The sequence below is a fragment of the Methylococcus sp. EFPC2 genome (assembly GCF_016925495.1).
In the GTDB taxonomy this organism is placed as follows: domain Bacteria; phylum Pseudomonadota; class Gammaproteobacteria; order Methylococcales; family Methylococcaceae; genus EFPC2.
This window is the reverse complement of sequence record NZ_CP070491.1, coordinates 1,382,566-2,305,311: the sequence shown is the minus strand read 5'-3', so window position 1 is coordinate 2,305,311 and position 922,746 is coordinate 1,382,566. Positions and strand designations below refer to the sequence as shown.

Sequence of the window (922,746 nt, the reverse complement as noted above, 5' to 3'; positions counted from 1 at the left end):
GACGGCTGCGACCTGGTCGGCATGACCGGCATGCCGGAGGCTGCGCTGGCCCGCGAGGCCGGCATCGATTATGCCTGCGTGGCCGTGGTGGCCAACTGGGCAGCCGGGAAGACCAGCGAGGAGATCACCATGGCCGAGATCGAGGCCCATCTCGCCCGCGGCATGGCCGACCTGGCCAGCTTGCTCCAGGCCTTTTTGAGTTGAGCATGGAATACCAGTTGCACAACACCGACGGGCACGCCCGTCGTGGCACCTTGCGCTTCGCGCGCGGATCGGTCGAAACGCCGGCCTTCATGCCGGTCGGCACCTACGGCACAGTCAAGGCCATGACGCCCGAGGAACTGAAAGACCTGGGCGCCCAGATCATCCTCGGCAACACCTTTCATCTGATGTTGCGGCCCGGAACGGACATCATCCGCCGGCACGGCGATTTGCACGATTTCATGCACTGGGACGGCCCCATCCTCACGGACTCCGGTGGTTTCCAGGTATTCAGCCTGGGCGAGATGCGCAAGATCACCGAGGCCGGGGTGAAATTCCGCTCGCCGGTGGACGGCAGCCCGGTGTTCATGGGGCCGGAAGAATCCATGGCCGTGCAGCGCGAACTGGGCTCTGACATCGTCATGATCTTCGACGAATGCACGCCTTATCCGGCCACCTACACCGAGGCGCGAGTGTCGATGAAGCTCTCGCTGCGCTGGGCCGAGCGCAGCAAGACCGCGCACGGCGACAATCCGGCGGCCTTGTTCGGCATCGTCCAGGGCGGAGTCTACGACGAATTGCGCAGCGAATCGGCCGAAGGCCTGAAGCGCATAGGCTTCGACGGCTACGCCATCGGCGGGCTGTCGGTCGGCGAACCCAAGGAAGACCGCCAGCGCGTGCTGGAAACCGTGTTGCCGCAGTTGCCCAAGGACCGGCCGCGTTACTTGATGGGCGTGGGTACGCCGGAAGACATCGTGGAAGCGGTACGGCTGGGCATAGACATGTTCGACTGCGTGCTGCCCACCCGCAACGCGCGCAACGGCCATCTGTTCACCCGCTTCGGCGCGGTGCGCATCCGCAACAGTCGCTATCAGGACGACACCGGCCCCTTGGACCCGGAATGCGGCTGCTACACCTGCCGCCATTACAGTCGGTCCTATCTGCGTCACCTCGACCGCTGTGGGGAAATCCTCGGCGCCCGTCTCAATACCATCCATAACCTGTATTACTACCAGGAGCTGATGCGCGGGCTGCGCGAGGCCATCGCTTCGGGCACTCTGGATGCCTACGTCGCCGATTTCTACGCCCGTCGCGCCGTCGACGAATAAGCCTCCCGCCGAGCAGGTTGCGGCGGGCGGATGCCCGCCACAGCCACGATAGACCCTTCATCCGAAACATTTACGTGCGTCCCGGAACGTGATCGGCCGTCCTCGTTCCGCAGGCGCTTAGGGTAATCCCCTGCAAAATGCGTGAATAAAGGATATGCTTACACGGAACCCGCCTCGATAGTTTCCAGAGTCCTTGGAGGGCGTTCCGTGGCCATGTCCACAGCAGACTTGCAAAGCAGCGCATCTGCCGTCCTTGAACCGATGGGGACGGAGGTGTTCGATGTCGAAAGCGGCCGGGCTCTGATGGATCATATGCTCAACGGCCTGGCTTATTGCCGCATGATCTTCCGGGACGGCGAGCCCAGCGACTTCATTTATCTCTACACCAATCCTGCGTTCGAGCGACTGACCGGGCTGAAACAGGTCATCGGTCACCGGGTTACGGAAGTCGTCCCGGGGATACGCGAATCCGATTCCCGGCTATTCGAGGTATACGGCCGGGTGGCCAAAGGGGCGCCGCCCGAGCAGTTGGAAATCTTCGTGGATTCCCTGGGGCATTGGTTTTCGTTGTCGGTCTACAGTCCGCAGCCGGAGCATTTCCTGGCTGTGTTCGACGTGATTAGCCAGCGCAAACAGGCCGAGCAGGCCCTGTCCCTCGCCTATGAACGCCTGGCCCTGGCCCAGCGCGCCGCGATGGCAGGCTCTTGGGACTGGGACATGGTGGCCGGTCAACTGTATTGGTCGGATGAGCTATTTCGCCTGTTCGGCCTGGACGCGCAAAAGGACACCGCCACCTTCGATACGTGGCGTCACCTGCTGCATCCGGAAGACAGGGCGCGGGCCGAAGAACGGGTATGCCAGGCGATACGTACCCAGAGTCCGCTCGAAAATGAATATCGCATCGTCTTGTCTTCGGGCGACATACGGTGGATCCGCGCCTGCGGCGACACCCTTTACGACGATCGGGGGACCCCCCGGCGCATGGTCGGCATCTGCCTGGATATCACGTCGAGCAAGAACCGCGAGATTGCGCTGAGCGAAAGCGAAGCGTGTTACCGCATGCTCGCGGAAAATTCTCACGATTGGGTCTGGGCGATCGATCTCGCAGGGCGTCTGACTTACAGCAATCGCCGCGGTGCAGAGGTACTGGGATACGCCGAAGAGGATTTCGCCAAGCGGGATCCGGTCGACTTGTTACATCCCGAAGATGTTCCGCTTTATCGGGGCACGCTCGCGAGGGCCATCGCGGAAAAACGGGGCTGGAAAAATGTGGATTTTCGCTGGCGTCAGTCGGACGGCCAATACCGCGTGCTGGAATCGACCGCTTCCCCGTTGCTCGAGGGGAACGGAGAACTGTGCGGTTTTCAAGGCATGGACCGCGACATCACGGCCCGAAAGCAGGCGGAAATACAGGTCTGGCAGGAGGCGAACTACGACCATCTGACCGGCCTGCCCAATCGCCGCTTGTTATACGACCGCTTGCGTCAGGAGGTCAGGAAGTCCCGCAGGGCGGGGAACTCGGTTGCGGTGTTGTTCATCGATCTCGATCGCTTCAAGGACGTCAATGACACCCTGGGTCATGAGGTCGGCGATGCCTTGCTCAAGCAGGCCGCGCATCGGTTGACCGATTGCGTACGAAGGACAGATACGGTCGCCCGCTTGGGCGGAGACGAATTCACCATACTGCTGAGCGAACTGGACGGCGCCGAATATGCCGAACGCGTGGCGCAACAGTTGGTGAGGGCGTTCTCCGAACCGTTTACGCTGGGTGAAGAGCAGGCCTACGTGACGGTCAGCATAGGCATCACGCTGTACCCCGAGGATACCGTGGACGCGGAGCAACTGCTCAAGAACGCCGATCAGGCGATGTATAGCGCGAAGCAGCGCGGGCGCAACTGTTACCAGTATTTCACGCCGGCCCTGCAGGAGGCCGTTCTCGAAAGGGTGCGCCTGGCCAGGGAACTGCGGGGCGCGCTCGACAAGGGAGAATTCGCCTTGAGCTATCAGCCCATCGTTGAACTGGCGACAGGAAGGATACGCAAGGCCGAGGCCCTGATCCGCTGGAAGCATCCCGAACTGGGCATCATCGGCCCGTCCAAGTTCATCCCCATCGCCGAGGAAACGGGCCTCATCAGCGACATCGGAGACTGGGTATTCCGCGTAGCGGTTCAACAAGTTGTGCGTTGGCGCAGCGAATTCGACGACCAGTTCCAGGTGAGTATCAAAAAATCGCCGGTTCAATTCCGCAACCGGCAGAGCGGCTATCGCGCATGGTTCGACCATTTGGAGGAGCTGGGTCTTCCGGGGGGATGTCTCATCATCGAAATCACCGAAGCTTTGCTGTTCGATGCCGGAATCTCCCGCACCGAACATCTGCAGGCGTTTCGCGCCGCCGGAGTGCAGATGGCTATCGACGATTTCGGCAGCGGCTATTCCGCTCTGTCGAATCTGAAGAAATTCGACGTCAATTATCTGAAAATCGACCGGGCCTTCATCGGCGGGCTGGCGTCCGATTCCGAGGAGCGGGTCTTGTGCGAAGCCATCATCGCCATGGCTCACAAGTTGGGACTGCAGGTCATAGCCAAGGGAGTGGAAACCCCGGAGCAGCGGGATTTGCTGCAGACGGCCGGGTGCGATTACGGCCAGGGTTATCTATTCGCCAGGCCGGTTCCGGCGGATGAATTCGAATCCTTGCTGCAAGCGGGGCGCTGAACCGCGGATTCACTGGCCTGGAGCATAATCCGAGGTTTCGATCACCCGTGTGGCCCGCACAATTCCTCGGCGCGCTTCAATACGTCGATCCCTGCGCCCGCTTTGTGGGCGTTCTCGCTGATGTGACGGCGCCAGCGGCGGCCGCCCGGCGTGCCATGGAACAGGCCCAGGATATGCCGGGAGATGCTTTGCAGGCGAACTCCCTGGCTGAGTTGGCGCTCCACGTAGGGAAGCAAGGTGTGCAGAATCTCGTGCCGGGTCGGTACAGCATGCTCGTCGCCGAAGATCTGGCTGTCGGCCTCGGCCAGGATGTAAGGATCGTGGTAGGCGGCACGGCCTATCATCACGCCGTCGAAATGCTCTAGATGGGCCCGCGCCTCGGCCAAGTTCTGAATGCCGCCGTTAAGCACGATGACCAAGTGCGGAAAATCGCGCTTGAGTTGCCGGGCCACATCGTAACGCAGCGGCGGTATCTCACGGTTCTCCTTCGGCGACAAGCCTTGCAGCCAGGCTTTGCGGGCATGGATGATGAAGGTGTTGCAGCCCGCGAGGGCCACGGTGTCGACGAAGTGGGCCAGTTCCTGGTAGGAGTCCCGCTCGTCGATGCCGATGCGGGTTTTCACCGTTACCGGCAGGCGGGTGGCGGCCTGCATGGCGGCGATGCAGTCGGCGACCAGTTTCGGTTCGGCCATCAGGCAGGCGCCGAAACGGCCGTTTTGCACCCGATCGCTGGGGCAGCCCACATTCAGGTTGACCTCGTCGTAATTCATGGCTTCGGCGATGCGGGTCGATTCGGCCAGCGTGGCCGGATCGCTGCCGCCCAGTTGCAGTGCCAGCGGTTTTTCGGCCGGGTCGAATCCCAGCAGCCTTTCCCGGTCGCCGCGCAGCACCGCGCCGGTGGTCACCATTTCGGTGTAGAGCAAGGCGTGGCGGGAAATCTGGCGCAGGAAATAGCGACAGTGGCGGTCCGTCCATTCCAGCATGGGGGCCACGCTGAGACGGTGAGGGGGCAGGTGAACTTCGTTCAAAGGATCGACTAAGAAGGTCTGCCGACGGTCAGAGGAACACGCGTGCCGCGACCAACGCGAAACCCGCGTTGGCGCCGTACCACAAGGCATGGGCGGGGAGCCCGCCACGGCGCTTCACGTATTCGACGCCATATAACATGACGGCCGCTTCCAACGCCAGCCGCGCGGAATTTTCGAAGGTCGGCATGTAAGCGGACGCCAGCAGTATGAACATGACTAGATAGTCTGATGTGCTCAGGCTGAAGTATTCCCGGCCGGAATAACGGACGCCGACAGCCAACAGGAGGGCGAGAAGGAGGAAAAACCACTTCAGCCGGCTCTGAAATTCCGCCAATTCGGCGCCCGTCTGCGTGTTGAGCAGGTATATCATCAAGATCGCGCCGGTATAGATGATCAGGCTGCGCAGCCGCGAACTCATGGAGGGCGACGCGAAGAATCTCAGGGTCGCCCCCAGAATCAGGATGGCCAGGCTCAGATAGCCGAGGTCGGGGGTTCGGGTGTTGATCTTGAGTGCTACCACGATCAGAAAACCCACGATCAGCAGCGTCACGCTGTAATACGGATATTTGTTGAGCCACTGCCGCTGCTGTAATTCCCGTACGCCGTGTGCGAGCCAGGATACGCGGTGGTGGCCCTGCCAACGGTGCAGGCGCCAGCGGAGCCGGGTGCCCAGTGGGTGCATGGCGATCAAGGCCAGCGCCAGCGCCGCATAGAAGCCGAGTATCAGCGCCGCCGACTCGTAACGCAGGACGTAGGCCGCGCAAACGAAAACGGCCTGCAGCGAATAGATGGCCAACACGGCCTCGTAGTGATCCAGCCCCAGATCGAGCAGCCTGTGGTGAAAATGGTTGCGGTCGGGTTTGAACGGCGAATGCCCTTTGAGTATGCGCTGCGTCATCACCGTCAGGGTATCAACGATGGGTAGGCCCAGTATCAGCAGGGGCAATTCCGGCGGCAGCGCGGTATTCGCCGTTTGGGTCAGCCATATCGCGAGCACCCCCAGACTGAAGCCGAGAAACTGGCTGCCGGTATCACCCATGAATACCACGGCGGGATGGGTGTTGTAACGCAGAAATCCGAGGATCGAACCGCCTATCGCCAAGGACAGCAAAATGACTTCGCTCGCATCGGCGGGAGCCGCCAGGGCGATGATGCAGGCCAGGCTGAGCAGGCTCACGCCGCCCGCCAGCCCGTCCAGGCCGTCGGCCAGATTGACGGCGTTGGTCATGCCCAGTAGAAAAAATACGGTCAAGGGTGCGGACACGAGATTGGGCAAATCTTCGCAACCGGGGAAGGAAAGCCGGTCGATCAGCAGGTCGCCGGGGAGCACCACGGCCAGCACCGCCAGGAATTGGCCCAGGAACTTGATCTTGTAATTCAGGTTGGCGCGATCATCCCAAATCCCGAATGCCGCGATGATCAGGATGCCGAGCAAAAACAGTTTCGGCCCGCTATCGAAACCCAGCCATGCGCCTATGGCCGCCACCGTGCCCAGCACCATGCCTATTCCCCCTATGCGTGGAATGGCGCCTTTATGGACCTTGCGGGCGTCGGGGATGTCGACCAGTTTCCATCCTGCGGCCAGCCGTATCAGTATGGCGACCAGCACCATGGAGACGAAAAGCGCCGTTAAGAATATCGAGTAATAAAACATGCAGCCCTAGTCGTCATTACGCATTAAATTTTTCTTATCACACCAGCAAATATCCTGCCGAAAGTAGGGATGGGCATCGGTCTATAGGCTGGCAAGGTTCGGCGGGTCTGTCAGGGAGGATGTAGATATGTTTATCAACCCGGTAGGGAGGATAGGCGATGTGCCGCGATGAGCGCGTGATTTATATCACATCCCGTTGTCGGGAATATGTCAGAAAGTTGCCTATAAATGATCGCCAGTCACCGGCGATTGATCACGCAACCGGTGTCGTCCCGGAGCTTCAATCCGCGTCTCCGATGGGCGCGGCATAGGCGTCTTCCACCAATGTCCGGATGTTGTCTCCGGTCAGCGACTGCAAAAAAGCAACGAGCGCGTCGATTTCGCTGTCGCTCAAAGCCGACGGCGTGATCTTCGGATCCAGGTTCGCGTTCGCTTCCCCGCCCCGGCTGTAGAACTCCACCACATCGCGCAAGGTGCCGAACGCGCCGTTGTGCATGTAGGGGGCGGTCAGGGCGACGTTGCGCAGAGTAGGCGTCTTGTATTTCCAACGATCTTCGGGATTTTGGGTGATCTCGTAGAGGCCCAGGTCATTGGGTTTGACTTCTCCTACCTGGACGATGGTTTTCTCGTCCACATCGAGCGCGATTCCCGGCGCCACCTGCACGCGTTTTTTTTCGGGTTCCTTGTTCATGCTTTCCTTAAAACCCACGCCGGTATTGTGCATGCGATGGTCCGTGAACAGGGCATGGCCGGAGCCGAGGGTGTGACACGCGGCACAGCCCGCCTTGCCGGTGAACAGCGCATAGCCGGCTTGTGCCTGCGGCGACAGTGCGTCTTTTTGCTTGCCGTAATGCCAGCGGTCGAAAGCTGAGTCGCCCGAAATCAGGGTGCGCTCGTAACTGGCCAGCGCCTGTCCCACGGTCTCCATGTCGGCGCCGCGGCTGAAGGCTTTTTCGAACAGTCCGCGGTAATCTGACAGGCTCTTGATCTTGTCGATCACGAAGCCGACCGACGGATTGGCCATCTCGTTATGCGCCAGCAAGGGCCCCCAGACCTGGTTTTCCAAGCTGGATTCGCGGCCGTCGTGGAACAGTTTCTCCTGATAGCCGACGTTGTACAGCGTCGGCGAATTGCGCCGCACAGTCCTCCCTTCGATGCCGATGGCCGTGGCCTGCTCCTGGCTGGTAAAGCCTTGCTCCGGGATGTGGCACATGGCGCAGGAAAAAGTGTTATTGAGGGAAAGTCGGCGGTCGTAAAACAGCTTGCGGCCCAGGAAGATCTTTTCGCGGGTCAGCGGATTGTCTTTCGGCACAGACAGTTTCGGCAGTCCGAGGACCGGCCTTTGCGCGAACCGGTAAAGATCGGCCGCTTTGCCTCGTCGATGGGGAAGGGCGGTCGAACGGGTTCGATAATCGCCGCGCTCATAACCGGTTTTGTCGTCCCCCGGGCGTAGCAGATCGGCGGGAGCGACTGAAGTGGAGGGACTTAAGGTGAGGGCGGCTTCATTCTGGGAAGCTTCCAGTATCAGCGTCTCCAGATCCGCCAAGACCAGATCCGGATGCAGTACCGAAACCGTGTAGATGTTGCGTATTTGCTTCTGCCGGTCGATCAGAAACACCCGCAGCAGATGGGAAAACTTGCCGGTGTATCGGCCCTGCTCGTCGACCTCCTTGTCCACGGACTGCTGATAGTTTTCGAGGATGGGCCGTATCTCCGCTTCGGAACGGGTCGTCAGGAATCGCCATTCCACGCCGCTGCCCTGAAAGCCCTGCGCATAGCGGGCCATGACTTCGGGTGTGTCGTGCTCGGGGTTGAAGCTCAAGGTCACCAGGCGAAGCTTGTCCGCTAGCTCGGCCCGGTCTTGCAGGGGCGATTTGATCTTCTGCAGGACCGTGGTCGCCAAGGGACAGCCGTTGACATCGTCGCAGGTGGCGTAGATGAAACTCAACAGAACGATCTTGTCGCCGTAGAGTTGGTGCAGTTGCAGTGATTTGCCGTCCGTTCCGACGACTGCGCCGTCGGCGGCGTGGCCCATTTTGGCAAGGCTGTAGCTGCCGGGTTTGGGCGCCGGGAACGGTAGGGGCCGGTGAGCCGGGGCCAGGGCATCGCCCGATGATGGGCTCAACTCGCCGGCGGCAGTCCCGCCAAAAAATGCTATGGCCAGGCAAAACGACAGCTGAGCGACGACACGGATCATGTTCATCACTCTACCGGTGCGAGTGTGGCTGCGAGCGCATTCAGGTCATCCCGATCGGGTACTTATGAGCGCGGATCTGCGGCCGGGATTCGAAGACGAATTGGTGCGGGAGCTGGGTTAGCACGCGCGGCGATACCCAGGTATCGCCGCGCTTTGAGCATCTCACCCGCCGTATGTTATTTCGAGGCGAGGTTCTCCGAGGTCGGCTTGCCGGCCAGGCCGGAATACAAGGCATGCGCGCCGAAGCGCATCTGGTGCGGGCGGCCGAGCTTTTCGGCGGTGAAGTCGATTGTGAATTGCTCCTTAAGCTCCTTGCCGTCCCAGTGGTAGAGCTTGAGGAATTGCTCGTTGTCCTTGCCTTTCTTGTCCCAGTTGGCCAGTAGCGAGCTGGTGTAATAAAGCCGCTTGCCGTCCCAGCTCGACGACACCATGTTGACCTGGGCGCCAATGTGCTTCTCGTAAACCTGTTTGGGCGCGTGCGGGTTGGAGATGTCGAAGGCGCGGGTGTTGCCGTCCATGAAGGTATTGACCCACAGCAGCTTGTCGTCGTTGGAGATGGAGATGTCGACCGGCAGCGGCACCTTGGACGGGTCGCCGATGTCGGCCACGGCCTTGGCTTGCCATTCGCCCTTGTCGTCTTCGTAGATCAGCCAGATCTTGGAGGTGAGCGCCGTGGTGGTGAAGCAGTAGTTGTGCGTCTCGCCCCAGGCGCAGCGGATTTCCAGCGGGGCGCCGGGTACGTCGAAGACCTTCTTGGGCTGTTTGGTGTGCAGATCCCAGGTCACCACGGTGTTGCCGAAATGCTTCATGGCCTCGGCATCGGTCAGCATCTTGCCGAAATCCATCATGTAGTTGTTCCAGCCGGTGAATGAGGACGTGACCAGCAGGTTTTTGCGGGGCAGGGCGCGCACGTCGTAGTCGTAGCCGTCGGCGTATTTGCCGGTCTTGATGGCGCCGCGCAGGTCGCCGTCGGTGGGTATCCAGTGGGTGGCGATGTAGCCGCCTTCGTTGCTGTATTCGACCAGGGCGGTGCGGCCGCCGTGATCCTTGTTGTTGGAAAGGCCGGTGATGATCATGCGGCCGGGCAGGGCATAGATGGTGTGCGGGCCCACCACGCCGCCGCTCTTGGCGACGAAGTCGGTGATGGTGCGCACCAGCTTGGGCTTGGCCGGGTCGGACTTGACGTCGAAGACGAAGATCTTGCTGGTATCCAGGCCGCCGGCCCAGAGGTATTGGCGGTCGTCGGTGAAATCGGAATGATGCGCCTCGTTGCGTCCGCCCACCGACAGGGTGCTGACGATCTTGCCGTATTTTCCCGATTTCGGGTTCACGTCGACGGTGACCAGTTTGTCCTGTTCGTCGCCCACGCCTTCGGCACCCAGGGTCCAGACATAGACGTAGTCTTCCTGGCCGGTGATCTTCTTCATGTAGGGCGAGGCGCAGGTCTCGTCGGCTTGCACTCCTGTCGGTAGAGTCAATGCGCCGACCGCCAGGGTCATGGCGCAGCCGGACAGGAGTGCCCTAATGCTATGTTTTTTGTTTGTCATGGTCGCATAACCTCGCTTCATTTTTTGTCGGGGCTTTCCGCCCGTCAGGATTCCGCCGTGGTGGGGTCGATGCGCGAGCGGACCGGGCGGATGCTGTTCGCCGGGAATCCTCCCTGTTCTGCGTGCTCCCGTATGATGGCTTCATTGGGGGCGATGTACACGCAGTAGATCTTGTCGTCCGTGACATAGCTTTCTATCCATTGAATCTCGGGACCGAGATTCCTGAGCACGCTGCAGGAAGTTTGCGAGACGGCCTGCAGGTTTTCACGGGACAGTTGTCCCGCGCCGGGAATTTCACGTTCGATGATGTACTTTGGCATGGTGGGGCTCCTCATTCTAGGGGGATAGGTTCCAATGCGAATACGACCGGTCGTCTTTAAAAGAAGCCAGGCTGATCGCTGTTCAAGCCTTGAAATAGTCTTTCAGAAACAGCAGGCAACAGTCCTCCAAGGGTTGGACGGATTGCTCGATTTTCATGCGCAACAAGGCGCCTTGCCAGGCGTTGACCAGCATGTCCGCCAGTTCCCCCGCGCTCTTGTCCTGACGAAAGCTGCCTTCCTGCTGGCCCCGGCTGATAGCTTCCCCGATCTTGTCCAGGTAGCGGTGCAGGGCGGCGCTCAGGGAAAGCCGGCAAGTTTCGCTGGTGTCTCCAATTTCGCCGATCAGATTGCCGAGCAGGCAGCCGCCCAGGTAGTTTCGCCGCTCCGCCTCTTCGATAAGCTCGCCGAAATAAGCGTCCAGCGCCTCGGCCCCGGTCAGTTCCCGACGTTGGAGGTGGCGGTCCAATTGTTGGATGAAGGGTTCTATGTAGTGCCTGACGACCTCGGCGCCGAAATCTTCCTTGCTGCCGAAGTAATTGTAAAAAGAGCCTTTCGGCACCCCGACGCTCTGCAGGATGTCCTGCAAACCGGTGCCGTGATAACCCCTCTGCATCAGCAGGACGACGCCTTGGTCGAGTATTTTTTCCTTGTTGGTCTGTCTGGTCGTGATTTTGCGCATGGGGCATCATAATATGACCGGTCGTCTCAATTATGCAAGCACGTTTTCGGCGGGCTATCGCGGGGCTTATTGGGAGGCCGCGATGGCCGACAAGGGTGCCAAGTACACTTCCGCCCGGTACAACACCTGCTGCTCCCGTACGAGGCCCAGGCAGCGATAACGCTGCAGCGGAACTTCGGCTTTGCCCAGGCCCTGCTGTTCGGCGTCGATGGTCATCGGACCCTGTACCAGCATGGCCAGCCTGTCATTGCTGCGCATAGTGGCCGCTAGTAGCCGGTCGACGGAGATATTGTGTGCCGTGTAAACCATGGGATTGGTATAAAAGTCGTGCCCCTCGTTCATCGCGTGTTCCAGCAAAGCACAGGAGATCAGTGCGCAGGGATACATTTCGGGGAAGCGTATCTTGTCTTCCAATTCGTCGAAATAATGCCCCTGGTCGGCGAGCGATCCGGCAAGCAGGTTCTTGGCGTTGGCGGTGGTGAAAAATTTGCGTTTGAGAAAATAATCCGTGCCCGGCAGATATTCCCGATCCGGCGCCTGAGTGACCTCGGGGAAGGCGGACGCGTCCAAATCCGGCAAAAATAGCGGCTCACGGGATTCGCGCTTGTAGCCCATCAATAGCAGGGAGCGGTCCTGCCGGCGGATGATGACGCGGTTGGACAGGCCGGCTGGATCGGATTTCGCAATGGATGGCTTGATCTCAACGGAGAAGGTTTGCCCGGGTAACAGGGCGTCGACGAAATTCAACTGATAGTTGCTGTAGCGCAGGTCGTGCTCCTGGATGTAGGCAGCTTCTGCGTTGGCTTCCCGGTGTTGCCCGATGAGATATTCGATCAAGCCCTCAAGCTGGAACCCCAGCGCTATGGGGCCGGAGTATGGATTGTGGCGTATGGCGCCGCATTTTCTCGGGTCATGAAAGGGATTGAAATCGTCGGTGGCGTTGCGCGCGGCGTCGATGTGGATTTGTTCGAAGCGAAGGTCGGATGGCGATGACATGTGTACCTCCTCGGGCTTGGGGGTCGGGCCGTGATGAGCCACGCCGAAGGCGGGGTCATCCTCCTTATGGTGGGCTAGTCTAGAGGCCTGTCGCAGCTTTTTGCTATGACCTGGGGTTTTTGCCTGCGTGAACCGAATTCGAAGATGAGCAGCATGAAGGCAGGTGAGACCGTGAATTACCTTGACGCGCACAGCCACCGGCGGTCGGATGAGGGTTTTCCGACCGTCGTGAATCTTGGTTGGGGCGAGTTGGGTGTGCAGCCGGAGGACGAGGGGATGTACTCGGTTGGCATCCACCCTTGGAAAGCGGGCGAGGTCGACGTGTCGGATGAGCTCGTGGATCGATTGCGGGCGCTGGCGGTGCATGAACGTGTCGTCGCAATAGGCGAGTGCGGGCTGGATAGACTGCGCGCCGGGTTTCCCGCGGAACAGGAGGCCTTGTTCATACCTCAGGTGCGGCTGGCGGAGGAGGTAGGCAAGCCCTTGATCGTCCATTGCGTACGCGCCTACGGGGAATTGGTACGGCTTAGCAAGGCGCTCAAAGTGACCGTCCCCTTGTTGGTGCACGGGTATAATGGCAACGCGCAGATTGCGGCCGAACTGCTGAGGCAGGGGTTCTATCTGTCGCTGGGCCCTGCGCTGTTGAATCCGCGCTCCAATGCCGCGGCACTCGTATCGGCCTTGGCGTTGGATCGGCTGTTGCTGGAAACCGACGACTCGGGCCTATGTATCGTCTCGGTTTATGAAGCGGCGGCGAACTTGCGCGGCCTGCCGTTGGATGAGTTGAAAGAACATATGTATCGAAATTTCACGCGCTTTTTTGCCCTACCATCGGGCATTTTATGAACGGAGAACCCTGATGAAGAAAGCCATGCCGCCCCTTGGGTCGCGGCCTAATCCCGTCGCCAAGCATGCGAAGAAGTTCAACCGGTCCGTCGTTTTCGCGGACCGCAAGGGCTATACCCGTAAAACCAAACATAAGGCTGGCGAGCCTTTTCCGATGAGCGCCCCGAATGCGGGCGCCCAATGGAAAAGGCTCGCCGGCATCGGGGGCCGGGCGGGTGCGTCTCGGTAACCTGTATCGCGATCTGCCTCCTGACCGGTCTGCCGAGGCGTTCGACACGTTGCTGCAGAAGCGGGGCTTGCGTCTGGAACGCATCGTCTCGCGCGGGCATGTGACGCCGGCGGGCGAGTGGTACGATCAGGACATGGCCGAGTGGGTGTTGCTTCTGAGGGGCGCGGCACGCTTACGCATCGAGGGGCGGGACGAGCTCATCGAGCTGGCGGCCGGCGATTATGTCCACCTTCCCGCGCATAGGCGCCATAGAGTCGAATGGACCGACCCCGAGTGCGACACGATCTGGCTGGCCTTGCATCATGATGCCTCTTGAGCGGTTTTCGCCCGGAATGCCATGGCCAGAACGAGCACGATCAGCGCCGCCGTCCAAGCGGCCGAAAGGTAGCCGATGATGCCGTCGTAACGGCTGGTCAGCCCGGGAATCAGCGCAGTGCCGTTGTAAGTGAAGGGCTTGAACGTCTTGATGACGAAGACCCAGCCCATGTGCAGGCCCATGCAGTAACCGAGCCCCAAGGGGCGCCATATTCTGATGCAGGCGAGCAATGAGCCTGCCGCGAAAAGCGCGAGAAAGCCGTCCGGCGCGGCGAGCGGGATGTGGCTGAACGCATCGATGATCATCCGAAGTCCGCTGTCCCATCCCACATTCTCCCATGTCGGTCGCAGATCACTGTCCAGAAAGTGCAGGGCCGCAAAATAGAACGACGAAACCAAGACGGCGCCGAGGCGACCGATCCTGCTCACCAAGCCACCGAACAGGACGCCTCTAAAAAGTGGTTCCTCGATGGAGGCGACTACGATGCCGATGAGCAGTCCTTTGAACGCAAGCCTGGCTAAACGCAGGAGCTCAAGCTTTTGCGGGTCTATGCGGCGTGCCTCGATGCCCATGATGAGCACGAAATGTACGCCCATCATCAGGCATCCCCAGAGAAAGGCTCGCCGAACCTGTCGCCACAGCACGTGGCGGCTGCCGGGCAGGCCAATGTCCGGCGCTCCCAAGGGCAGGCGCTTCGCTAGCGGAAACAGACCCAAGATCAAAATCACTTCGCCGCCCCGATGGACCAGGGTGTCGAAATTGATGAGGCCACGGAGTGGCGCCGGTAGGAACGGCGCCAGCAGACCCGCCGTGATTGCGCAGGCCAGCAGGTAGGCAAGCGGGATAAGGGCGATCAGCAGGGTAAATGGAAGGCGAGCGAGCAAGGGATGAAAAATGGGCACTGGCTTTTTATAATTGTGATGAGGCGTCAGTCCAGCGGACGTCGGCAATTTTATGCGAGTGGGATATAATCGCCCGAAATTGCCCAATCTGCGAATGTGGCGAAACTGGTATACGCGCTGGATTTAGGTTCCAGTGGGGCAACCCGTGAGAGTTCGAGTCTCTCCATTCGCACCAATTTCCTATGATTTTTGTGACCGAATTCTAATCGAATCCCCGACCGCATTTCGATGATGGCCCCAGCGGGCGATCGATTCGAGTGTTCCGGTTCAGGCGCGTCGCGCTTCCCCCTTTCCATTGACCGAAAAACCAATATCTTGAGGTTGTAAAATGCAGGTTTCCGTCGAATCGACATCCGAGTTGAATAGGAAGATGACCGTACAGGTCCCCGAGGAAAAAATTCGCGAGCAGGTCGCTAAGCGACTGAAATCCTTGGCGGGCAAGGTGAAAATCGACGGCTTCAGGCCTGGGAAGGTGCCCCGCAGCCTGATCGAAAAACGCTATGGGCCGGGTGTGCGCGACGAAGTGTTGTCGGATCTGATTCAGTCCAGCTTCAACGAGGCGGTACGCAACGAGAAGCTGATTCCGGCCGGGGGCCCGACGATTAGTTCCGCCAGCGCCGAAGAAGGCGAGGGCTTGAGCTATGTGGCCGATTTCGAGGTCATGCCGGAGTTCGTGCCTATGCCGCTCGAAGCCCTGGAGGTCAAACGTTATGCGTCCGAGGTGGCCGATCAGGATGTCGAGGCCATGATACAGCGCCTGCGCGATCAGCGTGCCACCTGGCAAGTCGCCGAGCGCCCCGCCGTCAAGGCCGATCGCGTCACCATCAGTTTCGAGGGCTTGCTGGGCGAAGAAAACTTCACCAACGGCAAGGTGGAAAATCTGCCTGTGGAGTTGGGCTCGAACATGTTGATCCCGGGGTTCGAGGACAAGCTGATCGGCGTGAGCGCCGGAGCTAACCTCAATTTCGAGATCGAGTTCCCGTCGGATTATTCCGCCGAAAAATTAGCCGGCAAGACGGCCCGCTTCGAGGTCGAAGTCGGCAAGGTCGAAGAAAAGGTTCTGCCGGAACTCGATGGCGAATTCGTAAGGTCCTTCGGCATAGAGGACGGCGATGTGGATGCGTTCCGCTCGGATATCCGCGAGAACATGACGCGCGAAATGAATCGCTCGCTCAAGGCACGGACCAAATCTTCGGTGATGGAGGTCTTGTATGAACGCAATACCAGCATCGCCTTGCCGAAAGTCTTAATCGATCAGGAAATCGAGCACTTGTCGCAGCCCCAGCGGGAGTCTGCCCAAAAGCAGAAGCAGGCGCTCGATGAGACCTCCCTGAGGGCCTACTACGAGCCCATCGCACGGCGTAGAGTGGCGCTTGGCCTGCTCCTCAACAAGCTGATCGAGTCGGAGAAGCTGACTGTCGATCAGGCGCGCGTGCGCGAGGCGGTCGAGGACATCGCGGCGAGCTACGAGAGCCCCGAGCAGGTGGTCCAGTGGTACTACAATACGCCCGAGCAATTGCGCAATGTGCAGAGCCTGGTGCTGGAAGACCAACTGGTCGATGTCGTGCTGGCCAAGGCTAAAGTGGAAGAGACGCAAATCGCTTTTAGCGACTTGATGCAGGCTGCCGCTCAGGCCGCGAGCTAGCGATTCGTATCCACCCTCTACCGATAAGCGAGCAGATGAACACTTTCGAAACTCAAGCGACCGGCTTGGTACCTATCGTTATCGAGCAGTCGGCGCGTGGCGAACGCGCATTCGACATATATTCGCGCCTGCTCAAGGAACGGGTCATTTTTTTGGTCGGTCCGGTCGAAGACTACATGGCCAATCTGGTGATTGCACAGATGTTGTTTCTGGAGTCGGAGAACCCCGACAAGGACATCCATTTGTACATCAACTCGCCCGGCGGCGTAGTCACGGCGGGGATGGCGATCTACGACACCATGCAATTCATCAAGCCCGATGTCAGCACGCTGTGTATCGGCCAGGCCGCCAGCATGGGCGCGCTGTTGCTGACCGGTGGCGCTGCGGGCAAGCGTTACTGTCTGCCCCATTCCCGCGTGATGATCCACCAGCCCTTGGGTGGGTTTCAGGGACAGGCCAGCGATATCGCCATTCACGCCAAGGAAATCCTGTCCATTCGCGAAAAACTGAATCGCGTGTTGGCTCACCATACCGGCCAGCCGCTGGAAAAAATCCAGGTCGACACCGACCGTGACAACTTCATGAGTGGTGAGGAAGCGGCTCAGTATGGTCTAATCGATAAAGTACTGGCAAACCGGCAGCCGGCATCGGCTTGAGGCTTCCTCCGCCGGAGGTACTTTACATCCACTGAGCCGCAGGTTACATCGTGCGGCAGCCGCGAGCGGCAGGAGGATAGCAATGAGTGACGAAAAAAATAGCAAAGACGGGAGCGGCAAGCTCCTCTACTGTTCGTTTTGCGGCAAGAGTCAGCATGAAGTACGCAAGCTGATTGCAGGGCCTGCCGTGTTCGTGTGTGACGAATGTGTCGAGCTCTGTAACGACATCATACGCGAGGAATTGCAGGATACGATGGCCGCCGGCTCGGACAGGCTGCCGAAGCCCAAGGAGATCAAGGAGGTCCTCGACGAGTACGTCATCGGCCAGGAAAAGGCCAAACGGACGCTGGCGGTCGCGGTCTACAACCATTACAAGCGGTTGCGGGCGCAGAATCGCAAGAACGACGTGGAACTGGCCAAGAGCAATATACTGCTCATAGGCCCGACCGGCTCCGGAAAAACGCTGCTGGCCGAAACGCTTGCGCGCCTGCTGGATGTGCCTTTCACCATCGCGGATGCGACGACGCTGACGGAAGCCGGCTATGTCGGCGAGGACGTCGAAAACATCATCCAGAAAATCCTGCAGAAATGCGATTACGATGTCGAGAAGGCCGAATCCGGCATCGTCTACATCGACGAGATCGATAAGATTTCGCGTAAATCCGATAATCCGTCGATCACCCGCGACGTGTCGGGCGAGGGTGTGCAGCAGGCATTGTTGAAGCTGATCGAGGGCACGGTCGCTTCGGTTCCGCCGCAAGGCGGCCGCAAACACCCCCAGCAGGAGTTCTTGCAGGTCAATACGGCCAACATACTGTTCATTTGCGGCGGGGCGTTCGCGGGATTGGACAAGATCATCCGCTCCCGTTCGGAGAAGGGCGGCATCGGTTTTTCGGCCGAAGTCAAAAGCAAGGATGAAAGCAAAAACGTCGGCGAGATCTTGGCCGAGGTGGAGGCGGAGGATCTGATCCGTTATGGGCTGATACCCGAGTTCGTCGGCCGCTTGCCCGTGGTGGCAACGCTGGAAGAGCTCGATCAGGCAGCATTGGTCAAAATCCTGACGGAGCCCAAAAACGCCTTGGTTAAACAGTACAAGAAGCTGTTCGAAATGGAAGGCTGCGACCTCGAAATACGCGAGGATGCCTTGGGTTCCATCGCCAAGCGGGCCATGGAGCGTAAGACCGGCGCCCGTGGTCTGCGCACCATACTCGAACACGCCTTGCTGGACACCATGTATGAGCTGCCGTCCAGTGAGCATATCTCCAAGGTCGTCATCGACGATAAAGTCATCCGGGGAGAGGGAGAGCCTCTCCTCATCTACAAAAGCGAAAAGCAGCTGGCGGCAGGCGAGTGATTTCGTAGGTTTAAACCCCGGCCGCAACGGTCGGGGTGCATGCCTACCCGGCAAACATCGTTACATGAGCCGTCGTTCCGCCGGCTCGCTCTTAGTCCTCCATTTCCGGGCCCGGCCTTGATCCCGCCGGCCGAACTACTTCAGCTTCGTTAGAGGGAACGGATTTCTTTCGCCTCCCCTTGTATTTTGAGCTTCGATCGCCCATATAGAAGAAGTCGTATCCTCGACCCACAGGTCATTTATGAATAGCGAAACAAACGAAAATCCGGCGCAGTTGGAAAAACTGGTCCCGGTATTGCCTCTGCGAGATGTCGTTGTGTATCCCCACATGGTGATACCGTTATTCGTCGGGCGGGAGAAGTCGATCCAGGCGCTGGACGATGCCATGCGCGAGCATAAGCAGATACTGTTGGTCGCACAAAGAGATGCCGATATCGACGAGCCGAGCTTCGATGACCTGTATGAAGTGGGTACCTTGTCGAACATCCTGCAATTGCTCAAATTGCCGGATGGAACGGTCAAGGTATTGGTAGAAGGCGAACAGCGGACGCGGGTACAGCGCTACGTAATGGAAGGCAAGCATTTCATGGCTTCCGTTTCGCCTCTACACGATGAGCTTTCCTTGTCCGACCAGGAGGTCGAGGTTCTCTCGAGGACCGCGATCAATTCCTTCGATCAGTACGTCAAGCTGAATAAACGGATACCGCCGGAAGTATTGAATTCGCTAGCGGGGATCGACGATCCGAGCCGGTTGGCCGACACCATCGCCGCCCACATGACCATCAAGATCGAGGACAAGCAGGCCATCATCGAAATGGCTGATATCGCTGCTCGGTTGGAACGTCTCATGACGTTCATGGAAGGCGAAGTGGATATGCTGGAAATGGAAAAGCGTATCCGCGGCCGGGTGAAGCAGCAGATGGAAAAGAATCAGCGCGAGTACTATCTGAATGAACAGATGAAAGCGATTCAGAAGGAGTTGGGCGAAATGGATGATGTGCCCAACGAGGTGGAGGAACTCGCTCGCAAGATCGAAAAGTCCGGCATGCCGGACGCCGCGCGCACGAAAGCCGAGGCGGAATTGAACAAACTGCGCCTGATGTCGCCGATGTCTGCGGAGGCGACGGTGGTGCGCAACTATATCGACTGGATGGTGAACGTGCCGTGGAAGAAACGCACCAAGGTCAGCCACGATATCCGGAAAGCGGAAACCATACTCGAAGAAGAGCACTACGGCCTGGAGAAGGTGAAGGAGCGTATCCTGGAATACCTCGCCGTACAGCAGCGCGTGCGCAAGATGAAGGGCCCCATACTATGCCTCGTGGGGCCGCCGGGTGTCGGCAAAACGTCGCTGGGGCAGTCCATCGCGCGAGCGACCAACCGAAAATATGTCCGCATGGCATTGGGCGGCGTGCGCGACGAAGCGGAAATACGCGGGCACCGCCGGACCTATATCGGTTCTATGCCGGGCAAGATCCTGCAAAACTTGTCCAAGGTAAAGACCCGTAACCCCATGTTCATGCTCGATGAAATCGACAAAATGGCCATGGATTTTCGCGGCGACCCGGCGTCGGCGCTGCTTGAAGTGCTGGATCCGGAGCAAAACCACACCTTCAACGACCATTACCTCGAAGTGGATTTCGATTTGTCGGAGGTCATGTTTGTTGCCACGGCCAACACGATGAACATTCCCGCGCCCTTGCTAGATCGCATGGAGGTTATCCGCATCGCGGGCTACACGGAAGATGAAAAGATCAACATCGCCTTGCGGTACCTTGTTCCCAAGCAGGTCAAGAACAATGGCTTGAAAGAGCACGAAATACAGATCACCGAAACGGCGATACGTGACATCATCCGGTATTACACACGCGAGGCCGGGGTCCGCTCACTCGAACGGGAGATCGCCAAGATCTGCCGCAAAGTTGTCAAGAATCTGTTGCTTAAGGCCAGTACGCGTAAGGTTACGGTCAATCACAAAAACCTGGATCAATATCTGGGAGTGCAACGTTTCCGTTACGGCAGAGCCGAGGAGAACGATCAGGTCGGGCAGGTGACTGGTTTAGCCTGGACGGAAGTCGGGGGCGAATTGCTAACAATAGAGGCGGTCATTATGCCGGGCTCGGGCAAACAAACCTACACGGGCAAACTCGGCGAGGTGATGCAGGAGTCCATTCACACCGCGATGACGGTGGCAAGGACTCGGGCGGAGAAGTTGGGTATAGACCCCGCATTTTACCAGAAGCACGATGTGCATATTCACGTGCCGGAGGGGGCGACGCCCAAGGATGGTCCTAGCGCGGGTATCGGTATGTGTACGGCTCTGGTGTCGACGCTCTCCGGTATTCCTGTTCGCTCCGAAGTGGCGATGACCGGGGAAATCACGCTGCGAGGCGAGGTTTTGCCTATCGGCGGCCTGAAGGAAAAGCTATTAGCCGCTCACCGTGGCGGAATACGTAAGGTATTGATTCCTCGAGATAACGAGAAGGACTTGAATGAAATCCCCAAAAACATCAAGCAAGATCTGGAGATTGTTCCGGTCCGCTGGATAGACGAAGTGCTGGCGCACGCACTTCAGCGTATGCCGGAACCGCTAGAAACGGCTTCAGGCGCGAAAGGTGCCGAGCACGCAGCCATTTCTGGAAACCCGCCGACGGCCTTAGTGGCCCATTAGGCGATACCCACCGCTTAGGCGGGGCTAACTCTGCCGGCGGAATCCCGAATGCCCTCGTCGCACGAGAGGCGTATCATCAACTGTGGAGTACCGCTCAAATGCCCGGAAATCAAGGCGCTCAGCGCCTTGACAGCGGTTTTGGTCAACTGCTAAATTGGCTGGCACATTGTTTCTGGCAGGGCCGGGATGGTGGCGCGGACTGTATCTCGTAAGATATCGACACAACTCCAAAACACACACAGATCGATAGGTGGAATGAATGAATAAGGCAGAACTTATAGAAGCGATCGCAGAATCGGCGGACCTGACCAAGGCAGACGCAGGGCGGGCGCTGGATGGGTTTATCGCTGCTGTTACTGGCGCCTTGAAAAAAGGAGAGACCGTGTCCTTGGTGGGATTTGGCTCGTTTGGAGTAAAAGAACGTGCGGAGCGACAGGGGCGCAATCCGCAAACCGGAAATAGCATCACTATTAAGGCTGCAAAAATTCCTTCATTTAAAGCTGGTAAAGCGCTGAAAGATGAAGTAAACTAATCGGACAAGTCAGGGATGGTCGACTTGGGTGCTTAGCTCAGCTGGGAGAGCATCGCCCTTACAAGGCGAGGGTCGTAGGTTCGATCCCTACAGCACCCACCAATTTTGGAGCGGTAGTTCAGTTGGTCAGAATACCGGCCTGTCACGCCGGGGGTCGCGGGTTCGAGCCCCGTCCGCTCCGCCAAATTAAAAAACCCCGCGACCTGTGTCGCGGGGTTTTTTGTGTTCGAAAGAAATCCCTATCACTTAGATACACTTACCCGTAAAGGTTCTTCAGATATGCTGCAAGCGATACGCGATAAAGCACATGGGATTTTCGCCTGGGTCATGCTCATCATGATAGGCGTGCCGTTCGCACTTTGGGGTATACAGAATTACATTGATACCGGCAAGGAACAGCCTATGGCAGTGGTGGCTGGTAGCGAAATATTCGAGCGCGACGTCAATCGCGTCTATGAACAGAGTCTATCTAGCTTGGTGGGCCTTGGTCAGTTCGACGAGGCGGAGCTTAAACGCGAATCCTTGGAGCGTCTCATCCGAGATGAACTGGTCGTCCACAGCGCTGAGGATAAAGGCTTGGCGATCGGCGATGAGGATGTGCGCGGATTTGTGCAAACGTTGCCCTATTTTCAGACGGAGGGAAAGTTTGACAAGGAAAAGTATAAGCTCATGCTTAGTTCTCAGGGTATGAATCCAACCCAGTTCATCGCGCAGATTCGCAGGACTCTGACCCTGGAGCAGTATCAGCGTGGTCTGTCGGATACGGCCTTTGTCACACAAAAGCAAATTGACGATTTTTATCGTTTGCGTAACCAGCAGCGCGTGTTCGACTATGTGACCGTGCCGCTGAAAAAATACGAAGGCCAATTTAGCGATCAACAAATCGAGACCTATTACCGCAACAATATCGCTTCTTTTCAGAGCCCGGAACGGGTAGCGATTCAATATATTGCTATCACTCTCGATGATGTCGGCAAGGACATAAAACCGACTGAGGAAGAGTTGACGGCGTTGTATGAGGAGCAGAAAAATCAGCTGACCGCGGTCGAGAAGCGGAAGATTAGCCACATACTGTTGGCAGTCGATGCAAGCAAACCCGACGAGGACAAGTCTGCGCTGGAAAAAATCGCTCAGGTGAGGCAGCGCGCGCTGGCTGGTGAAGATTTCGCCAAGCTCGCCAAGCAGTTTTCTAACGATACGATTTCAGCAGAGAAGGGCGGCGATCTCGGGTTGATGTCCAAAGAGGGCATGGAGCCGGCATTCTCGGATGCGGCGTTTAAGCTGGCTAAAGGCGAAGTGTCTGAGCCGGTGAAGACATCTTTTGGGTACCATTTGATCAAAGTCACCGAGATTGACGTACCGAAAGTACGGAGCTTCGAGGAAACGCGTGCGGAGTTGATTAAGAGTTTTCAGCGCACTGCAGCGGAAAACAAGTTCTACGAATTGGGTCAAAAGCTGACCGAACAGGGCTTTGAGCATCCCGACAGTTTGGAAGCGGCGGCCAAGGCGTTGAATTTGAATATCCAAGAAACGGGTTTCTTCACCCGAGAACAGGGTGAAGGGATCGCAGCCGAGGAGGCCGTGCGCAAGGCCAGTTTTGGGGCGGATGTGTTGAATGGCCGGAACAGCGAGCCCGTCGAGGTAGGCAGCGACAAAGTTTATCTGTTGCGTGTCAAAGAACATCAGCCTGCATCCGACAAGCCGTTGGCCGAAGTGAAGCAAGCGATCGTGGCTCGCATGCGGGAAGAGGCTTCCCGCGAGGAAGCCCGCAAGCGGGCAACGCAAATCGTTGACGAGGTCAAACAGGGTAAGTCTCTGGCCGATGCGTCCAAGCACTTAGGTTTAAATGTCATCAACTCGGGCGTTGTTGGCAGAGTGGAGAGCAAGCTTTCGCCCGTTTTGGTAAAGGCGGTTTTTCAAGCGCCATCCGCACGCCAAGGCGCTGGCGCTGATGCGCTTCCGGGTATCGTGTCGGTCGAAGACGGAAGCCCGGTTGTATATCGATTGCTTTCCGTTTCTGAGGGCTCCAGCGAGAAGGTCGATCCCAAGGAGCTGTCCTTGGCGCGTGACTTTTTGTTCAAAAACCTTGGGCAAATCGAGTTGACTGCGTATCTCCAGCAGTTACGGGCTCAAGGTGATGTGTATGTCAAACCGCAACAATAAATCCATGGGCAACGGCGTTGCCCGCTTGCGGAGCTAGGCGGGCGTATGCGACGCTCGTGGCTGGGTGTGCTGGGTCTGGTTTGGGCGCTGGGTGGCAGCGCCGACGAATTGCCGGATACCGTGGCGCGTAGCAAGCCAAGCGTTGTGGGCGTGGGTACATTTCAGAAAACACGCAGTCCGCCCGTTAACTTCGCCGGTACGGGTTTCGCGGTGGGGGACGGGCAACATGTCCTCACCAATGCCCATGTGCTGCCCAAGACGCTCGACGCGGCAAGATTCGAAAGCATCGCCGTGTTTGTGCGCGAGGGCGGGGAGGAAAAGATAAGGCTGGCGACGCATGTCGCCAGCGACGAAGTCCACGATATCGCTTTGCTGAAGATCGGTGGTCCTCGCTTGCCGCCCTTGGCGTTGGGGGATTCCGATAAGGTCAGGGAGGGGGAGACCTATGCGTTTACGGGTTACCCTATCGGTGTGGTACTGGGGCTGCATCCAGTCACCCATCGCGGCATCATCTCTGCCATTACCCCGGTGGCCATTCCTGTTCAACAGATGCGTCAACTCAACGGGAAAATGCTGAGCCGGCTGAATGCGCCGTACGACGTATTCCAGCTAGACGCGACCGCTTATCCGGGCAATAGCGGAAGCCCCTTATACGACCCCCGCACAGGCGTCGTGGTGGGTATCATAAACAAGGTCTTCGTACAGGAAACCAAGGAGAACCTGCTGGCAAAGCCCAGCGGGATCAGTTACGCGATTCCGATCAAATTTGCGCTCGGTCTGTTAGGCAAGGGCGCCCAATAATTATCGTATCCTGACGTAATCGATGAGGATGTCGGTTTTTTTTACATTGCCTCCTATCGCCGTTTTCAGTGCCTTGTATTTAATGTAGTTTTTTTTATGGCATTAGAAGTGCATTGCTAAAGGCAATTATGTAAGATTGAGATGTTGCAGATGAAAGGAGATTCATTGGCTTCGTATTATCGTAAAGTACGCAACGTAATGTACGGACACCAAAGTCAGAGGTCGAACTCATGAACAGCGCCGCAGATCAGAACCCAGACTGTCAGGAAGGCGAGCAGGTAGTGGGCCTAGAAAAAGCCGATACACGCCGACGTACCCTACTGAAAGGCTCGGCGGCGGTGTTGCCGATGATAGTAACGCTGCGCAGCGGTGCTGCTTTGGCTGCGAGTAGCGCCGACGGTTGCGTTCAGGCTAGCCAGACGCAAGCCCTCCAAACGCCACCGAGTGTTAAGGTTGGGGGCGACTCCTATCTGCGTGTCCCCATCAAGTGGACAAAATTGAAGAAGCTGCGAGCACGTAGCTCGGGTGGAGGTGGAGGCTGGGAGATAGATACGGATGCCGTAGATATTGAGGTCTACCAGAGTCAGACGCCGCCGGATTCCTTGGTCTGGTGGGGATTCGTAACCTCCGTAGGCGTACAGGAAAAATTCACACAGACTTCGACTTCCCCTGTGGAAGTCCGCTATCCCACGGGTTCGGAGAGGGTCTCGGGCTATTATGTCGATGGCAGCAGTGGACTAAAGTATTTGCTGCCCGAGACCCCGGCACCTGCGAGCGCCGACGGTCTCGTGGTGACGGACTCTGCGGGTACGCCCCAAACGACGGAAGACGGCACTACTAAACAGGTGGGGTACGTAGTATTTACGACGGGAGGTGCTTCGGCGATTTCCGAATCCTGTTGGTGCTCTATCAGCTAGGCACGCTATCTGGATACTCTCTGGAAAGCCCCGGATGCGTCGGCCGCAGTTTTTCTGTGGGAATCATGGGGCGATGAATGGGTTCTTTTCGACACTCGAACTTCCCAGACCCACCTCCTCAATGCCTTGGCAACGGAAGCGCTGCGTAGTTTGCAAGCTCGAAGTTTGTCGGTCGATGCCTTAAGCGGCCTGTTGAACGAGGTCTGTGGCGGGGAGACGGTCGATAGTCAAACGATAATCCGTTTAATGCATGAGTTCGAGTCTCTGGCGCTGGTCGAACCGGTAGCGCATGACGCTTGATCGGTTCTCCGAACGTGAACTGGCCTTCTTGCTGAGTAAAGGTGGGCTGGTTTTACACATAGGCGCTTTTTCTGCCCGCCTGAAAAGTAATTCGAGCTCCTTTGCGGCTGCGCTGTTTTTTTTCTACGGACGTTACCCCGTCGAGCCAGATGGCGTCTTCGCGGACTTTCATCTGGGTATTACCCGGCCCCAGGGGTTACGCGGTTGGATAAAGCCCCAAGTCGTTTTTGCTCGCGACGGACAGGCCCTATTCGATCCCTTTCCCGCCGATCACGCGGCACCCATGTTCGAATGGGGCTTGAATTGGTCTATCGCTCATCTCGCCCATCGCTTCCTGCTGCTGCATTCCGCGGTTCTTGAAAAGAACGGCCGCGTATTATTGTTGCCCGCTCATCCGGGGTCTGGAAAAAGCACGCTCTGTGCCGCTTTGACGCTAAGCGGCTGGCGTTTGCTGTCGGACGAGTTCGGGATGGTCGATAGGGATGATCTCGCTCTCGTTCCCCAGCCCCGACCGGTGGCATTGAAAAATCGCTCGATCGATGTGATACGGGAGCGGTTTCCGCTTGCTCCGCTCGGTCCCTCCTTCCCTAAGACCCGCAAAGGCACGGTCGCTCACTTGAGGGCAGACGCGAATTCGGTCGCTCGGATGCGCGAGAAAGCCATGCCGGCATGGATAGTCTTCCCTCGTTTCCGGGAGGGCGCATCATTGACTCTGCAGCCCTATCCTAAAGCACGGTCGTTCCTCCGGCTTGCCAATAACTCATTCAATTACGAGTTGTTAGGCGAAGCTGGATTTCGCACCGTCGCCGGGCTGATTCGGCGGTGCGCGTGTTATTCGCTGGAGTTCGGGTGCCTCGACGATGCGTTGTCGGCATTGGCCGACCTGGAGCGGGGAGAGTGACCCTGGCGACGCCTTACAGTTTGCTCCGGCAGATCCTATACGCTCCAGTCTCCATGGAATCGCTGACCCTGAGGGAATGGGATGTCTTGTTGCCTTTGGCCCGTTCCACACGCCTGCTCGCCAGGCTGGGGGCACTGGCTCATGACGTGGGTATCTGGGAGGATTTGCCCGATCAGGTGAGGCTGCACATGACGGGCGCGGAGGTCCAGGTCGGCGCCCAACAAAGAGTCGCGGCTTGGGAGCTAGACCGTCTGCACAGAGTGCTTGGTGAGTGCCCGTTTCCCGTGATCTTGCTCAAGGGCGCTGCCTACTTGCAGGGCGGACTCCAGGTCGGCCGCGGGAGGGATTTCGCCGATGTTGACATCCTGGTCCCGCGTACCCACATCGACGAAGCCGAAAATGCACTCAAGGCGGCAGGTTGGGTATCCGGCGCTTTGAGCGAATATGATGAACGCTATTACCGGGATTGGATGCATGAGATACCGCCCCTCCGGCATCCGGACAGGTGGGTCGAGGTCGATGTGCATCATACGCTGCTGCCGGTGACCGGGCGTATCCAATTGGTGGCCGGACGATTATTTGAGGAGAGTCGTCCGCTGCCGGATTCGCGCTTTCGTATCCTGGGGGCGGAGGATCTGGTCCTGCATAGCGCGACCCATTTATTTACAAGCGGCGAATGCGAACGCGCCTTGCGCGATTTGTCCGACTTGGACTTATTACTGCGTCAGTTTGCAGCGGAAACCCCCGGTTATTACGACCGCTTGCTCAGGCGCGCAGAGGAGCTCAACCTTGGTCGCATACTGTATTATGCCTTGCACGGGGTGCATGCGGCCTTGAATACGCCGATACCTGAGGAGGTCTTGCGGGCCTGCGACCGCTTTGGGCCGCCGGTGGCATGGGCGCGGTTCATGAACGCAGTGTTCCTGGCGGCCTTTGCTCCGGAAGTTTCTGGGCTGAGCAACCTGGCGCGCGGGTTCTTGTTCCTGCGCTCCCACTGGCTCAAAATGCCTTTCATTTTGCTGGTTCGGCATCTTTGGACCAAGGCCTACGCATCGCATTGACGGGTTCCGAGACTACCCGGTGGTGCCGGCCGACTCGTTTTTTACCAATTTTTTAGATAGGCAAGTAACGTAAACATGCAGAGTGATGAACTATTGGCCTTGGTATCGTCCATCCTGGACGACGGCAAGGGGGTAGATATACGGGTGATCGATGTCAGGGGAAAAACCAGCATCGCCGATTATATGGTGATAGCCAGCGGAAACTCCGACCGGCATGCCCGTTCATTGGCCGACCAGGTGGCCGAGAAGAGCAAGGATCACGGCGTTCAGCCCTTGGGTATCGAAGGGCAGGCCGCGGGAGAATGGGTTCTGGTCGATTTGGGCGATGTCATCGTCCATGTGATGAAACCGCAGATACGCGAGTTTTATCAGTTGGAGAAGCTCTGGCAAGGCGATTATCGGGAATCCGGCCCCCCGCAGGACGCCGCCGCCTGACGGCTCCGGCCGTATCCCGTTTCGCCCGCCGGGATACGGCTTCGGTCCGAGCACTCAGCCGAAGTGGCAAACGTAGTGCAGGGTTTCCAGAGTTTCGATGTCGAATCGGCTATCGGCGGGAGCCTGGAAGTTATCGCCCTCGCCGTAGGTTTTCCATTCTTCTTCTCCCGCCAGCTTCACATTGCAGCTTCCTCCGACGATCTCCATGATCTCCGGCGCTGCGGTGTTGAAGGTCAGTAGGGAAGGCAAAATCACCCCTACCGATTTGCGACTGCCGTCCGGGAATCCTATCGTGTGGCTGACGCATTTCCCGTCGAAGTAAACATTGGCTTTCTTGATAACGCTGACGTTGTCGAATTGAGACATGAGAGGCTCGTACTGTGGCTGCGTGAGCGGCCATTATATCGCCACTAGGCTTTCCTCTGTTTGTACCGCCACGAGACGAAGGGAGCCGTAGCCATGACGTCCGATACCGCCCGCTCTCTTCGCATGCGTCTGTTGTTGCCCGTCGGACTGGTCGTGGCCGTAATCGTCATCGGCACGGCCGGCTATACATGGCTGGGGCGCCAGCAAGGCGCGACCGTGCTCGATGCCCTCTACATGACAGTCATCACCATAACCACCATCGGTTATGGCGAAGTCATCCGTCTGGACAGCCAAGGCCGCATTTTCACCATGCTGGTGGGGTTGACCGGAGTTGGAGGCGTTTTTTACAGTTGGACCGTGGTGATGGATTACTTGGTGAGCCGGCGGCTGCTCGATCCCATGGGGGAAAAAAAGATGCAACGAGAAATCGACAAGTTGCAGGAACACATCGTCATCGCCGGGCTCGGCCGCGTAGGCAAGCAGGCGGCCTGGGAACTGTACGAAGCCAAGGTGCCATTCGTGATCGTTGATCCGAGCGGCGATTCCCACCACTACGCCCATCAGCACGGCTTCCTGTTCATTTCGGGCGATGCGACGCAGGACGAAAGCCTGGAACGTGCCGGCATCCGCCGGGCCAATGGCCTGATCGTCACGACCGGTGAGGATGCCAATAACCTTTACATAGTGCTTTCGGCGCGCGTGTTGAAGTCGGATTTGTATATCGTGTCCCGCGCGGTAGACGAATCCAGCATCCCCAAGCTGATGCGCGCGGGCGCGAACCGCGCCATCAGTCCCTATGCGATAGGCGGCCGGCGTCTCGCTCATTTGATCTTGAGCCCGACCGTCATCGATTTTTTCGATACGGTCATCAAGCGTGGCGACGAGTCCCTGAGCCTGGAGGGCATCAAGGTGCATTCCGGGGCCCAGGCCGTGGGTCGCAGTCTGGCGGAGCTGGATGCCCGCACCCGCACCGGTGCCAATGTGCTGGTCGTTTTGCGGGGTAGCCAAGTGCTGCCCAATCCCGATGTCGCGCTGGTGCTGGAGACCGGCGATCAGTTGCTGGCTTTGGGCACCCTGGCGCAGCTCGAGGCGCTCGAACAACTGATCACCGGATAAAGTCGTCGGCCCGCGTGTCGGGTTTCGGCGCCTGCTCCAGCGTCAGCCTGCCGACGTCGACGGCGTGCTCGGGCCGGCCATGAACGAAGGAGGCCGGATCTTCAAGCGGTTCCAGATGGCTGATGATTTGGATGCCGGGAACCGTTTGGCGGATCTCCGCTTCTATCGTTTCGACCAGATCGTGGCCTTGCTGTACGGACATCGCGCCGGGAACCAGCACGTGCACGGTCATGAAGCGCTGCATCCCGGACTGGCGGGTGCGCAGGTCGTGAAACACCACGCCCCGTTCCCGGTAGCGCGCGATGACGGCATCTATGCGCCGGTTCTCTTCCGCGGGTAGCGTGGCGTCCAGCAGTCCGGATGCGGAGCGGTATATCAGTTGCAGGCCGGACCACACGATGTTGAGCGCCACCAAGCCGGCGATGACCGGATCCAGCCATAAGCGGCCGGTGTATAAGACCGCCCCCAATGCGGCCAGCACGCCTGCCGATGTCCACACGTCCGTCAGCAGGTGTTTGGCGTCGGCTTCCAGGCTGATCGAGCCGTAGCGTTTGCCCACGCGTAACAAAATCAACGCCACCCCAAGGTTGACCAGTGCCGCCAGCGCGGACCATGCCAGGCCGACGTCCAGCGCCTGCAAGGGCCGCGGGTGTTGCCAGCGATCCCAGGCCGTGACGGCGATGCCGGCGGCGGCCACGATGATCAGAGCGCCTTCCAGGCCACTGGAAAAATACTCCGCCTTGCCATGGCCGTAATGATGCTGGTCGTCGGGTGGGCGGGCCGCCACCAGCAGCATGATCAGGGCCATCAGGGCGGCGACCAGATTCACCAGGGACTCCATCGCGTCGGAGAGCAGTCCGACGGATCCGGTGAGCCACCAGGCCCAGGTTTTCAACGCCATGGTGATCAGCGCGGCCGTGATGGACAGGCACGCATAGCGCGCCAAGTGATTACGACCGGCTGATGAGGAGTCGATGGCTATTTCCGTGTCGTCGCGCCGTTTAGGGGAGGTTTTCCAAAAGGGCATTATTGAGCAGTTTCCTCGAGCGCCTTGCCGACGACGCCCGTCAGCGTTTCCGGCAAACTCAGTTGCAGGGCGGCTTGCCGGGCCTGATCGGACATCTTGCGCCAGGTTTTGCGCACGATGCCGATCAGCTTTTCTTCGTCATAGCCTTCGGCGAAATCGGGGAAATAATGTTCCAGGAATACCAGGCATGCGACGTCTTCGATAAGCTGCACCTCGGCATCCTGCTTGATGCCTTGCTTGCCGACCATTTTCTTCACCGCCGCAACCACGCTTTCGGGGTAGCCGTTTTCGTGCGCGATAGCGGCGGCCTGTTCGGCATGGAAACGATAAAGAAAACTACGCCATTGCAGATAACCTTCCCGCGTCGCCGGATAGCTGTCGCGCGGCACAGTCCAGCGGCGGATATGCTGGGCCCGGGCCGCTATGCGCTGCGCGTCGTTCGGCTCCGGTGTCAGTTTTTCCAGCCAGGCCGACATCCGCAGCCCGTACAGCAGCGCCCTGGGGTAATCCTGTCCTTGCCAGTTTTCCCGTTCCGGGTCTTCCCCGTTGGCCTGATCTATCATGCTCAGGGCGCGATCTAGTCTTTCTTCGCTCATTCGCCTACCTTATCGACAATAACCGAGGGGCCGGGCGTCCGGGATGGTCTCCGCACCGTTGGCCTGAGAGCGCATTTTCCACCACACCCAATCCAGGGGAAAGCCGCCATGCTCGATTCCTGCGTATTCGTGATCTTTGGTTCCACCGGTCATCTGTCGCGCACCAAACTGCTGCCATCCCTGTTCAACCTGGATGTCGCGGGTCAGTTGCCCAAGGGACTGGTCATCCTGTGCGTCGGCCGCAAGGATTGGACTACGGATTCCTGGCGCAAGGAAGTCGGCAAGTGGCTGGAGCCTGCGGCAAAGCTCGTCGATAGCCAGAGCCTGCCTCAATTTCTCGCGCGCCTGCATTATTTCAAAGGCGACATTGCCGAGCCGGCATCGTTCGAACAATTGCGGAATACGCTGGAGACCACGGCGGAATTTCCGTCCAATCAGGTTTTTTATCTGTCCTTGCCGCCGGCGGAATACAAGGGCGTGGCGCGATCGTTGGCGGCGGTGGGTTTGAATCAGGAGTCAGGCGGCTGGCGCCGGCTGGTGATCGAAAAGCCGTTCGGCTACGACCTCGAGGACGCCGAGAGCCTGGATCACGGCTTGCGCCGGGATTTCGACGAACACCAGTTGTTCCGCATCGACCATTATCTGGGCAAGGAAACGGTGCAGAACGTGTTTCTGTTCCGTTTCGCCAACATCATGCTGGAGCCCCTGTGGAACAGGAATTTCATCGATCACGTGCAGATCACGCACTGCGAGTCGGCCGGCATCGAGGACAGGGCTAGCTTTTACGAGGGTGCCGGGGCCTTGCGCGACATGATACAAAGCCATCTGATGCAGATGCTCGCGCTGGTCGCGATGGAGCCGCCGCCCAATCTGGATGCCGAATCCATACGCGACGAGAAGGTGAAGGTGCTCAAGTCCATACGCCCCATCCCCAAGAACGCCGTACACGCCCACGCTTTCCGCGCCCAGTACGGACGCGGACACATCGGCGGCCAGTCGGTTCCGGGCTATCTGGAAGAGGCGGACATACCGGCTCACAGCACCACCGAAACCTATGCCGCCATGAAGCTTTACATCGACAATTGGCGCTGGCGCAACGTGCCTTTTTATCTGCGCACCGGCAAGCGCATGGCGCGCCACGGTTCGCATATCGCCATCCGCTTCAAGCATCCGCCGCAGCAGTTGTTCCGCGAGACGCCCATCCACGATATTCCGCAGAACTGGCTGCTATTAGGCATACAGCCGGAGCAGTGCATACGCGCCGAGGTGCAGATCCGCGAGCCGGGCATCGGCATGCGGACGCGCACCACGCAGCTGGACGCCAGCACCTGCACGCCGGAAGGCTGCGACTACAAGCTGGATGCCTATGAAACCTTGCTGCTGGACGTGATCGAGGGCGACCATTCCCAGTACCTGCGTTCCGACGAGGTCACCTGGGCGTGGCGGGTGGTGGACCCGATGCTGAAAGTGTGGGCCATGGAGCGGGATTTCATCCAGACCTACCCCGCGGGTACCTGGGGGCCGGTGGAGGCGAACCGCTTGTTCGAGCGGGAGGATCAGTGTTGGCGCAACTCCATGGCGCTCGACGGCTGCTGATCCAGAGGCGGGTACTCGGGCCGGGTCCGGCCGGCCCGAGTACGCTAACTCAGTTCCGCTGCACCCGCCCGATGGCGTAATGGTGGAAGCCGAGTTCCTTCAACTGCCGGGGATCGTAGAGATTGCGCCCGTCGAAAATGGCGGGCTCTTTCAAGGCCGCCTTGATCTGCCCGAAATCCGGGCTGCGGAACACATTCCATTCGGTCACCACGGCCAGGGCGTCGGCGCCTTGCAAGGCGTCTTCGGCGCTTGCGGCCAGAGCGAAATCCGGGCGCTCGCCGTAGATGCGATGGGCCTCTTCCTGTGCGACCGGATCATAGGCCCGCACTTTCGCCCCCGCCGCCCATAAGGCTTCGATCAGCACCCGGCTGGGCGCTTCGCGCATATCGTCGGTATTGGGCTTGAAAGCCAGGCCCCAGAGGGCGATGGTCTTGCCCTTCAGGTCGCCCTTGAAGTGGGTGTTGATCTGCTCGAACACCTTGAATTTCTGCCGGTCGTTGACCGACTCGACCGCCTGCAACAGTTCGGCCTGGTAATCCACTTCACGGGCGATGCGTTCCAAGGCCTTGACGTCCTTGGGGAAGCAGGAGCCGCCGTAGCCGCAGCCGGGGTAGATGAAGTGGTAGCCGATGCGGGGATCGGAGCCGATGCCCACGCGCACCTTTTCGATGTCGGCGCCCAGCCGCTCGGCCAGGTTGGCCAGTTCGTTCATGAAGCTGATCTTGGTGGCCAGCATGGCGTTGGCGGCGTATTTGGTCAGCTCGGAGGAGCGGATGTCCATGCACACCAGGCGGTCGTGGTTGCGGTTGAAGGGCGCATAGAGCGCGCGCAGCAACTCGGTGGTGCGCGGATTGTCGGTGCCCACCACGATGCGGTCGGGTTTCATGAAGTCTTCAATGGCGGCGCCTTCCTTGAGGAATTCGGGGTTGGAGACCACGTCGAATTCGATGTTCTTGCCCAATTCGGCCTGGCGCGCCTTGATGGCATCGCGCACCTTGTCGGCGGTGCCGACCGGCACGGTGGACTTGTTCACCACCACGCGATAGTCCTGTTGGTGTTCGGCGATGCTTTTGGCCACCGCCAGCACGTATTGCAAATCGGCCGAGCCGTCCTCGTCGGGCGGGGTGCCGACCGCGATGAACTGGAACAAACCGTGCGCCACGCCGGTGGCGACGTCGGTGGTGAAATGCAGGCGCTTGGCCGCCCGGTTGCGTTCGACGACGGCATCCAGGCCGGGTTCGTGGATCGGGATCTCGCCCTGGTTGAGGCGGTCGATCTTGCCCTGGTCGATATCGACGCAGACCACGTCGTTGCCAACCTCCGCCAGACAGGCGCCTGTGACCAAACCGACATAACCGGAACCGAATACGGTGACTTTCATGCGTAATTCCCTGTGAGTTAGAAAAAAATCGTTTGCTTAGCGATAGTAACGGGCGATGACCCCCGGTTTTCGCCGTCTACTGCGTAGACCGGCCGGCACCGTTCATCAGCGCGGTGTGGGGGGATCAGCCGATCACGGTCAATCCGCCCAGATAGGGCTGCAACACGTCCGGCACCCGGATATGCCCCTGTTCGTCCTGGTAGTTCTCCATGACCGCAACCAGGGTGCGGCCGACGGCCAATCCGGAGCCGTTGAGGGTGTGGACCAGTTCCGGCTTGCCGGTATCCGGGTTGCGCCAGCGGGCGCGCAGGCGGCGGGCCTGGAAATCGCGGAAGTTGCTGCAGGAAGAAATTTCGCGATAGGTATTCTGCCCCGGCAGCCAGACTTCCAGGTCGTAGGTCTTGGCCGAGGAAAAACCGGTGTCGCCCGCGCACAGCACGATGCGGCGATAGGGTAGCCCAAGTTTTTCCAGGATGATTTCGGCGTGGCGGGTGAGTTCCTCGTGCGCCGCGGCCGAGTCTTCCGGGCGTTCGATGCGCACCAGTTCCACTTTTTCGAACTGGTGCTGGCGGATCATGCCGCGCGTGTCCTTGCCGCCGGAGCCGGCTTCGCTGCGGAAACAGGGCGTGTGGGCGACGAATTTCAGCGGCAGGGTTTCGGCCTCCAGGATTTCGTCGCGGACCAGATTGGTGACCGGCACCTCGGCGGTGGGAATCAGGTAATAGGCCGGTTCGCGCACGATCTTGAACAAGTCTTCCTCGAATTTCGGAAGCTGGCCGGTCCCGCGCAGGCTGTCGGCGTTGACCATGAAAGGCACGTAGGTTTCGCTGTAGCCGTGTTCTCCGCCGTGGGTGTCCAGCATGAACTGGGTGAGCGCGCGCTGCAGACGGGCCAGAGGACCATGCAGGGTGACGAAGCGGGCGCCGGTGACCTTGGCCGCCGCCTCGAAATCCAAATAGCCCAGCCCCACGCCCAGATCGACGTGATCCTTGGGCGCGAAATCGAAGCGCGTGGGTACACCCCAGCGGTGGATCTCGACGTTGTCTTCTTCACTTCTGCCGTCCGGCACCTCGGCGTCGAGGATGTTGGGGATGCCCAAGAGGCTTTCTTCCAGTTGGGTCTGGATGTCGCTCAGATCCTGTTCCAGTTGCTTGAGCGAGTCGCCGAGATGGGCCACTTCGTCGAGCAAAGGCTGAATGTCCTCGCCGCGCGCCTTGGCCTGGCCGATGGCTTTGGAGCGGGTATTGCGCTCGTTTTGCAAATCCTGGGTGCGCACCTGGATGTCCTTGCGGCGAGCTTCCAGGGCCAGGAACGCGCCCTTGTCGATGGCATGGCCGCGTCGGGCCAGTTGCGCTTCGACTTCGTCCAGTTGGGTGCGGAACAAGCGGGGATCTAGCATGAGAGGTCCGTGGTTTCTGATTGATCGATATGATTAGATTTGCCGGCCCAGCCACAGCCCGGCGAGGAAGGCGAGCGCCACGCCCGCCGCCGCCCAGGGCCAGGAAATGCCGGCTTCCAGCGTCAGCCCCAGGCCGCCGGCGAACAGACGCCGACCCACGACGGCGCCCAGCCAGACGGCGGCGAGGCAGAGCAGAACGCTGAGGGTCACGTTCAGCAACACCTTGAAAAAGCTGCCCTGTTCGAACAGGTTCAGGGTTTCCAGGGCGAAGGTCGAGAAGGTCGTGTAAGCGCCCAGGAAACCGATGAGCACGGCGGCGCGGAATTCGCCGCTCAGGGCGAAGCGCTGGGTGGCCAGTTCGCTCAGCAAGCCCATCAACAAACAGCCCGAAACATTGACCAGCAGCGTGCCATAGGGAAAGTCGCGGCCCAGCCAGGCGTAGACGCCGTTCGCCACCCAGTAGCGCGCGAGGGCGCCTGCGGAGCCTCCGGCGGCGATGGCTAAGAGCTGATTCATTCCGGCGACTTCCTCGGCCGACCTAATGGGCGATCAGCGCGCGCATGGATTCTGCGTCGGGCTTCAGCACCACGCCGCGTTCGGTGACGATAGCGTCGACGAGCTGCGCCGGCGTCACGTCGAATACCGGATTCCAGGCGTCGATCACATGATCCGGTCCGCGGAAGTGCTCGTTCAACAATTCGTTCCTGTCGCGCTGTTCGATTTCTATGGCCTCACCCGAGGGGATGCTCCAGTCTATGGTCGAGGTCGGCGCGGCCACCATGAATTTTACGCCGTGGTGCCGGGCGTTCACCGCCAGCGAATAGGTGCCGATCTTGTTGGCGGTGTCGCCGTTGGCCGCGATGCGGTCGGCGCCGACGATGACCCATTGCACGGCGCCGGAACGCATCAGCCAGGCGGCGGCCGAGTCGGCGATCAGGGTCGCCGGGATGCGGTCCTGATCCAGTTCCCAGACCGTCAGCCGGGCGCCCTGCAGCCACGGCCGGGTTTCGTTGGCGTAGATGTGTTGCAGGCCACGGGCATGGGCGCTGCGGATCACGCCCAACGCGGTGCCGTAGCCGCCGGTGGCCAGCGAACCGGTATTGCAATGGGTCAACACGCCGCTGCTGCCCTGCAACAGGTCGGCCCCCAACTCGCCCATGCGCCGGTTGGCGGCCAGGTCGTCCTGATGGATGGCTAGAGCGGCGGCCAGCAGGCTAGCCTCCGGATCGCCTTCCGTTCCGGCGATGACCTCGCGCATGCGGTCCAGCGCCCAGAACAGATTGACCGCGGTGGGGCGGGAGGCGGCGAGCCGGTCCAGGTCGGCCTGGATCAGCGATTTCCACTCGGCCGGATTTTCGTGGTAGCGCGCCCTTGCGGCCAGCACCACGCCGTAAGCCGCGGCGATGCCTATGGCCGGCGCGCCCCTTACCCGCATGCTGGCGATCGCCTCGGTCACGCCGGCGGCATTGTCGTAAGTATCGTATTCGATGGACGCTGGCAGCTTGCGCTGGTCCAGAACCTGCAGGGCGCCATGGGTCCACTGCAAGGCTCGGACGGTGTCGTGGCTGTTGGAGTTCGAAGAGGGCATGGAGTGGGCTAGGTGTCGCAAAGTCGACATTGTATCCGCCGCCAAGCGCCAGACCAATGGGCGACGGGGCGGCGTAGGCCGTGGACGGGGAAAGGCATCAATCCTGCTTGTCCTGAGGTAGTAGCGTTGGGGAGTTCAGCTCATGAGTACAGAAATTGCGACATTATTGCCGGCCGCTCCGGTCGGGTCGTCAGGCTTGGGGGGCGCACAGGCTGGCGCGGATCCACAGGCCTTTCTGCGTGCCCTGTTGCAGCAACTGCAAGGCTTGGGTGGCGAGCCGGGGGCGGCGGATACGGCCCCGGCTGTGCCCGATGGCAGCGGTTCGGAGACCCCGGAAGATTTGCTCTCGGCCATTATGGACCAGTTGAAAAACCTGTTGAACGGCGCGGCCCGGACGGCGCAGGACGGCAAGGAAGCCGTCGGCGACGGCAAAAGCTTGCCGGATGCATCGACGGTTGGTGAACTCGCCCCGACCGATCCTGCCTCCTTGGCCGGTATGGCGGAGTGGCTGGCGCAGTTCATCAACGCCCCGCAAACCACGGTGTCCGCCCAGCCGGTCGGTGGTGAAGGTGCAGCGGCTTTGGCGTCGTCTGCCGCCGGCGGTGGCGATCTAGCGGCGAAGGCTCAGGCGGCGACCGACGAATACGAGCACGCCGATGCGGGAAACTTGGCCTATGCCGTGCTCGACATGCTGAATCGTGGCGAAAAAATGGCGGCTCAAGCGAGCACAAGGGCTTCCGCCCAGGAGTCTCCCGTGGCGCAGGCCGGTGCCGCACAGGACGCGGGCCTGCGGAATGAGGTGCAAGCGGAGCAGGGCGGGACGCTATCCCTCGATGGCAAGGAGCCGAGCGTATCGTCCGGGGAGGACTATGGCTTCCAGCAGATCATGGCGCGGCAGGTCAACGAGACGGCGCAACCCGGCGCAGGGGCGGCTTCCGTCGCATTCAATCCCCAGATTCAGGTCGCGTCGTCGCGTGCCGCGGGAGCGGAGAGCCCTCCCGGCCTGGAGCGCCCGATGGCGCATCCGTCCTGGTCTGAGGACCTGGGAGATCGGGTGTTGTGGATGGTGGGGCAGGGGAGGCAGTCCGCGGAGCTGAAGCTCAACCCGGCGCATCTCGGCCCCTTGGAGGTGCGCATCGAGCTGAACCAGGACCAGCAGACCAGCGTCCAATTCCTGACGCACCAGTCGGCGGTGCGCGATGCGGTGGAGTCGGCCCTGCCCAAATTGCGTGAAATGCTGGGTGCCCAACAACTCGATGTGCGGGACGTCGGCGTCAGCCAGTACAATCCCGGCGATCAGCGCGACCCGCGCGCCGCTCAATTCGCCTTCGGACAGCAGAATACCGGTTCGGGCCGGTCGGAAACGCCTTATCCCGGCCGGGACGGCTTTGTTTCCGGATCGGCTGATGAAGGCAGCTCGGCCGTCACGACGCGCCTGCGGGTGCACCAGGGACTGCTTAGCCTGTACGCCTGATCTGCTCGTCGCGGCGGATTCGTGCTGAAATAGGCCCGTTTCGACGGGCAGGCTGCGGCCGTGCCCGCTCTTTCCGCCGAACGAGTTCCCATGCACACGATATTTCCCACCCGCGGCCTCTACGCGATCACGGCCGATAAGCACAACACCCCGGAAGAATTGGTCGCGTCCGTGCGTGACGCCCTGCGGGGTGGGGCGGCGGTGATCCAATACCGGGTGAAAACGCCCCGCGACCGTCTCACCGAAGCTCGATTGGTGCTGGACGCATGCCGCGCCGCCGGGGTTCCGCTCATCATTAACGACGACGTGGAACTGGCCGCCGAGATCGGTGCGGACGGCGTACATCTGGGCCGGGACGACGGTTCGCTCGCCGCCGCCCGAGCCCGCCTGGGGGCCGGTGCGATCCTGGGGGTCTCGTGTTACGACTCCGTCGACAGGGCTATCGAAGCGGAGCGCGAAGGTGCGAGCTACGTCGCTTTCGGCCGCTTCTTTCCGTCCCTCAGCAAGCCCGGTGCTCCCCTGGCCCGTCTCGAAACCCTGCGTGCGGCGAGGCTGAGGCTGAATTTACCCATTGTGGCCATCGGCGGCATTACGCCGGCCAACGGCGGAGCGTTGCTGGAAGCCGGAGCCGGTCTGCTGGCAGTCATCGATGCCGTTTTCGGCGCAGATGATCCCCGAATCGCGGCCGAGCGATTTCTGCCGCTGTTTGCATTGGAGACTGGGCGCCGGTCGGCCCGGGGTGCATGACGTCCGCCGGGTCGCACGGCGGCGGAGAGAGCCCCGCCGCGCTACACGGCGGGGCTCGTAGGGACGGAAACCTTTAGCGTATCACTCCGCAAGCGATGCGGGCGCCGCCCAGCTTGTCGGCGTAGTTGTCGTTTTCCGCATGGATGATCAGGGACTTACCCTGGACATCCGCGAGTTTCAAGCGGGGCGCTGTCACCGCGTCACTGGCGCTGCCGTCGTCACTTACGCTCAGTACCGGTAAATCGCCCAGGTGGCCGTCGCCGGCCGGTCCCGCATGGCGGCCCGTGGCGGCGGGGTCGAAGTGATTGCCGGCGGCCAGGCCGGCAACCGTCTTGCCGTCCTTCTCCCCGGACGCGCAATTGGGCAGTTCGTGCACATGAAAGCCGTGCAGGCCGGGAGCCAGGCCGTTGAGCGCCGGTTTGAACACCAGGCCCTGGTCGCCTTCGGCGATGGACACGTAACCCAGGGAGGCGCCGGTGCCGGTCGAGTCCAGCTTTAGAACTTCCACCTTGAGCTCGGAAGCCAGGACGGGTTGCGAGAGTGCCCCGAAGGTGGAGGCGGCGATGGTCAACAGTAAGCTGCGCATAATTCCTCTGTTATGAAGGTTGTCGGTATTGAGACTTCGATGGTAGGGGCAGCGGCAGTATCGTACAACGCGAGGATTTGTAGGGGATTACGGTTCCAGCAGCACCTTGAGCACGCCGGGCCGGGCGGCGTGCTCGAATGCCGCCAAGGCGGCGCTCAAGGGATATCGGCATTCGATCAGCGGGGCCGGGTCGACCGCCTGTTTTCCCAGCAGCCGCAATGCCGCATCGATGGGGCCGCAGCGCGAACCCACCAGGGTCAACTCGTCGACCACCAGTGAGGACAAGTTCAGCGTTAGCTCACCGGCATAGGTCGATTTCAGTATCAATGTTCCCTGGGGCCGAACGGCCCGGCGCGCCAGTTCGAAGCCGGTTGGCGAACCGCTGGCCTCGACGACTATGTCGAACTGCCGCGATGCCACTTCGCTTTCCATAACGGTCGATATGCCGGACAACGCGAGAATTTCGCGTTGCCGGCTATGCCGCGCGACGACGCGCAAGTCGCAGCCGGTCAAGGCCAGGGTTTGCGCGATCAGCTGGCCCAGCCGTCCGGCGCCGACCACCAGCACGCGGTCGCCGGGATGAATCGGGGTCTGCTCCTGAATTTCCAGCGCCGCGGCCAGGGGCTCGGCGAAAACGGCTGCCTCGTCCGGCACGTTGTCGGGCACCCGGTGCAGGTTGTCCAGGGGCAGCGTGAGGTATTCGGCGAAGGCTCCCGCCCGGTCGCGGATACCGAGCACGCTGCGCCGTTCGCAATGGCGGGCCCGGTCGCTTCGGCAAGCTGGGCACTGCCCGCAGGCGACGTTGATGTCGCCGACGACCCGCCGTCCGATCCAGGACTCATCGGATGCCTCGACGACCTCGCCGACGAATTCGTGTCCGGGGATGCCGGCATAGGGGTAATAGCCGCGCAGGAGTTGGAGGTCGGTGCCGCAGATACCGGCCAAGCGAACCCGTAGCAAGGCTTCGCCGTCGTCCATGCGGGGCGGCGGCAGATCGTCCCGAGGGAAGAGTTTTTGTCGTTCTAGCCAAACTGCGCGCATGGTTTAAGCCTTCAGACGATACGTACCGCTTGTTTGATGCCCAGGCGCTTGGCGAGGCGATGCAGATTGCCCCGGTCGAGGCCCAGGCGGCGCGCGGTTTCGGCCCACCGGTTGCCGCTATCGTGCAGGGTTGCGAGGATCAGCTTGCGCTGAAACTCGTCCACCGCATTCGCGAGCGACGTATCCACCGCGTGGCTCGCCGTAGCGGTCGCGATTTTCGAGGCTTCCGGAGCGATATCCAGATCGTCGGGCTGCAAACTCAGCGACCGTCCACGGTCCGCAGAGGCGCGCAGCGCGGCGCGGAGGATGACGTGCTCCAGTTCGCGCACGTTGCCGGGCCAGGAATAATCGTTCAATGCCTTTATGGTCGCGGGCGCCAGGTTTACCCGCTCCAGACCGAGACGTATGCGGGCCTGGTCGAGGAAGTAGCCGGCCAGCGGCGCGACATCCGTGAGCCGCTCCCGTAACGGCGGCACATTCAAAGGGAACACGCTGAGCCGGTGGTAAAGGTCGGCCCGAAATCGCCCGGCTTTCACTTCTTCCGCGAGTTCCCGGTTGGTCGCGGCGATGATGCGCACGTTGGCGCGATGGCTCTTATCCGAGCCGAGCCGCTGGATCTCGCCGAACTGCAGGGCGCGCAGCAGCTTGGCCTGTATCGCAAGCGGCAACTCGCCCACTTCATCCAGAAATAGGGTGCCGCCTTCCGCCAACTCGAATTTTCCGGCCCGGTCGGCACTGGCACCGGTGAAAGCGCCGCGGACATGTCCGAACAGCTCGCTCTCGGCCAGGGTTTCCGGGAGCGCCGCGCAATTCACGTACACCAGCGGCTGGTCGGTCCGTAGCGATTGCGCGTGGATGAGACGGGTGACGACTTCCTTGCCGACGCCGGTTTCGCCCATCACCAGAACCGTCAGATCGGAGCGGGCGACGATGTCGATGTTGCGCATCAGCTCCCGTACCCCCGGACTTTCGCCCAGTATCCGGCCGCCGCGTTGCAAGGCTTCGTTCACCAGTTCGCTGGTCACCCGTCCGCGATGTTGCGCCAGGTTCTCCAGCGCGCTGATGAAGGTTTCATAACGCAGCGCAACGGTGGCGATGGCCGCGAAGGTCTGAAATATGCGGTCGTTGAGGCCGTCGAACACCCCCGGTTCGCGCGCGTCCGCCGTGAGTACTCCGAACAAGGTGTTTTCGTTGTAAAGGCTGCAGCCCATGCAGGAATGGACCGACAGATTGCCGCCGGCATCATCCAGCAGGAGGGCGTCATAAGGGTCCGGCCTGGGATCGTCGGGCGCGAAGCGGACCGGCGTTCTCGATTCGAGGAAGGCCGCCAGCCGTGGGTGCTCGACGGGATGAAACGTGCGTCCCATGACTTCGGGGGAAAGGCCCCGCGTGGCCACCGGCACCAGGACGCCGTCCTGATAACGCAACAGGGCGCAGGCGTGATTGCCGGTGATCTTGGCGAAAATCTCCAGAAATCCCTCGGTGCGCTCTTTCATGGAAAGATTCGCGGTCAGGCTCAACACCGCTTCGAGTACGGCCGTTCCGGTCATGTTCATGCTCAATGCTTCACTCATGCTCGAAAAACGTAATCAATATGACAGCGGGGTTGTCGTAAGGACAACGGCCATGTGTGCCCGCCTGATCGCCGGTTATTTCCGACCATGTCGCTTGGTAAAGCCCGATATTTAAGGGCAAAGGGCGAAGCTTGGCCATCATTTAATATCGAGCCGATGTCATTTCGACGACATCGGGCAAACAGTGTTTTTCAACCTATTGATTTATATATTGTTATTCGCTGGCATCGGTATTGCTCCGTCTCAGGCGAGAAGGGACGTTCGTGATGACGCCGGACGGGCACGAAAAACCGGTCGCATGCCAGCCGCTATGACCGCCGATAACAAAAACGAGGGGCCACGGTCGCCAAGCCCACATGAAACTACCTTGCGTACTGCTTGTTCTCCTCTTCGGCCTGAGCGCCTGCCTCGCGGGGCCACTCAAGCCGTCGGCTTCCCACCTGAGCCAGGTGCGCACCCTGCTCGTGGTGCCGGTCGAATCGCCGCCGCTGGAAGTCACACCGGATACGATAACGACCCGGCTGCCTATACACAGGCAGGACGATAACCTACAAACCGAGCTGTTTCTCGAGCCCAAGCTGTACCGGAGCCCGGGCGGCGTGCTCATTTCCGGCCTGGTAAGCTCAAATGACATCGTGAAGGAAGCGCTGCCCATGCGGATGGACCGTTCCTCAGGCCTGGAGCCCGCCGCGTCGCACGAGGATGCGTGGTCGCCGGCTTCCGTGCTGGCCGCGGCGGCGGTCGCCCGTTTGCGCGTAGCCGGTTTCGAGGCCGTTGCCAGCGACCAGTATTACAGCTTGCCGATAAATCCGGCCGGGGATACCGCCGATCTGGCCCGTTGGCAGGAGTCCATCCGACAGTGGTACAACCGGGACGTTTCGCCCGCCGACTATGGCTCGCGAGTCACGGGGCGGGTCGATGCCGTGCTGGAGGTGGGCGTCGGAACCTACCGGATTTTTTACGGCCAGATCCCGCTGCAAGTGCTGGTCAAGCTGATCGATCCCGTCACCGGGCGCGTCATCGGCAGGACGGAAGCCGAGGCGTTTCCGGTCGAGGACTCGGCGGAAGCCCTGCTCGATCACGAGGCCGAAAAGTTCAAGCAAGTCGTCGCCGAGGCCGGTGCGGGGCTCATGAGGCGCGCGCTGGCCGATCTCGGGCTGTCGCCGACCAAGGCGGCCGCTGCCTCCGGTGTATCGTTCGGAATGCGCACCGCTTCGGCCGCCGGGGTTGCGGCTCGGTGACGATCGCTTATTCCAAACGCCTGCGCGGCTGGCGCTTCGTCCTGTTCAACCTGGCGCTGGGCCTGGGGCACATGATCGTGCTGTTCAACGCCGGCTCCTATATCGCGTTGATGCCGCATGTGGCGGGCGACCTGGGAGGGGTTGCGCCGAGTCTGGGCACCTGGGCGCAGACGGATTTCATGATCGGCCTGGCGCTGGCTTTTCCCATCGCCCGCTGGATGTCCGGGCGGTGGGGGGATTATCCTGTCCTGGCGACCGCTTTCGTCGCCTATGCCGTGGCCTCCTACCTGTGCGCCATCAGCGAGACCCTCTGGCTGTTTCTGCCGGCGCGCATATTCCTGGGCTTTGCCGGCGGCATTACCCTGCCCATCGGGCAGGCCCTGCTCTTGCAGGAATATCCGGACCGGCTCAAGTCGGTGGGGCTGGGGGTGTGGGGCATGTTCACCCTCACGCCGTTCACGGTCGGCTGCCTGGTGGGCGGGTGGATAGCCGACGAGCTCGGTTGGCGCCATTTGTTCGGCCTGAACATCGTGTGTGCCTTGGGCATCGCCGGCGTCACCGGATCCTTGCTGTATGGCCGGGGATGCCGGCGCCGCTACACCCGCTTCGATTTCGTCGGCTTCATGCTGTTGAGCCTGATCCTCGGTGGCGTCCAGACCCTGCTGAATCAAGGCAACGATTTCGACTGGCTGGATTCGCTCTTTCTTCGCGGCGTATTCATCGCCGTCATCGTGGCGCTGCCCTGTCTGGTCATCTGGGAGCAGGGCGAACGCCACCCGGCATTCGATGTCCGCCTGTTCGCCCATCGCAATTTTGCCATCGGCACGATTTGTCTCACCGTGGGATTCCTGGGGATACAAGGCCTGCTTTCGCTGTTCATCGTCCAACTGCAATTGTTGTTGGGATATACCTCCTATCTGGCGGGCCTGTTGTTTCTGTCCATGTTTCTGTTGGCGGCGCCGGTGATCGCCGTCATGCATGAACTGATCAAGGGCGTGGACGCCCGCCTGTTCGCCTGTCTCAACCTGTTGGGATTCGCCTTTACCTTCCGATGGATAGGCTTGTTCGATGCCGCCGAGTCCTTCGATCAAATCGTCTGGCCCATGCTGCTGCTCGGCTTCTTCCTGGGTTCGTTCTTCACTCCCCTCACCGCGCTGACGCTGCATGGACTGTCGGGAACCCCGGTGATGCGCGCCGCCGAAGCGGTCGCGCTGCTGCGTATTGCCGCCGGTGCTTTCGGCATCACCTTGCAAGGGGTGGTGCTGTTTCGGCGCAGTCCTTTCCACCAGCTCGATCTGGCGGATCATTTCGGGGGGCGGCGGTTTGCCTCGCTCGACTTGCTGCAGCAGGCCTCCGCGCGGCTGGAAAATGCCGGCCTCGACGCCGGGAGCGCCACGGCCAAGCTGGGGGCTCTGATCAGGCAACAGGCCGGCATACTGGCGTTGAACGACGCGTTCCTGCTGGCAAGTTATCTGTTCCTCGGCCTGGCGGCCCTCGTCTGGTTGGCCCATGCCACCCACCGGCCGCTGCATCCGAGCATGGCGGAGGATTTGAACGAAATCCGCGTCGAAGAACTGATGGAGGAGCCATGAGCGTTTCGCCCTTGGCTCGGCGACGGGCATGGCCTGGACTGGTCCTGACGGCCCTGCTGTGGGTCGCCGGTTGCGCCTGGATGCCCGACGAAGGGAGGCGCGCCGACTTCGCTCATCCCCAGGGACTGAGCGATACGCTTGCACAGGCGCGCCAAGGGGAGGCGCTGAGCCCGTCGGGGCTCTGGCCCCGGGACCGCTGGTGGCGGCAGTTCGGCAGCGCCGAGCTCGACCGCCTCGCGGACATAGCGCTACGGGACAATCCCGGCTTGAAGCTTGCCGCTGCCCGCCTGCGTCAGGCGCAAGCTTTGGCCCGCGTGGAAGGCGCACGGCTGCTGCCCTTCCTCGACGCGGCCGCCGGCGTGGAAACGGCGCGGTTTTCCGAGCATGGCTACAACGTCGCGTTGCGCGGGGCGGACATCGTTGCGGCTTTCGTAACGCCCTTGAGCCTGCGCTATCAATTCGATTTCTGGGGTAAACACCGCGCCGCGCTGGACGCCGCGCTGGGCGAGGCGGCAGCCGAAGAGGCGGAGCAGGCCGAAGTGAGGCTGCAATTGACCGCCGCGATTGCCAGAGCCTACTTCCGCGGGGTGGCGTTGCGGCAGCAACTCGATCTGATCCGGGCTCAGGCGGCGCTGCAGCGCGAATGGCTGCAAGTGGTCGAAACGCGCTTTGCGCTGGGTCTGGATGCCGCCGATCCGGTGAAGCAGGTCAGCTCCGAACTGGAAGCGGTCAACGAGCGCGAAGCCGGCGTCCAGGATCATCTGAATCTGCAACGCAACCTGCTGGCCCGCCTGGTGGGACAGGGTCCGGATGCGACGCAGGATCTGTTCGTCGATCAGGTGAGTCTGCCGGAGCGGATTCCACTGCCGACGACGTTGCCGCTCGGTTTGCTCGCCCACCGCCCGGATCTGGCCGCGGCCCTGCACCGGGCCGAGGCGGCGGCGCAACGGATCAAGGTCGCCAAGGCCAGTTTTTTTCCGACCGTCGATCTGACCGCTTTCGTCGGGCTGAGCGCCTTGCGCATGACCAAGGGAGCGAGTTCCCTGGCCAACATTTTGTTCTCGGGCTCCAGTTTCGCCTACGGGGTGGCGCCGGGATTGCGTTTGCCCCTGTTCGAAGGCGGACGGCTGCGCGGAGAGCTGTCGGCGCAGCGGGCGGAATACGACGGCGCGGTGGAGTCCTACAACCAGACCTTGTTGCAAGCCGTGCGGGAGGTCGCCGACAGCCTGGACAACTGGCGACAGGCCCGCCTCGGCGTCGAAGCGCAAAACCGCCTGCTGGCCGCCCAGCGTGCGGCCTTCGATCTGGCTCAGGAGCGCTTGCGCAGCGGTCTGGACGACCGGCGAGCGGTGTTGAGCCGCCGCCATTCCGTCCTCAGCCAGGAATATGCCTTGAAGACCCTGGAAACCGATCAATTCCTGGCCATGGCCGATCTCATCGAAGCCTTGGGGGGCGGGTATACGAGCGGTGCCGACGGTGTCCGCCCGTCGAATCCGCCGGAATAGGGCAGGCTCGCCACCTCAAACCGTAGGCCAGGAAGACATCCCGCACCTCGATGAAGACTTATCCCAAGACCCTCCGCGCCCGGCGCAACCGTCGTTTGCGGCTCGCCGCTTTTCTGGTGCTCGCCAGCGCCTTGGCCTATGCCGCTTATTGGTGGCTACACGCCCGGTTTTGGGTGGTGACCGACAACGCCTTCGTGACCGGCAACCTCCTGCCGGTGGACGCGGATGCCACCGGCATCGTCACTCAGGTTTTGACCGAAGAAACCCGGCATGTGAACAAGGGCGACCTGCTGGTCAGGCTGGACGAGCATCGCGCCCTCGCCACGCTGGGCCAGCGCGAGGGTGAGCTGGGACGGACGGTACGCGGGCTGGGCGCGCTGTTCGCCACGCGCCAGCAACTTTGCCAGAAAGTGGCCGCCCGCTCCGCACAGCTCGCGAAAGTGCGGCACGACGTGAGCCGCTTTCGGCAGGCGATACCCAGCGGTTCGGTGTCCGAACAGGTCTTGCAAAATGCCGAAGACCAGATGCAGGCGCTCGAAGCCGAGCAGCGGGAGGCGGAAGCTGATCTGCGGGCCGTGGAGTCGCGGGTGGGCGGGACCCGCCGGGTGGATCATCCCGAGGTCGAAGCGGCCAAACAGCAATTCGTCAACGCCTATCTGGAACTGCTCCGCCAGCAGATCCGAGCGCCGGTTTCCGGTTACGTGGCTTCCCGCAAGGTCCAGGTCGGGGACCGGGTTCATCCCGGCGATCCGCTCATGATGGTGGTGCCCTTGGACCACCTGTGGGTGGAAGCCAATCTGCGCGAGACCGAGTTGCAGCATGTGCGGCCGGGACAAGCGGCGCGCGTGCTCGTCGACGTTTATGGCAAGGAGCGGATTTTTCACGGTACGGTGGAGGGGGTGAACCCTGGAACCGGCAGCGTGTATGCGTTGCTGCCGCCGGATAACGCCACCGGCAATTTCATCCACATCGTTCAGCGCGTGCCGGTGCGCATCGCGTTGGATCAGGCGGAAGTCCGGCAAAGACCTTTACGCCCCGGACTGTCCACCGTGACATCCATCCACGTCAGCGAACCCGGCCAGTCCGTGGATGTCTCGCTGGCGAGCACCTCCACCCAGGAATATGGAACCGACATCTTTGCCGACGAGCTCGTCGCCGCGGAGCGCAAGGCGCAGGAAATCATCCTGGCGAACGTGGTGCCGCAAAGCGATACGGGGGATGACGCTTGCAGCGTACCCCCCGTATCGACCGACTCGCCGTCCACCGCCCGAAGGTCCCGCAACCCTGTCCACAAGGCCGCCCGGTGATGGGAAATTTAGACTCGCGGATCGCCGGCGCCGGAGTGGCCCGAGCTGTGTCGACCGCGCGTGACGGAATACGGAATGCTAGGCGGGCCGCTCGCCCGGTCCGCCGCGCAATGTCCCAGGGATGCCGACCTGAGCCGCATCGGCCAGGGTGTATTTGTCCAGCGTGCTCATGAACGCCCGCCGCGCCTCGTACAGGATACCCGTGAGAAAGCAGCCGCGCGTGATGGTGCAGGCATTCGCCTTCGGATCGAAGCACTCCACGATGTTCATGTGCGGTTCGGTCAGTCGGACGACTTCGCCCACGCCTATCATGTGCGCCGGTCGGGCCAAGCGCATGCCGCCGCCCTTGCCCCGGCTGGTCAGAATGAATCCTTGATTCGCCAGGTTGTTGACCACCTTCACCAGGTGGTTCCGCGATATGCCGTGATACGCCGCGATCTCCGGCACGGTGGCGGGTCCCGCTTCGGGGTTGCGCGCCAGATAGATCAATACTCTCAGCGAATAGTCAGTAAATTGCGTTAGCTGCATTTTATTTACATCTTTAAATCTGTCAACGATGAATATAGGTCACTATTTTTAACTTGACAGCTTTTGTATCGACTACTAACATTCATTTTCAATGCTTCTTTAGGCGCTTGCCATGAGCAGACGGTGTTCAGTGTTGACGCATACGATCCGAGAGGATAAAAACATGACTGAAAAGAGCCTGGCTACTTGGTGGGAACAAACACACGACTCCCTGTACGCAAAACTGGGTGGCGAAGCCGCGGTGAATGCCGCAGTCGATATCTTCTACCGCAAGGTACTCACCGATGGCCGCATTAGCCGCTTCTTCGAAGGCGTGGACATGGACAAACAGGCCGCGAAGCAGAAGGCTTTCCTGACCATGGCGTTCGGCGGCCCGCACAATTACACCGGCCTCGACATGCGCCGTGGCCACGCTCAACTGGTCGCCCAAGGTTTGAACGACTCGCACTTCGACGCGGTCATCGAGGACCTCGGTGCCACCTTGCGCGAATTGAAAGTACCGGAAAACCTGATCGCTCAAGTAGCCGGCATCGCCGAAAGCACGCGCAACGACGTGCTGGGCCGTTAACCATCTCCCTCGCTCGGACAGGCATGCCGTCATGGTGAATATCACGTACGCAAAAGATTGTTTTCCCCTGGGCGAGCAGCTATCCGTGCTGGATGGCCTCACCGGCCGCGGCGTGCCTGTCCCTTTTTCCTGCCGTAGCGGAGCCTGTCAGACCTGTTTGATGCGTGCAACCCGCGGCGTGCCGCCGGAGTCCGCGCAAATAGGCCTCAAAGACAGCCTCAAGCTGCAGAACTATTTCCTGGCTTGTGTTTGCCATCCCACGGAAGATCTCGAGGTCGCCCTGCCGGATGACGAACAGGCCGCACTTCCCGCCACCGTCAAGAAGCTGGAATTGCTGAACGGCGATATCATGCAGGTGGTGCTGGAGTCCCACGCCCCGATCGAATACCGGCCCGGGCAATTCATCAACCTGGCCCGCGACACCGGCCTGGTCCGCGCCTATTCGATCGCCAGCGTACCGCACGAGGACGATCATATACATCTGCATGTCCGCCGTCTGCCGAACGGCCGGGTCAGCGGATGGATACACGAGCAATTGCGTGTCGGCCAGACCGTGGAGATACGCGGCCCCGCCGGCGACTGCTTTTACGTGCCCGGCAATCCGGAGCAAGGCCTGATACTGATAGGCACCGGCTCCGGCCTTGCGCCCCTTTATGGCATCATCCGCGACGCCTTGCACCACGGCCATAGCGGACCCATCCGCCTGTTTCACGGTAGCCGTGACCGGAGCGGACTCTACCTGGTCGGCGAACTGAACGATTTGGTTAAGCAATATTCCAATTTTGACTACGTCCCTTGCCTTTCCGGCGAGGACGTCCCGCATCAGTACGCCAAAGGGCGGGCCCATGAAGTGGCCCTGCGGCACGTGCCCAATCTCAAGAACTGGCGCATGTATCTTTGCGGCCATCCTGAAATGGTCAAGTCGGCCAAAAAGAACGCATTCCTGGCCGGCGCATCGATGAAAGACATTTATGCCGATGCGTTCAACGTCAGCCTATCGTCCTGATCGGCCATCCGCAGGGACATTGCCATGTCGATCAGCACGGCAATGAGTCTGGGAGAAATCGCCTTATCCAGTCCCGCGGCCGCAAGGCTGCTGGAGGCTTATCATCTGAATGAGGACTGCGACGACGAACATACGCTGGCGCAGGCCTGCCGCAGGGCCAATCGCGATCTGGCCGAGGTCGTTACGGCGCTTGCCCGGCTCCGGCAGGATGGACAGGATCATCCGTGCGTATCGGAGCGCACGCTCACTGAGCAGGCGGGATTCATCGCCGGTCGACACCACGCGTTTACCCGCGCCAAACTGCCACTCATCGAAACCCTGCTCGCCAAGGTGATCAAAGCACACGGCGCCGCCCACGCGGAAGTTAAAGCCGTGGGCGAGTGTTTCGTGGAACTGAGCGCGATGCTCGAAGCACACCTGCTCAAGGAAGAGCAGTTTCTGCTGCCTTATATCAAGGCGCTCGATAAACAGGCGTGCGGAGCACGCCTATCGCCGCTCGCCGGCTTCGCGTCCATCGACGATGTGATCTGTCAGAACGAGGCGGAGCACAAGCGGCTAGGGGAACGGCTGAAGAAGATGCGCGAGCTGACTGCCGATTACGCGCTTCCCGACGACGTGTCTTCGACATTCCGGTCCGTTTATCGGGCGCTGGAAGAGCTGGAAACCAATTTGATGCATCACATCTTTCTGGAAAACGCGTTGCTGTTTCCACGTGTGTGCCATCGTGACGTCAGGGCGGGCGATGACTGATTCGGCCTATTCCCGGCCCTAAATATTTATTTGTGGGAGCGGGCTTTAGCCCGCGAAGATCGCGGCCTGAAGGCCGCTCCCACTATGACATATTTGGGCCGGGTTAATATGCATCGTATTTGCCGGCGGTCCGGGTGTACCCAAGCGTCGCTTCTATTTGGGCTTTTTGTCGTTCGGGTACCAGAATTGGCTATGGCATTGCTCGCAGGCGTGTTCGACGGCGCCTCCGGCTTCGACCAGTTCGTCGGCATTCTTCCGGTCTATGGCGGCGATGAGGCGCAGGGCGGCGTCATGGAATTCGTCCGTGCGTTTCACGAAATCCGCCCGCTGGGCGGCGATGGCTTTTTCGATGTCCTCGGGATGTAGCTCGGCACCGCCCGACGAGGTGTTGGCGCCTTTCCTGGCCACCGCCCGGCCCTTGACCAGCAGCAGATTGCTGGCCTCGACCACGGTCAACGCGTGCTGCCTGACCGCATTCCAGTCTTCGTCCGTCCGTGGCTGGCGCTCTTCCGTGCCTTGCGCCGTGCTGACGGTGGATACGGAGTTCCACACGTAATCGATGTTGGGATCGATGATGGAAGTCATGATCTCCTGCAGCGTGGCGGTCGGCTTGTAAGGGTTGCCATCGCGGACGGTCAGCGTGCAAGCCTGCAAAAAAATGACGGCGAGGGCGGCGGGTATGAGCGCTGAGGTTCTCAAGCGGTTTCCTTCGGTTTCGGGACTGGAGGGTAGTTCGGCCGCGGCTTAAAAAAATCCGATGAATCGGCCGGCGAAAGCGACGCCGAACCATAGCCCCAAGGCAAGAACGCTGGTGAATCCGGCCAGCAGACGGTTGGGATATTCCGAGCGGGTGATTGCACGGTACAGGGTCAGGTGGACCAGCAGGGCCAGTCCCAGCAGGATGAACTTGTACCAGAGGAAGCTGTTGGGGTAATAGCTGGTGGCGGCGGGAATCAGGATCAGCGTGCCGGAGACGGCCAGCAGGCCCAGCCCCACCCAGATCAGCTTGGAGGTCGCCCGAACCAGTTCGGGCAGCGAGGCCCGGCGCAAGCCCAGGTTCAGCAGGCGCAGGCCCACCAGCACGACGGGAGAGAGCACCAGCAGCATCCCTAAGATGTGCGCCAACTCCAGGGTGGCGCCGAACAAATGATTCAAGTGGCCGATGTGTTTGCTGAACGGACTGGCCTGAACCTGTTGAAAAAACTCCAAAGTACTCACGGCCGCCTCATTCGTAGCTCATATAGGGAATCAAGCGACCCGTGATGACCACCAGACTCCACAACAGCAGCGAGGCCAGGCCGGCGAAACGCACCCCGGCCGGGAGCTTGGCCAGCCGGCCCCAGTCGTTGACCCGGCGTCCCCAGCGCCGTTCGAACCACCAGGCGTTGAAGCCGGCCAGGGCGATGAAGCCCAGCTTGTAGAAAAACACGGGCAGCAGGACGATCTTGGCCGCGCCGGCGAGGAACAGCAGCACGCCGGTCGTCAGCGTTACCGCGAAGCCACCCAGCAGCCAGGGCCGCAGCGGGCGCAGGATATGCTCGACCGGCAGCTGTTTGAGGAAAAGGCCGAGCAGGCGCAGATCGACAAAGACCAGCAGCCCCACCGACAAAGCCAGGCCTATCAGATGCAGGCCCTCGACGATGGGAAAGGCGTAGACCGACTCCCGCAGGGCGGTCCCCAGGGCCGAGTCGTTGAGGGTTAGTGCGAATTCAGTCAGGGACATGATAGTGAAATTGCACGATTGATTTCGTGAGCAGGCTGCATCTGCCCACCGGGTGTCGGCGGGCAAACGAAAAGGCCGTTTGCCCGCCCTACGGCTTATTTCTTTCCCTGTTCCGCCGCCACCAGCCCGAAGCCGCCGTTGTTTTCGGCGCAGACGCGCTCGTAGCGGTCGAGCACGGGTTCCTTCAGTGGCGCCTTGCCCACGTAGTTGGCCGGTTCGACTTCGAAATGCCAGCCGTTGGGCTTGTCCTTGGCCGTCCACTTGCGCGCCGGGATGGTCACGGTGAACGGTCGCGTATAGACGGTCGGGTCGGTCAGGGTCGCCTCGTAGACGTAGCGGGCCCCGTCGTTGCTGAAGGTGTAGCGTTCCTGGATGTGGCCGTTTTCGCTGATGAATTCGCCGGAGCGGCCGAACAAGGCCTTGCCGTTGTGGTTGGTCACGTCCACCACCAGGGTGTTGCCTTCCCAGTGGCCGCGCGAATCGCCATTCCACAACTTGATGTTCTCGGGCAGGTGCGGCTTGCCGTCCAGGTGGATGATGCGGGTGCCTGAATTGAACTGGAATACCACGTAGCCCGGATACTGGCTGATCTCGTAGCCGTGCCAGTACAACGACTTGGGCACGCCGCCCGGGGCGCAGCGCGCCAGGGGCTCGATATATTCCGGCTGGGTCGGATTGTGGAAGCCGACCTGGAATTCCTTCACCTTCTCCGCCGCCCAGGGCTGGAAAGGCACCTGGCCGTCGCCGGGATCGCTCACCCGGCTGGGCGCCCGTTCTTCGCGCGGGCCCTTGGCCCGACGGTTCGGTGCGGGATCGTTGGGGATGCCGCCCTGCGGATCGGTGAAATTGTTGTGGTTGGCGATAGTGTTGGACCAATGGCCCTGCACGTCGGGCTGGCCGTCGGGCAGTTTCGGGCCGGTCCAACGCCCGGCTGCGATCTTGTCGAAATGCCGTTCCTGCTCGATGCCCGGTCCGCCGATACGCGGCTCGCGCGGTGTCTGGGCCTGCGGTTGCGGGGCGGGCGCGGTCTCGACCGGCTTGGCCTTGGGCTCGTCCGCCGCCATGCCCGTTAAAGGCGCCAGCGCCAGTGCCGAAACAACCAGCCCGGAAAGCAGCCGGGCTTGCTCATGCTTAGTCATAAAGTCCTCTTGGCTTATTGGGCGGGCGGCTTCGGCGGGTAGTGTTCGTCGTAGTCCAGGGTGAACCGGTAGTCCTCGATCAACTGGAAGTCTTTTTCGCGGTGGCGGTACAGAATCACGCCGACGTTCCACGGCCGGCTGAACACCTGCGGGTCCTCGACGGTCGCCTTGTATTCGATGGTGTTGGGATCGAGATAGGTCCAGCGCTCGACCACGTGCAGTTGGTCGCTGTGGAAGTTGCCGGCGCGGTCGAACCAGGTCTTGTCGTTGAAGAAGCGGGCGTCCACCACCAGGGTGTCGCCTTCCCAATGGCCGCGCGAATCGCCCAGCCACCAATCGTAGGGATCCTTGGGGTGATCGGTCTCGTTGGTGTAGATAGTCCGCACCGAATGGCCGAACTGGAAGACCTGGGTCAAGTCCTGCTTACGCTGGAAGATCTGGAAAGGCTCCGGATAGTAGATGCCGCGCGGCACGCCCAGCGTGTAGCCCTTGAGGGCAGGATCGTCGGTGGCGCGGGCCGCGAAATTTTTCTTCTTCTGCTCCAGGGCCTTGGGCAGATAGGGGATGGTGCCGCCTTCTACGGCGCCTGCGAAGGGCGGGGCATCCTTGCGGTTGGCATGCGGCTCCAGGTCATAATCGGCGGCGCTGGTGGTCTGCCAGATGCCGGAAAAGTCCGGCTTGCCGTTGGCCAGGCGCGGAATCTTACCCGCTGCCGCCTGGACGGCACTCGACAGCCCCAGGGCGCCGGCCGCCAGGACGACGGCGACGCCCAGGCGGCGGAAGCGGGACGATGGTTGCTTCACGGAAGTGTTCAAGCCGGGGTCTCCTCGGGCCTTACTGCGCGGCTGCCTGGGAGCCCGGCGCGTCCTGGGCGCCGCCGGTCTTGACCGCGCGGCCGTCGGCCAGAACGGTGGTCACGGCGTAGCCGAAGTTCTTGCCGTTCTTGGCGCGGTAGCCCTGGATGCTGACCTGGCTGCCAACCGGCAGGGTGGCCTTGGTCACGCCCTTCTCTTTCAGGCTGAAGGGCGCGCCGAATTCGAAGCCCCAGTTGGCGACGCTGCCGTCGGGTTGCGCGACGTCCAGATACAGCCAGCTATGCGGGTTGACCAGTTCCAGCTTGGTTACCGTGCCTTTCAGCTCGATGGGCTGCTCGGCGTCGAATTCCGCGGAAAACGCGTGATGGGCGTTGGCGGGCACGGTGGCGCCGAGAAATCCGGCCAGGGCAAGGCCAAGGACCAGCTTGCTTTTCGTGGACATGAGCACGCTCCTAAATAGACAGATAACGAAAATCCACCCGGCCTCGACGCGAGGGAGGCGTACGCGTGGCCGGTCGGGATACAGGCAGATTCCATAGCAACTATCGGGCCTCCGGCTGCGGTCATGGCTCGTGCACGGCCGGAGGCCGAAATAGCATTTTCAGGCGTAGAAATAGCGGTGCAATCGTCCGCCGGTGCGAACGCTGAAGTTGGGTTGGACCGGTCGATGCGGCGGGATGCGATGGGCTCTGCTGATATATCAGCAGGCTATGAGCAGCGTTGTTGCTAGGGAAACTGCCGATTGTGGGCGGTAAGCTTCAGCCGGCCGCCATTCCCGGTATGCCCAGCCGCTGGATGTGCAAGGCGTTGTCGCCTTCTTCGTAACGCGGCAGTTTGCCCTCGCCGTGCCAGAGCCGGTAGGCGAGGGCGGCGCTGAGCACCCGTATGGGGTAATCCCTGGGCAGGTTTTGCAGATAGGGCTGGATGGTGGCGAAATCGCGGGCGCCGTATTGCTTCATGATGGAGAGCAGGCCGCCGTTCTGCGGGCCGATGTTGTAGGCCAGAAGACCCAGGAACAAATCGCCGCGCATCTCCTGCAAATAGAGATTCAAGGTGGCGGCTGCCACGTGGGCGTTGTGCCGCGCATCGGCCAGGTTCAGCTCGGCCACGCCGAGGCGCTGGCGTGCCTGTGCGGCCGCGGATTTGGGCGGCGCGGTGATCTGGAACAGACCGCGTCCGCCGTCCCGGCTGTCGCGCGGCAGGAAGGACGATTCGGCGGCCGCCACGCCGACCAGCACCTCCTCGTCCACCCGGTAGATGCCGGCGGCTTCGTGTATGGCCGGGAGAAAGGGCTCCGCCCGCGCCATCATCTTCTGCATCTGCGCCAGATCGGTCCGGCGATAGGCCGCGTAGACCTGGTGGGCGACGGTGTTGCGCTCGGCTTCCTGTACACCGCCGACCAGGGTGCGCAAGGCACCCAATTCGTGGGCGAATTCGTTACGGCAGCCGTAGCCGCCGGCAACCAGGGCGATGGCCAGGGCCGCCGAGGCCGGCCAGAAGATCGCCCGTGTGGACAGCCAGCCGCGCGCGTGCAGCCACAGCCATAGGAACAAGGCGTGTATCAGACCCAGCCCCAGCACGGCGAGCGCGAAGGGTAACAGGCTGGACCAGAACCCGGTGCCGCCGAAGTGTTCGGCGGCGCGGCCCAGCGTCGAGAGGATGGTCACCAAAGCCGCGATGCATAGCGCCAGGCCCTCCGCAGCCAGCAAGGCCAGTTTCCGGCGGGCCGAGACGTCCGCTGTCGGATTTTGCGCTGCGGCCTTGCGTTTGGGTGCTTTCCTGGCGGTGGCCCGCCGGGGGCGCGGTTTCGGGGCCTGACCGTCAGGCGTGAGCGGTGCCTTGCTCATCGGCGCGGCGACCCGTGCCTAGGGCTTATTTGTTGGCCTTGGCGTAATCGGCGAAGAACTGTTCCAGGCCTGCCGCCAGTCCGTCGGCAACCGGCTTGGAGAGGGCGTCCAGGCTGGCGCCGGCGCGTACCAGGCTGGTTTCCCACAGAATGGCGTCGACATGCTGCGGTACGTTGAGCGGATGTTTGGTCTGGCTCTCGTCCTGGTTCAGGTCGGCGTAACGGTTGATGGCGTTGGTGTAATGCGCCAGCACGGAGACGCGCGCGGCAATGGCGGCCGGCTGCGCGCTGGCTTCGGTCGGGGTCAGTTCGATCAGCAGTTTCAGGCGCCCGGTCAGGTGGGGCAGCAGGGCCACGTCGTTGGCGTTGCGGGCCTTGTTGAATTTCACGCCGTTTTGTACCGACAGCGCTTCCAGCTTGGCGTAAGCGTCGGTGCAGATTTGCTTGACGGCGGGGATGGCGCTTTCTTCGCTGGGGCAATAAAAGATCATGCCCGGCCAGCCCTGCAGTTTTTGCAGGTTGGCTTCCTGCATGTGGCCGAGAATTTTCTTTTCCGTGCTGTCCGGTATCACCGGCAGAGCGTCCTTGGCGGGCTCGGCGGCGAAAACGGGAGAGGCGAGCAGGAGCAGGACGGTCGCGTAGGAGGTCAGTCGGGTTTTCATGGCATGCACCTGTGGCGGGTTGGCTAGATTTTGGTTATTCGATCGGCAACTTACTCAAGGCCAGTGCGAGTTCTTCGCTGAACTGGGCCAGAGTGCGGTTTTGCGCGGCTACCAGCGCCTCGGCGTCGCGTCCCGAGGCGGGTAGGGCGATGCGGGATGTCTGGAGCAGCAGCGGCTTGTTGTTTCTGAGTATGCTCCAGTTGGCCCAAAGTTCGGCGACGCCTTCGTCGTTCACGTGAAAACGGCTGAAGTCGATTTCGATCTGGTAGTCGGGGGTAATCGCCCGATTCCAGGGGAACACGACCAGATGGGCGCCCGGCACGCGGGCCGACAGATTCTCTCCGAGCACGGAGCCCACGGTGTCGCGCAAGGGCTCGGCCCAGCGGTGGTATTCGTCGAGGTTCATGCGGTTGCCCGCGGCCCCGGTGACGATTTGCGGGCGGTCCAGATAAGCGGGTATGCGCACGGGACCCAGGCCTATCACCCGTAGCGGCTTGTCGCTTGTTATCGGAGCCGGTGCGGCGCCCAGGGGTTCGAGCCGGTAAAACTGGGCCGGATGGGTCTTGGGCGAGCAGGCTGCGAGTAGCGTGGCGCTTAGCAGGCAGACGACGCAGGCGTAGAGCTTGAACATGGTTTCAGTTCCCCTCCGGCGTTTTGCCGTAAAGCAGGGCGTCCGGGTGGCGTTGCAGGAAGTCGGCCAGCACGCGCAAGGAGTTCGCCGCCGTGCTCAGATCGCGCAAGGCATAGTCCAGGCTGGCGTTGGGCGTGGTCGCCTGATCGACCGTCGCCAGTGTCGTGCGGGCCTGCTGCATGGCCGAGGCGGTGGCCTTGAGCGCGCTCTGCACCTCGGTCGACAGCGGGTCGACCCGCCCGTTGACGTTCTGGATCAACTGGCGGCTCGCGCCCAGGGTGCCCTGCAAGTCTTTGCTCAGCGGGTCGATTTTCTCGTCCAGATGGTGGACCAGATGCTGCAGGTCTTTCAAGGTGTGGTCCATGGTGGCCAGGCTGGAGGTGATTTCCGGCGACTTGAGCAGCCTTTCCACGGTCATGATGCTTTCGAGGATGGCATGCATGGTTTCTTCCAGCGGAATCTTGCGTACCGTGGCGACCACCTCGTCGATGGTGTTCTCGATCTGTTCCTTGGGCGAAGGAATGCTGGGGATTTCCGGATAAACGGCGTTTTCGCCGGCGATCAGCCGGATCGGAGTCTCGGGACGGAAGTTGACCTCCACGAACAACTGGCCCGTGACCAGACTCTGGAGCTGCAATTGGGCGCGCAACCCGCGCTCGATCAGCCTCTTGGTGTCGGTCGGGTGCCCGGTGGCGACCTCACGGCCTTCCAGGTTGTAAAATTTTTGCGGTTCGAATTCGATGATGACCGGCGTCATGATGCGGCCGCCCTCCGCGTCGAACACCACCAGGATGTCGTCGACCTTGCCGACGGTCACGCCCTTGAGCTTGACGGGCGCGCCGATATTGAGGCCGTTGATGGAGCCGTCGAAATAGATGATGTTCTTCAACACCGGCGTGAAGACGCCGCTGGCGAACACCATGATGCCGGCGATGGCCAGGGCGACGGCGCCGAGGACGAAGCCGCCGATCAGGACAGGATTGACTTGCTTGTTCATGTCAGGTTGGGGGAGCCGTTAGCCTCTTCGCCCCGCATCAGGAACCGGCGCACGGTCGGGTGTTCGCACTCGGCGAGCAGGTGCTGGGGGTGTCCGGAGGCGATCATGGTTTTGCTGTCGGCGTCGAGAAAGACCGAATTATTGCCGATGGCGAAGATGCTGGCCAATTCGTGCGTCACCACGACCACCGTGCTGCCCAGGCTGTCGCGCAGATGCAGGATGAGGTCGTCGAGCAGGCGCGAGCTGATCGGGTCCAGCCCGGCCGAGGGTTCGTCGAAAAACAGGATGTCCGGGTCCAGGGCCATGGCGCGCGCGAGGCCGGCGCGCTTCTGCATGCCGCCGCTGATCTCCGAGGGGTAGTAATTCTCGAAGCCGGCCAGGCCGACCAGAGCCAACTTGAGGGAGACGACCTCATCGATTTCCTGGCGGCTGAGCCCGCTGTACTCGGCCAGCGGCAGGGCGACGTTTTCGGCCAGGGTCATCGAGCTCCACAAGGCGCCGCTCTGGTACAGGACACCCATGCGGCGCATGCGCGCCTGCCGCGATTTTTCGTCGGCGCGCCAGAAGTTTTCGTTCTCGTAATAAATGTCGCCGGCCGCAGGCTGCTGCAGGCCGATCAGATGGCGCAGCAGGGTGCTCTTGCCGCAGCCGCTGCCGCCCATGATGATGAAGATGTCGCCGCGCTTGACCTGGAAGCTCAGGTCGCGCTGGATGATGAAATCGCCGTAGGCCATGGTCAGGCCGGTCACGGCGATGTGGATATCCCTGCTCATGGCCTCAGATCTTCAAGGCGGTGATGATGAGCGTGATGAGCGCGTCGGAGACCACGATGAAGACGATGCCCGTCACGACGGCCGAGGTGGCCGCGTCGCCTACCGCCGAGGCGCTGCGCCCGCATTGCATGCCGCGCATGCAGCCGGCGCTGGCGACCAGCACGCCGAACACCGCGCACTTGAATACTCCGATGGCGAAATCGTCCAGGTCCAGCCGCTCGCGGGTGTGGATGAAATACTCCAGCGGGGTGATGTCGAACATGCCGACGCTGACCAAGGCACCGCCCAGGATGCCCATGAGATCGGCGTACAGGCATAGCAGCGGCATCATCAAGATGAGCGCCAACATGCGCGGCAGCACCAGGAAATCCATGGGGGCCAGCCCCAGGGTCTTGAGGGCGTCGATTTCGCTGTTGACCTGCATGCTGCCCAGTTGCGCAGCGTAGGCCGCACCGGTGCGGCCGGCCATGATGATGCCGGTCATCATGGCGCCCATTTCCCGCGACATGCCCAAGCCCACCAGGTCGGCGATGTAGACCTGCGCCCCGAACATGCGCAGCTGAACGGCGCCGACGAAGGCCAGTATCATGCCGACCAGCAGCGAGATCAGGGTCACGATGGGCAGGGCCTGGGCGCCGCAGTCCTGGACGAAAATCCAGAAGTCCGACTTGCGGTAGCGTGCCCGGCCGGTGAAGAAGCGCAGCCAGGCCAGGATGTTCTCGCCGATGAAGGCGGTGATGGCCAGCGCGTCGTCGCGCAGGGCCAGGGCCTGCCGGCCCAGCAGTTCCACGACGCCGACCTTTTTGATTTCTCGGCGTGCCCCGGCCCTTTCCGGCACCGCATGGGCCAGCGCCAAGAGGCCGCGCACGCCTTCCGGCAATCCCTCGCCATTCAGTGCGATGTTGCGGGCCAGGCAGGCGGCTTCGAGCTTGAGCAGCCAGGTCAGCAGCCGGCTATCCCATGAGTCCAGCGCGCGGCTGTCGAAAGCCAGTTCGCGCGTGGGGCCGGGTTCGTCCAGGACTTTCAGTAGCGGTTCGACGGTCGGCGGCTTCTGCCCTTGTACCCAGTCGCCGGACAGCCTTACCTCCAGGCGGTCGCCGGATCGGCCGATGTCGATGGCGGGAGGGGTCATGGCAGCGGGGCTGCCGGGGGCTTGGGTATCAAAAATTCTTCGACCGGCTTGCCGCCGATTAAATGCTCCTGGAGTATGCGCTCCAGGGCTTCCGGCGTGCAGGAGTGGTACCACACGCCTTCCGGATAGACCACGGCCACCGGTCCGCGCAAACAGACCTGCAGGCAGTTGGCCTTGCTACGAAAGAGACCGGTATGCCCTTCCAGCTTGAGTTCCTTGATGCGGCGCTTGAGGTAATCCCAGGCTTCCAGGCCGGCTTCCTTGTCGCAGCACTTGGGTTTGGTTTGATCGCAGCAGAGAAAAATGTGCCGGCGGATGCCGCCGAGTCCCAGGGACTCGGCGGCTTTGGCCAGTTCGTCGTCGCCGTCGCCCATGGCTTCAGCGGTTCACCTTGGTCAATTCGACCTCGAAGATCAGGGCCGAATTGGGAGGAATCACCCGGCCGGCGCCGTTCTCGCCGTAGGCCAGTTGCGAGGGGATGAAGAAGCGGTATTTGGCGCCTTCCTTCATGAGTTGCACGCCTTCGGTCCAGCCGGGAATCACGCCGCTCAGCGGAAAGCTGATACCCTCGCCGCTGTCGAATTCGCCGCCGGTGATGAACGAGCCTTTATAGTTGACGGTGACATTGTCGCTCGCCGTCGGCTGGTTGCCCGTGCCTTCCTGCAGGATCTCATACTGCAGCCCCGAGGGCGTGGTGACGATGCCCGGCTTGTGGGCGTTTTCGGCGAGAAAGGCTTCGCCCTGTTTCTTGTTTTCTTCCGGGTTTCCCATAGCGCATCCTATTAGGCTGACGGCCAGAAGTGCGCCCATGAAAGAGCGCAGCCAAACGGCTCTGGTCATTTTTATACCTTGTGATTGAAAGTGAGAGGCTGAACGTGCGGGACCCAGGGTCCGCTCCGACGAGGCAAGGCCGACCTTGCTGCCCGTTTATTCTTTCATGCGAGCCCCAGCCCGGCAACCCGAGTCACGCCTGGGCCTCATGCCGATAAGGAATCGAGATGCCCTTGATTTTACGTGGCGGCGCCCGCGCGGCCGCCTTGATGATCCTGATGTCGCTGGTCACGTCGGCCTGCGGGGAGGTTTACCGCTGGCGAGACGATCAGGGGCGCACCCACTTCTCCGACCGCCCGGTGCCCGGCTCGGAAAGGCTGCAGATCGAGCCTCCAGCCCGGACTGCCGCGGGCACTTATGTCCGCGTGCAAAAAGTTTACGACGGCGACACGGTCCTGCTGGAAAACGGCGACAAGGTTCGTCTGCTGGGGATCAATACGCCCGAGGTCGCTGGCGGTCGCAAGCAGGAAGAAGCGGGCGGAGAGGCCGCGAAGGCCTGGCTCAAGCGCGAACTGGAGGGCCGCCGGGTGCGGCTGGAGCAGGATACCGAATTTCAGGACCACTATGGCCGCAAGCTGGCCCATGTGTTCACCGCGGACGGCGAGCATGTCAACCGGCTCCTGGTGGAGCAAGGCTACGCCACCACCGATATCTACCCACCGAATCTGAAATATGTGGACGACATGCTGTCCGCCGAAGCGCGCGCCGAGCGCGACAAGAAAGGTTTGTGGGCGCTGCCCGAATACCGGGCCAAAACCATGGCGGGCCTGGATTTCGGCGGCTTGGACGGGTGGCAGCGCTTGGTTGGCAAGGCTCTCGGGGTGGACGAGCGAAAAAGTCTTTACATACTTCATTTCGAGTCCGGCTTCGAGGCGCATATTCCGAAGCAGAACGTCCGCTCGTTTCCGCCTCTGCAGAGCTATGTCGGCCTGAGCCTCGAATTGCGGGGCTGGGTATCGAGGCGGGGCGGTGCGTATTTCATGGTCATACGTCATCCGGGCGCGCTGGTGAAGCGGTAATATTGCGCCAGGGCCCGGCGCCTCAGGGTCATGGGCTATCGTTTTCAGCCCTTCCTCTCTGGACAGACGGCTTGCTTCGTGGCATGCAGTCGCGAAACAGCGCTGTTGGCCATGCAACACTCGAAAGGGTCTGTATGGCCGGGCCGAAGTATCGGCCGATCCCTTACAGCCAGTAAAAACCGCCGATTGGCGAGTACCGCCTCGTCAAGGCTTGACTGGTATGCCTCTTGCTCTCCAGGTGTTCGGTATTCCGTATTCCTCACTACCTGGAAAGCCCAAGGAGGCTACATGCGTAAATCTAGACATACTTTGGTCATCGGCCTGGCGGTTGCGTCTGCGTTGGGCACTGGTTCGCTGCACGCGCAGAGTCTGCAGGAAGCGGCCGCGGCGGCGGGCGTCTCCGACATCAAATCCGTCGAGTTCTCGGGCACCGGACGCTGGTTCCAGTTCGGTCAGGCGCCCAATCCGAATTCCGCATGGCCGGCGTTCGACGTCAAGAGCTATATCAGCGACATCAACTACGACACGTCCAGCGCGCGGGTGCAGTACGTGCGCAGCCAGATCGTCGAACCCGACCGCCTGCGTCCCGCACCGGTAGAGCAGCGCGGTGACCAGTTCATCAGCGGCAGCACGGCGTGGAACGAATCCACCACCGGTAATGCGGCGAATGCCCAACCGGCGGCCGTCGAAGAACGCGCGGCTGAAATCTGGGCCACCCCGCAAGGTTTCCTGAAAGCGGCGTTGGCCAACAACGCGACGTCTACGACCGTGGAGGGTAACACGGAGGTGTCCTTCAACGTGGGCGGCAAGTACCGCTATGTCGGCACCATCAACCCGTACAACCAGGTGATCAAGGTGCGAACCTGGATCGACAATCCGGTGCTCGGCGACACGCTGGTGGAAACCAAGTTCAGCGATTACAAGGATTTCGGTGGCATCCAGTTCCCCTCGCATATCGTTCGCAACCAGGGCGGATACCCGGTGTTGGACATCAATGTGGCGTCGGCGCGGAAGAACCCAGGCGTCGACATCAAGGTTCCGCAGGATCTCGCCAAGGCTCCCGCCGTTGTGGTGAATTCCGAAAAACTGGCGGAAGGCGTTTATTACCTGACCGGCGGCACGCATCATAGCTTGGCGATCGAACAGGCCGACCACATCGCGATCATCGAAGCCCCACTGAACGAAGAACGCTCGCAGGCCGTCATCGCCAAGGCCAAGGAACTCATTCCCAACAAGCCGATCAACTTTGTGATCAACAGCCATGCGCACTTCGATCACGCGGGCGGTTTGCGCACCTTCGTCGACGAAGGTGCAACCATCGTGACGCACCAGCCGAACCAGGCCTATTACGAGAAAGTGTGGGCCCACTCGCACAGCTTGAATCCGGATCGTCTGGAGAAGTCGAAAAAGGCCGCGCGCTTCGAAGGCTTTACCGGCAAGCATGTGCTGACGGACGGCAAGCGCCCCATCGAGATACATTCCATCGCCGGCAACGGCCATAACGATGCGTTCGTTCTGGTCTATCTGCCGAACGAGAAAATCCTGGTGGAAGCCGACGCTTACACGCCCACCGCCGCCAATGTGCCGCCTCCGGCCCCGGCCAATCCGTATTCCGTGAATCTTTACGACAACATCAAGAAGCTGAATCTGAGCGTGGACAAGATTGCCGCCCTGCACGGCCCGCGCGTGGTCACGCTGGCTGATCTGCGCGCTTACATCGGTTTGGGCGAACAGCAGGCCGCTAACTAGTTTTCATAGGGAAGGGGAAGGAGCGCCAGGGACTGGCGCGTTATGCCGACCGGGCCGGGATGAACAATCCCGGCCCGGTCTTTTTTTGTCCGGAACATCGGCTGGTTAAGGGGTGACCCCTTTTCTCTTATGTAGCGCGCGAGGCGTCAGCCGTATTGCGCCGCATGGGAGTCATACACGCTCTTCCACAGTCTTATCAAACTCCTGTACATAGGCCCAATCTAGCGGATAGATACCCCATTCGACATATCTATGAAACGTCGAATGGGGCCACTCCGACACGCGCCGGACATAGCCGCCCAACGCTGTTCAGCCGGGTGGGCAAACAGCTTCATCGTCTGTCCACTGTTTGAATCAAAGCCGGCGGGCAGAAAAGTGCTGCCTACCCTACTTCGTCAGCGGTGTCATATTGGAAACGAATTGCCTGAATGAAGCTCATGGAACTCAGTAACCTTTAACCTCGAGGAGAACCGGACCCGATCAGCGGTGAGCCTGACCGAAACCATAGGCCGGGTTCCGGTTGATCGCGATGTTAGGCATTCAACTTTGCCTTGCCCCTGGTTGTTTCAGAATTTCAGGCATGCGCGGCCACCACTTGTACCAGATTGTCAGAAAACGACGGCGCGTTGCCCATGCCGGCGAACTCTGACGAACTGATACTGTTGACCGTACCAGTATTCAATTGCCGCCAATAGCCTAGTGTGGCGACAACTAAGCCCGCATTCACGTCGGCGGTGATACGGGCATCGCCTTCAAATGCCCCCCGATCATTGAATACCCGCACTTTGTCACCGTCTTTAATGCCGCGTTCCTCGGCATCAACCGAATTTATCAACACAAACTGTTCGCCTTGGCCTTTGATTTTCTGTTCTATGTTCGCGTAACAGGAATTCAGGAAGCCGTGGCTTTTGGGCGAGATGATGCTTAACGGGTATTTTTGCGCCAGTTCAGGGTTGGTCGCGATAGATTCCCTGGATGGCACATAATCCGGCAATGGATCAAGTAGCTCACCAGGTTGGAAGTCGCCATACATCTGCCGGAATGGCCCAGGCACGAAATTAATCGCGCCTTCGGATTTTAATTGGCATTTGCCAGAGGGGGTCGGGAAATTGCCTTGTTTATGCGGCGCGCGGTCGTCCTTTGTGCCGACTTTCAGCCGCGCAAAACCGTGTTCGCGCAGATATGCCAGATCAATACCCACACATGCCGGAGCGCTCCAATCGACATACTGCTCGAGACATTCGCTATCCGACCATTGGAAATTTTCCTCCTGAAAACCCAGTCGCGCCGCCAAACGGCGAAAGATTTCGTTATTGGGAATCGCTTCACCAGGGGCATCCACGCATTTGGCGTTGTAAGTCAGATACAAATGTCCCCACGATAAAATTATGTCTTCTTGTTCCGCGCCCATCGCGGCGGGAAGCAGGATGTCGGCATACATGGCGGTGTCGGAAATGAAATGTTCCGCCGATATCATGAACAAGTCTTCGTTAAGCAAGCCTTGGACAATTTTATCGGTTTCCGGGGCTTGCGTGACGGGGTTGGCGTTCCAGCACATTAGCGACTTGATCGGCGAGCCGGCGGGCGGCTCATTGGTAAGGACGCGGCCTAGTTGTAAGGCATTGATGACGCGCGTGCCTTCGGGAATCAAATCAGGTCGGCAGATCACGTCAAATTTATATGGATGCTCCCAAACCGGAAACTGCAACGCGCCGCCGCCGACATATTGCCACGCGCCCGTCAACGCGGGCAGGCAACTGACGGCGCGAATGGCTTGCCCTCCGCCCTTATGGCGTTCTAATGCCACGCCTAGGCGGATTGCGGCTGGCTGTGTCGTGGCATATTCACGCGCTAAAGTGCGGATAGTATCGGCGGGGATACCGGTGATAGCTTCTGCCCATTTAGCGTCGCGGGTTTTTGCGCGCTCTTTCAACTCGTCAAAACCGATGGTGTAATTATCGACATAATCCTGATCGACCAAGCCTTCTTCGATAATGGTATGGATCATCGCCATGGCCAATGCGCCGTCGGTGCCGGGTTTGGGGGCGATATGCCAATCGGCCTCCTTTGCGGTTTTGGAGGCATATGCGTCAATTACCACTAGTTTCGCGCCTTTCTTCTGGGCTTCTTTAACGATATGCCAGTGATGTAAGTTGGTGCTGACCGAATTACAGGCCCAGATGATGATGTAGTTAGCATGGATGAAACTTTCGGGGTCAACACCGGCAGTCGGCCCCACTGTCAACAACCACGCAGTGCTGGATCCTTCGCCGCAAAAGGTGCGTTCGGTGACGGTTGCGCCTAAACGGTTGAAAAATGCATCGCCTCCATTCAGGCCATGCACCAAACCTTGGTTGCCCAAATAACTATACGGCACAATCGCTTGTGGGCCGTATTCAGCAATAATGGCTTGCCAGCGGCTGACGATTTCATCCAAGGCCTCATCCCAACTGATGCGTGTAAACTGTTTGCTGCCTTTCGGGCCGCTGCGACGCATCGGGTATAAGAGGCGGTCTGGGTGGTAATGGCGTTTTTCATAATCCTTCAATTTGACGCAAAGCCCACCGCGTGTCATAGGATGGTCGGGATTGCCTTTGACGCCGGTTAATTTGCCGTCTTCCACTTGATAAATCATAGAACAGGTGTCGGGACAATCGTGAGGGCAGCCGCCGTGATGCGTGGTCTTCATCGTTACGTATTTTCCGGGTTAAAAATCTTGCAGGGTGGGCGGGCAAAATAACTTGCTCACCCATATGGCTTGAACAATATTAAAAATTACGATTTCTAGTGGTGATTGTGTAAAGAAGTCTAACGAGGCTGTAGAAAAATGGGTTTTTCTACAGCCTCGTTAGACATGGCAATGGCCTCGCGCAAGCTCATGTCTTTTTCCCATGCTTTTACCCGTTGAGGTTTCCCGCCGTAGGGGAGGATTTCATCGATACTCTTCACGGCGCCGACGGACAACCCAATGAGGGTATTGGCAACCTTAAAAGTGGAAGCTGGGATGAACTGTGTGTAGGCCCTTTCATGATTGTGACCAGTCAACCTATGTTGTGTTACGTCGTAAAGAATAAATGTGCCCGTTACGCTTGCATTGCGAAACAATGGATCCACTTCGGGACTGTCCTGCCAATCAAGAGCAAACACATTTACCGAGCATACGAATATGAGAGCCCCTAGCACAATTTTTATGCCGTTCATTTCAAAACCTTGTTGTTCATATGAGTGAGTGGTAGGCAGTACAACGACCGTAAGCTCAGCAACCGCGGAGGGTGGCGCGGCGTATGCATTGGCGGCTGGGCGCGAAGGGGGTGGGAAGCATGGGCAGTGACGCCCGGAGCGGCTCATGCAGCGCATGGTTGGGCGCTTCGGTTGTTGGAATAGGGGACGACATAAATCTTCCCGGCAAAAGGTACGGCTGAAAGCTCCGCGGTGATGAAGCCCTGGATGCGCTCGGGTGAACCGCCGCCTGAGCCAGCTCCGATGAGTGGAAAGGCGACGGAGCGAAACTGCTGCTCGATGACGATACGCATGGCGTTACGAACCGACTGCCGAGCGGAAAACGCGAACGACCGCCAGAGCATGTTGATGCCCACGCCGTGAATGATGCCGCGAAACGGAAGTCGGCCTGGGGAAGTGAGGACAGCCTCGCCGAGTGGGATGATTCCATGACGCGCAACCCCTCGAAACGGCTGAGTGCCTGCTTGGCGCTCGATGGCACGAGAGATTCCCTGCGTGAGAAGACGCCACCAGGGAATGATGTTGCGGTTCCAAGGGTTGACGATGGCCCCAACGAGTTGGACGAGTAAGTCGCTTTCGATGACGTGGAGTTGCATTGAGGCATTCGAGTCACGAAAGACTTGCTTCGCTTTCGTTCACAGGACGTGCGTAGAAGCGCATTACCTGGAGGTGAAGAGCGCGACGATAGGAGCGTCGCACTCGACCGCAATGTTACGCCTTGCCTAATAGACTGCATATTTCAGGTGCCGCTCGGTACAGGCATGAATAATGTGACAGTCCATTGAATATTTTGGCCGAAATGCAACCAGGAATTGCTGACTTCAAGTACTCAGCCATCAGTGGTGGAGACCAGTTATCATCGGCTCCGTGCCAAATATGAGTAGTGACGGATACCTCGGCGAGCGTCGATTCCCATGGCAGCACATAAAGGCCAATGTCTCTCGCGTAGCCTCGTGCGCGGCCAACAAAACAGGCCTTCAATACTTCGGCGATGCCAGCTCGAAATTCACTGTCGGTGGCCAACACCTTATCTTCGCCAACTGCGCTGGCAAACAACAAGCGAAACAAGGCATCGGTAGAAAGCCAAGCCAGCAATCCTTGCCAGTAAGACAACAAAACGAACAAGGCGGGTGCTGCTTTTGCCAACTTGAACACCTGTTTGCCCGCCATGGCTTCAAGATAATTGCCGGTTTCCAGCGGTGCAGCTGCGGAAACCAAATGCAGGTTTCCGACGCCGTTGGCCATGTAACGGATGGTCTGTAACGCAATAAATGCACCGATTGAGAATCCAACGACATCCACTTGTTTTCCGGAGGCTATCCTCGAAATTTCCGTAGCCAGAAGTCTGTAATACGCTTCCCCATTGACAGACGGATCGACAGAAAACCGGTCCAAACAAACGAATGTCAGGCCGTGATTTTTTCCTTCCAGATCGAAAATGCTACATTCGTCCTGCGCGCCTGGGACGCCATGGAAATAAACCACTATGCGTCCATCGTCGGAGCCAAACCGACTGAATTTCAAAGGCCTCTCCGCTTATGAGCTTATGTATAACGCCAGCATTGAGCGGCGCGAGCGGCTTTATCGCCCGCGTCCGCTCGAACAGCTTGTTAGGCCAAGATATAGTTCGCATAGGATGTGCCGACGAAAGGAGGCACATCAATCGAGTAACGCGAATGATGCGCTTCGTTCCTCAGCGCATCCTATGGCCCTGCTAGTGAGGTGTAGCAGCGGAAACTCTATGGGGTCAAGGGTCAGTTCTAACATTCCAACATTTCCTACTCATCCCGATCTTCCATCAGTTGGCGTCTGCGCACTTCAAAGCCCTTGACTGCGCGACTCACCGTCATGTAGTGAACGCCGAAATGCTTGCCAATCTCCGCCATGGTGTACGCACCCGAACCATAGGCTCGGGCCATGGCCTCAGCGCGGTCGGGGTAGCGTTCCTGGTAAGCCGAGAGTTCGAGTGCAACGGACCGCCGATGGGCCTTGGAAACCTCCCTCAGGCGATCGTCCCCTTGGTCGTGTTGATGTCGGGCCACAAACGCATCATCCCCCAGCAAAACCTGGTGGCGAACCCGGCCTAACGGACTAGGGTGGTCCAACCCCGCCATCACGAACCGCCGATAAGCTGCGATTGCAGGCTGGCGCTCGCTGCCAAACTGGCTTAGCAACCACTCGCTGTCGAGCCAATCCGGGACCGACGCTTTGCCGATGACTGCCCGGTAACTGCTCCATGGCCACTCGGCAGGGTCCTGGACCATCCGCGCCCGTACCGGATTTAACACCACGTAGCGGGCCAGCTCCAGCAAGTAGGCATCCTTCTGAACCACAATGGCCTTGTAGCGTCCCTGGAACAAATGCCCGACCAAGCCGTGCCGTCGGTTGAACCGTTGCGTGTAGACGCCATTCAACTGTCTCATGCCGCGCCACAGGTTGGCGTCGACCGTCTCCAGCAATAGGTGATAGTGGTTGGTCATTTGGCAATAAGCATGAACGACCCAATTGAAGCGCTCGCACACCTCACCGAGTACCGATAAGAATTCGGTTCGATCCTCATCCTGAAAGAAAATGTCCTCCCGCCGATCGCCCCGCGCCGTAACATGGTACAGCGCACCGGCGTATTCCAGTCTCAAGGGTCTTGCCATGCCGTAAGGATAGACCGGAATGTTGGAATGTTAGAACTGACCCCGTCTTCCGGTGAGAACTGACCCCGTCTTCCGGTGAGAACTGACCCCGTCTTCCGCGGTTAGAACTGACCCCGTCTTCTGCGGACCCCGTCTTCCGCGACTGACCCCGTCTTCCGCGTCTTCCGTGGATTGGTAACTCACTTTTTTCTACGCATAAATGCCGACAATCCCGACATGGCAGAAACGAATAGCCAAAATGAAGTTGGAATTGGAACTGGCGATGCCGAATAATTGGCACCAGATTGTGATGTTATGTTGATTCCTGGAGGAGGCTGAACCGTAAATTTGACAGTATTGGAAAAGTCGATATCGTAACCAGAACCAGCAACTACGAATAATCCACTTGTCACATAGCGACCGACGAAACAATTATTTTCGCTAGGGCAAGCGACGGGATCCACTCCAAATTGTTGAGAGTATATATATTCTCCGGGAATCACATCGGAATCGATAGTTAAATCAAACTTTACACTCACATTGGAAGTCGATGCTTGCCTAGTAAGCATTGCGATAAAGTCTTCACTGGATATTTCATTCTGGCTTTGCACCGCTAGGTAGTGGACATCGTAATAACCATTATAAGTATCTGGATTAAACTCTGGTTGTATGGTTCCATGAATATAAACATAGTATGTTGGGTATTCGTCCAGTTCTAAGCCCCATCCACCAACATCGCCGGGGGTAAAAAAGTCAGACCATATTGAAATGGCAAAATAAGGTAATACAGAGGTACTCAAGCTTGTGAATGACCTTGCAGCATTAAGCCCAAAATCAGACTTCGCCTTAGCGTATATTTTGGGCTCTAGTGTTGTGCCAGATCCGCTAGCAGCATAAGCATCAACTATTCTGGAATCCATGCTTGAGTTTGTTATCGTTTTAGTTTCAAAACTGCCGACAGCCGAATAAACATAAGAGCTTTGGGCTGTGGTTGAATATATTGTGGCTAACATAGACCCAACAATAATGGAAGAAGGTCGCATGTTTTTCTCCTTTGGAGCTTAAGAAATTAGAACGGCTTCAAGACAGAATTGAATGCCTAACGTGAAGCTAAGCCGACCGCTGGAGCGTAGCGGAAGCGGGTCGGCTTGAGCGCCATGTTATGTGTGATTGTTAGCACTGTTAAACTTCTCATGAATTTTACAAAGCTCATCAACAATGGGTTGAACTTCATATCGCTGACCTAGTGTTTCGAATATGCCAACATCAATATAGAATGCACGAAATAGATGCGTGGGCACACCATCATTATCAAAAACACCTCCAACATAAGCTGGTAAAACGTATCCAACTAACGGCTTCGACCACAAATACTTATCCAGATTTTCATCGAAGTGCTCAAGCTGATTCCGAAGACTTCTGTTTTTTAATGGGCTGTCATCGTTTAAATCAAACTCAGCCATTAATGTTTCAGCTCGTTTCTGATGAAGACTATCTTTACCCGGTTTAGAAGGCCAGAAATACCGAGATAAAGCGGCAGCATGCGTCAAAATGTTTTGGAGATGATCCAAAATAATCGTTTGGAGTTCTCTAGTCATTTCATATTGGCCTTTGGTTTCATTAGTCATTTTAATGAAGTCCGCCAGATAATCGATGGAATTCATTGCAGCTTCACTGCTAAAACGGATCGATTCCATATAAAAGGCCAAATGAGGCGGTTGGATTCCACCGTACTCTTCAATGAGCTGTTTCAGTTCAGACATGATTTAAACATAACGTAAAGTAGACGGCAATCTGCCGTATAAGAAATTCTAAGTGATCGGGCAAAGCGCCGTCTAAGCCCGAACGCTACGCCGTGTAATAATGGCTGTCAATTGGAATGGCCTATACTTTGTAGCCGACACGGCTGCTTACATGGCACGCATGAACGACAAGTCTTCAGAATATCCGTCGACAAACGCGGCAGGTAATAGCCCCAAGCTTTTGGACATTATGCGCGAGCGCATTCGTGCCAAACATTTCAGCCTGCGCACCGAACAAGCCTACGTACAGTGGGCGAAGCGCTACATCCTGTTCCACGGCAAACGCCATCCGAAGGATATGGGGGCTGTGGAAGTCGAGGGGTTTTTGAGCCATCTCGCCAATGCCGGTCGGGTGTCGGCAAGTACTCACCAGCAGGCTTTATCGGCGCTTTTGTTTTTGTATAAGGAGGTTTTGGCCGTCGAATTGCCCTGGCTTGATAACCTAACGCGTCCGAAGAAATCCATACGCCTGCCGACAGTATTGGCGCAGGCCGAGGTCGGCAGATTGCTGACACATTTGGAAGGGGTGCACCTGTTGATGGCTCGGATGCTCTACGGCACCGGTATGCGGTTGATGGAGTGTGTCCGACTGCGCGTCAAGGACATGGACTTCGAGCGGCATGAAATCCTGATTCGGGATGGCAAAGGCGGCAAGGACAGGGTCACCATGTTGCCTGCATCTTTGCTGGACGAGTTGAAAATTCATCTCCAGCAGGTGCGCCTGACGTGGGAGCGGGATCGTCAACGCGATTTGCCTGGGGTTTACCTGCCGGATGCGCTGGATCGGAAATATGCTAATGCGGGCAAGGAGTGGGGCTGGTTTTGGGTATTTCCATCCGCATCCTTGAGTACCGATCCGCGTTCCGGTGTCGAACGGCGGCATCACACGCACGAGCAGGCGTTACAGCGCGCGATCAAGAGCGCCATCCGTATGGCCGGCATCGCAAAACCGGCTTCGACCCATACGTTGCGCCATTCCTTCGCTACGCACTTGCTGCAATCCGGTTACGATATCCGTACGGTTTAGGAACTGCTGGGCCACAAGGACGTGAGCACCACGATGATATATACCCATGTGCTCAATCGCGGCGGTAAGGGTGTGGTCAGCCCGCTGGACCGGATTTGATTTTGCGAAGGGCGTAGAATTCGGACGTTTATCCCTTTGTCAGCGGACCCCATTGGCTAATTCAAATATCCCTCACCCTGACCTCTCCAATCGCAAACGGTTGCTTAGTCGCAACCCTTCCCAGGGGGAGAGGGGGGAATCGGAACACCCGCCCGCCTTGGTCCTGATGGGACCGACCGCTTCGGGCAAGACGCGGCTGGCCATCGAATTGGCCCTGGAATTGGACGGCGAGGTGATCAGCGTCGATTCCGGGCTGGTTTATCGCGGCATGGATATCGGCACGGCCAAGCCGAGCCTGGAAGAGCGTCGCGGTGTGCCCCATCATTTGATCGATATCCTGGATCCTAAAGAAGCTTTTTCCACGGGTCAGTTCCGCGAGCAGGCCATCGCCTTGATGCACGACATCACGGCGCGCGGTCGACTGCCGATCCTGGCCGGCGGGACGATGCTTTATTTCAATGCGCTGAGGCACGGGCTGGCCGAACTGCCGGCGGCGGATGCGGAGATACGCGCGGCCATCGACGAGGAAGCGGCGACACGGGGCTGGCTCGCCTTGCACGAGGAACTGGCGCGTATCGATCCGGTGGCGGCGGCACGCATCCATCCCAACGATCCGCAGCGCATCCAGCGGGCGCTGGAGGTTTACCGCATCGCCGGCGTCAGCCTGACCGAATTATGCGCGAAGGCCGAGGGCGAGCCCTTACCGTTTGATTTGATACGCCTGGTCGTCTCGCCCGCCAACCGGGAATTGCTGGGCCAGCGCATTCGCGCCCGTTTTCAACTCATGCTGGAGCAAGGCTTGGTGGAGGAGGTGCGGGCGCTATACCAACGGGGCGATCTGGACCCCAGCCTGCCGTCCATCCGCGCGGTGGGCTACCGGCAGGTGTGGGCTTACATGGAAGGCGAACTGGACTATGACGCGATGGTGGAACGCGCCGTGATCGCCACCCGGCAGTTCGCCAAGCGGCAATACACCTGGCTGCGCCGCGAGGCGGACGCCTTGCATTATCTGAGCGAAGAGCCGGATTTGACGGCGCGGGTGCTGAAGGACTTGGACTTAAAGCCTTTGCCGAGGCTTTGATGCCGGCAGTGGCTGGAATAGCGGTCAGAAATCGCGACGGCTATCGGCTGGGCTCTGGCGGTACACGGCCAGCTCCGTTTCCAGCCAGTTCAGCCATTCATCCAGGTGCAAGCCACTTTTCGCTGACAAGGGCATGATCATCGCCTTGCAGCCGAGCCCACGCAGCCGCCGTTCCAGGCTATCCAACGAGAAGCCGGGAAGCGAACGCAGCAGTTCGGCCTTGCTGACGATGACCACGTCGGCGGTGGCGACCATCTTGAGATGATGGTCCGGCCGATCGTCGCCGTCGGTTACGGACAACAGGACGACGGTGCGGCGCTTGCCCGGATCGATACCGCTCGTGTCGTTTGGATCACCTCGGCTCTCGATAAGAGTGAGGTCCGGATTCTCCGGTTTTGGCTCGCTCGTTTCTCGGCCGGCATCAGACGCCGCCAGCTCATTGCCGATGACGCCGACGCGGACACGCGAATTCAGCCGGGCAATGGTCGCCTCTATCAGGGTGGTTTTACCGGCGCCCGGTAGCGATATCAGTTCGATCGTCAGCCCGCCGTGCCGGCCGGGATCGCGCGGTGCGCGTGATTCAGCAGGGGAAACGAGGTAGCTCTGCATCGGCACGTGACAGCCCGGCGCCGTTCATTTGGACTTGAGCTTTGCCTTGGACTCGCGAAATACGCCGAACCCCCAGATGCTCCAGGAGGCGGTCTTCAGCATGAGCAAGGGCAGGGCGACGGTTTTTAAGCCCCAGATGATGACCGCCACTGCGCTCGCGCCGGAGATGCCCCAGGCCAACAGCCCGAGCGGGCCGCCGATGATGACCTTGAGCCAGCCCAGTAATTTGGCGGAGCGTGTGTTCAGCGCGGTTTCCCATGGGAGAATATGAAAAAGGCGCGCGATCGTAACAGTTTCGTAATCTAAGGCGCAAATGCTCACGCCCGGCCGTTCCCACCCACGAATCTTCACCGTATTTCTATGTCGGATTTATTGATCTACCTGTTATTGGGCGTCCCGGCGGGGGGCTTTCTCATCAGCTTCGGCTTGCTGTTCTGGCTCGCCGCCCGCAACGCCGCATTGCTTGCGCGCCTGGATGCCGCGCGCGACCAGATCGAGCGCTTGGAACGCGGGCTGCGGGAGGAGATAGTCGGCAATCGCCAGGAACTCAACCAGACGCTGGCGCTGAACCGCGAGGAACTGGCTGCGGGACTGCACCGCTTGGGCGAGCAACTGGGCCAGCAGTTGAGCAGCCACAGCCAGCGCAATGCGGAGAGCATCGAAACCTTGCGCCTAAGCGTGGAGCAGCGCCTGACCGCCATCCAGGTCGATAACAACCAGAAGCTGGAACAGATGCGCCAGACCGTGGACGAGAAGCTGCACAATACCCTGGAGCAGCGTCTGGGCGAGTCATTCAAGCTGGTCAGCGAGCGCCTGGAGCAGGTGCACAAGGGGCTGGGCGAAATGCAGAGCCTGGCCAGCGGGGTGGGCGATCTGAAAAAGGTACTCACCAACGTCAAGGTGCGCGGCACCTGGGGCGAAGTTCAACTGGAAAACCTGCTGGAACAAATGCTCACCGTCGACCAGTACGCCCGCAACGTGGCCACCCGGCCGGGCAGCAACGAGCGGGTGGAGTTCGCCATCCGCCTGCCCGGCCGCGACGAGCAGGGCAGCACGGTCTGGTTGCCTATCGATGCCAAGTTCCCGCTGGAGGACTACCAGAAACTGGTCGACGCCCGCGAAGTCGGCGAGGTGCAGGCCATGGAGGAATTGGGCAAGGCGCTGGAAACGCGCATCCGCAACGAGGCGAAGTCCATCCGCGACAAATACCTGGAGCCGCCGCACACTACCGATTTCGGCCTGCTGTTCCTGCCCGTCGAGGGCTTGTATGCCGAGGTGATACGCAGGCCGGGCCTGTTCGACCAGTTGCAGCGCGACTTCCGCGTCACCGTCACCGGGCCGACCACGCTGTCGGCCATCCTCAACAGCTTGCAGATGGGCTTCCGCACCCTGGCTATCGAGAAGCGCTCCAGCGAGGTGTGGAAGGTGTTGGGGGCGGTGAAGACCGAATTCGGCAAGTTCGGCGACGTGCTGGCCAAGACCCGCAAGAAGCTGGACGAGGCGCGCAACACCATCGACCAGGCCGAGGTCCGCACCCGCCAGATCGGCCGCCAACTGGTCAAGGTGGAGTCTCTACCGGTCGATGATGCCCGCCAGGTCTGGCCAGAAGACCTGGCCTTGCCGGAACTGGAAGACGACGAAGCCTGAACGGGTTCGCGGGCTTAATCGGCCAAATGCCGTACCCTGGCTATCGAGAAGCGCTCCAGCGAGGTGTGGAAGGTGTTGGGGGCGGTCAAGACCGAATTCGGGAAGTTCGGCGACGTGCTGGCCAAGACCCGCAAGAAGCTGGACGAGGCGCGCAACACCATCGACCAGGCCGAGGTTCGTACTCGCCAGATTGGCCGCCAACTGGTCAAGGTGGAGTCCTTGCCGGCGGAGGAGGCCAGCCAGGTCTGGCCCGAGGAACTGGGTTTGCCGGAACTGGAAGACGACGAAGCCTGAACGGGTTCGCGGGTTTAATCGGCCAAGTGCCGTGCCTGCCGTTTGGGCGCGTGGCCGGGGTCGCTCTTAATCCGCGGCGGGATGGGGGCGGTGGTGGCCTGCAGGAACGGCGGAATGCTGCGTGTGCCGCTGGCGTGGAAATCGGCGGCGACGGCCTCATGGGCGGCTTCGGCCGGTACGCCGCCCTGCTCGGTCAGCCAGCGGTAGACCCAGTCGTACAGCCGGTCCAAGGCCAATTGGTGTGTCTTGCCGGTGGTGGCGTAAAGCCAGTCGCTGAAGGCCATGAAGCGCTCGAATGGCGTATCGCTGAGCAGTAGCGGGCGGGTAACGGAGAAGCGGCCGGAATTGCCGACCAGATCCCAGTAGCGGGCGTAGCGGTTGATGCGCTGCAGGGTGGCGAAATCCAGGCGGCCGGTGCGCACCACGGTGTAAGGCGGATGCGGGCTGTAGTGCATGTCTGCCGTCACGGTGTGACGGGCAATGGGCGCGCCGCGCAGGCGCTTGAGGATGCCGACCTGGATTTCCTGCGGGTCCAGCTTCACCAGCCGGTCGAAGCCTAGTGCGAAGCTGGTCAGGTCTTCGCCCGGCAGCCCTGCGATGAGGTCCGCGTGGATGTGTGCTCCGGTGTGTTCGCGCAGCCAGCGCAGATTGGCGGCCGTTTTGTCGTTGTCCTGACGCCGGCTGATGAGGGACTGGACCTCGGGATCGAAGGTCTGCACGCCGATCTCCAGTTGCAGCGAGCCCTCGGGAAAGCGGGCCAGGGCCTCTTTCAGCGGGTCGGGCAGATGATCCGGGATCACCTCGAAATGCAGGAACAAGGTTTCGTCCAGCCGCTCCAGGAAAAACTCCAGGATGCGCAGGCTGGCCTTCACGTTCAGGTTGAACGTGCGGTCGACGAATTTGAAATGCCGGGCGCCGCGCCGGTACAGCGCGTCCATTTCGGCCAGGAAGCGTTCCAACTCGTAAGGCCAGGCGGTCTTGTCCAGCGCCGATAGACAGAACTCGCACTTGAACGGACAACCGCGCGAGGCTTCCACGTAGATCAGCCGGTGGGCAATGTCGTGATCGGTGTAGAGCCGGTAGGGCAGGGCGATGTCCTTCAGGTCCGGCATTTCGGGGCGGATGATGCGCGGCGCTGCTTCGCCCTTCAAAATATCCCGGCACAAGGCGGCGAAGGCCAGGTCGCCGGGGCCGCAGATCACGTGGTCGGCCAGCGCCACGATGGCTTGTTCCTCGCATTCATGGCTGACTTCCGGGCCGCCCAGCACCACCTTGATTTCCGGCGCCACCTGCTTGAGCAGTTCGACGACCTTGAGGGTTTCTTCGGCGTTCCAGATGTAAACGCCCAGCCCGATGATACGAGGTGATTTCGCCAGCAGTTTCTCGACGATGTCCGCCGGCCGGTCGCCGATGATGAATTCCATGATATCCGTATCGGCTTCCAACTCGCCCATGTTGGCGAACAGGTAGCGCAATCCCAGCGACGCATGGATATAGCGGGCGTTGAGGGTGGCGAGGACGATCATGCCCGAGCCACCGGGAAGGCCAGCACCTCGGCGATGTGTTGGCGGCCCGTCATCAGCATCAGGATGCGGTCCAGCCCCAGGGCCACGCCCGAGCAGTCCGGTAGCCCGGCTTCCAGGGCCGAAAGCAGCCGGTGATCTTTTTCGGGCTCAGGCAGGCTAAGTTTGCGGCGCTGCGCCAGGTCCTCGTCGAAACGGCGTTCCTGTTCATCGGCGTCGGCCAGTTCGTGGAATCCATTGCCCAGTTCCACGCCGTTCAAAAAGACCTCGACCCGCTCGACCACCTCGGGCTCGTCCGGCTTGCGCCGGGCCAGGGAAGGCAGGAACGCCGGATAGTCGCGGACGAAATAAAGCCGGCCCGCTTCCATGGCCGGTTGCACGATGTGGCTGAACAGTAGGTCCAGCCACAGGCTTCGGTCTTCGCCGCACAGTGCCGCGGCCTCGGGCAGACCGTGTCGTTCGGCGCAGCGGGCCAGTCCCGCCAGGTCCGGGTTCAAGGGGTCGATGCCGGCATATTCGGCGAACAGGTCCCGATAGGCGATGCGTATCGAAGTACCCAGGTTCAGCTCGGAGAACAGCAGGCCCAGCAATCCGTCGATCTCGTCCATCAGTTGCGCCAGGCTGTAACCGACCCGATACCATTCGAGCAGGCTGAACTCCGGATTGTGCCAGCGGCCGGATTCTTCGTTGCGGAAGGCTTTGCAGATTTGATAGATGGAGCCGGATCCCCCCGCGAGCAGGCGCTTCATGGCGAACTCGGGCGAGGTCTGCAGATGGAGCGTCATGCCCGCAGATACACCCGGTAGCTGAAATCGGGTGGCGAAAGGCTGGAGGTGAGGATCGGTCCCCGTCGCCCGGCAGAGCAGCGGGGTTTCCACTTCCAGTACGCCGCGTTCGTCGAAGTAGCGGCGTACGGCTCGGAGCAGCGCGGCCCGGGCAAGCAGGGTGGTTGAATCGCAGGTCGGGCGCCAGTCGGTGTCGGCCTTATTCCTTGACACGCGAGAGGTATTCGCCGGTACGGGTGTCGACCTTGATGACTTCGCCGATCTGGATGAACAGCGGCACGCGCACGACCGCGCCGGTTTCCAGGGTGGCCGGCTTGCCGCCGCCGCCGGAGGTGTCGCCGCGCACGCCGGGGTCGGTTTCCACGATCTTGAGGATGACGAAGTTGGGCGGCTGCACGGACAGCGGCTGGCCGTTATACAGGGTGACGATGCAAACGTCCTGCTCCTTCAGCCACTTCTTGGCGTCGGCCACGGCGTTGTTGTCCGCGGCGTATTGCTCGAAAGACTCGGGCTGCATGAAGTGGAACACTTCGCCGTCGTTGTACAGATACTGCATTTCCACGTCGACCACGTCGGCGCCTTCCAGGGTTTCGCCGGACTTGAAGGTGCGTTCGATGACGCGGCCGGTCTTGAGGTTGCGCAGCTTGACGCGGTTGAAAGCCTGGCCCTTGCCGGGCTTGACGAATTCGTTCTCCAGGATCGAGCAGGGGTCGCCGTCGAGCATGACCTTGAGGCCGCCCTTGAATTCGTTGGTGCTGAAATATGCCATTCTGTCCTCGTCGATAGGGGTTAGCGGGTGAAAAAATGATCGGCATTATAGAGGAGCGCCGGGACGTTATAAACTTTGTGTGCTTCGCACTCCGTGATAGTCTGCGCCGCCCTCGATCCGGGTAGGCGTATCGCCTGTCCACCAGCACCACAGATTGCACCATGAATGTTCCCATGTCCGACGGATCGTCCGTGAGCGATCCTGGGGCCGAGCGCTACAACCGCGAATGCCGTTGCGTCACGCTCGACAAGGAAGTCATGCGGGCCGAACTGATGCGCCAGCCGGAAGGCGCCGAGCTCTGTCGCATGCTCCTGGAGGAGCGTCCTCATCTGTTCGCCGCTTCGCCGGTATTCGTGCCGGAAGGCTGTATCCGGCGTCAGGCGCAAATCGTCGCCGCCGTGGAGCGGGTGGTCGCCTTGCCGGCCTACCGGGAGCGCGCGCTGGCCCACGCTCCGGCCGCGGCCCGGTTTGCGCCGCGAGCCCGCGGCGTCTTCCTCGGCTACGATTTTCACCTGAGCGCCGCAGGGCCGCGCCTGATCGAGATCAATACCAACGCCGGCGGCGCTCTGCTCAATGCCTTGTTGCGGCGCGTCCAGCGTGCCTGCGGCGAATCCGGGCGGCTCGCGCCGGGCCGACCCGCCGAAGACGAAGCGGATGCGGAGCAAGGCTTTCTGGCCATGTTCAGGGACGAATGGCGGCTCGAACGGGGCGATGCTCCGCTGTCCACCCTGGCCATCGTCGACGACGCCCCGGAGAGCCAGTTCTTGTTGCCGGAGTTTCTGTTGTTCAGGAATTTGTTCCGACGTAACGGCATCGACGCGGTCATCTGCGATCCGTCCGAACTGAGGTTTCGCGACGGGGCGCATTGGCGCGGGGAGCGCCGCATCGATTTCGTCTACAACCGTTTGACCGACTTCGGCCTGGCAGCCTCCGCCTGTTCCGATCTGCGCGCGGCCTATCTGGCCGGGGCGGTGGTCGTCAGCCCGCATCCGCATGCCCATGCGCTTTATGCCGACAAGCGGAATCTGGTCTTGCTCACGGATGAGGGCGTCTTGCGCGACCTGGGCGTGGACGAGGAAACCCGCGAGATACTGCTGGCCGGGGTGGCGCGCACGACCGCCGTGCGGGCGGAAGATGGTGGGGCGTTGTGGGCAGCCCGCAAGCATCTTTTTTTCAAGCCCGCGAGCGGATACGGCAGCAAGGCCGCCTATCGGGGCGACAAGCTGACGCGCCGCGTGTTCGAAGAAATCCTCGGGCGCGGCGATTTCGTCGCCCAGGCGCTGGTGCTGCCCAGCGAGCGCTATCTGAACGTGGACGACCGGGAGTCCGGCTTCAAGCTCGATATCCGTCTGTATGTCTATCAGGGCCGGGTACAGTTGGTCGCCGCCCGGCTTTACCAGGGCCAGACCACCAATTTCCGCACGCCGGGCGGAGGCTTCGCTCCGGTGATCGTTTTGCCGTCCGTGGCCATCGGCCCGGCTGCGGGACTCGCACGGTGAGCGATCCGGCAGGGTCCGATTGACCGATTTGCAGCAGGGCGGCACCTAACTGCTAGCGGGGCACCACCCGGCATGGCCGGTTTCGACCCTCCGGCGGTTCGGGCGCTTGCCTGGAAGGTCCGCTGCGAAGCCGCGCATCCCGCGCGTTTGCGGACGCGGATAAGCCCCGCCGAGATGTGTCGTTCCCGTTGGCACGGCGGTTGCGCTTGAGGTGTGAATTTTTCACAACCTTACCGGGAACATCCCATGCGCCACGGCGTCGCCCCCTGCGGGCATCGATATCGGCTTTCCGCACCTCCTCATCCTCCCTTTGTCGTTAATTCCCTGGTGAAGGCCGTGGTGGCGGGCATCGCAATCCTGTCATCCTTCCCGTCGCAGGCCGCGGATGCGCCCAAGACCAATGCCGAACTGGAAGCCGAAAATGCCCGCCTGAATGCCGAAAACGCGCGGCTGCTGCAGATGATCGAGGCGCTCAAGCAATCGCAGCCTCCTGCCGCTGCGGCATCGACCGCGCCGGCATCCAATGCGCCGGTCGAGGCTCCTGCGGAACCGGCGGTCGCCGACGCGGAAAAAGACGGCGCGAAAACCCTGGAAGGCGTGGTGGTGCAGGGCCGGCGCAAGGCCCCGCTCGAGAAGTTGAAGGACGTGCCGCAATCCATTTCCGTCGTTTCGGGCCAGGAACTGGAAAGACAGCAGACGACCAATTTCCGCGACGTGCTGAAAAAAGTCGGCAACGTGAAATGGGGCGGGTCGAGCACCAACCCGACGACGACCGCGCTCACCCTGCGCGGCGTGGGATATCTGGGAACGGGCGGCGCGCTGGGCATCGACTCCAGCGTCAACACCACGGTCGACGGCGTTCCCTACATCATCTCGAACATGGCGGTATTCAACAGTTATTATGACTTGGATACCGTGGACGTCGCCCGTGGGCCGCAAGGCACCTCGGGCGGATATAGCGCCAGCCTGGGCAAGATCAGCTTCGCGTCCAAGGGGCCGAGCTTCAATCCGGAAGCCGGCGCTTCGATCACGTACGGCGCCTACAACACGCTGCTCGCACGAGGCTATGCCGGCGGCGGCATCGTGCCCGACTTGCTGGCCTGGCGCGGCACTTTTTACCGTGAACAACAGGAAGGCTATTTCGACAACGACTACTACCGCAGCAAGAGCAACGGCGGCAACGAAGTCAAATACGGCAACATCGACCGCACCTACGGGCGGCTTCAATTTCTGCTGACGCCCACCGAAGACTTCAAGGCGCGCTTCAGCTTCGATTACACGCCTAACAGCAAGGAATACGGCATCTCGTCCAACGGCGGCATCTATCCCAAAGCCGTCCCCGATTTCTTCGATTCCCTCGACGCCAACGGCAACCGCATCGCCGTCAATCAGGCGAACCAGGACACCGGCAAGCTGACGCGGCGCTGGTTCACCCAGAACGCGAACTGGACTTACGGCGGCAATTATCTGCGCGAGTCCAACCGCGCCGAGCATTACCCCATCGCCAACGAGACCAAGGGACTGTCCGCGAACCTAAACTGGAAGGTAAACGGTTACGACCTTACCGCGATCACCGCCTGGCGCGACTACCATTTCGACTTCGGCAGCCCGAACTTCAGCAATCCCACGCCTTTCGACATCTTGCGCGGGCCGTCCTCCGGTCTGGGCTATTTCCGCCAGAGCACGGGCGAGCTGCGCATCACCTCGCCGACCGGCGGGCTGTTCGACTACCAGGCCGGCGTGTTCTATGCCGACGTGTTCCGCAGCAACGGCGGAGAAGGGCGGGGCAACAAATTCGGCTCCGATTCCGGGGCCTATTTCGCCACGCTGCCGCAATACAACCGGCTGGATGTCGACGGCAACGGCCGCTATCTCATGGCCAATTCGCTCAACGGGCTGAAATCCAACAGCTACAACGAGAAGGACGACAACACCCTGGCCTTTTACGGCAGCCTGAAATGGAACATCACCGACAAGCTGGCCCTGAATACCGGGCTGCGCATCTCGCACGAGGAAAGGACGTCGGACGTCAGCTACAACAAGGTTTACGACCAGGGCAACGCGGCCGAGCTGAATCCGGTCGCCGTCAACAACGTGGCGTTGGGCGGATTCAACAGCAATGCGACCAGCGGCAACCTGACGACCAACAACGCCGCCCAGTTGGCCCTGGCCAATTTCACCGCGCAAAAATATTTCGGCAAGGCGACCTACAGCGCGCTCAGCGACAGCCAGAAGCGCCAGATCGCGGACGCCAAGGCGATACGCGCGGCGCGCCTGGCGGGCCTGTACGATAACGTCAAGGCGGAAGCTTTCGACAAGGTCTTGTACACCGCCAACTTCAGCCCGACCTACAAGATCACCGACAACCACACCGGCTATTTCTCCTTCCAGTACGGCGAAAAGGCCGGCGTATCCCAGATAGTCGGTGCCACGCGCAAGGGAGGAACCTCCCGCTCGACCAAACCGGAAAAGAATTTCTCTTACGAGATCGGCCTGCGTTCGCAGTTTTTCGGTGGGTCGCTGGCGGTCAACACGACCCTGTTTTACCAGAGTGTCAAGGACTACATCGCCAACCTGTATTTCTACGACGAGGCGCAGACCATCGCCAATAACGACGGCCTGCTGGCCTACATTTCGGGTGTCGGCAACATACCGGAGGTATCGTCCAAGGGTGTGGAACTGGATATTTCCTATTCCGTCAAGAACACCAGCTTCCGCTTCTCAGGCGCCTACAACGACGCCCGCTACGAGGACGAGAAATTCCACGCCAAGCCGCTGGAACTGGGCGGCACCTCGGTGCCGTACTACGACGTGAGTGGCCGGCGCCTGCCCGGTGTCGGTCCGCTTACTTTCAACGTGTTCGCGGAACATGTCTGGCCGGTATTCGGCAGTTTCAACTTCTTCGCCAACGCCAATTACAACTACACCAGCGGCTATCTCACCGATCCTTCCTTGTCGCGCTACAGCCGGGTGGACGCTTACGGTTTGACAGACGCCTCGATAGGCATAGGCACGCAGGATCGGAAGTTTGAAGTCAGCCTGCTGGCCAAGAACCTGTTCGACGTCGACTACGGCTACCAGCCCGTGTGGAACTTGTACATACCCGGCGCGCCCCGCTGGGTCGGCTTGACGGTCAGTAGCCAGTTCTACTGAACCGAGGGCGCTGAAGGCCTGATGGCCGCTGGTCGAGCAAGGATGGCTCGCCGAGTGTGGGAATTTCGCCAGGCAAATGCCGCGGGCTCCGGAACGGCGGTATCCGATCGGGCCTGACCGGGCTTCACCCGCCGTTCCTGCGAGTAGCCGACGATTTAGTCGGGCGGCAGCTTGGGCGCATGTTCCGCATTGCCCCTGTCGTCCGGCCCGCTCTCGACGACGAACGATCCGGGGATCATGCCCATCCAGCAACTCCAGGGGATGACGCCGGCCTCGCGCGGGGTGAATTCGATCACCTGCTCGCCCTCGCGGAGATCTATCGTCAGCCCCAGCTTGGGCACCACGATGCCGCGATTGCATTCGGTCAGTTCGGCGACGTGGATGATCCAGCGCACGGGTTGTCCCCGCTTCAGCAGAAAACGGTCGGGCCGGTAGCCCCGGGCGTCGACTTCCATGCGGATGATCTGATAGCCGGCTTCGCCGATTTCGCTGTGCCGGCTCGGGAGGTAGATTTCGGACCATTGTCCGAGTTTGGCCGAAGCGATCAGGCTCAGGGAGCGGAAGTCGTATCCCGAGCCGCCGAGCACGAGCCCCCGGTTGAGCATGATCAGTCCCAGCGCGACAACCAGCACGCCGGATGCCTGAAGGAAGCGGCCGGTCGCCTGGCGCGAAACGAGGCTGGCCAGGAAGCCGAAGCCGATCAGCAAGGGCAGGGTTCCGATGCCGAACAGGAACAGGATGGTCGCACCCTCCACCAGACTTCCGGTGCCCGCCGCCATGACGTACATGGCCTGCAGAGGGCCGCAGGCGATCATGAGGCCGTTGAGCATGCCCACGATCAGGGGACTATTGTGTTTCTTGAATTCGTCACGGAGGTAGCGGCTCAGGAAACCCGGTGGCCGGATGCCGAACAGCCGGATATGCGGAAACAGATGCAGCATGTTCAAACCGAACAACAGCAGGAAGATGCCGGCCACGACGGCGGTGATGCTCCTGATCTGGGGCGTGAAGGTGACGAGCGAACCCAGATAGCCGAAAACGGCGCCCAACAGCGTGTAGGAGATCGTCTTGCCCAGGGCGTAGGCCAGGTGGGACATCGCATGGTGTCCGTGATCGCGCGTGGTGCGGACGGTATATCCGATAACCAGGCCGCCGCACATGCCGACGCAGTGAAAACCGGTCAGCAGTCCGACGAGAAATATCATGCCGTGACTCAAGTGTTGGCCGAGCAGCGGCAAGTCTTCCCCTTCCTCCAGCCAGAGACCGATATAGAAAATCAGCCCGATGCCGGCGAGGCCGAGCGCGATTTCGGCCAGCTTGACCCAGGCCTCGTGCCGTCGTGCGGACGGCCGTATGAGCGAGCAGTCGTAGCCCTTCAGCTCCACGGCCCGGAAGATGCGAAACAAGTCGGTCTGATCGGGATCGAAGCGCACTTCCACCGTTTCGGCGCCGTAATCCGCCTTGGCGTCGCGGACCCCCGGCAATTGCTTGATGGCTTTTTCGACCACGGCTTCGCAATGGCCACAGTGCATGCCCTTGGCGGTGAATACCGTGGTTTTGGGTTCGGACATGGCGGCTGCGCGGACTTGGATGGGTTCGTCGGAGCGATGTGGGGCGGGATACGGGCCTTAGCCGTGATCTTCATTATGACCGATAGGAGGGATGTGGCCAGTGCGCCATTCCTGCCGGCCCCACTATCGCCGCTCGCGGCGGATGCGGCACAATGTCGCGAAAATTTTCCAGCCCGCTCTCGTCAGCCCGGGCGCATTCGATGGGCAGGCCGCCGGCCTTGCCCATCCTAGCCATTGAACGATCTCTGTTGCATACCGTCCCTTCGTTGCCTCCCGCGCTATCGACCGCTCCGCCGGACTGGCGAACCTCCCTGGCGGATTCCTACACCCGTTTGGAAGATTTGCTTGTCGATCTCGGGCTGTCCGCCGAGGATCCTGCGTTCGGCCTGCAGGACCGCACCGGCTTTCCTTTCCGGGTCACGCGCCAGTACGCCGCGCGCATGCGCAAGGGCGATGCCGCCGATCCGCTGCTCCGGCAGGTGCTGCCGCTGGCCGACGAAACGATAGACTCGCCCGGTTATCTGGCCGACCCGGTGGGCGATCTGGCCGCGGTCGCGACCCCCGGCGTGTTGCACAAATACCGCGGCCGGGCGCTGCTCGTCACCACCGGCGCCTGCGCCATCCACTGCCGCTATTGCTTCCGCCGCGAGTTTCCTTACGGCGACGGACAGGTGAACCGGCAGCGCCAGACCGAGGCCCTGGCCTATCTGGCGGCGGACGAGAGCGTGAGTGAGGTGATCCTCAGCGGCGGCGATCCTTTGGTCTTGAGCGACCGGAGGCTGGCCGAGCTGATAGCCGAACTGGACGCCGTTCCCCACATCAAGCGCCTGCGCATCCACACCCGCTTGCCCATCGTATTGCCGCAGCGGGTCACGCCGGAACTTTGCGACTTGCTGCGCGACGGCCGTTTGCAGACCGTCGTGGTGATACACGCCAATCATGCGCAGGAGTTCGATGCGTCGGTGGGAAACGCCCTGGCGGATCTGCACGCGGCGGGCGTCACCCTGCTGAACCAGGCGGTGTTGCTGCGCGCGGTCAACGACGACGTGGAAACGCTGGCGGAACTGAGCGAGACCCTGTTCGCCCACCGCGTTTTGCCCTACTACCTGCACCTGCTGGACAAGGCCCGGGGGACGGCACACTTCGACGTTCCCGAGGCCGATGCGCTGGCCTTGCACGAGGGATTGCGCCGACGTCTTCCGGGCTATCTGGTGCCGCGCCTGGTGCGCGAAGAAGCCGGAAAACCTTATAAAAGCTGGCGCATCTGAAGGCCGTGCCGGGCCCGCCGTGCCGGCCCTCCGGTCGACTTTCGCCCCCGTGCGTTTTATCATTCGACCGTTTTGTCACTCAACAAGCATACGATCGACATGGAACCAACAATCGGCGAACTCTTATTCTCCGGCATCAAACTCATGGCGATCGGCATGACCATCGTATTTTTGTTCCTGGCCCTGCTCGTTTGGATCATCCGCACAAATTCCCGTTTGATCCAGCGCTATGCGCCGGAACCGCAGCCGCATTTTGCCTTCCATGCCCCCATTACCACCTCGACTCGCGCCGAAAGCGAAGCGGATGACGCCGAACTCGTGGCTGTCATCAGCGCGGCAATACATCGGCATCAGAACTCATAAGTCCAATAGAATTCTCCAGGAGTCGTTTTATGGCTAAACCGCTAGGCATCACCGACGTCGTATTGCGCGACGCTCATCAATCGTTGCTGGCCACCCGCCTGCGCATCGAGGACATGCTGCCGATTTGCGGCAAACTGGACCGGGTCGGATTCTGGTCCCTGGAAACCTGGGGCGGCGCCACTTTCGATTCCTGCATCCGCTATCTGGGCGAAGACCCCTGGGAGCGCTTGCGCCTGCTCAAGAAGGCCATGCCCAACACCCCGCAGCAGATGCTGCTGCGGGGCCAGAATCTGCTGGGTTACCGCCATTATGCCGACGATCTGGTCGACAAGTTTGTCGAGCGTGCGGCGGAAAACGGCGTGGATGTGTTCCGCATCTTCGACGCCCTCAACGACACCCGCAATTTCGAGCGCGCCATCCGCGCCACCATCGCCACCGGCAAGCATGCCCAGGCGGCGATTTCCTACACCGTCAGCCCGGTGCATACCGTCGATATCTGGGTCGATCTGGCCAGGCGCCTGGAAGACATGGGCGCGCATTCCATCGCCATCAAGGACATGGCGGGCTTGCTCAAGCCTTATGTCGCCTATGAGCTGGTCAGCCGTCTCAAGCAGACCTTGGGCGTGCCCGTGCACATGCAATGCCATGCCACCACCGGCCTGAGCACCTCCACCATCGTCAAGGCGGTGGAAGCCGGCATCGACAACGTCGATACCGCCATCTCCTCGATGAGCATGACCTACGGGCACAGTCCGACCGAGTCCGTCGTCTCCATCTTCCAGGGTACCGAGCATGACACCGGGCTCGATATCCTCCTGCTGGAAGAGATCGCCGAGTATTTCCGCGATGTGCGCAAGAAATACGCGAAATTCGAAGGTTCGTTGCGCGGAGTGGACAGCCGTATCCTGGTGGCCCAGGTGCCGGGCGGCATGCTCACCAACATGGAGAGCCAGTTGAAGGAGCAGGGCGCACTCGACCGGGTGGACGAGGTTTTGCTGGAGATCCCCCGCGTGCGTGCGGACCTGGGCTACATCCCGCTGGTGACACCGACCTCGCAAATCGTCGGCACCCAGGCGGTCATCAATGTGCTGGCAGGCGAGCGCTACAAGACCATCACCAAGGAAACCGCCGGCGTGCTCAAGGGCGAATACGGCGCGACGCCGGCGCCGGTCGATCCGGCTTTGCAGCAGCGCGTGCTGGAAGGCGCCGAGCCCATCACCGGCCGTCCCGCCGATAAGCTGGAGCCGGAACTGGACCGCCTCACCGAAGAATTGAAGAAGCAGGCGGCGGATACCGGCGTCAAGCTGTCCACCAGTCTGGTCGACGACGTGCTGACCTATGCGATGTTCCCCCAGGTCGGCTGGAAGTTTTTGCAGAACCGCGGCAATTCCGCCGCCTTCGAGCCCGCGCCCTGCCCGGATGCGGCAGCGGCGCCGGCCGCCGTGGTCACGGCCGAATCGGCGGGGCCGGGCGGCGCCAAGGCTTATACCGTCAACGTCAACGGCCGCAGTTATCAGGTCGAAGTTGCGCCGGGCGGAGCGATCACCTCGTTGACCCAGGCTTCCGGCAGTCCGGTCGTGCCGGCGCCGCTGAGTGGCGGTGAGGAAGTCAAGGCGCCGATGGCCGGACACATCCTGCGCATCAACGTCAGGGAGGGCCAAGTGGTCGAGGCGGGTCAGGTCGTGGTGGTCATGGAGGCCATGAAGATGGAAACCGAAGTGCGCGTCCGCAATGCCGGCTTGGTGCGATCGGTGCGAGTCAAGGTGACCGATACGGTGAGTCCGAACGACGTGCTGGTCACGGTAGGCTGAGGTCGCGATGGGTGGTTTCAACGAATTGTGGCTGAGCACCGGCCTGTCCAACTTCCAGTGGGGGCAGGCGGTCATGATGTCGGTGGGCTTCCTGCTCATCTATCTCGCCGTACGCAAGGGCTTCGAACCCTTGCTGTTGTTGCCCATAGGCTTCGGCGCGGTGCTTTCGAACATCCCGGTGGCCGGAATCGCGGAAGAGGGAGGCCTGCTCTCCTATCTTTACCTAGGCATTAAGGCCGGCATCTTTCCGCTGCTGATCTTCATGGGCGTGGGGGCGATGACCGATTTCGGCCCCATGCTGGCCAATCCCAAAACCTTGCTGCTCGGTGCGGCCGCGCAGTTCGGCATCTTCGGCACCTTGCTCGGTGCATTGGCCTTGAACGTGATACCGGGCCTGAGCTTCAACTTCAAGGATGCCGCGGCCATCGCCATCATAGGCGGAGCGGACGGCCCGACGGCCATCTATGTGGCTTCCCGGCTGGCTCCGGACCTGCTGGGCGCCATCGCAGTCGCGGCCTATTCCTACATGGCCCTGGTGCCGCTGATACAGCCGCCCATCATGCGCGCGCTGACCACGCCGGAGGAACGCCTGATCGAGATGGCCCAGTTGCGCCATGTCAGCAAGCAGGAGAAGGTCATCTTCCCCGTGGTCCTGCTGATCCTCACCGCCGCCTTGCTGCCTTCCGCTGCTCCGCTGATCGGCATGTTTTGCCTGGGCAACCTGATGCGGGAGAGCGGCGTGGTCGAGCGTTTGAGCAAGACCTCGCAGAATGAGCTGATCAACGTCGTGACGATCTTCCTGGGCCTCGCGGTGGGATCCAAGCTCAGTGCCCACGCCTTCCTGCGTCCGGAAACCTTGGGTATCCTGCTGCTGGGCGCCATCGCATTCAGCTTCGGTACCGCTTCCGGCGTGATCATGGCCAAGATCATGAACCGCTTCAGCGAACACAAGGTCAATCCGCTGATCGGCGCGGCCGGTGTGTCGGCGGTGCCCATGTCGGCCCGCGTCGCCAACAAGGTCGGCCAGGAGAGCAATCCCCACAACTTCCTGCTGATGCACGCCATGGGGCCCAATGTCGCCGGAGTCATCGGCTCCGCCGTCGCCGCCGGCGTCTTGCTGGCGCTGGTGCAATAACCGCCCGATAAGCTCCACCCCCATCCCAACCTTCCCCCTGAGAGGGGGAAGGGGAAGTCCGGGTCTTCGGTTCCCTCCCCCTTCCAGGGGGAGGGCAGGGTGGGGGTCATAACCCAGCATAATCCCGAGCAATCTGCGTCCAGATTAATCCTCAGTCTCCACCCCCATCCCAACCTTCCCCCCGAGAGGGGGAAGGGGAAGCCCGGGTCTTCGGTTCCCTCCCCCTTCCAGGGGGAGGGCAGGGTGGGGGTCATAACCCAGCATAATCCCGAGCAATCTGCGTCCAGATCAATCCTCGGTCTCCATCCCCATCCCAACCTTCCCAATCGTAAACGTCGCTTGAATCGCGACCTTCCAATCGCAAGCGTCGCTTCAGTCGCGACCTTCCCCCTAGAAGGCGCAAGGGGTAGTCTGGACTGGGAATGGCTGAATGGAGGTGTAGGGCCATGTCGCGAGGAACACGCATCGATCCGGTCGCTTTAAGTCGAGCGCGGATGCTTCGCAAAGATATGACCGACGCCGAACGCAAACTTTGGCGTGCGCTACGCGGTCAGCAAATTGGCGGCTTCCGTTTCCGCCGCCAGCACGTCTTGGGCGCTTATATCGTCGACTTCGTTTGTCTCGAAGCCCGTCTGATCATCGAGCTCGATGGAAGTCAGCATGCCGAGCGAGCCCGCTATGATGACGTGCGTACGGCGTGGTTGGGTAAGCAAGGGTATCGCTTGATTCGTTTTTGGAACCATGAAGTCTTGTGTTCATTGGACGGTGTTCTGACGTCGATAACTCAAGCTTTGGGCATGGTTCAGTGACCTCCGCATTCCCTTCCCCCCTCCCATTGGAAGAGGGAAGGAAACGCCGCTGTCAGCGTCGGCAACTGCTATACCCCCACCCTAACCCTCCCCCTGGAAGGGGGAGGGGACTGAGAGGCAGGGCGGGTTTAGTCCAAAAACCGTTTCACCAGTCCGCCGTATTCGTCGATGCGGCGGTCGCGCAGGAAGGGCCAGATGCGGCGGACGTCTTCGGAACGCTGGCGGTCGATCTCCACGATCAGCACGCGTCTTTCCTTGTCGTCCGCGTGATCCAGAAACTCCCCTTGCGGGCCGGCGACGAAGCTGTTGCCCCAGAACTGGATGCCTCGGCTGTTCGGGCTGGGATCGGGTTCATGGCCGATACGGTTGCATGACAATACCGGCAAGCCGTTGGCCACCGCGTGGCCGCGCTGGATGGTGATCCAGGCGTTCAACTGGCGCTGCTGTTCCTCGATTTCATCGTCCGGATTCCAGCCTATGGCGGTGGGGTAGAGCAGCAGGTCGGCGCCGGCCAGGGCCATCAATCGCGCCGCCTCCGGATACCACTGATCCCAGCACACCAGTATGCCTAACCGACCCACCGAACTGTCTATCGGCTTGAAGCCGATGTCGCCCGGTGTGAAATAAAATTTCTCGTAATAGCCGGGATCGTCCGGGATATGCATCTTGCGGTATTTGCCGATCAAGGTGCCGTCTTTTTCCAGCACCACGGCGGTGTTGTGGTACAGCCCCGGCGCGCGCCGCTCGAACAGCGAGGCCACGACAACCACGCCCAGTTCCCTGGCCAAGCGACCCAATTCGTCGGTGGTCGGCCCCGGTATGGGTTCGGCCAGGTCGAAATAGTTCGTGTCTTCCACCTGGCAGAAATAAGGCCCCAAATGAAGCTCGGGCAGCAACACCAGTTCCGCGCCGGCGGCCGCGGCTTCGCGTATGCCCGCGAAGGACTCGGCCAGATTGGCTTCCCGGGTCGAACCGCAGGCCTGTTGAACGAGGGCGACGGTGAGCGTTTTTTTCATGGCTGGCCCGAAATGGAAACGGTGACGGGAAACTGCATGGTCATGCAATGGATGCTGCCATATTGGCGGATCAAGGGCGTGGACGGGATGGACACCAATTCGCGGTCGGGGAAACATTCCTTCAGTCTGGTCAAGGCGATATCGTCGGCCGGATCGCCGTAGACCGGCACCAGCACCGCACCGTTGATGATGAGGAAGTTGGCATAGGTGGCCGGTAATCGGTCGCCTTCCTCGCTGTAAATGGGCTTGGGGACGGGCAGGGGAACCAGCCGATAAGGCCCGCCGCTCGTAGCGACGAGTCGTTTCAGCTCATCTTCCATGGCCTTGAGATCGCCGTACAAATCATCTTCCGGGTCGTCGCAGGCGGTGTAAGCGATGGTATCCACCGCACAGAATCGGGCCAGTGTGTCGACATGGGCGTCGGTGTCGTCGCCTTCGGCATAGCCATGATGCAGCCAGAGCACGCGCTGCAAGCCGAAGGCCTCTTGCAGTTGCCGTTCGATTCCGGACTGGTCGAAGCTCGGATTGCGATTGGGATTGAGCAAACAGCGCGCGGTGGTCAGCAGCGTACCCTCGCCATCGGTCTCCAGACTGCCGCCTTCCAGCACGAAATCGACCGCTTCCAGCGGCGTTGCGCCGAATACGCCGGACTCGTGCAGCCGGCGCGCCAACCGGGCGTCGTCTGCGCACTCGTATTTGCCGCCCCAGCCGTTGAAGCGGAAGTCCAGCAGCTTGGCGCCCGCCGGCGTATCGACGGTGAGGGGAGCGGTGTCGCGTACCCAGACATCGTTGTACGGTAACTCCACGGGAATGACGCGGGTGAGGTCGGCGCCCTGTTTCGTCAGGCATTCCAATACATGGAGCCGGTGCTGATTATTCTGTACCGCCACGATCAGCGTCTGCCTCAGGCTGACGGCACTGCCGATCAGGGCATAGGTGTCTTCGACTTCGGCCAGCCAGCGTTGGAAATCGCCCTTGTCGTAAGGCCAGGCAATCAACACGGCGGACTGGGGTGCCCATTCGGGCGGAAAATGGAGTGGGTTGCTCAAGAGACGGTCCGGTATAAAAAGCGTCGATTTTAATGGCATTTTGCGCGCATGAGTATTTATGCGTTCAAATACTGTTCCCGCCTCTATCGATTTCGGTCCGCCATTCACGGCTTTGTCATTAGCCGGATTTACTATGGACCCGCTCCCTTATGCAGGGTTTTGTTTGGCTATGCGTGCATTAAGCGTTGAAATGACTTTTCGGCATACCGTGAGTCTGTTACCGGACTTTCACGCCGCAGCGGCTTCAATAATGCTTTGCCGTCTGACGCCTTCGCTCCTTCCCCCTGCAAGGGGGAAGGTCGCGATTCAAGCGACGTTTGCGATTGGAAGGTTGGGATGGGGGTGGGATACTCGGGCGAAGAAGCAACGTCGAAGTTCAGCGCATAGATCAAGGCTCAACCCCCACCCTGGCCCTCCCCCTTCGTGGGGGAGGGGCGCGTAGACCATGCGCTATTCGCACAGAGCCCGTTTCAACTGTTACCACAGACATAGTCTTTTGTTTCTGCTCGTTTTCCCCAGGTAGGCCATTTCCGTCGGGTATGTTTTACCGAAACGGCGCACTGTGAATATGTACGCCCGGCCGGCCGTGCGCAATCGATAAAAAATGGCGTCATGTGACCGTCGGGCTTGTCCGCATGGGCCTCGACGAGGCAAACTATTGGACCAAGGGCAGCGGCCAGTCGATGTTGACGAAGGCCTTGCCGCCGCCGGACGCGTGTGTTGCCCAACCTTACGTTTCGCCCTGGCGCGCAGCCCAAGCCGGACCACCGGTTCTATCCCAAGTTAAGGACAAATCGTTATCCGCTCTCCGATATGGATTTTACCTATCTTCAAGGATGCCCTCACTTCCGGAAGCGGAGCATCATCGTCTATCGTTGCGGGTGTTTATCGACCGCGTTCACCTTGGAAGGGCGGCGCCTCACGCGTCATCCAGACCTATGAGCGGCGATGAAGATTCCGATGAGGCAACCGACGCTAAAATCACGCTGGGCACATCCCGAAGAGGCCTTTAGGTAAAACCTAAAGCATCGTGCCGACAGCGACCGAGCATAAACAAAAAATCGAATATCTCTTAAGGAGTATCCATGACCAAAGTTGCACTGATTACCGGCATCACAGGACAAGACGGCGCCTATCTGGCGGAGTTGCTGTTGAGCAAGGGCTATGAAGTACACGGCATCAAGCGCCGCGCCTCGCTGTTCAACACGGATCGCATCGATCATCTCTACCAGGACCCGCATGTCCAGGACCGCCGGTTGGTGCTGCATTATGGAGACCTGACCGATTCCACCAACCTCATCCGCATCGTCCAGCAGACCCAGCCCGACGAAATCTATAACCTGGCGGCGCAGAGCCACGTGCAGGTTTCATTCGAGACGCCGGAATACACGGCGGACGCCGACGGTCTCGGCACGCTGCGGCTGCTGGAAGCCATCCGCATCCTGGGGCTGACGAAGAAGACCCGCTTCTATCAGGCATCCACCTCGGAGCTTTACGGCGACGTGCGTGAAATCCCGCAGAAGGAAACCACACCTTTCTATCCGCGCTCGCCTTATGCGGTCGCCAAGATGTACGCCTACTGGATCACGGTGAACTACCGCGAGGCTTATGGCATCTACGGCTGCAACGGCATCCTGTTCAACCACGAATCGCCCTTGCGCGGCGAGACCTTCGTCACCCGCAAGATCACCCGCGCCATCGCCCGCATCAAGCTGCAGTTGCAGGACACGCTCTACCTGGGCAACCTGGACGCCTTGCGCGACTGGGGTCATGCCCGCGACTACGTGGAAATGCAGTGGTTGATGTTGCAGCAGGATCATCCGGAAGATTTCGTCATCGCCACCGGTGTGCAATACAGCGTCCGGAAGTTCGTCGAGACCGCGGCCCATGAAGTCGGCATTTCCATACGCTGGGAAGGCCAGGGTGTGGACGAGAAAGGTTACGACACCGCCACCGGCAAACTCATCGTCGCGGTCGACCCGCGCTATTTCCGTCCCACCGAAGTGGAAACCCTGCTGGGCGATCCGACCAAGGCCAAGGAAAAGCTGGGCTGGACACCCAAGACCACTTTCGACGAACTGGTGCGCGAGATGGTGCGCGAAGACCTCATCGCCGCCGAACGCGACGCCCTCTGCAAGCGCGAAGGCTACAAGGCGTTCGATTATCACGAATGACAAAGTAGGATGGGCAAAGCCGCAGGCGTGCCCATCAATGCCGTGCCGATGGGCACGGGCTTACGCCCTTTGCCCATCCTACAGACTTCCAACATTGCAGAAGGAGCGGCTAGGGAAAGCACCAAGGAGTTTTTGCATTTCCTCTCCATTGCTCGCGGCTCTCTCAGTGAATTGGAAACGCAGATCGTAATCGCCGACGAGTTGGGCTACCTGGAAAATGAGTTTTAATTGAGTCGAGAGCTGGAAGAAGTTTTTTCCCTGTTGGGCGGCCTCATACAATCATTGAAAAAACCAAGGAACTTATGAATACCCCGATAGGCTACGAGCCTCTTACCCCTCACGCCTCACCCCTAACCGCGACAGCCAAAATCTTCGTCGCCGGTCATCGCGGCCTGGTGGGCTCGGCCGTGGAGCGTCGATTGAGGGCCGAGGGATATACGAATCTCGTGCTCAGAACCCGCAAGGAGCTGGATCTGCTCGATTATGCCGCCGTGGCAGCGTTCTTCGAGCGGGAGCGGCCCGAGGTCGTCATCGACGCGGCCGCCCGGGTCGGCGGCATACATGCCAACAACACTTACCCGGCGGATTTCATCCGCGACAACCTGTTCGTTCAGAATAATCTGATCGACAACGCCTGGCGCTTCGGAGCCAGGAAACTCGTATTCCTGGGCTCGTCCTGCATCTATCCCAAGCATGCGCCCCAGCCGATGAAGGAGGAGCACTTGCTCACCGGTCCGCTGGAGCCTACCAACGAATGGTACGCCATAGCCAAGATAGCGGGCATCAAGATGTGCCAAGCTTACCGCAAGCAGCACGGCTTCGATGCCATTTCGCTCATGCCCACCAATCTCTACGGGCCGGGCGACAATTTCAATCTGGAAAGCTCGCACGTATTGCCCGCCTTGATCCGCAAATTCCACGAGGCCAAGCTGGCCGGCGCGTCAGCCGTCACGGTCTGGGGTACCGGCACGCCGCGCAGGGAGTTCCTGCACGTGGACGATATGGCCGCGGCGACGGTATTCCTGGCGGCCAATTACTCGGACAGCGAGATCGTCAACGTCGGCGTGGGCGAGGACGTCAGCATCCGCGAGTTGGCGGAGCTGGTGCGCGATGCGGTTGGCTTTACCGGTGAGCTGGAGTTCGACACCACCAAGCCCGACGGAACGCCGCGCAAGCTGCTCGACGTGACGCGGCTGCACGGCCTGGGCTGGAAAGCCAGCATTCCCCTGGCGGAAGGCATACGTTCGACCTACGACTGGTTCCTGCAGCATCAGGCGGATTTCCGGACCTAGCCGGCTATCTGCGGATCTGGCTTCAGCCTGCAAAGATCGCGGCCGGCACAGAATCCGTCCTTTTATTTGATTCCCTCCCCCTTTCAGGGCAATGCCATTAAGTTAAGCCCCTTCTCCCTCTGGGAGAAGGTTGGGATGAGGGCCTAAAGCGCGAAATGCTTGCGATGACCCTATTGAAACAATTGGGCACTTCGCCCTCACCCTAGCCCTCTCCCAGTGGGAGAGGGGACTAAATCCCTTAACTTAACGGCATTGCCTTTCAGGGCATAGGTATCTACACAACGCCCTCTCCCTTTGGGAGAGGGAGTTAGGGTGAGGGCAAAGCGCCTGATTTTCAAAGACTTGTTCGTAAGCGTTGAGCGCTCAGGCCCTCACCCCTGCCCCTCTCACAAAAGGACAATGCCGTTAAGTTAAGCCGTCATTCCGGCATGGACTGCCGGAATCCAGGTTACATGGATGTAAAACGCCTCAGCCATCCGTGGCCTTTGGACCCCGGCATCCCAATCGCAAACGGTTGCTTTAACCGCAACCCTTCCCTGCCGGGGTGACGATGTGCCTCTTAACTAAACGGCATTGCCCAAAAGGAGAGGGGTGAAAATCAATGCGTTGAGAAGATGTGTAGATACCTATGCTTTCAGGGGGAGGGCAGGGTGGGGGTAAAGCCCCTGCAGGCACACGATCAGTTTGCCGCTTGGACATCCGGCAGTACTACCCCCATCCCAGCCTTCCCCCTATGAGGGGGGAAGGAGCAATAGGGTCACGGCTGATACATGTAAATCCGTCCTTTTATTTGATTCCCTCCCCCTTCCAGGGGGAGGGCAGGGTGGGGGTAAAGCCCCTGCAGGCACACGATCAGTTTGCCGCTTGGACATCCGGCAGTACTACCCCCATCCCAGCCTTCCCCCTATCAGGGGGAAGGAGCAATAGGGATCGCGGCTGGACGGGTGTGAGTCCGGTACACTATCTCCCATTGTTGAATGGTATGAGATATCCGTCCATGGAAACCGTCTTTTGGCACGAACGCTGGGCCACCGGCCAGATCGGCTTTCACCAGTCTGAGATCAATCCCCATTTACGCCGGTTCTGGCCGGCCTTGGAACTGCCCAAGGGTAGCCGGGTGTTCGTGCCTTTGTGCGGCAAGAGCCGAGACATGCTTTGGTTATGCGATCAAGGCTACGAAGTGATCGGTGTGGAACTGAGTCCCGTGGCCGTGGAGGCATTTTTTGCGGAGAACGACTTGCAGCCCACGGTAGACCATTTGGATTCTTTTAGCGTCTATCGAACGGCGGGCTTGTCGCTGTACTGCGGCGATTTCTTTGCCCTGATGCAGAACGATTTAGCGGGCGTGACCGCGGTGTTTGACCGCGCATCCCTGGTGGCGCTGCCGCCGGACATGCGTGCGGACTACGCGCATCACATGCTGCAGTTGCTGGCGCCCGGAATACCGATATTGTTGATTGCCTTCGCATATCCACAGCACGAGATGGAAGGGCCACCTTTCAGCGTGCAGGAGCCTGAGATCTGCGCGCTTTACGGCACTCACCGGAAAGTGCAGCGACTGCACAGTGTCGACCTCCTGGAGCGGGAACCCCGTTTCCGGGAAAAAGGACTGAGCCGCCTCGAAGAAATCGTTTACATGCTGGTATGAAAGGTTTTGCCTCCAACATGAATGGCCGCACTCCGATAGTGCGAGCCTATAGGCCTATTAATAACCTACAATTGCGCCATTCTGGGCTCATTCTATTTTCGTTCTCATGATAAAAATTCTGCTGGTTGCCGGCGCGCGTCCCAACTTCATGAAAATCGCGCCCATCATCCGGGCGTTGCAGAAACGGAGCGACGTATTCGAATACCGGCTGGTGCATACCGGCCAGCACTACGACAAGGAAATGTCCGATGTATTTTTCGAGGAACTGGAAATCCCCAAGCCCGACCACTACCTCGATGTAGGCAGCGGCTCGCATGCCGAACAGACCGCCAAGGTCATGACCCGCTTCGAGAAGGTTTGCGAAGAGGAAAAACCGGATTTGGTGATCGTCGTCGGCGACATCAACTCCACCTTGGCCTGTTCCATCGTCGCCAAGAAGGCCAACATCAAGCTGGCCCATGTCGAAGCCGGGCTGCGCAGCCGCGATCTGGCCATGCCGGAAGAGATCAACCGCATGGTGACCGACGCCATCAGCGACTATTTCTTCGTCACCGAAAAAAGCGGTGTGGAAAATCTGCTGCACGAAGGCAAGCCGCGCGAAGCTATCCATTTCGTCGGTCACGTCATGATCGACAACCTGTTCCATCAGGTCGACAAACTCAAGCGCCTGCCGGCCGGCACCCTGGCCAGCGAAGCGATCAAGGCACGCTTTTCCGCCTATGGCGTCATGACCCTGCATCGGCCGTCCAACGTGGACAGCCAGGAAACCTTGCAAAGCCTGATCGCAGCCATCGGCCAAATCGCCGCCAAGTTGCCCATCATCTTCCCCATCCATCCCCGAACGCAGGCCAATCTCGAACGCTTCGGCATTGCCTTGCCGGAGGCCATCCACACCATCAAGCCGCAGCCCTACATGGACTTTCTCAACCTGTTCAAGGACGCCCGTCTCGCCCTCACCGACAGCGGCGGCTTGCAGGAAGAAACCACCGCCCTGGGCGTACCCTGCCTGACCTTGCGGGAAAACACCGAACGGCCCATCACCGCCGAAGAAGGCACCAATGTCGTTGTCGGCACGGACCCTGCGCGCATCGTGGCCGAGGCGGAGAAGATACTGGCCGGCTTAGGCAAGGCCGGCCGGCGCCCTGAACTATGGGACGGCGCCGCGGCCGAACGTATCGCCGACGTCTTGGCCGCGCACTTGAATGGATGAGCGCAAAGCAGACCGCCGATTCCATGGGCGCACTGCCGTGAGCTAGCGCGACCATGGCCCAAACGGCTATTTTCCGCGTAGGCTGGAATGAACGAAGGGAATTCCAGCGAATGACGCCGCTAGCCGGAATTCGCTGCCGCGGTTTAGCGGTCAGACGCCTATGACGGGTTACGCTACGCCCTTCCACCGCACATGGACATGATCCGCAAGACGAAATGGACATCACCATGCAACACACGATTGCAATAATCCACGAATACGCCGTGTCATCCCCTCCCCTTGCAGGGCGAGGGCAGGATGCATCTGCGCTAATGGTTGAAGTATCTTCAATCCCCTCCCCCTTGCAGGGGGGCAGGGTGGGGGTAGAACCCTCGATATTTACGATCAAGGTGTTCGCTTAACAACTTTCATGGCAACGCGACCTAAATAGCTCATGGTGGGAGCGGCCTCCAGGCCGCGATCTTCGCTGGCTCAAGCCTGCTCCCACAAATTACTGATCAGGGTCTCGGGCCATCTTAATAAAGGCTACGTCTTCGCTAACAGTTAAAAAGTCTTCAACCCCTCCCCCTTGCAGGGCGAGGGCAGGATGCGTCTGCGCTAATGGTTGAAGTATCTTCAATCCCCTCCCCCTTGCAGGGGGAGGGCAGGGTGGGGGTAGAACCCTCGATATTTACGATCAAGGTGTTCGCTTAACAACTTTCATGGCAACGCGACCTAAATAGCTCAGGGTGGGAGCGGCCTCCAGGCCGCGATCTTCGCAGGCTAAAGCCCGCTCCCACAAACAACCGACCAGAGTCTCGGATTGACTTAATAAAGGCTACGTCTTCGCTAACAGTTAAAAAGTCTTCAATCCCCTCTCCCTCGCAGGGCGAAGGCAGGATGCATCTGCGCTAATGGTTGAAGTATCTTCAATCCCCTCCCCCTGGAAGGGGGAGGGCAGGGTGGGGGTAGAACGCTCGATGCTTACAATCAAAGTGTTCCCTTAACAACTTTCATGGCAACGCGACCTAAATAGCTCAGGATGGGAGCGGCCTTCAGGCCGCGATCTTCGCAGGCTAAAGCCCGCTCCCACAAACAACCGACCAGGGTCTCGGATTGACTTAATAAAGGCTACGTCTTCGCTAACAGTTGAAAAGTCTTCAACCCCTCTCCCTTGCAGGGCGAAGGCAGGATGCGTCTGCGCGAACAGTTGAAATGTCTTCAATCCCCTCCCCCTTGCAGGGGGAGGGCAGGGTGGGGGTAGAACGTTCGATGCTTTTTACGTCAAGTCCCGAGATTAGAAAGCCGTTTCAAGCACAAAACCCTATCCCAAACCTCCAATTGCAAAGCTTGTTGAGATTGCGACCAAGAGAGATACAGTTGGCATAATGCCGCATGGGATGGCTTCAGATGAAATCCCCGGCTTTTGATACGGCGCAAGACGAAAAAGCCGGTTCACCGGCTAATTCAGACATGGCCTAAATTAACTCCCCGGCGCTTCACGGTCAAAGCTGACGGTGAAAAGCCGAAAAAACGGAGCAATCGGCGCAAACGCGACGCACCATTGTGTCAATTGCCGCAGTTGGACATAGGGATGAGGCAACCGTCTATGATAGTCATGGAACGATCCATGGGCGGCATACATCGTTGCATGAACTTCATGGAACGCTGTATCAAAAAGATGCATCGTTCCATCTTCGCCATAGACGGGTGTATAAAAATGATACATGCGTCCATGCGCGGGATGGAACGACGTACCAAAATGATGCAACGATGTATGTCGAACATAGAGTGACGTACCGAATTCATGCATCGATCCATATTCAACATGGATCGATGCGTGAAAAAGATGCATCGTTCTATCACAAACATGGAACGATCCCTGCTTTACATGGATCGATGACTTGAAAACATGGACGGATCGATGGCAGGAGTGGAAAGAACTATCGCGTCGATCCGCGCTTCGATTGAAAAGATGGATGGCCGATAGGCCGATGAGCGACGATCTATGGGAGCGATGGATGAAGCGGGTGGAGCGTGTGAAAGGCATCGTTCGACGAGTCCGGGACGAACGAGACGGACCGTCTACTGTTTATCCCGGTCCTGTCGAACGACATGGAAGAAGCACTATGCCAACACAGCATCAGGCCGGAACGGCTTGCCCGGCAGTCGACTTGTCTGTCGTGCGGGAGCGACGAATGAAGCGGCGGCCGAGATCGTCGAGGGCATCTTCCAATGCCCCATTAGCGACATGTGCCGCCTTGGTATAGGTGTAGACATGCAGTGCAGCGGTATAAGCCTGGCTGCCGGCGGCATAGTAGGTGTCTTCCACCTTGCCGAGCAAATTGGCCAAAGCCAACTGGATGGGATAAAGCGTCTCCACCAGATTGACATGGCGCTTCATGTCTTCCAGGCTGAATCCGCCGGGCAGGATTTCCGGATGCTGTGCCGCGAGCGCACCGGCTTTTACCACGAACGAGCGGTTTTTCTCGCCGAATTTCACCATTCCTTTCCGTTCATCAGGGCTCAGATCGATCAGGAAGGGCAATTGCTGCAGCAGGGAGTTGACCAGCGCCAAGGCAGCGTCGATATTTTCCTGAGTCAGGCTCGCATTGATACGATTCGCGTTCATGAGCGTTTCCTTTTCCGTGATTACAAGATTGCTAAAGCAACCGATAAAACCGCGTGTCTTTATCGGTCGGGCCAAACATTGCACGGAGTGCGGCATAAAAGTGTGAACCCGTTCACATCACGTTCTCGATAAGGAATGCTCGTAGCGTCACGGGCTATAAATCAACAAGCAAGCCCATATAGCGGCCATAGTTGACAAGTGGGACACTTCCTACGTCGCGTGAATTATAGGAGCGCAATAATTCTACAGGGTTATACCAGGACATCTATAAGTAGATTATTAGGAGATTAAGTATGTGCGCAATACTTAGATTCGTCGCTATCATATCTGCTGTAATACTTTTATCTAGTGCGGCATACGGTGCGACATTAGGTAAAGCAGAGCTAAATATCGACTGGAGCTCGTTTGTCGTAACCCCGGTTCCCGATGGCCAAATTACAACCCCTAGAATAACATGGGAAAATTTATATTCTGCAGTCAATGCATATACTTCGCAAGAAGTTTATATGGCTAATTGGACATCTCCGATTGCGGCACATACTGGAAATACGGGTATAATTTCAGAGTCAACAGCGAATGTTACAACGCTATATGCGTATGCAAAAGATATAAGTCAAGAAGATACGGCAGCTGGGCACTGGGTATCGCGTGGCGGAGAATTTTCTGTAGAGGGAACTGGAAATATTGAGCTGTCAGTGAATTATATGTGGGAAGCTACTTTGTTATCGAATGTTTCGGGAGCAAAAGATCAAAGTTTCGTCGACATATATTCAAACTTTCAGGCCGAAACCAGATACGAACGTCGCGAAAATCGTGCCGCTCATGATGGTATAAATATACAATTGTTAGCAATGTTTCCGTCAGATATAGGCGTCCATCAAGGCGGCGGAACTTTAAAAATAACTGTACCTGTAATTGATGGCGATAAGTTTTATTTTAATTTATTAGGAGGCACGACCGCAAATACCTTAAAGCCAATCCCGTTGCCTGGAAGTGGAGTGCTTCTTATTTTTGGGTTGTTAACGACATTTTGGGGTCGCTTTTTAACTAATTGCGCTATCCCGCTGAACTTCAGAAAATAAATTTGGATATCAACTATCGAGAGCTTTCTGATTTTTACTCCGATAATCCGTAGCGGGCTTTTATAAATATAAGCTATGGAAAGTAATCTTCTGAATCTAATAACTAAATACGCTTGTAAATGTCAAAAGTTATAAAATGGATAAAAAGTGGCGGCGCGATTTCCTTGATGGATCAAGCGGTATCGTCTCTAGGTAACTTTTTGACTGCAATGATGCTGGCTAAATCTCTAACTCCATCAGATTTCGGAGTATATACTTTAATCAACACTACTATGCTTGTTACTAATGGGCTTGCTGCAGCCTTGGTAATTATGCCATTAAGAGTGTTGGGGGTGGGATTAGCAGGTAAGCGGCTTGATTTATATGTTAGTCATCGCATTATATTCCAATTCATAATAACAAGCTTGCTTGCGGCTGCCGGTATAGCATTTCTTTATGTTGAATATACTCACGACAATAGTCTTCTGCTGACATATATAGTTTATTCGATATTAGGGCAGTTACAAGAGTTTGGTAGGGCATGTAATGCAAGCCATTTTAAATGGATGACTCTCTTTGTCTCGGATATATTAAGTGTGACGACTAGGGTCGCATTATTGGCAGCGATGGTATGGGGGGGGGCTTTAGATGTTGTATCGGCAATATTGATATGCTCACTAGGGTATGCCGTAGGATCATTAATTGGTTCGACCGGCAAGGCTCGATTTATTCTAGAGTTCAAGAATGTAAGGAAATCATGGTTTGAAAATTGGCGGTTTGGAAAGTGGTTGATGTTTGAAAGTGCAGTTTATACTGTTTCCACACAAGTATATTTTTACCTGATAGCGTCTTGGGTGGATATTGAATCAGCAGGCGCGTTTGGAGCGGCGCAAGTCCTGTTGAATATGTTAAATGTCGTAATGCTGGGTTTGGTAAATTACGCAGTTCCAGTAGCAAGAAAACGCTTGCTCGAGAACGGACAGGCGGCATGGAAACAGTGGTGGCGATTAATCGGAAGTGTAATATTTATAATTAATTTTACGGCGTGTATTTTAATTTCAATATTTGCTGTCCGCCTATTGTCAATGTTGTTTCAGCCTACATTTAGCCAATATGCTTATATCGTACCGATCTTGGCATGCGCCATGGTACTTACGAGCCTAACGACAGTCATGAGCGCCGCACTGCGTACCGCCGAATTGCCACAAGCAGGATTTGCTGCCAAGCTTATTTCCGCAGTGCTTACATTGGTGATAGCCCATCCTTTAATAATGAGCTTGAATGTGGCCGGCGCCGCAATAGGAATGATTGTAACGCAATTATGTTGGCTTTTAGTTTATGTATATTCGCTAAAGGAAAGAGTGGGGCCGCGCCAATTATATTCAAGTACTTCTTAGTAGTTATTTCCGACTTATAGAATATATTTTATGAGGAGATTTTTATGAGTAAAATGGATAAAGCGGGAGTGGCAGCGCTTATTAGTTTGTTATTAACAATAAGTTCTGAAACGGATGCAGCAGTCGAAAAAGCGTTTTATGTATCACCTAACGGCAATGATAGAAATGCGGGTAGTATTAATAGTCCGTTTGCGACAGCTAAAAGAGCTCAAAGCGCTGTGAGGGCGTATAAAACAATTGATTCTTTAGTTCCCGTAACCGTATATTTCCGACAAGGTATATATTATTTCAATGAAACACTCAATTTGCTAAATATAGATTCCGGCACAATAAATGCCCCGATAACGTATCAGGCGTATGGACTTGAAAAAGTAGTCTTTTCAGGTGGGTTAAACGTGCCAGCTTCTCAGATTAAGCCTTTAGGAAATATTCAGATCTCGGGGGTAAATACAGCAAATAGTAAAAAATTTCAGGTCGTTGATCTTCGTGCCGCCGGAATAGCTGCAGCACCGGCTTCTAGCTGGGCGAGATCGGAAATAAATTCCCCTGAAAAGGATCCGTTAGCACCGGAAGAGCTTTTTTTGAATCAAAGACCTATGCAGGTCGCCAGATGGCCTAATGGAGAGTGGGCGTATACGCAGAATAGCGTTTTTATTAAGACACCTAAAATACCATATTCTAATGAGATGGAAAACCGGGTTATAAACTGGCGGCGTCCGAATACCTGGCTTAAGGGTTACTGGGGAAAAGATTGGTATGATGAGGCGATTCAGGTGTCTTTTGTAAATACCGTTGATCACACAGTTAGACTCAAAGACACGCCTGAATATGGCATTGTTGCTGGGGCACGCTACTATGTATTGAATAATATATCAGAATTGGATGCGCCGGGTGAATATTATATAGATAGAAGTACAAGAAAAGCGTATTTTATACCTGATGAAGAAGTAAACTCAGATACAACGTTAACGGTAACAAAACTCTCTGCGCCAATTGTTGCCACACATGAAGCTTCGAATATAATATTTAAAGGAATTTTGTTCGAGGGCGGTCGCGGGAATGGAGTCGAGATCATTGGTGGTGATCATATTTCAGTATTTGATGGCATTGTAAGAAATATTGGAAAAACTGGGATAGTTATTCAAGGCGGTAAAAATCATGAAATAAAAGGTAATGAAATATATGCGACTGGTACGGGTGGCATATATGCCAATGGTGGCGAGCGAGTTAATCTATCACCAGCCAGCTTTACGATTTCCAATAATCATATACATGATTACAGCCGAAATATTTCTACGTACCGAGCTGGGATAGATGCCCGTGGAGTTGGAATCGCTATTAGTGGAAATATAATACATAATGCTCCACACGTTGCAATATGGGTGGACGGAAATAATCATTTAGTAGATAAAAACAATATATATCGTGTATGCTTGGATACGTCTGATTCAGGGGCTATATATATAGGGCGGGACTGGAGTGCAAGAGGTACGGTAATTAGTAATAACTACATACATGAGATCGCCGGACTGCCTGGAAAAGGTGATGTCTCCGGGATTTATTTAGATGACTTTTCAAGTGGCATAAAGATCGAGAAAAATATTCTAAGCAATATATATAGAGGAGTATTAATAGGGGGTGGGCGGGATAATCTAATTACAAATAACATTTTCGCGTTTAATCAAGTTTCATTGTCATTGGATGCAAGAGGAACTACCTGGGCTAAAGCGGCTATTTCGCCAGGCAGCGATCTACAGAAAAAGCTCGCATTAATGCCATATAGATCGTCAGTTTGGTCCAAGCAATATCCTTCTTTAACAAATATATTATATGACGATCCTGCTACACCTAAAGGAAATAGTGTAAAGGGAAATTATATTTATGAGTCAGGAAAAATGCTTATAGATCAGCTTGCGATACAATATGGCGATTTTAAAAGTAATTTAATAACTCGTGATAACCTTGGGCTCAGGAACCCTGGCGCAAACGATTTCAGTGTAAGTGATTGGTCTCAGTTTAAGGCGCGCATACCAGATTGGCAGTCTATCGACAATTTAAATGTCTGGTTTAAATGATGTTTGTGATTTCTTAATATTATTGAATTATAAAACCTTATGAAGTTAGCTGCCTTGTTTCTATGTGTGTCGTTAATTGCTAGAAATACGCTTTATTCGCCGGCACTACTAGATATACCAAGAGCGATAGCTTTGTTATTGGTGGCTTTCTTTGGAATATATGGGCTTCTAACAAGTCGTTCGGTTTTAAGGCTGGGTAGATATTGGGCTCAGTTTGGTTATATTGTGTCGGTTCTAATATCAATTATCGGTGCAGTCGAAGTAGGGTATGTTGCATTTCAGGCAATTTCGATATCGGTAGTTATTTTGTTCTCAATTTCTTATTATGAAAGAAGCGCACCGGAAAATATAAATTCATCCCTATTTACTGCGACTTTTTGGTGCTACGTCGCTATTTTGTTTATTAGTCTATTGTTACTTATAGTTAGCCCAAGCTTGGTATACGAAACTCTTTATGGTGGCGAGTTAAGGTTTCGCGGAATTTTGCCAAAATCGGGCATGATTGGTGCCAGTGCCGGCGTATTAATAGGAATTGGATGTTTTCATAAACTTCCACTTTTAATGAGATTACTGGCTTTTGGAGTTGGATTTCCTTGTTTAATTATTACTCAATCTAGGACATTTATGGTTGCTTTCCTAGTGGCGGTAGTAGTAACTGTATTTATATATTATAGAAAGTTAAGGAAGCTTATTTATATTGGCTTATTTTTATTGGTTTCTATGGTAGTTTCAATTAACTCGCTAGATATTAATGTGAGAAGCGTCTCCATAGAAAAATTTATGCGAATTGAAACAATCTCCAATTTAACAGGGCGCGTTTCAATTTGGGAAAATGCTTTTGAAGCATTTAAGAAGAATCCTTGGCTAGGTGTTGGCATTACGGCCGGGGCGGCGGCCTTAAATAAGGATCAGTCGTCCATTATGCTAAATGATAAGGATGATCTCAATGTTGGAAGAAATATAGGCTCTACAACAATGCATAACGGATATATTCAGTCCTTGTTAGATGTGGGTGTTGTTGGTACTTTTTTTTATTGCGCCATCGTTTTACAAGCTATTGCTAAATTATATTTGAACGATAGTTATAGAAATTTGTCACTGGAATTTTTCATTCTGATATTTCTGTCCATTTCTAATTTGGCTGAAAATGTTATCTATGCAGTTACTGTCTATAATAGCGTGCTTTTCATGATGGTCGCGACTTTTAGTGCGAGTAAGAATTATGTTACCAATAAGGCTAGGGCCTCGCTGTTGATGAGCAATAGTAAAATTAGTATCCCAACTTAATTTAGCCGTCTTATCATAATGATTTCTTTGACGATTATTCAACGAGTGCTTCCACATTATAGAGTTCCTTTTTTTGAAGGACTCAATTCTGAATTGGAAAAAAAGGGGGTTCGGCTCACGTTATTGGCAGGCAGAGAGAAGCCGGGAACCGTTCCTCGTTCTGTGAATGTAGATTATCAATGGTTGCAATGGGTTGAAAACACTTATTTCGATGTGGGTAGATATGAACTAGTTTGGCAGCATTGTCTAAATAAGACCATTTCTAGTGATCTTGTTATTATAGAACAAGCTAATAGGTTGCTAATTAATTATTGTTTACTTGCATTAAGGACGGTTAGAAGTCGACCCAGAATTGCGTATTGGGGGCATGGTAAAAATCATCAAGCAACTAAAGATGATAATTACTCGGAAAATATAAAGGCTTTACTTATTTCGCAAATTGATTGGTGGTTTGCGTATACAGAGGAAACTGGAGCTTATGTCAATTCACTTGGCGTTCCTCGGGAGAAAATTACAATTGTCGATAATGCAATCGATACAGAAAGGTTAGTGAGAGGCGCTGGTTTAGTTAGCCCAGATGAACTATCAATTCTCCGGCGGAAGCTAAATATTAATTCTTCACAGGTAGGTATATATTGTGGGGGTATGTACGAAGGTAAGCGCATAGAGTTTTTAATGGATGCCGCGGCACAACTTCGCACAAAAATCCCGGATTTTCATCTTATATTGATCGGAGATGGGCCTCAACAAAACCTAGTTGAACGGGCCGCAATGCAATGGCCATGGATTCATTATGTAGGTCCCAAATTTGGTACCGACATCATTCCTTATTTTTTGTTGTCTAAGTTAGCTTTGATGCCAGGATTGGTTGGATTAGGCGTTTTAGATTCGTTTGCGCTTGGCACCCCTTTGGTTACTACTAATATACCATATCATAGTCCTGAGATTGGTTATTTAGAATCTGGTATCAACGGAGTTATTTCAGATAATCATGTAAGCGATTACGTTCGTCGAGTCGCTGAAATTATGAATTCTGATATTTTATTGAACAGACTTAGAGATGGCTGTTCCGTAGCTAAACAGCGATATACCTTAGAGAATATGATAGCTAGATATGCCAAAGGAATTATGGCGTTTGGGAATGCATATTTATAAGAGCTGATTTAGTAGGTTTTTCGTAAAGGAATTTATTGGTGAAAGTTCTATTGGCTCACAATTTTTATCGATCTACAGCTCCAAGCGGGGAAGATTCTGTTTATCGCAGTGAAAAAAAATTACTTGAACGTTATGCGGAAGTAATCCCGTTTGAAAAGTTTAATGATGATATAGATGATCGAACATTATCAAGTAAAGTTCGTATAGCCATAGATAGTGTTTGGTCTAAACATATTTATGATGAATTGACTAAACTGATCGTGGCGAAAAAGCCGGATATCGCACATTTTCATAATACATTCCCTCAATTATCCGGAAGTGTATATGCAGCTTGTCATGACAATGGGGTACCTGTAGTCCAAACGTTACATAATTTTCGATCTATTTGCGCTAATGCATTATTACTGAGAGATGGCAAACCGTGTCTCGATTGCGTTAATGGTAATCTGGTGCCTGCACTAATACACCGCTGTTATAGAGGCTCTTTTGCTGCGACAGCGGCTCAGGTAATGACAATTCAAAGCAATCGCTGGCGGGGAGCTTATGTGTCCGGCGTCGATCGATATATAGCGCTTACTAATTTTGCGGCTGAAATTCTCATTGAAGGTGGACTTCCACGAGATCGTATCGAAATTAAGGGTAATTTTGTATCGCGTCCGTCTATTAAGGGGGCCGGTGATGGTAATTATGTTTTATTTATTGGGCGGTTATCTGAGGAAAAGGGTGTCAGAATATTAATTGAAGCGTGGAAGTATGTTCGTGACGTCTCACTTAAGATTGTTGGGGATGGGGCATTGATGCAAGAGTTACAATCGTTGGCGGCGTCAGTGTCAGATAATATTGAGTTTTTAGGTTTGAGAAGCCACGATGAAGTCCTAGAACTACTTGGACATGCGTTAGTTATGGTAATGCCTTCTATATGGTACGAAACATTTGGCATGGTAGCTATTGAATCTTTTTCAGTCGGTACGCCAGTACTTGCTTCTGCTATTGGTGGATTAAACGAAGTAGTAGAGGATGGTATTACCGGATTAAAGTTTGAGCCGGGAAACCCCAAGGATTTAGCAGAAAAACTTATCTCCTTATTAAATAATCGGGGAGGTTTGGTTAACTTACGTAAATCTACCTTAGCAGTATTCGAGGAAAAATACACGGCGGAAAAAAATATTGAAGATATTTTAATGATTTATAATAAGTGTATGAGTCTTTATAATTCATCTAAGCTGTAGGTAGATTATGGATGTGAGAGCTTCCCTTTTAGGTATATCCATACCCCTGGCATCTTTGCAAGAAATTACTGAAAAGAGCGTTGGTGCTATAGCAGCAGGATCTGAGCCTCTAACATTTGTTTGCGCAAACCCTCACTCTCTTGTTGAAGCACAGAAGGATTTGGATTTCTTTCGGGCATTGAAGTGTGCAGATTTAATAGTGGCTGATGGTGTTGGGGTTACCGTGATGGCACGAATTTCGAATATTTCTATTGGTCCACGAATTACCGGGGCAGATTATTTTTTTTCATTGATGACGTCGCTTAACGAGAGTGGAGGTGGTAGGGTCTTCTTTTTTGGGTCTTCTCAGCATGTCCTTGATCTTATCTCACAGCGGTTTGTAAAAACGTTCCCATCGTTGGAGTTATGCGGAGTTCTATCTCCTCCATTTGGTTTGTGGTCCGAAGATGAGAATCAGAGAATGATTGAACAAATTAACGCGGCTAAACCCGATGTGCTTTGGGTTGGCATGACGGCGCCTAAACAAGAGAAATGGGTTGAAGCAAATCGCACGAAACTTAGCGCTTCAGTGATCGGTTCAATTGGTGCGGTTTTTGATTTTTTTGCTGGTACCTATCCAAGAGCGCCCGATTGGATGTGCCAACTAGGTATAGAGTTTGTATATCGGTTGCTGAAAGAGCCGAAGCGAATGTGGCGACGAAATTTTATTTCAACCCCCCACTTTATTTCACTGGTTGTAAAACGTCACATATTAGATTGTGAAAACCGTGCGTAAATTTATTATTTGCGGTTTGCCAATGTCGATTATTATAACCCAAATAGTCTCTGTAGGCTTTTTGTCGCTATATGGCGAGTTTTTTTTTTCCGGTCCAGCAGGTATTCCACGGAAGTCTGAGTTAATTGTTGTACTTGGCGGTAATATGATGTTTGATCGATTAAAAAGGGGCGCCGAGTTATATCGTGAAGGCTGGGGCGAAAAAATATTGGTAACAGGATTTAGCGAACCTAATCCTCCATCTGAAGATTGGCGATTAAGATATTTAAAGCGCTACGGTGTTGAGGGAAAAAGTATAATTACGGATTTTTCGTCTACTTCGAGTTGGCAGGAAGCTCGCTTGGTTAGACGCTTAATGAAAGACAATGGCTGGTCTCATGTATTAGTTGTTAGTGATCCACCGCACTTACGTAGGCTATCTTGGATTTACGAAGCAATTGTTAATGGGGATATGAGTTTCACATTGATTTCTTCATCTCCGGCGTGGTGGATTCCACATTATTGGTGGAAAAACTCAGATGCGGTTTCGTTTGCTCTCCAAGAGCTTATCAAGATGATTTATTATAAATTCGAATACGGGGTGTAAGTGCTTAGTGCTAAGATGGAGTAAGACGTTCTGGTGGAATGTAGGGTATCGACTAACGGAGTAGTGAAAAACTTTGCTTTCACACAATATGTAGCTGGAATAAGCGGCTGTCAGCTACAATATTAGATATTGCTCTGGACTTGCAATTCATTGTTGAAGTCAGTGTTAGATAATCGGAATTTCTTGTTTTTAATATACTTATGGCGTAAATTATTATGTCGGCTATGCGATCCTTGGGCGTGTTTTATAAGTTGACAGCATCCCAAGTGATGTTATTTATATCGTTGTTAGGTATTGTTGGGCTTATTTTTCGGGGTGGCATTTTTTATCTTGTGGATCAGTGGCTTAGTTATGAAGAATATAGTCATGGCGTTTTGATTCCAATTATATCGCTCTTTTTGATTTGGCAACGCAAGAATGAGTTGATTGCGATGCGCTTTACATCATCTTGGTTCGGGATACCCGTTATATTCGGTGGGTTGCTGTTGTTTTTTTTAGGGGAGCTTGCCGCGCTGTATATAATTGTCCAATATGCCTTTCTGATTGTTTTGTTTGGTATAACTCTCTTTACGTTTGGTAAGGCTGTATTTAATTGCGTTTGGTTGCCAATATCGATTCTTTTTTTCTCCATTCCGCTCCCTAATTTTATTTACAATAATTTATCTTCTAAATTACAGCTTTTATCGTCCAAGTTGGGCGTTGTTTTTATTCGTTTGTTTGATATTAGTGTTTATCTTGAAGGTAATGTTATTGATTTGGGCTCGATGCAATTGCAGGTAGTCGAAGCTTGTAGTGGTCTTCGTTACTTGTTTCCGTTAATGAGCTTGGCTTTTATATGCGCGTATTTTTTTAAAGTTGCAATGTGGAAGCGCGTGCTGGTTTTTCTGTCTAGTATACCCGTCACGGTGATAATGAATAGCCTTCGTATCGGCATAATAGGAGTCACCGTGGAGTATTGGGGCAAGGATATGGCCGAAGGGTTTCTGCATGACTTTGAAGGCTGGTTCATTTTCATGGTGTGCACAGGCGTATTGATCGCCGAAATGTGGGTCTTGGCGCAGATAGGCGGTCAAAAAAGGCCTTTGATGGATGTGTTCGGGCTGACGTTTCCAGAGCCTTTGCCGGAGGGAACACAGTTTCGCGATCGCGAATTGCCAAAACAATATTGGGCCGTACTGGGTTTGCTGATTGTCGCTTTGGTCGGCTCGTTTTCGCTTGAGCGGCGTGAGGAAATCGTTTCTTCGCGTTCGGTTTTCGCCGAATTTCCCTTGAAACTGGATGATTGGCACGGCCGGCGTGGGAGCCTGGAGCAGCAATATATCGATCAGCTGAAGTTCGAGGACTATATTCTGGCGGATTATGTTTATGCGCCGGAGAAGAGCCCTCACCCCGGCCCTCTCCCAGAGGGAGAGGGGATAAATAAAGGCGTTCTCCCTGTGGGGGAAGGGATCAAGGCAGGGTCTATCGTCAATTTTTACTCGGCTTATTACGCCTCGCAGCGCAAGGGCGAATCCATACATTCGCCACGTTCGTGCATCCCCGGCGGCGGTTGGGAGATCGGTTCTCATGAGGTTGTGCCTTTGGATGGGCTGGACTGGGCAGGACAGCCATTCAAGGTGAATCGTCTGCTCATACAGAAGGGTGAGGATAGGCAGTTGGTGTATTACTGGTTCCAGCAACGCGGCCGTCTGTTGACCAATGAATACGTCATCAAGTGGTATTTGTTCTGGGATGCGTTGACCATGAATCGGACCGATGGCGCCCTGGTCAGGCTGACGACCTATGCGCCGAAAGGGGAAGATTTGGCCGCAGCGGACCGACGTTTGATATCGTTCTTGAAAGCCTCTTCGCCGGAATTGGATAAGTACATCCCCCGTTAACGTTCGGCGGCTGTGGCGTCGGCGGGTAGGGCGTTATGTTGTGGGTGTCGGGGCATCTGAATGGGGCTATGTCTGCGCTGGAAGACGAAAAGTTTTCACTCCCTCTCCCTTTTGCAGGGGGGGGAGGGAGGGGCTAGAGCGCTCAACACTTGGCGTCAAATCCTGAGGTGCGAAGACCGCTACAGGCGCAAAACCCCCATCCCAACCTTCTCCCTTGCAGGGGAAGGGGTTTAGCAAAGTTGAAAAGTCTTCACTCCCTCTCCCTTGCAGGGGGAGGGTAGGGAGGGGGTAGAGCACTCGATACTTACTCACGTCCTGGGGTGCGAAGGCCGCTACAGGCGCAAAACCCCCATCCCAACCTTCCCCCTTGCAGGGGGAAGGGGTTTAGCAAAGTTGAAAAGTCTTCACTCCCTCTCCCTTGCAGGGGGAGGGTAGGGAGGGGGTAGAGCACTCGATACTTACATCAAGTCCTGAGGTGCGAAGACCGCTACAGGCGCAAAACCCCCATCCCAACCTTCCCCCTTGCAGGGGGAAGGGGTTTAGCAAAGTTGAAAAGTCTTCACTCCCTCTCCCTTGCAGGGGGAGGGTAGGGAGGGGGTAGAGCACTCGATACTTACTCACGTCCTGGGGTGCGAAGACTGCTACAGGCGCAAAACCCCCATCCCAACCTTCCCCCTTGCAGGGGGAAGGGGTTTAGCAAAGTTGAAAAGTCTTCAGTCCCTCTCCCTCGCAGGGGGAGGGTAGGGAGGGGGTAGAGCACTCGATACTTACATCAAGTCCTGGGGTGCGAAGACTGCTACAGGCACAAAACCCCCATCTCAACCTTCCCCCTTGCAGGGGAAGGGGTTTAGCAAAGTTGAAAAGTCTTCACTCCCTCTCCCTTGCAGGGGGAGGGTCAGGGAGGGGGTAGAGCACCCGATACGTACATCAAGTCCTGGGGTGCGAAGACTTCTACAGGCGCAAAACCCCCATCCCAACCTTCCCCCTTGCAGGGGGAAGGTCGCGACTGAAGCGACGTTTGCGATTGGAAGACTGGGATGGAGGTGGGATGTTCGGGCGAAGAAGCAAGGTCGAAGTTCAGCGCATAGATCACGGCTCAACCCCCACCCTGGCCCTCCCCCTGGAAGGGGGAGGGGAAAGAATAGTCTCTATTGCCCCTTCCCCCTAAGAGGGGGAAGGTCGCGACTGAAGCGACGTTTGCGATTGGGAGACTGGGATGGAGGTGGGATGTTCGGGCGAAGAAGCAAGGTCGAAGTTCAGCGCACAGATCAAGGCTCAACCCCCACCCTGCCCTCCCCCTGAGAGGGGGAGGGGAAAGATGGATGGTCCCCGCTGGAGAGAGGCGGGGTAGCAGAAAGATGGATGGTCGCGGTTGTGGAGATAGGCGGGGGAGCAGAAAGATGGGTGATCCCGGCTGGCGAGGGGGAGTGGTTTTCAACTTTTAGCGTAGGCATAGCCCTTTATAGAGCTGTTCGGATCGGTTCGGACGCCTGGGGCGAGACGGACGCTGGGCATGCGGTCCGACTGTTCATGGACAGCCAGGGCGGCTTTCCCGTAAAATTCTCCTAGCAAAATCAAAAGACAACGACGGGAAGGGCCTGGGGCTCCTCCCGTTTTGCACATCTGAAGGTAAGCGAATTTTGAAAACGCCCGCTCTGCTCGCACTCGAAGACGGTACCGTCTTTCGGGGCATCGCCATCGGTGCCGACGGTCTGTCGGTTGGCGAGGTGGTGTTCAACACCTCCATCACCGGCTATCAGGAAATCCTCACCGATCCTTCCTATGCACGTCAGATCGTCACGCTGACCTATCCGCATATCGGCAACGTCGGGGTCAATCCCGAGGATGTCGAGTCGGACGGCATCTACGCGAGCGGCCTGGTCGTGCGCGACGTGCCGCTGTTGACCAGCAACTGGCGCGCCCGGCAGAGCCTGCCGGATTATCTGAAAGAACGCGGCGTGGTCGGCATCGCCGGTCTGGACACCCGCAAGCTGACTCGCATCCTGCGCGACAAGGGCGCGCAGCGGGGCTGCATCGCGGCGGGGGCGTCGCTGGATGTCGAGGAGGCCTTGGCCAGGGCGCGGGCGTTTCCGGGCTTGCAAGGCATGGACCTGGCGAAGGAGGTCAGCGCCAGGCAGGCTTATCATTGGAACGAGGGCGAATGGCGCCTGGAAAGCGGTTATCGTTCGACGTCTTCGGCGCGCTTCAACGTGGTGGCTTACGACTTCGGCATCAAGCGCAATATCTTGCGCATGCTGGCCGAGCGGGGATGCCGCCTCACCGTGGTTCCGGCGCAAACGCCGGCGCATGACGTGCTGGCCATGCAGCCGCACGGGGTGTTCCTGTCCAACGGCCCCGGCGATCCGGAGCCTTGCGATTACGCGATCACCGCCATCCGCGAGATTCTGGCGGCAGGCACGCCGGTCTTCGGTATCTGTCTGGGGCATCAGTTGCTGGCGCTGGCCAGCGGCGCGCGCACGGTGAAGATGAAGTTCGGTCATCATGGCGGCAATCATCCGGTGCAGGAAATCGCGACCGGGCGCGTGGCCATCACCAGCCAGAATCACGGCTTCACGGTGGACGAAGCCTCGCTGCCGAACAATCTCAAGCCGACCCACCGCTCCCTCTTCGATGGCAGCTTGCAGGGCATAGAGCGCACGGATTGCAAGGCGTTCAGCTTTCAGGGACATCCGGAGGCAAGCCCCGGTCCTCACGATCTGGCGCCCTTGTTCGACCGTTTCGTCGACATCATGCACTCCAGCCATTAAATACGAATCACCGACGGTAAGATGCCAAAAAGAACCGACATCCAATCCATCCTCCTGCTGGGCGCCGGGCCCATCGTCATCGGCCAGGCCTGCGAATTCGACTATTCGGGCGCACAGGCTTGCAAGGCGCTGCGTGAGGAAGGCTATCGCGTCATCCTGGTCAACTCCAATCCGGCCACCATCATGACCGATCCAGAGATGGCCGATGCGACCTACATCGAGCCCATCGACTGGCAGACCGTGGCCGCCATCATCGAGAAAGAGCGCCCGGATGCGCTGCTGCCGACCATGGGGGGCCAGACCGCGCTGAACTGCGCGCTGGATCTCGACCGCGAGGGCGTGCTGGCGAAGTACGGCGTGGAACTGATAGGCGCCAACAAGGATGCCATCGAGAAGGCGGAGGACCGGCAGAAGTTCAAGGAGGCGATGGACAAGATCGGCCTCGGCTCGGCCCGCTCCGGCATCGCCCACACCATCGAGGAAGCCTTGGCGGTGCTCGACCGCGTGGGTTATCCGGCCATCATTCGTCCGTCCTTCACCCTGGGCGGCAGCGGCGGCGGCATCGCCTACAACCGGCAGGAGTTCGTCGAAATCTGCGAGCGCGGTCTCGAGCTTTCGCCCACTCACGAATTGCTGATCGAGGAATCGCTACTGGGCTGGAAAGAGTTCGAGATGGAGGTGGTGCGCGACCGCAAGGACAATTGCATCATCATTTGCTCGATCGAGAACTTCGATCCGATGGGCGTGCACACGGGTGACTCCATTACCGTGGCGCCGGCCCAGACCCTGACCGACAAGGAATACCAGATACTGCGCGACGCCTCCATCGCCGTACTGCGGGAAATCGGCGTGGATACCGGCGGATCGAACGTGCAGTTTTCGCTCAATCCGCGCGACGGCCGATTGATCGTGATCGAGATGAATCCGCGCGTCTCGCGCTCTTCGGCGCTGGCTTCCAAGGCCACCGGTTTTCCCATCGCCAAGGTCGCGGCCAAGCTGGCGGTGGGCTATACCCTGGACGAACTGCGCAACGAGATCACCGGCGGCGCGACCCCCGCTTCCTTCGAGCCTTCCATCGATTACGTCGTCACCAAGATTCCGCGCTTCGCCTTCGAAAAGTTCCCGCAGGCCGATAGTCGCTTGACCACGCAGATGAAGTCCGTGGGCGAGGCCATGGCCATAGGGCGGACTTTCCAGGAATCGCTGCAGAAGGCCTTGCGCAGCCTGGAAACCGGTGTCGACGGGCTGAGCCCGAAACAGGATTTGAACGCCGAAGACGCGCGCGAGAATCTGCAGACCGAGCTTCGCCATCCCGGGCCCGAGCGCATCTATTACGTGGCCGATGCGTTCCGTGCAGGCTGGTCGTTGCAGGAGGTGCAGGAATGCAGCAGCATCGATCCCTGGTTCCTGGCGCAGATCGAGGATTTGATCCAGGAAGAAAAATCCCTAGCCAAACGCATCCTGGCCACGCTGAGTGCCGAGGATATCTACGGCCTCAAGCGCAAGGGCTTCTCCGATTCGCGCCTGGCCAAGTTGCTGGACAGTAGCGAGGCGGAAGTAAGGGCGCATCGGCACAAGTTCGGCGTCCGCCCCGTCTACAAGCGCATCGATTCCTGCGCGGCGGAGTTCGCTTCCAGCACGGCTTATCTTTATTCGACCTATGAAGAAGAGTGCGAGGCCCTGCCGACCGAGCGGAAGAAAATCATCGTCTTGGGCGGCGGTCCCAACCGCATCGGCCAGGGCATCGAATTCGACTATTGCTGCGTCCATGCGGCCATGGCATTGCGCGAGGATGGCTACGAAACCATCATGATCAATTGCAATCCGGAAACCGTGTCGACCGACTTCGATACCTCGGACCGCTTGTATTTCGAGCCGCTGACCCTGGAAGACGTGCTGGAAATCGTCCACCTGGAGAAGCCGACCGGCATCATCGTGCAGTACGGCGGTCAGACGCCGCTGAAACTGGCGCGTGCCCTGGAAGCCGCCGGTGCGCCCATCGTCGGCACCTCGCCGGATTCGATTGACCTGGCCGAAGACCGCGAACGCTTCCAGAAGCTGGTCGACCGTCTGGAGCTGAAGCAGCCGCCCAACCGCACGGCGCGTTCCCAGGAAGAAGCCCTGATCGGCGCCAACGAAGTGGGTTATCCGCTGGTGGTGCGGCCGTCTTACGTCTTGGGCGGGCGCGCCATGGAGATCGTCTTCAACGACGAAGAGCTGAAACGCTACATGCGCGAAGCCGTGAGCGTGTCGAACGAATCGCCGGTGCTGCTGGACCGCTTCCTCGACGATGCCATCGAGATGGATGTCGACGCGATCTGTGACGGTCAAAGAGTGCTGATCGGCGGGCTCATGCAGCATATCGAACAGGCCGGCGTGCATTCGGGCGATTCGGCCTGCTCCATTCCGCCTTATGACTTGTCGCAGGAGATCCAGGCCAACATCCGCGAACAGGTGAAGTTGTTGGCCGAAGCCTTGGGCGTGGTGGGATTGATGAACACCCAGTTCGCCATCAAGGGTGATGAAATCTATATTCTGGAGGTCAATCCACGCGCCTCGCGCACCGCGCCTTTCGTGTCCAAGGCCACCGGCTATCCGCTGGCTAAGATCGCGGCGCGTTGCATGGTCGGCAAGACCCTGGACGAGCAGGGCGTGATCGCCGAGCGCATACCGTCTTATTATTCGGTCAAGGAAGCGGTTTTCCCCTTCATCAAGTTCCCCGGCGTCGATCCGTTGCTGGGGCCGGAGATGAAGTCGACCGGCGAAGTGATGGGCGTGGGCGAGACTTTCGGCGAGGCCTATGCCAAGGCCCAGCGCGCGGCGAGCGTCAAATTGCCGCGCAGCGGCGTGGCCTTCATCAGCATACGCGACGCCGACAAGTCCAAGATCGCTCCGGTTGCCCGCAAGTTGGCCCAGCTCGGCTTCCAGTTGCTCGCCACCGGCGGCACGGCGCAAGTCATCAACGACGCGGGTGTCGAGTGCAAGCGGGTGTTCAAGGTCAACGAAGGTCGCCCGCACATCGTGGACATGATCAAGAACGGCGAAGTCCAGTTCATCATCAACACCACCGAGGGCAAGAAGGCCATCGCCGATTCGTTTACCATCCGCCGCCAGGCTTTGCAGCAGCAGGTGACCTACACCACCACGCTGTCGGGTGCCTGGGCCACGTGCCATGCGTTGGACGAGTTACACGCCAAGGACGTCAACCGTCTGCAGGATTTACACCAGAGTTTTCAATAACGGAATTGCACGAGCATGAATAAAGTCCCCATTACCGTCCGCGGCGCCGAGCGTCTGCGAGAAGAGCTGAGCAATCTGAAGTCCGTGGTGCGGCCGCGCATCATCCAGGCCATTTCCGAAGCCCGCGCGCACGGCGACTTGAAGGAAAACGCCGAATACCACGCGGCGCGCGAACAGCAAAGCTTCACCGAAGGCCGGATCAAGGAGATCGAGGCCAAACTGAGCAATTGCCAGATCATCGACGTGACCCAGTTGCATGCCGACGGCAAGGTGGTTTTCGGTTCGACCGTCGAGATCGAAGACCTGGATACGGAGCAGGTCGTGACCTATCAGATCGTCGGAGAGGATGAGGCGGACATCAAGGCGGGCCGCATCTCCAACACGTCGCCCATCGCGCGGGCCTTGATCGGCAAACGCGAGGAAGATGTGGTGACGGTGCAGACGCCGGGGGGTGTGAAGGAGCTTGAAATCCGCAAGATCAGCTACATCTAATGCCTACGGGCAACTAACCGGTGTGTGAGAACGCACATCGGTGTCCCCCAGAGGGCCATTCCATTTAGTTATTCGGTGGCCCGAACTATCCCAGGTCGTTTGTGGGAGCGGGCTTTAGCCCGCGAAGATCGCAGCCTGAAGACCGTGCTCCCACCATGACCTCTGGGCTGGGTGGCCATGAAAGTCGCGAAGCGGCCACTTTGATCTCCTTCTCCTTCTGGGCCAGGTAATCCATACATCTTCTCAACGCATTGATTTTCACCCCTCTCCTTTTGGGAGAGGGGCAGGGGTGAGGGCCTGGGCGCTCGATGCTTACGGAAAAGTCGTTGAAAATTCGGAGCTTTGCCCTCACCCTAAATCCCTCTCCCAAAGGGAGAGACCGCTCGGCCCCATGGCCCGCGGATTGTAGCCCAGGAACCGAGTGGTCTCTTCCCTCATTCGGCCCTTCGGGCCACCTTCTCCCAGAGGGAGAAGGGGATAAGGAGCGACCTTCGGTCGCCGGTTCCTGGGTAGGGATTTGTGTAGATACCTATGCCCTCTGGAAGAGGGACGGGGTGAGGGCGTGGTCGCGTAGCGATCGGCGCAGCCGGAACTTTTCTAATGTTTCTCGGGGTTCAGGCGGTAAATCACGGCGATGTGTCCTAGCGTCTGGACCAACTCCGCTTTTAGTTCGGTGCAGATCCGATCGCTCATTTCCTTGCGGGCTTCCCTGTCCGCGGCGTTTAGGCGTACCTTGATCAGTTCGTGGTGCTCGAGCGCCAGATTGATTTCGTTAAGGACGGCCTCGCTGAGGCCGGCCTGTCCGGTAATCACGACAGGTTTGAGGGCATGCGCTTGGGCGCGCAATAGTTTTTTCTGGTCCGATTTCAAACGATACTCCCGGATAGAGGGTGTGACAGCTTATGGCGCGTAGCCGCAGTAGCCAGCGTTGGCTGGCAGAACATTTTTCCGACGAATACGTGAAGATGGCGCAGGAACGCGGGTTTCGCTCGCGTGCCGTGTTCAAGCTGGAAGAGTTGGATGCGCGCGACCGCCTGTTCAAGCCCGCTATGAGCGTGGTCGATCTGGGCGCGGCGCCCGGCGGCTGGTCGCAATACGCGGCGCAACGGGTCGGAAAAAGCGGGCGGATTATAGCCTTGGACATCCTGCCCATGGAAGCGCTGCCCGGCGTGACCTTCATCCAGGGCGATTTCCAGGAGGACGAGGTTCTGGATCGTCTCATGGAGGCGCTGGAGGGGCGGCCGGTCGACCTGGTTCTGTCCGATATGGCGCCGAACATGACCGGTGCGCGCGCGGTTGATCAGCCCCGTGCCATGTACCTCGCGGAGCTGGCTTTGGACACCACCTGCAAGATACTGAAACCGGGTGGCGTGTTCGTCGTCAAGCTTTTTCATGGCGCCGGGTTCGATGAATATCAGCGACTTGCGCGCGCTTCATTCGCCAGTATTTCCAATCGCAAGCCCAAGGCATCGCGCGACCGCAGCGCCGAGAGCTACATGGTGGCTAAGGGCTTGAAGAAAACTTGAGTAAACTCGTCGGGAACCAAGGCCGAGCGGTCGTGTCCTATCGAGCAGGGCGGTTCCACGCTTCGCTCGTTGAGTCGGCCGTAGATGCCGACGCGACCTTGGATTCCTGATAGTATTGAGCCATCCAATCGGGCCTTCATCCGAGAAGGGAGAGACAAGTGAACGATATGCTAAAAAATATATTGCTGTGGGTGGTCATCGCCGTCGTGCTGATGTCCGTGTTTAATAACTTCGGAACCCGCAAGTCGGTCGATTCCTCGATGTCCTACTCCCAGTTCATCGCAGCGGTGAACGAAGGTCAGGTGAAACAGGTGACCATCGACGGTCAGACCCTGCGCGGCATGCTGGGTACCGGGGAGAAATTCAGCACCTACACCCCCCAGGATCCGCATCTGGTCGACGATTTGTTGAAGAACCACGTCGAGATCAAGGCGCAGCCGCCGGAACAGCAATCGCTGCTGATGCAGATCTTCATCTCCTGGTTCCCCATGCTGTTGTTGATCGGCGTGTGGGTGTTCTTCATGCGCCAGATGCAAGGCGGCGGAGCCGGCCGTGGGGCGATGTCCTTCGGCAAGAGCAAGGCTCGCTTGCTTGAAGAGGACCAGGTCAAGGTGACCTTCGCGGACGTCGCCGGTTGCGACGAGGCGAAGGAAGACGTCACCGAAATGGTCGATTTCCTCAAAGACCCCAGCAAGTTCCAGAAGCTGGGCGGCAAGATACCGCGCGGTGCTTTGATGGTGGGGCCTCCGGGTACCGGCAAGACCTTGCTGGCGCGCGCCATCGCGGGCGAAGCCAAGGTTCCGTTCTTCACTATCTCGGGCTCCGACTTCGTGGAAATGTTCGTCGGCGTGGGCGCGTCCCGTGTCCGCGACATGTTCGAACAGGCGAAGAAACATGCGCCTTGCATCATCTTCATCGATGAAATCGATGCCGTGGGCCGTCATCGTGGTGCGGGCCTGGGCGGCGGACACGACGAGCGCGAGCAGACGCTGAACCAGTTGCTGGTCGAGATGGACGGATTCGAGGGCAACGAAGGTATCATCGTGATCGCCGCCACCAACCGTCCCGACGTGCTCGACCCGGCACTGCTGCGCCCTGGCCGTTTCGACCGCCAGATCGTGGTGGGATTGCCGGACGTGAAAGGCCGCGAGCATATCCTTAAGGTGCATGCCAAGCGCGTGCCTTGCGCGGACGACGTGGAAATCAAGTGGCTCGCTCGCGGTACGCCGGGATTCTCCGGGGCCGATCTGGCCAATCTGGTGAACGAAGCCGCCCTGTTCGCCGCCCGCAAGAACAAGCGGGTGGTCGAGATGGACGACTTCGAAAAAGCCAAGGACAAGATCCTGATGGGTGCCGAGCGCCGTTCCATGGTCATGAGCGACGAGGAAAAGAAACTCACCGCTTACCACGAGGCCGGTCACGCCATCGTCGGCCGCCTGGTGCCGGAACACGACCCGGTATACAAGGTCAGCATCATGCCGCGCGGCCGTGCGCTGGGCATCACGATGTTCCTGCCGGAGCGCGACCAGTACAGCGCCAGCAAGCAGAAGCTGGAAAGCCAGATATCCAGTTTGTTCGGCGGGCGCATCGCGGAAGAGTTGATCTTCGGCAAGGAGCGGGTTACCACGGGCGCTTCCAATGACATCGAACGCGCCACCCAGTTGGCCCGCAACATGGTCACCCGGTGGGGATTGTCCGAGCGTTTGGGTCCCTTGGCTTACAGCGAGGAGGAGGGCGAGGTATTCCTCGGCCGCTCCGTGACCAAGCATAAGTCGGTGTCGGAAGAAACCGCGCATCTAATCGATGAGGAAATCCGCTCGGTGATCGACCGCAACTACGAGCGGTCTGAGCAGATACTGCGCGAAAACCTCGAAAAGATGCACGTCATGGCCGACGCCTTGATCAAGTACGAAACCATCGATCGCCTGCAGATAGACGACATCATGGAAGGCCGTACTCCTCGTCCGCCACAGAGTTGGGACGATGTCACCCCGCCGGCCAATAAGGACGACCGGGGAGCGGGCGCGACGGGCGTGTTGGACGACACCGGAAGCCTGGGTGGGAAACCGGCCGCGCAGCATTGATCCTGAATCTATAAAGCTCCATACCGGCCCCCGCCTTGAGCGGGGGCTTTGTTTTTGGAGCCCTGAGCAGGATTTTCCAGTCCCTTGCGGCCACGGCTTTTTGGCCGCCGTTGCATTTCCGGTTTCGGTGGGGGGCCCCGCTTGTTCCGTCGCCATGTCGATGGCGGATTGCCTTCTGGCCGGACGGAATTCTGAGCCGAGTGAACGGGATGGAATTTGCTAGAATTCGAGGGGCTTTTCAGGCCCTATACAAGGCTCGGAACGGGAGCGCTCACTTAGTTCGCTTATCGAGTATGAGCGAGCGGCTCGCAGGGTGCGCAGTTGGGCCTATGCCTTCTTGGCTTTGGAGCAGTTGAGTGATTAAGGTGGCCCGGATCATCTATTTGTGGGGGCAGTCTTCAGCCCGCGAAATATCGCGGCCTGAAGGCCCGTTCCCTGACCTGTCAATCATTACAACTGCCTTACTCGGAACACAATTGAGGACGTCATAGCGTGAAAAAATTATATTTCGGTACGGATGGCATACGCGGGAAAGTCGGTGTTAGCCCCATCACGCCCGATTTCATGCTCAAGCTGGGTTGGGCGGCGGGTCGGGTTTTTGCCCGCGAAGGCGCGCATAACAATGTGTTGATCGGCAAAGACACCCGTATATCCGGATATATGTTCGAATCGGCTCTGGAAGCCGGTTTGTCGGCTGCCGGGGTCAACACCCAGTTGCTCGGTCCCATGCCAACCCCGGCGGTGGCATATCTCACGCGCGCCTTCAGGGCCCAGGCCGGCATCGTGATCAGCGCCTCCCACAATCCGCATTACGACAATGGGATCAAGTTTTTCTCGTCCGACGGTATGAAGCTGCCCGATGAGATCGAGCTCCAGATAGAGGAGCAGCTCCAACAACCCATGAGCACGGTGGATTCCATCCGCCTAGGGAAAGCGTCGCGTATCAGTGACGCGGCCGGCCGTTATATCGAATTTTGCAAGGGTACCATTCCGTCACGCATGGATTTTTCCGGCACGAAGATCGTGGTGGACTGCGCCCATGGCTCGACTTATCACGTCGCGCCGCCGGTGTTCGAGGAAATCGGCGCCAAGGTGATACGCATAGGCGTTCAGCCCGACGGGCTGAACATCAATGAAGGCGTCGGCGCCACCAAGCCGGAGAAATTACGGGAAACGGTGCTGGCCGAGAAGGCGGACTTCGGAATCGCGCTGGACGGCGACGGCGATCGCTTGATCATGGTCGATCACCTGGGCGAAATCGTAGATGGCGACGAACTGCTCTTCATCATCGCCAAATCGCGTTTGGATGCCGGTACACTGCGCGGTGCCGTGGTGGGTACCTTGATGACGAACCTGGGCATGGAGCACGCCCTGGCCGATCTGGGCGTTGTGCTCAAGCGTGCTGCCGTCGGCGACCGCTATGTCATGGAGATGATGCTGGAGCTCGAAAGCCTGCTGGGCGGCGAAGGTTCCGGGCATATCATTTGCCGAGACCGAACGACCACCGGGGACGGCGTAGTGTCCGCGCTACAAGTCATGGCGGAGTTATGGTCGTCCGGCAAAAGCCTGCACGAACTCAAGAGCCGGATGCATAAATACCCTCAGGTATTGCGCAACGTGAAGATACGCGAGCGGGTCAACCTCGACACCATAGAGTCGGTACAGAGGGTCAAGGCCGAGGTCGAGAAGGAGCTGGGTACCGCCGGGCGTTTGCTCATACGCGCTTCCGGTACCGAGCCTCTGATCCGCGTCATGGTAGAAGGCCGCGACGAGGCGCAGGTGGAGAGCCTGGCCGAGCGGCTCGTCGATTCGGTAAGCGCCGCGTTGGCCGCCTGAGTTTGAGGGTAGGCAGGAGCATGTCGATGAGAATATTGCACACCATGTTGAGAGTGGGCGATCTGGAGCGATCCATCGCTTTTTATACCGAGGCGCTGGGCATGAAGCTGTTGCGTAGGCATGAGTACCCGGACGGACATTTCACCCTGGCTTTCGTGGGGTTCCAGGACGAACGAGATGCCAGCGTGCTGGAGCTCACCTATAACTGGGGCGTGGACCGTTACGAGTCGGGCACCGGTTTCGGACACATCGCGGTGGAGGTCGACGATATCGATGCCGCGTGCGATCGCGTCCGGCTATGGGGGGGCAAGGTCACGCGCGAACCGGGGCCCATGAAACACGGAAATACCGTGATCGCTTTCGTCGAAGATCCGGATGCTTACAAGATCGAATTCATACAAGCGGGAAGCTGGTAGTCTGGTTCACAACGCCGATGGCAGGGTCGGCAGTGATCCAGGCGTTATGGCATCTCCGCTATGCAGCCTATCGTTAGAACTTGAACGTGGCGCGCCATGATGCCACCGTCGGATTTAATCAAGGGTTACACTCTCTTCGGCAAGGGGGAGATACTTGAAAAGCTGCGTATCATCGAGACGCGGCGGATATTGTTGAGTTCGAGTGTCGCCGGCAGCAATACCGGATTTCTCACCCTCATCGTGAAAATCCTGCCGGAAAAAGGCTTGATGGCGGTCGATACCAGTGCCAATGAAGGTCTGAACCGGTCATTGGTGGACGCAGAAGAAGTCAGTTTTGCTTGTCGCGTGGATGGAATCGAAGCCCGATTTTCCGTTGGTCGAGTCAAAGAGGCCAGTATCAATGGGCAGGACGTGTTTGCCGTGCCGCTGCCCGATCGCCTGTATTGGCTTCAGCGCCGCAGATGCTACCGTGCCTATGTGCCGCAGGCCATGCGGGTGACCTGCCATATTCCCCTAGCCGGGAGAGAGCCGGCCGAATTGGAGGTGTTGGACATCAGTCTCGATGGCCTCGGCTTGTCGGGATTTAGCGAGCAATTTTCCGCCGAACCGGAAGTCGGTCAGCGTTTCGAAAACTGCTTGCTACTGCCGCGTCTGGCGGGTGAACCGGCGACGATCGAAATCCGAAGCAAATTGGCGACCACCGTAGGCCATCGGCCCGCCTTCCGCCTGGGATGTTCGATGTCGAGTCGGAGCCGTGGCTTTCAAGTGCAAATCCAGAAGCTGCTCTACGACTTGGAAATGCACAAGAAGAAGATGGATCAATCAATTAGTACCGGTGTTCACTCTCCCTGATTCTGGGTTCTGGATATGACGACACAAGAAAATAACGCGCTCGTGGATTGCGAATGGCTCGCGGCCAAGTTGGGCGATGCAGACCTAAGAATAATCGACGCCAGTTTCTTCTTACCGAACCAGCAACGGCACGCTCGCGCGGAGTATCAGCAGGCGCATATTCCCGGCGCGCTGTTTTTCGATATCGACGAGGTCGCTGATCGAAGCAGCGGTTTGCCGCATATGCTGCCGAGTCCGGAGCACTTTGCCGCTGCACTGGGCCGACTGGGTATAGACGCGCAAACACGGGTGGTCGTTTACGACAGCAATTTTTTTATGGCGTCGGCCCGTTTGTGGTGGACTTTTCGGGTTTTTGGCCATGAGCGGGTTTCCGTGCTGGACGGCGGGTTGGAGCGTTGGCGTGCATCGGGGTATCCGGTGACAAGAGACGAATCTTCCCCGGCCGAAATCCATTACCCCATCCCCTCCGTCCGTCGCGATCTGGTGTGTGATTTGGCCGCTATGAGGAGGTTGAGCGGCGAAGGAAGCGCGCAGATCGTGGATGCCCGGTCACCGGGACGATTTGCCGGCACCGAGCCGGAGCCCCGGCCGGGGCTGCGCTCGGGGCATATCCCCGGCAGCCGGAACCTTTTTTTCAAGGATCTGATTGACGATCACACGCGGTGCCTGCGGCCCTTGGAGGCGCTGGCGACGCTTTTCGCGCCGGTTGTCGCCGACGAGCGACGCATCGTGGCCACTTGCGGTACTGGCGTCACGGCTGCGATCCTGGCGCTGGGGCTCTACCGCCTCGGCTACCAGGATATCGCTGTCTATGACGGTTCCTGGACCGAATGGGGAGGGCTTGACGATACCCCGGTTGCTACCGGCTGAGTGGAATCTTCACTGCACTTAGCCTGATCGCCCCGCGGAAATTTCCTGAATCAACACCCAAGGCGCGGTAACCACGGCCCAGAATTCGGGTTGTGTCTCATGCCAGCGACGGGCCTCTTCGATACCCGCTTTTCCGAGCAGGTGTTCCGTTAACCATTGCTGAACCACCGCTTTGTCGTCCGCGGCCATGGCCGCGGCGACCTCCACCAGATCGAGTTGGCCGCTCACCCATATAAGCGCTCCGCGCGCGAAATGGCGTTCGAGTTCGGACCAGGTCAACCGACCGGTCTCTTGGTTTAACTTGGCATTCAACTCCGATAGTGTTTGTTTCATAGGGTATGGAGGTAAGGTTATGTCTACCGTTATTAACCGGGCGCTTAATATGGATTGGCTCAAGATTAATGTAGATCAGTCAGTTATGATTGATTAATCGTATTCTGGCCGGGTTGATAGCAGAAATGGGTAGGTAATATTTTGCCTTCGGCAAGGCGTGCCTAATGATTTCCGGGCGGGTGGATGGTGGTAAATTCTATACGGATAATACGCAGTGCAATTTTACACGTCATTCGACACGATATCCCCCGGTAATCAGGTTGACGTCGACAGGCGACAACCACTGGCTTCGATCACGAAAAGCCCTTAATGGCAGGGGTAAGGCCGCTTCTGGATAGTGCTGACTCGGTATACCGCCGCTTTCAGAGCATGGTTATTGTTGATTGGACAGCACAAATAAGCACCGGGGTGTCCGAATTTTTTACAACACCCGATCAAATCTCGGGGCATGAAGTTTCGAGTGGCGCCGGAGGCTTTATAAAACAAAGGTTTGAAATTGTGGCTCATTTTTTGCAATAGTTATCCGTGGGCAGATGCAGTGACTTAGGCCAGTTTGCATCGGTCGTTCGCATGTGCTGCAGTGTCTCTGGCGTATCACGTCCGAAGCGTAAGTGGGAGTTGTTTTGCACCCAGGGATGAGACTGTAGGTACGGAAATTTTCATTTTTTAGAGGACCTGTTATGAATAAACTGAAACAAGCTTTGGTTGCAGCCGGCTTGGCGTTTGCCGCATCGAGTGCGAGTGCGGTGACACTACACGGCGCGACCGTAGACTTTTCTTTCGATGAGTCGCTGCTGAATGGTCTGTTTGGAACTTATTCTGTAGTAGGGGACGAGTTGTCTTTCTCGCCGGTGGCTTTCGAAGCGACCGCGCCGGGTACGGGACTGCCGGTGATCACCCAATCGACCACTCCTCTGATCACGGTCACCGCGAAGTCCGGTTATACCCTGACGGGCGCCAACCTGTTCGAGCAGGGCGGATATGAGCGCTGGGGTAACACGGCTGGCGACACGACGGTTGTCGGCGCGGGCGGCAATTTCTACGTGAACAACCTGTCCAATCCGTTCAGCGCAGGATCGCTCGACGATGTGAAGACTTGGGCCGAGGCCGCCGCGGACACGGCGCCTACCGATTGGTGGGCGACACAAAGCGCGGGCTTGGATTCTGCAGAATCCGCAACGGTGAAGATCACCAACGTCTTGCTGGCATGGAGTTCGTCGCCGGCCGATTACGCCTCCATCAACAAGACGCTGGTTTCCATCGGCATCGATACCACCGCGGTACCGGTACCGGCGGCTTTCTGGCTCTTGGCATCCGCCTTGGCCGGTTTGTTCACCATCGGGCGTCGTAATAGCGCTGCTTGATGCGTCAGGCTTGGTAACACGGAGAACCCCGCTTCCGAGCGGGGTTTTTTTTGCCCGAATCGCAGCGCTTGCGCCGAGCGCCGTGTAAGAGTACCCGCCCGGTTCGCTCGGGGCCGCGCTAAGCCGGTATTTCGGGGATGTAATCGGCGATACTGTTAAAATGGCCAGCCGAAATACTCGATTGTAAGGATTTTTATGAATGTCATCGCGCGTATAGCCGAAGAGCTTGCCGTCGGTCTGCGCCAGGTTCAGGCGGCGGTCGATTTGTTGGACGAAGGTGCGACGGTGCCTTTCATCGCCCGGTATCGCAAAGAAGCGACGGGCAGTCTCGACGATACCCAGCTCAGAACGCTGGAGGCGCGGCTCGTTTATCTCCGCGAATTGAATGCGCGCCGTGAAGTCGTCCTCGCCAGCATTCGCGACCAGGGCAAGCTGACGCCCGAATTGGAGCAGGCGATCCTGGCGGTCGATACCAAGACTTTGCTGGAAGACCTTTATCTCCCCTACAAGCCGAAACGCAGAACCAAGGCGCAGATTGCCCGCGAGGCCGGCCTCGAACCACTGGCGGATGCCTTGCTGGCTGACCCCGGCCTGTCGCCGCAAACGGAAGCGGCGAACTATGTGAGCGAGGAAAAAGGCGTGACGGATGTGGCGGCGGCCCTGGAAGGCGCCAAACAAATCTTGATGGAGCGTTTTGCCGAAAATGCCGGTCTGCTGGCCGCTTTGCGCGACAAAATCTGGGCGGAAGGTATCTTGGCCTCGACCTTGGCAACCGGCAAGGAAACCGAAGGCGCCAAATTCCGCGACTACTTCGATTTCGCCGAGCCGATCGCCAAAGTCCCGTCGCACCGGGCGCTCGCGCTGTTTCGCGGGCGCAACGAGGATGTGCTGAACCTGAATTTGCGGGTAGGCAAGGACGAGGATGCGAGCCATGCGACCTGTGCAACCCTGGTCGCGCAGGCTTTTGGTATTGCCGATAAGGGACGGCCGGCGGATCGCTGGTTGCAGGACGCCGTTCATTTCGCCTGGAAGGTGAAGATACTCACCCGCATCGAGCTGGATCTGATGCAGCAATTGCGCGAAACCGCCGAAGAAGAAGCCATAAGGGTGTTCGCCCACAACCTGAAGGATCTGCTGCTGGCCGCTCCCGCGGGTCCCAAGGCGACGATGGGCCTGGATCCCGGCCTGCGCACGGGGGTCAAGGTGGCCGTGGTGGACGCCACCGGCAAAGTGCTGGATACGGCGACCATCTATCCGCATCAGCCGAAAAACCAGTGGGATCAGTCCATCGCCATCCTGGCCCATCTGATCAAGCAACACGGTGTACAGCTGGTCAGCATCGGCAACGGCACGGCTTCCCGGGAGACCGACCAACTCACGGCCGATTTGATGAAGCGCCATCCGGAGTTGGGGATCACCAAGATCACGGTATCGGAAGCCGGCGCCTCGGTGTATTCGGCTTCCGAACTGGCGGCGAAGGAGTTTCCTGATCTCGATGTGTCGTTGCGCGGGGCTGTGTCCATCGCACGCCGCTTGCAGGACCCGTTGGCCGAATTGGTCAAGATCGACCCCAAGTCCATCGGCGTCGGCCAGTACCAACACGACGTCAACCAGTCTCATTTGGCCCGCAGTCTGGACGCGGTGGTGGAAGATTGTGTCAACGCCGTGGGTGTGGACGTGAATACCGCCTCGGTCTCGCTGCTGCGCTATGTCTCCGGCCTGTCGCAAACCATAGGGCAGAACATCGTCGAATACCGCAACCAGAACGGCCCGTTCAGAAACCGCGATGAATTGAAGAAGGTCGCCCGCCTCGGCGAGAAGACTTTCGAACAGGCCGCCGGTTTCCTGCGCGTCATGGACGGCGATAACCCGCTCGATGCTTCCGCCGTGCACCCGGAAGCCTACCCCATGGTGCGCAAGATCGTCGGGCAGACCGGCAAGGACATTCGCGAGCTGATCGGCAACGCCGCCTTCCTGCGTGGCGTCAATGCCGAGAATTACGTGGACGAGCGTTTCGGCCTGCCGACCGTGACCGACATTCTGAAAGAGCTGGAAAAGCCGGGTCGCGATCCGCGCCCGGAGTTCAAGAGCGTCAAATTTCTGGAAGGAGTTGAGAAGATCACCGATCTCAAACCCGGCATGACGCTGGAGGGCGTGGTCACCAATGTCGCCAACTTCGGGGCTTTCGTCGACATCGGCGTGCATCAGGACGGTCTGGTGCACATATCGCATCTGGCCGATCGTTTCGTCAAGGACCCGCGCGAAGTGGTCAAGACCGGCGACATGGTCAGGGTGAAAGTGCTGGAAGTGGACGTGGCGCGTCAGCGCATCGCCTTGAGCATGAAAAAGGAGGCCGAGCCGGCGGCCAGAGACGGCAAGCCCGCCGCCGGAGCGTCTCGCGGTTCGAACCCGAAAGAGGGCGAGCGCGGCGGCCGGCGCGAGCGTCGCGAACCTCAGCCGCAGGTCCAGGGTGCGATGGCGGAGGCTTTCGCCCGGGTGTTGAAGAAATAGCTTCGGTCGGGGAGGGTGGTGATCGAATCCCGCTCGCCGCATGGCTGCGGCAGGTCTGCAATCCCGTTCGTATCGCGCAGGCCTTAGCCGGTATTCCTGAAAATGCCGAGCTTCTGCATGCGCGAACGCAGGGTGTTGGGGTTCAAGTCCAGCATCGCTGCGGCGCCCTTGGGGCCGGAGATGACCCAGCCGGTGTCGCGCAGGGCTCGCAGGATGTGCTCGCGTTCCACCGCTTGCAGGGATTCCACGCGCCCCACCGAGCTGACGGGGGCGGGGCGGGGATCGACCAGGGGCGGGATTTCCAGCTTCGTGCCCGGACTGAGGATGACCGCGCGTTCGATTACGTTTTGCAGCTCGCGCACATTGCCTGGCCATGAATAATGCAGCAGCCGTTCCAGCGACAGGGTTTCGATGTCGGTGATGCGCTTGCCGAATTTCCGCGCATATTTGTCGAGAAAAAAGCGGGCCAGTAGCGGGATGTCCGAAACCCGCCGACGCAGGGCGGGTACCTCGATGGGAAACACGTTGAGCCGGTAATACAAGTCGGAGCGGAAGCGCCCCAAGGCGACTTCTTCGGCCAGGTTGCGGTTGGTCGCGGCGATCACCCTCACATCCACCTTGAGCGTCTCGCTGCCGCCCACGCGTTCGAATTCCTGCTCCTGCAACACGCGCAACAACTTGGCCTGCGCCGAGGGCGGAAGTTCACCCACCTCGTCCAGCATCAGCGAGCCGCGATCCGCCAATTCGAAACGTCCCTTACGCTGCTGGGTTGCGCCGGTAAAGGCGCCTTTCTCGTGGCCGAATAACTCGCTTTCGATCAGCTCGCCCGGCAGGGCCGCACAATTCACCTTGACCAGCAGCGCGCCGCGGCGTTCGCTGTATTCGTGGATGGCGCGGGCGAGCAATTCCTTCCCGGTGCCGGTTTCACCCAGCAACAGGACGGGGGTGTCGGTGCGGGCCACCATGCGCGCCTGTTCCATCACGGCCCGCATCTCCCGGGAACCGCTGACGAAATCGTCCGGATTGTGCTCGTCGTTGAGCACTTCCTGCAGATAGCCTTTTTCCCGCTGTAGCTTGTCCAGTCTTTCCTCGGCCAGCCGTCGGTCGTTCACGTCGCGCAGGATGAGGGTGTAGAGTTTTTGCCCCCCCGCTTCCAGCGGCGAAAAAGTCGCCTCGATGGGGAATTCCTCCCCGTCGGCGCGGCGCGCGGTGAGTCCTTCGGGGGCCCAGGATTTGCGTGACGAGGTGTCGAAGTCGACGAACTGTTCGAACAGCGCGCGGCAGTGCGCGGCGATGAAGCGATCTATGGGCTGGCCGAGGGCGAAATCGGCCGCACAGCGGAATATGCGGGCTGCGGCGGCATTGAACAGGGTGATTTTATGATCCCGGTCTATGGTCACGATGGCATCCATCGCGGAATCCAGGATGGAGGAGATGCGCCGCTCGCTGTCGCTCAAGGCCTGCATCGCCAGTCTTTGTTCCGTCCGGTCGCGCTGGGTCTCCACGACCGCGATGATTTCGCCCCGCTCGTCGGTGATGGCGCCGGCGTCGATAACCAGATAAAGCTTGCGCCCGTCGGGCATCAGGCACCAGTTTTCCGTGTGACGGGTGGCGCTGCCGGCGATGCCATCCCGGCTCAATTCATAGAGGCCGGCGGCGTCCCCCAGGCTGTCGTCGAGCAAGAGATCGGCGAGGCAAGGCCGCTCCTCGGTGTAAAAGCCCCGCCAGTGGCCATTCGTGCCCAACATTTCCGCGGCCGCGATGCCCGTCAGTTGTTCGCAGGCTTTGTTCCAGATCACCACGCGATGCCGGGCATCCAGCACGAAGGCGGCAACCGGCATGTGTTGCAGCAGATGCTCGGCGAGGCTGTCTCGAGTCAGTCTTTCCATCGGGAGCTCAAACGGGGTCGACCGCTATTTCCAAGCGCGGAAGGCAGGCGCCGAACAGCTTGCGCTCCAGGTCGAGCGGATCGACCACCGTGCGCAGGTTTTGATAGGCACGCTCCGCTTCGGGATAGGTGCGGCGCAGATAATTCAACCATTGCTTCATGCGCCCGCAACGGTATTTGACTTGCACATGCCGGCCAACCAGACGCCAAAACTCCAGCAGCAGCGGTTGCAGTTCCGACCAGGACACCCTGGCATCCTGGCCGTGCTTGATCGTCCGGGCCAATCCGGGGTTGGCCACCGCACCCCGGCCCAGCATCGCATCGTCCACGCCCGAAATGTCCCGGCAGCGCTGATAATCCTCGGCGGTCCAGATCTCGCCGTTGGCGACGACCGGGATGTTGACCGCCGCCTTGATCGGCGCGATCCGCTCCCAGTAAGCCGGCGGACGATAACCGTCTTCCTTGGTGCGTGCATGCACCACCAGTTCTCCCGCTCCGCCGGCCCTGATGGCCCGGGCGCAGTCCACGGCCCGATGCGGATCGTCGTAGCCCAGGCGCATCTTGGCGCTGAGCAGCATATCCGGCGGGATGGCGGCGCGGACGGCGGAAACCACGGCGTAGAGCCGCTCGGGTTCGCGCAGGAGGATGGCGCCGCCCTGGTGCCGGTTCACCGTTTTCGCCGGGCAGCCGAAATTCAGATCGATGCCGGTCGGCTTCAGCGTCGCCAGCCGGGCCGCGTTCTGGGCCATGAAATGCGGATCCGAGCCGAGCAGTTGCACCCGCACCGGGACTCCGCTGTGCGTCAGGCTGCCGTTTTCCAGCTCGGGCGCAATGCGCAGGAAGCTGCGCGGCGGTTGCAGGCTGCCCGACACGCGCAGGAACTCCGTCACGCAGATGTCGACGCCGCCGAGGCGGGTCAACACGTCGCGCAGGATGTGGTCGAGCAGGCCCTCCATGGGGGCGAGGTAGATACGCAAGGACTGAAACTCCGAAGGCCGGATCGTCATTATTACGCAGTGCGAGGCCTTAGGCTCGCTTCATATGAACACCGGCGTGCCGCTTCGGGGATAATGCCCGCTCGCCTCCATGGTCCAATCCACGTCTCATGCCCAACTCGCCCGATCTACTCGCATTCCGTCGTGCGGCCGAAGCGCCTTCGCTGCCGACCGGCACCTTCCGCTTCATCCGCTACTGCATGGCCCGGTTTCGCGGCTGGATCGTGCTGATGTTGATCCTGGAAACGGGGCAGGCGGCGAGCAACATCCTGGCGCCTTATGCCATCAAGACCGTCATGGACGCGGTCGAGCGCGGATTGAAAGGCGGCGAGGTGCTGAATCTCCTGGGAGGGCCGCTGCTGCTGCTGGCCGGGCTCAATCTGGCGGAAATCCTGTTCAGCCGGAGCAGCGGCGCGGTACTGATCCTGGTCGGGCCGCGCCTGCGCATGCGCACGACCCGGGCGCTTTATAGCTATCTGCAGTTCCATTCTCCCCGCTATTTCGGCGATCACTTCGCCGGCGCACTGGCGCATCGCATCAGCGAAACGGCCATGAGCGTCAATCACACGATTTGGACCCTGATGTTCGATTTCTGGCCCATCGCGGTGGTTTTCGGGGTCTCCATCGCCCTGCTGTTCGGCGTGCATCAGGGGCTGGGCGGATTCGTGGCCGGCTGGATCGCGGTTTACGTGGCCTTGTCCTACTGGCTCGCCACCCGTTGTCAGCCCTATGCCCAGAATTTTGCGGCGGTGCGCAGCCAGGTGAACGGCAAGATCGTCGATGCCGTGACCAACATCCTCAACGCCAAGCTGTTCGCCCGGCTGGGCTACGAGCGGGAATACCTGGACGAGTTTCTCGATGCCGAGGTCCAAGCCGGGCGCCGAACGTTCTGGTACATGGAGCGGGTGCGCTGGTTCCAGTTCATCGCCGCGGCCACGCTGAAAGTGGGCACCGTTTATTACGCCTTGACCCTGTGGGACCAGGGCCTGATCGGCGTGGGCGATTTCACCATGAGCGTCGGCATCGCCCTGCTCATCATCGGCGATGCGCGCAATCTCTCCCGCCGTTTCCTGGAGTTCTTCGAATATCTGGGCAACGTCGCCAACGGCGTGGACACCATCGTCCGGCCGCACGAGATCGTCGATGCGCCGGGCGCCGGCGAACTGGCCGTGAAGCAGGGGCGCATCGAATTCCGCGAGGTGCGCTTCGGCTACGATTCCGACCACCCGGTGTTCGACGGCTTGAACGCGATCATCGAGCCCGGTCAGCGCGTCGGTCTGGTCGGTTATTCCGGGTCGGGCAAATCCACTTTCGTCAGCCTGCTATTGCGCAACATCGAGCCGCAGGGCGGCGAAATCCTGATCGATGGAACCGACATCGCGAGCGTCACGCAGGATTCCCTGCACGAACAGGTCAGCCTGATTCCTCAGGATCCCAGCCTGTTCCACCGCAGCCTGGGCGAAAACATCGGCTATGGCAAGCGGGGAGCAAGTCAGGAGGAAATCCGCGCGGCCGCCCGTCTCGCGCATGCCGACGACTTCATACAGGCCATGCCCGAAGGGTATGCCGCCCTGGTCGGCGAGCGCGGCGTGAAACTTTCCGGCGGACAGCGCCAGCGCATCGCCATCGCCCGGGTGATGCTCAAGGACGCGCCCATCCTGATCCTGGACGAGGCGACGTCCAGCCTGGATTCGCTGACCGAAAAAACCATACAGGAAAACCTGGAGCTGGCCATGGGCAAGAAAACCGTCATCGCCATCGCCCACCGCCTGTCCACCATCGCGCACCTGGATCGCATCCTGGTATTCGACGGCGGACGCATCGTGGAGGACGGCGGCCATGACGCGCTGCTGGCCCGCAAAGGGCATTATCATCGTTTGTGGACCATGCAGGCCGGCGGCTTTCTTCCGGAAGAAGTCGGCTAGCGCTTGTTCAATCCGGCGCGGCTGAAAACCCGCTCCCACACTCGTAAGCGACGACCAATTCGTCGTCCACCCAGCGTCGAAGCAGGCTTGCGGCCACGGTGGCGGCGTCGGCGCCGCCGTCCAGGCGCAGGCTCAGTTCTTCGCACCAGTCGGCGAAACTCGCGCCCTTGCTGGCGGTTTGCAATGCCCAGCCTTCGTTGTCGTCCAGGACACGGTAATAAACGCTCAGCCCCCGGCGCCATACCAGCCAGGGGCGCGGATTTTCTTCGGCCGGCATTTCGGGCAGGGCTGCGTCGTCCGTGGCGGCCCGCCACAGCGGCGCCACGTCGTGGCGCAATTCAAAAATTTGCAGGGACGCATGAAAGTGCAGCCGCAAGTCGGGCCAGTGCTCCAGTGGGACGGCGCTGAGCGCGGCCACCTCCAGCGGGCTCGCGTCGGCCGCGTCGAAAGCCAGGCTCAGTGCCCATTCGAAGCGCGCCAGGTCGGCCAGGCCCGGATGACCGGACAGCCGTTCGGCGAGGCTCGCCCCCGCCCAGCGGATGGAATAATGCCTCGACGGCACGGTTTCCGCGTAGGCGTAAGCCAGCTCGGCGAAAGCCCCGGCACCCATGACGGCGCGAAGGGCCGGGTAGTCCGCGCCCAGGGCTTCGGCCAGGCGGAGCCGGTAGGCGTCGTGATAAACGCGAAAACGCTGCTCCGCCGCCTCGGGCGTCTCGGCGGCCACGAAGCCGGGTGCGCCCGGCTCGCCGCTCAGGACGGCGGCCTGGAAGCGCCGCTGCAGTTCGGCCAAGGGTACTTCGTTTTTCAAGCCCATAAGTCTTCCGGGGTCCCGAGCGTTTCGGCGTGTTTGCGGCCGCGATCCTGCAATGCCCGACCGGCGGCGTCGCGCGCCAGTTGCAGTTCGTCCAGCAAGTCCGCCAGGGGCGGGATGGCGTCGTCGCGCTCTATCATGGTGGAAACCGGTCCGCAATGGCGTATCGCTTCCTCGTACAAGGCCCACACCGGGTCCGCCACCGGATGGTCGTGGGTGTCGATGACCAGATCGCCGTAGTCGGAATGGCCGGCCAGATGGATTTGCCAGACGCGTTCGGCGGGTATCCGGGCAAGGTATTGCCCGGCATCGAAGCCGTGATTGCGGGCGCTGACGTAGATATTGTTGACGTCCAGCAGCAGCAGGCAATCGGCGCGTTCCGCCATGGCGGCGATGAATTCCCATTCGCTCATTTCCGAGTGGCCGAAGCTCAGATAGCTGGACGGATTTTCCATGAGGATGCGCCGGCCGAGGAAATCCTGGACTCGGGCGATGCGCTCGCAGACGTGGCGCAGCGTTTCCTCGGTATAAGGCAGCGGGAGCAGGTCGTGCAGGTTGATGCCGTTCACGCCGGTCCAGCACACATGGTCGGAGATCCAGGCCGCTTCGATGTCTTTCGCCAGGGCTTTGACCTTGGCCAGGTAGCCGAAGTCCAACGGGTCCGTACCGCCGATGGACAATGAGACCCCGTGCATGACGATGGGGTAGTGCGCGCGGATGCGCTCCAGGTAATGCAGCGGCTTGCCGCCATCCACCAGATAGTTTTCGGTGATGATCTCGAACCACTCCAGAGGCGGTTTTTCCGCCAATATGGTTTCGTAATGTTCTTTGCGCAGCCCCAAGCCGTAGCCCAGGTAAGGACGCTCGCGGTGTTGCAGCATGGATGAATTCTTCGTGGGATGGCGGAGCCGGCGTTTGCCGGCTCCGCGCTGGAGCTTACTTGGAGATGACCTTGCCGCCCTTGGCCTCGCATTCGGCCTTGTTGGCGGCGTACAGCCAGCCCTGGCCCTTGCAGGCGTTTTGTCCGGAACAGGCATTGCTGGCGGTGCTGCAAGCCGACTGGCCCTTGCAGGCATTGATGCCGGCGCATTGGACCTTGGCTTCCTGGGCTCCGTCTTTTTCCGCGGCCAGCGTCGTGCCGTTGGCGAACAGGGCGGCGGCGGCGGTGGCCAGCAACAGGCCGGAGCGGTAAGGAGCTTGCTTCATGATGAACTACCTCTCTAAGTGGTTATGATATAGCCGTAGATGAACCGGCCTCGCCGGCCCGAGCCCTAGGACTCCTCGCTTTGTCGCACAGCGGAGGTCTTTCTTACAAGGCTCTTCCCTCAGCCCCGTCAATTTACCCGAGATTCCGCATGCCACCCTCCGCCATACCGCCGGACGACCGAGTAAGCACCGCCCCCGAGACCTGGCTGGACGCCTACGGCGATTATCTCTACCGCTATGCCCTGGTGCGGGTGCAGGACGTTGCCCTGGCCGAGGACCTGGTGCAGGAAACCCTGCTGGCGGCGCTCAAGGGCCGGGAGGGTTACGACGGCCGCGCCTCGGAGCGCACCTGGCTGACCGGCATACTCAAGCACAAGCTGTTCGATCAGCTGCGCCGCCAATACCGGGAAATACCTTACTCCGACGCCGCAGATGGCGATCCGGCCGACGAAGACTCCGGGGCAGGGGATTTTTTCGCCGCCGAAGGGCACTGGGTGAGCAAGCCGGCCGCCTGGAGCGACCCGGCCAAGTCCCTGGAAAATGCCCGATTCTGGGAGGTTTTGCAGCGCTGTGTCGAGCGTCTGGTACCCAGACAGCGCCAGTTGTTCGTGCTGCGGGAGTTGAACGGCGACAGCAATGAGGAGATTTGTAAGGCGTTGGGTATTTCGGCGACTAACGCGGGTGTGGTGCTTTATCGGGCGCGCATGAGCCTGAGGCTGTGCCTGGAACATAACGGCTTCGGCGAACCGAACGAACGGGAGCTCGATCGATGATGAATTGTCGTGAAACCAGCCTGCTGCTGTCGCGGAGGCTGGACACCCCCTTGTCGTTGCGGGAGCGGATCGCCTTGCGCCTGCATCTGATGATGTGCGACGGCTGCCGGAGTTTCGCCGCGCAGATGCGCTGGCTGCACCGGGCCACGGCGGAACTGGAAACCCGGATACTCGGGAATGCTTCCTTGAAACTGAGCGAGCCCGCGCGGACGCGGATCGCCCGGGCTTTGCGGGATGGACGGCATTGATCGCAACGGGCTAGGCGGGCGGCGACACTGTCACGAAATATCGCGAAGTCATGATATTTGGTGATGGTTCCCGCCTCGATCCCTGGCCCCGACACGGGGTTCATGCCCTTAAGTATTTGAAATTCATGAAGTAAAGCGATGTCCGCGCGCCCGGCACGGGAGCTGCAATGGACTGGGCCATCCAGCCTCCATTCCTTATCGCTCCGACGCATGACATCCGCCGACAAGAACGCCCGCGCCGCCTGGGCACCGCTCACCCACGACAGCCTGAACAAAGCCCGGAACGGCGCCAGTGCCCTGACCGGCGTGCAATTCTTCCTGCTCAATTTCGGCTTGCTGTTGGGCAATCTGCTGGTCCTTTTCAACACCGGCGCTTTCGCTTCCATCAGCCTGCACGCCACGGGCGATCTGGGTGTCAGCCCCAGCCACGCGTCCTGGCTGCAGAGCTACTACTTCGTCAGCCTGGCGATCTCCCTGCCCATCAGCGCCTGGCTGGCCGCACGCTACGGCGAAGTCCGCCTCTACCTGTTTTCCCTGCTCGTCATCGCGCTCGGCTCGCTGATCTGCGCTAGCACCGGAGATTTGAGCGCGTTCGTGCTGGGCCGGGTGTTGCAGGGATTTTTCGGCGGACTCACGCTGCCTTTGTCGCAGACCCTGTTGATGCGGGAATACCCCGAGTCGCAGAAGGCTTACGCCGTGGCCTTATGGAGCCTCGCGGCCCTGAGCCCATTCACCCTGGGGCCCTACGCAGGAGGCTGGATCGCCGATCAGTGGGGGTGGCGCTGGCTGTTTCATCTGAGCATTCCGCTGCTGCTGGTCTCGGCCGGACTGGGCTGGGCCTTGCTGATCGAGCGCACGGCGGAGCGCCGCTCGCCTCCTTTCGATCGCGTCGGCTTTGTTCTGCTGGTCTTGGCGCTGGGCTGTTTGCAGACGGTATTGAACCGCGGGCAGGACGAAGACTGGTACAACTCGGCGCCGCTCGTAGCGCTGGCCTGTCTGGGCATCACGGCGCTGGCCGGCTTCATCGCCTGGGAGCTGGGCGCCAGGACCCCCTTGCTGGACCTGAGGCTGTTCGCCCGGCGCAATTTCGCCGTGGCCACCCTCGTGCTGAGCCTGGGTTTCCTGTTCATGTATGGCCTGCTTTCCGTCCTGCTGGTGCGCCTGCAGGCGGTGTCCGGCTATTCCTCGCTGCTGGCCGGTTCGGTGCTTCTGCCCTTGATATTTTTTGCCAAACCCATGGCGGCATTTTTCCACCGTTATGCGCAAGGCCGCGACGCGCGCCTGTTGGCCAGCCTCAACCTGCTGGCGTTCGCGGCTTATTGCTACTGGACCAGCCGCTACGATTTTTTCGGGCGCAGCAGCCTGTTTACCAACGTCTTGTGGTCGCAGGTCTTGGAGGGCTTCTGCCTGGGCGGCTTGTTCGTGCCGCTGACCACGCTGTTTCTTTCCGGCCTGACGCCGCGCAGGCAGATACAGGCGGTGGAACTGGGCGGCATGTTGCGCGTGCTGGGCGGCAGCGTGGCGTCGCCGCTGCTGGGCGTGTTGTGGGAGCGGCGCGCCGCGTTCCACCAGAGCCGCCTGGCCGAAGGCCTGACCGCCTACGATCCGCTGTCCGGCGCAATGATCTCCACGCTGCACTCCGCCGGCCTGCAAGATGCGCAAGCCGTGGCGGGTCTCGCCGGCGTGGCGGGCCGGCACGCCGCGATCCTCGGGCTGGACGACACGTTTCGCTTTTGTGCCTGGGCCTTTATCGCCCTGGCGGCCCTGGTCTGGCTGGCCGAGCCGGTGGGTCGTCCAAGGCGGGTCAAGCGCGGGGAAGCCACACGCGGAAACGCTTTAAGCTCACGGATGGAGGCGCCATGAGTCTCCGTCGAACCGTCGGTCCGGCATTCACCCTGCTCGGCCTGTCCGCGCTGCTCACCGCCTGCATGCCGTTGCCCGGCGGCGGCGTGCAGGCCAGGCTCATGGATTTGTCCGGCGAATCGCGGACTTTGAGCGCGGATCCGGCTGCCGAGCGCATCGTGAAGCGCTGGCCCCGGGAAAAATGGTGGGTCGATTTTCACAATGCCGAGCTCAACCGGGTCATCGAAGCGGCGCTGGCCGGCAGCCCGACGCTCAAGGTCGCGGTCGCGCGCCTGAGCCAGGCCGAAGCCGCGGCCGATTACCGGGCGGCGGACCTGTTGCCCAGCGTGGGGGCCCGCGCCGATCTGCACCGGCGCCGGTTTTCCTCCACCGATTTTTACGGGCCCGCCGGCGGCCACACCTACACCGGTGCCTACCTCGATCCCGCGGTTTTCAATTACCACCTGGATCTCTGGGGCAAGGACAAGGCGAATCTGGAGGCGGCGCTGGGCCAGGAAAAGGCGGAAGCCTCGGAGCTCGCCGCGGCGCGCCTGCTGCTGAGCACGGCGGTGGCGCGCGCATATTTCCTGCTCGGTTCGACCGAGGAGGCCATCGCCTGGGCGCACGCCCGGGTGGAAAAATCCGCGGAAAAGCTGCGTCTCGCCCGTTTGCGTTGGGAGCGCGGCTTGGAAGCACAGGATCCGGTGCACGAAGACGAGCAAAAGCTGCAAGATGCCCATCAACGGGAAAGCCATTTGCATGCCGAAGCGCAAACGCTGCGCAACCGGCTCGCCGCCCTCGCCGGACGAGGGCCCGACTGGGGACGGGAAATCCGCATTTCCGCCGGCGCCTATGCGGAACGCTTCCCCCTGCCCGAAAGGCTACCCCTGGGGTTGCTGGCTCACCGGCCCGACGTGGCAGCGGCGCTCTGGCGCGCGGAGGCGGCGGCTCGTTTGGTGAAAGTGGCCGAGACCAACTTCTATCCGGACGTCGATCTGGTGGGTTTCGCCGGGCTGCGCAGCCTCAATCTCAAGGACTTGTTTCTGTCCCACGGAGCCAGTGTCGCCTATTCGATAGGGCCGACCGTGACCCTGCCGATCTTCGAAGGCGGCCGCCTGGAGGCCGAGCTGAAGCACGCGCAGGCGGCCCACGCCGGTGCGGTGGAGGGCTACAACGCGGCCTTGCTGGCCGCGGTGCAGCAAGTCGCCGATGCATTGGCCCATTGGCGGGAAACCCTGGATCACGACGCCACCCAGGAGCGGGCGCTGGCGGCCGCGGAGGCGGAAGCCGAGTTGGCCGAGCGCCGATTCCAGGCGGGCTTGAGCACCCGCGACGGCGAGATAGACGCGGCAACCAGGCTGATCGAACAGCGCCTGAAAGCCAGCGAACTTCGATCCGAGCATCTGCAAGCCGCCGTCGGCCTGATCGCCGCCCTGGGCGGCGGCTACGAAAATCCCCAGACCCAGCCGGCATCCGGCACGCAACCATGAGCAAACGACACGAAGGCAAGCCCACTGGAATCAAAGCGATCAGGCGACTGGTGAAAAAACACACGGTCCGCAGCCTGCGCTACCGCGAGCGGCTGGATCGGCGTACCCACCGGCTGGCCGTGATTTCCGTTCTCGTGCTGGTCACGGGGCTAGGCTACGCGCTTTACTGGCGGGTCTGCGCCAGCCGCTACGTCGTCACCAACGACGCCTATGTCGCGGGCAATTTGGTCCCCCTCAAGGCGCAGACCAGCGGTACGGTCGTCGATGTCCGCGCCGACGACACCCAGTACGTCCGGCAGGGCAATGTGCTGGTGCGCCTGGACGGATTGCAGGCTCAGGTCGCCTTGGAGCAGGCCGAGGCCGATCTGGCGGATGCCGTGCGCGAGGTCGAAACCCTGTTTAGCCGGAGCGAGGAATTGCGTGAGAAACTCGCCGCCAAGGAAGCAATGCTGAACCGCGTGCGCCGCGATCTATCCCGTTACCGCAGCGTGGCCGGCGAGGGCGCGGTGTCGGGACAGCAGGTCGAAGATACCGAATACCATTTCCGCGAACTCGAAGCGGACGTTCGCCAGGCGCGCGCCGAATTGGCCGGCGCCGATGCGCGGGTGCAGGCCACCACACCGGAGGACAACCCGAAAGTCCGGCAGGCCGCGGCTGCGCTCAAGCAGGCGTACTTGAGCCGCGTCCGCCAGGACATCGTCGCCCCGGCCTCGGGCTATGTGGCCAAGCGCGCCATCCTGCCGGGCGACCAGGTAAAGCCGGAGACGCCGCTGCTGGCCATCGTGCCGCTGGATTATTTGTGGATCGACGCCAATTTCCTCGAGGACGAGTTGACCCACGTCAGGCCCGGCCAGCCGGTGGAGATCACGGTCGACCTGTACGGCTCCGGCGTCGTCTACCACGGCGAGGTGCTGGGGCTGGCGCCCGGCACGGGCAGCGTGTTCGGCCTGCTGCCGCCGGACAACGCCACCGGCAACTACATCCATATCCGCGAGCGGGTTCCGGTGCGCATCGGATTGCGGGCCGAAGAGCTCAAGGCCCATCCTTTGCGTCCCGGCTTGTCTGCGCTTGCGCGCATCGATACCGGATCGCCCGGTCGCCCGGTGCTGGAACCGCTGACCCCCTTGCCGGCGGATGCCTACCGAACGGAGGTTTACAGCCGTCAGCTGGAGGGCGCGGAGGCCTTGATTCGGGACATCGTGCGGGCCAACCGGCGCCCGCTGGCCGGACATCTCGCGGAGGCTGGCGATCCGGCCAAACATAAGCTTTGATTTATCGTCTGGATCAGAAATAGTTACGCTTTTGGGAACGTATAAGTTTCCTGTATGCAAACAATGCATTTCAGACTAAATCTCCAGGAATTCGGTATGATTGTTTCCGAAGCATAAATTCTGGAGGTAGTTATGCACTTTTTGTTGCTGATATTGCTTTCGCCTTTCGGGGTCTTGCTCGCGGTCTTCGGCTTGGTGGTCTTGATCCTCGCCGTTTCGGCCGTGCTGGAGTTCCCCTGGATCATACCGCTCGGATTCGGCATCGGTTTGCTGAACCGTTTCTTGTCTCGGAAAATCAGCAAGCCGGGTATTCCATGCGAAAACGAAATCTAAGCCTCGTCGCAAGGCTTTCCCTTTGAAAATCCCGGTCATGCGCCGGGATTTTTCTTTTTGGGGCCCGCGGAAATTTGGCCATCGGTCAGATGGGCGTAGGGACCAGCCGGGCCCCGGACACGGATCGTTAAGGCAGTAGAAATTGTCGTATTGACACGGAGTTTCGTTGCCAAGCCGAACGGACCGTGATATTGCATCACTCGCGTTTTGCTGGTTGGCCGCTGGTGTTCCCTGTACGGCATTTGGACGCTGTATGGCGAGCTAAGAAATGAGTGACCGGGTTCGGGTTCCTCGTCCCGTCGCCGGACACGTTGCGTCGGTATCGATCAGTGCGTGGGAGTAGCCATGAGCCATGCAAGGCTTTGTTGGAGTAGCGCGGGCCGTAGGATGAAATTGCAGCCCGGGATCACTACGGATTACCGCTTTCTCGTTGCGTCCACGGTCAACGGTTCGTCGAGAACCCGGGCCGGTGGAAGCCGGTCTGTCGTCGACGAAGCGGTCGATCAGCTTAGCCGTGTTCGCTATCCCTACGGGAATTTATTCCCGCTCGATACGGGCCTGGGGGAGATAGGCCCCGCCTACCCGGTGAGTACGAATAAACACGATGGTTAAGGATAGAGTGATCACAAGGCGTGTCATGAGGATATTCACCAACCCGACCCTGATTCCGCTGGCCCTGTTCGTGGTCGGCTTGGTGATCGCCGGCACCGAGGCTTTCCGTCTGCACGCGGACAATGCCGCTTTGGCACAGACGCGCTTCGACGTTCTGGCGGATCGCGTCGCAGGCCAGTTGACGGCGCGCCTGCAGACCTACGAATACGGCCTGCGGGGCACACGAGGGGCCGTCATCGGCGCCGGCGGCACGACGATCACCCGCCAGCGCTTTCGTCTATACAGCGATTCCCGCGAGCTGGCCCGCGAATTTCCCGGCGCCCGGGGTTATGGCTTCATCCGTCGCGTGGCGCCCGAGCAAAAGGACGACTTCGTGTCCTCGGCGCGCGACGACGGCGCCCCCGGTTTCGCGATCCAACAGCTGGAACCCCATGCGGGCGACCTTTTCGTCATCCAGTACATCGAACCGGAGGACGCCAACCGCGAGTCCATCGGTCTGGACATCGCCTCGGAATCGACCCGGCGCGACGCGGCTATCTCGGCGATGCTCAGCGGCAAGCCCACGCTGACCGGGAGCGTCACGCTGGTGCAAGCGCCCGGCCGGGCCAACCGGGGCTTCCTGTTGCTGTTGCCGGTCTATCGTCTGGGCGAAACGCCGGTGACTCCGGGCCAGCGCATGGCCGCGACCTTGGGTTGGGTGTACGCGCCGCTGGTCATCGACGAGATCCTGGCGGACTTCGATTTTCACGAACAGGAGTTCACCCTCGCTTTGACCGATGTCACCGACAGCGAAGCGCCGGAGTCCTTCTTCCGCTCTCCGGGAAACGAGCGGGCGGAGGTCGACGGCCTGGTCAAACGGATACCGATCGCGGTCTTCGGCCGCCAATGGCAGGTCGAGGTCAAGGCGCTGCCGGTGTTCCTGACCCGCCTGAACCTGTTCAGCCCGGCGGCCGCGACCAGCTTCATCGCGTTGCTGGCCGCCTTGCTGGCCCTCCTGCTCTATGTCTATCTGCGCAGCATAAGGCGGCGGCTGCATGCCAGCATCGCGCGGTCGCAACTGGCGGCGATCGTCGACAGCACGATAGACGCCATCATCGGCAAATCGCTGGACGGCCGCGTGACCAGTTGGAACAAGGGCGCCGAAGCGCTGTTCGGATACACCGAACAGGAGGCCGTGGGCAGGCTCCTGACCGATCTGATCGTGCCGCCGGACCGGCTGGCCGAGGAAGCGGAGCTCCTGGCCCACATCGCACAGGGTGAATGCGTGGCTCATTTCACCAGTGTGCGCCGGCATCGCGACGGCCGGCTCATCGACGTGTCGGTCGCGGTGGCCCCCATCGTGCGGTCCGATGGGCGTGTCGTGGGCGCGGCCAAAACGGTGCGCGATATCACCGACAGCAAACGTGCGGAAGAGCGTTTCCGGCGAGTGTTCGAAGCGGCGCCCAACGCCCTGCTGATGGTCGATCGCATGCGCAGGATCACGCTGGTCAACCGCGGGATAGAGGAGATGTTCGGTTATACGCGTGAGGAGTTGGTGGGAGAAACCGTCGAAATCCTGGTCCCCGCGAATTTTCGCAATCATCATCCGGCTCAGGTCGACAGCTATTTCCGCTCGCCCAAGGCTAGGGCTATGGGCGCTGGCCGCGAGCTGTACGGGGTCCGCAAGGATGGAACCGAGGTTCCCATCGAGATCGGCCTCAATCCCGTCGACATGCTTGACGACTTGTACACCCTGGCATCGATCATCGACATCACCGCGCGCAAGCAGGCTCAGGAGCGGATACTCGCCCTCAACGCCACGCTGGAACAGCAGGTCGTCGAGCGCACTGCTCAACTGCAGGCTTATGCGGCCCTGCAGCACGCCATATTGGCCAACGCCGGCAACGCCGTGATCGCGACCGACACACGCGGCACGATCACGGTGTTCAACCCCGCCGCCGAGGCCATGTTGGGCTATCGCGCCGACGACGTGATAGACCGGACCACGCCGGAGATTTTTCACGACCGGCAAGAGGTGGCGGGCAAGGCGGCGGCCCTCACGCGAGCCTTGGGCAGGCCGATACCCCCGGGTTTCGAGGTTTTCGCCGCCGCGGCGCGGCAGGAGGGGGGCAATGTCAGCGAGTGGACCTACATCCGCAAGGATGGCCGGCGCCTGCCGGTCCTGTTGACCGTCAGCACGCTGCGGGAGGATGGCGGGCCCATCATGGGATATCTCGGCATTGCGGTGGACCTGACCGAGCGCAAACGCAGCGAATCCCTGCTCGCCGAACAGGAGGCGCTGCAGAGGAAGAACGCGGAGCGTCTGCAACTGGCGACCGAAGCCGCCGGCGTCGGGGTGTGGGAATACGATTTGACGACAGGACAGCTGTCCTGGGACGACTCCATGATCGCGATCTACGGCAAGGATAGAGCCACCTTGGCCAACGCCTACGCAACCTGGCGCGACAGCGTGTTGCCCGAGGATCGGCCTGCCGCGGAAGCCGCGCTGCAGGATTCGATAGAGCGCGGCCGGCCGTTCGACACCCGTTTTCGCATCCGCCGCGGCGACGGCGAGGTGCGCGTGATCCGCGCTCTGGCCCGGGTGCATCACGACGAATCCGGCCGGGCCACCCGCATGGTCGGCACGAACGAAGACATCAGCGCGGACGTGGCTGCCCAGGAGGCCCTCAGGGACGGCACGCAGCAACTGGAAAAAGCGAATGCCGAGCTGATGGATGCCAGGGCTCAAGCGGAACACATGGCGCAGGTCAAATCCGATTTCCTGGCCAATATGAGCCATGAAATCCGTACGCCCATGAATGCCATCCTGGGTCTGGCCTATCTCCTGGGCAAAAGCGAACTGTCGCCGCCGGTGCGGGATATGGTGCAAAAGATCCACCATGCCGGCCGTTCCTTGCTCGGGCTGATCAACGACATCCTGGACTTTTCCAAGATCGAAGCCCAGCGCCTGAAAATCGAGGAAGTGCCCTTCGGCCTCGGCGAGGTGCTGGACAATGTGGCCACCATCATGTCCTCGGCCGTCGGCGCCAAGGGCATCGAGGTGGTCGTAGGGTCCGCCCCGGCCGGTTGCGACGCGCTGAAGGGCGACCCCTTGCGGCTGGGCCAGGTATTGATCAATCTGACCAGCAATGCCATCAAGTTCACCGAGCAGGGCGAAGTGGTCGTCGCCATCACTCGCGTCGACAACGGTGGCGATAGGGTCCGCTTGAGCTTCGCCGTGCGCGACACCGGCATCGGCATTCCGCTCGACAAGCAGAAGGAAATTTTTTCTCCCTTCGCGCAGGGAGACACGTCCACCACCCGCCGTTTCGGCGGCACTGGCCTGGGTTTGGCCATCAGCCGTCGTCTGGTGGAGTTGATGGGCGGCGAACTCCGCGTCGCGAGTACGCCCGGCGTGGGCAGCGAGTTTTCCTTCGAGATTTCCTTCGAAAAGATCGATGCGAACGGTTGCGCGACGCCTTCCATGGCCTTGCAGCGCGTGTTGATCGCCGATGACCACGCGCTGGCGCGCAATATGCTGACCGAGCGGGCGAACAGTCTCGGCTGGAACGCGGAAGCGGTCGATTCGGGCCGTGCCGCCATCGCATCCGTCGAGGACAGCCGCACATCCGACAAGCCGTTCGACGTATTGCTGCTCGACTGGCGCATGCCCGAGGTGGACGGTCTGGCCGCCGCCGCCTCGATCAGGGACATGCTGGGGGACGAACAGCGACCCATCATCGTCATGGTGACGGCTCACGATCGCGAGCAATTGATGGCCCAGCCCGGCAGCGAGTTGGTGGACGTCATCCTGACCAAGCCGGTCACCAGTTCCTGCTTGTACAACGCCGTGCTGGAAGCGAAAAGTCGCCGGGGCGATCTGGGGCAGGCTGTCGAGACCGCTGCCGTGCAGCGTCTCGCCGGTCTGCACGTGCTGGTGGTGGACGACAGCGAGATCAACCGCGAGGTGGCCTGCCGCATCCTGGAGGGCGAGGGCGCGAAGGTCGAACTCGCCGTGGACGGCCGGGACGCGCTGACGCAGTTGTCGGCCGATCCCCAAGGTTTCGACATCGTTTTGATGGACGTGCAGATGCCCGTCATGGACGGTTACGAAGCGACGCGGGAAATACGCCAGACGCCGGCGCTGGCCCAGCTTCCGGTCGTGGCTTTGACCGCGGGCGCCTTCCGCAACCAGCACGACGCCGCGCTCGCCTCCGGCATGGATGGCTTCATCGCCAAGCCTTTCGTCGTCGAGGACTTGGTTGCGTTGCTGCGGAATCTGACGCGCGGTTCGCACGACCGTCCTTCGGCGCCGTCTGCGCCGCCCGCAGAGCCGGCGTCCGACGCGGCCCTGCTTCCTCTGATGGCGGTCGATCAGGGCCTGAATCTCTGGGGCGATGCGGCGGTCTATCGGAAATACCTGCGGACCTTCGCCCACAGCCACTGCGGCGACGGCCACGCCATCGCCGAAGCATTGAAGAATTCCGAGCGCGATGCGGCCGCGGCGATTGCGCACAAACTGCGTGGGGCCGCCGGCTCGCTGGCCTTGTCCCGGGCCGCCGGCATGGCCGGCGCCATCGAACAGACGCTGCGCGAAGGCGGCGAAGCGTCCAGTCTGGCCGAGGCCCTCCACCTCGCGCTGGACGAAACGCGTCGCGCGATCGCCGAATACGCCGCCGAGGACAGTGCCCAGCCGGCAATCGCGCCGGCGAATGCCGACAGCCGGGAGTTGCTCGGGCGTTTCTTAAGCTTGCTCGACAGGGACGACCCCGGCGAGGTCGAGCCGCTGCTGTCGGAGCTGGCCGTCGTTCTGTCCGCCGGGCAGGTCGGCCAGTTGAGGGAGTTGATCGATGCCTTCGATTTCCGCGGCGCCGAGGCGTTGACCCGAACGCTGCTCGCGGCGCTGGACAGTCCACGAGATACGGAATCGGGCCTTACGGCTCGATGATTACGGGATGCTCCGAGTCCCTCGGGGCGGATTGACGCTGGGTTTTTTAACGACAGGAGTCAGAGGATGCCCCAGGTTTCCATCTTATGTGTCGACGACGAGCCCAATAACTTGGCGCTCATGCGCCAGGTTCTGCAGCATCATTATCGGCTGGTGTTTGCGCGCAGCGGTGTCGAAGCCCTGCAAGCGGTGGCCAAGCATAATCCGGCCTTGATCCTGCTGGACGTCCAGATGCCGGACATCAACGGATATGAGGTCTGCCGCCGGTTGAAGAGCGAATCGCGGACCGAGGATATCCCCGTCATCTTCGTGACCGGCCTGTCCGACGAGGTCGACGAGCAGGCGGGTTTCGATGCCGGCGGCGTGGATTACATCACCAAGCCGATTTCACCGGCCGTCGTTCGCTCCCGCGTGCGCACCCATCTGTCCCTGGTGCGTGCCGCGTCGCTGGAAGCCAGTCATCGCGCGGCCATTCATATGCTGGGCGAAGCCGGCCATTACAACGATACCGACACCGGCGTGCATATCTGGCGCATGGCAGCCTATAGCCGATTACTGGCCGAGGCGGTCGGCTGGGACGAGGAGAAGGCCAGCCTGCTCGAACTGGCCGCGCCGATGCACGATACCGGCAAGATCGGCATTCCGGACGCGGTATTGAAAAAGCCGGCCAAGCTCGAGCCCGACGAATGGGCCATCATGAAAACCCATCCCCGGATCGGCCACGAGATCCTCCGCAAGAGCGATGCCCCGGTTTTCCAGCTCGCGGCCGAGGTGGCCTTGCATCATCACGAAAAATGGGACGGCAGCGGCTATCCCCAGGGCCTCGCCGGCACCGACATTCCCGAGAGCGGGCGCATCGTCGCTGTGGCGGACGTATTCGACGCGCTGACCATGAAACGGCCGTATAAGGATGCCTGGCCGCTGGAACGCGCCTTGGCGACGCTGGACCAGGCCTCCGGGGTACATCTGGAAAGCCGCCTGGTGGATGCATTCAGGGGCCTCTTGCCCAAGGTGCTGGCCGTCAAGAGCCATTGGGACCGGCAGGAGCAATTGCCCGAGGCCGACCGGTCGCCCTGGAGTTGAGGCAAAGTCCGGGACGGACCGAACGCGGCGCCCCGGCGGACATTTTTCCCCCATGACGGGCACGCGCCTGCTCGCGATTCCGTAACATCATTTAGACTATGGGACTCCATCATGCCCCGGCAGATCAGACGCCCCGTTTACCGCGCAATAGGGCGCGTCCGGCTGCGGTTCTTAGGTTCCATACTCGAAATTTGAGCGAGCGGATAAGCGAGCCGGATGAACTCCAAGCAGAATATACTCGTGCACGGGCCCAGTGATTTGAGCGTGCCTTGGGCCCAGCGTATCGTCAGTCACCATGCGGCGGATGCCCGGGTGTCGGACGTACAACTTCAGTCCGTCGACGTCGGCACCACTACCCGGTTTCGCGTGGTGGTCGAGCACGATGCGCCCGACCGCCTGCCCACGCGCTGGTTCGTCAAGGTGCCGTCGACGACGCTGAAATCCCGCGTCGTCACCGGCTTGCCGCGCTTCATGCATAAGGAAGTGCGATTCTATAGGGACGTGTCGCATTCCGTGCCGGTCAAGCTGGCCCCGAGCCTGGCGGCTCAGAGCCGGTTCGGTCGGGGAGCCACCCTGGTATTGTCCGACGTGACGGAGTTCGGCGGCGTGCCGGGTAATCCATCTGATGCATTGTCCTTCCGGCAGGCCTCTCAGGTGGTCGAGCACCTCGCGCAATTCCACGCCCAATTCTGGAACAAGCCGGCACTCGTTCACCGGCATCGCTGGTTATCCGGTTCGGTGTCTGCGGAAGACGTTCTGGGAACCGTCATGGCCGTGCCGCTGATGAAGCGGGGATTGTCGCTCGCGGGCGATCTGGTCCCGGCCGGGTTTCACGCGCCTGCACTGCGATATGCCCGCCGTCGCCGCGAAGTCATGCGGCGGCTGGCGCTGGGTCCCAAAACGCTGGTCCACCACGATTGCCATCCGGGCAACCTGTTCTGGACTTCCCAGGGCCAGCCGGGGTTACTGGACTGGCAATTGGTGCGGATGGGGGAGGGCATGGGCGATGTCGCCTATTTCCTGGCCACCTCGCTGGAGCCGGAATGCCGCAGGGCGCACGAAGAAGCGCTGCTGGATCTCTATTTGTGCGCCCTCGAAAGGCACGGCGTCGCCGAACTGGACGAGGTCCAGGCCCGGCTGCGTTATCGCGCGCATCTCGCTTATCCGTTCGAGGCTATGCTGCTGACGCTGGCGATAGGCGGCTTGATGGATCTCGACAGCAATCTCGGCCTGATCCGCCGGGCGACCGCGGCGGTGACGGATCACGACGCATTCGGCGCCCTGGCGATATAGACTAGGCTACGGGGGAGGCGAACCGCTCGCCGCTCCCCGTGTTCCGAACTCGCGTATCGCATTCAGGAGATCTGCGCAGCCATGAACAGGTTCGTCCAGCGCCTCAACACGCCATGGCTATGGGCAATTCCGGCGGCCCTGGCGGCCTACGCTCTCGTCGGTTTCCTGCTCCTTCCCGCGTTGGCCCGACATTACGTTCCCAAGCTGTGCGCCGAGATCCTGCATCGGCCGGTTTCCATCGCCGAATTCGGGTTCAACCCGTTTTTGTTCACCCTGGACGCCGGTAGCGTGGTCTTGGCGGAACAGGACGGCACGCCGGTATTCAGGCTGCGGCGTTTGTCGCTGGATTTCGAACTGGAAAGCCTGTTCCGCGGGGCCTGGACCCTGGGTGCTTTGCGCCTGGACGGGCCGGAGCTGAATCTGCAGGTCGATCCCGACGGGCAGTCCAACCTCGGCAGGATCCTGGAGCCTTTGGTGCCGAAAGAAGCCTCTCCGCCCGCAGCGGCGCCGACGCACTTTCTTCTGAAACACCTGGTCCTGGCCGGCGGCTCGCTGACTTACCAAGAATCTTCTTCCGCCGGATACTCCCAGACCGTCAGCGCCATCGAGGTGGAACTGGGTGGCCTCTCGAATTTGCCGGATCATGTGGCGTCCTATCGTTTCGCGCTGATGGCGGCCGAAGGCGGGCGCCTGGAAGGGCACGGCGATCTGCACCTGGAGCCGCTGCGCAGCGGGGGCGAATTGCGGCTGACCGACCTCGGTCTCGCCATACCGTGGAAATTCCTGCGCACCCGCTTGAATCTCGCCGAACCGGAAGGGACCCTGACCCTGTCCGCCCGTTACGCCTACGCCCAGACCCAGGATGCACCCGGTCTGCGCATCGAGGATCTAGGCCTGGAATTGAGCAAGCTGCGCTTGGCCCTGGCCAATGCAAACGATCCCCTGCTCACCCTGGATTCGCTCAAGCTCGAGCGCGCGAGCTTCGATCTGGCCGGCCGAACCCTCAGCCTCCCGGCGCTCGTCGTCACAGGCGGGCAAGTCGCGGCGGACGTCGACGCGAAGGGAAGCCTGGACTGGCAAACCCTCTGGAAGGACGAAGCGGGTGAGGCGAGTTCCTCCGCGACTGCCGCACCCGATACCGGGCAGGAAGCCCCCTGGCGCTTGAAGCTCGACGCCTTCAAGCTGAACGACCTGGCCCTGCGCTACTCCGATGCCAGCCGCCGGCGCCACTACGTCGCCAGCGTCGGCCGCCTGGGGCTGGAACTGTCGGCCGAAGCCGAAATCGGCGGTGTGGCGCCGAAAGTCCGGGTCGATGGATTCACGGCCGGGCTCAAGGATCTCGCACTGAAGGAAAGCCGTAATCCGGTTTCGCTGTTCAGCCTGGATGCCCTGGATCTCGCCGGCGGCAGACTGGATCTCGAAAAGCGGGAAGCGGAGATGGGGCGGCTGGCGCTCGCGGGAGGTGGCGCGCAAATCGTGCGCGACCGGGATGGATCCTTCCCTCTGGCGGATCTATTCGCGGCCAAGACGCCCCCGGTACCGACGCAGCCCGACGCGCACGAAAATCCTACTCCCGGCTGGAGTTTCGTTCTCCACGAACTGGCCTGGCGCGGCACGGTGTTGGCGTTGAGCGACGAAAGCTACAGCCCGGCCGTCGCCTACGACGTTCAGGACACCGATATCAAGCTGAGCGGCGTCAGCCTGGACGAAAAACAGCCCATCGCCTTCGAGGCGGGATTCAAACTCAAGCAGGGCGGAAACTTCCGTGGGGCCGGTTCCATCTTCGAGGGCGGCGGGCGCGTGGAGGCCAAGGTGCACGCGGAGCGCCTCAATCTCGGGCCCCTGCATCCATTGGTAAACCGGCTGACCGTACTCAAGCTGGGCAAAGGCGATTTGTCCGGCGACCTCAGTCTCGCTTATCGTCGGGGCGAGCGGGGGCCGGTGGTCAAGACGACGGGAACGGCGGGAATCGGCGATCTGCTGTTGAGCGATGAGAAAGACGGCCAGCGTTTCCTGTCCTGGAAACGGCTCACGGCCGACGGTGTGGATTTCAGCCTGTCGCCGGACCGCCTGTCCATCCGCGAGGTTCGCATCGTCGAGCCGGGCGCCCGGATCGCGATCGCCAAGGACAAAACGACCAATCTGCAAACGGTACTAAAAACCGGTGCCGCCAAACCCGCCCCGAAATCCCCGGTCAAGACGGCGAAGAAAACCGCGCCGGCTGCGGAAAAGCCCTTCCCGGTGACGGTGGAACGGGTCCGGATCGACGACGGCATCGTCGATTTCAGCGATCTCAGCCTGGTGATCCCGTTCGCGACGCAAATCCACGATTTCGACGGCACGGTGACCGACATTTCCAGCCTGCCCGAAGGGCTCACCCATCTCGCCTTGTGGGGGCGGGTGGGCGAATTCGGCGAGGCGCGGGTGGAGGGTAGTCTCAGGCCCGCGGCAATCAAGTCGCTTGCCGATATCAAGGTGATTTTCCGCAATGTCGAAATGGCCTCGCTGTCACCCTACAGTGCCACGTTCGCGGGGCGCAAGATCCAGGCCGGCAAGCTGAACCTCGATCTGCTCTACAAGATCGAGAACAGCCGGCTCAAGAGCGAAAACAAGATCGTGCTCGACCACTTCACCCTGGGCGAACGGGTGGAAAATCCCAATGCGGCCGATCTGCCTCTGGATTTGGCCGTCGCTTTGCTGACCGACAGCGAAGGCAAGATCGACGCCACGGTGCCGATCGAAGGCGATGTGGACAGCCCCGAGTTCGGCTACGGCAAGCTGCTCTGGAACGCTTTCACCACCCTGCTTGAAAAAGCCGTGACCGCGCCGTTCCGCGCCCTGGGCTCGGTCTTCGAAGGGGAGGAAGAGGCGTCCTTGCGGGCCGTTGCCTTCGCGCCGGGGAGCGCCCAGATCCCGCCTCCCGAGCGGGAAAAACTGCAGCAGGTCGCCCGGGTTCTGGCGCAGAAGCCCACGGTGAAGTTGAGCATCTACGGCGGCTACGACGCCGATGAAGACGGCAAGGCCTTGAAAGCGCTGCATGTGCGCCAGGCGGTGGCCCGCCAGCTTGGCCAGACGGTGGACGCCGGGGCCGATCCGGGGCCCTTGTCGTTTACCAACGCCAAGACCCAAGCGGCTTTGGAAGCGTTGGCGGTCGCGCGGGGAGGGCGCAATGCCCTGGACAAGCTGCAGGCCGACATCGAAAAGGCCAAGGGCCGCAAGCTGGCGAAGGTCGGTTTTCTGAGCGCGCTCCTGGGGATGGCGAGCGAGGACCAGGATTACTACGAAAGGGTGTTCCAACAGTTGGCGGAATCGGAAGCCTTGCCCCCGGGGGAACTCGAAAACCTGGCCCGGCTACGCGGACAGGCCATCGTGCAGGAGTTGTCCGGACCGAAGGGGCCGGATCGGTCGCGGATCGCGACGGGCCGGATCGAATCCGCGTCCGCCGACAAGGCGCGGAATGTGCCCACCCGACTGGAGCTGGGAGCAACCGAATGAGCGCATGGATGCGCGCTTAGTCGTCGCGGGCGCAGATTCTATTCCGCGATTCCTGGCGACGACGGACGCGCACGCTCCAGATCGGGTTCGCCGCAGTGACGCAGTATGCGCGCGCGGGCCGCGTCCCGCAGCAGCAGGGATGCCTGCCAAGGATCGCCCGCCGACGCGCATAGCGCCGTGGTATCGATGGGTTTGCCTAGGGTTACGGCTATCGCCCCCGGGCGGGGAAACCAAGTGTCTCCGCGCAGCATGGCGCGGGTGCCGCGCAAGGCCACCGGTATCACCGGAACGCCGGTTTCCACGGCCGCGGTGAAGGCACCCAGATGGAAAGGGCGCAGTCCCGGCATGCGGGTGAAGGTACCCTCGGCGAAATAGGCCAAAGTCCGTCCGCGCCGCAAGATGCCGGCCAGGCGTCGGGCATCGTCGGCGCCTTTTTCCGCTTCGAACCGCTCCACGAATTCCGCGCCGATGCGAGTCAGCGCCAGGCCCAGTCTCTTGTCCCGCCCCAGTTCGGCCTTGGCGACGAAGCCCATCGTCCTGGGAATGGCGGCTATCAGGACATAGGCGTCGAGATAACTCGCATGATTGGACACCAGGACGAAGGCCTCTCCCGGCTTCGGCAGGTTTTCCAAGCCGACTACCCGCAGGGGCGTGCGGGTCAGCGCGCGCAGCAGGCGGATCGCGGCACGCATGACGCGCCAGCGCGCGTCCAGGGTCGGCAGCAGCATCACGGCCGACCACACCAGCGGCGCCAGTAGTCCGAAGATCGCCCATCCGTAAGCCGCGAAGCCGAGTTCGAACAGCCGGCCGCGCAGCCGGCGTCCCCGTGCGGCGAGGCCCGCAAGCCTCAGTCGGATGCGCTCCGTCCACAAACGCCCGCGCGGCCGGCCGATCACGCCATTTTCGTAGAGCGCGCGGATGGCGGCGCGCCGCACCTTGCCGCTGGAGGTTTTCAGCACCGCCCCCGGCGGCGCCAGGACGACTTCGTCAGCGGGTTCGCCGATCAGTTCGCTCACGGCGGTATTGATGCGGGCGCGCAAGTCCTCACGCTGAAGAGGGTCGTGCAGCCGGGTCTCGGCGATCACCACCAGCCGTTCGGTGCCGGCTTCCGGATTGCGCACACCGACCGCGGCGGCGCTTCCCTGACGCACTCCTTCGATACCGCCCACCGCCTGTTCGATCTCCTGGGGGTGGATGTTGCGGCCGGCGCGGATGATGAGGTCCTTGATCCGGCCGGTGACATACAGCTCGCCGTCCACCACGTAGCCTAGATCGCCCGTGTCCAGCCAGCCGCCGTGGAACAGCGAGCGGGTATGTTCGCTGTCGCGAAAATAGCCGCTGGTGGCGGAGGGCCCCAGGAATTGGATGTTCCCTTGTTGCCGGTCGGGAAGTTCGCGGTCCCGGTCGTCCACCACGCGTATCTGGTGGCCCGGCAGCGGCGCGCCGCAGGCCACGAAGCGGAGCGGATTCGGGTCGGACTCTCCGGCGGGGATGGCCCGCCCTAAGCGAGCGAACGGTTCGCGCCGTACGCGGTCGATCAAAGGACCCCGGCCGGCCGGCGGAAAAGCCAGGCCGACCGAGGATTCGGCCAATCCGTAGACCGGCCACATGGCCTGGGCTTGGAAGCCGAATGGACGAAAGCGCTCGATGAAGCCGTCGATGGTTTCGGGGCTCACGGTTTCGGCGCCATTGAAGGCGCAGCGCCAGGATGACAGGTCCAGTCCTTCGAGGTCGCGCGGTTCGAGTCGGCGCCGGCACAGCTCGTAGCCGAAGTTGGGTGCGGACGACAAGGTGCCGCGGTAGCGGTGTATGGCCCGGAGCCAGCGCTGGGGGCGCGACAGGAAGCTCATCGGCGGCATGATCACCAGGGGAAAGGCGAAATAAAGACTGCCCAGCCAGGCGCCGATCAGACCCATATCGTGGTAGAGCGGGAGCCAGCTCACAAAGACATCGTCGGGCGTGGAGTTGACCGCCGCCCCCATGGCGCGGATGTTGGCGATCAGGTTGGCATGGCTCAGCACCACGCCCTTGGGCTTACCCGTGCTGCCGGAGGTGTATTGCAGAAGGGCGGTGTCGCGGGCGTTGACCTGGGGCTCCACCAGCTCGCCGGAGCTGGCCGACAAGTCCGCCACCGAGGTCACCGCCTGCAGGGAGACCAGCCTGTCCTGCAGCATGCCGGCAAGCGCCTGGACCTCGGGAACGGTGATGAACAAGGGGGCCGCGCAGTTGGCCAGGATGGCGATATGGCGGATGAGATGTTCTTCCAGTTGGGACAGGCGGGTCGGCGGATAAATGGGAACGGGGATGCCGCCGGCCAGCAGCGCGCCGAAGAAAGCGAAAAAATAGTCGGCGCCCGTGGGCAGCATGATGGCCACCGCCTGGGCGGGCTGCAAGCCCTGCGCTTGCAGGCCTATGGCCACCGCCATAGCACCCGCCTTGAGCTGGCGGTAGGAAAGCGTCTCGCCTTCGCTATCGTCCTGGTAGAAACGGATGTGAAGCCGGTCGGGGTGCCGGGCGACATGCCAGTTCAGCGTCTGGATGAGCGTCGTGGCCGTCGCCGGGGTGGGTTCGGCTGCACCCAGTGTCAGCTTGGAGATGTCCGCAATCGCGCTCCCGGCCTCCGACGGCACCGCCCGCAGCAGCGCGCGCAGCAGATCACGTGGGGTTTCGGCCTCCGCGAACAGCCGCTCGGGCAAGACCGCTTCGAAACGCCGCTCGATGCGGCTCAGCAGTTCCACCCGGCTCAAGCTGTCCAGCCCGAGGTCGGTGTCCAGGCTGGAATCCAGGTCGAAAATCGGGAGTGGCCCCCGGCCCGGATGGAGCTCGTGGACAAGTTCGTCCAGCACCGCCAGAAGATGTTCGGCAGCGTCGCGTTCGGGTCCTTTAACCGCGGTTTCGTTCATGGGGGCCGCCTGTCGGGTAGCTAGGCCGGCATCGTGCCATAGACCTTGGGCAAAATAGAAATTCCTGCGTAACGATGGTTTTTTCAGTCGTCCCTCCCGGGGCCGGCCGGGGCATGACGACGGGCGGACTTGTCGTCGAGACCCTGTTAACCTTACGCGGCTGGCGCGTGCCTAAGCCGTGCCACCGAGACGTTCGCCGCCTGCTTTAGCACACTAGGAGTTAGGGCGGCCCGGCATATTCCGAATCGCAATCCATGAGCTTCCCTATGGCACACAAACTCGCTTATCTCGGCTTGCTGTTAATCCTGTTGTCGGGCTGTTCGCGGGAGTTTCCGCCGATTCCGTGGATGCCGGCCGACGACGGGCGTCGCCTGGCGTTGCAGGAAAAAACCGACTTCGCCAGCCGCCTGGAACTGGGGCGCCTGGAGTTTCTGCATAACGGAATAGACGAAGCGGACCGATTATTGACCCCACTCGTGCACGAGCAGCCCAATAATCTCGAGGCCAAGGCCTGGCATGCAGCCAATCGGTGCAAGCTGGCGGAGCGGCGGGGTCCCTGGATGCTGGGCCTGGACAAGGTCGTGCTGCTGTGGAGTTGCCTGACGGAGCTCGAGCGGGCAGGACACCATGCCGGGGACAATCTGTCGGTAGCCTTGGCGCAGATCTATACCGATACCGAGGTGTCGGTGTTCGGCACCCGGCATCGGGCTTACCAGGCGCGCGACCGGCTGCAGCAGCGACTCGAAGCCAAGCCGCAGAGCTATGCGCCGGCGGATCAGGCCTCGTTCTACGAGGCGGTCGCCGCGCTGGAAGCGCGCTATGACAATGCCACCGGCGCCCGCGACTACCTGAGCCGCGTGATCGCCCTGAACGCGGACGCCGATAGCGTCGAACGTGCCCGGCAGAAGCTGCGCGCGCTGGAGGCCGACGCCGGGCGCTAGCGATGCGGTCGCGCAGCCCGGCGTGGCGGCGGTGCGTTTGGACCTACGCCTCCGTACTCTGTCTGGCGCAGCCGGCGGATGTCCTGGCGAAGGCCGAACGGGCGAGGGAACACAGGTTCAAGAACATTCCCGCAATCTCGATGACTCCGAAGAACGCCTGGCACTTCATCGAGGAACTCAACGTATTCGCCGGCAGCGTATTGGCCAACACCACGCTGGATTACGGTCATGCAGACGGCTGGAACATCGGACTAAGTCTGCTCAACGTCGGGCTATACGAGGAAACCTCCGCAGCGCTGTGGGATCCCGACGTATTGCTCAATGTGGAAAAATCGACACCGCTGACGCCGTCGTGGTCGCTGGTGCTGGGTACGCAGAACGGTGCCGCATTCTGGGATGCCCATCGGTCTTCCGGCGTGGAAAGCTACTCCTATCTCGACAACCAGTTCACTGTCGGCGCAGCGGGGGTACAGCTACACCTCGGTGGCTATGTCGCCAGCGGACTCATGACCGGACCGGGGGACCGAGCGGGCTATATCGTCGGTGCGCAAATCCCCCTCCCGGACCCGCGCTGGGTGCTCTCCCTGGATTACATCTCCGGCAACAACGCATTGGGCGCCGGAGCGATCCAGTTGCTGTGGCGATTCGCCCGGCAGTGGCGCCTGGATGTCGGCGCCCAGATACCGGCGATCAACAGCCCCAATGACTACGGCGCCCTGCTGGGCTTGGCCTGGCAGCCGTAAATGCCGCTTCGTCCTCGCCGATGATAGGCTGCCAAGCGCAAAATCATCCGGCTACCGGATCGCTGGGTAGGGATGAACATCGGCTCAAGCTTCCCCAGTAGGCCGAAAACGTGTGAGTTTGATCGTCCTCCGCCGTGGGCGCGACGTTTACTCGCCATTGTGGTTCACTATCGAATGCAAGGGTTTTGATCAATCCGCGGCCGGCTGGCGTACGGCCGGCCGTGCACACTGGGCTGTTTTTGGTTTTCAGGAGGAGTAGCTATGGAATATCGACGTCTCGGCCATTCTGGCTTCACGGTTCCCGTCTTGAGCTTCGGCACCGGCACCTTCGGAGGCCAGGGCGAGTTGTTCAAGGCCTGGGGCAGCACGGACGTTAACGAGGCCAGGCGGCTGGTCGACATTTGCCTGGAAGCGGGCGTGTCCATGTTCGACAGCGCGGACATTTATTCCGGCGGACTTGCCGAATCGATATTGGGCGAGGCGATCAAGGGCCGGCGCGATCGCATCATCATTTCCACCAAAGCGACTTTTCGCTCCGGCGAGTCGCCGAACGACGTGGGTTCTTCCCGCTATCACCTGATCGCGGCGTGCGAGGCGGCGCTGAAGCGGCTCGGCACGGACTATATCGATCTTTTCCAGTTGCACGGTTTCGACGCCCTGACGCCGGCTGAAGAGGTGCTGTCGACGCTCGATGATTTGGTGCGCGCGGGCAAGATCCGTTATATCGGGGTTTCCAATTTCTCTGGCTGGCATCTGATGAAAGCCTTGGCCGTGTCCGATCGCTACGGCTATGCGCGTTATGTCGCCAACCAGACCTACTATTCCTTGATCGGGCGCGATTACGAGTGGGAGCTGATGCCGCTCGGCCTCGACCAGGGCGTGGGCGCCGTGGTCTGGAGCCCGCTGGGCTGGGGCCGGTTGACGGGCAAACTCCGCCGCGGTCAGCCGCTGCCGCAGATCAGCCGGCTGCACAAAACGGCCGACATCGGGCCGCCCGTGGCCGACGAGTACCTCTTCCGGGTGCTGGATGCCTTGGACGAGATCGCCCAGGAAACGGGCAGGACCATACCCCAGGTCGCGATCAATTGGCTGCTTCAGCGGCCGACGGTTGCCACCGTGATCATCGGCGCGCGCGACGAGGGACAGTTGCGGCAGAATCTCGGCGCGGTGGGCTGGAATCTCACCGCCGACCAGGTAGCCAGGCTCGATGCCGCAAGCGTCGTCACCCCCGTGTACCCCTACTGGCACCAGAGCGGTTTCTCCGAACGCAATCCTGCGCCGGTATAGTCGCGCGCTGAGCCGCTGAGCGAAACTTCCGCACTTTGGAGCGCGCAAGCGCTAAGTCATATCACGCACAACTGCGCCATCTGACGCACGACGCCGTTTCACCGGCCATCGGGGCATACGCTAAGGCACTGTTTATTAAGGACGCCATGCGTTGGCACGCATCGAGCTTAGTGATCGCGGTGCACCGAGGGAATTGGCAGGACGCCGTTCGACAAGGATGACGGGGTGCGGTCTCTGGGGAAAAGCCGATTAAGCCCGGCTTTTCCCCTTCAGGGAGGCATACCGCGCACGCTGAATTTTTTCCTGGCATGTCATTCTCCCGAAAACAGGTTCCGCCGTCGCGGGTCTGCATGCGGAATGCGGACTTTATCGCACAGCCGGTCGAACGCCATGATGCTCAGTCCTTCTTTCCTCGCCGCCAAGAGCTTGTTCATCCGGCACCCGGTTCGTGGGCAATCCGCCGATACGGCCTTGTTCCGGCGCCACCCTCTGGCGCTGATAGGCACGCTGGTTCTGGTCGGCGCGAGCCACGCCTGGCTGCTCTACGGCTATTGGCTGAAGCCGGCTCCGCCGCCGCTGAAGAAAGCCATGCCGCTGCCCACCATCGACATCGCTTTCGCCGCGCCGGCCGGCCGGACGGTGACACCGTACGTGCAGCCCGTGGAGCGGCCCGCGCCCGCGCCCAAATCCGATTGGGTCTCGCCAAAAAAGGCCAGAAGCACCGTGCCGGTGAAGAAAACCGCCGCCCAGCAAACCTATCCCGCCAAGGATAGGCGCGAGCCGCCCCCGACAGCGGCTCCGGCATTGTCGCCGATACCCATGCAGGAAAAGGTGGAGCCTCCTCCGCCGGAGGAGTTAACGCCCGCCTCCGCCAACGCCGACTATCTGCGCAATCCCAGTCCCGAATATCCCGGCATCGCCCGAAGCCGGCGCTGGGAAGGGGAGGTGCTGCTGAAAGTCCTGGTCTTGGAAGACGGCCGCTGCGGCGAACTGGCGATACACGCATCCAGCGGCCACGAGGTATTGGATCAAGCGGCCCTGAATGCCGTGAAGAACTGGCGTTTCGTGCCGGCCAAGCTGGGCGGGGCTGCGGTTGCGAGTTGGGTCACCGTGCCCATTGGTTTCAAGCTGGACTCTTGAACCACTCGTCGCACCCGAACCGGCCCAACCACCCAGGGACCCGCTCGGAGGCTTTCTTGCTATACGCCGAGCGCTGCAAATTCGGGCGAATTTCTTCGTTATTAACCCGGCCCATTTATGGGCCGGGTTAATCCGGGGCAGGGATGCCCTGGCGCGGCGACAGGCCGCGTGAGCCAAGGCCGGGCGTGTACCGGCCTTGGCCTTGGCCCGAAATACCAGGAGGGTATTTTTGGGCCTGATTAATAAGCTGGGGGATTGCGCTCGCTCAAACGTCTTATATCGATGAGCGGCCGTGACATCCTGGCCGTGGCCCCGTGTCCGCCAACCTGTCGATCCGACCGAAGCACGCCATGCCCCAGAACCCCGATAGCCGAGATTCCAGCGTTTCGGGTCTCATCGCTTGGTTTGCCGCCAATCCGGTCGCGGCGAATCTGTTGATGCTGCTGATCCTGTTCGGCGGGGCCGGCAGCCTGATTTTTATGGACAAGGAAGTCTTTCCCCACTTTCTCCCGCACCAGATCCAAATCAGCGCGTATTATCCCGGCGCAGGGCCGTTGGAGATCGAGGAGTCGGTTTGTGTCCGTATCGAAGAGGCGATATACGATTTGCCCGGCATCAAGCGGCTGAAGTCGGAGATCACCCAGGGCGAATGCAACGTCAGGGTCGAGGTCCTGCCGGACCATGACAAGGACCAGGTGCTTAATGCCGTGCGCGGACGGGTCCAGGCCATCCAGCGGCTACCGAAGGCGCTGGAGAAGATCGATGTACAACCGGCCACCCGCAACGGCGACGACGGGGTCATCTGGGTGGCGCTGCATGGCCCCACCGATCCGCTGACCATCAAATCGCTGGGCGACCGCATCCAGGCCGATCTGGCCCGCATCCCCGGCGTGACCCGCGCTTACAATTATTTCGACGTGTCCTACGAGATCGCCATCGAGGTCTCTGCGGAAAAACTGCACCAATACCGCATCTCCCTGCACGAGGTCACCGAAGCGGTCCGGCGGGCTTCGGTGGACCTGCCCGGCGGGCTGGTGAAAAGCAAGGCCGGGGAGTTGCTGCTGCGCGTGCAGGGCAAGGCGCAAAGCGGCGAGTCGGTCGGCAATCTGGTCTTGCGAACCAACCCCGACGGCAGCCGGGTGCTGCTGCGCGATGTTTCCGTCATCAAGGACGGCCTGGAAGAACGCCTGGCGGAATGGCACCACGACGGCGAGACGGCGCAAGGCTGGGAGGTCCACGCGGAGCACGACACGGTCGCGGTGGCCAGGCGGGTCAAGGCCTATGTGGACGAAACCCGGGCGCATCTGCCGGAAGGCTTGTCCCTCTATACCTGGTGGGACGATTCCCAGGCGTATGAAGAGCGCACCCGGACCTTGATCGAGGACGGTTTGAGCGGCTTCGTCCTGGTGTGCCTGGTGCTGACCCTGTTCCTGCGCCTGCGGGTGGCGCTGTGGGCCGACGCGGGCATACTCACCTCGGTCTTCGGCGCGTTCTGGCTGATGCCGGCCTTCGGCGTGTCGCTTAACATGCTGTCCCTGTTCGGCTTCCTGCTGGCCATGGGCATACTGGTGGACGATGCCATCATCATCGGGGAGGCGGTGCACAAGGAACACGAAGGCAAGGAACGGGGGAGAGGCGCGGTAGAGGCCGCGATCCGTGGCGCGAAAAGCGTCGCCCTGCCGGTGACACTCGCCGTGCTGGTGGCCTTGGTGGCCTTTCTGCCGGGATTGTTCCTGCCCGGCTGGTCGGGGCAGATGATGCGGCCGATTTGTCTGGTGATGATACTGACGCTGGCGTTCTCCCTGATCGAGGCCTTGTTGATCCTGCCGGCGCATCTGGCCGCCCCGCCCCGGGCGACGCCGATTCCCTCGCGTCTGGCGCGACTGCGCCTGCGGCTCAACCAGGGTTTGGACGAATTCGTCCGGCGGATTTACCGCCCGTTCTTGGAAAGTGCCCTGGCTTGGCGTCATCTGACCGTCTCGGCCTTTGCGGTCCTGCTGATGCTCAGTGTGGCCTTGGTCGCGGGCGGTCATGTCCGGCTGTCGCTGCAGGCCGATGTGACCAAGGACAGTTTTTGGGTCAATCTCACGCTGCCCCAGGACGCTCCTTTCAGCGAAACCCGCCGGATCGCGGAAAAGGTCGAGAAGGCCCTGCTGGAATTGAGGGACGAAATGGACCAGGAGCCCAAGGGCGTTGGGCTGCCGATCCTAGACGCGCGGGCGGAAACGGGCGAGCTTGCCCCGGCTCCGCGCCCTAAGGTACGGTCCGGCACCTCCGTCATCGTCGGCCTGGAAACCATTGTCTGGGAAAACGGCGCGGGTTTTTGGACCGAACTCTCCCCACAAGGGCGGCAAACCATCAAGGTGGAGGACTTCATCCGCGCCTGGCGCGAGCGCATCGGCGATGTCGGTCGCGCCAAGATCGACTTTCTGTACAAGGAAGGCGACGTGCCCTACGACCTCGAGTTCGACCTGGGAGCGTCGGATCCGTCGATCCTGATGCCGGCCGCCGAGGAACTGAAGCGCAAGCTGGCCGCTTACCCCGGTGTGTTCGACGTGGTCGACTCCGCGGAACCCGGCAAGCCGGAGGTTCACCTGCGCCTGAAACCCGAGGCCGAGCGGCTGGGGCTGCGCCTGGAAGAACTGGCCGAACAGGTGCGCCAAGCCTATTACGGCGACGAGGTGCATCGCTTCCAGCGCGGGCGCAACGAGGTCAAGGTCATGGTGCGCCTGCCCTGGAGCGAACGGCGATCGTTGGATAAGCTGGAAGACCTGCCGGTGCGCCTGCCCAACGGCGCGCAGGCGCCGTTGAGTGCCCTGGCCCAAGTCGATTTGACGCCCGGCTACGCCAAACTGGTACGGCAGGACAGGCAGCGCATACTCAAGGTGCAGGCGCGGGTCGATCCCAACCGGGCGGATCTCAATGCGGTCTATTCCGACCTGGAGGCCGGCGTGATCCCTCAGCTGAAACAAAAATTTCCGGGCCTGGCGGTGAACATCGGCGAGGAGCGGCAGGAGCAGGAAGAAGCCACGCACGCCCTGGCTTTCAACACCTTGATTTCCCTGGCGGTGATCTATGCGCTCATCGCCATACCTTTCCGCTCCTACACCAAGCCCCTGATTTTCCTGCTCGCTGCGCCCGTGGCCTGGAGCGGGGCGGTGCTGGCCCACTGGCTGGCCGGGCTGCCGCTCTCCATGGAGTCCCTGGTCGGGATGATCGCCGCCAGCGGGGTGGTGGTGAACGACAGCCTGGTGCTGCTGGATTACATCAAGGAGAAGGGGGTAGGAGTAGACGACACGGTCGCCGGCCCGGGGCCCGCCGCTGCAAACCTGATACTGGAGGCCTGTACCTCCCGTTTTCGTCCTATCCTGCTGGCCTTTCTCACCAACTTCGCCGGTTTCCTGCCCACCCTGCTGGAAACCAGCGAGCAGGCGCAATTCCTCATCCCGATGACCCTGTCGCTCTCAGCCGGCCTACTCATCGGCATGGCCGCCAGCCTGATACTCACGCCCGCCTGTTACGCCCTGCTGGGGCAATGGCACGACCGGCCGTCCTCCCGGGTGATATCCAGCCGCGCGGTGGACGATCGGACCTAAGGCGATGGCGTTTCGGACCCGGGCTTTCCCGTTCCCGCCGGCGCGAGGCGACGTCGCAGGCCGCCGACCAAGCGCTGGCCGAGCGCCGCGTAGTCGCCGTCGAAATGATGACCACCCGTGAGTTTCACGGTTTCCACGTCCGGGAGGATGCTGAGTGCGCAAAGCGACTCCGCGGTTTCTTCCTCGCCGTACACGCACTGCAGCTTGCCGCCCGGGATGCGGGAGTATTCCGCTGCGGTCGGCAGCGCTTCGGAACCGGGCTCCCCGTTGAACCAGCCGCTCACGTGGACCTCGAAGTCAGTGCTCAATCCGGGAGACAGCAGGCTGAGCAGCACGACTCTCGATCGCAGGGCCTCGGGCAGCCGGTTATAGGCGAAGGGGAGTATGTCGGCGCCGAAGGAATAGCCGATCAGCCAGACCTCGCGCAGTTTCCAGGCGTCGAGATAATGATCGAGAACCCAGCTCAAATCTTTGCCGACGCGATCCGGCGTCTGTTTTTGCCAAAAGTAACGCAAGGCGTCGACTCCCAGCACGGCCACATCCTGTTTGGACAGATAGTCGCCCAGCGTCTTGTCGATGTCGCGCCAACCGCCGTCGCCGCTGTAGATGACCGCCAGCACGCCCTGTGTGTTACGGTTCGACACTTCGATCAGGGGAATGCGGTCGAGCTTGGGGTCTGGCGCCGCCGGCGACGCGGCCGTCACCGCGCCCGCATAGTCAGTGACGTGCTCGACCAGCCGCACGCGATCGGGATTGGCTCGGGCGGCCTTGGCCGCAAAATCCGAGAGGTCCGCTGGCAAAGTACCCGAGGCCGCCAGACGCCATGGCGCACCCATCGGCATACCGGATTCCAGGGTTTGCTCGTTTTGGGAAAGCCCGGCCGGGGGGCGCTCGCACAAGCGGCCAGTGAGGGCGAGGCGCGGCGAAAAATCCAGGCTCAGCCCGGCGGCGAAACTGCCGGGATGGCTTTGGGACAATAAGGCGTAGACCAGTGTTCCGCCCTGTTCGCGTCCGGCAAGGACGGGCGGGCGATAGGTTTCCACCGCCAGCCGTTGTTGCAAAAATTGGCTGGTCCATTCGACCGCGCCCGGCAGATAGAGGCAGGCGGTGGATCCCGCCGAATTCGCCTGCCGGGTTCTACGGAGATAAATGCCGCTGTCGACCAGCGCAACCGCCCAGCCGCGGCTGGCCAACTCGCGCGCCGCGGTCTGGTCGTCAACCTGTATGCCTTGCTCGGGCGAAAACAGAAAAACCAGCCCCCGAAAAGCGCCGTCCGGATGGTGGAATGCATATTGGCCCCATTCTCCGCTTTGCAGGTTTTCGACGGCCGGAGAGGCGCAGGCCCAGGCTCCGTATAACAGCCCGGCCAAAGCCAAGTAGAGCATGCCGTGTCCTCCTTATTTGGTGAAAACGCCGCGATATCCGCCGGCGATGAGCACCGCGGCATCGGTCATGACCAAGGCCGGATTCAAGCCGCCGGGGCAGGCCAGGTAGCGTGGTTCCCACACCGGTTGAAATTTTTCCTTGAAACGGCGCAGTCCCTGGAAGTTGTAATAGGGTACGCCACGGTTATACAGGAGTGCGCCGAATCGTTGCCAAATCGGGGCGAGGGGATGATCCTCCAGGCCGGAGAAGGGCGCCATGCCTAAGTTGAAAGAGGCGTAACCTGCGATCTTGAAATGGCACAACAGGGCCACGAACAGATATTCCATGGTGGACTTGGGCGCGTCGCGGGTGTGGCGCATGAGGTCGACGGAAGCTTCTGTCCGGGTGGCCGTGGTCAGCAGGTTGGCGAAGGCTACGGTCCGTCCACCGTGACGGATCAGGGCGATATCGCTGCGGCCCAGATAGTGCGGCAGGAAGGCGCCGAGGGAAAAGCCTTTCTCCCGGCTTTGCTTGTTCGCGAGCCAGTCGTCGGAAATCGCCCGCAGTTCGGCCAGCCGCGCGGAGAAATCCTCGCGCCGCAGAATTTCCAGGGACAGCCCGTCGCGTTCGGCGCGCTTGAGGACGTAGCGGAAATCCGCGCCGTGGCTGCCTTCGACGGTGAAGCGGTCGAGCGGTATGACGGCTTCCTCGCCGATTTTGACCGGGGTCAGATTCATGTCCAGATAGATCGGCAGCAGCGACGGCCGTACCTGATAGAAGGCGATGCGGCCGTTTTCCCTGTCCACGCGTTCCCGGAAATGCCAAGCCAGTTCTTCCGCGAGTTGCGGTGGCCCCACCGGGTCGCCCAAGGCGATCCAGCTATGTCCCTGTATGCCGTACATGATGAAAGCGCGCGCGCTTTCGTCGAACAGGAGCCGCTTGTCGCCCATCAATGCCAAGTGCGCCTGGGTGAAGTCCTGGCCTTGCACGATCGTTTCCGCCCGTTCCAGGTCGGCGGGCTCCGGCAGGGCCATGGCGGGGCCGGGCGGGTTTAACAGGGCACGCAAGGCGAACAGGCTGATCGCCACGGCGACGGTCACTCCGGCGCGCATCGCACGCGGGGCTTCCGCGTCGTATTCGAATTGCCACCAGAGCAGATGGGAATATTCCACATGCTTGAAGGAGAACAGGGTGACCCACACCATGCCGCCCAAAGCGGCGGCCAGGGCCAGCAGCCAGCCGAAGGTATAGGGCTCGTCCACGAGCGCCGTGCGGCGGTAAAATTCGCTCCGCGCAAGCCAGAGGGCGAGGGCCAGCAGGGCGAGCACCACGGCTTCCTCGTAGTCGATACCTTTGGCCAGGGAAAGCACGATGCCGGCGGCGCAAAAAATCAGGGTCGCCACATACGCGCCGTTCAGTCTATGGGCGAGTCCACGCGCCACGATCAGCAAGGCGAGCCCGACAAGCGCCGACAGGATGTGAGACACCTCGACCACCACCAGCGGCAGCAGGTCTTCCAGCAGGCTCAGGCGTTCGGGGGCCGCCGGCGTGGCGGAGGACCACAGCAGCACCAGCCCGCTGAGGACCGCGAAACCGGCCGAAAGCGCGGGTACCATGCGTCCGCCCCAGCGGTTCAGTTTCGCCAGCCAGGTCCAGCCGACCCGTTCTGCCAATTCCAGGCCGGTCAAGGTGAGGGTGGCAGCCGCCAGGGGGAGCAGGTAATAGATCGCCCGATATCCCAGCAGGGCCGCGGTGACGGCGGCCGCCGGCAGGTGATCCTTGAGCCCCAGCAGGATGACGCTCTCGAACACGCCGAGTCCGCCGGGTACGTGGCTGGCAACGCCGGCGACGCTGGCGACGGCGAAGATCAGCAGAAAGGCGAAAAACGGCGGGGCGCCTTCCGGCAACAGCACGTACAGGCAGGCGGCCGCGCCCAATATGTCCACTACAGCGATGAGCAGTTGGCTCAAGCCGAGGCGCCAGGACGGCAAGGGTATGCGCCAGCGCCCGATCCGAAGCTCCGCACCCGGCCTGAGCGAAGCCAGAAACAGGCCCGCCAACACCGCCAGTACCGCGGCGCCGGTGGCCCTCAGCCTTCCGAGGGATACCTGGACGATGTCGCTGAGAATTTCCGGATGTGCTAGCAAGGCCGAAGCGCCGATGACGTGGATGCCGATGCCGAAAGACAGCGCACAGAATGCGGTAAGCCGGGCTACATCCGCGCCATCCAGCCCTGCGCCCGCATAGACCCGGTAGCGCACGGTGGCGCCGGATACCAGGCTGAAACCCAGGGTGTTGCCGATGGCATAACCGCAAAATGCGCCCAGGGCTACGAGTCGATAGGGCAGCCGTTTACCGAGATAGGCCAGGCCGCTCCAGTCGTAGCCGGTCATCGCGACAAAGCTGACCAAAGTCGCCAGCCCGGCCAGCAAGAGCCGGCGTGACGGCATGGCACCGAGTTCGGCGGATAACTGCCGGTAGGAGATGTCCGCGAGCAGATGATGCAAGGCGGCCATCGCCAGGAAAAACACCGCGACCGTGATGGCGGGGCCTATGAGGCGACGCAGGATCGGTGGGCTTAAGGTCACGGTGCGGGCAGCGATGGCTCAGGGGTGGGAAACCGCGTAGACCAGAAGTATGCAGACTCCCACCATCAGACTCAAGGCGAGGAGAAAAAGCCCGTCCGCCACTTTTTCCAGGGTGATCGCAAAACTCAGGTGGTGGGTGCGCAAAGCCCAAAACGAGGTGAAACAGGCCAGCAGGAACAACAGGGAATCCGCCGCCAGCAGTTCGTCGCTGACATAATTCACCTTGCCGATGGAACGTATGATATGGAAAAGGCCGATGCCGCCCATGCACACGCCCACCATGGACGAGGACACGGTAAAGATGCGGACCAATAATTCGCTGCGTAAGGATTGCATGCAGTATCCGGGATTTCGCGGGAGGCAATACGGGTTTGAATGGGCTCGCCTAAAAATTGATGAACACCGAACCCATGATCAAGTGATGCAATGTGTTGTCGGTATGGGTGGCATCGTCGAGATACTGGTTGAGATAACCCAGTTCGGTACGGAAATTTGGGTTGAATGTCCAGCCCAGCCCGGCGAATGCCCGGTTCTGGTCGAAGCCGGACTGGCCGCCTGCCGGCGTGGAGTTGACCCGGACGAACACCTCATCCCAGGCGATCAGGCTCAGGCGTGGTTCGAATCCCAGCGGATGCATGAAACGTATCATCTGGCGAGGCCGGATCCTTACCTCGTCGCCGTTGCGGGGCAGGAAATTGCTTTCGACCAGGGTGCGGAAAGTCAATGTGCCGAATTCGGTCGGCCATACATAGCGAAAACCCGGCCAGACATCCTGCTGCGACGACGAGGCTTTGCCGATGTTTTGCGTCGGCAGCCAGGTATAGCCCGCCCAAATCGTCGCGCGATCGCTCAGGGAATAACCGAGCGCCACGCGCGCCATGCCCTGGTACCAGTGGTTCCAGTCGCCATCCCAGCGGGACTGGCCCTCCAGCCATATCCGGCTTTTTTCCAAGCTGGGGTCGATCGCCTGCAAACTCCCTTCGCCGACGACCTGCAGCCAACTGCCCGCATCCTGGAGCAGATCTTCGGACGCCGCAGCCAGATCAACTCCCGGCACTAGGCTGGCGAGGGCTAGCCCGGCAAGTCTTAACTTGGTTTTCATAATGGCCTCGTAGGGCGGTCATAAATCATGGGCATGTAAGCATCCGCGTATCGCTGACGTCGAAATCGGTAAAATCACGGCGATACATGACCGCTAGCACTGCACATGCCATGTTCACTGTAGTCGGGCAGGCCTCGCTGTTTCCGCGGTTTGCGCCGATGTCGCGGACGAAAAAGGCGGTCGGAGCAAGGTTGTCTACAACCAGGGCTGGTTTTTTTCGCGCGCTACTCGGCGCGCCGACGAGCCGATCAGCGGGAAGGCGGGCGGGCCAGCGACAGCTTCCAGCCCGGATTGCGTCCGGCGGCGGAGTAGGCGCCGCGGAAGCGGCCGTCCCGTTTCTGGCCGTTGAAATCCCGGTCGGATTCCAAATAGTCGGCGAACGTTCCCAGGTTGATGGGGCGCCCCTGCAGTTTTCCGGGTTTGGGAAACAGGCTCAGGGTTCCGATGGGGGCTGCAGGGTGCTGGAAGTAATCGGGCACATCCGCATAGGGCGCCACGAGGTTTTCGCTCGATTGCCCTCCTTGCAGGGGCGCATCCGAAAAAACCGCGTTGCCGATAATGCGTAGCTCGTGCTCTTCGACGCCTTCTTTCTGAGTGACCCGTATGCCTTTCCAGCGATGCAGGACGGTATTGAAGAAGATGCGCACTTTTCGGGGTATGTCGTTGTGCGGCTGTATGGCGACGGCGGGATACTCGTTGTCCTGCGAGTTGTAGAAAAGGTTGTTGTAGAGCGCGATCTTGCCTTCGCCCTGAAACAAGGCTTCGCTCGGATTTTGATAGAAGAAATTGCCGTAGATCAGGTATTCGTCGTCCTTGCCCGGCCCATTTAGCGGCCAGTGGCCGACCAATACGTTGGGGCGCGCTTCGTTGCCCGCCGCGCTGCCTGCCGCCTTGGAGAACACGTTGCGGCGGATGATGGTTTTCCGGGGACCGGTCGGCATGCCGGGTAGCGCAGGCCTGGGGTTCTGGTGCTTGATCTGCAGATTGTAGCCCAGGGTCTCGCTCACCAAATTGTTTTCGATGACACCGCCCCAGAAGGGGTGGTCGCCGTTCGAGTTGCCGAAATACATGCCGGTTCCGGCCCGGATGATGACGTTGCGGCTGACGCGCCAGTCCCAGGCCGGACATTTGGAAGAAATCCCGACGATCTGCTGATATCGGCCGAGGTCGTGGATATACAGGTCGTCCAGCACGATATGGTGGGCGAAACGCCCGGTCGATCGGACGCCGTTGACCATCATGCCCCGGCCGTCGATCTCCAGATTACGCAGGGTGATGTAGCCGGCGTCGCGGATCACGATAGTATCGTTGTCCGGATTGGCCAAGAAAACCGGGCGTCCGCCTGCGCCTTCGATGGTGATGAGTTTACCCGGGGTTCCGGTGAGGCCATCGATGTCCAGTCGGCGCAGATATTGACCCGGCTCCAGGAACAGGGTGTCTCCCGGTTTGAGGCGGTCGACCGCCTGCTGGAAATCATCCGGACCGGCCCGGAATTCGGCCGGCAGGGCAGGGTGAGTTGCGCCGAGCGCCGAAACGAGGATGATGCTCCCCGCCCATCCGGGCAGCGGGTGCCGGTGCCGGCCGGCCTTCGCGTCGGTCACCATGGTTTCAGGCGGATCGCCACAAAAAAGGCATCCCGGGGATGCCTTTAATGCTTAGAATTCGCTCGCCACGCTTCTAACTGGCGTCGTTGCTGGCGTAATCGACGATTCTTTGCGTCAGCTTGTTCATCAGGCTGTCGAAGCCTTCGCGGTCGATGATGCTGGTGTACTGCGCTTTTTTCAAAGCGATGTCACTGATACCGTCGACCACGATGTTGATGATGTTCCAGTGCCCTTCGCGTTGGGTCAGGAAGTATTCGAAGTTGACCGGTTTTTCTTTCGGAGCCGACAACACATAGCGCAGCGCGAGTCGGTTGGATTTTAGGCTTTGCGAGGACTCGTACTTGAACTCCTCGCCGGAGTAACCGTTGAATTGTGCCGCGTAGGTGGCGACACTGAGGTCGGTCAACTTGTTGATAAACGCCTGCTTCTGCTTGTCGTCGAGATTTTTCCAATGAGCGCCCAATGCGAGCTGGGCGATGGCATCGAAATCGTGCGTCTCTTTCACGATGGGCTCGAATTTCTTGTAGCGACCTTCATAGCCCAATTGCTTGGCGCTTTTCATGACCTCGATCATGACGACGTTGAGTTTGTCCACCGTTGTTTTCGCGGACGATGCGGCGTCTTCGGCGTAGGATAACGGCGCCAGGACCAGTAGCAGGATGGTTGCGATCACTTGGAAAAACATGCTTTACCCCACAGTGCAAATTACGCGCGACTATAGCATAGAGAGTGGGCGGCAAGACAAAATTGTGCGTGATTTACAACAGTTAACCGGCGTGAACACAACAAATCCGGGCCTGCGGTTGTCAGTCGGGGGGGTATCGCTTAGTATCCCAAGCAATTTACTCGCTTTTTTTCATATTACCGCATGGCCGAGAACAGCCCCAAGAGCAGCATCGAAGATGTTCAAAACAGTGAAGACACGCGGCGCATCGCCATCGATAGGGTAGGCATCAAGGGGATACGCCATCCTGTCAGCGTGATCGGTCGGCAGGGCCAGACGGTCCCGACCGTGGCGACTTTCGACATGTATGTGAATCTGCCGCACGACCAGAAAGGCACGCACATGTCGCGTTTCGTCGAGCTGCTGAACGAATCGGTAGAAACGCTGGATACCCATGAATTCCTGCGCGTGGTCGCGGAGATGACGCGGCGCCTGGAGGCCAGCCGCGGTTATCTCAATGCCAGTTTTCCGTACTTCATCCGCAAGCGGGCGCCGGTAACCGGGGCCGCCAGCTACCTGGATTACGAGGTGAGCCTGATCGGCGAATGGGCAGCCGAGGCTTCGTCGCTATTGCTGAAGCTGGTGGTACCCGTCACGAGTTTATGTCCGTGTTCCAAGAAAATTTCCGATTATGGGGCACACAACCAGCGCTCCCATGTCACCTTGACCGTGCAGACGCGGGAGCCGGTGTGGCTGGAGGATTTGATCGACCTGATCGAAAGGGAGGCGTCGTGCGAGATCTTCGGTTTGCTGAAGCGGGCCGACGAAAAATACGTGACCGAGCGCGCCTACAACAACCCGAAATTCGTCGAAGACATCGTGCGGGACATCGCCAATGATCTCAACCGCGATGCCCGTATCGTCTATTACAAGCTGGAAACGGAAAACTTCGAGTCCATCCACAATCATTCGGCTTATGCGACCATCGAACGGCGCAAAGGCGATTGATCCGTCGTCAGGGGCCGGAGTGCGCGGCTCCTCCGTGCAGCCTGGCGAGCAAGTCCGCTTCCGAAAGCGATAAGCCGAATTCGGCGACCAGTTCTTCCGCCCCGGCACCGCGCCGGGCGCGCTCGATTGCGGCGTGGTAAGGCTGGTTGACGCTGTTTTCGCTGCGCAGCGTGTCGAGCACTTCAATCAACTCGCGCAGCTGCGCGTCGTGTCCCATGATCCGCAGGTCCTGCTGCAGGCCGGCGGCGCTAAGCCCCTGTAAGTCCTCCCCCTGGTCGAATTGCTGCGCGCGCAATCGGGCGCATTCCGCCTTCAGCTCGCCGATCTGTCCCCGCAGGGCGTTGATTCGGTGCAACATCGTCAGAACGGTCAGCAACAGGCCGGTCAGGGCAAAAGCAAATATCCAGGCAAGCATCAGGCGTATTCGTCGATGTGGGGTGGAGCGTCGGGATCCGGTGGCTCCTTGTCTTCGTGTTGGGGTTTGGGGCGAGGCTGCTCGCGCGGTTTTTCCTTGTCCGGCTTGATCGGTTCGATGTGGGGCAGGGGCGGCGAGTGGCGTACCGGCGTGATTTCGGCCATGTCGGGATTAACGCCCCGGCGGCAGGGGGTTGGGGGGTGGCAGGGGCGCCTGCGGCTGCGTCGGCTTTTCGCCGGCCGAGGCCGTGGCGCTCGCCAGGGGCCTCGTCTCATCGTGAGACTGAAAGCGCGAAAAGGCTTTGGCTTGCAGGATCAACACGACCCGCCGGTTCTTGTAACGCCCCTCCTCGGTGAGGTTGTCGGTAACCGGGTGATATTCGCCATAGCCGATCGCCGCCATGCGCACGGGGTCCAGCCCGCTTCTCATCAATTGGTGCACCACGCTGGCGGCGCGGGCGGACGACAGCTCCCAGTTGGAGGGAAACTGCGCCGTGTTGATGGGTTTGTCGTCGGTGTGCCCTTCGACGTTGATCAGGCTTTCCAGCGGAGCGAAGATGTCGGCCAGCTTCTCGATGATAGGGATGGCGGCCGGCGCAAGGTCGGCGCTGCCGCTGCCGAACAGGAGTCCGCTCTTCATCTCCACTTCGATCCAATTGCCTTCTTTTTTGACCGCGATCAGATCTTCCTGGATGTAGGGCGCCAGGACCCGTTCGATCTGTTCCGCCGCATTCGCCAATTGGGTTTGTTCATCGCGCAACTGGCCGTTCTTCAGGTCGACGACATCGGGACTCGCCGGCGGCATTTCCTCATGAATGTCGGGAGAGCGCTTGATTTCGCCGATCTGGATGGGCTCCGCCGCGCGCTGCGGAACCGGATGGCCCTTGGGGTCGGAAAATATCTCGTTCAGGCTTTCCGAAAGCACCCGGTACTTGCCTTCGTTGATGGACGAGATGGAGTACATCACCACGAAAAAGGCGAACAACAGGGTGATGAAGTCGGCGTAGGAGACCAGCCACCGCTCATGGCTGGTATGTTCTTCGTCATGCCGCCTGCGCCGGTTCATTTGACGATGCTCTCGGGGTCGTCGGTGTAGCCGGACAGCTTCAATTCGATGTTGCGGGGGTTTTCCCCTTCGGCGATCGAAATGATGCCGTCCAGCACCAGTTCGCGCCCCGTGTGAGTGTTCATGGCGATATTCTTCAGCTTCGCCGCGATCGGCAGGAACAGCAGGTTGGCCAGACCGACGCCGTATATGGTCGCGACGAAGGCGGTGGCGATACCGCTTCCGAGCTTGCTGGGGTCGGTCAGGTTTTGCATGACGTGGATCAAGCCCATGACCGCGCCGATGATGCCTATGGTGGGCGAAAATCCGCCCATGCTCTCGAAAACCTTGCTGGCGCGGAGGTCGCGCTCCAGCCGGGTATTCATCTCCACTTCCAGGCTTTCGCGTATGACATTGGGTTCATTGCCGTCCACCAGCAACTGCAGCCCTTTGCGGGAAAAGAAGTCGCTTTCGCCGGTGATCATGTTTTCCAGCCCCAACAGGCCCTCGCGTCGGGCCAGTGTGCTCCAGCCCGTGATTTTCTTGATCTGCACCGTGTCGTCGGTGACCGGGGGGACGAAGACCCATTTCAGCAATCTTAAGGCGTGCACGAACGATTTCGGCGAGGTTTGCAGCAGAACGGCACCCAGTGTGCCGCCGAGTACGATCACGATCGCGGGCCCGTTCACCAGCGAGCCAAGGTGGCCGCCTTCCAGCAGGTTGCCGCCCAGTATGGCGCCGAACGCCAGGATGATGCCTATGATGCTCAGGGGATCCATGAGATGGTGTTAGCGGTCGGTTCGTTTGGGTTTTCGGGAGAGGAGGGAGGAGTTAGGCGTTAGGAGTAAAAATGTTTTGTGGTCCCTGATCGATACCCAGGGTGAAAATACGGCCTCACACCTGCCCCCTAACACCTCAACTCTCTACACCCGGTCGCTGCGTCTTCGGCCACGGTGCTTGACGCCCGTGTTTTCGTCCAGCCAGTCATGCAGTCGGGCGCGCAGGCGCAACATCGCCTGGCTCTGGATCTGGCAGACACGGGATTCGCTGACGCCCAGCACCACGCCGATCTCGCGCAGGTTCAATTCGTCGTCATAATACAGGGAGATGACCATGCGCTCGCGTTCCGGCAGACTGGATATGGCGTCGGCGAGCGCCGCCGAAAAGCCGGCGCGGGTCAGCCGGTCGACGGGCGTGGAACGGGTGTCGGCGCATTCTTCCAGCACCGCGTCGCCGTCTTCCAGCAATTCCTCGATACTGAAGACCCTGCAGTTCACCGAGTCTTGCAGGGCTTGATGATATTCCGACAAGGGCATGCCCAGGTATTCCGCCACCTCGGCATCGCGAGCGTCGCGCCCGGCCTTGGCTTCGATGACGCGGATCGCATCCGCCACTTCGCGCGCCTTGCGATGCACCGAGCGGGGCGTCCAATCGTAGCGCCGCAGTTCGTCCAGCATGGCGCCGCGGATGCGGATGCCGGCATAGGTCTCGAAAGCGGCGCCCTGGCTGGCGTCGTAATGTTGGGCCGATTCCAGCAGGCCTATCATGCCGGCCTGGACGAGGTCGTCCAGTTGCACGCTGGCCGGGAGGCGGCTGAGCAGGTGGTAGGCGATGCGCTTGACCAAGGGCGCATGGTCCCGAACCAGGGAGTCCAGGTCCGGGGCTTGCACCGCTGCGTACATCGCGATCCCGCTCATGCGTGCGCCGGTCCGCGGTAGTCGATCAAGCGTTCGACGAAGAACTCCAGCCCGCCGTTCGAACCGCCCGGATAGGGCAGGCGGTCGGTCTGCCGGGCGGCGGCACGGAAGGCTTCCGCCGCCTTGCTTTGCGGAAACAGCAAGCTGACCGGCTGCTGCCTTTGCACGGCCTTGCGGAGCAGGTCGTCGCGGGGTATGGCGCCCAGCAGGTCCAGGGTCACGTCGAGATATTGGTCGGTGACGCGGACGAGCTTGTCGAACAAGGCTTGTCCCTGTTTCGCGTCCTGCACCATGTTGGTCAGGATATGGAAGCGATGGATGCCGTGATCCCGATTCATGAGTTTGATGAAGGCGTAGGCATCGGTCAGGGACGTGGGTTCGTCGCAGACCACCACGATGATGTCCTGGCAGGCGCGCACGAAATTGACCACGCCGCTGGAGATGCCTGCGGCCGTGTCGACGATCAGCACGTCGAGGTCCGCCCCGATTTCGCTAAAGGCCCGGATCAGGCCGGCCTGTTCGGCGACCGGCAGTTCGGACATGCGCTGGATGCCGGAGGCGGCCGGGACGATGCGCAGCCCCGAGGGACCTTCCAGCACGATTTCCGCCAGCGTCCGTTCGCCTTTCAACACGTGGGAAAGATTGTATTTGGGCTGCAGGCCGAGCAGGACGTCGATGTTGGCCAGGCCCATGTCGGCGTCCAGTATCGCCACGCGGCGCCCGAGTTCGGTCAGGCCGATACCGAGGTTGACGGCGACATTGGTCTTGCCGACACCGCCTTTTCCGCTGGACACGGCCAGCACGCGAACGGGGCTGGGCTGGGTCATTTTTCTGATTCCTTCTGCCTGGTCGGCGTTAAACATTCGCACGGGACACCCATTCTTCATAGCCATAAGGCCCGCTCATTGCCGACTCGTCGTCCATATCTTCGTCCATGGCCGAGAAACAGCGTTCCAATAATAAATGAGTTCGGGCCTGATGCAGATCTTCCGGTACCTGCTGTCCATCGGTATACATGCTGACGGGCAATTGTCGCTCAATCAAGGTGGAGAACGCAGCCCCCAGGTTGTCGGTTTCGTCCAGCTTGGTCAGTATGCAGGCCTTGGGAGCGAAACCGGCGTAGGCTTCCACGGCATCCCGCATGGCCCTGGCCTGGCTGGCAGCGGACAGGACCAGATAGGACCGGATGGGCATATCGTCCTGGCGCAGGGTGGCGAATTGTTCGGCCAGCCGGGCATCGCGCGGGGCCATTCCCGCCGTGTCGATGAGTATCAGGCGCTTGTCGTAAAAGCCGTTCAGGGTGTGACGCAGTTCCTCCGCGTTGGAAACGGCCCGCACCGGAACGTCGAGCAGACGGCCGTAAGTGGTGAGCTGATCGTGGGCGGCGATGCGGTAACTGTCCGCCGTGATGAGCGCTAATTGGCGGGGTCCGTGTTTGAGTCGGAAACGCGCGGCGATCTTGGCCAGCGTGGTGGTCTTGCCGACCCCGGTCGGGCCGACCAGCGCCACGATGCCGCCATAGTCCAGCAGATTGTCTTCGACCACGGGCAGTTGTCCCGCGAGCAGATCGCGGCAGCCCTGCCAGGCGAGTTCGAAATCCTCGGCGCCGCCCATGCGGTCGGCGAGTTGCAGGCTGATCGAGCGGGTGAAGCCGAGCAGGTTGAGGCGGCGCAGCAGGTCCAGGCGGGCCGGTGCCGTACGCGTCAGGCTGTCCCAGGCGGTTTCGGCGAAATGGCCGTCCAGGGCGCGGCGCATGCGCTGCATTTCTTTTTGCAGATCCTGCAAGGCATGGGCGGGGATGATGCCCGTTTCCGCCGCCACGGCCGGTGCGCGCGGAGTGGTCTTAGGGGCGGGTTTTTCCTCGCGGGCGAACGCGGGGCGCTCCTGCCGGCTGTAATCGGAGGGGCCCGCATAACGCGGCTCATGCCGGGCCGCTCCGATGGTCTCGCTGGTCTTCGCGGCAGCGGGTTTACGCGCCGGGGACGGGGTGGGCTCTCTCGGGGCGTCCGCTTCACGGGGAGCCGCCCTGGGGGGGCGGCCGCTGCTTTCCAGGGCCTCGCGGAACACTTCCTCGGCGCGGCGCTGGGATTCGCTGAGGGAGCTGCGCTCGGGCGCGGCCGGAGGGCGCATGTCCTCCATCATGGCTTGTTCGTCGAAATCCCTTGCCGCAACGATTTCCACACCGCCGTCCACCGAACGGTTGGACAGTATCACGGCATCGGGGCCTTGTTCCTCCCGCACCATGCGCATGGCCTGGCGTATGTCCGGAGCGAAATATCGTTTGATTTTCATAAATCCCACCTTAGTCAATAGCCGCTTGACACCTAATTTTTCCGCCCCGCTTCCTTATCCGGCCAAAAATTTCCGGATCCGGCAAAGGGAGGACGGTACGGTTCGCTCCCTGTCGCAGATCAGCCGCGCTGACCCACCGTGGCGACCACCTTGACCTGCCTGTCCTCGGGAATCTCGTTGTATGCCAGCACGTTCAGGCCCGCGATCGCGTGTTTGACGAAGCGCGCCAGCCAGGGCCTTATGGCGGAAGACACCAGCAGGATGGCGGGATAACCTTCCAGCTCCAGTTTCTGGGTCTTCTCTTCCAGCGCCTTGAGCATCTGCTCGGCCAGGCCCGGTTCGATGCCGGCGGCATCCTGTCCGGCGGTTTGCAGTATTTTTTGCAACAACTGTTCCAGTTCCGGATCGAGGGTGACGACCGGGATTTCTTTCTCTATGCCGCTGATTTTCTGGACGATCAGCCTGCCTAGGGCGGCGCGCACCACGGCCACCAGAACGCCGGGATCTTGGCTCCGGCCGCCGAATTCCGCCAAAGTTTCGGCGATGGTGCGGACGTCGCGCAGCGGTACGCCCTCCTGCAACAGGCCTTGCATGACCTTGACGATGATGCCCAGCGGCAGGGTCTTGGGCGTCAGGTCTTCGACCAGTTTGGGCGCCGTGCGGGCCAGGCCATCCAGCAATTGCTGGGCTTCTTCGTGGCCGAACAGTTGATGCGCGTTCGATTGCAGGATGTGGCTGAGGTGCGTGGCCAGCACGGTGCCGGGATCCACCACCGTGTAGCCCAGGGTCTGGGCATGGTCGCGCTGCTCCGGTTCTATCCAGATGGCTTCCAGGCCGAAGGCCGGATCCTTGCCCTCTATGCCACGGAGCGTGCCGTACACCCGCCCCGGATTGATCGCCATCAGGCGGTCCGGCAGTATCTCGGCCTCGCCTACGGTCACGCCCAGCAGGGTGAGCCGGTAAGCCGTGGGGCTCAGATCGAGGTTGTCGCGGATATGCACGCTGGGTATCAGAAAGCCCAAGTCCTGCGAGAGTTTCTTGCGTACCCCCTTGATCTTGGCCATGAGCTGTCCGCCCTGGTTTTTGTCCACCAGGGGTATCAGGCGATAGCCGACTTCCAGGCCTATCAGGTCGACCGGCTGCACGTCGTCCCAGCCCAGTTCCTTCACTTCGGGCGGGGCGAGGCGGGGCGTCATGGCGTCCTCGGCCACCACGCGGGCGAGATCCTGCTGGCGTTTCGCGATGGCGAAGGCGGCGCCGCCGAGCAGGGCGGCCAGCGAGAGAAAAGCCATGTTGGGCATGCCGGGTATCATGCCCATCAGCCCGATGACGCCGGCGCTCAAGCCCAGCGGCTTGGGATCTTGGAAGAACTGTTTGCTGAACTGCTGGCCGATGTTCTCGTTGCTCACCGAAACCCGGGTGACGATGATGGCCGACCCGACCGACAGCAGCAGCGACGGAATCTGCGCCACCAGACCGTCGCCTATGGTCAGGAGGGTGTAATTGTGCAGGGCTTCGGCGAAGGGCAGGCCATGCTGGGCCATGCCGACGATGAGGCCGCCGATGACGTTGATGAACAGAATAAGAATGCCCGCCACCGCGTCGCCGCGCACGAATTTGCTGGCACCGTCCATGGAACCGTAGAAATCGGCTTCCGCGGTGACTTCCGCGCGCCGCGCGCGCGCCGCGTCCTGGTTGATCAGGCCGGCGTTCAGATCCGCGTCTATGGCCATTTGTTTGCCGGGCATGGCGTCCAGGGTGAAGCGGGCGCTTACTTCCGACACGCGCCCGGCGCCCTTGGTGACGACCACGAAGTTGATCACCACCAGGATGATGAAAACCACGATGCCCACGGCGTAGTTGCCGCCGATCACGAATTCGCCGAAGGCTTCGATGACCTTGCCGGCGGCATCGGGGCCGTTATGACCTTCCAGCAGCACCACGCGGGCCGAGGCCACGTTGAGGCTGAGCCGCAACAGGGTCGCCACCAGCAGCACCGTCGGAAACACGGCGAAGTCCAGCGGCCGCAACGTGTAGATGACCACCAGGAGGATCAACAGCGACAGCGCGATGTTGAAGGTGAAAAACAGGTCGAGCAGCATGGCCGGCAGCGGCAGCACCAGCATGGCCATCATCAGCAGTACGACCAGGGGCGGCCCTAATCCCAGGGCGCCGGCCAGCTTGAGCCGGCCCATGAACAAGGTGAGTGCGTCGGTCATGATCGTCGGAAATCCGGCGGAGAGTGGATGTTGCAGGGGTAGCTGCAATATCCAGGCCCGAGATGGTCCGGATCGGTGGCCGAAGGCGGGTCTGAGCCCGCCCTGGCGTCAACGATGACTCAGAAGGAGAGGAAAGTGGGTTTTACGTGATCGTTGGGGTCGAACTTCTGGCGCCGGTCGCCCTGTCGGGCCCTCTTTTCGGGCCCGGGGTAATCCAGTGAGACTCGGGAATATTCGTCGCGCCGATGTTCCTGCCGGCGGTCATCGTAGTGCTCGTACCAGCATCGGCAGTCCTTCCTGTCGCAATCGGCCAGCGGCAATAAAGGGGCCAGGTGGCAGATCACTCGCAGGCCGGTCAGTCGTTTGACTGCGTCGCAGCAGGTCGCTTGGTCGAAGCGGATCGTCACGCAGCGGTAGGAAGGCCTAGCGCCGGACTTCGTGGCCCGCGGCGGTTCTCGTTTGCGGATGAAGTAGCGCATGATGGCCAGCGCCAATGCGGCGGCGAGTGCCAGGATGATGTATCCAAGCATGAAATCTCCGGCTTCGGGCAATGGGGGAGTCGCGATTCTACCGCCTCATTTTCCCGAGACCAAGCGCGGGTATTGTCGCGGTGCCCCTGGTAACCGCCGGATGAAGTCAGTACAGCGTGCGAAGTCAGAGTTGGAGGGAGTCTCCGGCCGGCTCTCCCGCTTAGCGCCTCGCCCGATATCCCTCTCCCGTGCCGGATAAGGCGGCGATCAGATTTTTCAACGCCTCGGAACTGCCGGAAAACAATCGGCCGGCGAGGGCGTCCTGGACCAGCTCGACGAGGCCCGATTCGGCTTCCAGGCCCAAGGCGCCGAATAGATGGACGGCGTCCAGGCTGGATTGCAGGAAGGCTTCGGCGGCATAAAGCTTGGTTTGGGCGGCGGCCAGCGTGAGGCGCTGGCCGGTGTCGGCGAGCCTGGCGCATTCCTGGAGCCAGAGGTTCAGCGTGTTCAGGCGCAGCGTCATGTCGGCGATGCGGTGCGCGATGGCCTGATGGCGGCCCAGATGACCGTTGCCGGACAGCCTTTGCCGGCTGCGGGCTACGACTTGCTCCAACTGCCAGTCCATCACCCCGGTGATACCGGCGAAGATGAAGGCCCGTTCGTACTCCAGCGCTTGTTGCAGGATGCGCTCGCCGGCGCCGGGCTTGCCGAGCAATCGATCGGCGCCGATGCGGCAGTCGTTCAGCCAGACGCCGCCGGTAGTGCTGCCGCGGCAGGCTTGCAAGGCGTGCTCGTCGGTGAACCGGCAGCCCGGGTCGTCGCGGTGCACCAGGAAAGCGGAAATCGGGCCGTCGAGCCTGGCATAGACGATCAGCCAGTCGGCCAGCGGCGCGTTGGTGATATAGCGCTTTTCACCGTGCAAACGGTAGCCGTCGCCGTCGATTTTTGCCCGGGCAGTCATCGCTTGCACATCGGTTCCACAACCCGGTTCGGTGATGGCATGGCCGGCCAGCCAGTCGCCGCGGATCAACGGCGGCAGAAAACGCTTGCGCTGCTTCTCGTCGCCGTGGCGTAGCAGGGGAAATACGGCACCCCAGAGATGCGCGTTGACCATGAGCACCAGGCCGGGATCGCGGCTGATTTTTCCCAGCTTGCGGTGGGTTTGGCACAGCGCCAGGTAGTCGTCGCCGCGCCCGCCGAATTCGGCCGGCAGCGCATGGCTCAGCAAACCGTTCGCGGCGACCCGGCGGAAGCGTTCGCGTAGGCTGGCGGGGCCGGTATACGGAGGGAGAGACAGCGCGTCCGTCATCGGTTCACTTCCATCAGGTCTTGCAGAGCGAGGCGGTCGAGCTTGCCGTTGGCCAAGCGCGGCAGGGCGTCCAGCAGCCGGAAACGGGCCGGCTGCATGTAGGCCGGCAGTTTCGCCCGCAAGGCTTGCTGCACTTCGCCTATCGTCAGCGGCGGTTGCAGTACGAGCGCCGCAGCAGGGCGCTGGCCGGCGGCGGGATCGGCGATGCCCGCTACGGCGCACTCGGCGACGCCGGGGATGGTGAGCAGAGCGGTTTCGATTTCCGCCGGTTCCACTCGGTAACCCGAGCACTTGAGCATGCGGCCGAGCCGCCCATGGAACAAATATTCGCCGGCTACGCTCAGGCTGACCCGGTCGGCGGTCCGGTACCAACCTTCGTCGTCCAGCGCCGGATGGAGCCGGCCTGCGCTCCAGTAGCCGCTCAGCAGCGTGGGGCCGCGTACTCTGAGCTCGCCGCTTTCAGGCTCTATGGCCAATTCGCCGCCGGCGGCCGGCAGCCCTATGGGGATGGGCGTGACTCCGTCCAGCCGGTCGCGCTCGACCGGCCAATGACAGCAGACATTGGTTTCGGTGGGGCCGTAGAAGTTGTAGAGATCGGTGTCGGGCAAGGCTTCCGCCAGCGACTTCAAGGCGGTCGGGGGAAAAGCCTCACCAGCGAAAATCAGAAACCGCAGCGAGGCCGGCGGGCTCGACCCGAGATTGCCTTTGTAGGCGAGAAAGGCCAGCAGGGCAGGGACGGTATACCAGCCGCTGATGCGGTGTTCCGAGAGCCAGGCGGCCAGGCGGGCGGGAGCCAGGAACAGCGGGCCCGGGACAAAGTGCAGGCTGGCCCCCTTTGCCAAGACCGCGTAGAGGTCGAAGGTGGACAGGTCGAAAAACAAAGGGGCGCTGCTGGCGATGCGGTCATCCGGCTTCAGCTCCATCCGTTCGGCCGCCCAGTCCGCGAATGCGGCGATGGCGCCGTGGCTGAGCGCCACGCCCTTGGGCCGGCCGGTCGAACCGGAGGTATACAGGATCGCCGCCGGATCGCTTGCGTCGACCTTGCCTGCTGGCCCATGGGCTGGAATTTGCTGCCGCTCATTCCAGTCTACGCGACGAGGTTCCTGTGCCGGGGGGACGGTGTCGATGACGGGAGAGGCCCCGGCGTTCTGCCTGATCACCGCGGAAACCGCCGCATCGCTCAGGATGAAATCGCGCCGGCTCGGTGGATTCTTGATGTCCAGCGGCACGTAGCAGGCGCCGGTCAGCAGCACGCCGAATACGGCGATCACGGCGTCGATGCCGCGCTCCAGATGAATGGCCACCCGGTCTCCGGCGCCTATCCCTATGTCCTGCAAGTTGCCGGTGACGGCGAGCGCGCGTTCCAGCAGCATGCCGTAACTCAGTTGCCGTTCACCTTCGACGAGCGCAAGGGCGTCGGGGCGTTGCCGGGCCTGTCGGAGCAAGCGTTCGCACAGCATGGAATCAATACCCCTTGCCCAGCAGCTCGGCGTCCATCAAGGGTATCACCCGGTCCAGCCAGGCTTCATCGACCGCCGGATGCAGATAGTTGTACGACAGGGTGATCCGCCCGTTCATCTGGCCGGCCAACAGGGCCAGACCGGGCGGCAGGGTCATCCAGGTCAGGTGGTACATGTGTTCGACGGGCGCGCCGAGAAAACCGGAGTTTCCGAAACGCATGTCGCCGACGTCGGAAAACCAGCAGGAGCTCAGCTCCCCGCCGCTGCGTTGCGTGCGCAGCAGCCGGGCATAACGTGGCGGGGACAGATACTGCCCCAGCCACATCAGCGGCAGATAGGCCAGATCCAGTTGCTCGGCGACCGTCTGGCGGTATTGGATCAGCAGATGGCGCATCAGGCCGTCGCGGTCGCGGACCTGCTCGCGCGTGGCCTGGGCGAACAGGCAGCCGACCTGGTTGCCGAACACCGGGGTGGGGGCGTTCTGGCGGCGCAGGTTGTAGGCATAGGGGATGCAGTAGCCGGCTTTGGCCACGGCCGGACCGGCCAATTCCATGGCACGCATGAAACAGCCCAGGGTATAGAGCGTCTTGCCGGCCAAGCCCATGTAGCTTTGGGCCAGACGGGAAATGTGCGCCGACTCTTCCTCGCCGTAGCGGCGTATTTTCAGGCGTAATGCTTGCGGACCGGTGTCGGCCACGGTGGGCAGGCTGCTGTCCAGGCGGTTGCAGCGGTCGTTGTGGCGCTTGGCCTTGAGGGTCAGGCGGATTTTCTGCCACACACTCCATTCGGCGAGTTTTTGCGAAATCAGCGGCGGCGAGTCGCGAAATTTCGCCGTGTCGTCCGCGCCGAGAAAATCCAGCACCAGCTTGACGCCACGGGCGTCCAGCAAGGGATGGATCCAGCGCAGCAGCAAGGTGCCGCCGGTCTCGTGGGCCAGCCAGTGCAAGCTCATCGGTGGATCGGTTTCGGGATCGGACGGCCGGCCGAGCAGTGCGCTTACCGTTTCCGTGCCGTCGCCCGGGCAGGGATGCCGTTCGAGTTCCAGGCGGCGGCCGGTGGCGATCCACAAACAACGCTTGCCGCGCCGTTCGATTCGCCCCGCGGCCTGGGGAAATCGGGCGACCAGCTCGTCGAGCCGCTGTTGCAGGCGGACGAGGTCGGGTTCGGCCGCCAGCCCCAGGGCGAAGCCGCAATAGCCGCCCGGCATGCCGGCCGCGCGGATCTCCCGGTCGAATACGTAGGTGAAATAATCGGCGGGGTTGAACGGGAATTCCGCCGTCCGTTCGTTCAGGTCCGGCGCGCCGAGCTTATCCATCGTTCCAGGGCATTGAGGCTGCGCACGTTGGCGGGTTCCACATCGGAATCCGGCAGGATCACGCCGAATTCCTTTTCGGCAAACATGATGAGCCGCATCAGCCCCATGCTGTCCAGCCCGGCCTCCAGCAAATCGTCGTCGTCGCCGAAGGTGGCGGGGTTTTCGTGGTAGATCAGTTCGGAAAAGATGAAGTCTTTGAGTTTTTCTTTCATGGTCATTGCGGAGGCTCACCCAAGGTGGTCGCCCTGAGTCTCACGGGTAATAGGCGTTGCCAGCCCCAACGCGGCACGGTGCGGCAGTAGTCGGTGTAAGCCGGGCCGTAGCGTTCGCGCAGGCGGGGTTCTTCGTAGCGCACGACCAGGCCGTGCAAAGCGAGCGCGGCGGCTGCCGTGTAAGCGAATAAAATACCGCTGCGAAAATACAGCGCTTCCGCCAGCAGGACCAGCAATACGCTGAGAAACATCGGGTTGCGCGTCCATCGGTACAGCCCGCTCAGCACGAGAGCTTTCGGTGCGTCGAGCGGTGCGGGGGTGCCCTGTCCCCGGACTACGAAATCCCAGGCGCAGAGCGCATAGCCCAAAACGCCGGCCAGCATCAGGAGCCCAGCCGGTAGAGATAGCCAGACATCGTGGGCCAGTCGCACGGGCGCTTGGCGGCTCAGCAGCCAGGCCGGCAGGTAGACCGTCACCGTGCCCGGTACCAGGGCGGTGAAGATCAGAGTCTTGAACGCCAGCACTATGCCATGACGTGCGGAGGGGTTCACGGGCGGTTGCCGGCAAGCACCCTGCGCCGGGACAACAGGCTGTTCTGCAGCTGATTGTCGCCGCTCCACAAGTCGCCGGCCAGAAGGCGCGAGATTTCCTCCTGAGTGTGGGGGTGCTTGTCTGCCTCGAAAAACATGTTGTGCACCATGTCGGACTGATAAAAGCGCTCGACGAAGGCGCGCATGGTGTCGAAGCCGAGCCGATATTCGCTGTCGTCGTCCGCGTGCAGATGCGGGTCGGCTTCATTGCCTTCCTTCAAGGCAACATCCACCCGGTCGGCGATGCGGGCGGCGCTGGTGAAGGCGAGAAACACGCCGGAAGAAAACACCGGGTCGAGGAATCCGGCCGCATCGCCGCAGCAGGCATAGCGCACGCCGTAGCGCTGCTGGTTGGTATAGCTGAAATCCGCCTCGGTGCGTATGGGCGCATAGGCTCGCGCGCCGTCGAGCAGCCGGCCCAGGATGGGCGATTGTTCGACGTAATTTTGAAACAAGGTCTCGACGGCCATGCCGGCGGGTTTCTCCTTCTGCACGACCAAGCCGACGCTTAACCGGCGGCCCGACAGGGGGATGATCCAGAACCAGCCGATGTCCACCACCGGGATGTAGATGTTGCCGGTGCGGAACAGTTCGTCCGCCTCTTCGTTTTGCGCAATGTGCTCGTAGTGGCAGTAGACCGCGAATCGCCCGAGGTTTTCGATGCGAGAGATGCTGCGTCGCTTGCGGCCGAGCAAGGCGCTGCGGCCGGTCGCGTCGACGAAGTAGCGGCTGCGGATGCGGGCCTGGTCGGTGACGACATCGACGGCTGCTTCCGTGTACTCGACCTCCAGCACTTTCTCCCGCTGGCGGGTTTCGGCGCCATGGGCCGCGGCGTTTTCAAACAGCAGCTGGTCGAACGGCCCGCGTTCGATCTGGAAGGTGCGGCGTTGCGCACTCAGGGGAAAATGCATGCGCTGGCCGGTCTTCTCGTCGATGAACACCGCGCCGTTCTTGAACTGGTTGTTCGCGCTCCAGTCTATGCCCAGCCGCTCCACCACCGGTTCGCTGAACGGCAGTTGCGACTCGCCGATGTGGAAGCGCGGATGGCTGTCCTTTTCCAGCAGCAGCACCTTGTGACCATGCTGAGCCAGCAAGGTGGCCGCCGTCGACCCGGCAGGTCCGCCGCCGGCGACCACTACATCGTAATCGAAGGTCTTTCGTGTTGTCGTGGACATAGGGATGGGGTATTTGAAGTGTCGCGGTCGAGACGGTTTATGAAGTTGGAATTCCGCAGCGGCACATCCTTATGAGTGCCTTTCGAGCAGAGCGGTCATGCACATCGGCAGTTTCACCGGTTTAATGTGCTTCTTCGGCGTGGCGGATGATTATAAAGAAGCCCAAGGGAACTTCTATAAATGACGCCGTGAAAAAGCTCGCCTTTGGGGAGGACGAACGGCAACCGATTGATTGTGTGAGTGGTGAGCGCGGTGAACCAAGACGAGTTTAGGGCTAACACAATGAGAGATGATCGTCTTCGACAGCATGACGCCCGTACGAACGTGCCCATTCAGTCGAGGTCACCGTGCTTCATCGGTATACAGGCGGCCGCCGGTTTCTCTGAAAAACGTTCTGGCTATCGCTAGAGCGGCTGTGACAAGATGGCAAAGCCTGCTCTGCACGAACCCATGTCTCAATGCTATAGAGGGAGCCCGCGATGACCGAGACCGACGCCAAACAGAAAAATAGCCCGCCCACCGTTTGTGATGTGATCATGAAAGGAGGAATCACCAGCGGTGTGATCTATCCGAAGTTGATCGGAAAGCTGTCGGAAACGTATCGACTCAAGAATATCGGCGGCACCTCCGCCGGAGCGATTGCCGCAGCCGCAGCGGCGGCAGCGGAGTTTCATCGGCATACCAAAAACACGACAGACGGGTTCGCGGCTCTTAACCAACTGCCGGGCATACTGGGCAACTCGGTCACAACGAAGGATGGAAACCGCTCTCGCTTATTGACGTTTTTCCAGCCCATACCGCAGTTGAAGTCTCACTTTGAAATCTTGCTTAACGCCTTGAACGTCAAGGTGCCGCTGCTAGCAGTCTTGGAAATCGCGTTTCAGGTTCTGCGGCGTTTTCCCCTGCCCGCCGTGGTCGCACTGGTTTTGTCGGCGCTAGAGTTATGGTCAAATCTTGTGTACGGAGATTTTGATCAGGCGGCGATTTTCTCGACGTCTTCCCGTACTCCATCCTTGAAAACAACTCCCTGGATGACCTGAGCCAAACGGGGAATTCCATTCAGTTTTCGCCAGTGTCGCTCGGCACTTTTCACCAGCATGAACACCATCGCTAGGATGCTCTCCCGAGACACACAACCGCGCGTCTTGGCCGTCCTGAGCCTCACCGTGGCGAAGGTGGATTCGATGGGATTGGTCGTCCGTAGGTGTATCCAGTGCTCGGCCGGAAAGTCGTAGAAGGCGAGCAGTTCGTTCCGGTCCTTTTCCAAGCATTGGGCCGCCTGGGGATACTTGGGTCGATACACGGTCAGGAAGTGTTCGAACGCCTTTTCAGCGTCCTCTCGGGTCGCCGCCATCCAGATTTCGTGCAGAGCCGCTTTCGCCTTCGGTTGCTGGCTCTTGGGCAACTTGTTCAAAATGTTGGCCGTTTTGTGAACCCAGCAGCGTTGCGTCCGGGTCGTGCCGAACACCTGCGGCAGGGCTTTCCAAAATCCCAGGGCGCCATCGCCGACCGCCACCTGTGGATCAACCTTTAATCCCCGTGACTTGAGCCCCAGCAGCAGTTCCCGCCAGGATTGCTCGCTCTCCCGATAACCATCGGCTAGCGCGACGAGTTCCTTCTTGCCTTCCGCGGTGGCGCCCATGACCACCAGGATGCATTGCGCCGCATCCTCCAGTCGCACGCCGAAATGGATACCGCCTACCCACAAATACACATACCGCCGGTTCGACAAATCACGGCGCGACCAGCGCTGGTGTTCGTCTTTCCAACCCTCCTTCAACCGGCTAATGGTACTGGCCGATAATCCCGGTGCCTCGTTGCCCAACAACACGGTCAGCGCTTCCTGAAAGTCCCCCGTGGAAACGCCCTTCAGATACAACCAGGGCAGTAACTCCTCCAGCGTTTTCGTTCGCCGCAGGTACGGCGGCAAAATTGATGAACTGAAACGGACTTTGCCTTCCCGATCCCGGACGCGTGGAACCGACACTTCGACATCACCGATACCGGTCTGGATCGTTCGGCCCGGCAGGCGCCCATTGCGAACCATACGGTTCAGACCTTCTGCGGTTTTCTCGTCCCGATAACGCTCCAGAAACGCTGCCACCTCGGCTTCGATAGCCGATGCCAACAAGCGCTGGGCACCTTCTCGTAATACTTCCGTCAGCACATCGTGGACGGCACCAGGCGTACCTGGACTCTTTAACCGAATGACTTTATCGTCACCCATGGCGTATTCGCTCCTCTCGTAGGAATTGATGACCTTGAAGACCATCAAGAATACGCCGCCTACCTCAGCACCTCATCCACAACTTTCGAGCATAACTCTCGGCGCTATTGCCATGGTCCAGTTTTCTGGCCTTAAGCGGTACGGCAGCGAATGCCTTGCTGGGCGCGTTTGTGGTTCTGGCTGAGTGGCTCGTCGTTACTCTGGCGGTTCGCTTATTTTTTCAAGGGAAAATCGAGGCGAGCTCGGGTCTACTCCGCCCCGTCATAATCTGGTTCGTCGCCGGGTTGGTTTTGACCTTTATCACGGCCTGGATATTCAACGCCGGTTCCCTCGGAGTCGCGTTGCTGGCTCTGGATACTTTGGCCTTGACAGCCGAGATAGTACTGTCCGGCGTGCTGGCACTCGCAGCCAGCCTTTACGTGTTCTCGCGCTCCTTGTTGAAAGGACTTGGCCATAACGGCTTTGGCTTTTGCAACGGCCTGACCAACGATGGCGGGCCGGAGGCTCTGACCGACTGGCTCACCGGTTATTTCAACCAGCTTGCGGCTCTCGATCCAACCGACCGCCCCTTGAGCTTCGGCGACCTCTGGCGTGGGTCAAGAAACCTCACTGATCCGCTGCCAGAAGCCAAGCATCGCATCATCAATTTCGAGGCCATGACCTCGGCGGTCAGCCGCAAGATGCCTTACCGCATTCCGTTCACTCGGGACGAAAAAACCTACTACTTCGACCTGGAGGAATGGACGCGGCTGTTTCCCTCATCCGTATTGGTTGAGATGAGTACGCTAGGGCTTGATAAGACCGTAAGCCACCCGGACGATCCGAGTAGAGCGTTATATCGTTTACCGCCCACGGAATTCTGGCCTATCGTCGTTGCGGTTCGTATGAGTCTGTCGTTTCCAATACTGCTGTCGGCCGTACCCCTCTATGCGAGAGATAGGGCTGAAGAGCACTGGTTGCCGAAACCGAATCTAAAAGCTGGCCAGCCTGCGCAGCCGGAAAGACTGAAGAAGGTCTGGTTTTCCGACGACGGCATATCCAGCAATATGCCATTGCATTTCTTCGATGCGTTTTTGCCTAAGCATCCTACGTTTGCGATCAACCTGACGGACAAACATCCGCTGGCAGGGAATTCTGCCGCGCAAAATTCCGCCAGGCCGGGGTATGAAGACTGGCGGGTTTATCTGCCGAAAAACAATAACGGGGGAATACATCGGACTTGGAAGTCGCCGGTAACCGATAGCGTGGGTGGCCTGATGGATTTCTTATTGTCCATCGTCGCGACCATGCAGAACTGGCGGGATGAACTCCAATTCCCCTATCCCGGTTATCGCGACCGTATCGTCCAGATCAGCCAGGCACCGGACGAAGGCGGGTTGAATCTCAACATGCCGGCTGCCGCCATCGATGCCTTGGGCAACGCCGGACAAAATGCGGGGGAAAAGCTGATCGAAAAATTCCAGGTCGGCGGTGGTTGGGAAGGTCACCAAAGAACCCGCTTACGCAGTCTGCTGGCTCAGCTCGATATAAAGCTGGATGACCTCGATGTCGGCACTCTTGCAGACTGGCAGGACCTATTGGACCAAATGGAAAAGAACTCTCCGTACCAGTTCAAAAATAAGGCAGAAAAGGAATTGGCCGACGAAACGTTGAAAAATCTAGTCGAATTGGCCAAGTCTTTGCGAAACCATCCGGAGACCCTGGCCGGGGATTCCGCTCCGCATCCCTTCGCGGAAATACGCATCACGCCCAAGGTGTGAGCCGAGCGCCGCGCGTTGAATAAATTCCCGGCGTGCGGCGTGTCGCTCTACCCAGGAGCCGGCGACCTAAGGGCGCACCTTGTCACCTTCTCCAATCGCAACACGTCGCTTTAGCCGCGACCTTCCCTCTAGGAGTAGGTGACCCGAAGGGCCGGATGACGGGAGAGCTTGAGGGCGGAATAGGGTACTCCCGTATTCCGCCGGATGATTCGGCTCACCCTACGGCGCAATACGGGAGTACGCTGCTGCGCCCGCGGGTTGGAAAAAACAGCGAGGTTAGAAATTTTTATCGTCTCCGCCCCCATGTTTCATGCGGAGTTACCTGGGTTTACGATCGGCACATACCGGCAGCGGTCGTTTATAACAGCAGCCCCATGAAAAAAACGATCACGCTGGGAAAAAGCAGGGCAGCTCCCCACCACGCTCCGGTCACCACGGCAATGATGCTGACGGCAACCATGATCGTACCGATCGCTTGCAGCTTGCCACTCAGGCGGCGTATCGGCGCCTGTTCCACGTTTGGCGCAGACTGCACTGAACTGCCGCAATGCGGGCAGGTCTCGGCACGTTCGTCGAGCTGAGTGGTGCATTTTGGACAGGTACGCGACATGGTTCTTTCCCCCGTTTATCCGGTCTCGCTTGACCCCGAGCAAGGCCTGTATCGCGAGTGAGTGTACGCCGGCACCAGTTTATTCGGGCCGGGTTGTAGACGGAAGAGCGGGTCGCCGATGACTCATACCAAGACGCGGTGTGCTTACCGCCGCCCGCGACACGTTTCCATACGCTTGCTTCCCAAAACGCCGAGATGAACGTTAGTTACTACCCCTGGGTTGCCAAGGTTCCTGGGGCTGCTGTGTATGCCTCAAATTCGGCCAATGCAGACACTGACCTACTCCGGAAAACTGACTTTCGAGAATGACAGCCTCCATGTACCACGAATCAATGCTCCGACCCAAAGCTGCCATTCCCGAGCCAATTTCGAATAGCCTTAACCCGACGCTGATTTTCTAAACGCTCGCTAGTCATCGCCCTTATCGCGCGGCCTGATATGACGGCAAGTGGGACTTATCGAAGAGGTCGGCGGCCTAACTGCAGCTTGTTTCGGAACTCCTGCAAGTCCTCAATGAGAAAGCTTGAGAAGCGCTGGGCATTCCGACGAACCTCTTCGTGTGGCGAACTGCTCGCACGCTCCGTCCAATGCGCGATTCCAGCGACGTATGCTCTATTCATGTGCGACACCGCATCCTTGATGTTGGGGCGAATCGCGATGAATGGAAGCCCGACCATTACGTAGGGCCGCCGTGCGGACGAGCCATAGATATCTCGCTGAGCCAACCACAGGGCCCGAGGCAGGTCCTGGCCAATGTATTGGTCAAACAGGGCCCGACCAATCTCCTGGGCCTCTGCGTCGGTGATGGGGAATAGGCTACCAAGGTAGCCACGCGCGCCGGCAAAAGTCGTTCGCTGACTGAGTTCGTGCCACGACCAGCACGAGTTGTTCACGAACAGCGGCGCCGACTCAGGAGCGAAACCGTGTGAGGCGTATAGCCAAATGCCGTCGTGTAGTCGCATTGCCATCGAGCCGATGACACGGGGAATCCGCTGCTGCGCGACGATGTGGTCTTTGCGGTCAATCGGTCCGCCCATCGCACTCCAGGTGTTGATGGCTGTTCCAACGGGCAACGCGGCTTTGCCCTCTTTGTCACGCCAGTCGACTCCGTCGAGGGAGTGGAAACGGTGGTACTCCATGACCATGAACTTGTCTTCGGACGCATCGTAGCCAATGCCCACCGCTCGGTCGACGACGAGTTTGCGCTGGCGACCGTCGGCGTCCGGGTACTCATACGTGATGCGTTCCCCAGGCGCGTCCCCTGCGTGGGTGGAGAGCACGATGACGTCGTGGGGCAATAGGTCCAGGAGAAACTGGACCCGTGTTTGCGTCGCAGCCGGGCCGCGAACTACGCGCGTCAGCGTTCCGTTCTTGAGCAGCGCTTGATTGATGGCTGGAATCTCCGAGCCTTCGACGGTTTGGGGATCGATGAGCAGGGCAGTCCTCGCACTGCGGTCGGTCTTTTGGGATGCCCACATTCCTTCAATGACCGCTCTCCCGAAGTCCGGGTAGCGGTACATGTGGGTGGTCGTCACCTCGGGTACCGCGATGCCCCATGGGAAGCCGGCAGTCACGAAGAGCACAGTCTTGAACCGCGAGAAGTCCAACTGCCCTAGATGAGCCCGTGCACGCTGGGCGAGCCCGCTGAACCGGCCGGTCAGGTCGCCTCCTTCTCCCAGCGCATATATCTCCTCCAGCCAATTCTCCCGGTCGCTTTCTGCCAGTTCCGTGAACACGGCGAAAGATGCTCCGCAAGCGAATGCCAAATTGCTCGCCACTACCTCAGCCAGTAGGTCGCCGCGCTCGCATGCGACAAGAAGATGAGTTTTCGCCTCGACCAGGTGCAGCGAGGGTGATGTGTCCAAGTCTGGTTGTAACTCGAGGCGTGCAAGGCGGGCCTGGTAGAGGCCGACGCCTAAGTTATCGGGCCCCCATCGCAGAGCACCCTTCGGGCGCTTAACACTGCCGCGCAGCGTTTGAACATGGTCTTCGTACTTGTCCGAGACCGTGCAATTTCTCCACCCCGAGCGGATGGCAGTGGCGGCCGACAGAGGAAGGCCACCAATCAATACTTGCCGAGCACCTGTCATGACCACGGCATTACGACGGCGCACTACTTCATTTTCAGCGTCCGGTCGGGCTATACGTGGACCGTCCATGACTGGCAGATATCGGCCTGGACGCCGGAATAGCGCTGAAACTCGAGCCGCCAACAGTGGGTCGTCTGTAACCAGGGCTGAATGTTCAAAACACGGTATGGTGAGCATTGTGGCAGATGTCAGAAGGCGAAGACCTGCTCAAGATCTGGAACTTGAACCTGAGTAGGAATATGGGGATGACCGCGCGGGCTCTGTGAAAGAGTAACAAAGGCATTTCCAAACGGTGAGTTTGATGCGGCCTTCTTTCCCGCGAACCGCATCGGAGGCATTGCCGAATCGATGGTCCATGGCCTCGAAGCAGTCAGGCATGGATGACCAAAAAAGCCGATTTCACCTGTTGGCATCCATTCTATAAATTCGTCGCTCGAGTCGAATTGGGCGGCTGGTACAAAAAATGGCCGTTATGGCCGATAACCCGACAGATTTCGGGAGCCGCGCATAGGGGGCTATTTCGCCGCCTTTTATCCATGCTGGGGCAAAGAGCTTGAATTTACGACAGCGGGGAAGATATGCCGGACCGTGTATAAAGAATCCCTAAATCTGGTGGTCCGAGAACCCTGGTCGGTTTTTGTGGGAGCGGGCTTTAGCCCGCGAAGATCACGGCCTGAAGGCCGCTCCCACCATGACCTCTGGACCGGGTTAATAACCAGGCGGATTAAATATCCAGCGCGGCGGTCCATCCCGAAGCCGCCGACAGCGGGATTTCCGAAGATCGCCGGGTATTCAAGGCTTCCAGCAAGGGCACGGCAGCCAGCACCGGCGCCTGGCCGCACCAGTCGCGCCATTCGGCGGGCCAGGATGCGTCAGCGTTCGTAGGCTGGGATGAGCGCAGGGAATCCCAGCTTTCCGGCCTGTTTGCCGGAATTCGCTCTCGCTCATTCCAGCCTACATTGACTCCCAGAGGGAGAGGGATAGCCGTTTCGGTGTTCCGCCGCGGTCGGCCGAGTGTGGCCAAGCCGCCGGGAACCGAGCCTGCGGCCAGCGCCAGGGCGGCGGCGAACGGCAGGGTACCGACAGGGGCGGCGAGGTAGTCGGGCCAGCGCTCGTCGTAGCAGACCAGCAAGAGTTCGCCACCCGCGGTTTCCAGCTGGCACCAGCTTTCCACCAAGGCCATGGCGAAACTGTCGTGGCCGGCTCCCATGGCCGTGGCCGGTGCGGTGACGCCGTGCACGATGCTCCAATAGCCGGAAGCGGTGTTGTGCACCGCGTTGTGGAAGGCGGTGGGTGAAATCACGCCGTCGGTTTTGGCCAGTTCCACGCACAACACGTCGGTGATCTGTATCTCTCCGCCCGCGCCGGCGAATACCGCCGGCAAATCGCCGGGCGTCCGGCCGGCATTTCGGCAGGCCAGGGTCGCGGCGCTGAAAGCCAGTTGCGTAGCCTGGCTGGAACGGCGCCTCAGGTTGGCCGGCAGGGTATTGCGGTCTATGTCGGCGCACGGAAAAGGCAGGTGCTCGCGCAGCGATACGTCCGACGTGGCCGCGCCGTATCCAAGAATCGTGAGGGTGTCCATCAGGCCCGCCCTCCCGCTTGCAGCAACACGGCGGCGTTGTTGCCGCCGAAGCCGAACGAATTGCTCAGCACATGGCGCAGCTTCGCGCCCAGGCGCGGCTGGGCCAGGACGTCGATGGCGCAGTTCGGGTCGGGTTCCTGCAGCCCGCAAGTGCCGGGGATAAGTTCCCGTTCCAGCGCCAGCAGGCTGACCACGGCTTCCACCGCGCCGGCCGCGCCCAGGGTATGACCCAGCAAGCCCTTGATGCCGCTGAACGGCACGCCCTGCGGGAACACCTGGGCGATGGCCTTGGCTTCGGCGAGATCGTTCTGCGGCGTGGCGGTGGCGTGCAGGTTGACGTAACCCACGTCGGCCGCTTCCAGACCGGCCAGCTCCAGGGCTCGCCGCATGGCGAGGACGGCGCCGGCGCCTTCGGGATGCGGCGCGCTCATGTGATGGGCGTCGGACGACTCGCCCACGGCCAGGAGGCGCGGCTTGTCCGCATTGCCGGAATGTGTTTTTTCCAGCAGCAGCAAGCCGGCGGCTTCGCCGATGTTTATGCCGCGCCGCCGCCGGTCCATGGGCGCGGCCGGAGTAGGGGAGATCAGTTCCAGGCTGTTGAAGCCGCGCAGGGTCAGGCGGCACAAGGTGTCGACGCCGGCGACCAGCACCGCGTCGCAAAAGCCCGAGGCGATCAGCCGCTGGCCGGCGGCCAGGGCCTTGGCACTGGACGAACAGGCCGTGGAGATGGCGTAACAGGGTCCGCTCAGGCCCAGTTCGTCGCGCAGAAACTCGGCGGTCGCCTGCGGGGCGTGCCGGGTCATGAAGTGGAAGTCTTCCGGCATATGGCCTTCCCGCAGCAGACGCACATAGGCGACTTCCGAGTCGTAGATGCCGGAGGTGCTGGTGCCGAGTACCACGCCGACCCGCTCGGTACCGTAACGGTTCGCTGCGTCTTCGACCTGCGCGCGGAACCCGTCCTGGTTCAAGGCTTTCAAGGCCAGCCGCGCATTGCGGCAGTCGTAGCGGCTGAGCTGCGGCCGGATGGCAGGCAACTCCGTACGTACCTCGCCGACCATGGTCTCGAAAGGCAAGGGGAACAGTTCGATGGGACCCAGCCGGCAAACATTGTCTGCCAATGCCCGGTATAAGGCGTCCACGTCGTCCCCGGCGGCGCTGACGCACTGGTAGGCGGCCACGGCGACGGGAGCAATACGGGGAGAGTTCGGCATTCAGGGGAACAGAGCGAGTGGACGGGTACTTTCGGGCGTCCTTGCCCTGTCGGCAGCGGGTTATTCGGCAGATACGGCCGAGGCTTCTTCCGTGGGCGGCAGCACCGGGCCGCCGACCGCCTGCTTGTAGTTGTTGATGACGTAGACCGCCAGCGCGTTGGCGATACGGCCCAGCATGGCGTTGTCGTTGCCGCCTATGGTAACGGCTCCGGCCATCGCCGAGGACTTGGAGTAGAACTCGGGGCTGGCGACCAGCTTGCCGGTTTCCTTCTCGGTGATCCTGGCCTTCAGGATGACGGCCGAACTGCCGGCCATGGCACCGGCGAAGAAACGCTTCGCGCCGCCGACGAACTTCAATTCGGTGACCGTGGGCTCGATCCGCAGGGTGCGGGCGGGACTTTTCGCCGGCTGGGCGTTCCATTGCTTGAGTCGGGCGCCGAGCTTCTCATCCAGGTGCTCCTGTATCTTGGCCACCGCCGCCGTCTGGGCGGCGACTTCCGCACTGCCGGCCTGGACGGGCGCCAGTTCGTAGCGGCTGAAATCGGAAAACTTCGCGGTCGGTGCCGGGTTGGATTCGGCCGTGGGCTTGATGTTGGTCGCGCAGGCGGTGAGCAGGAGCAGGGATGCCAGGATAGGCAAATGCAGGAATGAGCGGATGGTCATGGCGATACGTTCCTTGAATGTCGGTGGAAGCGGAATTGTACCCGTATCAGGCCGTGCCGGTCCTATCGGCCCGTATCAGCAAGGGACACAGCAGGAAGCCCAGCACGATGCCCAGGGTCACGGCCCCGGCCAGGATGCGCAGGGTGGGGTTTTCCGCCAGCCCCAAGGCGGCGAAGGAAACGGCGGTGGTGAGCATGGAGGGAGCGATGGCCTGATAGGTGGCGCGGATGTCGCCGCCGCCGTTGTCGAGGAAGAAGATACCGTAGTCCTCGCAGATGGAGACGGCCAGCAACAAACACATCAGGTGCAGGAAACTGACTTCCTGCCCCAGGGCGGCCCAGGCGGCGAATAGCACCAGCCCTGCGATGGTCGCCGGGAACAGGCTGAAAAAGGCCTTGCGGGCCGCCCGGTAGCGCAGCCAGAGCAGGGCGTAGATGCCCAGCAGGCCCCAGCCCAGCAGGGTGAATGAGCGGTCGCGGTATCGTTGGGCCAGGCCGTTCAGCAGATCTTTCTGGCTGAAATAACGCACCTCGGGCAGGTTTTGCAGGGCTTGAGTCACGGCGGCGGGTTCGTGGGCACCCAGCCAGATGACCAGGGCCGTGCCGCTCGTTGTCTGCAGAATCTGACCGGACAGGATTTGCCGGACGTTATCGCTCAGCAGGCTAGCGGGAGCGGCGGCGTCTTGCGCCGGGGCCAGCCGGCCCAGTTTGTCCACCGCAAGGCCGGCTTCGGCCAGCGCCTTGCGCCAGGCCGGGGAGAAATCGCCTTCCACCGCTGCCGCATAGGCAGAGGCGTTGGCTGTTTGTAAGTGCGACGAGACCAGCCAGGGATAGAGGCCGAAATAATCTTTCAATTTGCCATCGCTCTTGAGTCCACGCAGCACGCGCTCGGCCACCTCGGCATGTTCCAGCGCCGAATCCAGGTCGCTTCCTTTTACCAGCACGAAGCGGCCCGGCTCTATGCCGCTCAAGCCGTCGCGGATGGCCTTGTCCTGCTGCTTCAGTTCGCCCATCTCCATGGTCAGCTTGGAAAGATCGTCCATCCAGCGCATGCGGGGCAGGAGTGCCACGGCGCCGCACAGGCCGATCACCAGCAGCGCGGACAGCCAGATGCGGCGGCGCACGCAGAAATCCATCCAGCCGTTCAGGCCGGGAATATGGGGCGGACGCAAGGCTGTCGAGGTCAGGAGCGCGGGCAGCACCCAGCGGGTCAGCAGCAGGGTGGCGCCCAGGGCGGCCGAGGAGAACACGGCGATCTGCTGGAAGCCTGGAAAGCCCGCGAATCCCAAAGCCACATAGCCCAGCACGGTGGTCAGAGAGCCGACGAACAGGCTGGGCCAGACCCGGCGCACCGCCTCGTCCGGTTCCTCTCCGCGGAACTGCGCGGTGTGGGCCAGCACGTGCATGGGATAGTCGATGCTCACGCCGGTGAGCGTGGAGCCCAGGGCCAGGGTCAGGCTGTGCACGAAACCGAAGGTCCAGGCGGTCGCCAGCGTGCCCACCCCATAGGAGGCCGCCACGATCAGCGAGACCCAGGCCAGAGCCTTGAGCGAGCGGAACAGGACGAGAAAGATGGCCACCACACCCACGGTCGACACCGCCGACACCAGGGCCACGTCGCGGGCGATCTGATCGTGCGCGACCACGGTGAACACCGGCACCCCGGTCATGGCCAGGGTGTAGTCCCTGTTGACGTTCAGGCGCTCGAAGCGGTCCCGGATGGCCGATTGCAGGCGGGCCTGGGCCTCGGTATCCAGCGACGGCGGGCGCGACTGCAATATCAGCCCGGCGAATCCTGCCCGTTCGCCTGCCGGCTGCGCCCGGTCCTGCAGGCCGCGGAAGGCCTGCAGCGAGAGCAGCAGCGGGTCCTGTTTAGCGATTTCCTTGACCCAGGCGCCTTCCGGCCCCAGCAAGGCCCGCTTGAGCGCGAACGCCCGTTCCCTGGTTGTCGTGGGGTCGAATAGCCGCGCTTTTTCCGTTTCCGGATCGAGGCTGAACATCCGGCTGCCGTGGGGAGCGTAGGACTGCACGGCCGCCAGCCATTCGTCCGGCGCCCGGTCGGCCTGCCAGACTCGCTCCACGGCGGCTTCCTGCGCCAACTCCCGCACCAGTTCCCGGCCCAGGGCGTCGGCGCCGGCGGCGTTTCCATGCGTGGGCCGGACGGCGATCAGGTAACGCCGGGAAAGCTCGCCGGATTGTAGGAAACTCGCCAGAAATGCCGCATCTTCGCTCTCCACGGCGGTGAAGAAGGCGTTGAGGTCGGTCTCCACCCGCACTTGCAGCCAGATCGCGGCCAATAGCAAGGGCAGCAGGAGGAAGAACAGGCGCTTGCGCCAGCGGGCCGGCAAGTTCAGTTCCCCTTGGCCTCGGACAGCAGGCGGCGGATGGCGAGTTCGATCTCGGGGCCCGCGCGTCCCTGCTCCATGGCGTAGTCCGTCTCTTCGCCGTCGGCCTGTACGATGTGGACCTGCCGGCGGCTTTTCCGCTTTTCGTCGCCGGAGATTTCGATTCGCGCGGGGGCTCCGCCCTGAGCCGGCGCCTTGGTCGCGAGCGCCAGCCGCCAGCGGCCGGCCTGGTTATCCGAACGCAGTGAGTAGAGGGGGGCGAGTTCCTGGCTGCGGCCCTGCACGATGGCGCGGAAGGCCTTGATCTGCTCGCCCATGGGGCCGGCCTGGGACAGCGCGGCCGATTGTCGCCTGAGACTGGCGGAGTCGTAGTAGTACAGGCTATCGCCGGCGATGGCCATGATCAGCCGCTCGGGTTCGATCTGCAGTTTGACCAGCGTGCCTTCGGGGGTGGAGTACAGGTAGCCGGAGCCTTTCCAGGGCCGGTCCATCAGCTCCAGTTTGCGGGTTTCCCGATAGCGGAATTCCAACGGGGCGGATTGCGCGAACCGGGCGAGCAGGTCTTCGGCGCTCGGTGCTTCGCACGAGCCTGTCCCGGGCAGGCCAAACGAGAGCAGGAGCGCCAGCAGGGCAGGCTTCAGCCGCTGCGTCGTCTTCATCCGCGCAGTTCCCGGAATACCTTGTGGCCGTCCCGCATCATCACCTTCAGGCTGTCCACAGGATGCGGTATTTCCAGGTCCGGGAAACGGATAGGCCGGTAAATCATTTCGCCCAGGGCCAGGCCTCCCATGAGCAGGTAGACGATCACTCCGGTGTAGAGTGTCCAGAGGCGCTCGTCCGCATAGGCCGCCAACAGCACGCAGACGGCCGCGCTGGCAGCGAAAAAAGCGGTCCAGATCTGGGTGAGCCGGTACAGATAGTCGGCGATGCCCGGCTGGAATTCGGGAAACTGCAGCCGCACCAGGCGCTCGATCAGGCTGGGCGGATGCGCCAGCGTATGGCCGAACAGCCAGGCCAGGGACGCATAGACCAGTGCGGGTATCAGGCGGGCGGTGAACGCTTCGGAATAGACGGCCCCGAGCGCCAGCAGGATCGCCGAGCCGCCGTGGATCCAGCGTCGAGCGGGTGCGCCGGCGCGCAGCGCACGGCCGAGCGTGAGGCAGGCAAACAGCAGGAGCACGGCCCGGCCGTAACCCTGCCCCATCAGCCAGCCGCTCAAGAACGGATAGCCGAGGGCCAACAGGATGATCAAGCTGACAGGGAGTCGCCGGTTCACGCCACCGCGCCACGGTTCGCCGCGACGAATTCCGCCAACGCGCGGAGGGAGGCGAATATCTGCAGGTTGCGGTCGTCGCCCGCGCTGATATGCACGCCGTAGGTACGGTTCAGCAACACGCCGATCTCCAGCGCGTCGATGGAGTCCAGTTCCAAGCCGCCGCCGAACAAGGGGGCATCGGCATCGATGTCGTCCACGGAGATATCTTCCAGGCGCAAGCCATCGATTAGCAGTTGTTTCAATTCCAGAATCAGGTTTTCAGGCATATCGGTCTATGCAATCACTTCGTGGGCCCGGTCAGTTCCAGCAGGCGAACGTTCGGCGCCATGTCCGGGGCCGAGGTGTGCAATGAACTTCCGGGTAACGGGTTGGGGTCTATCGGGCGAGCCCGATCGTTAGGTTTCGGGGCTACACCGGGTTTACCGGGCCGCTATTGTACACGCTCGTCCAAGCGGGCAATGACGGAGCCGTCCACTTGAGGGAGCCTCTTCAGAGTGCGACGACCGCGTCGCAGGACTTGGAGACCGGCGGTTTGGAATTCATGAAGCCTGGCTACTCAAGATGAAGCAAATACGGTGATCGGCCTCGCTTCGCCTTCATGAACCAGGGCGAGCCGGCAAGGCCCATGGTGGCTTTCGTACATGTGCCAGGCCTCGGGAGTGCCGTATTCCGGCGGAAGGCGGAGGAAGCCGGAAAAGTCCGGTTTGACGGCTATCCGTTTCAGGCCCAGGGCGATGCCCCGGCCCACCGCCTTGACGTAGGCTTCCTTGCAGACCCAGAGGCGAAAGAAGTTCGCGGCTTTTTCGTCCTCGGCACCCTCGCGCCACCAGCTCAGCTCTTCCGGCGCTAGGCACATGGCTGCCAGGCCTTCCAGGTCGCGGCTGGCCTTGGGCAGTTCGATGTCGACACCCAGGCGGCCGTCGCGGGTGAGCGCCAGCGCGGCATAGTCGCCGGTATGGGATAGGTTGAACACCAGGCCTTGATCTTCCGCCTGACCGGCGAGACGCGGTTTGCCGTGGGCGTTGTGCTCCCAGTCGATGTCGCGAGCATCGGTGTTCAGATAATGCCCGAGCAGGCCGCGTAGCCAGACACGCGTAGCGACGAAGCGCGCGCGGGCCGTTTCCGAACGGAGCCGTCCGGCGCGTTCTCGTTCAGTCTCGCTGAGGCAGATCGGGTGCTCCGGCGTTTCGTCCGCCAAGTCCTTATGCCGGATCAGCCAGAGGTGGATGCTGTGGTCCAGCGATGCCGCGTCCATCCGTCGGTGTCGGCCTACGGCCGGAGCCGCTGTCAATGGCGGATTTCCGCGACCTTGTCGTTCTTGAAATGGACGATGAAGCGGTCGAAGCGGGAGGCCCAATAAGTCCAGTCGTCTACGCTCAGATTCGGCGTGGAGTTTTGCGGGGGGTAGCCGATGGCCACCTGGACCGCCTTGCGCGACATGCCGATTTTGACCTGGCCGTCGAGGATGGCCTTTTGTTCGTCGGCCGAGAAGCGCGACAAATCCACTTTCCGGGGCCCCAATATTTTCAGGAAAGCGGCCTGCACGTCTTCGTTGGTGTGCTTGGGCACGTTTTCTATGGTCAGGGGCTGGCCGGAATCGCTGAGGCGCAGCGTAATCTCTTTGCTGTTGATGGATGTCAGCGTCACTGCGGTATTGACGGGTATCAGAAAGCCGCGGCGATAATTGGTGGTGCGGTAATTGTTTTTCTCCTGGAACAGGCTGAACTGGGTGTAATAGGTGGACCCGACATCGATGCCGGAGGCGAGCTGGCCGGGCTGGAATTTCTTGGCGCAGGCGCTCAGGCCGGACAGTACGATAAGGGCCAGGAACAGCGGGACGATGCGCTTGGGCATGGTATGACTCCTAGTAGTCAGTCGATGGCGGGGTCATGGTATACGCGAGTGGCGGGTGTACGCATCCGGTGCGGGCGAAATCGAAGCGGTTCAGTGGTCTTGCTGGTATTGCTCGAGCTTCTCCAAAAATACCGGCGGCGATGCGTACAACATTTCGCCGCTGTCCCGCTCGACGGCGACCTGCACGCTGACCGCCTTGACCATGAGCTGGCCGGTGCTGGCGTCGCGAATGCGGTATTTGATCTTCATCCGGTATTCCCACTCGATCAACTCGGCCACGACCGCGATGCGCTGCATGAAGCGGGCGGGCTGCAGATAGCGCAACTGGAGATCGACGATGGGCCAGACATAGCCGGTTTCCTTCATCGTCAGGTAGTCGTAGCCGATTTTTTCCAGCAGCGCGCAGCGGGCCAGTTCCAGGTATTTGCAGTAATGGCCGTGCCAGGCGATGTTCAGCAGGTCGATGTCGTGGAAGGGGATTTCCAGCTCGATCTCGCCCTGCACGGCGCGCGTTTTATTCGTCACGGCTATTTGTCCCCGCGCTGTCCCAGTATCCGTAGAAGTTGAACCACTGGAAAGGCACCCGGCGGCAATGGCTTTCGAGCCTTTCGGCGTAGCGCCGCGCCCAGCCTGCCAGTTCCAGCGCGCGTTGCGGATCGCGGCGGGGCAGGGCGATCTGCTCGGCGAAAGGCTCCAGGAAAATCTGGTATTTGCCCTCCCAGGGATAGGCCAGCAGGGTGTAAACGGGGCAGCGCAGCAGGGAGGCCAGCAGATAAGGGCCTTGAGGGAACTCGGCGTCGGCGCCGAGAAATTGCGCTTTCACGGTACGGTGGGGGCTGCCTATGGGTATGCGGTCGCCGACCAAGACCAGAAACTCGCCGCGGTCCAGCTTTTCCTGCAGGCGGATCGCCACGGCGGGGTTGAGTTCCGTGACCTGAATGAGCTCTATCCCGCCGTGGCGTTCGACGCCGCCGAGCAGACGGTTGAATTTCTCCGCATGCTTGGTATGGACGAGGATATTCAGGCGCACCGCGTCGCGTGTTTCGGCCAGCGCCCGGCAGATTTCCAGGTTGCCCAGGTGCGCGCCGAGCAGTATCGTGCCGCGGTTTTCGGTCAGCGTGTTCAGCAACAGGGGACGATTGTGGAATATCACGCGCTCGGGTCCCAAGTCCTCAAACCACACCACGATCTTGTCCAGCAAAGTTTCCGCGAATTGGATGAAGTGCCGGTAGCTTTCCAGGAAGCTGCCGGTGATCGCCAGCTCGGGATAATAGGCGCCGAGGCGTTGGAGATAATCGCGCGAGGCCCGCCGCGCGGCCCGGTTGGCGAGGAAGTAATAGCCGACCACGGGATACAGCACCAGGCGGAAAGCCGGACGGCCGAACAGCCGGTAGATCGCCAGCAAGGCCTTCATGCCCCAGAGGATGCCGGTTTCCTCCACAGCTGCCCAATGCTGGAAAGTCCGTTCGGATTTCATCGGAAGTGTCGAGCGATCAGGCTGGGCAGGCGCAGCAGCATGCCGAAAAACATCCGCGCCTGCATGAGGCTGAGCAAGGCGTTGTCCAGCCAGGGGCGGAAATGCGATACACCGTCTTGCGGATAGCGGACGCGGGTGGGCAGGGTGACAATCGGGGTTCCCTGCCAGTACAGCCGGATGAGGATTTCCACGTCGAAATCCATGCGTTCGCCCAGCCTCGCGTTTTCGATCAGGCGGACGCTGGCTGCCAGGGGGTAGACGCGGTAGCCGCACAGGGCGTCTCTTATCGTCAGCGACAGGGTGTTGATCCACACCCAGACATGGGTCAGGTAGCGGGCGTAATAGCGGCCCTTGGGCACGGACTCGTCGAAGATGGGCTGGCCCGCGACGACTGCGTTCGGATGGGCGCGTGCGAGGTCGAGCATGCGCTCGAGATCGTCCAGATCGTGCTGGCCGTCCGCGTCGACCTGGACCGCATGGCTGTAGCCCCGCGCGCTAGCCGCGATCAAACCGCTCTTGACCGCCCCGCCTTTGCCGCGGTTGCGCGGATGGCGGATCAAGTCGACGCCGGCATCGGCCGTGGCCAGTTCGTCCATGAGACGGGCGCAGGATGCGGCGCTGGCGTCGTCGACCAGGATCACGGGCAGGGCTTTTTCCCGCAGCCGCGCGACGATGCCCGGCAGCGGACCTTCGTGGTTGTAGACGGGCACGACCGCGCAAGGCCGGAAATCATTCGTCATGAAAATAAATCCGTCCGGAACTGAACGCTTCGTCGTGCGAGCGGTAAGCGAACTGCAGGCGGCGTTCGGGTGACTGATAATTCAAGTGCAGTTGCAGGACGTAGCGGGGGCGGATGAGGTTCTTGAACTTGATGACCTCCATGCGCTGAAACCGGGATGCCATGGCGAACCGGCCCCGCGCCAGATGGATGGCCCAGTGTATCTGGACCACGCCCGGCAATATCGGCATGCTGGGGAAGTGGCCGGGGAAATAGGCCAGCCCGTCGGGAATGCGCAGGTCCAGTACGACGCTGTCTCCGTCGCGCCGTTCGTCCAGGACCTCGGGCCAGGCGTCCGCGTAGTTTTCGGTCTGCATCTTTAAAAGGCTTTGCGCACGCGGCTTCTGACCATCCATTCGCCGGCGAACAGCAGGCCCATCACGACATAGGCGATGAGGCCGTTGTACAGGGTCCAGAGGGCGACGTCCCCATGCCAGACGGTGGCGGCGGAAACCAGGCCGTTGCCCAGGAAAAAGAAGCACCACACCCAGGTGACCTTGCGGGTGTAGGCGACGCCCCGGGCGGGCAGATCCGGCTCCCGGATGCGCGCCAGACGTTCCACCACGGTGGGCGGATGCGCCAGGCTGTGGCCGAAGACGCCCAGGAAAACGGCGCTGACCGCAATGGGATAACTCAACAGGAGCACGCGGTCGTTCAGGAAGCTCGCCGCCAGGAGCAGTGCGCCGCCGATGAGCGCCAGCCCCTTGAAGCCGGCCCCGGCCGCCGGCAGTCCGGAGCCGCTCCAGCGCCCGCGCAGGATCACGGCGGCCAAGACCAGCAGGGCCAGATAACGGGGCTGGACATGGTCCAGCGCCAAGTAGATCAGGACCGGGTAGCCTATCGTGAGGACGGCGATCCCTAGCGGCCGCATGCGGGGTCAGGCGTTGTAAAGATGGTAGATCGTGTCGACGACGTCCTGCACCGTGCGGGCGGACTTGAAATCCTCCGGCTGGATGCGCCGTCCGGTCACCTGACGAAGTTTGACCATCAGGTCCACGGCGTCGATGCTGTCGATATCCAGGTCCTGGGACAAGGATGCCGCCGGCGCCACGTCGTCGCGGGAAATCTCGAACATTTCGGCGATCAGGTCTTTGAGCAGATTAAGGATTTCGTCCCGGTCTTGCATGTCGTCTTCAAAATTCGGCAGTTGGATATACGCCGGCGCTGGCTCCCAACGCTCGTCTCCTGCTTGGGCGTCGGAGGGAGGAAGTCCTGGCCGGCTTGGCTTGCCGGCGATTATATCCTTTGAGGGCGCGATTTAGGCTGGCCCAAATTTTTTCGATGGTTCCGACAGGCGGGCTTGCATGTCCCGCGTCAGCGCGCGCGCCGCCCGGGCCCGTTCCCGGCCGTCCGCATAGCTCAGCGGGTCGATTTCTTCCCCCACGTGGATGTCGAAGCATACCCGGGTCGGCGGGATGTGATACCACTTCTCGTGTTTGCCCAGGGTGGGTGGCGAGCAGCGGATATGGACCGGCAGCAGGGGCGCGCCGGAGTGCAGGGCGATATTCGCCGCGCCCCGCTGGAAAGGCCGCTGTTCGTAGGCGGGGGTGCGCGTACCCTGCGGGAAGACGATCAGCGTGCTGCCGTCGTGCAAATCGTCCACGCAGCGTTGCAGCAGGATTTCCGGGTCTTCCGCATACAAATAATCCATCGCCCGTATCGGGAAGCGCATCACCGGATTGTTATACAAGGCCGGTTTCACGATGCAGGTGGCGTTGCGGATCATCGAAATCAACAAAACCACGTCGATCAAGGTCGGATGATTGGCGACGACGATACGCCCCGGCCGGTTCAGCGCCTCGCCGTTCTGCACCCGGTAAGTCAGGAGGCCCAGCCCGCGCATGACGGCGACGTAGAAACGGAAGACCTCGTGCATCAACCGGCGCGCCCGGCGCTTGCGTTCGGCGCCACGGCCCAGGAAGGGGGATATCAGGGGGAACAGAATCACCCAGATCAGGGCCGATCCCACGCCGAACAGGGCGTAGCTAAAGCCGGTCGCGACCAGGCGCCAGAAATAGTCGATGCGTCTCGACAGGGATGCCATCGGCGTGTCTTAGTCGACGGGCAAAGGAACGCGGCGGGGTTTGCGGGGGAATGGGCGGCCCGTCGACCGGATGACATCGTGGCCGACGGTTGCGGGACTCGGCGACATCCGCGTCAACAGCTTGCCGTCGACGCGGATAGGTGGTGATTGATGGTTAATTCCGATCGCGCCACTAGGCCGATGTGGTCATTTCAGCGTCAAGATCCATTGAACCAGTTGCTTGGCTTCCTCGGGCGTGATGTTGTTGGGTTGCATGGCCATATCGCCCCAGGATCCGGCTCCTCCCTCGATCACTTTGGCGGTTAATTTTGCTTCCGCGTCGGCTTGCCCGGCATAGCGTTGCGCGACATCGACGTAGGCCGGGCCCAGCTTGTTGGAATCGATCGAGTGGCAGACGAGACAGCCCTTGCTCTGGGCCAGATCTTCGCTCGCCATGGCGGCTCCTGCCGCCAACAACAATACCGCGCCTACCAACATCTTGATGCTTTCCATCTTTAAAGCTCCTCTGAGTGAAATGCCGGCCATGATAACAGTGCCGGCGATCGGCCCAAATTCGGATCCGTTCGGACGGCGTTTGTTTTGTTTATATAGGCGAGTCCGGTCAGCGGCCGTTCAAGTCGTCCAGCGGCGGAATATCAGCGAGGTGTTGATGCCGCCGAAGGCGAAGTTGTTGCTCATGACATGGTCGGTGGCGATGGCGCGCATGCCGCCGCGGATATAGTCGAGGTCCGCGCAGCGCGGGTCGACCTGTTCCAGGTTGAGGGTGGGGTGAAACAGCCCGTCTTCCATCATGCGTATCGCGGCGATGGCTTCCAGCGCGCCGCTGGCGCCCAGGGTGTGGCCGGTATAGCTCTTGAGGCTGCTGATGGGAACGCGGGAACCGAATACGGCGTGGGTCGCGTGGCTCTCGGCGATGTCGCCCTGCTCCGTCGCCGTGCCGTGGCCGCTAACATAGCCGATGTCTCCCGGCGTCAGTCCGGCACCCTGCAGGGCCAGCTTCATGGCGATGGCCATGGTTTCCGGGCTGGGCTGGGTGACATGGGCACCGTCGGAGTTGGTGCCGAAGCCGACGAGCTCGGCATAGATCCGCGCCCCGCGTGCCTGCGCATGATCGAGGTTTTCCAGCACCAGAGTACCGGCGCCTTCGCCGATGACCAGGCCGTCGCGCTGGGCGTCGAACGGTCGCGGCGTCAGTTCGGGTTCGTCGTTGCGGGTGCTGGTCGCATAGAGGGCATCGAAGGTGGCGGCTTCGGTGGGGCAGAGTTCGTCTGCGCCGCCGGCCAGCATGAGGTCCTGGGCGCCGAACTTGACGGCTTCGTAGGCGTAGCCTATGCCCTGGCTGCCGGAAGTGCAGGCGCTCGCCGTGGGGATGATGCGGCCCCGCACCTTGAGGAACAGACCGACGTTCACCGCCGTGGTATGGCCCATCATCTTGAGGTAGGTGTTGGCGTTGAGGCTGCCGATGTCGTTCTTGATCAGCATCGCGCCGTATTCGGCGATGGCCGGCGTAGAGCCCACCGAGGAGCCGTAGGCGACGCCGGTGCGCCCGCCGCCGACGACGGGGTCGTTCAGCAGGCCGGCATCCTGTAGCGCCAGTTCGCTGGCGCGGGTGGCGAGCAGCGAGACGCGGCCCATGCTGCGGGTGTTCTTGCGGGTGTAATGGTCCGGCAGGGAGAAATCTTCGACCGGCGCTCCGAGCCGGGTGAGCAGGCCGGCATAGCGGTCCCATTCGTGCAGGGTCTTGATGCCGGAGCGGCCGGCCTGGAGGCGGGCACGCACGGTATCCCAGTCGTTGCCTATGGGCGAGAAGCCGGCCATGCCGGTGACGACGACGCGTCGGGTCAAAACAGGCCCCCGTTCACCGCGATGACCTGGCGCGTGATGTAGGCGGCCTCTTCGGACATCAGGAAGGCGACCAGTCCGGCCACTTCTTCCGGCTTGCCCATGCGGCGCGCGGGTATGGTTTTGATGTATTCGTCCAGAGGCAGGCCTTCCACCATGTCGGTTTCTATCAATCCGGGCGCCACGCAATTGACCGTGATGTGGCGTTTCGCCAGTTCGATGGACAAAGCCTTGCTGGCGCCGATGATGCCGGCCTTCGCCGCGCTGTAATTGACCTGGCCCCGGTTGCCCACCAGGCCGGCTACGGAGGACAGGGTGACGATGCGGCCCGGCTTGCGGCGCTGGATCATGGGCATGACGACGGGGTTGAGCACGTTGTAGAAGCCGTCCAGGTTGGTGTGTATCACCTGGTCCCAGTCTTCGCCGGTCAGCGCGGGAAAGGCGTTGTCGCGCACCAGGCCGGCGTTGCAGACGACACCGTAATAGGCGCCGTGTTCGGCGATGTCCTGCTCCAGGCTGGTTCGGGCGGCTTCGCGGTCGGCCAGGTCGAACTGCAGGATACGCGATGCAACGCCCAGCGCCTCGATTTCGGCCTTCACCGTTTCCGCCTCGTCCCGGCGGGTGCGGCAATGCACGACGACCGAATAGCCCTCGCGCGCCAAACGCAGTGCGATGGCCTTGCCGATGCCGCGGCTCGATCCGGTGACCAATACCGTTTGTCCGCTCATAGTCCTCTCTCGGTCAAATACGTTCTGGAATCCGCGGGCAAGAATACGTTCAGCTTGGCGCTCGCCCACAGGTTCTCGCCCTCGATTCCGCAGTCGAATACGGCCAGGCCGTTGCTGCCTTCGATCTCTTTTTCCGCGCGTATACGGAGCGTGACGCCGGCGGGGAATGTCGCTACCGAGCTTTCGTAATGCCGGGTGCCCAACAAAAAACCCAGATCGACCGACAGATTGCGTTGCAGCCGCCAGTAGCCGGAATACGCGGCGACTGTCTGCGCCATGAGTTCGATACCGATCCAGGCGGGCAGGCCGCCTTCGCGCTCGGCATAGAACAAGCCGTCGCTCCGCACGACGAGTTCGGCGACGATGAACTCCCGATTTACTTCGAGGATGCGGTCCAGCAAGACCATGTCCCCGGCTTGCGGGAGCAGTTCCCGGACCGGCCGGGCGATACCCTCGGCGCTCACGGGGCAGGCGCGAGCAAGCGGAAGGAGAGACGGTCGTCCGTCATGAGGCTTGCGGGAGCCAGCGTGTGTCCGCGTCTCGCGGGCGGTGTCGGGGGGCTGTTCATCATGGCGTCGAGCACGACCGACCCATGCCGGCGGCCCATGCGTGTCGATTTCAATGTGGTCTTGGTATACGGTATGCCGCAATTCCCGGTATCGAGCAGCTTCCGCGCCCAGTCTCATGGAGACCCGCAATTCTAATCGTTTTTCCCGCGCCGACCAATCGGAGCGAGCGCTCGGCCGCGGTTCCCCCATTGGGGCGGCTTATTTTCCGGATCCGGTCCGGTCCGGACTTTCGGGCGCCGGACCTGAAAGGGAAGCGCCGTTCGCCATCCTGCCGCAAGGCATCCGCACGCGCGGCCGCTTATGGGCCGATGCGGCCGGTCTCGCCCGACAACTGCCGGATGGCGACTATCTGGTCAACCTGTGCGAGGACCGCTATGCGTTTTGCCTGGCGCTGCTGGCCGCGGCGATGCGGGGACAAGTCGCTCTGTTGCCGCCGTCCCTGCAGGCAGGGATATTGCGCGAAATCCTGGATGCCCATCCGCGTGCTTATCTGGCCGGCGACAGGGACCTGGTCGCCGGCGTCGGTGCCCATTTTCGGGTGATTCCACCGGCCGAAGAAACGCGACCGGCCGAGCGACCGTCCCTGGATTACGAACACGCCGCCGTGATCGCCTTTACCTCCGGCTCCACGGGACGACCCAAGCCCTGCCGCCACAGTCTGGCGACGTTTGCGGCATCCGCAAGCATGGCGCTGGCCGCCCTGGGGCTGGCAAACGAGTCCGCGCTGGTGGTTTCCACGACCCCGCCGCAGCACATGTTCGGGTTGGAAACTTCGATCTTCTGGCCGTTGTTTTCCGGCTTGGCGCTCCATCCCGGCAGGCCTTTTTTCCCGGAAGACCTGCGCCGCACCGTATTGTCCGCGGCCCGGCCCTGTCTGCTGGCCACCACGCCCGCGCATCTGTCCGCCGTGGTGCGGACGGGCGGCGACTGGGGCAATCTGCGCGCGGTGATCTGTTCCACGTCCAGTCTGTCGCCGGAACTCGCCCGGCAAGCCGAGGCGCTGTTCGGGGCTCCCGTAATCGAGCTCTACGGCAGCACCGAAACCTTGTCGCTGGCGTCGCGGCGGACTGCCCGCGAGAGCCCTTGGCGGCCTTACGAAGGCGTCAGGCTGACGCCCCGGGACTCCGGAAAAACCGGCCTGGCGACGCCGCATCTGCCCGCGCCCGTGGAATTGGATGACCAAATACGCCCCGAGCGGGACGGCCGATTCAGCCTGCTGGGGCGGGACAGCGACATGATCAAGATCGGCGGCAAGCGCGGATCGCTGGCCGATCTGAACCACCGGCTCGCATCGGTCGCCGGGTTGCGGGACGGCTTGTTCCATGCCTACCAGGATGCGCGTGGCCATGACCGGCTGGCCGCCGTGGTGGTCGGCGAGGCGGACCGGTCCGAGATCATCGAGGGTCTGCGTCCCTATCTGGACGAACTCTTCCTCCCCCGGCGCATCCATCACGTGGCCGAAATTCCCCGCAACGAAACCGGCAAGGTGCTCCGGGAGAACTGGAGGGCTTTGCTGGCGACGCTGGGTTACGGCGACGGTTCGGGTACGGCGACGTAGGCCGGAATGAAGGGCAGCGGATTCCAGCCTCGTTGCGGTTTGCTGGGATTCCCTACGGTCGTCCCAGCCTACAACGACTAGGTCGTCGCGTTCGTATACAAGTAACGTAGGCTGGAATGAGCGTTAGCGAATTCCAGCTTTGTGGGAGTCTGATAGACCCGTTGGTCGTTCCAGCCTGCCGCCGCTAGGGTGTTGCGTTCGCAAACAAGCTCCAGAACGCCTCCCGTTGCGGGACGCCCAGCACGGCCTGGGCCGCGAGTACGCCGGAGTAGCTGACGCCGGCGATGCCGCCGCCGGGACGCGTCCAATGTCCGGTATAAAAAAGCCCTTGCAGCGGGCCGTGCACGCCGGGACGGCGGGCGGCGATCTGGTCCGGGCTGTTCGCCCAGCCGTAGGCCGCGCCTCGGTGGTTCAGGGTGTAGCGCTCGACGGTGCGCGGAGAGCCCGATTCCACGAACAGCAGGCGGCCGTTGAGGCCGGGGAAATGCCGCTCGGCCTTTTCCAATAGTCTGAGCTGGAAATCCGCCTTGGCCGCGCGCCAGGATGGCTGGGCGTCGAATGGGCTGAGCGCGGTCAGCAGCATCAGATGCTGGCACGGCGGCGCCAGGGAGGGATCGGCGAGCGTGGGCACCGTGGCGGAGAACCAGTTGGGTTTGCCGGCGAGTGTTTCCGCATAGGCGGCGTCGTGATCGAAGGTCTCGAAAAAAAACGATTCGTGGGCATGGGGCAGCGTCCGCAGATCGAGGTCGGTCGCCAGATAGGTCACGAAGACCGACACGGAAGGCCTTAGCTTTTCCAGGCCGCTCCGGTAATCGTCGGGCAGATGTTCCTGGCCGATCAGCAGTTCGGCGGTCTGACGCATGTCTATGTTGGAGACGACGGCTTCGGCCCGGATGAGCTGACCGTTCTCCAGCACGATGCCGGCGGCCGTGCCGCCATCGGCCAGGATGCGCCGGACGCTCGCTCCCAGCAGCAATTCCCCGCCTTCCCGTCTCAGCGCTTCGGCCAGCAGGTCGGCGTATTTCTGGAAGCTGCCACGGCAGTAATAGCCGCCCTCGTAGACGTAGCCGGCGAACATGGTTGCCCAGGCCAGGAAGGACAGGCGCGACGGCGGTAGGCCCAGGTAGGGCCACAGCCCGGCATAGGCGGCCCGCAGATGCGGGTCGGGGAGGAACTCGTCCAGCACCGAGGCCAGGGTCGCACGGCGGTAGCGGCACAGATGGGGGAGTTCGCTCATGGGCGATGCACCGGAGGCCAAGACCTCGTCGACGCGCACCAGCTCTTCCGCGATGCTACGGCATACCCGCATCAGCCCCAGGAGTTTTTCGCGGCAAGCCGGAAAAAGCCGGGTCATGCCCTCGATATAGGCGTCCTCGCCGGGATGGAGTTCGACCGCCAGCTCCGGGAAAACGACCCGCGCGCACGGCCGGACCGGGAGAAACGGCGATGCCTCGGCTAGGCCTAGCGCCTGCAGGATGCGATGGATCACCCGGCCGTTTTCGTAGCCCTGCTCGCCGCAGCCGCTGACCAAGTGTACGCCGGAGTCGAAACGATAGCGGCGGCGGGCGAAGCCGTGCGCACAGCCGCCGGGAACGGTGTGGCGCTCGACCACCAGCACCGATTTGCCCGCTTTCGCCAGCAGGGCCGCGGCGCTCAGGCCTGCGATGCCCGATCCGATCACCACGACGTCGTAGCGTTCCCGCTTGGATTCCTTTTGTATGCTCACGGGCGACGGCTGCTGTCGGAGTCGGGGGTCAGGTTTAGGGGCGCGGACATGTGCGCTTGTATCGCGCCGCGCGAGCCGTTATAAGCCATGGCGCGGCATTCGGCCGCCATTTTCCTTCAAGTCGAGGCGAGGCGACAGTGCAAGCTCCTATCGGAAACCCGGAATCCCTGCTCGTCCATACCCTGCTGCAGATCAGCCTAGTCATCCTGGCCGCGCGCGTCGCAGGGCGACTGGCCGTTAGTCTGCACCAGCCTCGTGCGGTGGGCGAGATCGTCGCCGGCCTGGTTTTGGGACCCTCCGTGTTCGGCAAACTGGCGCCCGAGAGCTTCGCCTGGGTTTTTCGCTCGCACGATGCCACGCCCATGACCATCATGAGCCAGATCGGCTTGATCATGCTGATGTTCCAGGTCGGCATGGAGTTCGATTTCGCCCTGCTGTCCGACCGGCGCAACCGGCGGGCGGTGGTGCTGGTCACGCTGATCGGCTTGCTCGCCCCGTTCGGGCTGGGTTTCGCCTACGGCTGGGGGTCGGCGCCGGAACTCGCCCCGAGTGTGCAGCCGGTGGCGTACAGCCTGTTCCTGGGGGTGGCGATGGCCATCACGGCCGTGCCCATCCTGGGCCGCATCCTGATGGAGTTCAAACTGACCCGCAGCCGTTTGGGCGTCATCACCATCGCGGCGGCCGGCGCGAGCGACGCGATCGGCTGGGTGCTGCTGGCCTTCATTTCCGCGTATGCGTCGCAGCATTTCGAACCTTTCGCCATGGCCAAGCAGGTCGGATTGCTGGCGGCCTATGTGTTGGTGTCCTGGTATGTGACGCGGCATTTGCTCAGACACACCGTCCGCCGTTTCGATCTGGGAAGCCAGTCGCTGCCGCAGGATCTGCTGGCCATCCTGATCGTGATCGTATTCGGCTCGGCCATGCTGACCAGCGAATTGGGCATATTCGCCATCTTCGGCGGCTTCCTCGTCGGCGTGCTGCTGCACGATCAACATGAACTGGTCGAAGCCTGGAATCACAAGGTGGCCGATCTGGTGACGGTATTCTTCCTACCGATCTTTTTCACCTACACGGGCTTGCGCACGGATGTCGGCAGCCTGGAAACCGCCGGGCTGTGGGGCTGGTGCGCCTTGCTGATCTTCCTGGCGGTCCTGGGCAAATTCGGCGGGTCTTATCTCGCTTCCCGGCTGGCCGGGCTGCCGCCCGCCGACGCGAGATCCATCGCCATCATGATGAACACCCGCGCGTTGATGGAGCTCATCGTCGTCAACCTGGGCTACGACCTGGGCGTGATCCCGCGCGAAGTGTTCACCATGCTGGTTTTGATGGCCATCGTCAGCACCCTCATGACCGCTCCCGGCCTCAGGCGCTGGTTGCCGGCCAGTGAACGGGCGGGCTAGCGGCGCTGGCACTCCCGGCAGCCGCCGAGGATAGATAACTCCAGCGCACGATCGAAAGCCACGCCGTATAGGCGGCAGGAAAGGATGAACGTCCCCCCGGGGTGCTCTCCCTGTGTTAAGCATCCTTGCTCTTGTGGGCGAGCGTATGGGCGTTGGATTCCCAATTTTGCCCGTCGAACGCCACCACTTTCATGGTGCGCGGTTTTTCCTCCAGGCAGCGGACGTTCACGTCCACCCCGTCGGGGTTAGACCGGGGGATGTAGAACGGCTTGATGCCGCAAATCTTGCAGAAGGTATGTTGCGCAATGCCGCTGTTGAATCGGTAGGTGGTGATGACTTCCTCGCCGGACAGCAGTCGGAACCGGGAACGGGGAACGATCAGATGGATGAAGCCCGTCATGCGGCAGATCGAGCAGTTGCAGTCCTCCACCTCGACATCTTCCGGCGCTTCGACTTCGAACCGGATCGCTCCGCAATGACAGGCTCCGTGATAAATCACTTTATTGATCTCCTGAAAAACGAGGGGAAGTCCGGTCCGGCCGCGGAAGCTAATCGTGACCGCCGCTGCACTCGCCTATATCCTCGAACCAGACGTCCGGCCGCTCGGCGATGAAACGCGCCATCAGCGCCGTGCAATCGGGATCGTCGAGCTCGATCACCCGGACGCCGGCTTCCCGCAGCCAGTCGAGATGGCCGGAAAAATTGGCGGATTCGCCCACCACCACGGTACCGATATTGAATTGCCGTATCAGGCCGGAACAGTACCAGCAGGGCGCGAGCGTCGTGACCAGGATCTTGTCGCGGTAATTCGTCTGCCGGCCCGCCTTGCGGAAGGCATCGGTTTCTCCATGTATCGAAGGATCGGCATCCTGAACCCGCCGATTGCGGCCGCGGCCCAACAATTGCCCGTCCGCGTCGAACAAGGCGGCCCCGACCGGAACCCCGCCTTCCGCATACCCAGCCTGCGCCTCCTCGAAGGCGACGGTCAGCAAATCGGAGTAATTCATCTCGCACGTCCTCAGGAAGTAGGGTGGATGCCCGACAGGGCGATCCGCCATCAGTCGGGTTCGCCGTATGCCGCGCTCGGTTCGTCTATGTTTCCGGCCCAGTCGGGTGGCAACACGCCTGAGCGGACATAACGATGGAAGGAAGAATACGGCCAATCCGACAGCCGTTGCACCCAACCATGCTTCATGGGGTTCCAGTGGCAGTAGTCGATGTGCTTGGCGTAGTCGAGCTCGTCGCGGCTGGCATGCTCCCAGAAACGCCGCTGCCAAACACCACGTTCACCGCGGGCGACGCGCACCGTGGAACGCCGTTCGGTCAGCGGAAGCGCGCGCACGAAGCGAATCTTGATGGCTTTCCAGCGGTTGGAAAAATCGTCGTCTCCGGGCGGCAAGGTCCAAACGCAATGCAGATGATCGGGCAGTACCACCCAGGCGTCGATATGAAACGGCCGCTCCTGCCGAGTAAGCCGCACCGCCTCGCGCAAGGCATCCACATGCCGCACCAGCGTATCCAAACGCCGTTCCAGCAGATTCACCGTGAAAAAATACGTCCCGCCCGGCACCCGCAAGCGCCGATAGTCCGGCATCTCCACCTCCCGGCATCACATCATAAGGTAGGGCGGATGCCCGGCAGGGCGATCCGCCAAACCACCGATCGGCCAGAAGCCTGCTCCATCGAACGAGGCCGTGCGAATGTTCGGCGTCGTTTGCCGCTCCATACGGTGGAACCCGGTGGAGCCGCTTCCACCGTACGCCGTCAAAGGGCGGATGCCCGGCAGGGCGATCCGCCTATCCCTGACCCACCAAAGCCTATTCCGTCGCGCGAGCCCATGCGAATGTCCGGCGTCGTTTGCCGTTTCCGTCCGGTGGAACCCGATGGAGCCGGTTCCACCCTACGCCGTCAACGTAGGGCGGATGCCCGGCAGGGCGATCCGCCAACCCCGACCAGGCAGATGCCTATTCCGTCGCGCGAGCCCATGCGCATGTCCGGCGTCATTTGCCGTTTCCATTCGGCGGAACCCGATGGAGCCGGTTCCACCCTACGCCATCAAGGTAGGGTGGATGCCCGGCAGGGCGATCCGCCAATCCCCGATCGGGCAGATGCCTATTCCGTCGTGCGAGCCCATGCGCATGTCCGGTGTCGTTTGCCTTTTCCATACGGTGGAACCCGATGGAGCCGGTTCCACCCTACGTCGTCAAAGTAGGGCGGATGCCCGGCAGGGCGATCCGCCTATCCCCGATCGGCCGAAAGCCTATTTCGTCGCACGAGCCCATGCGCATGTTCGGCGCCGTTGGCCGTTTCCCATCCGGCGGAACCCGATAAAGCCGGTTCTGCCTTACGCCGTTACTTATTATGTATAGAATGCTTTTTATTTAGTGAGTTCCAAATAATATCTGCGTCAAAAGTGTTTGCTGCACCGTCTGTCTCACCCATTATCTGAATGGTGAGCGTGGAAACTGGGTAATTCATTGTAAAGGCTGCGCCAGAAGAGTAGCTTGTAGCGCTCATAATTCCTGGTGACAAAATTGTCGCGAATGTATTTGTGGAGCCTGGTATAGAGAAGTGCTGTGTGCTTGATGATTGTTTTTCATCCAATATTTTAAAATATTTGCGGCCTCTATTTCTGGTCAATTCCGTCGCTCTCATTAAAGCAAATTCGTCGCATTGGTTTTGTGGGATGGAGTACCCGGCAAACGAAACACGGAAGGTGCTGTCGTTTAATTGAATATCAGAGTATCCTAGTTTCCATTCATTGTCGTTGTTATGATAGGTCGTCCCTATCTTTGAAAGCTCACTTACGTTGATGCATCCAGATAGTGAAAATACGCACAGCACACCTAAAATGCATGATTTAGTTGACTCATTGAAATCAATGTAAATCTGCATGGTTATTCCTTGTTAGCTAGGACGACGTTAAAATATAAGACAAACCTTTGCGGGGTAATACATGGCCCTTTGTGTGTCGTTGATAAGGGTTGTCAATCAAGTGTTTTCTTCTCAGATCATCTCCCCCGCCAAAGCCTCCAATTCATCCCAGCGGGCATAAGCCTGCTCCAGTTCCTGGGTTAGGGTTTCCATTTCCGCGAGTATCTTTTTCACGGTTTCCGCGTCCTGGCGGTAGAAGTCGGGGCCGTTGATCTGGGTGTTGAGTTCCGTCTGGCGGGTTTCCAGGGTTTCTATGCGGGCAGGGAGGGTTTCCAGTTCGCGCTGGTCTTTGAAGCTGAGCTTTTTGCGCGGGGCGGTGGCTTTGGCGGGCGCTTCTTTGGCCGGGACGGGTTTGGCCGCTTTAACGGGAACGGCGGCGGAGGGTGCGGTGGCTTTGGATTGTTCCAGCCAGTCGGTATAACCGCCGACGTATTCGCCTATCCTGCCGTCGCCTTCGAATACCAGGGTGCCGGTGACGACGTTGTCGAGGAAAGCGCGGTCGTGGCTGACCAGCAGCAGGGTGCCTTCGAAGCCGGCCAGCAGTTCTTCCAGCAGCTCCAGGGTTTCCAGGTCCAGGTCGTTGGTCGGTTCGTCCATCACCAGCAGGTTGCAGGGTTGGCTGAACAATCGGGCGAGGAGGGCGCGGGCGCGTTCGCCGCCGGACAGGCTGCGTACCGGCGAGCGGGCGCGGGCGGCGGGGAAGAGGAATTGGCCGAGGTAGGACATGATGTGCAGGCGCTGGCCATTGACCTCGACGAAATCCTTGCCGCCGCTCACCGCGTCGGCCAGGGTCTGGTCGGGGTCGAGCTGGGCGCGCAGCTGATCGAAATAGGCGATGCTCAGCTTGGTGCCGTGGCGTACGCTGCCGCTTTGCGGTTCCAACTCCTTGAGCAGCAGGTGCAGCAGGGTGGATTTGCCGGCGCCGTTGGGGCCGATGAGGCCGATCTTGTCGCCGCGCATCAGCGTGGTGGAAAAGTCGCGGATCAGCGGGCGCTCGGGATAGGCGAAGCTGACGTTTTCCACTTCGACGACGATCTTGCCGGAGCGCTCGGCCTGTTCCAGCTCGATCCTGGCCTGGCCCTGACGGCTGCGCCGTTGCGCCCGTTCCTCGCGCAGCTTCTTCAGGGCGCGCACACGGCCTTCGTTGCGGGTGCGGCGGGCCTTGATGCCCTGGCGTATCCAGACTTCTTCCTGGGCCAGTTTCTTGTCGAACAAGGCGTTGTGCCTTTCCTCCTCTTCCAGCGCGGCGGCTTTTTTCTCCAGGTAGTCGGCGTAATCGCCCGGCCAGGAGGTGAGCTGGCCGCGGTCCAGATCGACGATGCGGGTGGCGATCTTCTGCAAAAAGCTGCGGTCGTGGGTGATCAGCAGGATAGCGCCGGCGAATTGCAGCAAGCGCTCTTCCAGCCAGAGGATGGCTTCCAGGTCCAGGTGGTTGGTGGGTTCGTCCAGCAGCAGGACGTCGGGCTCGATCACCAGCGCACGCGCCAGCGCGACCCGGCGCCGCCAGCCGCCGGATAGGCCGTCCACCGGCTTGTCGCCCGGCAGGTCGAGCCGGCTCAAGACCTGCTCGACGCGTTGCTGCAAGCGCCAGCCGTCCGCCACTTCCAGCTTGTGCTGCAATCGGCCCAGTTCGTTCAGGGCCTCCTCGCCCATGTGGGCCTGCTCGGACAGGCGGTGGTATTCGGCGATGTGGTGGCCGACGTCGCCCAAGGCATCGGCCACGGCGTCGTAAATGGTGGACTGCTCCGGTAATCGAGGTTCCTGCTCCAGCATGGCGACCTTGACGCCGGGCTGGCGCCACAATTCGCCGCTGTCGACCGGCACCAGGCCGGCGATGGCTTTCATCAGGGTGGACTTGCCCTCGCCGTTGCGGCCAATCAAGCCGACCCGCTCGCCCGGATCGAGGATGAAATTGGCGTGGTCGAGCACGGGATGGACACCAAAGGCGATGGATACGTCGGCGAGGCGGATGTAAGGCATGGGGGGACAGAATGAAGAAGGGTGGGCTAGTTTACCGGAAAAGCCGGGTATTCCGGGGCCGATAGCGCGGGATTTCGCGGCTTGGGATTCCGGGCTGAGCAAGTCTGCCGCTCGGGTAAAATGCCGTGTACGGGATAGCGCCCGGATAGGAGTTCACGGAGTCATGGCCGGTTTCCCCCATTCTTTTCCTTTCGACCCGAGCTACGGCTACACGCTGGAGAGCTTGCTGCGAGTCGAAGCGCCGGTCGCGCCGGAGGATTTCGCGGACTTTTGGCAAGCCCGCTACCGGCGCGCGCTTGCGGTGGCGCCTGAGCCCCGGTTGCAGCCTTGGCCCGAACACCGGGAAGGCTACGCGGTCTACGACCTCGAATACCGCTCCACGGACGATTTCACCCTCGGCGGCTGGTTGCTCATGCCGCAAGGCCGGCCGGTGCGGCGGGGCCTGGTGGTTGGGCACGGCTATGGCGGCCGGGATGCGCCGGATTTCGACCTGCCGGTCGCCGATGCGGTCTTGCTGTTTCCTTGCTTTCGCGGTCTCTCCCGCAGCCGCCGCCCACCCATTTCCGATCAGCCTTACTGGCACGTCCTGCACGATATCGACCAGCGCGACCGTTACATACTCGGCGGTTGCGTCGAGGATTTATGGCTGGCCGTGTCGGTGTTGACCGGGCTGTTTCCGGCCATCGCCGGGCATATCGGCTATATGGGCATCAGTTTCGGCGGCGGCATAGGCGCCTTGGCTTTGCCCTGGGATGCCCGCATACGGCGGGCGCATCTTAGTGTACCGACTTTCGGCCATCATCCCTTGCGGCTGGAACTGCCGACGGTGGGCAGCGGCTGCGCCATCCGGGATTACCAGCGCAGGCACGGTAACGTGATGGACACATTGCGCTATTACGATGCGGCCAGCGCGGCCACCCAGGTGGACGTTCCGGTTCAGGTGGCGGCGGCCTTGTTCGATCCCGCCGTGGCGCCGCCCGGACAATTCGCCATCTATAACGCCCTGGCCGGCCCGAAAAGCCTGTACGTGCTGGAAGCAGGGCATTTCGACTATCCGGCCAAGGCGCGCCAGGAGTCGGAGCTGCGGGAAGTCCTGGCGGATTTTTTCGCCGAATTGTGAGCCGCGCGGATCGAGTAGGAATGTTTATTGCAGCCGGTCGTTCACATGAATCGCGAATATCATCGTTGGTACAGCCCCAGGCTGCATAGAGACATGGAGCTCTTGGTGTTCGGCCATGGCGGGGCCAAGGTGCTGGTTTTCCCCACGCGCGACGGGCGGTTTCATGAATACGAAGACTTGCGCATGGTACAGGCGCTGGCGCACAAGATCGAAGCCGGCCAGTTGCAGTTGTACTGCGTCGAGGGATTGGCGCACGAAACCTTTTATTGCGGGTGGCGGCATCCGGCGGATCGCGTTCGGCGTTACCTGCAGTACGAAGAATACCTGCTCAATGAAGTGTTGCCGCTCATGGCGGCGAAAAACAGCCATCCTTGCACCATCAGCCACGGATGCAGTCTGGGCGCCTTCTATGCCGCCAATATCGCATTTCGCCATCCGCACCTGTTCCGCAAGCTCGCCGCGTTCTCCGGCCGTTACGATTTGACCCTGAGCGTGGAGAGTTTCGGCAATCTGTACGACGGTTATTACGACGAAAACGTCTACTACAACACGCCCAGCCATTTTCTGCCCTCGCTCGGCGAGGGAGATAAGCTGAATGCATTGCGCGGGATGGACATCGTCCTGGTCGTGGGCCGCGAGGATCCCTTTCTCGACAACAACCGGCATCTGAGCCGGGTGCTTTGGGAGAAAGGCGTTTGGAACCACCTCAGCGAGTGGGACGGCCGAGCGCACCAAGGCGGGTACTGGCGCAAGATGGCGCCTTTGTACGTGTGACCCGACTCCCGTGCCTCCGGCTTAGTCCGGGTTGGCTGGTGCTGCTGGAGCTTCGGTCAATTTCTGCACGATCAAACTGCCTATCATGTCGCCTTCGACGTTGACCATGGTGCGGACGGTGTCGAGGAAGCGGTCTATGGGCAGCAGGATGGCGATGGCTTCGGCCGGCAGGCCCACCGATTGCAGGACCATGATCATGGTGACCATGCCGGCGCTGGGGATGCCCGGCGCGCCGATGGACGCCACGATGGCCATGAGGCAGACGACGACTTGCTGCAGCAGATTAAGGTCGGCGCCGGTCAGGTTGGCGACGAACAGGGCGGCGGCGGCTTCGTAGAGCGCGGTGCCGTCCATGTTGAGGGTGGCGCCCAGCGGCGGGACGAATCCGGCGATGTTCTTGTTCACGCCCAGATGTTGTTCGCTGCAGCGTACCGTGACGGGCAGGGTGGCGGAACTGGAGCTGGTGGCAAAGGCCGTGACCAGCGCTTCGCGCGCCCCGCGGAAGAAGAAGCGCGGGCCGATGCCGGTGGCCAGGAACAGCATTAGCGGCAGGGTCACGAAGCCGTGAAACAGCGTTCCGCCCATCACGACGACGACGAACTTGGCCAGGCTGGTGAAGAGATCGGGCGTCTGCGTGGCGGTGAGCTTGGCCAGCAGCGCGAATATGCCCAGGGGGGCGAGCTTCATGATCCAGCCGACGATCAGCATCACCAGGTCGAGCAGTTCGCTCAGCAAGGCCAGCAGGTGTTTGCTGCGCTCCCCGGAGACGACGAAGGCTATTCCTAAGATCAGGGCGAAGATCACGGTCGCCAACACTTCGCCTTGCGCCATGGCGGTTACGGGATTCAGGAACAGATGGTGGAAGAAGTTGGTGAAGAATTCTTCCAGGTTGAGATGCTTGGCGTCGAAGCGGCTGACGGCGTCGTGGAACAAATCCAGGTTCAGTCCGGCGCCGGGCGCGAAGTAGTTGGCGGTGAACAGGCCCAGCAAGGTCGCCAGCGTGGTGGCGGTCAGGAAATAGACCACGGTGTATTTCCACACCTTGTGCATGGCGTCGTGCGCGCGCAGATTGGCGACGCCCACCGCGATGGAGGCGAACACCAGGGGGATCAGGATCATCTTCAGCAGGTCGATGAAGACGCCCCCGATCAGGCTGCTGAGGTAAAGGCCGGTCTTGGCGAAACCCGTGTCGGCCTGGTTTTGGAAAAGCAGGCCCAGCAAAATACCGGACAGGGCGGCGACAAGGATTTGCGTGTTGAGGGATGGCTTACTCATAAAATGCGTCTAGGAGAGGAGCGAGGGGCTCAGGGCAAATGCCGCCATAGCGGTAGGGTTAGGAGGGCACCGGCGGTGGTCAAGGCCACGATCATGGCATAGAAGCCGGTGTCCAGGCGCCAGCGGTCGCAATAAACCACGCCGAGCAGCATGCTGGGCATGCCGGACTCCATCACCAGGGCCGACAGTTTGTCGCCCTCGAATCCCAGCTTGAGGCCCAGCCACAGCCCGAACAGCGGCATCAGCAGCAGCTTGCCGACCAGGACCACGCTACCCAGCGGCAGGTTGCGCCAGTGCCAGGCATCCCAGCGCAAGCCCAGGCCGAGCGAGATCAGCATCAGCGGAATGACCGCGCCGGAAAGCATGCTCAGCGTGCCGTCCAGCCATGCCGGGTAGGGCGTGCCGCTCAGATTGAGGGTCAAGGCGAGCAGGGCGGTCAGCAGCGGCGGAGTGCCGAGTAGGGCTCGGAGGATAGAGGCCGGCTGCTGTCGGGCACCGTCTTCGCCGTAGTGCCGCCCGATGTAGTTGCCCAGGGTCAAGACCATGGGGAAGGAGGCGAACAGGTCGATCTGTATGACCAGGGCTCGTGACCACGTGCCGAAGGTTTGCTCCAGCACCGGCAGACCGAGGTAGGTGACGTTGGCGAAGGTGATCGCCAGCATGGCCGCGCCCAGTCGCCGCCGGTCGATGGACACGACCCGGCTGACCAGCCAGGTCAGTCCGGCACCGAACAGGATCGTGGCCACCCCGAAAATGGAGATCTTGAGCGTTTCCCAGCCCAGTTCAGCCCGCCAGAGTACCGATAGCACCAAAGCCGGCAGCAGAAGATTGAACACCAGGGTCGTCAGGACCTGCCTGATCTGATCGGCAGAGAGGCCGCCCGGGCGTATAATGCCGACCGCCGCGCCGCACACGATTAGCAAGCCCATCTGCCCCAATACCGAATACATGTCAGGTCTCTGTTCGCCCTCGATGCGCCATTTTAACAGGGGCCGGCCCGGCGTCTCGTTTCGTCTTCCCAGGAGATTCCATGAGTGAATTGTTGTCCACCAAATCCATCCCCGTCGCCGAGCGCTTGATCGTTGCCTTGGACCTTCCCAGCATCCCGGAGGCTCAGGCCTTGGTCGAGGAATTGGGCGATGCCGTGGTCTTCTACAAGGTGGGTATGGAGTTGTTCATGGCCGGCGACTATTTCGGCCTAATCGATTGGCTGAAGGCGCGCGGCAAGAAGGTGTTCGTCGACCTGAAGTTTTTCGACGTGCCGGAAACCGTGGGCCGGGCCATCCGGGCCTTGAGCCAGCGCGACGTCGATTTCGCCACGATACACGGCAACGATGCCATCATGGCCGCGGCAGCGCGGGAAAAAGGCACGCTCAAAATCCTGGCCGTAACGGTGTTGACCAGCCTGGATCGCGGTGACCTCGACGATCTCGGCTTTTCCTGCGACATCGAAGCTCTGGTGGCTTCGCGCGCGCGCCGCGCCCTGGCGCTGGGCTGCGACGGCGTGATTTCGTCCGGCCTCGAAGTGCCTCTCTTGCGGCGCGAGGTGGACGACAAACTGCTGGTCATCTCGCCCGGCATACGGCCGGTCGAAAACCGCCCCGCCGACGATCAGAAACGGGTGGTGTCGGTCGAGCAGGCTTTCCGTAACGGCGCCGACTACATCGTGGTCGGCCGGCCCATACGCGACGCCGGCGACCGGCGAGCCGCCGCCCTGGCGGCTCAGGCGCAGATCGCGGCGGTGTTTTCCTCACCGGCATCCGACGCTTAATCGCGACTGTGTGATATGACTCGGTAGCATGCGGGATATCACGCATGGCGCTGTTTTTATCCCCTGACCTTTGATATCGTGCGGCGCCGTATGGAACATCTCGAATCCGGTTTTAGCACATCCTATCTGGTCGCCCTGGTCATGGGGCTGTTCAGCGCGCTGCATTGCCTGGGTATGTGCGGCTCCATCATAGGCTCCCTGACCTTGAGCCTGCGGCGGGAAATCCGCGAGAGCAAGGTGTTGCTGGTGCCGTTCGTGTTGAGCTATAACCTGGGCCGCATCACCAGCTATACCGTGGTCGGCTTCCTGGCGGGCCTGCTGCACAACGCCCTGATGTTGCCTTTCGAGGGGCAGGGGCACCGCGTCCTGCAAATCATCTCCGCGCTGATCATGGCCGGTGCCGGCCTGCATATCGCCGGCTGGTTCCCGCGTTTCGCCTATATCGAGCGTGTCGGCGCGCTGATATGGGCGCGCCTCGAGCCGTATGGGCGGCGTTTGATACCGGTCGAGACCCTGCCGGCGGCGTTCGTGTTCGGCATGATCTGGGGCTGGCTGCCCTGTGGTCTGGTCTACGCGGCGGTCACCTTGGCGACGACGGCAGGGAGCGAAATAAGAGGAGCTCTTACGATGCTGGCTTTCGGCATCGGAACTTTGCCGGCCGTGGTCGGCGTCGGTATAATGACCTCATTCATGGTGCGTTTATCCAGTATGCGGAAGTTCCGGCAGCTCGCCGGGATATCCCTGATACTGCTGGCCTTGCTTGCGGCGTTCCCGTGGCTGAATCCCATGGTCATGCATGGTTTACATCGAATGGAGACTTAGAGGGTGAGCTTATGTTTGAGTCTATGATCGGGCAATCCCCTAATTTCGAGGCGCTCCTCAGAAGCGCGAGAATGGTGGCGGCTACAGACGTCACCGTACTGGTGGTCGGCGAAACGGGTACCGGCAAGGAAGTCCTCGCCAATGCATTGCAGCAGTACAGTCCGCGTGTGGACAAACCGTTCATCACGCTGAATTGCGCGGCGTTACCGGAGGCTATCGCCGAGTCCGAACTGTTCGGGCATCGTCGAGGCGCATTCACCGGGGCGGTGGCTAATCAGGTCGGACGTCTCCCGGCCGCCGACGGCGGCACGCTCTTTCTCGATGAAGTCGATTCCCTGCCTTTGCCTTTGCAGGCCAAGCTGTTGCGTTTCCTGGAAACGGGGGAGATACAGCCGGTGGGCGATACCCAGACGCAAAACGTCAACGTGCGCATCATCGCCGCGACCAATGCCAGCCTGGAAGAAAAAATCGCCCGTGGCGAATTCCGCAAGGATCTTTATTACCGGCTGAATGTGGTTCCCTTGGTGATCCCGCCGCTGCGCGAACGGATGTGTGATATCCAGCTATTGCTGACTCATTTCATCAAGCGCTTCGCGAGCGAGCATGGTCTCCCGGTGTCGAGTTTCGGCAAGACCGCCTTGTCCCGCCTGCAGGCATACCCCTGGCCCGGCAACGTGCGCGAATTGCGCAATCTGTGCGAGCGCTTGTCCATACTCCTGGCCGGAAGGGTCATCGAGGAGAGCAATCTGCCTTCCGAAATCGTCAGTCTGGCGCCGGCCGAAAAGCCCTTGTTCGCTCTGCCCGAGTTTGGCATCGATCTGGAAAAGGTCGAAATGGATTTGATCCGCCAGGCGCTGGTGCGAACCAATGGCAATCGTAGCCGTTCCGCCCGCTTGCTGGGCATCAGCCGTGATACCTTGCTCTACCGCATGCAGAAATACGGTATCAACTGATCCGCGTCTACGGTTCCCGGTTTCGATTGAACGCCTCTCCGGAGGCGTTTTTTGTGCTTGACGCCTAGCGAACAGACCAACGAATCGCTCGCAAGAGCCCGGCGGACAGACCGGTCAACCAGCGCCGGATCGCAATCAACTGTTGCCTGTGTATGCGCGCGGGACAACGGTATCCCAGCTCCTCGATCGAGCCCATAAGATCGCCGTGACGGATGTCGCGACGCAGACCGATGACGACGACCCTTTCTTTTTCCGCGCTCGCGTACACGGCGGTGACTCCGGGCAATGCGATCAAGGCAAGTTCGAGGCGGGCTTCGCAGTCCCGGCCACGCATGCCGCCGACCTCGAGTCTTAGGGTGACGGTGCGCTTCGAGCCGATTCGCACGGGCGAACCATGGTATGTAGTCGGCGGTGAGTAAGGCCCGACGTGTCTGCGTCCGATGAAAAAGCGATGCGAGGGAGAACGGGCGTGGCCCGATCTTGAGGACTAGAATCCGAAGTTTTTAAGTAAATCGTCCACGTCGGACTGGGACACGGTTTCTGGTGGCTGATCCGCGGCCACGATCGTTGGAGATGGCTTCTTACCTTCATCTTGCGCACCAAACGTCGCTACCAACTTGACGAGCTCGAATTCGATTTCGCCGACCTGCTTGATGACCTTTTTGATGGTCTGGCCGGTGAGATCTTGAAATGACTGAGTGGTCAGTATGTTGATCATATCCTCTTCAAGCCGTCCACGAAACTGCTGCAGGTATTCGACTGACTCCGGCGGGCCTTGAACCTGGCTCAGATGACCGTCGAGCGCGCTCATCCCCACCAGATAGGTTTCCACGATACCCATGGTCTTGTTGGCGGCTTCTTCCGTTTTTTCGATCACCATTTGCAGTTTGTCCACGGTGTTGGGCATTTCGCTTTCCGCGATTTCCCTTACCTTGGGGTCGATGGTGTCGCGAAATCCGCGGATGGCATCGTGCAGCTTGCGCGTAACCCGGCCCACTTCTTTGTAAAGCTCGCCCTGGTTTTCATGCGCGATACGCTCGATTGCACTTTCCGCGGTGTCATAGTCGTTCAGCGAAATGGCTTCCATGAACGAAACCATATCATTGAACAGATCGACCCGCGGGTCGTCGCCATGGCTTATTTTCTTTTCGATGAATTCCTTTGCATTGACGATGTCATTCATGATGCGATCCGGAGCGATAAGTGACAGGTACGCGAGGCGCGAGAGCTTCGCCGCAAAAAAGCTGAGCGTCTGCGTAACGCGCTAGCCGCCCAGTTTTTCGAATACTTTGTCGAATTTTTCTTTGAAAGTAGCCGCGGTGTAGGGTTTGACGATGTAGTTGTTGACCCCGGCTTGTATCGCTTCGATGACCATGCTCTTTTCCGCTTCGGCGGTCACCATCATCACCGGCAGATTCTTGAGGTTTTCATCGGCGCGGATTTTTTTTAGCAGCCCCAGTCCATCCAGGTTGGGCATGTTCCAGTCGCTGACGACGAATCCATAATTGCCCGCCTTGAGCTTATTGAACGCATCATTGCCATCCTCGGCCTCTTCGATGTTATCGAATCCCAGTTGTTTCAGGATGGTGATATTGATGCGGCGCATGGTGGCGAAATCGTCTACCACGAGTATGCGCATTTTTGGATCTGGCATAACGGCTCTCCGGGAGTCTTTAGTTTTGCGGCGGTAAAGTGTATGACAGCTCGGCTTCAAGCTGGCCGAAGTATAGATCAAGAAACGGGGGCAATTTCCGCGCGAAGCTACACGCCGGCACGCCGTTGCTTATACACTAGGCCCAGCCTACAACGCCCGCAAGGAGAATAGCGCCATGCCCGCCCTCAGTGACGATACGCTCGATCCAGCCGATTTCAAGGATGTGGCCAAGCTCAAGCAGGCCCTGGTAAACCGGCTGATCTACACGATAGGCAAGGATCCGGTGGAAACGCAGCCGCGCGACTGGTTTTTCGCGCTGGCCTACGTGGTCCGCGACGGATTGACCCAGCGCTGGCTGGACACCCTGCGCACGCACTATCTGCAGGACGTGAAACGGGTGTACTACCTGTCCATGGAATTCCTCATCGGCCGGGCTTTGGTCAACAGTCTCGTCAACATGGGGCTGCTCGATACGTTTCGGCAGGTGCTCGAAGACGTCGGTCTGAATTTCGAGGAGGTGTGCGAAATCGAGGAAGAAGCCGCCCTGGGAAATGGGGGCTTGGGCCGTCTGGCCGCCTGTTTCATGGACTCTCTGGCCACCCTGCAGTTGCCCGGATTCGGCTTCGGCATACGCTACGAATACGGCATGTTTTCGCAGAGCATAGAGCGCGGATGGCAGGTGGAGCGTCCGGACAACTGGCTGCGTTACGGCAATCCGTGGGAGTTTCCCCGGCCCGAAGTGCTTTACCGAGTGCAGTTCCGCGGCCGCGTGGTCGAGTATCGCGATCCTCAGGGCCAGCCGCGCTTTCAGTGGCTGGATACCGAGGAGGTCATGGCCATGGCCTATGACACGCCCATACCGGGTTATGGCGGAGCGACCGTCAACAATCTGAGGTTGTGGTCAGCGAAAGCCACCCGCGATTTCGAGCTCAAGTACTTCAACGAGGGTAATTACATCCGCGCCGTCGAGGAAAAAAACGGTTCGGAAAACCTTTCCAAGGTCTTGTATCCAGACGACACGACGGCGATGGGGCGCGAACTGCGTCTGAAACAGGAGTATTTTTTCGTCAGCGCTTCGTTGCAGGACATCCTGCGCAAGTTCAATTCCGACCATCGGCGCTTCGAGGACTTGCCCGACGAAGTCGCCATACAGCTAAACGACACCCATCCGGCCATCGCCATACCGGAGTTGATGCGCTTGCTCATCGACGAACACGGCGTGGTATGGGAAACCGCCTGGGATGTGACGGTCAGAACCTTTTCCTACACCAACCACACCCTGTTGCCGGAAGCGCTCGAGACCTGGCCGGTACGGCTGTTCGAAACCCTGCTGCCGCGGCACTTGCAGATCATTTATGAAATCAACTTCCGCTTTCTCCGCGAGGTGAGCCATCGCTATCCGGGCGACATGGATCTGACACGCCGGGTTTCCTTGATAGACGAAGACTCGGAGCGGCGGGTGCGCATGGCCTATCTGGCCATCGTGGGCAGCCATAAGGTCAACGGGGTTGCCCGCTTGCACTCGCAATTGATGCAGGCGACCATATTCCGCGATTTCGCCCGCTTGTTTCCGGATCGCTTCATCAACATCACCAACGGCGTGACGCCCAGGCGCTGGTTGAACCAGAGCAACCCCGGGCTGGCTGGCTTGATCACCCGCGCCATCGGGCCGGGTTGGGTGTCGGATCTCGATCGGTTGAAGGCCTTGGAGCCGTTGGCGGACGATCCGGCATTTCTGGACCAATTCCGCGCGATCAAAGCCGAGAACAAAGTCAGGCTGGCGCAAAGCGTATGGGCACGGCAGGGCGTCGAACTGCTTCCCGATGCGCTGTTCGACGTGCAGATCAAGCGCATCCATGAGTACAAGCGCCAGTTGCTCAACCTTCTGCACGTCGTTACCCGTTACAACCGGCTGAGAGCCGATCCGACGCTTGCCGCGCCGCCACGCTGCGTGATTCTGGGCGGCAAAGCCGCACCGGGTTATTACATGGCCAAGCTCATCATCAAGCTGGTCAATGATATCGCCGAGGTCGTCAACAACGATCCCGCGGTCAAAGGCCGTCTGCAAGTCGTCTATGTGCCGAATTACAATGTCTCCCGCGCCATGGAATTGATCCCGGCCGCCGAGTTGTCCGAGCAGATTTCCACCGCGGGCACCGAGGCTTCGGGCACCAGCAACATGAAGCTGTCACTCAACGGCGCGCTGACGGTGGGTACGCTGGATGGCGCCAATATCGAAATCTGCGAGGAGGTTGGCGAAGACAATATCTTCATCTTCGGGCATACCGCCGACGAACTGGACGAGTTACGGCGGCGCGGCTACAACCCGTGGGATTATTACCACGCCAACGCCGAACTGCGGCAGGCTTTGGACATGATCGAGTCGGGCTATTTCTCGCCGGACGAGCAGGGCCGGTTCCGCCCCCTGGTGGACGCGTTGCTGACCGGCGGCGACCGTTATGCCCTGATCGCCGACTACGGGGCTTATATCGCTTGCCAGGATGAAGTGGATCGACTCTATCTTCAGCCTACGGAATGGGCGCGCAAGGCCGTGCTCAACGTCGCCCGGTCGGGAAAATTCTCCAGCGATCGGACGATACGCGAATACACCGATCTGATCTGGGACGTGAAGCCGGCCCAGCCCGGCTGAGGCGGAAGCAAACCGTACCGGCTCGAATCAGCCACAACCCCCATTCGCCCGTCGCCGTGCCGAGGCAGGGGGCAGTCCTTGCTTTTGAAGTTCGCAGTCGATACCGCTTCGGTTTTGTCGAGGGCCCATCCTGCAGGCACAAATCCGCTCGTCCGGCCTCGGGTGGAAATCAATAACAATATGAGAGGAAACTATTCGATGCTAACTACTTTTTTACTGATCGCGGGGCTGGTCCTGTTGGTCGCGGGCGCGGAATTTCTTGTGCGCGGGGCTGCGAAGCTGGCTGTTTCATTCGGGATTTCGCCGCTGGTGGTGGGATTGACCGTGGTGGCTTTCGGTACCAGTTCGCCGGAACTGGCCGTCAGCGTGGGGGCGGCGTTTGCGGGTGAAGCCGACATCGCGGTCGGCAATGTGGTGGGCAGCAATATCTTCAACATCCTTTTCATACTGGGACTTTCCGCTCTGGTGGCGCCGCTGTTCGTGGCTCAACAGTTGATACGCCTGGACGTGCCCATCATGATCGGTATTTCCCTGTTGTTGCCGATACTGGGCTTGGACGGCCGCATAGGCCGGCTCGACGGGCTTTTGCTGTTCACCGGCGTGATTGCCTACACGGTGTTTCTGATCCGCCAGAGTCGACGTGAAAACCGGGCGGTACAGGATGAATACGCCCAGGAATATGCGGTCGGCCCGGAGGAACAGACGCCTCTGGCCTGGGGCAAAGACGCGGCCTATATCGCCGGCGGAGTGGTGATGCTGGTGCTGGGTTCGCGTTGGCTGGTTTCCGGAGCGGTGAGCGTTGCCGAGTATTTCGGCGTCAGCGAGTTGGTCATCGGTTTGACCATCGTGGCCATGGGAACCTCATTGCCGGAAGTGGCGACCTCGGTGGTGGCCAGTTTGAAAGGCGAGCGCGATATCGCCGTGGGCAATGTGGTGGGCAGCAATATTTTCAATATTCTGGCCGTGGTCGGATTGACGGCCACGGTGGCTCCGGGCGGCGTGCCGGTGGCCCTCGACGCGCTGCGCTTCGACATTCCCGTCATGATCATGGTGGCGCTGGCCTGCCTGCCCATATTCGTGACCCACCATTCGATCTCGCGCTGGGAAGGCGGTTTGTTCCTGGCCTATTACCTCGCCTATTTCACCCACATCGTGCTGGCCTCGGCCGGCAGCGCCGCGATGCCCAAACTGGACAGCGTGGTGTTCGCCCTGTTGTTGCCGTTGACCGCCCTGATTGCGCTCGTAATGCATAGGCCTGCGGCGGAAGAACGGGCTTAGCGGGCAGAGTCACCACATCAGGTCGTCCGGAACCTGATATTGCGCATAAGGATCGTCGGCGGGAGGCTCCTCCGCCGGCGGTTTGGCGGCATGCTGCAATACCACGCTGTCCGGGGAGCGGGCGCGCAGCTTGTCGGCGATCTCGGCCGGCACCAGTTCATAACCGCTTTCCAGCCGGACGATGGCCAGCAGGCCCTTGATGATCCGTTCACGGTTCGGGTCCGAGACATAGAGGCGTTTCACCTTGCCGCCATCGGCGAAGTTGAACGGCGTTTCGCTTTCGCCTTTGGCTACGCGATGGGCTTCGACGAGTTGGCGGATCTGCGCCTGCAAGGCCTTGCGTTCGGCGTCCGCCTGGCGTTGCTGGTTGAGCTGGCGATCGCGTTCCACCTTTTCGGCCTGGGCTCTTTGCGCCCGCAGCCTTTCCTGCTCGGCGTCGGCGGATGGCTTTTGTCCGTGCTGGCGCTTGGCTTCTTTCTGTTTTTCCTTCGCCGCCTGTTTCGCCTGTTTCTCGTTGACCAGGCCGGCTTTCAACAACTGATCGCGCAAGGCATTACTCATGGGGGTAATTCGCTGAATGTGTTTCGAACGGGACCATTTTATCCCAAGGCGTCAGTCCTCCGGGTGTTTTCCGCTCAGCAGATAAGCGAAGGCGATGACTTCTGCGACCGCCAGATAAAGCTCGCGCGGGATTTCGTCCCCCAGGGGCACATTGGCTAACACTTTGATCAGAGCAGGGTCTGGGTGCAGAGGAATAGCGTGTTCCCGTGCCAACCGGATGATTTGCTCGGCAACGTCGCCCGTCCCCTTGGCTGTGACGCGCGGAGCGTGGGTTCCGTCGTAGTGCAATGCGACGGCGATATCCGGCGGGTTGATGACCTTGTTCATGCGCGTTCGCTCAGCAAGCCGGCGGGCGGAATCGGTGCACTAGCATGGATATCGGCGGGCGCGCCAGGCAAGGTATCGAGTTGGCCGATTGCCAATCCGGCCTGCTGCAAACGGGCGGCCAGAACATCCAGGTGGGCGTCTATGAGCCGGGCGGTGGCGGGGCGATCGCTCCAGAAATAGCTGTCGATCTGTCCGCCGGTCAGGCTGATGCGGCTATGAACGGTGCCCAATCCCGGCGGGTTCAGTTCGAGGACCACCGACCAAAACGCCTGTTCCCGACCGTCGCGCCGGATGTGCTCGCGCAGGATCTTCAGCTTGGCCGATTCGGCCTGGTTACCGTCGGTGTAGGGGATTTGCAGCTGCCAGAGCACCTGTTTGCCGTCGATTTGTGGCTGCGAGGCCAGTTGATCCAACACGATACGGGCGAGTGCGCCTTCCGCTTTCAGCAACAGGTTGCGCAGTTCCGGAGCGTCTGTCCCCAGGCTCCGCAGAGTCTGCGTCGTCGCGTCGGCCGCGGGCGTGTCTTTCCGGTCGATGGCCAGAGTGTCTCCGGCGGCCTGCCGCACTATGCCATGGGTTTCCAGTTCGCCGCTGTCTACCGCCGTATGGTGTGGCACGGAGGGCCGCGCGCTCTCGGATCCGGGGCCTTCGACGTCTGCAGGCGGTTGCCCGGTGGGCTGTGCGGTGGGGAATGTCATGCCCAGCATGTGCCTGAAGGCGGAAAATAGGCTGCCGCCGCCTTGAGTCCCTGGCGCCGAAGCGCTTGCCTGCGGCGGGTTGGACGGCGCGGATGCGTCGGGGGTGGCCAGGGTTTTGCCGGCGGACGCGGCTTGCCCGCCGAGCCCCGCGATTTCCGCTCCGGCGGTCGGGGCGAGGCCTGTGTGCGATGAATCCGCTGCGGGATTTCCGACACTCAGCCGGGTTTCCAGTTGTTGCACCAGATTCAGCAGCCGTCCTTTCAGATCGATGGGAGGTGCCGGTGACTGATCGTCTCGGCCGTAGGCCGCCAGGCGGGATTCGAAAAACAAGCCGGAATTTTCCACCGCTTTTTTCAGGCCGGCGGGGGTGGTCAGGTCGGACCTTGTCGCCAGGCTGTCGAGCAGCGTGCGCAGCGTGCTTGTTAGCGTGTCGGTTCGCGAGGTTGCGGCTAGCGTCGAAGCAGGCTGTTGCAAGGTCTCCAGCAAAGTGCTCGCAAGCTCGTTCAAGCCGGCTTGACGGGGCAAGGCGGAACGTATCGCCGACTGTATGGCCTGACTCGTCGGGTCGTCCTGGATGGCCTGCGGAAGCACGCGTAGCTGAGGAACGTCACCCAGCTTGATGACCTCCAGCTTGAGCCGTTGGCCCGGCGCCAAATCGAGGTCGCTGCGCGCGCGCACGCTGGGACCGCTATCGCCCAGGCTCAACAAATAAGCGGTTGGAGCCAGCCGGCTTTCGACCCGTGCATCCAGCAGTTGTCCGGGCTGCAGTTGCGCCAGCAGATCGCCGGCTCCCTTGGGAGCCGCCGGTGTCGGGAGTAGGGCGGATGGAAAGCGTATCTCCATGACCGGCCCGGCCCCCCTACCTGGTCAGCATCTGCTGAATCTGGAAGATGTCTTCCTTGGCCAGGCCAAGCACATCGCGGCTGAGGTCGGCGTCGGCTTCTTGCGGTATCAGTTTGCGGTAGGCCGGTATCTCGTCCATGCGCGGATTTTTGTGTACCTGCAGGGTGCCGACGAAACTATGCAACTGCGACAGTATGACCAGATCGGTGTAGTCGGCGTCGCCGGCGTGATCACGCCACCAACTTTCCGCCTCCGCGACGACCGTTCCGAAGTCGTCGGGGAAGTTCCATTTTCGTATCACGGTGAGACCGATATCGCCGCGCAAGGCCTGGATGGTTTCGTCGATCTGTTCTGGGCTGTCGATCAGGTCGGGATGCCGGTCGGCGAAGGTCAGGATGGGCACCACGCCGATGTCGTGGATCAAGCCTGCCAGCATCGCCCGATCCGGATCGAAACCGCGGGTCTTGTGGGCCAGTACCGCACTGATGGCGGCCACATAGCTGCTATGCGCCCATAAATCCTGCATGCGTTTGTGGATGCGGGCCGACTTGGCGACGAATACGCCCTTGAGGGCGAAGCTGGTGATGAAATGCTGGGCCGCCTTCAGGCCCAGGCGGGTGAGCGCCTCGGGACAGCTTTCGATCTTTTTGCGTCCACGGTAGAGGGGGCTGTTCGCGATATGGATCAATCGGCCTGTGATGGCGGGGTCGATCTGCACCACTCGGGCGATCTTGGCATTGTTGGCCTTCTCATCGTTGATCGCCTTGCGGATTTTCAGGGAAATGTCCGGCAGGGTCGGCAACAACATGTTTTCGGAACGCAATTCTTCCATGCAGTGACGCAGCAGCCGATTGGTGTGCTCGGGATTGAGCGCGGCGGGCGGAGCGTTGGCGGTCAGGCTGTTCATGAGGCCATGATGCCGCATATGGATAGCGAAAAACAGCCGTTGCTCCGGCGTTGGGTGGCATGGCACGCTCTGAAGCGTGCGGTACGTTTTGCTATCATGGCGGCCTTTTTTCAAGTATCCGTCGAACTTTCCCATGAGTATCCGTACCCGATTCGCCCCCAGCCCCACCGGTTATCTCCACATCGGCGGTGCGCGCACCGCGCTGTTCTCCTGGCTGTATGCGCGCAAGCACGGCGGCACCTTCATCCTGCGTATCGAAGATACCGATCTGGAACGCTCCACGGTCGAATCGGTCAACGCCATTCTGGAAGGTATGACTTGGCTGGGCCTGGAATATGACGAAGGCCCCTTCTATCAGACTCACCGTTTCGACCGTTACAAGGAGGTCATCCAGCAATTGCTCGATTCAGGCCACGCCTACCCCTGTTATTGCAGCAAGGAGGAACTGGATGATCTGCGCGCTCGGCAGATGGCCAATAAGGAAAAGCCGCGCTACGACGGCCGCTGCCGCCACCGCACCGAGCCGCGGGATGGCGTGCAGCCGGTCATTCGCTTTCGCAATCCGGACGAGGGCGAGGTGGTCATAGACGATCAGGTGAAGGGTAGGGTGGTGATACAGAACGCCGAACTGGACGATCTCATCATCGCGCGCCCGGATGGCTCGCCGACCTACAACCTTTCGGTGGTCGTGGACGATCTGGACATGCGGGTCACTCATGTCATCCGTGGCGACGATCATCTCAACAACACGCCCAGGCAGATGAACATCCTGAAGGCTCTCGGGGCCGCGCTGCCGATCTATTCCCATGTGCCCATGATACTGGGTGCGGACGGCGCGCGGCTGTCGAAGCGGCACGGGGCGGTCAGCGTGATGCAATACCGCGACGAAGGCTATCTGCCCGAGGCGGTGATCAATTACCTGGTACGTCTGGGCTGGTCGCGCGGCGACCAGGAAGTGTTCTCGCTGGACGAGATGATCGAATATTTCGACATCGACGCCATCAATCATTCGGCTTCCAGCTTCAATCCCGACAAGCTGCTGTGGCTGAATCATCACTATCTGATGCACAGCGATCCGGTACATGTCGCTCACCATTTGCGCTGGCATCTGGGGCAGCTCGGCATTGATCCGACCGAAGGGCCGGACCCGGTGGACGTGGTCGTCGCCCAACGGGAGCGCAACAAGACTCTGGTGGACATGGCACAGGCCAGCGCTTTTCTGTATCGGGACTTCGACAAATACGACGACAAAGCTGCGCAAAAGCATTTGACCGAAGGCAGTGCGGTGATCCTCGCCGCATTGAAGGATAGGCTCGCGGCTTTGATGGGCTGGGAGAAGGCGGCCATCCATGCCGAGATAGAGGCCTTGGCGGCGGAGCGCGAACTCAAAATGGGCGCCGTTGCCCAACCTTTGCGCGTGGCGGTCTGCGGCGGCACCGTATCGCCGCCTATCGATATCACCTTGGAATTGCTCGGTCGGACCAAGACGTTGGCTCGAATCGAGCAGGCTATCCAATTTATTTCAAAAAAAGGATAGACAGGTAAGGATTAGGCCTGTAGAATGCACAGCTCAAGTCGCTTGGGGCCATAGCTCAGCTGGGAGAGCGCTACAATGGCATTGTAGAGGTCGGGAGTTCGATCCTCCCTGGCTCCACCAACGACTTACCGTCCTAAGTCCCCATCGTCTAGAGGCCTAGGACACCGCCCTTTCACGGCGGCGACCGGGGTTCGAATCCCCGTGGGGACGCCATATTGATATAACTCGGGGGCAGCACTGCCCCCAGTTTCGTTTCACCCTCCAACGCCAGTGTTTTCGTGCCATCGAGGACGATAGGCTGGCAGCGGACGGGGCCTTTCAGAAAAGCCTTCAAGGCCCGCCGCGCGCTGGGCCATCGCCTTGCAGCAAGGCTTTCACGTTACGCATGCCGTCTCTCAGTAGTGCCCGGATACGTTGCCCATCGATGGATGTATCATCGATGGTAGCCACTTGCGCCTGCCCCTCCCGGAGTTGAGCCATCCGCGCCTCTGGCTGCCTGATTTCTTGCACGATCATAGCGGAGGCCAAGCTTTGGGCGATGGCGGTCATGAAGTTGTCCTATTCCCGTTGTAGTGGCTTGAGTTCTTGCTGGATCTGCGCCGGGCGTTGGCTCGTTTGCGTCTTCATGCACTCGCTGAGCCGCTCATGGGCACGCTGGATCACGTAACCGACGGCCTCGGGTGTCAACACGCTTCGGTTAGTCGTCGCGATCACCAATCGATCCAATTCATCCATGCGCGCTCGGTTGTTATTGGGACAGACCGTGGAACCGCGATTGCGATTAGTGGAGCAGCCGTAGGAGTAGATTTTTTCCCGCTTGCCCGACACAGCCGTACGTCCTCCCAGGACGACGATATTGCCGCCACAGCACTCGCAACGGAGGAGACCGCCCAACTGATATGGCGATTCGCGTTCCAACACCGGATGCCCATGGGCCTGTCTGTCTTTTCTAGCTCATAGACCATATTGCCCGCTACACCGAGCGCCTTCCCCCAGCGGGTCCCGTCCCGATCGACGTCCGACTCGCATCTGTCTCGACGGGATCCCGCCACCAGAGCTGGTTATCGCTGGTGATGCAATAAAGCGTATCCCCGCTGCCGGCTATCGCGACGGTATCATTTGCTTCGCCAATTTCACACCAAACAATGTCAGCATCCGGCAGGATGCCGCCGCTAGCGTTTGTTATCCGTTGTCGCGATGAAAAGCTTGCCGTCGAGCGACATGAGCGCGCGGCCGGAGTTCGCATGGCCGGCGTGTTCCCAATCCCATGGCACGCGTTGCTGGAGTCGACTGAAAACGTTGCGCGTGCCTTGCGTTACAACAGGGTCTAACCCCAGCTCGCTCATTCCGTCGGACCTCGCCGTGTTGAAAACGGTGCCGTTGCGGGATTAGACGCCCATCGTCGCTCGGCAGGCCATGGAAACGATGCAGCAGCAAGCCGAGCGGATGGATTCTGCGGTCAAGGGCTTGTTCGCCGCCGGCAAGCGTGAGGCAGCCCAGGCCCGGGCACTGGCGTTCGAACGGGAAACGCCGGCCAACCCCGCGGTGACGCTGACCGCCGAGGTAAATTTGTCACAGTGGTTTGGTGAAATATGACATGGTGTTCTGTTCCGTTAATGAGGCCAAATACGGCCCTGCCCCGCGAGCGGGGCCGTCCGCAGGATGGCGCCGATTCGACGGGCAGGTAAGGAACGGGCTTTAAGCCCTTTGGAACGAAGGCGAACCCGGCCGATTCGGCCCTGCCCCGGCTGCGAACGGCCCGGGCTGCATCGGGGCGTATCGCCTTCGCGGACATCGGAACCAAGGAGCACTGAAATGACTATGAAAACACTGTCCCTGCTGGGAGCGAGCGTAATCGGACTCGGCCTGAGCGGCGCCGCCGGCGCGGCTCAGGACCCCAACTACTACGAGTGCAGCGGCAGGAATGCCAGCCTCACCCTCACCATCGGCAGCGACACCCAGCCGGGCATCCTCCCGGCGGCAACGACGCTCCAGCTCCAGCTGGGCACGAGGAATTACCGCTTCGACAGGGAAGAACTCACCTCCGAGCCGACCCTGGTCGGCGACCTGTGGGAAGTGACCCTGGAACACATCCCCGACCTCTACCTCAAGCATGCGTCGGTGATCATCCCCGACATCGCGCTGGGGCGGCAGCCGGTCGCCTTCAACAGCCAGCTCATCCTGACCACGGTCCACACCCCCTTCAGCCCCCAGGTCTTCGAGGGCGTGGTCAATCCCTCGAAATACATCGACCTCAGATGCACGGCTTCGCTGGTCTATTTCTAGCAGACCGCTGAAGCAGTCCACCCAGGCCGTCAGCGTACGCCGCCGGAAATCGCGGTTTCCCGGCGGCACGAGCGCTACCGACGAATTTCCGAACGCGTCGGTCGAGACGAACCTCGGAAATCCATTTGAACAAATGCGATGGATGGCCTGAATCACGGATTGAGGAGCGGGGGATGGGTCTTCCTACCCCGGGTACCCATGTCGACGGCTCTTAGGGCGCAACTTAGGACTTGGGTTCAGCGCCGGGCTTCCTTCGGGCCCGGCTCCCATGCCGCGACTTTTCCGATCACAAATGCCGGGAGCCATCCGGCAAAGGAGGCAATTGTGAGCACCGTTACGGGCCGCGTCATAGACGAATTCGGGACACCATTGCCGAATCTCACTGTAGAGGCACTGGGAGACTGGCTGCTAACTCAGGAGCAATTGAATGCAAAGGATGCCAAATCCGACGAGCAAGGGCGTTTTACTCTGGAAGTGCCGGATCTGGTTGGCATACCCGACCAGCCCCTCGTTTCTTTTCGATTCCGCGTCGTTGACGACGTGCGACGGCCTCTGATCAAGGATCGGGAACTTGCCGGCACCATCGCCATCCACGCACTCGGCGATATCCAGATTCGGCGCGCCGATAAGGAGGGACTGTTGGTCACCCAGCTTACCGGAAAGGCGGAAATGGTATCCTCGGGCAACAACATGGAACTCCTGGTCGACGGCAGCGAGGCGTTCGGACGCATCGCCGATGATATCCGCTCGGCAACCCGCTCCATCAATATGACGCAGCTGTTCTTCGCGCTCCCGGAGCCGAAACGCAACAGCAGCGAGGAACCGCCACAGTTGATCTTCAAGTTCCTGCGGTGGCTGGACACACCCGAAGGAGCATGGCACGACCCACCGATCATTCCCCATGATCCCAATCTGACCGGCAATCAACCGCCGGCGGTACCGCGCGGGGAGACCTTGCTGAGTAGCGACGCTCGCCCCGAACGGCTGCTCGTCGATGCCGCCAGGAGTGGCAAGACGGTTCGAATACTGCTCAACGAACCCGGTCTCAGCTGGCCCGAGGGCATCTTCTGGCTGGCGGTGCTTACCCCCCTCGCCGCCGGCCTCGGCGTGGGTGGCGTCAACCTGCTGGCCGCCTGTATGGGCGTTGGCTTCGCCATCTTTCCCATCGCTCTGGCACTCACGGTGGTCGCCTACTTCGTCGAATTCGTGGTGGTGAAGATAAAACTCCAGAACAACACCGACGTCGACGAGGCCAGACACTACTTCGGCATAGCCACGGAATACGTCGAAGCGACGACCCACCCGATCGCCGTGCGCGGTTTCCGGCAAGCGGCGCCGGACAATGGCGTGCTGCACTGCAAGATGGTCATCACAGACGAGCAGCGGGCGGTGGTGGTCGGTTCGCCTTTCACTCAGCGCTACTTCGACTATTACGGCCACCGCATCGACGATCCGCACCGGGGCGCCAACACCGACGACATGGTGCACGACCTGAGCGTCGCCGTGACTGGCCCTGCCGTGCGCGATCTGTATGACACCTTCCGGCTCTTCTGGAACGAGGATCTGCCGGAATTGGAAAAAATCCCGGAAATGCCGCCGCTGACGGCCCAAGCAGGAAACGGGCCCAAGGTACAGGTGATCCGCACGCTCAGCGGGCAGCGCTTCGCAAAACTGGGTGGCACCAGCGAGAAAGGCATCCTCGAGGCCTACCTACGCGCCTTCGCCTCCGCCCGACACTACATCTATCTGGAAACCCAATACTTCACCGATTCGGTCATTACCGACGGTCTCGTCGAAGTCCTCAAAAAGAAGCCGAATCTCGAACTGATCCTGGTGGTACCGATCAAGCCGGACGTACCGTTCTATCCACGCCGGCAGGCCCTGCGCATTGCCCAGTTGCGGGCAGCCGGCGGCGACCGGGTCGGCGTCTTCACCCGCTGGAGCTATGACGGCAATCGCCCAAACAATGCCCGCCCCTGGGTCGCGCCGGTTTACATCCATGCCAAAGGCGCAGTCGTCGACGACGCTTGGGCCACGGTGGGATCGGCCAACCTCGACGGACTCTCCCTCGACTACAACCTGCTGTTGAGCCCGCTCGTGTTCGGCGAAACGACTGCGGCGGAGCTCAATCTCTCCGTGGTACCGGAGGTAGCCGGTGCGACCACCCCGTTCGCGGAGACGATGCGACGACGTCTGTTTGCAGAGCATCTCGGACTCATCGATGCGCACGGCAAGCCGGATCCCAACCATACGGACCTCGCACACGGTACCAATTACAACTGGGTGCGAGACCTTTGGCGGCCCAAGGCAGTGGAGGCGCTCGCACACATCAAGGCGGCGCGGCGCGAGCCACTGCCCGGCTTCGTGCTCGAATATCCGCAAGAGGACGGGGGTTCACTGGATACGCCGCGCAAGCACTTGGCGGCCTTGGGCATCCGTCTCGAAATCAACGACGCCGTGGTGCGGCCCATTTCCGGAACGAGAGGTTTCGATTTCTCCACCGGAAGCTGGCGCAAATCCCCCGAACATGAGGACTTCCGGCGATGAGCTTCGAACAGCGGTTACTAGCAGGAGTGGCCTCGGCCCTCACGGCGGTCGGGTCCATCGTCAAGATGGCCGATGGTCCCAAGTTCATTTTGGCCAAGCTCGGCTGGGAGCTGCCGCCGTCGGTTAGCGACATAGGCCTGGCCGGGCTGGACATGGCCCGGCTGAGCGATGGGCTGGCCCGCTGGACAACGCTGGAAGCGGATACGGCCAGCTCCGATGAGGACCGGGCCGCGGCCTTGGGCGATCTCGCCCTAGCCGCCGTAGCGCTGCTCGCCGAGTTGACCAAGCTACATCTGCAGGCGCCCCAAGAATACTTGGACCGGTCCGGGATCCGCGACGAATTCCTCACCCGCCTGCTCGACCTGTATCTGATACAGTCCCTTGCGGTCGCCGCTCGGCCGGCGTTCGACATCGCAGTTGCTCTCGGTTGGTTCGAGCTCCGAAGATATCCGGCCGATCCGGAGCGGTTCCAGATCGAGCACATCCGGCACATCGTCCACTGGGACCGCATTCCCCTGCTGTTGAGCGACCCCGCCAAGCTGCTGCGGGACACTTACGGCTGGGGTACCGCCCGTTACGATGCCAACACCTTGGTAGTCCGGCTGGGCGGCGTGCTGCAGCACATTGCTGCGGACGTTCGGCGACGCGAATTGCCGGCGCTGCCCCTGAGCCGTCTGCACGGAGGAACGCCTCCCGCGCATCCGCCTCAGCTGCAATTGCTTTGCCCCATTCTCAGCGCGTCCACGCGGGTGAATGCCGAAGCCGGCCTCTCGGTTTTCGGCTTGCCCCCGACGACGCCCGGCGGTAGCGACGGCGGCTTGGGTTTCGCACCCTACGCAGACGGGGGGACGACCGTACGCATTCCCCTGTCCTCGACTCTGTCCCTAGGAATCACCGCCGACGCCGACCTCGGCAGCGGTCTTGCACTGGTATTGCGGCCCGGTGTCAGCCCCGCCCTGCGTACCGGACTGAACCAGACCATCGCAGGCACCGCCCCGACCGGAGCCGGTGTGCAGATCGACCTGACCCTCAGCCCACCGAATGGCGAAACCACGGTCAACCTGTTCGACACGAGCACTGCCCGGGCCGCTGCGGCCAGCCTCGCGCTTGCACTGGAGGTGCGCGTAGAGGGCGCCGGCACGGATGCGGAACTGAGCCTGCGGCTCTGTGACTGCGAATTGGCCCTGTCTTCCGGCGATTGGCCCCCTCTTCTGGACAACTTGGCTGGCAATGGCAGCCTGGTCGCCAAAGCCGATGTCAGTCTGTCCTGGTCGCATCGCCACGGCGTCCGGTTGAATGGCCGGGCCGGTTTGAAATTCGAACAAGCGATAGGACGCGTGCTCGGGCCGTTGTCCCTCGATGTCTTAAGCATCGGCCTGAACTGCGGCGACGCAAGTGTGGAGTTCGCTGGTGCGATCAGCCTCACGGCTCGACTCGGTCCTGTGAGTCTCTCGTTCGATCAGGTCGGAGTGCGGGCCGGTATTGTTCCGGGCCCCGGAAATCTTGGGTCCGCCAACCTGGCGATCCGGCCGGTCTCCCCGACCGCAATCGGTGTCGCGGTCAACGCCCCCACCGTCACCGGCGGCGGTTTCCTACGGTTCGATCCGGCCAAGCAGGAATATGCCGGCATGCTCCAGCTGGAGATCGCCGAGGCCCTCTCGGTCAAGGCCGTGGGTCTCCTTACCACCCGCATGCCCGACGGCAGCTCCGGCTATTCCCTGGTGATCCTCATCGCCTCGGAAGGCTTCGCGCCGATCCAGCTGGGCTTCGGCTTCACCCTCACCGGCCTCGGCGGATTGCTGGGCATCCACCGCACCGTCGCCGTGGACGTGCTGCGCGGCGGCCTCAAGAGCGGCACCCTGGGCTCCCTGCTGTTCCCGCCCGATCCCATTCGCAACGCTCCCCAGATCGTCAGCGATCTGCGCGCGGTGTTTCCCCCGGTCCGCAACCGCCACGTGTTCGGCCCCATGGCCCAAATCGAGTGGGGCACCCCCACCCTGTTGACCCTGCAACTGGCGCTGATCCTGGAAATGCCGGAACCGGTGCGGTTGGTCGTGCTGGGAAGGCTGATGGCCGATCTGCCCAGTGCCGATCATGCCCTGGTGCGGCTGCGCATGGACGCAGTGGGGCTGATCGATTTCAACCGGGAAGAGATCGCCCTGGACGCCACCCTCTACGACTCCCGACTCCTGGAGTTCGCGCTGACCGGCGACATGGCCCTGCGCGCCTGCTGGGGCGCCAATCCCGACTTCATCCTGGCAGTGGGCGGCTTCAATCCGCGCTATCCGGTTCCGGCCGGTTTTCCCCGCCTACAGCGCCTGGCCCTGAGCCTGGGCGACGGCGACAACCCCAAGCTGCGCTTCGAGTCCTATTTGGCGCTGACCTCCAACACCGTGCAATTCGGGGGCCGCCTGGACTTCGCCTATTCCGCCTCCGGCTTCACCCTGGCCGGCTTCCTGGGAATGGATGCGCTGTTCCAGTTCGATCCCTTCGCCTTCGTCGCCGAGATCGCCGCCCAGGTGGCGCTCAAGCGCGGCCGCAGCACCCTCATGGCGGTGGGGCTGAACCTCAGCCTGGCCGGCCCGACGCCTTGGCACGTGTGGGGCAAGGCCACCTTCAAGATCCTGTTCTTCAAGGTCAAGATCGGCTTCGACCACCGCTTCGGCCACGACCGGCCGGCGCCGCTGCCGGCGCCGGTGGACGCCCTGGCGCTGCTGGCCGCGGCCCTCGGCGACCGCCGCAACTGGAGCGCCACCTTGCCTCGCGGCGAGCCGGCCGTCGTCACCCTCCGGGAATCGGCCGCGCTGCGGCTCCATCCCCTGGCCGAGCTGAGCGTGCGCCAGCGGGTGCTGCCCCTCAACCGGACCCTCACCCGCTTCGGCAACGCGCCCCTGGCGGGCGGGGCCACGGCGTTCACGGTGACGGCGGCGGGCGCCCTCCAGGCTGGCTATCTGCAGGAAGCCTTCGCCCCGGCCCAGTTCCAGGACCTCAGCGACGACGACAAGCTGGCCCGGCCCGCCTTCGAGCCGGGCGATGCGGGCCTGCGCTTCGGCACCGAGGGACTGGCCTACCGCTACGACGAGGTGGCGGAGGGCACGATCCGCTACGAGACCCTGATCGTCGATCCCAGCCGTCCGACCGAGCGCCAGGTCGAGCCCTACACGCCCACCGCCACGGCACTCGCTGCCGCGGCCGACTACGCCGCCGCGGCCCAGGCCCCCATCCGGCGCAACCCCGCCAACCGCTACCGCGTCCTCGAACGGGCCGTATGATCCCATCTTCCCCAGGAGGCTACACCATGGCTGACAACCCCACCCCGGCCTACCGTACCCTGTCGTGGCTACGCCAGGGGCTGCTGGCCGGTATCGCCGATCCGGCCAGCGCCGGCCGGCTCACGCTGCCGATGCGGCTGACCGTCAACGGCTCCCGGGTAGTCGAAACGCCCTTGCAGATCTGCGCGCCGGGAGACGTGACCGGCATCGACGCGCGCGAGGTGATCCGCACCGACCCCCATTCCGGCGCCGCCGATTTCGAGCCCAACTACTTCCCGCTGATCGAATTCGACCGTCCGGACTTCCCCTGGCTGTTCACCCCCGCGGCGGCCGATGGCGATGGCCGGCTGCGGCCCTGGATCGCCCTGGTGGTGGTACGGCAGGACCGCGCCACGCTCGCCAGCGGCGCCGACCGGCCGCTGCCGGTGCTGGAATGCCCGCTGGAAGAACTGCCCGACCTTGCGGAGTCCTGGGCCTGGGCCCACGCCGAAGTGGTCGCCGGCAGCGCGGCGCTGGATCCCGCGACCCTGAAGCAGGTGCTCAAGGAGCAACCGGAACGGACCTTGTCGCGGCTGCTGTGCCCGCGCCGGCTGGACCCCGCCACCCGCTACCTCGCCTGCCTGGTGCCGACCTACGAGGTTGGCCGGCTGGCGGGGCTGGGAGAAGCGATCGGTGCCGACCAGGAACAGGAACTGACACCAGCCTGGCCCGCCAGCCTGGCCGCCGCGACGGTCCGGCTGCCGGTGTATTTCCACTGGGAGTTCGGCACCGGGGCCGACGGCGATTTCGAGGCCCTGGCCCGCCGCCTGGTCCCGCGCGAGCCGCCGCCGACCGTCGGCCTGCGTCCTTTGGATGTGTCCGATCCCGGCTGGAGCATGCCGAAGACCCCCAGCGCCGAACTGGATCTGGGCGGTGCGCTGGAAACCCCGAAGACCGCCCCCCGGCCCTGGCAGGAACCGGAACGGGGCGCGTTCCAGCAAGCCTTGCGCGCCGTCCTCGACCGCACTGCCGAACCGGCGCTGCTGGCGCCGCCGCTATACGGCCAGGGCCATACCGATCTGCAGGCGGTGCCGGCCGCCGACACCACGCCACGCTGGTTTGCCGAGCTGAACCTGGACCCGCGCCACCGGGTCGCCGCCGGCCTGGGGGCGCTGGTGATCCGTTACGAACAGGAACCGTTGATGGCGGCCGCCTGGGACCAGTTGGCCCGCCACGAAGCCGACGCCCAGCGGGCGAAGCGGGCCCAGCTCGCGGAGACCGTCGGCGCCGGCCTGCGTGACAGGCAGGCGAGTGCCGGCCCCGGCCCGGCTGTGTCCTTGGCGGTGGCTGACGCGGCCGATTCCGCAGCTTACCGGCGGTTGACCCGCAGCCGCGGCCCGCTGGCGAAACGGCTGGAGCGGCTGGGTGGCGAAGCCGGGGCCGGCGCGCCCTCCGCAGCATTGCGGGCCCTGGCCGCGCCGAGCTCGCCCGAGGACATCCCGGCCACCGAGTTGCCCCGGTTCGCGCCGGAGTTTCCCCAGCCGATGTACGAGCCGATGCGCGATTATTTCCCGGACGCCCTGCTGCCGGGCATGGACCAGGTGCCCGCCAACACCGTCGCCCTGCTGAAGACCAACCAGGCCTTCATCGAAGCCTACCTGGCCGGGCTCAACCATGAACTGAGCCGGGAACTGCTGTGGCGCGGCTATCCGGCCGACCCCAAGGGCAGCTATTTCCGCCGCTTCTGGGACCGCCGCGGCGCCGGCGGCGAACGCCGCGACGATATGACCGAGCTGCGTTCCTGGAAGCCCGCCGGCGGGCTCGGCGAACACGGTGCCTCAGCCGCCGGCGAGCTGGTCCTGCTGATCCGGGGCGATCTGCTGCGCCGCTATCCCCGCGCCGTGGTCTATGCCGTGGAAGCGGTATGGTCGGCCGACGGCCAGCGCCGCGAGCTGGGCGACACCGAGCGCCACCCGCTGTTTCGCGCCGGCCAGCCCCTCGACGTCACTCTGTTGGGCTTCCCTCTGACAGCGCCGGAGGCGCGCGGCGCCGATGCCCCGGCCGGTGGCCATCCCGGTTGGTTCTTCGTGCTGCAGGAGCAGCCCACCGAACCGCGCTTCGGACTGGACGCCGCCGCCGATTTTGGCGGCCAGCCGGCCCACTGGGCCGACCTGGCCTGGGGGCATCTGGCGCCCGACGCCGCCGCCCTGCAGCGCATCGTCCATGTGTCCCTGGCCGGCCCGCTCGCCGGCCTGGAACTCGACGGCCTGCCCTGGGGAAGAAATTCCGCCCACATGGCAGCCATCACCCGGCAACGGCCGTTCCGTGTCGCCATCCACGCCCGCACCTGGCTGCCGGGCGCCGCCTGAGGAGTATCCGCCATGCCCCAACTCTCCCAAGAAACGGCGCGCTGGCGCGCCGAACTGCAAGCGGCCGAGGCCGCCGTCAGCGCCCGCAGCGGGCCGTTGCAAGCCGCTCAACAGACCGCCGCATCGGCCCTGTCGCAGTTGAACGCGGCCCAGGCCCGGCTGGCCGAAGCCCAGGCCCGCATTGCCCCACTGGAGGCGGAAGCAGCCAGTGCCGACGCCCATGTCGCCGACCTGGAGCAGGAGATTCTCGACGCCTCGGAACCCGACCAGGAATTCCCCGGCCGGCCGGGCGGGGCCGGACAGCGGCAGCGGATCGCGGCCCTCAAGCGCCAGCTGGCCCAGGCCAAGGCGGCGGCCGCGGCGGCCCATGCCACCCTAGACAGCGGCCGCGCCGCGCTGGCCCAGGCCGGCGCCGAAGCGCAGGCGGCGCAGGTTCGGATGCTGTCGGCGAACGCCGAGCTGCAGGCCGCCCAAACCGCCTTCGAGGAGGCGCGGCAGCGGCTGCAGCAGATGCAGGCGGAACTGGCGCGGATCGACCGCTGGAACGGCGCCATCGCCGCCGACCCCCTCGACCGACCGGCGCTCGAGCGCAGCGCCGACGAGTTGGCGGCCCAGGCCGCCGCCCTGGAAGAATCCTGCGAATGGGCTCGGGTTCAGTTCGAGATCGAGCAGGAGACCTTGGCGGCACTGACCGCCCGGGGGGATGAACTGGCCGGTCGGATCGACCGGATCGGCCTGACCGAGCTGCCGGCCGCCCAGGCGCGCCTGCGCGAGCTTGAACTGAGCCTCGGCACGCTCGAGGAAGAAATCCGGACGACCCTCCAGGAGGGACCGACACCATGAGACCCTTAGACGGCAACTATATTCCGCCCAGCCCAGAAATGCGCCGCCAGTGGCGGGCCGCGCTGCAGCAGCTGACCGAGCAGTACAACGCGCAGAAACGCCATGCGGCCGACGCCCAGCGTCTGGTCGATCAGCTCGGCGCCGAACTCCAGCAGCTGCGGGCCGACCAGGCCGTCGTTCTGGCCGATCTGAACCGGACCCAGACGGCGGCCGAGGTCGCCCGCCGAACATTGGCGGAGACCGAGCCCCGGCGCGACGAATTCCGCGCCGGGCGGGACGCCGCCACTGCCCGGCTGTTGGGCACCGACGCCACGGCCGGCCAGGTCGCCACCGTCCATCCCTTGCTGCTGCTGCCGGTGCGCCTGGAGACCCGCTTCGCCGCGGCGCCCCAGGGAGGTACGGAGCTGAGGGTGCGTGTCTATCCCGACGACATCCACGTCGACAGCCACGAACCGGGGCTGACCGAGGAGGAGGAGAGCTGGGGCCGGCATTTCTGGCAGCAGGTCGCTTCCGGCGCCAGCCGGGCGGCGGCTTGGCGCCAGCTGGCGGACCGTTTCGGCGCCGCCCGCGCCGGCTGGATCGCCCGCGCCCTCGACCCGGCCGCGCCGGCCGCCCCGGCGCGCCGGCCGGCGGCTTGGAGCCGCGCCCCCCACACGGCGGTGCTGCCGGATCGCTGGGTGGCGATCGGTTATCGCGGCGAGACCGCGGTGGTCACCGGCTGGAGCAAGCCCGTCGGCGACGAGCTGGCGGTAGGCCCGTCGCCTTCGCTGGACTCCCTGGAAAGCGACGAGATGCCCGCCATCGACCAGGGTATGCGCTGGATGGTAGATTTCGCCGCCGCTGAAGACGCCGGCATGGCGCTGCGGATTCCTCTCGGCGACGAGCTGGCGCGGCAGGGTCTGGACCGGCTGCTGGTGGTGGGCATCAAAGCCTCCCTGGACGCCGCCGGCTCGGCAGCCCGGCTCGCGGGCCTGCTCGACGCCCACCGCTACAGCGACGGCCTGGCGCTGATCGCCCAGGACCTGCCGACCAACAATACCGCCGAGCTTGCCTCCGGCTACCGCGCCGGGGCGGACGCCGAGGCGGGAGGTTATGGCACGCCGCCTCAGGTACCGCCGCCCGGCAGCGACGGCGCCCTCGCCGCCGCTGCCTTGGGGCTGGCGGCGGCGGCCCTGGCCGGAGTGGCGGGCGCGGACGGCAGCGAACAGGCTCAGGCCGGCGCGTTCAACGCGGCGCTGTGGGGCATCGTGGACAGCCCGCTGCTGCGCCAGCTGAGCCGCGCCGGTTCGGCGGAATTCCTGCGAGACCACTTCGCCGACTATGTGCGGGCGCGCGGCCCGCTGCCCACCCTGCGGATCGGTAACCAGCCCTACGGCGTGCTGCCGGCCGCCGTCACGACCCGCTGGACCGGTTCCGGCCCTCAGGCGCCGGAAACCGGCCTGGCCGACTGGTGGCGGGGCGGCCGCCAGCGCCGGGCCCGGCTCGCCGCCGGCGCCGCCAGCGCGGCCGGCCACGCCGAACCGGTCGAGATGCTGCGGCACGGCGGAGTCGGCTGCGGCTACCGGCTGCAGCAGCAAGACGCCGCCGGCGAACCCCGCGAGCTGTCCGCCGCGACCCTGGAGGAACGGCTGTTGCAACAAGTGGCGGAACCGGCCGAGGCCCCGCTCAGGAACCTGCCGCAGGCGATCCGCCAGCTACTCATGGCCGAGACCCTGGACCTCGCCAGTTACCGGCTGGATGCCTGGGCCACCTCCCTGGCGGCGCGGCGCCTGGCCGAACTGCGCCACGACGAACCCACCGGGATCCGCTTGGGGGGCTACGGCTGGCTGGAAGATCTGCGGCCGGCACCGCCCCTGCAGGAAGTCGTTCCGCTGCCGGAGGGGGTGCGGGGTCCGCTGTACCGCTCGCCCGCCAACATGGGCCATGTGCAGGCCCCCTCCCTGGCCCAGGCCGCCACCATCGCCGTGTTGCGCAGCGGCTATCTAGCCCGGCGCGCCGAGGGGGACGACAGCCCGTTCGCCGTCGACCTGTCGTCGCAGCGGGTGCACCGCGCCCTCTGGCTGCTGGACGGGGTCCGCCAGGGCCAGCCCCTGGGCGCCCTGCTGGGCTACCGTTTCGAGCGGGAGCTGCACGAGCAGGGCCTGGATCGCTACATCCACCGTTTTCGCACCCTCGCCGGCCTGAAACAGCGGGACCAGCTGACCGCGGCCTACCAGCGGCTGGCCGAGGCACAACAGACCCGGCAGCGGATCGACGCCCTGCGCCGGCAGCGCGAGGAAGCCGCCCAGCGGGCGCGCTGGACCCGCGAACGGCTGGCTCAGGTGGAGGCCGAGCGGGAGAGCTACCAGCGGGACCTCGCCGATATCGCCGCCTTCGAGCGGCAGGCGCAGGAAGCGGCCGACGCCGTCGCCACCCTTGACCAGGCCATCGCCGAACAGCGCGGCACCCAGCCGCTGAGCCGGGTGACGGGAACCGCCCGCTACCGGATCGAATTGGTCGACAATGCCGAGATGGCGCCCTGGGAAGGCCAGCTGCGGGCCTTGTTATCGCAGCGCGCCACCGCCCAGGGCGTCGCCCATCAAAGGACTGTCGCGCTGCGGGCCCGGCTCGCCGCCGGCGCCGACGGCCTTAATGCCCGCAGCCTGGCCCAGGCGGCCATCGCCCGGCTCGACGATCCCGGCCGGGCCGATGCGATCCCCGCACTGCGGGCGCTGGCGGCGGAGCACGACGGCGCGGTGCAGGCCCTCGACCAGCAGCTCGCCGACCAGGAGGAGCCGGCCGAGGTGGCCCTGGCGGAAGCCCGCTCCGCCTTGGCGGACGAACTCAACAAGCAGTGGCGGCAGGCTCTCGAATCCCTGGCCGCCACCCAGGTGGTCGACGGGCTGGAACTGCACCGCCGCTGGAAGGCGGCGCTGCGCCGGAGTTTGCCGCAGACGCCCTGGGATGCCACCACCATCCCGTTCGGCGACGAGGCGCTGGGCTTCCCCGCGCCCGGCAGCCCCGACTTCCTGGCCCTCGACGCCCGGCTGCGGGCGTTGGATGAATTGGTCGACGCGGTGGGTGACGCGGTGGTGGCGGAGAGCGTCCACCAGATCGTGCAGGGCAATCCGCTCCGTTCGGGCGCCACCCTGGACGCCATCGCCAGTGGCGCAGCGCCGCCGCCGGAACTGGAGGTGATGCGGACCCCGCGTACCGGCAGCGCGCTGACCCACCGGCTGGTGACGCTGTTCCCCGCCGACGCCGGTGCCGCGCCGGCGGCCTGGCTGGTCGACGCGCTCCAGGTGCGCGCCGGCGCCGAGCCGCTGCTCAACGCCTGGGCTGCGGCGCTGCTGCCGCCGCCTCAGCGGGTGCGTTGCCGCGCCGAATACCGGCAGGGCGACCGCCTTCTGCACGCGGTCGAAATCGATCTGGCCGCCCTGCGGCTGTCACCCCTCGATGCCGTCTACCTGGCGACTGGCGGCGACCGGGCCCAGCGTTCGGAGCTGGAACAGCGGCTGGCGCTGCTGCTGATGCGCCAGCGGCCCGCCGCGGTGCCGGCGGAGGCCGAGCTGCGCCTGGCCTTCGGGCGGGCGCCGGAGTGGGGGGCGGAGGTGGTCAGCGTCGGCGAATTGCTGGAGGTCTGCCGGGCCGTGCGGGAACTGCTGGCCGGCGCCCGCCCCATCGACGCCCGCGACCTGGCGCCGCCGGGGACGGTCCCCGGTGCGGGACTGGATCTGGCGGAGCTGGCGCAGCGCGCCGACCGCGCGGCCGTGTCGCTGCAACAGGCCGTGCAGACTCTGCAAGCGGCACTGCCCGCGAGCGATGCGGCTACCCCGGCGACCGATCCGGAACCGCTGCGGGACGCGCTGCTGGCCCTGGCCCATTTCGGCATCCAGGGCGCCGCACCCGTCAGTCTGGTGGGAAATGCCCCGGACGCCGTGGCCGAACTGATCGCCCAGGGCCGTTCGGTGGCGCGCGAGGCCGCCCGCCGACTGGAGCGGATCGCCCAGCGCACGGCCGCCTTCGATGCCGCGGCGGCGAGCTCTGAAGCCCGCCGTGACCATGAGCTGGGCCGGCTGCAAGAGGTATTCGGCGCCGATTTCCGGGTCCTGCCTCGGCTGTCCGCCGCCAACGCCGCCGAGCTCGGCCCCAGCTTCGCCGCCAGCCTCACGCTGCAGGGCGGCGATCCCCTGGCGGCGGTCGGCTGGTTCCAGCGCCTCGCCTGCGTGCGCGACGGGGCGGCACGGCTCGGCACGGCGCTGACCTACGGCGAAGCTCTGGGCAGCGCCGCGCTGGCGCTGGCAGTGGGGCAAATCCCTTATGCGCCCGGCGACCGCTGGGTGGGCCTGGCGGTGGCGCCAGGCCAGCCGTTCCCCAGCGGCCGGCTGTCGCTGGTCGCCCACGCCCCCCTGGCGCCGGTGCACTTCGATCAGGCGCTGGCCGGCCTCATGATCGACGAATGGGCCGAGGTGGTGCCGAGCGAGCGGGAAACCACCGGCCTCAGCTTCCACTACGACCAGCCCAACAGCGCCCCGCCCCAGACGCTGCTGCTGGCGGTGCCGGCAGACGGGCGCGCGGTGTGGGACCTGGACAGCCTGACCGGCGTGCTGCGGGAGACCCTGGATCTGGCCAAGCTGCGGGCGGCGGCGCCGCCGGGTACCGAGACGGTGTGGATCGACGATGCGCTCCCGGAAGGAGCCATCCTGATGACCGACGGCGGCGACGACTGGAACTGGGTGCGGCTGGATCCGAAACCCTTGTCCGGCAGAGCCGCCCACCAGTCGCGGGGGCTCGCCGGCATGCACCAGCACTTTTTCCGCGGCGCCACCGAGCCACTGCCCATCGGCGTCGGCGACCGGCTGTTCGCCCACGTCTATCTCGATCCGCGCGATCCGCCGCGCCAGCTGATGCTGCAGTGGCATTCCGGCGATTGGGAACATCGCGCCTACTGGGGCGAAAATCTGCTGCCGTGGGGGATAGACGGCAGCGCCAGCCGTCAGCCCATGGGCCCCTTGCCGCCGGCCGGGTGCTGGCTGCGGCTGGAGGTGCCGGCCCGCCTGCTCGACCTGGAAGGCAAGTCGGTTGACGGCATGGCCTTCACCCTGTGGGACGGCCGCACCACCTGGGACTGCGTCGGCAAGGTCGCCGCCGCCCTGGCGGACGCCGCTCCGGAGGGATCGGAAGCATCGGCCGTGGTGCTTGCCGGAATCGACTTCGGCCCGGGCACCTAGCAGCACCCGGCAAACTTGGAACCCGGGCGCGGCCAGAGGCCGGCGCCTAACCTTTAGGATATCGGAGTAGCAGCATGGCCAACACCGCACAGATCACCGTCAGCACCGATGCGCCGGACCTCCGGGACGGCCTGCAGGCGCGCATCCACGACCCCCTGTGGTTGCTGGCACGCCAGTGGCAGCTCGGGGAGTTCCAGGGCGAGGACGCCGGCTCGCCGGTCGCCGCCCGGGTCCGTTACGAAGCGGCGCCTCTGAGCCTCTATCGGCCCGGCTCCGAGGCCGCCGGGCTGGGCGCTCGGCCTTATGCGCCGGGTGCGCTTCCCTTGGAGACCCTGGTGGAGCGGGAACCGGTAATCGCCGCCGGGATCCCCGACTGGCGGGCTGCCGCCGAATCCGGCCTGCACCTGCTGCGGTTGCTGGCCGGCACGGGCCTGGGCGGCCTGCGCGCCCCGCTGCTGGCGGCCGGTTTCGGACTGGCGCCGGCCGACCCGGCGGCGGACGGCGACAGCCGCGCCTTTCTCGGCGTGGTCGCCGGCCGGGTGGTGGACGGCACCGCCCTGCGTTCCCGGCTGGCCCCCCTGATCGCGGACGGACGCTGGCAGGAGCTGTTCCAGCAAGCCCCGTTCGGCGGCGTGGCCGAGGCCGACCGGCCCCGCTTGCAGGCCACCCTCGAAGCCTGGCTGGCCTGGCACGGGGAGCGTTTCGGCCCGGCCGTCGAACAGGCCGAGGCGTGGGTTCCCGAGCGCATCGAATACGAGTTTGCGGTGGCTGGCGCGCTGGCCGACGGCGAAGTGGTGCTGGCGGCGCCGGAGTACCAGGAAGGCCGCCTCGACTGGCACGCCTTCACCGGCCGGCCGGGTGCCTCGCTGGGTGCAGCCCCCGACTTCGTCCTGTCCAGCCGGGCCTTTCTGCCCGCCCCGGTGGATTACCCCGGCATGCCCGCGCCACGCTTCTGGGAGTTCGAGGACGGCCGCATCAATTTCGCCCGGATCGAGGCCCAGCCGGGCGATGCGGCGCGGCGCCTGCTGCTGGACTTCGCCCTGGAGTTCGGCAACGACTGGTTCGTGCTGCCCCTCGAACTGGCCGTCGGCTCCCTGTGCCGGGTCCGCTCGCTCACCGTCACCAACAGCTTCGGCGAGCAGCTGCTGTTTCCCCATGCCAGCGAAACCGACCCGGCCCCCTCGCCCTGGCAGGCCTTCACCCTGTCGCAGGCGGATCCCCGGTTGTTCTTCCTGGCACCGGCCTTGGGCGCCGGACTCCAGGGCTCGCCCCTGGAAGACGTGCACTTCCTGCGTGACGAGATGGCCAACGTCGCCTGGGCCGTGGAACGCGTGGTGCAGGGTCCGGCAGGACGCCCCCTGGATCGCTACGAGGCCTACCAGCAGGCCTTGAGCCGGCAGGATCAGGCGATCCCGGTGGAACGCAAGTCCGGGGCGCCGTTACGCTACCGGCTCGGCACTACCGTGCCGGACTATTGGGTCCCGCTGTTGCCGGTGCGGAAGGGAACCTCCATGCGCTTGAAGCGTGCGGCACTCCCGCACGTGGATACCGAGGGCATGCACGGTTTGCAGGAACCGCAAGGCCGGATCTTGACCCCCGGCAATGAGCTGCTGCTGCATGACGAGGAAGTCCCTCGCGAGGGCTCGCGGGTCACCCGGTCCTATCAATATGTCCGGTGGAGCAACGGCTCAAGCCATTTGTGGGTCGGGCGGCGCAAGCAGCCGGGCCGTGGCGAGGGCTCGAGCGGACTGCAATTCGATGTCATCGAGTCCGGATAAACGGCAGGGATTCATCACGGCTAAGAGAGCACCTAAGCTTGATCGCAGAGGAACAAGGCTCGGCCTCCGTAACCGAACGCCGGGTCCGGCGGCTGCGCAACACCAACCTCCGGTGGCTCGTCCGGATAGCACATTGAGTTCGAGCAGGGTTCCGGAGTCGTTCCTGGTGGCACCACAACGAGGGGCTCCCTCAATAGGTTTTTCAAAGCGTGGTTAAAATAGCGAGACCGGATAGCACGATGAACACACTCTCCCAAATCCAAGCCGATATTGAAGCGCGCGTACGGGCCATCCGGGGCGAACATCTTGATTGGCTATGTCGCCTGGGCTGCGACGGCTGTTGCCGACGGCTCGCCGAAGTGCCGCGGCTCACTCTGGCGGAATGGGAATTGCTGCGGGAGGGACTGGCTGCGCTGCCCCCGGCACAACTTCGTGAAATCGACCAGGAGATCGCCGCACTAGCCGAGCAATCCTCACGCCCTATTGTCTGTCCGCTGTTGGACCGGTCGGCAGGGGCCTGCCGGGTCTACGCTCACCGCCCGGTGGCGTGCCGCACGTACGGATTCTACGTCCAGCGTGACCAGGGACTTTATTGCAAGGACATCGAATCGCGCGTGGCCGGCGGCGCTTGGGGCGAGGTGGTATGGGGTAACCAGGACGCCATCGACCGCCGTCTCTGCGATCTGGGCGACACGCGCGAGTTGACCGACTGGTTCCGCGCGCTGGACGAATAGTGAGGGGAGGCCAGCATATGGTAACCCCAAGTTTTTTCTTGCCCCTAACCCACTCAATACGGTTAAGTTAAGCCGCGCTACTTGTACTGACGCCCGGGTTTTGGGGTGATGCGGGACTTGGGCCGACAGCCTCGGCCCGACGGCGGGCGGTGTCAGAGGCCGCCAAAGTGACCACGGTTTCCTGCTGACCGGAACGCAAAAGCGCTCGACGGCCGGCCACTGAGTGCCGTCCTATCGCACACGTCGCTTTAGTCGCGACCGTCCATCCGCGCCAAGAGGTGACGAGCGCGCTGCTGCAGCACGGTGAATAAGCAGACGGCGGGAAAGCTGAAGCAGACCGCTTTGCATTGCACGACCTGAAAAGGAAGGGCATCGCCGACAAGCCAGGAACCCGGGCCTACAAGCAACACGCCAGCGGACACAAAAAGGAGGCCATGCTCGACATTTACGACCTATCCCTGCCTATAGTTCGCCCCTCTACAGAAGAGTGAGATGAGCAAAAAAACGCCTGATTTCTATGGAGAAATCTATGGAGACCAATAAAAAAGCCCTTTCGATTGCTCGTAAGGGCTTGAATTTATTGGAGCTGGCGACAAGATTCGAACTCGCGACCGGCTGATTACAAATTTGACGGCCCGCTATTTTCTGCTGATTTATTAACCTTAACGATACTTTACAAATCAATACGTTTAGCCTACTCTGAGCTTAACGGTGCTACACGAATTTAGCCTTAATTTCACGGAAAGCGTAGCACCAATGTAGCACGACCCCGCAACGCCGGAGCAGGCCATGAACGACCCCACTCGATTCAGCTTCACTAAGCCGCAATTGGATGCCTTGCCACCTGCCGGCGCTGGTGAACGCATCATCTATCACGACACCCACAAGAACGCGGGCGGGCTTCAACTTCGCGTCACCAGTACCAGCAAGACTTTTTTTATCCAGCGCAGAATAAGCGGCAAGCCTGAGCGCGTCACCTTGGGCAAGTTCCCCGACATGACCATCGAGCAGGCCCGTAAGGAGGTGGCTCGACTGAATGCGCTGATCGTCCAGGGAATCAACCCGAACAGTGACGCCCGTGCGCTCAAGACCGAAACCACCCTGCAAGAACTGTTCGACGAATTCTTGCAGCATCGCCGCAACAAACGGGGCGCGTTCCTTTCGGAGAAGACCAAGCGATCGTATCGCTATGACTTCGGCCTGTACTTGGGCAAGTGGGGAAAGCGTAAGCTGTCGCAGCTCAAAGACACGGACTTTGGCAAACTGCACGCGGAAATAGGCAAGGAACACCCCACCACGGCGAACCGTGTCATCGCTCTGGCGTCCAGCCTGTTCGGCTACGCGGCGGAGCGGAAGCTATTCAAGGGAGCCAACCCGGCGCACGGCATTAATAAGTTTCCCGAGAACCCGCGCAACCGCTTCTTGCTGTCCGATGAGTTGCCGGCCTTCTTCAAAGCACTGGCCGATGAGCCGAACACCTCCCTGCGGGACTTCTTCTTGTTGGCATTGTTGACCGGCGCGCGGCGATCTAACGTCCAAGAAATGCAGTGGAAGCATATCCATCTGAAGCGTGCCGAGTGGCGCATACCGACCACGAAAAACGGCGAACCGCAGACCGTGACCCTCACCCCGGAAGCAGTGGAAATTCTCAAGGGCCGGCAAGGCTGCGATTCGCCGTGGGTGTTCCCCGGCACGGGCGCGACTGGGCATCTCATCGAGCCTAAGAAGGCATGGGCGCGTGTGTTGGAGCGGGCAGGCATCGACAATCTACGCATTCATGATCTTCGCCGCACCTTGGGCAGTTGGCAGGCCAAGACCGGCGCGTCGCTGGTCATCGTAGGCAAGAGCCTGAATCACAAGTCGCCCAGCACCACGGCGGTTTATGCACAACTGGACTTGGATCCAGTCAGGGAGTCGGTAGAGCGTGCGACCAGTGCGATACTGGCCGCTGGCGGGCTGAAAGAATCCGCCGAGGTTGTACCGTTAAAGAAGCGGAAAGGATGAACCGTTTACAATGGTTGATAACTGCAACGCTACGCTATACACTTGAAGCATGATAAAGACCTTCCGGCATAAAGGACTTCAGGCCTTTTTCGAGACAGGCAGCAAAGCCGGCATACAGCCCCACCACGCCGCCAAGCTGGGGCGACAACTGGCACGACTTGATACGGCCACATGCTCAGCCGATATGAACGTACCGGGCTGGGGGTTACACACGCTGTCCGGCGATCTTGCCGGACATTACACTATTTCGGTGAATGGCAACTGGCGTGTAACGTTTACGTTCGAAGGTGAAGACGCGATCCTCGTCGATTACCAGGATTACCACTGAGAGAGGTATTGACCATGGCACGAATGCACAACCCGCCGCACCCTGGCGAAACGCTACGGGAAGATGTTCTACCCGCTTTGGGCTTGAACGTGACGCAAGCCGCCGCACAGCTCAACGTGACGCGCGCGGCATTGTCGAGAGTGCTGAACGGTCACGCGGCGATCTCGCCCGAAATGGCGCTGCGCCTGGAAGGCTGGCTAGGGCCGGAGAACGGCGGCCGGGCCGATCTATGGATAGCCCAGCAAGCCGCCTACGACTTGTGGAAGGCGCGGCAAGCCGGAGCGCCGAACGTTCAACGGGCACCACTGGCGGCGTAGGCGCGACGAAGCCTTAGCAGAAATAGTTGGCCGAGAGCTAGCCTGACTGGGTGTTTGCGCGAAGTTGACGAAGCTTAACAGCGGATGTTAATGTTTGACCTCGGATCACTCGAAGGCAACGGAGGCCTAAGCCATGTCACACGCAACCCCCGCACTCAACCCCGCCGAACCTCTCGGCAACATCCTCTTAACGCCCCAGCAAGCTGGTGAATATCTCGGCGGCATCGCCGTGGATACGCTGGCCGTTTGGCGATCCACCAAGCGGTATCCCCTGCCGTTCATCAAGGTAGGACGCATGGTTCGGTACCGGAAAAGCGACCTGGAAGCGTTTCTAGCCGCCCGTACCCAACAGGCCGCTTAGGCCACACCATAAAAATGCCGGCACGAGGCCGGCAAATATCAGCAACCCCGCATGGACCGCGGGTGACGTAATACTATCACATCGCGGACATGCTCAACCGGATAAGGAAAAACCGGCATGAGTAACACAACCAAAGGCGATCAAATCGCCCACATCCTAGAACACCTGCCCATCGAATACGCCACGGACTACAGCCTTTGGCTGTCGGTGCTAATGGCTATACACAGCGGAGAACATGAGCACGGGTACGATGGTGCGGCATTGGTCGTCGCATTTTCACAGCGGTGCCCGGATAAATTCGACGAGCGCGCAGTCCGGCAGCGCTATGAGAGCTTCAAGGAGAAGCCCGGCGGGGTAACCCTGGGAACTCTTTATAGTTACGCACAGCGCGAAGGCATAACCTATCCCGGCATTGCCGAGGACGACGAGTGGGAGGGGTCCGAGTTTCAGCCGAGTCCGGAGTTTCGCAAGCAGATTAAAGAGTACGAGGCTCTGCCCAGCGGGCACCCTTCGCCGTATTTCGAGGACAAATGCCTACTGACAACACCTCACGATGAATTCAAAGTGGACGACGAGGGGTGCACTTGGCTACCGTACCGTCGGTTTGCCGATGGTTGCATCTCAGCAATCCAAAAGGTGCCGCCGCCTGGCAGCGCCGAAGGAAAGAAGTTTGTACCGGGTTCGAACGTCAAGGGGGCTGGGTGGAGCTCCACCAAGGAGCGGTATCAGGGGGACCTGTACAGCTTGCCTACTTACCTAGTCGAAAGTGCGGGGAATAAACTTGCTGCCAGCGCTGCCTTGCCTAAGCATCAACACCCGCATGAATCAGGCCCAGATGGCGTCCTGCTGACGGCGCAGGCCATGGCAGTGGGCAGTACGTCGAACTTCGAGTCCGCAACGCGCACTCTTCTCAGGCAAGACCCTACCCGTCCTATCATTTGGGTGGTCGATCGGGACTACATGCCCAAGGCCACTGAGCAAGCCCAGCGGATACCTCAAGTACGCCTCGCCGACTTTACCGTAGAAGGGCCGGCAGGACACCCGGACAACCCCAAGCTCGATATTGCGGACATTTTCAAGGCCGATGGGCTGGTTAAAGTACGTCAGGTATTGGCCACTGCGTGCCATGTGCTCCCTGAGAGAGCGCAGGGCTTGTCGCTCAAGGTTGGGGAGGTGCAATGGATGCTCAAAGAGGTGCCGGCACCGCAGAGGTTCATCGTGCCGGATGTCCTTCGAGTCGACGACATTACCGGCGTTATCGCTCCTGGAGGTGCTGGTAAGTCTCAAGTGCTTCTCCAATTACTCTCGTCGGCCGCCACCGGGTTACCTTGGTTTGATGTTGTGCCAATGGGCGCACAGTGTTTGAACTCCCTAGGTATCTTTTTGGAAGACCACATAGGGGACACACACCGTCGTCTTCGGCAAGTTGTTAGGGAAATGCAAAAATCGTTTGCAGACTTGCCGGAACCGGAGCGGTTACGCCGCGAAAGCGAGATGGAAGCCCACCTTACTCAAAACTTGCGTCTATTTCCGTTATCGGGTCGGCAAGCTCACATCATGACCGTGCAGCGAGGGGAGCCACGGGAGGGGCAGTTTTTACAGGAGGTTATTGAGTTGGTCCAAGAGTCCGAGGCGGACCTACTCGTTATCGAACCACTCGCAAGGCTGCACATGGGCGAGGAGAACAACCAAACCCATATGACATTCTTAGTTTCCCTGTTGGAACGCATCCGCAAGGAAACCGGGGTTTGCGTCGTGACGGCACACCATGTGTCCAAGGGGGCGACGACGAACAACTCACGGAATCAGGCCAGCGCACGCGGGGCTAGTGCCATAGTCGACGCCATGCGGCACGTTCTGCAGTTGAGTAGGATGGATGACGCAGACATCAATGCCGGCTTGTGTCCAAGAGGGGACGACCCTTCGAAATACCTACAATTGGCCTCGGTAAAATGCAACCACTTACCGCCCCGTGACGCTATTTGGCTCGAGCGCGTGCCAGGCGGTTACCTTCGCGGTGTGAGCCTGCAACCTGCCGCTAACAACATGACGGCGCTCAATGCTGTGGTTGATCTTGTCGGCTGGACGATGGCGCAAGATGCCCTGCTTACCCGGGCGGCTTTCGAAAAAGCGCATGCAGGCCGTGCCGGCACGCTGGGCATGGGGCAGAAATCCTTACGCGAGCTGATAACGCTGGGCATCCAAAGCGGTAAGCTGGGGTTAAAGGCGGCTGGCGGGCTGACTGGGTTGTTTCGAAGGTCTGCCGCCGCACATCGGCCCCACGACATGCTATTGGTGAAACCCTGATGGTGGGTGCTCGGCAAAACGGCATGCACGGCAAGCACGGCAAAACGGCTTGCCGTGCAAAACCCTATACTACATATAGATTCGTGCGCGGCAACGCGGCAAACCGTTTGCCGTACCAAAAACCTATATCAGATATATGCTCGGCAAACGGCAGACCATATATAGGTATTGCCGTTTGCCGTGCACGGCAATACCCGATTTCAATTCGAAGGGGACACCCGGCCCCTTCGTTAATTCTCAACTATGGAGCGTACATCACATGGAAAGACACTCTCAAACCTTTGAAGAAACGCCGAACCCTCGAAAACCCGCACTATCAGTTCGCCAAGAGCGCCTACTGCACATGATTGCTGAGGGGAGGACAATTGCCAGTGCTGCAAGGGCCACCGGCACTAGCAGATGGCACGCGTCAACATTGGTCAACCGTCGAGAGTTTCAGGACGAGTTGCAAGCCGTTTTGGAGCGCGCGAGGTACGAGCTGATGCGTAGGTTGCCTGCGATGACTGTCGAGGCGCTACGGGTCTTAGATGAGTCCTTGATGTCATCGCGGGCGGAGGTGCGAATAGCGGCTGCGCGCGAGATTCTGCGAGTCGGTATCCCGCTGCTGGCCATGGTTGAACAGCACGATGCTGAGTGCCTGGAGCCAACGTCTAATGCAGGAGGGGCCGCCGAGGAATAGGGCCGGCTACCCAATGCCCACGCCAATGGCGAGGCACCAACACACTTAGGAAACGTGGTAACCCCACCTTAATACAGGAAGTATTAACTATGATATACACATCAAAAGATGTTCACATCACTGTTCTTCTCTCGCTGAACACCGTTTTTACCGCAGCAGACGAAGGCGACCGCCGAAACGCGCGGGATTACTTGGAAGACGTCCCGCTAATACTGAGGCGCGCGCCAGACCCTGACAAATATGTAGACGTGGTTCATCACGTGAAAGCGGGGCTTCGGGCTCAGAGCCCGGACGAATTGAGAACGGCATGTAAGTATGCCTTCCTCGAAGCGTGGGAGCTTGGCCCGCTGCCTAAAACCTACATTAAATCCCATATCAGTCAGAGCACCCATAATCTGCTGCGCTGGTGGGGCGTTGTTGTTTAACTATCGAAAGAGGTATTACCCCGGCGCACATAGCGAGGTTTTTATCGCTCAAAGGCGTGCGCGGTAATGCTTGAGGCAGGTACCGCAAACCGTAAATGCAAAAAGGCTCAGGGCTGCGCTAACAGCGCTGAGCCTCTCGCCCACAGCGAGGGCCTTGGCGTGGGGTGAGGCGCGCCTAGGTGGCGGCCGGCGTATTGCCTGGAGCGTCCGTGCCGAGTTGTCAACGGCGGGCGAAAAGTGTACCGACGAACATCGCTATAGGCATTTCCATCGACAAGGTAAAAACTACCCAGCAACCCGCCGATTTGTTATTTTCCGCATGGGAAAAATCCCGATCACCTATTAGGAGGAAAGTCATGAAACGTGGATTGATTCTGTTGCTTGCCTTTTCCGGGCAGGCTCTGGCAGGCGAGATGTACAAGTGGACAGATAAGAGCGGCACCCTGCATTACACGCAGACCCCGCCCCCGGCTGGCGCCGAGGTTGAAAAAACGATTACCTATGACGAAGAGATGGATTACCGCCGTCAGATGCGTGACTTGGCCGTGCAGCGCGAAATGGAGCAAGAGACACGCCGGCGCATCGGTGGGGATATTGAAGGGTCTAACTACGCGCCGCAACCAGTGCCGCAATATGCACCTCAACCCGTGCAGCAGCCTGGTCTTAGCTACAGCGACAAACAGCAGTTGAAGCAGATCGAGCGCGACATCGAGCGGCTGTCCAGTTCAGGCATCGGTGACCCAGGCAGCCGACAGCAGCAAATACAGGCATTACAACGGCAGCAGGAGTTGATTTACTCCAAGAGTGGCGCCCAGGCCAGCCCGCAGGTCATCATCAACCGGACGCGGGCAAGGAACTACTAGCCTGATCGAACGCCCCATAGAAACCCGCCAAGTGCGGGTTTTTCATCATCACAGTCCATCGAGTACTCATCGCGCAGCGCGGAGATAAATTGCCCTATGAAGACCCTCTATACCTTTCTTGGAGTCAAGCAGACGGCCACTGCTGACGACATTAAAGCCGCTTACGTTAAGAGGCTCAAGGAAGTCGATCACCGGCATGAGGCTGGTGATCCGGATGCTCCACTCCTAAAAACCGTCATTCAGGACGCTTACCGTGTCTTGTCTTCCCCGGAAAAACGGGGGCGGTATGACACTGGTTTAGCTAATCGCATACGGAATAGACAAGAGGGCACGGGCCTAGCAATTGAACCTAATGAGGGCAAAAAAGTAGTTGCACTGTCAAGTGCCCCTCAAATCGACAGTACAGGCTCTATCGAACCGGGTGAAACGAATAGCCTTCCTGTAGGTGTTTCAGCTTCTGCTCCAGCCCCTTATAGCCGAGAAACGCTAGCAGATAGCAACGTCGTTGATTCAAACGTCTTACTGTTATTCTTCATTTTTGTGACAGGGGCTTTAATTGGAGTTGGGGCAATTGCTGCTTGGTTTTGGCTTTTTGAATCTTCAGCATCGGAGGCCGATAGGCATTTAATAATGGCAGGTGTTGGCCTATTTCTAGGTTTATATTGCGCTATAGGGGTTTCGCGTTGGAATAAGAGAGCTCAAAAAGCCCAGCATCTCGTACATGTTATTGAGCAAAACTTAAAAAATCTTGCTGACTTCTCTTTAACCGATTATTACTTTTCCATTATAAGCAAAACCGGACTGGCTTTTGATGAGGTTCGAAAAACAGTTTGCCTCATAATCTTAGACGGCGATGACATTACATTAGAGGTAATACAGGCCGATGACGTACTATCTTCCGAGCTTATGGAAGACGGTGTCACCACCACAAAAACGGATAGAGCTTCGCAGCTAGGAGGGGCGCTCGCGGGCAGTCTTCTGCTTGGAGGTGTTGGCGCTGTCATTGGTGGACTTTCCGGCGCAACTCAAACGTCAGACAGAACTAGCCGCCTAGTGCTTAGGCTAACAATAAATAACGTTCAAAAGCCATTTCATGAGATTGTTTTCTTTAAGAGCGAAAAGCCGGTTGAAAAAAGGACTGATGCAAGCTACCAGGCGGCAATTCAGAGTGCGGCTCGATGGCAAGCCATTATCGAAATCATGCTAAAACGGTCTGCCAAGCAAGAAGAGAGCAATAATAGAACAATTAGCGCAACGACCCTTCTTCCCAATAGTTGCTCTACGGAAAGGCTCGAAAAGCTGGTAGATTTATTGGAGTCCGGGTTAATAACAAACGAGGAATTTCTGAAACTAAAAACAAGACTTCAAATAGCGGATAGCAATGCGCAACCGCCCTCAGGGTGTCAAGGCGTCTCTGCCGAGGTAACTATCAAAAATTTTGAAATCGTAAAAAATTGTCTTTGCTAGGTATTAAGAAAAAGTCTATTTTTACACATAATAAAGTATGACCGGGGCTGTTAAATAGCATAAGTAAATGTTATTAGGCATGGCAATGTTTTACCTTATACTTGGTCTATAGTTTATATAGCTCTTTCACAGCACGGAAAGGGGTTATTTAGGAGCACCAACAAAGGCGCGACCATTTAGCAGTGGTTGTCGCGCTTGTTGGGTGACAGGATTTAGACGGGCGAGCACAGGGGCAGGCTGAGACACCACTGCCACTGCGCCCGCGCCTGCCGGATAGCAGTCCACGCCACGGACGGCACCTTTTTCTTTTATCGACCTATTTCGAGGTGTCTCTTTGACCATTCAATATCTATTCGAATTCCACGGTGAGCTGTTCCGGTATGCCCAACGGTTCAGGGCCGGCGACATCATTGGCATGGAGACCTCAGCCAGTGGTCAGCCTGACTGCCTTGTGGCGTGCCTGAATGCGGCGTCAAGTGCGGGACTTTGAGCACGTCGAGCTTGGGGGTTCGCCCATGATCAAGGTAAACGAACCCGCCATGGTGATCACGATGGCAGAACTGGAAGAGCTGATGCAGAAGGTGGCCGACCTGGCCGTCGCCAAAGCCCTGAGCAAGGCCCAAGACCAGGACGAGATGTGGGACGCCGCCCGCGTCGGGGCATACCTGGGCGTGTCCGCCTGGACCGTGCGCTACCGCAAAGCCCAGGAGCGCGGATTCCCCAAGGCGATCAAGGTAGGCCGGGCGCCATTGTGGCGGGCGGCGGATGTGCGCAAGTACGTGGACAAGAAGGTAACCTGAGGGTGCTTGTCCCACCAAACACGATCACTTGAATAAGGCAGAGCGGCCTCCTTTGATGAGAGGCCTCGCGGAGACCGCACCAAAGCAGTCGGCGTCTTGCCTGAATACACTGCAGAGGGTGAGAAAGAAAGCGCCGCGTTTGCCATGGCACACTGCTGGGCGGGTTTGCTGAGCTGTCCTGTGGTGCTGGGTTCCTGTCTCCCGGTAACGGGAGACCGTAGCACCAGCGTAGCACAACCCTAAAATGAAAAGGCCTTGCAACGATGCAAGGCCTTGATAAATATGGAGCTGGCGACAAGATTCGAACTCGCGACCGGCTGATTACAAATCAGCTGCTCTACCACCTGAGCTACGCCAGCATCGTCTGTGCTAGACGCATTTTGTCATATGGGTTGGATTTGGGCAATCCACACCATTGCTGGGCCCGTAGGACCATTGACGCTGATGGGTAGAGTCCGGGTCGGGTCTTGCCCGATCCGGCGCAGCGTTGGCTGGAAGGTGTCCCCTTCGGCCCGAACAGGTTTTCGTGCTGGGTGCGTTGGAACCCGCCCTGTATGACGGCCAGCCAGCCAACCATGGCGACCTGATCCACCGGCAGTCCTGAGAGGACCCGCGAGGCCATGGAACTGGCCACGCTTTGACCGATTTTCCACGGGTAAGTGATTGGGGGTTAACCGAGCTGCGCTTCAGGAGAGATCAGTCGCTTTTTTGCGCACGGGCCACCGGTAGACTGGATTATTTTCTAGCCACCAGTTTTTTTTCCCATTCCAGGGAGGTGCGCACGATGATTTCCAGATCGTCGTATTTCGGCTTCCAATCCAGCGTGCGGTGTATCTTGTCGACTGCGGCGACGAGCGAGGGCGGGTCACCGGCACGGCGCGGCTGTTCTTCGACCTTGATCGGGCTGCCGTTGACCTTGTTCACCGTGTCGATCACTTCGCGCACGCTGTAGCCGTGGCCGTAGCCGCAGTTCAGGGTGGTCGAGTCGCCTCCTTGCCGCAAATAGTTCAAGGCCTGGATGTGGGCATCCGCCAAGTCGCTGACATGGATGTAGTCGCGCACGCCGGTGCCGTCCGGGGTGGGGTAGTCGGTGCCGAACACCAGCAGCTTTTCGCGCTTGCCCACGGCGACTTCGGCGGCGACCTTGATCAGCAGGGTGGCATTCCTGGTCGACTGACCGATCTTGCCTTCCGGGTCGGAGCCGGCGACGTTGAAGTACCGCAGGATGACGTGGCGCAGATCCGTAGCGGACGAGAGGTCCCGCAACATCATCTCGCTCATCAGTTTGGACGTGCCGTAGGGATTGATCGGGCTGGTGGGTGTGTCTTCGTGGCAGCGGGTGTCCTGTGGAATCCCGTAGGTCGCGGCGGTGGAGGAAAAGATGAAGTGTTGCACACCCGCCTGCTGGCAAGATTGCAGCAGGTTGCGGGTTTTGCAGGTGTTGTTGCCGTAATACTTGAGCGGATTTTCCACCGATTCCGGCACGATGGTGTGGGCGGCGAAGTGCAGGACCGATACGATGCCGTGTTCCTTCAATATGCGGGCGACGAGTTCAAGATCGCCCGTGTCGCCTTCGACGAATTCGCCATACAAAACCGAATCGCGGAAGCCCGTGGATAGATTGTCTAAAACGACGATGCGCTCACCTTGTTCGCCGAGCTGTTTGACGACATGACTGCCGATGTAGCCGGCGCCGCCGGTGACCAATATGCCGGGTTGGGGCATGGCTTGCTCCTTCAAGATTGGGAAAATGGATGGTGCGGCAGAGCCTGAAACTTACCAGGGCTCTTGCAAAGGTTCGATGAGGACCTCCGCGCCCGGTTCTACGCCAGTACTTTCGGCGGGGAGGACGATCAAGCAGTTGGCCGCGCTGATGCTCAGCAGTTGATGCGAACCTTGGCGCCCCGAAATCGAGACGGTGAGGTCACCTTTGTCGTCGCATTGGAAATAGCCGCGCTGAAATTCCATTCTGCCCGGCGCCTTTTTTAGATGGGATTCGCAAGTGGCTCTGATCCTAACCGGGCGGGGCGTTTGTGTGCCGGCCAAACAGAGCAGAGCGGGGCGGACCAGTTGCCAGAACGTGACGATGGACGCAATCGGGTTGCCGGGCAATCCGAAGAAATAGGCTTTGCCGATTTGTCCGAAGGCCAGCGGCTTGCCGGGTTTGATGGCGAGCTTCCAGAAGCCGACTTGGCCCAGTTCGGCCAGTGCTCCGCTCACGAAATCGGCTTCGCCGACCGAGACCCCGCCGGTACTGACGATGACATCGGCCAGTTCCGAGGCTTCGATCAATGTGCGTTTGACTGCATCAGGATCGTCGCGGACCACACCCAGGTCGAGTGCTTCCAGATAGGGATTTTGCAGCAGAGCGGCGAGCGTGTAGCGGTTGCTGTCGTGTATCTCTCCGTAGCTCAGCGTGCGACCCACGGGACGCAGTTCGTCTCCGGTCGAGAAATAAGCGACGCGCAGCTTGCGGGCGACCAAGATGTCCTCGATGCCGCTCGCGGCGAGCAGGCCCAAGTCGGCTGCGTTCAACCGCTTTCCGCGCTTCAGCAAGGAGGCGCCGGCACGGGCTTCGTCGCCGGCGGGCCGCACGTTTTCGCCGGGTTTGACCTCGGCGTGCAGGACCATGCGGCCGTCGACGATTTCGACCTTTTCCTGCATCACCACGGTATCGGCGCCTTCTGGCAAGGCCGCGCCGGTGAAGATACGGATGCAGGTACCCGGTTTGCACGCGTCGGGATGGGGATGACCGGCAAACGATGCGCCCGACAATTCCAAGCCTGCCGTTTGCGCCTGCTGCACATCCGCATGGTGGAATGCGTAGCCGTCCATGGCGGAGTTGGCGAAGCCCGGAATGTCGAGTTTCGCCACGATCTCCTGAGCCAGAATGCGGCCATGCGCCTGACCCAGAACCACCCTTTCGCGGTCCTGCAGCGGCTCGAGGCTCGCTACTATGCGGTGTAGGGCGGCGTCGAGGGTGAGCAGACGGGCGCCCGCTTCGGCACAGGGGTCGGCAATTTGCGTCATCGGGCGAGGAATGTCTGAATGATGAAGGCGGCTATCGCCTCGGGCTGGTTAAGGTCGAGCTGCGGAATGGGGGGGGCGACCGGCAGTTCAGCATCGCTCGCGATGGCGATGATCGAGTCGTCGTCTGAGAACAGCAAGGGTTTGCTCAATTCGGGGCGATGCAATTCGATCTTGGGAAATTTTTCCTGTTTGTACCCTTCCACCAGTATCAGATCCAGGCCGGTCGAGTCGAAAAAATCGAGTTCTTCGCTCAGGCTACGCTCGCGGATATCGTCGTGCTCGGTGATGATCGCCCGGCGGTGGGACGATGTCAGCATTACCGGCGAGGCCCCCGCCTTACGCAAGACGTAGCTGTCCTTGCCGGGCTGGTCGATCTCGAAGTCGTGGTGGCTTTTCTTGATCAGCCCCACATGCCATCCCTGGCTCTTGAGCAAGGGAATCAGGAGGGCCAGCAAGGTGGTTTTCCCGGTTCCGCTCCACGCAGCGAAGCCGACTACCGGGACAGGCGGGAGATTTTCTTCTGCTCGGTGCGCGGCTGTAATCATGCCTGGCCGAAATACCCTTTATACCAGTCGACGAAACGGGCGATCCCTGATTCGATAGTGGTTTTCGGGGCATAACCGACGTCGCGCATGAGATCGTCCACATCGGCATAGGTGGCTGGAACATCGCCCGGTTGCATGGGCAAAAAGTTCTTTTCGGCCTTCTTCCCCAGGCAATCCTCGAGAACTTCAATGAAGCGCATCAACTCCACCGGTTGATGGTTGCCGATGTTATAAAGCCGGTAGGGTGCCTTGCTGGTGCCGGAGTCCGGCGCGTCGCCGCTCCAATTCGGATTGGGCTCGGCTATTTTGTCCAGGGTGCGGACGACACCTTCAACGATGTCGTCGATGTAGGTGAAGTCACGTTGGTGTTTGCCGTGGTTGAACACATCGATGGGTTTTCCTTCGAGTATGCTCTTGGTGAACAGGAACAAAGCCATATCCGGTCGTCCCCAGGGGCCGTAGACCGTGAAGAACCGTAGACCGGTGGTGGGCAGGCCATACAGATGGCTGTAGGTGTGGGCCATCAATTCGTTGGCTTTTTTCGACGCGGCGTAGAGGCTGACCGGGTGGTCGACATTGTCGTGCACGGAGAAGGGCATGGAGGTGTTGGCGCCGTAGACGGAACTGCTGGAGGCGTACACCAGATGCTCCACGTCGTGATGGCGGCAGGCTTCCAGGATGTTGCAGAATCCCACCAGATTGGCGTCGATATAGGCGTGCGGATTGGTCAGTGAATAACGCACGCCGGCCTGGGCCGCGAGATTGACCACCCGCTGTGGCCGATGTTCCGCAAAGGCCTGGTTGATCGCCTCACGCTCTTCCAGGCCGACGCGTATCTCGGTGAAGCCGGGATGCGGCTTGAGGCGGGCCAGGCGGGCTTCTTTCAGGTTTACATCGTAGTAGTCGTTGACGTTGTCGATGCCGATGACTTCATCTCCGCGCGCCAGGAGCACGTGAGCGAGGTGCGAACCAATAAATCCTGCCGTTCCTGTGACCAGCACTCTCATTCAATGTTCTCCGGATGGTTCATAGGTATTCGTCTACGTCCGTTTTGGGTAAGACGTACTTGACGTCGAAGATGACCGACTCCGGCTTCCCCAGGGCACGTATGTTGGCGGCCCCCAACTCACGGAACTGGTTGTGGCCTACGGCTAGGATGACGGCATCGTAACGGCCGGGCTCGAGTTCAGCGGTGAGTTCTATGCCGTATTCGTGGCGGGTTTCCTCGGGGTCGGCCCAAGGGTCGTAGATGTCGACATTGACGTTGTAGTCTTTGAGCTCTTTGACGATATCGACCACGCGGGTATTGCGAATGTCCGGGCAGTTTTCCTTGAATGTAAGCCCCAAGATCAATATGTTGGATTGGCAAACGTGTATGCGCTTGCGGTTCATCAATTTGACCAAACGCTGGACCACGTACTCGCCCATGCCGTCGTTGACCCGGCGGCCAGCCAATATCATTTCGGGGTGGTGACCGATTTCCTGCGCCTTGTGGGTCAGATAGTACGGATCGACGCCTATGCAATGACCTCCGACCAAGCCGGGGCGGAAAGGCAGGAAGTTCCATTTGGAGCCGGCGGCTTCCAAGACTTCCAGGGTGTTCAGCCCAAGCTTTTGAAACAGGATGGCCAGTTCGTTGATCAGCGCGATATTGACATCCCGCTGGGTGTTTTCGATCACCTTGGCGGCTTCCGCCACCTTGATGCTGCTGGCTAAATGGGTGCCGGCCACGATGATGGTGCGGTAGAGCGCATCTACGTACTCGGCAACTTCAGGGGTGGAGCCTGAGGTGACCTTCTTGATGTTGACGACGCGGTGCTCCTTGTCACCAGGATTGATACGCTCGGGGCTGTAGCCGCAGTAGAAATCGTGGTTGTATTTCAGCCCCGATTGGGCTTCCAGGATGGGTACGCAGACTTCTTCCGTCGCCCCGGGGTAGACCGTCGACTCGTAGATGACGATGTCGCCCTTACTCAATATCTTGCCCACGCTTTCGCTGGCTTTCACCAGCGGAGTGAGATCCGGCCGCTTGTGATCGTCGATGGGCGTAGGTACGGTCACGACATAAACGTTGCATTCCTTGAGATCGTCGCGGTTTGCCGTGTAACTCAGGCGAGGCGCCGATCGCAGCTCTGCTTCGGAGCATTCCAGTGACCGATCTACACCGGCTTTGAGTTCCTCGATGCGCTGAACGTTGATGTCCAGACCTACGGTATCGAAATGCTTGCCGAATTCCACCGCCAGTGGCAAGCCCACATAGCCCAGGCCGATTATGCCAATGCGGGTGTCAGAGAGTGAGGGCATCGGATCTCCTTGATGAAGTTTACGTGATGGGTGTTTAAGTCATTACCGCGCAAGCTTAGACTATGTCTCATATGGATACAGGCGGTAGCACGAGCGTATGAGTGGGGAAACAGAGGGAAAATTCGATTCGGTATTTTACGAGTTGTTAGCGCGCCAAGACTTCGAGGAAGGGCGGTGTTGGCAAAGACGGAGCTATCGGAACAATGAAATCATTCTACGGGAAGGTGGACATAGCGGGAAAGTGTTCCTGGTCCTGGAAGGGGTGACTCGTATCCTGGGCAGTGTGGCGGTGGGGGACGACTATCAAGTCCGGCCCGGCGTGAGGGATCTGGGCCCGGGCTCGGTGTTCGGAGAATTGTCCCTGCTGGATCAGGCACCCCATGCGGCGACGGTGTTGGCGGTCGCGGACTGCACCGTGGCGGAAATCGACGACATTTCTTTGCGGGACTATTTGGACCGCAATCGCGAATTCGGTTTTTGCTTTTACCGGCAACTTGCCTTGTTGTTGGTCGAGCGGCTGCGTAAAACCGACAAACAGCTCTTCGCCACATTGGCCTGGGGACTCAAGGCGCATGGCTACGACAAATACATGAAGCCGGATGCCTAGACTATAATCACCAGCCGATTTGCGCCCTGCCGGCGACGATCAGGCTCGGTTTGAGTGCTCTGTAAGGTCGCGTCACCGCAGACCCGTTTGGAAGCGAATTCAATGATACGAATTTTTCGGCACTATATTTCCAGCGCCTTCCTCATACTTTTTTTCTTGGAAATCGTGGTATTTGCTGCAGCATTTCCGCTTGGCAGCCTGTTGCGCGCGAAAGCCGGCGCCAACCCCGTATTTTTCCCCTGGGATGATTTGCAGGTTCCGTCCCTAGTGTTCACCACCGTCATGCTGCTCAGTTCCACCGGCATGGGCTTATACCAGCGTTCCCACGATATCGGGGATGCGGCGTTGCTGTTGCGTATTATCGCAACGTTCATGATGGGAACCGCGATCATGAGTCTGGTGTTTTACGCCTTTCCGGCCTATTTCGTCGGCCGTGGGGTGTTCGGATACGCGTTGCTGTCGGCATTTACCGGCGTCTTGCTTGGGCGTTTCCTATTTTTGCGCTTCGTTGATGGGCAGAACATAAAGCGCCGTGTTTTGGTACTCGGGGCTGGCTACCGCGCTAACATGATTCGCGATTTCGAGCAGCGGGGTCACTTCGTGCGGTTCAGGGTGATCGGCTATGTTCGCTTGGGTGATGAGCCCTTGCGCGTCGACGCCGACAAACTGATGGAATTGGCGGAGCCGCTCTGCGAAACGGTGACACGCCTGGATATCGACGAAATCGTGGTGGCTCCCGACGACAGGCGGGCCGGGCAGCCGCTCGATCAAATCCTGGATTGCAAAATGGCCGGTGTCGATATCGTGGATTTGTTGAGCTTTTTCGAGCGCGAAGCCGGTTTGTTGCGTGTCGATTGCCTGTATCCGAGTTGGCTGGTTTTTTCCGACGGGTTCAGGGTTAACGGTGCCCGGAATTTCGTCAAGCGGGCATTCGACGTCGTTGCCAGTCTGAGCTTGCTGTTGGTGGTGTGGCCCATCATGGTGCTCACGGCTCTGGCCATTTCTTTGGAAAGCGGCTGGCGGGGCCCCATTTTGTACCGGCAGATTCGGGTTGGTCTTAATTGGAAAACTTTCAAAGTCATCAAATTCCGCAGCATGCGAACCGATGCGGAAAAAGGAGGAGCCCAGTGGGCTCGTGCCAATGACGATAGAGTGACCTGGGTCGGGCGATTTATCCGTAAAACACGTATAGACGAACTGCCCCAGTTGTTTAACGTGTTGAAGGGCGAAATGAGTTTCGTGGGGCCACGGCCCGAGCGTCCTGAGTTCGTCGAACGCTTCGCCGAAACCATCCCTTATTATTCGGAGCGCCATCGCGTCAAGCCCGGGATCACCGGCTGGGCGCAACTCTGTTACCCATATGGTTCGAACTATCAGGACGCCATCGAAAAACTGCAATACGACCTTTATTACGTCAAAAACTACAGCCCTTTTCTCGACTTGCTGATCATGCTGCAGACCGTGGAAGTGGTGCTCTGGGGGAAGGGAGCGCGCTAGAGCGTTTCCTCCTGCCGTCGCTCTAATCGACTTTCGATGTCCATTACCCTGCTGAGCTACCTGGCCGGTTTTGCGGCTTACACGCTGCTGACCATTCTGTTGCTCATCAATTGGCGGGGACAGAGCAAAGGGCGCGGACTGATCGGTGCGTGTGTGGCGACGTCGCTGTGGGCGGGAGTGATCTCCTTACAGGATGTGCTGGGGGTTTTCCCGACCGGACTGGTGTGGACACTGGAAGTCATACACGTCTATTTGTGGTTGACCTTTTTCAGCGCCTTGCTGCATCGCGACCGGGGTAGCGGACTCCTGGGCGATCCCCGTCGTTTTCGCCGTCTGGTTCATGTCTTCTCCCTGGGGCTGATCGCCTACATCTGGCTCTCGCCGCTGGCGGAGAAATTCTACCCCTTCCTTTTCAAGCCGGCCCTGCAATACGCCGGACATATCGGTATGGCGGTCGTCGGGCTGGTCCTGGTGGAGCAGTTTTATCGCAATGCAAGGCTCGATCAGCGCTGGCGCATCAAGTTTCTGTGCCTGGCCATGGGGGGGCTGTTCGCCTACGACTTTTATCTCTATTCCGAGGCCCTGCTGTTCCATCGCATACGCTACGAGCTTTGGGCAGCGCGCGGGGCCGTCGCGGCGATGGTGACGCCGTTTATCGCCGTGTCGGCGGCACGCAACCCCGACTGGTCGGTGGATATATTCGTCTCGCGCCAAGTGGTGTTTCATTCGGCTGCGCTGCTCGGCTCCGGCGTCTATTTGCTGCTGATGGCGACCGTCGGCTATTACATTCGCTACTACGGCGGCGAATGGGGAGCGGTCGCCCAGGTCATCTTTTTGGTCGGCGCATTTCTGGTCTTGGTGCTGGTTCTATTCTCCGGGCAGATACGCGCCCGGGTCCGGATTTTTCTCAATAAGAACTTTTTCAATTATGCCTATGATTATCGCCAGGAATGGCAGAGGTTGATCGCCACCTTGGCCGAGGAGAAAGGCCTCGCGCTGGAGCAAAGGGTCATCTTGGCTTTGGGCCAGGTGGTCGAAAGTCCCAGCGGCGTGCTGTGGGTGCGGGAGAGCACCGGGCGTTTTCTGCCTAGGGCGAGTTATGGCGATCCCGGCATAGAGCCCGATCCGGTCGAAGCCGAGGAGGAGGTCATACAATTCATGTATCGCAAAGCCTGGATCGTCAACCGGTCGGAGATGCTGATCAACCCGGAGATGTATGAAGGACTTTTGTGCCCCGCATGGCTGGAGGCGTATGCCAACGCCTGGTTGCTGGTTCCGTTATGGGGCCAGAACCAGACGATGCTCGGTTTGGTTTTGTTGACCACCCCTCGCACAGCTATACATTGGAATTGGGAGGTCATCGACATGCTCAAGACCACCAGCCGCCTGGCGGCCAGTTATCTGGCACTGGAATATGCGGCGAAGGAATTGGGCGAGGCCCGTCAGTTCGAGGGCTTCAATCGATTGTCTGCCTTCGTGATACATGACCTCAAGAACCTGATCGCCCAACTCAGCCTGGTGGTGCGGAACGCCGACAAGCATCACGATAAACCCGAATTCATGCGCGATGCCATACAAACGGTGGCTCATGCGGTGGGAAAAATGAACGCGCTGATGTCGCAACTGCGCAATTCAGGCCCCGCCGCGTCCGTCGAAGAAGTCGATTTGGCCGAGTTGATCGGTGAGGTCGTCGAAACGCGAAGTAAACAGGCCCCTTTACCGCGCCGCGAAGTGCCAGGGATATCGGTGAAAGTGAGGGCGAATCGCGACCGGTTGGCATCCGCGCTGGAGCATGTTGTCCACAACGCCCAAGACGCGACGGCGAAGACCGGTACCGTTCGGGTGCGCTTGTTTCCCCCGAATGGGAGGCATGCGGTGGTGGAGGTGGCGGACGATGGTTGCGGTATGGATGAGGAATTTGTTCGAAATCGCCTGTTCAGGCCTTTCGATACAACCAAGGGTCTGACCGGTATGGGCATAGGTGCTTACGAGAGCCGTGAATACATGCGCGCTTTGGGGGGGGACTTGACCGTCACGAGTGTTCCCGGCAAAGGCAGCGTATTCCGTTTCGAAATTCCCGTTTCTCAAGAAAAAACAGAAGAGTGTTCAGCGTGAGCGACCAGACCTTGTTGATCGTCGAAGATGACCCTGGCCTGCGCAGCCAGTTGCGTTGGAGTTTTGATCAATACCGGGTGGAGGTGGCGGAAGACAGGGAGTCTGCGATCGCCGCCATGCGTAAATTCGAGCCGGCGGTCGTGACTCTGGATCTCGGGTTGCCCCCCGATCCGGGGGGAACCCGCGAGGGTTTTGCGACGCTACAGGAGATTTTGTCCATTGCGCCGCAGACGAAGGTGATCGTACTGACCGGAAACGACGACACCGTGAATCCGGTCAAGGCGATAGGGCAGGGCGCCTACGATTTTTACCAAAAGCCCATCGAGCCGGATATCCTCAGCTTCGTCGTCGACCGGGCCTTCCGCCTGTACGCCCTGGAAGAGGAAAACCGCAAACTGTCCAGGCTGCACGTCACCAACCCGCTGGAAGGCATTATCGGAGCGAGTCCCGAAATGCACGAGGTTTGCCGGATGGTTGAGCGTTTCGCTCCCACCGACCTCACCGTGCTGATACTGGGCGAGAGTGGCACGGGCAAGGAGGTGATCGCACGGGCGCTCCACGCCCTCAGCCCGCGTGCGAAAAAACCTTTCATCGCGGTGAACGCGGCGGCGATCCCGGAAAATTTGCTGGAAAGCGAATTGTTCGGACATGAAAAAGGCGCGTTTACCGGCGCAAGTCAGCAGGTCAAGGGCAAGTTCGAACTGGCTAATGGCGGTACGTTTTTCCTGGACGAAATCGGCGACATCCCGTCATCGTTACAACCCAAACTACTACGCGTGTTGCAGGAGCGCGTGTTCGAGCGGATAGGCGGGCGTCAGGAAATCAAGGTCGACGTCAGGGTGCTCTGTGCAACCCACCAGAACATGGAGCAGTTGATCGCCGGGAATCGTTTCCGCGAAGACCTTTATTTCCGCATCAATGAAATGGTCATCGACCTGCCTCCGCTGCGGGAACGGACGGGCGATGCCGTGGTTCTGGCCCGCGCATTTCTGGATCGCTATTCGCTCCAGATGCGCCGTAATCTGCTGGGCTTTACCGACGATGCCCTGGCGGCTCTGGAAGCCTATCATTGGCCCGGTAATGTGCGGGAACTGGAGCACAAGATAAAGCGCGCCGTGGTGATGGCCTCGGGTTCCCTGGTGGACGCCAAGGATATTCAGCTGGTGCCCGGCGAGTACCGGCACCGCGTGCTGAGTCTGCGGGAAGCGCGAGAAGCCGCCGAGCGGAAAGCGGTCTGCGCCGCCCTCAGCGAAGCCGGCGAAAACGTATCCAGGGCGGCCGAACTGTTGGAAGTAGCTCGGCCGACCTTGTACACCCTGTTGAGCAAATTCAATCTTAAGGTCTAATCGACCTGCTAGGAGGGGACATGAACAAGTGGGCGAAGAGTCTATCGGGGCTGGGGCTGTTGTGCGGAGTCGCACTGGCCGAAGGTGATGTCACGCTGAACGAGGCTCGCGCCTATCTCGACAAGGGTGAGCCCAAGGCCGCCGTCATACAGCTCAAGAACGTATTGCAGACCAGCCCCGAACATGGCGAGGCACGCCTGTTGCTCGGTGAAACCTATCTAAAGCTGGGCGATGGGGCATCGGCCGTGAAAGAGCTGGAAAAAGCCTCAGAACTCAAACTCCCCAAGGAAAAGTGGGTGGTGCCATTATCGAGAGCCTATCTGTTGCAAGACCAGCCCAAGAAGGTATTAGAGACGGCCAAGGTCGGGGTTGAGGCACCCAAGCCTCTGCGTAGTCAGCTCGGAGCGTTGCAAGGCCTGGCCTATATCGCCCTGAATGACGCCGCAAAAGCAAAAAGCAGTTTCGAGGAAGCACTCCAGTTGGATGCTGACAGCGGTGATGCGCTGTTGGGTCTGGCGATGTTGGAATTGAGTGAGAAACGGTATGGCAAGGTGGAGGAATATGCCAATCGTGCCGTGGCCAAGGATGCGAAAAATGGTTCCGCCTGGACGGTGCTCGGCGAGAGCCGGCGGCTGCAGGGCAACGGCCAGGGCGCGATCGAGGCGTTTGGGAAAGCCATCGAAATTCAGCCTGCCGATGTCCGCGCTCGACTCGGGCGCGCTACGGCTTATCTGGCCTCGGGTAAATTGGAGGATGCAAGCAAAGACGTGAACGAAGTGCGCGCCAAGGCTGGCGAATTGCCCATGGCGCTTTATCTCCAAGCTGTAATCGCCTTCCAAAACAAGAAGGTGCAAGATGCGGAAGACACCCTGGTCAAGGTGTTAAATGCCCTTCCGAATCACCCGCCCTCCTTGCTGCTGATGGGGAGCATTGCGTATCAGCAGGAAAAGCTGCAATCGGCGGAAAACTATCTGTCCAAATACCTCGGCTTCGCGCCCGATCAGCTGCCCGCCTTGAAATTATTGGGCGCCACCCGTTTAAGGCTGGGCCATGCGAAAGACGCGATCGCCGTTTTGCAACCAGCGGCCGACCGCCACTCCGACGATGCACAGCTACTTGCCTTGCTCGGCAGCGCCTATCTTAACGACAAACAATACGACCAGGGAACCGACTATCTCGCTCGAGCCGCCGAACTGGCTCCCGACAACGGATTCGTGCGGGAGCGGCTCGCCTTGGGACGTATTGCGACAGGCAACATGGACCAGGCGGTTGCGGACTTAAAGAGTGCGGTTGAGATCGATCCCAACCTCGTGCAGGCCGACATCACACTGGTATTGGCTTTGCTGCAACAAAAAAAATACGACGAGGCGATTGCGGCGGCTGTCAAGCTTAAGGAGAAAAAGTCCAACGACCCCATGCCCGATAACTTGCTGGGTACGGCTTACATGGCCAAAGGCGAGGGAGGAAAAGCGCGTGAACACTGGCTCCAGGCGCTGTCGATCAAGCAGGATTACAATACGGCGCGGCTGAATCTCGCCCGTTTGGCCCTGACAGAAAAAAAACCGGACGAGGCGCGCCGTGAATTGGTGGCCGTTCTTAAGACCGACCCCAATAACTTGAATGCTCTCTTAGGTTTGGCTCAGCTTGCCGAGTCGCAGGGCGATCAGGCGGAAATGCTCAAGTATCTGCAAGAGGCGAGAGATAAAAATCCACGCTCGTTACCGCCGGCTTTGTTGCTGAGTCGTTACTACCTGGGGCAGAACAAGGCGCTCAATGCTCTGGAAATAGCCCAGGCGGCCGAGCGGGACAATCCGGACAACCCTCAGGCGATATTCAATTTGGCCCAGGTGCAGTTGGTTGCCGGTCAGGACGCCAACGCTGTAGCGACGTTACGCAAGCTGGTCGCAAAGCAGCCGGAGAATCCGGATTTCCGTCACACGCTGGCACAAGCATTGGCCAAGACCGGCGACAAGGCGCAGGCAGCGAATGTGTGGGGCGAGTTGCGTCAAAAGTCTCCTGACTATATCCCGGCCTTGGCCGCGCTCGCTGAGCTAGCTCTGCAAGACAAGGATTATGCCCGGGCCGGCAAACTGGCCAACGAACTCAAAACCAAGGCTCCCAAGGTGCCGGTGGGATTACAGTTGGAAGGCGATGTTCGCTTCGCCCAGAAGCAATATTCTCAAGCGCTCGAGTCTTATCAACAGGCTTACAAGCAAGTCAAGAACCCGGCGCTCGCGCAGCGTTTATTCAAGGCGCGATTGGCCCAGGGCGATTTCAAAGGCGCGGTGGACGGACTGCACGCCTGGCTTGAGGCCGCCGATCAGGATGTTGAATCCTGGCTGCTATTGGCACTGGCGCATCAGGAAAAAAACCACTTGCGTGAAGCGGCGGAAGCCTATGAAAAGGTCGAAACGCTACGTCCCGGCAACTCCGTCGTACTCAATAATCTGGCCTGGGTTTATCAGGAGCAGGGCGACAAACGAGCGCTTGAAATCGCCGAAAAGATTCAGCTCGGCTCGGACAGCAATCCCGAGTTGGTCGATACGATAGGCTGGATCTATCTGTTGAACGGTAAGCCCGACAAAGGGCTATTGCTGCTTCAGCAAGCCGCAGTTCAAGCGCCTCATCTGATCCCCATTCGCCTGCATTTGGCCGAAGCGCTGATCAAGAACGGCAAGCCCGAAGAAGGCAAGAAAGAGCTTCAGCGCCTGCTTAAGGAAAAAAAGGACTTCCCTGAAAAAGCCAAAGCGGAGTCTTTATTGAAGGGCTTACCTTAAATGGCCGGCGTAACCTCCCCGCCAACCATAATTTTCACACATTCATCAAAGAGGGTGTTGCCATGGGCGGAAAATCCGGTATAATTCTCTTCGTTGACGCGGGGTGGAGCAGTCTGGTAGCTCGTCGGGCTCATAACCCGAAGGTCGTAGGTTCAAATCCTGCCCCCGCTACCAGTAATTATTGATCCACACCAAATTTTGCGGGAATAGCTCAGTTGGTAGAGCACAACCTTGCCAAGGTTGGGGTCGCGAGTTCGAGTCTCGTTTCCCGCTCCAAATTCCGAAAAGCCGCGAACTCGATCGCGGCTTTTTAGTTTATAAGAGTTCACTCAAAGGGCTGAGTGGCAGAGTGGTCATGCAGCGGCCTGCAAAGCCGTGGACGCCGGTTCGATTCCGACCTCAGCCTCCAAAATTCTAAGCATATTAAATACTTGAAAGGCACATGACCTAAAGTCATGTGCCTTTTTTATTACCATAGCGTACTGAAAACGGGTAAAAATTAGGAAAAATTTCGATGGGATGTGGCAAAAACCACACATCAACGGCTCAAATGAACCGCCCCGGTTTCCGTGGAGGCTGGTTGGTTTAAGTCAGGCCGGAATGGCGGGTTGCCGGCAGTAGTTTGCCTCAGCTTCTGCTGGACGGAATATGCCCGGCGGGTCCGAGTAGCCTGGAGTGGTTGAACCAAAACACCCATCGAGCGTGGCCAGTTCGACGGCTTCCCGGGTTCGCCAGGGTGCCCGCCAGTGGATCAGCTCGGCTCGGCCAGCGCGTTGTCATGGCGGCCGCCCTTACTGCCCATAGAGGGTTCGATACCGGCCTCGGCCAGGCGTTCGCTGTCGCGGATGCTGACGTACTACGAGCCTCTGTCCGATGATGGATCAGTGCGCCGTCTCGTTCGGGCCGTCGCACAGACAGCACTTGTTCCAGCGCGAAGCCGGGCGATGCGCCGGACAAACAGGTCGGTGACGAACGCCACGTACGGCTCAATTGATTTATTGGTGGGCGGTGTAGGGTTCGAACCTACGACCCCTGCCGTGTGAAGGCAGTGCTCTCCCGCTGAGCTAACCGCCCGGTACTGGATACTACGGAGAGGCACTTATCATAACAAAGAATGTCCCCCAGACTAAAGTTGTCGTTCAGTACCTGAAGCTGGCAAAGTCCCCTTGAGGGCGACACAATCAATGAAAGTCTTGATGAAGCTGATGCGCTCACGACTCTGGTTAGCAAGCTGGCTTACTTTTCAACTCGGAGATTGGGGCCTGCGGCATCCTTGTCTTTAAAGCTTGGATTAGCGCAAAGGGGGGGTGAACCAGAATTTGGTTGCGAGGAGATGCCGCGGGAAATAGTCATGGGCATTTCTTGTCGCGGCGGATCGTTTATGGTCCGGGCTTGGGTGGCTTAAACCAACAATGGGGTTGTGCACTGTCACCGTTTTCACACTTGGTCGTGAAGGGAGCATGGATAGTCGTGGGCCTGTTCATCCTATGCTGGGTGCCCGGGACACAGGCAGAGTCTTGGGAGGGCTATGGTCGCAGCTTTCCCAGTCCGCGCTACGAGTTGGACGAAGGCGCTCGCGCCGACTATCGGTTCGGCGTCAGCAAAGCCTTTAAGCCTTACCAGGACCCGCCGCTGGCCGAAGCCAGGTCGTTGCCAAACCCACTGCTCGAATCCCGCTTCGACAGCTATAACCTGATCGTCATCGTCAACAAGCAGACTGACCCGTTCTGGGGGCGCGCCCAAACTCTGAGGGTCTACCAACGAGGGAGGGGGCTGCGTTATTACTGGCTGATTTCGACCGGTGCCCGGGGCTTGGAAACGCCTTCAGGGTATTATCGCCCACAGGGTTTTTCTTCCAGGCATTGGTCCCGCCCCTATGATGCGCCGATGCTTTGGGCCGTGTTCTTCAATTCAGGCATCTCACTGCATTCCTCCCTGGACCGGGACGCACTGCGTGACATGGGGAGGGCGGCCGCTTCTCACGGCTGCGTTCGCATTGAGGATCATCGCGCCGAGGAGCTCTATCACCTGATCGGCCATAGCGGATTCGGACCGGTCGATCAGCTTGACCGCCATACCGGCGTCTCGCTGATGAAACGCGGGCAGCCCCGCCGGGTCGAAAGTTATAAGACCTTGATTATCGTCTCCCCAACCGCGCGCTGGACGGAAACCTCGCCGTCACGGCAGGACACGGCACCCGGAACGGCGGTTAAGGCCACCTCCATACCCGCCGAAAAATCCGGAAAGTCAGATCAAACCGGGCCAGTCCAAACTCCATCCCCAGCGCCGAAGACCGGCGCGAATAGAGCAGGTCCGCGCGGCGCAAAGCCCGAGCGCCCGGCACTGGAGGATCTGTTTTAACGCTTCAGTATGCGCGCGCAAGCATCGCTGGGCTGGCGGCCGGCTCGCCACCTTGAGGGCTCAGCGGGTCGAACGATGTACACTTGGCTGTTCCGTGGCGTTCCGCCTCACCTTATCTCCGGCAGTCTGGCCTTGCCGCTGCCGCACACCAAACGACAGGGGTCTTCCCGTGTTGAAAATTGCGATCATTGTCGCCAGTCTGGTCCTGCTGGCTTCCTGCTCGACAACTTCTCAAATTGCCGCTTCCGGGCGTTCGGGTCTTGCACCCAGCGGCAAGCTGCGCGTCGGTATCAACATCGGCAACATGCTGCTCACTGCGAAGGATCCGGTCAGCGGGCAATATGGCGGTATCGCGTTCGATCTGGCGCGGGAACTCGGTCGGTGGGCGGGCGTGCCGATCGAGATTGTGACGTTCGATTCCGCGGGCAAGTTGGCAGATGGCGTGAGAGCCGGTGCCTGGGATGTGGCCTTCCTCGGCATCGAACCCGAGCGCGCGGAAGGCATCAGCTTCAGTCCTGCCTATGCGGAAATCGAATCCACTTATCTGGTACCGGCCGGATCCCCTTTGCACACTGTCACGGACGTGGACCGCGACGGCGTGCGTATCGCGATCTCCGCCAGGAGCGCATACGACCTGGTATTGAGCCGTACCCTGAGGCGCGCGCGATTGGAGCGGGTACCCGGCGTCGAGGGCGTGCCTGGCACCGAAGGCGCATATAGGCTATTCATCGAGGAACATCTGGATGCGCTGGCTGGGCTCAAGCCGGTGCTGATGGCGTTTGCCGACAAGCTGCCGGGCTCGCGCATACTCGACGGCCACATCAGTACCGTGCAGCAGGCCATAGGTGTGCCCAAGGATCGTGCAGCCAGCGTGCAACTCCTGAGGGAGTTCGTCGAGGACATCAAGGCTAACGGGCTGGTGGCCAGGGCGATAGAAAAGAATGGGGTTCGCGGCGTTTCGGTCGCCCCCAGGACCACACTTCAATGAGCATCCGGCCCGCGCATGCTTGGTCATGCAAGCCGGTAGGCGATCGGTGCAGGATGGTGGTGCGAACGGATATCTGGGAGGAGGGAAGGCGATGTATCAACATATCGTCAGCATAGGTCCGGGCGCTGCCCTGGCTGCGGCGTTTTTGTTCGGTCTTTCCGTGCCTGCCGCGAAATGGCTGTTGGCGGATGTGGGACCATGGGGTCTCGCAGGCTGGCTCTACGCCGGTTCCGGCCTCGGGCTTACGTTTTATCGCTGGGCCCGGCGCTTGCCGGCGACCTTTCCCGAAGGACGCGAATGGCTTAGCCTGGGCGCCTCCACGGTGCTGGGGGGCATGGTGGCCCCCGTGCTGCTGATGGTCGGCTTGAGCGGGCAGGGTGCCGCATCCGCTTCGTTATTGCTCAACGCCGAAGGCGTATTCACCACCCTGCTGGCCTGGTTCTGGTTCCGCGAGAATTTTGACACGCGTATCGCCATTGGGATGGTCGCCATCGTGGCGGGAGCCGCCGTGTTGGGGGTGCGAGAAGGCGGGGAACTGGCCTTGAGCAGCGGGGCCGCCGCCGTGTTGGGGGCCTGTCTGTGCTGGGCCGTGGATAACAATGTGACACGGAAGGTTGCGCATCTGGATGCCGTGTGGCTGGCCTCGGTCAAAGGGCTCGTCGCGGGTGCGGCCAATCTGGGGCTCTCGGCTTATCTCGGCGAGGGCTGGCCGGCGTGGGTCCCTGCAATGGAGGCCTTGCTGCTGGGATGGCTGAGCTATGGGGTGAGTCTAACCCTGTTCGTCGTGGGTCTGAGGCATTTGGGCACCGCCCGTACCAGTGCGTATTTTTCGCAGGCTCCGCTGTTCGGCGCGTTGTGCTCCGTGTTGCTGCTGGGGGAGCCGGTCGACTCCCGCTTGATCGCCGCCGCCGCGCTCATGGGGCTGGGGGTATGGCTGCATTTGACCGAGCGGCACAGCCATGAGCACACGCACGATGCGATCGAACACGATCATGTCCATGTGCACGACGAGCATCATCAGCACGAGCATGACGAACCGGCGCCGCCGGGAACCCGACACCGCCATCGCCACCGCCATGAGCCGCTGAGGCATAGCCATCCTCATTTTCCCGACATCCATCATCGGCATGGTCACCGACGATAAGGTGGTGCTGTATCGGATGAGCTACGGCTGATCGGGGCTTTCCACGCACTACGTCGTGATTTGCCTCAGCAGGGCGCAATCCGATGCGCTTGGTTGCGTGTAAGGTTTTGAAAAACCGTGGCTTTGTTCGTGGCGCGAGTTCTGCTAAGTAGTTACCGGTGTATCTTCCCTTTAACCGGCGACCGGGCTGTTCGCAGAAGGTTTGGAAATCTCCTCATCAAGTCGCCCGGCCATGCGATGCGCGCTTTAAAGCCGCCCGGTCGCCGGTCTTTTTTTATCCGTTTAACCGGATCATCTTTTCCCGATAGCCCCTATTTCAGCAACTGCTCGGCCTGGTTTATCGCTTCCGGGGCCAGATTGAAGCGCTCTGCGCCAGTCAATCGTTGCGGCAATTGGGTCAGCGGGTCGCGCACATGAAGCTCGAATAATCGACGCACGCGTTCCAGTTGGCGTTTTTTCAAGTCGGCTTCGGCCTTGTGCAGGTACCGTCCCAGGGCACTCTCGGCCAGCAGGCTGGTGAGCGACAGTATGGCCGGGGCCAGTATGAAGTCGTGTATACCCAGCCCGCCGGTGTGCAAAGCGACGGCCAGGGCGGCGGCGTCGGTGGTTACGCGCGTGGCGCGCAGGCTGTTCAGTATGGCCGGGTGCCGGCTCAAACGCTCATAGAGTTCGCGCGCGGTCGATTCGATTTCCGGACGAAAGGCGAGGCGGTAGGCGGCGATCTCCCGTTCGGCCTGTACTACGCCCCGGGAACGCGTTTCGCGCAACAGCTTGCCCAGTTCCCGCCACCAGTTTTCCAGGGCGTGTGTATCGGTGCTCCGGTCCAAGGCGCCGTCACCCAGCCGGATATACAGATGCTCGACGACATGGAGCAGGATGTCGGCTTCCTTGTCCGTTTCGTTCTTGCGTGAGGAGCCGAGGCGGGTCAGTTGGCGGACCGGCCAGGTCACCAACTTTCGGGCGTTCAACAATATGCCGGCCAGACCGGGGATTTCCAGCAGAACCAGGAGTTCCGCCATCGCCCGTTGGAAGGTTTCGTAATGGCGGGGTTGATCCAGATAGTCCCTTGTGTAGAGGGCCAGGGCTTCGTTCAGCGCTTCGGCTATCAGTGATCGCCATTCTTCGTGCGCCCGCTGTTCCGCACGCACCGGTGCCAGCCATTGCTCCCAATGTTGGCGCAGCAACTGCAAGGCCAGTTTTTCCGGATCGGTTCGTTTCACGGCGCGGGCCGCCCGGGCAACTTCGGTGCGCAGACGCGCCGTCCCCAGCTCCATTTCCCGCAGCGTGGCGGCATTCTCGGGATCGAGGTAGGGCAGGGCGACCACCTGCGGCACCGGGTCTTGTCGGACCACCTGCCATTTCTCCGCGAGCGAGCGCGCGAGGGTGGCGCCGACTTCGGAGGGTGTCTTGTTAAGACAAAATACCGTTTGTTGTGCCAGAGGCGCGAGCAGGGATACGGTCTCCCACACGGTCTGGTCGGCATATTTGTCCTTGCTGACCACCACCAGCAACACGTCGGCCAGGGCCGCGGCCCGTAGTACGCCGGCCTGATAATCGGCGGCGTCCACCGAGTCGAAATCCGGCGTGTCCCATACGACGCAGGCGGGCAATGCGGAGTCCGGTTGATGGACGCTCGAGGCCAGGCCATAGGCATCGTAACTCGCTTCCGGCAACTGGTCCGGCCGACAGCGTCGATACGTTCTGAAAAAATCGTCCAGCCAGCCCCAGTCACTGTCGTCCAGGTTGAGCGGGAAGCCCTGGGGATGCACGGTATAGCCGGCGAGCGGGCTGACCACGGCCTGGTCTTCGCCCAACAGCAAATTGACCACCGTGCTCTTGCCGGCCTGGGTAGGGCCGATGGCGGCGATTTGCAGCGGACGGTCGGGCGGGGCCTTGAGACTTTCCAGATAGGCCTGAGCCAGCGCGAGCGAGCCGAGCTGGGCCGACAAGGCGCGGGCGCGGCTTTCGTCGTGGCATTTGCCGAGCACTTCGCGGTAGCGGCGTTGCAGGGGGGCAACGGCGGCGAGCAGGGTGTCTAGTCGGTTCAAAGCGGGGGGCGGGGCTCGAAAAGCAGGATTGTACACGATGGCGTTGCGCATATTTTGCTCGTCTCGAATGCCTGGCAGCGCGGCGGATTTATGCGCAAAATAAACCAACCGCTGCCGGAAGGCAGCCACTCCCGGTTCGCGCGGGATAGCGAGCATCTTTTCGGCCAGCCCACATATCGCTTGGAGGTTATCGTCATGTCGCCCATACATCACGCACTGGTTTTGAACCTGCACCAGCCTCCGGGCAATTTCGATCTGCTGTTTGCGAACAACGACTGGGAAGCCAAGGAAATACTCTACGCCTACGACCGCATCGCCCGTTCGCTGTGGGGTTACGAGGATGTCGGGCGGGTGCATCTGTCGGTGTCCGGCTCCTTGCTGGAGGTCTTGTCGGACCCCGGCTTTCAACAGCGGGTGTACGGGATCGTCGATTGCGGCACCCTGCTTTGGCACTGGCAGAATCGCAACATCATCGATATCCTCGGCACCGGCTATTACCACCCGGTATTGCCGCTGATACCGGCCGAGGATCGCGAGGAACACCTGGTTCGCTGGCGCGGCATCGCCCGCCATTTGTTCTGGCGTGAGCATTTCGACGGCTTCTGGCCGCCCGAGATGGGTTTTTCGATGGAGCTGATCCCACTCCTGGCGGCCCAGGGCTACCGCTACGTCATCGTCGACAGTGAACATGTGGAGCCGATCGATGCGATCAGTTGGCAGGAGTTGCGCTATCGCCCGCATATCGCCCGACACGGTGGAGCCGAAATAATCGTCATCGTGCGCGACCGGGAGCTGTCCGATGCGCAGGAGGCGGGCATGGAGTATTCCTGGTTCGAGCACGAGGTCAAGCACCGCACGCATTGGTGCAATTTCGAGCCGCTGGTGACCACCTGCACGGACGGCGAGAACGGCGGCTGGTTCCGCAATGTCACCAAAGGCAGCAATTTTTGGACCTGCTTCTATCGCGAGCTCATGGACAATGCCCGCGACGAAGGCCCCATCCGCCCCACCTTCATTCACGATTATCTGGACCGCCATGGTGCCCACGGCGAGGTTCGGGTCAAGCAGGGCGCATGGAACACCGGCTGGCATCATGGCCGCGATTTCCTGCAATGGACCGGGTCGCAAACCCAGAAAGACGCGCTGGCTCGTGTTCGGGAAGTCAGCTCGGCATTCCATGCAGTTCGCGATCACGCCATCAGCGCCGAACTGCACGACCCGGCGCTCTGGCACGCCTTGGCGGAGGCCCAGTGGCGGCTGCTGCGCGCTGAGACCAGTTGCAACTTTTATTGGGGCGAGGACTGGGTGCCGCGCAGTCACGTCGATCTGGACGCAGCGCGCGCCGCACTCGACCAGATTGCCGTCGGTAAACCTCCGGCGTCCGCTTGATCCTCTCGTCTCGGAAATTCCGATATTGCTGGAACGCCTAGGTCATCCAGAAGATCACGCGCGTGTCGCCCAGGACGTGATGGACAGGCTGAGCCAGCCTTGGCGTCAATCCGGGGTTTCGTTGCCGCCGACTCCACGCGCACTGGCAGCACTAGGGGCGGATGACCAGGTTGGTTTCCAGCGTTCCAGCAGGCCCACGAACAGATAGGCCAACACGGCGAAAACCAGGGAGACCAGGTAAGGCGTGCTCAGCCCGAAGGCCTTGTCGGCCAGCAGCCAGCCCAGGATGCCCAGGAGCAGGGCGGCATAGGCGCTATGGTGCGCGCCATGGGAGGTGTACAGGCCGAACAGGATGACCACGAACACGCCCGCGCCGCCGAAGGCCGAGGCCTGCTCGACCAGGTCGTGGACGCCCTCCGATTGCAAGGCCAGGAGATAGGCGATCAAACCGTAGATGACCACCGCGACGCGGGCTACGCGGACCTTGGCGACCTCGCTGACCTGGCCGGCCATGGGCAGGATCAGGTTGTGCGAGGTGAGCGCCGCCGCGGCCAGCAGGGCGCTGTCGACCGTGGACAAGATGGCGGAAATCAGTGCGCCGGCGAACAGGATGTAGACGAATTCGGACAGATGCTGTTGGGCGAGTTTCGGCAGTATCTGTTCCGGGTCGTCCAAACCCGGCATGAGCCGCATGCCGGCCAGTCCGATCAGTACCGGCAGCAGGCCGACCGCGAGATAGATGCCTCCGCCCCAGAGGCAGGCGCCGCGCGCTACCGCGGACGAGCGGCTGGCCAGCACGCGGGATACCAGCTCCTGGGCGAACAGCGAGCCGGTCACAGGGATGGCCCAGGCTTCCAGCCGTTCCAGCGGCGGTTTGTCGCCGCCGAAGATATTCAGCCGGGCGGGATCGATGGCGTTCACGGTGGCGGCCAATCCGCCGTTGGCGTCCATGATGACGTAATACAGCATCCCTAAGCCCACGATCAGGGCGATGCCTTGCACGAAGTCGGTATACACGTCAGCCAGCAAGCCGCCATAGACCGTGTAGACGATCACCACGCCGGCGGCCAGGGTGATCGCCAGGTCCACCTCGAAACTCGAGGACGCCGAGATGACCTGGCCGAACGCCCGGATCTGCGCAGCGGCCCAGATCACCGAGGTGGGCGCCAGCATGAGGACGACCAGCTTTTCCACGCCCGGCGAATAACGCTGGCGGAACAGGTCGGCCAGGGTCGTCAATCGCATGCGCCACAGCGTACCCGCGAACAGCAGGCCCATCAGCAGCAGGCAGGCGGCATAGCCGAAGGGGTCCGCCGAGCCGCCCGACAGTCCGGATTTATAGACGGAGCCGGCTGCGCCGACGCAGGTTTCCGCGCCGAACCAGGTGGCGAAAACGGTAAAGGAACCGAAGCCCAGCCCCAGGCTGCGTCCGGCCAGGAGGTAGTCGCTCTCGTCGCGGATGCGCTTGGAAAGCACGATCCCGATGAATAATTGCACGAGTATGTAGGCGAAAATTCCGAGCAGTATGCCGTTCATGGGTCCGGAGCAAGGGCCGCGTGAGTGGGAGGAAGGAATGTGTTAGTCCGCGAGGGCGTCGTCGGCCGGTTTCAGACTCAAATGCTCGGGGACCGCTGCGATGCCGAAATGTCGAGCCAGGGCGATCAGATAGATGTCCATCGCTCCGTGATAGGACAGGAAGTAGCGCGTGAAGAAGCGCAAGAGGGGGTGGTGAATCTTGTCCCGCCCGGTGATGGTCAACACGGTGCCGCCGCAATCTTCGCGCGCCAGGTCGTAGTCCCAGGCCCCACTCAAGGGCAGCTCGTCCGCAACGAGCCGTGTGCGCAGGTGATGCGGTGGCTGCCAAGCCGTCACCCGGAACTGTACGCGGAGATCGCGGGTACAGAATTCGTACCAGGAAGGCAGGCCGTCCAGCTCCGGTCCGGATTCGACCCTGTCCAGGCCGGGGCGCCACAGCGGGTAGGCCTCGAAGTCGGTGATGACCGCAAATACCCGTTCGGGCGGCACGGGCAGCCGTATGCGGCTCGCCGCGGCGTGGGTCTTGGGCAGGCGCATCCCGATGAGGATGGCGGTCAGGAATAGAGCCAGCACGATGGCCAGGATGCTCATCAGTCTTGCGTATCGCGATCCGACGAGGGATTGGCGTGCCAATCCTTGTAGGGAGTTTTGGACAGGCTCGTGTTGTAATAGCGTATGTCGTCCGTTACTTCTTCGCCTACCCAGTCCGGGCGCTCGTAGCTTGCGTCGGGATGGTCGAGTTCGATTTCGGCCACGATCAAGCCGGCATTGTCGCCCGCGAATTCGTCGATTTCCCACAGATGGCCGGCAAAGTCGACGAAATGCCGCACTTTCTCGATCAGGGGTTTGCGCGCCAGACTGTCCAGCAAGTCCTCGCCGTCGGCGAGGGGAATTTCATATTCGTATTCGAGGCGCCGGGCGCCTATCGTGACGCTCTTGATGTTCAGCCAGGCCTGGTCGCCGGCCGTGCGCACGCGTATCGAACAGCCGACCTCGTCGTTGAGATAGCCCTGCCGCATCGGCAGCTTTTCGCGGGCCAGTGCTCGCCAGTCGTCGTTTTTCAAGAGGAATTTGCGTTCGACCTCGACGGCCATGATATTTCTTCCCTAATGTTGGAGCCTAAGGCTGGGCGCGTCAGTCCTGCTGGGGCATGGCCCATTCCTCCCAGGAAGGCATGGGCTGGAAGCGGCCGTGCAGGAAGTCCACGAAGGTGCGCACCTTGGCGGATAGATGCTTGCGGTGAGGATAGACCGCGTGGATTTCGAGCGGCGCGGGGATGTAGTCCGTGAGCACGGCCTTCAGGCGGTGCTTGCTCAAGTCCTGTCCCACCATATAGGTGGGCAGCAGGGCCAGTCCCAGCCCGCAAACGGCGGCGAGCCGCAAAGCGTCGGCCACGTTGGCTTCCAGGGTACCACTCACCTTGACGATCGTCTGTTTGCCGCTTTCGGGCTCGCTGAACAACCATTGATCGCGCGGCGGCATGCTGGTGTTGACCAGGCAGTTGTGCTTTTTCAGGTCGTTGGGCGTCAAGGGAATGCCGCGTTTTTCGAAATAGCCCGGGGCGCCGCAGACCACTCGTTGCGAGCTCCCCAGCTTGCGGGCGATCAGGCTGGAATCGTGCAAGTCTTCTAGCTGTATGGCCAGATCGAAACCTTCCTCGATGAGGTCGACCTGCCCGGCCTGCAACACCAATTCGACGTTCACGTCGGGATAGAGTTCGTTGTAGGCCGCGATGGCCGGGGCCAAGTGGTAGGCGCCGAAGAAAGGCGTGGCGTTCAATTTGAGCGTGCCGCGCGGTTCGGTCTGCAGGCGAGTGACCGCCAACTCGGTTTCCTCGATGTCACCCAGGATCTGCTGGCAGCGTTCGAGGTAGACCAGTCCGACCTCGGTCAGATTCAGGTTGCGCGTCGTCCGATTGAGCAGCCGTATGCCCAGGCTGTTTTCCAATTGCATGACATGCTTGGTCGCCATCGCCCGCGACAAATTCAATTCTTTGGCCGCCGCTGCGAAACTGCCCGCTTTGGCGACCTTGGTGAAGACGATCATGCTGGTGAGTTTGTCCATGCCATGCCATTTAGTTATCTTGATTGCCGAAACAATCAATAAAAAATTTGTTTATTGTACACCCAGAAATGCAGTTTTTCGTCAAAGTGTCATAAAAGCTGGGATGGCGGCGCGCGGCGTATTTTTGTCCGGTTGGCGGTTCGCCGCAAGCCGAACCCGCGCAGTCCCTGTTGGCAGGCGAACACCAAATTCAGGGTAGCGGGGTTCGGCTCGCTTATGTGGACGAAAGGCCGTCTTCCTTCAGGCGGCTGACGTCCCAATGCCTGATCGCCCAATCCAGGAGCGCTTCCTTGGGCGCTTCCGACAAATCGGCCGGGGGATTCTGCCGCAACATCGTCAGTAGTCGGTACAGCGTGGCGGACGGCCGGGCGAGCGGAACGGCCGCGGCGCCGGTCTGTTTGCTGAGCTTGACGCCGGTCCGGTCGGTGACCACGGGTATGTGCAGATAGTCGGGGGTGGGCAGGCCCAGTTCCTGCTGCAGGATGATCTGGCACGGCGTGGCGGCCAGCAGATCCGATCCGCGGAGCACCTCGCTTATTCCGGATCGTGCGTCGTCGACGACGGTGGCCAGGTGATAGGCGTAGACGTCGTCGCGTCGGCGCACGATGAAATCCCCGATTTCGCGGCTGAAATCCTGTTGATAGCGTCCCTGCAGTTTGTCATTGAAAGCGACGATGCGTCCCCCGGCGCGCAACCGCAAGGCATGCGCCTGCTCGGGATGGCGTGTCGCGTCCCGGCAATGGCCGAGGTAGATACCGGTCTCCCCATCGTCACCCGGGTTCATCCGCAACTGCTTGCGGGAGCAAGTGCAGCGGTAGGTCAGGCCCCGGTCGACGAGTTGGCCCAATGCCTGGCGATAGTCGTCGAGATGGGTACTCTGCGAAGTGACGGGGCCGTCCCAGGTCAAGCCGAAGTATTCGAGGGTCTGCCGTATCCTGTCGGCCGCGCCGGGCACGACGCGGGGCCGGTCGATGTCGTCTATGCGCAGCAGCCAAATCCCGCCTCGCGCGCGCGCCTGTAGAAAGCTCGCCAGAGCGGTGTAAAGGGAGCCGAGATGCAGGGGACCGGTCGGCGATGGTGCGAACCGGCCCCGGTAAGGCGGCGGAGATGTCGTACTTCCCGTGTCGGCGGTGTCGAGCAAGCCGCACTCAGCCGATTTGTTTTTCGCGGATCTCGTCCAGCGTTTTGCAGTCGATGCATTGCGTCGCCGTCGGTCTGGCTTCGAGACGCCGAATGCCGATTTCCACGCCGCAGGTTTCGCAATAGCCGTAGTCGCCCCTTTCGAGGTTCTCCAGCGATTCCTCGATTTTCTTGATCAGCTTGCGCTCGCGATCACGGGTCCGCAATTCCAGGCTGAATTCGGATTCCTGCGTCGCACGATCGTTGGGGTCGGGGAAGTTGGCCGCTTCATCCTGCATGTGATGCACGGTCCGATCCACTTCCTGCATGAGTTCCGATTTCCAGCTCTGCAGGATGCGGCGGAAGTGCTCCAACTGCCCTTCGCTCATGTACTCTTCGCCTTCGCTGGGCTGGTAGGGGGGGAAGCTGAAAGGCGTGATTTGAGCTTCAGTTGCTTTGGCGCTGGACATCCATTAACTCCTAAACCGGTATCATGAAAACCTGCAATAGATATCAGAAAGCCGGGATACTGGCAACTGGCCGGGTCGGCGATACCGCGGTGCGGTTTCTTCCCGGTAGCGGCGCCATTTTCGGTTTCGAAGCGTGCATTATAGGTCACGTCTCGGTGGGACGGGAACGAAAGAAATGCCCGTCTGGCCTGAGTTAGGATTCGATGAGGAACGGATTAATTTTGCATGATGGCCTCACAATGATGCGAAACTAGTGCCGCCCCGTAGGACTCCAGCCCGAACCTGATGACCCTGCCTACCCTCATTTCCCGATTCTCCATGCTGAGAGTCCGCTTGGCTCTGGTCCTGGGGCTCACGCTGGCATTCGTGGTGTTCCTGGTGCTGGTGCTGTTCCGCGGGACGGACCGGGTTGCGGTTTATTTCCATCGTACCCAGACAGCTTACGAGGTATTCGACCGTTACCAGGATTTGTCCCACGAGGCCTACCGGCACTTCAAACAGCGCATGGATTTGCATCTGCTGGACGGTCCCAACAGCCGATCGGACGTGGACTTGTCGCGCCAGCGCGTGTCCGCGGCGATCGAGCGCTTGCGCGACACAGTGGCGGGTAGCCGGAACGAGGAGGTGCCCAGCGGCGCGGCGGCTCAGCCCACCTCGCTGGAATACGTCGCGAAGTTGACCGCTTTCCTGGAGTCCGCCATGTATCGTTTCGACGAGGCGGAAACGTTGCGGCGCAGCGGCAAGCGCCAGGAGTCGCTGGCCCTGCTGTCCAGTATCCTGGACGAGGATATCGACCACAATTTCCAACCCTTGATCGATGCAGCCATCGCCGCCGAACGCGAACAGGCGCTGATTTCCCGGGAGCGCCTGGTGGCCCTGGTGGACAAGCTGCAATGGGCGGGTACGCTGGCGGCGAGCTTCGCGGCCGTTTTCAGCATCACCGCCGGGACCTTGCTGTTCCGCAGCATCCGTCGCCCCATCGAGGCCTTGATGCGCGGTACCGACGAAATCGCCGCCGGCAACATGGATTATCGGATAGCCCTCGAAACGCGGGACGAATTCGGCTATCTGGCCCGGCATTTCGACCAGATGGCGGAAGGTTTGCAGCGGCAGCAGGAAAATCTGCAGGAAGCGAGCAACGTGCTGGAGCAGAAGGTCGACGAACGGACCCGGCAGCTGCACCGGGCGATCGAGGAGCAGCGCCGCATGGACGATGCCCGGCGTCAGTTCTTCGCCGATATCAGCCACGAGCTGCGCACGCCGCTCACCGTCATTCGGGGGGAGGCCGAGGTCACCCTGCGCGGCCGCGATCGCGACGCCGAGGAGTACAAGGAAACCTTGTACCGCGTTCAGGAATTGGCCGTGCAGTTGAGCAAACTGGTCAACGATTTACTGTTTCTGGCCCGAGCGGAGACGGCCACGCTCCAGTTCGAGCGGGAGCGGGTTGATCTGAACGGATTAGTGGCCAATGTAGCGGAAGATATCGAGGTTCTGGCTTACGATAAGTCCATCGCCGTCGAACTGGACAATGTGCCGGCGCCGGTCTGGGTGTGGGGCGATAAGCAGCGCTTGCGCCAAGTACTGTTCGTCCTGGGTGACAACGCCTGCCGTTATTCCCGCCCCAACGGTCGTATCGCCATCACCTTGCGCACCGATGGCCGTGTGGCAACCTTGACCGTCAACGACCAGGGCATAGGCATAGCACCGCACGAGTTGGAACTGATCTTCGACCGTTATTACCGCAGCACCAACGCCCGCCGCTCGGCGGAAGACGGCACCGGTCTGGGACTGCCGGTGGCCAAGACCATCGTCAAGGCCCATGGCGGCGAGATTTCCGCCTCCTCGGCGGAAGGGGCCGGAACCACCTTCATCGTGAAACTGCCGCAAGTTCAAGAAAGCGAGACATAAAACAGCATTCCATGGCAAGCATATTGTTGGTCGAGGACGACGAGCGCATCGTCGAGTTTTTGCGGCGGGGGCTCGCCGCCGAAGGCTACCGGGTGGAAGTCGCCCGCACCGGGAGGGAGGCCATAGGCTTGGCGACGGGCGGGGATTTTCAGCTCGTCGTGCTGGACCTCATGCTGCCGGACATGAACGGCCGCCAGATTTGCGAGCATCTGAGATCGGAGCGTGTGGACACTCCCATCCTCATGTTGACGGCCATGGATACCGTACAGGACAAGGTGGCGGGCTTGCGTGCCGGTGCCGACGATTACTTGACCAAACCGTTCGCGTTCGAGGAGCTATTGGCACGCATCGAAGTGTTGCTGCGTCGCAGGGGAGGGGAGGTGCCTACGGTCACGACGACGCTGCAGGTCGGCGATCTGATCTTGAGCCGGGAGACGCACGAAGTACGCCGCGGCGAGCGCCCCATCGAATTGACGCCCAAGGAGTTCGCTCTGCTGGAATGCTTCATGAGCGCGCCCGGCAAGGTCTTGAGCCGCACGCGCATCCTCGAACAGGTGTGGGGTTACAGCGCGGATCCGCTGACCAACGTGGTCGATGTCTACGTGCGCCAACTGCGCCGCAAGATCGACGACGACCACGAGCTCAAGCTGTTCAAAACGGTGCGCGGCTATGGCTACAAACTGGATACCGCCTGAAGGTATTCATGGGTAGGGTCAGGTGACCGTCAGTACCACCAGGGTCACGTCGTCCTCGCAAGGTATTTCGCCGCAGTAGGCGCAGAGTTCGGCCAGCAGCTTGTCGACCACCGCTTGCGGGTTGTCGTCGCGAAACGAAACGAACAGTTCGCTGAGTTGTTCGAGGCCGAAAAACTCGCCCTGCCGATTGCGCGCGTCGGTAATCCCGTCGGTGTACATCAACAAACGGTCACCGGGGCGCAGCGTGACGGATTTTTCCTCGAATTGGATTTGCCGGTCGACACCTAGGATCAGGCCTTCGGCGTCCAGCGACTCGCATTCGGCCGTTCCCGCGCGCAACAGCAGGGCGGGCGGGTGACCGGCGTTGGCATAGCGCAGTTCCCGGGTCACGGGTAGAAACCTGAGAATAAACAGGCTGATGAAAAGGTCGGATCCGTTCAGGTCGTCGAACAGCAATGAGTTGAGATCGCAGAGGACGGACCCCGGCCCGCGGCCGCTCGTATTCCGGTGACGGGTTTCAGCGCGCAGGCAGCTGCGCGCTTCCGCCATGATGAGCGCAGCGCCCATGCTATGCCCCGAGACATCGGCGATGACTACGTCCAGCGCCTCGCCGGCCGGGTAATAGTCGAAATAGTCGCCGCCCACATGATTGGCCGTGGCGCAGGTGCCGGCCACCCAAAGGTCCAGATAGCGCAGGGGCGCTTTGGGCAGCAAAGACGTCTGTATTTGCCTGGCGATCTCCAATTCACGGCGCTCCGCTTCGGCTTGCCGGCGTACGGTGACGTCGTCGAGTATGCCGATGAAATGAGTGACCTCGCCGTTTTCGTCGCGTACCGGGGAAATTTGCAGTTCGTTCCAGAAGGGTTCGCCGTTCCTGCGATAGTTTTTGATCACCAGCTGGCAGCTTTCGCCTTGGGTAAGCGCTTCGTGGATTTGCGCCAGCTCTTTTTCCCCGGTATCGCGGCCCTGCAACAGGCTCATGTTGTGATTGATCAATTCCTCGCTGCTGTAGCCGGTGATGCGGCTGACCGCCGGATTGACATATAAGTTGGGCGCGCCGGGCTTGCGCGCGTCGCCGATCACGATGCCCACACTGGCGGCTTCGATGGCTCGGTCGCGTAGCTTCAACGCATCTTCATAGGCTTTCCGGCGGGTGATGTCATGGTCTACGCCCAGCCATTTGACCAGTCTCCCCGCGTCGTCGAATACCGGCGAGCCGGTCGATTCGGTGTAAACGACATGACCGTCATGGTGCCGGTAGCGGTTGACCAGATGGTGGAACGCCTGATGACTTTGGATAGGTTCGACCATTTCTCGCTCACGCTGGGCGAGGTCTTCGGTGCGGGTGAATTCGAGGTAGCTGTGCCCGATGAGTTCTTCGGGGCGGTAGCCCAAAATCGCGGTTACGGCTGCGCTGCAATAGGTGTAACGCCCGTCGGCGTCCTGTTCCCACAGCCATTCGCCGCTCATCTCCGCGACTTGGCGGAAGCGCGACTCACTTTCCGCGAGGGCCTGCCGGCTGTTTTTTTCCTGGGTGATGTCCTGCCGGATGACCAGATAGTGAGTGATGGTCCCGTCCGGGTCGCTGATCGGCGTGATGCTCTCGCGTGCCCAGTAGGCTTGGCCGTCTTTCTTGTGATCGAGAATTTCCCCGCGCCACACACGGCCTTCGCGCAAGGTGCTCCACAGGCCGCGATATCGCCCGGTCAAGCTGGAGTCCGGGCCGAACCAATGGGTGTATCCGCCGACGACTTCGTCGGCTTGGTAACCGCTGAGCTGGGTAAAGCTGGGATTGACGTATTCGATGATCCCATCGGCCCGCGCGATGATCAGCGCATGGGGGCTTTGTTGTATGGCGCGCGAGAAGAGGTAGAAGAGTTCCTCGCGTTTTTCGCGGGCGGCACCCGATAAGTTGACGCCCGCCTTGGGGTGCTTGCTCACGGCCTCATTCAGTTAGTCGGCTTGAATATAGGGCCGTATTGCGTGTCGCTGGAGAAATCCTGCCAAACGAATTGAGGTCGCGTGATGGGTTGGGTCGGGATGGGCGCAGTCAACAGGTCGGCCGTACCGGTCATCACGCGTCCGACCATGTGCGCGACCCCTTTGACCAGGCCCCCAGTGGCGCCGAACAACAGGTTCACCTGGTTGGAGGTGTTGATCACATTTTTGGGTAATTCCACCCAGCAGAGTGCGATATTGCTGATTCCGGACAAGGCTTTGTTGCCGACGGTCGTGCCGTAGTCTTCGGTTTGCGCGTACGCCTGCGGTCCGACAAGCAGGGCGGCGGAAATGGCAAGAGTAGCGAATAGCTTGGTCATGATGCGCCTCGGGGGTTGAGATATCGGCCGGGTGAGTTTCGGGCAAGGGTAGGCAAGCCGGCGGTTTTTATCAAATGTTCACCAGGGCAGTTCCTCGCCCTTGAAATTCAAGAAACGTCCGCTGTCCTCCGGGCGAAAATTTTCGATTATCCGGATCATGCCGGCGATGCTTTCTTCCGGTTCGGTGGGAGCCTGGCTGCCCCCCATGTCGGTCTTGACCCAGCCGGGGTGCAGGATCAGAACCCCGATGCCGCGCGGTCGCAAATCGATGGCCAGGCTTTTCATCGCCGAATTGAGTGCGGCCTTGCTGGATCGATAAAGGATGGAGCCGCCGCCCCGGTTGTCGCCCATGCTGCCCATCAGGCTGGTGATGGGCACGATGAGTTTGCGCCGGCTGCGTTCCACATGGGGCAGAAAAGCCTCGGCGAATTTGACCGGAGCCAGGGTGTTGATGGTCAGCGTTTCCGTCCAGCGCCGATAATCCAGCGCGCCGAAGCCTGTTTCTGCACTGTCTCCGTAGACGGCGGCATTGAGCAACAATACGTCGATGGTTTCGTCGGCCAGCCGCTGGGCAAGATCGTCGATATGTGCGAAGTCGCTTACGTCCAGGGCGTGTACGGCCAGGCCGGGATAGCGCGCCGCCAGGGCGTTCAGTTCGCGCGCGTCGGCCGGCTTGCGGCAACAGGCATGGACACGCCAGCCGGCGTCGGCGTATTGCCGGCTGAATTCGAGCCCCAGTCCGCGATTGGCGCCGGTGATCAAGATGGTAGTCATCAAGTGCCCCATTTGCTGTTTATGCTTGGGATTATGCCATGGGACGTGCAAATGAGCGCGTGCGGCGGGCCGTGCTGACGGTTGCCGGCTTTCTATAATCCATTAAGCTTGTAGAACCAAAAACGAGTTCAATGGAGTTGCTCATGTCCGCTATCGATGTCGAAGCTCTGCTGACCATAGTCCGGAATCACGGCAACCGACCGACGCAACTGCTCCAGATTTTGCGCGAAGTGCAGGACCGCTTTCGTCATGTGCCGCACTGGGCGATCGAGCAGATCTCCGAGGTCATGGGGGTGCCGCGCACCCAGATTCAGGGTGTGGCGGAGTTTTACAGCTTTCTGTCGCTGGAGCCGCAGGGCCGGTTCCACATCTTGCTGAGCGATTCCATCAGCGATCACTTGCTCGGTAGCCGCGAATTGGGCGCCTATCTTTGCGAACGCCTGCGCGTTCAGCCGAATGAAACCCGCAACGACGGGCGGGTCAGTTTCGCCTACACCTCCTGTACGGGGTTGTGCGATCAGGGGCCCGCCGGCTTGGTGAATGGGCAATGGCTGGCGCAACTGGATCGGGCCAAGGTCGACCGTATCGTCGAGTTGGTGGAGACCGACGTCCCGCTGAGCTCGTGGCCGGCCGAGTTGTTCGGCGTCGCGGACAACGTTCGCCGGACCGGGCTGCTGCTGGACAACCCGGTCGTACCGGGTAGCGCCTTGCGCGCATCGCTGCAGCGAGGGCTGGAGGCGACCTTCGCCGAATTGGAAAAGTCCGGGCTGCGCGGGCGTGGCGGAGCCGGATTCCAGACGGCCTGGAAGTGGAAATTCTGTTTCGAGGGGCCGGAGGAGTTGGCCGTTTGCCCGACGGACAAGGGACAGCAAACCGTCGAACGCTACGTGGTCTGCAATGCGGATGAGGGCGAACCGGGCACTTTCAAGGACCGCATGTTGCTGCACAGCCACGCCCATCAGGTATTCGAAGGTATGACCCTGTGCGCGGACATCGTCGGCGCCCGGCAGGGCTTCCTATATCTACGCGGTGAATATCTCGCGCTGCGTCCTACGCTCGAAGCTGTACTGGCGGAGCGTCGAACCGCCGGTTTGTTGGGAAACGGTATCCTGGGAAGGCCGGACTTCGATTTCGACATCGAAATACACATGGGCGCTGGAGCTTATATCTGCGGCGAGGAGTCCGCCTTGATCGAGTCGCTGGAAGGCAAGCGCGGCGTGCCGAGGAATCGTCCGCCGTACCCCGTCACCCACGGCTATCTGGGCCGGCCCACCGTGGTGAACAACGTGGAGACATTCGCAGCCGCCGCCGCCATTGGCTTGAAAGGCGGCGACTGGTTCGCCGCCCACGGGACGGAAAAAGCCAAGGGCAGCAAGCTGTTGAGCATCTGTGGCGATTGCGAGCGTCCGGGCATATACGAATATGATTTCGGTGTCAGCCTCGCCGAAATCCTGCGCGACTGCGGAGCGCGCGATCCTCTGGGCATACAGGTCGGCGGGCCTTCAGGGGTTTTTGTCTCCGCCAGAGAATTCGACCGCAAGCTGGCGTTCGAAGACTTGGCGACCGGCGGCTCCTTCATGATCTTCGATCAAAGTCGCGACATACTGGCGATCGCCCGCAACTTCACCCAGTTCTTCGCACACGAAAGCTGCGGATTCTGCACACCTTGCCGGGTGGGTACCTCGTTGCTGAGCAACACGCTGGACAAGATATGCGACGGTCACGGCACGCCACACGACTTGGTCGAACTCACAAAGCTAGGAAAGCTGGTCAAGGGCGCCAGCCATTGCGGTCTGGGGCAAACGGCGGCCAACCCGGTACTCAGCACCTTGGAGCGTTTCCCCGAGCTCTACGAGTCCCGCCTCAAGACGATCAGCTTCGAGCCGGGATTCGATTTGGACGGGGCTTTGGCCACGGCACGCCGACTGAGCGGGCGCGATGACGCCTTGGCCCATCTGGAACAGGAGGGATTATGAGCATCCATACCATAAGCATCGATGGACAGACCGTTCCTTTCGAGGACGGCGATACCGTGATGAGTGCCGCCACGCGTGCCGGCATCTACATCCCTCATCTATGCCATAACCCGGAATTCACGCCTCATGGCAGTTGCAAACTCTGCACAGTGAAGGTGAACGGGCGCAACTGCACGGCTTGCACCTTCCCGGCCGACGAAGACCAGACCGTGTTGAACAATACGCCGGAATTGACCGAGCTGCGGCGGACCATCACCCAGATGCTGTTCGTGGAAGGCAACCATTTCTGCCCTTCCTGCGAAAAAAGCGGCAATTGCCAGCTTCAGGCGGTGGGTTATCACCTCAATATGTTGGATGGCCACTTTCCTCATTTCTATCCGAGCCGCGAGGTCGATGCATCGCACCCCGACATCCTGCTCGATCGCGACCGATGCATATACTGCGAATTATGCGTTCGTGCTAGCCGGGAGGCGGACGGCAAGAACGTATTCGCCATCGCCGGGCGCGGCGTGCTCAATCATCTGGTCGTGAATTCCGCGAGCGGCCTGCTCAAAGACAGCGACTTGCAGGCGAGTGACAAGGCCGCCGACGTTTGTCCGGTCGGCGCCATTCTCGTCAAGCGGCATGGCTTCGAAGCACCGATAGGGGCGCGTATCTACGATAGGCAAACTTTGGCTGAAGCCAGCCTGGCGCGGGAAATGCGCCCGGAGGGAGCGGAAAATGAGTAATAAAATCAAAGTGGCGACGACTTCTCTCGCCGGGTGCTTCGGCTGTCACATGTCTTTTCTGGACATCGACGAGCGCATTTTGGATTTGGCCGAGGTGGCCGAATTCGACCGCTCACCGATTACGGATATCAAGCATTGCAGCGATAAGGTGGATATCGGCTTGATCGAAGGCGGTTTGTGTAACGCGGAGAATGTGCACACCCTGCGGGAATTTCGTGAGCATTGCAAAATCCTGGTTGCGGTAGGAGCCTGCGCCATCAACGGCGGCATACCCGCCATGCGCAATCATATTCCCTTGGAAGAGTGCCTGGAAGAAGCCTACTTGCACGGCGTAGGGGTGGAGAATCCGCGCATTCCGGACGATCCTGAATTGCCGCTGCTGTTAAACAAGGTTCATCCCATCCACGAAGTCGTCAAGGTGGACTACGTGCTACCCGGCTGCCCACCTTCAGCGGATGTGTTTTGGAAGTTTCTCACCGATCTGGCGTCCGGCCGCGAGCCATCCTTGCCCTACGAACTCGTGCATTACGACTGAGCCTGTCCTCCCTGGGCGAGCGACCGGCGTTTCGTTTTTGCGAGCGAGGTCACGTCTAGCCCGAGCCAATTCATTTACCCTTTAGCCACGCCCAGAACTTGCCTGACGCGCGCCATCAGGTCTTCACTTCGGGAGAAGCAGTCATGGTTACTCAGGAATCCAAAGTCGTCTCGTTCGAATCTCTCCAAGCCAAACAGCGTGATGCCGTCAGACGATCGGATTCGAACCGACTGATTGCCGAGTGCCGCTCGATTTTTAAAGAGCGGACGGAGGATCTCCTGCAGTCGCTGTTCGCACAGGCCGATGACGAACTGTTCAAGCTTTCGGACAAAGCCGAAAACGCAAACCTGCAGACCGTCTATTTCGACTCGATGCGCTATGTCAGGCGCGAGCGGGAGTCGATAGAGCAGAACTACACGAAATCTTTGTTGGAACGGTACGACGAGTTCTGGCGTCACCGTGCGGCTCCATTCGGGGTCATAAAAAAAGCCGAGCCGCAGCCTCGGGACGAAGATGATTTTGAACTGATGGAAAACGCCAATCTTGAGGAAAATCTGGCGATCAATACCCTGGTTCAGAAGGGCAATAACCTTTTTCATCTCGAACTATTCGGGCTCAACAAGCGGTTCGGCGCCTTGCTAAACCGCGATGAGATCGCCTTGGAAAACAATCCGCTAGCGCCCGCCGCGCTGTGCCATACGTTCGAAAGCGTCGTCAAACCTCATGACATTGACCTAAAGGTCAAGTTGTTGATTTATAAGCTGTTTGATAGAGCGGTCGTGAGTGCTTACGGAACGGTCTACCACGAGATCAACAGCTACTTGATCGGCGAAGGCGTCTTGCCTTCGATCGCCCGCACCATCAAGCGTCATCCTGGCGGCACTTCGCCCGAACCGGGTCAAACCGCGCAAAGAATCACGCGCGCCTTGGAAGAAGCGGAGTCGGGCGACAGCTCCGCCTATCTGGAAGCTTTTCAGGCCATGCAGTCCTTGCTTGATGGCTGGCGTACTCAGCTAGGCATACCGTCGTATGCCAGTGCCGCCCCCGACGGGGTCGTCGTCGAGCCGGGCGAAGTCCTCAATGCGCTCAGCGTCTTGCAGCAACCGGCGCCTTGGCCGGGTGGCGAGCGCATGGCCGGCGGCGAAGGGCTGAAGCTTTTTGTCGCCAATCAGCTCGGTAAGTTGCAGGCGGATGATCAGAAGCGCCCGCTGGGTAGACTGGAAGAAGACATCATCGACATGGTGGCGATGATCTTCGATTTCATCCTGGAAGACCGGAATCTTCCCGACCCGGTTAAAGCCTTGATCGCCCGGCTGCAGATTCCGGTGGTCAAGGTCGCGATCCTCGAAAAATCGTTCTTTGCCCGCAAGAATCATCCCGCCCGGGTCTTACTCAACAGCCTGGCGCAAGCCGGTTTAGGTCTGGATATAATCGACAGCACCAGCAACAACCCGGTTTTCAAGAAGATCGAGGAAGTGGTGGGCCGTATATTGGCCGAATTCGATCAGAACGTGGAATTGTTCGCCGAGTTGCTCGCCGACATTTCTCAGTTCTTGGAACGGGACGAGCAGCGCAGTCAGATCGCCGAGGAGCGGACGCGGCAGACGACGCAAAGCCGGGAGCAGCTGCTGCTCGCCAAGAAGCAAGTGGCTTATGAGATCGCCCAGAAGGTGCATGGCAAAAACTTGCCCGAAGTCGCACTCTCTTTCCTGTACAACGCCTGGAAGGATGTCCTGGTCTTGGCTTGGTTGCGGCGGGATAAAGAGCCCGAGCAGTGGCTGCGATCCTTGGATCTGGTGGAAACCCTGATCAAGACGGCCACGGTTCCCGTCGATACCGCAACGAGGCAGGAACTCGTGCAATCCATTCCTCTCTTGCTTAAAAATATCAAGGAAGGTCTGGAAAGCATCTCGTACGATCCCGCACAAACGACTCAGGTGCTCAGGGATCTGCAAACCATGCATGTGCACTGCCTGCGAGCTCAACCGGGGGCGGAGACGCTGCGTAAAGCGGCTTCCGTCACGATCCGGGATCCCGAGCTGGCCGAAGCGATACAGGTAATCAAGGCGAATCTGCCCGATATCGACGACATAGACATGGAGGAGGCCAGTGGCCACATACCGGCTGGCCTGCCGGATCAGGAAAAATCACCGGCCGATGAATTCGACCAGCGTGCGGAAGCGCTTCCTATCGGCGAATGGCTGGAGTTCAGCGATGTGGGACCCGCGACCTTGCGCGCCAAGCTCTCATGGAAAAGCCATGTGACCTCGCTCTACGTTTTCGTTAGCCGCAAGGGGGTCAAGGTGGCTGAAATGAGCATGGAGGACTTGGCAATGCACCTGCGCGCGGGAACCGCCAAAATCATCGAAGGAAGCGGGGTACCGCTGATGGATCGCGCCCTATCTGCGCTGATGCAAACGCTGAAGAGCCCGGCGCTAAAATCCGAGGCGACCGACCTGCTTGCCTGAGGTCGATCGCCGGTTAATGGCCGTTCCTGCTCGGGAACCGTTCAGGTCTCCAGGGGCTTCAGCTTGCGCGGCGGCTCGCGTTTCAGTTCGTCCAGGCGTTTGCGCAGGTTTTCCATCTCCTGTTGCAGTTGTGGCAGTACTTCCTCTTTGAGCGATTCTTCCGCGCTGCTCTGCGCTTTCTTGATTTCTTCCATCAGTTTGAGCCATTCGGACCGCAGATCTTTGGCCTGCTCCGACTTCGGCAGTGCATCCATTTCCCGGCTGAACTGTTCGACTTGGTCTCGCAGGCCGCGCAAGATGCCACCGAACTCTTTGATGATGTCGTTGAGGGGAAACCAGTCGCGGAGCCGGCTGCTCGAACCCTGCACCACCGAGCCTTCGGGTATGGGTTTGCCGCCGGGGCGCGTCTGGACGATCTCGATACGTTTCCCCGGGGGATGGGCAGGATCATCCTCGACATAAAAACGCGAGTCTTCCGTAACCGTGGCCACCTGAGGCCGTTCGACCGAAACGCTGACCAAGATCCCTCCGTCGGCGGCCGGCTCGATCCGGATGACTTCTCCCACCACCTGATTTTGCATCACCAGCGGCGCCCCCGCCACCAAGCCATCGGCCCTTTCGAAGTGGATTTTGAAGTTCAAATCCCGACTGCAGCCGGACAATATCGCCAGCAGGAGTACGACAAATATCGATAGTCTGAACATTTGGGCTCTCCCGTCGGTTGGGGTAGGGGAAAATCTAATGGCTCGGTCAACTCATCCCATGAATTATTGAGCCGTAAGCTTTAGATATTTTGCGTACAGGCCGGCCTGATTTTCGGCATGGTCGGGGTCCTTTTCGATACAGTCCACCGGACAGACTTCGATGCATTGGGGCTTGTCGAAATGGCCCACGCACTCCGTGCACAGGGCCGGGTTGATCTCATAAATTTCCTCGCCCTGGGAGATGGCTCCGTTTGGGCATTCGGGCTCGCAAACATCGCAGTTGATGCATTCGTCGTGAATGATGAGTGCCATGGTCTTATCGGGTTTGTGCTGAAAATTTGCTGATTAAGGCGTTGTGTACATGCTCAGGGACGAAGCCTGATGCGTCGCCTCCCAGTTTGGCGATTTCACGGATGACCGTCGAGGAGATGAACGCATATTTTTCCGAAGGCGTCAGGAACAAGGTTTCCAGTTCCTTGCATAGGTGCCGGTTCATGCCGGCAAGTTGGAATTCGAACTCGAAATCGGACACGGCCCGCAGTCCTCGTAGGATGACTCCGGCGCCGTGCTTTTTTGCGCATTCCACCAGCAAGGTATTGAAATCGACGACTTCGGCTTGCGGTATGTCGATCACCGCCTGACGGGTCATGTCCACCCGCTCTGCGAGCGTGAACAAGGGGGTCTTGTTCTTGTTTTCGGCGACCGCGATGATGACGCGCTCGAATATACGCGCGGCGCGTATCACCAGGTCCACATGGCCGTTGGTAATGGGGTCGAAAGTGCCAGGATAGATTGCAATACGATTCGAAATCATGACTTGAGTAAGATGGAATCCGGTTCCGGCGTGTTGCGCCGGTAGAGATGATAGCCCACGGCGCCGGCCAGCTTGGTTCGTAAACCGTCCCAATTGCGAGGGAGTCCTTCGAGTGCCAGACCGGCTTCGGCTTCGATGTAGATGCGTGCGTCAGCGGCCAGCCATCCGTTGGCCTCCAATGCCAGGCAGCAAGGCAGTACTAGTCCCTGGTGAAAGGGCGGATCCAGGAATACGACGTCGTAGGCCAGCGCCGCTTCTCCCAGAAATTGCGCCACATCGCGCCGTCGGACTTGTATCGTGTGGCCGTCCAGCAAGGCGCAGTTCCTTTCCAGCGCCGCGCAAACGTCGGCGTTGCTGTCCACTTGAACGACGCTTTTTGCGCCTCGTGACGCGGCTTCGAAGCCCAGCGCGCCGCTGCCGGCATAGAGGTCCAGACAGGTCAATCCGGTTAGATCCTGGTGCAGCCAGTTGAAAACGGTTTCCCGCACGCGGTCGGGGGTAGGCCTGAGGCCCGGCGCGGCGGGAAAGCGAAGTTTCCGGCCGCGCCAGCTTCCGCCTATGATGCGGACCTCATTTTTCACGCGACTGACCGGCGCCCACCAAGATGGTTTGCAGCCGGTCGGGATTGATGCGGCTCTGAAATGCACGCTGGATGTCGTGTGCCGTGACCGCTTCCACCTTGCCGATGAAGGTGTCGAGATAGTCCAGCGGCAAGCCGTAGGAAGCGATCGCAGCGACCTGTTCGGCGAGTTTCTGGTTGCTGTCCAGCCGTAACGCGAAGCCGCCGATGATGTTCTTCTTCGACGCTTCCAACTCCTTCGCGGTGGGACCGTGGGCGATAAATTCGCGCAGGGTGTCCAGCAGCACTTGCAGGGCTTGATCGGCCTGATCGTTGCGGGTCTGCAGGCCCAGCATGAAGGGGCCCTCCACCCGGAAGGGATAGAAATAGCTGTAGGCGCTGTAGGACAGGCCGCGTTTTTCCCGCACTTCTTCCGAGATACGGGAAACCAGGCCGCTGCCGCCTAGGATGTGGTTGCCCACATAAAGCGGGAAATAGTCCGGGTCTGCCACGCGCACGCTCGGCAAGCCGGAGTAGATGTGAGTCTGCTCGGAGGGGAAGGTCTTGCGGAGGGTCTGCGCCGATTGCGGTTGGCTGACCGTCGGCAAGTTCGGTGGAACTTCGCCCTTGGGCAGATCGGAGAGCAGGCGGTCGGCAATGCTTTCGGCCTGAGTTTTGTCGACTTCGCCGACGATGACCACCAAGGCGTTGTTCGCCACGTAATAACGCTGGTAGAACTTGCGCAGGTCATCACGGGTGAGTTTATCCACGGTCGCGATGTCCCCGTCCTTGGGGTGGGCATAGGGGTGATCGCCGTACAGGGCCTGGAAGAATGCGATGCCGGCCAGATCTCCGGGCGACTCTTCGCGTTGCTTCAGGGCCAGCAGGAGGTTCTTCTTTTCACGCTCGAAGTCGGTTTCGCTGAAGGTCGGTTTGGCCAGGATTTCCCGCGCCGTCGACAGCGCGGTGTCGAGCAGTTTGGTGTCGGTCAGCGTGCGCAGGGAAAGCCAGGCGGAGTCGCGGGAAACGCCGGTGCTTAGGCGTGCGCCCACGCCTTCCAGGCGCTGGGCGATGGCATCGGCGTTCCACTCGCCGGCGCCGGTATCCAGCAGACCGGACGTCAGCGTGGCCAAACCATATTGGGCGCCGTCACGGGCGCTGCCGGCATCGAAAACGACGCGCACGTCCACCAAGGGCAGGCCTTCCGTCGGCACGTAATAAACCCGGCTGCCGTTCGGCGTGGTCCACGTCTGTATCTTCGGGCCCGCATGGGCCCACGCGGTCCATAGGCTGAGAAAAACGGCAAGAAAAATGATGCGGGTATTAACGTACATGCTGGCCTCCTTGGGGCGCACGGTCTTCCGGGGCGGTCTGTCCTTCCGGTATGGGGAGCGGGTCCAGGTGGCCTATGCTGAGGCGATCCTCGACCAAATATTTTTTGGCGACCTTCTGGACCTGCTCGGGAGTCACCGAATTGATCTTGTCGACGTATTCGCCGACGGTTTTCCAGCCCAGCCCGACCGTCTCGGTCATGCCTAGTTGCATCGCCTGGTAGAAGATGGAGTCGCGCTCGTAGACTTTGCTCGCCAATACTTGCGCCTTGACGCGTTCGAGTTCGTCGGCCGCCGCCGGCTGATCCTGCAGTTGGCGAATTTCGGCTAGGATGGCTTTTTCCAGATCCTCGACGCTCTTGCCTTGTGCCGGCGTACCGCGTACCGAGAACAAGGCCGGCAAGCGGGAGTTTAAGTCGTAGCCCGCCCCTATCGAAGCGGCGATCTGCTGGCCGCGTACCAAACGGCTTTCGAGGCGGGCGCTGCTTCCACCGTCCAGCACGCCGGCCAGCACTTCCAGGGCGTAGGGCTCCCACGCCTCCGCGGCTCCTTTCAGGACGGGGGTTTTGTAACCCATCGTCAGAAATGGCAATTTGGCCGGGAGCTTGACGGTGATGCGGCGTATACCCAGTTGTTCCACTTCGCCGCGCGGCTTGGGGGCGGGGAGGGTGCTGGGCTTGAGCGGGCCGAAATACTTTTGCGCCAGCTTGCGCACGTTTTCCGGGTCCACGTCGCCCACGACCACCAGCGTGGCGTTGTTGGGGGCGTACCACTGGCGGTACCATGCTGACAGATCGTCCACCGTCAGATGGGACACGTCGTCGGGCCAGCCGATCACCGGATTCTTGTAAGGGCTGTTGGAATAGGCCAATGCGTCGAAATGCTCGTCGAGCTTGGCATGCGGTTCGTCTTCGGTGCGCATGCGGCGCTCTTCGAGGACGACTTGCTGCTCCTTGGTAAACTCGTCCGGTAACAGCCGCAGATTGCGCATTCTGTCCGCTTCCAGTTCGAAGCTCACCGGCAGCCTCGATTGCTCCAGGGTCTGGAAATAGGCGGTGTAGTCCTGGCCGGTAAATGCGTTTTCACTCCCCCCGTTTGCTGAGATAATGCGGGAGAATTCACCGGGCGGATGTTTTTTCGTGCCCTTGAACATCATGTGTTCGAGCATGTGGGAGACGCCGGTAATACCGTCGTGCTCGTAGCTAGCGCCCACTTTGTACCAGACCTGCGATACGGCGACCGGTGCCCGGTGATCTTCCTGTACCAGCACCTTGAGGCCGTTGTTTAGGGTGAATTCGCTGATTTTGGGTGGGGCCGCATGGAGGGCTAAGGGTGCTGCGAGGATAAATAATCCGAAACTGCGTTGTAATGCCATATTGATACTTCCTGCTCCTTAGGTATGAGACCGACTTCTATCGGCCTACTCACAAGATTCTATCGTAAAAGAGCCTGTACCCGAACGATGACCGACAAGACCTCCGGAGCCACTCCTCGCCCACTGAGCTGGAAGACCTATTTGGGACTTTGCAAGCTGAATGTGGTCGGCCATATCGTGTTTACGGCCATCATCGGCATGTTTCTGGCGGTGCCGGGCCTGCCGCCCCTGGATGTCGTGGTTTGGGCGTCCTTGGGTATAGGCTTGGCGGCTTCGTCCGCGGCGGCGTTGAATCATTTCCTCGATCGCAAGGCCGATGCGGAGATGGCGCGCACCCAAGGGCGGCCTCTGCCGAAGGGCGAGATCGAGCCGGCTCAGGTGGTGGGATTCGCACTGGTCTTGGGTGCGCTCTCCATGCTCATTTTGTTGGTTTTCGTCAACGCATTGACCGCGTTCCTGACGTTTTTATCCCTGATCGGATATGCCTTCATCTACACCGTCTACCTCAAGCGGGCGACGCCGCAGAACATCGTCATCGGAGGTGCGGCCGGTGCGGCACCTCCGGTGTTGGGCTGGTGCGCGATCACGGGGTCGGTGCATCCTTATTCGCTGCTGCTGTTCCTGCTGATCTTCGTGTGGACGCCGCCGCATTTTTGGGCGCTCGCCATTGCCCGATGCGATGACTACGCCAAGGTCAACATTCCGATGTTGCCGGTCACCCATGGAATACCGGTGACCCAGTTGCATGTTCTGCTTTATACGGTCTTGTTGTTTCTGGTCAGCCTGCTGCCCTATCTGACCCATATGAGCGGGCTGGTCTATCTGGCCGGAGCCATCGGATTCGGCGCCGCATTCCTGTATTACGCCTGGCGGTTGAAGCGGGAGGCCAGCAATGCAGCGGCTATGAAGACTTTCCGTTATTCCCTGATTTATCTGGTGGGGATATTTTCGTCCCTGCTGATCGACCACTACGTGTCGTGGTGAAGCCCGGGGAATAATCCCGGGCTTTTATCAGGAGCCGAAGCGGCAGGGACGAGCCGCCGCGTACTTCAGGCATAGTGTTTAGTCCGCTTCCAGCAAGGCTTTTCTGATCTTCTTCATCGCGCTGCTTTCGAGTTGGCGGACGCGTTCGGCGGAAACCCGGTAACGGTCGGCCAGATCGTGCAGCGTAAGCTTTTCGGCGTTGAGCCAGCGGTTGGCCAGGATGTCGCGGCTGCGCTCGTCGAGTTGGGCGATGGCTTCCGCCAGGCGGGTATGCCGGATCTGTTCCCACTCGGATTCGGCCAAGGCTATGGCGGGGTCGCCGTCTGCCTGCTGCAGATAGTGGGAGGGTGATGACAGGTCGCGCTCGTCTTCTTCATCCGGATGCGTGTCGAAGGCGACGTCCTGGCCGCTCAACCGGCTTTCCATTTCATAGACGCTGCTCACGTCAACCCCCAGTTCATCGGCCACCGCGCGGGCTTCTTCCGGGCTGAACCAGCCCAGGCGGTTCTTGAACTTGCGCAGGTTGAAAAACAGCTTTCTTTGCGCCTTGGTGGTGGCGATTTTGACGATGCGCCAGTTCTGGATGACGAATTCATGGATTTCGGCGCGTATCCAATGCACCGCGAACGACACCAGGCGCACCCCCACTTCGGGATCGTAGCGCTTCACCGCCTTCATCAGGCCGATATTGCCTTCCTGTATCAGGTCCGGAAGTGGCAGCCCATAGCCCATGTAGCCCCGCGCGATATGAACCACGTAACGCAAGTTGGATAGCACCAACAGGCGAGCGGCTTCCAGGTCGTTCTCCTCGTGAAAGCGCCGCGCCAAAGCCCGTTCTTCGTCGGCGTCGAAGCGCGTCAGCAGGTTGACTTCGCGGATGTAATCGTCGATGGAACCTAAGGAAAGATTCGCGGGTAAGGTCAGTGCATGAGTCATGATTTCCACCTGTAAAGTGAAGACTGCGGCAGATATTAGCACTCTGCGAATTGGAGTGCTAATGCGGCGCGCAGGTTCCGGGGCCAGTGGGTTTCAGCGGCTACTCAGGAGGCCCGGGCGATCGCCCACACATCCACCACGGTGGCGCCCGCCGCGCGTATCGTCTTGGCCAACTCGTTCACCGTACTGCCCGTGGTGACGACGTCGTCCAACAGGGCGACGTGGTCCGCATCGAGCTTGTCGACGACCTCAAACGCGCCTCTCAGGTTGCGCCGGCGCTCGGCGGCAGAAAGCTCGGCTTGCGGACGGGTGCTGCGGATTCGTCTGCAGGTATCGAGTCCGAGCGGTATGCGTAAGCGTCGCGCCACGATCCGGGCGATCTCGGCGGCTTGATTGTAACCGCGCTCCCGGTAGCGCGCCGGGTGCAGGGGCACGGGTATCAGGCACTGAGGGCGCCGGTCCAGTTCGAGCAGCGCATCGGCAAGCAAGTTTCCGAGCAGGCGGGCGCCGGTCGTCCGGCCGCGAAACTTCAGATCGTGTATCAGGTAGCGGATCGGTTCTTCATAGCGAAACGGTACGATCGCCGAGTGGAATGCGGGCGGGCGTTTTTGGCAGCGCCCGCAGGACACGCCAGGCGGGCTCCGGGCAGGGAGCGGAAGGCCGCAGGTCGGGCAGGCGGGACGATTGAAGGGCAGGGCATCCATACAGCCCCGGCACAAATCGAGCCCGCCGGCGCCGTCGTCCCCGCAAAGCAGGCAGGTGGGCGGGTATAGCCATTCCTGTATAATACGCGGCCAGTTGTTCACTTCCATGGCGTTCCCAGGTTAACTCTTGGGGGCTATCCACCGCGATTCCGGAGTATTCCCGCATGCGAGCAGAGTCCTGTCTTAATCTAGCCGATAAACACCGAGCCGAGGATGGCCTGCGCCATGATTGGCGATTGGACGAAATCCAGGCTTTGTTCGCACTGCCGTTCAACGATCTGGTGTTTCGCGCGCAGTCCGTGCATCGCGCTTATTTCGACCCCAACGAGGTGCAAGTCAGCAGCCTGCTGAGCATCAAGACCGGAGCCTGTTCCGAAGACTGCGCCTATTGTCCGCAAAGTGCCCGCTACGACACCGGGCTCAAGCGCGAAGAACTGATGCCGGTGGATGAAGTCTTGCAGGCTGCGGCTCAGGCCAAGCAGCAGGGTGCCTCCCGCTTCTGCATGGGCGCGGCCTGGCGCAGTCCCAAGGACAGGGATATCGAGAAGGTCGCCGCCATGATAGCGGGCGTTCGTGCGCTGGGCATGGAAACCTGCGTGACCCTGGGTATGTTGACGGACGAGCAGACCCGGCGACTCAAGGAGGCGGGGTTGGATTATTACAACCACAACCTCGATACCTCGGAGGAATACTATTCCGAGATCATATCCACCCGTACCTATCAAGACCGGCTGGACACCCTCGAGCGCGTACGCGAAGCCGGCATCCATGTCTGCTGCGGCGGCATCGTCGGGATGGGTGAGAGCGACGACGATCGTGCCAAGCTGCTGCAGGAGTTGGTCAACCTGCCTCAGCACCCGGATAGCGTGCCCATCAACATGCTGGTGCGGGTGGAGGGCACGCCGCTGGCCGACAACGAAAAACTCGATCCCCTGGTTTTCGTGCGCACCATCGCGGTCGCCCGCATACTCATGCCGCGTTCCCGCGTACGGCTGTCGGCCGGTCGCACCGAGATGAGCGATGAAATGCAGGCCTTGTGCTTTCTGGCGGGAGCCAATTCGATTTTCTACGGTGAAAAGCTGCTCACGACCGGTAACCCGATCGCGGAGGGCGACCGCCAATTGCTTGGCCGCTTGGGCATTCGTATGGCGGGCTTGACGGCGCAACTGCTCAACGGATGAAGCCGCAGGAGCTGTCGGCGCGATTGCGCGAGATCGAAGACCAGGGGTTATATCGACGGCGCCGCGTGCTGGACCGGTTGAGCGGTGTCGAAGTTGCGCATGAAGGGCGGCGGCTGCTGAATTTTTGCAGCAACGACTATCTCGGATTGGCCGACCATCCTTCCGTCGTGGCCGCTTTTCGGGGCGCGGCGCCCGGGGTGGGAAGCGGCGCCTCTCATCTGGTTTCCGGCCACAGCAGCGCTCATCACGCATTGGAAGAAGAGCTGGCCGAATTCACCGGCCGCGAGCGCGCCGTGCTGTTTTCCACCGGCTATATGGCCAACCTGGGCGTTATATCCGCCTTGGCCGGACGTGGCGACTGGATCTTCGAAGACCGGCTCAATCACGCCTCCTTGCTGGATGGCGCGGCTTTGGCGGGCGCCCGGCTCAAGCGTTATCGACATGGCGACGTGGAAAGTCTGGGCGGCTCGCTCGCGGAGTGTTCCGCCGAGGGACGCCTGGTGGTCACCGACGGCGTTTTCAGCATGGACGGCGACCTCGCGCCTCTCCCCGAACTCGTTCGCGCGAGCCGCAACGCTAACGCCTGGCTGATGGTCGACGATGCGCACGGACTCGGGGTGATAGGCGCGGGCGGCCGGGGTGTGCTGGAGCATTACGCACTCGGCCAGGAGGATGTGCCCATACTGGTCGGCACACTGGGCAAAGCCTTCGGGACGTTCGGCGCCTTCGTGGCCGGCAGTCGGGATCTGATCGAGTTTCTCATCCAGCGCGCCCGTACTTATATCTACACTACGGCCCTTCCGCCTGCGGTGGCCGAAGCGACCCGCGCCAGCTTGCGTATCATCCGGCAAGAGCCTTGGCGGCGCGACCAGTTGCGCGGCTTGATAGCTCGCTTCCGCACGGGAGCGTCCCAGTTAGGGCTGCGCCTGATGGATTCCGACACGCCCATCCAGCCCATCGTGATCGGCAGCAACGAGGCGGCGACGGCGGCAAGCGGCGCCCTGATGGAAGCGGGCCTGTTGGTGAGCGCTATCCGCCCCCCGACCGTTCCGGCCGGCACGGCGCGGTTGCGCGTCACGTTTTCGGCCGCCCACACCGAAGGGCAGCTCGATCGGTTGCTCGAAGTGCTCGACACCCTCAAGCTGAATGCGTCATGAGGCATGCCGTGGACACGCTGTATACCGAGACCCACGGTGCCGGTCCCGATGTGGTGTTCGTGCATGGTTGGGGCATGCACTCGGGCGTATGGCGCGATTTCGCTCTCGTCTTGGCGCGCGATTTTCGGGTCACTTTGATCGATCTGCCCGGCCACGGGCGCAGCGCTACGATCTCAGACTTCGGTCTTCCCGGGCTCGCGCGGGCCTTGTCGGACGTGGCCCCTGAGCGGGCGCATTGGGTGGGCTGGTCTTTGGGCGCAGAGATTGCCCTCTATTTGGCGGATCGATACCCTGAGCGAGTCAGTAGCCTCGCCATGGTCGCGGGCAATGCGCGCTTCGCAAGCTCTCCCGACTGGCCGCATGCCATGGATGCCGAACTGCTCGAACGCTTCGCCACCGAGATGATGGAGGACCATCACGCGACCCTCATGAAATTCCTCAGTCTGCAGACCATGGGGCTGGAAAACGCCCGCGCTGCGCTCAAGATGCTGCGCGAGCGCGTCGAGGAGTGCGATGAGCCCGCCGAAGACGCCCTGCGTGCCGGCTTGGACATACTCCGTTCCGCCGACCTCCGTCCGCACCTGGCCCGCCTGAGACGGCCCTTGCTCTTGTTGATGGGCGCGCGGGACCGCTTGGTTCCTCCGGCGGCGGGAAGCGACATGCTGGCGCTCGCCCAATCAGCCGACCTGCATATCCTGGAAGGCGCGGCGCACGTGCCCTTCCTGACCCATGAGGAAGAATGCGTAAATCGGCTCGCGGAATTCTGGCGGCGGCATGATCGATAGTCCGGGTTTGCGGCAGACCTTGGGCGAGCTCGACAAGCGACAAGTTGGCCGCTCGTTTTCGCGCGCCGCGCGGGGTTACGACAACGCGGCGGAGCTGCAGCGGCGAGTAGGGGACGGACTCATCTGCGGTTTGTCGGGTAGCCGCGATCTGTCCGTCGTGGTCGATATCGGGGCGGGCACCGGATATTGCACCGCGCACTTGCATGAATTATTTCCCGGTGTACGGCTGATCGCGCTGGATATTGCCGAGGGCATGCTGCGCAAGGCGCTGGAACATCCGCAACTGAAGGAAGGGTGCACCCCCTTGTGCGCGGATGCCGAATATTTGCCGCTGCGCGATGCCAGCGCCGATCTGGTCATTTCCAATCTCGCCCTGCAGTGGTGTTCCAATCTGACGGGAGTACTCAAGGAGTTCCACCGAGTTCTCAAGCCCGGTGGCCGCCTGAGGTTCACGACTTTCGGGGCGCAGACCTTGCAGGAATTGAGGGCCGCGTGGGCCAGTGTGGATGCCTACAGTCATGTCAACGAATTCCGCTCGCGTGCCGAGGTCGAGCGCTGCTTGCTGGATGCGGGATTTTCGGGCGCCGTCGTTTCCTCGGAAGGCCGCCGCGTCGAATACGCGGGGGTCGGGCATCTCATGCGCGAGTTGAAAGAACTCGGCGCGCACAACCTGACCGCGAACCGCCCGCGGCGACTGACCGGCAAGCAGCGCTTCCAGGGCATGGTAGAAGCCTACGAGACGTTAACAGGTTGTCAACGAATTTGGGCGACCTTCGAGATCGTCATGGCTGATACAATGCGGACCGCGCCGAAGGAGTGACGGATGGGCGGCTTATTCATAACCGGGACGGATACGGGGGTGGGCAAGACCGAAGTCACGGTCGCGCTCATGCGGTGGGCGAGTCGGCAAGGTCTGAATGTCACAGGAATGAAGCCGGTGGCCTGTGGCTGCGTGCCGACCGACGAGGGTTTGCGTAACGATGACGCACTCAGACTGCTGAAAGCTTCGCCGATCCTGCTCACCTACGATGAGGTGAATCCGTATGCCTACGAGTCGCCGATTTCTCCCCACCTCGCCGCTCGAATGGCGATGCGTCCGATCGACCTGGCCGACGTGGCGGGCCGTTGCCGAGACCTCGAGCGCAGATCGGACGGCATACTGGTCGAGGGGATCGGGGGTTGGGAAGTGCCCTTGGGGGAAGGCATCCGCGTCAGCCATCTGGCGCGTAGTTTGGGCTTGCCGGTCATATTGGTGGTCGCCATGCGCTTGGGGTGTCTCAATCACGCGCTGCTGACGCACGAAGCGATCCTGTTGTCCGGATTGGAGTGCGCTGGCTGGATCGCGAATGACATGACGGGATGCATGGCTAATCTGGAAGCAAACATCGAGACCCTGAAATCCGAACTATCGACCCCTTGTTTGGGCGTGCTGGCGCACCGGAACGGCGATGTGCCGGCGTCGGGGGAAGGTGGGCAAAGTTCCCGATTTTATTGGCTTTCGGACGATGAAATCTTGCGAAGACTGAGGGGATAAGTTACAGTCCGCGGCAAACTCGGGGCCTGGACAGGCCATAACTTGAGCGAGAATTCACCTGATTTTTGTAGGTGTATTTTTGTGCGTCGATTCGTTTTCTGAAAACGGATGGGGAGTTTTGTGAGCCGGCGATTTTTTGATCGACGAGGTTAGGGCGTGGTTGTCACGGCGCTCGATGAGCAGACCGGGGAGCGCAGGATAGTGCTTCGTCCGAATGCTTCCCTAAGCCGAAATCAGACGTGGATATTGATTTCGATGATGGCCCTCGTGATGGGCTCCATAGCAATCGTGTTTGCTCAAATCGGCGCGTGGCTGGTGCTGCCTTTTTCCGGGGCCGAATGGTTGCTGTTCGTTTATTGTCTGCGATCGAGTGTGAAGAGCAGCTCGGTTTGCGAGGTGATCACCATCACCGACAGTCTGGTCCGGGTCGAAAAAGGCAGAAACAAGCCTGAACAATCTTGGCGCTTCCAGCGCGCGTGGGTGGCCTTGGATTTGATTCGGTCCGCCCGGCGCGGCCACCCTAGCAGCCTGCAGCTCAGGCTCCACGGTAAGTGCGTGGAAATCGGCGGATTTCTGGTCGAGGATGAGCGCAAAACCTTGGCGCGGGAGTTGAGGAATTGGCTGGATACCCGATGACGAAGATTTGGTTATGCATATTTTAGAGATTGAAGAGAGGGCTCCGTGAAAAAAACAAAGCAACTGCTCGCTGGCTTGGCGCTGATGATATGGGGTGAAGCGCAGGCCGATTATGCGGTCAACATGCCGGTTGGCGTGACCGAAACCAGTCGCGACATTCATGACCTGCACATGTTGATCCTGTGGATCTGCGTGGCGATCGGCGTAATCGTCTACGGCCTGATGGTTTATTCCATCGTTCACCATCGCAAATCCAAGGGAGCCGTGCCCGCCAAGTTTCACGAGAACACCCGGCTGGAAATCGTCTGGACCCTCATTCCTTTCCTGATCCTGTTTGCCATGGCCGTGCCGGCGACTCAGGTCATGATCAAGGCGTACGACACCGGTGCCGCCGATATGACGATCAAGGTCACCGGTTATCAATGGAAGTGGCGCTATACCTACCTGGATGAAGGCATCGACTTCTTCAGCACCCTGGACACCAAGAGCAACGAAGCGCGCCAACTGGGATCCAGGATCGATCCGACCACCGTCGATAACTACCTCCTCAATGTCGACGATCCTCTGGTGATTCCCGTCGGCAAGAAAATCCGCATTCTGCTGACCGCCGCAGACGTGTTGCACGCCTGGTGGGTGCCCGAGTTCGGCTGGAAGAAGGACGCCATTCCCGGCTTCATCACCGATGGCTGGATCAAGGTGGAGAAACCCGGCACCTACCGCGGACAGTGCGCCGAATTGTGCGGTCGCGACCACGGCTTCATGCCCATCGTGGTCATCGCCAAGACGGACGAGGAATACAAGCAGTGGGTGGCCGAGCATAAGTCGAAGCAGGAGTCCGAGCAGGCCGAATCCGGCAAGACCTTCACGCTCGACGAACTCGTGGCCAAGGGCGAGCAGGTCTACTCCACCAACTGTGCCGCTTGCCACCTGCCCAACGGTGAAGGCATCCCCGGAACCTTCCCCGCGATCAAGGGCAGTCCGGTGGCGCTCGGGCCCATCGCGGAGCATGTCAGCGTGGTCGTGAAAGGCAAGAAGTCCATGCCTGCCTTCGAAGATCAGCTGAGTGCCGCCGATCTGGCCGCCGTGATCACCTATCAGCGCAACGCCTTCGGCAACAAAAAGGGCGATCTTGTGCAGCCGTCTGAAATTCAGGCCCAGAAATAATCTTTCACTTATTCAAGAATGAGGTAAATGGCTATGACCGCTGCAACTCATGACGCTCACCACGAGCATCACGACCATGGTCCCGCCAAGGGGTTCATGCGGTGGGTGACGACCACCAACCACAAAGACATCGGCACGCTCTACCTGGTGACCGCGCTGATCATGTTCTTCGTCGGCGGCGCGATGGCGCTGATCATCCGGCTGGAACTGTTCGAACCCGGCATGCAATGGGTCGATCCCCTGTTCTTCAATCAGATGACTACGCTGCATGCGCTGATCATGGTGTTCGGCGCGGTCATGCCGGCATTCGTGGGCTTGGCCAACTGGATGATCCCGATGATGATCGGCGCTCCGGACATGGCATTACCGCGCATGAACAACTGGAGCTTCTGGATCCTGCCCTTCGCCTTCGCGTTGCTGGCCAGCACCCTGTTCATGGAAGGCGGCGCTCCGGCGGCCGGCTGGACCCTGTACCCGCCGTTGGTGTTGCAGGGCGGCAATCACCTGCCGTTCGCGATCTTCTCAGTGCATTTGCTGGGCATGTCCTCGATCATGGGGGCGATCAACATCATCGTGACCGTGTTCAACATGCGCGCACCGGGCATGACGCTGATGAAACTGCCCATGTTCGTGTGGACCTGGGTCATCACCGCCTTCCTGCTGATCGCGGTCATGCCGGTATTCGCCGGCGCGGTCACCATGTTGCTCACCGACAAATATTTCGGTACCAGCTTCTTCAATGCGGCCGGCGGCGGCGACCCGGTTCTGTATCAGCACTTGTTCTGGTTCTTCGGGCATCCCGAGGTTTACATCATGATCCTGCCGTCCTTCGGCGTGATCTCCCAGATCATCCCCACCTTCGCCCGCAAGCCCTTGTTCGGCTACAGCTCCATGGTGTATGCGACGGCTTCCATCGGCCTGCTGTCCTTCATCGTATGGGCCCACCATCAGTACACCGTAGGCATGCCTTTGGCCGGTGAGTTGTATTTCACCTACGCCACCATGCTCATCGCGGTTCCGACCGGCGTGAAGGTGTTCAACTGGATCTCCACCATGTGGAAAGGGGCGATGACCTTCGAAACGCCCATGCTGTTCGCCATCGCTTTCGTGGTGCTGTTCACCATGGGTGGTTTCACCGGCCTGATGATGTCGATCTCGCCGGCCGACCTTCAGTACCACGACACCTATTTCATCGTCGCCCACTTCCACTACGTGCTGGTCCCGGGTGCCGTGTTCGCCCTGTTCGCCGGCACTTACTACTGGCTGCCGAAGTGGACCGGCCATAAATACGACGAGCGCCTGGGTCAGCTGCATTTCTGGCTGTCCACGATATCGGTGAACGTGTTGTTCTTCCCGCAGCACTTCGTGGGCTTGGCCGGCATGCCCCGCCGTATTCCGGACTACGCCGTTCAATTCGCCGAGTTCAATGCGATGTCCAGCGCGGGAGCCTTCGTCTTCGGATTCTCCCAGCTGATCTTCGTGTACGTGGTCATCAAGGCAATCAAGGGTGGCGAAAAAGCCAGCAGCGAAGTCTGGGAAGGCGCGGAAAACCACGGCCTGGAATGGCATCTGCCTTCCCCTCCGCCCTACCATACCTGGACCGAAGCGCCGGCTCCGGAACTCATCCTGGACAAGCATTAATCGGCTGGTGAGTTGGGTTCCCGCCCTCCCTACGGGTGGCGGGACCGACAAATGAAATTCATGGATACTCGCAGAAAAAACATCATCCTGGCATCGGCGATCGCGCTGTTCGCGGTGGCACTCTATGCCTACGCGATTTTCAGAGTCGCTACGTCGACTTCGGCACCGTGAATCAATTCGACAAGCAGAAGGCGAATGCTCGCCTGGTCCGGCGCATGGTATTGATCGCCGTGGCGATGTTCGGGTTCGGCTTCGCCTTGGTCCCCTTTTACGATGTGTTTTGCGATCTCACCGGATTGAACGGTAAGGTCAAGAGCGAGGCAAGCGCGGACGGCGGCTATCAGGTCGATGCGAACCGGGAGGTAAACCTCGAGTTCGTGACTTCGGTCAACGGCGACACTCCCCTGAAATTCCGAGCCGAGCAGGCGAAGATCAAGATCCATCCGGGGCAGTTTTATACCGTCAAGTTTTATGCCGAAAACACCTCCGACCGTGGTCTGATTGGTCAGGCGATACCCAGCGTGGCTCCGGGGACCGCTTCGCCTTTGCTCAAGAAGGCCCAGTGTTTTTGTTTCACGGCGCAGAAATTCGAGCCGCACCAGGAGAGGGAAATGCCGGTCCGATTCGTCGTGGATCCGTCACTGCCGGCCGATGTTAAGGACATGACCCTCTCGTATACCTTTTTCGATATCACCGACAAGAAGCAAGATCAAATCCAAGTTAAGTAGGGGAGCAAGATGGCAACCAAAGACGCATATTACGTACCGCACACCGCAAAATGGCCGATCGTCGGATCGATCGGGCTGACCACCTTACTCGCGGGTTTCGCCAATCATCTGAATGGCTCCAGCATCGGATCGACCCTGATGATCATCGGCGCCATCGTGCTGGTCGTCATGTTGTTCGGCTGGTTCGGTACGGTGGTGGCCGAGAGCGAAAGCGGAACCTACAACCACCAGGTGGACATCTCTTTCCGCATGGGCATGATCTGGTTCATCTTTTCCGAAGTCATGTTCTTCAGCGCATTCTTCGGCGCGCTTTATTACGCGCGGGTACTTTCGGTGCCGTGGTTGGGCAGTGAAGGAACGGGTGGATTCGCCGAAACCAAGCTGATTTGGGATTCGTTCACTGCGGTTTGGCCGACCAACGGTCCGGGCGCGGTGGGCGGTATCGACGGCCATTTCGAGCCCATGGGGGCCTGGGGCGTTCCGGCCATCAATACCCTGATCCTGCTCACTTCGGGCGGCACCGTGACCTGGGCGCACTGGGGGTTGCTGGCCAACAACCGTCAGCAATTGATCAAGGGTCTGATCGCCACCGTCGCCCTGGGTTTTTCTTTCGTACTGTTCCAGGGTTACGAATATCACGAGGCTTATACGGAAATGGGCTTGACCCTGGGCACCGGCATCTACGGCTCGACGTTCTTCATGTTGACCGGTTTCCACGGCCTGCATGTCACCATCGGCGCCATCATGTTGACTGTGACCTTGTTCCGCAGCCTGAAAGGACATTTCAACGCCGAGCACCATTTCGCGTTCGAAGCCGCGGCCTGGTATTGGCACTTCGTCGACGTGGTCTGGTTGGGCTTGTTTATCTTCGTTTACTGGCTGTAAGGCGAGTAACTACGGTCAAAAAAGGCGCTGCCGCGGCAGCGCCTTTTTTGTTGCGGGGCGTTTAGCGCCCCGAGCCTTTTTCCATCAGCCAGCGGCGTTTTTCGAGGATGCGGTCGACGTCGCGGTCCAGGGCCTGCAGGGCCTGGTCTTCGCTCATTTCCCCTCTGACCGCCTTTTCGGCGTATTCCGCGAGTTTGTTGGCGACGTGTTCCCATTCCGGAATTTGCGGCAGGGTAGCGGTGCGTTCGATTTGCGCTCGAAATGCCCGGACCTTCGCGTCTTCGGCCAGGATGGGATGGTCCCAGGCGGAACGACGGGCCGGCAGATTACCCGTTAGGCGGTAGAAAGCGACCTGCTGAGGAGGTGCTGCGAGGTACTCGATGAGCTTCCAGGCGGCGTCCTTGTGCCTGGACTTGCTGGATAGCCCCAAGCTGGCCCCGCCGGCCAGCGACAATCCGGGGAACGTCCCCTCCGGAGCCGGGAGCGGCGCGGTTGCCCAACGATCCTGGAGCGTAGCGGGGAGGCGGCGGCGGAATTCGCCGAGGTTCCAGGGGCCGGTGATGTAAAAGGCGACGTAGCCGGCGGCGAACTCCTGATACAGATTGGCGATCTGCGCTTCCGCTACCGCCGGCGCCAGTCCGCGACGGAATATATCCAGGTAAAACGAGAAGGCGCGGCGGAAGTCCGCATTGCGGAAATCGCCGTATCGTCCCCCTTCCCGCAGGAGGGACGCACCGGCCTGCAGGCCCAGAATGGCGGGAATCTGCCATTCGTTCATGGGCAGCAGCATGGCATAACGCGTGCCGCCGCCCAGTTTGCATATGCGCTCCATGGCTACGATCCAGGTTCGCCAATCCGCTGGCGGCTCGGGGTATCCGGCCTCCGCCAAGATGTCCTTGCGGTAAAACAACACGCGCGTGTCGACATACCAGGGGACAGAACGCGTGATCTCGTCGATCCGGTTGGCGGCATAGATGCCGGCGAAAAAGTCCTCGCGGTTCAGGTCGCGAGTCCGGGCGAGCCGCGCGTCCAGGGCTTCCAAGGCATGCAGGGCGGCGAATTCCGGTATCCAGGTGTTGCCAAGCTGGAATACATCGGGCATGGCTTCGCCTGCGTAAGCGGTCAGCAGCTTTTCATGCGCGGCGCTCCAGGGGATTTGCTGCACCTTCACGCGGATTTCCGGATGACGTCGCTCGAATTCGGACAGCAAGGCCTTCACCCGTTCGCCTTCTTGGCCCATGGCCCAGAATTCCACCTCGGTAAGGCCGGGCTCGTTCGATCGGCAGGCCACCTGCAACGTGGCGGTGAGCAGGATGCAGAGAGCACTTGCGAGTTTGCTGAGGGCAGGTGTTAACATACGAAGCATGCAGGGGGCGGCGTTGGTGGTTTGGAATGGCCGGGGGAGCCAGGATCGTTTTGGGCAGTGTCTTTACTCGCCGGCTTGAGGCTCCGTTTGACTTCGCCAGAGGCATGTCGTTCTCGCGCCGGCCCTGAAACCGATAAGAAATTGAACTCGCGTATTCCTTATGACTCACCGTATCTTGAAGCTATTGCCGCTCACGGCGGCCGTGCTGATCGGCGCCTGCGCCCATCATGACGCTGCATACCACCCTAGGACAACCGGCCATGAGGGAGCCGTCGTCGAAAAGCCCGCTCAAAACACCGTGATTCTGCCTCCGCCACTGAGCGAGCCCGGCCAACGTAGCGTAGCCGACGTGCTGCGGGATTTCGGCCCCTATGCGGTCGAACAACTCCAGCCCTATTTCGTACGCGCCGGGGTGGCCTATCCGCCTGCCGAGGTGACCCTGGTGGGCTTGAAGGCCGAGAAGAAGTTGGAGCTGTGGGCGCGCGACGAGGGGCGCGAATACCGCTTTATCCGCGATTACGACATCCTGGCGGCCAGCGGCACGGCCGGACCGAAACTGCGGCAGGGAGATGGCCAGGTGCCGGAAGGCATCTACCGGATCGTCGGCCTGAATCCCAACAGCAATTTCCATCTGTCCATGAAGCTCGATTATCCCAACGAATACGATCGCGCGCATGCGGCGGCGGAAGGCCGCCGGGACCCGGGCTCGGACATCTTTATCCACGGCAGGGCCGTGTCCATCGGCTGTCTGGCCATGGGCGACGCGGCCATAGACGAATTGTTCGTGCTGGTCGCTCAGGTCGGCAAGGAGCGTGTGAAAGTCGTGATTGCCCCTCACGATCCCCGTTCGCGCACGCTCGAACCGGTGCCGGGCGTCATGCCGGCCTGGGTCGGCGAGCTATACGGGATGATCACCGATCAAATCGTCAGCTTGTCCCACCCGTTGGCGGTCTCGAATGCCGTCGGGATGGAGCGTTTCCAGCCCGCACGTCCACGGTAGGCGTCCCTGGCCTGATGGCCCGTTCACCGTTTGGAAACGGTCAAGCGCAAGCCGCCTCGAGGGCGTAGCGTCACCTCGATTTCCGGGTCGACCGACTGGCCGGGCGCAAGATCGAAACGGTGATGCCGGGCCATCATGGCCAAGAGCAGCACGCTTTCGGTGAGGGCGAACGCGTTCCCGATGCAGACCCTGTGGCCGGCGCCGAACGGCATATAGGCCAAGCGGTGTGCGGGTTTGGCGGCGTCTGCCAGGAAGCGCTCCGGGCTGAAGGCGTCGGGCATCTCCCAAAAGCCGGGATGGCGATGAATGTTGGCGACATTGACGATGACCAGCCCGTCCTTCCGGATGCGGTAGCCTCCCAGCGAGGTTTCGCCGGTATTCTTGCGGATCAGGACCGCCGCCGGTGGGTAAAGCCTCATGGCTTCGTCGACGACGGCGCGGGTCCAGATCAACCGGGGAATGTCGTCCAACGTGGGTTCACGGTTTCCCAGCACTTCGTCCACTTCCGCCTCGAGACGCGCCGCCACCTGCGGGTGAGCCGCGAGCAGGTAGCAGACCCAGGTCAGGGTCACGGCGGTGGTTTCGTGGCCGGCGGCGAATATGGTCAGCACTTCGTCGCGGATCTGTTCGTCACTCATCGGCTCGCCGGTTTCCTCGTCGCGCGCCCGCATCAATCGGTCCAACAGGTCGTCCCGCGGAGTTCCTGCCCGTCGCCGTTCCTCGATCAGCTCATAAACCAGTCCGTCGAGAACCCCCATCGCATACCGGAAAGCCCGGTTCCGCGGAGTGGGTAGCCATTGCGGTATGCGCAGGGGCAGACGCACGTCGTCGGCCGCGTATTGCAAAACGGTGGAAAAAGCCGGGGCGAGCCGTTCTAGGTGGTCCTGCACGCTGGCGTTGAACATCGTCCGGGTGATGACTTCCAGCGTGGTGCTCATCATCTCCGCCCCGATGTCCAGCGATGCCGCAGGCGCCAGGGCCTGCCATCGTTGCAACAGGACGCGCCCGGCGGCGACGATTTCATCGGCATATTCCGTCACGCGGCTACGTACGAACAAGGGCTGGATCAGCCGGCGCTGGCGTTTCCAAAGCGCGCCGGTACTGGTGACTAGTCCCTGACCCAGCACCAGTGCCAGCCCTCTGGGTTGTGCCGGCGTATACATTTTGACGAATTGTTCCGGCCGCGCGATCAGGATTTCTTCGACCAGGTCGGGGTGGCTCGCCAGATAGAAACTGCGCGGCCCCAAGCGGAAATGGACCAAGTCACCGTGCCGCTTGTGCCAATTTTGCATGGCCTGATAGGCGCCGGCGCGAAATTCGAGCAGGTTGCCGAGCAGCGGCAAGCCGGGCGGAACGGGGGCGGGTAACGAGGGCATGCGGTCGGGTCTGGGTTGTGGATGGTGCGGCATTCTAACCCAGTGCCGGTCATCGGCTGGTTCAGAGGACGCGGCCGGAGGGCCGACGGGTTCACCTTGGCTCGGCCCGCGAGCCCCTTGGTGTTCTGCTTCGTCGGACACTTGGGCGAGGCTCGCCTTATCGAGTACGAACTAGGCGCCGGGCAGGATGAGCGAACGCATGGAAATCGAGCCCAAGGTCACTTTCTCGGTGTAGAAGCCGATTTTTTCGTGCTCGTCCTGCAGGGCCAGGATGTAGAGCAACGGCAGAAAGTGCTCGTTCGTCGGCACCGACTTGCGCGCCGTGTCTCCCAGTCGCTGGTAATGGACGATGGCGTCGTGGTCTCCCGTCACGATCAGACCTCGAATATGTTCGTCGAAAGCGAGCGCCCAATCGTGGGCGACGTCCTTCCAAACCAGCGTGCCCAGGTTGTGGACGATGTTCCCGCTGCCGATGATCAATACGCCGCGGGTTCGCAAGGCCCGCAAGGCTCTCCCCAGTTGGTAATGGAAGGCGGGAGGTTGAGTGCGGTCCAGGCTGAGTTGCACCACCGGAATGTCGGCCTCGGGAAATAATCGGCACAAAACCGACCAGGCGCCGTGATCCAATCCCCAGTCGAAGTCGTCTGCGATCCGCGTGCAGTCCACGTGCCCGGTGATCCACCGGGCCAAGTCGGGGTTGCCGGCCGCGGGGTATTGAACCTCGTACAGCGGCTTGGGAAATCCGTAGAAATCATGGATGGTCCTGGGACCATCCATGGCCGTGATCCGCGTGCCGTCGGTTTCCCAGTGCGCGGAGATGCAGAGTATCGCCTCGGGTCTGGGAAGCGAGCGTCCGATCTCGGCCCAGGTGCGGCTGAATTCGGTATCCTCGATCGCATTCATCGGACTGCCGTGCCCGATGAACAATGCCGGCATTTTTCCGGACGGAGCGGAAAAGTCGGTGCTGACAAGCGGGTAGGTCATCGGCGGGGTCCTCGAGTTGTCGCAAGACAGGCTTCAGGCGATTCTGTCTTCCCATCGGCTGATGTCACGGTATTTCGTGATTTCATGATATCTCATGGTCACTTGGGCGGGCCCGATTCGGTTTTAGTCTCTTTGTATATCTCAAGACAATGATTTAATTGAAATTTAATTCAATCAAATGATTGGCACGGAGATCGCTTTCTATCGAATAACGTGATGAATCCTGGCCTCTCCGTTGAGCCCATCGGCTTACCCGGAGCGTCCAACGAATCATACGTTGATCGCGTCGCAAGACTTATCCGTATCCTACCGAGGACATTTTGATGAAGCCGTATCATGTATTTACCGCCTTGCTGGTCTCTTCTTTCTTTTCCGCCAGCGTTGCGCAGGCTGCGGGTGCTCCCATGAGCATCGATTTTTCGCAGATCAAGGCGCATTCGGAAAAAGCGGTCGCTGACGGCAAACAGGGCAATGCCGCGGCCTTTGAACAGGGCGCCGAGGAAGCCTTGAAGCAGGCGAAGGAACAGAACGACAAGCGGTCTTCTCCTGCCATGCAGCGTATCGTGGGCAAATTGAGAACCGCGGTCAACGAAGCCAAGGCCGGAAAGATTGCCGAAGGCACGCAAGCCGTGGAGGAAGCGATCGCGGAAATGAAGCAGCCGGCGGCGCCCAAGTTCGGCGGCGGTTCATAAGGCGCTCGATCGATAGCGCGCCTGCCGCGCTATCGTATCCAGAAGGGTAGGGAGGGCTCCCCGGCGAGCGTCGGGGAGCCCTCCTTTGGGTTTTCAGATTACGCCTCGGTCCGGGACGGGTGTTCGGTCATCCTGTCCTGACCTCCCATGCTCCGGCAGCGAAGGTGCCGGATCCCCCGAGTCTCATGAAATCGTCGTGATTTGTTCGATATATACCCAGGTCCGGGTACCGGCAGGAATGACACCCGACCGGCTGTTGCAGTCGGTAAGCAGAACTACGTCGTAGGTATATTCGCCGACGCGATTGGTAATGCCGACGATCTCGGCCTTGCAGATTCCGTGGTTGAAGGTGGTGTTGATGGTGACCCCGATTTTGTACTGAGGGCCGACGTGGGGTGGCGGAATGTCCGCGATGTCGCCGATGCTGAGCATGCTTCCCCCTTACGAAAGTCGTTTCGTTGACCGAGAGGTATTTCCACTGCAGCTGCATTTTCTATCGCCTAGCCCGGATTTTTCAACCCGCTCCCCCCTCATGTTACTCTTGGCGCCCTTTTAAACTCCGCCATCGATCCACGTGATGCGTCTATTCAATCTGCTCGCCAATCTGTTCCCTTTCTGGGTGCTGACCTGTAGCGGTCTTGCCTTGGTTTATCCCCATTGGTTCACCTGGTTCAGCGGAACCATGATCGTGTGGGGGCTCGCCGCCATCATGATAGGCATGGGCATCACCCTGAGCTTCCAGGATTTCCGCCGGGTCGCCCGCATGCCTCGGCAGGTCTTGATCGGCGTCATCGCGCATTTTTCCATCATGCCCCTGCTGGGTTGGTCGATCGCCCAGGGCCTGGCACTCGAACCGCAGTTGGCCGTCGGTCTCATCCTCGTGGCCTGCTGCCCGTGCGGCACCGCTTCCAACGTGGTGAGTTACATCGCGCGCGCCGACGTTGCGCTTTCGGTGCTGATGACTCTTTGCTCGACTTTCGCGGCGGTGGTGATGACTCCGCTACTGACCAAATGGCTGGCGGGCGCCTATGTGACGGTCGATGCCTGGAGCCTGTTCGTCAATACGCTGCAGGTGGTGGCCTTGCCGGTCCTGCTGGGCATGCTGCTGAACCGCTACACTCCGCGTCTGGTCAGCGCGGTGACGCCGGTCGCGCCCTTCGTCTCGGTGATCTTCATCGCGTTGATCTGCGCCAGTGTGATCGGAGCCAATGCGGATACGGTGAGGACCTCCGCGCTGAAATTGCTCAGCGCCGTCGCGCTTCTGCACCTGGGCGGATTTGCCTTGGGCTACGCCATGGCGCGTATGCTGAAGTTGCAGGAAAGGACTTGCCGCACGATCTCCATCGAAGTCGGCATGCAGAATTCCGGTCTGGGTGCCGTCCTGGCCCGCGCCAGTTTTCCGCAAATGGCGCTGGCGCCGGTCCCCTCGGCGATCTCGGCGAGCTTCCATTCCATCATCGGCAGCCTGCTCGCCGCGTGGTGGCGTCTGCGACCGGCGGACTCAGACGCCCGTGAGCTTGCGATCGAGGCCGCGGTCGAGTCCGATGCGGCCTGACCCGATCAATGCCGGCCTGAGTGCCGGAATATTCCGTGTCGGGCGGCTTGCGTGCGCGGTCAGCAAAGCACGACCAGGAGTATCAGGCCGGGGATGATGCCGAGTATCAGCCCGATCACGATCGCGATGGTCTCGCCGGACGAATAGCTGCAACCGTGGCTGCCGACCTTGGCATGGATCAGCCGGTCATCGTCCAGGCCCGCTACCGTCATCCCGGCAAACTCGTCGGCGACCCGGCGCGGGGTTGCGGCGGCGTTGATGCGCGAGCGCTGTTCTTCGAGCCGAGTTTGAGCCTGCTGCAGATCCTCGCTCAGCGGCATCACGTAGCGCGCCCTGCTTACGGCCTGCAGCGCGGCGTCGGTGGGCGCCAGCGCCAGGGTCCGCGCTTCGTCCACGCTGGCGGCATGGGCGATGTCGTCGCGCAGACGAGTGACCTCCATCGGTATGTTTTGGCCGGCAGGGCATGAGGCTTGATTGAGCGCGATATCCAGCGAGGTTGCAGGGAGGCCCGCGACCCCCACCGCCGGATAAATTTGGGCGCCGACGACCAGGGCCGTGGCGGTCATCGCGGCGTTTAGCGTTTTCTTTGCGGACATTTTTACTCCGTGCTCAAGTTGTTAAGCTCATGTTGGATCATAGCGCTGCGGTGACGGCTTGGCCAAAGCGGGGCTACACGCCGGCCTAGGGGCCACTGAGCGGGCCGGTTCGCCGGCCGTCGCCACAAGGGAGCCCGGCGCAAACCCCTGCTGCGTTAGCCGCGGGACGAGAATTAAGCGATAGGCCAGCCGACCGCGCGTTCAAGCCGAATTCCAATTCACTATGCCCGATGCAGATTCCCTCATAGGCACGATCAGCGAAGTCCACGGCCCCGTGGTCATGGTGTCGTGCGAACGGCTGCCACCGCTTCATCGGGCGCTGTGCGCCTATGTGAAGCAGGAACGCTATCTGTTCGAAGTCCATCAACACCTGGATCAGAATCACCTGCGCGCGGTTACCCTCAATTACACCTCCGGCTTGCGGCGCGGCATGCCGGTCTACGATACCGGAGGTCCGTTGCGGGTGCCGGTGGGGTCGGACTGTCTCGGCCGCCTGCTGGACATATTCGGCGCGCCGCTGGATGGCGGCGCGCCACTCGCGGTGGAAGAATGGCGTCCGATCCAGAGCAGGCCGCCGCCCCTGGCGGACAGCACCACGCTGGACGGCGTGCTGGCGACCGGGGTCAAAGTCATGGATTTGCTGTGTCCCTTCGTGCGGGGCGGCAAGACCGGCTTGTTCGGCGGAGCGGGAGTGGGCAAGACTGTGCTGGTGATGGAGTTCATGCATGCCGTCGCGGCCCTGCACAGCGGGGTTTCCGTGTTCGCCGGCGTGGGCGAGCGCATCCGCGAGGGCCACGAACTCTGGCACGAAATGCAGGCCGCCGGGGTGATGCCGCAGACCCTGATGATATTCGGCCAGATGGACGAGTCGCCCGGTGTGCGTTTCCGGGTCGGCCTGTCGGCGCTGACCTACGCCGAATATCTGCGCGACACGCTGGGCAAGGAGATCCTGTTCATCATGGACAACGTGTTTCGCTTCATCCAGGCCGGCAGCGAGATTTCCAGCCTGCTGGGCCGCATGCCGGCGACCGTGGGCTATCAGCCCACTCTGGCGACGGAAGTGGCCGAGCTGGAAGACCGCATCCTGTCCACCCGCACCGGCGCCATCACCTCGGTCCAGGCCGTCTACGTGCCTGCCGACGACATGACGGACCCGGCGGTGAGCGCCATCCTCGGTCATCTGGATACCACCGTCATCCTGTCGCGCAGCCAGGCCGCCAAAGGCATTTATCCCGCCGTCGATCCGCTGGCTTCCAGCAGCAAGCTCATGGATCGCCATATCCTGGGCGAGCGCCATTACGCGATAGCGGCCGGCGTGCGCGAACATCTGGCCCGTTACCAGGAGCTGGAAGACATCATCGCGATGCTGGGCCTGGAAGAATTGTCCGAAACCGACCGTCGCATCGTCCTGCGCGCCCGCAAATTGCAACGCTATCTGACCCAACCCTTCTATGTGGCCGCGCAGCACAGCGGCATACCCGGCGTTGCGGTCAGTCTGGAAGACACGCTGGACGATTGCGATGCGTTTTTGACCGGCCGATATGACGAATTATCGGAAGACCGTTGTTACATGCGCGGAAGCATGAAGTCCGGCAAACCCTGAGCCACGTCCAGTCCGGCGGGGTGGCGTCGGCCCTGCGGTTTATCCTGGCCACCATTCCTGATATTGTCCGCATCCCTCAAACCCGCTGGGTTCACCCGCAGTTTCAACCGGCTGGCGAGCGTTCCCGGATTTCTAAAGACTTCACCCCATGCAAGCCCAAAAACAGGTCGAACAGCTCTTCGCCGGACTGATAGGCGAACACTACGAATTGCTCAAAATCATTTGTCCAAGCGCGCCGGACATCAGCTTGCGCGTGGGCGCACGCGTCGCCGAACTTCCGCCGCGGCCCGATCCCATCGAGGTGTTGGAGATCGGCTGCGGCACCGGCATCACCAGCATCGCCTTGTTGAGCGGCCGAGACGACATCCGGTTGCTGGCGATGGATAGCGAGCCCACCATGCTCAACCAGGCCAGGCGCAATCTCTCGCGGTGGCTGGATCAGGGCCGTCTGACCCTGCTGGAGCAGGACGCCTTGACGACCCTGCGGTCGCAGCCGGATGCCCGCTTCGATGCGGTGGCCAGCGCCTATGTGCTGCACAATTTTTTCGCGACCTATCGCCTCGAGGTGTTGCAGGAAATCTTCCGCGTGCTCAAGCCCGGCGGCTTGTTCGTCAACGGCGATCGCTATGCCTTGGATGACGTGCGCGAGCAATGCCGCCTGACCCAAGAGGAAGTTCGCGGTTATTTTCGCGAACTGACCCGCATGCAACGCCTCGACGTGCTGGAGCAGTGGATCCTGCATTTGTTCAGCGACGAATCGCCCGATCACATCATGCGTCTGGCCCCCGCACTCGAATCGCTGCGCTCGCTGGGCTGCGTCGATGTCGCCGTGGAATACCGGCACGGGGTCAATGCCGTGGTGACCGCCCGGAAGCCGGCCTGAGCCGGATCGATTTCTCCTGCGAGATAGGGAGCGCCACGAGGATAATCCGGTCTAATGCCGTGTCTCACTCACTCGGAAAACAGTCAATGTTCGTTCCCGCACGAAAAACGCTGCGTGTCGCGGTGGCTTCGGCGCTCATGGCTTTAACCCTGGTGTTGGCGGGCTGCGGCACCACGGGTGTCTCCTACGGAGTCGGTATCAGGGCGGTTATCCTTACCGCTACACCTATCCGTACAGCTACGGTCCAGGTTACGGCTACGGCTATCGCTATGGTCCGGGCTATTACGGTCCGGGCTATTATGGCTACGGGTATCCCAGCTGGCAGTACCGGGAATATCGACCCCGCTCTCCTTACTATCGTCCTTACCGGCCTTTTGCCCCCCGCCCGCCCGGCTTGCGCCCGCATTTTCATGGGGGCCACCGCTAGTCCTGCGCTTCCGTGTGGCCGGTCCGCTATCGGGCCAACCCCTGCGGCCTAGGCATGGCTCTCCGCAAGCCCGTTTTTGCGGGCCCGTGACCCAACCGCCGGTTCTCTCTTCCTTACGGTCAAGCCCAGCTCTTTCTTCGAAGTCCGCACATCGTCTACCCCAGCCTGCCGTTCAGGCCGCCGATCGTAGATAATGCGGGCGCGAGGAGGTCGTCATGAAACGGCAATCTTGCTATGGGCCCGACCACGGTGGAGGGAGTAGGCGCCGGTCGGTGTTCCCGCCGCGCCGGGACAACAACAAGAAGAGGGCAACATGCTGAACATTCCCATAAACGAGCAAGGGTGGGGCTTGATCGTCGAGCTGATGCGGGATTTCGCCCGTTCGGAAGTCGGTGGCAGGGCAATCCGCTGGTTCGTGATGCTGATCACCCTGCTGCTGGGCATCAACGGCCTCAACATCGTCAACAGCTATGTCGGCCGGGATTTCATGACCGCCATCGCGGGGCGGGACATGTCGGCCTATTTGCATCAGGCGCTGCTTTATGTCGGGGTCTTCGCCGTTTCGACCGGCGTGGCGGTATGGCTGCGCTATACCGAAGAGCGCCTCGGCCTCTTATGGCGGGACTGGATGACCCGGCGCTTGCTGGAGCTTTATCTGCAATACCCCACCTATTACCGGATCAACGACCCGCTCATCAAGAGCAGCGGGTTCGAAAATCCCGATCAGCGCATTGCCGACGACGTGCGCACCTTCACGACCACCACGCTGTCCTTCGCCCTCATGGGGCTCAACGGGGTCTTCACCGTGGCCGCATTTTCAGGGGTGCTGTGGTCCATCAGCCCCGGCCTGTTCGTGGTCGCGGTGGCTTACGCCTTGCTGGGTTCGTATTTGACGGTGGTGCTCGGTCGTCCTTTGGTGGGGCTCAATTACCAGCAACTGGACAAGGAGGCCGATTTTCGCTCGGGCCTGATCCATGTGCGGGAACGCGCGGAGTCGATCGCCCAATTGCACCAGGAGCACCGTCTGCTGAGCCGGCTCGGCTCGCGCTTCGACAGCGTGGTCGGCAATTTTCGCAAGATCATCGTGGTCAACCGGAATCTGGGCTATTTCACTACCGGCTACAACTATCTGGTGCAGCTCATTCCCATCCTGATTGTGGCCCCGCTGTTCATCCAGGGCGATGCCGAGTTCGGTGTCATCACCCAATCGGTGATGGCGTTTTCGATGCTGATCGGCGCCTTTTCTCTCATCATCACCCAGTTCCAGTCCATTTCCTCCTACGCCGCGGTGATCGAGCGCCTGATCAATCTCTGGTACGAAATTCAACTGGCCCAGGCGGAAACGTCGTCGGGCACGACTTATGTGGAAGACAACGACAAGGTCGCCTACGAGCATTTGACGATCATGTCGCCGACCGGCGGTCATCAGGATCTGATTCGCGATCTGACGGTAACGATCCCGCACGGCACGCGGGTCTTGATCACCGGGACCGACGAGCGGGCCCAGTACGCACTGTTCAAGGCCACCTTAGGCATATTGGATACCGGCACCGGCAAGGTGATACGTCCGCGGCTGGACCGCATCCTGTTCCTGCCCGAGCGGCCTTATCTCCCACCCGGCACGTTGCGCGAAGCGCTGGACGGCGGCCCCGGAAAGGGCGCGACATCCGACGAACACATCCTGGAGATCCTTCGCTCCCTGGGACTGGAGTCCATGCTGGCGCGTGTAGGATGGCTGGATGTGGAGCGCAACTGGGACAGCGTCTTGTCGATAGACGAGCAGAGAGCCGTGTCTTTCGCGCGCGTTCTGCTCGCCGCGCCCCGCTTCGTGGTGTTGGAGCATCCGAGCACCGAGGCGGATCCGGCGACGACGCGCCAGCTCATGCAGATGTTCACCGACCGGGCGATCACCTATCTGACCATAGGCCGGGCAGGTCTGCGCGGGGAAGACGAACGCATCGAGAACCACGATGCCTTGTTGCGGCTGCTGCCGGAAGGACGCTGGGAATGGGAAATCATCGCCGCCAGACCGGCCGCGCGGCAGTCAGCCCAGTCGTGAAGTCTTTGCGGTCCTATTTGCCGAGATCGAGCTCGACGATGCGCGCCGATACCGATCCGCCGGCAAGGATCAATTCGCCCACGGCGACCGGGAGCTTGAAACGCCGGGGGCCCGAACTGCCCGGATTGACGTAAAGTACGCCGTTTTTCTCCGCGATGCGGGGCACGTGCGAGTGCCCCGACACGACCACGGATACCCCGGCGGAGCCGGGGTCGATGTCCAGTTCCCGCAGGTCGTGGATGACGTAGACATATACGCCGCCGATCTCCAGAAACTCGGTTTCCGGCAAGCCCTGCGCCCAGTCGCCCCGGTCGTTGTTGCCGCGCACCGGGGCCAGGGGCGCCAGCGTCCGCAATTCTTCGAGGATGCCGACGTGCCCGATGTCGCCGGCGTGGATGATGTGCTCGCAGCCGCGCAAAAACGCGAGCGCCTCGGGACGCAGCAGCCCGTGCGTATCGGAGATGAGGCCCACGCGCAGCACGGCGCCGCTCAACGTCCCGGTAACGCCACTTCCACGGTTTTGCCGCCGTAGCCGTATTGTTGATCCCGCGCCTGCACGCGCACGGCGCGTATGCCGGCCGGTATGTCGACGTCGTACAGATCGCGGGTGAAGGGCTGTTCGGTGGCGTGATCGTGCAGCAGCTTGCGCTCGCCGTAATTCCGGCCGTCCGTGCCGCTGACGCGGAAGCCGTCGGCGTAGCGCTGCGGCGTGTCATAGGGCGAGGAGATCGTGACGTCGAAATCGAAGCGATTTGCTCCGTTCGCTCTCACCTCGACGCTCAAGACATCCGGGTGTTTTTGCAGGTCCTCGGCCGAGCAATACGGGGCATGGGCTAAACCCAGGAGCAGGGCGGAGGCAGCAAGCAGTCGGTTCATGGCGATCTCACGGTTAGAAGTAGGGTTGCCTGGCAGCCGGTCAGGGTCCACACCGCTCGACGTCCGAATAAGGCCGCCAGGGAAGCCGCACCGGCTCGATCGAGGATGAAATCACAGCGCCGCCTTCATTTTACGGCCGCCCGTGACGGAAAATCCCTCACGCTCATAAAAAGCCAATGCAGGCTCGAATTGCGGGAGCGGCGGAGTCGTGACCTCCAGGCGCGTCCAGCCGCGCGCACGGCCGCAAGCTTTGGCCCGCTCCAGCAGGCCTCGCCCCATGCCCAGCGAGCGGAACGGAGGACGGACATAGAACTCCGCGATGGTGCCGAAAGCCCCGCCGGCATACAGGGCATGGCTTTCGTAGAGCGCCACGAATCCCGCGGCTTCTCCATCCCCGTCGAGGGCCAGGAAAACGAAATATATTTCCCGGTCGAGAAAGTCCTTGAGCCTGGCAACGCTCTCGTCGAGATTGAAATCAAAAACCCGGGCTCCCATGGCTTGTGTGATTTCGTCCAGCAAGGCGCCGGTCATGGCCGCGATTTCGCCGGCATCGTCCGGGCTTGCGCTTCGTATCGTCAGCTTCTTCGTCATCGCTTTTCTACGCAAGCATCGTAAGAGGACCGGTAGCGGACAGGCAAATCTAGTCTGGGCATGATATAAGGGCCGCCGTTTTTCGTCTCCCAGCGCGAGACGACGGTTCACATTCTCGGTGTTCGAATTCATGAGTGCAGCCTATAGTCCGGGAGAGCGGGACGCCGTTTACCGCGTCATCCGCGAGCGGCGCGACATGCGCCATTTCACGCGCGACCCGGTCGACCCCGCCGTGCTGCGCCGCTTGCTGGAGGCCGCGCATCAGGGCCCTTCGGTGGGATACATGCAACCCTGGCGCTTCATCCGCATCGCCGATCGCGAACTGCGTCTGGCCATCCACGCCCTGGCTGAGCGGGAGCATAAGGCCACCGCCGAGGCCTGCGTAAGCCGGACCGATGAAGTCTTGCGTTTGAAATTGGATGGCATACGCGAATGCGGGGAACTGCTGGTCGCGGCCTTGTGCGAGGGGCGGGAACGCTACGTGCTGGGCCGGCGCACCCTGCCCGAGATGGATTTATGCTCGGTGGCCTGCGCCATCCAGAATCTTTGGCTGGCGGCCCGCGCCGAAGGTTTGGGCCTGGGCTGGGTGTCGCTGTTCGAGCCGGACGAACTGGCGCGTTTGCTGGATTTTCCGGAAGGCGCGCGGCCCATGGCGGTCTTGTGTCTGGGCCATGTCGAGGCTTTTTATCCCGAGCCCATGCTGGAAACGGCAGGCTGGGACCACAGGCGTAACCTGGACGAACTGGTGTTCGAGAACCGCTGGGGGAGGGCCGTTCCATGAGCGGCTGTCCGGCACTGCTGATCTCGGCACCGGCCTCGGGCCAGGGCAAGACCACGGTCACCGCGGCCCTGGCCCGCTTCCACCGCAATCGCGGGCGACGGATGCGGGTGTTCAAGACCGGGCCGGACTTTCTCGACCCCATGATACTGGAGCGCGCCAGCGGCGCTTCGGTGTACAACCTCGATCTCTGGATGGGCGGGGAAGTCCACTGCCGGGAGTTGCTGAGCGCCGCGGCCGGCGAGGCCGACTTGATCCTGGTCGAAGGCGTGATGGGCTTGTACGACGGCACGCCCTCCAGCGCCGATCTGGCTGCGCTGTTCGGCATACCGGTGCTGGCGGTGATCGAGGCTTCCGCCATGGCGCAGACTTTCGGCGCCCTCGCCCATGGATTGGCGACTTTTCGTCCCGGTCTCCCGTTCGCCGGCGTGCTGGCCAACCGGGTCGGCAGCGAGAGCCATGCGGCGATGCTGCGGGAGAGTCTGCCTCCGGGTCTTCGATTCTTCGGTACCCTGCCGCGATCCGCCGAACTGGCCCTGCCCGAGCGTCATCTGGGGCTGGTGCAGTCGCAGGAGATCGCCGACCTGGACGCTCGGCTCGACCATGCCGCGGCCGCGCTGGATGCCGCTTGGGCGGACGCTTTGCCCGAGCCGGTGGATTTTCACGCCACCGAAACCGAGCCGCTTCCGCGATTGCTGGATGGTGTGCGCATCGCGGTGGCCCGCGACGCCGCTTTCGCCTTCCTTTATCCGGCCAACCTGGATGTCTTGCGCGCGCTCGGTGCCGAACTGCTTTTCTTCTCGCCGCTGGCCGGCGACACCCTGCCTGAGGCCGACGCGGTCTGGCTGCCCGGCGGTTATCCGGAACTGCACTTGTCCGCGCTGGCGGAAAACCGCCGGCTCAAGGACTCGTTGCGCGCCCATTGCAGGGCCGGCAAGCCGCTGTGGGCGGAATGCGGCGGCCTGCTTTATCTGCTCGAATCGCTCGCCGATGCGAGCGGCCGGACCGGCGAGATGGCGGGGCTGCTGCCGGGGCAGGGCGCGCTGCAGAACGGGCTGGTCAATCTGGGCTTGCAGGCGCTCGATCTGCCCGAGGGCGAGTTGCGCGGCCACAGCTTTCACCATGCGCGAGCCGATGTGGCGCTGGAGCCGGCGATGCATACGCGGGCCGCTCGGCATCACGGCAGGCCGGAAGCCGTTTGGCGGGTCGGCCGGCTGACCGCTTCGTTTTTCCATGCTTATTTCCCCTCCAACCCGCAAGCCGTGGCGGCCTTGTTCCGGCCATGACGGTCGCCGCTGCCGCCATCATCGCGGTGCTGCTGGACCGCTTGCTGGGCGAGCCGCGCCGGTTTCACCCGCTGGTGGGATTCGGTCGGCTGGCGTCTGATCTGGAAGGCCGCCTGAATCGGGGCCGGAAAGCCGGGCGCCTGCGCGGCTGCCTGGCCGTCGTCCTGCTCACGGCGCCGCCCGTAGGGTTGGCGGCCTGGCTGGCCCGGTCGCCGGGCTTGAGCGCTATCGTCGAGGTTATGGCTCTGTATTTCGCGTTGGGGCTGCAGAGCCTGGGCGAACATGCCGAGGCCGTCCGCACGGCGCTTGCGGCGAACGACAGGATCGAGGCCCGGCGTCGGGTCGCTTGCCTGGTGAGCCGGGATACCGGCGACATGAGCTCGGACGAGGTCGCCCGGGCAACCGTCGAGTCGGTGCTGGAGAACGGCAACGACGCGGTGTTCGGCGCGCTGTTCTGGTTCGGCGTGGCCGGGGCGCCGGGCGTCGTGCTGTACCGTCTGGCCAACACCCTGGACGCGATGTGGGGCTATAAGAGCGAGCGGTTTATACACTTCGGCTGGGCCGCCGCGCGTCTGGACGATGTGTTGAACTATCTGCCGGCCCGCCTGACGGCCTTGACCTATGCCTCGCTAGGGCATTTCCGTGTGGCCTTGCGCTGCTGGCGCACTCAGGCCGGTCGCTGGGAAAGCCCGAACGCCGGGCCGGTCATGACATCCGGCGCGGGGGCTTTGGGTTTGCGCCTGGGAGGGGCGGCGACTTACCGGGGCGTGAGGCATGAGCGCCCCGGCATAGGTCAGGGGCGCCCGGCCACGGCCGGCGACATAACGAGGGCCATGGAACTGGTGCGATTCGGTACGGGTCTGTGGCTGGCGCTGTGCCTGGCGGCGGAAGTCGTCAGACGGGCGACTGCGACAATTTGAGCGCGATATTGGCCTGCTGGGTGAGCTGGCGGAAACCGTCGAATTGTTCGCGCGTCATGGGCGTGTGGCTGAGGGCTCGATCGACATAGAACAAACCGAGCGTCTTGTTATGCAAGCCTATCGGGGCGACGAAGCATTCATGGCTTCCGATGCGCGACTTGAAGGTCTGGGTATACAGCGAGGCCAGCGGCGAGCGTGCGTCAGGCACGGCCCAGACGGTCTGGTTGCGTTCCAGCACGAATGAAAACAGGTTGTGCGGCGTGGTGGTGGCGGGCAGGGTGATGGGCTCGCGGCCGTCGATCGCCGGCCAGCCCAGGGCGGTTTTCTCCCGTATGGTGAGGCGGTCCGGTGTCAGCAGGGCGAACAATACCCGCTCCATGTGCAGGACCCGGTAAAGTCCTTCGATGATGCTTTCCAGCACCAGATTCAGGTCGAATTGGCCCAGTATCAACTTGCTGATGTCGTCGACGATCAACTGCTGTACGGCCCGGGCCGGATGCTCGTCGATTTCCTCGGCGGGTTGTTTCGACTCGGCGAGCTCGGCGGCGGCGGCCGACGTCTTGGATGGCGCCGGAATGTAAGGAGCGGCTTCCGATGCCCCGAAGTGCCCGGCCAGGCGTATGGCGATCGTGGCGTTGTCCTGCGCGCGCGCGAGCATTTCCTGAGCGGGCCGGCCCGACCACTGGGCCAGTTTTTCCAGATAGGCTGCCAGTTGCGGAGCGTTCCAGCCGGCCTCGGCCAGCCGGGCCATTTCGCAGCCGAGCCGGATCGCCTCCATGCGGCGGGTCGGCGGCGAGCCGGAGAACGATTCTTCGGTCAGGCCGCCCAATTTCCAGTTGCGCGCCAGAGATGCACCCAGTTGCCGGAGCCGGAAGCCCAGGACTTGTTTCTCGGCCTTGTCCTCCGGTTCGCCGTTTTCGACCAGGGCCAGGATTTCCTCCCCCTTGTTCTGCTCGAAGCCCCAGAATGCGATATGGCCGATGTTCTGCATCAGGGCCGCGATGAACACTTCTTCCGGCTCACGCTCGCCGACCAGCGATGCGAGCGCCTTGGCCTGCACGGCCGAATGCAGGGCGCGGGCGATTTCCTTCAGCACCTTGGGCTTGCTGCGCCCCTTGATGACGGTTTCGATGAAGGCGCAGGCTACCGCCAGATCGTGGATGACGTTCAGGCCTATCATCACGATGGCGCGGCTGATGGTGGACAACGGTTGCCTACGCGGGTTGTAGTAGGCGGTGTTGCCCAGCTTCAACAGCTTGGCGGTCAGCGACGGGTCTTCCAGCACGATGCGCGCGACCGTCAATACGCTCGACCGCCCGTCTTCCATCGCGCCCTGCAGGCGTTGGACGGTGCGCGAAAAGATCGGCATTTCCCGCTCCTGCAATCGTTCGCACCAGCCTTCCAGGGTGGTGGGCAGCGAAGACGTATCGCGCTTTTCGGCCGCGTGGTCGGGAATGTTCATGGGGCGGGAGCCGGCCTCGCGCGGTTCACAACGCGCCGATCCGTACCGCCTGATCCTTCAGTTGCTGGAGGCTGGCGCGCAGTTCCGCCAGCTTGGCCTGTTCCTTTTCGACGACCTGGGGTGGTGCCTTGCCGATGAAGGCGGGATCGCTCAGCTTGCCTTCGATGCGCGGCAGATCTTTTTCGATGCGCTGGATTTCTTTGTTGAGGCGGGCCAGTTCGGCATCCTTGTCGATCAGCCCGCGCATGGGAATGAGGATACGCAGTTCGCCCAGCAGGGCGATGGCCGATTCCGGTGCCGGTTCGCCCGCGTCCAGCCAGCGGATCTCCTCCACACGGGCCAGATCGAGGATGAGGCTGCGGTTGTCGTCCAGCCACTGGCGCTCCTGAGCGCCGCCGTTTTCCAGCAGGACCGGGATGCGCTTGCTCGGGGCGATATTCATCTCGCCGCGTATGCGCCTCACCCCCAGGATGAAATTCATCACCCAGGCGATCTCGGTTTCCGCCGCTTCGTCGATCAGGCTCTCGTCGGTTTGCGGATAGGCTTGCAGCATGAGGGAAGGTCCGGTGGCGCCGGCCAGGGGCGCGACGCGCTGCCAGATTTCCTCGGTGATGTAGGGCATCAGCGGATGGGTCAGGCGCAACAGGGATTCCAACACCCGCACCAGAGTTTGCCGCGTGCCGCGCCGGCCGGCTTCGTCGCCCTGATTCAGCACCACCTTGGCCAGTTCCAGGTACCAGTCGCAGTATTCGTTCCAGGTGAATTCGTAGATGGCCTGGGCGGCCAGATCGAAGCGGTAGCCCTCGAAGGCCTCGGCGACCGAACGGGCGGTGAGCTGCAAGCGGCTCAATATCCAGCGGTCCGGTAGACTTAATCCCCTCTCCCCTTGGGAGAGGGGTTGGGGTGAGGGTAGTTGCCCGCAGTCGTGTCCCTCGGTGTTCATCAGCACATAGCGGGCGGCGTTCCACAGCTTGTTGCAGAAGTTGCGGTAGCCTTCGACGCGCCCCATGTCGAACTTGATGTCGCGGCCGGTGGCGGCCAGGGAGGCGAAGGTGAAGCGCAGGGCGTCGGTGCCGTAGGCGGCGATGCCGTCCGGGAACTCCTTGCGGGTGCGCTTGCCGATCTTCTCCGCCATCTGCGGCTGCATCAGCCCACTGGTGCGCTTGGCCACCAGGTCGTCCAGGCTGATGCCGTCGATCAGATCCAGCGGGTCCAGCACGTTGCCCTTGGACTTGGACATCTTCTGGCCTTCCCCGTCGCGCACCAGGCCGTGCACGTAGACCACCTTGAAAGGCACTTGCGGTGTGCCGTCCGGGTGTTTCATGAAGTGCATCGTCATCATGACCATGCGCGCCACCCAGAAGAAGATGATGTCGAAGCCGGTGACCAGTACGTTGGTCGGGTGGAAGGTCTGGAGTTCCGGTGTCTGATCCGGCCAACCCAGGGTGGAGAAGGTCCACAGCGCCGAGGAGAACCAGGTGTCCAGCACGTCCTCGTCCTGGCGCAGGGCGAAATCACCGTTCAGGCTGTATTTCTCGCGCACTTCGGCCTCGTTGCGGCCGACGTAGACCTTGCCCTGTTCGTCGTACCAGGCCGGGATGCGGTGGCCCCACCAGAGCTGGCGCGAGATGCACCAGTCCTGGATGTCGCGCATCCAGGCGAAATAAAGGTTCTCGTACTGCTGCGGCACGAAACGGATGTCGCCCTTCTCCACGGCTTCGATGGCCGGCTTGGCCAGTTCGCGGGCGTTGACGTACCACTGGTCGGTCAGCCAGGGTTCGACCACCACGCCGGAGCGGTCGCCGCGCGGCACTTTCAGCGTGTGCGGATCGATCTTCTCCAGCAATTCGAGCGATTCGAGTTCGGCCACGATGAGTTTGCGCGCCTCGAAGCGGTCGAGGCCGGCATAGCGTTCGGGCGCCTTCTCGCCATGGGTGCCGGCGTAGTTCTCGAAGGTCAGCACGGTGAATTCGTGCAGGATGCGGGCGTCGCGGTCGAATACGTTGATCAGCGGTAGGTTGTGGCGCTTGCCGACCTCGTAGTCGTTGAAGTCGTGGGCCGGGGTGATCTTCACGCAGCCGGTGCCGAATTCGGGGTCGACGTAATCGTCGGCGACGATGGGAATCTCGCGCTCCGTGATGGGCAGCTTCACCGTCTTGCCGATCAGGTGCTTATAGCGCTCGTCCTCCGGGTGCACGGCGACGGCCGTGTCGCCCAGCATGGTTTCGGGACGGGTGGTGGCGACCACCAGATGGCCCGAGCCGTCGGCCAGGGGATAGCGGAAATGCCACAGGCTGCCCTGCTCCTCCTCGCTGACCACTTCCAGGTCGGAGATGGCGGTGTGCAGCTTGGGGTCCCAGTTCACCAGACGCTTGCCGCGGTAGATCAGGCCGTCGTCGTAGAGGCGCACGAAAGCTTCCTGCACGGCGCGCGACAGGCCTTCGTCCATGGTGAAGCGCTCGCGGCTCCAGTCGACCGAGGAGCCCAGGCGGCGCAGCTGGCGGGTGATGGTGCCGCCGGATTCGGCTTTCCAGTCCCACACCTTTTCCAGAAACTTTTCCCGCCCCAAGTCCAATCGGGTGAGGTTCTGCGCTGCCAGTTGCCGCTCGACCACCATCTGGGTGGCGATGCCGGCATGGTCGGTGCCCACCTGCCACAAGGTGTTGTCGCCCAGCATGCGGTGATAGCGGATCAGCGCGTCCATGATGGTGTTATTGAAGCCGTGCCCCATGTGCAGGCTGCCCGTCACGTTGGGCGGCGGGATCATGATGCTGTAGGGCTTACCTTCCCCGCGCGGGGCGAAATAGCCCTGGTTTTCCCAGTTCTGGTAGAGGCGCTGCTCGATGGCGTGCGGATCGTAGGTTTTATCCATGCGTACGAAATTGGCTTGGTTCGGAGTATTCGGATGGGCGCGGATTATACGTGAGAACACACCCGCCCGCCTCGCCCGAAGCCGCCTGCCGCGGGGATGGTGTTAAGATCGCGGGCCCAACACGAGAGCTCATCGCATGGATCAGTTTTTCCTGTCCACCGGCGTCTGGGGCTTGTTCCTCAGCGCCTTCATCTCCTCGACCATCGCGCCGGGCGGTTCCGAGGCCGTGCTGGCCTATCTGCTGCTCCAGGGCGAGCAGCCGCAGGCTTGGCTGCTGGCGGTCGCCACCGTGGGCAACAGCCTGGGCGCGGTGACGACCTGGTGGCTGGGGGCCTGGACGGCACGCCGTTATCCGCTGGAACAACTGAACGATCCGCGCCGGCGCAAGGCCGTGGAGACCGTGCGCCGCCACGGTTTGCCCATCTTGCTGTTGTCTTGGCTGCCGGTGGTGGGGGACGGCTTCTGTTTCGCTGCCGGCTGGCTGAAGTTTTCTTTCCCGGCCGGCCTGGCGGCCATCGCATTGGGCAAGCTGGGCCGTTATGCCGTGATCGCCTATGGATTGACCTGAGCTTGCGCCCGATCTCTGTGCGGGCGCGCGAGGTTTGTTCGCGTCATCGCAGGTCCAGTGCCCGTTCCAGGCTAGTCGCTTTTGCGTCGCGCGTGCCCAGGGGCGTCAGATTCCAGCGGTTTTCGATCAGCTTGAGGATGGAGGTCGTGTCGTAGACGGTGTGGTCGACCTGTCCCTTTTTGGCGTAAGGCGAGATGACGATGGCGGGGATGCGGCTGCCGGGACCGAAGCGGTCGCCCTTGGGCGGAGTGACGTGGTCCCAGAAGCCGCCGTATTCGTCATAGGTGACCACGATGACGGTGTCTTTCCATTGCGGGCTGTGTTCTATCCGGGCGATCAGGTCCGCGATGTGCTGTTCGCCCGACACGACGTCGGCATAACCCGGATGTTCGTTGAGCGCACCTATCGGCTTGTAGAAGGACACTGCCGGCAGATTGCCCTGGGCGATGGCGGCCTCTAAATCCGTCAGATCTTTCAGGTGCTCGCGGCGTTCCGCCGTGCCCGGCGCATAACGCTGGTAATAGACGAAGGGCTGGTGGTGGAACTGGAAGTGTCCGGCCGGCTTGCCGGCTTCCGCGTCGTTCCAGCCGCCGGCATACCAGGCCCAGGAAATGCCTTTTTCCGACAGCCGATCGCCTATGGTGGGCGCGGTCTGCGGCGGCAATCGCTTGTCCGGCGCACTGGACTCGGGGTAGGGCGGTTGGGCCGGATAGATCGAGTTCACCGCATAGCCGTCCGGCGTCAGTTCGCCGTCTTTTTCCAGTTCGCCGCCTTTGCCGAGCCGTGCCTTCATGCCGTCCGGTGCCTTGGGGAAAAACGGCGAGCAGGCGCACACCAGCCATTGATGATTGAGAAAGGAACCACCGTAGGCCGCCTGGAAGAAATGGTCGGCCAGGGTATAGCGCAAGGCGTATTGCCATAGGGGCAGCTTGCTGCCGTCGTAATGTCCCATGGTCAGGCCGCCGGCGTCGGATACCTGGGCAAAGCGGTTCAGCTTGCCGCCATTGATCTGCGCCTGATGATGGTAGAAGCGATGGGTCAGATCGCCGGTCTTTTCCGCCGGTTTCACGTAGAGACCGAGGTCGAAGGAGCCGTTGGGCAGATCGGCGGGGAAGCGGGGATCCCGCGCCAGCGGTTTTTTCGAGGTGTTCAACACCGGCGGCAGCGTGGCGTAGGGATTGCCGCGTTCATCGATCTGCACGGTGTTGAGGGGCTTGGCGTCATCCAGTCCGTCGGCGCCGGGAAAGCGGCCGTACAAATGATCGAAGCTGCGGTTTTCCAGGTAGATGACGACGATGTGGCCGATCTTGTCGAGCTTGCCGGCCGCGGACGAACCGGTGGAAAGCGATAGAGCGAGCGCGAGCGCGAGGGCCAGCGGGCGGCATACGAATTTCATGGCATAAATCCTTTTGGTTACGGGTTGGTCAGCAGCGGGATGGGTCGGAGCGAATCAGCTTAGGCCATCAGCGTTCGGCGCGGGTAAGAAACGGCAGCAGCACGCCGAAGCCCAGAACCAGCGCGCAGCCGACGAGCGCGCGTGGGTCGGGTATACGGTCGAAGAACACGATGCCCCAGGCCAGGCTCAACACCGGCGCCGCATAACCCACCGCACTGACCAGCGCGGCAGGGGCCGTTTGATAGGCGCGAGTCATGAAGTGTTGGGCACCGCTCGCGGCCAGCCCGCCGAGCAGCATCAGTGCCCAAATCTCCGGGAGCGTGGGGATCGAATAGCCCGCCCAGGCGAACCAGGCCACGTGCAGGGTAATGGCGACCAAGCAGAAATAGAAAATCACCGATTCCGGCGAGTTGCTGCGCCCCGCCCTGGCCACCATCAAATAGGCCAGGGCGGATAGCAGGCCGCCGAGCAAGGCCATGGCCCGGCCGGGAAAATCGTCGCCGTCCCAGCGCGGTTCGAAGAGCAGGAATATGCCGGCAAAGGCGCCCAGTACGGCCAGCCAGGTCGCCCGGCTATTGCGTTGCGATAAAAGCCAGGGTCCCAGGAGGACAACGAACAGTCCGCTGCTTGCGTTGAGAAAGGAGCTTTCGCCCGGCCCGATGCGTTGGATGGCGGTGAATGACAACATCAGGGCTACCGCGCCGAACAGGCCCCGCAGCCACAGCGAGGCACGGCCGTCGCCGAACAGCGAGGCGGGCCGACCGGCCGCCAGCGCCGGGATGACTAGTATCACGAGGTTGACGGACACGCGCACGAAGCTGACCGTCATCGCCGACAATTCGGGCTGGTATATCGCCACCGCGTAGACGCAGACGTTCATGACCGAAAACAGCAGGCTGGCCATGACCATATAGGCCAGACCGCGCGTACGGCTGCGGTGAAGTGCGATTTTGCGTTTGAGAGGTTCCGCGACGCCTTTAGGTCGAGGCTCGTTCGGCATGAGAGTTCCGGGGCCGGGCTTCCTAGCGGCGAGATGGCGCGTCGTCAGACGATGTTTTCCAATCCCCAGCTACCGTCCTTGTGCCAACAGAGGACTTGTCCGTCGGGATTCCATTCGGCCAATACAAAACGCCGGGCGGGCTGGCCATCCAGTTCGAAGCGATGGAGTGCCGGCCTGTGGGTGTGACCGTGTATCAGCGTCCTCACCCCGTGATGTTGCAGGACGGCCTCTACGGTCTGGGGATTGGCGTCCATGATTTCCTGCGTTTTTTTGCTCTTGTCCAGCCCACTCTTGAAGCGGTACCAGCGCGCATAGACTTGCCGCAACCACAGGGGTTTGGACAACGCATCGGACTTCCATTGCTCGCTGCGCACCCGTAGCCGGGCCTCCTGGTAAGGAATGTCGTCGGTGCATAACAGGTCGCCGTGGGTGACCAGGGCCGGCACACCGTAAAGGTCGATGACCGCGTAATCGCCCAGCAGGGTCGCTCCGGTTTCCCGGCAGAAATCTTCGCCGAGGAGGAAGTCACGGTTTCCGTGCTGAAAAAAAACCGCCGTGCCCCTGTCGCTGACTTTTCTCAGGGCTAGCTTGATCTGCCGGTTCGGTGGCGCGTTGTCGTCATCGCCGATATAGGCGTCGAACAAATCGCCCAGGATATAGAGCCGCTCGACTCCGAGCGCGCGTTGCTGGATGAAGCCGAGGAATCGGCGCGTGATGTCGGGACGGGCCGCGCTGAGGTGCAGGTCCGATATGAACAGGGTTTCGGGTTTCATACTGGCCGATGAAAAGGCGGCCTGAGGCCGCCTCTTCGATGGTTTTACTGTGCCAGCACCGAGGCTTTCTTGACGACGATCGCCGTTTGCGGCGCGTCGGTCGGGAACGGGCCGCCGCGGCCGGTGGGAACCTTGGCCATGGCGTCGACGACGTCCAAGCCTTCCACCACTTTGCCGAATACCGCATAGCCCCAACCTTGCGGAGTCGGGCTCTGGTAGTTCAGAAAATCGTTGTCTTTGTAATTGATGAAGAACTGAGCCGATGCCGAGTGCGGATCGGATGTGCGCGCCATGGCGATGGTGCCTCGCTCGTTGAGCAGGCCGTTGTCGGCTTCGTTCTTGATCGGAGCATGCGTGGGCTTCTGCTTGAATTCGGTGTCGAAACCGCCGCCTTGTGCCATGAATCCGGCGATGACGCGGTGGAAAATGGTGTTGTCGTAATGGCCTTCCTTGACATAGGTCAGGAAGTTCTCGACGGTGGCAGGCGCCTTGGCCGGATCGAGTTGCAGGACGAAATCGCCCAGGGTGGTTTCGAATTTGACGCGGGGTTGTGCTTCGGACATGTGCTTGGGTTTTTCTTTGGCGAAGGATAGGGGGCTGAAAGCCAGCAGGCCGACGAGGACGATATTCAAAATGGACATGGAGGTATTTATCGGGATCGACGGGGGACGAAGCGCCTATTCTAAATCGTACTGGTAGAGAGGGTCGAGTTGAACGTCGGGCGTCAGGCTGATCAATTCCTTGATCACTCCGTCGTTCAGGCCGTAGACCCAGCCATGGAGCAGCGGCTGGCGGCTGTTGTTCCAGGCCCGCTGGACGATTTGGGTATGCGCCAGATTATGAACCTGCTCGATCACATTGAGTTCCACCAACCGGTCCCAGCGTTGCTTCTCATCGCCTGCCGCGTCGATTTCGCGGCGATGCAGGCGATAGACATCCTTGATCTGCTTGAGCCACTTGTTGGCGAAGGTGAGATCGGTCAGCGGTTTGGCCATGGCCGCCTTGACGCCGCGGCAGTGGTAATGGCCGCAGACGATCACGTGCTCGACTTTGAGCACGTGGACCGCGTACTCCAGGGCGCCGAGCAGGTTGAAGTCGAAATGGCAAACCTGGTTGCCGGTATTGCGATGAACCAGGATTTCGCCGGGTGCGCTGTTGGTGATCTCATCGGCATGGACCCGGCTGTCCGAGCAGCCTATCCAGAAGATTTCGCAGTTTCGCTCCTGGCGCAGGTGATCGAGAAAATGAGGGTCCTGGTCCAGTTTTTCCTGGACCCAGGCCTTGTTTTCCAGCAGCAGGCGTTCGGTGGCTTTCATTGATACTCCCATGCGCGAAGGTGAGGTTGGCTTGGCGCAGAGTATCGACTCAAAACAGGGCTTAATGCAATTTCCTTAGGACGCTGGATCGTGCAGTCCCGCCGGAGTTCACCCCGGCGCACCGGGAGGGCCGGGATATCGGTGAACTCAGTGTTTGCCCGGAGCCAGCGGGACGCCGCGTCGCTCCCAGGTCACATAGGCTTGCAGTGCGGTCAGTTTGGGGTCGGTCAGTTCCAGTGGTTTTCCTTGCAAGGGATTCTGGATACACCAGTTGATCATGTCGCTCAGCAGCGCGACCTTACCCAGTTGTTTCTGGAACTTGGGATAGGTTTCGGGATGGGTGTTGGCGGCGTTCGGGTGGCATTGAGCGCAGACCACGCCGTTGCTGCCGAGCGCCGGACTGGTCCACAGACTGCGCCCTTGCTGGGCGACGGCGTCGAACTGGGCCATCCAGCGCTTCTCGTCTTCGTCGGTGAATTCGTCCGCCGCCGCCATGCCCACGTATGACCAGACTAGGAGGCCCAAGAGGGCTATTTGGATGTTTTTCAGCGTCATGTCCTTAGTCCTTCAATAATGATTCTGTGGCGGGATGCGGCGTTCCGGCGCTTGATACTGCGTGTCCTCGGGTTGCCGGGTTTGAGTGTTGTAGGCCACTACGCGGCGCTGGTTGTCGTACAAGGTGTAATGCAGGTCGGCGTTGCCGCTGGCCAGGTTGATGAACTGCCAGCCCGTGGCGTCGCGTTCGTGAAAAGGATCGGCGCGGTTGATCGGCACGGTGAGCTTGGGCAGGTAAACCTCGGCCTGCTTGTAGGCCGTGGGATAGGGCCAGGGCCAGGCGGTCGCCATCACCGAGTTGAAGCTGATGTTGCCGATCTGGTTGTACTGGATCTGGTGTACGTGGCCGTAGATGACGGTGACCTTCTCAAAGGGTTTGAGCAAGGCCTGCACCTCGTCGGCATCCTCGGTCCAGAAATTCCAGCCCTTGTAGATCTTTTGCAAAGGCGAATGGGAGAACACCACGACGGGGGTCTTCCTGTCCACCTTGGCCAGGTCGTCCTTGAGCCATGCCCGCTGTTTTTCGCCCACCATGAAAGGCGAGCCGTTGGGATTGTCCAGCCCGGCCATCTCGGCCATGCGCTGCTCGGGGGTGGGCCAGCGGTGGAAGGTCCATTCGTCGTGGGTGAGAATGCTGTTCAGCACCACGAAGTGCACGCCCTTGTGGTCGAAACTGTAATGCTGCGGGCCGAACAGCTTTTCCCAGTAGGCCCCGAGGTCCAGGTAATAGTCGTGCTCGCCCATGACGTGATGGACCTTGCCCTTGAGGCTGGAAAGGATCTCCGCGCCATGGTCGAGTTCGGCTTTCGTTCCCAGTTGGGCCAGATCGCCGCCGTAGACGATGAAATCCGGCTTGGGCGTAAGCAGATTGGTTTCCGCCACCGCGCGGATCAGCCCTCGGTCCCAGTTGCGCACGAATTCGCTGCCCTTGATGTGCTGGATGTGCGAGTCGGAGATGTAGGCGAGGGTGAAGTTTTCCTTGGCGTCGGCGAAGGCCAGTTCGATCAGACTGACCGGCAGGCTACCGGCGACGGCCAGAGCGCCCGTGTTCTTCATAAAATCGCGTCGATTCATCTTGCTCATGGCCGCTTGCTCCTCGGCGTTTTGGCGGATTTGGCCGATTCCTGCGACGGACCGCTGGACAAGGCTTCCAGGAATGCGACCAGGTCGGACTTCTGTTGTTCGCTCAGAGCGAGCGGACGGATGCCGCCGCTCAGGAAGTCGTTCACCCGGGTCTTCGTATCGCTGACGCCGCCGTTGTTGTAATGCTCGACCACCTCGCGCAAGGTCTTGAGGCTGCCGTCGTGCATGTAGGGCGCGGTGCGCGCGACTTCGCGCAGGGTCGGCGTCTTGAACGCGCCCAGTTCGTCGAACTGGTCGGTGATGGCGAAGCGGCCCAGTTCCGAGCTCTTCCTGTCGCTCAGTACGGTCACGTCGACATCCGCGCCGCGCGCCTTGGCCTCGAGGAAAGCGCCGGCCAGACGCGGCACGTCGTCCTGGATGCGGTTGATGCCCACGCCGATGTTGTGGAAGCGATGATCGGTGAATAGCGCCTGAGTTTGTTCGATAACATGGCAGGACACGCAACGCCCCTGTCCCAGAAAAACTTGAAATCCCCGGGCTGCGGCGGGCGACAGGGCGTCCTGGTTGCCGCCGAAATAATAACGGTCGAAGGGCGAATCGCCGGACAGCACGGTGCGTTCGAAACTCGCGATGGCGCGGGTGACTTCCGTCAGCGTAATGGCCTCGCCCGCCGTGCCGAATACCGTCTTGAACGCCTTCGCATACTGGGGATCGGAGCGCACGATTTTCAGTATGGGCTCGTGATTCGGCAGCCCCATCTCGATCGGGTTGACGAAGGGATGGATGGCCTGGTCTTCCAGGCTGGGCGAACGTCCATCCCAGAATTGGCGTTTGAAGTAAGCGGCGTTGAGTACGGTCGGTGCGTTGCGGGTGCCCGTGGCGTCGTGTATTCCCTTGGACGTCGGCAATGGGCTGTCGGTGAAGGCTTTGACCGGGTCGTGACAGGTGGAGCAACTCACCTCGCCGGTCGAACTGAAGCGCTTATCCTCGAACAGCTTCTTGCCCAAAGCGATCTTGTCCGGGCTTTGCGGGTTGTCGGCGGGTATGTTTACCGGAGGCAGGCCCAGCGGCTCCGCCCCGGCGAGGGCCGTGTAAAGCAAGGCGGCCAGAAGACTGAAGCCAAACGGCGTGTGTTTCATGGATCCTCCCGGGGTTCGCGGGCGAAGACATTCAGCGTATGCTCAAGCCGGCACGGTGGCGCTGCTCCGGTGCATCGGACACTAAAACTTATGGCTTGACAAGACGATTTGTCGTCGATTCTGCTTCCCGACATAACCGGTTTTACGCTTGCGCAAATGGCGTGCTGGGCAAGGCCGGGTTTGGTTTCCTACCCTTGACCTTGTGGGATAATAGGCAGCGTCTGTTTAAGCCGACGGTTCACGGGGAGAAAACCATGCCTACTTACGACTACCAATGTCAGTCCTGTCACCGGGACTTCACCGCAGTCCACAAGATCGCCGATCCCGCCCCGTACTGCCCATCGTGCGGCGGCGAGGCGCGCAAGAAGTTGTCGGCGCCGGCCGTTCAAGGCGGTGGCCGCAAGCCCGAGCCGAGTTTTACGGGGCACGGCTGCGGTGCGGGCGGTTGCGGCTGCAAACACTGAGCGGCCACCCAACTTTTTCGAGCGGACGGAGTCTTAGCGCTGGCGAGCGGTCCCGGGGCAGGGAATGCCCGGTTTGCATCGCCTCAACATCATGTTAATTTGCGCGCACTCCTTGGCTGTTTCGATGCGAACGGCGGAGTCTTCCAAAAGAAAGAGGTAAAACAAAAGATGGCAAACGAAAACGAAACCCAAAGCGAAGCCCAAGGCGGGGCGGCCGCTGTGCTGAACATCTTGAAAACCAATCCCAAAGCCTTGTACGTCGTGGGCGGGGCCGTGGTGGCGGTGATACTGCTGCTGACCCTCCGTGGCGGCGATGGCGAGATCGCTCAGGTACGCACCAACGTTTCGGTGGGGCAGACCGTGACCGTACGCAATCCTAATATCGGCGATACGCTGCTGGTGGCCGTGCCCGGCAAGCTGGGTTCCGCGGATACCGGAGACGAAGAGAACATTTGCGTGGTCAAGCCGGGCGCTACCGCTCTCCTCGAAGAAGAGACCGTCGCCAACACCATTTCATTCGTGAAAGTCGCCATACAGGATGGCGAATGCCAGGGCAAGTCCGGCTGGACGCCGAAAGTGAATATCTCTGCTAAGTAAGGCCCGCCCTCCGGCGACGGGTTAGTCGCAACCCGTCGCCTTTCCCGCCGAGTCGGCGTCAAACAAGGGCGCTGCCGTGCGTCCACGTCGAGGGTTTCGTTACGATCCCGGGACGGCTCGCCAGCCCGCCGATTTGGCCAACACAGCCGCGTATTGCCAGCCCTGAGCCGGGCCGTTTCTTGACACCCCATTTGGGTTTGGATTAAATGCGGCGCCTTTTTCCAGGTTCCGGGCTATGAGGCGTCGACGACGCCCCTCTAATTATAATAATCAGCCCCCTACATCAGCCGGACTTCTATGCCTTTGCATCCCATATTGCTTGCCGTCACCGAACGTATACGCGCCCGCAGCGAAGCACGCCGCGCGGCCTATCTCAAGCGCATTAGCGGGGCCCGCCAGGGCGGCGTCGAGCGCAATCGCATCGCCTGCACCAACGTCGCCCACGCGTACGCCGCGGTACCCGCCAACGACAAACTGGTGTTGAAAGCGGCCCAGGCGCCGAACATCGGCATCGTCACGGCTTATAACGACATGCTTTCCGCCCACCAGCCGTACGAACACTATCCGCAGATCATCAAGGCCGAGGCCCGCGCGGCGGGTGCCACCGCGCAGGTCGCGGGCGGCGTGCCGGCGATGTGCGACGGTGTGACCCAGGGTCAGGACGGGATGGATTTGTCCCTGTTCTCGCGCGACGTCATCGCCCTGTCCACCGCCGTGGGGCTGGCCCATCACGTATTCGACGCCAATCTGTTCCTCGGCGTGTGCGACAAGATCGTTCCGGGCTTGCTGATCGGCGCCCTGCGCTTCGGCCATCTGCCCGGCCTCTTCGTGCCGGCGGGACCCATGGTTTCCGGCATATCGAACGCGGAAAAGGCCAAGGTCCGGCAGTTGTTCACCGAAGGCAAGGTCGACCGCGACGCGTTGCTGGAATCCGAGATGGCGTCCTATCACAGCGCCGGCACCTGTACCTTCTACGGCACCGCCAACAGCAACCAGATGTTGCTGGAGATCATGGGTTTGCAATTGCCGGGCTCCTTCGTCAATCCGGGCACGGACTTGCGCGAGGCCTTGACCCGCGCCGCCACCCGCCGGGCGGTCGAGCTCGCGCTGGATTCGTCAGCGCCCGGCTTGAGCGATATCGTCGACGAGCGCGTCGTGGTCAACGGCATCGTCGGTCTGTTGGCGACCGGTGGCTCGACCAATCACACCATACATCTGGTGGCCATCGCCCGTGCGGCTGGCATCGACATCAACTGGGACGATTTCAACGATTTGTCGGCGGTCGTGCCCTTGCTGGCCCGCGTCTATCCCAACGGAAAGGCGGACGTCAATCACTTCCACGCGGCCGGCGGCATGGCCTTCCTGATCCGCGAACTGCTGGACGCCGGATTGCTGCACGAAGACGTGAACACGGTACTCGGTCCCAGCCTGCGGCGCTGGACCCAAGAGCCGTGGCTGGACAACGGCGAGCTGGCCTGGCGGCCGGCTCCGGAAAAGAGCCACGATGCCGCCGTGCTGGCGACGGCGGCTGAGCCTTTCAGCCCGGACGGCGGCTTGCGCCTGGTTATCGGCAATATCGGCCGCGGTGTCATCAAGGTTTCCGCCGTGGCTCCGGAAAACCGGGTGATCAAGGCGCCGGCCCTGATATTCGACCGGCAGGAAGACCTGCTGGCGGCCTTCAAGCGCGGCGAGCTCGAACGCGATTTCGTCGCCGTCGTCCGCTTCCAGGGCCCGCGTGCCAACGGCATGCCGGAATTGCATCAGCTCACGCCGACCATGGCGATCCTGCAGGACCGGGGTTTCCAGGTCGCTCTCGTCACCGACGGCCGGATGTCCGGCGCTTCCGGCAAGGTGCCCGCGGCCATCCATATCAGCCCGGAAAGCGCGATGGGCGGGCCTTTGACCCTGCTGCGCGACGGCGACATGATCCTGCTCGACGCCGTCAACGGTAGGCTGGAAGCCCAGGTCCCCGAGGATCGTTGGGCTCTGCGCGAGATCGAGACGGCCGATTTGTCGGGCAACCAGTTCGGACTCGGCCGCGAGCTGTTCAGCGGGTTCCGTAAGCTGGCGGACACCCCCGAGCGCGGTGCGTTCACCTTCGATTTCGACGAATGAGGCGGCCGTATAGCGTGCCTCCATCCCCATTAATCAACTCAGAGTCGACTCTTATGAATTTGGATCAGATTATTGCCGAAACCAGCGTGATGCCCGTGATGGTGATCGAGCGGCTGGAAGACGCCGTGCCCTTGGCTCACGCCCTGGTAGAAGGAGGCATACGCGTGCTCGAGATCACCCTGCGCACCGCCGCGGGCCTGGACGCGGTTCGTGCCATCCGCCAGTCGGTTCCCGATGCCATCGTGGGCGTGGGTACCATCGCCACCCCCGACCAATTGAAGGCTTCCATCGATGCCGGGGCGCAGTTCGGCGTATCGCCGGGCAGTACGCCTAGACTGCTGCAGGCGGTCGCGGACAGCAAGCTGCCTTTCCTGCCGGGTGTGGCGACGATTTCGGAAGTGATCCAGGCCCTGGAATTCGGCTTCGACGTGCAGAAGTTTTTCCCGGCGGTCCAGGCCGGCGGGGTCAAGATGCTGGAGGCCTTCCGCGGCCCCTTCCCCCAGGTGCGTTTCTGCCCGACGGGCGGCATCAACGTGCAGAATGCGCCCGAGTTCTTCAAGCTGCCGAACGTGGTCTGTGTGGGCGGTTCCTGGCTCACGCCCAAGGACTTGGTGGCCGGCGGCAAGTGGGCGGAAATCAAGCATCTGGCCCGCGAAGCCGTCGCGCTGAAGCCTTAATTCATTCCGCTGCGGGCGGGCCTTCGGCTTCGCCCATCCTCATCTTTAGGCCCGTTTGGCGTCATTACGACCAATCGGGCCTTTATTCTTTTCGGGCTAGATCCTCACCCGATTGTCGCCCCTGGCATTCGAGTGTTCCGCAATACCCCCAATCGAGGGAATTGTGGTGCCGGTGTGCCGACTTTACCCTGCGGCGCAAGCGAATCCGCGATGCGCTTGGCTTTTCCTTGGCGATGCCGCGACTAGTCGCATGGAAAAGGTCCGGCCATCTGCGGTGCTTTCCCCTTTCGCTACCGATGTCGAAGAATTTTACAAGTCTACGCAGGCAGTGGGCAGGCTAAAAAATAGCCTTATAGTTTCATAGGCTTATTGATATGGCGCCGATATTGCTTTGGGTACCAAAGGTCTTGGTATCGGTCTGGTCCAGCGGCCGCTCGTACTCCGTGTTTAAGCTTGAGGTAGGCATGAAAAACGTGGCTTTCTTAGTGTTCTTGTTTATGTCGCTGGGCGTTCTCGGTAACGGGGCCAGCGCCGGTGTCGTCAACGGCGATTTTTCTACGGGGCTTGGTGGTTGGGCCACCACCGGGAATGTCGACGCAAGCGGCCAGACGGCCGTGCTGGGTGATGCCTCGGGCGCGGATTATTCCTCGATTTACCAAGGCGTCGCCCTGGCGGCCGGAAACTATCGCTTGGAGTTCGATTTTTTGAATGGGCTTTCCGCCGACGTCCCCAGTGGCGTATTTCGGGACGTGGTCTTTGCATCGCTTTACTTCATCGACGACATCAGCCAGTTCGACCCGGTTGGCCTCGTTTTCGACGACGGCTTGGCCTTGTTCGACCTGGATGTCAATGGCGTCGCCAACAGCGCGGGAACGGTAGGCGCTAGTGCCAAGGGCGGTGACTGGCGGCACTTTTCTATCTCATTCAACAACAGTTACGGCTATGTCATACCCACCCTGGAATTCTTCAATCAGAACGGGGTGAGTGGGGATAGCACGGTCGGCGTCGACAACATCGCTATCACTCCGCTCCCGGCTGCGGTGCCGGAGCCGCCGGTGGTCGTGTTGTTACTGGCCGGTGCGCTCGGGGCCGTGGCCCGGCGCAAATACGCTCGCTGATCGAACGGCGAACGTGGCGGGCAGGACTTCCGCCAAATACGAAAGTCGTCGCCTTGGCCCAGTGTAATTCCGTAGCAACTTCGGCAGTGGCGATTGGGCAGGCGATGGGTTGTCGGGATCAGCCAGCCATGTTGGCGTGGGCAAGTATCCGCAAGAGGGCGAAGTCGTGGCACCGGGTGTCCGAGACCCGGGCAACGGGATCCAACGAGAGGTGAGAGATATGGGTATGGAACGTTCCGGTTTTTTCAAAGCCGTATGTCGTGTGGTACTGATAGGGTTTTACTTTCAGAACCTGCATCCAGGCAACCTGGGCTACGGGCCGGGCGGATTCCATATCCCCTTGGGATTCAGCACGGCGGCGGCGGACACGGCGCCGCCCGCGGTCGCGAATTCCAGCGTCACCCTCACTCCCCGCAACCTCGCTGCGGACGACTATCTCGGCTCGACGCCCGAAGCCAACACCAGCGATCCTTATGTCACGCAAAAAGCCGCGGAGCTGAATCACGATCCCGCCCGCATATACGCTTACGTACGCGACGAAATCCGCAACGAAATCTATAAGGGTTCCTTGCGCGGCGCACGGGGAACCTTGTGGAGCAAGGCCGGCAACTCGCTGGACAAGGCCAGTCTGCTGGCGGCCTTGTTGCGGGTGTCGAACGTCAAGGCCCGTTATGCCCACGGCATACTGATGGACGAGTTGGCCCGCCCGCTGGTACTCTCGATGTTCCGGACGCCGCTGAGCGTGGTCGGTTGTCTTCCCGATGACACCCTGGTTTCCGCGCCGGGGCAGTCGGCCGAACTACTCGCGGCCGCCAAGGAGCACTACTGGGTCGAGTTCGATAGCGGCGGCGGGTTTCAGCCGGCCGACCCGAGTGCTACTCACCTGAATCTGGGAGAGAATCTGGTTGCGGCGCAAGACGTATTCGTAGATATCCCCGACAGTTTGCGGCACCGGGTGGCCGTTCGCCTCAAGCGGGAGCTCCGCACGCCCTTCGCCAGCCTGATCAGCGGATACTCCGACGGCGGAGCGGACGTCAAGACGGTCCTGAACCAAAGCTTTACCACCGCCGAATTGGTCGGAAAACCGCTGTCCGTCGGCCATTCGGTCAACGTTTCGTCGTTCGGTGCCTTTTTCGTCAGCGTGACGAGCAACACCTACTCGCCTTATTTGCTGATCGGCGGAGGCGACGGCGACATCGACGACGACATGCTTATCCGCGGGGAGGATTACCAGGAGCAGACGGTGAGCGGATTCTCCGCAGGCAACACCGTCGTCACCGGCATATTCCTGGAAACGGAAATCGTCGACCCCGACGGACGTTCCAAGATCCTCACGCGCAGCCTCGGCGACCGCATAGGCTTTGCCCAGCGGCGCAACGGCGGCAGCGCCTCGTCTACCGCCAGCCCCCTGCCGCTGGTGACCGATCTCGACATCGTCACGGCCAACATCCTGCCGGGTCTGCAGGACCCCCTGGCCATGGAGGCGCAACAGCTGCGCACGGGACTGCTTAAGGACCAATTGGACGCGCTCAGGCCCCGGGTCGACGCGATACCCGCAGCGGGGCCGCAGACCGAAGCGCAGTTCGCGCTATTGGCCCAGGCGAACGCGGTCGCCCGCAAGCAGGCCATCGTCGCCAACGAGACCAACGGGATCGCCTACGCGCTGGCGTCCGATCTGGCATTGGATCAGTTGCAGAAAGGCTATCTGACCAAGGCTTATTACGCTTCTCCGCGCGTCGTGCTGTCGCTGTCGAAACACGAGGGAGATGCGTTGCGCTTCAAGCTCGACCTGCAGAAGAACGACGTGTTGGCTCTGCCCCTGCCGGGACAGGCGGAAAACGCCGCCTTTTTCTTCGAGATGTTCCGCGGCTACCTCGAAAGCGTGCTGGAAGGAAAAGTGCTGACCGCCTTGACGGGCCAGACCGCGCTGTCGGTGGGCAGCATCTTCGCCCAGGTGCCGGACGATAAGCCGGTACGGCTGATTTCCCGCGAGACCTCGGAGGCGCTGGAAACGCTGGCCTTGTCGGGCGAGGCCAAGGCGCGCATTTCCCAGGCTCTGGACGAGGGCAGGACCGTGCTGGCCCCAACGGGCATGGTGACGGTGGATGGGCGGGAAACCGTGGGCTGGCTGGAAACCGACTGGACCAACGGCCACACCATCAGCGTGCTGGAAGACGGCAGCCACGGCGCCATCGGCGAGTATATAGGCGTGCTGTACACCGCCGCGGCCGGGCCTCTGAACCAGGCGATGCTGAGCTGGATAGGCACTATACATGGCTGGGCCATCGCCCAGTACGGATTCATCGGCCCCTTCCTGTCCGCCGTCGCCACCAAGGGCGTGGCTGGCTCCTCGCTGGCCGAGGTGGTCAAGGACGCCAAAAGCGAGCTGGAAAACACCGTCATCCCCCAAGTCAACAAGATCCTGCAAAACGCAACGCCGACATCCATGGATGAGCTCGGTAAGAAGGCGGGCAAATGCCTGAAGGGCAAGCTCAAAGAAGCCTTCGTCGGCGGCGTGACCGGTTCAGGTACCGGCGGCGGCTTCCTGGAAGTCGCCCAATGCCTGGAAGACGCGGCCGCAGAGCTGGGCGGCACGGTCAACCCCATCGCCCCCGCGCTGTACGACACCTATCGCAAAGCCGTTGGCCTCGGTCTGCAACTTGGCCTGAACTGGCTCAAGTACAACTTCCCCGGCGACCCAGCGGTCTTCCCCTTCCTCTCCAGCCCTCTCGCCGCAGGTCCGGTTCCGGTTAACCCCGGAAGCCAGGCTGGCGTGTCGGCGCAGATAGTTAACGACTCATTGTTCTATCTGCCATTCAACGGGGCTCAATTGCCCTCGATCTTCAAGGCGCAAATCCGCAACACCGGGCCGGCCACCGATACTTACGGGCTGGCCTTCAGCCAGGCTCCCGCCGGTTTCAGCGCCCGCAGCAGCCTGCCGTCGGTGACCGTTCCGCCGGGGCAGACCGCGGAAGTGGGCGTATGCCTAGACCCGGCCGCGGGTGCTCTCAGTCCGCCCGGCAGCTCGGTTCCCTTCGCCCTGAAGGTCAGCAGCACCTCGAATCCGTCCGTGCAGGACACTGCACAAAGCCAGGTGACGACGCCCGCTTTGCACGCGGTAAGCCTCACCCTGGACGCCACTGCCGTCAGTGTGACTCCTGGCGGAACGCTGACGCCCGTGCTCACGCTGACTGCATCGGGCAATCTCGGCGAGCGCGTGGCCTTGCGCGCAGTGTTGCCCGACGGCGTGCAATTGGACGGTCTGCCGGCGGAAGTGACTCTGGCCGCCGGCGAGTCACGGCAGTTTCCGCTGACCGTCCGCATCGATCCGGGTGCGGCGATCAACCGTAGCCTGGATATCGTCGTCCAAGGCAACATTGCCGATGCGCCGCCGCCCAGTCAGCGTGCCGTTGCTCTGCGGCTGAACCTCCGTTCGAGCCAGGCGGTGGCCATAGACAAGTCGGTGGATCAGGCGGCTGTCGGCAGCAACTCGCAGTTGGCCGGAGTTCTGGCCGACTTCAGGGACGCATACGATCGCTTGCAGTCCGCCCCCGGCGACCAAGGCCTGTGGGATCGACTGCGGCTAGCGGCGGAAAACTTGAGCAAACTGGCCGCCGCCGATCCGCTGCTGGTGCCGTATGCTTCCGAGAGCGCAAACCTGGCCACGCTGGTTCAGCGCAAGGATATCGGCGCGCTCCCATCCCTGGTTCCGGCGGTGTTCGCCGACCTCGCGCAGGCCTCCGCCTTAGGCGTCGTGGCCGCCTTGTCGCCCAACACGGGCGCGACCCAGCCCGGCGTCGCTCACACAACCAGTCTCACGCTGAAAAACCGGGGCAAGCGTCCGGCCTCGCTCAGCTTGGCGCTGGAGGGATTGCCGGCGGGAGTCGCGGCCTCAGTCGGCGTAACCGCGGTCAACCTGGAGCCCGGCGCTACCCGCACGATTCCCGTCACGCTCACACCGGACTCTGCCGGCCATTATTCTTACCGTGTGGTCGCCCGGGTCGCCGGTTTCGACAAGCCGGTCCAGGCCTACGGCTGGCTGCTCAGCGCCACGGCTACGGTCAACCTGCTGTCGGTTTCGGGGACTCCGCCGTTCATCCTGAAAGACGGTTCTACCCGCATCCAGGCAAGAATCGCCAACCCCTCGGGCATAGCGATAGAGGCTCTGGCGACCGTCATCCTGCGCAACGCGGACGGCAGTGTTCGTTACCAAAGCGCCAACCCGACCAGCCTGAGCATAGGCGGCGAAGAAAACGGCACGGCCTTTCTGCTCGATACGGTCAGCGCGCTAGGTTGGCCGGAGGGCGATTATGCCCTGGAAGTACGCTTGACCGACCGGGCGGGTAAAGCCATTGCCGGTGGGCTGGGGCAGGGGCGCTTAGGCATAGGTGTACCGATCAAGGCCGTGGCCGCGGCGTATCCGGCGGCGGTACCGCCGGGCGATTCCCGCGTCGCCACGTCCATCGACGTGACCCCGCAGTTCGCCGCGGGCGGCGGCGGTATCGTGGGCCTGGAGCCCACCGATCCCAGCCTGGACCGCATCGATTGGGCCGCCGCCAGCCGCGGCGCCAACGTGCAAGTAGTGAATTCTGGGCCTGCCAGCGTTCCGGCGGCGCAATTACTGGACGAAACTCGCAACCTGGATACCGGGTATCCCTATTACGGCCCGGGGAGTCCGTTTTATGTGGGCGTCAACCGCAACGGCGGCTACATCCAGGTCGATCTCTCAGAACCCCGTACTATCGACACCCTCGAGTTCAGGCTCTGGGACGGCGACAACCGGTATGCCCAGTACAAGATCGAGGCTTCACTGGACAACGTCAGTTTCTTTTCCGTCGCCGACAAGACTGCCGGAGAGCAGCGCGGCCTGCAGCGTATCAAGCTGCCGCCCACCGCGATGCGCTACATCCGCATCACGGGCACTTACGACAGCCGCGACGCCAACTATTTCTATCTGACCGACGAAATCCTGGCCATCGGCGACGGCGTCGCCACGCCGGTACCGACCCAAACGGTGACGCTGGATGCCATCGCCAACGGCGCCGGAAACTACGGCGTGGGACAAAAGCTCAACCTGAACGCGGGCATATACGAAATCAAACAGACGAGCGGCGCGATCTCGTATTGGCCGGACGATAGCCAGAATTTCGGCAAGACCTGGATATACGATCTCCAATCGACGGTGGCGGTGACCGGCAAGAGCTATGCCGGCACCGGCAAGGCCATCGCCGCCGCCACGCAGGCCGAGGCCGCGGCGGCATCGGCAGGAAGGACTTACCGCTTGTATGTGCCGGTCCATTCCGACGTCTATTTCTGGATCTACGATACCGTTTCCTCGGATAACCGCGGTTCGGAAACCCTCGAGGTCCGCCAGGTTTCCGGTCCCAACGAATCGTTGCCGCAGCGCGTGCGCGATGCCATGACCCGCGGCGTGCTGTGGGAGCAGCCGGAAGTCGCCAACTGGCAGAAATGGAGTTACCAGCCCAACTACCAGTGCTACGGCTGTCATGTGCAGGCCCAGGCAGCGACCGGATTGGCGGTGGCCAAGCAGAAGCTGCCGGAACTGCCGCTCGACGCGGATCTCGAGCGCGCCTTCGTCGACGCCCATGCGGCGTGGCAGCAACCCGAAACCGGCTGGATGCCGGATAATGACAACATCACGGAAGGCTCGCTGTGGGCCTGGACCGTGTCGCGCTTCCGCGGGGCGAATTTCGACCGCCTGTCCTATCGCTTCCTGCAGACCCTGGATTGGCTGCTGACCCGCCAGTCGGTCGACGGATCCTGGAGCTATGCCGCCGACAATAGGGCCAATAAGATCTACATCGACGCCGATCCGACGATCGCCAGCTTGGCCAATGCGACGCATACCGCGGGCAATATCCAGGCCTTGGCGAAAGCGCTCGACGCCACGGCCGGCAGGGATTTCGTGCCCATGCCGCCGGCCGAATTCGACCCCCAGGGAGGCGGGCTCGAATTCCTGCGCAATCCCGGGCGTAGCTTGGAACTGGGCTTCGCCCCGGCCGCCAACGTCACCGCAGTGCGCCTGAGTATTTCCGACACTTTCTACGGACAAGGCTTGTTCGTCCTTAACGAGCTGGAAGCCTTCCAGGGTGCTGCGGCCTTGCCGATTTCCGGAGCGGCGGCGAATTTCTCCCAAGTCGGCTACCCCATCGCCACGACCATCGATGGCGTGAAAGACGACCAAAATAATGGTTGGGCGTATGGGCCGCAGGACAGCCGCGTCACTCCGGCCCAGGGCTTGTGGACCTTCAACGGTCCGGTCAGCCTGGATCGTCTGCGTATCGCCCAGGTGTGGCCGGCCGCGCAGTTGAAAAAGATCAAGGTCGAGGTCACCACCGACGTCAACCCGACCCTGGACAGCCATTTCGTCGAGGTGAGCGGCCTGCAGCCGGGCTATGCGACAGCGGAACGGAAGGGGCGTTATCTCGGCGCGCTGACCCGCGCGGCGAACGCCTTATCCGGCGCCGATTGGCTCTACCGGCGCAACGTGCGCACCGCGGCCCAGACCATCATCGGGCTCAAGGCCGCCCTGCCTTACCTGAGCGGCGTCGACGCTGCGGCGGCACAGTCCAGGATCGATGCGGTCGAACAATTCCTGCGCGGCACTCAGCGCACAGACGGCGGCTGGGAGGACGCACCGAGCGGTGGCGAACCTTCCGGTCCCCTGCCTTCGGCCGAGGCGCTGGAAGCCTTGTTGCTGGTCGCGCGCAGCAGCACCGATCCGGCCATCATCGCGGGCGCAGAATACCTGCTTGGCGCGCAGAAGCAGGACGGCTCCTGGGATGCTCCCCCCGATGTGCAGCGGCGGCTGGCCTCTACCACCTGGGTGCAGATCGCCTTGCCGACCATCTTCGAGAATCTGTCTTCGATCACCGTGAATGTGGATCACCGCGCGGCGGCCACGACGGGGAGCGTTCCGCTTGCAGGCTCTTTCAGCCCCGTACCCTCGTCGCAGACGACGACCGGCGATACCGCGTCGTTGCAGTGGGACGGACTGATCAATTCGGATGCGGGGCAGTCGTTCAGCCTGCTTTCCGAACTAAAGGGCATGCAGCCCGGCGAAGTGCGCCAGATCAGCCGGGGAACCACGGTGGACTATTCCAGCGTCGCCGGTAACGGCACGCTGGAACTGGCGCCGCTCTTCGTGAGTGCGCAGCACATCCTTACGCTCGCCCCGGCGGTACAGAGCGCCACCGCGGGTGATAGCACCAGCTTCACGGTAACGTTGAGCAATCCGTTCGCCCACGCGCAAACCTTCGACCTGTCCGTCAGCGGCTTGCCGGACGGCAGCTATGAACTGCCGGCTACGCTGAACCTGGCGGCCGGCGAGGTTAAGACTTTCGCGCTGGGCGTACATGTGCCCTACACCAGCCTGCCCGGCAGCGAGGGATTCGCCGTCCAGGCCACCACGGCCGACGGGGTGAAAGACAGGGTGAACGCCCAGATCGTGATCAGCGAGGCGGGAGGTTCCGCGGCCGAAGTCGCGCTGGATACCCGTGCATTCGACCTGAGGTTGACGCCAGCAGTGGTCGCCGCGGGGCAGGGTACGCAGGCGCTGTACACAGTCCGTTTGTCCAACGTCGGCGCGACGGCTGACAGCTACAACCTGGTTGCGAGCCTGCCGGCCGGATTCGCCGCCAGCTTCAGCGAGCAGACCGTGGCGGTCGCTCCGGGGCTCGGCAGCTACCGCGATGTCAGTCTGGTCGTGGTGCCGCCTCCCGGCACGCCGGCGGGCGACTATCCGGTCCTGGTGTCCGCCGTGTCTACCACGGATTCCACGGTGACGAACACGGCCTCCGGTCTGCTCAAGGTGTCGGATTACGGCGTGGCCCTGGCCTTCCTGCCGGACCAGGGCAGCCCGAATACGTCCTTGCTGCTTCGCGTATCCAATACCGGCCGCCTGGGCGGGGTCTTCGACCTCAGCTTGGGCGGTGCCGGCGCCTTGTCGGCGATACTGGGAACAACCAGCGTGGACCTGCTGCCTGGCGCGTTTTGGGATGTCAGTGTGGCGCTCGGCAACTACGACTGGGCGCTGCCCGGCAGACTGAGCCTGTTTGGCCACGCGGTCGCCCGCAATGACGGGGCGGTCGGTGCCACGGCCGGCGCGAATGTCGAAATTGCTCCGCACAAAGCCCTGGACGCCAGCCTGGACCCGCCGACGCAGGTACTGCCGAATCCGGGTTCCGCCGATTTCACCCTGCGGGTGAAGAATACCGGCAACGTGGAAGATGCCTATACGGCGAGCATCGTTCAGGTCGGCGGCGGCGCTGCGGCGACCTTGATAGGCCAGGATGGACAGCCCGGCCAGAGCGTCTCGCTGTTCCGCCTGCCCGGTCTGGGCGACGGTAGCCTGAGCCTCAGGGTACGATTGGAAGCGCCGGGTCTGAACGGCACGGTCAAAGTCCGGATCGGCTCGACGACGGATGCCACCGTGCAGAAAGATCTGCTCGCGCAGATCGCGACGGCCGCGGTCAACCGCGCGCCGGCGGCCCAGGCCGGCCAAAACCGGAACGTGTACACGAATTCCGCCGTCGCCCTTGACGGTTCGGCCTCCAGCGACCCGGACGGCGATTTGCTGACCGACTACCGCTGGCGCTTGCTGGCGGTACCCGCGGGCAGCGACCTGGTGGATACGTCTATCGCCGACAATCACACGCCGAGCCCGCGCATCGTCCCCGATGTCGCCGGTCTCTATCGGCTGGAACTCATTGTTTCGGACGGTAAGCTGGACAGCGAACCGGCGTACGTGGAGATCGCCGCGGCAGCCGCCAATGTGCCGCCCAACGCGCAAGCCGGGCAGGATCAAACAGTGGCCGTGGGCGCTACGGCGGTGCTCGACGGTCACGGCAGCCTCGATCCCGATGCCGGCCCGGTGGCGTTGACCTACGCCTGGAGCCTGTTGAGCGAGCCGGAGGCCGGTCACGGTGTGTTGCAGGACGAGACCGCGCCGGTGGCCCAGTTCAGCACCGATCTGCCAGGCGTTTATACCGTGGAACTGCACGTGTTCGACGGCCGGGACACCGCGACGGATACCCTGAATATCACGGTCACGCCGGCCAACGTGCCGCCTGTGGCTGATGCGGGGTCCGATCTCGCGCTGCAGCTCGGCGACACCGCCGCCTTGAATGCGGGGGCGAGCCACGATCCCGATCAGGGGCCCTGGCCTTTGAGCTATGCCTGGAGTCTGGTATCCGTGCCGACCGGCAGCGGTCTCGACAACAGCGCGATCACGCCCGATGCGAACATAGCGGCCAGAGCGGCGTTCGTACCGGACGTGGCGGGCGAATATGTACTGAAAGTCACGGTGTCCGATGGTGCTACCGAAACCAGCGACAATGTCGTGGTTAAGGTCGCACCGGCACTGCGCGAGCAGGATGTCAGCGATCTGGTGCTGATCGTCTCGTCCGATCAGAAAACCACGCTGGATCGCAAGACCCGGAAAATGACCAGCTCGGTCAACCTGACCCTGACCAATGCTTCGATCATGGATATCAAGAGCCCGATCCGCGTGGTGTTCGAGCTGACCGGCACCGGTGTGTCGATAACGGGGGCGAAGGTGGATCAGACGGGCCATTACTACCTGGATGTGAGCAAGACGCTGCTCAAACCGGGCGAGTCTGTGGTGCTGAATGTGCAGTTCACTTATGCCAGTGGCACGACCATCCGCTATGCGACCCAGGTTTTCGGAACGGTCGCGCGCTAGCGGGGCGCGGCCCGTTTCGGCGGGGGAGGCAGTCGACGCAACAACAGGATCGTTTTAAGCCTCCGATTGAGTCGGCGCGTTCCCGAGTAGGATCGGTTAAACCGCTCGCAGGAACTCCTTGCGGGCGGCCCGGTTTGAGTGTCTTCCGTGTGCCCTGCGATTCGGATGGCCATCGGGGAGTGGGGTGAGGTGCTCGCCCGCGGAGCATCCGTCGTCTGTCTCGGGCCTAAGCGGCGTGTGCCGCGTTGTCTCCTGCGGACCTGGGCCGGGTAGAATAGCCGCTTCCGCCAACCCGCATGAGACCTTTCGTGTTCGGACGCCACACCCTCGCCCTGTTGCTCTGTCTTCCTTCTTTCCTGGCCGCCGAACCCCTGGCAGGGGCCCTCAAACAGGCGGTCATCGCCGATTTTGAGAAAATCACCGCCGACCAGCTGAGGCGTGACTGGCGCAGCTTGACGGACGGCCGCGCGGGTAAGGCCATGCAGCTTGCCCTCGCCAAGACGGAGCGGGACGGGAAGCCGGTGCGCGCCTTGCGTTTGCGCTACGAGATGCCCGCCGAGGCCAAGGGCAGTCCACCCGAGCACGGTGTCGAAGCGCGGTTGAAACTGGATGATCTCGATGCCACCGATTATGACCATCTGACCCTGCTTGTGCGGGGCGACGGCGAGGCCGGCTTCAACCGTCAGTTCGAAATCGGTTTCCACCGGCCGCGTGAAGGAGCGGCCGGCTTGGAGGAGGTCGCCCGCGTGCGCGTGAGCGACATCGGCACGGACTGGCAGCGGGTAAGCATACCCCTCAACCAGATGCTGGGCATCCGAACATGGAACCACCTCAGCGAGCTGCACATCGGCCTGGCGAGTCGCGATACCCGGGTGAACAAGGGGGCTTATCTGATCGACGATATCGAGCTGATCAAAACCGGTAACCCCGGCCCTTCGGCCAACGACCAGGTGGTGGCGCGCAAGAAAGACGCCTGGGATCTGGCTCATAACGGCGGATTGGAGGCGCGGGCGGCACTGAAGGATAGGCTCGTCGGCTGGCCCGGGCAGGCCCGGGTGGACGCCAAGACCCTGCCGCAAGACGAACGCGAACTGCTGTTGCGACTGGCCGCCGACACCTGGCGGGGGCTGGATGCGTTGACCGACCGCGAACACGGCCTGCCCCTGGACCGGGTACATCTGACCGCCGACTCGGTGGCCGTCGAGCAGGCCTTCATCGGCGACTATACCAGCACGACCAATATCGGTTTCCATTTTCTAGGCGTGATCGCGGCGACCGAGTTGCGCCTGATCGGCAGGGAAGAGGCCCTCTCGCGCCTTAAAACCACCCTGGATGCGCTGGAGCGCATGGAGACCTACCAGGGTTTCTTCTACAACTACTACAACACCACGACGCTGGAGCGCACCAGCAATTTCGTTTCCTTCGTCGATTCCACCTGGCTGACCGCCGGCTTGATGACGGCGCGGCAGGCGTTTCCGGAGTTGGCCGAGAGCCTGGATCGCCTGATCGCCCAGGGCGATTACCGTTTCTTTTACGACGCCAACTGGAATCTGATGTCGCACGGTTACTACGTAAACCTGGGGCAGCGGGCCAGTTATCACTATGGGGCCCTCTATTCGGAGGCCCGCCTCGGCAGCCTGATCGCCATCGGTAAGGGTGAGGCGCCCGAGGCGCACTGGTTCGCCATGGCGCGTACCTACCCCAACGAGTTCACCTGGCAGTCGCGGGAGCCCTCCCATCGCCGGGAGAAGGAAGCGAACGGATTCCGCTGGACCGGCGGTTATTACGAATGGCGGGATTACCGCTATGTGCCGTCCTGGGGCGGCAGCCTGTTCGAGGCCCTGATGCCCGCGCTGCTGCTGGACGAAGCCCGCTACGCGCCGGAAAGCCTGGGCCGGAACGACCGGGTACACACCGAGATACACCGTCACTACGCGCTGGACGATCTGGAATATCTGGTCTGGGGCATGTCTCCCAGTTCCACGCCAGGGTCTGAGCGCTACGGCGAATACGGCGTGCGCCTGCTGGGTTCGCTGGGCTACGGCGATGGCGTGGTGACGCCGCACGCGGCGGTGTTGGCCTTGTTGACCGAGCCGGAAGCGGCGATCGCCAATCTGCGCCAGTTACTGGAGCGTTATCCCGTCTATGGCGAATTCGGGTTCTACGACGCCGTGAATCCTCTGAGCGGCGAAGTGGCTTACAACTACCTGTGCCTCGATCAGGCCATGATACTGGTGGCCCTGGCCAATCACCTGGCCGACCATGCGGTGCAGAAGCATTTTGCCGCGCATCCCTACATCCAGCGCGTGCTGCCGCTGATCGGTTTCGAAAACTTCCTGGATTAAGCATGGCCACCGTGGTCTTCGAGCAGGTCGCCAAGACCTATCCCAACGGCCACCGCGCCATCGCCGGACTGGACCTGGCCATAGAGGACGGCGAGCTGATGGTATTCGTCGGACCGTCCGGCTGCGGTAAATCCACCCTGCTGCGCATGCTCGCGGGGTTGGAGGACATTAGTTCCGGACGGATATCGATAGGCGGGCGCGAGGCCAACCGGCTGAGCCCGCAGGAGCGCAACATCGCCATGGTGTTTCAGGATTACGCGCTCTATCCGACCATGACGGTGCGCGGCAATCTGGAGTTTCCGCTCAAGATGCGAGGGCTGGGCAAGGCTGAAATCGCCCGGCGGGTGGACGCAGTGGCCCGGATGCTGGAGCTGGATGAGCTGCTGAGTCGATTGCCCAAGCAATTGTCCGGCGGGCAACGCCAGCGAGTAGCCATGGGCCGGGCGCTGGTGCGGGAGCCGGCGGTTTTTTTGATGGACGAGCCGCTCTCCAACCTCGACGCCAAGCTGCGGGTGCAGGTGCGCGCCGAAATCGGCGAATTGCAGAAGCGTATCGGCGCCACCATGATCTACGTCACCCACGACCAGGTGGAGGCGATGACCCTCGGTGACCGCATCGCCGTATTGCACGGTGGCCGCCTGCAGCAGGTCGCCGATCCCAAGACCTTGTACGAACGCCCGGCGAATGCCTTCGTTGCCGGTTTCATCGGCAGTCCGCCGATGAATTTGTTTGCTACCCGCCTGGTGGCGGACGAGGACGGGCCGATACGCATCCGACTCGGCGATCAGGTTTTGCTTGCCGAGCCGCGAGGCCTGAGCCGGGAATCCCTGACCGGCTCGCGAGACCAGCCGTTCACCGCTGGGATCCGGCCCGAGGCATTCACCCTGGTGGAAGAGGACGGAGCCGGCGTGTTGCGGGCGCAAGCGGTGCTGGTGGAATACCTGGGCCACGAAACCCTGCTGCATTTCCGCCCGCAGGGGGAGGGCGACCACCCTCAACTCGTCGCCCGCCTGGCCGGCATGCACATGTTTCACAAAGGGGAGGCATTGCTCGTTCGGGTGTGTCCGAGCGATATCGCCTTATTTCCCGAGCCATTGCCAGCCGGCGCGCCCTCGGATGCGGTTTCGGACGACCCTGCCGGCGACGCGTGACCGCTCCGAAGCCATCGTACATAACCACCCTACATGGCGGTGGGGGATGCATGGGGAAGGCAGCCAACAACAAAAAACCCGCCTAGCCTTGCGGCTCGCGGGTTTTGAGGCGTCTTGCGACGGCTTGATACTAACTATTGGTGCGATGGTCACAACCAAACGGCTCGCTGTGAGGCACGTATATAGCGGAATCTTGTTTTTCAATGGAGACGGATACCGTCAAATATACCGTCACGACGGTTACGCTTGGATAAGGCGACGTGAGACGGTCATATTCAGATTTCCGTATCCAGGCCTGCGGCGCATCTTTGACGCTGCCTGCCTAGTAGACGCCCGCCTGACGTTTGGACTGCCGTGTTTAATGCCTTGCCCTGACCCTCGTATCTACCGATGCTCGGAAGACAGGGCGAGCACGTGGTCGGCAGGGAAAGCCGGGAGCGCCCCCGGCTCTGCGTATGATTCGCCCTCCATATCTGAACACTGCCGAGCAGACGACGATCCATTCTACCGGTCAACGCAGAGTGCGACGGATTGGTCCGTTCCGTTGGAAGTCTGACTGCACCATGGCATAGCCACGTTTGGCGCCATCCTCCGCTGCCTGCGCCAAGCGCCTTTCTAAACCGGCATCGCCCCCACCCTGAATATTGAATATTTGGGTGATATTTGGCACCGCAGACTCAGACCCCGTGCCGCTAACGGTCACAGGGATAGAGCGGCCATCCGGCAGCGGCACGAAGGCCTCGGGCTGTCTCCCTTCGCCGAACACGGCGAGCTGCGCGGAATTGGCGATACCGCCGGAGGCATAGGCATGCAGCGGCAGGGGGCCGCGTGAGGTCATGATGCCTCCGTCTGCGAAGAAGAATGAGCTGAGCAGGCTGCTGCCAATGGATCCCCAATTGATATTACTCAGGCTATCTTCCAGCGGCTGGAGCACGGTGGTTTTCAGGATGAGCTGTGAAATGTCCTGGCCCAGCGATTGCAACAGGTTGCCGAATCCCTGCCAGTTGGTGATGGCCTGCCCGGCCGCCGAGCTGAGCACCAGGCCGAATTCACGGGCGGAATCGGTGGCGCCCTTCAGTTTATCGTCGGTGCCGGAGATGCCGTTGACGAGGTCCTCGTCGGCTTTCATCTTCACGGCCTCGAATACGCTGTAGATCTCATCACGGCGCTGCTTCGCCGACCGCGTTTCTTCTTCGGAGAGCGTTTGCAGCTTGAGGGCGGAAATAGCACGCTGGTTGCTCAGCTCCGATTCCAGCGCGGTGATTTCGCCGATGATTTTGGCTTGATCGCCCCGGTCCTTGATGGCGGCGAGCTCTTGTTGTTTGGCGTCTATGTTCTGCTGAATGTTGCGCTCTTGCAGTGCAGCGGAGTCTTCCAGGTAGCGCCGTTCGGCTTCCAGCTTTTTTTGCGCATTCTCGCCGGCCGCAGCCTGGTCGTAGTCGTAAAACGCGCGTAACAATTCCTGCTGCTGGCGATACGCATCTTGCATGCCGGATAGGTTGGCGCGGAATTGTTGTAAGGCGTCGTTTTGCTGACTCTTATTCGGCGCAGCGCTTGGCGCTGGTCGCGTCTGGGGTGTGCCGCCTGTGTCGGGCGCGTTTTTCTCCAATGCAGCGCGTTCCGCATAGAGCTTGTGCAGCATGTCTTTCGCCGTATCGACACGGCCCTGCAGTTGCTGGACGTCCTGATCGGAAACGCCGAATCCGCCGCCTTCCGTAAATGCATATTTGAGCTGGTCGCCAAGACTCTTGGTCGCTTGTTTGGATGCCTTCAACTGTTCGTTCAGGGCATAAAAGCTATCTTCGTAGCGGGTGATCCTGGCGGTCAAATCGTCCGAGTTGAAGGCGTGGATTTCTCGGTTCAACTCGTTGAGCAGTTCGACCGCGCCGCCAAAACTGGCTTTTATCGCGTCTCTTACCCCTAGATTGCCTATGGTATCGACCAAATTACTGAATGAGTCGCTGAGGTTTGAGGAGGCGCCGCTCAGGGTCTCCATCTGGTCTTTCATGCCACTGGCGAATTTTGTATTGCCAAGGTCCAGCAGATACCGCTGAATCTCCTGCGCGCTGTTCTTGATAGTCGTGGTCTGGCCCTGGAAGGTCAGCGCGACCTGATCGCCGTTTTGTTTGGCCTTGACGCCGAATTCTTTCAGCCGCTCGAACTCGCCCGTGCTTGCATCCGCAACCGCCTCGATAAACTGCATCAACGGCTTGCCCATGGCCGAGGCGGTATTGCCGAACGAGCGCAGCGACTCTACCGACGCATCCAGGCCCAGCGAACGGAGGCGGATGAAGGCCTCGGTCACGTCCTTGAGCTCGTAGGGCGTTTCCGTGGCAAACTGCCGCAACATCGTGGATGCCTGCCCTGCGGCGTCCAGCGAGCCGGTGACCGTTTTCAAGCTAGCGTTGAGGGTGTCGAACTCTTTGAGGATTTCGAACGACTTGCCCAACGTGATGCCGGCAAAAGCGCCGCCGATCAGGCCCTTGATGGCGCTTGAGGTGGAGCGGGCCACAGACTCCATGCGCGCAAATCCTTGCGCGGTGGTCGCGTTGGCGCGGTTCATGTCGGCTTGCAGCCGGGCGATGTTGGCGCTTAAGTCGATGGAGAGGGAGGATAGAATGGATGCCATCGGAATCACCGTTTAGGGGATGTTAAAAAGGCCCGCCGGCCTGGGGGCAGGGCGGCGGGTTGATAGGTCGCGCTATGCGCCGCATTGGAGCGTGGCTTGTGGTTGTCCCTTAGTTGACCGCTGCTAGGTCTGCTTCAAGGGCCTCGTCTTTGCCTGGCGGCAGCGCGGCATATAGCGCTTGCAGCTTTGCTTCGAGTGCCGCCTCGTCGAGCGGCAACAAAGCCACACGAGGGAGCTCTTGGTGCACAAGATTGCCCAGAGCCAGCGCGCGCCGGGCTGTGGCTCTGGAATAGTTCTGCTCAAGCCCCCTGCGCTCGCCGTCCATGCGTTCGGCAAAGACGGCAATTTGCTCCGATGCCGTTCTTTTTAGCTCGGCCTCGATCTGATCCCGGCGCCTGTCGTATTCCAAGCGGGCAGCGGTGATTTCCGCCTCGACGGCATAGTATTCGTTGGCGGCTTCATTCAGCTTGGCCCGCGCTGCGGCTACCTTCTCGCCGGCAGCCGGAAGGCGGGCCTCGGCATCCTTGACGGCTTTTTCGGTTTGAATGCCCAACACGCCAAGCTCCCGACTTAGCGTTTTGCGTTGTCGTATCCGGTCGGCGTCGAGCTCCGACTGCACCTGTTGGGCGGTAGGGCTGCTCAAGAATTTCTGCAATAGGATTTCGGTTTTTTGGGGTAAACGAAGATTCATCGGTATATCTCCAAGGTTTAGGGTCCCGGAAACCGCCGGGCCGGTTCTATGAATCAAGAGTTCGCTTCGCTCTTCCATCCGGCATACGCGGCGGCTCGCCATTGGGACTGCTTGCGGGCGAAACTTGCAGCGTATGGGTTGCCGGTAGCCGTAGGGCGCGCAGAATTGACGGGCGTTGGGGGGCTAACACGACCCCGGCGTAAATTGTTGATCTCTAGCTTCTGCAGCTCGATGATCAGCCGGCGCTCGTATTTGGATGTCGCGCTCTGATATAGCCGCCGCAAGTTTCCGGAGGGGGCGCGGGTGGGCGCAGGTGGCATCGGCACATGGGTGGGCGTCGGGCCCCGCGCTTCGATTCGGGCGCGGGACTCACGTTCAAGCCGGCGCGCGGTGACAGCGGCCTTGCAGCGCTCGAGCCGTTGGGCGCAGATCGAATCCGCCGCAGCTTGCATTTTTGCGGCGCGCCGGAGGTTGTCGGCATGTTGAAGATATCGTCTCATCGTGGATCTCCGCTGGGCATCGCCGGGAAACCGCCCGGCCGGATTTTTGCCGCTGGCGCCCGCACTCAATGCACAGGGCCCCGTTGGGCGCGAATAGCGTTCGTGATTTTGCGGAGCGCCAGGCACAACGCCTCCGAGGCGGTTCGGACATCGGCACAGGGATCACCCTGCCATACCTGCTGGCGGCGACCATCGGGGTCGACGAAGCTGAGCGTCGGGACACATTCATTCGTCTCAAGCATCATCCGGATATTGAAATCGATACTTTCGATCATTTGTCCTCCCCAGGTGTGTGATTGGCCGACAATGGGCCGAGTGGCCAATGCCGCAGACTTGTCAAAAAAGCGCGGATGCTAGGAAGGGACGCAGTTTCGTCGAAGCTCAGGCGCCCCGCCGTCAACGGGCGTATGAAGGTCCAGTCAGGCTCGCGGTCGAGGCGGTAGGCGACCACTGGCACCTTGCCGGCGGCATGAGCCGACGCCGCAGCGCGGTCCCACCAACTACGCCGATCGCGCTGGGTCGCTATCCACCGCCGCCTGACGTGGATTCCCAGGCCGTTCAACATCGGGTGCCGGATGTGCTGCAAGCCGGCGACGGCATCCTGGAAGCTGGCAGCCGGGTCGACGGCAAGCACTCGACTCAACAGGATGGCCAGTTCGTGCATGCCGCGCGCATGTTTGCCGGTGCGGGGTGGGGTGAAATTCATCAGCGGTCTCCATCGGCGGAGAAGAGCCGCCGGAACGTGTGGACGTTGGCCTGTCGGCTGCCGTCGATTGTTCGGCCAGTAGCAACGAAATGGGCGAAGTCGGAGCACGCCAACTTCTCGGATTTGCACCGCCAGTTCCCGAAGCAGCCATCGCACGGTGCCGGCCCGGCCAAGACCGTAAACGCGGTTTCGGCAGGGTCGGACAGGGTGGTGTCCAATGCATCGTCGAAATCACGAGGCTTGCGGCGGCGGTGTCTAGTCATTGGTGAACTCCGCGGGGTACCCCCCCTCGGAAACTCCCGCCGCTGCAAAAAAATACACCAGACCGGTCCAAGGGCAGAAAGCCCCAAGGAATTTCATGGCCCCCCCTATTCCATTTCGCGACGGCACGCAAAAAACACGCACACCAGTCCTGGTGGATTGGCTTGGAAGAATCGACCCACCCTTCCGGTCTCGCATCGGCAACCTCAATGGATAGTCCATAGTTTCTGAATATTGGCGGCCTCGATCTGCAACAAGGCGCACATGACGGTCATCAACTCGACCAGGTCGGCCAGCTCGCCACACACCACGGCGGCGAATCCGTCTTCGAAGGCGGCATACGCGGTGAGCCCACGCACGACCAAACACGGCCGTCCGTCCCTATGCGCCTTGCGCAACAACGGCCATACACCCGCTGCCCGCGCCATGCGCTTCACCTTTACATCGTCGGCAATCAAGGTCGGGGTACGTCCTCTGGCAAGGTTTTCTGCTGTACTCATTTCGCTGTCCTCAAAATTGGGGAAAAGTGCGAAACACAATTCACAAAACCCACAAAACCCCCTCCTAGGTTTTGTGGGTTTTGTGAATAGACTCCGGGGCATTTTCTCTGGCTCATGTTGAGACCGTCGTAAGTTATTGAAAATATATATAAATAAAGGTCTAAAAAACCCTTTAGGCGTTTTTCACAAAACACACAAAACCTCCGAGAGTGAATTCACAAAACCGGTTTTGTGAATTTTGTGTAGTTTTGTGAAAAGGTTCTGTGAAAGGTCCGAACGACCTCGTAGCACCCCCTCTATCGGGGTTTTGTGTAGATGGATCATGCGACATGCACCTTGGGGTTGACCACGTAGGCAGCCGACGGCCGCCCGCCTTTTTCGCTCGCACGCTCTTTGATTTCAGGCCCGAGGACATGCCATTCCCCCAGCTGCTCAACGGCAGACTTGAGCTTGTCGAGCGTAGGGAAGCGCCCACGCAACGCCTGCTGGGCCTCTCGCCGATGCAATCGCTCAAGCTTCTGCGCCCGTATCCAGGCCAGCAAGGCAAGGGCATCGTCCTCGCCGACTCCTGCGCCCATGAGCGAGAATGCCGCCTCGGCGTGGGGAATAAGCAGACGGCCCAAGGCAACCGCCCGTGCCACCGACTCCTGCCGCACGCGCCGCACGTCCACCCCGTGGATCGCCAGTTCCAGCAGCCCAGCCACGCGCGCCACCGCGCCCGGCAGTTTTGATGTCCAGTCCGCGATATGCGCGTAGCGCCCGCCCGCGCCTTGCTCACGCTCCAATTCCTCCGAGAAATCCAGCCAAAGGCTCAGGGCATCCTGGTCGAACGGCAGCACAACCGGCGCGCTCAATGGCCTTTCCATCGAGTCGAGCAAGCCCATGATGTTTGATTCCCATGCTTCCTTGACCGTCTCAGAAATCGCGGAATGGCGCCGCACATCTCGGGTACCCACGTTCGATGGCGGGATGCCGAAGAGGAAGCGAGCCAACAGGCCGGAGTCTCGAAATTTCCGCGACTTGGCAGCATCCCGCAGGATGCCGGGCTGCAGAGCCATGCCGAACGACAAGGCCGGGCGGTCGACGTAAGCAGACCGGCCAGCCCGGTCGACGCGGAGGTGTGTGCCGGCGTGCGCCTGGAGAAAAACGTCGAGGCTGGAAAGGCCGCCCGTGTGCAAACCAGCCATCACGGCAAAGATGCCGCCCTCATCCGTCAGAACGGACCACATACCGTCATACTCGACCAACGAACGCTGCAGGCCTTCGCTATTGATATCCCCGGAGAACAGGCGTGGAGCACGCAGTTCCAACGGCATCAGTTCCTTTTCGCGTTGAATTTCCGCCGTCAGCGCCTCGCGATCGTCGGCCGTGCTCGCCTTGGCCGCCTCGGCCTTCAGGCGCTCGATGCGCTTCTCGGCTACCTCGCGCGCCGCCGCGTTCCGCGCGATGTCCCCGCGCATCCGGTCCCGCTCCAGCTTCTCCCAGCGGGCAAGCACAGCGCTTAGTGCATTGATTACGGCCGTTTTACGTGAGCCCGAGGGCAAGGCTACCAGCGTCCACAAGCTCAGCGGTTCCGTGTAATCTGAGCCGAAAGGAGCCACCAGGAAACGACGCTGTAACACGGTCGCCAGGGTGGAGAGCGCGAACAACACCGCCATTGCCGGCGGTGTCTGGGTCGCTTCCGCCACAGCACCGGCCATGGCTCCGACATAGCCCGGCAACACATCGGCCGGAATGTCGGGAACCAAGGTCGACGTAGGTAGACTAGGGTCCGGCCATTCCAGCACCACGGCATCGTTCTCCGCCGGTCCGGCAGCTTGCGTGGGCTGTTGCTCGCGCAATATCCATTTCCAAACCCCCTCAACCTCACCCGCCGGCAACGGGGGATGACACCGGGCGCCGTTCTCCGCGCGTAGTGCTTCCAGGATCGCGCCAGCTCCTACGCCAGATCGCCGCAAAGCCCCTGCCATCCGGGCCAGATGTTTATTACGGGCACCTTCGGTCACGGCATCGTCGGGCGCAGTCTGAGTCGGGCTTTCCGAATACCGCCGCGTCCGCTTGTCTGCTGGATCAGCCAGGCCCGCCACATGAGCATCCCGAAAGGCCTTTACCTCACCGGAAAAGTTCATCGCTACGACCTGGCCGGTTGTGTCCGTGGGGCGCATCAATTCGGCGAACGACTGAACGGCGAATTCCGCCCAGTCGACAGGGATACCGCGGTGCGCGCACTCTCGCCCCAGCCACAGCACCATGGCATGCCGCCCGAGCGTGGGATCTTCATGCGTGCGCCGCGCGGCCCGACCGGCCAGCTCGGCTACGACCGACTTATGAGCACCGGGCGGCAAATCGCCCGCCGGCTTGACTGGCGCCGACACTGCCGCCCGCTCTAGCATTGGAAATGCCTCGAGCAACCGGCTAGCTGAATACGGCAGCCCTCCCGATTCATGAACGATGCGCACGCGGAACGGCGCGGCCGGATTTTTCAGGTGCCAAAACCCCGGCAACCGCAACACGCGTGTCGTGTCTTTTACGTTCGGATCGCTGCCATAGTCGGCAATCATCCGCTCCATCACACCGGTGAACTGCGCAGGAGTCAGCCCGTCCACCGGCCAGTAGCGGTGGAACTTGCCCGGGGACGACTCGATGACCAGCTGCGGTTCCAGCGGCCATTCCGTTATGCCGCAGGGCGTGTCTTCCTCGTGCCAGACGGCGCGGATTCGGACGATGTTCTCCAGCTTGCGGCCATGGCCATCCGTTTCGTTGACCGTTACGAAAACACCGGACCCGCGTTTGTTCAGGTCGGCCAGCGCCGACGCACATGACTCCAAGTCACCGTGGAAGATATGCGCGAGCTTCTTATCTTTTCGGCTCTTCAGGTCGTCGAAGGTCTGAAAAGTAAAGGCTTCCTCACCCTCGGCCAGCAGACTGAGAAACCTGGCGGCTTCGGTAAAGTCCGGGCTGAGAGTATCTGAGCGAACGTCAGTCATGCTCGCTGCCCCGCAAATCACTGAGTAGTGCGCGCGCAGAGCGCAGCGCCTTGACTGCGGACTCAATGGCATAGGTTGCTTTATTGAGTGCGCGTCCGTGCTGCCTGGTCGGCAAACTGTCCTTCACGTCGCGACCAGCCAGGCCCGCCGACATCGTCTGCGCAATAGCTCGATCAAGCGCCGAGCCAACGCGTTCCAACTCTTCGCGCAACTCTGAGCTTTCGGGCGTTTCGAAGTGGCCCTGGCTGGCCATCACCTGCATACCGATGACGGCATACTTGGCGACCTCTTCGATGAAACCGTCTTCGACGCCCGAGCAGCGGTGTTGGCGGATCATGGCCTCGATGCCGAACCACAAGGCATGTTCGGCCGCCTCCACGTCGGCGTTTACGAGTCTGACGACTTCGGCAAACATCCGCCGACCCAAGGTCATACCGTTATCCCAATAATTTGGGACCAACGGCACCCACCAATTTTGCAGCCCAGCCAATCCCTCGGGAGCCGGCTCCGGATACCGGTAAGTGAATGAAAGCCCGTCGCGGGATTTGATGGGATGATCGGGCAGCGGCGCGCGCAAGCCGAACCACAGCGCCTCTTGCTCAGCATTCTTGTGATGCTCTTCGACAAATTTTCGCGTACTAGCCATGGTCGTGCCCTCCCTGTGTTTCTGCCGCGACGACATTGGCCGTGTGAGACGGGGTTAGGGCCGCGGCGCCCAGGTCGGCATTCTCTGGCCTGTCGATTTCGAACTTGAGCGCCGCATGAACGACCTCAAGCACAAAACAAAGACCTTCACCTGTCGGGTAGCCGCGGTCGCTTGCATCGGTCGTCGCACACGCCAGAAGGTTGATGACGTTTGCCACCGCCGCCGCGGTTTCCCTTAAATCGTCCTTGATTAAGGGATTTATCCCGGATGCCGTAGCACGGTTTATGGGAGAGAGATGCTTATCCATGGCGGTCTCCTCCCAGTTGCTCTTCTTGTTCCCCACGAAGATCAACACCTGCGAGGAAAGCCTCCGTCAGCATGTCCTCCAGCTCTTTGTCGCTGACTGCAAGCATCCCGGCTTCTCCGCCGGCAGCGCGGCGGCCAAGCAATTCCCCGGCGAACGCGCGGGCACTTTTGAATGTTTGGAGATGGCTTTTGCTGGGCTGCTCGTCCTCGATACAGCCCGCCAGTATTCGTCGGATGATGTCGTCCATTACCGCTGCCCTCCCTGGTTGCGTTCGGCTTCGCACGCGGCATCCCAAAGGCCTTCGGCGGTTCGGTGCGCGCCTTTGGCCAGGGTAAAGGCCTTGTCCAGATCGCGTAGCACGCCGCGGAGCTCGCGGATGTCGCGGTGGTCTATGGATAGATCGGCAGCCAAGCCGGCAGCGGCTTCAAGCTCTTCTTTCAAGCGCCGGCAGACGGTTGCCAGGCGCGCGGCCTGGTCTATGGGCAGGGTGGATTTTGGGCAGATTACGCCCGGGGGAGTCTGGGTAGACATGGTGGAATCCTCACTTGGGTCTTGAAAACCCGCCCCAGCCGCCAAGCAAAGGGTGGGCACCGTACACGGGTTGGCGGATCGGAAGTGAGACCGACCAGTCTTGCGACTGCCCGCGCACGATACCCATGGAAACTGGATTCCGCGCATGAAAAAAGGTGCCACACGAGCACCTTGATTGTGCTCACTTACCGGTCCGCCAAGACCGTATCGCCCATGGGGGGCGACGGAAAAAGGATAGGCCTCTCCCGTTGCGGCTGTCAACGGGTTGTTGCTGACGCAGGCATTCATGCGGCCGCCTCCAGCGCCGGCCGATGTTGGGCGCGCCAGTCGAGTGCGTACTGTTCGAGCAGAAGCTTGCGGTCGCCGTAGGGCACACTTCTCGCCAGCAAGACGGCGTTGCGTTCTTCCAGCAAAGCCAACAGCGATAGCTGGGAGACGGTCAGCGATGCGCGATCGAGCGCCTCGAATTTCCCGGAGACAGCCCACGCGATCAGCCGCGCTTCGTTGACGAAATGATGCTGGGCCGTGGTCTTGCCTTCCGCCTGCCGCGCCAAGATGAGCACCTCGACCATCACCCTGAACGAGGCCGTCGCAGTGGAACGGGCCTTTTCCCAGTCGTAGGCTGGGTGACTGCCACGGAGCAAGGCATCAATCTGTTCGTCACACCAGACTGAAAAATCGATATCCAGCCATCGCGCGAACGCCACCGCAAGCTTGGGGTGCAGCCATGTGCCACCGCCCCGATCCACGCGGGCGCGACTGGTTTTTACATACGGGATTTTCCCGTATCTACCTTCGAGAGCTCGCAAGTAGCGCTCGGTATCAGGCAGGCGCAGCCACTCATGGGGCTGCTTACCAAAGTGTGAAGCCACTCCCGTCGCATTGAACCAGCCTTCCCTGGTAAAGCCGACGCTTAATTCCTGATAGGCCAAGCGGATGAGGTTTGAAGGTTTAGCCATCAGGCATCCTCACCCGAAGACAACATCACCTGACGAAGCGCCCCAACATTCCAAGCGGTGACGCCAGCCCCAATGCGCGCCGGCGACGGCAGCTTTTGCTTTTTTACATTCCTCCAAACCGTTGCCGGTGCGCACGCGAACAAGGCGCAGACCACAGGCAAGCGGACGTGTGCGCTATTGGGCAGGTCGTCGAAATGACGAAGCGCATCCGGAATCGGTTCAGGTTGTGAAGAGTTCTTTTGCATCGTTTGACCCCGTGCAGTTGCTATCTGGGTCAAACGATATCGGCGACTTTACTCGAACCGCGGCTAGAGTAATTTTTTCCCCGTACGGTATAGTGAAACGACCTTTTGGAAGGAGCTGTATTTATATTCCTCGCTCACTCCGTTTCGGTCGTAGATATATCTTATAGGCGAGTTTTTAGGCTCCTTTGGGCCGAAGCCTAATCTATCTAGTTCATGGAAAAAAACCAGCCATAATTCCTTTGGCGATTTGCTTTTGTGCTCGTTGGAAATTGCGATTTTCCCGATGATCTGATTAGTGTTTGTCACCGATCCATCGTCACACTCCAAGAGGCGGCGCGGCTTTTTGGCTCGCTCGCTCTGCTTCTTGGACCTTACCTGTTTGGCAGAAATTTCATTTGGGAGATCATGATATATCCGGTACGCTGAACCATGTTTAATAAACTGGTCCCATAACGAAGTCAGGGAGTCAATATGGTAAGTTATAGCTCGACACCGCTCGATTTTGTCAGCCACATCAGCCGCTAGAAAGTACAGTTCGGCCGCTAATCGAACACTCTCAGATACGGGCTTTCCCGGCTTATCGAAATCGAGCAGGTAAGCATGGATCAGGGGCAAAAGCATTTCGCGTATAGTTATGTGAAGGCTAGGCTTTATAAAACCCGCTTGAACGGCTTTTAGTTCATCCCTTAGTACCTCAATAAGGTGCTCCTTCTCGCCGGTATCAAAGAGAGTTACCCAGGATGGGACCTGCATGAAAGCCACCTTCAAGGCCAGCCCTTCAAGATAGGAACCACGCCAGCAGGTGAAGGAGTCCTGCTTGTCGCCTGGCCGGGCTAGGCGTGGTAATTCGATAGTATCAGCCGGAACGCCGGAACGGAATCACGGCCGCACCGCTCTTCAATCGATCCAGATAATCGGCCCCAGTCCCTATGAATTCGCACCGCTCGTCCAGCGTGTTGCGCGCGTTGGAATACCCCCTCGGCGATGGAAAGAGGGGGGATGAAACGGCAAGCCTTGGGGGTCGCATGTGGTCCGGTGCGAAGATCGGGGTACTGCAGGGCGGTTACAACCGCTTAACCGGCGCCGCATAAGCGTGTGTCGCGCCATGTAGGTATATCACGCACCAGGCACAGCTGTGAGCAGGGGAATACATCGCTCCCGGTTCCGGAATGGGCCTGACAATGCAGCGGGACGTCTCCCGCGGTGACCACGCACCGATAAAGCAGGGCGTGTCGCGGCAAACCTGGTGCAGGACACGGAAAGTAACGGTAATGGCCGTCGGTCCGCTCCAGCATGGGATCCATCTTTACCCATGTACTGGTAACGGAAAAAGCGGGGGTCTGCCTAAGGATTGGGTTTGCCGGCGGACAAGGGCGTCAGCTAGTCACCTGGCCGGACTGGGCGCGGTAATTTGGATGAGGTAGGCGGAATTAAATTATGAAACGCTACGGCGACGAAACGCGTTCATGTGGCGATTGGGCGATTCATAGGCAATAAATGTCGAAGCGCCAACATCGGCTCAATTTCCTTAGAATATGAAACTAAGCAATCAATCAAGTCGGACTCGCGCATATCCGGTTTCAGTAACAGACGCAGCATGGCATCAGGCTTCGGACAGCCCAACAGTTTCTGCTTGACTATGGCGAAGCCGAACTTGTGCAGCGCTAATAGGATGGCGCTTTCAAATGTAACCACCCTTCCATTCAAAGCAGGTACCAGCAAAGGAATCAAGTCTACATTAGCTAACAAGGCGCAAAGCGCCTTTCTATCACCTGTTATCAGCAGGGAACCAGCAAGCTCGGAGGCTGCAGCAAATAGTAAAGCCTCCCCATCGTCTATTCTGTCGATCCCAGACAAGGTTTTCAGCAAGTCTTGGTCGATGATGGCTGGAATTACCTTGGCCATATCCAGAAAAGCTTGAACCCTCTCTACAACCACTTCGCTTCCGCACTTTTCTCGTGCCTTCACAGCATTCTTCGGCAAAAGCTGATATCTGGCCGTAGGCGTAACAAGAATCTCGTCAGTAGACTCACCTAGCAATTCAGGCAAGTCCCCCAACATGTCGCATTGGGCCAGTTTTAAGATGATGTCGTTGTCCGCCAGCAGGATCAAACGCGAGTTTTCCCAATGAGCCGCTTCAACGCTGCGAAGTCATCTTCCGGCATGGCGTCAAGGTCCAAGAAGTCCAGTAGTAACTGAATCAAAGTTTCTTGGTCAGTTGGACGATTTTCGGCAATAAGTTTTACGGCGCTAACCGCAACAGCAAAGTGAGTTTTTACGTTGTGGCCGTAATTTAAAGCGACATGGAGTGGGTCTATTTTCTTCTCGGCTCCAATCCTATTCGCTATTGTTTTTAGTTGTTGTGGATAAAGTCGTCCCGCTGGAACGATATTGCAATCTGAACTGCCCGTGAGTAACTCGCGAGCATAACGATTAGCAGTTTGTTCGTGTTCGTCTTCCGCATCAGCGTCGATCTCTGTATCAATGACCCAAGCACCGCCTTGGGTATGTCCCAAGGCAATATGGCCTAGTTCATGAGCCAAATCGAACAATAGAAACCCATGCGGCTTACGCTGGGTTAAGACAATGACCGGTCGCCCGTCCTGCTCGAAAGAAACCCCAGCCATTTTCTTTGCTTTGACCGGGAAGTGGTCCAAAAAAATAACCGGAATACCCGAATGCAGGCAGTACGCCAATAGGTCTTGGAAGGCAATCCAAGGCTTACCCTCCAGTAACTGTCGGCGGAGTACAGCCGCATCGGGATAAACGCCCGGCATGAACTCCGGCTTAAATGCTTTCAGAGTCAAGCGGGCCGCCGAGCGTGCTAGGGCACATGCGATATCCAGCTCATGGCTTTGCGTGTTGGCCCGCTGCTTGAACTTGCAGCCATCAGGGACGGCTAAGGCTGGCAGTGCGGCTTCTGTCCACAAGCTTTCTGGTTGGATACTGAACAAGCGGCTCAGCAGCAGGCTGGCCTGCTGGAAGCCGGCAGGAGTATCCGCGATAGCATCATCCCACCATTCCGGCAGCAGGGAATGAATATAGGGCTTGCTGTAACCGACGTTTGCGAGTTTTTGATACAGGCGCTGCATGGGCTTATGCGTAGAAGTCATGGCGCACCTCGTTGTGACCGTGAAATGAATTTTCCTTATTGTTTTGAGCAGGCGATTTCTGTCGAATTATCGCATGAAGCAATAGGGCCACCCAACAAAAGCAGTATGTCCAAGGTTCATGAATATTGCAGGCTGGCCACGCTTAACCTGACCGGCGGAACGGTATGACATCCGCCCCGTTCTTCAATCCGTCCAGATAATCGGCCCAAGCCTGCATCATCTTGCGCCGCTCGGGCAGGTGTTCAGCGTGGTTGTACGCGGCCTTGATCTTGTTCCGCTCAGCATGGGCAAGCTGGCGTTCGATGACATCGGACGGCCAGCCTTGTTCGTGCAACAGTGTGGACGCCATGCCCCTAAATCCGTGTGTGACCATGGGGTTTTCAGAGTCGGTGCCGTAGCCCAGGCGGATCAGAGCGGCCCGGACGGCCTCGGTGGTCATGTGATGATCGCGGCCATGGGCATGGGGGAACACGTATCGCCCGTGGCCGGTCAGCGGGTGAAGATCGTGCAGGATCGCCACCGCCTGAGTGGACAGCGGCACGATATGCCGGGTTCGCATCTTCATGCGCTCACCCGGTACCCGCCATTCGCGGGCGTCAAGGTCAAACTCCGTCCACTCGGCCTTGGTCAGCTCGCCGGGCCTGAGAAATACCAACGGGGCCAATTTGAGCGCAGCCCGGACTATCGGCGAGCCGGCGTAGGATCCCACCGCGCGGAGCAGCTCGCCCACCAGCTTGGGCTCGACGATGGTGGAGCGGTGCTTAACCTTCGCCGGCGGCAGCGCGCCGGTCAGGTCTGCCGCAGGATCACGCTCGACTCGCCCGGTTGCCACGGCATAGCGGAATATCCGGCTTGCCTCGCTGCGTAGCCGTTGGGCGGTATCCAGCCGGCCACGGTCGACGGTTTTGTCCAATGCGTCCAGCAGCTCGCGGGGCGTGATCTCGGCTATCGGCCGGGCGCCGATCCAGGGGAACAGGTTTTTCTCCAACCGCTCCAGGGTATGGGTGTAAGTGGTTTCCACCCACTTGCCGCGTTGCTTTTCCAACCATTCGCGGGCGATGATTTCGAAGCTATTGGCCACCAATTCGGCCTTGGCGGCAACGGCGGCTTTCTTGAATGCCGACGGATCGACGCCATTGACCAGCAGCTTGCGGGCTTCCTCGAGCCTGGTGCGGGCGTCTGACAGGGTGACCTCCGGATAACTCCCTAGGGCCAGGGTCTTGCGCTTACCGCCGAAGCGGTAATCCATGCGCCATAGTTTCGAGCCGGTTGGTTGCACCAATAGGTACATGCCGCGCTCGTCGGCGATCTTGTAGGGCTTCTCGGTCGGCTTGGCCTTGCGGGCTTCAATGTCTTGCATCATGGGCGCTTCATCCCGTTTGACGGTATCGGATACCGTCAAGGCCTTCGATACCGTCAGAAATACCGTCAAGAGTGTCGGTATTGGATGCTATCGCGTGATACGGCATGAGACAACAAAAAACCCGCCAAGCCTTGCGACTCGCGGGTTTTGATGCGTCTTGCGACGGCTTGATACTAGCTATTGGTGCCGATGGTCGGATTTGAACCGACACGACTTTCGTCACCACCCCCTCAAGATGGCGTGTCTACCAATTTCACCACATCGGCGGAATTCGATCGAGGATCTACTTCTTGCCTTCCTCGGTTACCGGCGGAAGGTCGGATTTCTGCGGCGCCGCACCTTCATCCTTTACGACCGGCAAGTCGACCGGAGCCTGGCTTGCGGCTGGCGTGTCCATCAGGTCAGTGCCCTTATTATCCTGTTTGGCGGCGGAATAAGCAAGAAGCAGGCTGGACGAGAAGAACAGAGCGGCGAGGATGGCGGTCGTGCGGGAAAGAAACGATGCCGACCCCCTCGCGCCAAACAAGGTATTCGATGCTCCACCGCCGAATCCCGCCCCCGCATCGGCTCCACGGCCTTGTTGCAGCATTACCAGGCCAATGATGGATATGGCGATGAGGACATGAACGACAATCAAAAATTGATACATAGATGACACCTGAATCTGGGAAAAATAATTATTGGGCGGTGTTTATTCGGCTGGCTATTCTACCGGCGGCGCGGTACGGGCTCGTAGCGCTTGGCCGGCACTCGTGTCTCGTGTTCAGAGATTAAGTCGGCAATGATACCTTGTTCACACGCCGAGATGTAGCTTGCCTGTTGGTCGCTCGGCAGTTTCTTGCACGGCCGTGGCTTAATCGGCTAAGTGCCGTTGTGTTATTGGCACCGTTTCGAACGGCGCCAATCGCGGGTGACGATGCTAGAGCGGGCAGGCATCGATCAGGCGCAGGCCTAGCCGCTGGATCGCCCCTTCGTCCGCTGCCAGGCATCGGAACCCTGGTAACCCCCGCAATTCAGGAAGTTGACTCGGATCATCGCGCTCGGGGACAATACGCCCCTTTTGAATTCCGGCCGGCTCGCTCCTTACCGCATGACAGGTGTCTTTACCGATAATGAAATCCTGATTTCCATCCGCGACCTGGTGTTTTCGCGGGGCGACAGGATCATTTTCGGAGGGGTGAGTCTGGACATACCGCGCGGCAAGGTGACCGCCATCATGGGCCCCAGCGGCACTGGCAAAACCACCTTGCTGAAGCTGATTGGCGGGCAGTTGCGCCCGAAATCGGGGCGAGTGGTCTTTGACGGCGTTCATGTCCACGGGCTGAGCCTGCGTGATCTATATCAGTTGCGCAAGCGCATGGGCATGCTGTTCCAGAGCGGTGCGTTGCTGACCGATCTCAGCGTGTTCGAGAACGTCGCCTTTCCCTTGCGCGAACATACGCGCCTGCCGGAGTCGATGATACGCACCCTGGTCCTGATGAAACTGCAGGCGGTTGGCCTTCGCGGAGCGAGGGACCTGATGCCGGCTCAGCTCTCGGGTGGCATGGCTCGGCGTGTGGCGTTGGCGCGCGCGATCGCCCTGGATCCCCTGATGGTCATGTACGACGAACCTTTTACCGGGCAGGATCCGATTTCCATGGGGGTGTTGGTCAAGTTGATCCGCGATCTGAACCGCGAGCTCGGTTTGACCAGTGTGGTGGTTTCCCATGATGTGAGGGAAACGGCTTCCATTGCCGATTACGTCTACCTGATCTCGGATGGCCGCGTCGTGGGGCAGGGTACGCCCGAGGCGCTGGATCGTTCCGATTCGCCCTGGATTCGCCAGTTCATGCACGGCGACGCCGACGGCCCCGTGCCGTTCCACTATCCGGCCCCCGACTATTTCGATGATCTCTACGGCAACGGCCGGCAGGGCGGGACGCCCAGATCTTCCTGACGACATGAGAGTGCTGATCGAACTCATACGGCGGCTGGGCCGCGCTACCCTGGATACCATACAGAAGCTGGGCCGGGCGAACCTTTTCGCGCTGCATGTATTGGGTGGCCTTCCCGGTCTGATCGGCCGGCCCCGGCTGTTGAATGCTCAGGTATTGTCGGTCGGCGTGCTCAGCATCCTGCTGATCGTCGTCTCCGGACTGTTCGTCGGCATGGTGCTGGGTTTGCAGGGCTTCTACGTCCTGTCCGATTTCGGCGCCGAACAAACCCTGGGCGTGATGGTGGCGGCCTCCCTGGTGCGCGAGTTGGGTCCCGTGGTGACGGCGCTGCTGTTCTCGGGACGCGCGGGATCCGCACTGACTGCCGAAATCGGCTTGATGAAGGCGACCGAGCAGTTGTCCGGCATGGAAATGATGGCAGTGGACCCGATCAAACGCATTTTCGCCCCGCGCTTTTTCGCGGGCGTCCTGTCCATGCCCCTGCTGGCCGCCGTGTTCAGCATGATAGGGGTGATGGGCGGCTATTTCGTGGGCGTGGGTCTGTTGGGGGTGGATGAGGGGGCTTTCTGGTCGCAGATGCAGGCCAAGATCGACTTCTATGAGGATATCGTCAACGGCCTCATCAAAAGCGTGGTGTTCGGAGTCGTCGTGACCTGGATCGCGCTGTTCGAGGGTTACGATGCCATTCCCACCTCGGAAGGCGTCAGCCGGGCGACCACGCGTTCCGTCGTTTACTCGGCCTTTGCCGTGTTGGGCTGGGATTTTGTGCTCACGGCCCTGATGTTTGGAGAGAATTGATGCAGCAATCCAAGGCGATCGAGCTCTGGGTAGGCCTGTTCGTCGGATTGGGCCTGATTGCCCTGTTTTTTCTGGCGATGAAGGTCAGCAACCTGGCCGATCTGAAAATCGATGACAAGAGCTATGTGATCAAGGCGCGCTTCGAAAACGTGGGCAGTCTTAAGCCCAAGGCTCTGGTATCGATGGCGGGGGTGCAGGTGGGCCGCGTCAGCGCCGTCACCTTCGATAAGGACAGTTATGAAGCCGTCGTCGAAATGCGGATAGACCCCCGGTTCGACACCATCCCGGAAGACTCCAGTGCCAGCATACTTACCCAGGGTTTGCTCGGCGAACAATATGTCGGCGTGAGCGCGGGGGGCGCTCCGGATTACCTCAAGGACGGCGACGAGATCGAGTTGACGCAGTCGGCCCTGGTGCTGGAGGAAGTGATCAGCCGCTTCCTGTTCAACAAGGCCGAAAGCGGCGCGGAGAAGAAATCGAGCGAAAACCAGGAAGCCGGCGATAAAACGGACGAGGACAGCCAGCCTGCGGAGGAAGAGGCGGAGGGCAAAGCGGACGCCGAAAAGGAGCCCGAGGACCGGCGGGAAGCCACGTCGCAGCCAGCCGGGCCCACCCTGGAGCCCGCGCCGGCGCCACCCGCATCCAAGCCGGCGCCGGCAGCAGAGCCGGTTTCCAAGGCGGTGCATGCCCCCAAGGCCGTTGCGGCCCCGGCAAAGCCCGTGGTGAAAGCTCCGGCGAAGACCCCGGAGAAGGCGCACGAACGGGGCACGCCCCAGCCTAAATGAAATCGCACGCCGCTACAGCTAACGGTCGAGGGAGCGAATTCGAACTGCAAGAGATCGAGCCGGGCCGCTTCGTCCTGCAAGGCGAGCTTGGCTTCGCCTCTGTCGCCGATGCATTGAAAAAAAGCGCGCGCTTGTTTTCCGGTTCGTCCCGTGCGGTATTCGACTTATCCGGCATCGTCAGGGTCGATAGCGCCGGCTTGGCCTTGCTGCTCGAATGGCAGCGGCGGGCACGTGAGGCCGGAGTCGGCCTCGAGTACATCCACGCCCCCGCCCAACTGTTGGCGATCGCGCGCGTGGCCGGTGTGGACCGGATATTTTCTTGACGATTCAACCCCATGCCCGGTGCTCCGGGTCCAACACGAGTAAACCCCTGCATGGATAAACTGCTTATTTCCGGTGGCAAGCCGCTACTGGGCGAACTCCGTATTTCCGGCGCCAAAAACGCCGCCCTGCCCATACTGGCGGGAGCTTTGCTGTCCGAAGCCCCGGTGACGATAGGGAACGTTCCGCATCTGCAGGACATCACCACCACCATGGAGTTGCTCGGGCGCATGGGCGTGAGGCTCATGGTCGACGAAAAGATGAACATCGAGGTCGACGCAAGCACCGTGGACAGCTTTTACGCGCCCTACGATCTGGTCAAGACCATGCGCGCCTCCATCCTGGTGCTGGGCCCCTTGGTCGCGCGTTTCGGTCAGGCCGAGGTCTCCTTGCCAGGCGGCTGTGCGATAGGCACCCGGCCGGTCAATCTGCACCTGGAAGGCTTGGCCGCCATGGGAGCGGAGATCAGCGTCCGTAACGGCTACATCTATGCCAAGGCCAAGCGGCTCAAGGGCTGCCGCCTGGTGCTGGACCAGATCACCGTGACCGGCACCGAGAACCTGATGATGGCGGCCTCGCTGGCGGAGGGCGTGACGGTCATCGAAAATGCCGCCCGTGAGCCCGAGGTGGTCGATCTGGCGCATTTCCTTAACGCCATGGGCGCCAAGATACGTGGAGCCGGCACCGACATCCTGGAAATCGAAGGCGTAAAGAGCCTGTCGGGCGAGGGTCTGCACTACAACATCATGCCCGATCGCATCGAGACGGGTACTTACCTGGTGGCCGCGGCGGTGACCGGTGGCAAGGTCAAGCTGAAAAACACCCGCCCCGATTTGCTCGATGCCGTGATCGGGAAACTGAAGGAGGCCGGTGCCGACATCGTATGCACCGACAACAGCATCGAGCTGGACATGCAGGGGCGCAGACCCAAGTCGGTTTCTCTGCGCACGGCGCCGTATCCGGCCTTCCCCACCGACATGCAGGCGCAGTTCACGGCCATGAACTGCGTGGCCGAAGGCGTGGGCGTCATCACCGAAACCGTTTTCGAAAACCGCTACATGCATGTTCAGGAAATGCAGCGCATGGGCGCGGATATCAAGTTGGAGTCCAATACCGCCATCGTGCGGGGTGTCGAGCGACTGACCGGAGCGCCGGTCATGGCCACCGATTTGCGTGCTTCCGCCAGTCTGGTGCTGGCCGGGCTGGTCGCGGAAGGCCAGACCGTGGTCGAGCGCATCTACCATATTGACCGCGGCTATGAGTGCATCGAGGAAAAGCTCTCGCAGCTCGGCGCAGAAATCCGCCGCGTCCCCCAATGAGCGACGACATGCTGACGCTCGCCATTTCCAAGGGGCGCATCTACCAGGACACCATGCCCTTGCTGGCGAGCGCGGGCATCGTGCCGACGGAAGACCCCGAAAAGAGCCGCAAGCTGATCATACCCACCAATCGCGCGGACGTGCAGTTCCTGGTCATACGGGCGACCGACGTGCCGACTTACGTGGAATACGGCGCGGCCGATCTGGGGATCGCCGGCAAGGACGTGTTGGTCGAATACGGTGCGGACGGCCTCTATGAGCCCCTGGATCTGGGGATCGCGCGCTGCCGGCTGATGACCGCCGCGCGGGTCGGATTCCAGCCTACCGGCCGGCGCCTGCGGGTGGCGACCAAGTATGTGCACACCGCCCAGCGTTATTTCGCACGACAGGGCCGCCAGGCCGAGATCATCAAGCTCTACGGCTCCATGGAGCTGGCTCCCTTGGTCGGCCTGGCCGATTGCATCGTCGATCTGGTCGACACCGGCAATACCCTCAAGGCCAACGGCCTGGAGCCGCGTGAACTCATCATGAACGTTTCCAGCCGCCTGGTGGTCAACAAGGCGGCCATGAAAATGAAGCACCAGGCCGTATCCCGGTTCATCAGCGACTTGGGCGGCATCGTATCCCGCCAGGCAAACCTAAGCGAGTAGACCCATGAGCGAACTCAACTTGACCCGACTGTACGCGGCGGACGCCGGATTCGAAAGCCAGCTCGACGCCTTGCTGGCCTGGGACGAAAGCGAAGACGCGGCGATCCATCAGCGGGTCCTGGAAATCATCGGCCGCGTCCGGCGCGAGGGTGATGCGGCGGTGCTGGATTACACGGCCCGTTTCGATCACTACGAAGCGGGTTCGGCCGCTGCCCTCGAACTGCCGCGCGCGGAGCTGAAGCGCGCCTGGGACAGTCTGCCGGCGGAGCAGGCGTCCGCGTTGCAAAAAGCCGCGGAGCGCGTGCGAGCCTATGCCGAACACCAGAAAGCGGATTCCTGGCGGTACACCGAGGCCGATGGCACCGTGCTGGGCCAGCAGGTGACGCCCCTGGATAGGGCCGGCGTCTACGTGCCCGGCGGCAAGGCGGCTTATCCGTCTTCGGTACTGATGAACGTGATTCCCGCCAAGGTGGCGGGGGTCCCGGAGATCGTCATGGTGGTCCCCACCCCGCGCGGCGAAGTCAACGCGCTGGTGCTGGCTGCCGCCTATCTGTCCGGCGTCGACCGGGTATTCCGCATCGGCGGTGCCCAGGCGGTGGCGGCGCTCGCCTACGGTACCCAGACCATACCGCGGGTCGACAAGATCGTCGGTCCCGGCAACATCTACGTGGCCACCGCCAAGAAACTGGTGTTCGGCCAGTGCGGCATCGACATGATCGCAGGTCCCTCGGAAATCCTGGTGATCAGCGATGGACTGACCGACCCGGACTGGATCGCCATGGATCTGTTTTCGCAGGCCGAACACGACGAGGATGCCCAGGCCATACTGATCAGTCCCGACGCCGCGCATCTCGATGCCGTCGCGGCGAGCATAGACCGGCTGCTGCCCACCATGGCGCGCAGGGAAGTGATCGCCGCTTCCCTGGGCAAGCGCGGCGCGCTGATCCAGGTAGGCGATCTGGAACAGGCGGCCGAGGTGGCCAACCGCATCGCGCCGGAACACCTGGAGTTGTCGGTGGCCGATCCGGAAGCCTTGACCCGGCGCATCCGCAACGCCGGGGCGATCTTCATGGGGCGCTACACCGCCGAGGCTCTGGGCGATTATTGCGCGGGACCGAATCACGTCCTGCCGACTGCCGGTACAGCGCGTTTTTCTTCGCCGCTGGGCGTTTACGATTTCCAGAAACGCTCCAGCCTGATCTTCTGTTCGGCCGATGGTGCCGACGTACTGGGCCGCACGGCATCGGTGCTGGCGCGCGGGGAGGGTCTTGAAGCCCATGCCCGTTCGGCCGAGTTCCGCATCAAGCCCTGATATGGCAGGATCAAACCTTGAAAACCGGGTGGAGGCGCTGATCCGGCCCGAGATCCTGGCGCTCAAGGCATATCATGTTCAAGCTTCCGCCGGATATGTCAAACTGGATGCCATGGAAAACCCCTATGTCTGGCCGACCGAGATGATCGAGGAATGGCTGGGTGTCTTGCGCTCGGCCAAACCGAACCGGTATCCCGACCCCGCCGCCGATGGGGTCAGGGCCGCGCTGCGGATACACGGCGGCGTGCCGGATGGCGCCGGACTTATGCTGGGCAACGGTTCGGACGAACTTATCCAGATCATCCTCATGGCCGTGGCCGGCCGGAATGCCAAGGTCCTGGCGCCGGAGCCCACCTTCGTCATGTACCGGCAGATCGCAGGCAGCCTCGGTTTGAGCTTTGTGGGCGTGCCCTTGCGCGAAGAGGACTTCGCGCTGGACATGGACGCCATGCGCGCCGCGATACGGGACCATGCGCCGGCGGTGGTGTTTCTGGCCTACCCCAACAATCCGACCGGCAATGCGTTCGCCGTGGACGATGTACTGGAAATTTTGCGCATTTCACCCGGATTGGTGGTGGTCGACGAGGCCTATGCGCCATTCGCCGATGACAGTTTCATGTCCAGACTGGGCAATTTCGATAATCTGCTGGTGATGCGCACCCTTTCCAAGCTGGGCTTGGCCGGTTTGCGGCTGGGCTATCTGGCCGGTCATACGGCGTGGATCGATCAGCTGGACAAGCTGCGCCTGCCGTACAACATCAACGAACTGACCCAGTTGACGGTGAGCTTCGCCCTGAGTCGTCAGGCGGTTTTCGATCGGCAGGTCGCCGACATCCGGCGGGACCGTGCCTCATTGGCCTCGGCGCTGCGAGCCGTGGCCGGCTTGCGGGTGTATCCCAGCCAGGCCAATTTCATCACCCTGCGGCTATTGGAGCATGAGGCGGCTCATGTATTCGACGGATTGAAACGACGCGGCGTGCTGGTCAAGAACCTGCATACGCCCGCTGGGCCGCTGCAAAACTGTTTGCGGGTGACCGTCGGCTTGCCGGAAGAGAATGCGCGTTTCCTCGCAGCCCTGGAGGACGCTTTAATCGGCTAAAAATCCTGGCATCGGCGGCAACGGTCCCGGTTGTTTCGGTTTATCGATATTCTTACAATATAGGTAAACGATGCGTTTACCCAATTATAACAATAACGATCTGATCCCTTCCTTATGGAGCTCCCGATGACCGATCCGGTGGACACCAGTAAACGCTGGTTCCTGACCAAGGCCGCCAGTGCGGCCGGTGCGGTGGGCGTTGCTTTCGCCGCGTCCCCCTTCATTTCATCCATGCAACCCAGTGCCCGCGCCCAGGCTGCCGGCGCACCGGTCGAGGTCGACATCGACAAGCTGGAGCCGGGCCAGTTGATCCGCGTGTTGTGGCGCGGCAAGCCGGTTTGGGTCTTGCACCGCACGCCCGAATCCCTCGCGGACTTACCCAAATTGAATTCCAAGTTGCGCGACCCGGATTCCAAGGAGTCCGATCAGCCGGAAGGCGCACGCAACGAGGCACGTGCCATCAGGCCCGAGATCTTCGTGGCGCTGGGGGTTTGCACCCACCTAGGTTGCTCTCCGACTTACCGTCCCGAAATTGCGCCGGCGGACTTGGGTCCTGACTGGCAGGGTGGATTCTTCTGTCCTTGTCACGGTTCCTTGTTCGACCTGGCAGGGAGGGTCTACAAAGGGGTGCCTGCGCCCAAGAATCTGGAAATACCGCCTTATCGATACCTTAGCGATAGCAAGCTGGTGGTCGGCGTCAATGGGGAGCAAGCATGATGGCCAACGAAAAAGCCAAGGCCTTGTTGGATTGGGTCGACGAACGTCTCCCGCTCAGTTCGTTCTGGAACGAGCATCTGGCCAAGTATTACGCGCCTAAGAATTTCAACTTTCTTTATTTCTTCGGCTCGCTGGCCTTGCTGGTGCTGGTCAACCAGATCGTCACCGGCATATTCCTGACCATGCATTACAAGCCGGATGCGAAGCTGGCGTTCGACTCCGTCGAATACATCATGCGCGATGTCAACTGGGGATGGCTGATCCGCTACATGCACTCCACCGGTGCGTCGGCCTTCTTCATCGTCATCTATCTCCATATGTTCCGCGCGCTGTTCTACGGCTCCTTCAAGAAACCGCGGGAACTGGTCTGGCTGTTCGGCATGGTCATATTCGTGCTGCTCATGGCCGAGGCCTTCATGGGGTATTTGTTGCCTTGGGGGCAGATGTCGTATTGGGGAGCCCAGGTGATCATTTCCTTGTTCGGCGCGATTCCGGGCATAGGAGAAGACTTGGCCGTGTGGATCCGCGGTGACTACGTCGTGGCGGATGCGACGCTCAATCGCTTCTTCGCCTTCCACGTGATTGCCGTGCCCTTGGCGTTGCTGGGACTGGTGGTGCTGCATCTCGCGGCCCTGCATACCGTGGGATCGAATAATCCGGACGGCATCGAGATCAAGAAAAACAAGGGTGCCGATGGCGTGCCCGTGGACGGCATTCCGTTCCATCCCTACTACACGGTCAAGGATTTGTTCGGCGTCGCCGTATTCCTGATCGTGTTCTCGCTGATCCTGTTCTACCTGCCCGAATTCGGTGGATATTTCCTGGAACACCCCAATTTCGAGCCGGCCGACCCGATGAAGACGCCGGAGCATATCGCGCCGGTCTGGTACTTCACACCCTTCTATTCCATTCTGCGCGCGATCCCGGACAAGCTGGGCGGCGTCGTGGCCATGGGGGCTTCCATCATCCTGCTGTTCTTGCTGCCCTGGCTCGACCGCTGCGGGGTGCGGTCCATACGGTATCGCGGGCCGGCATTCAAGATCGCGCTGACGCTGTTCGTGATCGCCTTCCTGGGGCTGGGCGTTTTGGGCACGAAGCCGGCCACCGAGGTGGCGACCTTGTTCGCCAGAGCGTTCTCCCTGGTTTATTTCGGCTTCTTCCTGGCGCTGCCCTTGCTTTCGGCACGGGAGCAAACCAAGCCGATTCCGGAACGCCTGACGGAGGCCGTCATTCCTTTGGAGAAGCGCGAAGGCAAACTCTGGGATGTCGTGCGCGCATCGCTGCAGTGGTTGAAGTCGACCGAGGTTTGGCAAAAAGCCGAGGGCCAGGTTCAGCTTGTCTACGCCAAAATTAAAAATACCTGCTGCAAATCACAATGATGAAAGCATTAATCGGATTTTTAATCCTGGCGCTCTCTTTTTGCGCCCAGGCCTCATCCAATAGCTCCGTCGATCTCGGCGACGCCGACGCGGACGTATTTGACCTCGAATCGGTCCGGCGTGGCGCTGCAGCTTATGTCAACTATTGCGTGGGCTGCCACTCGGTCAAACATTTGCGTTATTCCCGCCTGGGGGCGGACCTCAAACTCAAGGAAGACGATCTGCGCAAGGATGTATTGCTGGACGGGCTGAAAATTCAGGACAGCTTGCTCAGCGCTATGGATAAGGAAGACGCGCAGGAGTGGTTCGGCGTGGAGCCGCCGGATCTGTCCCTGATAGCCCGTGCGCGAGGCGTCGACTGGCTGTACGGCTATCTCAAAGGTTTTTATGCCGATCCTAGCCGACCGAGCGGCGTGAACAACGTGGTCTTTCCGGACGTGGGCATGCCGAACGTCCTGTGGGAGTTGCAGGGCCTGCAGAAAGCGGTACACAACGCGAAAGGCGACGATAAGGCGATCACCCGCCTGGAACTCGCCCAACCGGGGAAGCTCACGCCCAAGCAATATGACCAGTTCGTCAACGACCTGGTGGCCTTTCTCTCCTATGCCGGAGAGCCGTCCCAGTACCAGCGTCTGCGGCTGGGCAAATACGTCATCTTCGGCCTTCTCATCCTGGCGGTGCTGTTCTACAAGCTCAAGAAAGCGTATTGGGAGGGCGTAGAGTAGGGTTTTCGTGGTAGAATGCGGAGCTCCCATTACCGTCTGGCGGATTTAAACGACCTCCGGGGGATCGACTCCTCGCCGCCGGGTGGGGCTCGCCCGTGATTTTGTTGGTCGTCCCGATGGCAGGGGTTTTCCTTGGAAATTTGTGAGGTATAAGCGTGGCAACTGCGGCCAGTCGCAAATCGGTGATGACTCTTTTCTGTTCCCCCACGTGCGCCTACAGCCATCGTACGCGGTTTGTCCTCTTCGAAAAAGGTATTGCGGCGGATGTCGAATATATCGACGTCAATCAACCGCCGGAGGATTTGCTTGAGCTGAATCCTTTCGGAACGACTCCGACGATGGTGGACCGCGACCTCGTATTGTATGAATCGCGCATCATCATGGAGTATCTGGACGAACGCTTCCCGCATCCGCCTCTGCATCCCATGGACCCCGTATCGCGCGCGCGGGCACGCATGCTGGTACACCGCATCGATCAGGACTGGTACAGCCTGCTCGACGAGATCGAAAAATCGGCGGACAAGAAAGCCCTCAAACCCAAGAAAGCGCTGCGCGAAAGCCTGATATCCGCGACGCCCCTGTTTGCGGCCAAACCGTTTTTCCTGAGCGACGAATTTTCTTTGGTCGATTGCGCGCTGGGTCCCCTGCTTTGGCGTCTGGCTTCCTTGGGGATAGAGTTGCCCAAGCAGGCCGAGGCCGTGAAGAGCTATGCCCAGCGCTTGTTCGAGCGGGAAGGCTTTCAGGCCAGTTTGAGCGATCAGGAGCGCGACTTCAGTGCTCCTGCGGAAATGCTTACCGCCTGATGGGCTCGCTCAAGCCTTATCTGATCCGGGCCGTTTACGACTGGATCGTCGACAACAACTGCACGCCCTACCTGTTGGTCAATGCGGAGGCGAAGGACGTCGAGGTGCCGACCGCCTATGTGGAAGATGGACGCATCGTCCTGAACCTCCGGCCTCAAGCGGTGCAGGGGCTGCAGTTGGGGGATAAGGTCATCGAATTCAGCGCCCGCTTCAGCGGGACGCCCATGCATGTTCGGGCACCCATCGCGGCGGTGCTCGCCATTTACGCCCGCGAAAACGGACGCGGCATGGTCTTCGAGGAAGGGGAGGACGACGCGCCTCCCCCGCCGGAAGAGCCCGAGAAGGGCGGCGAGCAGCGTCCGCCGCGCGCGCGTCCCAATCTGCGGGTCGTCAAATAGTCACGGCGGCCGGTTCGCGACGGCCCCGAACCCTCTTCTCGCCAGCCCGCGCGGCTTAGCGGCGACGTTCCTCGTCGAGCACCGGACTGCGGTAATTGCTCGTGCAAAAAGCGATCGAAAACGCCAGTGTTCCGGCGAATGCGCCTATCAATATCACTTCTAGCCATGTGATGTCCGTCATTTCGATACTCCTGTGATGAATCAAAAGCGACGGCTTCATCATAAGGATTCACGATTTATCTACAATAACCGCGCAATTTACGCCACGTTGCCTGAGAGTAAATAATCGGTTCCCATGCCCTTCGAGGTAAGCCCGAGTTATTCCTTCACGCTCCCCAGCACCAAACCCTCGATGTAGTGCCGTTGCAATGCCAGAAAAACGACCATGACCGGAAGCAGGGTCAGCACCGCGGCGGACATCATCAATTCGATATCCTGAACATGCTCGCCCAGGAGGTTCGCCAGCGCGACCGGCAGGGTGTACAGGTCGTTGTCGGTCAGGATGATCAAAGGCCACATGAAATCGTTCCAACTCCCCATGAAGGTGAAAATGGCCAGCGTGACCAGGATAGGCTTGCACAGCGGAAGGACTAGCGACCACCAGATGCGCAACTCGCTCGCGCCGTCGATGCGGGCGGCGTCCAGCAGGCTGTCGGGGATGGACAGCGCGAACTGACGGATGAGGAAGATGCCGAATATGCTGGCCATGCCCGGCACGATCACGCCGCCGTAGGAATTGACCAATCCGAGTTGCTTGAGCAGCAGAAACAGCGGCAGCATCGCCACTTGGCCGGGTATGACCATCGCGGTCAGCAGGTAGCGAAACAGGCGGTCGCGTCCGGCGAAGCGGAATTTCGCGAAGGCGTACCCGGCCAGGGCGTTGAGCGACAAGGAGAGCAGGGTGATCGCCGTGGCCAGCAAAGTGCTGTTAAGCAGGTAACGGGCCAGGTCGAGTTGGGTGAACAAGGTCTTGTAATGCTCGAAGGTGATGCTTTCGGGCCACAGGGGGGGCGGCAGACGCGTGGCGGCCATGGCTGGCATCAGCGAGACCGAAACCATCCAGAAAAGCGGGAACAGGGTAAGTGCGACGGCGATCAGCAGGACGCCGTGCAGCAGCCAGGATTTGATGGTCGAGGACACCGCGGGATTCATTCCACCCGGCTGATGAGGCTGCTTGCCGCGAATCGGGTTTCTATCAGTTCGCCTTTTTCAACTTCGCTCGCATCGAGCAGCGCTTTCCCGTCGAGTCGCCTCAGCGTGATGGAATAGCCGCGCGCGAGCGTAGCCAGCGGGCTGACGGTGTGCAGTTTCTCGCTGTATTGGGCCAGCCTCATGCCCCGGTGCTGCAGCTGGCTACGGATGGCGTTGTTCAGGCGGCGTTCCCAGTCGTCCCGACGGGCGGCTAGCAGGGTCAGGGTCCGATCCGGGCGGTGGGCGAGCAAGCGCGTCGCCACGCGGGAGAAACGCGCCGCGTGCCGGGTCAGGCAGTGCGCATGAGCCCGTTGCAGACGCAGTTCCAGTTCGTCCAGTTTCTGCGCATTGCGGTCCAAAGCCCGGCGCGGATGGGACAGGCGCAGCCTGGATTCCAGATGGAGCAGGGTCCGGGCGTATCCTTCCAGGCGTACCCGCATGGGGTGGCGCAACTGGGACTCCAGCCGAGCACAGCGCGCCAGCCATTCCACACGATCCGGGCTGACCGCCTCTGCGGCGGCGGAAGGCGTGGGGGCACGAAGGTCGGCGGCCAGATCGGCGATGGTAGTATCGGTTTCGTGTCCCACCCCGCTGACGATGGGGATGGAACAGGCGGCGATCGCCCGCGCCACGATTTCCTCGTTGTATGCCCACAGGTCCTCCAGGGAACCGCCGCCGCGGGCCAAGAGCAGCACGTCGCAAAGGCCGCAGCGCTCGGCAAGTCCAATGGCGCCCGCAATCTCCGCCGCGGCTTCGCGGCCCTGCACCTTGGTGGGAAAAATCAGCACCGGTAGAGCCGGAAAGCGCCGGGCGAGCACGTGAAGCACGTCGCGTACCGCGGCGCCGGTGGGCGAGGTTACGATGCCGACGCAGCGGGGCAGGGCGGGCAAGGGCGTTTTCCGTGCCGGATCGAACAGGCCTTCGCCCGCGAGCTTCAACTTGAGCGCTTCATAAGCCCGCCGCAGGGCACCGTCGCCGGCTTCCTCCAGATAATCGACCACCAACTGGTAGTCGCCTCGGGGTTCGTACAGGGTGACCTGCGCACGGACCAACACCTGAATGCCGTTTTGCGGACGACAAGCCAGTCCCCGCACGCTTCCCCGAAACAAGGCGCAGCGAACCTGGGCGTCGCGGTCCTTGAGGGTGAAATAGAGGTGGCCCGACGAAGGTTGCGATAGATTGGAAATCTCCCCTTCCACCCAGACCGTACCCAGTTGGGTGCTCAAGACCAGCCGGGCCCGGCCGTTCAACTCGGACACGGTGTAGATCGTACGGGGGGCCTGCAGTTCGGTCGTCATGGTCATGCGGGGCGGTGGCGGGAAAGCCAGTATAACGACCCCGGCGCGAAATTTCGTGGCGCCGTTCGAAGCCTCCGATCGGCTCGAGGTCGAGGACCGCGAGCATCAATGAACCCGAGCGCGCATTTCCTGCAGGACGTCCGGCAATACCGGCGCCAAACGGCCGTCCGGCCGCACGCTGAGCCTTCCGGTATCGATTTGGCCTAGCCTCTGCAGCCCCCCTCGGCTCAGGCGGCAAAGCGCGCCGTTCTCGACGATGGCGGTATGCGGGACGTGACAGGCGGCCGCGATTTCTGCGTTGGCGGCGAGGTGCCGCGGGGTGCCGTGCACCGGGATCACCAGCGGCGGCTGCACCCAGTTATAAAGCCGGCGCAAGTCCTCTTCTGCCGGATGGCCGGAGACGTGGATGGGTGCGTCATGATCGGTGAGGACATGAATGCCGAGCGCACGCAGGCGCCTATAGATACGCTCGACCGCGCCCTCGTTACCGGGTATCACCCGGGAGGAAAAAATCACCGTGTCGCCCGGATCCAATAACAGGTCGCGGTGCATGTCCTGGCTGATGCGCGTGAGCGCCGCATTCGCCTCGCCCTGGCTGCCGGTGCAAACGGCGAAGACTTCCGCCGGAGGCAAATGGCCCAGATGGCGCCCGTCGAGCAGTTCGGGCAAATCGCCCGGCCAGTAGCCGGTGCCGCGGGCGACGGCCACCATCCGTTCCATGGCCTGACCGACCACGCCAAAACGCCGTCCCAGCGTGCCGGCGACCCGTGCCAGGGTCACCAGGCGGGCGATATTGCTGGCGAATGCCGTCACCAAGATGCGTCCCGTCGCCTGTTCCCCCAGCCTGAGCAGCGGCTCGAACAGGCTGCCCTCGGAGCCGGTATGGCCGGGGACGACCGCATTGGTGGAGTCGCATACCATCGCCAGCAGGGGCTCACGCCGCAGGGCGACGAGTCTGGGATGATCGTAGCCGCGTCCCACCACCGGGCGGTCGTCGAGTTTCCAGTCGCCGGTATGCAGGACGGCGCCTTCGGATGTTTTGATCAACAACGCATTGGGTTCCGGTATGGAGTGCGTCATGGTGACGTATTCGACCGAGAAAGGACCTACCTGAACGCGCGCACCCAAGGCGACTTCGACCAGCGGCGCATCGTCGCTGCCGGTGCTGACGAGCTTGGATCGGACCAGGGCCGCCGTGAAGGGTGTCGCGTAGATGGGGCAGCGCAGCTTTTGCCAGAGATAAGGCAGTGCGCCGATATGGTCTTCATGGCCGTGCGTCAGGATGATGCCGGCGAGGCGCTCGCGCCGGGCTGCGATAAAGGCGGGGTCGGCCATCATCACCGGGTGGTCGGGAAAGTCGTCGCCGCCGAAGGTGATGCCGAGATCGACCGCGATCCAGGCCCCGTCGTGGCCGTACAGCGTCAGATTCATACCGATCTCGCCGGTACCGCCGAGAGGCAGGAACAGGAGTTCGTCTTTGGCAGGGATGATGGACTGCATAGGGCTTTCGGTTTCAAGTTTACGGAGCGAAAGTGTGGCGTCGGGCCGGAGAGGCGTTCCGCCCCGGCTGCCCGCCGGGCGGCCCGGAGGTCCGCAACTGCCGCGCAATTGTCGCATCCTCAATCATCTCGCATCCCTAATACAAGCGGGACGCCAGGCGGGTTACAAATCAGAGTCTCTGAGCGTCCTTTTCCCAGGCATCAACGGCCGACCTGGCGATCCCGGCGTTCTCCGCTTGCCGGGCGGCCTCCCTGGACGGGGTTCGCGGCATCATGTAAACGGCAACTTACTCGTGGCCTCGGCGGGTGATAATCTCCTCGCCATGAAAACCTTTACCCTCCAGTTGCGTGACGCCACCCATGCGGAAACCGTGGCGGACGTGGAAGCCTTCGTGGGACAGGATGCGAGCGGCAGTTTTTCCATCTGGGCGGGACATGCACGATTTCTCACCGTGCTGGTATTCGGGCTGGCGCGCTACCGTCGGGTGGACGGACTGTGGCATTACCTGGCGGTGCCGGGAGCCGTGGTTTATTTTTGCGACAATGCGCTACGGCTCGATACGCGCCGTTATCTGATCGACGATGACTACGAGAGGGTGAGCCGACGGCTGACGGACGAACTGCTGGCGGAGGAAAGGCAGTTGGAGACCATGAAGGCCCATCTGCGGCGCATGGAGGATGAGTTTCTCAAGCGTCTATGGCAAATCGGCCAGCAGGGGAGAGGCTTATGAACCCGTCCAAGCGTTTGCAGCAACAGGTGGAAAAGCAGGCCGGGCGTATGCGCAAGGCCGAGCGGGAGCGGAAAACCTTGCTCGCCCAGACGCTGTTCGTCGGTTCCTTGGGGTTGATGATGGGCATCCCGGTGGTGCTCGGCGCCTACCTGGGCCTTTGGCTAGACGGTTTCAGCTCAGGCTATTCGGTCCGCTGGACCGTGGGCTTCATCCTCCTGGGCGTGATCGTCGGCGCCTATAACGTTTACCGGTCGATCCAGGAGTAGGCTGTGGAACTCGAGTCACCCATCCTGTTCAGCATCGGTTTCCTGCATGTCAGCGCTACGGTGGTCATGACCTGGGCGGTGATGGCGCTGCTGGTCGTCCTGGCCTTCCTGTCGACGCGTCGGCTGACGATCGTTCCTGGTGGCCGACAGACGGCGGTGGAAGGCATCGTTGCCGCCATGGACGAGGCCGTGCGCGCGGTGGCACCGCAGCATGCGGAGCGGATCCTGCCCTTCATCGCCACGCTATGGATCTATCTGGTGGCGTCCAATCTGGCGGGATTGATCCCCCATGGTTTTTCTCCCAACCGCGATCTTTCGGCGACGGCCGCCCTGGCGGTCGTGGTCTTCCTGTCGGTGCACTGGTTCGGCATCCGTGCCTTGGGATTCCGCCGCTATCTGCGCCACTATCTCTCGCCCAGCCCGATACTCCTGCCGTTCCACCTCATCGGCGAAATCACCCGCACCATCGCCCTGGCCATCCGTCTGTTCGGCAACATCATGAGCCTGGAAATCGCCGCCGCGTTGATCCTGCTGGTCGCCGGCTTCCTGGCACCGGTGCCCATACTCATGCTGCACATCGTGGAAGCCCTGGTGCAGGCTTATATTTTCGGCATACTGGCCTTGATCTATCTGGCCGGGGCCATGCAATCGCAAGAACAGCACTTATCTACGGAGGAGTAATCCATGCCCGATTTGAGTTCCTTCGTCACCTTCTCCACCGTGGCCGCCGTCGCCGGCATCTGCCTGGGTGTCATGCTGCCCGCCATTGCCATGGGCAAGGCCATCACCGCCGCCATGGAAGCATTGGCCCGGCAGCCCGAGGCCGAGCGCTCCATCATGCGCACCTTGTTCATAGGCCTGGCCATGATCGAATCGCTGGCGATCTACTGCCTGGTGATCGTGCTCATCGTACTGTTCCGCAATCCGCTACTGGAATACCTGGTGAAATAAGCCATGGAACTGGATTGGAGCACGCTTGCGCTGGAAATCTTCAATTTCCTGGTCCTGGTCTGGCTGCTCAAGCGGCTGCTCTATCAGCCGGTTCTGGACGTCATCGCCCAGCGCCGGGCCGCCATCGAACACAGCTTGGCGGTCGCCGCCGACAAGGAGGCCCAAGCGCAGGCGCTGAAAACACAATACGAAAACCGCCTGGCCGACTGGGACAAGGAAAAGCAGGCGGCACGGGAAGCTTTGCGCCGGGAGTTGGAAGCCGAACGCCAGCGGGAGTTGCTGGCCACCAAAAATGCGCTGGCCGTCGAGCTGGAGAAAACCCGCGTCACCGAACAGACCCAGCGTGCGGAGTTATTACAACGGTTGGAAGAACAGGCCATAGACCGGGGTGCCGGATTTTGCGCGACACTATTGGAACGGCTATCCGGCCCCGAATTGCACGATCGCCTGGTGGACATGTTCATCGAAGACCTGCACGCCTTGCCGGAAACACGCCGCGCCGAACTCAAGGCGGGCTGGCGCGATGGCAATCCCGCTGTGGAAGTCACCGGCGCCTATGACTTATCGGAAAGCCAACGCAAGCGGCTGCAACTGGCGCTGGATGAACTCGCGGGTTCTAGCTGTAGCGTGCAATTCCGGCAGGATCAAAGCCTGCTCGCCGGGCTGAAAATTTCCGCACCGCCCTGGACCCTGGATGCCAGCCTGCGCGACGAACTCCAGCATTTCGCCGATTTCGCCCACGATGGCCGCTGAAGCGGCGGGCCCGCTCGCCCGCTTATCCGCCTGGCTGGGTGATTACCGCTTCGGCTTGCGGGTGCGCGAAGTCGGACAGGTGGCGTCGGTGGGCGACGGCATCGTGTGGATCGTCGGCTTGCCTTCCGCCGCCATGGACGACTTGGTGACCTTCGAGGACGGCAGCCGTGCCGTAGTGTTCGATCTGGGCCGGGAACTGTTGGGTGCGGTCTTGCTGCACGAGAGCGATACTTTGTCCGCCGGCACCCGCGCCTGGCTCACCCAACGCAGCCTGCACATCCCGGTGGGCGACGGCTTGCTGGGCCGCGCCGTCGATCCCCTGGGATTCCCCTTGGACGGCCAGCCGGCGCCGGAATCACAAGGCCGGCGCCGGCTGGAGAGCCGTTCCCCGCCCATCGTTGCGCGCGATTTCGTGCATCGTCCCTTGTATACCGGCATCAAGGTCATCGATACCCTGGTGCCCATCGGCAAGGGCCAGCGTCAGCTCATCGTCGGCGACGAGGGACTGGGGCGCAGTTCGCTGGCGCTGGATACCGTCATCCACCAGCGCGGCAAGGGCGTTTACTGTGTCTACGTGCTGATCGGCCAGAAGCGCTCGAGCGTGGTCCAGACCATCGAAACCCTGCGTCACTACGAAGCCTTGTCCTATACCACGGTGGTGGTGGCGGAGGCTGCGGCCTTGCCGGGGCTCAAGCATTTGGCGCCATTCGCCGGCTGCGCGATCGCGGAATACTGGATGGAACAAGGCAGGGACACCCTGGTGATCTACGACGACCTGTCCGCTCATGCCCGCAATTATCGTGAGCTCTCGCTGCTGCTCAAGCGCCCGCCGGGCCGCGAGGCTTATCCGGGCGATATTTTCTCGGTTCATGCCCGTTTGCTGGAGCGGTCCACCTGTCTCAATGCCGCGCACGGCGGCGGTAGCATGACCGCCCTGCCCATCGTGGAAACCCAGCAAGGCGAAATCGCCGCCTACGTGCCGACCAATCTCATCTCCATCACCGACGGACAGATCTACCTGGACCGCGCGCTGTTCGTCAGCGGAGTGCGGCCAGCCATCGACATCGGCCGCTCGGTTTCCCGCATCGGCGGTGCGGCGCAGCATCCGGCCGTCAAGCGCGAGGCGACGAGTATGAAACTGGCCTATCTGCAATTTCTCGAGCTGGAAACCTTCACCCGTTTCGGCGCCCGCCTGGAAGCCTCGATGGAAAACATCATCCGTTCCGGGCGGGTGCTCCGGGAGCTACTCAAGCAGGACAGGTTGGTGCCCCTCTCCATCGAATGCCAGATGGCCTGGCTGGTGGCGTTCAACGACGGGCATTTGAACGCCGTCGACCCCAAGGACTTGCCACCATTGTTAAGCCAGCTGGAAAAGGGCGCCTGCCGCTCCGGCCTGAATCTGTCGGACTCCCGCGAGGCTTGGCAGAAATCCGTCCGGAGCTGGCTGGGTTCGAGCGAGAACGCATGAGCCGGCGCCACGCGCTCGAAGCGCATCGCCATACCTTGGGCGAGGTGCGCGACATCATGGACGCGATGAAGAACCTGGCGCTGATGGAAATCCGCAAGCTGGAGCGTCACCATGCCAATCAGCGCGTCCTGGTGGACGACTTGCGCCGGGCTGCATCGGACCTGCTGGCTCACCATCCCCTGCCACACACGCAGCAGCCGAACAGCGAAGTTCATGTCCTGTTCGGTGCCGAGCGCGGTTTTTGCGGCGGTTTCAACGAGGCCTTGCGCGTCGAGTTCGACACGCTGGGTCCGGACGCCCGCTGCATCGCGGTCGGGCAGCGTCTGTATACACGTCTGGAAGACGACCCGCGTGTGCTGGCGGCGCTGGACGGCGCCAGCATGGCGGAAGAAATCGGCATCGTGTTGGAAAGACTGGTGCAAACCCTGGGCGAATTGCCGGACCAGGGGCCGTATGGATTGACCGCGCTGTACCACGAGCCGGAAGCCGGCGTGACCGAGCGGCGCTTGCTGCCGCTTTATCTCGATCTTCAAGCCGGCGATTTTACGCCCCGCGATCAGCCGCCGGTCATCAACCTCCCGCCGGCCCCGTTGCTGGCCGAGTTCGGTGAGTATTATCTCTTGGCACTGCTGCATCGGATCGCGTGCGCCTCGCTTCAAGCGGAAAACCAGTTGCGCATACAGCATCTGGGCAGCGCCGTGCATCGCCTCGACAACCGCCTGGACGAGTTGGATCGGGAATGCAATGCGCTGCGCCAGGAGGAAATCACGGAGGAGATCGAGGTTTTGCTGCTGAACATGAGCTTGGTTTGAGCGCCTGGACCGGCGCTTCCCGGGCTTGCGCGCGGAGCCCGCTTGCGAAGTTCGGCCGGGTTTGGTTTTGGCTGCCTGCGGCGGGGCCAGGTTGATCCGCACGGTGCGCCGTAGTTCTGGCGCTATGGCATATATGCGTTAGACTTGGCGGCTCCGCCTCGACGCCGGAAGCTTTCAGGCGCCATTCCGCAGCCTTCTGTCAGAGTAAGATCACTATGTTTCCCATCATCGGTTACCTCGTCGCCATCGGCGGCATTCTGGGTGGATATCTGGGCGCCGGAGGTCACATAGGCATCCTCATCCAACCGTTCGAGGTTCTCATCATACTCGGCGGCGCATTGGGCGGTTTCGTCGTTGCGAACAGCCCAAAAGTGCTCAAGGCTGCCCTGAGCGGGGTCGGGCAGGTGTTCAAAAGCTCCAAGTACAACAAGGATTTCTATCTGGAGACGTTGACCCTGCTGAACAAGATTTTCTACAAGATCAGGCAGAACGGCCTGTTGTCCATCGAGTCCGATATCGAACGTCCGGAAAACAGCGAAGTTTTCAAAGTCGCGCCCCGGGTGTTGGCCGACCACCACGCCACCGAGTTCATCACCGATTATCTTCGGTTGATGGCCAGCGGCAGCCTCGATGTGCACCAGATCGAGAATCTGATGGATATCGACATCGAAACCCATCATGAAGAAGGTTACGAACCCATCGCGGCTTTGGCACGTTTGGCCGACGGCCTGCCTGCATTCGGCATCGTCGCCGCGGTCATGGGGGTGGTGCACACGATGGAGTCCTTGGATCAGCCGCAAAACGTGCTGGGGGGCTTGATTGCCGCGGCGCTGGTCGGAACTTTTCTGGGTATCCTGATCGCCTATGCCTTCGTCGCGCCGCTGACCGGAAACCTGCAGCAAAAACTGGACGAATCCACCAAGTATTACCAGAGCATCAAAGCGGCCCTGATCGCCAGCATCAACGGATATGCGCCGCCCACCGCGGTGGAGTTCGGGCGCAAGGTGATTTTCTCGCGCGATAGACCCGGATTCGAAGAACTGGAGCAACATCTCAAGGCGAACAAATAGCTTAGGTTTTCCTCATGTTTTAGCGAGCCCCATGCCATGTCGGAATCGAATCAGCCCATCATCATCAAGAAAATCAAGAAAGGCGGACATGGCGCTCACGGTGGCGCCTGGAAATTGGCTTATGCCGATTTCGTGACCGCCATGATGGCCTTCTTCCTGTTGTTATGGCTGTTGGGCAGCGTCGATCAGAAGAAACTGAGAGGAATCGCCGAATATTTCAAGGATCCGTGGAAGCCCTCATTGTCGGGTGGCGAAGCGGCCGGCGACACCGTGAGCATCATCAAGGGCGGCGGCGACGACATCACGCAGTCCGACGGGCAGGTCAAGATGACCAATGAGGGCAAACGCGAGCAAATGATCGAAGCCAGCGAGGCGGACACTCAGGCCATCATCGAGGACGAGAAAAACCTCGAACAGCTGGAGCAAAAAATACAGGCGCTGATCAAAACCAATCCGCTGCTGCAACAATTCGACAACCAGATCAAGATCGACATCACGGCCGAGGGCTTGCGCATACAAATCATCGATCAGGAAAAGAGGCCCATGTTCGCACTCGCAAGCGCCCGCATGGAACCTTACGCGGCGCAAATCCTCGATCAGATCGCGCCGGTGATCAACGAGCTTCCCAACCGCATCAGTATCACCGGACACACCGATGCGACGCCGTTTCCCGGCTCAGGAGCCGGCTATACCAACTGGGAGCTGTCGGCGGACCGCGCCAACGCCGCGCGCAAGGAGCTGGTGCGTGGTGGACTGAAGGAAGAAAAGATCATGCGGGTGATAGGGCTCGCATCCAGCGTGGCCCTGGTCAAAGATCACCCGTCCGATCCGATCAACCGACGCATCGCCATCATCGTCATGAACAAGGAAACCGTCGACGCGATATTGGGCAACGGACGCAAGGTCGACGTGTCGTCGGGCAGTCCGATCAACCGCGCTGCCCTGACGCCGGGCTATGGCAAGGCGGTGGAGCCATCGCGTACCGCTCCGCCGGCCCCACCCGCGAGCGTTGCGCCGCCCAGCGCCAAGCCTTAGCGGCGTTTCGCAGTGACATTGCCGGTTTGGCTTAAGGCTTTATCGGCACAGGGGCTCGCGGTTCTCTCGGCTTATTTGACCGCGCGAACCGCGGCCAGCCTGGGTGTGGCGTTCGCTCCGGAGGTGGTGGTCGCCGTTCAGGCCACGGCGGCCGTGCTCATGGCCCTGGCGCTGGGCTTGCCGGTTTGGTGGCTGCCGCTGCAAGCGGTGTTCGGTCCGGCCTTGCTGATGGCTTTGAGCCTGCGAGCGCCGTCTGCCCTGTTTCTCGCCGGTTTCCTGCTGTTGTGGCTGGCGTTTCGCCACAGCGCGGGCGATCGAGTCCCCCTTTATTTATCGAATCGTCTCACGTGGCGCAGGCTGCAGGAATTGTTACCCCGGCAGGAGGGGATTCGTTTCATCGATCTCGGCTGCGGTTTGGGCGGGCTGGTGGCCTATCTGGCTTCGGTCCGGCAGGATTCCTATATTTGCGGCGTCGAGTCCGCGCCCTTGCCCTGGCTGATCAGTCGCATCCGCTTGCTGGGGAGGCGCAATGCCGCCATACGCTACGACGATATCCGCAGGATGAATCTCGCGGACTACGATGTCGTCTATGTATTCCTTTCGCCGGATCCAATGCCGATGCTTTGGGTAAAAGCGCGCCAAGAAATGCGTCCGGGTACCCTGCTGATCAGCAATAGCTTCGACGTTCCGGGGGTTCCGCCCACCCGGACCGTGGTCCTGGATGACCGACGGCGCACTCGCTTGCTGGTTTGGCGCATGTGATCCCGTCCCCCGGATTTTCTACGTCCCTCCGCGAAAAAAACTGAAACCCTGCTAAATTTCGGGCGTATTTAAATTGCCTAGGCGCAACGTCCATGACCAGCACCGCTCAGGAAGGCCCGTTCCCGCCATCGTTCGGACGGTACGAGGAAGAAGCGCAGACGCGCGAACTGCTCGTCCATCTGAGCATGGAGTTGCAAACCCAGTTCCACTGCATCGAGCACGAGGTGAACCGGACCCAGGCCTTGCTCGAGGACGCCATAGTCACACTGACCCGTAGTTTCACCGCGATACACGATGCGCTGGACATCCCGCTCCCGCAAGAGGGGGCGGCGAAGCGCGCGACCGATCCGACGACGAATCTGCATGAACGCCTGGCCGACGATCTCAACGCGGCGCTCCGTTCCCTCCAGTTTCAGGACATGACGCATCAGTTGCTCGACCATGTGACCCGGCGCGTTGCCGATATGGGCGAGCTGTTGAATGAAATCGTCGAGGCTTCGATTACCCGCCCGGAATTTGCGGAGTTTTTACATGCCGGCCGGGCTGCGGTGGAAAGGCATGGTGAGACCGCCGACGAGCGTGGCGTCGGTCCGGTATCCCAGGGCCAATGCGAGGCCGGAGACATAGAATTGTTCTAAGCTTCAGTCGCCCGTTTCAGATCCAGATGATGCGGGCCAACATCAGGAGAGATTCGGATTATGACCAAAACTATACTCGCGGTGGATGACTCGCCGTCGATCCGAAAGATGGTCAGCTTTACGCTGAAAAGTGCCGGCTACGAGGTGATCGAAGCCACCGACGGGGTGGACGGCTTGGAAAAGGCCACGTCGAATGCCGTCGGCTTGGTCCTGACCGACCAGAACATGCCCCGCATGGACGGATTGACGCTCATACGCTCTTTGAGAGCTCTGCCTCAGTACGCGCACATTCCGATATTGATGTTGACGACCGAGTCCAGCGACGTGATGAAAGCCCAAGGCAAGGCGGCGGGCGCCACGGGCTGGATGGTGAAGCCATTCGATCCCGCCAAACTCATCCAGGTCATAAAAAAAGTGATGGGCTGAGGACGCGAGGGTTTAGCGTCTGGCCTCTTTCCCTTCCCTGTGATTCGACGGCTACCGAGGCGCCCGGAAAATCCGGCGACGCCCTTAATACTGCGAGTATTTTGTTATGAGCATCGAGCTAAGCGAGTTCTACCAGACCTTCTTCGACGAGGCGTCCGAACATCTGGATACCATGGAAAGCTTGTTGCTGGAACTGGATGTCGAGGCGCCCGATCTGGACCATCTGAATGCCATTTTCCGCTCGGCTCATTCGATCAAGGGCGGCAGCGGGATGTTCGGTTTCAACGACATGACCGAGGTCACGCACATCCTGGAAACCTTGCTGGACCGTTTGCGCAAGGGCGAACTGCAGTTGCGGGAGGAAATGGTCGAAGCCTTTCTGCACGCGACCGACGTGCTCAAGGGCATGGTGGCGGCCCGCCAAGGCGCCGCCCCGGTGGAAGAGGACGTGATTAAGGGCATCAGCGAGAAACTCCATCTTCTTTCACAAGACCGGCCAGCGGCTGCATCCGCCGCCGATGGCTCCATGGCAGACGCGGCGGCCCCGGACGCCTACGATATCCGCTTCTCGCGTGTAGGCAACCCGTTGGGGGATCCCGCGCCATTCGATTTCCTCATCGATACGCTCAAGAGCCTAGGTACGCTCGAAGTACTGGATCAGGGGGCGCAGGCCCACTTCCGCATTACCCAGCCGTCTTCGGTCGACGAAGTGCGCGAAGCCTTCGCGTTCTTCGTTCAGCCCGAGCAATACGAGATCAGTCCGGTCGGGGCCGCAGAGCCCGGCCAGAGCGCTCAAGCAGCGCATCCCCAGCCCCTTCCCAGTGTGGAAACTGTTTCCACGGAACACACGGAAGAAGGCAAGGACTTCGGCTTTTTTGTCGATGTCACGCCGCCGGTCCAATCTGTGGCCTCCTCGCCCGCAGCGTCACCGGCAGTCAAGACCGAACCGGGCAAGGTTCAGGAATCGGCTCCGGCCAAAAAAACCGAGGCGGTCAAAGTTCAGCCTGCCGCCCACGCGGATACATCCATCCGGGTCAACATCGAAAAAGTCGATCAACTCATCAATCTGGCCGGCGAACTGGTCATCACCCAGGCCATGTTGAAACAGACCGCGTCCCGGATCGATCCGGTGCTGCATGAGAGCCTGCACGAAGGCATCGCTCAACTGGAGCGGAACACCCGCGATTTGCAGGAAGCGGTGATGTCGATCCGCATGATGCCCATGAGCTTCGTCTTCAGCCGCTTTCCGCGGATGGTCAGGGATTTGGCCGGTAAATTGAAGAAAGAGGTCAATTTCAGGACCCAGGGTGAGGCGACCGAACTGGACAAGGGATTGATAGAAAAAATCACCGACCCTTTGACCCATCTCGTGCGCAACAGTCTGGACCACGGCATCGAGATGCCGGAAGAACGCATCGCCAAGGGCAAGGACCCCAAGGGTAACCTCACGCTAAGAGCCTTCCATCAGGGAGGCAATGTCGTCATCGAGGTCCAGGACGACGGCGCGGGTCTCGACCGCGCAAAACTCCTGGCCAAGGCTCGCGAGCGCGGCCTGAATGTTTCTGACGCCATGACGGATCAGGAGGTATGGGGACTCATCATGGCGCCCGGGTTCTCGACCGCCGAAGTCATTACCGATGTTTCGGGACGCGGCGTTGGGATGGATGTGGTCAAGCGCAATATCGAGTCCCTCGGTGGGCGGGTGGAAATCGACTCGGTCTATGGCGCAGGTACCACCATGACCATACGTCTGCCGCTGACACTGGCCATACTCGACGGTCTTTCCATCGCCGTCGGCAGCGAAACCTTCATCATCCCACTCACCAGCATCATCGAGTCATTGCAGCCCAAGGCCGAGGACGTCAAGTCCGTGGTGGGTGAGGGACGTGTGGTACATGTGCGTGGCGAATACCTGCCGCTCGTGGCCCTGTACCAGATTTTCAAGATACGCCCGCGTACCCGCAAGCCGGAACGCGGAACCCTGATGATAGTGGAGGCCGACGGTGTGAGGGCGGCATTGCTGGTCGACGAACTGCTGGGTCAGCATCAGGTCGTCATCAAGAGCTTGGAGTCCAACTACCGCAAAGTTCCGGGCATATCGGGGGCGACCATCATGGGTGACGGACGCGTCGCGCTCATCATCGATATCACCGGTATGGTTCGGCTGAGCAAGAATTTCGCCGCAGGGACGACGTTGGACGACGACGAGGAAGAAGAATTGCAACCGGAGCGAGAGCAGGGTGTCGCCGAAACGGTTTCGCGTGAATCCGAGTCCCAATGGGCCGGTGCTCTCGGCGCCTAGAAGACCGTGGCCCTAGTGCTCGATTGACCCGTCGAGGCGTATCGATACTGGAAAACGCACTGATTTGTGGGCCTGCAACGCGCTCCGAACACGTTTTGCGAAATCCGGCAGACGCATGCGGATTTTCGTGAAGGTCTCATCAATCCATCACTACTACAACGTCTAATAACGAGATTTTGCCATGCACGAAAAATCAGAAACAGCAGCCGGCATTAGCGGTGGAAGGGAATGCCTCACCTTCACCTTGGGTGATGAAGAGTACGGTATCGACATACTCACCGTGCAGGAAATACGGGGTTACGACACGGTCACGCGCATCGCCAATGCGCCCGACTTCATCAAGGGCGTGATCAATTTGCGCGGCGCCATCGTGCCTATCGTCGACATGCGCATCAAATTCAACCTGGGCAATGTCGTCTATAACGAATTTACCGTGGTTATCGTGCTGAACCTAGCCGGGAGGGTCATCGGCATGGTCGTGGATGGGGTGTCCGACGTGATTACTCTGACACCGGAGCAAATACGTCCGGCGCCCGAGTTGGGCACGGCCTTGGATACGCAATATATCAACGGCCTCGGTACGGTGGATGAGCGGATGATCATCCTGATGGACATCGAACGCCTGATGTCAGCGGAAGACATGGCCTTGATCGAGCATGCCGCCGCCTAAACTCGCGATTTCCGATGAAAAGGAAGCGATCCAGGTGAACGTTGGCTCGACGCTTTCCAACGCTTGGGCAGAACGGCAAGTCCCTTCTTGATCCCACCGGATGCCGTTACTCCGACGGGCGGTTCGGCCCGCATAGCGCCGTGGTACTTTCCGGTGATCCGGGGTCTCCTCCAGGTGCCATGGTTGGCCGTTCAAAGTGGCAAGGCAAGTCAAGGGCCTTCCGTTTTTATGTCCCAGCCTGACGTTAATATGCGTTCTTTTTCAAGGCAGACGCTTAAATACATTGCGGAAGCACCAGACGGATACGCGTCGGAATAGCATTACAGGAGATTAATCTTTAGTAGCAGGATGGCGGCAATTTCTTGGGAAATATACCCAAAAATTAGGCGACAGAGCCTCGCAATAACAGATCGATGTGTGTGGACGGCCAATACTTTTGGCCCTTTTTGCAAAGCGCTTTACGAGCAGATATTCGATAGGGTATTTATCGAAAAACGACCAGGATTCTTTGTTATGTCATCACGCGGACCGAGTAAGGAGTTCGACTTTACGGCGCAGGACTTTGAGCGCATCAGGGAGTTACTATACCAGCGCACCGGAATCGCACTAAACGAGCATAAGCAAGATATGGTCTATGCTCGCCTGAGCAGGCGCTTGCGTACCCACGGTATACTCAGCTTTCGGGAGTATTTGTCTTACCTGAATACCGAGGATGGTGGTGATGAATGGGAGGCGTTCGTCAACGCGCTGACGACCAATCTGACCTCGTTCTTTCGAGAACAGCACCATTTTCCGGTACTGGCGGAGCATGTGAAGTCCTTAAATAAGCGACCCCTACGGCTGTGGTGTTCGGCATCGTCCACCGGCGAGGAGCCCTATACCATGGCCATGACCATGGTGGAAGCCTTCGGAACCTATGCTCCGCCCGTGGAAATCATCGCAACCGATATCGATACCAATGTGCTCGATAAGGCACGAACGGGTGTTTATGCCATGGATAGGGTGGAGAAACTGCCGGCGGAAACCCTGAAACGTTATTTTCTCAGAGGCAGGGGAACTCAGGAAGGCTTGGTCCGTGTGCGTCCGGAGTTGCGTGATTTGATTAATTTTAAGCAGTTAAACCTGCTAGATAATTATTGGCCCGTGGACGGAAAGTTCGATGCCATATTTTGCCGCAACGTAATGATTTATTTCGACAAAGAAACTCAGTACGGCATTCTGTCCCGTTTCGTGCCCCTGCTTGAATCGCATGGCCTTCTTTTCGCCGGCCATTCCGAAAGCCTGTATCACGCGGCCGACTTGTTCAGGCTGCGGGGTAAGACGGTGTACGAGCTGGCCAAGCCGGGACCCAGGGGATAGCTGATGGAGCATCTTTATCAAGACGCCCTGGCGCCCAACCTCTATTACGACCGCAATTTCAATATCCAGGCGGTCAAGATTCTGCCCGGTGAATATTACGCCACCGCGCGGCCCATGCTCATCGTTACCGTGCTTGGATCCTGCGTATCGGCCTGCATACGAGATCGAGTCAGCGGGATCGGCGGTATGAATCATTTTATGCTGCCGGCCCTCAACGATTTCGGGGAGCCGGTTAACGCCTCGGCCCGTTATGGAACCTATGCCATGGAGATACTCATAAACCAGTTGCTGAAAATGGGGGTGAAAAGGCAAAACCTTGAGGCAAAGGTATTCGGCGGAGGGAATGTTATCAAGGGATTTACGGTCGCCAACGTAGGGGAACGCAACGCCGCTTTTGTGCGAGAGTATCTCAAGGCCGAAGAAATACCGATAGTGGCCGAGGATTTGCTGGATATTTATCCGCGCAAGGTTTATTTTTTTCCCGCACAGGGACGGGTGCTTATCAAGAAGCTGATGAGCTTGCATAACGATACCATATTGCGACGCGAGCAGGAATATAATACCCGGCTCGGAGCGACTGCCGAGCGGGGCGGCGATGTTGATTTGTTCTGAGCCGAACAATAATTACAATAATTTCCAGGAGTCTGTCCATGAGGCTTAACCTGCCCGTTACCAATCGTGAGTACGAAGTCAAGGATAATATTCTTATCGTCTCGGAAACCGATGAAAAAGGCACAATAACCTATGCCAATGCCGACTTTATAGAAGCCAGTGGCTATAGCGAAGAGGAGTTGATCGGCGCGCCGCATAATATTCTCCGCCATCCCGACATGCCGGAAATCGCCTTTGCGGATTTGTGGGAAACCCTGAAGAAAGGGAAGCCATGGACCGGTATCGTCAAGAATCGTCGCAAGAATGGCGACCATTATTGGGTGGTGGCCAATGCAACTCCGTTTTATGAAGACGGCAAGTTTGCCGGCTATATGTCGATGCGCAATAAAGCGACACGAGAGCAGATCGCGTTCGCCGAGAATCTTTACAAGGACATACGTGAAGGCCGCTGCAAGCTTCAGTTGAAAGAAGGCCAGTTACTCGCTACGGACGGGTACAGTCGGTTAAAGCGTTGGGTAAGTGATTTGAGCATCGGCGCCCGTATCATGAGCCTGATTGCGCTGTTCACCGTGCTGCTGGCCGTGACGAATCTATACGCCTGGGGGCAGTTGGCGGATCTGCGCCAGCAACTTGCCGCTCAGTCCGAAGGGATGAGCGGAGCGGTTCGCGGTTCGACCGAGTCGACGGCGCAGGAGTCGGCCGATGTCCGCCTACGCAACTCGATCGCACTGCTGGCGGGCGCTTTGGTGCTGGGCCTTTTCTTCGGCGAAAAGACCCGACGCAGCATTTGTCTGCCCTTGGGCGATGCGTTGGCGGAATGCCGCCTGATGGCTCGCGGCGACCTGGGCCGTAAGATCGATGTGACTCGCCACAACGAAATCGGCGATTTCCTGGAGGCGGTGAAGTCGCTGCAGATCCGGCTTGGCTTTGAAAAGTCGGAGAAAATCCGTTTCGAGAATGGCGCGGTGAGAGTGCAACGCGGTTTGGACAATGTCTGCGCCAATGTGCTGATTGCCGACGACGAAGGCAAGATCATCTATCTCAATCATGCCATGAGGGATTTTTTCGTTCGCTTTCAGGACGACATACGCCAGGGTCTGCCCGGCTTCGATCCGTCAACGCTGGTCGGTTCGCCCCTCGCGTCTTTGAGTGTCGATCCCGCGCATGCGTCCACGCGGGCCAAGGGCGTGCATCGCAGTACCCGCCAACTGGGCGGGCGCACCCTGGTTATCACGGCGACGCCGGTGATCAACGAGCAAGGGCGGGCGATCGGGCAGGTTGAAGAATGGCTGGATCGCACCGCGGAAGAAGCGGCCGAGCGCGAAGTCGCACGCCTGGTAAGAGAGGCGGCAAGCGGAAGTCTGGGGCATAGGGTCAATCTCGATCTGCTCCCCACCGGCTTTATTCATGACACCGGCGCCGGCATCAATCAAATACTGGATGCCGTGGTGGGCCCGCTCAACGCCGCCGCGAGCTATTTGGATCGCATCGCCAAGGGCGACATACCGGAGAAAATCTCGGCTAGCTATAACGGGGACTTCAACGTCATCAAGAACAACCTCAATACCTGCATCGACGCGATCAACGCCCTCGTCGAAGACACGGCACGGTTGGCGGCGGCGGCGGTCGATGGACGGCTGGATGTCCGCGCCGAAGTGGGCCGGCATAAGGGCGACTTCAGCAAGGTCGTTGCGGGTGTGAACAATACCCTCGATGCCATCGCCGCGCCTCTGGATGAGGTCGTAAGGGTTTTGGGCGCCCTGGCGCAAGGAAATCTCACCGAGCGGGTCGGCGGACTTTATCGCGGTACCTTCGGCAAATTGGGCGATGATGCCAATAGCTCAGCTGAAAATCTGGCGCGTAGCGTCTTGACCATAAAGGAGGCCACGGATGCCATCAACACGGCGTCGAAAGAGATCGCCATGGGCAATGTCGATCTGTCACACCGCACGGAAGAACAAGCCTCCAGTCTGGAAGAGACCGCTTCCAGCATGGAGGAATTGTCCTCCACGGTAAGGCAGAACGCGGATAACGCCAAACAGGCCAATCAAATGGCGGTGGCCGCCTCCGAAGTCGCCCGGCGAGGCGGCGAGGTGGTGCACCGGGTAGTCGGGACCATGAACGGTATCAACGACAGTGCCCGCAAGATCGTGGACATTATCGGCGTCATCGACGGCATAGCTTTCCAGACCAATATTCTGGCGCTCAATGCCGCCGTGGAGGCCGCACGTGCGGGCGAGCAAGGCCGAGGATTCGCCGTGGTGGCCGGAGAGGTGCGCAATCTGGCGCAACGTTCGGCCGCGGCGGCCAAGGAGATCAAGGCGCTCATCAACGACTCTGTCGATAAGGTCGAGGACGGGGTCAAATTGGTGGAGGACGCTGGCCGGACCATGGAAGACGTGGTCGTTTCGGTCCGGCGGGTCACCGATATCATGGCGGAAATTGCCGCGGCTTCGGCGGAGCAAAGTGCGGGAATCGAGGAGGTGAACCGGGCGGTCACGCAGATGGACGATGTGACCCAGCAGAATGCGGCATTGGTGGAACAGGCCGCGGCGGCGGCCGAATCGCTGGAGGAGCAGGCGGCCAACCTGGCGCTTTCGGTTTCGAGTTTCAAGGTCAACGGGGGGCTGCTCGCCTCGCCGGCGACACGTGGCCTGCGCTCAGGCCGCCGGTCCGGCGGGGCCTTAAGCGCGTCGCGTACGGTCGAGGATACGGACCCGCTGTTGCGGCGCGCTGCTGCCGACGACTGGACGGAGTTTTAGAGAGGTTCCAAGGGTGCTGCGCTTCTGCCGCGTATGCGGATCGCAAACCATTAAACGCTTCGCTGCGTTTCGCGAGACGGCCTATCAGGCTTACGTCTGATTTCAAGCAGAGCGGGCATAACTGACCGTGCATCTGGAGTAGCCTAAATGACCATCAAGGTTCTGATCGTCGACGACTCGGCATTGATCCGGAAGTTGCTGACGGAATTGATCAACAAGCAGCCGGATATGCAGGCCATTGGAGCCGCGCCGGATCCGATCGTCGCACGGGAGATGATCAAGGCGCTGAATCCGGACGTGCTGACCCTGGATGTGGAGATGCCGAAAATGGACGGGCTGAGTTTTCTCGAAAAGCTCATGCGCCTAAGGCCCATGCCTGTTCTGATGGTTTCAACGCTGACGGCGGCGGGTTCCGAAGTGACCTTGCGCGCCTTGGAGCTCGGAGCCGTCGATTTCGTGGCCAAGCCGAAGATGGATATCGTCAACGGCCTGCAGAGTTACAGCGAGGAAATCGCCGAGAAGATTCGCGCGGTGGCGAGCGCCAAGATACGCCGGCTCCCTTCGGCCGGTACGGCCTCGGCTACCGCTTCCGCGGCCACGAACCTGGGCTTGTTGGGTTCCACCGAGAAAATCATCGCGGTCGGTTCTTCTACGGGGGGCACCGAAGCGGTCAAGGAGTTTTTGGCGCAACTGCCGCCGGATTGCCCCGGAATACTGGTCACCCAGCATATGCCGGAAGCCTTCACCAAGAGTTTCGCCGAGCGTCTGGACCGTTTGTGTCCCCGGCTCACGGTGCACGAAGCGTCCGGGGGGGAACGCGTTTTGCCCGGCCATGTGTTCATCGCGCCCGGGCATTCGCATCTGGTGTTGAAACGCAGCGGCGCTAATTATGTGACCGAACTCAGCCAGAGTGCCCCGGTGAGCCGTCATCGGCCCTCGGTCGACGTGCTGTTCCAGTCGGTTGCCAAGGTGGCCGGCGTCAACGCGATCGGCGTGATACTGACGGGCATGGGCAAGGATGGTGCGGCCGGGATGTTGGAGATGAAGCAGGCGGGAGCTTACAACTACGCCCAGGATGAGGAAAGCTGCGTGGTTTTCGGCATGCCGCGCGTGGCTATCGAAATGGGCGGAGTCGACGAAGTCGTTCCTTTGAAAAGCCTGGGTGAGCGCATCGTGGCCCGGCTACTGGGGACCCGCAAGCTCGGCATGCGGGTGTGAATCGGCATCGAATCCGGTTCGCGAGCGCGGTCTAGCTTGATGCACGTTTTCCCAGCCACTCGCGCCATACCGTCAGGCTGAGCGCGAGTATGACCGGCCCGAGAAATAGCCCGATCAGGCCGAATCGGGCCAGCCCACCCAGGACGCCAAAGAAAACCAGCAAGAACGGAATGCGGGTGGCACCGCTGATCACCAAGGGACGAACGATGTTGTCCACCCAACTCACCACCAGGCTGCCCCACAATGCCAGCGAGATGCCCGCCCAATGCTGGCCGTTAGCCAGCAGCCAAATACTCGCGGATACCCAGACCAGCGGCGTGCCGAAGGGGATCAGGGCGAAAAACATGGTGAGTATACTCAGCAATACCGGCGCTCCAATCCCCGTCGCCCAATATCCCAAGCCAGCCAGCGCACCTTGAGCCAAGGCCGTGAGCACGATCCCGTAGACCACGGCTTTGGTCGTGGCCTGGGCGGCACCGAAATAATCCTTGAGCCGCTCACCGACGGCCTGGGTCAGGACCTGTCTGATCTGGCCCACCGCGTGGCGCCCGTCACGATACAGAAAAAATGTGGTCAGCAAGGTCAAACCCAACTGGGCGGCGATGACTCCGACATCGCTGACGATAGACAGGATTTCGCCCGAGAATTGCCGGAGCCAGGGAGCCACGCGTTCTTTCAGCAAGCCCCGCAGATCGTCGGACTGGTCGAATAGATTCAACAGCTCCGGACCCAGATAAGGGATGCGGCTCACGAACGGGGGTACTTCCGGCTTTTGTTCCAGCCAGAGCGGAAGGTTGCGGAAGAATGCGGCGACTTCCTTTTGCGATAGGGCGCTGATCCAGATCAGCGGCACGATTATCGTCGCCGCCAGGCCGAGCGTCATTGCGAGCGCCGCCCAGGAGGTTTTGTTCCCCAGCAGGCGTTCGACGCGCAAGAACAGCGGCCAACTCGAATAAACCAGGATGGTCGCCCAGCCCACGGGAACCAGAAAATGCTGCAAAACCAGATAAGCCAGGGCCAACAAGCCTCCCAGCAGCAGGCCGGGGGCAAAATAGCGGGTGATCGCTTCCATGGGCGGTTCGGCTCGTGTGGTGCGTGATGTCTAAAAGGACATTCGATCCCGGATTTAGCGGTGCGTTGCCGGCAGTTTAACCGAGAACAGGCCCGCTAGCGGAGGCCTCTACGGCACGCGATCGGGGTGGCAATTCAACGGAGCGCCGTGAAGGGTGTTCAGGGGACAGCTTCTCTAGCTTATAATCGGCGGATTAAGCGCCCCCATAATAGGTTCAGGAGACTCTATGACCGCTTCCCCCACGCATCCGTCGCCTTATTCTACGCAGGACGATCTGGATCCTACCGAAACCCGAGAATGGCTCGACGCACTGGAAGCAATCATCGAAACGGAAGGGGTCGAGCGCGCTCACTACTTGATCGAGCGCCTGGTCGATCAAGCCCGTCGCAGCGGCGCCAATCTGCCCTACAACGCGAACACAGCTTATATCAACACCATCCCTCCGCACTTGGAGGCACGCAGTCCGGGCGACAACGAGCTGGAGCAGCGTCTGCGCTCCTACATTCGTTGGAATGCCATGGCCATGGTGGTGAAGGCGAACAAAACTTGCAGCGAATACGGCGGACACATCGCCAGTTTCGCGTCCTCGGCCACGCTCTACGAAGTGGGCTTCAATCATTTTTTCCATGCTCAGAGCAAGGACCATGGCGGCGATCTGGTGTTCTTTCAGGGACATTCCGCGCCGGGCATCTATGCGAGAGCTTATCTGGAAGGCCGCTTGACGGAAGACCAGCTGCAGCACTTCAGACAGGAAGTGCGCGGTGGCGGGCTTTCGTCCTACCCCCATCCCTGGCTGATGCCCGACTTCTGGCAGTTCCCCACGGTGTCCATGGGCTTGGGTCCGCTGATGGCTATTTATCAGGCCAAGTTCATGAAATATCTGCAGGACCGCGGCATCCTGCAAACCGAAGGCCGCAAGATCTGGGCCTTCATGGGGGATGGCGAAATGGACGAACCGGAGTCCATGGGCGCCATCGGTCTAGCCGGACGCGAAAAGCTGGACAATCTTATTTTCGTGGTCAATTGCAATTTGCAGCGTTTGGATGGCCCGGTACGCGGCGACGGCAAGATCATCCAGGAATTGGAAGGCACCTTCCGCGGCGCAGGCTGGAATGTCATCAAACTGGTTTGGGGCTCCGGGTGGGACGCCCTGCTCGCCAAGGACAAAGACGGTTTTTTGCGTCGGCGGATGGAAGAGGCTGTCGACGGCGAGTACCAAAGTTATAAAGCCAAGGGCGGGGCTTACACGCGCGAGCATTTCTTCGGCAAATATCCGGAGTTGCTGGAGATGGTCGCCACCATGTCGAATGACGACATCTATCGCCTGAGCCGCGGTGGGCACGATCCGCACAAGGTTTACGCCGCCTATCATGCGGCGGTGAACCATAGCGGCCAGCCCACTGTCATCCTGGCCAAGACGGTCAAGGGTTACGGCATGGGGCATGCCGGTGAGGGGCTGATGGGCGCCCATCAAGCAAAGAAAATGGACGAGGACGCACTCAGGGCATTCCGCGACCGATTCAACATTCCGGTGCCCGACGATCAGATCGCCAAGGCGCCGTTCTACAAACCGGCGGAAGACAGTGCGGAGATCAAATACCTGCACGAGCGCCGCCAGGCTTTGGGTGGCTACCTACCCAGTCGCCGCCGTGAAGCGCCGCTGTTGCAGGTGCCGGATCTCAGCGTGTTCGACGGGCTGCTCAAGGCCAGCGAGCGCGAGCAATCGACCACCATGGCCTTCGTCCGCCTCCTCACGGCCCTGCTGCGCGACAAGAAGATCGGCAAATATGTGGTGCCGATCGTCGCCGACGAAGCGCGCACCTTCGGCATGGACGGCCTGTTCCGCCAATACGCGATTTATTCCTCGGTGGGCCAGCTCTATACCCCGGAAGACGCCGACCAGATCATGTATTACCGGGAAGACAAGTCCGGCCAGATCCTGGAGGAGGGCATCTCCGAAGCCGGCGCGATGTCATCCTGGATCGCGGCGGGAACGGCGTACAGCAACCACAACGTGCAGATGATCCCCTTCTACATCTATTACTCGATGTTCGGGTATCAGCGTGTCGGCGATCTGATGTGGGCGGCGGGCGACATGCAGGCGCGGGGCTTCCTGGTGGGCGGCACCGCCGGCCGGACGACCCTGGCCGGAGAAGGCTTGCAGCACCAGGACGGCCATAGCCATTTGGCGATGTCCTTCATTCCCAATTGCGTGGCTTACGATCCGGCCTTCGCCTATGAAGTCGCGGTGGTGGTGCAGGACGGCCTGCGCCGCATGTACCAGGAAGGCGAGAACGTCTTCTACTACCTGACCGTGATGAACGAAAATCACGCCCATCCGGCCATGCCGGAGGGCGTGGCCGAAGGCATCGTCAAGGGTATTTATCTACTACGCGATGTCGGCGAGAAGGCCGCCATTCAACTCCTGGGGGCGGGCGCAATACTGCGAGAAACCTTGCTGGCGGCCGACAAGCTGGAGGCCGATTTCGGCATCAAGGCCAACGTCTGGAGCGTCACCAGCTTCAGCGAATTGCGCCGCGACGGGCTGGACAAGGAGCGCTGGAATCGCCTGCATCCCGATCAGCCGGCACGGACCAGCTACGTCGAGGAGCGTTTGGGCAAGACCCAAGGTCCGATCGTGGCGGCCAGCGATTATATCCAGACCGTCGCCGATCAGCTTCGTCCTTATCTTCCCGGGAAATCTTATGTGGCCCTGGGCACGGATGGCTTCGGGCGCAGCGATCGTCGTAGCGAATTGCGTCATTTCTTCGAAGTAGACGCCGACCATATCGCCTATACCGCGATCAAGTCCCTGGCCGACCAGGGCGAAATTCCGCTCGACTCCGTACAAAAGGCCTTGACCCTTTACGGCATCGACCCCGAAAAACCCAACCCGGTGAAAGCGTAAGGAGCGCGGGAAATGGCAGTTGAAAAAACAATCACGGTGCCGGACATCGGCAACTTTACCGATGTCGCCATCATCGAAGTGCTGGTGCAGGCGGGCGATACGATCAAGGCCGAAGAGTCGTTGATCACCCTGGAAAGCGACAAGGCCGCGATGGAAATTCCCGCTCCGGAGGGCGGCACCGTAAAGTCCTTGTTGGTCAAGGTGGGCGACAAGGTCAGCCACGGGACACCCATACTGGTGCTGGAAGCCGCCGAGGAGGCTGCTGCGGCGCCTAAGCCTGCTCCGGTTGACGCGGCGCCACTGGCAGTCGCGCCGTCGGCTCCCGAGCCGATCCCGGCTCCCGCCGCGGTCGCCGAGCGCGTTGCGCCGGTATCGCGACCCGCTCCGGCGGTTTCCGAGGACACGACCTCATCCGGCAAGACGCACGCCAGCCCCTCCGTACGCCGTTTCGCCCGCGAACTGGGCGTGGACGTGGCCCGGGTCAGCGGTACGGGACCCAAGGGACGGGTGCTCAAGGAAGACGTTCAATCCTGGGTCAAGAATAGAATCCAGGCGCCTCAGGCCTCGGGATCTCTGGGCTTCGCGTTTCCGGAATTGCCGGAAGTCGATTTTTCGCAGTTCGGCCCGGTCGTGTCTCAGCCCTTGTCGCGCATCAACAAGCTATCGGCTGCCAATCTGCATCGGAATTGGGTGACCATACCTCACGTCACCTTGCAGGAAGAAGCGGATATCACGGATCTGGAGGCTTTTCGGGTGTCGCTCAAGGGGGAGGTCGACAAGCAGAATACCCGCGTCACCTTGTTGCCTTTCCTGATCAAAGCCGTCGTCGCCGCGCTCAAGGCCCACCCCAAGTTCAACGCGTCGCTGGCTACGAGCGGCGATGAGTTGATCCTCAAGCATTACTACCACATCGGCGTCGCCATCGACACGCCCGATGGACTGGTCGTGCCCGCGTTGCGCGATGCGGATCAGAGAGGGGTGTTCGAACTCGCCAAGACCCTGGCCGATCTGGGCGAGCGGGCTCGCGGCAAGAAGTTGCGTACCCCCGAACTGCAAGGCGGGACGTTCACCATTTCCAGCTTGGGCGGCATCGGCAGCACCGGTTTCACGCCCATCATCAATGCGCCGGAAGTCGCCATACTCGGTGTTTCGAGAAGCCAGATACGGCCCGTCTACCGCAACGGCGAGTTCCTGCCGCGTCTGATGTTGCCGTTGTCCTTGTCCTTCGATCACCGCGTCATCGACGGCGCCGAGGCGGCCCGTTTCTGCGCTTATCTGGCGCAAGTACTCGGGGATTTTCGTCGAGTGATGCTGTAAGCTGAAAACTGTTGCGCGGCGGGGCCTAGTGTGCAGGCCGCCGCCGGCCGTCTTTTTATCTGGTTCAGTGAGTGTGAACATGAAAAACAGTCGTCGATTCCTTCCCGCGATCCTGCCGGCTTTAGCCCTCGTTTTTGGCCTGACAGGCTGCGGTGGCGACGGTGATCAAGCCGGCAAGCCTGTTCAAGGCGCAAAAGCGGAGAAATCCAGCCACACCGTCAGTGCTTCCGAACACCAGGCGTTTGAAAAGAAGTACGCAGAAAAGTGCGTGCGCTCCCAGCAAAAAGATGCGGAGAGTACGTTCACGAATGATCAGGAGTTGGGCCGGGTCTGCGAGTGCATGGCAAAAGAGATCTCCGCGCGGATCAGCAAGGCCGATGCCACCCATTTCCTGGAGAAAAACGAATTTCCCTTCGATTTGGTCATGATGACCAACGCCGCCGTGAATACCTGCGATACCGGCAAGAAGAAATGACGATGGCAGCGGATCGGCTGGAACCCCGTCTTCCCGCTAGCGCCATATCCGGCGAAAACCCATGACATTCAGAACAGCCGATCTATGCGATCAATTTTCCGAAACCAGCCGTCTGCAGATTGCCGACCCTCTTTTTAAGGCTTTCGGCTCGGCGGGCAGTTTCAGCGGGAAAATCGTCACGCTGAAAGTGTTCGAGGACAACGTGCTGTTACGTACGGTACTGGAAGGTCGGGGGGATGGGCGGATCCTGGTGGTCGACGGCGGGGGCTCGCATCGCTGCGCCCTGATGGGCAGCAATCTGGCGCGGCTGGCTACGCAAAACGGTTGGCAAGGCATCATTCTCTACGGCTGTATCCGCGATTCAGTGGAAATAGGTGCCATACCGATCGGCATCCGCGCCCTGCATACGCACCCCTTGCGCAGTCACAAGCGCGGAGCAGGCGAGCGTGACATCCTGATCACTTTCGCCGGAGTGAATTTCCGCTCCGGCCATTATCTTTACGCCGACGAAGACGGCCTCATCGTGTCTGAGATACCCTTGCTGGGGGAGTCTGCCGACGCGTGAGACCGCCCACGTTGAACCGGCACCCCGGTAGTGCCACAATGCCCCACTATTCCACTCTGAAATAATCCAGACAAATCCATGGAAATCCTACTCGCCAATCCACGCGGTTTTTGTGCCGGCGTCGACCGTGCCATCGAAATTGTTGAGCGCGCCATCGAGGTTTTCGGCGCTCCCATCTATGTGCGCCATGAGGTCGTGCACAACCGCTATGTCGTCGACGGCCTGCGCGACCGCGGTGCGGTATTCGTCGAGGAGTTGTCCGAAGTGCCGGAAAAATCCACGGTCATCTTCAGCGCCCACGGCGTCTCCATGGAAATCCAGCAGGAAGCTCGCGAGCGCCAGTTACAGGTCTTCGATGCCACCTGCCCGCTGGTGACCAAGGTGCATATCGAGGTGCACCATCACGCGCATGAAGGGCGCGAAATCGTATTCATAGGCCACGCCGGACATCCCGAAGTCGAAGGGACCATGGGACAGTACGACAACCCGGCCGGAGGCATTTACCTGGTCGAGTCGCCGGAGGATGTGAGCACGCTGGCGGTCAAGAATCCCGATAACCTGGCCTATGTCACTCAGACCACCCTATCCATCGACGATACGGTGGCCGTGGTGCAGGCGCTGCGTAGCCGTTTTCCCCAGATTATCGGTCCCAAGAAGGACGATATCTGTTATGCCACGCAAAACCGCCAGGACGCCGTCAAGAAGCTGGCCGGCGATTGCGACGTCATACTCGTGGTCGGTTCGCCCAATAGCTCCAACTCCAATCGTCTGCGGGAGATCGCCGAAAAGCTGGGCAAACGCTCGTTCCTGATCGACGACGCCAAGCAGTTGCGCCGGGAATGGCTGGACGACACCGCGCGCATCGGTGTTACCGCGGGGGCGTCCGCGCCGGAGATTCTGGTCAAGCAGGTGATCACTCAATTACGCGAATGGGGCGGACAGGTGGTGACCGAAAACGCAGGCATAGAAGAAAAAGTCGTATTTTCCTTGCCTAAGGAATTGCGCGCAGCGAAGGCTTGACGCGCGCGTTCGACGTCGGCAGGCATAAACAGCCCGCGGCGCGGGTGAGTATCGATGCTTATTCAAAGTCACCAACTTTTTATCCGGCTATTCAAACCCACGAGTCAGGAGCAGAACGATGGCGGTAACAGCACTGGATTTGGTCGCCGAGGCGAAGCAGCGGATACGCGAGATCGATGTGGCTCAGGCGCAGAGCAAGTTGAGTGGAGCACTAGTCCTGGACGTTCGGGAACCCGGTGAATATGCCGCGGGCGCGCTGCCCGGCGCAATCAATATTCCCCGCGGTGTACTGGAGTTTCAGATCGGCAACCATCCGGCTTTTCAAAATGCCCGGCAGTCCGAGCTGATCGTGTATTGCCAGTCGGGCGGTCGCTCGGCCCTGGCGGCGGATACCCTGCAAAAGCTCGGCTACGAAGCCGTGGTCAGTCTGGCTGGAGGCTATAAGGCGTGGCAGGATGTCGGCGGGGCTACGGTTCGGCCCTGAGGCGATGGTTCGCCGTGGAGAACAGTGGGATGCGGCGCACGACGAACGGATGCGCTTGGACAAGTGGCTGTGGGCGGCGCGTTTCTTCAAGACCCGTCAACTGGCTACCGACGCCATCAACGGCGGCAAGGTTCACGTGAATGGGCAGCGGGTCAAGCCCGGCAAAGAAATCAGCGTCGGGGCGCGACTCGAAATCAGCAAGGACAGCCTGCTGTGGGACGTTACGGTGACGGCGCTCAACAAGCAGCGCAGACCGGCCCTGGAGGCCGGCCTGCTTTACGAGGAACACGCCGAGAGCAAGACCCGGCGGGATGACGAAGTCGCGCGCCGGCGCGCCGAGAGCTCGTTGCACACCCAGCCGGACCGCCGCCCGGACAAGAAGGGGCGGCGCGCGATCCATCGCTTCAAACGGGAGGCGGTGGGCGAGTAGCTCGGATAGCGAGGCCCACGCGGCGATGGGCGTCTCGGCATGGGGCCCATGATCAAGCCCGCTCGTCTGTCCGGTTGAGATAAAGCGTCGCTCCGATGACGGCGGCGGGCGGGATGAAGATATTCAGGATGGGTATGGATAGCCCCAGCATGACCGCACCACCGAAGGCCAGCGTGTCGATACGGTTACGCCGCGCCAAGTTTCGTTGATCGGCAAAGCTCAGGCCGCGCAATTCCAGGGGGTAGGCATAATATTCCAGCGCCAGCCCCCAGGCGCCGAACAGCAGCCAAATGGCCGAGCTTAGGATATTCAGGACGGGTACCAGAAATGTCGGAAGCAGCATTAACGCCCGACTGGCGATGTAGGCCATCCGTCCCGCTTCGCTACCTACGCCTCGTGTCAACTCTCTCAACCAGGATGCGTCGGATGCGGCCGGTTGTCGCCCCGTGATTTCCTCATGCACGCGCCGAGCGAGAACACCGTAAAACGGCGCGCCGATCAGGTTGGCGATCAGGGTGAAGCTAAAAAAAGCTAGAACGAATAATACCAGGGCAAATAGCGGCCAAAGCAGCCACCTCAACCAATCCAGCCACGCCGGTATCAATCCGTCCATGGCGAGCCCGAAATAGTGGCTGACCGCCCAAGCGCCGAAACCGTAGATCAGCAGATTGATCAGTATCGGTGCCCAAACGTAGCGACGAAACTTAGGCTCATTGAGCATCTTTAGGCCCTGCCACAGGCATAAGGTGCCAGTGACGGGCGCAAATAGCCTGTTCGGTTTCGCGATCAATCCAGCGATTCCACGGTATAGCGAACCGACAGGCGGTGCTCCTCATGCAAGCCGAGCGTGACCGAGTCCCGCTCGGTATTCGCGCTTTCTATGCACAGCATCTCCAGATGGCCGTTGGCCGGAAAGTCCCCCAACTGGGCGGCCTTCGCCTCCCAAGGGTTCCAAACCACGGTTGCATGGCTGCCTCGTTTCGCGATGCGGATGCGCCGCCGCAGTACGGGATCTTCCAGCAGGCAATCACCGCCTGCATCCAGGTAGACGCGGTCGACTTCTCCCGTGAACGTGAGGTCTCCCGCTTGGGTCTTGAAACGGTCCTGGTCCAGTTTGTCGATGTAAGAGCGGTCTCCCAGCCCGAGCAGGCGCACCTTGCGGACGTCGCCGACCGCGAAATAAGCGTGCAAGGCTTGCTCGATTGTGACCGGCACCGGCCCTAGGTTGAGCGTCACCACTTCGATACTCAGTGCTTCGCCTATCGACACGCGCACTTCCAGCGGGGTCTGGTGAGGCCAGAGCTCATGGCTCGCGTGATCGTTCAATAGCTTGAGTTTCAATTGGGTGTCGCCGTTTTCCAGGCGCGCAGTCTCCAGGATCTCCCAGGGTGCTGTGCGGGCGTAACCGTGGGCGGGGAAATCCGCCCGGCCGGCATGATTGCCGAACCAGGGCCAGCAGATCGGAATACCGCCCCGTATGGCTTGTTCCGCTTCGAACTGCGCTTCGGGCGACAGCCAGATTACCGCTTGCTGCCCCTTGGGATTCCAGCCCAAGATCTGTGCGCCCCGCAAGGCGAGGGTCGCCCGTGCGTGGACGTTGTCGATCTCGGCGAAGATCAGGCCGCCGGGCCCCTTGCGGAAGCTCAGTTCATCGCTAATGCCGAAATGCTTGTTGAGGCCGGCAAGACTGTCGGCGTCGCTCATGTGTTTGCGGTAGCGGTGATAACTACGTTGGGGTTCTATTTGGTGAACACACCGGTGAGGGTTTCCCATAGTGTTTTTTCGCGTTCTATTTTTGGAATGTTGACGGTGACTTCCTTGTTCGGTTCGATGGAGGGCAGGTCGCCAGGCTTGAAATCGCCTTGCAGGCTCGCCAATTCGTCTTTTTCGAAAACCAGGGTGATGCGTTTCTGCATGCGCACCTTGCCGCCGGGCTCGTTCGAATAGAGATAATCCCAGCGCTCGTCGTGAAAAGGATCTTTCACCAGCGGTGTTCCGAGGATGAAGGCCACCTGGCGCTGGTTCATGCCCGGCTTGAGTTGGTCGACCATTTCCTGGGTCACGATATTGCCCTGATGGATGTCCATCCGGTAAACCCCCGGAAGGGAGTCACCCAGCCGGTCCAGCGACGCGGAGGAGCAGGCCGACAGGACCAGGGCGCCTGCGATGACAAGGGGGCGTTTGAGCATGATAGAATGAGCCGCTTTCATTGTTGTCCGTGAAATGATACTTGATCGGACGCGTTAAAACACGGGGCAGCAGGTCGCAATGATGGATAAGAAGGACAACATCGAAATCCGCAAAGCCGGGCTCAAGGTAACATCTCCTCGGGTCAAGATTTTGGAAATGTTGGAGAGCCGTACGGCATCCGATCGCCATCTCACGGCTGAAGACGTTTACAAGACCTTGCTCGCGGACGGCGCGGAAATAGGCCTCGCCACCGTTTACCGGGTATTGACCCAGTTCGAGGCGGCCGGCCTGGTCAAACGCCATCATTTCGAGGGCGGCAACTCCGTGTTCGAACTCGACCGGGGGGAACACCACGACCACATGGTCTGCATCAAGTGCGGCCGGGTGGAAGAGTTCAAAGACGATCTCATCGAGCGGCGTCAGCGCGAAATCGCCCGCGAGAAGGATTTCGGCCTGACCGATCACACGCTCTGCCTATACGGCATATGCGCGGCCTGCAAGCCGACGCAGCCGGCCGAATAGACGGCCTTACGCCACGCCTGCCCTGCGGGGCGCAAATTCGGGCATTCATGTTCAAACCACTCATACTCTACATCGGCTTGCGTTATACGCGGGCCAAGCGCCGCACGCGCTTCATTTCGTTTATCACCCTGACGTCGGTTCTTGGCATCGCGCTCGGCGTGACGGCTCTGATCACGGTCTTGTCCGTCATGAACGGCTTCGAGGCCGAGTTGCGCGAACGCATGCTGGGCATGACCTCGCATGCCACGATCAGCGAACCGAACGGCGCGCTGCGTGACTGGCACGTGCTGGAACCGGCACTGAGCGGGGATAAAAGGGTATTGGGCTGGGCACCCTACGTGGAAGGCCAGGCCATGCTGAGTTCCGACCGGAAAGTCAGCGGCGTGATGGTGCGCGGCATCGATCCCGCATACGAAACCCGGGTTTCGGAAGTGACCCGGCGCCTGGTGGAGGGCGATTTGCTTAACCTCCGGGCCGGTGAGTTCGGCATCGCGCTGGGACGCGAATTGGCCAACTATCTGGGCGTGTCCTTGGGCGACAAGGTGACCGTGATCACCCCGCAAGTCACCGCCACACCGGCCGGCATATTGCCGACGCTCAAGCGTTTCACGGTGGTGGCCGTATTCGAGGTCGGCATGTATGAATACGACCGCAACCTGGCACTGATACAGCTGGACGACGCCTCCCGCTTGTTCCGCCTGGAGGGCGGGGTCACCGGGCTCCGGCTTAAGCTGGACGATTTGTTCTATGTCCGGCAGATCGTGCGCGAAATCGGCCCCAAACTGCCTGGGCTCTACCAGATCGCGGATTGGACCCGGTCGAATGAAAACTTGTGGAAGGCGGTTCATACCGAGAAGCGGGTGATGTTCATCATCCTGCTGCTGATCGTCGCCGTGGCGGCGTTCAACATCGTATCCACCCTGGTGATGGTGGTCACCGACAAACGTGCCGACATCGCCATCCTGCGTACCCAGGGCATGACTCCGGCCGGCGTGATGGGCATCTTCATGGTCCTGGGGGCGGTCATCGGCTTGTCCGGTACCTTGCTGGGCGGGGTCGGCGGCGTGGCGCTGGCCCTCAACGTGCAGGACATCGTGAAGTTCATCGAACAGAGTTTCGACGTGCAATTCATGTCGGCCGACGTGTACTACATCAACGAGTTGCCTTCCAAGCTATTGTGGACCGACGTTAGTCAGATCACCGGCATGGCCTTTTTGCTTTCCTTGCTCGCGACCGTTTACCCGGCCTGGCAGGCTTCCCGGATCCGTCCCGCGGAGGAGTTGCGCTATGAGTAGGCCGCCGGTATTGGAGTGCCGCGATCTCGCCAAGAGCTTTCGTCAGGGAGGGCTGAACGTCGACGTGCTGGACGGTGTCAGCCTGCGGGTCGAAGCGGGGCAGCGCCTGGCCATCATGGGCGCTTCCGGGTCGGGCAAGAGCACGCTGCTGCATCTGCTGGGAGGATTGGAAGCTCCGAGCGCGGGCGAGGTGATACTGGACGGTATCGATCTGGCGAGTTTGGGGGAAAAACAGCTGGCGGGCTTGAGAAATCGGTCGCTGGGCTTCGTCTACCAGTTCCATCATTTGCTGGGCGAGTTCACCGTGCTGGAAAATGTCGCCATGCCCTTGCTGATTTCCGGCATATCGGTCCCGGAAGCCCGCCGTCGCGCCGCGGAGATGCTGGACAGGGTAGGATTGAAACACCGCCTGGAACACAAACCGGGCGAGTTGTCGGGTGGCGAACGGCAACGCTCGGCAATCGCCCGAGCACTGGTGACCCGTCCGAAATGCGTATTAGCCGATGAACCGACCGGTAACCTGGACAGCAAAACGGCCGATCACGTTTACGAATTGATGTTGGAGCTGAATCGGGAATATGGCGTGAGCTTTTTGGTGGTCACGCATGACGCGCATCTGGCCGGCAAGATGGATCACATCCTGCACATGGAGGACGGTCGTATCGTATGAGGCGATGCGTCGCCCACCCTGGTAAACCGTAGGGGCGACGCGCCTCATCCCTGATGAGCGCCGGACCAGCCATCCCGCATTGCCCGGCGCTTTGCCGCAGTACCCAAACTCGCGGCGATTCCCCGAATCCGCCGACTTCCTGCGGCTGATTCAAGCGGCGCTTCCGTGCGCCGTCAAGCCTATGACTTCCGTTTCTTAGTAGTCCCCGAAGCCGCCGCCATGTCCATGGCCGGCCGGCGCAGGTGCGTCTTCCTTCGGCAGTTCAGCAACCAGGGCTTCCGTGGTCAGCAGCAGGCTGGCGACCGATGCGGCGTTCAGCAGGGCGGAACGGGTGACCTTGGTCGGATCCAGGATGCCCAGTTCGATCAAGTCGCCGTATTCGCCCGTCGCGGCGTTGTAGCCGAACGAACCGCTGCCTTCCCGCACGCGGTTGACGATGACCGAAGGCTCTTCGCCGGCGTTGGCCACGATCTGGCGCAGAGGCTCTTCGATGGCGCGGCGCAGGATGCCGACGCCGACCGTCTGATCGTGGTTCTTGCCTTCCAGCTTGTCCAGTGCGGTCTGGGCGCGGATCAGCGCCACACCGCCGCCCGGCACGATGCCTTCCTCAATAGCGGCGCGGGTGGCGTGCAGAGCATCTTCCACGCGTGCCTTCTTTTCCTTGACCTCGACTTCGGTGGCGGCCCCCACCTTGATGACCGCAACACCGCCCGACAGCTTGGCGATCCGTTCCTGTAGCTTCTCCTTGTCATAGTCGGAGGTCGATTCTTCGATCTGGGCGCGGATTTGACCCACGCGCGCCTTGATCTTGTCCGTTTCGCCGGCGCCATCCACCACGATGGTGTTTTCCTTGGAAATCTGCACCTTCTTGGCGTGGCCCAGATCGCTCAGTTCGGCTTTCTCCAGGCTCAGGCCCAGTTCTTCCGTGATAACCGTGCCGCCGGTCAGGATGGCGATGTCTTCCAGCAAGGCCTTGCGGCGGTCGCCGAAACCCGGCGCCTTGACGGCAGCCACCTTGACGATGCCGCGCAGGGTATTGACGACCAGAGTGGCCAGGGCTTCGCCTTCCACGTCTTCCGCGATGATCAGCAGCGAACGGCCGGACTTGGCGACTTTCTCCAGCAGGGGCAGCAGGTCGCGGATATTGGAGATCTTCTTGTCGAACAAGAGGATGTAGGGATTGTCCAGTTCGGCGGTCTGGGTTTCCTGCTGGTTGATGAAATAGGGCGACAGATAGCCGCGGTCGAACTGCAAGCCTTCGACGATCTCCAATTCGTTCTGCAGGCCCGAGCCTTCCTCGACGGTGATCACGCCGTCCTTGCCGACCTTGTCCACCGCGTCGGCGATGATCTGGCCGATGGCTTCGTCCGAGTTGGCCGAGATCGAGCCGACCTGGGCGATCGACTTGCTGTCGGTGCTGGGCTTGGAGAGCTTCTGCAGTTCTTGCACGGCCACGGCGACGGCCAGATCGATGCCGCGCTTGATGTCCAGCGGATTAGCGCCGGCGGTGACGGATTTCAGGCCTTCGCGCACGATGGCCTGGGCCAGCACAGTGGCGGTGGTGGTGCCGTCGCCGGCCACGTCGGAGGTCTTGGAGGCGACTTCCTTCACCAACTGCGCGCCGATGTTTTCGAACTTGTCCTTGAGCTCGATTTCCTTGGCGACGGATACGCCGTCCTTGGTCACGGTGGGGGCGCCGAAGCTGCGCTCCAGGACCACGTTGCGGCCCTTGGGTCCCAGGGTTTGCTTGACCGCGTCGGCCAGCACGTTGACGCCGGCGAGCAAGCGGTGGCGAGCATCTTCGGAAAAGCGGATTTCTTTAGCGGACATGGGTACTAACTCCAAAAATTGTATGCTTGACGATAGTGTGAGGTTCCGGATCGTTCGCGGAACTGGGCGTATCTCCGGATCGGAGACCGATCAGCCCTCCAGGACCGCGATGACATCTTCTTCGCGAAGCACCAGGTATTCGTTTCCGTCGATCTTCACTTCGGTGCCGGCATATTTGCCGAACAGAACCTTATCGCCGACTTTGACACTGAGGGGACGCAGGCTGCCGTTGTCCAGGGGCTTGCCGAGTCCTGCGGCGATGATCTCTCCCTTGATCGGTTTTTCCTTGGCTGCGTCGGGGATCACGATCCCGCCCGGGGTGGTCTGCTCATCTTCCGAGCGTTTCACGAGCAATCTGTCATAGAGGGGGCGAACGGTTTGGGTCATGCGTTACTCCGAGTTGGCAATACAAAGTTTTTAGAAACGGAACCATCCCGTGGATGGCGAAGGATGCCAAGCAAAATTGGCGCCAAGGGCCGGGCTTCGTCGTCCCGGGTGCCGAGAAATGCGGGCGGCGGCCCAGAAGCGGGGCCGGGGCGAGGAACTGTTCATCCCCTGGATCGATTCCAAGCGCGTGTGCTGCTTGTCAGGCAACAGATTGTGGACACGGCGTGTTGGCCGGAAAACACGTAGTGCCCCAGATCACGGCGCGGTGTAACTCATGCGCGGCGAAGGCGGCCTTGCTGCTGGATCAAAGAAATCACGTGGTATCGAAATTGCTCGGCTCAAGGCCGATGGCATATGACGAAACAGCGGGGGAACTATGCGGGATAGGGCCTTATCCGGTAATTCCGTGATTACCGGCATGGACTTGCGTGAGCACTTCAGGGCCAGCGTGGCGACCGCCATCGCCAACCAAAGGGTGGAAGCGGAAGAGGAAACGGTTTTTTACATCGTAAACATGCTGGCGCATTTCACCCGCGCGGACCGCTTGTTCGACCGGACCGACGATGGGCTAGTCATCCAGCCGCTGGCCGCACTTTACGCCCGCGCCCTGCAGGCGCCGAGCCAGGAGGACCGTTACCGTACCCTCAAGCGCCTAGGCGACATCGCGCTGCTGATATCCGGCTTGTTCTCGGACAGCCTGAACCGCAAGGTGGTGGACGTGGACTATTACATCGCCATGGGCCGCGGCGCCTACGCCCATTTGTGCGGCTCCGGCAGGGAGTTCATGCACCTGCGCGCATTGCGCGCTATCTTCACCGAGCTTTCCGCCAAATTTCAGGTTTTCGTCGACGTGTTGTCCGAGGTCGGGGAGCAATCCGGGCTTGGCGCTTCCAACGACCTCATGAGGCTTTATGAACTGTGGTCCAGAACCGGCAGCGTGCGCGCGGCGGCCAAGCTCCGCCGGCTCGGCGTCGAGCCGGTCGGCAATCCCTTGGGCCGGTGGAGAAATTGATCGGGCTATCGGCCGCGCTCGTGCCGATGAGCCAACAGGTTTAGGTAGGTACTATAGGATTCGTTGGCCAGCGTCGTGGAGTCCAGCGGTGCATTGCGATATTTACGCAGCCACCATTGATGCCGCACCGAACGCTGCCAGAGAAACTGGATTCCAAAATAACCCACTACCGCGCCGACATTCATCAAAATAAAACAGCCGACCAGCAGGGGCGCGCCGAGTTCCCAGGCTTTCTCTATGCTGAAGACTTCGCTGAAGTGCTGGAAGGTGAAATGATCCATGCCCAAAGCCAAGGTGCCGACCAGATAGGCCAGGTAGTAGAGCGGCACCCAGGTCAGCGGATTGGTAATCCAGACCAGGGCCACCGAGATGGGTAGGTTGGCGTTGAAATAAACGGCGCCCACGGCCGCGATCACCATCTGCCAGGGGAGGGGCGGGGTATACATGGCCCACAGACCGATGGCGAAAGCCAACGAAACCGAGCGGCGATTGAGATGCCAAAGATTGGGCCTGTGCAGCTTGTCGCCCAGAAATTCCAGCGCCTTGATTTCGCTGATCTTGCCGGGATGGGGAATGAAGCGTTTGAGGAATTTTTTTGGCATGGGCGCGGCGGCTCCTGGTGCTCGATCGGATGGGCTGAGGCTTACGGCGCGGTATTCTAAGGCCTGGACTTTGAAAGTTGAATGACATTCGACGGTCCACCTTCGTCGCCCGCGCATTATCCACGGTTGCGGGCATACTCGCCGTGCAGCAGCTCGCCGAGTTGCCGCCTCCCGCCGTCATTTTGTTCACCGGCATTGCCGTCTTGCTTGTCGGAAGACGGTCCAAATGCATCGCCTGTTTTCTGTTCGGCTTCCTTTGGGCTTCGGTTTACGGGTGGATCGGACTCCGCGACGCCCTCCCGCCACAATTCGAGGGAATAGACCTGCAGGTCGAAGGGCAAATACTCGACCTGCCGCGCACGCGGGACGGGGTTGTGCGTTTCGATTTTCGGCTCGACCCGCGTGCGGCCGCCGCGAGGGTTCCGGAGACCGTGCGCCTGAACTGGTACCGGTCCGATGTTTTGCCCAAGGCGGGCGAGCATTGGCGACTGCGGGTACGTTTGAGACGGCCGCATGCTTATTTCAACCCCGGCGGCCTGGATTACGAAGAATGGCTGTACGCGCGGGGCATACGGGCCACGGGCTATGTCCGCGAGGATCCCGGGAACGCGAGGCTGGGTCCGGCGGATGCGACTCACGCTGTCGCGGCGTGGCGGCAGGCATTGGCCGATAGGCTTGATGCGGGTCTGGCCTGGAGTCCTTTGCGCGGCATCATCAAGGCGCTCACCCTGGGTGTCGAAGACGACATCATGCCGTCACAATGGGAGGTGTTGCGACGGACGGGCACGGCACATCTGGTGGCCATATCCGGCTCGCATATCGGACTCGTCGCGGCCTGGTGTTTTGTGCTGGTGAAGAAAATTGCCACCCGGTTCGGCCTGCAGCGCTGGTCGCCACCCGGCGTGGCCGCCTGGGCCGCTTTCCTGTCGGCGTTTTTCTATTCGGCATTGGCCGACTTCGCCATTCCGACCCAGCGGGCATTGATCATGATCGCGCTGGTCATGGGGGGCGTGATATTGCACCGCCCCTTGCGTTCTTGGCACACGCTGGCCCTGGCGTTGCTGGTCGTCTGCCTTTACGACCCGATGGCGGTGTTGGCTCCGGGATTCTGGCTGTCGTTCGGTGCGGTTGCCTTGATCGTACTGATCGTCGGGGGACGCTTGCATCCACCGAGGTTCTGGTCCGCGCTTTGGCGCATCAATGCAGTGGCCGCTCTCGGCTTGTCGCCCCTGTTGTTGCTGTTTTTCCAGCAGGTATCCTTGATTTCTCCCCTGGCCAACCTCCTGGCGGTGCCGGTTTTGGGGCTCATCGCCATCCCGCTCTGCCTGCTGGCCACGCTGTTCTTGCTGATTTTTCCCGTAGGTGGCTTATGGCTGCTCGGTTCGGCCGAGCATCTGCTGCAAGCGGCCTGGAAAGTCCTGGAGCTGATGTCGGCCGTGCCCGGTGCGCAGTGGGTACATTCCAGCCCGCCCGTTTGGACGCTCGCCTTGGCCCTGCCCGGGACGGTCCTGTTGTTCCTGCCGCGCGGCTTGCCGGGGCGCTGGTTGGGGGCGGTCATGTTGCTGCCCGCCTGGACGGTCCAGCCTCAAGGTCCTGCCTACGGCGATGTGCGTCTCACGCTTTTGGATGTGGGCCAGGGACTCGCCGCCGTGGTGCAAACCGCTCGTCATGCGCTGGTATTCGACACCGGCGCACGCCTGGGGCCGGACTTCGCGATGGGATCGGCGGTCATCGAACCGTTCTTGCGGCACGAAGGCCTGGGCAGTATCGATGTGCTGGTGGTCAGTCACGGCGACAACGACCATATCGGCGGGGCGGATAGCCTGATCAGCCGCGTGCCGGTGGGTTCGATCTACAGCAGCGTGCCCGACAGACTGCCCGGCGCTTTACCGTGTGCGGCGGGCCAGGACTGGGACATGGATGGCGTGTCTTTCCGCATGCTCGGCCCGCTCGAGATATTCGAAAAGGAAAACGACAACTCCTGTGTATTGAGCGTACGTGCCCATGGGCGGCAAATCCTGTTGACCGGCGATATCGAGGGTGCGGCGGAATCGGCCCTGGTTCGACGCTATGGCGCCGGTCTGCGCAGTGGCGTCCTCGTCGCCCCGCATCACGGCAGTAAAACGTCTTCGACTCCGGAGTTTTTGCAGCGGGTTCAGCCCCGCATCGTTCTGATACCGGCCGGTTACCGCAACCGATACGGCTTTCCCCATCCCGACGTGCTGGCCCGTTACCGCAAGATAGGAGGAACGGCGATGAGCACCGCGGATGCCGGAGCCATTCGGGTCGATGTCGGAGCAAAAGACGCCGAGGACGAACCGGTGAGCTATCGACGGGCGCACGGACGGTATTGGAATGCCCGCCCGGATGCGGATGGAGCCCAGGGCGGACGATAGCGAGCAAAACCCCGGATGTTCGTCCGGTGCTACAATTCGCGCCTCCTTAAAAGCCGCTTGTTTCGTTCCGTGACTATTCGAATTCGTATGACGCTTTCGCCTCCCAAGCCCCGTCGGACGCTGCGTTCCGCTGACCGCGCGATGGGTATAGACCCCAGCCGCGTCCCTGCAGGCCGGACGGGAGCTCACTGAGTGCATCGAACGCGCATCGTGTTGACCGCCGGCGAGCCCGCCGGCATCGGCCCCGACCTTTGTCTGGCTATCGCCCGGCAAGCGTGGCCCTGCGAGCTGGTCGTGGCGGCGGACCCCCAGATACTGCGCGCACGCAGCGAAGTTCTGGGCTGGGACGTTCAGATACGGGAAGTCGATGTTGACGATGCGAGTTTCCGTCCGCACGTCGCAGGCACGCTCCCGGTTTGGCCGGTCGGCCGCGCCGTGGGGGTGCAGCCCGGCCGGCTCGATACCGCGAATGGCCTCTACGTGCTGGAAACACTGGAGGCCGCCGTGCGCGCCTGTTTGCGAGGTCGCTTCGACGCAATGGTCACGGCACCCGTGCACAAAGGCATCATCAACGAGGCGGGCATGCCTTTCACCGGACACACGGAGTTCATCGCCGGAATCAGCGGCGGTCACCCCGTCATGATGTTGGCCACGGAAGGGCTCAGAGTGGCTCTGGTGACCACCCATCTGCCACTCAGGGATGTCAGCGCCGCCATTACGCGGGATCGCCTAGACGCCGTCATCCGCATTCTGCACGGTGAGCTGCGCGAGCGATTCGGGGTGGTCAGTCCGCGTATCCTGGTGTGTGGGCTCAATCCCCACGCGGGAGAAGGCGGGCATCTGGGGACGGAGGAAGTCGAGGTTATGGAACCGGTTCTGGCAGCCTTGCGAGGGCAAGGTTATGATCTCCAGGGTCCATTGCCGGCCGATACCCTGTTTTTGCCCAAGTATCTGCAAAATGCCGATGCGGTGTTGGCCATGTACCACGATCAGGGCTTGCCGGTGCTCAAATACGCGGGTTTCGGCAAAGCGGTCAACGTCACCCTGGGACTGCCGCTGATTCGCACCTCGGTCGATCACGGGACGGCACTGGATTTGGCCGGCAGCGGACGGGCGGATGCGGGCAGCCTGGGGGCCGCGTTGCGTATGGCCGTGCAAATGGCCGGAAATGCCGCGCAAGGAGAGGGGAGGTGGGCATGAGTCATCAGCCGCGCAAGCGCTTCGGGCAGAATTTCCTGCGCGATCAGCACGTCATCTATGCCATCGTTGCAGCCATAGGGCCGCGCGAGGATGAGCATCTGGTGGAAATCGGGCCGGGGCAGGGAGCGCTGACCAGCGCCTTATTGGCCGAATGCGGCCGCCTGGACGTCGTCGAACTGGATCGTGATCTGGTGGTCAGGCTCAAGGAGCGTTACGCCGGCTCGGATAAGTTGCGCATCCACTCGGGCGACGCCCTCAAGTTCGATTTCGCCGCACTGAGCAAAGGCGAGAAGCTCCGCGTCGTCGGCAACCTGCCTTACAACATCTCGACGCCGTTGCTGTTCCATCTTTTCGGTCAGGCACAGTCGATATCGGACATGCATTTCATGCTGCAAAAGGAAGTGGTTGACCGGCTATGCGCTTCGCCGGGCGATTCCGACTATGGGAGGCTGAGCATCATGGCACAATACCACTGCGCCATGGAGTGCCTGATGGACGTTCCACCGGATAGCTTCTATCCTCCGCCCAAGGTCATGTCGGCGGTGGTGCGCTTGATTCCCCATGCGCGTCCGCCGGTCGAGGCGGATCCCGTCGCCCTTGGACGGGTCGTCACGGCGGCATTCGCCCAGCGCCGCAAGACCTTGCGCAACGCACTCAGTGCACTCTTCAGCGCGGATGAGTTGCGCGATCTCGGTGTCGACCCGACGGCCAGGGCCGAGACACTGGCGCTGGAAGATTACGCGCGGCTGGCCGGCCGGTATGGTTCCAGGGAGTGATGTTGCGCGCGGTTCCGGCCAACTAGGTCTCTTCCTTATTGCCGCGGTAGTCACCGCGTGGCGACAATGCCTGCAAATTTTTGAGATGGATCTACTCTTGGCCGATGCCGCGTAATCTACTGCCACTCTTGTTGCTGTTCTTCCACTTCAATGCTCGGGCAGCGGATGTCGTGGTCATAACGCATCCGACCGTCCCCGCGACATTTGTCACGCGCAATTTCGCTCGTGCCCTATTCGGCATGCGAGTGCCTCAATGGCCGGGGGACGGGGGTACCACGGTTTTCGTTTTGCCCGATGGCCATCCCCTGCACGCCAGTTTTGCCAAGACGGTGCTCGACGTGTTCCCGCAGCAATTGCGTATCGCCTGGGACCGGCAGGTTTTTTCCGGTACCGGCCAGGCGCCGATCGAAGTGAGCTCGGAAGAGGAGATGCTGACGCGTGTCACCGAAACGCCCGGCTCGGTCGGTTATCTTTCCAAGGACAAGCTCGATGCCAAGAAAGTCCGTTTGCTTGAAATCAAATAGTCGCATCCGGCGGCTTACGTTGGGGCTGATCGCCTTGGCGGGGCTGTGGCTATCGGCGGCACCCGCCTTGGCCTTCGAATGGATCAACGGCAAGGTTCAACTGCATGGTTACCTGACTCAGGGCGCCGTGTACACCACTGCCAATAATTTTTATGGCGATAGCCATAACCAATTCAGTCCCGACTTTCGTGAAGTGGGATTGAACTTGTCGCTTCAACCGTTCAGTCGCTTGCGTCTTGCAGCCCAAGGCATGTCGCGCTGGGCTGGCAAGATGGACGAAGGGGAGCCCTGGCTGGACTTCGCCCTGGCCGATATCAACCTGTACAACGATGAAAACCTGCGTTTCGGCGTCCGCGCCGGCCGGGTCAAGAATCCGTTCGGTTTTTATACCGAAACCCGCGACGTGGCGTTCACCCGGCCGGGTGCCATATTGCCGCAACCGATCTATTTCGACCGGACCCGTCGTTTCGCGCTTTCCGGAGACGGGGTCCATTTGTACAGCGAGGTCGAAGTGCCCGGAGGTCACTTAGACATCAGGTTCGCCTTGACGGATTTGCCGACCAACGATGACAGCACCAAGGCGGCGTTGACCGGCGTCAGGGGACGGGGAGACTTGCTCCAGGACCGCATGACACCGGGATTCCGCGTGCTTTATGAAACGGAGGATGGCCGTTGGCGAGGGGGCGTTTCCTATTTTTCTCTGAAGCAAACCTACACCCCTGCCGCCGACGAGCGGATACCCCGTCAAACCTTAAGCCTCGATCCCTGGATATTGTCACTGCAATATGCGGGCGAGAAACTTACGCTCACGACTGAATATTCTCAACGCTACACTCAGCTCGATATATCGGGACGGCCGTCCATACGCGCGACGGCGGAGAACTGGTATGTCATGGGGCAATACCGTTTCCTGCCGAAGTGGGAGCTTATGTTGCGTTATGATCAAGCGCACAGCGATATGGATGACCCCTATGGCCACCGCTACCATGAGCTTACCGGTGCACCTGCGCATACCCGTTACGCTCAGGATGTCGTCGCCGGCCTGAGGTTTGATGTGACGTCATCCTTAATGTTGCGGGCGGAATATCACCACGTCGATGGCACCGTGTGGTTATCGCCGCTGGACAATCCCGATCGGCGGGACCTGGAAAGGCGTTGGGATATGGTGATCCTGTTGGGTTCCTACCGCTTTTGACTACGATGGAACCGCACACCTTGCAACCAAGGTCAGCGCGTCGCGAGCTCCTCCGGCAGCCGCGCTTCAGCTTGCGCTGGAAACTCATCATACTCCTGCTGCTGCTCTCGCTTCCGCTCAGCGTGCTGTTCGCCCAGTTGTTCCGCTTGTACCTGCTCGACCGTCATCAGGAAAGCCGCTTCATGGCCATGGCACGGTACGAGCAGCAAATCAACGGCTTGATCCGTCAGCAGCGCAAGCATCTCGAACAAGTCGCCGCGGCCCTGCCGGCACTGTCCCATGTCCGGGACGATCTCGGCAAGGACGATCTGGAGGCGTTCAAACTCCGTTTCGACCAGTTCTGGTCGGCTTTTCAACTCGACATGGGCTTGTCCGACGCCTTGTATGTGGAGTATTCCGGGATATTGCGAGCGCAATGGACCGGTGGAGAGGACATGAATGTCGTCCTGGCCTCGCCGGCCTGGCAACAGGTTCAAGAGAGCGTGCGCAGGAATGAAACCCCCAGCAGCTTCGTAGACTGTACCGTTCAGTGTGGCATCCGGGCCCTGGCGCCTGTGCTGGCGCAAAGCCGCATGACCGGTATGTTCGCCGTGGGCGCGTCGCTGGCAGATACGGTGCTTACCTTTCACGATACGGCTGCCGCGGATATCGCCGTATTGGCCGAGCCGAATCGTGCGGAGGAGGACGGCCTCGTGGGGCCATGGGGCTTGAAGCTCGAAGCGGCATCGAACCGCGAACGTAATCACGTCTTGCTGCAGCGATTGGCGAGCGAAATCCCCCTCTCGCAACTGGCTCAGCAGCCCCAGCGGTTAACAACGCAGGACGGGGTTTATGAGGTGGGCCAGATCGGCTTGAGCCCCGAGAATCGGGCGCCCGGCATGCGCATCTTGGTGCTGGAAGACATCAGCGCCGGCCTCGCCGATATCGATCGCGCCGTTTGGCGTTCGCTATTGGCCGCCTTGCTTTCGACGGCTTCGTCCATGGTGCTCATCTACGTTTCCCTGGGGCGGCACCTGGACCGCATCCTGCGCACCGCTCATGCCATTCCCCTGCTGGGACGCAGCGAATTCGAGCGCTTGCGCCGCATCGTGCATCCGCGTAAAGGCGAGCGATTTTTCGATGAAATCGATTTGCTCGATAACACGGCCATAGCCCTTTCCGAGCGTCTCGAACAACTGGAGCACCAAGTCGAAGAGCGTACCCAATCGTTGCGCGCGGCTTTGCGTGAGATCACGCTGGAAAAGGAGTTTGCCGACAATCTGCTCGAACACGCCGAGGTGATCATCGCCACGTCGGATCAGGCCGGCTGCCTGCTCACCCTCAATCAATACGGGCGCAAGCTGACCGGTTACTCGGAAACCGATGTGATCGGGCTGCCCTTGCTCAATTCCGTCTTGCTGCCGGATGCCGCGATCGACATGTACGGCCGTCTGCGTGAAATCATCGCCGGTCAGACGCGGCACTGGCGGCACGAATCCGCCATGAATGCCTTTGGAGAGAACGCGAAACACGAGATTTCCTGGGTGCATACCCGTCTGAGCGGGGCGGCATTGGGCGAAGCGGCCTTGCTCTCGGTGGGGCTGGACATCTCCGAGCGCAAACGCAACGAGCGTCACCTCAATTATCTCCAGGCACACGACCCCTTGACCGATACGCTCAACCGGCGCGGGTTTCAGGATGCCTTGGAGCGCATGCTCGATATGGCGCAACGCCTGCACATTGAAGGCGCCTTGCTCTACCTCGACCTGGACCGCTTCAAATATTTGAATGATATCGCCGGACACCAGGCGGGAGACGATTTGCTGACCCAGGTGGCCAACGAGCTGAAATCCTTGCTCGGCCAAGTTCCTACGCTCGGCGAGGTGGGTCGACTCGGCGGAGACGAGTTCGCGCTCGCGACCCTGAATGTGGATCGCGAGCAGGCAATATCCCTGGCCGAGCGGGTGATCCAGGCGTTGATGGACTTCCGGATGGATACCGCCAGCGGATATCGCGTGACCGCCAGCGTAGGCATCGCCTTGTTTCCCGAGCATGGCCGGGATGCGCGCGAGTTGTTGGTCAATGCCGACATCGCGATGTTTCAGGCCAAAAGCAACAAACGGGCAGGCTGGCATCTGTTCTCGGCCGAAGAGAAAGCGCGGGAACGCATGTATGACTGGGTGAGTTGGGAGGAGCGCATCAAGCAGGGCATCGCCCACGACCATTTCGTGCTTTTTTATCAGCCGGTGGTGCGCTTGTCCGACAATAAACTGAGTCACTACGAAGTGTTGCTGCGCTTGCGGAATGAGGACGGATCGATTTCGACGCCGGGGGATTTCCTGGAAGTCGCCGAGCGCAGCGGCCTGATCGGCGAGCTGGATCGATGGGTCGTGCGCAATAGTTTGAAAAAACTGGCGAGCATGCCTCCCGAGGCGCAAGGCATCGGGCTGGCGATCAATTTGTCCGGCGCCAGCATCGGCGACACACAACTCCTGGAAGACCTGCGCGGACTGCTGCAAAGCAGCGCCGTCGATCCTTCGAGGGTGATCTTCGAAATCACGGAAACGGCCGCCGTCGCGGATTTCAACGAAGCGCGCGCTTTCGTGAATACGCTGCGCGAATGGGGCTGTGTTCTGGCCTTGGACGATTTCGGCAGCGGTTTCGCTTCCTTTTATTATCTTAAGCAGTTTTCCGTGGACTGCATTAAGATCGACGGCGCTTTCATCCGCAATTTACCGGACAACCGGGACGATCAGATTTCCGTCCGCGCCATGGTCGAGATGGCCCGCGCCTATGGCAAAAAGACGGTCGCGGAATTCGTGGAAAACGAGGCCATCGTCCGCTTGCTGATGGATTACGGCGTGGACTACGCGCAGGGCTACCACATCGGTAAACCCGCGCCGGACCTGCTATCGATGAATTGATAAGCCGCCGCCGCCCGATGTGGCCCACGATTTGCCTAGCCTATAGTTCTAGTCGAATCGGCCACATTACCTGTGTAAAACAATGAAACACAGCCTCTACGAACGCGATATTTCGTCGCACTCTCACGACGAGCTTCTGGAAAAGCTCGCCGCAGGTTTTTCTTCCCGGGAAAGGACGCGCTTGGCCGAGGCCGTGCGCCACGCCGTCATGGCGCGCGATCGCGACCCGCAGCAACGCCCGCGTGGCCTGGATGTAGCGCACATCCTGCTGGGCTTGGGGGTCGACGCGCTCACGGTGCAGGCGGCCCTGCTCAGCGATCCCTGGCTGCGCGAGAATCTGGCCGAAGAGTCCATCAAGTCCCAGTTCGGGGAGCCGGTGGCCAGTTTGGTGCAAAAGGTCAACTGGCTGAACACCTTCAACGAATACACGGCGGAGGTTTGCGAACCGGAACAGGCCGAATTGCTGCGCCGCATGTTGCTGGCGGTGGTCAACGATGTACGCGCGGTGCTCGTCAAGCTGGCCTATCGTCTGCAGCGTTTGCGCTCGCTCAAGCACGAACAGGACCCCAGCGTGCGTTATCGTATCGCGCGGGAGACCCTGGATCTCTTTTCCCCGCTCGCCAACCGATTGGGTCTGGGGCAGTTGAAATGGGAACTGGAGGATTTGTCTTTCCGCTATCTGGAGCCGGATGCATATAAGAATCTGGCCACCTCCCTCGATGGCAAGCGGGCGGAGCGGGAAAAATACATAGGCCATTTCATTGCCCTGCTGGACAAGGCGCTGAAGGACAACGGCATAGACGCCCAGATCTATGGGCGGCCCAAGCATTTGTTCAGTATCTGGAGCAAGATGCGGCGCAAGCACCTGGCCCTGGATGACTTGTACGACCTCCTGGCCGTCCGGGTGATAGTCGACAAACCGGCGAGTTGTTATGCGGTTCTGGGCATCGTCCACAACGAATGGCTGCATGTCCCCAAGGAGTTCGATGACTATATCGCCAACCCCAAGGACAACGGCTACCAGTCGCTGCATACCGTGGTGGTCGGTCCGGAGGGGCGCTCCGTCGAAGTGCAGATACGCACCCGCGAAATGCACGACTTCGCCGAACACGGCGTGGCCGCCCATTGGCGCTACAAGGAAGGCGGCAAGCAGGACGCGGCGCTGGATCGCAGCATCAATTCCTTGCGTCGCCTGCTGGACAGCCGGAACGACGATCAAGCGCTGCTGGAAGATTTCCGCTCCGAACTCTTCGCCGACCAGATTTTCGTGCTCACCCCCAAAGGCCAGGTCATCCGGCTCAAGAAAGGCGCGACGCCCCTGGATTTCGCTTACGCCATCCACTCCGAAATTGGCCACCGTTGCCGAGGAGCCAAGGTGAACGGGCATATCGTCCCGCTGAGCCACGCACTTAATTCGGGGGAGAAAGTCGAGATTCTCACCGCCAAACACGGCGGGCCCAGCCTGGGATGGTTGGATCCGCACATGGGTTATGTTTCGACCCCGAATGCGCGCAGCAAAATCAAGCAGTGGTTCAAGCAGCAGGACCACGAGAAGCATCTGCGTGCCGGGCGCGCCCTGCTCGAGCGGGAGCGCCACAAGTTGGGCCTGCCGGGATTAAGAGACAGCGATCTGGACGAGTTGGCCCGTCACTTTCATCTGTCGCGTCCGGACGACTTGCTGCTGGCCATAGGCCGCGCCGAAATCGGTCAGGCCCAGTTGGCGGCGACCTTGCAGGTACCGGGGTTCCATACCGCTCCCGTCCAGCCGGCTACGCGCAAACACGAGTTTCCCGCGACGGTGGAACCGGATCAGGTGACCGTGCAGGGTGTGCGCAATCTCCTGACCCATTTCGCCACGTGCTGTCAGCCCACGCCGGGCACGCCCATCATCGGTTACATCACGGTAGGCCGTGGGGTGGCCATCCATCGGCAGGACTGCGAGAACATCCTGAATCTGCCCGTACACAAGCAGGCGCGCCTGATCGAGGTGGGTTGGGGCGAGGAGGCCACGACCTTCCCCGTTGAAATCGAGGTTCAGGCCATCGATCGCAAAGGCTTGCTGAAAGACGTGACCCATATCCTCGCCCAGGAGCATATCAATATCCTGCGCACCGACACGCGCACCGACACGCACAACCAGTCGGTCACCATGGCGATCACGCTGGAGGTCAGCGACATCGGACAGCTCAGCATGGCCCTCGATAAACTGGAGCAGGTCCACAACGTGCTCCAGGCCCGGCGCAAGGTGGGGCGCCGGACGGAGAACTGAAGTACGCTCCGATCAGGCTTGTATCCCGCCTTGCGTCAGCTTGGCCGGGTCCAGCAGGCGTTTCAGTTCGTCGGCCGGCATGCCGGTCATTTCGACCGCGACGTCGATGACGGGCCGCTGGGTCTTGTAGGCGGTCTTGGCGATTTCGGCCGCCTTGGCATAGCCGATGATGGGGTTCAGGGCCGTGACCAGGATGGGATTGAGGGCGAGCGCCCGGCTCAGGTTGTCTTCCCGCACCGTGAAGTCGGCGATCGCCTTGTCCGCCAGCAGGCGCGAGACGTTGGCGAGCAGCGCGATGCTTTGCAGCAGATTGTGGGCGATGACCGGCAGCATCACATTGAGCTGGAAATTGCCGGATTGACCGGCCACGGTGATGGTCGCATCGTTGCCGATGATCTGGGCGGCGACCATGGCGGCGGCTTCCGGTATCACCGGATTCACCTTGCCGGGCATGATGCTGGAACCGGGCTGCAGGGCGGGCAGTTCGATTTCGCCGAGGCCGGCCAAGGGGCCCGAGTTCATCCAGCGCAGGTCGTTGGCGATCTTCATGAGGCCGACCGCCACCGTCTTGAGCTGACCGGACAGCTCCACGGCCGCGTCCTGGCTGCTCAGGCTCTCGAAGAACGAGGCATTGGGCTGGAAAGGAAGGCCGGTGGCGTCGGCCAGGGCTTCGGCCAGCTTGCCGGCGAATTCCGGGTGGGCATTGATGCCGGTGCCCACGGCGGTGCCGCCTTGAGCCAGGCGGTAGATGCGCACCAGGCCTGAACGGACGCGCTCCACCCCGTTGCCGATCTGTTGCGCCCAGCCGTCGAGTTCCTGGCTCAGGCGTATGGGCATGGCGTCCATCAAATGGGTGCGCCCGGTCTTGACGATGCCGTCGAGCGAGCGGGCCTTGTAGGCTATCGTGGCTTGCAAATGCTCCAGGGCCGGGATCAGGTCTCGATGGCAGGCGAGGGCGGCGCTGACGTGGATCGCGGTGGGAATGGTGTCGTTGGAACTCTGCCCCATGTTCACATGGTCGTTGGCGCTGACCATCCGGCCAGCGAGCCGCGAGGCGAGGGTGGCGATCACCTCGTTGACGTTCATGTTGGTGCTGGTGCCGGATCCGGTCTGAAACACGTCGATGGGGAAGTGTTCCAGATGCCGCCCGTCGACAATTTCGGCCGCCGCCGCCTCGATCGCCCGGCTGAGATCGTTGTCCAGCAGGCCCAGGCTGCGATTGACACCCGCGGCGTTTTGCTTGATCAGGGCTACCGCACGGATGAATTCGGCGGGCATGGCGATGCCGCTGATGGGAAAATTTTCCACGGCGCGCTGGGTCTGCGCGGCATAGAGGGCGTCCGCGGGTACTCGGAGTTCGCCCATGCTGTCTTTTTCGATGCGGAAGGGTTGAGTCATGGCGGGATCTCCGGGCTGGTTGATTAAGGCGCTTGAAATGAATCGCCGCAGATCTTCCGGCTGAAAGGGCCAGTTCAGCTCTCTGCCGCTGGTTTCGTCTCGTAATACGGGAATCGTAAGGCCGTATCGCTCCATCCATTCAGGCTCGTCGGCGATGTCGACTACACGAATCGCCGGCTGCTTGCTGCGTATTTCCGACAAGGCTTCGAGTTGGCTCCAGGCTTCTTCGCACAGGTGACAGCCTGCGGTTCCATAGAGTGTCAATTGGGTCATTGGCTGGGGGCGGGTCCGAGTCACGACAAAAAACCCGCGCGGCTGGCACGGCGCGGGTTCTCGGCTGCTTAATGCGATATCTCGCGGCGAGCCGGGCGGATTATACACATACTCTTCGGCAAGGAGGGCGGCCCTGCCGCGGGGCCCGGATCAATAGCTGATGCGCAGGCCCACCTCGGCTCCGCGTCCGGCTTCCGGGGCGAAATTGCGCAGATAGGAGGTGGAGTTGCGGATGGTGTCGTCGAGCAGGTTATTGCCCTTGGCGAACACCGTGAGCTTGGCGTCGTGGAAGGCCTCGACCTGGTATTGCGTGCCGATGTTCAGCAGCAGATAAGCGGCCGTGGCCGTTTCGTGCTCGCCCCCGTGCGGTTGCGATTCGGCCCGCGTCAGGCGTAGATAACTGGTCCATTTGTCCGCCGTATGATCGAACTGCACGCCGTAGCGCAGGGGCGGCATGCGCGGCACGTCGCCGCCCCGCACGAACTCGCCGCGCGTGTAATCGCTGTACAGAGTCAGGTCGAGCAGGCCCCAGCGGTTTTCCATGACCGGGAAAACCAGCTTGGCTTCGTAGCCTTTGAAGATCGCCTCACCCTGTGCGCTGGTCAGCACGGGCACGCAAGCGTCCTGGCAGGGATTGCCTTCCTCGTCGACGAATTCCCCCGTGCGTTGCTGGAAGATGTAGTCGGTGGCCCAGTTATGGAACAGGTCGAACTCGGCCCGCATCCAGTCGGACTTGAACCGGTAGCCCAGATCCAGGTTGTAGGAGGTCTCTTCCTTGAGCTTGAGGTCACCCCGCTCGTAGCTGCGCGTGGCGTCGTGAAATCCGTTGGAGAGCAGTTCCTGTACCTGAGGGGCGCGCGAGGAGCGGGTGATGGCCAAGCTCAGCTGGTTGCCTTGGTCGACTTTCCACAGGGCGGAGGCGGACGCGCTGACTGGGGTATAGCTCAGGTCTTTTACGTCTTCCGGCGCCAGCGTGGTTTCCTCGACGCGTGTCCCCAACTGATAGGTCACCGAGCCGAAGTCCAGGGATTCCACTGCGAAAATACCGTAGCTGTTGATCTGGGAGCGGGGGACGATGGTCGCTCCGGTCAGTTTCTCGGTGGCGCTGAAATCGCTGGCGGTGGCCTGAAATCCGACGGCGCCTCGTACGGGCCCCCAATCCTCATGCGTCAGTTCGACGCGGCCTTCGTAGGACTGGTTGGTGAAAAACGCCCCGGGAGCACCGTTGGCGATTTCCGTGTGTTGATAGTCGGTATAACCCAGGCGCGTGCGCAAAGCCTTGGCGAAGCCGAAGGGATGGTCCAGTTCGCTCTTGAAGTCGTACTTGGTTTGCCTGAGGTCGATACGGACGAATTCTTCCCCGGTTCCATCGGGGGCGATACCGTAGTTGTTTTCCAGGCGGTTGATGGAAACGCCGGCGAAACCGGGTTCGCCGACCCACGAAGCCCCGGCGGAGCCGCTGATGGCGTGTCCCCAGGTATTGGGCAAAGTCCCCTCGGGATTCGATACGACGTTCAGCGAGGGATCGGTGACGCTCACCGCGCCGACATCGATGCCCCGGCCGCCGATATCGAGGTTGTTGCGCTCCCGGTAAAAGCCGTCGAGGTGGTAGGCAAACTCGCCTTGCCCGCCTTCGGCCTTCAGGGCCGTGCTGGTTTCGTCGGAAGCCGAGTCGTAGCGTTGCTCCACTGCGCCGCCGAACAGCTTATCGGGCCGGAATCCCGGAATCCGGTTATCGATGACGTTGACCACGCCGCCCATGGCGCCGCTGCCGTAAAGCAGGGTCGCGGGTCCGCGTAGCACTTCGATGCGTTCGGCCAGCAGGGGTTCGACGCTGGTGGCATGGTCGGGACTGACGGCGGAGGCATCGTTGCTGCCGATGCCGTTCGCCAGCACGCGCACGCGGGGGCCGCTTTGTCCCCGTATCACCGGCGTGCCCACGCCGGGCCCGAATGATTGACTGGTGATGCCCAGTTCCTGCTTCAAGGTTTCGCCGATGCTATGGCCTATTTTCCGGCGCAGATCGTCGTCCTTCAGGACCGTGACCGGCACGGCCGATTCTGTGGCCTTGTCGCGCAAGGGGGCTGTGACGACGACCGCTTCCAGTTCCTGTATCGGCTGGTTTTCCGCCTGTACGGACAGGGCAAAGGTGCCGGCCGAGGCTGCCAGAATGAGGAACTGCTTGCGCACGGGTCGTTCTCCCTAAGGTGAGTGCTGGTTCGCAGAACTAATGGCATGACACTCGAATTAAAAGGATGCCACTAGGCTCATGCTCGGCCGTCGGGCCCGAGCGCGTCTGTGACTATATAACATTTCCGTTCGGGCTCACAAGCAAGCCAGCCTCTGCCTGACCCTAACGCAACCCGAGGGCTTGGTTAAGTCGAAGGTGTTGCGGAGTCGGTCAGGGTATTCCCAGGCCTGCCCAAGTTCCTGTCGAGCACCGTCCGTCTAGCGGTTGACCGGAGCGAGTTCGCAGCGGTTGCGGCCTTTGCGCTTGGCTTGGTAGAGCGCCTGATCGGCCCGTTCGAACACGTCTTCGTAGCGGTCCTGGCCCTTGAACTGGCTCATTCCACAGGAGATGGTGATGGATACCCGTTTGCCGTGGGTGGTGAATTCGCACTCTTCGATGCGTTTGCGCATTTCTTCCGCCACGTCCATGGCGTCGTTCTCGTCCGAGCCGACCAGCAGCATGATGAATTCCTCGCCGCCGTAGCGCGCGACGAAATCCGTGCTGCGCACCGAGCTGATGAGGATGCGGCTGATGAAACTCAGCGCCTTGTCGCCCGAGGCGTGGCCGAAGCGGTCGTTGATCTGCTTGAAGCGGTCGATGTCCCAGATCACCAAGCTGATGGGCTGGCGGAACCGGCGCCAGCGCTTTTCCTCCAGCTCGATCCGTTCCTGGTAGGCCGCGCGGTTGGGCAAGCGGGTCAACGCATCGGTATACGCGATGTCGTGGGCCTGCGAAAGCCGGGTGCGCAGGTCGTCGGATTCCTGCTCCAGCAATACCAGTCTTAGCGATACGTCCCGCAGTTGTTTCTGACTCGCCGCGAAGCGGGCTTCTTCCTCACTTTTATGCGCTTCCAGTTGGGTGGCGACGAAATCCAGCCGGGTTTCCACGATATCCTTGAGCTTCAGCAAATCGGTCTCATCACGCGCTGCCGACCGCAGGCCGGCCACTTCTTCGCCGACCGCCTCACCTTGGGTCCGGCGGATTTCCGCCGACTCCTGGTTCTGCGCCTGCAGTTCGAAAGTCTTTTCCTCCAACTGGCCGAGCTTGGCGCTCAGGGCGGAGAGAAATTCGTGCAAGGCTTGATGCTCTTTGCTCAGTTCGGCGCCGATTTCGGTAATCAACGCTGCGGATGAGTCGAGCAGGCCGATCAGGTTGGCGTCGCCGTGACTGACTCGCTCTATCAACTGGATTTTCCGCTTTTCCAGGGAGGCCGGCGCACTGACCGCTTTCAGCAGGCCTTCCAGGGGGCCACGCAGCTTGCTTTCGTCCGCCGAGGAGTCGATGTGCCCGCCGAGCAAGCGCCCCATCCAACCCCGGCTTTCCTCCCCGGGACGTTCATTCAGCCGCTTGGCCACGGCCGCAAACAACTGGTCTTCGGTGCCGAAGGTGTTCGATTCTATCCGTTCCTGCAAGACATCCAGCGCCTTTTCATCCCGGTAGGCCAACTGCGGCGATTTGAGGAAGCGCAACAGTTCCAGGCCGGTGGCCCGCGCGGCATCGGAATGGTCGGAAGGCGGGACGCGTATCATTGCATCCATCAAAGCGTCGAGCTGTTGACGCAGGTCCGAAGTTTTCAACTCCTTGCGCATCACCTCGCGGAGCGCCAGCAGATGGGGGTCCAGCGCCGGGTCGAAACCGCTTGCGGCATAAGTCAGGCGGATCACCGCCTTGCTCAGCAATTGCTCGCGCTGTTCCTGGTCGAGTTGGTAGGCTTCCCCGCTGTTGAGGAGCCTCAGATATTTTTCCCGCCAATAAGATTCGGGTTCGTCGATGGGCGAGTTCATGTCGGAGCTAGTCTTGCGGCGTCGGGTTACGCGAGTTTGCCGCCGCTACCGCGAGGCCGGCAGTCACGGCGAAGCAAATACGGTGCGGGTTATGGTTTTTCCTCCAACACTCGGGCGGGGCTGTTGAAAGCGATACCCTGATTGTAGGTGCTGTTGATCATCAAGACCTCGACGTAGGGCACGGATACAGAGGCCGCGCTTTCCCATTCCACCAGGAAGCTGGCGCTGATACCGCCGCTGCGGTCGGACTCCCGGACGACGTGTTCGACGGAGGCCAGGGGCTCCAGGCTAACGGGCTTGCTCAGATAAGACCGAACCAGCTTTCCGGTCGAACTGTAGTAGTCCACCTTGTCGACGGTGATCCGATGCTTGCTGTCCGTGTTGCGCAGGCTCAGGGTCGCTGTCAGGTTCAGGGTCAGTCCCTTGTCGCCGTAGGGTACTTCTGAATAAACGGGGACGTAAAGCAGTTGACCCCGGCTGCGTTTCTCGTCGGAGAGCACGTTCCATGCGCTCGAGAAGAGCACTGCCGGAAGTACGGCCCAGGCCAGGTGCTTCATGGGCGGCTTAGTTCGTTTCGTCATGATTCCGGCCTCTGTAGACCTGTCTTCGAGCGTCTGGATCGGCATCGCCGCACGGGTCAAAACCGTTCCAGTTCCGGATGGGGCAGCTTGCCGCCGTGCACGTGCAGGGCGCCGAACTCCGCGCAGCGGGGCAGGGTGGGGATGGCCTTGCCGGGATTGAGCAAGCCGTCGGGGTCGAATACGGCTTTGACGGCGTGAAACAGGCGCAGCTCGGCTTCGGTGAATTGGGCGCACATCTGGCTGATTTTTTCCACGCCCACCCCATGCTCGCCGGAAAGGGTGCCGCCGGCCGAAATGCAGAGTTCCAGTATGCGGCCGCCGAATTCTTCGGCTTTCTCCAGGTCGCCGGGCCGGTTGGCATCGTAGAGTATGAGCGGGTGGAGGTTGCCGTCCCCGGCGTGGAACACGTTGGCCACGTCCATGCCGTATTCTTCGGACAGCCGGGCGATGCCCGCCAGCACCCGGGACAGGCGCGAGCGCGGGATGGTGCCGTCCATGCAGTAGTAATCCGGCGCGAGGCGGCCGATGGCGGGAAACGCGGCCTTGCGCCCGGCCCAGAATTTTTTCCGCGTCTGCGGGTCCGGGGCTGTCTGCACGCTGAGCGCGCCGCTCGCGGTCAAGACTGCGTGCGCCCGCGCGATGTCGGACTGAACCTGACTGGCCGCCCCGTCCATTTCGCACAGCACGATGGCGGCGGCATCCACCGGATAGCCCGCGTGGATGAATTCTTCGGCCGCGCGTAGGGCCATGTTGTCCATCATTTCCAGGCCCGCCGGTATCAGCCCGGCGGCGATGACGGCGGCCACGGCCTCGCCGGCTTGCTCGATCGACTCGTAGGCGGCCAGCAGCACCTGGGCGGTTTCCGGCAGGGGCAGTAGCTTGAGGGTGAGTTCGGCCACGACGCCGAGCAGGCCCTCGGAGCCCGTGATCAAGGCCAGGAGGTCGTAACCGGGTGCGTCCAGCCCGCCCGTGCCCAGTTCGAGCAGGTCGCCGTCCAGGGTCAGGAGTTTCAGGTTCAGGACGTTATGCACGGTCAAGCCGTATTTCAGGCAATGCACGCCACCGGCGTTTTCGGCCACATTGCCGCCGACCGTGCAGGCGATCTGCGAGGACGGGTCGGGGGCGTAATACAGTCCGTGGACTGCGGCGGCTTCCGATACCGCCAGGTTGCGCACACCGGGCTGTACCGTCGCCGTGCGGTTGACGGGGTCGATGGCCAGGATGCGGTTGAACTTGGCCAGGCTCAGCAGCACGCCGTTCTCGACCGGCAAGGCGCCGCCGGAGAGTCCGGTGCCCGCGCCGCGGGCGACCACCGGCACGCCGTGCTGGCGGCACAGGCGTAATACGGCGCGAGCCTGCTCCAGGGAGTCGGGCAGGGCCACGATCCACGGCAGGGTCCGATAGGCGGACAGGCCGTCGCATTCGTAAGGCCGCAGGTCTTCCGGATCCGACAACAGATTTTCCACGGGCAGGTGCTCGGCCAGCACGCGCAGGAATGCACGCTGGTCTATCGTATGCCGCACCCGCTCGGAAGGATGAATGCGATAACTCACGGTGCGTGCCGCTCCCGTCCGGAAAAGGAGGCCGCCCGATCGGCGGAAAGAAAGCCCCTGTGGATCAGTGCGCCGGCGATGAATCCGCCCAGGTGGCCCCACCAGGCCACGTCGGTAAAGGCGGCGCCGCTGCTGAGGCCGGTGGTGATCTTGTAGAGCTGGAACATGACCCAGATGCCTAAAAAGGCGATGGCCGGCACCTGGAAGAAGATCGGCAGCATGAACACCCAGATCACGATGCGGGCGTTCGGGAGCAGGAAGAAATAGGCGCCCAGGATACCCGCGATGGCCGCCGAGGCGCCGATCAGCGGGGTCGTCGAATGGGCGTTGGCGAAAATCTGCAAACCGGCTCCGGCCACGCCGCACAGCAGATAAAACGCGAGGAAGCGTATCCCGCCCATGCGGTCCTCGATGTTGTCTCCGAAGATCCATAGCAGCCACATGTTGAGCGTGACGTGCAGCCAATTGCTGTGCAGGAACATATGGGTGACGAGAGGGGTGTAATCGTCCGGCGACAGGCCGAACCAGGCCGCCCAGCCGGGGTAGCCGTAACGCGCGGGAACCAGACCGTAGAGATAGGTCACATGGACCTGAGTCCGTTCTGGAAGGAAGTCCACCAGTACGAAAAGGGCGAAGTTCACCGCGATCAGGGTCCAGGTCACCCAGGGCGTGTAACGCAGAGGAACCGTGTCGCGGTAGGGAATCATTTGGGCTTGCCTCTGAAATGAGCGAACAGGTCCAGGGCACCCAGGAAGGCGACGCCCACCACGGCGAATTGGGGCAGCACGGCCAGCGCCAGATAAAGCGGGGACAGCCAGGCGTTTTTCAGGCGGCGCTTGTGGGCGATGGCATGGATGACCGCCAGGCCGGCGAAAAAGTACATCAACAGCGAGGCGATGAACAGGTCGTCCAGCAGGGTCGTGTCGATCTGGCTGGACGCCAGCAGTATCAGGGCGGTGAGCGGCAGTGCGCCCTTCGGCAGCCGCAGGCGGCGAAATTCTGCGCCGAATCCGCCCGGGTTATACAGCAGGCTTTGCCACCAGCGTCCCAGCAGGACGGCGGCATACGCGACCACGCCCAGCAGCAGGGCGATCAGGCCGTCCAGCAGACGCGGAGGTGTGCCGGCCTTGCGCAGGTCGTCCTCGTCGACGGCCGGCACCGTACCGACCGCGTCCGCGACCCGCTCCCCCTGCCAGTAGTCGGCCGGGTCCCCGGTGGCCAGATGCAGGGTGATCACGATGAGGGCGCAGGCCAGGGTCACCGCGGCGGCGGTCAAACCGTGGGATTCCTTGCGCCGCAGGATTTCGGCCGCCAGCAGGCTGATGCCCCAGAGTACGAATACGTGAGGAAAGGGTACGACGGCCTTCATCGGTATCAGCCACCAGCCCACGAGCACCGGTACCAGGGCACCGACCATCACGTATCCCGCCGAACGCAAACCCAAACGCAAGGACACCAGGGCCAGCGCCGCCACGCCCGGCAGCGCCAGCGGCATGAACAGCAGCGACAAGATGCCGAACAAGCCGACCAGGAAGATTGCGTGATACGGACCACGCATGGTGTATGCCGCGAACTCGCGCATGGATGGGCCCCTTTTCTTATTCTATTGGCTTAGGATGAGTCCGATTGAAACCAAATCGTCAGACCACGGCAAGTGCCTCGGGTTTCACATCGATAACGAAAGCCGTCCGATTTGACGCCCCGGGTGCCGCCCATTACCCTACGCACCGCTTCAGGTGACGCGGCCCTCGTCTTAAGGGTCGGGTTTAAACGGGAAGCCGGTGCGTTTCGACCCGCTCGAAACTAGGCCGGCGCTGCCCCCGCAACGGTAAGCGAGTCGTGGAACAACACGAGGCCACTGTGCCCCAGACGGCATGGGAAGGCGTTGTTCCGGGGAGTCCCCCGCTCGCGAGCCCGGATACCGGCCTGTTGCCCAGTCGGCATCGCGGAGGGCGGAGCCCGGCGATGCCTGCGCGCGTCTCCTTCGCTTCCTCTCACGCATGTCTTGCGATCAATCCCATCTCGCGCGGGTGTGCCGAGGGAGCTCTCTTATGAAAATCCAAACACGCTGCCTGTCGGCAGTCATGCTGTCCGTTTGCCTTGCGAACAGCCAGGCCGAAGAACCGGAGCCGACCAGGCTCGATCCTATCACGATCACCGCGACTCGTACCGAGCGTCGGGTCGACCAATCGCTGGCCTCCGTCACCGTCGTCGATCGGGCGGAAATCGAGCGGCGCCAGGTCCAGTCCGTGCAGGATCTGCTGCGTGGCGTGCCGGGTCTTTCCATCTCCAGCAACGGCGGATTGGGAAAGAATGCCAGCTTGTACTTGCGCGGCACCGACTCCGATCATCTGCTGGTCCTCATCGACGGTGTGCGCGCCGGTTCGGCGACCTTGGGCACCATGGCCTTCCAGGACTTGCCCGTGGATCAGATCGAACGCATCGAAATCGTGCGCGGACCGCGTTCCAGTCTGTACGGTTCGGAAGCCGTCGGCGGCGTGATCCAGATATTCACCCGTAAGGGCGGCAAGGGTTTCAAACCTACGCTCAGCGTCGGGGCAGGCAGTCATTCGGCTTACAAGGTGGCCGGCGGCGTTTCCGGAGGAGACGAGCGTGCCTGGTACAGTCTGAACGGCTCCCGTCTGGAAACCCGTGGCTTCAATACCTGCGACACCCGCTCTAAGGCCGAATTCGGCGGTTGCTTCGTCGACGAGCCCGATCCCGACGGCTATCGCAACACTTCAGGCAGCGCGCGGGCCGGCTATCGTTTCGACAACGGACTGGAGGTCGAAGCGAATCTCCTGCACGCGGAAGGCCTCAACAAATACGACGGCAGCCTATACAGCGGCAATCGCTCCCCCTTCGTGCAACAAACGCTGGGAGGGCGCCTACGCTACTCGCCCGTGGAGGATTGGGACATGAGTCTGCGCGCCGGGCGCAGCATCGACGAGTCCGACAGCCTTTACTACGGCCAGTTCATCAATTCGTTCAATACCGAGCGGGTTAGCCTGTCCTGGCAGAACGACATCAACCTGGCTCAGGGGCATCTGCTCACGGTGGGACTGGACTACTACAACGACCGCGTCAGCAGCAGCCAACGCTACAGCGTCGACTCACGCGACGACAAGGCCGGATTCGCCCAATACCAGATGACTCTGGGGGGCTTCGACGCGGTCCTGGGGACCCGTTTCGACGATAACGAGCAATTCGGCAGCTATCCCACCGGCAACGTGGCCTTGGGGTATCGCTTCGACAACGACGTGCGGTTGTCGGCCTCCTGGGGAAATGCATTCAAGGCGCCCACGTTCAACGAGCTTTATTATCCCAACTACGGCACGCCGACCCTGACGCCGGAAAATTCGGAGAGCTGGGAGGTGGGGGTCAGCGGCAAGCAGGCCGGCGTGTCCTGGTCGCTCAATGGCTACCATACCGAAATCGACAACATGATCACGCCGGTATTCGATCTTGCGATCTGCAAGCCGCCGTACTATTACTGCGCCCAGAACCTGGAGCGGGTTCGCATAGTGGGGCTGGAGGGTCAGGCATCGACCCGCTTGTGGGGTTTCGACCTTGCCACCACGCTCAGCCTGCTGGATCCGGAAAACCGCAGCGCAGGCGCCAACCGGGGCAATCGCCTCGCGCGCCGTTCGCAAGCCATGTTCCGTTTCGATATCGACCGCGCCGTCGGCCCGGTAAAATTGGGCGCCACCGTCCATGGTGAAGACCGCCGCTTCGACGACGTGGCCAACGCGCACCGGCTGAACGGTTTCGTCACGGTGGATCTGCGCGCGACGGTGGCCATCCATGCGGGCTTGTCGTTGGAGGCCCGGCTCGCTAATCTGCTGGACGAGCATTATGAAACCGCGCGCTATTTTCATCAGGACGGCCGCAACTTCTTTTTAACCCTGCGTTACCAGCCGGAAGCGCTGTGACCGAGTGTCGGAATAAGCGCGCGCCGTGTCCCAGACCAGGCAGCGGCGTGAGCGCGGCCGAATCGACATTTACAAAACCGGAGACGAGACATGAGCGACACGACATCGAAAACCTTCTGGCCCCTGTTCGCGGGGCTCGCCTTGCTGATGGCCGCCACCCGTAGCCACCATTTCGCCAGCATCACCCATTTGCCCGACGCGTCCTGGGCGGTGTTTTTCCTGGCCGGATTTTATCTGCGGCCGGCCTGGGTGTTCGCCGGGCTGTTGGGACTGGCGGGTCTGAGCGACTATGTGGCGATCACGCAATTCGGCGTCAGCGACTTCTGCGTCAGCGCCGCCTACGGTTTCCTGTTGCCGGCCTACGGCGCCTTGTGGTTCGCCGGGCGTCTTTACGCCGCCCGTTACCGCTTCGAACCCGCCAACCTGATCTGGCTGGCCGGATACGCCCTGGCCGGGGCCACGATCAGCGAATTGCTGTCCAGTGGCGGGTTTTATTACTTTTCGGGGCGTTTTGCCGAGACCAGCCTCGCTCAGTTCGGCGGACGCCTGGTCACTTATTTCCCCCATGGGCTCGAAGGGTTGGCGCTTTATTTGGGCTCGGTGGTCGTCGCGCATGTCGCGTTGACATTGGCCTCCGGGACTGCCCCCCGACGTTCGGGCGCGCCACAGGCCTGAGACCATGAGCGGATCGGATGCCGGGGAGCGCCATCGTCGGCGCATGGAGCACAAGAAGGCGGTGATCGATGCGCATATCGCCCAGGCCGATCGTGACCAGGGCGTGCTGCTGGTCCTGACCGGCAACGGCAAGGGCAAATCATCCTCCGCCTTCGGCATGGTCGCCCGCGCGCTCGGGCACGGCATGAAGGTGGGCGTGGCCCAGTTTATCAAGGGCCGCACCGATACCGGCGAGGAAGCGTTCTTCAGCCGCCAGCCCGGGGTGCGCTGGCATGTGCTGGGCGAGGGCTTCACCTGGGACACGCAGGACCGCGAACGCGATACAGCCAAGGCGAGGGAGGGATGGCAGGTCGCGCGCGGCTTCCTGGCCAACCCCGACATCCATTTGGTTGTCCTCGACGAACTCACCTACTGTCTGTCCTACGCTTATCTCGACAGCGCAACGGTGCTGGCCGACATCGCCGCGCGTCCTCCCATGCAGCACGTGGTCGTCACCGGCCGGGCCGCTCCGCAAGCCCTGCTGGATCTCGCCGACACGGTGACGGAAATGCGCGACGTGAAACACGCCTACCGCTCCGGCGTTCGCGCCCAGGCGGGAGTCGATCTTTAAGGCCATGCGCAAGCCGCCGGCCGTGGGCGACTCACGGGCAAGTCGCCCATCCGATGTTATGCCCCGGGCTACGGGCGAACCTAGATTCCGAGAAAATCCTTAACTCATGGCTCAAGACAAGGCGTCCCGTTACCTGGTCGGTATCGATCTGGGAACCACGCACACCGCCCTCGCTTATGCCGACCTGGCGCGCGGGGCCCGGACCAAGATCGAGATCTTCGATATCGATCAATTGATTGCGCCCGGCGAAATCGCCGCCCGGCCCCTGTTGCCTTCGGTGCGTTATCACCCGGCCCGCGGCGAATTGACGGAAGCGGATACCCGCCTGCCCTGGTCGTCGGCCGATGAAGTGGACAGGCCCGTCCTCGGCCTGTGGGCCCGCGAACTCGGCGCGAAATCCCAGGGCCGGCTGGTCGCCAGCGCCAAGAGCTGGTTGTCGCACACGGCGGTCGATCGCACCGCACCCATTCTGCCCTGGGGCGCCGCCGGCGACGTCGATAAGGTTTCGCCGGTGGAGGCCAGCGCGTCCTATTTGGCCTATCTGCGTTCGGCCTGGAGCGCGCGGTTCCCCGATAACCCGCTGGAATGCCAGGAAATCGTGGTCACCGTCCCGGCCTCGTTCGATGAAGTCGCGCGCGCCCTGACATTGGAGGCCACGCGCCTGGCGGGCCTGCCGGACGTGCGCTTGCTGGAGGAGCCGCAGGCCGCCTGTTACGACTGGTTGTGGCGTCACCGGAAGGCACTCGGAAAATCCTTGGAGGACGTACAGCTCATCCTGGTACTGGACGTGGGAGGCGGGACGACGGACTTCAGCCTGATCGAGGTTGCGGCGGGTGACGATGTTCCCAAGCTGGAACGCGTCGGGGTCGGCAATCATCTGATATTGGGCGGCGACAATATCGATCTGGCCCTGGCCCATCGCGCGGAACAGCGCCTGCTGGCCGATGACAAGCGCCTGTCGGCCACGGAGATGGCCCAGTTGGTCGAGCAGTGCCGCAAGGCAAAGGAAAAGCTGTTGGCTGAGGATGCGCCGGCCGCCGCCCCGGTCACCTTGCTCGGGGCGGGAGCCCGGCTGATCGGCGGCGCACGTTCGGTCGAACTGGGGCGGGACGAAGTCGGCGCCTGGGTACTCGACGGCTTTTTTCCGCCGGCAAATCTGGGCGATAGCCCGGATCGCAAGCGCAGTGGCGTGGTGGAGTTCGGTTTGCCATACGCCGCCGATCCCGGTGTCACCCGGCATCTCGCTGCATTTCTGTCCCAGCATGGGCGAGCGGGGGCCGGAAGTTTGCCGGATGCGGTGTTGCTGAACGGCGGCGTGTTTCGTAGTCCGCGCGTCGCTCGCCGCGTCCTGGATCAGTTGGCGCAATGGCGCGGCAGCCGGCTCAAGCAGCTGAAAAACGACAGGCCGGATCTGGCCGTGGCCTACGGCGCGGTGGCCTATGCCCTGGCCCGGCACGGGCTGGCGGTGGAAAGGATACGCGGCGGGTCGGCCCGCAGTTACTTCCTCCTGGTGGACCAGGAGGCGGGTCGACCAAGGCAAGGGGTTTGTCTGTTGCCGCGCGGCAGCGAAGAGGGGCAGGAAGTCTTGCTGAGCGAACGCAGTTTCGCTCTGCGGCTGGGCCAGCCCGTCAGCTTCCACCTTGCGGCGACGACCGACGAGACGCCTTTCCGGCCCGGCGAGGTGGTCGACGTCGATGACGAAGACTACGTTCGCTTGCCCCCGCTGCTGGTGGCACTCGATCCGGTCGATGAAGGGCGGCAGGATATCACCGTGCGGCTCGCCACGACCCTGACCGAGATCGGGACGCTGCGGATACAGTGCGTCGATCGCGACGATACGGATCGGCGCTGGGATTTGGAGTTCCAGCTCAGACGGCCGCATGGGCCGGTTGTCGAAACGAGCCTGCACCCGCGACTGGGCGAGGCGGTCGAATTGATCGGGCGCGTGTTCGGCAAGAAGAGCAAGGATTTCGATCCGAAGATGGTCAAAGGTTTACGCGGCGAGTTGGAGAAGTATTTGGGCAAACGCGAGGACTGGGACACCGCCCTGCTGCGCGAGTTGTTCGGCGCCCTGGCCGAAGGATCGGCACACCGGCGTCGCTCCGATGCCCACGAACGCGTCTGGTTAAGCCTCGCCGGTTATTGCCTGCGGCCGGGCTTCGGCTACCCCCTGGACGAGTTGCGCGTCGAGCAGGTGTGGACGTTCTACGGTCAAGGCATACAGTTCGTTCACGAGTCGCAGAACTGGGCCGAATGGTGGACGTTCTGGCGGCGCATCGCCGGCGGCCTGGATGCCGGCGCGCAGGCGAGGCTGTTCGGCGAGCTTGCCGAATTCATCGATCCCGATTTGGCCAAGCGCGGCAACCGGCCGGCTTTGGCAAAAAAGCGCTCTTATGAAGACATGCTGAGGCTCGCTGCGGTCTTGGAGCGCCTGTCGGTCGCCGACAAGACCCGTCTGGGAGGCTGGCTGCTCAAGCGTCTGAGCAAGGCGGGAGAGTCCGCCGAAACCGCCTGGGCGCTCGGTCGGGTCGGTGCTCGCATTCCTTTTCACGGCAGCGCGCACGAAGTTGTCGCGGCGTCGACCGCGGAAGCCTGGTTGGGCGCCTTGTTGGACATGGATTGGAAAAACCTGAGCCAGGCCGCCTTCGCCGCCATGCTGGTGGCCCGCATGAGCGGAGATCGCGAGCGCGACATTTCGGCGGACATGCGCAAACGGGTGATCGAGCGCTTGCGCGCAATCAAGGCGCCCGAGGCCTGGATCGTGGGGGTGGGAGAGTTGAGGGAGCTCGAAGAGAGCGAAGCGCGCCGTGTATTCGGCGAAACCTTGCCTCCGGGCTTGAGATTACTGGGCTGAGCGCCTGCCGGCATTCCTAGCCGGAGAATCAAGCTTAAGAAAAGGCGGGAAGGGGAGAAGATCGGCTTTGCCCGTTCGAACCGGCATTGCCCCGTCTACGTATTAGTATTTATCCAACGGGGCTCGGATCGGCGAGCAAAGCCGAATAATCGGGTGCGCCATCGTGGCAACGTTATATTTTATTCTGTCGCAAAACCCGGCCCTGCATCATCCAGGGCCGGACGTCCTTATTTTGCGTTTTGGATTTGCTTTTCGACCTGAGCCTTGGTTTCGGCATAAGCGCTGTAAGGAACGCTTTCCGTTTCCCTGGCCTTCAGAAGCAGGACCAGACCAATGGTCAAAATGATGACGCCGCCGATGTAGAGCCAGAAATTGTCTTTCTCGCCTTCACTTTCGTTTGACATGTTTACTACCTCACTCAACAGAACATTTAAAGTAAGGGGTCAATGCCCCCGTTATTGCCTCGGCGCTACGTTGGCGCTTCGTGCCCTGTGGAAAGAAACTCTCCGACAGTGGTCCGCATTCTAAAAACGAAAACAGTCAAGTTCAATACATGGGCTTGACTTTTTTTTATATATAAGCATCTTCTGATGTTCTCAGGCAGCGGAACCCCTGCCCGGGAATAAGGCCTAATGCCTCGGCGCCCCGGGTCGCCTGGCCGGCGGCCGCAGTCTTGCGGACCGTGTTCCCCTATACATTTGACCGTGTCTACCGCAAAATTCCGCATTCGACATACACGGCCGACAACGACCCCATCAGGTTCCCTTATAACAAGAACGCGTTAATTCCGATGCGCTAGCCCCAGCTTGGGCAGTCGGCGCGTCCCACTCTTTTGAGGAAGTCCATGTTCAAGAAAATCCCGAGAAAATATTCATTGCTCCTGTTGGCAGGTTTCATCGTGCTGCTCTACGTCAGCTTGAACAAGGTGATCGTGCCATTCGTGATGAAGGTCATGGATTCCGAGTTGTTCCTCGAGAAGGAGGACGAGGAGGAGCCCGAGGAACTCGGGAAAATCAGCAATGAACGGTCGGGATACGCGTTTTTGCATTGCAAGCAGGCGGTCAAGGAAGAAAAGTCGATACCCGAGAATTCCATCTTCAATGACAAGGATTACGAAGCGTGGGCGCTGGGCGGCAAGGCGTATCTGATACGCGGCCATGTCACCTTGCCGGCGGGCGGGGAAGGGCCGGCCGATCGCAAGTTCGGCTGCAAGATCAAGCTGGAAGGCAAAGACGCGGCCGATGCCGCTAGCTGGTCCATCCTGGGCGTCGATTTCAACGAGCCCGATTGAGCGGGGCCTGCCGGTTAAAACTAAGGCGCCTCAGGGCGCCTTAGTTTTGATAGAGCCGCTGTTCGCGCATATAGTCCAAGACCGAGTCAGGCAGCAGATACCGCGGGTTGCCGCCCGCGTGAACGAGGGCCCGGACGGCGGTCGCAGAAATGGCGATCTGGCTGACTCGAATGAAATGCACCAGTCCTGCCGGCCGGCGGCGCAAATCTTCGCCGCAGCGGGTGACATGCCGGTTGACCCAGTCTTCCAGGCCGGCGTCCGGTTCGTCGGCTTCCACGTCCGGCCGGCGCATGACCACCACATGGGCGAACTCGGTCAGCTCTTGCCAGCGATGCCAGGCAGGCAGTCCCCGGAAAGCGTCGATCCCCAAGACCAGGCATAGCGGCCTGCCGGCCGACTCTGCCCGCAGGGAGGCGAGGGTGTCGATCATGTAGGAGGGCCCCGGCCTTTCCAGTTCCCGCGTGTCCACCCTCAGGCCGGGCTCCGCGCCCGTCAGCGCCAGTTTCAGCATGGCCAGGCGCTGCTCCGGCGTCGCCCCCGGAACCGCGCGATGTGGCGGCTCGCGGCAGGGAAGGAAGCGCAATTCGTCCAGTCCCAGCGCTTCTTTGACCTCCAGACCGGTGCGCAGGTGGCCGTAATGCACCGGATCGAAAGTGCCGCCGTAGATGCCTATCATGCGCGGATTTGGCCGTCGCCCAGCACGATATATTTCTGCGTGGTCAGGCCTTCCAGCCCGACCGGCCCGCGTGCATGCAACTTGTCCGTGCTGATGCCGATTTCCGCGCCCAGGCCGTATTCGTAGCCGTCTGCGAAACGGGTGGAGGCGTTGACCATCACCGAGCTGGAATCGACTTCGCGCAGGAAGCGCCGCGCGCGGGTGTAGTCTTCGGTGACGATGGCCTCGGTGTGCTGGGAGCTATGGGTGTGGATGTGTTCCAACGCCTCGTCCAAGCCGGCGACCACGCGTATGGAGAGAATGGGGGCGAGGTACTCGGTATCCCAGTCTTCTTCGGTCGCCGCCAGGCAAGCGTCGACCAAGGCACGGGTTCTGGCGCAACCGCGCAGTTCGACGCCCTTCTCGCGCAACAGCCCGGCCAATTCCGGCAGTATGTCTTTGGCGACGCCCTCGGCGACCAGCAGGGTTTCCAGTGCATTGCACACGCCGTAGCGCTGCGTCTTGGCGTTCAGGACGATGCGGATCGCTTTTTCCCGGTCGGCCTTGTCGTCGATGTAGACATGGCAGATGCCGTCCAGATGCTTGATGACGGGGATGCGCGATTCGGCCATGATGCGCTCGATCAGACTCTTGCCGCCGCGCGGAACGATCACGTCGACGTGTTTGTCCAGCCGCAGCAGTTCGCCCACGGCCGCGCGGTCGGTGGTGGCGATCAGTTGTACCGCGTCTTCCGGCAGGCCGGTTTCGAGCAGGCCGCTGCGTATGTAGGCGGCGATGGCGCGGTTGGAATGGATGGATTCCGAGCCGCCGCGCAGTATGCAGGCATTGCCCGATTTGAGGCACAGCCCCGCGGCGTCGGCGGTGACGTTGGGGCGGGACTCGTAGATGATGCCGATGACGCCCAGCGGCACGCGCATCTTGCCGACCTGGATGCCGGAGGGGCGATAGCTGAGCCCCGTGATTTCTCCGACCGGATCGGGTAGCGCGGCGATCTGACGCAGGCCGTCGGCCATGGTCCCGATGTTTTTTTCGCTCAGCGCCAGGCGGTCCAGCATCGCGTCGTCCAGATTCTTGGCGCGGCCGGCTTGCAGATCCTTGGCGTTTTCGGCGATCAGGTAATCGCTGCGGTTCTCCAGCGACTGGGCGATGGCCAGCAATGCGCGGTTCTTGGCGGCGGTTTCCGCCCGGCTCATCAGGCGCGAGGCGAGGCGCGCCCGCGCGCCGATGGCCTGCATGGCGGCGCCGAGTTCAGTCGATGTCACGTCGGTCGGAGTGGAGGAAGGGTGCGTCATGAGCTCAGCCTAGGAGGGTGCAAAACGGGCGGGGTCAGGCCAGGGCCGCGGCGACGAAACGGCTCAACGGCGCTTTGCCGGTCAACAGCGTACAGATGTCGAGCAGGGCGCTCCATGCCTCGCCGACGGCCTGGCCTTTGATGATGCGGTCGGCGCGGGCGCATGCCAGCAGCGCGTTTTCGACGTCGCGGCGGTCCAGGCGCTGCAGCGCCTTGCTCAGGGCGGATTTTTGCTTGTCCCAGATGCGCAGCTTGGCATAGGCGGATTCCTGGCTTTCGCCGCCGGCGGTCAGGTTTAGCACGCCGGCCAGCGTGCGCACATCGCGAGCCAGCGCCCAGAGCACGACGGGAGACGCCACGCCTTCCGCCTTCAAGCCCTGCAAAATGCGTTGCGCGCGCGGGAGCTGGCCCAGCATGGCGGCTTCCGCCAGGTCGTAGACGTCGTAGCGGGCGCTGTCGGCCACGGCCTTGCGTATCTGTTCGTCTTCGATGCGTCCTTCGCCGTAGAGGATATGAAGCTTTTCGACTTCCTGGGCGGCGGCCAGCAGATTCCCCTCGACGCGGGCGGCGAGGATGGCGAGGCCGGAACGGTCCGCCAGCAGATTGCGGCCCGCCATGCGCCGGTCCAGCCATTCGATCAGGCGTGCGCCTTCCAGGGGCCAGATTTGCACGAACACGCCTTTGGATTCCAGGGTCTGGAACCAGGCGGCTTTCTGCTCGGCCGCGCTCAGTTTGGGCAGGCTGACGACGAGGACGGCATCATCGGGCAGGTGCTGGGCGTAGCGGAGCAGCGCCTGGGCGCCGTCCTTGTCCGGCTTGCCGGGTAGCCTTAGATCCAGGACGCGCAATTCGCCGAACAGGGAGAACGAACCGCCGGATTCCAGTAGGCGGTTCCAGTCGAAACCGCTTTCTGCGTAAAACAATTCGCGGTTTTCGTAACCGCGCCCGAGCGCGGCGCATCGCACGGCGTCCGCCGCCTCGTTCAGCTGCAGGGGCTCGTCGCCCGACAAGAGATAGACCGGTGCCAGTTGTCGCTTGAGCGTGGCATCCAACTGCTCCGGTTTGATTTTCACGACTTCGGGGCGGTGCTGTTCTTGATGGCGAACGCGGCGCGGCGCAGTAGGGCCTCGGCAGCCTCTTTCTGCATCTCTGCCCGCATGACGCCTTCTTCGGCGGTCTGTGCGAGCGGTATGGTCTGATCGTTGAAATAGTCGCGCTTGACCTCGATCTCCTGGCGCGAGAGGATCACCTCGCCCTTGGGCGAGCGCACGTCGAACACGACCCGGAAAGTGAGGTCGAATTCGGTGCTGCGGCCGAAACGGCTCAGCACCAGCGAGCGGCGGCTATGCACGGCGCGATAGATACGGAGCACTCCGGCCGACTGCAAGGCGGAGCCCGCCCTTTTGCCGCCCGCAACCGTTAGAGCGTCGCTCAGGTCCGCCACGAAAGGATCGTTCGGAGCGATGCCATCCAGGTAAAGGTTCTGTCCCAGGCCTTCGGCGCCGGAGCCTCGCAGATGGAAGCCGCAGGCATTCAGGGCCAGTAGGGCGGCCAACACGTAACAGGTTTTCAGACCGGTATGCCGCGTCATAGTGGCTCAGACGACCACGTTGACCAGCTTGCCCGGCACGACGATGACTTTGCGCGCAGGCTTACCGTCCATGAAACGTTGCACGGAGTCCTCGGCCAAGGCCGCCGCTTCGATCGTTTCCTTGTCCGCATTGACGGCAACAGTGATCTTGCCGCGTGGCTTGCCGTTGACCGTTACCGTCAGTTCGATACTGTCCTTTACCAGCGCCGATGGGTCGGTTTGTGGCCACGATGCTTGCAGGATATCCGTGTCGAAAGCATGTTTTTCGTCAAAGCCTAACTTTCGCCACAATGCATGCGTGATGTGAGGGGTAATCGGGGCAAGCAAGCGGAGAACGATACTCAAGCCTTCCTGCGTCAGCGCGTCATAGCTGCGCACCCCCAGTTCTTCCGAGACTTCAACAGGGATATCTTGGAGCCATTGCCCGGTGCGTTTATCTCCATCGAGGATATTCACTATCTTCATGGCCCCGGAAACGACGGTATTAAACTGATGCCGCGAGTAATCGTAATTCGCTTGTTGAAGTATTTGATGGATTTCGCGGCGCTTTTGCCGTTGCCCATAATCGTTTGGCAAGCTGTCCCATGGAAAATCTTTCAGTTGTCCGACATCGCGGCGCTCGATACTGTGCGTGTAGCCCACTTTCCACAAGCGCTTGAGGAAGCGGTAGGCGCCTTCCACGCCGCTGTCCGACCATTCCAGGGATTGCTCCGGGGGAGCGGCAAACATCATGAACAGGCGCACGGTGTCGGCGCCGTATTTCTCGATCAATTCCTGCGGGTCTACCGTGTTGCCCTTGGACTTGGACATCTTGCTGCCGTCCTTGAGCACCATGCCCTGGGTGAGCAGGTTGGCGAAGGGCTCGTCGTTGCTCAGCAGGCCGGCGTCGCGCAGCAGCTTGTTGTAGAAGCGGGCATAGAGCAGATGCAGGATGGCGTGCTCGATGCCGCCGATGTATTGGTCCACGGGCAGCCAGTAACGCGCGCGTTCGTCCAGCATGGCCGTCGAATTGTCGGCGCTGGCGTAGCGGGCGAAATACCAGGACGATTCCATGAAGGTGTCGAAGGTGTCGGTTTCGCGCCGCGCCGGCTTGCCGCAGCTTGGGCAGTCCGTGTGGACGAAGGATTCCAGCCGGGCCAGCGGCGAGCCGGCGCCGGTGATTTCGACGTCGTGCGGCAAGAGGACCGGCAGTTGATCGTCGGGTACCGCTACGGCGCCGCAGTCCTCGCAGTAGACCACCGGGATGGGGCAGCCCCAGTAGCGCTGGCGCGAGACGCCCCAGTCGCGCAGGCGGAAGTTGGTGCGGCGCCGGCCGCGACCGCGTTCTTCCAGCCAGCCGGCGATGGCGGCGAAGGCCTCCCGGGACGTGAGTCCCGAGAACTCGCCGGATTCGACCAGCACGCCTTTCTCGACATAAGCAGCGTGGCTCAGGTCGGCTTCGCCGCCGTCGGCGGGGGCGATGACCTGGCGGATGGGCAGGCCGTATTTTTCCGCGAATTCGAAGTCGCGCTGGTCGTGGGCGGGCACGGCCATCACTGCGCCGGTACCGTAGCCCATGAGCACGAAGTTGGCGACCCACACGGGCACGCGTTCGCCGGTGATGGGGTGCAAGGCGTCCAGCCCCAGGGGCAGGCCGCGCTTTTCCGTGGTTTCCAGGGTGGCTTCGTCGACCGCGCCGTGTTTGCATTCCTCGATGAAGGCGGCCAGGGCAGGGTTGCTCTCGGCCGCGCGCAGGGCCAGCGGATGCTCCGCCGCCACCGCCACGTAGCTCACGCCCATCAGAGTGTCCGGTCGGGTGGTGTAGATGGTGAGGTGTTCGCCGTTGTCGGCGATGGCGAAATCCATCTCCACGCCTTCGGAGCGGCCTATCCAGTTGCGCTGCATGATGCGCACGGCGTCTGGCCAGCCTTCGAGATGGTCGATCTCCGTCAGCAATTCCTCGGCGTATTGGGTGATCTTGAAGAACCACTGCGAGATCTCGCGCCGTTCGACCAAAGCCCCCGAGCGCCAGCCGCGCCCGTCGATGACCTGCTCGTTGGCCAGCACGGTCTGGTCGACCGGGTCCCAGTTGACCACGGCGTCTTTCTTGTAGGCCAGGCCCTGCTTGAACAGGCGGGTGAACAGCCATTGTTCCCAGCGGTAATAGTCCGGCGCGCAGGTGGCCACTTCCCTCGACCAGTCGTAGGCAAACCCTAAGCGCTTGAGTTGATCGCGCATATAGGCGATGTTCTCGTAGGTCCAGTCGGCCGGATGCACGCCCTTTTGCAGGGCGGCGTTTTCCGCCGGCAGGCCGAAAGCGTCCCAGCCCATGGGTTGCAGCACGTTCTTGCCCTGCATACGCTGGAAGCGGCTCAGCACGTCGCCTATGGTGTAATTGCGCACATGCCCCATGTGCAGCCGCCCGCTCGGATAGGGGAACATGGACAGGCAGTAGTATTTCTCCCGGGAACTGTCTTCCACGGCCTTGAATACCTGCTGTCGTTCCCAGGTCTCCTGTGCTTGTTTTTCGATTTCGAGCGGCTGGTACAGTTCTTCCATTCGGGGGGGCGTCTTGGCTTAAAAAAGCGTTAGAATACCCGAGCCCAGCGCAAATCCAAAGCAAGCGGCGCGCCAGGGCAGGCTGATTTATCACGTATCCGGTTATATGAAGAGGGTAAAATGCGCAGGGTGATCTTCAATCAGAAAGGCGGCGTCGGCAAATCGACCATAACCTGCAATCTGGCCGCCATCAGCGCCATCGACGAGCGCAAGACCTTGGTGGTCGACCTGGACGTGCAGGCCAATTCCACGCATTACCTGCTGGGCAAGAAGATCAGCGACCCCGACCAGACCCTCGCCCGCTTCTTCAAGGACGTGCTGAGCATCAACCTGTTCGGCAAGAACGGCGGCAGCGGGCTGGAAGACATCATCCACGAGACGCCTTTCCCCAATCTGTATGTGATACCCGCGCATCCGGAATTGGAGAGTCTGCAAAGCCGCCTGGAGACCCGCTACAAGATCCTCAAATTGCGCGAGGCGCTGGAAAACCTGCACGGCTTCGAACACGTCTACATCGACACGCCGCCGGTGCTCAATTTCTACAGCCGTTCCGGCCTGCTGGCCGCGCAGCGCTGCCTGATTCCCTTCGACTGCGACGCCTTTTCGCGCGATGCTTTGTACAACCTGCTGAACACGGTGGCCGAGATCAAGTCCGATCACAATGTGGATGTGACCGTCGAGGGCATCGTGGTGAACCAGTTCCAGAGCCGCGCCAGCTTGCCGCAGCAACTGGTCGATGCACTGATACAGGAAGGTCATCCGGTGCTCGCGAGCAAGATTTCGCCCTCGGTGAAGGTGCGTGAATCGCACAGCGATTCCAAGCCGCTGATTCACTATGCACCCGACCACAAGCTCACCGAGGAATTCATCGCCCTGCATCAGGAACTGCACGGCAACGCCTGATCCGGCTTGCCGCGGGATCGTTATTCGCGCCCAGGGCGGCGTAATTCAGCAAAAATTTACACGAGAGCCGGAAAAAACGTAAAATTCGAAACTTTTAGCCGGCCGGAGCGAGTCATGCGCATAGATCAAGAAGCCCTCACCTTTGACGATGTATTGCTGGTCCCGGCTTATTCCAACATCCTGCCGCGCGACGTGAGCCTGAAAACGCAGCTTACGCGCAAGATCAGCCTGAACATCCCACTGGTGTCGGCGGCCATGGATACCGTGACGGAAGCCCGCCTCGCCATCGCCATCGCCCAGGAAGGCGGCATCGGCATCGTCCACAAGAATATGGATATCGAACACCAGGCCTATGAAGTGGGCGCCGTGAAGAAATACGAGAGCGGGGTGATCAAGGACCCCATCACCGTCCGTCCCGACATCAGCATACGCGAGGTGATGGAACTGACCCGCGCCAACCGAATTTCCGGGGTGCCGGTCGTGGACCGGGGGGAGCTGGTGGGCATCGTCACCAGCCGGGACCTGCGGTTCGAAACCCGTTTGGACGAGCCGGTCACCTCGGTCATGACGCCCAAGGAGCGGCTGGTGACGGTGCGCGAAGGCGCGCGCCAGCAAGAGGCCATCCATCTGCTGCACAAGCACCGCATCGAGAAGGTGTTGGTGGTGAACGAGAAGTTCGAACTGCGCGGCATGATCACCGTGAAGGACATCCAGAAGGCCAAAGACTATCCGCAGGCCTGCAAGGACGAGTACGAGCGGCTGCGTGTGGGCGCCGGCGTCGGCACCGGCGCCGGCACCGAGGAGCGGGTCGAGGCCCTGGCCGCGGCCGGGGCGGACGTGATCGTGGTCGATACCGCGCACGGCCATTCGCAAGGCGTGCTCGACCGGGTGCGCTGGGTCAAGCAGAACTTTCCCAACGTCCAGGTCATTGGCGGAAACATCGCCACCGCGGCGGCCGCCAAGGCTTTGGTCGAGGCCGGCGCCGACGCCGTCAAGGTGGGCATAGGCCCCGGATCCATCTGCACCACCCGCATCGTGGCCGGCGTCGGCGTCCCGCAGATTTCCGCCGTGGCCAACGTCGCTGGCGCCTTGCGCGATTCCGGCGTGCCCCTCATCGCCGACGGCGGCATCCGTTATTCCGGCGACATCGCCAAGGCGCTGGCGGCGGGCGCCTATTCGGTGATGCTGGGCGGCCTGTTCGCCGGCACGGAAGAGGCGCCCGGCGATGTGGAGCTCTACCAGGGGCGTTCGTACAAGTCTTATCGCGGCATGGGCTCCCTCGGCGCGATGGCCCAGCAGCAGGGCTCCAGCGACCGTTATTTCCAGGACAGCACCGAAGCCGAGAAGCTGGTGCCCGAAGGCATCGAGGGCAGGGTGCCTTACAAGGGCAGCCTGCTGGCCATCATCCACCAATTGGTGGGCGGCATCCGCGCCGCCATGGGTTATACCGGTTGCGGAACCATAGACGAGATGCGGACCGAGGCCCGTTTCGTGCGCATCACCTCGGCGGGCATACGCGAAAGCCATGTGCATGACGTGACCATCACCAAGGAAGCCCCCAATTACCGACTGGATTGATCGTCCGGCCGGCCGCTACGCGCGGCCGGTCACATTCCGGCAACATCGCCGGTGCAAGCTGGTCCACCGTCATTCGCCGCCGCTCGCGGAGCATCCATGCAAGACATCCACTCCCACAAGATCCTCATCCTCGATTTCGGTTCCCAGTACACCCAGCTCATCGCCCGCCGGGTCCGCGAGATCGGCGTTTATTGCGAAATCCACCCCTGGGATTGCGACGACGCCTATATACGCTCGTTTGCTCCGCGCGGCATCATCCTCTCGGGTGGCCCCGAGACCGTCACCGAGGCGCACACCCCGCGCGCGCCGGAGCTGGTGTTCAGGCTGGGTGTGCCGGTACTCGGCATTTGCTACGGCATGCAGACCATGGCCGAGCAACTCGGCGGCAAGGTGGAAAGCGTGGCACACCGTGAGTTCGGCTACGCCCAGGTGCGGGCGCGGGGCCATTCGGCGTTATTGCGCCACATCGAAGACCACACCACGCCGGAAGGCTACGGCATACTCGACGTGTGGATGAGCCATGGCGACCAGGTCACCGTGCTGCCACCGGGCTTCAAGCTGATCGCGAGTACCGACAGCGCGCCCATCGCCGGCATAGCCGACGAGGACCGGCGGTTTTATGCCTTGCAATTCCACCCCGAAGTCACCCACACCCGCCAGGGCCAGCGCATCATCGAGCGTTTCGTGCGCGGGATCTGCGACTGCGCGAATCTCTGGACGGCACGCAACATCATCGAAGACAGCATCGCTCACATCCGTGAAAAGGTCGGACAGGATCAAGTCATCCTGGGGCTTTCCGGCGGGGTGGATTCCTCGGTAGTGGCGGCGCTCCTGCATCTGGCCATCGGCGACCAGCTCACCTGCGTGTTCGTCGACACGGGCTTGTTGCGTCTGCACGAAGGCGACCAGGTGATGGCGACTTTCACCGAACACATGGGCGTGAAGGTTCTCAGGGTGAATGCCGAGGCGCGCTATTTCGAGGCGCTCAAAGGCGTGGCCGATCCCGAGCGCAAGCGCAAGATCATCGGCGGGCTGTTCGTCGAGATCTTCGACGAGGAGGCGGCCAAACTGACCGATGCCCGCTGGCTGGCTCAGGGGACCATATACCCCGACGTGATCGAATCGGCCGGCTCCAAGACCGGCAAGGCGCATGTGATCAAGTCGCATCACAATGTGGGCGGCCTGCCCGAGGACATGAAGCTCGAACTCATCGAGCCTCTGCGCGAACTGTTCAAGGACGAAGTGAGGCAGATCGGCCTGGAGTTGGGCCTGCCTTCGGAGATGATAAACCGCCATCCCTTCCCGGGGCCTGGCCTGGGTGTGCGTATCCTGGGCGAGGTCGAGAAGGAATACGCCGATCTGCTGCGCCGGGCCGACGCCATCTTCATCGAAGAACTCTATCGCCACGAGCTTTACGACAAGACCAGCCAGGCCTTCGCGGTATTCCTGCCGGTGCGCTCGGTCGGCGTGATGGGCGACGGCCGCCGCTACGATTATGTCATCGCGCTCCGGGCCGTGGAGACGGTGGATTTCATGACCGCGCACTGGGCGCATCTGCCCTACGAGTTTCTCGATCTCGTCTCGCGGCGCATCATCAACGAAGTGCCGGGCATTTCGCGCGTCACTTACGACATCTCCGGCAAGCCGCCGGCGACCATCGAGTGGGAGTAGTTCCGGCTTTCGGTTCGTTCTTCCTGCCGCTCGCTCGCTCCGGGAAATACGGGGCCGGCGGCTTATTGCTTCACGACACTTTCCGGATAGGGACCGGCCGCCCTTTTTTCTTCCCGCGGTTTCGAGTCTTCGGCCGCAAGTCTGACTTTCATTCCCTCGACCGGAACCGGTACGCCATCGACCACCAATCGGTCGCCGGCGTTCAGCCCCCCTTTCACCAGGACGCGGTCCGCTTCGCGGCGCAACACGTCCACCCGGTGGATATGCAATCGCCCTTGCTCGTCGACCAGCAAGGCCTCCTGCAGCGCGTTTAGACCGGCGGCCGGCAGGACGAACAAGCCGGCCCGTTCTCGTCCTTCGATCTCTGCCTGCACGAACAAACCGGGAAGCAAGGGAGGACGGATGTCTTTGGGCGGATGGGGTTGCGTCACCTCGGCGATGACGTGCAGCAAGCCCGTAGCCTCGTCCACGGCTCCTTCGGTCCGGGCCAAACGCCCCTCCCAATGCTGCAGGTTGCCGTTCACCTCCGCACTCAGCACCACGCGGGGGCTTTGCGCAGAGGGCTCGCCGCGCGGGAGGATGGGCAGGTCGAGATAGGCGAGCTGATCGGCGTTCACCGGCAGGCGGATTTCCGCGACATCCGTGGCATAGATCCGCGCCAGCTTTTCACCCGCCTGAACGTATTGGCCCAGTCCGACGTTTCTTTGCAGCACCCTGCCGGCGAAGGGCGCGCGCAGCTCGCAGCGGCTGCGGCGCAGCTTCGCCTTGGCCAGATCGGCCTCGGCGGCTTTCAGCTTGGCACGCGCCTCCGCGAGTTGCGGTCCGTGCAGGGTCAGGGGGGTGGGTTTGCCCTCGCCCAGGGCCTTCCACTCGCTTTCGGCCTGCTCGGCCTGAGCCTCCTCGAACAACACCAGTCGGTGGGCTTCGGCGACGGCGGCGGCGGCGGCGGTAATGGCGTAGTCGTAGTCGCGGGGGTCTATCGTCAACAGCAAGGAGCCGGCCTCGAAGTAAGCGCCGACCAGCAGATCGCGGTTCATCTGCACCACTTTTCCGCCGACTTCCGTCACCCAGTCGATTTCGCTGCGCGCCTTCACCACGCCCTGGGTACGGACGTTCAGTTTCAGTGTCTGGGGTTGCAACTGCACGACGGTGACCAGGGGCGGCTCGCTCGCCGGCGCCTGGTTTGCCACCTCGGGCCGATGAGCGACGAGCGCCCACGCCCCGACGCCGCCGGACAGAAGCACGACGGCGGGTAAGAGAGTTTTCAGCTTTAAGGACATAAGATTCGGGACGGGGCGGCCTTAGGTGCGGCGAAAGCGAAGGAATCGGCGGCTCCATGCCGGTCCGTTGGCAGGGAGCTCCTTGGCGCCTGGTCGGCTGCCGCCAAAGACCGCCCATTCATGCCCCGCCTCCCAGCGCCAGGTATAAATCGATGCGGTTGCTGAGCAATTGGCGCTTCGCCGCCAGGTGGGCGCTCCGTGCGTTCAGGGTACTGCGGTAGCTGTCCAGGAGAGTAAGGATTTCGATGAAGCCGTGCCGGTAGGAATACACCGCCAGCTTGCGGCTCTGCTCCGTCTGCTCGACGGCTTCCCGCAAGGCTTGCTCCTGCTCCCGCAGCCATTCCTCGGCAGCCAAGGTTTGTTCGACCTCGCGGAAGGCATTGAGCGCCGTGTTTTTGTAAAGGTTGTAGGCTTCTTCAGCGCGCGCTTCATTCAGCCGTATCTCCGCCTTGAGCCGGCCACCGGTGAACACCGGCTGCAGCAAGCCCATGGCGACGTTCCAGGCCGCGGCACGCGGATCGGCCAGTTCGGTCAGGGCCGCACTGCGCGTCCCGCCCGTGGCGGTCAGGGTGATGCGCGGGAGCAGCGCCTTTTTCGCGCTTTCCACCCGCGAATCGGAGGCTCGCAGGCGCTCGAATGCCGCGCTGAGATCAGGCCGCCTTTCCAGCAACTGCGATGGCAGGCCGGCCGAGATCGCGTCCGGCGGCTCCGGCAAGCGCATGCTCCCCCCGGGCTCGGCCTGGGGGTATCGGCCCAGCAACACTTCCAGTCTGCGGGCCGCCGCCTGAACCCGGTTGTGCGCCTGCGCCTGCTGGGCTTCCGCATTCGCCAGGTCGGTCAGCGCCAACCGCAGATCCAGGCCGCGGGTAAGCCCGCGGGCGAAGCGACCGCGCACCAGTTCCACGAGGATCGTGCGTTCGTGTGTGGATTGCTCGGCGACCTCGGCCTGCAGCCGGGCCTCGGCCAGTTCGAAGTAGCTCTGGGCGGTTCTGGCGGCCAGCGAAAGGCGCGCGGCGGAATAATCGGCGGCGACCGCGGCCGCTTCGGAACCGGTCGCCTGGCGGGAGGCCAAGATGCGGCCCCAGACATCCAGTTCCCAATCCAAGTTGAACAAGGCCTGGAAGGCGCCAAATTCGGTGCTCCCGAATCCGGTGTTACGCACCTGCGTGCGCTCGTATCCCGGTGCGAAGGACAACTGCGGCCAGCGCCCGGCGCCATCGATCGCGACCTGCTCGCGGGCGGCCTCCACGCGTGCCGCGGCGGCCTTCAAGTCCAGGTTGGCGTGCAGGGCTTCCCGAACCAGCGCGCTCAGGGATGGATCGGCAAAGCCGTCGAGCCAATGCTCGGGCACCGAGAGCGCAGCGGAGGTCGCCGTGGACTCCAGTTGTTTTCCAACCGGTGGATGCTCGGTCGATACGGCGGCCGATCGTGCTGCCACACCGGTCCAGCGTGGCGGGAGCGTGACACCGACATCCTGGAGCCTGCGCTCGGGCGAGGAACCGCAGGCGGTCAGCAGCATAAGTAAGGGCAGGCAGGCACGCCTAGCCCCAGGCCGGGTCATGGTCGCAAGCCTCGAGTGCTACTGCTGCACGGTGACGAATGACAGTTTGCCGATTCCCGACCGCTGGGCACCGGCCATCACCTTGGCCACGGCATCGAACACCGCGGCACGGTCGGCCTGCAACTGCACACTGATCTCGGGGTCGCGTTCCTGCAGGGTTTTGAGTTCCGCCTCCAGGGATTCCAGCGGCACCGGCCTGTCATCCAGCGCGGGCTGTCCCTGCGCATTGATGCTGAGGATGGCGACGTGCTGATCCGGCGCGGGCTCCGTTTGTTCGGTCTTGGGCAGTTTGACCTTCACGACTTGCGTCAACAGCGGCGCGGTCACGATGAATACGACCAGCAATACCAACATCACATCCACCAGGGGCGTGACGTTGATCTCGCTCATTTCCCCGCCCTCGTCCTCACTCGGTAACTGTACGGCCATGTTCGTTCACCGTGGTTTGCATCAAATGGCTTTCCAGCGAGGAATGCAGAAAGTCGCTGGCGAAATGGTCCAGCGTGGCGATGATGCGCCGGTTCTGCCGGAGGAAGAAGTTGTAGGCGATCACCGCCGGGATCGCGACGGCGATGCCGAGCGCGGTGGCGATCAGCGCCTCGCCAATGGGGCCGGCTACCACTTCCAGGCTGGCGTTGCCGTTTGCGCCGATATCCTTGAGCGCATGCATGATGCCCCAGACGGTGCCGAACAATCCGACGAAGGGCGAGGTGCTGCCTATGCTGGCCAGCCAGCCCAGACCGGATTCCATGCGCGCCTTTTCCTTCAGGATCTGCTGGCGCATGGCGCGTTCAATCAACTCGTACCACGCTTCATGATGATCCGGGTTCAGGCTGAGATGTAGGCTCGCCTTGGCCAGGGTGGCTCTGCCGGCCTGAAGCACCCGTCCCGCCGGTATACGGTCGGAGTCCGGGCCGTCGGGCAGCTTATCCTCTCCCGACACGAATTGCTTGATGTAGCGGTGATTGCGCAGTTTGCTCAGGATGACCTCGCCGGCCTTGAGCAAGATCACGCTCCAGGTCAGCAGGGAAAAACAGCCGAGCGCACACAGCGTCCCGTCGACGATAGCGGTTTCCGATATTTCCAAGATAGCCTCCTCTTATTAAACGTTTCTTAATCTATGGATTTCCGATTGGCTGGCCGGTGGCGTGCCGGAAGACGGCTGACTGAGGTCTGATAGTCGCCGACATGCGTCTAAGCCACCCGACCAAAGTCCGTTCTCAGCGCAACTCGAATTCGATGGGCACGGTCACCCAACTGGCCTGAGCCACATCGCCACGCTTGGCCGGCACGAACTTCCATTTGCGTACCGCTTCCAGCGCCGATTCGTCCAGCACCTCGTGGCCGCTGCTGCGTTGTACGTTGACCTCCATCGCGTGTCCGTCCGGACTCACGTACACCCGCAGCAGAACCAGGCCTTCCCAGTGCCGGCTGCGGGCGATCGAGGGGTACACCGGGCGGGGATTGTTCAGATAATCGGCCGTCGAACTGGCAGGGGTGTACACCTCGTTATGCGGGGACGCGGCTTCCGCCTTTACCGGCGCAGGTGGGGCGGGAGTCGGCGGAGCCGTTTCGCGCACTTCTTCCTGAACTTCTGCCCGCTTGGCCACCGGCTCCTTGGGGACAGGCTTCGGTTTGGGCTTGGCTTTCTTTACTGGGGCGGGATCCGGCTTCTTCTCCGGTTTTGGGGGCTCCGGCGGTGTCGGCGCGGGCTGGACCACCTGGGGCGACGCCGGTGCCGCCAGGGCGATATCGATCATCGGCAGAGGCGCCGCCGCTATCAGGGGCACAGGCGCCGGCCGGTTCATGTACCACAGGAAAACCAGTCCATGGAGGGTCGCCGCTACTAGCGCTGCGCTCGCTACGCCGAGGGTACGCCGCCAGGAATTAGGCAGCATGCCGGCGCCCAATGGTACGGGCATGGAATCCGGCTGAGGTCCGGTGGGAAGAAAACAAAGGCTCATGAGCTTTTCACGTTTCCCGTACGACGTCCGCGCTGGCTGCCCCGCAAGGCCACCTGCTGCCCGCTGTTGGCCGAATACGCGCCGCTTGGCGATCCGACAACCGCCGTATCGACGCCCTCTCCCTGATGCACGGTCGCGACCTGCCGCTTGAGAGCGTCCAGGCAGGCACGGGTTTCGCCAAGCAAGTTTTCCAGGTATTCGAAATGCACTTGGAAATAACGGGCCGATGGAAATTGTTCTCCATTCGTAGCCGAACTCCCGGTGGCATTGTCGTTTCTGTCTGACTTGATCCTCATACGGTCTTCCTCCTTTGCGATTCCTATAGGCTTAAGACGTTTGAGTGAGCGAAATCCCTCACCCTGGCCGCAAAAAATTTTGCGCCCAGCTGCCGTTACGTCGATGATCCGATGGCTGTAGCGACAGCGAGTCAGGCGATCCTACGGCGGGCAGCGTGTCCCACGACGTGCTGTGCCTAACGGCGTTCCCTACGCCGCACGGCCGCACTTGCGGGACGGTTATTGCCTTCGGCGCCCCAGCCGTCCCCCGTCGACTCGCTCCAGCGACCTTAGAGCCGTCGCCTCCGCATCGCTCCGAGATGACTCTACGGCCTGTTCGGGATGCCTTGCAGGTCACCTACGGACGCAATAAAGCCTGCGCCCTGCGGTGCCCCGCCCGGCCCTGGGCCTTCTGGGGGGCATGGAAAACATCCCGGTCTACCCGCTGCGCGGCTGACCTTTGTTTTCCAGCGATGCCCGCCGTTTCTGCAGCCAGCGAATCACGCCGGTGACGTAAAGCACCGCGCAAGCCAGACCGCTGAGAAAAACCAGGATGCGGCCGGGCATGCCGAAGGCCTGCCCGGAATGCAGCGGCCATTGCCACTGGATGAACACATCGCCACCGCTGCCATTGGCCGGGTCGCTGACCTTCAGTACCTCTGCGCTGTACTGGTCGATATACACGCAACGCGTATCCAGCACGTAAGGCCGCAGCGCTTCGACGGCCTGGCTGCATACCTGATAGGTTCCCTCGGGCTCGGTAGGAAGATTGAGGACGCTCAGCTTGCCGCCCGGATAGTGCGACTGCGCCACGGCCACGGCTTGGTCTAGGCCGAGGGTGGGCCGGTCAGGGATGACGGTCGAACGGATTTTTTCCGGTAGGGTGACGGGCGAAAAACGCTCCACCAGCCATACGATTTGATCCGGCAGGTTCATGTACACCCCGGAAACCAGTACGGCCAGCAGCACCAGGGCGGAATAGAAACCGAAGGTCTTGTGCAGGTCGAAGTTGAGCCGTTCGGCGCTGGCGCGACGTTTGACGGTCAAGGCCTTGAGCCAATGTCCGGTCAGCGGCCACCAGACGATCAAACCGCTGAGCACCGAAACCACCAGCAAAACGCCGATGGCGCCGACCAGTACGACGCCATGTTCTTTCCACAGCAAGGCGTAATGCAGCTTGAACACGAAGCCCATCAGGCAATTGCCGAAATAGCTCCGGCCATCGTAGAAGACACGGCTGCCGGTGACCCGAGCGGTGTAGGGGTCGACGAAGACATTCAAACTGCCGGCCGTGTCTTGCGCCACGCCTGGCTCCTGATAGAAAAAGGCGAATACGCCCTCCGGGCTGCGGGGGTAGTAGGTAAAACCCGGCGCGGCCCCTGGCGGCATGGCCGACTTGGCCGCGGCGACGATTTCGTCCAGCGGACGGTAAACCGCTTGGTCCTCGGGCACGTGGACCGTCATCAGATCCGGATTGAGCCAAGCGTCGATTTCCTGCCAGAAAACCAGGACGCTCCCGGTCAGGCCGATGACCACCAGCACCGCTCCGGCGATCAGTCCCAGCCAGAGGTGGACTTCCAGCCAGAGCTTGCGGCGGGCTTTCAGGCGCACCAAACGCTGCGATCGACTATCTGGCGTGCTCTGCATCGGAGATTCGACGGCGACAACTTTGCGCTGATTCAGCCAGGCTTCCGCTATCCATTTCATACAATCACACCCTGTCGACGATAAGCGAACCGTATCAATTCGCCTCAGTACTCCACCCTTATCGATCCGAGAAAACTCAGAGGCTGAGCCGGATAGACCGCCAGACGCCAACTCGAACGGTCGTAATGGGTTTTATCGAGAATGTTGTAGACGTTGAACTGCGTGGTGATCTTCGCCCCGCTCTGCACGAAGCTGTAGCCGACACTGGCATCCCATCGCGCATAGCCCGGCAACTGGAAGCTGTTGTCGTTATCGCCTTGGCGCTGGCTTTTGGCGAACACCCCAGTGCCGAAACTCAAGCCCTTCAGGTCACCGCTGCTGAACTCGTACCTGGTCCACAGGCTGCCGGAGTTTTTCGGCACGCCCAATAGGTCGTTGCCTTGGTTGGAGCCTTTGGTGATGACGGCGTCGGTGTAGGCATAGGTGCCGATCACGCTCCAATCCTCGGTCAATTTGCCGCTCAGGTCCAACTCTATGCCGCGGCTGCGTGCCTCGCCCACAGCCACCGAATACAGCGGATGCGCGGCATCCGTTGCCAGGATGTTCTGTTTGTAGATCTGGTAGAACGCCAACGTAGCCGTTACGCGCTTGTCCGGGGACTCGGCCTTGATGCCCACCTCGCCCTGCTGGCCGGTTTCCGGGTTGAACGGTTTGCCGCCAAAAGAGCGCCCACCATTGAGCGAGCCGTAGGACTCCACATAATTGCCATAGAGTGACAGCCACTCCCAAGGCTGATACAGCACCCCCACGCGTGGGTTGAACGCCTGGTTGGAGTTGGCGTTAAGCGTGATGTCGCGGAAAGAGCCTGTACCCGACTCGCCTGAGCTTTCCGAGGCCCAGTCCTGCCGCCCGCCACCCAGGATGTGCAGCTTGTCCCAGAGGGTGATCTGATCTTGGAAATATACCCCGTACCAGTTTTCGTAGTGCTTGTAGGCGAAGTTCTCGGTGCCTGGATTGAACTGGGTGAGATCCCTCCCGCTATAAACCGGGTGGTAAATATTGATCATGCTTTCCGGCGTGCCATAAAAATTCGCCGGTCCGCCGGGGCCGTCATGTTCGTCCAGACGATAAAAATCAAAGCCCACCAGTACGTCGTGATGGGCAAAGTCGCCGGTGTTGAACTTGCCGGCCAAATCCAGGTTGCTGGCGTAAGTGTTGCGACGCAAGGGCGTGTTCCACATGCCGCGGGTCAAAACTCCCGTGGTTTCGTCCAACTCACCGAACCAAATGCTGGTCTGACGGTAGGCGGTGGAGGTGTACTGGAATCGATTGGTCAACCGCCAGTCGTCGTTGAAGTGGTAGGTCCAGTCGAAGGCGGTCAGGGTCTTGTCCTGGGTGTTCGGGTGCCGCTTATTGGTTTCCTTGCCGTCTTGCAGATAACGGCTGATCGGGATGTTCGCCGGACGAGTGCCGACGGCAACCAGCGCACCCTCGTCGTCGGTGAAGGTGAAGTGCTGGTATTCCACATCCAGATTGGCCTCGAAATTATCCGTGGGCCGCCAGCTCAGCGAGGGCGCGATGAAAACATTCTCCTGCGAGACGAAATCGCGGAAAGAGTTATTGCTCTTGTAGGCGATGTTCATCCGTCCCAGCAGGGATTTGTCCGCCAGCAGCGGGCCGGTGGCGTCCACCGTGGTGCGGTACAGATCGTAGGAACCGAACTGTTGCTGCACTGAAAAATAGGGGATATCCAGAGCCCGCTTAGGCGCCAGGTTGATCATCCCGCCGGGCTGTATCCGTCCGTAAAGAATGGAGGCTGGCCCTTTCAGCACTTCTATGCTTCTGAGATTGGCGGTTTCCAGACCACTAATGGCGGCTTGCCTGAGGCCATTCCGGTATGTACTTCCTCCAGTATCGAAACCACGAATGATCGCCCCGTCGTAGAAGGCCTCGGAAACCTGCACGCCGCTGATGTTCTTCAGCGCGTCGTTTAGGGTGATGGCCTGCTGGTCGTCCATCACCGCCCGTGACACCGCCTGAATTGACATCGGCGTCTCCATGATCGGCGTATCGGTCTTGGTGGCGGCGTATGCGTTGGGAACAACGTATTCAGTGTTGTAGGGGTCGCTGGCGTCGTAACCGGCCTTGGCGTTCACGGTGACTTTAGGCAGGGACGTACTCCCCAACGCTGGCGTTTTAACGGCTATCAGGGTTTTATCCACGATTTCGTAACGCAAGCCGTTTTGACCCAGCACCTTGTCCAAGGCCTGCTGCACGGTGTAATGGCCTTGCAAGGGCGGGGCGTTGAGGCCCTTGACCGCAGCATCCGCATACACCAGCTTGACGCGAGAAGTCTTGGCCAAACTATCCAGGGTGGCGGACAAGGCTTGCGCGGGCAGGTTGAGATTAAGGCCCGCGTCCTCGGCGGCCTCGACACCACCGGCCAGTAATATGACGAACAGCGGCAGCGTGCGCAGAGAACCCCGACCCTTACCGGTAGTGCTAGCCGGTTTGCGGTGAAAACCCATGATGACTCCCTCGTTTCTTGTTATGAGATGCGACGTATTGCACGTCTTCACCTTCCATAACGAAGGAACGATCGGGAACTGGACAATTTTTTCGCGCCCCCCTGCCGCCGGCGAAACAGCCTGGGGATCAGCGCACCCTGCCTTGCGCCCGATCCAGAAAAATTTCATCCCCCTTGCGCTCCGTCCTTACCGGGAGGATTTTCTCCACCGCTCTCAGAAACGGATGCAGGTCACCGGCATCGAAAGTACCGCTCAGGGTTTCCCGGGCCAGTGCGGGTTCGGCAAAGCTGAAGCGCACGGGGTGATGACGCGCCAGTTCAGCGGCGACCTCGCCCAAGGGGGTGCGTTCGAACACCAGGCGTCCCTGAGTCCAGGCCGCCGCGAGTTCATGATTGGCGGCTTCCGGGGCGCCCAACTTGCCCTGGGCATCGAGGCGACGACGGAAGCCGGCGCTTAGCCGATTGCCTTCCCAGCCGCGTCCATCGTTCAGTTCCACTTCGCCTTCCAAGACCGTCACGGTCGTACCGTCCTGACGCCGCCGCACGTTGAAACGGGTGCCTATGTCGCGGATGTTTATGTGACCTGCCGATACGGTGAAAGGCCGCCAGGCCCGATGACGCACGTCGAACAGCGCCTCGCCATCCTGTAAATCGATTTCGCGGCGTAACCAGGAGATCCGTGCAGTCAGCCGGCTCGCCGCGTTGACTTCGATATGGGATCCATCGGCCAGTTCCACGCCGATTCGCTCGCCGATGCCCGTGACATACGGAACCGTCGGCGCATGGCGATCCTGCCACCAAAGCCCGACTGTCAAACTGACCAACAATAGCAAGGCGGTCGCGGCGCCGGCCGACGCGCGTCGCTGCGGCCCGGCCGAGCGGGCGGCGTGGAGAGCTTGCGGGCGCGCGTCCTTTAAGCCGCCGAGCTCGCCCCATAGACGCTCGGCTTCCGCATAGGCGAGCCGATGCGATTCGCTATCATCCAGCCACGCCCAGAACCTGGCTCGATCTCCGTCGTCACAGGTTTCGGATTGCAGAAGGACGAACCATTCCATCGCCTTGCTGGAAAACAAAGGTCAGCCGCGCAGCGGGTAGACCGGGATGTTTTCCATGCCCCCCAGAAGGCCCAGGGCCGGGCGGGGCACCGCAGGGCGCAGGCTTTATTGCGTCCGTAGGTGACCTGCAAGGCATCCCGAACAGGCCGTAGAGTCATCTCGGAGCGATGCGGAGGCGACGGCTCTAAGGTCGCTGGAGCGAGTCGACGGGGGACGGCTGGGGCGCCGAAGGCAATAACCGTCCCGCAAGTGCGGCCGTGCGGCGTAGGGAACGCCGTTAGGCACAGCACGTCGTGGGACACGCTGCTTTCAGGACCGGTTCGCCGAATCGCTTGGCCGGCGGTATCACGGCAGCCCTTTTCACGACCCAATTGCGCGCCCGCGCAGCGGGTTTTCCAGGCGAGCGTGGCAAGACATCATGGCTTTGACCAGATGACGCTGCACGGTCTTCTCGGATATGCCCAGCCTTCCCGCGATCTCGCCGTAGCTCAGTTCGTCCACCCGGCGCAGCAGCAGTACATGACGGCAGACGGGAGGCAAGGACGCGATGGCATCGAGCAGGAGTTCGCATTGCTCGCGCACCGCCGCCAACTCTTCCGGCTGCAGGTTCGGACACGGCAGTTCTTCGTCCAAAACCACCGAGCCCTCGGCCCACCGTTTGTTCTGCCGCAGAAAATCGATCGCCAGCCGCTCGGCCGTGCGATAGAGGTAGGCCGTCAGGTTGTCCTTATACGGTATGGCGTCCTTGCGCAGCAGCCGCAGATAAGCTTCCTGGCTGAGATCGCTGGCCATTTCCTTGCATTGCACGCGTTTAAGCAAAAATGCGACCACGGCCTCCCGATGATCGCGGAAGAGATCGCAAATTTGTTCGTGGGTGATGGCGTACATGGGCGGCGGTTCGGCAATTAGAGCGGAAGTTCAGCTTGCCTCAGCAATTTCGGCGCCAGCCGGGTCGCGGCCGCCGCCGTGAGTTCGCGGACTCAAGTCCTTCGGCGGTTGCCAGTTCGCCGAGAGCTCATTCGACTTCACTCGACAATGCGTCATATGGCTCACCGCCGAGGTATTTCACTCATCGCGCGGGGTAGATAGGGCTGACGGCGGGGGCGGAACCAAGGGTAGCGGTTGTCCGCGTCGCGTCATACGCGAGGAGGGGCCTCGGCGACCTGAATTTCGGGATTAACGGGGGCGGTGGTGTTGCCCCGGAGCCCTGTAGTGCGTGGATGGTTCGCAAACTTCCATGCGGTTGAGATCGTTTCCCGGTTGACGCGAGTCATTGCGTCAAATGCCCCAGGTGCGGGATGACAGGAAAAAAGCGAGGGGGCTTGGACTCCGCAGGAGCTAGCAGGTGGGCGCCCTAGGCTTGAGCCGCGAGCGTCCGTTCGGCTGATGTTCCGGCGATAATCGATTTTCGGGCTATTCGCCCGATAGCCATTCGATCCTATGGCCCCCCTGTTTTTCGACCGACAGCTTTTCCCATAGCCACGGGAGCAGGGTGTTCAATTGCTCGTCGAGTTGCCACGGCGGGTTGATGATGACCATGCCGCTGCCGGTCAAGCGCAGGGATTCATCCCGGTCGAGTATCGAGAATTCCGCCACCAGTATTTTGCGGATACCGGTGCGTTCCAGGCGTTTCAGAAAGTCGTCGGTGGCGCGCCGGTCCTGGATGGGATACCAGATGGCGTAAATTCCCGTAGCCCAGCGGCGGTAGGCGTCCTGTACGGCTGCCAGAAGATGCCGCCGCTCGTCCTTGCGTTCGAAAGAAGGGTCGATATGCACCAGCCCGCGTCGTTCGAGCGGCGGCAGGTGGGCCTTCAGCGATTGATAACCGTCCTGCTGTTCGACCCTGACCTGGCCATCGCCGGCGAACTCCGACGTGAGGAGCTTGATTTCGTTTGGATGAAGCTCGCATAAAACCATGCGATCCTTCGGCCTCAGGAAGTGCCTCACGATACGTGGCGAGCCGGGATACCAGCGCAGTCGGTCGGCGGGATTGGTCGCGCGGACGGCCGCCAAGTAGTCTTCCACGGCTGCCGGCACCTTGCCTTGCCCCCATAAGCGGGCGATGCCGGTCTCGAACTCGCGGTTCTTGAGCGCCATGTCGGAGCTCAGGTCGTAGCGACCGGCTCCTGCGTGGGTATCCAGATAGAAAAAGGCTTTGTCCTTGTTGAGCAGGGAGCGAACCAGCAGGGTAAGAACCAGGTGCTTGAATGCATCGGCATGGAGGCCGGCGTGAAAGGCGTGGCGGTAGCTGAGCATGATGTTTCGTAAGTAGGCCTGTAACGGCGTATCAGGGTGTGGCGGGTGGGCCGGCATGGGGCGTGGCCGGAGAGGCGTCGTCCGCTTGCTCTTTCTTGCTCGGCTTTTTGTCCGACTCGGGCGCAGCGGGTTCGGACGCCGAGGGAGCCGGAGACACGGGTTCGGGTGGTGGTGGCGCGGCGACGGGTGGCATGGCCTGCGGCGGGCTAGTCTCGGCCGGCAAGCTTATGCGTGGGGGCTCGGGGGCTGTAACAGGCGGCGGCTCTAGCGCGGTGCCAGTACGCAGGCCGGTTTCGACCGCTGCGGGCGGCGCGATGAGTGTTTCCGGGACGGCTTGGGGTGCAACTGGCGGGGGCGGCGGCAAGGCTGCGCTGGGCTGCTGGCTCGGTACGACGATGGGCGGCTCGGGTATATACACCGGAGGCACAGGTTCCACGCGGATGGACGGTTCAACGGCGGCGGTCGGGAGCCGCCCAGGCTCGATCGGGGCGCTCAGGATGGGCGCGGCCGGTGCCGGCGAGGTTGTGGGGGCGGGTAATTCGGGAGTCGATGTGATCGGGATTGCCGGCGCGGCGCTAGCCTCCGGAGTCGGCGATGGCGACGCCATGGGGGCGACGGGAGGAACCGGCCCACCGATGACTTGTGCGGGCGGGGGGGGCGGTAAAGGCCGGGGTTGATCCGGTGTCGCGGTCAATGTGCTTGGTTGGGCGCCGCGGGCGGGCGTCTGGTTTTCAAGCATTTGCCGCTGGACGTTCAACTCCCGTTCGGTGCGGGCGCGCTCCCGATGCAGGTGATGTTCTTCCTCCTCGTACGAATGGCGGAGGTGTTCGTCCTCGGCGGCATGGCGCCGACGCAGTTCCTGCTCGAAGCCGGCTCGTTCCGCGTCGCTGGCTCGGCGTCTGGCCAGTTCGGCATACAACTCCGCCTGCTCGTGCCGCCGCTGGGCTTCCAGGGCGGCGCGCTGCTGCTGAATGCGCCGATTCAGCGCCTCCATGCGTTCACGATAGTAACGCTCCTGCTGCCGCATCTGGAGCTCGAGGCTTAATGCCCGTTGGCGCTGATAGGGATCTGGACTCGGGTAACCGTAGTAATACGGCGGATACCGGCCATAGTCGTGGGGCTCATAAGCCCCGTATCCCGGGTAGCTCGATGCGCCTCTGTAGCCATAACCACCGCCGTAGTCGGCGCAGCCACCCAGTACGATCAGGAACCACAGGGTCAGGAATACAGCCGTCCGGGACATGGGCAAATACCGTAGGGTAGGGGGGCGAATAGTGCGGGCGGGGCGCAAACCCCGTCCGGGTGGCATGTGGCTTGAAACGCGGGTCAGATCGCCTGGATTCCCGCGAGCCGATAACTTAATCGACCAGAGGGACGCGGTAGTCTTTGAGGATCTTCTGGATGGCCGAGGCGTTCTTCTCGATGAGCTTGTTCAGCTCCTCCTTGCGCGCCTTGTCCGGGATGCGCACGCCAATGGAGATGGGAAATTCGAATTTGACGCCTTCTTCCGATTTCACGGGGATGACTTCGAATCCGCCTTTGTTGTGGAGTTCCAGATAACCCGCGATGGGGCCCCAGACGATGGCCATGTCCAGCTTGCCGTCCTTGATGTCTTTTTCCAGGGACTGGGCCGTGTTGACCGTGGCGTCGGCGGTCATGGATCGCACGGGGACGGCATAGTCGACCAGCTTGTGATTCAGCAGCCAGGTCGTCGCAGGCGAGCCGTCATACATGGCGATCTTGAGCTTGGCCTTGCGGCTTTCCGGCAGCTTGTCGAGATCGTCGGCCGACTCGATATCGTCCCAGCCGCGCTTCTTGGCGTAAACGAGGGCGTAGGTGGAGGTGTAATAAGGCTGGGTGGTGGCGACCAGTTCGGCCCCGGTGGGCATGCCGATGATGACGTCACACTTGTACTCCTCGGTTTCCGGATCCTGCGATCTCAGCGTGTTGCGGATGAAGCCCATGCGCTGGGGAAACCAGGTGTATTCGACCTTTTTGCCGAGTTCTTTGGCTAGCAGTTCGGCGATCTTGTTTTCGTAGCCCTGTCCTTTCTTGTCGGAATAGGGAGGATTGTTCGGGTCGGCGCAGACCTTGAAAGTTTTGCCTTCCCAGGCCTGGGCCGACGGGGCGAGCGATAGCGCCAACAGCCCCAGGCCGAGAGGTAACGCACGGTGTTTCATGACGTTTTCCGTAAATGGAGAGGAGACTAAGACCGGATGCGCGGGGAAAGATTCGCCGCGCCGGGCCTACTGAGACTGGAATGAAAAACGCCCCGGCCGATTGCTCGGGCCGGGGCGTTTTCGGGTCAATTATCCGAGCGGGTCGGATTAATTGTTGGGCAGAGCGAACACAGTGAACACGCCACCCAGCTTGCCGTGCGCCTTCAGGCCCTTGTAGGCGCCCACGGCGCCCAGACCTTCGGTTGCACCTTCCAGGCCGGCTGCTTCGCCGACGCCAGCCCAGCCGCCCAGACCTGACAGCACGCCGACATACTGCTTGCCGTTGTGTGCCCAGGTGCTGACGTTGCCGATGATGCCGGACGGAGTCTTGAACTTGTACAGTTCGGCGCCGGTGTTGGCGTCGCGGACCTTCAGGTAGCCTTCCAGCGTACCGTAGATCACGACGTCACCCGCGGTGGAAACGAAGCCGCTCCACAGGGAGAAGGGTTCGTCGAACTGCCAGGCGATCTTGCCGGTGGTCGGATCCCATGCGGTGAAGGAGCCCATGTGCAACTTCTCTTCCGGCTGGCCGGTCTTCACGTTGACCTTGGCCGGATAGATGTTCAGCGTGGCGCCGACATACGGCTGACCGGCGGTGTACTCAACCTGGAACGGCTCGTAGTCCATGCAGGTGTGGTTGCCCGGGATGTAGATCAGCTTGGTCTTGGGCGAGAAGGTGACCGGGGGCTGGTTCTTGGAGCCCATGGCCGAGGGGCAGATGCCCTTCTGATTGTGGTCTTCGCCACCCGCCTGGGTGGAGTACTGAGACACAACCTGCGGACGGCCGCTCTTCAGGTCGACGTGGGTCGCCCAGTTGACAGCCTTGTCGAACTTCTCGGCCACCAGCAGTTCGCCGGTTGCGCGGTCCAGGGTGTAGCCGAAGCCGTTACGGTCGAAGTGGGTCAACAGCTTGGTGTGTTCCTTGCCGTTGGCGTCCTTCAGGGGCAGGTCGATCAGCGTCATTTCGTTGATGCCGTCGTAGTCCCATTCGTCGTGCGGGGTCATCTGGTAAACCCAGTTGGCCTTGCCGGTGTCGACGTCGCGCGACCAGATGGTCATGGACCATTTGTTGTCGCCCGGACGCTGTACCGGGTTCCAGGTGGACGGGTTGCCGGAACCGTAGTAAATGGAGTTCAGGCCTGCGTCATAGCTGTACCAGCCCCAGGTGGTGCCGCCGCCGATCTTCCACTGGTCGCCCTGCCAGGTCTTCAGAGAAGAGTCCTTGCCGACCGGAGCGACTTTGCCGTCGGTCCAGGTGGTGGTCTTTTCCGGATCGACCTTCAGGTCGTCATCGGGACCGATGCTGTAAGCCTTCCAAGCCAGGCTGCCGTCCTTGATGTTGTAGGCGGCGATGTAACCGCGCACGCCGAATTCACCGCCGGAAATACCGGTGATGACCTTGTCCTTGACGACGATGGGCGCGTTGGTATTGGTCTGGCCCAGTTTCGGGTCGCCGTTCTTGATGCGCCAAACTTGTTTGCCGGTGGTGGCGTCCAGAGCCACCAGGGTGGCGTCACCCTGGGCGATGAAGATCTTGCCGTCGCCATAAGCCAGACCACGGTTGACCACGTCGCAGCACATTACGCTGATGACCTGGGTCGGGTCGGTGCCTTGATCCGGACTGTACTGGTATTCCCACTTGATGGTCTGGGTGTCTTGATCCAGCGCATAAATCTTGTGGGGATAGCCGGTATGGATGTAGATCGTGCCATTGACGACCAGCGGGCCGCCTTCGTGACCGCGCAGTGCGCCGGTGGAGAAGGTCCATACGGGCTGGAGGCTCTTGGCGGTTTGGGAGTTGATCTGGGTCAGCGTGCTGTAGCGGGTGCCGGCGTAGTCACCACCCCAGGTCGCCCAGTTGGCGGCTTCCTTGATGAGTTTCTCGACTTCGGCGTTCGCCTGAGAGACGACCGGTGCTGCCAGAAGAGAGGCAACCGAAGCCGCAATCAGCCAACTTTTTACGGGTTTTTTCATATGTCTTCCTCCTCGTGTACCGCACTGGGACGGAACACGCACATGTTTGATGTCAATGGAGCACTAAATTTGCTTAGGACGGATTGTTGTTCTTGGAATGGGAGATTTTCCCTAATGGAGCCGAGAAAACTGCCCGACCAGCCCGTCTGGCGGCGTAAATTGAATTATTTCAGGATAAAAGTCAACCACGAGGGCGTTCTTGGCCGGAGGCCTGAAACCGTCTGTTGATGCTGAATTTCTCTCGCCGCAGGGCCGGTTTCGCCGCGAGTATCGGTCAGGTCGGACGGTAGGCGGCTTGCTTACCTGCGAGTTTGCTTGGCGGTAGCTCCGGGGTGTCCACATCCGCGGTTGAATATCCTAGTTCGGGAGTGGAGAATCCGCATCGTGGTTGGGCGGGGATCCCCGCCCAACCGGGCTTATCCCGAGGTAGGAGATCAGAGAACATGCTTGAAAACTGGGCGCGATGCATAGTCTTGCTGGCGGCGGGCTATGTAGGCGTCGTATCGGCGGAACCGCTAAGCCTGCAGGAAGTCGCCCAGGGCGTCTATGTACACCAGGGCGTGCACCAACTGCCCGATTCCACCAACCACGGGGAAATCGCCAATATCGGCTTCATCGTCGGGGAAAAATGCGTGGCGGTGATCGACACCGGCGGCAGCCCCGCCCAGGGGGACGCTTTGCTCGCGGCGATCAAGGCCCGGACCGCCGTACCGGTGTGTTACGTCATTAATACGCACGTGCACCCCGATCATATCTACGGCAACCGGGCCTTCAGGCAGCCGGGGGTGATATTCATCGGTCATCGCAAGCTGGCGCAGTCCATGGCGGCGCGCGCACCTTATTATAGGGACAAGGCCAACCGCGACTTGGGTTTCACGCTGACCGACGCGGACTTCATTCCTCCGGACGAAGAAGTCGAGCGGACGCGGAAAATCGATCTGGGGGGACGGGCTTTGACACTCACCGCGCACGGTCCCGCGCATACCGACAGCGACCTCAGCGTATACGACGACAAGACCCGCACGCTGTGGCTGGCCGACCTGCTTTTCCTCGGGCACGTCCCGGTCGTGGACGGTAGTCTGAACGGTTGGATCAAAGAGTTGGAAATCCTGCGGAAAATTCCCGCCGCGCGCGCGATACCCGGCCATGGGCCGGCGGTGACCGATTGGCCCCAGGCCGCCGCGCGGGAACTCTGGTATCTGGAGAAGCTGCGCGCGGAGATACGTGCCTACATCAAGCAGGGCAGGACCATGGAGCAGGCCATCGCAGGCGTAGGGCATGCGGGCCGCGCCGAATGGGCCTTGTTCGACGAGTTTCACAAGCGCAACGTCTCCACCGCGTTCGCCGAGCTGGAATGGGAAGAGGATTGAGTCCTCGCCCCGACACGATACCGACTTCCCCCACCCTTAGAGGTATTCATCATGCGCAAGACTAATCCTTTGCTGTTTTGGCTCGTGCTGGCGGCATTGTCGTTGGCCAGCCAGGCGATCCTCGCCGCCGGCGAGGAAGAGACCGCGTGGCTGGGCGGGCTGAAGCAGAAGTTTTTCGGCGACCGGCCCATCGCCGAGGGAACCGACGTCGTCGAGCTGACGGCGCCCTATCGCGCCGAAGACCCGGCGTTGGCACCGATATCCGTGAGCGCCAAGTTCCCGCAAAGCAAGGACAAGTTCATCAAGACCCTCACCTTGATCGTCGACAACAATCCCACACCGTTCGCCGCGGCCTTCCATTTCACCCCGGACAGCGGCAAGGCCGATATCGCGTTGCGGCTGAGGCTGAACGCCTATACCCACGTGCGCGCCATTGCGGAAACCAACGACGGCAAGCTGAGCATGCACAAGGTCTACGTCAAGGCCAGCGGCGGCTGCTCCGCGCCCTTGGGCGCGGATCTGGAGGCGGCCATGGCGCGCCTGGGCAAGATGAAGTTCAAGTTGGAAGGGGACAAGCTGAATCCGCAGCAGCCCAATCTGGCCCAATTGCTGATCAGCCATCCCAACATCACCGGCATGCAGATGGATCAGATCAGCCGTCTGATCAAGCCGGCGCACTTCGTCGACGAAGTGAAGGTGAGCTTCAACGGCAAGCCCATCCTGACCGCGCAAACCGATATCGCCGTGAGCGCCGACCCCAATTTCCGCTTTTATTTCGTGCCGGATAAGGCAGGTGAACTGAAGGCCGAAATCAAGGACAACCAGGGCAAGCAATTCAGCTATAGCCAAACGGTTAGCCCCTGATCGCGGGCTTCGGCAGGCATAAAAAAACCGGCCTCATGGCCGGTTTTTTTAGATCAGCAGAGTGGTCCGTCAGGCGGGCGGGGTCCATTGATAGAGCCAGGTTTCGGTCAGCGCGCCCTGCGCGTCGCGCAGGTAGCAGCGCAGATCCACCGGTTCCCGGCTGTTATCCGTGACCAGGTCGAAATTGCAGCGCCATCCGTACAATTCCTTGATCGGCCGGGCCGCCACCGCGGTGATGGTGCCCCGCGAGGCGGTGACGACGGCTTCGACCTTGGCGTCCTTGGCCAGTTGTTCCAGGCGTCCGCCCTGAAAGTCGATGACGAACTTGCGCGAAGGTATTTTCTTCTTCTGCCCCGGGATGCCGCCCACGCCGATGCGGGTTGCGATGACCTGGGCCGCGGGCGACTGCTGGTGCGGATTGGCTCCCCAGTACATGGTGTACTGGAAGCTCAGTTCCTTTCCGGGGATAACCGGTTCGGAGGGATTCCAGAACACCACGATGTTGTCGAAGGTTTCGTCCGGACTCTGGATCTCCACCAGTTGCACCGAGCCCTTGCCCCAGGCGCCCTTGGGTTCGATCCAAAGCGAAGGACGCTTGTCGTAATAGGCGCCGTCGTCCAGGTAGTGGTCGAAATCGCGGTCGCGCTGCAGTAGGCCGAAACCACGCGGGTTTTCGTCGAAGAAGGAGTTGACCCGCATATGCGCGGGATTGACCAGCGGGCGCCAGATCCACTCGTCGGTCCCGGTCCAGAGAGCCAGTCCGTCGGAATCGTGGATCTCCGGGCGAAAATCGTCCGACACGCGGCGATCGTTTTCGCCGGTCTGATACATGGAGGTCAGGGGTGCGATGCCGATGCGCTCGATGGTCTTGCGCGGGAAGAGATGGCTTTCCACCTGCATGACCGTCGGTTCGCCGGTCTTGACCACGAAGGTATAAGCCCCGGTGACGCTGGGACTGTCGAGCAGGGCGTGGATGGTGAGATTTTCCGCGCCAGATTTGGGGCGCTCCAGCCAGAAGGATTTGAACTCGGGAAACTCTTCCGGCCGGTTCATGCCGGTGTCGATGGCCAGTCCCCGGGCCGACAAGCCGTATTGCTTGCTCGAACCCACGGCGCGGAAGTAGCTCGCGCCGAGGAAGGAAAACATGTCGCGCTCGAAATCGTCCTGGTGGTGGATCCGGAAGCCTGCGAAGCCGAGGTCGCCGGATTTCTTGGGAGGTTTGGTCTTGCCCGTGTAGTCGAACAGTTCGGGAGAAAAATGGATGGGCCGGGCCAGGCCGTCGACCACTTCGTGCAGAGTGACCGGATGCTTGAAGAACAGCCCCAGATGGAAGAGCCGGGCCTGGTAGGGCAGGCCGCCTTCGCGCCACAGCGAGTGCTCGTTGTTGAAGCGTATGGACTGGTAGCCGTCCCAATCGAGGCTTTCTATCCAGGCGGGCAACTGACCCTTGGGCGGGGTGAATTTGCTTTCGGAGAGGGTTTTCGCCTGCTCGCGCAGCCAGGCCTTGTTGAACGGAACGGCTTCGTCGTCGTCCGCCCGCGCCGAGCCGGACAGGGCATTCAAGGGGTTCAGCGCGCCCCATGCGGCCAGGGCGAAAATTCGGTGTATCAGTTCTCTTCGGGTCATCATATCTTCAAGTTTCCTCTCGACCGGCACACCTGCCGGCATCGTTGTCTGGAGTTTAAGAGGGGTATCGCTCAGAGGGGAGTGGCGCCCCTGTTATTTTCCACTATTTCGCCGTTTTTGACGGATTTCCAAACCCAGTCGCCCACGGCGTCGATCTGCAGCACGGCGTCGTAGTTTTCCAGCCTGTCGTCGGTGTCGCGCCGCCCGTGCCGGGTGCGGCCTATGGTGACATAGGTGATGCCGTATTTTGCCAATATGTTCAGCATCCGTGTCACATCTTCGGGCGGCAGCGAGGTGGTGACGCGGTCCAGTACCACGAATTTCGGGCGGGCCAGCAGCAGCCTGGAGAAAGCGATCATTTGCTGTTCCCGCAGCGAAAGCAGGTCGTCCCAATCCTGCTCGGTATCGAGTCCTTCCGCGCGCTCGACGAGCGATTCGAGGCCCAGGGTCCGGAGCGTATTCAGCAACTCATCATCCGCGGTGCGATCTTCCCATCCTGTTCTGACCAGCAGTTCGCGCAGGGTTCCCGGAGGCATGTAAGGCCGCTCCGGGAGAAAGAAGATGTTGCCGAAATCGGGCCGCACGATATTCCCTTCGCCGTGTTCCCACATGCCCGCGGTGGTTCTGAGCAGGGCTAGTTTGGCGGGGTCGTTCGGCCCGAGTATCAGCAGGCGCATTCCTTCGGGAACGGAGGCGGTCAGGTTGCTAATCAGCACGTGGCCGTCGTGCGGCGAATACAAGGTCAAGCCCTCGTAGGCCAGGCGGTGCTTGTCCTCGCACACCTGGATGGCGGTCGGGGCTATCGGCCGCATTTCCTCGCCCATGTATCCGCAGGTCGGAGCGGGAGCCGCCGCAGCGCCCTCGATCGCCTCGCTGAGCGTGCCCACGCGGGTGATCACGGCGGCGTAGGCGGAAATGGACTGAAAGTTGGTCACTATCAGCGAGAAAGCGCCCAACAGCAGGGAAAAGGCGATGGCCGCCTGGGCGATGACGCCGAATTCGACCTCGCCATGGATGAACAGGGGGGCCACGACCAGGGCCGGAATGATTTGTATCAGGTAGTTGTAGCCGGTGGTGAAGTAGCCCAGGTTGCGATTGATTCGAATGATCTCCTGAAAGTTGGTCACCAACTGCCCGAAGTGTTTGCTCAGGCGCAAGAGCATGCGGTGTTCGCGGTGCAGCAGCGCGACCGATTCGGCGTTTTCGCAGATGTGGACCAGATCGGCCCGGAAAGCGGCTTCCTTGTCGAGTTGCCCGTAACTGAGGCCTACCAGCGGGCGTCCCAGCACGATGGTCAGGTAGGAGCCGAGCGCCGCATAGAGCACGGCCACCAGGAACAACAGGGGGCTGATGGACCAGAGTACGCCGGAGAAGGCAACGACGGTAAAGCTGGCATTCATGACCATCAGCAGGAACGACAGGGTGGTGACGGTGAATGCGCGCACATCGTCGGTCATGCGCTGGTCCGGGTTCGCAACCTCGCCGCTGGTATCGATGCGGTAATAGACGTGATGGTCGAGGTAGCGACCGATCAAGCGCCGGGTCAGCCATTCGCGCCAATGCAATCCCAGGCTTTCTTCGCAGTAGCGAAAGATCACCGCGCTCACCGTCAGAACGGCAAACACGCCCACGTAGGCCAGCGCCCAGCCTACGAAGCCGCTCATGCTGCGGTGTTCGATGGCGGTGAAGAAGTCGCGGCCGACGTAGCTGTTCACGACATTGAGGCCATTGAGGGCGAACATCAGGCCGATGAGCGCGGCGAAGCGCCGCTTGGCCTGGGCTCCGGCGTCCGGAGACTCGATGTAGATCCGGATGCCCCGGAATAGCCGGTTCCAGGTTAGTCGGTCTATGGGAATAGAGGGGGCGGCTTTCGAGTTCATCTCGATTCTTGGTCTTATCGTTGGGCGCGCGCGGGGCAACGGCGCATGCGGTTCTCAATAGTAGGGATAAAATCGGGGAGACTCAAATGCCTCGGCGCACCGGCGCGTGCCGGGCCCGTGGCTTGCCGGGTGGCGCCAGGACGGACGATGAAACGGCCGCAGGGTGCAACACGGCGGTGGTGACCCCCGGTTGCTGCGGGTATAGTCAACGGGCCGGTTTTCAATCCGGCCCCAAACATCGTCCACTGCCCCCGGGGAATTCATTCCATGGCATCCCGTAGTCCGGTTCCGAACCGTCTGGCCGCCGAAACCAGTCCCTATTTGCTGCAGCACGCCCACAACCCCGTCGACTGGTACCCGTGGGGAGCGGAGGCGCTCGAGCAAGCCAGATCGGAGGACAAGCCCATATTGCTCTCGATCGGCTATTCGGCCTGCCACTGGTGCCATGTCATGGCCCACGAGTCCTTCGAGGACGAAGCCACGGCCGAGGTCATGAACGCCTTGTTCGTCAATATCAAGGTCGACCGCGAGGAGCGGCCCGATCTCGACAAGGCCTATCAACTGGCGCACCAGCTGCTGTCCCGGCGCTCGGGAGGCTGGCCGCTCACGGTATTTCTCAACCCGCATAACCTGGCGCCTTTTTTCGCCGGCACTTATTTCCCCAAGACCGCCCGTTATAACCTGCCGGGCTTCGAGTCGCTGCTCAAGCAGGCGGCCGACTGGTACGGCCGGCAAAAGGAAGCGCTGGCGCAAAACAACGAGGCCTTGCTCGGCACCTTGAGCGAGCTGGCTTCGACCGAGGTTTCCCCACAGGATCCGGACGATGCCCTGCTGGCTGCGGCCGTGGGCGAACTCCTGGCCGGTTTGGACCGGGTCCATGGCGGGTTCGGCCATGCGCCCAAGTTTCCCCATGTCGGCGCCCTGGAGTTCTTGTTCGAGCAGGGCGGGCAGGCGCGTGAGCAGGCGCTGTTCAGCCTCAGAAAAATGGCCGAAGGGGGAATCTACGATCATTTGGGCGGCGGGTTTTGCCGCTATTCGGTCGATGCGGAATGGACCATACCGCACTTCGAAAAAATGCTTTACGACAACGGCCCCTTGCTGGGTTTGTATGCCCGGGCTTGGCAGGCGACGGGCGATGAGTTTTTCCGCCGCGTCGCTGAGGAGACGGGGGCATGGGTTCTGCGCGAGATGCGGGCACCGGAAGGCGGCTTTTATTCCAGCCTGGACGCCGATTCGGAAGGCGAGGAGGGGCGTTATTACGTCTGGTCTCGCGACGAAGTGCAGAACGTTCTGGAGCCGGACGACGAGGCCTTGTTCGCCCGTCACTATGGACTCGACCGGGCGCCCAATTTCGAGGGCCATTGGCATCTTCGCATCTCGGAACGCCTGGAGGAGGCCTCCGCGAAACTCGGAATGCCGGCGACGGAGGTCGAAACCCGGCTGGCGCGCGCCAGGGCGGCTCTTCTTGAAGTCCGCAAGCGGCGCGTGCGGCCGGGCCGGGACGACAAGATACTGACGGCCTGGAATGCCCTGATGATCAAGGGGCTGGCGCAAGCCGGCCGCGTGTTGGGACGGGAGGATTTCACCGCGGCGGCGCGGGACGCTTTCGATTTTCTTCACCGCGAGCTTTGGGTCGAAGGCCGCCTACGCGCGACCTGGAAAGACGGGCGCGGGCGCTTTTCCGCTTATCTCGACGATTACGCCTTCCTGATCGACGCGGCCCTGGAATTGCTGCAATGCCGCTGGTCGTCCGCGCATGGCCGCTGGGCCGGCGAACTGGCCGACGTGTTGCTGGCCCGCTTCGAGGATCGAGAACGGGGCGGATTCTATTTCACCGCCCACGATCACGAGGCCTTGATCCACCGGGCAAAGCCCTTCCAGGACGAATCCATGTCGTCGGGGAATGCCGTTGCCGCGCTGTCCCTGTTGAGACTGGGGCAGATCCTCGGCGAGTTGTCCTATCTGGATGCGGGAGCACGGGCGCTCAGACTCGCGACGCCCGAACTGCGGCGCTATCCCGTCGCGCACGGGACGATGTTGCTGGCCGTCTGCGAATGGCTGCGTCCGCGCAGACTCGTGGTGCTGCGCGGGGAAGCGGGCGCTTTGGGCGCTTGGCAGGAAGCCGCCGCCGGCCGGCCGGTCCTGTGTCTGGCCATCCCGGCAGGGGAAACGGATCTGCCGCCGGCGCTGGCGGAACGCCGCCCCACGGGCGGCGTGGTGGCCTATGTCTGTGCCGGCACCGAATGCCTGGCGCCTATAGGAGACATCGCGGAATTCCGCCGGCTCATCGGAGAGCCGGGTTAGCGGGCGATTCCGCGCGTTGTCCCGGCTCAGGACGGATGATTCGAGCGGAGGCTTGAAATCCTGCCGCCCGGTCACTACTTAGACGATCGGTCGTGTTTCGACCCAACTCACTCATAGGAGGTATCGCCATGTTTGGTAACTTGACCAATCTAGAAGGTAGCCTGTTCGATGAGTTCAGGCGCCTGGAACAGCAGGTGGACGAATTGTTCGGTCGCGGCGGGCGGCTTCCGGCTATACGGTCCGTCGTCAAGGGAACATTCCCGCCCATCAACGTCGGGGTCACGCCGGAAAAAGTCGATGTCTATGTATTCAGCGCCGGCCTCGACAGCAAAACCCTGGATGTATCCATACAGCAGAACCTGCTCACGATTTCGGGCGAGCGCAAATCGCCCGAGGCGGAAAATGCGCGCTATTACCGCAAGGAGCGCTTCCAGGGCGAATTCCGCCGCGTGATCACCCTGCCGGAGGACGTCGATCCCGAGCGCGTGGTAGCCCAATATACCGACGGCATCCTGCACGTCGCCGTGCAGCGGCGCGAGGCCTCCAGGCCGCGGCAGATCGAAATCAAGTAATTGTCGGGAGGTGCATCATGGTCGCGAAAAAAGAAATCGTCGAAAACCCGAAACCCGCCGCCGAATCGGCCGACACCCGGCCCATCCTGCAGCCGCCGGTCGATATCAGCGAGGACGCCGAGGGCATTACCCTGATCGCCGACATTCCCGGTGTTTCCAAGGAGAGCCTGAATATCCAGGTGGATAACGACACCCTGGTGATCGAGGGAGAAGTCCATATCGACGCGCCGGCGGACATCAAACCCCTGTACGCCGATGTACGCTCCACCCGCTATCGCCGGAGTTTTGCCTTGAGCAGCGAACTGGAAACCGGCAATATCGAGGCGTCCCTGAAAGATGGTGTCCTCACCCTGCGCATACACAAGCGCCCGGAAACGCGGCCGCGCAAGATCGAAGTCACCACCGGCTGAGTCATCGCTCGCTTGGGCGCGAGCCCGTCGCTCAGGAGCCAACGCCGCCTGTCGTCCCGGCCGAGGGTGCGGGCACGACAGGCGGCATGACGCGCATCCTGCAGGATCGGACGGAGTTGCCTGCGATCTGGTTTGCCGGCGGACGGCAAAAATATCCAATGGCCGGGCCTTGGAGAGGGCCCTGGCCGGCGGCATGATGAATCTAACCAGCCATTACATGGAGTGCAGCCATGCTTAACGCACGTTCCGGGGTTTGCGCCAAGTCACGCGCTTGGGTGGTCGGCCTCTTGATGCTCGCCGCTATTTTTCAGCCGGCGTGGTCCCTGGGGTCGGGCGGCGGAACGCCGCGGGCCATCAGCCCGCGGGGAGACCTGACGCCCGACGAAAAATCCACCATAGACCTGTTCGAAAGAACCAAAGCCGCGGTGGTTTATATCAGCACCCTGGAGAAGGTGCTCGATCCGTGGAGCCGCAATGTGTTCAGCGTTCCGCGAGGTACCGGTACCGGTTTCATCTGGGACGACAAAGGCCTGGTCGTGACCAATTTCCACGTCATCCAAGGCGCGTCCGAGGCGCGTGTCCGCCTCGCCGATGGCCGTGAATTGCAGGCCAAGCTGGTGGGCGCCAGCCCGGCTCATGATCTGGCGGTGCTGAGGGTCGGCGTGGGTTTCAATTCGCCCGCACCCTTACCCATAGGCACCAGTCACGACCTGAAGGTCGGACAGAAGGTCCTCGCCATCGGCAACCCTTTCGGTCTCGACCTGACGCTCACCACGGGCATCGTGTCCGCGCTGGACCGGTCCTTGACCGAAGAAAACGGCGCCACCATCGAGCACCTGATACAGACCGATGCCGCCATCAACCCCGGCAATTCCGGTGGACCGCTGCTGGATTCGGCCGGACGGCTGATCGGCATCAACACGGCGATCTATAGCCCCTCGGGAGCCAGTTCGGGCGTCGGCTTCGCCGTACCGGTGGACACGGTGAACCGCGTGGTACCCCAACTGATCGCGCGCGGAAAATACATACGCCCGGTGCTGGGCATACAAGTGGACGACGGCCTGAACAAGGCCATCGGCCGCCAACTGGGCATTGAAGGCGTCATCGTGCTTCGGGTGACGCCCGGTTCCTCCGCCGAAGCCGCCGGCTTGAAGGGCTCCAACGTCAATCGGGACGGCAGCTTCGTACCCGGCGACGTCATCGTGGCCGTCAACGGCAAGCCGGTGGACAGCGTAGGCAAACTGCTGGGGATCCTGGACGAATTCGAGGTGGGTGACAAAGTCAGCCTGAAAATCCGCCGCAAAGGGGACGAAACCGAGCTCAGCCTGAACCTGCAGGCGGGCAACTGAGGCCCTCCGTCTAGGCTTTGAACGACCGGGTCGGGGGCGGCTCTCCAGGCCGCCGCCGGCCGCGATGCTAACGGAGGATGCGCGGCCGCTTGGCTTGAAGCTCGCGGATTTGCGTCTCCAGGGACTGTATGCGTTCGAGCAGTTGCAGCACCAGTCCCAGGCTCTGCGGTTCCAGTTCGAAATCCTTGCGCAGCCGGCAAATCCGCTGCACCGTGATCAGCCGATCGGCGCCGAAGCGCCATTCGGCGGCCGCCGGATCCCGTGGGGTGATCAGGCCTTCGTCCACCCAGCTATGCAATTCCGCTTCCGACAGGCCGGTCAGCTGGGCCAGTTCGGGCATCGAAAATTCGTAATGCTCGTGCAGCCAGAAGTCTTCGGAGTGTTCGACGTGCATGGCTCATCTCCGCTCGAAATGGGCGCGAGGCTTGAAATGGGTGTGTTCGGCCAAGGCCTTGAAGTATTCCTTTTCCTTTTCGTTCACGACCGTCGGAACCACGATCTGTATGATGGCGTAGAGGTCGCCGGCGCCGGAATGCGGTTTGGGCAGGCCGCGATCGGCAATTCTCAGTTGTTGGCCTGCCCGTGTGCCGGGCGGGACCTTGAGCCTCACATCCCCTCCCAGGGTAGGCACGCGCACCGTCGTCCCCAACACCGCTTCCCACGGCGCCAGGGGCAGGTCGATGTAGAGATCGTGACCGCTGACGCGGAACCAGTCATGCGGGCGCAGGCTGATGTTGATGTACAGGTTTCCGTCCGTCCCGCCGTTGAGTCCCTTGCCGCCCTTGCCGGAAAGCCGCAGGCGCTGGCCGTCCGTCGCGCCCTTGGGAATGCGGGCCTTGAGGATCTTAGAGCGGCGATGGACGTAGCCGCGTTCGTCGTATTCGGGAACCGTGAGGTCCAGCGCCAGTTCGGTGCCGGCGTAGGCGTCTTCCAGCGTGATGTAGGCATTTACTTCGTAATCCTGGCCGGGCATGGGTATCTTCACCTTGCCGCCCGTCCCGCCGGACCGGCGCCCCGTGAAGGCCGCGAACAAATCCGATAGATCGATGTCGTCGAATGAGAAGTGGGCGTCGCCGAAGCGTTTTTCCCAGTCCGGCGGCGGCCGGAAATCCTGTCCGGGCTGGTAACTGCCGAGCTGGTCGTAAGCGGCGCGTTTTTCCGGATCATGGAGCGTTTCGTAGGCCTCGGCCACTTCCTTGAACTTCTCTTCGGCGTCCTTTTCCTTGGAGACGTCCGGGTGGTATTTCCGGGCGAGCTTGCGGTAGGCCTTCTTGATCTCGTCGGCCGAGGCCTTTCGATCCACGCCCATGGTCTTGTAATAGTCTTTGTACTTCAAAAATCCTCCTAAGAATATGAAAACTAAGGAGAAAAAATAGACGAAAAATTTATGTCAGCAAAATGTCAGCACAATATGAAAAAAAGTGATTTCAGCGTAACAAAAAACGCCACGGCGGGCGGGTGTGTGGTGCGGAAGTTTTCCGCCGATCATAGGATTACGGCCGCCCCGATTGTCGCGGCCGTGGCGGCGCCCGTGCTTAGTGCTTGGTTCCTCGTCGCGGTCTGTGCGTTCGCCTTAGCCACGCCTGCCTCGTAGTTCTGTTGAATTTGCCCGGCAATATCCACATTGCCCATTTGCGACTGCGAGTTTCCGGCGCTTCCGCCCATCGCCGCGAAATCCGGCAATTGCAACGGCGCCAGGCTTTGCAGAAGTTGGATGTCGCCGGCCGCCATGTTGCGTTCGGTCAGCGCGTCCTGAATCTGCGAGTTGCGCTTGCTCATCCCTAAGTCGAACAGGCGGGATTGCTCCTGTCCGCCGGCCTGGATGGCGTTGTTAAGCGCGGTCGAGTAGGCGTCATTCCGCGTCCGGCCGAAGTTGTCCAGGGCCGTCTTGTAGGCGTCAGAGCCTTGCATGATGCCCTGATTGGCCAACTTGGTTTCAAGCGCGTTCTGGTCCTGTGCGAATTGCGGGTCCAGCCGGCTTTTCGCCTGGCCATAGAGCGCGTCTATGGTCTGCTGGCGGGATGCCTCGCTGGCCTGCGGGTTCTCGAATGAATCCCAGCCTAGCCCCTTGCTGAAGGCGTCCTTGACCGCACCGGTGCGACTGGCGGCGATGTCGGTCAACGCGTTGTTGTTGGCTAACGTGGTGTCGAGCTGCCGTTGAATCTGCGGGTTCAACGTTTGGTTGATTTGCCATTGCGGATTGGCAGCCGTGCCGATGTTCCGTTGCGTGATGCCTCCCAGGGGGCCGCTCACGTTGTCCGCGTTCAACTGCTTGTTGTAAAGCGCGGTCTTCTGGTTCCATTGGCCCTGCGCCGCCGCCGTAGCATATGGATCGGGCTGTTTTGGTGCGCTTCCACCGCCCATAATTTATCTCCTGCTTTCGTGTTGAAAACGTATTTTCAGGTTGAACATACAGACCTCATTCCTCGAAGCAAAATGGTCGTATTTTCCCGCTACCACTGGAATTTCGGGAACGGGTTCCAGTCGGTTTTAGCAATCCCCCGGTTCAGGGCTTCGGGAGCCATCGTGCCGCCAGGCTGTAGCGACTTCGTCCAGTCGTTTATGGCCTTGACGCTCATCATGGCGCCCAACGGATCCCCCGACTGTATCGACCGCGCCAGATGACCGGGAGCCGCGATACCGCCGAGCGCCTGGGCGAAACGGTCCCACTCATTGGGCTTGGCTTGCTCGGCCGTTTGAGTCTGCTGGTTTGCGTTCAGCATTTGCTGATCGGCCATCCGCCGCCGCGCCCTGTCCGCCAGGCCGAAGGCTTGAACGGGCGTGGAAAAGTCGTGAATTGTGTATAAGGGCATTTTCATATCCTCTGGTTTGGGTCGGTAAATTGTCCAGCCTTGACGAAAGTCACGCTCACGCAGTGCTGTTCGACGGGAGGCGGTAATTCCGCGTCCGCGCTGAATCGGGTAATGGCCACGCGCAGCGACTCAGTGTTCCCGTGGCGTTGCTCCAAGGACTTGATGCGGCTGTGAATGCTGGTCATCGGTTTGCAATCCTCTCGGCTTGATGGTGCTCGGTTCTTTCCAGCCATGCGTAAAAGTCCGGCCGGTCGATGCGCTCACCCCGGACGAAGTGGGCAAGCCATTCGTCTTGGGTCAGCTTCGGGGGTAGGTCTTCCACCGGGGAATACCATTCTGTCTTGTTGGCGTCCGCTTCCAGGCTCGCAATTCGCTGCTTGATATTCATGCTTTCGCCTCCAGGGCGTCGATACGTTTGGTCAGTTCATCAATTTCGGTGATCTTGGCCACTTGCCCGATGCCATCGAGCAAGGCCTTGGCATCGGCGGGTGCCAGTTCGCCGGCTGCTACAGCCTCCAGGATGGCGCAAGCCTTTTCGGTCAGCGTAGCGCCTACCATCGGCACCTTGACGGGTTCCTGAATCGGCTTCACTGCCGGCACGACACGCGATAACAGCAGGCTTGCCGCTTGGGTGTCGCCGGATTTTGCGAGGGTCACAAGCGCCTCCACGATGCCGTCGAAGTCCTTTCCTACCGCCTCGCGCAGTCGGCCCGCCAGCGTTGTTCCTGGTGGTCTGCCGGCCGGGTTGCCGGATTGTCCTTTTTTGAATGCCATGGGTTATTGTTCCGCAAGTTGATGTTTCAATCAGTCATGGCCTGTTTGCGGTCTGCCCCCCGCCACCACTCGAAATTTCTGCCGCCGCCACGCGGTTTCCCGCTCGCGCTGGCGTTCCAGGCATCGCGCCTTCAACCAGTCGCGGAACAGGTCTACGGCTTCATCCATGCCGCGAGACAGCGCGTAATCGATAATCCCCTCGCCGCCGTCCTCGTCCACCGCCCATAAGGCTTCCGGGGTGTCTGTGTGAAAGCTCCATTTGCCGCTCATGAATTCCCCTCGCCCAGAATATCGGTAAGGAATTTTGCCTTTTCCCGTCCTCTGACAGCCTTGGACAAATCTAGGCGTTTCGGATAATGCATGGGTCGGAAAGACCAGAATGCGCCTGCTCGCTCGAAGTATCCCCAATTGAACAGGCGGGGAATTACCGGGCCGGTGATGAAGAGCGACCAGCCGCCGAAGGGCTTACCAGGGATCCCAACAAGCCGGTGCGCGAAATTCGGCCCCCAAACGGCAAGAGAGCCGGCAGGCCGGTCGCGGGTCCAATGTTCCCCAGTTGGGTTAAAGATTTCTTCCCGATACCCGCCGGTCAGCATGATGGAAATACTCCACTTCCAGGGGTGAACGTGAAAGCCCTGTTCCGGGTCAGGTGCCACGAAGTGATGCAGTACCACGCCGGGCAGAATGAAATAGGTCTCGAAAAACGGCTCGGGGTCGATCAGGCATTTCAAATACCGGGAAATCCAAAGCAGGAATTTTTCAATCATTGGGTTACCTCAAATTTTGTGCAAACGTGTTGATCGCTCGCCCACCTCCGGTACGGCCCAGCCGCTGCCGGAGAAGGCACCAGCGCCGCGCAGTCGATCAGGGCGGCATGGTCGGTGGTGGTAGCGTGCTTGCAGTCGCTACAGCGGACGACAGGCAGCCCGTTACCCGGCAACGGCTCTTCCCGGTAGGCGTCTTCCAGCAGCACCAGCCCCGCCACGTTGCAGCCAGGACCGAAGTCCTCAACCGCCCAGCGTTCGGCATCCGCGAGGCTCACGCCTGACGGCGCGTCGATCTCGAAGCGGCGGCCGTTTGGGGTGCGGATTTCGACGCGCCAGAAGATCGGGTCTTCGTTTGCGGGTGGCACCAGTCCTGCCAGGAGTTCGTCACGATGCGCCCGGATCAGTTGGCGTGTTTCGTCGGTGATTTTTGATGCCGGGGTGACGGTGAGATGACGGCCATCTGTGGTGATGGTCAGCCCCATGGAATGGAGTTCGGCAAGGACGGAAGTGACCATCAGAACACCTCCGCGTCGCCGATGATTTCGCCCCTAAGGTGCTCAGATTTTTCTAACATGCTCACGCTTTTTTGTGAGCATGTTAGGTTTTCTTTGAGCGCCTTAGGCGTCTTCGGTGGAAGTCTCCATGTCCACTTTCCCGCATTTCCGATCCCGCCATCGCGGGTTGCTTCGACACCTAAAACCTTCTGCGCCCGACGAACGGTTGCCCAACTGTGCCCGGCTCCCTCGCAATCCGCGCGAACGATCTTTGACGGCACAGGCCCATCAGAAAGGAGGTTCTCCAGAAACTCCAAGGCGTCGTCAAGTTCGCTTCGCGCCGCTGGGTCGGCCGACTGCTCGGCCTGCCCCAGCAGCTCGCGAGCGCTCCCCTCCATGGCATCGCCCCAAAGCACGGACGAAGTAAATATGCCGGGGTGAGCTTCAAGCTCGGACTGGCGCAGGTCATAGCGAAACCCCCCATCATCCGGCCCAATGTTGGACTTTGAGCGGCAGAAGATGCGCCCCGGCCCGTCCGGGTGATCGTCGGGCAGCTTGGCAGCCGCCAGGACGACTCGAGCCAGCGCACCGAAGGCAATGGAGCCCGTGACACGCTCCACGGGGTCGCGACCGGCTGTGCCTTTCGTGAAGTGGCTAATGCCCAAGACCGCGCACCGAAGCCTAGCGCCCAGGTCTACCAGCGGTTGTAGGCCGCGCCGAACCTCGGTGTTCTTGTGAGAATCACCGGCCACGGCCGACACGACGGGGTCGGCGATCAACAAAGAGACGTCGCCAATCTTCGCCGCCGCTCTCGTGAGTGTCTCCAGGTCGCTCGACGGGTCGAACGGTCGGGACTCGCCAGCCTCGCGGACACTGCCCACGAAGAACACGCGGCTCATATCCGCGCCGGATGCGATCAGACGAGGTGCCAAGGTATCGGCCGCGTCATCCTCGCCTGACCAGATCATGACGTTACCGAAAGCGGCCCGCGTGCCGTCCGGCCAGCGGCCGCCCGCGGTGATCGTCGCCGCCAGGGCAAGCGCGATGCTGGTCTTGCCGGTCCCTGGTGCGCCGGCCAAGACGTGGAACTTGCCGGCCGCCAGCCAGCCCGGCCACACCCAGCGGATCGGCTCGGGCTTGATGTCGGCGCCGTTGAGCAATTCGACCGATGCCGGGAGATTAGAGCCATCCGTGGCCAGCGCATCGAGCTTTTCTAGGAGCGCGCTACCCATAGCACTTCACCTCCGCCCACGCGCCCATAACGGCGTGCTCTGCCAGTTCAGCGCGCTCCAGATCGGCGTCAGACAATGTGCCGCCGTGGGCGAGCTCACGATAGGCAAGCGCCAATACCATGGCTTCGGTGATAACCAAGGGCAGCAGCTCATACGCCGAAAACTTGGGTCTTCTCGGCTTGGGTGCGTTTGGGTCGAAGTCGCGCCCATGTCTTACTGGGAAGAGATCGGACACGGATAAGCCGATTGCGCTGGTTATCTGTTCAAAGCTACATCCGGCCCAGCACTTGAGCAGCACGCGCCCGTCGTCGGTTTCGCGAATCCCTAGGCTTGGGCTGCGGTCGTCGTGCGCCGGGCAGCGCGCAAGAAATTTGCGGTCTTCGCGGTCCGTTTGACGGACACCATCCAGTCGTGACAGCAAATTGCCGATTGGGCTTGAGGTGGTGGTAAACTTGGGTCGTCGATTTTGGAATGTGGCCTCGTCCGGTTGCCGGACCGGACGGGGCCTTTGCGTTTCTGGCCTCATGCACAGCCTCCTTCATCCGCGCCGGCAAAAAAGGCTTCCACCAGCTTATCTACCAATTCATGGCGCTCCAGTGTGAGCGCGCCGTCGGCCGCGTTGCCGATCAGTTCATCGGCGAACCGCCGGGCCTTTTTGAGTAAGGCGTGTCGTGTCTGTGTCGGCGGGTACTGGTCGAGGATGCTGCTTATCATTTGGTCAATAGAGTCTTTTGCCTGCTTGTTCTGCTTCGAGTTCATCTCAGTTCCCTCTCTGGTGACCGGCTTCCGCTTCGCAAGCAGTGCGCCAGGCCTCGAACGCCAGACCATGCGACCGCTCGATCAGGCTTAGGGCCTCGCTCATATTCGCGGCGATATCGTCCAATTGCGGCAGTTGACCATGATGATCGACTTCCAGCGTATAGGCGGTATCGGCCACGTCACGGGCCTCCTGTACGAACGCCTTGAGGGCGCGTTCCAGGCTGTGAAGTTCTCGGGGGCGGGGGAATTGCGGGCGGATTACGCCCTTGCTAGGGGTGTTCATGGTTGGAACCTCTTTCGGATTGCGTGATGCAATCGCCCCACCTCGACGCCAATCAAGGTGGTGGCGAACCGTGCGCAGGTTGGCGTACCGGGAAAGAGACCGGCCAGTCTTGCGACTGCCTACGCACGGCTCACCATGATGAGATTCCGCGCGTAAAAAAAGACGCTGTGTGACGAGCGCCTTTAACGCTCTTTCTTCCAGGACGCCAATCCCGGACCGCTCATGTGGAGCGGTGGGTATATGGTGCGGGCTGGTGCCGCTCATCGTCAAGCGTGCGGCCTGGCGCGCTTTGCGTTTCAGGCTCCATTTCCGTTTCGGCGCATGGGTCTGCCGCGATGGCTTGCCCCAGTCGAAGGGGTAGGTCGGTTGCTGGCTGGCTTCGATCATTGCGCCGACCTCACGCAACCTGACGACGCTGTAGCCCGGCAAGGAACTTACGCAGATCGCCAGCGGGATAGGCTACGCGATGCCCCAGCTTGATGAACTTCGGCCCGCGTCCTTGTGAGCGCATTTTGTCCAGCGCGTTTACGGTCTTCTTGTTCAGCAGCGCCGCCACGCACGCGGGCGGTAGCGGGGCGAGGTCGGGCGCGGCTTCAAGCATCTTTGCCGCTTCGACGTAGGGAAGCGCAGGGGTTGGGGGCGTTCGGGTGTGTGAGCGTTTCATGGCCATCCTGTTCGGTTGGACTTCCCGGCCGGGAAGTTGCTGACAGGATGGAGAAATTCAAATAGGACAGTGGCCGGCAGTGTCCTAAGTTTTTCTAGGGTTGGACGTGTTCCGCTGAATGGTCTTTGCGGAAACGCGGAAATGCGCCGCCGCTAACTTTTGAAGGTCAGAGTATGTGAGACTCTGATTGTTGGCGTATTTGTTTTCTATAAACGCTTGATAATCGGCCCATTTCTGGGCTTTTTCTTTCGGCGTGCCATGAGTCAGCTCATGCCCCGCCTTTGCCCCTTTCTGGATTTTCTTACCTCTCAATAAATGCGCAGCACTGTCCTTGCCAATAATTAACGCAAGCCCGGCCTTCATCTCCATTTGCGCGGCACGGAAAAAGGTTGCCAGAGTGCTTACCTTCCCCCAAATATCAACCGGGGTTGCCGGACGGAAATAACCGTTTTCGTCAGGGCTGCTTATGGCCTGTTCTTGAATTTCTACCATGTCGGCCAGATAGCCGCGCAGCTCGTCCGGCGAATATCCGTCGGCAAGCAAGTCAGCACGCAGGGTTTGAAATTCGTGGACGGCAGCCGAGGGGAACCAATCAGGGAGCGTACCTAAAATGCCGTCATAAGGTCGGTCGCCGGCAGCTTTCGCAGCGGACAAGGCTTCCGTTAAAGCCTTGCGTAGATCGTTCATCGCGCCCCCTTCCAGGCTCAGACCTTCAAGATAGGAACCACGCCAGGCGGTGAAGGTGTCCGCTTTTCGTCTGGCCGGACTAGGCGTGGAGATAGATTTATCAATTTGTCGCGCATTTAAAGCGCAGCCTGGCATTGCCGGCTGGATACGCGCCCCCAGATGCGACCCCGCCATAAGTGCCCCAGGATGCGAAACCGGATGCCATATCGACTTCGCGTTCTTCCTGTGAAAGCAAAACGGCCCTAGCGCCTTTCTTCTTGCAGAAGCTTTGGGCTTCATCATAAGCGGCCTCATTAGCGCAGGCCGTACCGCCACAGTAGGCGGAGCCTTGGGCGGAAATCAAATAAACCCCATTCTCTGCTTCCATTACACCGCTTGTGGCTGTGCAAGCACTCAAAAAAATCAAGAAAATTGCGGGGTATGTTTTTTTCATAGTTTCTCCATGTTCATCGGTCCAGATTCTTATTACAACGCCGCAAATCGAGGCCGGACCTTCATGCAACACCGGCCGGCCTGCTCAGTTTCCAGGGATAGCCCGCCCTGGTCGGGATTACCGGCATATCGCCGGATTGAACACTGTTCAGATATTCATACCTCAACCTGCCCGCTTGATGGATATCACGTCCGCACTGTGTAGGTGCGATTCGATCAAATCTGATATGCGTTGCGCGTGCGGCTTCAGCATGGCCAGGTCCGCGGCGTCGTAGCCGGCGGTGACGTTGGCTTTCTGGGAGTGATTCACCAGCTTTTTTAGGGCTATCTCTGGCACGCTGGCCAGATTGCCCATGCTGATGTAAGTTCGCCGCAGATCGTGCGGGCCGAACTTGCCGTAGGCTTTGCTCAATAGCGTGACCTCGTGCGCGAACGGGTTGTCCCGCTCGTTGCCGGCCAGGTCTCCGAACAGGTAATCCCCAATGCCCACCTCTTCCGCCTGCCGTATGACTTCCAGCAGTTGCCTGGATGCCGGAAACGAGAACTCGGGATTGCTTCGGCTCTTAGTGCCGATGAAGTGAACCGCGCCGGCCCGGTGGTCAATGTCTTTCCGTAGCAATCCAGCGGCCTCGGATGCACGGCATCCGGTGTGCAGGATGAACTTGAAAAACAGCCGTGCTTTCTCGTCAGGCAGAGCATCCACAGCCTGGATAAACGCCGGCAACTGGTGCGGCAACACGGCCCGCTTGCGCCGGATGTCAGGCTTCCATAGCTTGCCCTTGGTCAGTCTGCGCGTCGGGCAATCGGGCAACATCGCCTTACCGGTGCTGTCTTCCGTGCGGATTTTGGCGAAATTCCAGACCACGCGGAAATAACGGAAGGTGATATTCGCGTCGGCTGGAGTTTCCTCGCCAATGTCGAGAAAGCGCCGCTCTACCATGTCCTCGTTGATGCGGATAAGCGGTAGATCGAGCCACACCACAAGCCTGGAGGTGAAACGCGCCCGCACGAGCTCTTGTGTGCTTTCTCTGGGTCTGCCAGAAGCACAATAAGTCTCCATTGCTTGCCGCAGCGTGATGCCTGAAACAGCGTCAAGGCGCTTTTCCTCCACCGGGTCGCGTCCCTCGGCAATCTTGCCCAGCCAGGCGCGAGCCAAGTCACGCGCCACGTCCGGCCCCAGCACGGCAGATCGGCCCAAGGTGTGCCGCCTTTCCTTGCCCTTGATACGGGCACGTACGATATAAGACTTGATGCCCTTGTTGGTGACGATCAGGCCGAAGCCTGGTGTCTCTGAATCCCAGATGACCCGGTAGCCTCGCCTATGGTCAGACGTTCCCACCTGGGGCGATTCCGCGTTCTTTACGACCGGCTTGGAGAGTTTGCAGATTGACATACCGAAATCCCATGTCAGCACTATTATGGAAGTTTCAGGCAGTTTTTGAAAGTTAGATGATGCTAATGCATCAGACTAATCAAGTGTTTAGGAGGGTCTTTGAAGGGGGCGGAAGTGGCACTTGTAATAGTCTTTGTACTTCATGTTTTCAGCCCAGCCTGCGAAAACGAAGAGAAAAAACTACGCATAGCAACGCGTCTCGGCCCTAGGGCCGGAAAAGCCCCGTACAAGGTAACAAAAAACCGGTCGCGCGTGCGGGCGGAGGGAGGGCAGGGGGCCTCGACCGGGCCTTGCGCGGGTGCCGCGCAAGGATGTCTTCCGCCGGTATTCCGAGTAATCTGCTTCTTTCGACTCGACATCACAAGGAATCAGTCATGCCTACCCTACGCCTGCTCGCCTTTGCCGGCAGCGCCCGCCGTGAGTCCCTCAACCAGAAAGCCCTGCGCGTCCTCAGCCGCCATGCCCGCGAGGCGGGCGCCGAGGTCACCGAGCTCGATCTGGCCGAGTTCGTCCTCCCGCTTTACAACGGCGATCTGGAAGCGGAGCAGGGACTGCCGGAAGCCGCGGCCCGTTTGCAGGTGCTGGCCGGCGAGCACGACGGCTTCCTGATCGCGAGTCCCGAGTACAACGGATTCCCCACCCCGCTGTTGAAAAACACCCTGGACTGGCTGTCCCGGCCCGTGCCGGGAAACCTCGGCAGCTCGGGGCTGGTGTTCCTGCGCGGCAAGCCGGCGGGTCTGGTCGCCGCTTCGCCCGGTCCCCTGGGCGGCATACGCGGTCTTCCGCTTGCCCGCCAGTATCTGGCCAATCTGGGGCTGATCGTCGTGCCGGAGCAGGTCGCCCTGGGCAACGCCCATACCTTGTTCGACGAGGCCGGCGAACTGATCGACCCCCGGCAGCAGGCGGCCGTGCAGTCCGTGGCCGCCGCCGTGGTGCGCCTGGGGAGGGCCTTGCTTGGCTGATCGTTCTTATCCGCAGGAGACGAGCGGGACCCCGCCGCGCAAACTCTCCACCCTGAGGGCCCTGCTGCCCTTCCTCAAGCCTTATCGCTGGCGCGTGCTATTGGCCTTCCTCTTGCTGTGCCTGGCCTCGGGATCGCTGCTGGCGGTACCCGCCGGTTTTCGCCAGGTCATCGACCTGGGCTTCCTGCGCGGGGAGGGAGGTCATGCCTCCGCGTCGACGGCGCGAGTGTATTTCCTCGCCCTGTTCGGTCTGGGCGTGGTCTGGGGCGTGGCGGTAGCCGCCCGCTATTACGTGGTGAACTGGCTGGGCGAGCGGGTCACGGCGGATCTGCGCGGCGCCGTCTATGCGCGGGTCTTGCAGCAGCCGCCGCAGTTTTTCGAGACCTTGCAGACCGGCGAGGTCTTGTCGCGCCTGACCGGCGATGCGACGCTGGTGCAGACGGTGGTCGGTTCTTCCGTTTCCATGGGTTTGCGCAGCCTGTTCCAGGCGGCCGGCGGCATGGCGATGCTGGCGGTGACCGACCTCAGGCTGTTCGGTATCACCCTGGGGCTGCTGGGCGGCGTGATCCTGCCGCTGATCGTGCTGGCGCGGCGCGTGCGCCGGCTTTCACGCGAATCGCAGGACCGCGTCGCCGACGCCTCGGCCATCGCCGGGGAAATCCTGAACGCCGCGGCCACGGTCCAGGCCTATACCCACGAGGCTATCGAATCCCGCCGCTACGCCGAGTCGGTGGAAAATGCCTTCCGCTCGGCCATGAAGCGGGCGCGCCTGCGCTCGATGCTGACCGCGCTGCTGATCGCCGCGGTGTTCGGCGCCATCCTCTTCGTGCTCTGGCTGGGTGCCCGGGCGGTGGCCGGCGGCGGCATGAGCAGCGGCCAGTTGACGTCCTTCGTGCTGTACGCGGTGATCGTCGCAGGCGCCTCGGGCACGCTGGCGGAAGTCTGGGGCGACGTGATGCGCGCGGCCGGTGCCACCGAACGCTTGATGGAGTTGCTGCACACCGCATCGCCCATCGTCACGCCGCCCGTGCCAGAGCCGTTGCCCGCACCGGGCCGCGCGCGGGTGGGATTCGAGGGGGTGTCGTTCCACTATCCCTCGCGGCCCCACACGCCGGCGCTGGAAAATTTTACCCTCGAAATCGCGGCCGGCGAGACGGTCGCCCTGGTGGGGCCGTCCGGTGCCGGCAAGACCACGGTATTCCAGCTCGTGCAGCGCTTTTACGACGCCGGCGAGGGTGCGGTGAGGTTCAACGGCGTCGACGTGCGGAGCTTGGCACTGAAGGATTTGCGCGGAGCGATCGCGGTGGTGCCGCAGGATCCGGTGATCTTCTCCGCCGATGCCCTGGACAACATCCGTTACGGCCGGCCCGATGCATCCGACGAGGAGGTTCTGGCCGCCGCCCGCGCCGCGCTGGCCGACGAATTCATCGCTCGCCTGCCCGAAGGGTATCGCACCTTCCTCGGCGAGCGCGGCGTCCGGTTATCCGGGGGACAGCGTCAGCGTATCGCCATCGCGCGGGCCATCCTCAAGAACGCGCCGCTGCTGCTGTTGGATGAGGCTACCTCGGCCTTGGACGCCGAATCCGAGCGCTGGGTGCAGCAAGGGCTGGAAGCCGCCATGCGCGGCCGCACGACGCTGGTCATCGCGCACCGGCTTGCCACGGTGCAGCGCGTCGACCGCATCGTGGTGATGGAGCAGGGGCGTATCGTGGAGCAGGGCACCGCCGCCGAACTGCTGCGGTCAGGCGGCCTGTATGCGCGGCTGGCGGAGTTGCAGCTCGCGGTCTGAGCGTGCCGAGTTAAGGCCGCCTGGCCTCGGCTTGGCGATAGGCCCAGGCGATAAGGCCCGCACCGAAGACGATCATCGGCAGGGTCAGCACATGGCCCATGGTCAGCCAGCCGAAAGCCAGGTAGCCGATGTGGGCGTCGGGCAGGCGGACGAATTCCACGCCGAAGCGGAACAGGCCGTAAAGCAGCAGAAACCATCCGGAAATCGCCCGCCGCGGCGGTTGACCGCGGCTCAGCCAGTACAGGGCGAGATAGAGCGCCCCGCCTTCCAGCAGCGCTTCGTAGATCTGCGAGGGATGGCGCGGTTCCGGGCCGGCGTCCGGGAAAACCACACCCCACGGCAGGTCGGTGACCCGACCCCACAGCTCGCCGTTGATGAAGTTGCCTATGCGTCCGGCGCCCAGGCCTATGGGGACGTAGGGGGCGATGAAGTCGGACAGCTCGAAAAATGACTTCCCGATCTTGCGGCCGAACCACAGCATGGCCGCGAACACCCCCAGCATGCCGCCGTGGAAGGACATGCCGCCTTCCCAGATACGCAGGATCATGGCCGGATCGTTGAGAAACGCCGGCAGGTTGTAGAACAGGGTGTAACCCAGCCGCCCGCCCAGTATCAGGCCCAGCGCGCAATAGAAGATCAGATCCTCGACCTGCTGTTCGCTCAAATCCACCCGCCCCAGCCGCGCCTGACGCTTGGTCAGCCACCAGGCGCCGGAAATGCCGATCACGTACATCAGGCCGTACCAGTGGATCTTGAGCGGTCCCAGACTGATGGCGACCGGGTCGATTTGGGGATAGGCGATCATGGTTTACCAGGGCGTCGGGTTGAGATAGGCATAGTGTCGGGTAAATCGGGTCGCATGAAAAACGTCGGTCGACCGGCGCTCATTTGCCGAACAATTCCTGCACCCAGGCGCTGCGCCGCTCCCGCTCCAGCACTTCGGTACGGGCGCGTATCAGCACGACTGTAAAGTAATAAAGCTGGAAGCCCGCGAACATGAGTAGCCAGGGGATCAGCATGCTGACATGGACACTGGGCTTGCCGATCTTGGTGAGCGTAGGTCCTTGATGCAGGGTGCTCCACCATTCCACGGAGTAGTGGATGATGGGGATGTTGACCGCGCCGACCAGGATCAAGACTCCACCGGCGCGCGCCGCGCTCCGTGGGTCTTCGATGGCGGAAACCAGGGCGATGTAGCCCAGGTAGAGAAACAGCAGGATCAGCTCGGAGGTCAGCCGGGCATCCCACACCCACCAGGCGCCCCACATCGGCTTGCCCCACAAGGATCCCGTGACCAGTGTCAGGAAGGTGAACGAGGCGCCGAGCGCGGCGGAACTGCGCACCATCACGTCGGCGAGCTTGATGTTCCAGATCAGGTTGATCGCACTCAGCACGGCCATGAAGGTGTAGACGAACATGGACATCCAGGCTGAGGGCACGTGCACGAAGAGGATGCGGTAGCTCTCGCCCTGCTGGTAATCCGGCGGGGCGACGAACAGTCCCTGATAGAGCCCCGACAGAAAAGCGATCAGGCACAGAGTGCCCAGCCAGGGTATGAACTTGCCGGCTAGATCGTAAAAGTATTTGGGTGAAGCGAGTTTATGGAAAAACAGCCACATGGTTTCAACTCACGCTGATACGTAAAGAGGCGGCGATGGCCACGGGCGCCAGAGTGAGCGCCAGGGCCAGCAGGGCCGCGAGGAAATAGAACTGCCCTTCAACCGGCAGACCGGCCGCCGCCGCGGTGACGGCGTTGGTGGCGAAGATCAGGACCGGGATGTAGAGCGGCAGGATGAGCAGGGTCAGCAGGATGCCGCCGCGCTTGAGGCCCACGGTGAGGGCGACGCCGATCGCGCCGATCAGGCTGAGCAGGGGCGTGCCCAGCGCCAGGGTGATCTCCATCGTCTGGATGCCGGTCGTTGGCATGGCCAGCAGCAGGCCCAGCAAAGGCGCCAGCAGCAGCATGGGCAGGCCGCTCACCAGCCAGTGCGCCAGCACCTTGGCCAGGACCAGGGCGGAAAGCGGGTGCGGACTCAGCAGCATCTGTTCCAGCGCGCCGTCCTCGAAATCGCCGCGGAACAGGCTTTCCAGCGAGAACAGCGCGGCCAGCAGCGCGCCTATCCAGATCACCCCCGGCGCGATGCGGCGCAGCAGCTCGGCTTCGGGGCTGACCCCTAAGGGAAACAGCGTCACGATCATCAGGAAGAAGAGCAGGGGATTGGCCAGCTCGCCGCGGTGGCGGAAGGCCAGCATCAGGTCGCGTTTGAGCAGGGCGGAGCAGGCGGTGAATAATCCGTTCATGACAGTCTCAGTTTGACCACGTCGCCACGCACCTCCACCGCCTGGTGCGAGGTCAGCACCACCAGCCCGCCCTGGGCCAGGTGGGCTTCCAGCAGTTCGCGCAGCAGGGCGATGCCGTCCACGTCCAGCGCGGTATAGGGTTCGTCCATGATCCACAGACGGGCCGGGCAGGCCAGCAAACGGGCCATCGCGACGCGTTGTTTCTGTCCGGCCGACAGCGCACGGGCCGGGATGTGTTCGCGTCCTTCCAGACCGGTCCGCGCCAGTGCCTCATAAAGCGTTGCGGGGGTGTAGGCAACGCCGCTCAGGGCCAGGGCTACTTTCAGGTTTTCCAGCGCCGACAATTCGCCCTTGATGCCCAAGGCATGGCCCAGGTAGGCCATGGCGGAAAAATAATCGGCGCGCCGCTCTTCGATGTCGACGCCTCGCCAAAGCACCGTGCCCGCGCTGGCGCGGCTCAAGCCCGCCAGGATGCGCAGCAGGCTGGTCTTGCCGCTGCCGTTGGCGCCTTCGATCTGCAGCAGCTGGCCGCCGTGCAGGACGAAGCTCAGTGCTTCGAACAGCAGGTTGTCGCCGCGCAAACACTCGAGGTCTAGGGCGCGTAACAGCGGTTCGGTGGTTTCGGTCGGCTGCAAGGACAAGGCTGGGTCGGGGTAGATGGCGGATGATGGCCTGGAAAGCGGCTTCGCTCCGCGGGCAGGCTTACGGCCCACCCATGATAACCGCAGGGTGCGGAAGCAGGCTAGGGCAAACGCAGGAGTCCAGGCCGGCACGAAGGCGTTTGCCGCTCTTTTGCTGCGATTTTTGCGGATAATCGCGCTCACATCCCGTTGTCAAGGGAAATATCTGTATTCCGGCCCAGGGGTACTAGCTCCCGGGCTCGGCCAGCGATACGATCAGCGGGCCGTCGCTTACGTGCGTCTCAAGGGAAATGCAGAAGAAGATGAGTTCGGGGCAACAGGACATCACCACGCCGCTCAGACGTCAGCCGTTCTGGGTGATCTACGCATTCGCCTTGGCGATAACGGCCGCGTTCCTCGCCCTGCAGCGCTTAACCCTGGACTGGTTCGGCGAACAACCCCTGCTGATATTTCTGTTTGCCTTTCCCGTCCTGCTCAGCGGCTATTTGGGCGGTTTGGGCCCGGGGCTCACGGCCACCGCCGTGGCCGTGAGCGGGATCGTCGCCTTGCCGGCGAGCCACGCCGCCACGGATGCCGGCGCGACCGATAATTCCGATTTGAGTCGCCTGTTCATGTTTATCCTGATCGGCGGACTCGCGAGCCTGCTGTTCGGCATCGTGAAGCGCGCGCGACAGCAGCAGGAGCAGGTGCTCTCCGACCTCCGTTGCTCGGAAGCGGCGTTCGCCGCCAGCCAGAAGCTGCTCGCCGGCGTCGTCTCCACGGCCATGGATGCGATCATCACCGCCGATGCCGCCCGGCGCATCGTGCTGTTTAATGCGGCGGCGGAGAAGATGTTCGGGTGTTCCGCGGCAACGGCCGTCGGCGCATCCATCGAGGATTTCGTCCTCCTGGGTTTCTGCGAGGCGGACGGCGAATGTCATTCCTGCGTCATGCTGAACGACCCCGAGGGGCGCTGCACGAAAGAGCGGTGTACGGTCGATGGCCGGCGCGCCAATGGTCAGTCGTTCCCGGCCGAGGCCTCCATCTCCGTGGCCGAAGTCGATGGCAGGCGCTGGTTCACCATCATCCTGCGGGATGTCACGGAGCGCTTGCAGACCGAAGTGGCTCTGCGGGAACGCCTGGAATTGCAAAACCAGATCGCGCAGGTTGCCGCGTCGGTGCCCGGCGTGGTCTGTTCGTTCCGCTTGCATCCGGACGGCAGCGCGTGCGCCCCGTATTGCAGTCCGGCTTTCGAAGACCTCTACGGAATCGATCCGCAGGCGGTGGTTGAAGATTTCGGCCCGGTTTTCATGCGCATCCATCCGGACGATTTGAGCCAGGTTTATGAGTCGATAGCGGAATCCGCCAGAACCCTCGAGCCTTGGCGATACGTCTTCCGCTATCGGCATCCCATCAAGGGCGAAGTTTGGATCGAAGGCCACTCCATGCCCTTGGGCGAACCCGACGGCAGTGTCCTTTGGCATGGCTATATCCGCGACATCACCCACGACAAGCGGGCGGAAGAGGTCCTGCGCGCGAGCGAGGCCCGGCTGAGATTGGCCATCGAGGCGCTGGATGCCGGCCTGTGGGACAGGGACTTGCGGAGCGGGGAGGTCTACTTTTCGCCCGAATGGAAACGCCAATTAGGCTATGGGGAAGATGAGCTGCCGGCGCGCTGGGAGGAGTGGGAAAACCGTATCCACGATGAGGATAGGGACCGGGTACTGTCGGAAACCGAAAGCTTCGTCGCCGGTCGTTCGGCGCAATACGAGTTGGAATACCGCGTTCGCCTCAAGGATAGGTCGTACCGTTGGATACATACCCGCGGTGCCCTGCTGCGCGACGAACACGATCAGCCTTACCGCATGGTGGGCATGAATTTCGATGTCACCGAACGCAAGAAAACGCAAGAGTTGCGCGGCCGGGGCAAGGAATTGGAGGAGTCGTTCAGGCACTACGTGGCGATACAGACTGCGGCCGCTATCGCTCACGAACTCAACCAGCCGCTCGCGGCCATCGCCTCCTACATCGAGGTGGCACTGGTCTTGTTGAGGGCGAACAAACCGGACATGGATAAGCTCCGTTATTCCCTGGAAAGCGGCGAGCAGCAGGTTCAGCGTGCCGGACAGGCCACCCGGCAGTTATTGAAGCTCTTGCAGAAAGGCGAGACGGTATCCGAGGACGTGGACCTTAATGCGACCGTCAGGGACGCCATAGTGATATTCAAGGCCGATAACGATCTTGGCGGGTTCAGTGTCGGTCTGGAGCTCACGCCCGATTTACCGCGCGTACAAGCCAACCGTAGCCAGATGGAAAAGGTGCTGATCAATTTGTTGCGCAATGGTCTGGACGCCATGCGCGAGGCGGGAATGGCGAGCGGAATGATCTCGGTCAGCACGAAAGTCCTGAGTCCGGACGACATGGCGCTCGTGACGGTATGCGATTGCGGCGGCGGGGTCGATACGGAGAGTCGCCAATCGATATTCCAGCCGTTTTACACCACGAAGGCGCGGGGTTTGGGCATGGGCTTAGCCGTGAGCCGTTCGCTGGTCGAGGCGCACGGCGGCAAGCTGTGGTTGGATACTGAGGCCCCATCCGGCACATGTTTCCACTTCACCTTGCCGTTCGCTTCATGAGTGATCAACCCACGGTATTTCTGGTCGATGACGACGACGCCGTTCGCGATAGTCTAAGTCTGCTGCTGCAGACGGCGGGTATTCCCATCGAGGCTTACGCCAGCGCGGACGAGTTTCTGCGCAGCTACGCGCCCGGCAGGCCCGGATGCCTGGTGCTCGACATGAATATGCCGGACATGAGCGGTGCAGAACTGCAGGCCGAGCTCAACCATCGGGCATGCCAGCTGCCGGTCATCTTCCTGACGGCGCACGGCGATATTCCCATGACGGTTAGGGCCATCAAGGCCGGCGCGCTCGATTTCCTGACCAAGCCGGTACAAGGCGCGGTATTGCTGGAGCGCATCCAGGCGGGTTTTTCGATCGATGCCGAGCGGCGCCAGCGGCTCGCACAGGACCATGCCCGGGGCGCGCGCTTGAACGTCTGTTTTTCCCCGCGCGAACTGGAGGTATTGAAGCTGGTCATCGATGGACGATCCAACAAGGAGATCGCCAAACTCCTGGGTATCAGCCATCGTACGGTGGAGATTTACCGGGCCAAGGTCATGGAAAAGACCGGCTCGGCCAACGTGATCGAACTCACCCGGTTCTGGGATGCCCATCAGGTACATGTCTGCTCGAAGCAATAATCTTCGATATCCCTATCATTCGTCTAAGAAATCTTCCTTACGGGCTTATACGGATGGCCGACGGTGGCGCAGGAAGTTTAAATAGCCGCCCAGGGCGATACCGCCTATGCGGATCGGTGGATTGGGACCTACGGATGGATGCGATCATGGAGCTTAAGGACGAGTCCGATTGGAGATTTTTTCTCCCGCAAGGCGGAAATCGCCCCTTTATTGATCTTCCCGAACGTATCGGGTGCCAACGCGAGTGGATGTTCCGCGCCTGGACCGGCGAGTAATCGCCGATGCGAGGACAGCGGAGTGGTGGAGGGTATCATTCGGACACAAGGAGTATCACCATATGCTTGAATTATCGCGAGTTTTCTCCGCTTTTTCGTACGCTTCATCCAAGGAACAGTGGTTTCGGTATCGGCGAACCCTGTTCACTCCTCCGGCAAATCGTGTATTCGGCTGAGTAAGCCGAAGCATCCATGGTACGTCATGGGTGAGAATCTCCCAATCCGGACGCAGGCGGCTCCCCTGGGCGGCACGCCTTTTAGGGTCCGAATATCGGTCGATTGTTAAGTTAGGGGAGGAAAATCGAAAATGGATGCAGATTACGATGAATTCGAAATTGCGCGGGTTATACACGGCTTCAGACTCATCGATTCGGAGTCTTATGAACGCCAATACCGTTTACCCGATTGGAAAGTATTAGCCCCCGGTTACTATGTCGTTAGTTGGCCGGGAAACGTGAAAGTCCGGCGTTTTGATCAAGACGCCGTTTTTCATGGTCCCTTCGCGCATAGGCAGGACGCTCAGCACGCCGCCGAACGGATGCGGGCGAGGGTGGCGCCGATAGTCTTCGGCAGGTCTCGGCGCTTGCAGGGCGGGATTGGCGTGCGGACCGAGGAGTCGCCCGTTGCGCGCGCCGACGGGCGGCTTATCCCCTTGTCCGTCCCCGCGGTCGGGGTGGCTCCGGAGACGCAGGGGGATGCGAAGTACAAGCACCGGGGAATACTCAGATCGCCCCACCGCGATCATGACGGGAAGGCCCACGCCTCGGTTTGATCCGCGCCGGCGGGAAATCCGCGGCGGTTAGGTCATCGGACCGAGTCGCCGGGTGATCGAATCGATGGTCGTCCCACGAAGTGCGGGCTCAGGGCGTTAGGAATGCCCCGTTGGGCGGAGCACTTTCGTGGGACGCATCGACGGCGCCTGTCGTCTTAGACGAAAAACGGGGGCGGTGAGCCGGTCGGGAAACTGGACGCTGCTGCCGTCAAGCGGAGCGCGGCTAGAAAATGGTGGTGATGGGCGGGATCGAACCGCCGACCTGAGGGTTATGAATCCTCCGCTCTAACCGGACTGAGCTACATCACCATCTCGTATTACGGATGTCTTGCTCGGGCTGGATGCCAGCAAGGCTGGGTATTCTTGGCTTAATGCCGTCGGATGTCAATAGCCAAGATGCGTGCTGGCGCTTTGGCCATCGCGCGTTCCACCGTGCGCTCCCCGCTCATCCTGGCTGATGGGTGTTTCATCGTCGGTCGAATTGTCCCGGCAACCTCCACCTGAGCTCACCGGGGCGGGGTCATCCCAGTATCGCCTCGCCCCGTGCCAACCGCGGCAGTCTGCCGCCCAGGCCCATGGCATAGCGCATGGCGATTTTTTTCGCGGGCGAGAGGCGTTCGGCCAATCCCAATCCCAGGTTGCGGATGAACTTGAGCGGCAGGACCGTGTTGCCGAACACCCTGTAGAACAAATCCATGGTGGTCATCATCAGGAGATTGTTCTGCCGGCGCATCTTTTCATATTCCCGCAAAGTTTTCTCGGCGCCGAGATCCAGTCCTTGGCGCTTGGCGTTCAGCAACACCTGAGCCAACGCGGCGGCATCCAGCAGGCCGATGTTGACGCCCTGGCCCGCCAGCGGATGGATCATGTGCGCGGCGTCGCCGATAAGGGCCACTCCCTCCTTGATGTAATGCTGGGCATGCTGGCGCTTGAGCGGAAAGCTGCCGCGCGCCTCGATGCGTTTTATGTCTCCCAGGGCGGAAGGAAACGCGGCCAGCAATTCGGCCAACAACGCCTCATCCGGCAGCGCCTTGAGTCGTTTGACTTCCTCCGGCGTTTGATACCAGACCAGGGAGGCGTGGGGGCCGTCCAGGGGAAGAAAGGCCAGGGGACCCGTGGGCGTGAAGCGCTGCCAGGTGATGTCCTGTTGCGGATAGGCGGTTTCGACGGTCAGAACCAGCGCGTGCTGTTCGTAATCCCAGGCGCTGACGCCCATGCCGGCTGCTTGCCGCACCCGCGAATAGCCCCCGTCCGCCGCCACCAGCAGGCGGGCCGTGAGGACGCGGCCGTCGTCCAGCGTGACCGTCGATTGTCGGCTGTCGTGCTCGATCGACCGCGTCCTGGCAGGGCAGAGTAGGGTGATGTTGCGGAAATCGTGCAGACGTTCCAGCACGGCCAGCTGGATGATGCGGTTCTCGACGATATGCCCCAGCAGGGGTTCGTTGATGTCGTCGCTGCGGAATTCGACATCGCCCTTGTCCTCCCACACCCGCATGCGGCGGAACGGGCACAGGCGGCGCGCAACGATGCCGCGCCAGGCACCCACCGTCTTGAGGATGTTGGCCGATGCGATGCTGATGGCCGAAACGCGCAGATCGTGCGGCTGGTCCGGGGCGAAATCGGGCGGCGGAGCGTCCTCGATGATGGCGATTTTCAGCGGACTGTCGCCCAGGCTGCAGGCGAGCGTGGCGCCCACCATGCCGCCACCGACGATGACGACATCATAGTGTTCTGTCATGAATATTCTCCACGCGTGAGAGGGAGCCGGCCATCGGCGGCGGCATTCGGAAAAGGGCGCATACCTTAAAAGGAATGGGCGCGTGCGGCAACCGAGTGATTCAGAGGGTTTTATCGTATCCGTCGGTATCTCTGAGAACGGGATGGACCAAATCGATCGCTGCGGCCTGGAGTCCCGGCCCCGCGGGGGAGAGGCGACCATAGCTCGCCAACAACTTGGCCGGCAACGGTCCCACGATGTGCTCCAGTTCAGCAAGGCGGATGCCCTGGCGCACCAAATAGGCGATATAGGTGTGGCGCAAGGCAGCGGAGTCGATTTCTTCGGGCCGCGGCAAGCCGGAGTCGATGGCGGCACAGGCGATGTGCGCTTCCAGTTCTTCCGTATCGCTGTCTCCCCAGGCCGGCACGGGGCGATGGTCGGCGAACATTCTCTGCACGGTCCTGGGTATGGCCAGAGTCCTCGGTGGGGAACTCGGCGGGCTGATGCGCCGATGCTCCAGATCGATATGTTCCTCCCGCAAGCTTGCCGCCTCGTTTAGGGTGGCGCCGGAAAGCAGCATGCCGATGAGTTGCCGGGCCGGGATGGACGCTGGCTGCATGAGCATGCGCAGTTCCGATTCCGATAATTCGCGCGGTGGAAGCTGTTCCAATGCGGCCGTTCGTCGCTCCGGCAGACTTTCCGGCTGCTGGCTTGCTCGGCCGAGCACGATGCTCTCCGGCACGGAATAAACCCGGATGTCCGGAATCTGAACCAAGGCTGGCCCAGGCACCGGCGGACGATGGGTCAAATACTCGTGCAGCCACACGGCAAACAAGGCCAGCGCCAGCGAGATGCCGACTACGATGCCGCTGTCGCGACGATAATCGGGCCAGACGGGAGCGTCGGGGAGCGAGGCCCGATCCACGACGCTGAGCAGGGGCAGGGCGTCGCGCGGCGCGACTTCGAAATTGAGGAGTTGCTCCTGCGTCTTGCGGTACAACTCCTCCATGTCGGTCAATTCCTTCTGCAGGGCCTCATGCTGGCTGAACCGCGTGGTGAATTCGGCCACCTTGGCTTTGTGCGCTTCGATTTGCGCTCGGATCGACAGGCTGGTTTGCCGGGCGGCCTGGTGGGCCCTTTCCGCCAGGGCGATCTCGTCTTGCTGGCCTTGGGCGGCCTTTTGGGCGATTTCCTTCTCGGTCTCGCGCAATTGTTCAGGAATGATCTTGAGCTGAGGTTGCAGCTCGATATAACTGTTCGTATAGCGCCGTTTGAGTTCGGCCAGTTTCTCGCGCAGATCCTGTGCGCGCTTTTCCAGATAAGAGAGCGAAGCCCGTTCCTCGGGCGGCGCCACGGACTCGCCCCGGGCTATGGCGGCACGCGCGGCGTCGATGCGGGCCTTGGCTTTGGTTTCTTCATCGTTGGCCTTGTTCAGCGCATCGTTGAGCCCTCGCAGTTCGGAGACCGCCTGATTGCCCGCTTCGTCCTTGCTGAGGATGTCATGGGTGCGGCGGAACAGATCGAGCGCCTGCCGCTTGTCGGCGACCTTGGTCTCCAATTGGTCGATTTCGAGCCGCAGTGCATCGGCGGCGCTGTTCTCGGATTGGCTGGCCTCGCGCGCGCGCAATTCCTGATACACGTCTAGCCAGGCATTGATCACGGCGGGCAGCTGCTTTTCATTCGGCCCTCGGGCGCGCAGTTCGACCACGTTGGTGTCCGCGAACGGGGTGGCCGTCAGCATGGCTTCCAGCTCGGCCATGCTCGGCACGGGCGTTTCGCCGCCGGCGCGCAGGCGGTCGAGGACGGATTGCAGCAGGGTGGGGCCGAGCAGCATCTGCTGCTGGATGATGACGTGCTCCGCCGTGCCGCCTCGTTGATCCTGGATGACGACACGTTGGTCCTTGCTGTCGATGCCGGGCTGCTCGAGCACGATGGGCGCGACGGTCAGTAAGGTGGCGCGGCTTTCGTAGAGCGGCTCCCGCAGCCAGACATAAGCTTGCCCCGTCAGCAGGACGGGTAGAAACACGGCAAGAAAAACCAGGAGTCGGCGCGGCCAGCGCGGCTCATCCGAGTAAGCCGCCGGCTCGGACCGATGCGACAACACTTCTAGGGCGGGAGGTAGGGACTTCATGCCGGTGCTCCGGTTTTGCGTGTCCGGTCCTGTGCAACAGGAATCCGGACTACGGTTTGCCGGTCGATGGTGGCGCGCCTGGCCGGCAATGTAAAGGAAGAAACAGGACCTGGTGTCGAGTGAGGAAGCGCAGGCCGTAATAGGAGGCTGGATAATTTCCCCGTTGTTCGATCAAATCCTAAGCGTCTTTTCGGGCCGCCGCCGGTGTGGCCTGGGGTAGGGCGGGTATATGTCGCAAAAAGATTATGGTTGCAGCAGTATTGGACAGCCGAAAATAGTAGGCGGTAGACTGATCGGCCCTTGAAATGTCCTGCCGGATTCCCTATAGTCGGCGGCCATTTGGCCGCTCCTGGGGTATATCAGGCCAAATCGTTTAGATTTCAAAAACATACGGCCCAAGTGGGAGTCCCGCCCGATTTTGCGGGGGAGGCTTGCGGACAATACGGTGTCGAATGCGCCGCGAGTCCTGATGTCCACACTGGCCGATTGCCGAATTGAGGTTCCAAGTATGAGTCACAACGCTCTTCCCGAGAAGCAGGGTTTGTACGATCCGCGCAACGAGCACGATGCCTGCGGCGTCGGCTTCATCGCCCATATCAAGGGGCAGAAAAATCACGCGATCGTGCGCCAGGGCCTGGAGTTGTTGAAAAACCTCACCCACCGGGGCGCGGTCGGTGCCGATCCGCTGGCCGGTGATGGCGCAGGCATACTCATACAGACTCCGGACGAGTTTCTGCGCGCGGAAGCCGCGGCGCTGGGCATCGTCCTGCCGGCGGTCGGCGAATACGGTGTAGGTATGGTCTTCCTGCCGCGCGACGCCGCGCATCGCAGCCGCTGCGAGCAGGTGCTCGAAGATTTCATCCGCGCCGAGGGCCAAACCGTTCTGGGCTGGCGCGACGTGCCGGTCGACAACGCCGGGCTGGGCGAGTCGGTCAAGCTGGTCGAGCCGACCATACGTCAGGTCTTCATCGGCCGCAATCCCGCGCTCAAAGATCAGGACGCCTTCGAACGCAAGCTGTTCGTGATTCGCAAACAGGCCGAGAACGCCGTGCGGGGCTTGGGCCTCGCCGATGGCAAGTCCTTCTATCTACCGTCTTGTTCGTCCCGTACCCTTGTGTACAAAGGCATGCTGCTGGCCGACCAGGTCGGCCTCTTCTATAAGGATCTGCAGGACGAGCGTATCGTGTCGGCCCTGGCGCTGGTGCATCAGCGCTTCTCGACCAATACCTTCCCGACCTGGGATCTGGCCCACCCGTTCCGCATGATCGCCCACAACGGCGAAATCAACACCGTGCGCGGCAACATCAACTGGATGGCCTCGCGGCGTTATTCCATGTCGTCCGAGTTGCTCGGAGACGATCTGGAGAAGGTCTGGCCGCTGATCGCGGAAGGGCAGTCCGATTCGGCCTGTTTCGACAATGCCCTGGAATTGCTGGTGACCGGCGGCTATTCGCTGGTGCACGCCATGATGCTGCTGATCCCGGAGGCCTGGGCCGGCAATCCCTTGATGGACGAGCAGCGCCGTGCGTTCTACGAATACCACTCGGCCCTGATGGAGCCGTGGGACGGCCCGGCGGCCGTGGCCTTCACCGACGGCCGCCAGATCGGCGCCACCCTGGACCGCAACGGCCTGCGTCCGGCGCGTTACCTGATCACCGACGACGACCATGTGGTCATGGCCTCGGAGATGGGCGTGTTGCCGATCCCGCAGAACAAGATCGTCAAGAAGTGGCGGCTGCAGCCGGGCAAGATGTTCCTGATCGACCTGGAGAAAGGCCGCATCATCGACGATGCCGAGATCAAGTCCGAGCTCGCCGCCAAGGCGCCTTATCAGCAGTGGCTCAACGAATCGCAGATCGTGCTGGAGGACTTGCCGCCCGAAGTCGCCGCCATGGCGCCGGATGCGCAGACCTTGCTCGACCGCCAGCAGGCCTTCGGCTATACCCAGGAAGACATCAAGTTCTTCCTGCAGCCGATGGCGCTCACCGGCCAGGAGCCGGTCGGCTCCATGGGCACCGACGCGGCCCTGGCCGTGTTGTCCAACCGCTCGCGCCTGCTCTACGACTATTTCAAGCAGGGCTTCGCCCAGGTGACCAACCCGGCCATCGACCCGATCCGCGAGGAACTGGTCATGTCGCTGGTGTCGCACATCGGCCCGCGGCCGAACCTGCTGGGCCTGGGCAACGGGGTGGGCCACAAGCGGCTGGAAGTACATCAGCCCATACTGAGCAACTCGGATCTGGAAAAGATCCGCCGCATCGAAACCCGCACCGCCGGCGCCTTCAAGACCAAGACGCTAAGCATCTGCTATGCCGCCGATACCGGTGCGAGCGGCCTTGAGCCAGCGCTGAAGGCTTTGTGCGCCCAGGCCGAGCAAGCCGTGCACGACGGCAACAACATCCTGGTGCTGTCGGACCGCCGCCTGGATGCCGACCATGTGGCCATCCCGGCCCTGCTGGCGACCTCGGCGGTGAACTATCACCTGGTACGCGCTGGTCTGCGGACCAAGGTCGGTCTGGTGATCGAAACCGGCGAGGCCCGCGAAGTGCATCATTTCGCCCTGCTGGCCGGCTTCGGCGCCGAAGCCGTCAATCCCTACTTGGCTTTCGACACCTTGTCCGCGATGCGCGAGACTCTGCCGGAGAAGCTGACCGAGTCCGAAATCCACAAGCGCTACATCAAGGCGGTCGGCAAGGCCTTGCTCAAGGTCATGTCCAAGATGGGCATATCGACCTATCAGTCCTATTGCGGCGCGCAGGTCTTCAATGCCATCGGTCTGGCCGAGGATTTCCTGGACGCTTATTTCACCGGTACGTCCAGCACCACGGGCGGTGCCGGGCTCAAGGAGATCGCCGAGGAAACGGTGCGCCGTCATCGCCTGGCCTACGGCAACGCGCCGATCTACCGCAACGCCCTGGACGTCGGCGGCGAGTATGCCTACCGCGTGCGCGGCGAGGACCACATCTGGACGCCGGAGACCATCTCCAAGCTCCAGCACGCCACCCGTGCGAACGATGCCAAGACCTACGCGGAATATGCGAAGCTCATCAACGAGCAGAACGAGCATTTGCTGACCCTGCGCGGCCTGATGGACTTCAAGTATGCCGATCAGCCCATCCCGCTGGACGAAGTCGAGCCGGCCAAGGAAATCGTCAAGCGTTTCGCCACCGGTGCCATGTCCTTCGGTTCTATCTCCTATGAAGCGCACACCACGATGGCCATCGCGATGAACCGCATCGGCGGCAAGTCCAACACCGGCGAAGGTGGCGAATTGCCCGAGCGCTTCAAGCCGCTGGCCAACGGCGACTCCCTACGCTCGGCGATCAAGCAGGTGGCTTCCGGCCGTTTCGGTGTGACCGCGGAATACCTGGTCAACGCCGACGACATCCAGATCAAGATTTCGCAAGGCGCCAAGCCGGGCGAAGGCGGCCAGTTGCCGGGCCACAAGGTGGATACGGTCATCGCCAAGGTGCGCCACTCGACCCCGGGCGTGGGCCTGATTTCCCCGCCGCCGCACCACGACATCTATTCCATCGAGGATTTGGCCCAGCTCATCCATGACCTGAAGAACGTCAACCCGGCGGCGCGCATCAGCGTCAAGCTGGTGTCCGAGGTCGGCGTAGGCACGGTGGCCGCGGGCGTGGCCAAGGCGCACGCCGATCACGTCACCATTGCGGGTTACGACGGCGGCACGGGTGCCAGCCCGATCACCTCGATCAAGCATGCCGGTCTGCCCTGGGAAATCGGCCTGGCCGAAACCCACCAGACCCTGGTGCTGAACAAGCTGCGCGGGCGCATCAGCGTACAGGCCGACGGTGGCATGCGCACCGGGCGCGACGTCGCAGTCGCCATCCTGCTGGGTGCCGACGAGGTCGGTTTCGCGACCGCGCCGCTGATCGTGGAAGGCTGCATCATGATGCGCAAATGCCATCTGAACACCTGCCCGGTGGGCGTGGCGACCCAGGATCCGGAGCTGCGCAAGCGCTTCACCGGCCAGCCCGAGCACGTGGTCAACTATTTCTTCTTCGTGGCCGAGGAGTTGCGCCAGATCATGGCCAAGCTGGGCTTCCGCACCATCAACGAGATGATCGGACGGTCGGAGCGGCTGGATATGAACCGCGCGATTTCGCATTGGAAGGCGTCCAAGATCGATCTGAGCAAGATCCTGCACAAGCCGAAGGCCGGTCCCAACGTCGCCGTCTACAACGTCGAGGTCCAGGATCACGGTCTGGATCAGGCCCTGGACCGCAAGCTGATCGCGCAAGCCCAGCCGGCCCTGGAAGAAGGCAAGGCGGTCCGGATCGAGACCGAGGTGCACAACTACAACCGCACCATAGGCGCGATGCTGTCCGGCGAGGTGGCCAAGCGCTACGGCCATGCCGGCTTGCCCGAGGACACCATTTCCATCCTGGCCAAAGGCACGGCCGGACAGAGTTTCGGCGCCTTCCTGGCGGCCGGCGTCAGCCTGGAACTGCAGGGTGAGGCCAACGACTATGTCGGCAAGGGCCTTTCCGGCGGACGCATCGCGATCTACCCGACCGCGGATTGCCCCATCGTGCCGGCCGAGAACATCATCGTCGGCAACACCGTGCTGTACGGTGCCATCAGCGGCGAATGCTATTTCAGCGGCGTGGCCGGCGAGCGCTTCGCCGTGCGCAACTCGGGCGCCGTCGCGGTGGTCGAGGGCGTGGGCGATCACGGCTGCGAATACATGACCGGGGGCGTGGTGGTGGTGCTGGGCCAGACCGGGCGCAACTTCGCGGCGGGCATGTCGGGCGGCGTGGCCTATGTGCTGGACGAGAGCGGCGATTTCGAACACCGCTGCAACCTGGCGATGGTCGAATTGCAGCCGGTTCCCGCCGAGGATACGGCCCTGGAAAAGCACGACCATCAGGGCGGCGACCTGGAGAACCACGGCTTGGTGGATATACTGCGCGACATGACCTGCGGCGACGAAAAGCGCGTCCGCAACCTGATCGAGCGTCATCGCCGCTACACCGGCAGCGAGCGCGCACGCCATATCCTGGAAAACTGGTCCAGCTATGCCGGGAAATTCGTCAAGGTCATGCCGGTAGACTATCGACTGGCTTTGGAGAAAATGCGCCAAACCCAGGTGCAGTCCGGTATTCAGCATTAAGAACGAGAGGACACGGCGCCGAGCGCCGGCCGGGCCAACGGTAGGTGCGATACTGCGACATCGACCGCCGACGGTCCGGTCCTACCCTGAGAATTGCAACAGAGGTTAAGTAAGCATGGGCAAGCCCACGGGATTCATGGAAATCGCGCGTCAGGACAGGCGCTACACGCTGGTCGCCGACCGCGTACAGCATTATCACGAATTCGTCGTTCCGCTCAGCGAGGACGAGGTGCGCAAGCAGGGTGCCCGCTGCATGGACTGCGGGATTCCGTATTGCCACAACGGCTGCCCGATCAACAACATCATTCCGGACTGGAACGATCTGGTCTACCAGGGCAATTGGCAGGATGCCGTCGAGGTGCTGCACAGCACCAACAACTTCCCGGAGTTCACCGGCCGCATCTGCCCGGCGCCCTGCGAGGCCGCCTGCACGCTGAATCTGACCGACGAACCGGTGACTATCAAGACGATAGAATGCGCCATTGTCGACAAGGCCTGGGAGAACGGCTGGATCAAGCCGCAGATTCCCGCCCGGCGTTCCGGCAAGCGCGTGGCCGTCATCGGCTCCGGTCCCGCCGGCCTGGCGGCCGCACAACAACTGGCACGCGCCGGTCATACCGTCGTCGTGTATGAAAAGGCGGACCGCATCGGCGGCCTGTTGCGCTACGGCATTCCCGATTTCAAGCTGGAAAAACACTTGATCGATCGCCGCATCGCGCAGATGCAGGCCGAGGGCGTGGTGTTCCGTCCCAACACCCATGTCGGCGTGGACGTTTTGCTGAAGTCGCTGGTCGACGAATTCGACGCCGTGCTGCTCGCAGCGGGATCGGAACAGCCCCGCGACCTGCCGGTTCCCGGCCGCGAATTGCGCGGCGTGCACTTCGCCATGGAATTCCTGCCGCAGCAGAACAAGCGCGTCGCCGGCGACGTCATTCCCGATGACGTGAGCATCGTCGCGCACGACAAGCATGTGCTGGTCATCGGCGGCGGCGATACCGGTTCCGACTGTATCGGAACCTCCATCCGCCATGGCGCGGCGGCCGTCACGCAGATCGAAATCCTGCCCAAGCCGCCGGAGAAGGAGGAAAAGGGCCTGACCTGGCCCTACTGGCCCAACAAACTGCGCACTTCTTCGTCGCAGGAAGAGGGCTGTGCCCGCGACTGGGCGGTCACCACCAAGCGTTTCGAGGGCGAGAACGGTAAGGTTACCCAGGCCGTCTGCGCCCGGGTCGAGTGGAAGCAGGAAAACGGCCGCTGGGTGATGAACGAGATTCCCGGGAGCGAATTCACCATCAAGACCGATCTGGTTTTGTTGGCCATGGGCTTCGTGCATCCCGTGCGTGACGGCATGCTGGAGGAATTGGGCCTGAGTCTGGACGAGCGCGGCAACGTGCGGGCCGACACGGCCGACTACAAGACTTCGGCCGACAAGGTCTTCGCGGCGGGCGACGTGCGGCGCGGGCAGTCGCTGGTGGTCTGGGCCATACGGGAAGGTCGCCAGGCCGCGCGGGCGGTGGACGAGTTCCTGACGGGAAGTTCGGAACTTCCCCGCTAGGCAAGGCCTGAGGCCGGCGTTTCCTCATTTCCCTCAGCCTATCCCCGCGTCCATGGGCAGATTGCTTTCGCTAGCGCATGTATTCGGCCTCATGCTGATGGTGTACAGCGCCGCCGATCTGCTGCCGCTGGTAGCCGCGCTGGTCTACGGCGATGGAACCGCCATGCTGTTCGTACATGACTTTGCGCTGAGCTTCTGTTCCGGGGGAGTGTTCTGGATCTTCTCCAAGGGCTACCAGCGAGAACTTAAGGCTAAGGACGGATTTCTGGTCGTGGTGATGGCCTGGCTGGGAATGGCCGCATTTTCGACCTATCCGTTGATGGCTTCGATTCCGGGCTTATCGTTCACCGACGCCTATTTCGAGGCGATGTCGGGTCTGTCCACCACCGGCGCCACCATATTGTCCGGGCTGGATAATTTGCCGCCGGCCATCAATCTCTGGCGCCATGAACTCAACTGGCTGGGCGGAATGGGCATCATCGTTTTGGTGGTGGCGATACTGCCGGTGCTAGGCGTGGGCGGGCGTCAGATGTTCATGGCGGAGACGCCGGGGCCCATCAAGGACAGCAAACTGACCCCGCGCATCACCGAAACGGCCAAAAATCTCTGGATGGTTTATGCCGGCATCACGGTGGCCTGCATCCTGTCCCTAAAATTGGCCGGTATGAACTGGCTGGACGCGATCTGCCACGCCTTCGCCACCATGGGTCTGGGCGGCTTTTCCACCCATGATGCCAGCGTCGGTTATTTCGATTCGCCGGCCATCGAGGCGATATTGATCGTCTTCATGCTACTGGCGGGGATGAATTTCGCCACGCATTTCCTAGCCTTGCGGGGACATAGCCTGAAGCCGTACCGCCATGACATCGAAGCCATACCCTATCTGTGGCTGGTGGGGCTAAGCTGCCTGGGCATAGGCGCCTATCTATGGTCGCAGGGGACTTACGAGAGTTTCTGGGTCGCTCTGCGCCATGCCAGCTTCAACCTGGTGTCCATCGCGACCGACTGCGGCTTCGCCAGCGTGGATTTCAATCAGTGGCCGATCTTCGCACCGCTGTGGATGCTGTTTCTGAGCTGCGTTACAGCCTGCACGGGATCGACGGGAGGCGGCATCAAGATGATGCGTTCCATGGTTTTGGTGAAACAGAGCCAGATGCAGATGTTTCTGCTGACTCACCCGACGGCGGTCAATCCCCTGAAAATCGGCAAAATGGTCATACCGTCCGCCATCGTATTTTCGGTGCTGGGCTTCATCTTCGTTTATTTCATGAGCGTGGTGATATTGACCTTGACCCTGGTGATCAGTGGACTGGACTTTATTTCGTCGTTTACGGCGATCATCGCCTGCATCAACAATGCAGGTCCCGGTCTGAATCAGGTCGGCCCGGCGACCAATTATGCCAGCCTGAATGACTTCCAGACCTGGATCTGTGCTCTGGCCATGTTCATCGGCCGTATCGAAATATTCACCTTTCTGATCATCCTCACGCCGGCGTTCTGGCGTAAGTGACCGGCGTTAGGACGACTTACTCATCGGCGCGCAGCCTCACCGCGAGCACGTCGCACTTCGCGTGATGGATGACGCTCCCGGCGGTGGAGCCCAGCAATAAGGCGATGCCGTGTCGGCCGTGGGAACCGACCACGATGAGATCCACCCCATTTTCTTCCGCGACCCGCACGATCTCGGCTTTCGGGCTGCCGATCTCGACGTAGACGTTTTCCTTGGGAAGCTGGAGGCTCACGGCCAATTGGTTCAGGCGCTGGCGGGCCGATTCGACCATTTGTTCGGTGAGGTCCAGGTCGAAGGGTACGATAGGGCCGTAGCTGGTGTCGCCGATGGGCAGGTTTTCCACCACGTGTATGAGACTGAGCTTGGCCTCATGCTTGTGGGCCAAATCGAGCGCACGTTCGGCGACCTTGGGGTGGTGTTCACTGAAATCGAGCGCCAACAGGATGTGACGGTAGTTTTCCATGTTTTCCTCCCTTGCTGGGTTGATCGCCCGTCGGCGATTCAGGCCGGAGGGGCAAACAGCATGACCATGATCTGATAGCTGCCGCCAATATAGACAATCGCCATGACGATAGCCACCGGTAATGCGCAGGTCAGGGCGTGGCGCAGAATGTGTGCGACGACTGCGAAATGCCAGAACATCAACAGCAGTAGAACCGGGTAACCGGGGGCGCTCGCATCGCTGCCGCTGGCGCTCATCCATAGCAAGACGGGTATGGCCAAGGCGCTGATGAGCCCATCGGTCGCCAGCATCGCGGTGCCGGTTTGTAGGAAGCGGCGATGTAGCTTCATGCCGGCCAGGGTGACCCAGGCAAACACCAGCAACAGGGCCAACTCGACCGACACCTGCAGCAAGGCGCCGTAGGGGTCGGAACCGATGCCTGTCAGCACCAGACCCACGACAGCAAACGCCAGCAGCGCCAGGCCAAACAGGAAACGCGAGGCGGGCACGTCTTGCGGGCCTTTCTTGAACAGGCAGATATCCAGAAAGAGTCTGATCAGCGGCATGGGTGGATTTTGGGAAAAGGGGAATTAGGCGGCGTCGACCTGTTGAGCGGCTTCGAGAGCCTCGCCGGCTTCCAGCCAAGCGTTTTCGGCCGCCGCCAGCGCGCGGTCGACACGTGCCTTGTCCCGCAGCAAGGCTTGCAGCCGATCCTTGCCGTCGGGCTCGTACAATCCGGGGTCGGCGAGTGCGGATTCCATCTGGTGGCGTTCCTGGCCGAGTTTATCCAGTTCGCTTTCCGCCTTCTGTAGTGCCTGTTGCAGCGGGCGCAACTGCTGGCGCTTATCCGCATCCAGGCGGCGCTGGTCTTTGCGGGATAAGGCTGTGGCGCCGGTTTCCAATGCGGCCGGGCTGGGGGCTCCGCTTGCCGCCAGCTTTTTGCGGTAGTCTTCCAAGTCGCCTTCGAACGGCTCTACCCTGCCGTCATGCGCCAGCCAGAATTCGTCGGCGACGGTGCGCAGCAGGTAGCGGTCGTGCGAAACCACGACCAGGGCGCCTTCGAAATCCTGCAATGCCCGGCTCAGGGCGTAACGCATTTCCAGGTCGAGGTGGTTGGTCGGTTCGTCCAGCAGCAGCAGGTTGGGGCGCTGATAAACCAGGAGCGCCAATGCCAGACGGGCTTTTTCGCCGCCGGAAAAAGGGGCTATTTCTGCCATAGCGGCATCGCCCTGGAAGCCGAAGCCGCCGAGAAAATTGCGCAAATCCTTTTCGCTGGCCTTGGTGTCCAGCCGTTGAAAATGCCGCAAAGGACTTTCGTCCATGCGCAGTTGCTCGATCTGGTGTTGCGCGAAATAGCCCAGCTTCAGATCCTGGGCTTCGATGCGTTCGCCTGCCAGGAGCGGCAGATCTCCTGCCAACGTCTTGATCAGGGTCGATTTACCGGCGCCGTTCGGACCCAGCAGGCCTATGCGGTCACCCGGGGCCAGCGTGAGGTCGACGTTCTCCAAGATCCGCTTTTGGCCGTGGCCGACGCTGGCTTCCCGTACCCGCAACAAGGGCCGTGGCAGCTTGGCAGGCGGCTGGAATGCGAAGTCGAAGGGTGAGTCGGCATGCGCCTGGGCGATGACTTCCATGCGCGCCAGCGCCTTGATGCGGCTTTGCGCCTGGCGTGCCTTGGTGGCTTGGGCGCGGAAGCGGTCGACGAAGGAGCGTATGTGGGCGATCTCCCGCTGCTGCCGGTCGTATGCGGCTTGCCGTTGGGCCAGCAGCTCGGCGCGTCTGACCTCGAAGGCGGAATAATTGCCGGTATAAACCGTCAAGACTTGATTTTCGAGATGCACGATGCGGTCCGTGACGGCATCCAAAAAATCGCGGTCGTGGGAAATCAACAGCAAGGTGCCTGGATAGGTGCTCAGCCAGTCCTGCAGCCACAACACGGCATCGAGGTCCAGGTGATTGGTCGGCTCGTCCAGCAGCAGGAGGTCCGAACGACACATCAGGGCCTGAGCCAGATTGATGCGCATGCGCCAGCCACCGGAGAAGTCGGTGACCGGTCTATCCTCATCGCCGGCCTGAAAGCCCAGCCCGCTCATGAGGCGCGCGGCCCGTGACCGTGCCTGGTAGCCGCCGATGTGTTCGAAGCGGGCGTGCAACTGGGCCAAATGCAAGCCATCGTGAGCTTGCTCGGCTTGCTTCAGCTCGGCCTCCAGCGTACGAAGCTCACGGTCGCCGTCGAGCACGTATTCGATGGCCGGGCGACTGTCGGCCGGGGTTTCTTGTGCGACGTGTGCCAGCACCAGGCCGGGGGGGAGCTCGAGAGTTCCGGCATCGGGCAGGAGTTCACCGAGAAATAGGGCAAACAGGCTGGATTTACCGGCCCCGTTGGCGCCCACGACGCCGACCTTGTTGCCGGCGTGCAGCGTCAGCGAGGCGTGTTCGAAAAGCAGGCGAACGCCGCGCCTGAGCGCGAGCGACTTGAAATTGATCATGCGCGAGAGCTCGCGATTGCAAACTTATTCGGCTGCAGCGATGAGCTGGTCCGCTTCCTTGACGAAGGTGTGCAGTTCGCCTTTCTTGACCGCTTTGCGGGGAATGATCAAGGCGGCGGTGGACGAGACGAAGATGAAAACATGCCGCTTGGTGACTTCCACTCGCAAAATGTCGTCCCAGGCGATGCGCGACTCGCCGCGTTCGCTGATTTCAACCAGCTCCTTGGGCTCGGTACGCAGCGTGTAGTGGCCCAATATGCAGGTCTTTTCCTCTTCCGTATACATGGCGCGCACCTGCTTGCGCCAGCTCCATTTGAAGTAGGCGGGAACGCCGCTGCCCCACAATACACCCACAACACCGGCGAAAAGCGCCGTGGGTATGTCCTTGTAATAGAAAAACAGCAACAGCGAGATGCTTACGATCACTCCCGGCACGACCGCCTGATGCCGACGCATGAATTTTTGCGTGGCCTGCGATTCGCTGATTTGATGTTCGTTGAACGCAATGAGGTCTTGCTCGCGCACTTCGTATTCGATTTCTGCCATGATGATTCCGTATTTAGAGTTGCGGCGCTGGAGGAAAGGCGGTTCGTGTTGTTTTAAGCCTGGCGCGCGATATTTTTCGAGTGTCTTCCCGTCTCATGGATACGCGCGCTTGGCGCGAGTCGCCGTTCGGATGGCTACCAATGGCGGGACGAAGAAGGGTGACTAGTATACGCAATTCTGCTTCAATCTAGCCACGCCAGCCTATCAATAGACGCAGCCGGAGACCGACATGAAAGGCAATCCCCAGGTCATAGATCATCTAAACCGCCTGCTTGCCGGCGAGTTGACCGCCATCGACCAATATTTCATCCACTCGCGCAAATTCCATGACTGGGGGCTGGATAAGCTCTATACCCAGATCGACCACGAAATGGCCGAGGAGCGAGGACACGCTGATCTGCTCATCAACCGCATACTTTTTCTCGAAGGGCATCCCGACCTGGCCACGCGCGCGCCGTTGAACGAGGGCGATGATGTGCCCGGCATTTTGCGCAACGACCTGGCCCTGGAACATGAGGTCGTGGTCCAGTTGCGCGAAGTAATGGCTTTCTGCGAATCGGTACAGGACTACGAGACCCGGGACATATTGCTCAAACTCTTGAAGGACACCGAGGAAGATCACACCTGGTGGCTGGAAAAGCAGTTGCGACTGATAGACACGCTAGGCTTGCCGAACTACCTGCAGTCGCAGATTTAGAGCGGTGGTCGGCGTGTGCCGGGAATAAATACTCTGGTGTTGATAAACATTCTCAGTTGTACTAAGCTTGATGCCAAGCCCATCATCAAGCGGTTCATCCCATGTACATCTGTATCTGCAAGAGCGTAACGGACCACCAAATTCGCAAGGCGGTGTTCGAAGACAGGGTCAGCAGCATGCGGGAGTTGCGTAGGTGCCTCGGTGCTTGCGACCAGTGCGGCAAATGCGCGACCGACGCCCATGCGATATTGCGTAGCAGCATCAGCGAGCGGACGGAGATGGAACAAGCGTGTATGGAAGCCGCCGCTTGACGAGGCATAGGCAAATCCACAAAAAATGCGCCCGAGGGCGCATTTTTTATGCTCGAAAGGAACATCCTTGTTCCTAACGGTGGCTTTAGAACGAGACGACCACGTCGGTAGAAAACAAAAACTGATCTTTCTTGGCTCCGGCATACCCGGCGGCTGCGCTGCCCACGTTGTCGAATGCGCCGGCATTGTCCGACCAGTCGTAGCGTACGTTCGGGCGCACAGCCAGCCATTTCAGCGGTTTCCAGTTCAAGCCGGCGGTAACAGCGTAGTAGTTGTTGGCTCCGGGGAAGGCCGTCAGGGTGCGGCCCGGAGACGCGACCCTGAACCCGTCGTCGTCGCGGAACCACTCGGCCCGGATGCCGACGCCGAGGTTGTCCTGTATGTCGTAGGTTAGATACTGGTTGATGCCGTACCACTCGGCGTCCTGCGTGCCGCCCAAGACTTTATTCGCCCAGCCGTGGTCGTGTTGGAAGGTGTAGTGCAGGCCTTCGATGATGTCGTGCTTGATGACCAGACTGTAGAGGCTCCAGTTGTTCTTGTCCTGCTCGGAAATCTCCCCGCTGGTCGATGTCAGCGCGACGGACGAGCCTTTGTCATCGCTGGTCCAGGTCACCCCGCCCAGGAATGCCCAGTTGCCGAGTCCCTTATCCCAGGCGCCGTCCCAGCCCGCAGTCGTGCTGCCGGTGACGGCTCCGCCGGACAGGGTGAAATTATCCGTGAGCGGGGTGCTCAGCAAGATGCCGGTGTGGGTGAACGGCTCGCCGTACTGCATCGTGTAGGCGTGCGAATAGAAAAAGTTGTCGGGAGCGGTGACTACTTCGTTGCCGATGATGGTGTAGAAATGGCCGATTTTGGCGCTGATGCCTTTGCCGAAGGGTGCGTAAATCTCTAAATAGGCCTGCGGCAAGGCGATGTCGTAGAAACGCTCGCCGTTCTTGATCAGGTTCAAGTCCCAGTGACCGCGGGGTGAACCGTAGGCCTGGGTGAATACGGCGTCGGTTCCGTACATGAAGTCGAAGCGTCCGCCCACGTCCCAGCTGTCGCCGCCGGCGTTGACCGCGCGCTGCACGTAAAGATAAAGCTGATTCAGCTGCAATTCGCTGGAGCGGTCGCCGAAGGTGACCGGGCCGTTGAACTTGCTGCCCGGATCGTTAGCATTGTAGGTGACACCGGCGTTGATCCAGCCTCCCACCGTCAATCCCAGGTTTTTCAGGAACGAGGATTCGTTGGGGTTGCCCGCCAGTTCCAGCAGCCCTTTGGCTTCGTAAAGGTCGCTGGCGGCGTGTGCGGTGCTGATGGATGCAAGGGTCAGAGTGGTCAGTAGGGGTTTCAATGGGAAATACTGTCGAACAGTACGTGACATGGCGATGTCCTCGGAGGTGTGAAAATGAAGAAACAAGCAATTGCTCATGGCGTGCAATAAGCAACAGATATGCCAATGTTAAATCACCTTAAATATCAATACTGAAGCGTAACTTGAAAGATGAGGCTGCTCATGTTTCGTGCGTCTTTGTGATGAGTCGCCCAATTATGGAGCATTTTGAGCGAGACCGTGCCGAACAGGCTTTGGCGAGTCGGTGATGTGAGAATGGCGTTAGTAAGGTATTTATGCTTCTGTTTCGTGCATGTGTGGCTACTTATGCACCGCGAATGAGCGCGTTGCCCGGAGTCTCGCCGAATGGTTTTTCAGGCGTATAAGCGATAGGCCAGGGCAATGGCGGCCAAGACGCCGGCAAGATCGGCCAGGAGCGCGCAGCCCACGGCGTGGCGTATGTTGCGTATGCCGACCGCTCCGAAATAGACGGCCAACACATAGAAGGTCGTTTCGGTGCTGCCCTGGATCAGCGTGGCGAGGCGGCCCTGGAACGAGTCCACGCCGAAGTTGTTCATGGTATCCAACATCATGGCCCGCGCGCCGCTGCCGCTGAACGGCTTGATAAGCGCGGTCGGCAGGGCATCGACGAAGCGGGTGTCCAGGTTTAATGCCGTTGCCAGGGTGCGCAGGCCATCGGCCGTGAAGTCCAGCAGACCGCTCGCACGCAATATCGCCACTGCCACCAGCATGGCGACCAGATAGGGGACGATGGTGATGGCGGTGTGGAAGCCTTCCTTGGCGCCCTCGATGAAAGCGGCATAGGCGTCCACCCGGCGATAAAACGCGGCGCAGAGAAGCAGCGCGATCAATCCCAATAGAGCCGTGCTGCTCAGGTTCGCGGAGCGTTGTTGCATGACCTCCTGATCCTGGCTGAACAAATACCAGGCCAGTCCGGCCGCCAGGGCCGTCATGCCGCCGAGATAAGCCAGGGTCACCGGCTGGAACAACCGCAGCCGCTGCATATAAGCCACGCTCAGCAAGCCGGTCAGCGTGGAGCAGAATGTGGCCAGCAGTATGGGCACGAACACATCGGCCGGATACTCGGCCCCCATGAGCGAGCGGAATGCCAGGATGCTCAGGGGAAACAAGGTGACCGAAGACGCATTGAGGACGAAAAACAGGATTTGCGCGTTGCTGGCGCGGTTGGGTTCGGGGTTGAGGCTTTGCAGCTCCTGCATCGCGCGGATACCGAGTGGGGTCGCCGCATTGTCCAGACCCAGCACGTTGGCGGACAAATTCATGACGATGGCGCCGATGGCCGGATGTTCGGGCGGGATTTCCGGCATCAGACGACGAAATAGGGGAGTCAAGCCGCGGGTCAGTAGACGTATGAAACCGCTTTGTTCGCCGATGCGCAGGATGCCCAGCCAGAACGTGAGTGCTCCGGTGAGCCCCAAGGCGATTTCGAAAGCCTGCTTGCTGGTAGCGAACACGGCTTGCAGCATGGCGTCCAGGACGGAGGCATCGCCGGTCCAAATCGCCTTGGCGGCCCCCGCAGTCAGTCCTGCCAGCAGTAGGCCGGCCCATATGGCGTTTAGCAAGTCGGTGTTTTCTAGTCTAAGGGTGGGGGAGGGGCGATGACCGAGCGCGAGCCGTTGGTTTCGGCCGCCCCCACGATGCCGGCTTTTTCCATGTCCTCGATCATGCGGGCAGCGCGGTTGTAGCCGATCTTGAAGCGCCGCTGCACGCTGGAGATGGAGGCCTTGCGGCTTTCCGTCACGAAGCGCACCGCCTCGTCGTACAGCGCATCGGATTCCTCCCCGCCTTCTCCGCCGCCGGAGCCCTTGAAGCTGCCGTAATCGCCGGAGTCCTCACTGAAGCGGGTGATTTCGTCGATGTAGCGTGCCGGGCCGGTGCGCTTGAGGAATTCCACCACCTTGTGCACGTCTTCGTCGGACACGAAGGCGCCATGGGCGCGCATGGGTAGCCCCGTGCCGGGCGGCAGGAAGAGCATATCGCCGTTGCCCAGCAGGGCTTCCGCCCCGCCCTGGTCGATGATGGTGCGAGAGTCGATGCGCGAGGACACCTGGAAGGCGATGCGGGTGGGAATGTTGGCCTTGATGAGGCCGGTGAGCACGTCGACCGAAGGACGCTGGGTCGCGAGGATCAGGTGCAGGCCGGCGGCGCGGGCTTTCTGGGCGAGGCGGGCGATCAACTCCTCCACCTTCTTGCCGACGATCATCATCATGTCGGCCAATTCGTCGATTACGATGACCACGAAGGGCAGAGGGCCCAGGGGCGGCGGACCGTCCTCGTCGGAAACCGCCATGTTGGGGTTCCACATGGGATCCAGCAGCGGCTCGCCGGCTTCGATGGCTTCTTTGACCTTCTGGTTGTAGCCGGCCAGGTTGCGCACGCCCAGCATGGACATCAGCTTGTAGCGCCGTTCCATTTCCGCCACGGACCAGCGTAGGGCGTTGGCCGCTTCCTTCATGTCGGTGACCACCGGGGTCAGCAGGTGCGGAATGCCCTCGTAGATCGACAACTCCAGCATCTTGGGGTCGATCATGATCATGCGGACTTCGTCCGGCGTGGCCTTGAACAGCATGCTCAGGATCATCACGTTGACCGCCACCGACTTGCCCGAACCGGTGGTGCCTGCAACCAGCAGGTGAGGCATGCGCGCGAGATTGGCGACCACGGGGGTTCCGCTGATGTCCTTGCCCAGCACCATGGTCAGGGGCGAGGCGGATTGCTGATAGACGGACGAAGCGAGCACCGAATGCAACAACACGGTTTCGCGTTCCTCGTTCGGGATCTCCAAGCCGATCACCGATTTGCCGGCGATGACTTCGACCACGCGCACGCTGGTCACGGACAAGGTGCGGGCCAAGTCTTTCGCCAGCCCGCTGATACGGCTGACCTTCACGCCCGGCGCCGGCTGGATCTCGAAACGGGTAATGACGGGACCGGGATGAACTTCGACCACCTGCGCTTCCACCCCGAAATCCTTGAGGATGGACTCCAGCAGCAAGGACATCTCTTCCAGGGCCGCCCGCGTGTAACCTTTGATCTTGGGCGCGTGGGAATTCAGCAGATCCAGGGGGGGCAGGGCGCCGGGATTGAGCGGAGGGAGCGCAGGCTGGCTCTTGGCTTTCTTGGCCGGCGCAATCTTGAACGAAGCCGGAGCGGCTTCCGTAACGGTCGAGGCTTGGGCGGTGTGGGCCGCTGGCGCGGGTGTCGGCTCCCGCCGAACCGGCTTGGCCTTTTCGCGCACGAGGCTTTCCGGCGAGGGTTCGGCCGGGGCCATTGTCGTTTCCGTTGCCGTCTGACTCTGACTTCTAGGAATAAATACCGCGAAAAACCCATTCGTGATCAACAGCCCGGCCTTGCCGACCGCGTCGATCACTTTCAGCCAGGAGAGCCCGGTGAAGAGCGAAATACCGGCCAGGACGGCGGCCGACAATATCACCGTGGCTCCGGTGCGGCCCAAGCCGCCGAGCAACAGCTTGGAGAACTCCTGGCCCACGATGCCGCCGCTGGTCTGCGGCAGGGCGAAGGGCACGCGCCAGAGGTGAAGATCGGCGACGGCCGATCCCGCCGTCATGGCGACGAGCAGGCCGAACCAGCGCAGGAGCCGCGTGCCCCAGCCCGCCGGAGCCCGGCTGTGCTCGCCCTTGAACAAGGCATAGCCATAGCCGGCCAGCAGGAAGGGAAACAGAAAGGCCATCAGCCCGAACAGGGAAAAACTGATGTCCGCCAGCCAGGCACCGATGGCCCCGGCGCCATTGGCGATGGGTCGGCCCGAACCGGAGTGCGACCAGCCCGCGTCTTCCAGGTCGAAAGTGGCCAGACTGATGAAAAAAAACAGGGCAATGGCGCCGTAGCCCAGCAGGCCGATTTCGCGCAGTCCGCGCGTCAGCGAGAGATTAATCTCGGTAGGTGGGAGGATTTTCTTATCTGCTTCCGCCAAAATGCTCACCAAATCAAATAAATATGCAATTTTCGGTATTGTTTAGAATCGGCGCTGTTTTGGCAAGCCGATTCAATTCGGAGCGACTGTGTTTCAGACCGTCAGTGTTTACGCAGTCGGGGCGGCTTGGTCATACTAGGGCCCGGTTTGCGACGGCGGTATCGGCCGCCCCATTGCCCCTAGACGGCGCTAATTGAGAGAAACGACATGACTGAAACGCGACACAGCCGGTTGCTCATCCTGGGCTCCGGTCCGGCCGGTTACACCGCCGCCGTATACGGCGCGCGCGCCAATCTGAAGCCGGTATTGATCACCGGCATTCAGCAGGGCGGTCAATTGACCACCACCACCGATGTCGACAACTGGCCGGGCGACGCCGAGGGCGTGCAGGGGCCGGAATTGATGGAACGCATGCTCAAGCATGCCCAGCGTTTCGAGACCGAGGTGATCTTCGACCACATCCACACCGCCGACTTGTCGGTGCGGCCGTTCAAGCTGACCGGCGATTCCGGGGTCTACACCGCCGATGCGCTCATCATCGCCACCGGCGCTTCCGCCCGCTACCTGGGGCTGGATTCGGAAGAAGCCTTCAAGGGGCGCGGCGTTTCGGCCTGTGCAACCTGCGACGGATTTTTCTATCGCAACAAGCATGTCGCGGTGATCGGCGGCGGCAACACGGCGGTCGAAGAGGCGCTTTACCTGTCCAACATTGCGGCCAAGGTGACCGTGGTGCATCGGCGCGACAAGTTCCGCTCGGAAAAGATCCTGTCCGACAAGCTGGTCGAGCGCTCGAAAACCGGGAATGTGGAGATCGAATGGAATCACACGCTGGACGAAGTCCTGGGCGACGACATGGGCGTGACCGGCATGCGCATCAAGAACGTGGTGGACGGCTCCACCAAGGACATCGCGCTGGAGGGCGTATTCATCGCCATCGGCCATTCGCCCAATACGGAGTTGTTCGCCGGCCAGTTGGACATGAAGAACGGCTATCTGATCGTGAAGGGCGGCAGCGAAGGCAATGCGACCGCGACCAACATACCCGGCGTGTTTGCCGCCGGCGACGTGGCCGATTCAGTCTACCGGCAAGCCATCACTTCCGCCGGTGTGGGCTGCCAGGCCGCGCTGGATGCCGAGAAATATCTCGACGGCCTGGAGTCGGCCTGATTTCGAAGCAGTCCGAATGGCGGCCGGTTTCGGCGACGCACGTCCTGCCATGGCCGCATCGCCACCATGACCGAGACGATCGATGAGCTGATCAGCCTGCTGCACGAGCGGCCCTACGGCGTGCTCGCCAGCCAGAGCAAAGCGATGCCCGGCTATCCGTTCGCGAGCGTCTTGCCTTATGTGCCCGACGAAGCCCACCGGCCGGTGTTTTTCATCAGCCGGCTGGCCGAGCATACCCGAAATCTGCAACAGGATAGCCGTGCCAGCCTCTTGCTGTTCGAGGGGGACGGTCCGGATGTACTGGCTGGACCGCGCGCTACCTGGCTGGGCGATGTGGTGCCCGTGCCGAGCGGTGAGGCCTTGCGGCGACGCTGGCTGCGCTATAACCCGGATGCCGCGCAATACATCGATTTCGCCGATTTCGGATTTTACCGCTTGCGGGCCGAGCGGGTCCGTTTTGTCGCCGGCTTCGGACAAATGGGCTGGATACAGGCCGGGGAACTGGAGGATCGGGCGATCCTGCCTCCCGAAGACGAAGAAAATCTGCTGACTGCGTTGGCCGGTGCTATCCCCGACGGGGTCGAGATTGCGGGACTCGATGCATACGGCGTCGACTATCGGCGCGCGGGGAGGCGGCTGCGGCATCGATTTCCCGGCGCTCCGCTCGCACCTGCCGAACTGGAGCCGATTTTGCGGGCGTGGCTTGCCGGCCATTGCGGTTATTAACCCGACCCATAAATGGGCCGGGTTAATCCGGGGCAGGGATGCCCCGGCGCGGCGACAGGCCGCGTGAGCCAAGGCCGGGCGTGACCGGCCTTGGCCTTGGCCCGAAATACCAGGAGGGTATTTACGGGCCTGATTAATAATCCGGCCCTTTCAGGGCAGCTCTTCGCCCAAGCCGGCGGACGTCCGTCTCGCATCCGTGTCGATGAGTGCTCCGGCCCGGACATGCGTATGCGTTTCCCCACGATGTTGCCATACTGCTAACGCGGGGTGTTTGTGTGACACGACGGGTTGTCACGGGAGCCTTATCGCGCTTCCTGCCCACTAGCCGAACAGGAGCCGGCAGAGATGATCAATGACGATACCACGCTGATACAGCGTTTTCCGGGTGGGGTTCGCAAAGAACATCCCGCGGATATCGCCCACTATGTCGTCGTGAGCCAGGGAGCCGAAGCCGGGAAGAAAATCGAGATCGGGCTCGCCCCCATCAGCGTGGGCCGGCACGACGGCAATCGCTTCACCCTTGCCGATCCCTATGTCTCCGCCTGGCATTGCCTGATCCGCTTCGAACAGGGCAGGGTGTGGGTGACCGACCTGAATTCCACCAACGGTACCTTCGTCGATGGACGAAAAACCACAGGCAAGGTGGAGTGGCCGATCCACGTTCCCCTGCAGGTCGGCAACCACCTCCTGTACCACGAATACCGGCGGCGGGACGACATGCGGCGCTCGGATGAGTTGAGCAAGGAGTTGCTGCACGCGGCGACCTATGTCCAAACCCTGATTCCACCCCCTTTGCGCGAAGGGCCGGTGATCGCCGAATGGCATTTTCTGCCCTCGGCCTCGCTCGGCGGTGATATCTTCGATTACGGCTGGCTGGATAAAGGCCATTTTTCTTTCTACCTGCTGGATGTCTGCGGCCACGGGGTCGGCGCCGCACTGCATTCCGTTTCGGTGTTCAATCTGCTGCGCCAGCGCGCCCTGTTGGACGTCGACCTCACCCGCCCGGCCGACGTGCTGAATGCCTTGAACATGGCCATGCCCATGGAGCTTTACGGCGACATGTATTTCACACTCTGGTATGGCGTCTACCAGCCGGCCAACCGGACACTAAGCTTTGCCTGCGCGGGACATCCACCCGCCCTGGTGTTCGATACCGAACACCGGCATCGCGCGAGCCTGCGCAGCGACGATCCCCCCATCGGCATGGTCGCGAACCTGGTCTATCAGGAAAGCACGGTCGTTTTGCCGCCCGACGTGCGGGTTTACCTCTACAGTGACGGCTTGTACGAAATCACTACCGTGAACGGCGACGTGTGGAGCTGGGCCGAGTTCGTCCGTCTGCTCGAAGGCCGGCAGCGCGCCGGCGCGGGTCAGCCCGAGGCGATTTTTCGCAATATCTGCAATCTGGCGGACAAGCACCGCTTCGACGACGACTCCTCGCTGCTCTTGTTCAGCTTTCCGGGCGCCGGACCGACCTGATTTCCCGCAGAATCGCGAGCCGTTTGCCGGATAGGTACGGGTCACGACGGCCGGTGTCGGTTGAAATAGCCGTCATCCGGAGTAGCCTAGCTACCCTTAAGCTTGTCCATCGATGAGGTGATCCCATGAGCGTTCGAGACGAACTGCAGGCTACCATTGCCGACATGGTGCAGCGCGGCAAGGGCATACTGGCCGCCGACGAGAGCACGCCGACCATCACCAAGCGTTTCCAGGCGGTAGGGATCGCCAGCAACGAGGAGACGCGGCGGATCTACCGGCAACTGCTGCTCTCCACACCGGGCCTGGGCGAGTTCATTTCCGGCGTGATCCTGTACGAAGAAACGCTGGGCCAGAAGGCGGACGACGGCACGCCGCTGCCGGAACTCGCCCGAAGCCAGGGCATCGTGCCGGGCATCAAGGTGGACAAGGGTCTGACCGGGTTGGCCAACGCGCCCGGCGAAAAAGTGACCCAGGGTCTGGACGGTCTGGCCGAGCGCTTGGCCGGCTACAAGGCCCAGGGCGCGCGCTTCGCCAAATGGCGGGCGGTTTACGCCGTCGGCCCGGACTTGCCCGGCCGTTTGGCCGTCCAAACCAATGCGGAGGTCTTGGCCCGCTACGCCGCGATCTGCCACGAGGTAGGCATCGTCCCCATCGTCGAACCGGAAGTGCTGATCGACGGGGACCACGGCATAGAGCAGAGCGAAACCGTCACCGAAGCCGTGCAGGACGAAGTGTTCCTGGCCCTCAAGCGCCACCGCGTGCAACTGGAATACATCATCCTCAAGCCCAGCATGGTGATCCCGGGCAAGGCGCATCCGGTGAAAGCCGACCCGGTGGAAGTGGCGGAGCGCACCGTACGCATTCTGCGCCGCACCGTCCCCGCCGCCGTGTCCAGCATCAATTTCCTGTCCGGCGGGCAGACGCCGCAGGAAGCCACCGCCCGCCTCAATGCCATGAACGCAGGCTACCCGCATCTGCCCTGGCTGTTGTCGTTCTCCTATGCCCGCGCCCTGCAGGAACCGCCCATGGCCTTATGGAAGGGCGAGGCAACTAATGCCGCCGCGGCGCAGGCCGCGTTTCTGCACCGGGCCAAGCTCAATAGCCTGGCGCAGAAGGGAACTTATGACGTGGGGATGGAGCAGGCTCGGTAAAGCTATTAACCCGGCCCAAATAGGTCATGGTGGGAGCGGCCCTCAGGCCGCGATCTCCGCGGGCTAAAGCCCGCTCCCACCGCAACAACCCGCGTGCGAGTCCTATCATGCCCGCCATTTCCAGACTTTCTTCCAGGGTGGTGAGCAGTTCGTAGGGCAGGTTGTGCGCATCGTGCAGGCTTTCCAGATAGGCTCCGCCCAACAGTTCCAGGCCCACGGCACCGCTGAGGTAAACGGTGGCGGAGACGATCAGGGTCCGGCGCAAGGAGTGCGGCAGCCCCATGAGAAAGCGCAGATAGGCCAGGCCCAGCAGTACGACCGCCAAGCCATAAGGGATCAGCCAGGCGAAATAGAATATCCCGGACGCATGCAGACCGGCGCGCACGGGTTCGATCAGCCTTTCGTGCAGGGAGACCAGTTCGTCGAGGGCGAGGAAGGCGAAGATGCAGGCGAGGCCCAGCCAGGCGAGCCTGTTCTTACCCGGAGTTCCGCGGCCCATAAGGGCCAGAAGCGCCGCGCAATACAGTATCAGTCCCGTGGAAAATACACTGGGCACGTTGCGCTCCCGGTCTAGGTCGAACAGCGCCACCCAGCCGTGGTCGGGCGCGACGTTCCAGTGAAATTTGGCGGCCAGTCCGGCCAAGTTGAGAAGAACCAGCAAGAAGGCGGTCGCCGTGAGGGCGGGAATCGGGTTTTTCAGGAAAGGGTGGCGGTGCATATTCATGGCATTCCTCAATGTACGGCAGGAAGGATGTCCCGGGCCGCGGGTTCCAGCCGGGACAGGCTTAGTCCGGCCGCCTCGCGCACGCCGGAATCGGGATCGTCCAACAGGGGGTGGAGTGATCGATAGGCGTCGTGGCTTCCCTCCCGGCCGAGGACGAGTGCGGCGCCGGTGCGCAGCCGCGGGTCGGCACTGCGCAGGGCTGTTTGCAGAGGCCGGTCTATCCCGGTACCCAGCGCCCTGACAGCTTCGTAAAGGTTTTCGTGAGACGTGGGAAAGGTCCTGCCCAATTCGCCCAGGAGCGGGAGCAAAGCCGTAGGGCCCAACTGGCTTAGCGCCGACAGGGCCCCGGCCTGCATGCCCGCGTCTTCGTCCTGCAGCGCGGCGATCAGGGCGGGAACGGCGGCCGGGCCGAACTCGCTCAAGGCCGTCGCCAGCCGACCCTGCAGGCTCGCTTCGCTATCGCGCAAGGCCGCGATCATGGGGGCGATGGCCCTGGTGTCTTTCAGTCCGGCGAGTACCGAGGCCGCTCGTCCCTGCACGCCGGGATCGGCATCTCCAAGCAGCGACAGGACCGGCTCGACCAAGCGATCGTCATGCCGGCCGGTCAAAGCGCCGACGGCTGCTTCCCTGACCGGCGTTTCCTCGTCGCTCAGCGCGTGCAGCAGGGTTTGCAGGCTTTGTTCGTCCTGCAGCCCGCCCAGCGCCCTTACCGCGCCCAGTCGTCGGGCCGCGTCGCCGCGCACGGCAGCTTCCAGCAATCCGGCCAGCGCCGGAGTACCGATACGGCTCAGGGACGAGGCGGCCGTCTGCTGCACCGTGGCGTCGGGATCGTCCAGGGCTTCGAGCAAAGCGGAAACCGCTTCCGGCTCCCGGTAGCCGCCCAGGCCTTCGAGTGCCTGGCGGCGTACCTCGACATCCGCGTCGGCCAGTGCCGCTACGAGCGCCGGCAGGATCGCGCCATCGGCTTGCCCGGAGAGGGCCGCGGCGGCTTCACGGCGGATGACCGGATTGGGGTCGCGCAGACGACCCAGCTCCGCGCGATCCGCGCCGCCGGCGTCCGCGCTACACGCGATTCCCAGAAGCACGAGGCCGGCGAGCGCTTTCACGAGAGGGCTCCGGCCGTTTTCCAGTAGCCGCGGTGCAGGCTACAGCGTTTTTTCAAACACAGCGGCAGGCGGGTATGCCAGCGGCTGCCCAGCGTATAGCCCAGCCATTTGAGTCCGCTCCGCAGCAAGGCGGAAGGAATCAGCCGGGGTGCGTGCCGCTTCAGATAAGCCAGTTCGGACAGGACGTAGCGCCGGCCCTCGCCACCCACCTCGCCGAAGCGCTGGCGCAGCCAGGGATGGCGGGCGTGGAACACGCCGATGTCGAAATAACGGCGGAATTCTTCCGCATGGCCGTAATCGTGCGAATGATGGACCTCGGCGTCGGCCCGGTAGGCGATCTTCCAGCCCGCAAGCAACATGCGGCCGGCGGCGTAGGTGTCCTCGTTCATGATGACATCGGTGGGGAAGCCGCCCTCCGCGGCCAGCGCCTCGCGCCGGTAAGCGGCGAATGAGTTGGAGATGAAGGCGGTCTTGATGCCGTGCTGCTTCCGGTCTTCGTAGCTCCGGATCTGGCTCACCGCAGGGTAGTTGAACAGCCGCGCATGGGCGCCGATGGGGCCGGCGTCGGTATGGGGCAATTGCCGGCCGTAGGCCGCGGCTACCGCCTCGTCGTCGAAGGACTCGATCAGTTCGGCCAGGGCGTTCGGACTCGCGAGCAGGGCGTCCTGGGTGAGGAAGACCACGATGCCGACGTCACCCGGCAAGCTGTCCACCGCCCGCTGGCGGGTCGCGCCGTGGTTGAACTCCTCTTGTCTGATGACGCGCACCTCGAAGCCGTACGCTACGGCCATGGCGGCCGTGTCGTCGCTCGAGGAGGAGTCTATGGCCAGCAGCAGGTCCGGCCGGAGCGTCTGGGCGCCGAGGGCGTCCAGCCAATCGCGCCAACGTTCGCCGGCGTTGAGGGTGGGCACGATGAGGGCGATCTTAGTCATGGGCCGACGCCTCCCGATTCAGGGTGACGGAGGGTTGATCGCCGGAGGCGCTCAGAACCTGCCAGACCCGCTCGCCCAACTTGACGGGGTCGAGCCGGGTTTCGACGTAGCGGCGCGCGGCTAGTGACAGCGCGAGCCAGGATGCGGCGTCGAGTCCCTGGATCTTGCGCAGGATCTGCATCACCGAAGCTGCATTACGCTCGAACACATAGCCGGTGCCTTGCGCTTCGACTTCGTCCCAGGCCAGACCTCGTGCCACGAGCACCGGCCGGCCGGCCGCCATGGCTTCGGCCACCACGTTGCCGAAGTTCTCCCGCATGCCGCCGCTTTCCTCCAGTCCCGATGGCAGCACCAGGTAATGGCTCTCGGCCAGCAGCTGGTTCACTTCGGTACGCGACAGATAGCCGCGGTAATCGACCGCGCCTTGGGCCTGTTCTATCAGGCTTTCGAATTCGTGGAAATAGGCGGCATCTACGCTGCGCCCCGCCACGACCAACCGGTCATGAGGCCTGCGCACCTGGAGCCAGGCGCGGATGAAGGCATTGATGCCCTTTTCCGCCTGGATATGACCCAGGAAACAGATCTGCAATCCTTCCCGCGCGGGCGGCGGAGCCACCGCGACATCCCGGCTGTCGACCCCGTTGGGGACGAGCAGGACGTGGGCGTCTACTCCCAAGGCTTCCCGGGCACCCTGGATTTCCGTTTCGCTGGTGCAATGGATGGCCAGCGCGCGGTGCAGGCTGGGGAAGGTGATGAACTTGTAATAAAGCCATTTGTGCGGCTTGCTACGGCGTATCAGGGTCAGGTGCTCCGGCATCAGGCCGCCGTGCAGGGCGACCATATAGGGCTTGTTCATCAGCCGGCAGAGCCAGGCCGCCAGGGTGCAGGGCCAGGTCGCGATGCCGTGGATGTAAACCACCGGCGCTTGCTTGCAGAGTTTGTAGATGGCGGGTATTGCTCCGAGCCCGAAACCCCAGCGGCGGAACCCGTAGCTTCGGTACAGGCGCACGTCGGTGTCTTTGCCCATGAGCACGTCCTCCGGATTCAGTCGGCGTTCTATGGATTCGTCCGAGGCGACGACGGCGATCTTCCGCCTCTGCTCGGACCAGGCACGGGTCAATATTCCCGCCGTCGTGGCGACGCCACCGTAGCCTAAGGCCGGGGGAACGTGGGTGGCGATGATGCCGATATCCATGGGCTTGTCTCTCGTGTTGGGATGTTTTGGGTTTTGGTGTCGCTGACGCGACGGTTGTTTGAATCGGGTTCCCGCACCCGAAGGCGGAATACTTTCTTTTGCGTGGCCAAAAAAAGTACTCAAAGAAAAGGCCACCCGGTTGCCGCGAGAGCCCCTGCGCTGCTCGCTTTCGCCGGGGGGCGATCGAAGGGGCTCCTGCCCCTCGATCGCCGAGCCGCATCCCTGAGGCTCCCCTTCGGGCCGATCCCGGCGAAAGCTCCGCTGCTCGGCGCGGCAAACGGGATCTGAAAACAAAAGACATGCGGTCCCCTGTGATAACTTGCGCGCTCTTTGTTCTTTGGCTTTCTAATCCCGCCCGGCAAGCGACAAATTCATCGGAAACGAATTTGAACAGCCGAAGGCTGGCCCGCAGGGCGAAAGCCAGGATGGCTTTCGTAAGAGCGCAGGGGCTTTCGCGGCTGTCGGGTGGCCGCTGACTCGCGCCATCCAGGCGCTCGCGCTTCGCGTGCCAGAGGCGCCCAAATCTGCTCCCGGCAGATTTGTCTTTTGGTTCCTTTTCTTTGGCCAAGCAAAGAAAAGGAACTCGCCTTCCGGTGCGAGACCCCGATTCAAAGAACCGTTGCGTCAGCAACACTTCACTGATTTGCATACCGAGCCAACAAAAACTTGGTGAATTCGTACCAGGCGAACATCAGCGAGAACTCCAGGCCTTCCTTGCCGTCCAGGAAACCGCCGCGCAGGACGTAGTGGTAGAAGAACCGGGCCGGCGCTTTCCAGAAGGAATTGCCGAGCAGCAGGCTCAGGCGCTTGCGTGGGTTGAGGATGATGCCCTCGTGATGGACGCGGATCTCCCGGTTGGCGTGGGCTACGTGCTTGTGCAGCCATTCCAGCAATTCGCCGTCGTAGAAATAGTGCTCGTAGGGAATGCTGGCATAGGCGATGCGGCAGCCGGCCTGGATGTTCTCGCCGAATCCGCCTTCGTGGTGCGACAGGAAGCGGACGGTTTCGCGCCGCAGCAGCCGGGCGTGCACGATGGGATAACCGGGCGCGTGGCTCAATCGCTTGCCGCGCAGATAGAAATAGGAAGGCACCATGACCGCGTCGATCTCGGCCAACTCGCTTTCCAGCGCGCCATCCGCCCAGTCGAAGAATTCCCTGGAGAACACCTCGTCGGCGTCGATGAACAACACCCACGGGGTGGCGATGCTGCAATGCTGCAAAGCATGGTTGCGCTGCTGGGCGTAGCCTTCCCAGGCATGGTGGCAGACGCGGGCGCCGAGCGATTCGGCGATGGCCAGAGTGCCGTCGGTGCTGCCGGAGTCCAGCACCACGACCGGATAGCCGGCCGGTATCGCCGTCAGGCAGCGGTCCAGGGTCCGTTCCTCGTTCTGGGTGAGGATGACCACGGTGATGGCCTTACTCATGGCCGCGCACCCGGACGACCGGTAGGATGGGTGCAGCGTAGCGCAACCCATCATTTTCGACGGTGATCGATGGGTTACGGCTTGCGCCTACACCCATCCTACAAAGCTCGTCCAGTGTGTGCTCATAAAGCGCCACATAGCCCTTGATCATCGCTTCCGGGGTGTAGCGCCGTGCATTGGCGAGGCCGTTCAGGCGCAGGGTTTCCAGCCGGCTTTCGGTCTTGCCGGCGATGCGCTCGGCGGCGGCCACCGGGTCTTGCGGATCGATGAGGATGGCGCCTGCGCCCGCCACTTCGCGCATGGGGTCGCGGTCCGAGGTCGCCACCAGCGCGCCGCAGGCCTGGGCTTCGATGATGGGCCAGCCGAAGCCTTCGTACAACGATGGGAACAGGAACAGCCCGGCGCGGGAGTAGAGTGCGCATAATTGGGATCCGCTCAAGTGATGGCGGTGGCTGACCGCGTCTTGCAGGCCGGCTTGTTGCAAATAGCGCCGCAGGGGCTCTTCCAGCGGCGCGCCGACGAAAACCAGTTGGCCCGCCAGGGGATGATCCATGCGTCGGAGTTCGGCGAAGATTTCCGCGACCGCGCGGCGGTTTTTCTTCCACTCGTCGCTACCCACGTGCAATACCAGCGGAAGGTCCGGCGCTATGCCCAAATCTCGTAGCGTGTCTTCGGTTTCGGCCGCGCCCATAGGGTGATAGGGTTGATTGAGGCCGTTGTAGACCGTCGATAGGCGCCCTGGATCCAGTGGCAGCAGCGATGTGAGTTCCCTTTCGACGGTGTTGGAAACGCAGGCGATGCGGCTGGCCTTGCGCAGGTTGCGCGCGGTCCAGGCCTGTAACACGCGGCCCAGCAGGCCGGCTTTTTCCTCGCGGTAATGCCCCAGGGCGCGCTTGAGGCCGATGGTGTCGTGGCAGGTGACCACGCTGGGTTTGCCCTGGAGATAGCTGAGAAAGGGGGCGTTGGAGTGGTCGCAGACATGCACCACGTCCGCCCAAGTCTCGTGGCGCCGCAATTCCGGCTGGGCCAGGATGAACTGGTCGACGTATTTCGCCCACTTGCCCTGCCAACCGCCGCTACGTCCGGTGCGCCACATCCGTCCGCGCGGACGCACCAGCCGTACCTCGTGGCCCTGCTCTAGCAGGCCGCGGTGGAGACAGTCGGCGAACAGGCCCATGCTGAGGCTGTTGCTGTGGTCGTGGGGGTGGTTACCGATCAGGAGGATTTTCATAGACGGTGTTCTTGGAATTTGATGTTGGCCATGGGCTTTTTTTGTGCCGCTGACGCGACGGTTGTTTAAATCGGGGTCTCGCCCCCGAGGGCGAGTTACTTTTCTTTGCGTGGCCAAAGAAAAGTAACCAAAAGAAAGGCCACCCGGCAGCCGCGTAAGCCCTTGCGCTTCTCGCTTGTTCGACGGGGTCGCCCGAAGGTACCTCCATGTACCTCGGGCGCCGCACGCGATCCCTCGCCTGCCCCTGCGGGCTGGTCCGCCGAACAAGCTGCGATGCTCAGCGCGGCTGAACGGGAATGGAAGTCAAAAACCTGGAGCCAGCCAGTTTTCCTGGTCCCGTTTGCCGCGCCGAGCAGCGGAGCTTTCGCCGGAAATTGCCCGCAGGGGCGCTTCAGGGATGAAGCGCGGCGATCGAGGGGCTCGGATGCCCCTTCGATCGACCCCCGGCGAAAGGGAGCAGCGCAGGAAACAAGCGTCAATCGGGTGGCCTTTTCTTTGAATACTTTCTTTTGGCCACGCAAAAGAAAGTATTCCGCCTTCGGGTGCGGGAAACCCGATACAAATAGAGCTGGCGTTAGCGACACGAACCCCTCCAAGGCCTGGCCATCAAACCCATCGCCAAGGCTTCCACGCCGAAATAAACCGGCGCCGCCGTGGCCGCACCCATCAATCCTTCCGAGGACACCAGCCAGGGCAGGGCGATGACGGCGGTGAGGGTGCCGGCCAGGCGGCCGGGAATCAGCCGGCGGGTGGCCTTGCGGGCGTATAGAGGCTGCGCCATGACCGTAGCCAGTGCCTGCAAGGCGCAGCCCAGGCCGATGACGGGCATCAGTTCGGCGCCGGCGCGGTAGGCCGGGGCGAGGAGTAGCCCCACCACCCAGTCCTTGAGCCAGAACAGGGCGGTGACCCCCGCGGCTCCCATGACCACAACGGACAAAATCCAGAGCCACCAGGTCTTCGTGGCCTGCTTGGTGCGGCGGTGGCTGTGATCGGCGAAATAAACCGGCTGGTAGCTGCGCAGCAGTACGATGGCGGCGCGGTGGAAGGCTTCGTTGGTCAGGGTGTAGACCGCCGCGTAAAGGCCCACGTCCTGCGGGCCGAGGTAATAACCGACGACGTAGCGGTCGCCCAGCGCATTGAACCAGGACATCAGCTCCATCGGCAGCAGCGGCAGGGCGTAGCGCAGGATGTCGCGGCGAACCGCCCCGTCGGTCTCCGGGGAATACGCGTTCGCCGTCCGGTTTCGTCCGCTCCAGGCATAGCCCAGCAGGCCGGCGAGGGCGTAGCCGGCGAGCACCAGATGGGCTTGGGCGCCCAGCGACCAGACCAGAAGGATCGCGAGCGTCGGCCGCAGCAGGCTGTCGGCGGTCTGCCACAGGCTCGCCTCGCGCTGGCGACGCTCGCCTATCAACAGGTGTATGCCCAGTTCGCGCTGCATGGTCACGACGAGCAACGCACCGGCCGCCAGCCAGGGCAGGGCATCGTCGCGGTACTGCCAGAGATAGAGGCCGGCACCGGAGGCATAGAGCAGACAGGCCAGCAACATCGCGATGCCCATCAAGCGGTGCAGACCGCCGATGAATGCGTTTTTGCCGCCCAGGTATTGATATTCGGGCAGCAGGCGCATGGCGGCCGAAACCAGGGGATAGGCCAGCAGGGTCACGCCCAGCCCGACCAGTCCGTTGAATAAGGCAACCTGACCGTACACCTCGGGCGGGACCAGCTCGGTCGTCAACCGGGTGCCGGCGAGCAGCAGCAGGCCCGAACCGACCTGGCCCAGCAGGGCCCAGGCGCCGTCCACCAGACCGCGGCGCCGCTCGCCCGTGGAGACTAACGCTTCCGCCGCGCTCATCGTTCGTCCTCGGCGGGATGGGCGAAGCCGTAGGCGTGCCCATCATTCGGAGCCCCGATGGGCACGCTGCGCTCTGCCCATCCTACGGAGGTACGATCCGTGCCCAGCACCAGGCCCCAGAGGAACATCAACATGGCGTTCTGCGGGAAGTATTCCCACAGATTGAAGGGCAGGCCGGCGACGAAGATGAAGGTCATCGCCAGTCCGCGCTGACGAAAGCCGGACAGTTTGACCGAGAACCCGACGAATGCCAGGTAGGCCAGCAGCCCCAGCAGCCCGTAGCCGTTGAGCAGATAGAGGTAGAGGCTGTCCGAGTCGAACTGACCGGGGAAATGGCCTTCGCCGAACACCACGTTGACGGTGTTCGAACCCAGCCCCAGACCCCAGCCGAACAACAGGTCGGCCGTGTCGTTGATCTGGCTGGAGAGCAAGTTTTGCCATAGCGTCAGGCGGCCTTCCTTGCTCAGGTCGGCGTCTTCGCGTCCGCTCAATAGCGGGCTGGAGGCCAGGATCAATGCGCCAGCCGCCAACAGCGGCGCGGGTAGCCAGAGCGCCCACCGGTCGCGCGCGCGGGTGTTTTGGTAGATCTGGAAGAACACCACTAGCATCCCGGTCATGAAAGCCGTGCGAGAACCGCTCAGCAGGGCCAGGAACAGGCTCAGCGCCATCCACTTGCCGTGGCCCGGCAAACGCGCCAGGGCGAAGAACAGGGTGCAGGTGGACATGGCCGCGCCGAACAGGTTGGGGCTGACGAAAGTGCCGAAAGGCCGCCCGCCGCCCAGCAGGGACACGCCGAACAAGGCCGGTGCCCACAAGGCCTGGGTGACGGCCAGGCAAGCCTGCAAGAGCACGTAAAGCCGCAGCAGTTTCACGAAGGTCGCGAGGACTTTTACGCCGGCGTTCAACTGGGCGATCAGATAGCCGAGCAGCGCGATCGGCAGGTATTCGAATACCCGCAGGCCCGCCAAGGGGACCACCGAAGGCAGACCCAGATAGATCGCGTAGCCGGTTTCCGCCAGACAGTAAGCCGCCAGTACCAGCAGGAAGGCCGAAACCTTGGAGGTCGCCAGCATGCGCCAGAAGCGCGGATCGAGCGCCGCCCAGCCCAGCACCAGTACCAGCGTCAGCTCGCGCAGGATGCGCAGCCCGAAATCCTGCTCGCCGTAGACCTCCTTGACCCCGTTCCAGGCGGACTCCACCTGCGGCAGCGAAGCCAGGGCGGACACGCTGACCAGGGCGAACAGGAGGTAGGGGGTTTGGGATTCTAGGTGGACGCGCATTTTTGGGTTGTTCTAGGTTGTTGGTCGGTTTGGCCGTTTGTCGTTAGTTTGTGTCGCTGACGCGACGGTTTTTGAATCGGGGTTTCGCCCCCGAAGGCGAGTTACTTTTCTTTGCTTGCCCAAAGAAAAGTAACCAAAAGAAAAGGCACCCGGCAGCCGCGACTTGCCGCGCTACGCAGTCCTGCTTCGCTTGCAAGCCCAGGGCAAACCATCCAGGGTTTGCCCGCTCGCCTGTCGGCTCGCCCCTTGCGCTTCTCGCTTGTTCGGCGGGGTCGCCCGAAGGCACATCCGTGTACCTCGGGCGACGCACGCGATCCCTCGCGTGCCCCTGCGGGTTTATCCGCCGAACAAGCTGCGATGCTCAGCGCGGCTGAACGGGGGGCAAAGTCAAAGACCTAGAGCCAGCCAGCTTTCCTGGTCCCGTTTGCCGCGCCGAGCAGCGGAGCTTTCGCCGGCTGAGCCCTTCGGGCGGATTGAATAAGGCCGCCCGAAGGGGAGCAGCAGGGATGCGGCTCGGCGATCGAGGGGCTGGGAGGCCCCTTCGATCGCCCCCCGGCGAAAGGGAGCAGCGCAGGGGCTCTCGCGGCAACCGGGCGGCCTTTTCTTTGAATACTTTCTTTTGGCCACGCAAAAGAAAGTATTCCGCCCTCGGGTGCGGGAACCCGATCCAAAAACCGTCGCGTCAGCGACACCCGAGTTTTCCCGTCAATCGCGGGTTGAAGCCCGCTCCCACAAGTCATCATTCAAGTCGTCTTCGGATACGCATACCCGTAATACGGGTAAGAGGAAGATCCTTCCTTCATGTCGTTCATGATGAAACCCTGCACCTTGATGCCGGCCTGGCGGAAGCGGCGGTGGCTGACTTCCAGTTCCTGGGCGGTGTAGCGGCCTTCCTTGACCACCAGGAAGGTGGCGTCGGCCTGTTTGCCGATGATGGCCGCGTCGGTCGCGCCCAGGATGGGCGGGGAGTCGATCAGAATGTGGTTGTAGAACGCCTTCATCTCGTCCAGCCAGTGCTCCAGGTCGCCCAGGGCCAGTTGCTCGGCCGGGCTGGTGATGTTGCGTCCGCGCGGAATGAAGTCCACGCCGGCATGGGGCAGGGTGACGATCACGTCGCCCAAGGCCGCCTCGCCGGCCATCAGCTCGCTCAGGCCGGGACCGCGTTCGGTGCCGTAAGCCTCGTTCAGTCGGCCGTTGCGCAGATCGGCGTCGATCACCAGCACGCGCTTCTTGATGCTGGCCAGCAGGCTGGCGAGGTTGGACGTCACGAAGGACTTGCCCATGCCCGGTGCCGGGCTGCTGATCATGATGACCTTGCTCTCGTGGCTGGCCAGCGTGGTCTCCAGCGTGGTGCGCAGGCTGCGCAGCGACTCCACCGAGATGTCGTCGCCGTCGCGCGTCGCCAGTACCGCGGTCCGGCTGTCCGGGCCGCCTTCCGACCGGGCCAGGCGGCGCTGGGTCTTGCTGTGCGGGATGGCGGCGAACAGCGGCAAGCCCACCTTGTACTCCAGCAGGGCTGGGTAGTTTTCGTGCCGGCGCAGGGAGTTACGCATGAACAGGGACGCGGCACCGGTGGTCAGTCCCAGGAGTACGGCTAGGGGCAGGACGATGAAGGGTTTGGGCCAGCTGGGCTTCTCGGGCACCACCGCATAGTCGACGATGCGTGAATTGCCGATGGAGCCGGCCGCCGCCACTTTCTGTTCCTGCGCGCTGTTGAGCAGCTGGGTGTAGAGCTCGGTGTTGACCTGCACGTCGCGTGACAGGCTCACCATGTTCTGCTGGGTGTGCGGCAAGTCTTTGATGCGGCGGTTGATGTCGGCCAGCTTCTTTTCCACACGGGCGATCTGTGCCTTGGTGGCGATCATTTCAGGATGGGCGCCTTCCAGGTATTGGTTCTGCGCCTCGAATTTCTGCTTGAGCTGTATGCCTATGGTTTCCATCTCGGCGGATTGCTTGAGCAGCACTTCGGCCTCGGTGGAGATGTCCACCGCGCCGTGCTTCTCGCGGAATGCGCTCAGGGCCGCTTCGGATTTTTCCAGGCGATCCTTGATCACCGGCAGCTGGTTTTCCAGGAATGCCAGCTTCTGGCCGGCTTCGGCCGATTCCCAGTTCACCGTGGCCTGCACGTAGGTGTTGGCAATGTCGTTGACCGACTGGGCCAGTTGCTGGGGATCGCGGCCTTTCAACTCGACATTGAGGATGTCGGTATCCTTGGAGGCTTCCTTCACGCTGAAGGCTTTCTTGAGGTTGTCGATGGTGGTGAGCTGGGACTGCCGGCTCAGGACGAAACGCTCGCCGGGACGGGCCTTGAGTTCGTCGATGCGGATGGACAGCGGCTCCTGGTTCTTGAGCTCGGCCTTGCCCGCCTGGCCCAACTGGCCTTCCAGCAAGGTCTCGCCGTCTGGATCGCTCAATTCGTAGCGTTGGCCTTCGAGCACCGTCAGGGTGAATTCCTTGCCGTAGTAACGGTCCGGTACGACGAATTCGCCGATCTTGAGCTTCTCACCGCCCCAGGCCCAGCGGCCGAAGCCCCACCACGCACCGGCCACGCCGTCGCGGGCGTCGTGACGACGGGCGAGCAGTTCGCCCAGCAGCGGGAAATGGACCGGCTCGGCTTCCACCGACAGATTGAGGCTTTGCACCACCTTGCCCAGCACCGAGCGGGAACGCAGGATTTCCGCCTCGCGTGCCGCCCGGGGGTTTTCGGCTTCGGCGGGCGCTTTGTTGTTTTCGCTGCGTAGCGGCGCGGTGAGCAAGGCCTTGTTCTTGTCGATGCGCAGCAGGGCGTCGGCCTTGTAGGTCGGCGGGGCCAGCAGCAAATAGAGCAGGGCGGTGCCGGCGAATGTGCCCGCGGCCAGGCCCAGCGTCCTGCGGCCTTCCCACAGCAGATCCAGGTAATCCCGGATGCTGACGCCGGGTTCGTCCCTGACCACCTGGGCCGGGATGACGTCGTGTTCGATCAATAAACCGCTGTTGCGGGGTTCGAGACTGATGGCTTTCGGGCTGTTCATATCTTTACTCGGTTTTCTCTCTCCCTGGGACAGGGACCAGTGCACGGGCCGATGCGCGATGTGGAGTGGGAGCCACAACACCGGTCCGCGCTCTAGCCCTCTCCCAGGGAGAGAGATGTGTTCGTCATTCGGTTCAAGGCGTAGGGCGGAACCGGCTCTTTCGGGTTCCGCCCCACGATAGGCGGATCGCCCGGCCGGGCATCCGCCCTACATGCTCACCCCTGCCCTCTCCTAGAGGGAGCGGGAGATTCACATGCCGTAAAACGCGCCGCGGGTCATGAATTGCCCCAGGGTGGAAGGGATCAACTGGTTCATGGCGCGCGACCAGCGGGTGACGCCGGCGGTGCCGACATAGACCACGTCATGCGGCTGCAGGGCGAAGCGGTCGGCCAGGACCATGGCGTCGGGCGAATCGCTGTTCAGATGGAAGATCTCCGGGGTGGCCTGGGCGGCGCGGATCACGTAGATGTCTTCCGGGTTGGACGTGTCGAAGTTGACGCCGCTGGCATCGGACAGCGCTTCGGCCAGGGTCATGCGGCCCTTGTTGATCTGCAGGGCCTGTTGCTTCTGCACTTCGCCCATCATGAAGACCCGGTTCTGGCGGCGGTCCGGCAGGTTGAGCACGTCGCCGTCCTTGAGATAGACGTCTTCCCCGCCGTGGCCCTGCTCGTACAGGGCCAGCAGGTCCAACGGATAGGTCTTGCCCTCGCGCGACAGGGTCACGTGGCTCAGATCGGCTTCCAGCGTGGAGCCGCCGGCGCGGCTGATGGCTTCTCCCACCGTCAGGGGGGTGTCCACCATGGACTGGATGCCGGGGTTCTTGACCTCACCGACCACGTAGACCCGGTGGGCGAGATAGGCGATGACGCGTACGTCCAGCTTCACCTTCTTGAAATACTTGGAAAGCTCGGATGTCAGCAGCTCGCGCGCCTCGGGCACCGTTTTCCCGCCCACCGGGATGTTGCCGATGTAGGGGTAGTAGACCGTGCCGTCGTCCTGCACCACCTTGCCGGCCTGTTCGGGCTGGATTTTTTCGGCGCCCGGATCGTTGAGTTCGGGGTGCTCCCAGACGGTGATCAACAAGCGGTCGCGCGGCCCGATGCGGTAGCTGTCGGACGCGGATTCCGGCTTGGGTATCTGGATCGCCTGCTTGGTCGCGCTCTCGCGCTCGACGATCAGTTGCGCGGTGACCGGCGTCACCTTGACTTTGCCGGTCGTCAGCTTGCCGTCCTTCATGAGCGGAAGTTCCAGGTCGGACAGGTTTTCGTCGCTGCGCTTCATGCCGGGGGACAGGGCGCAGCCGGCCAGCGTCAGCAGCAGCAAGACCAGCACCAGTTTGCGGATGGAGTCGTTCATGATCTTGTTTCCTCAGTAGGCGTTCTTGTTGACGAAACCGTGGACCACGGTGCGCAGGGCGATCTCCAGGTCGAACCACAGAGACCAGTTCTGGATGTAGTAAAGGTCGTGTTCGATGCGGCGGTTTAGGTCGGTGTCGCCGCGCCAGCCGTTCACCTGGGCCCAGCCGGTGATGCCGGCCTTCACCAGATGCTTTTTCATGTACTGCGGGACCTGGTCCTTGAACACTTCGACGAAATCCGGGCGCTCCGGGCGCGGTCCGACCAGGGACATGTCGCCGCGCAGCACGTTGATGAGCTGGGGCAGTTCGTCCAGGCTGGACTTGCGTAGGAAGGAACCGAAAGGCGTGGCGCGGTTCTCGCCCGGCTTGGCCCACACCGGGCCGGATTGGGCTTCGGTGTTCACCGGCATGGAGCGGAACTTGAGCATGGTGAAGGGGCGGTTGTTCCAGCCCACGCGCACCTGGCGGTAGAACACGGGGCCCGGCGAACTCAGCTTCACGCCCAGGGCGATCAGCCCCATCAGCGGGCTGGCCAGCAACAAGGCCAGCAGGGCCAGGCTGCGGTCCTCGAATTCCTTGATGTAGCGGTTGATGCCGTGCAGAGGCGAAACCGAGATGTCCAGGGTGGGGATGCCGGCCACTTCGTTGAGGTTGAGGAACTTGCTCATGCGGAAGGCGAAGCAGTCGATCACCAGGCGTATGCTCACCGGCAGATGGCGCAAGGCGTGCAGCACCTGTTCGGCGCGCGCCTCGCCGCGGAAGGGAAAGGCCACCCAGACTTCGTCGACCGATTCGCGCGCCACGATCTCGGCGACCTCGTTCAGGCTGCCCAACCTGGGCAGGCTAGCGCCTTCGGCCGTGAAGCGCGGTTCTGCGCGGTCGTCCAGATAACCGATGACCTGCAGGCCGGCCCAGGGGCTGTCGTCGAGTTGCTTTACCGAAGCGATGGCCATGGGATTGAGCCCGACCATGAGGATGCGGCCCTGGAACCAGCCCAGCGCCCGCGCCCGGCGCAGGACGGCGGCGAGGATCAAACGGGCGCCCGCCATCGCGGTCAGTCCCAGCACGCCCCAGGTGGCGATCCAGCGGTAGCTGGAACCGAACCAGATCTGCGAGCGGACGATCGCCACCACGCCGACGACGGCGAGCAGGGCGAACGTCCAGGCGCGCAGCAGGCGGCCGATATCGCCGCGCAGACTGCCGCGCCAGGGCCGGTAGACGCCGGTGATCTCGAACAGGATGATGGCCGCCAGCAGGCCCACGGCCAGGGCCACGCGGTAGTCCTCGTCGATGTTCCAGTGTTCCAGCCAGAGGAAATAAGCCGCCCAGCCGCCGGCGAAGAGCAAGGCGACGTCGAGCAGGCGCAGCAGCACGATGGTCGTGTGACCATAGCGCCTGAACAGGCCTTGTCTGAATAAGTGTCCGAAGCCGATCGGCATCTTTTTACCCTCATTAATCGAGTGTGCGGTCGCCCCCCGAAAAGGGTGGGGGGATCGTTGGGCACTAGCTTAAGAGCCGAAAATGAGGGGAGGCTTGGGGAGAAGATTAAGATTCGATGAGGATGGGATTAATATCGCCGGCGACCGCTACGCGCTCCGGCGAGTCGGCCGCGTTTGCTGATGCTACAAGTCGCTCGGCGAGTAGAGGTAGCGGCTTACTCAGGATGCCGAGCGAGAAGCCCGGCTGGTGTACGCTAGATGTCACTGCCATTGCCGCGAGTGCGGCCTGAGCGTCATGATTTCGTGACGAGGCGCGATTATGAATAGGGCGGCTTGGCCCGACGTCAGCGCGGCGTTGTCGGCATTGTGTTTTTCAAGTCCCGCGCATCGGGTATTCTCCGCGGTTTGTTTGGCTCGCCGAGTGTGCAATGAAGGACGACAATTTGCCGCGCCTGCTGGTTTTTTCAAGCTTGTTTCCGAATGCCTCGCAACCGAATGCCGGGGTGTTCATCCGTGAACGCATGTTCCGGGTGGCTGAGCGCTATCCCCTGGCGGTGGTTTCCCCGGTGCCGTGGTTTCCCTTTCAGGGTGCGCTCCGCATCTGGCGGCCCGGCTTCCGACCGAATGTTCCGAGATTTGAAGTCCAGAACGGCATAGAGGTCTTCCACCCCCGTTTTTTCTCCGTACCGGGCTTGTTCAAGTCGTGGGACGGTTTCTTTTTGGCTGCGTCCAGTTATCTGACGCTGCGACGGCTTAAGCGCCGCTTCGATTTTCAGGTGATCGACGCCCATTTCGCCTATCCGGACGGCTATGCCGCCACTTTGCTGGGCCGCTGGTTTTCTGTTCCCGTCACCATCACCGTGCGTGGCACGGAGATTCCTCTGGCCCGTTTTCCGGGGCGTCGCGAGCGTATGATTCAGGCCATGCATTCCGCACCACGATTATTTTCCGTATCAGACTCCCTCAAACGTCATGCCGTGACGCTCGGTATACCCGCCGAAAAAATAAAAGTGGTGGGCAATGGTGTCGATTGCGAGAAGTTTTTTCCCGTGGGCAGGCAAGAGGCCCGCCGAGAACTGAATATTCCGGAAAATGCCAAGGTGCTGATCTCGGTTGGCGGTCTGGTGCCGCGCAAAGGCTTCCACCGGGTGATTGCGATCCTGCCCCAACTGGTCCAACGGTACCCGGAACTGATTTATCTGGTGGTCGGAGGCGGCTCGCCGGAGGGCGATATGAGCGCTGTCCTACGGGCGCAGGTTGTTGAGTTGGGATTGCAGGACCATGTCCGCTTTTTGGGGGCATTGCCCTCGGATCAATTGCGGCTACCTTTGTCCGCATCCGATGTGTTTGTGCTGGCGACCGCAAACGAAGGCTGGGCCAATGTTTTTCTCGAAGCGATGGCCTGCGGCTTGCCGGTGGTGACCACGGATGTCGGCGGAAATAGGGAGGTTGTCTGCGATGGGCGTCTGGGTACGGTGGTGCCTTATGGAGACGAACACGCGCTATCGCAGGCGATGGTGGAGGCGTTGGCCATGGACTGGGATCGAAACGCAATTGTTGGCCATGCCAAGGCCAATGGCTGGGAAAAAAGGGTCGACGAGTTGTGTGCGGAGTACCGTCTTATGACGGAACGCGGCGGTCGATGAAGCAAGCGTGTCCCACGAAAGTGCCATGCCTAACGGCGTTCACGACGCCGCTCGGCCGCATTTTGCGGGACAGTGATTGCCTACGGCGCCCCGCCCGGCCGTCCCTCCATCGCCTAACGTCGCGCCGAGATGACTTGCCGGTCTTTCGGGATTGTCTTGCAGATCACTTACGGACGGCGCTATCGCACCAGCCTTCGGTGTTACGCTCCGCCCTGGGCTTTCCGGGGGACATGAAAGCATGCCGGTCTAGCCGCTCCTCGGCTGACCTATGTTTTTCACTTTGCAAAAGCCTTATGGATGCTAAGTAAGCGAACATGGCAGCCCATAGGCCCGTCCAATGGCCCCGATGGGATGTTTCTATTGACTACAAAAAATGCTCGCGAGGCTCGGATGGAAAGAAGTATTTCCATATTTCTGGATTTGGCTAGATTTTTGGCCGCGGTTTTGGTGTTTATCAGCCATGTTGAGCAAGTGCTTGACGTTAAGAGTTTGTCCTTTCTTGCCTCCTTTGGACATGATGCAGTCATTTTTTTCTTCATGTTATCCGGTTTTGTTATCGCATATGTTACGACCAATAAAGAGGTAACATTAAGAGAGTATGTCGCTGCCAGGGTTGCACGAATACTGCCGGTTTCAGTTGCTTCGTTGCTGCTGGTGTTTGCGCTTATATGGATCGGTCATGAATTTAATCCTGATTATTACGATCAGTATGTGATCCATGACTGGTGGCGGGTATTGGGTGTAAGCGCATTTTTTTTGAACAATTCGTTCCTTTCGACAGTGTCGGTTCCTACCAATGGCCCCTATTGGTCCGTCAGCTATGAGGTTTGGTATTACGTTGCCTACGGGGTTGTTTTTTATCTCAGCGGATTGAAACGAGCCTTGGCGCTATTATTGGTCGCGGCCGTGGCTGGGGTTAAAATTGCCTTGTTGATGCCTATATGGTTGTTGGGCGTATGGTGTTTCAGGTGGCACGGCCGATTGGTTAAGAGCTTTGTATTGGGGTTGATTGTTACCATGGCGTCGCTGGCGCTGTATGCCGTAATTAGATATAAAAATATAGACGATTATATATTCATTGAATCTTCCGGTTTTTGGGGCGGGGTCGACGCATCCAATGAGATTTTAGGCTGGAGCAAAAGGTTTGTGGCCGATTATGTTTTATCTTTGTTGTTTATGGCGCTCTTTGCCGGCTTGTTTATGATGCGGGAAAGTGTTGGCGTATTGTTTGTTTTTTTTGAAAAGCCAATAAGGATTTTCGCGTCGTTTACGTTTTCTTTGTATCTATTTCATTACCCTTTGCTCGTGTTTGTTTTCTGCTACTTTAAGTCCTGGCAGGTTGTTATGATTATCACGATGTTTTGGGTCGGTGTGCTTTCGCTGATTGTTGAGCAGCAAAAGCCGTTTTACAAGAAGCTTGTGCTGAAACTGACATAAAATCTATCGATAATAACGGCAATCCTTATTGCGTGGCATGTTATGCTTGGTATCGTGCGGGTTTGCTTGTGTATTTTTTGCGAGGAATGTTAGCCGAATTTAACGGTTCATGTGGGCGTTCCGGTTTTTTGTCTGCAAATCTATTCCGTCGACAACCTATTTGGATGGGCGAGCAAGAGTAAAAGGGTCATGCGAGATATATTCGTTTCCGTTATTGTCTTCGGGCTGCTGCCTAGAATCGTATTTAGGCCCGACATCGGCATCCTGCTGTGGTGTTGGCTTTCTTATATGAATCCACACAAGCTGTCTTGGGGGTTCGCCCATGATTTCCCATTTGCCATGTTGGTCGCCTTGGCTATTCTAGGGGGATTGCTGATCTGGAAGGAACCCAAGAAGATTCCATGGTCGCCAGTCACTGTAATTCTTGTGATATTCGTGGTCTGGATGTTTGTGACGACGGTTTTTGCGGTTAATACCGGATCGGCCTGGGCTCAGTGGAATAAGGTATGGAAAATCCAGTTGATGACGGTGGTTACCATGATGGTGATGAATACCCGATGGCGTCTGGAGACCATGCTATGGGTTATTGCGTTGTCCTTGGGATTTTATGGCGTGAAGGGGGGGATTTTTACCGTTTTGACCGGCGGCGGTTACCGCGTATGGGGGCCGGGTGGTTCTTTTATTGCCGGAAATAACGAAATTGGTCTTGCGTTGATTATGACGATTCCCTTGCTTCGCTATATCCAGTTGACGGCGCGTAGACTCTGGATCAGGCATGGTATGACGGCCGCAATGGTCCTGAGCATGTTTTCCATCATTGGCACCCAGTCGCGGGGAGCGTTCTTGGGTATGGGGGCCATGTCGCTTTTTTTGGCGGTGAAAAGCCGCAACAAGGTACTGCTCATTCTCTTGTTACTTATAGCCATCCCCGCCATCGTGAGCTTTATGCCGGATTCGTGGCATGAGCGCATGTCCACCATTAACACGTATCAGAAAGACGAATCTGCGCTGGGCCGTATCAATGCCTGGTGGATGGCCTTCAATTCGGCCAAGGTACGTCCGTTCGGCGGCGGGTTCGAGTGTTTTCTAGACAGAGTTTTTTTTGCGACCTATGCCCCGATCCCTTGGGACGTCCATGACGCCCACAGCATTTATTTCGAAGTGCTGGGTGAGCATGGCTTCATAGGGTTGGGCCTGTTCTTGTCGTTTGGTTTGGCCGCGTGGCATATGGGTAGTTCCATCATTCGCGACGCCAAGAAGCAGGATTCCATGCGCTGGATGTCCGACATGGCGGCGATGATACAGGTGAGTCTGGTGGGTTACGCCGCATCCGGCACTTTTCTAGGCTTGGCTTATTTCGACTTGATGTACAACCTGGTTGCCATCCTGGTTGTTTTGAGAACGCTGGCGGACAAACAGTTGGCGGAGCCGGCCATGGCAACTGAAACGGAAGTGATCCAGACCCGGCCGGTCTCCTTCGTACGCCCGGTCATTCCGCGGCAGACCTGAAGTTCTCCTCGGTTCGCAGCCATTGTTCCAGCATCATCAGCACCCAGATCATGACGCCATAATAATTTGGGTGCTCCCGATGCAGGATTAGCAATTTGTCGAGAAATGCCGGCTGCACGTGGCCGCGCTTGCCTAGGCCCTGCAGGCTGTCGTGCGCCAACTCTTCAAGGGGGCCGTAGCTTCCCAGCCATAGTCCGAAAGGCAAGCCGAAGCCGTGTTTGGATTTCTGCAGTATTTCCGGCGGCAGAAAGTCTTTCAGGGCGTCTTTGAAAAAATACCTTAGATGCTGGCCTCGCAGTTTGAGGGACGATGGAAGTTGCGTGCTGAAATCGACCAGTTCTTCGTCCAGCAATGGATACCTCGCTTCCACCCCGGCCAGTTCGCACATGCGATTGACTTTCCTGAGGTCGTTGTCCGCCAGGGTGAACTTCCAGTCCAGAAACAGCATGCGATTGAGGCTGCTGTCCGCATCGGCCCGCCGGTAGGTCGCTCGCAATTGATTCAAGGGATCATCACGCTCGACCTGATTTAGGAAATCGACCGTGAATAGTTCTTCCAGCGGAAAACGGTTGAGGAAGTTGTAGGCTTCCAGCCTGTCGGGTAAGGGAGTATTGGCCTGCTCGATATAGCTGCGGGCCTTGCCCACCAGCGGAAAGGCATCCAGGCGGTGGTTGAACACGAGCGGCTCGAGTATCGAGCCGCGCAGTACCGAGGGCAACACCTGGTAGCTTTCGAAAATTTTCTGCTTCGCATACCGCGCGTTGCCGGCGAACAGTTCGTCGCCGCCGTCTCCGGCGAGCAAGGTGTCCAGCCCGTCGGCTCGGGCCAGCTTGGCGCAGTAATAGGCGGGGACGGCCGACGCATTGCCGAACGGTTCGTCGTATGCGGCGGCGATTTTTGAGATCGCGTCCACCACATCCTGGGGCGTCAGGTAATATTCGTGTGCCTGCGTATCGAAGTGACGCGCGGCGATGCGGGCATATTCCGTTTCGTCGAAGCCTTCGGCCTCGAAACCGATGGAGTAGGTGTCGACGGCGCGCCCGCTGACTTTCCGCAGCAGTCCGGCCACCGTGGAACTGTCGGTTCCGCCGCTCAGGAATGCGCCGATCTCGCCGCCGGCCGAGGCACGGAGTACGGCGTTTTCGAGCGAATGTAGAAAATTCTCCCGGAGTTGGCCGGTCGATAGTGACGTGTTTTCCTCGAAGCGCGGCTGCCAATAGAAATCCGTCCGCACTTCGCCGTTTTCGAACAGCAGGTATTGCCCAGGCAATAGTTTTTGCTGGGCCGCATAAATAGAGCGCGGGCCGGGCACCATGTGAAAATACAGGTAGTCGAACAGGGCTTGCGGTGACAGGCTAGCGTCGGCGGCGGGATGCCGGTTGATGGCGCGCGCGTTGGAGGCGAAGACGAGCGTGCCTCGCCGCTGGCTGTAAAAAAGTGGTCGAATGCCGAGGCGGTCCACCGCCAGCAAGGCGCGGTCGCGCGAGTCATCCAGGATGGCCAGGGCGAACGGCCCCTGCAGGCGCTGCAAAAACGCGGGGCCGAGCCGGCTGTAGGATTCGAGTAGGGCTCTCGCGTCGCCGAGTTTCCGGGCAAGATCCTGATCGTCCTGCTCGCGCCAGCGTAGATGGCCCTGAAAGATGGCCCGCAAGCCGTTCCATTCGGCGGTGCCATGATCGTCTGCTTTACACCCGAGCGCCGCCCCGGCGACCCCGTTGTGCTGGACCGTCACCGCTGTCCCTTCGGGGGCTATGCGCAGCGTGCCCACCATACGGGACAAGGTTGCAGATTTCACTGGCGCTTCAGCGTCGAAACCGATCCAACCGCAAATGCCGCTCATCCGTAATCCTCATGAAAAATTAAACACGGCGCAGTATAGAGGATATGAGATCGCCGGCGGCAAGGGCGAGCCAGCGATGGGCCGGCCGAGCGAATGCGGGAGCGGCAGCGCGCGCAACGCAGTGTTTATGTCCGTACTGGCAGACGCCGCCGGAACCAGAGTTGGCCTGGGTTATAATCGCGGCATTAGCCCGGTTCCGGCCGACGGGCGCGGCGGCCTGATCGATCGACACCTCAATCCGAACGAGTAGTCCCATGAGCACGACAGCGAAACTCATTTTGCAAGACCAAACCTACGACATTCCCGTCGTCGAAGGCAGCGAAGGCGAGAAAGGCCTGGACATCAGCCGCTTGCGCGCGCAGACCGGGTACATCACCCTGGACCCGAGCTACGGCAATACGGGATCCTGCCTGTCGGGCATCACTTACATCGACGGCGACGCCGGAATATTGCGCTATCGCGGCATCGACATCGGGGAGTTGTGCGAGCATTCCACCTTCATGGAAGTGTCGTATCTCCTGATCTACGGTCATTTGCCCACCGAGGCCGAATATGCCCGCTTCAAGGAGCGGGTGCACCACCATTCCTTGATACACGAGGACATGAAGAGCTTCTTCACGTCCTATCCCGGCCATGCCCATCCCATGGCCATACTCTCGGCCATGGTGTGTTCGCTGTCGGTCTATCACCCGCAATTGCTGGAACCCGAGCAGACCCAGTCGCAACGCGATCAGGCCATCACCCGTCTGTTGTCCAAGGTGAGGGTGCTCGCGGCCTTCGCGTATAAGCGTTCCGTGGGCGAGGCCTTCGTCTATACCCGACCGGAACTGGATTATCTGTCCAACTTCATGCACATGATGTTCACCACGCCGATGCGGGAATACGTGCCGGACGAAACCATCCGCAAGGCATTGGACGTGTTGTTCATCCTGCATGCCGATCACGAACAGAACTGTTCCACCTCGACGGTGCGCATGGTCGGTTCGTCCAAGGCCAATCTGTTCGCCTCGCTATCCGCCGGCATCTGTGCGCTCTGGGGGCCGCTGCATGGCGGCGCCAATCAGGCGGTGATCGAGATGTTGCAAACCATCCATGCCGATGGGGGTGGCAATTACAAGAAGTACATCGAAAAGGCCAAGGACAAGAGCGATCCTTTCCTGCTCATGGGGTTCGGGCATCGTGTCTACAAGAACTACGACCCGCGGGCCGCCATCATCAAGAAATACTGCGACAAGGTTTTGGAGCATCTGGGGATACACGATCCCATCCTGGAAATCGCCAAGGGCTTGGAAGAAGCTGCGTTGACTGATCCCTACTTTATCGAGCGCAAGCTCTATCCCAACGTGGATTTCTATTCCGGCATCATCTACCGGGCCCTGAAGATCCCCACCAACATGTTCACGGTGATGTTCGCGTTGGGACGCTTGCCCGGCTGGATCGCGCACTGGAAGGAAATGGTCGAGGACCCGGGCATGAAGATCGCGCGGCCTCGGCAGATCTATACCGGCGAACGCTCCAACAATTATGTGCCCATCGGCATACGCCCCTAAGAACTTTGCATCGAGCAACGCGGTCGTCTGTCCATAGATCGGGGCACGTCAGTTTTTCACCGAAGAATCAGCAACCAGAAACACGAATATGACCATACCAGTAGCTGCAACCCTGCCCGCCGCCTGGCGTTGTCTCCATGCACCCATGACGGGCAGCGTGGTCGAGCGCCTGTAAACTTGCCGTACTCAAGGCGGGACGGGCCTAGCCTGTCGCCGCCGTGGTGGAAGGCGATACTTGCGCTCGCCGGCCTTGAATTTCTTTGACCTAATGCCGTTTTATGCAGACCACCCCCGAAGCCATCCTCTACGCCCAAGATTTGCTTGATTTCATCGATGCCAGTCCCAGCCCCTGGCACGCCGTCGACACGGTAGGCCAGCGTTTGCTGTTCGCCGGTTTCGAGCAGTTGCAGGAGACCGAGCGGTGGTCGCTCAGTCCGGGCGGGCGTTATTTCGTGGTGCGCGGCGGCGGCTCCTTGATCGCGTTCAGTCTGGCCGAAAACACGCCCGACCAGACCGGTTTCCGCATCGTCGGCGCGCATACCGACTCGCCCGGTTTGCGTCTCAAGCCCAAATGCGCGCACCTGGCCGATTCCGTGCTGCGGTTGGGCGTGGAGGTGTATGGCGGGCCCATACTCGCCAGCTTCACCGACCGCGACCTGAGTCTGGCGGGATGTGTGAACCTGCGTGCCGGCAATCAGCTGGAAGCGCGTTTGCTGCGCTTCGAGCAGCCCTTGGTGCGCTTGCCCAATCTGGCGATCCACATGAACCGCGGGGTCAACGAGGAAGGGCTCAAACTGCACAAACAGAACGAGTTGCCGTTGCTGTTGAGCCATGCCGAGGCGGGCGACGATGCGCACCAGCATTTCGCCGGCCTGCTGGCCGACGCCCTGGCGGTCGAACCGGCCGAGATCGTCAATTGGGAGTTCAATGTTTATGACACCCAGCCGGGCAGTTTCTGGGGCGCGAACAGGGAATTCATCGCCGACAGCCAGTTGGACAACCTGGCGTCCTGTCACGCGGCGTTCACGGCCCTGATCGAAAACCCTTTGCCCCGGCAAACCGCGGTCGTCGGCCTGTTTGATCACGAGGAAGTGGGCAGCTTGAGCACGCGCGGCGCGGAGAGCAGTTTCCTGGACGACGTGCTGGGTCGGATCAGCCAGTTGTCGGGATTGGACTGGCAAGGCTACAAGCAGGCGCTGGCGGGAAGCTTTTTCATCAGCGCGGACATGGCGCATGGCTACCATCCGAATTTCCCCCAAGCCTATGAACCCCAGCACCGCGTGCAGGTGAACGGCGGGCCGGTCATCAAGACCAACGCCAATCAGCGCTATGCCACCGATAGCGCCTCCGAAGCCTTGTTCATCACCCTGTGCGAGGCCATGGACGTGCCTTACCAGCAATACGCCCACCGCACCGACCTCGGCTGCGGCAGTACCATAGGCCCCACTGTCGCGGCGGCGCTGGGAGTGCACGCGGTCGACGTGGGCAATCCTTTGTGGGCCATGCACAGTGTGCGCGAAAGCGCCGGAGTGCTGGATCATGCCTATCTGATACGAGTGCTTGGCGGGTTCTTCGGCGGATGATGGTGATCGTGGCGCGGCCACATGCGTTCCGCGGCGACTCGCGCGGCTCTTGAGTAAGCCCCATGCCTCAGACCTCCCATATAGAGCGTCACTTCACGGGTTCGGAAAGCGTACGCGACATCGTGATCGGCATGGCCGATGGCCTGACCGTGCCTTTCGCTCTGGCGGCCGGTTTGACCGGGGCGATCGACACGACAGGGCTGATCGTCACCGCCGGTCTGGCCGAAATCGCCGCCGGCTCGATCGCCATGGGGCTCGGAGGCTACCTCGCCGCCAAGAGCGACGCCGAGCATTATCAGGCCGAACGCAAGCGTGAGGAGTTCGAGGTCGAGCACAAACCCGGCGACGAAGTGGCCGAAGTGGTCGAAATCTTCACGGCTTACGGCGTCAAGGCGGCCGACATCAAGCCGGTGATCACGGCATTGCGCCGCCGGCCGGAAGTTTGGGTCGACTTCATGATGCGCTTCGAGCTGGGCCTGGAAAAACCCGATCCCCGTCGTGCCTTGATCAGCGCGTTGACGATCGCCACGTCCTACATTCTGGGTGGGCTGATACCCCTGGGACCTTATATCGTCCTGCCGACTGCGCAGGGCGCGCTCGAGGTTTCCGTCGTCATCACCCTGCTGGCGCTGGCGGTATTCGGCTATGTCAAAGGCCGCTACACCGGCACCCGGCCCTGGCGCAGCGCTTTCCAGACCTTGTTCACCGGCGGTTTGGCGGCCGGTGCGGCCTACGCGATCGCGCGGGCTATTTCCTGAAAGGAGCGTTCAAACGATCGGCTCCTGCTTCGAGTGGTACTTACGAATAGTGTTTCGCTGATTCCGTTTGCATCATGGAGTCAATCTCCGGCGGGAGTGTTTGCCTAGCGCAGTACGGCGGTTGCCATGGCATTGGAAATCGCCAGGGCGCTTTCGTAGAGGCGGTCGCGGTCGCGATGGGCCAGCTGTTCGGCGATCAGGGTTGCCCGGTCGTTGCGGGGGGCCAGCAGCGCGCGGGAAGGTTCTGCCTCCCCGTGCAAACGTACGTCCAGTTTGCGGTCGCCGGAACTCGTGAACGTGGCCTGGCCCGGACGTTGACCTTGCCAGTGCCAATCGAGCCGGTTCAGCACCGGATCGCCCTCGGGCAGCCGCGTGATCTGCACGGTGACAGTGCCCTGGGGCGCGTTGAAGCGCCACATGACGGCGGATTTCGATAGCAGCTTGCCTTCCGTCGGCCGCCATCCCAGACGATCCACCAGCCAGCCGACCAGCAGCCAGGTCATGGGCAGGGCGTGGGGACCATGCTGCAATTCCAGCCGTGTCGCATGCGTGTAAGCATCCGGCAGCACGACCGGGTCCAGGGTTTCGCGCAGCAGCTTACGCCAGGGTTTCAGGCGCCGCCAGGCCAGGTTGTAAACCACATGTTGGCCGCGGTCCGCCAGCATCCATTGCGACATTGCCAGGATGCCCTTGGGCGGATTGAGCCAGCCGAGACTGTCGAATATGAGTTGTTCCGCGACGCGGACCAGCTCGTCGAAGAGTTTGCCGGCGCTCGCCGGCGGTCGGCTGGACGCCCACCAGAGCGCGGTGGGAAGATCGCCGATCAATAGCGCGCGCGCCACCGAGGGTAGTCGCTGATCCGCGTTGGCGCTGCAGGCGACCCCTACTTCTTCGCCCAAGACCTGCAAGCCCTGGTTGAGACGGGAGAAGTGGATGCTTACCGTGGCGGCAATGTCGTCCTGCAGGCTTTCCTGTTCCTCCCACATCAGCAGCACGCGGGCGGGATGTTCCTGCAGGACATAGGGCAGGTCCGCGCGCACGTTTTCGGCCTGGGTACGGTTGTCGCAATAAATCAGCAGGTTGGACATGCAGGCGCGGGTGACCGCCTCGGCATCATTCCAGCCTAGGCGCAGGGCCTCCCACATGGCGTCCAGCTCGCGATCGACGCGGTCTATGGGGGAGGGGACGGGCGGCAGCGAGACGATTTTTTTGGAAAGCAGTTCGTCCAGGTTCACGGCGGCCACCTCAGAGCAGGCGCCAGCGACGGCCGTCGGTTTCGATCAGGCGATCCGCGTCCAACGGCCCCCAGGTTCCCGCCGGATATTCCGGCAGCCAGCGGGTGCGCGTTTCGGCCCAGGCGTCGAAAATGTCCTGCACCCATATCCACGACGCCTCGACGGCGTCGCGGCGCATGAACAGCGTGGCATCGCCCGCCATCACGTCCAGTAACAGGCGCTCGTAGGCCTCGGGCGATTGTTCGCCGAACGTCGAGCCATAGCGGAAGTCCATCTTCACCGGGTAGATGCGTACCTTGGAACCCGGCAGCTTGGTGGCGATGCGCATCGACAGGCCTTCGTTGGGCTGGATGTTCAGGGTAAGAACGTTCGGCTCCAGCGTCTGGTCGGGGTTGGAATTGAACAGGATGGGCGGAATCGGTTTGAAATGGATGGCGATCTCGCTAGCGCGCTTGGGCATGCGTTTGCCGGTGCGGATATAGAAAGGCACGCCGGACCAGCGCCAGTTGTCGACGAAAACCTTGAGCGCGACGTAGGTCTCGGTGGTCGAGTCCGACGAGATGTTTTCCTCGCGACGGTAGCCCGGCACGTCCTCCCCGCGTACGAAGCCCGGGCCGTACTGCGCACGCACCAAATGCTGGTCGACCGTGGCGCGGTCGATGCGGCGCAGGCAGTTCAGCACGTCCTGGCGATGATTGCGGATCACGTCGGCGTCCATGCTCCAGGGCGGTTCCATGGCGATCAGGGTCAGCAATTGCAGGATGTGGTTCTGCACCATGTCGCGCAGCGCGCCGGCCTTGTCGTAATAGCCGGCCCGCGTGCCCACGCCTTCTTCCTCGGCGACGGTGATTTGCACGTGGTCGATGTAGCGCGCGTTCCACAGGGGTTCGAAGATGGCGTTGCCGAAACGCAGCACCAGGATGTTCTGCACGGTTTCCTTACCGAGATAGTGATCGATGCGGTAAATCTGCGACTCGTCGAGGTTTTCGCTCAGCGTGGCGTTGATCTTGCGCGCGCTTTCCAGGTCGCGCCCTATGGGTTTTTCCACGATCACACGGGTGAAGGGGCTGATGCCATCGGCCGGATTGACCAGCCCGGCTTGTTTCAGATGGGACACACAGGTGCCGATCAGCGCCGGCGGTATGGCCAGGTAGAAGATACGGTTGCCCGGTATGCCGAAGTGGGCGTCGATTTCGTCCAAGCGCGCTTTCAGGCGCTCATAGGCTTGCGCATCGTCGAAAGAGCCCTGCTCGTAGTGCACTAGCCTGGCGAAGTCGGGCCAATAATCCGGGTCCACCGGGCGGCGCGAATAGCGCTCGATGCCGCCCTTGGCGAAGTCCCGGAAACTGTCGTCGTTCAGGTCTTCCAGGGCAAATCCCAGCAGGGCGAAACTGGCCGGCAATTCTCCGTCCAGGCCCTGGTTGTAGATGGCCGGCAGCAGCTTGCGCCGGCTCAGATCGCCGCCGCCGCCGAAGATCACCAGGGTGCAGGCTTGCGGTTGCTGTTGCTCGACATCGCGTTCGGCCAGCGGATTGCCGTTGGCCCGAACGGCGTCGTTGAGGGTTCCTGCTGACATCAGTCACTCCGTACTACGTGGATAAACACCGCCGGTGGGGTTGCGATAGTCCGTCCCAAGGGCCAATGAGCATAATAAGCCGTGGGAAAGCATCCACTGAAAGCTTGTGCGGCCTGTCTGCGAGACGTTTTCCATGCTCGACTTTATCCATCTTGGATGAGCGTCGAGGGTAAACTCGACGACGAATCAACTCGGATCTTCCCGACAAGAGAAGGTCTTCCGTGCTCAATCCATCCATCGATTTGCCTTGATCGATCATACCATTTGCCCCGCTGTTCCTGGAGCGGATACCGCCTAGCTGAGCCGGGGTGCAGCGTGATGCGTCAATAGAGTGCAGCAACGGCGTATCTCCATACTTTTCGCAATGTTTTAGTGCAGCGAAAGGCTATGGATAAAGTCGTCTTCATTTATAAGTCTTTAATAGACAAGCAAATAGTGAATTACCATGAAATTGGAATGGAAATTGGATATATAAAAATCGATACATCGTATCCGGTGTTCCCGAGTCTGGATCAGCGGGGTTTCGGGTGGCCAACCAGCCTGCTCTAGACAGATAGGTCGCCTGAATCGGGTCCTTCGCGTGTCTTTCCGATGGAACAGACTCAGCGCGTAATCCAGGCAATTTCGAAAAACTTTCAAGCAAAACACGAGGACGCCCATCATGTCGCAAAACGCCGACCATGTGCTCGATCATTTCAACCTGTTCCGCGAACCCGAATACACCGAGATGTTCGCGAACAAGAAAAAAGAATTCGAATCCGCCGAACCGGACGACAAGGTGGAAGAAGTCAGGGAGTGGATGAAAACCCAGGACTACCAGGATAAGAATTTCGCCCGCGAAGCGCTGGTTATCAATCCCGCCAAGGGCTGCCAGCCCTTGGGGGCAGTCTTCGCCGCGACCGGCTTCGAGGGCACTTTGCCTTTCGTGCACGGCTCGCAGGGTTGCGTGGCCTACTACCGCAGCCATCTCAGCCGGCATTTCAAGGAGCCGGCCTCGTGCGTGTCGTCTTCGATGACCGAAGATGCCGCGGTTTTCGGCGGCTTGGGCAATATGATCGACGGCCTGGCCAATTCCTATAACTTGTATCAACCCAAGATGATCGCCGTTTCAACCACCTGCATGGCGGAAGTCATCGGGGACGATCTCAATGCCTTCATCAAGACGGCCAAGGAAAAAGGCAGCGTGCCCGAGGCGTTCGACGTTCCGTTAGCGCACACGCCGGCCTTCGTCGGCAGCCACGTCACCGGCTATGACAACCTGATGCGCGGCGTCCTCCAGCATTTCTGGGACGGCAAGGCCGGCACGGTCGAACCTCTGGTGCGGGTGCCCAACGAGTCGATCAACATCATCGGGGGGTTCGACGGCTATACGGTGGGCAATCTGCGGGAGATCAAACGCATCCTTAAGTTGATGGAGGTGGATTTCACCATTCTGGGGGACAACAGCGACGTCCTGGATACCCCGACCGACGGGACCTTCCGCATGTTCGACGGCGGCACCACCCTGGAACAGGCGGCCAGTGCCTTGCATGCCAAGGCCACCCTTTCCCTGCAAGAGTTCTGCACGGAAAAGACCTTGCCGTTCGTCGCCGACCATGGCCAGGAGGTGGTCGCCTTCAATCACCCGCTCGGCGTGGGCGGTACGGACGGATTCCTGATGGCGGTATCGCGCATCACCGGCAAACCCATACCCAAATCCCTGGAAAGAGAAAGAGGACGGTTGGTCGACGCCATCGCCGACTCCTCGGCCCACATCCACGGCAAGAGCTTTGCCATCTACGGCGACCCCGATCTCTGCCTCGGCTTGACGGGTATGCTGCTGGAACTGGGCGCCGAGCCGAAACACATCCTCTCGACCAATGGCAACAAAGCCTGGGCGGAAAAAGTGGAGTCCATGCTCGCGTTTTCGCCCTTTGGGCAGAACTGCAAGGTTTATCCCGGCAAGGACTTATGGCATATGCGTTCGCTGCTGTTTACCGATCCCGTCGATTTCCTGATCGGCAACACCTATGGCAAATATCTGGAACGCGACACCGGTACGCCTTTGATACGCATCGGTTTCCCGATCTTCGACCGGCATCACCACCATCGCTATCCACTCTGGGGCTATCAGGGAGGATTGAATGTGCTGACGTGGATACTCGACAAGGTTTTCGACGAAATCGATCGTAACAGCAAGGTGCCGTCCAAGACCGATTACAGCTTCGACATCATCCGTTGAGTCCGGGCGCGGGCCGCTCGCCGGACCGGCTGTCCAGGCGCCGATGGTCCGGCGGAGCCTACCTATACCCGGTCCAAACAGCCATGCTGGGAGCGGTCTTCAGGCCGCGATCTTCGCGGGCTAAAGCCCGCTCCCACAAATACCGGGGCTCTCGGGTTACCTTGAGCGCCTTATCATCCAACGAGATTGGCCGACGGGCCCGGTAGGTTCGGACACGCCAGGATGAGACGGCCTTGCCGGACCGATCGTCCCACCACGGCTGCTGTGGATCAGGACGAGGTTTCCTTGTGGCCGCCGAATTTTTCCCGCATCGCGGAGAGGGTGCGGTCGGCGAAGGTGGAATCCTGCCGCGAGCGGAAGCGCGCGTATAGGGAGGAAGTCAGCACCGGCGCATGCACGGCGTTTTCCACCGCAGTTTGCACGGTCCAGCGGCCTTCTCCGGAATCCGGCACATAACCGGTGTAGCGGGACAGGTTGGGATCCTCGGCGAACGCCATGGTCGACAGATCCAGCAGCCAGGAGCCGATCACGCTGCCGCGTCGCCAGACTTCGGTGATTTGTTCGAGGTTCAGCTCGTAGCGGGCGCCGGTTTCCTCCGGGACCTGGGCCTGGCTGCGCAACAAGTCCATACCTTCGGCATAGGCCTGCATCAAACCGTACTCGATGCCGTTGTGCACCATCTTGACGTAATGTCCGCTGCCGACCGGGCCGCAGTGCAGATAACCGTGTTCGGCCGCGGACGTTTCGCCTTCCCGCCCCGGTGTGCGGGGCGCGGCGTCGTGGCCCGGCGCCAGGCTGGCGAAAACTGGCTCAAGGTGGCGGAAACCCTCGACGGGACCGCCGACCATCAGACAGTAGCCGCGTTCCGCGCCCCAGACGCCGCCGCTGGTGCCCACGTCCAGGTAGACGATGCCTTTATTGGCCAGCTCGCCGGCGCGACGGATGTCGTCCTTGAAAAAGGTATTGCCGCCGTCGATGAGGATGTCGCCGGGCGACAGGAGTTCGCCCAATCGCCGCAGGGCGTGTTCGGTGATATCGCCCGCCGGCAACATGCACCACACGGCGCGCGGCGGCGTGAGGAGTTGCACCAGCTCCTCCAGCGAGGCGGCGCCCTGCGCGCCGGCGCCCACCAGGTCCGCGACCGCTTTGGGTGCGACGTCGTAGGCCGCTATCCGATGGCCGTCCTGCATCAGACGACGCGCCATGTTGGCGCCCATGCGCCCGAGTCCTATCATGCCTAATTCCATTAGCGTTCACCTCGCTGACTTTGAGTTGGCTTGCGGGCTTAGTCTAAATTGTCGGCGGCGGCGATGTGAGCACCGCCGGAGAAATAGGCTACTTCCAATAGTGGCCCCGAAAAGCCCAAGGTTGCGGGCTCAGGCCGGCGTAGGGGAAGTGTAAACGGAGGAACCGGGGGGCTCGATCAAGCAGACGGTGGCGCGGCGCCGTCGGTGTGCTCGACGGGGGCATCGGGCACGGTGTCGTGGCCGGAACCATGCGGCGGTGGCGGAGTATCGGCCATCAAGTCCTTGAACAAGCCCAGATAGGCCGCGGCCGCCTGTTTGCTGGAGGCGTTCATCAAGCGGTATTTTTCCAATACCTGCACGCCCAGAGGGGTCAGGCGGGCGCCGCCGCCGCGCTGTCCGCCCTTGACGGTTTCCACCAGCGGCGCCTTGAAGCAATGGTTCATCTCGTCCACCAGCAGCCAGGCGCGCCGGTAGCTCATCTCCATGCTGCGGCCGGCCGCGCTGATGGAACCGGTCTTGACGATGCCTTCCAGCAAATCGGCCTTGCCGGGACCCATGGCGATGTTGTTGCCGAACATCAGACGGAGATTGAGTTTGATGAAGGGCTCGTTGGAGAGGGCGGCGTCGGTCTTGGCGATTTTCTTGAGTTTCGGCACGGGGCTGTGGGCTCCGGTTACGGGTGGGCGACCGGCGTATTCAAGCGCGTGCGGGGCAATTACGCAACAAACCGCGTTGCGCGTCCGCCGGGTCTGCCCACCTGCTCAGCGGCCGGTTCCCGCCTTGCCGGCCCGGACATCGCCGACGCTCAACTCGCCGAATCCGATCAAATCCGCGCTGAGGATGCTGAGGACCGGAGCCTGGCCGCGATAGCCGCCGTTGGCCGGCATGGGGTCTGCGCCTGCCGTTTGCATCGCCGCCTTGCCGGCATTGCTCAGCGTACCGTCCGCACCGGTCGGTACACTCGGCGCCGCGACGGCCGTCGGTACGCCGGTCGTGGTTCCCGAAGCCTGGATATTGGAAGCGCCGACCACCGCGGTTGCCGCGATGGCGACATTTTGCCCGCCTATGCCGGCCTCGCCCGCGTCGACGATGCCCTTGGGCGCCACCAGCACCACATCGCCGTAGAGCGCTTGTGCCCGGGCGGGGCGCAGGACGCTGTGGGGGAGGGTGGATTTTCTTGCGGTACCTGCGTTACGCCCGGTCAGGCTGCCCGACTGTGCCCGGATGCCGCTGCCCGAAACGGCCGGCGGGAGGCTCACGACCAGATTTCCCTTGGCATCGAAGCTATAGCTCGGCGCCGGTGCGGCCAGGGCAGACTTGGAGCCTCGTCCGGCGTCGATGTCGCCTAACGCCGACCAGGCGGTGATATCGCCGCCATCCAGGGTAAACACCCGGGATCGATTGACCTGAAAATCGTCGCGCAGAAAGACGTTGATGTCGCCTTCCCGCTGCGCCACGATCCCCAACCTGTCCGGCGCCTTCGCGCCGCTGAAGGCGGATGCCAGCCCCGCGTTGATGGTGCCGCCGGGCGCCAGGAGATTGATGTCGCCGCCGTCCAGCGTGTGTATCTTGCTGAAGAAAAGCCTGATGTCGCCGCGGTAGCCGGACGAGGGAAACAGCGCGGCGATGGCCTCCTCGCCGCGCCGGTAGGCTTCCGCTTTGGCGCCAGGCTCCGACGTGCCGGCCGCCGCAAGCCCGGAAGCCTTCAATTCCTGGAAGAAGACCGCCAGCAGCCACTCCCTGCGTCGGGTTTCCGGCAGCGCTAGGTAGGCCGCCAGTGCGGTCTCCGCCGTCGGCTCGGCATCGCCGGTGCGGGCGCGCAGATAGTCCGCAAGCGGTTCGCGGTAGGCGTGTGAATTTTCGAGATAGCTGCGGACAAAGCGGTCGTAGTCGGGCTGTTCCTGCAGGCCTGCGAATATGGACAGTGTGGCTCCGAAGTCCGCCAAACCGGGATTCGAGAGGTTACCGATGGAAAAAATACCTTCCGAGCTGCCGAGGTCCACGTGACGGCCGGCCTGTACATAAAGCTGTCCGGGCCCCGCGATTTCCAGCGATTGATAACCCGGTAACAGTTGTCCGCTAGTAGGATTGCGCGGGATGGGATAGCTCAGGTCGCGCCCGGCGCGGATTTCCGAGACGTCGCTATCGGCGATGTTCTGCAGTTTCAGGCCCAGGCCCTTGATGTCCCGACCGGCGCTGATTTTGGCGGGCTCGGCGGTGGAAACGAGGGAGTCGTTGAGGGCCTCGATGCTGCCGGACGCGGCGGCAATCACGACGGGATCGAGGTCGTTTACATGGATGGGCGTGGCCGCGTGCAGCCGGGTCGAGTCGAATCCAAGCAAATAGGCCCGGGTGAGGTCCAGGAGTTGGGCCGGACCGGCCGGACTGCCGGCCGGTTTATCCGGCGAGAGGGCCTGGGAGGGATCCACATCGGACTGGCTGACGATGACGGCCTGGCCGAGTTCGATGTCCTCGCGGGCTAGCAGGCGCAGGTTCCCCTGCGGCGAGGGATAAAGACTGAAGGCGCCGTCGATCTCGATGCCGCCGCTCAAGGCCTGGGCGGCCAGCGTGCCCGGATAAATCCGCAGCAGGGCCTCGTCGTCGGCACCTTCCGACAGCACGGGCGCCCCATCGGGCTGGTCGGTGCTGTAGACCAGATACTGCTTCGTGATCAGCGATACGTCGTTATTCAGGCGGATTTGGCCCGAAGCCGCACGCAATGCAATGGCGCTGGCCGGCGAGTAGGTGGTGAAATAAGCCGTCTTGTCGGTGTATTTCGAGGCGGTGACGGCGAATGGATTGAGCACCGCGCCGACGGCTATGCCGGCGCCGGCGTCGATATCGAATGCCGCGTCGCCCAGGGCGAAAACCGGCCCTGCGGTGTATTGGCTGCCGCCGGTGATCGACCCGGCGGCGCTCAGGCGGGCGGACCCGCTATCGACGTAATACACCCCGCCGACAATGTCGCCATCTGCCGTCACGCGCAGGTCGCCGCCTCCGTTCAACTGCCGGGTGTTTTCGACGATCCGCCCGCTTTCCACCCGGCCCACGGGTTTGGCGCTGGTGGGCAGCATCACCGAGAGGTCCCGCACATCGCGGCCCGCCGCCACGCTCACCTCGCCTCCGCCGAGCGCGCCGATATTCTCGCGGAAACCGTACTTCAGGCTGCTCACCGGATTGCTGGCCAAAACGATGCCGTCGTAGGCGATGCCCCAGGCCGTGGGGCGGTCGCCCGACTGAGCCGTGCCGTCGGTGATGCCGTCGCTCGGATCCCAGTGACCGGTGCGCACCAGCCAGTCCGACATGAACTGCGGCGTGGCGGCGCCGACAATGTCGCGTCCCGCGGCCAGGCTGATGTCGCCGCCATCGACCGGATATTCCGCATAGAAGGCGGTCCGTACCGTCGTATTGCTCAGGCTGCCGTAGCGGCGCTGGTCGCTGGGCCTGCCGGCGGTGTAGATCGTCGAGGTCCAGTCGCTCAGCCTGATGTCGCCGCTGGCGGCGGCATCGATATCGCCCGTTCCGGTTCTCACCGAGGCGCCCGGCGCCACGAACAGGTCGCGGCCGCTGTCGGCACTCGCGTGCTTGACCGCCCGCGGGTCCGCACCGCTCAGGTCGGCGCCCGCGGCCAGCCGATAAGACCAGGATGCGCCGGGTTGCAGCATCAGCGTGGGCAGCCAGCTTCCGGTGGCGCCGAAATAGCGGCTCAACTGGCTGGCGCTGTACAGCGCGAAACCGTCCGTCAGATCGCGGTCTATGTTCAGCTTGCCGGCGGCGCGTACCGTCAACACGCCGGGCGTGCCTTCCGGTCCGAAGCGCCAGGTGCTGCCGTCCGCGGCCGGAAACGAGAAGTCCCAGCCGTTGGATTCGGTCAGCTCGTAGCCGATGCGCGCGGGGTTGTAACGGTTCGTGCCGGACAGCCGGTTGTCCGGATAAACCCGGACATACAACTGCCGGAAGGTGGTCGAGGTCGGGTCGGTGTCGAAGAAATAGGTGCCGTCCCGCGTCAGCGTCTTCGAACTCGCGGCCTGCAATGGTCTCAGGCTGCCGTCCGCGCTTTTTTCCTCGACGGCATCCACCGCGCCCGCGACTTCGCCCAGCCGGGTGGTCCACACGTTGGTGCTGCCCACCCGCGTCCAGGTCTCGCCGTTGATGGCGTCGCGCAGGGCCAGATCCAGGTCGCCGCTGCTGCGGACTTCCAGTCCCGGCGTCAGCCTGAAGCCGGCCAGGCGGGCGCGAAGACCGGCGTTGGCCAGCGCGGCCGACACGTAGTCGGCCGTCTCGGCGCGCCAGAGGGCGAGGGTGGCATTGCTCAGCGGCACGTCGGTGTAGGTCTGCACCGCCTCCAGGTCCGTTTGCGCCGCGCCCGCCACCGTGCCGGGGGCGATGTCGACCGCCGCGTCGTCGGTTCCGACCCGCGATGCACGGACGGTGACGGATCCGCCCGTGCCGCCCGGTCCGCCCGATACGTCGACCAGGGCGCCCGCGCTGACGCTGACACCTTGCACGCCGTCGGCGGCGGCCGATGCCAGCATCACCCGGCCACCCGATTCACCGCTTGCCGTCGACCTCGCCAGTATGCGTCCCGTCGTCTGCAGACTCAGCGGCCCGCCCGCGGCGAGTTCCACGCGGCCGGCTTCCGGGCCGCTCGCATCGAGCGTACCGGCCACGCTCAGCTTGCCGCGGTCGGCCGTGAGGCGGATCTCGCGGGCCGATACCCGGTCGCTCGCGGCGACGTGGAGATCGCCGGAACGCAGACGGATGTCCAGCGATTGGGAGTAGCCCGCGTCGTACAAAACGGTGTTGAGAGCGGAAAAGTTCCCGCCTTCCAGCGCCGAGGCATCCAGGCTGAAACGGCCGCCCTCGTAGCCGGCGTTCGACCGTGCGCTGAGGGTTCCGCCCAGCCTGACCGTTCCGGCTGCCGCCTTTATGCTCAGGCGGCCGGCATCGCCGCCGAGCGGGTCGGCGGACAGCGTGATCGAGGAGCCGGACTCCGCCGTCACGTTGCCGGATTCGGAGCTCAGACTCAAGGAACCCGCGTTCGCGTAAACGAGATTGCCCGCCAGATCGACGGACCGGCCGCCCACATCGATGCGGGAGCCGCCGGCCAAGTTCAGCTCGCCCGTGGCGGCCAGGCTCAGGGAGCCGGCCGGCAGTTCTATCGTTCCACAGTGGTCGATCGTGCCGGCCCGCAGGCTCAATCGCGCGCCGAGCCCGGCGTTGGTGGCGGACGGCCGTCCGCCGGCCAGCGGCGCCACGGTCAGGGCGTGCTCGCCCGCGTCGATCACCGCGTTCGCGCCGGCTTCCGCGCTGAGCTTGCCGGCGGCGAGCCGCGTGTCCGCATCGAATGCCACCGTGCTCGAGCCCGCGGTGACGAGGGCGTCGCGGGCCGCGAGTTGGATGCCGGCGAAACCCCGGAGCGCGTAATCGCCTTCACCGAGTTCGATGCGGGCCGCGTTGAGTCTGAGATTTCCGTTGCCGGCCGGTGCAGCGCCTGCGACCGCCTGGAGGCTGTTTTCCAGCACCATGTCGTCGGCGGTGATGCGCGCCGTATCGCCGGCCTCGCCCTGTCCGTATAGCCCGGCGGAGCGCAAGCGGAGTCGTCGGGTGCCGATGTTCAAATTGCCGTAGAGGTCGATGGAACTGCGGCTGGTCAGCCGCAGTTCGTCCGCGCGGAAGCGGTTGAGCTGCGCTTCGGACAACGCCAGGCCGCGTGTCTCCATGGGCGCATCACCCAGGCTGATGCGGCTGGCGCCCAGGCTCAGCGCGCCGCCCTCCATCGCGATCTCGCCGCGCACGACGGTGTCTTGGGCCGCATCCAGCAGCAGGGAGCCGGTGGCACGCAATACCGCGCCCGGATCGACCAACAACAGGCCCGTCGTGGCGGGGAGGCCGTTATCGTCCCAGACCACATCGGCCTGCCCCCCGGCCGAAGCCCGCAACAAGGCGCCGCCGGAGCCGTCGCCCGAGGTGCCGACCCGCAGCGTTTCGATATCCCCCGGCACCGTGCCGAGAGCCGAGATTTCGGCCCCTTCCGCTACACGCAGGCTGTTCCGCGCCGCGAGGATGATCTCCGGCCCTTGCAGCTTGGCGCCTACGCCCAGATCCACCGAGGCGGCGTCCAGGCTCAGGTGCGTGGTATCGCCCTGCCGGCTGCGCCGCCCACCCACCAGCAGGCTTTCGACCTGCAGCCGGTCGAGTTCCTCGGCGGCGAGCAAAACCGTTCCGTCTACGGACGCACCGTCCCGATTCCGCCGCGGTACGATGGCCAGCCGCTCGGCCGTGATATCCACCCGCCCGCCGCGTCCACCGTCGCCGGCCAGGGCGACTATCGAGCCGGCCAGGCTCAACTCGGCTTGTGCGGCGATCGTCAGGCGGCCGGCATCGTTCGGCATGGCCCGCAGGATGTCGTCGCCGGCGGATTTTTGCGCGAAGAACGCGCTCGCGGTGGTTTCCTGGTATTCGGAGCGGGTGCGGGCGATGGCGCCGGTTTCCAAGGCGTATCCGCTCCAGCGCGTGTCGCGTTCGCTGGTTCCCGCGCTATAGCGGTAGCCAGCGACCACCGGGGTGCCGTCCAGCCGGGAGAACGACGCGTCCGGCCGCAGGTCCTCGGTAGCGGCCTGAGGCGTGATCAGATACCCGCCGGGCAACAAGGCGTAATGGGCCGGTAGCAAGGGGTAATAGCCGGCGGGAAGCCCGCCGCCGCCGCTCAGGTAGACGCTGTCGCCCATGTGCAGGCCGGAGGCGGGGAATTCGAGCGGATCGTAGGGGGCATAGGCGCTGCCTAGCCAGGGCACGACGGCATAGTTCTCGCGATATCCGGGCGCGGCCGGGTCCAGGCGGTCTATGGAACCGCCCGGTCCCTCGATGAATTCGAAGGCCGACAAATCGCCCCCGCCCGAAAAGTCCACCGTCGCCCCTGCGTTCAGGGCGATGCGCGGGCCGCTCAGCGAGATGCCTTGTGCCGGCGTTTCGGTCAATACGAGGGTGCCGGAGCCCAGCGGGTAGGTCCAGTCCAAGCCGCCCTGGGTCCGTCCGTAGGGCATGAGCCTGCCCGACACCGAGGTGGAGGTGAGGCTGGCGGCGTCCAGCACGAGGGATGCGCTTGCCGCGATATCGATTTCGCCGTAAGGCGCGCGCAACACGCCGCGGTTGACGATGTGGGGGGCTTGCAGGCTGAGTTTGCCCGCCGCCGCAAGCGGCGTGGCCGCCGAGGCGTCGCCGGGGCCGATGTTCAGGCTGCCGTCGGGGCTGAGGGTCCCGTCCACCTTGAGGGTGAAGCGGCTTAGGGTGGTGGGGTAGATCTGGCGCGCGGACAGGTCCAATCGACCGGCGACGCTGAATTCGCCCAGCAGGTTCATTTCCTGCCCGGGGTTCAGGCCTCTCAGGCGTATGTCCCCGGAGCTGGTGAGCGCGGTAAGCCCGAAGCCCCGGGTCTCCGTGGCGCCGATCAGATCGATCCAGCCGCCGTCGAGCGACAAACGGCCGCTGCCGGCCGAGACTTGTCCGCTGCCCTGGCGGTTGAGCGTGGACCCGACCGCGAGGTAAGCGGCGGACAGGCGTACCTCGCCCCGCTCGGCCGCATCCATCGCCGACCCGCTCAACACGGGGGAGTCCAGCACGATTTGCCGAGCCAGGCTTAGGTCGACGTCGCCATCGAAGCGGATTTCGCCCCGTTCCGGCGTCGTCGGCCGGCTCGAAAAAGTCTCGGGCACCTGCACGGCGGCCTGCAGGCTCAGTGAGGAAAACCCGCCTTCGGCGACCTGGTCGTCGCTGAGATAAGCCTGTCCATTGAGGGCGGCGGGCACGTCGGGATCGGCATACCAGCCGTCTTCGAGACGCGGCATCCGCTCGGCGCCGAGATGAATGACGCGCGGGCCGGCGGGAAAGCTCGTGGCTTCGCCTTCGCCGCGGGAGCGCGCGTCCAGGGTGAGGGACAGATTGCCGCCCGCGGCGCCCTCGCCCGGTCCCGGATGGCCGCGCAGGCTGCCGTCGAGTTGCATGCCTTCCGCCGCGGTCAGGGCGATGGAACCGGCTTTGGAGGCGATGGACTGGCGCGCGTATAGGCTTTTGCCGGCGTAGACGTCCAGTTCCGTGCTCCCGCCGGATACGTCTATGCGCGCCTGCCGGTCCATGAGGATGTAGCCGCGCAGGGCCGAGATCACGACGTCGCCCCCGCCTTTTACCTCGCCGAGGTCCAGCCCCCGGCTATTTGGCTGCCAGACCGCCGTGCCGGGCGCCAGCAGACGGGCATGCGGGCCCAGGGCGATGGCCTGGTCGGCGGCATACCCGGTGTCGGCCGTCAGCGGCGCGTTCACCGCGAGTTCTATTCGGCCGGCCGGGGTGGACAGCGTGCCGTCGACCCGAATGTCGGCGTCCGCGCTCAGGGAGATCTTTGCGCCCGTGTCGCCCAGGATGGCGGCGTTTTCTCCCACACCGACGGAGCGCGCGGCGGAATAGCCGGCGACCTTGTCGTCCTGGGCTAGGGCCAGGCTCAGATTGACCGGTTGACGCACGTAATCCGGCAGTATGGTCGGATAGCCGATCCGGGTCAGGAGCGTTCCGCCGGGAGCCGAGTCCGCTTCTTCGCGTAATTGCAGATTGCGCTGCTGCAGGCGGATGGAGGTGCCCGGGGCCAGGGCGATGTCGCCGCCGTTCGCGGTCAGTTTTATGTCGGCGTATCCCCCCGTCTCCAGGAGGTTCGGAGAAATAAGCAGGGTATGGGCGGGCACCGGGTCGGCGCTCGGGCCTATGAGGATCGCATTGGCCGTGATCTCCAGCTTGCCGCCACGGTCCACCGCCTGGGCGCCCAGGTGGCCGTCCAGGGTCAGGGCGGATGGCCTGAGTCCTGCGACGCCGAGTTTGATCTCCCCGCCTCGGCCCGATTCCAGGCTGCCATCGGTATGCAGCCATGCGCCGCCTTCGGCGGCGACTGCGCTGCCGGCGGACAAGCTCAGGTTGCCCACCGCCTGGAGCGCCACTTTTCCTCCGCCGATCGGCACGGGCGCACTCGGATCGGCGCCGGCCAGCGAGTCGTTGATCCATAGACCCGAAACGTCGATGTGGGCGCCCTCGGCGATGAGGATGTCGCCCGACAGGCTAGGGCTGCTTCCCCGCGCGTACTGAGTGGCCAGGCTGACCTCCCCGGCGGGCGCGTGCAGCGAACCGGAGACTTCGATTTCTCCTCCGGTCAGTTTCAGGGCGCCGTCGGCGGGCACTTCGAGCGCGGTATTGCCGTCGATGGTAATCCGGCCGCTGCTGTTGATGCTCAACTCGCGCACGCCGTTGTCGTAGATGCCGTTGTTTATCACCAGCGGGGCGGGGCGCGTTTTCGTCTCGTCGGCCGGGAAGGGGGCGTTTTCCCCGAGCGGCCGGACGAGCCTGTCGGCCTGGAAGATCACGTTTTGTTGCGTCAGACCGGACCAGGCGGTGTCTATGGCCAGGCTGCCGCCCTTGGCGCGGTCGGCGCTGAGGCGCTGATGGATACCGTCCAGCGTGTGGGCGATCAGACTGCCGTCGAACAACAGATTGCGCGCCGCAATATTCAAACCGCCCGCATCGTAGCCTTGGACATAGCCCGGCTCGTAGTGGCTGCGGCGGAAATCCCAGCGCTCCGTGAGGCCCCAGCGCCGGTAGATTTTTTCGACCACGCCGAGTATGGCGTCGTAGACCCGGTCCGGGTCGGCCTCGGCGATGTCGTAGACCCGGCCGTTCGAGAGCAGCTGTGTGGTGTCGGTATAACCGGCTTGGTAGGTGACGCTGCCGCCGGACACGTCGATCCGTGCGTCCGGGTTGACGACGACATCACCCTCCGACGACAGCTTGACCGTTCCGCCGGTCGCGTTGCGCTCGTAGACCGAGCGCTGGATACGAGCGGTCGCTCCGCTGATGTCGGCCAGCGGGGTGCCGGTGCGGACGTCCACGCGTAGGGTCTTGCCGTGCAGGATGCCGGTTTTTTGGATCGGCGAGTCGCGCAATTCGTAATTGCGCAGTTCGACGTCCACCAGGTTGCGCGAGAGGGGGAGGGTGGTGTTGTCCGATCCCGATGCGTCTATCCGGCTGCCGCTTTCCAGCATGATGCGGCTGCCGTTGGCCGCGGAAGTTCCCGCGAGGGGATTGTTGGGTGTTTGGGTGGCGACGAGATTCAGTGTGCCGCTCTTCGCCTCGATCACGGCACCCGACTCGACCGTTATGCGGTTGCCCTGGATGTCGATGCGCGATTTGGGTTGGTTTTGTTCGTCGACCGCGGTACCGCCGCTTTCGTCCAGATCCACCGATGTGCGGCTGCCTTCGGCCAATACGACTTGAGCGCGTGTACCGAGTCCATCGCCGGCATCCGCCGGGCGCACGCTGCTCTCGGGCTTTAGATGGCGGACCCCGTTGCGGTCGGTTTCCAGCCTGGCACCTTCCCGTGCCTGCAGATGCACCATTCCATTCACCGCCACCGCGGTGGATGCCGAAACGATGCCTTGCTGTCGCAAGGCAAATCCGATCAGGGTCGTATCGCCGCGCGCGGCCATGATCTTGCCCAGATTAGTGACGCTGCCGCCGGTCTTGACCTCGACCAGCACCCCGCGCAGGTCCGAGTCCGCCCCTGCTTCCTGCAAATAGACCTTGTCGGTGGCCCCGGCCAAGATGACCTGGCCGTCGTCGGCCGTGATTTCGCCTTCGTTCCGCACCGTGGGTGCGGCGATCAGGATGCGCCCGGCCGGCGCGTTCGTCGCAATTTTCGCGCCCGGCTCCACGTAGATGCCGATCTTCTGCGGCTGACCCTGGCTGTCGCGCAGGATGCCACCCTCGGCGTCGCGACGATAAATCTCGCCGCTGCCGGACAGCGCCGCCACCGGTTCGCCCGCACCGTAGCCGTCCACCACTTTGGTAAGCCCATTCGCGAGCGCGTCGCCGGTGACCGGCAGGGTGGTGGCGACCAGCGTGTTCGCATTGACGACCGAGCCCGCGCCGAACACGAAGCCGTTCTGATTGACCAGATAAATTTGGCCGTTGGCGGTCAACTGACCGTAAATCCGGCTGGGGTCGTTCTGGTGGATGTTGTTCAGGGCGACCGCGCTGCTCGACGGTTGCTTAAACTCCACCGCCTTACCCTCCGCGATGTCGAAGCGGCTCCATTCCAGCACCGCCTTGTCGGTGGTCTGCTGGACGGTGAGCCGTTGGCCGTCCGCGCTATAGGTGCCGGACGCGTGTCCCCCCGGGTTGGCCAGCTCCGGTACGTGAAGTTGATTGCCCAAGACCTGTTGGATGGCGGCCGGAAGTCCCGCGTGATCCGCGGACCAAGCGGGACAAGCGCCGAGTGCCAGGCTGCCGGCGATCAGGCCCCGTACGGCGTCCGACAGGGGCCTGAGGCGCACGCCCCCGGGGTTGCCCGGCATGAGGCTGCCATGTCTGGAAAGTCTGGACATATCGTGAGTTCCGGAGGAATTCCTGAGGTATAGGACTTGTCGCATGCCGCTCGGGCGACCGGCCCGTGACCGTTGTTCCGATCGCTGGGTTGCAACCCGGCCTCACCGCCTGGTGGGCGTCTTAGAGGCCGGAAATAGGCGAGCTCAGGATATATCATGAATATCCAATGCGATATATCGTAAGCCAGGCGCTAGCTGGCCAATACGGGATAAAAAGCGCCATCCTCGGGCCGTATTACACCAGGAAAATCCGCACGATGTGTGTAAGTTACTGAAATTAAGTTACAAGTTTTGGTTGTTTATTCCTGGCGTCAGGAGGATCGGCGGTGCTCTGGGCTTTTGTTTACGATGGGTGTACAGGCTAATTTCGTATACGCGTTGACATATCGCAGTTCTGTCGAATACCGTTGTATCCCATGGAGCATATCGAAGGTGGTCGCACCGCTTTGCGGGGCTGGTTGAGCCGCGAGCTGGTTAGTCCGGCCTAGGCGGCGATAGAGCGAAGGACGGCCGGTTTTTTTGCACCGTGGCTTCAAGGGCCACACAACTTAAGCGAGGATCGTATGAAAGCAGCGAAATTGAAGACTCTGGCGGCCGGCGTACTGCTGGCTTTGTCGGCCGGCGGTGCGCACGCGGCCATTTCCAACGGATTGCCGGCCGGAAGTACGCCGGCGGTGGCACCCGGCGAATTGTTTCTGATGGTTTGGGATCAGGATGGACAGCAGTCGTTCAGCCAGGACCTCGGATACACCCTCGAAAGTGTGCTGGCAACCGTCAAGGCCGGAAATCCGCTGGAGAGCAAGTCCTGGAATTTGGGCGCTAGCTTCCAGACCTTCGCCGCCACCAATCCGGGCAATACCCTTTATTACGCCATCGAAGCGGCCAATACCTATGGAGGCATAGGCTCGACCAGCGACGCACCACAGAACTGGAAATACGGGGTGGCCGGGTCGGGGCTGGCCGGCGTCGATCTGGTCGGGGCGGACAACCGGTCGTCCACGGTGATTCCGACCTGGGCCTCGAAAATAGGCTCAAATGCCACTTACCTCAATCAGGCTGCGGTCGCCTATAACGGCGGGGTTTACAGTCCGGCGACCGGCGGCGACTACGCCGCCAATCTGAGCGAGATCACCACCGATACCGGTGCGCCGTGGTATTACGACAATTTGAACGGCTCGCCCGGCGATACCAACCTCCCCTGGGAAGAGTTCGGTATAGCGGGCAGCGACAGCCTGAGCCTGTATTTCATCGGCTTGAACCCGACCAACCGCCTTAAAACGGTCGCCTACGATCTCGGCCTGAGCCGGAACTTTCAGTTCAACCTGAACCCGGTGGCGGGCACCTTGACCTGGGACGCGACGGCACCGGTACCCGTTCCCGCCGCGGTGTGGCTGATGCTGTCCGCACTGGGCTCGCTGGGCATCATAGGCCGCCGCCAGAGAAAACCCGCCTGAAACCGAGTGACGCGCACCGATCTCACGGAGATTTAAGACATGTCAGTTACGCATACCCGCAATTTCTTGGCGGTCGCCATACTCGCCTCGGCCGCCGGCGGCGCCTGGGCATTGCCCCCTTCCACCCCGGATTTGACGCTTTACATACCGGGTTCGCAGGCCAACGATCCCAACTATGCCAACCTGTGCACGGGCAGCATCGACTACTACTTCCACACGACGTCGACGCCCTCTGCAGCCAACAACAACAATTACTCGGCGATTTATTGCGAGACCAATAGCACCAAGGTCTCCGGCCTGCCGGCCGGCACCAAGAAGCTGTGGATCTCGCGCCGGCGCCTGGGCGCTTCCTTCGTCGGGCTGGACGCCGTGACCAACGGCACCCAGCTGACCTATTTGAAGGATCCGGCCACGGCGGTCTGCACCGCCTTTGCGGGGGACTTCGTGTCCGCCGGAGTACACTATCCCTATCAATACGCCTGCACCACGGTCACCGGCGGCATCACCGCCACGGCGGCCACCTCCGATGCCACGCCGGACGTGTTTCATGGATCCGATAATGTCACGCCGGGGCTTAACGATATCAACACCTCGGGTCTGACCGTCCGCGCCCTGGCTGGCCACATCATCGGCATCCCGGTGACCTTGAAGCTGCGCAATGCCTTGCAGTACGCCGAATCGCTCAACGGGCTGATCCCGGCCGACTGCGTGCCGGGCGACGATGTACGCGCCGACTGCGTACCCAGCCTGAGCAAGCAACAGCTGACCAGTCTGTTCGCCGGGCAGGTCGTGGACTGGACGTCCATCCACGTCGATGTATCAGCCTCCCTGCCGGGCGGCATACCGGGCGGCGGCGGCACGACCACCACGCCCAATCTGGCCGAACTGGTTGCCTACGGCGCTGCTTCCCACCCATCGGCGCTGTCCAATCCGCTGGATACCACGGTGCACATTTGCCGCCGCGAGAACGGTGCCGGGCAGCAGGTGGCGGTGCTGGCCAATATCCTCCAGTATCCTTGTCTGGGCAGCGCCGCGCCGAGCATCGCGGTTCCGGGCGGTTTGAACGACGTTGGCTATGCCACCAGCCTGGGTGCCGTGGATAACTGTCTGTCCGACTACAACGACGGCAGCAACAAATGGTTCGGCACCAGCAACGCCGCTACGGCGGGTGGCTATCCTGATCCGCCGGCGACCGGCGTTCCGCACGGCAACCAGTGGGCGATCGGCATCCAGACTACCGAGCGCAATGCCACGCGCGGCGCCAATTACCGCTTCATCAAGATCGACGGCGCCCTGCCCACCGTGGAGCAATCCTATCTGGGACACTACCCCCTGGTGTCCGAGTACGCCATCTCCTGGAAGAATCCGGGCAGCGGCTCGACCGGCGGCTACAAGCTCCAGTTGCTGAACGCCCTGGTCAACGTCAGCAAGACCCCGGCCACGGTGTCCGCCCGCAACAACGCCAACAGCAACCATTATTTCGGCCAAGCCGGTTACATAGCCCTCAGCGCCAACGGCTACGCCCCTTCGGAAACCTGGGATCCGACCAATCCGGTGACCCCGTACACCCACGCCGCCTCCGGCACCCCCAACGCCTGCTCCATACCGGTGGTCAATCCGGACTTCGGCACGGTGGAACTGCGCTAATCACGCGTCAGCCGAGTTTGCCGCATCTGTGTCCAGCATCGTCGATTGCGGGGGCCGGCTGATTACTTCACAGGAAGCGGAAACAGGGTCGTTTCCGGACAAGGATGTCCTTTTCTTCGGTAACGCGTAGTGGCCTACTCGCCGCTCGGTTCCATCAACAAACTCCCGTTATTCCGTTGGGACGTCCAATCCCGAAAACCCTCCGGATTGGTCGATCGGGCTTTCGACTCCGAAATTCACAACGATTTGCGCGATGAAACGCGTAACTCTCGCCATGCCTAAAATGCGCGTGGTCAGTACGGCCCCGGTTCTGCTGCCGGCCGCCATCTGGCTGTTTGGACGCTCATTGATCGGACGGGTTGCGGGTAGTCGGCGCAGGGGGGGCTTGCCGGCATGATGTTCATGGCTTGGCCAGTTCCGCGGTCAAGCGTTCGGTGGCGAGCCTTGTTTCCGCTCCACGCCGGCTGCCCGTGGCCGCGGGAAAAAATCGAATTGTTTTGCGGTGGCCGGTCAAAGCGGCGCTGTCCGGTACAATGGCGCAAATCGGTTTCACCACTTTGACTTCCATCCATGGACACCATCCTGATTCGCGGGGCGCGCACCCATAACCTGAAGAACATCGACCTCGACCTGCCACGCGACAAGCTCATCGTCATCACGGGTCTGTCGGGTTCGGGCAAGTCTTCGCTGGCCTTCGACACGATCTATGCGGAAGGCCAGCGGCGTTACGTGGAGTCGCTTTCGGCCTACGCCCGGCAGTTCCTGTCGGTCATGGAAAAGCCCGATGTGGACCACATCGAAGGCCTGTCGCCGGCCATTTCCATCGAGCAGAAGTCGACCTCGCACAACCCGCGTTCCACGGTCGGCACCATCACCGAGATCTACGACTACCTGCGCCTGCTTTACGCCCGTGCGGGCACGCCGCGCTGTCCGACTCACGGGGATTCCCTGGAAGCGCAGACCGTCAGCCAGATGGTCGACCAGGTGCTGGGCCAGCCGGAGGACAGCCGCTGGATGCTGCTGGCTCCGGTGGTGAACGAGCGCAAGGGCGAGCACAAGGACATGCTGGAGCAGCTTCGCGGACAGGGCTTCATACGCGCGCGCATCGACGGCCAGGTCTATGAACTGGACGAACCGCCGGCCCTCGACCTGCGCAAGAAGCACACCATCGAGGTCATCGTCGACCGTTTCAAGGTGCGGCCCGACCTGGCCCTGCGCCTGGCGGAATCCTTCGAAACCGCACTGAAGCTGGCCGACGGCATCGCGCTGGTGGTGGCGATGGACGATAGTCAACAGGAGCTGATCTACTCGGACAAATACGCCTGCCCGCATTGCGGCTATTCCTTGAGCGAGCTGGAGCCGCGCATCTTCTCCTTCAATAATCCCAAGGGCGCCTGCCCGAGTTGCGACGGCCTGGGTGTACAGCAGTTCTTCGATCCCCGGTTGATCGTGCAGAATCCCAAACTCAGTCTGGCGGGCGGCGCGGTGCGCGGCTGGGACCGGCGCAACGCCTATTACTACCAGATCGTCTGCTCCCTGGCCGAGCATTACGGTTTCGACCCTGAGCAGCCCTACGAACAACTGCCCGAGTCCATACACCAAGTGGTCTTGCACGGCAGCGGACGCGAGCTCATTTCCTTCAAACATCAGGACATGCGCGGACAAACCCATGAGCGACGCCACGTTTTCGAAGGGGTGATCCGCAACATGGAACGGCGCTACCGCGAGACCGATTCCAGTCTGGTGCGCGAGGAACTGGCCAAATACCTGGCCAGCAAGCCTTGTCCGACCTGCGAAGGCACGCGCCTCAACACCGGTGCACGCCATGTGTTTCTGGCCGATACCGCCTTGCCGACCCTGACCGGCTTGCCGATCCGCCGTACCCTGGAGTTCTTCGAGCAACTGGAGCTGAGCGGCCGGCGCGGCGAAGTGGCGGCCAAGATCGTCAAGGAGATACGGGAACGCATGCAGTTCCTGGTCAACGTAGGCCTGGATTACCTGACTTTGGATCGCAGCGCCGAGACCTTGTCCGGCGGCGAAGCCCAGCGCATACGCCTGGCCAGCCAGGTCGGCGCCGGCCTGGTCGGGGTGATGTACGTACTGGACGAGCCCTCCATAGGCCTGCATCAGCGCGACAACGAGCGTTTGCTGAAGACCCTGGTGCGGCTGCGCGATCTGGGCAATACGGTCATCGTGGTCGAGCACGACGAGGATGCCATACTGAGCGCCGACCATGTGGTCGACATCGGTCCTGGGGCCGGCGTACACGGCGGTTCGGTGGTCGCCCAGGGGGCGCCGGCCGACATCCTGGCGAACGAGCACTCGCTCACCGGTCAGTACCTTTCCGGCCGCCTGGCGATCGAGATTCCTTCCAAACGCCGGCCACGCGATGCGGAACGTCAGCTCGTCATCCGCAAGGCCACCGGGAACAATCTGAAAGGCGTGGACGTGAGCTTTCCCATCGGCCTGTTCACCTGCATCACCGGTGTGTCCGGTTCGGGCAAATCGACCTTGATCAACGACACCCTCTACCCTTACGCCGCCCGGACCCTGAATGCCTCCAGCCTGCAGCCGGCGCCTTGTGAGGGCGTGGATGGGCTGGACCGTTTCGACAAGGTGGTGGACATCGACCAGAGCCCCATAGGCCGCACGCCGCGGTCCAACCCGGCGACTTATACCGGCCTGTTCACGCCGCTGCGCGAGTTGTTCGCCGCGACTCCGGAAGCGCGCTCGCGCGGTTACACGCCGGGACGCTTCAGCTTCAACGTCAAGGGCGGACGCTGCGAAGCTTGCGCCGGCGACGGCGTCATCAAGGTCGAAATGCACTTTCTCCCGGACATCTTCGTGCACTGCGATCAATGCAAGGGCCAGCGCTACAACCGGGAGACGCTGGAAATCCGCTACCGCGGCAAGACCATACACGAAGTGCTGGAGATGACGGTGGAAGAGGCCTGCGGCTTCTTCGCGGCCATCCCGTCGGTACATCGCAAATTGCAGACTTTGATGGATGTGGGCTTGAGCTACATCACCCTGGGCCAGAACGCCGTGACTCTGTCCGGTGGCGAGGCGCAACGCGTGAAACTGGCCAAGGAACTGTCCAAGCGCGACACCGGCAACACCCTCTACATCCTGGACGAGCCCACCACCGGCCTGCATTTCCACGACATCCAGCAATTGCTCGAAGTGCTGCACCAGCTGGTCGAACACGGCAATACGGTTATCGTCATCGAGCACAACCTGGATGTCATCAAGACGGCCGACTGGCTCATAGACCTGGGGCCGGAAGGCGGGGAGGGCGGCGGACGCGTGCTGGCCGAAGGGACGCCGGAGCAGGTCGCCGCCCATCCCGAATCGCACACCGGGCGGTTCCTTAAACCGGTATTGGAGAAGGGCGCACGGTCTTAAACTCGCCGGTGTCGTCCTCGCATGTTTTTTGCGTCGGCGTCGGCGTTAAAATGTGGCTGAACCCTTACCGATCAGACGTAAATCATGGCTCGACATCGCGAAATCGATCAAAAATCCCTGCTGGCCCGAATTTTCAGCCCTTTGGCGCGGGCGCTTGCAGCCCGTTTCCAGCGGGTCTATTTCCGCGCCGTCGAATCGGTCGGGCAGCACAAGCGGGACATCTTGGTGGGCCGGGTGTCGGGCGCGCGCGACAGCCTGGAGGATGCGAAGGCGCAGTTCCAGAATGCGCTGGAAAAATTCAGCGGGCTCACCGAGTTCGACGGCGGCCAGCTCGAAGACGTCTATCGTCAGCTCAAGGTGGAGTTCGACTACAGCAAGGCGAAGGCCATGGCGGTGCGGGATCGCATCGACGCCGTGCAGGACGTGGCCGAGGCCTTGTTCGCGGAATGGGAGGATGAGTTGGAGCAATATAGCAATCGTAGTCTGCGCAGCGCCAGCCGGACCAAGCTGAAACAGACCCAGCAGCTTTACGGTCAGTTATTGACTGCGATGCGTAGGGCCGAAGGCAAGATCGATCCCGTACTGGCCGTGTTTCAGGATCATGTCCTGTTCCTCAAGCACAACCTCAACGCCCAGGCCATCGCGTCGCTGGAAAGCGAATTGGTGACGCTGACCCTGGGCGTGTCGGGGCTCATCACTGCGATGGAACGCTCCATCGAGCGCGCCGACGCCTTCGTCCGCACGCTCAATCAGCAAAAGGCCTTGCCGGCGGAATCCTGAGATTCCGCGGCCGAGCTCGGCCGCTCAAATCAAGGCAGTATGACCGGCTTGGTGAAGACCATGTCCTGTCCCTTCACCGCCGAATGGCAAGCGATGCATTCCTGGGAAAAGTTCGCGTCCTGGCCGTAAGGCTTGCGCTCCTGTCCCATCCACCGCGCCCAGCCCCAACCGTTGGTCGAGGCATATCGGCTATCGTCCTTGATCATGAAGTCCACGTGGATCAGTTCGCTTGGCACGATTGCTGTAGGGAAAGTTTCGCTGTTTTTCTGCTTCAAATTGACTTTCGCGAGGATGGTCCCGTTGGGCCAGGGATTGGTCTTGCCTGCACGCGCGGCTTCCACGGCTACCGAATTGCCCAGTATCGCTCGCAGGGTCTGGCTTTCGGTGCGTTGCGAGACGCTGATAAGTCGCCAGTTCTGGTAACCCTCGGGCTGGATGATGCCGTTCGGCGACGCGGGTGGCGGTTCTGCGCCTGCAGGTGTGGCGGTCAGCAAGGCGGTCAACATCAATAACACAGTTTTGATCATGATTCGGGTCTCCGGCCGGTCTGAATTTCCGGCGTGCTTAAGCTAACAAAATGAGTGACGTGCGGCAAAAGTGCTTTGTTGATTATCGGGTCATCCGAAATGCGGGAGGGTTCACAGTTTCATTAGTGCGCGCTGATTAGGCTTCCCCACGAAATAGAAAGGATTGAGGGAGGCACCATGAACGCGCGCGTATTTTTTGCCATAGTCATCGCAACGATGAGCATCTCTTTGGCCAGAGCCGAAGTTCTGACCGTCCGCAACGTGGAGTTCGACCTCGCGCCCTCCCTCGCCCATGACCCCATCGTGAACAACATCACCAAAGTATCCTGGGAGGGCAGGCTGGACAAACTGCTGAGCGGCTACAACTACGGGATGGTATTGAACGCCGACGGAAGCGTGAGCCGAGTCATCGTGAGCGGCAGGAACGGCAGCGCCGAAGAAGACTTGGCGCCGGCGGCGAAGTTCAGCTCTTATGACGACTTGCTTGTTTATCAAGGTGTGCCGGCGTCCATCCCGAAAAAGTACCGCGAGGCCGCCGCCGGTTCGGTCTCGGAAGTCAGCCTGCCGGTGGACCGGCTGCAGCAGATGAAATTGGGTGAAAAGATCGCTCTCAACCTGCCGGTGGGCGCTTACACCTTGGTGCATGACAACCGGTTCGAGCACGAGAACGGAGATGTCACCTGGGTCGGCTATCTGGAAGGCGCCGGCAAAGGCTACCGCGTCATCATCACCAGCGGAAACGAGGGCAGTTTAGGGCAGATCGTCACGCCCGAAGGTGTCTACAATATCGACCTCGAGGAAGGCCGAAACTGGCTCGTCGACCTGGGTGCGGCCGGGTTGCAGGCAAATTCGTCAGATTCGTCCGAAGAGCACGGCTCCATGGGCGTCACCGTAGCCGAAGCCGATACTTTGATGGGCCGTCCCGAAGTCATTCAGCGTTGACACCTTCCGGCCGAAGAACGGGCACAAGTCTCGTCCCGCTGGCAGCTAAGGTGGGCTCGAACCCACGAAAAACGCGGAATTTCCCCTACCGATACAGGCCCGGCTGCCTTCCGTGGCACAGGCGGCTCCAGCCCTATTTCAGAAAATCGAGCTCTTTGTTGCGGTAGCCGTTGGGGACACGCATCAGCGCTTCATCCACGGCGGTGCTCGATACCCGATTCAAGGTCAGTGTGCCCATTTTGTCCTTGGACAAGTCCTGCATCTCGATCGGCACGCCTTCCAGTTGGTTCAAGGCGATGGCCGGAATCTTGATGCCGAACCGTCCCGCTAGTCCACGACCCTTGGCCGCCAGTCTTTCCGACAGGCCCAGCAAGGATCTCAGCGTGGCGTAATCGTCCCCGGAGAGGGATAGCCGGTTGGGATCGGCCAGGCAGAATTCCGCACGCGTCTTCTTGTTTTCCACCACATTGATCTGCTGGCAAGCGATGCCGGCTACCTGTTTACCTACGCCGGTGTTGACCACGTTCAAGGCCTTGGGTAGTTGCGCGGCACCGGCGAGTTGGCCCAGATCGACCTTGCCGCCCAGCATCTGTTCCCATTTACCGCGCTGCTCGGGTGTCAGTTTGCCCAATTGTTCCCCCAATCCCTGCAGCAAGGGCTGAAAGGTCTCGGCCTGCTGGGCCAGGCGATCGAACTGTCTTTCGTCCAAGGCCATCAGAGTGCGATGGCGATGGTCGATCACAATTACGCGCTCCTGAGCGCGGGTATAAAGGAGATCGAGGTTGGCGTCGCCGCCAGCGCCCTTGATCAACACCTGCCCGTCCTTGACCAGAACCGGCTGAGCCTTGGCCGTGTCGGCATGAGGTTCCGTCAGCAGGTATTCGAGGGCGCTGTCGGCCCGTGTGTGAGGGGCAAGGACGATGGCACCCAGAAGTGCACAGTGCTTGAGTTTGATCATGGCTGACTCGTGATGGATAACTTCGGCTATATGGTTAGGGAGAAGAACTCGTCCGGGATGATAACGCGCCCGGCTTCAGCGGCGGCAAGCGGGAACAGGGTACGCCCTTGCCCGTCTTCTCTGGGCATCATACGATGATTGCGGGTCGATTCCATACCGACGTTTGCGACTCCTGTCAAAATTTACGGAGGTCACTAAAATGCTGAAAGATTTCAAAGAATTCGCCATGCGCGGCAATGTCGTCGACATGGCGGTGGGCATCATCATCGGCGCGTCATTCGGGAGTATCGTCAAGTCCCTGGTCGATGATGTCATCATGCCGCCGATCGGCTTGGTGTTGGGCAACGTCGACTTTGCCAATCTTTATCTGGTGCTCAAGGACGGGGCGACCGCCGGGCCTTACGCGGCTTTGGCCGAAGCCAAGAAAGCCGGGGCGGTCACGCTCAACTATGGGTTGTTCATCAATTCGGTGGTCAGTTTCGTGATCGTCGCCTTCGCCGTTTTTCTACTGGTGCGCGCGCTTAACAAGCTGAAGAAGGAGGCCCCGGCGGCGCCTCCTGATACCAAAGACTGTCCCTGGTGCGCTTCGGCCATTCCGCTCAAGGCCAGCCGTTGTCCCCATTGCACATCGGAAGTGAACTAGGGAGGCGTTGTGGGTCATCATCACGATCATGGGACTGGGCACGCATCGTCCAAGCTGAGGCTGACAGTATCGGCCGGATTGACGCTGGCCCTGGTGATTGCGGAAGTGGTCGCCGGCCTGCAGGGCCACAGCCTGGCCTTGCTGACCGACGCCGCCCACAATCTGACCGACGTATTGGCCCTGGGGCTGAGCGGATATGCATTCAGAGCGGCAGAACAGCCCGCTCATGCCGGCAAGACCTACGGCTATCACCGGGTCGGCATCCTGGTCGCGCTGTTCAACTCCAGTACCCTGGTGGTGATCGCTGCCGGGATCTTCCAGGAGGCTTATCACCGTTTCTTGCAGCTCGTACCGGTCATGGCCGATGTGCTGGTCGGCATGGGCGGGGTGGCATTCCTGGTGAATGTCCTGACGGCCTGGCTGGTCAGTCATGGCCATCGTCACGATCTCAATCTGCGCAGTGCCTATTTGCATTTGCTCGGCGACGTGTTTTCGACGCTGGGCGCGGTCGCCGCCGGCATCGGTATCTGGCTGACCGGCCTGCATTGGCTGGACCCGGCTGCCAGCGTGCTGATCGGCTTGTTGATACTGTGGAACGCCTGGATCATCCTGCGCGAAACGCTGGATATCCTGCTCGAGAGTACACCGCGCGACATCGACATGAGCGCGATGGTGCGCGACCTGATGGCGCTCGAAGGCGTGCGGGGCGTACACGATCTCCATGTCTGGAGCATCTCGCAGAGCTTGCGCATGCTGTCGGCGCACATCGTCACCGATGACATCACCCTCCACGATGGCGCGGCCATACAGCACCGCATCAACGATTGTCTGGTCGACCGTTACAACATCGCTCACACCACCCTGCAACTGGAGTGCGAAGGCTGTGAGCCCGATTTGCTGTATTGCGATATCACCCATGCCCGTCATGGGCACGCGCATTGAACTCCTGCCTTGCTTTCCCTCCGTGTTTTCTGCCGCTCGATGGCCCAACTGACATGTTCGCGTACCATTTCCGCCGGGTGGCTGGCGCGCGCGCTTAAGGCCGCGAGAATATCCTGGGAGGTGGGCGCATTGCCCAGGGCGACGGCAATATTGCGCAGCCAGCGTTCGTGGCCGATGCGGCGTATGGCCGAGCCTTCGGTGCGTTGAAGAAAAGTCGCTTCGTCCCAGCCGAAAAGTTCGATCAATTGGGCGCCGTCCAGACCGTGGCGCGGGGCGAAGTCTGATTCGGCCGTGAGATGCGCGAAGCGGTTCCACGGGCAGACCAATTGGCAGTCGTCGCAGCCATAGATGCGATTGCCGATCGCAGCGCGGAATTCCTCGGGAATGGGGCCGTGCAGTTCGATGGTGAGGTAGGACACGCAGCGGCGTGCGTCGACCCGGTAGGGCGCGACGATGGCGCGGGTGGGGCAGATATCCAGGCAGGCGGTGCATTGGCCGCAGTGCTCGCCGACCGGCGCGTCCACGGGTAGCGGCAGATCGGTATAGATTTCGCCCAGGAAAAACCAAGAACCGGCCTCGCGGCTGAGGAGGTTGCTATGCTTGCCGATCCAGCCCAAGCCGGCCTTGGCGGCGAGGGCTTTTTCCAGCACCGGGGCGCTGTCGCTGAAAACCCGGTAACCGAAGGCGCCGATCTCCGCCTGTATGCGTTCGGCCAGTTTCTGCAGTCGGGTTCGCATCAGCTTGTGATAGTCGCGACCCAGGGCGTAGCGCGACAGGTAGGCGTACGAGGGGCTTTCCAGTACGCTTTCCATCTCGGCGCGAGTCTGCGGCAGATAGTCCATGCGCGCGCTGATGACCCGCAAGGTCCCCGGCACCAGTTCGTCCGGCCGGCTGCGCTTGCGGCCGTGCCGGGCCATGTAGTCCATCTCGCCGTGAAATCCGGCCTCCAGCCAAGCGTTTAGATGTGCTTCGGCTTCACTCAGCGCGGTGTCGGCGATCCCCAGTTTTTGGAAGCCCAGATCCTGCCCCCAGCGCTTGATATCGGCGGCTAGTTTGTTCGGGTCGAAATTCATGCGGGTTTTGCGGCGACGGGGGAATGGGTCAGAATACGGGGCATCGAACGCCTCCGCATTATGACATGACCGCACCCTTATCCTCTTCCTTGCCGGCCAGCCTTTACCGCGCAGAGCAAGTGCGCGCCATGGACGCCCATGCCATCACCCAGTTGGGGCTGACCGGTTACGAGCTGATGCAACGCGCCGGTGGCACGGCGCTGGCCGCCCTGAGTCGGCGCTGGCCGAGCGCCCGCACACTCTCGGTGGTGTGCGGTGGCGGCAATAACGGCGGCGACGGTTATGTGCTGGCGCGACTGGCGAGAGCGAAGGGGATGGATGTCCGCGTCTACCCGCTGGTTCCGGTGGATCGGTTGCGCGGCGACGCCTTGCGTGCGTACGAGGACTATCGCGATGCCGAAGGCCCCGTGCTGGATTTCGTTCCGGCCGATTTCGAGGGTGCGGAGGTGTTGGCCGACGGGCTCCTGGGGACGGGGCTGGATCGTCCGGTGGAAGGTCTCTACGCGGAAGTGATCAAGGGCATCAACCGCTTCAGCGGCGGAGTGCTGGCGCTGGACATTCCCTCGGGCCTGAACGCCGACACCGGTCATCCCCTGGGAATAGCCGTAAACGCCGATATCACGGCGACTTTCGTCGCGCTCAAGCAAGGCTTGTTTACCGGAGGCGGCCCGGCGCACTGTGGCGAGATCGTGTTCGACGATCTGGGTATACCGCCGGCCGCCCAGCGCTTGCAGACGCCTTCGGCCAGGTTGTTGCCTTCATGGGTCAAGGGCTTGCCTCGTCGCGCTCGTGACGCCCACAAGGGGCATTTCGGCCATGTGTTGGTGCTTGGCGGCGATTTGGGCTACGGGGGGGCGGTCCGTATGGCGGGGGAGGCGGCGGCGCGGGTCGGTGCGGGGTTGGTGAGCCTGGCGACCCGTCCGGAACATGCGGCTTTGCTCAGCCTCCATCGCCCCGAATTGATGAGCCATGGCGTCGCGCAGCCGAATGATGATCTGCCCGCTTTGATGCAAAGAGCCCGTGTGTTGGCCCTGGGGCCCGGTCTCGGCCGTTCGCCGTGGGGCAGGGCCATGTTCGGCGCGGCTTTGGCCAGCGGTCTTCCGCTGGTGGCCGATGCCGACGCGCTCAACCTGCTCGCCGAAACGCCGTTGAAACGCGATGATTGGATACTGACGCCTCATCCGGGCGAAGCCGCCCGATTGCTGCAGACGGATACCGCCGCGGTGCAGAAGGACCGCTACGCCGCCGTCGCCGAACTCAGGCGACGATACGGCGGGACCGTCGTGCTCAAAGGCGCGGGTACTTTGGTGCTGGGTCATTCGGGCCTGCCGGAGGTCTGCACCTCGGGTAATCCCGGCATGGCGACGGGCGGCATGGGCGATGTGCTGACCGGTGTCATCGCGGGACTTTTGGCCCAAGGTCTGAGCCAGGAGGTGGCGGCCGCCACCGGCGTGCGTTTGCACGGCGCGGCGGGCGATGCGGCGGCCGAGGAAGGGGGCGAGCGTGGCATGCTGGCATCCGATCTGATGCGCCATCTGCGCCGCCTGATCAATTTATGAAGCGTTTCCTTCCCGACGAGGCCGCCACGGCGACACTCGCCGCGCGTTTTCAGGCGTTCTTGTCGGCGGGCCTGGTGGTTTTTCTGCACGGGCCGCTGGGTGCGGGCAAGACTGCGTTCGTGCGCGGCGTGCTTCGGGCTGCGGGGTACGCGGGGGCGGTGAAGAGCCCGACCTACACCCTGGTCGAAGAGTATCGACTGAACGATGGCGATTACACCATATTCCATTTCGACCTTTACCGGTTGACCGATCCCGAAGAACTGGAATTCATGGGAATACGCGACTATTTCGGTCCGCGCTCGGTCTGTTTCATCGAGTGGCCGGAGAGGGGCGCCGGTGTCCTGCCTCCGGCCGATCTCGATCTCACCCTGGCGATGCAAGGTCCAGGGCGTGAGTTGCGCATGACCGCATCGACCCCCGCGGGACGCGTCCTGTTGCAAAGCATCGACAAATAGCGCGATAAATCGCTTGCCGGGCAACAGTTCAGGGACTATTTTTAGCTACCCTGCCCAGCCAGCGTAGCCGCATATGAACAAGTATGTTCTCTCGTTTTGTCTCGCGACCGGATTATTCGCCGTTTCCCACCTCGTTCATGCGGCAACGGCGCAGTGGCGGTTTTTGAATCTGGCAACAAACGACAAGAACACCCGGCTCTTGTTCGACTTTTCCGCCCCGGTGGCCGCCAGCCTGGAGCGGAGCGGAGACAAACGCGTGTCCCTCGTTTTGCCCGACACCGAAGTGGCGCTTACGCTGAAGCCATTCCCGGACGGACATCCCCTGGTCGGGCATATCGGCTGGACCAAGATCAAGGAGGGCGTTCGCGTCGATGTAGACCTCAAGGCGCATGCCGGAATTAGCCAATTCAAGGAAAAACGGGGCGCACGCTGGGTGTTGGAACTGACCCCCGCGGGATCTGCGAAGGTCAAGGCCGACAAGGCCGAGCGGCCGGCCTCGGGAAAAACGCTGAAAGTCGCACCGGCGCCCCGCGAATATGTCGTCGCCATCGACGCCGGGCACGGTGGCAAAGACACCGGGGCGATAGGCCCCAGCGGCATCATGGAAAAAGACGTGGTCATGTCGGTGGCCCGCACGCTGGCGGGGATGATACAGGCCGAACCGGGCATGCGGGCCTTAATGGTGCGCAAGGACGATGCGTTCATCGATTTGCGGCAGCGCGCGGAAACCGCCCGCAAGGCGCATGCCGATCTGTTCGTCTCGCTGCACGCCGACGCTTACATCAATGGCGATGCGCACGGCTCGTCGGTATTCACCCTTTCCCGCCACGGTGCGACCAGCGTGGCCGCTCGCTGGCTGGCCGACAGGGAAAATTCGTCCGATCTGGTGGGCGGGGTGAAGTTGCGCGACAAGGACAAAGTGCTGGCTTCGGTGCTCTTGGATCTATCGCAGAACGCGACCATAGAGGCGAGCGACCGCGCGGCGCAGAGAATCCTGCGCGAGTTGGAGAAAAATCACACCCTCCATCACAGCCAAGTCCAGAAAGCGGGTTTCGTCGTGCTGAAATCGCCGGACATCCCGTCTTTGCTGGTGGAGACGGCCTTCATCTCCAATCCGGAGGAAGAACGCAGGCTGAGTACCCAGCACCACCAGACCTTGATTGCCCGCTCGATCTTCAACGGCATACGCGCCTATTTCGCGAATAAGGCGCCTAAGCTGCCGACCGTAGTGCCCACCCGGCAAGCGGACTCCAAAGCGGTCGTACTGGCCAAGGAGTAAGCCTATTCCTCGCCCCCCTATGTGTAAGGCGGTGCTCAAGCCGCCTTACACATAGCCGAGCCCCTGCCGTCAGATGAATATCTGCTCGGCGGCCGCCACTTCTTCGGCGACCCCTTCGATTTCCAGCACCTCGATGTCCGGATCCAGGCCCAGTTTGTGGAAGGCCGGCACGGCGGCGACATTCACGAGATCCGCGAAGCTGGGATTGGTCACGAGCTCGTTCTCGATGTAGGCGACCTGGACCACGTCGACGTAATCGGCCTCTGGAGCCGGGTCGCGGTGAAAGTCCAGATATTCCCAGGCCGCCTTGCGCAGTCCTTCCGGCAGATCCCAGCTCTCCATGATGATCTTGCCTATCGTTGGATGCAGCGCGTTGAGCAGATGGTCCAGCGCCGCCCGATCTTGGGCCAGTTCGGGAAATTTTTCCGCCAGCGTGAGGATGGGGAGTTTGCCGATCTGATGGATCAATCCGGCCAGCATGGCCTGCTCCTTGTCCAGATGGCGGCAGTGCAGCGCCAGCGCCCGACTGACCGACGCGATGTTGACGCTGTGCTTCCAGGTGGCGTGGAAATAGCTGGCCAGCAGCGGCGATTGCGGGTTGAAAACCTGCTGCATGGCGAGGCTGGTGATGAGGTTGCGGATGACGTTATGCCCCATGCGGGTGATCGCCATCTGCAGGCTTTCTATCTTCTGGCGGGCGCGGTAAAGCGGGCTGTTGGCGACCTGCAGCAGGCGGGTCGCCAAGCCGGGATCTCCGGAAATGACGCGTGCCAGTTCAGCGTCCGACACTTTGCCGCTGTTCACCGCCTGCCGGACGCTGAGCGCGACTTCCGGCAGTGTGGGCAATACCAGTTTGTTGTTCGCGATGGCCGACTGGATATATTCCAGGGCCCGGGCTTCATTTTTGAGATCCATGGGGATTACCGGTTCGGATGAGGTCGAGTAGAGAGCGGGTTGGGCACTGCCGTTTGGCTTTTTTCGTATGGGCTTCCGGAGCCTGCACTTTCCACCGAGGGTGGAACGGCCCGGGCCGGCTGATACGGATGATGCTTGTCGGGGCAGTATAGCAAGGCCTTTCAATAGCGCTCTTCGTGGCGCAGTCAATCCGAGCATCGGCGGCTTGCGGGACCTGGTGACACGCCGATTTCCGTTGAGGCATAAAAAAGCCCGCACCGCGAGCGGCGCGGGCGTGAGCGCATAAAGGGATCAGCGGGCGTTGCGCAGGGCTTCGATGCGTTCCTCGAGGGGAGGGTGGCTCATGAACAACTTGCTGACGCCGCCGGCATTGATGCCGAAAGCCGCCATTTCACCCGGCAGCGGCTGCGGGTCGTGCGCGCGCTGCAAGGCGCGCAAGGCATTGATCATCTTGTCCCGTCCGGCCAGTTTGGCGCCTCCGGCATCGGCGCGGAATTCGCGGTAACGCGAGAACCACATCACGATCATGGTGGCGAGTATGGAAAGCAGAATCTGCGCGACCATTTCGGCGATGAAATAGCCCGGACCGTAGCCGCCGCGCTCGTCGTCCGCCGAGCGCAGTAACACGCGATCGACGAAGAAGCCGATGATCTTGGCGAAGAAGATCACGAAGGTATTGACCACGCCCTGCAACAAGCCGAGCGTCACCATGTCGCCGTTGGCCACGTGGCTGATTTCATGACCCAGCACCGCTTCCACGGCATCGGCGTCCATGTGATGCAGGAGGCCGGTACTGACCGCCACCAGCGCGCTGTTCTTGCTCATGCCGGTGGCGAATGCATTGGGATCCGGGCTGTCGAAGATACCCACCTCGGGCATGCCGATGCCGGCGTTTTGAGCCAGCCGGCGGACGGTTTCCAACAGCCATTGCTCGGTGGCGTTGCTGGGCTGTTCGATGACGAAAACGCCCATGGAGTGCTTGGCCATCCATTTCGACATGACCAGCGAAATGAATGAGCCGGACATGCCAATGACGGCGGAATACAGCAGCAGACTGTTTAGATCAAGGTTGACGCCGTTTTGCCGTAATACGTTGCCCAAGCCGAGAAAATGGAAAATGACGCTGATCAGCAGCAGGACGGCGGCATTGGTAAGGAGGAACAATAGTATGCGCATAGAGGTTGCAACCTGATGGATGGGGAACACGCTGGCCTTATATGGCGGCGAACGGGTTAAAATCAAGCCCGTCCCTGCAGCCTATCGGTCCGACAGCGACGCCTGGAAGATGTTCCCGCCGGGCCCGGACGAGCGCGCGGCAGGCCTGAACTCACTCACGGGAGGTCCAAATCATGAGACGGAAAATCAGTCTGTTCCTGGCGCTGCTGTTTTGCCTGTCGACCTCGGCCTGCGCCGAGCCGCTCGACACGGTCCTGAGCCGTATCAGGCTGCCGCCGGGTTTTACGATATCCGTTTATAGCGACCGGACGCCGGAGGCGCGCTCGATGACGCTGGGCGAAAACGGCACGGTTTACGTGGGATCGCTCGGGGAGGGTAAGGTCTATGCGCTGCGCGACGAAGACGGCGACGGTCGGGCCGAACGCAGCATCGTCGTGGCATCTGGCCTGAATATGCCGAACGGCGTGGCCTATTTTCAGGGCGATCTGTACATCGCCGAAATCAGCCGCATCGTCAAGCTCAAGGATATCGGCCGACGCCTGTCCGATCCTCCGCCTCCCGTGCTGGTGGCGGACGCCTATCCGAACGCGCGTCCACATGGATGGAAATATTTGCGGGTGGGGCCGGACGGGCTGCTATACGCCCCGGTCGGGGCGCCTTGCAACATCTGCCTTTCGGAAGACCCCATTTTTGCCAGCCTGACGCGCATCGGTCCTGATGGCAAGGGTTTGCAGATCTATGCCCATGGGATACGCAACACGGTCGGTTTCGACTGGCACCCGGAGACCGGCGAACTGTATTTCACCGATAACGGCCGGGACTTGCTGGGTGACGACGTGCCGCCCGAGGAACTGAACAAGATTTCCCAGCCGGGCCAGGATTTCGGCTATCCGTATTGTCATGGCGGCGACATCCCGGATCCCGAATTCGGCAAGCAAAAGTCCTGCGACCGCTTTACCCCGCCCGTGCTCAAGTTTCCCGCCCATGTCGCTCCGCTGGGCATTCATTTCTATCGGGGCAAACAGTTCCCGCCACCGTTTCGCGGACAATTGTTCGTCGCTCAGCATGGCTCCTGGAATCGCAGCAAGCCCCAAGGTTATCGCGTATCGATGGTGAGATTCAGGCAAGGGCAGCCGGTTTCCGAGGAGATTTTTGCCGAAGGCTGGCTGGGGACCGACGGCAAGGCCGACGGCCGGCCGGTCGATGTGTTGGAGTTGGCCGACGGTTCGCTGCTGGTATCGGACGATCTGCGCGGGGCCGTCTACCGCATCCGCTACCAGTCGCCGTAGCTTGTCAGGATCAGGAGCCTCGGCGACCCCATGAGCAAGCCCAAAGACGCGAAGATCGTATACCGCTGTACCGAGTGTGGCCACGCGCAGACCAAGTGGGCCGGCCAGTGCGGAGGCTGCGGTTTGTGGAACACGCTGGTGGAAAGCATCGAGGCCAAGGCGGCGCCCGGGCGTTACTCGGGATATGCCGGAAGCGGCGGCGAGCTCGCGCATCCGGTCGATTTGTCCGTCGTGGAAGCCGAGGAGGTCAGCCGCGCGAGCAGTGGTCTCGATGAGTTGGACCGGGTGCTGGGCGGCGGCATGGTGGCCGGCTCGGCCATCCTCATCGGCGGCGATCCCGGCATCGGCAAGTCGACCCTGTTGCTGCAGACCTTGGCCGCTCTGGCCGGGACGGTGAGCACACTGTACATCACCGGCGAGGAATCGATACAGCAGGTGAGCCTGCGGGCCAAACGGCTCAATCTGGCCTGCACAGGGGTGAAGATACTGGCGGAAACCTCGCTGGAGCGCATGCTGGCGGTCGCCCGGGAACAGAAGCACAGCCTGCTGGTGGTCGACTCCATCCAGACCGTGTACACCGAGGTCCTGCAATCTGCGCCGGGATCCGTTGCCCAGGTGCGGGAGTGCGCCGCGCAACTGGTGCGCTTCGCCAAGCAAAGCGGCACGACCCTGTTCCTCGTGGGTCATGTGACCAAGGAGGGGGCTCTCGCCGGCCCCCGGGTCCTGGAGCACATGGTGGATACGGTGTTGTACTTCGAGGGCGATCCCGGCAATCGCTTCCGGGTCATCCGCGCCTTCAAGAACCGCTTCGGGGCCGTCAACGAGCTGGGCGTGTTCGCCATGACGGAGACGGGACTGAAAGAAGTGAAAAATCCGTCGGCGATCTTCCTATCGCGCTACGAGGAAGACATGCCGGGCAGCATCGTCACCGTGATGCGCGAGGGGAGCCGGCCCTTGCTGGTCGAAGTCCAGGCCCTGGTTGACGAATCCCACCTGGCCGCGCCGCGCCGGGTCGCCGTGGGCATGGAGGGCAATCGTCTGGCCATGCTGCTGGCGGTGCTGCACCGGCACGGCGGCGTCGGTATCCTCAACCAGGACGTATTCATCAACCTAGTGGGCGGACTGCGCCTGACCGAAACCGCAGGCGATCTGGCCGTCGCGCTGTCGGTGGCGTCCAGCCTGCGGGATCGGCCGATTCCGCGTGATTGGCTGACTTTCGGGGAGCTGGGTCTAAGCGGCGAGGTACGGCCGGTGCAAAACGGCGAGGAGCGGCTGCGGGAGGCGGCCAAACACGGGTTCCGTCATGCGGTCGCACCGCACAAGAACGTCCCCCGCGGCGGCATACCGGGACTGGATATCATAGCGGTCAAGAATTTGCGCGAGGCTCTGGCGGTGCTCTGACACAGCGGAGCGACTGTCAGGAGAGGAAGAACTGCATCTGGTTCTGATCGATCTTCACGGTATCGCCGTTTTGCAATTGCACGCTGTCGTCGTTGATGGCGTTTTTGTTGACATAAATGTTTTCTCCGCCGGTCAGCGCGGACAGGAAAAAACCGTCGCGGCGGCGCGCGATCACCGCACTGGAGGCGCTGTCTTTGCCTAGGCGCGTCATGGCGCTGCGCAGCGGGATGATCAGGCCGATGTTTTTGCCGTTGAGCACCTGCAAGCCGGCGTCTATCAGGCTGGGGGACGCGGCCTGGGTTGCCGTCCCGGCTTCGTCATGCGCCGATGCGGGAGGCGTATGGTGCAATTCGTCGGTGTAATACAGCAGATGTTTGCCGACGCCGATGCCGTCGCCATGGTTGAGCTGACGCTCCGTGATCTTGACGTTGTTGACGAAGACCGGATAACGCGGATCCACTTGGCGCACCCAGGCTCCCTTGCTGTCGATCCGTATCACAGCATGCCGGGGCGCGATGGCCAGACTGTCGATGTGGATCTGGCTGTCCGGATCGCGGCCGATAGTGGTTTCGCCATCCGTGATCGGGGTAACTTGCAGGGTTCTGTCTTTGAACGTGAGCGTGAGTTTGGCCATCGGTGGCAACGTGCGGCGGGCAGAGATTTCGCAGTATAGACAGAAACTGCCATGGGGTGCGAATGCCCTTCCCGGACGCCCGCGCCGCCGGATTCGGGATCAACGTTCGGCTGGATGGAAACGCACCTGTTTGACGACGTTGTTGTCCATTTCGGTAATTTCCAGCCGGTGTTCGAACAGTTTGAGGCTGGTACCCGGTTCCGGTATGGTTTCGAGATATTCGATGATCAGGCCGTTGAGGGTCTTGGGGCCCTCCGTGGGCAAGGCCCAACCGGTGATGCGGTTGAGTTCGCGCAGACCGATGCCGGCGTCCACCAGGTGACTGCCGTCCTTTTGCTTGCGCACGTCCAGGGAGTCGGTAGTGAATTCGCCGACGATTTCCTGCAACAAGTCTTCCAGCGTGACCAGGCCCTGCACGTCGCCGTATTCGTCTATCACCAGGCCGAACCGCAGGCCTTCCCGGCGGAAATTCGCCAGCAACTGGTGCAGCGGCATGTTTTCCGGGACGAAATAGATGCGGTCGACCGATTTCGCCAGCATTTCCTTGCTGATCTCGCTTTGACTCATCTTGAGCAAAATCTTGCGCAGATGGAGCAGGCCGAACACCTTGTCGATGCTCTTGCGGTAAACCGGAAGACGGGTGTGTCGGCTGTTCCTGATGAGGTCGAGGATGTCTTCCAGCGGCTCGTCGAGATCGATGCCGACGATTTCGTGGCGCGGGATCATGATGTCGTCCACCGTGGCCGATTCCAGGTCCAGCACGCTGAGCAGCATGTTTTGATAACGGTCCGGGATCATCGCGCTGGCCTCGGCCACCACGGTGCGCAACTCCTCCTTGCTGAGCGCGCTGTGGGCCTGCCCCTTGGGGTCGAAGCCCAATAGTTTCAGCATCAAATTGGCCAGCGTATTGATGATCCAGACCACCGGATAGAAAATTTTCATCAGCGGCAGGATCAGCCAGGTCGCCGGATAGGCCACTTTTTCCGGATACAGCGCCGCCAGCGTTTTGGGCGCCACTTCGGCGAAGATCAGCACGATGATGGTCAATGCGCCGGCGGCCAGCGCGATCCCGTTTTCCCCGAACAGCCGCAGAAACACGATGGTGGTCAGCGACGAAGCGAGGATGTTCATGAAGTTGTTGCCCAGCAGGATGAGGCCGATCAGGCGATCCGGGTGTTGCAACAGTCTTTGCGCACGGAGCGCGGCGGGGTGTCCTTTTTTAACCTGATGCAGGAGCCGATAGCGGTTCAGCGTCATCAAGCCCGTCTCGGATCCGGAAAAGAATGCCGAGACGAAGATCAGCAGGCCCAGGGAAATGAGCAGCAGACTAAGGGGAATATCGTTCAAGGAACAGCGGGCTCCGTGTGATGCGTCGAAGCGAGTTTCCCCGGGCTGGCCCGCTAAAGTCAAGTCGTGCCCGACCAGTTACGACGCTGTTCAAGCGCGCGAAAGGCCTGATAACATTCGTACCGTTTTCGTCGGAATAAAGGATTACCCAATTACTATGGTTTCGCGCCGCGCTTTAGTCATCGACCGTGCCTGTCCTGTCTGTACCGAGGTCGCGACCGTCATGCGTTTCATCGGTTGGGAGGTGCGTACGGTCGAGCCGGATTTTCTTGCCGATGAGAGCCTGGAGAGCGAGTACGGCGTGGTGTTGGTGGGCAACCTTGAAGACGATGAGGCCACTTTGGCTCGATTGGCCGAGATACACCGTCATTCCGCCCTGGTTCTGGTGTCGGAGAAAGGTGCAAATAGGCCGCTTTCCCAGCGACTGGATCGTATGGCGGCGGCGCATCTGGAATGGCCCACCAACTATCCGGCATTGACCGAGTTGTTGGACAGATTGGGACGGCCCGATGCCACCGGCGTGCGTGCCAGCGAACTGTTCCGCACCTTGGCGGGCGACAGTCAGGCCATACAGCGTATCCGCCGTTTGATTCAGAAGGTCGCCGGTTCCGATGCGACGGTGCTGGTCTTGGGCGAATCCGGCACCGGCAAGGAAGTCATCGCGCGCAACCTGCATTATTTCTCGCCGCGCCGCCAAAAGCCCTTCGTGCCGGTGAATTGCGGGGCCATACCGGGCGAACTGCTGGAAAGCGAGCTGTTCGGGCACGAAAAAGGCGCATTCACCGGTGCTTTGACCTCGCGCCAGGGACGCTTCGAACTGGCGGAAGGCGGCACGCTGTTCCTCGACGAGATCGGCGACATGCCCTTGGCCATGCAGGTCAAGCTGCTGCGCGTATTGCAGGAGCGCAGCTTCGAACGGGTCGGCAGCAACAAGACCATACATTGCGACGTGCGCATCGTCGCCGCGACGCATCGGGATCTGGAAGAGGAAATACGCCAGAACCGCTTCCGTGAGGATTTGTATTACCGTCTCAACGTCTTTCCGATCGAGGTGCCGGCCTTGCGCGAGCGGCTCGAGGATATTCCGGTATTAGTGGCCGACTTGAGCGAACGCCTGCGATCCGAGAAGAAGGCGACGATCACGCTAAGCCCTCCCGCCATGCGCAAACTGCAGAGCTACGCTTGGCCCGGAAACGTGCGCGAGTTGGCGAATTTGATTGAGCGCATGGCGATCCTCAATCCCGGCAGCCTCATCGAGGTGGCCGATCTGCCCGAAAAATTCCGCCGCGGCGGTGGTGGGGGCTCGGAAGAGTTCGCAATGGCTCCCGCTGCCACCCAGGAATCCCCCGACTTCCAGGATCTTGCGCGACTGCCGGAAGCCGGCCTGGATTTGCGGGAACACCTGAATCAACTGGAAGTGGAATTGATCCGCCAGGCGCTGGACGAGTGCAATGGCGTGGTCGCCCATGCCGCCACCTTGCTGCGCATGCGTCGGACGACTCTGGTGGAAAAAATGCGCAAGTACGGCTTGCGTGGCGAAGACACGTCGGTAATTTGACGCGCGGCCATCGACGGATAGTCAAGTCATTGATATAACAATAAAAACCTGTTTGGCCGCATAATTGCTTCTGTCTCGACAAGGATCCCCTAATCGGATCGAGTCGAGGTCATCTTGTCCTATCCAGCCCTGCAGAGCGCGGAAAGCCTGAAAGACGCCTTCCAGGCGTTCAACGAGCTTTCCGCGAACCTCACCCGCAGCTATTTCGACCTGGAGGCCCAGGTCGCCCGTCTCACCCGGGAACTGGCGTCCGCCCGTAGCGAGCGCCTGAAAACCCTCACGGAAAAGGAACAGCTCGCCAACCGTTTGCAGCAATTGCTGGAGGCCTTGCCCGGCGGTGTTATCGTGGTGGATAAGGCGGGACGGGTCGTCGAAGCCAATCCCGTTGCCCGCCGCTTGCTCGGCGCCCCGTCTCCCGGTTTGTCCTGGCGCAAGGCCTTGGAGCGCGTTTCCGTGGCCGGGGGCGACAATCCCCATCAGCGCCTGTTGCTCAGCGGCGAGACCGTCAGCATTTCCGTGCGTACCCTGGACGATGGTGCGGGCCAGATCGTGTTGTTGACCGATATCAGCGAGCAGCGCGCCCTGCAGGAGCTGGTCAGCCAGCAGAAGCGCCTCTCGGCGCTGGGAGAAATGATCGCCAGCCTGGCGCATCAGGTGCGCACGCCGCTGGCGGCGGCCCTGCTGTACACCGCCCACCTGGGCCGCGACGATCTGACCGGCGATCAGCGCGCACGCTTTTCCGCCAAGCTCGCGGACCGCTTGCAGCACCTGGAACGCCAGGTCAGCGACATGCTGGCATTCGCTCGCGTGGGACGGCTGGTCATGGAGCGGGTCGACGTCGAGGCCTTGACGGAGCGCCTGCTCGAAACCTTCGCGCCCGTGATTCGGGATCGGCCGATCCGTCTGATCGTCAACCGGCTCACCGCCGGTGCGGAGTTGTACGGCAATCCGGACGCCTTGTTGGGCATCCTCCTCAACCTGCTCGGCAACGCGGCGGAAGCCCTGGCCGCAGGCGGTGTCATCACGCTGACCTTGAAGATGCCGTCGCCGGGCTGGCTGCGCATCGAGGTCGGCGACGACGGCCCCGGCATACGAGCGGACGTGCTCCCGCATATCTTCGAAGCCTTCTACACCACGCGGGCCAATGGTACGGGCTTGGGCTTGGCCATAGTTGACTGTGTGGTTCGGGCGCATGGCGGGCAGGTGAGCTGTGTATCCGTGCCGGGCGAAGGCGCCTGTTTCCAGATCGACCTGCCGCAAGCGCAGGTCGACGAATTGTTGCCCGGCGGTTATGCGGGGCATGACACACCGATCGGAGACGCAGACCATGAGTAAGGAAAATCTGGATGTATTGATCGTCGAAGACGATCTGTCCCTGTGCGAAGCCTTGAGCGACACACTGGAGCTGGCCGGTTTGCGCGTGCGTACCGCGGGTGACGGCCAGTCCGCGCTCGAATGCCTGGCGGGCCATCACTTCCGCCTGGTGGTCAGCGACGTGCAGATGCAGCCCATGGACGGATTGACCTTGCTGGAGCGCATCCGCGCGGCTCACGTCGACCTGCCGGTACTCCTCATGACGGCTTACGGCACCATCGAGAAGGCCGTGCAAGCCATGCAGCGCGGCGCATCCAATTACCTGGTCAAGCCCTTCGCGGCGGCGACCCTGGTGGAGCAGGTGCAGCGCCATCTGGCCCCGAGGGCGCCGGCCCACGGCGAACGGGTGGTCGAAGATCCGGCCATGAAGAAGCTGTTCGCCATGGCGGCCAAAGTCGCCCACGGCGACGCCACGGTGCTGATCCAGGGCGAAAGCGGAACCGGTAAGGAGGTCCTGGCACGCTATATACACGGCAGTTCGCCGCGTCACGCGGGCCCTTTCGTCGCCATCAATTGCGCCGCCATACCCGAAAACATGCTGGAAGCCGAATTGTTCGGCTACGAAAAAGGCGCCTATACCGGCGCCACGCAGTCCGTGCCCGGGCGATTCGAGATGGCGCAGGGCGGCACCCTGCTGCTCGACGAGATTTCGGAAATGGACCTGAACCTGCAGGCCAAGCTTCTGCGCGTGCTGCAGGAGCGGGAGGTGGAACGACTGGGTGGGCGCCGGACCATACGCTTGGACGTGCGCGTATTGGCCACCACCAACCGGAGTCTGCGCGAGCAGGTCGCGCGCGGGGATTTTCGCGAAGACTTGTACTACCGGCTCAGCGTATTTCCCCTTCGCATCCCGCCCTTGCGGGAACGTCCGGGCGATGTTCTGGCTCTGGCGCAGGCCTTGCTGGAGCGCCATTGGAACAGTGGCAAGGCGGTGCCGCAACTGAGCGCGGACGCGGTCGCCCAGCTGAAGGCGTACCGCTGGCCAGGCAACGTGCGGGAACTGGACAACGTCATACAGCGCGCCTTAATACTGCAAAGCGGGGGTAGCATACGCGGCGAAGACCTGGTGCTGGACGACGCTTTCGTGCCAGCCATAGCCGTCGAAAATCCGTCACCCGTCGAGACTCCGGCGGATTTGCTGGAAACCAGCCGCCGCTCGGTGGAGGAAAAGGTCATCCTCGACACCTTGCGGGAGGAAGGCGGCAGCCGCAAGTCCACCGCGGACCGCCTGGGTATCAGCGAGCGGACCCTGCGTTACAAGATCGCCCGCATGAAGGAGTCGGGCATGGCGGTTCCAGGTTAGGCCCGAATCGTGCTTTCCATTCGGTAAGCATACGAAACCGCTGCGAGGCGCCAAATGAGTAACATGGACATCAATCAAGTACTGGCCCAGATGCGCGTGCTGCGCGACCAGGCCAGCAGCACCAAGGTGCAGACCGAGAGCCCGGTTGATTTCCAGTCCCTGCTGAAGGACTCGATCAACAAGGTCAACGATACCCAGCAGCAGGCGAACAAGCTGGCCGAAGCCTTCGAAACCGGCACTACCGACGCCAGCCTGGCGGAAGTCATGGTGTCCCTGCAGAAGGCCAGCGTGTCCTTCCAGGCCATGGTGCAGGTCCGCAACAAGCTGGTCGAAGCCTACAAGGACGTCATGAACATGCCCATGTAAACGGGCGAGAATTAAGGCTGGAAGACTCCCATGGAACTCGCAGAAACTGCTACCGAAAACGATCCGGCCGGCAAACGCTTGGCGACCACGGCGTCCGCGCAGACCAAAGGCGGCGAAAATTTGCCGGCCGTCGCGCGCAATTTCATGCAGATGCCGCGCAACCGGCAAATCGCCACGATCGTCGCCGCGGCTTTGTCCCTGGCGATCATCGTGGCGATGGCGCTCTGGTCCAACCGGACCGAATACGATCGTCTCTTCGGCGCCATCCCGCAAAAGGATGCCGGGGAAATCGTCGAGGCGCTCAAGAAGCTGAACGTCGACTACCGGCTGGATGCGGCCACCGGCACCATCCAGGTACCGGCCGACCGGGTCCACGAGTTGCGCCTGAAGTTAGCCACTCAGGGCCTGCCTCGCGAAACCGATGCGGGCTTCGAGTTGCTCAACCGGGAGTCGAGCTTCGGTTCCAGTCAGATGATGGAGACCGCCCGTTTCCAGCATGCGCTGGAAGGCGAAATCGCCCACTCCATCATGACCCTGCGCAACGTCAAATCCGCACGGGTGCATCTGGCCCTGCCCAAGGAATCCGTTTTCGTGCGCAATCCGCGCAAGCCCAGCGCTTCTGTGGTGCTTGAACTGGGTTCCGGCTACGGCCTGGAGCCGGGCCAGGTCGAAGGCATCGTGCATCTGGTGGCGGCCAGCGTGCCGCAACTGGAGCCGGGTCAGGTCACGGTGGTCGATCAACGCGGACATCTGTTCAATTCGGCCGACAGCGCCAGCGGCGTGAATCTGAACGCCAAACAGTTCGATTACAAGAAGCAGGTCGAAGATCATCTGATCGACCGCGTCGAGAACATCCTAAGCCCGGTCGTCGGGCGGGACGGTTTGAGAACCCAGGTCGCGGCCGATGTCGACTTCACCGAAACCGAGCGCACGCAGGAACTCTACAATCCCGATCTGCCGGCCCTACGCAGCGAGCAGACCCAGGAAGAGCAAAGCCGCAACAAGCAGCTGGCTCAGGGCATCCCGGGAGCCTTGAGCAATCAGCCGCCGCCGGCCGGCCAGGCGCCGGAAGTGGCCCCGGGCCAGCCAGTCCGCCCGCAGGCGGCGCAGGGAGCGCAACCGGCCGGGGCAGGGCAGGGCGCCGCCGCTCAAACGGCCTCCGCCACGCCCGAGGCGATTAATCAAAGCAAGAGTGCGACCCGCAACTACGAACTCGACAAGACCATCAGCCACACCCGGCTGAGCAGCGGCGGAATACGTCGCCTGACGGTGGCCGTCGTGGTCGATCACCAGCGTATTCCACAGGCGGACGGCAGCTATACCTCACAACCCTATAGCGACGAGGATTTGACGCGCTTCACCAGTCTGGTCAAGGAAGCGGTCGGCTACGATGCGGCCCGCGGAGACCGCGTCACCGTGACCAATGCCGCTTTCCGCAATGACGGCGAAACCGTCGCGGTAAAGCCCTGGGAGGAACCTTGGTTCTGGAGCACACTCAAATACACCGGAGCGGGCCTGGTGGTCTTGTTGCTCGTGTTCGGCGTATTGCGCCCCTTGCTGCAGACCTTGATGCAGCCCGTGGCCGAAGGACGCCCGGGGCAGTTTCCCGTGCCGGCGCATGCCGGCGCCGCGGGAGAAGTACGGGAGTTGCGGCCCGACGTGAGCGGCGTCAGAAAAGCGGTTTCGGACCGGCTGACCCAGGCGGAAAGTGAAGAGCTGTTATTGCTGGATTCTCCGCAAAGTTATGAGAAACGCCTGGATTTTGCGCAAAAGGCCATCGACAAAGATCCCAAGCGCGTGGCTCAGGTGATGAAGACCTGGATGGAGAACAAAAATGGTTGAGACCGCGATACAGGATCTCGCCAGTCTGGACGGCACCCAGCGGGTGGCCCTTTTTCTGCTGGCCGTCGGAGAGGCGCGCGCGGCCGCCGTGCTGACGCACATGAATCCCAAGGAAGTTCAGCAGATCGGTACGGCCATGGCCGAATTGCGCAACATCACCGCCGATCTGGTCAACGAGGTCATGGGACAATTCGTCGACACCATCCAGAATCAGACGGCGCTGGGCATCGATTCCGACGAATACATACGCGAAATGCTGACCCGGGCATTGGGCCCCGAAAAAGCCTCCAACGTGATCGACCGCATCCTGCTGGGACGCAACAGCAAGGGCTTGGAGCAGCTCAAGTGGATGGACGCGCGCTCGATCGCCGATTTGCTGCGCCAGGAACATCCGCAAATCGTCGCCATCATCATGTCGCTGCTCGACAGCGACCAGGCGGCGGAAGTGCTGGGATTCCTGCCCGAACGCAGCCGTGCGGATGTCATCATGCGCGTCGCCACGCTACAGGGCGTCCACCCGCAGGCCTTGATGGAACTGGACGAAATCATGGAAAAGCAGTTGCTCGGCAACGCCAACGTCAAATCGTCCACCATAGGGGGCGTCAACACCGCGGCCAGCATACTCAACTTGATGGAAAGTTCGCTGGAAGCCGTCATCATGGAACAGGTCGCCGAAAACGACGCCGATCTCGCACAAAAGATACAGGACAAGATGTTCGTCTTCGAGGATCTCATCGAGATCGAGGATCGCGGCATCCAGACCCTACTGCGCGAAGTGTCGACCGACTCGCTGCTGTTGGCCTTGCGCGGAGCGGACGACGCCCTCAAGCAGAAGATATTCAACAACATGTCGCGCCGGGCGTCGGAAATGCTGCGCGACGACCTGGAAGCCGCGCCCCCCGCCCGTCTCAGCGACGTCGAGGCCGCCCAGAAGGACATCCTGGCGATCGCCCGGCGTTTGGCGGACGCGGGAGAAATTCAGCTAGGCGGCGCCGATGAACTCATCTAGAAAATTCACGCCGGAGGAATTGTCCCTGCTCACTCCCTGGCGCCTGCCACGGGTCGGCGACGGCGAGTCGGACGAAGGCCTCGCCGAGGCGGAAAAGGCGGCCACGGTGGTCGAGGAGGAAGTCGAAACCGCACCCAGGCTGACCGTGGAGGACATCGAAGCCATGCAGCGGCAGGCACACGATGAAGCCGCCGCGCTGGGCCGCGAGGAGGGACGCGCCGAAGGGTATCGCGAGGGCTACGAAGCCGGGCGCCTGGAAGGCTTGGCCCATGCCGAGACGGAACACCGCGAGCAGGGCGCGCGCTTGCAAGCCATCCTGATGGCTCTGGACGAGCCCTTGAGCCGGGTGAACGACGAGGTCGTCGACGAACTGGGCGCCCTGGCCGTCGCGATGGCCCGGCAGTTGGTAAGGCGGGAGCTGCGCACGGATCCGGGCCAGATCATCGCGGTGGTGCGCGAAGCGCTGTCCGCTTTGCCCGGCAGCGGTCGCAAGGTGAGTCTGCATCTTCATCCGGACGATGCCGAACTGGTTCGCCACGCCATGTCTCTGGACGAAAACGAGCACAGTTGGCGCCTGCTCGAAGACCCTTTACTGACGCGCGGCGGTTGCCAGATCAGCACCGAGAACTCCCGCATCGATGCCAGCGTGGAAAAGCGCATGGCCGCGGTCGTCGCACGGGCCTTTGGCGGCGAGCGCGAAGGAGACCTGCCATGAATGCGGCCCTGCTCGAACCGCATCGGTGGGCCGAGCGGCTCCATGCGAGTCGGCGCCGTGTCGAGGCGCCGATCGAATTGGTGGTCGAAGGCAAGTTGTCGCGCATGGTGGGGCTGACCTTGGAAGCGGTCGGCTGCCGCGCCGCCATCGGCGCCCGCTGTCTGGTCGAAACCGTCTCCGGGCGCGGCATAGAGGCCGAGGTGGTCGGCTTCGCCGGAGAGCGCCTCTATCTCATGCCGACCGGCGATATCCAGGGCCTGGAGCCGGACTGCCGGGTGATACCCTTGGGGCAAACCTGTTCGGCACGCGTCGATTTCAGCTTGCTCGGGCGGGTGATCGATGGCGGCGGAAAGCCTTTGGACGGCAAAGGACCCTTGCTGACCGAGCATACCGTGCCTCTGAGCGGCAAGCAGATCAATCCCCTGGCGCGCAGGCCCATACGCGAGCCGCTGGATGTCGGTGTGCGCGCCATCAACTCGCTCCTCACCGTCGGGCGGGGCCAGCGCCTGGGATTGTTCGCCGGCACCGGCGTCGGCAAGAGTATATTGCTTGGCATGATGACCAAATATACCGAGGCGGATATCGTCGTGGTGGGGCTCATCGGCGAGCGTGGCCGCGAAGTGAACGAATTCGTGCAGAAGATCCTCGGCGAAGAGGGGTTGGCCCGCTCGGTGGTTGTCGCCACGCCGGCCGACTACCCGCCGTTGATGCGCATGCACGGTGCATTGCTGGCCACGGCCGTGGCCGAATTTTTTCGCGATCAGGGTTTGAACGTCCTGTTGCTGATGGACTCACTCACTCGTTTCGCCCAGGCACAGCGCGAAATCGCTCTGGCCATAGACGAGCCGCCGGCGACCAAGGGGTATCCGCCGTCCGTGTTCGCCAAGTTGCCGCAACTGGTCGAGCGTGCGGGCAACGGCGATCAGGGCGGTGGTTCGATCACCGCTTTTTACACCGTGCTCGCCGAGGGAGACGACACCAACGATCCGATCGCCGACGCCGCCCGGGGGGTATTGGATGGCCACATCGTCCTGTCGCGGAATCTGGCCGATGCCGCACATTATCCGGCCATCGATATCGAGGCATCGGTCAGCCGGGTGATGCCGGACATCGTCACTCCGGAACATATGGCATGCTCGCGGCAGTTGAAGAAGCTCTATTCCATCTTCCAGCAGAACCGGGATCTGATCAGCGTCGGGGCGTATCAAAGCGGTGCTGACCCTAGAATCGACGAGGCTATACGCATGAACCCGGGTATCATGGCGTTTCTGCAGCAAGACATGAACGCCGCGGTAAACCTGGAACATAGTGTTACCGAGTTGGGCAACCTGTTGGGCAACCTGTTGGGCAAAAGCCGGCCCCATTAAACCGGCTGACGGAGACGCGCGATGAATCGACTGCAACGACTGGAGCCCATCAAGGACTTGGCGGAACGCCGTGAAAAGCAGGCCGCCCAGGCATTTGGTGAAAGCCGGCAAAAACTGGAAGCTGGACGCAAGAGTCTGAATAGCCTCGTCGCCTTCCGCGAGAGTTATAGCCAGCGCTTCAACCTGTCCGGCAACCAGGGCTTAGGCGTGCGGCGCCTGCAGGAGTACCGCGCTTTCCTCGACAAGATTAACAAGGCTATCGCGGATCAGGAGCAGCAGGTGCAGCGGGCCGAGCGCGAGTTGGAGGAAAAGAAGCGTCTCTGGGAAGAGGCCCACGGCCGTGTGCTGGGCATGCAGACGCTATGCGACAAACTGAACACCGAAGCCTACAAACTCGAGCAGAAGCGCGAGCAAGGCGAATACGACGATCGTGCCAGCCGGCGGAACGGCGGAAAGACCTCGCTGTCGATGTTTTAAAGTCCGGAAATTCCGCCGCCGTCGCACCGGCCCGTCGACGACGCGGAGCTTAAAAACGATCGGGCAATTCGCGCAGCAGCAGGATGCGCCGGCGTGGGCGGGTTTCCACCCGTATCCAGCCGCCCTTGCGCAACTCCTGGAATTTCTGGGTGACCGATTCGCGCGTGCAATTGGCCAGGCGACCGAAGTCCGCGTGTGTCCATTGCCCCTCGATTACGCGGTAACCGTCCCTCGGCTGTGCGAGGCGGTTTAAAAAGTATCGTATCCGGCCGTAGGTATCGAGGGCATTGACCGCATGTTTTTCGGTCAAGTCGCGGACGAGGTAGACCAACTGCGGAATCATCGCCATCGCCAGCGAAGGGCGCGATTTCAGACATTCCAAAAATGCTTGCTTGGACAGCACCGAGAAACGGGAGGGCTCCAGCGCGATCACCGACGCCGAACGCGGCCCGCCGGTGAGCAAGGCCAATTCGCCGAAAAATTGGCCGGGCCCCATGCGGCAGAGGATGGTTTTCTGATCCTGCACCTGCACGCTGATCTCGGCCGATCCTTCCAGAATATAAAAAAAAGCATCGGCGTCGTCGCCTTGATGTACCACCGGCCAGCCTTTTTCATACGTTTTCTCCCGCCCGGACTTCCTGAGTAAGTCCCTGTCCTCCGGCAGCAGCCCATGGAACAGCGCCTCCATTTCCAGTATGTGATTGGGATTATTCATATCTATACCTCATGGCGTCATTGACTTGGGCGACGGTTTGTTGGATGGCGTGAATTTTTTCCTGGGGCCAGGGCATAAAGCAACGCTCAAATGGTGAAATATTACCCGGATGACACGCCGACATGGGATGAGGCGCAGAATGCGGTATGTGAAGTCGCGGTTTGCGGATCCAGTTCCGGCGCGTCGCTGTCAAAATCCGAGAAATCAGTTTGGATTCAGTTAGCCAGCCATGGCCGGTATAACGTTGAACCGCAAATCAAGGGTATTTTCTTGCCTATAGGGCCTGAAAATCGTTTGCCGGGTTGATCGAGGGGATATCCCGAATACCCCAGTGGGGTGAAGTGTCCGGATCGGTCGTCCGTCAAGGCTCTCCCAAAAAACTACTCGTTTAGGAGAGCCGGGGCGGGCGACCGGTTGCAGGATCGAGTTCAAGCCAAGCGCGGCGACTATCCCGTGGCTTATACCAGTCACAGATTACTACGCGTGGCGTTTTGGCTAAATTTTTCGCCGAGTGGTTAGCGTTTACTGGCAAGGTATCAAATTGAAATTATCGTCCAATTGGTAGCACATAACCCCCCACGGTCCACTAAGAAGGATTTGTTCCGAGCCTTTGAGGATAAGGGCGCTGAAAGTTTGAAACCTCGGCTCACGCTTGTTGTTGATCGTCGCGGGTACTGGGTAGTCCTTTGGGTCGATGACCTTGCCATTATAGGAAATTACCGATTTGCCGTCGGAGCGCAGGCCTATATCGGCAACTGCGCCTGGGGTACAGCCAGCTAGGTTGATGGACGGCGCTGCGTCCTTAGAAAGGATAACCGTGATTAAGGCGACCACGAGTACGCCGACCGCGATGGAACGGCCGTCTTTGAGGTAGCTTACGGCTTCAGGACTTAATGCCATGGTAACGTCTCCTTTTTGTGTGTGTGGATGGACCTGAAAACGGGTATGTCATCAAAAGGCCAGAGTGAGTTTGCCATAAACGACACGATCGGGAATATATTGCGGTTGTCTTACGTCGGTATCGAAATAGTCGAACCGGGTTCCGAACAGGTTTTTAACTCCCACGCTGACCAGACCATGTCTGTCTGGCAGCCGGTAATCTAAGGTAGCGTCTGCGACCCAAAAGTTTTCATGTCCGATGAACGATTGGTCCCATATCAGGGCCTGTTGGAATATTCCTGATTGCGAAACATAGGTTGCAGAAACACCCAGGGTGAAGCCCGATGGATGGAACAGGCGTAATTGTATGGGAACACGGTGGGTATCGACTTCAGTGAAGCCGAATCCAAGCTTTTGGGCAGCGCGATTGCTCTCGTACTGATAGTTCAGCGAACCGGCCAGCCAGTCGTAAGGATTCCAATACAAATAGGTACGCTGCAGGAATTCGGTGCGCCGATAGTATGTTGATCTCACGCTAGCGACACCATCGTGCATAGGTGCATCCACATCGCGATATGATACCTCCGCGCCGAAATGTATATCCCTGCCGAGTTCTTGATCCAGTCCGATACCGTAGCGCCAGATGTGGGCTCCGAAGTAATCATCGAAAAACTGGTTGAATCCTGCTACTTGGGTGGGTTCTATGGTCTTGGCATCGCTGTCCTGGGTGAAGGCCGTTTCCCGGAAGGCGGCCAGGCGCACGGTTGTGTCCTCCAGCGGATGCCATAGCAGGCCGAATTTGGGATTGAACTGGGTCGTATCGATTCGTTTACCATATTCAAACAGGTCGATACTGGCGCCGGTGGTGAATGCTAACGATGGCGTCAGCAGAAATGTGGCATAAGAATAAATATTGTCGCGGATGAAGCTGAAAGTCGAAGGGGATAATACGGGAGCTGGGTTAACAAATAGGCCGGATTGAAGTTGGAACGGCAGGACATCAATAAAACTTTGTTCCTGAATACTGAAATCGATATGGCCGTACCCCGAAACCAGTTTCAAGTGGTCGGACAGAAACAGATGCTGAATCTCAAATTGCGGTCCTTCGCTGTAGGTGTCCAAATTGGCGTTCGTGTTGAGGGTAACATCCTTTTCGGGATAACGCTGGATCATAGGAACTATGCTGCGCCGGCCACCGGGCAGGGTTACCACCCTGAAAGAAGGTATTGTGAGTGCTGGCAACCGCTTAATAATATTCAACCGATCATGAATTGAAGATCCCACTTGACGATAATTCAACGAGGCGATAATGCGCGACTGAGGGGAAAATATGTGCTGCGCGCCCAGTCGGTAACTGGTGGAGTTTTCGGTTTCCCTACGGAATGGAGAGAAATTCTCAATGCCAAATCGCAGGCGTGTGTCGCCGGTTACGGTATGTCCGTTGCGCAACTCCACTTGCACGCTGGTGGCATCATTTAGGGCGGATTGGAAAAAGGCGTTGTAAATGTCGCGCTGCTGGTCATTGTTGGGGCGAAAACCGTTGGTCTGGTAGTGCAACTGCCCCAGACTGAAGGAAAACTTGTCGTATATACCGGACAAGGTGGCTTCATCCCCGTAGCTGTCATTGGAACCGGCGATGCCGGAAAACAGGCCCGATAACTTATTGCGCGCGAATAAGGGATTGAATTCGTGAAAAGACAGGCGTTCCGGCCCGGAATAGCTCAGGAGAGGCAGGTTCGTTTCACCCAGGCTAGGCTGCAGAGGCGTTACGTTTAGGGACTGCAACAATTGCGACTGTAACAACTCGCTCACGCGCGCGACCTGATGCCGGGGCAATGCGGCGTAGCTGTCGGCCAGCAGGCGGTGAGCGGAATAGTTCGTCGGCTCCTGATTGAGCGACCCCCAGCCTTCGACCAGGGCGCGGGAACCGTAGCCCAGGTCGTTGTAAATTCGCCCTATCGCGGCACTGCGCGCGGCCTGATCACTGTCCAGCATCTGTCGGGACCGGTAGACGGCGCGGTTGCCGTTCAGCGCCATCGCGCTCTGAAAGTCGTGCAGGGCCTCTATCGGCCGATTCTCGGACTGTTTTCGGATCGCGTCGTAAAAATGGGGCGTGGGGTCGTTGGGATCGTATCGTTTGGCGAGCTCGAACTGCGTTTCGGCCAGCTTGCCGCGCTTCTGTTCGTAATAGGCTTTACCGAGATAGCTGCGTATGAGGGAATCGTTGGGGTCGAGGTTGCCGGCGATCTCGATGTCTTCGGTGCCTTCCTCCAGCTTGCCTTCGCGTATTTTCGCCAAGCCCAGGCCAAAATGCGCCAGCGGGTCGAAGGAGTCCGCTTCGATCGCATGTTGGAAGTCGCGTGTCGCTTCGGTGGTATTGGTTGCCATCAGACGCGTAAAGCCGAGCACGGCGTGAGTGCGGCTCAGATCGGGATTCAGCCGGGTGGCGAGTTCCGCTGCGCCTACAGCCTCCTCGCGTCGTTCCAGCGAGGCGAGTATCTCGGCATGCCGCGCGTGGACCAAACCATTGTCCGGATCGAGCTTGAGGGCGGTTTCGACCGCTTCCAGCGCTTTGCGCAGATCGAATCGGGCTTGTTCCACGTAGGAGAGCGCTAGCCACGGGGCCGCCGATTGCGGCGAATGTTCAACCGCCTGTCGTGCCAGTTCCAAGGCATGCCGCTGGTCGTTGCGCGCCAGGGCGATGACAGCCAGCACCGATTGAGCGGTGGGGTCCGCAGGGCGCTGGCGCAAGGCTTGTCGGACCAGAGGCTCGGCCTGGTCGACTTGGCCCACGCTCAGCAGCAAGCCCGCCCTCAAGCCGAGATAGTCGCTTGAACCTTGCTCTTCCTGTGGTGCCGACTCGAGGTCGCTCAAGGCTTGAACTAGATGACCTGCCTGGTAATTCTGAACGGCGCGGCGAATGGCTGGGTTCCGGCTCGTTTGCGACAAAGCGCGGATGTCGATGATAGGTGGGTAATACAGTGCCCACTGCACGGCATCCGTGGGTTTGAGCGTCAATTTGAGTTGCGGGGCCTGACCGGCGCGGGCGTAGGCGGTTTGCCCGGCGGTGATGGAGATGCTGCCCTTAGCGTTGGAAACCTTGACGTTCCCTTCGAATACTCGGATTTCTGCCTGTTCGGCATCAGCTGATACGAGGAATTCTGTGCCTTCGATACCGGCATTAACGAAAGGCGTCGTAACATCGAAATGTCGCGGCGTATGACTGCGGACGTGGACGTCGCCATAATCGACGGAAAGGATTATCCGATCGGTGACGCTAAGGAAATTTACCAGGGTATTCTGGTTAAGGGAAAAACGGGTGGCGATACCTTGCATCATGGCGAGCACCGCTCGGCTCAAACTGCCCGTACGGACGCGGTCTTCGACGCAATACCCCTCGTTGAGTACCGCCGGCCGCCAAGCGACACGCTGTTCGACTTGGGCTTCGACCTGCCCTTGGGCGGAAACCAGTTGAGCGACGGAAGACTGGCAGGCTTGGTCGGCTCCCCAGGAAATACTCGTCCAGTTGCCCAGTAACAATGCGAAGATTAAACCGTTGGACCTCCGCCAGGGAAATAGTCCGTTCACCATCGCGCTCGTTGGAATCGACGGCAGGTCACGCGCAATATGTGGAACGGCTTTCCGCCCGATACTGATCACTCATCCTCCGCCGAGTTTTTCGTTATTCGTATGACCGCCATGGGAGCCACCCTAGGGTAAAGCCTCATGGCTTTCAATTGCAACGCAATTCAGTCGGCGAATAGCCCGGTCAGAGAAGCTCTCCGTGCAGTCGTTCGCGGCACTGCGCGAGATAAAATTCCGTAGGCCCGTCGTCGGGATAAGTCGTATGTAAACGGGAAAAAGTCTCGTATGCCCTGGCCCAGTATCCGGTTTCGAACCAGTTCAAGGCCGCAGCGAATCCCGCCATGAGCGGCTCGAACGCACGAGGTAGCGCATCACCCGGTCCAATCAGTTCGAAAACCGGTACGGCTTCCTTTTTACCGGGTAATAGGAAGGTGCCCAGATTGCGAATGGCATACCCTTGCAATCGGTTTGCAATGCTAAGAGATATTAGTATACGAGTGCTCAGTACTTTGTTGAGCGCTTCCAGGCGTTGCGTCATATTCAAAGTATCCCCGAAGGCTTTCAACTCGCCGTGTCCGGATATCCACATGGGGCCGTAGTTGATGCCGATGCGTATGGGAAATTCGACTTCACGCCGTAGGGTAAACCGTTCCACTTCGGTCCGTATCCGCAGCGCGGCATCGACCGCATCGGTCACGGTGAGGCCGGATTCCTGCTCGGGTTTCTCGCTGAACGGCTGCAGCCATAAGGCCATCATGCCGTCGCCGGCCCAATCCTTGACGATGCCGCGATGCTCCGCGACCGGTGAGCCGACCACCGTTTGGTACTCGCTCATGAAGCGGGCCAGCCACTCGCCGTCCCGGCTGTCCGCAAGGGCGGTGAAGCCTTGAGCATCGGTCACTAGGCAGGCACCCAGGTATTCGCGTAAATCTGATGAAACCGGAGATGAGGCCGGAGTGAATTCTGGCATCAGCTCGGGGGAGATCGCTACCGAGGCCAGCGTGACGACGAATCTGAAATATACGTAAGAAACCCCGACCAAAGCCGATACGAAGATCTGCCATAGGGGGCTGACGAGGGGCAGCCATACGTTGGCGTCGGCCAGAAGCCAGACGGCGGCTACGGCATAAGTCGCGGCAAGACCGGCCAACGTCGGAATGGTATGTTTGATGTTTAGGTTGGTGGCGGCTGCGGTCAGCAAATAGGCCCACAGGAAAATCAGTGCAGCCTGTTGCCAGCCCGTTTGCGCGTAAGGATAGAGGTAGCTGGCATCGAGCAGGTTGGCGTAGGCCGTCGCCAGCAGTTCGGTGCTGCTGATTTCCGCAAACGGAGTGTCGAAACTGCCGCCTTTGGCCGTTTTCACCAGGTCGAGTTCGAGACCAACAAACACCACCTTGCCGCGGAACAGTTCGGGATGTTGCTCCACTTCGTGGAACGGTATCGTGAGCAGTGTGGCGGAAGGGCCATAGACATTGATGTCGAGCAAGTCGTCCTGGCGGTAGAGTTTGAACAGCGCGGAAAGGTAGCGGGTCGCCTCTGGCCCGTAGCCACCCCGCTCGATCTGGCCCAGTGCCTCGGACGGCAGGCTTGGCTGTTGCTGTATCGTCTGCAGCAGGCGGTTCATGAGATCGTCGATCGGCCGCGGTCCATCGCGGTGCCCTGCGAAGTATTCCCCGGTACTCGGCGCCAGTCGCCGAAGTATGTCGAGCAATCCGTCCCAGGATTTTTGCATCGTCATGACGTGCAAGGCGGCGGCGGGTAGTGCGATGCGATGGCCCGCCGTGTTGCCCTCCCTGCCGAAGGTCACCGATGGGATCAGATGCCAGAACCGAGGCAGGTTGCGGACGGTGTCGGGCAGCGGGAAGGGGGCTGAGGCCAGTGCCGCTTCCGCAATCGGGCTGACAGGCGGCAGCACGCCAATCAGCTCGCTATGCGCCCCGGTTTTATTGCGGTACATATAATCCTGCAACAGCACGTTGCCGGCCTGTCGGATCGCCTTGGCGAAGGCGGCGTCCTCGTCTTCTCGGCTGCGCGGAAACAACACGTTCAGTACGACCAGTTCGGCGCCGTAGCGTTTGAGCGTGTCGGCGAGCAGGCCATAGAACGGCCGGGGCCAGCAGCGGTCCAGTTGGCCCAGTTGGCGCTGCAGGCAGGCGACACTTTCCGGGTACTGAAAAAATGATTGTTGTTCCACACTGACGATGACGATGTCGTCGGGAGCGCGAGCTCCGTAGATCAGGTTGCGGGCCGCCGCCAAGGCGGGGAGGCCGTAGCCTTGCTCCAACAGGTTGTCGAAGGGAGTCAGGGCGAGTAGGGCGCTGATGAGGCCCAGAATGGCAGGCAGCCACCACCCTCGGACGATAGGGCGGATAAAGAAGCGGGCGATGGAAAGCTCCTTCGCTGATGACTCTTTGAACGCCATGGATCCGGGATCCCGAAGATTATGTAGGTCTGCTTGAGTCGGCTGTTCGACAAGGCGCCAGGGGCGCCCGGGTCCGTGCCCGGCCGCCCGCCAGCGGAAATTCGCTCCGGCCACCGTCCCAGCCGTTCATCGCATGCCCATGCGGCGGGGAGCGGGTGAGTCGCCGCATGAGGTTCTTAGAAATTCACGAAGCCAGGCTGGGCGGCGAGTCACCCACGGTGCCGGGCTCTAAGGGGCGCGTTTATTCTAAACCCACCACGCCACGCTCGACTTCGCCGTGCTTGCGCAGTTCGCGTTTGAGGACTTTACCTGCCGCATTTTTGGGCAGTTCTGGGATAAACACGTATTTGCGCGGGAACTCATGACGACCGAGATGTTCCTTGCACCAGTTGCGGATGTCGGCTTCAGTCGGTTGACCTTCTTCTTCCCGTACGATGAAGGCCACCGGGATTTCCCCGTGCAGGCCGTGCAATTCTCCGACCACCGCGACTTCCCGTATGCCCGGCATGCGGTAGAGCGACTCTTCCACGATCCGCGGGTAGACGTTCATGCCATTCACGATGATGAGGTCTTTCTTGCGGTCCACGATGCTGAAATAACCGTCTTCATCCTCCGTGCCCAGGTCGCCGGTCAGAAACCAGCCGTCGCGGAAGGTCTCGCGCGTCGCCTCCGGCAGCTTCCAGTAACCTTTCATCACGTTGGGTCCCCGCACGGCGATTTCACCCACCTCGCCGCGGGGCAGTTCACGACCCTCGTCGTCCACGATGCGCATCTCGACATTCGGTACCGGCAGGCCGACGGTTCCCGGCTTGACCAAACCGTCTATGGGATTGACGCAGGTGACCGGCGAACATTCCGTGGGACCGTCACCCTCGTAGATGGTCTTGCCGAACTGGGCTTCGAAACGTCGCAGGATCTCGACCGGCAAGGAGGCCCCGCCGGACACGCAGAACCTGAGGGATTGAAACAGGCCGGCTTGCTCGGGCTTCAGCCGCAGCAACACGCTGAACATGCTGGGCACGCCCAGAAATATGCTCGCCTGGGTACGGGCGATGGCCGTGGCGACGCCTTCCGGGTCGAATTTCGGTAATGGCACGATGGCACTGCCGCACAACAGCGGAGCCAACATGCCGACCGTCGCCGCGAAGGCGTGAAACATCGGTAATACGACGATCACCACATCGCCGGCCCTGCGCCACTGCATGGCTTTGTGCACGCTGTCCACGTTGGCTAGCAGGTTGGCATGCGTCAGCATCGCGCCTTTGGGCTTGCCGGTCGTGCCCGAGGTGTAAAGAATCGCGGCCAGATCCTCGTTCGCATCGAATTTGAGCACGGGCGGTGCAACGGGCGTGCTCACCTCCTCCTCCCACGCCAGTGAGCCTTCAATACGCGCTCCGATGCTGATCGAAAAGCTCAAGCCGGCTAGCTTGCTCAACAGGTGGCCGGCTTGTTCGGCGAATGCCGCATGGAACAGCAAGCCTTTCGCGTCGGAGTCCTGGAGGATGTACGCCAAGGCGTCGGGGGGTTGCAGGAGATTGAGCGGCACCACGGCGGCTCCCGCCTTGATGATGCCGGCATAGGCGATAGCGAATTCGGCGCAATTGATGCAATAAAGCGCCACGCGATCGCCTTTGGCGATGCCGTTTCGAACCAGGGAGGTGGCGATGGCATCCGAGGAGACGTCGAAAGACGCATAATCCACGACGCGGTCGATGCCGATGACCGCCGGCTGGGCGCCGTACTGTTCGGCGGTGGCCTTTAAAGCATGAGCGAGGGACAGCATAGGAACTCCACAAATGTTAAGGGGGCGCTGGGCGCCCCCTTAATGTCGCGTCAATACACGAGATCAGGCAACCTAATTAACGACTTTGTGTCCGCGGTTACGCAGGCAGTTGATGTAGGCGCGCTTGAACTGGTTATCCGCGTCTACGCCCTGATAACCCGCACCGCCGATGCCGCCGGCCGCCGCACCGAGCGCGGCGCCGGTGCCCGGGTTGCCCACGATGGCGCCGATCGCTGCACCGGCCGCGGCACCGCCGAGAGCGCCCACGGCGCCACCCTTGAGGCTTTCGGTGCCCGTGCTGCCCGCTTCCTTGGCCAGCATACGGCATTCCTGCTGGTCTTGTTGCAGACGGTAAGCGTTGGGATCGTTGTAGGTATCGACAACCGGTTGATACCCGCCGTATGTGGCACAACCGGTAGCGATGACCGCGGAGGCGATTACAGCCGAAACAACCGAGAGTTTCTTAATCATGGATCTCACCTAGGTGATGGTAATTAACATAAGCTTTCCCGCCTTTCATGGCGGCGCAGCGCAACTATAGCAAAGTCCGGCGAGGGCGAGGGCACGAGCGTCGGCGGTTCGAGCCGGGATTGACCATCGGCCGGCTAAGCCAACGGCGGGATGCGCGTGTCCTGGCGAAGCGGCAAGCGCGACGCTCGTGGCCCCGGCATCCGAGATCGATGCGGTGCGAATCCGGCACCGGTCAGGGTTCGGCGATCGATAACGCCCCGCGTGACCAGGCTAAAGTCTAGCAGACGGCATGCCAGTTCCCTGATGGTCTCCGATTGGCGAGCATCCGCCATCGTCGTCGCCCTCTGTGTCGGGGCGGAGCGACGGCTCAGGATAGACCCAGCAATTCGGCGGCGTGAGCCAGGGTTTGCTCGGTGATTTTGACGCCACCCAGCATGCGGGCGATTTCGCGCTTGCGCTGGTCCGGGCCGAGTCCGCGGACGCCGGTTTGCGTATGCCCGTCGAGGCTGATTTTTTCCACCAGCAGATGATGATGGCCTTGCGCGGCGACCTGATGCAGGTGAGTGACGCAGAACACCTGCCGGTCGCTACCCAGAGTCCTCAGCTTCTGGCCGACGATCTCGGCTACGCCGCCGCCTATGCCTGTATCGACTTCGTCGAAGATCAGGGTAGGCGTGGTCTTGGAGTCGGTGGCGGCGACCTGGATCGCCAAGCTGATGCGCGAAAGTTCACCCCCGGATGCAACCTTGCCCAAGGGGCGCGGCGGCAGGCCGGGATTGGCGCTGACCAGAAATTCGATCTGGTCGCTGCCATGCGGTGTCGGCGTGTCGTCGGCCAGCGCGTGCACCTGTATGCGCAATTCGCCCTGCGGCATGCCCAGTTCCCGCACGATGGCGGAAATGCGGCTTTGCAGGCGCTCGGCCCCTTGTGCGCGCCGAGCAGAGAGTTCGGCGGCCAACTGCCGGTACTCGGCTTGGAGGCGCGAGGCCTCGGATTGCAGTTCGCCGACCCGCTCGGATCCGTGTTCGATGCCGTCCAGTTCCTCTCGCAAACCGGCCAGGTGTTCCCGCAACGACTGCGGCGCCACTTGGTGCTTGCGTGCCAGACGATGCAGTAGACCCAAGGTGTCGTCCAGCCAGATCAGCCGCTGGGGGTCGGCCTCCAGTTTGTCCAGTCGATGGCGCAATTCCAGGGCAGCCTCCTTGACCTGTATCTTCGCTTCGTCAAGCAAAGACCGAATCTCGCCGAACTCGGGCGCCAGATGCGCCAACTCGTCGAGTGCGTGAACCGCCTGGCTGAGCTGGGCATTGACCGAATGGCTGTCATCGTCGTAGAGCAACTCCACTTGCGCTTGTCCGCTCGTCAGTATTCGGCCTACGTTGGCCTGCAAGGTCTGTTCTTCGGACAAGGCCTCATAGTCGAGGGACTCGATGTCGTGCTGCTCCATTTCCTCGATCTGGTAGCGCAAAAGCTCCTCGCGGGCGGCGCCTTCTTGCGCCAGGCGAGCGGCCGCCTCCAGGGTGGAGTTCACGACGCGCCAATTTTCAAAGACCGCAGCCAGGCGTTCCAGCAAGGCCCGGTTGCCCGACGACTCGTCCAAAATGCGGCGCTGCTCGCCGGCTTGCAGCAAATGCAGGTGAGCGTGCTGGCCGTGGATTTCGACCAGTTTTGACGCGAGCTCCTGCAGCGATTGCAGGGTCGCGGGACGATTGTTGATATAGGCCTTGGAACGTCCGTCCAGGCTGACCACCCGGCGTATGAAGCAGGTTTCCTCTTCGTCGAGCAGGTCGTTTTCCGACAGCCAGTTGCGGGCTTCCCCGCTATCGGCCAGATCGAACGCGAGATTGATTTCAGCTTTGTTTGCACCGGGACGGATATAGCCGGCGTCGGCACGCTCGCCCAGAGCCAGGCCCAATGCGGTGAGCAAAATGGATTTGCCGGCCCCCGTTTCACCGGTCAATACCGTGAGACCGGGCTCGAAATTCAGATCGAGCGAGGCGACCACGGCCAAATCCTTGATGGTCAGATTGCACAGCATGTTCAGCTCCGGTAACCGCTGCTCCAATTGAGCTTGACGCGGAGTATCTCGAAAAAATCGTGGTTCAAAGGATGCAGGATGCGGAACGGGCGCGGCGCCCTGGCGATGCGGATGCGGTCTTCCGGCTCGACGTCCGGCAGGGGGACATTGTCGCAGGCGAGTCGCGCGCGAAATTGCTTGCTCGGCCGAAAGGCGATTTCCACCACGCTGTCGTCATCGATGACGATAGGACGGTTGGTCAGCGAGTGGGGATTGATCGGCACCAGCACCATGGCATTGAGGGTCGGATAAAGTATGGGCCCGCCGCCGGACAGCGCGTACGCGGTCGAACCGGTGGGCGTGGAGACGATCAGGCCATCGGAGCGCTGCGAGTTGAGAAAGACACCGTCGATGAAGGTCACAATCTCTATCATGCTGGTGGAGTTCCAACTGTGGATCACGACCTCGTTGACGGCGGTCTGCTCGCATACCACCCGGCCGTTGCGTTCGACGCGGGCCTGCAATAGCAAGCGGTCCTCGGCACGGTAGCGGCCGTCCAGGATCTCGTCCAGGCTCTTGATTGCCATCTGCGGCGAGATGTCCACCAGAAAGCCCAAGCGCCCGAGGTTGACGCCGATCAGAGGCACCTCGTGCTCGGCCAGGATCCGGGCCGCACTCAGCAGGCTGCCGTCGCCGCCCACGACGATGGCCAGATCACTGCCGTCGCCCATGTCGTGGAGCGGACGGTTTTCGCAGTCGCCGTCGATGAGGTTCGCGCAGGCGCTTTCCACGATGACGTTCAAACCCCGGTGACGCAGATGGGCGTAGAGTGCGGGCAGGGTTTCCGCGATACGCTCGGCATCGGGTTTACCGATCAGCGCGACATTTCGAAAAGCGGTTGGCATGTTGGATACGAAGGTCCTGGCGATGAGGGCGGATTTACGCCGCATTCTATACCGGCGCGTGCGATCGCGGGGAAGCCGCGGCCTTGCAAACATCCCGCCCGATCCTCGGGGTTTAAGGCCAGTAGCGGAAATTATTTTTAAGTTTTCGGGAATTATTCTTGATTGCCCCCGGTCATAGCGACGTCGATCGAGTAGGGAGCCACGTCGTGACCACCCCAAAACATCGGCATGATCTACAACCCAAACAAGAGGTAATTTCAATGGCTGCAACAACTATTGGTGGCGTCGCCGCCCAGGAAAAGCCGCTGCTTGACATCAAGTGGCTGACTTTTGCGTTTGCGATCTACACCGTTTTCTATGTGTGGGTACGCTGGTACGAAGGCGTTTACGGCTGGTCCGCCGGTCTGGATTCTTTCGCGCCGGAATTCGAAACCTACTGGATGAACTTCCTGTACATCGAAATCGTGCTGGAAATCGTCACCGCATCGCTGCTGTGGGGCTACATCTGGAAGACCCGCGACCGCAACCTGGCCGCCATCACCCCGCGTGAAGAACTGCGCCGCAACTTCACCCACCTGATCTGGCTGTTCGCTTATGCGTGGGCCATCTACTGGGGCGCTTCCTACTTCACCGAGCAGGACGGCACCTGGCATCAGACGATCGTGCGCGACACCGACTTCACCCCGTCGCACATCATCGAGTTCTACCTGAGCTACCCGATCTACATCATCACCGGCTTCGGCGCCTTCCTGTATGCGAAGACCCGTCTGCCGTTCTGGTCGCAGGGTCTGTCTCTGCCCTACCTGATCACGGTGGTCGGTCCTTTCATGATTCTGCCGAACGTCGGTCTGAACGAATGGGGTCACACCTTCTGGTTCATGGAAGAGTTGTTCGTAGCGCCGCTGCACTACGGCTTCGTGTTCTTCGGCTGGTTGGCTCTGGCGATCCTGGGCGTTGTGCTGCAAGTGACGAGCAGCTTCAACAACCTGATCGGCAAGCAGATCAGTGAAGCTGTTGATCAGGGTCTGATCAAGAAATAAGCGGGCCTCGCGCCCGCGGCGGGTATTGCCTACCCGCCGCACCCTTCTGACGGGCGAGTCCTATTAGGGCTCGCCCGTTTTCATGATGGGCCGACAAACATTTCGGCCCGCGCTTCACCGGCGCTTAGATACAACCCGGCGGTTTGGGTAAACCGGCTATAAGGCAGGCAAATTTGACCGCACTACCGGGAAACAGCCTATGCAGGTAACGCGAATTGCCTTTGGTCTCGCCCAAGGTTTTCTGCACCGCTTTCACGAACATGCGCGCATTGGGCAGATGCTGGTAGAGCTCGAAATACTGGCGAATGAAGTGGACGATCTCCCAGTGATCGGCGCTTAATACGATACCCTCGCGGCGCGCGAGTTCTTCGGCGATTCGTGGGGTCCAGTCGCGGTGGTCGCGCAAGAAACCGGAATCGGTCGTGGGCACTTCGACGCCGTCGACTTCGATCATGTCTAGGACCAAGACAGACTCAGCGGATAACGCTCGGTCAGTTCAACGAATCCCGCGTAATCAACCGTCTCGACGCCCTGGGGCAGGGAAGAGCTCGGCACGCCGCGGGCAACCAGGTCGGCCGACAGTATGAAAATCTTCGAGGCTGCGGCCAGTTTTTCCAGCGTAGGTTCCATGGCCACGGCGTAGACCGCATCCTCCAGGAGCAAAACCGCGTCTTCCCGTCCGGTCCGCGCCCAGCATTGTGACCAGGTCGAAGACTCCGCGGGCGATCGATATAACAGGTGCAAAACGGCCATCAGCAGCCTATCACGATGTCGTGAGTCGCCACCCAGGTCGGCAGTTCGTTACGCGTCAGGGTGCGCGCCGGGACCACCAGGTGCTCCGCCTTCAGACCGCGAGCATCGAGGGACTCCTGTTCCACCCAGGGCGTGTCGACGTCGTACAAGCTTAGGGCGGAGAACAGAGGCGTGACCGGCTCGTGGCCGGTGATGAGTGGCTGGCCGGGGTGCAATTGCCAGACGCCGTCGTCCAGCAGCAGTATCCGCACGGTTTGATCGAAAGCGGCCGCCGAGAAGACTTGATCCAGGACCTCGCGCGCGCGGCAGCCATCATCCAGCGGCGTATGCCTCAATACGAATAGAAAGGACTTGGAGGCGCCGCTCATCCGAACACCATGACGCGGTCGGACTGCAAGCAAGCATCGACCCAGAGGGCGAGACCGGCCACCCGGAATCCTTCCACCATCCCGCAAGCGGATGCGGCTTCCATATCGACTTCGGGGTTTACCAGGCCGCGCCGCTGCGCAGCAGAAATGCACAGCACCATGTCGATGCCATGATCCCGGTGTAGCGTGGTCCAGCGTTGGCGGATCTCGGCGGGTTGCCAAAGGCCGGCATTGAGTACGCCGTCATGGTAGAAGAAAATCCGGACGATATGATGACCTCTCGCCAAGGCGGCTTTGATAAACTGGTAGGCAGTTTCCAGGCCCTGGGATTGCCATGGCGCATAGTTGACCTGTATGGCGTATTTCATGGGGAACCTTTGAGCGTGCTCTGACCTCAAAATTCGGCGCACGCTATTATGTCGCATATCTCAATTCTTATCCTCAACGCTCCCCCCGGCTTTTGATGAGTACCTACCAGCGATCCCTGGCTTTATTGCTGACCGTCGTCCAATTGGCACTGCCATATCCAATAATTGCGGCGGAGGGCTCGACGGGAGGGGTTGGCGACACGCCGTTTTTGGAAAGCGACCCGCTGAAGCAGGGCCAGAAAACGATCAATCTGCCAGAAATAGGCGATTCCACCGGCACCTTATTCACTCCCCTGCAGGAGAAGCAGTTGGGTGAAGCCTTCTTCCGTAGCCTGCATAACGAGGTCGAGGTCAATCAGGATCCGGAAATCGGCGACTACATCCAGACCATCGGGCAAAAACTGGCGGGAAACAGCGACAATCCTTCGCAAACCTTCCATTTTTTTGTCGTCAGCGATGCCAGCATCAACGCTTTCGCCGGTCCCGGCGGTTATATCGGAGTGAATTCCGGGCTCATCATCGCCTCGGAATCCGAAAGCGAGCTGGCGTCCGTGATGGCGCACGAAATTGCGCATGTCACCCAACGTCACCTGTATCAGGCTTATCAGGCGGCCAGCCGTTTGTCCCTGCCGACCGCCGCAGCCATGCTGGCCGCCATCGCCCTGGGTGCGGCGACCGGGTCCGGACAGGTCGGTCAAGCGGCGATTCTGGCGACGCAGGCTGCCAATACCCAGTTTCAGATCAACTTCACCCGCGACAACGAGGCAGAAGCCGACCGGGTGGGGATGCAGACCCTGTCGCGGTCGACATTCGACCCGCGCGCCATGCCGATATTTTTCGAGCGTCTGCAGCAATCCACCCGCTATGCCGGCCGTAACCTGCCTGAATTTCTATTGACCCATCCCGTCACCGTTTCCCGTATTTCCGACACCCGCAGCCGTGCGGAGAAATTCCCTTACCGGCAGTACCCCGACTCTTTTCAGTTTCAGCTGATACGCGCCAAATTGCGCGTGCAGGTCGCCCGCTCACCAAGAGAGGCGCTCGATTATTTCAAGGCGGTGAGCGGTCAGGGAACGGCGCAGCAGCAAGAGGTGGCCCAATACGGACTGGCCCTGGCCTTGGTGGCCGACGGCCAGTTCGGCCAAGGTAAACAAATACTCCAACAACTCGCATCGCGGCATGTCGAGTTACCCAACTTCATTAACGCATTGGCACGCGCCGAATACGAACTGAAGAACTACAACGCCGCGTTTCGACTCTACGAAACGGCCTTGCAGCGCTTTCCGGGCAACCAGGCGGTCACGCTGAATTACATCAAGGCCCTGCTGGCCACGAACCGCGCGAAGGAGGCCCGTGCGCTGCTGCAGGATTATGCCCAGCATGAAACGCCGACCGCGGAGATTTACGAACTGCTGGCGCAGGCTTACGGCGCACTGGGACAGGAAGCGGAATCGCATCGCTATCTCGCCGAACATTACTACGCGAGCGGGCAGACGCGGGCGGCCATACTGCAACTTCGCATCGCCCGGAACTTCGCCGGCGACAGTTTCTACATCAATGCGGTGATAGACGAGCGTCTCAAACAATTCATGGAAGAAGAAGCCGAACGCAAGAAAGAAAAATGAGCGGGACTCACCGCCAATTTCGGTTTCTTTTCGGCGGCTTGAGACTATCTACCCTAGACGACCCGGATAAGTTTCGATGACCACTACGCCAGCTTGCATACCGGAATTTATCGCCGCCGTTGGGGCCGCGCTCGATGCGCGGGCCGAGGAAGTGACCGCTCTGGACAGTGCCATCGGCGATGGCGACCATCTGATCAATCTGCAACGAGGACTCGCCGCCCTGGCCCAGCGCAACGCGGACTACGCCGAGATGGACTGGCCGTCCGCCTGGCGCGCGATCGGCATGACGGTGATGAGCGCCGTGGGAGGCGCCTCAGGCTCCCTCTATGCAACCTTGTTTCTGGCCATGGCCAAACAAGCTTGTCCGCAATTCGATGCGTCTTATCTGGGAACGGCGTTTTCTCAGGGCGTGGAGGCGATGAAGCTGAGGGGCAAGTCGGATGTGGGCGAAAAGACCCTGCTCGACGTGTTGGTGCCGGTAGCGCAGGCCTTGCGGGAGCATCGCGGCCCGGCGGAGATCACGAAGATCGCCGAAGCGGCCGCCGAATCCACCCGCGACATGTTGCCGGGCAAGGGCCGTGCCTCATTTCTCGGCGAGCGCGCCCGCGGCCATGTCGACGCCGGAGCACGCACGGCGCAACTCATGATTTCCGCCATAATCCAGGTGACGCATACGCCTACGGCGTAAAGCGCCGGGGTTTTCGGGCAGGCATACGATACCCGGAAGTGGCAGCGACGTTGCAGCGAGTCGTGTCAAAACGGATAATTACCGGCTTTTTACCAAGGAACGCTATGTGGTTCAAAAATCTCGCTTTGTTGCGTTTCACCGAGCCTTTCACGGCCGCTCCGGAAGAGCTTGAACAACGTCTGGATACGGGCCGCTTTCGCCCCTGCGGCAGCCTCGAACCCATGAGTTATGGCTGGGTGGCGCCCGTCGGCAAAGACGATGCGCCGCTGGTCCACGTAGCCAACGGCTGCTACATGATTTGCGCGCTAAAGGAAGAAAAGATACTCCCGGCCCAGGTGATCAACGAAATTCTGGCGGAGAAAGTCGCCGAAATCGAAGATCAGAAAGGATCGGCGCTACGGAAGAAGGACCGTGACGCGCTGCGGGATGAAATCATTCACGATTTGCTGCCGCGCGCATTCAGCTTTACCCGCCGGCAATACGCCTACATCGACGCGAAAAACGGCTGGCTGATCGTGGACTCTGCGAGCGCCAAGAAAACCGAGGAACTGGCCTCCTGGCTCAGGCGCACTCTGGAGTCGTTACCCGTGACCCTGCCGACTGTCAACGAGCGGCCTGCGGCCGTCATGACGCGCTGGCTGGCCGAAGACGCCAGCCCGCCGGACATCACGATAGAGAGCGAGTGCGAGTTGCGCTCGACCGAGGAGGAGGGCGGTATCGTGCGCTGCAAACGCCATGATCTGACGGCGCCGGAAATACAAAACCACCTGGAAGCGGGCAAGGAAGTGAGCAAGCTCGCCTTGAGCTGGAACGAACGCATAAGCTTCGTGCTGGACGACACACTCGGCGTCAAGCGCCTGCGTTTCCTCGACCTGGTGCAGGAACAGGCTGCCGATGTGGAGGCCGACGACGACATTCAGCGTTTCGATGCGGATTTCTCCATCATGTCGGCCGAACTGGCCGCCTTCCTGCCGCGCTTATTCGAACTGTTCGGCGGCGAGAATACCTCCACCAAGTGAAGCGAAACCTAGATCATGTCCAGCCACGCCCAAACCACTATTTCATCGAGCATACGCCGACTCTGCGCCGGCATGGCCCTGGCTTGCTCTTCTTTGTCCGCCCAGGCCGCCGTGTTTTCCCCGCCGGTCCCCGGCTCCGACCTGATCGGTGAATTGAAATACACGCCGGCCAGGCACGAAGACACCCTGATCGACATCGCCCGCGAGTTCAGCGTCGGCCAGGACGAGATCGTCATGGCCAACCCTAAGGTGGACCGCTGGCTGCCCGGCGCCGGAGCCAAGGTGCTGCTGCCGCGCTGGTTCATCCTGCCGGAGGCGCCACGCAAAGGCATCGTGGTCAACATTCCGGAAATGAGGCTTTATTACTACACCGGGGGAGCGAAGAACGAGCCGGCGCAAGTTATTACCTATCCCATCAGTATCGGCCGTATGGATTGGCGTACGCCTTTGGGTGCCACCAAGGTCATCCAGAAGGTCAAGGATCCGGTCTGGCGCCCGCCGGAGTCGATCAAGCGGGAGCACGCCAAGGACGGAGATTTTCTCCCCGACGTCGTGCCGGCCGGGCCGAACAACCCCTTGGGGCAGTTCGCCATGAAACTGGGGGTGCCGGGTTATCTGATCCACGGTACCGACGTGAACAAGGCATTTGGCATCGGGATGCGTGTGACCCACGGCTGCATCCGCATGTATCCGGAGGATGTGGCCAAGCTGTTTCCCCTGGTCAACGTAGGCACACCGGTGCAACTGGTGAACCAACCCGTCAAGCTGGGGTGGCTGGGGGATCGGCTTTACATCGAGGTCAGCCAACCGCTGGATGAGGATAGCGTCAGCTACCACGAACTGCTGTCCACGGCGCTGGGTCTGATCGAGAAAAAGACCGCGCAACGCCCGTTTGCCCTGGATGGTGTCGCCTTGCGCCAGGCGATCGAAAAGCCGAGCGGAATACCCGTACTCATCTCTTCCACCTCCGGTGTCGCGATTCCCGTCCCTCCGGGGGAGCCGGCCGGGCCGATCACGCCGGTTCATACGACAGAGGACGATCAGCCCGGACAACCGTCCAAGCCGCAACCCGTGCCGCAGGGACCGTTGCTGAAATCCTTGGGCGATATTTTTTAGGACTGCCTCATAAGAAAAAAGGCGCAAACAGCTTGCCGCTGCTTGCGCCTTTTTTTATGTCGTCTGCGGTGTGATGAATGAAAAAAGCCGGCCGGTTCGACACCGGCCGGCTTCATTTCGCCACCCTATGGGCGGACGGCCTTATTTCTTGGCCTTACGCTCGGCGGCTTCCTTGATCACCTCGTCCGATACGTTCTTCGGACACGGCAGGTAGTGCGAGAACTCCATGGAGAACTGGCCGCGACCGGAGGTCATGGTGCGCAGATCGCCGATGTAGCCGAACATTTCGCTCAGCGGCACTTCAGCCTTGACGCGTACGCCCGTGATGCCGGCGTCCTGCGACTTGATCATGCCGCGGCGGCGGTTCAAGTCGCCGATCACGTCGCCCACGTTGGCGTCCGGCGTGAAAACGTCGACCTTCATGATGGGTTCAAGCAACTGTGGCCCGGCTTTCGGGATGGACTGACGGAAGGCAGCCTGAGCCGCGATTTCAAAAGCGATCGCGGATGAGTCGACGGCATGGAAACCGCCATCGGTCAGGGAGACCTTAAAGTCTACGCAGGGATAGCCGGCCAGAACGCCCTTGTCCAGCATGCCCTTAAAGCCTTTTTCCACCGCCGGCCAGTATTCACGCGGAACATTGCCACCGGTCACCTTCGATTCGAACACGAAACCCGTGCCGGGTTCGCCCGGCTCGATGGTGTAGTTGATCTTGGCGTATTGACCAGAACCGCCGGTTTGCTTCTTGTGAACGTAGTCGTCCTCGACACTCTTGGTAATGCTTTCGCGGTAAGCTACCTGAGGCTTGCCCACACTTACCTCCACGCCATGGGTGCGCTTTAGGATGTCGACCTTGATGTCGAGGTGCAATTCGCCCATGCCCTTGAGGATGGTTTCGCCGCTTTCCTGGTCGGTCTCGACATGGAAAGAAGGATCTTCCTGGACCATCTTGCCCAGCGCGACGCCCATCTTCTCGTTAGAGCCCTTGTCCTTGGGGGCAACGGCGATGGAGATGACGGGGTCGGGGAATACCATCGGTTCCAGAGTGGCCGGCTTGTCCGGGTCACACAGGGTGTGGCCGGTTTGTACGTTCTTCATGCCGAGTACCGCGACGATATCGCCGGCCTGGGCGGAGTCCAACTCGTTGCGAGCGTTCGCGTGCATCTCCACGATACGGCCGATACGCTCGGTCTTGCCGGTCGCGGTGTTGAGTACCGTGGTGCCCTTTTCCAGCTTGCCGGAGTACAAACGCAGAAAGGTCAACGCGCCGTAGCGGTCGTCCATGATCTTGAACGCCAGAGCGCGCAGCGGACGATCGGGATCAACGATGGCGAAGTTGCCGGTCTCGTTACCTTCGAGGTCGACTTCTGGCTGCGGCTTGACTTCGGTCGGGTTGGGCAGGTAGTCGATGACTGCGTCCAATACCAACTGAACGCCCTTGTTCTTGAAGGACGAACCGCAAAAGGTCGGGAAGAAGTCCAGCTTAATGGTGCCCTTGCGGACCAGGCGCTTGATCGTATCGACATCGGGCTCTTCGCCTTCGAGATATTTTTCCATGACGTCGTCGTCTTGCTCGACGACTTTTTCAACCAGGTCGGCACGCCATTTTTCGACCTCGTCGGCCAATTCGGCAGGAACATCCTTGATCTCGTAGTTCATTGGATCACCGGAGTTGTCCCATACCCAGGCTTTGCGAGTCAGCAAGTCGATGACGCCGACAAACTCGTCTTCGCGGCCGATGGGCAGGGTCATGACCAACGGGTAAGCACCCAGCACTTCCTTGACCTGCTTCACCACGCGGAAGAAATCGGCGCCGGTGCGATCCAGCTTGTTGACGTAGATGACGCGGGCCACTTCCGAGTCGTTGGCATAGCGCCAGTTGGTTTCGGACTGAGGCTCCACACCACCAGAACCACAGAACACGCCGATACCGCCGTCCAGCACCTTCAGCGAGCGATAAACCTCGATGGTGAAGTCGACGTGGCCGGGCGTGTCGATGATGTTGAAGCGATGGTCTTTCCAGAAACAGGTGGTCGCAGCCGACTGAATGGTGATGCCGCGCTCTTGCTCTTGTTCCATGAAGTCTGTGGTAGCCGCACCGTCGTGTACTTCACCGATCTTGTGGATCTTGCCGGTGAGCTTCAGTATGCGCTCGGTCGTCGTCGTCTTGCCGGCATCCACGTGAGCGAAGATACCAATGTTTCTGTAGAGCGATAGATCAGTCATGTTTGTACTCTTAGCGTGGAAAAAAGCCGTTCAGTAATCCAAAGGCACCATTATAAACTCAGGAACAGAGTGAAAATGGCTGCCTCAGGCTCCCTGATTCCGTTTACGACCCGGCTGAAATTAAAAAGGGCTAGACGCTGTGTCTAACCCTTCGGATATTTGGTGGGCCATGTAGGGGTCGAACCTACGACAAACGGATTAAGAGTCCGCTGCTCTACCAACTGAGCTAATGGCCCTATCTAAATCAATAGGTGGGGTGACCGATGGGGCTCGAACCCACGACAACCGGAATCACAATCCGGTGCTCTACCAACTGAACTACGGTCACCAGTGATAAATCGGTTATGGCGCGCTTGGCAGGACTCGAACCTGCGACCCTCGGCTTAGAAGGCCGATGCTCTATCCGGCTGAGCTACAAGCGCTTCGTGGTCGGGGTAGAGGGATTCGAACCCCCGACATTCTGCTCCCAAAGCAGACGCGCTACCAGACTGCGCTATACCCCGGCTGAGCCAGCTTCTAGCTACGTCGCCAAACCAGACGCCCATTTTATGAAGCCAAACTGATTCCGTCAACCTCTAGTGTTCATTCAATTATCACGCGCCGCAAAGTCGGGTACTCGGGGTATGGCAAACGAGCCGAGTGCGGTCAAGCAGTCCGCGCCGCTTCCATCCGCCTGACCAGTTCCGACAAGATGGCTTCGTAAAGGCGGTCGCCCAGTACATTATCTTCGATGCCGGCATCGATATTGGGATTATCGTTGATTTCGATGATAAAGACACCGTGCTCGGTCTGTTTGATATCGACTCCGTAAAGACTGTCACCGATGAGACGGGCGAGGTCGACGGCGGCATCCAAAACCGGCTTGGGCACCGCATCGATCGGCCAGGTCTTGAAGCCGCCTTCCTCGGTGCGGCCGGAGTCCGAGCGCTTGACCACCTGCCAGTGTTTGCGGGACATGAAGTATTGGCAGGCGTACAAGGGCTGGCCGTGGAGTATGCCGATGCGCCAGTCGAAGGGCGTATAGAGGAACTCCTGGGCCAGGATCAGATAAGTCTCGCGGAACAAGGTTTCGCAATGACGGCGGAATTCGTCCGGGTCGTTGGCCTTGACCACGCCGCGCGAGAACGCGCCGTCCGGTATTTTCAGGACCACGGGAAAACCGATGTCGTCCGGCAGCGGTTCGACCGAGCCCTTGCAGAGTATGCGGGTGCGGGGTGCCGGGATGTGATTTGCGGCCAGCAGTTCGGCCAGGTAGATCTTATTCGAGCATTTCAGGATGGAGTCCGGATCGTCGATGACCGCCATGCCTTCCGATTGGGCCTTTTTGGCGAAGCGGTAGGTGTGATGATCGACCTTGGTGGTCTCGCGGATAAACAGACCATCGTATTCCGCCAGGCGCACATAATCCTTTTTCTCGATCAAGTCGACCTCGACCCCCAGTTTCTTGCCGATACGGATGAATTTCTTCAGCGCTTGCGCATTGGAAGGCGGCTGCAGCTCACTGGGGTTGTGCAAAATGGCCAGGTCGTAGCGGAGCTGGCTGCGGGGGCGGGGCTTGCGCCAAGGCTTGCCGATGTAATCTTGCAGGGCCGTGGCGAACAAGGCTTTCTCCTCCGGCGTGAGCCAGCCGTTCAGGTGCAGCGGGCGGACTCGTTCGATGTGCCATTTTCCCGCGTAGCCGAATTCCACCTTGAGCAAGGGGCAGCGAAAGACGTCGAATATCTGCCGCGCCAGATCCTGCAATGCCGGGTCCACGCAGCGTCCGAAGAAGATATGCAACTCCAGCGATTCGCCGGGATTCGATTTTCTGGTCTTCAAACTCCGCTGTATGGCTTCGTCCAGATCTTCCACATCCAAGGCGTAGATCGGCTTGCTGTTGAGATGGGTAAGGGTCTTGACCGAAGGGATCACCTTGTGATGCCTCGGTTCGGCCAGCATGGAACAGAAATACCCGCTGCTAAGGTAGCGGTAGCTACGGCACAGGTTGATGACCCGGTAATCCCGGCTTTTCAGATAGGTGGGCTGGGACAGATAGTCCTTGGCCGTAACCAGAGTGACTTGGGGAAATTCGGGCTGCCAGTCTTTCAACTGATCGACAATGACGATAGGGGTGGCCATGAAGCGCTGGAGGTCGGGAGATTAAGTGCGCGATGCGCGTCGTTTTGAGGGTTTGCGTTTGAGTATGAGCACGGCCTTCTGGCCGGTCTTGCCATAGCGCGCCATGCGCTGGAAGTCTTTCTTGAGTATGGGCATGTTGACGCAATCGGTCAGGGTCTTGCCCGCGCCGTTGTCGACGTAGGGGTCGTGCACGTAGAAATAGCGTTCATCGTAGCCCGTGACCACGACCCAGTGAGGAAATTTTTCCTGATAGATGCGGTAGGAACTGATCAGCACCACTGGTATGCCGCCTTGTTCCATCTCGGCCTGCAGGTCGGCGGCATTGAGGGTGCCATAGACGATCTTGACCGGCAGTTGGCTGAGTTCCTCGACGAAATCCTCCTGGACCAGCTGCATTACCACCTTTTTTTCCGGGTCGCGCACCGAGTGGGAAAACAGGGTGCCGTCGTCGTTCAGGTGAACCGCCACCTCGAAGCCGCGGTGGAAAGCCGACAAGGCCAGGCCGTAGGGTCCGCAGCCGCCATGGCCGGATGTCATGAACACGGTGGTTGATTCGCGCCAGATGCGCAATTCCAGCTTGCGGTCCAGATTCAATTCGGGATCCAATGCCTGCATGGCCATCATCAGTGAGGCGGGGCCGCAGGTGAAGTCCAGTGTTTGCTGGTAATAAGGCACGCGGACCAGTTCCGGCTGCAGATGCGGGGCGAGGTGCTTCTCGAAACGCAGGGCGTCGGCATGGTCTTCGTAATAGTCGGGCACGGTCGCCAGGTAGCGGTAGCCGAGTTTCTCGAACAGGCGTAAGGAAGCGGTGTTGTCGCGTCTGATTTCCAGCCTGAGACTCACGCAGTCGCGCTCCAGTACCAGCCGCTCGCACGCCTCCGCCAACCGGCGCCCCACGCCGCTCCCTTTGTGCTCAGGGGCCACGGCGATGGAGTAAAGGCGCGCCAGCGAAGTACCGGTGTTGAACAGCAGCATGGCATAGCCCAGCGCTTTGCCGTCGCGCTCGTCCAGCAGTGTTGCCGCGTTGGCCTTGGTGAGCAGATGGCGAAAGTTGCGGCGGGAGATGCGGTCGGTATCGAAACAGCGGTTTTCGATCTCGACCAGGCTGCCCAGGTCGTTCAGATTGGCTAAGCGTATCAAAGGCTGCCTCGCGAATGGCGGAGCCGGGATGGCGGCGTATCGGCCATAAGCATATCCGACAGGCGGGCGCCCGTCGCCCTGGGGTTAATGGCGAGCGCATGAAGACGAAAATTGAAATACACCGCTGTTCCGCGGGCTTTCGCCACTTTGTTATAGTTTCGCTGCAAACCGCGCACAGGCGGTGTCGCCAGATTCCATCACCAACACCAGGATTAAGATTTCCATGACGAAAATGGTTTCGGTCGTATTCGCCGTAATGGCCACCGCGCTTATCGCGACGGGGTGCATACATTTCGGAGGCTATCGGCCGGTTATAGATACCTACAGGGATCCCAATGCGTTTCGAGTGCCGCAGGACGAGCGGGAATGCAGAGAATTGGCCGAAAGGTCGGCGAGCAAGAAGACCAAGGCGGCGTCCCGCGCCCGGGTGGTATTGGGTGACGATGAAGATCAGGTCGTGGACAGCCGGTTCAAGCGCGCGTTCATCGACTGCATGGCAGAGCGCGGGCACGACGTCGTCGAGTGACTACGGCAAGCGAGGCTGGAAATAGGGGGCGTGCGCCCCCTTTTTCATGACAGGTGGATAGACCCCCTCACTGCAACCGGGAAATGTCTGCGATTTCCAGGAACAGTCCTTCCACGATGGCCAGCAGGCCCAGCCGGTTCTTGCGCAACTCGGCGTCCTCGCAGTTCACCATGACCCGGTCGAAGAAGGCGTCCACGGTGTCCCTCAGGCCGGCCAGCCGTTTCAGCGCCTCGGTGTAATCCCGTTCGCGCAGCTGCGGCAGCACGTCTTCCTTGGCGTCGCGGGCGGCCTGCAGCAAGGCTTTCTCCTGAGGTTCGACCAGGGCCTGGTCTTCCACGTTGGCGACGATTTCCTCTTCCGATTTCTTCAGGATGTTGCGGATGCGCTTATTGGCCGCCGCCAAACTTTCCGCTTCGGGCAGCTTGCGGAAGGCCTGCACCGCCTTCAGGCGCGATTCGAAATCCAGCAGCCTGGGCGGTTGGACCGACAGCACGGCGTCGAACTCGTCGTGGCTGATGCCGCGATCCAGGCAGTAGCCCTTCAGGCGATCCAGGATGAAACCCAACACGGCATCGTGGGTGGCAGCGCGATCGAAGTCATGGTGCAGGGCTTCCAGCGCCGCGCTTAGCAGTTCCGGCAAATCCAGGTCCAGACCGCATTCGATGAGGATGCGGATGGCGCCGAGCGCGGCGCGGCGCAGGGCATAAGGGTCTTTGTCGCCGCTCGGTATGAGCCCAGCCGAGAAGATGCCGGCCAGGGTGTCGATCTTCTCCGCCAAGGCCAGGATTTGCCCGGTTTGCGTCGTGGGCAAGGCGCCGCCGGAAACCTTGGGCAGATATTGTTCCTCGATCGCGGCGGCGATGTCCTCGGGTTCGCCTTCGGCCAGGGCGTAATAACGGCCCATGGTGCCCTGCAGGTTGGTGAATTCGCCCACCATTTCGCTCAACAGATCGGCCTTGGCCAGCAGCGCGGCACGTTGCACCCAGGCGCTTTCTACCTCCAGCCGCTCCGCGATCAGGGCGGCCAAGCGTTGCACGCGGTGGGTCTTGTCCAGCAGCGAGCCCAGGGTCTTCTGGAAGGTGATGTTGGCCAGATTTGGCACCCGGTCTTCCAGCGTCTGCTTGCGGTCCTGGTTCCAGAAGAATTCGGCGTCGGACAAACGCGGGCGCACCACGCGCTCGTTGCCGGAACGCACGGTTGCCAGGTTCTTGCTGTCCACGTTGCTGAAGGTGATGAAGTGTGGCAGCAGGCCACCCTGGGCGTTCTTCACCGGGAAATATTTCTGGTTTTCCTGCATGGTGGTGATGAGCACTTCCGCCGGCAGGGCCAGATAGCGCTCCTCGAAATTGCCCAGCACCGGGACCGGCCATTCCACCAGGGCGGCGACTTCTTCCAGCAAGTCGGCCTCGATATGCGCCGTACCGCCCACGCCGGCGGCGGCCTGCTCGGCGAGCGCGCGGATTTGCTCCTGGCGCTCGCCGTAAGTGGCGATCACCCGGGCGGCCCGCAGCTTTTCGGCATAGTCGACGGGGTTGGCCAGTTCGATGGTGTCCGCATGGTGAAAGCGGTGGCCGCGCGTGGTGCGTCCGGTCGGCAAGTCGAGTATGGATGCGTCGATCACCTCGCTGCCGAACAGCAGGATGATCCAATGCGCGGGGCGGACGAATTCGGCCACCCCGGCACCCCACCGCATGCGCTTGGCGATGGGCAGGGCGGCCAAGGCCTGGCGGATGATGTCGGGCACCAGTTCCGCCGTGCGTGCGCCTTTGACTTCCTGCTTGAAGCCCAGCCATTCGCCCTTGTCGGTCTTGAGCACGATGAGCTTATCCGGCGTGGCGCCGCAGCTGCGCACGAAGCCTTCGGCCGCTTTGCTGAGCGAGCCGTCCGCCTGATAGGCGACATTCAAGGCCGGCCCGCGTTTTTCGACCACCTGGTCGGGCTGGCTGGTCACCAAATCCTTCACATGAAATGCCAGACGGCGCGGGGTGGCGTAGGACACGATGCCGCCATGCGCCAGCCCGGCCTTCTGTAGCCCGGATTCGACACCGGTCTGCAGCGCGCGAGACAGGTTCAGCAGCGATTTCGGCGGCAGTTCTTCCGTGCCGAGTTCGAACAGCAGGTCGCGGGTCTCAGCCATGAGCGGCCTCCTTGTTCGCCAGCATGGGGAAGCCCAGGCTTTCACGGCGCTGGTAATAGGCCTCGGCCACGGACTTGGCCAGGTCGCGCACGCGCAGGATGTAACGCTGGCGCTCCGTGACCGAGATGGCGCGGCGCGCGTCCAGCAGATTGAAGGAGTGGGAGGCTTTCAACACCATTTCGTAGGCGGGCAGGGGCAGGTCTTGCGCGATCAATTGTCGGCATTCGTTTTCGTAGGTGTCGAAACACTGGAACAGGAAGGCGGTGGGCGCGTGCTCGAAGTTGTAGGCCGACATCTCCACCTCGTTCTGGTGGTAGACGTCGCCGTAGGTGACGTCACCTTGGGGGCCTCGCGTCCACACCAGGTCGTAGACGCTTTCCTTGCCTTGCAGATACATGGCGATGCGCTCCAGGCCGTAGGTGATCTCGCCGCTGACCGGCCGGCAGTCCAAGCCGCCCACTTGCTGGAAATAGGTGAACTGGGTCACCTCCATGCCGTTCAGCCAGACTTCCCAGCCCAAGCCCCAGGCGCCGAGCGTCGGCGATTCCCAGTTGTCCTCGACGAAGCGGATGTCGTGCTCCAACAGGTCCAGTCCCAGGAAGCGCAGCGATCCCAGATAGAGTTCCTGGATGTCGGCGGGCGAGGGCTTCATCAACACCTGGAACTGGTAGTAATGCTGCAGGCGGTTGGGGTTCTCGCCGTAGCGCCCGTCGGTAGGCCGGCGCGAAGGCTGAACGTAGGCCGCGTTCCAGGGCTCGGGCCCTATGGAGCGCAAAAAGGTCGAGGGGTGGAAGGTGCCGGCGCCCACTTCCAGATCGAGCGGTTGGAGTATCGCGCAGCCTTGCGCGCCCCAGTATTCCTGCAAGGCCAGAATCAGGCCCTGGAAGGTGGATACGTCGCGGGTGAGGGTGTTCAACGGGTCCGCCATGTCGATAGGTCGAAGATTGAAAGCGCGGGATTATAACGCCAACATCGAACTGCCGCCTTAGCGGCGGACAAGCGTTTCCTCCATTCGTGGCCGCTCTCATGGGTTAAGGATGCAGCTAGCCCAAGAGTCACCCCGAAGAAGCAAACAAGAGAACAGCTGGTAAGAGTGCGACGAGCCCTGGAGCGAGTTGGTTCGGAAGATGGAAACGCCTAGGAGTGGTTGAGCGGGACGGAGTAGGATGTGCTGAACGAAGGGAAGCGCATCGTTGGCAAACGAAGCCCGTCTTGTAGCCATATTTGTATTTTTGAACTGTGCGGCCCATGTGCAGATATTTCTATGGGCCACGATCCCAACTGTTATCTTCGCTTGGACGATATGAAGGAAAGACTGAATAAACCGCGCGTGTTTCTCTCTCATTCGAAGAAGGATGTGAATTTCATCGATCGTATAGCTAACGATCTTCGCAAATGCCCAATTGAGCCTTGGCTTGACGATTACGAGATCAGGCATGGCCAACCGTGGCTTGATGCGATATTCGAGGATGGCATACCGACCTGCGACGCTGTCCTAGCCTATCTCACACATCATTCCGTTACTTCTGCTGTTGTAAAAAAAGAAATTGACGTTGGAATCCTTCGTAAGCTTCAAAATAACTATGTCGCCTTCTTGCCTTATGTTTCTGAGTCGTTCCTTCGCACGGAACTTAGATACGATCTACAGGTATTGCAAATGCCTGAGTGGAGTGAAGCGAATTATTGTGAAATATTGCCGCGCGTCGTCGCCGAAATTTGGCGTTCCTTCCTGCAAAGGACCGTCACCGATGCAATCCAAAAAGAACGAGTGGCAAGATTGGAAGCCGAACTTCGACTTAAGGACATAGAGAAAGAACTTGCCGAATCGGTCTGCCAGCAGGGCGAAGCGCGCGATTTCGAATACATATGGCACCAGATCGACCGATATGAGCCGGTTGTGTTTCAGCATTCAAGTGTGCTTGATAACGTTAGCACTGAGATAGCAGCTTACACATTTTCTGTGCACATTGGGTATCTTATTCTTCTCCTTTCCGATTCACGACGCTACGAATATACTAGTCTTAGTATTGGCAACCTTGCCTATGAAGCGCTTAAGTCCCAGCTTCCAGATATGGAGGTCCTTTCTAAGGGAGACAGAGTCAGTTTTAAGTCCGGGCCTGATGAGCCTGTCAGAAATTTTGTGTGTGAGGCATAACATGTTGTTAAGGAGCATGTATGCCAAGCAAGACGAGCAAGAAGAAACCGGCAGCGGCGCTGCCCAGCATTCCGAAAGAACTCATAGACCAGATGGTCAGTGGCCCGATGGACGCCGAGGCGATCAATGCCGCCTCGATGGCGTTCAAGAAGGCGCTGATCGAACGTGCACTGGGCGCCGAACTCAGCCATCACCTGGGTTACCCACCCGGCGCCGACAAGCCCGGCGAGGTGGGCAATCACCGCAACGGGGTGACCGGCAAGACGGTGCTGACCGAAGACGGGCCGCTTCGGATCGACATCCCGCGCGACCGTCAGGGCAGCTTCGAACCCCTGCTTATCCCTAAGCACGAGCGGCGCTTCACCGGTTTCGATGACAAGATCGTGGCCATGTACGCCCGGGGCATGACGGTGCGCGAGATTCAGGGCTTCCTGGCCGAGCAGTACGGCACCGAGGTTTCACCGGAATTCATCAGTTCAGTCACCGATGCGGTGATGGCCGAGGTCACCGCCTGGCAGTCACGCCCGCTCGAAGCCATGTATCCGGTGGTGTTCTTCGATGCTCTGCGGGTCAAGATTCGCGAGGAGGCGGTGGTCCGCAACAAGGCGATCTACCTGGCCTTGGCTGTTCTGCCAGACGGCACGCGCGACATCCTCGGGTTGTGGATCGAGAACACCGAGGGCGCCAAGTTCTGGATGAAGGTCTTCAATGACCTCAAGACGCGCGGTGTGGTCGACATCCTGATCGCCGTCACCGACGGCCTGAAGGGCATGCCCGAGGCCTTGGCCGCCGTTTTCCCAGCGACCACGCTGCAGACCTGTATCGTGCATCTGATTCGCAACAGCCTCGACTACGCGAGTTGGAAGGACCGTAAGGCACTGGCGGCAGCGATCAAGCCGATCTACACCGCGCCCAGCGCCGAAGCCGCGCTGGCCGAACTCGACGCGTTCGAGCAAGGCCTCTGGGGTGAGAAATTCCCGACCGTGGTCGCCGCCTGGCGGCGGGCCTGGGACCGGGTGATTCCCTTCTTTGCCTTCCCGCCCGCCATCCGCCGGGTGATCTACACGACCAATGCCATCGAGAGCATCAACGCCCGACTGCGCAAGATCCTCAAGACGCGTGGCCATTTCCCGAGCGACGATGCTGCCAGCAAGCTGATCTGGCTGGCCTTGCGCAACATTACGGCCGACTGGGGACGGGCGGCCAAGGATTGGAAGGACGCCATGAACCAATTCGCCATCCTCTACGCTGAACGCTTTGAAGCGGCTCGCGGATAAAATGACCACCGACTTTGCCACCGCGCCCTCTGCCTACGGTCTGAACGGACCTTCGGCAGCCGTCACCGTGGAAAAGTCTACTCACGCCTCACACACAGAAATTCTGACGCCCCCGACGACTTTCGACCATGACCCCGATTTTCTTGAGGATCGTTTCGATCAGGTCATTACGGGCATCCTTGCGATCTACCCCGAAGGCCTTTCGGACACCGAGTTTCGTCGGTCCCACCTTTTCTATTCGCTTTTCACAGCTGTAGCGCATCGGAACTTTGGAATTCCTGGATTGCCGTCTGCGCCACAGCAGGGTTACGCCTCGCCCGAAGCAGCGCGAAACTCCCTAGAAAGGGTAGATGGAATCTTTGAGGAAACCGACCATAACAATCTTAGCAAGGACGAAATTGGGTTCCTGCAAGATTCACGCCGTGCTACTACCGACGAAAAGGTTCGTGTGCAGCGGACACAGTTTTTGCTCAAGCTCATGAGCTGAGTTAATTGTTATGCCTATCGCTCAAGCTTTAGCTACGTTTAGGGTGAAGTCATCTCAGTGCGACTCGCTTATCTCAAATGCGCACAAAGCTGATGCAGCTGGTACTCCATTATTTCCACAAATTGACCGCGAACAGATTACTGTCGCAGCTTTTCTAAATCTGTTCGTAGCCTGGGAAGAATTCGTGGAATCCGTGATTAGTCACTTTTTGGCCGGCGCCGCAACTCTTTCGGGAAAGCAGCCTATTCGGTACGCCGTGCCGTCGACTCCTGAAGATGCCAAAAAAATGATGATTGGGGCAAACCGGTATTTTGATTACGCCAATCATGAGCTCGTTCTTCGGATGGTACGACTGTATTTCGAAAATGGGTATCCGTTTGAACCCAACCTGAGTTCAATTCTTTCGGACTTGGCGGACCTCAGAACGTTACGCAACTCATCTGCGCATATTTCCTCGACCACTCAAGTGGCGCTTGAGGCGCTTGCACAGCGGATCTTTGGCACCCCGAAGCCTGGTATCACGCTCTACGCTATGCTGACAGCGGTCGATCCTAGGTCAATGGGGGGAAATACCGTTCTGGCCGAGGCTAGAGATAAGCTCCTTATCAACTGCACAACTGATCGCCCAAGGATAACTTTTCTCTCTTCGTCTGCAATACAGGACCTTCCAGCCGTTCAAACCGGACAACGCGACAGGCAGTTCAGGCCGACTTTCAGGCGATCAAGAAACCGCCACTACTGGCCGCTGATTCCTAGAGAGCTGTCGTTCGACAACGCTGATTTTTCAGGGCGCCGATGACTCATGATGGTCGTTAGCGCCGTTTCGTCGACGCTTGTTTACTGCGCAACGCTGCCCTGGGTGATATGCCCCGACGCTTTGGGTAAGCGCTCTTGGGGCTAACACCCTTATGTGCTCGATGGAGTCGGTAGCCTACATTCCAGGCGATCCCCCGTTCACTGTTCACTGCCTTGGCGCCCTTTATTCCAACCAGCGCTCAGCCCGTTGCTTCGCGATGCAGGGCGATGAGGTCGTCCATGCCGAGGGTTGCGGTGACATTGAGGTGATCGTCGAGGATCTCGTAAAAGACGCCCTCGCTGCCGCGTATGCTGAACAGGACGACCGCGTCCACGTCGCCGCCGCCTTCACGGTGGGGTTCCTCGCTGGGCGGGCTCACCTTATAACTGCCGACCGGGCGTATCTCTTTGAGCGTGCCGTCGGCATGGTACAAGCGATGCTCGCCCTGGATCACGAAGGTTTTGTTGAGGGCCTTGTGCCGGTGCAGGACAATCTGCCCGTGGGCGGCAAATTTGAAGATCACGTCGACGATGCGGTTTTCCACATCGATGTCGAGGATCGAATAAAGCAGGTGTTCGTAATCGCCCAGGGTACGCCATTGGATGTTGCGGTCGTCGAATAGCAAAGCGGTCATGGATTTTCCTCGTCGGCAGGTTATGCGCTATCGGCCCGCTACCTTATGCGCGGAGCCGGTCCCGGCCGCGCTAAGCGGCCGGATACAGCCTAGGTGACCCGCCGGGCGGCGTAAGCCGAGATTTGCCCATCGTAGTCGGGCAATTTGCCCGCGTCTTCTGTGGCACCATTAAGGCATGCGCCACTGCGAATGCCACGATGCCGATACGATTCCCTCGTTTTTCGCAAGGGGCCGAGTAAGCTGACCATGAATCTCCAGCTGCACCTGCTGACCCGTATCGCGGCCGCGGCCATGGCCTGTCTGTTGGCGGCCGCGGGCCTCTCGCTCTACCGCAGCGACCGGCAGGCCCGGTTAGCCACGGAGCATGCGGCGGAAACTTTGGTGCGGCAACTGGAAAGGCAATTGCTCAAGGCGGGTACGGGGATCGGCACAGCCGATGCCTTTCCCGATTTCGAGGCCTGGCAGAACAATCCCACCGGTAGCGGAGCCTGCATCGCCTACGCGCCGGCCGACGCTAGCGAACCGCGTCGCCTCTGCAACCTCGCGACGCCGCAGACCGGCAAGGTCCCCTCGGGCTTCGAGACGATCTACCGTTTATTCCTGACACCCGGCGTCAGCGTTGCGCGGCCGGTCGTCTACCACCGCCGCCAGTACGGTTTGCTCAGTGTGATACCCAGCGTCGAATGGGAGCTCGCGGAGGCGTGGAGCAAGCTGCGCAGCCTGATGGAATTGTCGGCGGCGACGGTCCTGGCGGTTTGCCTGCTGGTTTATCTGAGCATTAGCAGCGCCCTGCGACCGGCCGGGATCATCGTCGCCGGGCTCGAACGGATGCGGCGGGGCAATCTGGACTACCGCTTGCCGGCCTTCAGCCTCAACGAATGGCGCTACATCGCCGAAGCTGTCAACCAATTGGCGGCCAGCCATCAGCGTCTGCTGTCGGAACGGCAGGCACTGGCCGTCAAGCTGATGGGACTCCAGGAGGAAGAGCGCCGCTACCTGGCCCGCGAACTGCACGACGAGTTCGGGCAATGCCTGACCGCCATCAACGCGCTGGCCCTGTCGATGACCCAGGGCGCGGACCGGCAATGTCCCGAGCTGAGCGGCGAAGCCCAGCAAATTCGGACCTACACCCAGCACATGCTGGACAACATCCGCAACCTGCTCCGCCGCTTGCGGCCGGCGGAGCTGGACGAACTGGGCTTGGCGGCCAGCCTGGATAGCCTGATCGCCGGGTGGCGGCAGCGCAGCCGGGGCACGACCGACTACCGGCTCAGCCTCACGGGCGATTGCACCGCCCTGCCGGAGCCCTTGGCCATCGCCTTGTTCCGGGTGATACAGGAGTGCCTGACCAATGTCGCCAAGCACGCAGAGGCCACCCACGTGCGGGTTGAGTTGAGCGTTTCCGCCACAGAGGCTAGCCTGAGGGTGACGGACGACGGCAGCGCGACGGAGATTCCGGCATCTTACGGCATCGGCCTGCTCGGCATGCGCGAGCGCATCGCGGCGCTGCACGGCACAATGAAGCTGGCCATCGCCTCACCCCACGGACTGATCGTCGAGGCCTGCTTGCCGCTGGAACCCGTCGCCGGAGTGAACCCGTGAACGGCATGGCGGCGACCATCGATATTCTGTTCGTCGACGACCATGCTATCGTCCGCGAAGGCTACCGGGCCCTGCTGGGCAAACAGCCGGGCATGCGGGTGATCGCCGAGGCGGACAGCGGTGCGGAAGCGTATCGGCAATTCACGCTCTGCAATCCGGATGTGGTCGTCACCGATATCACGATGGCCGGCAGCAGCGGCCTGGAACTGATAGCCCGCGTCCGGCTGCGCCGTGCGGACGCCCGGATACTGGTCTTCAGCATGCACCAGAACCCCACGTTCGCGCTGCAAGCCATCCGCGCCGGCGCCCTGGGCTACGTCAGCAAGAGCAGTCCGCCGGAGGAGTTGCTGCGCGCCATCCGCGAAGTCCACGTCGGCCGGCATGCCTTGAGCGCCGATATGGCCCAGGCGCTGGCCCTGGAAAAACTCGGCTGCGAGCACAAGGCCCTGGAGAGCCTCACGGCACGCGAGTTCGAGATCCTGCGCCTGCTGACCGACGGGCGATCCACGGACGCCATCGCCGCATGCCTCAATCTCAGTCCCAAGACCGTGTGCAATTGCCATTACATCATCAAGCGCAAGCTCGGCGTCTCCAGCGACATCGAGCTGATGCGCCTGGCCATCAAGCTGGATGTGGTGGATCTCCTGCAAGGGTCCGCCAATCCATAGGGCTTGGCTTCCAGAATGGCCGGGCCGCTGGGACTGAGGTACGCCACGGGACAAGCACTGTATGCGCGACGGCCCGAACGAGACGGCGCGCTGACCCATCATTCGGACAGAGAGGCTCAATGTACGTCAGCATCCGCTACAGCGAAGGCCTGGCCGAGGCCGATATCGAACCTTCGGTGGGCGGCCAGGGCGACAGCTAGGACAAAACGCGCTAGCCGAGACCATCTAATATCGGCAACTCGCCAGTCAGCCCGCAGTTCCAGCCTGACTTAAACCAACCAGCCTCCATGATTACCGGAGCGGTTCACTCCTCCTTGCTGGAATTGCCTCCTGCGCCAATTACCTGGCCTTCATGGACCGGATTCCAACTCCATCCGCCATTAATCGCGAGTTCGAGAACGGCATCATAGTTACGAATGATCTCGCCGTCTTCGCCAACCACGATATAAGTAATCGACTGATTGGAGAGCACTTTCAGAATATGATCGACTTGTTCAGGAGTCAGGGCCGTGCTTGGTCGGTCCAAGAAGGCAAATCGGGGAGCGGCAAGGAGCAGGCAGGTGAAAGCGAGCAATTGCTGTTCGCCGAGTGAGAGGATACTCGCCCAATCATCCTGCTCGACGTCCAGTCCCCCAATACGTGTCAAGACCGACTCGACGTTCAGAACGCGCAACGTGGCGATGATTTGGTCGTCCGCAGTCGCCCCCTCCCTGTCGCTACGCAGAAGTACATGCCTTAAGGTGCCCGGAGGCAGATAAGGCCGCTCGGGTAGAAAGAATATTTTTTCAAGGCTGGGGCGCAGGATGCGTCCTCCTCCGGTTTCCCAGATACCGGCGGTAGCCCTGAAGAGGGCCACCTTGGCGGCCTCACTAGGGCCAACGACCAACAGCCGGGTCCCGCAAGGAATTGAGACGGACAAATCATTGATGAGGAGGGTGTCGTTTTCTGCCGACTTCAGTGTCACATGCTCGTAAGCCATACACTCGTCTTCCTTGACCACTTCCAATCCCAAGACTTCGCTTGAGCGTGCGTCTTCGATGCCCTCCCAGAGGGAACCGAGCCGGGATACTACGGCAGTGAATGAGGAAATGGACTGAAATTGGGAAACGATCAGGGAGAACGCACCAACCAACTGCGCGAAAGCCATGGCTGACTGGGCGATGACACCGAATTCGATTTCACCGTCTATGAACAGTGGAGCCACGACCAACGCGGGTATGATCAGGATCAGATAGTTGTAGCCGGTCGTGAAGAACCCCAGATTTCGGTTTACGGCGATGATCCGCCGAAAATTGTCCGCCAACTCACGAATGCGGCGTAATAAGAGGAACTGCAACCGCTCTTCCCGGTGCGATAGCGCGATGGACTCGGCGTTTTCTCGAACGTGTATCAGTGTGGCTCGAAGATTGGCCTCCTTGTCCATCTGACGGGAATCCAACCCGACCAGTCGGCGCCCCAGCACGATGGACATCAAGGTTCCGCATATCGCATAGACAATGGCCACGCCGAATAGCAAGGGGCTGATCGACCACATGACGCCCGAAAACGCGACCACCGTAATGATGCCATTGAGGAGCATGAGAACGAACGAGAGCGTGGTGACCGTCAGTGCGCGAACATCATCGGCGATGCGCTCGTCTAGGTTCTCGACCTGTCCCGTTTCCTTCATCCGGTAGTAGGTTCGATCGGCCAGATAGCGAGTGACAAGCTGCCGGGTGTGCCACTCACGCCAAAGCAGCCCGAGACTCTCTTCGGTAAAGCGGGACAAGACCGCTACCGCCGTGGATGCTGCGAATACGCCAATGTAGATTTTTGCTTGCCAGATGAACCCGGCCATATTGCGGTTGGCGATCGCCGTCATGAAGTCGCGGCCGACATAGCTATTCACAACATTCAAGCCGCTGATGACGAATAACATCAGGATGAGGAGTGCAAACAACGCAATCGCCCTTCCACCGACCTCCGAAGCGGACAAGGCTTTCAGCACCCCAACAAACCGAACCCAGGTCAGCCGGTCTATCAGTAATAGTTGCATGTTGATCCCCGATTCCTATGGATTGACAAAGAATTGAGCACCGCGCCCAATGGCATGTAATTCATGGTTTTCTGGCTGGTCGCGGGGCGGGTCGCCTATTAGAAACAGGTAGTCGAGTCAAAATAACCGCACGGAAGACAACGAGGCGAGGTTTTTCGTCCCCATGCAACCATGGCAAGATATTGAGTATCCATTCTGGCCGTTTCGCTTCTTCGGAGGGGAAAATCGATGGAACAAAATGCTAAAGCTCCACTGGCGACGAGCTATGACGGACTGTTTAAGCGGATCCAGCAGCGCTTAGCCGATCGGGTCAAAACCCCTTTTGAGATTCGGCTATGGGGAGGGCGCAGTTTTCGCTTCGGGGAAGGGGAGCCCGCGGTCCAGGTCTTAGTCAACGATCGCAACGGTTTGGCCGCCCTCGGCCGATTCGACGAGTTGGGCATTTGCGAGGCGTATATGGCGGGAAGCCTGGACGTCGCGGGCGATATGATGAGGTTCGTCAGCCTCCGGCGAGCCTTGAATGACAGCCATCCATTGCAATATCTGTGGCGGCGGATTGCACCCTGGTTCATCGGGAGAATACCGGTAGACCGGCAAGCCATCGCGGCCCACTACGACTTCCCCAGCGAGTTTTATCTCCAGTTCCTGGACCCGACCCGCTGTTATTCCCAGGCCGTGTTCGAACGCGATGACGAAGCGCTGGAAACAGCCCAGCGCCGCAAGCTGGATTTCGCCATCGACGCCTGTTGCTTGAAACCGGGAGATCGCGTGCTGGATGTTGGCGGCGGCTGGGGCAGTTTCACCGAATACGCCGGGCAACGCGGCATTCAGGTTACCTCCCTGACGATATCCCGCCAGTCCGAGGCGTTCCTCTCAGAATTGATTCCACGCGCCGGACTGCCTTGCCGGGTGCTTAACCAGGACTTCCTGGCGTACGCGTCCGAGGAACCCTATGATGCCATGGTCATTCTGGGCGTGATGGAACATCTGCCCGATTATCCGGCCGTATTACGGCAGTTCCAGCGCTTGCTGAAACCGGGCGGACACGTCTATCTCGATGCCAGCGCTTTTCGCGAAAAGCACGTCAAACCCAGCTTTATCGCCCGCTACGTATTTCCGGCCGACCATGCCTATTTCTGCCTGCACGACTTCCTGACTGCGGCCGCCAAGACTCAGATGGACGTGCTGGCGGTTCATAATGATCGCCACAGTTATTACCTTACCTGCAAGGCCTGGGCCGAGAATCTGGAGGCCGCCCGGGATGAGATCATCCGTCGTTGGGGCGATGCGCTCTACCGTCGTTTCCGGCTCTATCTCTGGGGTTCGGCCTATGCCTTTTTCAGCCGCGGCATGGAAGCGTTCCGGGTGGTGCTGGAAAAGCCTCGGGAGGTCTGAAGTAGACGACGGGCAGTGTCCTCGCGGCCGTCTGTGTAAGATGGCTGTGGGCTCCTAAATCCCACCGAGGCATACCATGTCGCACGTTCCGAATGACCAAGCTTGGTGGCTGCATCCACCGGTCGAACCGCGGGAAACGGCCGCGCACGATGGAGGCGGCTTATCCCGTGCCGAAGCGGCGTCGCGACTGGCCCAATTCGGCCCTAACCTGTTCCGCGATCGCAAGGAACGGCCCTTGTGGCTGCAATTCCTCTCCCGCTTCAAGAATCCCCTGGTTCTGCTGCTGCTCGCGGCCAGTGCGATTTCCGCATTCACCGGCGAAGTCGCCGACTTCGTCATCATCAGCGTCATCGTACTGCTGAGCGTCACCCTCGATTTCGTCCAGGAGCACCGCGCCGGCAAGGCGGCGGCCAGCCTGCGCCAGTCGGTTTCGGTACGGGCCACGGTTATGCGCGACGGTAATCCCCTTGAGGTGCCGGTGACCGAGGTGGTGCCCGGCGACCTCGTCGTACTCTCCGCGGGCGATATGGTCCCGGCGGACGGTTTGGTGCTGGAGGCGCGCGATCTGTTCGTCAAACAGGCCTTGTTGACCGGTGAGTCCTATCCGGTCGAGAAGCGACCGGGACCGCCGAGCAAAGAGGCAACCGAACTGCAGGACGCCGCCAACGCGGTGTTCATGGGGACCACCGTCATCAGCGGCAGCGCCAGGGTGCGGGTGATCAAAACGGGTACCCGCACCGCGATCGGGGCCATCGCCGACAGCCTGATCCGCCGGCCGCCGCCGACGGCCTTCGAGATCGGCACCCACCGCTTCGGCCTGCTCATCATGCGCCTCACCGTGCTGCTGGTGCTGTTTGTACTGCTGGTGAATGCCTTCATGCACAAGCCCTGGCTGGAGTCCTTCATGTTTGCCGTTGCGTTGGCGGTGGGGTTGACGCCGGAACTGCTGCCTATGGTCGTGTCGGTCACCTTGTCGCGGGGCGCGCTGCACATGGCGGAGAAACGGGTGATCGTCAAACGCCTGGCCGCCATCCAGAATCTGGGGTCGATGGACGTCTTGTGCACCGACAAGACCGGCACGCTGACCGAGGCGAAGATCAGGCTGGAGCAGCATGTGGACACGCAGGGAAACCCCAGCGCACGGGTGCTGGAACTCGCCTATCTGAACAGCTACTTCGAATCCGGCCTGAAGAGCCCACTCGACGAAGCGATCCTGAACCACGAAAACATCGACGTCAGCGCCTGGAAAAAGATCGACGAAGTCCCGTTCGATTTCGAGCGGCGGCGGGTATCCGTGCTCGTGGATAACGGCGAGACCCGGTGGCTGGTGGTCAAGGGGGCGCCCGACGAAGTCGTGGGTTTTTGCACGCATTACGAAGAACTGGGCGCGGAAATTCAGCGCCCGGTAGACGAGGCAGCCCTAGAGCGAATACGGGCGCAGCACGCTGCCCTCGAAAAAGAAGGGTTCCGCGTATTGGGCATCGCCTGGCGCCAGGTTCCGATGGACCATCCCCACGCCGTCGTCAGCGACGAAACGGAATTGGTGCTCGCGGGTTTTGCCGGCTTCCTCGATCCTCCCAAGGCAAGCGCCGGCGCGGCACTCTCCGCGCTCGAGGAGAGCGGCGTAACGGTGAAGATCGTGACCGGCGACAGCGAGCTGGTGACCCAGCATGTCTGCGCCCAGTTGAACATCCCGGTGACGGGAGTCCTGACCGGCAAGGAAATCGAGCAGATGGATGATCACGCCTTGCGGATCAGGGTGGGTAAAGCCAATCTGTTTTGCCGGGTCAACCCGGCACAGAAAGACCGGGTGATCCTGGCACTCAAGGCCCGCGGCCATGTGGTCGGCTATCTCGGCGACGGCATCAACGATGCGCCGTCGCTGCACTCGGCGGATGTGGGGCTGTCGGTGGACACGGCCGTCGACGTCGCCAAGGAAGCGGCCGACATGATCCTGCTGGATCAGGACCTGCACGTGCTGCATGACGGCGTGCTGGAAGGCCGGCGCACCTTCGGCAATATCCTGAAATACATCATGATGGGCACCAGTTCCAACTTCGGCAACATGTTCAGCATGGCCGGCGCGGCGTTGTTCCTGCCCTTCTTGCCGATGCTGCCGACCCAGATCCTGCTCAACAACATCCTCTACGACCTTTCCGAAATACCCATTCCCCTGGACAAGGTGGACGCGGAGGAGCTCCGCAAGCCACGGGTCCTGGACATGAACTTTATCCGCAACTTCATGCTGGTGATCGGGCCCATCAGTTCGGCCTTCGACTTTCTGACCTTCTACGTCCTGCTAACCGTGCTGAAGGCCAACGAAACGCTGTTCCAAACCGGCTGGTTCGTCGAGTCCCTGTGCACCCAAGTGCTGGTGATCTTCATCATCCGCACCCGCGGTAATCCCTTCAAAAGCCGCGCCCATCCGATCCTGGTGGCGACTTCTCTCGCGGTGGTTGCCATCGCCGCCACGTTGCCGTTGACGCCTTTGGGGAACTATTTCGGCTTCGTTCCGCCCCCCAAAGAGTTTTATGCCATCCTGGCGGCGATGGTGGTGATCTATCTGGCAATGGTGGAGATCGCCAAGAAGGGCTTTTACCGATGGTACGGAACGCCCGGAAAGGCCCGGAGAGCTAAGGCAGCAAGGCTACCCAGTGCGTGAGTGCGCCGACCTATCAGGAACTATTAACCAGGCCCCAAAATAGCTTGGTGCGCGATAAAATGCGCGCATGGAAAAGAAACCCATCGATGCGCGGAAATTGACGGTAGAGGCTCGGGCCTTGTTACGGCAGATGGTCATCCGTTTGCGCAAGCAGTCCAGGATGCCGCTCAAGGAATTGGCGGCGGTGTCAGGGGTTCATTACCGGACGGTGGAGGACTGGTTGTCCCGTGCGCGTCGCGAAGGGGAAGGGGGCGCTGAGCGAAAAACGCCGAGGACGGCCAGTGGGTGTTGGTCGCAAGCTGACGCTGGCGGATGAGGCGTGGTTGCGCGATCAGATCGTGGGGCAATGCCCGCAGCAATGGAAGCTGCCGTTCGCCTTGTGGACGCGACCGGCGATCAAGGCGCTGATCCAGGAACGCTTTGGCTTGGTTTTGCAGGACCGTTTGGTGGGTAAATATCTCAAGCGTTGGGGTTTCACCCCGCAGCGGCCGATCAAGCGCAAGCGCGCGCTGGAGCAAGACCCGGTGAAAGTCGGCGTCTGGTTGGAGGAGACCTATCCGCAACTGCTGACGCGGGCCAAGGCCGAGGGTGCCGTGATCCTCTTGGGGGACGAAACGGCGGTCAAGGAAGACACGCACTGGGTGAGAAGCTATGCGCCGCGCGGTGCATAGCCGGTTCTGAAGGCGCCGACCCGTTGGCAGAAGCTGTCGATGATTTCCGCCCTCTCGGCTCGCGGGGAACTGATGTTCAAAATCGTCGAGGGGTCCATCAACACCGAGCGGTTCATCGACTTCTTGGCGGCCTTGATCGAGGGCGCGCCGCGCAAGATTTTCCTGGTGGTCGACAACCTTAGGGTGCATCACCCCAAGAAGGTCACGGAATGGCTCGCGGGTAAGGAAAGCCAGATCGAAATCGAACTGGTTTTCCTGCCGCCCTATGCCCCGGAGTCCAATCTGGACGAATACCTCATCGCGACTTCAAAACGGCGCTACGCAGCGGCGCGGTGAGCCGCAATGCCAGCGAATTGCTGGAAAAGGCCCATGCCTTCATGACGCGCATCGCGGCCTTACCGGCGCATGTCATGGCGTATTTCCGACACCCTGCCGTCGCCTATGCGGCCCAGGGTATTTAAGGGCCCGGCTAATAGATAAAGAACGTTAAACCAATACCCATTAACGGGCGTGTACCTTGGCACTTGGATACGCCATATCAACTGAGGCCATGACTCATTATCCCCAAAATTCCCCGGACGATCAGATACACGGCCACGAAGTAATTCAAAAACCTGGGCACCAGTAAAATCAATACTCCTATCGCAAGCGCCAGTACGGGTTCGATTGCGATATTCATGGAATTATTCCTTCATTAAAGGTAAAGGCAGAAACAGCCTAGCGGCAAGACTGGACCTAGTCTGTACGGTATCGTACTCAGGGCGCTTGTTGGCGATGCCGGAAACCCCGGCTTTTGGGTCGGGCCGCGATAGCCTCACTTGAATTTGGATGCGACTCCGCTGATGCCGGTCCTGAGCTCATCCCAGACCTTATCGGCGGTCTCTTTGACCACTACCCACGCATCACCTCCGGCTTCCTCCAACTCTTTGATCTTTTCAGCGGCTGCACGCTGTTTGCCGCGTAGTGCTTCGATTTCCTCGGCGTACTTGAGCTTCGCATGTTCCGCTGCGTTTTCCGCCTTGGCGCTCAAGACGTCGATCTGAGCACTCCACTCTTTCAGTTCTGCGGCCAGACTTTCTATATATTCGTCTTTGCTTTTCATGAGTTTCTCCTTGGAATTGAACGGCGCTTCTCGTTGATTCGGCTGAGGTATGTGGTTGTGTGCGACGACGATAAGGCCGCAGTGAATTCGGCAAAGAACCTGAGGTAGGGCAGCGTGCGTCGCTTCATTCGCCACCGAAAAGCATATCCGCACGATCAGACATAGTCGGTACGGTAACGCACATAGAGCCGTATTCGTTGCGACAGGCGGAATACGTCGCCTCTATCGTCACGGAGCACCGTTAAGTGCGGTAGCGGACAGACTGACAGAAATTTATTAACCCGGCCAAATAATACCGTACTGAGTCTGGTAAAATTCGAGCATGGAAGCAGAACGAATCGATACTCGAAAACTGGAGCCGGCGGCACGAGAGCAATTGCGCCGTACGGTCATCCGCTTGCACCGGCGAGGGCATAGCCAGGCGGCGATTGCGCGGGAGTTGGGTTTGCGCCGTCCCACGGTGACGCTCTGGCTGCTTAAAGCCGAAGCCGGGCATGGCGTGAAAGAGGCCCAGCGTGGTCGGCCCGCAGGCAACGGTCGCCGTCTCACGCCCGCTCAGGAAAGCGTTCTCCAGAAAGACCTGGTGGACAAAACGCCGGATCAAGTGAAACTGCGCTTCGCCTTATGGAGTGCGCAGGCGGTGCGAGCGCATATCCAGGCGTGTTTTGGGCTGAACCTGCCAGTGCGCTCGGTCAGAAACTATCTGAAGCGCTGGGGATTCACGCCGCAGCGCCCGCTCAAACGCGCCTTCGAGCAACGACCGGCGGCGGTGCAAAAGTGGCTCACAGAGGACTACCCAGCCATCGCCCAACGGGCCAAGGCCGAAGGGGCGGAAATTTGCTGGGGCGATGAAACCGCTGTCAGTTCGGTCGAGCATTATCCGCGCGGTTACGCGCCGCGCGGCAAAACGCCGGTGCTGGTGTTGTCCCAGTCCAAGCGGGAGCGCATCAACCTCATCTCCGCCATCACCAACCAAGGGAAGATGCGCTTCATGATGTATCGAGAAACGCTCACCGCCGATGTCTTCATCCAGTTTCTCCAGCGCCTGGTCCGTGAGGCGGGGCGCAAGGTGTTTCTGGTCCTCGACAACCTGCGGGTTCATCACAGCCAAACGGTCAAAGCATGGCTGGCAGACAAAACCGACCAGATCGAGCTGTTTTTCCTACCCAGCTATTCCCCTGAACTCAATCCGGACGAATACCTCAATGCCGACCTCAAGGCACGGATGAGTGCCGCCGAACCCGTGCGCGACGGCTCTCACCTGAAGCGCAAGGTGACTTCGCACCTGCGTTCGATCCAGAAACAGCCCGCCCGCATCCGCGCCTACTTCAAAGCCGCCCCCATCAAGTACGCCGCTTAGAACGTACGGTATTTTATGGCCGGGTTAATAGCGAGTACAAATAAGCCACACTACCCTCCGCTTCAGGTTTAGGGGGAGACCGCTTGGCCCCATGGCCCGCGGAATGTGGCTCTGGAACCGAGCGTTCACGGGAGCGACTGCCATTCAAGGTCGTCGACTTCCCGCTCACCTTTCCTCATCCGGCCCTTCGGGTTCCCTACTCCCAGAGGGAAGGTGGCGATTAAAGCGGCGCTTTGCGATTGGAAGGTCGCGACTAAAGCGACGTTTGCGATTGGAAAAGGGGTAATGAGCGACCTTCGGTCGCAGGTTCCTGGGTAGGTATACGGGATGGTTAGGCAGGCTTGGACACCTCTAACTAACTTTAAGGACAAACGCCATGAACAACTTAATCGCCGAATTAATCCGTTCCTCCAAAGGCTATTTCCATGAAACCGCCGGTGTGATGGTCTGTTTCTTCAACGATCCGGAACAAGCTCGCCGCTGCGCGTATAAGATAACGGCAACGACCGGCAAAACGGCTGAGGTCTGCGGCAACCAGCTATCGATCGTCTTATAAGCGAGTCCGCAGAACGCCTTTGTAACTGGCCCATAGCCCGAATATTTCACATGGTTGGCCAAGTCCGGCTCAGCCCTTGCTTGCGGGCGTCAGCCGCGTTGACCCGCCGAGCCCCAGCCGCCGCGGCCAAGGCGGATCCTGCGGGGGAGTCCCGAGGTCGCGTGATGTCGTCTGACACATCCGGGCAAGTCACTCAACCACGCTCTCTACCTGTTGATCACCGGTATCCCCGTTTGACACGCTCTGTGTTATACAATGCGCACGCCAAATCCCGTACAGCGCGTCCTGTAATTTTTCGGTTGGTCTCGGAGGTGAAGCCAATCGAATCGGGTAAAATAAAAATATTGCTTATGATCGAACCGCATAGCCCCCGGCAAAATCATCTGCTCAACGCACTTCCCGCAGCCGAATACGAGCGTATAGCTCCTCATCTCGAACTGGTCTCGATGGCACTCGGCGATGTCCTATATGAGTCCGGAGACGCGTTAAGCTACGCCTATTTCCCCACGACCTGCATCGTGTCCAAGCTATACGTCATGGAGAACGGTGCTTCGGCGGAAATCGCCGTGGTGGGCAATGATGGCATCCTTGGTGTCGCTCTCTTCATGGGCGGCGGCACCATGCCGCATCGGGCCGTCGTCCAGAGCGCGGGTTATGCCTATCGGCTGCCTCGGCATCTGCTGATGGAGGAGTTCAATCGATCCGGGGGACGTCGCAGCGGTGCGCTACACCAGTTGTTGCTGCGCTACGCCCAAGCCTTGATTACCCAGATGTCGCAGACGGCGGTCTGCAATCGGCATCATTCCGTGGACCAGCAACTTTGCCGCTGGCTGCTGCTCAGCCTCGACCGGCTGACGTCGAACGAGCTGACCATGACCCAGGAATTGATCGCCAATATGTTGGGCGTGCGCCGCGAAGGTGTCACGGAAGCGGCGGGGAAATTGCAGCGCGCGGGATTGATTCATTACCGTCGGGGCCACATCAAAGTGCTGGATCGGCCGGGTCTGGAGGCTCGCGTTTGCGAGTGCTACCAAGTGGTCAAAGCGGAGACCGATCGCCTTCTTCCTCCTTCCTGCAGGATGTCCCGCTAGAGGAGCCGTTTGGCACGTCGTCCTGACTCTCTTCATGTGCCCGCGCTCGATGAAGACAATCGGCAGCGCTTGTATCGGCGCTCAAGGAATTCCGCGTCGGCTTCATCAGCGTCGGATACCGCTCCACCCTGGTCGAATATCACAACCGCACCCTGAAACTGGATCGTTCGGGAAGTTGGGAAATTGCGCGCAGCATGCACTCGGAACAACCCACATCGGCCCCCGTCACGGTCGAAAAGTCCTCGGCCGGGCCACTTGTTCGACAAGTTGTTCGGGCAAGCTCGGCGCTAGCCCAGAATACGCCGGTAGATTTCTTCGCAGGCCCGATAACACCCACAAGAAGCCGCTTCCAGCCCCACGCGATCGAGTATGGTGATATCCCCGCGGCGATAGCGGATGAGCTTGCGCTGCTGTAGGGAGTTCGCCGCTTTGGTGACGCCGACGCGCCGGACGCCCAGCATGGTGGCGAGAAATACGTGGGTGACATGGAATGTGTCGGAGTGCGCGCGGTCCTGGGTCATCAACAGGCAACGGGCAAGGCGCTCCTCCACGACGTGGAAGCGGGTGCATGCAGCCGTCTGGGCAAGCTGGCTCATCGTCACATAAAGGTAGCGCGTCAGTTCCCGCCGCAGCGCAGGACTGCGTTCGAGTTCACCGAGAAACGCCGACGCCGCGATGCGTAATGCGGAGCCGGCTCCCTGAACGACCGCGTGAAACGGCGCGACATCGACATCCAACATCAGTGTGATTCCGAGCATGCCTTCATCGCCAACCAGGCCCACCTCCAAGCTTGAGCCGCCCTCGATGGGCATCACCAAGGAAATAGCGCTGTCGATGGGAAAGTAGACATGACGTATGGGATCGCCAGGATTGCCGAGCACCTCGGCCAATCCTAGCTCGACCGTCTCGCAGTTCTCCAATAGGCGTTGACGGTCTTCGCCGGAAAAGGCGGCCAGCAGACGATTGGCGACAGGGCTAGCTGGGGTGGGCGGCACGACGACTCTCGGTCATGTAGCGGGAAATCCGCCCGGCGGCACTGGAAAAGCCGGCCGTGTCATCCCGTTGTTGGCGGCTGACGAGCGGGCAACGGATACCCTGGTCTCGAAAGATTCAAGCTACCCAAAAACTTCGCTGCCGTCTGTGCGCCAGCATACAAACCGGCATGGCCTCGTCCGAGACGCAAACCTGGGGTTGCACAGAGGAGCGGCCGCGCGAAAGCCACACGCGGCTGTTCGCCTACTGATCCAGTCCATCACGCGATTCAGATGGCTATCCACGCGGTTCAACACGTCCGCCAAATAGACCTTGCCGACAACCTCATTGCCGGCAATGTCGTAGGTGATCGTTACCGACTCCTGCAATCCCGGCTGCGGCTCTATGCCCCGGGTCAGCGTCGCTACCCCGGCAGCCACTCCACCCGCGCGCGGTAGGTGTCGCGATAGAAGCTCGCGATGCTTGCAGCCGGGTGTTCAGGCCAGCGTTCGCTTTCTCTGGGGTCATCCCCCTTGTGCAAAAGTGGAACTATCAGCACCCGTTCCGGCCGTCGCAAATCCGATGCACCGACCGAACGCTCACAAGCCGTCGGCACGCAAAATGGCTCCCCGGCACTATCACTGCCGGACCCGATGCATAGAACGACGGATAGCCAGGTACCGATAAGCTTGCACAAAGACAACTCCTGAAAACCGCTCGATAGCGCTTGCGCGCGAGGGCTCCGGCGAGGAGGTCAGTCCCTATGCGGGTAACCGCGCTTGTGCAGATACCCCGGCGTTGCTGCGGGACGAAACCGGTTGTGTGCGGAGTCTCAAATCCAAGCTCCGCCGGCTTGCCGCCTTCGTTCGCTGCGGTAACGGGCCAGCGCCCAGAGCGGGAAATACTTATCGTAACCGTGGTATTTCAGGTAGAAAACCGCAGGGAAACCGGGCGCGTTGAAACTGTCGTCCTTCCAAAAACCATCGTCCTGCTGGTGTTTCAGTAAATAGTGCACGCCGGCTGCCACCTCGGGGCAATCGGCTTCTCCTGCCGACAGCAATGCCAATAGAGCAATTGCGGTGTGGAATGCCGTGCCGGGCTGGATTTCGCGGCTTATTTCCGCGTTTTGATAACTGTCGTTGTCTTCGCTCCAACTGCCGTCCGCACCTTGGCCGCATTTGAGCCAGGCTACGGCTTTGCGTATGCCGGGGTCGTTCCGCGAAACACCCGCGGCTTCCAACCCGGTCAGCACGGACCAGGTGCCGTAGATGTAATTGGTGCCCCAGCGCCCGAACCAACAGCCGTCCGCTTCCTGTTCATTGCGCAAGTAAGCTATGCAGCGGTCGATGACGGGCCGATATTCCGGATGCCGGTTTAGCAGCTTGCCCAGCAGCATGATGCAGCGGCCGCTGACATCGGCGGTCGGCGGGTCGATCAGGGCGCCGTGGTCGGCAAACGGTACCTGGTTGAGATACCGATGCGTGTTGTCGGCGTCGAAGGCGCCGTAGCCGCCGTTGCGGGATTGCATGCCGGCGATCCAGATCCCTGCGCGCTCGACGTTGTCGGCAAAATCGGAGTTGCCGGCCTGTTCCAGCGCATAGGCCGCTACCGCCGTATCGTCTACGTCGGGGTAGTAGCTATTGCCGAACTGGAAAGCCCAGCCGCCGCCCGGCAGATTGGGGCGCTGGACTTGCCAGTCACCGGGTTCGTCCTTCAACTGTTTGGCGGCCAGCCAGCGCAAGGCGGATGCAAGGGCTTGCCGGGTGCGTGGATCGCGCTCGCGGCGGTCGACCTCCTGCAGGGCCAGAGCCGCCAAGCCGGTGTCCCAGACGGGAGAAACGCAGGGCTGGCAATAAGCCCACTCATCCTTGACGACCAGCAAGCGATCGATCGCCGCTCTCGCTGTCTTTCGCTGTTCGTTCTCGGGAGGAACCCCCAAATAATCCATGGCTTCATAGGAATTCACGATGGCCGTGAAAATCGCCCCCAGCCCATCGTAACCGTTCAACCTTTCCATGAACCAGTCGCGCGCCTTGGCGGTAGCCTTACGGCGGACGTAGCCGGGCATCAGCGGCTCCAGCAGTTGACCGATACGATCGAGTGCCAGGATGGCCTTGCCCAGCGGGGTTTTGACGTGGGAGAAATAATTTCTCTCCTGGTCCGGCGGAGTGACGAACAACTCGGCAATACCGATTTTATGAGGGTTGCGCGCCTTGACCCGGTAGGTGCAGAGAATGGACAACGGAACCATCACGGTACGCGACCAATACGATATTTTGTCCAGGTGGAACGGAAACCAGCGGGGCAGCAGCATGATCTCCACCGGGATCAAGGGGACCGCACGCCAGGGAAGCTGCTCGAACATCGCCAGCAGGATACGGGTGAAGACATTGGCCTTGGCGGCTCCACCCCGAGCCAGTATCCACTCGCGAGCCTGGACCATATGCGCGGCCTGAATAGAGTCGCCGGCCAATTTCAGCGCGTAATAAGCCTTGACGGTGCAACTCAGATCGCCAGCGCCGCCACGATAGAGGGGATAGCTGCCGTCCGTATTTTGTTGCGAGCGGAGGTAGTAGGCGATCTTGGTTTGGAGACCTGCATCGATTTCGTCCATGTGATGCATCATCAGGATGTATTCGGACGGAATGGTGCAATCCGGCTCGAGCTCGAATACCCAATAACCTTCTTCGTGTTGCAGGTCGAGAAGTCGTGCCTTAGCTCGCGCAATCGCGCTGTCCAAGGCCGACGTGGCAGCGGGCGAACCGGAGTAGGTGGAGTCCTGGCCGGAAACTGTAGGAGTACCGCTCAACATCCTTTCGCTTCCTCCGATTTCACTTCACGGATAGAACTGTCGGCGGTTCCGCGACCGTCCTCCTGGACCAGCGTTACGAATTTCTCCGCTGGTACCGCCGGGCTGTGGTAATGGCCTTGGTAGTAGTCGCAGCCTTGCGTCTTCAGGAAGTCGAGCTGTTCCACCGTTTCGACGCCTTCGGCCAGCACTTTCAGACGCAGGATATGGCCCATGGCCACGATGGCAGCGGCGATTTCCTGGTCGTCCGGTTTCTGTGGAATCTCCTCGATGAACGACTTGTCGATCTTGAGTACGTCCAGCGGGAAGCGTTTGAGAAAGGCCAGGGAGGAATAGCCAGTGCCGAAATCGTCGATGGCCAGACGCACACCTAAATCCCGCAATTGCCTGAGTATTGCTACCACCTCATCCTCTCTTTCCATCAGAGCACTTTCGGTTAACTCCAGTTCCAGACGCTCGGGGGGGAAGCCGGTTTCGCTCAGGATGCCCGCGATCGTTCCGCTGATGTCGCCGTGGCGAAACTGGTGTGGAGAGAGATTGACGGCCAGCTTCAGTGGCGGCAGACCGGCTTCGATCCAGCTTACGCCCTGGCGGCAGACTTCACCCAGCGCCCATCCGCCAATGCTTGCGATGAGACCGGTTTCCTCCGCAACCGGGATGAACTGGCTCGGCGGGATCCAGCCTTCGGTGGCGTGGCGCCAACGTATCAGGGCTTCGGCACCGACGATACGGCCGGATTCGATCTCGATCTGCGCCTGATAGTGGATCAGCAACTCGTTACGGTCGATGGCCCGGCGCAGCAGGGATTCCAGTTTGAGCCGCCGACGGGCGGCGTAAGTCAGGTCGTCCGAGAAATACTTGAAATTGCCGCGCCCTTCGGACTTGGCACGATATAAGGCGGCATCCGCGTTTTTCAGGAGTTCTTCCGAGGTTTTCCCGTGTTCCGGGAACAGGCTGATGCCGACACTCGCACCGATGCGGACTTCCGCGCAATTCGACAACCGCCAGGGTTCGCCGAGGGATTCGATGATCTCCGTAGCGACCAGCGCCGCATCCTGAGGATGGGACAAATCATCCAGCAACACCGAGAATTCGTCACCGCCCAACCGGGTCACCGTATCGATGCCCCGTAGCCGGCTCGTCAAGCGCTGGGCCACCTTTTGCAACAATTCGTCGCCGGCCAAATGGCCGTAACTGTCGTTGACGTCTTTGAAGCGGTCCAGGTCCAACATCAGCAGCGCCAGAGATTTCCGCTCGCGGCGGGCCACATCGAGGCTGTGCTCCAGGCGGGCGTACAACAGCAGTCGGTTGGGCAAGCCGGTGAGCGGATCGTGATGGGCCAGAAAATCGAGCCTGCTTGCGGCGTTTTTGAGTTGGCTGACATCGGAAAAGACGCCCACATATTGGGTGACCTGGCCGCTTTCATCCTGCACCGAACTGATGCTCAGCATCTGCGGATAAACCTCGCCGTTCTTGCGCCGATTCGAGATTTCGCCCTGCCAATGCCCGGTAGCCTCGATCCTGGCCCACATCGCCTCAAAGAAAGCCGCATCCTGATGGCCGGAGTTGAGGACTCGCGGCGTCTGTCCCAGCACTTCTTCGGCAGAATAACCGGTGATCTCGCAGAAGGCCCGATTGACGATCAGGATGCGTTCCGAGGCATCGGTCACCATGACGCCTTCCCGGGAACCCTCGAACATAACGGCGGCCTGACGCAGGCGCTCCTCTTTGCTCTTGTGTTCAGCGATATCGCTCACCACGACCCGGAACACGAGAGCCTCTTCGGTTTCCCAGGCCCGATTCGCTTCCAGCCGAGCCCAGAAGGGTTCGGCACCCGGCTTGACCAGGCGTAGATCCACAACCTGCAAGGTACCGGTTGCCAAAAGCTGCTTGCGATGTCGGTAGTAAAGATCCTGGTCGGCGGGAAGAATAAACCGGGATATCGGCTGGTTTATTAACGCGCTGCGCGTCATGCCCAACAAATCGGCGGCGGTGAGATTGGCTTCCAGGATGATGCCCTTTTCATTCAGCGTGAAATAACCCACTGGCGCCAGATCATACAAATCGAAATAGCGCGCCCGGGAAGCCTCCAGCTCCGCCTGGGTACGGCGCAGTTCCTCGTTCTGCATCTCCAGTTCGATCTGGTGCACCTGCAGTTCGTGCATAAGCTGTCGCGCCGCTTCGGGCGGCAGGGAATCGGGGATAACCGTGGTCGCCGCGGCTCTCCACCGGGCTATGTCCTCGGCTCGCCGGCGCAAGCGCTGCGCCGGCAGGGGCGATGGGTCTGCGGGCGAATCAGAAGGGAGCTTTTCATCGGTCATAGTCGCGATCCTTGTCGGCAACGGTGCCGAGCTAGGGTGATCCGTCGGTTTCCCGAATCCGCTCCGTGGTCGCCACGGCATACACTTCGCCGGCTTCATTCACCAGTGCGGTTGCAGTGAGCCATATCGGCACCGTTCTTCCATCCTTGGCGATTCTTTCCGTGGCATACGGCGCCAATTCCTCGGCCTTGCTTAAGCGCTGCGCGGTTTCCAATGCTTCCGAACGCAGACCTTCGGGTATGATTTCGCCGATGTTTTTCGCCAACGCCTCGTCCTCGCGCCAACCGTATAGACGCTCGGCCGCCGGGTTCCAGGCCTGTATGCGTCCTGCGGTATCAACCACCAGGATTGCGTCCCGTGAATCGCGCACCACTACGGCGAGATGGCGCAAGGCCTGGCTTTCCCGCATGAGTGCTTGTGTCCGCTTAAGTTCGGTAATGTCGATGAAGGCGATCACCGCGCCCTCGATGACGTTTTCTATCGTGCGATAAGGCCGGATACGCAGCAGATACCAGGCTCCCGCCTGGGTTTGAACCTCGATTTCCTTGGGAATCAGGCGATCCAGCACGGCCCTCACGTCTTCCACCAAGGTGCCGTAGCCCACCAGATTAGAAACGATATGACCGACCGGGCGACCCACATCGGTGGGAATCAGGTTGATGATCTCGGTGACCGCGGGCGTGTATCGCTGTATCAAGAGTTGGTGGTCGACGAAAATGGTCCCGATATCTGTACTGGCCAGTAAGTTGCTCATGTCGTTGTTGGCCCTGGCCAAGTCCACCAGCTTGCATTGCAGTTCCCCGTTGACGGTGGCCAGTTCCTCGTTCACCGATTGCAGCTCTTCCTTGGACGTTTCCAATTCCTCGTTGGTGGACTGCAATTCCTCATTCACGGACTGCATTTCCTCATTGGAGGATTTCAGCTCTTCGTTGGAGGCCTCCAACTCTTCGATGCTGCTTTGCAGATAGTCTTCCTTGGCCCGCAACTCCTGTTGCAAGGCGGCGATGCGGGTGTCGACCGCCATGGCCTTGTCGTCGCTTGCGGTAGGCCGGGCTTCGGTGTTCACGACTTGCCGAGTAGCAGGGACGTCTTCCAGGACTACCAGGAATAGCGCTTGGTCGGCTGTCGCGGTGGCACCCGCCGGCCTGACCGTGAGATCGACGGGGCTGAAATCTCCGTTGGTTTTGATCTGCAAGCCCGGATGTGAAACCGGCGCCTGTTGAGATGCCGCCAAGTGGAGGGCGGTGGTCAAAGCCGGGCGTAGACCTTCGCGTGCCATTTTCAGGATGTTCATGCCGGCTTCGCCCGGTGCCGGTTCGAGGTAGCGGCCGGTCCGTCCGTGCAGATAGAGGATGTCGCCGCGTGCGGTGATCAAGGCGGCCACGGCTGCATAGTGTTGCAGCAAAGCCAGCTCGGTCTGCTCACGCAACGGAGACTTGGCGTCGTGCGGCGTCTTGCCGTCCGTACGAGGGACACTGACCGGCAAGGGTGGGATGAACGACGCTGTAGCCATGCGGTAGGTCCCGTGAACGTTGTCCTTGCGCAAATACAGCTTGGCCTTACGATCCAGCGTGGAGAACAGGTCGACGAACTCGCCCACGCTTTCGGCGGTGCCGAAGAAGAGCAGGCCCCCCGGGTTCAGGGCGTAGTGAAAGAGCGGTATGAGCTTCTTTTGCAGTTCGCCCCCGAGATAGATCAGCAAGTTGCGGCAACTGATGAGGTCGAGCTTGGAAAACGGCGGATCCTTGATGACATCCTGTTCGGAAAAGATCAGGAGGTCGCGGATGCTTTTTTGTATCCGATAAGCGTTGCCATCCGCTTCTTTGATGAAAAACCGCGCCAACCGTTCGGGCGTCACATCGGCGGCGATGCTGGCCGGATAAAGACCGGCGCGCGCCGTTTCGATGCCCTGGCTGTCGATATCGGTGGCAAACAACTGCACCTTGACGTTTTTCTTTGTCACCTCCAGGTGTTCCTGGATCAAGATGGCAAGCGAGTAGGCTTCCTCGCCGGTCGAGCAACCGGGCACCCAGATTCGGACCACTGAGCCCGGCGGTTTGCCAACAAACAGGCGCGGGATGACCTGTTCCTGTACGGCCTTGAATTCGGTGGGGTCGCGAAAGAATTGGGTGACGCCGATGAGCAGGTCGCGAAAGAGCGCCTTGATCTCCGCCGGGGTGTGCTGACAGTAACGGACATAGTCGTCCAGCCGCTCGATCTGATGGACAGCCATGCGTCGTTCGACCCGACGGACGATGGTGTTGCGCTTGTATAGCGAAAAGTCGTGGGATGTGTGGGTGCGAAGCAGGACGAAGATTTTTCGTAGGGAATCTTCATCGTTGCACGCCGGAGGCAGCACGGAGCGCGTGGTTTTGCCGAATGCTTGCCGGGTGTAGCTGATGAGCTGTGCCAGCATCGCGGCGGGTGGCAGCACAAAATCCGTCATCCCGGTAGCGATGGCACTGCGTGGCATGCCGTCGTACTCCGTGGTTTCGGGGGCCTGCGCCATGACCATCCCGCCCTCGGCTTTGATCGCTCGCACCCCCTGAGTGCCGTCGCTACCCGTGCCGGACAGGACGATGCAGATGGCATGCTCTCTCTGGTCTTGTGCCAGAGAGCGGAAGAAAAAATCGATAGGCAAGCGTTGCCCGCGGGGTGCGTTTGGCTCCAGCAATTGAAGCGCCCCGTTCAGTAGAGCCATATCCCGGTTGGGCGGGATGATGTATGCGCAGTTGGGCCGGACCGCCATGCCGTCTTCGACCTCGAAGACCTGCATGCGGGTGTAGCGCTTGAGCAAATCCGAGAGGATGCTCTTATGATCCGGGGCGAGGTGTTGCACCAGTACGAAGGCCATGCCGGGATCGGTGTCGGCCGGCATGCCGGAAAAGAACGCTTCGAATGCCGCCAGGCCTCCTGCCGAGGCACCGATACCCACAATGGGAAACTCGCGAGCGGGCAGCGCCAACGACGGCGCCAAGTCAGTCGCAACGACTGCGGCAGGCGGGGCTTTCTTTTTTCGGATCAAGATATTCTCCATCTTCTGGGTTTGAACGCAGGGTAAACCGTTGAATGTCGAATCGCCCAATGCGACTTCAACACGATGTCCTGCGATTTCTTATCCGACTCGGCGCGCTCGTGCCGATTTTCCTTATAGACTCCATACTGCCGAGATCGGGGCAGAATGAAAAGTAAGCATAGTGCTTATATTGCATGGGTTTTAAGGCGCGGATGAGCTGTTGCCTTCCCTAGAGCCTGGCGGCCTTCGCTGACCCTACCGGGCTTGAGCGGGGATTTCGGCGAGCTCAACCACAATTTGCATGCTGGGTGACTGATGGGTAGTGGCGACAAACGAACCGGAGACGGGCGGCACCGATTCCGGATGCCGACCCACGGCCAAAACGATGTGGTCGTTCCCGACCACTTGGCCACTGGTGGAGTCGTATCCTTTCCAACCTGCGCCGGGCAGGTAAACCTCAGGCCAAGCGTGGGTCGCACCCAGACCCCGCGCGAACGTGGGTGAACACTGATAGCCGCTGACAAAGCGCGCCGCCAGACCTAAATAATGGCAGGCAGCGCTAAACAAGGTCGCAAAGTCCCGACAGCAACCGGCGCGCTTGGCCAAGGTAGCCGCCGGTGCCTGAACACCCGGTTCTTCCCTTTGCGGGTAGGTAAAGTCGCAGGCAATGGCACGGTTGATCCTGTCGAGCAGGACATAGGTTTCCACTGTCTGGCCTGAATGCCAGAACGATCGCAGCCACGTGTTCAACAGAGGCTCGATCGGAGAATAGGTCGGCAAAATATAAGCGCACAGGTCGGCATACTCGGCGGGGTCGTAAAGGAACGGATCGAGGACGGCGTAGTCGGCCACCCAGAAGTCCAAGGGCCGGTCGTCGAAATGCTGAAGAACGATACGGCTATCGATCGAGAGACCGTTGCAGCGCTCGGTGAAAGTCGCCAGAGCCACAGCATTGTCGTATACGTCGCGCTGCCAGCACAGATGGTGCGCGGGGTGGATAGCAAGGTCGCTGGATTCGATACGGACGTCGCATCCTTCCCTGGGATGCAAAAGCAACTTGTGCGGCAACAGCCTAACGGCTTCCGCATACAGGTAAGTCGTTACATGCTTTATTTGTAGAAGTTCAGACTAGATCTGACAGTACTCCTTGCCGAAAGGAGGGGTTACCCGTTTTGATAGCGGTGCGAATCTTCATCGAAACGGCGCGTAAGCGCAGGAGTAACCCCATGAGTAGTCTCAATCAGAATGTCATACGCCACAAGATCGGCCTGCTGAACCTGGCGACCGAGTTAGGCAACGTCGCCAAGGCCTGCAAGGTCATGGGTCTGTCGCGTGACACCTTCTATCGCTATCAGCATGCGATGGCGGAAGGGGGGCTTGAAGCATTGTTTGACGCCAACCGCCGCAAACCGAATCCGAAGAACCGGGTCGCAGAAGCGACGGAAACGGCGGTGATTGCCTATGCCATCGAGCAACCGGCCCATGGGCAGGTCAGGACCAGCAACGAGTTGCGCCAACGCGGCGTGTTCGTCTCACCCTCGGGCGTCCGCTCCATCTGGCTGCGCAACGACCTGGCCTCGTTCAAGCGCCGCCTGAGCGCCTTGGAGAAACAGGTGGCGGAGCAAGGGATCGTGCTCACCGAAGCCCAGGTGGCGGCGCTGGAGAAGAAGCAGGACGACGATCTGGCGCAGGGCGAGATCGACACGGCGCATCCGGGCTACCTGGGTTCCCAGGACACGTTCTATGTCGGCACGCTCAAAGGCGTGGGCCGTATCTACCAGCAGACCTTCGTGGATACCTACAGCAAGGTGGCGATGGCCAAGCTGTATACGACCAAGACGCCGATCACCGCCGCCGACCTGCTCAATGACCGGGTACTGCCCTTCTTCGCCGAACACGGCATGGGCGTACTGCGCATCCTGACAGACCGCGGCACCGAGTACTGTGGCAAGGCCGAAACGCACGACTATCAGCTCTATCTGGCGCTCAACGACATCGAGCACACCAAGACCCGGGCGCGTCATCCACAGACCAACGGCATCTGCGAACGCTTCCACAAGACCCTGTTGCAGGAGTTTTATAAAGTCGCTTTCCGCAAGAAACTTTATCTAACCGTGGACGAACTACAGGCCGACCTGGATGCCTGGATCGACCACTACAATCAGGAGCGAACTCATCAGGGTAAGATGTGCTGCGGACGCACACCTCTACAAACTCTTAATGCTGGAAAGGAGGTGTGGGACCAAAAAGTCAGCCACTTGAATTTGATCTGACAACCAGGCGCACCCAAAACGGGTAACTGTCAGATCAAGTCTGAACTTCTACACTTTATTTGTAGAAGTTCATTGGCTTTGCGCAGCTCCTTGACCTTCCGTTCTAGCTCCTTGATGTGCTGCGTTTCCGCCGTGGTCAGGCCATCACGCCGGCCTGTATCGCGCTCATGTCGTCATACCCAACTGAGCAGATTCTGGGACGTACAGCCAATCTTGCCGGCGATGGACTCAATGGAGGCCCATTGCGACGGATGATCGTCGCGGCACTCAAACACCAAGCAAACTGCACGCTCGCGAACCTCGGGAGAAAACTTCGTAGACTTCTTCATGGCCTCATGTTCTCAAAGGTTGGAGCCTCCACCAATACCGCGGCGGTTCAGGGTGCCTGCACTTTTCTATTTAACATACAGGCTTTATGCACTATAATGCCGACCTTCTAGTCCCCATCGTCTAGAGGCCTAGGACACCGCCCTCTCACGGCGGCGACCGGGGTTCGAATCCCCGTGGGGACGCCATATAAAACAATAGCTTACGAAAGTCAGATCCCTTAATCGGAAACTTTTCGGAAACTGGTGTACGAGAAACCGGCCTTGAGCCGGTTTTTTTGTTGCCTGTTGAAAACGCTTCTAGGCCGGAGGGATGACCAGAGCGTACCCCGCGAAAGCCGCACCGGGGGGTGTGGTCAATTCGACCTTGCCACAAGAAACTTCATGGCGGACTGCCATCGATAGCGTAGTGGGGTATTGCCACCCGTCCGGGTGCTCGGGAACATGCGCGGAATCGACCGCCGAAACATGCCTCAAACCCACACCATTCTTGATCCTGAGCGCGCGGAAACTGCGAACCAAAATCGCCCCAGAACGGCCGACAGCCCGTCTTGTTTGGGGGTTGCTGCGCAGAAAAACCGTTCGGAAATAAAGGCGAAATTGCGCCGCAATGCCGCGTCGCCTCAGGATTCGAGTGTTCACTAATGCGCCCAGAATTAAGCAGACAAGCGATACACCCATGTTAGCGATATTTTGCCTAATCCCGCTGCTGTTAACCATGCCCCGCCAGTCTTAGCCGGAACTAAACCCGCTTTTTAACTCTCTAAGCTCCCGCTCATGTTCGGCCAGAAGCGCGCTCAATCCCCGCATGGTTGCCGAGCGGCCACCATGGGTTTGTGCATTCATTTTGCTGCGGGTTTTCCCGGCATCCGTCCTTGGCCCGGTCGATTGCTCCCACGGTCGCCATTGGCGAATTTGTTCCGCTTGCCTGGCTCGTCTTTCCTCAGTCCATCGGCTTGCGCTAGGTTTCTTGGTCATATTGGCCAAAATTCAAAAGGTTGCACTTGGATTTGCCAGATTGGCTTCTTAGTTTTTTCCCCTTATACTTCGCCTCAAGCTGTGAGCGAAATTCGGCCGCGTGCCGTGTGAACTCTCGGGGTTCCTATACTCACGGCTTATTCTTTTTTCGCTTCCCTTCGAGGAAACGTTCCTCCAGCGTCAACGGGCACTGCTTATTGAAAAAGCTGCCGTAGGTCGGGCCGAAATCGAGATCGTGTATTTCGCCGATTTGTTGCCACAACACTTTCAAATAACGCTCATCCCGCAACGAGGCACCGGTTTTCGAGTCTACCCGAGGCTCATAGAACCGCTGGACCGCCCAGAGAAAATAATCCACCGCCTGCAAGCAGGCATCGTTTTTCGGCGTGGATACCCGAATTTCCCAGACGTCGCTTCCTCCGCGGCCGAATCCGAATTTCTTCACGAAATCCCTCTCGGCATGGTCGATGGCGACGCATAGGGCGTCATTGCGATCGCTTTGTCCGCGGCGGGCGATGCAAACCCGGTAGGCATCCGCAAGGCGGTGAAACTTGCCGAACAGCGAGAGCATGAGGCCGTCATAGAGTTCGTTATGGTTGTACCAATAGTCCGGGTCGGTCTCGTTTCGCCGGCGCACATCCTGCAAAACCCTTTCCTTATCGCAGACCACCGCATGAAAGCGCAGTTGATCGCCTACCGAGGCCAGCAGGTCGAAAACCTGGAAGCGGACTTCCGGTAAGTCGTCCTTGGCGTGGAACATGACAGCGGTTTTTCCTCTCGCCGGATCGAACGAGGGAACGCCATGGAAATAGGCATGGGTCGTCAGCCGTTCCCGAAGTTCGTTAAGGCGGGCATCGAGGCCGGCAGGGTCGTCCACTTCCAGCTTGCCCATGATGAAGAACCGAGAACAACCCTCGGTGCCGACGATGGCGCGGCGGCGGTTGGCGAACAGGGTGGGATCACCGGCCTCGTCCACGAAAATGTGGAGCGTTTCCTCTTCATCGGGTGATGTCATGAGGTTTTCGATGAGTCCGCGGTTTGAAACGCGCCCGGCCAGCCGCCGTGCTTGTCGATGGTCTCGTCGATTTCAGCCATGAGGCGGATGGTTTCGTGCAAGGCGACGACGATTTTCTGATAATGGGCAATGTCTTCTTCGTTCAAGCGGCGGCCCTTGCGGTCTTTCAGCCATTTTTCGCAGACCTGGTAGCCGCCAATGTGGAAGTTCCACACGGATTCCTGCACACCTTCGAAGCGCTGCGTGGGGTTGATCCAGACCGCCCCGTCCTTGTAGGTGGGTTTCTTGGGGATGCCGTTGTCGCCTTGTCCCAGGTATCGGGTAATGAAGTTGTTTACCTTGGGGGATTCCAGCAGGTGCAGGGCGGTGAGTTCACCGCCGAGTTGAGCAAGCGCACGGAACAGTTCCAGGTTACCAGTCAACGGCAGACGCGGGAAATCGATCTTCAGAAACTCCGCGTAGCGGCTCCATTAGCCGGGGCTGTGAAACACCGCGTAGGCGTAGTGGAAGATGTCTTCGGGCGTCAGGCCGGCGGGCAGGCCGTGCTCGCCTGCTTGTTTAAGGCGTAATGCAGTTGCGACGTGAACCAAAAAGCCCGGCGATAGATTCAAACGACGCGATTCCCTATGGAGCAAAGAATCGGAATCGACAGAAAGATAGAGAGGGAAGGCATAGGTCCGCTCTTTGGTAGCCGTCGACAGCGTGCAATCGGTTATTAGGCCACGTGTGACCCCGACGTGGCAAAACTTAGAATTGACCTGCCGATTCGTGCAAAGTGCGAGGTTGGTGCCGTCACGCAGGTTGCCCATCACCGGTCGTCGAGGATTGCACATGAACCCCGCGCCTGACCAGTGTAGTAAGTCCATCGGACATCGAACGGACGATACCAAATGGTAGTTGGCGTGACCTTCCTTCGAGACGCTTCCTTGATGTCTTTCTGAGCTCGATCGACAGCCCAATCTTTCGTGTCTTCTCCCAGATCAAACTCCGAACGAGCTTGTCGGCGGAAAGTTGACTCAATCGAGTGATCACCGCTTCGACATCGCTGCGTGTGAACTGAACTACAAGCGTATCCCTCGCAGTGACAATACCCGTAGAGTTGAGCGGAAAAGCTTGGTCAAATGGAATGGCCTTACGATACTCCGCATCGGTGTCGGCGTCCCGCGGTTCCAGTAAATAATAAGGCTCGGATGGCGCAACAGGACTCCAATCCGTGTCGGTGATGCTGTGCTTGGCCAACCAATCATATTTAATAGTCCGTGATCCGAGTATTTCTTCGTGCGACACACTGCTTGGTGCCGCGTGAAGCCGCGTGAAGATGCCGACGGCCACACCTTGTTGAATATCAAAAACATTCTGGTCAGAAACTTCCCGCGATTTCGTGGACGAACGACTCGCGCTACCGTGGAGTTCAAGAATCCATGACTTCCTGAAAAACTCGACTAGCGAGTATCGCATGCCTCGGAGGGTTCTGTTGTTTAGGTAGCCGTGGTTAGAGATAAGACCAAGGGTGCCAACATCGGAACTCTTGAGGATGCTGCGAGCCAATCCAAAGAATTTCACGTAGTCATCTTGGAGATTCTTTTCCAGCTGGAGCGCGCCACGTTCTCGCACGACTTCGCCAGCTACGGATCTAAATGGTTCAATCAACGCGTTCCCAGCTTCCGTTAGATTTGCAGTGTAGAGCGAATACGGCGGATTGCCGATGAGCACAGTAAACCGCTTGTGGCGTTTGATTTCGTTCACGGCGGCGGCTTCGTGGGCCAGGGCGTCGAAGCCGATGAGGGGGAGCTGTTTGACCCACGGTTCGAGAGCGTTGGTGAGGTAGATGCGGGCGCGTTCCTCGGTGCCGAAGCGGTAGCCGGTCTCAGCGAGCTTCAAGCCGATTTTCATATGTGCGATGGCGTAGGGGGCCATCATCAGCTCGTAACCATGCAGGCGCGGGAGAAGGTGCTTCGGCACATAGTCGTTCCATGCCGCTTTTTGTTGAGCCTCGGTGAGGCCATTTTTCTTCAACTTCGCCGTAAGAGTTCGGTGGATCAGATCGATGACTTCAACGAGGAAAGTGGCGGTGCCGGTGGCGGGGTCGAGGATTTGGACGAAAGGCTCATCCGGCAGAACGGTGCGCTTATCGCCCGGTTCGTCTGTAAGCGGTGGCAGTTTCAGCTCCGGATGCTTTTCCAGCATCTCACCCCAAGTGACGGTGGAGGCGAGTCCATCTTCCAGTCCGAATTCGGTTTGCAGCAGTTCATGGACGCTGCGGACGATGTAGGAGACAACGGGCTGAGGGGTATAGAAGACCCCGCGCTGGACCTTGAGCTTCTTGTTGTAGGCGGAAAGAAAGTGCTCGTAGAAATGGATGACCGGGTCTTCACCTGTAGAAGTTCAGACTTGATCTGACAGTTACCCGTTTTGGGTGCGCCTGGTTGTCAGATCAAATTCAAGTGGCTGACTTTTTGGTCCCACACCTCCTTTCCAGCATGAAGTGTTTGTAGGGGTGTGCGTCCGCAGCACATCTTACCCTGATGGGTTCTCTCCTGGTTATAGTGGTCGATCCAGGCATCCAGGTCGGCCTGCAGCTCGTCCATGGATAGATAAAGCTTCTTGCGGAAAGCGACCTGATAAAACTCCTGTAACAGGGTTTTGTGGAAGCGTTCGCAGATGCCATTGGTCTGTGGATGATGCGCCCGGGTCTTGGTGTGCTCGATGTCGTTGAGCGCCAGATAGAGCTGATAGTCGTGCGTTTCGGCCTTGCCGCAGTATTCGGTGCCCCGGTCCGTCAGGATGCGCAGTACGCCCATCCCGTGTTCGGCGAAGAAGGGCAGTACCCGGTCATTGAGCAGGTCGGCGGCGGTGATCGGCGTCTTGGTCGTATAGAGCTTGGCCATCGCCACCTTGCTGTAGGTATCCACGAAGGTCTGCTGGTAGATACGGCCCACGCCTTTGAGCGTGCCGACATAGAAGGTGTCCTGGGAACCCAGGTAGCCCGGATGCGCCGTGTCGATCTCGCCCTGCGCCAGATCGTCGTCCTGCTTCTTCTCCAGCGCCACCACCTGGGCTTCGGTGAGCACGATACCTTGCTCTGCCACCTGTTTCTCCAAGGCGGTCAGGCGTCGCTTGAACGAGGCCAGGTCGTTGCGTAGCCAGATGGAGCGGACGCCCGAGGGCGAAACGAAGATGCCGCGTTGGCGCAACTCGTTGCTGGTCCTGACTTGCCCATGGGCCGGTTGCTCGGTGGCATAGGCAATCACCGCCGTTTCCGTCGCTTCTTCAACCCGGTTCTTCGGATTCGGTTTGCGGCGGTTGGCGTCAAACAATGCTTCAAGCCCCCCTTCCGCCATCGCATGCTGATAGCGATAGAAGGTGTCACGCGACAGACCCATGACCTTGCAGGCCTTGGCGACATTGCCTAACTCGGTCGCCAGGTTCAGCAAGCCGATCTTGTGGCGTATGACATTCTGATTGAGACTACTCATGGGGTTACTCCTGCGCTTACGCGCCGTTTCGATGAAGATTCGCACCTCTATCAAAACGGGTAACCCCACCTCTCGGCAAGGAGTACTGTCAGATCTAGTCTGAACTTCTACACATAAAAGTGCGGTGTGCGGTGACGCATAGTGACGAAAAGTGCAGCAAAACAAGGGATTGTGTGGATGGATCGTCACATTAAGGCGCGGTTTCGGTGCTATGCCGTTGACACGTGGTCGACACCTGAGCGAAGGTTAAAGCTTCTTTGTAATTTTGCAGGTCTGAATATGAGCACTCTTGAAGTGACGATAGACGACAAGACTCAAGCGGCACTTTCTAATGTTGCTTCGCTTACTCACCAGTCTATTGATGCCGTTGTCAGACGTGCCATTGATGCCTACTTGCTGCGTGAACTGGAACACGCTGAAGACGACAAGCGCTTTCAGGGCTGCATTGAACACGGCGGAATCGAAGGTGACCGCGTGTTGAACTGGCTTGACGACTGGAACAAAGGGAATCGGAAGGCATGTCCCGAGTGATCTGGACGAAGGAAGCGGTGCGGGATGTTGAGCGTCTTGTAGACTTCCTCGAAGGTAAAAATCCTGGCGCTGCCATGGATGCCCGTTATGCCATCATTCACGCGGCCAGTATCCTGGAGCAATTCCCGGACGTGGGTTTGATCGTCAGGCAGGACCCGCTTACACGGGAACTGGTGACGAGTTTCGGCAGTAGTGGCTATGTTCTTCGGTATCGTTACGCGCCTGATAATCGTGTTGTCATTGTCCGGGTCTGGCATGGAAGGGAAGACCGGTGATCATTTCGTTACCTGCAATATTTACGGATGTTCTCGAGCCTGTCAGAAATTTTGTGTGTGAGGCATAACATGTTGTTAAGGAGCATGTATGCCAAGCAAGACGAGCAAGAAGAAACCGGCAGCGGCGCTGCCCAGCATTCCGAAAGAACTCATAGACCAGATGGTCAGTGGCCCGATGGACGCCGAGGCGATCAATGCCGCCTCGATGGCGTTCAAGAAGGCGCTGATCGAACGTGCACTGGGCGCCGAACTCAGCCATCACCTGGGTTACCCACCCGGCGCCGACAAGCCCGGCGAGGTGGGCAATCACCGCAACGGGGTGACCGGCAAGACGGTGCTGACCGAAGACGGGCCGCTTCGGATCGACATCCCGCGCGACCGTCAGGGCAGCTTCGAACCCCTGCTTATCCCTAAGCACGAGCGGCGCTTCACCGGTTTCGATGACAAGATCGTGGCCATGTACGCCCGGGGCATGACGGTGCGCGAGATTCAGGGCTTCCTGGCCGAGCAGTACGGCACCGAGGTTTCACCGGAATTCATCAGTTCAGTCACCGATGCGGTGATGGCCGAGGTCACCGCCTGGCAGTCACGCCCGCTCGAAGCCATGTATCCGGTGGTGTTCTTCGATGCTCTGCGGGTCAAGATTCGCGAGGAGGCGGTGGTCCGCAACAAGGCGATCTACCTGGCCTTGGCTGTTCTGCCAGACGGCACGCGCGACATCCTCGGGTTGTGGATCGAGAACACCGAGGGCGCCAAGTTCTGGATGAAGGTCTTCAATGACCTCAAGACGCGCGGTGTGGTCGACATCCTGATCGCCGTCACCGACGGCCTGAAGGGCATGCCCGAGGCCTTGGCCGCCGTTTTCCCAGCGACCACGCTGCAGACCTGTATCGTGCATCTGATTCGCAACAGCCTCGACTACGCGAGTTGGAAGGACCGTAAGGCACTGGCGGCAGCGATCAAGCCGATCTACACCGCGCCCAGCGCCGAAGCCGCGCTGGCCGAACTCGACGCGTTCGAGCAAGGCCTCTGGGGTGAGAAATTCCCGACCGTGGTCGCCGCCTGGCGGCGGGCCTGGGACCGGGTGATTCCCTTCTTTGCCTTCCCGCCCGCCATCCGCCGGGTGATCTACACGACCAATGCCATCGAGAGCATCAACGCCCGACTGCGCAAGATCCTCAAGACGCGTGGCCATTTCCCGAGCGACGATGCTGCCAGCAAGCTGATCTGGCTGGCCTTGCGCAACATTACGGCCGACTGGGGACGGGCGGCCAAGGATTGGAAGGACGCCATGAACCAATTCGCCATCCTCTACGCTGAACGCTTTGAAGCGGCTCGCGGATAAAATGACCACCGACTTTGCCACCGCGCCCTCTGCCTACGGTCTGAACGGACCTTCGGCAGCCGTCACCGTGGAAAAGTCTACTCACGCCTCACACACAGAAATTCTGACGCCCCCATATTCTCTGCAACTATGTCCGTTCTCTCGGTAGCTCCGGTCGTCTGCCATAGCTCCTTCCAATGTTCACATTGGTCGGCTGCTTCATCTTTGGCTGGGTTTCTTTGTTGAATCCGTCTCTTTAAGACGGTTTCCTCGAAGGTTTTGGCATCGCCTTTATAGGCGGCTTCGAACTCGCGTCGTTGCTGGGACTCTTCGTTGTGGCATTCCATGAATCGTGACCACGCGACATTCTCCGTCTTCGCTCGTTTACATCTGGCTGAGGGGATGAAGTATTTGGTCCATGCTTGTTCCTTCTCCTGGGCCAAGCGGGCGAGTTCGGCCTGTTTTCGTGCGTTTTCTTCCGCTCGCTCCCTGGCAATTTTTTCGTTGATCCGCCGTTGTTCCTCGGCCGCGATCATCGTTTTTCGTCTCTCTTCTTCGATTTTCTGTTGGTTTTTCGTATGTAACCAATCAAAGGCAGATGAGGTCCCTAGATTGGTTAGGGTGTTGCTGAGGCCTATTGTTACGGCGGCAATGACGATCCCGCAGGCGATCTGAACGGCGAGTTTCATTCCGTATGTCCTCTTGTCGTCCCGTTCTTGTTGCTCATAGTTAATCTTCCCTGTCCTTTTTCCATCGCTCGGTGACTTTTTGAGCGACTAGCCAACCTCGTGAAGTTTTTTTCTGGCGTCCTCTATTTCGGGGCTTATGTCTCCGTGTTCCGGTCTCGCGTTTCCTGTAATTAACCAGTAGGCGTATTCGGGCCAAAGTTTTCCGGCTGCTTCTAGGTGTTCGCCTGTGGCTCGGATGCTTTTCCTTTTCACGTTTGACCATCTCATCCGGTCAATACCGGTCGTTTTTTCTAGCTCGGTAGGGGTCATTCCTGACCGCTCTATAAGCGTTATTAGCCTGTCTTGTATGTTCACGCCTGAAACTTTTGTGATTGCAATTATTGCAATTGCATATGTTGGATGCTAATATTGCAAGCAAATAAAGCAATGTAACGCAAAGTGACGATATGGAGAAAAGCATATGACGCAACCGGATGAAAACCAAGTTCTTTCCCCGGTTCACGTGTCGCCGGACGTGCCTTACATGCACCGTGAGCGATTTGCGCAATTGGTAGGTGTCAGTGTGGGTGTCGTCGACGGTTGGGCTGACCGCGGCCAGATTCCGTGTGTTGTTGTTGGCAAACACAAGCTCGTTAACGTCGCGTTGCTCTTCAAGCAGGCACTGGAGCAGGAGGTTTTCTTATGAAGGCCCGCATCCAGTGCCCTTACTGTGATCGCTGGTACAGCTCGACAGGCTCTGTCGTGGCGGCTTGCGCGAAGTGTGTGGGCGAACTAGGCCATGTCTTGCATGGCCTGGATGCCCGCAAGCGTCGCGCTGAATCTGCGATTGCCGCGTCACGCGCCATTCGTGGCCGCAAGGGGGCTTTGTGACGATGTACCACCTATCGCTCGCTACGTTACGCGAAACGTGCGAACGCATTGCTTCTGGTGCCGAGTCCGCTTATCGCAAGAGCCGTACGCCAGACGAGGCCGGCGCGGTCGGTGCCTATGCTCAAGGTGAGCTTTCCGGTATCGAACGTCTTTTAGACGAATATCCCGGTGTATCGCACGTGATTGCCGTCTACCGCGAACGTATTGACGCGCTTTACAGCCCTGCCTCCTCCGTCCCTTTGGCCTCCGCCGATGAGGCCAAGCCGTGAACGGCCTTGACGACTTCCAATTTCTCCGCGCTCGGTTGGCGCTCCCCCTGTATCCGGTTCAGGAACTCCCGCCTGAGCCGGACTTTTTTGCCAGCCTCCGGAACATCCAAACCGCGCCCGTTATTTTCCCGCCCGCCCTAAGCGCCTGGGTCCCGTCCTCCCGTTCTACAAACCAAGCCACCTTGGAGCGGGAAACGGCCGTCGAGGCGAACCGGCCGGAAACGTCCTTTTGCGGAAACGAATTCTTGTCCATTGGTCACGCGTCGCCCGTGGGTAGCAAGCACAAAGACGCATGAACCTAGATTGTTCATTAGGCCTTTGGGGGGATTTCGAGGCAAGCTGTAGACCCTCGGAGGCGATGGGCAACCGAGTGGGTTCTAATGGATACCATTAGCGGAAGATTCGCGGGATCAACGACATAGGTGGCATCGATGGTACAGTCGACACTCAGAGGGGACGGGTTTTCGGTGAGTTTCAGCGACCGGGAAGTCACGGCATGGGGTGGATTGGCGCTGCTGAAACGCATGCTCGACGGCATGGGGTTTCGAGAGGCTGTGGCGGGCTGGGGTTTACCGGCACCGGGATCCAACCGGGGTTATCCGCCAGTGCAGTTGATCGAGCAATTCATCGTTTCGATCTGGTGTGGCGCTTGCCGGTTCGCGCATGCCGAGACGGTGCGGATGGACAGTACACTGACTCGATTGTTCGGTTGGCCGCACGCAGCCGGCCACAAGGCCATCCTGCGACTGTTTGGCCGTTTCGACATGCTCGCCAACGAACAGGTCCAGGCTGAGGCGCACCGTTGGTTCTTCGGCAACATCACGGAGCTGAAGCGGGTGACTCTGGACGTGGATTCCACGGTGATTACCCGCAACGGTGTGCAGGAGGGCGCCACGCGCGGCTACAGCCCAGGCCGGAGAGGCCGAGCAAGCCATCACCCTTTGCTGGCCTTTGTCGCCGAGGCGAGGATGGTGGCCAACTTCTGGTTGCGGCCGGGCAATGCGCACAGTGCCAACAACGTCCTGCAGTTTCTCGAATCGACCTTGCATCATCTGGGCGAGAAGGTCGTTGGCTTGTTGCGCGCCGACAGCGGCTTCTTCGATGAGGCCGTCTTTTCGAAGCTGGAAGGCAAGCAGATTCCTTACATCATCGCCGCCCGGCTCACTCAGCCGCTGCAACGCACGATCTACCAGGCCACGGGTTGGTGGGCGTTGGAAACGGGACTGGAACTGACGGAGTTGCGCTATTGCGCGGCCGGTTGGTCAACACCCCGGCGCCTGATTGTGGTCCGTCAGTCGATCAAGCGCCGGGAAGCGCCCGGCAAGAACCTGTCACTGTTTGCGGACGACCCGGACATTCAGGGCTGGCACTATGGCGCCTTCGTGACCACCCTCGAACTGCCCATGGTGGAGGTCTGGCGCACCTATCGCGGCCGGGCGGACTGCGAGAACCGGATCAAGGAACTGAAGGCCGACTTCGGGGTCGATGCCTTCAACCTCCAGGACTTTTGGGCGACGGAAGCCGCGCTGGGTTTCGCCATGCTCGCCTACAACCTGATGAGCCTGTTTCGCCAGGCGGTGATGCGATCACGCGTGCAGCATACGCTTTCCACCCTGCACGGCCTGGTGCTCGCCATCGGCGGATCGTGGCACAACGACGCCAGCCAGAACCGGTTGATGCTCTCCGTCCCTCGCCGAAAACGCGCCTGGTTTTCTGGCCTATGGGCCAATGCCTCCGGTCCACCAGTTATTCCTACGCTGGTCGCAAGCGGCTAATGAACAATCTGGGTTTAAAGCTGCGAACGGAAAGCCGGGCAGTAAACAGGAGGAATTGAAATGGCAAAACCAACCCCCGGCCTTAGAAAAAGGGGCGAAACCTGGCACATTGAAAAAACAATCGGCGGTCAGCGCATTTTCGAGAGCACTGGAGAGACGGAACTTGACGCCGCCGAGCGCTACCTAGCGCGCCGCATCGAGCAGATACGCCGCATCACGATCTACGGCGAACGCATCAACTACACGTTCGACCAGGCGGCGGCGCGCTATATCGAAGAGGAGCACAAAAAAAGCCTGGACAGGGATATCACCACACTCACGGCAATCATGCCCTACATAGGGGCACTGGAGTTATCGCGCATCCACTCCGGGAGCCTCGACGGTTTCATCAAAGACCGTCGCCGGGCCGGCATCTCGGCGGGGACGCTCACGCGCGACATCGCCGTCGTTCGCCGGGTACTAACACTGGCGGCGCGGCTGTGGCGAGACGAACAAGGGCGCGCTTGGCTGGACACCGTGCCGTTGTTGCCCGTGCCCAAAGGCGAAAAACGAAAACCCAGGCCCATCAGCTGGTCGGGGCAGCAGGCCATCCTCAAGGCACTGCCGGGCTACCTCAGCGAAATGGTCTTGTTTGCGTTAAACACCGGCATGCGAGACCAGGAAATTTGCGGCCTACGGTGGGATGCCGAGTGCAAGGTACAGGGCCGCGACGCCAGCGTTTTCATCATCGAGGAGGACGCCGCCAAAAATGGGCACGAGCGTATCGTACCGCTCAATGCGGTCGCCCGGGCCATCGTAGACAGTCGGCGTGGGAAAGCGGGCGAGTTCGTTTTCGGCTACGAGGGCGGAAAACTCGGACGCATGGGCGGAAAAGCATGGAGCAAGGGACGCAAAGCGGTGAACCTGCAGGGTGTGCGTATCCACGATCTACGCCACACGTTTGGCATGCGTCTACGGGCGGCGGGCGTATCGTTCGAGGACCGACAGGATCTGCTCGGCCACCACGCCGGGCGCATCACCACGCACTACAGCAAGGTCGAAATCGCCAATCTGATAGCCTGCGTGGAATTGCTCTGCGAGGAAAAAAAGAAGCCGGAACTCACCCTGATTCGATGCGCCTGAGAAACGCGAATCCGGCAAAATTCCGGCAGTCATTTTAGATATGGTGGGCCGTGTGCGACTCGAACGCACGACCATCGCATTAAAAGTGCGGTGCTCTACCGACTGAGCTAACGGCCCTGAGTCGATTATTTAACCAATTTATTTATTTGAGCGCAAGTATGAGTCTCGGCGAGCAACATACGAGCGTGGCAAACCGGGGACTCTGTCCTGAGAGCCTCCTCCGACTATTTGCCGCCGTCGGAGTCGTGCTTCTCGCTGTCATATGGGATGGTGAGGCTTTACCGTCATGATGCCGTAGCGAGGGGGAGGTTCATCCGTTTTCTCGCCGCCCCCCAATTCATGGCTGTCCCAGATACTTGTGAATAGGGGATTAAAACTCTGTCCAGTCGTCCGTACCATCATGACGGGGAGGGCTGATCGCAGCTTGCATGGTCTTGGCAGGAAGGGACCGCCTACCATGGCCGAGCGCATGCGCCTGAAGCGGTTTGCGAGAGGGTAGGCGAGGGTGGTGCGTGGTGCCGTTCTCTAGATGAAAGTGCGCGATGGTGGCGGCCAGGCTACTTGCCTGCTGTTCCAGCGATTCGGCTGCGGCGGCAGCCTGCTCAACCAATGCGGCGTTTTGCTGGGTGACGTCGTCCATCTGAGTGATCGCCTGGTTGACCTGCTCGATGCCGGAACTCTGCTCCGCCGAAGCGGCGGCGATATCAGCCATGATGTCGGTTACGCGACGCACGGCGACCACGATTTCGTCCATCCGGTGCCCGGCTTCTTCCACCAGCTTGACACCACCGTCAACCTTGTCGACGGAGTCGTTGATCAAGGACTTGATTTCCTTGGCCGCGGCGGCCGAGCGTTGCGCCAGGTTGCGTACCTCACCGGCCACCACCGCGAAGCCACGGCCCTGCTCGCCGGCCCGCGCTGCCTCCACCGCTGCGTTGAGCGCCAGGATGTTGGTCTGGAAGGCGATGCCGTCGATGACGCTGATGATGTCGACGATCTTGCGCGCACTCTCGTTGATGGAGGACATGGTGCCGACCACTTGTTGCACCACGTTGCCGCCCTTGACCGCCACTTCGGAAGCCGCCAGCGCCATCTGATTCGCCTGTTTGGCATTGTCGGCGTTCTGTTTCACGGTGGATGATAATTCTTCCATGCTGGAGGCGGTTTCCTCCAGACTGGAGGCCTGTTCTTCGGTCCGTTGCGAGAGGTCGGCGTTGCCGGCGGCGATTTCCTGGGCGGCCGTGTTGATGGAATCCGTGGCCTCCTTGACGGCGATGATGGGATCGACGATGGTCGCCAAGGTGGCGTTCACGCCTTCCACGATCTTGCGGAAATCGCCCTGGTGCCTGCTCACGTCGGCGCGCGTCTGGATGTGTCCTGCCAGTGCCGCCCGAGACAGCATGTCGGCGTCTTCGACCAGGGCATTGACCGCGTCGATGCAGGTGTTCAAGTTGTTCTTGATGGCGTCGAAGTCGCCTTGGTACTCGTCGGTGATCCGGGGCGGGATGTCGCCGAGGGCGATGCGCGCGACATAGGATGACGCCACGTTCAGCGGATTGACCACGGCATCCAGTATCGTATTGACCCCTTCCGCGGTCTTGCGTTGGACGCTCCCCGACGGGGGGATGGTTTCGACGTCCATGCGTACCCCCAAATTTCCCTGCATGACCCCGTCGAACATCTTGAAGATTTGATTATCGAAAGCCTCCTGCGGGGTACGGTCGCTCCACTCCACCACGGTGCCATAGCGTTGCCCCTTATCATCGATGACCGGATTGGCGGTGAATTCCAGGGTATACGAGGCCAGGGATATTTTGCTTCGGTGCGTGCCCTTCAGATTGGCCAAGAGGTTGCGCTGATGGGCAGGGTTTTTGTGGAACAGGTCGATGTTGCTGCCGAGCAGGCGATCGGACGCGAAATTCGGATAGACGGATCGCAACTGTGGCTCCATATCCTTGAACAGTCGGCGGGCGGCCGGGTTCAGATAAACGAGATTGCAATCCTGATCGGCGATCATGATGCTCATGTTGACCGTTTCCAGTGCGGTTTCCAGCAGATGGGTACGATGTTCGGCTTGATCCAGGACGGTGCGGTCGCTCCATTCCACCACCGTGCCCAGGCGCTTACCCCTGTCGTCGCGCAGCGGTTGCGCCATGAGGGAGAATTTGCGCGCCCCCACCGCAATGCGGGTCTGATAGGGTGCATTCAGATTGCCTAACAGGTTTCTTTGGTGGGCCGGATTCTTGTGGAAACTGTCGATATTGACGCCAATCAGATTTCGGGCGTTGAAGTGCGGCAATACTTTGCGCAAATCCGCTTCGCACTCCTCCATCAGCTTTTGTCCGGTGCGATTCATGTAGACGATGTTCAGATCGGCATCGGCGATCATGACGTTGGGCATCACGGTGTCCAGGGCCGCGATCATGCGCTGTTCCCGCACCAGCGACTGGCGCAGCGCTTCGAGTGCGCGCATGAGCGGGGTGTATTGATCCTGCTGTTCACAGTCGATGGGAACGTCGAGGTCCCGCCGGGTCAGTTTTTCTGTGATGCGCACCGATTCGTTGAGCCGCTCGGAGGAAAACAGTTTGCCGAATATCAGGTTGGGGATGGTCATGGTGCGCTCCGGCTCGGGTTTTAAGCCCGATTATGGTTATGGAACTCTGGGCAGAAATGGCCAACGGCGGTTCCCCGGTTGGGATACGCCGTCACCCGATCCATTGTTGTCCCGCATCTCACCGGTGACGATGAGTAGGACTACTCATGACCGGTAGCGGGTTTTACCCCTATGCTTCCCGAACTCAACGAATCACCATCGTGGACGCCAGCCTTGACCGTAAGAAAGCCCGCGGAACACCAGATGAATATGGATATTTACGAGCGTATTTTCGAATACACGCCCGATGCTTTGCTCGTGGTTAACGAAGCGGGATACATCACCCGCGCGAACGCTCAGACCGAGCAGATGTTCGGCTTCAACCGGGATGAACTCATAGGGAGAACCATCGAGATCCTCATCCCCCAGCGTTTCGCCACCGGCCACGTCGGGCATCGCTCCGGTTATCAGCGCGGACCTCGTCCGCGACCAATGGGAGCGGGCTTCGAGTTGTTCGGCCGACGGAAGGACGACAGCGAGTTTCCCGTGGACATCATGCTCAGTCCCGTGGAAACGGAAGAGGGTCGGCAGGTTCTCTGCGCCGTGCGCAATGTCAGCGATCGCAATCGGGCGGACGAGGCGCGGGCCCGGCTCGCCGCCATCGTCGAATCGGCCGCCGATGCGATCATAGGCAAGGATCTGAACGGCGTGATCCTGAGTTGGAACCCCGCGGCCGAGCGTCTATTCGGCTATCGCGCCGAAGAAGTGATAGGCAAGCACGTCACCCTGTTGATACCACCCGAACACGCGGACGAAGAGTCGCGGATACTGGAACACATCCGCCTGGGCGTGCGGGTGGAGCCCTACGAGTCTGTACGCCTGCGCAAGGACGGCAGCATCGTCGACGTGTGGCTGACGACCTCGCCGGTCAAGGACATGCGGGGCAACGTGATCGGCGCTTCCAAGATCGTTCGCGACATCAGCGAGCGCAAGCGCGTCGAACAGAAAATTCTCGACTCGCTGAGGGAAAAAGAAGTCTTGCTTCAGGAGATACACCACCGGGTCAAGAACAATCTCGCGGTCATTTCCAGCCTGTTCTACCTGCAGGCGACCTATACCAGCGATGAACCGACCATCAAGATCCTCAAGGAAAGCCAGGACCGCGTGCGCTCCATGGCGCTGGTGCACGAATCCTTGTACGGATCGCAAAATCTGGCGGCGGTGGACTTCGCCGAATATGCGCGCCGGCTGAGTGTTCAGTTGGTCCAGAGTTACAGTCTGCCTGCCGGAGAGATTCATCTGAGCACAGACATGGCCCCGGTCCGGATGAGCATAGACCTGGCGGTTCCTTGCGGCCTGATCCTCAACGAACTGGTGACGAATGCGGTCAAACACGCGTTTCCGGGCAGTCGCGGCGGCCGGATCGACCTGGCATTGCACTGCAATGAGGACGGCACCGGCGTGCTGATCGTCGCCGACGACGGTATCGGTCTGCCCCCGGACCTGGTCGTGGAAAAGAGTCCCTCCCTGGGGTTGCGTCTGATCCGATCCTTGGCGCGGCAGATCGATGCGCGGTTCGAATTGCTGCCTGCACACCCCGGTACCCAAGCACGCCTGACCTTGCGGATCGACCATGACGACAAAACACACTGATACGGACGCGCACGCGCGCGTCCTGGTGGTCGAGGACGAAGCTCTCGTCGCCGAGGAGATACGGGACCGTCTGACGCGCTTGGGCTACGAAGTCGTCGGCGTCGCCGATACCGGACGGCAAGCCATCGCGGCTGCGGAACAGACGCGCCCCGGCCTCGTCCTCATGGACATCCGGCTCAAGGGGCGGATGGACGGAATCGAAGCCGGCGAGCATATCTACCGGCGGTGGGAGATTCCGGTCGTGTTTCTCACCGCGCACTCGGATCAAGCCACTTTCGAACGCGCCAAGCTGACCGCTCCTTTCGGCTATATCCTGAAACCCTTTCGGGAGCGGGACTTGCTGATGGCCATTGAGATGGCCTTGCATCGTCACTCGCTCGAACAGAATCTGAAGGAAAGCCACTTCACCTTCCACACCATACTGAATAGCGTGGCTGAAGGGGTCATCGCGACCGATGTGGCTGGCCGAGTTCGTTTCATGAACCCGAAGGCCGAGGTAATGACCGGCTGGTGCATCGAGGATGCTCAAGGTCAGGCGCTGGAGCGGGTCCTGATGTTGGCGGATGAGGCGAGTCGCGCCCCGGTGAACTATCTGTCGGGGACCGCGCTGCACCGGCAACCGGCATTTTCTTCCGACCAGCCCGTGATTCTCCTTGACCGCAGTCGGTCATCCGAAATTCCGGTCGAGATCAGCGCCGCACCCATCATTTCGGCCAGCGGGAAACTTGCCGGCGCGGCGGTGTCGTTTCTCAACATCAGCGCGCGCAGGCGGGCCGAACAGACTTTCCGCCACCTGCTGGAATCGGCCCCGGATGCCATGGTCATCGCCGACGAAAGCAATCGCATCGTGCTGGTCAATTCTCAGGTGGAAACCTTGTTCGGCTATCCGCGTCACGAGCTTCAGGGACAGCCGATTGAAGTGCTCATCCCTGAACGTTTCAGGGCCAAACATCCCGAGCATAGCCGCCGCTATTTCGCCAACCCCAGCGTGCGGGCCATGGGGACCAGTCTCGAGGTGTATGGGGTAACGAAGGACGGTACGGAATTTCCCGTCGAAGTCCGCCTGAGTCAGCTGGCGACGCCCGATGGCCTGCTCGTTTCCAGCATCATCCGGGACATCAGCGAACGCAAGCAGGCGGAAGACCAGCTGCGCGAAAACGAGTCCCTGTTCCGTGGCCTGGTGGAGACTTCACCGATACCGAAACTGGTGCTCACGGCCGACGCCTCGAATCGGGTGCTGTTGATGAACAAATCCTTCACCGAGAAATTCGGCTATACGGTGAACGAAGTATGGGACATCGGCTCCTGGTGGGAGCGCGCCTATCCGGACCCGCTGGAGCGCAGGCGCATCAAGCAGGCATGGAGCCGTGAGGCCAGGACAGCCGATTGTTTGGGGCAGTCGGCCACCGCACCTCTAAGCGCTCGGGTCACCTGCCTGGATGGCAGTCACCGTGATGTCGAAGTCTCCATGGGACGCTTCGGGAGTCGGGCCCTAGTCATATTTAATGACTTGACCGAGCGCGTCCGGGCCGAGGAGTCGCTGCGGATCAGCGAGGCTCGTCTCCGGGCGATCGTCGAAAACATGCCCATCCTCATGACCGCATACTGCGAAAACGGCCTCATCGTGGGTTGGAACAGCGAATGCGAGCGGGTCACCGGTTACAGCGCGGAGGAAATCATCGGCAATCCGCACGCATTGGAAATGCTGTACCCCGATTCTTCGCTGCGTGAGCGCATGAAGGCGGAATGGGAGGTCCGTGATGTTCCCCATCACGATTGGAGCGGCAGCCTGACCGGTAAGGACGGGACCACGCGGACCATAGAATGGTCGAATGTGAGTGCGCAGTTTCCCATTCCGGGCTGGGCTTATTGGGGGGTCGGCGTCGACGTCACCGAGCGGCTTAAGCTGGAAGGACAGTTGCAGCAGACCCAGAAGATGGAGTCCATCGGCCAACTCACCGGCGGGATCGCCCATGATTTCAACAATATTCTGGCCGCTATCCTGGGGTATACCGAACTGGCCCAGATGAACAGCGGAAACGGGCTCTCGCCCAAGCTGGTGACCTATCTGGCGGAAATCCATCTGGCGGCGGAGCGGGCAAAAGCGCTGGTGGCCCAGCTCCTCGCGTTTAGCCGTTCGGAAGCGGTGACCGCGGATGTCATTCTGGTCGCCCCCGTGGTGAAAGAGATCACCAAGCTGTTCCGCGCGACCTTTCCTTCATCGCTATCCGTCACCCTGGAGCTGCCCGATCATCTTCCCAATATCCGCATCAATCCGGTCCAACTCCATCAGGTATTGATGAATCTTGGCATCAACGCCCGGGATGCCACGCAGGGCAAAGGGCGTATGGATATCAGGGTCAACGCGGTATTTTTCGATACCCACCGGGTTTGCTCCTCGTGTCATTACGACTTTCAAGGCGAGTTTGTCATGATATCGATCAAGGACCAGGGACACGGCATCCCGGCCAAGCACATTTCCCGCCTGTTCGAACCTTTTTTCACGACCAAGGAGGTCGGCCGGGGGACGGGCTTGGGTCTGTCGGTATTACACGGCATCGTCCATGCGGCCGGAGGGCACGTCGAGGTGATCTCGGGCGGCGGGCGGGGAGCGGAATTCCGGGTCTATTTCCCGGCCGTCGCCCCGGCCATCGAAGCCATGACATTTTTCGGCCCGCACGCGGCGCCTGGCTTGGCACCCCGGGTCAGGGGGCGCGTGATGGTGGTGGATGACGAGCCTTCCATCGTGAGTTTTACCCGGGACTTGCTGGAAAACATCGGCTGCAAAGTCAGCGGGTTCACCGACCCGCGCGAAGCCCTCTCCGTCTTCCGCGCGGAGCCGGCGGCCTACGACCTGGTGATCACGGACCAGACCATGCCCGGTTTGACCGGCGCCAAGCTGGCCCGCGAGCTGCTCAGGCTGAGTCCGGTCCTACCGGTGATACTGTGCACCGGCTACAGCAACGAGATCGACGAGTCCACCGCGCGGCAGCACGGGATCAGCAAGTTCCTCCTGAAACCCGTGCCCATGGTCAAGCTGTTCGAGGCGGTGAACGAATTGCTGCCTTCATCCGGCAGCGTACAGCCGCGGGAGTAAGAAAAAACAACAGCGTGGAATGAGTAGAACCACTCTGTCCGGCGGCGTTGCCCTGGCGAAAACTGGAGCCGCCTGAATCAGCGCAGCCCCAGGAGACCGTCATGAGCCATATGCATTCAGTCCAGCCCGCGAGTCACCACAATACTGCCGATTTCGAGCGGGGGCCTTACGGCATCCTGTTGGTGGATGACGATGATCAGCAGATTCGCTTGATGCGCCACATTCTGGACGATCACAGCTATCAGGTCCTAGCGGCCAATTGCGGACGGGACGCCCTCGCTTGTCTCGAACAGGCGGATTTCGATGTCATCCTTCTGGACTACAACCTGCCGGACATGACCGGGCCGGAAGTCTGTCGCGCCATCCGCGTTCGGCCCTCGTTCAAGTTGATGCCCATCATCATGCTCACGGGGCGCAACGGTCTGAGCGACGTCGTCGACTGCCTGCACGCCGGCGCCAATGATTTCGTCGCCAAGCCGTGTTCGCCCATGGAGCTGGAAGCGCGCGTGCGGGGAGCGGCCCAGCGCAAGCGCATCACCGACCAGCTCGACGACGCCGAATCCGTGCTCTACACCATGGCGCAAATGGTGGAAGCGCGTGACCACGGGACCGGAGACCACTGTGCCCGTTTGGCCCATCTCGGAGCGCTGTTTGGCGAAGCCCTCAATCTGCCTTTTCGGGAGCGGGCGGCTTTGCGCCACGGGGCGGTGCTGCATGACATCGGGAAAATCGCCGTGCCGGATGCCATCCTGTTGAAGAACGGCCCCTTGGACGAGGAGGAGTGGGTCATAATGCGCAAGCATCCGCTCATCGGGGCGGAAATCTGCAAGCGGCTGCATTCCATGACCCTGACGCTGGACATCATCCGCTATCACCATGAGCGGTGGGACGGCAGGGGTTACCCGGATGGCCTCGCCGGAGAGAACATTCCCTATCTCGCGCGGGTATTCCAGATCCTCGATGTCTTCGACGCCCTTATCAGCGAGCGGCCCTACAAGAAGGGTTTGCCGATAGCGGCCGCCTTGCAGATGATGCGCAGCGAAACCGAGGAGGGCAAGCTGGATCCCTCGCTCGTCAGCGCATTCATGACGCTGGTGGAGCCCATCACCGAATGGGTCAAGGGTGCGCCCTGGCTGATGCGACACGGGCGACGAGCGGATGACAGCCTGCGCGAAATGCTGGCCGGCAGCCGCTTTGCGATGCGCTGAGCGGTGTTACAGGAAGAGCCGCACCAGCTCGACCGTGGAGTTCACGTGCAGTTTCTCCAGGATATGGGCTCGGTGATTTTCCACGGTACGCACACTACAGCCCACGATCTCCGAAATATCCCGGCTCGACTTTCCTTCCGATACCAATTTGGCGATTTTTTGTTCCTTGGGCGTCAGCAACGCCAATCTCGCCTCGATGGTTGAGCGGTGCCGGCGCTCGGCGTGCAGACGGCAGCTGCGCTCCAATGCCTGCTGAACCTTGTCGAGCAAGGCCTGCGCCCCGAAGGGTTTTTCGACGAAGTCGAACGCCCCGTTTTTCATGCACTCGACCGCCAATGCCACCTCGGCATGGCCGGTGAGGAAGATGATCGGCAAGGTGGCGCCTTTGGCCAGCAGCCGCTTCTGCAATTCCAGCCCGCCTATCTCGGGCATGCGCATATCGCAGACCAGGCATTCGCAAACAGCCGGCTGGTAGATCTCTAGGAAATCGGCGGCATTGGAAAATGCCCGGACGCTGAGATCGATGGAGCCGATCAAGGCTTCCAGCATCCTTAAAACCGACGGATCGTCATCCACCACGTACACGAGGCCACGGCCGGGTTGATCATTCATAGAAACAGGTTCGTCGCGAAATGTAAGGAGTCGAAACTTAAGTTTAGTCGCCCATTAGAAGTTGCATGGCCGCGCGATAAAGCACTGGAACAGGGTCGCGTCTTTCGGTCAGCCGTATCTTGCTTATCGTATGCGGGTCGGCGGTGGTAAGGGAATACCGTATGCCGGAGCCCAACTACCGGCAATCGCCCTCAAAATGCCGGCTCAGGCCAGCGCGCCGGGGATCTTGCGGAAGCGCGGGTCAGGGCCAGCAGGAAGAGCTCGCAGCCGCCGGCGTCCGGGGCGAGAATTGCGGCCGGACGATGCCGGCCCTGCGGTACAGCATGGTTTGGGCGAGGGAGACGAAAAGGATGGTCGGCGCCGCCGGACCAGCGCCGCGCCGGTGAGGATGATGGAAAGCGTGGCGATGCTGTTGACGACCCCTAGCGTTGGGACTGAAGTGCGCACTTCGAGCTCGGCGGGCGGGATGTCCCGCCCGAAGGTGTAGAGTCCCGCATCCACACGATCCTTTCATGCGAATAACGCTTGCGCGTAAATTTCGCGCTCGGATCGTCCGCGTCACCCAGTGGGTCGACAGGGGGTGAGGTGAGCGGCGGTTGGAGCGGATTATTCCACTCCCTGGTTGCGCAAGTAGTCGTCGTAATTGCCGCTGAAGTTGACCACGCCCTGCGGGGTCAATTCGATGATGCGGGTGGCCAGCGAGGACACGAATTCGCGGTCGTGGCTGACGAAGATCAGCGTGCCGGGATAGTTTTCCAGCGCGGTGTTGAGCGACTCGATGGACTCCATGTCCAGGTGGTTGGTGGGTTCGTCCAGCACCAGAATATTGGGCTGCTGCAGCATCAGTTTGCCGAACAGCATGCGGCCTTGTTCGCCGCCGGACAACACCTGCACGGATTTCTTGCTTTCGTCCTGGGAGAACAGCAGCCGGCCCAGGGTGGCGCGCACCGCTTGTTCGTCATCGGATTCGCGCTTCCATTGGCTCATCCAGTCGAACAGATTCAGATTTTCGGCGAAGTCGGCCGCATGGTCCTGGGCGAAATAGCCCAGATTGATGTTTTCCGACCATTTGACCTCGCCCGCATCCGGCGTCAGTTCGCCGACCAGGGTGCGCAGCAGGGTGGACTTGCCGATGCCGTTGGGGCCGATGACGGCCACTTTCTCACCGACCTCCACCATCAGGTTCAGGCCCTGGAACAGCGGGGTCTCGCCGTAGCCCTTGGCCAGATCTTTCACCTCCAGGGCCAGGCGGTAGAGCTTCTTGTCCTGGTTGAAGCGGATGAAGGGATTGACCCGGCTGGAAAGCTTGATGTCCTCCAGTTGGATCTTTTCGATCTGCTTGGCGCGGGAAGTCGCCTGCTTGGCCTTGGAGGCGTTGGCCGAGAAGCGGCTGACGAAGCTTTGCAGTTCGGCGATCTGGGCCTTCTTTTTGGCGTTGTCCGCCAGCAGGCGTTCGCGCGCCTGGGTGGAGGCGATCATGTAGTCGTCGTAATTACCCGGATAGACCCGCAGTTCGCCGTAGTCCATGTCCGCCATGTGGGTGCAGACGCTGTTCAGGAAGTGGCGGTCGTGGGAAATGATGACCATGGAGCTGCCCCGTTCGTTCAACACGTTTTCCAGCCAGCGTATGGTGTTGATGTCCAGGTTGTTGGTGGGTTCGTCCAGCAGCAGGATGTCCGGGTTGGAGAACAGGGCCTGGGCGAGCAGCACGCGCAGCTTCCAGCCCGGCGCCACGGCGCTCATGGGGCCGTCGTGCTGCTCCAGGGGTATGCCCGCCCCCAGCAATAGTTCGCCGGCGCGGGATTCCGCCGTGTAACCGTCGTATTCGGCAAACACCGCTTCCAGCTCGGCGGCGCGCATGTAGTCGTCCTCGGAGGCCTCCGGGTTGGCATAGATCGCATCGCGTTCCGCCATGGCTTCCCACATCTCCTTATGCCCCATCATCACCACGTCCAATACGCGATTGTCCTCAAAGGCGAACTGGTCCTGGCGCAGTTTGCCCAGGCGCTCGTTGGGATCCAGGGAGACGTTGCCGGCGGTGGGCTCCAGGTCGCCACCCAGGATTTTCATGAAGGTGGATTTGCCGCAGCCGTTGGCGCCGATCAGGCCGTAGCGGTTGCCGTCGCCGAATTTGACGGAAACGTTTTCAAACAACGGCTTGGCGCCGAATTGCATGGTGATGTTAGCGGTGGATAGCAAGGGTATGTCCGAATTAGAAAGATTGATGGAAGACGGTGCAGAATTCCACGGCCCACGATAGGCAGCCCGACACCGGGCGATGGCCTTGCCAGGCCTCGGCGTATGCTGGGATTTCTATCCGGTGGGGGAGAGGAGGGCGGTCGCGACCGTCGGTTCGCTGGATCATTCTTGCCGAACCGTCGGCTGCGCAACCTGGAAATTCCAATGCGCGTTTGCATCATTGTACTACGTCGGCCGAGCGCGATGGTTTGGAATCTCGATCACCCTACGTCCGGCGGTAGTTCTGTTTCATGGATAAACGAGACTGACCCGCTAACGTAGGGTGGATGCCCGACAGGGCGATCCGCCAAAAAACCTCCCGACCGGTCGGAGGCCTGCTCCATGGCACGAGGCCATGCGCATGTTCAGAGCCGTTGGCCGTTTCCCATCCGGCGGAACCCGATGGAGCCGGTTCCGTCTTACGGTCTTAGGCGTGAGCCGTAACCCAACGGTTTCGATATGTTGGGTTACGCTGTCGCTAACCCAACCTACCGTGTTGTCGAGCGATAATAAACTGGCCCGCTATGGAGGCACCGTTCGCGTAGTTTGATTCTTCCGGAATGCGTATTTCAGGTCGAATTGCGGGTGTGGTTTGATATGCGATTAGCGGGTATATCGCGGCATAAAGATTATCTCGATGGATGCGCTTCGCTATCGCTTAGCACATCCTATGCGGGAAGTAACGCAAACTTTGTAGGCTGGAATGAGTGACAACGAATTCCAGCAATCAACCAAGATGCTGGAATTCCCTTCGTTCATTCCAGCCTACGGCCCAGTTAGCCGGCCAACGTAGGGCGGATGCCCGAAGGGCGATCCGCCAAAAAACCTCCCGACCGGTCCGAGGCCTGCTCCATGGCACGCGGCCATGCGCATGTTCAGCGCCGTTGGCTATTTCCCATCCGGCGGAACCCGATGGAGCCGGTTCCGCCTTACGGCCTTTGTTTATGAATGCCGCACCGATTGAAGTGCCCAACGACAAGGATAACTTGCGCAATGGAGCGTAGCGGAATTACGTCAAGTTGACCCACTAGGCTGGAAAACAAAGGTCAGCCGCGCAGCGGGTAGACCGGGATGTTTTCCATGCCCCCCAGAAGGCCCAGGGCCGGGCGGGGCACCGCAGGGCGCAGGCTTTATTGCGTCCGTAGGTGACCTGCAAGGCATCCCGAACAGGCCGTAGAGTCATCTCGGAGCGATGCGGAGGCGACGGCTCTAAGGTCGCTGGAGCGAGTCGACGGGGGACGGCTGGGGCGCCGAAGGCAATAACCGTCCCGCAAGTGCGGCCGTGCGGCGTAGGGAACGCCGTTAGGCACAGCACGTCGTGGGACACGCTGCTTAGCATTTTAATTGCTCATATAGTTTTTTTTCAGCACCCAAATATAAACGACGTACATTACGGAAAGTTTGTTCGTCAATTTTTCCATGTTTTATAACGGGGTTAACGAACCCATTTCCTTTATAAAATTCGATTTTATGGGATATGCTATCGGGTACAACATTATCATATTTAAAAACGTTCTCTTTTCCTTTTTCAGCAACAATATATTCTTTTGCTTTCCATAACTCTTCTTCATTAATGCCAAGATATTCAGATGCTTGCAATTTATTGAGAATTTTAAATACACGAATATATCCACCTAAATATAAAACACCTCCAAATACAGAAACAATAAACACGGTTGAATTTTCAATGACACCATTTTTTGAGAACTTATCACTCGCTGCATATGTGAGTAAGTGGGAGTTATGATTTGTTGATTCCGCTTTATGATTCCACTGCTCGTTTTTCCATAGATATATGAAATTTCCAGTCAATTTTTTACTCCATATCAAAATGCTAACAACTGCTTGAGTGGTTTCTGTTTATCTTCCCGATTCACAAGATAGCCTGATCCGGATACCTTATCTCTTCCGATTCAGTGCTTCCATCGCCGCGAGTCCTGCCGGTTGCCATTGACGCGGTTATCCCAATTTACGGATAAACCAAACTAACCCTCTCCGTCCCCAGTCTTTTTCTCAACCGGTTCAGCAGTTCATCGCTGGGTTTCGCCGACCAGCGTTCACCGAGTTGTAGTCGGGATGCCGCGTGGCGGTTGCGGTATTCGATGACGATGGGGCAGGAGCCGCCCTGGAATGGCTGGATGAGGGTTTGCAGTTCGTCGACCGGCGGGGCTTCTTCGGGGGCTGGCCACTGGATCAGCAGCTGCCGGGCGTAGCGGGCGCGGGCTTGTTCGATGCTGTAGAGATGCTCGGCGGTCAGGCGCATCACGCCGGCGTAGTCGTCCATCCCTAAATTGCCTTCGGCGACCAGCAGCACGTCCTTGTTGAGGTGTTCGCGGTATTGCTCGAAGACTTCCGAGAATACCGCGACTTCGAGGCGGCCGGTGCGGTCGTCCAGGGTGACGAAGCCCATGCGCTTGCCGTTCTTGTTCTGCTTGGTGCGCAGATCGACCACTAGCCCGGCGACGACGGCGCGGACCTCGTTGCTGCGGCCCCAGCTGCGGCCGTCCGATTCGACGCTGAGTTTGCCGATGCGGCCGGTGACGAAATGGCCCAGTTCAGATTCGTACTGGGCGATGGGGTGGCCGGTGAGATAAAGCCCCAGGGTCGCTTTTTCGTGCGACAGGCGCAGATCTTCCGGCCAGGGTTCGACGGCTTCCTGCGGGATCGGCGCCGGGCTGGTCGAAGCCGGCTCGGCCATCAGGCCGAACAAGTCGTCCTGGCCGGTTTCTTCCATCGCGCCGTGCTGCTCGGCGGCCTTGAGCGCGTCGGAGAGCTGGGCCATATGGCGGGCGCGGTTGGGGTCGAAGCCGTCCAGGGCACCGGCCCTGATCAGCGCTTCCAGCACCCGCCGGTTGGCCTTGCGCAGATCGATGCGGCGGCACAAGTCGAACAGATCGGCGTAGGGGCCGTGTTCGCCCCGCTCGCGGATGATGTCCTCGATGGCGTTTTCGCCCACGCCCTTGATGGCACCCAGGCCGTAGACGATGGCGCCGTCGTCGCGCACGGTGAACCGGAATTCCGAATGGTTGACGTCGGGCGGCACCAGGCCCAGCTTCATGTCGCGGCATTCCTCGATCAGCACCACCACCTTGTCGGTGTTGTCCATATCGGCCGACAGCACGGCCGCCATGAAGGCCGCCGGGTAATGCGCCTTGAGCCAGGCGGTCTGGTAGGACACCAGGGCGTAGGCGGCGGAGTGCGATTTGTTGAAGCCGTATTCGGCGAACTTCTCCATCAGGTCGAAGATGTAGGCGGCGGTTTTTTCCTCCACCTCCTGCTCGGTCGCCCCTTTGACGAAGATTTCGCGCTGCTTGGCCATCTCCTCGGGCTTCTTCTTGCCCATGGCGCGGCGCAGCAGGTCGGCGCCGCCCAGCGAATAGCCAGCCAGCACCTGGGCGATCTGCATCACCTGTTCCTGATAGACGATGACGCCGTAGGTGGGCTTGAGTATGCCTTCAAGCCTGGGATGCGGGTATTCGACCTTGGCTTTGCCGTGCTTGCGGTTGACGAAGTCGTCCACCATGCCGGACTGCAAGGGGCCCGGACGGAACAGGGCGACGAGGGCGATGATGTCCTCGAAGCAGTCGGGCAAAAGGCGGCCGATCAGCTCCTTCATGCCGCGCGATTCGAGCTGGAATACCGCGGTGGTGGCCTTGCGCTTGAGCAAGGCATAGCTGGCCGGGTCGTCGCGGGGTATCAGGTTGATGTCGAGCGGCGCTTCGCCCTGCTCGGCGCGCCGGCGGTTAAGGGTCTGCATCGCCCAGTCGATGATGGTCAGGGTGCGCAGGCCTAAGAAGTCGAACTTGACCAGACCCACGGCTTCCACGTCGTCCTTGTCGAACTGGGTGACCAGGTTGTCGCCGCCTTGTTCGCAGTAAAGCGGGCTGAAGTCGATCAGTCTGGACGGCGCGATAACCACGCCGCCGGCGTGCTTGCCGGCGTTGCGGGTGATGCCTTCCAGCGTCTTGCCCAGGTCGATCAGGGCTTTCACTTCTTCATCGGACTCGTAGAGTTTGCGCAAGTCCTCGCTGTCGGTGAGTGCCTTGTCGAGGGTGATGCCCAGCTCGAAGGGAATCAGCTTGGCGATGCGGTCGACGAAGCCGTAGCCGTGGCCGAGCACGCGGCCGACGTCGCGCACCACGGCCTTGGCCGCCATGGAACCGTAGGTGATGATTTGCGAGACACGGTCGCGTCCGTAATGCCGGGCCACGTAGTCGATCACTTCGTCGCGCCGCTCCATGCAGAAGTCGACGTCGAAGTCGGGCATGGACACGCGTTCCGGATTGAGGAAGCGTTCGAACAGCAGGTCGAATGCTATGGGGTCCAGGTCGGTGATCTTGAGCGCGTAGGCGACGAGCGAACCGGCGCCCGAACCGCGGCCCGGCCCCACCGGTATGCCCTGCTTCTTGGCCCACTGGATGAAGTCGGCGACGATGAGGAAGTAGCCGGGGAAATCCATCTGCCGGATCACGCCGATTTCGATCTCCAGACGCTCGCGGTAAGGCTGGAGCTTTTCCGCTGGCGCGCCCGGCATCAGCACCGCCAGCCGTTCTTCCAGGCCCGCGCGGGACTGTTCGGCGAAATAGTCTCCAGGACTCATGCCTTCCGGCACCGGGAATTCCGGCAGGAAGTTCTTGCCCAGGGTCAGCTCGATGTTGCAACGCTTGGCGATCTCGACCGTGTTTTCCAACGCCTCGGGGATGTCGGCGAACAGCTCGGCCATTTCCTCGGCGCTGCGCAGATATTGCCGGTCGCTGTAGTCGCGCGGGCGGCGCGGATCGTCCAGCACGCGGCCCTGGTGGATGCAGACGCGCGCTTCGTGGGCCTCGAATTCCTCCGGAGTGATGAAACGCACGTCGTTGGTGGCGACCGGCGGCGCCTGGAATTCCACCGCCAGCTCCAAAGCCTGGACGATGTAGTCTTCCTCGCGCGGCCGGCCGGTACGCTGGAGTTCCAGATAAAAGCGGTCCTCGAACAGCTTGAGGCTCAGCTCCAACTGGTGCCTGGCCTCGTCCTTGTTGCCGGCCAGAAGCGCCCGGCCGATCACGCCTTCGCGGCCGCCCGACAGGGCGATCAGGCCCTGGTTGCGGCTTTCCAGCCATTCGGGCATCAGCATGGGCACGCCTTGGTGCTGGTTTTCCTGATAGCTGCGCGAGATCAGCTCGGTCAAAGCCTTGTAGCCTTCGCCATTCTGCACCAGCAGGGTCAGCCGGTGCGGCTGGGCTGGATCGGTGGGGTTGTACAGCCACACGTCGGCGCCGGCGATGGGCTTGACGCCCTCGGCCATGGCCGCCTTGTAGAACTTCACCAGCGAGAACAAATTGGACTGGTCGGTCACCGCGACCGCGGGCATCCCTAACTTGGCGATGCGTTTCACCAGCGGCTTTACCCGCACCAGGCCGTCGACCATGGAGTATTCGGTGTGGACGCGGAGATGGACGTAGGGAATGGTCATGGTGTTCTGTGTGCCGGAGAGGAAAGCCAGTCGATGAATGCGAGCTCCGTCGCAATGAATGCCGCGATAGGATAAAACGTCGGCCGATTCGTGCCTATGGGCGTGTGTGGCCAGGCCCGAGGAGTACGCCTTCTGTGCTAGCATACCGCCCTCGTCAGTCAGGCCATGGGGCATATCTTATGAGCGAACAACAAGTCAGCACCGCATTGGAGGAACTCCGCCGCGAAATCGATCAACTCGAACTCGATGACCAGGCCGCCAGAGAGCGCTTGACCGGCTTGATCGAAAGCATCGAGCAGCGGTTGATTCCCGGTGTCGTGGACGAAGATCAGCCCGATTTGGTCGATGAGGTAAAAGACGCGGTCACTCACTTCGAAGTGGAGCATCCGCGCATCACCGGCATATTGAACGACTTGATGATGGCCCTGAGCAATCTGGGAATCTGAGTCGGCGGATGTATAAGCGTTTGTTGCCGCAATTGATGTTTCTGCTTGCGCTGGCTGTTAGTCAGCCTGCACGGGCGGAATCGGATCCGGAAGTTCATCAGCGCCGCTTGCGCGAGGAGCTCAAGCTGACGGAGCAGCAATCGGCCGAAGTTCGCAAGATTTTCGAAAAAAAACGTGGCAAACTCGAAGCCCTGCGCCGTCAGAAGCATGAAATAGTCGAGCAGGCGCGGGACAGGCTTCGGGCCTTACTGACCCCGGAGCAACTGCAGAAGTTCGATCGTCTGCGCGAAGAGCGCCGCCAGCAACGCGGGCATCGCCGGGCGCATTGAAACGGGCCGCCATATCGGCGGCCCGCACGCATCCCCCTTACAAGGAGTTTAAATCTATGAAATACCCTCTTACGATCGGCACGATGGCACTGGTGCTGAGCAGCCATGGCGCCGGCGCGGTCACCCTGCATTTCGATTACAGCTACGACGGCGGATTCTTTTCGGGGGCCAATCAGGCGCGGAGAAGTACGCTGGAAGCGGCGGGCGAGTATTTTTCCCAGCGTTTGACGGATAGTTTGAATGCCATCGATAGCGGCGGGGTCAACCAGCTCAACGCCAGCATCAAGCGGCCCGATACCGGGGCCGACCTGACCCTGGGCGCCGATTACCGCGTGGCTGCGAATACGCTGACCGTCTACGTGGGCGGGAGGAATCTTGGCGGCAATTCGCTGGGTTCCGGCGGCCCTGGCGGCTACGACGCATCGGGTACGCAGGAATTCGTGGACAACGTGGCTGGGCGCGGCCAACCGGGCGCGCTGACCTCTCCGAAAACGGATTTCGCACCCTGGGGAGGTGCCATCGCCTTCGATGCGGACAGCTCGTGGTATTTCGATACCGATACCGCCACCCGCGAATCTTTTTCGGGCTTCGATTTCTACTCGGTCGCGATCCACGAATTGGGTCATGTGCTGGGCATAGGCTCGGCGAATTCCTGGAGCCGCTGGGTCGCCGGTGGGCAGTTCACCGGGCCGGAATCCACCTCGGTCAACGGCGGCAACATACTGCTGTCCGCCGACGGCGGACATTGGCATTCCGGCCAGACCAGCACGGTCGGCGGGCAGGGTAGCTTGGAAACCGCGATGGATCCCGAAGTCATCGCCGGGGTTCGCAAGACTTTTACCGATCTGGACTGGGCAGTGCTCAAAGACATCGGCTGGGACGTCGCCGCCGTGCCACCCCCGACGGCCGTGCCGGTGCCTGGCCAGGCCCTGTCATTCCTGGCCGTCATCATGGCCTGGGTCGGCAGGAATTTGATAAGGCGTCGCGATTGATTTAGCTATCCAATGTCGCGGGGTGGGCTGGCGGCTCCGTCGTGCAGCCCAACCCATGCGCTTCCGGTCTTGAATGGCCCGGCCGCCTCCCCGCGCGGGCGGCGCTGACGCCGAGCGGAGCCGGCAGCACGGCCGGTAACCCGCTTCCGCTGTTTTCCAGATAACGCTACATCATAGGCAGCAGAGGCTCGCACCTCGTTGCCCCGGCATTCGCCGCCGACTCCCGAACTGGAGCCGGCGCAGCCGCCTGTCGTCTCCGGGGCGGCGCGCAGCGAAACGAGAGGGCGGTGTGCGATGGCTAGGACAATGTCACCTTGGCGATCTTGCGCTTGCCCACCTGGACGATGTAAGGCCCACCGGCCGGTATCAGTGCCTTGGGTTCGGCGATTTTTTCGCCGTCCAGCTTGACGCCACCCTGCTGGATCATGCGGTTGGATTCCGAGGTGCTGGCGGTCAGGCTCAGGTCTTTCAACAGATTGGCGATGGGGTAGCCGCCGTCCGGGACCGCGAGCGTCTGCTCCTCCAGGTCTTCCGGTATCAGGCCTTGCTTGAAGCGGGCCTCGAATTGTTCCAGCGCTTCCCGCGCCGCCACAGCGCCGTGGAAACGGGCGACGATCTCCTGGCCCAGTTTCACCTTGACGTCGCGCGGGTTCGCGCCCTCGGCACAGGCCCGTTTCCAGCCCTCGATCTCGCTCATGGGGACAAAGCTCAGCAGCTCGAAATAGCGCCACATCAGGTCGTCGGAAATCGACATGATCTTGCCGAACATCTCGCCGGCCGGCTCGGCGATGCCGATGTAATTGCCCAGCGACTTGGACATCTTCTGCACGCCGTCCAGGCCTTCCAATATGGGCATGGTGAGCACGACCTGGGGTTTCTGCCCGTAGTGTTCCTGCAACTGGCGTCCCACCAGCAGGTTGAATTTCTGGTCGGTGCCGCCCAGCTCCACGTCGGCCTTGAGGGCGACCGAATCGTAGCCCTGGATCAGCGGATAGAGGAACTCGTGGATGGCGATGGGTTGGCCGGTCTTGTAGCGGTTGTTGAAGTCCTCGCGCTCCAGCATGCGCGCCACGGTGTGCTTGGCGGCGAGCTGGATCAGATCCACCGGGCTCATGGCGTTCATCCAGCTTGAATTGAACATCACCAGAGTCTTTTCCGGGTCCAGTATCTTGTAGATCTGCTGCTCGTAGGTCTTGGCGTTCTCGATGACCTCGTCGCGCGTCAACGGCTTGCGCGTGGCGCTCTTGCCGGTCGGGTCGCCTATCATGCCGGTGAAGTCGCCGATCAGGAAGATCGCCTCGTGGCCCAATTCCTGGAACTGCTTGAGCTTGTTCAGCAACACCGTGTGGCCCAGATGCAGGTCGGGCGCGGTCGGGTCGAAACCCGCCTTGATGCGCAGGGGCCGGCCTTCGGCGAGTTTCTTTTCCAGTTCCTCCTCGCGCAGGATTTCTTCCGTGCCGCGGCGGATCAGTTCCAGTGTTGGGTTGACTGCCATTTCTTGTCTCGTGTTCGATGGTGTATCCCGCCGGTTTAGCCGAGCGGGGCGAAAAAGGCGCAATTTTAAAGCAGTTGCGGGAATAGAGCCCGGAAAAAAACCGAATCATCACTTCCCGGTCATGAAAAGGCGGATACAATCGCGCCTCCCAAGACTCCACCGAACCTCATGTTGAAAAGAAGCGACTACGCCTACGACTTGCCCGAACATTTGATTGCCCAGGCGCCGTTGGCAGAACGCTCCGCGAGCCGCTTGCTGCATCTGGAAGGGGGGAGCGGAAACTTGTGGGATCGAATGTTCGCCGATTTGCCGTCGCTGCTGCGACCCGGCGACGTGCTGGTGTTCAACGACACGCGGGTCATACCGGCCCGGCTCTACGGGCACAAGGCCAGCGGGGGACGGGTCGAAATCCTCATCGAACGCCTGCTGGACGACCGCCATGCCTGGGCGCACGTGCGGGCCAGCAAATCGCCCAAGCCGGGTGCCGAGTTGCTGCTGGAAGGCGGCTATCGATGCCGCGTCACGGGGCGCGAAGACGACCTCTTCGCGCTGAGCACCGACGAATCCGGGCCCAGCTTTCCGGACATACTGGCCGAGATCGGTCACATGCCGCTGCCGCCGTACATTACGCGCCCCGATCAGGTCGACGACCGCGAGCGTTACCAAACCGTGTTTGCCCGCAATCTGGGGGCGGTGGCGGCGCCGACCGCCGGCCTGCACTTCGACGCCGCCATGCTGGAGCGGTTGGACGCCTTAGGCGTGCGGCGGGCTCACGTCACCCTGCACGTGGGCAGCGGCACTTTCCAACCGGTGCGGGTGGAAAACCTGGACGAGCATCGCATGCACGCGGAATACTGCGAAATCGACCAGGAGGCCGTGGATGTCATCCAGGCGGCGCAAGCCTCGGGCGGTCGGGTGGTGGCCGTAGGCACCACCGCGGTGCGCACGCTGGAAACGGCCGCCGCTTCTGGCTCCTTGCAAGCCTACCGCGGCGACACCCGCCTGTTCATCCGTCCGGGCTTTTGCTTCCACTGCGTAGACGCCTTGCTGACCAACTTCCATCTGCCGGAATCCACTTTGTTGACCCTGGTCTGCGCCTTCGCCGGCTACGAGCAGACCATGGCCGCCTACCGCCACGCGGTGGCGCAGGCGTATCGCTTCTTCAGCTACGGCGATGCGATGTTCGTCACGAGACCAACGGAATGACACAGCACACGCCGCCCGTCGGCGGCCGGGACATCCTCGGCCAGTTCAGCCCCGCGCGCGTCCTGCTGCCGGTGTCGCTGGGCCTGGGCATTGTGATCTACATGCTCTATCAGGAACTGATCAAGAACGGCCTCACGCCGGCCGAACTGTTTACACGGCTGGAATGGCGTTCGGAGACCGTCTATTGGTTGATGCTGGGCGGCGTGATGATGGCCTTGCGGGAGTTCGGCTACATGTGGCAGCTGCGCATCCTGACCGACCGCAAACTGAGCTGGCGGGCTTCGTTCGAGGTCATCATGCTGTGGAATTTCTTCGCCGCCGTGTCGCCCTCCATGGTCGGCGGGGCGGCGGTAGCGGTGTTCATGCTGGGCAAGGAAGGTATTAGCGTCGGTCGGGCGACGGCGATCATCTTCACCACAGTTTATTTCGACCAGGTCTTTTTCATCAGCATACCCTTGCTGGTCAGCCTGGTCATACCGCAGGACGACATCTTCGCCCCGCTCAGGCTGATCCCTTCCGATCTGCTGGGTACCGGCATCTACGGTGCATTCTGGAGCGCCTGGGGCGGCATCGCGGTTTATGTGATCTTGCTGATCGCCGCCTTGTTCGTCGCGCCAACCTGGATCAACTGGTGGCTCACCCGTCTATTCCTGCTGCCTTTCATGGCTCGTTGGCGCGCTCAAGGGCTGCACATGGCCAACGAGCTGATGATCGCTTCGAAAGATCTGCGCGATCGCTCATTCGCCTGGTGGATGACCGCGTGGGCGGCGACTTCCGTGGCCTGGTTGGGCCGCTACCTGGTCCTTAATTGCGTGCTGGCGGCCTTTTCCCAATTGACGCTGGGTCCTTACGACCATTTGCTGGCGGCGGGCCGGCAGGCGGTGCTGTGGATCGTCATGCTCGTCTCGCCCACGCCGGGCAGCGCCGGGGTGGCCGAACTGGGGTTCTCCTGGCTGTACAAGGACATGGTGCCGGCCGGCCTAGCGTTGACCTTGGCCATCGTATGGCGTTTGATCAGTTATTATCCCCACCTCCTCATAGGATTGCCGGTCATGACGCGCTGGATCAAGCGCGTCTATGGCCGCGACGTGCGTTAACTCGGAGCTTGAATGTTCGAATTGCACCCTCAGTTGAAGCGGGATTGCCGGGACCTCGGCCGCTTCACGCTCTGCCGTTTGTTGTTGATGAACGAATCGCGCTACCCCTGGTTCATCCTGGTGCCCGAGCGGGCGGGCGTGAGCGAAATCCATCAGCTGTCCGATACCGACCGCCACCAACTGGCGGACGAGTCCGCGCTGACGGCGCAAACCCTGGCGGAATTATTCCAGGCCGATAAGATGAATATCGCGGCGATCGGCAATCTGGTGCCGCAGTTGCATATCCATCACGTCGTACGCTATCGCAGCGACCCGGCCTGGCCGGCGCCGGTGTGGGGCAAGTTCACGCCTTCGCCTTACGATGATGGCGGGCTGGAGAGGGTGTCCGAGCGGTTGATTCAGGCCTTGCCCGCAGGTTTGCTGCAGACTGGGCCATGAACTGCCGGCCCGGTTGCGGGGCCTGCTGCATCGCCCCGTCGATTTCCAGCGCCATACCCGGCATGCCCGGCGGCAAACCGGCAGGCGTACCCTGCCCGCAACTCATCGGCGACTATCGCTGCGCCATGTTCGGCACGGACGCAAGGCCGGCCTGCTGCGGCGGGCTGCAAGCTTCCATGGAGATGTGCGGCAACAACCGCGACGAGGCTTTGCGCTTCCTGAGCGAACTGGAAGCGGCGACTCGTCCCACGACTTTTCCCATAATCTGCGAGCGTCCCGTTCGTATGCCCAAGGACTAAAGCTCCGAGCAATGACTTATACGACTTTGATACACAGCGCCCGCTTGACCGGCGCTCAACAGGATGCGGTTCTGGCTGAAGTGCCCGGCCGTCTGTCCAGCCTGGGCGCGCACTATCGCCTGTACCACGCCGAGGCGATCGGCGAGGTGGCGCTGGCCGAACTCAGGGAAACCTTGAATGTCGACATCAATACCTTGCCTGAGGGTTTCGATCCCGGCCGGGTGCGGCTGATCGTCACCGACATGGATTCGACGCTGATCGCCATCGAATGCATAGACGAGCTGGCCGATATGCTGGGCCTGAAATCCGAGGTGGCCGCCATCACCGAAGCCGCCATGCGTGGGGAGCTGGAATTCGCCGAGGCCTTGAAGAAGCGCGTCGCCCTGCTCGAAGGACTGCCCGAAAGCGATCTGGAGCGTGTCTATGCGGAGCGCCTGCGCTACAGCCCCGGCGCCGCCATCCTGATGAGCGAGGCCAGGCGGCGCGACGTCAAGACGGCTGTGGTCTCGGGTGGTTTCACGTATTTCACCGAGCGGGTGAAGGCCGAACTGGGCCTGAACTACGCCCTGGCCAATCGCCTGGAAACCCGCAACAAACGCCTCACCGGCCGGGTGCTGGGCGAAATTTGCGGGGCCGAGGCTAAGGCGGAGTTTTTATTGAACCGTTGCCGCGAACTGGGGATTTCCACCGGACAATGCATCGCCATCGGCGACGGCGCCAACGACTTGAAAATGTTGTCGGCGGCAGGGCTGGGCGTGGCCTATCACGCCAAGCCCAAGGTGAGGGAACAGGCCGATGTCGCCATCGACCGGGGCGGCCTGGAATGCGTGGCCGATTTCCTCGTTGCGGAAACACGCTGAAAACCGGCACGGCAAACGCCGCCGGTTTTCAGGCGAGGATGTCCCGGTAAAGGGCTAGCGTTTCCCGGTTGACCCGGTTGACGGAAAATTCGGCCACCGCCATTTCCCGTCCCTTGCTTCCCATCCGCTTGCGGAGATCGGGATCTTCGATCAGTCGGCGCAAGGCATCGGCCAGCGGCTGGACCGAGCGAGCCGGCACCAGCAGGCCGTTCTCTCCGTCGCGCACGACTTCGCGGCAGCCCGGCACGTCGGTCGTCACGATGGGCCGACCACACGCGGCCGCCTCGATCAACACCTTGGGCAACCCTTCCCGGTAGGAAGGCAGGCAGACGATGTGGGCCTGGGCCATGACTGCTGGCATATCGTCCCGTTTTCCCCACCGTTCCACGATCCCATCTTGTTGCCAGCGAGCAATTTGCCCGATTTCGATAGAGGCAGGATTGGCCTCGTCAGGCTCGCCCACCAAGGCGAAGCGGGCTCTTATCCCTTGGGCCCGCAGTGTGCGTGCTGCCTCCACGAATTCACCAACGCCCTTATTCCAAAGCAGGCGGGACGCGAGGATGACCAAGGGTGTCTTCTGAGGTTCCGGCGTGGGCGAGTACGCCTCAATATCCACCCCCGATCCCCGGATCAGTGCGATACGGCCGGAGGGTACGCCCAACTCCATGAGAAAGGCATGATCGTCGGGATTTTGGACGATCACCTGGCTCCGGCCCAGCAAGGCGCGAAACACCGTGGCCACGAATTTACCGAGTAGCCGAGCGCTCCGGCTGGTGGAGGTGAACAGCCACCCAAGGCCTGCCACGGCGTTGACGATGCGTGGTGTCCCCGTCAGCAAGGCGGCGAGCGAACCCAGGAAAACGGGCTTGATCGCGACATGGTGCACGATGTCGGGTTTCTCGCAACGATAGAGCGAAACCAGTCGTGCGAGCAGGACGAGTTGAGACGCCGGATTGGCGCTGCGTCGAGACAGTTCGAGCGGGATCAGCTTCAGGCCGGAATCGCGTATCAGCGTTCCGTGCTCTCGTACCCGCGTTGCCACGACCACTTCAAAACCCGCCTCCCTGGCTGCCAGGGCAAGAGGGAGGCGATGAGAGCAGAAATACCAGTCTTCGGTAACGAAAAAAAGTAGCTTCGGTCGCTTGTTCACTAGGAGTCTTGGGTTTCGAGCCAGGATTGAAACATCAAGATGTCCCACAGGTAGTAGGACCAGTTACGCTTGCCTGCCAGATGTTCGGCCCATTTTTGCCGGATAGGGATAGGATCAAAATAGCCTTCACGCCGTAGCCGGTTTTCGTCCAAATAAGCTTCCGCCCAGTCCCGCAAGGAGCCGCGCAGCCACACGTCGATTGGAACGCCGAAGCCCATCTTGGGGCGTTCGATGAGTTCACGCGGAACATACTGGTAAAGCAGTTGCCGCAGCAGCCACTTGCTCTGCCCGTCATGGAGTTTCATGGGGAGTGGTAGGGTCCATGCGAACTCGACTACCCGATGATCCAGCATCGGCACACGCGTTTCGAGTGACACCCCCATGGCTGCTCGGTCTACCTTGGTCAGAATATCGTCTGGTAGGTAGGTGATCTGGTCCAGGTACATCATGCGCTGCTCGAGATCTGGCAGCGCGGCCCATTGATCACGATCATTCAATGCCGTGCGGGGTTCAAGCGAGCCGAGCACCACATCGGAAGGGGTCTTCCAGTGCGACACCAGCCCCAGATAGATTTCTTCGGGTGTAGTGACTGCCAGTATCTCGGAAAGCTTATGCACTTTGTCGCCGGGATTCGCATAACGCCAGCTGTCTGGCAGAAGCCGGGATATTCCCTGGAACAATTTGTTCCATTGCTCAGGGGGCAATGTGGTCAGCATACCCGCCAAAATCGCGCGCACGGGACGTGGCAATACGCTGACACGGCGCCAGATGCTTTTCGCCCAGAAATACCGGTTATATCCGCAAAATAGCTCGTCTCCGCCATCGCCAGAGAGGCTGACGGTAACATGTTGCCGTGCCAGTTCCGAAACCAGGAAGGTCGGTATTTGCGATGAGTCGGCAAAAGGCTCATCGTAGAGCGAGGGTAGTTTGGGAATCACTGCCATCGCACGATCGGGCGTGACATAAAGCTCGGTATGCTCGGTTCCCAAATGCCGCGCCACGGCATTCGCGTGCTCCGCTTCGTTGTAGCCGGCCTCGTGAAAACCGATGGTAAATGTCTTGACCGGGCGTGAACTCAATGACTGCATCAGCGCCACGATCATGCTGGAGTCATAGCCGCCGGAAAGAAATGCACCGAGCGGCACGTCGGCCACCATCTGCTGGTTAACCGACTGCTTGAGTAGTCGTTCCAACTCGCTAAGCGCGGCTTGTTCGCTTCCTGTAAACGGGGCGCTTACTCCCGCTTCGGCGACCGCTCGTGCAGACCAATAGGTTTTGGCTGCCGGCTCGTCGCCTACAGCGCCCGTCTCAAGGCTCAGATAAGTGCCGGGTAGCAATTTGTAAATACCCTTGTATATCGAGTATGGGGCCGGAACATAATTGTGGCGCATATAGGCCGCCAAGGCATTCCGGTCAATTTCACCCCGCCAGGCCGGGTGGGCTCGTAGCGCTTTCAATTCCGAGCCGAACAGAAAGGTTTTACCCATCCAGCCGTAATAAAGCGGCTTTTCGCCGATACGATCCCGTGCTAGGTGCAACGTGTGCTCCTGGCGATCCCATAACGCGAAGGCAAACATGCCGACGGTTTGTACCAGGGTCTTTTCGATGCCCCATGCTTCAATGCAAGCCAGCAAGGTTTCGGTATCCGAATGCCCGCGCCAGTGCGACAGGCTTTCCTCTCCTTCATCGGACAGGGCTTGGGGACAGGGAGATTGCAATGCATTCCGCAGTTCCAGGTGGTTGTAAATCTCCCCGTTATAGGCAATGACATAGCGCCCGCTTGCTGAAGCCATGGGCTGGTGGCCTGCCGCGGAAAGATCGAGTATGGATAGTCGGCGATGCGCCAAGGCTATGTTGGCGTTCTGATCGACCCATGCCCCAGAGTCATCGGGGCCACGATAAGCAATGGCAGCGGCCATGGCCCGAGCGATGTCGGAACTTCCGGCTGATGTGCAACCGACGAATCCGGCAAACCCGCACATCAGCGGGGCTCCGCCACAGATAGAATCAGGTGTGTCAACCGGTCCGCCGTCACGCTCAACGAATAGCTAGTTACTACCCGCTCCCGCCCTGCAGTCCCCATGCGCTTTCTGAGCGAGGGATCATCGATCAGCCGGTTTAGCACTGTCAGCCAATCAGCCTGCGAATTTGCCCAAAATCCGTCGATGCCGTCACGAACAATTTCTGCGTTGGCGCCTACAGGTGACGCCACGACCGGTATGCCGCAAGCCATACACTGAATCAGCTTGTAGCCGCACTTACCGCGCGTGAATGGTTCATCAGGCAAGGGCATTATTCCGATATCGAACTGCTGGATCATCTCGACTTCGTGCGCCTCAGACCAAGGCAACACCGATATTGGAAGACCATTAAGCTGCTCTGCATTCGCTCCGACTGCGACGAAGCGGACATTAGTCTTCTCGGCAAGGTGGTTTATGACGGGTGCTATTAATTGCAAGTAATGTGCTGTGGCGGGTGAGCCTATCCAGCCGACAGTAACAATACTGTCGTTAGACCAATCTGGCGCTACATAACGAGCGGTATCAACCACTGTTGGTACTATTTCCACATCCTTTGCCCCCGTCTCTAAGGCTCGCTCAGCTAAGTAACCGTTACCGGCAACGACTATATCAGCGCGCCGCATCACGCTATCAATTTTATCACCCAGCAGTTTGCGAATAATGGCTGACGGATGTAGGTCATAATAATGGAATACCGCATCATCGTAATCCGCTATCAAACGGACGCGTTTGGAGAAAATCCATAACTCGATCCATGCAGGAAGCCATGGCAGAAACTCTTTCTCTACCCACACCACGTCGAACTCCGCTGCTCGGCGTATCCATAAAAACCGTTCAAAATATGCTTGCAGCATGCTGAGAAAGGATTTAGGCCGCCCGGCATATAAGTTGATTATGTATTGATCGTTGACTAGCGGCGCAACGGTGACTTGAAATCCGGAGGACTCCAGCATCGGTAAATATTGATAAATACGCAGACGGCTGCTCGCGCCGATACGAGTATAGCGGGTAAATGCAAGAACTCGCATTTTTAATCTCGAAACGGCATCGTTATCTACAATTCGTACGAATGATAGAGGGCAGAGCTTTTAGAAGCGAACCGTACGCTATAAGAGTATAAGCAGCATCTCGCCGACTGCCCTGCAATAAGGAAAACGCCAGGCGAGAAAACGGTTCCGCGATAATGGTAAATAACAACACCAACCAGGCGGAGGGTAACGAAAAATGCTTAAAACTATAAAATAAGCGGCTGCGTAGGGAATAGAACAGGCGTGCCGCCTTGACTTGACTCGATGTGCCGCCACCGGCGTGAAACGCTCGCGCACTCGCCAAGTAAACGCTTTTATACCCAAATGAAGCCGCCCGCCGGGAAAAATCGAGATCTTCAAGGTAAACGAAAAATCGTGGATCAAAGCCCTGCAATTGTTCGAACAGCGATCGCCTGACTAAAAAAAAAGCGCCTATTACATGGTCCACTGTTTGTGTGCTTGTGTGGTTCCATTCAGTCATCTGCAAGGAAAACTGGCGAAACCATTGGAGCTTATTCAGACCGATGGATTGCAAAATAAAAGTCAATGGTGTTGGAAATCTGGCACAACTACGTGCCACGCGCCCTTCTTCATCGATCAACTGTATCCCTGATACTCCAACCGATAGATTGTTTATGTCACCCATAAAAGCATTTGGCGTTGAAAGCGAGCCTGCAAACAAGCGGGTATCAGGGTTTAGAAACAAAAGGTACGGCGTCGATGCGATTGCCGCCCCCTGGTTGCAAGCCGCCGCGAAACCGAGGTTTTCCGAGTTGCGGATGATTTTCAGCGGAAAGGGAAGTTTCCCCATGGCTTCGACGTGATCCAACGAGTTATCACGCGATGCGTTGTCGATGACAATAACAGCCTCCACCACTCCTTCATGGTGTTCCGCGATGCTGGCGACCGCCCGGGCAAGCTGTCCGGAGGCGTTCCAGTTGACTATGATGATAGTAACTACGCTCATTGCTATGCTGTGACTTCGAGTTTGAGAGTCATTGGTCTAATCATTTTATATAGACAAAGTACTGTTTAAATATCATCCGATTGTTGTTGAGCGGTCGTGCAACAGAAAATATATTGACTGGTTAAAAAGTCTGCAAAAATTCCTAGAGTAAGAATATTTAGTTTTCCGGAGTTTAGGTGTAATTCCAGGCTGGTTCTTTTGGATTTTTCGATTGTTAAACCCGCGCCGGATATTAGTTCAAGCATGGTTTTTTTTGTGAAAAAGCGCAAATGGGTTTTGTCACGTATCCCTCGCTCTTCATAATCGAAGCGCCCCATCAGCAAGGGCAGGACAAGGGAAAAATGCCTTGCGTTGGGTAAAGAAATGATTACTTTTCCTCCCGCTAATAAGTGCTCCGTCTTCAACTTGTAAAGAAATGACCATGGGTCTTGCAGGTGTTCCAGGACATCAAGCATTAGGATAAGTTCGAATCTGCCCAAACCGGCAGGTAACGCGGAATTTTCAACATCAAGGCAGTATACGGTGTCAACGTTCTGTTCTGCCTGCCGTGCCGCATCCTGAAACAATTCTATTCCAACCGTTTGTCGGCAAATGCCTTCATTTTTCAGCATGGCGAGGGTCCGGCCAGAGCCGCAGCCTATTTCGAGAACACGTTCAGCTTTGGGCGGCACGATATCCAATATTATCGACCGTGCCGAGGAAAAATAATCTTTGCTCTTTTCTTCGTACATGTTAGCTACTTCCGGATCCCCATTTATTTCCCAGCCAGACCAATATCAGCATATCGAAAAAATTGCGTATAGACCATGCCATCGCACAGCCAATAACGCCGTACTGGCGAATAAAATATAACAACAGGAAAAAATACAGTGGCGTTTCGACGATGTGTAATAACGCGGTGAGCTTGGAGTGCCCTTTCGCATGCAACAAAGCGAAATACATCGATCCCACAGCGTTGAATATAACGCCAATAGTTAAAATGCGGCCTGCCGAAACCGATTCCGGACTCACTGGCTGTCTAAGCCAAAGCGTCAGGATATCAGGCAATAAATAGGATAGAACCCCCATGGAGACCGTCATGATGACTACCGTTCTGATTAGCCAGGCATGAAAGAACGAGTTTGCTTCCCTCGGGGACGAAACCAGCATTTTGCTGATAGTCGGAAAAGCTACCGACGTGATAGCCCCCACGACTACAAGTGCTTGCGTAACTACTTCATACGGGATGACGTAAACGGTAATCGCGGCGGCTGAAATCATGGCGCCCACGAAAAAGCGATCAGACTGCACCATTAAAGGTCCGACTATGCTGGTCACGGTGAACCAACTACCGAATTGCAGGAGTTGTTTGGCAATGATCCGAGAATAACGCCCGCATACGGTCCGGCCGGATAATATTATGCAGCGATAGGCGCTATTGCGATAAAACCACAGAGCCAAGCCTCTGGACGCCACTAAACTTGCTATAAGTAAAGGCATTTCGCTGGTATATAGGGAGATGCAATAGGGGCCGAGGAAATTGGCGCACCCCAATGCCATTCTTAACAGGCTAATGCTTTTGAAATTAAGATAAGCCTCATTGACTCCGCGATAAGTCGCGCTCATCGCTTGTAGTGGTATCGCCACGGCCAATAACAGCAGTGAACTTTTTAACTCCGAGCCAGGTACCGAAGCAATATTAATTATACGGTGTATATCTAGGTAAGCTGCTAATATCACCAACGCCATGCCGACCGCGCCAGTCATTAGGGTCAAACGAATGGCTGTTGCCAAAATAGATGAAACGTCACTGCCGGTGCCGCTCTGTGATGCTGAAATCCTTTGGGTTACTGCCCGGCCAATTCCTAGGTCCAGTGCCCCCGCATAACCTATCAAACTCCAAGCGAGCGCGAGAAATCCAAAGCGCTCGGCGCCTATTATCGCCAATAGTTTGGGCATGCTTATGGCGGCGACTATGAGTGGAAAACCGAGTCCCAATAGGTTCCAAAGAATATTGCGATATGACATCGAGTTGGATCGGCTTCCTCTGCTAGGGCTTATGTATGACGTATTCCGTGACCCATTACCGATAAGCTCTTGGCGAGATCAAGACGAGTCTGCCACGGGATCGTGAACCCTTGTTTGTCAGGCTATCTCTAAATAGGCGCGCCAGTAGCGGGTTTGTTGGATGCTCCCTAACAGCAGAGTATTGTATTGCTCCGAATTGATGCGTCGTCAATGCCGGCAGTTTGTAGATATCAAAAATAAAATGAAAGCTCGGTAGTGGCGTATATTCGGTGGGTGAAGCCGGGTAGACGAGAAACAGCTAATCAAACCATGCAACAGGTCAATTGGAAGTCAATTTTGTCATTGGTTTGAGTCGGTCGTTCGTTGGTATGCGAGGTCATGAATCGTATGGTAAAGCGATGCTTCCCTCCACTGATTTCGGCGAAACAGGCCTGATCCTTGGAAAGTGCCACGCGCAAAAGCTGGAAGGGCAGGGCGTGATCGAGGGTCTTCTGGAAGAAGCCCCCCGGGGCGACCTCCTCGCTCGCCTCCCCGCTCTGGCGGATGGTGTTCAGCACCAGGTCGATGGCGGCGCGGATGGTCGCGAAGGGCGCCAGCCAGTCTTCCAGATCGCGCTTGCGCAGCGCATCGCCCTGCTGCAGCCAGTAGTGGTAGGCGGGCAGGTCGAAGGGGCAGGTGCCGCCGGGTATGGCGCTGCGCTGGGCGATGGCTTTGAACAATTCGTTCTCGGCCAGCGGCTGGCCGATCTTGCCGGCCGAGGCATACAGCCGGCCGCTGAGGCTCTCCAGCTGGCTCAACAGGGTGCTCAGCTTGGCCGCGTCGATGCCCTGGCTCCTGGCGAGTTTGCCGAATACGCCGGCGTGGCGGTCGAGTTCCTTGAGGCTTTCCGATTTGAGGTCGTTGCGGCTGAACAGGGCGAGGATTTCCAGCAGGGTGGCGATGACCGCGCGGCTGTCCCACACGGAATTGCCCTGCATGAAATGGTCGGCCTGGAGGAACAGCTGTTCGAGGCGCATGAACACGCGGATCCGTTCGTTCAACGGAAACTCGTAGAGAACCAGATCGTTCAAGGGAGAACCGGCGGGTGTCGTGTGGGGCGGCCGAGCGGCCGAATGGGTCGGCATTTTGCAGTTTGCGGTCGATTAGTCAAGGAAGTTGTTGAGCCAGGCCGATGTATAACGCGTGCAGACGGGCAACCTGGGGTCGCAAGGAGGTCAAGTCGCCGTCGTTGGCGATGATGTCGTCGGCGGCGGCCAGGCGTTCCGAACGGCCAATTTGGCTTGTGATGATTTTCTCGATCGTGGTTCTGTCGAGAGTGTCGCGCTGTGCAACCCTGGCGTACTGCCGTTCGACGGGGCAGTCGACGACCAGAACACGGTCCACGAAATCTTGGTGCTGAGTTTCAAGCAACAGGGGAATGGCCAGCACGCAGTAATCGGAATGGATGGTTTGCGTGCGATCGTTCAAGGTCTGATAGACGAGTGGATGTAAGATTGCTTCCAGTCGATGTTTGAGTTCGGGAACGGCCAATATCAGAGCCCGCAGGCGGGCCCTATCCAAATGTCCATCAAGCAGGATGTCATGACCGAATTCCCGCACGATCTCAGCCAGTGCGGGCTGGCCGGGTTCGACCAGTTCATGAGCGACTTGATCGGCGTCGAGTACGGGTACCCCGAGTTCGATGAAGAGTTTGGCAATCGTGCTCTTGCCGCTGCCGATGCCGCCGGTAAGTCCGATTCTGAGCACGGCTCAGGACGTCAAGCCGGCGAAGTTCTGATAGGCCTCGATCAGATCTTCGCCCCAGAGCAGTGCGATCCATCCGGCTGCCGCCAGATAAGGGCCGAACGGGATGGGGATGTTGCGGTCGTGGCCGCGCAGCCAGATCAATCCTATTCCGATGATTGCGCCGACCAGCGAGGACAGCAGTACGACAGGCAACAGCATTTGCCAACCCAGCCAGGCGCCGAACACGGCCAGGAGCTTGAAGTCTCCGTAGCCCATGCCCTCCTTGCCGGTCGTCAGCTTGAATGCGTGGTAGACCAGCCAAAGGCCGAGATAACCCGCGACGGCGCCGATGATGCTTGATGCGCTATCGGTGTAAATACCGAACAGGCTGAGCAGAAGTCCGCACCAAAGCAGCGGTTGAGTGATTGCGTCCGGCAACAACTGGTGATCGATATCGATCACCGCCAAACTGATCAGGCCCCAACTGAAAGGGAGGGCCAACGCGGCCTGCCAGGTGGGACCCAAGCGCCAAACCACCACGGCCGAAACCAGTGCGGTGAACACCTCGATCACGGGATAGCGGACCGAAATGGCGGCATTGCAGGCAGAACACCGGCCTTTGAGCAAGAGATAACTGAGGACGGGGATGTTCTCGTGCGCACCGATCGCATGTCCGCAATGGGGGCAGCGGGACCTCGGTGTGACGAGATTAAGCTTGGGGTCATGCGGGGCTGGGACTTCCTGCCCCAAGTATTCGTGGCATTGGCGTTTCCAGTCCCGCTCCATCATGAGGGGCAAGCGGTAAACGACGACATTCAAAAAACTCCCCACTATCAGTCCCAGCAGGCCGGCCAGGGTCGTGGACAGAGCGGGACTGTCGAGCAATATTTGCAGCGTGTACATAGCGGAGGCGGGGAGATCAGACTACCGAACCCAACTTGAATATCGGGAGGTACATCGCAATGACCAGGCCGCCCACCACGACGCCAAGAAAGGCCATGATCATGGGTTCCAGCAGGCTGCTCAAGGCGTCGACGGCGTTGTCGACTTCTTCCTCGAAGAAGTCCGCCACCTTGGCCAACATGCTGTCGATGGAGCCGGATTCCTCGCCGATGGAAACCATCTGGATCACCATGTTGGGGAACAGATTGCTCTGCCGCATGGCCAGTTGCAACTGGTGGCCGGTCGCCACTTCGTCGCGCATCAGCAACACGGCCTGGCCGTAGACCACGTTCCCGGTGGCGCCTGCGACGGATTTCAAGGCTTCCACCAAGGGGACGCCGGCGGTCGACATGGTGGCGAGGGTGCGGGCGAAACGGGCGATGGCCGACTTGCGCATGATTTCGCCGATGACCGGTATTTTCAGGATGGCCCGGTCGAGGAAGTGATTGAAGCCCACGGAGCGTCTTTTTAAGTTCATGACGGCGAAGCCGATGGCGACCGCGGCGCCGAGCATGATGTACCAGTATTCCTGCGTGAAGCGCGACATGTTCACAACCATCTGGGTGAAGGCGGGCAGTTCGGCGCCAAACCCCTTGAACAAGTCTTCGAATTGTGGGACGACGAAAATCAGCAGGATGGCGGTGACGATGACCGCCACGACCATGACGGCGGTTGGATAGAACAAGGCCTTTTTGATCTTGCCCTTGAGGGATTCGGTTTTTTCCTTGTATTCGGCGATCTTGTGCAACAGGGTTTCCAGCACGCCGGCCTGCTCGCCCGCGTGTACTAGGTTGCAGAACAACTCGTCGAAATAAAGCGGGTGCTTGCCCAGCGACTCGGCCAGTGGTGCTCCGCCCTCGACATCCGCCTTGATCGCCATGATCAGCTCCTGCATGCTGGGATTCTCGTGTCCGCGGCCCACGATGTCGAATGCCTGCACGAGGGGCACGCCGGCCGACATCATGGTGGCCAACTGGCGGCTGAACACGGCGATGTCCTTGGGCGTGATCTTTTTCTTGCGGGCGCTGAACAGCGGTTTGGGTTTTTTCTTGATCTTGACAACCTTGATACCCTGACGGCGCAGGTCGGCCTTGGCCAGGGTTTCGGTGCGCGCGCTCAACTCGCCTTTGATGCGGCCGCCATTCCGGTCGGTTCCCTCCCAGACGAACAGCGTGAGTTCTTCTTTGGCCATGGCTTAGTCCCGTGTCACGCGGTCGATTTCTTCCAGGCTGGTAATGCCGGCTTTCACTTTTTTCAGGCCTGAGCGCCTCAGGTCGGAGATCCCTTCGCGCTCGGCTTGCGCCGCCAACTGCATGACGTTACCGCCCTCGAGTATGATGCGGTTGATGCTTTCCGATATGGGCATCACCTGGTAAATGCCCACCCGCCCCTTGTATCCCTTGACGCATTTGTCGCAGCCAGTGGGGCCGTATAGCGTCAGACCTTCCATTTCATTTTCTTCGAATCCCGCATCCAGCAGGGCTTCCGGTGGAAGCTTGACTTCCTGCTTGCAGTGTTCGCACAGGCGGCGGGCCAGGCGCTGAGCCATGATCAGGAGGACCGAGGATGCGATATTGAATGAAGGGATGCCCATTTGCATGAGCCGGTTGAGCGTCTGAGGCGCGTCGTTGGTGTGCAGCGTCGAAAGCACCAAGTGGCCGGTTTGGGCGGCCTTGACGGCGATTTCGGCGGTTTCCAAATCGCGTATTTCGCCCACCATGATGATATCCGGATCCTGGCGCAGGAAAGCGCGCAGAGCCTCGGCAAAGGTGAGTCCGGTCTTGACGTTGACATTGACCTGGTTGATGCCGGGCACCGTGATTTCGACCGGATCCTCGGCGGTGGAGATATTCACGTCCGGCTCGTTCAGGATGTTCAACGCCGTATACAAGGTGACGGTCTTGCCGCTGCCGGTCGGACCGGTGACCAATATCATGCCGTAGGGCTTCTTGATCGCGCGCAGGAAGTTCTCCTGCTGCTCCGGTTCGAAGCCCAGCCTTTCGATACCGATCTGCGCACTGGTCGGATCCAGGATGCGCAACACGATTTTTTCGCCGAACAGCGTGGGGCAGGTATTGACGCGGAAGTCGATGGCCCGGGTGCGGGACAAGGCCATTTTAATGCGGCCGTCCTGCGGGATGCGCCGTTCGGAGATGTCCATGCGCGACATCACCTTGAGGCGGGCCGCGATACGCGAGGCCAGATTGGCCGGCGGACTGGTGACCTCGTGCAGCATGCCGTCGTGGCGGAAACGGATGCGGAAATTTTTTTCGTAGGGCTCGATATGGATGTCTGAAGCCCCTTTTTTAATGGCGTCCAGGAGTATCTTGTTGACGAAACGCACAATGGGAGCTTCGTCAACATCACTGGCGTCGCTGTCCGCTCGGGCCTCGATCTCGTCGCCGCCCGAGATCTGCAGATTGTCCAGATCCGTGTCCAGCAGGTCCTTCATGGACGTGTCGGCGGCTTCCAGCGCGTGGTCTATCAGCTTGGACAACTTGTCTTCTTCGACGACCACGCAGTCGGATGACAGGCGCGTATGGAACTTGATTTCGTCAAGTCCCTGGAAATTGGTCGGGTCCGAAACGGCCAGGTAGAGCCGGTTGCCCCGTTTGAACAGCGGTAGGGCGTGATGCTGGCGGATCAGCCGCTCGCTGACCAGTTTGACCGGGATCGTATCGGTCATCATGGCATCGAGATCGAACAAGGGCAGGCCGAATTCTCGGGAAACGGTGACCGCTATGCTACGGGCATCCAAGATCTTGTTGGCGACCAGATGGGAGACGAAGTGAATCTTTTTCTGGTGCGCTTCTTCAAACAAGGTCTGCGCCTGCACTTCCGTCAGCAATTCTTCTTTGACCAGGCTTCTGGCAAGACCGCTGAGTTGTAATTTAGGCGCCAGTGAGGCCATGGTGGGTTGGTTGTAAGCGGGTGCGTGCGTAAGGTGGCGTTTATATTAGATGAAGGGCTTGGAATGTCCAGCAAGCCCATGGGGAAATCCCTATGCGCCGACATCGCGATGCAATAGAATGTACATCTTCCAGTCACACTCACAATCCGGGCTTGTACGCTCGCCATGCTGTTCATGCCGCTCGCTTTATTCCGATGCCCCCTGCCTCCTCGATTTCGTTTCCCTGTCACCGGTAAGTCCGCACCGCCGAAGGCGTGGTTTGCGGCGGGGATGTTGCTCGCCCTGGTACTGCGCGCGCTACCCGTCTACGCCGCAGAGGAGTTCGTGGTCTTGTCGTATCACGACGTCAAGGACGAAGTTGCCAAGGACATCCGGGCGGGCCAGACCGCGGTGAGCACTGCCAATCTGATCGCCCAGTTCGATTGGTTAAAGAACAATGGCTACCATGTCGTGAGCGTGCAGGACCTCCTGAACGCCAAGGCCGGCCGCCGAGCCTTGCCGCAGAAGGCGGTGTTGCTGACTTTCGACGACGGTTACGCCAACGTCTATCACAAGGTTTTTCCGCTGCTCAAAAAATACCGCTACCCGGCCACGATAGCGCTGGTCGGAAAGTGGATGGACTCGACGGCGCGCGATCCTGACGTACCGGTCGAAACGCTGTTGAGCTGGGAGCAGGTGCGGGAGATGAGCCGTTCCGGCCTGGTGGAAGTGGCTTCTCACAGTTACGACCTGCACCTGGGTTTGCTCGGTAATCCGCAGGGCAACGAGCAGCCGGCCGGGGTCACCCGGATTTACGATCCGCAGAGCAAACTCTACGAGCAGGATACGGCCTACCAGCATCGCATACGCGAGGAGATGAGAAGGGCCAGCGAGAGCATTTTCCACCATGTGGGCGTCAAGCCCCGAGCCATCGTCTGGCCATACGGCGAGTCCAATCGGGCTTTGATCGAAGCGGCGCGGGATGTCGGCATGGGCGTGACTTTCGTGTTGCGCGACGGTAAGAATACGACCGCCGACTTGTCCCTGATTCAGCGCATGCTGGTGTCGGAAAATCCGGATATCGCCGATTTTTCCCGCATGATGACGACCCTGCGGGTGGGCGACCGGCCCCTGCACGTGGTCCACGTTGACATGGACTATGTGTACGACCCCGACCCCGTGCAGACCGAGCACAATCTGGATGCATTGATCGACCGCATCCAGGGCATGCGGGTCAACACCGTATACTTGCAGGCGTTCTCCGACCCGGACGGTGACGGCAACGCGGAGGCCTTGTATTTTCCCAATCGCCACCTGCCCATGAGGGCTGATCTGTTCAACCGGGTCGCTTGGCAGCTGCTGACTCGCGCTCGTGTCAAGGTCTATGCCTGGATGCCGGTATTGGCTTATCGCCTTAATGCACCGGACAACTGGTTCGTTCACGAATGGAAAGATGGCAAGCCACAACTGGCCAGTCATATCTACAAGCGTTTGTCGCCCTTCAATCCGGACGCCCGCCGAGTGGTTGGGGAGATCTATGAGGACCTGGCCACTCATTGCAGTTTCGGGGGCATCTTGTTCCATGACGACGCCATCCTGTCGGATTACGAAGATGTCACCGCGGCAGGGCTGGCAGCGGCCAGACGATGGAAGTTGCCGACGGACGAAGCGCACTTGCGCGGGGATGCCGCGACGCGCATGAAATGGGCAAAACGCAAGACCCAAGCTTTGCTGGAATGGACTGATTTTCTGACCGAGAAGGTACGTTACTGGCGTCCCGACATCAAAACCGCCCGTAATTACTATGCGCTGCCTCTGCTGCAACCGGACAGCGAGGAGTGGTATGCGCAGTCCTATGCAACCGGGCTCAAGCATTACGACTATGTCGCGATCGAGGCCATGCCGCTGATGGAAAAGGCCGAAAATCCCAAGGCTTGGATGGATGAACTGCTCAAAAAAGCCGCCGCTTATCCGGACGGTTTGCGCAAGACCGTATTTGAACTTCAGTCGGTCGACTGGAATACCCAGCAGGAAATTCCGATGACCGATTTCATCGCGCAGATTCAGCAGGTTCAGCGTTCCGGCGGTATCCACATCGGATATTATCCGGATAACGTGTTTCACGATCATCCGCGTCAGGAAGACATGGAGCGTGTATATGCGTTGCCCCATTTTCCCTAGATGCCCAATACAAACGGTTTACCGGGGCTGATTTCGGGCATGGCCGCACCTGCCGTCGCGAGCCCAGGCCTACTGGACGCCTTCCCCCCCGCCTGGCTCCATTTCATGGCGCTGGTTTGGGCTTATGTCCAAGGCTGTTGGGCTCTGGTCGAGGATGGCTGGGCCCATATTCCCTGGCTGGCGATCGGCGATGGCATCTCGGCCTTCGTGTTTTATTATCCGCTGGTGATGGCCTATGCCTGGATGATAGGCGCCGTTATCTACTACCTGCGTTGGGAGCGGCGCGACGGCGATACCGAGGCCGACGTGCCGTCCCTCACCGACTATCCGCCGGTTGCCATTCTGGTCCCCTGTTACAACGAAGGGGAGAACATACGCGAGACCATCGAGTATCTGCTGCGCCAGAAGTATCCGAATTACGAGATCGTCGCCATCAACGACGGTAGCCGGGATAATACGCTCGCCATATTGAAAGGCCTCGCGGACCGTCACGACAAGGTGCGTGTGGTCAACCTCGCGACCAATCAGGGCAAGGCCATGGCCCTGCGGGCGGGTGCCTTGTTGACCGAGAGCGAATATTTGGTGTGCATCGACGGCGATGCGCTACTGGGCCCCGAAGCTATCACCTGGATGATGCGGCATTTCCTCGCGAGCCCGCGGGTCGGCGCGGTGACCGGCAATCCGCGCATACGCACCCGTTCGACTTTGCTCGGCAAGATTCAGGTGGGCGAGTTTTCGGCCATCGTCGGCCTGATCAAGCGGGCGCAGCGGACCTATGGCCGAATATTCACCGTGTCCGGCGTCATTGCCGCGTTCCGCAAGTCGGCCCTGCACGAGGCTGGCTATTGGAGCAACGACATGGTGACGGAAGACATCGATATCAGCTGGAAGCTCCAGCTCAACGGCTGGAATATCCGCTTCGAGCAGAATGCGCTGTGCTGGGTGCTCATGCCCGAGACCTTGCAAGGCCTGTGGAAGCAGCGCTTGCGCTGGTCCCAGGGCGGAGCCGAGGTGCTGTTGCGCTATTCCAGTCGGGTGTTTTCCTGGGCGGCGCGGCGGATGTGGCCCATTTACCTGGAGTGTCTGCTCAGCATCGTCTGGTCCTACCTCATGGTGGTCGCCTTGACCATCTGGTCGGTGAGCCAGGTCTTCGATCTGCAGCGGCATGCCATCAGCGCCCTGATACCCGACTGGACGGGCATGCTGTTGAGCGTGACCTGCCTGGCCCAGTTCGGCGTGAGTCTGGCGATCGATTCGCGCTACGAGGCCAAAATCGGCGGCGTCAGCCGCTATTACTACTGGATGATCTGGTATCCCCTGGTTTACTGGCTCAATAACGTGGCGACCACCGTGGTCGGCTTTCTGAAGGCCGTGGCGAAAGAGCAGGGCCAGCGGGCCGTCTGGGTAACTTTGGATAGAGGAGTTTTGAAACGTGACCGAACTCGTGATTAACGCACCCCACCTGCAAACCGGCCGCCAGCGTTTGGGCGCCACGGCGGTGTCGGCGGTCGGCTGGCTGTTATGGTGTTATTTGTTGTTTCCGCTGGCCGCGCTGGCAGGCTGGCTGCTGAATGTCGAGGCCTGCTCGCAGTGGGTGAATCTTTCCGGAGGCTACCTCAATCTGCAGGAAATGCTGGCGATATACGGTTTGACCGTGTCGGTCATGGCCGGCATATGGACTTGCTGGGTGTCTTACAATGCGTTCATGTCGCGTAGAGACAGCGGCGCGCAACAGGCCACAGCCGTTAGCTTGGACGATGTCTGCGCGGCCTTCGGCGTGCGAGCCGACGATGTGATGCGCTGCCGGCGCAACCGCTATGCGGTGGTGCACTTCGACCATCACGGTCAAATTATCGGGCTGGAGTGATCCGGACCTCCGGTTAGCGCATCAAGGGCGCTCCAAAAGCGATCCAGCACCGTGTCGCCCTCCAACATGATTTCATGGCGGGCGTTTTCCAGAATCGTAAAGCGGCCTCGGGGTAGGCGTCGGCTGATCCGTCGTGCGGCTTCCAGGTCGACGATCAGGTCGCCGTCGCCGACGAGAATATGCACGGGACAATCGATGCCCTCGACGTAACCGGGGCGCTCCAGTACCTCGATCGAATCGAAGGCGGCCTTGACCCAGCCGAAGGTGGGGCCGCCCACGAGCAGTTCCGGTCGCCGCCTCGCCAGGTCCGGAAAGCGCTCGAAGCGCACCCGGTCGCTCGTCAGCGGATTGCCCTGAAACTCCCGCGCCGTCGGGAGATAAGGCCTGGCTCCGGGGATGTAACTGTCCGCCAGGCCCAAGCCCAGCATGCCTCCGACGATCAATGGCGCGACATGGCGCGGCCAGCGTCGGGTCTGCAGGTCTATCATGGGCGCGCACAGCAGCGCGCCGTCGGGTCGGAATCCCCACTCCGCGCAATAGCGCAACGCGAGGTGCCCTCCCATGGAGTGGGCGATCAGATAATGGGGGCCCTGCGGTTGCCACAGTTCGTGAACGAAGCGGCGCAGATCGCTCAGATAGTCCTCGAAACTCGCCACATGCCCTTTCAGCCTATCGGGCAAAAGCCGGTCCGACAGTCCCTGGCCACGCCAGTCGAAACTGTAGACCGACAAACCTCTGGCGGTCAGCCCGGCGATGATTTCCTCATATTTCTCCACCGTCTCCGCCCGCCCCTGCAGCAGAAGCACGCTGCCCGAGGGCTCCTGCTGCGGGTGGTCTATGCAGTAGCGGATGCGGACAGCCGGGGCGACCTGCAGGTAGGCATCCATCGTCTTCCCTTCCTCCTTGTCGGCTCTGTCGACCTGCCCGTTATGCGGCCGTCGTCGCGGATTCCGCCGGGTGGAAGTGGTGGACCCAGACCAGATGGCTTTCGTCCCAGGTCATGCCGGCATGCATTTTCAGGATCAGATCGCGGTAGGCGGAGAGGCTGGGATAGCCTTCCGCTATCGCATCCTCCTCCGTCATATGACCCAGCGGCTGGCGTTCGACCTTGGACACGACGAAACGCAAGCCATCCAGTTCGAAGGTCTCTCCGGGATAGGCATAAAGGCCGTCGCGGCGCTGCTGGGTCTTGCGGCCGGCCTTGACCGCATCGACGAGTTTGGGGTGGCGAACCAGCCGTTCGATATCGCAGGTTTTTGCAGGGTACTCGGTAGTCATGAATTGTATGGGTTGGGGTTGGGGAAACGACGCAGCGCTATTCCGTCCGGGTGCTGAGGACCGGCAGGGCGGCGCGCAGGTAGTTGATCATAGACCATAGCGTCAGCACGGCGGAAACCAGAAGCAATGCCTGGCCGGTCGTTTTCAGCGTTTCCCGCCAGATATCCATGCCCAGCAAGAGGATCACGATGGCCACCATCTGCGCCGTGGTTTTCCATTTGCCCATCCACGAGACTTCGACCCGCTTGCGCTGACCGATTTCGGCCATCCATTCGCGCAGAGAGGCAATGGTGATCTCGCGGCCGATGATGACGGCCGAGGCGATGGCCACCCAGGGACTGGGATCCGCTTGGACGATCAATACCAGGGTGATGGCGACCATCAGCTTGTCGGCGACGGGATCGAGGAAGGCTCCAAATGCGGTGGTCAGACTCATGCGGCGGGCGAGATAACCGTCCAGCCAGTCGGTGACGGCGGCGAGCGCGAAGACCACCGCGCAGGCCACGTGGGCGAGGTGCCAGGGGAGGTAGAAGAGAGCCACCAGTACCGGGATCAGGGCGATCCGCAGCAGGGTGAGGTAAGTGGGCAGGTTGTATGCCATGCGTCAGGCGTCCTGTTCGTGAAACGTGTCGTAGATGCGTTGCGCCAGTTGCCGGTTGATACCTTCGACGCTGCAAAGGGCATCGAGGCCGGCGCGGCTGATTTCGCGCAGACCGCCGAATTGCTTCAAAAGCTGTTGGCGGCGCTTGGGGCCGAGTCCCTCGATGCTCTCCAGCGTCGACTGGGTCCTGGCCTTGGCTCTCCGCTGCCGATGACCGGTGATCGCGAAGCGATGGGCTTCGTCGCGGATCTGCTGGATCAGCAGCAGGGCAGGGGAGTGGGCGGGCAATAGGATAGGCTCGTTTTGCCCGGCGGGGAACAGCATTTCCATGCCCGGCTTGCGATCCGGACCCTTGGCCACGCCCAGGGTGTAAATCTCCGACATGGCCAATTCGCCGAGCGCTTCCCGCACGGCGCGGACCTGTCCCTTGCCGCCGTCGATCAGCAGGATGTCCGGCGCTTCGTGCTCGCCCTGCTTGATGCGTCGGTAGCGCCGCCCCACCGCCTGGGCGAGGGCGGCGTAATCGTCGCCGGGCTCTATGCCTTCGATGTTGAAGCGGCGATAGGCGGATTTGACCGCGCCCTGGCGGTCGAACACCACGCAGGAGGCCACGGTTTTCTCGCCCTGGGTATGGCTGATGTCGAAGCATTCCAGCCGCCGCGGTATCTCGTTCAGCCCCAACTCCTCGCCCAGGCTGACGAAACGGGCATACAAGTCCTGCTGATTGGCCAGTTTCGCCTGCAGCGCATTTTCGGCATTGGTCGCGGCCAACTGGACCCGCTTCAGGCGCTCGCCCCGGGTGCGGGTGGCGATCTGCACGGTGTGTTTGGCCTGTGCGCCGAGCACTTCTTCCAGCAGCCCGCGGTCTTCGATGTCGTGGCTCAGCAGGATCTCGCGGGGCGGCGGGCGATTCAGATAATACTGAGCCAGGAAAGCTTCCAGTACGCTGGCGGGGTCGTGTTCCTCGACCATCTTGGGGAAAAAGGCGCGATCGCCGATTTGTTGGCCGCCGCGGATGAACAGCATTTGCACGCAGGCCAGGCTGCCGCGTATCGCGCAGGCGGCGATATCCAGATCTCCCTGTTCGCCGGTCACGGCCTGTTTGGCCAGGATGGCGCGCAGATTGGCGATCTGGTCGCGGTAGCGGGCGGCCTTTTCGAACAGCAAGTTGGCCGCGGCCGTTTCCATGCGTTGCACCAATTCGTCTATCAGGCGCTTGCCGTGGCCTTCCAGGAACATCACGGTGTCGTTGACGTCTTCCCCATAGCTTTCGGGGCTCACGAGATCCACGCAGGGCCCGGTGCAGCGTTCGATCTGATATTGCAGGCAGGGGCGCGAGCGGTTCTTGAAGAAGGAATCCTCGCACTGGCGGACCGGAAAGATCTTCTGCAGCAGTTTCAGACTCTCGCGCACTGCTCCGGCACTGGGGTAGGGGCCGAAAAACCGCCCCTGCTTCTTGCGCGATCCGCGATAGAAGCTCACCCGCGGGAACGTCTGGTGGGTGGATACGTGGATGTAGGGGAAACTCTTGTCGTCGCGCAGGCTGATGTTGTAGCGCGGTTGCAGGCGCTTGACCAACTGACTTTCCAGCAGCAAGGCCTCGCCTTCCGTATGGGTGACGGTGACCTCGATGCGGGCGATACGCGCCACCATGGCCTGCTGTTTGGGCGTGGCATCCTTGTTCAGGAAATAGCTGGATACCCGCTTCTTCAGGTTCTTCGCCTTGCCGACGTAAATGACTTCGCCTTCGGCGTCCAGCATCTTGTAGACGCCGGGCCTGTGTGTTAGGGCTTTAAGAAAGGCCTGGATGTCGAAGCCGGTTTCGCGGGTCGGGGTATCGGAGGGCATGCTGGAGCGGGTGTACGGGGTCGGCGGCCATTATAAGGCGTGACGGCCCGTTCTGTTCAGCTTTGGCGTCGAGATGGCGCGGCGCGGCATTTTCCGCCGCGATGGGCGACAATGAACCACATCGTTACGTCGAATTCATGGAGACTTCGCTATGCGCCTTTGGCTCGCCCTCTTGCTTTTGTTATCGACGGCCGCACCGAGTCTGGGGCCGGCTGGCCTGGCCTGGGCGGCCGCCGCCGAAACGCCCGCTTCGCAATCCACTGCCGTGGATATCGAAGTCTTCGTGCGCGAAGGCTGCCCGCATTGCGCCAAGGCGGAGGAGTTTCTCGCCGCCTTGAAAGGTGAGCGGCCGGAGCTGCGCCTCAGCATCAGAGACATCAGCAAAGAGCCCGAGGCACTGGCGCGTTTGCAGCAGATCGCAAAAGAGCACGGCGGTGCCCCGCGCGTACCGGCGTTTTTCCTGCGCGGTCAGTTGGTCGTAGGCTACAGCGACGAGGCGACTTCGGGTCAGTTGATACGCAACCTCTTGGCGTCGAAGCGCGGCGGGGTTCCAGCGGCGGGGCCAGGCGGTGAGGCCGGCAGTTGCGAGGCGGTGGAGTCGATTTCCTGCGAAGGCGGGGCGGAAGCGGCGGCCACGACGCAGGAACATTATGAAATCGATTTCCTGGGCCGCAAGCTATCGGTCGAGCATGTCGGTCTGCCCTTGTTCACCCTGGCGATGGGCTTGCTGGACGGATTCAATCCCTGCTCGATGTGGGTGCTGCTGCTGATGATCTCCCTGCTCGCGCCCATGGGCCGACGCGGCCGCATGCTGGCGATCGCCGGAACCTTCGTGGCGGTGGAAGGCATCGCCTATTTCGTATTCATGGCGGCCTGGCTGAATCTATTCCTGTTCATCGGCCTTTCTCGTCTGTCCGAACTGGCGATCGCCGCCATCGCCTTGTTTGCCGGTGCGGTCAACCTCAAGGATTTTTTCGCCTACGGACGTGGCATTTCGCTATCCATACCCGATTCCGCCAAACCCGGCATCTATGCCCGCATGCGCCGCATCCTCCAGGCCGAGAGCCTGGTCGGGGCGGTGGTCGGGGCGGTCGTGCTCGCGGTGCTGGTGCAGATCGTCGAGTTTCTGTGCACCTCCGGATTCCCCGCCCTGTTCACCCGGATACTGACCCTGCACGGTCTGAATACCTGGACTTACTACGGCTATCTGCTGCTCTACAACGCCGCCTATATGCTCGATGACGTGATCATCCTCGGCATAGGCGTCTACACCCTGAGCCAGCATCGCTTGCAGGAGCGGGAGGGGCGCTGGCTCAAATTCATCAGCGGTCTGGTGATGGTGGGCCTGGGCATCTATCTGGTTTTGCGCTAGCGACACTGAGCTTGAAATCAGATTGTGGTATGTTCAAGCCTCTGCCACTTTCTGTCAGGAGACGCCATGAGTATCGAAATCACCGAGGACATGATATTTCAATGCTTTGCCGCCGCTCGGCAAGCGGACGACAGCGCCGAGACCGCCTTGTCTTTCGTGGATGTGGAAGAATATGAGAGCCAGGTCATGTACCCCGAATTTGCCCGCTGGGCGGAAAAGGCGGGTTATCCCAAACTGGCCACCCTGTTCCGCAAGGTAGCCGGCGAGGAAAAGCTTCATGCCGTCTGGCTGCGCAATCTGTATGCTGACATGGGGGTTCCTCCGCGCGGCGACGATACCCGGCGCGCCGTCGAGGCGCTGGCGACGATCAAGGCCAATTGCGACGAACTCATCGCCTTGAATCCCCACGGGGTGGTGGAAAAAGCCTTGACGGTGGCCATCCGCGTGGAAGAACGCGAGTACAGCGACATTTATCCGCGTTTCCGCGATCAGGCCGACTCGGAAGGGGACGGCCGGGCCGCCGAAGTCTATCGGCGTGTGGTCGACTCGGAGCGCCAACATGCGGGCTGGTTCGAGACCGCTTTGGCCGATTTCCGCCGGAATGCCGTGGCTGAGCCCGTTCCGGCCGGCGTTTGACGGCCGGTGCGACAAGGTGGTGGCGGGCTTTGAATCCCGCCATCTACCTGGTTTCCATACTGCCCGGCGTAGGCGTTAACCAACTGGCAAGGCCGGAAGGCCAGGCCTTATTGACACTCCTATCGGCCACCCTGGCGGTGGTCCTGCTGCAACATGCCATCAATCTCTGGAACGATGCGTCCGACTGGCGCTTGGGCGCCGATGTCGAGAAGAAGGATTCCTGGGTAAGGCTGTACGGCGGCCGCACCGCCCCCGTAGTCCGGCAGGCCCGGGTCACATTCCTGCTGGGATCAGGCGTCGGGCTGATGCTGCTCATAGGGATGGACCGCCTGTGGCTGCTGGCTTATGCCGCGCCGCTGGTCGGCCTCGGTTATCTGTATAACGCGGGCCGGCGCCCGCTCTCCTATACCTGCTTGGGAGAATGGGTGACCGGCTTATGCTACGGCGGGGTGTTCGGGGGGCTCTGGCTGTTGCTCCGCGGGGAGGCGGATCGGGTAGCGCTACTGGGTTGTCTGGCTTTCGGCTGCCTGGCGTCTGCCGTGCTGTTGTCCCATCAGCCGCCGCAAATCGAAACCGACCGCCGTGCCGGCAAATTGTCCTACGCCGCACGTAAAGGTATGGAGGCGACCTATCGCACCGCGCGGGTGTTGTTTCTCGCGTTTCTGATCGCCTGGGGTTTCGCCGTGTGGTCGATGTCCGTCGGGTTCGTCCACGTCGGGCTCTATCTCCCGGCCGCCGCCGTCGCGTTCGCTGGCGCTTGTACTCGCTCGCCTAACCCGAAATATCTCCTGATCGCGGCCAGTCTGCTGTTCGCTGTGCAGGAACTAATTTATCGACTGTCGACATGAAAAAAACACGAGCCGCCTGGTCTGCCGAACGTCTCGAACAATGGAGGCTAATCCGCGCGTCGGGCGAGTCCCGTTATATCTGGAGCCACGGCGTGTTGCGCTGGGGCGGCTTCATGTTCTGCTTCTCCATGGCCCTCCATCAATACAGCCGCTACGGCGATCTGTTCAGCAGCGAAGGCAATCTGCCGTTCCGTCTGATTTTCGGCGCCGCGATCTGGGTATTCGTGGGCTATCTTTACGGCCGCTCGCAATGGCGCCGCAACGAGCGGGAGTTCGCCGAGCAAACTCGCCGGGTTTAGCGCGCCGCCCACCCCGCTATCGAGAATTTTCCGCGCCACCGTCTTCCCGCAAGCTCTCTTCGTCCCCCCTGCGAGTCTCGCTCCGCGAGCCAAGATGCGCTTCTGGTGCGGGCTCCCCGTGTCTTCTAGCGGGTTTTATGCCACAATTGCGGCCTTTCGATACCTGGAGACGCAAGCATGCGCGTGATACTTCTGGGCAGCCCGGGTTCGGGCAAAGGCACCCAGGCTCAGTTCATTGTCGAAAAATTCGGCATCCCGCAGATTTCCACCGGCGACATGTTGCGTGCCGCGGTGCGCGAGGGAACTCCCTTGGGGCTTGAGGCCAAGAAGGTCATGGATGCAGGGCAATTGGTGTCGGACGACATCATCCTGGGGCTGATCAAGGAGCGGATCGTCAAGGATGATTGCCGCAACGGCTTTCTGCTCGACGGTTTTCCCCGCACCATCGCCCAGGCCGACGGCCTGGAAGCTTTGGGAATCGCGATCGACCGGGTGATCGAGATCCAGGTGGAAGACGAGGAGATCGTCAAACGCATGAGCGGCCGGCGCGTGCATCCGGCTTCGGGGCGCACCTACCATGTGGTCTTCAACCCGCCCAAGCGCGAAGGTCTCGACGACGAAACGGGTGAAGCCTTGATACAGCGCGACGACGACAAGGAAGAAACGGTGCGCAAGCGTTTGTCCGTTTATCACGAGCAAACCGAGCCGCTGGTGGGATATTATCGGACCAAGGCCGAGCAAACCGGCCTGCCGGAGTTCAGGACCATCGCCGGCGTAGGCAGTGTGCAAGAGATCACCGAAAAGGTGCTCTCCGCGCTTGCGTAATCGCCGCTCACCCATCGACGCCGGGCCTCTTGGCCGGCCCTATAACGAAACATCGCCATGACCGGAAAAACCCTCTACGACAAGCTTTGGGACGCGCATCTCGTTTGCACCGAGGCGGATGGTTCCGCGTTGATCTATATCGATCGCCAACTGGTGCACGAGGTGACTTCGCCTCAGGCCTTCGAAGGCCTGCGTTTGGCCGATCGCAAACCTTGGCGCGTCGGCGCCAATTTGGCTGTGGCCGACCATAACGTGCCGACGGCGGGGCGCGAGCAGGGCATCGCCGATCCCGTTTCGCGCCTGCAAGTGGAAACCCTGGATCGCAACTGCGCCGAATTCGGTATCACCGAGTTTTCCATGTCGGATCCGCGCCAGGGCATCGTGCATGTGGTGGGACCGGAGCAAGGCGCCACGCTGCCCGGCATGACCATCGTCTGCGGTGATTCGCACACCGCGACGCACGGTGCATTCGGCGCCCTGGCCTTCGGCATCGGCACCTCCGAAGTCGAGCATGTGCTGGCGACCCAATGTTTAGTCCAGCGTAAGGCGAAGAACCTGCTGGTTAAGGTCGAGGGGCAGGTCGGCCCCGGCGTCACCGCCAAGGACATCGTACTCGCCATCATCGGGCGCATAGGCACCGCGGGTGGCACCGGCTACACCATCGAGTTCGCCGGTTCCGCCATCCGCGCCCTGTCCGTGGAAGGCCGCATGACGGTCTGCAACATGGCCATCGAGGCCGGCGCGCGCGCGGGCCTGATCGCGGTGGACGAGGCCACCATCGATTATGTGCGTGGACGTCCCTACGCTCCGCAAGGCGAGCTGTTCGAACGGGCCGCGGCCGCCTGGCGCGAACTGCACAGCGACGCCGATGCCGAATTCGATGCCGTCGTCGAAATCGATGCCGCCGCCCTCAAGCCGCAAGTGACCTGGGGAACCTCGCCCGAACTGGTGTTGCCGGTCGATGCGTCCGTGCCCGATCCCGCGCGGGAAGCCGATCCGATCAAGCGCGAGAGCATGGAGCGCGCCCTGAACTATATGGGGCTGGAGGCCGGCACGCCGCTCACGGCTATTCCGGTCGATAAGGTATTCATCGGTTCCTGCACCAACGGCCGTATCGAGGACCTGCGGGCGGCGGCCGAGGTGGCCAGGGGACGTAAAAAGGCCGACAGCGTCAAACAGGTCCTGATCGTCCCCGGTTCCGGCTTGGTCAAGCAGCAGGCCGAGGCCGAAGGCCTGGATCGGATATTTACCGAGGCGGGCTTCGAATGGCGCGATCCGGGCTGTTCCATGTGCCTGGCCATGAATGCCGACAGGCTGGATCCGGGCGAACGTTGCGCCTCGACCTCCAATCGTAACTTCGAGGGACGCCAGGGCTACGGCGGCCGCACCCATCTGGTCAGTCCCGCCATGGCCGCGGCCGCCGCGATTTATGGTCATTTCGTCGATGTGAGCACGATCGCCAGCCTGCCGCAAGCCGGTGCTCAGGAAGCCAGCGCCCAGACCACTGGTGCATCGGCCTCCGTCGGAGCCGAAGAAGCTGCCAAACCGAAGCGCAAGCCTCGCTCGTCCGGGCCGGGGCGCGCCAAAACCGCCAAGCAAGGTAAAGAGCAATGAAAGCATTCAGAAGACTGACGTCCAAGGCGGTGCCACTGGATCGGGCCAACGTCGACACCGATGCCATCATCCCCAAGCAGTTTCTCAAATCGATACGCCGCAGCGGTTTCGGGCCTTATCTGTTCGACGAATGGCGTTATCTGGACCGTGGCGAGCCGGACATGGATTGCAGCAACCGGCCGGTCAACCCCGATTTCGTGCTGAACGTGCCTTGCTACGCCGCCGGACGCATCCTGCTCGCTCGGGAGAACTTCGGTTGCGGTTCCTCCCGCGAGCATGCGCCCTGGGCGCTGGAAGACTACGGCTTCCGGGTCATCATCGCACCGAGTTTCGCCGACATTTTCTACAACAACTGCTTCAAGAACGGCGTGCTGCCCATCGTGCTGGACGCCGCCGTCGTGGACCGGCTGTTCCAGCAATGCAAACCGGGCTACACGCTCACGGTGGACTTGCCCGAACAATCCATCACCACCCCTTTCGACGAACACATCCATTTCGAAGTGGATGCTTCGCGCAAACACCGCTTGCTCAACGGACTGGACGATATCGGCCTGACCTTGCAGCACGCCGATGCTATCCGGGCCTACGAAGCGCGGCGCGAGGCCGAAGCTTCGTGGCTGTTCGTCGATCTGGGCAGCGTTTCCAATTCCCCCGCTTGAACTGAAGATACGAAATGACTTTGAAAATTGCTGTTTTGCCGGGTGACGGTATCGGTCCTGAAATCGTCGCCGAAGCCGTGAAGGTTTTGAATGCGCTGCGCGACGATTTCGGCCTGCAGGTGGAAACCGAGGAGGCCTTGATCGGAGGCACCGCTTACGATGCGACCGGTACCCCTTTTCCGGCCGAGACTCTGAAACTTTCGCAGCAGGCCGACGCCATCCTGCTGGGTGCGGTGGGCGGCCCGAAATGGGAGCCGCTGGATTATTCCGTGCGCCCCGAACGCGGCCTGCTGGGCCTGCGCAGCGAACTGTCCCTGTTCGCCAACCTGCGTCCGGCCATCCTCTATCCGCAGTTGGCCGCGGCGTCCACGCTGAAGCCCGAGGTAGTGTCCGGGCTGGATATCCTGATCGTGCGCGAATTGAACGGCGGCATTTATTTCGGCCAGCCGCGCGGCCGGCGCGTGAACGCGCAAGGCGAACGGGAAGGCTACAACACCCTGGTGTACAGCGAGTCCGAAATACGCCGTATCGCCCACGTCGCGTTCGAGGCGGCCTTGAAACGCGGCAAGCGGCTATGCTCCATCGACAAGGCCAACGTGCTGGAGTGCACCGAGCTGTGGCGCGAGGTGGTCATCGAGGTGTCCAAGGACTATCCCGAGGTGGCGCTCAGCCACATGTATGTCGACAACGCGTCCATGCAGTTGGTGCGCAACCCCAAGCAATTCGACGTGATGCTGACCGACAACATGTTCGGCGACATCCTGTCGGACTGTGCCGCCATGCTGACGGGTTCCATCGGTATGCTCCCGTCGGCTTCGCTGGACAAGGACGGCAAGGGCATGTACGAACCCATCCATGGCTCGGCGCCGGATATCGCGGGCAAAGGTATCGCCAATCCCATCGCGACCATCTTGTCCGTGGCCATGTTGCTGCGCTATAGCTTCAACGATGGCGCCAACGCCGATCGCATCGAGCAGGCCGTTGTCTCCGCCCTGGATGCCGGCTACCGCACGGCCGACATCTATTCGGAGGCTACGCAGAAAGTCTCCACGGCGGCCATGGGCGATGCCATCGTGTCGGCCCTCAGAGCCTCCCGTTAATCAAGAGTTCGATAGTTCGAGTCGTATTTATGAGCAAGACTTACAACGTCGCCGTCCTCGGTGCCACCGGGGCGGTCGGCGAAACCATGTTGTCCATCCTGGAGCAGCGCAACTTCCCGGTCGGCGAAGTTTATCCCCTGGCCAGCGCCCGTTCCGCCGGTAAGCGCATAGAATTCAAGGGCCAGTCCCTGCTGGTGCGAGACGTCGCCTCCTTCGATTGGTCGCAGGCGCAGATCGGCCTGTTTTCCGCGGGGGCGTCGGTATCCAAAGAATGGGCGCCGATCGCCGCCGCAGCGGGCTGCGTAGTGGTCGACAACACCTCGCAATTCCGCTACGACGACGACATCCCGCTGGTGGTGCCGGAGGTGAATCCCGACGCCATCGCGCGCTACACCAATCACGGCATCATCGCCAATCCGAATTGCTCCACTATTCAGATGCTGGTTGCGCTGAAGCCGATCCATGATGCCGTGGGCATAGAGCGCATCAACGTCTGCACCTATCAGGCGGTATCAGGCACGGGCAAGAAAGCGATCGAGGAATTGGCCACCCAGACGGCCAATCTGTTGAACATGAAGCCGATAGAGGCGGCGGTCTATCCCAAACAGATCGCGTTCAATGTGTTGCCGCAGATCGATGTGTTCATGGACAACGGTTATACCAAGGAAGAAATGAAGATGGTTTGGGAGACCCGCAAGATTCTGGGAGACGACAGCATACTGGTGAATCCGACGGCAGTGCGCGTACCGGTTTTCTTCGGTCATTCCGAAGCGGTGCACATCGAGACCCGCGACAAGATCACGGCCGATCAGGCGAGAACCCTGCTGGCCGCGGCTCCGGGAATTACATTGATCGACGAGCATAAACCGGGCGGTTATCCGACGGCCGTAACCGAAGCCGCTGGTAACGATCCGGTGTTCGTGGGGCGCATACGTGAGGATATTTCTCACCCGCGCGGCTTGGACCTGTGGGTGGTTTCGGACAACGTGCGTAAAGGGGCCGCACTGAACAGCGTGCAGATTGCCGAGCTATTGGTAAAAACCTATATCTAGGGCTAGGCTTCCCCGGAGTAAGCAAAGGTATTGCCGGGATTCGGAGGGCAGGGTTCCGGCATTCGGATGAATTTAGGAGCGGACGAAGTGCGTAAGATTTCCAAGACTCTGGCAGTTATCGGTCTGCTGACTCCGGCAGGTGTCAGTGCCTTAGGTGTCGGCGACATCAGACTGCAATCGGCGCTCAACCAGTCACTGCGCGCGGAGATTCCGCTGGTGACTTCGGGCTCTGAGACCCTGGAAGACATCAAAATCAGCATCGCTTCTAATGAAGCATTCGCCAAGGCAGGAATAGAACGTCAGTATCAGATTTCCCGCCTGCATTTTAATGCCGTTAAGAAGATCGACGGCAGCACCGTCATTCAGGTCACCTCTCAGGAACCCATACGCGAACCCTTCCTGAATTTCCTGATTGAGGTCAACTGGCCTCAAGGTCGACTGCTTCGTGAGTTCACGGTGCTGCTCGACCCGCCGGCGGCGTACAAGGAGGAAACAGTCGCCCAGCCTCAACTACCGGAGGTCATACCATCCGTGCCCCGGAAGGCCACGGCGAGCAAACCGCGGCCGGACGAAGCTCGCCTGTCCGAACCGTCGGTCGGAGAGGTTGCTCGCACGCCCCGCGCCCCGGTCGGTCAACAGACCGGGACCGAATATGGCCCGGTACAAAAAAACGAAACGCTATGGAGTATTGCGAAACTGATCGAGCGGGCCCCGGGCATCACCCAGGAGCAGGTGGTCGTCGCCCTGTATCAAGCCAATCCGCAAGCGTTTTATAAGAACAGTTTCGATGCCTTGAAGGCCGGCGAAACATTGCGCATTCCGGATCGCGAAGCCATCGCCAGCGTTACGCCGCAGGAGGCGCGCGCCCAATTTTATGGCCGCCCGGCGCCGAGAGCAGGAAAACTGAGCGAAAGGCGGGGCAGCTTGGCGGGCGAAAAGGAGGCTTCGGCGATAGATCAGGAGCAGCAGGGTAAACTCAAGCTGCTTGCGCCTGCGGACAGCAAGAGCAGAACGGAGGCGGCAGCCCCTGGCGTACGGGAAGAGAGCGCCAAGGCCAAGGGGGACATCGCTCTGGAAGTCGCCGATACCGTCAAGCAGGAAAACGAGGAGATACGTTCGCGCCTCGCACAACTCGAGCAACAGTTGGCCGGCATGCAAAGACTGTTAAGCCTGAAAGACGAGCAGATCGCCAATCTTCAGGCCCAAGCCGGCACTCCCAGCGCGCCAGCGCCTGCGGTAGCTCCCTCGCCTCAACCGACGCCGGCGGCGCCTGTACTCCCGCCGAGTAGTACTCCCGAGCCGCCGCCGGCCCCGGTTCAGTCGCCGGCAGCGCCCGAATCGCCGCGTATTCCCGCCGCACCTGCAGAACCCGAATCACCCAAGGCACCGGCAGCTCCACCGCGCGCACCGAAGCCTGCCACCCTGGTGCCGCCGGCTCCCGAAGAACCCGGTTTTGTGTCTTTCCTCTTGGAACAACCTGCTCTATTGGGCGGCGGCGGATTGGCGGCGGCCCTATTGGGATTTTATTTCTGGCGCGGTTTCAAGCGACGTGCGGTGCTCACTCAGGAGTCCGAAAGCATCCTGATGAGCGCGGGGCGCGAGCGTCAAACGACGCTGAAAGAGGTTGGAACGCCAATTTCCGACCAAACGCCGTCGGAACAGGTCGCTCCTTCTGCCCGCAGTTCGTTCTTGAGCGAATTTTCTACCAGCGATTTTGACGCGTTGGGTGGGGAAGTTGATGAAGTCGATCCTATTTCAGAAGCGGATGTCTATCTGGCCTACGGGCGCTATAAACAGGCCGAAGAATTGATACGGCATGCGATCGATCAATATCCTGACCGAGACGAGTGCAAGCTCAAGTTGCTGGAAATTCAATATGCTACGGAGAATCGTGCCGCATTCGAAGCCTACGCCAAGGAATTGTTCAACGAGCATAAAGATTCCGACCCTGATTTCTGGGAGAAGGTCGTGGAAATGGGGCGTGAACTCTGCCCGGAATGCCCATTATTCAGTCAGAAGGACTTTACTGCCGAGGCAGGTAAGGGTGAGTCGATATCAGAAGCGGATCTGTCGGCTTCGCTGGAACTCGATGAGGAGTTGCTGGCCGAACTGAAAAACTTTGACCGAGCCGACGCGGCGCCCACACAAAAGGCGGCTCCAATCGATATATCCCAGGTGAATTCCAAAGCGCCTGATTCTGATAATGCGACCGGCGCGCACGGCGGTGATTTCCTTTCGTATGAGGAGTTGGAGTTTGAATCTACCCCTTTGACCCCATCCGATGCGATAGAACCCGATGCTGATATTGCCTTCGATAATTTGATACCGTTCGAGTCCGTCAGCCGGAAAACTCCCGTCGAACCGGAAGTCGTTCAAGTAAGGCCCGACAAAACGCTGGATGACATACTTTTGGAAATGGGAGCCGTCTCCAAGGCGGAGAACGTAGTCCAATCGCCTTCCCCTGACATTTCTTTCGAGCAGGCATCCAAGTTGGCCGTCAACGACGATTTCAACATGGACTTCAGCCTGATTAAACCGGTGACGGAAACCAGCATAGGTGCCGAAGACAATACTCAGGTTGTTGAATTCGACGATTTAAATGAATTCGAAACCAGACTGGATTTGGCGAAGGCCTTCGTCGATATGGGTGACGAATCGTCCGCACGCGAAATTCTCGACGACGTATCGGCGCGCGGCAATGAGGTTCAGCGCCGCGAAGCCCATACTCTGCTCGAAAAACTCTCCAAGCATTGATGTCGCCGTCTGCGGCGTGTTTAACCGCGCCGCAGGTTTCCTCCGTGCATCAGCCGGCGTATTCGTATAAAACGGCTTTGGTCGTATTTATCCAGTCGTTATGTAAATCACCCCTCATCCTCCGGAGCTGGGGAATACAAGGGGCTGCGCGTTGGGGTGTAAAAAACTTTCACCGGCTTTATGGATGCTGCACAAGGTCTATTGCGTTATCCTAGGGTATTACCTTGGTTTTGTGGGGCCACATAGTGAGCATTGACTCTATCGTACTGAATTTATGGCTAAATATAATCCTCCAGTATCGATAAGCATCATAGTCTGTACCTATAATCGGGCGGATTCCCTCGTATCCACCCTGCAAGCACTGGTCAACCTAAGAGTTCCTCCTGGCCTCGAGTGGGAGGTTATTGTCGTCGACAACAATTCGCACGATGATACTTCGGAAATCGTACGATCAAAGCAGGCATCATTTCCCCAGTTGCGCTACCTGTTCGAGCAGCGCCAAGGTTTGTCGCACGCGCGCAATTCCGGTATCGCGGCTGCTAGGGGCGAACTGCTGTTGTTTACGGATGACGACGTCCAGCCCGAGCCGGACTGGGTCGTGGAAGTTTTACAAGGAATGGAAAAATATGACGCGACTGCTTGCGGAGGATATATCGCGCCGCTTTGGGATAGTCCACCGCCGTCCTGGCTAACCGAGCGCTTATACGGCTTTCTTGCCATTAAGACGGACGAGCGGGAGCGAAGAATCCTCAAGGAGAGCGAATTTCCGTTCGGCGCCAATATGGCGTTCCGGCGCGAGGTGTTTTCGCGCTTCGGGGTATTCGACCCCGATCTTGGCCGGAAGGGCAGTGTGCTTGCCGGATGTGAGGAATTCGATTTGATAGGCCGGTTAATAGCCTCGAGCGAAGTGGTGGTCTATTTGCCCGATGCGCGCGTACACCACCGCGTTGAAGCATTTCGCACGCGTAAATCCTATTTCAGGAAATGGCGCCTTCACAACAGCCGCAACCTGGCCGAGACTTACGGATTGCCGGGAGATCGCAAATTGCTTGGCATTCCGCTATATCTTTTCGGCCAGTTCTGGCGCGCCATCAGGACCGCCTTATACGCAAGAATCAAGCTTCCGGCGGACGAAGCTCTGCTGAAAGAATTGGTCGTATGGCATTTTCTCGGGACGGTGCAAGGTCTTTGGCTCGCGCGTAATGCTAATAGGAATCCTCTGAAATAGGATCGGAAATAATGCTTAAGCGCGCCCAGGAAAATCACTCTCCGGATACCCGGATCAAAATATCGGTTGTCGTGACCGTTCGCAACGAAATCAGATCGATCCGGTCGGTGGTGGATTCTTTGCTGAACCAGGACCGCATACCGGATGAAATCATCATCGTCGACGGAGTCAGTGACGACGGTACGTTGAGTGTTCTGGAAGAGTATGCCGGCGCAGGCCGGATAATCCTGATTAGTCAGGCTTGCAATATCGCCGAGGGTAGAAATTTAGGTATTGCTAGGGCCAGCCACGACTTCATCGCCGTTACCGATGCAGGATGCGTGATCGATCCGGGCTGGCTGAAAAACATGGAGGCCTGTTTTATCAAGGGCGACGCCGAGGTCATCGCGGGCAACTATGTTTTCGATACCCGTACGCCTTTCGAAAGGGCGGTTGTTCTCGCTACGGAATCGCCCGACAGGGAGAATACCGAATCGGCCCGTTATTTTCCATCCAGCCGCTCAGTCGCATTCGATAGGACGGCGTGGGCAGCCGTGAAGGGTTACCCGGAATGGCTATATGCCGCGGAGGATACTCTTTTTAATATTCGCCTGCGTCAACTAGGCTTTCGTTTCCGGTTCTGCCGCGATGCCAAAGTCATCTGGCGGCCACGGGCGACCTGGCAAGCCCTGTTCAAGCAATATTTTAATTACGCGCGAGGCAACGGGCGGGTAGGGATCAGTACCGCAGGGTATTTGACGAATTTGAAGTACCACGGCCTGATGCTGTTGTTCATTTTGACCAGCGTATTTTGGGCGGGAACGCTTTTGTTGGCCGGTTTGATTTTCGCGCGACATGTACAACTCCACTTATGGCGGCAGGCGGACATCGCCGTTAGAACGTCCGGTGACCAATCGATGCGCTGGAGGGTGTTGGTCGTCATGGAGGTCGTGCGTTTGGCCGGCATGGCGGGATTTCTGGCCGGACGCTGGGATCGTTGGCGCGACGTTGACTTCGTAAATAATCAGTTGTCGTGGATGGGTGTCTCTTCTTTGGACGATATTTCTTCGTCCAAAAACTAGGATGACCGCTTGAACATCGTAGCTGCAACCTGGAGCCAGTGGCTGCTAGCGCTGGTTTTTCCTTCAGGATTATGGATAGCTATCCTGCTCGCGAAATCATTGAAAGATTTTTCCCGCACCGGCCCTCATCTGAGGGACGAGGTGCGCGGACATCACGCCGCTTATGCCGCCTACGCGATCACGCGTTTATGCTTCTGGGGTGGAGTGCTGACCTTATTTCTGGCGGGTTCAGGGGAAGTGGTCTACGCATCTTTGCTCTACGTTTTTCGCTGGGATTACTCGTTGTGGCAGGCGATGACGGCCGCGGCCATCGGAATCGGCAGCCTCACGGCCGTGCAATTCTGTCGACATCTTTTGCATTTGCCGGCTGGGCTGGAGGCGTCTTCGAATTATCGATTGAGCCGTTTTTACCCATTGTGGCGCTGGTTGAAACCGTCCCGGCTGCGGGGTATACAAGCCGGTTTGTGTCTGGCCTTTGCGGCGTCGGTCGCGAGCGCGGTCTTAGCCGCCATCAGCCGGGATGATTTTAGTTCAGCGGCGCTATATGCGAGCTTAGCCGTGATCTATCTGGCGGTAGCCATTTATAGTTGGTATCGACCGAGGCTGGTACCAGCGGAGATAAAATCGGCCGCTAACAAGTCTTCACGACCTAATATCATAATGATAGGCTCGGATACCCTGAGGGCCGATCGTTTGGGCGTGGACGGCAATAAACGCGGCTTGACACCCTTCATCGACAATCTAGCCCGCCGGGGGACTTATTTTCGCCAGTGCTATGTGCCATGTGCACGTACGGCCCCCAGTATCGTATCGATGTTGACGGGTAGCTGGCCTTTCAATCACCGCATACGTGAAAACTTTGCCGCTCCCGGCGAATTGAAGAAAGATATATCGAAGCTCCCCGACTTGTTGCGAGGGGCGGGATACCGTACTTATGCCATTAGCGACTGGGCTGGCGGTGATCTGGGCAAGTTTTCGTTCGGGTTTGAAAACCGCGAACTTCCCGACGATCAGTGGAATATAAAATATCTGATACGTCAGGGTCCAAAAGACCTGCGTCTGTATCTGTCCTTATTTACCCATGGAATATTCGGCAAATGCTTGCTGCCGGAACTCTATTATCTCGCCGGCGTTCCCATGACATCGGAGCTCGGGCAGTCCGCGCGAGCCACGATCAGCCGCAACGCCAAATCGGACACGCCGTTTCTGTTGGATGTGTTCATGTCGACGACGCATGGACCTTTTGGGTCGGAGTATCCTTATTACACCTTGTTTTCCGGCGATGAATATGCGGGTTCCTGCAAATTCGTCATGGGCGGCTTGAGCGACCCGTTCGAAATAGTCGAGCGGCAAAAGGAAGGGCGCGGCAGTTTCGATCTGGCGCAGATATTAAATCTCTATGATGGCTGCGTTCGGAACTTCGACGACGAAGTAGCTCGTATCTATGCCCATCTCGAGAAATGCGGCCTGGCGGAAAATACCATCCTGGTGATATACAGCGACCACGGCATGGAGTTTTTCGAAAGCGATACCTGGGGCCAGGGAAATAGCGTGATCGTCGATGTCAGCGCCAGAATACCCCTGATCGTCGCCGATCCCAGGCAGAAGATCAAAGGGAAGGTCGTCGACGATGTCGTGCGTAGCATCGACCTCGCCCCAACCTTGCTGGAGCTCTGCGGGATCGATGTTCCATCGGACATGGACGGAGTTACGCTGGCGCCTTATCTGCGGGATGCCGAAGCCAAAATGAATTTGACGGCCTACGCGGAGACGGGGGTCTGGTTCGCCAAATTGCCGGGTATCTCCGACCATCATCTCTTGTACCCCGAACTGCCGGATCTTCTGGAGGTGCCTGACAAGAAGGTGGGGACCATCGCGATAAAAAAAGAGTTCCGGCAACGGGTCATAGAGGCCAAGGACCGCATGATCAGGAATGATCGCTGGAAGCTGGTGCGTCTACCCATGCGAGAGGGACCGGAGTTCCGCCTGTTCGATATACAATCCGATCCCGACTGCCGCCATAACGTGATCGAAACCTTTCCCGATGTGGCGGCGGCACTCAAGGCTGAATTCGGTCATTTCTTCACCGATTGATCCTGTCGCGTCATGATGCACTCCGGTCTATTGCGGGCCCTAGTCCTCGCGTCTGTACAGCTTCCGGCTTCGTATGCGAACGCGAGCGGGGCCGTCCAAATCGTTCATTCGGCCGTACCTAGTTCGCCGCAAGCGGTCATGGGCGCCGTGCTGGAGCAGGACATCAGGGTTAAGGCGTCGTCGGGTTTTCGGCTAGACACTGCCCAGTTGCCCGAGGCGGGCAGCGCTTACGACGATTATCTGGAAATCCGCCGCGTCACCTGGACGGAGTCGGACGAATTCACCGGCACGGTCTACGACATCCATTTGAGCTATCAGGTGTTCAAGGGAGTACGCTCGCCGGAGCGCCTGGAAGTCGATGGTTTACCGCTCCGCTTCGTCGCCGGCGACGAGGTGCTGCAAGTGGAGGCGCCGGCCTGGAGTATCACAGTCCGTCCCATCATCGACTCCGGGCTTGCCGATGAAGCCGTGAGCCTCGCCGCGGAGATGCCGGCTCCCGCACGGCAGTTCCATCATGGACATTCCATGCTGATTGCCTGGCTCTTGGCCGCCTTGGCCATTGGTCTGTACGGCGCTTGGCGACTGAACGCCCCACCGTTCCGCCGCCGTTCCCGCCCCTTCGCCCGGGCCCGGAAGGCCTTGCGCAAGCTGCGCCGCTCGCGGTCTGCGGCGGAAAAAGCGCAGCGCGCGTACAGACTGGTGCATCAGGCCTTCGATCAGGCCGCCGGCTACACCGTGTTCGCGGGCGAACTGGACGAGTTCCTCGAAGCCCGCCCACTTTATGGACCCCTGCGCGGGAAGATCGAGACGTTTTTCGCGCTATCCCGGCAGTTTTTCTTTGCGTCGGAAAATCGTATCGAGCCTGGATACGGCATGGAAAGGGGAGGGGACACCGCCGTGCTGCAGTGGCTGGAAACCTTGTGTGCCGAACTCGATCAAACCGAGGCCGCAGCATGAGTCTCGCATTCGCAGCCCCCTGGTTTCTGCTGTTGAGCGCGTTGGCCTTGCTGCCTTGGCTGATTCCCGCCCAGCCGCCGTTGTCCTATTCCAGTCTCGCGATCATCCCGGAAGACCGCCTGTCGATTTGGGTGGATCGTGGCTTGCGCGCGGTGTTTTCACTAGCGCTTCTAGCCGCGGCCCTCGGCCTCGCCGGACCTTACCGCGGCGAACAGTGGATCGAAAAAGTCGGCGCCGGCGCGCGCATCGTGCTGCTGGTCGATCACAGCGCCAGCATGAACGACAATTTCTCGGGTGCTTACCTCGGCGGCAAGGCGAGCGAATCCAAAAGCATATTGGCCAGCCGATTGCTGAGCGAGTTCGTGGCGCAGCGCCGCGACGATTTGTTCGGCGTGGTCGCTTTCAGTGCCGCGCCGATACCCGTCCTGCCGCTCACGCGGGACAGGAACGCTTTGCAGGCCGCGATCCGGGCACTGGGCACGCGCGGGCACGGCGTCACCCATATCGCGCCCGGCTTGGCGGCGGCGCTGGATTATTTCCGCGACCAAGCCCGAGGCGGGTCGCGTGTGGTGGTGCTGGTGTCGGACGGCGCGGCGCGCATGGACGACGACACCCGCGACACGATACGCCAACTGTTCTCCGATCAGCAGGCGGCGCTCTATTGGATCTATCTACGCAACCCCAAGAGCGGACGCCTGGATGCGAAGCCGGCGAACGCCAACGAGAGCACCACGCCGGAATATTTCCTGCACCAGTATTTCCAGACCCTGGGGGTGCCCTATCGCGCTTACGAGGCGGACAATCGCGAGGACTTGCAGAAGGCTATCGCCGACCTCGGGGAGTTGGAAAATCGTCCCCTGATCTATCGCGAACGCCTGCCGCGGGTCGACCTGACAGACTGGTGTTACGGCGCGGCCCTGGCTTGCAGCCTGGTACTGATGCTTGCGCGTACCCTGGAGTTGAAATCATGGCGTGGCTAATGAAGTTGAGGGACGTCGTCCGCCTTTCGGCCGGCGTCAGAACCGAGCACATTTTCTCGCGGGGCGGCGCGCTGCCGATCTGGTTTTATGCGCTGGCGGTTCTGGTGCTGGTAGGTCTCGCGGTCGAAACTGTCCGGGTTTACGAGGCTTCCAGCCTGCAAAACGCACTGGCGCATCCCGCCGAGATAGAGATAGACGACGACACGCCGCCCCTGCTGGTCTTCGCCAAGGCGCGCAGCCTGGAGCAGTCCGGCGAGCGGGAGGAAGCCATCCGTTTGTATGGCAGCCTGGCCAAGACGGAAGACCCCGATCTGCGCGAACGGGCCTTGCATAACCTGGCGACCGGCTATCTGCGCGAAGGCGCGGCCTTGTGGCACAGCCGGGGAGTCCTGGAATATTCCCGCGTCAACACGCTGGTGGAACTGGCCAAAGACAACTACCGGGAAGTCTTAAGGCTCAATCCCGGCAATGCCGGCGCCCGCCATAATCTGGAATACGCCTACCGCATCACGCCGCCGCCCAGGGAAAAACCCAAGGCGGATTTCCAGGGCCGCAAAGCCAGCATATTCGCGACCCTGCCGGGCTTGCCCGGAGGCGGGCCGTGAAAGCCTGGATAAGCCGGCGGGATTGGCGCTTAGGGTGCCGGGTAGGTGCCTGCGCCGCGTTGGCCCTGGCATTGAATCCCCCCACGGTTCCCTGGCCCAAGTCGGTGTATCGCTATCTCTTCGTGCTCGACATCACGCAGAGCATGAATGCGCGCGACTATCACGTCGAAGGTCTGCCGGGCGACCGGCTGGGCTATGTCAAGGCCTCGTTGGCACTCGCCCTGCGGGAACTGCCCTGTGGTTCGGAAGTCGGCCTGGGTGTTTATGCCACGCAACACAGCCAGGTCTTGTTCGAGCCGGTCGAGGTCTGCTCGCGCATCGGTTTGATCTCCACGGTGCTGGAAGGCATAGACTGGCGCATGGCCTGGGCCGGGGACAGCCATATCGCGCAAGGACTGTATACCGGCTTGCGCCGGCTGGCCGACACCGATCCGACGATCCGGCTGGTGTTCTTCTCCGACGGCCAGCAATTCCCGCCTCAAACCGAGATTCCGCCTTTCCCGGGCAAACCACACCAGGTCGCAGGCTTGATCGTCGGGGCCGGGGGGCCACAGCCGGTGCCCATCCCGCGATACGATAGGGATAACCGCCCCTTGGGTTATTGGCAATACGTCGACGTGCAGGACAGCCTGCCTCGATCCCAGTTGGAAGGGCGGCCGGCCAACGACCGCAGCAATTACCCGAGCCGTTTGGACGAGATGGGCCTGAAAGCGCTGGCCGCTGCGACCGGATTGAATTATCACCGCCTGACCACGCCGCAAGGGCTGGTCTCCGCCTTGGACCATCCTGAACTGGCCGAGCGACTATGGGTCCGGCTGGACCTGGGCCCGATCCTCGCCAGCCTGGCCCTGGTGCTGCTGGTGGCGCCGCTGCTTCCCGATCTCATCCCGCGCCGGAGGCCGTGAACATGAGCTTCGCGAAGCTGCTAATGCTGCTGGGTCTGGCTTTGTTCGCGCTCGGCTTGGTGCTGGGCTATGCGCCCGGTCTGTTCGCCTGGTTCGGCAAGTTGCCTGGCGATATCCGCGTCGAAAGGGAGAACGGCGTCCTGTTCATTCCGATCACTTCCATGCTGATCGTCAGCGTGGTGGTAAGCCTGATCCTCAACCTGTTCTTCCGACGCTGAGTCAGCGCCATCGATCGCCACCGTCGGAACCGATGGATTGGTTTCGTGCTGATGACTGGCGAACAGGCAAAAACCATTTCGTGTTGGATTTTCATCATCGACGACGTTCGGAGGAACCCGTTGAAGGGCTAAGCCCTTGATTCAACGAGGGCGTCCATCAGGTAGTGCGATGGCCCGTGGCTTGCAGGCCATCGCCGATCATGACCCTGAACCTCACCGAACGCACCGTCGACGTCCTCGTCATCGGCGGCGGCACCGCCGGCCCCATGGCCGCCGTCAAGGCCAAACAGGCCAACCCCGACCTCAATGTCTTGCTGCTGGAAAAGGCCAACGTCAAGCGCAGCGGCGCCATCTCCATGGGCATGGACGGGCTCAACAACGCGGTGGTACCGGGCCACGCCACGCCCGAGCAATACGTCCGGGAGATCACCATCGCCAACGACGGCATCGTCAACCAGAAGACGGTGATGGCCTATGCCGAGAACAGCTTTCCCATGATAGAGGAGTTGGCGCGCTGGGGCGTCAAGTTCGAGCGCGACGGGACCGGCGATTACGCGGTCAAGAAGGTGCACCACATGGGCACTTACGTGCTGCCCATGCCGGAAGGACACGACATCAAGAAGGTGTTGTACAAGCAGCTCAAGCGGCACCGCGTGGCGATCGAGAACCGCCTGGTGGCGACGCGATTGCTCACGGCGGCCGACGGCAGCATCGCCGGGGTCATGGCTTTCGACTGCCGCACCGCCGAGTTCCACGTCATCCGCGCCAAGGCCGTGGTGCTCAGCACCGGCGCCGCCGGACGGCTGGGCTTACCGGCGTCCGGCTATCTGTTCGGCACTTACGAGAATCCCACCAACGCGGGCGACGGCTACAGCATGGCCTACCACGCCGGGGCCGAGTTGACCGGCATCGAGTGCTTCCAGATCAATCCGCTGATCAAGGACTACAACGGCCCGGCTTGCGCCTACGTCACCGGCCCGTTCGGCGGCTACACCGCCAATAACCGCGGCCAGCGCTTCATCGAGTGCGACTACTGGAGCGGGCAGATGATGTGGGAGTTCCACCAGGAGTTGGAAGGCGGCAAGGGCCCGGTGTTCCTCAAGCTGGACCATTTGGCCGACGAGACCATTTCCACCATAGAGCACATCCTCCACACCAACGAGCGACCCAGCCGCGGGCGCTTCCACGCCGGTCGCGGCACCGACTACCGGAAACGCATGGTCGAGATGCACATCTCGGAAATCGGCCTGTGCAGCGGCCATTCCGCCTCGGGCGTGTGGGTGAACGAACACGCCGAGACCACCGTGCCCGGCCTGCATGCGGCGGGCGATCTGGCCGGCGTGCCGCACAATTACATGCTGGGCGCCTTCGTCTACGGCAAGCTGGCGGGCGAGAGCGCGGCGCGCTACTGCGCCGATCATGAACTACCCGCACTGGATGAACAGCAGGTCGCGGCCGAACGAGCCCACGTCTACGGGCCGCTGCAACGTGACCGGGGCCTGCCTCCGAATCAGGTGGAATATAAGCTGCGCCGGCTGGTCAACGACTATCTCCAGCCGCCCAAGGTCACGCGCAAAATGGAGATCGGCCTGGAACGCTTCGAAGGGATACGGACTGACCTGGATGCCCTGCACGCCCGCGACGCCCACGAGCTGATGCGCGCCATGGAAGTCCATTTCATCCTGGACTGCGCCGAGATGGCCGCCCGCGCCTCGCTCTATCGCACCGAAAGCCGCTGGGGCCTGTACCACGCCCGCCTGGATTACCCCGAGCGCGACGACGAGAATTGGTATGTCCACGTGCAGTTGCACAAGGACGAAAACGGCCGGATGACTTGCTACAAGCGGCCGGTAGCCCCCTATCTGGTGCCCATCGCGGAACAGGAAAAATCGGCTTACCGGAAGCTGCGCGTGGCCAGACAACAGCCGTGAGGCTGATCAAGCCAGTCGCCCCATTTTAACCCCCAGGAGGGCTAATGCTGTTCATGGTCATCGAGCACTTTCCAAACAACGACATGGTGCCTATCTATCAGCGGCTCCAAGAGCGGGGCCGGATGCTGCCGGAAGGATTGAGGTATATCGACAGTTGGGTGGAGCCCAATTTCAGCCGTTGCTTTCAACTGATGGAGTGCGACGACGCAAGCCTCCTGCAACAATGGGTTTTACAGTGGCGCGGCTCAATTGTTCGGTTCGAGTTCATACCCGTTGTCACCAGTGCGCAAACCCAAGCTATCGTAGCGCCGCACTTGGGTCAGGCGCGTTCAGCAGAGCCGGCTTGGGAAAGCGCCAGCGTATGAGGAGCCGAGGTGAGCGTGTCTAGCCCCGCCGTTTTCCCGGTTACCGTCGACACCGAAAAGTGCATCGCCCACAAGGGCTGTACGGTGTGCATCGACGTCTGTCCTCTGGACGTGCTGGCTATCGATCAGGCTACCGGCAAGGCGCACATGAAATACGACGAATGCTGGTATTGCCTGCCTTGCGAGAAGGATTGCCCGACCGGTGCGCTCCATGTCGACATCCCTTATCTGCTGCGCTGAATCCCATGAAATACTTATCTGCCCTCGCCGCCCTGCTGTTTATCGCCTCGGCCCAGGCCGAAACCATCCGTGTCGCCATCGGCACGCAGGACACGACCATCAACTGCGCCACCGGCGGTCTGCTGATCCGCGAGCTCAAACTGCTGGAGAAATACCTGCCGCACGACGGCAAATACAAGGATGCCAAATACGACATCATCTGGAAGAATTTCACCTCGGGTGCGCCGCTGACCAATGAGATGGTGGCCGGCAAGCTGGACATTGGCTCCATGGCCGACTTTCCCGGTTCGGCCAATGCCGCGGCTTTCCAGAAGGCCGGCAAGCGCAGCGTGTTCGTCACCGTGCTGTCGGGCAGTACGCTGGGCTCCGGCAACGGCATCGTGGTGCCGAAGGATTCGCCTATCACCTCGCTGGCGGAACTCAAGGGCAAGACCCTCTCCGTGCCTTTCGCCTCCACCGCCCACGGCATGCTGCTGCGCGCCGTGCAGGCCCAAGGCCTGGACCCGAGCAAGGACCTCAACATCGTCGCCCAGCCGCCGGAAGTGGCCGGGCCAGCCTTGCAGACCGGCAAGATCGAAGCGCACGCTGACTTCGTGCCTTTCGCGGAGCTGTTCGCCTACCGAGGTTTTGCCCGCAAGATCTATGACGGTGCCCAGGCCAACACGCCCACCTTCCACGGCAGTCTGGTCGATGCCGCCTATGCGGAGAAATACCCGGAAGTCGTCGTCGCCTTCCTGCGCGCCGCCATCGAGGCCGAAAGCCTGATCGCCGCGGAACCCGAAAAATACAGCGAGCTGATCGAAAAACTCACCGGCGTCGAGGCTGCGGTGAGCTACCTATATCACGGGCCTCTGGGCCTGCAGACCCGCGACTTCAGCTGGAAGCCTGAATTCCGCCAGGCGCTGCAGACCTCCATAGACACGCTCAAGCTCTTGCGTCGCACCGACACCGACCTGGATGCCGCGCGGCTGATAGACGACCGCTATATACGCGAGGCCTACAAGCTGTCCGGCCTGGATTACGACGCACGGCTGAAGAATTACGCCAAACACCCGCTGCAAGCCAACGACGCCCTGACTGGCAAGCCCATTGCCGACACCGGGCGCGTGGCGGATATCTGGGTGCGCGGCGAGCCCAAGGTGCGCCATTACGCCGCCGCTGAAACGGCCTTCACCGACCTGCGCAAGATCGAAGCCGCCGGCCACACGGCGCGCGCCGTCTACGTTCACGACCTGAAGCATGGCATCAAGCTGCTGGCGCCGCTGGCCTACTTCGTTGCCGAACCCCAAGGTCAAATCGCCGCCTTCCTGCAAAAGGACGAAGCCGACGCCTATGCCCGCGAGCACGGCGGGAAGCTTAGGGATTACGCGTCGCTGCGATCGGACACGGCCCAGACGGCCGGCTTGGATACCCGCTTTCAGGCAGGGAGAGGGCAGGGTGAGGGTCAAAACCGGAAATGAACCGACGTCCGAGGTTCATACTCATCGACCTGGACGACACCCTGCTCGACGAGCGTACCGCGTCGCGCCAGGCTTTCGGCGCTTTCGTGCAAGCGCACGGCGAGTTGCTGAAGACGTCCACGGAAGCCGAACTGTTCGCCCGCTGGCGCGTCATCGCCGCCCGCCATTGGCAACGCTACGAGCGGGGCGAAATCGGCTGTCGCGAACAGCGGCGCCGACGCATCCGCGAATTTCTGGGTGCCGAACTGAGTGACGCCGAAGCCGACGAAGCCTTCCGGCCGTATCTGCAGGCCTATGAAGCCGCCTGGACGCTGTTTCCCGATGTCGCCGATTTTCTCGAACGCACCGGCGACATACCCAAGGCCATCGTCACCAACGGCGACCGAACCCAACAACGACGTAAGGTCGCCGTGACCGGGCTGGGCGAGCACGTGGCAGGCATCGTGACGCCCGAAGACTGTGGTTACTGGAAACCTCACCGCGCCATGTTCGAAGCCGCCGTCCGGTTGCTAGGTGCCCAAACGGCGGACTGCCTGATGATAGGCGACGACGAGCAGCGGGACATTGCACCCGCAAGGGTGCTGGGGATGGCGTGGTTTCACGTCGAGCGGGAAAAGGCGCACGGCGGGCTGGAGCATGCTTGGGCTCATGCCGATGAGCCCATAGCAAAGTAGGATGGGTGCAGCGCAGCGTAACCCATCGTACGGCGGTGATTGATGGCGCGCGGCTGTCGCCTTCACCCATCCTACAAAACTGCCGGCAAGATATTATGGTGACATACGGCGGGTTATAGGGACCGCGAATATATTACGAGTACCTCGATTGATGCGCTTCGTTCCTCAGCACATCCTATAGGTATCGGAAAGCAGGAAGACCATGCGCATAATTAGCGTTGAGTTAGGGAAAACCGCCGCAATCAGGAGATTCTTATTCATAGCCTTTCTCTATGCCGCTGTCTCCGCGGAAGTAGATGCCTTTTTCCTTCGGGAAGACAACGAGTACTTGGGCTGGTTAAGCGAGCAGGGGCGTATTAATTTTGCCCATATCGCCGCCAGCCTTGCCGGCTTTTCCGTGGTCTTGTTGCTGGCTTTTGGCTACGCGGGATGTACTGATGAAACCGATTATCTGAGGGATGCAGGATGGAAAAGAGTGAGCTTTCGGTATCTAGTTTTGGGCGCGTTGATCGGTACAGCTACCGCCGTAACGGCAATGGTTTTGCGGGATACCGCATTGTTCAAGCATGGACTTCATATCAATATATCATCAAGCGGTTTGGCGCATAAGAATTCAGTGTACGGAGTGTCTGTATGGGCGGCCATTAAGATTTTACTGGTGCCGCCCATAGAAGAATTTGTTTTCCGCGGAGTGCTTTTCAAGGAGCTTGGCCGGGCTTGGGGCACTGTTTCATCCGGGTTCATGGTAACCGTGTTATTCGTTATTGCGCATATGGCGTCGGCCCAAGGGAATTTCGGTTCCCTTTTTATGATTGCAGTGTTTGGGGCAATAGTTATGACAGCAAGAATAATTACCAAATCTTTGGCGCCCGGCATGGTGATGCATGGCGCTCACAATTTGGTTGTGGCGATTTGGATGATTGCTATATCCGCCAGGTTCACAGGAACGGAGACCTAAGCCAGGCTCCGAGTTTTTGCTTTGGAATCCGGTAACGCGAAGCTGTTGCTTCATAGTTCAGGAGGCTACAAGCAGTGCTTCAAATTAGCGAAATAGAAGCGACAAGATAAGCGATAAACAAGTTGAGCAATATGTAGGTAAGAGAGAGTTATGAAAAATCTATTCGCCGTACTTATTCTGTTGATCGTTAACCAAGCTCATGCTCTCGATTGGCAGAATAGCGAGGTGATTGGAAAACTGTTCTCTGATGCGGGCGTGCACGGCACTTTCGTTCTGTACGACGTTAGCGCAGATCGATTCACCGGGCACGACCGTTTCCGTGCCGAGACGCGCTTTGTTCCGGCTTCGACCTTCAAAATTCCCAATAGCCTGATAGGCCTTTCCGTGGGAGCAGTAAAAGGTGTCGATGAAGTGCTGCCCTACGGTGGAAAGCCGCAGCCGATCAAGGCGTGGGAGCAGGACATGGGGTTGCGCGAGGCCATCAAGATTTCCAACGTGCCGGTATATCAGGAACTTGCTCGCCGCATAGGCCTTAAACGTATGCGCGAAAATGTTGCCCGGCTGGGTTACGGCAACGGAGAAATCGGCACTGTCGTCGACAACTTCTGGCTGACCGGTCCGCTAAAGATCAGCGCGATAGAGCAAACCCAATTCCTCGCCCAGCTGGCACGTGACGAGCTGCCCTTTCCCAAGGACGCACAGGCCAAAGTACGCGAGCTCGTCCAATTGGAACAGGGCAATGGCTGGATCCTTTACGGCAAGACCGGCTGGGCCGATACCGCCGACCCGGATATAGGCTGGTGGGTCGGGTGGGTGCTCAAAAATAAGCATCTATCCAGTTTTGCTTTGAATATCGACATGAAAGATAAATCGGATGCACCCAAACGCATCGAGTTGGGAAAAGCCAGCCTCAAACTATTGGGCGCACTTTAATTTACAAAAGCAGGCTGGGCATGGCGAAGCGAGTATGCCCACCGTGCCGAACCTGACGACTCAAGCGTGTCAAGCGTGATGACGGCGATTTACGGTCTGGACCCTATGCTCGAGGGCGGCAGGCGTTATTCCAAGGAGCTGCAATGGCAAGCGTGCGAGACGGTAACCAAGGAATCCTACTGGTGGTCGACGTGCAGGTCGGCGTGATGAGCGAAGCCTGGGACGCCCCCCGCATCATCAAGAACATTGTAAGGGCCGTTGAGCGCGCCCGCGCCCAGGACATTCCGGTGATATGGGCGCAGCACTCAGACGAGGAACTGGTGTCTGGGAGTCCGGATTGGCAGTGGGTGCCCGAATTGGTAGCTGCCCAGGGGGAACTGGTGATCCACAAGCATTTCAATTCGTCGTTTGAGCAAACGATACTTGAAGATCAACTCGCTGAGTTCGGCGCGACTCACATCGTGCTGGCCGGAGCTGCGACCAACTGGTGCATACGCGCCACGGCATATGGTGCACTGGAACGCGGTTACGACCTGACTCTGGTCAAGGACGCACATACTACCAACACCATAGAGCTCAAGAATGGAGCGAAGATAGATGCGGCAAACATCATTCAGGAACTCAATATCGCGATGAACTGGGTGAGTTACCCGGGCCGGAGGAACGCTACCGCAACGGCGGAGGAAGTTGAGTTCACCATGCGGTAGCCGGGCATTTACCGCCGATTTATTCGGTAATCGCATCGAGCTGGTACAGCGTAAGGTTTTATTAGCTCGGGGTTGCCACCTACACCCCTTCCCGCTGAATTAAGTAGGGTAAGGACACATACCATGAAAAACCATTTTCTACGCATCATCCTGTTTGTTGTCTTGCCCCTCTGCCTTTTGATCTCGGCATCGACGGTGCGCGCGGCTCCCATCCGGAAAGGGCACGTACTCAGGCATATACTTAATCCATAAACCTGCAAAGACCACTATTCATAAGCCCATGTCAGGCATCCACGACCTGCCCCTATTCCTCATTTCCAGCCTGTTGCTGAATATCACGCCGGGCGCGGATACGCTTTATATCGTGGCGCGGAGCGCGGCTCAGGGTAGCCGGGCCGGGATGGTGGCAACCCTGGGGACGGCCATGGGTTGCAACGTGCATATATTCGGCGCGGCCCTGGGTTTGTCGGCTTTGCTGGCGGCGTCCGCGACGGCGTTTACAGCGGTGAAATTGATAGGTGGCGCTTATCTCGTTTATATGGGTATTTCCCTGTGCCGTGATACTTCGAAATTACCGGCCGACACATTGGCGGTAGAGCCGGTTTCGCTGCCGCGGATCTTCGGCCAGGGTTTTCTGACCGATGTGCTCAATCCCAAGGTCGCGCTGTTTTTTCTGGCCTTTCTCCCGCAATTCATCGAGCCGTCCGCGCCGGACAAGGCCTTGGCCTTCGTGATGCTCGGGCTGATATTCAACGTCAGCGGGACGATTTGGTGCTTTTTCCTGGCCTGGACCACCGCCTATCTGGGCGGGCGCATGGCCTTAGGCCGCCGGCTTGCGGCTTGGTTGAGCCGCGCCGCGGGCGGAATATTCGTCGCCTTGGGGATCAAGCTTGTCGTCGACCCAGCCTGATAAGCCGAAGGTGGCGAGCGGTAGATTTTCCGATGTGCCGCGCTTGGCCGTGTCGGCCGCCGCGCTCGCAGCCTGCGTGGCGATATGGCAGCTGCTGGCCTCGGGGCATGTCGATCTACACTTCGTCACCTTCGCCAACGTGCCGCCGCCGGCCGAGGTGCTGGACGCGGCTTGGGAATTGGCCCGTTCACCCAAGCTCGTGCAGCATCTGGGCAGCAGCTTGTCGCGCATCGCCGCCGGCTTCGCTCTGGCAGCATCGCTGGGCATAGGGCTGGGGCTGGCCATAGGCCGGCTGCGCTGGGTGCACGCCACCCTGCTGCCGCCGCTGGAAGTGTTGCGGCCGATACCGGCGGTAGCCTGGATACCCTTGGCCATCCTGATGTTTCCCTCGTCGGAAGGCAGCATGATCTTCATCACCTTCATCGGCGCGCTTTTTCCGATATTGCTCAACACCATCCATGGCGTCGAGTCGCTGGATCCGCGCCTGGTCGCGTCGGCGCGCAGCCTGGGTTGCCGCGGCTTGCGGCTCTATGCGGAAGTGATTGCGCCGGGCGCAGCGCCCAGCATCGTCACGGGGCTGTCCATCGGCATGGGAACCTGCTGGTTCTGCCTGGTGACGGCGGAAATGATCTCCGGCCAGTTCGGCATCGGCTATTACACCTGGGAGGCCTACACCATACAGAACTACGCCGACATCGTGGTCGGCATGTTGCTGATCGGCGCTCTGGGCATGGGCAGTAGTGCGCTGATACGGAGTTTGGGGCGCTGCTGGATGCCTTGGGCGTATGGGGTGGGGCGATGATTTGGGATATTTCTGTATCGCCGGGCGGCATGCTTGCGGGAAGCGGCTTCCGCCCCCGATTCCTTGCGCCCGATCGCGGGATGAAGCCCGCTCCCACGCGAGCCCCTGCATGGGATCGCTGGGATTCCCTTGGGTCATCCCAGCCTACATCGGCGAATGGGGATGGCGGATGAACGAATCCTCCTCCATCGAAGCCGAGCGTTTGTCCATCGTGCTGGGTCAAGGCGGGCAGGCTTTCGAGGCCGTGCATGAGCTGAGCTTTCGTGCCGCGCCGGGCGAATTCGTCTGCGTGCTGGGTCCCTCCGGTTGCGGCAAGTCCACGCTGCTGGGCGCGCTGGCGGGTCATCTGCCCATTGCGCGCGGTGAGTTGCGGGTCGACGGCCGGCCGGTGGTCGGTCCCAGTCCCGAGCGCGGCCTGGTATTCCAGCAGCACACGCTGTTCCCGTGGAGGACGGTGGAGGACAACGTCGCCTTCGGCCTGAAGATGAAAGGTGTGCCGGCACGCGAGCGGCGGGCGCAAGCGCGCGAGCTGCTGCAATCGGTGGGCCTGGCCGGCTTCGAGGCGCGTTATCCCGCCCAGCTTTCCGGCGGCATGCAACAGCGGGTGGAAATCGCCCGTGTGCTCGTGACCCATCCTCGCCTGCTGCTGATGGACGAGCCTTTCGGCGCACTCGACGCGCTCACGCGGGTATACATGCAGGAACTGCTGCTCGACGTCTGGTCGCGCATCCGCACCACGGTGGTCTTCATCACCCACGACATCGACGAGGCCTTGTTCCTGGCCGACCGCATCCTGGTGATGAGCCCCAGGCCCGGCCGCATCCTTGAGGATTTGCCGCTCGACTTCGCGCGGCCACGCCACGCCGACCTGCTGACCGAGCCGGATTTTGTCGCGCTCAAACGCCATTGTCTGAACTTGTTGAACCCGGAATTCGGGGCCGAATTGCCGCCGTATCTCCCGCAAACCGATTTGCCAGGTCCCGCATAGGCACTTTGCCGGCGGCGGGGAGAGTCAATTCCGCCGGTCCGCCGAATTAACGACGAGAGGAATCAGCATAATCATGCAACCCACACTAACATCCAGCCGTTTGCTCCTGCGCCCGTATGTGCTCGCCGATGCGGGCGACGTGCAGCGTCTGGTCGGCGATGTTCGCATCGCGAGCACCACGACGAACATCCCTCATCCTTACCCGGATGGCGCTGCCGAAGCCTGGATAGAATCCCATGCACCCGGTTACCGGGCGCGGCAACGGGTGGCGTTTGCCGTCGTGCTCGCTGACATTTCCGAACTCATCGGAACCGTCAGCCTGATCGATATTTCTTTGGAGCATTCGCGTGCGGAGCTTGCCTACTGGATCGCAGTCGACCATTGGGGAAATGGCTACTGCACGGAAGGCGTAGGCAGGCTGATCCGATTTGCCCACGAGCATCTTTCCATCAGCCGGTTTGTCGCTCGGTGCCTCGCTAGAAACCCCGCTTCTGCGCGTGTGCTGGAAAAGGCCGGGTTGAGTCGTGAAGGTTTTTTGCCGAAGCATGCGGTAAAGAATGGGCAATTCGAAGACCTTCTTTTGTATGGACTCAATCTTCCGGATCGCGTCCAGCGCTGACACGGTTTGCTTTAGATATTCTTTGGGATACCCGCCATGACCCCGATCGACATCGATGTTCTCCCTCCCGAACTGCAAGCCCGCTTGGGCGATGCCGACGCCAGCGTGCGCCGCATCGCTCTGATCGAACTGGCCGACGAGCAGGACGAGGATCATCTGCCCTGGTTGATTGCCGGCTTGTCCGACCCGGACGCGGAGTTGCGGACCGAAGCCGCCCGACTCTTGGCCGGCTGGGAAACGCCGGAGGTTGTCGAAGCGCTCGCCGCGGCCTTGCGAGACGAATCGGAGGCGGTGCGTCTGGCGGTGGCCCAGACCTTGAGCGAACTCAAGAGCGCCGAGGCCGCGCCCTGGCTACTGCCCTTGGCCGGCGATGCCGATGCTTTCGTCCGCGCCGCCGGCCTGCGCGCCTTGCGCGAATTGCGCGTGTCCGCGGCAGTCGGACCGGCGCTGGCCTCGCTGGGGCATCCGTCCGCCGCCGTTCGTCTGGAGGCGGTGGGCGTGCTGGGCTGGCTCAAGCAGCGGGCGGCCCTGCCGGAACTGGCGCGCCTGGCGAACGGCGATCCCGACCCCGAGGTGCGCCGGGCGGCCACCGGCGCACTGGGTTTGGCGGACGCCGCACAAGCCGAGCAAGCCCGGATCGCTGAAACCGCCCTGGTCCGGGCGCTGGCCGATGTCGCCTGGACGGTGCGCGAGGAGGCGGCCGCGACCCTGGGCAAGCTGAAGCTGACCGGTGGCGTGCCCAACTTAGTCGCCGCCTTGGACGACGAATATTGGCAGGTGCGCCTCAAGGCGACACGCGCCTTGGGCCAATTGCGCGCGACCACCGCCGTTTCTGCGGTCGGCCGCTTGCTGGACCAGCAGGCGATCAGCAATCTGCGCAAGGAAGCTGCCGTTGCCCTCGGCGAAATCGGCGATCCGGCAGCTTTGCCTCTGCTGGAATCCGCCGAAGCCGATCCCGATCCCGAGGTACGCAAGCTCGCACGCTTAGCCCGGACCCGGTTAGTTGCCGGGGAGTGAAGCCAGCCGTAGGTCGGGCATGCCGTTGGCGTTGACCAAGCTATCTCGTCAACGGAAGAGCTGGGCGTATTCCGCACACAAGGTTTGAATAACGATAGGGCGTTCTTTGTGAGCAGAACTATCGTATGGCGATATTTTGTCCGTCTCGCGCTCAGGATAAAAACTCGTCAAGACGATAATGTTTAAATCCATGAGCTATTGCCAGGTTTTTGTCTTCAGCGCTGTTGTATCCCCATAGTGCGAGAAATAATTGCACGGGGGTTAGCTCGGGCTCTTGCCTGACTTTCAACAGCGTCGGCAGCCTGTCCTCGACAAAACGTAGAGTTTGACCCGGATGGCGCGTCAGCAGTATTTTTAATATCTCGGGTTTGCCCATATTGCGATCGAGGCCAAAAATTCGATCTTCGGGCAACTCGATATTGCTGGCGTCGAGGATCATTTTCACGAAGCGTTCCTGCTTCGTGGTAATGACATACCAGGTGCCGGTTTTATTGAATTGAATTAGTTTCTCCGCCACACCGGGATAAAGCGGATTTTGTCGAGTCCAATCGGTTTTATCGCCGGATATCCATGCGTCTCGGGTTTCGCCGAATAATTTCTTTAAGTCCTCGCTATCGACTTGTGCGTGTTGCATCAGGTTTCGAAATTCATCCGCATGGCCCTTATATAGGGTTTCGATAGACGCTCCCAAATAAAGCATGCGCATGGTTAGTATGGCTTCATAGCCAGTTTCTATGATGGGTCTGACTTGGCGGAACAGATCGATCATGTCGGGCGGCACTTCTTCAGACATGTCGTTCCAAATGCGACCGGCCGCTTTCCATCCTGACATGCCGGTTTCGATTGCGCTATCGCAGATGACGCCATCGAAATCGAGCGCGTAAACAATAGTATCGTTCATCTATGAAGGGGATGTTTTTTTAGTGATTAATATTTTCAAGACCTAATCACAAGATAGGCCATGAGGCATAAACCATTATTCATGGCTAGGCGATAAGTGCTCTAAATGATTTTTAGAAGAGCGCCGTGACCTGTTAATAGGTGGTCCGATGATATGGCGTCCATTCACCGTGTGTAAAACATCCCCCTCGCGGAGCGGTTTGCAACTTGAACGTCCTGTTTCATCTTGTTTACATCAGGCCTCATCATCGCCACACGATGGGCTGAAAACCGCGGACGCTCAGCGCATATCGTGAGCAATGCCCTCCGCTTAGCGGATGATTTCTGTCGGAGCCCGGCAGCCGTCGTAGGTGCTGGGCGTTCTGCCCATGCAAAACCACAGGGCATTGGCTTCAAGGGCAAATCGACAGGGCGCCGAGGTGTTACGGCCACATTGAGCCTTTCAAATTCTCGGCGATAGCGGTGACAATCGCATTGTCGGGGCGTTGCTGTTTCCACGCAAAGCTAGCGTTAGCGGGGGGATGTATGGTGTACCGGATCGGCCTGATTCTCGTCGTTCTCATGCTGCCGATATCCGGCGGAGCCGACGTCATCCATCGGGAGGCTCAGGTCTCCGACGAATCGCTGGAAGCGCTGAATTACCTGCTGGGCTTTGTCGGACCGTCGCGAGTCGACCTACGACAGTTCAAACCCGACAAGATCACGGCGGTCTTGAAGTTTCTGGCCGCGCCAAAAGAACAGGGGACTCTCTATCATGCCGGTGTATCCAACGGTACGCCATCGGCCTACTACGAAGTAGACATCGCCCGCCGTCTGGACCAAATCATCAGGCTCACCTATCACCCCGATATACCGGCCGTTTTCACCGCGCCTTCGACCGTGCGACTCGCGCACTGGGAACAGATCGATACCCGCGACCACCAATTGCCGAAGCTCTGGGAGCCTTTGCCGGAGCCGTTTTCCCCGGTTTTCTTTAGCGGCGTGGAACACCTGGTTAACACGCCGGATCAAACCACCGGGGCTTATTACGGCTACAACCTGTATCGCAGCGTCATACTCACCCGGGTCTCCGGGCGCAATCTCCTGATAAGCCTGTCGCGTCAGGCGGGAACTTCCAGCGTCGGAAGAAGAGGTCTGGTCATCGGTAGCGACGACCGGTGGGACTACCTTTACACCGAGCGACCCGGGTTGAACCGCTTCGGGCTGGGCTGGGTCGACTCCTACATGTACGACTCCTACTCTGTGGCGTTTTACCTGGAAAATCCGGGCGGACCGACCGTTCGGTTCGGGGTATTCAAATGGCTGCGGGCCGGCTGGTCGAACATCAATCTGGTGCGCCGAGCCCACATCTACGGCGGCCTGCAACGCTATGGCGAGGTGTTCAGGCAGATAGTCGAACACTCCGGTGTCGCAAACGTCGCCGCCCTGAGCAAGCGGCTGCTGGAGATTCGACGCCTCCCAGACGATCGATTGCGTGGCGTGGCTCGCGATTATCTGGAGGGGGTCAGGGATCAGGCCGAAACCGCCGGTTTGCTCTCAAAGAATGAGGCGAGAACGGTGTTCGATGAGCGGAGTTATCTGAACGCGATGGGGCGTGAGGCGATGCAATCGGTCGTGGTGCTCGAATACCTGAAACAATTGCTTGGGAAGCCCCATCGGGTAGACCTGAAGCCGCTGCTTCCCGTGCCGTCCGATTGACGCTTGGGGCCGTTCGCCGAACTTAGCCAACCCCCGTTGCGCCAGATTCCGATAGGCGGCGCTCCTGGCAGCGCTGTGCGATACCGTCGCGCAGGAGTTCAGCGATCCGCAGCGCGCCGGGACCGGCGGCATCGTGATCGGCGAAGATCAGATAAAGGGTCGCCCACCGTTCCGCCCCTTCGCGCAGGGGCAGCGGCTTCAATTCACCGGTGACCAGTTCCTGGCGGATGATGTCCTCGGCATACCACGCATAACCGAGTCCCATGCAGGCGGCGCGGATAGAGGTGGCCTTGTGGCTCACCGTCCAGCGTTGCTCGTTGAGCCAGCCCGGAGTGCGCGAGCGCTCCCGGCCCGTGTCGCGGATCACCAGGTGGCGATGTTGGCGCAAGTCTTCCAGCGTGAGTGGGCGGCCGAGCCGGTGCAGGGGATGATCCGGGTGGGCCGCCGCAATGAAGCGCACCTGCATGACCGGGTCGCCGATAAACCCCGGCGGTACCGACGAACCTATGGCCAGATCGACGCGGCCCTCCAGCAGGGCTTCATCGCTGCCGCCGAGCACCGATTCGATCAGCTCGATGCGGGTCTCCGGGTGTTCTTCGGCGAAGCGAGCGAAACACTCCAGCAGCAGCCAGGTGGGGAACATGGCATCCACCGCCAAACGCAACTCCGGTTCCCAGCCGGCCGAGAGACTCGCCGCCGCGCGCTCCAGGCGGACGGCTTCTTCCATCAGTATCTTCCCGCGCCGGTACAGTAGCTGACCGGCCGAGGTCAGCACGGCCTTGCGCCCCTGGATTTCGAACACCTTGACGCCCAACAGCCGCTCCAGTTTCTGTACCGCATAGGTCAGCGTCGATTGGCTTTTGTGCAAGCGGTCGGCGGCCTGTGCGTAACCGCCCGCTTCCACCACGGCAATCAAAGTGCGCCATTGATCCAGGGTGATTTTCGGGAGCGAGGCCATTTAATCGATAAAACCGATTGCTACAGTCGAAATATTCCGCTTTTTTATCAATTAAATCAATCGTCAAATAAGGCCACCGATGATCTAAGGAGGCATGTTATGAAAACGCTTTTACAGCTCAACACCAGCCTGTTCGCGGAACAAGGCCATTCATCCCGCCTGGCGCACCGCTTCGTCCAAGTCTGGCAGGCAGGGAATCCCGATGACCGAGTGATCCTGCGCGATTTGGCCAAGGACCCGGTGCCGCACCTGACGGCCGAACGGGTCCAGGCGTTTCTGGCCCCAGCCGGCGAACGGAGTGCCGGGCAAGAGGCCGTGGTCGCCTACTCCGACGCGCTGATCGACGAACTGCGGCGGGCGGATGTCATCGTGCTGGGCTTGCCGATGTACAACTTCGGCGTGCCCTCGACGCTTAAGGCCTATTTCGACCATGTGGCGCGCTCGGGCGTCACCTTTCGCTACACCGCGGACGGCCCGGTCGGCCTGCTGGGCGACAAAACGGTTTACCTGCTGGCCACCCGCGGCGGCTCTTATCGGGGGACGTCCAAGGACACGCAGACCGCCTACGTGGAGGACTTCTTCAACTTCCTCGGTATCCGCGACATCCGGTTCATCTACGCGGAAGGACTGAATCTCGGCCAGGAGCAGCAGCAGGCCGCCCTCGTCAAAGCCGAAGCCCAAATCGGTCGACTGGCCGCCTGATTGCGTTTTTACTTTCGCAGGAACAAGCCATGACCATCGAACTCACCGGCCCATAGCCAGCCGGGGACTATTTCCCTGCCACTCGGCCTGGGCCAGACCGGGGGGCGCACCGGTCTGTTAAGCGACGGCCGCCGGGCTCATTTGCTATCCCCGGCCGGCCCCTCGCATTTACGAGGCCTGTTCATAGCGCCTCGCATACTCCTGCAGCGCGCCGGGGCCTAGCCGCCGGTGCAGTTGATTGCCCAGGCCTATCAGCACGGCCCGCCAATAGGGCAGGGCATCCTCGGCGGCGGTCGCCTTGCTGCCGCGTGCCAAGTGAAAGGCTTCGAAGAGTTGTTCCAGGCTCATAGCGGGTAGGCTGGCCAAGTAAGTCTTGAGTTGGGCCTGCTGCTCGGGTGTCATGTCATGGATTCCGGATCAATATTCAGATAGGCCGTTGAGGTCCGGCGTCACAGCGGACTGGTGAAGACGGTCAGCACTCCGGTGTAACCGTAAAGGTGGTGGCGGGCGATTTCACCGCCTGCGAAGAAGCCGACCAGGGGCACGTTTTCGCCGAGTTCGCGGTTGACCAGATGGAACTCCGCATGGGGCTCGCCGAAATGCGGTCCGCCTCGACCGGAGCAGCTGATATAAAGCGCACCGTCGATGCGCTGTTTGGCGTCGCAGGCACCGCGGATTTCCCGCACGATGCGCAACAGATCGTGCTTAGCGGCCTCGGCATTGCGCTGGCAGAACGCCAGCCGCATGCCGGGTTTGACGTGATCCGCGACGACCAGCACGCCGCTGTCGCGGCCGACGCCGATCAGATGCCGGACCTCGGTATTCGTGCCGAACAGTCCCGGCTGGGCGGGGACATCCTCGTCCGTCGCGATCAGTCCGGCCAGGGTGGCCGCGAGCATCCGCCGGAGCGGTTCGTCCGCGACGTCGTGCGGCAAATCCAGATCCTCCAGTACGCAATCCAGCGCCCGCTTGCCATCGAGGCTGACGAGGACGTTGCCTTCGGCGCGGGTGATGGTGCGTTGCGGGCCGATAGGCCGACAGCCCTGCGTCACACGCGACAGCAAGGGAACCTCCGGACTGAAGGCAACGCCGGACAAACCGCCGACCAAAATGTCATCGGCAAAATGCAAGGTTTGATTGCGTGCCGAGGAAAGGCCGCCGAACAAATAGCCCGTCGTCGTGCGCCCGCTCAGCTGCCGGAGTTGCCGGGGCAAGTCTTCGGTGGCGCCGTTGGCGTGGACCAGCGCGGTGAAGGCTTCGCAACCCGGCGTCGCTGCGTCCAGGGCTTGCGGCCCTGCAAACACGCGGAAGTTTTCCGTCGGCAGGCAGCCCAGCATGAGCACCATCGCCGGCTCGTCGATGTATTCCACGGAGCCTGCGGCGACGCCGATGCCCACGGTGCCGACCCAGTGCGTTTCCGGCGCACGCTCGCGCAGGGCATCGAGTATGGCCCCGGCAGCCTGCGCGTAGTGATCGGTCAGGTAACACCACCCCAGGGTGGGCTTTGCCTGCTGACACTGCTCGAGCTGCTGACGAATCCGGCTCCAGCACCGGTCCAGGGCTATCCGCCAATCGGCATGGCCGGCGTGGGCTTGAATGAAACTGGTCATGGCCGTCGTTGCGTCTTAAAAGTTGATGAGGGTGAACCGCTGCCGTCGACAGCGCGGCGCTTTCGCTGGCCAGGAAAAGACTAAGCATTCGGTTTGAAACGGCGCTCTCAAGGCAGCGTCGAGGGAGCGTCGCTGCGCCGCCATACACTGGCCAGCCAAGGCTGCGCCTCGCGGGGCAGGCCGGGCGGCCGGAAATAATGCTCGAGCTCCGTGTAGCCCGCTGCGCACATGCGCACACGCCATTCGTCCAGGTCGTAGTAAGCGCCGTAACGCCCCCGGTTCCACCCTTCCTGGTTGTTGCCGCGGGGGTTGGAACTGAACAGCACGCCGCCGGGTTTCAGCGTCGCATGCAATTGTCCGAGCACGCGCGTCAGTTCCTGCGAGGGCACATGAAACAGGGACGCGTTGGCGAATACGCCGTCGAATGACTGTTCCGGCAGGTTGAGGTTCAGGAAGTCCTGCTGCCAGATCTCGCAATCGCTATCGGATCTCGCCATGGCTGCCAGGCCGGCGGCGCCTTCCAAGCCCACCGCAATATGGCCTCGCCGGGTAAATTCCTGGAGGTCGCGCCCCGGGCCGCAGCCAAAATCCAGTATCCGGAAGGGCGGCTCACCCTGGAGGTGGCGCAGCAAGGCATCGATGTTCTGGCTGACGTCGTGATCGCGCGTGCCGTCGCGGAAATCCACCGCGTGGTGGTCGTAATGCCCCAGCGTCCGGGCCACGATCGCTTCCAGGTCGTCCGGACTAAGTTTCATGCAAGCATCCAGGTGAAATACGAGCCGGCCTACCGAGGGTATCGCCGGGCGGGGCGCTTGAGGGTGCCGCCTGTCCGGCATCCGGCGCGAGCTAGCCGCTGAGAGTGGTGCAGGGGCCAAGAGCGTGAACTTAACGGATGGTCCAGCACAGCGGTACGCGGGCGGAGGAGCCGGGCTCCCACCGCCGGATGAAACTAAGCGCCGAGGAATGCCGATCGAAACCGCGCGCGCTTTTCCGGTGTGTCCAAGCCGCGGCTTAAAGCCCACTGATGCTCCCGGAATAGCGTTTTCACTTCCGCCGTGATCTCCCGCCCCCGCACATACCAACGCTCCACGCCGTCGGGACTGACGATGGCCGGACCATCCTCCCGATGCGCCTGCTCTTGCTCATGCCACAGCCGGGTGCCGAGAAACAGGTAAATACCCTTTCTCGACCAGAGATCCCGGTTTTCTTCGGTAATTTCCACGCACTGAGCCATAGCCGCCCCACATAGCGTTATCGGATCATTCGAGGTTTAGCGATGCATCTCGGCCAATGCGAAATGCCACCAACCCGGACCACAAGGTCGCTCACTATCCTCCAGGCCTCAGGCGGCATTTTCAAGGCGACCTCGCCGAATGCTGCATTCACGAGATCGGCGTTGATCGGACCGCGTGGGCTCCGACATACTGCCGAATCGAAGTCTTGGGCCGGGTCCTCCACGATCGTTCCAGGGCCTTTAGGTACCATCGTCGTGTCGCCAAGCTGCGTTTTCCCTAGAGAACCGGGAGATCGAGGAACGCGCAAAGCTGACGGGGACTTTCCACTCTCATCCACGTCAAAAATCACGCAAAACGCCGTCGGCGCCATCTCCTTCCGCCGCTTTTCCTCCTCTCCGATGGCGGCCAAAACCACCCTGTCAGATACCTTTTTTTTAAGGCTGCCCAGCGCAAATTTTCCGTGCTCGCGAAGCAGTGATACGGTCACCATTTTGGTGTAAAGTCCGCCCCTTCATTCGGCGAACAGCCCGGGCCTCGCGGCTTGTAAGGCATTTGCTGACCTGGGTTTGCGAGGCTTGAGTCGGCGGCAAGCGACGGCTTGTCGACTCATGCCGGGCGCATCTCCTGTGCATAAACGTACGTGTGGCCAATCGAGCCAGATCCTTCGGGTAGCGTGTTGGTCGTTGCGTGTCTTAGGTTTTTTGGAACCCGTGGGTCGGAGCCTTGCAGGAGGTGGTATGGAGACGTTTCAGGAACTCAATTTGATCGGGCAAGCGCCGGCTTTTCGGCAAGCGCTCGATTTCGTCAGCCGTTACGCGACGTGCGATGCGACGGTGCTGGTGACTGGCGAAACGGGCACCGGGAAGGAGTTGGCCGCGCGCGCCATACACAGCCTCGGGTCTCGGCGCGATGGGCCCTTCGTGCCCATCAACTGCGGAGCGCTGCAGGATACCCTGGTCGAAAACGAACTCTTCGGTCATGCCAAAGGGGCTTTTACCGACGGACGGGAGAATACGCTCGGCCTGATCGGCGATGCCGAAAAGGGCACGCTCTTCCTCGACGAAGTGGAAGCCTTGTCCGGCAAGGCCCAGGTGGCTTTGTTGCGCTTCCTGCAGGACGGAACCTACCGGCCTCTGGGATCCAGGCAGACCGTCAAGGCCAATGTACGGATCGTTGCGGCGAGCAATCGGGACTTGTGGGAGATGGCCGCACAGGGCGAGTTTCGCAGCGACCTCATTTATCGCCTGCAGATCGGCGCGGTCAGGATGCCCTCGCTGCGCGAACGGATAGGCGATATCCGCCTGCTGGCGCAGCACTTCATCCGTTTGTACGCGCGTCGATATCGCGAGTGCGAGAAAAAGCTCGACGGGGCATCCTTGCGGCGACTCGAAACCCATGATTGGCCGGGCAACGTGCGCGAACTCGAAAACGTGATCCATCGCGGGTTTATCATCAGCGATACGCCGACCATCGCCATCGATGACAGTCACTTCGCCCGTGGGCCGAGTCCGGCGGGCGATCTCGACGCGTGCGGATTACCCTTCCACATCCCCTACGAAGTCGGCTTCCGGCACGCCAAAAGGCTGGTCATAGAATCCTTCGAACGCGACTATGTGTGCTGGGCGCTGGCCGAGAGCCAGGGCAACATTTCCCAGGCCGCCCGCGCCTGCGACAAGGAGCGGCGGACCTTCGGACGCCTGTTGAAGAAGTACGGGATCGACAAGAGCGAATACCTCCCCGGCGGCGAGCACCCCTTATCGGAATGACGGCACGCCAGCCGTCGTCGAACAGGCTAGGCGATCGGTCTATCGCACCAAGTGGGCGAGGGCGCGGTAGGGCTTGGGAAACCAGGCCCAATGGTCGTCCAGCCACACCAGGCCATCGTAAGCGATGCCGGCACTGTGGCCCGGCGCGATGATTTTCCAGGCAACCCATACGCGATGCGGATCGAGCAGCGGTGCAATGGCGCGGTAACCGCCGGGGAAATGACGGGAAAGTTCGTTGTCTTCCAGCAGCATGCCGGCCGGGGCCACGTGGAGTTCGAGCCGGCTGCTGGCGGAGGCGCTGCCGACACGCGGCGGATCGGCCCAGAGCGCTTCGTAGGCTTGGCGTGCCGCCTCCGCAATCTGGGGATGGAAGGCGCGCGCATAGTCGGCACCCTGGGGACGCAAACGCTGCGCCAGTGCCGCGCCGTGCTCGCTGGCGAGCGCCTGGATCAGCGGCGTCAGTTCCTGCTTGAGCACCTCGATTGCGGTCAGTGCCGTGGCTCGCGCCCTATCGTCCGCGTGCAGGGTCGCCTGGATGGATGCGCTGCTATGCCGCGCCGCGTTGGCGATGCTTGCGCGCGGATGGCCGTGCAGGCGCGTGACGCCTTCCAGCAACCGGGGATGGGGAAGATGCGCGGCGGCGAGGATGCCGCGTAGCTGGGTGCGCTCATCCGGCTCGCTCAGCCACCCTTGCACATCCTGCACGTCCTGCACCGGCAGCAGCGCCACCGTGGCGTCGTCCAGATCGAGCGGTACTTCGAGCAGACGCAGGCGACAGACCGGATTGAAGCTGTAGGCGAGATGCTGCGCGGCGCGTTCGAACAGCGCATGCTCCGGCTCGCCCGGCACGATGGGCTGCCGGCTCGCGTTCACCACCTCCCAGCCCTGCTCGGCCAGCGTTGCGCACAGATCGTCGAAGCTGCGCTGCGGATCGAGCACCAGCGTGCCGCGAGCGGATGATTCGCCATCCGCATCGCCGGTATCGGTAGAGCCGCCGTGGGCCTCGTCCCGCTGCGCATCGTCCTCATCCTCGTCCTGCGGGTAGCGCCACCACCAGTGCGATTGCGGCATGCCGCGCGGAATCTGGTCTTCATCCAGCGGTCCCTGCCGGTCGCCGACGCGCGCCATCTCTTCATCCAGTTCGGTCAGATCCTGGCGGTCGATGAGCGCCGGAATCGGCGTAGCGGCGTAGTCGTCGATCAGGAATTGGATCACCGAGCGGTTCAAGCACAGCCGCGGCCATTCGTAGTCGCTGGCATCCTCGGCGAGGATCAGCGCTTCGTTGACCAGGAATCCGAGGCGCTGAGGAAAAGCCAGCAGCGCTTGCGACGACTCCTCGCGGAAGCGCGCCAGGCGCGGCGGATCGGCTGCACCCTGCACGGCCTGTGCGTGATGCAGGCCGACCAGCGACACCAGCGCCTCGTGGAATGCCGCTTCGGCACCGGCGCTCTCCCCGCTGGCGCGCTGCAGGCCAGCGAACAGGGAAGACATCATGTCTTCCGGACTGCCTTTGAAAATGTAAGTCATGCTTATGAATATTCCCGGCTGGCTCGGTCAGTCGTACGCGTTCATGGGGTGGGTTTGACGGCTTTCGGATCGCCCCAGCTAAGCAGCACGACCTTGCCGTCCGGAGCGACATGGATGATCGCTTCCTTCACCAGCTCCTTGCCATCGATGACATAGCGACGGTGGATCACGATGCGCGTGCCCACCTTCGGCGGATCGAGGTGTTCCGCGAATACCGGCTTGCCGTTGCGGATGACATCCATGCCGCCGGCAAAGTAGCGATCGATGACGCCGCCTTCGGGCCTGATCGTGCTCGGGACCTCCTTGCGATGCTTGCGCGCATGATACGCCTCCGCCGCCGCCGTCTTGAAGTCGATGCGCTCCAGCTCCTGCACGGCCCGGGCGACTTCGATGGCGGTCAGCCCGCGTGTCGGACCCGTGAGATGCTGGCCGTCAGGCCGTAATTTGATCGCTGCCTCGTCGCGCGCAATTTCAGCGCTTAGGAATTCACGCGTCAGCGTCTTGCCGGCATTCACGGCCGCGACGTTGCGATAGTCCGGCGTGCCCTTCAATGCGAATTCCTCGGCCTCTTTGAGTGCCGAGTAGCGCGCGCGTGCGTACTCGTAGCGGCGCTGGAATTGCGCGGGGTCGCCATCGGCGCCTTCCAGCGCCCACTTCGCGACGGTCTTCTGGTGCTCGCTGGGCTCCCAGTCGGCGGCGCGCAGCAGGATTTCGCCCTTCGCCTTCTGCCCACCCTCCGGTTTTTTCTCGGGTTTCTTCTTGCCGCCGGCCGAGGCGAGCGGATCGCCATCCAGCGCGTTGTAGATGTTGAGGATGTCGTCGGGCGTCGCTTGGACCAAAAGTACGGTATCGATGCCGAGTTTGGCCAGCAGCCCGGGTACTTCCTGCTGCGCCGTTTCGGCCCGCTTCACGCGCTTCAGCTCGCCCGGCGTCAATTCGCGCGGTGCCTGCGACAGCGGCGAAACAGTCCCGCTCTGCGGCACTTCGGCCGACAGGGTTTTCACGGTCGGCCTGGGCGTTTCAGTCACGGGGGCGGCCGTCTTCGGAGCGACGGGCGCTTCCGCTGCGTGCGGCGTCTTCGGCGGCGGAGTGTGCGGTGAGCCCCCCGCTTCGGCATCCGGCACCGGCACTTTGCGCAGAGTAATCCGGTGCGCATGCGTTGCGTCCTCGGGGATACCGAAGCCGGAATGCGGTGCGACATCCTTGCGCGCCACCCTTTGCGGCTCGCCCACGGGTTCGAGCCGATAGCGTTTGCCGCTGGCAGGATCGGTCCACTCCTTCTGGCACAGACGCTCGATTTCGCGCGCGATGGAGTTTTCGTGGAAGACGATTTCCATTTCGCCGTGCGGTGCCAGCGTGCGCAGCGCGTGCGGACCGAGATTGGTGACGCTCTCGATGTTCGCCTGCTTCTCCCCGGCGGCGCGCAGCGCTTCCGCCAAGCTCATGCCGCTGGTGTCGAGCACCATCTCCTGCCCCTTCTCGTGAGGCAGCGGGAAGCGCACGTGCATGCGGTCGACCGAATTGTCGGGCAGCGATTCGCCGAAACGGCTACCCACGAACTGCCCGCCGCGCGATTCGAAGTCAGCCACATCCGGAGCCTTGGGCGCATGGCTCGCTTCGGATGCAATCACACGCGCACCGGGGTAGCGCGATTGCAGTTCGGATGGACTGAGCAGCGACGGGCCGACGAAGGGCTCGAACACCACCAGCCTCGGCGCTTCGGGTTCTGCGGGGCCCTTGGAGAACAGGCGCGGCGGCTGCTCCAGATACTGCGGCTTGGGCTGCGCGCCGGTGGCGATGTCGGCGCGCTGTTCCGGCCCGATCCGGCCCACTTCCTTCTGACGCTCGCGCAGGTTGCGCAGCGTCGCTTTGTTGCGCGCGATGTCGGCCTTCAGGAGTTTGGGATCGCCCGCCGCCCTGCCCAGTTCGGCCTGCAATGATTCGTGGATGCGCTGGTGCGCATCGATCTCCAGGGCGATCTTGGTCTGGTACAGATCGATCTGGGTATCGAGATCCAGATGGTCCCAGTTCTTCAGCTCGGCTTCGTCCAGACGCGCCACGCGCTCGCTGGTGGCATCGTGGCGCGCCTGCATCAGATGCGGTCCCTCGTCGGCGATGCGGGACGGCGGCGTGCCCTCGCGTACCACCACGACCGGCTTGCCGTCGACGATCAGGGTCACCACCGGGCCGTTCTCGCTGCGCGTGAGCTTCGCGTATTCCCTGGGCGACAGCACGCGAATCTCCACGTCGGCGAACTGGGCGTGCAGCTCCGGTGGAATGTGGCGCATCAAGGCCTTCTGCATCTGTGCCTGGCGGGCGATGCGCGCATCCACCTCGGCGAGATGCTGGCGGGCCGTGGCGAGATTGGCGCGCGCTTCGTCGCGTGCGGCAACGTTGCGCGGCGTGGGCCAGCGCGTGGCCGTGTTCTCGGCCTGGTCGGCGAGCATTCCGGCTTTTTTCACACGCTGTTCGAAATCGATCACCAGGTCTTCGTCGACATTGCCCTTGCTGCGCGAGCCTTCGGCGATCTCGCGCTCCTTGGCGCGGTTGAACTTCTGCGCCTCGGGATCGTTGTGGAAGCCCTGTTGCCGCGTCAGCGCAGCGGGATCCTGCAGGCTTCCGGCCTCCAGCGGACGGGTGGTGTCCATGCCGTGGCCGGCCTCCCTGTGCACCTGGGTGGGCAGGGCCAGGCCGGCCTCGGCCATGTGCGCGAACTCGGGGAAGTCCTTCACCGTGAGCACATGGTGGAACTCGACGCCCTGAGGCAGTTCGCCATGGATGCGCACGTGCCGTAACTGGGCCTCGGTCATATGTTCCACGGAGGCCAGCGTCAGCGCGTTGTGCTTGCTTGGATCGCGCAGCGCAGCCTGCAGCATCTCGCCAAAGCGTTCGCGCGCAACGCGCCGTGCATGGGACTCGACGGATCTGGGTACCTCGCCGCGGCCGGGCATCCTCTCGCCGCGGCGCAGGAAGGGTTTGACGGCATCGGGCAGGTCCTGCATGTCGTCGTCGACTTGGCCGCCGCGTGGCGCCATGCTGCGTTTGCCCGCGATCTCTTCCAGCATGGTCACCAGGATCTGCTCGTCCCGCGAGAGCTCCTCGAACGTCCTTTCGGCCTTGGCCTTCTTCGAAAACAGCCGCGCCGGCTGTTCGAGGTACTGCGGACGCGGCATTTCGCCGGACTGCATGGCGGCGCGCTGGCTCGGCGTGATGGTGGCCACCTCGGCCTGACGCGTGCGCAGGTTGGCAAGCGTGACTTCGTTGCGGGCCCGATCCAGGGCGAGTCGTGCCGGATCGCCATCGCCGCGCGCCAGCGCCGCGTCGAGTGCGTCGGCGACGCGCTGGTGCGCGTCGATCTCCAGCTCGATCTTGTTTTTGTAGAGGTCCACCTGGGTGTCGACATCCAGCTCGTCCCAGCGCGCCAGCGTCGCTTCGTCGAGCTTTGCCACCTTGGCCCGGGTGCTCCGGTCGGCCGTCTGCAGCAGATGCGGGCCTTCGTCGGCGAGGTGCGAGAGCGGCGTGCCTTCGCGGATCACCACGACCGGCTTGCCGTTTTCGATCAGCGTCACCACCGGGCCGGATTCGCTGCGCGTGAGCGCCTTGTATTCCGCTTCGGACAACACGCGGATCGGCACGTCGGCGAAGTCCCCGTGCAGGGATTCGGGCACATGGCGCATCAGCTCGCCGCGCATGGCATCCTGTGCCACGGCATCCGGCTGCTGGACGGCCACGGTGTGCGCCAGGCCGCCGTGCGTGACGATATGATCGAGATTGATCGCCTGCCCGAGGCCATCCTTGCCGTTGCGGCCGTGCTGATTCATGAACATCAGATCTTCGGCCGCCGCCCGCAGCGGGCTGTGCGGATCCATGGGATCGCCCTTCAGCGGCTCGAGCCTGCGCGCGACCCGTTCGTCGTTGATGGCCTTGGCGGCGGAGGCCAGCTTGCGGTTGTGCAGACCCTGGCCAACCGCTTCGCCCGCGCCCTCGCCGACGCCCTGCACCGCGGCATGCAGGCCCGCCTGGCCGATGTCCGCCAGCGCATCGTCCAGCCGGCCCTTGTACTTGCCGGTGGCCTTGTCGAAGAGGATCTCCGTGCTGCGGCCGGCCATGCCGCCGAGTCCCGAGACCACACCCCGCGCGAGGCCGCGCTGACCCATCGCCAGCAGCGATTTGCCGACGCCGCCGCCCGTCGAGGCGTTGAGCCCCTTGTCGAGGCCCTTGCCGACCGCGCCGAGGCCGCGTCCGGCCAGGCCCACGGCACCGCGCAGCAGCCCGCCCTGGGCGGCGATGGCCTTGGCACGGTCGGCGATCGCCGCGCCGTTGCGTCCCAGGGCTTCCAGCGAGTTGGTCAGCGCGGCCGTGGCGGCACCCGACAGCGCGCCCTTGATGAGCCCGCCGAACAGCGCGCCGACGGCGTCGCCGCCTCCCTTCTCCCAGGTCTTCTCGTCGAAGGCGGCACCCGCCAGACCGCCGATGGAGCCGGTGACGGCGCCGATGATGATCTGATCGACCACCGGATTGCCGGTAAACAGCTTGGCCAGTGTGGCGAGCGCGCGGCTGGCCGTGCTCGCCGCTGCCGCGCCCTTGGAAGCGATCTGCGCCGCCGCACCGAGTTGGGCGCCGACGCCGGCCGTCACGGCCTGCACCGCGGTCATGCCGAGGTCGATGGCGGCCTGTTCCCAGCCGTAACGCCCGCCCTTGATGGCGTAGCTCGCGCCCATCGAGGCCAGTCCGGTGATCACGGCGGCGGCGATCAAAGGACCGGCCGCGCCCCCGGTGGCGACCGTGATCACCGCCGCCGCGATGGCGCCCAGTATCGCGATGCCGGTCGTGGCGAGGTTCGCGTACTGGTCGATGACGGCCTGGTAGGACTCGGCGGCGAGCTTGCCGGTCATCACGTTGGCCATGAAGCGATCGCGGTCCTTACCGGTGTACTCGCCCTTGTCGTTGAACGCGCGCCGCGCGGCCTCCGGCTTCAGCATGCCTTCCGGGGTGAAGTCCTCGGCGGTAACGCCCATGCTGGCGTACAGGCCCGCCTCGGTAGTGTTCAGAACGGCCTCGCCGTAACTGCCTTCGGCGAGCCATTTGCCGACGGCGCCGGTCTCGCGGCGCTGCTGCTGCATCGCGAAGGCGGCGGCCTCGGCCTTTTCCTGCTCGGTGCGCGCCACGCCCAACATCGCGCGCTCCATGCGCAGGCGGTCGTCGCCCGACAATTCGGCGAAGGTACCCTTGCCGTAGAGGCCGGCCTCGGTGTCGAAGTCCTTGCCGGTGTCCGCCCGGAACTGCTCCCGCATGGCCTTGATCTCGTCGCGGGTCATGCGCTCCGGGTAACGGAACATCAGCTCTTCGTTGGTGCCGCTCTTGGAGTACATCGCGTACTGCATGGCGAGCGACGCCGTCTTGGCCGAGGGTCTTTCCTCCTTGATGAGGCCGGCGACGAAATCCGCGCCGACCTTGTCGTCCTTGAACTTCTCGCCGAGCCGCGCGATCAGCTTCTGCTGCGCCTCGGCGACATGCGGATCGGCCTCCTTTTCCAGCGACTTGCTCGTGTCGGTCTTGTAGTCCTTGGGCGGAGCCTTGCCGCCGGCATATTTCTCGGACGCGAGCAGCAGGGTCTTGGCGCGCAACTCGCGGGCCTTCGCCACTTCCTCGGCGTGATGTTTCTTTTCGGCCTCCGAGGCCGTGGCCGGCAGGGGCATGAAACGCTCGTCGTACACCGCCTCGTCGATGTTCTCGGCCTTGGCGTCGTCGCCCTTGCGCTCGATCTCGATGCCGATCTTGGCGGCGCGCGCTTCCGCACTGTCCTTGCCATGCAGCAGCAGCGCCGCCGCCATGTCGCGGTTGGCGCCTTCCATCTTGATCGTGTAGGTATTCGGGTCGCCCGGCTTGGCACCCTTCACCTCGAAGCCGCCGCCCTCGCCGGCGTACATCACCACGTCGCGCGTCACATAATCGACCGCGCTCTGCGTATAGGCGGCCTGTTTGTCTGCGTCGCTCTTGCCCTCCAGAGCCGCCTTCTTGGCGGGATCCTCCTCGCTGACGATCTTGCCCAGGGCCGCGGCGACCGCCAGGCGGTGCGCGTCCTCGGCCTGCTTGCGCTGCACGGGATCCATGTCCTCCAGCTGCTTGGCATTCCAGTCGTTGCCGCGCATCGTGGTGAACTCGATCTCGGCGGCATGCACGGCGTCGTGATCGCCTTCGCGCTTGGCCTCATCGATCTTGTCGCGCATGCGCAGGGCATCGGCGGTGGCCGCGCCGCCGCCCTTTTTCGGATCGCTCTTCGCCAGCGCTTCGAAAACCTTCGCGTCCGTGCCATCCAGCGCGCCGTGGATGCGATCGTAGAGTTCCGTGTCGGCGCCGATGGCCGCCGCCTGTTCGGGCGACAGCGCGCGCATCGTCTCCTCGATGCGGCTTTCCTGGTCGTTGTACCAGTTGGTCGAGGCGTCCAGTTCGGCCTTGGCGCCTTCCAGGGTGCGGCCGTTCAGGTAATGGATGGCGGCCTTGTAGCTCTCGTCGTCGGCCCCCATCGCGCGCAGCATGTCTCCCGACAGGGAAGGGCCCCGCGCCGCACTGGGATAATCGCGCTGGTCGACCGCACGGCCCTTGGCGGCAGTGAGGCTGCGCAGAGCGCCGGTGACGGCCCCTTCGTCGACCTTGTCGATGAAGCCCGAATCCAGGGCCTTCGTCGCGTTGACGTCGGCGGTCTTCACCTGGCCCGCGACTTCCGAGCCCAGTTTCAGCAGCGGCGTGGAAAATTCCGGGTTGCTCTTCGGGTCGTCGTACTGCTTGAGCTTCTCTTCCTGCTCGGTGCGCTGATCGGTGATGCCCTTGCTCTCGCCGCCGGCGGCGGCCTTGCCGTCGCCGCCTTCCTTCTTGCAGCCGCTGCAATCCGCCTTGGGGCCGCCTTCCCCCTTGCTTTCCGGGTTGCCCTGCTTGCCGGTGTCACCCTTGCCGTCCTTCTTCCCGCCGCCGCCAGTTTTGAAGGTCGCGTCGAGCGAGCCCTGGGCGCGCCCGCGACTGGCTTCGAAGGACTTTTTGAACAGCTTTTCCGGTTGCTGAGCGCAGCTCTGCGCGGCATCGGTCACGCTGGTGGCGAGCTGGTTGGCGCTTTCGTTGAACCTGCCCAGCGCGTCGGCCGCCTGTTGCGCGAGATCGGCGGGCGCGCGCGTCATCGCCGCGCTGGCGGCGCCGATCTGCTGCTCACGCTGTTCGCGCGAACTGGCCTGCTGCGCGGTCTGGTCATCGTCCAGCTTCTGCTGGTTCTCGCCGAGTCGCGCGCGCAGCACCGCCGTGGTGTTGTCGAGGCCGCGCAGGATGGGGTTCGCGCCGTTCTGCGCGGCCTTGGCGATAGCCTCGGCGCCGCCGGGTGCGGCCAGCTTGAGGTTCTGTTCGAAACCGTTGAGCGAGCGCCAATAGCCCGGCAAGGCACCGCGCGCGGAGTTCTGCATGCCGCCCAGCGCACCCTGCGCGCCACGGCGTGCGCCATTCAGCGTGGCGCGCGCCTGGCTGGTGAGCGTGCTGTCGCTGTTGCGCTGCTGATTACGCACCTGCGTCAGCGCGGCCTGGCGCAGGCGGCGGATATTGAGCTTGCCCTGCTTGAGCTGCTCGGCCAGACCTTTCCGCGCGGCGGCGAGCGCCTTGCTCACCGCCTTGCGGCCCGCTTCGAAGGTGGTGGTGCGCGCCTGGTCGAGCTCGAACTGATAGCTGCACCCCACCGTGCATAGCGAGTTGTCGCTGGTGGTGGTCCAGGCCTTGATCGTTTCCTTGCCGCCTTCCTCGATCTCCTTGATCTTGGCGGCGGCCATCGCGACCACGCGCGGCTGGTAGCGCTCGTGCTTGGCCCCGTCGAGCGGGCGCTCGGCGTCGGTCGGATAAATCGTGGCGCGTTCATCGGACCATTTCTGCAGCGCTTCGACGGCCTTCTTCACCACCTTCTCGTAGGCTTCCTTCTCGCCGGTGAAGCGTCCCTGATGACCGCTCTTCAGCGAGCCGACATTGGTGGTGATGAGCGCGCTGGCCGCCTTGTCGTTGGCGTTGATGGTGCCGAATGCGCTGCCCGCCGCGGCGCGCACGCTGTTCAGCGCCGCGTCGTGGGCGGTTTCCAGTTCCAGTTCGGCATGGCTGGCGTTGGCTTCGATGGCGGCGCATTGGCGCTCGGCTTCGGCGTCTATCGCCTGGATGCCCGCATCGTGCGCGTGCGTGATGTCGTTGGCGGTCATGCCATAGGCATGGGCCATGTAGTTCGAAACGCCGCTGACTTCGGCAAGAAAGCCCTGCTGCCGGCTACGCGCCGCGCCGGCGAGGTCGGCGTAGGCGCGCAAGGCCTTGTCGCGCGCCGCCTGATGGGCCGCCAGATCCGCCGCTGCCTTGCTCTTCTCTTCAGGCTTGCCTTCCTTCGCCGTGTGCTCGCCGGCGGGACTCGCGCGCGGCTTGTCGGGAAGGGCGTCCTGGGCGAGAGCGTCCGGCGCCGACCATTCCGCCGCAAGCGTAGGCACGTCGATGTCCAGCGGCACGTCCAGCGCCGGGGATTCCTCGGGAGGCAGTGGGTCGGCCTCGACCAGTTCCGCTTCGCCGGCAACCTCCTCGCCGCCAACGGCATGCGCGGCGGGTTTGCCGGCGGCACCGGGCGTCTTGTCCCCCTTCTTGCCGGCGTCCTTCTTCGCCTCCTGCTTGCCGCCCTGGCCGGCCGCCTTAGTCTTGTCGTCCGCTTTGTCCTTGCCGGCTTCCTGGCCTTTTCCGTCCGCCTTCGCCGGGGCCTGGTCGAGCGCGGGCGGCGCGTCGGTCCTTGGCGCCTGGCTGGGGGGCAGCGGAGCCGGAGGCGGTGTCAACGCACCGGCCGCCGTGGCGGGTACGGGTACGACCGGGGCGGGTAGCGGATCGCGGGTGGGTGGCGGCGGATCCTGCAGGCGCTTGCGTTGCGCGCGGGCTTCCTCGGCCGCCATCGTGGGCTGTGGGGCATCCACATCCGGCAGCGGCGCGGCCGGCGTGGAATCGGGCAGGTAGCGCGGCCAGGCCTGTGCATCCAGCCTATCGTCCAGGCGGGCGTCGAGTTGCCCGTCGAGTCGGGCCGCCGCGCTATCGTAGTGCCGGCCGTCCGGCTCCGAATTCCGCGTCGGATCGGCGTGCTCGTCCTGCCGCGCCGACGGGCGCCCGGAAGGGAGGCGCGCTTTGCGGCGCGCGGAATCCTGCGCGCCTTTCTTTTCGTGATCGGCGCGCTGCCGCGACGCCACGCGACTCATGTCAGTCCGGGCGGCCGGCGAGGCCCGCCGGTACTTGCTTGCCCAGCTTGCGGTATTCGGAGCCCAGGGCGGCGAGCAGGGCCGGCAGACCGATAGGCTCCGGTCCGGCTATCGCCTTGGCGGCCAGGGTGATATTGCGGATATGGCCGCCGGACAAGTCGCAGGTCGCGGCGAGGCGATTGATATCGGACTGCGTGAGCGCGTGCGCGCCGCCCAGATGCGCCAGCCACAGACCGCGACGCTCCTCCGGGCCGGGCGCGCCGAATTCGATGATCGCGTCCAGACGGCGGGTGAACGCGGAATCGAAGCGCGCACGGCTGTTGCTGGTGGCCAGCACGATGCCGTCGAAGGATTCGATGCGCTGCAACAGGTAGTTGGTCTGCTGGTTGGCATAACGGTCGTTGGCGTCCTTGACGTCGGTGCGCTTGCCGAACAGGGCGTCGGCCTCGTCGAAGAGCAGGATCGCTTCGGCATGCTCCCCGCGGGCGAAGATCTCGCCGAGGTTTTTTTCCGTTTCCCCTATGTATTTGCTGGTGACGGCGCCCAGATCCACGCGGTAGAGTGGCATGCCCAGATGGCTGGCCAGCCAGCCGCAGGCGAGCGTCTTGCCGCTGCCCGAAACCCCTACGAGCAATGCCTTGACGCCGGGCCGATAGCGCGCGCGTGCCGCTGGGCCCAATTCCTGGGCCAGGGTATCGCGGACCCGGCAACGCGCGGCCAAAGCCCTCAGTTCGCGCCACAGGGGATCGGGCAGGATCAGCGCATGATCGTCGATCTCCTCCGGCAGCAGTTCCGCCAGGCTGCCCAGCGCACCCTGGCCCGTTTCGCGGGATGCGCGCGCCACGTGGGCGAGCTCGGGATGCGGGCTGAGGGCGCGGGCGCCACGGGCCAGTTTGGCGATGCGCGCGCCCGAGTGGCGAAACGTGGCGCCCAGCGCTTCCGCACTCGCTTCGTCGAAGCCCTGTTCGCGCCAAAGCAGGCTGCGCTCGGCCGCAGGCGGCGGCGCGATATGCCAGGCGGCCAGGGTCTCGCCGTCGTCCTCCCAGACGCCTTCGGGCCCGCAGGCGACCAGCACCGTATCGCCGTAACCCGGCAGCGGCGGCAGACGCCGCCGCTCTCCGGGCGACAGTTCGCCGCACAGCACGGGCTGGGCTTCGTGCAGCAGCAGCCAGGGCCCCAGACCCGCCGGCGGCTCGCCCTCGATGAAAACCGCGCAACGGCCGCGCGCCGCGGCGATCGCGGCACAGGCGGCGCGCGCCTCCGCCGGATGGCCGCTGCGCACCACCAAGGCCCCGCGACCCAGGCGGGCGGCGCGCGAGCGGGCCTCCTCCTGCAACGAGGGCGCCAGGGCGGGAAGACTGCCATCGTCCAGCCGCACGCCCGCCCAGTGCCCCCGTCCGCCGGAGAGGGCGCTGACGAGCGCCGGCGGCAGGCGCAGGAGCGCATCGGGGAGGGGGCGTCCTTTCACCTCGAGCATGAACAGTCCGCTGGCGAGGGCAGAGCCGTCCAGCAGTCTTGCTATCGTGGCGGCCACCGGCACGCCGCTTTGTTCGACCAGGCAGGCGATCAGTCCCACGCTGGGATGCGCGTCGCGCAGGGGGGCCTGCAGCCAGGCCAGCGCACGGCCTGCGACCAGATCCACGTCGGCTGCCAGGGCGAGGGCCAGGGCGATGGTCTCTGCGTCGGACAGCCGCAACAGCTTGGCCAGCCGATGCAGATGGACATCTTCGGGCGAGGGTCTTTTCCGCCAGTCGGCCAACGTCTGCGCGAGCGTGTGGCTGTCCGACGCGGCCCTCTGCGCGGCCAGCCAGTGCGCTTCGGGTTCGGCTCCCGGCTCGACGCGCGCCGGCGCGAGCAGCGCGAACAGGCGCCGCGCCAGGGGAATAACGGAATCCGCCAAATTCAAGACGGGCTGGGGCGCGCTCATGGCCCGGTGACCTCGTGTTCATAGTGAAAGCTCACCACCCGCCCCAGCCAGGGCACCCAGCCGGGGTCGAGGTCCAGTCCGGCACGGCGCAGGCGCAGATCGGCCTGGCCGAGATCGAACCAGAAATCGATGTGAGTCGGGGTGTGCGCCAGATAAGCCGGGCGCCGCACCACATCCGCCAAGCTCAGGCCGGCATAGCGGCGCAACCAGCGCCTGCAGGCGGTGAGCCAGGCGGCTGCGACCCTGTCCGCCAGCGGCATTTCCGCTTCCGCTGCGGCGGATGGCTGGGCATTGCGGAGCAGTTCGGCGGCGGCTTCGGGTGAAGGTCCCGACCAGGCGGCGAGGATCAGGTGCCCCGAAGGGTCGGTGATCGAACCCGCATCCGGTGCAATGGAGCGGCGTAGCGCGCCCCTTCCACGCAAGAGGCCATCGCGCCATGCTGCGGGCGCGATGAACCGCTTGGGCGTGTCGCGCTGGCCGCTACGGCGAGCGGCGAGTTGGCGGGCCGGATCGTCGGCGTCGACATGAAGCCGGTCGAGCAGGAGCGTCAAGACTTTGCGGGCGATTTCCTGCGCCTGCCAATCGGCTTGGCTTTGCCACCATTCCGAATAAGCGCAGCGGTTGAGCACCGCTACCAGGAACATCAGGCCGCCTGCGGTCGTGGCCAGACCGGGCCGGCGCCAAAGGTCGAGCCGTGCGGACATGGCGCCGGGGGCGGCCTCGGCCGGGCGGGCGTCCCGTTCTTCATCGCGGTCGGGCGGCCGACGGGAGCCGGCGTGCTGCCGGCGCGCTTCGGCCGTCATCCGCCGCGTCAAATCGGGAGGCAGGCCGGGCGCAGGGGCCTGTGCCGGCTTTAAAACAAACGGGCCATCCCTGAGTCCGCTCGCTCGGTCGGGACGCGGGCCGGGGTCGTTCGGCCGATCGAGGCGGGGTTGCTCATGACGGATCGGTCGGCCCGCCGACTCGCACAGGCGGCGGACAAAGGCGCGTCGAGCCGTTTCGGGCGCGGCGGTCTGTCCGACTTCCCGGTCGATCCGCGCACGGTTCTCAGGATCCGTCGCGGTCGTGTAGCCCGTGGCGCGAAGTGTTGGCTCGGCCGCAGGCGCGGGCCTATGCGGAACGGCTTGGGCCGGCGGCTCCATGCCGACGGCTTGCCACAGCCAGGGCAGGTCTTGGTCGCGCAGGCAGGCGCACAGACGCTCGCCGTGACCGCCATGGACCAGAGTCGCGATCCACTGCGGCAGTGCGGCCGGAGCATCCTCCCGCACCGCCAGGCCGAAGGCGAGGGCGCGCAGATTGTCCTGCACGCCCGCCTGCCGGTCCCAGGCCGGCACCGCGAGCGGCCAGTACCAGGCGTCCAGGGTCTTGCCCGCCAGCAGGCGCAAGGCGAGGGCCGCATGCGCGTCCAGGGGATCGCGGAACCACACCGCGTCGGCCGCAGGCGCGGCTTCGTCGCCCCCGTACAGGCAAGACGCGCCGAGTCGCTCGACCGCGCGCTCCAGCGCCAGGGCCAGCGTCTGGGCGGTAGCGTCCGCGGGCAAACGCCCCAGCGCCAGTCGCCGGACCAGGACCAGCCGGCCGTTGTCGTCGTGCAGGCTGGCGGTGCGCAGGGCATCTTCCAGGCGCAGCGCGGTATGCCGCGCGCTGGCTTCGTCGGGCGCGCGCAGGCGCAGGCGGCGGACGGTACGATGCGGGGCGCCCATGGCAGGCACCGGTCACATCGGGAGCACCCGTGCAGCACGGGTGGAGTAGGCTATCGTAACGGCCTCGCTGAACTGGACCCGGACCGTTTCGTCCAGATCCACGCTGGCCGCCGCGGTGTGTACGACCTTGGCGGAAAGCTCTTTCCCGCCCACGTCTTCCAGCACCGCACGCGCGACCACCTGATCGGCGCGATAAATCAGCGCCTGCATGCCGACCCGCATCTTGGCGGGTTCCAGGGCGAGCAGGGGGATGCGCAGTCCCGGCCGGGCGGTGACCGGACGCGGCAGCCGGCCCGCGATGACGCGGCCCACCGGCGCATGGCTGGCTAGGAGCAGGCACATGCGGACCACGTCGTTGATCAGCGCCGTCGCGCGCGGCTCGTTCGTCGCGACCTGGCCGAACAACCAGTCGACGTAGGCCTGCATCTGTTTGCGATCGCGGTAATCCAGCTCCGACCAGCGCGTGAGGCTGGCGAGATTGCGCAGATTGGGGGCGGTGTCGAATTCGGAGAGTATTTCCGCCCAGTCGAGCCGGATGGAGGGCGGAACCCCTGAGAATTCGGCATGCAAGCATGTGCAGATGCCGCTCAGCTGATCGAAGAATTCCGCCGTCTGCCGCGCCACCTGGCCGCGCCCGTGTTCGCCGGCGATGAGATCGCCGAGGGAAACCACGTGCACGGCCGTTTCCCGGACCGCTTTCCATCCCAGCACGCTCAGCTGTGCGATATCGATCGCCAGGGTGGCGCTGCGGGCGAGATTCACGGTCTGCAACTGCTTGATCCGGGTTTTGCCGATCGCCTGGGCGACGAGGCCGGCGCCAGCCGCGGCACTCACGGTCGACAGGCCGGAACGCTGGGCGCTGAGCTGGCTGCGCCATTGCGCGCTTTGCACCGCCTTGACCAGGACGTCGACCCGGTCGAGCCTGTCCAGCAGGCCCGGCGTGCGGATAAACCAGGAAGCCGGCGCTTCCCGGACCACCGCCAGCATGGCTTCGAGTTCGTCCGGTATGTCGGCATGGGTGCGCAGACAGGCGGGCACCGGCGCTTCCACCAGGCCGGGATCCAGGTTGCGCAAGGGGGCGCCGCCCAGGTGCTCGAGCGTGCGCGGGCGCAGGTAGGCGAGGAATCTGACCTCGCCGGCGAGGACCGCGGCGCGCCGGGCGTTGATGGCGTCCAGACGCGATTGTTCCTCGCTGATCAGGGCGCGGGTGACGGCGACATCGTGGCGCGCTTCCGCCAGCTCATCGTCGACCGCGGTCGTGCGTGAGCGGGCGCCGTTCAGGTCCGCCCTAAGCGTGGCCAGCGCGGTCTCGCAGCGGGCGATGATGTCGCGATAGCGCTTGATGCGGCCTTCCACCTGGCGCAAGAGGGCGACCGTGTTGTCGCCCATGCCGGTGGCGTCGGAAAAATGGGCGCTTTCGTCCGCATTCTGGCGCACCGGCGGATTGATGAGCCCGGAAAGCGCCGTGACGCGCGTCTGGATGCTCAGGAAATAGCTCAGGGGACGGCGCCGGCGGGCGACCGGATCGGTCCCGTTGGTGGGAAGAAAACTGTCGTCGGCCAGGCCGTAGACGTCGATGTTTTCGAACAGGCCGGGGGTCACGCCGCCGTCTTCCGCGGCCAGTTCGTCCGCCAGCCGAATGAGCGACATCACCGCTTCGTGGCGGGAAGCGGCCGCATAGTTGCGCGTGTTGTTGGCCGGAGGCTCCTGCAGGCGGTCGGCGATGCTCATGGTGCGGATGTCCGCCTTGCCGACCACCGGCTGGGTATTGACCACGTCGCTGGTGTCGAAGCGGATGGGGCCTATCATGGGGCCGATAGGCCTTCTAATGGGTGTGATTTCCGTGTCGAGAAACGCGCCGGCTCTGATCCCGGTGAAGGTGGACCCGGCCCGCGTGGCCGCGAGCGAGGAAACGCCGGAATCGACGGCCCGCGGCGCGGCGCCCACCACCGGGGCGAGGCCCACGACAGGCGCCGCGGTCGCCGCAGCGGTCATCGCCCGCAGTTCGACGCTGGGCGTGCCAGGTGTGCTGGGCGTCGCGCGCAATTCGTTGAAGAAGCTGGATATGCGTTCCCGGGTGGCGGTCGCGGTTTCCGCCTTGGCGATATCGGCGAGTACGGGCGATACCGCGAAGCGGGTGGCCGCCGTGGTGTTCAGCACCAGTTGGCGCAGCCGGTAGATGTCGGTCTGCACCTTGACGAAGTTGAAGTCGACGATGTCGTCGGCGCGGTCGGCGCGGGTCTTGAGATAGGCGATGAAGCCTTCCACTCCGCGTGCCGGCAGTTGCGCCAGTTCGGCATCCGACAGCGTCGCCGCGAAATCCGCGTCCGCGACCAGGTCGGCCAGCACGGCACTGCGTCCGGCGGGCGGGGGCGGCGCGGTGGCCGGCCCGGCTACGAGCTCGACGCCGTAGGCGGCCTCGAAGGGTCCCCACAGTTCGTTTTCGGTGAGAAACTCCCAGGCGTAGTCGCCCAGCGCCTGCGCGCCCGCGGGTAGGGCATTGCTGAACCACACCTCTTCGTTGTCGTCGGCATTCAGAAAACCGCTGGAACCGTAGGCGGCCCGGCCGTCGTACAGGGTGAAGGCCATGCCCGAGATCGCGGTACCCCCCAAACCCACGGCGACCGCCGGCACTTCCAGGCGTAACCACTGCCCCGACGGCGGCAGGGCGCCCATGAAGCGCCGCGAGGCCGAGCCGTCGCCGCCCCAGTCGATCAGGTTCTCGCCCCAATAGGCGCGGTGTTCCCAGTCGTCGGAGTTCCATTGCAGCATCAGGGTGCGCGGCGGGGTGTCCGGATCCAGATAGACCCAGGCGTACAGCGTTTCTCCGGTGCCGGGTGTGAGGGTGGCGCTGGCCGAGCGGAAATAATGCTGATGGATGCCGGAAGCCAGGATGGAGCGGTGCCCGCCCCCCGGCGGTGGAGGCCCCCAGGGCGATAAGTCTTCCGGCTCCAGCGCCAAGGCGTCGTCCGAGATGGCGGGCACCGCGGTCGGCCGGGCGTCGACCGCCCGCTGCAGGACGGCGATCTTGTGGCGCAGGCTTTGCCGCTGGCCGAGGCGGCGGGCCCGGGCGGTGAGGAAGCGGTTCAGGGTTTGCTGGAATTCCGGATCGATGGCTTCGGTCAGCAGCAGGCGCGGTTCGTAAGAGGCCTGGCTCACGGGCACCAGGATGCGCAGGCGTTCGCCCAGGGAAAAGTCCAGGGGCGCCAGGGAGGCTGACTCCCGCACCGCGAGATCCAATTGTTCGTAAGGCACGGGTACGGCGTCGATGTCGAAACCGGCGGGAAAAAAGGCGCTGGTCCGGCTCGCGAGGTCGTAGGCGTTCGCCGGCAGCAGGCCGACGGGGGGTAGGTGGCGGAAGGATGCGGCCAGGACCGCCGGGTCGGGAGCGACCGCGTCGAACTCCGCAATCTGCTCGGCGAACTGTTCTATTCTCGCCTGCCACAACAGCGCCAGCCGCGGATGAGGGGCCAATGTCGAGGGCGAGGCGGTATCCCGTTGCAGGCGGCTCGCCTGCGCCCGCCCACCCTGGCGCACCACGGCGCTGCGGTCGGCAAAGACCGGCACGTAGTCCGCGTTCACGCTGATCAGTGCGACCGGCACGCCGAACTGTTCCCAGGGCAGGCCGGCATCGGGCGGCAAGGCGCGCTCCGCCTCGAATACGGTATAGGCCAGGGCGTTGCGCAGCCGGCCGGCGGCTGCTCCCGGCAGGCCGTAATACTCGGTGGGCCAGGCGTACCAGAGCAGGCGCACGGCATCGGCCAGGCGCCAGTCTTCGAAGCTGACGTTTTCTTCGGCGCAGCCGCAACGGTCGCAGGGATCGTTGGGATCCAGGTCCGCGCGGTCGACGGAAACCGGTTGCAGGACCAGTATCCCGGCCGGCGGCAGCACGCCCGGGTTGACCGCCAGCAGCTCGCCCAGCGTGGGTCCGATGGCCCGGGCGCGCAAGCCGCCCGGAGGGGTGTCGTCCCCCGGTGCCGCTTCCGGATCGAAGACGTCGGGCGGAGCCACCACCGGCAGGGCATGGAAATCCACCTCGATCCCGCGGGGCAGCCACACGTCCTCGCCGCTGACCGCCAGCCCCCGGCCGCCGGATAGGTGCAGGACGACCCGGTCCCGCGTGGCCTCGCCGCTGCGGGGTGTCACCGCGTAGCCCACTTCCAGGCCGTTCACGACGCCCGCCGTAAAAGCTTGGGCGCGCTGCACCACGCGGCCGGCGGCCCAGCGCTGGCGCGCCTCCAGGGTCGGCGCGGTCAGCGCGCGGCCGGGAAACAAATTGGGCCGGCGCAGCCAGGTGACGGCCGCCGCCGTCGCGTCGGCCGGAGACAACTGCAGTATGCGTTCGCTGTTCAGCGGGGACAGGATGGGCGTGATGCTCACTGCGGTTCTCCCGTGGGCCCGGAGGGTGTTCGACGTATCGGCGTTGCCGTGGTGCCGGGCGTGGTGCGCGAAATGCCTGCGGGACCGGTCAGCCGCGCACCCGTTCTGGCCGCGAGTTGGGGAACCTCTTCCAGCCGTGCCGTCGACGCCTGGCTGTCCAGCGTGCGCCATTCGGCATCGTCGGCCAGGCGCACCAGCGCCTCCGAGTTGGCGGTGATATCGGTGGCCGCTTCCAGGCGGTTCAGGCCGGAACCGGTGTTGGCCGCGGTGACCGTGGCGGCGGCGCGCAGCGCGGCGGCCTGGTCCAGCGTTTCGCTGCGGGAAAACTCGCCCAAGGCCACGGCGGTGAGGGCGGGCGAGTCGACGAAGCGGGGCGAGCTCAGCAGATTGGCGAGTTCGGCACGGGCGGCCGGGGTCGCCCTTTCAGTCAGCCGGGTGAACCGGTCCTGCAATCCGAGGGCGGTCATGCGGCCGATGATGTCCGCTTCGTTGGCGATCTCCCGGCCGGCCAGGCGTACCGCGGTCCCGGTCACGTCTTCGCGGTAGGCGAGATTGCGCCGGCGCACGAACCAAAGATTGTCGAGCCGCGCCAGGCGCTGCCACTCCGCGTCGGAAGGGCTGCTCGCGTCCAGGGGCGTGAGTGCCACCGGTGGAAGGCGCAGGCGCTGGAGTATTTCCAGCGGCTTGCGCGCCGCCACCAGATTGGGCGCGGCGGGTTTGACCGCCCGCGTCAGGCTGTTCAGGCGGGCGACCACGGCGCGCCACTGGCTGCGGGGAACCGGCGCCACGACCAGTACCGCGGTGGATTCCAGGGTTTCGGACGCCGCTTCCAGGTCGATGGGGGGCAGCGCCAGGGCTTCTTCCACCAGGGCGGACAGTTCGTCCTCCGGGATGATGGAAAAATCCACGTCGACTTCGACGGGGAAGTAGCTTTGCGTGAAGTCCGCCGGATTCACGACGCCGGGCGGCAGCGGGCCGGCCGGGGGCAGGGCGGCGAATTTGGCGGCGGCCGGAAAGCCGCGGCCGTTGGCGGTCGCGACGATGTCCGCGAGCTGCTCCTGGTGCTGCAGCAGATGGGCCAGGCGCAGGGCGCGCGGGGCGAAACCCAGGCCCGGCAGGTCGGCCCGGTCGGCGCCCAGTTCACGGCGCACCAGGGGGGCGTCGATCCAGACCAGGGAGTTGGCCGAGAGCGCCAGCATCGCGAGCGGCAACAGATTGGCGGAGACGCCGCGGTCCGTGCCGTCCACGAATATGGCCCGCGCCGCGCGGGAACGGCGGATTTCCAGGGCATCGGCGGCGCCGTCGTCATTCCAGGGCACCAGCACGATGGCGGTGGCTTCGATGACGTCGCCGTCCTCCACGATTCTTTGCCCGGTGAGCGAGGTCGGGTAGGCACCGACCGGATTGGCGGTGAATTCCACCGGCCGCAGCGCCAGCACGAACAGGCCCGTGCGGCTGACGGCCGGCGGTGCCGGCAGGCGGCCGAGGCCGAATTTGGCCGACAGTTGCTCGGCGATCGGGATGTCGGTCAGCCGGACGGCGACCTCGCGCTCCAGCAGCACCAGTTGTCCGGACGGCGTGATGCCATGGCCGGCGGCTATGCTCAGCGATTGCGGGTCGCCGGCCTCGCTCACCGCGAGGCCGGTGGCGACGCCGCTGCCGGCCGCCTGGCCGAGATCCGCTTCCCGGGTGAGAAAATACTGTTGTTCGCGTATCAGATCGCGCGCCGTCAGGAAGCGTCCGTCGAACCAGCGCGGCCGCTCCCGGCGTAGGTCTTCCAGCAGCACGCCCGAGGCGCGCAGGGTGCGCACCTGTTCCGGGCTCAGATGTTCGCGATTGGTGCCTTGCGTGAGGTTCATGGCGATTTCCTCGGTCAGCGTTGTTGTCGATGCCCTTGTGCCCCGGTCCGCCTAGATTCCCGTCCAGCGGCTCAGCAGGTTGACGCTGGGCACGAAGCGCCGGGTCCAGTTGTCCACCAGCACGGCGCTGCCGTCGCGCTGCGGAGGATCGTCGGCGGTCACCGGCACGAGCACGCGGGCCAGGAACTGGGCGGTCGGGTCGAGTTCCGGCGGATGGCCGGCCGGCGGGGCGATCTGGCCTTCCTGGCCGCTGCGGCCATTGCTGGTCCAGGCGTCCAGCACCGCATCCTGCAGCGCGGCCCGGCGCAGGTCCGCATCGGCGATGTCCGCCAGATCCGGCCCGGGCTCGGGCAGGCCGCTGAAATCGTCGTCCAGGCCGTCGCTTCGGGCCACCAGCAACAATTCGTAGGCATCCCGCAGGCGCGAGGTGTTCACCGCGTTCAGCGCGTCGTAAGGTCCGCTGGCGAAACTGGGGGTCAGGCCTTCCCTGCAGGCGACGAAACGCACATAGACATCCGCCACCACGGCACGCGTCGGGATGGCCGGCACGTCGCCGGTCCCGGCCTGAGCGCGCAGGCGCGCGCCGAGAAAGCGGCCGGGATTGTCGTAGGCGGCGCGGCGCAGGGTATCGCCGCCGTCGCCGGCGAGACTGCCGTCGTACCAGCGCTGCAGGCGCAGACAGGCGGGACGGATGACTTCCACCAAACGCCCCAGGCGGTCTATGGCCACGCCCGGCGCCACGAGAATTTCCTCAGGGCTGCCGGTGGCCGCGTTTTCCGGCGCGTGGCCGCACCTCAGCCCGGCCAGGGTGCCGCCGCCGGACAGCAAGACCAGGGCTTCCGCCAGCCGGCCGCGATGATAGGTTTGCTCGTCGCTGAAGTCCTGGGCGTCCAGCAACATGCCGGTGGCATAGACCAAACGCCTCGGACTGGGCTGGACATACAAGGGGTCGGATTGGGGAAGGCGGCTTACGGCACTCATTTCGGTTCACTCCGGATTGGGATTGCGGTTACGTACTCGCGAGGTCCTTGTTCTGCGGGTAGTCCCACGCGTATTCACGGGTGCCGTCGGCGCAGTCGGCACGGCATCGGTCGGGCTCGGTTCCGGATTCGACGTGGACCTCAGGGTCGGCGCGGGGTTGGTCACCACCGGCCTTTGTATTTGTACGGCCACGATGTCGGCGACGCTGCGATTGCCGGCCGCATCGAGCACTTCGAGCTGAAAGCGGTGTACGCCCGCGTCCAGCCCGGCATCGACCACGATGCTGGGTTCGCGGGTGGTAATCGGCTCGTTGATGCGGAACCTCGCCATCGCGGCTTAACCCGGACCGACCGGTGTGACGGGTGTGACGGGCGTGTCCAGTATCACCGGGTTGATGGGCGTCACGGGCCCGATCACCAGGGAGGGCCCGAGATAAGTCCAGGTGTAGCTGACGATGCGCCCGCCTCCCACGTCGAACGAACGGCTGCCGTCCAGGGTGAAGCTGTTGCCGAATGCGGCGACGCTGGGGGCGTTCAGGATGGCGGTCGGCGCGGACTGGTCGGCGATGATGACCACCACTTCGTCGGGTACCGAGCGGTTGCCGGCGTCGTCCACGACGATGAGCCGGAAACGGTGGCGGCCGAGCGGCAGTGGCCGGTCGGCGTTTAGGGTCACCTCGACCGACGAGGCGTCGGTGACGACATCTTGATTGAGCACAAATTCGGCCATGATGGTTCTCCTGTCGGGGGTTAATCGGGCGGCAGACGCCGCCAGATGAAATTGCGCAACTCGCGGCCGGGGGCCGCGGAGGAGCCTTCGCCGTGCAGTTCGAAGGAACTTCCGTGGGCGGTGACGAAGTCTTCGCCGGCATCGGCGACGGGCGGGGCAGCGGGCGGGGGAGCCGCCGCGCCGGCCATGCGCGGGTCCAGCGAAACCGGGCCGATCACGTAGTCCTGGCCCAGGCTGGAGCGGTCGGTGCGCGCCGGGCGGTGCGTGCGCGCAGGACCCAGATAGGTGTCCACGCCGATCAGGCTGGCCACGCCGACGAGGAAGGGCCAGGTAGCGGGCTCGACCCGGGTGATCACATGGGCCGGGCTTTCCAGCTCGACCACCCGGCGCAGCAGACCCAGGTCCTGCGGACTCACGCTCTGGTGCACCAGTACCGTGGCGCGGTGGGCAAGCCGGTCGAGAAATTCGATCACGCCGGCGTTTTCCTCGGCGCTCGCCAGTTCCGCCCGAAACAGGGCGAGCAGTTCGACGCCGGCTCGCTCGCTCAGCGTCAGGGTGTCGCCCACCACCGAATTGCCGGATACGATCAGGCCGGGCAGCAGGGGATCGTTTTCCTCGTTGAGGTTCACGCCCAGCAGGGTGGCCAGCAGACGCCGCAGGCGGAAATCTTCCACCACCACGATTTCGCCGCCCGTGACCCCGCCGCCGCTGGCGATGTCCAGCGCCAGTTTCAGTCCCTGCAGGGTGCCGTGGGTACGCGCCAGTTGCGGCGCGGCGGCCAGCCAGTCGCGGCGGCGCTCGGCCGGCAGGGCCGGTTCGAAGGCCACGCCTATCCAGGACGCGAGCCAGTCCAGGTTCTCCTGGGGGACGCCGAGCGGATGGCTGAGCAGGTGCGCGGAGGCGATGCGGTCTTCCAGCGGCGTGAGCACGCCTTCGAAGTTGGCCAGCATGCGTTCCAGAAAATCCGCCGGCGTGGCTTGCGGGCGGTAGACGCCGATGCCGTCCTGTTCCCTCAGCAGACGCCAGGCGCGCGCGTCGGCGAGATCCCGCAGCAACCAGGCCTGGCCGGCACGTTCCACGCTCAGCGAGGCGACGGCGCCGATCGTTATGCCGGCCGACTCCAGCCGCTCACGCAGACCGGCAGGCGGATCGCCGCCCGCATCCAGGTCCGCTGCCGCCGCCAGGGCCAGGCCGGCCACCCGTTCGCCCGGAAGTTGGGCCGGCGTACCGAACACGCTCTCGCGGTACAGCCGGGGCAGATAACGATCGCGGTAGGAAAAGCGGTTGGCGTAGACGCGCAAGGCCGCGATCTGGGGTCCGGCGCGTCCGTCGCCCAGCAGTTCGACCCGCACCCAGAGGTAACGTCCGGCCAGCGCGCGCACGCGCGCACCGGCATTCTGTATCAACACGCTCAGCAGGCCGGCGCGGCCGGTGGCGTATTCCCAGTGCGCCAGGCCGGGATGATGGGGCAGTTCGGATGCGCCGTTTTCCCAGGTCGCCCGCGGCGCCTGCGGGCTTGCCGGGAGATCGGGCGACTCGCCGAAGCAGTGCGGCTGCCAGGCCGCGACATCGTCGGCGGCCGGCGCTTGCGCTTCGGCGCTGGCGGCCAGCCATACCACGAAGCCGGTGCGGGGCGGCAATTGGGCTTCGGCGTAGAGGCGGTGCCAGACCGTGGTGTGGCTCCCGCTGTCGATCAGGTGAGCGCCGTCGTCGCGGTAGTTGCGCGCTTCGCCGCGCCGCGCCAGGCTCGGCCGGGACAGCCGGTGCAGCGCTTCGGCGCCGCGCGTGCCCGGGGTCAGCGCGACCGGATAATGCGGCGGACCTTCCTGGCGGTGGACGAAGGGCGCTTCCTCGGCTTCCGCCGCCAGGGGATAGATGTCCCCGCTGGGAAAAACCGATCCGCCGCCGCCGGCCGGGGCCCAGTCGAATACCGGCGCGTCGCGTCGGCCCGGCAGGCGGATGGCCACTTTTTGGGCGTCGATCCAGGTCAAGGCGTAGGCATAGCGAGCGTCGACCAGCGACCAGGCCGGCGCGAGACGACGCGTCCCGGTTTCGTAGAGGCGCAGGCGGGCGTTGCCGTCGCCCAGCCAGCTGAGCAAGGCCAGTCCACCTTCCGCGTGGCTGGCGAGCGCGACCGGGCGCTCGCCGGTCGGCCAGCCGGGGTCGTCCAGAATTTCGAAGCGCGGCGGATGGCAGTTTTCGGGACAGGGCCGGAAAACCGTGCCGGCATAATCCACGAAGGGGCCCGCGGGCAGGGGCGATCCGGACAGCCTGGCCAGCCGGCCGCTGGCACGCTCCAGCACCCACACGCCGCCGTCCGGATGGGCGGCCAGGCGCCAGGGCGCGAAACCCGTCGCGGCCACCGTCTGGTCGGCCCAGCGGCCGCGCAGGTCGTGCATGCGGATGGCATCGTTCAGGGCGCAGTAGAGTACGCCGTCGCAGCCCACCAGCAGATCCGTGGGCGCACCGGCCAGCGGCAGGGTGACGGCCTCGTCGGGCAAAGTGCTGCGCGCGACCACGGCGTTCGCCGCGCCGTTCCAGTAGGCGAGGGTGCCGAGCGGGTCCAGCGCGCGCGGGACGCGTTCCAGGGCGGTGTTGGCCAGAGCGAAGGCGGCGGCCGATTCCGGCGCGGGCGGCAGGCGGCGTTCGCTCGCCAGCCTCAAGGCGCGGCAGGGGCCGTCCCAGACGACATGGTCGCGGAAACGGAAATGGCGTTCGCCGGCCAGCAGCCAGAAACGCTGTCCGTTGGCGTCCATCAGCAGATCTCCGGCACCACGGGCACCGCCACCGCATCGGCGTTGGCGAAGGGATTGGGCAGCGCGCGCAGATTGTCCGGCGCGGCGGGACCGTCGACCGCCACCACCGAGAGCAGTTCGGGCAACTGCCATTCCCTGAGCGTCAGGATCTGGGTGCCGTCTGGCGTGTTGCGCGGCAAGGCGCGCCAATCGTCGCCGTAGTCGAAGCGGGCCCGTTCGAACAGCCGGATGCCGGTGACTTCCCGCACCCCCGCCACCCGCGAGATTTCCACTTCCAGTTCGCGTTCCTTCACCGTACCGCCCAAAGGCCAGCCGCTGCCCGCGGCGCCCCCCGGAGGCAGGGGCCACAACAGGCGTCTGAGCGCCCGCCGCACTTCGAACAGTACGCCGTCACGGTCGTAGCCGTCGCGCAGGCTGACGCCGACGGACAGGCCGAGCGCGACGTATTCGCAGCCGATCACATAGAGCTCGGTGGCGAGAGGAACCCGGGCCGCCAACCAGCCATGCACGCGCTCGATGAAGGGCCGGTCGGGACGGGGATTGCGTCCGATGTTGACGCTGGGGTCGAAGTCCTGCGCGGGCAGGGCCATCACGCTCACCACACCGGCGACGTCGAAGCGGCGGTCGCGCGGCTTGAAGCGCGGCAGCACTTCCACGCGTCCCACCGCCGTGGCCGGTGTTTCGAGGGCGAGCTGCCGGTAATCCTCCGGCGTCACGGCGCGATCGCGATGGCGCAGGAAGGCCGGGATGCGCCTTTCCGCGAGGGTCAGGCTCTCCGCGTCCACGCCGCCGAGGGTCGGCAGGGGTTGCGCGACCTTGAGGGGAGGCGGGGCCTGCCGGTCCACGCGGGTGGCGGTGATCGCGCCCAGGCTGCCGGCGGGCAGATTGCCGGCCGTGCCGCCGCCGAATCGTCCATGGGCCAGCCGGATGCGCATCTGCGGTTCCGGTACCCGCCCCCGCACGCCATCGCCGAAACGCAGCACGCCGGCTTCCGCATCGAGCTCGAAGGCCGCCGCTTCCCGCGCCACCTGCGGATCGGGGCTGATGGCGGCCAGATCGTCGACACGCTGCCAGGGGCGGTAACCGAGGCCCGGGTCCTCGACCTCGATGCGCAGGCTGTCGGCCTCGCAGGACGGCAGGGGCAATTGTAAGCTCTGATCGGCGGCGCCGTTGGAGACGCCCAGCACCCGGCCGGCGAGGGTGATGCGCTGATCGATCGCGACGGCGTTGATGCCCAGCCACGATAAGGCCAGGTGTTCCACCGCCTTGTCCGGCTGCGGCCGCAGGCGCAGCCAGGCGATCAGGCGCGCGGCCTTGGCCGGGTCGTCCAGGCGCGGTGGGGCATCGCCCACCCCGGCGGCGGGATTCTGCTCGACGTCGTTGCTCGGCGCCCAGATCTGACTTTCGTCCGGCAGGCCCAGGCGCAGGGTGCCGGCGCGGGTCAGCCCGGCGGTGGCGTCGGCCTGCGGAACCAGGGTGAGGTAGTCGGTGAGGTTGGCGCTCCTGCCCCGCGTGGTGATCTCCCACAGCACCGGGACCGGCACGCGCGGGTTGGCGGCGTCGATGAAGTCGTCGAAGCCTTCCGGCAGCGCGATCGCCGGCACCACGCCGATGGACACCAGGGCCGGGGCGCCGCTGTCGCCGCCGCCCAGGGCCTGGCGGACGGTGGCGTTCAGCGTTTCCTGCTGTTGCGGCTGGGCGGCCGGCGGAGCCAGCAGGGCTAGCCAGAGGGCGCGGTCGGCGCTGAGCGCCAGCACGTCCACGCCGCCCGGTTCGGCGCGTCCGCCGTCGAACAGCGGGGTGGTCTCGTAGGCTTTGGCGGCGCCGGCGACGCGGTGCACGGCTTTCAAACCTTCGATCACTTCGGCCATGCGCTGGGTTTCGGCATCGCCGAGCGCGCGCTTGTAATAAGCCTCGGCGGTAAGCGGGAGTATGGTCGTTTCGCTCAGGGTTTCGAAAGGTACCGGCCCGGCCAGGCGCGCGCCGGCGGCGATGCTGGTGACCGCAAGCTCGCGCTCCTGCGCATAGGACAGGCTGACGATGCCGGTCGCCGGCAAGGCCGGGGCCAGCTTCTTGCCCAGCAGGGACAGAAATACCAGGCGCTGCCGTTCGGGCACCAGGTTGGCGCGGTAGAGCAGGGTGTCGGTTAGCCAGGCGAAAAGCTCGATCAGGGTCCGTCCGGGATCGCCCAGGCGCGGGTTGGTCCACTCCGGGGTGTGGGCGGGAATGCGCGCCAGCAGTTCTTCGACGAGATCGTCGAAGCGCCGGTCGTCAAGGCTGGGTGGCTGTATAGGCATGGCCGGGTCCTTAGAGTCCGCTTTCCAGTTGCACCGTGAGCCCCATGCGCGCCGGGGAGCCGGTGCGGGCGAGGCGATACTCGATCTCCACCCTGACCTCGCCCGGCTCGCCCTCGACCTCCCATACCTCGACGCGATCCAGCAGAATGCGCTTTTCCCAGCGGGCCAGGGATTCCTGGACCAGGTCGCGGATGCGGCGCCGGGTCGCCAGGGTGTTGGGTTCGTGCACCAGACGGTCCAGTCCTCCGCCGAAGTCGGGACGCATGAGCTGTTCGCCGGGGCGGGTGGAGAGTATGACGCGGATGTATTGACGCACGCTGTCCTCCAGGTCGGGATAAACCAGCCGGCCATGCTCGTCGGGCAGCGGCAGCAAGGGCCAGCCGAGCAGGGGGCGGAATGCGGTGCTCATGACTTGCCTCCGAACTTGGGATAGGGGATGCAGATCTTGATGAACAGCATCCAGCGAAAGAACAGGTCGAACAGCGACAGGAAGATGTTCAGAACGATGAAGGCGCAGAAGGTGATGATCGGTATGCTGAAGCTGCATATCCAGCCCAGCGATATGCCGGAGTCGTCCAGTTCGCCGTCCATCATTTTCTTCGGGTCGCCGCCGAGCAGGTTTTGCAGCTTGGGCGGCAGCAGGAACGACACGTTGGGCTTGAGCGACTTGAGCAGGTTGCGGTCGGTGGCGTCGGGCAGGGGGATTTGCGCCGGATGCCCCGCGCCTTCGTACCAGGGGGCGATGACGAAGGGCTCGCTGTAGTCGCTCCACAGGGTCTTGGGCGGACACTGGCCCTCCGCCTTCAGGCGCACGAAGGCGCGCAGCACGTAACGGGCGTCGGGATCGTCGTAGCGTCCGGGCCGGCCCTTGACCGCGCTGAAGCGCGCATGCATGGCCTGCGACATCGCCTGGGCGAGCCGGGCGGCGGACTGGGCGTCCAGGGCCGGCCAGCGCAGCGGCATTTCGACGCGGCGCGGCGCCTGCGGATCCCGGTCGAGCAGCACGGTCGCCGCGTCCTTGAGAAACGTACCGGCCCGCACCGTGCGCGCCACAGACTCGCCCCTGCGCAAACCATGGGTCAGGGTGATGGTCTGCAGTTCGGCATACAGCGCCAGGCTGTGCGGCGATGTGCCGAAGGCGTCGAACTCGATCGCCAGCTGACGCAGCAATTGCAGGAAGCGGTATTGGGCCAGGCCCTGGGGCGTGGCCTGATTCGCCGACGACAGGGTCGGGTACCAGGTGCTCTCGAAGCTGCGGTAGTGCGGCGAGTTCGGATCGAGATTGGGCGGATCGGGAAAATCGTAGGCCTGTCCGCGCAGGGGCTGCACCAGGTGTTCCGTGAAGGCCGCGCTGCCGGGGCCGAAGCCTTCGAACAGCGCGGCCGTGTCCGGCTCGGCGTCGGCCAGCTCGCTGCTGGATGTCTGCACGATGCCGTAGTAAACGGTGCGCCCGGATTCCGCGCAGACGTCGGGCGGGGCTACGAACATCGGCGCGGTGTGTTCGGACAACAGGCTGGGATCGGTTTCCGTCAGCCGTTCGGCGAGCACGCGGTCGATCTGGGCGTTGCCGGTGGCCCGGCGCGCCAGCCGGACGGCGGGATGCGGATCCGCCTCGGGATCGCCGAGGCGGTCCACCGGCACCCACCCGCGCAGCTTGCCGCCGGCCCGCATCCAGCCTTCTATGACTTGCCCGCCGCGCAGGCGGCGAACCACGAGACCGGCGGCGTCCACCTTGGCGGGGTCGATGCGCGGTTTTCCCGGGGTGTCGCACCAGGCTTCGATCAAGGCCACATGGAAGCGGCGCTGGATGGGCTGGAACAGTTTCAGGGTCTGGCCGTCGCTTGCGCGCGCGGCCGCGATGCTCGCGGCGAGCCCGGCGCGTCCCTGCTCGCTGCGCACGGCTTCCAGCACCGCTTCGACGAAGTCCTCGTCGTCCCGTTGCAGTATCACGGGCCGGCGCCCGCCGCCCAGTTCCCGCGGCGCGGACACGTCCACGCGGTGGTGCGTCGTGCTTACCATATGTTGCCTGCTCCCGGCGTGTAACTGGTGGAAATCACCGAGGTCGAGATCAGCGTCTCGCATTTCACCACCCCGGAAAACTTCGCCATGGCGGTATCGACATTCACCAGGCCGGCGGAAACGTCCACTTTCGCCGCCGTGACCTTGACCGTTGCCGCCGCATTGATCGTGATGCCCGAGCTGTCGAGCTTGATGCTGTTGCCGTTGGCATCCTCCACGGTGACGCTGCCGGGGCCGTCCTTGAGGGTGATTTTCTGTCCGCCGGGCGTCTCGACGATGAAGCTTTCCTGACCCTGCTGGTCGTCCAGGGTCAGTTTCACCCCGTTTTTCGAACGGATGACCTTGTAACGGTTCTGGCCGCCGGAAATCTCCGCCGGCGCCGGGCTGGCGCCGTTCCACAATCCGCCGAGGATCAGGGGATAGGAGGGGTCGCCGTTGTGGAACACCACCAGGACTTCGTCATCCAGGTCCGGCATCAGGAAGGCGCCCCGCTCCTTGCCGGCGAAGGGGCAGACCACCCGGGCCCACAGCGGCGCGTCCTGATGGGCGCAATCGTCGAATCCGATCAGGCGCACCTGCACGCGGTTGAGGCCCTGCGGGTCGTCGAGGGAAACCACGAGACCCAGATGGCTGGCGTGCAGCCAGCCGGCGGGCCGCTCGAGCGAAGCGAGGCGGTCCATCTAGGCGCCCCCCAGATAGGCGCATTCGGCGATGAAATCGGTCCGGTAGCCCTGTTTCAGATCGAACAGATGGCAGGCCCGCACCACGTAATAGGTATTGTCGAATTGCTCGCCCAAGCCGGTGAGAGTGACGTGCGCGCCCACCCGCAACTGCGCGTTGCCTTCCGCGGTGCCGTCCACCCGCAGGAAACGCCGGGCGCGCTGGTCGTAGGCGGCCTGGGCGAGGGCGTCGGCTTCCTCGTCGCCGCTCACGGCGAAATGGCCGATATGTTCGCTGCGTTCGCCGAAGATCCCGCGCAGCAGTTCGGCACCGGGTTTGCCCCGGCCGGGTCCGAGATGGGTGCCTGTGCGGGTCTCGCTCTTGACCGCCGCGCCCTGCACGGGATTCCAGCCGCGCACGCTGACCGCGGTCACCTGGCCGGAAAGATCGGCGATTACCCTGGCGCGGGCGAGCTGGCCGTGCATGGCCAATTCGAGCGCGCCGCGGCGGACGTCCCCGCGCGGCGAAACGTGCAGTTCCTTGCCCACGATCTGCAGGTCGGCGTCGAAGCGGGCGAGCAGCCGGCGCAGGAAGGCGAGGTCGCTTTCGTTGTATTGCGCCCAGGTGGCGGTGGGACTGGCGAGCCCGGTAATCACCGGAGTGAGGCCGAGATTGCCGGCGACGGCACGGACGATGTCGGCGGGCGACTGATCCGTGTAGATCTTGCTGCGCCGCTCCAGGCGCGCCTGCTGTAAGGCGTCTTCGGCCAGCACGGTCAGTTCGGGAGGCGAGCCGGTCTTGTAGTCCGCTTCGAGCGCCGTGATCTTGCCGCGGAAAATTTCGCGGGGAGCGGTTTCGTCGCCGGCATAGACCTCGATACCGGCGCCGAGCTTGAGCTTGGAACCGGCATCGAAAGCGATTTCGGCGTCGCCGCTACGGGTGCTCGCCCAGTTGGAAAAACGCAGTTCCAGGGCGCTCATGCCGCCTTCCGACTCTTCCATTTTCATGGTCAGCAGCAGTTCGGTCGCGCGCATATCCTCCGCGCCTTCCAGCCTCAAGGTGGGGCGGGCGCTGTAGACGGCGTCCTGGCTGACGGAGGTTTCGGCCATGGTCTTGTCGTTCAGTCGGCGATCAGCCGGTATTGGCGTTCGTGGGCGAGCTGCAATTCGCGCCGCAGCAATTCGGCGGCGTCGAAAGCCGGTTTTGCCGGCGGCGATGCCGTGTCCCGCTCGCCGGGTTCGCCGCCGCGGGGCGTTGCGACCTCGGCGCTGATTTCGTCGAATATGATGGCCATGGCGATATCTCCTTCAGCGGAAACTGATGCGGCTGTGCAGTTCGGCGCCGGCACCGACATCCGCACTGAGACTCGCGGATGCGCCGGCCTGGACCCGCCCGCCGGCGGCGAACTGCGAGCCGCTGCCGCCGATGTCGGCGGTAAGCAGGGCGGAAGCGTCGGGCATGGCCAATGGCTTGCCGGTGCCGACGCGCAGATTGGCGAACGCGCCTTCGGTAGTTCCGGCGGTTCCGGCGGACAGGCTGGCCGAGGCGCCGGCCGAGAAGCCCGCGCCCGCACTGAAACCGGCGCCGGCCGACCCGCTTATTCCCACCCCGAACGAGGCTCCTGCGCCTGCTCCGGCTCCGAAACCCAGTCCCGCGCCCGCCGAAGCGCCGACCGAGAATGCGGCGGCGGCCTGCAAATTCACTCCGCCCCCCACGGCCAGATCGGCGCCAGCCGAGAAACGCAGGGAAGCCGAGCCGTTAGCGGCGGCGATGGCGCGTGCCGAGCGCGGATCGCCCAGGCTATTCGCGAGCCCGGCGGGGGAGTTGGCGCCGGAGGCCAGCGTCGGTTCCCGCGGGGCCAACTCGCTGTCGACCTTGGCGTTGGGGTTGCGATTGCTGTCGAACACCACGTCCTGGCTGGCCAGGGTGATGTCGACGCCGGCGCGCAGGGGAACCCCGCTGGGAGCGAAAAAGTCGATGGTTTCCTTGTACTGTTCCACCATGCCGGTGAAGCGGTAGGCGCCCCAGCCGAACTCGACCTGCGGCGGGACCTTCTTATCCCCGCTGCCGACCGGCTTGAGCAGCTTCGCCATTTTCTCGGTGTGGGCGCGCACGTCCTCGCCGGTGTCGGTGGTGTCGAACACCAACTGCATGGTGAGCTTGGCCGTGGTCTGGCTGACGTATTGTTTCTTCTTGGCGCCCTGGCCTTCTTCCTTGAGATTGTTCTGCACGGTGTATTGCAGGGATTCGGGGTTGAAGTGGACCGTCACCTTCACTTCCGGCCCGCTGACGGTCTTGAATTCCGCCAGCGCGAGTTGGGGTAAGTCGTCTGGGACCGCGACCGTCATGACATCCGCCTCTCAGGCCGCAGGGCCCATGTAAAGGCCCTCGTGGGCCAGGTGCAGTTCTTCCACGCCGATCTCGCCGCCTTTCGCGTTGAGGTCGGCCGCCTTGAATTTCACCGGCAGCGCACGTGCCAGGCTCCACTGGATCGCCGGTTTTCCGGCGTTGTCTTCCAGGGTGATGTCGACGGCCAGGCGATAGGCGTAGGCGCCCTTCAGATTGACCATCTGGAACCAGTCCCACAGATCCCGCGTGGTGGTCATGCCGCGCTTCAGCACCACCGTGGCGAAGCTCACCCGCCCGGGGCGTTGCACGGCGCCGTAATTGATTCCGCCGGCCTTGATCAGCTTGGGCTCCATGGTCGCCTCCAGGCCGGTGCATTCGGCAAAGGCGCCGCTGCACAGCGGCACCGAGCCCGCGGCGCGGAAATTCCGGTCGGTGTTGTCGCGGCGGAATTCCACCTTGAAGCGGAATACGTGCAGAGGCCGCAGGCGGTTTTCCGGGATGTCGTCGGTATCGGCCATCACGCCACCTCGCGTATTTGCACGTCCGCGGCGCTGCCTGCGATCAGGTCCAACACCACGGTGATGTGGGTGATGGCTGCCGCGGGCAACACGCGGATCTCGGCCTTCAGGCGGCCCTCGTCCAAATCGGTCTGGGTCATGGTGCTGCGGTCGCAACGCACCGAGAATGCGTCGGCGGCGGTGGCGCCGCTCAGTCCGCCTTCGCGCCAGAAGGCGAACAGCATCAGTTCGAGGCTGCGCCTGAGCTGGGTCCACAGTTGCGGCCCGTTGGGCTCGAACAGATGCGCTTCGCCGAATCGCCGCGCCGCGCGCAGGATGGCGGCCATGATGCGGCTGGCGCCGCCGAAGCGCCAGGCGGCCTCGGCCGAGGTGGTGACGTCTGACAGCAGGGCGATGCCTTCCGGCTCGCGGGCGAACACGCAGAGCCGTTCGGCGAGGCGGGCTGTCGGGCTGTCGGGCCCTCCGCCGGTGGCGGGTTCCGGTTGCAAGGCGGCGATCTCCGGGAACAGCGTGCCGCCCACCGAACGGAAGGTTCCGCGGCTCAGGGCGTTGGCCGCCAGCGTGCCCGCCAGCAAGCCGTCGGGCGGCTCCAGCAGGGCGGGCAGATCCTGGGAACGGCGCGTGTGCAGCCAGGGCCAGCCCAGTTGCAAGAATGCGCTGGCGGTGCGGCCGGGTGGACTTCCTTGCGTTTCCAGCACGCCGAGCCGGCGCAGAAATTCGAGCAAATCCGCTTCGGCATGGATAGAACCGCCATCCGCCGCGCGCCGGGTATCGACCGCGGCCAAGGGCAGCGCGCCGACGAACAGCGCATCGCGCCGGTGACGGCCGAGAAAACTCCGGATTCCGGCGAGTGCGCCGCGCCAGGCCAGGAAGCCGGCTTCGTCGCTGAACGGGGCCGGCAGGCGATCGACGGCGGTATCGACCTGCGTGGGCGGCTCGTCCTCGCTGCATTCCACGAACACTTCGGGCGCGGGAGGAGGCGAGTAGGAGGTTGGCAGCGCTTGCGGATCGGCGGCGCAGATATCGGGCAGATCCGGCAGGCACACCTGACTGACTTCCGGCAGGCCATAGAGATGCTGGATGCCGCGCCAGCTTCCCGGATCGGCCGGATCGAAGGGGCGGACGGGCGGATCGGCGGCGGCAGAGCCCGGTATCAGGGCGTTCAGGCGCGCGTCGCGACGCTCGCTTCTTGCGCTGCCGGTTTCGACATGGGGGAAGGGGTCGGCGACCCGTATCACGATGGCGCGCCGGCCGCCGCGCGCGAAATAGCTGCGCACCGCCGCCCCGAGGTAGGCCGCACACGCGCCGCCGCCGTTTTCGCGCAGCGGTCGCCGTTCCCAGGCGAACAGCCGCGCGAAGTCGTCCCAGGAATCGACGGTCACGGGTATTTGCTCCAAAGACTCCAGCGCCGTGGCATCGCGCCGCCAGGGTCCGTCCACCCAGCCGGCCGCGCGCAGGGTATCGCCTACGTCTTTGGGCAGCGGCGCGCCAGCCCGACGCGCGACGTAGCCGATGAAGCAGGCGATATCGGTGCGTTCGGGCGCGGCCTCGCGGGCCGGTCTTGCCGTGTCGAAAGTCAGGGCGCTGAGCATGGCGGCTGGCGAGGTCGGCTTAGGGAACCTCGATCTCGAAGGCATGGATGGAAAAGACGATTTCCTCCATGGCCACGTCGCCGCCTCCCTTGCCCGCCAGGGTGGGCCCGGTGTATTTCATCGGGATGACGCCGCGCAGTATCCAGGACTGGACGGGTTTCTGCGCCTCGTCCAGCAAGGTGATCTTCATGGTCTTCTGCGCGTCCGGACCGTTGGTGCGGGCCGCCTTGATCCAGTCGAAGAGGGATTTGGAATTGATCAGCCCTCGCTTGCCGGTGACGTCGGATACCTTGTGGATGCCGGCCACCTTGCGGACGTGGTTTTCCTTTTCGTTGCCGTTGCGGTATTCCGCCACGGTGATCTCGGTGCCGATGCCCGAGACGTCGGAGAAGCCGCCGAGCAGTTCTCCGCCGTCGAACTCGACCACGTAGTTAAAGGCGCCGTAGGGTGTGGTTCTGTTGGCCATGTCTTAGCTCCTGATGTGCGGTGCCGGTCACGAACGCGCGTCCGCGGTTTTCTGGCCGATCCGGAAGATCACGAATTCGGCGGGCTTGACCAGGGCGACGCCGATCAGGCAGATCAGGCGCCCCGAGTCCAGGTCGTTCTGGGTCATGGTGCTGCGGTCGCAGCGCACGAAAAAGGCCTGTTCGGTCGTCGTACCGAGCAGCGCGCCTCCCACCCATTCGTTGTAGAGAAAGTCCGAGATGGTTTGCCGCACATTGGCCCACAGGCGCTCGCCGTTGGGTTCGAATACGGCCCATTGGGTGCCGCGGTCGATAGAGGCTTCCAGGAAGTTGAAATAACGCCGGTCGCTGACGTAGCGCCATTCCGGGTCGGACGAGATCAGCCGCGCGCCCCAAACCCGGTAGCCGCGCCCGGACAGCAGGCGGAGGCAGTTGACGCCCAGGGGGTTGAGCAATTCCTGCTGACCGAAGTTGACGTCGAACTCGAAGCGCAGCGCACCGCGCACGACCTCGTTGGCGGGAGCCTTGTAGACGCCGCGTTCCACGTCGTTGCGCGCGTAGATGCCACACACATGGCCCGACGGCGGCAGGGCGATTTCCCGCGGAATGTCCTCGCGTCCGGCCCGGGCGTTCGGGTTGGACACCACGACCCAGGGGTAGTAAAGGGCGGCGCGGGTGGAATCCATCTGTCCGCGCAGGGTACGGACCTGTCCCGGCGTTTGCGCCGGCGGGGTGTCGAGCACCGCGATGCGGTAGGCACGGCGCGCCTCGGCGTGGGTGATGAGGGAGTTGCGTATCGCCTGCGCATCGGCATAGGCCGAGGAGCCGGGGGCCGCGACGATGGAGACATCCTCCAGGGCGGCGATTTCCGCCAGCGCGAGGGCGTATTCGGCATTGGTCGGCGCCGCGCCGTCGGTCCCGTCGGCCAGGGTGTAGCGCCGCTCCAGATTGCCCTGGGTGTTGGCGATGGCGCCCGTGAACAAGGCGTTGCGCAGTTCCAGGGCGCTGACCGAAGCGCCGACGCTGATCGCAAAGGTGTTCTGTAGATGGTCGTTACGGCGCGCCGGGGTCGCCGACAGCACGTGTACGACTCCGCGCGGATGCCTGCTGTCGTAACCCAGGCCTTCCCAGCTCGTTTCGTCGCCGTCGGCGTCGCGGGCGATGACTTGCAGGGTGACGAAGCGCGGCGTCGCGGCGGCCAGCGTGGCGGCGTCCACGGCCGCGTCGGCCGGCGTCGCGGCGGGGTGCCAGGCGGTGCCGATCTTGACGTGATGCGCCAGCGCGCCATCCGCCCCCGTGCGCAGCAGCGTGCCGGCAGGGGCCGCGGTCATGCCCACCGCCGAGGCGGGCGTGACGACTTCGATGACCCGGATGGTGCCGTTGCCCAGGGTGCCGGGGAATCGTGCCGAGAAGGCGACGCTCTCGGCGTCCGCCGTTCCGTCGGCGGTGACGTCGACGGTTGCAGCAGCGGCACCGGCGCTCACCGCACGCGAGACGTAGAGGCGTTTGCCGCCTTCGTTGAAGTACGCGAGGACGGCGTGGGCGAGATAATTGGTGTCCGGCGAGGCGTCGGTCAATTCCAGGTCGGAGTACCCGCCGTAGACGTTCACGAAGTCGCCGAAGCTGGTGAGCAATTCGGGGACTTCCTGGGCATCGACGCCGGTCCGGTAGGGGCCCTTGCGGGTCGGCCCGACGAAGGCGGTGGTGCTGGTGCCTACGCCTTCGATGGATTTGGCGCGGAAGCTGGTTTCTTCGACATACACACCTGGCGCTAGATATTCAGGCATGACTCATCTCCTTCTTGCTGATTGCGGTATGGCCGAAAGATCGGATGTAAGCCGGCCAATCCGGGCTTTCGTCCCGGGGTGTGGCCAGGTGGTGCGCGAGGCGCGAAACCTGAACGTCAGTGGCGGGAATGCCGGGCATCATGGCAGGCTCAGGTTCATGCTCAGCGATTGCGCCCGCCGGGCGGCGATCGCGAGGTTGCGTTCGGTCTGGGGCAGGGCGGCGGCCGCGTCTTCCAGTGCGGCCGGGTCGACGCTCGGCAGCCGCTGCGGCGCTCGTCCGGCGCGCACTTGGGCCATGGGCGTACGGCTGCCGGTAGCCGGGTCGAATAAGGCTTGCAGCCTCACTTCGATCTCGCTGATCAGCACGGCGTCGGGGTTATCGGAAAACGTGGTGACCGGCACGCCGGCCACCGGGACCAAGGCTTCTCCGCGCCAATCGGTCAATCCGCGCGCCAGAACGCTGCCGTTGGATCGCACGCGCAGCAGCGCACCGCCCAGGGCGTCGCCGGAGGCGGTTTCGCTGAGGCTGATCCTGAGCACGGCCCAATTGCTGCCCACGCTCGCACTAGGTGAGGGGTAGAGGGGCACCTGCTGCGCCTGGAACAGCGAGTCGGCGGCCAGTGCCGGGGCCGGCGATCGCGGCAGCGGAACCGCCGCGATCACCGGCAGATACCGGCCGCTCGGATCGTTCACCGCGACGCTCAAGACCCGTGAGGCCGGCGCGGGATCGGCGGGCGGGGCGGAAAATTCCGCTTCGTGCGCGCTCAACGCGTCCCAGTGGCGGATGACATAGAGGCCGCTGCGGTTGCGGGTCAAAACAGCCCCTTCCGCCTGCAGTACGAGCGGGCCTTCGACCGGCGCGCGCGTGGTGGCGTCGACGAAGCGCAGAGCGCCCAGCACACGCCATTCGACTCGTTCCAGTTCGCGCAGCGCGTGCATCAGTCGACGGCCTCCGTGCCATAGGCGAAACGGGCGGCGACCACTGGGCGGAACTGTTCTTCGTCGACGTCCGGATCGAGGCGCACCAGTCTCGCGATATAGGACACCGAAATACGATAGGCGGGCTCCAGCGCATCCCAGATGCGCATCACGTCCTCGGTCGTCAATTCGGCCGGTATCAGCTGCACGACTTCATCCGCCGCCCATCCCGCTTCGGGCGACAGCGACGAGGCGTCAAAGATCGGAAACTGATGAAGCTGGCGGATGGCCCAGGCCAGGGTCACCTGCTCGTCGAGGGGATTTCCGGCCCAGGCGGTGAGCAGATAGTGCAGATCCAGCCCCAGCGGCAGGAAGCTGTCGGGTGCGGCCGCGGCGCGGCGCGTCTGGCGGCTGTGCTCGTTGACGGTGATGCGGTAGAGGTACAGCGTCAACCGGGTGGTCTCTTCGATATCGCCCGCGAGCTGGTTGCTGGAAGTGAGTTCAAAGCTGCAGGCCGGCATGTCGCGCCCGCCGATCTGGGTGGGGTAGGTATTGCGCAGGAAAGTCACGATGGAATTCCCCACCGAGTGAATCGCGAAAACGTTGGCCATGTAGTTGCGAATTCCCGCCTAGCTTCGTTGACTGCCCCCGGCACCGCCTCGGCGTGCCGTTTCCGTGCACTGCGTGTATCCGCCGGCGTAAGCAGCGTCTGGCCCGAAATCGCCCGCAAGGATCACGGTATTTCCTTCAGCACGTCCCGCGCCAATACAAATAATCCTTGTAACTCAGCAACTTGCCGCTCTGGACGATAGCCGGGCTAGGGCGGCCATGCCCCGGTGTTTCCGGCCCCGCTGGCGTGCGATGGCGATGAATGTGGGGATTCTGCGCCGGTGCTCCGGTTAGGGATGGGGCGAATTAGCCTCACCCGTTCCCTCCGATGAGAAGTACAGGATTTCGGCGGCGCTACGGATAAGGAAATTTGCCTAGCCTGACCGCTACCGTGCGAAGAACGCCGCCCGCCCGGAGCTTCGGCGACATTACCCCGATCCGGCGCGAGCTCTCCCAACTGTCAGAATTTTTTACATTGAGTCCGAGCGAGATCGTTCTTGGACACGAGGCAATAAAAATAAATAAAGTAATTTCAATTAGATAAAAAATATGGCATGCATCATGCCTAACCAGGATGAAATTTAAACTGCAGTCCCTGAACGCGACCGGCCGTCGGCGCCGCGAAGACAGCCACGCATCCAGGGCCCCTGCTTCCTAATCCCTTGCCTGATGAGGTTCTTATGCGTTCGATCCATGGTTTGCTCGTGGCCGTCGTCCTGGCCATCGCGCCGTTTGCCGCCCACAGCGTCCCGCTTTCCATCCCCGATCAGAGCGGGTTTCAAGGTCAGCAAGTCACCCTGAACTTGCTGGACGACCTCACAAACAATCTCGAAGCGGCCACCGTTGTGGTGACCTACGACCCCAGCCGGCTGGATTTCGTCGACGCGCTGGTGGGTACGCTGACCGGAGATTTCTCGGTGATCCCCGGTATTCCTAGTGTCGGTCAGGTTGTGGTCAGTCTGGCCACCTTCACGCTCCCCGTCGATCAACAAACGGGATCCATCCTGGCGTTGAATTTCCTCATCAAACCGACCGCGCCCCTCGGGATTACGGAGGTCACGGTCGAATGCGAGCGCTACCCTGACACATCCTGCAAAGATTACGAGGTTCCTGCGACTACGGGTAAAATCACCGTCCTCGCAGCCACGAACAACGTTCCGGAAACGGCCACGCTGCCACTGGAACTGCTGGGGCTGGGCGTACTCGCCTGGCGCCGACGCGCAGGGACAGGCAAGGCCGCATGAGACGGCGTGCGCTCCCGGATACGACGATGCCGGTCGAGCGCCGCGGGGAGATGCGGAAGGATAGGATCAGCAACCGGGTTTCTACGCCCGATTAAACGAGCAAAAATCCAGGAGCAACCATGGCGTACCCTCAGGAACCAGAAACTCAAATGACTAAGCCTGCCGCTCCGAACTGTCCTGCGAAAGCATGCGAGGCGCGCTACGGACGCTTGAACTGACCGCGCCTGGCGCATTGGCTAGGCAGCCCGGCCCATGACCCCTATCGAGACCCATATCCGCGCCGGCACTGGGAGCGAAATCCCGGAGCCCGTTGCCGCGTCCGCATCTCAGGTTTCGGATGAGCAGGCCGCCTGGTCCGAGTTCGCCGAGGCGACCGCGCCCGTGGCGTTCTGCCAGGCGTGGCTGAAAATTCTGGCGCGGCAAATCGACGCTATGTCGGTGGGTCTGGTGCTACTGAAAACGGCGGAAGACGGTGCTTATGTTCCGGCGGCTATTTGGCCGGAAGCGCTGATCGACGTCACCTATCTGACGTCTGCCGCCCAGCAGGCGCTGATGGAGCGTCGGGGCGTGGAGGTTTACCCCGCCGATCCCGCGAGTGGGGGGGCGGGACCGTCCGGCCTGACCCAGATCGCCCTGCCCATCGAAACCGACGACCAACTCCATGGCGTTGTCGTCCTCGCCGTAGCCCTCAAGCATCCCGGCGAGCTCCAAAACGTCCGCCGGAAACTGTTTTGGGCCAGCGCGTGGCTGACCCAGCTCTTCTTTCGCGAGGCGCAGGCGGAAAACCTGGCGAGGGGCCGGCGTTCCGCTTTGGCCGTGGACCTGATCCTGTTGGCTTTGGAGAAGAAGGACTTCCAGGAGTCGGCCATGGCGCTGGTCAATACCTTGGCGGTCAAACTGGGGCTACGCCGCGTCAGTCTGGGACTCGCCGAAAAAGGAGAGGTCCGCATTTGCGCCGTGTCCCACACCGCGCATTTCCGGCGCAGCAGCGAGGCCATACAAGTGATCGAGAAGGCCATGGAAGAGGCCTATGACCAGAGGAGAAACGTGCGCTATCCGCCCCAGCGCGCCGGGATACATGCACGACGCACCATCGTGACCAGCGATCACGAGCAACTGGCCGGACTGGAGGACGGCGGTGCCGTGGCTTCCTTTCTCTTGCTCGACCGGGGGCAGGCTTTCGGTGTGCTTACCTTGGAATCCTCGGCCGGCCAGCCGCTCGGTGAGCATGAATGGGCGATGGGCGAGGCATGTGCGGGACTGTTGGCGCCCGTATTACTGCAGAAGCGCGAACTGGACCGCTGGGTGACGGGCAAATTCAAAACCAAATTGAAAAAAGGTCTGGAGGCCTTGTTCGGTTCGACGCGTACGTCTTATAAATTCGCGGCAGCCTGTGCGCTGCTGGTGGCTGCCTTTCTCCTGTTGGCCGAAGGCGAGTTCCGTGTGACTGCGAAAACCGTCGTGGAAGGCTTGGTGCAACGCGCCGCCGTGGCCCCCTTCGAGGGCTATATCGGTCAGGCGGCGGTGCGGGCCGGAGATTCGGTGAGTGCGGGACAGGTCCTGGCGACCCTGGACGACAAGGATCTGCGTCTCGAACAGGTCCGCTGGCAGAGCGAACGCGAACAGACGCTGCGCAAATACCGCGATGCCCAGGCCAAGCATGAGCGGGCGGATGCCAGCGTGCTGGGTGCGCAGCTCAATCAGGCCGAGGCGCAATTGGCCTTGATCGAAGAAAAATTGCACCGCTCCGAAATACGCTCGCCCTTCGACGGCTTCGTGGTTTCGGGCGATCTCAGCCAGATGCTGGGGGCGCCCGTGGAGCAGGGCAAGGTGTTGTTCGAAATCACGCCCCTGGATGCCTACCGCGTGATCCTGAAGGTGGACGAGCGCGATATCACTCATGTGCAGGTGGGGCAGCGCGGGCAACTGGCGTTGTCGGGTCTGACGGCGGAAAAACTGCCGTTCACCGTAAAGAAGATCACTTCGGTATCGACGACCGAAGACGGCATCAATTATTTCCGCGTCGAGGCGAAACTCGATGTACCCACCGCGCTGATGCGTCCCGGCATGGAAGGCGTGGGGAAAATCGAGGCCGGCGAACGCGGCCTGTGGTGGATCTGGACGCACAGGCTGACGGACTGGCTGAGAATTTCGCTCTGGACCTGGCTGCCATGAGCGGGGGACGTTTTTACAGCGCCTCGTGGCATCGGGTGGCCGCGTTCAAGCCGCGGCTCGCCGAGCACGTGCGAATACACCGCCACCGCTATCGGGGAGCGATCTGGCACGTCGTCGACGATCGCAACACCGGCCGTGTCCATCGCTTCACTCCCGCCGCCTATTTGTTCATCCGCATGATGGATGGGCAACGCAGCGTGGACGACATCTGGAAAAAGGCGGGCGCTGTTTTAGGGCCGGATGCCCCGGGGCAGGAAGAAGTGATCCAGTTGTTGGGACAACTGCACGCCAATGACTTGCTGAAAGGCGACGTGATACCGGATACGGCGGAACTGTTCACCCGCTTCGACCAGCGCTCGCGCAGCGTCTGGCTGAGCAACCTGAAGAATCCCCTGGCGATCCGCCTGCCCGTGTGGGACCCGGACGCCTTCCTGAAGCGCACGCTTCCGTATGTGCGGCCCCTGTTCGGTTGGGCCGGACTCCTGCTATGGCTGATGGTGGTGGGGCTGGGCATCACGCTGGCGGCCCATCACTGGCCTGAGTTGAGCGAAAACGTCTCCGACCGCATGATGGCGGCGCGCAATCTGGTCATACTCTGGCTGACCTTTCCCCTCATCAAGCTGTTTCACGAGTTGGGACACGCTTACGCCGCCAGGATCCAGGGCGGCGAGGTGCACGAGATGGGCATCATGCTGCTGGCCCTGATGGTGGTCCCTTATGTCGATGCGAGCTCGTCCGCCGGTTTTCGCGGCAAGTGGCAGCGCGCCCTGGTGGGTTCGGCCGGCATGCTGGTCGAGGTTTTCATCGCCAGCCTGGCGATGATCCTCTGGGTATTGGTGGCGCAGGGCAATCTGAGGGCGATCCTGTTCGATATCATGATGATCGCCGGCGTCTCCACCCTGGTCTTCAACGGTAACCCCTTGCTGCGGTACGACGGCTACTACATGCTCTCGGACCTCATCGAAACGCCCAATCTAGCCCTTCGGGCCAATCGCTATTGGCTGTCTCTGATCAACCGCCACCTGTTCCGCATCAAGAATCCCGCGCCGCTGGATGCCACGCCGGGCGAGTGCCGCTGGTTCCTGTTTTATGCCCCGGCGGCGCTGGCCTATCGCTTCGTGGTGATGTTCGGCATCGCCATCTTCCTGGCCAACAGCTTTTTTGTCATCGGCGTCGCGCTGGCACTGTGGAGCGCCGCCAGCCTGCTGGTGATCCCGCTGGTGAAGGGCTTGCACTACGTGCTGCATGACCCGCGCCTGCAGGCCAGCCGCCGTCGCGCCGTAGGCGTGACGCTGGGTCTGGCCGGGGCGCTGGCCTTGTTTATTTCGGTCATACCCATGCCCTTGCGTACCCAGAGCGAAGGCGTCGTCTGGCTGCCGGAACAGGCCGAAGCGAGAGCCGGCACGGCCGGCTTCGTGCATCGCGTGCTGGTCAAGGCGGGCAGCCGGGTAGAAGTCGGCGATCCCCTGGTGGAATGCGAGGATCCCGTACTGGAGGCGGAGATACGCCTGGCCCGCGCCCGCGTGGCGGAGATCGGCACGCGTCGCGCGGCCGAGTGGGTGGAGGACAAGGTGAAAGCCGGGATCACCCGCCAGGAGTTGGAGAGGGAGCAGGCGAATCTGGCGCGCGCCGAGGAAAAAGCGCGCAATCTCCTGATACGGAGCAAGGCCCGCGGTTATTTCATGTTGGCCAAGGAAGACGATCTGCCCGGGCGTTTCCTGAAACAGGGCGAACTGGTCGGATACGTGGTGGACGGATCGCTCCCGCTGGTCCGGGTGGTGGTCGGTCAGGACGACATCGACCTAGTGCGGCGCGGAACGCGCGCCGTCGCCGTGCGGTTCGCGGATCGTCCGGGCGACGTGCTGCCGGCGCGGCTGATACGCGAGGTGCCCGCTGCGAGGGCCGAACTGCCCAGTCCCGCCTTGAGCACCGAGGGAGGAGGGCAGAATGTCCTGGATCCCCGCGACCCCGAAAAAACCAGGGCGCTGACCAGCCTGTTTCAGTTCGATCTGGCGCTGGCGGGCCTGCCCCCGGCCACCGGAGCCAATGCCGTTCCGCCCTACGGCGGCCGGGTCCATGTGCGCTTCGAGCACAATCCCGAGCCCTGGGCCAGTCAGGGATGGCGGCGCTTGAGGCAGCTTTTTTTGAGTCGGATGAATGTCTAGCCTGAGCCCTGCCATACCCGGCTTGCGCTTGGCCGACGGCCCCTATCCCGAGCGCGTCGATCCGGACGAAAACGCCTTCGATCGCTGGTTGTCCTCGGCCTATGCCCGCTGGTTCATGCCGGCTCGCCTGTTCGCGGTCCGCGCCCACCGTTTCGCCGACCGGGTCGAAAGCCACGAGTCGAAGTTCGCCCGCTGCAACGATGTCGAGCTTTCCGCGGCGGGCGTGCGGCTTTCCCTGGCTTTGCGCCGGCGCGGATTCCGCGACGAGATCGTTGCCGAAGCGTTCGCCCTCGTCCGGGAATTGTCGGGCCGTGTCCTGGGCATGCGCCATTACCGCGTTCAGATGATGGCCGGGCTGGCGCTGCTCCGCGGCTGCGTCGCGGAAATGCATACGGGCGAGGGCAAGACCCTGGCGGCGACCTTGCCCGCAGCCGTCGCCGCCATGGCCGGAATCCCGACCCACATCCTCACCGTCAACGATTATCTGGCGAAGCGCGACGCGGAGATCATGGAGCCCTTGTTTCACCGCCTGGGGCTCAGCGTCGGCGTGGTACAGGGCGGCATGGCGCCCCAGGCCCGCCGCACCGCCTACGCGGCGGACATCACGTATTGCACGAACAAGGAACTGGGCTTCGATTACCTCAAGGATCGCATCGCGCTCAAGGAGTGGCCGAGTGCCTCGCGCATGACCGTCGCCAGACTGCTCGGCGGAGAGGACCAGAGCCAGGGCTTGCTGCTCCGGGGCCTGCATTTCGCCATCGTCGACGAAGCCGACAGCATCCTGGTCGATGAGGCGCGGACGCCGCTCATCATCTCCGGGCAAGAAGAGAATCAGGAAAACCTGGCGGCGCTGGCCACGACGCTGGAACTGGCAAAATCGCTCGATGCAAGGGATTTCCAGCTCGCGAAGGAGGACCGGTCTATCCACCTGACCCGCAGCGGCAAAGCCAAACTGCAGCACATGACGCAAGACGTTCCGGTCGCCGGGCGCGTGGAAATGATGACCCAGGCGCTTGCGGCCCTGCATTTGTACGAAAAAGACAAGCACTACTTAGTCCGCGACGACGCCGTACAAATCGTGGACGAATTTACCGGCCGCCTGATGCCGGACCGTTCCTGGGAAATGGGCTTGCACCAACTGATCGAAATCAAGGAAGGATGCAAGACCACCGGTCGTCGAACCACGCTGGCCCGAGTCACCTATCAGCGCCTGTTCCGGCGTTACCTGCGTTTGTCCGGCATGACGGGCACGGCGCGCGAGATCACGGACGAACTCTGGTCGGTCTATCGCCTGCGCGTTTGCCGCATCCCTACCCACCGTCCCGTTCAGCGCCGCAGTCTGAAGCCGCGCCTGCTCGCGAGCGAGCAGGACAAATGGCGGGCGGTGGCCGATGCCGTCCGAACGCAGAGCAGGGACCATGGCCGCCCGGTGCTGGTGGGCACCCGTTCGGTCGAAGCGTCCGAAAAGCTGTCGGAACTACTGGCTGAGGCCGGAATCGCGCACCAGGTATTGAATGCCCGCCAGGACGCCGACGAAGCGCAACTGATCGCCGAAGCGGGGCAGCGCTCCGTGGTCACGGTGGCGACCAATATGGCCGGACGCGGAACCGACATCAAATTGGGCGCCGGCGTGGCCGAACAAGGCGGTCTGCATGTCATCATCACCGAATACAGCGAGGCCGGGCGCATCGACCGGCAGTTGTACGGACGCTCGGGCCGGCAGGGCGATCCGGGCAGTTACGAGGCCATCGTCGCGCTCGACGACGAGTTGTTCCGCGTGTTTGCGCCCTCCTGGCTGGGTTTGCTCCCTTGGGCGCGCCCCGGTTCGAGATGGAGCGTCGGGATTTGGCGCCGGGTGGCGCAATCCCGCGCGGAGCGCCATCATGCCCTCTTGAGGCGGCAAACCCTGGAAATTGATCGGCGTATAGACCGCATGCTGGCTTTTACGGGACGCGAATGACGAAATTCAACTGGGGGAAGGGCCGGGCAGTGGTTTATCTTGTCGACGACAAGCCGGGAAGTCCCGCTATCCGGAGTCGACGGCTGTCGCCGCCGCGCGGCGTGGCGTTGACGATGGTGCCGATACTGGGCCTGGCGATCTTTCCCGGCACCGCGCCTATGGCCAAGGACGTCGAATGCCTGATCGAACCCAAGCAAGTGGTGGAACTGCGTTCCTCCGTGGCTGGGCTCATCGAACGGGTCAACGTGGACCGGGGCGATCTGGTCAAAAAGGGCCAGGTTCTGGTCGAACTCGACAGCGGTTCCGATCGGGCCAAATTGGACATGGCGCGCTATAAGGCGGGCATGCAGGGTGCCCTGCGCGCCGCCCAGTCCCGCCTGGAGTTTGCCGGCAAGAAGCGCCAGCGGCAGCAGGACCTGTACCAGGAAAAGTTCGCGACCGCCAACGATTACGACGAAGCGGAAACGGGTCAGCGCCTGGCCGACGCGGAATTGGCGGAGGCGAAGGACAACACCCGGCTGGCCCAGCTGGAAGTGCGGGAACACGAGGAAAACCTGCGCCTGAAGACCATACGCAGTCCGTTCAATGGCGTGGTGATCGAAAGGCTGCACAATCCGGGAGAGGCCGCTCAAATCGACGACAGAACACCCGTCGTCAAACTGGCGGAAATCGATCCGCTCTACGTGGAAGTGGTTTTACCGGTCAGCGCCATCGGCAAAGTCCAGGTCGGCGAGGAGGTTGAAATTCTGCCCGAACCTGCGGTGAAACCGTCCGTGCGTGCGCACGTCAAGGTGGTCGATCAGGTCGTAGACGCCGCCAGCAGCACCTTTGGCGTTCGCCTGGAGTTGCCCAACCCGCAGTACCAAATTCCCGCCGGCATCCGCTGCCAGGCGCGCTTTAAAAATGTCACCGCCGACTGATACGACGCATATGTCGGCGTGGCCAAAAACGGGGTATCCGGATGTCGGGTCTTTTGACCTCCTCCCGTTGAGAGACAAATCGCCAGCGTGTATCAATTTACTTAGACCCCTCCTACGCAAGGGAAGACTGCTATGAAAAAAACCGGAGTTTCGCTCGCTTCCGCAATCGCCACTTTGTTGAGGACCTCCTCGCGAAGCCGGCCGGCAGACCATGTCTTCTCTTCGGCTGCATCCGATACCTCCGGACAGGGCGGCGGGAGGTTGCGGTTCGAAACCCTCGAACCGCGGGTTTTACTTTCCGCGACGGCCGAGGTTGTCTCCACCACTTCCGACCCCGGCGATGCGACGGCTATTTCCCAACCGGCGACGGACACCGCGCCGGTGATCCAGTTGGCCGATACGGGCATATCGAGCCTGCAAGCGGCCGCCACCTCGACCGTCACCTGGATAGGGGCCGCGGGCGGCGACTGGAATGTAGCCTCCAACTGGAGTTCCGGTGCCGTACCGGTAGCGACCGACGATGTCTTGATCGGGCTGCCCGCCGGTCAGACGGTGACCATCTCCGGTGGCACCGCCACGGTGAACTCGCTCTCCTGCGACTGCGATCTCACACTGACCGGGGGCGTCACTCTCAATCTCAACGGCGATTCGTACATCAAGGGGAAGTTAACGCTGGCCGGCGGCACTTTGGCCGGGACGGGAGCCTTGACCGTCAGCGGCGCGTTCGACGTGACCGGCAGCAGCACGCTGGCCGGCAGCGGCACGCTGACCACGCAGGGCAACAGCACGCTGAACATCACCTCGGGCAATCAGTGGCTCAGTCTGTCCGGCGGCAAGCACTGGATCAACGAAGGCACGCTGACGGTCGCGGGCGACGACCAGATCATCTTCGGCTACAGCAGCGGCGGCAGCAACGCCCTGACCAATGCGGCGGGCGCCACGCTGAACCTGAACAGTAGCCAGGCCACCCTCCTGCGTTACTGGACAGGCACCGCGGCGGTCAACAACGCGGGCACCGTGAATCTGACGGCGGCGGGCGCGCACAGCTTCGACAGTTCCATTGCCTTCAACAACAGCGGCACGGTCAATGTCGATGCGGGAACCCTGACGATCTCCGGCGGCGGGACCGATACCGGCATATACGCGGTCGACGCCGGGGCCACGCTCAGCTTCGCCGGCGGCACGCGCAACCTCGACGCCGGCAGCGACATCAACGGCCTGGGCTCGTTCGCGGTGTCGGGCGGCACGGTCAATGTCAGGCATTTGCTGGGCATCGCCACGACGGGTGCGGCCCTCCGGGTCAGCGGCGGAACGCTCAACGTATCGGCGGGGGCGAGCTCGGGAGCACTGGCTTCCCTGACGGTCAGCGGCGGTACGCTGAACCTGAACAGCGCCAACACCTTGAGCAGTCTGGCCATCAGCGGCGGCGTCCTGAACCTGAACACGGGCAACTCGCATACCTTGGCGAGCCTGCTCATGTCCGGCGGTACCCTGGATGGCGCGGACCACGTCACCATCAGCGGTGCATTCGACGTGACCGGCAGCAGCACGCTGGCCGGCAGCAGCACGCTGACCACGCAGGGCAACAGCACGCTGAACATCGCCTCGGGCAATCAGTGGCTCAGTCTGTCCGGCGGCAAGCACTGGATCAACGAAGGCACGCTGACGGTCGCGGGCGACGACCAGATCATCTTCGGCTACAGCAGCGGCGGCAGCAACACCCTGACCAACGCGGTGGGCGCCACGCTGAACCTGAACAGTAGCCAGGCCACCCTCCTGCGTTACTGGACCGGCACTGCGGCGGTCAACAACGCGGGCACCGTGAATCTGACGGCGGCGGGCGCGCACGGCTTCGACAGTTCCATTGCCTTCAACAACAGCGGCACGGTCAATGTCGATGCGGGAACCCTGACGATCTCCGGCGGCGGGGCCGATACCGGCGTGTATGCGGTCGACGCCGGAGCCACGCTCAACTTCGCCGGCGGCACGCGCAACCTCGACGCCGGCAGCGACATCAACGGCCTGGGCTCGTTCGCGGTGTCGGGCGGCACGGTCAATGTCAGGCATTTGCTGGGCATCGCCACGACGGGTGCGGCCCTCCGGGTCAGCGGCGGAACGCTCAACGTATCGGCGGGGGCGAGCTCGGGAGCACTGGCTTCCCTGACGGTCAGCGGCGGTACGCTGAACCTGAACAGCGCCAACACCTTGAGCAGTCTGGCCATCAGCGGCGGCGTCCTGAACCTGAACACGGGCAACTCGCATACCTTGGCGAGCCTGCTCATGTCCGGCGGTACCCTGGATGGCGCGGACCACGTCACCATCAGCGGTGCATTCGACGTGACCGGCAGCAGCACGCTGGCCGGCAGCAGCACGCTGACCACGCAGGGCAACAGCACGCTGAACATCGCCTCGGGCAATCAGTGGCTCAGTCTGTCCGGCGGCAAGCACTGGATCAACGAAGGCACGCTGACGGTCGCGGGCGACGACCAGATCATCTTCGGCTACAGCAGCGGCGGCAGCAACACCCTGACCAACGCGGTGGGCGCCACGCTGAACCTGAACAGTAGCCAGGCCACCCTCCTGCGTTACTGGACCGGCACTGCGGCGGTCAACAACGCGGGCACCGTGAATCTGACGGCGGCGGGCGCGCACGGCTTCGACAGTTCCATTGCCTTCAACAACAGCGGCACGGTCAATGTCGATGCGGGAACCCTGACGATCTCCGGTGGCGGGGCCGATACCGGCGTGTATGCGGTCGACGCCGGAGCCACGCTCAACTTCGCCGGCGGCACGCGCAATCTCGACGCCGGTAGCGACATCAGCGGCCTGGGCTCTTTCCGCGTATCCGGTGGCACGGTCAACGTCAACGGCGGACTGAGCATCGCGCCGACGGGTGAGGGACTGAGCGTCAGCGGCGGTACCCTGAACGTCAACGGGGCGTCTGTTTCGGGGCAGTTGGCGCCCGTCATGGTCAGTGGAGGAGCGCTGAATTTCAACACCGCCGAGGCCGTGATCCTGCCCAGCCTGACCCTGACCGGTGGCACCTTGGGCGGTAGCGGCGACGTCACGGTGACGGGCGCCTTCGATGTCACCGGTACGACCAGCTACCTCAGCGGCACGGGGAGGTTCACCACGCAAGGCGTGAGCACCGTCAACATGAGTAGCAGCAACGTGCTCGCTCTTACTGGGGGCAAGACCTGGCTGAACGAAGGCACGCTGACGCTGGGTGGCGATGACGTTCTCTATTTTGGTTACACCAGTGGCGGCAGCAACACCCTAACCAACGCGGCCGGGGCGACGCTCAATTTGGCCAGTTCCAGCAGCCAACCGTTGGGACTCTGGAGTGGTAGCGGGGTTTTCAACAACGTCGGCACGCTGAATCAGACCGTGACGGGTAACCACGGCCTACACAGTTCGATCGCCTTCAACAATACCGGTACGGTCAATGTCGCTGCCGGCACGCTGAGCATCGCGGGCGGGGGGACCGATACCGGCGTGTATGCGGTCGACGCCGGGGCCACGCTCAACTTCGCGGGCGGCACACGCAATCTCGACGCCGGCTCCAACATCACCGGTTTGGGCACATTCGCTGTGTCGGGCGGCACGATCAACGTCAACGGCGGACTGGACATCGCGCCGACGGGTGAGGGACTGAGCGTCAGCGGCGGTACCCTGAACGTCAACGGGGCGTCTGTTTCGGGGCAGTTGGCGCCCGTCATGGTCAGTGGAGGAGCGCTGAATTTCAACACCGCCGAGGCCGTGATCCTGCCCAGCCTGACCCTGACCGGTGGCACCTTGGGCGGTAGCGGCGACGTCACGGTGACGGGTGCCTTCGATGTCACCGGTACGACCAGCTACCTCAGCGGCACGGGGAGGTTCACCACGCAAGGCGTGAGCACCGTCAACATGAGCAGCAGCAACGTGCTCGCTCTTACTGGGGGCAAGACCTGGCTGAACGAAGGCACGCTGACGCTGGGTGGCGATGACGTTCTCTATTTTGGTTACACCAGTGGCGGCAGCAACACCCTAACCAACGCGGCCGGGGCGACGCTCAATTTGGCCAGTTCCAGCAGCCAACCGTTGGGACTCTGGAGTGGTAGCGGGGTTTTCAACAACGTCGGCACGCTGAATCAGACCGTGACGGGTAACCACGGCCTACACAGCTCGATCGCCTTCAACAACAGCGGCACGGTCAATGTCGATGCGGGAACCCTGACGATCTCGGGCGGCGGGACCGATACCGGAGTCTATGCGGTCGACGCCGGAGCCACGCTCAGCTTCGCGGGCGGCACACGCAATCTCGACGCCGGCTCCAACATCACCGGTTTGGGGACATTGCAGGTAGTTGGTAGTGCCACGGTGAACGCGAATACTACGTTTGATCTTGCCAGTAGTGGAACCGGCTTGACGATCGGCTCCGGTAGCCTGCTCGTCAACCAGTCGCTCATCCTGGGGGATCTGATCCTGACCGGTGGCACCCTGGGCGGCAGCGGCGACGTCACGGTGACGGGTGCCTTCGATGTCACCGGTACGACCAGCTACCTCAGCGGCACGGGGAGGTTCACCACGCAAGGCGTGAGCACCGTCAACATGAGCAGCAGCAACGTGCTCGCTCTTACTGGGGGCAAGACCTGGCTGAACGAAGGCACGCTGACGCTGGGTGGCGATGACGTTATCTATTTTGGTTACACCAGTGGCGGCAGCAACACCCTAACCAACGCGGCCGGGGCGACGCTCAATTTGGCCAGTTCCAGCAGCCAACCGTTGGGACTCTGGAGTGGTAGCGGGGTTTTCAACAACGCCGGCACGCTGAATCAGACCGTGGCGGGTAACCACGGCCTACACAGTTCGATCGCCTTCAACAATACCGGTGCGGTCAATGTCGCTGCCGGCACGCTGACCTACAACCACAATCTCGCCATCGACCAGGGCACCCTGCACATCGCCCCGGGTGCGCAGTTAAGCATCGTCGGCTCGCTCAGTCTCGGCGCGCAGGCCACCGTGCGGGTGGGTCTTGGCAATGCGACGACGACGGGACTGCTGGCGGCGACCGGAACGGCCAATCTAGCCGGTACGCTGGCCGTTTATCTGGACGGCGGTTATGTGCCCGCGACCAGCGACGTCTTCAATCTGATGACGTATGCCAACCGGGCCGGCAGCTTCAGCGTCCTGCGCGGAGAGAGTCCCGGCGCACAAATGGATTTCACCGTCGACACGGCTTCCGACCCGAAGGTACTCAAGGTAAGGAACATCAACGTCAGCACGGTGCAGGCCGGAACGGACTTGACCGTGACCGGCCTGGGCCTGAGCGCGGACTCGGTGCTGCAGTCCGGCAATACCGTGACCGTGAAATGGGCGGTGAACAACACCGGCACGCTGGCGACGACGACGTCGTGGACCGACTGGCTGCTGGTGCGCAATCTGGATACCGATGAGCTGCTCGCCGACATCAAGATACCTTACGTCGGTGACGCCCTCCAGGGCGGTCAAAGCGTACAGCGCGAACAGAGTGTTCTGCTGCCGAAAGGCAACCGGGGCGCAGGCAAGCTGAGTTTCACGCTGATCACCGACGCGACCAATGCGGTGGTGGAAACCAACGCCGAAGGCCTGGCGGAAACTAACAACGAAACCAGCGTCAGCCTGGACTCGGCCTTGGCGCCCTATCCCGATCTGACCACGGGCGAAGTGACGGCGACCCCGGCATCCGGCTGGCTCGCGGGCGATGCCGTGACGGTGAGCTGGAAGACCTACAACCACGGCGACGGCGCGACCTCGGGCTCGTGGATCGAAACCCTGCGTGTCAAGAATCTCACGACCGGTCAGGTATTGTTTACGAAAGAAATACCCTACGAATCCGGCGACATCGAAGGCGGCCATTTCCGGGACCGCAGCACCGCGATCCTCTGGCCAGCGGGGATCAATGCCACCGGTCAGATCGAATTCCTGGTCACCGTCGATGCGACGGGACTGGTCTTCGAGAACAATCCGAACGACACGGCCGAGAGCAACAACACCGCCCAGACGGTCGTGCTGTCTGCACCCGATCTGAAGGTAGGCGGATTGATGAGCGACATCGGCACGCCCGTCACCGGCGAGTTCATCACCCTGAGCTGGAACGACGTGAACGGCGGCAATGCGCCCATCACGGCCGGCTGGTACGACCGAATCCGCGTGGTCAACCAGACCACGGGGGTGGTCCTGGTCAATGAGCAGCTCCGCTACGATCCGCCCGCAGGCGGAGTCCTGCAGGCGAACGGTTCCGTTCAGCAGACCTACAAGTTCCGCGTGGCCGACGGCAGCGCGGGCGTCGGCGATCTGCTGGTGCAAATCACCGCGGACCAGAACATTTACGGTTCCGGCGGCATCGTGGAAATAAATGCCGACGGCAACGCCGAGACCAACAACAGCGCCAGCCTGAGCCTGACGTCGACCCTGGCGAGTTATCCCGACCTGGTGGTGACCGATTTGGCGATCAGCCCGGCCGGCGGCTGGAAAGCCGGTGACGCCGTGAGCGTGAGCTGGAAGACCCATAACCAGGGTGCGATCGCTACCCGCGGCTCCTGGACGGAGACCCTGACCGTACGCAACCTCGCGACCGGACAGACCTTCGTCACGACTCCCGTTCCCTACGACGAATCGACACTGGGCCCGATTGCGCCGGAGGGGCTTGCCGACCGCAGCTACAAGCTGATCTGGCCCGCCGGTATCAACGGCATCGGCCGGTTCGAATTCACCGTCCGCGCCGACACGGGCGGCACCGGTCCCAACGGCCAAATCTTCGAATCCAACCCGGAGGGTACGGCGGAAACCAACAACACGGACGCCGTCACGCTGATATCCGCCCCGGACCTGCGGGTCACCAATCTGACCACGCTGCAAACCCTCCCGCAGGCCGGAGGCACCCTCAATGTCCGTTGGAACGACTACAACGGCGGCACCGCCGCCACGGTCACCGGCTGGTCGGACCGCATCGTCGTGCGCAATCTGGCCACCGGCGAGACCCTGGTCGACGAATTTGTCGGCTTCGACCCCAATGCGGCCGACAGCGGCGGCCATCCCGCGCCCGGGCAGTCGAGAGAGCGCGGCTACGACTTCGCATTGCCGACCGGCCTGCGCGGGACCGGGCAGATCGAAATCACCGTGACCACCGATGCCACCGGCGCGGTGTCCGAAGTCAACGCCGAAGGCAATGCCGAGAGCAACAACGGCAGCGTCATCGGCTTCACTTCGGCCGCGGTCGACTATCCGAACCTGACGGTAAGCGGCCTGACGGCAAACGGCCAGAACGTGCCGCTCGACGCCCGCGGCGGCGACAGCATCAGCGTGCAATGGACGGTTACCAACAACAGCTCCGTCAATGTCACGCAGGCCCGGACCGACCGGATCGTCCTCAGCCAAGACGGGCAGATCGGCGATGCCGACGATATCGTCCTGGCCACCATCGACTACCCCGGCGGCCTCGCCGCACACGCCAGCTATACCACCAGCCGTTCGGTCACCCTGCCGCAGCGCCTGAACGGCACCTGGTATCTGTCGGTCGTCGTCGACGCCTTGAACCAGGTGCCCGAACCGGACACGCGTGCCGACAATACCTTCCTGCCGCCCATTCCCATCAATCTGACCTCGCCTTATGCCGACCTGCAGTTCGAGGTGGCCATAGGCCCCGAGCAGGCGATCGAGGGCACGCCGGCCGCCCTGTCCTGGCGCGTGCGCAACCGCGGTGACGGTGCGACCGACGTCAGCCAGTGGCAGGACGCGATCTACCTCTCCACCGACCAGACACTGGACGATACGGATATCCTGCTGGGGCAGGCCGACCACAGCGGCGCCGTCGCCGCCGGCGAGACCTATACCACCGTCACCCAGATCCCGGTCCCTTACGGTATTGCGAGCAGTTACTATTTTCTCATCCGCAGCGACGCGCTGAACCAGGTCTATGAGGGCAGTTTCGAAAACAATAATGTTGCCGCCACCGTCCTGCCGACGCTCATCAAATCGACGCCCGCGCCGGATCTCGTCACCCTCGGTGTGAACGGCCCGGCGACAGGCCGGGCCGGCGATCAGGTCACGGTCGGCTGGACCGTCGCCAACGCCGGGGAGGCGACCGCCAGCGGCACCTGGGTCGACAAGGTATATCTTGCCAAGGACGGTAGCCTCACCGGCGCCGCACTCCTCGCCACCGTCAGCCAGACCCGGCAACTGTCCGCCAACGCCGGCGACAACAGCTATTCCGCCGAGGCGACCGTCACGCTGCCGGATTGGATCGATGCTTCCTATTCTTTCTTGGTCGTGAGCGATGCGGGCCTGAAGATTTATGAATACGGTCGGGAGGCCAACAATCTCAAGGTTTCCGACCCGTTGGCGCTGGGCCACGCGAACCTTCAACTGGCGGACCCCGTCGTTGCGCCTGCGAGCGCCCGGTCCGGCGATAGCATCGACATCAGCTGGGAGGTGGTCAATTCGGGATCGCGGGCGGTGACCGAGAGCTGGATCGATCGGGTTTACCTTTCGCAGGATGGCACCGTCGGCGCGGGCGACCGCCTGCTCGGCGAATTCACCCATAACGGTCCGCTGGCGCCGCTGGCCACGGATCCGGGCAGCATCCACGCCCTTATTCCCATCGATTTGTCCGGAGCCTGGCGCATCATCGTGCAAACCGATGCGACGGGGGCGGTGCACGAAGCCAATGGCGAGCAGGACAACGAGCGCGCGTCGCTCATCGACATCGACCTGGCGCCCTATGCCGATCTGCAGGTCAGCAACGTAAGTGCTCCATCGCTCACGATCGCCGATCCCGCCCATATCACCGTCGGCTGGACCGTGAGCAACCTCCTCGGCACCGGAGCCGGACTGAGCGGGGAGTGGACCGACAGCGTCATCGCCTCGCGTAACGCCGTGCTCGGCGATAGCGACGATATCGTGCTGGGCAGCCTGATACACACCGGCGGTTTGGCCAAGGGCGCCAGCTACAGCGAGACGAAAGAATTCTTGATGGCGCCTTCCCTGACCGGGCGTTTCACGGTCTTCGTGCGCAGCGACAGCGCCGACCAGGTGTTCGAGAACGGCAGCGAAGCCAACAACGTCGACGCGGCGGACCACCCCGTCGACATCATGCCCATACCCTATGCCGACCTGACCATCATCCAGCCCAGCGTGGGCGCGGACGCGCTGTCGGGCGGTACGCTCACGGTCAACTGGCGCGTGCAAAACCAGGGTATCGCGCGCACCAACACCACGATTTGGAGCGACCGCGTCTTCCTCGCCCGCAATTCCGACGGCAGCGGCATCGTGGCGAATGCCGCGTTCGATCACCTGGGCGCGCTGGCGAACGGGGAGTTCTATGACCGCACCGGCAACTTGACGCTGCCGGAAGGATTGTCCGGTCATTTCTACGTGTTCGTCGAAACCGGCGGGCCTTTCGAGTTCATCCACGACGACAACAATCGTGCGCTGGCCGGCGAAGTGCAGGTCAGCGTGGCGCCCAGTGCCGACCTGGTGGTGGATCCGGACATCGTCGCACCGGTTTCGGCGAACGAGGGCGACACCATCCAGATCGGTTGGACAGTCAAAAACCAAGGTCAGGCCAATGCGCTGGCGGCCATCACCGATCAGGTGGAACTGGTCAAGGCCAATGACGCAACAGTCCGGCCCATTACCTTGGGCAGCTTCCGCCACGATGGCGGCCTGGAAGCGGGCAAGTTCTACACCCGCACCGAGCGCTTCGTGCTGCCCACCCACATCGACGGCGGCTGGGTGGTGCGCGTCAGCACCAACATCGCCGGCACGGTCTTCGAACTGGGCGACCGCGCCAACAACAATGCGACGACCGACGAGCAGACCTTGTTGCTGTCGGCCAAGGCCCGGCCCAACCTGCAGGTCCAGAACGTCAGTCCCGCGAACGAGATCACCGCAGGCGTTAGCTTTGCGGTGAACTACACGGTCGTCAACCGAGGCACCGTGGCCACCAACGTAGCCGGCTGGCACGACAAGGTCTACCTGTCGCTGGACGACAAGCTCAGCAGCGACGACTTGCTGCTGGACACGGTGAACAACCCGCAAGCCCTGAGCGCGACGGGCGCGGGAGACGACAGCTATACGGCCCTGTCGCACCTGGTGACCATACCCACCCGCTACCAGGGCAAGGCCTTCATAGTGGTCGCCGCCGATGCCGACAGGGCCATGGACGAATACCCGCACGACGACGACAACGTCACCGCGAAAGAGATTTTCATCAACCCCTATCCTCCCGCGGATCTCGTCGTCAGTGACGTGAGCGCGCCGTCGCAGGCCATCTACGGCAGCGAGATCGAAGTCCGCTTCACCGTCACCAACAAGGGCGTCAACACCACCGACAAGACCACTTGGACCGACTCGGTCTGGCTGACGCGCGACAAGACCCGCCCCACGCCCGGACTGAAAGACGAGCACGGCAACGTCATCGGCAACGGCGCCATCTTCCTGGGCAGTAAGCTGCACACGGGCGTGCTGGTCAAGGAAGGCAGCAACGAGGCGAGCAGCTACGAGGCCGTCATCAAGGTGCGCATCCCGCAGGAGATCGCCTCGGGCAGCTATTACATCACGCCCTGGACCGACGCCTACGACGCGGTGCTGGAAGACACCTTCACGCCGAATCCCGACGATCCCGCCGAATTCGACAGCAATAACTACAAGGCGCGGGCTATCGACATCATAGGCAACCCGCCGGCGCCCAAGGCCGATCTGCGCGTGACCAAGGTCGTCGCCGACGCGACGGGCTCAACCGATCAGCCCTTCACGATCAGCTGGACCGTCGAGAACCACGACGAAGGCCAGGCCGACGACTGGGTCGACTCGGTTTACGCTTCCGACCTGCCCCTGGACGACCCTCAGGCCAAGAAGTGGTTCCTCGGCAGCTTCAGCCGCCTCAAGTCGCTCGGCAAGCTGGAGAGCTACACCAACACCAAGAGTTTCACGCTGTCGCCGGCCGTGAAAGCGCGTTACGTCACGGTCAAGACCGACACCGCGCTCGTACCGTCGGTGGCCGAAAGCAACGAAGACAACAACAGCAATTGGACCAGCACGGTCATCGACCCCCGCCCGGCCGATCTGGTGCCCATAGCGATGAGCGTCACACCGGAGCAAAGCTATTCGGGCGAACAGATCGCCGTCAGCTGGACCGTGCAAAACCAGGGTCACGACGTCTGGAGCGGCACCAAGAGCTGGGTGGACCAGATCTGGTTCTCGCCCGACGCCAGCTTCATCCGCTCGCGTGCGACCCTGCTGGGCAGCGTTGTGCACAACAACAGCCAAGGGCTCATCCATAACGGAGAATACATCGGGCATGCCGATCTCAGGCTGCCCGCCGGCACCGACGGTCCCTATTATCTGCACCTCATCGTCGATGCCGCTATCGACCAGCCCGACGGCGAAGACGTGGCGGGACGCAACGACCTGTCCCTGAGCCATTACGTGTTTCATGCCTACGAGCCGCCCGGGACGGACAACAACCGCTACCAGACCGACCTGGACGTGGTCTACCGCGAGCCCGACCTGATCGTCTCCGAACTGACTCTGCAGCCCGGCGGCTACCAGTCGGGCGGTCTGCTTGGCGGCAGTTTCAAGGTCACCAATCAGGGCCACCGCGACACGCGCCAGTTCTTATGGAACGACCGCGTCTATCTGTCGCGCGATCCCTCGCTGGACAGCACCGACCTGCAAGTCGGAGATTTCAGACATGGCGGCGTGCTGGCCGCCGACGGCGGCAGCTATACGCAGGATTTCCAGATTCGCCTGCCGGAAGGCGCCGACGGCCGCTGGTATCTGATCGTCTATACCGACTCCGATATCCTCGGCGTGGGCAACAACAGTCCCTCGCCCACCGAGAACAGCCGTATCGGCAGAACCTCCGATGCCGTGCCCGAATTCCGCGGAGAAGGCAACAACGTCACCGTCAAGGGTATCGACGTCAGCTTGCGGCCCAGTGCCGACCTGCAAGTGAAGCCCGTCACCATCGCGGCACAGCATCTGTGGACCGGACAGGTGCTGAGCCTGGGCTACGACGTGGTCAATGCCGGTAGCGGCGACACGCCGCCCGACCAGACGCACTGGCTGGACCGCATCTATCTGTCCGCCGACGCCTCGCTGGACCTCAACGCCGACCGCCTCATCGACGTCGTCAGCCACGCCGGCGTGCTGAAACTCGGCGAGAGCTATCACGTCGACCGCAGCATCCGGCTCGAGAGCCAAATAGTCGGTTCCTATTACGTGATCGTCGTGACCGATCCCGTCACCAACGACAGGCCGCGCGGTCAGGTCTACGAAGGCAGCAAGGAAAACAACAACGCCAACCAGTCCGCCGCACTCGTGGTCGAATTGCCGCCGCCGGCCGATCTGGTGGTCACGAATGTCGAAATGCAGGGCACCGCGACGGTCAACGGCGACATCAAGCTGCGCTGGACCGTCACCAACCAGGGCGACTTCGCGGCGCAAGGCAGCTGGACGGATTCCGTCTATCTGTCCGCCGACGGCCAGTGGGATCTGGGCGATATCCGTCTGGGCCAGGTGGATCACGTCGGCACGCTGCAAAAGGGCGATAACTATACGACCCTGCTCGGCACCTTCAGGCTGCCGCCGCTCAAGGGCGGCAACTACCGCATCATCGTGCGGCCGGACATCTACAACCAGGTTTACGAGGGCATCGGGGAATCCAACAACCGCTCGCCCCTGCCCGGTGAAATCACGGTCAGCGTGCCCGAACTGCAGCTGGGCGTGTCCCAGCCGGTGGAAATGAAGGTCGGCGAAGGCCTGCTCTACCGCGTCCATGCCGAGGCGGGCCAGACGCTGCGTTTCACCCTGCGCACCAACCGGGCCGACGCGGCCGACGAGATCTACGTGCGCTGGGGCGATGTGCCCACGCCGGCGCTCTTCGACGCCAGCTATACCACACCGCTGCAGCCCAATCAGACCGCGGTGATCCCGCGCACCGAAGCGGGCGACTACTACGTGCTGGTCCGCTCGCAATCCGCCGGCGCGAACACCTTCGCGGCCACCCTCAAGGCCGAAGCCCTGCCTTTCCAGCTCACCGATGTGACGCCGGACCAGGGCGGCGACGGACGCTGGGTCAGCATGACCCTGACCGGCGCGCAGTTCAAGGAAGGCGCCCTCGTCAAGTTGATCCGCCCGGGCGTAGCCGAAGTCACGCCCACCCGCATGGAGATCATCGACGCCACCAAGATCATCGCGATCTTCGATCTGCGCGACCAGCCGCACGGCCTGTACGACGTCAAGGTCATCAACCCCGACGGCGCGGAAGCGGTGCTGCCTTACCGTTATCTTATCGAGCGGGCCCTGCCCATCGACGTTTCGCTGGGCCTGGGCGGCCCCCGCACGCTCAAGCCGGGCAACGCGGGTCTCTATCACGTCACCCTGGAGAACGCCACCAACATCGACACGCCTTACGTGTACTTCCAGGTAGGCGTGCCGGAAATGGGCAACAACGCTCGGGTCTGGGGCCTGCCTTACGTGAGCTTCAGCAGCAATGTGCGGGGCGACACCAGCCCGAGCGGCATCGACGGCGACACGGTCTGGGTCAGCCTGGACTCCGAAGTCAACACCACCGGCGAGATGCTGGCACCCGGCTATGTGCTGGATCTGCAGGCCGGCGGCTTTGCCGGTTTCAACTTCATCGCCCAGACCTATCCCGGCTTCCTGGAGGTGCTGGCGAAGAACAAGGCGGGTCTGCGCGACGCCCTGGCCGACGCCCGCCCGCAGTGGGTGGCGGACGGCAGCCTGGACACCCGCCTGGCCGGACTCTACAGCCTGATTCAGAACGCTATCGACCATCCGGACAGCCTGAGCTTCCTCAAGGCAATCGCCGCCGTCGAGAAATACATGCCGTTCCGCTTCAATGTCTTCGCCACGGCGACGGCCTTGACGCGCGACGAATTCGTGCAGCGCCAGACCGCGGACGCCGAAGCCCTGCGCCTGAAAGTCCTGGCCGACCGCACCGCCAGCGTGGCCCTGATCGGCCTGGCCGCCGACCAGGAAGGCTGGCAGCAAAGCTACCTGGCCGCGCTCGAACAGGTCGGCCTGCTGCGCCCCGTCGACACGGCCCCGCCCGTGCTGGAGCAGCCCCGCGTGGCCAGCACCTTGTCCATCCTCGCCAGCGGCGTGTCGCTGGGGCCGGCCGGGCAACGCATCCAGAGTGACGGAGATCTGCTGGACTTCTTCGAAGCCGTGCACCGCTGGTATGGCGACCAGCCCGGCAAGCTCGCGCCGATCGCCAGCTACGACGACCTCTACGTGTCCGAAGACGGCGACCAGGTGGTGATCAAGGTGCCGGTGCCGGCGCTGCCGGAATTCGAGGATTACGACCTCGGCCTGGCGCAAACCACCTACCTCAACGCCTTCAACGTCTACGCCAAAGGCAGGGCCAACCCGGCGTCGGCCACCGCCAGCGCGGACCTCTCGCCGCTGATGCTGCAGTCCTCGCTCGATACCGGCGGCACCGGCACCGCGCAGGCCTCGATCACCGGGCCGCAGGCCTACGGCGAGCAGCAGTACCTGCCGGTGGACCAGGCCTTGCCCTACACCATCGATTTCCAGAATCTGGCCGAAGCGATCAGCCCCGTCAACGAGATCAGGATCGAACAAAAGCTCGATCCGTCGCTGAGCCCGCGCAGCTTCCGCCTGGGCGACATCAAACTGGGCGACGTCACCCTCCACATCCCGCAGGGGCGCGCCAGCTTCCAGGGCGATATCGACCTGCGCAATTCGCGCGGCTACCTCGTGCGCGTGTCGGCCGGCGTCGAACCGAACACCGGCACCGCCGTGTGGGTGTTGCAAGCCATCGATCCGGAAACCGGCGAAGTGCTGGCCGACGCCACGCGGGGCCTGCTGCCGCCCAACGATGACCAGGGCAGGGGCGCAGGCTGGGTCAGCTACACGGTACAGCCGAAACTGGACGTGGAAACCGGCACGCGGATCCACGCGCAGGCCAGCGTCACGTTCGACAAAAAGATCAGCTACGACACGACGGACCTGGTTCAAACGATAGACGGCAAGCCCCCGCTCACCACCCTGACCGCGACCCCGCTGGGAGAGGGCGATACCGGCGTCTACGACGTGCGCTGGACGGTTAGCGAGGAAACCGGCGGATCGGGCGTGCAACACACGACCGTTTACGTGGCCAAGGACGGCGGCGCCTGGGAGATCTGGCAGCGCCAGACCACGGCCGGCTCGGCGCTGTTCCAGGGCGAAGCCGGGCACCGCTACGAATTCGCCGCGCTGTCCACCGACAACGCGGGTAATCGCGAAGCGCCCCGCACGTCGCAATCCCTGCCCGACGACGGCACGCGGACCAACCTGGGCGGCACGCCGACGGTGGACCGCACCACGATCGACACCGGCACCCCGCCCGAACCCAGCAACGCGACCGCGACCAACGAGCTTTTCAGCCAGGCCGAGCAAAACAATCTGCCGGCCACGCCACCCGAACGGCCCTCGCAGTTCACGCAGGTATTGGCACCGTTCTCGGGCGAAGTCTTCGGCACCGGCATCGCGCAAAGCGACGCCGGCATCGGCCCTCTGGCCCTGCTGGAGCAGCCGGACGGCGGCTTCATCGTCAGCGGCGGCGCCAACCGGGGCGCGCTGTACCGCTATACGCAGGAAGGCGGCCGCGCCATCAATCCCATCGCCGCGTTGAACGAGCCCGTCTTCGACCTGGCTTACGACGACCACGGCGGCCTGTGGGCCACCAGCGGCGGCGGACAATTGCTCGAACTCGACCCCGCCAGCTTCGCCGTGCTCAACCGCTATGGCGACAGCCTGACCCAGACGCTGGTGTTCGATGCGGCCAAACACGCGTTCTACGTGTCCTCGGGCGACGGCATCGAGATCTTCGATCCGACCGCGCGGACCTTCAGCCACTACAGCAACTTCCGCGTCGACGATCTGGCGATCGCGCCCAACGGCCGCCTGTGGGGCACCGCCTGGCCGAACCGCGGCGAGGTCGTGAGCTTCGACGAACATGGCCGCCCAAGCGCGCAATTGCGCATCGATGCCGACCTGGATTCGCTGGCCTTCGGCAAGGCGGGCACGCAACTCGAAGGACTGCTGTTCGTGTCTTCGCGCATCCGCTCGGGCAGCACCGCACCGGCCGATCTGTACATGGTGGACTTGTCCACCCTGCGCATGCTCAAAGTGGCCAGCGGCGGACCCAGCGCCGAGCAACTGCTCTCCACGAGCGACGGCCGCCTGCTCGTGGCCAATAGCGCCCAGGTCGACGTCATCGCCCCGCTGATCGCGCCCGAGGTGGTACACACCGACCCGCCGCAAAATGCCCTGGTCGCCTTGCCGCACTCTCAGTTGCGCGTCACTTTCAACATCGACATGCGGCGCGGCCTGACCCGCGCCGACGACTCGGTGCTCAACCCATTCAACTACCGTCTGCTGGACAGCAGCGGCAACCGGGTGTCGGTCATTTCGGTGGACTACGACGCGCTCACGCGGACGGCCACCCTGCACATCGAATCGCCCGCCGCCGACGTCTACACCCTGACCGTAGACAAGCGCATGCGCTCGGCCGCGGGCTTGAGCCTGGGCACGGACTACCAGACCAGCTTCACCCTGATCGAGGACTTTTCCTCCCTGGTGGACATCGCCTTCGTCAACACGCGATCCGATCGCGCCGATGGCACGGTCAGCTTCGACGTGAAGGTCACCAACCGCACCGACTATCAGCTCCGCGTTCCGGTGATGCTGGTGCTCGACCCCTCGCGTTATTTCGCCGGCCAGCCCTTGGGGGCGTCGCTGCAAGGCAATGGCCTGTGGTTCCTCGACATCGGCAGCAACCTGCCCGGCGGCGTATTGGCGCCGGGGGCTTCCACCGAGGTGCGCACCGTCACGCTGAGCAACCCGCTGGGCCAGCATGTGAACCTCGGCAGCGGCGTCTACTCGATGCCCTATCCCAACCAGGTTCCGGTATTCGGCAGTTCTCCCGCCACGGCGGCGCAGGCGGGGCAGGGCTACGTTTACCAGGCCCAGGCCAGCGATCCGGACGGCGCCGTCATCACCTATGTGTTGATGGACGGTCCGCAGGGCCTGACTCTGGATGGCGCCACGGGCCTCCTCAGCTGGACGCCGACCGCGGCCAGCCCCGCAGTCGCTCCCGTGGTGCTGCGCGCCTACGACACGCGCGGCGGTTACGCCAGCCAATCCTTCGCCATCGAAGTCGCGGGCGGCAACCGTGCGCCTGAACTGACGCTGCCCACTTCCGTGCGCCTGAGCACCGGCCAGTCCTACATCCTGGATATCGTCGCTTCCGATCCCGACGGCCAGCGCCTGGCCTACAGCATCGATAATCTGCCGCCGGGTGCGAGTTTCGACCCCGAGCGCGGCCAGCTCAACTGGACCCCCGCCGGCGACCAGGCCGGCGAATACGATCGGGTGCGGGTATCCGTGAGCGACGGCACCAACGTCACGAGCCGATGGCTCAAGATGATCGTGGACAAGGTCAACGTGGCTCCGGTGTTGCGCGGCATCCCGGAACGCACGGTGCGCCAGGGCGACCCGATCCGCTTTACCCTGATCGCCGATGACGTAGACTCGGCGAACCTGACCTACACGGCATCCGACCTGCCGCCGGGCGCCACGCTGCACCCGAACACCGGTGTGTTCGAGTGGACCCCGGCGTATGACCGTGCGGGCCCGGTGGACATCCATTTCGTCGTCAGCGACGGCCAGGCCAGCGGGTCGCGCGTGGTGCGCATCAATGTGAGCAACGTCAACGCCGCTCCGGTGTTCGACTCCTTCGACGGGCTCTCGGTGGACGAGAACCAGCCCATCACGCTGCGCCTGTTCGCGCTGGATCCGGACAACCCCCATTACCAGCCCCAGATGCGCCTGGCCGATGGCACGCTCAGCCCGCCCGACACCACGGATCCGTCCGTCAGTTACGCGGTCGAGAACCTGCCCACCGGCGCCCAATTCGATGCGGCCACCGCGATGCTGACGTGGACGCCGGGCTACGGCCAGGCCGGCAGCCACACCCTGCACGTGATCGCCACCGACAACGGTGACGGCACCGGCACGCCGCAAATCTCCCACGCGAACGTGTCCATCGTGGTGCGCAACGTCAACCGCACGCCGGTGATCGCCGAGCAGACGCCCCTGGCCGTGCCCGTGAGCAAGGGCCAGGTGCTGGATCTGCCCATCGTCGTCAGCGACCCGGACGGCAATCCGCTGTCGCTCGTTTTCGAGGATCTGCCCGACTTCGTCACCTTCATTCCCGGCGCCACGGCCAACGGCAGCGGAACGCTGCGCATCGCGCCGGGCGACCGTGACCGCGGCGACCATTTCGTCAAGCTCGTGGCCACCGACGACGGCGACGGCGGCGGTGCCGGCAAGGCGTTGTCGGCGTCGCACATTTTCGTGATCTCGGTCGCTTCGACCTCCGAACCCCCGCTGCTGGCACCGATAGGCAACAAGGTGGCCCTGATCGGCCAAGCGCTGGAGTTCACGCTGACCGCCAGCGACCTGGACCAGGACGATTTGAACTTCAGCGCGAGCGGACTGCCGGGCAACGCCCAACTGACCGCCGGCACCGTCTACGGCACCGCCCATTTCAGTTGGACTCCCACGGCCAGCGAGGCCGGTTCGCACCCCGTCAGCTTCACCGTCACCGACTCCAAGGGCAATGCCCACACCCGCAGCGTCACGCTGACGGCGCGGGCCAGCAATGCCGCGCCCCTGCTGGCGCCGGTCGGCGCGCTCAGCGTCGCGGAGGGCGGAGAGTTGTCGCTGCAGTTGTCCGCCCTCGATACGGACGGCGACACTGCGACTTATACGGCGACCAACCTGCCGGTTGGCGCCAGGCTCGATGAGACCACCGGCCTGCTGACCTGGCGGCCGGGATTCGATGCGGCCGGTGTCTTTGGCAACATCGTGCTGACCGTGACGGACGGTGCGCTGCAAAGCAGCGAAAAAATCACGATTACGGTCACGCCGACCAACCGCGCCCCCTTCCTGGCCAATATCGTGCCCATCGGCGGACAGGAGCGTTCGCTGCTGAAATTCAGCCTGGTGGGTTCGGACCCGGACGGCGACGCCTTGGCCTATAGCGCCATCGGTTCGCTGCCCACCGGCGCCAAACTGGACCCGCTGACCGGCACCTTGACCTGGACGCCGAACTACGACCAGGCGGGCAGCTACGAGCTGAAGTTCGCCGCGACCGATTTGACGGGTGCGTCCGTCCAGCAGACCGTGCTGATCAACATCGCGGACATCAACCGGCCGCCCGTGCTGTCTTTCACCAACCATCAGGTGGCTTTGGGCGACACGCTGCAATTCACCCTCGCTGGTAGCGACCCCGACAGCGCCGAAACGCTCCATTTCTCGGCCACGGGTTTGCCGGAGGGCGCCGATCTGAACCCGGTCACCGGCGAAATCGTCTGGACACCCAACCCCGGGCAGGTCGGTGATTTCTTCTCGGTGCTCGCGCTGAGCGACGGCAAGACCACCGTGCAACGCGGCCTGGCCTTGCGCGTCACGCCGCAAGCCGTCGGTCCCCAGACCCATATCGTGCTCACGCCGAGCTTCCCGTCGCTGCCGGGCCAGCCGGTGGCGATCAACGTGCAGGCCGATGCGTTCTCGGCCGTGGCCGCGCGCACCCTGTCCGTCAACGGCACCGCGCTGGCGCTGGACGCGCAGGGCCGCGCCGTGTTCACCGCCGCGGCCAGCGGCCTGTATGAACTCGTGGCCACCGCCACGGATCTGGACGGCTATACCAGCCAAGTGACCAAGGTGCTCAAGGTGCGCGATGCCGCCGACACGGCTGCGCCCGAGATCTCACTGGCGGCCGCACTCGACGGCCAGCGCATCGCCACCCAGGCGGCGCTCATTGGTAAGGTGGCCGACAGCAACCTCGAAGCCTGGACCTTGGAAATCGCGCCCCTGGGCAGCGAGGACTTCCACCTCATCGCGCAGGGTACGGCGGCCGTGGACGGCACCTTGACCACCCTGGACGCCGGCCGTTACAACCGGGGTTTCTACACCCTGCGCCTGTCGGCCCAGGACATCGCCGGGCGCCGCGCCGAGACGACCAGCACCGTCGAGCTGGCCGCAGCGCCCGCCGCGGGCCGCTACGTCACCCAGATCGCCGACTTCAGCTTCACCCTGGCCGGCCATACGCTGGACTTCACCCGTCGTTACGACGAACTGTATGCCTATACGCCATCCAGCTTCGGGCTGGGCTGGAGCCTGGGACTGATCGATCTGGACGTGCAGAGCGACGTGCCGCCCACCGGTGCTGAAGGCACGGGTGTCTACAATCCCTTGCGCGAGGGCTCGCGCGTCTATGTGACCACACCGGACGGCCAGCGCGTGGGCTTCACCTTCGCCCCCCAACAGGTCAAGGGTAACGGTTACAGCTATTTCACACCGGCCTGGACCGCGGATGCGGGCGTGAACTGGCAACTGGTCTCGGCGCCGGTCAAACTGCAACGCGCCGCGGGCAGCTTCTACAGCCTGACCGACGGTGCGGCCTACAACCCGGCCGCCTTGAGCGACGAGGCCGCCCCCTACACCTTGATCGCGCAGGACGGCACGCGCTACGACATCGCCGTGGGCCGCGGGCTCACCGGCATCACTTTCGCCGACGGCGTGCACCTGACGGTGAGCGACAGCGGCATCGTCGGCCCCGACAATGCCGCCGTCGTCTTCACCAAGGACGCACAAGGCCGCCTCACCCACGTCACCGCGCCGGACGGCAGCGGCTACGACTACCGCTACGACGCACACGGCAATCTGGTCACGGCCCGCAATCTGTCGGCGGGCACGGGCCAGCGCTATGGCTATGCCGATCCGTCGACCCACCGCCTGACCCTGATCAGCGGCGGTGCCGGCAGCCAGGTCATCCGGTACGGCGACACGGCCCAGGTGCAAACCGCCAAGCAGGATCTGGGCGCCGCGCTCGCCTATCTGGGACAGACCTACACCGGCGCGATCGCCGCGGGCGACGCAGCGATCTACACCTTGGCCGTGCGCGCAAGCGAGGTGGCCCTGCCGCAAGGCGGCGCCTTCCTGCTGGGCGTGGAGCTCGGTGCCGCCGACGGCTCGGGCTTCGAGCCCGGCCTGCCGGCGATAGACGGCGCCTCGCCCATCGCCTCCGGCGTGCAGAACGGCAAGGCCTTTGCCATCTACCGTTTCGAACAGGCGGGCCTGCAAGCTCTGCGCGTGAGCGGCAACGGCGCGGGCGGCTACACCCTGCGTTTGTTTGCCGTGGGCGACATCAACGGCGACCAGCGGGTGGACGGCGTGGATACCGGCCTGCTGAGCACGGCACGCGGCACCCAGCAGGGCGATGCGGCCTATCTGCCGGCGGCCGACTTCAACCGCGATGGCCACGTCGATGCCGTGGACGTGCAACTGCTCTACGCCAACCTGGGCTTCTCGCCCAATGCGGCGCCGGTGGTGGGGACGGGCTCGGGCTTTACCCACGTCGACCTGACCACGGCGGTGAGCGTATCGTCCATCCTCAGCGATCCGGAAGGTGATGCGCTCACTTACCGCATCACCGGCAGCAGCGACCCGCAGCATCAGGTCCAGATATCCGGGGACGGCAGCAAGGTGCTGTTCACGCCCAAGCAGGGCTACGCCGGCGAGGCCTGGTTCACCATTGTGGCCGACGACGGCTACACCCAGTCCGAGACCGGCAAGGTATTCGTGACCGTGAGCGACGCACCGCTGTTGCGTATCGACTTTGCCAACCGCCGTCCCGACATCCGCTTGGGCAATGCCTGGAAGGCGAATATCACGGGCGATTTCGCCGATCAGACCGGCGTCGAGTTGAACGCGTCTTACGTGACGCTTTCCAGTACCGACCCGAGCATCGCCAAATTGCTGGGCAATGGCGCCCTGCAAGGCCTGAGCCAGGGCTTCGGCGCACTGGTGGCCACGCGCGGCAACATCACCGGCGCCACGGCGGTCGTGGTGGGCTCGCCCAATCCGTACGAGCATATTCAGCTTTTCACCGGGCTCGACGTCTATCCCGAGGCCCTGACCCTGGTAGTCGACGGCTACAAGCCCTTGCGCGTGCAGGTCAATGACGGCGACCTCGTCACCGCGGCCGGCAACGGCACGCTCTACTACGCGGGCAACAGTTCGGTGGTATCGGCCGGCGCCGATGGCCTGGTCACCGGCAAGCAGGTCGGGCTAGCCGATGTCACCGTGATCTACAAGGGCGTGGAGTTCGTCGTACCGGTGCGGGTACAGGCTCTGCAACAGGACCAGGCGGTGATCGGCGCGGACGGCGGCGCGGTGCAGGCCAGCGATGGCGCCGTCGTGACCATAGCGCCCGATTCGCTGGAAGGCACGCAGACCGTCAAATTCACCCATGTCGACCAGGCCGGTCTGCCCGCCGACCTGCCCATGCCGGCAGGCTGGGACTACCTGGCCGCCTACAAGCTCGAGTTCGGCGGCGATGCCCTCGCCACCCCGGCGCAACTGGCCATCAAGGTGGCCGACGACATTCCCGTCGGCAAGCAGCTCTACCTGCTGCGCTACGGCACGATACCCGATGCGCAGGGCCATATCAGCCCGATCTGGTGGCAGGACGAAGTCGCCGTGGTCGGGGCCGACCACATCGCGCGCACCAGTTCGCCGCCCTGGCCGGGCGTTCAACCGGCCGGCCTGTACCTGCTGGTCAATCCGCCCGAATCCGTCACGCTCGCGGCGGGCAAACTCACGGTCAACCTGCCGATCGGCGCCTTCCCGATCGCGGCGACGCTGCCCGGCGTGATGGCCACCGTCTCGCCTTTCTTCGCCGTCACATTCGACGTCAGCAAGATCAGCTATGTAGCCATCCCGACCACCGGCCTGCCGGTGGTCACCAGCGTGGATGTGCAACTCGATCCGGGGGCCGTCAACCAGGTCGAGGCCACCATAGCGCGGACTGCCAACACCGTGCCCCAGGCTCCGACCCTGCAAGCGGCGGCTTTCGAGTTCCGCAACATCAATGGCGAGACGGTGCCCGTGGCCATTCTCACGGGCCGTCAGTTCACTTCGGTGGCGGGCAGTACGGCGGGCTCCCGCTTCGTCGCCGTCTGGCGCGAACAGGACCAGGCCTACGAGGCCGACGTGGTCGGCCCCGTCACTCAATCGAGTGGCGGTCTCGAACAAATCGTGGTGCGCATTCCGCAGCAAGTCATCGCGGGCATCGCCGAATTGCAACTGGTGCGCATCGACACCGTGCCGGGTTACGACGAATGTACCCACCAGATCATCCCGGTCGAGAAGGCCTACGCCAGTAACCGGATCACGCTGCCGGCGGCGGGCGACTACGTGGTGGCCGCGATGTACGGCATCCACAATGGCCAGACTCAGGCCGAGCTGGGCGTGTACACGCAGGGCAATCCGGCCGAGCCCGATTTAGCAAAAGCGGCGGCGGCGCTGCAGTTGGTGGCCCGCATTCCCATCGGTCTGGAGCCGGCTCCCGGCGTGCCCTATGGCTTCGCCCGCGACACGACCCTGAGCAAGGACCACACGCGCGCCTACGTCACGCTGTCCGGACAGTCCTCGGTGGCCGTGGTCGACATGCTGGCGCTGCAACAAGTCGATGCCGATCTGAATAAGCCCGGCATCAATCAGATCCAGTTGCCGGCCGGCTCGTCGCCGTTCTGGATCGAGATCGACAAGACAGATCACTACGCCTATGTGGCCGACGAGAACGCCTACACCGATCCGTCCAACCCGAATCTGCCCAAGGGCCGCATCTACGTCATCGACATCGACCCGAAATCCGCCAAGTTCCATCAATTGGTGCAGACCATCGAGGTCGATGCGGCCGGGCGCGGCCTGCGCCAGATCATGGTGTCGGACGACGGCAAGCGTTTGTACGCGGCCGCGCCCAACCGCGACGGCAGCCTGCCCAAGGAAGCCACCGACCTGGCCAGCAGCCGCCTCGTCGTGGTCAACATCGATCCGGCCGACAAGCCCGAAGACCCCGACCAGAACACCCGCCATTACTGGGAGCAGATCGGCGCGTTCGAGACCGGGCAGGAAACCTACGCCCTGCAGAGCACCGGCGATCCCAGCCGCGTCCTGTATACCGACCGCCACATCGACGATCCCAGCGGCATTGGCCAGTTCGTGGTCGGCAACGACGATCCGCTGGCTTTCGACGGCATTGCCTCACCCCTGGCGGCCCTGACGCTGGGTTCCGGCAACGACACCTTCGACGTCAACAACGCCCATGCTTTGCTCGTGCTGCCTGCCGATGCGCTGAAAGCGTCCATCGGTTCGCACCCCGAATACATCTTCGTGGCGGGATTCAACCGCTTCATCCAGGGCGTACCGTCGTCCGACCCGAATGCCAACGGCGGGTCGCCGCCGTCGGGCAGCAACATCGGCATCATCCGCGACGGGCAGTTGGTTGCGGCCACCACGCCGATACCGATCGGCGTCATCGACAACCTGGTTTTCGCCAGCGGCTACAACTATCTGTACGCGGGTTACCGCGGCGTGTCCGCAGGGGAGGGCGGTACCGGCGCCAGCTTCGTGTACAGCCTGGTCAACTTGGTCGGCCAGGTCGAGGAAACCTACGATTCGTCCATGCGCGACTTGATGCTGAGGTACCCGATCGAGCGTTTCTACCACAATTCCCCTGAGCTGATGCCCCTGCAGGAAGACCTGCAAGGCTTCAACGGCGAGATCGACATCCGGGCGGATTACCGCATCATCAGCGCCAACTCGGTGGCCGGCCGTTTCACGTTCGGCGTTCCCTACGCGATGGATGGCCATGGTCATTATGTAAACTCGGCCGGTGGTGTACTGCCGTATAAGCGCAACAGCGATGGCAACTGGCTGGACGCCAACAATCAGCTCATCGTGGACGCGCAAGGCCGTCCGACTGTCCCGCCCGATGTGGTGATTTCGCCTTATGCGCCCATCGCCACGGGCGGCTCGCCGCGCGGCTATTCGGCCCATCCGACCTCGACCGCACCCGGCCCGCGCGTGTGGAACCAGCTCATGCTGGGACGCAAGTGGGGCATCGACGCCCGAGCCGATTTGGGTGTGCGCGATCTGCTGGCCGAGATCGACAAGCCGCAGGACTGCCCCGACGACAAATACAATTCCGAGGTGCAGCTCGATACCGGTGCGGTGGTCGAAACCCACAACCTGGTGTCCTACCAGTCCATGGGCCAGACCCACCAGTTGCAGCTGGTCTACAACTCGCTGTCGGCCGACGCCAGCCCCATCCTCAACTTCGGCTGGGAGAATATCGGAGCCGAGCTGCAGCAATATCTGGCTAAGGCCAAACCCAGTGAACTGTCGACTTCGGGCGATGCGTTGCTGGAAGTTCAGGTCACCTTCAGCGGTGAACACGGCTCGCTGACCACCGACAAACGGTATTGGCGCGTCGCGTCCAACGCCAACGACATCAGCGTGGCCTTGCAGGCCGATCTCAGCTCGCTGCCGTCCGGCTATTACGGCTACACCATCAACGCCAAGTTGTTCGGCAAGGATCGCGTCAGCACCGGTACGCTGATGCTGGACAACAAGTCGCAGAGCGCGTTCGGCCGCGGCTGGACGCTCTCCGGCTTGCAGGAGCTCAACGTCGGCGCGGACGGCAGCGTGCAGATCAGCGACGGCGGCGGCAACCAGCAGCCCTTCGATCTCGAAGCGGAACCTGCCATGGCCGCCGGAACCTGCCCGGACGGCGATGTCGATAAGACCTATACCTCGCGTCAGGACGCCAAGTCCAGGCTGGAAAAGCTCATCGACGGGACCTACCGGCGTACGCTGGAAGACGGCACGCGCTATATCTATAGCGCGCCGTCCGAAGATCCGCAGGGCAAGCCGGTCTCCGGCAAGCTCATCAGCGTCACGGATCGTTACGGCAACGTCACCCAGTATGGCTACGACAGTAGCGGCAAGCTGCTGTCCATCACGGATCCGGCCAAGCTGGTCACGCAGTTCGGTTACAGCGGCGACAAGGTCACCAGCATCACCGATCCGGCCGGCCGCGTGACCCACCTGGGCTACACCGGCAAAGACCTGACACGCATCACCGACCCCGATCAGTCCGAGCGTAGCTTCGGCTACGACACCAAGGGTCACATGACGCTGGAGATCAACAAGCTCGGCGGCAACGAGGTCAATACCTATGGTTTCCACGGACGCGCCGAGACGGCTCATCGTCCGGACGGCACCGAGGTGGCGGTCGACGCCTGGCAGGTGCAGGGCCTGGCCAATCCGGCCGACACGGCCAGCCGCGATAACCCGGCCTTCGTGCTAAGCAAGAAGCTCGACGAGCTGACGGCCACCTACACGTTCGCCAACGGCAACGAAAAAACCGTCACCTTCAACGAGCGCGGGCAGGTTCTGGAAGAACGCGACACCTACGGCCTGGTCGAGAAGTTCGAGCGCGACGCCATGGGCAACGTGCTGCGCTATACCAACGAGGAAGGCCACGTGGTGGTCTCCACCTACGACGAGCGCGGCAACCGCACCAGCTTCAGCGACGAGGAGTCCGCTCCCGGCGCCAAGACCGAGCTGACCTACGAAGGCGCCTACAACCAGATCACCAGCCTCACCGACGAGCTGCACCGCACCACCACGTACGAGATCAACGCCAAGGGCAATGTGGAGTTGATGCGCAACCCCGACGGCGGCGAATGGGCCTACACCTATTATCCGCAGGGCATGGTGCACACCGCCACCGATCCCTACGGCCACCAGACCGCGTATTTCTATGACGCGCAAGGTCGCCTGGCCACCGTGCGCAATCCGGACGCCAGCACGCGCAGCTACACTTACGACCTGGCCGGCAACGTGGCCAGCATCAGCGACGAAAACGGCAAGCTTACCGTTTTCGAATACGATGCGATGAACCGGCTGGTTCGTACCATCCAGCCTGTGGTTGAGGTCAATAGCCAACCTGGAGGCCCTCTAGCCGGTTACAACCCTGTAAACCCGGTTCTTGAATTCGGATACGACCAGGCCGGCAACCAGATCTCCTCGACCGACGCCAACGGCCACATCACCTCCAGCACCTACGACCAGCTCGGCAAACTGCTCACCCGCACGGCGGCCGACGGCGGCGTCACCACCTACCACTACAACGCCAAGGGCGAACTGGAGTGGATGGAAGACGCGCTGCACCAGCGCACCACCTACAGCTACGACCTGCGCTACCGCCAGCGTTTCGCGACCGACGCGCTGGGGGGCGTGACCGAATACCGTTACGGCGCGGGCCACACGCCCGAGACCATCATCGACGCCGAGGGTCACGCGACGCGCTACGAGTACGACGCTCGAGATCGTCTGGTCAAGCGCACCGATGCCCGGGGCAAGGAACTGGTCAACGTCTACGACGCGGCCAACAACCTGGTTTCGACGACCAACGAAGCGAACCAAACCACCGTCTATGTCTATGACGCGGTGAACCGGCGCACCGGAGTCATCGACGCACTCAACCACGCCACGACGACGGAGTACGATCTCGCCGGCAACGTCACCTCGGTGAAGGACGTGCTGGGCCGTTTGACGGTCTACCAGTACGACTTGCGCAATCGCGTGATTTCGATCACGGACCCCGATCATCACGCGGCCCGCAACGAATACGACCACGTGGGCAACCGCACCGCCTCGATCGACGAGCTGGACCGCCGCACCGACTACGGCTACGACGCGCTCAACCGTCTGATCACCATCACCCAGCCCGATCCGGACGACAACGGCCCCGCTCAGCGGCCCGTAACCCGATTTGAATACGACGCGGCCGGCAACCGCAGCAAGGTGATCGACGCCCTCGGCCATAGCACCGAGTATCTCTACGACGAGGCCAATCGCGTCATCAAGGTGATCAACGCGCAAAACAAGGCGACGTCTACGGAGTACAACCTCAACGGACGTGTCACCGCGACCATCGACGCCCTGGGTCGCCGCACCGAGTACGTGTACGACGAGCTCAACCGGCTTATCGAGACTCACATGCCCAGCCCGGACCAGCCCGACGTGCTGAGCACCGTTATCAAGCGCAGTTACGACAAGGTCGGCAACAACAAGACCTTTACCGACGCCGAAGGACGGGTTACCGAATACACCTACGACGAGCTCAATCGCCTCATCGCGACCAAGGATGCGCTGAACGGCGTCAGTCGGACCGAATACGACGAGATCGGCAATACCACCGCCGAGATCGATGCCCTCGGCCATCGCACCGACTACGCCTACGACGACCTCAATCGCCTGATCAGGGTCACCGAGCCGGCGCCGGGCGGCGCCATTGCGGCGGCGGTCACGACCTACGAATACGACGAGGTCGGCAATCGCACCGCCATGGTGGATGCGCTCAATCACCGCACCGAATACGGCTACGACCAACTCGACCGTCTGGTGTCCACCACCAATGCGATGGACAAGTCCTCACTGCGCAGCTTCGATGCCGTGGGCAACCTGGTCGGCTCGACCGACGAACTCGGTCGGATATCGCGTTTCGAATACGATGCGCTCAATCGCCTGATCAAGACCACCCAGCCCGATCCGGTGAGCGGGAACAGCAGCCCGGATTCGCCCGTCACCCTCTACGAATACGACGCGGTGGGTAACCAGATCAAGGTGACCAATGCAGTCGGTGCCGTGACCCTGGCGGGCTACGACGAACTGAACCGGCTCGTCAGTTGGACGGATGCCTTGGGGCATACGGGCTCGCACACCTACGACGCGGTCGGCAGGGTCATCACGCAGACCGACGAACTGGGCCGCAAGACCACCTATGGCTACGACCTGCTCGACCGGCGCATCGCCATTACCAGCGAAGACCCGGATGGCAATGGCCCGCAGACCGCTTCGGTCACCGCGTTCACCTACGACCTGGTGGGCAACCTGCTCAGTCAGAAAGACGCGCGCGGCAACACCGAGCACTATGTCTACGATAAGCTGAACCGCCAGATCGAAGCGATCGACGCCTACAATCAGAAGACCCTGACGTCCTACGACGCTGTGGGCAACCTCATGTCGCGGACCGACAAGCTCGGCCATGTCACCACCTTCGACTACGACGACCTGAACCGGCGCATCAAGATGACCGAGGCGGATCCGGACGGGGCCGGCGGCCTCGACGCGCCGGTGACGCGATACAGCTACGACAAGACGGGCAAGCTGCTGTCGGAAGTCCGTTTGACGCACGATGCCGCGATTGCGTATGACAGCGACGGGCGTTTCGCCGGCGCCGCGGATCCTCGGGCGCAGGCCACCACCTACGAATACGATGAGCTGAACCGGCGGACGAAGATGACTCAGCCGGATCCGGACGGTGCAAGCGGTCCGCATGCCTCGCCGGTCACGACATTCACCTACGATGACTTCGGCAATCTGACGTCGACGACGGATGCCAGGGGCGGGGTGACCTCGCATGTGTTCGACCGCTTGAACCGTCTCATCAAGACCGTCACTGCGGATCCGGATGGCGCCGGCGGCATGGCGGCGTCGGTGACGCGCTTGAGCTACGACAAGGTGGGCAATTTGCTGTCGGAAGTCCGTTTGACGTACGACGCCGACATTTCCTACGACAGCGACGGGCACTTCATCGCTGCTGCCGATCCTCGGGCGCAAGCCACCCGCTATGAGTACGATCTCCTGAAACGGCTCATCAAGGTGACGAAGCCCGATCCGGATGGCGCGGGCAGTCTGGGCACGCCGGTGACGCGCTTGAGCTACGACAAGGTAGGCAATCTGCTGTCGGAAGTCCGATTGACGTACGACGCCGATATTTTCTACGACAGCGATGGGCACTTCGTCGACACCACCGATACACGGGCGCAAGTCACGGCCTATGAATTCGATGCCCTGAATCGGCGTATCAAGATGACTGAAGCGGATCCGGACGGAGCCGGCGGTCTCGGCACGCCGGTGACGCGATATAGCTACGACAAGACGGGCAATCTGCTGTCGGAAGTCCGTTTGACCCACGATGCCGCGATCGCGTACGACGGCGACGGGCGTTTTACCGGTACCGCGGATCCTCAGGCGCAGGCTACCACCTACGAATACGATGCGCTGAACCGGCGGACCAAGATGAGCCGGCCGGATCCGGATGGGGCCGGTGGTCCGCGAACATCGCCGGTCACGACGTTCACCTACGACGACTTGGGCAATCTGGCGTCGACGAAGGACGCCAAGGGCGGGGTCACGTCGTATGCCTACGACGACTTGAACCGCCTCATCAAGACCGTCATGGCGGACCCCGACGGGGCCGGCGCCCTCGAGGCGCCGGTGATCCGCTACAACTACGACGGTTTCGGCAACCGGGTCACGGAAGTGAGGCTGAGCAAGGACGCGGACATCAGCTACGACGCGCAGGGCCGAGTCCTCAGCGTGGCCGATCCCAATGCCGAGGTCACGAGCTACGAATACGACGCGCTGAACCGGCGGACCAAGCTGAGCCTGCCCGATCCGGACGGGGCCGGTGGTCCGCACACCTCGCCGGTCACCACGTTCGACTACGACGACTTGGGCAATCTGGTATCGACGACGGACGCCAGGGGCGGAGTGACGTCGTATGCCTACGACAGCCTGAACCGCCTCATCAAGACCGTCATGGCGGATCCCGACGGGACCGGCGGCCTCGACGCGACGGTGATCCGCTACAGCTACGACGGTTTCGGTAACCGGGTCACGGAGGCTCAGTTGAGCAAGGATGCGGACATCAGCTACGACGCGCAGGGCCGAGTCCTCAGCGTGGCCGATCCCAGGGCCGAGGTCACGAGTTACGAATACGACGCGCTGAATCGGCGGACGAAGCTGAGCCAGCCCGACCCGGATGGGGCCGGTGGTCCGCAGACCTCGCCGGTCTCGACGTTCACCTACGACGATTTCGGCAATCTGGCGTCGACGAAGGACGCCAGGGGCGGAGTCACGTCGTATGCCTACGACGGTTTGAACCGTCTCGTCAAGACCGTCATGGCGGACCCCGACGGGGCCGGCACCCTCGACGCGCCGGTGATCCGCTACAGCTACGACGGTCTGGGCAACCGGGTCACGGAAGTAAGGCTGAGCAAGGATGCGGCCATCAGCTACGACGCGCAGGGCCGGGTCCTCAGCGTGGCCGATCCCAGGGCCGAGGTCACGAGCTACGAATACGATGCGCTGAACCGGCGGACGACGCTGCGCCAGCCCGACCCGGACGGGGCCGGTGGTCCGCAGACCTCGCCGCTTACCAAATACACCTATGACAGCCTGGGCAACCTGTTGACGGTGACCGACCCGTTAAACCAGGTCACCCAGTATGGCTATGACGCGCTGAATCGGCTGGTGGAAACCATCGATCCATTGGGCCATTCCACCACGACCCAATACGATGCCAAGGGGCGTGTGATCGCGATTACCGATGCCTTGCTCGGCACAACTCAATACCGATACGACGCACTGGGCCGCCGCATCCAGATCATCGGGGCCGATCCGGACGATGCCGGGCCGCAGACCTCGCCGGTCACGAGCTTCGATTACGATGCCATGGGCAACCTGGTGAGCACGACCGATGCGAGTGGTGCGACCACACGCTATCGCTACGACGCCCTCAATCGCCGGACACAGATCATCAGTGCCGATCCGGACGGCGCCGGGCCGCAGACCTCGCCGGTCACGAGCTACGGCTACGATGCCATGGGCAACCTGGTGAGTGTGACAGATGCGCTGGGTGCGACGTCCGCGTATTTTTACGATGGACTACATCGCCGCACGCAGTCCATCGGCGCGGACCCCGACGGCTCGGGTCCCCAGGACGCTCCGGTCACCGGCTACGGCTACGATGCCGTGGGCAATCTGGTGAGCGTGACCGATCCGCTCGGCCACAAGACGGAATACCTCTACGACGCGCTCAACCGCCGCATCCAGACCATCGACGCCGATCCCGACGGCAATGGCGCGCAGACCTCGCCGGTCACACGCTACGGCTATGATGCGATGGGCAACCTGACCAGCGTGACCGATCCGCTCGGGCATACCACGCTATACAGTTACGACCTCCTCGACCGTATCGTCGCAACCACGGCTCCGGATCCGGACGGCAGCGGCCCGCAAATCGCCGCGACCTCGCGGTATGGCTATGACGCGGCGGGCCGGCTGGTTTCCGAAACCGACCCATTGGGCGCGGTGACGCAATACGTCTACGACGCTGCCGGCCGCCGCATCGAAACGATTGCGCCGGATCCGGACGGCAGCGGATCTCAGGCTTCCCCGGCCACCCATTACGCTTACGATGCGCTGGGCAATCTGTTGACCGTGACGGATGCCCTGAACGGGGTGACTCAATTTACGTATGACCGTCTCTCCCGTCTGGTCAAAAAAATCGACCCCTACGGCGCCACGACGACGTATACCTATGACGCCATGGGTCATCGTCGTACCCAGTCTGACCGGAACGGCCGCACCACGCGTTGGAGTTACGACGATCTGGGTCGCCAGATCAAAGAAGAATGGCTGGATGCCCAAAGCAATCCGATACGGACCATCAGCCGTATCTACGACGCCTTGGGCCAGCTGACCCGTGTGTCGGACATCGACTCCACCTGCACCTATACCTACGACCTCCTGGGCCGCATGACCTTGGAAGACAATGCCGGTACGCCGGGTGTCCCGAACGTGGTTCTGGCCTACGGCTACGACGCGGCGGGCAACCTCGATACGGTCGACGAGACCATCGCCGGTCAGGCCGCAGGTTCGACCCGGTATGAACAGGACGGCCTCAATCGCGTCATCCGCATCACCCAGAGCGGCGCCGGCGTCGCCGACAAGCGGGTGGATCTCGCTTATGACGCTGCCGGCCAATTCGAAAGCATCCGCCGCTATGGCGATCTGAACGGCAATACGCTGCTTGCTTCCACCGCCTACACGCGCGACGGTGCCGGACGACTGGTGCGCCTGGCTCACGGTGGCGCCGGTGGGCAGATTGCCGACTATCAGCTGACTTTGGATGCCGCCGGCCGGCTGACCCAACTCGTCTCGACCGACGGTACCGCCACCTTCGGCTACGACGCTTTGAGCCAGTTGATCAGCGCCGACTACAGCTATCAACTCGATAACTCGTATGAGTACGACGCCAACGGCAATTCAGCCAACGCGGGTGTCGTCAATGACGCCAATAACCGCGTGCTGTCCGATGGAGCCTACACGTATGACTACGACGGCGAAGGCAACCGTGTTCGCACAACCGAGACCGCTACCGGCCGGGTAACAGAATACCAGTGGGACTACCGCAACCGGCTCGTGGCTTTGAACGTCAGGGATGCTTCAGGCAAGGTTCTGAAGTCGGAATCGTTCCGCTACGACAGCTTCGACCGCCGGATAGCCAGCACGCTGGACGCCGACGGCGGCGGCGCCGGTGCGGCTCAAACGGAACACTACGTTCTGGATCGCAACCAGATCGGACTGGTATTTGACGATGCGGGAGGGATTAAAGAGCGTTACGTCTATGGGCCGCAGATCGACATGGTCTTGGCCGAAGAGACTAACGGCCAAATCCACTGGCTGCTGTCCGACCAGATCCTGAGCGTGCGCGATGTCATCGACGCCTCCGGTACGGTACATGACCATCTGACCTACGACAGCTTCGGGCAGATCACCAACCAGACGGACGCAGCCTATCAGCCGCGCTTCACCTATACGGGACGGGAATTCGACGCCGACTCCAAGCTCTACTATTACCGGGCTCGCTACTACGATGCTTCCCTGGGCCGTTTCATCAGCGAAGATCCCAAGGGATTCGCTGCCGGCGATATCAATCTGTATCGATACGTCGGCAACAGTCCGCTCAATGCGATCGATCCGTTTGGGCTGGAATCCCTGCCAATGGAAGTACTTTCCGAGGTTGGCAGAGACTTGGCGGCGGCTCCAGTCGCGGTCGGGCATTTCTTTGCATCCTTCGCGACAGGCGTCGCGGATCTGGCCTGGGGGGTTGCGGATCTCACCTATTTCAACTTGAAAGTCATCGGCGGAACGATCAACGCCGGCTTGTATGAGGCGACCGGCAACGAGTCGTTCAAGAAGAACGCCGACTTGCTTTACAACGAGTCGATAGGCCCGATCGTCGATAAATGGAATGACCCTTGCACCGACAAGTTGCATTTGATCTTCAGCCTGCCGGGAATGATTTCGCCGGAAAAGGGATTCACAGCCCGGCTGGAGGAATGGGAGGACAAGCAGTTCAACAGGCTCTCGCCAAAAACCCGGGATGCTCTGAAAGCGGCGAGGGACGCCACGGACATCGCCAGTATCGTTCTGGATCCGCTTGCCGCTACGGGCGTCGCAGCGAAAGGAAAGCGCGCCGTGACGGCTGCGGAAGCTCTGCTGGATATGGGTTCCGCGAGCCGTGCCGCGCGTGCGGAACAGGCCGCCGAGAGAGCGGCCCGCGCGGAGAAGATCGTGACGGAGATGAGAGCCGCGCGGGCGGCGGATGACGCCAAGCGGGCGGAACGTTCCAGGGCCCTGGCTCCTTTCTTTGAGGATCTGCAGGCGAGAGGGTTTGGGCGAAATACGCAACAGCACGTCGACAACTTGGTTCAGCACGGCATCGAACCGCCCCGTTACACCGGCGTCGACAGCGTAGTGGGCAATCCGAAACCGAAGGAGCCCAAGAGCTTGGGAGGCGAGGTCTTCGACGCACTCAAGAAGCAGGCAAAGAAATTGGGGCCTGAAAGCGCTGCAACCGGACGGCAAAAAGCGGTCATCAATAGCTTCGCCCATGCTAATGACTTGGAGATCGCGATACGCGCCGCCCCCGATCCCATCACCGCCTTGGTTACCAAAATCGGTTCGGCGCTTGGCCTGCCAGGCAAACCGGAAGCTATCAAGGCGAAATCATGGTTCGGCGTGTTGCGCGATCCCGAAACCGGTCGCTGGTATCGCAGCGACCTTGATCTGGCCTGGGTCAAGGACAATAGAACAGGGAAGTATCTCAACAACCAGGAAGTGCTCGATCGCGTAGTAGATCCGCTGAACCGGGCACTCATCAAGGCGGGAGACAAGGAGGCCTCGTTCATCCACGGCGCTCACTTCACCATGCACGCGCCTGAGGGCGGTTATCTTAGCAACCATATGATCGCTAATAAGATTGGCGATCCGGGGCCGGTCAATGTGTTTACCGGCAAGGGGATACAAACCCTCCCGAACGCCGCCGAGGTACGCACAGCGGCTCTTGCAAGCGATGGCGGACTGCACTGGAACGCCGGCTGGGGCGAGGGCAAGGCGACGGAACGCGAAGTACGCATCGCACAGGCACGGAGGGCAATTTTCGGGGCGATTTCCGACAGCTCTGCATCACGCGAAGGCCATTTCCCATTGCCGGGCGGTGGCGGTTCCATGACTGGCCCGCGCCCGATTCAACTCACTCAAGTGTTTGATCCATTGGAGGTGCGCCTGGACGAAATTGGCCGCTACAACGGCGTTTCTCGACCTGAAACGGTTTTCCCCAGCGGTCCGCTACCGATCGATGCAGCGCGTCAGGCGGAAATCGACCAGGTCACCGCTTTTGCCGACAATTTCCTGCGCAACCGTTTCCAGGGTGCCGTCGAGACAGCCCTTGATGGCGGCGCCGTCAGCCCATGGCTGAGTCGCGCGGGCAACCACTACTATGACCCGGCATGGATTACGCAGAACTTCCCGAACGTCGCCCAGGCGTATCCGGAGCTGGTTCGTGCTGAGCCAGCCTTCGCGGGCTACAGCGAGCAGCAGGTGACCAATCTCTTTGCGCAGGCATATGGTCTCCCGCAGCCCATACAATTGATCGGGGGCCAACAAGGCTTGCCTAAAATCACGCCTACCATCCCCACGCCCATATTCCCGACTCGGGGGGGCGTGGCCGACCATTTGGCGGCGCTCTATGGTTACGACGAAATCCGTAGGGGAGATATTCCGGACTTCCTGTCGGGCCACGAGCCCACCTTACTCCCTAACGGCAATCTGCGTGGCGACGTAGTGCAGGTAGCATTGCCGGACCAAAACGGTCTATCCGATACCCTGGCGGCCCTGTCGCTTAGCGACACCGCCCTGAGCTTGTGGAGGCAAGCTTTGGGTGGCCTGGCCGACATGGGGGTCCGTGTCAGCATCGCCGACCTGCCCGAAGGCGAATTGGGCCACGCCTACATCACCCGACTCGATGCAGACGGCAAACCCTCCGAAGGCAAGATCGTGCTGGATTGGAACGCGGATGGTCACGGCTGGTTCGTCGATGCCACGCCACTGGATGCGTCCGAGTTTGCCGATCCCAATTCCGCCGCTGCCGGCCGCTACGACCTGTTCACCGTGCTGGCGCACGAAGTGGGCCACACGCTGGGTATGTTGCAAGGCTACTCGGGCTTCGACCGGCATGTCGTTGCCGGACCGGATGGTGTGCCGGTATTCACTACGCAAGATATCAGCGTGATGCTGTCGGGCGACGGGAACCACCTGAGCGATACCCAATATGCCGACGACTTGATGGCCGACAGCCTGAGTCTGTCGCAACGCAAGCTGCCCTCGGCGCTGGACGCGCAAATTCTCGTGGCCGCGCGCGGTAGTCAACCGGTCACCGGCCAAGTCGGCACCTCGGTGCTCATCGGTCCGGCCCGTGTGGATACGGGCGCCATCCCGAGCGTTCCGGTCAAAGGCGGTTTCAGCGTTGGCGATGTCGACTCACCTGACTTCGGCTGGATACTCTCCGGCGGTGCCGGGGTGATCAACGGTCAGGGTGTATTGGCCGAAGACCCGACGCGTGCCACGGGCCTGAAGCAGACCTTCAACCTGCCCAGCCAGGGCGGGAAGTTGTCGTTCAAGATCACCGACGCGCTGTTCTCGCATAGCGGCAGCGGTCCGCAGGACGCCTTCGAAGTTGCCTTGCTCGACGCGGTGACCCGATCGCCCTTAGCGGGCATCGTCGGCATGGACGGGACCGATGCGCTGCTCAACATCCAGGCCGATGGCACGGTGCATGCCGCTGCGTCGGTGCATATCGATGGCCTGGTTGCGGGCAAACTGCCGGCCAGCCTGTCGTCTTCCGTCACCGTGACCATAGATCTGGCCGGCGTGGCACTCGATCATGCGGCGGTGCTTTACTTCGATCTGCTCGGCTTCGGCAGCGTGGGCAGCCGTGTCGTCATCGACGACGTCCAGGTTGGCGGCGATAACACCGCGCCGGTGGCCCAGGACGATGTCATCGAGGTGACCGAGGACACCGCCAAGACCTTCGATCCGCGGGCCAACGACTCGGATGCGGACGGCCAGGCGCTGAGCCTGTCCATCGTCACCGGTCCGAGCCATGGGGTCCTGGTGCTCAACGCCGACAGCAGTTTCACCTACACGCCGGCGGCCGATTACTTCGGGGCCGACAGCTTCACCTATAAGGTCAACGACGGTCAGGTCGACAGCAACGTGGCGACGGTCAGCCTGACGGTCAAGCCGGTCAACGATGCACCGGTGCTGGACTTGCTGGATCAGGTCGCCGCGCAGGAAGGCCAGGGGCTGGAACTGCAGGCGGTGGCGCATGACGTCGATGCCGGGGATAGCCTGACCTACAGTCTGGACGCAGCGCCCGCCGGGGCCAGCATCGACGCCGTCAGCGGCGTCATCACCTGGGCCGCGCTGGACGGCGAGGCCGACTACGGCTTCACCGTGCGCGCCACGGATGCCGCCGGGGCCTTCGCGCTGGACAGCTTCAACGTACATGTCGCCAATGTGGCGCCGCTGCTGACCCTGACCGGCAACGACCACAGCTTTACCGGCGAGACCTATACGGTGGACTTGAGTCATAGCGACCCGGGTAGCGACACGATCACGGCATGGGAGCTCGACTGGGGCGACGGTGTGGTCGAAACGATCACCGGCGATGCCAACCAGGCCAGTCATGTTTACCAGGGCCTCGGCGGTTCCGTGCAGATCCGCGCCCAGGCCCGGGATGAAGACGGCCTCTACCAGCTCAATCCGCTCACCCTGGAAATCCTGCCGCTGCCGCTGCAGGTCGCCCACCTGGCCTACGACGGCAACGGCTTCGCAGTGCGTTTCAACGAAGCTTTCGATCCCACCGTCATCAACCTGTACGACAGCGCGCTGGTGGGACTGGGGGCTGCCGATGTGATCCTGACCAGTACAAGCAGCGGCGTCATCAAAGGCTCCCTGATCGTCGACGCCGACAGCAAGGGCTTCCGCTTCCACAAAACCGGACTCGCTCTGGCGCCGGACAGTTACACCCTGACCTTGAAGAGTGGTCTTCAGGCCTTCCACAGTGCTCAAGGCACGCTGGACGGCAACGGCGACTACCTGCCCGGTGACGACTTCGTCTTCCAATTCACGGTGCAGCAACCCGGCACGGTCAGGCTCAGTCTCCCCGACTTCCTGCGCGGACCGGGTCAGGGGGTCAACGTGCCGACGGCGACGGGGCAGGGCATCCCGCTCAAGCTAACCAGTGCCGGCGATATCAAGACGCTCGCCTTCGTCATTCGCCACGACCCGGCGCTGCTGCGTATCAGCGGCGCCAGCTTGGCTGGCAGCCTACCCGCAGGCATCACGCTCAGCGTGGACACATCGATCGCCGGACATACCGTCATCCACATCGAGTCGCCCACCGCACTGGCGGCGGGCACCTACAGCCTGCTCAACCTGCAGGCCGACGTCCCGGCCACCGCGCCTTACTTCGCTCGTCAGGTGCTCGACATCGGCCAGGTGATGGTCAACGGCGTCGCCACCACGGCGGCCGACGACGACGCCCTGCACGTGGTCGGCTATATCGGCGACGTCAACGGCAGCCAGAAGCTGGAAAAAGACGACGTCACCCTGATCCAGCGCGTGCTGGTCAAGACCGATAGCGGCTTCGTCGCTTGGCGTGACCTTGATCCCCTGATGATTGCCGACATCGACGGCAATGGCTACATCACCTCGATCGACGCCACCCGGGTTTATCAGGAGCAAAGCGGTTACGACCGGGCGGAGATCCCCAACGTCCCCGACCCTGTCACCCTGGCCAGGATGAAGGAAGAGTTATTGGCCTCGGGTTATCCCTATCTGCCGACCCACGTGCCGCAGATCGACCTGGGGGGCTGGTACGCCGACACGGTGTTCACGCCGGACGGCAGCTTGGCCAAGAAGGACTGGCGCAAGAAATTCGTCACCAACCTTAACCAAAATGCCCCCACCCGCGAACTCGCCAGTCTCATGCGTATCAGCCTGGACGCTTCGACCAAGCCATCCTAGCTTCACGGCCAGGAGAGCATGCTGCTCGACGGGGCGGCGTTTACGGACGCCGCCCCGAACCGGGTGATGATCAGGACATGCTTAACGGTTGCCGTGGAGGAGCCTGGAACGGCTCACTTTGATGAGCCTTTTGGTCGCCCCGCCAGACGAAAGCGGGACCCATCGCGTAGCATACCCATTCGATGAATCGACCGACCGTGAAATCCTTCCTTATCGCCTTACAGTTTTTGACCCGCCTGCCGGTTAGGCTGGAGGGCGATTTCCAGCCCCGCGAGGTCGGCCGCTCGCTGCTCTACTACCCCGTTGTTGGCTTGTGCTTGGGCTTGCTATTGCTGCTGTCGGCGCGGGTTCTCGCCCACGCGGGCGGATTGTTGCCGGCGGCCGGAGTGTTGGCTTGCTGGGTGACGCTTACCGGCGCGTTACATCTCGACGGTCTGGCCGACAGCGCGGACGCGTGGGCCGGTGGTTTGGGCAACCGCGAGCGGACGCTCTCGATCATGAAGGACTCCAATAGCGGACCCGTGGCCGTCGTGGCACTGGTACTGCTCTTGTTGCTTAAGCTGGCGGCGCTGGAGCGGATCATCACGCTTGAGGCGTGGTCTTCCCTGATATTCGCCCCGGTCATGGGACGCTCGGCGGCCCTGCTGCTGTTCCTGACCACCCCTTATGTGCGTTCCGGAGGATTGGGTTCCGCATTAGCGGAATACCTGCCGCGGAAGGCGGGTTGGTGGGTTTCGGCGGGTGTGGCCGCGACGGCTTTACTATGGCTTCAAATAGCCGGGGTGTGGGCGATGTTGGTCACACTGGGCGTCTTCATCGGCCTGCGGGCCATGGCGGTTCGACGCATCGGCGGGATTACCGGGGACGTCGCCGGCGCCCTGATCGAGTCGGTGGAGTGCGCGGTGCTGTTCGCTTTCGCGTGGGCCGCCTGAGTCTCTGCGGCATCCGAGAGGGACTAGCCCTCGTCTACCAGATTCGCGACTGCCAAATCCAGTTCGTCGAGGTTGTTCTCCACCTGGGCCAGGCAGGCTTCGCTGATGGCCGGGTTCAGGCCTAGCTGATCATAAAGCGGCGTATCGTCCACCGACGTCTGAACGGCGTCGCCGATTCCGATTTGACCGAGCAGGCGATCCGTCAGGCAGGTCATCCACACCAATTTTTCGTGCTGCCCGCGGTAGTAGGGATTGTGATGATGTTGGATGATGGTCTTCAACTCTTCCGGCATATTCCAGGACTGCATAAGCCAGGCGCCAAGCTGGGTGTGATCCACGCCCAGCGCGAACCGTTCGATCGGAAGCAGAGGGGCGTTCGGGTTGGCATCGGCCAGCTTGAGTAGATAGTTGAACTCCTTGCGGAACAGATGGGCCAGCAGCAGATGGCCGGTATTGTGCAGCAGGAAGACCAGATGAGCGATGTCCAGAGCGGGGCGGTTTTCGGTCGCCATGTGCTGTGCCAGCTTTTGTATCAGGGCCGAACCCGCCAAGGTTTGGCGCCAGAAAAAGCGTTTGCCGAGCAGACCCTCTCTGGGTGCCTGCAAGGCACGCATCGCACAGAGAGCGATGGCCTGGTTGAACACTTGGTCGAAGCCCAGCACGACGATGATCGCGTCCTTGACGGAGAGGATGTGTTTGCGGCTGCCATACAGCGGTGAGTTGGCCCAACGGACGATTTGCGCGCTGAGCGATGGGTCGAGTTCCACCACTTGGGCAAGCCTGCCGGCATCGCTATATGGGTCTTCGCGCAATGCCAGCACGCGACGGGCGATTTCCGGTAGCGGCGGCAACTTGTCGATGCAATCGATGCGAAAACGCATGTCTTGCGGCGCGCGCATCGAATCCGGCTTTTGTGCCACCGTATCGAGTGCCCACAGTGCGCGCAGCATTTCGGATTGATCGTGTTGAGGCGTGATTGGGCTCATCAGTCGTTCAGTCGATAACGTTTCAACTTACGGTACAGTGTACGTTCGCTGATATTCATTTCGGCCGCCACCCGTCTTCGGCTGCCGTCGTGCTTTTGGAGAAGATCCTGTATGTAAGCCAATTCCATGGCTTCCAGCGGGCTTATTTCGCCGCTGGCCGGATCTTGCCCGCTGCCCCCCTCGGGTGAAACATGCGCCCTTCGGGGCGGGAGTTCCGGCAGCACTATACTCCGTTCCTCGATGAGGGGCCCCGAAGTCACGGTCGCCGCCAACTGCAGGATGTTGCGCAGTTCCCGGACGTTGCCCGGGTAGTCATGCGCCTGTAAGCGCGCCAGGGCCTCTGGAGCAAGGGCGACGGTTCGGTCCAGGCAGAGCCCTATCTGGCGCAACAACAAATCTGCGATGGGCGCTATGTCTTCCTTGCGCTCGCGTAGCGGCGGAACATGAACGGTGTAGACCGCCAGGCGGTAATACAAATCCTCCCTAAACCGTCCCTGCCGGACCAGTTCCGGCAGACTGCGATGTGTGGCCGCGACCACGCGGACGTCCGCACGTCTAAGTTCAGAACCGCCCACTCGCCGAAACGTCCCCGTTTCCAGTGCCCGCAGCAGCTTGGGTTGCTGCGACAGAGGCAGGTCACCGACTTCGTCCAGAAACAAGGTGCCTTGATCCGCCAATTCAAACAAGCCCTTTTTTTGCCCTCCGGCTCCGGTGAACGCGCCTTTTTCGTGACCGAAAACCTCGCTTTCGAACAAATCCTCCCCAAGTACCGTGCAATCCACGACGATCAGGGATTTGTCGCACCGAGCGGAGTGGGTATGAAGATATTCCACAGCAACTTCCTTGCCCGATCCGGTTTCACCCAGCAGTAACACCGGTACGGGACTGCGCGCGGCCAGATCGAGGTGATGAAGAAGATCCTTGTGAGCTTGCGATGCGCCGGCCAATCCGCCAGAGGCCGCAGAGCCGGCACCGTCCAAGGGCACTATGGACTCGCCGAGATAGATTACCTTGTCCGCATCCACCAAGGGATAGCCGCGGACTTGATAGCTCCTTTGTTCTCCGCCATCGAGCGATACCGTATGGGTCAGGTGATAAGGCTCGTAGTCCCGAAACAAATGTCGATGGCGGCAGTCTGGCGCGGAACTCTGCTCTCCGGTGACACAGCAGCAGGGGCGGCCGATCAGCTCATTCTTGTCGACGGTAAAGTGGCGTTCATAGGCTCTGTTGACTCCCTGTATGGTCAAGCTGGAATCAATGATGACGAAAGGCTGATCGTGGGTCTCCAAGAGGGATCGCAACGAAATCGAATGGATCATGTCGCTCAAATGCCTGTCCTTGAGTGAGACGGTTGTGACAGGCGCCCTGACGGCATTGTCAGTGCTACCGCCAGGCCTGTCAGGCTGCTGGTTCCAGTATATCGGTTTTCGGCTGGAATTCCGGCACGTCGAGCATTTGGCATTTTGCTTGCGTTACTGGTGGAAACTGCAAAATGAGAGACAGGACCATGAAATTCCAATTGACAGTGCTGTTATTCGCCAGTTTGGCCAGTTCTTCCATCATGGCCGGCCCGGTCTCGGTGGATGGCGATCTTAAAGACTGGATTCATACGCCTACCGGCAACGCGGACGATTGGAACCGCCTGCAACGTCCGGGAACCACGTTGTTCGCGAGCGAAGATCAGTCCGGGCGTGCCAGTGCTTACCTCGAACCGGGGTGGGGCGGGCAGGCTTACGACGCGGAGGCCATGTATCTGGAACTGGACGGTTCGACACTTTATATCGCTATCGTAACCGGTGTTACCCCCAACACGCGTGAATGGCGGCCCGGCGACATTGCGCTGGATTTCGGCAACGATCATACCTACGAATATGGGGTCGTGACGGTGGGCGATCCCGTGACCGGTACCGATCGCTGGGGCGCAGGAGTCGGAGTTGCCGGACAAGTTTACAAGGTCGATGCGTGGAACCTGGGGCTTTGGGAGTCGCCGGGCAAGATTAGCGAGTCTGAGACTCCCAGCGACTATCAACGTCAACACCCGACGTCGATCAATTCTGGCCAGGTGATAGGCGACGCTACGCTCTCCTACCGACCCGAGGGAGCGCGTTACAACGGGAAGCCACATCAGACGCTCGGCGCGTTGGGCGGTTCTCATTACTTGATCGAAGCGGCGCTCGATCTCAACCTGTTCGACGAATTCCGAAAAGGAACGGCGTCGAAAGGCTTTACTGTCCATTGGACCATGGGGTGTGCCAACGACTGGATCGCGCTCGACCCGCCCGTTCCGGGGCGAGTACCTGAACCTACCAGTCTTGGCTTAGTGGGTCTCGGATTGGTTGGCATGCTGGGAGGCAGGCGACAAAAAAGAATAAGCTGAAGCACAGATTAAGCTTCACATTTACCCTCTCTTCAATGGCCGTGCGCGAGCACGGCCTTTTTCTATGCGGTCGGCCCGCCTTAACTTAGCGTGACATAAAATCGAGACAGGGGCAGCATAGCCAAGTTGCCCGGCATGAAGATCGCGGAAATCATCGATCGCGTGTGACAACGCGTTGGGTCTTCAGAAGCGGTGTTTCACCGTGGGGTTCATAGCCCCCGCACCCCGTAGTATTTTCCTTGACCGCCGTATCACCACCCACCGTCTTGGCCGCGCCTGGATCAGCGCATTAATCGCCGGACGCGTCCAGAGGGCGAAGGGCCGTTTCAATTGCTGCGGGGACTGCCCCGCGATCTGTTCATGCAAGTACGCATCATCCTCCAGGGTCAGCTTATGGCCCAGCACGACGGACCCATGCTTCTAAATCAATGTGGGGCTGACAAACTCTCTCGGGCTCTATATAATTGCGGCTGTTTTGGAGAGATGTCCGAGTGGTTTAAGGAGCACGCCTGGAAAGTGTGTATACGTTAATAGCGTATCGAGGGTTCGAATCCCTCTCTCTCCGCCAGTCAATTGACGGCCGACTCTGACTCCTGAGCCGGACAGTCACACAGAACCCCGCATCACGCGGGGTTTTTTGCGTCAGGCTCCTGACTGCGCCTGCCGCCGCAAGCCCCGAACCCATCTCAGGGCCCCACGTCTCAGAACCTCCTGACTTTTCAGGGTGGTCAGTACGGAACTCAAGCTCCCAGCCATCCTGGCCGTACTGATTGGCTCGCAGGGAGTAAGCACCTGTCTAGATAGTGTCGTCATAAGATAGCGGCCCAAATAGCAATGCAGCGAATCTGCACCGCCGCCAAGAATGAAGCGGTATTTTTGGCATAACGAGTTGCAATACCGCGCCAGCGCTTCAGGTGTAGAAAGGCGTTTTCCACCAAATGCCGAAGGCGGTAAAGGTCTCGGTCATACGCGCGAAGTTCGGTGCGATTTTTCTTCGGCGGAATGACTACCGCCATATGGGCAGCTTGTGCTTGGGCGACGATGGCGTCCGTGTCGTAGCCTTTGTCCGCCAGCAGATGCTGGGCATCCAAACCCGCGATCAAGGTTGAAGCCTGCGTACAATCTGCCACGGCACCTGCTGTAACAATGACTCTGAGCGGCATACCATGCGCATCCACGGCCAGATGTATCTTGCTGTTGAGCCCCCTTTTGTGACCCCTATATCCTGGCTGCCCCCTTTGGCGCCCGCCGCATGTGGGTGGACTTTAATGTGGCTGGCATCAATCATCAGCCATTCATAGTCAGGTTCGATCACCAACTGTTCCAACAAGGATTCCCATATGCCTTTATCGCGCCAACGGCAAAAACGGCGATGGGTGTTTTTCCAATCGCCGTAGTCGGGCGGCAAGTCTCGCCACGGCGCGCCAGTGCGCAAAATCCAAAAAACCGCATTGATAAATCGGCGGTTATCGTGCGCTTTACCACCCCAAGCACCTTCTCGCCCCGGCAACCGCGGCTCCAATAATTGCCAGACTCGATCCGATATATCGTGTCGCCGATGCCCTGAATCCGCCATCTTTCCTTTCAAAGAAAATTTGAGATAGAACTATTCTCTCATAATCTTGTGACGACGCTATCTAGAACGCTTCCGACGTAGTCCTTGCCCAGCGTGACCCACTCTAGGGCGACGGTGACGGATGCCCAGCAGGCCAGCGAACCGCGTGACAGCCGCGGGCTTGCTTTGCAGTCATCAACGTCTAAGCGAATCTCACACCGCTCGGGCGCCGGAATGCGTTTTGACCGAGCCAACTCCAGGAGTACGCTTGGGGTACGACGGCAAGCGGGACTGGCATGGAGGAACAGGTAAGCTCAGAAGGAATTGGCCACCACCTGAGCTTCCCGGCGCCGGCCGAAAAATGAGGGCTGTGTCGTGTGAACGGAAGCCGAAGTGCGGGCAAGCCCTCGGGGGACGGAGCGACTCAGGCGGAGGTTAGCTTGCGCGAGGCGTATGGCTTGCGGCTGGCACCGTCCGGACCATAGACGAATTCCAGCGTGTCGCGGCCGTGCAACAGATCCAAGGCACGGTCCACGTGTTTGCCTAGCAGACCTATATAGGCACCGTTGATTTCGTTCAGTCGGCGACATTCGTTGCCGACCGCGCGAATTTCCTGCCAAATTTTTCGAAGTTTGAGTGCCGCCGGAGCTTCGGGAGGCAAGGCATTCAACAATATCTCGATTCCTTCCCGGCCGGGCGGCAATTTATATCTCCCGAGCAAGGTGTTTTGCACGTCCGTGATACCGTCTATTTCGCTGGCCAGCGCGGCTTTGGCCTTCCCCGTCGCGACGAGCCCTTCGGCATCGCGCAGCTTGAGTTGTTCGGTCTCACATACCAACAGATCGTGCATGGCCGACAGGCGCTGGTGGAGCGCGTCGAATTGCGCCCCTAGGGTGGTGATGTCATTGCTCATGCTCAGTCGACCCTAGTTTAGGGCAGGCCACTTTCGAAGTTCAAAATCTTATCCGCCAGCCGCTGAACGTGGACCTGGTAGTTGCCCGATTGCAGGGCATTGGATACCTGTTTCACCTTGGCATCGTCGACCGGTGGGACAGTTTCCAAGCTGGCGGTCAATGCGGTCAGCTTCAAAGACGTTTCACCAGCGCTCCCGCCGGCTGGCCGGGCCTGGTTTTCCGTGACGGACGCTTTTTCAGCGGGCTTGCTCTTGCTCGAAGCAACGGTGGTCTTGCTGTCGAAGCGGGTTAAATGTATGTCCATGACGGCTCTCCCCTTAAGATTCTGTCAGGAGTATCGGCGGGCGTGCTTGAATCTTGAGGAAAACCGCCGAATTTCCGGCGGCTTAATCCGAAACATTGACGACTCCTTCATTGACGACGGTGCCCGCGACAATGCGTTTGGATACTTCGTTACGTACCCGTATTCGTTGTCCGATCTCGCCATCCATCAATGCAATACCGTTCATGCTGATCTCGAAACCCGGGTTGCTTGCCTGGATGACGACCACCTGGTTGCGTCGTATGAGTTTAATCGATCCGAGATGATCGGAATTCAACACAGTACCGGCGGAAAGTGAGCGCCGCACCGGTTTGCCGACGGCCAATTCAGGTCTTGCCACATCGCCACCTCCGCGCAGTTGGGCGAGGTCGCGTTTTTCCAGGGTAAGGTCGGATGCGGCGACCAGTTCGCCCTGTTTCAGCGACCGCCGCAATACGGCCACCTCCCGGTAAACCCGCACATAAGCCCGATGATAAACACTCCATCCGGGTGTTCCGTCGCAACGTATGTTCAAGGATACATGGCCGGCGTCCCGGCTGCCGACTTGGCGGATGACCTTTAGATCATGCGGGCAAAGCGGCAATTGCAGTCGCTTGTCCAGCGGGGCGATGTCGATTTCATAGGTTCCCTCGGACTGGCGGAAATTTGACTCCAATTCCTGCCGTATGGCCGACAGGATGGACTCGTGAGGCTGCATGACATCCTCGGCCATTACAGGCCAGGCGATGCTGAGGGCAATGATGAGGGTCAGTCCGCGCATGGGGGTGCTCCTGTTCTTGCGTTCCTTATATGCATGATTGATGCCGTCATCTCGATATACCTCATCGGTCCGTGTCGGAGCGGCGTGCCACGCGCATTTTTGATCCGGGGGCAGCGATGTCGCCGGGCGGCTGGACCGCCCTGCCGGCGGCGGAAAATTGCCGCTTTCCGGCGCTCGAATCCAATAGCAAACAATAAGTAATTGAAATATATGACGATATTTTTTGGCCCTGAATGTGCTTGCCCTGCATCAACAGAGCGGAGGACACATCCATGGCGATCAATTTCGACAATGCATTGGGCATACACCCGCTTGCGTTGAGTTTGCGCGAGCGGCGCACCGAAGTGCTGGCTTCCAACATAGCGAATTCGGACACCCCCAATTACAAAGCGCGTGACCTCGATTTTCAGAGCGTATTGAAAGGCGTGAGCGAACCGGTGGCGAAGCTGGTGCAAACGCAGAAAAACCACCTGAGCTCTTCGGGAGCCGGTCACGAGAGCGAGCTGAAATACCGCGTGCCGGATCAATCCTCGCTGGACGGCAACACCGTGGAATCGCAGAAAGAGCAGGTGCGCTACGCACAAAACGCCATGGATTACCAGTTCAGCCTGCGCATCGTTAGCGACAAATTCAGCGGGATCAGGACCGCGCTCACTGGAGACTGATCATGTCATCGCTAAAAGTCTTCGATATCGCCGGTTCCGGCATGGCCGCGCAAAACCTCCGGCTCAACCTGGTGGCCAGCAATATTTCCAACGTGGACAGCGTCAGCAGCAGCATCAATCAGGTCTACCGCTCACGGCAGCCGGTGTTCGCGGCGCAGTTGCAGGCGGCGATGGGTGAAAAGGCGCAGATCGGCGGAGAGCAGGGGGCTGGAGCCGCCGGGGTGCAGGTTCTAGGTGTGGTCGAGAGCGAGGCCCCCCCGCACCTGGAGTATGCACCGGATCACCCGCTGGCCAACGAGGAGGGCTACATCTTTCGTTCCAACGTCAATACCGTGGAAGAACTGACCAACATGATCGCCGCATCGCGCGCCTACCAGGACAACGTGGAGGTCGCCAACACGGCCAAGCAGCTCATGTTGCAGACCCTGCGCATGGGGCAATAACGCTTTAGGAGGCGGCCATGTCCGTTGATATCAGCACTTTGCAATCTCTGGGCCTGACTCAAACGGCCCAGTCCACCAAGAAAAGCAACGAACTGGGACAGGATGCGTTCCTGAAACTGATGACCACCCAGCTGCAGAACCAGAACCCGCTGGATCCGCAGGACGGTGCGGCTTTCGTCGCTCAGTTGGCCCAATTCAGCATGGTCAGCGGCATCCAGTCTCTGGGCAGCAAGTTCGACAGCTTTTCCTCGTCGGTCACGGAAAACCAGGCTTTGCAGGCATCCCAGTTGATCGGCAAGGACGTCGCCGTCGCTTCGACCAAGGGCGTCCTCGGCGCCAACGGGGGAGTTTCCGGCCACGCGGTGTTGCCCGTGGAATCCGATCTCGTGACGCTGAGAGTGAAAAATTCCAGCGGGGTCACGGTGCGGACCGTGGACTTGGGAAGCCAGGCGGCCGGCAGGCTGGCATTCGAATGGGACGGTTTGAAGGACGACGGCGTGAGCCGGGCCGCACCGGGCGTTTACAGCGTGACGCTGGAAGCGATGCTCGACGGCAAGACTCAGGCCTTGGAGACCAATATCAGGACGCCGGTGGAAGCGGTGACGCTGGGAGGCAGCCAGGGTATCGAGGTCGATTTGGGCGTTCTCGGCCGACACGGTCTCGGGGACATACGCGAAGTTTTGTAATCTGGGAGGAGTGTCATGAGTTTCAATACTGCATTGAGCGGTCTCAACGCCGCATCCACCATGCTGAATACGATAGGCAACAATATTGCCAATTCCGGTACGACAGGATTCAAGAAGTCGCGCGCCGAATTTGCCGATGTATATGCGACCAGCGTAGGCGGCGGCGGCAAGACCACCGTCGGCTCCGGCGTGGCGACGGCTAACGTCGCGCAATTGTTTCAACAGGGAAATATCCAAAGCACGGGAAATACGCTCGATCTTGCCGTCAGCGGCGAAGGCTTCTTCGTGCTGGGCGACAGCGTGATCAATAGCTCCGAGCGTGTCTATACCCGGGCGGGCATGTTCCACACCGACAACCAGGGCTACGTGGTGAGCAACAACGGCCAGCCGTTGCTGGTACAACAGCCGCTGGGCTCCACCGTCGCGGATGGCTTCAATCCCCTGCAGTTGCAGCCGTTGCAGATCGACAGCAGCCAGTCGGAGCCGCAGGCGACCACGGCCGTTTCCGTGGGTTTCAACCTGGATGCCCGTAAGGAAGCCCCGGCCACGGCGTTCTCGGGTCCGGTCAGCGGCGTGGTCGATCCGAACACTTATACCCACGGGACATCGGTAACGGTCTACGACTCCCTGGGCAACGCGCACACCTTCTCGCAATATTTCGTGTCGAAAAACGATCTCGCCGCGACGCCCCCGGTGGTCAATTCCTGGTCCGTCTACAGCTACATCGACGATACCCAGGTAACGACCGCGGCTTCCGCCGGCGGACCGCCACCCAGCGACACCTTGACCTTCGACACTTCCGGCAATCTGGCAAGCATCAATGGCACGGCCGTGGCGACGGGAGGAAGCAAGCTGGCCTATACGTCGACGACCATCGCACCGAATGCGGATCCGATGACGGTCAGCCTGGATCTGGGCAACAGCACCCAGATCGGCAGTGATTTCGTGGTCAGCGCGCTGACACAGGACGGCTTGGCCAGCGGCCGGCTGAGCAGCATAGATATCGACGACTCCGGCACCGTCTTCGCCCGTTTCAGCAACGGCGCCAACGAACCCCTGGGGCGCGTGGCGCTGGTGCGTTTCGACAACCCGCAAGGCCTGGCCAAGCTGGGCGACACCCAGTGGGGGGAAACGGCCAGTTCGGGCGCGCCCAAACAGGGATCCGCGGGAGTCGGCGGCTTCGGCGATATCGCGTCGAGCTCCCTGGAAAGCGCCAACGTGGAACTGGCGGCGGAACTGGTGAATTTGATCATCGCCCAGCAGGCCTACCAGGCCAATGCGAAGGCCATTTCCACCGAGAATGAAACGATCAGAAGCTTGATGCAGATCCAATAAACGAAACTTGAGCCGGGTATCGGTTCGACGAGTACCGGGGAACGCGGCAAGTCCGCCCGGCCCTTATAGCCGATACCCCATTTCGAAAAGGTAACAACCATGGATCGCAGTCTATTTGTCGCCATGAGCGGGGCCAAGGAGATACTCCTGGCCCAAAACGCCAACGCCAACAATCTGGCCAACGTCAACACCACCGCGTTCAAGGCCGACCTGGAGCAGTTTCGCAGCCAGCCCTTGTTCGGACCCGGACATCCGAGCCGGGTATTCGCCATGTCGGAGCGCACCGGTGTCGATTTGTCGGCGGGACCGCAGGTCACCACGGGACGGAATCTTGACATGGCCATCAATGGCGAAGGCTGGTTCGCCGTGCAGGCCAAGGACGGCACGGAGGCCTATACGCGGGCAGGGGAATTGCATATCGACGAACAAGGACGGTTGCTGAATGGACAGGGGCTGCCGGTGATCGGCGCCGGCGGGCCTATCACGCTACCACCGGCGGACAAGGTGGACATCGGGATAGACGGAACGGTCAGCATCATCCCGCAGGGCTCCAACGCTGCGGGACTGGCGCAGTTGGACCAGCTCAAGCTGGTCAACCCGCCCCGCAGCGAATTGGAAAAAGGCCTGGACGGCCTGATGCGCCGGGCGAGCGGACAGCCGGCTCCGGCCAACCCCGATGTGAAGCTGGCGAGCGGGGTTTTGGAAACCAGCAACGTGAGCTCGGTGGAAGAAATGGTCCGCATGATAGAGCTGCAGCGGCATTACGAGATGCAGATCAAGATGATGAAGGCCGTCGAAGACAACGAAGCGGCCAGCGCCCAGCTCATGCGCATGGGCTGAACCTAAGAATTCGAGTTAGTCAGCGGTGCCCGGCACCGCCGTTTGTGAGGATACCGCCATGACCACACCATCCCTTTGGGTCGCCAAGACCGGCCTGGATGCCCAGCAGACCCACATGCAGATCATTTCCAACAACCTGGCGAACGTCAACACGACGGGTTTCAAGAAAGAGCGCCCGATGTTCGAGGATCTGCTGTACCAGAACGTGCGTCAGGTCGGCGCGCAGGCGACGCAGAACAACATATTGCCCTCGGGCCTGCAGCTAGGCACCGGCGTGCGCACGGTGGCGACCCAGAAGATCCATACCCAGGGCAACATCGTCCAGTCCGGCAATTCCCTCGACATCGCCATCAACGGGCGCGGCTACTTTCAGATTTTGATGCCCAACGGCGATATCGCCTACAGCCGCGATGGTTCATTCAAGATGGACGCGACGGGCCAGATCGTCACCAACGGCGGCTATCCGCTGGAGCCCGCCATCACCATCCCGCAGGATGCCAGCAGCATCACCATAGGCAGCGACGGCACGGTGACCGTGACCCAGCCGGGCAACGCTACCCCTGTCCAGGTCGGCGACATCCAGCTGGCCGATTTTCCCAATCCGGGCGGGCTGGAGCCGGTCGGCGAGAACTTTTTCCGCGAGTCCGCCAGCAGCGGAGCGCCCCTGACAGGCACGCCCGGCCTGGACAGCTTCGGCAAGGTCACCCAGGGCTCGCTGGAAACCTCCAACGTCAACGTGGTGGAAGAGCTGGTCAACATGATCGAAACCCAGCGCGCCTACGAGATGAACTCCAAGGCGATCGAAACCGCCGATCAGATGCTGAGCTTCGCCACCCAGACCCTGTAATTGAGGAGTTGTAGCCATGAAACGCCTGATCCCGCTTTTTCTGGTCGCCACGCAATGGGTCGGCTGCGCCTCGCTCCTGAACCCGCCGCCCACCCGCGACCCGGCCTATGCGCCGGTGCGGCCGGTGGAAATGGCCCAGGCGCCGATGAATCCGGGCGGCATCTACCAGCCCGGTGTGGACATGCGTCTGTTCGAAGACGTCAAAGCCCGCCGGGTCGGCGACCTGTTGACCGTGCAGTTGGTGGAAACCACCGACGCCAAGAAGAAAGCCGACACCAGCGCCAACCGCAGCGCCACCACTTCGGTCAAGGCACCCATGCTGATGGGGCAGGAAGCGGCCGAGATACTCGGATATAACGTAAAAACCAGCCTGGAGTCGGAACACGATTTCGAAGGCAAGGGCGACTCCAATCAGAGCAACGCGCTCAAGGGTGTGATCAGCGTCACGGTCGTCGAGGTCTTGCCCAACGGCAACCTGCGCGTGCGCGGCGAGAAACGGGTGGGACTCAACCAGGGTAACGAATACATCAAGCTGTCGGGCATCGTCCGGCCTGCCGATATCGATACCAATAACACCGTGCTGTCCACCAAGGTGGCCGATGCCACCATGATTTATAACGGCGAAGGCGTGGTCGCGGATGTCAACCGCATGGGCTGGCTGCAGCGCTTCTTCACCAGTTTCCTATTCCCGTTCTGATGGCCGCGCGCTTGAGGAGACCGACCATGAATATCCAAAGATACCAACGCTGGGCTTCCGTACTACTGGCCCTCGCGATCGTCGCACCGGCCGCGCAGGCCGAGCGCATCAAGGATCTCACCCAGGTGGCCGGGGTGCGCAGCAACCAGCTCATCGGTTACGGCCTGGTGGTCGGCCTCACCAATACCGGGGACAAAACGCGCTTCACCAGCCAGGCCCTGCGCAACATGATGAACCAATTGGGCATCACCTTGCCGGCCGGCATCGATCTCAGGTCGAAAAACATTGCCGTGGTTTCGGTGCAAGCGGAACTGCCGGCGTTCTCCAAGCCGGGGCAGACCATAGACGTCAACGTCGGCTCCCTGGGCGATGCCAAGAGCCTGCGCGGTGGCAGCCTGCTGATGACGCCTCTGAAGGGCGCGGACGGCCAGGTCTACGCCATCGCCCAGGGCAATCTGGTGGTGGGCGGCTTGAGCGCATCCGGGCAGGATGGTTCCAAGATCACCGTCAACGTGCCGAGCTCAGGACGTATACCCAACGGCGCCACGGTGGAACGGGAAGTTCCGACCGGATTCGCGCAGGGCGGGGCCATGGTGCTGAACCTGCATACGCCCGATTTCAGCACGGCCAACCAGATCGCCGCCGCGATCAACCGCGCCTACGGCGAAGGCACGGCGCGCCCGATAGACGGCTCGTCGGTGCAGGTGGCGGCGCCGCGCGATCCGGCCCAACGGGTGTCTTTCGCCTCCATGGTGGAAAACCTGAACGTCAGTCCGGGCGATGCGGCCGCCAAGGTCGTCGTCAATTCGCGTACCGGCACGGTGGTCATCAGCAACCATGTCCGGGTGCAGCCGGCGGCGGTTTCGCACGGCAATCTGACCGTCACCATCACCGAACGCCCGCAGGTCAGCCAGCCCGGCCCGTTCGCCGGAGGCCAGACGGTGGTGACGCCCAAGTCCGACATCAATGTGCAGGAAGAGGCCAATCGGGCTTTCGTGTTCAACCCCGGCGTGACGCTGGACGAGATCGTCAACGCAGTCAACAAGGTGGGCGCGGCGCCCAGCGACCTGGTGGCCATACTCGAAGCCCTCAAGAGCGCCGGCGCCTTGCGCGCCGAACTCATCGTGATCTAGGAGAGCCGTCATGATCAAGGCTAGCGGCACCGCCGACGTCTACAGCGACTTTTCCGGGCTCGCCAAATTGCGCGGCCAAGCGAAGGAAAACTCGCCCCAGGCTTTGCGCGAAGCGGCGCGTCAATTCGAATCGGTCTTCGTTCAGATGGCGTTGAAGAGCATGCGACAGGCCACCCAGGAATCGACCTTGATGAATACGGAGCAAACCAAGGCCTACCGCGATATGTACGACCAGCAACTGGGGCTGGAATTGAGCAAGCACTCCAAGCTGGGCTTTTCCGACATGCTGGTACGCCAACTCGGTGGCCAGCCGGGCAAGGATGGAACGGCATTGACCGGCAAGACCGTGGTCGATTACCGCCGCGAGGCCTTGCCTGCGATCCGAAGTGGCGCTTCCCACCTGAACGAGGAACACGCGCAGGCGGTGAAGCTGATCGACAGGCTCACGTCGGCGTCGCCGGCCAGCCCTGTGCGGGTCGCGTCGGTGGCGAACGACGGCAAGGCCGGCTTCGACGGACCGGAAGATTTCGTCGCCACCTTGTGGCCGGAGGCACAACGGGCGGCGGCCGAATTGGGCGTCGACCCCAAGATGCTGCTGGCCCAGGCGGCATTGGAATCCGGCTGGGGCAAATCCCTGCCGCGTACCGCCGATGGGCAGAGCAGCCACAATCTGTTCGGCATCAAGGCCGATCGCAGCTGGGTAGGGCAGAGCATCGCCAACACCACCCTGGAATACGAAGGCGGAGCCGCGACGAAGACCCGTGCGGCCTTCCGCTCCTACGACAGTTATGCCGACAGTTTCCGCGACTACGTCCATTTCCTGCGCGCCAATCCGCGCTATGCCGACGCCTTGCAGAACACGGACAATCCCGAGCGCTTCATCGCGGGTTTGCAAAAAGCGGGCTACGCGACCGATCCGTCCTATGCCCGCAAGGTCTTGTCGATTTATCACGGCCACGAGGCCTTCGAGGGGCTCGATGTCACCTGAATCGCTACACCCGAACGCCATAGCGCCGATAAATTCGTAGCAGGGTCGAGAGGTTAATCATCATGTCCAGTGGACTATTAGGCATCGCGACCTCGGGGCTGTTGGCCATGCAAAGGGCCATGGCCACGACCAGCCACAATATCACCAACGTCAATACCGAAGGCTACAGCCGCCAGCGCGCCGAACTGGCGGCGTCGACCCCGCAATACGGCGGATCGATCGGTTATCTGGGCACGGGCGTCAACGTCCAGGCCATCACCCGCAGTTACGACCGCTTCGTCAACGAGCAGGTGCGGTCGAGCACCTCGGCCTGGGGCGAGTTGGATGCCTATCACAATCTGGTCAGCCAGATCGACAGCTTCATCGCCGACAGCGATGCCAGTCTCTCGCCGGCTTTGCAGGGTTTCTTCAGCGGGCTGAACGGCGTGGTCAACGAACCGACATCCACACCGGTGCGCCGGGTGCTGATGACCTCGGCGGAAACCCTGGTGAACCGTTTCAACACGATCAACCAGACCTTCGACGACCTGCGCAAGCAGGCGAGCCAGAATCTCAGCACCAGCATCGACCAGGTCAACTCGCTCGCTTCCAACATCGCGTCGCTGAACGAGAAGATCACCACCTCGCCCGGCCTCCTGAGCGGCGATCCGCCCAACGATTTGCTCGATCAACGCGACAAGCTGCTGAACGATCTGGCCAAGCAGGTCGATATCCAGGTGCTCGAACAGGACGACGGCTCGATCAACGTCTTCATCGGCTCCGGCCAGTCCCTGGTGATGGGCGTCCGCTCCGCCAGTCTGAAAGTGCTGGATTCGGCCTATGTGGGCGCCGATACGGACATCGCGCTCTACGCGCCCGGTGCCAGCCGTTATGCCGTCGTGACCGACCAGTTGACCGGCGGCCAACTCGGGGGTTATCGGAATTTCGTCGACCAGGTGCTCGACAAGGCCCAGAACGATTTCGGCCGGCTGGCGGCCAGCCTCGCGACTCAGTTCAACGACCAGCACAAACTGGGTTACGACCTCAACGGCAACACCGGCATCGCGTTTTTCAAGGAGCCCACGGTGACCGTCATGGGTAAGGCGACCAATACGCTGTCCCCCATCCCGGCTACGTTCGCCACCTACGGCAATTTCAACACGATGACCGGCGACGATTATCAGGTCGATATCACGGCGACCGGTACGCGCATCACCAACCTGCATACGCGGACCGCAACCGACTTTCCTGCGGCGACCACGGCGGGCTATCCGGTGATCACGCACGAAGGCGTTCAATTCGACGTGACCGGGGCCGCCGTGGGCGATACCTTCCTCGTGCTACCCACCCGCCATGCGGCGAGCGATATCGCCCTCGATCCCGGACTGAGCGATCCCAGCATGGTCGCCGCCGCCAGGAACTCGACGGCCACGCCGGCTACGCCGCCGCCGCACGGCCCGGCCTTGAGCGACAACGGCAATGCGCTGGCGCTGCTCGATCTGCAAAACGCCAAACTGCTGCTGAACGGGCGAGCTAGCTACCAGGAGGCTTATAACGGCATCGTCGGTGAAATCGGCACCCTGGCCAAGACGGCCGAAATCAATGTCACGGCGCAAAAGAATCTGCTCGACAACGCGCGGCAACGGCGGGAATCCCAGGCCGGCGTCAATCTGGACGAAGAGGCCGCCAACCTGATCCAGTTTCAGCAGGCCTACCAGGCGGCGGCGCAAACCGTCGCCACGGCCCGCACCACTTTCGACACGCTGCTCGGCGTATTGAGTTAGCCATGAGAATCTCGACACCGTTCACCCAGGAAATCAGTGTCAACGCGATGCTGGAACAACAGGCTAAGATGGCCAAGAGCCAGGCTCAAATGGCGTCGGGCCTGCGGGTGGAAACCCCGTCCGACGATCCGCCGGCCATGGTACGCGCACTGGTGCTGCAGGACTCCATCGCCCAGACCGAACAATATAAGACCAATGTGACCATGGCACGCTCCCGCTTGTCTCAGGAGGAGGGGGCTCTGGACGGGGTCGGCAACACCTTGCACAGGCTCAACGAGCTCGCCATCCGCGGCGCCAACGACAGCTTGAACGCCAGCGACCGGCGTTCCATCGAAGTGGAGGCCCGGCAATTGCTGGAACAGCTCAAGGATTTGATGAATGCCAAGAACGACAGCGGCGAGTTCATGTTCGGCGGATTCGTTTCCACCACCGAACCGTTTTCCCTGGACGCCACTGCCGGCAGCGCCACGCAAGGCAGCTACATCTATCGCGGCGACGGCAATCAGCACGCCACCCGGATAGGTCCCAATTTCACCATGAAGGATAGCGATCCCGGCGACGCCGCCTTCGAAATCAACACCGCCGCGACGCCCACGGTGCCGCCGGTGACGGTTTGGCCGCCCTCCGTTCCGGCCAGTATTACCCGCCCCTGGAACAATCCCGCCGCGACGCCGCCCACCGTGCCCGAGCCCAATATCCTCAATGTGGTGTTCAACTTTGCCGAGAACATGGCCAACAATACCCCCGACCCCATGGACATCGAGCGCATCCAGCGGGCGATCACCAAGGTGGAGGATGTACGGGTCACCATAGGCGCCCGGCTGAGCGCCCTGGACAGTCAGGAGGACCTGCAGGTCAAATTCGTCGCCGACGAGAAAGGCTATCTATCGACCGCGAGGGATCTGGACTATTCGGAAGCCATCAGCCGCTACAACCTGCAGAGCACGGCCTTGCAGGCGGCGCAACAGTCGTATGCCAAGGTGCAGAAGCTGTCCTTGTTCAACTATCTGTAGAAATTTCGATGCTGCGCTAAAAGGCCCGCATCAAGCGGGCTTTTTCGTCTGGGCGGAGCTTAGCCGGGCGGCCAGCTCAGGCGCCTGCCACCGAGCAGATGGATGTGCACGTGATAGACCTCCTGCCCGCCGTGCGCACGGCAATTGATCACGGTGCGATAACCCTCGGCCAGATTCTCCTGCCGCGCGATCAGCGGGACAGACAACAGCAGTTCGCCGGCCAGGGCCGCGTCTTCGGGCTTGAGCTCGTCCAGGGTCGCGATGTGTATCTTGGGAATGATGAGGACATGGGTCGGCGCTTGCGGGCGGATGTCGCGAAAGGCCAGCACATGGTCGTTCTCGTAGACGACGTCCGGCTTGATCTCGCCGGCGACCATCTTGCAGAACAGGCAGTCGGTCATGGGGTGTGTTCCTCGAAGTGGGGCGTGGTCGGGGCGGTTTCTGAAGCCACTGCTTCAGGCCAGGAAGATGGATTCGCTGGCCGGATCGATTTCGCCCGACGTGGCGCCGAATTTATGTTCGTCATTGGTATAAACGAGATAAACGAATAATCCGACGATAGCCAGCAACAGCCAGTATTTGATCCAGAACAGGGTATGCATGACGTGCAACAGATGCGGATGTTGCAGCAAGAAGAGGTTGATTGTGTCCAGCAGGCTTTCGATCATCGCCGATCTCCGGTATGGACGCGTCGAGCGCGGGATTTGGTCGGGCGTTTTAGTCCGGAACCGGGGCGGCAGTCAAGCATACGCATCGTTGCGGGCACTCGGGCGGAGCGCCGCTAAAAGTCCTGGCGACCGTTGAACGCGTGGGCCAGCGTCGTTCCGTCCACATATTCCAGTTCGCCGCCGAAGGGAACGCCGTGCGCGATGCGCGTGGCGCGCACACCATAGGCCCGCGCCATTTCGTGGAGATAGTGGGCGGTGGCCTCGCCTTCCACGGTGGTGTTGGTCGCGAGGATGAGCTCTTTAACGACCCCGGCACCCAGGCGTTTTTCCAAGACATCCAGCCCCAGCTCGGCGGGGCCTATGCCATCCAGTGGCGAGAGGCGGCCGTTGAGGACAAAATACCGGCCCTTGAAGCCGGTGGACTGGTCGATGGCGTAGACTTCGGCCGGCGACTCGACGACACAGAGCAGGGTGTCGTCCCGGCTGGGACTGGCGCAGACGGGACATATCTCGCCTTCGGTCAGGGTGCGGCAGTTACGGCAATGGCCGATGCTGTCCAGCGCCGCCAGCAAGGACTCGGCGAGGACGCGCGCGCCTTGGCGGTCGCGCTGCAAGAGGTGGAAGCTCATGCGCTGAGCCGATTTTGGGCCGACGCCCGGCAGGCAACGCAGCGCCTGCATCAACTGGGCGAGTTTCCCGGTTTGCCGCATGACGGATCAGAACGGCATCTTGAAGCCGGCCGGCAAGTCGATGCCTCCGGTGAGGCCGGACATCTTTTCCTGCTTGATCTTGGCAACCTTGCGCACGGCGTCGTTGATGGCGGCGGCAACCAGATCTTCCAGCATGTCGCGGTCTTCCTTCAGCAGGCTGTCGTCGATGCTGACCTTCAGTGCTTCGCGCTTGCCATTTAGTACGATCTTGACCAGCCCGCCGCCGGATTCCCCCTGGATTTCCAGGGCGGCCAGCTCTTCCTGGGCCTTTTTGAGGTTTTCCTGCATTTGCTGGGCTTGCTGCATCAGCGCGGCGATGGGGTTTTTCATGACGGTCTCCGTTAATCGATGGGTTTGATGGAGCCGGGCACGATGCGTGCCTCGAAGCGCTCCTTGATGGCGATGACATTGGGATCGTGTTCGATCTCCCGCTCGGCCGCACGCTGGCGTTCCTCCCGTTCGCGCTGGAGTTGCAAAGCCGGTGTTTCCTGGCGGGGTGTCTCCAGCTGGAATTGCAGCTTTAGCGGACGGCCGAAATGAGTCTGCAGGGAATTTTCCAGGCGCGCTTCGGTTTGTGAGGTGCGTATCTGCGCGTAGGCCGGGTCGAGCGCCAGCACCACACGGGACTCCTCGATGGCCAGCAGCACGCAATTGCGCGCCAGTTGCAGGGCTGGACCGGCCAGCCCCAAGGCACGGATCAGATCCGTCCAATCGGTCCCAGGCTTAGCCATTGCCGATTCGGGCGTGACGGCAGGGCAGGGCGGGGCGGATTCGCTGTCTGCCGCCTGATTCGCCGCTTCGATCGGTTGGGGCTGTGTCATCTCGGAACGATCGGCAGCTCCGCCAGATGGCGATACGCGTTCGGCCGCGACGATATCCAAGGTGCGTTCCGGCACTATCGACGGGGCTGCTTCGATTTTTTCTTTGCGGGCGACGGGCGCGTCGGTTTGCGGCGTCGATCCGCGCGGGGTATTGGAAAGACCCAAACTGGCTTTGACCGACTGTAGGCCGGCCACTGGACCGGACTGTGCGGGCGGCCGGGCTTCCGGGGTCGGGTGGGTGGCCTTGACCGGACTTGGCGGCGTAACCGGCCTGTCTTCCGAGCCCGGTCCGGTGGGACGGAAGGCCAGCATACGCAGCAATACCATTTCGAATCCGCCGCGCGGCTCCGGCGCCAGCGGGAGGTCACGCTGGCCGATCAGGCCGATCTGGTAGAAGAGCTGCACGTCTTCGGGATCCAACTGACTGGCCAGGGCCGACAGACGGTCCGCATCTTCGTCGTGGCGGAGGGTTTCGGGTACCTGCTGGGCCAGCGCGATGTGATGCAGCACGATCAGGAACTGCTGGAGCACGTCGGCGTAATTCGGCGCGTGTTCGGACAGTTCGGCTACCCGGGCCAACAGCGTCCCGCCGTCGCGCTCGGAAAGGGCGGTTAGAAGGTCGAAGACCGGCTTGCGCGAGACGGTGCCCAGCATGGAGCCAACCTGGGCATCGTCCAAGCGTCCGCCGCCGTGCACGATGGCCTGATCCAGCAGGCTCAGTCCGTCGCGCATGCTGCCGTCGGCCGCACGCGCGAGCGAACGGATGGCGTTTTGATCGTATTCGATCTGTTCCTGGCGCAGGATGGTTTCCATCTGCGCGCGGATCTGATCGGGCGTCAGCCGTTTCAGATTGAACTGCAAGCAGCGCGAGAGCACCGTGACGGGAATCTTCTGCGGGTCGGTGGTGGCCAGCAGGAACTTGACGTGCGGAGGCGGCTCTTCCAGGGTCTTCAATAAAGCGTTGAAGCTGTGCCCGGAGAGCATGTGGACTTCGTCGATGAGGTAGATCTTGAAGCGTCCCTGAGCCGGCGCGTATTGCACGTTTTCCAGCAGGTCGCGCGTGTCTTCCACCTTGGTGCGGGATGCTGCGTCCACCTCGATCAGGTCGACGAAGCGGCCTTCGTCCACTTCCCGGCAGATGAGACACTCACCGCAGGGATCGAAGCCTTGACGCGATTCGCAATTGATGGCCTTGGCCAGGATGCGGGCGAGAGTGGTCTTGCCCACGCCGCGCGTGCCGGTGAACAAATAGGCATGGTGCATGCGGTCGAATTCGAGCGCATGGGTTAGCGCCCTGACGACGTGCTCTTGACCGACGACTTCGCTGAACTTACGCGGCCGCCATTTGCGGGCCAGCGCCTGATAGGCCATGCTCAGCCTTGGGAGTGGAGTGCGAGGAGAGATAGGGTGGCAAGTCGGGAAAGCCGCACCCCGGCACACGAGTCCGCTGCTACCGTTGCTCCCTTCCGGGCCTGGCGGGGTTCACAGCGTATCATTGCGAGGGGACCAACTCGACTCGCCATAATAACCGTTATTGCGCCCGTGACACTTGGCTCAGGCAGCAAAGTCCGCTCACTATACGGGAGCTGCGTCGAACTTGCAAGTGTTGCCGGCTAAGTTTTGTAAGCCCCCGAGTTTTCGTGCACCCAGTCGGCGCTCGATTCGTAGTAAACTGTGCCGATGGTTCAATTCGTCTCCATACACCCCAAGACTCCCCAGCCCCGATTGATACAGCGCGCGGCGGACGTGGTCCGTGGCGGCGGTCTGATCGTTTATCCCACCGACACGTGTTACGCATTTGGTTGCCGCCTGGACAGCAAGGATGCATCGGATCGGATACGCCGCATACGGCAGTTGGAGGAGAGCCATAATTTCACGATCATTTGCCACGATCTTTCCCAGGCCGCGGCTTTCGCCAAGATCGGCAACGAGGCGTTCAGGCTGATCAAGTCGCTCACGCCGGGCCCCTACACCTTCATACTCAAGGCCACCCGCGAGACGCCCAAGCGCCTGCAGCATCCCAAGCGCAAGACGATAGGGATCAGGCTGCCCGATCACGCCATCACCCAGGCTTTGGTGGCCGAACTCGGCGAACCGCTGTTCAGCTCCACCTTGCTACTGCCCGGCGACGAAGACGCCTTGTCCGATCCTTACGACATACGGGAGCGATTGGATAATGAGGTCGACCTGATCGTGGATGCCGATGTCGTGCCCGCCGAGTACAGTACCGTGATCGGCCTCACCGAGGACGTGCCCGAACTGATACGGCAGGGCAAGGGCGAAGTTCATTTCTTACGCTAAAAACCACCGGTATTTTCTCAATGGAAAAATTGACTCTGGTTCAAGGTTTCACCGTCATGATCTTGCCGGTACTATTTGCCATAACCCTACACGAAGTGGCCCACGGCTGGGTGGCCAAGATGCTGGGCGATCGCACCGCGGAAAAAATGGGCAGGCTGTCGCTCAACCCGCTGCATCATATCGACCCTATCGGTACCCTGCTGGTCCCGGGCGTGTTGTATGCCGTGGGAGGAATCATCTTCGGCTGGGCCAAGCCCGTGCCGGTGGATTTCGGCCGCCTGCGCAAACCGCGCCGCGACATGGTCCTGGTGGCCGTGGCGGGCCCCGCCGCGAATCTGCTGATGGCCTTGGCATGGGCGCTTATCGTACGGCTCGCCCATGTAATCGGCATCGAATTCTTCGAACTCATGGGTTCGGGAGGCATTTCTATCAACCTGTTACTTATGCTGCTCAACCTGCTACCGATTCCTCCGCTGGACGGCGGGCGCATCGCGCTGGGCCTGCTGCCGCCGCGTCTGGGATACAAATTCGGCAAGTTGGAACCCTACGGATTTTTTATCCTGCTGGTGCTGATCGCCACCGGCTTGCTCTCCAACATCCTGGGCCTGCCCTTGATGTTGATGCAGAAGATCCTGTACGGCATCGCCGGGATTTGAATCGCGCGATGAACGAACAGGTCATCGACCTCCCGACCCCGGCCCCCATCGCGCTCGTACACGGCTCGCCTTACACCGCACTGCCGGAGGATTTGTACATCCCCCCCGATGCGCTCGAAGTTTTCCTGGAAACCTTCGAGGGACCGCTGGATCTGCTGCTCTATCTGATACGCCGGCAGAATTTCGATATCCTCGACATCCCCATCGCGGCCATCACCAAGCAGTACATCGGTTACATCGACATGATGAGCGAGCTGCGCATGGAACTGGCGGCGGAATACCTGCTGATGGCGGCCATCCTGGCCGAGATCAAGTCGCGCATGCTGTTGCCGCGCCCGGCCAGCGAGGAGGCCGTGGAAGAAGATCCCCGCGCGGAGCTGGTCCGGCGCCTGCAGGAATACGAGCGCTACAAGGCGGCGGCCGAGGGCTTGGACCGTCTGCCGCGCGCGGAGCGCGATTTCTACGAACTCGGCGGCGTGGACGTGAGTGCCATCGAGGTGCGCAAGATCTATCCAGAGGTCGACCTGAAGGAGCTGCTGCTGGCTTTCGAAGACGTCTTGCGGCGCGCCGAACGCAGCACCCATCACAAGATCGTGATGGAACCGCTGTCGGTGCGAGAACGCATGAGCCAGGTGCTGGAAAAGCTGCGCAGCCGGCCGTTCGCCGCCTTCCAGGATTTGTTCCTGCGCCGCGAAGGACGGCAGGGCGCCCTGGTCTCGCTGCTGGCCATATTGGAATTGAGCAAGGAGAGGCTGATCGAGATCGTCCAGGACGAACCGTTGGGTGATCTGCACATCAAACCCTTGCGCGTGGCGGGCGACTGAGATGGTTCTGAAAAACATCCTCGAAGCCGCGCTGTTCGCCGCCGCCCGGCCGTTGAGCCTGGCCCAGTTGCAAGCCCTGTTCGACGAAGCCGAGCGGCCGGAAACGGCGGAATTGCGCCGGGCGCTGTCGGAACTCGGCGGCGATTATGCCCAACGTCCGCTGGAGCTCAGGGAAGTCGCCTCGGGCTACCGTTTCCAGGTGCGTACGGCCTATTCACCCTGGATTTCCCGATTGTTCGAGGAGCGGCCGGGCCGTTATTCCAAGGCCTTCCTGGAGACCCTGGCCATCATCGCCTACCGGCAGCCCGTCACGCGCGGCGAGATCGAGGACATCCGCGGCGTCGCGGTGTCTACCCAGATCATCAAGACCTTGCAGGAACGCGACTGGATCCAGGTGGTCGGCCACAAGGAGGTGCCCGGCCGGCCCGGTCTGTACGCCACCAACCGCAACTTCCTCGATTACTTCAACCTCAGGAGCCTGGACGATCTGCCTCCTCTGCAGACCTTCATCGACCGCCTGGCGCAGGCCGCCGAACCTGAGCTACCCGAACCCGTTCCCACTTTGGAAATCCATGAGCCATCCGAAACACCCGCGCCCGAGTTCGGCGCGCCCGAAGAATCCTCCGAACCGGCCGAGTCGGCCGACACCTGACTCGCGCCCGCAAACCGAGGCGGCGGCCGAATTCAGCGAGGTCGGCGAGCGCATCCAGAAGGTGCTAGCCCGCGCGGCCCTGGGTTCGCGGCGCGAGATCGAAGCATGGATCGCCGGCGGCGAGGTTCAGCTCAACGGTCAGCCGGCCAAGCTGGGCGATCGCTGGAAACCGGGCGACCGTCTGGTCGTGCGCGGACGCCCCATCAACCTGGACAAGCGGATCAACGCTCCGACCCGTGTGCTCCTTTACCACAAGCCGATAGGCGAGTTGGTCAGCCGCCGCGATCCGGAAGGGCGACCGGTCGTCTTCACCCAGTTGCCGCGATTGGAATTCGGCCGCTGGATCGCCGTCGGACGGCTGGATATCAACACCCAAGGCCTGCTGCTCGTCACCAACAACGGTGAACTGGCCAACCGGCTCATGCATCCTTCGCGGGAGATCGAGCGTGAATACGCCGTGCGCGTGCTGGGACGGATCAGCGAAGAAACGCTGGAGCGCTTGCGCCAGGGAGTCGAACTGGAGGACGGCCGCGCGCGTTTCGAGACGCTGGTCGAAGCAGGCGGCGAGGGCGCCAACCGCTGGTATCACGTGACCATGAAGGAAGGCCGCAATCGCATCGTCCGGCGCTTGTGGGAGTCCCAGGGCGTCGTTGTCAGCCGCTTGATCCGTGTACGCTTCGGCTCCATCGCCCTGCCGCCCCGGCTCAAGGCCGGCGTATGGGCGGAACTGCCGGCCGACGAACTGGAGGCCTTGATGGCACAGGTCGACCTGAAGGCGCCGAGGCGCGAACCTGCCGCCGGTCGGCCGCGTCCGCCCCGCCACGGGAAGCCGCGATGAGCCGCCTGGGCAAGCTGTTCGAACCGGGCCGGCCGCTCATCATGGGCATACTCAACGCGACCCCGGACAGCTTTTCCGACGGCGGCCTGTTCGTCGATCCCGCGGCGGCCTTGGAGCATGCCCGGCACATGGTCGAGGAAGGGGCCGATATCATCGATGTGGGCGGCGAGTCCACCCGGCCGGGATCCGATCCGGTCGCCGCCGAAGATCAGATATTGCGCGTCGTTCCGGTGATCGCCGCCTTGCGGGCCAGCTTGCCGAAAGGCCTGCTTATCAGTATCGACACCACCCGGGCCGGCGTCGCCGAGGCGGCTTTGGAGGCCGGGGCCGACTTCATCAACGACATCAGCGCGGGGCGCGACGACCCCGCCATCCTGGCCCTGGCCGCCCGGCGCGGCGCGCCCATCGTCCTGATGCACATGCAGGGCAGTCCGAAAACCATGCAGGACGCCCCGGTGTACGGGAGCGTCGTCGACGAGGTGCTGGCTTTCCTGCTGGAGCGGGCTGCAGCCGCCCGCGCCGCTGGCGTGCCGTCCGAGCACATCCTCCTCGACCCCGGCATCGGTTTCGGCAAACGGCGCGAAGACAATCTGACGCTGTTGGCCCATCTGTCCCGCTTCGTTGCGACCGGGTATTCCGTCCTGCTGGGGACCAGCCGCAAACGTTTCATGGGCGCGGTTTGCCACGAGACCGACCCGCAACGCCTGGTCGGCGCCACCGTCGCCACCACGGCCCTGGGCGCTGCGGCCGGCGTGAGACTGTTCCGCGTCCACGATGTGCGCGAAAATCGCCAGGCCGCGGAGGTCGTTCACGCCATACGGCAAATCGGCGTCTGAGCCTGAAACCGAGAGCTTGCCATGTATAGAGCCCTATTCGTCGTCCTGTTGTCGATTTTCCTGGTCGCCTGCGCGCCGACGCCCAAGCGCGCCCATCCGGATCGTCCTCTCGGCGCCGCCGGCGCGCAGCCGGATCAATCCGGGGCTTATCCGGTGCCGCCGGGGGCCTTGCCGGGCCGCTATTCGGCGGCGAAAGTGAGCGGCGACTATGCCGGCTATCCCGCGGTCGACGCATTCGTGCAGAAAATGGCCAGCAAACACGGCTTTCCCCGCGAATATCTCCAGGGCGTGTTGTCCCAGGCCAAGCGCAAGCAGTGGACGATCAACTACATGAACGCGCAGTCCGCGCCCAGCGGAACCCAGCCGAAACCGGGAGCCTGGTCGCGCTACCGCGCCAAGTTTCTCACCGAGCAACATATCGCCGGCGGCGCGGCGTTCTGGCGCGGGCATTCCGCCGCGCTGCAACAGGCCGCCTCGGCCTATGGCGTGCCGCCGGAATACATCGTCGCCATCATAGGCGTGGAAACCCAGTACGGCCGCAACGTCGGTAATCACCGCATCCTCGATGCGCTCACCACGCTGGCGTTCGACTATCCGCGCCGGGCGGATTATTTCGCCGAGGAGCTGGAGAACTTCCTGCTCATGAGCCGCGACGAGCGCATCGATCCGGCCCAGCCGGTCGGTTCCTTCGCCGGCGCCATGGGCTTGGGCCAGTTCATGCCCGGCAGTTTCCTCCAGTGGGCGGTGGATTTCGACGGCGACGGCCGGCGCAATTTGTGGGATCCCGAAGATGCCATCGGCTGCGTGGCGCATTATTTCGCCGAGCACGGCTGGCGACGCGGCGAGGCTGTTGTCGCCAAGACGCAGGCCCGGCCGGCGGGCCAGCTGGAGACCGGGTTCGACGCTCAGTATTCCGCCGATCAGTTGGCGTCTTACGGCATACGGCCCAGCGAACCCACCGTGCCCGGAGAGCCGCTGAGATTGCTGCTGCTGCGAGCGGACGGCGGTGACGAATACTGGTTGGGCCAACAAAACTTTTACGTCATCACCCGCTACAACCATTCCACCCATTACGCGATGGCCGTGCACCACTTGGCTCAGGCCGTGAAGCAGCGCTATCAGGGAACCCTGGCCGCCCGTTGAGCGCAGCCGCAACGAAATAACGCTTATAAATCGGTGCGCCGTCCGGGACAGGCGGTCTATTTCACGCATGAATCCGCTTAAGAAACTCGCCGGCCAGACCGCCCTCTATGGCCTCAGCACCATCGTCGGGCGGCTGTTGAATTATCTGCTGGTACCGCTTTACACCTACCAGTTCGCCGACCCCCGCGATTTCGGGGTGCTCACCGAGTTCTACGCCTACGCCTCCTTCCTCAACGTGGTGCTGACCTACGGCATGGAAACGGCGTTGTTCAATTTTTCGGCCAAACGGCCGGACAAGGCCCGGGTTTACAGCACGGCGCTCATATCATTGGCGGGGACCGGATTCCTGTTTCTCGCCGCGGTGCTTGCACAGGCGGATGAACTGGCGGAACTCCTGCGTTATCCCGGCCGGGCCGACTGGGTAATCTGGCTGGGCTGGATCCTGGTGCTGGACGCCTTTTGCGCGATTCCTTTCGCGAAGCTGCGCGAACAGCAGCGCGGCGCGCGCTTCGCTCTCCTCAAGACCTTCAACATCCTGGTCAACATCGCCGGCAATCTGTTTTTCATCGGCCTGGCCAAATGGGCGCACGACAGCGGCCAGGCCGGCTGGCTGGCGCGGGTAGGGGACTGGTACGACCCGGCGATAGGCATAGGCTATGTGTTCGTCGCCAATCTGATCGCCAGCGTGGCGACAGGCTTATGCCTGTTGCCGGAATACCTGGCCGCGCGCGCCTGGCCCAGCCTGAGCCTCTGGCGGGCCATGCTGCGGTATGCCTTGCCCCTGTTGCTGACGGGGCTCGCCGGCATGGTCAACGAAACCCTGGATCGCGTGCTGATCAAATATCTGCTGCCGGCCGACAGTGCCATGGAGCAGTTGGGCATCTATGGCGCCTGCTACAAGGTGGCCATCCTCATGACTATTTTCATCCAGGCTTTCCGCTACGCCGCCGAGCCGTTCTTCTTCGCCCATTACCGCCAACAAGACGCCCGACAGCTTTACGCCCTGGTCATGCGCTGGTTCGTCATCGCCTGCGCCTTTCTGTTTCTCGCGGTGATGATGAACATGGCCTGGATACAATACTTCATCGGCGCGCGCTACCGCGTCGGCCTGGACATCGCGCCCATCCTGCTGATGGCCAACCTGTGTCTGGGCGTCTATTTCAACCTGTCGATCTGGTACAAGCTCACCGAACAGACCCGCTTCGGCGCCTGGCTGACGTTTTGGGGCGCGGCCGCGACGCTGGCCTTGAACCTCTGGTGGATACCCGCGTACGGCTACCGCGGCGCGGCCTGGGCGACGCTGGCTTGCTATGCGAGCATGGCGGCGCTGTCCTGGCTGCTGGGGCGGAAATACTATCCCGTGCCTTACGATCTCAAGCGCCTGCTGGGCTATCCCCTGCTGGTTCTGGCCATCTGGTTCGCGGCCACCCATTTACCAGATCTTGGCCGCGTGGGCGATCTGCTGGCGCGTAACGCACTGCTGCTGAGCTTCGTTTTACTGACCTGGGCCCTGGAACGACGGCCGGCACTGTAAGCCTAGAACCGGAACGCCGGGCCAAGCCTTACCAAGGAGAGCCGGTACGCATTCCCGATGTGCACCGTACAGCGAGTCTTAATACAATCGCCCGCGGAATACCAAGCCGTCTCGGCGAACCGGTGGCGATCACGCTTTGCGCGGTGCGGTTCACCCCAAGGCCTGCTTGGTCGGGAGCCGGGCATGGGCTGTCGAATTCACGCGTGGGCTCCGTACCCTAATCGATAGATAACCGGATGTGACCAAGGAAAATGACAAAAAAAATCCTACTCTGTTTCTGCTTCGTGCAATGGATCACTCAAGCCCATGCGGACGATTTACTGCAGATTTACGACCTTGCTCTGCAAGAGGATCCCCAGATACATGAGGCGGAGGCGTCACGTAATGCCATCCAGGAAGCGAGGCCCCAGAGTCTCGCCCGCCTGCTTCCGACTTTGGCCATCGTCGGCACACTGAATCAAAACCGCTTCGATACCACGAACACCTTCACCAACGCCCAGGTCGGTGTGCAGAACTTCTGGGACTCCAGCGTCTACCTGAAACTCTCTCAACCCATCTACCATCACGAATATTGGGTACAACTCAGTCAAGCGGACAACCAGCTTGCTCAGGCCGAAGCCGAATACGCCGCGGAACAACAAGATCTGTTCGTGCGAACCAGCAAGGCTTATTTCGGAGTCTTGTCGGCAAGAGACAATCTCGAGTTCGCCAATTCAGAGAGGCAGGCGCTCGAACGGCAATTGCAGCAGATCAAGAAGCGCTTCGAAGTCGGCACGGCGGCGATAACGGATTTGCGCGAAGCGCAAGCGGGCTACGACCTATCCCTGGCCGGGGAGATCGCCGCCAAGCGTACCCTCAATGTCGCCAAAGCGGCACTTCGTGAAATCATCGGCAAGAGCGACATCGAACTCAATCCCTTGCGCGAGGAACTACCGCTGCACGAGCCGACGCCCGCAGGCCAGAAGGAATGGAGCGAACTGGCCCAGCAACACAATCTGGCCATCATCGCGGCGGAAAATCGCGCTGAAATCGCCCGTAAAACCATTGATCTCCAATTCTCAGGGCATTTGCCGACCCTGGATCTGGTTGGCAATGTCGGCATCGCCGATACCGATCGTCCAGCGGGTCTGGTGGCCAATTCTCAAACCATCGGGGTGCAACTGAATGTGCCGATTTTCCAGGGGGGCGGGACGAGTTCGCGGGTACGGCAGGCGCGCGACCAGTTCGCGGCGGCGAAAGAGAACGTCGACAAGCAGCGACGCGGGGTCGACCGGCAGGTCCAGGATGCCTACGACGGAATCGGTTTCTCCATCAGTCAGGTCCACGCATTGGGCGCAGCCGTATCGTCCTCGAAAGCCGCGCTCGATGCGGCCGAAGCCGGTTTGCGGGTAGGGACCCGGACCATGGTGGACGTGCTCACTACCCAGCGCAACCTCTACCGCGCCAAGCGGGATTTCGCCCAGGCCCGTTACGACTACATCAACAACAGCTTTCTGCTTAAGCAAGCCACGGGATCGCTATCCAGAACCGACCTGGAGGCGGTGAATGCCTGGCTGCACTGAAAGCTGCCTGTTGAATAGGCAGGGAAGCAAAGTACACGCCGTCTGTGTTTATTGCTCGCCGCCCCACCGGCGAGTCGGCTCCGTCTTGATTATCCTGTCAGATGCATGGATATTGGCTGGGTCTTGCTTTTCAATTTGCGGGGGCTACATGACTACCGAGCGTTTAGTACGCATAGTCGCTGGTTTTTTCGTTTTGTTTTCCTTGGCTCTCGGCGTGTCTGCCAGCCCACTTTTCGTCAACGAAAATTGGCTTTGGTTCACCGCTTTCGTGGGCGCGAATCTTTTTCAAAGCGGCTTTTCCCGTTTCTGCCCCCTGGAGTTTTTCCTCAAGAGGCTGGGCGTTCCGTCGAACTGTGCCGGGGAATGAGCGCCATGCCTAAAATCAAGATGTACAGTACGGCGGTTTGTCCGTTTTGCGTCGCGGCGGAAAAGCTGTTGCGCACCAAGGGCATCGAGCAGATCGACAAGATACGCGTAGATCTGGAGCCTCAAAAGCGGCAGGAGATGATGGAAAAGACCCGTCGCCGGACGGTGCCGCAAATCTATATCGACGATTACCATGTGGGCGGCTTCGACGATCTGGTCGCATTGGAGCGCGCCGGCCGACTCGATGATTTGCTCCAGGGTGCGTCTTGACCCCGCGAATCTTGTTCGCTTTGCTCGCCGCGGGGTATGGGTGGGGACAATTGTAAGATTCGTCGGTTAACATGGCCGGATCGCTCGGCGGGGTTCGTCGCCGAATCGACAGAACTAAATGTTCATTAACTATTCGACATGGAGTTAATTAAATGCTGAACCGTATCTTGACGGCGTTGCTGGCATCCGCGCTGCTCGGCGGGGCGTTGACTGCCTGCGGCGGCGCGGAAGAGCGCAAGGCCAGCTATCTCGCTCGGGGCAAGCAATATTTCGAGGAAAAGAATTTCGACAAAGCCAAGGTCGAATTCAAAAATGTGCTGCAGATCGACCCCAAAACCGCCAAACCGTATTTCTATCTTGGTCAGATAGAGGAGTCCAAGCAAAATTGGCGCGAGGCCTTCGGTAATTACAGCAAAGCCGTCGAACTCGATCCCAGTGATGTGGATGCCAAGATCAAGCTGGCCAAGTTCTATCTTCTGGCCAAGGATCAAGCCAAGGCCGAGGAGTTGGTCGCGGCGATACTACAAGTACGGCCAGCCGACATCGAGGCTCGTCTGCTCAGGGCTGCACTGGCCAATGCCAAGGGTGATGCATCTGCGGCCATCGCCGAATTGAATTCCGTCATCACCGATCAGCCGACGCGCGCCGATGCCTACCTGGTGTTGGCCATGTTGTACGGCCAAAAGAACGATGTGGCCACGGTCGAACGTACGCTGCAACAGGGCTTGGCGAGCAATCCGGGAAATCCGCCGCTGATGCTGGCGCTCGCCAAACTCAGCTTACAGCTCAACAAACCGAAAGAGTCGGAAGACATACTCAAGCGACTCGTCGCCGCGGAGCCGGGAAGTCTCGAACACCGCGCTACGCTGGCGCAGCTTTACGTCCAGCTCAAGCGCTTCGATGAAGCCGAGCAAGTTCTGCACGAAGCGATCGCGGCCGATCCCAAGGACAGCCGCCGTTATGGCGTATTGGTGGAATTTTTGCTCAAGAATCGTAAGCCCGATCAAGCAATCGCGGAGTTGAGCAAAGCGGTCGCAGACTACCCCGACAACGTCATCTTGCGTTTGGGTTTGGCTCAGTTGCATGAAAAGCTGAATCAGGCCGATAAGGCCGAGGCGATTTATCGCGGCATGGTGGAAAAGGACGAAAATCCCGCCGATGTGCTCAAGGCTAAGAACCGCTTGGCGTCGCTGTTGGCGGGGAAAAACCGGCAGGGGGAGGCGAGCACGCTCGTCGAAGAAATCCTGAAGGACAATCCCAAGGATATCGATGCGCTATTGCTGCAAGGCAAGCTCGCGTTGGCGGCCAAGGATGCGCAAAAGGCCATCGCTTCGTTTCGCTCGATCTTGAAAGATCAACCCGAAAATACTGAGGTCATGACCCTGCTCGCCGCCGCCAACCTATTGGACGGAAAGCCGGCGCTGGCGCAGGAAAGCCTGGAAAAGGCCGTGCTGAGCAAACCGGACGATTTCGCTGTGCGCAAGCGTTTGGTCGAATTTCTGGTACAGCAGAAGAACCTCCCGTTGGCCCTGGATAAGGCCGAAGACTATTTGAAGCTGAAACCCAAGGACCTGGAAGCGCTGAATCTCAAGGCCGATTTGCTGGCCCTTCTGAACAGACCCGACGAATTGGAAACGGTGCTTCGCCAGATCAAGACCGATTTTCCCAATTCGCTGGTCGGTCCTTTCCGGCTCGGCAACCTTTATCAAACGCAGAAGAAATACGACGCCGCGTTGGCGGAGTTCGAGGCGAGTTTGGCCAAGTCGGAGAACGATTATGAGGCACTCAAGGCGATCATCGGCATCTATCTGCAAACCGATCAGGCCGACAAGGCGCTAGCCCGTCTGAAGAAGGTGCTTGCCGATCGCCCCAAACATCCGACGGCTCATCAGTTGCTCGCTCTTTATTATGTCAACCGCAAGCAAGCGGACGAGGCGATCAAGGAACTCCGACAGGCGATCGAGGTCAGTCCGCGCTGGCCCTTGCCGTATGCCAACCTGGCCGCCGTTTATGAGCAGAAAGGCAAGCTGGGGGATGCCATCGCGGTATATGAAGAGGCGTTGAAAGTATTCCCAGACGACGGCAATTTGCTGATGAGCATCGCCCGTCTGCAGGAGGCCAACAAGGATCAGGCCGGTGCGGTCAAACGCTACGAAACTCTCCTGGCCAAGGCTCCCGACAATCTGCTGGTCATCAACAATCTCGCCAGCTTGCTCAGTCTGGACGCATCCAATGCGGCGAATCTGAAGCGGGCTCAGGAATTGGGGCAGCGCTTGCAGGGATCGGAGGAGCCCGCCTTTCTCGATACCTTGGGCTGGATCGGATATCAGACCGGTGATTTCGCCAAGGCGGTGGAGCTCTTGGGCAAAGCCGTGGCCAAAAACGACAAGGAACCCATTTTCCGGTATCACCTGGGCATGGCGTATTACAAGAAGGGCGATCCGGTTCAGGCCAAGGAGCATCTGAGCAAGGCCCTCGAGCCAGGCAAACCGTTTAGCGGGATAGAGGAAGCGAAGGCGGTCCTTAAGTCGCTTTAATGGCGGCTGTCTCTCGATGTAGGGACCGGGGGCGGCGCGCTGGCCGCCCCCGGGTTCGTTACGGAGGGCTCAGTACGGTGTTTTCCGGGAGGCGAGTCTCGTCCGCATGGGGGTAGTCGAGGGTAAAATGCAAGCCTCGACTTTCCTTACGAGCTTGGGCTGAACGGATGATCAGCTCGGCTACGATCACCAGGTTGCGCAATTCCAAAAGATCGCTGGTGACACGGAAATTACCGTAATATTCGGCGATTTCCTGTTTCAACAAATCCACCCGGTGGCGAGCGCGTTCCAGTCGTTTGTCGCTGCGCACGATCCCGACGTAGTCCCACATGAAGCGGCGGATCTCGTCCCAATTGTGAGAGACCACGACTTCCTCGTCCGAGTCGCTGACCTTGGATTCGTCCCATTCGGGCAGTTCCGGCGGTTTGGGCGTTTCGGGCAATATCCGCAGTATGTCTTCAGCGGCCTGCCTGGCAAAAACCAGGCATTCGAGCAGAGAGTTGCTGGCCATGCGGTTGGCGCCATGCAGCCCCGTACACGACACTTCGCCGATGGCGTAAAGACCGGACATGTCGGTGCGCGCCGCGCGATCGGTCACTACCCCGCCGCAGGTGTAATGCGCAGCGGGTACCACGGGTATGGGCTGGCGGGTGATGTCTATGCCGAATTCCAGGCAGCGCGCGTGTATGGTCGGGAAATGGCCGGTAATGAAGTCCGCAGGCTTGTGGCTGATGTCGAGATAGACGCAATCGATGCCCAGGCGCTTGATTTCGTGGTCTATGGCTCGCGCAACAATATCGCGTGGAGCCAACTCTAGGCGCGGATCGAATTTGTGCATGAAGGGCTGGCCGTCCGGCAGGAGCAATCGCCCGCCTTCCCCTCGAACCGCTTCGGAAATAAGATAGGAGCGCGCGTGAGGGTGGTATAAGCAGGTAGGGTGAAACTGGATGAATTCCAGGTTGGCAACCCGGGCCCCTGCCCGCCACGCGATAGCAATACCGTCCCCGGTCGATACGTCGGGATTGCTGGTGTAGAGATAGGCTTTGCTGGCGCCGCCGGTGGCGAGCACGACGACCCGAGCGCGAAACACCTTGACGCGATGTTCGCTGGTATCGAGCACATAGGCACCGAGGACGCGCGGGTCATCGCGGCCGAGTTTTTTGCCGGTGATCAGGTCGATGACGTTGTGATGCTCGAATAGGTGGATATTCGGGTGCCGCCGCGCATGTTTTTCCAGCGAGTTCTCGATGGCACGTCCCGTCGCATCGGCGGCATGCACGACCCGGCGATGCGTGTGGCCGCCTTCGCGTGTCAAGTGCAGGTGGACGGTTCCGTCCTCGGAAATTTCCTCCGTGAAAGGAACCCCGCGATCCAGTAGCCAGTCTATGCACTCCTTGCCTTGGGAAACGACCAGACGGACGATATCCGGGTCGCACAGGCCGGCGCCCGAGATCAGGGTGTCCTGGATATGCGACTCCAAGGTATCGTTGGCATCCAGGACTGCCGATATGCCTCCCTGGGCATAAAGCGTATTGCCTTCGGCAAGCGTAACTTTGGAGAGTACAGCGACGCTGGCTTTATCCGCGAGTCGTAGCGCGAGACTCAGGCCGGCTGCGCCGCTACCGATTACTAATACATCGAATACAGGTGTCGTGTTCAAGGCGGGGGACGTTTGTGCTTAGATTTTCCATGCTACAAGAAAACCGCACGACATTGAACGACACTGGTAAAAATACGATAATGCGTAACGCGGCAAAACCTCCTTTTCGCCGACCCCACACCCGCCATTTCCCAACTTCTATATGCAGGTAAAGACCCGCCCCTATGATTGCGCTAGGTCGCTGGTATCAGTGAGCCTGTCGGAGCAAATCCGGGTTTCATGAGCACGATGACGGAACCGGTCGATGAAGAACTGGTCAGACGGGTTCAGGCGGGGGACAGGAAGGCTTTCGATCTGTTGGTGCTCAAGTACCAGCATAGGATCGTGCAACTCATCAACCGCTATATTCGCGACCCCCACGAGTCGCAGGATGTCGCCCAAGAGACCTTCATCAAGGTGTATCGCGCCCTGCCGGGATTCCGTGGGGACAGTGCCTTTTATACCTGGATATATCGGATAGCCATCAACACGGCTAAAAACCACCTCGCTTCCCGTGCCCGTCGCCCTACGGATGACGATATTGAATTGGACGCTGCGGAACAATTCGAAAGTGCCACGGGTCTCAGGGATCAGGAGACACCGGAAGGTGTGCTGCTGAGCGAAGAGTTGGCGGGGGTCATACAACTGGCAGTGGATGAGTTGCCCGATGAACTGAGAACGGCGATCACCTTGCGCGAGTTGGATGGGCTCAGCTACGAAGAAATCGCTCAAGTGATGAATTGTCCGGTGGGCACGGTGCGTTCCCGCATTTTCCGGGCGCGCGAGGCGATTGATAAGAAAATGAACACGGTTTTGGGGTAGGCGGGGAGCTGCGATGTCATACGATGAGATGGAATTGAAACAACGTATTTCCATGCTGATGGATTCCGAGTTGAGTGCGCAGAACAACCCCGAGTTGATCCGGCGCATCGAAAACGATGAGGGACTTACAGCGGCATGGGCGCGCTACCATTTGATAGCCGAGGTCATGCGCAATCGCGAAAGCCTCGTCTTGGCGGACGACGATTTCGCAAAGCGTGTCCGCGATGCCGTTTCGGTCGAACCACTGGTGGCGGCATTTCCACGCAAGAGATCCGCGGATCACGCTTGGAAGCATCGAATAGTGACCTTGGCCTTGGCGGCTTCACTCGCGTCGGTGGCCGTGCTGGTCGGTTACTCTATACATGAAAATGCACAAGGCCTGACGCCCCTGGAAGCCAGGAACGCCCCATACGACGATGCGGCCCATACTCCGGATGCCCGTTCTCCGGAAAGCCTTGCCGATGCCCAATTCAACGATTATCTCCGTGCGCACAACGAAACCGCCGCGATGTCCGGTGCGGCGGGCATGTTGCCGCACGTCCGCTTGGTAAGCGTGCGCGCCGAACGTTAGCATGAGAGGAATAGTGTTCGATTGGCAAAATACGATGGGGCGTCGGATTTTCCTTGCATTCCTCATGGTTTTGACGATTTCCAGCGCGGCGGCAGAGGAAAAACAGGGGGATGCGAATAGCTGGCTGATGGCGGCCCAGCGCGCCAAGGCGCAGCTGAATTATCGCGGGATGGTGTCCTACATCAAGGATAACCACCTGGAAAATCTACAGGTGGTACATAGCGTCATCGACGGAGAGGAATACGAGCGGCTGCTGTCGGTTAATTCCCCGCTGCGTGAAATCGTGCGCGAACCGGAAAAAGTCACCTGTTATTTTCCCGACTCCCATTCTTTGTCGGTTGACCATAAACCGGCCCAGCGATCTTTCCTTTTGGAGCTTCCCGAAGATCTCAGGGGTTTGTCCGTAAGCTATGCGCTTGAGCTTGGAGAGTCCGAGACTATTGCGCAGCGCCGAGCCCGCAAGATCAAGATACGTCCCCTGGACGATTTTCGCTATGGGCGGAATATATGGGTCGATGAGGAGTCCAAGCTGCCGCTCAAGTTCGAGCTTCGGGACGAAAATGGCCAGATACTCGAAGAAATGCAGTTCAATACCTTGTCCATCGAAGCCTCGATACCTAAAGCCGATTTGGCGCCGACGACGCGTTATGATGAGAGTTGGCTGGTCAAACGGCATGAGAGCCTCTCTGCTGACACACTGAAGTGGACGTTCGATGGTGTGCCGGAGGGTTTTAGGCTGATCGCGTATACCCGCCTCAAGCGTGGTTCAGACAATCGCGCCATCGATCATATCTTGCTCGGCGACGGATTATCTTCGGTTTCGATCTATATCGACCAGTTGATGCAGGATATATTTATCTCCCAACCGCGCAAGGTTGGGGCAATCAACGCCTATACGCGCAAACTGGACGGAAACCTGATCACCGTGATGGGTGAAGTGCCGTCCAAAACCGTCCAGGCAATCGCCAACGGCATCCGGCAACAAGACGCAGCAAATCGATGATCGAAGAAGAAGCCTGGGTGGCGTCCGTGGAAAACGGTCGCGTCTGGATCGAAAAGCAGCGTAAATCCGCCTGCTCGGGTTGCCAGCAAACCTGCGCAAGCTCGGTAACGGCGGGTTTGTTTGCCGCAAAAACCGTCCGCATCCCCGTGTTCACCGGGCAACCGCTTCAGGTTGGAGACAAGGTGGTCGTCGGCATCCGCGAAAGCGCTTTGGTGCTCGCCTCCGCCAGAATTTATCTGTTACCGCTGCTGGCCTTAATCGCCGGCGCGCTTATGGGGAAAATCGCCGGAGCCACCGACCCGTTCGTGGCTTTGGCCGGCCTGGCAGGCCTGGTTCTTTACCTATTGGTCTTCAGGACTTTCTCCCACACCGATAGCGTTGACCTGCGCCCCGTAATACTGCGCAAAATTAATTAATCCCCCTCGTAATTTTTCCTCTGGATCTCACATGACCATGGAGTTCGTCATGCAACATAGATTTCGCTTCGCCGTTTGCTTGTACCTGGGCCTAAGCGCGCTGCTAACCCGCGCCTATGCCGCCGAATTGCCGGATTTCACCGCGCTGGTCGAGAAGAACAACACCGCGGTCGTCAACATCAGCACCTCGCAGAAAGTGGCTGCCAGCGAGCGGCCGCAGCTTCCCGAAGGCATCGAGATACCGGAAGGTACGCCATTCGACGACTTCTTCCGCCACTATTTCGGCGAGCAGGGACCGGGAGGGCAGGGCGGCCCTGGCGACGGCAATGGACAGCCCAGTGAAGTCCAATCCCTAGGATCCGGATTCATCATTTCGGCCGACGGCTACGTCATTACCAACCACCATGTGGTGAAAGATGCCGACGAAATCGTCGTTCGTTTGCAGGATCGTCGCGAACTGGTCGCCAAGGTCGTCGGTTCGGACAAGCGCAGCGACATCGCCTTGCTCAAGATCGACGCCAGCAATCTTCCGGTGGTCAAGCTCGGCTCTCCGGAGAATCTCAAGGTCGGATCCTGGGTATTGGCTATAGGCTCGCCGTTCGGTTTCGATCATTCGGTAACCGCCGGTATCGTGAGCGCCAAGGGGCGCAGCCTGCCCAGCGATAATTACGTGCCGTTCATACAGACCGACGTAGCGATCAATCCGGGTAATTCGGGCGGCCCGCTATTCAACCTGGACGGCGAAGTGGTCGGCGTCAATTCTCAAATTTACAGCCGTACCGGCGGTTTCATGGGACTTTCGTTTGCGATCCCCATCGACGTCGCGATCAAGGTGGCCGATCAGCTCAAGACTCAAGGTCGGGTTTCGCGCGGTTGGTTGGGCGTGCAGATTCAGGACGTGACCCGGGAACTCGCCGAGTCGTTCGGCATGAAAAAGCCGCAGGGCGCGCTGGTTTCGAAAATATTGCCCAAGAGTCCGGCCGAAGCCGCCGGCATCCAGGTGGGTGACATCATCATCGAATTCAACAAGCGCGAAGTGGACACTTCCGCTTCCCTCCCGCCCATCGTAGGCGCCACCAAGATAGGTGAATCGGCGAGCGTCAAGTTGCTACGCCAGGGCAACGTCAAGGAAGTCGAGATCAAGATCGGAGCATTGCCGGACGAAGAGCCTGTAGCCAGTGCGGCGGAACCGGGTACGCATGATGTGGATAGGCTGGGATTGAGCATCGCCAACCTGACGGCCGAGCAAAAAGAACAGTTGGAGCTCGAGCAAAACGGCGTGCTGGTGCACGACGTCAAGCCCGGTCCGGCTTACGATGCCGGCATACGGCGCGGCGATGTGATCCTGCGTTTGCAGGACCAGGCCATCAAGGATGCCGCCCAGTTCGAATCCGTTGTTAAATCCCTACCCAAAGGAAAATCCACGGCGGTGCTGGTTCAGCGCCGAGGTGGTACGCTGTTCCTCGCCTTGAAACCCAAAGACTGAGACTGTGACCGAGCTTAATCACATACGCAATTTTTCCATCATTGCACACATCGACCATGGCAAATCGACGCTCGCGGATCGCTTCATCCAAATTTGCGGAGGCTTGAGCGATCGCGAGATGGCCAATCAGGTGCTCGATTCCATGGATATCGAGCGCGAGCGCGGCATCACCATCAAGGCGCAAAGCGTCACCCTGGACTACAAGGCCAAGAACGGCGAAATCTATCACCTGAACTTCATCGACACGCCGGGGCACGTGGACTTCTCTTACGAAGTCTCGCGCTCCCTGGCGGCCTGTGAAGGCGCCCTGTTGGTGGTCGATGCCGCCCAGGGCGTGGAGGCACAAAGCGTGGCGAATTGCTACACGGCCATCGAGCAGGGCCTGGAGGTCCTGCCGGTTCTGAACAAGATCGACCTGCCGTCGGCGGATTCCGACAAAGTCATCAAGGAGATCGAAGACATCATCGGCGTACCGGCGCACGATGCCGTGAGGATCAGCGCCAAAACCGGGCTGAACGTCGCCGATGTGCTGGAGCAGCTGGTGGAACGCATCCCCGCGCCCCAAGGCGATGCCGATGCGCCGTTGCAAGCCCTGATCATCGACTCCTGGTTCGACAATTATCTGGGCGTCGTGTCCTTGGTTCGGGTGGTCAACGGCAGGATCGGACGCAAGCAGAAGATCACCATCATGTCGACGGGCAAGAGCCATCTGGTCGACAAGGTCGGTGTATTCACGCCCAAACGGGTGGACCGCGAGGAACTGGGCCCCGGCGAAGTCGGCTTCGTGGTGGCATCCATCAAGGACATATTCGGGGCGCCTGTGGGCGATACCATCACCGGCACCGACAAGCCGGCCGCCGCATCCTTGCCCGGTTTTCAGCAGGTACAGCCGCGGGTCTTCGCCGGCATCTTTCCGGTCGAGGCAGACGATTACGAAAACCTGCGCGAAGCCCTGAGCAAGCTGCGTCTGAACGACGCGGCCCTGCAATACGAACCGGAAACCTCACAGGCTTTGGGCTTCGGTTTCCGTATCGGCTTTCTCGGCATGCTGCACATGGAGATCATCCAGGAGCGGCTGGAGCGCGAATACGACCTCGATCTGATCACCTCGGCCCCGACGGTGATTTACGAATTGATCAACACCAGCGGAGAGACGGTCATGATAGACAATCCGTCCAAGCTGCCGCCGGTGACGGAGATCGAGGAGATACGCGAGCCCATCATCCAGGCCAATATCCTGGTGCCGCAGGATTATCTGGGTTCGGTGATCACCTTGTGCATCGAAAAACGCGGCGTACAGAAGAAGATGAATTATCTGGGCAGTCAGGTCGCGATCAGTTTCGAACTGCCTTTGAGCGAGGTAGTGCTGGACTTCTTCGACCGGCTAAAATCGGTCAGCCGCGGTTTCGCGTCGTTCGACTACGAGTTCCTGCGTTTCCAGGCGGCACCGCTGGTCAAGGTGGACATCCTGATCAACGGGGAAAAGGTCGATGCCTTGTCCTTGATCGTGCACCGCGACATCAGCCAGTCGCGCGGGCGCGATCTGGTCGAGAAGATGAAGGATCTGATTCCCCGGCAGATGTTCGAGGTGGCCATACAGGCCGCCATCGGCGGCAAGATTATCGCCCGTTCCACCGTCAAAGCCATGAGCAAGAACGTGCTGGCCAAGTGCTACGGCGGCGACATCACCCGTAAAAAGAAACTCCTAGAAAAGCAGAAAGCCGGTAAGAAGCGCATGAAGTCGGTCGGCAAGATCGACATTCCGCAAGAGGCATTCCTCGCCGTCTTGCGCGTCAACAAGGACTCTTAATGGACATCGATTTTTCCTTTTTTCTGGTCGCCGCCACCTTCATAACCGGCCTGATCTGGGGCGCCTGGGCGCTCTGGCTAAGATTTCAACCCGATATCGGCGAAGACCGGCAAGAACCGGTCGTGGTGGAATACGCCCGCTCGTTTTTCCCCATCATCCTGATCGTGATGCTGTTGCGCTCATTCCTGGTGGAGCCCTTCCGCATCCCATCCGGTTCCATGATGCCCACCCTGCTGATCGGCGATTTCATTCTGGTCAACAAGTTCACCTACGGCATCCGCCTGCCCGTGCTCAATAACAAGGTCGTGGAACTCGGTCAGCCGGCGCGGGGCGACATCGTGGTGTTCCGTTTCCCCAAGGACCCCAAGGTCGACTACATCAAGCGCGTCATCGGCTTGCCGGGAGACCGCATCGGCTATTATCACAAGCAGATCTTCGTCAACGGCAAACCCGTCAATCAAACGGTACTCGGCGAATATCGCGGCACCGGAGAAGGCGAAGACATGACGGGTGCGGTGCTGTCGAGCGAAGAACTGGAAAACGTGACCCACGACATACTCATACGCGAAAACCAGCCTTCGCCGCAGGGCGAATTCACGGTGCCGCCCGGCCAATACTTCGTCATGGGTGACAACCGGGACAACAGCAACGACAGCCGTTACTGGGGTACCGTGCCCGAGGGCAATCTGGTCGGCAAGGCGTTCTTCGTCTGGATGAGTTTCGACTGGAGCAACGGCGGTATCGCCTTCAGCCGACTGGGAACCTTACTGAAATAAACCAAGGGGGACGAGTGATGTATAGCCAGCCCGGCCGGCAATCCGGCATGACCCTGATCGGCTTTTTGCTGATGTTTTTGCTGATCGGCTTTTTCGCCCTGCTGACGCTCAAGCTGGTCCCCATTTACCTTGAGCATTTCAAGATCTCGTCGTCCCTGGAGTCGCTCAAGAAAGAGCCCGATATCGGCGCCAAAAGCAAGAACGATGTGCTGAGGTTGTTGGAGCGGCGCTGGGAAATCAATATGGTCAACGCGGTTACGGCCAAGGACGTGGTTTACACCCGCCAACCCGGCAAGGTCAAAATTCAGATCGCCTATGAAGTCACCACGCCCATCCTGGGCAACGTGGACGCGTTGGTCTATTTCGACGATGTCATCGAGGTACCGTCGAATTGATTAAGAGTCACGCCCTACTGGCCCGTAAGCTGGGTTTGTCGTTCAACAACCCCAAACTGCTGCAGCAAGCACTCACCCATCGTAGTGCCGAACACCAAAACAATGAGCGATTGGAGTTCCTCGGCGACTCGGTGCTCGGCTTCGTCATCGCCGAGCGTCTGTTCGAAAAATTCCCCGACGCCGACGAAGGCGTGCTGAGTCGTCTGCGGGCGACCCTGGTGAATCAGAGCGCCCTGGCCGGTTTGGCCCGCCAGCTCGAACTCGGCGACTACCTGATTCTGGGACCCGGCGAACTCAAGAGCGGAGGCTACCGGCGCGACTCCATACTCTCCGACGCGCTGGAGGCCATCATGGGGGCGCTCCTGAAAGATCAAGGCATCGACGCCTGCAAGGCATGGATATTGGAGCTGTTTTCCGCTCCTGTGAGTCAGTTGTCGCTCAGCGACTGGAAAAAAGACCCCAAGACCCGCCTGCAGGAACTCATGCAATCGCGGGGCTTGGAACTTCCGCTATACACCCTGCTGACCCAATCCGGTTTGCCGCACGATCAACATTTCCAGGTGGAATGCCGCGTTGTGCTGATACCGGATGCGGCCCGGGGCGAAGGCGGCTCGCGCAAGAAAGCCGAACAGCATGCCGCGGAGCGCATGCTGGTCAGGCTCTCCGAATCCCAGGGCATAAAACCATGAAAATCGGCCATGTGGCCCTCGTCGGGCGTCCCAATGCGGGCAAGTCGACCCTGCTCAATCACCTGATCGGCCAGAAGATCAGCATTACATCAAGACGTCCGCAGACCACGCGGCACAGCATACTCGGTATCAAGACCGACGAGCGGGCGCAGATCATCTATGTCGACACGCCAGGACTGCACGCCAGTGAGAAGCGGGCGATGAACCGCTACATGAACCGCACCGCCAGCAGCGTGCTGCTGGGTGTGGACGTTGTGGTCTGGGTGCTGGATCAATGGAGCTGGCAGGAAGAAAACGACCTGGTCCTGGACAAGCTCAAGTCCGCGCAATGCCCGGTGATCCTGGCGATCAATAAGATCGACCAATGCGAGGACAAGGCGAAGCTGCTGCCTTTTCTGGAGGAAATGGCCGGACGCTTTTCATTCGCCGAGATCGTTCCGGTCTCGGCCTTGCGCGGTGTCAATCTCGACCGACTCGAAGAACGGATCGTGGAACTCCTGCCCGAGGGCGAGGCCTTTTATCCCGACGACCAGATAACCGACCGTTCCGAACGTTTCCTGGCCGCCGAGATCATCCGCGAGAAACTGATACGCAGCCTGGGTCAGGAAGTGCCCCATGCCTTGGCGGTGGAAATCGAGCAGTACAAGCTGGAAGGCGGCCTGGTGCGCATCCATGCCGTCATTTGGGTTGAGCGGGAAGGGCAGAAAGTGATCGTGATCGGCCGCCAGGGCGAGGGACTCAAGAAGGTCGGCCAGCGGGCGCGATCCGACCTGGAAAAAATGCTGGAGAAGAAGGTCTATCTGAACCTCTGGGTCAAGGTCAAGGACAGCTGGTCGGACAACGAGAAGGCCCTGCAAAGTCTGGGCTACAGGGACTAAGCGCGCGTACATGACATGACGCAGGCGGCGCGCGTGTCACTGCAGGATGCGTTTTTGTTGCATCGCAGGCCCTACCGAGAAACCAGCCTGCTGCTAGACCTCCTGACGCGCGACCATGGCCTGATCAGCCTGGTCGGCAAGGGCGTGCTGCGCGGGCGCGGTCTGCAGGGCGCGTTGCTGCGGCCCTTTCATCCGCTGTCGGTATCCTGGGCGGGCCGCTCCAGCCTGCCGGCCCTGACCAACGTCGAGAGTCGGGGAGCGGTGTACTCCGTGAGCGGCAAGGCGCTCTTCTGCGGTTTTTACGTTAACGAACTGGTGTTGCGACTACTGCCCAGCCACGATGCCCATCCCGGCATCTTCCACCTCTACGAGCAGATCATGGAGCGCTTGCAGAACCCGCAGGGTTTGGAGCCCTCGTTGCGGAGCTTCGAACTGGCCTTGCTGGATGAGCTCGGCTACGGCCCCGATTTGTTGCACGATGCCTATGACGGACAGCCTGTCGATCCGGGCGCCCGCTATGCTTATCAGGCGGAAGTCGGCGTCAGACGGACCGTCCACGAGTCGGGGAGCGTCAGCGGGGGTACCTTGATAGCCCTGCGGATGGGCGGCCTGAGCGGCGCGGACAGGCTTGGCGAGGCCAAGCGGCTGATGCGGAGCATCATCAATCACCACCTCGGCGGACGTCCTCTGAAGAGCCGCGAGTTGTTCAAATTCACTCCCACGACCTGAAACCGAATGAAAGCGTCACACCCCATCATGCTGGGCGTCAATATCGATCACATCGCCACCATCCGGCAGGCGCGCGGCACCCGCTATCCCGAAGTCATACAGGCCGCCTTGTTGGCGGAACAAGGCGGGGCGGACGGCATCACCGCGCATTTGCGCGAGGACCGGCGGCATATCCAGGACCGCGACATCGAACTGCTCAAGACGATGATCAACACCCGTTTGAACCTGGAAATGGCCGTGACCGATGAAATGGTGGGCATCGCCTGCCGGGTGCACCCGCATGCCTGCTGCCTGGTGCCCGAGCGGCGCGAGGAATTGACCACGGAAGGCGGTCTGGACGTGGTAGGCAATTTCGAGCGCATACGGGCGGCCAGCCAGCGGCTGGGCGAGGCCGGTGTGGAAGTGTCCCTGTTCATCGACGCCGAGCCGGCCCAGATCGAAGCCGCCGGCAGAACCGGTGCGCCGGTGATCGAACTGCATACCGGCCATTACTCCGATGCGGCCACTCCCGACGCCATCGCCGGCGAACTGGCGCGCCTGCAGGCGGCCGCCGAGCAGGCGGAAACGCTCGGCTTGACCGTCAACGCCGGCCACGGCCTGCACTACCACAACGTCGAAGCCATCGCCCTCATCCCGCAGGTGTGTGAACTCAACATCGGCCATGCCATCGTCGGGCGGGCTCTGTTCACCGGGCTCGAACGCGCGGTTGCCGACCTGAAGGCCATCATGTTGCGCGCCAGGAACCTGGTTTGACCCTCCGGCGGGCTTCTGTCATAGTCGGCCGGTCTCAGCGAGCGGCCGTCGCTCTTAGGTCCGATTAACCCAAGCATGCAGCATAAACACGACGATATTCCGGCCGCGCTGGAACTGGCACGGCGCGGCGCGATACTCGGCGACCCTTACGTCGCCGCACCGCGTCGTCGTGGCCGCGCGCTTGCATTGTTTTTTTTCGTCGCACTGCTCGTTTTATCCGTCTACCTCTTTCTGCATACTCACCAGTTTTTCGATCGGACGACCGCGAAACTGGAGCAGGGTGACGGCGCCAGAATCGGCCAATACAGCCGGCAAATTGCCGCGCTGGAGGAAAAAATGTCGGTTTTCATCGCCGATTCGGTGGAAGATCGTCTGCGTACGCTGGAAAGAAACGTGGCCGAAGGCAAGGTGGGCGAGCAGGAAATACGCGGCATCGAAGCCCTGAAAAGCGAAGTGAAGCTGCTGGAGACCTATGCGGCGGGTAAGGGCGGGAATATCATCGATCCGGCACGGCTCGACCACCCCCGGCTGCAACCCGTGCCCGGCTCGCCGCCCACGGCCCGTTACGATCAGATGCTGGACGAGCTGATGCGGCTCAAGCAGTTGCTCTATCTCAGCATCGCCTCCAGCGGGACGGTAGGCCTGTTCCTCGGCGGCTACTGGTGGAGAAACACCCTGCGCGTCAGGAGTCTGCAAGCGGCCCCCGATACCAAACTGCTCAGAGGCCCGGATTCGGCTTCCTGATCCGGGGACTGCCACAGCGGTCCTAAGCGCGATCTTACTTCAAACAAGGCGGACACTCTCCCGTCCGGACTATTACTCCCAACGCGTGTCCAGTTCCCTACCCGTCATCGTCCAGGCCGAACATCTGCGCAAACAATACGGCCGGCAGCGCGTGGTCGACGATATTAGTTTTGCCATCCAGAGTGGCGAGTTCTGCGGCATATTGGGGCCCAACGGCGCCGGCAAGACCACGACCCTGCGCATGCTCGTCGGCAGCACGCCGGCCAGTTCGGGCAAGCTCGAAGTGCTGGGCTACGACGTACCCCGTCAGGCGCGCGCCATGCGTGCGCGCATCGGCGTCGTTCCGCAGGCCGACAACCTTGATCCGGACTTCACCGTCGTCGAAAACCTCAGGGTTTATGGCCGCTATTTCGGTCTGAGGTCCGCCGAGATCGAACGCCGCATCCCCGAGCTGCTGAGCTTCGCCGCGCTGGAGGAGAAGGGCGATGCCCTGATCAACCAACTTTCCGGCGGGATGCGCCGACGTTTGTCCATCGCCCGCGCGCTGATCAACCGCCCCGAACTGCTCATCCTGGACGAACCGACCACCGGGCTGGATCCGCAAATCCGCCAGAACATCTGGCAGTTGCTGCGCCAGTTGCAGAAGGACGGACTGACCCTGATCCTGACCACCCATTACATGGACGAGGCCGAGCGCCTGTGCGGCCGCATCATTCTGATGGATAGAGGCCGTATCCTCGCCGACCGGACGCCTCAGGAGCTGATCCGCGCCAACATCGAGCCCCATGTGCTGGAAATGCACGGCCCCGGCGTGGGCGCTTGGCAGGCCGCCAATCCGTTGGACCGGCCGATACGCTACGAGCAGGTCGGCGAGAGCTGGTTTTACTACGGAGCCGACCTTTCGACCCTGGTCAACTCCCTCGACGGCTGGCCGGATCTGCGCTACGCCTATCGGCCCGCCAACCTGGAAGACGTGTTCCTGAAACTGACCGGCCGGGAATTGCGCGATGGCTGATTCCCGCTTCTTCCGCTGGTCCGCCGTGTGGCGGCGCAATGCCCTGGTCTGGCGTAAATCCGCCAAGACCGCCCTGCTGGGAGGATTCGCCGAACCGCTGTTCTATCTGCTGGCACTGGGCTACGGCCTGGGCCACTTCATCGGCGAGATCGAGGGCGTGTCCTACATCGGCTTCCTCACCGCCGGCATCCTGTCGACCAGTTCCATGAACGCCGCCACCTTCGAAGGCCTGTACATGGCCTATACACGGATGACCGTCCTGCGCACCTGGGACGGCATGCTGGCCGCGCCCCTGAGCATCGTCGACGTGGTTCTGGGTGAAGTGGTCTGGCTGGGTACCAAGAGTGTCATCAGCGCCAGTTTGATCCTGCTGGTGGCGACCGCATTCGGCCTCACCGCCAGTTGGACCGCCCTCTGGGTGATACCCGTGGCTTTCCTCACCGGCCTGTGTTTCGGCAGCATGGCCCTGCTGGTGACGTCGTACGCCCGTAGCTACGACTTCTTCGTCTATTACATCACCCTGCTGATCACGCCCATGGTGCTGCTGAGTGGCGTGTTTTTCCCCCTGGAAGCTTTGCCCGAACCGGTCCGTATCGGCGTCGGCCTGCTCCCCCTGCACCATGTGGTGGAAATCATCCGCCCGCTGGTCGCCGGTCTCTGGGACTGGGATTTGCTGCCGCATCTACTGGTGCCGGCGGGGTTCGCCGTCGTTTCCGCCTGCTTGGCCATCTGGCGATTAAAGTGCCGTTTATTGGAATAACCCCCGGGAACTCCTCCGTGACATCGATGAAAGTTGCCGATCTGACGGCGTTCGAAGAACAACTTGGGGCCTGCCTGCGCAAAGACCAGCACCGCTGCCGGCGCACGATCGACCGCCTGCGCAACGATCTCAAGTCCGGCAAGGACATCGCGGCGCAACTGGCCGAACTGCAAAGCCGCCTCGCCGAATCCGCCGCCGCCCGCAAGGCCCGCGCGGCCAGCGTGCCGGCGCTGGATTACCCGCCGGACTTGCCGGTCTCCGGCAAGAAAGACGAGATCCTCGAAGCCATCCTGAACAATCAGGTGGTCATCGTCTGCGGCGAGACCGGCTCGGGCAAGACCACCCAGCTGCCGAAGATCTGCCTGGAAGCGGGTCGTGGCGTGACGGGCTACATCGGCCACACCCAGCCGCGCCGCATCGCCGCGCGCAGCGTGGCGGCACGCATCGCCGAGGAATTGCGCCAGGAGATCGGCAAGGCGGTGGGCTACAAGGTCCGTTTCCACGACCACACCAGCCCGGACAGCCTGATCAAGCTGATGACCGACGGCATCCTGCTGGCGGAGACGCAAAACGACCGCTTTCTGGACCAGTACGACACGCTGATCATCGACGAGGCGCACGAGCGCAGCCTCAACATCGATTTCCTGCTGGGCTACATGAAATGGCTGCTGCCGCGCCGGCCGGACTTCAAGCTCATCGTCACCTCGGCCACCATAGACCCCGAGCGCTTCTCGCGCCATTTCGGCGACGCGCCCATCATCAACGTCTCGGGCCGCACCTATCCGGTGGAAATCCGCTACCGGCCGATGTTGGTCGAGGCCGACGCCGAAGACGAGACCGGCGACGAGTTGCAGCGCGGCATCCTCTCGGCGGTCGATGAACTCTACCGCGATACCAAGGGCGACATCCTGATCTTCCTGATAGGCGAGCGTGACATCCGCGAGACGGCCGAATCCCTGCGCAAGCATCATCCCGGGGATTGCGAGATCCTGCCCTTGTATTCGCGATTGTCCGTGGCCGAGCAGGACCGGGTGTTCCGGCCGCACGGTAAGCGCCGCGTCGTGCTGGCCACCAACGTCGCGGAAACTTCGCTCACCGTGCCGGGCATACGCGCGGTGATCGACGCCGGCCATGCCCGCATCAGCCGCTACAGCCACCGCAGCAAGCTGCAGCGCCTGCCCATCGAGAACATCTCGCAGGCCTCCGCCAACCAGCGCGCCGGGCGTTGCGGCCGCATAGGGCCGGGCATCTGCATCCGGCTTTATTCGGAAGCCGATTTCTACCGCCGGCCGGAATTCACGGATCCTGAAATCCTGCGCACCAACCTGGCCGCCGTCATCCTGCAGATGAAGGCCCTGGGCCTGGGCGATCTGGCCGACTTCCCCTTCCTCGAATCACCCGACGAGCGCATGGTGCGCGACGGCCTGCGCACCCTGCAAGAGCTCAACGCCATGGACGACAAGCGCCGGCTCACCGAGATCGGCAAGCGATTGGCCAAGCTGCCGGTCGACCCTCGGCTGGGCCGCATCCTGCTGGCCGCATCGGACGAGAACAGCCTGACCGAGGTGGCCATCATCGTTTCCGCCCTGAGCTTGCAGGACCCGCGCGAGCGCCCGTCGGACAAGGCCCAGGCAGCGGATCAGAAACATGCGCCGTTCAAGGACGAGAATTCCGATTTCCTGAGTTATCTCAAGTTGTGGAAGGCCTACCAGGAACAGAAGAAACATCTTTCCAACAGCAAGCTGCGGCAATGGTGCCAGGGCAACTTTCTGTCCTATCTGCGCATGCGGGAATGGGAGGACATCCACCAGCAGATCCTGCTCACCGCCAAGGGCGAGCTCACCCTGCGCTTCAACCAGGCCGACTCGGAATACGGCGAGATCCACCGTCCGTTGCTGACCGGTTTGCTGACCAACGTCAGCCTGAAGCAGGAAGGCTCGGAATATCTCGGCGCGCGCGGGGTGAAGTGCCAGATCTGGCCGGGCTCGGCGCTGTTCAAACCGCGTCCCAAATGGATACTGTCGGCCGAGCAGGTGGAAACCACCAAGGTCTATGCCCGCACCGTCGCCAAGATCGAGCCGGAATGGATAGAGCGCTGCTGCGCCCACATCGTCAAGCGCCACCATTACGAGCCTCACTGGGAGAAGAAAGCCGGCCGTGCGGCGATCCTCGAGCGCCTGACCCTGTTCAACCTCACCGTGCTGGCCGGCCGGCGCGTGCCGCTGGAAAACATCGATCCCGTCATGGCACACGATCTGTTCATCCGCCATGCCCTGGTTCTGATGGAATACGACAGCAAGGCGCCGTTTTTCGTGCACAACCGCACCCTGCTGGAAGAAGCCGAGTATCTCCAGCAGAAGGGTCGGCGCGTGGATCTGGTCGCCGACGAGGAATGGATTTATCGATTTTATGACGAGCGCATCCCGCAGGAGGTCGTGAGCGGGGTGAGCTTCGAGGTCTGGCGCAAGCAGGCGGAGAAGAAAAATCCCCAGCTGCTGTTCATGACCCGCGAGGACGTCACCCGCAAGGAAGACGAGGCCTTGCATGACCAGAATTTCCCCGACGTCTGGGACATGGGCGGGACCAAGCTGCGGCTGGAATACCGCTTCGAACCGGGCCATGAGGACGACGGCGTCACCGTGATCGTGCCCTTGCACGTGCTCAACCAGCTTAAGCCCGAACCTTTCCAATGGCTGGTGCCGGGCCTGCTACGGGAGAAGCTGGTGGCGCTCATCAAGAACCTGCCCAAGCAGACCCGCAAGCATTTCGTGCCGGCCCCGGATTTCGCCGACAAGGTACTGCCGCAACTGGATTACCGGCAGGGCAAGCTGACCGAGCAGATGAGCGCCAGCCTGCGCCGCATGGTCGGTTTCGCCGTGCCGCAGGCCGAATGGAGCGAGGAGGGCATACCCCTGCATCTGCGCATGAATTTCGCCCTGGTGGATGACAGCGGCGTGGTGCTGGCGCGCTCCCGCACCTTGTCCGAGCTCAAGCAGGTCCATGCCCAGGCGGCGGTGAGCAATTTCGCCGAGCTGGCCAAGGAGGAACTGTCCATGAGCGGCTGCCGCGACTGGCAATTCGGCGAGCTGCCAGAGCGCTACCAGTCCGCCGACATCCAGGGCTTTCCGGCCCTGTTCGACGAAGGCGAAACGGTGGGCCTGCGGGTCTTCGACACGCCGGAAGCGGCCGCCGCCAGCCAGGAGCAAGGCCTGGTGCGATTGTTCCGCCTGGCCATGGCCAAGGAGCTGAAATACCTGCGCAAGAACCTGCCGCTCGGCGCTCCGGCCGAACTGGCTTACCGGCAATTGGCGGCCCATTCTTTTCTCTACCCCGAGCTCAAGCCGGGACGCGATCTGCGCGAGGACTTGCTCGACCGGCTCATGGCAGCGCTCTATCTCGACAACCAGCCGGACATCCGAACGCGTGAGGCGTTCGAACGGCGTTTGAGCGAGGGCAGGGGAGATATCGTCGGGCTGGGCAATACCGCGGCCAGGCTGATGGACGACATACTGATACTGCATGCCGATCTGAACCGCAAGCTCAAGGGCCTCAACAGCCCGGCCGGCGAAGACATGCGCAGCCAACTCGGCCATTTGATCTACGCCGGATTCGTCGCAATCACGCCCTATCCGAGATTGAAGGAAATTCCCCGCTATCTCAAGGCGCTGCAATTCCGGCTGGACAAAGCCCTTCAGGACGCCAACCGCGATGCCCGTCTGTACGCCGAATTGGCCCCGCATAATACGAATTACTGGACCTCGGTCAAACAAGGCAAATCCGTAAGTACGCCCGAACGCGACGATTTCCGCTGGATGTTGGAAGAATTCCGCGTTTCCCTGTTCGCCCAATCATTGAAAACACCTTATCCGGTTTCGGCGAAGCGACTGGACGAGGCCTGGCGGAAACGGCCGAAAATCGTCTAGAACTCGGCGCTGAACGCCCGCACTTGCCCGAATCGGACGACCGCTGAGCCTGCGCCGGGCGACAGAGCCGGGGCGGCCATCGCTTGTGATACCCTAGCGCCTTTGCCCGCGCCCTGCTTCATGAAGACTCTCTATCCCGCCATCGAACCCTACGCCGTCCATCATCTGGACACGGAGGACGGCCATCGCGTTTATTTCGAAGAGGCCGGCAACCCCAAGGGTCTGCCGGTCGTGTATCTGCATGGCGGCCCCGGCTCGGGCTGCAAGTCGTTTCACCGCAGTTTTTTCGATCCTGCACGATACCGCGTGATCCTGTTGGATCAGCGCGGCGCGGGCCGTTCGGCGCCGGCCGGCGGTCTGGAAAACAACACCACGGCGCATTTGCTGGCCGATCTGGAAGCCATCCGTAGCCGGCTGGGCCTGGACCGCTGGCTGGTGTTCGGCGGTTCATGGGGCGCGGCCCTGGGTCTGCTCTACGCTCAAGCCCATCCGGACGCCGTCAGCGGCTTGATACTGCGCGGCACCTTCCTGGCTAGGCAAAGGGATCTGGAGTGGTTCGTCAAAGACGGGGTCAGCCGCATTTATCCCGATTACTGGGACGAGTTCCTGAGCCAGTTTCCTCCTGCGCTCAGGGATGATCCCTTGACCGCGCTGCACCGGACGCTCATCGGCGAGGACGAACTGGCCCGCTTGCGCGCAGCTAAGGCCTGGATCCTATGGAGCGCGCGCGTCTCGCATCTGGAAGTGTTCAATCCGTCCGATCTGGATCGTCAGGCTCCCACCGCCCTGGCCCAGCAGGCCCGCATCGAGGCGCATTATGCGGCCCACAGCTATTTCATAGACGAGAATCAAATCCTCGATAACCTGCGCAAGCTGCCACAAGTGCCGACCGTCATCCTACACGGGAGGCGCGACCTGGTGTGTCCGATCGAGTCCGCGTATTTGTTGCACCGTAATCTATCGGGATCGGAACTGCGCCTGCTGCCCGACGCCGGGCATCTGCCGGTGGGCGACGCGATGATAGACGCCCTGGTCGGTGCCACCGACGAAATGGCGGACCGTCTGGCATGAGCGGGAAGAAACGGCGCTTGATACTCGGGATGACGGGGGCGACCGGCGCCATCTATGGGGTGCGTTTGCTGGAAATCTTGCGCGAGCTGGGCGGATTCGAGACCCATCTGATCGTTTCGACGGCCGGCTTCATCAACCTGCAGCACGAGTTGCAGATGAAGCGTAAGGACGTATATGCCTTGGCCGACGCAAGCTACGACGTGAACGACGTGGCGGCCGGCATCGCCAGCGGGGCGTTCAAGACCGACGGTATGATCGTCGCGCCCTGTTCGATGAAGACTCTGGCATCCATTGCCCACGGGCTTTCGGACAACCTGATCGCCCGTGCCGCCGACGTCACACTCAAGGAGCGCCGGCGCCTGCTCATCATGCCGCGGGAAACGCCGCTGAACCTCGCCCATATCCGCAACATGGCGGCGGTGACCGAGATGGGCGGCATCGTCTACCCGCCCATGCCGGCCTTTTACGGTCGCGCCAAGACCCTGCCCGAGCTGATCGACGAAACCGTGGGCCGGATACTGGCGCTGTTCGGCATCGAGGACGAGCGCCTGTTCGAACCCTGGGAAGGGCTGGGCAAGTCGGACCGCTCGCGCTAGCCGTTCCGCATCCGCAGCCTGGAGGGCCGTGGCACCCGATCCGCTGTCAACGCCCGCCGCCGTCTGTGGTCCTCGCCTTCCGAATCCCGCCTGCCGCATTGCAATCGCGGCTCCCCGCACGAACCGACCCATCGGCGCCACGTCGGGCACCCTATAACGGTTCACCCGCCTGTCGTCCGCAGACGCGTGCATCCGTACTCTTGGTTGTCGGTGCGCTCGCGAACGTCGGGGGAGAACCTTACTGATTTCTCCATAGCTCCATCTTCTCAAGTGTTGGAGCCTCCAGAAAACCCGCATATCTCGGCCGCCAAGTCCCTTAGCCCAATAGCGCATAAGTCATCGCGTCCGATACCACCAAATGCGTATTTTTCATTAACTCGATAACCACGGCCGGCGCGCTCAGTTCCATTGCCATACGTATCTGTTCCATGGTTTGCGGCGGAATCTCTTGCCCGGGACCGGGGACGGCCAGCGCCTTCATTTCCGGCGATAGATCGTTCATGTAATGACGGAAATCCCCCAAGCTCCCATCCTTCATGACATAGAAGCCGCCCCGCGCATACCATCCACTTACCCAATCAACGGCAAGGCTTCTCAAATCCCGGCGCAGATCATCCAGTTCTTCCTCGACATCGGCCTTTCGACGAGCATCGAAATCGGACGCCGGCTCCATTGTGACAAGCCGCTTTGTTTCCAATAGCCAAGTCGTGGTTGGCATACGGTCGACAATCTTTCGGAATAAGAGAATTGCGTCGTCGATCAAGAGCCCTTGCTCGGCGGCTGCCTTAAGTCGGCTTTCATTTTCCGCTGTCGTTTCTGCCGACAGTTCTGTGCTCGCAGTCATCGTATAGAATCTCCGGACAAAGGCGGCCAAGACTCATCAGTTGGCGGATGAGGAAGCATCAGCAGCGCGTCTGCTGATCCTACAATTCCTGGTCGCTCCGTATTCCTCAAGGGCCTTTTTCAACTGAACGATTCGTTCGGCGGCGCGCTCCAGACGAAGTAAGTATTGCCCCGGCTAGTTTCATACGGGACCGTCCAGGGATATAAACTCCCAGAAACGCTAGACGCGTCTCGCCTGTCTTCTTGCCGAACGCGCGTTCGATGAACGTCATGGCCTAATTAACAGGTTATGGCGCTCGCGCCATAACCTGTTCCCCTCTCACCCCGTCCCTCTCCCACAGGGAGAGGGAGAGCAAAGGATTCGCTTCGCGAACTTCATGGCAATTCACCTTGGTTGGTCGGAACGAGCCTTAAGACGCCTCCTTTACATCGGCGGCCCCATGTCGTCGGAAACTGATTCCGCCTTTTTCTTCTTATCCTTGTCTTTCCCTCCCGAAGAAACGTAGGAGCCCTGATTGGTCAAGGTAACGACCGGTGCCCCCTCCAATCGATGGGTCAGATGAAGCAAAGTCGTAGTCCAGGCCTTTTCAGTGGCCGTCGCATCGTAGGTATCACGCTCTTCGCAATTGAAATGGTGGCCCGCCGGATAATCCAAAATCCTCAGGTCCGGTCGCCTTGCGCGTAATATCGTAACCTGATTGAGTGGGATATACGGATCCAGGGACCCGAAATGCAACAATGTCGGAATCCTGCGCTTTTGCGAAAAATCGTCGGTGATCCCGCAACCGTAATACGCGACCGCCGTCGCCGGACCCCGGACCCGATTCGCGGCGTTGTAGGCCAAATAAGCTCCCCAGTCATAGCCTACGAGGGCAATTTTTCCCTCACCGCTGAAAGCATCGACCGTAGCCTGGATATCGGTCATCGCGTGCTCGAAGCCGACTTGTTTCACCAGATCTAGACCTTGGGCAACTGATGCTTCGTCATAGCCGAGCTCGATCCCTTTCTGAACACGGTCGAACAGGCCGGGCGCGACCGCGACGAAACCTTGTGCGGCAAAAGCGTCGGTCAGTTTCCGAATATGCGGATTTACCCCAAATACTTCCTGAAGGACCACGACCACACCTTTCGCGGTTCCAACTGGCTCGGCCCGATATGCTGAAAACACGTGGCCGTCAGATGCTGTAATTTCGATCATCGCACACTCCGCAGTCAGTTTATGGGCATGGTAAATAGCCCCCACTCGGGCTG

754 protein-coding genes, 19 tRNA genes, 1 other RNA gene, 8 pseudogenes and 1 riboswitch (1 of these 783 only partly in view) are annotated in these 922,746 nt (G+C 61.3%); of the genes and pseudogenes, 399 read left to right on the top strand and 383 right to left on the bottom strand.

Annotated elements, in window-relative coordinates:
- The 3 genes from JWZ97_RS09730 to JWZ97_RS09720 form a co-directional block, all read left to right on the top strand.
- Positions 1-204: the end of an S-methyl-5'-thioinosine phosphorylase gene (locus JWZ97_RS09730; RefSeq protein WP_205428357.1), read on the top strand. It extends 531 nt beyond the left edge of the window; only the last 204 of its 735 coding nucleotides appear in the window; its start codon lies off the left edge, out of view; its stop codon occupies positions 202-204.
- A gap of 2 nt (positions 205-206) precedes the next feature.
- Positions 207-1,310, top strand: coding sequence for a tRNA guanosine(34) transglycosylase Tgt (tgt, locus tag JWZ97_RS09725; RefSeq protein ID WP_205428356.1), 1,104 nt, complete (start codon positions 207-209; stop codon positions 1,308-1,310).
- 213 nt (positions 1,311-1,523) lie between these two features.
- Complete coding sequence (locus JWZ97_RS09720) at positions 1,524-4,022, top strand: bifunctional diguanylate cyclase/phosphodiesterase (RefSeq protein WP_205428355.1); 2,499 nt, start codon at positions 1,524-1,526, stop codon at positions 4,020-4,022.
- Between the two features lie 41 nt (positions 4,023-4,063).
- On the opposite strand, the gene dusA is transcribed toward JWZ97_RS09720, so the two are convergent.
- From dusA to JWZ97_RS09685, 7 genes are all read right to left on the bottom strand, one after another.
- Complete coding sequence (gene dusA, locus JWZ97_RS09715; RefSeq protein ID WP_240342300.1) at positions 4,064-5,005, bottom strand: tRNA dihydrouridine(20/20a) synthase DusA; 942 nt, start codon at positions 5,003-5,005, stop codon at positions 4,064-4,066.
- 73 nt (positions 5,006-5,078) lie between these two features.
- Complete coding sequence (locus JWZ97_RS09710; RefSeq protein ID WP_205428352.1) at positions 5,079-6,704, bottom strand: glycosyltransferase family 4 protein; 1,626 nt, start codon at positions 6,702-6,704, stop codon at positions 5,079-5,081.
- 280 nt (positions 6,705-6,984) lie between these two features.
- Positions 6,985-8,907 carry a cytochrome c peroxidase gene (locus tag JWZ97_RS09705; RefSeq protein ID WP_205428350.1) on the bottom strand — a complete coding sequence of 641 codons (1,923 nt, stop codon included), beginning with the start codon at positions 8,905-8,907 and terminating at the stop codon, positions 6,985-6,987.
- A gap of 170 nt (positions 8,908-9,077) precedes the next feature.
- A complete protein-coding gene (locus tag JWZ97_RS09700) occupies positions 9,078-10,400 on the bottom strand; it encodes a selenium-binding protein SBP56-related protein (RefSeq protein WP_205434627.1) in 1,323 nt (440 codons plus the stop codon).
- A 92-nt stretch (positions 10,401-10,492) separates the two neighbouring features.
- Entirely contained in the window at positions 10,493-10,768 is a 276-nt protein-coding gene (locus JWZ97_RS09695; protein WP_205428349.1) for a DUF4242 domain-containing protein, read from the bottom strand.
- Positions 10,769-10,850: 82 nt separating this feature from the next.
- Complete coding sequence (locus JWZ97_RS09690) at positions 10,851-11,447, bottom strand: TetR/AcrR family transcriptional regulator (protein WP_205428348.1); 597 nt, start codon at positions 11,445-11,447, stop codon at positions 10,851-10,853.
- 66 nt (positions 11,448-11,513) lie between these two features.
- Positions 11,514-12,443, bottom strand: a complete 930-nt coding sequence (locus JWZ97_RS09685; RefSeq protein ID WP_205428347.1) for a hypothetical protein — start codon at positions 12,441-12,443, stop codon at positions 11,514-11,516.
- Between the two features lie 105 nt (positions 12,444-12,548).
- On the opposite strand from JWZ97_RS09685, the gene JWZ97_RS09680 reads away from it, so the two are divergent.
- Together JWZ97_RS09680 and JWZ97_RS09675 are read left to right on the top strand one after the other, a co-directional pair.
- Complete coding sequence (locus JWZ97_RS09680; protein ID WP_205428346.1) at positions 12,549-13,289, top strand: TatD family hydrolase; 741 nt, start codon at positions 12,549-12,551, stop codon at positions 13,287-13,289.
- Positions 13,290-13,456: 167 nt separating this feature from the next.
- Positions 13,457-13,834, top strand: a complete 378-nt coding sequence (locus tag JWZ97_RS09675; RefSeq protein ID WP_205428345.1) for a cupin domain-containing protein — start codon at positions 13,457-13,459, stop codon at positions 13,832-13,834.
- Here the strand turns inward: JWZ97_RS09675 and JWZ97_RS09670 are convergent.
- Positions 13,819-14,718: a type II CAAX endopeptidase family protein gene (locus JWZ97_RS09670; protein ID WP_205428343.1), complete on the bottom strand. Its 900-nt coding sequence runs from the start codon at positions 14,716-14,718 to the stop codon at positions 13,819-13,821. The genes JWZ97_RS09675 and JWZ97_RS09670 overlap by 16 nt on opposite strands.
- A gap of 108 nt (positions 14,719-14,826) precedes the next feature.
- Here JWZ97_RS09670 and JWZ97_RS09665 point away from each other — a divergent pair.
- From JWZ97_RS09665 to rsfS, 14 genes are all read left to right on the top strand, one after another.
- Positions 14,827-14,911 (top strand) — tRNA-Leu (locus tag JWZ97_RS09665).
- Between the two features lie 195 nt (positions 14,912-15,106).
- Entirely contained in the window at positions 15,107-16,381 is a 1,275-nt protein-coding gene (gene tig, locus JWZ97_RS09660; protein ID WP_240342299.1) for a trigger factor, read from the top strand.
- Positions 16,382-16,416: 35 nt separating this feature from the next.
- Positions 16,417-17,037: an ATP-dependent Clp endopeptidase proteolytic subunit ClpP gene (clpP, locus tag JWZ97_RS09655; protein ID WP_205428339.1), complete on the top strand. Its 621-nt coding sequence runs from the start codon at positions 16,417-16,419 to the stop codon at positions 17,035-17,037.
- An 82-nt stretch (positions 17,038-17,119) separates the two neighbouring features.
- Entirely contained in the window at positions 17,120-18,391 is a 1,272-nt protein-coding gene (gene clpX / locus JWZ97_RS09650; protein ID WP_205428337.1) for an ATP-dependent Clp protease ATP-binding subunit ClpX, read from the top strand.
- 241 nt (positions 18,392-18,632) lie between these two features.
- Positions 18,633-21,062, top strand: coding sequence for an endopeptidase La (gene lon, locus JWZ97_RS09645; RefSeq protein WP_205428335.1), 2,430 nt, complete (start codon positions 18,633-18,635; stop codon positions 21,060-21,062).
- Positions 21,063-21,321: 259 nt separating this feature from the next.
- A complete protein-coding gene (locus tag JWZ97_RS09640) occupies positions 21,322-21,594 on the top strand; it encodes an HU family DNA-binding protein (RefSeq protein ID WP_205428333.1) in 273 nt (90 codons plus the stop codon).
- A 26-nt stretch (positions 21,595-21,620) separates the two neighbouring features.
- Positions 21,621-21,696: transfer RNA gene (locus JWZ97_RS09635), tRNA-Val, on the top strand.
- 5 nt (positions 21,697-21,701) lie between these two features.
- Positions 21,702-21,778: transfer RNA gene (locus JWZ97_RS09630), tRNA-Asp, on the top strand.
- Between the two features lie 95 nt (positions 21,779-21,873).
- Positions 21,874-23,757, top strand: a complete 1,884-nt coding sequence (locus JWZ97_RS09625) for a SurA N-terminal domain-containing protein (protein ID WP_205428331.1) — start codon at positions 21,874-21,876, stop codon at positions 23,755-23,757.
- A gap of 45 nt (positions 23,758-23,802) precedes the next feature.
- Positions 23,803-24,558, top strand: a complete 756-nt coding sequence (locus JWZ97_RS09620) for a serine protease (RefSeq protein ID WP_205428329.1) — start codon at positions 23,803-23,805, stop codon at positions 24,556-24,558.
- Between the two features lie 1,043 nt (positions 24,559-25,601).
- Entirely contained in the window at positions 25,602-25,775 is a 174-nt protein-coding gene (locus JWZ97_RS20340) for a hypothetical protein (RefSeq protein WP_371822479.1), read from the top strand.
- Entirely contained in the window at positions 25,765-26,676 is a 912-nt protein-coding gene (locus JWZ97_RS09610; RefSeq protein ID WP_205428327.1) for an HprK-related kinase A, read from the top strand. Before JWZ97_RS20340 ends, JWZ97_RS09610 begins: the two co-directional genes overlap by 11 nt.
- Before the next feature lie 53 nt (positions 26,677-26,729).
- Positions 26,730-27,737 carry a nucleotidyltransferase family protein gene (locus tag JWZ97_RS09605; protein WP_205428325.1) on the top strand — a complete coding sequence of 336 codons (1,008 nt, stop codon included), beginning with the start codon at positions 26,730-26,732 and terminating at the stop codon, positions 27,735-27,737.
- Positions 27,738-27,812: 75 nt separating this feature from the next.
- Positions 27,813-28,172, top strand: a complete 360-nt coding sequence (gene rsfS / locus JWZ97_RS09600; RefSeq protein ID WP_205428323.1) for a ribosome silencing factor — start codon at positions 27,813-27,815, stop codon at positions 28,170-28,172.
- A gap of 54 nt (positions 28,173-28,226) precedes the next feature.
- Here rsfS and JWZ97_RS09595 read toward each other — a convergent pair whose 3' ends face one another.
- The gene (locus tag JWZ97_RS09595) at positions 28,227-28,538 is read right to left on the bottom strand and encodes a pyrimidine/purine nucleoside phosphorylase (RefSeq protein WP_205428320.1); all 312 of its coding nucleotides are present in this window, start codon (positions 28,536-28,538) and stop codon (positions 28,227-28,229) included.
- Positions 28,539-28,631: 93 nt separating this feature from the next.
- On the opposite strand from JWZ97_RS09595, the gene JWZ97_RS09590 reads away from it, so the two are divergent.
- On the top strand, positions 28,632-29,654 hold the full coding sequence (locus tag JWZ97_RS09590; protein WP_205428318.1) for a TrkA family potassium uptake protein: 1,023 nt from the start codon (positions 28,632-28,634) through the stop codon (positions 29,652-29,654).
- On the opposite strand, the gene JWZ97_RS09585 is transcribed toward JWZ97_RS09590, so the two are convergent.
- Complete coding sequence (locus tag JWZ97_RS09585; protein WP_205428311.1) at positions 29,644-30,681, bottom strand: cation diffusion facilitator family transporter; 1,038 nt, start codon at positions 30,679-30,681, stop codon at positions 29,644-29,646. The two genes, JWZ97_RS09590 and JWZ97_RS09585, sit on opposite strands and share 11 nt — an antisense overlap.
- Positions 30,681-31,277 (bottom strand): DUF4202 domain-containing protein, encoded by a 597-nt coding sequence (locus JWZ97_RS09580; RefSeq protein ID WP_205428309.1) that lies wholly within the window; start codon positions 31,275-31,277, stop codon positions 30,681-30,683. Before JWZ97_RS09580 ends, JWZ97_RS09585 begins: the two co-directional genes overlap by 1 nt.
- A gap of 108 nt (positions 31,278-31,385) precedes the next feature.
- Here JWZ97_RS09580 and zwf (JWZ97_RS09575) point away from each other — a divergent pair, with 108 nt between their 5' ends.
- Positions 31,386-32,873 carry a glucose-6-phosphate dehydrogenase gene (gene zwf, locus JWZ97_RS09575; protein WP_205428307.1) on the top strand — a complete coding sequence of 496 codons (1,488 nt, stop codon included), beginning with the start codon at positions 31,386-31,388 and terminating at the stop codon, positions 32,871-32,873.
- 49 nt (positions 32,874-32,922) lie between these two features.
- Here the strand turns inward: zwf (JWZ97_RS09575) and JWZ97_RS09570 are convergent, their stop codons facing one another.
- From JWZ97_RS09570 to mtnA, 4 genes and pseudogenes are all read right to left on the bottom strand, one after another.
- Positions 32,923-34,254, bottom strand: a complete 1,332-nt coding sequence (locus tag JWZ97_RS09570; protein ID WP_205428306.1) for a UDP-glucose/GDP-mannose dehydrogenase family protein — start codon at positions 34,252-34,254, stop codon at positions 32,923-32,925.
- Positions 34,255-34,378: 124 nt separating this feature from the next.
- Positions 34,379-35,653: a serine--tRNA ligase gene (serS, locus tag JWZ97_RS09565; protein WP_205428305.1), complete on the bottom strand. Its 1,275-nt coding sequence runs from the start codon at positions 35,651-35,653 to the stop codon at positions 34,379-34,381.
- A gap of 42 nt (positions 35,654-35,695) precedes the next feature.
- Positions 35,696-36,169: pseudogene (gene crcB / locus JWZ97_RS09560) on the bottom strand (fluoride efflux transporter CrcB); the annotation flags it as partial.
- A 22-nt stretch (positions 36,170-36,191) separates the two neighbouring features.
- A complete protein-coding gene (gene mtnA / locus JWZ97_RS09555) occupies positions 36,192-37,241 on the bottom strand; it encodes an S-methyl-5-thioribose-1-phosphate isomerase (protein ID WP_205428303.1) in 1,050 nt (349 codons plus the stop codon).
- A gap of 142 nt (positions 37,242-37,383) precedes the next feature.
- On the opposite strand from mtnA, the gene JWZ97_RS09550 reads away from it, so the two are divergent.
- Both JWZ97_RS09550 and thiE read left to right on the top strand, forming a co-directional pair.
- Positions 37,384-38,715 (top strand): flagellar hook-length control protein FliK, encoded by a 1,332-nt coding sequence (locus tag JWZ97_RS09550; RefSeq protein ID WP_205428302.1) that lies wholly within the window; start codon positions 37,384-37,386, stop codon positions 38,713-38,715.
- Between the two features lie 90 nt (positions 38,716-38,805).
- Entirely contained in the window at positions 38,806-39,462 is a 657-nt protein-coding gene (gene thiE, locus JWZ97_RS09545; protein WP_205428299.1) for a thiamine phosphate synthase, read from the top strand.
- 73 nt (positions 39,463-39,535) lie between these two features.
- Here the strand turns inward: thiE and JWZ97_RS09540 are convergent, their stop codons facing one another.
- From JWZ97_RS09540 to norR, 3 genes are all read right to left on the bottom strand, one after another.
- Positions 39,536-40,048 carry a superoxide dismutase family protein gene (locus tag JWZ97_RS09540; protein ID WP_205428297.1) on the bottom strand — a complete coding sequence of 171 codons (513 nt, stop codon included), beginning with the start codon at positions 40,046-40,048 and terminating at the stop codon, positions 39,536-39,538.
- 87 nt (positions 40,049-40,135) lie between these two features.
- Positions 40,136-41,089, bottom strand: a complete 954-nt coding sequence (locus JWZ97_RS09535; RefSeq protein ID WP_205428295.1) for an alcohol dehydrogenase catalytic domain-containing protein — start codon at positions 41,087-41,089, stop codon at positions 40,136-40,138.
- 11 nt (positions 41,090-41,100) lie between these two features.
- On the bottom strand, positions 41,101-42,663 hold the full coding sequence (norR, locus tag JWZ97_RS09530; protein ID WP_205428293.1) for a nitric oxide reductase transcriptional regulator NorR: 1,563 nt from the start codon (positions 42,661-42,663) through the stop codon (positions 41,101-41,103).
- Between the two features lie 356 nt (positions 42,664-43,019).
- Between norR and JWZ97_RS09525 the strand changes: the two genes are divergently transcribed.
- Genes JWZ97_RS09525 through JWZ97_RS09510 form a run of 4 tightly spaced genes read left to right on the top strand, consistent with a single transcriptional unit; the run spans position 43,020 to position 48,308 of the window.
- The gene (locus tag JWZ97_RS09525) at positions 43,020-43,904 is read left to right on the top strand and encodes a hypothetical protein (protein ID WP_205428291.1); all 885 of its coding nucleotides are present in this window, start codon (positions 43,020-43,022) and stop codon (positions 43,902-43,904) included.
- Positions 43,901-45,496 (top strand): MFS transporter, encoded by a 1,596-nt coding sequence (locus tag JWZ97_RS09520; protein ID WP_205428289.1) that lies wholly within the window; start codon positions 43,901-43,903, stop codon positions 45,494-45,496. Before JWZ97_RS09525 ends, JWZ97_RS09520 begins: the two co-directional genes overlap by 4 nt.
- Entirely contained in the window at positions 45,493-47,001 is a 1,509-nt protein-coding gene (locus JWZ97_RS09515) for an efflux transporter outer membrane subunit (protein ID WP_205428287.1), read from the top strand. The genes JWZ97_RS09520 and JWZ97_RS09515 overlap by 4 nt, the downstream gene beginning before the upstream one ends.
- A 50-nt stretch (positions 47,002-47,051) precedes the next feature.
- Positions 47,052-48,308: an HlyD family efflux transporter periplasmic adaptor subunit gene (locus tag JWZ97_RS09510; protein WP_205428285.1), complete on the top strand. Its 1,257-nt coding sequence runs from the start codon at positions 47,052-47,054 to the stop codon at positions 48,306-48,308.
- Positions 48,309-48,386: 78 nt separating this feature from the next.
- Here JWZ97_RS09510 and JWZ97_RS09505 read toward each other — a convergent pair whose 3' ends face one another.
- Positions 48,387-48,836, bottom strand: coding sequence for an Rrf2 family transcriptional regulator (locus JWZ97_RS09505; protein WP_205428283.1), 450 nt, complete (start codon positions 48,834-48,836; stop codon positions 48,387-48,389).
- A 163-nt stretch (positions 48,837-48,999) separates the two neighbouring features.
- Here JWZ97_RS09505 and JWZ97_RS09500 point away from each other — a divergent pair, with 163 nt between their 5' ends.
- The 3 genes from JWZ97_RS09500 to JWZ97_RS09490 are packed head-to-tail and all read left to right on the top strand — an operon-like array spanning position 49,000 to position 51,160.
- Positions 49,000-49,404, top strand: a complete 405-nt coding sequence (locus tag JWZ97_RS09500) for a group 1 truncated hemoglobin (protein WP_205428282.1) — start codon at positions 49,000-49,002, stop codon at positions 49,402-49,404.
- Positions 49,405-49,435: 31 nt separating this feature from the next.
- Positions 49,436-50,410: an FAD-binding oxidoreductase gene (locus JWZ97_RS09495; RefSeq protein WP_205428280.1), complete on the top strand. Its 975-nt coding sequence runs from the start codon at positions 49,436-49,438 to the stop codon at positions 50,408-50,410.
- A gap of 24 nt (positions 50,411-50,434) precedes the next feature.
- The gene (locus JWZ97_RS09490) at positions 50,435-51,160 is read left to right on the top strand and encodes a hemerythrin domain-containing protein (RefSeq protein ID WP_205428278.1); all 726 of its coding nucleotides are present in this window, start codon (positions 50,435-50,437) and stop codon (positions 51,158-51,160) included.
- Positions 51,161-51,313: 153 nt separating this feature from the next.
- Here JWZ97_RS09490 and JWZ97_RS09485 read toward each other — a convergent pair whose 3' ends face one another.
- From JWZ97_RS09485 to JWZ97_RS09420, 14 genes are all read right to left on the bottom strand, one after another.
- A complete protein-coding gene (locus tag JWZ97_RS09485) occupies positions 51,314-51,859 on the bottom strand; it encodes a cytochrome c (RefSeq protein WP_205428276.1) in 546 nt (181 codons plus the stop codon).
- A gap of 45 nt (positions 51,860-51,904) precedes the next feature.
- Positions 51,905-52,378 carry a DUF6644 family protein gene (locus JWZ97_RS09480; protein ID WP_205428274.1) on the bottom strand — a complete coding sequence of 158 codons (474 nt, stop codon included), beginning with the start codon at positions 52,376-52,378 and terminating at the stop codon, positions 51,905-51,907.
- A gap of 7 nt (positions 52,379-52,385) precedes the next feature.
- The gene (locus JWZ97_RS09475) at positions 52,386-52,883 is read right to left on the bottom strand and encodes a DUF6644 family protein (protein WP_205428273.1); all 498 of its coding nucleotides are present in this window, start codon (positions 52,881-52,883) and stop codon (positions 52,386-52,388) included.
- A 95-nt stretch (positions 52,884-52,978) separates the two neighbouring features.
- Positions 52,979-54,022: a hypothetical protein gene (locus tag JWZ97_RS09470; protein WP_205428272.1), complete on the bottom strand. Its 1,044-nt coding sequence runs from the start codon at positions 54,020-54,022 to the stop codon at positions 52,979-52,981.
- A 14-nt stretch (positions 54,023-54,036) separates the two neighbouring features.
- Positions 54,037-54,837: a hypothetical protein gene (locus JWZ97_RS09465; protein WP_240342298.1), complete on the bottom strand. Its 801-nt coding sequence runs from the start codon at positions 54,835-54,837 to the stop codon at positions 54,037-54,039.
- A gap of 19 nt (positions 54,838-54,856) precedes the next feature.
- The gene (locus JWZ97_RS09460; protein ID WP_205428270.1) at positions 54,857-55,279 is read right to left on the bottom strand and encodes a DUF6152 family protein; all 423 of its coding nucleotides are present in this window, start codon (positions 55,277-55,279) and stop codon (positions 54,857-54,859) included.
- 316 nt (positions 55,280-55,595) lie between these two features.
- Entirely contained in the window at positions 55,596-56,684 is a 1,089-nt protein-coding gene (locus tag JWZ97_RS09455) for a transglycosylase SLT domain-containing protein (protein WP_205428269.1), read from the bottom strand.
- A gap of 25 nt (positions 56,685-56,709) precedes the next feature.
- Positions 56,710-57,345, bottom strand: a complete 636-nt coding sequence (locus JWZ97_RS09450) for a hypothetical protein (protein ID WP_205428268.1) — start codon at positions 57,343-57,345, stop codon at positions 56,710-56,712.
- A 34-nt stretch (positions 57,346-57,379) separates the two neighbouring features.
- Positions 57,380-57,976 carry a membrane integrity-associated transporter subunit PqiC gene (locus JWZ97_RS09445; protein WP_205428267.1) on the bottom strand — a complete coding sequence of 199 codons (597 nt, stop codon included), beginning with the start codon at positions 57,974-57,976 and terminating at the stop codon, positions 57,380-57,382.
- Positions 57,977-57,980: 4 nt separating this feature from the next.
- A complete protein-coding gene (locus JWZ97_RS09440; RefSeq protein ID WP_205428266.1) occupies positions 57,981-58,973 on the bottom strand; it encodes an MlaD family protein in 993 nt (330 codons plus the stop codon).
- Positions 58,970-59,746, bottom strand: a complete 777-nt coding sequence (locus JWZ97_RS09435; RefSeq protein ID WP_205428262.1) for an ABC transporter ATP-binding protein — start codon at positions 59,744-59,746, stop codon at positions 58,970-58,972. Before JWZ97_RS09435 ends, JWZ97_RS09440 begins: the two co-directional genes overlap by 4 nt.
- A gap of 4 nt (positions 59,747-59,750) precedes the next feature.
- Positions 59,751-60,878 carry an ABC transporter permease gene (locus tag JWZ97_RS09430; RefSeq protein ID WP_205428253.1) on the bottom strand — a complete coding sequence of 376 codons (1,128 nt, stop codon included), beginning with the start codon at positions 60,876-60,878 and terminating at the stop codon, positions 59,751-59,753.
- On the bottom strand, positions 60,875-61,252 hold the full coding sequence (locus tag JWZ97_RS09425) for a ferredoxin (RefSeq protein WP_205428251.1): 378 nt from the start codon (positions 61,250-61,252) through the stop codon (positions 60,875-60,877). The genes JWZ97_RS09430 and JWZ97_RS09425 overlap by 4 nt, the downstream gene beginning before the upstream one ends.
- 4 nt (positions 61,253-61,256) lie before the next feature.
- The gene (locus JWZ97_RS09420) at positions 61,257-61,688 is read right to left on the bottom strand and encodes an FKBP-type peptidyl-prolyl cis-trans isomerase (RefSeq protein ID WP_371822617.1); all 432 of its coding nucleotides are present in this window, start codon (positions 61,686-61,688) and stop codon (positions 61,257-61,259) included.
- 188 nt (positions 61,689-61,876) lie between these two features.
- On the opposite strand from JWZ97_RS09420, the gene JWZ97_RS09415 reads away from it, so the two are divergent.
- Positions 61,877-62,728, top strand: a complete 852-nt coding sequence (locus JWZ97_RS09415) for a thermonuclease family protein (RefSeq protein ID WP_205428247.1) — start codon at positions 61,877-61,879, stop codon at positions 62,726-62,728.
- A gap of 288 nt (positions 62,729-63,016) precedes the next feature.
- Positions 63,017-64,477, top strand: coding sequence for an MBL fold metallo-hydrolase (locus JWZ97_RS09410; RefSeq protein WP_205428246.1), 1,461 nt, complete (start codon positions 63,017-63,019; stop codon positions 64,475-64,477).
- 574 nt (positions 64,478-65,051) lie between these two features.
- On the opposite strand, the gene JWZ97_RS09405 is transcribed toward JWZ97_RS09410, so the two are convergent.
- The 7 genes and pseudogenes from JWZ97_RS09405 to JWZ97_RS09375 form a co-directional block, all read right to left on the bottom strand.
- A complete protein-coding gene (locus JWZ97_RS09405) occupies positions 65,052-67,166 on the bottom strand; it encodes a molybdopterin-dependent oxidoreductase (protein ID WP_205428245.1) in 2,115 nt (704 codons plus the stop codon).
- 149 nt (positions 67,167-67,315) lie between these two features.
- Positions 67,316-67,669, bottom strand: a pseudogene (locus JWZ97_RS09400) (penicillin-binding transpeptidase domain-containing protein); the annotation flags it as partial.
- 152 nt (positions 67,670-67,821) lie between these two features.
- Positions 67,822-68,313 (bottom strand): macro domain-containing protein, encoded by a 492-nt coding sequence (locus JWZ97_RS09395; protein WP_205428243.1) that lies wholly within the window; start codon positions 68,311-68,313, stop codon positions 67,822-67,824.
- Between the two features lie 115 nt (positions 68,314-68,428).
- Positions 68,429-69,241 (bottom strand): alpha/beta fold hydrolase, encoded by an 813-nt coding sequence (locus tag JWZ97_RS09390; RefSeq protein WP_205428237.1) that lies wholly within the window; start codon positions 69,239-69,241, stop codon positions 68,429-68,431.
- 254 nt (positions 69,242-69,495) lie between these two features.
- On the bottom strand, positions 69,496-70,353 hold the full coding sequence (locus JWZ97_RS09385; RefSeq protein WP_371822478.1) for a transposase: 858 nt from the start codon (positions 70,351-70,353) through the stop codon (positions 69,496-69,498).
- Between the two features lie 191 nt (positions 70,354-70,544).
- The gene (locus JWZ97_RS09380) at positions 70,545-71,387 is read right to left on the bottom strand and encodes a hypothetical protein (RefSeq protein ID WP_205428235.1); all 843 of its coding nucleotides are present in this window, start codon (positions 71,385-71,387) and stop codon (positions 70,545-70,547) included.
- Positions 71,388-71,504: 117 nt separating this feature from the next.
- A complete protein-coding gene (locus JWZ97_RS09375) occupies positions 71,505-72,107 on the bottom strand; it encodes a hypothetical protein (RefSeq protein ID WP_205428234.1) in 603 nt (200 codons plus the stop codon).
- 160 nt (positions 72,108-72,267) lie between these two features.
- Between JWZ97_RS09375 and JWZ97_RS09370 the strand changes: the two are divergent.
- Both JWZ97_RS09370 and miaA read left to right on the top strand, forming a co-directional pair.
- A pseudogene (locus JWZ97_RS09370) lies at positions 72,268-73,272 on the top strand (integron integrase).
- A 166-nt stretch (positions 73,273-73,438) separates the two neighbouring features.
- Positions 73,439-74,353 (top strand): tRNA (adenosine(37)-N6)-dimethylallyltransferase MiaA, encoded by a 915-nt coding sequence (gene miaA, locus JWZ97_RS09365; protein WP_240342297.1) that lies wholly within the window; start codon positions 73,439-73,441, stop codon positions 74,351-74,353.
- Between the two features lie 24 nt (positions 74,354-74,377).
- Here miaA and JWZ97_RS09360 read toward each other — a convergent pair whose 3' ends face one another.
- Both JWZ97_RS09360 and JWZ97_RS09355 read right to left on the bottom strand, forming a co-directional pair.
- The gene (locus JWZ97_RS09360; protein WP_205428232.1) at positions 74,378-74,962 is read right to left on the bottom strand and encodes a GTP-binding protein; all 585 of its coding nucleotides are present in this window, start codon (positions 74,960-74,962) and stop codon (positions 74,378-74,380) included.
- 24 nt (positions 74,963-74,986) lie between these two features.
- Entirely contained in the window at positions 74,987-75,283 is a 297-nt protein-coding gene (locus JWZ97_RS09355; RefSeq protein ID WP_205428231.1) for a hypothetical protein, read from the bottom strand.
- A gap of 39 nt (positions 75,284-75,322) precedes the next feature.
- On the opposite strand from JWZ97_RS09355, the gene JWZ97_RS09350 reads away from it, so the two are divergent.
- Positions 75,323-76,609, top strand: a complete 1,287-nt coding sequence (locus tag JWZ97_RS09350; RefSeq protein WP_205428230.1) for a DNA recombination protein RmuC — start codon at positions 75,323-75,325, stop codon at positions 76,607-76,609.
- Between the two features lie 72 nt (positions 76,610-76,681).
- Complete coding sequence (gene rmuC, locus JWZ97_RS09345; protein ID WP_240342296.1) at positions 76,682-76,903, top strand: DNA recombination protein RmuC; 222 nt, start codon at positions 76,682-76,684, stop codon at positions 76,901-76,903.
- A gap of 14 nt (positions 76,904-76,917) precedes the next feature.
- Here the strand turns inward: rmuC and JWZ97_RS09340 are convergent, their stop codons facing one another.
- From JWZ97_RS09340 to efp, 3 genes are read right to left on the bottom strand one after another with little or no spacing between them, the layout of a single operon-like run.
- Positions 76,918-78,429, bottom strand: a complete 1,512-nt coding sequence (locus tag JWZ97_RS09340) for a B12-binding domain-containing radical SAM protein (protein ID WP_205428229.1) — start codon at positions 78,427-78,429, stop codon at positions 76,918-76,920.
- Positions 78,426-79,424, bottom strand: a complete 999-nt coding sequence (gene epmA / locus JWZ97_RS09335; protein ID WP_205428227.1) for an EF-P lysine aminoacylase EpmA — start codon at positions 79,422-79,424, stop codon at positions 78,426-78,428. Before epmA ends, JWZ97_RS09340 begins: the two co-directional genes overlap by 4 nt.
- Positions 79,411-79,980 (bottom strand): elongation factor P, encoded by a 570-nt coding sequence (efp, locus tag JWZ97_RS09330; RefSeq protein WP_205428225.1) that lies wholly within the window; start codon positions 79,978-79,980, stop codon positions 79,411-79,413. Before efp ends, epmA begins: the two co-directional genes overlap by 14 nt.
- A 191-nt stretch (positions 79,981-80,171) precedes the next feature.
- On the opposite strand from efp, the gene JWZ97_RS09325 reads away from it, so the two are divergent.
- Both JWZ97_RS09325 and JWZ97_RS09320 read left to right on the top strand, forming a co-directional pair.
- Entirely contained in the window at positions 80,172-81,479 is a 1,308-nt protein-coding gene (locus JWZ97_RS09325) for a hypothetical protein (RefSeq protein WP_240342295.1), read from the top strand.
- A 339-nt stretch (positions 81,480-81,818) separates the two neighbouring features.
- On the top strand, positions 81,819-84,632 hold the full coding sequence (locus JWZ97_RS09320; RefSeq protein WP_205434479.1) for a TonB-dependent receptor domain-containing protein: 2,814 nt from the start codon (positions 81,819-81,821) through the stop codon (positions 84,630-84,632).
- Positions 84,633-84,787: 155 nt separating this feature from the next.
- On the opposite strand, the gene JWZ97_RS09315 is transcribed toward JWZ97_RS09320, so the two are convergent.
- Positions 84,788-86,203 (bottom strand): sulfite exporter TauE/SafE family protein, encoded by a 1,416-nt coding sequence (locus JWZ97_RS09315; RefSeq protein ID WP_205434478.1) that lies wholly within the window; start codon positions 86,201-86,203, stop codon positions 84,788-84,790.
- A gap of 248 nt (positions 86,204-86,451) precedes the next feature.
- Between JWZ97_RS09315 and epmB the strand changes: the two genes are divergently transcribed.
- The 5 genes from epmB to JWZ97_RS09290 all read left to right on the top strand — a co-directional run bounded on the left by epmB (position 86,452) and on the right by JWZ97_RS09290 (position 91,589).
- On the top strand, positions 86,452-87,471 hold the full coding sequence (epmB, locus tag JWZ97_RS09310) for an EF-P beta-lysylation protein EpmB (RefSeq protein WP_240342559.1): 1,020 nt from the start codon (positions 86,452-86,454) through the stop codon (positions 87,469-87,471).
- 99 nt (positions 87,472-87,570) lie between these two features.
- Positions 87,571-87,834 (top strand): OadG family protein, encoded by a 264-nt coding sequence (locus tag JWZ97_RS09305; RefSeq protein WP_205434476.1) that lies wholly within the window; start codon positions 87,571-87,573, stop codon positions 87,832-87,834.
- 29 nt (positions 87,835-87,863) lie between these two features.
- A complete protein-coding gene (gene oadA / locus JWZ97_RS09300; protein WP_205434475.1) occupies positions 87,864-89,645 on the top strand; it encodes a sodium-extruding oxaloacetate decarboxylase subunit alpha in 1,782 nt (593 codons plus the stop codon).
- Positions 89,646-89,652: 7 nt separating this feature from the next.
- Positions 89,653-90,780, top strand: coding sequence for a sodium ion-translocating decarboxylase subunit beta (locus JWZ97_RS09295; protein WP_205434474.1), 1,128 nt, complete (start codon positions 89,653-89,655; stop codon positions 90,778-90,780).
- 446 nt (positions 90,781-91,226) lie between these two features.
- Positions 91,227-91,589 (top strand): endonuclease domain-containing protein, encoded by a 363-nt coding sequence (locus tag JWZ97_RS09290; RefSeq protein ID WP_205434473.1) that lies wholly within the window; start codon positions 91,227-91,229, stop codon positions 91,587-91,589.
- 128 nt (positions 91,590-91,717) lie between these two features.
- On the opposite strand, the gene JWZ97_RS09285 is transcribed toward JWZ97_RS09290, so the two are convergent.
- Both JWZ97_RS09285 and JWZ97_RS09280 read right to left on the bottom strand, forming a co-directional pair.
- Positions 91,718-92,605 (bottom strand): carbon-nitrogen hydrolase, encoded by an 888-nt coding sequence (locus JWZ97_RS09285; protein WP_205434472.1) that lies wholly within the window; start codon positions 92,603-92,605, stop codon positions 91,718-91,720.
- Entirely contained in the window at positions 92,602-93,654 is a 1,053-nt protein-coding gene (locus JWZ97_RS09280; protein ID WP_240342558.1) for an agmatine/peptidylarginine deiminase, read from the bottom strand. Before JWZ97_RS09280 ends, JWZ97_RS09285 begins: the two co-directional genes overlap by 4 nt.
- Positions 93,655-94,739: 1,085 nt before the next feature.
- Between JWZ97_RS09280 and gmd the strand changes: the two genes are divergently transcribed.
- The 5 genes from gmd (at position 94,740) to wecB (ending at position 99,978) form a co-directional block, all read left to right on the top strand.
- A complete protein-coding gene (gene gmd / locus JWZ97_RS09275) occupies positions 94,740-95,828 on the top strand; it encodes a GDP-mannose 4,6-dehydratase (protein WP_205434470.1) in 1,089 nt (362 codons plus the stop codon).
- 9 nt (positions 95,829-95,837) lie between these two features.
- The gene (locus JWZ97_RS09270; protein ID WP_205434469.1) at positions 95,838-96,056 is read left to right on the top strand and encodes a four helix bundle protein; all 219 of its coding nucleotides are present in this window, start codon (positions 95,838-95,840) and stop codon (positions 96,054-96,056) included.
- A 74-nt stretch (positions 96,057-96,130) separates the two neighbouring features.
- Entirely contained in the window at positions 96,131-97,120 is a 990-nt protein-coding gene (locus JWZ97_RS09265) for a GDP-L-fucose synthase (protein ID WP_205434468.1), read from the top strand.
- A 997-nt stretch (positions 97,121-98,117) separates the two neighbouring features.
- Positions 98,118-98,768: a thiopurine S-methyltransferase gene (locus tag JWZ97_RS09260; RefSeq protein WP_205434467.1), complete on the top strand. Its 651-nt coding sequence runs from the start codon at positions 98,118-98,120 to the stop codon at positions 98,766-98,768.
- Positions 98,769-98,874: 106 nt separating this feature from the next.
- A complete protein-coding gene (gene wecB / locus JWZ97_RS09255; protein ID WP_205434466.1) occupies positions 98,875-99,978 on the top strand; it encodes a non-hydrolyzing UDP-N-acetylglucosamine 2-epimerase in 1,104 nt (367 codons plus the stop codon).
- A 1,462-nt stretch (positions 99,979-101,440) separates the two neighbouring features.
- On the opposite strand, the gene JWZ97_RS09250 is transcribed toward wecB, so the two are convergent.
- Both JWZ97_RS09250 and JWZ97_RS09245 read right to left on the bottom strand, forming a co-directional pair.
- Positions 101,441-102,007 (bottom strand): hypothetical protein, encoded by a 567-nt coding sequence (locus JWZ97_RS09250; protein WP_205434465.1) that lies wholly within the window; start codon positions 102,005-102,007, stop codon positions 101,441-101,443.
- A 93-nt stretch (positions 102,008-102,100) separates the two neighbouring features.
- Positions 102,101-102,589 carry a hypothetical protein gene (locus JWZ97_RS09245; protein WP_205434464.1) on the bottom strand — a complete coding sequence of 163 codons (489 nt, stop codon included), beginning with the start codon at positions 102,587-102,589 and terminating at the stop codon, positions 102,101-102,103.
- Between the two features lie 293 nt (positions 102,590-102,882).
- On the opposite strand from JWZ97_RS09245, the gene JWZ97_RS09240 reads away from it, so the two are divergent.
- The 12 genes from JWZ97_RS09240 (at position 102,883) to greA (ending at position 120,534) form a co-directional block, all read left to right on the top strand.
- The gene (locus JWZ97_RS09240; protein WP_205434463.1) at positions 102,883-103,671 is read left to right on the top strand and encodes a hypothetical protein; all 789 of its coding nucleotides are present in this window, start codon (positions 102,883-102,885) and stop codon (positions 103,669-103,671) included.
- 119 nt (positions 103,672-103,790) lie between these two features.
- Positions 103,791-105,047, top strand: a complete 1,257-nt coding sequence (locus JWZ97_RS09235; protein WP_205434462.1) for a lipopolysaccharide biosynthesis protein — start codon at positions 103,791-103,793, stop codon at positions 105,045-105,047.
- 44 nt (positions 105,048-105,091) lie between these two features.
- Positions 105,092-107,122, top strand: coding sequence for a right-handed parallel beta-helix repeat-containing protein (locus JWZ97_RS09230; protein ID WP_205434461.1), 2,031 nt, complete (start codon positions 105,092-105,094; stop codon positions 107,120-107,122).
- A 39-nt stretch (positions 107,123-107,161) separates the two neighbouring features.
- Complete coding sequence (locus JWZ97_RS09225) at positions 107,162-108,409, top strand: O-antigen ligase (protein ID WP_205434460.1); 1,248 nt, start codon at positions 107,162-107,164, stop codon at positions 108,407-108,409.
- 18 nt (positions 108,410-108,427) lie between these two features.
- Positions 108,428-109,564: a glycosyltransferase family 4 protein gene (locus JWZ97_RS09220; protein WP_205434459.1), complete on the top strand. Its 1,137-nt coding sequence runs from the start codon at positions 108,428-108,430 to the stop codon at positions 109,562-109,564.
- A gap of 38 nt (positions 109,565-109,602) precedes the next feature.
- Positions 109,603-110,793 (top strand): glycosyltransferase family 4 protein, encoded by a 1,191-nt coding sequence (locus JWZ97_RS09215; protein ID WP_205434458.1) that lies wholly within the window; start codon positions 109,603-109,605, stop codon positions 110,791-110,793.
- 7 nt (positions 110,794-110,800) lie between these two features.
- Positions 110,801-111,568 (top strand): WecB/TagA/CpsF family glycosyltransferase, encoded by a 768-nt coding sequence (locus JWZ97_RS09210; protein ID WP_205434457.1) that lies wholly within the window; start codon positions 110,801-110,803, stop codon positions 111,566-111,568.
- Entirely contained in the window at positions 111,561-112,154 is a 594-nt protein-coding gene (locus JWZ97_RS09205) for a YdcF family protein (RefSeq protein WP_205434456.1), read from the top strand. Before JWZ97_RS09210 ends, JWZ97_RS09205 begins: the two co-directional genes overlap by 8 nt.
- 239 nt (positions 112,155-112,393) lie before the next feature.
- Complete coding sequence (locus JWZ97_RS09200; RefSeq protein WP_240342557.1) at positions 112,394-114,034, top strand: exosortase C-terminal domain/associated protein EpsI; 1,641 nt, start codon at positions 112,394-112,396, stop codon at positions 114,032-114,034.
- A 1,640-nt stretch (positions 114,035-115,674) separates the two neighbouring features.
- Positions 115,675-116,802 carry a glutamine-hydrolyzing carbamoyl-phosphate synthase small subunit gene (gene carA, locus JWZ97_RS09195; protein ID WP_205434455.1) on the top strand — a complete coding sequence of 376 codons (1,128 nt, stop codon included), beginning with the start codon at positions 115,675-115,677 and terminating at the stop codon, positions 116,800-116,802.
- A gap of 21 nt (positions 116,803-116,823) precedes the next feature.
- On the top strand, positions 116,824-120,042 hold the full coding sequence (gene carB, locus JWZ97_RS09190; protein WP_205434454.1) for a carbamoyl-phosphate synthase large subunit: 3,219 nt from the start codon (positions 116,824-116,826) through the stop codon (positions 120,040-120,042).
- Positions 120,043-120,057: 15 nt separating this feature from the next.
- Positions 120,058-120,534 carry a transcription elongation factor GreA gene (gene greA / locus JWZ97_RS09185; protein WP_205434453.1) on the top strand — a complete coding sequence of 159 codons (477 nt, stop codon included), beginning with the start codon at positions 120,058-120,060 and terminating at the stop codon, positions 120,532-120,534.
- A gap of 597 nt (positions 120,535-121,131) precedes the next feature.
- Here the strand turns inward: greA and yhbY are convergent.
- Entirely contained in the window at positions 121,132-121,404 is a 273-nt protein-coding gene (yhbY, locus tag JWZ97_RS09180; protein ID WP_205434452.1) for a ribosome assembly RNA-binding protein YhbY, read from the bottom strand.
- A gap of 32 nt (positions 121,405-121,436) precedes the next feature.
- Here yhbY and rlmE point away from each other — a divergent pair, with 32 nt between their 5' ends.
- The 6 genes from rlmE to sseA all read left to right on the top strand — a co-directional run bounded on the left by rlmE (position 121,437) and on the right by sseA (position 128,118).
- Entirely contained in the window at positions 121,437-122,060 is a 624-nt protein-coding gene (gene rlmE, locus JWZ97_RS09175; RefSeq protein ID WP_205434451.1) for a 23S rRNA (uridine(2552)-2'-O)-methyltransferase RlmE, read from the top strand.
- Between the two features lie 167 nt (positions 122,061-122,227).
- Entirely contained in the window at positions 122,228-124,144 is a 1,917-nt protein-coding gene (gene ftsH / locus JWZ97_RS09170) for an ATP-dependent zinc metalloprotease FtsH (RefSeq protein ID WP_240342575.1), read from the top strand.
- A gap of 492 nt (positions 124,145-124,636) precedes the next feature.
- Positions 124,637-125,980, top strand: a complete 1,344-nt coding sequence (glmM, locus tag JWZ97_RS09165) for a phosphoglucosamine mutase (RefSeq protein WP_205434450.1) — start codon at positions 124,637-124,639, stop codon at positions 125,978-125,980.
- A gap of 26 nt (positions 125,981-126,006) precedes the next feature.
- Positions 126,007-126,396, top strand: coding sequence for a lactoylglutathione lyase (gene gloA / locus JWZ97_RS09160; protein WP_205434449.1), 390 nt, complete (start codon positions 126,007-126,009; stop codon positions 126,394-126,396).
- A 96-nt stretch (positions 126,397-126,492) separates the two neighbouring features.
- Positions 126,493-127,248 carry a flagellar brake protein gene (locus JWZ97_RS09155; RefSeq protein ID WP_205434448.1) on the top strand — a complete coding sequence of 252 codons (756 nt, stop codon included), beginning with the start codon at positions 126,493-126,495 and terminating at the stop codon, positions 127,246-127,248.
- Between the two features lie 15 nt (positions 127,249-127,263).
- Complete coding sequence (gene sseA / locus JWZ97_RS09150; RefSeq protein ID WP_205434447.1) at positions 127,264-128,118, top strand: 3-mercaptopyruvate sulfurtransferase; 855 nt, start codon at positions 127,264-127,266, stop codon at positions 128,116-128,118.
- Positions 128,119-128,136: 18 nt separating this feature from the next.
- On the opposite strand, the gene JWZ97_RS09145 is transcribed toward sseA, so the two are convergent.
- Positions 128,137-128,451: a DUF2288 domain-containing protein gene (locus tag JWZ97_RS09145; RefSeq protein WP_205434446.1), complete on the bottom strand. Its 315-nt coding sequence runs from the start codon at positions 128,449-128,451 to the stop codon at positions 128,137-128,139.
- Positions 128,452-129,131: 680 nt separating this feature from the next.
- Here JWZ97_RS09145 and JWZ97_RS09140 point away from each other — a divergent pair.
- Both JWZ97_RS09140 and JWZ97_RS09135 read left to right on the top strand, forming a co-directional pair.
- The gene (locus JWZ97_RS09140; RefSeq protein WP_205434445.1) at positions 129,132-129,815 is read left to right on the top strand and encodes a VPLPA-CTERM sorting domain-containing protein; all 684 of its coding nucleotides are present in this window, start codon (positions 129,132-129,134) and stop codon (positions 129,813-129,815) included.
- Between the two features lie 195 nt (positions 129,816-130,010).
- Positions 130,011-132,326, top strand: a complete 2,316-nt coding sequence (locus JWZ97_RS09135) for a Tex family protein (RefSeq protein ID WP_205434444.1) — start codon at positions 130,011-130,013, stop codon at positions 132,324-132,326.
- Positions 132,327-132,409: 83 nt separating this feature from the next.
- Here the strand turns inward: JWZ97_RS09135 and JWZ97_RS09130 are convergent, their stop codons facing one another.
- Both JWZ97_RS09130 and JWZ97_RS09125 read right to left on the bottom strand, forming a co-directional pair.
- Positions 132,410-134,215: a sigma 54-interacting transcriptional regulator gene (locus tag JWZ97_RS09130; RefSeq protein ID WP_205434443.1), complete on the bottom strand. Its 1,806-nt coding sequence runs from the start codon at positions 134,213-134,215 to the stop codon at positions 132,410-132,412.
- 7 nt (positions 134,216-134,222) lie between these two features.
- Positions 134,223-135,191, bottom strand: a complete 969-nt coding sequence (locus JWZ97_RS09125) for a tRNA-dihydrouridine synthase (RefSeq protein ID WP_205434442.1) — start codon at positions 135,189-135,191, stop codon at positions 134,223-134,225.
- A gap of 128 nt (positions 135,192-135,319) precedes the next feature.
- Here JWZ97_RS09125 and JWZ97_RS09120 point away from each other — a divergent pair, with 128 nt between their 5' ends.
- Positions 135,320-137,134, top strand: a complete 1,815-nt coding sequence (locus JWZ97_RS09120; RefSeq protein WP_205434441.1) for an ABC transporter ATP-binding protein — start codon at positions 135,320-135,322, stop codon at positions 137,132-137,134.
- A 7-nt stretch (positions 137,135-137,141) separates the two neighbouring features.
- On the opposite strand, the gene JWZ97_RS09115 is transcribed toward JWZ97_RS09120, so the two are convergent.
- Genes JWZ97_RS09115 through JWZ97_RS09105 form a run of 3 tightly spaced genes read right to left on the bottom strand, consistent with a single transcriptional unit; the run spans position 137,142 to position 139,151 of the window.
- Positions 137,142-137,948 carry a DNA-binding domain-containing protein gene (locus JWZ97_RS09115; RefSeq protein ID WP_205434440.1) on the bottom strand — a complete coding sequence of 269 codons (807 nt, stop codon included), beginning with the start codon at positions 137,946-137,948 and terminating at the stop codon, positions 137,142-137,144.
- Complete coding sequence (locus JWZ97_RS09110; protein WP_205434439.1) at positions 137,939-138,826, bottom strand: DUF692 domain-containing protein; 888 nt, start codon at positions 138,824-138,826, stop codon at positions 137,939-137,941. The genes JWZ97_RS09115 and JWZ97_RS09110 overlap by 10 nt, the downstream gene beginning before the upstream one ends.
- Before the next feature lie 55 nt (positions 138,827-138,881).
- A complete protein-coding gene (locus tag JWZ97_RS09105) occupies positions 138,882-139,151 on the bottom strand; it encodes a hypothetical protein (RefSeq protein ID WP_205434438.1) in 270 nt (89 codons plus the stop codon).
- A gap of 149 nt (positions 139,152-139,300) precedes the next feature.
- Here JWZ97_RS09105 and JWZ97_RS09100 point away from each other — a divergent pair, with 149 nt between their 5' ends.
- From JWZ97_RS09100 to JWZ97_RS09055, 10 genes are all read left to right on the top strand, one after another.
- Positions 139,301-139,924, top strand: a complete 624-nt coding sequence (locus tag JWZ97_RS09100; RefSeq protein WP_205434437.1) for a sigma-70 family RNA polymerase sigma factor — start codon at positions 139,301-139,303, stop codon at positions 139,922-139,924.
- Positions 139,921-140,172 carry a zf-HC2 domain-containing protein gene (locus JWZ97_RS09095; protein WP_205434436.1) on the top strand — a complete coding sequence of 84 codons (252 nt, stop codon included), beginning with the start codon at positions 139,921-139,923 and terminating at the stop codon, positions 140,170-140,172. Before JWZ97_RS09100 ends, JWZ97_RS09095 begins: the two co-directional genes overlap by 4 nt.
- 210 nt (positions 140,173-140,382) lie before the next feature.
- Positions 140,383-142,035, top strand: coding sequence for a DHA2 family efflux MFS transporter permease subunit (locus JWZ97_RS09090; RefSeq protein ID WP_205434435.1), 1,653 nt, complete (start codon positions 140,383-140,385; stop codon positions 142,033-142,035).
- Positions 142,032-143,504 carry an efflux transporter outer membrane subunit gene (locus tag JWZ97_RS09085; protein WP_205434434.1) on the top strand — a complete coding sequence of 491 codons (1,473 nt, stop codon included), beginning with the start codon at positions 142,032-142,034 and terminating at the stop codon, positions 143,502-143,504. Before JWZ97_RS09090 ends, JWZ97_RS09085 begins: the two co-directional genes overlap by 4 nt.
- Entirely contained in the window at positions 143,501-144,775 is a 1,275-nt protein-coding gene (locus tag JWZ97_RS09080) for an efflux RND transporter periplasmic adaptor subunit (protein WP_205434433.1), read from the top strand. Before JWZ97_RS09085 ends, JWZ97_RS09080 begins: the two co-directional genes overlap by 4 nt.
- Before the next feature lie 132 nt (positions 144,776-144,907).
- Positions 144,908-145,108, top strand: coding sequence for a hypothetical protein (locus JWZ97_RS09075; RefSeq protein ID WP_205434432.1), 201 nt, complete (start codon positions 144,908-144,910; stop codon positions 145,106-145,108).
- A 637-nt stretch (positions 145,109-145,745) separates the two neighbouring features.
- Positions 145,746-150,647 (top strand): PAS domain S-box protein, encoded by a 4,902-nt coding sequence (locus JWZ97_RS09070; protein ID WP_205434431.1) that lies wholly within the window; start codon positions 145,746-145,748, stop codon positions 150,645-150,647.
- 66 nt (positions 150,648-150,713) lie between these two features.
- Entirely contained in the window at positions 150,714-151,730 is a 1,017-nt protein-coding gene (locus tag JWZ97_RS09065; RefSeq protein ID WP_205434430.1) for a two-component system response regulator, read from the top strand.
- Between the two features lie 216 nt (positions 151,731-151,946).
- Positions 151,947-153,023 carry a phosphotransferase gene (locus JWZ97_RS09060; RefSeq protein WP_205434429.1) on the top strand — a complete coding sequence of 359 codons (1,077 nt, stop codon included), beginning with the start codon at positions 151,947-151,949 and terminating at the stop codon, positions 153,021-153,023.
- Positions 153,024-153,104: 81 nt separating this feature from the next.
- Entirely contained in the window at positions 153,105-156,518 is a 3,414-nt protein-coding gene (locus JWZ97_RS09055; protein ID WP_205434428.1) for a DUF748 domain-containing protein, read from the top strand.
- 38 nt (positions 156,519-156,556) lie between these two features.
- Here the strand turns inward: JWZ97_RS09055 and JWZ97_RS09050 are convergent, their stop codons facing one another.
- The gene (locus JWZ97_RS09050) at positions 156,557-159,421 is read right to left on the bottom strand and encodes an AMP-binding protein (RefSeq protein ID WP_205434427.1); all 2,865 of its coding nucleotides are present in this window, start codon (positions 159,419-159,421) and stop codon (positions 156,557-156,559) included.
- A gap of 266 nt (positions 159,422-159,687) precedes the next feature.
- Between JWZ97_RS09050 and JWZ97_RS09045 the strand changes: the two genes are divergently transcribed.
- The 5 genes from JWZ97_RS09045 (at position 159,688) to JWZ97_RS09025 (ending at position 167,128) form a co-directional block, all read left to right on the top strand.
- Positions 159,688-160,362 carry a hypothetical protein gene (locus JWZ97_RS09045; protein WP_205434426.1) on the top strand — a complete coding sequence of 225 codons (675 nt, stop codon included), beginning with the start codon at positions 159,688-159,690 and terminating at the stop codon, positions 160,360-160,362.
- Positions 160,363-160,502: 140 nt separating this feature from the next.
- A complete protein-coding gene (locus tag JWZ97_RS09040; protein ID WP_205434425.1) occupies positions 160,503-161,105 on the top strand; it encodes a hypothetical protein in 603 nt (200 codons plus the stop codon).
- A 261-nt stretch (positions 161,106-161,366) separates the two neighbouring features.
- Entirely contained in the window at positions 161,367-162,392 is a 1,026-nt protein-coding gene (locus JWZ97_RS09035; protein WP_205434424.1) for an aldo/keto reductase, read from the top strand.
- Between the two features lie 357 nt (positions 162,393-162,749).
- A complete protein-coding gene (locus JWZ97_RS09030) occupies positions 162,750-163,532 on the top strand; it encodes an energy transducer TonB (protein WP_205434423.1) in 783 nt (260 codons plus the stop codon).
- 350 nt (positions 163,533-163,882) lie between these two features.
- Positions 163,883-167,128 (top strand): efflux RND transporter permease subunit, encoded by a 3,246-nt coding sequence (locus JWZ97_RS09025; protein ID WP_205434422.1) that lies wholly within the window; start codon positions 163,883-163,885, stop codon positions 167,126-167,128.
- Here the strand turns inward: JWZ97_RS09025 and JWZ97_RS09020 are convergent.
- The 6 genes from JWZ97_RS09020 to JWZ97_RS08995 form a co-directional block, all read right to left on the bottom strand.
- Positions 167,125-168,513 carry a virulence factor family protein gene (locus JWZ97_RS09020; RefSeq protein WP_205434421.1) on the bottom strand — a complete coding sequence of 463 codons (1,389 nt, stop codon included), beginning with the start codon at positions 168,511-168,513 and terminating at the stop codon, positions 167,125-167,127. The genes JWZ97_RS09025 and JWZ97_RS09020 overlap by 4 nt on opposite strands.
- 12 nt (positions 168,514-168,525) lie before the next feature.
- Positions 168,526-171,081: a bifunctional lysylphosphatidylglycerol flippase/synthetase MprF gene (mprF, locus tag JWZ97_RS09015; RefSeq protein ID WP_205434420.1), complete on the bottom strand. Its 2,556-nt coding sequence runs from the start codon at positions 171,079-171,081 to the stop codon at positions 168,526-168,528.
- Between the two features lie 18 nt (positions 171,082-171,099).
- Positions 171,100-171,417 carry a hypothetical protein gene (locus JWZ97_RS09010; RefSeq protein ID WP_205434419.1) on the bottom strand — a complete coding sequence of 106 codons (318 nt, stop codon included), beginning with the start codon at positions 171,415-171,417 and terminating at the stop codon, positions 171,100-171,102.
- 49 nt (positions 171,418-171,466) lie between these two features.
- The gene (locus tag JWZ97_RS09005; RefSeq protein WP_205434418.1) at positions 171,467-172,183 is read right to left on the bottom strand and encodes a DUF2490 domain-containing protein; all 717 of its coding nucleotides are present in this window, start codon (positions 172,181-172,183) and stop codon (positions 171,467-171,469) included.
- Positions 172,184-172,431: 248 nt separating this feature from the next.
- On the bottom strand, positions 172,432-173,787 hold the full coding sequence (locus JWZ97_RS09000) for a hypothetical protein (RefSeq protein WP_205434417.1): 1,356 nt from the start codon (positions 173,785-173,787) through the stop codon (positions 172,432-172,434).
- A 73-nt stretch (positions 173,788-173,860) separates the two neighbouring features.
- Positions 173,861-174,472, bottom strand: coding sequence for an ABC transporter substrate-binding protein (locus JWZ97_RS08995; RefSeq protein ID WP_205434416.1), 612 nt, complete (start codon positions 174,470-174,472; stop codon positions 173,861-173,863).
- Positions 174,473-174,655: 183 nt separating this feature from the next.
- Between JWZ97_RS08995 and folE2 the strand changes: the two genes are divergently transcribed.
- Positions 174,656-175,459: a GTP cyclohydrolase FolE2 gene (gene folE2, locus JWZ97_RS08990; RefSeq protein ID WP_205434415.1), complete on the top strand. Its 804-nt coding sequence runs from the start codon at positions 174,656-174,658 to the stop codon at positions 175,457-175,459.
- Positions 175,460-175,466: 7 nt separating this feature from the next.
- On the opposite strand, the gene JWZ97_RS08985 is transcribed toward folE2, so the two are convergent.
- The 15 genes from JWZ97_RS08985 to JWZ97_RS08915 all read right to left on the bottom strand — a co-directional run bounded on the left by JWZ97_RS08985 (position 175,467) and on the right by JWZ97_RS08915 (position 189,657).
- A complete protein-coding gene (locus JWZ97_RS08985; RefSeq protein ID WP_205434414.1) occupies positions 175,467-175,874 on the bottom strand; it encodes a DUF2802 domain-containing protein in 408 nt (135 codons plus the stop codon).
- A complete protein-coding gene (locus tag JWZ97_RS08980) occupies positions 175,874-176,038 on the bottom strand; it encodes a hypothetical protein (protein WP_205434413.1) in 165 nt (54 codons plus the stop codon). Before JWZ97_RS08980 ends, JWZ97_RS08985 begins: the two co-directional genes overlap by 1 nt.
- Positions 176,039-176,045: 7 nt before the next feature.
- Positions 176,046-176,939 carry a flagellar motor protein MotD gene (motD, locus tag JWZ97_RS08975; protein WP_205434412.1) on the bottom strand — a complete coding sequence of 298 codons (894 nt, stop codon included), beginning with the start codon at positions 176,937-176,939 and terminating at the stop codon, positions 176,046-176,048.
- Positions 176,936-177,697 (bottom strand): flagellar motor protein, encoded by a 762-nt coding sequence (locus JWZ97_RS08970; protein WP_205434411.1) that lies wholly within the window; start codon positions 177,695-177,697, stop codon positions 176,936-176,938. The genes motD and JWZ97_RS08970 overlap by 4 nt, the downstream gene beginning before the upstream one ends.
- A 144-nt stretch (positions 177,698-177,841) precedes the next feature.
- Entirely contained in the window at positions 177,842-178,615 is a 774-nt protein-coding gene (locus tag JWZ97_RS08965) for an RNA polymerase sigma factor FliA (RefSeq protein WP_205434410.1), read from the bottom strand.
- Positions 178,612-179,442 (bottom strand): MinD/ParA family protein, encoded by an 831-nt coding sequence (locus JWZ97_RS08960; RefSeq protein WP_305799115.1) that lies wholly within the window; start codon positions 179,440-179,442, stop codon positions 178,612-178,614. The genes JWZ97_RS08965 and JWZ97_RS08960 overlap by 4 nt, the downstream gene beginning before the upstream one ends.
- Positions 179,443-179,470: 28 nt before the next feature.
- Positions 179,471-180,907 carry a flagellar biosynthesis protein FlhF gene (gene flhF / locus JWZ97_RS08955; protein WP_205434408.1) on the bottom strand — a complete coding sequence of 479 codons (1,437 nt, stop codon included), beginning with the start codon at positions 180,905-180,907 and terminating at the stop codon, positions 179,471-179,473.
- Positions 180,908-181,026: 119 nt separating this feature from the next.
- On the bottom strand, positions 181,027-183,126 hold the full coding sequence (flhA, locus tag JWZ97_RS08950; protein WP_305799114.1) for a flagellar biosynthesis protein FlhA: 2,100 nt from the start codon (positions 183,124-183,126) through the stop codon (positions 181,027-181,029).
- Between the two features lie 119 nt (positions 183,127-183,245).
- Positions 183,246-183,656 carry a hypothetical protein gene (locus JWZ97_RS08945; protein ID WP_205434407.1) on the bottom strand — a complete coding sequence of 137 codons (411 nt, stop codon included), beginning with the start codon at positions 183,654-183,656 and terminating at the stop codon, positions 183,246-183,248.
- 160 nt (positions 183,657-183,816) lie between these two features.
- Positions 183,817-184,905, bottom strand: a complete 1,089-nt coding sequence (locus JWZ97_RS08940) for an acyl-CoA dehydrogenase family protein (protein ID WP_205434406.1) — start codon at positions 184,903-184,905, stop codon at positions 183,817-183,819.
- The gene (locus JWZ97_RS08935; protein ID WP_205434405.1) at positions 184,902-186,365 is read right to left on the bottom strand and encodes an amino acid adenylation domain-containing protein; all 1,464 of its coding nucleotides are present in this window, start codon (positions 186,363-186,365) and stop codon (positions 184,902-184,904) included. Before JWZ97_RS08935 ends, JWZ97_RS08940 begins: the two co-directional genes overlap by 4 nt.
- A 4-nt stretch (positions 186,366-186,369) precedes the next feature.
- Positions 186,370-187,680, bottom strand: a complete 1,311-nt coding sequence (locus tag JWZ97_RS08930; protein WP_205434404.1) for a hypothetical protein — start codon at positions 187,678-187,680, stop codon at positions 186,370-186,372.
- Positions 187,653-187,892, bottom strand: coding sequence for an acyl carrier protein (locus JWZ97_RS08925; RefSeq protein WP_205434403.1), 240 nt, complete (start codon positions 187,890-187,892; stop codon positions 187,653-187,655). The genes JWZ97_RS08930 and JWZ97_RS08925 overlap by 28 nt, the downstream gene beginning before the upstream one ends.
- A 2-nt stretch (positions 187,893-187,894) precedes the next feature.
- Complete coding sequence (locus JWZ97_RS08920) at positions 187,895-188,443, bottom strand: isoprenylcysteine carboxylmethyltransferase family protein (protein ID WP_205434402.1); 549 nt, start codon at positions 188,441-188,443, stop codon at positions 187,895-187,897.
- A complete protein-coding gene (locus JWZ97_RS08915; protein WP_205434401.1) occupies positions 188,440-189,657 on the bottom strand; it encodes an NAD(P)/FAD-dependent oxidoreductase in 1,218 nt (405 codons plus the stop codon). Before JWZ97_RS08915 ends, JWZ97_RS08920 begins: the two co-directional genes overlap by 4 nt.
- Before the next feature lie 479 nt (positions 189,658-190,136).
- Between JWZ97_RS08915 and JWZ97_RS20240 the strand changes: the two genes are divergently transcribed.
- Entirely contained in the window at positions 190,137-190,697 is a 561-nt protein-coding gene (locus JWZ97_RS20240; protein WP_205434400.1) for a patatin-like phospholipase family protein, read from the top strand.
- Here the strand turns inward: JWZ97_RS20240 and JWZ97_RS08905 are convergent.
- Positions 190,631-191,884: an IS256 family transposase gene (locus JWZ97_RS08905; RefSeq protein ID WP_205434621.1), complete on the bottom strand. Its 1,254-nt coding sequence runs from the start codon at positions 191,882-191,884 to the stop codon at positions 190,631-190,633. The two genes, JWZ97_RS20240 and JWZ97_RS08905, sit on opposite strands and share 67 nt — an antisense overlap.
- Before the next feature lie 155 nt (positions 191,885-192,039).
- Here JWZ97_RS08905 and JWZ97_RS08900 point away from each other — a divergent pair, with 155 nt between their 5' ends.
- Entirely contained in the window at positions 192,040-193,644 is a 1,605-nt protein-coding gene (locus JWZ97_RS08900; protein ID WP_205434399.1) for a hypothetical protein, read from the top strand.
- A gap of 358 nt (positions 193,645-194,002) precedes the next feature.
- Here the strand turns inward: JWZ97_RS08900 and JWZ97_RS08895 are convergent, their stop codons facing one another.
- The 22 genes from JWZ97_RS08895 to JWZ97_RS08790 all read right to left on the bottom strand — a co-directional run bounded on the left by JWZ97_RS08895 (position 194,003) and on the right by JWZ97_RS08790 (position 212,607).
- Positions 194,003-194,254, bottom strand: coding sequence for a zinc-ribbon domain-containing protein (locus JWZ97_RS08895; RefSeq protein ID WP_205434398.1), 252 nt, complete (start codon positions 194,252-194,254; stop codon positions 194,003-194,005).
- A 455-nt stretch (positions 194,255-194,709) separates the two neighbouring features.
- Positions 194,710-196,413: a hypothetical protein gene (locus JWZ97_RS08890; RefSeq protein WP_205434397.1), complete on the bottom strand. Its 1,704-nt coding sequence runs from the start codon at positions 196,411-196,413 to the stop codon at positions 194,710-194,712.
- Positions 196,414-197,068: 655 nt separating this feature from the next.
- A complete protein-coding gene (locus tag JWZ97_RS08885; RefSeq protein WP_205434396.1) occupies positions 197,069-197,926 on the bottom strand; it encodes a beta-ketoacyl synthase chain length factor in 858 nt (285 codons plus the stop codon).
- Positions 197,926-199,137, bottom strand: coding sequence for a beta-ketoacyl-ACP synthase (locus JWZ97_RS08880; RefSeq protein ID WP_205434395.1), 1,212 nt, complete (start codon positions 199,135-199,137; stop codon positions 197,926-197,928). The genes JWZ97_RS08885 and JWZ97_RS08880 overlap by 1 nt, the downstream gene beginning before the upstream one ends.
- 60 nt (positions 199,138-199,197) lie before the next feature.
- Positions 199,198-199,800, bottom strand: a complete 603-nt coding sequence (locus tag JWZ97_RS08875) for a DUF4410 domain-containing protein (RefSeq protein WP_205434394.1) — start codon at positions 199,798-199,800, stop codon at positions 199,198-199,200.
- A 46-nt stretch (positions 199,801-199,846) separates the two neighbouring features.
- Positions 199,847-202,147: an MMPL family transporter gene (locus JWZ97_RS08870; protein WP_205434393.1), complete on the bottom strand. Its 2,301-nt coding sequence runs from the start codon at positions 202,145-202,147 to the stop codon at positions 199,847-199,849.
- Between the two features lie 2 nt (positions 202,148-202,149).
- Positions 202,150-202,803 carry an outer membrane lipoprotein carrier protein LolA gene (locus JWZ97_RS08865; protein WP_205434392.1) on the bottom strand — a complete coding sequence of 218 codons (654 nt, stop codon included), beginning with the start codon at positions 202,801-202,803 and terminating at the stop codon, positions 202,150-202,152.
- Positions 202,800-203,420 (bottom strand): hypothetical protein, encoded by a 621-nt coding sequence (locus JWZ97_RS08860; RefSeq protein ID WP_205434391.1) that lies wholly within the window; start codon positions 203,418-203,420, stop codon positions 202,800-202,802. Before JWZ97_RS08860 ends, JWZ97_RS08865 begins: the two co-directional genes overlap by 4 nt.
- Positions 203,417-203,686 (bottom strand): phosphopantetheine-binding protein, encoded by a 270-nt coding sequence (locus tag JWZ97_RS08855; protein ID WP_205434390.1) that lies wholly within the window; start codon positions 203,684-203,686, stop codon positions 203,417-203,419. Before JWZ97_RS08855 ends, JWZ97_RS08860 begins: the two co-directional genes overlap by 4 nt.
- 290 nt (positions 203,687-203,976) lie before the next feature.
- Positions 203,977-204,675: a 4'-phosphopantetheinyl transferase superfamily protein gene (locus JWZ97_RS08850; RefSeq protein WP_205434389.1), complete on the bottom strand. Its 699-nt coding sequence runs from the start codon at positions 204,673-204,675 to the stop codon at positions 203,977-203,979.
- 32 nt (positions 204,676-204,707) lie between these two features.
- On the bottom strand, positions 204,708-205,274 hold the full coding sequence (locus JWZ97_RS08845; RefSeq protein WP_205434388.1) for a hypothetical protein: 567 nt from the start codon (positions 205,272-205,274) through the stop codon (positions 204,708-204,710).
- 90 nt (positions 205,275-205,364) lie between these two features.
- Positions 205,365-205,799, bottom strand: coding sequence for a thioesterase family protein (locus JWZ97_RS08840; RefSeq protein WP_240342556.1), 435 nt, complete (start codon positions 205,797-205,799; stop codon positions 205,365-205,367).
- Positions 205,789-206,751 (bottom strand): lipid A biosynthesis acyltransferase, encoded by a 963-nt coding sequence (locus JWZ97_RS08835; protein ID WP_205434387.1) that lies wholly within the window; start codon positions 206,749-206,751, stop codon positions 205,789-205,791. The genes JWZ97_RS08840 and JWZ97_RS08835 overlap by 11 nt, the downstream gene beginning before the upstream one ends.
- Positions 206,748-207,491, bottom strand: a complete 744-nt coding sequence (locus tag JWZ97_RS08830; protein WP_205434386.1) for a glycosyltransferase family 2 protein — start codon at positions 207,489-207,491, stop codon at positions 206,748-206,750. Before JWZ97_RS08830 ends, JWZ97_RS08835 begins: the two co-directional genes overlap by 4 nt.
- On the bottom strand, positions 207,481-207,846 hold the full coding sequence (locus JWZ97_RS08825) for an AMP-dependent synthetase (protein WP_205434385.1): 366 nt from the start codon (positions 207,844-207,846) through the stop codon (positions 207,481-207,483). Before JWZ97_RS08825 ends, JWZ97_RS08830 begins: the two co-directional genes overlap by 11 nt.
- Positions 207,847-207,848: 2 nt before the next feature.
- Entirely contained in the window at positions 207,849-208,400 is a 552-nt protein-coding gene (locus JWZ97_RS08820) for a hypothetical protein (RefSeq protein ID WP_205434384.1), read from the bottom strand.
- Positions 208,401-208,406: 6 nt separating this feature from the next.
- The gene (locus JWZ97_RS08815) at positions 208,407-208,655 is read right to left on the bottom strand and encodes an acyl carrier protein (RefSeq protein WP_205434383.1); all 249 of its coding nucleotides are present in this window, start codon (positions 208,653-208,655) and stop codon (positions 208,407-208,409) included.
- A 132-nt stretch (positions 208,656-208,787) separates the two neighbouring features.
- Positions 208,788-209,573: a 1-acyl-sn-glycerol-3-phosphate acyltransferase gene (locus JWZ97_RS08810; protein ID WP_240342555.1), complete on the bottom strand. Its 786-nt coding sequence runs from the start codon at positions 209,571-209,573 to the stop codon at positions 208,788-208,790.
- A gap of 186 nt (positions 209,574-209,759) precedes the next feature.
- Positions 209,760-210,065, bottom strand: a complete 306-nt coding sequence (locus tag JWZ97_RS08805) for a c-type cytochrome (protein ID WP_205434382.1) — start codon at positions 210,063-210,065, stop codon at positions 209,760-209,762.
- Positions 210,066-210,185: 120 nt separating this feature from the next.
- A complete protein-coding gene (locus JWZ97_RS08800; protein ID WP_205434381.1) occupies positions 210,186-211,418 on the bottom strand; it encodes a beta-ketoacyl-ACP synthase in 1,233 nt (410 codons plus the stop codon).
- Positions 211,415-212,143, bottom strand: a complete 729-nt coding sequence (gene fabG, locus JWZ97_RS08795) for a 3-oxoacyl-ACP reductase FabG (protein WP_205434380.1) — start codon at positions 212,141-212,143, stop codon at positions 211,415-211,417. Before fabG ends, JWZ97_RS08800 begins: the two co-directional genes overlap by 4 nt.
- Positions 212,140-212,607, bottom strand: a complete 468-nt coding sequence (locus JWZ97_RS08790; RefSeq protein ID WP_240342554.1) for a hotdog family protein — start codon at positions 212,605-212,607, stop codon at positions 212,140-212,142. Before JWZ97_RS08790 ends, fabG begins: the two co-directional genes overlap by 4 nt.
- A gap of 220 nt (positions 212,608-212,827) precedes the next feature.
- On the opposite strand from JWZ97_RS08790, the gene JWZ97_RS08785 reads away from it, so the two are divergent.
- Entirely contained in the window at positions 212,828-214,270 is a 1,443-nt protein-coding gene (locus JWZ97_RS08785; protein WP_205434379.1) for an AMP-binding protein, read from the top strand.
- A 184-nt stretch (positions 214,271-214,454) separates the two neighbouring features.
- On the opposite strand, the gene JWZ97_RS08780 is transcribed toward JWZ97_RS08785, so the two are convergent.
- Positions 214,455-215,996 (bottom strand): NAD(P)/FAD-dependent oxidoreductase, encoded by a 1,542-nt coding sequence (locus JWZ97_RS08780; RefSeq protein WP_240342553.1) that lies wholly within the window; start codon positions 215,994-215,996, stop codon positions 214,455-214,457.
- Between the two features lie 137 nt (positions 215,997-216,133).
- On the opposite strand from JWZ97_RS08780, the gene JWZ97_RS08775 reads away from it, so the two are divergent.
- Positions 216,134-217,396: a cation:proton antiporter gene (locus JWZ97_RS08775; RefSeq protein ID WP_205434378.1), complete on the top strand. Its 1,263-nt coding sequence runs from the start codon at positions 216,134-216,136 to the stop codon at positions 217,394-217,396.
- A 115-nt stretch (positions 217,397-217,511) separates the two neighbouring features.
- Here the strand turns inward: JWZ97_RS08775 and JWZ97_RS08770 are convergent, their stop codons facing one another.
- From JWZ97_RS08770 to JWZ97_RS08750, 5 genes are all read right to left on the bottom strand, one after another.
- Positions 217,512-217,895: a GFA family protein gene (locus JWZ97_RS08770; RefSeq protein WP_205434377.1), complete on the bottom strand. Its 384-nt coding sequence runs from the start codon at positions 217,893-217,895 to the stop codon at positions 217,512-217,514.
- Positions 217,896-217,944: 49 nt separating this feature from the next.
- Complete coding sequence (locus JWZ97_RS08765) at positions 217,945-218,403, bottom strand: nucleoside deaminase (RefSeq protein ID WP_205434376.1); 459 nt, start codon at positions 218,401-218,403, stop codon at positions 217,945-217,947.
- Positions 218,404-218,453: 50 nt separating this feature from the next.
- The gene (locus tag JWZ97_RS08760; protein WP_205434375.1) at positions 218,454-218,990 is read right to left on the bottom strand and encodes a transposase; all 537 of its coding nucleotides are present in this window, start codon (positions 218,988-218,990) and stop codon (positions 218,454-218,456) included.
- 758 nt (positions 218,991-219,748) lie between these two features.
- Positions 219,749-220,291: a hypothetical protein gene (locus JWZ97_RS08755; RefSeq protein ID WP_205434374.1), complete on the bottom strand. Its 543-nt coding sequence runs from the start codon at positions 220,289-220,291 to the stop codon at positions 219,749-219,751.
- Positions 220,292-220,402: 111 nt separating this feature from the next.
- Positions 220,403-222,310, bottom strand: a complete 1,908-nt coding sequence (locus JWZ97_RS08750; RefSeq protein WP_205434373.1) for an ATP-binding cassette domain-containing protein — start codon at positions 222,308-222,310, stop codon at positions 220,403-220,405.
- A gap of 163 nt (positions 222,311-222,473) precedes the next feature.
- Here JWZ97_RS08750 and JWZ97_RS08745 point away from each other — a divergent pair, with 163 nt between their 5' ends.
- Positions 222,474-223,430: an acetylxylan esterase gene (locus tag JWZ97_RS08745; RefSeq protein WP_205434372.1), complete on the top strand. Its 957-nt coding sequence runs from the start codon at positions 222,474-222,476 to the stop codon at positions 223,428-223,430.
- A 45-nt stretch (positions 223,431-223,475) separates the two neighbouring features.
- Positions 223,476-224,204 (top strand): esterase family protein, encoded by a 729-nt coding sequence (locus tag JWZ97_RS08740; protein ID WP_205434371.1) that lies wholly within the window; start codon positions 223,476-223,478, stop codon positions 224,202-224,204.
- Positions 224,205-224,225: 21 nt separating this feature from the next.
- On the opposite strand, the gene JWZ97_RS08735 is transcribed toward JWZ97_RS08740, so the two are convergent.
- On the bottom strand, positions 224,226-225,479 hold the full coding sequence (locus JWZ97_RS08735; RefSeq protein ID WP_205434370.1) for a dicarboxylate/amino acid:cation symporter: 1,254 nt from the start codon (positions 225,477-225,479) through the stop codon (positions 224,226-224,228).
- A gap of 29 nt (positions 225,480-225,508) precedes the next feature.
- The gene (locus tag JWZ97_RS08730; RefSeq protein ID WP_205434369.1) at positions 225,509-226,429 is read right to left on the bottom strand and encodes an AEC family transporter; all 921 of its coding nucleotides are present in this window, start codon (positions 226,427-226,429) and stop codon (positions 225,509-225,511) included.
- Positions 226,430-226,509: 80 nt separating this feature from the next.
- On the opposite strand from JWZ97_RS08730, the gene pyrF reads away from it, so the two are divergent.
- The 3 genes from pyrF to JWZ97_RS08715 all read left to right on the top strand — a co-directional run bounded on the left by pyrF (position 226,510) and on the right by JWZ97_RS08715 (position 229,025).
- On the top strand, positions 226,510-227,250 hold the full coding sequence (pyrF, locus tag JWZ97_RS08725) for an orotidine-5'-phosphate decarboxylase (protein WP_205434368.1): 741 nt from the start codon (positions 226,510-226,512) through the stop codon (positions 227,248-227,250).
- Positions 227,251-227,340: 90 nt separating this feature from the next.
- Positions 227,341-228,072, top strand: a complete 732-nt coding sequence (locus tag JWZ97_RS08720; protein WP_240342552.1) for a sulfite exporter TauE/SafE family protein — start codon at positions 227,341-227,343, stop codon at positions 228,070-228,072.
- A gap of 11 nt (positions 228,073-228,083) precedes the next feature.
- On the top strand, positions 228,084-229,025 hold the full coding sequence (locus JWZ97_RS08715; RefSeq protein WP_205434367.1) for a sigma-54-dependent Fis family transcriptional regulator: 942 nt from the start codon (positions 228,084-228,086) through the stop codon (positions 229,023-229,025).
- Between the two features lie 64 nt (positions 229,026-229,089).
- Here JWZ97_RS08715 and JWZ97_RS08710 read toward each other — a convergent pair whose 3' ends face one another.
- The 3 genes from JWZ97_RS08710 to cheY all read right to left on the bottom strand — a co-directional run bounded on the left by JWZ97_RS08710 (position 229,090) and on the right by cheY (position 230,664).
- Positions 229,090-229,410 carry a heavy-metal-associated domain-containing protein gene (locus tag JWZ97_RS08710; protein WP_205434366.1) on the bottom strand — a complete coding sequence of 107 codons (321 nt, stop codon included), beginning with the start codon at positions 229,408-229,410 and terminating at the stop codon, positions 229,090-229,092.
- A 102-nt stretch (positions 229,411-229,512) separates the two neighbouring features.
- Entirely contained in the window at positions 229,513-230,208 is a 696-nt protein-coding gene (locus tag JWZ97_RS08705; RefSeq protein WP_205434365.1) for a protein phosphatase CheZ, read from the bottom strand.
- Between the two features lie 81 nt (positions 230,209-230,289).
- A complete protein-coding gene (cheY, locus tag JWZ97_RS08700; RefSeq protein ID WP_205434615.1) occupies positions 230,290-230,664 on the bottom strand; it encodes a chemotaxis response regulator CheY in 375 nt (124 codons plus the stop codon).
- A gap of 190 nt (positions 230,665-230,854) precedes the next feature.
- Here cheY and JWZ97_RS08695 point away from each other — a divergent pair, with 190 nt between their 5' ends.
- Positions 230,855-233,329 carry a glycogen/starch/alpha-glucan phosphorylase gene (locus tag JWZ97_RS08695; RefSeq protein WP_205434364.1) on the top strand — a complete coding sequence of 825 codons (2,475 nt, stop codon included), beginning with the start codon at positions 230,855-230,857 and terminating at the stop codon, positions 233,327-233,329.
- A 198-nt stretch (positions 233,330-233,527) separates the two neighbouring features.
- On the top strand, positions 233,528-234,607 hold the full coding sequence (locus JWZ97_RS08690) for a calcium/sodium antiporter (protein WP_205434363.1): 1,080 nt from the start codon (positions 233,528-233,530) through the stop codon (positions 234,605-234,607).
- Positions 234,608-234,616: 9 nt separating this feature from the next.
- Here JWZ97_RS08690 and JWZ97_RS08685 read toward each other — a convergent pair whose 3' ends face one another.
- The 4 genes from JWZ97_RS08685 to JWZ97_RS08670 are packed head-to-tail and all read right to left on the bottom strand — an operon-like array spanning position 234,617 to position 237,943.
- On the bottom strand, positions 234,617-235,168 hold the full coding sequence (locus tag JWZ97_RS08685) for a DUF2058 domain-containing protein (RefSeq protein ID WP_205434362.1): 552 nt from the start codon (positions 235,166-235,168) through the stop codon (positions 234,617-234,619).
- A 51-nt stretch (positions 235,169-235,219) separates the two neighbouring features.
- Positions 235,220-235,495: an EscU/YscU/HrcU family type III secretion system export apparatus switch protein gene (locus tag JWZ97_RS08680; RefSeq protein WP_205434361.1), complete on the bottom strand. Its 276-nt coding sequence runs from the start codon at positions 235,493-235,495 to the stop codon at positions 235,220-235,222.
- The gene (locus JWZ97_RS08675; RefSeq protein ID WP_205434360.1) at positions 235,492-237,036 is read right to left on the bottom strand and encodes a flagellar hook-length control protein FliK; all 1,545 of its coding nucleotides are present in this window, start codon (positions 237,034-237,036) and stop codon (positions 235,492-235,494) included. Before JWZ97_RS08675 ends, JWZ97_RS08680 begins: the two co-directional genes overlap by 4 nt.
- A 16-nt stretch (positions 237,037-237,052) precedes the next feature.
- A complete protein-coding gene (locus tag JWZ97_RS08670; RefSeq protein WP_205434359.1) occupies positions 237,053-237,943 on the bottom strand; it encodes an HDOD domain-containing protein in 891 nt (296 codons plus the stop codon).
- Positions 237,944-238,076: 133 nt separating this feature from the next.
- Between JWZ97_RS08670 and gltX the strand changes: the two genes are divergently transcribed.
- The 3 genes from gltX to JWZ97_RS08655 all read left to right on the top strand — a co-directional run bounded on the left by gltX (position 238,077) and on the right by JWZ97_RS08655 (position 239,693).
- Positions 238,077-239,480: a glutamate--tRNA ligase gene (gene gltX, locus JWZ97_RS08665; RefSeq protein ID WP_205434358.1), complete on the top strand. Its 1,404-nt coding sequence runs from the start codon at positions 238,077-238,079 to the stop codon at positions 239,478-239,480.
- Between the two features lie 44 nt (positions 239,481-239,524).
- A tRNA-Ala gene (locus JWZ97_RS08660) sits at positions 239,525-239,600 on the top strand.
- A gap of 17 nt (positions 239,601-239,617) precedes the next feature.
- A tRNA-Glu gene (locus JWZ97_RS08655) sits at positions 239,618-239,693 on the top strand.
- A gap of 117 nt (positions 239,694-239,810) precedes the next feature.
- Here the strand turns inward: JWZ97_RS08655 and JWZ97_RS08650 are convergent.
- The 3 genes and pseudogenes from JWZ97_RS08650 to JWZ97_RS20335 form a co-directional block, all read right to left on the bottom strand.
- Positions 239,811-240,029, bottom strand: coding sequence for a hypothetical protein (locus JWZ97_RS08650; protein ID WP_205434357.1), 219 nt, complete (start codon positions 240,027-240,029; stop codon positions 239,811-239,813).
- Between the two features lie 9 nt (positions 240,030-240,038).
- Positions 240,039-240,215 (bottom strand): hypothetical protein, encoded by a 177-nt coding sequence (locus tag JWZ97_RS20045; RefSeq protein ID WP_240342550.1) that lies wholly within the window; start codon positions 240,213-240,215, stop codon positions 240,039-240,041.
- A gap of 30 nt (positions 240,216-240,245) precedes the next feature.
- Positions 240,246-240,401 (bottom strand): annotated as a pseudogene (locus JWZ97_RS20335) (recombinase zinc beta ribbon domain-containing protein); the annotation flags it as partial.
- A gap of 495 nt (positions 240,402-240,896) precedes the next feature.
- On the opposite strand from JWZ97_RS20335, the gene JWZ97_RS08640 reads away from it, so the two are divergent.
- The 18 genes from JWZ97_RS08640 to JWZ97_RS08555 all read left to right on the top strand — a co-directional run bounded on the left by JWZ97_RS08640 (position 240,897) and on the right by JWZ97_RS08555 (position 268,049).
- Complete coding sequence (locus JWZ97_RS08640) at positions 240,897-241,076, top strand: hypothetical protein (protein ID WP_205434355.1); 180 nt, start codon at positions 240,897-240,899, stop codon at positions 241,074-241,076.
- A gap of 219 nt (positions 241,077-241,295) precedes the next feature.
- On the top strand, positions 241,296-241,766 hold the full coding sequence (locus tag JWZ97_RS08635) for a hypothetical protein (protein WP_205434354.1): 471 nt from the start codon (positions 241,296-241,298) through the stop codon (positions 241,764-241,766).
- Positions 241,767-242,090: 324 nt separating this feature from the next.
- Entirely contained in the window at positions 242,091-244,313 is a 2,223-nt protein-coding gene (locus tag JWZ97_RS08630) for a phospholipase D-like domain-containing protein (protein ID WP_205434353.1), read from the top strand.
- The gene (locus JWZ97_RS08625) at positions 244,310-247,585 is read left to right on the top strand and encodes a DUF6603 domain-containing protein (RefSeq protein WP_205434352.1); all 3,276 of its coding nucleotides are present in this window, start codon (positions 244,310-244,312) and stop codon (positions 247,583-247,585) included. The genes JWZ97_RS08630 and JWZ97_RS08625 overlap by 4 nt, the downstream gene beginning before the upstream one ends.
- Positions 247,586-247,611: 26 nt before the next feature.
- Positions 247,612-249,933, top strand: a complete 2,322-nt coding sequence (locus tag JWZ97_RS08620) for a hypothetical protein (RefSeq protein WP_205434351.1) — start codon at positions 247,612-247,614, stop codon at positions 249,931-249,933.
- 12 nt (positions 249,934-249,945) lie between these two features.
- Positions 249,946-250,776 (top strand): hypothetical protein, encoded by an 831-nt coding sequence (locus JWZ97_RS08615; protein ID WP_205434350.1) that lies wholly within the window; start codon positions 249,946-249,948, stop codon positions 250,774-250,776.
- A complete protein-coding gene (locus JWZ97_RS08610; RefSeq protein ID WP_205434349.1) occupies positions 250,773-255,986 on the top strand; it encodes a hypothetical protein in 5,214 nt (1,737 codons plus the stop codon). Before JWZ97_RS08615 ends, JWZ97_RS08610 begins: the two co-directional genes overlap by 4 nt.
- A gap of 74 nt (positions 255,987-256,060) precedes the next feature.
- Entirely contained in the window at positions 256,061-257,764 is a 1,704-nt protein-coding gene (locus JWZ97_RS08605; RefSeq protein ID WP_205434348.1) for a hypothetical protein, read from the top strand.
- A 239-nt stretch (positions 257,765-258,003) separates the two neighbouring features.
- Positions 258,004-258,498, top strand: a complete 495-nt coding sequence (locus JWZ97_RS08600; RefSeq protein WP_205434347.1) for a YkgJ family cysteine cluster protein — start codon at positions 258,004-258,006, stop codon at positions 258,496-258,498.
- 789 nt (positions 258,499-259,287) lie between these two features.
- Positions 259,288-260,502: a site-specific integrase gene (locus tag JWZ97_RS08595; protein WP_205434346.1), complete on the top strand. Its 1,215-nt coding sequence runs from the start codon at positions 259,288-259,290 to the stop codon at positions 260,500-260,502.
- A 49-nt stretch (positions 260,503-260,551) separates the two neighbouring features.
- Complete coding sequence (locus tag JWZ97_RS08590) at positions 260,552-260,830, top strand: type II toxin-antitoxin system RelE/ParE family toxin (protein WP_205434345.1); 279 nt, start codon at positions 260,552-260,554, stop codon at positions 260,828-260,830.
- Between the two features lie 14 nt (positions 260,831-260,844).
- The gene (locus tag JWZ97_RS08585) at positions 260,845-261,147 is read left to right on the top strand and encodes a HigA family addiction module antitoxin (protein WP_205434344.1); all 303 of its coding nucleotides are present in this window, start codon (positions 260,845-260,847) and stop codon (positions 261,145-261,147) included.
- 133 nt (positions 261,148-261,280) lie between these two features.
- Positions 261,281-261,508 carry a helix-turn-helix domain-containing protein gene (locus JWZ97_RS08580; protein ID WP_205434343.1) on the top strand — a complete coding sequence of 76 codons (228 nt, stop codon included), beginning with the start codon at positions 261,281-261,283 and terminating at the stop codon, positions 261,506-261,508.
- A gap of 117 nt (positions 261,509-261,625) precedes the next feature.
- Entirely contained in the window at positions 261,626-263,815 is a 2,190-nt protein-coding gene (locus JWZ97_RS08575; RefSeq protein WP_205434342.1) for an AAA family ATPase, read from the top strand.
- Positions 263,816-264,583: 768 nt separating this feature from the next.
- Positions 264,584-264,919, top strand: a complete 336-nt coding sequence (locus tag JWZ97_RS08570) for a hypothetical protein (RefSeq protein ID WP_205434341.1) — start codon at positions 264,584-264,586, stop codon at positions 264,917-264,919.
- Between the two features lie 356 nt (positions 264,920-265,275).
- Complete coding sequence (locus JWZ97_RS08565) at positions 265,276-265,782, top strand: DUF4124 domain-containing protein (RefSeq protein ID WP_205434340.1); 507 nt, start codon at positions 265,276-265,278, stop codon at positions 265,780-265,782.
- 96 nt (positions 265,783-265,878) lie between these two features.
- Positions 265,879-267,249, top strand: coding sequence for a DnaJ domain-containing protein (locus JWZ97_RS08560; protein ID WP_205434339.1), 1,371 nt, complete (start codon positions 265,879-265,881; stop codon positions 267,247-267,249).
- 515 nt (positions 267,250-267,764) lie between these two features.
- Complete coding sequence (locus JWZ97_RS08555; protein WP_205434338.1) at positions 267,765-268,049, top strand: AlpA family transcriptional regulator; 285 nt, start codon at positions 267,765-267,767, stop codon at positions 268,047-268,049.
- Between the two features lie 283 nt (positions 268,050-268,332).
- On the opposite strand, the gene JWZ97_RS08550 is transcribed toward JWZ97_RS08555, so the two are convergent.
- The 6 genes from JWZ97_RS08550 to tviB form a co-directional block, all read right to left on the bottom strand.
- Positions 268,333-268,408, bottom strand: a tRNA-Thr gene (locus tag JWZ97_RS08550).
- 376 nt (positions 268,409-268,784) lie between these two features.
- A complete protein-coding gene (galE, locus tag JWZ97_RS08545; RefSeq protein WP_205434337.1) occupies positions 268,785-269,774 on the bottom strand; it encodes a UDP-glucose 4-epimerase GalE in 990 nt (329 codons plus the stop codon).
- 51 nt (positions 269,775-269,825) lie between these two features.
- Positions 269,826-271,079 carry a gephyrin-like molybdotransferase Glp gene (glp, locus tag JWZ97_RS08540; RefSeq protein ID WP_240342549.1) on the bottom strand — a complete coding sequence of 418 codons (1,254 nt, stop codon included), beginning with the start codon at positions 271,077-271,079 and terminating at the stop codon, positions 269,826-269,828.
- Positions 271,076-271,624 carry a molybdopterin-guanine dinucleotide biosynthesis protein B gene (mobB, locus tag JWZ97_RS08535; RefSeq protein WP_205434336.1) on the bottom strand — a complete coding sequence of 183 codons (549 nt, stop codon included), beginning with the start codon at positions 271,622-271,624 and terminating at the stop codon, positions 271,076-271,078. Before mobB ends, glp begins: the two co-directional genes overlap by 4 nt.
- Positions 271,621-272,631, bottom strand: coding sequence for an NAD-dependent epimerase (locus JWZ97_RS08530; RefSeq protein WP_205434335.1), 1,011 nt, complete (start codon positions 272,629-272,631; stop codon positions 271,621-271,623). Before JWZ97_RS08530 ends, mobB begins: the two co-directional genes overlap by 4 nt.
- Before the next feature lie 19 nt (positions 272,632-272,650).
- Entirely contained in the window at positions 272,651-273,928 is a 1,278-nt protein-coding gene (tviB, locus tag JWZ97_RS08525; protein WP_205434334.1) for a Vi polysaccharide biosynthesis UDP-N-acetylglucosamine C-6 dehydrogenase TviB, read from the bottom strand.
- Positions 273,929-274,025: 97 nt separating this feature from the next.
- Between tviB and JWZ97_RS08520 the strand changes: the two genes are divergently transcribed.
- From JWZ97_RS08520 to JWZ97_RS08485, 8 genes are all read left to right on the top strand, one after another.
- Positions 274,026-274,535 carry a Crp/Fnr family transcriptional regulator gene (locus JWZ97_RS08520; RefSeq protein WP_205434333.1) on the top strand — a complete coding sequence of 170 codons (510 nt, stop codon included), beginning with the start codon at positions 274,026-274,028 and terminating at the stop codon, positions 274,533-274,535.
- Positions 274,536-274,589: 54 nt separating this feature from the next.
- A complete protein-coding gene (locus JWZ97_RS08515) occupies positions 274,590-276,032 on the top strand; it encodes a TIGR03013 family XrtA/PEP-CTERM system glycosyltransferase (RefSeq protein WP_240342548.1) in 1,443 nt (480 codons plus the stop codon).
- Positions 276,033-276,068: 36 nt separating this feature from the next.
- A complete protein-coding gene (gene prsK, locus JWZ97_RS08510; RefSeq protein WP_205434332.1) occupies positions 276,069-278,147 on the top strand; it encodes an XrtA/PEP-CTERM system histidine kinase PrsK in 2,079 nt (692 codons plus the stop codon).
- A complete protein-coding gene (prsR, locus tag JWZ97_RS08505) occupies positions 278,144-279,493 on the top strand; it encodes a PEP-CTERM-box response regulator transcription factor (protein ID WP_205434331.1) in 1,350 nt (449 codons plus the stop codon). The genes prsK and prsR overlap by 4 nt, the downstream gene beginning before the upstream one ends.
- 20 nt (positions 279,494-279,513) lie before the next feature.
- Positions 279,514-282,270 (top strand): XrtA/PEP-CTERM system TPR-repeat protein PrsT, encoded by a 2,757-nt coding sequence (gene prsT, locus JWZ97_RS08500; protein WP_205434330.1) that lies wholly within the window; start codon positions 279,514-279,516, stop codon positions 282,268-282,270.
- 97 nt (positions 282,271-282,367) lie between these two features.
- A tRNA-Met gene (locus JWZ97_RS08495) sits at positions 282,368-282,444 on the top strand.
- Between the two features lie 26 nt (positions 282,445-282,470).
- Positions 282,471-282,546 (top strand) — tRNA-Gly (locus JWZ97_RS08490).
- A gap of 59 nt (positions 282,547-282,605) precedes the next feature.
- A tRNA-Cys gene (locus tag JWZ97_RS08485) sits at positions 282,606-282,679 on the top strand.
- Positions 282,680-282,860: 181 nt separating this feature from the next.
- On the opposite strand, the pseudogene JWZ97_RS08480 reads toward JWZ97_RS08485, so the two are convergent.
- Positions 282,861-283,252 (bottom strand): annotated as a pseudogene (locus JWZ97_RS08480) (IS3 family transposase); the annotation flags it as partial.
- 17 nt (positions 283,253-283,269) lie between these two features.
- Positions 283,270-283,344, bottom strand: a tRNA-Val gene (locus tag JWZ97_RS08475).
- A 396-nt stretch (positions 283,345-283,740) separates the two neighbouring features.
- Between JWZ97_RS08475 and JWZ97_RS08470 the strand changes: the two genes are divergently transcribed.
- The 3 genes from JWZ97_RS08470 (at position 283,741) to JWZ97_RS08460 (ending at position 286,763) form a co-directional block, all read left to right on the top strand.
- Positions 283,741-284,631 (top strand): L,D-transpeptidase, encoded by an 891-nt coding sequence (locus JWZ97_RS08470; RefSeq protein ID WP_240342547.1) that lies wholly within the window; start codon positions 283,741-283,743, stop codon positions 284,629-284,631.
- A gap of 169 nt (positions 284,632-284,800) precedes the next feature.
- Positions 284,801-285,619, top strand: coding sequence for a transporter substrate-binding domain-containing protein (locus JWZ97_RS08465; RefSeq protein ID WP_205434329.1), 819 nt, complete (start codon positions 284,801-284,803; stop codon positions 285,617-285,619).
- Positions 285,620-285,710: 91 nt separating this feature from the next.
- The gene (locus JWZ97_RS08460; protein ID WP_205434328.1) at positions 285,711-286,763 is read left to right on the top strand and encodes a DMT family transporter; all 1,053 of its coding nucleotides are present in this window, start codon (positions 285,711-285,713) and stop codon (positions 286,761-286,763) included.
- Between the two features lie 311 nt (positions 286,764-287,074).
- On the opposite strand, the gene JWZ97_RS08455 is transcribed toward JWZ97_RS08460, so the two are convergent.
- On the bottom strand, positions 287,075-288,811 hold the full coding sequence (locus JWZ97_RS08455; protein ID WP_205434327.1) for a GTPase domain-containing protein: 1,737 nt from the start codon (positions 288,809-288,811) through the stop codon (positions 287,075-287,077).
- A gap of 195 nt (positions 288,812-289,006) precedes the next feature.
- Between JWZ97_RS08455 and JWZ97_RS08450 the strand changes: the two genes are divergently transcribed.
- A complete protein-coding gene (locus JWZ97_RS08450; protein WP_205434326.1) occupies positions 289,007-290,200 on the top strand; it encodes a glycoside hydrolase family 57 in 1,194 nt (397 codons plus the stop codon).
- Positions 290,201-290,305: 105 nt separating this feature from the next.
- Here the strand turns inward: JWZ97_RS08450 and JWZ97_RS08445 are convergent, their stop codons facing one another.
- The 6 genes from JWZ97_RS08445 to dksA all read right to left on the bottom strand — a co-directional run bounded on the left by JWZ97_RS08445 (position 290,306) and on the right by dksA (position 295,389).
- Complete coding sequence (locus JWZ97_RS08445; RefSeq protein ID WP_205434325.1) at positions 290,306-291,736, bottom strand: sodium:solute symporter family protein; 1,431 nt, start codon at positions 291,734-291,736, stop codon at positions 290,306-290,308.
- 42 nt (positions 291,737-291,778) lie between these two features.
- A complete protein-coding gene (locus JWZ97_RS08440) occupies positions 291,779-292,327 on the bottom strand; it encodes an SRPBCC family protein (RefSeq protein ID WP_205434324.1) in 549 nt (182 codons plus the stop codon).
- Complete coding sequence (locus tag JWZ97_RS08435; RefSeq protein ID WP_205434323.1) at positions 292,327-292,830, bottom strand: CYTH domain-containing protein; 504 nt, start codon at positions 292,828-292,830, stop codon at positions 292,327-292,329. The genes JWZ97_RS08440 and JWZ97_RS08435 overlap by 1 nt, the downstream gene beginning before the upstream one ends.
- Before the next feature lie 40 nt (positions 292,831-292,870).
- Positions 292,871-293,800, bottom strand: coding sequence for a LysR family transcriptional regulator (locus JWZ97_RS08430; RefSeq protein WP_205434322.1), 930 nt, complete (start codon positions 293,798-293,800; stop codon positions 292,871-292,873).
- 214 nt (positions 293,801-294,014) lie between these two features.
- Positions 294,015-294,941 (bottom strand): tRNA glutamyl-Q(34) synthetase GluQRS, encoded by a 927-nt coding sequence (gluQRS, locus tag JWZ97_RS08425; protein ID WP_205434321.1) that lies wholly within the window; start codon positions 294,939-294,941, stop codon positions 294,015-294,017.
- A 7-nt stretch (positions 294,942-294,948) separates the two neighbouring features.
- Positions 294,949-295,389 carry an RNA polymerase-binding protein DksA gene (dksA, locus tag JWZ97_RS08420; RefSeq protein ID WP_205434320.1) on the bottom strand — a complete coding sequence of 147 codons (441 nt, stop codon included), beginning with the start codon at positions 295,387-295,389 and terminating at the stop codon, positions 294,949-294,951.
- 318 nt (positions 295,390-295,707) lie between these two features.
- On the opposite strand from dksA, the gene JWZ97_RS08415 reads away from it, so the two are divergent.
- Positions 295,708-297,297, top strand: a complete 1,590-nt coding sequence (locus JWZ97_RS08415; protein ID WP_205434319.1) for a cell wall metabolism sensor histidine kinase WalK — start codon at positions 295,708-295,710, stop codon at positions 297,295-297,297.
- A gap of 11 nt (positions 297,298-297,308) precedes the next feature.
- Positions 297,309-297,992, top strand: coding sequence for a response regulator transcription factor (locus tag JWZ97_RS08410; protein ID WP_205434318.1), 684 nt, complete (start codon positions 297,309-297,311; stop codon positions 297,990-297,992).
- Positions 297,993-298,010: 18 nt separating this feature from the next.
- Here JWZ97_RS08410 and JWZ97_RS08405 read toward each other — a convergent pair whose 3' ends face one another.
- From JWZ97_RS08405 to JWZ97_RS08395, 3 genes are all read right to left on the bottom strand, one after another.
- Positions 298,011-299,933 carry a PAS domain S-box protein gene (locus tag JWZ97_RS08405; RefSeq protein ID WP_205434317.1) on the bottom strand — a complete coding sequence of 641 codons (1,923 nt, stop codon included), beginning with the start codon at positions 299,931-299,933 and terminating at the stop codon, positions 298,011-298,013.
- A gap of 8 nt (positions 299,934-299,941) precedes the next feature.
- Positions 299,942-300,310, bottom strand: coding sequence for an exosortase system-associated protein, TIGR04073 family (locus JWZ97_RS08400; RefSeq protein WP_205434316.1), 369 nt, complete (start codon positions 300,308-300,310; stop codon positions 299,942-299,944).
- 78 nt (positions 300,311-300,388) lie between these two features.
- Positions 300,389-301,084, bottom strand: a complete 696-nt coding sequence (locus JWZ97_RS08395; protein WP_205434315.1) for an SDR family oxidoreductase — start codon at positions 301,082-301,084, stop codon at positions 300,389-300,391.
- A 143-nt stretch (positions 301,085-301,227) separates the two neighbouring features.
- Between JWZ97_RS08395 and JWZ97_RS08390 the strand changes: the two genes are divergently transcribed.
- The 4 genes from JWZ97_RS08390 to JWZ97_RS08375 all read left to right on the top strand — a co-directional run bounded on the left by JWZ97_RS08390 (position 301,228) and on the right by JWZ97_RS08375 (position 306,791).
- Positions 301,228-303,060, top strand: coding sequence for an NAD(P)H-dependent oxidoreductase subunit E (locus JWZ97_RS08390; protein ID WP_205434314.1), 1,833 nt, complete (start codon positions 301,228-301,230; stop codon positions 303,058-303,060).
- Positions 303,057-303,788 (top strand): 2Fe-2S iron-sulfur cluster-binding protein, encoded by a 732-nt coding sequence (locus tag JWZ97_RS08385; protein WP_205434313.1) that lies wholly within the window; start codon positions 303,057-303,059, stop codon positions 303,786-303,788. Before JWZ97_RS08390 ends, JWZ97_RS08385 begins: the two co-directional genes overlap by 4 nt.
- The gene (locus tag JWZ97_RS08380; RefSeq protein WP_205434312.1) at positions 303,781-304,323 is read left to right on the top strand and encodes an NADP oxidoreductase; all 543 of its coding nucleotides are present in this window, start codon (positions 303,781-303,783) and stop codon (positions 304,321-304,323) included. The genes JWZ97_RS08385 and JWZ97_RS08380 overlap by 8 nt, the downstream gene beginning before the upstream one ends.
- Before the next feature lie 143 nt (positions 304,324-304,466).
- Entirely contained in the window at positions 304,467-306,791 is a 2,325-nt protein-coding gene (locus JWZ97_RS08375; RefSeq protein WP_205434311.1) for a DUF1631 domain-containing protein, read from the top strand.
- A gap of 41 nt (positions 306,792-306,832) precedes the next feature.
- Here JWZ97_RS08375 and JWZ97_RS08370 read toward each other — a convergent pair whose 3' ends face one another.
- The 6 genes from JWZ97_RS08370 to JWZ97_RS08345 all read right to left on the bottom strand — a co-directional run bounded on the left by JWZ97_RS08370 (position 306,833) and on the right by JWZ97_RS08345 (position 311,574).
- Positions 306,833-307,495 carry an MlaD family protein gene (locus tag JWZ97_RS08370; RefSeq protein ID WP_205434310.1) on the bottom strand — a complete coding sequence of 221 codons (663 nt, stop codon included), beginning with the start codon at positions 307,493-307,495 and terminating at the stop codon, positions 306,833-306,835.
- A gap of 63 nt (positions 307,496-307,558) precedes the next feature.
- Positions 307,559-307,807: a YfhL family 4Fe-4S dicluster ferredoxin gene (locus JWZ97_RS08365; protein ID WP_205434309.1), complete on the bottom strand. Its 249-nt coding sequence runs from the start codon at positions 307,805-307,807 to the stop codon at positions 307,559-307,561.
- 4 nt (positions 307,808-307,811) lie between these two features.
- Entirely contained in the window at positions 307,812-308,309 is a 498-nt protein-coding gene (coaD, locus tag JWZ97_RS08360; RefSeq protein WP_205434308.1) for a pantetheine-phosphate adenylyltransferase, read from the bottom strand.
- Complete coding sequence (gene rsmD, locus JWZ97_RS08355) at positions 308,306-308,890, bottom strand: 16S rRNA (guanine(966)-N(2))-methyltransferase RsmD (RefSeq protein WP_205434307.1); 585 nt, start codon at positions 308,888-308,890, stop codon at positions 308,306-308,308. The genes coaD and rsmD overlap by 4 nt, the downstream gene beginning before the upstream one ends.
- A complete protein-coding gene (locus tag JWZ97_RS08350; protein WP_205434306.1) occupies positions 308,880-310,202 on the bottom strand; it encodes a pitrilysin family protein in 1,323 nt (440 codons plus the stop codon). The genes rsmD and JWZ97_RS08350 overlap by 11 nt, the downstream gene beginning before the upstream one ends.
- Positions 310,192-311,574 (bottom strand): pitrilysin family protein, encoded by a 1,383-nt coding sequence (locus tag JWZ97_RS08345; RefSeq protein ID WP_205434305.1) that lies wholly within the window; start codon positions 311,572-311,574, stop codon positions 310,192-310,194. The genes JWZ97_RS08350 and JWZ97_RS08345 overlap by 11 nt, the downstream gene beginning before the upstream one ends.
- Positions 311,575-311,661: 87 nt before the next feature.
- On the opposite strand from JWZ97_RS08345, the gene cyoE reads away from it, so the two are divergent.
- Positions 311,662-312,558 carry a heme o synthase gene (gene cyoE, locus JWZ97_RS08340; protein WP_205434304.1) on the top strand — a complete coding sequence of 299 codons (897 nt, stop codon included), beginning with the start codon at positions 311,662-311,664 and terminating at the stop codon, positions 312,556-312,558.
- Between the two features lie 78 nt (positions 312,559-312,636).
- On the opposite strand, the gene rpoH is transcribed toward cyoE, so the two are convergent.
- On the bottom strand, positions 312,637-313,494 hold the full coding sequence (gene rpoH / locus JWZ97_RS08335) for an RNA polymerase sigma factor RpoH (protein ID WP_205434303.1): 858 nt from the start codon (positions 313,492-313,494) through the stop codon (positions 312,637-312,639).
- Between the two features lie 104 nt (positions 313,495-313,598).
- Positions 313,599-314,306 (bottom strand): ComF family protein, encoded by a 708-nt coding sequence (locus JWZ97_RS08330; protein WP_205434302.1) that lies wholly within the window; start codon positions 314,304-314,306, stop codon positions 313,599-313,601.
- A 56-nt stretch (positions 314,307-314,362) separates the two neighbouring features.
- On the opposite strand from JWZ97_RS08330, the gene bioB reads away from it, so the two are divergent.
- From bioB to JWZ97_RS08280, 10 genes are all read left to right on the top strand, one after another.
- Positions 314,363-315,379 carry a biotin synthase BioB gene (gene bioB, locus JWZ97_RS08325; RefSeq protein WP_205434301.1) on the top strand — a complete coding sequence of 339 codons (1,017 nt, stop codon included), beginning with the start codon at positions 314,363-314,365 and terminating at the stop codon, positions 315,377-315,379.
- A complete protein-coding gene (gene bioF, locus JWZ97_RS08320) occupies positions 315,376-316,536 on the top strand; it encodes an 8-amino-7-oxononanoate synthase (RefSeq protein WP_205434300.1) in 1,161 nt (386 codons plus the stop codon). The genes bioB and bioF overlap by 4 nt, the downstream gene beginning before the upstream one ends.
- Complete coding sequence (gene bioH / locus JWZ97_RS08315) at positions 316,533-317,321, top strand: pimeloyl-ACP methyl ester esterase BioH (protein WP_205434299.1); 789 nt, start codon at positions 316,533-316,535, stop codon at positions 317,319-317,321. The genes bioF and bioH overlap by 4 nt, the downstream gene beginning before the upstream one ends.
- Positions 317,311-318,141, top strand: coding sequence for a malonyl-ACP O-methyltransferase BioC (gene bioC, locus JWZ97_RS08310; protein WP_205434298.1), 831 nt, complete (start codon positions 317,311-317,313; stop codon positions 318,139-318,141). Before bioH ends, bioC begins: the two co-directional genes overlap by 11 nt.
- A 39-nt stretch (positions 318,142-318,180) precedes the next feature.
- The gene (gene bioD, locus JWZ97_RS08305) at positions 318,181-318,855 is read left to right on the top strand and encodes a dethiobiotin synthase (protein WP_240342546.1); all 675 of its coding nucleotides are present in this window, start codon (positions 318,181-318,183) and stop codon (positions 318,853-318,855) included.
- 255 nt (positions 318,856-319,110) lie between these two features.
- The gene (locus JWZ97_RS08300) at positions 319,111-319,491 is read left to right on the top strand and encodes a DUF2244 domain-containing protein (RefSeq protein ID WP_240342545.1); all 381 of its coding nucleotides are present in this window, start codon (positions 319,111-319,113) and stop codon (positions 319,489-319,491) included.
- A 45-nt stretch (positions 319,492-319,536) separates the two neighbouring features.
- Positions 319,537-320,655: a cytochrome c oxidase subunit II gene (gene coxB, locus JWZ97_RS08295; protein ID WP_205434295.1), complete on the top strand. Its 1,119-nt coding sequence runs from the start codon at positions 319,537-319,539 to the stop codon at positions 320,653-320,655.
- Positions 320,656-320,688: 33 nt separating this feature from the next.
- Complete coding sequence (ctaD, locus tag JWZ97_RS08290; RefSeq protein WP_205434294.1) at positions 320,689-322,296, top strand: cytochrome c oxidase subunit I; 1,608 nt, start codon at positions 320,689-320,691, stop codon at positions 322,294-322,296.
- A gap of 167 nt (positions 322,297-322,463) precedes the next feature.
- Positions 322,464-323,024: a cytochrome c oxidase assembly protein gene (locus tag JWZ97_RS08285; RefSeq protein ID WP_205434293.1), complete on the top strand. Its 561-nt coding sequence runs from the start codon at positions 322,464-322,466 to the stop codon at positions 323,022-323,024.
- A 9-nt stretch (positions 323,025-323,033) separates the two neighbouring features.
- Positions 323,034-323,909 carry a cytochrome c oxidase subunit 3 gene (locus tag JWZ97_RS08280; protein WP_205434292.1) on the top strand — a complete coding sequence of 292 codons (876 nt, stop codon included), beginning with the start codon at positions 323,034-323,036 and terminating at the stop codon, positions 323,907-323,909.
- Positions 323,910-323,970: 61 nt separating this feature from the next.
- Here JWZ97_RS08280 and JWZ97_RS08275 read toward each other — a convergent pair whose 3' ends face one another.
- On the bottom strand, positions 323,971-325,266 hold the full coding sequence (locus JWZ97_RS08275; protein WP_205434291.1) for a sugar ABC transporter substrate-binding protein: 1,296 nt from the start codon (positions 325,264-325,266) through the stop codon (positions 323,971-323,973).
- A 169-nt stretch (positions 325,267-325,435) separates the two neighbouring features.
- On the opposite strand from JWZ97_RS08275, the gene JWZ97_RS08270 reads away from it, so the two are divergent.
- Positions 325,436-326,275, top strand: a complete 840-nt coding sequence (locus JWZ97_RS08270) for a murein L,D-transpeptidase family protein (RefSeq protein ID WP_205434290.1) — start codon at positions 325,436-325,438, stop codon at positions 326,273-326,275.
- Positions 326,276-326,298: 23 nt separating this feature from the next.
- Here the strand turns inward: JWZ97_RS08270 and JWZ97_RS08265 are convergent, their stop codons facing one another.
- Both JWZ97_RS08265 and ygiD read right to left on the bottom strand, forming a co-directional pair.
- Positions 326,299-327,651, bottom strand: a complete 1,353-nt coding sequence (locus tag JWZ97_RS08265; RefSeq protein WP_205434289.1) for a cytochrome P450 — start codon at positions 327,649-327,651, stop codon at positions 326,299-326,301.
- Between the two features lie 171 nt (positions 327,652-327,822).
- Positions 327,823-328,635: a 4,5-DOPA dioxygenase extradiol gene (ygiD, locus tag JWZ97_RS08260; protein WP_205434288.1), complete on the bottom strand. Its 813-nt coding sequence runs from the start codon at positions 328,633-328,635 to the stop codon at positions 327,823-327,825.
- A 323-nt stretch (positions 328,636-328,958) separates the two neighbouring features.
- Here ygiD and smbP point away from each other — a divergent pair, with 323 nt between their 5' ends.
- Complete coding sequence (smbP, locus tag JWZ97_RS08255) at positions 328,959-329,327, top strand: small metal-binding protein SmbP (RefSeq protein ID WP_205434287.1); 369 nt, start codon at positions 328,959-328,961, stop codon at positions 329,325-329,327.
- Between the two features lie 183 nt (positions 329,328-329,510).
- On the opposite strand, the gene JWZ97_RS08250 is transcribed toward smbP, so the two are convergent.
- Complete coding sequence (locus tag JWZ97_RS08250; protein WP_205434286.1) at positions 329,511-329,759, bottom strand: hypothetical protein; 249 nt, start codon at positions 329,757-329,759, stop codon at positions 329,511-329,513.
- Positions 329,760-329,904: 145 nt separating this feature from the next.
- Between JWZ97_RS08250 and JWZ97_RS08245 the strand changes: the two genes are divergently transcribed.
- Entirely contained in the window at positions 329,905-330,882 is a 978-nt protein-coding gene (locus JWZ97_RS08245) for a bile acid:sodium symporter family protein (protein WP_240342543.1), read from the top strand.
- 59 nt (positions 330,883-330,941) lie between these two features.
- Here the strand turns inward: JWZ97_RS08245 and JWZ97_RS08240 are convergent, their stop codons facing one another.
- Positions 330,942-331,478, bottom strand: a complete 537-nt coding sequence (locus JWZ97_RS08240) for a hypothetical protein (RefSeq protein ID WP_205434284.1) — start codon at positions 331,476-331,478, stop codon at positions 330,942-330,944.
- A 223-nt stretch (positions 331,479-331,701) separates the two neighbouring features.
- On the opposite strand from JWZ97_RS08240, the gene atpD reads away from it, so the two are divergent.
- From atpD to JWZ97_RS08225, 3 genes are all read left to right on the top strand, one after another.
- Positions 331,702-333,081, top strand: a complete 1,380-nt coding sequence (gene atpD, locus JWZ97_RS08235) for a F0F1 ATP synthase subunit beta (RefSeq protein WP_205434283.1) — start codon at positions 331,702-331,704, stop codon at positions 333,079-333,081.
- Positions 333,082-333,229: 148 nt separating this feature from the next.
- Positions 333,230-333,964, top strand: coding sequence for a class I SAM-dependent methyltransferase (locus JWZ97_RS08230; RefSeq protein WP_205434282.1), 735 nt, complete (start codon positions 333,230-333,232; stop codon positions 333,962-333,964).
- A 740-nt stretch (positions 333,965-334,704) separates the two neighbouring features.
- Complete coding sequence (locus JWZ97_RS08225) at positions 334,705-336,450, top strand: ABC transporter ATP-binding protein/permease (RefSeq protein ID WP_205434281.1); 1,746 nt, start codon at positions 334,705-334,707, stop codon at positions 336,448-336,450.
- A 13-nt stretch (positions 336,451-336,463) separates the two neighbouring features.
- On the opposite strand, the gene JWZ97_RS08220 is transcribed toward JWZ97_RS08225, so the two are convergent.
- From JWZ97_RS08220 to JWZ97_RS08210, 3 genes are all read right to left on the bottom strand, one after another.
- A complete protein-coding gene (locus tag JWZ97_RS08220; protein ID WP_240342542.1) occupies positions 336,464-336,943 on the bottom strand; it encodes a metallophosphoesterase family protein in 480 nt (159 codons plus the stop codon).
- Positions 336,940-337,326 (bottom strand): hypothetical protein, encoded by a 387-nt coding sequence (locus tag JWZ97_RS08215; RefSeq protein ID WP_205434280.1) that lies wholly within the window; start codon positions 337,324-337,326, stop codon positions 336,940-336,942. The genes JWZ97_RS08220 and JWZ97_RS08215 overlap by 4 nt, the downstream gene beginning before the upstream one ends.
- 111 nt (positions 337,327-337,437) lie before the next feature.
- Entirely contained in the window at positions 337,438-337,917 is a 480-nt protein-coding gene (locus JWZ97_RS08210; protein ID WP_205434279.1) for a GNAT family N-acetyltransferase, read from the bottom strand.
- A 130-nt stretch (positions 337,918-338,047) separates the two neighbouring features.
- On the opposite strand from JWZ97_RS08210, the gene bluB reads away from it, so the two are divergent.
- Genes bluB through cbiB form a run of 3 tightly spaced genes read left to right on the top strand, consistent with a single transcriptional unit; the run spans position 338,048 to position 340,901 of the window.
- Positions 338,048-338,698 (top strand): 5,6-dimethylbenzimidazole synthase, encoded by a 651-nt coding sequence (gene bluB, locus JWZ97_RS08205; RefSeq protein ID WP_205434278.1) that lies wholly within the window; start codon positions 338,048-338,050, stop codon positions 338,696-338,698.
- Positions 338,695-339,981, top strand: a complete 1,287-nt coding sequence (locus JWZ97_RS08200) for a cobyrinate a,c-diamide synthase (RefSeq protein WP_205434277.1) — start codon at positions 338,695-338,697, stop codon at positions 339,979-339,981. The genes bluB and JWZ97_RS08200 overlap by 4 nt, the downstream gene beginning before the upstream one ends.
- Positions 339,978-340,901 carry an adenosylcobinamide-phosphate synthase CbiB gene (gene cbiB, locus JWZ97_RS08195; protein ID WP_205434276.1) on the top strand — a complete coding sequence of 308 codons (924 nt, stop codon included), beginning with the start codon at positions 339,978-339,980 and terminating at the stop codon, positions 340,899-340,901. The genes JWZ97_RS08200 and cbiB overlap by 4 nt, the downstream gene beginning before the upstream one ends.
- On the opposite strand, the gene JWZ97_RS08190 is transcribed toward cbiB, so the two are convergent.
- Positions 340,876-342,363: an HDOD domain-containing protein gene (locus JWZ97_RS08190; RefSeq protein WP_205434275.1), complete on the bottom strand. Its 1,488-nt coding sequence runs from the start codon at positions 342,361-342,363 to the stop codon at positions 340,876-340,878. The two genes, cbiB and JWZ97_RS08190, sit on opposite strands and share 26 nt — an antisense overlap.
- A 25-nt stretch (positions 342,364-342,388) precedes the next feature.
- Entirely contained in the window at positions 342,389-345,235 is a 2,847-nt protein-coding gene (locus tag JWZ97_RS08185) for a valine--tRNA ligase (RefSeq protein ID WP_205434610.1), read from the bottom strand.
- Between the two features lie 136 nt (positions 345,236-345,371).
- On the opposite strand from JWZ97_RS08185, the gene JWZ97_RS08180 reads away from it, so the two are divergent.
- Positions 345,372-345,803 carry a YqaA family protein gene (locus JWZ97_RS08180; RefSeq protein WP_205434274.1) on the top strand — a complete coding sequence of 144 codons (432 nt, stop codon included), beginning with the start codon at positions 345,372-345,374 and terminating at the stop codon, positions 345,801-345,803.
- Between the two features lie 43 nt (positions 345,804-345,846).
- On the opposite strand, the gene JWZ97_RS08175 is transcribed toward JWZ97_RS08180, so the two are convergent.
- From JWZ97_RS08175 to JWZ97_RS08140, 8 genes are all read right to left on the bottom strand, one after another.
- The gene (locus tag JWZ97_RS08175) at positions 345,847-347,199 is read right to left on the bottom strand and encodes an alkaline phosphatase family protein (protein WP_205434273.1); all 1,353 of its coding nucleotides are present in this window, start codon (positions 347,197-347,199) and stop codon (positions 345,847-345,849) included.
- A gap of 67 nt (positions 347,200-347,266) precedes the next feature.
- Positions 347,267-348,199: a DMT family transporter gene (locus tag JWZ97_RS08170; RefSeq protein ID WP_240342541.1), complete on the bottom strand. Its 933-nt coding sequence runs from the start codon at positions 348,197-348,199 to the stop codon at positions 347,267-347,269.
- A gap of 44 nt (positions 348,200-348,243) precedes the next feature.
- Positions 348,244-348,972: a UDP-2,3-diacylglucosamine diphosphatase gene (lpxH, locus tag JWZ97_RS08165; RefSeq protein WP_205434272.1), complete on the bottom strand. Its 729-nt coding sequence runs from the start codon at positions 348,970-348,972 to the stop codon at positions 348,244-348,246.
- 44 nt (positions 348,973-349,016) lie between these two features.
- The gene (locus JWZ97_RS08160; protein WP_371822608.1) at positions 349,017-349,613 is read right to left on the bottom strand and encodes a peptidylprolyl isomerase; all 597 of its coding nucleotides are present in this window, start codon (positions 349,611-349,613) and stop codon (positions 349,017-349,019) included.
- Positions 349,614-349,649: 36 nt separating this feature from the next.
- Positions 349,650-350,288, bottom strand: coding sequence for a carbonic anhydrase (locus JWZ97_RS08155; RefSeq protein WP_205434271.1), 639 nt, complete (start codon positions 350,286-350,288; stop codon positions 349,650-349,652).
- A gap of 147 nt (positions 350,289-350,435) precedes the next feature.
- Positions 350,436-350,843, bottom strand: coding sequence for a cytochrome C (locus JWZ97_RS08150; RefSeq protein ID WP_205434270.1), 408 nt, complete (start codon positions 350,841-350,843; stop codon positions 350,436-350,438).
- 12 nt (positions 350,844-350,855) lie between these two features.
- Positions 350,856-351,926 carry a metallophosphoesterase gene (locus tag JWZ97_RS08145; protein ID WP_205434269.1) on the bottom strand — a complete coding sequence of 357 codons (1,071 nt, stop codon included), beginning with the start codon at positions 351,924-351,926 and terminating at the stop codon, positions 350,856-350,858.
- Entirely contained in the window at positions 351,923-353,065 is a 1,143-nt protein-coding gene (locus JWZ97_RS08140) for a cytochrome-c peroxidase (RefSeq protein ID WP_205434268.1), read from the bottom strand. Before JWZ97_RS08140 ends, JWZ97_RS08145 begins: the two co-directional genes overlap by 4 nt.
- Before the next feature lie 254 nt (positions 353,066-353,319).
- On the opposite strand from JWZ97_RS08140, the gene JWZ97_RS08135 reads away from it, so the two are divergent.
- From JWZ97_RS08135 to JWZ97_RS08100, 8 genes are all read left to right on the top strand, one after another.
- Positions 353,320-353,529, top strand: a complete 210-nt coding sequence (locus JWZ97_RS08135; RefSeq protein WP_205434267.1) for an FmdB family zinc ribbon protein — start codon at positions 353,320-353,322, stop codon at positions 353,527-353,529.
- A gap of 168 nt (positions 353,530-353,697) precedes the next feature.
- Positions 353,698-354,126, top strand: coding sequence for a hypothetical protein (locus JWZ97_RS08130; RefSeq protein WP_205434266.1), 429 nt, complete (start codon positions 353,698-353,700; stop codon positions 354,124-354,126).
- A 303-nt stretch (positions 354,127-354,429) separates the two neighbouring features.
- Positions 354,430-356,241, top strand: coding sequence for a phosphogluconate dehydratase (edd, locus tag JWZ97_RS08125; protein WP_371822616.1), 1,812 nt, complete (start codon positions 354,430-354,432; stop codon positions 356,239-356,241).
- A gap of 53 nt (positions 356,242-356,294) precedes the next feature.
- Positions 356,295-356,918 (top strand): bifunctional 4-hydroxy-2-oxoglutarate aldolase/2-dehydro-3-deoxy-phosphogluconate aldolase, encoded by a 624-nt coding sequence (locus JWZ97_RS08120; RefSeq protein ID WP_205434264.1) that lies wholly within the window; start codon positions 356,295-356,297, stop codon positions 356,916-356,918.
- 464 nt (positions 356,919-357,382) lie between these two features.
- Positions 357,383-358,036, top strand: a complete 654-nt coding sequence (locus JWZ97_RS08115; protein ID WP_205434263.1) for a PEP-CTERM sorting domain-containing protein — start codon at positions 357,383-357,385, stop codon at positions 358,034-358,036.
- A 220-nt stretch (positions 358,037-358,256) separates the two neighbouring features.
- Positions 358,257-367,760, top strand: coding sequence for a discoidin domain-containing protein (locus JWZ97_RS08110; protein ID WP_205434262.1), 9,504 nt, complete (start codon positions 358,257-358,259; stop codon positions 367,758-367,760).
- A 296-nt stretch (positions 367,761-368,056) separates the two neighbouring features.
- The gene (locus JWZ97_RS08105) at positions 368,057-370,105 is read left to right on the top strand and encodes a glucoamylase family protein (protein WP_205434261.1); all 2,049 of its coding nucleotides are present in this window, start codon (positions 368,057-368,059) and stop codon (positions 370,103-370,105) included.
- A 2-nt stretch (positions 370,106-370,107) separates the two neighbouring features.
- Positions 370,108-371,256, top strand: a complete 1,149-nt coding sequence (locus tag JWZ97_RS08100) for an ABC transporter ATP-binding protein (RefSeq protein WP_205434260.1) — start codon at positions 370,108-370,110, stop codon at positions 371,254-371,256.
- Between the two features lie 511 nt (positions 371,257-371,767).
- On the opposite strand, the gene JWZ97_RS08095 is transcribed toward JWZ97_RS08100, so the two are convergent.
- From JWZ97_RS08095 to secG, 18 genes are all read right to left on the bottom strand, one after another.
- A complete protein-coding gene (locus tag JWZ97_RS08095) occupies positions 371,768-373,885 on the bottom strand; it encodes a tape measure protein (protein WP_205434259.1) in 2,118 nt (705 codons plus the stop codon).
- 109 nt (positions 373,886-373,994) lie between these two features.
- The gene (locus JWZ97_RS08090) at positions 373,995-374,576 is read right to left on the bottom strand and encodes a hypothetical protein (RefSeq protein WP_205434258.1); all 582 of its coding nucleotides are present in this window, start codon (positions 374,574-374,576) and stop codon (positions 373,995-373,997) included.
- A 565-nt stretch (positions 374,577-375,141) separates the two neighbouring features.
- The gene (locus JWZ97_RS08085) at positions 375,142-375,351 is read right to left on the bottom strand and encodes a hypothetical protein (protein WP_205434257.1); all 210 of its coding nucleotides are present in this window, start codon (positions 375,349-375,351) and stop codon (positions 375,142-375,144) included.
- Positions 375,348-375,782: a hypothetical protein gene (locus JWZ97_RS08080; protein WP_205434256.1), complete on the bottom strand. Its 435-nt coding sequence runs from the start codon at positions 375,780-375,782 to the stop codon at positions 375,348-375,350. Before JWZ97_RS08080 ends, JWZ97_RS08085 begins: the two co-directional genes overlap by 4 nt.
- A gap of 467 nt (positions 375,783-376,249) precedes the next feature.
- Positions 376,250-376,543 carry a hypothetical protein gene (locus JWZ97_RS08075; protein WP_205434255.1) on the bottom strand — a complete coding sequence of 98 codons (294 nt, stop codon included), beginning with the start codon at positions 376,541-376,543 and terminating at the stop codon, positions 376,250-376,252.
- A gap of 320 nt (positions 376,544-376,863) precedes the next feature.
- Positions 376,864-379,530 (bottom strand): DUF3987 domain-containing protein, encoded by a 2,667-nt coding sequence (locus JWZ97_RS08070; RefSeq protein WP_205434254.1) that lies wholly within the window; start codon positions 379,528-379,530, stop codon positions 376,864-376,866.
- Entirely contained in the window at positions 379,523-380,176 is a 654-nt protein-coding gene (locus JWZ97_RS08065) for a hypothetical protein (RefSeq protein ID WP_205434253.1), read from the bottom strand. The genes JWZ97_RS08070 and JWZ97_RS08065 overlap by 8 nt, the downstream gene beginning before the upstream one ends.
- A complete protein-coding gene (locus tag JWZ97_RS08060; protein ID WP_205434252.1) occupies positions 380,169-380,483 on the bottom strand; it encodes a hypothetical protein in 315 nt (104 codons plus the stop codon). Before JWZ97_RS08060 ends, JWZ97_RS08065 begins: the two co-directional genes overlap by 8 nt.
- Positions 380,476-380,730: a hypothetical protein gene (locus JWZ97_RS08055; RefSeq protein WP_205434251.1), complete on the bottom strand. Its 255-nt coding sequence runs from the start codon at positions 380,728-380,730 to the stop codon at positions 380,476-380,478. Before JWZ97_RS08055 ends, JWZ97_RS08060 begins: the two co-directional genes overlap by 8 nt.
- The gene (locus tag JWZ97_RS08050; RefSeq protein ID WP_205434250.1) at positions 380,730-381,014 is read right to left on the bottom strand and encodes a hypothetical protein; all 285 of its coding nucleotides are present in this window, start codon (positions 381,012-381,014) and stop codon (positions 380,730-380,732) included. Before JWZ97_RS08050 ends, JWZ97_RS08055 begins: the two co-directional genes overlap by 1 nt.
- 284 nt (positions 381,015-381,298) lie before the next feature.
- Positions 381,299-381,973, bottom strand: coding sequence for a KilA-N domain-containing protein (locus tag JWZ97_RS08045; RefSeq protein ID WP_205434249.1), 675 nt, complete (start codon positions 381,971-381,973; stop codon positions 381,299-381,301).
- Positions 381,973-382,218 (bottom strand): AlpA family transcriptional regulator, encoded by a 246-nt coding sequence (locus JWZ97_RS08040; RefSeq protein WP_205434248.1) that lies wholly within the window; start codon positions 382,216-382,218, stop codon positions 381,973-381,975. Before JWZ97_RS08040 ends, JWZ97_RS08045 begins: the two co-directional genes overlap by 1 nt.
- Positions 382,219-382,281: 63 nt before the next feature.
- Positions 382,282-382,971: a hypothetical protein gene (locus tag JWZ97_RS08035; RefSeq protein WP_205434247.1), complete on the bottom strand. Its 690-nt coding sequence runs from the start codon at positions 382,969-382,971 to the stop codon at positions 382,282-382,284.
- Positions 382,972-383,682: 711 nt separating this feature from the next.
- Positions 383,683-384,330 (bottom strand): hypothetical protein, encoded by a 648-nt coding sequence (locus JWZ97_RS08030; RefSeq protein ID WP_205434246.1) that lies wholly within the window; start codon positions 384,328-384,330, stop codon positions 383,683-383,685.
- Entirely contained in the window at positions 384,327-385,331 is a 1,005-nt protein-coding gene (locus JWZ97_RS08025) for an ImmA/IrrE family metallo-endopeptidase (protein ID WP_205434245.1), read from the bottom strand. The genes JWZ97_RS08030 and JWZ97_RS08025 overlap by 4 nt, the downstream gene beginning before the upstream one ends.
- A 142-nt stretch (positions 385,332-385,473) precedes the next feature.
- On the bottom strand, positions 385,474-386,694 hold the full coding sequence (locus JWZ97_RS08020; RefSeq protein ID WP_205434244.1) for an integrase arm-type DNA-binding domain-containing protein: 1,221 nt from the start codon (positions 386,692-386,694) through the stop codon (positions 385,474-385,476).
- A gap of 181 nt (positions 386,695-386,875) precedes the next feature.
- A tRNA-Leu gene (locus tag JWZ97_RS08015) sits at positions 386,876-386,960 on the bottom strand.
- Positions 386,961-386,977: 17 nt separating this feature from the next.
- On the bottom strand, positions 386,978-387,343 hold the full coding sequence (gene secG, locus JWZ97_RS08010; protein WP_205434243.1) for a preprotein translocase subunit SecG: 366 nt from the start codon (positions 387,341-387,343) through the stop codon (positions 386,978-386,980).
- Positions 387,344-387,784: 441 nt separating this feature from the next.
- On the opposite strand from secG, the gene JWZ97_RS08005 reads away from it, so the two are divergent.
- The 13 genes from JWZ97_RS08005 (at position 387,785) to JWZ97_RS07945 (ending at position 398,934) form a co-directional block, all read left to right on the top strand.
- Entirely contained in the window at positions 387,785-388,630 is an 846-nt protein-coding gene (locus tag JWZ97_RS08005) for an ABC transporter ATP-binding protein (protein ID WP_205434242.1), read from the top strand.
- A 4-nt stretch (positions 388,631-388,634) separates the two neighbouring features.
- A complete protein-coding gene (gene mlaE, locus JWZ97_RS08000; protein WP_205434241.1) occupies positions 388,635-389,426 on the top strand; it encodes a lipid asymmetry maintenance ABC transporter permease subunit MlaE in 792 nt (263 codons plus the stop codon).
- Positions 389,426-390,211, top strand: a complete 786-nt coding sequence (gene mlaD, locus JWZ97_RS20330) for an outer membrane lipid asymmetry maintenance protein MlaD (RefSeq protein WP_205434240.1) — start codon at positions 389,426-389,428, stop codon at positions 390,209-390,211. The genes mlaE and mlaD overlap by 1 nt, the downstream gene beginning before the upstream one ends.
- Positions 390,208-390,534: a lipid asymmetry maintenance protein MlaB gene (locus JWZ97_RS07990; RefSeq protein WP_205434239.1), complete on the top strand. Its 327-nt coding sequence runs from the start codon at positions 390,208-390,210 to the stop codon at positions 390,532-390,534. Before mlaD ends, JWZ97_RS07990 begins: the two co-directional genes overlap by 4 nt.
- A gap of 51 nt (positions 390,535-390,585) precedes the next feature.
- Entirely contained in the window at positions 390,586-391,851 is a 1,266-nt protein-coding gene (gene murA, locus JWZ97_RS07985) for a UDP-N-acetylglucosamine 1-carboxyvinyltransferase (protein WP_205434238.1), read from the top strand.
- An 8-nt stretch (positions 391,852-391,859) separates the two neighbouring features.
- A complete protein-coding gene (hisG, locus tag JWZ97_RS07980; RefSeq protein WP_205434237.1) occupies positions 391,860-392,501 on the top strand; it encodes an ATP phosphoribosyltransferase in 642 nt (213 codons plus the stop codon).
- A gap of 4 nt (positions 392,502-392,505) precedes the next feature.
- Positions 392,506-393,813 carry a histidinol dehydrogenase gene (hisD, locus tag JWZ97_RS07975; protein ID WP_205434236.1) on the top strand — a complete coding sequence of 436 codons (1,308 nt, stop codon included), beginning with the start codon at positions 392,506-392,508 and terminating at the stop codon, positions 393,811-393,813.
- A gap of 1 nt (position 393,814) precedes the next feature.
- Complete coding sequence (gene hisC, locus JWZ97_RS07970; protein WP_205434235.1) at positions 393,815-394,912, top strand: histidinol-phosphate transaminase; 1,098 nt, start codon at positions 393,815-393,817, stop codon at positions 394,910-394,912.
- Positions 394,913-395,038: 126 nt separating this feature from the next.
- Entirely contained in the window at positions 395,039-395,629 is a 591-nt protein-coding gene (petA, locus tag JWZ97_RS07965; protein ID WP_205434234.1) for a ubiquinol-cytochrome c reductase iron-sulfur subunit, read from the top strand.
- Complete coding sequence (locus JWZ97_RS07960; RefSeq protein ID WP_205434607.1) at positions 395,629-397,008, top strand: cytochrome bc complex cytochrome b subunit; 1,380 nt, start codon at positions 395,629-395,631, stop codon at positions 397,006-397,008. The genes petA and JWZ97_RS07960 overlap by 1 nt, the downstream gene beginning before the upstream one ends.
- Positions 397,005-397,733: a cytochrome c1 gene (locus tag JWZ97_RS07955; RefSeq protein WP_371822607.1), complete on the top strand. Its 729-nt coding sequence runs from the start codon at positions 397,005-397,007 to the stop codon at positions 397,731-397,733. Before JWZ97_RS07960 ends, JWZ97_RS07955 begins: the two co-directional genes overlap by 4 nt.
- Positions 397,734-397,918: 185 nt before the next feature.
- Positions 397,919-398,536 (top strand): glutathione S-transferase N-terminal domain-containing protein, encoded by a 618-nt coding sequence (locus JWZ97_RS07950; protein ID WP_240342540.1) that lies wholly within the window; start codon positions 397,919-397,921, stop codon positions 398,534-398,536.
- On the top strand, positions 398,536-398,934 hold the full coding sequence (locus JWZ97_RS07945) for a ClpXP protease specificity-enhancing factor (protein WP_205434232.1): 399 nt from the start codon (positions 398,536-398,538) through the stop codon (positions 398,932-398,934). Before JWZ97_RS07950 ends, JWZ97_RS07945 begins: the two co-directional genes overlap by 1 nt.
- A 55-nt stretch (positions 398,935-398,989) precedes the next feature.
- Here JWZ97_RS07945 and JWZ97_RS20190 read toward each other — a convergent pair whose 3' ends face one another.
- The 4 genes from JWZ97_RS20190 to JWZ97_RS07930 form a co-directional block, all read right to left on the bottom strand.
- Positions 398,990-399,115, bottom strand: a complete 126-nt coding sequence (locus JWZ97_RS20190; protein WP_256438437.1) for a hypothetical protein — start codon at positions 399,113-399,115, stop codon at positions 398,990-398,992.
- Between the two features lie 137 nt (positions 399,116-399,252).
- Positions 399,253-400,086: a carbohydrate ABC transporter permease gene (locus JWZ97_RS07940; protein WP_205434231.1), complete on the bottom strand. Its 834-nt coding sequence runs from the start codon at positions 400,084-400,086 to the stop codon at positions 399,253-399,255.
- Entirely contained in the window at positions 400,083-401,423 is a 1,341-nt protein-coding gene (gene xseA / locus JWZ97_RS07935; protein ID WP_205434230.1) for an exodeoxyribonuclease VII large subunit, read from the bottom strand. Before xseA ends, JWZ97_RS07940 begins: the two co-directional genes overlap by 4 nt.
- 105 nt (positions 401,424-401,528) lie before the next feature.
- Positions 401,529-402,923 (bottom strand): ribonuclease J, encoded by a 1,395-nt coding sequence (locus tag JWZ97_RS07930; RefSeq protein ID WP_240342539.1) that lies wholly within the window; start codon positions 402,921-402,923, stop codon positions 401,529-401,531.
- 322 nt (positions 402,924-403,245) lie between these two features.
- Here JWZ97_RS07930 and JWZ97_RS07925 point away from each other — a divergent pair, with 322 nt between their 5' ends.
- The 18 genes from JWZ97_RS07925 (at position 403,246) to JWZ97_RS07835 (ending at position 420,757) form a co-directional block, all read left to right on the top strand.
- The gene (locus tag JWZ97_RS07925) at positions 403,246-403,653 is read left to right on the top strand and encodes a F0F1 ATP synthase subunit epsilon (RefSeq protein WP_205434229.1); all 408 of its coding nucleotides are present in this window, start codon (positions 403,246-403,248) and stop codon (positions 403,651-403,653) included.
- Positions 403,650-403,919, top strand: a complete 270-nt coding sequence (locus JWZ97_RS07920) for an AtpZ/AtpI family protein (RefSeq protein ID WP_205434228.1) — start codon at positions 403,650-403,652, stop codon at positions 403,917-403,919. The genes JWZ97_RS07925 and JWZ97_RS07920 overlap by 4 nt, the downstream gene beginning before the upstream one ends.
- Positions 403,920-403,922: 3 nt before the next feature.
- Complete coding sequence (locus tag JWZ97_RS07915) at positions 403,923-404,600, top strand: F0F1 ATP synthase subunit A (RefSeq protein WP_205434227.1); 678 nt, start codon at positions 403,923-403,925, stop codon at positions 404,598-404,600.
- A gap of 3 nt (positions 404,601-404,603) precedes the next feature.
- Positions 404,604-404,870, top strand: a complete 267-nt coding sequence (atpE, locus tag JWZ97_RS07910) for an ATP synthase F0 subunit C (protein WP_205434226.1) — start codon at positions 404,604-404,606, stop codon at positions 404,868-404,870.
- 3 nt (positions 404,871-404,873) lie between these two features.
- Positions 404,874-405,623 carry a F0F1 ATP synthase subunit delta gene (locus JWZ97_RS07905; protein ID WP_205434225.1) on the top strand — a complete coding sequence of 250 codons (750 nt, stop codon included), beginning with the start codon at positions 404,874-404,876 and terminating at the stop codon, positions 405,621-405,623.
- Complete coding sequence (locus JWZ97_RS07900; protein WP_240342538.1) at positions 405,613-407,091, top strand: F0F1 ATP synthase subunit alpha; 1,479 nt, start codon at positions 405,613-405,615, stop codon at positions 407,089-407,091. The genes JWZ97_RS07905 and JWZ97_RS07900 overlap by 11 nt, the downstream gene beginning before the upstream one ends.
- A complete protein-coding gene (locus JWZ97_RS07895; RefSeq protein WP_205434223.1) occupies positions 407,088-407,903 on the top strand; it encodes a FoF1 ATP synthase subunit gamma in 816 nt (271 codons plus the stop codon). Before JWZ97_RS07900 ends, JWZ97_RS07895 begins: the two co-directional genes overlap by 4 nt.
- 215 nt (positions 407,904-408,118) lie before the next feature.
- Positions 408,119-408,973, top strand: coding sequence for a flagellar motor stator protein MotA (motA, locus tag JWZ97_RS07890; RefSeq protein WP_205434222.1), 855 nt, complete (start codon positions 408,119-408,121; stop codon positions 408,971-408,973).
- Positions 408,974-409,009: 36 nt separating this feature from the next.
- On the top strand, positions 409,010-410,008 hold the full coding sequence (motB, locus tag JWZ97_RS07885; protein WP_205434221.1) for a flagellar motor protein MotB: 999 nt from the start codon (positions 409,010-409,012) through the stop codon (positions 410,006-410,008).
- Between the two features lie 75 nt (positions 410,009-410,083).
- Positions 410,084-410,770, top strand: a complete 687-nt coding sequence (locus tag JWZ97_RS07880; protein ID WP_240342537.1) for a protein-L-isoaspartate O-methyltransferase — start codon at positions 410,084-410,086, stop codon at positions 410,768-410,770.
- A 92-nt stretch (positions 410,771-410,862) separates the two neighbouring features.
- Positions 410,863-411,408: a hypothetical protein gene (locus JWZ97_RS07875; protein WP_205434220.1), complete on the top strand. Its 546-nt coding sequence runs from the start codon at positions 410,863-410,865 to the stop codon at positions 411,406-411,408.
- A 60-nt stretch (positions 411,409-411,468) separates the two neighbouring features.
- Positions 411,469-411,834: a response regulator gene (locus tag JWZ97_RS07870; protein WP_205434219.1), complete on the top strand. Its 366-nt coding sequence runs from the start codon at positions 411,469-411,471 to the stop codon at positions 411,832-411,834.
- A gap of 106 nt (positions 411,835-411,940) precedes the next feature.
- Positions 411,941-414,136 (top strand): chemotaxis protein CheW, encoded by a 2,196-nt coding sequence (locus JWZ97_RS07865; protein WP_205434218.1) that lies wholly within the window; start codon positions 411,941-411,943, stop codon positions 414,134-414,136.
- Positions 414,137-414,317: 181 nt separating this feature from the next.
- On the top strand, positions 414,318-414,806 hold the full coding sequence (locus JWZ97_RS07860) for a chemotaxis protein CheW (protein WP_205434217.1): 489 nt from the start codon (positions 414,318-414,320) through the stop codon (positions 414,804-414,806).
- 417 nt (positions 414,807-415,223) lie between these two features.
- Positions 415,224-416,165, top strand: coding sequence for a CheR family methyltransferase (locus JWZ97_RS07855; protein WP_240342536.1), 942 nt, complete (start codon positions 415,224-415,226; stop codon positions 416,163-416,165).
- A 3-nt stretch (positions 416,166-416,168) separates the two neighbouring features.
- Positions 416,169-416,777 carry a chemoreceptor glutamine deamidase CheD gene (gene cheD / locus JWZ97_RS07850; protein ID WP_205434216.1) on the top strand — a complete coding sequence of 203 codons (609 nt, stop codon included), beginning with the start codon at positions 416,169-416,171 and terminating at the stop codon, positions 416,775-416,777.
- Between the two features lie 38 nt (positions 416,778-416,815).
- On the top strand, positions 416,816-419,539 hold the full coding sequence (locus tag JWZ97_RS20235; protein WP_305799104.1) for a methyl-accepting chemotaxis protein: 2,724 nt from the start codon (positions 416,816-416,818) through the stop codon (positions 419,537-419,539).
- A gap of 147 nt (positions 419,540-419,686) precedes the next feature.
- The gene (locus tag JWZ97_RS07835) at positions 419,687-420,757 is read left to right on the top strand and encodes a chemotaxis response regulator protein-glutamate methylesterase (protein WP_205434215.1); all 1,071 of its coding nucleotides are present in this window, start codon (positions 419,687-419,689) and stop codon (positions 420,755-420,757) included.
- A gap of 31 nt (positions 420,758-420,788) precedes the next feature.
- On the opposite strand, the gene JWZ97_RS07830 is transcribed toward JWZ97_RS07835, so the two are convergent.
- Positions 420,789-421,829, bottom strand: coding sequence for an AI-2E family transporter (locus JWZ97_RS07830; RefSeq protein ID WP_205434214.1), 1,041 nt, complete (start codon positions 421,827-421,829; stop codon positions 420,789-420,791).
- Positions 421,830-422,055: 226 nt separating this feature from the next.
- On the opposite strand from JWZ97_RS07830, the gene aceE reads away from it, so the two are divergent.
- The 7 genes from aceE to JWZ97_RS07795 all read left to right on the top strand — a co-directional run bounded on the left by aceE (position 422,056) and on the right by JWZ97_RS07795 (position 429,028).
- Positions 422,056-424,737 carry a pyruvate dehydrogenase (acetyl-transferring), homodimeric type gene (gene aceE, locus JWZ97_RS07825; protein ID WP_205434213.1) on the top strand — a complete coding sequence of 894 codons (2,682 nt, stop codon included), beginning with the start codon at positions 422,056-422,058 and terminating at the stop codon, positions 424,735-424,737.
- Positions 424,738-424,749: 12 nt separating this feature from the next.
- A complete protein-coding gene (gene aceF, locus JWZ97_RS07820) occupies positions 424,750-426,054 on the top strand; it encodes a dihydrolipoyllysine-residue acetyltransferase (protein WP_205434212.1) in 1,305 nt (434 codons plus the stop codon).
- Between the two features lie 79 nt (positions 426,055-426,133).
- Positions 426,134-426,529, top strand: a complete 396-nt coding sequence (locus JWZ97_RS07815) for a hypothetical protein (protein WP_205434211.1) — start codon at positions 426,134-426,136, stop codon at positions 426,527-426,529.
- A 61-nt stretch (positions 426,530-426,590) separates the two neighbouring features.
- Positions 426,591-427,094: a ribonuclease E activity regulator RraA gene (gene rraA / locus JWZ97_RS07810; RefSeq protein WP_205434210.1), complete on the top strand. Its 504-nt coding sequence runs from the start codon at positions 426,591-426,593 to the stop codon at positions 427,092-427,094.
- Positions 427,095-427,172: 78 nt separating this feature from the next.
- The gene (ispH, locus tag JWZ97_RS07805) at positions 427,173-428,114 is read left to right on the top strand and encodes a 4-hydroxy-3-methylbut-2-enyl diphosphate reductase (RefSeq protein WP_205434209.1); all 942 of its coding nucleotides are present in this window, start codon (positions 427,173-427,175) and stop codon (positions 428,112-428,114) included.
- 118 nt (positions 428,115-428,232) lie between these two features.
- Positions 428,233-428,598 carry a rhodanese-like domain-containing protein gene (locus JWZ97_RS07800; RefSeq protein ID WP_205434208.1) on the top strand — a complete coding sequence of 122 codons (366 nt, stop codon included), beginning with the start codon at positions 428,233-428,235 and terminating at the stop codon, positions 428,596-428,598.
- A 49-nt stretch (positions 428,599-428,647) separates the two neighbouring features.
- Positions 428,648-429,028, top strand: a complete 381-nt coding sequence (locus JWZ97_RS07795; RefSeq protein WP_240342535.1) for an RNA-binding S4 domain-containing protein — start codon at positions 428,648-428,650, stop codon at positions 429,026-429,028.
- A gap of 52 nt (positions 429,029-429,080) precedes the next feature.
- On the opposite strand, the gene cysZ is transcribed toward JWZ97_RS07795, so the two are convergent.
- From cysZ to JWZ97_RS07780, 3 genes are all read right to left on the bottom strand, one after another.
- Positions 429,081-429,749 (bottom strand): sulfate transporter CysZ, encoded by a 669-nt coding sequence (gene cysZ / locus JWZ97_RS07790; RefSeq protein ID WP_205434207.1) that lies wholly within the window; start codon positions 429,747-429,749, stop codon positions 429,081-429,083.
- Between the two features lie 65 nt (positions 429,750-429,814).
- Positions 429,815-430,732, bottom strand: coding sequence for a D-hexose-6-phosphate mutarotase (locus JWZ97_RS07785; RefSeq protein WP_205434206.1), 918 nt, complete (start codon positions 430,730-430,732; stop codon positions 429,815-429,817).
- 35 nt (positions 430,733-430,767) lie between these two features.
- Positions 430,768-431,217: an outer membrane protein assembly factor BamE gene (locus JWZ97_RS07780; protein ID WP_240342534.1), complete on the bottom strand. Its 450-nt coding sequence runs from the start codon at positions 431,215-431,217 to the stop codon at positions 430,768-430,770.
- 82 nt (positions 431,218-431,299) lie between these two features.
- On the opposite strand from JWZ97_RS07780, the gene fur reads away from it, so the two are divergent.
- Genes fur through lolD form a run of 3 tightly spaced genes read left to right on the top strand, consistent with a single transcriptional unit; the run spans position 431,300 to position 433,705 of the window.
- Positions 431,300-431,740 carry a ferric iron uptake transcriptional regulator gene (gene fur / locus JWZ97_RS07775; protein ID WP_371822615.1) on the top strand — a complete coding sequence of 147 codons (441 nt, stop codon included), beginning with the start codon at positions 431,300-431,302 and terminating at the stop codon, positions 431,738-431,740.
- 47 nt (positions 431,741-431,787) lie between these two features.
- Positions 431,788-433,035 carry a lipoprotein-releasing ABC transporter permease subunit gene (locus JWZ97_RS07770; RefSeq protein WP_205434203.1) on the top strand — a complete coding sequence of 416 codons (1,248 nt, stop codon included), beginning with the start codon at positions 431,788-431,790 and terminating at the stop codon, positions 433,033-433,035.
- On the top strand, positions 433,028-433,705 hold the full coding sequence (gene lolD, locus JWZ97_RS07765; RefSeq protein ID WP_205434202.1) for a lipoprotein-releasing ABC transporter ATP-binding protein LolD: 678 nt from the start codon (positions 433,028-433,030) through the stop codon (positions 433,703-433,705). The genes JWZ97_RS07770 and lolD overlap by 8 nt, the downstream gene beginning before the upstream one ends.
- A gap of 195 nt (positions 433,706-433,900) precedes the next feature.
- On the opposite strand, the gene groL is transcribed toward lolD, so the two are convergent.
- Together groL and groES are read right to left on the bottom strand one after the other, a co-directional pair.
- Positions 433,901-435,535, bottom strand: coding sequence for a chaperonin GroEL (groL, locus tag JWZ97_RS07760; RefSeq protein ID WP_205434201.1), 1,635 nt, complete (start codon positions 435,533-435,535; stop codon positions 433,901-433,903).
- 90 nt (positions 435,536-435,625) lie between these two features.
- Positions 435,626-435,922 (bottom strand): co-chaperone GroES, encoded by a 297-nt coding sequence (gene groES / locus JWZ97_RS07755; RefSeq protein WP_205434200.1) that lies wholly within the window; start codon positions 435,920-435,922, stop codon positions 435,626-435,628.
- 406 nt (positions 435,923-436,328) lie between these two features.
- Here groES and JWZ97_RS07750 point away from each other — a divergent pair, with 406 nt between their 5' ends.
- The gene (locus tag JWZ97_RS07750; RefSeq protein WP_205434199.1) at positions 436,329-436,934 is read left to right on the top strand and encodes a hypothetical protein; all 606 of its coding nucleotides are present in this window, start codon (positions 436,329-436,331) and stop codon (positions 436,932-436,934) included.
- Between the two features lie 5 nt (positions 436,935-436,939).
- Here JWZ97_RS07750 and JWZ97_RS07745 read toward each other — a convergent pair whose 3' ends face one another.
- Positions 436,940-437,536, bottom strand: coding sequence for a DUF2062 domain-containing protein (locus JWZ97_RS07745; protein ID WP_205434198.1), 597 nt, complete (start codon positions 437,534-437,536; stop codon positions 436,940-436,942).
- A 77-nt stretch (positions 437,537-437,613) separates the two neighbouring features.
- Here JWZ97_RS07745 and JWZ97_RS07740 point away from each other — a divergent pair, with 77 nt between their 5' ends.
- From JWZ97_RS07740 to JWZ97_RS07710, 7 genes are all read left to right on the top strand, one after another.
- Positions 437,614-439,932, top strand: coding sequence for a DNA internalization-related competence protein ComEC/Rec2 (locus tag JWZ97_RS07740; RefSeq protein ID WP_240342533.1), 2,319 nt, complete (start codon positions 437,614-437,616; stop codon positions 439,930-439,932).
- 192 nt (positions 439,933-440,124) lie between these two features.
- Positions 440,125-441,132, top strand: a complete 1,008-nt coding sequence (gene pdxA / locus JWZ97_RS07735) for a 4-hydroxythreonine-4-phosphate dehydrogenase PdxA (protein ID WP_240342532.1) — start codon at positions 440,125-440,127, stop codon at positions 441,130-441,132.
- Positions 441,129-441,908, top strand: a complete 780-nt coding sequence (gene rsmA, locus JWZ97_RS07730; RefSeq protein ID WP_205434197.1) for a 16S rRNA (adenine(1518)-N(6)/adenine(1519)-N(6))-dimethyltransferase RsmA — start codon at positions 441,129-441,131, stop codon at positions 441,906-441,908. The genes pdxA and rsmA overlap by 4 nt, the downstream gene beginning before the upstream one ends.
- 104 nt (positions 441,909-442,012) lie before the next feature.
- Entirely contained in the window at positions 442,013-442,432 is a 420-nt protein-coding gene (locus JWZ97_RS07725) for a hypothetical protein (protein WP_205434196.1), read from the top strand.
- The gene (locus JWZ97_RS07720) at positions 442,419-443,627 is read left to right on the top strand and encodes a hypothetical protein (RefSeq protein ID WP_205434195.1); all 1,209 of its coding nucleotides are present in this window, start codon (positions 442,419-442,421) and stop codon (positions 443,625-443,627) included. The genes JWZ97_RS07725 and JWZ97_RS07720 overlap by 14 nt, the downstream gene beginning before the upstream one ends.
- A 71-nt stretch (positions 443,628-443,698) precedes the next feature.
- Positions 443,699-446,530 carry an EAL domain-containing protein gene (locus tag JWZ97_RS07715; RefSeq protein ID WP_205434194.1) on the top strand — a complete coding sequence of 944 codons (2,832 nt, stop codon included), beginning with the start codon at positions 443,699-443,701 and terminating at the stop codon, positions 446,528-446,530.
- 82 nt (positions 446,531-446,612) lie between these two features.
- Complete coding sequence (locus tag JWZ97_RS07710; RefSeq protein ID WP_205434193.1) at positions 446,613-448,799, top strand: bifunctional (p)ppGpp synthetase/guanosine-3',5'-bis(diphosphate) 3'-pyrophosphohydrolase; 2,187 nt, start codon at positions 446,613-446,615, stop codon at positions 448,797-448,799.
- Between the two features lie 12 nt (positions 448,800-448,811).
- Here the strand turns inward: JWZ97_RS07710 and JWZ97_RS07705 are convergent, their stop codons facing one another.
- The 7 genes from JWZ97_RS07705 to JWZ97_RS07675 form a co-directional block, all read right to left on the bottom strand.
- Positions 448,812-450,470, bottom strand: coding sequence for an aspartate ammonia-lyase (locus tag JWZ97_RS07705; protein ID WP_205434192.1), 1,659 nt, complete (start codon positions 450,468-450,470; stop codon positions 448,812-448,814).
- Positions 450,471-450,620: 150 nt separating this feature from the next.
- The gene (locus tag JWZ97_RS07700; RefSeq protein ID WP_205434191.1) at positions 450,621-452,660 is read right to left on the bottom strand and encodes a TonB-dependent receptor; all 2,040 of its coding nucleotides are present in this window, start codon (positions 452,658-452,660) and stop codon (positions 450,621-450,623) included.
- A 258-nt stretch (positions 452,661-452,918) separates the two neighbouring features.
- Positions 452,919-454,484 (bottom strand): GGDEF domain-containing protein, encoded by a 1,566-nt coding sequence (locus JWZ97_RS07695; RefSeq protein WP_205434190.1) that lies wholly within the window; start codon positions 454,482-454,484, stop codon positions 452,919-452,921.
- An 89-nt stretch (positions 454,485-454,573) separates the two neighbouring features.
- Positions 454,574-455,065 (bottom strand): DUF3124 domain-containing protein, encoded by a 492-nt coding sequence (locus JWZ97_RS07690; protein ID WP_205434189.1) that lies wholly within the window; start codon positions 455,063-455,065, stop codon positions 454,574-454,576.
- 56 nt (positions 455,066-455,121) lie between these two features.
- The gene (locus JWZ97_RS07685; protein WP_240342531.1) at positions 455,122-456,618 is read right to left on the bottom strand and encodes an FAD-linked oxidase C-terminal domain-containing protein; all 1,497 of its coding nucleotides are present in this window, start codon (positions 456,616-456,618) and stop codon (positions 455,122-455,124) included.
- The gene (locus JWZ97_RS07680; protein WP_205434188.1) at positions 456,615-457,325 is read right to left on the bottom strand and encodes a rhomboid family intramembrane serine protease; all 711 of its coding nucleotides are present in this window, start codon (positions 457,323-457,325) and stop codon (positions 456,615-456,617) included. Before JWZ97_RS07680 ends, JWZ97_RS07685 begins: the two co-directional genes overlap by 4 nt.
- Complete coding sequence (locus JWZ97_RS07675; RefSeq protein ID WP_205434187.1) at positions 457,322-458,200, bottom strand: DUF2232 domain-containing protein; 879 nt, start codon at positions 458,198-458,200, stop codon at positions 457,322-457,324. Before JWZ97_RS07675 ends, JWZ97_RS07680 begins: the two co-directional genes overlap by 4 nt.
- A gap of 135 nt (positions 458,201-458,335) precedes the next feature.
- Positions 458,336-458,563: riboswitch (cobalamin riboswitch) on the top strand.
- A 106-nt stretch (positions 458,564-458,669) separates the two neighbouring features.
- On the opposite strand from JWZ97_RS07675, the gene btuB reads away from it, so the two are divergent.
- The 4 genes from btuB (at position 458,670) to JWZ97_RS07655 (ending at position 464,689) form a co-directional block, all read left to right on the top strand.
- A complete protein-coding gene (gene btuB / locus JWZ97_RS07670) occupies positions 458,670-460,550 on the top strand; it encodes a TonB-dependent vitamin B12 receptor (RefSeq protein ID WP_205434186.1) in 1,881 nt (626 codons plus the stop codon).
- Positions 460,551-460,640: 90 nt separating this feature from the next.
- Entirely contained in the window at positions 460,641-461,225 is a 585-nt protein-coding gene (locus tag JWZ97_RS07665) for a hypothetical protein (RefSeq protein ID WP_205434185.1), read from the top strand.
- A 4-nt stretch (positions 461,226-461,229) separates the two neighbouring features.
- Positions 461,230-461,835, top strand: coding sequence for a cob(I)yrinic acid a,c-diamide adenosyltransferase (gene cobO / locus JWZ97_RS07660; RefSeq protein ID WP_205434184.1), 606 nt, complete (start codon positions 461,230-461,232; stop codon positions 461,833-461,835).
- A gap of 106 nt (positions 461,836-461,941) precedes the next feature.
- Positions 461,942-464,689 carry an Hsp70 family protein gene (locus JWZ97_RS07655; RefSeq protein ID WP_205434183.1) on the top strand — a complete coding sequence of 916 codons (2,748 nt, stop codon included), beginning with the start codon at positions 461,942-461,944 and terminating at the stop codon, positions 464,687-464,689.
- Between the two features lie 227 nt (positions 464,690-464,916).
- Here the strand turns inward: JWZ97_RS07655 and JWZ97_RS07650 are convergent, their stop codons facing one another.
- Entirely contained in the window at positions 464,917-465,093 is a 177-nt protein-coding gene (locus tag JWZ97_RS07650) for an LPXTG cell wall anchor domain-containing protein (protein ID WP_205434182.1), read from the bottom strand.
- 440 nt (positions 465,094-465,533) lie between these two features.
- On the opposite strand from JWZ97_RS07650, the gene JWZ97_RS07645 reads away from it, so the two are divergent.
- Positions 465,534-465,980, top strand: coding sequence for a hypothetical protein (locus JWZ97_RS07645; protein WP_240342530.1), 447 nt, complete (start codon positions 465,534-465,536; stop codon positions 465,978-465,980).
- A gap of 40 nt (positions 465,981-466,020) precedes the next feature.
- On the opposite strand, the gene nadD is transcribed toward JWZ97_RS07645, so the two are convergent.
- From nadD to leuS, 5 genes are all read right to left on the bottom strand, one after another.
- Positions 466,021-466,656 carry a nicotinate-nucleotide adenylyltransferase gene (gene nadD / locus JWZ97_RS07640; RefSeq protein ID WP_205434181.1) on the bottom strand — a complete coding sequence of 212 codons (636 nt, stop codon included), beginning with the start codon at positions 466,654-466,656 and terminating at the stop codon, positions 466,021-466,023.
- Positions 466,653-467,891 carry a glutamate-5-semialdehyde dehydrogenase gene (locus tag JWZ97_RS07635; protein WP_205434596.1) on the bottom strand — a complete coding sequence of 413 codons (1,239 nt, stop codon included), beginning with the start codon at positions 467,889-467,891 and terminating at the stop codon, positions 466,653-466,655. Before JWZ97_RS07635 ends, nadD begins: the two co-directional genes overlap by 4 nt.
- 91 nt (positions 467,892-467,982) lie before the next feature.
- Positions 467,983-469,020: a DNA polymerase III subunit delta gene (gene holA / locus JWZ97_RS07630; protein ID WP_205434180.1), complete on the bottom strand. Its 1,038-nt coding sequence runs from the start codon at positions 469,018-469,020 to the stop codon at positions 467,983-467,985.
- The gene (gene lptE, locus JWZ97_RS07625; protein ID WP_205434179.1) at positions 469,017-469,538 is read right to left on the bottom strand and encodes an LPS assembly lipoprotein LptE; all 522 of its coding nucleotides are present in this window, start codon (positions 469,536-469,538) and stop codon (positions 469,017-469,019) included. The genes holA and lptE overlap by 4 nt, the downstream gene beginning before the upstream one ends.
- A 6-nt stretch (positions 469,539-469,544) precedes the next feature.
- Positions 469,545-472,076, bottom strand: a complete 2,532-nt coding sequence (gene leuS / locus JWZ97_RS07620; protein WP_205434178.1) for a leucine--tRNA ligase — start codon at positions 472,074-472,076, stop codon at positions 469,545-469,547.
- Positions 472,077-472,196: 120 nt separating this feature from the next.
- On the opposite strand from leuS, the gene JWZ97_RS07615 reads away from it, so the two are divergent.
- From JWZ97_RS07615 to guaA, 3 genes are all read left to right on the top strand, one after another.
- Positions 472,197-472,979 (top strand): ParA family protein, encoded by a 783-nt coding sequence (locus tag JWZ97_RS07615; protein ID WP_205434177.1) that lies wholly within the window; start codon positions 472,197-472,199, stop codon positions 472,977-472,979.
- A gap of 114 nt (positions 472,980-473,093) precedes the next feature.
- Positions 473,094-474,557 carry an IMP dehydrogenase gene (gene guaB / locus JWZ97_RS07610; RefSeq protein WP_205434176.1) on the top strand — a complete coding sequence of 488 codons (1,464 nt, stop codon included), beginning with the start codon at positions 473,094-473,096 and terminating at the stop codon, positions 474,555-474,557.
- A gap of 96 nt (positions 474,558-474,653) precedes the next feature.
- Positions 474,654-476,228 carry a glutamine-hydrolyzing GMP synthase gene (guaA, locus tag JWZ97_RS07605; RefSeq protein ID WP_205434175.1) on the top strand — a complete coding sequence of 525 codons (1,575 nt, stop codon included), beginning with the start codon at positions 474,654-474,656 and terminating at the stop codon, positions 476,226-476,228.
- A gap of 62 nt (positions 476,229-476,290) precedes the next feature.
- On the opposite strand, the gene JWZ97_RS07600 is transcribed toward guaA, so the two are convergent.
- The 14 genes from JWZ97_RS07600 to JWZ97_RS07535 form a co-directional block, all read right to left on the bottom strand.
- Entirely contained in the window at positions 476,291-477,508 is a 1,218-nt protein-coding gene (locus tag JWZ97_RS07600; RefSeq protein WP_205434174.1) for an efflux RND transporter periplasmic adaptor subunit, read from the bottom strand.
- 118 nt (positions 477,509-477,626) lie between these two features.
- Complete coding sequence (locus JWZ97_RS07595) at positions 477,627-479,069, bottom strand: efflux transporter outer membrane subunit (RefSeq protein WP_205434173.1); 1,443 nt, start codon at positions 479,067-479,069, stop codon at positions 477,627-477,629.
- 18 nt (positions 479,070-479,087) lie between these two features.
- Entirely contained in the window at positions 479,088-479,498 is a 411-nt protein-coding gene (locus JWZ97_RS07590; protein ID WP_205434172.1) for a biopolymer transporter ExbD, read from the bottom strand.
- The gene (locus tag JWZ97_RS20230; protein WP_305799103.1) at positions 479,476-480,156 is read right to left on the bottom strand and encodes a MotA/TolQ/ExbB proton channel family protein; all 681 of its coding nucleotides are present in this window, start codon (positions 480,154-480,156) and stop codon (positions 479,476-479,478) included. Before JWZ97_RS20230 ends, JWZ97_RS07590 begins: the two co-directional genes overlap by 23 nt.
- A 133-nt stretch (positions 480,157-480,289) precedes the next feature.
- Positions 480,290-480,991 (bottom strand): energy transducer TonB, encoded by a 702-nt coding sequence (locus JWZ97_RS07580; protein ID WP_205434171.1) that lies wholly within the window; start codon positions 480,989-480,991, stop codon positions 480,290-480,292.
- Positions 480,992-481,029: 38 nt separating this feature from the next.
- The gene (locus JWZ97_RS07575) at positions 481,030-481,329 is read right to left on the bottom strand and encodes a hypothetical protein (protein ID WP_205434170.1); all 300 of its coding nucleotides are present in this window, start codon (positions 481,327-481,329) and stop codon (positions 481,030-481,032) included.
- Between the two features lie 417 nt (positions 481,330-481,746).
- Positions 481,747-483,015 carry a PepSY domain-containing protein gene (locus tag JWZ97_RS07570; RefSeq protein WP_240342529.1) on the bottom strand — a complete coding sequence of 423 codons (1,269 nt, stop codon included), beginning with the start codon at positions 483,013-483,015 and terminating at the stop codon, positions 481,747-481,749.
- A gap of 44 nt (positions 483,016-483,059) precedes the next feature.
- Positions 483,060-485,483, bottom strand: a complete 2,424-nt coding sequence (locus tag JWZ97_RS07565) for a TonB-dependent receptor (RefSeq protein WP_205434169.1) — start codon at positions 485,481-485,483, stop codon at positions 483,060-483,062.
- 127 nt (positions 485,484-485,610) lie between these two features.
- Positions 485,611-486,537, bottom strand: coding sequence for a FecR domain-containing protein (locus tag JWZ97_RS07560; RefSeq protein ID WP_205434168.1), 927 nt, complete (start codon positions 486,535-486,537; stop codon positions 485,611-485,613).
- A gap of 360 nt (positions 486,538-486,897) precedes the next feature.
- Positions 486,898-487,425 carry an RNA polymerase sigma factor gene (locus JWZ97_RS07555; protein WP_205434167.1) on the bottom strand — a complete coding sequence of 176 codons (528 nt, stop codon included), beginning with the start codon at positions 487,423-487,425 and terminating at the stop codon, positions 486,898-486,900.
- A gap of 525 nt (positions 487,426-487,950) precedes the next feature.
- The gene (locus tag JWZ97_RS07550) at positions 487,951-488,793 is read right to left on the bottom strand and encodes a 23S rRNA (adenine(2030)-N(6))-methyltransferase RlmJ (RefSeq protein WP_205434166.1); all 843 of its coding nucleotides are present in this window, start codon (positions 488,791-488,793) and stop codon (positions 487,951-487,953) included.
- A gap of 31 nt (positions 488,794-488,824) precedes the next feature.
- Positions 488,825-490,036, bottom strand: coding sequence for a hypothetical protein (locus JWZ97_RS07545; protein ID WP_205434165.1), 1,212 nt, complete (start codon positions 490,034-490,036; stop codon positions 488,825-488,827).
- A 115-nt stretch (positions 490,037-490,151) separates the two neighbouring features.
- Positions 490,152-490,973 carry a quinoprotein dehydrogenase-associated putative ABC transporter substrate-binding protein gene (locus JWZ97_RS07540; protein WP_205434164.1) on the bottom strand — a complete coding sequence of 274 codons (822 nt, stop codon included), beginning with the start codon at positions 490,971-490,973 and terminating at the stop codon, positions 490,152-490,154.
- A 147-nt stretch (positions 490,974-491,120) separates the two neighbouring features.
- A complete protein-coding gene (locus JWZ97_RS07535; protein WP_205434163.1) occupies positions 491,121-492,986 on the bottom strand; it encodes a methanol/ethanol family PQQ-dependent dehydrogenase in 1,866 nt (621 codons plus the stop codon).
- Between the two features lie 443 nt (positions 492,987-493,429).
- On the opposite strand from JWZ97_RS07535, the gene JWZ97_RS07530 reads away from it, so the two are divergent.
- Both JWZ97_RS07530 and JWZ97_RS07525 read left to right on the top strand, forming a co-directional pair.
- Positions 493,430-494,356 (top strand): quinoprotein relay system zinc metallohydrolase 2, encoded by a 927-nt coding sequence (locus tag JWZ97_RS07530; protein ID WP_205434162.1) that lies wholly within the window; start codon positions 493,430-493,432, stop codon positions 494,354-494,356.
- A gap of 51 nt (positions 494,357-494,407) precedes the next feature.
- Positions 494,408-495,220: a quinoprotein dehydrogenase-associated SoxYZ-like carrier gene (locus JWZ97_RS07525; protein ID WP_205434161.1), complete on the top strand. Its 813-nt coding sequence runs from the start codon at positions 494,408-494,410 to the stop codon at positions 495,218-495,220.
- 69 nt (positions 495,221-495,289) lie between these two features.
- Here the strand turns inward: JWZ97_RS07525 and JWZ97_RS07520 are convergent, their stop codons facing one another.
- Together JWZ97_RS07520 and JWZ97_RS07515 are read right to left on the bottom strand one after the other, a co-directional pair.
- Positions 495,290-496,849, bottom strand: coding sequence for a glucan biosynthesis protein (locus JWZ97_RS07520; protein WP_205434160.1), 1,560 nt, complete (start codon positions 496,847-496,849; stop codon positions 495,290-495,292).
- A 68-nt stretch (positions 496,850-496,917) separates the two neighbouring features.
- Entirely contained in the window at positions 496,918-498,726 is a 1,809-nt protein-coding gene (locus JWZ97_RS07515) for an ABC transporter ATP-binding protein/permease (protein WP_205434159.1), read from the bottom strand.
- A 267-nt stretch (positions 498,727-498,993) separates the two neighbouring features.
- On the opposite strand from JWZ97_RS07515, the gene JWZ97_RS07510 reads away from it, so the two are divergent.
- The 4 genes from JWZ97_RS07510 to JWZ97_RS07495 all read left to right on the top strand — a co-directional run bounded on the left by JWZ97_RS07510 (position 498,994) and on the right by JWZ97_RS07495 (position 503,361).
- Positions 498,994-501,030, top strand: coding sequence for a thioredoxin domain-containing protein (locus JWZ97_RS07510; RefSeq protein WP_205434158.1), 2,037 nt, complete (start codon positions 498,994-498,996; stop codon positions 501,028-501,030).
- Positions 501,031-501,158: 128 nt separating this feature from the next.
- A complete protein-coding gene (locus JWZ97_RS07505; protein ID WP_205434157.1) occupies positions 501,159-501,602 on the top strand; it encodes an Hsp20/alpha crystallin family protein in 444 nt (147 codons plus the stop codon).
- Positions 501,603-501,619: 17 nt separating this feature from the next.
- Entirely contained in the window at positions 501,620-502,012 is a 393-nt protein-coding gene (locus JWZ97_RS07500; protein WP_205434156.1) for an Hsp20/alpha crystallin family protein, read from the top strand.
- Between the two features lie 230 nt (positions 502,013-502,242).
- Positions 502,243-503,361: a S1C family serine protease gene (locus JWZ97_RS07495; RefSeq protein WP_205434155.1), complete on the top strand. Its 1,119-nt coding sequence runs from the start codon at positions 502,243-502,245 to the stop codon at positions 503,359-503,361.
- Positions 503,362-503,428: 67 nt separating this feature from the next.
- Here JWZ97_RS07495 and JWZ97_RS07490 read toward each other — a convergent pair whose 3' ends face one another.
- The 18 genes from JWZ97_RS07490 to JWZ97_RS07405 all read right to left on the bottom strand — a co-directional run bounded on the left by JWZ97_RS07490 (position 503,429) and on the right by JWZ97_RS07405 (position 513,680).
- Positions 503,429-503,755: a chaperone modulator CbpM gene (locus JWZ97_RS07490; RefSeq protein ID WP_205434154.1), complete on the bottom strand. Its 327-nt coding sequence runs from the start codon at positions 503,753-503,755 to the stop codon at positions 503,429-503,431.
- A 3-nt stretch (positions 503,756-503,758) separates the two neighbouring features.
- A complete protein-coding gene (locus JWZ97_RS07485) occupies positions 503,759-504,697 on the bottom strand; it encodes a DnaJ C-terminal domain-containing protein (RefSeq protein ID WP_205434153.1) in 939 nt (312 codons plus the stop codon).
- A gap of 149 nt (positions 504,698-504,846) precedes the next feature.
- Positions 504,847-505,725 (bottom strand): hypothetical protein, encoded by an 879-nt coding sequence (locus JWZ97_RS07480; protein ID WP_205434152.1) that lies wholly within the window; start codon positions 505,723-505,725, stop codon positions 504,847-504,849.
- 89 nt (positions 505,726-505,814) lie between these two features.
- Positions 505,815-506,174, bottom strand: coding sequence for a hypothetical protein (locus JWZ97_RS07475; RefSeq protein WP_205434151.1), 360 nt, complete (start codon positions 506,172-506,174; stop codon positions 505,815-505,817).
- Between the two features lie 2 nt (positions 506,175-506,176).
- The gene (locus tag JWZ97_RS07470; RefSeq protein ID WP_205434150.1) at positions 506,177-506,359 is read right to left on the bottom strand and encodes a hypothetical protein; all 183 of its coding nucleotides are present in this window, start codon (positions 506,357-506,359) and stop codon (positions 506,177-506,179) included.
- Positions 506,356-506,562: a hypothetical protein gene (locus tag JWZ97_RS07465; RefSeq protein ID WP_205434149.1), complete on the bottom strand. Its 207-nt coding sequence runs from the start codon at positions 506,560-506,562 to the stop codon at positions 506,356-506,358. The genes JWZ97_RS07470 and JWZ97_RS07465 overlap by 4 nt, the downstream gene beginning before the upstream one ends.
- Entirely contained in the window at positions 506,559-506,948 is a 390-nt protein-coding gene (locus JWZ97_RS07460) for a DUF5681 domain-containing protein (RefSeq protein WP_205434148.1), read from the bottom strand. Before JWZ97_RS07460 ends, JWZ97_RS07465 begins: the two co-directional genes overlap by 4 nt.
- A 30-nt stretch (positions 506,949-506,978) precedes the next feature.
- A complete protein-coding gene (locus tag JWZ97_RS07455; RefSeq protein ID WP_205434147.1) occupies positions 506,979-507,218 on the bottom strand; it encodes a hypothetical protein in 240 nt (79 codons plus the stop codon).
- Entirely contained in the window at positions 507,215-507,715 is a 501-nt protein-coding gene (locus JWZ97_RS07450; RefSeq protein ID WP_205434146.1) for a hypothetical protein, read from the bottom strand. Before JWZ97_RS07450 ends, JWZ97_RS07455 begins: the two co-directional genes overlap by 4 nt.
- Positions 507,712-508,230 (bottom strand): hypothetical protein, encoded by a 519-nt coding sequence (locus tag JWZ97_RS07445; RefSeq protein WP_205434145.1) that lies wholly within the window; start codon positions 508,228-508,230, stop codon positions 507,712-507,714. Before JWZ97_RS07445 ends, JWZ97_RS07450 begins: the two co-directional genes overlap by 4 nt.
- The gene (locus JWZ97_RS07440) at positions 508,230-509,441 is read right to left on the bottom strand and encodes an AAA family ATPase (RefSeq protein WP_205434144.1); all 1,212 of its coding nucleotides are present in this window, start codon (positions 509,439-509,441) and stop codon (positions 508,230-508,232) included. The genes JWZ97_RS07445 and JWZ97_RS07440 overlap by 1 nt, the downstream gene beginning before the upstream one ends.
- The gene (locus tag JWZ97_RS07435) at positions 509,434-509,967 is read right to left on the bottom strand and encodes a hypothetical protein (RefSeq protein ID WP_205434143.1); all 534 of its coding nucleotides are present in this window, start codon (positions 509,965-509,967) and stop codon (positions 509,434-509,436) included. The genes JWZ97_RS07440 and JWZ97_RS07435 overlap by 8 nt, the downstream gene beginning before the upstream one ends.
- Positions 509,964-510,200, bottom strand: a complete 237-nt coding sequence (locus JWZ97_RS07430) for a hypothetical protein (protein WP_205434142.1) — start codon at positions 510,198-510,200, stop codon at positions 509,964-509,966. The genes JWZ97_RS07435 and JWZ97_RS07430 overlap by 4 nt, the downstream gene beginning before the upstream one ends.
- Before the next feature lies 1 nt (position 510,201).
- Positions 510,202-510,483, bottom strand: coding sequence for a hypothetical protein (locus tag JWZ97_RS07425; RefSeq protein ID WP_205434141.1), 282 nt, complete (start codon positions 510,481-510,483; stop codon positions 510,202-510,204).
- A 397-nt stretch (positions 510,484-510,880) separates the two neighbouring features.
- Positions 510,881-511,147, bottom strand: coding sequence for a hypothetical protein (locus JWZ97_RS07420; RefSeq protein ID WP_205434140.1), 267 nt, complete (start codon positions 511,145-511,147; stop codon positions 510,881-510,883).
- An 84-nt stretch (positions 511,148-511,231) separates the two neighbouring features.
- On the bottom strand, positions 511,232-511,834 hold the full coding sequence (locus tag JWZ97_RS07415) for a hypothetical protein (RefSeq protein ID WP_205434139.1): 603 nt from the start codon (positions 511,832-511,834) through the stop codon (positions 511,232-511,234).
- A gap of 100 nt (positions 511,835-511,934) precedes the next feature.
- Complete coding sequence (locus tag JWZ97_RS07410; protein ID WP_205434138.1) at positions 511,935-512,267, bottom strand: hypothetical protein; 333 nt, start codon at positions 512,265-512,267, stop codon at positions 511,935-511,937.
- 162 nt (positions 512,268-512,429) lie between these two features.
- Positions 512,430-513,680, bottom strand: coding sequence for an integrase family protein (locus tag JWZ97_RS07405; RefSeq protein ID WP_205434137.1), 1,251 nt, complete (start codon positions 513,678-513,680; stop codon positions 512,430-512,432).
- A gap of 353 nt (positions 513,681-514,033) precedes the next feature.
- On the opposite strand from JWZ97_RS07405, the gene JWZ97_RS07400 reads away from it, so the two are divergent.
- On the top strand, positions 514,034-514,621 hold the full coding sequence (locus tag JWZ97_RS07400; protein ID WP_205434136.1) for an NADPH-dependent FMN reductase: 588 nt from the start codon (positions 514,034-514,036) through the stop codon (positions 514,619-514,621).
- Positions 514,614-516,410, top strand: a complete 1,797-nt coding sequence (locus JWZ97_RS07395) for an ABC transporter transmembrane domain-containing protein (protein ID WP_240342528.1) — start codon at positions 514,614-514,616, stop codon at positions 516,408-516,410. The genes JWZ97_RS07400 and JWZ97_RS07395 overlap by 8 nt, the downstream gene beginning before the upstream one ends.
- A gap of 10 nt (positions 516,411-516,420) precedes the next feature.
- On the opposite strand, the gene lgt is transcribed toward JWZ97_RS07395, so the two are convergent.
- The 4 genes from lgt to ccmA all read right to left on the bottom strand — a co-directional run bounded on the left by lgt (position 516,421) and on the right by ccmA (position 519,352).
- Entirely contained in the window at positions 516,421-517,215 is a 795-nt protein-coding gene (gene lgt, locus JWZ97_RS07390; protein WP_205434135.1) for a prolipoprotein diacylglyceryl transferase, read from the bottom strand.
- 79 nt (positions 517,216-517,294) lie between these two features.
- Positions 517,295-518,029, bottom strand: a complete 735-nt coding sequence (locus JWZ97_RS07385; protein WP_205434134.1) for a heme ABC transporter permease — start codon at positions 518,027-518,029, stop codon at positions 517,295-517,297.
- 4 nt (positions 518,030-518,033) lie between these two features.
- A complete protein-coding gene (gene ccmB / locus JWZ97_RS07380; protein ID WP_205434133.1) occupies positions 518,034-518,711 on the bottom strand; it encodes a heme exporter protein CcmB in 678 nt (225 codons plus the stop codon).
- Positions 518,708-519,352, bottom strand: a complete 645-nt coding sequence (gene ccmA / locus JWZ97_RS07375) for a cytochrome c biogenesis heme-transporting ATPase CcmA (protein ID WP_240342527.1) — start codon at positions 519,350-519,352, stop codon at positions 518,708-518,710. The genes ccmB and ccmA overlap by 4 nt, the downstream gene beginning before the upstream one ends.
- Positions 519,353-519,654: 302 nt before the next feature.
- Here ccmA and JWZ97_RS07370 point away from each other — a divergent pair, with 302 nt between their 5' ends.
- Both JWZ97_RS07370 and JWZ97_RS07365 read left to right on the top strand, forming a co-directional pair.
- A complete protein-coding gene (locus JWZ97_RS07370; RefSeq protein ID WP_205434132.1) occupies positions 519,655-521,967 on the top strand; it encodes a PAS domain-containing protein in 2,313 nt (770 codons plus the stop codon).
- Positions 521,964-522,593, top strand: coding sequence for a response regulator transcription factor (locus tag JWZ97_RS07365; RefSeq protein ID WP_205434131.1), 630 nt, complete (start codon positions 521,964-521,966; stop codon positions 522,591-522,593). Before JWZ97_RS07370 ends, JWZ97_RS07365 begins: the two co-directional genes overlap by 4 nt.
- Before the next feature lie 1,278 nt (positions 522,594-523,871).
- Here the strand turns inward: JWZ97_RS07365 and JWZ97_RS07360 are convergent.
- The 3 genes from JWZ97_RS07360 to JWZ97_RS07350 all read right to left on the bottom strand — a co-directional run bounded on the left by JWZ97_RS07360 (position 523,872) and on the right by JWZ97_RS07350 (position 527,488).
- Positions 523,872-523,949 (bottom strand) — tRNA-Met (locus tag JWZ97_RS07360).
- 211 nt (positions 523,950-524,160) lie between these two features.
- Entirely contained in the window at positions 524,161-525,378 is a 1,218-nt protein-coding gene (locus JWZ97_RS07355; RefSeq protein WP_205434130.1) for a UbiH/UbiF/VisC/COQ6 family ubiquinone biosynthesis hydroxylase, read from the bottom strand.
- Positions 525,379-525,478: 100 nt separating this feature from the next.
- Positions 525,479-527,488: a hypothetical protein gene (locus tag JWZ97_RS07350; RefSeq protein ID WP_205434129.1), complete on the bottom strand. Its 2,010-nt coding sequence runs from the start codon at positions 527,486-527,488 to the stop codon at positions 525,479-525,481.
- 508 nt (positions 527,489-527,996) lie between these two features.
- Between JWZ97_RS07350 and gltB the strand changes: the two genes are divergently transcribed.
- From gltB to JWZ97_RS07335, 3 genes are all read left to right on the top strand, one after another.
- Entirely contained in the window at positions 527,997-532,625 is a 4,629-nt protein-coding gene (gene gltB, locus JWZ97_RS07345; protein WP_205434128.1) for a glutamate synthase large subunit, read from the top strand.
- A gap of 115 nt (positions 532,626-532,740) precedes the next feature.
- Positions 532,741-534,180: a glutamate synthase subunit beta gene (locus JWZ97_RS07340; RefSeq protein WP_205434127.1), complete on the top strand. Its 1,440-nt coding sequence runs from the start codon at positions 532,741-532,743 to the stop codon at positions 534,178-534,180.
- 52 nt (positions 534,181-534,232) lie between these two features.
- Positions 534,233-535,690, top strand: a complete 1,458-nt coding sequence (locus tag JWZ97_RS07335; protein ID WP_205434126.1) for a TrkH family potassium uptake protein — start codon at positions 534,233-534,235, stop codon at positions 535,688-535,690.
- A 16-nt stretch (positions 535,691-535,706) separates the two neighbouring features.
- Here JWZ97_RS07335 and JWZ97_RS07330 read toward each other — a convergent pair whose 3' ends face one another.
- Genes JWZ97_RS07330 through JWZ97_RS07315 form a run of 4 tightly spaced genes read right to left on the bottom strand, consistent with a single transcriptional unit; the run spans position 535,707 to position 539,167 of the window.
- Entirely contained in the window at positions 535,707-536,153 is a 447-nt protein-coding gene (locus tag JWZ97_RS07330; RefSeq protein ID WP_205434125.1) for a universal stress protein, read from the bottom strand.
- 38 nt (positions 536,154-536,191) lie between these two features.
- Positions 536,192-536,698, bottom strand: coding sequence for a hypothetical protein (locus JWZ97_RS07325; protein WP_205434124.1), 507 nt, complete (start codon positions 536,696-536,698; stop codon positions 536,192-536,194).
- A 24-nt stretch (positions 536,699-536,722) separates the two neighbouring features.
- On the bottom strand, positions 536,723-538,621 hold the full coding sequence (locus tag JWZ97_RS07320; RefSeq protein WP_205434123.1) for an ATP-binding cassette domain-containing protein: 1,899 nt from the start codon (positions 538,619-538,621) through the stop codon (positions 536,723-536,725).
- A gap of 24 nt (positions 538,622-538,645) precedes the next feature.
- Positions 538,646-539,167 carry a YcxB family protein gene (locus tag JWZ97_RS07315; RefSeq protein WP_205434122.1) on the bottom strand — a complete coding sequence of 174 codons (522 nt, stop codon included), beginning with the start codon at positions 539,165-539,167 and terminating at the stop codon, positions 538,646-538,648.
- Positions 539,168-539,396: 229 nt separating this feature from the next.
- Between JWZ97_RS07315 and bfr the strand changes: the two genes are divergently transcribed.
- Positions 539,397-539,864 (top strand): bacterioferritin, encoded by a 468-nt coding sequence (bfr, locus tag JWZ97_RS07310; RefSeq protein ID WP_205434121.1) that lies wholly within the window; start codon positions 539,397-539,399, stop codon positions 539,862-539,864.
- Positions 539,865-539,965: 101 nt separating this feature from the next.
- A complete protein-coding gene (locus JWZ97_RS07305; RefSeq protein ID WP_205434120.1) occupies positions 539,966-540,175 on the top strand; it encodes a (2Fe-2S)-binding protein in 210 nt (69 codons plus the stop codon).
- 85 nt (positions 540,176-540,260) lie between these two features.
- Here JWZ97_RS07305 and JWZ97_RS07300 read toward each other — a convergent pair whose 3' ends face one another.
- From JWZ97_RS07300 to JWZ97_RS07290, 3 genes are all read right to left on the bottom strand, one after another.
- Positions 540,261-541,538 (bottom strand): porin, encoded by a 1,278-nt coding sequence (locus JWZ97_RS07300; protein WP_205434119.1) that lies wholly within the window; start codon positions 541,536-541,538, stop codon positions 540,261-540,263.
- 323 nt (positions 541,539-541,861) lie between these two features.
- The gene (locus JWZ97_RS07295; protein WP_240342526.1) at positions 541,862-543,091 is read right to left on the bottom strand and encodes a nucleoside recognition domain-containing protein; all 1,230 of its coding nucleotides are present in this window, start codon (positions 543,089-543,091) and stop codon (positions 541,862-541,864) included.
- An 11-nt stretch (positions 543,092-543,102) separates the two neighbouring features.
- A complete protein-coding gene (locus JWZ97_RS07290) occupies positions 543,103-545,463 on the bottom strand; it encodes a DNA translocase FtsK (protein WP_305799102.1) in 2,361 nt (786 codons plus the stop codon).
- A 207-nt stretch (positions 545,464-545,670) separates the two neighbouring features.
- On the opposite strand from JWZ97_RS07290, the gene trxB reads away from it, so the two are divergent.
- The 4 genes from trxB (at position 545,671) to JWZ97_RS07270 (ending at position 549,986) form a co-directional block, all read left to right on the top strand.
- Entirely contained in the window at positions 545,671-546,630 is a 960-nt protein-coding gene (trxB, locus tag JWZ97_RS07285; RefSeq protein WP_205434118.1) for a thioredoxin-disulfide reductase, read from the top strand.
- 66 nt (positions 546,631-546,696) lie between these two features.
- The gene (locus JWZ97_RS07280; RefSeq protein ID WP_205434117.1) at positions 546,697-547,356 is read left to right on the top strand and encodes a HugZ family protein; all 660 of its coding nucleotides are present in this window, start codon (positions 546,697-546,699) and stop codon (positions 547,354-547,356) included.
- A 345-nt stretch (positions 547,357-547,701) separates the two neighbouring features.
- Entirely contained in the window at positions 547,702-548,835 is a 1,134-nt protein-coding gene (locus tag JWZ97_RS07275) for a SpoIIE family protein phosphatase (RefSeq protein ID WP_205434116.1), read from the top strand.
- A 125-nt stretch (positions 548,836-548,960) separates the two neighbouring features.
- On the top strand, positions 548,961-549,986 hold the full coding sequence (locus tag JWZ97_RS07270) for a class I fructose-bisphosphate aldolase (RefSeq protein WP_205434115.1): 1,026 nt from the start codon (positions 548,961-548,963) through the stop codon (positions 549,984-549,986).
- Here the strand turns inward: JWZ97_RS07270 and JWZ97_RS07265 are convergent.
- From JWZ97_RS07265 to JWZ97_RS07215, 11 genes are all read right to left on the bottom strand, one after another.
- Entirely contained in the window at positions 549,931-550,710 is a 780-nt protein-coding gene (locus JWZ97_RS07265; RefSeq protein WP_205434114.1) for a hypothetical protein, read from the bottom strand. The genes JWZ97_RS07270 and JWZ97_RS07265 overlap by 56 nt on opposite strands.
- A gap of 8 nt (positions 550,711-550,718) precedes the next feature.
- Positions 550,719-551,816 (bottom strand): HEAT repeat domain-containing protein, encoded by a 1,098-nt coding sequence (locus tag JWZ97_RS07260; RefSeq protein WP_205434113.1) that lies wholly within the window; start codon positions 551,814-551,816, stop codon positions 550,719-550,721.
- The gene (locus JWZ97_RS07255; RefSeq protein WP_205434112.1) at positions 551,813-552,748 is read right to left on the bottom strand and encodes a glycosyltransferase family 2 protein; all 936 of its coding nucleotides are present in this window, start codon (positions 552,746-552,748) and stop codon (positions 551,813-551,815) included. Before JWZ97_RS07255 ends, JWZ97_RS07260 begins: the two co-directional genes overlap by 4 nt.
- On the bottom strand, positions 552,741-553,943 hold the full coding sequence (locus JWZ97_RS07250; RefSeq protein WP_205434111.1) for a glycosyltransferase family 4 protein: 1,203 nt from the start codon (positions 553,941-553,943) through the stop codon (positions 552,741-552,743). The genes JWZ97_RS07255 and JWZ97_RS07250 overlap by 8 nt, the downstream gene beginning before the upstream one ends.
- Before the next feature lie 635 nt (positions 553,944-554,578).
- Complete coding sequence (locus JWZ97_RS07245; protein ID WP_205434110.1) at positions 554,579-555,367, bottom strand: glycosyltransferase family 2 protein; 789 nt, start codon at positions 555,365-555,367, stop codon at positions 554,579-554,581.
- On the bottom strand, positions 555,360-556,598 hold the full coding sequence (locus JWZ97_RS07240) for a glycosyltransferase family 1 protein (protein WP_205434109.1): 1,239 nt from the start codon (positions 556,596-556,598) through the stop codon (positions 555,360-555,362). The genes JWZ97_RS07245 and JWZ97_RS07240 overlap by 8 nt, the downstream gene beginning before the upstream one ends.
- Before the next feature lie 574 nt (positions 556,599-557,172).
- Positions 557,173-558,450 (bottom strand): lipopolysaccharide biosynthesis protein, encoded by a 1,278-nt coding sequence (locus tag JWZ97_RS07235; protein ID WP_205434108.1) that lies wholly within the window; start codon positions 558,448-558,450, stop codon positions 557,173-557,175.
- Complete coding sequence (locus tag JWZ97_RS07230) at positions 558,447-559,730, bottom strand: O-antigen ligase family protein (protein ID WP_205434107.1); 1,284 nt, start codon at positions 559,728-559,730, stop codon at positions 558,447-558,449. The genes JWZ97_RS07235 and JWZ97_RS07230 overlap by 4 nt, the downstream gene beginning before the upstream one ends.
- Before the next feature lie 743 nt (positions 559,731-560,473).
- Positions 560,474-562,741: a polysaccharide biosynthesis tyrosine autokinase gene (locus tag JWZ97_RS07225; RefSeq protein ID WP_205434106.1), complete on the bottom strand. Its 2,268-nt coding sequence runs from the start codon at positions 562,739-562,741 to the stop codon at positions 560,474-560,476.
- A 249-nt stretch (positions 562,742-562,990) separates the two neighbouring features.
- Complete coding sequence (locus JWZ97_RS07220; protein ID WP_240342525.1) at positions 562,991-564,097, bottom strand: polysaccharide biosynthesis/export family protein; 1,107 nt, start codon at positions 564,095-564,097, stop codon at positions 562,991-562,993.
- A gap of 12 nt (positions 564,098-564,109) precedes the next feature.
- Positions 564,110-565,537 (bottom strand): undecaprenyl-phosphate glucose phosphotransferase, encoded by a 1,428-nt coding sequence (locus JWZ97_RS07215; RefSeq protein ID WP_205434105.1) that lies wholly within the window; start codon positions 565,535-565,537, stop codon positions 564,110-564,112.
- Positions 565,538-565,965: 428 nt separating this feature from the next.
- On the opposite strand from JWZ97_RS07215, the gene JWZ97_RS07210 reads away from it, so the two are divergent.
- The 3 genes from JWZ97_RS07210 to JWZ97_RS07200 all read left to right on the top strand — a co-directional run bounded on the left by JWZ97_RS07210 (position 565,966) and on the right by JWZ97_RS07200 (position 570,129).
- Positions 565,966-567,183 carry a glycosyltransferase gene (locus JWZ97_RS07210; protein WP_205434104.1) on the top strand — a complete coding sequence of 406 codons (1,218 nt, stop codon included), beginning with the start codon at positions 565,966-565,968 and terminating at the stop codon, positions 567,181-567,183.
- Positions 567,184-567,543: 360 nt separating this feature from the next.
- Positions 567,544-568,620 carry an acyltransferase gene (locus JWZ97_RS07205; RefSeq protein WP_205434103.1) on the top strand — a complete coding sequence of 359 codons (1,077 nt, stop codon included), beginning with the start codon at positions 567,544-567,546 and terminating at the stop codon, positions 568,618-568,620.
- 189 nt (positions 568,621-568,809) lie between these two features.
- Entirely contained in the window at positions 568,810-570,129 is a 1,320-nt protein-coding gene (locus JWZ97_RS07200; RefSeq protein WP_205434102.1) for a putative O-glycosylation ligase, exosortase A system-associated, read from the top strand.
- On the opposite strand, the gene asnB (JWZ97_RS07195) is transcribed toward JWZ97_RS07200, so the two are convergent.
- Positions 570,110-571,969 carry an asparagine synthase (glutamine-hydrolyzing) gene (asnB, locus tag JWZ97_RS07195; protein WP_205434101.1) on the bottom strand — a complete coding sequence of 620 codons (1,860 nt, stop codon included), beginning with the start codon at positions 571,967-571,969 and terminating at the stop codon, positions 570,110-570,112. The genes JWZ97_RS07200 and asnB (JWZ97_RS07195) overlap by 20 nt on opposite strands.
- On the opposite strand from asnB (JWZ97_RS07195), the gene JWZ97_RS07190 reads away from it, so the two are divergent.
- The 4 genes from JWZ97_RS07190 to JWZ97_RS07175 all read left to right on the top strand — a co-directional run bounded on the left by JWZ97_RS07190 (position 571,959) and on the right by JWZ97_RS07175 (position 575,860).
- The gene (locus tag JWZ97_RS07190) at positions 571,959-572,219 is read left to right on the top strand and encodes a hypothetical protein (protein ID WP_205434100.1); all 261 of its coding nucleotides are present in this window, start codon (positions 571,959-571,961) and stop codon (positions 572,217-572,219) included. The two genes, asnB (JWZ97_RS07195) and JWZ97_RS07190, sit on opposite strands and share 11 nt — an antisense overlap.
- A 4-nt stretch (positions 572,220-572,223) precedes the next feature.
- Positions 572,224-573,519, top strand: a complete 1,296-nt coding sequence (locus JWZ97_RS07185; RefSeq protein WP_205434099.1) for a citrate synthase — start codon at positions 572,224-572,226, stop codon at positions 573,517-573,519.
- Between the two features lie 278 nt (positions 573,520-573,797).
- On the top strand, positions 573,798-575,102 hold the full coding sequence (locus JWZ97_RS07180) for a M18 family aminopeptidase (protein ID WP_205434098.1): 1,305 nt from the start codon (positions 573,798-573,800) through the stop codon (positions 575,100-575,102).
- Positions 575,103-575,164: 62 nt separating this feature from the next.
- The gene (locus tag JWZ97_RS07175; protein ID WP_205434097.1) at positions 575,165-575,860 is read left to right on the top strand and encodes a VIT1/CCC1 transporter family protein; all 696 of its coding nucleotides are present in this window, start codon (positions 575,165-575,167) and stop codon (positions 575,858-575,860) included.
- Between the two features lie 104 nt (positions 575,861-575,964).
- Here JWZ97_RS07175 and JWZ97_RS07170 read toward each other — a convergent pair whose 3' ends face one another.
- Positions 575,965-577,095 carry a glucose-6-phosphate dehydrogenase assembly protein OpcA gene (locus tag JWZ97_RS07170; protein WP_205434096.1) on the bottom strand — a complete coding sequence of 377 codons (1,131 nt, stop codon included), beginning with the start codon at positions 577,093-577,095 and terminating at the stop codon, positions 575,965-575,967.
- Between the two features lie 10 nt (positions 577,096-577,105).
- Positions 577,106-578,671, bottom strand: coding sequence for a glucose-6-phosphate dehydrogenase (zwf, locus tag JWZ97_RS07165; protein WP_205434095.1), 1,566 nt, complete (start codon positions 578,669-578,671; stop codon positions 577,106-577,108).
- Positions 578,672-579,332: 661 nt separating this feature from the next.
- On the opposite strand from zwf (JWZ97_RS07165), the gene nifK reads away from it, so the two are divergent.
- Positions 579,333-580,892: a nitrogenase molybdenum-iron protein subunit beta gene (gene nifK, locus JWZ97_RS07160; protein WP_205434094.1), complete on the top strand. Its 1,560-nt coding sequence runs from the start codon at positions 579,333-579,335 to the stop codon at positions 580,890-580,892.
- Positions 580,893-581,161: 269 nt separating this feature from the next.
- Here nifK and gnd read toward each other — a convergent pair whose 3' ends face one another.
- The 3 genes from gnd to JWZ97_RS07145 all read right to left on the bottom strand — a co-directional run bounded on the left by gnd (position 581,162) and on the right by JWZ97_RS07145 (position 593,556).
- Complete coding sequence (gene gnd / locus JWZ97_RS07155) at positions 581,162-582,127, bottom strand: phosphogluconate dehydrogenase (NAD(+)-dependent, decarboxylating) (RefSeq protein ID WP_240342524.1); 966 nt, start codon at positions 582,125-582,127, stop codon at positions 581,162-581,164.
- Positions 582,128-582,315: 188 nt separating this feature from the next.
- Entirely contained in the window at positions 582,316-582,795 is a 480-nt protein-coding gene (locus tag JWZ97_RS07150; protein WP_240342523.1) for a winged helix-turn-helix domain-containing protein, read from the bottom strand.
- Positions 582,796-582,900: 105 nt separating this feature from the next.
- Positions 582,901-593,556: a filamentous haemagglutinin family protein gene (locus JWZ97_RS07145; RefSeq protein WP_205434092.1), complete on the bottom strand. Its 10,656-nt coding sequence runs from the start codon at positions 593,554-593,556 to the stop codon at positions 582,901-582,903.
- Between the two features lie 563 nt (positions 593,557-594,119).
- Here JWZ97_RS07145 and JWZ97_RS07140 point away from each other — a divergent pair.
- Both JWZ97_RS07140 and JWZ97_RS07135 read left to right on the top strand, forming a co-directional pair.
- Entirely contained in the window at positions 594,120-595,010 is an 891-nt protein-coding gene (locus JWZ97_RS07140) for a VPLPA-CTERM sorting domain-containing protein (protein WP_205434091.1), read from the top strand.
- Positions 595,011-595,049: 39 nt separating this feature from the next.
- Positions 595,050-596,657: a hypothetical protein gene (locus JWZ97_RS07135; RefSeq protein ID WP_205434090.1), complete on the top strand. Its 1,608-nt coding sequence runs from the start codon at positions 595,050-595,052 to the stop codon at positions 596,655-596,657.
- A 400-nt stretch (positions 596,658-597,057) separates the two neighbouring features.
- On the opposite strand, the gene JWZ97_RS07130 is transcribed toward JWZ97_RS07135, so the two are convergent.
- Positions 597,058-597,225, bottom strand: a complete 168-nt coding sequence (locus JWZ97_RS07130; RefSeq protein ID WP_205434089.1) for a hypothetical protein — start codon at positions 597,223-597,225, stop codon at positions 597,058-597,060.
- Between the two features lie 2 nt (positions 597,226-597,227).
- Here JWZ97_RS07130 and uvrA point away from each other — a divergent pair, with 2 nt between their 5' ends.
- Together uvrA and JWZ97_RS07120 are read left to right on the top strand one after the other, a co-directional pair.
- Complete coding sequence (gene uvrA / locus JWZ97_RS07125) at positions 597,228-600,062, top strand: excinuclease ABC subunit UvrA (protein WP_205434088.1); 2,835 nt, start codon at positions 597,228-597,230, stop codon at positions 600,060-600,062.
- 84 nt (positions 600,063-600,146) lie between these two features.
- Positions 600,147-600,842, top strand: coding sequence for a DUF2959 domain-containing protein (locus JWZ97_RS07120; RefSeq protein ID WP_205434087.1), 696 nt, complete (start codon positions 600,147-600,149; stop codon positions 600,840-600,842).
- Between the two features lie 29 nt (positions 600,843-600,871).
- Here JWZ97_RS07120 and JWZ97_RS07115 read toward each other — a convergent pair whose 3' ends face one another.
- Complete coding sequence (locus tag JWZ97_RS07115) at positions 600,872-601,369, bottom strand: cytochrome P460 family protein (RefSeq protein WP_240342522.1); 498 nt, start codon at positions 601,367-601,369, stop codon at positions 600,872-600,874.
- A 177-nt stretch (positions 601,370-601,546) separates the two neighbouring features.
- Between JWZ97_RS07115 and JWZ97_RS07110 the strand changes: the two genes are divergently transcribed.
- Positions 601,547-602,311, top strand: a complete 765-nt coding sequence (locus JWZ97_RS07110; RefSeq protein WP_205434086.1) for a hypothetical protein — start codon at positions 601,547-601,549, stop codon at positions 602,309-602,311.
- A 133-nt stretch (positions 602,312-602,444) separates the two neighbouring features.
- On the opposite strand, the gene JWZ97_RS07105 is transcribed toward JWZ97_RS07110, so the two are convergent.
- Positions 602,445-603,269, bottom strand: coding sequence for a hypothetical protein (locus JWZ97_RS07105; protein ID WP_205434085.1), 825 nt, complete (start codon positions 603,267-603,269; stop codon positions 602,445-602,447).
- A gap of 199 nt (positions 603,270-603,468) precedes the next feature.
- On the opposite strand from JWZ97_RS07105, the gene mscL reads away from it, so the two are divergent.
- Together mscL and JWZ97_RS07095 are read left to right on the top strand one after the other, a co-directional pair.
- Positions 603,469-603,912: a large-conductance mechanosensitive channel protein MscL gene (gene mscL, locus JWZ97_RS07100; protein WP_205434084.1), complete on the top strand. Its 444-nt coding sequence runs from the start codon at positions 603,469-603,471 to the stop codon at positions 603,910-603,912.
- 9 nt (positions 603,913-603,921) lie between these two features.
- On the top strand, positions 603,922-604,854 hold the full coding sequence (locus tag JWZ97_RS07095) for a cation diffusion facilitator family transporter (protein WP_205434083.1): 933 nt from the start codon (positions 603,922-603,924) through the stop codon (positions 604,852-604,854).
- Here JWZ97_RS07095 and queG read toward each other — a convergent pair.
- Positions 604,836-605,927 (bottom strand): tRNA epoxyqueuosine(34) reductase QueG, encoded by a 1,092-nt coding sequence (gene queG / locus JWZ97_RS07090; RefSeq protein WP_205434082.1) that lies wholly within the window; start codon positions 605,925-605,927, stop codon positions 604,836-604,838. The genes JWZ97_RS07095 and queG overlap by 19 nt on opposite strands.
- 65 nt (positions 605,928-605,992) lie before the next feature.
- Between queG and JWZ97_RS07085 the strand changes: the two genes are divergently transcribed.
- From JWZ97_RS07085 to JWZ97_RS07075, 3 genes are all read left to right on the top strand, one after another.
- Positions 605,993-607,486, top strand: coding sequence for an NAD(P)H-hydrate dehydratase (locus tag JWZ97_RS07085; protein ID WP_205434081.1), 1,494 nt, complete (start codon positions 605,993-605,995; stop codon positions 607,484-607,486).
- Entirely contained in the window at positions 607,483-607,941 is a 459-nt protein-coding gene (tsaE, locus tag JWZ97_RS07080) for a tRNA (adenosine(37)-N6)-threonylcarbamoyltransferase complex ATPase subunit type 1 TsaE (RefSeq protein WP_205434080.1), read from the top strand. The genes JWZ97_RS07085 and tsaE overlap by 4 nt, the downstream gene beginning before the upstream one ends.
- A gap of 163 nt (positions 607,942-608,104) precedes the next feature.
- Complete coding sequence (locus tag JWZ97_RS07075) at positions 608,105-609,220, top strand: N-acetylmuramoyl-L-alanine amidase (protein WP_240342521.1); 1,116 nt, start codon at positions 608,105-608,107, stop codon at positions 609,218-609,220.
- Between the two features lie 69 nt (positions 609,221-609,289).
- Here the strand turns inward: JWZ97_RS07075 and JWZ97_RS07070 are convergent, their stop codons facing one another.
- A complete protein-coding gene (locus JWZ97_RS07070; RefSeq protein ID WP_205434078.1) occupies positions 609,290-610,135 on the bottom strand; it encodes an HDOD domain-containing protein in 846 nt (281 codons plus the stop codon).
- Positions 610,136-610,426: 291 nt separating this feature from the next.
- Positions 610,427-611,311 (bottom strand): protease HtpX, encoded by an 885-nt coding sequence (gene htpX, locus JWZ97_RS07065; protein WP_205434077.1) that lies wholly within the window; start codon positions 611,309-611,311, stop codon positions 610,427-610,429.
- A 173-nt stretch (positions 611,312-611,484) separates the two neighbouring features.
- On the opposite strand from htpX, the gene JWZ97_RS07060 reads away from it, so the two are divergent.
- Together JWZ97_RS07060 and radA are read left to right on the top strand one after the other, a co-directional pair.
- On the top strand, positions 611,485-612,600 hold the full coding sequence (locus JWZ97_RS07060) for a sorbosone dehydrogenase family protein (protein WP_205434076.1): 1,116 nt from the start codon (positions 611,485-611,487) through the stop codon (positions 612,598-612,600).
- 30 nt (positions 612,601-612,630) lie between these two features.
- Positions 612,631-614,001, top strand: coding sequence for a DNA repair protein RadA (gene radA / locus JWZ97_RS07055; RefSeq protein ID WP_205434075.1), 1,371 nt, complete (start codon positions 612,631-612,633; stop codon positions 613,999-614,001).
- 16 nt (positions 614,002-614,017) lie between these two features.
- Here the strand turns inward: radA and JWZ97_RS07050 are convergent, their stop codons facing one another.
- The gene (locus JWZ97_RS07050) at positions 614,018-614,635 is read right to left on the bottom strand and encodes an FHA domain-containing protein (RefSeq protein WP_205434074.1); all 618 of its coding nucleotides are present in this window, start codon (positions 614,633-614,635) and stop codon (positions 614,018-614,020) included.
- Between the two features lie 99 nt (positions 614,636-614,734).
- Entirely contained in the window at positions 614,735-615,982 is a 1,248-nt protein-coding gene (locus tag JWZ97_RS07045; RefSeq protein ID WP_205434073.1) for an HlyC/CorC family transporter, read from the bottom strand.
- Positions 615,983-616,139: 157 nt separating this feature from the next.
- Here JWZ97_RS07045 and JWZ97_RS07040 point away from each other — a divergent pair, with 157 nt between their 5' ends.
- The 9 genes from JWZ97_RS07040 (at position 616,140) to fliJ (ending at position 625,993) form a co-directional block, all read left to right on the top strand.
- Positions 616,140-617,540: a sigma-54 dependent transcriptional regulator gene (locus JWZ97_RS07040; RefSeq protein WP_205434072.1), complete on the top strand. Its 1,401-nt coding sequence runs from the start codon at positions 616,140-616,142 to the stop codon at positions 617,538-617,540.
- Positions 617,541-617,654: 114 nt separating this feature from the next.
- On the top strand, positions 617,655-618,875 hold the full coding sequence (locus JWZ97_RS07035) for a PAS domain-containing sensor histidine kinase (RefSeq protein WP_240342520.1): 1,221 nt from the start codon (positions 617,655-617,657) through the stop codon (positions 618,873-618,875).
- Positions 618,868-620,217, top strand: coding sequence for a sigma-54 dependent transcriptional regulator (locus tag JWZ97_RS07030; protein WP_205434071.1), 1,350 nt, complete (start codon positions 618,868-618,870; stop codon positions 620,215-620,217). The genes JWZ97_RS07035 and JWZ97_RS07030 overlap by 8 nt, the downstream gene beginning before the upstream one ends.
- Positions 620,218-620,271: 54 nt before the next feature.
- Positions 620,272-620,583, top strand: coding sequence for a flagellar hook-basal body complex protein FliE (gene fliE / locus JWZ97_RS07025; RefSeq protein WP_205434070.1), 312 nt, complete (start codon positions 620,272-620,274; stop codon positions 620,581-620,583).
- Positions 620,584-620,613: 30 nt separating this feature from the next.
- Positions 620,614-622,425, top strand: coding sequence for a flagellar basal-body MS-ring/collar protein FliF (gene fliF, locus JWZ97_RS07020; protein WP_205434069.1), 1,812 nt, complete (start codon positions 620,614-620,616; stop codon positions 622,423-622,425).
- Positions 622,418-623,434: a flagellar motor switch protein FliG gene (fliG, locus tag JWZ97_RS07015; protein ID WP_205434068.1), complete on the top strand. Its 1,017-nt coding sequence runs from the start codon at positions 622,418-622,420 to the stop codon at positions 623,432-623,434. The genes fliF and fliG overlap by 8 nt, the downstream gene beginning before the upstream one ends.
- On the top strand, positions 623,421-624,149 hold the full coding sequence (locus JWZ97_RS07010; RefSeq protein WP_205434067.1) for a flagellar assembly protein FliH: 729 nt from the start codon (positions 623,421-623,423) through the stop codon (positions 624,147-624,149). Before fliG ends, JWZ97_RS07010 begins: the two co-directional genes overlap by 14 nt.
- The gene (gene fliI, locus JWZ97_RS07005) at positions 624,146-625,516 is read left to right on the top strand and encodes a flagellar protein export ATPase FliI (protein ID WP_205434066.1); all 1,371 of its coding nucleotides are present in this window, start codon (positions 624,146-624,148) and stop codon (positions 625,514-625,516) included. The genes JWZ97_RS07010 and fliI overlap by 4 nt, the downstream gene beginning before the upstream one ends.
- Before the next feature lie 21 nt (positions 625,517-625,537).
- Positions 625,538-625,993, top strand: coding sequence for a flagellar export protein FliJ (gene fliJ / locus JWZ97_RS07000; RefSeq protein WP_205434065.1), 456 nt, complete (start codon positions 625,538-625,540; stop codon positions 625,991-625,993).
- 49 nt (positions 625,994-626,042) lie between these two features.
- On the opposite strand, the gene JWZ97_RS06995 is transcribed toward fliJ, so the two are convergent.
- Positions 626,043-626,708 carry a Crp/Fnr family transcriptional regulator gene (locus JWZ97_RS06995; RefSeq protein WP_205434064.1) on the bottom strand — a complete coding sequence of 222 codons (666 nt, stop codon included), beginning with the start codon at positions 626,706-626,708 and terminating at the stop codon, positions 626,043-626,045.
- 90 nt (positions 626,709-626,798) lie between these two features.
- On the opposite strand from JWZ97_RS06995, the gene JWZ97_RS06990 reads away from it, so the two are divergent.
- Positions 626,799-627,014 (top strand): hypothetical protein, encoded by a 216-nt coding sequence (locus JWZ97_RS06990; RefSeq protein WP_205434063.1) that lies wholly within the window; start codon positions 626,799-626,801, stop codon positions 627,012-627,014.
- 216 nt (positions 627,015-627,230) lie between these two features.
- On the opposite strand, the gene JWZ97_RS06985 is transcribed toward JWZ97_RS06990, so the two are convergent.
- The 7 genes from JWZ97_RS06985 to JWZ97_RS06955 all read right to left on the bottom strand — a co-directional run bounded on the left by JWZ97_RS06985 (position 627,231) and on the right by JWZ97_RS06955 (position 638,770).
- Entirely contained in the window at positions 627,231-627,608 is a 378-nt protein-coding gene (locus JWZ97_RS06985) for a hypothetical protein (RefSeq protein ID WP_205434062.1), read from the bottom strand.
- Between the two features lie 51 nt (positions 627,609-627,659).
- Positions 627,660-631,247, bottom strand: coding sequence for a tetratricopeptide repeat protein (locus tag JWZ97_RS06980; protein WP_205434061.1), 3,588 nt, complete (start codon positions 631,245-631,247; stop codon positions 627,660-627,662).
- A 109-nt stretch (positions 631,248-631,356) separates the two neighbouring features.
- Positions 631,357-633,594 (bottom strand): CHASE2 domain-containing protein, encoded by a 2,238-nt coding sequence (locus JWZ97_RS06975; protein WP_205434060.1) that lies wholly within the window; start codon positions 633,592-633,594, stop codon positions 631,357-631,359.
- A gap of 241 nt (positions 633,595-633,835) precedes the next feature.
- On the bottom strand, positions 633,836-635,377 hold the full coding sequence (locus tag JWZ97_RS06970; protein ID WP_205434059.1) for a long-chain fatty acid--CoA ligase: 1,542 nt from the start codon (positions 635,375-635,377) through the stop codon (positions 633,836-633,838).
- A gap of 72 nt (positions 635,378-635,449) precedes the next feature.
- Entirely contained in the window at positions 635,450-635,848 is a 399-nt protein-coding gene (locus JWZ97_RS06965; RefSeq protein ID WP_205434058.1) for a glycine zipper family protein, read from the bottom strand.
- Positions 635,849-636,215: 367 nt separating this feature from the next.
- Positions 636,216-637,886 (bottom strand): DNA repair protein RecN, encoded by a 1,671-nt coding sequence (recN, locus tag JWZ97_RS06960; protein WP_205434057.1) that lies wholly within the window; start codon positions 637,884-637,886, stop codon positions 636,216-636,218.
- A gap of 2 nt (positions 637,887-637,888) precedes the next feature.
- Positions 637,889-638,770, bottom strand: coding sequence for an NAD(+) kinase (locus JWZ97_RS06955; RefSeq protein WP_205434056.1), 882 nt, complete (start codon positions 638,768-638,770; stop codon positions 637,889-637,891).
- Positions 638,771-639,030: 260 nt separating this feature from the next.
- Here JWZ97_RS06955 and amoC point away from each other — a divergent pair, with 260 nt between their 5' ends.
- Positions 639,031-639,810, top strand: coding sequence for a bacterial ammonia monooxygenase, subunit AmoC (gene amoC, locus JWZ97_RS06950; RefSeq protein WP_205434055.1), 780 nt, complete (start codon positions 639,031-639,033; stop codon positions 639,808-639,810).
- 124 nt (positions 639,811-639,934) lie between these two features.
- Here amoC and JWZ97_RS06945 read toward each other — a convergent pair whose 3' ends face one another.
- From JWZ97_RS06945 to tusD, 4 genes are read right to left on the bottom strand one after another with little or no spacing between them, the layout of a single operon-like run.
- Positions 639,935-640,264, bottom strand: coding sequence for a TusE/DsrC/DsvC family sulfur relay protein (locus JWZ97_RS06945; RefSeq protein WP_205434054.1), 330 nt, complete (start codon positions 640,262-640,264; stop codon positions 639,935-639,937).
- Between the two features lie 2 nt (positions 640,265-640,266).
- Positions 640,267-640,563, bottom strand: a complete 297-nt coding sequence (tusB, locus tag JWZ97_RS06940; RefSeq protein ID WP_205434053.1) for a sulfurtransferase complex subunit TusB — start codon at positions 640,561-640,563, stop codon at positions 640,267-640,269.
- Positions 640,563-640,931, bottom strand: coding sequence for a DsrE family protein (locus JWZ97_RS06935; RefSeq protein ID WP_205434052.1), 369 nt, complete (start codon positions 640,929-640,931; stop codon positions 640,563-640,565). The genes tusB and JWZ97_RS06935 overlap by 1 nt, the downstream gene beginning before the upstream one ends.
- The gene (tusD, locus tag JWZ97_RS06930) at positions 640,928-641,299 is read right to left on the bottom strand and encodes a sulfurtransferase complex subunit TusD (RefSeq protein WP_205434051.1); all 372 of its coding nucleotides are present in this window, start codon (positions 641,297-641,299) and stop codon (positions 640,928-640,930) included. The genes JWZ97_RS06935 and tusD overlap by 4 nt, the downstream gene beginning before the upstream one ends.
- Positions 641,300-641,394: 95 nt before the next feature.
- Here tusD and JWZ97_RS06925 point away from each other — a divergent pair, with 95 nt between their 5' ends.
- The 4 genes from JWZ97_RS06925 (at position 641,395) to JWZ97_RS06910 (ending at position 645,747) form a co-directional block, all read left to right on the top strand.
- Entirely contained in the window at positions 641,395-642,924 is a 1,530-nt protein-coding gene (locus JWZ97_RS06925) for a M48 family metalloprotease (RefSeq protein ID WP_205434050.1), read from the top strand.
- Positions 642,925-643,000: 76 nt separating this feature from the next.
- Positions 643,001-643,612: a dihydroxyacetone kinase subunit DhaL gene (gene dhaL, locus JWZ97_RS06920; RefSeq protein WP_205434049.1), complete on the top strand. Its 612-nt coding sequence runs from the start codon at positions 643,001-643,003 to the stop codon at positions 643,610-643,612.
- A gap of 104 nt (positions 643,613-643,716) precedes the next feature.
- Positions 643,717-644,631, top strand: coding sequence for a recombination-associated protein RdgC (gene rdgC / locus JWZ97_RS06915; RefSeq protein ID WP_205434048.1), 915 nt, complete (start codon positions 643,717-643,719; stop codon positions 644,629-644,631).
- A 15-nt stretch (positions 644,632-644,646) separates the two neighbouring features.
- Positions 644,647-645,747, top strand: coding sequence for a L,D-transpeptidase family protein (locus tag JWZ97_RS06910; protein WP_240342519.1), 1,101 nt, complete (start codon positions 644,647-644,649; stop codon positions 645,745-645,747).
- Between the two features lie 141 nt (positions 645,748-645,888).
- On the opposite strand, the gene fusA is transcribed toward JWZ97_RS06910, so the two are convergent.
- From fusA to JWZ97_RS06875, 7 genes are all read right to left on the bottom strand, one after another.
- Complete coding sequence (fusA, locus tag JWZ97_RS06905) at positions 645,889-647,973, bottom strand: elongation factor G (protein WP_205434047.1); 2,085 nt, start codon at positions 647,971-647,973, stop codon at positions 645,889-645,891.
- 160 nt (positions 647,974-648,133) lie between these two features.
- Positions 648,134-648,209: transfer RNA gene (locus JWZ97_RS06900), tRNA-Lys, on the bottom strand.
- Positions 648,210-648,225: 16 nt separating this feature from the next.
- Positions 648,226-648,301, bottom strand: a tRNA-His gene (locus JWZ97_RS06895).
- 17 nt (positions 648,302-648,318) lie between these two features.
- Positions 648,319-648,395, bottom strand: a tRNA-Arg gene (locus JWZ97_RS06890).
- A gap of 4 nt (positions 648,396-648,399) precedes the next feature.
- Positions 648,400-648,476: transfer RNA gene (locus JWZ97_RS06885), tRNA-Pro, on the bottom strand.
- Positions 648,477-648,618: 142 nt separating this feature from the next.
- Entirely contained in the window at positions 648,619-650,091 is a 1,473-nt protein-coding gene (locus tag JWZ97_RS06880; RefSeq protein WP_205434046.1) for a RimK family protein, read from the bottom strand.
- 21 nt (positions 650,092-650,112) lie between these two features.
- Positions 650,113-651,231 carry a GNAT family N-acetyltransferase/peptidase C39 family protein gene (locus tag JWZ97_RS06875; RefSeq protein ID WP_205434045.1) on the bottom strand — a complete coding sequence of 373 codons (1,119 nt, stop codon included), beginning with the start codon at positions 651,229-651,231 and terminating at the stop codon, positions 650,113-650,115.
- 223 nt (positions 651,232-651,454) lie between these two features.
- On the opposite strand from JWZ97_RS06875, the gene JWZ97_RS06870 reads away from it, so the two are divergent.
- On the top strand, positions 651,455-651,757 hold the full coding sequence (locus tag JWZ97_RS06870; RefSeq protein WP_205434044.1) for a hypothetical protein: 303 nt from the start codon (positions 651,455-651,457) through the stop codon (positions 651,755-651,757).
- A 67-nt stretch (positions 651,758-651,824) separates the two neighbouring features.
- Here the strand turns inward: JWZ97_RS06870 and glyS are convergent, their stop codons facing one another.
- Together glyS and glyQ are read right to left on the bottom strand one after the other, a co-directional pair.
- Positions 651,825-653,894 carry a glycine--tRNA ligase subunit beta gene (glyS, locus tag JWZ97_RS06865; protein WP_205434043.1) on the bottom strand — a complete coding sequence of 690 codons (2,070 nt, stop codon included), beginning with the start codon at positions 653,892-653,894 and terminating at the stop codon, positions 651,825-651,827.
- Positions 653,887-654,822, bottom strand: coding sequence for a glycine--tRNA ligase subunit alpha (gene glyQ, locus JWZ97_RS06860; protein WP_205434042.1), 936 nt, complete (start codon positions 654,820-654,822; stop codon positions 653,887-653,889). Before glyQ ends, glyS begins: the two co-directional genes overlap by 8 nt.
- Before the next feature lie 240 nt (positions 654,823-655,062).
- Here glyQ and JWZ97_RS06855 point away from each other — a divergent pair, with 240 nt between their 5' ends.
- From JWZ97_RS06855 to JWZ97_RS06840, 4 genes are read left to right on the top strand one after another with little or no spacing between them, the layout of a single operon-like run.
- Positions 655,063-656,049 (top strand): toll/interleukin-1 receptor domain-containing protein, encoded by a 987-nt coding sequence (locus tag JWZ97_RS06855; RefSeq protein WP_205434041.1) that lies wholly within the window; start codon positions 655,063-655,065, stop codon positions 656,047-656,049.
- A gap of 20 nt (positions 656,050-656,069) precedes the next feature.
- Positions 656,070-657,326, top strand: a complete 1,257-nt coding sequence (locus JWZ97_RS06850) for an IS256 family transposase (protein ID WP_205428540.1) — start codon at positions 656,070-656,072, stop codon at positions 657,324-657,326.
- A gap of 1 nt (position 657,327) precedes the next feature.
- Positions 657,328-657,813 (top strand): hypothetical protein, encoded by a 486-nt coding sequence (locus tag JWZ97_RS06845; protein WP_205434040.1) that lies wholly within the window; start codon positions 657,328-657,330, stop codon positions 657,811-657,813.
- A gap of 10 nt (positions 657,814-657,823) precedes the next feature.
- The gene (locus JWZ97_RS06840; protein ID WP_205434039.1) at positions 657,824-658,612 is read left to right on the top strand and encodes a hypothetical protein; all 789 of its coding nucleotides are present in this window, start codon (positions 657,824-657,826) and stop codon (positions 658,610-658,612) included.
- A 196-nt stretch (positions 658,613-658,808) separates the two neighbouring features.
- On the opposite strand, the gene JWZ97_RS06835 is transcribed toward JWZ97_RS06840, so the two are convergent.
- Entirely contained in the window at positions 658,809-659,243 is a 435-nt protein-coding gene (locus JWZ97_RS06835) for a regulator (protein WP_205434038.1), read from the bottom strand.
- A gap of 246 nt (positions 659,244-659,489) precedes the next feature.
- On the opposite strand from JWZ97_RS06835, the gene JWZ97_RS06830 reads away from it, so the two are divergent.
- The 3 genes and pseudogenes from JWZ97_RS06830 to JWZ97_RS06820 all read left to right on the top strand — a co-directional run.
- Positions 659,490-660,845 carry a sensor histidine kinase gene (locus tag JWZ97_RS06830; RefSeq protein ID WP_205434037.1) on the top strand — a complete coding sequence of 452 codons (1,356 nt, stop codon included), beginning with the start codon at positions 659,490-659,492 and terminating at the stop codon, positions 660,843-660,845.
- Positions 660,846-660,850: 5 nt separating this feature from the next.
- Entirely contained in the window at positions 660,851-661,513 is a 663-nt protein-coding gene (locus tag JWZ97_RS06825) for a response regulator transcription factor (protein WP_205434584.1), read from the top strand.
- A gap of 42 nt (positions 661,514-661,555) precedes the next feature.
- Positions 661,556-661,739 (top strand): annotated as a pseudogene (locus tag JWZ97_RS06820) (IS3 family transposase); the annotation flags it as partial.
- A gap of 78 nt (positions 661,740-661,817) precedes the next feature.
- On the opposite strand, the gene JWZ97_RS06815 reads toward JWZ97_RS06820, so the two are convergent.
- A complete protein-coding gene (locus JWZ97_RS06815) occupies positions 661,818-663,548 on the bottom strand; it encodes an ABC transporter ATP-binding protein/permease (protein WP_205434036.1) in 1,731 nt (576 codons plus the stop codon).
- A 228-nt stretch (positions 663,549-663,776) separates the two neighbouring features.
- On the opposite strand from JWZ97_RS06815, the gene JWZ97_RS06810 reads away from it, so the two are divergent.
- The 6 genes from JWZ97_RS06810 (at position 663,777) to JWZ97_RS20185 (ending at position 668,737) form a co-directional block, all read left to right on the top strand.
- Positions 663,777-664,943 (top strand): class I SAM-dependent methyltransferase, encoded by a 1,167-nt coding sequence (locus JWZ97_RS06810; RefSeq protein ID WP_205434035.1) that lies wholly within the window; start codon positions 663,777-663,779, stop codon positions 664,941-664,943.
- A gap of 76 nt (positions 664,944-665,019) precedes the next feature.
- Complete coding sequence (gene mgtA / locus JWZ97_RS06805) at positions 665,020-667,605, top strand: magnesium-translocating P-type ATPase (protein ID WP_205434034.1); 2,586 nt, start codon at positions 665,020-665,022, stop codon at positions 667,603-667,605.
- Between the two features lie 67 nt (positions 667,606-667,672).
- On the top strand, positions 667,673-667,921 hold the full coding sequence (locus JWZ97_RS20220) for a helix-turn-helix domain-containing protein (protein WP_205434033.1): 249 nt from the start codon (positions 667,673-667,675) through the stop codon (positions 667,919-667,921).
- The gene (locus JWZ97_RS06795) at positions 667,887-668,276 is read left to right on the top strand and encodes a winged helix-turn-helix domain-containing protein (protein WP_205434032.1); all 390 of its coding nucleotides are present in this window, start codon (positions 667,887-667,889) and stop codon (positions 668,274-668,276) included. Before JWZ97_RS20220 ends, JWZ97_RS06795 begins: the two co-directional genes overlap by 35 nt.
- Before the next feature lie 39 nt (positions 668,277-668,315).
- On the top strand, positions 668,316-668,612 hold the full coding sequence (locus JWZ97_RS06790; RefSeq protein ID WP_205434031.1) for a transposase: 297 nt from the start codon (positions 668,316-668,318) through the stop codon (positions 668,610-668,612).
- A complete protein-coding gene (locus tag JWZ97_RS20185) occupies positions 668,609-668,737 on the top strand; it encodes a hypothetical protein (protein WP_256438408.1) in 129 nt (42 codons plus the stop codon). Before JWZ97_RS06790 ends, JWZ97_RS20185 begins: the two co-directional genes overlap by 4 nt.
- Before the next feature lie 77 nt (positions 668,738-668,814).
- On the opposite strand, the gene JWZ97_RS06785 is transcribed toward JWZ97_RS20185, so the two are convergent.
- A complete protein-coding gene (locus tag JWZ97_RS06785; protein WP_205434030.1) occupies positions 668,815-668,955 on the bottom strand; it encodes a DUF3096 domain-containing protein in 141 nt (46 codons plus the stop codon).
- A 135-nt stretch (positions 668,956-669,090) separates the two neighbouring features.
- Complete coding sequence (locus JWZ97_RS06780) at positions 669,091-669,378, bottom strand: coiled coil domain-containing protein (protein ID WP_205434029.1); 288 nt, start codon at positions 669,376-669,378, stop codon at positions 669,091-669,093.
- A 322-nt stretch (positions 669,379-669,700) separates the two neighbouring features.
- Here JWZ97_RS06780 and JWZ97_RS06775 point away from each other — a divergent pair, with 322 nt between their 5' ends.
- The 3 genes from JWZ97_RS06775 (at position 669,701) to JWZ97_RS06765 (ending at position 672,385) form a co-directional block, all read left to right on the top strand.
- A complete protein-coding gene (locus JWZ97_RS06775) occupies positions 669,701-670,738 on the top strand; it encodes an IS630 family transposase (RefSeq protein ID WP_205429545.1) in 1,038 nt (345 codons plus the stop codon).
- 376 nt (positions 670,739-671,114) lie between these two features.
- Positions 671,115-671,294, top strand: coding sequence for a hypothetical protein (locus tag JWZ97_RS06770; RefSeq protein WP_205434028.1), 180 nt, complete (start codon positions 671,115-671,117; stop codon positions 671,292-671,294).
- 350 nt (positions 671,295-671,644) lie between these two features.
- Complete coding sequence (locus tag JWZ97_RS06765) at positions 671,645-672,385, top strand: Crp/Fnr family transcriptional regulator (protein ID WP_205434027.1); 741 nt, start codon at positions 671,645-671,647, stop codon at positions 672,383-672,385.
- 287 nt (positions 672,386-672,672) lie between these two features.
- On the opposite strand, the gene JWZ97_RS06760 is transcribed toward JWZ97_RS06765, so the two are convergent.
- The 5 genes from JWZ97_RS06760 to JWZ97_RS06740 all read right to left on the bottom strand — a co-directional run bounded on the left by JWZ97_RS06760 (position 672,673) and on the right by JWZ97_RS06740 (position 682,571).
- Entirely contained in the window at positions 672,673-673,380 is a 708-nt protein-coding gene (locus tag JWZ97_RS06760) for a Crp/Fnr family transcriptional regulator (RefSeq protein ID WP_205434026.1), read from the bottom strand.
- A gap of 809 nt (positions 673,381-674,189) precedes the next feature.
- Positions 674,190-676,169: a squalene--hopene cyclase gene (gene shc / locus JWZ97_RS06755; RefSeq protein WP_205434025.1), complete on the bottom strand. Its 1,980-nt coding sequence runs from the start codon at positions 676,167-676,169 to the stop codon at positions 674,190-674,192.
- On the bottom strand, positions 676,163-678,487 hold the full coding sequence (locus JWZ97_RS06750; protein WP_205434024.1) for a bifunctional diguanylate cyclase/phosphodiesterase: 2,325 nt from the start codon (positions 678,485-678,487) through the stop codon (positions 676,163-676,165). Before JWZ97_RS06750 ends, shc begins: the two co-directional genes overlap by 7 nt.
- Positions 678,488-678,518: 31 nt before the next feature.
- A complete protein-coding gene (locus tag JWZ97_RS06745) occupies positions 678,519-681,512 on the bottom strand; it encodes a chemotaxis protein CheB (RefSeq protein ID WP_205434023.1) in 2,994 nt (997 codons plus the stop codon).
- A gap of 246 nt (positions 681,513-681,758) precedes the next feature.
- Positions 681,759-682,571 (bottom strand): transglutaminase family protein, encoded by an 813-nt coding sequence (locus tag JWZ97_RS06740; protein ID WP_240342518.1) that lies wholly within the window; start codon positions 682,569-682,571, stop codon positions 681,759-681,761.
- A 158-nt stretch (positions 682,572-682,729) separates the two neighbouring features.
- Here JWZ97_RS06740 and JWZ97_RS06735 point away from each other — a divergent pair, with 158 nt between their 5' ends.
- The gene (locus tag JWZ97_RS06735; protein ID WP_205434022.1) at positions 682,730-683,776 is read left to right on the top strand and encodes an IS481 family transposase; all 1,047 of its coding nucleotides are present in this window, start codon (positions 682,730-682,732) and stop codon (positions 683,774-683,776) included.
- Positions 683,777-683,832: 56 nt separating this feature from the next.
- Here the strand turns inward: JWZ97_RS06735 and JWZ97_RS20020 are convergent.
- Positions 683,833-684,105: pseudogene (locus JWZ97_RS20020) on the bottom strand (transposase); the annotation flags it as partial.
- 110 nt (positions 684,106-684,215) lie between these two features.
- Here JWZ97_RS20020 and JWZ97_RS06730 point away from each other — a divergent pair.
- Positions 684,216-684,291: transfer RNA gene (locus JWZ97_RS06730), tRNA-Glu, on the top strand.
- A gap of 919 nt (positions 684,292-685,210) precedes the next feature.
- On the opposite strand, the gene JWZ97_RS06725 is transcribed toward JWZ97_RS06730, so the two are convergent.
- From JWZ97_RS06725 to JWZ97_RS06705, 4 genes and pseudogenes are all read right to left on the bottom strand, one after another.
- Positions 685,211-686,095: a DUF3800 domain-containing protein gene (locus JWZ97_RS06725; RefSeq protein ID WP_205434021.1), complete on the bottom strand. Its 885-nt coding sequence runs from the start codon at positions 686,093-686,095 to the stop codon at positions 685,211-685,213.
- Positions 686,092-686,904, bottom strand: a pseudogene (locus JWZ97_RS20015) (type ISP restriction/modification enzyme). The gene JWZ97_RS06725 and the pseudogene JWZ97_RS20015 overlap by 4 nt, the downstream one beginning before the upstream one ends.
- The gene (locus JWZ97_RS20325) at positions 686,904-687,074 is read right to left on the bottom strand and encodes a hypothetical protein (protein WP_371822614.1); all 171 of its coding nucleotides are present in this window, start codon (positions 687,072-687,074) and stop codon (positions 686,904-686,906) included. The pseudogene JWZ97_RS20015 and the gene JWZ97_RS20325 overlap by 1 nt, the downstream one beginning before the upstream one ends.
- Before the next feature lie 1,450 nt (positions 687,075-688,524).
- Positions 688,525-689,571 carry an IS481 family transposase gene (locus JWZ97_RS06705; RefSeq protein ID WP_205433859.1) on the bottom strand — a complete coding sequence of 349 codons (1,047 nt, stop codon included), beginning with the start codon at positions 689,569-689,571 and terminating at the stop codon, positions 688,525-688,527.
- A 279-nt stretch (positions 689,572-689,850) separates the two neighbouring features.
- Between JWZ97_RS06705 and JWZ97_RS06700 the strand changes: the two genes are divergently transcribed.
- The 3 genes from JWZ97_RS06700 to JWZ97_RS06690 all read left to right on the top strand — a co-directional run bounded on the left by JWZ97_RS06700 (position 689,851) and on the right by JWZ97_RS06690 (position 691,722).
- A complete protein-coding gene (locus JWZ97_RS06700; protein WP_205434019.1) occupies positions 689,851-690,102 on the top strand; it encodes a hypothetical protein in 252 nt (83 codons plus the stop codon).
- On the top strand, positions 690,090-690,377 hold the full coding sequence (locus tag JWZ97_RS06695; RefSeq protein ID WP_205434018.1) for a type II toxin-antitoxin system RelE/ParE family toxin: 288 nt from the start codon (positions 690,090-690,092) through the stop codon (positions 690,375-690,377). The genes JWZ97_RS06700 and JWZ97_RS06695 overlap by 13 nt, the downstream gene beginning before the upstream one ends.
- A gap of 88 nt (positions 690,378-690,465) precedes the next feature.
- Positions 690,466-691,722 carry an IS256 family transposase gene (locus tag JWZ97_RS06690; protein WP_205428540.1) on the top strand — a complete coding sequence of 419 codons (1,257 nt, stop codon included), beginning with the start codon at positions 690,466-690,468 and terminating at the stop codon, positions 691,720-691,722.
- Positions 691,723-691,799: 77 nt separating this feature from the next.
- On the opposite strand, the gene JWZ97_RS06685 is transcribed toward JWZ97_RS06690, so the two are convergent.
- Positions 691,800-692,390, bottom strand: coding sequence for a hypothetical protein (locus JWZ97_RS06685; RefSeq protein WP_205434017.1), 591 nt, complete (start codon positions 692,388-692,390; stop codon positions 691,800-691,802).
- A gap of 87 nt (positions 692,391-692,477) precedes the next feature.
- Positions 692,478-692,744: a DNA-binding protein gene (locus JWZ97_RS06680; RefSeq protein WP_205434016.1), complete on the bottom strand. Its 267-nt coding sequence runs from the start codon at positions 692,742-692,744 to the stop codon at positions 692,478-692,480.
- Between the two features lie 106 nt (positions 692,745-692,850).
- Here JWZ97_RS06680 and JWZ97_RS06675 point away from each other — a divergent pair, with 106 nt between their 5' ends.
- The 4 genes from JWZ97_RS06675 to JWZ97_RS06660 all read left to right on the top strand — a co-directional run bounded on the left by JWZ97_RS06675 (position 692,851) and on the right by JWZ97_RS06660 (position 696,426).
- Positions 692,851-693,075 (top strand): hypothetical protein, encoded by a 225-nt coding sequence (locus JWZ97_RS06675; protein WP_205434015.1) that lies wholly within the window; start codon positions 692,851-692,853, stop codon positions 693,073-693,075.
- A gap of 181 nt (positions 693,076-693,256) precedes the next feature.
- Positions 693,257-693,529: a hypothetical protein gene (locus JWZ97_RS06670; protein ID WP_205434014.1), complete on the top strand. Its 273-nt coding sequence runs from the start codon at positions 693,257-693,259 to the stop codon at positions 693,527-693,529.
- 431 nt (positions 693,530-693,960) lie between these two features.
- Positions 693,961-695,304 carry an IS1380 family transposase gene (locus JWZ97_RS06665; protein WP_205434013.1) on the top strand — a complete coding sequence of 448 codons (1,344 nt, stop codon included), beginning with the start codon at positions 693,961-693,963 and terminating at the stop codon, positions 695,302-695,304.
- 60 nt (positions 695,305-695,364) lie between these two features.
- Entirely contained in the window at positions 695,365-696,426 is a 1,062-nt protein-coding gene (locus JWZ97_RS06660; protein WP_205434012.1) for a site-specific integrase, read from the top strand.
- A gap of 41 nt (positions 696,427-696,467) precedes the next feature.
- On the opposite strand, the gene JWZ97_RS06655 is transcribed toward JWZ97_RS06660, so the two are convergent.
- Together JWZ97_RS06655 and JWZ97_RS06650 are read right to left on the bottom strand one after the other, a co-directional pair.
- Positions 696,468-696,543 (bottom strand) — tRNA-Lys (locus tag JWZ97_RS06655).
- A 253-nt stretch (positions 696,544-696,796) separates the two neighbouring features.
- Positions 696,797-699,040: a methyl-accepting chemotaxis protein gene (locus tag JWZ97_RS06650; protein WP_305799101.1), complete on the bottom strand. Its 2,244-nt coding sequence runs from the start codon at positions 699,038-699,040 to the stop codon at positions 696,797-696,799.
- Between the two features lie 243 nt (positions 699,041-699,283).
- Between JWZ97_RS06650 and JWZ97_RS06645 the strand changes: the two genes are divergently transcribed.
- The 3 genes from JWZ97_RS06645 to JWZ97_RS06635 all read left to right on the top strand — a co-directional run bounded on the left by JWZ97_RS06645 (position 699,284) and on the right by JWZ97_RS06635 (position 704,977).
- A complete protein-coding gene (locus JWZ97_RS06645; RefSeq protein ID WP_205434011.1) occupies positions 699,284-700,672 on the top strand; it encodes a sensor histidine kinase in 1,389 nt (462 codons plus the stop codon).
- On the top strand, positions 700,653-703,769 hold the full coding sequence (locus tag JWZ97_RS06640; RefSeq protein WP_205434010.1) for a PAS domain S-box protein: 3,117 nt from the start codon (positions 700,653-700,655) through the stop codon (positions 703,767-703,769). The genes JWZ97_RS06645 and JWZ97_RS06640 overlap by 20 nt, the downstream gene beginning before the upstream one ends.
- Before the next feature lie 101 nt (positions 703,770-703,870).
- Positions 703,871-704,977, top strand: coding sequence for an HD domain-containing phosphohydrolase (locus JWZ97_RS06635; protein WP_205434009.1), 1,107 nt, complete (start codon positions 703,871-703,873; stop codon positions 704,975-704,977).
- Between the two features lie 6 nt (positions 704,978-704,983).
- Here the strand turns inward: JWZ97_RS06635 and JWZ97_RS06630 are convergent, their stop codons facing one another.
- The 4 genes from JWZ97_RS06630 to dnaE form a co-directional block, all read right to left on the bottom strand.
- On the bottom strand, positions 704,984-705,589 hold the full coding sequence (locus tag JWZ97_RS06630; protein ID WP_205434008.1) for a response regulator transcription factor: 606 nt from the start codon (positions 705,587-705,589) through the stop codon (positions 704,984-704,986).
- 606 nt (positions 705,590-706,195) lie between these two features.
- Positions 706,196-707,788 (bottom strand): ABC-F family ATPase, encoded by a 1,593-nt coding sequence (locus JWZ97_RS06625; RefSeq protein WP_205434007.1) that lies wholly within the window; start codon positions 707,786-707,788, stop codon positions 706,196-706,198.
- Between the two features lie 1,371 nt (positions 707,789-709,159).
- A complete protein-coding gene (locus tag JWZ97_RS06620) occupies positions 709,160-709,639 on the bottom strand; it encodes a hypothetical protein (RefSeq protein ID WP_205434006.1) in 480 nt (159 codons plus the stop codon).
- Between the two features lie 157 nt (positions 709,640-709,796).
- Entirely contained in the window at positions 709,797-713,282 is a 3,486-nt protein-coding gene (dnaE, locus tag JWZ97_RS06615; protein WP_205434005.1) for a DNA polymerase III subunit alpha, read from the bottom strand.
- A 179-nt stretch (positions 713,283-713,461) separates the two neighbouring features.
- Between dnaE and JWZ97_RS06610 the strand changes: the two genes are divergently transcribed.
- Genes JWZ97_RS06610 through JWZ97_RS06600 form a run of 3 tightly spaced genes read left to right on the top strand, consistent with a single transcriptional unit; the run spans position 713,462 to position 715,049 of the window.
- Positions 713,462-713,728 (top strand): DUF4404 family protein, encoded by a 267-nt coding sequence (locus JWZ97_RS06610; RefSeq protein ID WP_205434004.1) that lies wholly within the window; start codon positions 713,462-713,464, stop codon positions 713,726-713,728.
- Between the two features lie 8 nt (positions 713,729-713,736).
- Positions 713,737-714,057, top strand: coding sequence for a hypothetical protein (locus JWZ97_RS06605; RefSeq protein WP_205434003.1), 321 nt, complete (start codon positions 713,737-713,739; stop codon positions 714,055-714,057).
- A 56-nt stretch (positions 714,058-714,113) separates the two neighbouring features.
- Positions 714,114-715,049 carry a matrixin family metalloprotease gene (locus tag JWZ97_RS06600; protein WP_205434002.1) on the top strand — a complete coding sequence of 312 codons (936 nt, stop codon included), beginning with the start codon at positions 714,114-714,116 and terminating at the stop codon, positions 715,047-715,049.
- Positions 715,050-715,347: 298 nt separating this feature from the next.
- Here the strand turns inward: JWZ97_RS06600 and tyrS are convergent, their stop codons facing one another.
- Complete coding sequence (gene tyrS, locus JWZ97_RS06595; RefSeq protein ID WP_205434001.1) at positions 715,348-716,544, bottom strand: tyrosine--tRNA ligase; 1,197 nt, start codon at positions 716,542-716,544, stop codon at positions 715,348-715,350.
- Positions 716,545-716,715: 171 nt separating this feature from the next.
- Here tyrS and queA point away from each other — a divergent pair, with 171 nt between their 5' ends.
- From queA to serB, 5 genes are read left to right on the top strand one after another with little or no spacing between them, the layout of a single operon-like run.
- Entirely contained in the window at positions 716,716-717,750 is a 1,035-nt protein-coding gene (gene queA / locus JWZ97_RS06590; RefSeq protein ID WP_205434579.1) for a tRNA preQ1(34) S-adenosylmethionine ribosyltransferase-isomerase QueA, read from the top strand.
- A complete protein-coding gene (locus tag JWZ97_RS06585) occupies positions 717,747-718,847 on the top strand; it encodes a lysylphosphatidylglycerol synthase transmembrane domain-containing protein (RefSeq protein WP_205434000.1) in 1,101 nt (366 codons plus the stop codon). The genes queA and JWZ97_RS06585 overlap by 4 nt, the downstream gene beginning before the upstream one ends.
- A 12-nt stretch (positions 718,848-718,859) precedes the next feature.
- Complete coding sequence (locus JWZ97_RS06580; protein ID WP_205433999.1) at positions 718,860-719,285, top strand: HIT domain-containing protein; 426 nt, start codon at positions 718,860-718,862, stop codon at positions 719,283-719,285.
- Positions 719,282-719,584, top strand: coding sequence for a YkgJ family cysteine cluster protein (locus JWZ97_RS06575; RefSeq protein WP_205433998.1), 303 nt, complete (start codon positions 719,282-719,284; stop codon positions 719,582-719,584). The genes JWZ97_RS06580 and JWZ97_RS06575 overlap by 4 nt, the downstream gene beginning before the upstream one ends.
- Before the next feature lie 11 nt (positions 719,585-719,595).
- Positions 719,596-720,444 (top strand): phosphoserine phosphatase SerB, encoded by an 849-nt coding sequence (gene serB, locus JWZ97_RS06570; protein ID WP_205433997.1) that lies wholly within the window; start codon positions 719,596-719,598, stop codon positions 720,442-720,444.
- Between the two features lie 28 nt (positions 720,445-720,472).
- On the opposite strand, the gene JWZ97_RS06565 is transcribed toward serB, so the two are convergent.
- The 11 genes from JWZ97_RS06565 to pilB all read right to left on the bottom strand — a co-directional run bounded on the left by JWZ97_RS06565 (position 720,473) and on the right by pilB (position 733,195).
- The gene (locus tag JWZ97_RS06565) at positions 720,473-721,594 is read right to left on the bottom strand and encodes a glycosyltransferase family 4 protein (RefSeq protein WP_205433996.1); all 1,122 of its coding nucleotides are present in this window, start codon (positions 721,592-721,594) and stop codon (positions 720,473-720,475) included.
- Positions 721,594-723,513 (bottom strand): asparagine synthase (glutamine-hydrolyzing), encoded by a 1,920-nt coding sequence (gene asnB / locus JWZ97_RS06560; protein WP_240342516.1) that lies wholly within the window; start codon positions 723,511-723,513, stop codon positions 721,594-721,596. The genes JWZ97_RS06565 and asnB (JWZ97_RS06560) overlap by 1 nt, the downstream gene beginning before the upstream one ends.
- 62 nt (positions 723,514-723,575) lie before the next feature.
- Positions 723,576-724,643, bottom strand: coding sequence for a glycosyltransferase family 4 protein (locus JWZ97_RS06555; RefSeq protein ID WP_205433994.1), 1,068 nt, complete (start codon positions 724,641-724,643; stop codon positions 723,576-723,578).
- Positions 724,644-724,665: 22 nt separating this feature from the next.
- Positions 724,666-725,610 (bottom strand): glycosyltransferase family 2 protein, encoded by a 945-nt coding sequence (locus tag JWZ97_RS06550; protein ID WP_205433993.1) that lies wholly within the window; start codon positions 725,608-725,610, stop codon positions 724,666-724,668.
- A gap of 65 nt (positions 725,611-725,675) precedes the next feature.
- A complete protein-coding gene (locus tag JWZ97_RS06545) occupies positions 725,676-726,341 on the bottom strand; it encodes a bifunctional 2-polyprenyl-6-hydroxyphenol methylase/3-demethylubiquinol 3-O-methyltransferase UbiG (RefSeq protein ID WP_205433992.1) in 666 nt (221 codons plus the stop codon).
- A gap of 1 nt (position 726,342) precedes the next feature.
- Complete coding sequence (locus tag JWZ97_RS06540; RefSeq protein WP_205433991.1) at positions 726,343-727,617, bottom strand: oligosaccharide flippase family protein; 1,275 nt, start codon at positions 727,615-727,617, stop codon at positions 726,343-726,345.
- 302 nt (positions 727,618-727,919) lie between these two features.
- On the bottom strand, positions 727,920-728,741 hold the full coding sequence (gene zapD, locus JWZ97_RS06535) for a cell division protein ZapD (protein WP_240342515.1): 822 nt from the start codon (positions 728,739-728,741) through the stop codon (positions 727,920-727,922).
- A 22-nt stretch (positions 728,742-728,763) separates the two neighbouring features.
- Entirely contained in the window at positions 728,764-729,363 is a 600-nt protein-coding gene (gene coaE / locus JWZ97_RS06530; protein ID WP_205433990.1) for a dephospho-CoA kinase, read from the bottom strand.
- 3 nt (positions 729,364-729,366) lie between these two features.
- Complete coding sequence (locus tag JWZ97_RS06525; RefSeq protein ID WP_205433989.1) at positions 729,367-730,245, bottom strand: A24 family peptidase; 879 nt, start codon at positions 730,243-730,245, stop codon at positions 729,367-729,369.
- 16 nt (positions 730,246-730,261) lie between these two features.
- Positions 730,262-731,476, bottom strand: a complete 1,215-nt coding sequence (locus JWZ97_RS06520) for a type II secretion system F family protein (protein WP_205433988.1) — start codon at positions 731,474-731,476, stop codon at positions 730,262-730,264.
- A 3-nt stretch (positions 731,477-731,479) separates the two neighbouring features.
- Entirely contained in the window at positions 731,480-733,195 is a 1,716-nt protein-coding gene (pilB, locus tag JWZ97_RS06515; RefSeq protein WP_205433987.1) for a type IV-A pilus assembly ATPase PilB, read from the bottom strand.
- A 270-nt stretch (positions 733,196-733,465) separates the two neighbouring features.
- Between pilB and pgaB the strand changes: the two genes are divergently transcribed.
- From pgaB to pgaD, 3 genes are read left to right on the top strand one after another with little or no spacing between them, the layout of a single operon-like run.
- Positions 733,466-735,355, top strand: coding sequence for a poly-beta-1,6-N-acetyl-D-glucosamine N-deacetylase PgaB (gene pgaB / locus JWZ97_RS06510; RefSeq protein WP_205433986.1), 1,890 nt, complete (start codon positions 733,466-733,468; stop codon positions 735,353-735,355).
- A gap of 39 nt (positions 735,356-735,394) precedes the next feature.
- A complete protein-coding gene (pgaC, locus tag JWZ97_RS06505; protein WP_240342514.1) occupies positions 735,395-736,807 on the top strand; it encodes a poly-beta-1,6-N-acetyl-D-glucosamine synthase in 1,413 nt (470 codons plus the stop codon).
- On the top strand, positions 736,788-737,222 hold the full coding sequence (pgaD, locus tag JWZ97_RS06500) for a poly-beta-1,6-N-acetyl-D-glucosamine biosynthesis protein PgaD (RefSeq protein ID WP_205433985.1): 435 nt from the start codon (positions 736,788-736,790) through the stop codon (positions 737,220-737,222). The genes pgaC and pgaD overlap by 20 nt, the downstream gene beginning before the upstream one ends.
- Here the strand turns inward: pgaD and JWZ97_RS06495 are convergent.
- The 4 genes from JWZ97_RS06495 to uvrC are packed head-to-tail and all read right to left on the bottom strand — an operon-like array spanning position 737,201 to position 740,949.
- A complete protein-coding gene (locus JWZ97_RS06495; protein ID WP_205433984.1) occupies positions 737,201-738,109 on the bottom strand; it encodes an alpha/beta fold hydrolase in 909 nt (302 codons plus the stop codon). The genes pgaD and JWZ97_RS06495 overlap by 22 nt on opposite strands.
- A gap of 40 nt (positions 738,110-738,149) precedes the next feature.
- Positions 738,150-738,500 carry an ASCH domain-containing protein gene (locus tag JWZ97_RS06490; protein WP_205433983.1) on the bottom strand — a complete coding sequence of 117 codons (351 nt, stop codon included), beginning with the start codon at positions 738,498-738,500 and terminating at the stop codon, positions 738,150-738,152.
- A 37-nt stretch (positions 738,501-738,537) separates the two neighbouring features.
- Entirely contained in the window at positions 738,538-739,101 is a 564-nt protein-coding gene (pgsA, locus tag JWZ97_RS06485; RefSeq protein WP_205433982.1) for a CDP-diacylglycerol--glycerol-3-phosphate 3-phosphatidyltransferase, read from the bottom strand.
- A 3-nt stretch (positions 739,102-739,104) separates the two neighbouring features.
- Positions 739,105-740,949 carry an excinuclease ABC subunit UvrC gene (gene uvrC / locus JWZ97_RS06480; RefSeq protein WP_205433981.1) on the bottom strand — a complete coding sequence of 615 codons (1,845 nt, stop codon included), beginning with the start codon at positions 740,947-740,949 and terminating at the stop codon, positions 739,105-739,107.
- Positions 740,950-741,100: 151 nt separating this feature from the next.
- Between uvrC and JWZ97_RS06475 the strand changes: the two genes are divergently transcribed.
- From JWZ97_RS06475 to JWZ97_RS06325, 31 genes are all read left to right on the top strand, one after another.
- Positions 741,101-742,321 (top strand): glutaredoxin, encoded by a 1,221-nt coding sequence (locus tag JWZ97_RS06475; protein ID WP_205433980.1) that lies wholly within the window; start codon positions 741,101-741,103, stop codon positions 742,319-742,321.
- A gap of 66 nt (positions 742,322-742,387) precedes the next feature.
- Positions 742,388-742,957 carry a ferritin family protein gene (locus JWZ97_RS06470; protein WP_205433979.1) on the top strand — a complete coding sequence of 190 codons (570 nt, stop codon included), beginning with the start codon at positions 742,388-742,390 and terminating at the stop codon, positions 742,955-742,957.
- A 29-nt stretch (positions 742,958-742,986) separates the two neighbouring features.
- Entirely contained in the window at positions 742,987-743,805 is an 819-nt protein-coding gene (locus JWZ97_RS06465; protein ID WP_205433978.1) for a prenyltransferase, read from the top strand.
- Positions 743,802-744,104, top strand: coding sequence for a hypothetical protein (locus JWZ97_RS06460; protein ID WP_205433977.1), 303 nt, complete (start codon positions 743,802-743,804; stop codon positions 744,102-744,104). Before JWZ97_RS06465 ends, JWZ97_RS06460 begins: the two co-directional genes overlap by 4 nt.
- Before the next feature lie 177 nt (positions 744,105-744,281).
- A complete protein-coding gene (gene adk, locus JWZ97_RS06455) occupies positions 744,282-744,929 on the top strand; it encodes an adenylate kinase (protein ID WP_205433976.1) in 648 nt (215 codons plus the stop codon).
- Positions 744,930-744,986: 57 nt separating this feature from the next.
- On the top strand, positions 744,987-746,543 hold the full coding sequence (gene leuC, locus JWZ97_RS06450) for a 3-isopropylmalate dehydratase large subunit (RefSeq protein ID WP_205433975.1): 1,557 nt from the start codon (positions 744,987-744,989) through the stop codon (positions 746,541-746,543).
- Positions 746,540-747,202 (top strand): 3-isopropylmalate dehydratase small subunit, encoded by a 663-nt coding sequence (gene leuD, locus JWZ97_RS06445; protein ID WP_205433974.1) that lies wholly within the window; start codon positions 746,540-746,542, stop codon positions 747,200-747,202. The genes leuC and leuD overlap by 4 nt, the downstream gene beginning before the upstream one ends.
- A gap of 14 nt (positions 747,203-747,216) precedes the next feature.
- Positions 747,217-748,302 carry a 3-isopropylmalate dehydrogenase gene (leuB, locus tag JWZ97_RS06440; RefSeq protein ID WP_205433973.1) on the top strand — a complete coding sequence of 362 codons (1,086 nt, stop codon included), beginning with the start codon at positions 747,217-747,219 and terminating at the stop codon, positions 748,300-748,302.
- Between the two features lie 29 nt (positions 748,303-748,331).
- Complete coding sequence (locus JWZ97_RS06435; RefSeq protein WP_205433972.1) at positions 748,332-749,354, top strand: aspartate-semialdehyde dehydrogenase; 1,023 nt, start codon at positions 748,332-748,334, stop codon at positions 749,352-749,354.
- A gap of 87 nt (positions 749,355-749,441) precedes the next feature.
- Complete coding sequence (locus tag JWZ97_RS06430; RefSeq protein ID WP_205433971.1) at positions 749,442-752,108, top strand: FimV family protein; 2,667 nt, start codon at positions 749,442-749,444, stop codon at positions 752,106-752,108.
- A 274-nt stretch (positions 752,109-752,382) separates the two neighbouring features.
- Positions 752,383-753,336, top strand: coding sequence for a glycosyltransferase (locus tag JWZ97_RS06425; protein ID WP_205433970.1), 954 nt, complete (start codon positions 752,383-752,385; stop codon positions 753,334-753,336).
- 11 nt (positions 753,337-753,347) lie between these two features.
- The gene (locus JWZ97_RS06420) at positions 753,348-754,397 is read left to right on the top strand and encodes a glycosyltransferase (RefSeq protein ID WP_205433969.1); all 1,050 of its coding nucleotides are present in this window, start codon (positions 753,348-753,350) and stop codon (positions 754,395-754,397) included.
- A gap of 9 nt (positions 754,398-754,406) precedes the next feature.
- Positions 754,407-756,491: a sulfatase gene (locus JWZ97_RS06415; RefSeq protein ID WP_205433968.1), complete on the top strand. Its 2,085-nt coding sequence runs from the start codon at positions 754,407-754,409 to the stop codon at positions 756,489-756,491.
- Positions 756,492-756,629: 138 nt separating this feature from the next.
- Positions 756,630-757,448: a hypothetical protein gene (locus tag JWZ97_RS06410; RefSeq protein ID WP_205433967.1), complete on the top strand. Its 819-nt coding sequence runs from the start codon at positions 756,630-756,632 to the stop codon at positions 757,446-757,448.
- Positions 757,445-758,428 (top strand): VWA domain-containing protein, encoded by a 984-nt coding sequence (locus JWZ97_RS06405; RefSeq protein WP_205433966.1) that lies wholly within the window; start codon positions 757,445-757,447, stop codon positions 758,426-758,428. The genes JWZ97_RS06410 and JWZ97_RS06405 overlap by 4 nt, the downstream gene beginning before the upstream one ends.
- Positions 758,428-759,033 (top strand): lipopolysaccharide assembly protein LapB, encoded by a 606-nt coding sequence (locus JWZ97_RS06400; RefSeq protein ID WP_205433965.1) that lies wholly within the window; start codon positions 758,428-758,430, stop codon positions 759,031-759,033. Before JWZ97_RS06405 ends, JWZ97_RS06400 begins: the two co-directional genes overlap by 1 nt.
- Positions 759,030-759,938, top strand: a complete 909-nt coding sequence (locus tag JWZ97_RS06395) for a vWA domain-containing protein (protein WP_205433964.1) — start codon at positions 759,030-759,032, stop codon at positions 759,936-759,938. Before JWZ97_RS06400 ends, JWZ97_RS06395 begins: the two co-directional genes overlap by 4 nt.
- A 2-nt stretch (positions 759,939-759,940) precedes the next feature.
- A complete protein-coding gene (locus JWZ97_RS06390) occupies positions 759,941-760,156 on the top strand; it encodes a DUF2905 domain-containing protein (RefSeq protein ID WP_205433963.1) in 216 nt (71 codons plus the stop codon).
- A 200-nt stretch (positions 760,157-760,356) separates the two neighbouring features.
- Positions 760,357-762,087 carry a fumarate reductase/succinate dehydrogenase flavoprotein subunit gene (locus tag JWZ97_RS06385; protein WP_240342513.1) on the top strand — a complete coding sequence of 577 codons (1,731 nt, stop codon included), beginning with the start codon at positions 760,357-760,359 and terminating at the stop codon, positions 762,085-762,087.
- A gap of 44 nt (positions 762,088-762,131) precedes the next feature.
- On the top strand, positions 762,132-762,452 hold the full coding sequence (locus JWZ97_RS06380) for a DUF3303 domain-containing protein (protein WP_205433962.1): 321 nt from the start codon (positions 762,132-762,134) through the stop codon (positions 762,450-762,452).
- A gap of 9 nt (positions 762,453-762,461) precedes the next feature.
- Positions 762,462-762,692: a ferredoxin family protein gene (locus JWZ97_RS06375; protein WP_205433961.1), complete on the top strand. Its 231-nt coding sequence runs from the start codon at positions 762,462-762,464 to the stop codon at positions 762,690-762,692.
- Positions 762,693-762,697: 5 nt separating this feature from the next.
- Positions 762,698-764,152 carry an ABC transporter substrate-binding protein gene (locus tag JWZ97_RS06370; RefSeq protein WP_205433960.1) on the top strand — a complete coding sequence of 485 codons (1,455 nt, stop codon included), beginning with the start codon at positions 762,698-762,700 and terminating at the stop codon, positions 764,150-764,152.
- Entirely contained in the window at positions 764,149-764,826 is a 678-nt protein-coding gene (locus JWZ97_RS06365) for an HAD family hydrolase (RefSeq protein ID WP_205433959.1), read from the top strand. The genes JWZ97_RS06370 and JWZ97_RS06365 overlap by 4 nt, the downstream gene beginning before the upstream one ends.
- Positions 764,827-765,028: 202 nt before the next feature.
- Entirely contained in the window at positions 765,029-765,784 is a 756-nt protein-coding gene (locus JWZ97_RS06360) for a CPBP family intramembrane glutamic endopeptidase (protein ID WP_205433958.1), read from the top strand.
- 150 nt (positions 765,785-765,934) lie between these two features.
- Positions 765,935-766,717: a class D beta-lactamase gene (gene blaOXA / locus JWZ97_RS06355; protein WP_205433957.1), complete on the top strand. Its 783-nt coding sequence runs from the start codon at positions 765,935-765,937 to the stop codon at positions 766,715-766,717.
- Positions 766,718-766,860: 143 nt separating this feature from the next.
- The gene (locus tag JWZ97_RS06350; RefSeq protein ID WP_205433956.1) at positions 766,861-767,424 is read left to right on the top strand and encodes a cysteine hydrolase family protein; all 564 of its coding nucleotides are present in this window, start codon (positions 766,861-766,863) and stop codon (positions 767,422-767,424) included.
- Positions 767,425-767,704: 280 nt separating this feature from the next.
- Entirely contained in the window at positions 767,705-768,334 is a 630-nt protein-coding gene (locus tag JWZ97_RS06345; RefSeq protein WP_205433955.1) for a LysE family translocator, read from the top strand.
- 10 nt (positions 768,335-768,344) lie between these two features.
- On the top strand, positions 768,345-769,136 hold the full coding sequence (locus JWZ97_RS06340) for an ABC transporter permease (protein WP_205433954.1): 792 nt from the start codon (positions 768,345-768,347) through the stop codon (positions 769,134-769,136).
- Between the two features lie 169 nt (positions 769,137-769,305).
- On the top strand, positions 769,306-770,124 hold the full coding sequence (locus JWZ97_RS06335) for an ABC transporter ATP-binding protein (RefSeq protein WP_205433953.1): 819 nt from the start codon (positions 769,306-769,308) through the stop codon (positions 770,122-770,124).
- A 118-nt stretch (positions 770,125-770,242) separates the two neighbouring features.
- Positions 770,243-770,743: a GNAT family N-acetyltransferase gene (locus JWZ97_RS06330; RefSeq protein WP_205433952.1), complete on the top strand. Its 501-nt coding sequence runs from the start codon at positions 770,243-770,245 to the stop codon at positions 770,741-770,743.
- Between the two features lie 36 nt (positions 770,744-770,779).
- The gene (locus tag JWZ97_RS06325; protein WP_205433951.1) at positions 770,780-771,760 is read left to right on the top strand and encodes a HEAT repeat domain-containing protein; all 981 of its coding nucleotides are present in this window, start codon (positions 770,780-770,782) and stop codon (positions 771,758-771,760) included.
- Between the two features lie 151 nt (positions 771,761-771,911).
- On the opposite strand, the gene JWZ97_RS06320 is transcribed toward JWZ97_RS06325, so the two are convergent.
- The gene (locus JWZ97_RS06320; protein WP_205433950.1) at positions 771,912-772,661 is read right to left on the bottom strand and encodes an HAD family hydrolase; all 750 of its coding nucleotides are present in this window, start codon (positions 772,659-772,661) and stop codon (positions 771,912-771,914) included.
- Positions 772,662-773,185: 524 nt separating this feature from the next.
- Between JWZ97_RS06320 and JWZ97_RS06315 the strand changes: the two genes are divergently transcribed.
- Positions 773,186-774,358, top strand: a complete 1,173-nt coding sequence (locus JWZ97_RS06315) for a hypothetical protein (RefSeq protein ID WP_240342512.1) — start codon at positions 773,186-773,188, stop codon at positions 774,356-774,358.
- A 22-nt stretch (positions 774,359-774,380) separates the two neighbouring features.
- On the opposite strand, the gene JWZ97_RS06310 is transcribed toward JWZ97_RS06315, so the two are convergent.
- Positions 774,381-775,316, bottom strand: coding sequence for a LysR family transcriptional regulator (locus JWZ97_RS06310; protein WP_205433949.1), 936 nt, complete (start codon positions 775,314-775,316; stop codon positions 774,381-774,383).
- A 99-nt stretch (positions 775,317-775,415) separates the two neighbouring features.
- Here JWZ97_RS06310 and JWZ97_RS06305 point away from each other — a divergent pair, with 99 nt between their 5' ends.
- Positions 775,416-776,018 (top strand): FMN-dependent NADH-azoreductase, encoded by a 603-nt coding sequence (locus JWZ97_RS06305; RefSeq protein ID WP_205433948.1) that lies wholly within the window; start codon positions 775,416-775,418, stop codon positions 776,016-776,018.
- A gap of 168 nt (positions 776,019-776,186) precedes the next feature.
- Here the strand turns inward: JWZ97_RS06305 and JWZ97_RS06300 are convergent, their stop codons facing one another.
- The 5 genes from JWZ97_RS06300 to JWZ97_RS06280 all read right to left on the bottom strand — a co-directional run bounded on the left by JWZ97_RS06300 (position 776,187) and on the right by JWZ97_RS06280 (position 779,353).
- On the bottom strand, positions 776,187-776,420 hold the full coding sequence (locus JWZ97_RS06300; RefSeq protein ID WP_205433947.1) for a hypothetical protein: 234 nt from the start codon (positions 776,418-776,420) through the stop codon (positions 776,187-776,189).
- A gap of 47 nt (positions 776,421-776,467) precedes the next feature.
- Positions 776,468-777,628 (bottom strand): FIST N-terminal domain-containing protein, encoded by a 1,161-nt coding sequence (locus tag JWZ97_RS06295; RefSeq protein ID WP_205433946.1) that lies wholly within the window; start codon positions 777,626-777,628, stop codon positions 776,468-776,470.
- 107 nt (positions 777,629-777,735) lie between these two features.
- Positions 777,736-778,383, bottom strand: a complete 648-nt coding sequence (locus JWZ97_RS06290; protein ID WP_205433945.1) for a bifunctional 2-polyprenyl-6-hydroxyphenol methylase/3-demethylubiquinol 3-O-methyltransferase UbiG — start codon at positions 778,381-778,383, stop codon at positions 777,736-777,738.
- 194 nt (positions 778,384-778,577) lie between these two features.
- Complete coding sequence (locus tag JWZ97_RS06285; RefSeq protein WP_205433944.1) at positions 778,578-778,850, bottom strand: hypothetical protein; 273 nt, start codon at positions 778,848-778,850, stop codon at positions 778,578-778,580.
- A 29-nt stretch (positions 778,851-778,879) separates the two neighbouring features.
- Positions 778,880-779,353 carry a hypothetical protein gene (locus JWZ97_RS06280; protein ID WP_205433943.1) on the bottom strand — a complete coding sequence of 158 codons (474 nt, stop codon included), beginning with the start codon at positions 779,351-779,353 and terminating at the stop codon, positions 778,880-778,882.
- Positions 779,354-779,600: 247 nt separating this feature from the next.
- Between JWZ97_RS06280 and JWZ97_RS06275 the strand changes: the two genes are divergently transcribed.
- Positions 779,601-780,629 carry a sigma-54-dependent Fis family transcriptional regulator gene (locus tag JWZ97_RS06275; protein ID WP_205433942.1) on the top strand — a complete coding sequence of 343 codons (1,029 nt, stop codon included), beginning with the start codon at positions 779,601-779,603 and terminating at the stop codon, positions 780,627-780,629.
- A 39-nt stretch (positions 780,630-780,668) separates the two neighbouring features.
- On the opposite strand, the gene JWZ97_RS06270 is transcribed toward JWZ97_RS06275, so the two are convergent.
- The 23 genes from JWZ97_RS06270 to JWZ97_RS06160 all read right to left on the bottom strand — a co-directional run bounded on the left by JWZ97_RS06270 (position 780,669) and on the right by JWZ97_RS06160 (position 818,945).
- On the bottom strand, positions 780,669-782,156 hold the full coding sequence (locus JWZ97_RS06270; RefSeq protein ID WP_205433941.1) for a hypothetical protein: 1,488 nt from the start codon (positions 782,154-782,156) through the stop codon (positions 780,669-780,671).
- 41 nt (positions 782,157-782,197) lie between these two features.
- Positions 782,198-791,395 (bottom strand): hypothetical protein, encoded by a 9,198-nt coding sequence (locus tag JWZ97_RS06265; RefSeq protein ID WP_205433940.1) that lies wholly within the window; start codon positions 791,393-791,395, stop codon positions 782,198-782,200.
- A 1-nt stretch (position 791,396) separates the two neighbouring features.
- Positions 791,397-793,322, bottom strand: coding sequence for an AAA family ATPase (locus JWZ97_RS06260; protein WP_205433939.1), 1,926 nt, complete (start codon positions 793,320-793,322; stop codon positions 791,397-791,399).
- Complete coding sequence (locus tag JWZ97_RS06255; protein ID WP_205433938.1) at positions 793,319-795,025, bottom strand: hypothetical protein; 1,707 nt, start codon at positions 795,023-795,025, stop codon at positions 793,319-793,321. The genes JWZ97_RS06260 and JWZ97_RS06255 overlap by 4 nt, the downstream gene beginning before the upstream one ends.
- A gap of 12 nt (positions 795,026-795,037) precedes the next feature.
- Positions 795,038-799,405 carry a hypothetical protein gene (locus JWZ97_RS06250; protein ID WP_205433937.1) on the bottom strand — a complete coding sequence of 1,456 codons (4,368 nt, stop codon included), beginning with the start codon at positions 799,403-799,405 and terminating at the stop codon, positions 795,038-795,040.
- Positions 799,402-801,264 carry a hypothetical protein gene (locus tag JWZ97_RS06245; RefSeq protein WP_205433936.1) on the bottom strand — a complete coding sequence of 621 codons (1,863 nt, stop codon included), beginning with the start codon at positions 801,262-801,264 and terminating at the stop codon, positions 799,402-799,404. Before JWZ97_RS06245 ends, JWZ97_RS06250 begins: the two co-directional genes overlap by 4 nt.
- Positions 801,265-801,315: 51 nt before the next feature.
- On the bottom strand, positions 801,316-802,245 hold the full coding sequence (locus JWZ97_RS06240; RefSeq protein WP_205433935.1) for a hypothetical protein: 930 nt from the start codon (positions 802,243-802,245) through the stop codon (positions 801,316-801,318).
- Between the two features lie 6 nt (positions 802,246-802,251).
- The gene (locus tag JWZ97_RS06235) at positions 802,252-802,575 is read right to left on the bottom strand and encodes a hypothetical protein (RefSeq protein ID WP_205433934.1); all 324 of its coding nucleotides are present in this window, start codon (positions 802,573-802,575) and stop codon (positions 802,252-802,254) included.
- 6 nt (positions 802,576-802,581) lie between these two features.
- Positions 802,582-802,974, bottom strand: a complete 393-nt coding sequence (locus JWZ97_RS06230; RefSeq protein WP_205433933.1) for a hypothetical protein — start codon at positions 802,972-802,974, stop codon at positions 802,582-802,584.
- A 20-nt stretch (positions 802,975-802,994) separates the two neighbouring features.
- Positions 802,995-805,730, bottom strand: coding sequence for a phage tail protein (locus tag JWZ97_RS06225; RefSeq protein WP_205433932.1), 2,736 nt, complete (start codon positions 805,728-805,730; stop codon positions 802,995-802,997).
- On the bottom strand, positions 805,730-808,027 hold the full coding sequence (locus JWZ97_RS06220; protein ID WP_205433931.1) for a putative baseplate assembly protein: 2,298 nt from the start codon (positions 808,025-808,027) through the stop codon (positions 805,730-805,732). Before JWZ97_RS06220 ends, JWZ97_RS06225 begins: the two co-directional genes overlap by 1 nt.
- 10 nt (positions 808,028-808,037) lie before the next feature.
- Positions 808,038-808,436, bottom strand: a complete 399-nt coding sequence (locus JWZ97_RS06215) for a GPW/gp25 family protein (protein WP_205433930.1) — start codon at positions 808,434-808,436, stop codon at positions 808,038-808,040.
- On the bottom strand, positions 808,433-810,046 hold the full coding sequence (locus JWZ97_RS06210; RefSeq protein ID WP_205433929.1) for a hypothetical protein: 1,614 nt from the start codon (positions 810,044-810,046) through the stop codon (positions 808,433-808,435). Before JWZ97_RS06210 ends, JWZ97_RS06215 begins: the two co-directional genes overlap by 4 nt.
- Entirely contained in the window at positions 810,040-810,726 is a 687-nt protein-coding gene (locus tag JWZ97_RS06205; RefSeq protein ID WP_205433928.1) for a phage baseplate assembly protein V, read from the bottom strand. Before JWZ97_RS06205 ends, JWZ97_RS06210 begins: the two co-directional genes overlap by 7 nt.
- Complete coding sequence (locus JWZ97_RS06200) at positions 810,727-811,815, bottom strand: phage late control D family protein (protein WP_205433927.1); 1,089 nt, start codon at positions 811,813-811,815, stop codon at positions 810,727-810,729.
- An 11-nt stretch (positions 811,816-811,826) separates the two neighbouring features.
- Positions 811,827-812,000, bottom strand: a complete 174-nt coding sequence (locus JWZ97_RS06195) for a hypothetical protein (RefSeq protein ID WP_205433926.1) — start codon at positions 811,998-812,000, stop codon at positions 811,827-811,829.
- A 13-nt stretch (positions 812,001-812,013) separates the two neighbouring features.
- A complete protein-coding gene (locus JWZ97_RS20215; RefSeq protein WP_205433925.1) occupies positions 812,014-813,054 on the bottom strand; it encodes a hypothetical protein in 1,041 nt (346 codons plus the stop codon).
- Between the two features lie 12 nt (positions 813,055-813,066).
- Positions 813,067-813,573, bottom strand: a complete 507-nt coding sequence (locus JWZ97_RS06185) for a phage tail protein (protein ID WP_205433924.1) — start codon at positions 813,571-813,573, stop codon at positions 813,067-813,069.
- Positions 813,573-815,165, bottom strand: a complete 1,593-nt coding sequence (locus JWZ97_RS06180; RefSeq protein ID WP_205433923.1) for a hypothetical protein — start codon at positions 815,163-815,165, stop codon at positions 813,573-813,575. Before JWZ97_RS06180 ends, JWZ97_RS06185 begins: the two co-directional genes overlap by 1 nt.
- A gap of 19 nt (positions 815,166-815,184) precedes the next feature.
- Positions 815,185-815,631 (bottom strand): phage tail protein, encoded by a 447-nt coding sequence (locus JWZ97_RS06175; RefSeq protein WP_205433922.1) that lies wholly within the window; start codon positions 815,629-815,631, stop codon positions 815,185-815,187.
- Between the two features lie 27 nt (positions 815,632-815,658).
- On the bottom strand, positions 815,659-817,416 hold the full coding sequence (locus JWZ97_RS06170; RefSeq protein WP_205433921.1) for a phage tail sheath subtilisin-like domain-containing protein: 1,758 nt from the start codon (positions 817,414-817,416) through the stop codon (positions 815,659-815,661).
- Between the two features lie 138 nt (positions 817,417-817,554).
- The gene (locus tag JWZ97_RS06165; protein ID WP_205433920.1) at positions 817,555-818,355 is read right to left on the bottom strand and encodes a hypothetical protein; all 801 of its coding nucleotides are present in this window, start codon (positions 818,353-818,355) and stop codon (positions 817,555-817,557) included.
- Positions 818,355-818,945: a DUF4255 domain-containing protein gene (locus JWZ97_RS06160; RefSeq protein ID WP_205433919.1), complete on the bottom strand. Its 591-nt coding sequence runs from the start codon at positions 818,943-818,945 to the stop codon at positions 818,355-818,357. The genes JWZ97_RS06165 and JWZ97_RS06160 overlap by 1 nt, the downstream gene beginning before the upstream one ends.
- A 678-nt stretch (positions 818,946-819,623) precedes the next feature.
- On the opposite strand from JWZ97_RS06160, the gene JWZ97_RS06155 reads away from it, so the two are divergent.
- The 7 genes from JWZ97_RS06155 to JWZ97_RS06125 all read left to right on the top strand — a co-directional run bounded on the left by JWZ97_RS06155 (position 819,624) and on the right by JWZ97_RS06125 (position 867,534).
- Complete coding sequence (locus JWZ97_RS06155) at positions 819,624-820,187, top strand: cohesin domain-containing protein (protein ID WP_205433918.1); 564 nt, start codon at positions 819,624-819,626, stop codon at positions 820,185-820,187.
- A 252-nt stretch (positions 820,188-820,439) separates the two neighbouring features.
- A complete protein-coding gene (locus tag JWZ97_RS06150; RefSeq protein ID WP_205433917.1) occupies positions 820,440-822,362 on the top strand; it encodes an efflux RND transporter periplasmic adaptor subunit in 1,923 nt (640 codons plus the stop codon).
- Entirely contained in the window at positions 822,359-824,527 is a 2,169-nt protein-coding gene (locus JWZ97_RS06145; RefSeq protein WP_205433916.1) for a hypothetical protein, read from the top strand. Before JWZ97_RS06150 ends, JWZ97_RS06145 begins: the two co-directional genes overlap by 4 nt.
- A complete protein-coding gene (locus JWZ97_RS06140) occupies positions 824,520-826,487 on the top strand; it encodes a preprotein translocase subunit SecA (RefSeq protein ID WP_205433915.1) in 1,968 nt (655 codons plus the stop codon). Before JWZ97_RS06145 ends, JWZ97_RS06140 begins: the two co-directional genes overlap by 8 nt.
- Positions 826,484-827,407, top strand: a complete 924-nt coding sequence (locus tag JWZ97_RS06135) for an efflux RND transporter periplasmic adaptor subunit (RefSeq protein ID WP_205433914.1) — start codon at positions 826,484-826,486, stop codon at positions 827,405-827,407. The genes JWZ97_RS06140 and JWZ97_RS06135 overlap by 4 nt, the downstream gene beginning before the upstream one ends.
- Before the next feature lie 261 nt (positions 827,408-827,668).
- On the top strand, positions 827,669-866,602 hold the full coding sequence (locus tag JWZ97_RS06130) for a CARDB domain-containing protein (RefSeq protein WP_205433913.1): 38,934 nt from the start codon (positions 827,669-827,671) through the stop codon (positions 866,600-866,602).
- A gap of 197 nt (positions 866,603-866,799) precedes the next feature.
- Positions 866,800-867,534: an adenosylcobinamide-GDP ribazoletransferase gene (locus JWZ97_RS06125; protein WP_240342511.1), complete on the top strand. Its 735-nt coding sequence runs from the start codon at positions 866,800-866,802 to the stop codon at positions 867,532-867,534.
- A gap of 23 nt (positions 867,535-867,557) precedes the next feature.
- Here the strand turns inward: JWZ97_RS06125 and JWZ97_RS06120 are convergent, their stop codons facing one another.
- A complete protein-coding gene (locus tag JWZ97_RS06120; RefSeq protein WP_205433911.1) occupies positions 867,558-868,520 on the bottom strand; it encodes an HDOD domain-containing protein in 963 nt (320 codons plus the stop codon).
- Positions 868,520-869,839: a sigma-54-dependent Fis family transcriptional regulator gene (locus tag JWZ97_RS06115; protein ID WP_205434574.1), complete on the bottom strand. Its 1,320-nt coding sequence runs from the start codon at positions 869,837-869,839 to the stop codon at positions 868,520-868,522. Before JWZ97_RS06115 ends, JWZ97_RS06120 begins: the two co-directional genes overlap by 1 nt.
- A gap of 188 nt (positions 869,840-870,027) precedes the next feature.
- Here JWZ97_RS06115 and JWZ97_RS06110 point away from each other — a divergent pair, with 188 nt between their 5' ends.
- Both JWZ97_RS06110 and JWZ97_RS06105 read left to right on the top strand, forming a co-directional pair.
- Positions 870,028-870,897: a PEP-CTERM sorting domain-containing protein gene (locus tag JWZ97_RS06110; RefSeq protein WP_205433910.1), complete on the top strand. Its 870-nt coding sequence runs from the start codon at positions 870,028-870,030 to the stop codon at positions 870,895-870,897.
- A gap of 477 nt (positions 870,898-871,374) precedes the next feature.
- Positions 871,375-871,465: transfer RNA gene (locus tag JWZ97_RS06105), tRNA-Ser, on the top strand.
- Positions 871,466-871,706: 241 nt separating this feature from the next.
- Here JWZ97_RS06105 and JWZ97_RS06100 read toward each other — a convergent pair.
- The 4 genes from JWZ97_RS06100 to flgA form a co-directional block, all read right to left on the bottom strand.
- Positions 871,707-872,473 (bottom strand): IS5 family transposase gene (locus tag JWZ97_RS06100; RefSeq protein ID WP_205434573.1). Its coding sequence is split into 2 segments (ribosomal slippage): positions 871,707-872,098 and positions 872,098-872,473, totalling 768 coding nucleotides; the frame shifts between segments, so codons are not numbered across the junction.
- Between the two features lie 403 nt (positions 872,474-872,876).
- Positions 872,877-873,365: a flagella synthesis protein FlgN gene (locus JWZ97_RS06095; protein ID WP_205433909.1), complete on the bottom strand. Its 489-nt coding sequence runs from the start codon at positions 873,363-873,365 to the stop codon at positions 872,877-872,879.
- A 17-nt stretch (positions 873,366-873,382) separates the two neighbouring features.
- Positions 873,383-873,670: a flagellar biosynthesis anti-sigma factor FlgM gene (gene flgM, locus JWZ97_RS06090; RefSeq protein WP_205433908.1), complete on the bottom strand. Its 288-nt coding sequence runs from the start codon at positions 873,668-873,670 to the stop codon at positions 873,383-873,385.
- Between the two features lie 82 nt (positions 873,671-873,752).
- A complete protein-coding gene (gene flgA, locus JWZ97_RS06085; protein WP_205433907.1) occupies positions 873,753-874,448 on the bottom strand; it encodes a flagellar basal body P-ring formation chaperone FlgA in 696 nt (231 codons plus the stop codon).
- 272 nt (positions 874,449-874,720) lie between these two features.
- On the opposite strand from flgA, the gene flgB reads away from it, so the two are divergent.
- The 11 genes from flgB to flgL all read left to right on the top strand — a co-directional run bounded on the left by flgB (position 874,721) and on the right by flgL (position 884,858).
- On the top strand, positions 874,721-875,113 hold the full coding sequence (flgB, locus tag JWZ97_RS06080; protein ID WP_205433906.1) for a flagellar basal body rod protein FlgB: 393 nt from the start codon (positions 874,721-874,723) through the stop codon (positions 875,111-875,113).
- A gap of 2 nt (positions 875,114-875,115) precedes the next feature.
- Positions 875,116-875,556, top strand: a complete 441-nt coding sequence (gene flgC, locus JWZ97_RS06075) for a flagellar basal body rod protein FlgC (RefSeq protein WP_205433905.1) — start codon at positions 875,116-875,118, stop codon at positions 875,554-875,556.
- 17 nt (positions 875,557-875,573) lie between these two features.
- On the top strand, positions 875,574-876,242 hold the full coding sequence (locus JWZ97_RS06070; RefSeq protein WP_205433904.1) for a flagellar hook assembly protein FlgD: 669 nt from the start codon (positions 875,574-875,576) through the stop codon (positions 876,240-876,242).
- A gap of 15 nt (positions 876,243-876,257) precedes the next feature.
- Positions 876,258-877,577, top strand: a complete 1,320-nt coding sequence (gene flgE, locus JWZ97_RS06065; protein WP_205433903.1) for a flagellar hook protein FlgE — start codon at positions 876,258-876,260, stop codon at positions 877,575-877,577.
- A gap of 99 nt (positions 877,578-877,676) precedes the next feature.
- Complete coding sequence (gene flgF, locus JWZ97_RS06060; protein ID WP_205433902.1) at positions 877,677-878,417, top strand: flagellar basal-body rod protein FlgF; 741 nt, start codon at positions 877,677-877,679, stop codon at positions 878,415-878,417.
- A 58-nt stretch (positions 878,418-878,475) separates the two neighbouring features.
- Complete coding sequence (gene flgG / locus JWZ97_RS06055; RefSeq protein WP_205433901.1) at positions 878,476-879,264, top strand: flagellar basal-body rod protein FlgG; 789 nt, start codon at positions 878,476-878,478, stop codon at positions 879,262-879,264.
- Between the two features lie 16 nt (positions 879,265-879,280).
- Positions 879,281-879,961 carry a flagellar basal body L-ring protein FlgH gene (gene flgH, locus JWZ97_RS06050; protein ID WP_205433900.1) on the top strand — a complete coding sequence of 227 codons (681 nt, stop codon included), beginning with the start codon at positions 879,281-879,283 and terminating at the stop codon, positions 879,959-879,961.
- A 26-nt stretch (positions 879,962-879,987) separates the two neighbouring features.
- Positions 879,988-881,094: a flagellar basal body P-ring protein FlgI gene (locus tag JWZ97_RS06045; protein WP_205433899.1), complete on the top strand. Its 1,107-nt coding sequence runs from the start codon at positions 879,988-879,990 to the stop codon at positions 881,092-881,094.
- 10 nt (positions 881,095-881,104) lie between these two features.
- Entirely contained in the window at positions 881,105-882,082 is a 978-nt protein-coding gene (gene flgJ / locus JWZ97_RS06040) for a flagellar assembly peptidoglycan hydrolase FlgJ (RefSeq protein ID WP_205433898.1), read from the top strand.
- Positions 882,083-882,144: 62 nt separating this feature from the next.
- A complete protein-coding gene (gene flgK, locus JWZ97_RS06035; RefSeq protein ID WP_205433897.1) occupies positions 882,145-883,845 on the top strand; it encodes a flagellar hook-associated protein FlgK in 1,701 nt (566 codons plus the stop codon).
- A gap of 2 nt (positions 883,846-883,847) precedes the next feature.
- The gene (gene flgL / locus JWZ97_RS20000) at positions 883,848-884,858 is read left to right on the top strand and encodes a flagellar hook-associated protein FlgL (protein WP_240342510.1); all 1,011 of its coding nucleotides are present in this window, start codon (positions 883,848-883,850) and stop codon (positions 884,856-884,858) included.
- A gap of 59 nt (positions 884,859-884,917) precedes the next feature.
- Here the strand turns inward: flgL and JWZ97_RS06025 are convergent, their stop codons facing one another.
- The 6 genes from JWZ97_RS06025 to ffs form a co-directional block, all read right to left on the bottom strand.
- Positions 884,918-885,259, bottom strand: a complete 342-nt coding sequence (locus tag JWZ97_RS06025) for a histidine triad nucleotide-binding protein (RefSeq protein ID WP_205433896.1) — start codon at positions 885,257-885,259, stop codon at positions 884,918-884,920.
- A gap of 54 nt (positions 885,260-885,313) precedes the next feature.
- On the bottom strand, positions 885,314-885,526 hold the full coding sequence (locus JWZ97_RS06020; RefSeq protein ID WP_205433895.1) for a hypothetical protein: 213 nt from the start codon (positions 885,524-885,526) through the stop codon (positions 885,314-885,316).
- 113 nt (positions 885,527-885,639) lie between these two features.
- On the bottom strand, positions 885,640-886,236 hold the full coding sequence (gene recR, locus JWZ97_RS06015) for a recombination mediator RecR (protein ID WP_205433894.1): 597 nt from the start codon (positions 886,234-886,236) through the stop codon (positions 885,640-885,642).
- A gap of 6 nt (positions 886,237-886,242) precedes the next feature.
- Complete coding sequence (locus tag JWZ97_RS06010; protein WP_205433893.1) at positions 886,243-886,566, bottom strand: YbaB/EbfC family nucleoid-associated protein; 324 nt, start codon at positions 886,564-886,566, stop codon at positions 886,243-886,245.
- A gap of 11 nt (positions 886,567-886,577) precedes the next feature.
- Positions 886,578-888,428, bottom strand: coding sequence for a DNA polymerase III subunit gamma/tau (gene dnaX, locus JWZ97_RS06005; protein WP_205433892.1), 1,851 nt, complete (start codon positions 888,426-888,428; stop codon positions 886,578-886,580).
- Positions 888,429-888,472: 44 nt separating this feature from the next.
- An RNA gene (gene ffs / locus JWZ97_RS06000) (signal recognition particle sRNA small type) lies at positions 888,473-888,569 on the bottom strand.
- A 168-nt stretch (positions 888,570-888,737) separates the two neighbouring features.
- Here ffs and JWZ97_RS05995 point away from each other — a divergent pair.
- From JWZ97_RS05995 to JWZ97_RS05940, 12 genes are all read left to right on the top strand, one after another.
- The gene (locus JWZ97_RS05995) at positions 888,738-889,358 is read left to right on the top strand and encodes an L-threonylcarbamoyladenylate synthase (RefSeq protein ID WP_205433891.1); all 621 of its coding nucleotides are present in this window, start codon (positions 888,738-888,740) and stop codon (positions 889,356-889,358) included.
- Positions 889,359-889,378: 20 nt separating this feature from the next.
- Positions 889,379-890,014 carry a site-2 protease family protein gene (locus JWZ97_RS05990; protein ID WP_205433890.1) on the top strand — a complete coding sequence of 212 codons (636 nt, stop codon included), beginning with the start codon at positions 889,379-889,381 and terminating at the stop codon, positions 890,012-890,014.
- A gap of 8 nt (positions 890,015-890,022) precedes the next feature.
- The gene (locus tag JWZ97_RS05985; RefSeq protein ID WP_205433889.1) at positions 890,023-890,838 is read left to right on the top strand and encodes a ScpA family protein; all 816 of its coding nucleotides are present in this window, start codon (positions 890,023-890,025) and stop codon (positions 890,836-890,838) included.
- A 1-nt stretch (position 890,839) separates the two neighbouring features.
- On the top strand, positions 890,840-891,490 hold the full coding sequence (gene scpB / locus JWZ97_RS05980; RefSeq protein WP_205433888.1) for an SMC-Scp complex subunit ScpB: 651 nt from the start codon (positions 890,840-890,842) through the stop codon (positions 891,488-891,490).
- On the top strand, positions 891,411-892,328 hold the full coding sequence (gene rluB / locus JWZ97_RS05975) for a 23S rRNA pseudouridine(2605) synthase RluB (RefSeq protein WP_205433887.1): 918 nt from the start codon (positions 891,411-891,413) through the stop codon (positions 892,326-892,328). The genes scpB and rluB overlap by 80 nt, the downstream gene beginning before the upstream one ends.
- Positions 892,325-893,164, top strand: a complete 840-nt coding sequence (folP, locus tag JWZ97_RS05970) for a dihydropteroate synthase (protein WP_205433886.1) — start codon at positions 892,325-892,327, stop codon at positions 893,162-893,164. Before rluB ends, folP begins: the two co-directional genes overlap by 4 nt.
- A 21-nt stretch (positions 893,165-893,185) precedes the next feature.
- Positions 893,186-894,307: a lytic murein transglycosylase B gene (gene mltB, locus JWZ97_RS05965; RefSeq protein WP_205433885.1), complete on the top strand. Its 1,122-nt coding sequence runs from the start codon at positions 893,186-893,188 to the stop codon at positions 894,305-894,307.
- Between the two features lie 67 nt (positions 894,308-894,374).
- Positions 894,375-895,841 (top strand): lipopolysaccharide biosynthesis protein, encoded by a 1,467-nt coding sequence (locus JWZ97_RS05960; RefSeq protein ID WP_205433884.1) that lies wholly within the window; start codon positions 894,375-894,377, stop codon positions 895,839-895,841.
- Positions 895,842-896,092: 251 nt separating this feature from the next.
- A complete protein-coding gene (locus JWZ97_RS05955; protein ID WP_205433883.1) occupies positions 896,093-897,403 on the top strand; it encodes a TolC family outer membrane protein in 1,311 nt (436 codons plus the stop codon).
- Positions 897,387-897,770, top strand: a complete 384-nt coding sequence (locus JWZ97_RS20320; protein ID WP_371822604.1) for a DUF2892 domain-containing protein — start codon at positions 897,387-897,389, stop codon at positions 897,768-897,770. Before JWZ97_RS05955 ends, JWZ97_RS20320 begins: the two co-directional genes overlap by 17 nt.
- Positions 897,771-897,775: 5 nt before the next feature.
- Positions 897,776-898,039: a glutaredoxin 3 gene (gene grxC / locus JWZ97_RS05945; protein WP_240342509.1), complete on the top strand. Its 264-nt coding sequence runs from the start codon at positions 897,776-897,778 to the stop codon at positions 898,037-898,039.
- Positions 898,040-898,191: 152 nt separating this feature from the next.
- A complete protein-coding gene (locus tag JWZ97_RS05940; protein ID WP_205433880.1) occupies positions 898,192-900,576 on the top strand; it encodes a tetratricopeptide repeat protein in 2,385 nt (794 codons plus the stop codon).
- 58 nt (positions 900,577-900,634) lie between these two features.
- On the opposite strand, the gene nadB is transcribed toward JWZ97_RS05940, so the two are convergent.
- On the bottom strand, positions 900,635-902,236 hold the full coding sequence (gene nadB / locus JWZ97_RS05935; RefSeq protein WP_205433879.1) for an L-aspartate oxidase: 1,602 nt from the start codon (positions 902,234-902,236) through the stop codon (positions 900,635-900,637).
- Positions 902,237-902,455: 219 nt separating this feature from the next.
- Between nadB and rpoE the strand changes: the two genes are divergently transcribed.
- The 18 genes from rpoE (at position 902,456) to JWZ97_RS05845 (ending at position 920,652) form a co-directional block, all read left to right on the top strand.
- Positions 902,456-903,037, top strand: a complete 582-nt coding sequence (gene rpoE, locus JWZ97_RS05930; protein WP_305799100.1) for an RNA polymerase sigma factor RpoE — start codon at positions 902,456-902,458, stop codon at positions 903,035-903,037.
- A gap of 13 nt (positions 903,038-903,050) precedes the next feature.
- On the top strand, positions 903,051-903,608 hold the full coding sequence (locus JWZ97_RS05925) for a sigma-E factor negative regulatory protein (RefSeq protein WP_205433878.1): 558 nt from the start codon (positions 903,051-903,053) through the stop codon (positions 903,606-903,608).
- Position 903,609: 1 nt separating this feature from the next.
- Positions 903,610-904,611: a MucB/RseB C-terminal domain-containing protein gene (locus tag JWZ97_RS05920; RefSeq protein WP_205433877.1), complete on the top strand. Its 1,002-nt coding sequence runs from the start codon at positions 903,610-903,612 to the stop codon at positions 904,609-904,611.
- On the top strand, positions 904,608-905,027 hold the full coding sequence (locus JWZ97_RS05915; RefSeq protein ID WP_205433876.1) for a SoxR reducing system RseC family protein: 420 nt from the start codon (positions 904,608-904,610) through the stop codon (positions 905,025-905,027). The genes JWZ97_RS05920 and JWZ97_RS05915 overlap by 4 nt, the downstream gene beginning before the upstream one ends.
- 49 nt (positions 905,028-905,076) lie before the next feature.
- Entirely contained in the window at positions 905,077-906,513 is a 1,437-nt protein-coding gene (locus tag JWZ97_RS05910; protein WP_205433875.1) for a DegQ family serine endoprotease, read from the top strand.
- Between the two features lie 4 nt (positions 906,514-906,517).
- Positions 906,518-908,323 (top strand): translation elongation factor 4, encoded by a 1,806-nt coding sequence (gene lepA / locus JWZ97_RS05905; RefSeq protein ID WP_205433874.1) that lies wholly within the window; start codon positions 906,518-906,520, stop codon positions 908,321-908,323.
- Positions 908,323-909,099, top strand: a complete 777-nt coding sequence (gene lepB / locus JWZ97_RS05900; RefSeq protein WP_205433873.1) for a signal peptidase I — start codon at positions 908,323-908,325, stop codon at positions 909,097-909,099. The genes lepA and lepB overlap by 1 nt, the downstream gene beginning before the upstream one ends.
- 17 nt (positions 909,100-909,116) lie before the next feature.
- Positions 909,117-909,494 carry a DUF4845 domain-containing protein gene (locus JWZ97_RS05895; protein ID WP_205433872.1) on the top strand — a complete coding sequence of 126 codons (378 nt, stop codon included), beginning with the start codon at positions 909,117-909,119 and terminating at the stop codon, positions 909,492-909,494.
- Positions 909,491-910,183, top strand: coding sequence for a ribonuclease III (gene rnc / locus JWZ97_RS05890; protein ID WP_205433871.1), 693 nt, complete (start codon positions 909,491-909,493; stop codon positions 910,181-910,183). Before JWZ97_RS05895 ends, rnc begins: the two co-directional genes overlap by 4 nt.
- Positions 910,180-911,061 (top strand): GTPase Era, encoded by an 882-nt coding sequence (gene era, locus JWZ97_RS05885; protein ID WP_205433870.1) that lies wholly within the window; start codon positions 910,180-910,182, stop codon positions 911,059-911,061. The genes rnc and era overlap by 4 nt, the downstream gene beginning before the upstream one ends.
- A 33-nt stretch (positions 911,062-911,094) precedes the next feature.
- Complete coding sequence (gene recO, locus JWZ97_RS05880) at positions 911,095-911,790, top strand: DNA repair protein RecO (protein WP_205433869.1); 696 nt, start codon at positions 911,095-911,097, stop codon at positions 911,788-911,790.
- 6 nt (positions 911,791-911,796) lie between these two features.
- On the top strand, positions 911,797-912,543 hold the full coding sequence (pdxJ, locus tag JWZ97_RS05875; RefSeq protein ID WP_205433868.1) for a pyridoxine 5'-phosphate synthase: 747 nt from the start codon (positions 911,797-911,799) through the stop codon (positions 912,541-912,543).
- 75 nt (positions 912,544-912,618) lie between these two features.
- Entirely contained in the window at positions 912,619-913,287 is a 669-nt protein-coding gene (locus tag JWZ97_RS05870; protein WP_205433867.1) for a hypothetical protein, read from the top strand.
- A gap of 85 nt (positions 913,288-913,372) precedes the next feature.
- Positions 913,373-914,302: an ATP-binding cassette domain-containing protein gene (locus JWZ97_RS05865; protein WP_240342508.1), complete on the top strand. Its 930-nt coding sequence runs from the start codon at positions 913,373-913,375 to the stop codon at positions 914,300-914,302.
- Positions 914,295-915,062: an ABC transporter permease gene (locus tag JWZ97_RS05860; RefSeq protein WP_205433866.1), complete on the top strand. Its 768-nt coding sequence runs from the start codon at positions 914,295-914,297 to the stop codon at positions 915,060-915,062. The genes JWZ97_RS05865 and JWZ97_RS05860 overlap by 8 nt, the downstream gene beginning before the upstream one ends.
- 26 nt (positions 915,063-915,088) lie before the next feature.
- The gene (gene hrpA, locus JWZ97_RS05855; RefSeq protein ID WP_205434569.1) at positions 915,089-918,985 is read left to right on the top strand and encodes an ATP-dependent RNA helicase HrpA; all 3,897 of its coding nucleotides are present in this window, start codon (positions 915,089-915,091) and stop codon (positions 918,983-918,985) included.
- Between the two features lie 120 nt (positions 918,986-919,105).
- Positions 919,106-920,056, top strand: coding sequence for a prolyl aminopeptidase (gene pip / locus JWZ97_RS05850; protein WP_205433865.1), 951 nt, complete (start codon positions 919,106-919,108; stop codon positions 920,054-920,056).
- The gene (locus tag JWZ97_RS05845) at positions 920,053-920,652 is read left to right on the top strand and encodes a UbiX family flavin prenyltransferase (protein ID WP_205433864.1); all 600 of its coding nucleotides are present in this window, start codon (positions 920,053-920,055) and stop codon (positions 920,650-920,652) included. The genes pip and JWZ97_RS05845 overlap by 4 nt, the downstream gene beginning before the upstream one ends.
- A gap of 316 nt (positions 920,653-920,968) precedes the next feature.
- On the opposite strand, the gene JWZ97_RS05840 is transcribed toward JWZ97_RS05845, so the two are convergent.
- The gene (locus tag JWZ97_RS05840; RefSeq protein ID WP_205433863.1) at positions 920,969-921,496 is read right to left on the bottom strand and encodes a hypothetical protein; all 528 of its coding nucleotides are present in this window, start codon (positions 921,494-921,496) and stop codon (positions 920,969-920,971) included.
- 423 nt (positions 921,497-921,919) lie between these two features.
- The gene (locus JWZ97_RS05835) at positions 921,920-922,693 is read right to left on the bottom strand and encodes a dienelactone hydrolase family protein (RefSeq protein ID WP_205433862.1); all 774 of its coding nucleotides are present in this window, start codon (positions 922,691-922,693) and stop codon (positions 921,920-921,922) included.
- Between the last annotated feature and the right edge of the window lie 53 nt (positions 922,694-922,746).

What these genes read in the sequence shown, in the direction of transcription:
- leuD (WP_205433974.1), top strand. Translation starts at nt 746,540, where the DNA reads ATGAAAGCATTCAGAAGACTGACGTCCAAGGCGGTGCCACTGGATCGG.
- asnB (WP_240342516.1), bottom strand. Translation starts at nt 723,513, where the DNA reads ATGGCCGCTGCCATTGCTTATCGTGGCCCCGATGACTCTGGGGCATGG.
- JWZ97_RS09610 (WP_205428327.1), top strand. Translation starts at nt 25,765, where the DNA reads ATGACGCTTGATCGGTTCTCCGAACGTGAACTGGCCTTCTTGCTGAGT.
- JWZ97_RS09270 (WP_205434469.1), top strand. Translation starts at nt 95,838, where the DNA reads ATGGGCAAAGCCGCAGGCGTGCCCATCAATGCCGTGCCGATGGGCACG.
- JWZ97_RS07215 (WP_205434105.1), bottom strand. Translation starts at nt 565,537, where the DNA reads ATGCCGATCGGCTTCGGACACTTATTCAGACAAGGCCTGTTCAGGCGC.
- dnaE (WP_205434005.1), bottom strand. Translation starts at nt 713,282, where the DNA reads ATGACCATTCCCTACGTCCATCTCCGCGTCCACACCGAATACTCCATG.
- JWZ97_RS06350 (WP_205433956.1), top strand. Translation starts at nt 766,861, where the DNA reads ATGGCAAGCGTGCGAGACGGTAACCAAGGAATCCTACTGGTGGTCGAC.
- JWZ97_RS06345 (WP_205433955.1), top strand. Translation starts at nt 767,705, where the DNA reads ATGTCAGGCATCCACGACCTGCCCCTATTCCTCATTTCCAGCCTGTTG.
- lpxH (WP_205434272.1), bottom strand. Translation starts at nt 348,972, where the DNA reads ATGAAACCCGAAACCCTGTTCATATCGGACCTGCACCTCAGCGCGGCC.
- uvrA (WP_205434088.1), top strand. Translation starts at nt 597,228, where the DNA reads ATGGACACCATCCTGATTCGCGGGGCGCGCACCCATAACCTGAAGAAC.
- clpX (WP_205428337.1), top strand. Translation starts at nt 17,120, where the DNA reads ATGAGTGACGAAAAAAATAGCAAAGACGGGAGCGGCAAGCTCCTCTAC.
- JWZ97_RS07315 (WP_205434122.1), bottom strand. Translation starts at nt 539,167, where the DNA reads ATGGCAGAAATCGAATACGAAGTGCGCGAGCAAGACCTCATTGCGTTC.
- gnd (WP_240342524.1), bottom strand. Translation starts at nt 582,127, where the DNA reads ATGATAGGACTCGGGCGCATGGGCGCCAACATGGCGCGTCGTCTGATG.
- JWZ97_RS09050 (WP_205434427.1), bottom strand. Translation starts at nt 159,421, where the DNA reads ATGAACGAAACCGCGGTTAAAGGACCCGAACGCGACGCTGCCGAACAT.
- JWZ97_RS06775 (WP_205429545.1), top strand. Translation starts at nt 669,701, where the DNA reads ATGGAAGCAGAACGAATCGATACTCGAAAACTGGAGCCGGCGGCACGA.
- hrpA (WP_205434569.1), top strand. Translation starts at nt 915,089, where the DNA reads ATGAAAGTTGCCGATCTGACGGCGTTCGAAGAACAACTTGGGGCCTGC.
- JWZ97_RS09220 (WP_205434459.1), top strand. Translation starts at nt 108,428, where the DNA reads ATGATTTCTTTGACGATTATTCAACGAGTGCTTCCACATTATAGAGTT.
- JWZ97_RS06525 (WP_205433989.1), bottom strand. Translation starts at nt 730,245, where the DNA reads ATGTACACGCTGCAAATATTGCTCGACAGTCCCGCTCTGTCCACGACC.
- JWZ97_RS05960 (WP_205433884.1), top strand. Translation starts at nt 894,375, where the DNA reads ATGAATCCGCTTAAGAAACTCGCCGGCCAGACCGCCCTCTATGGCCTC.
- groL (WP_205434201.1), bottom strand. Translation starts at nt 435,535, where the DNA reads ATGTCCGCTAAAGAAATCCGCTTTTCCGAAGATGCTCGCCACCGCTTG.
- JWZ97_RS07435 (WP_205434143.1), bottom strand. Translation starts at nt 509,967, where the DNA reads ATGAGGCCAGAAACGCAAAGGCCCCGTCCGGTCCGGCAACCGGACGAG.
- JWZ97_RS07990 (WP_205434239.1), top strand. Translation starts at nt 390,208, where the DNA reads ATGAAATCGCACGCCGCTACAGCTAACGGTCGAGGGAGCGAATTCGAA.
- JWZ97_RS08985 (WP_205434414.1), bottom strand. Translation starts at nt 175,874, where the DNA reads ATGCTTGCCTGGATATTTGCTTTTGCCCTGACCGGCCTGTTGCTGACC.
- petA (WP_205434234.1), top strand. Translation starts at nt 395,039, where the DNA reads ATGACCGATCCGGTGGACACCAGTAAACGCTGGTTCCTGACCAAGGCC.
- JWZ97_RS06070 (WP_205433904.1), top strand. Translation starts at nt 875,574, where the DNA reads ATGTCCGTTGATATCAGCACTTTGCAATCTCTGGGCCTGACTCAAACG.
- JWZ97_RS09510 (WP_205428285.1), top strand. Translation starts at nt 47,052, where the DNA reads ATGAAGACTTATCCCAAGACCCTCCGCGCCCGGCGCAACCGTCGTTTG.
- JWZ97_RS07950 (WP_240342540.1), top strand. Translation starts at nt 397,919, where the DNA reads ATGACTCTTTTCTGTTCCCCCACGTGCGCCTACAGCCATCGTACGCGG.
- JWZ97_RS07465 (WP_205434149.1), bottom strand. Translation starts at nt 506,562, where the DNA reads ATGAATATCAAGCAGCGAATTGCGAGCCTGGAAGCGGACGCCAACAAG.
- pyrF (WP_205434368.1), top strand. Translation starts at nt 226,510, where the DNA reads ATGAGTGAATTGTTGTCCACCAAATCCATCCCCGTCGCCGAGCGCTTG.
- JWZ97_RS06540 (WP_205433991.1), bottom strand. Translation starts at nt 727,617, where the DNA reads ATGTCATATCGCAATATTCTTTGGAACCTATTGGGACTCGGTTTTCCA.
- JWZ97_RS07615 (WP_205434177.1), top strand. Translation starts at nt 472,197, where the DNA reads ATGCGCAGGGTGATCTTCAATCAGAAAGGCGGCGTCGGCAAATCGACC.
- JWZ97_RS09380 (WP_205428235.1), bottom strand. Translation starts at nt 71,387, where the DNA reads ATGCGACCTTCTTCCATTATTGTTGGGTCTATGTTAGCCACAATATAT.
- JWZ97_RS09590 (WP_205428318.1), top strand. Translation starts at nt 28,632, where the DNA reads ATGACGTCCGATACCGCCCGCTCTCTTCGCATGCGTCTGTTGTTGCCC.
- JWZ97_RS20215 (WP_205433925.1), bottom strand. Translation starts at nt 813,054, where the DNA reads ATGACGGTCGCGGTCCCAGACGACTTACCCCAACTCGCGCTGGCGGAA.
- cbiB (WP_205434276.1), top strand. Translation starts at nt 339,978, where the DNA reads ATGACGGTCGCCGCTGCCGCCATCATCGCGGTGCTGCTGGACCGCTTG.
- JWZ97_RS05860 (WP_205433866.1), top strand. Translation starts at nt 914,295, where the DNA reads ATGGCTGATTCCCGCTTCTTCCGCTGGTCCGCCGTGTGGCGGCGCAAT.
- JWZ97_RS06335 (WP_205433953.1), top strand. Translation starts at nt 769,306, where the DNA reads ATGAACGAATCCTCCTCCATCGAAGCCGAGCGTTTGTCCATCGTGCTG.
- thiE (WP_205428299.1), top strand. Translation starts at nt 38,806, where the DNA reads ATGCACACGATATTTCCCACCCGCGGCCTCTACGCGATCACGGCCGAT.
- JWZ97_RS08055 (WP_205434251.1), bottom strand. Translation starts at nt 380,730, where the DNA reads ATGGACGACATCATCCGACGAATACTGGCGGGCTGTATCGAGGACGAG.
- JWZ97_RS08385 (WP_205434313.1), top strand. Translation starts at nt 303,057, where the DNA reads ATGAGCATCCATACCATAAGCATCGATGGACAGACCGTTCCTTTCGAG.
- tyrS (WP_205434001.1), bottom strand. Translation starts at nt 716,544, where the DNA reads ATGGCAGTCAACCCAACACTGGAACTGATCCGCCGCGGCACGGAAGAA.
- JWZ97_RS08120 (WP_205434264.1), top strand. Translation starts at nt 356,295, where the DNA reads ATGAATTTGGATCAGATTATTGCCGAAACCAGCGTGATGCCCGTGATG.
- JWZ97_RS08070 (WP_205434254.1), bottom strand. Translation starts at nt 379,530, where the DNA reads ATGACTGACGTTCGCTCAGATACTCTCAGCCCGGACTTTACCGAAGCC.
- JWZ97_RS06810 (WP_205434035.1), top strand. Translation starts at nt 663,777, where the DNA reads ATGGAACAAAATGCTAAAGCTCCACTGGCGACGAGCTATGACGGACTG.
- JWZ97_RS09720 (WP_205428355.1), top strand. Translation starts at nt 1,524, where the DNA reads ATGTCCACAGCAGACTTGCAAAGCAGCGCATCTGCCGTCCTTGAACCG.
- JWZ97_RS09595 (WP_205428320.1), bottom strand. Translation starts at nt 28,538, where the DNA reads ATGTCTCAATTCGACAACGTCAGCGTTATCAAGAAAGCCAATGTTTAC.
- JWZ97_RS09700 (WP_205434627.1), bottom strand. Translation starts at nt 10,400, where the DNA reads ATGACCCTGGCGGTCGGCGCATTGACTCTACCGACAGGAGTGCAAGCC.
- JWZ97_RS08625 (WP_205434352.1), top strand. Translation starts at nt 244,310, where the DNA reads ATGAGCTTCGAACAGCGGTTACTAGCAGGAGTGGCCTCGGCCCTCACG.
- fliI (WP_205434066.1), top strand. Translation starts at nt 624,146, where the DNA reads ATGAATGCGGCCCTGCTCGAACCGCATCGGTGGGCCGAGCGGCTCCAT.
- JWZ97_RS07590 (WP_205434172.1), bottom strand. Translation starts at nt 479,498, where the DNA reads ATGGCCGTACAGTTACCGAGTGAGGACGAGGGCGGGGAAATGAGCGAG.
- mscL (WP_205434084.1), top strand. Translation starts at nt 603,469, where the DNA reads ATGCTGAAAGATTTCAAAGAATTCGCCATGCGCGGCAATGTCGTCGAC.
- JWZ97_RS09340 (WP_205428229.1), bottom strand. Translation starts at nt 78,429, where the DNA reads ATGATCGTCCTCGCCACCCTCAACGCCCGCTATATCCATGCGTCGCTG.
- JWZ97_RS05845 (WP_205433864.1), top strand. Translation starts at nt 920,053, where the DNA reads ATGAGCGGGAAGAAACGGCGCTTGATACTCGGGATGACGGGGGCGACC.
- JWZ97_RS09625 (WP_205428331.1), top strand. Translation starts at nt 21,874, where the DNA reads ATGCTGCAAGCGATACGCGATAAAGCACATGGGATTTTCGCCTGGGTC.
- JWZ97_RS08180 (WP_205434274.1), top strand. Translation starts at nt 345,372, where the DNA reads ATGGATCAGTTTTTCCTGTCCACCGGCGTCTGGGGCTTGTTCCTCAGC.
- JWZ97_RS09500 (WP_205428282.1), top strand. Translation starts at nt 49,000, where the DNA reads ATGACTGAAAAGAGCCTGGCTACTTGGTGGGAACAAACACACGACTCC.
- asnB (WP_205434101.1), bottom strand. Translation starts at nt 571,969, where the DNA reads ATGAGCGGCATTTGCGGTTGGATCGGTTTCGACGCTGAAGCGCCAGTG.
- JWZ97_RS07770 (WP_205434203.1), top strand. Translation starts at nt 431,788, where the DNA reads ATGTTCAAACCACTCATACTCTACATCGGCTTGCGTTATACGCGGGCC.
- JWZ97_RS08230 (WP_205434282.1), top strand. Translation starts at nt 333,230, where the DNA reads ATGCAAGCCCAAAAACAGGTCGAACAGCTCTTCGCCGGACTGATAGGC.
- JWZ97_RS08430 (WP_205434322.1), bottom strand. Translation starts at nt 293,800, where the DNA reads ATGGACAAACTCACCAGCATGATCGTCTTCACCAAGGTCGCCAAAGCG.
- serS (WP_205428305.1), bottom strand. Translation starts at nt 35,653, where the DNA reads ATGCTAGATCCCCGCTTGTTCCGCACCCAACTGGACGAAGTCGAAGCG.
- JWZ97_RS09405 (WP_205428245.1), bottom strand. Translation starts at nt 67,166, where the DNA reads ATGAAGACCACGCATCACGGCGGCTGCCCTCACGATTGTCCCGACACC.
- JWZ97_RS07675 (WP_205434187.1), bottom strand. Translation starts at nt 458,200, where the DNA reads ATGCGCGAGTTCGCGGCATACACCATGCGTGGTCCGTATCACGCAATC.
- JWZ97_RS08105 (WP_205434261.1), top strand. Translation starts at nt 368,057, where the DNA reads ATGAGACCTTTCGTGTTCGGACGCCACACCCTCGCCCTGTTGCTCTGT.
- rpoE (WP_305799100.1), top strand. Translation starts at nt 902,456, where the DNA reads ATGAGCACGATGACGGAACCGGTCGATGAAGAACTGGTCAGACGGGTT.
- JWZ97_RS06140 (WP_205433915.1), top strand. Translation starts at nt 824,520, where the DNA reads ATGTCTAGCCTGAGCCCTGCCATACCCGGCTTGCGCTTGGCCGACGGC.
- JWZ97_RS06400 (WP_205433965.1), top strand. Translation starts at nt 758,428, where the DNA reads ATGAAGTTGAGGGACGTCGTCCGCCTTTCGGCCGGCGTCAGAACCGAG.
- JWZ97_RS09265 (WP_205434468.1), top strand. Translation starts at nt 96,131, where the DNA reads ATGAATACCCCGATAGGCTACGAGCCTCTTACCCCTCACGCCTCACCC.
- JWZ97_RS08785 (WP_205434379.1), top strand. Translation starts at nt 212,828, where the DNA reads ATGGAGACCCGCAATTCTAATCGTTTTTCCCGCGCCGACCAATCGGAG.
- JWZ97_RS08620 (WP_205434351.1), top strand. Translation starts at nt 247,612, where the DNA reads ATGGCTGACAACCCCACCCCGGCCTACCGTACCCTGTCGTGGCTACGC.
- JWZ97_RS06630 (WP_205434008.1), bottom strand. Translation starts at nt 705,589, where the DNA reads ATGAATGATCAACCCGGCCGTGGCCTCGTGTACGTGGTGGATGACGAT.
- JWZ97_RS07355 (WP_205434130.1), bottom strand. Translation starts at nt 525,378, where the DNA reads ATGACAGAACACTATGATGTCGTCATCGTCGGTGGCGGCATGGTGGGC.
- JWZ97_RS07350 (WP_205434129.1), bottom strand. Translation starts at nt 527,488, where the DNA reads ATGAAGTCCCTACCTCCCGCCCTAGAAGTGTTGTCGCATCGGTCCGAG.
- flgC (WP_205433905.1), top strand. Translation starts at nt 875,116, where the DNA reads ATGTCATCGCTAAAAGTCTTCGATATCGCCGGTTCCGGCATGGCCGCG.
- JWZ97_RS06955 (WP_205434056.1), bottom strand. Translation starts at nt 638,770, where the DNA reads ATGCCAACCGCTTTTCGAAATGTCGCGCTGATCGGTAAACCCGATGCC.
- JWZ97_RS07325 (WP_205434124.1), bottom strand. Translation starts at nt 536,698, where the DNA reads ATGCCGCTGATCAGACTCTTTCTGGATATCTGCCTGTTCAAGAAAGGC.
- JWZ97_RS07280 (WP_205434117.1), top strand. Translation starts at nt 546,697, where the DNA reads ATGACCGAGACGATCGATGAGCTGATCAGCCTGCTGCACGAGCGGCCC.
- JWZ97_RS06520 (WP_205433988.1), bottom strand. Translation starts at nt 731,476, where the DNA reads ATGGCCAAAGAAGAACTCACGCTGTTCGTCTGGGAGGGAACCGACCGG.
- flgH (WP_205433900.1), top strand. Translation starts at nt 879,281, where the DNA reads ATGAAACGCCTGATCCCGCTTTTTCTGGTCGCCACGCAATGGGTCGGC.
- JWZ97_RS06195 (WP_205433926.1), bottom strand. Translation starts at nt 812,000, where the DNA reads ATGGCCATCATATTCGACGAAATCAGCGCCGAGGTCGCAACGCCCCGC.
- JWZ97_RS09065 (WP_205434430.1), top strand. Translation starts at nt 150,714, where the DNA reads ATGCCCCAGGTTTCCATCTTATGTGTCGACGACGAGCCCAATAACTTG.
- JWZ97_RS06405 (WP_205433966.1), top strand. Translation starts at nt 757,445, where the DNA reads ATGAGTCTCGCATTCGCAGCCCCCTGGTTTCTGCTGTTGAGCGCGTTG.
- JWZ97_RS08215 (WP_205434280.1), bottom strand. Translation starts at nt 337,326, where the DNA reads ATGAACCGACTGCTTGCTGCCTCCGCCCTGCTCCTGGGTTTAGCCCAT.
- JWZ97_RS05840 (WP_205433863.1), bottom strand. Translation starts at nt 921,496, where the DNA reads ATGACTGCGAGCACAGAACTGTCGGCAGAAACGACAGCGGAAAATGAA.
- JWZ97_RS06240 (WP_205433935.1), bottom strand. Translation starts at nt 802,245, where the DNA reads ATGAGTGCCGTAAGCCGCCTTCCCCAATCCGACCCCTTGTATGTCCAG.
- mlaD (WP_205434240.1), top strand. Translation starts at nt 389,426, where the DNA reads ATGCAGCAATCCAAGGCGATCGAGCTCTGGGTAGGCCTGTTCGTCGGA.
- JWZ97_RS07580 (WP_205434171.1), bottom strand. Translation starts at nt 480,991, where the DNA reads ATGCCCGTACCATTGGGCGCCGGCATGCTGCCTAATTCCTGGCGGCGT.
- JWZ97_RS09605 (WP_205428325.1), top strand. Translation starts at nt 26,730, where the DNA reads ATGGAATCGCTGACCCTGAGGGAATGGGATGTCTTGTTGCCTTTGGCC.
- JWZ97_RS08830 (WP_205434386.1), bottom strand. Translation starts at nt 207,491, where the DNA reads ATGACGAATGATTTCCGGCCTTGCGCGGTCGTGCCCGTCTACAACCAC.
- JWZ97_RS07745 (WP_205434198.1), bottom strand. Translation starts at nt 437,536, where the DNA reads ATGCCAAAAAAATTCCTCAAACGCTTCATTCCCCATCCCGGCAAGATC.
- JWZ97_RS09535 (WP_205428295.1), bottom strand. Translation starts at nt 41,089, where the DNA reads ATGCGCGCAGTTTGGCTAGAACGACAAAAACTCTTCCCTCGGGACGAT.
- JWZ97_RS07550 (WP_205434166.1), bottom strand. Translation starts at nt 488,793, where the DNA reads ATGCTCAGCTACCGCCACGCCTTTCACGCCGGCCTCCATGCCGATGCA.
- JWZ97_RS07330 (WP_205434125.1), bottom strand. Translation starts at nt 536,153, where the DNA reads ATGGAAAACTACCGTCACATCCTGTTGGCGCTCGATTTCAGTGAACAC.
- dnaX (WP_205433892.1), bottom strand. Translation starts at nt 888,428, where the DNA reads ATGGCCTATCAGGCGCTGGCCCGCAAATGGCGGCCGCGTAAGTTCAGC.
- JWZ97_RS07865 (WP_205434218.1), top strand. Translation starts at nt 411,941, where the DNA reads ATGAGCATCGAGCTAAGCGAGTTCTACCAGACCTTCTTCGACGAGGCG.
- JWZ97_RS07105 (WP_205434085.1), bottom strand. Translation starts at nt 603,269, where the DNA reads ATGATCAAACTCAAGCACTGTGCACTTCTGGGTGCCATCGTCCTTGCC.
- JWZ97_RS09550 (WP_205428302.1), top strand. Translation starts at nt 37,384, where the DNA reads ATGAGTACAGAAATTGCGACATTATTGCCGGCCGCTCCGGTCGGGTCG.
- JWZ97_RS07415 (WP_205434139.1), bottom strand. Translation starts at nt 511,834, where the DNA reads ATGAACGATCTACGCAAGGCTTTAACGGAAGCCTTGTCCGCTGCGAAA.
- JWZ97_RS09525 (WP_205428291.1), top strand. Translation starts at nt 43,020, where the DNA reads ATGAAACTACCTTGCGTACTGCTTGTTCTCCTCTTCGGCCTGAGCGCC.
- mlaE (WP_205434241.1), top strand. Translation starts at nt 388,635, where the DNA reads ATGAGAGTGCTGATCGAACTCATACGGCGGCTGGGCCGCGCTACCCTG.
- JWZ97_RS09010 (WP_205434419.1), bottom strand. Translation starts at nt 171,417, where the DNA reads ATGCAATCCTTACGCAGCGAATTATTGGTCCGCATCTTTACCGTGTCC.
- JWZ97_RS08875 (WP_205434394.1), bottom strand. Translation starts at nt 199,800, where the DNA reads ATGACCATCCGCTCATTCCTGCATTTGCCTATCCTGGCATCCCTGCTC.
- JWZ97_RS06390 (WP_205433963.1), top strand. Translation starts at nt 759,941, where the DNA reads ATGAGCTTCGCGAAGCTGCTAATGCTGCTGGGTCTGGCTTTGTTCGCG.
- JWZ97_RS05895 (WP_205433872.1), top strand. Translation starts at nt 909,117, where the DNA reads ATGTATAGCCAGCCCGGCCGGCAATCCGGCATGACCCTGATCGGCTTT.
- JWZ97_RS09005 (WP_205434418.1), bottom strand. Translation starts at nt 172,183, where the DNA reads ATGAAAACCAAGTTAAGACTTGCCGGGCTAGCCCTCGCCAGCCTAGTG.
- JWZ97_RS08815 (WP_205434383.1), bottom strand. Translation starts at nt 208,655, where the DNA reads ATGCAAGACCGGGACGAAATCCTTAATCTGCTCAAAGACCTGATCGCC.
- JWZ97_RS08035 (WP_205434247.1), bottom strand. Translation starts at nt 382,971, where the DNA reads ATGCAGGTCCCATCCTGGGTAACTCTCTTTGATACCGGCGAGAAGGAG.
- JWZ97_RS08850 (WP_205434389.1), bottom strand. Translation starts at nt 204,675, where the DNA reads ATGGACGCGGCATCGCTGGACCACAGCATCCACCTCTGGCTGATCCGG.
- JWZ97_RS08855 (WP_205434390.1), bottom strand. Translation starts at nt 203,686, where the DNA reads ATGCCTGAAAACCTGATTCTGGAATTGAAACAACTGCTAATCGATGGC.
- amoC (WP_205434055.1), top strand. Translation starts at nt 639,031, where the DNA reads ATGGCTGCAACAACTATTGGTGGCGTCGCCGCCCAGGAAAAGCCGCTG.
- JWZ97_RS08300 (WP_240342545.1), top strand. Translation starts at nt 319,111, where the DNA reads ATGATGGCCCTCGTGATGGGCTCCATAGCAATCGTGTTTGCTCAAATC.
- JWZ97_RS08595 (WP_205434346.1), top strand. Translation starts at nt 259,288, where the DNA reads ATGAACGACCCCACTCGATTCAGCTTCACTAAGCCGCAATTGGATGCC.
- JWZ97_RS08685 (WP_205434362.1), bottom strand. Translation starts at nt 235,168, where the DNA reads ATGAGTAATGCCTTGCGCGATCAGTTGTTGAAAGCCGGCCTGGTCAAC.
- JWZ97_RS07895 (WP_205434223.1), top strand. Translation starts at nt 407,088, where the DNA reads ATGAGCCGGCGCCACGCGCTCGAAGCGCATCGCCATACCTTGGGCGAG.
- leuS (WP_205434178.1), bottom strand. Translation starts at nt 472,076, where the DNA reads ATGGAAGAACTGTACCAGCCGCTCGAAATCGAAAAACAAGCACAGGAG.
- JWZ97_RS07695 (WP_205434190.1), bottom strand. Translation starts at nt 454,484, where the DNA reads ATGAACTCGCCCATCGACGAACCCGAATCTTATTGGCGGGAAAAATAT.
- JWZ97_RS07680 (WP_205434188.1), bottom strand. Translation starts at nt 457,325, where the DNA reads ATGATTCCCTACCGCGACACGGTTCCTCTGCGTTACACGCCCTGGGTG.
- JWZ97_RS07240 (WP_205434109.1), bottom strand. Translation starts at nt 556,598, where the DNA reads ATGAAAATCCTCCTGATCGGTAACCACCCCCACGACCACAGCAACAGC.
- JWZ97_RS07060 (WP_205434076.1), top strand. Translation starts at nt 611,485, where the DNA reads ATGAGACGGAAAATCAGTCTGTTCCTGGCGCTGCTGTTTTGCCTGTCG.
- JWZ97_RS07220 (WP_240342525.1), bottom strand. Translation starts at nt 564,097, where the DNA reads ATGAACGACTCCATCCGCAAACTGGTGCTGGTCTTGCTGCTGCTGACG.
- JWZ97_RS07480 (WP_205434152.1), bottom strand. Translation starts at nt 505,725, where the DNA reads ATGGGCGGTGGAAGCGCACCAAAACAGCCCGATCCATATGCTACGGCG.
- JWZ97_RS07460 (WP_205434148.1), bottom strand. Translation starts at nt 506,948, where the DNA reads ATGGCATTCAAAAAAGGACAATCCGGCAACCCGGCCGGCAGACCACCA.
- JWZ97_RS06840 (WP_205434039.1), top strand. Translation starts at nt 657,824, where the DNA reads ATGCCTATCGCTCAAGCTTTAGCTACGTTTAGGGTGAAGTCATCTCAG.
- JWZ97_RS09375 (WP_205428234.1), bottom strand. Translation starts at nt 72,107, where the DNA reads ATGTCTGAACTGAAACAGCTCATTGAAGAGTACGGTGGAATCCAACCG.
- JWZ97_RS07255 (WP_205434112.1), bottom strand. Translation starts at nt 552,748, where the DNA reads ATGACTAAGATCGCCCTCATCGTGCCCACCCTCAACGCCGGCGAACGT.
- JWZ97_RS08135 (WP_205434267.1), top strand. Translation starts at nt 353,320, where the DNA reads ATGCCTACTTACGACTACCAATGTCAGTCCTGTCACCGGGACTTCACC.
- JWZ97_RS07650 (WP_205434182.1), bottom strand. Translation starts at nt 465,093, where the DNA reads ATGTCAAACGAAAGTGAAGGCGAGAAAGACAATTTCTGGCTCTACATC.
- JWZ97_RS06585 (WP_205434000.1), top strand. Translation starts at nt 717,747, where the DNA reads ATGACACAGCACACGCCGCCCGTCGGCGGCCGGGACATCCTCGGCCAG.
- JWZ97_RS08365 (WP_205434309.1), bottom strand. Translation starts at nt 307,807, where the DNA reads ATGGCACTCATCATTCACGACGAATGCATCAACTGCGATGTTTGCGAG.
- JWZ97_RS08705 (WP_205434365.1), bottom strand. Translation starts at nt 230,208, where the DNA reads ATGAATGACATCGTCAATGCAAAGGAATTCATCGAAAAGAAAATAAGC.
- JWZ97_RS08330 (WP_205434302.1), bottom strand. Translation starts at nt 314,306, where the DNA reads ATGGAAGTGAACAACTGGCCGCGTATTATACAGGAATGGCTATACCCG.
- JWZ97_RS07300 (WP_205434119.1), bottom strand. Translation starts at nt 541,538, where the DNA reads ATGTCACGTACTGTTCGACAGTATTTCCCATTGAAACCCCTACTGACC.
- JWZ97_RS07385 (WP_205434134.1), bottom strand. Translation starts at nt 518,029, where the DNA reads ATGTGGCTGTTTTTCCATAAACTCGCTTCACCCAAATACTTTTACGAT.
- JWZ97_RS06925 (WP_205434050.1), top strand. Translation starts at nt 641,395, where the DNA reads ATGAGTACCTACCAGCGATCCCTGGCTTTATTGCTGACCGTCGTCCAA.
- JWZ97_RS09025 (WP_205434422.1), top strand. Translation starts at nt 163,883, where the DNA reads ATGCCCCAGAACCCCGATAGCCGAGATTCCAGCGTTTCGGGTCTCATC.
- JWZ97_RS08750 (WP_205434373.1), bottom strand. Translation starts at nt 222,310, where the DNA reads ATGCCTTACATCCGCCTCGCCGACGTATCCATCGCCTTTGGTGTCCAT.
- JWZ97_RS09110 (WP_205434439.1), bottom strand. Translation starts at nt 138,826, where the DNA reads ATGCTGCAACACCGCGAGCGTCCTTACCTGGGCTACGGCTTGGGGCTG.
- JWZ97_RS07795 (WP_240342535.1), top strand. Translation starts at nt 428,648, where the DNA reads ATGCGCTTGGACAAGTGGCTGTGGGCGGCGCGTTTCTTCAAGACCCGT.
- JWZ97_RS06610 (WP_205434004.1), top strand. Translation starts at nt 713,462, where the DNA reads ATGAGCGAACAACAAGTCAGCACCGCATTGGAGGAACTCCGCCGCGAA.
- JWZ97_RS06135 (WP_205433914.1), top strand. Translation starts at nt 826,484, where the DNA reads ATGACGAAATTCAACTGGGGGAAGGGCCGGGCAGTGGTTTATCTTGTC.
- JWZ97_RS08835 (WP_205434387.1), bottom strand. Translation starts at nt 206,751, where the DNA reads ATGAAATCCGAACGGACTTTCCAGCATTGGGCAGCTGTGGAGGAAACC.
- JWZ97_RS08865 (WP_205434392.1), bottom strand. Translation starts at nt 202,803, where the DNA reads ATGAAGACGACGCAGCGGCTGAAGCCTGCCCTGCTGGCGCTCCTGCTC.
- JWZ97_RS07275 (WP_205434116.1), top strand. Translation starts at nt 547,702, where the DNA reads ATGATCAATGACGATACCACGCTGATACAGCGTTTTCCGGGTGGGGTT.
- JWZ97_RS06550 (WP_205433993.1), bottom strand. Translation starts at nt 725,610, where the DNA reads ATGAGCGTAGTTACTATCATCATAGTCAACTGGAACGCCTCCGGACAG.
- JWZ97_RS09260 (WP_205434467.1), top strand. Translation starts at nt 98,118, where the DNA reads ATGGAAACCGTCTTTTGGCACGAACGCTGGGCCACCGGCCAGATCGGC.
- bluB (WP_205434278.1), top strand. Translation starts at nt 338,048, where the DNA reads ATGAGTGCAGCCTATAGTCCGGGAGAGCGGGACGCCGTTTACCGCGTC.
- serB (WP_205433997.1), top strand. Translation starts at nt 719,596, where the DNA reads ATGACTTATACGACTTTGATACACAGCGCCCGCTTGACCGGCGCTCAA.
- JWZ97_RS06305 (WP_205433948.1), top strand. Translation starts at nt 775,416, where the DNA reads ATGAAAACGCTTTTACAGCTCAACACCAGCCTGTTCGCGGAACAAGGC.
- JWZ97_RS06685 (WP_205434017.1), bottom strand. Translation starts at nt 692,390, where the DNA reads ATGAAACTCGCCGTTCAGATCGCCTGCGGGATCGTCATTGCCGCCGTA.
- JWZ97_RS06785 (WP_205434030.1), bottom strand. Translation starts at nt 668,955, where the DNA reads ATGAATATCGCAATCGAACCCGTACTGGCGCTTGCGATAGGAGTATTG.
- JWZ97_RS06690 (WP_205428540.1), top strand. Translation starts at nt 690,466, where the DNA reads ATGCCAAGCAAGACGAGCAAGAAGAAACCGGCAGCGGCGCTGCCCAGC.
- JWZ97_RS07425 (WP_205434141.1), bottom strand. Translation starts at nt 510,483, where the DNA reads ATGAACACCCCTAGCAAGGGCGTAATCCGCCCGCAATTCCCCCGCCCC.
- flgK (WP_205433897.1), top strand. Translation starts at nt 882,145, where the DNA reads ATGTCCAGTGGACTATTAGGCATCGCGACCTCGGGGCTGTTGGCCATG.
- JWZ97_RS07120 (WP_205434087.1), top strand. Translation starts at nt 600,147, where the DNA reads ATGGCTCGACATCGCGAAATCGATCAAAAATCCCTGCTGGCCCGAATT.
- JWZ97_RS09295 (WP_205434474.1), top strand. Translation starts at nt 89,653, where the DNA reads ATGGGTGGTTTCAACGAATTGTGGCTGAGCACCGGCCTGTCCAACTTC.
- JWZ97_RS09290 (WP_205434473.1), top strand. Translation starts at nt 91,227, where the DNA reads ATGTCGCGAGGAACACGCATCGATCCGGTCGCTTTAAGTCGAGCGCGG.
- JWZ97_RS08945 (WP_205434407.1), bottom strand. Translation starts at nt 183,656, where the DNA reads ATGCTTGGATACATCATCCTGGCACTCGCCGCCGCATTGGCGCTGGCC.
- JWZ97_RS09515 (WP_205428287.1), top strand. Translation starts at nt 45,493, where the DNA reads ATGAGCGTTTCGCCCTTGGCTCGGCGACGGGCATGGCCTGGACTGGTC.
- lolD (WP_205434202.1), top strand. Translation starts at nt 433,028, where the DNA reads ATGAGTAGGCCGCCGGTATTGGAGTGCCGCGATCTCGCCAAGAGCTTT.
- JWZ97_RS06460 (WP_205433977.1), top strand. Translation starts at nt 743,802, where the DNA reads ATGAAAAAAACACGAGCCGCCTGGTCTGCCGAACGTCTCGAACAATGG.
- JWZ97_RS05990 (WP_205433890.1), top strand. Translation starts at nt 889,379, where the DNA reads ATGGAAAAATTGACTCTGGTTCAAGGTTTCACCGTCATGATCTTGCCG.
- JWZ97_RS08170 (WP_240342541.1), bottom strand. Translation starts at nt 348,199, where the DNA reads ATGCCGAACGAGCCTCGACCTAAAGGCGTCGCGGAACCTCTCAAACGC.
- JWZ97_RS08265 (WP_205434289.1), bottom strand. Translation starts at nt 327,651, where the DNA reads ATGCCCTCGTTACCCGCCCCCGTTCCGCCCGGCTTGCCGCTGCTCGGC.
- JWZ97_RS07955 (WP_371822607.1), top strand. Translation starts at nt 397,005, where the DNA reads ATGATGAAAGCATTAATCGGATTTTTAATCCTGGCGCTCTCTTTTTGC.
- cheD (WP_205434216.1), top strand. Translation starts at nt 416,169, where the DNA reads ATGGAGCATCTTTATCAAGACGCCCTGGCGCCCAACCTCTATTACGAC.
- JWZ97_RS09045 (WP_205434426.1), top strand. Translation starts at nt 159,688, where the DNA reads ATGGCACACAAACTCGCTTATCTCGGCTTGCTGTTAATCCTGTTGTCG.
- JWZ97_RS09105 (WP_205434438.1), bottom strand. Translation starts at nt 139,151, where the DNA reads ATGAAGCAAGCTCCTTACCGCTCCGGCCTGTTGCTGGCCACCGCCGCC.
- motB (WP_205434221.1), top strand. Translation starts at nt 409,010, where the DNA reads ATGTCGGAATCGAATCAGCCCATCATCATCAAGAAAATCAAGAAAGGC.
- JWZ97_RS09080 (WP_205434433.1), top strand. Translation starts at nt 143,501, where the DNA reads ATGAGCAAACGACACGAAGGCAAGCCCACTGGAATCAAAGCGATCAGG.
- fur (WP_371822615.1), top strand. Translation starts at nt 431,300, where the DNA reads ATGGATAAGAAGGACAACATCGAAATCCGCAAAGCCGGGCTCAAGGTA.
- JWZ97_RS06750 (WP_205434024.1), bottom strand. Translation starts at nt 678,487, where the DNA reads ATGACCGATGAAAAGCTCCCTTCTGATTCGCCCGCAGACCCATCGCCC.
- JWZ97_RS07475 (WP_205434151.1), bottom strand. Translation starts at nt 506,174, where the DNA reads ATGCCCTTATACACAATTCACGACTTTTCCACGCCCGTTCAAGCCTTC.
- JWZ97_RS09580 (WP_205428309.1), bottom strand. Translation starts at nt 31,277, where the DNA reads ATGAGCGAAGAAAGACTAGATCGCGCCCTGAGCATGATAGATCAGGCC.
- JWZ97_RS07445 (WP_205434145.1), bottom strand. Translation starts at nt 508,230, where the DNA reads ATGGTCACTTCCGTCCTTGCCGAACTCCATTCCATGGGGCTGACCATC.
- JWZ97_RS06420 (WP_205433969.1), top strand. Translation starts at nt 753,348, where the DNA reads ATGCTTAAGCGCGCCCAGGAAAATCACTCTCCGGATACCCGGATCAAA.
- JWZ97_RS09445 (WP_205428267.1), bottom strand. Translation starts at nt 57,976, where the DNA reads ATGTTCAAGCTCTACGCCTGCGTCGTCTGCCTGCTAAGCGCCACGCTA.
- JWZ97_RS07490 (WP_205434154.1), bottom strand. Translation starts at nt 503,755, where the DNA reads ATGCACGTCGAACACTCCGAAGACTTCTGGCTGCACGAGCATTACGAA.
- JWZ97_RS07835 (WP_205434215.1), top strand. Translation starts at nt 419,687, where the DNA reads ATGACCATCAAGGTTCTGATCGTCGACGACTCGGCATTGATCCGGAAG.
- JWZ97_RS06580 (WP_205433999.1), top strand. Translation starts at nt 718,860, where the DNA reads ATGTTCGAATTGCACCCTCAGTTGAAGCGGGATTGCCGGGACCTCGGC.
- JWZ97_RS20045 (WP_240342550.1), bottom strand. Translation starts at nt 240,215, where the DNA reads ATGGATGAATTGGATCGATTGGTGATCGCGACGACTAACCGAAGCGTG.
- JWZ97_RS06665 (WP_205434013.1), top strand. Translation starts at nt 693,961, where the DNA reads ATGGTACAGTCGACACTCAGAGGGGACGGGTTTTCGGTGAGTTTCAGC.
- JWZ97_RS07875 (WP_205434220.1), top strand. Translation starts at nt 410,863, where the DNA reads ATGACCAGCACCGCTCAGGAAGGCCCGTTCCCGCCATCGTTCGGACGG.
- JWZ97_RS08280 (WP_205434292.1), top strand. Translation starts at nt 323,034, where the DNA reads ATGGCAACCAAAGACGCATATTACGTACCGCACACCGCAAAATGGCCG.
- JWZ97_RS07455 (WP_205434147.1), bottom strand. Translation starts at nt 507,218, where the DNA reads ATGAGCGGCAAATGGAGCTTTCACACAGACACCCCGGAAGCCTTATGG.
- JWZ97_RS07570 (WP_240342529.1), bottom strand. Translation starts at nt 483,015, where the DNA reads ATGAAATGGATAGCGGAAGCCTGGCTGAATCAGCGCAAAGTTGTCGCC.
- gmd (WP_205434470.1), top strand. Translation starts at nt 94,740, where the DNA reads ATGACCAAAGTTGCACTGATTACCGGCATCACAGGACAAGACGGCGCC.
- dusA (WP_240342300.1), bottom strand. Translation starts at nt 5,005, where the DNA reads ATGCTGGAATGGACGGACCGCCACTGTCGCTATTTCCTGCGCCAGATT.
- JWZ97_RS09680 (WP_205428346.1), top strand. Translation starts at nt 12,549, where the DNA reads ATGACCTGGGGTTTTTGCCTGCGTGAACCGAATTCGAAGATGAGCAGC.
- secG (WP_205434243.1), bottom strand. Translation starts at nt 387,343, where the DNA reads ATGTATCAATTTTTGATTGTCGTTCATGTCCTCATCGCCATATCCATC.
- JWZ97_RS08680 (WP_205434361.1), bottom strand. Translation starts at nt 235,495, where the DNA reads ATGAACAAGGTCATCAACCCGCCGGATATCGCCGTCGCATTGCACTAC.
- bioF (WP_205434300.1), top strand. Translation starts at nt 315,376, where the DNA reads ATGAAGCCGCAGGAGCTGTCGGCGCGATTGCGCGAGATCGAAGACCAG.
- prsT (WP_205434330.1), top strand. Translation starts at nt 279,514, where the DNA reads ATGAACAAGTGGGCGAAGAGTCTATCGGGGCTGGGGCTGTTGTGCGGA.
- JWZ97_RS06260 (WP_205433939.1), bottom strand. Translation starts at nt 793,322, where the DNA reads ATGAGCGCGCCCCAGCCCGTCTTGAATTTGGCGGATTCCGTTATTCCC.
- JWZ97_RS05835 (WP_205433862.1), bottom strand. Translation starts at nt 922,693, where the DNA reads ATGATCGAAATTACAGCATCTGACGGCCACGTGTTTTCAGCATATCGG.
- JWZ97_RS08520 (WP_205434333.1), top strand. Translation starts at nt 274,026, where the DNA reads ATGAGTGGGGAAACAGAGGGAAAATTCGATTCGGTATTTTACGAGTTG.
- JWZ97_RS06020 (WP_205433895.1), bottom strand. Translation starts at nt 885,526, where the DNA reads ATGATCGAAAGCCTGCTGGACACAATCAACCTCTTCTTGCTGCAACAT.
- JWZ97_RS06970 (WP_205434059.1), bottom strand. Translation starts at nt 635,377, where the DNA reads ATGCTGTCCCTCGCTCATGCTTTAAAGGCCACCGCCGAACAGTACGGC.
- JWZ97_RS09675 (WP_205428345.1), top strand. Translation starts at nt 13,457, where the DNA reads ATGCGGGCGCCCAATGGAAAAGGCTCGCCGGCATCGGGGGCCGGGCGG.
- JWZ97_RS08040 (WP_205434248.1), bottom strand. Translation starts at nt 382,218, where the DNA reads ATGCAAAAGAACTCTTCACAACCTGAACCGATTCCGGATGCGCTTCGT.
- JWZ97_RS08640 (WP_205434355.1), top strand. Translation starts at nt 240,897, where the DNA reads ATGGAAACGATGCAGCAGCAAGCCGAGCGGATGGATTCTGCGGTCAAG.
- JWZ97_RS08615 (WP_205434350.1), top strand. Translation starts at nt 249,946, where the DNA reads ATGCCCCAACTCTCCCAAGAAACGGCGCGCTGGCGCGCCGAACTGCAA.
- JWZ97_RS08130 (WP_205434266.1), top strand. Translation starts at nt 353,698, where the DNA reads ATGGCAAACGAAAACGAAACCCAAAGCGAAGCCCAAGGCGGGGCGGCC.
- JWZ97_RS09410 (WP_205428246.1), top strand. Translation starts at nt 63,017, where the DNA reads ATGCGTAAATCTAGACATACTTTGGTCATCGGCCTGGCGGTTGCGTCT.
- clpP (WP_205428339.1), top strand. Translation starts at nt 16,417, where the DNA reads ATGAACACTTTCGAAACTCAAGCGACCGGCTTGGTACCTATCGTTATC.
- JWZ97_RS07565 (WP_205434169.1), bottom strand. Translation starts at nt 485,483, where the DNA reads ATGGGTTTTCACCGCAAACCGGCTAGCACTACCGGTAAGGGTCGGGGT.
- JWZ97_RS06310 (WP_205433949.1), bottom strand. Translation starts at nt 775,316, where the DNA reads ATGGCCTCGCTCCCGAAAATCACCCTGGATCAATGGCGCACTTTGATT.
- JWZ97_RS20240 (WP_205434400.1), top strand. Translation starts at nt 190,137, where the DNA reads ATGACCGAGACCGACGCCAAACAGAAAAATAGCCCGCCCACCGTTTGT.
- JWZ97_RS07635 (WP_205434596.1), bottom strand. Translation starts at nt 467,891, where the DNA reads ATGCAGGCCATCGGCGCGCGGGCGCGCCTCGCCTCGCGCCTGATGAGC.
- JWZ97_RS06160 (WP_205433919.1), bottom strand. Translation starts at nt 818,945, where the DNA reads ATGGCCAACGTTTTCGCGATTCACTCGGTGGGGAATTCCATCGTGACT.
- glyS (WP_205434043.1), bottom strand. Translation starts at nt 653,894, where the DNA reads ATGGCTGAGACCCGCGACCTGCTGTTCGAACTCGGCACGGAAGAACTG.
- JWZ97_RS09000 (WP_205434417.1), bottom strand. Translation starts at nt 173,787, where the DNA reads ATGGTGACCGACGCGAAGGCCGGCCGGCACCGGCACCCGCTGCCCGGA.
- JWZ97_RS06185 (WP_205433924.1), bottom strand. Translation starts at nt 813,573, where the DNA reads ATGGCCGATACCGACGACATCCCGGAAAACCGCCTGCGGCCTCTGCAC.
- JWZ97_RS09570 (WP_205428306.1), bottom strand. Translation starts at nt 34,254, where the DNA reads ATGAAAGTCACCGTATTCGGTTCCGGTTATGTCGGTTTGGTCACAGGC.
- JWZ97_RS07135 (WP_205434090.1), top strand. Translation starts at nt 595,050, where the DNA reads ATGTCAGTTACGCATACCCGCAATTTCTTGGCGGTCGCCATACTCGCC.
- JWZ97_RS06210 (WP_205433929.1), bottom strand. Translation starts at nt 810,046, where the DNA reads ATGGTAAGCACGACGCACCACCGCGTGGACGTGTCCGCGCCGCGGGAA.
- JWZ97_RS08450 (WP_205434326.1), top strand. Translation starts at nt 289,007, where the DNA reads ATGTCGCCCATACATCACGCACTGGTTTTGAACCTGCACCAGCCTCCG.
- JWZ97_RS08345 (WP_205434305.1), bottom strand. Translation starts at nt 311,574, where the DNA reads ATGGCATTACAACGCAGTTTCGGATTATTTATCCTCGCAGCACCCTTA.
- ctaD (WP_205434294.1), top strand. Translation starts at nt 320,689, where the DNA reads ATGACCGCTGCAACTCATGACGCTCACCACGAGCATCACGACCATGGT.
- JWZ97_RS06635 (WP_205434009.1), top strand. Translation starts at nt 703,871, where the DNA reads ATGAGCCATATGCATTCAGTCCAGCCCGCGAGTCACCACAATACTGCC.
- JWZ97_RS09495 (WP_205428280.1), top strand. Translation starts at nt 49,436, where the DNA reads ATGGTGAATATCACGTACGCAAAAGATTGTTTTCCCCTGGGCGAGCAG.
- JWZ97_RS08410 (WP_205434318.1), top strand. Translation starts at nt 297,309, where the DNA reads ATGGCAAGCATATTGTTGGTCGAGGACGACGAGCGCATCGTCGAGTTT.
- JWZ97_RS08440 (WP_205434324.1), bottom strand. Translation starts at nt 292,327, where the DNA reads ATGAGCATCCTGGCCATCGTGCTGGCTCTATTCCTGACCGCCATCCTC.
- JWZ97_RS20320 (WP_371822604.1), top strand. Translation starts at nt 897,387, where the DNA reads ATGCCTGGCTGCACTGAAAGCTGCCTGTTGAATAGGCAGGGAAGCAAA.
- JWZ97_RS09640 (WP_205428333.1), top strand. Translation starts at nt 21,322, where the DNA reads ATGAATAAGGCAGAACTTATAGAAGCGATCGCAGAATCGGCGGACCTG.
- JWZ97_RS07305 (WP_205434120.1), top strand. Translation starts at nt 539,966, where the DNA reads ATGTACATCTGTATCTGCAAGAGCGTAACGGACCACCAAATTCGCAAG.
- JWZ97_RS09035 (WP_205434424.1), top strand. Translation starts at nt 161,367, where the DNA reads ATGGAATATCGACGTCTCGGCCATTCTGGCTTCACGGTTCCCGTCTTG.
- JWZ97_RS09350 (WP_205428230.1), top strand. Translation starts at nt 75,323, where the DNA reads ATGTCGGATTTATTGATCTACCTGTTATTGGGCGTCCCGGCGGGGGGC.
- JWZ97_RS07040 (WP_205434072.1), top strand. Translation starts at nt 616,140, where the DNA reads ATGGTTTCGCGCCGCGCTTTAGTCATCGACCGTGCCTGTCCTGTCTGT.
- JWZ97_RS06555 (WP_205433994.1), bottom strand. Translation starts at nt 724,643, where the DNA reads ATGCGAGTTCTTGCATTTACCCGCTATACTCGTATCGGCGCGAGCAGC.
- JWZ97_RS07140 (WP_205434091.1), top strand. Translation starts at nt 594,120, where the DNA reads ATGAAAGCAGCGAAATTGAAGACTCTGGCGGCCGGCGTACTGCTGGCT.
- JWZ97_RS07530 (WP_205434162.1), top strand. Translation starts at nt 493,430, where the DNA reads ATGCTTGAAAACTGGGCGCGATGCATAGTCTTGCTGGCGGCGGGCTAT.
- JWZ97_RS06975 (WP_205434060.1), bottom strand. Translation starts at nt 633,594, where the DNA reads ATGGCGTTCAAAGAGTCATCAGCGAAGGAGCTTTCCATCGCCCGCTTC.
- JWZ97_RS06910 (WP_240342519.1), top strand. Translation starts at nt 644,647, where the DNA reads ATGTCCAGCCACGCCCAAACCACTATTTCATCGAGCATACGCCGACTC.
- JWZ97_RS06725 (WP_205434021.1), bottom strand. Translation starts at nt 686,095, where the DNA reads ATGACATCACCCGATGAAGAGGAAACGCTCCACATTTTCGTGGACGAG.
- JWZ97_RS07495 (WP_205434155.1), top strand. Translation starts at nt 502,243, where the DNA reads ATGCTTAACGCACGTTCCGGGGTTTGCGCCAAGTCACGCGCTTGGGTG.
- JWZ97_RS07520 (WP_205434160.1), bottom strand. Translation starts at nt 496,849, where the DNA reads ATGATGACCCGAAGAGAACTGATACACCGAATTTTCGCCCTGGCCGCA.
- motA (WP_205434222.1), top strand. Translation starts at nt 408,119, where the DNA reads ATGTTTCCCATCATCGGTTACCTCGTCGCCATCGGCGGCATTCTGGGT.
- JWZ97_RS09435 (WP_205428262.1), bottom strand. Translation starts at nt 59,746, where the DNA reads ATGAGCAGGGATATCCACATCGCCGTGACCGGCCTGACCATGGCCTAC.
- JWZ97_RS09040 (WP_205434425.1), top strand. Translation starts at nt 160,503, where the DNA reads ATGACTCCGAAGAACGCCTGGCACTTCATCGAGGAACTCAACGTATTC.
- JWZ97_RS09585 (WP_205428311.1), bottom strand. Translation starts at nt 30,681, where the DNA reads ATGCCCTTTTGGAAAACCTCCCCTAAACGGCGCGACGACACGGAAATA.
- JWZ97_RS07225 (WP_205434106.1), bottom strand. Translation starts at nt 562,741, where the DNA reads ATGAACAGCCCGAAAGCCATCAGTCTCGAACCCCGCAACAGCGGTTTA.
- JWZ97_RS06870 (WP_205434044.1), top strand. Translation starts at nt 651,455, where the DNA reads ATGACGAAAATGGTTTCGGTCGTATTCGCCGTAATGGCCACCGCGCTT.
- sseA (WP_205434447.1), top strand. Translation starts at nt 127,264, where the DNA reads ATGACGACACAAGAAAATAACGCGCTCGTGGATTGCGAATGGCTCGCG.
- dksA (WP_205434320.1), bottom strand. Translation starts at nt 295,389, where the DNA reads ATGTCCAGCGCCAAAGCAACTGAAGCTCAAATCACGCCTTTCAGCTTC.
- JWZ97_RS08080 (WP_205434256.1), bottom strand. Translation starts at nt 375,782, where the DNA reads ATGAATTTCACCCCACCCCGCACCGGCAAACATGCGCGCGGCATGCAC.
- murA (WP_205434238.1), top strand. Translation starts at nt 390,586, where the DNA reads ATGGATAAACTGCTTATTTCCGGTGGCAAGCCGCTACTGGGCGAACTC.
- JWZ97_RS09135 (WP_205434444.1), top strand. Translation starts at nt 130,011, where the DNA reads ATGAATGTCATCGCGCGTATAGCCGAAGAGCTTGCCGTCGGTCTGCGC.
- JWZ97_RS08930 (WP_205434404.1), bottom strand. Translation starts at nt 187,680, where the DNA reads ATGGATAAGCTCGGCGCGCCGGACCTGAACGAACGGACGGCGGAATTC.
- JWZ97_RS06780 (WP_205434029.1), bottom strand. Translation starts at nt 669,378, where the DNA reads ATGAAAAGCAAAGACGAATATATAGAAAGTCTGGCCGCAGAACTGAAA.
- JWZ97_RS09415 (WP_205428247.1), top strand. Translation starts at nt 61,877, where the DNA reads ATGCCCTTGATTTTACGTGGCGGCGCCCGCGCGGCCGCCTTGATGATC.
- flgA (WP_205433907.1), bottom strand. Translation starts at nt 874,448, where the DNA reads ATGCGCGGACTGACCCTCATCATTGCCCTCAGCATCGCCTGGCCTGTA.
- coaD (WP_205434308.1), bottom strand. Translation starts at nt 308,309, where the DNA reads ATGATTTCGAATCGTATTGCAATCTATCCTGGCACTTTCGACCCCATT.
- pdxJ (WP_205433868.1), top strand. Translation starts at nt 911,797, where the DNA reads ATGAAAGCGTCACACCCCATCATGCTGGGCGTCAATATCGATCACATC.
- JWZ97_RS06270 (WP_205433941.1), bottom strand. Translation starts at nt 782,156, where the DNA reads ATGACTTACATTTTCAAAGGCAGTCCGGAAGACATGATGTCTTCCCTG.
- JWZ97_RS09120 (WP_205434441.1), top strand. Translation starts at nt 135,320, where the DNA reads ATGCCCAACTCGCCCGATCTACTCGCATTCCGTCGTGCGGCCGAAGCG.
- JWZ97_RS06650 (WP_305799101.1), bottom strand. Translation starts at nt 699,040, where the DNA reads ATGACCATCCCCAACCTGATATTCGGCAAACTGTTTTCCTCCGAGCGG.
- JWZ97_RS07190 (WP_205434100.1), top strand. Translation starts at nt 571,959, where the DNA reads ATGCCGCTCATCCGTAATCCTCATGAAAAATTAAACACGGCGCAGTAT.
- JWZ97_RS07175 (WP_205434097.1), top strand. Translation starts at nt 575,165, where the DNA reads ATGCCTCAGACCTCCCATATAGAGCGTCACTTCACGGGTTCGGAAAGC.
- JWZ97_RS07665 (WP_205434185.1), top strand. Translation starts at nt 460,641, where the DNA reads ATGAGCGACACGACATCGAAAACCTTCTGGCCCCTGTTCGCGGGGCTC.
- JWZ97_RS06220 (WP_205433931.1), bottom strand. Translation starts at nt 808,027, where the DNA reads ATGCCTATACAGCCACCCAGCCTTGACGACCGGCGCTTCGACGATCTC.
- JWZ97_RS07505 (WP_205434157.1), top strand. Translation starts at nt 501,159, where the DNA reads ATGTTTGGTAACTTGACCAATCTAGAAGGTAGCCTGTTCGATGAGTTC.
- rluB (WP_205433887.1), top strand. Translation starts at nt 891,411, where the DNA reads ATGAGCCATCCGAAACACCCGCGCCCGAGTTCGGCGCGCCCGAAGAAT.
- JWZ97_RS06120 (WP_205433911.1), bottom strand. Translation starts at nt 868,520, where the DNA reads ATGAGCCCAATCACGCCTCAACACGATCAATCCGAAATGCTGCGCGCA.
- mltB (WP_205433885.1), top strand. Translation starts at nt 893,186, where the DNA reads ATGTATAGAGCCCTATTCGTCGTCCTGTTGTCGATTTTCCTGGTCGCC.
- JWZ97_RS07515 (WP_205434159.1), bottom strand. Translation starts at nt 498,726, where the DNA reads ATGAACTCGAAAGCCGCCCCCTCTATTCCCATAGACCGACTAACCTGG.
- JWZ97_RS08065 (WP_205434253.1), bottom strand. Translation starts at nt 380,176, where the DNA reads ATGGCTAGTACGCGAAAATTTGTCGAAGAGCATCACAAGAATGCTGAG.
- fabG (WP_205434380.1), bottom strand. Translation starts at nt 212,143, where the DNA reads ATGAGCGGACAAACGGTATTGGTCACCGGATCGAGCCGCGGCATCGGC.
- JWZ97_RS08995 (WP_205434416.1), bottom strand. Translation starts at nt 174,472, where the DNA reads ATGTTTTTCCAAGTGATCGCAACCATCCTGCTACTGGTCCTGGCGCCG.
- JWZ97_RS06380 (WP_205433962.1), top strand. Translation starts at nt 762,132, where the DNA reads ATGCTGTTCATGGTCATCGAGCACTTTCCAAACAACGACATGGTGCCT.
- flgJ (WP_205433898.1), top strand. Translation starts at nt 881,105, where the DNA reads ATGATCAAGGCTAGCGGCACCGCCGACGTCTACAGCGACTTTTCCGGG.
- JWZ97_RS08570 (WP_205434341.1), top strand. Translation starts at nt 264,584, where the DNA reads ATGATATACACATCAAAAGATGTTCACATCACTGTTCTTCTCTCGCTG.
- scpB (WP_205433888.1), top strand. Translation starts at nt 890,840, where the DNA reads ATGGTTCTGAAAAACATCCTCGAAGCCGCGCTGTTCGCCGCCGCCCGG.
- JWZ97_RS09285 (WP_205434472.1), bottom strand. Translation starts at nt 92,605, where the DNA reads ATGAAAAAAACGCTCACCGTCGCCCTCGTTCAACAGGCCTGCGGTTCG.
- JWZ97_RS09690 (WP_205428348.1), bottom strand. Translation starts at nt 11,447, where the DNA reads ATGCGCAAAATCACGACCAGACAGACCAACAAGGAAAAAATACTCGAC.
- JWZ97_RS08890 (WP_205434397.1), bottom strand. Translation starts at nt 196,413, where the DNA reads ATGGACGGTCCACGTATAGCCCGACCGGACGCTGAAAATGAAGTAGTG.
- JWZ97_RS08075 (WP_205434255.1), bottom strand. Translation starts at nt 376,543, where the DNA reads ATGAGTACAGCAGAAAACCTTGCCAGAGGACGTACCCCGACCTTGATT.
- guaA (WP_205434175.1), top strand. Translation starts at nt 474,654, where the DNA reads ATGCAAGACATCCACTCCCACAAGATCCTCATCCTCGATTTCGGTTCC.
- JWZ97_RS06470 (WP_205433979.1), top strand. Translation starts at nt 742,388, where the DNA reads ATGAGTATCGAAATCACCGAGGACATGATATTTCAATGCTTTGCCGCC.
- atpE (WP_205434226.1), top strand. Translation starts at nt 404,604, where the DNA reads ATGCCCGATTTGAGTTCCTTCGTCACCTTCTCCACCGTGGCCGCCGTC.
- JWZ97_RS09440 (WP_205428266.1), bottom strand. Translation starts at nt 58,973, where the DNA reads ATGAACAAGCAAGTCAATCCTGTCCTGATCGGCGGCTTCGTCCTCGGC.
- JWZ97_RS08110 (WP_205434262.1), top strand. Translation starts at nt 358,257, where the DNA reads ATGGGTATGGAACGTTCCGGTTTTTTCAAAGCCGTATGTCGTGTGGTA.
- JWZ97_RS08960 (WP_305799115.1), bottom strand. Translation starts at nt 179,442, where the DNA reads ATGACCCAGCCCAGCCCCGTTCGCGTGCTGGCCGTGTCCAGCGGAAAA.
- JWZ97_RS08530 (WP_205434335.1), bottom strand. Translation starts at nt 272,631, where the DNA reads ATGAGAGTGCTGGTCACAGGAACGGCAGGATTTATTGGTTCGCACCTC.
- JWZ97_RS06965 (WP_205434058.1), bottom strand. Translation starts at nt 635,848, where the DNA reads ATGATTAAGAAACTCTCGGTTGTTTCGGCTGTAATCGCCTCCGCGGTC.
- groES (WP_205434200.1), bottom strand. Translation starts at nt 435,922, where the DNA reads ATGACCCAAACCGTTCGCCCCCTCTATGACAGATTGCTCGTGAAACGC.
- JWZ97_RS08350 (WP_205434306.1), bottom strand. Translation starts at nt 310,202, where the DNA reads ATGTACGTTAATACCCGCATCATTTTTCTTGCCGTTTTTCTCAGCCTA.
- JWZ97_RS08715 (WP_205434367.1), top strand. Translation starts at nt 228,084, where the DNA reads ATGTTTGAGTCTATGATCGGGCAATCCCCTAATTTCGAGGCGCTCCTC.
- flgL (WP_240342510.1), top strand. Translation starts at nt 883,848, where the DNA reads ATGAGAATCTCGACACCGTTCACCCAGGAAATCAGTGTCAACGCGATG.
- JWZ97_RS07245 (WP_205434110.1), bottom strand. Translation starts at nt 555,367, where the DNA reads ATGAGTAAGGCCATCACCGTGGTCATCCTCACCCAGAACGAGGAACGG.
- JWZ97_RS09695 (WP_205428349.1), bottom strand. Translation starts at nt 10,768, where the DNA reads ATGCCAAAGTACATCATCGAACGTGAAATTCCCGGCGCGGGACAACTG.
- fliF (WP_205434069.1), top strand. Translation starts at nt 620,614, where the DNA reads ATGGAACTCGCAGAAACTGCTACCGAAAACGATCCGGCCGGCAAACGC.
- JWZ97_RS07800 (WP_205434208.1), top strand. Translation starts at nt 428,233, where the DNA reads ATGGCGGTAACAGCACTGGATTTGGTCGCCGAGGCGAAGCAGCGGATA.
- JWZ97_RS09115 (WP_205434440.1), bottom strand. Translation starts at nt 137,948, where the DNA reads ATGGGCTTGAAAAACGAAGTACCCTTGGCCGAACTGCAGCGGCGCTTC.
- JWZ97_RS06385 (WP_240342513.1), top strand. Translation starts at nt 760,357, where the DNA reads ATGACCCTGAACCTCACCGAACGCACCGTCGACGTCCTCGTCATCGGC.
- JWZ97_RS08435 (WP_205434323.1), bottom strand. Translation starts at nt 292,830, where the DNA reads ATGGCCGTCGAGGTCGAACGCAAATTCCTCTTGAAAAACGACGACTGG.
- flgG (WP_205433901.1), top strand. Translation starts at nt 878,476, where the DNA reads ATGACCACACCATCCCTTTGGGTCGCCAAGACCGGCCTGGATGCCCAG.
- JWZ97_RS06275 (WP_205433942.1), top strand. Translation starts at nt 779,601, where the DNA reads ATGGAGACGTTTCAGGAACTCAATTTGATCGGGCAAGCGCCGGCTTTT.
- JWZ97_RS05920 (WP_205433877.1), top strand. Translation starts at nt 903,610, where the DNA reads ATGAGAGGAATAGTGTTCGATTGGCAAAATACGATGGGGCGTCGGATT.
- JWZ97_RS06145 (WP_205433916.1), top strand. Translation starts at nt 822,359, where the DNA reads ATGAGCGGGGGACGTTTTTACAGCGCCTCGTGGCATCGGGTGGCCGCG.
- JWZ97_RS05995 (WP_205433891.1), top strand. Translation starts at nt 888,738, where the DNA reads ATGGTTCAATTCGTCTCCATACACCCCAAGACTCCCCAGCCCCGATTG.
- JWZ97_RS08650 (WP_205434357.1), bottom strand. Translation starts at nt 240,029, where the DNA reads ATGACCGCCATCGCCCAAAGCTTGGCCTCCGCTATGATCGTGCAAGAA.
- aceF (WP_205434212.1), top strand. Translation starts at nt 424,750, where the DNA reads ATGGCAGTTGAAAAAACAATCACGGTGCCGGACATCGGCAACTTTACC.
- JWZ97_RS06945 (WP_205434054.1), bottom strand. Translation starts at nt 640,264, where the DNA reads ATGATCGAAGTCGACGGCGTCGAAGTGCCCACGACCGATTCCGGTTTC.
- JWZ97_RS08560 (WP_205434339.1), top strand. Translation starts at nt 265,879, where the DNA reads ATGAAGACCCTCTATACCTTTCTTGGAGTCAAGCAGACGGCCACTGCT.
- JWZ97_RS09470 (WP_205428272.1), bottom strand. Translation starts at nt 54,022, where the DNA reads ATGACTAAGCATGAGCAAGCCCGGCTGCTTTCCGGGCTGGTTGTTTCG.
- JWZ97_RS08175 (WP_205434273.1), bottom strand. Translation starts at nt 347,199, where the DNA reads ATGAAATTCGTATGCCGCCCGCTGGCCCTCGCGCTCGCGCTCGCTCTA.
- JWZ97_RS07830 (WP_205434214.1), bottom strand. Translation starts at nt 421,829, where the DNA reads ATGGAAGCGATCACCCGCTATTTTGCCCCCGGCCTGCTGCTGGGAGGC.
- lepB (WP_205433873.1), top strand. Translation starts at nt 908,323, where the DNA reads ATGGACATCGATTTTTCCTTTTTTCTGGTCGCCGCCACCTTCATAACC.
- JWZ97_RS07010 (WP_205434067.1), top strand. Translation starts at nt 623,421, where the DNA reads ATGAACTCATCTAGAAAATTCACGCCGGAGGAATTGTCCCTGCTCACT.
- JWZ97_RS06735 (WP_205434022.1), top strand. Translation starts at nt 682,730, where the DNA reads ATGAGTAGTCTCAATCAGAATGTCATACGCCACAAGATCGGCCTGCTG.
- nifK (WP_205434094.1), top strand. Translation starts at nt 579,333, where the DNA reads ATGTCGCAAAACGCCGACCATGTGCTCGATCATTTCAACCTGTTCCGC.
- JWZ97_RS07145 (WP_205434092.1), bottom strand. Translation starts at nt 593,556, where the DNA reads ATGTCCAGACTTTCCAGACATGGCAGCCTCATGCCGGGCAACCCCGGG.
- glyQ (WP_205434042.1), bottom strand. Translation starts at nt 654,822, where the DNA reads ATGGCGGACCCGTTGAACACCCTCACCCGCGACGTATCCACCTTCCAG.
- JWZ97_RS07340 (WP_205434127.1), top strand. Translation starts at nt 532,741, where the DNA reads ATGGGCAAGCCCACGGGATTCATGGAAATCGCGCGTCAGGACAGGCGC.
- JWZ97_RS07270 (WP_205434115.1), top strand. Translation starts at nt 548,961, where the DNA reads ATGAGCGTTCGAGACGAACTGCAGGCTACCATTGCCGACATGGTGCAG.
- JWZ97_RS06360 (WP_205433958.1), top strand. Translation starts at nt 765,029, where the DNA reads ATGCGCATAATTAGCGTTGAGTTAGGGAAAACCGCCGCAATCAGGAGA.
- mobB (WP_205434336.1), bottom strand. Translation starts at nt 271,624, where the DNA reads ATGATTACAGCCGCGCACCGAGCAGAAGAAAATCTCCCGCCTGTCCCG.
- rsfS (WP_205428323.1), top strand. Translation starts at nt 27,813, where the DNA reads ATGCAGAGTGATGAACTATTGGCCTTGGTATCGTCCATCCTGGACGAC.
- JWZ97_RS06490 (WP_205433983.1), bottom strand. Translation starts at nt 738,500, where the DNA reads ATGACTACCGAGTACCCTGCAAAAACCTGCGATATCGAACGGCTGGTT.
- flhF (WP_205434408.1), bottom strand. Translation starts at nt 180,907, where the DNA reads ATGAAAATCAAACGATATTTCGCTCCGGACATACGCCAGGCCATGCGC.
- JWZ97_RS07500 (WP_205434156.1), top strand. Translation starts at nt 501,620, where the DNA reads ATGGTCGCGAAAAAAGAAATCGTCGAAAACCCGAAACCCGCCGCCGAA.
- JWZ97_RS07870 (WP_205434219.1), top strand. Translation starts at nt 411,469, where the DNA reads ATGACCAAAACTATACTCGCGGTGGATGACTCGCCGTCGATCCGAAAG.
- JWZ97_RS07070 (WP_205434078.1), bottom strand. Translation starts at nt 610,135, where the DNA reads ATGGATCTCAAAAATGAAGCCCGGGCCCTGGAATATATCCAGTCGGCC.
- JWZ97_RS05985 (WP_205433889.1), top strand. Translation starts at nt 890,023, where the DNA reads ATGAACGAACAGGTCATCGACCTCCCGACCCCGGCCCCCATCGCGCTC.
- flgB (WP_205433906.1), top strand. Translation starts at nt 874,721, where the DNA reads ATGGCGATCAATTTCGACAATGCATTGGGCATACACCCGCTTGCGTTG.
- recN (WP_205434057.1), bottom strand. Translation starts at nt 637,886, where the DNA reads ATGCTGTGCAATCTGACCATCAAGGATTTGGCCGTGGTCGCCTCGCTC.
- JWZ97_RS07110 (WP_205434086.1), top strand. Translation starts at nt 601,547, where the DNA reads ATGAACGCGCGCGTATTTTTTGCCATAGTCATCGCAACGATGAGCATC.
- blaOXA (WP_205433957.1), top strand. Translation starts at nt 765,935, where the DNA reads ATGAAAAATCTATTCGCCGTACTTATTCTGTTGATCGTTAACCAAGCT.
- JWZ97_RS09425 (WP_205428251.1), bottom strand. Translation starts at nt 61,252, where the DNA reads ATGGGCGACGGCGACGACGAACTGGCCAAAGCCGCCGAGTCCCTGGGA.
- JWZ97_RS07370 (WP_205434132.1), top strand. Translation starts at nt 519,655, where the DNA reads ATGAGTTCGGGGCAACAGGACATCACCACGCCGCTCAGACGTCAGCCG.
- JWZ97_RS07815 (WP_205434211.1), top strand. Translation starts at nt 426,134, where the DNA reads ATGAAAAACAGTCGTCGATTCCTTCCCGCGATCCTGCCGGCTTTAGCC.
- JWZ97_RS07780 (WP_240342534.1), bottom strand. Translation starts at nt 431,217, where the DNA reads ATGCTCAAACGCCCCCTTGTCATCGCAGGCGCCCTGGTCCTGTCGGCC.
- JWZ97_RS07180 (WP_205434098.1), top strand. Translation starts at nt 573,798, where the DNA reads ATGCAGACCACCCCCGAAGCCATCCTCTACGCCCAAGATTTGCTTGAT.
- norR (WP_205428293.1), bottom strand. Translation starts at nt 42,663, where the DNA reads ATGAGTGAAGCATTGAGCATGAACATGACCGGAACGGCCGTACTCGAA.
- JWZ97_RS08940 (WP_205434406.1), bottom strand. Translation starts at nt 184,905, where the DNA reads ATGACGGACGCGCTGTCTCTCCCTCCGTATACCGGCCCCGCCAGCCTA.
- JWZ97_RS09395 (WP_205428243.1), bottom strand. Translation starts at nt 68,313, where the DNA reads ATGCAACTCCACGTCATCGAAAGCGACTTACTCGTCCAACTCGTTGGG.
- galE (WP_205434337.1), bottom strand. Translation starts at nt 269,774, where the DNA reads ATGCCCCAACCCGGCATATTGGTCACCGGCGGCGCCGGCTACATCGGC.
- JWZ97_RS07210 (WP_205434104.1), top strand. Translation starts at nt 565,966, where the DNA reads ATGAAGGACGACAATTTGCCGCGCCTGCTGGTTTTTTCAAGCTTGTTT.
- JWZ97_RS08275 (WP_205434291.1), bottom strand. Translation starts at nt 325,266, where the DNA reads ATGTTAACACCTGCCCTCAGCAAACTCGCAAGTGCTCTCTGCATCCTG.
- folP (WP_205433886.1), top strand. Translation starts at nt 892,325, where the DNA reads ATGAGCCGCCTGGGCAAGCTGTTCGAACCGGGCCGGCCGCTCATCATG.
- JWZ97_RS09505 (WP_205428283.1), bottom strand. Translation starts at nt 48,836, where the DNA reads ATGCAGCTAACGCAATTTACTGACTATTCGCTGAGAGTATTGATCTAT.
- JWZ97_RS08270 (WP_205434290.1), top strand. Translation starts at nt 325,436, where the DNA reads ATGACTCACCGTATCTTGAAGCTATTGCCGCTCACGGCGGCCGTGCTG.
- efp (WP_205428225.1), bottom strand. Translation starts at nt 79,980, where the DNA reads ATGGCATATTTCAGCACCAACGAATTCAAGGGCGGCCTCAAGGTCATG.
- JWZ97_RS08025 (WP_205434245.1), bottom strand. Translation starts at nt 385,331, where the DNA reads ATGACTTCTACGCATAAGCCCATGCAGCGCCTGTATCAAAAACTCGCA.
- JWZ97_RS06370 (WP_205433960.1), top strand. Translation starts at nt 762,698, where the DNA reads ATGAAATACTTATCTGCCCTCGCCGCCCTGCTGTTTATCGCCTCGGCC.
- JWZ97_RS09460 (WP_205428270.1), bottom strand. Translation starts at nt 55,279, where the DNA reads ATGTCCACGAAAAGCAAGCTGGTCCTTGGCCTTGCCCTGGCCGGATTT.
- JWZ97_RS08970 (WP_205434411.1), bottom strand. Translation starts at nt 177,697, where the DNA reads ATGGATCCCCTGAGCATCATAGGCATCATCCTGGCGTTCGGCGCCATA.
- JWZ97_RS09030 (WP_205434423.1), top strand. Translation starts at nt 162,750, where the DNA reads ATGCGGACTTTATCGCACAGCCGGTCGAACGCCATGATGCTCAGTCCT.
- JWZ97_RS07440 (WP_205434144.1), bottom strand. Translation starts at nt 509,441, where the DNA reads ATGGGTAGCGCGCTCCTAGAAAAGCTCGATGCGCTGGCCACGGATGGC.
- JWZ97_RS07115 (WP_240342522.1), bottom strand. Translation starts at nt 601,369, where the DNA reads ATGATCAAAACTGTGTTATTGATGTTGACCGCCTTGCTGACCGCCACA.
- JWZ97_RS06770 (WP_205434028.1), top strand. Translation starts at nt 671,115, where the DNA reads ATGAACAACTTAATCGCCGAATTAATCCGTTCCTCCAAAGGCTATTTC.
- JWZ97_RS08720 (WP_240342552.1), top strand. Translation starts at nt 227,341, where the DNA reads ATGGAACATCTCGAATCCGGTTTTAGCACATCCTATCTGGTCGCCCTG.
- JWZ97_RS08240 (WP_205434284.1), bottom strand. Translation starts at nt 331,478, where the DNA reads ATGTCCGCAAAGAAAACGCTAAACGCCGCGATGACCGCCACGGCCCTG.
- JWZ97_RS09620 (WP_205428329.1), top strand. Translation starts at nt 23,803, where the DNA reads ATGCGACGCTCGTGGCTGGGTGTGCTGGGTCTGGTTTGGGCGCTGGGT.
- cobO (WP_205434184.1), top strand. Translation starts at nt 461,230, where the DNA reads ATGAGCGGATCGGATGCCGGGGAGCGCCATCGTCGGCGCATGGAGCAC.
- JWZ97_RS08730 (WP_205434369.1), bottom strand. Translation starts at nt 226,429, where the DNA reads ATGTATTCGGTATTGGGGCAGATGGGCTTGCTAATCGTGTGCGGCGCG.
- JWZ97_RS07130 (WP_205434089.1), bottom strand. Translation starts at nt 597,225, where the DNA reads ATGGAAGTCAAAGTGGTGAAACCGATTTGCGCCATTGTACCGGACAGC.
- JWZ97_RS08980 (WP_205434413.1), bottom strand. Translation starts at nt 176,038, where the DNA reads ATGGCCGAAATCACGCCGGTACGCCACTCGCCGCCCCTGCCCCACATC.
- JWZ97_RS07185 (WP_205434099.1), top strand. Translation starts at nt 572,224, where the DNA reads ATGAGCACGACAGCGAAACTCATTTTGCAAGACCAAACCTACGACATT.
- JWZ97_RS06155 (WP_205433918.1), top strand. Translation starts at nt 819,624, where the DNA reads ATGCGTTCGATCCATGGTTTGCTCGTGGCCGTCGTCCTGGCCATCGCG.
- JWZ97_RS06295 (WP_205433946.1), bottom strand. Translation starts at nt 777,628, where the DNA reads ATGACCAGTTTCATTCAAGCCCACGCCGGCCATGCCGATTGGCGGATA.
- JWZ97_RS07725 (WP_205434196.1), top strand. Translation starts at nt 442,013, where the DNA reads ATGCCGCGTAATCTACTGCCACTCTTGTTGCTGTTCTTCCACTTCAAT.
- pilB (WP_205433987.1), bottom strand. Translation starts at nt 733,195, where the DNA reads ATGGCCTCACTGGCGCCTAAATTACAACTCAGCGGTCTTGCCAGAAGC.
- JWZ97_RS08020 (WP_205434244.1), bottom strand. Translation starts at nt 386,694, where the DNA reads ATGATGCAAGACATTGAAGCCCGCAAGGCCAAGCCGACCGAGAAGCCC.
- JWZ97_RS08895 (WP_205434398.1), bottom strand. Translation starts at nt 194,254, where the DNA reads ATGTCGCGTACCTGTCCAAAATGCACCACTCAGCTCGACGAACGTGCC.
- JWZ97_RS09100 (WP_205434437.1), top strand. Translation starts at nt 139,301, where the DNA reads ATGCCACCCTCCGCCATACCGCCGGACGACCGAGTAAGCACCGCCCCC.
- JWZ97_RS06935 (WP_205434052.1), bottom strand. Translation starts at nt 640,931, where the DNA reads ATGAGCGGCGCCTCCAAGTCCTTTCTATTCGTATTGAGGCATACGCCG.
- JWZ97_RS07930 (WP_240342539.1), bottom strand. Translation starts at nt 402,923, where the DNA reads ATGCAGTCCATCATCCCTGCCAAAGACGAACTCCTGTTCCTGCCTCTC.
- JWZ97_RS08820 (WP_205434384.1), bottom strand. Translation starts at nt 208,400, where the DNA reads ATGCGGCCGCTAGGGATCGCCGTCCTCACGATAGGCTACCCGGTCCTG.
- JWZ97_RS06675 (WP_205434015.1), top strand. Translation starts at nt 692,851, where the DNA reads ATGACGCAACCGGATGAAAACCAAGTTCTTTCCCCGGTTCACGTGTCG.
- JWZ97_RS09475 (WP_205428273.1), bottom strand. Translation starts at nt 52,883, where the DNA reads ATGTCCCTGACTGAATTCGCACTAACCCTCAACGACTCGGCCCTGGGG.
- JWZ97_RS06010 (WP_205433893.1), bottom strand. Translation starts at nt 886,566, where the DNA reads ATGAAAAACCCCATCGCCGCGCTGATGCAGCAAGCCCAGCAAATGCAG.
- tgt (WP_205428356.1), top strand. Translation starts at nt 207, where the DNA reads ATGGAATACCAGTTGCACAACACCGACGGGCACGCCCGTCGTGGCACC.
- ygiD (WP_205434288.1), bottom strand. Translation starts at nt 328,635, where the DNA reads ATGACCTACCCGCTTGTCAGCACCGACTTTTCCGCTCCGTCCGGAAAA.
- JWZ97_RS09155 (WP_205434448.1), top strand. Translation starts at nt 126,493, where the DNA reads ATGATGCCACCGTCGGATTTAATCAAGGGTTACACTCTCTTCGGCAAG.
- JWZ97_RS06495 (WP_205433984.1), bottom strand. Translation starts at nt 738,109, where the DNA reads ATGGATGCCTACCTGCAGGTCGCCCCGGCTGTCCGCATCCGCTACTGC.
- gltB (WP_205434128.1), top strand. Translation starts at nt 527,997, where the DNA reads ATGAGTCACAACGCTCTTCCCGAGAAGCAGGGTTTGTACGATCCGCGC.
- recR (WP_205433894.1), bottom strand. Translation starts at nt 886,236, where the DNA reads ATGCGGCAAACCGGGAAACTCGCCCAGTTGATGCAGGCGCTGCGTTGC.
- ftsH (WP_240342575.1), top strand. Translation starts at nt 122,228, where the DNA reads ATGCTAAAAAATATATTGCTGTGGGTGGTCATCGCCGTCGTGCTGATG.
- JWZ97_RS08145 (WP_205434269.1), bottom strand. Translation starts at nt 351,926, where the DNA reads ATGAGCAAGATGAATCGACGCGATTTTATGAAGAACACGGGCGCTCTG.
- queG (WP_205434082.1), bottom strand. Translation starts at nt 605,927, where the DNA reads ATGAATTTCGACCCGAACAAACTAGCCGCCGATATCAAGCGCTGGGGG.
- JWZ97_RS08155 (WP_205434271.1), bottom strand. Translation starts at nt 350,288, where the DNA reads ATGAAAGCCACCGAACGCCTGCTGCTGGAAAACAAGGCCTGGGTCCAG.
- JWZ97_RS08760 (WP_205434375.1), bottom strand. Translation starts at nt 218,990, where the DNA reads ATGCCGGACTATCGGCGCTTGCGGGTGCCGGGCGGGACGTATTTTTTC.
- zwf (WP_205428307.1), top strand. Translation starts at nt 31,386, where the DNA reads ATGCTCGATTCCTGCGTATTCGTGATCTTTGGTTCCACCGGTCATCTG.
- JWZ97_RS08375 (WP_205434311.1), top strand. Translation starts at nt 304,467, where the DNA reads ATGGTTACTCAGGAATCCAAAGTCGTCTCGTTCGAATCTCTCCAAGCC.
- JWZ97_RS08095 (WP_205434259.1), bottom strand. Translation starts at nt 373,885, where the DNA reads ATGGCATCCATTCTATCCTCCCTCTCCATCGACTTAAGCGCCAACATC.
- JWZ97_RS08825 (WP_205434385.1), bottom strand. Translation starts at nt 207,846, where the DNA reads ATGCAGACCGAAAACTACGCGGACGCCTGGCCCGAGGTCCTGGACGAA.
- JWZ97_RS07510 (WP_205434158.1), top strand. Translation starts at nt 498,994, where the DNA reads ATGGCATCCCGTAGTCCGGTTCCGAACCGTCTGGCCGCCGAAACCAGT.
- flhA (WP_305799114.1), bottom strand. Translation starts at nt 183,126, where the DNA reads ATGACCGACGCACTCACCTTGTTCATGGGCCGGCTCAAGCTGGCCGGC.
- JWZ97_RS08045 (WP_205434249.1), bottom strand. Translation starts at nt 381,973, where the DNA reads ATGGCTAAACCTTCAAACCTCATCCGCTTGGCCTATCAGGAATTAAGC.
- JWZ97_RS09230 (WP_205434461.1), top strand. Translation starts at nt 105,092, where the DNA reads ATGAGTAAAATGGATAAAGCGGGAGTGGCAGCGCTTATTAGTTTGTTA.
- JWZ97_RS09685 (WP_205428347.1), bottom strand. Translation starts at nt 12,443, where the DNA reads ATGTCATCGCCATCCGACCTTCGCTTCGAACAAATCCACATCGACGCC.
- JWZ97_RS07945 (WP_205434232.1), top strand. Translation starts at nt 398,536, where the DNA reads ATGGGCTCGCTCAAGCCTTATCTGATCCGGGCCGTTTACGACTGGATC.
- lon (WP_205428335.1), top strand. Translation starts at nt 18,633, where the DNA reads ATGAATAGCGAAACAAACGAAAATCCGGCGCAGTTGGAAAAACTGGTC.
- guaB (WP_205434176.1), top strand. Translation starts at nt 473,094, where the DNA reads ATGCGCATAGATCAAGAAGCCCTCACCTTTGACGATGTATTGCTGGTC.
- JWZ97_RS06245 (WP_205433936.1), bottom strand. Translation starts at nt 801,264, where the DNA reads ATGAACCTCACGCAAGGCACCAATCGCGAACATCTGAGCCCGGAACAG.
- JWZ97_RS08210 (WP_205434279.1), bottom strand. Translation starts at nt 337,917, where the DNA reads ATGACGAAGAAGCTGACGATACGAAGCGCAAGCCCGGACGATGCCGGC.
- JWZ97_RS06215 (WP_205433930.1), bottom strand. Translation starts at nt 808,436, where the DNA reads ATGAGCACCGCATTCCGCCCCCTGCTCGGCTGGCCCTTGCTGCCGCTG.
- JWZ97_RS09085 (WP_205434434.1), top strand. Translation starts at nt 142,032, where the DNA reads ATGAGTCTCCGTCGAACCGTCGGTCCGGCATTCACCCTGCTCGGCCTG.
- JWZ97_RS07430 (WP_205434142.1), bottom strand. Translation starts at nt 510,200, where the DNA reads ATGAACTCGAAGCAGAACAAGCAGGCAAAAGACTCTATTGACCAAATG.
- prsK (WP_205434332.1), top strand. Translation starts at nt 276,069, where the DNA reads ATGTCCATTACCCTGCTGAGCTACCTGGCCGGTTTTGCGGCTTACACG.
- JWZ97_RS08200 (WP_205434277.1), top strand. Translation starts at nt 338,695, where the DNA reads ATGAGCGGCTGTCCGGCACTGCTGATCTCGGCACCGGCCTCGGGCCAG.
- JWZ97_RS08225 (WP_205434281.1), top strand. Translation starts at nt 334,705, where the DNA reads ATGCTGAACATTCCCATAAACGAGCAAGGGTGGGGCTTGATCGTCGAG.
- JWZ97_RS06095 (WP_205433909.1), bottom strand. Translation starts at nt 873,365, where the DNA reads ATGAGCAATGACATCACCACCCTAGGGGCGCAATTCGACGCGCTCCAC.
- JWZ97_RS08005 (WP_205434242.1), top strand. Translation starts at nt 387,785, where the DNA reads ATGACAGGTGTCTTTACCGATAATGAAATCCTGATTTCCATCCGCGAC.
- JWZ97_RS09450 (WP_205428268.1), bottom strand. Translation starts at nt 57,345, where the DNA reads ATGAAAACCCGACTGACCTCCTACGCGACCGTCCTGCTCCTGCTCGCC.
- JWZ97_RS09055 (WP_205434428.1), top strand. Translation starts at nt 153,105, where the DNA reads ATGAACAGGTTCGTCCAGCGCCTCAACACGCCATGGCTATGGGCAATT.
- folE2 (WP_205434415.1), top strand. Translation starts at nt 174,656, where the DNA reads ATGGCCGAGAACAGCCCCAAGAGCAGCATCGAAGATGTTCAAAACAGT.
- JWZ97_RS06235 (WP_205433934.1), bottom strand. Translation starts at nt 802,575, where the DNA reads ATGGCGAGGTTCCGCATCAACGAGCCGATTACCACCCGCGAACCCAGC.
- cyoE (WP_205434304.1), top strand. Translation starts at nt 311,662, where the DNA reads ATGACCGACAAGACCTCCGGAGCCACTCCTCGCCCACTGAGCTGGAAG.
- JWZ97_RS07320 (WP_205434123.1), bottom strand. Translation starts at nt 538,621, where the DNA reads ATGATCAATTTCAAGTCGCTCGCGCTCAGGCGCGGCGTTCGCCTGCTT.
- rraA (WP_205434210.1), top strand. Translation starts at nt 426,591, where the DNA reads ATGACATTCAGAACAGCCGATCTATGCGATCAATTTTCCGAAACCAGC.
- JWZ97_RS07705 (WP_205434192.1), bottom strand. Translation starts at nt 450,470, where the DNA reads ATGACCCAATTGACACTCTATGGAACCGCAGGCTGTCACCTGTGCGAA.
- JWZ97_RS06605 (WP_205434003.1), top strand. Translation starts at nt 713,737, where the DNA reads ATGTATAAGCGTTTGTTGCCGCAATTGATGTTTCTGCTTGCGCTGGCT.
- atpD (WP_205434283.1), top strand. Translation starts at nt 331,702, where the DNA reads ATGCCCGATGCAGATTCCCTCATAGGCACGATCAGCGAAGTCCACGGC.
- JWZ97_RS06320 (WP_205433950.1), bottom strand. Translation starts at nt 772,661, where the DNA reads ATGAACGATACTATTGTTTACGCGCTCGATTTCGATGGCGTCATCTGC.
- JWZ97_RS06830 (WP_205434037.1), top strand. Translation starts at nt 659,490, where the DNA reads ATGAATCTCCAGCTGCACCTGCTGACCCGTATCGCGGCCGCGGCCATG.
- JWZ97_RS07470 (WP_205434150.1), bottom strand. Translation starts at nt 506,359, where the DNA reads ATGACCAGCATTCACAGCCGCATCAAGTCCTTGGAGCAACGCCACGGG.
- smbP (WP_205434287.1), top strand. Translation starts at nt 328,959, where the DNA reads ATGAAGCCGTATCATGTATTTACCGCCTTGCTGGTCTCTTCTTTCTTT.
- JWZ97_RS07050 (WP_205434074.1), bottom strand. Translation starts at nt 614,635, where the DNA reads ATGGCCAAACTCACGCTCACGTTCAAAGACAGAACCCTGCAAGTTACC.
- JWZ97_RS09250 (WP_205434465.1), bottom strand. Translation starts at nt 102,007, where the DNA reads ATGCCTTTCACACGCTCCACCCGCTTCATCCATCGCTCCCATAGATCG.
- oadA (WP_205434475.1), top strand. Translation starts at nt 87,864, where the DNA reads ATGGCTAAACCGCTAGGCATCACCGACGTCGTATTGCGCGACGCTCAT.
- JWZ97_RS06025 (WP_205433896.1), bottom strand. Translation starts at nt 885,259, where the DNA reads ATGACCGACTGCCTGTTCTGCAAGATGGTCGCCGGCGAGATCAAGCCG.
- flgE (WP_205433903.1), top strand. Translation starts at nt 876,258, where the DNA reads ATGAGTTTCAATACTGCATTGAGCGGTCTCAACGCCGCATCCACCATG.
- JWZ97_RS09070 (WP_205434431.1), top strand. Translation starts at nt 145,746, where the DNA reads ATGAGGATATTCACCAACCCGACCCTGATTCCGCTGGCCCTGTTCGTG.
- flgM (WP_205433908.1), bottom strand. Translation starts at nt 873,670, where the DNA reads ATGGACATACATTTAACCCGCTTCGACAGCAAGACCACCGTTGCTTCG.
- JWZ97_RS08100 (WP_205434260.1), top strand. Translation starts at nt 370,108, where the DNA reads ATGGCCACCGTGGTCTTCGAGCAGGTCGCCAAGACCTATCCCAACGGC.
- JWZ97_RS06600 (WP_205434002.1), top strand. Translation starts at nt 714,114, where the DNA reads ATGAAATACCCTCTTACGATCGGCACGATGGCACTGGTGCTGAGCAGC.
- pgaC (WP_240342514.1), top strand. Translation starts at nt 735,395, where the DNA reads ATGGCCGCACCTGCCGTCGCGAGCCCAGGCCTACTGGACGCCTTCCCC.
- JWZ97_RS08160 (WP_371822608.1), bottom strand. Translation starts at nt 349,613, where the DNA reads ATGTCCATTTTGAATATCGTCCTCGTCGGCCTGCTGGCTTTCAGCCCC.
- JWZ97_RS09090 (WP_205434435.1), top strand. Translation starts at nt 140,383, where the DNA reads ATGACATCCGCCGACAAGAACGCCCGCGCCGCCTGGGCACCGCTCACC.
- JWZ97_RS06175 (WP_205433922.1), bottom strand. Translation starts at nt 815,631, where the DNA reads ATGGCCAACAGAACCACACCCTACGGCGCCTTTAACTACGTGGTCGAG.
- JWZ97_RS07555 (WP_205434167.1), bottom strand. Translation starts at nt 487,425, where the DNA reads ATGTACGCCATCACCCACGAACAAATTTGCGATCTCTTCCGCGATCAT.
- zwf (WP_205434095.1), bottom strand. Translation starts at nt 578,671, where the DNA reads ATGTCAGCAGGAACCCTCAACGACGCCGTTCGGGCCAACGGCAATCCG.
- JWZ97_RS07920 (WP_205434228.1), top strand. Translation starts at nt 403,650, where the DNA reads ATGAACCCGTCCAAGCGTTTGCAGCAACAGGTGGAAAAGCAGGCCGGG.
- JWZ97_RS06645 (WP_205434011.1), top strand. Translation starts at nt 699,284, where the DNA reads ATGAATATGGATATTTACGAGCGTATTTTCGAATACACGCCCGATGCT.
- JWZ97_RS05925 (WP_205433878.1), top strand. Translation starts at nt 903,051, where the DNA reads ATGTCATACGATGAGATGGAATTGAAACAACGTATTTCCATGCTGATG.
- htpX (WP_205434077.1), bottom strand. Translation starts at nt 611,311, where the DNA reads ATGCGCATACTATTGTTCCTCCTTACCAATGCCGCCGTCCTGCTGCTG.
- JWZ97_RS09095 (WP_205434436.1), top strand. Translation starts at nt 139,921, where the DNA reads ATGATGAATTGTCGTGAAACCAGCCTGCTGCTGTCGCGGAGGCTGGAC.
- JWZ97_RS06700 (WP_205434019.1), top strand. Translation starts at nt 689,851, where the DNA reads ATGAGCACTCTTGAAGTGACGATAGACGACAAGACTCAAGCGGCACTT.
- fliJ (WP_205434065.1), top strand. Translation starts at nt 625,538, where the DNA reads ATGAATCGACTGCAACGACTGGAGCCCATCAAGGACTTGGCGGAACGC.
- JWZ97_RS06265 (WP_205433940.1), bottom strand. Translation starts at nt 791,395, where the DNA reads ATGAGTCGCGTGGCGTCGCGGCAGCGCGCCGATCACGAAAAGAAAGGC.
- JWZ97_RS06435 (WP_205433972.1), top strand. Translation starts at nt 748,332, where the DNA reads ATGAGCAAGACTTACAACGTCGCCGTCCTCGGTGCCACCGGGGCGGTC.
- hisD (WP_205434236.1), top strand. Translation starts at nt 392,506, where the DNA reads ATGAGCGAACTCAACTTGACCCGACTGTACGCGGCGGACGCCGGATTC.
- JWZ97_RS08965 (WP_205434410.1), bottom strand. Translation starts at nt 178,615, where the DNA reads ATGAGCGGGATCGCGATGTACGCAGCGGTGCAAGCCCCGGACCTGGAC.
- JWZ97_RS08675 (WP_205434360.1), bottom strand. Translation starts at nt 237,036, where the DNA reads ATGGAGATACGCTTTCCATCCGCCCTACTCCCGACACCGGCGGCTCCC.
- JWZ97_RS06825 (WP_205434584.1), top strand. Translation starts at nt 660,851, where the DNA reads ATGGCGGCGACCATCGATATTCTGTTCGTCGACGACCATGCTATCGTC.
- JWZ97_RS06280 (WP_205433943.1), bottom strand. Translation starts at nt 779,353, where the DNA reads ATGGTGACCGTATCACTGCTTCGCGAGCACGGAAAATTTGCGCTGGGC.
- pip (WP_205433865.1), top strand. Translation starts at nt 919,106, where the DNA reads ATGAAGACTCTCTATCCCGCCATCGAACCCTACGCCGTCCATCATCTG.
- JWZ97_RS09075 (WP_205434432.1), top strand. Translation starts at nt 144,908, where the DNA reads ATGCACTTTTTGTTGCTGATATTGCTTTCGCCTTTCGGGGTCTTGCTC.
- JWZ97_RS06985 (WP_205434062.1), bottom strand. Translation starts at nt 627,608, where the DNA reads ATGGCATTAAGTCCTGAAGCCGTAAGCTACCTCAAAGACGGCCGTTCC.
- bioB (WP_205434301.1), top strand. Translation starts at nt 314,363, where the DNA reads ATGCGAGCAGAGTCCTGTCTTAATCTAGCCGATAAACACCGAGCCGAG.
- JWZ97_RS06325 (WP_205433951.1), top strand. Translation starts at nt 770,780, where the DNA reads ATGACCCCGATCGACATCGATGTTCTCCCTCCCGAACTGCAAGCCCGC.
- JWZ97_RS06765 (WP_205434027.1), top strand. Translation starts at nt 671,645, where the DNA reads ATGATCGAACCGCATAGCCCCCGGCAAAATCATCTGCTCAACGCACTT.
- JWZ97_RS06180 (WP_205433923.1), bottom strand. Translation starts at nt 815,165, where the DNA reads ATGCTCAGCGCCCTGACTTTCGACACGGCAAGACCGGCCCGCGAGGCC.
- wecB (WP_205434466.1), top strand. Translation starts at nt 98,875, where the DNA reads ATGATAAAAATTCTGCTGGTTGCCGGCGCGCGTCCCAACTTCATGAAA.
- JWZ97_RS07525 (WP_205434161.1), top strand. Translation starts at nt 494,408, where the DNA reads ATGCGCAAGACTAATCCTTTGCTGTTTTGGCTCGTGCTGGCGGCATTG.
- JWZ97_RS09315 (WP_205434478.1), bottom strand. Translation starts at nt 86,203, where the DNA reads ATGTCCGAACCCAAAACCACGGTATTCACCGCCAAGGGCATGCACTGT.
- JWZ97_RS08915 (WP_205434401.1), bottom strand. Translation starts at nt 189,657, where the DNA reads ATGTCCACGACAACACGAAAGACCTTCGATTACGATGTAGTGGTCGCC.
- JWZ97_RS08735 (WP_205434370.1), bottom strand. Translation starts at nt 225,479, where the DNA reads ATGAGTAAGCCATCCCTCAACACGCAAATCCTTGTCGCCGCCCTGTCC.
- JWZ97_RS08845 (WP_205434388.1), bottom strand. Translation starts at nt 205,274, where the DNA reads ATGCCCAAGCGCATCGTCCCGCTGTTCCTGGCCCTTATCGTACTGTCC.
- JWZ97_RS07235 (WP_205434108.1), bottom strand. Translation starts at nt 558,450, where the DNA reads ATGAGCGCGGCGGAAGCGTTAGTCTCCACGGGCGAGCGGCGCCGCGGT.
- JWZ97_RS08085 (WP_205434257.1), bottom strand. Translation starts at nt 375,351, where the DNA reads ATGATCGAAAGTATCGATTTCAATATCCGGATGATGCTTGAGACGAAT.
- JWZ97_RS08415 (WP_205434319.1), top strand. Translation starts at nt 295,708, where the DNA reads ATGCTGAGAGTCCGCTTGGCTCTGGTCCTGGGGCTCACGCTGGCATTC.
- JWZ97_RS08590 (WP_205434345.1), top strand. Translation starts at nt 260,552, where the DNA reads ATGATAAAGACCTTCCGGCATAAAGGACTTCAGGCCTTTTTCGAGACA.
- JWZ97_RS09430 (WP_205428253.1), bottom strand. Translation starts at nt 60,878, where the DNA reads ATGACCCCTCCCGCCATCGACATCGGCCGATCCGGCGACCGCCTGGAG.
- shc (WP_205434025.1), bottom strand. Translation starts at nt 676,169, where the DNA reads ATGTTGAGCGGTACTCCTACAGTTTCCGGCCAGGACTCCACCTACTCC.
- rdgC (WP_205434048.1), top strand. Translation starts at nt 643,717, where the DNA reads ATGTGGTTCAAAAATCTCGCTTTGTTGCGTTTCACCGAGCCTTTCACG.
- JWZ97_RS08600 (WP_205434347.1), top strand. Translation starts at nt 258,004, where the DNA reads ATGAACACACTCTCCCAAATCCAAGCCGATATTGAAGCGCGCGTACGG.
- JWZ97_RS08580 (WP_205434343.1), top strand. Translation starts at nt 261,281, where the DNA reads ATGTCACACGCAACCCCCGCACTCAACCCCGCCGAACCTCTCGGCAAC.
- JWZ97_RS07200 (WP_205434102.1), top strand. Translation starts at nt 568,810, where the DNA reads ATGCGAGATATATTCGTTTCCGTTATTGTCTTCGGGCTGCTGCCTAGA.
- JWZ97_RS07335 (WP_205434126.1), top strand. Translation starts at nt 534,233, where the DNA reads ATGGGCAGATTGCTTTCGCTAGCGCATGTATTCGGCCTCATGCTGATG.
- JWZ97_RS08755 (WP_205434374.1), bottom strand. Translation starts at nt 220,291, where the DNA reads ATGCAGATTTACATTGATTTCAATGAGTCAACTAAATCATGCATTTTA.
- JWZ97_RS08445 (WP_205434325.1), bottom strand. Translation starts at nt 291,736, where the DNA reads ATGAACGGCATACTGCTCGGAATTTTCGCCTACATACTCGTGCAATTA.
- JWZ97_RS08885 (WP_205434396.1), bottom strand. Translation starts at nt 197,926, where the DNA reads ATGGACACCCTCACGATTCTTGGATACGGCGCGGCCACGTCGGACGTA.
- JWZ97_RS07710 (WP_205434193.1), top strand. Translation starts at nt 446,613, where the DNA reads ATGAAACACAGCCTCTACGAACGCGATATTTCGTCGCACTCTCACGAC.
- miaA (WP_240342297.1), top strand. Translation starts at nt 73,439, where the DNA reads ATGGGACCGACCGCTTCGGGCAAGACGCGGCTGGCCATCGAATTGGCC.
- JWZ97_RS06695 (WP_205434018.1), top strand. Translation starts at nt 690,090, where the DNA reads ATGTCCCGAGTGATCTGGACGAAGGAAGCGGTGCGGGATGTTGAGCGT.
- JWZ97_RS09225 (WP_205434460.1), top strand. Translation starts at nt 107,162, where the DNA reads ATGAAGTTAGCTGCCTTGTTTCTATGTGTGTCGTTAATTGCTAGAAAT.
- JWZ97_RS09490 (WP_205428278.1), top strand. Translation starts at nt 50,435, where the DNA reads ATGTCGATCAGCACGGCAATGAGTCTGGGAGAAATCGCCTTATCCAGT.
- tsaE (WP_205434080.1), top strand. Translation starts at nt 607,483, where the DNA reads ATGAAGCGTTTCCTTCCCGACGAGGCCGCCACGGCGACACTCGCCGCG.
- JWZ97_RS06300 (WP_205433947.1), bottom strand. Translation starts at nt 776,420, where the DNA reads ATGACACCCGAGCAGCAGGCCCAACTCAAGACTTACTTGGCCAGCCTA.
- mgtA (WP_205434034.1), top strand. Translation starts at nt 665,020, where the DNA reads ATGTCGCACGTTCCGAATGACCAAGCTTGGTGGCTGCATCCACCGGTC.
- mtnA (WP_205428303.1), bottom strand. Translation starts at nt 37,241, where the DNA reads ATGCCCTCTTCGAACTCCAACAGCCACGACACCGTCCGAGCCTTGCAG.
- uvrC (WP_205433981.1), bottom strand. Translation starts at nt 740,949, where the DNA reads ATGCCCTCCGATACCCCGACCCGCGAAACCGGCTTCGACATCCAGGCC.
- JWZ97_RS07960 (WP_205434607.1), top strand. Translation starts at nt 395,629, where the DNA reads ATGGCCAACGAAAAAGCCAAGGCCTTGTTGGATTGGGTCGACGAACGT.
- era (WP_205433870.1), top strand. Translation starts at nt 910,180, where the DNA reads ATGAAAATCGGCCATGTGGCCCTCGTCGGGCGTCCCAATGCGGGCAAG.
- JWZ97_RS06790 (WP_205434031.1), top strand. Translation starts at nt 668,316, where the DNA reads ATGATTTCCGCCCTCTCGGCTCGCGGGGAACTGATGTTCAAAATCGTC.
- fliE (WP_205434070.1), top strand. Translation starts at nt 620,272, where the DNA reads ATGAGTAACATGGACATCAATCAAGTACTGGCCCAGATGCGCGTGCTG.
- JWZ97_RS08605 (WP_205434348.1), top strand. Translation starts at nt 256,061, where the DNA reads ATGGCCAACACCGCACAGATCACCGTCAGCACCGATGCGCCGGACCTC.
- aceE (WP_205434213.1), top strand. Translation starts at nt 422,056, where the DNA reads ATGACCGCTTCCCCCACGCATCCGTCGCCTTATTCTACGCAGGACGAT.
- JWZ97_RS06880 (WP_205434046.1), bottom strand. Translation starts at nt 650,091, where the DNA reads ATGGCCACCCCTATCGTCATTGTCGATCAGTTGAAAGACTGGCAGCCC.
- JWZ97_RS08880 (WP_205434395.1), bottom strand. Translation starts at nt 199,137, where the DNA reads ATGCCGAACTCTCCCCGTATTGCTCCCGTCGCCGTGGCCGCCTACCAG.
- JWZ97_RS07560 (WP_205434168.1), bottom strand. Translation starts at nt 486,537, where the DNA reads ATGGAATGGTTCGTCCTTCTGCAATCCGAAACCTGTGACGACGGAGAT.
- JWZ97_RS05915 (WP_205433876.1), top strand. Translation starts at nt 904,608, where the DNA reads ATGATCGAAGAAGAAGCCTGGGTGGCGTCCGTGGAAAACGGTCGCGTC.
- gloA (WP_205434449.1), top strand. Translation starts at nt 126,007, where the DNA reads ATGAGAATATTGCACACCATGTTGAGAGTGGGCGATCTGGAGCGATCC.
- dhaL (WP_205434049.1), top strand. Translation starts at nt 643,001, where the DNA reads ATGACCACTACGCCAGCTTGCATACCGGAATTTATCGCCGCCGTTGGG.
- JWZ97_RS06255 (WP_205433938.1), bottom strand. Translation starts at nt 795,025, where the DNA reads ATGGGCGCCCCGCATCGTACCGTCCGCCGCCTGCGCCTGCGCGCGCCC.
- rlmE (WP_205434451.1), top strand. Translation starts at nt 121,437, where the DNA reads ATGGCGCGTAGCCGCAGTAGCCAGCGTTGGCTGGCAGAACATTTTTCC.
- JWZ97_RS07250 (WP_205434111.1), bottom strand. Translation starts at nt 553,943, where the DNA reads ATGGATATCGGCATCATCGCCACCCACGTTCCCCCGGCCTTAGGCTAC.
- ccmB (WP_205434133.1), bottom strand. Translation starts at nt 518,711, where the DNA reads ATGAACGGATTATTCACCGCCTGCTCCGCCCTGCTCAAACGCGACCTG.
- JWZ97_RS06475 (WP_205433980.1), top strand. Translation starts at nt 741,101, where the DNA reads ATGCGCCTTTGGCTCGCCCTCTTGCTTTTGTTATCGACGGCCGCACCG.
- xseA (WP_205434230.1), bottom strand. Translation starts at nt 401,423, where the DNA reads ATGACGACCGAACTGCAGGCCCCCCGTACGATCTACACCGTGTCCGAG.
- tviB (WP_205434334.1), bottom strand. Translation starts at nt 273,928, where the DNA reads ATGCCCTCACTCTCTGACACCCGCATTGGCATAATCGGCCTGGGCTAT.
- JWZ97_RS09360 (WP_205428232.1), bottom strand. Translation starts at nt 74,962, where the DNA reads ATGCAGAGCTACCTCGTTTCCCCTGCTGAATCACGCGCACCGCGCGAT.
- JWZ97_RS08810 (WP_240342555.1), bottom strand. Translation starts at nt 209,573, where the DNA reads ATGGCATCCCTGTCGAGACGCATCGACTATTTCTGGCGCCTGGTCGCG.
- JWZ97_RS09245 (WP_205434464.1), bottom strand. Translation starts at nt 102,589, where the DNA reads ATGAACGCGAATCGTATCAATGCGAGCCTGACTCAGGAAAATATCGAC.
- JWZ97_RS09420 (WP_371822617.1), bottom strand. Translation starts at nt 61,688, where the DNA reads ATGGGCGCACTTCTGGCCGTCAGCCTAATAGGATGCGCTATGGGAAAC.
- JWZ97_RS08935 (WP_205434405.1), bottom strand. Translation starts at nt 186,365, where the DNA reads ATGCTGTGCGAACGCTTGCTCCGACAGGCCCGGCAACGCCCCGACGCC.
- lptE (WP_205434179.1), bottom strand. Translation starts at nt 469,538, where the DNA reads ATGACGCGGCATACCGGTCTGAAAACCTGTTACGTGTTGGCCGCCCTA.
- rpoH (WP_205434303.1), bottom strand. Translation starts at nt 313,494, where the DNA reads ATGACTCATGCACTGACCTTACCCGCGAATCTTTCCTTAGGTTCCATC.
- JWZ97_RS06365 (WP_205433959.1), top strand. Translation starts at nt 764,149, where the DNA reads ATGAACCGACGTCCGAGGTTCATACTCATCGACCTGGACGACACCCTG.
- trxB (WP_205434118.1), top strand. Translation starts at nt 545,671, where the DNA reads ATGACTGAAACGCGACACAGCCGGTTGCTCATCCTGGGCTCCGGTCCG.
- JWZ97_RS06045 (WP_205433899.1), top strand. Translation starts at nt 879,988, where the DNA reads ATGAATATCCAAAGATACCAACGCTGGGCTTCCGTACTACTGGCCCTC.
- JWZ97_RS06200 (WP_205433927.1), bottom strand. Translation starts at nt 811,815, where the DNA reads ATGGCCGAAACCTCCGTCAGCCAGGACGCCGTCTACAGCGCCCGCCCC.
- bfr (WP_205434121.1), top strand. Translation starts at nt 539,397, where the DNA reads ATGAAAGGCAATCCCCAGGTCATAGATCATCTAAACCGCCTGCTTGCC.
- JWZ97_RS09210 (WP_205434457.1), top strand. Translation starts at nt 110,801, where the DNA reads ATGGATGTGAGAGCTTCCCTTTTAGGTATATCCATACCCCTGGCATCT.
- JWZ97_RS08805 (WP_205434382.1), bottom strand. Translation starts at nt 210,065, where the DNA reads ATGGAAAGCATCAAGATGTTGGTAGGCGCGGTATTGTTGTTGGCGGCA.
- JWZ97_RS06230 (WP_205433933.1), bottom strand. Translation starts at nt 802,974, where the DNA reads ATGGCCGAATTTGTGCTCAATCAAGATGTCGTCACCGACGCCTCGTCG.
- cysZ (WP_205434207.1), bottom strand. Translation starts at nt 429,749, where the DNA reads ATGCTCAATGAGCCTAAGTTTCGTCGCTACGTTTGGGCACCGATACTG.
- JWZ97_RS08610 (WP_205434349.1), top strand. Translation starts at nt 250,773, where the DNA reads ATGAGACCCTTAGACGGCAACTATATTCCGCCCAGCCCAGAAATGCGC.
- JWZ97_RS08565 (WP_205434340.1), top strand. Translation starts at nt 265,276, where the DNA reads ATGAAACGTGGATTGATTCTGTTGCTTGCCTTTTCCGGGCAGGCTCTG.
- JWZ97_RS08460 (WP_205434328.1), top strand. Translation starts at nt 285,711, where the DNA reads ATGTATCAACATATCGTCAGCATAGGTCCGGGCGCTGCCCTGGCTGCG.
- fusA (WP_205434047.1), bottom strand. Translation starts at nt 647,973, where the DNA reads ATGACTGATCTATCGCTCTACAGAAACATTGGTATCTTCGCTCACGTG.
- JWZ97_RS08905 (WP_205434621.1), bottom strand. Translation starts at nt 191,884, where the DNA reads ATGGGTGACGATAAAGTCATTCGGTTAAAGAGTCCAGGTACGCCTGGT.
- JWZ97_RS06170 (WP_205433921.1), bottom strand. Translation starts at nt 817,416, where the DNA reads ATGCCTGAATATCTAGCGCCAGGTGTGTATGTCGAAGAAACCAGCTTC.
- JWZ97_RS08185 (WP_205434610.1), bottom strand. Translation starts at nt 345,235, where the DNA reads ATGGATAAAACCTACGATCCGCACGCCATCGAGCAGCGCCTCTACCAG.
- JWZ97_RS07230 (WP_205434107.1), bottom strand. Translation starts at nt 559,730, where the DNA reads ATGCGCGTCCACCTAGAATCCCAAACCCCCTACCTCCTGTTCGCCCTG.
- JWZ97_RS08370 (WP_205434310.1), bottom strand. Translation starts at nt 307,495, where the DNA reads ATGTTCAGACTATCGATATTTGTCGTACTCCTGCTGGCGATATTGTCC.
- JWZ97_RS06660 (WP_205434012.1), top strand. Translation starts at nt 695,365, where the DNA reads ATGGCAAAACCAACCCCCGGCCTTAGAAAAAGGGGCGAAACCTGGCAC.
- JWZ97_RS09130 (WP_205434443.1), bottom strand. Translation starts at nt 134,215, where the DNA reads ATGGAAAGACTGACTCGAGACAGCCTCGCCGAGCATCTGCTGCAACAC.
- JWZ97_RS07940 (WP_205434231.1), bottom strand. Translation starts at nt 400,086, where the DNA reads ATGAATCCCGCGGTGTCCTCGACCATCAAATCCTGGCTGCTGCACGGC.
- JWZ97_RS07645 (WP_240342530.1), top strand. Translation starts at nt 465,534, where the DNA reads ATGTTCAAGAAAATCCCGAGAAAATATTCATTGCTCCTGTTGGCAGGT.
- tusD (WP_205434051.1), bottom strand. Translation starts at nt 641,299, where the DNA reads ATGAAATACGCCATACAGGTCAACTATGCGCCATGGCAATCCCAGGGC.
- leuB (WP_205433973.1), top strand. Translation starts at nt 747,217, where the DNA reads ATGACTTTGAAAATTGCTGTTTTGCCGGGTGACGGTATCGGTCCTGAA.
- flgF (WP_205433902.1), top strand. Translation starts at nt 877,677, where the DNA reads ATGGATCGCAGTCTATTTGTCGCCATGAGCGGGGCCAAGGAGATACTC.
- JWZ97_RS06110 (WP_205433910.1), top strand. Translation starts at nt 870,028, where the DNA reads ATGAAATTCCAATTGACAGTGCTGTTATTCGCCAGTTTGGCCAGTTCT.
- JWZ97_RS06845 (WP_205434040.1), top strand. Translation starts at nt 657,328, where the DNA reads ATGACCACCGACTTTGCCACCGCGCCCTCTGCCTACGGTCTGAACGGA.
- JWZ97_RS07690 (WP_205434189.1), bottom strand. Translation starts at nt 455,065, where the DNA reads ATGACGAAACGAACTAAGCCGCCCATGAAGCACCTGGCCTGGGCCGTA.
- JWZ97_RS06835 (WP_205434038.1), bottom strand. Translation starts at nt 659,243, where the DNA reads ATGACCGCTTTGCTATTCGACGACCGCAACATCCAATGGCGTACCCTG.
- JWZ97_RS08745 (WP_205434372.1), top strand. Translation starts at nt 222,474, where the DNA reads ATGGCCGGTTTCCCCCATTCTTTTCCTTTCGACCCGAGCTACGGCTAC.
- JWZ97_RS09710 (WP_205428352.1), bottom strand. Translation starts at nt 6,704, where the DNA reads ATGTTTTATTACTCGATATTCTTAACGGCGCTTTTCGTCTCCATGGTG.
- JWZ97_RS07575 (WP_205434170.1), bottom strand. Translation starts at nt 481,329, where the DNA reads ATGAGGATCAAGTCAGACAGAAACGACAATGCCACCGGGAGTTCGGCT.
- bioH (WP_205434299.1), top strand. Translation starts at nt 316,533, where the DNA reads ATGAGGCATGCCGTGGACACGCTGTATACCGAGACCCACGGTGCCGGT.
- JWZ97_RS05955 (WP_205433883.1), top strand. Translation starts at nt 896,093, where the DNA reads ATGACAAAAAAAATCCTACTCTGTTTCTGCTTCGTGCAATGGATCACT.
- JWZ97_RS08555 (WP_205434338.1), top strand. Translation starts at nt 267,765, where the DNA reads ATGATCAAGGTAAACGAACCCGCCATGGTGATCACGATGGCAGAACTG.
- JWZ97_RS09235 (WP_205434462.1), top strand. Translation starts at nt 103,791, where the DNA reads ATGTCAAAAGTTATAAAATGGATAAAAAGTGGCGGCGCGATTTCCTTG.
- hisG (WP_205434237.1), top strand. Translation starts at nt 391,860, where the DNA reads ATGCTGACGCTCGCCATTTCCAAGGGGCGCATCTACCAGGACACCATG.
- JWZ97_RS07925 (WP_205434229.1), top strand. Translation starts at nt 403,246, where the DNA reads ATGAAAACCTTTACCCTCCAGTTGCGTGACGCCACCCATGCGGAAACC.
- JWZ97_RS20235 (WP_305799104.1), top strand. Translation starts at nt 416,816, where the DNA reads ATGAGGCTTAACCTGCCCGTTACCAATCGTGAGTACGAAGTCAAGGAT.
- btuB (WP_205434186.1), top strand. Translation starts at nt 458,670, where the DNA reads ATGAAAATCCAAACACGCTGCCTGTCGGCAGTCATGCTGTCCGTTTGC.
- JWZ97_RS08050 (WP_205434250.1), bottom strand. Translation starts at nt 381,014, where the DNA reads ATGTCTACCCAGACTCCCCCGGGCGTAATCTGCCCAAAATCCACCCTG.
- pgsA (WP_205433982.1), bottom strand. Translation starts at nt 739,101, where the DNA reads ATGGCATACAACCTGCCCACTTACCTCACCCTGCTGCGGATCGCCCTG.
- JWZ97_RS07265 (WP_205434114.1), bottom strand. Translation starts at nt 550,710, where the DNA reads ATGAATATGCACCGCCACCCTTTCCTGAAAAACCCGATTCCCGCCCTC.
- JWZ97_RS07905 (WP_205434225.1), top strand. Translation starts at nt 404,874, where the DNA reads ATGGAACTGGATTGGAGCACGCTTGCGCTGGAAATCTTCAATTTCCTG.
- fliG (WP_205434068.1), top strand. Translation starts at nt 622,418, where the DNA reads ATGGTTGAGACCGCGATACAGGATCTCGCCAGTCTGGACGGCACCCAG.
- JWZ97_RS07365 (WP_205434131.1), top strand. Translation starts at nt 521,964, where the DNA reads ATGAGTGATCAACCCACGGTATTTCTGGTCGATGACGACGACGCCGTT.
- JWZ97_RS07400 (WP_205434136.1), top strand. Translation starts at nt 514,034, where the DNA reads ATGCCTACCCTACGCCTGCTCGCCTTTGCCGGCAGCGCCCGCCGTGAG.
- JWZ97_RS07900 (WP_240342538.1), top strand. Translation starts at nt 405,613, where the DNA reads ATGGCCGCTGAAGCGGCGGGCCCGCTCGCCCGCTTATCCGCCTGGCTG.
- JWZ97_RS07420 (WP_205434140.1), bottom strand. Translation starts at nt 511,147, where the DNA reads ATGAAACGCTCACACACCCGAACGCCCCCAACCCCTGCGCTTCCCTAC.
- JWZ97_RS06315 (WP_240342512.1), top strand. Translation starts at nt 773,186, where the DNA reads ATGGTGTACCGGATCGGCCTGATTCTCGTCGTTCTCATGCTGCCGATA.
- nadD (WP_205434181.1), bottom strand. Translation starts at nt 466,656, where the DNA reads ATGATAGGCATCTACGGCGGCACTTTCGATCCGGTGCATTACGGCCAC.
- lgt (WP_205434135.1), bottom strand. Translation starts at nt 517,215, where the DNA reads ATGATCGCCTATCCCCAAATCGACCCGGTCGCCATCAGTCTGGGACCG.
- JWZ97_RS07085 (WP_205434081.1), top strand. Translation starts at nt 605,993, where the DNA reads ATGACCGCACCCTTATCCTCTTCCTTGCCGGCCAGCCTTTACCGCGCA.
- JWZ97_RS09455 (WP_205428269.1), bottom strand. Translation starts at nt 56,684, where the DNA reads ATGAGCAAGGCACCGCTCACGCCTGACGGTCAGGCCCCGAAACCGCGC.
- JWZ97_RS08060 (WP_205434252.1), bottom strand. Translation starts at nt 380,483, where the DNA reads ATGGATAAGCATCTCTCTCCCATAAACCGTGCTACGGCATCCGGGATA.
- JWZ97_RS08575 (WP_205434342.1), top strand. Translation starts at nt 261,626, where the DNA reads ATGAGTAACACAACCAAAGGCGATCAAATCGCCCACATCCTAGAACAC.
- JWZ97_RS06410 (WP_205433967.1), top strand. Translation starts at nt 756,630, where the DNA reads ATGGGCGCCGTGCTGGAGCAGGACATCAGGGTTAAGGCGTCGTCGGGT.
- JWZ97_RS08740 (WP_205434371.1), top strand. Translation starts at nt 223,476, where the DNA reads ATGAATCGCGAATATCATCGTTGGTACAGCCCCAGGCTGCATAGAGAC.
- JWZ97_RS06640 (WP_205434010.1), top strand. Translation starts at nt 700,653, where the DNA reads ATGACGACAAAACACACTGATACGGACGCGCACGCGCGCGTCCTGGTG.
- JWZ97_RS07595 (WP_205434173.1), bottom strand. Translation starts at nt 479,069, where the DNA reads ATGACCCGGCCTGGGGCTAGGCGTGCCTGCCTGCCCTTACTTATGCTG.
- JWZ97_RS09540 (WP_205428297.1), bottom strand. Translation starts at nt 40,048, where the DNA reads ATGCGCAGCTTACTGTTGACCATCGCCGCCTCCACCTTCGGGGCACTC.
- leuC (WP_205433975.1), top strand. Translation starts at nt 744,987, where the DNA reads ATGACCGGAAAAACCCTCTACGACAAGCTTTGGGACGCGCATCTCGTT.
- JWZ97_RS07545 (WP_205434165.1), bottom strand. Translation starts at nt 490,036, where the DNA reads ATGTCCCGGACGGCTGTATTCCTGACCCTGTGGTTCCTGATCGTACTG.
- JWZ97_RS06425 (WP_205433970.1), top strand. Translation starts at nt 752,383, where the DNA reads ATGGCTAAATATAATCCTCCAGTATCGATAAGCATCATAGTCTGTACC.
- JWZ97_RS08140 (WP_205434268.1), bottom strand. Translation starts at nt 353,065, where the DNA reads ATGAAACACACGCCGTTTGGCTTCAGTCTTCTGGCCGCCTTGCTTTAC.
- JWZ97_RS06225 (WP_205433932.1), bottom strand. Translation starts at nt 805,730, where the DNA reads ATGGACGCCAACGGACAGCGTTTCTGGCTGCTGGCCGGCGAACGCCAT.
- tig (WP_240342299.1), top strand. Translation starts at nt 15,107, where the DNA reads ATGACCGTACAGGTCCCCGAGGAAAAAATTCGCGAGCAGGTCGCTAAG.
- JWZ97_RS08115 (WP_205434263.1), top strand. Translation starts at nt 357,383, where the DNA reads ATGAAAAACGTGGCTTTCTTAGTGTTCTTGTTTATGTCGCTGGGCGTT.
- JWZ97_RS08395 (WP_205434315.1), bottom strand. Translation starts at nt 301,084, where the DNA reads ATGACTACCATCTTGATCACCGGCGCCAATCGCGGACTGGGGCTCGAA.
- JWZ97_RS07860 (WP_205434217.1), top strand. Translation starts at nt 414,318, where the DNA reads ATGCACGAAAAATCAGAAACAGCAGCCGGCATTAGCGGTGGAAGGGAA.
- JWZ97_RS06850 (WP_205428540.1), top strand. Translation starts at nt 656,070, where the DNA reads ATGCCAAGCAAGACGAGCAAGAAGAAACCGGCAGCGGCGCTGCCCAGC.
- motD (WP_205434412.1), bottom strand. Translation starts at nt 176,939, where the DNA reads ATGAACCGGCGCAGGCGGCATGACGAAGAACATACCAGCCATGAGCGG.
- JWZ97_RS08190 (WP_205434275.1), bottom strand. Translation starts at nt 342,363, where the DNA reads ATGAACATTCCCGACCACGCGGCCGAAAAGCGCGATACGTCTTCGCTG.
- tusB (WP_205434053.1), bottom strand. Translation starts at nt 640,563, where the DNA reads ATGGCCGTTTTGCACCTGTTATATCGATCGCCCGCGGAGTCTTCGACC.
- grxC (WP_240342509.1), top strand. Translation starts at nt 897,776, where the DNA reads ATGCCTAAAATCAAGATGTACAGTACGGCGGTTTGTCCGTTTTGCGTC.
- JWZ97_RS07600 (WP_205434174.1), bottom strand. Translation starts at nt 477,508, where the DNA reads ATGTCCTTAAAGCTGAAAACTCTCTTACCCGCCGTCGTGCTTCTGTCC.
- JWZ97_RS09145 (WP_205434446.1), bottom strand. Translation starts at nt 128,451, where the DNA reads ATGAAACAAACACTATCGGAGTTGAATGCCAAGTTAAACCAAGAGACC.
- JWZ97_RS08090 (WP_205434258.1), bottom strand. Translation starts at nt 374,576, where the DNA reads ATGAATCTTCGTTTACCCCAAAAAACCGAAATCCTATTGCAGAAATTC.
- JWZ97_RS08390 (WP_205434314.1), top strand. Translation starts at nt 301,228, where the DNA reads ATGTCCGCTATCGATGTCGAAGCTCTGCTGACCATAGTCCGGAATCAC.
- JWZ97_RS07410 (WP_205434138.1), bottom strand. Translation starts at nt 512,267, where the DNA reads ATGAAAAAAACATACCCCGCAATTTTCTTGATTTTTTTGAGTGCTTGC.
- JWZ97_RS09020 (WP_205434421.1), bottom strand. Translation starts at nt 168,513, where the DNA reads ATGCTCTACTTGGCTTTGGCCGGGCTGTTATACGGAGCCTGGGCCTGC.
- JWZ97_RS06990 (WP_205434063.1), top strand. Translation starts at nt 626,799, where the DNA reads ATGGTGAAATATTACCCGGATGACACGCCGACATGGGATGAGGCGCAG.
- hisC (WP_205434235.1), top strand. Translation starts at nt 393,815, where the DNA reads ATGGCAGGATCAAACCTTGAAAACCGGGTGGAGGCGCTGATCCGGCCC.
- JWZ97_RS09705 (WP_205428350.1), bottom strand. Translation starts at nt 8,907, where the DNA reads ATGAACATGATCCGTGTCGTCGCTCAGCTGTCGTTTTGCCTGGCCATA.
- adk (WP_205433976.1), top strand. Translation starts at nt 744,282, where the DNA reads ATGCGCGTGATACTTCTGGGCAGCCCGGGTTCGGGCAAAGGCACCCAG.
- JWZ97_RS08585 (WP_205434344.1), top strand. Translation starts at nt 260,845, where the DNA reads ATGGCACGAATGCACAACCCGCCGCACCCTGGCGAAACGCTACGGGAA.
- JWZ97_RS07450 (WP_205434146.1), bottom strand. Translation starts at nt 507,715, where the DNA reads ATGATTGAAAAATTCCTGCTTTGGATTTCCCGGTATTTGAAATGCCTG.
- glp (WP_240342549.1), bottom strand. Translation starts at nt 271,079, where the DNA reads ATGACGCAAATTGCCGACCCCTGTGCCGAAGCGGGCGCCCGTCTGCTC.
- carB (WP_205434454.1), top strand. Translation starts at nt 116,824, where the DNA reads ATGCCAAAAAGAACCGACATCCAATCCATCCTCCTGCTGGGCGCCGGG.
- JWZ97_RS07785 (WP_205434206.1), bottom strand. Translation starts at nt 430,732, where the DNA reads ATGAGCGACGCCGACAGTCTTGCCGGCCTCAACAAGCATTTCGGCATT.
- JWZ97_RS06705 (WP_205433859.1), bottom strand. Translation starts at nt 689,571, where the DNA reads ATGAGTAGTCTCAATCAGAATGTCATACGCCACAAGATCGGCTTGCTG.
- JWZ97_RS06815 (WP_205434036.1), bottom strand. Translation starts at nt 663,548, where the DNA reads ATGCAACTATTACTGATAGACCGGCTGACCTGGGTTCGGTTTGTTGGG.
- JWZ97_RS05940 (WP_205433880.1), top strand. Translation starts at nt 898,192, where the DNA reads ATGCTGAACCGTATCTTGACGGCGTTGCTGGCATCCGCGCTGCTCGGC.
- JWZ97_RS08635 (WP_205434354.1), top strand. Translation starts at nt 241,296, where the DNA reads ATGACTATGAAAACACTGTCCCTGCTGGGAGCGAGCGTAATCGGACTC.
- JWZ97_RS08400 (WP_205434316.1), bottom strand. Translation starts at nt 300,310, where the DNA reads ATGACCAAGCTATTCGCTACTCTTGCCATTTCCGCCGCCCTGCTTGTC.
- JWZ97_RS08380 (WP_205434312.1), top strand. Translation starts at nt 303,781, where the DNA reads ATGAGTAATAAAATCAAAGTGGCGACGACTTCTCTCGCCGGGTGCTTC.
- JWZ97_RS09060 (WP_205434429.1), top strand. Translation starts at nt 151,947, where the DNA reads ATGAACTCCAAGCAGAATATACTCGTGCACGGGCCCAGTGATTTGAGC.
- bioC (WP_205434298.1), top strand. Translation starts at nt 317,311, where the DNA reads ATGATCGATAGTCCGGGTTTGCGGCAGACCTTGGGCGAGCTCGACAAG.
- cheY (WP_205434615.1), bottom strand. Translation starts at nt 230,664, where the DNA reads ATGCGCATACTCGTGGTAGACGATTTCGCCACCATGCGCCGCATCAAT.
- JWZ97_RS06575 (WP_205433998.1), top strand. Translation starts at nt 719,282, where the DNA reads ATGAACTGCCGGCCCGGTTGCGGGGCCTGCTGCATCGCCCCGTCGATT.
- JWZ97_RS08150 (WP_205434270.1), bottom strand. Translation starts at nt 350,843, where the DNA reads ATGACGCTGAAAAACATCCAAATAGCCCTCTTGGGCCTCCTAGTCTGG.
- JWZ97_RS06545 (WP_205433992.1), bottom strand. Translation starts at nt 726,341, where the DNA reads ATGTACGAAGAAAAGAGCAAAGATTATTTTTCCTCGGCACGGTCGATA.
- JWZ97_RS08245 (WP_240342543.1), top strand. Translation starts at nt 329,905, where the DNA reads ATGCGTCTATTCAATCTGCTCGCCAATCTGTTCCCTTTCTGGGTGCTG.
- JWZ97_RS08695 (WP_205434364.1), top strand. Translation starts at nt 230,855, where the DNA reads ATGCCCGCCCTCAGTGACGATACGCTCGATCCAGCCGATTTCAAGGAT.
- radA (WP_205434075.1), top strand. Translation starts at nt 612,631, where the DNA reads ATGAGCAAGCCCAAAGACGCGAAGATCGTATACCGCTGTACCGAGTGT.
- rsmA (WP_205434197.1), top strand. Translation starts at nt 441,129, where the DNA reads ATGAGTCATCAGCCGCGCAAGCGCTTCGGGCAGAATTTCCTGCGCGAT.
- JWZ97_RS06165 (WP_205433920.1), bottom strand. Translation starts at nt 818,355, where the DNA reads ATGCACGCGCTGCGCGAACTGGAACGAGTCGAATGGCGTGTGCTGGGC.
- pgaB (WP_205433986.1), top strand. Translation starts at nt 733,466, where the DNA reads ATGTTGCTCGCCCTGGTACTGCGCGCGCTACCCGTCTACGCCGCAGAG.
- JWZ97_RS06290 (WP_205433945.1), bottom strand. Translation starts at nt 778,383, where the DNA reads ATGAAACTTAGTCCGGACGACCTGGAAGCGATCGTGGCCCGGACGCTG.
- JWZ97_RS08670 (WP_205434359.1), bottom strand. Translation starts at nt 237,943, where the DNA reads ATGAACAGCCTGACCGCCAACGCTCCGCCCGCCGCGCTCAATCCCGAG.
- JWZ97_RS07030 (WP_205434071.1), top strand. Translation starts at nt 618,868, where the DNA reads ATGAGTAAGGAAAATCTGGATGTATTGATCGTCGAAGACGATCTGTCC.
- JWZ97_RS20220 (WP_205434033.1), top strand. Translation starts at nt 667,673, where the DNA reads ATGGAAAAGAAACCCATCGATGCGCGGAAATTGACGGTAGAGGCTCGG.
- JWZ97_RS07655 (WP_205434183.1), top strand. Translation starts at nt 461,942, where the DNA reads ATGGCTCAAGACAAGGCGTCCCGTTACCTGGTCGGTATCGATCTGGGA.
- JWZ97_RS08250 (WP_205434286.1), bottom strand. Translation starts at nt 329,759, where the DNA reads ATGCTCAGCATCGGCGACATCGCGGACATTCCGCCACCCCACGTCGGC.
- zapD (WP_240342515.1), bottom strand. Translation starts at nt 728,741, where the DNA reads ATGCCGACCCATTCGGCCGCTCGGCCGCCCCACACGACACCCGCCGGT.
- JWZ97_RS05910 (WP_205433875.1), top strand. Translation starts at nt 905,077, where the DNA reads ATGCAACATAGATTTCGCTTCGCCGTTTGCTTGTACCTGGGCCTAAGC.
- JWZ97_RS08765 (WP_205434376.1), bottom strand. Translation starts at nt 218,403, where the DNA reads ATGAATTACTCCGATTTGCTGACCGTCGCCTTCGAGGAGGCGCAGGCT.
- JWZ97_RS06150 (WP_205433917.1), top strand. Translation starts at nt 820,440, where the DNA reads ATGACCCCTATCGAGACCCATATCCGCGCCGGCACTGGGAGCGAAATC.
- JWZ97_RS05870 (WP_205433867.1), top strand. Translation starts at nt 912,619, where the DNA reads ATGCAGCATAAACACGACGATATTCCGGCCGCGCTGGAACTGGCACGG.
- JWZ97_RS07535 (WP_205434163.1), bottom strand. Translation starts at nt 492,986, where the DNA reads ATGAAAAAACCCGTAAAAAGTTGGCTGATTGCGGCTTCGGTTGCCTCT.
- JWZ97_RS06205 (WP_205433928.1), bottom strand. Translation starts at nt 810,726, where the DNA reads ATGGACCGCCTCGCTTCGCTCGAGCGGCCCGCCGGCTGGCTGCACGCC.
- JWZ97_RS09140 (WP_205434445.1), top strand. Translation starts at nt 129,132, where the DNA reads ATGAATAAACTGAAACAAGCTTTGGTTGCAGCCGGCTTGGCGTTTGCC.
- JWZ97_RS06995 (WP_205434064.1), bottom strand. Translation starts at nt 626,708, where the DNA reads ATGAATAATCCCAATCACATACTGGAAATGGAGGCGCTGTTCCATGGG.
- greA (WP_205434453.1), top strand. Translation starts at nt 120,058, where the DNA reads ATGAATAAAGTCCCCATTACCGTCCGCGGCGCCGAGCGTCTGCGAGAA.
- gltX (WP_205434358.1), top strand. Translation starts at nt 238,077, where the DNA reads ATGAGTATCCGTACCCGATTCGCCCCCAGCCCCACCGGTTATCTCCAC.
- JWZ97_RS06115 (WP_205434574.1), bottom strand. Translation starts at nt 869,839, where the DNA reads ATGATCCATTCGATTTCGTTGCGATCCCTCTTGGAGACCCACGATCAG.
- JWZ97_RS08690 (WP_205434363.1), top strand. Translation starts at nt 233,528, where the DNA reads ATGCTAACTACTTTTTTACTGATCGCGGGGCTGGTCCTGTTGGTCGCG.
- JWZ97_RS09305 (WP_205434476.1), top strand. Translation starts at nt 87,571, where the DNA reads ATGGAACCAACAATCGGCGAACTCTTATTCTCCGGCATCAAACTCATG.
- ispH (WP_205434209.1), top strand. Translation starts at nt 427,173, where the DNA reads ATGGAAATCCTACTCGCCAATCCACGCGGTTTTTGTGCCGGCGTCGAC.
- JWZ97_RS09240 (WP_205434463.1), top strand. Translation starts at nt 102,883, where the DNA reads ATGTGCGCAATACTTAGATTCGTCGCTATCATATCTGCTGTAATACTT.
- JWZ97_RS07540 (WP_205434164.1), bottom strand. Translation starts at nt 490,973, where the DNA reads ATGAAACACCGTGCGTTACCTCTCGGCCTGGGGCTGTTGGCGCTATCG.
- JWZ97_RS20190 (WP_256438437.1), bottom strand. Translation starts at nt 399,115, where the DNA reads ATGACGGACATCACATGGCTAGAAGTGATATTGATAGGCGCATTCGCC.
- JWZ97_RS08925 (WP_205434403.1), bottom strand. Translation starts at nt 187,892, where the DNA reads ATGAAAGAAAAACTCAAAGACTTCATCTTTTCCGAACTGATCTACCAC.